Source organism: Ruegeria sp. G7, assembly GCF_056535465.1.
Window position 1 is genome coordinate 226,294 of the sequence record NZ_JBQFIL010000001.1, and the last position, 898,467, is coordinate 1,124,760.

Genomic DNA, 898,467 nt, shown 5'->3' on the forward strand with positions numbered 1-898,467 from the left:
TCGACCGTGCGTTCCAGCGAGATCACACGGCGGTGCGTCTGCGCCAGAACTGAGGACCAGCCAGGAAAGCGCCCTGCGAATTCCTCAAGCGCGTCCTGTTCGGCCGTTTGGCCCACCGCATCTGCCGCGGCCTCGCGCAAGGCCGAAATCAGCGTCTCTTCAATACCCTGCGTCAGCAGAGATGGCTCGACCGACAAGGCAGCTGCGATATCGACCAGCAACTTACCCCCGATACGGCGACGATTATGTTCGATCAGGTTCAGATATGAGGCCGAAATTCCCACCTGCCGCGCCAGTTCTGCCTGACGCAGCCCTGAAATCTGCCGCCTTTCGCGTATCCGGCTGCCGGTCAGAGTGTCTCGCATTGCCGCTGAACCTTTCGGAGCGCTGTCCGATTTTGCAGAATTACCCGGTGTTTTTTAACAGTTATCTTTGCGTTTTCAAAGTGTCTTTACAACCTTAACAAATAGCCCTAAGCGAAACCGCTGCCTCCTCTTCTCTTTCCGCGCAATACGCGTCACCATGAAGCCATGAGCGACCCCGCCTTCGAATATGCCCCCATCGGCCTTGTCGAGCTGGAAAACCGGATCATCCGGCGCTGCAACCTGCAATTCGCGCGGACCTTCGGCGGGGATGAGGCCGACTATCGCAACATGCCGCTGCTGCATCTCTACCCATCGGTGGCGGATTGGGAACGGATTGGCGCACGCAGCCTGCAAGTCATGCGCGACACTGGCTATTACACCGATGAGAGGGTCATGCGCCGCCGCAACGGCGATCTGTTCTGGTGCCGCGCACGGGGCCGGTCGCTGACACCAGATGACCCGTTCCGTCATGGAGTCTGGAGCTTTTCAGACATCTCGGAAGAACGCCCTCTGGTTGAACTGACCACCCGCGAACGCGAGGTCGCGATCCTGTCCTGCCGGGGCCTTTCAGCCAAGGAAATCGGTGTCGAACTGGGACTGAGCTATCGCACGATCGAAGCCTACCGCGCGCGGCTGCTTGAGAAATTTGGCGCGCGCAAACTGCCCGAATTGGTGGCCAAACTCTCGGGGATGCCGCTCTGAGTGCGATCGGTGCTGCAAATCCCGCAACCCCCACATTGTAGGCTCAAACGACGCTTTTCATGCCCGACGCCATGCCTTATAACCCTGCGTAATCAGACCAAGCCCGCACGGAACAGACGGGCCATAGGGGAACCTTCGAGGACACTCATGACAGATACCAAACACGAAGCGGATGTGGCGTTCATCAAGGCACTGGCCGAACTGCTGCGCGAGAATGACCTGACCGAGCTGCAGGTCAAGCGCGAATATGGCGAAGAAGACAGCCTGAATGTCCGCGTGAGCCGGATGTCGCAGACGGTTGCCGCTCCGGTTCAGGTGGCCGTCCCGGCCGCAGCGCCTGCCCCGGCCGCTGCCCCTGCTGCCGCCGCCGAAGCGCCCGCTGCTGTCGATGATCCCGCGAGCCACCCGGGCGCGGTGACCTCGCCCATGGTTGGTACCGTCTACATGCAGCCCGAACCTGGCGCGCCCTCGTTCATCAGCGTTGGTGCATCAGTGTCAGAAGGCGACACCTTGCTGATCGTCGAAGCCATGAAAACCATGAACCACATCCACGCGCCCAAATCGGGCACCATCAAGCGCATTCTCGTCGCGGATGGCGATGCCGTGGAATTCGGTACGCCTTTGGTCATCGTTGAGTAAGGCGGGCCCATGTTCGACAAAATCCTGATTGCCAACCGAGGCGAGATTGCCCTGCGCGTGATCCGTGCAGCCCGCGAGATGGGGATCAAGACGGTTGCCGTGCATTCGACTGCCGACAGCGACGCGATGCATGTGCGCATGGCGGACGAATCGGTCTGCATCGGCCCTCCGCCCAGCCCGCAGAGCTATCTGTCGGTGCCTGCTATCATCTCGGCCTGTGAAATCACCGGCGCGCAGGCGATTCACCCGGGCTATGGCTTCTTGTCTGAAAATGCCGAGTTTGTGCAGATCGTCGAAGACCACGGCATCACCTTCATTGGCCCCACCGCCGAACATATCCGCGTAATGGGCGACAAGATCACCGCCAAAGACACGATGAAAGAACTGGGTGTGCCCTGCGTGCCCGGCTCGGACGGCGGGGTGCCGACACTGGCCGACGCCAAGCGCATCGGTGAAGAGTTCGGCTATCCCGTCATCATCAAGGCCACCGCCGGTGGTGGCGGGCGCGGCATGAAAGTCGCGCAAAGCGCTGATGAGATGGAAAGCGCCTTCATGACCGCGCGGGCCGAGGGCAAAGCTGCCTTTGGCAACGATGAGGTCTATATCGAGAAATACCTGACCACGCCGCGCCACATCGAGATTCAGGTCTTTGGCGACGGCAAGGGCAAGGCGGTTCATCTGGGCGAGCGCGACTGCTCGCTTCAGCGTCGTCACCAGAAGGTCTTTGAAGAGGCCCCCGGCCCCTGCATCACCCCCGAAGAACGCGCCAAGATCGGCAAGATCTGCGCCGATGCGGTCGCCAAGATCAACTATATCGGCGCGGGCACCATCGAGTTCCTGTATGAGAACGGCGAGTTCTATTTCATCGAGATGAACACTCGCCTGCAGGTCGAACACCCCGTCACCGAGGGCATCTTCGGCGTCGATCTGGTGCGCGAACAAATCCGTGTCGCCGCTGGCGAAGAGATGTCCTTTGGCCAGGATGATCTTGAGATCAATGGCCACGCTATCGAGGTTCGGATCAACGCGGAAAAATTGCCCAACTTCTCACCCTGCCCCGGCAAAATCACCGCATATCACGCACCGGGTGGTCTGGGCGTGCGGATGGATTCAGCGCTTTATGACGGATACTCGATCCCGCCTTACTACGACTCGCTGATTGCCAAACTCATCGTGCAGGGCCGCGACCGGACCGAGGCGCTGGCCCGTCTGGAACGAGCGCTGGGCGAGTTGATTGTCGACGGCATCGATACCACCGTGCCGCTGTTCCACGCGCTGCTGCAGGAACCCGATCTGCACAGCGGCGACTATAACATCCACTGGCTGGAGCACTGGCTTGCGGAGAACATGGCCCAATAAACGCATGGGATCGGAGGGCTGCGGCCTTCCGATCCCGGGGCACCCAGCATGAGCCTATCCCCCGAACTTCTGCTGCATGGCTACTCCATCGGCATTTTTCCGATGGCCGAACACCGCGACGACCCCGAGCTGTTCTGGGTCGATCCAAAGTTCCGGGGCGTGTTCCCGCTGGACGGCTTTCATATCTCGCGCAGCCTTGCGCGTCGTCTGCGAACCTGCGGGTTCGACATCACTATCAATCAGGACTTTGCTGGCGTCGTCGATGGCTGCGCCGACCGGGCAGACACCTGGATCAACCCCGAACTACGCCGCCTGTATCAGGACCTGCATCAGTCTGGCCACGCCCATTCGCTTGAGATTTGGGAGGGCGAGGCACTGATCGGAGGGGTCTACGGCGTGGTTCTGGGTGCGGCCTTCTTCGGCGAAAGCATGTTCTCACGCCGGACCGACGCATCGAAGATCGCGCTGGCCTATCTGGTGGACCGTTTGCGGCAGACCGGCTTTGCCCTGTTCGATACGCAGTTTCTGACGGCCCATCTGGCCTCGCTAGGGGCCATCGAAATCCCACGCGCCGCTTATCATCGAGAATTGCAACAGGCCCTTGAGATCAGCGCCGATTTCACCGCTGATCTGCAGCAGAGCCCTCAGGGCGTCATACAGCGGATCACCCAGACATCGTAGCGCGCATGATCCAGAGCGTTCAACGCGGGCGAGGTCGCGATCATCCAGCCATCAAACAACTGCTGCGCCTTGCCCTGCTCCCAGATCGTCAAATAGGCAAACGCGTCACCCGTCGGGTTCTCAGCCGGATAGCGGCAATCGCCCAGGGCCACATCCAGCCCGAACACCGCTGCCGTCTGCCCGTTCTGAACCTCGACATCAACGGTCTGCCCGCTGACCTTGTCCAGCCCGCGCAGCATCGCCCCCGGTCCAGATTCCACCTTCTGCTGAGCTGCAGCGATACTGCCCGACAAGAGCAGCACCATCAAAGCGGCCCGTATCATTCGCCGCCATCCCCGGCGACGAACTTCACCAGCAATGAGATCAGGCTGACCGCGCCTTGCGTATCCTCAATCTCATCCCCCGGCTCGAAATAGAACGGTGAGCCACCGGGCATCACTTCGACAAAATTGCCGCCCAACAGGCCTTCGGATGAGATTGCGATCGCGCTGTCATCCGGGATGAGAATTCCATCCGCCACGGAAAACTGCGTATCCGCGCGATAGGTGTCAGAGTTCAGCGTAACGCCGGTCACCGTGCCGATCTTCACGCCGGCAAGGCGCACATCGGTGCCAACACCAACACCCTCAAGCGACCGGAACGATGCGCCAAGCTCATACCCGGCCCGGTTCTGCGACAGGCCCGTGGATTGGCTGGCATAGACGCCGAACGCCACGGCGCAGGCCAGCACGACCCCGCCGACAATGACTTCGGTCTTGGTGTGAGTAGACATACTGGCCTCGCCTATTCCGGGGTCCACGCCTCGTAGTCGTTGCGGTCAACCGGGTCGGGCCGCCGCAGCGATCCTGCAGGCGTGTAAGCCAGAGCAGTTCCGGTCAGGTTCTCCTGATGAGGCTTTTCCCACGACTTATGCGGCAGAGGCTTATCGGTCGGCGGCTCATCCCATGTACGGTGTAGCCAGCCATGCCAGTCCGGGTCTACTCGGCTGGCCTCGGCCTCACCATTGAATATCACCCAGCGTTTGCTGTCGTCGGCATTTCGGTAAAACACGTTGCCTTCGTTGTCTTCGCCGACTTTGACGCCCTTGCGCGCGGTGTAAATCTGTGTGTTCAGGGTGGCCCCGTTCCACCAGGTCACGGCCCGCAAAAGACTGTTCAGGATTCCCATCGGCTGCCTCCGGCATTTCTCTTCTCGCAGATATGGACCAAAGGCGCGCCAAGGTCCAGTGCCTGGGCACCTGCCTGCGTCAATCCGGCAAAATCGCGGTCACTTCGATTTCGATCAGGTATTTTGGATCAATCAAACCGCATTCAATCATCGTCGCGGCTGGCGGATTTGCTCCGAAGGTCTCAGCAAGCAAAGGCCAGCACGTTTCAAATTCCTGACGATCCGGCAGCATATACGTGATGCGCACCACATCTGAAAACGAAGCACCCGCCTCTGACAATGCTTTGCCAATGGTATCCAGCGCCGAACGACACTGTTCCAGGGCAGTTGCGCCCTGCCCGACTGTGCCCGCCACGTGCACCCAGCCACCGGCGACAACTGCCCGGCAGTATCCAACCTTGGATTCAAATTCACCACCAGACGAAATGCGCTTGATTGTCATGAAACCCCCTTCGGCAAATCTGATTATGTGATGGGCCAGCGCAGATGCGAGGCTCTGCCTCGCGCTCCGGGATATTTATAGCCAGATGAAGCAGCGGATCTGTTCTTCATCTGGCTATAAATATCCCGGGGGAGGCGCGACTTGTCGCGACGGGGGCAGAGCCCCCTCTTGCAACGCTGAAACGCACAAAGCGTCCAGAGCCTCTCTCATTCAGCCGGCAGAGGCTGACTCGGCAGTGTCCGCATAGATGATCAGGGGCTGGGCTTCGGATGTCACAGCCTCTTCATTGACCACGACTTCCGTCACGTTCTTCATCCCCGGCAACTCAAACATGGTGTCGAGCAATATGTCCTCAAGGATAGAACGCAGGCCCCTTGCGCCGGTCTTGCGCTCGATCGCTTTCTTGGCGATGGCTTTCAGGGCGTCATCGGTAAAGGCCAATTCTGCATCTTCCAGTTCGAACAGGCGTTGGTACTGCTTGACCAGAGCGTTCTTCGGACTCGTCAGGATAGTGACCAGCGCATCTTCATCCAGATCCTCGAGTGTTGCCAGTACCGGCAGGCGACCGACAAATTCCGGTATCAGGCCAAACTTCAGCAAATCTTCGGGCTCGAGCTCCTTGAATATCTCGCCAACACCACGCTCGTCATTGTCCCGAACGTCGGCACCAAAGCCCATGGCCGAGCCTTTGCCGCGCTGCGCGATGATCTTGTCGAGCCCCGCAAAGGCCCCACCACAGATGAACAGAATGTTTGTGGTATCCACCTGCAGGAATTCCTGCTGCGGATGCTTGCGCCCGCCTTGCGGCGGAACGCTGGCCACAGTGCCTTCCATCAGCTTCAGCAACGCCTGCTGCACGCCCTCACCTGACACGTCGCGCGTGATCGAGGGGTTTTCGGACTTGCGCGTGATCTTGTCGACCTCGTCGATATAGACAATGCCCCGCTGCGCGCGTTCGACATTGTATTCGCTAGCCTGCAGCAGCTTGAGGATGATGTTCTCGACATCCTCGCCCACGTAACCCGCCTCGGTCAGAGTGGTTGCATCCGCCATGGTGAACGGCACATCCAAAATGCGCGCCAGCGTCTGAGCCAACAGCGTCTTACCGCAGCCGGTCGGGCCGATCAGCAGGATGTTGGATTTTGCAAGCTCAATATCGCTGCCCGCCTTCTGAGCGTGATTGAGCCGTTTGTAGTGGTTGTGCACCGCAACCGACAGAACCCGCTTGGCAGTGGCCTGACCGATCACATAATCGTCCAGCACCTCGCAGATATCCTTGGGGGTCGGCACCCCGTCCGAGGATTTCAGGCCGCTGGCCTTGGTCTCTTCACGGATGATATCCATGCAGAGCTCAACACACTCGTCACAGATGAACACGGTCGGGCCCGCGATCAGCTTACGCACCTCATGCTGGCTTTTGCCGCAGAAGCTGCAGTAGAGCGTGTTTTTGCCGTCACCGCCTGAATTGGTCGCCATGATTTACCCCTCGGGCTCCGTCTCGGCGACCCCACCCAAGGGGCCGCGTTTGCCGTCAATGCCTGCAGCTTAGGCCAGCGTTCTGGCAGCTACAATCGCAAAATCATCCCTCACGCAATAAGCGCGGGGTTTTGAACTTAGTCTTCGTCGCCGTCCATCTTGGCCCGGTTTTCGACGATCTCGTCGATGTGACCCCAATCCTTGGCCTCTTCGGGGCTCATGAAATTGTCGCGATCCAGCGCCTTTTCCACAGCCTTTTTGGTCTGCCCGGTATGGCGTACATAGATATCGTACAAACGATCTTTCAGCTTCTGGGTCTCGGCCGCATGGATCATGATGTCGCTCGCCTGACCCTGATAGCCACCGCTGGGCTGGTGCACCATGATGCGACTGTTGGGCAGCGAAAAGCGCATCCCTTTCTCCCCACCGGCCAGCAGAACCGACCCCATCGAGGCTGCCTGACCGATCACCAATGTGGAACATTTCGGCTTGATATACTGCATTGTGTCGTAAATCGACAAACCGCTGGTCACCACGCCACCGGGCGAGTTGATGTAGATCGAGATCTCTTTGCTGGGATTTTCCGCCTCAAGATGCAGTAGCTGTGCCACCACCAGATGGCTCATCCCGTCATGGATCGGGCCGTTGATGAAAATGATCCGCTCTTTCAGAAGGCGCGAGAAGATGTCGTATGCACGCTCACCCCGGCTGGTCTGTTCGACGACCATGGGGACCAGAGTGTTCATGTATGTGTCAACGGGATCGAACATGGAAAACCTGCCTGCTTTGCTATGGATCGGGACCTTACCCGAAGAAGAGTTACCCGAGTCTTAGTGCTGCCGCGTGGGGGCCGCAAGGGGGCGCGGGCGTTCGTCTGGACCTGAGGCTTTATGGGCTGTCGCCCTCTGGCAAATCAATCACATCAAACGCGCGTATTCGTGTTCAACGCATCACGCTATTTTGATCCATGCATATAGAAAATCATGCGCAAAATCTGTAGCTACATAAGCCTGCGCGCAGATCGCAGCCTGTTGCCAACATGCGCGACTGGACTTGCTAGGGAACAAGAAAAATGGCTCTTTCCGAGATGACGATGGATATGTCGCCCAACGATCTGGACCAAATGGTGGAAAATGCGACCGCTGCTTCGAATTTTCTGAAGGCAATAAGTCACGAGGGGCGTCTGATGATCCTCTGCCACCTCGTGTCCGGCGAAAAGTCGGTGACCGAACTTGAACACTTGCTGTCCGCCCGTCAGGCCGCCGTCTCGCAACAACTCTCACGCCTGAGGCTGGAAGGGCTTGTTTTACCCCGCCGCGAAGGCAAGGCGATCTACTACCGCCTTGCCGATGATCGTCCGGTCCGCATGCTTGAAGTGGTTCATGAGTTGTTTTGCAACCGCGAAGCCAATTGAGCGCTCAGACCATCCACGTGAAAACCGCCTGATTCACTTACTGATACGCCGCGTTACGGGCGCCCGGACGCTGTAGATTTGCCTCTTCATCCATTCCCGCTTTGCTCTGCAATTCGACCATGATCTGGGCACGCCGAAACCTGTAGCCGCATGTCCCGAAAGCTGCTAGGCAATGCAAAACAAGCCCTGATGGAGTACCCAATGACACGCGCATTCATGATTGGCCTCGCCCTGTTCGCTCTGACCGCCTGTGAAACGGCAAAAGGGGCAGGCAAGGATATCGAAAAGGCAGGCGATGCCATCCAGGGCGCCGCGACAGAAGTGCAGGAAAACCTCTGATCCAGATCACCGAAACGCGGCGCGGCGGTATCGCCGTGCCGGCGCTGCGGCAGGCTTCGTTTGTGTCGTTCTAAGGTAAACCGGTCCGTTTCGTTCGGCCGTCCGAAGGTCATCGCACAGCGACACGAACTTGGACCGGGCGCACAAGACCACACCGCGCGCGACGCCGCGCTGAAGGTCCGCGAGAGCCTGATCACCCGAGCAGAGGAACGCCGCATCCTCACCCAACCGGGACCAGACCCTGTCGCGGGCGGCGCGGTTGCCGCCCGGTCCGAAGCCTCCCTGTGGAGACCTCTGGTCATGAGAAGCGCTCCGACCTGATCGGGGTACCTACTACTCCTGCCGCAGTCTTAATGCTCAGCGGCAATACCCCCTTTAACATCCGACCAGGCCGAAGACGCTTCAGTTCACCTGACGTTCCAGAACGGTGCTGTAGGTCGTTCCGCGACGCAGGCTACGGAAATCAGCATAGATCTTGCCGTCCTGATACCGGGCGTCGATCAGGGCGTTGACGCCGATCTCGGGGTTGGCCGAGCTTTCGACAATGCTGATGCGGGTCGGGTCATCCAGGCTGATGGTGCCGGTGGCATCCAGCATCCGCCAGTCCTGCGTTGCGTTCGAGCGCCACTTGCTGGGCCCCCAGAACACGTTGCCCTGCTGTTTCTGAATATCCAGCACCCACTCGGCGTTGTTGAACCGCGGGATGTCCCCGGTCGTGGTTCGGTTCGGACCGACGGCGGTATAGCTGCCCGTCCATGTGCCGCGCAGGTCCGGCGTGGTTTCGGCAATCGCGGCCGTCGCAAGGGTGAGGCTCGTGGCCAGAGCGGCTGCTCCGGCAGTCATATATCTGGTCATGGTCTTCCTCCTTCAGATCATGGCCGTCATTGGCCTTGGTCAACAGATTGGGAGGACGCGCCGGGCTTGCAAGCTTTCTAAAGGATTGTTCATGCGGGGTTAATGCAGGCCTCAGGCCCAGGCCAGCGCGGTGCCGAGGATGACCAGACCGATGCCGATCCCCTCGCGATACGAGAAATTCTCTCCGAACAGAAAGTACGAGGCGATGGCGATCAGAACGACCTCGGCCCCCAGAATGCCGGTATAGATGATGCCCAGCCGTTCCTCGCGCAGCGCGGCGAGTTCCAGCGTCGCAGCCGCCAACAACGTGGCAACGATCAGAAGGGTCAGGCCGACGCCGGGAATTTTCCACCAGAACTTCATCGCGATCATGGCAACGGAATAGAGACCTGCCGATCCGAGGGCGATGATAGGGATCATGGACATAAGGGCCTCCTGCCGGGGTTCCGTAGGGTCAAGTCTAGCAGGGTGCTGCGGTTGGGGCTGTGAGGTGGGTCACAGTAGGTCGATCAGCAGAACTGAGGGCAGCGCCGGCCCGAGGGGGGTGAGGCTCGTCTCGGAAACGGTCCAGTGGACCGTTTCAGGGCCGAACGGGCAGAGCCCCGCGGCGCAAACGCGCCGCCCCATGGGGGCGGGTCGGCGCGGCCCGGCGGTGCCGCCGGGCGGGTGGGTTGAATTGAGCTATCCAATATTGATTTAAGTTATGTGTTGACATGACAGGCGAACATCAAACCAGTTATTTGGTCAATTATAAACACAGGCCTAATATGAGAAGGAGAGCGCCTTTGAGTAATCACTCCAACGACGGCAGCAAATTCGAAGACGAAGTCGAGTTGGTGTTCAAAACCATCGCATCCCAAGATGGCATTTCTTCTGTTGAAAAGAATGCTTTCCTAGATTCACCCGATGGCAAGAGGCAAATAGACCTACTGATCCGTTCAAAAGTCGCCGGAAACGAACTTCTTACAGTTGTTGAGTGCAAGGATAAGAAACGAAGAGTTGACCTCCCTATCATCGATGCATTCTTCTCGGTCTTACAAGATGTTAAGGCAAATAAAGGCGTTATCGCATCGCGAACTGGCTTCAGCCGGAACGCAATGAAAAAAGCTGAGCGTTTAGGAATTTCACTTTGCACAATTGATCGGTTGAGAAACCAAGTCAGTGATCCACTAGCCAGCCTACCATTTGTTGTCAAATTCGTTGCCATAGAGAAATTTAGTCTGAAATTTTCACCAATAACCGGCGATAGAAACGCTGGAGTTAGAATAGGGCTGAGCAGCATACTATGCGGAAAGAGCCTATCAGAATTAATATCAAATTTCTCCTTCGAAAGGCTATTCGAAGAAGAGAGCTTACGCAAAGTGGTGACAGAAGCTTCGTTTGGCGAGCCCTTGTGGCTTAATGGAACTGATGGAAACATCTTACCGATACAAAACTGTGAGATTTCACTGAGTTTGTCGCCCGAAGTTTACTTCGGATTCACTTCCGACCTTCCCTCAACTTACATCAAGAGCGTTGCAGAAAACGATGATACTGAACTTTTCATAGATGTTGAGGAGCTTAACGCTGCGCCAATTCACTTTACGAGATATGACAACTTCAATGACCTGCCCGAGTACGTAAGGCATCAGCACATAAAGGTTCTCAGCGCGCCGAAATCTTACAAAAGTGCTACGATAAGCCTCTTTGGTTTAAAAGAGTAGCGTTGCAACAGTTCGACGGCCACCTCGAATTGGCTCATTACCTTGCCGCGTGGGCACGCAGTTGGCTGCGCCAACCGCTTTCGCCCACCCGCCGTAAAAATGGCCAGCCTTTAGCTGTCCATTTTTAAGGCGCTAATAAACGCCTCCTGCGGGATATCGACCTTCCCGAACTGGCGCATCTTCTTCTTACCCGCTTTCTGCTTGTCCAGCAGTTTGCGTTTCCGCGTGGCGTCGCCTCCGTAGCATTTGGCGGTCACGTCCTTGCGCAGCGCCGAGAGGGTCTCGCGGGCGATGACCTTGCCTCCGATGGCGGCCTGGATCGGGATTTTGAACATATGGCGCGGGATCAGGTCCTTGAGCTTTTCGCACATCGCCCGGCCCCGCATCTCGGCCCGGTCGCGGTGAACCATGGTTGACAGCGCGTCGACCGGTTCGTCATTCACCAGCACCGACATCTTGACCAGATTATCCTGCGTGTAGCCGGTCATCTGGTAGTCAAAGCTGGCGTAACCTTTTGTTACCGATTTCAGGCGATCATAGAAGTCGAACACAACTTCGTTGAGGGGAAGGTCGTACACCACCATCGCACGGGTGCCCGCATAGGTCAGGTCCAACTGGATGCCGCGGCGGTCCTGGCAGAGTTTCAACACGTCGCCGAGGTATTCGTCAGGCACCAGAATGGTCGCCTTGATGCGCGGTTCCTCGATATGGTCGACCTTGGACGGGTCGGGCATGTCGGCGGGGTTGTGCAGCTCGATCATCTCGCCGTCTTTCATGTAGACGTGATAGATCACCGACGGCGCGGTGGTGATGAGCTCAATATCATATTCGCGTTCGATGCGGTCGCGGATGACCTCAAGGTGCAAAAGCCCGAGGAAGCCGCAGCGGAAGCCAAAGCCCAGCGCGGCTGAGGTTTCCATTTCGAACGAGAATGAGGCGTCGTTCAGCGCCAGTTTGTCGATCGCGTCGCGCAGGTCTTCGAATTCTGAACTGTCCACGGGGAAGAGGCCGCAGAACACCACCGGCTGCGCGGGTTTGAAGCCCGTCAGGGCCTCTTCGGTGCCGTTGCGGTCATTGGTGATGGTGTCACCGACGCGAGTGTCGCGGACTTGTTTGATGGACGCCGTCAGGAAACCGATTTCACCGGGGCCAAGCGAGTCCACCATCTCCATCTCGGGGCGGAAGACGCCGACGCGGTCGACATGGTGCAGGGTGCCGTTCGACATGAACTTGACCCGCATGCCCTTTTTCAACGTGCCGTCCATGATGCGGACCAGAACGATGACGCCGAGATAGGCGTCATACCACGAATCCACCAGCATCGCCTTGAGCGGCGCGTCAAGATTGCCCTGCGGCGCGGGCAGTTGTTGGACGATGGCTTCGAGCGTTTCGTGAATGCCCTGCCCAGTCTTGGCGCTGACCTGAATGGCGTCGGTCGCGTCGATGCCGATCACATCCTCGATCTGTTCGGCCACGCGGTCACAGTCGGACGCGGGCAGGTCGATCTTGTTGAGCACCGGCACGATCTCATGATCGGCGTCGATGGCCTGATACACATTCGCCAGCGTCTGCGCCTCAACCCCTTGGGTCGAGTCCACAACCAGCAGGGACCCCTCGACCGCGCGCATGGAGCGGCTGACCTCATAGGCAAAATCCACGTGGCCGGGGGTGTCGATCAGGTTCAGCACATACGCCTCGCCATTGTCGGCGGTATAGTCGATGCGAACCGTGTTGGCCTTGATGGTAATGCCACGCTCGCGCTCGATATCCATGCTGTCGAGCAGCTGCTCCTTCATGTCGCGATCCTTGACCGTTCCGGTCTCTTGAATGAGCCGGTCAGCAAGGGTGGATTTGCCATGGTCGATATGCGCGACGATGGAGAAATTGCGGATATGAGCGAGGTCTGTCATGGGTTGGGGATATGTAGAGATTTTGTGGTTTGGTCAATGCAGGAAAGTACACGAGAATATCCTCGCAGCTAAGCAAGTACTAACCGAGACCAGCCAAACCGAAACTGCGTCCAACCTTAATGAGCCCGGTCAATGTTGCATGTTGGAACCCTTCTCGTGGCACCAACGAAATCTCTCTTGACGAGAAATCGATGAAATGCACTCTGCCGGAAAGTGATGTTCGCCCCAACCGTTGCCTACAATGCATTCTTAGCGGCAGATCAATGAAATGGACTTGAAACTTTGAAGCAAGGAAAGAACCGGATTCTCATACGTTTGATCGCTCTTGTTTTTGTGGCTTTGGCGATTGGCTGGGTGGTGCACGAGAAACTTGAGCGTTCGCAGGCGGCCAATAACTACAGCGCTATTGAACCGTGCATGAACCGCAAGCAAGAACCGAACTTGATCATTGATATCTGCACGCAGTTGATTGACGCAGAAGTTTCGTCTTCAAACACGCTCGCCGCCCTTCATATACATCGTGGATATGCACTGGATCGATTGGATAAGTGGAACGAAGCAATCCTCGACTTCGATCGGGCTATCGAACTGAACGCAAACAACTTTGAGGCTTGGCAAGGCAAGAGTTTCGCGCTTGACGGGCTAAACGAAGATCTGGCGGCGCTGGAAGCTATCGAAATGTCTTTGGCTATCGAACCTGCCAAGAAATACAGTGTGCGCAGGAAGTTTCGCCTTCTAACCAAGCTTGAGCGATATGACGAGGCGGACGACTACTACACGCAATTGATGGAGCAGTATCCAACATCAGAATACCCGCGAAATTACTGGATGCCTCAGCAGTTGGGAAGGTTGAGGCTGGCGCTGGATCAACCTGAAGCTGCTGCCGAGGTGCTAAAAATCGCAGTTCAAAGCAAGCCAGGCGATCAGAAGAGCCGAGAGCTGTTCTTCCGCTCGTGCATCAAACTTGGCCCAGACTGCCCGATGCTCTGGTCGGGCGCAGAAGTTATCGTTGAGGAAAGAGACTGCGAGGCAACAGCCAGCCAGCTCGCCGCGGAATTTCCGAAATTCTGGGAGTCCCTTCGCCCCAACGCCACCGAAAATGACGTAGCGCTTGAGAAGCAGGCGAACAAGGCTCGAATGCAGCTAGTCGAGGCGGCGTATATTACTTATTCGACTGGCCTCCAATTGGGAGAAGAAGGAGAAACCCCAGAAGACGACTTCCTTTTGTTTGAAGAAGTGGTTTCATGTGTTGAAACTGGCAAGTTGCTCAATCCCATTGAAAGTGGCGGCCTCTCCGAAGAAGCAAAGGCCTTTCACGGCGGCATCATCCGGAAGAACATGATCAATCTGGCTCATTACATGCAAACGAAAGCCGAATAGTTGGGACATTGTGGCGTTTCATGAGTATGCAATCACTTTTTAAAACCACCCGATTGATCCCGATTCCACTTTGATTCATACTCCCGCGCAGACCGAGAGGGGCAGAAGACCCGTCCGGGCAGGCAAAAACGAGGCTCGAGTATGAAACAGTTCCTCCTAATCGCATGTTGTGCGGCGTCGCTGACGGCGGTTGCTCCGGTTGCAGAAGCGGCCAAGATCAAGCAGGCGTGTTTGGCATCAGATCGTGAGGCGGCGACGCGGGCGCGGTGTTCTTGCATTCAGCGCGTGGCGGATCAGGCGTTGACGCGCAGCGATCAGAAGACCGTCTCGAAGTGGTTCGAAGACCCCCATCAGGCGCAGCAGTTGAAGATGTCGCAGACCGCGCGCGATGATGCGCTGTGGGATCGGTATCAGAACTTTGGCCAGATGGCGCAGGCGATCTGCAGCTAGCCTCAGGCAAATCCTTGACCTGATGCCCGCTGCGCCTCAGAAATGGCGCAGCGAAAGGTGTATCTGATGGTGATGAAAGGGCTGACCCTGCGGGGCCTTGAGGTGTTCGAGGCACTGGCACGGACCGGATCGGTGGCACAGGCGGCCGAGATCACGGGGCTCAGCCAGCCCTCGGTGTCGCAGCAGTTGCGCAATCTGGAAAAGGCGTTGGGCACCGATCTGGTGGATCACGGGCGGCGGCCGATGCGGCTGACGCAGGCCGGGCGCAGCTTTCTGGCGCGCACGCAGGCGGTGCTGGGTGAGCTGCAGGTGGCCCAGAGCGAGCTTGCGGTGATGGATCTGGGGCATTTGACCACGCTGTCCATCGGGTTGATCGACGATTTCGACAATGACCTGACGCCGCGGCTGGCGACCTTGCTGGCCGACAGTCTGACCCGGTCGAAGTTCAAGCTGATCACGCTGCCCAGTCTCGACCTGTTCGAGGAACTGGAAGCGCAGCGCCTGCATCTGGCGGTCTCGGCCCATTCGGGTGAGGTGCTCGAAGGCGTTGTCGAATACCCGTTGGTGCAGGATCCGTTCATTCTGGTCGCGCCGAAAGGGGCAGAGCAGCCAATGCAGCATTTGCCCTTTCTGCGCTACGCCCGCGAACAGCTGATAAGCCGGCAGATCGAGGCACATCTGGCGCGGCAGCAGTTGGAGTTCGAGGAACGGTTCGAGATCGGCTCGCACCTTGCGCTGATGGCGATGGTGGCGCGAGGGCTGGGCTGGGCGATCACCACACCGCTGGGCTATATGCGCGCGGCGCGGTTCCATGATGGGATCGAGGCGCATCCCTCGCCCTTTGGCGAGTTTTCGCGGATGATCTCGCTGTTCACTCGCACCGACTGGTCCGATCAGGTGCCGCAGGAGGTGGCGGACATGATCCGGCGGCTGATGCAGAGCCAGATCGTTGATCCGGCGGTTGCGCAGTTGCCGTGGCTGGGCGGGCAGTTGAAGGTGATGGGGTGAAGAAAGATTACGCAGCGGGCGGAACGTCTGTCCCGCGGGACTTTACCTGGTTTCAATGCAAGCGTAGCAATGTTCGGTTTGGCACATTTTTTGGAGGGGCTGTTTTCTAAGTCTCGTTTCGGAGTTGAAATCACTGCCAAAAAAACACCAGTCTAACTTTTGTCAAATTCCCTGCTTAGAAGCCAATTCATGATTTGGACAATTAGGAAAACACACCGGCTCTTGCTATGGGCAGTCGTTGTGATCACCATTCTGACACTGGCGTTGTCTTTATCGTTTGTTGTGCAACAACTCGATGGCAACATCAGAATCAGGTACTTATACTTGCATCATTTTCCAATTGTTGGCCTGTCGATCATCTTGGGTTTCTTTAGTATTCCAAAGCTAAATGACGTCGTCATCGCACCCAATATGGTCAGCCATGTCCCAACGCAAGTGTGCGTATGTCTATGCGGTGCCACCTTCATCATTTGGACTGGGTTCCTGGCGTTTCGCGCTCCAATCGCGACATGGCTTTCTTCAGCCAACAGTGCGCCGCTTTTGACGTTGGGACCCGGAACATTGTACTTGTTCTTAGGCATAATCGGCAGCCTTCGCGCCATTTGGCCCATGCCTGAAGAAGAACACGCCAACAGTATGGTCACCCTACGCAAAACACATCTGGTCGCACGCGCATTTGCCGCTATTTTTGCATTTGCAACCAGCGGTATCATTTTGGGTTCGATCATTTTCTTCAAAGCCCCGACAACCAATCTCACGATTTCATGCTCCATCATGCTGTTTTGTTTGGCCGCTGTCCTTGGTTCTTTGCGGTTAAGCGTGGGGAACTTTGAAAAACCTGTGAAATTGTGGAATATCGCGCTGCAATTCCTCGTCGCCGTGGCGGCAATCTTCATCATAAAACTCATCACGCGCCCGTTCGTTTTTCACACACATCTATTCGAAACTTTTGAAGAAATTGTCCCAATATATCCAAGGGTTGAAAACGTGCTTATGCTGCCGTTTATTGTGTTCGCACTGACCAGTTTAGCGCTGGCACTGTCGCATCTGGACAAGGCCAGACACGACGGGGATCACGTCTACACTTAGCTCTGGTATCGTTGTTCGGATTATTGGAAGATGCTCCGCTTCGGATCTTGTTGCGCCACTCAGACAAAAGCCGCCGCTAAGCCTGGGGTGTGTCAAAGATACACGCCCCGCTACTGCTGAGCCCGCAGATGCGCCTCAAGCCCTTGCAGCGCCTCTTCGATCAGGTTCAGAGCGCCATCAAAATCGCGGGTGTAGTACGGGTCGGGGACGTGATCCGCGCCGGTATGGGGTGCGAAATCGGTCAGCAGGTGGACGGGGGTCTCGTTGCCCTCGGGGCGCAGGGCCTCGATTGCGGCGATGTTGTCGGTATCCATGCCGATGATCAGGTCGAAACGGGTGAAATCCTGCGCCACGAACTGACGCGCGCGCAGGTCGCCAAGGTCGATGTCGCGCGCGCGGGCAGCTTGCTGCATCGGGCCATAGGGCGGCTTTCCGACATGCCAGCCCGCTGTTCCGGCGCTGTCGGTCTCGTGGTGCGGGGCGCGGGCGCGGAAGGCGCCTTCAGCCGCGGGTGAGCGGCAGATATTGCCGAGGCAGACGAATAGGATACGGTGTGTCATGGCAATGGGTCTAGCGCGTGAGGCGAGTATGGGAAAGATCGTCATTCTGACCGGGGCCGGGATTTCCGCCGAAAGCGGCCTGGGCACCTTCCGCGACGAAGGCGGCCTGTGGGCGCAGCACCAGATCGAGGATGTGGCCACGCCCGAAGGTTTTGCCCGCAACCCGGCCTTGGTGCATGGGTTCTACAACGCGCGGCGGGTGCAGGCGGCTAAGGCGCAGCCCAACGCCGCGCATCGGGCGCTGGCGCGGTTGCAACGGAACTGGCCCGCAGAGGTGATCATCGTCACCCAGAATGTCGACAGCCTGCACGAGGCCGGAGGGGCCGCGCGGGTGATCCATATGCATGGCACGCTGGCCGGGGCTTTGTGTGCGGCCTGCGGGCATCGCTGGACCTCACCGCCCGAGATGCAGGTGGGCGAGCCCTGCCCGGCCTGTCAGCAACCCTCGGCCCGGCCTGACGTGGTGTGGTTTGGCGAGATGCCCTATTTCATGGATGAGATATTCGACCATCTGACGGAGGCCAGCCTGTTTGCCTCGATCGGGACCTCGGGTCAGGTCTATCCGGCGGCGGGTTTCGTGCAAGAGGCGCGAGCCGTGGGCGCGCGGACGGTCGAGCTGAACCTTGAACCCTCGGCGGGGGCGTCGATGTTTGACGAGGCCCTGCTGGGGCCTGCATCCGAAGTGGTGCCGCGCTGGGTGGACGGGCTGCTGGCGCAGGGTGACACGCGATAGGGGCAGACAGCAGCGCAGTTTCCCGTCTATGGTGCTGAGAACACGAAAAGAGTGAGTGATATGACTGATCTACCGCCCCAAGACGGAGAAATCCTTGATGATGCCAGCATCAATGCCCGCGATACGCTCAGCGACAATCTGGCCAGCCTGTGGTGGACCTTTTTGCTGCGCGGGATACTGGCCGGTCTGATCGGGATCGCGGCGCTGTTCTGGCCGACCGGCAGCATCACGGTTCTGCTGCGGCTGGTCGGGGTGCTGCTGATTCTGGATGGCGCGCTGACATGGCTGGGCTTCGGACGGCGCGGGTTGATCGGAGGCGTTGGCATTGGCACGGCGCTGATCGGGCTGGTGCTGCTGATCTGGCCACAGGGGGTGGCGTGGCTGGCGTTTACGCTGATGGGGGCGATGGCGCTGTTTGTGGCCATTGGGTCCTTCATGGCGCTGCCGCAGATGCACCCGCAGGATCCCGAGCGCGCGACGGTGCGCAATTCCGGCATCGTGGCGCTGATCATCGGGCTGGTGCTGATCTTCTGGCCCGGCAGCGGCATGGTGGCGCTGGGTTGGGCGATAGCATTCTTTGCGCTGACCTCGGCGGTGGTGATGTTCTTTCTGGCGGCACGGTTCAAAAAGGCCGGCGACCGGTTGGGTATGAAAACCGTCAACCACTAAGGCAACAGGCCGGGCAAAGCCCGGCCTGACGCATGGATGAGGGCTGCAGAGCAGCCCGAAGACAGGCGTCAGTTCGAGTGCCCGTGGCTGTCCTGACGCTCAAGATCGACGGGGATTTCAATCATTACCTCTCCGGCGTTCTCGAAAATCAGCGTCACCGGCAAGGTCGCGCCTTGTTCGAACGGCGCTTTGAGCCCCATGAACATGACATGATCCCCACCACGCTTCAGCATGTGGATCTGACCGGCCGGTATGGCAAAGCCTTCCTCGACATGGATCATCTTGGCAACGCCGTTTTCGTCAACCTTGTGAGTGTGCAATTCAACCCGGTCGGACACATCCGAGGTCACGCCGATCAGGCGGTCATCGGTATCGCCTTGGTTTTCGATCACCATAAAGGCGGCTCCGGCCTTGGCATGTTTGCCTGCCGAGCGGGCATAGGGATCCTCGACGACGATGACATCGGCAGCGAACGCGCCCGAAGTCAAAGCCAGAGTCGTCAGAGTCGCAAGCAGGGTGGATTTGAGGGTCATTTTAACCTCTCCTTCGTAACAGTCTGATTAACCTTGATATGAGTGTTACAATAGGATCGGTGGCGCACGCGCCGGATGGCGCGGCAGCGGCGCGGCGATCAGGTCATTCGCCCGCAACAATGGGGCTGGTAAAGCCACAGACGGGGCCAGAGGCAATGCAGCGGGTGCCTCATGAATTGCCCCCAACAGGCTGAGCGCATAGTCGGGACAGTAATGCGGCGCGCGGGTCGGCTGGCCGTCTTCATCCATATAGACAACGACAGGCCCGGTCCCGGTGCACAGCACCATCTGCCCGACCGGGCGGTCCACACCACGGGATACGGCCAGCCCCTGCCCGGTCAGGATCACCAGCAGGGACAGTGCATAAGGCAGGAATGTGCGGAAAAAGCCTGTCATCTCAGCCGTGGGATACACCCCGCAGCGATACCACTTCAAGCGGAAAGGCCGGGCTGAGACAGTGTGGCCCGACTCAGCCTTTCGGAGGCTTAACCGTCTTGGCGTTCATCCCGGTATGCAAACGATTTACACGACGCTGCATCCGGGTGCAGCGGGACACTGCGGTCGCAATCGCGGATGGCAAGAACAACAGGAAATTCGTAACTTTGAAAGACATGAGGACCCCCCTCAACAAGAATATGCACGAACATATGCAGTATTCAGCAGGTTATCTGTGAACAACATCACGAAGCAGGTGCTTTTTATTGCGGTTTTGCAAACAATCGAGTCATGACAGCAGCGAAAAAGGCCCCGCACCGGAAGGTGCAGGGCCGTAATCTCTGGTGAGAAAAGGACTTAGGCCGAGGCTTGTGCCTTGGCGATTTCCTTTTTCACTTTCAGGGCGTTTGCCGACAGCTCATCGTCCTTGGCTTTGGCCAGGAACGCGTCCAGACCACCGCGGTGGTCGACCGAGCGCAGGGCAGCGGCCGAGATGCGTAGCTTGACGCCGCGGCCCAGAGTCTCGGACTGCAGGGTTACGTCGTTCAGGTTGGGCAGAAAACGACGACGAGTTCTGTTTTTGGCGTGGCTGACATTGTTGCCAGTCATCGGGCCTTTTCCGGTCAGTTCGCAACGGCGCGACATGGTTTCTTCCTTTGTTTCTGGAGGCCGGGTACAAGACCCGCGGCCAAATCACAAGGGGCGCAACCCGAAGTCGCGCCCGAAAACTGGTTGGATGCGTGTAGTGGGAATCGCCCGAAGGGTCAAGACGGGTGCGGCGAAATCTTTGCGCGCCCGTCGAATTCCTTTCTGGCGCAGGGCGCGGGGGCCTGCAACAGGGGTTTGTTGTTCTTCAAATGGCGCGAGATCAGCTGCGCCTGCAGCCGCCCGCGCGGGATCGGGCGGGCCGGGTCGGCGGCGTGATCCATATCCATCAACTCGGGGAAAATGGCGAAAATCTCTTGCCGCGCCGCCGGGCTGAGCGATTTCAGCGCCTCGGGACCGGTGAACAGGCTTTCGGTCGGGGCGTCTTCGGCAAAGATCACCTGATGGCGGTCGAACAGCAGGTGGAAGTATTCGACGCTGTCGACGGTGTCATCGACATAAATCCCCGGCAGCGCGGTCAGCTTGATGGCGGGGATCAGCACTTCGGCGGCCCCGAACATACGTTGGGCGATCTTGGACTGCACCAGCATCCGGTGCTGGCGCGAGACCAGAAGATCGCGCTGTGGCAGGCCCCGGCCCAGCGCGCCGGCCAGAATGCGCACCGGCCAGAGCCGGGGATTGGCCCGCAACGTCGCGCGTTCGAACCGCCGCCGACCGATCCATCGAATCGGCTGAGGCCCCTGCCCCAGCGTGGAAATCAGGTCTCCGGCCTGCAGGGACTGAACCGGGGCGGGCCCCTGCCCCGTGGCAATCAGCGTGTCGAGGGTGAAACAGGGGATGCCCGCGCCGCCATCGAACGAGCGATAGCTGACGGTCGACCCCGAGGGCAGCGTGAACGAACCGGTCGACAGGGAATAGCTGACGCCCTCCTCGACCGTGAAGGTGCCGAAATTGTTGTCGGTGACGACCGTCCCCACCGGCAGGTTCAGGGTATCGGTGCCCGCCCCGCCGCGCAGGTCACCGCTGACCGTGGTGCTTTGAAAATTCAGCGTGTCGTTGCCGCCGCCCAGTCGAATACTGTCTACGTCGGACCCGCGCACCGTCACGGTGTCGCTGCCGCTGCCGCCGGCGATCAGGCCGCCGACGGTGCTGCTGGTGATGACGATATCGTCGTTATCCTGATTGCCGCGGATGCTGCCGGTGACGGTGCTGCCGGTAACGGTGATCGTGTCATCGCCGGCCTGCCCGCTGATATTGTCAATCGGAGACCCTTGCGGCGTCCCGTTCAGGGTGCCGGAGTCATTTGTGACTTCAATATCGTCATCGCCATTCGTGCCGTTGATATTGGGCATATGCGGCGGCTCCTGAACACTCGGTCAGCGGGTGTAATGCCCTATCGTATCACGATTTTCGCCACCGGTCAGCCCGGGATGCAATCGGAGGGTTAACCGTTGCCAGGCCGGTACACCTAGGCCTGTTCCGGCATCAGCGCGCGCAGCATCTGATCGGCGGCAGCCGAGGGGCTGAGCCGTCCGGTGGTGACCTCACTTCCCAAACGCTCCATCTCGGCGCGGGCCTGCGGGGCCGAAAGGCGCGCCAGCAGGGCCTGCCGGACCTCTTGTTCGAACCAGTATTGCGCCTGTTGCGCCCGGTTGGCATCCCAGTGCCCGGCCTTGCGCCGCGCGGCGCTGAGCGCCTGCATCTCGTCCCAAGCCTGTTCCAGCCCGTGTTCTTCGACCGCCGAGACGGTCATGGCCTTGGGGAACCCTTCGGGGTCCTGCGGGCGTTTGCGCAGCAGGCGCAGCGCCCCGGCATAATCGGCGCAGGTGCGGGTGGCGGTGGCTTTGAGGTCGCCATCGGCCTTGTTGATGAGGATCATATCCGCCATCTCCATGATGCCGCGCTTGACGCCCTGCAACTCATCGCCGCCCGCCGGGGCCAGCAGCAGCAGGAACAGGTCGGACATCTCGGCCACAACGGTTTCCGATTGGCCGACACCGACGGTTTCGATCAGCACGACGTCGAACCCCGCCGCCTCGCACAAAGCGATGGCCTCGCGGGTGCGGCGGGCGACGCCGCCGAGGTGGCTTTGGCTGGGAGAGGGGCGGATAAAGGCGTTTTTCTCGCGGCTCAGGCGCTCCATCCGGGTTTTGTCGCCCAGAATCGACCCGCCGGAACGGGCTGAGCTGGGATCGACCGCCAAAACCGCGACGCGCAGCCCCTGCCCGGTCAGCATCATGCCGAAGGCTTCGATAAAGGTGGATTTGCCGACGCCCGGCGTGCCCGACAGCCCGATGCGCAGCGCCTGTCTCTCGGCCCGCGCCAGTTGCTCCAGCAACGCCGTCGCCTGTTCGCGGTGATCGGCGCGACCGCTTTCGACCAGCGTGATGGCGCGGGCCAACGCCCGGCGGTCTCCGTTCAAAATCCTGTCACCAAGGCTGTCCATCTGCATTCCGAACCTAATTGTATTCCGCAGGACCAGTTGCCTTTGCCAAAGGTGATTTGTCCAGAGCCAAGCGCTGAGGAATGACCGTGATACAGACTGTTCGCGCGCCTGTTGTGCTGATGTTGCTGCTAAGTCTACCGATGGCGGCGCTCGCCGAAGTGGACCAGAGCCGCTTTGCCCTGCGCGCGCTGGGGGTCAAAGCTGGCGAGTTGACGCTGAACGCTGAGATCAGTGCCAGTCGCTATGCGGTGGCGTCGCGACTGGAGACCACGGGGCTGGCCTCGGCCATCAAACGGGTGCGGTTCGAGATCGCGGCGCAAGGCGATCGTCGGGGTGCGCGATTTGTTCCACAGCGCTATGTCGAGGAGCAGGTGGCGGGCCAGCGCGAGACGCGCGTGCGACTGGATTACACGAGAGGTGTGGCGCGGGCCAGCGGAACCGAGATCAGCAACCATGGCAATCACGCGGTGACGGATGCACAGCAACGCGGGGCTGTGGACCCGCTGACCGCTATCTTCATGGTACTGCGGGACAAGCCACCGGAGGAACTGTGCGGGTTGCAGCAGAAGATTTTTGACGGAGAGCGGCTGACCGAGATCGCCCTGACCCAACGTAGCGCGCAGGGCGATAACGTGCTGTGCAGCGGGTATTTCACGCGGGTTGCGGGATATCGTCCGGGGGATCTGCGGCAGGGCAGCCGGTTTGCCGTCACCGTGACCTATGCGCCTGCGGGGCCGGTGATGCGGGCGGTGCGAGTTGATGCGGACACCGTGTTCGGAGACGCGACGATGGTGCGGAAGTAGCAGGAACTGGACCTCTGCCCGCCTTTGACGGATAAAGCGCGGATGACGACGCGCTTGCCCATTGATGATGCAATCCCCGAACTGCTGGATGCGCTGCGCGCCCATGGCCGCGCCGTGCTGCAAGCCCCTCCGGGTGCGGGCAAGACCACCCGTGTGCCGCTTGAGATGTTGAAGGCGAACCTTTGCGGGGGTCGGATCGTGATGCTCGAGCCGCGGCGACTGGCTACGCGCGCCGCCGCCGAGCGCATGGCCGAGACGCTGGGCGAACCGGTGGGGCAGACCGTTGGCTATCGCATGCGCGGTGAAGTCAAAATCTCCAGCAGCACACGGATCGAAGTCGTGACCGAGGGTATTCTGACCCGCATGCTGCAAACCGAGCCAGACCTGCCGGGTGTCGGCGCGGTGATTTTCGATGAGTTCCACGAACGGTCCCTGAACGCAGATCTTGGGCTTGCGTTGTGCCTTGAGGTGGCCGGCGCACTGCGGGATGACCTGATGTTGCTTGCCATGTCAGCCACCCTTGATGCCGAACCGGTGGGGCGGCTGATGGATGCGCCGTTGGTGACATCCGCAGGGCGCAGCTATCCCGTTGAAACCCGCTGGCTGGATCGGCCTTTGGGGGCGCAGGCGCGGCGGCTGGATGACCTGATCGATCTGGTGGTACGGGCAGAGCGCGAAACGTCAGGCGGGATGCTGGTCTTCCTGCCCGGCGAGGGTGAGATCCGCCGCGCTGAGGCCGCGTTGGCCAGCCGTTTGCCCGAAACATGCACGGTACGCCCCCTGTTCGGCGCCCTGCCCTTCGCGGCTCAGCGTGCGGCGATTACGCCCGTCAAAGGTGGGCGTAAGGTGGTGCTGGCGACGTCCATCGCCGAGACCTCGCTGACTATTCCCGATATCCGTGTTGTGGTCGATATTGGGCAAGCGCGGCGGGCCCGGTTCGATCCCGGTTCGGGAATGTCTCGGCTGGTGACCGAACGGGTGACACGTGCCGAAGCGACACAACGCGCGGGGCGCGCGGGCCGTGTGGCGGCCGGGGTCTGCTATCGTTTATGGGCCAAGGGCGAAGACGGTGCACTTGCCGCCTACCCACCGGCCGAAATCGAGGCGGCTGACCTGACCGGGCTCGCTTTGGAACTGGCGCTGTGGGGTGCTGGACCCGGGGACCTGGCGTTTCTGACGCCTCCACCCGAAGGGGCGATGGCCGAGTCGCGGGCTTTGCTGCAGATGCTGGGCGCATTGGACAGCACCTTGCGGATCACGGATCATGGGCGCAAGCTGGCGGCGCTGCCGCTGCACCCCCGCCTAGGGCATATGCTTGTGCGTGCAGGACCAGACGCTGCGCCCTTGGCCGCGCTCATGGCGGACCGCGACCCGCTCAGAGGTGCCCCGGTTGACGTGTTGCTGCGGCTGGAGGCGCTGCGCGATGTCCGTGCGTTTCAGCGTAACCGGGTCTGGCAGGTCAATCCGGGGGCGTTGGACCGGATCAAAGCTGAGGCCAGGCGCCTGAAGGCAAAGACCACGGGCAAAAGCCATCGGGGCCCGGCCGCGATGGCAGCGTTGGCCTATCCCGATCGGATCGGGCAGCGCCGCAAGGGCGATGCGCCGCGCTATGTCTTGTCGGGTGGCAAGGGCGTGGTACTTGAGAGCGATGATACGCTGGCGGCTGCGCCTTATCTTGTAGTGATCGATACGGATGGAAATCCACGCGAGGCGCGCGGACGCATGGCCGCGCAAATCACCGAAGGCGAACTTCGCGATCTGTTCAGCGACCAGATCGTGTGGGTCAACAGCTGCGTATGGTCCAAGCGCGACCGCCGCGTCGTAGCTCGTCGGCAAGAGCGGTTCGGGGCGATTACTCTGGACGACCGCACCTGGAAAGACGTTCCCGAAGACGATGTGGCGCGCGCGATGCTGGACGGAGTGCGCGATCTGGGCCTCCGCCTACAGGGGGCTGCGGCCCGGCTGGCGACGCGGGTCGAACTGGTGCGGGCGGGCGGCGGCGACTTGCCCGACTTCTCGGAACAGGGATTGCTGGATGGGCTTGAGACCTGGCTGCTGCCAATGCTCTCGGGTGTGCGCAGCGCTGAGGACTGGAAGCGCTTTGATCCGCTGCCCGCGCTGCGCGCCCGGCTCGATTGGGCACAAGCTCAGGAGCTGGACCGCCGCGCACCGGGATCGTTCACGACGCCTCTGGGCCGCAAGGTTCCGATCGAATACGGCGGCGCGGTGCCCGAGATCTCAGTTCGGCTGCAAGAGCTGTTCGGCGTCACGCAGCATCCGGTCATCGGGCAAGAGCCGCTTAAGATCACACTGCTTTCACCCGCCCAGCGCCCGATTCAGATCACCCGTGATCTGCCCGGTTTCTGGGCCGGGTCTTATGCCGATGTGCGCAAGGACATGCGGGCCCAATACCCGAAACACCCATGGCCCGAAGACCCGACTCTGGCTGACCCAACCCTGCGTGCAAAACGGCGGACACCCTAAGCAGGGGCGCGTGGGTTTTCCGGCCAAACCTGCGCAAATCTTGACTTAAAGGTCACATTCCCACCCCTATTCCATTTAATTCGGTCAAAATCACCCAATTTCCAACAGAAATATTGTCTCGGGCGGTATACATTACTAGTTAGTATCTCAATGTAAGAATGATCTGGTTCAGACAGGCGCTCTATGACGAAATGGCTGCGTAATATCTGGGAAGAAGTCGCCCGACCGATGATCCTGCGCCCCAGCCGGGTGCAGGTTGCAGCACTGTGCACCCGAAGCTCTGGCGCAGATGATGAGGTTCTGCTGATCACCAGCCGCGATACCGGTCGCTGGATCATCCCAAAAGGCTGGCCAATTGACGGGCTGGACGGGGCTGAAACCGCTTTGCAGGAAGCGTGGGAAGAGGCTGGCGTGCGCGCGACGGATGTTCGCAAAGACCCGGTTGGCCAATATTCGTACAATAAAATCCTGAAAGATGGCTCGGCCCAGCCGGTGCAAACAAGCGTCTACCATATTGAGGTTAGCGAACTGGCTGACGACTATCCCGAAGTCGACCAACGCACGCGCTGCTGGGTCTCGCCCGGGGTCGCTGCAGAGCGGGTGCAAGAGCCCGAGTTGCAGGATCTGCTTCGGCAGATGTAACAATATTGTAAAATATTGATGACAGCTGTTGCCGCCCCTTGATGAAAGGAGTAGCGGCCTGAGCCAATCTAAACAGGCCCCGGCACTTCAGATGTCTGACACGACCCCCAAATCCCGCTGGCACGCACTGGACAGTGATCTTCACCGTATTTCGCGCGTCGAACATGCCAACGCATACGTTGCCCGCCCCATGCTTGCCCCCGGCATTGCTTTGGCCTTCATTGCCTTGGCAGGTCTGACCGCAGCTGTGCTGTTTGGTCAGGCCGAAGGTGGGCTGATTGTGGCGGCCGCAGCCGCGTTCGGCGCCTATATGGCGATCAACATAGGGGCCAACGATGTTGCCAACAACATGGGCCCGGCTGTTGGCGCCAACGCACTGACCATGGGCGGTGCCATCCTGATCGCGGCCATTGCCGAAAGCGCTGGCGCGCTTCTGGCCGGGGGCGACGTTGTCTCGACCATCTCAAAAGGCATCGTCGATCCCGCTTCTGTCCAGAACAGCGAGGTTTTCATCTGGGCTATGATGGCGGCGCTGATCTCGTCCGCGCTGTGGGTCAATCTGGCAACTTGGGTCGGCGCGCCCGTCTCGACAACCCATTCGGTGGTGGGGGGCGTGATGGGCGCAGGTATCGCGGCGGCAGGGCTGAGCGCGGTAAGCTGGGGCATTATGGGCGCGATTGCGGCCAGTTGGGTGATCTCTCCGGTGCTGGGCGGAGTGATCGCTGCAGGGTTTCTGGCGCTGATCAAATCGAAAATCCAGTATCAGGACGACAAAATCGCGGCGGCCCGGAAATGGGTGCCGATACTGGTGGCCGTGATGGCAGGTGCCTTTGCCACCTACCTTGCGGTCAAGGGATTGAAGCGGATTGTCAAAATTGATCTGCAAATGGCTTTGCTTATCGGGCTGGCATCCGGCAGTTTGGCCTGGGCCGCGACGGTGCCTTGGGTGCGCCGCAAATCTGAAGGATTGGAAAACCGCACCCGATCTTTGAAAACCCTGTTCGGGTTGCCGTTGGTGATATCTGCGACTTTCCTGAGCTTTGCACATGGGGCCAACGACGTGGCAAACGCGGTTGGCCCGCTGGCGGCGATTGTGCATGCGGCCGAGTTCGGAGATTTTGCCGCGAAGGTCTCGATCCCAAGTTGGGTGATGGTGATCGGAGCATTCGGGATTTCCTTCGGGTTGTTCCTGTTTGGGCCGAAACTGATCCGCATGGTGGGCAGCCAGATCACCAAGCTGAACCCGATGCGCGCCTTCTGCGTTGCGCTTTCTGCCGCGATCACCGTGATCGTCGCAAGCTGGTTGGGATTGCCGGTCAGTTCGACACATATCGCCGTGGGTGCGGTGTTTGGCGTCGGGTTTTATCGGGAATGGCATGCGGATCGCCGGTGGAAGCTGTCGAATCGCCAGCGCCCGGCCGAGTTACGCTTGGCCCGGGAAGAGCACCGCCGGCGCAAGCTGGTTCGGCGATCGCATTTTATGACCATCGTGGCCGCTTGGGTGGTGACCGTCCCGGCAGCCGCAGCGATGTCAGCAGCGATTTACTGGGTGCTGACCGTATTTGGCTGACACTGGAAGCCTGCGAAGCGTTGCCTCACGATCGGATGCTTTTTGAAGGAGAAAAAGTAGGGGTCTAAGCCCTTATCTCTGCTGTCGTGAGGGGCGATTTCGGGGACTGGCGTATCAGGTCCGCGACCCGACGGTTGATCGGCACAGGCAGATCGAACGAGCGGCTTAGGCGGATGATTTCGCCCTGCAAACTGTCGATCTCGGTGGGGCGGCCCGCCATCAGATCATATGCCATCGAGGTGCGTGCGGCTGGATCGATGGTCAACATCTTGGCCGCGATCCGGGTGAAGATAGGCGTGGGCAGGCGCAAGATGTATGGGGTCATCCAGACAGGCAGCGGTGTGGTAGAGGCGGCGGGCTTGCCAGCGGCCTTGAGAACCAACAGGGCCTCAGCCATCTGATCGGCCATCAAGAGGCGCCAATCGCGGTCGCGCAACTGTGCCTGCAGCGTAAGTCCCGAAAGCGCGTTCAATGCGTTGTTGAGATTTATCAAAAGCTTGCCCCATTGCACCGCCTCAATTCGGTCACTCTCCTGCACCGGCAGATCGGATGAGCTGAGGTGATCGGCCAGAGCACCAGGACCGGTTTCAATGATGATTTCGCCAGAGGTCGCGCGGTGGTAGTGCGCGTCCTTGGTCGGGACGACATTGAAGGGAATCATACCTGCGCGGGTATCGTGGTCAGACAGGGCCGCGCGCAGGATCTGGATATTGTCCATCCCGTTTTGCCAGGACAGAACCACCGCCTCGGCCCGGGCATGAGACCCGATGAGCTCCGCCATCCGACCGGTCGCGCCGGATTTGACTGTGACAATGATCAAATCGGCGCGGCTAAGGCAATCAGGGTCTTCTGTGAGCGTAAGCTGATCAGCGGGAATGGTTCGGACCAGCCCGGTGAAATCGGTCACCGTAAGACCCTGGGCGCGGATCGGATCGAGAACCCTGGCACGCCCCAACAGCGTCACGCCATGGCCCGCCGCCGCCAGCAATGCACCGCAATAGCAGCCGATGCTGCCAGCCCCAGCGATGACAATCTTCATGGCGTACCCCTCCTAAATCAGCAAAGATGCGTCGGGACCAGCGCAGGAGGCCAGCGTAACGTAGGGTCAGACGCGCGCCAGCCTCGGACGAGTACGCTCAAGTTCTTCAGAGATCGGAATGAACTCCTGATCGTCCCCCGGTGGCAGGTGGAAAGCCCCGTTTGCCCAATCAGCGGTTTTCCATTCGCGGGTCGCGTGTTCGATCTTTTCCTTCGAAGACGATACAAAATTCCACCAGATATAGCGATCTTCGCTCAAAGTCGCACCGCCCAGCAGCATCAGGCGCGCACCCAAGGGCCCGGCCTTGACCGCCAGATGGTCGCCCGGGCGAAACACCATCATGCGCCCTGCATCAAAGCTGTCGCCTGCAATCTCGACTGACCCTTCGGTAACATACACGCCCCGATCTTCGTGGTTGTCGGGCAGCGGAAAGGACGCGCCCGGATCGAGCTGGACGTCGAGATAGAACGTCTCGGACAACATGGTCACAGGGCTGGTCTCTCCATAGGCCGAGCCAAGGATCAGGCGCGCGCTGACGCCTTTGTCTTCAATATGGGGCAGCGCGCCCTGTTTGTGATGCTCGAAATCGGGGGCCATATCCTCATGCGCTTCGGGCAAGGCGATCCATGTCTGGATACCGAACAGCTTGTTGGTCCGCGCGCGGGTCTCGTCGCTGGTTCGCTCGGAATGGGTCACGCCGCGCCCGGCGACCATCCAGTTAACCTCGCCGGGATAGATCATCTGATGGGTGCCGATGCTGTCACGATGTTCGAACTCGCCCTGATACAGATACGTCACGGTGCCAAGGCCGATATGAGGGTGCGGACGCACGTCGATACCACCTTCGGTGATGAACTCAGCCGGGCCCATCTGGTCAAAGAAGATGAACGGTCCAACCAGCTGCCGCTTGACCGAGGGCAGCGCGCGGCGCACTTCGAACCCACCCAGATCGCGGGCACGGGGGATGATCAACGTCTCGAGTGCGGGATTCTCTGACTGGCATTCGGGATTGTGGGTCGGGTTCCAGCTCATTCCTGCGTCTCCCATTGGCAAGAGGTTACGTTCACTTATGCAGGATATAGGTCAAAATATCGGAAAGTAATCGGCATAAATGCACATATATCGTGCAGATTACCTGCCAGGGAACACCCCCTCAGCGTCACGAGGCCACAGCTTCGGAAAGAACGCGCCCTCGATGCGATCCCCTTCGCGGTAACCATGGGCTTCGAATTGTGCGCGTTCATCCTTGGCCCAATCCCCACGATACCGGATTACGCCATCAGGCGCGGTCATCCTCAGCGTAAAGCGCCGCACGGTTTCAGTTGGCGTGACCGAGGACAGCCCTCCATGCAGGGTGCGCATATCGAAAAAGATGCAATCGCCCGGCTCCATGTCCCATTGCAGCAGGTCATAGGCCGCGGGGTTGGCGTTGACATCGGGGGGCGGATGATAGGTCAGGCCGGCAACCTTGGTCGGCGCATAGCTGGGGTGCCCATCGGCGAAACGCACGCGCATGAACAGCTTGTTCCAAAGATGCGAGCCGCGGACAAAAGCGATGCCGTTTTCTTTGGTCACCGGTTCAAGCGGTAGCCACAACACACACATCGTGCCTTCGAAATCGAAATAGGACAGATCCTGATGGAAAGGCGGGCGCGAGGTCGATCCCGCCTCGCGCAGGAACCAGTTGTCCATGACCAGATTGATCGAAGGCGCATCCAAAAGCTGGGCCGCCAGCGAGGCACAGGGGGAGTTATGGACGAAGTCAGTGAACTCCGGGATTTTGTTCCAAGCCCAGTAATCCTCGATGTAAGCCGGGGCCTCGGGGTCTTTGGTGTGCCGCGCGAGATTCTCGGTCGGGTGGGCGAGGTCAGCATCGATGCCGTTGCGCAACCGGGTCAGCCAGTGGTCAGAAAATCTGGATCGCAGGGCCACGGCCCCGTCGCGCCTGAAGGCCGCGATCTCTTCCGGTGTGATGCGGTTTGTTGATTCCATGTCCGCGACCTTTCGGGCAGGTGTGCAGAATGAAATCAGGATTGCAGCGGTTTGGTCCTGCGTCAAAGCAAATCACAATTCGCTACGAAACCTCGGAATGCGCGGGGGGCGTGCTATATCTGAGACACAGTTGAGGTCGCACAAAGAGGGTTCCATGACCGGTTCATTGCTTACGCGTCGTTCTCTGATCGCCTCGGGCGGCGCGGTTCTGGCTTCGGGTTTGTTGGTTCCCGCACGGGCCAGCGGACTGGCACCAACCCCCACGATGCGAGGCGGAGCGAACAACTATCGCCCCGGCGCGCCGATTGTCGAACGGATCGGTGGCGGCGGGTTCTGGATGACCGGTACCGTGCGGCGCGCGGGTGACGGAGCCCCCCTGCCCGGTCAGCGCATCCAGATCTGGGCGCATACGACCGAAGGGCATGAGCGCGACCAGCGCAGCCATGGGGCGACGCTGACCGACGCCAATGGGGAATTCCGGCTGGAGATGCCGCAGATCGTACCCGCCTTTGGGCAGGCGCATGGGCATCTGGCGTATGACAGCGGCGAGTTTGAGACGGTATTCCTGCGGCCCGTGATGGCCAGTTCACGGGACAAGACGCTAGCCGCGCATTTCGTATTGCAGCCTGTCTGAACTTTGGTGCTGCGCAATGGTCTGATCTGGGCTGCGCTGGTCGTGGCCGTCTTGGTGCCGGTCATCGCGGCGGCGTTCAGTCCATTGTTGGCGTGGCGACAGCCGATTTACATTGTGGCGGGGTTTGCCGGGATCATTGCGATGTGCTTGCTGCTGATGCAGCCGTTGCTGGCCGGGCGTTGGTTGCCGCTGTCTGCGATGGCCAGTCGTCGCTGGCACCGGGCTTGCGGGTTGATGCTGATCACGATGATTGTGGTGCATGTGATCGGGCTGTGGCTGACCAGCCCGCCGGACGTTGTGGATGCACTGCTGTTTGTATCCCCTACGCCGTTTTCCGTCTGGGGTGTGACGGCCATGTGGGCGGCGCTTGCCGCCGTGTTGCTGGGGGTTTACCGGCAGCGGCTGGGCGTCCGGTTTCGTTTGTGGCAGTTGGGCCATGCCGTGCTGGCGGTTGTCACCATATCGGGCAGTGTTGTGCATGCGCTGCTGATCGAGGGCACGATGGAGGTCATGACCAAGGTGGCGCTGTGCGTACTGGTCGTGTTGGCGAGCGTAGCGACGGTGATCAGGCTTCGAATCTGGGAGACGGGGCGGCGCAGCTGAGTTTGGATGCGCCGCCGGGTGAGTGTTATGGTCCGGCCAGCCGTTTGGCATATGAGGCCCGGTTCATCTGAACATCCTGCACCGTGATGCTGCCGACCTGCGGCAGCGCGGTGGCCAGAACGTCGAGAACAAGGGCGTTGAGCGCGGTTCGCGTGGCCTCGTCACGCCCGTGCATAAGCATAAGCGTGGCGTGGACAAAGCTCTGGGGCTCGGAGCCGATGCGGTAATACGCGACCGGGGTGGCGCGGATCTTGATCGTTTCGGGATCGAATTCCGGATGATCAGCCAAGACTTCAAACAGCCGATCGCAGAGCGCCTGAACATCGTGGGTTTGTTCGATGCCTTGCGAAAATTCCAGAGTCACATGGGGCATAATGAAGTCCTTTTAGACCCCGAGACACCAGCGCATCACCGCCTTTTGCGCGTGCAACCGGTTTTCGGCCTCGTCAAAAATGACCGAGTTGGGGCCGTCCATGACTTCGGATGTGGCCTCTTCCTCGCGGTGGGCGGGCAGGCAGTGCATGAACAGGGCGTCGGGCTTGGCGTGCGACATGAGCTCGGCGTTGACCTGATAGGGGCGCAGCATGTTGTGGCGGCGTTCCTTGGCGGATTGGGAATCGTGCATCGAGACCCATGTATCCGCGACCACCAGATCGGCCCCTTCGACTGCTTTGAACGGGTCGCGTTCGATGGCGATGGTCGAACCCTTTTGGCGGGCGAAGCCGATGAATTCATCCTCGGGGTCGAACTGGGCGGGGCCGGTGAAAGTCAGGTCGAACCCGAACTGGCCAGCGGCGTGCAGGAATGAGGCGCAGACATTGTTGCCGTCGCCGGTCCAGACCACCTTTTTGCCTGCGATGGGGCCGCGGTGTTCTTCAAAGGTCTGGATATCAGCCATGATCTGGCAGGGATGGGTGCGGTCGGTCAGGCCGTTGATGACGGGCACGTCCGAGTATTCGGCCATCTCGGTCAGGATGGTTTCGTCAAAGGTGCGGATCATGATCATGTCGACATAGCGCGACATCACCCGGGCGGTGTCGGCAATGGTTTCGCCATGGCCAAGCTGCATGTCTTTGCCCGACAGCACCATGGTCTCGCCGCCCATTTGCCGGACGCCGACGTCAAAGGACACACGGGTCCGGGTCGAGGGTTTTTCGAAGATCAGTGCGACCATGCGCCCCGCCAGTGGCTGTTCGTCGTCGGGGGCGGCTTTAGGGCGGCCAAGGCGGGCCTGCTTCATCGCGGCGGCCTGGTCGATCATGGACCGCAGGGCGGTGGCGTCGGTTTTGTGGATATCAAGGAAGTGGTTCATATCGTTTCGCTTTTGGTTAAGGTCGCGTGGGGGCCAGCCCCCACACCCGAAGTATTTTTGAACAGAAGAAGGGTCAGGCGGTTTCAAGATTGGACTCGATCTGCTTTGCAGCTTTGTCGAGGCGGATCAGGGCCTGGGCGATGTCATCCTCGGTCAGGGTGAGCGGGGGCAGCAGGCGGATGACGTTGTCGGCGGCGGGGACCGTGATGACCTGATTATCGTAGCCTGCGTTGACCACGTCGATATTGGTGGGCTTGCACTTGAGGCCGAGCATGAGGCCGGTGCCGCGCACCTCTTCGAAGACATCCGGGTGGTCGGCGGTCAGACCCTCGAGTTTCTGACGCAGGAGGCCCGCCTTACGGTTGACGCCTTCGAGGAAAGCCGGCGTGGCGACCTGATCGATCACCGCGCAGCCGACGGCGCAGCCCAGCGGGTTGCCGCCATAGGTCGAGCCGTGGGTGCCTGCGGTCATGCCAGAGGCGGCCTCTTCGGTGGCCAGCACCGCGCCGAGAGGGAAGCCGCCGCCGATGCCCTTGGCGACCATCATGATGTCGGGTGTGATGCCAGCCCATTCATGGGCGAAGAGTTTGCCGGTGCGACCGACGCCGCATTGAACCTCATCAAGGATCAGAAGCAGGCCGTTTTCATCGCAGATCTGGCGTAGGGCTTTGAGTTCCACGTCGGGGACGGGGCGGATGCCGCCTTCGCCTTGCACCGGTTCGATCAGGATTGCTGCCGTTTCGTCGGTGATGGCGTTGGTGACGCCGTCGAGGTCTCCGAATGTCAGGTGCACGAAACCGGGCAGCAGGGGGCCGAAGCCTTTGGTCATTTTCTCGGACCCGGCGGCGGCGATGCCTGCGGACGACCGGCCATGGAAGGAGCCGTCGAAGGTGATGATCTCGACCCGTTCGGGCTGGCCTTTGTCATAGAAGTATTTGCGGGCCATTTTCACGGCCAGTTCGCAGGACTCGGTGCCGGAATTGGTGAAGAACACCGTGTCGGCGAAGGTGTGTTCCACCAGCTTGTCAGCCAGCGCCTGCTGCTGCGGGATGTGGTAGAGGTTCGAGACATGCCACAGCGCGTGCGCCTGTTCGGTCAGCGCCGCAACCAGCGCCGGGTGCGCGTGGCCCAGCGCGTTCACCGCAATCCCTGCGCCGAGGTCAAGGAAACGTCGGCCATCCGCCTCGGTCAGCCAGGCGCCTTCGCCCTTCACGAAGGTCAGGGGCGCGCGGTTATAGGTCGGCAGAACGGACGGGATCATCGGATCATCCTTTTTACGTAGCTTGAGCCCAAGTGAGTGATACACCGGGGCCGGGTTCGTCAACTGATTTGGCGGGGAATGCGCCGTTTTGCCGGGCGCAAAGGGATCAAACGGGGCCGGTTACGCGGTCAGGCGTCGGCGTCGGACGATATGTGTGCGTTTGATCATGCGGGCCGTATAGCGGGCCGAGCGCCGTCTGGGAAGCCGTAAAATCGGCCTGCGGGAAATTTCAGGGAGACGCGGCATTTCCCGCTTGCCATTTGCCGCGCCCTGCCCCACCGCTGGGCCATGTTCGTTGCCAAGGCTCATAACCCGCCGCTTGCGGCGCTGCTGATTGTCGCTGCCAGCGCCTTTATCGCGGGCACGACGCTGCTGGCCAAGGCGCTGGGGACCGACACTCTGGGGCCGGCGCTGCATCCGATGCAGATCAGTCACGGACGGTTTCTGTTTGCCTTTCTGGTGATCCTCAGCGCGGTCGGCGTTCTGCGCCCACGGCTGAGTCGCCCGCATTGGGGCCTGCATGTGGGGCGGACAAGCTTTGGCTGGATGGGGATCACGCTGATGTTCGCCTCGGTCGCGTTTATCCCGATGACCGATGCCACGGCGATATCCTTCCTGAACCCGGTCTTTGCGATGATGCTGGCGATCCCGCTGTTGAAAGAGGGCGTCGGCCCGTGGCGCTGGACGGCCGCCGGTGTGGCGCTGGCGGGGGCGCTGGTGCTGTTGCGGCCCACGCCCGACAGCTTTCAGCCCGCCGCGCTGCTGGCGTTGGCCGCCGCGATGTCGATCGGGATGGAGCTGATTTTCATCAAAAAGCTCTCGGGCCGGGAGATGCCGATCCAGATCCTGCTGGTCAACAACGCGATGGGGCTGACCATCGCCTCGGTCGCGGTGAGCTTCGTGTTCCAGTGGCCGACGCCCGCACAATGGGCGGCGCTGGCGGGGATCGGCGTGCTGATGGCCTGTGCGCAGGCCTGTTTCGTCAACGGCATGGCGCGGGCGGATGCGTCCTTTGTGGCACCCATCAGCTATGCGGCACTGATCTTTGCGGCATTCTATGATTTCGCGGTCTTCAGCGTGGTCCCCGATGGGATCAGCCTTATCGGGTCAGCCATCATCCTGACCGGCGGGCTGATCCTTGTCTGGCGAGAGGCGCTGGCCAAGCGGGCCTGATCGCGGGTTCAGCGGCCCACGACCCGGACATTCCGGAGCGTGGTCTGGCGCGGCTGCAACCACTCGGCGATGTGGGCCGGATGTACCGGCGCAACCGGGTTGACGATGAATGCGCCGAGCCTTGCATCCGGATGGGTGTCAGACAGGTCGCCCAGCGCCACCTCGCGGCGTTCATCCTGCATCACTTCGACGATCTTGAGCACCTGCGCCACAGAGATCGCGCCATCGGGTTTGACCCGCGCCCAGAACGTGTAATCGGACCCATATTCGGCCTCGGCGGCGCGGATATAGGCGGCCTCGATCTCATCCACCGCCTGCTTGCGGGGGATGCCGTGGGTGTCGGCCAGAAACCCGGCCAGCGACAGCAGGTTCCGGTCACTATCCAGCACAAACGGCCCGGCGGTCTCAAAGAAAAGGTCCTGCGTCATAGGGCAAGATCCACGACGGGTTTGTCGTTCTGGATCAGGCGCTGGCACAGCCTGTCGATATGCTTGCCCCCCGAATGCAGCGGGCGTGCCGGGGTCGCCGCCCCCAGACCATCGAAGAGATCGGGGAACAGGAATTTCAACTCTTCCACCGCCTCGGGGCTGAGCATCTTCAGCGCCTCGGGCCCGATGTAGAGCGACTCGGTATAAGCCTGATGGGCCATGACGACCGAGTGCTGATCGAGGGCGAAATGGAAATACTCGACCGCATCCCAGCTTTCGATCACCTCGACCCCCGGCAAGCTGGTGAGTTTCTTGGCGGGAACCAGCGCCTCGATATCCCCCAGAACCCGCTGCGCCACTTTCGAGCGCACCAGCAACCGGTGCTGGGGCGAGACCACAAGATCGGCCCCCGGCATCCCGTCGCCCAGCGCACCCTTGCGGATCAGAACCGGCCGCATCCGGGGATTGAGCATCAGGTCAAGCGGCCCCAGTTTCCGGGACCCGATCCATTTCAGCGGCTGCGGCACGCCCTCGATGGTCGAGACCAGATCGCCCACTTTCAGATCCTCGACCGGAACCTCGCCCTTGGGGGTCTGAATGCCGGTCCCGGCGGCAAAGCAGACCATCAGCGAGACATTGTCGAGAATCGTGCCAAGGCTGTTATTGAGCCCCTGTTCGGTAAACCGCAGCGTATAATCGCCAGCATCGCCAAAGGCGAATTCGAACTCAAACGTCTCGAAGCTGCCAGCGGTTGTGGGAGTCACGATCTGAGTGAAGATGACGGTGCCGCTGTCGTCCAGAACCTCGACCAGAACCGGGTCTGCCGCGCCGCCGCTTGTGACCCGCGCGCCGATATCAAAGCTGAGCGTTGCGCCCTGATTGTCGCGGGGCACGGTAAAGCTTTGCTCGACAACGCTGATTTCATCGTCCGTGCCGTCAAGCTCGACAGCAAGGTTGGTGCGGTCCCCGCCCGGGAAATACAGCTGTTCCTGGCCCACTTCGATCTCGGTGCCGGTCCAGCTGCCGTAGGAATCGAATATCTGAAACCCACCCCGTACCCCGGGTGACTGGAAATCTCCGCCGACGATAAGTTCCTGCGTTGGCACTGTTCAACCCTCACTATTCGACACGTGACACTGGCACCATATGGGTCATTGCACACCAAATCCCTAACCCGCGCCTGCTGTCAGGCCAACAAAGAACCCTGCATCGCCGCAATTACGCCTTGAGCCGGTAGCCCGTGCGCAACATCTGCCATGTCAGCGCGCCCACCAGCAGCGTCGCACCTGCGCAGATCACCATCCCCAGCCAAGGCGAGCTGTCCGAGACACCGATCATGCCATAGCGCAGCCCGTCGATCAGATAGAAAACCGGGTTCACATGGCTCAGGCGGTTCAGCACGGGCGGCAATGCCTGAACCGAATAGAAGGTGCCCGACAGAAACGCCAAAGGCGTGACGATGAAATTGGTGATCGCCGCCATCTGGTCGAACTTGTTCGCAAATATCCCGGCAAAGAGGCCCAGTGCGCCCATGAACGCGCCGCCCAATACCACGAAGATCAATGCGATCAGAGGGTTCTGCGGCACGATGCCCAGCACCAGCGCCAGCGCGATGGCGACGACCAGTGCGATCAGGACCCCGCGCGCGATCCCGCCTGCCAGATAGCCCAGCAGGATTTCCAGCGGCGACAGCGGCGGCATCAGCGTGTCGACGATGTTGCCCTGCACCTTGGAAATCACCATCGAGGACGAGGTGTTGGCAAACGCGTTCTGGATCACCGTCATCATCATGATGCCCGGCGCAAGGAAGGTCAGGAACGGCACGCCCATCACGTCTGACCGGCTGGGGCCGATGGCGATGTTGAAGATCAGCAGGAACAGGCCCGCCGTGACCAGCGGGGCCAGCAGGGTTTGCGTCCAGACCGCCAGAAAGCGCTGCGTCTCGCGCTGCGCCAGCGTGTAAAGGCCCATCCAGTTGATCGCGCCGAACCGACGCGTGTTCTCATCCACAAGATTCTGCATGTCTGCCCCATACCTGATTCGATGACCGCTTGTAACTCGGCCCGCAGTGATTAGAATAGGGCGCTGAGATGAATTCCCAAGGCGGCCCGAATCCGGGGCCGCTTTCCGCTTTTGAAAGGCAAATGATGTCCTGGACTGACGAGCGTGTAGAGCTGCTGAAAAAGATGTGGGGCGAGGGCCAGTCGGCCAGCCAGATCGCCAAGGAACTGGGCGGCGTGACCCGCAACGCGGTGATCGGCAAGGTCCACCGTCTGGGCTTGTCGAACCGCGCCACCGGCGCAAGCCCTGCCAAGGCCGAGCCCAAGGAGAAACCGGCCCCAGCCCCCAAGGCCGAGGCCAAACCCAAACCCGCACCCAAAACCGAACCGGCGCGCCCTGCACCCGCACCTGAGGCCAAACCAGCCACCCCGGCTCGCCGCCAGATCATCCCCGCCGGCCAGCCGCTGCCACCGCAGCCCTCGGCCAACGAGATCAGCCCTGAGGCTTTGGCCAAGGTCAACGAGGTCGAAAAGAAAGCCAAGAAGCTGACGCTTATGGAACTGACCGAGAAAACCTGTAAATGGCCCGTCGGCGACCCCGCGACCGAGGATTTCTGGTTCTGCGGCCTGCCGGTTGAGGCCGGCAAGCCCTATTGCGAGGCGCATGTGGGTGTGGCGTTCCAGCCGATGAGTTCGCGCCGGGATCGGCGGCGGTAAGCAAGCATCTGACGCAGAACGTTATTTTTAGTGCTGCGTTTTTTGCCATCGAACGGAACCACGACATGGCTGGCCATGAGCTTGAGGCAAATGGCCAGACTCTCAAAACAAATTTGATCTGAGATTTTCCTATTAAGCCCAGATTGAAATATTCAGTTTTGTTCTGCATCTACGCTGCCTTGGTTTTCTTAGCCTATATGCAGCCCTTGGATGGATCGGTTTTCGAACCTGATCGGTTCGGTAGGTCGCGGTCCATCTTTATACAGTTAATGTATCTATGTGCGTGGCTCGCACCTGCCGTGCCATTGATTTTGGCCGGGTGCGCATTGCTGGGGATGCGCGTGATACCGGCAATGCTCGCCCGAGTGTTTGTCGTGATCTCGGTTGTCGCTGGCGTGATCCTGACCTTGGCATCTGGCGTTTTTTCGCTGGCCTCCACGACCCAGCTTTTGCATGGCGTCATGTTGACGATTTCCGTGGCGTCCAGCTTTGCCATTTGGTCGGGTCAATATGGCAAACCGTGTCCGTCGCAGAAAGCGAAGCTGGGAATTGCAGCAGCGACCATTGCTGCGCTCTGGTCGTTGTTGACGGTCCCAATGATACTTGTGCAGGCGCGGGTCATAGCGGATGGATCACCCTATTGCATCGCCGAACACTCGGAGAGTTCTCCAATCGAGGACCTGCACGAACTACGTGGATTCTCTTTCTACACCACGGCAACAGGCTATAAATCCACGTCGGAATGGTACTTTCACGGTCTGATGATCGTCGATCACCCTGATGAGCAGCGCATCTATAACTGGTCTCCAAGAAGATGGAGGTTCGATCTGGTTGAACGCCCAGATGCATTGATCATAACTGTCCGCGAGGTCTGCGTTCCAAACTGACCCCTACTGCGCCGGGTGCGACGGCAAATCCGGCATCGGCACCCACCCCGGCAGTTCATCCGGCGAAACCGATACATGCAGACGCTCGGACCTGTCCCGCCCCACCTTCCGGTGCTTGCGCAGCAGGAAAATCTTGCCCCAGCCGCGCCATGTACCGACCGAGCGCGCGTGGGTGTCGGTCGGGAAGCGGTCGCGCCAGCCTTCGGGCAGGGGCAACCCGTGCAGTTCGGCCTTGTCCAGCATCCAGATCAGCGAGATGTTGCTGAGGGGGCGGGCCTCTTCGAAGCCGTTCAATTGGCCTCCGACATCGCCGTGGGTGCCGCGGAACCAGACTTGTTCCACATGGCCCTTGAAATCGGGGGTACATTTCCACAGCACCGGCTCGAACACCTCGCGGGTCTCGTCCAGTGCCATGGCGTGATAGCCGTGGCGGGTGGCGGGGCCAAGCTGGTGGTTGTGGAAGGCGTGGCGTTCCTCGGCCCAGCGCCACAGCAGCGGCAGGCGCAGGCCCAGCGCCTTGACCGTGTCCCAGACACCGACCATTTCGATGGCGACATCCTCATGGCAGAACTGCCTGCGGAACGCGGCTGCGGCGGTGCCGCTGGCGTTGCATTCATAGTGGCGATACGCCTGCTGGATATTCCGCTCGGTCGCGTGTTCTGCCTTGAGCAGGCCGATCATGTCGATCACACCCGCAAGGCTGCGCACCCCATAAGCGCCGCGTGAATAGCCGATGAAGAAAATCTTGTCGCCGGGTTTGTAACGCGAGGCCAGATAACCATAAGCGCGGCGGATCTGACGGTTGATGCCCCGGCCCATCATAACATCCAGCGAGGATTTCCAGCTTTCCCATTGCACCCCGGCCTCATAAAAGACCGAGACTTTGCTGCCCATCTCGCAGCACAGCTGGAAGGTCTGCCCGGCATGGGTTTCGCGGCCCGGCTCCAGCGTGGACATGGTGCCGTCCAGAATGATGACGTGGCTGATGGGTTCGCGGTGGCGCGTTTCACCCGAGTGCTCGGACCGCAGAGGCCGCCCAAGCCATCCCAGTACCTTTCTACTCAGCCGCGACAGACCCATGTGTCAGCAACTCCCATACTTTAAGGGGTGTGAACGGCATATCCGCCTGCCGCACCCCGTGATCCCAGAGCGCATCCTGAACCGCGTTTGCCACCGCGGCCAGCGCGCCCACCGTGCCGGCCTCGCCACATCCTTTCATCCCCATCGGGTTGGACGTTGACGGCACCGGCGCCGAGGTAAACTTAATCATGGGTATCTCAGCGGCGCGCGGCAAGGCGTAATCCATCAACGAAGCCGTGAGCAGTTGGCCGTGTTCATCATGCACCACATGCTCGGTCAGGGCCTGACCTATGCCCTGAACCACCCCGCCGTGAACCTGCCCTTCGGCCAGCATTGGGTTGATAAGATTGCCAAAATCATCCACGACGGTGTAGCGATCGACCCATGTTTCACCAGTGTAAGAATCGATAACGACTTCGGCAACATGGGCACCGTTGGGATAGCTGCGTGCATCCAGGTTGGCGCGGGCTTCGTGCTGCAGCAAATCCATGCGCCCGTCTGCACGCGCCATTTCCGCCGCTTCGGTCAAGGTTGGTGTCAGGTTCGAGCCGGGTGCCCGGAATGTCTCATGATCAAAATGCACGTCATCGTCCTCGACCCCCATCTTGTCCGCAAGATATGGCGTGAATGCGGCAATCATGGTGTCGATGGTGGCCAGCGTCGCCGTGCTTTGCACCGTGACCGAGCGTGAGCCCCCCGTGCCACCGCCATGCGCCAGCTTGTCCGTATCACCCTGTATCACCGTAATCCGATCCATCGGAATGCCAGTCTGGTCGGACAGGAAATGGGCATAGACCGTCTCATGCCCCTGCCCGTTCGATTGGGTGCCAACATAGAGCTTCACGGTGCCATCTTCGCAAAATTCAACCTTGGCGTTTTCGGAAGGGTCACCCAAAATGCTTTCGATATAGTAACAGAGGCCCTGCCCCCGGATCAGGCCACGCGCTGCGTCCGCGGCCTTGCGGGCGGCAAAGCCGCTGGTCTGGCTGGCAGCGCGGCTGAGGACCATGTCGAAATCGCCAACATCATAGGTTTCGCCGGTGGCCGACGTGTAGGGGAAGTCGGCGGGCCGGATGAAGTTCTTACGCCGCAACTCCCACGGGTCGACATCCAGCTCGCGCGCCGCGCGATCAATAACACGTTCCAGAACATAGATCGCCTCAGGGCGTCCAGCGCCGCGATAGGCGTCAACCTGAGTGGTGTTCGTATAGAACCCCTCGACCCGCAGATAGGTGGTCTGGACGTCATACACCCCCATCAGAACCTTGCTGAACAGGCTGGTCTGGATTGCCTGTCCGAAATGGCTGTTATAGGCACCCAGATTGACCTTGCTGTGCACGCGATAGGCAGTGATCCGGTGATCCGCATCAAAGGCCAGTTCCGCCACCGAGATCAGGTCACGGCCATGGTGATCGGACAGCATCGCCTCGGACCTGTCGGACATCCAGTGAACCGGCTGTCCCAGTTTCATGGCGGCGACGGCAGTGCAGAAATACTCGGGGTACGGCATCACCTTCATGCCGAACCCACCGCCCACATCCGGGGTGGTGACGCGGATATCTTCCGTCTCAAGCTTGAGCTTCTGCGCCAGTTGCGCCCGCATAGCCCAGACCCCCTGCCCGCCATAGGAAAAATGCAGCCGTCCATCCGCCCAACTGGCCTGGCACCCGCGCGGCTCGATCGAGGTGATGATGACCCGGTTATCAACCACGTTCAGCGAGACGGTCCGGGCGGCAGAGGCAAAGGCAGCGTCGGTCGCGGCCTCGTCGCCCAGGCCCCAGTCAAAGGCGCGGTTGTAGGGGGCTTCGGGATGCAGCGTCTCGCCGCCCGCGTCCACGTCCAGCTTGACGGGCAGATCCTCGGTCTCCATCCAGATCAGTTCGGCGGCATCGCGAGCCTGTGCCTGCGTCTCGGCCACCACAATCGCGACCGGCTCACCCACAAAGCGCACCCGTTTGCTGGCCAGCATGTGACGCTCCGGCGCGGCGGCCTGTGAGCCATCTCTGTTCGGAACCGTCGCCCCGTTCATCACAGTATCGATGCCCGTTGCCTGCAGATCTTCCAGCGCCATCACCAGCCGCACGCCATCCGCTGCCCGCGCGGCCTCAAGATCAAGCGCCGTGATTTCACCATGCGCCACCTGGCTGCGGAAAAAGACCACGTGCAGCGCGTTTTCGGGCACCGTATCATCCATGTACTGGCCGCGCCCGGTCAGAAACCGCAGGTCTTCGGTTCGTTTGACGGGTTGGCTTTTGCCGAACTTTTCCATGGGGTAATCCTTTGGGCTGCGTCAGGGGCGAGATTAGGCTGCAGGACTTCGTTGTCCAGTGCGCGCGCAGACCCTTCCCCTTCCGGCACGCATTCGTTATTGCAGGCGCTGATCAAGGATTGATGACGCAGGACGCACCCCATGGCGATGGAAAAGACATTCAACGCGGCCGAGGCCGAGGCCCGCATCTACGAGGCCTGGGAACAGGCCGGAGCCTTCAAGGCCGGCGCGAACCGCTCGCGCGACGAGAGCTTTACCATCATGATCCCACCGCCCAACGTGACGGGTGCTTTGCATGTGGGGCACGCGTTCAACAACACGCTGCAGGATATCCTGATCCGCTGGCACCGGATGCGCGGGTTCGACACGCTCTGGCAGCCCGGGCAGGACCACGCGGGCATCGCCACGCAGATGCAGGTGGAAAAGATGCTTATGCAGACCCAACAGCCGGGTCGACGTGAGTTGGGGCGTGAGAAATTCCTTGAGAAGGTTTGGGAATGGAAGGGCGAATACGGCGGCACGATCATCGAGCAGTTGAAGCGTCTGGGCTCGTCCTGTGACTGGTCGCGTAATGCCTTTACCATGGCTGGTGCGGCGGGTGATCCGCGCACGGGCCACGAAAATTCTGCGAATTTTCACGACGCGGTGATCAAGGTTTTCGTCGATATGTACGAGAAAGGTCTGATCTATCGCGGTAAGCGTCTGGTCAACTGGGACCCTCATTTCGAGACCGCGATCTCGGATTTGGAGGTCGAGAATGTCGAAGTCGCCGGTCATATGTGGCATTTCAAGTACCCCTTGGCGGGCGGTGAGACATATGAGTATTTGGAAAAAGATGAAGATGGGAATGTGATTTTCCGCGAGGAGCGGGACTATATTTCCATCGCCACGACACGCCCCGAAACCATGCTGGGTGATGGCGCGGTTGCGGTTCATCCGTCGGATGAACGCTATGCGCCAATCGTCGGTAAGCTCTGCGAAATCCCTGTTGGTCCGAAAGAGCATCGCCGTCAGATTCCGATCATTGTGGATGAGTATCCCGATCCCGATTTCGGCTCGGGCGCGGTGAAGATCACCGGCGCGCATGACTTCAACGACAACATGGTCGCCAAGCGCGGCGGCATTCCGATGTACCGCCTGATGGACACCAAAGGTGCGATGCGGGCCGACGGCGCGCCTTATGCCGAAGAGGCCGACAAGGCGCAGGAATATGCGCGTGGGCGTGAATTCACCGAGAACGAGATCGACGCGATCAACCTGATCCCCGATCACCTGCGCGGGCTCGACCGGTTCGAGGCGCGCGCGAAGGTGGTGGAAGAGATCACCGCGGACGGCCTCGCCGTGATGACCCGCGCGGATGATCCGCGTCTGGGTGTGAGGCTGGGTGAGGATGACGACCCGGCAGCGCTGGTGCCTCTGGTCGAGAGCAAACCGATCATGCAGCCCTTCGGTGATCGTTCAAAAGTTGTGATCGAGCCGATGTTCACCGACCAGTGGTTCGTCGACGCCGAAAAGATCGTTGGCCCAGCGCTGGATGCGGTCAAGGACGGCACGGTCAAGATCATCCCCGAGTCGGGCGAGAAGACCTATTACCACTGGCTGGAAAACATCGAGCCGTGGTGCATCTCGCGCCAGCTGTGGTGGGGGCATCAAATTCCGGTTTGGTATGGGCCAACCAAAGAAGAGCTAGCTGCCTGCCCAGGCGACACAGGTAGAACAGTAAACAACCTGTCGGCTGGCAAACTATTCGTCGGACCAACTGAAACATCAATCTATCTGCAAGCACAGAAATACTACGGGTCCGATGTTGACATTGGTTTCTACTTTGATGGCTTGGATGAAAACCGCGAACCATCTGACAGACTTCCTGCATACAGGTTCGGCGACAAAGCAGGCTTCCCTATCTTCAACGAAAAGAGGGAGAAACTTGTATCAACTGGCAAGTTTGTGCAACTCACCCGCGACCCCGACGTCCTCGACACGTGGTTCTCCTCCGGCCTCTGGCCCATCGGCACGCTGGGCTGGCCCGAGCAGACCGAGGAACTGGAACGCTACTTCCCCACGGATGTTCTGATCACAGGCGCGGATATCCTGTTCTTCTGGGTCGCGCGGATGATGATGATGCAACTGGCCGTGGTCGATCAGATCCCGTTCCACACCGTCTACCTGCACCAGCTTGTCCGCGACGAGAAGGGCAAGAAGATGTCCAAGACCACCGGCAACGTCATCGACCCGCTAGAGATCGTGGACGAATTCGGTGCCGACGCGCTGCGCTTTACCAACGCCTCGATGGCGGCGATTGGCGGTGTGCTGAAACTGTCGCGCGACAGGATCACCGGCTATCGCAACTTCGGCACCAAGCTGTGGAACGCCGTCCGCTTTGCCGAGATGAACGAGGTCTTCACCGACGCCGTGCCGCAACTGGACGTGGCAGACCTGAAGCCCAAAGCCGCGGTCAACCGCTGGATCATCGGCGAAACCGCCCGCGTGCGGGCCGAGGTCGACGCGGCGCTGGAAAGCTATCGTTTCAACGATGCCGCCAACGGGCTTTATGCCTTTGTCTGGGGCAAGGTCTGCGACTGGTATGTCGAGCTTTCGAAACCCCTGCTGCAAGGCGACGACGCCGAGGCACAGGCCGAGACCCGCGCCACCATGCGCTGGGTTCTGGATCAGTGTATGGTCCTGTTGCACCCGATCATGCCCTTCATCACCGAGGAACTCTGGGGCCTGACCGGCGACCGCGCCAAGATGATCGTCCACGCCGACTGGCCCACCTACGCCGCCGCCGACCTGATCGACGCGGATGCAGATCGTGAGATGAACTGGGTGATCTCGGTCATCGAAAACACCCGCTCAGCCCGCGCGCAGATGCGGGTTCCGGCGGGCCTCTATGTGCCTATGATCGTGACCGAGATCGACACCAACGGCCAGGCCGCATGGGACCGCAACGAGGCGCTGATCAAACGCCTCGCCCGGATCGACAGCCTGACCAAAGCGGACGCGCTGCCCAAGGGCACCATCTCGATCGCCGCCCCCGGCGCATCCTTCGGCCTGCCGCTGGCCAATATCATCGACATCGGCGCGGAAAAGGAACGGCTGGAGAAAGCCAAGGGCAAACTGGCCAAGGAACTCGGCGGGTTGCGCGGGCGCCTGAACAACCCCAAATTCGTGGCCTCGGCCCCGGAAGAGGTGGTTGAGGAAGCCAAAGCCAACCTCGCCGCCCGCGAGGAAGAAGAGGCGAAACTGAACGAAGCCCTCGCTCGTCTGGCCGAAATCGCCTGATCTTCATCTTTTCATAAATACTCAAATCCCAAACCCCGCCGCACAAACTGACGGCGGGGTTTTTCGTGCCCTACCAGAGTTTTACCCTGTTCACCCGCACGGGCGGTTGTTAGCACAGGCACATGACCCAGTTTGATGCCCCGCTTCCCCCAATGCAGACCATCTCAACCGGTCTGGTGGTCGCCATCGTTGGGTTCTTCAGTTCCTTTCCCATCGTCTTGCAAGGGCTGGGCGCAATGGGCGCGTCACCGGCCCAAGCCGCCTCGGGCTTGATGAGTGCGGCGATTGCCATGGGGCTTGCGGCCATCATCCTCAGCCTGCGCTACAAAATGCCGATCAGTGTCGCCTGGTCCACCCCCGGAGCCGCTCTGCTGGCCGTCTCTACCGCCCCGGTCGAAGGCTATTCCGCAGCTATCGGAGCTTTCCTGTCCGCAGGGGCGCTGACTGTTCTCGCGGGCTGGTGGAAACCGCTCGGTCGGCTGGCGGCGGCGATCCCCACAACGCTGGCGCAAGCGATGCTGGCGGGGGTGCTGTTGCCGCTCTGCCTTGTGCCTTTCAAGGCGGCGATCGAGGTCCCGTGGCAGGCCCTGCCGGTGATCCTGACATGGTTCATCGCGGGTCGGTTCAACCGCTTCTTTGCTGTCCCGGCAGCCGTTGTTGGCGCTGCCCTCGTTGTGCCCTTGAACGCCGGAGAGGCGCAACTGATGCCAGACCGCCTGATCGCGGCCCCGGTCTGGACCACACCGACGCTCTCGGTCGCATCCGCTATCGGCATCGGCGTGCCATTGTTCATCGTCACCATGGCAACGCAGAATATCCCGGGCGTTGCTGTCTTGCGCAGCTTTGGGTTCTCTCCTGCTCCGGGCAAGCTGTTCTCAGCCGTTGGCGGCGCGAGCCTTCTGTCCGCCCCGTTTGGAGCACCCGCGACCTGTCTGGCCGCCATCACCGCCGCGATGTGTTCGAATGAGGACAGCCATCCCGATCCGGCTCTGCGCTATTGGTCCGCAATCATGGGCGGGGTATTTTACTGCCTGTTCGGCGTCTTTGCGGTGGCGATCACTGGCTTTGCCGCTCATGCTGATCCTTTGCTGATGGGCACGCTGGCCGGGGTCGCGCTGATCGGCGTGATGGCCAACTCCATGCACGCCGCGCTGGACGTGCCAGCCGAACGCGAGGCGGCAATCCTGACGCTGGCCATCACCGCATCCGGCATTACTGTCTTTGGGCTGGGGGCAGCGGTCTGGGGGCTTCTTGCTGGCGGCATCGCGTATCTTGCGACCAACAGAATACGCTGATCCCTTTCGCCTTGTGACCCTAATCGGTAAGATAGAGGCATGTTCGGATCGCTTGGAAAACTGGTGGAACGCCAGATCAAAAAGGCGCAGGCCGAGGGCCAGTTGGAAGGCCTTGAAGGCGAAGGCGCACCCCTGCCAGACCGCTCGGGCGAGGCGCAAAGCGATCCGGCCATTGCCGCCGGTCACCGGATCATGGCGCAGGCAGGCGTGTTGCCCGAAGAGTTCGACATCAAGAAACAGCTGGACGCGGCGCGTAAGGACTATGCCACGCTGACCAAGGCAGAGGAGCGCAAGGCCGCGATGGCAAAAATCGCTGATCTTGAGATGCAGTACAACATGGCCCGCGATGCGCGGCGGGCGTTCATGCGGTGACTATTTGAACTCGGGCTTGCGGCCCTGCATCTGCGCCATGACGACCTCCATCTGATCCGGCTTGCCGATCAGGTCCACCTGTTCCGAGGACTCAGCCATCAGAACATCGGCGCGGTTGCGGGTTTCGGCCACGTCGATCAGCCGCTTGGCCGCCCGAATGGCCGAAGGGCTTTTGCCTGCAATATCTTCGGCCAATGCCAGCGCTTCGGTCAGGGGATCATCCGACAGCTTCGTCACCAGCCCCCAATCCGCAGCCTGCGGTGCGCCGATGGGACGGGCGGTATATGTCAGCAGGCGCAGCACGTCCGAGCGCACGAGCTCGGGCAGCAGCACCATGCCGCCCATGTCGGGGATGATGCCCCATTTCATCTCCATCACCGCCAGCTTGGCCTCGGGATGCGCGATGCGGATATCGGCACCCAGCGCGATCTGCAGACCTCCACCATAGGCCACGCCCTGAATGGCGCAGATCACCGGAACCGGAACGCGCCGCCAAATCAAGGCCAGTTCTTGCATCTCATTGGCATCCTCATAGCTGCGGGTCATCAGCCATTCGGTCGGGTCGGTGTGGGCCATGCTCGCAAAGCTGGCCATATCCAGCCCGGCGCAAAAGCTTTTGCCCTCGCCCGACAGCACAACGGCGCGGATATCGGCGGCGGCGACCTCTTGCCCCGCCGACAGGATCGCCTTGATCATCGCATCATCCAGCGCGTTCATCTTGTCGCCACGTGTCAGCGTGACATGGGCGATGTGATCTTTGTATTCGATGGAAACGCGAGACATGGGGACCTCCGGACAGCTGTGTTGCGCCAACCCTGCCAGACCGCTGGCCCAAGCGCCACCGCGACGTCAGGGCAGATCAGCGACAGGGATACGCCCGAACCATGGCGAGTCCAGCGTCATGACGTAGAACTGATCGCCGACGATCTGGCCCGCCGTGGTGATCCCCAGACGCCCATCGGGATCCTGAAGGGTCCGCAGAATAGTCCCATCGCCATCGAACTGAACCAGCATTCCCCGATGGATCGGCGCGGGGCGCACCATCGGGCCCAATCGCCAGATCACCTTGCGCAGGAAAGGGTAAGGCATCAGCACCTCGGACGGCACGCGCGGGCTGGCGAAGGCCATCCAATAGGTGCCGTCGCCCTGCGCCTTTATGTTGTCGGGATAGCCCGGCAGATTGTCGAGCAGAACCTCTTGCGTCCCAGCCTTGGGACCGGTGAGCCAGAGTTTGTGCACCCGTGCCCGGCCTGTTTCGGCAATCAGCAGGAAATCTTCGTCCGGCGAAAGGGCGACACCATTGGTATAGACGAAACCTTCGGCGATTTTCTCGGCGCTGCCATCGGGGGCATAGCGAGCGACATATCCTGTGGGCGATTGCTCCCAGATAGTGAGAACCGAAGTGGGTTTGGTCCCGCCCATGGTTTCGGGGTCGAACCGATCCGTAGAGTTCGAGAAATAGACTGTTCCGTCCTGCGCCACGTCGAGATTGTTGGCATAGATCACCGGTGCACCATCGATCTCTGAAACAAGTGTTTCCAACGTCGCTGGCCCGGTCCAGCGCATCAACCCACGAAAGCTGTCAGCGATGTAAAGAGCACCGTCCGGCCCCGCCCGCAGACCAAGGGGGCGACCGCCCAGTTGATCAACTGCAACCGGCTGGTCCCCATCGATACGATAGAGCGTGCCCGTCTGGCTGGTGGTATAGATCGCGCCGTCTGGCAGCACCGCAATGTCCTCAGGTCCGATCTCACCGTCCGGCAACGAGATCAGTTGGGCTTTGTCCAGATGCGCGTTCTCGGCAAACTCACCGGTGAAACCGGGCGGTTCGGGCATTTGGTGAGCGACGGGGTCGACCGGGACGGGCCAGATCAGCAGATATGCAAGGCCAAGTAGAAATAATCCAAGCAGATACCGCATGTCGCCTCCCTCATTTGCTGCGCAGCCTGACGGCGATTGCCCGGCGTTGCAAGGCTTGCCCTGATTGCACGGTTGCGCTTACCTGCAGCCATGACTGGTCCTCGCTATACCCCGCTTGCGCAATCTTTGCCCGCAACCGTGCCCTTTGTCGGCCCCGAAACGCAGGAGCGCCAGCGCGGCGCGCCCTTTGTCGCGCGGCTTGGCGCGAATGAAAGCGTCTTTGGCGCCTCGCCGCACGCCATCAAAGCGATGCAGCGGGCGGCAGAAGATATCTGGATGTATGGCGATCCCGAGAACCACGATCTGCGCCATGCCCTCGCCGTCCATCATGGGGTTGCACCCGAAAACATCGTGGTGGGTGAGGGTATTGACGGGTTGCTGGGCTATCTGGTGCGATTGCTTGTTGGCCCCGGTGATGCGGTCGTGACGTCGGACGGGGCGTATCCGACGTTCAACTATCATGTGGCCGGATTCGGCGGCGATGTGCACAAGGTTCCCTATCGCGATGATCACGAGGACCCGGCAGCCTTGTTTGCCACGGCCGCCGAAGTGGATGCCAAGCTGGTCTATCTGGCCAATCCCGACAACCCGATGGGCAGTTGGCATTCGGGCGCTGACATTGTTGCGGCGATGGAGGCTTTGCCGGACGGATGCCTGTTGGTTTTGGACGAAGCTTACGTGGAGTGTGCGCCCGAGGGGACCGCTGCGCCGGTTGCGGCGGATGATCCGCGCGTGATCCGGATGCGGACGTTTTCCAAGGTCTACGGCATGGCCGGAGCGCGGGTGGGCTATGCCATCGGTGCGCCGGAGTTGATCTCGGCGTTCAACAAGGTGCGCAACCATTTTGGCATGAATCGCGCGGCGCAAGCCGGGGCCTTGGCGGCGTTGCAGGATCAAGAATGGTTGCAGAAGGTGCAGGGCAAGATATCAGGTGCGCGCGACAGGATTGCCCAAGTCGCGCGTGAGAACGGCCTGACTCCGCTGCCTTCGGCCACCAACTTCGTCGCCATTGATTGCGGGCGCGATGGGGCGTTCGCCAAAGCGGTATTGGATGCGCTGGTGGTACAAGGGGTGTTCGTGCGAATGCCCTTCGCGGCGCCTCAGAACCGGTGTATTCGGATCAGCTGCGGTGAATCCGCGGATTTGGGGGCTTTTGCGTCAGCCTTACCCAAGGCGCTGACTATCGCTGCGGAGCAGTGTGGCTGATCGGTGCAGGGGGGCTGTCTGCCCCCCATCGCGCCTTTTGGCGCGATTCCCCCCGAGGATATTTTTGGCCAGATGAAGAGGCGGATCGGTGTTAGCTGGCGAGTGTCGCGGCGGCGGCTTCGAGCGCGCCTGAGCCGCGTGGGATGTCGAGCGCGGCCATAGCGGTTTCCATGCTGCCCAGCATCGCCATGACCATCTGTGCATTGACGTGGCCCATATGGCCAAGGCGGAAGCAGCCGTCCCAATCCTCCATACCCAGTCCAATGCCGAGTGTCAGACCAAGTTGGGTTTCGGTGAATTTGCGCAATGGTGTGCCGCGCCCGTCGGTCAGGCGCAAGGCCGTCACGGCGTGACTGCGATAGGCGCGGTCAGGCACGTTCATCTCAAGCGCGCCGCCTTGGGCCCAGGTCTCGCAGGCGGCCCAGATAGCATGGGCGAGACGTTCGTGGCGGGCCCAGACATGCTCGATCCCTTCAGCGTGGATCAGGTCGAGCGCGGCGCGCAGGCCGTAGAGATGGTGCGTCGGCGCGGTGCCGTTGAAGTGCTGGTAGAAAAGCTCGGGGTTGGCGCGTGGTTCCCAGTCCCAATACCTCGAGACGCGTGGCATAGCGGCCCGTTTGGCTTGTGCCTTTTCGTTGAAGAAGACGAAACCGGTGCCTGCGGGTGTCATCAAGCCCTTTTGGCAGGCGGTTACGGTGACATCGACCCCCCAGGCGTCCATCTCGAACCGGTCGCAGCCCAGCGAGGCGATGCAGTCGGCCATCAGAAGCGCGGGATGCTGCAGGTCGTCCAGCAAGGCGCGCAGTGCGGGGATGTCGTTTCGGATTGAGCTGGATGTATCGACGTGGACCGCCAGAACCGCTTTGATCTTATGGTCTGTGTCGGCCCGCAACGCATCCTCGATCCGGTTGAAATCCCACGGCGACGCGGTGCCAAAGTCGATCAGCTGCGCCTCAGCCCCGATCCCTTCGGCCATTTCCGCCCAGCCATTGGTAAAACGCCCCGAAGCCGGGGCCAGCACGGTCTCTCCGGGGGCGATGACGTTGGACAACGCGGCTTCCCATGTACCGTGACCGTTGGCGATGTAGATCGCGACACTGTGCTGCGTGCGGGCGACGCGGCGCAGGTCTTCCAGCAGCGCAGGCATCATCTCGACCAAAGCGCCCTCATAAATATTGGGCGAGGCGCGATGCATCGCCTGCAACACCGCGTCGGGCATGACCGAGGGGCCGGGAATGGCCAGATACTCACGCCCATGCGCGAGAGAGATATGGTTTGTCATGGGGGCAACCTGTTTGAATTGAGGCTTACCCTAGCGCGTCGCCCTGTGGCGTCAATCCATCAGGCTGGCGGCCTCGCGCGCAAGTGTTTCGATCCCGGCCCAGTCGCCGTTTTGGACCATCTGTTTCGGAGCGACCCAGCTACCACCCGCGCAAATCACGTTGGACAACGATAGGTAATCGAGGGCATTGGACGGTGAGACGCCTCCGGTCGGGCAGAAGGTGATCTGCGGCAGGGGCGCGCCGATGGCTTTCAGGGCCGGTGCACCGCCTGAGGCCTCGGCGGGGAAGAACTTCAGCATGTCATAGCCATTTTCCAGCAGGGCCATGGCCTCGGTCGCGGTGGCAGCACCGGGTAGCAGCGGCAGGTCTTCGGCCTCGCACGCCGCAATCAGCGCGTCGGTTGCCCCGGGCGAGACGCCGAATTGCGCGCCAGCCTCCTTTGCCGCGCGCACGTCTTCGGGCGTGACCAACGTGCCTGCGCCGACGACACCGCCGGAGACGTCCGCCATGGCCCGAATGACGTCCAGCGCGGCGGGGGTGCGCAGGGTGACTTCGAGGGCGGGGAGGCCCCCGGCAACCAGCGCTTGGGCCAGCGGACGAGCATGGGCGACGTCATCGACGACCAGTACCGGGATGATGGGGGCCAGTGCGCAAATCTCGCGCGTGCGTTGGGTCTTGGACATGAGGTTCAGACTCCGAAAATGCTGGCACCGGTGTCGGCGGAACCGACGTTCTGGCGGAACGCACCGAAGAGGTCGCGCCCGACGCCGTGCTGGTTCGCGGTCAGGTCGGCGGTGGCTGGCACCCGGTCGAGGACGCCGGGGGTGAGGATTTCCAGTTCTCCCTTCACAGCATCCACGCGCAGGAGGTCGCCGTCTTGCAGATAGGCGATTGGACCCTGATCCAGTGCCTCGGGACAGACATGGATGGCGGCGGGGACCTTCCCCGACGCGCCGGACATGCGGCCATCGGTGACGAGCGCGACCTTGTGCCCTCGGCCCTGCAGGATCGACAGCATTGGGGTCAGCGAGTGCAGTTCCGGCATGCCGTTGGCCTTGGGGCCCTGAAAGCGGACGACGACGATGGTGTCGCCGGTGAATTCCCCTGCTTTGAAGGCGTCTTTGACGGCGTTCTGGTCGTGGAAGACCCGCACGGCGGCTTCGACCACCTGATGTTCGGGTGCGACGGCTGAGACTTTCATGACGCCGGTACCCAGATTGCCGGTCAGGCGCGAGAGGCCTCCGGTGGGCTGGAACGGATCATTGGCGGGGCGGACGATCTTTTCGTTCAGGCTGTGGCCCGCGCCGTCTTCCCAGACCAGTTCGCCGTCTTTCAGCTTGGGTTCCTTGGTGTAATTGTGCAGGCCCTGCCCGGCGACGGTCAGGGTGTCGGGGTGCAACAGCCCTTCGTTGAGCAGCGTGCCGATCGTAAAGCCCAAGCCCCCTGCGGCGTGGAAATGGTTCACGTCGGCGAGACCGTTCGGATAGACCCGCGCGACCAGAGGGACGACGGCGGAGATATCGGAAAAATCCTCCCAATCCAACACGATACCCCCTGCGCGCGCCATGGCGATCAGGTGGATCAGCAGGTTGGTAGAGCCCCCGGTGGCCATGAGGCCGACGATGCCGTTGATGAAAGCGCGTTCGTCGAGGATCTGGCAAACCGGGGTGTAGTGATTGCCCAGCGCGCTCAGCGACAGCGCCCGGCGGGCGCCTTCCTCGGTCAATGCATCGCGCAGGGGCGTGTTTGGGTTGACGAAGCTGGAGCCCGGCAGGTGCAGGCCCATGAACTCCATCAGCATCTGGTTCGTATTGGCGGTGCCGTAGAAGGTGCAGGTGCCGGGGCCGTGATAGGCGGCCATTTCGGCCTTCATCAGGGCGTCGCGGCCCACCTCTCCGGCGGCGAATTGCTGACGGACCTTGGCCTTTTCGTCGTTTGGCAGGCCGCTGGTCATCGGACCGGCGGGCAGGAACACCGCGGGCAGATGGCCAAAGGCCTGCGCGCCGATGATCAGACCGGGCACGATCTTGTCGCAGACGCCGAGGAACACGGCCGCGTCATAGGTGTTGTGGCTGAGCGCCACGCCAGTGGCCAGCGCGATCACATCGCGGGAAAACAGGGACAGTTCCATCCCCGCCTCGCCCTGCGTGACGCCGTCGCACATGGCGGGCACGCCCCCTGCGACCTGCGCCGTGCCACCCGCCGCACGAATCGCATCTCGGATCAGGGCGGGGTAGCGTTCGAACGGCTGGTGGGCCGAGAGCATGTCGTTATAGGCGGTGACGATGCCCAGATTGCCTGCCGTGCCCGTGGCCATGGACTGCTGATCCTCGCCAGCGCCAGCATAGGCATGGGCCTGACCGCTGCAGGACAGATGCGCGCGGGCGGGGCCTTTGGACTTGGCCTGCTCCATCCGCTCAAGATGCGGGCCGCGCAGATCGGCGCTGCGGTCGATGATGCGTTTGGTGACGTCAGATATTACTGTATTGACCATGATTAACCTCCGATCTGCCGCCAACGGCGGCCATCGCGATGCATCAGCATCAATGCTTCTTCGGGTCCCGAACTTCCTTGGTCGTATTTCGCGGGCTTGTCGCCGCGTTCCTCCCACCCATGAATGATGGGATCGACCCAGGCCCATGCGGCCTCGGCCTCATCCCCGCGCATGAACAGCGTCTGATCGCCCCGGATCACATCCATGATCAGGCGCTCATAGGCGTCCGGAGACTTCGAGTCGTCACCCAGCGCGTCCGCAAAGCTCATGTCCAACGCCACGTCGGACAGGCGGAAACCACCCTGCCCCGGTTCTTTGATGGTGGTGCGCAGGGTGATGCCCTCGTCCGGTTGCAGGCGGATCACCAGCACGTTGCCGTGCAGAGGGCCCACATTCGGGAAAATCGTATGTGGCGGATCGCGGAAGAACACCGCAATTTCGGATTCGCGTGCCCGCAGGCGTTTGCCGGTGCGCAAATAGAACGGTACGCCCGCCCAGCGCCAGTTACCGATATGCGCCTTCAGCGCAATGAAGCTTTCGGTCCGACTTGCCGGGTTTCCGACGTGATCCAGATAACCGTCGCCGCCCTGATCCGTTCGGTACTGACCGCGCGCGATATCCTTGGGCTCGACCGGCTCCAGCGCCTCGATCACCTTAACCTTCTCATCGCGCACCGCGTTGGGCGCGAATTTCGAGGGCGGCTCCATCGCGGTCAGGCAGAGCAGTTGCACCAGATGGTTCTGGATCATGTCCCGCATCGCGCCGGATTGATCGTAGTAGGCCCCGCGCCCTTCAACGCCGACGGTCTCGGCGACGGTGATCTGAACGTGATCCACATGGGTCGCGTTCCAAAGCGGTTCGAACAGGGAATTGGCAAAGCGCAGCGCCATCAGGTTCTGTACGGTTTCCTTGCCCAGATAATGGTCGATCCGGTAAATCTGATGCTCTTCGAAACAGGCGCGCAGCCCTTCGTTCAGCGCTTTGGCCGACGCAAGATCGTGCCCGAAGGGTTTTTCAACCACGATGCGGCTGTCTGGCGTGGCAAGCCCATTGTCATTCAGGCCCTGAGCGATGCCCGAAAACAGGCTGGGCCCGACCGAGAGGTAAAAGGCCCGCACCACATCGGGACGCAGCAGCGCGGTCAGGTCGGACCAGCCCGCCTCTCCCAGAGCATCCACCGGCACATACTCCACTTGGCGCAGGAACCGATCCAACGTCTCCTTCTGGAACTGCGGCGCAAACTTCTGCATCGAGGCGCGCAACACGTCGCGGAATGCGTCACTGTCCATATCCGAGCGCGCGGTGCCGATAATCCGCGCATCCTCGGGCATCTGGCCCACTTCGAAGCGGTGATACAGCCCCGGCAAAATCTTCCGCTGCGCCAGATCGCCGGTCGCGCCGAACAGCACGAGGTCGAACGGATCCACCGGAATAACGCGTGAGACCATGGTGAGGCTCCTTTTCGGGGTTCACCGCCTGTTTAGCAGCGGGCTGCCCGAATATGTATGGGTGAAGCGTTGCTTTTCTCTGTTAACGCTAACATTCATCGGTTGGATAAGTAACCCAAGGGCAAAAATCAAGCCCGGATTTGTCTGCAGCGCCGAAACCAGTGCTGTGGTTTGGTCAGAAGAACCCTACCTGAAACTTACACAGTATCAGTCAGCGCAGGTCAGGACTGTGTGCGCAGCCAATCCATCACCGCCGGGCGCACCGATTGTTCACCCCGATGGCGCGCGTCGGCGATGATCTTGCGCACATCCTGCAGGTTGGACCGCAGCAGCAGGCTTTTGACCGGCCCGATCGAGGCCGGGCGCATCGACAGGGTGCGAATACCCATGGCGGCCAGACACAGCGCCTCGACCGGGCGGCCCGCATCTTCGCCGCAAAAGCTGAGCGGGGTGTCCGAAATCTGGCACCGCTCGACAATGCGTTCGATGAAGCTGAGAAAGCTGACATTCAGCGTGTCATAGCGGCGGCGCACCAGTTCGTTTTCGCGGTCGGCCGCAAAGAAGAACTGTTTCAGATCATTGCCGCCGATCGAGATAAACCCGACCTCGTCAAAGAATTTCTGCGGTGCAAAACCCAGCGACGGGGTTTCCAGCATCGCGCCAACCTCGAGCGTTTCGGGCAGGACATGGCCCAGCCGCCGTTCGCGCTCGATGGTTTTCTTGACCTCCCAGCGGGCCTCGCGGAACTCATCAGCCTGCGCCACAAAGGGGAACATCACCGTCAGCGGGCGGCCATTGGCGGCGCGGATCAGCGCCTGCAGCTGCATCCGCATCACACCACGCTTGTCCAGACCAACCCGGATGGCACGCCAGCCCAGCGCCGGGTTCGGCTCGGCCACATGCTTCATATAGGGCAGCACCTTGTCGGACCCGATGTCCAGCGTGCGGAACACCACCCGCTTGTCACCTGCCGCGTCCAGTACGCGCTGATATTGCGTCACAAGTTCCGACCGTTTGGGCATCTGGTTGCGGATCAGGAACTGCAGCTCGGTCCGGAACAGGCCCACACCTTCGGCGCCTGAATTGCCCAGCGAGGGCAGATCGGCCATCAGGCCAGCATTCATCACAAGGCTGATCCGTTCCCCGTCGCGGGTAACGGTGGGGGTTTCGCGGATCGAGGCATAGCGTTCCTGCGCCTTGGCCTGCATGGCGACCTTGTCGCGGAAAGCGCTGACCACGGTGTCCTCAGGGCGCAGATGGACCACGCCGTTGTCACCATCGACAAGGATATGATCGCCGTTCAGCGCCTCGGTCGTGATCCGGCCCACATGCACCACCAGCGGGATCGCCAGCGCGCGGGCGACGATGGTGGCATGACTGCCGACCGACCCCTCTTCCAGCACGATACCCTTGAGCGCGCGACCATATTCCAGAAGGTCTCCGGGTCCGATATTGCGGGCGATCAGGATCGGATCGGGCGGCAGGTCGGCCCCGTTGGTGTTGCCCTGCCCCGTCAGGATACGCAACAGACGGTTGCTGAGATCATCCAGATCGGCCAGCCGTTCGCGCAAATAGGGGTCGGTCACCTGACCCATGCGGGCGCGGGCTTGCGATTGTTCTTTCTCGACCGCCGCCTCGGCGCTGAGGCCGAGCGCGATGTCTTCCTCCATCCGGCGCATCCAGCCCTTGGAATTGGCAAACATGCGATACGCTTCGAGCACCTGAAGTTGCTCGGTATCGCCTCCCTGCGAAATCTCAAGCATCTTGTCGACACCGACGCGCAGTTCTTCGACCGCCTCGGTCAGCCGTTCGCGTTCGCGGTGCGGATCGTCGGCGATGGGGTTCGTGACGACCACGCGGGGTTCGTGCAGCCAGACATGACCCTCGGCCGAGCCCTCCTGCGCCGGGCCGCCGGTCAGCTGGACCGATTGCTGGTGCAGCGGCGACAGGGCCGCGCCCTCGCCCACGAAAGCACCCAGCTCAGCCATCTCGGCCAGCACCATGGCGACCACTTCCAGTGCATAGACCTCATCCGCCGAAAACTCGCGCGCGTCGCGGGATTGCACGACCAGAACGCCAAGCTTTTCGCCAAGACGCTGTACCGGGACACCCAGAAAGGAGGAAAACCGTTCCTCGCCCGTCTCGGGCATATAGCGGAAGCCCTTGGCCGAGGGCGCGTCAGCAGCGTTCACCACCTTACCGGACTTGGCCACGCGGCCCACCAGCCCCTCGCCCATGCGCATCCGTGTCTTGTGCACCGCCTCGGGCGACAAACCTTCCGTCGCGCAGAGTTCCAGAGTGTCCTCATCGCGGAACAGATAGATCGAGCAAACCTCGGCCCGTATGCTGTCAGCAATCAATTGCGTGATCCGGTCAAGACGCTCCTGACCGGCGGCCTCGCTGGCCATCTCTTCGCGCAACCGACCCAGCAGCTTGCGGGATTCTGTTTCCGTTCCGTCCGCCATGGCCCAACCGTCTTAGGGTATCAGGCGTGACCTTGGCCGATCAGCTCAGGCCGCCTTGTCCAGTTCAAAGGCATCATGCAGCGCCTGAACCGCAAGTTCCATGTATTTCCTGTCGATCAACACGGAAATTTTGATCTCGGAGGTTGTGATGACTTTGATGTTGATCCCCTCGTCCGAGAGGATTTTGAACATCTTGGCCGCAACACCGGACTGCGAACGCATGCCGATGCCCACAACCGACACCTTGCAGACATCCTCATCCGCGACCAGTTCGGCATAGTTCAACTCACCCTGTTCCTTGATCGCCAGCAGCGCCTTTTCGGCGCGGGTCACCTGATTGGTGGGACAGGAAAAGGTCATATCGGTGCGACCTTCATCCGAGATGTTCTGGATGATCATGTCCACATTCACACCCTCATCGCTGAGCGCGGTGAAGATGGTTGAAGCGATACCGGGGCGGTCGGCGACCGAGACCACGGTCATCTTGGCCTCATCCCGCGAATAGGCGACGCCCGAGACTACATTCGATTCCATGATTTCCTCCTCGTCGACGACCAGCGTGCCGGCCTCGTCGGATTGTTCTTCAAAGCTTGAGAGAACACGCAGTTTCACCTTGTAGCGCATCGCCAGCTCGACCGAGCGGGTTTGCAGCACCTTGGCCCCCAGCGAGGCCAGTTCGAGCATTTCCTCGAACGAGATCTTGTCCAGCTTGCGCGCCTTTTCACAGATGCGCGGGTCGGTGGTATAGACGCCGTCCACATCCGTATAGATGTCGCAACGCTCAGCCTCGAACGCTGCGGCAAAAGCCACGGCGGTGGTGTCCGAGCCGCCCCGGCCCAGCGTGGTGATGCGTCCCTCGGGGCTGATACCCTGAAAGCCCGCGACAACCGCGACACGCATCCCTTCGCCGAATTTCTGGGTGATATTTTCGGGCGGGATTTCTTCGATCCGCGCCGCCGAATGCGCGCCATTGGTGATCAGCGGCACCTGCCAGCCCTGCCAGCTGCGGGCCGGGATATCCATTTCCTGCAGGGTCAGCGCCATCAGACCGGCGGTGACATTCTCACCTGACGACACCACCGCATCATATTCGCGCGCGTCATAAAGCGGCGAGATTTCGTCGACCCAGCCCACCAGTTCGTTGGTCTTTCCGGACATGGCCGACACGATGACGATGACGTCATAGCCTTTGGCAACCTCGACCCCCACGCGCTTGGCAGCGCGGCGGATACGGTCCAGATTGGCGACCGAAGTGCCGCCGAATTTCATCACGAGTACGGGCATGGGGGCAAAAGTCTCCGCGCCTTGGATTTCCGATCCCGAGCGTCTTATGCGAGGGGGGGCGTAAGGGCAAGGGCGCAAAGAAGTTTCGCCTGCGACGCGGGGCCGCTTTACATTGCACCGCCCGGGTGTCAGCCTGCGCACAACCATTCGCCCAAGAGGATTTCCATGTATCGTTTCGCCGCTGCACTGACCCTGATCTCAACCGCTGCCCACGCGCAGGTCGCGACCCTGTCGGGTACTGACGGCCAGAACGCGCTGGGAACCGTACCCTGCGCGGCACATGCGGGCGAAACGCTGGAAAGCTGCCCTGCTGAATTGCGCAAGCGCGAAGACGGTACAATCACCCTGGCCGTGCAGCTGAAAACCGGAGAAGTGCGCCGGATTTACTTCGCTGACGGCGTGCCCGAGTCGAGCAGTTCCCCGTCGAAGGTGACTTATGAAACACGGGGCGATCTGATGATCATCTTCGTCGACCCCGGCGAGGTTTATGAAATCCCGCAGGCCGCGTTGAACACTCAGTAAGGATGCGGTCGACCGTCCCAGGTCTCGAAACATCCCGTGGTCTCAAGTGACAGGGCATCGAAGCGTGTGATCAGGCCGTCCGCCGCATGCGCTACGGACAGGTCCGCTGCCGCACCACCCATATCGGTCCGCACCCAGCCGGGGTGGTAGATGCCCACTGCGATCCCGTCACCGCGCAAGTCCATCGCCAGATTGCGGCCCAGATTCAACACAGCAGCTTTTGAGGCGCGATAGATATAGCTGCCACCCGGCGCGCGGGTATGAGAGGCCATCTGAGACGACAGAATGACAACACGCCCCTGCGCTGCGCGCAGATTTGGCAGCAGCGACTGAACCGTAAGAAACACTCCGGTCACATTGACCGCAAAGGTTTGTGCCCACATCTCAGCCGGATATCCGTCCAAACTTTGGCCTTTGTCCAGATACACACCCGCATTGCAGACCAGCAGGTCAACGGGACGATCCTTGAGGCGCCCGGCCATCGCTCTTTGCTGCTGCGGGTCGGCGACATCTAGTATAACATCTGCGCTGCCGTCACGCGCGGTTCCAGTAACGGCGTGGCCCGTTTCACGATAGCGATCTGCAAGGGCCTTGCCGATCCCGCGGCCCGCGCCTGTGATCACGACATGCATGCTTCAGTTCGTCTTGCGGGATGGAACAAAAGGCAGCGGCGCCACCGGCACACCATCTTCAACCAGCGCACGGGCTTCCTCGGGCTTTGCTTCGCCATAGATCGCGCGTTCTGGTGCATCGCCCAAGTGAATTTTTCGGGCCTCGCTGGCGAAATCCCGACCGACATAGTCCGAGTTCTCCTCGACCTTGCGCCGCAGTTCGGAAAGTACTTTCTCGATCTCGGGCGAGGACGTGGCCATGGCAACCCGATCGGGCGCAGCCGATGTCGTAGTCGCATCAGATGCCGCACGACCTGCAGGCTGCACTCTTGGCGTCATAACGGCCTTTTCGACCTTGTCGCACCCGCAGACTGCGCAATTGATCATGCCAGCAGCCAAAAGCTTGTCAAAAGCGGCCGCAGATTGAAACCAGCTATCAAAGCTGTGGCCGTCGTGGCATTTCAAGGCGTATTGAATCATTGCAAGTCCAGCATTCGTTGGGCGAATAGATACCGACCAACATGGCAATATCAAGTCTTGATCTTGACGCACTAGTGCGTCAGGCGTCCGAATCCACGTAACAATGCCGCCAAGTCTGCGGACGCCACACGCTGCGCTGCCTTTTTGGGAGAGTACCACTTGCGCTTGCGTTCCCCCGCCTCTGGGAAAGTGGTGGCCAACCGTCGCACATGCAGCGGAAAAACGTCCACCACGCACACGGCGGACGGTTTGTTGGGACGTTTCTTGACATAGGCAAAGCGCCCCAGACTTTCTGTACCGCACACGCCCAGCGCACCTGCCTCTTCCCAGGCCTCACGGGCCGCCGTCTCAGACGCACTCAAACCGTTGATCAACCAGCCTTTCGGGATAATCCAGCGGCCTGCCTTGCGACTTGTGACCAGTAAGATCTTAGCTTGCCCCGCTTCGATGCGATAACATAGCGCCGCAGATTGCGCATAAACCGGCAAAGCCCCCGCAAGCGAGAGGTTTTCGGCCAAAAGCCCGCTATCAAGTTGATTCATGCGCCCGTCAAACACGCGTCATACTCACTGCTCGTCCCGCTTATGTTGCGGTTTATACAGCGAAAGTTACCATATCATGAAGGCTGTGCCAAGTTTTATGCACTTTCCCGGCTTAAGCTTTAAGGCGGCGCGTTAACTGTTGCTGAAGAAATTCAGGTGGCAGGTCCGCATCAATAGCCAAGCGGCGCAGACCGAAATGAACATGGGCGATCTGCTGGTAATATCTGGTGTAGATGAAATTCGTACCGCCTCCGGCCAAAGCCCCAAGAACCGGCACCGATTGCGCCGCCAGTTTCTGACCTAGCACCACCGAAAGGCGCGGTGCCACCATCGAAATCAAGCGCTGCATCGCGGATCCCGTCAGCGTCAGGCGCGTCGAGAAAAAGCCCAGATCAGCGCCGTCATCAGCCTCTAATGGTCCAGCAGCCGACAGAACACGGATCGAATCGAACTTCACGTTCTCTGCGGCTGGGTCAAATCCTTCGCGCGCAGCCGCACCCTGAATCGCACGCAGGATCATGGTTGTCGTCGCTGGCAACTCGACCAAGGCGGTTGAAACACCGCCAAAACCGCCAGCCGCCCCCATCGCGGTGGTCAAAGCCGTATTGACCCACATTTTCTGATCCGGAACCGCATGACGGGATCTATCCGCGGCGCGCACAGCAAGCCATAGCGCCTGTTCGGTCGCCTCGGTCAGCCCGTGCCGTACTGGCAAAGGCAACTGATCCAACAGGGACTCTGCCCCGTCACCCAGTTTGTTCAGCAAAGATACCCCGGCACCGCCAGCCGAAGCATGCAGCCCAGCCAAGCGATCCAGCTCGGCTTCAAGGTCGAGTTTCTCGACAAACACTACGTCCTGCATCCGAGCCCTCCTGTCCCAAAGACATCGGCACGTCCCGGTGCATTTTCAATAGCACTAACGGGTCCAACGCGTGACGGGCCCCTGAACACCGGCCCATGTCCCGGGTCTCAGTTCCAATCCCAGCACCCGATCAGGGTTTGTGGGCGGCGGCATCTCGATCTCCGAAAGCCGGGTGAAGCCAAACCGCGCGTAATACGGAGCATCTCCGACCAGCATGACGCGATCCCAACCCTTCGCGCAGCCGACCTCGACCCCTTGATGAATCAGGAACCCGCCCAGCCCTTCTCCTTGGTGCGTTGGATGAACCGCAACCGGGCCCAACAACAAGGCGTCGTGCTCGCCCACATGCACAGGCCAGAATCTTATCGCTCCTGCCAGAATGCCCTGCCCGTCGCGCGCCACCTGAGACAGCCCGGCCACCGGCGGCACATCATCGCGCAGCCGATAGGACGACAGCGCCTCTCGTCCGGGCGCAAAGCACAGGTCATAGAGCGCTTCGACCTCCCACCAGTCGTCTGGCTCTTCCGGCCTGATCCTGAATTGCTGCACGCGCGCCCTCTTTTACCTACTGGAATTCGCCCTAGCACTTCGGTACGCCTTGGGCAAACGCTTGGAGACCTTATGTTCTATCGCCCCGAAGACGGCCACGGCCTGCCGCACAACCCGTTCAACGCCATCATAACACCGCGACCGATCGGCTGGATCTCGACCCGGGACGCAGACGGGATCAACAATCTTGCCCCTTATTCGTTCTTCAACGGCGTTGCCTATACACCGCCCCAAGTGATGTTCGCCACGACCAGCACGAAACACGACCAGGACAACGGCAAGGACAGCATCGCAAATATCGAAGCGACCGGCGTATTCTGCGTCAACGTCGTGGCACATGCGCATCGCGACGCAATGAATGCCAGCTCGGCGGGCCTGCCGAAGCAGATTGACGAGTTCGTGCACGCAGGTCTGACGGCCATTGAATGCGAAACCATCCCTTGCTCGCGGGTGGCAGCGGCTCCTGCAGCGCTGGAATGCAAACTGACACAGATCGTGACCCTTCCGGGTGAAGCGAACCGCGTGGTGTTCGGCGAGGTCATCGGTGTACATCTGGATGATAATCACATCCGCGACGGCAAGTTTGACGTGACTTCTTTCAACCCGCTCTCGCGATTGGGGTATCGCGACTATGCGGTTATCAGCGAAGTGTTCTCGCTCGACCGTCCCGACGATTGACACGTGGTTCATGGGGGCTCTGCCCCCGCCGCCCGCCGGGCGCCTCCCCCGGGATATTTATAGCCAGATGAAGCAGGGATCCGTTCTTCATCTGGCCCCAAATATCCCGGAGCGCGAGGCAGAGCCTCGCAAAATCCTCAGTGGCCACCCAGAATACCGGTGCGGACCGAGTAATCCACGGCGAGTTCGTAATCCGGGTCGTCATCGCTGTCGACCATCAGGTGACCGGCCTTGTTCAGAAGCTTGTGGCAATCGCGGCTCAGATGCCGCAGCATAACGCGTTTGCCCGCTGCCTCATACTTTCCGGCGATATTCTCGATGGCCTGCAAGGCGGATTGGTCCACCACGCGGCTGGCTGCGAAGTCGATGATCACCGTCTCTGGATCGCTTGGAACATCAAACAACTCTACAAATCCTTCGGACGAGCCAAAGAACAGCGGGCCCTGAATTTCGTAGACCTTCGCCCCCTGTTCGGTCGCGGACTCACGAGTGACGGCATGGATACGTTTTGCGTTATTCCACGCATAGGCCAGCGCCGACACGATCACACCCACAACAACCGCCACGGCAAGGTCTTCCATGACCGTTACCACTGTCACAAGCACAATCACGAAAGCGTCCGTCAGGGGAACCTTGCGCAGGATGTTCAGCGAGTTCCAGGCAAATGTTCCGATGACCACCATGAACATAACACCAACCAGCGCAGCCAGTGGGATTTGCTCGATCAGCGGCGAGCCAACAAGAATGAAAAGCAGCAGGAAGAGCGCCGCAGCGATGCCCGCAATGCGCGTGCGTCCGCCCGATTTCACATTGATCATGGATTGCCCGATCATCGCGCAGCCGCCCATGCCGCCGAAGAAACCGGTCACCACATTTGCCGTGCCCTGCGCGATGCATTCCTGCGACGCGCCCCCGCGTTTGCCGGTAATCTCACCCACAAGGTTCAGCGTCAGCAGAGACTCGATCAACCCGATAGCGGCGAGAATCAGGGCATACGGCAATATGATTTCCAAGGTCTGCCAGTTCAACGGCACCATCGGGATGTGGAAGCTGGGCAACCCGCCTTCAATCGAGGCCAGATCACCGACGCGTGGGACGTCCAGCCCAATGCCAATCACAAGGGCCGCCACGACCACGATGCCCGCAAGAGGCGCTGGAATGATGCGTGTAATTCTGGGCATGACCCAGATCACCGCCATGGTCAGCGCCACAAGACCAAGCATCGTATAGAGCTGCATGCCCGAGAGCCACTCTCCACCCCCCATGCCGTGACCGGTGTTTTCCATGGTGCCGGGAACTTTGAACTGACCCAACTGGGCCAAAAAGATCACAATCGCCAAACCGTTCACGAACCCCAGCATCACCGGGTGCGGCACAAGACGAATGAAACGGCCCCAGTGCATTGCACCGGCAACGATCTGCATGATCCCCATCAGGACAACCGTAGCAAAAAGGTATTCGACCCCATGCTGGGCCACCAGCGCAACCATGACGACCGCCAATGCACCCGTCGCCCCCGAGATCATGCCCGGACGCCCCCCGATCAGCGCCGTGATCAGACCGACCAGAAAAGCGGCGTAGAGCCCGACCAAAGGATGCACCCCGGCGACAAAGGCAAACGCCACAGCTTCGGGCACAAGCGCCAGCGCGACGGTCAAACCGGACAGCAGCTCGATCCGCAGGCGCGAGAAGGTCAGGCCTTCGTCGGGGACCCAGCGCAGATCGGGTATGGCTAGGCGATTGGCAAAGCTTGCCAGCAAGGCTCGGGGCATTGGACGTCCTGTGGTCAGATATGTTCGCGCGAAAGGGGCCTTCTAGCGGTCAAACGTGGCGCGAGATACGGCGCCAGACGGGAACCTGTTATGCGCCAGGTGCATGGCTGGTGTTCGTGGCACACAAACCGTTGAAGCCACTTGTCAAAAACCGCCCCGACCCTCAGAACTCTTACAACAGTTATTTTCAGCGGAGAGCCAGCGTGACCCAAACAAAAATCGCCGTCATCGGAGGATCGGGCATTTATGACATCGACGGTCTGGAAAATGCCGAATGGGTCACAGTGGAAACGCCCTGGGGTGATCCGTCGGATCAGATCCTGACCGGATCGCTGGGCGGGGTCGAGATGGCCTTTTTGCCCCGCCACGGGCGCGGCCATGTGCATTCGCCGACCGAAGTACCCTATCGCGCCAATATCGATGCGCTGAAACGGCTGGGGGCGACGGATGTGATCTCGGTCTCGGCCTGCGGATCGTTTCGCGAGCATATGGCACCCGGTGATTTCGTGATCGTGGATCAGTTCATCGACCGGACCTTTGCGCGCGAGAAAAGTTTCTTTGGCACCGGCTGCGTGGCCCATGTCAGTGTCGCTCATCCGACCTGTCCGCGCCTGTCGGATGCCTGTGAGACTGCTGGCAAGGCAGCGGGCATCACCGTGCATCGCGGCGGCACTTATCTGGCGATGGAGGGACCGCAGTTTTCCTCGCTGGCGGAATCCAAAATGTACCGCGAACACTGGGGCTGTGATGTGATCGGCATGACCAACATGCCCGAGGCGACGCTCGCCCGCGAGGCCGAGCTTTGTTATGCCTCGATCGCCATGGTGACCGACTATGACAGTTGGCACCCGGATCATGGTGAGGTTGACGTGACCGCTATCATCGCCACCCTGACCGGCAATGCCGAGAAAGGCCGGACGCTGGTCAAGGGTTTGCCCGCACTGTTGGGGGCTGACCGCGCGCCCTGCCCGCATGGCTGTGACAGAGCGCTGGAATACGCCATCCTGACCGCCCCCGAGAAGCGCGATCCGGCGCTGTTGGTCAAGCTGGATGCGGTGGCCGGGCGGATACTCTGAGCTTAGTTTTGCTGTAGCTTCTGATGCACGTCGTCCCACAGCCCATACGACCAGAGGTCGTTATGGGTGCCGTCCGGGATCACGTATAGCTGCGCCGTGTCGGACATCTCAGCCAGCGCCTTGCCGTGGTGTACGGGGATGGTTTCATCCTCGGTTCCATGGAAGATCAGCGTCGGCACCGTGATGCGTTCGATCAGATCGCGGGTGGCAAACTGGTCTTTCATCAGGGCCGAAACCGGCAGAAACGGATAGCGTTCAGCCGCTACATCGACGGTTGCAGTGAAGGGCGCCTCAAGCACCAGCAACTCGGCACTGGGGCGCTCCGCGGCGACAGCGGCGGCGATACCGGTGCCGAGGCTCTGACCGTGCAAGACCACGTCTTTACCCTCGGCCTGCAGCCGGTCGAACAGCTGGACACCATCCGAGATCAGCGCTGGTTCCGAGGGTTCGCCCTCGCTGCCCGGAAACCCGCGATAGCTGGGCGCAAGCAGCCCGTAGCCCGAGTTGAGGATTTCGCGCATCCGGTCGGCGCGGTCGCCCAGATTGCCGCTTTGGCCGTGGAAAAACAGCACCGTGGGCGCATCCGAGGTAGCCGCGGGGGCGCTCCAGACCGTCAGGACGGTGCCATCGGCCATGGGCAGCGACAGGGCATCCACATCCGCCAGACCCACGCTGGCGGGATCGGGCAATTCGCCGTCGGGTTTGTAAAGCAGCGATTGCTGGTTGAAATACATATAGCCGAGGATGCCAGCATAGAGCACCGCCCCCACCAGAACGAGGCCCAGCAGCACGGCTTTCGCGCGCTCGATCCCGCGATGGCTCGCGCTTGGGTTTGCGTGTTGAATCTGCACCATCGGCCTCTCCTTTGGTTCTGAGGTTGGGCAGGTCGGCGCGGGTTTCAAGATGCGGGGATGAGGCTTAATCCAATCTTTAACCTGTTGCCGCAAAGCCAATGTGCCGGGCTTTTGCGTTCGTGTTGCTTGAAATGGCCCCGGCCCTTGCCATGTTGACGCTGATTAATGACTAAAAGGCAGGCACTTAGCGGTCTGCGAGGATTGATGAAACGACTCGATGCACTGGATGCCGCCCGATTTCTGGCCTTTTGCGGCATGGTGCTGGTGAACTTTCGCATCGCAGCCGAGGTCGCGCCGGGGTCGGATTGGGCGTCGACCCTGATTGATGCACTGGAAGGGCGCGCGGCAGCTTTGTTTGTCGTGCTGGCCGGGATCGGCATCGGGTTGTCGCGCATCGCGGCCGGGCTGCTGCTGCGTCGGGCGGCGTTCCTGTTTGGGGTCGGGCTGATCAACATGACGGTGTTCGACGCTGACATCCTGCATTTCTACGCGCTGTATTTCGTGGTCGGGTCCGCGTTTCTGACCGCCGCTCCGCGCGGGCTGTGGCTGGGGGCGTTGGGGATCGTGGCGCTGGCGGTTATTGCCAATCTGATCTTTGACTATGATCGGGGCTGGGATTGGCAGGCGCTGGCCTACACCGACCTCTGGACCCTGCCCGGCTTTCTGCGCAACGCGCTGTTCAACGGCTGGCATCCGGTGCTGCCCTGGGCCGCGTTCCTGCTGATCGGGATGGCAATTGGCCGGTCTGAACTGCATACGATCTGCATTCAGCACCGCTTGATCATGTGGGGTTTTGGCGCGGCGGTGCTGGCGCTGTTTCCGCAGATGCTGGTGTCGGACCCAGATCTGGTGGCCTATCTGGGAACCGAATCCATCCCGCCCGGCCCGTTCTATATCCTCGCTGGCACGGGTTCGGCCTGCGTGGTGATCGGGCTGTTACTGAAACTCTGGCCTGTGATCGAACGCCTCGGCATTGCACGGTTTCTGACCGCACCGGGACGGCAGAGCCTGACGCTTTACATGGCGCATATTCTGATCGGGATGGGGCTGCTGGACGAGCTTGGGCTGCTGAACGGATCGCTGAGCGCACCGCAGATCGTGGGATATGCGGTGCTGTTCTGCGCGCTGTCCTCGGTGTTCGCATTGCTTTGGTTCCGCAAATTCAAGCGCGGCCCGCTGGAGGCGCTGATGCGGCGCGTGACCGAGCGGGCTTGACCTGACCGCCAACGCCGGGCTTGGTGTGGGAAACGCCCCGATAGGATGACCCATGTCGCTTGATCTCTGGCTGGCCTTTGTGGCCGCATCGACCGCCCTGCTGCTGATCCCCGGCCCGACTGTGCTGCTGGTGCTCAGCTATGCGCTGTCGAAAGGGCGCAGCGTCGCCGTTGCCTCGGCCACCGGGGTGGCTTTGGGGGATCTGGTGGCGATGACCGCCTCGCTGCTGGGGCTTGGGGCGCTGGTGCTGGCCTCGGCCACGCTGTTTACGGTGCTGAAATGGGTGGGCGCGGCCTATCTGGTCTGGCTGGGTATCAAGCTGCTGCGCAGCGCACCCTCGGGCGGTTTGCAGACGGTTGAGACCGGGCGCGATGTGACGGCCCGCAGCGTCTTTGGCCATGCTGCAGCGGTCACCGCGCTGAACCCGAAATCCATCGCCTTCTTCATCGCTTTCGTGCCGCAATTTCTGCGCCCTGCTGACCCGCTGGGTCCGCAATTCGCCATCCTGATCGCCACGTTCGTCGGCCTCGCCGGGCTGAACGCGCTGGCCTATGCGCTGCTGGCGGACCGTCTGCGCCGGATGATCGGCCGCACGGGTGTGATCACCGCTATGACCCGGTTCGGAGGGTTGACCCTGATTGGCATGGGCGTTGCCACAGCGGTCCTGCGGCGCCCCGCCTGAGCTTAGTCTTCGGCGTTTTCCTTCATGAACCCCCGGATGAACCGGCGGATTTCCCGTGCGGCGGATGTGTCCAACTCTTTGCACAGCTCGACAAAGGCATCGCGCTCATCCTTGTCGAGCCGCAGAACCAACTGGCTGTTTTTCTTGGTCGATTTCTTACCGTCTTTCTTCGCCACGCGCCCTGACCCCGTTCAGACCTTGATTCATATCGAGATGCAATGTATATACATAGCATATAAGATGTAGATATCGGGCACATAACACCAAAAGTGAGATCAAAGCAATGAACCTTCATGTCGCGCAGGCTTTTCTTCTTCGGGATCAACGCAATTGGCGCAAACCGCATCTTTCGTGGTTGCCGGACGCCTTGTACCGTTACTACGGTCTGCCCAACACCATTCGCGGCCGCCACAAGTAGCCGCAGGGGGCAAACATTTCTTGCATGGTCGACCCTTATGGGCCAAACACCGCCGCGTGTTTGATGCCAAAGGGGTGAGCCATGTCCAGAAACAAAACGGTCAAGGATTACATTCGGACCATCGTCGATTTCCCGCACGAAGGGATCATGTTCCGCGATGTCACCACCCTGTTCGCCGATCCGCGCGGGTTCCGCATGGCGATCGACCAGATGCTGCATCCTTACGCGGGCGAACAGATCGACAAGGTCGTGGGCCTTGAGGCGCGCGGTTTCATTCTGGGCGGTGCTATCGCGCACCAGCTGAGCGTAGGCTTCGTTCCAATCCGCAAAAAGGGTAAATTGCCCGGCACCACGATCAGCCAAGACTATAAGCTGGAATACGGCGAAGCAATCGTGGAAATTCACGATGACGCCATTCAACCGGGTGAGAAAATTCTGGTCGTAGATGATCTTCTGGCCACTGGCGGCACTGCGGCAGCCGGCATCAAACTGATCGAGCGGTTGGGCGGCGAGATCATTTCCTGTGCCTTCATCATCGACCTGCCCGAGCTTGGTGGGCGCAAAATCCTGGAAGACATGGATATGGACGTGCACGTTCTTTGCGCGTTCGAAGGGCTTTGACCGTTACGCTCTTCACATAATTGTGATTGGAATATCAGCAACGCGCTGGCTTAGCGCGCCGCGAAACGCATTCAAGAAACATCAGCGTTCGAAATCTGTGATCCCCTGCCGACCTGACCACGTAGCCCCGTTGATGCCACTTAGGGCATTCTCAACAAGGGAACCTTATCATGTTGCGCAAATACGCTGTTGCCGGAGTAGCTAGCATTCTGTTGACCACCTCTGCCCTCGCGGGCGGTCACTCGAAAGACATTGTAGACACTGCAGTGAATGCGGGTAGCTTTGAAACGCTTGTTGCCGCTGTTCAGGCTGCCGAACTCGTTGATACCCTGAAGGGCGACGGCCCGTTCACCGTCTTTGCTCCGACCGACGAAGCATTCGCCGCCTTGCCCGAAGGTACGGTTGAAAACCTGCTGAAACCCGAGAACAAGGATCAGTTGGTCGCGATCCTGACCTACCACGTTGTTCCCGGCAAGGTGATGTCAGGCGATCTGTCCGATGACATGACAGCCGCAACCGTTCAGGGCGGAGATATCACCGTGGATCTGGACAACGGCGTCATGATCAACGACGCGAACGTCGTCCAAGCTGATATCGAGGCTGAAAACGGCGTGATCCATGTGATTGACAAAGTCATTCTGCCTGAAACCTAAGGCTTAATCGCGGCCTGACCCAGTGTCAGGCCGCGTTCAATCCGGCAGCACCGCGCCCGGATTCATTATTCCGATGGGATCGAGGGCGCTTTTGATGGCCCGCATCGCGTTCAACTTGGCCGGATCACCATACCGCCCCAAGTCGTCTGTCTTCAGACGCCCCACACCGTGTTCCGCGCTGACGGAACCGCCAAACTTATGCACAAGGTCATGCACAGCGCGTTTGATCGCCGACCTTCGATCGACATAGTCCGACCGGTCGCCCCCCGGCGGTGGGAAAACATTATAGTGCAGATTTCCATCCCCCAAATGCCCAAAACAATTCACGCGGAATGGCCCCAGCGCCGCTACCACCTGCTTGCCCTGCCTTATGAACGCGGGGATATCAGAGATCGGAACCGATATGTCATGGCTTGATACGGAACCGATCAAACGGTTGGCTTCCGGGATGTTCTCGCGCACTGCCCAAAGATCGGCGCGCTGCGCCTCGCTTTGCGCGATCACACCATCCTCCAGCAAACCACGCGCCTCGGCACCGGAATAGATCGCTGCAAGGGTTTCTGAGGGCTCTTGTCCCTCTGACAGACCCAGTTCGATTAGAACGGTCCATTCCGGCTGCACGGCAAAAGGTTGTCGTATGTCCGGTAAAACCTCGGTCAAGAACTGCAGACCCTGACGGTGGATCAACTCAAAAGTGCTCACCGCTTCGCCCACCTTGTTGCGCATCAGCGAGAGCAGATCGATCGCAGCCTCAGGGGATGCCACCCGAAACATGGCCGTTCCGACAGCTTTGGGTTGTGGGAACAGTTTTAGTGCCGCTGCAGTTATGATGCCAAGCGTTCCTTCGGAGCCAATCAGTAGATTGCGCAGGTCATAGCCGGTGTTGTCCTTCCGCAATCGGCTCAGCCCATGCCATATCTCACCGCTGGGCAGAACGGCCTCTAACCCCAGACACAGATCGCGCGCATTCCCATAGCGCAGCACATTTACACCGCCCGCATTGGTGGCCAGATTGCCGCCGATCCGGCACGATCCTTGCGCCGCCAGCGACAGCGGAAACAAGCGCCCGGCCTGATCCGCTGCAGCCTGCAGGTCCGCCAGAATAGCACCGCCTTCGGCAATCATGATGTTCTCGGTTGGATAAATCGCGCGGATTTCAGTCATACGCTCAAGCGAGAGGATCAGCGGCGCGGGGCCCTCGGCCATGACCTGCCCGCCCACAAGCCCGGTCCCGCCACCATAAGGCACCACCGGCACCCGCGCCCCATGCGCATATCGCACCAGGGCCGAGACCTCTTCGACGGAACGTGGCATCGCCAAAAGCCCGCCTTGACCAGCAAACCGGCGACGCGGTTCTTCAAGATAGCGATCCGCCAACGGACGCAGCACATCACCACCAAGCCCATCGCGGATCGTACGGGCAAAAGATTCATCGGCAGGGTTCAGTTCCATGCCCCATCCCTGCCAAAGGCGATCACCAGCGACAAGCCCTATTCCAGATCGATCAAATACTGCGGCTCTAACACAACCACCGTCGGGCGGTCCGGCAAGGTTTTCAGTGACACAACTATCTCAGACACCCCATCGCGCTCGACCGGGAAGGTTTCGCGGATATCCACCAGAAACCGCTCCAACGAAAACCCCGAGAACCAGTGCATCGGAATAATGACCGAGCTTTTCAGCCGCTTGAGCACCTCGATCATCTCGGGCAAAGGCATCGTCGTGCCCCCGTCGACCGCCGCCATCACCACATCGAGCCGTCCCAACGCCGCAAATTGCTCGTCCGAGGGGATATGATGCAGATGGCCCAGATGGCCGATGCACAGACCTTCGACCTCGAACACAAAGATCGAATTGCCGCGCTCCTCTACACCCCCATAAAACGATCGGATATCGGTCGAGACGTTGCGCACCAGCATCTCGCCCAGATCAAGGTAGTGATCAATCCCCTGTCCAAACTCGCCCCAGCCCGGCAGAACATGCGGGATGGCCGGGTCGGGATGTGCCGTCCAATGGGTACTATGCGCATGGTTCATGGTAACCACATCCGGGATCAGATCCGCACCCCCGATGAACCCGGTAAAGTCCGTGACCGCATTCAACCCGCCCTGCGTCTGGATCAAAAACGACGCATGGGCGACATAACTGATCCGCACCGAAAACTCCGGCACCGGATCCTGCCAGGCGGCCTTGTGCAAATACTCAATACCGGGTGCCGCATCAGCGATTGCAATGCAATGGCTCGGGCGGCGCTCCTGCGCCACCGCCCCACCTGCAATCATTATCAGCCCAACAACACTCCACCGCATGACCCAAGTCTAGCGCGAAACGCGGCCAAGTCATGCCCCTTGTTCATCTGGCCAAAAATATCCCGGGGGAGGCGCGACTTGTCGCGACGGGGGCAGAGCCCCCTACCCCACATCCGTCCTGCCACGCCGGTCCGACCGCAAAGAAGCATAGAGAACATGCGTCCGCCACCGCCCGTTGATCTGCAAATAGGACTGCGCCACGCCTTCGTACTTGAACCCCGAGCTCTCCAGCAAGCCGCGTGAGGCTTTATTCTCGGGCAGACACGCAGCTTCGATCCTGCTCAGGTCCAGACGGGCGAAAGCATAATGCACAACCGCTCCGATGGCCTCACGCATGAAACCCTGGCGGGCAAAAGCCTGCCCGGTCCAGTAGCCCAGTGTCCCGGCCTGAGCTGGCCCTCGGCGTACATTGTCCAGCGTGATCGCACCCAGCAACAGATCATCGCTGCGGCGGAACAGAAACAGCGGAATCGCCGTTCCGCTGGCCACGGACCGCTGTGCCCAATAGACCCGGTTGGTAAACGACTTGCGGCTCAGGTGATCACTGGCCCAGACCGGCTCCCACGGCACCAGATAGTCTTTTGACGCCCGCCGCAGCGCGGCCCAGTCGTTGAAGTCGGAATGCACGGGCGGGCGCAAGGTCAGGCGCTCGGTTTCAAGTTTCAGCTTGCGTCTGCCCAACAGCATCACGCCGCACGCCTCTCCTGCAGACCGGCCAGCGTCGGCGCCCCCGAGATCGGACCATAAAGCGCCAGCGCCGCCGGGGCTTGCACTGCAATGTTCTCAGCAAAGGCTCGCACATCCTCGGTGCTGACGGCATCGATCTTGGCGACAGTATCCTCAAGCGACGGCACACGCCCCCAGATCTGCACCAGCCGCGCCAGACGCTCGGCCCGGTTCGAGGGGCTTTCCAAACCCATCAGCATCCCGGCCTTCATCTGCGCGCGCGCACGGGCGACTTCCTCGGAGCTCATATCCTCAGCGGCGCGCTTCATCTCGTCGATGGTGATCGTCGCCAGTTCCCCCACCTGATCAGCGGAAGTTCCGGCATAGATCGTGGTCGTACCGGTATCAGCATAAGCCCCGGTCTGCGCAAAGATCGTATAGCACAGCCCGCGCGACTCGCGCACTTCCTGAAACAGGCGCGAGGACATGCCGCCGCCCAATGCCGTCGAATAAATCTGCGCGGTATAGATCGCATCATCGCGATAGCCGGGGCTTTCCAGCGCCAGCGCGAAATGAGCCTGCTCCAGCTCTTTCTCCTGCCGTGCTTCGCCACCGGTGAAGCGGGCGGTTTCCGGTATCAGACCTTTGCGCGGCTGCAGATGCCCAAACATCTCTTCAGCCATTTTCATCAGCGCGTCGTGATCCACGGCACCCGCCGCCGACAGGATCATCTGCTCGGGGCCATAATGCTCGGCCACAAACCCCGAAAGGTCCTCGCGCGAAAACGCGCTAACCCGCTCGGTTGGCCCCAGAATGGTCCGACCCAAGGGTTGGTCATGATAGCTCTGCTCCTGCAGCCAGTCAAAGATCACATCGTCGGGCGTGTCGTAGGCTTGACCGATTTCTTGCAGGATCACGCCGCGCTCCACCTCGATCTCGCGCGGGTCGAAAACCGGGTTCAGAACGATGTCACCGATCACATCCATCGCCAGCGCCACGTCGTCTTTCAGAACGCGCGCGTAATAGGCCGTCACCTCACGCGAGGTATAGGCGTTGATATACCCGCCCACATCCTCGATCGCCTCGGCGATTTGCAGCGCGGAACGACGCTCGGTCCCCTTGAACGCCATATGCTCAAGGAAATGCGCGATACCGTTCTGCTCGATCCGTTCATGCCGCCCACCGGCGGTCACCCAGATGCCGATGGCAGCAGATTGCAGCCCCGGCATATGTTCACTGACGATACGAAAGCCGTTCTTCAGCTGGTCTTGTCTGACTGTCACTCAGCGATATGCCTTCTGATATGATCCTCAAGGGCACCCAGATCGTTGGCAATCCGTGTCACCCGTTCCGGACGTTCATACAGATCAGACATGCGGGATGGAAGGGGGGCATGTTCGCCGCTCGCCTTCTCGACCGCTGCCGGGAATTTCGCCGGGTGCGCGGTGGCCAGAGTGATCATCGGGACGTCAGCGGCGCGGTGATCCTCACCAACCTTGATGCCAATGGCCGAGTGCGGGCAGACCAGCTCAGCACTATGGGCCAGCGTATGCTTGATCGTCTCCAGCGTTTCATCCTCGGATACACGACCCGAGTCGAAGCTCTCGCGCAATGCCTCCATCGCGCCCTGGCTGACGTTGAAGCCACCAGTTTTCAGCTCGTCCATCAACTGTGCGACGGCACCGCCATCCTCGTCATAGGCATAGTACAACGCGCGCTCAAAGTTCGAGCTGACCTGAATGTCCATCGACGGGCTGACCGACGGGATCGTCTCGCCCTTGAAATATCCCTCACCCGACAGGCACCGATGCAGAATGTCGTTCTGGTTGGTCGCCACCACCAGACGGTCGATCGGCAGACCCATGCGCTTGGCCAAATAGCCCGCGAAGATGTCGCCGAAATTGCCGGTGGGCACCGTGAAACTGACCTTGCGATGCGGCGCGCCGAGGCTGACGGCGGCAGAGAAGTAATAGACGATCTGCGCCAGCACCCGGGCAAAGTTGATCGAGTTCACACCCGCCAGTTTCACCCCGTCGCGGAAGTCGAAATCGTTGAACATATCCTTCAGCGCGGCCTGACAATCGTCAAAGTCCCCATCCACGGCCAACGCGTGGACATTGCTGTCCGCCGGAGTGGTCATCTGACGGCGCTGCACCTCCGAGACACGACCATGCGGGAACAGGATGAACACATCCACCGCGTCCAGCCCGCGAAACGCCTCAATCGCTGCTGATCCGGTATCACCACTGGTCGCGCCAACGATGGTCACACGGTCATTGCGCCTCTTCAGGGCCACCTGAAACAGTTGCCCAATGAGCTGCATGGCAAAGTCCTTGAAGGCCAGCGTGGGTCCGTGGAACAGCTCCAGCAGGAAGTGGTTCTCGTTCAACTGCTTCAGCGGCGCGCGGGCGTCGTGGCCGAAACCTTCATAGGCACGGGCGATGATGTCTTTGAACTCTTCCTCGGTGAACGATCCGCTGACATAGGGCCACATGACGCGAAAGGCGATGTCCTCGTACGGCAATCCGGCCATCACCGCGATGTCATCGTGGCTCATCACCGGAACCTCGGCAGGCAGATAAAGACCCCCATCACGGGCCAGCCCGGTCAGCATCGCCTCTTCAAAACTCAGTTCGGGCGCCTGCCCTCGGGTCGAGATGTATCTCATGGCTCATCACTCTCAGAATCGGCACGGCTGCGCCACAGGAAGTACCCGGTCATCGCAGCCCAGACCAGAGCCAGACCAAACCAGGTGATTGCATATTGCAGGTGATCGTTCGGGATGCCCGCCGTGTCCACAGGCAGAGGCGTTACATTCGGGTCGGTCTCGGACCGGGCGATCAGCAGGACGCGCTCGGTGCCCAATGCAGCGGCCAGAGCCGGCACATCGCGGGCAAACCAGATGTTGCTGTCGATGTCAGGATCGGGTGTATAGCTGTCGATCTCATCAGGCCAGTGCAGGTTGCCTGTGACCTCCATCGGGCCCGTCAGACGCTCGGCCTGTTTCGCCGTTGTGGGTACAAATCCGCGATCTACCAGAATGGCCCTTTCGCCGGTGCTGAAGCGCTGAATGATCCGATAGCCCGCCCCGACTTGTTTGACCGACACCAGAACATGGATTTCGCCTGGCTCCATCTCACCCCTGATAGTCACGGGCAGATATTTGTCAGCCTGTTCCGAGACCGTCTGCGGCAGCGGCACCGGCGTGGCAGAGATGCGGCTGTCAATCTCCGCAAGCACACCCTGTTTCCATGCCAACCTGTTTACCTGCCAGACACCCAGCGACAGCAGCACGCCCAGACCGGCGAGACCGAAGATCAGCAGGAATAGAGTGCGGCGCATGACAGGATCCTACCTTGTTGCGGGAACCGGCGTCTTGTTAAGGGGCGTGCGGGCCGAATTGCAACCACGCAATTGTATGGGGCGCAATCTTGCGCCCCTTATCGTGAAAAAGCCGCCCCTTGGGGCGGCTTTTGCAATTGGATTATCCCGGCTGCGCTACATCAGCGGGGCCTGACCCCAGATATAGACTGCGAAGAACAGGAACAGCCAGACAACGTCCACAAAGTGCCAGTACCACGCCGCCGCTTCAAAACCCACGTGCTTCTCGGGTGTAAAGTCACCCTTGAGCGCCCGGATCAGACAGACCGTCAGGAAAATGGTCCCGATAATCACATGCGCCCCGTGGAACCCGGTCGCCATGAAGAAGTTCGAATAGAACTGGTCGCCACCGAATTCCCAGCCCTCATGGGCCAGCAGTTCATAGTATTCATAGGCCTGCAACAGCGTGAACAAAATGCCCAGAACGATGCCGATCGCCAGACCATTGATCAGCGCCTTGCGGTCATTGTCATGCACCAGCGCGTGGTGCGCCCAGGTGATCGCACAGCCCGACAGCAACAGCACCAGAGTGTTGATCAGCGGCAGATGGAACGGATCGACCGCGTGGATATCCGGCTGGATATACTCGGTGCCGGCATAGTCGTACATCGGGTACATGCGATGCTTGAAGAACGACCAGAACCAGGCAAAGAAGAACATCACCTCGGACATCACAAACAGGATAAAGCCGTAACGCAGACCAATGCGGACGACCGGAGTGTGATCGCCCTGGCGGCTTTCAGCCACCACTTCGGACCACCAGGCGAACATGGTGTACAAGACGCCGACCATTCCCATCCAGAAAATCCACGGTGTGATCCCGTGCATCCACAGAACGGCCCCCAACAGCATCACAAAGCCGGCAACCGCACCGACCAGCGGCCAGATCGACGGTGCCAGAATGTGATAATCATGATCTTTTGCGTGTGCCATCAGCGTCCCTCACCTACAGGCGTTAGTTCTTGTTTGTCTCAGCCTGCACGTCAAGAGCGGCATAGCCCTCGGGCAGGTCAATTTCGTAGAATGTATACGACAGCGTGATCGTATGCACATATTTGGCTTCCAGATCTTCGACCATTTCCGGATCGACGAAGAATGTCACCGGCATCTCGACCCGCTCACCGGGCTGCAGGACCTGCTCTTCAAAGCAGAAACAAGCAATTTTCTGAAAGTATCCACCGGCTGAATACGGGGCGACATTGTAGGACGCCTGCCCCGCAATCGGGCGATCCGTCGGATTGTAAGCTTCGTAGAAGGCCAGACCGGTTTCACCGATGCGGACTTCCATTTCACGCTCGACCGGCTTGAACTCCCATCCCATGCCCTTGGCTTTTGACGCATCAAAACGCACGGTGATGGTGCGATCAAGGATGTCATCGGGGGCCGCTTCGGCAACTCCGGTTGTTCCACCAAACCCGGTGACCCGACAGAACCAGTCATAAAAAGGCACTGCCACCCATGCCAGGCTGCCCATAAGGACAACCGTACCAACCGTCTGAGCAACTGTTTTTTGGGGACCGGACAACGGCATCAGTTTTGCACCTCTTGTGTCGCCATGTTGAAGTTCGTGCCCGAGACCTTGACCACGGTCAGGCCGAAAATGATCACGATGAACGCCGCAAGCGTCAGGCCAACACCCAAATTGCGGCTGAACCGGCGCTGATGCAGTTCGTGGCTTTTGCGCAGGCTCATGACCAGCCCCCCAATCCGTAGGGTTTCAGCAGGGCCTCGGCCAGAATCGCGCCGAAATGCAGGAACAGGTACAACAGCGACAGCTTGAAGAAACTGCGCTCGACCTTGAAATTGTCTGCTTCCGAGTCGTCCTCGGTCCGGCGGGAAATCTGCCATGCGCCGCGCAGGAACAGAGCATTCATCACCACGGCAACCGTTAGGTAGATCGGCCCGCCAATGCCCGAGAATGACGTCCCAACTGCAAGCATCGCCAGCAGAGCTGTGTAGACCAGAATGTGCCAACGCGTTGCGCGGCGGCCATGGGTTACTGTCAGCATCGGCACGCCTGCATCGTCGTAGTCGGACCGCATGAACAGTGCCAAAGCCCAGAAATGGGGCGGTGTCCACATGAAGGTCAGGGCGAACATCAACCACGGCTCAAGCGTCATCGATCCCGTAGCCGCGACCCATCCGATCACAGGGGGGAAAGCCCCTGCAGCACCGCCGATCACGATATTCTGCGGTGTCGAGCGTTTCAGCCACATCGTATAGACAACGACATAGAAGAAGATGGTGAAGCCCAAAAACGCGCCTGCAAACCAGTTGGTCGCAAGCCCAAGCATGATCACCGACAAGCCAGACAGCGCCAGACCCAGCGCCAGCGCCTCGCCCTCTTCAACCTTGCCCGAGGGGATGGGGCGGCCCTTGGTGCGCTTCATCACCCGATCAATATCCGCATCCCACCACATATTCAGAGCGCCAGACGCACCGCCGCCGATGGCGATGAACAGGATGGCGCAGAAGCCCACGAACGGATGCACCGGCACCGGCGCCGCCAGCAGCCCGACCAGAGCGGTAAACACCACCAGCGACATCACCCGCGGCTTCAGCAGGGCGAAGTAATCGCCGAAGCTGGCCTCGTCCGCGCGGGGCTGCGCGGTGACGGTGCTGGCGTTGAAGCTTGCGTCGCTCATATCCGGTCCTTTTCGGGGCAAAAGCTGCGCGAAACCCGCGCAGCCCGCATGTCTTACCTAACCCGCAACGGGCTTAGTTCGAGGCCACCTGATACGCAGCAGGCTGACCCGCATACTCTTCCACGGCGCCCTGCAGCCATTCCTCATAGGCCTCTTCGCTGACCACTTTGACGGTGATCGGCATATAGGCGTGGTCCTTGCCGCACAGTTCCGAGCACTGTCCGAAATAGACGCCTTCCTTGTCGGCCTGGAACCACAGCTCGGCCAGACGACCGGGCACACCGTCCTGTTTCACGCCGAACGAGGGGATGGTCCACGAGTGGATAACGTCGGACGCGGTGACCTGCATCACGATGACTTTGCCCACGGGTACGACGACGGCGGTGTCGGTGGCCAGCAGCCATTCGTCTTCGCCATAACCGGCATCGGCCAGCTTGGCGCGCATCGCATCGTCCAGAACAAACGGGGTCACGTCTGCATCCGCCGGGCGCGCGCCTTCGTCCAGAGTGGCCGGGTGGCCCAGCAGATAGCTGTCAAAGGCGAAATCATGATCGACATATTCATAGGTCCAGTACCACTGGTTGCCCACGACCTTGATCACCACGTCGCCTTCGGGAATTTCCTGCTGCTTGAACAGCACAGGCAACGAGAAGGCACCGATAAAAACCAGAATCAGGATCGGACCCAGCGTCCATGCAACCTCGACCGGGGTATAGTGCGAGAATCGCGCCGGCGTCGGGTTGGCGCGCTGGTTGTAGCGCACGATGCAGTAGACCAGCAGACCCGCGACGAACACACAGATCGCGGTGATGATCACCAGAATCATCGCATCCAGCGAGTGGATACCTTCGGCCAGACTGGTGGCAGCGGGCTGAAAGCCCATGCCGCCATCAACCGGCTTGCCAATAATCTCAAGCTCCTGAGCCATGGCGGGAAGGCTGGAGAGGGCTGTCACAAGCCCCGAAAGCATCAAAGCATTCTTCATTTTCTGTCCTGATCGTTTGATCTTTGCGTCCCTGGCGAAAAGGTGTGAATCGGTCGCACCTCTCCCGTTGTCTTTGGCCGCGTTAAAAACCATATTCCTGCGGGTAGATAAAGCAAAATGCTTGCGTCAAACAGACGCTATTTTTGATCTGGATCAAACCGGAAAGGTCGCAACCGATGACTCAGGCCCCGTTTCGCCCCTTTGAAAGCACACTTCCGCAGGATGAGGCGCTTGCGGTTCTGCAATCGGCCACTGCCGGAGCCGAGGACGGAGAGCTGTTTGTCGAGCGCCGGAAATCCGAATCTCTGGTCTTTGATGATGGCCGTTTGCGCACAGCATCTTATGACGCGTCCGAGGGGTTTGGCCTGCGCGCCGTACAGCGCGAGGTGGCCGGATATGCCCATTCCACAGATGTTTCGATCCCGGCGCTGAAACGCGCGGCTGAAACGGCGCGGTTGGCGGTTGGCGACGGCGGCGGCACTCTGTCCGCAGCCCCGCGCGCCACGAATATCCGGCTTTATACAGACGAAGACCCCATCGAATCCGCAGATTTCCCCGTCAAGATTGAGACCTTGCGCGCCATCGACGCCTTTGCCCGCGATCTGGACCCGCGCGTAGTGCAGGTCAGCGCCACCATCGCAGCCGCCGTGCAAGAGGTCGAGATTCTGCGCCCCGATGGCGTATTGGTGCGCGACGTGCGCCCGATGACGCGCCTCAATGTCTCGGTCATCGTCGAACAGAACGGGCGACGCGAAAGTGGCTCGGCCGGGGGTGGCGGCCGCGTCGGGCTGGACGGGCTCATTGATCCGGCCGATTGGCAGGACAAGGCCCGCGAGGCGCTGCGTATTGCCCTCGTCAATCTGGATGCGGTGCCCGCCCCCGCGGGCGTGATGGAGGTCGCGCTCGGCCCCGGCTGGCCCGGCATCCTGCTGCACGAGGCCATCGGGCATGGGCTTGAGGGAGATTTCAACCGCAAGGGCAGTTCGGCTTTTGCCGGTCTGATGGGGCAGCAGATTGCATCGAAAGGGGTGACGGTGGTCGATGACGGCACGATTGCGGACCGGCGGGGCTCGATCACCGTGGATGACGAAGGCACGCCAAGTTCGCGGACGGTGCTGATCGAGGACGGCATCCTGACCGGCTATATGCAGGACCGCCAGAACGCCCGCTTGATGGGCGTTTCGCCCACCGGCAACGGGCGGCGTCAGAGCTATGCGCATAAACCGATGCCGCGCATGACCAATACGATCATGCTGGGCGGAGATGCCGACCCTGCCGCGCTGGTGGCCGATATCAAGGATGGTATCTGGGCGGTGGGATTCGGCGGCGGTCAGGTGGACATCACCAACGGCAAATTCGTCTTCTCCTGCACCGAGGCCTATCGCGTCGAAAACGGCAAGATCGGCGCCCCGGTCAAAGGCGCCACGCTGATCGGCGACGGGCCGTCGGCTTTGAAACGCATCCGTGGGTTGGGCAACGATATGGCGCTGGATCCGGGGATGGGCACCTGCGGTAAGGATGGCCAATGGGTTCCGGTCGGTGTCGGTCAACCGACCGTGCTGATGGACGGGCTGACGGTAGGCGGTTCGGCGGCCTAAGTCAGAATCAGCGAACGCACAGGGGCGCAAGGTTAACGCCGTGCGCCCCTAATAGGCGCGACCATCGCAATCCGCGCCAAGAAAATTCGTACGAATTTTCTCCACCATCTCAAAGACATAAGGAACCTCTCATAGGCGACACCTGAATAAATCGCATCTAATTTTCTTCGATTTACAAGCTGTTAACCCCAAACCCCGTAAACCAGTTCTGCAATCAGGCGGAGCATCGGATGACCGAAGAGCAGCTTTCTTCCAATCACCCCCCACTCCCACCCACCACGGAAGAGGACCGGTTTTCCTGGCTCCGTCTGTTGCGCTCGCGGAAGGTTGGTCCGGCAACGTTTCGTCGGCTGCTGCGTGAACATGGCTCGGCGCAGAACGCGCTGGCCGCGCTGCCTGAAATGGCACGCGCTGCCGGGATAGAGGGCTATGAAATCTGCCCCCCCGGCGTAATCGAGGCGGAACTCAAGGCCGCAAAAGCCGCCAATGCGCGGCTTTTGTGCCTTGGGGCCGCCGATTTTCCCAAGTCCCTGAATGACCTTTCGGACGCGCCCCCTCTGCTGTGGGCGATCGGAGATATCTCTCTCGCGCAGAAACCTGCAATCGCCATGGTCGGTGCGCGAAACTGCTCTTCCCTCGGTGCACGGATGGCGCGCGGGCTGGCGGCCGAATTGGGGACACGAGGACATATCATCGTGTCAGGTCTGGCCCGGGGAATTGATACATCGGCCCATCTTGCAGCACTCGAAACCGGCACCATTGCCGTGATGGCGGGCGGCGTGGACGTGATCTATCCGGCAGAGAATACGGATCTCGCGCGACAGATCACGTCACAGGGCCTGCGCCTGTCCGAACAGCCCATGGGCGTCACGCCCCAAGCTCGGCATTTTCCGCGACGCAACCGGATTATCTCGGGCCTTGCGCAGGCGGTTGTAGTGGTCGAGGCCGCAGCCAAATCCGGCAGCCTGATCACCGCCCGTGATGCGCTGGATCAGGGCCGAGAGGTTCTGGCCGTGCCCGGCCACCCCTTCGACGCACGCGCCGCCGGGTGCAACCTGTTGATTCGGGAAGGGGCGACGCTGGTATGTTCGGCAGAAGACGTGATCGAAGCCCTGCCCCAGCAGGAAGACCTGTTTCGCGACCACGCGGAACCACCACGACCTGCGTCCCCGACCCCTGCAGCAGTGCTCCAGGCGCAGATTCTGGAACGGCTCGGGCCCTCTCCCATCGCTGAGGACCAGCTGTTGCGCGACATCGCGGCCTCGGCCGGGGACCTCGGCCCGGCGTTGATCGATCTGGAGCTCGATGGTCGAATCCAGCGTCAGCCGGGCGGGCTGTTGTCGCTGGCTGGTTGACCGTCGCGCGGTTACCGACATACATCGAGCGATATCGGTTAGATCACTGAAAACAAGCCACTTTTGTGATCGCGAAAGGAACGCATTGACAATTCCGGTTTGCCCCACACATTTTGCAGCACCATAGAAGGCGTCCATTTCGTCGAGCGAGGTTTCCCCTTAAATGCCTGTCGTTGTTGTAGAATCTCCGGCCAAAGCAAAAACAATCAATAAGTATCTCGGCCCCGACTACACTGTTTTGGCCTCATACGGCCATGTGCGGGACCTGCCGCCCAAGGACGGATCAGTCGATCCAGACGAAGAATTCTCGATGAAATGGGAGGTCGGCAATGACAGCCGCAAGCACGTCAAAGCCATCGCCGACGCGCTGAAAGAGGACAACGCCCTGATCCTCGCCACCGACCCCGATCGCGAGGGGGAGGCGATCAGCTGGCACCTGCAGGAGGCACTGACCAAGCGGCGTTCGATTAAGAAAGACACGCCGGTCAGCCGCGTGACCTTTAACGCGATCACCAAGGATGCCGTGACCGAAGCGATGCAGAACCCGCGTGAGGTCGATATGCCCCTGGTCGAGGCCTATCTGGCCCGCCGCGCGCTGGATTATCTGGTGGGCTTTAATCTCTCGCCAGTCCTGTGGCGCAAACTGCCCGGCGCGAAATCCGCAGGCCGGGTGCAATCGGTCTGCCTGCGCCTGATCGTGGAACGCGAGATGGAGATCGAGGCCTTCAAACCGATTGAATACTGGTCGGTCAAGGCGCAGTTCGAAACCCCGCGTGGACAGACCTATGAGGCGCGTCTCGTCACCTATGCGGGCAAGAAGCTGGACAAGCACGACCTCAAAGACGCCACGCAAGCCGAACTGGCGGTACAGGCGATCACCAGCCGTGCGCTCAGCGTGACGTCGGTCGAGGCCAAACCCGCCGCCCGCAACCCCAGCGCGCCGTTCATGACTTCGACCCTGCAGCAAGAAGCCAGCCGCAAATTCGGCATGGGCGCTCGCCACGCGATGCAAGTCGCGCAGCGGCTGTACGAGGCGGGCTACATAACTTATATGCGGACCGATGGCATCGATATGGCACCCGAAGCCGTAGCGGCGGCGCGCGATGCGATTACCGACCGGTACGGCGCGGAATACGTGCCTGACAGCCCTCGCATGTACAAAAACAAGGCCAAGAACGCGCAGGAAGCGCATGAATGTATCCGTCCCACAGATATGTCGCGGGATGCCAAGGCGCTGAAGGTGACGGATGAGGATCAGCGCAAGCTGTATGATCTGATCTGGAAACGTACCATCGCCTGCCAGATGGCCGCCGCCCGGCTAGAGCGGACAACGGTCGAGATCGGCAGCGACGACGGCCAGGTCGGCCTGCGCGCCACCGGTCAGGTGGTGTTGTTCGACGGGTTCATGCGCGTCTATGAGGAAGGCCGCGATGACGTGGCTGACGATGACGAAAAACGCCTTCCGCAGATCATGCAGGGCGATCCTGCACGCTTTGCCAAGACCTCGCTGAAGGATCAATTCGCGAAGGCCGAGGACAAGGCCGCAATCCTGTCCGACAATGAAGCCGTTCTGGCGCTGCAGCACCACACCCAACCGCCGCCGCGCTACACCGAAGCCACTCTGGTAAAGCGGATGGAGGAGTTGGGGATCGGTCGCCCTTCGACCTATGCGTCGATCGTCACAACGATTCAGGACCGTGAATATGTGCGCAAGGACAAGAACCGGCTGATCCCCGAGGAAAAGGGCCGGATCGTCACGATCTTTCTGCTGAATTTCTTTCGGCAGTACGTGGGCTATGAGTTCACCGCCAACCTGGAAGAAGAGCTTGACGACGTCAGCGCAGGCGACCGGGACTATAAGGACCTGCTGGGCAAGTTCTGGCGCGATTTCTCGGCGGCAATTGGCGAGACCTCGGAACTACGCATTTCGGAAGTGCTGGACAAGCTGGACGAGGCACTGGCACCTCAGCTTTATCCTCCGCGCGAGGACGGTTCCGATCCGCGTATATGCCCCAAATGCGGTCTGGGGCAGTTGCACCTCAAAACCTCGCGCACAGGCGGGTTTGTCGGCTGCGGCAACTACCCCGAATGCACCTATACCCGCCCCATCGCGGGTGAAGGAGCTGAAGGCGACGAACGGTTGCTGGGTGAGGATGCCGGAGATGAGATCTGGCTGAAATCCGGTCGATTTGGGCCTTACGTGCAGCGCGGCGAGCCAACGCCCGAGAACAAGAAACCGCCACGTGCCTCGCTGCCCCGTGGGTGGAGCAAGGATGACATGGATCTGGATAAGGCCCTGACGCTTTTGTCCCTGCCTCGCCAGATTGGTGAACACCCCGAAGGCGGCATGATCACCTCGAATTTTGGGCGCTTCGGACCTTATCTGATGCACCAACTGGCCGACGAAGCCAAGCCGGTCTATGCCAACCTCAAAGACCCCAACGATGTCTTCGAGATCGGGATGAACCGTGCCGTCGAGCTGCTGGCCGAAAAGCGCGCCAACCCGGGACGCGGACGGCGGGCGGCAGCGAAACCGTTGAAAGAGCTGGGCGAACACCCCGATGGCGGTGCGATGCAGGTTCTGGACGGGCGTTACGGTCCATATGTCAAATGGGAAAAGGTCAACGCGACCATTCCCAAGGATATCAAGCCCGAGGACGTAACGCAGGAGATGGCCGTCGAACTGGTAAACGAGCGTGCCGCCAAGAAAGGCACCAAGAAAAAGGCGGCCCCCAAGAAGAAAGCCGCGTCCAAGAAGGCGGCCAAAAAAGCGGGTTAGGTAGAAATACCACAACCCCTCTGGATTCGTTGACTTCCCTGTGGCGTGGCGGCACAACTCGGCCCAACACCACGTCATTGGGGGAGTTTTCCATGAAGAAAGTCTATGCCAATGCCACTGAGGCGCTCGATGGAGTGATCTCGGACGGCATGCTGATCGCCGCGGGTGGCTTTGGCCTGTGCGGCATCCCGGAGATGCTGCTTGAGGCGATCAAGGCCTCGGGCGCCAAGGATTTGACATTTGCGTCAAACAACGCGGGCGTGGATGATTTCGGCATCGGCATCCTGCTGCAGACCAAGCAGGTCAAGAAGATGATCAGCTCTTACGTCGGCGAAAACGCCGAGTTCATGCGCCAGTATCTGAGCGGTGAGCTTGAGTTGGAATTCAACCCGCAAGGCACTCTGGCCGAGCGTATGCGTGCCGGTGGCGCAGGCATCCCCGGCTTCTACACCAAGACCGGCGTGGGCACGGTGATCGCCGAAGGCAAAGAGCACAAGGACTTCAACGGCGAGACCTATATCATGGAGGAAGGCATCTTTGCCGACCTCGCCATCGTGAAGGCCTGGAAAGCGGACGACACCGGCAACCTCGTGTTCCGCAAGACCGCGCGCAACTTCAACGTGCCCGCTGCGACCTGCGGCAAGATCTGCGTGGCCGAAGTGGAAGAAATCGTTCCGCGTGGCTCGTTGGACCCCGATTCGATCCACCTGCCCGGCATTTACGTGCATCGCCTGATTCAGGGCAGCCACGAAAAGCGCATCGAACAGCGCACCACCCGCAAGAAGGAGGACGCATAATGCCCTGGGACCGCAATCAGATGGCCGCGCGCGCGGCAGAGGAACTGGAAGACGGCATGTATGTAAACCTCGGCATCGGGATTCCGACGCTGGTGGCGAACTACGTGGGTGACAAGGACATCACGCTGCAGTCTGAAAATGGAATGTTGGGCATGGGCCCCTTCCCGTTTGAGGGCGAAGAGGATCCCGACCTGATCAACGCAGGCAAGCAGACGATCACGGAATTGCCGCGGACCTCGTACTTCGACAGCGCCACGTCTTTTGCCATGATCCGGGGCGGCAAGATCGCCGCCGCGGTGCTTGGCGCGATGGAGGTGGACGAAAAGGGCGATCTGGCCAACTGGATGATTCCAGGCAAGCTGGTCAAAGGCATGGGCGGCGCGATGGATCTGGTAGCCGGTGTTGGCCGCGTGATTGTCGTGATGGACCACACCAACAAACATGGCGATTCCAAAGTGCTGAAGGAATGCACGCTGCCCCTGACCGGTCAGGGCGTGGTTGATCGCATCATCACCAACCTGGGTGTGCTGGATGTGGTCGAAGGTGGTCTGAAGATCGTCGAACTGGCCGATGGCGTCAGCGAAGAGGACATGCGAGCGGCGACGCAGGCGGCAATCGTCGGATAATCAGCTGTCCGACTGGTGCGAAAAGGCCCGCTGCGATGCGGGCCTTTATCAGTTTGCCGTCTGGAAAACACAAGGATCCGAGACAAATTGCGGCGGCGTGGTGCACAAAGCGCTTGCCACCTGAAACGCCGCGAGCACCTTTGGTACATAGTCCCGCGTCTCGGCATATGGGGGCACGCCACTGTGTTTGCGCACCGCCCCTTCACCTGCGTTATAGCCCGCAAGCACCAGAATCGGGTCCTGTCCGAATTCTTCCATCAGCCAATGCAGATAGCGTACTCCGCCCTCGATGTTCTGCTCGGGCCTGAAACTGTCCTTTACCCCGAACCGTTCAGCCGTGGCGGGCATAAGCTGCATCAGGCCCTGCGCCCCGGCCGAGCTTACGGCCCCCGCGCGGCCGGCTGATTCCACCGAAATCACCGCCAACACCAAGGCCGGAGACACGTCGGTCCCTACGGTCGAGCGCAGGATATCGACACCTCGCTCGTTCACAATTTGCTGTAAGGTTTGCAAACGCGGCGCGGACACGCCTGCAGAGGTCACTGCCTGCACGGCTGCTCTTAGCCGGCCGGCATTGGCCTGTGCCAGCTCAGGCGAGACGCGGTTCCAGAACGCTTTGTAAGACCCAACCGGCTTTTCCTGGCCGGTCCCGGCGATTTTTGGTGGTATCGAGGCGGGCACCTTTGCGGGCGTGACCTCAGTTGGTGTCTCAAGTTCGACACCGGTGCTGGGCGCCGACGGTGCAGCGGCATGTTGTTCTGGTGTGATCTGAATGGTGACCCGCACACGTTCGCCCGGCTTGGGGGCCGAAAGTCGTTTGTACACACCGCGTGGTTCCTGCTCGGTCGCGGACGCCGGGGATATGGCACCAACCAGTACCATTACCGCTCCGGCGCAAAAGAGCGCGTTACGGATATACATTTGCCTGCCTCGATTTTTATCTTTTGAGTCAGTTTGAACCCCAGAACGCCTCACAACACCAGAAAAACAAAGCGAATTGGGGCAATTTCGCCTCATTTGCCGCTATTTTGCATCGCTTGAGCGGTACTGGCAAAAAAAGGTAGGATAATTTTTCGTTATTTTTCTGTTGGTTATAAAATTTATCACCAAAAAGTTAAGCTTTGAGTGAAAAAAATCGGGATCGGCCCAATTCCTGCCACGCACAAGGGTCAAACATAGGTCCATACCGAGACGATCGGGAGCGGACTGAGAGAGGAAGCTCTGAAAGACGCCGAGGTTTAGATTACTTTTTTGATCCTTTAGGAGGGACGTAACATGATCAAGTTCATCAAGAACTTCCGCAAAGACGAAGACGGCGCCGTAACTGTAGACTGGGTCGTTCTGACCGCAGCCGTAGTCGGCCTGGCAGCTGTTGCTTACAACGCAATTGGCACCGGCACCTCGAACATCTCTGCTGCAATCGGCACCGAACTGGGTACCGTTGCAACTGACACAGGCAACCAGAACCTGAGCACAGACTTCTAATAGTCTTGCAGATTTGAACAATATGGTGGGGGCCATGCTTTCTTGGGCTTGGCCCCCTTCCTTTTGCAAACTCAAATTTTGGCGTTCATATGTTGAAAAGAATCGCAAAATTCTCGACAAGCGAAGACGGCGCAGTCACAGTTGATTGGGTGGTGCTTACGGCGGCTGTCGTGGGTATGGGAGTCTTCATCGGGCTCTACATTGCGCAACCCGTCGATAACATTGATGAAGAAGTTGGCCAGAAACTCACGGCCTTGGAAGCTCAAAGCATTACTGTAAACTTCAGGTCTTCTGGCCCCTGAGCAGAGGGGTTTTATTGGTGCGAAATGCACGAACGGGAACAAAATCACACATTGTCCCCCTTTTCGACACAATTCGCATATAGGCAAAGCTAAACGTCGTCGTAAGTTTATGGCGGAACGATTCAAAGAAAGTGATGCGAGGGGATGTAGATGCGCGCGGTATTTGGACTTGTCCTGCTAGTCGGGGTGGCTTTGGCCGGGGGTGCTGTTTACATGGCCCGTGATTACATCTCACAGCATCAGAACCAGCTCGCCCGTGAGCGCCAAGCAGCACAAGATGCTCTGGCGCAAGTGAATAACGTTAAAACTGTAGGTGTACTCGTAGCCGACAAAGCCTTGAGGTACGGAGAACTCTTAAAAGAAGAAGATATCCGAATCGTCAATTGGCCAGAAGATGCAATCCCTGAAGGTAGCTTTACGGATTTGACGGTACTTTTTCCTGAGACCGGTGACAAAGAACGCTTTGTATTGCGCGCCATGGAAAAAGATGAAGCGGTCATGGAGGTTAAAGTGACCCGGCCCGGTGAATCCGCAGGCCTTACATCACAACTTGAAAAAGGTATGCGTGCATTCGCGATCAGTGTCGATGTTGCGTCGGGTGTATCGGGCTTCCTGCGCCCCGGAGACAGAATAGATGTCTATTGGACAGGTTCGGTCCGCGGTACAGGTTCCAGTGCAAATGGCGAAATCACTCGTCTGATTCAGACCAACATTCAATTGATTGCTGTTGACCAGACTGCAGGCTCAGACCTAACGGGTACTACGATTGCCCGAACGGTCACTGTATCTGCCACACCTGAACAAATCGCAGCGCTGGCACAGGCGCAAAACACTGGACGTCTCTCTCTTGCCCTGGTCGGGGCTCAAGATGATGAGGTTGCGAGCGCTATCGAGATCGACCAGCGCAAGCTGCTTGGAATCGAAGAAGTCGCACCCGAACCTGTGGCACCACAGAAAAAGGTCTGCACCATCCGTACACGCCGTGGCAGCGAGATCGTCGAGACCCCCATCCCCTGTACAAACTGACACTAATTCAGACTGTTACAGGATAAGGGCCGCGCACTACGCGCGGCCTCATTCATTTTGATGTTGCCCATTGTCCACATAAAGAAAATTCCAGAAACCCTTGATTATTGCAATAAATCTGGTTTTCGCGCAGGGTTCTTGGATAGAGGTCAAAAGACCCATGAAAATGAGTGGTGATCGGAGAGGCAGGTCACATGACAATACGTTCCTGGATCAGCGCAACCCTGCTGGGGTTGACGCTTGTAATGGGCTTAACCAGCAATGCTGCTTGGGCCGAAAATCTTCGCGTGGTCAAGAAGGGTACAGCCGAATCGCTGGATGTCCCGGTAAATCGCGCAATCGTTGTTGAAAGCGAAGAACCGTTTGCCGAGATCAGCATCGCGAATGCTGGCATCGCTGACGTTTCAACACTCTCAGATCGCACGATCTATGTACTCGGCCGCGCGCCGGGCATGACAACGCTGACGTTGTTCGACGGCGCAGGTAATCTTTTGACCAACGTACGTGTCCGGGTTGCCCCGGATGTGACCGAATTCAAGGAAAGACTTCGCCAAATTCTGCCGAACGAACGAATCGAGGTACGCACCGCGAATGACGGCATCGTTCTTTCTGGCACCGTTTCGAGCAGCGCCCGCCTTGCGCGCGCACTCGAGCTTGCAGAACGCTATGCACCTGAGCGCGTATCGAATCTCATGAATGTCGGCGGCGTGCAGCAAGTCATGCTGAAAGTTCGCTTTGCCGAGATGAACCGCTCGGTCGCCAAGAACCTGTCGGCGTCTTTGGGTTTCGGCGGTGGTGATGTAACCGCTGGTTTCAACACGCTGAATACGCAGGGCGCGCTATCGAACGCTTTGGCGAACAACATTCCAATCGCTCAAACCAATACCGGTGCCATCTTGTTCGGCTTCGGAGCTGGCTCAACTCAGATTCGCCTGCTGCTGGAAGCGCTTGAATCCAAAGGCTTAGCTCGGAGTTTGGCAGAACCAAACCTGTCTGCGCTTTCTGGACAAGAAGCCGAGTTCCTGGCTGGTGGTGAAGTCCCCATCCCGGTGCCACAAGACGACGGGGTTGTTGCAATCGAATATCGCCAATTCGGCGTGCAGGTGTTGTTCGTTCCTCGTGTTGTTGATGGGGATCTGATCAACCTCGAGATGGGTGCATCGGTCTCTAGCATCGACCCCAACTCCAATTTCACGATCAACGGCGACACAGTCCCCAGCTTCATCGTTCGCGAGACAAAAACAACTGTTGAACTGCGCGACGGCGAAAGCTTCGCAATCGCCGGATTGATCGAGGATGATTTCTCAGATCTGAGTAATCAGGTACCCTGGTTGGGTGATGTGCCGGTCCTTGGCGCATTGTTCCGCAGCGCACAGTACCAGCGTGAGCAAAGCGAGTTGGTCATTATCGTCACAGCGCATCTGGTCTCACCAACACGCGGCGAGGCTTTGGCCCTGCCCACTGATCGGGTGAAACCGCCCAGCGAGTTCGATTTGTTTGTAAATGGCAAAGTCGCTCGAACTGAAAGAAGCGGTAATGGCGCTGCATCCGAAGTCGCCAAACAGGATTTTGGTCAGTCTTACGGCTATGTCCTGGACTAATGGGAAAGGATAGGACCAATGGATAAGTGGATAATAGCGCTGTCTCTTTCGGTCGCAGTTGCAGGTTGCACACGCGAGGCCGGGTACGAGATCGACGCCGGAACTTTCGGGAACGCCACGCTGAATAATATTCAGGTTCTCAACGGCGAACTGACCTATGGCCAAATCTTGGCGCAACGTTTCGCCGCTGAGGTGCCGACGCAGATAAACTTTGCGTTTGACAGCGCAACTCTGGACGCTTCGGCCCAACGCATCCTGTTGCAACAAGCTGCTTGGATTAAGCGGTTTCCAGAAGCTCGGTTCCGGGTTTACGGCCATACCGATGCGGTTGGTTCAACCGCCTACAACAAACGGCTGGGACAACGCCGCGCGAATGCTGCGGTTGCTTTCCTGACGCAACAAGGTATCTCGCGTTCACGGCTTGAAGCTGTTGTTTCGTTCGGCAAGTCCAGACCCCTCGTCGCAACCGAGAATCGGGACCGACGCAATCGCCGAACGGTTACCGAAGTCTCAGGCTTTGTGGGTCGTCACCCCAGCGTTCTGGACGGGAAGTATGCTGAGATCGTCTACCGCGATTATGTTACGAGCGCGGAGACAGCCAGCGACATCAATGCCGAGCAAGATACCGGCGGCTGATAATCCCCAGGTCATGGGCGACATTGTCGCCCATTTCCCTACAATTGGTTCTTTTGCGCCCAATTCTTGCCCAACTTCCAAGCGACGTTGTGAACAATTGGGTGACCTGCGGCCAAAATTGACCGCATCGGGCGACAGCAAACCAGAACTGACCTTTCCTACGTTCACCTCGGTTTGCCCAGCCCTCTCGACGAGGATTGTGTTAATGACGAGCGCGACGCCGCAAGACGAAAATACCGCCATTCTGGCCTGTACGATCAGCCGCGATGTCCAGAATTTCGATCTGCTGATCGAAGATATGGAGACCGCACTGGGAGAGCGCTGGGGTGACCTTGGATTTGCTGAGGCGCTTGCGTTTTTCAGTCAACCCGAAGCAGAATCACTGCAGTTTGTCGCACTTGCTCTGGACGGCGATGACGAGGACAACCTGACCTTGATGGGTGAGATTATTACCCAGGCCAAAGAAAAGGGTATCAAGGTCGTTCTGATCGCCGAAGACGTCACACCCGCTGCGTTGCACCAGCTTCTGCGCAAAGGCGCGGATGAGTTTGTGCCTTACCCGCTTCCCGAAAACGAGCTTCAGGAAGCCATTAACCGTATGAATAAGCCTGACCCTGTCGCCGCCCCACAGGCGGCAGGCGCGCCTCTGGTCAACGGCACGTCGAAGGAAGGCGCACTGTTTGTCGTTCAGGGGCTGGCCGGAGGCGTCGGTTCAACCACCATGGCCGTCAATCTGGCATGGGAGTTGGCGACAGTTTCGAACAAAGAGGCCCCAAAGGTCTGCCTGATTGATCTGGATCTGCAATACGGCACCGTGTCGACTTATCTCGACCTGCCCCGCCACGAAGCTGTGTTCGAAATGCTCTCGGACACCGATTCAATGGATGAGGAATCCTTTGGGCAAGCGCTACAAAGCTTTGAGGACAAGCTGCAGGTGCTGACCTCACCATCGGATATGATCCCGCTGGACATTATCACTCCGACGGATATTCAGCGCGTCATCGACACCGCTCGCACCCATTTCGACTATGTCGTGATCGACATGCCCAAAACCCTTGTGCAATGGTCCGAAACGGTTTTGCAGGCCGCCCATGTCTATTTCGCACTGATCGAGTTGGACATGCGCTCGGCGCAAAACGCATTGCGCCTCAAGCGTGCGCTGCAGGCCGAGGAGCTTCCCTTCAACAAGCTGCGTTTTGCAATGAACCGCGCGCCGAAGTTCACCGATCTGAATGGAAAAAGTCGCGTCAAACGGATGGGAGAAAGCCTTGGCATTTCGATCGATCTGCTTTTGCCGGATGGTGGAAAACCCGTGATGCAAGCCGGAGACCACGGCCTGCCGCTGGCGAGTTCCGCAGCCAAAAACCCGCTGCGCCGCGAAATCGCGAAGCTGGCCCAGTCCCTCCATAGCCTCGGCAGCAGCGACGCCGAAGCCGCTTAACACGAAGGAGAGCTGCCCGTGTTCTCAAGATACAAGAAACAGCCTCCGGCGCAGCCGGTTCAAGCCAAAACGCCCGCCCCGGCGCCGACAACCGAACCCACCGCCGCATCTTCGGCGACCGCTGTGGCACGCAAACCGCTTAAGAAAAAAGCCGCCGAGGTTGTGGGCAACGACAAAGATCGCAAGCGCAAAGAGCGGTTGGGCGAAATCAAACTGGAACTGCACCGCGAACTGCTTGAAAACCTCAACCTCGCGGCGCTTGAAAAGGCCAGCGAGGCCGAGCTGCGCACCGAAATCAGCGCAATCGCAAGTGAAGTGCTTGAAGCACGAAATATCGTTCTGAACCGGGAAGATCGCAGTCAGCTCAACAAAGAGCTTTACGACGAGGTCACTGGTCTCGGACCGCTGGAGACACTGCTTCAGGACGACTCCGTCAACGATATTCTCGTGAACGGACCGCAACAGATTTTCGTCGAACGTCACGGCAAGCTGGAAATCAGCGACATCACGTTCAAGGATGAAAAGCACCTGATGCGGATCATCGACAAGATCGTCTCCGCCGTGGGTCGCCGTGTCGATGAATCAAACCCTTACGTTGACGCCCGTCTGGCCGATGGGTCGCGTTTCAACGCAATGGTGCCGCCAATTGCCGTTGATGGCTCGCTGGTTTCCATTCGTAAGTTCAAAAAAGACAAGCTGGGTATTGATGATCTGGTCAATTTCGGTGCGTTCACCGAAGAAATGGCCGCCTATTTGCAGGCCGCCGTCTCGACGCGCCTGAATATCATCGTCTCAGGCGGTACCGGTTCGGGTAAAACCACCACGCTGAACGCTTTGTCCAGCTTCATCGACGATGCCGAACGCATCCTGACCATCGAGGATACGGCGGAACTGCAACTGCAGCAGACTCATGTCGGACGAATGGAGAGCCGCCCCCCCAACGTGGAAGGCAAAGGTGAAGTCAGCCCGCGTGACTGTCTGAAAAACGCCCTGCGGATGCGTCCAGACCGCATCATCGTGGGCGAGACGCGTGGCGCCGAAGTGATCGACATGCTGCAGGCCATGAACACCGGACACGATGGCTCGATGACCACGATCCACGCCAACTCTGCCCGCGACGGGATATCGCGTCTGGAAAACATGATCGCGATGGCTGGGATTGAGATGCCAATCAAGGCGGTTCGTAGTCAGATCGCCTCCGCTGTAAACCTGATCGTCCAGGCCAGCCGTCTGCAGGACGGTTCACGCCGGATGACGTCGATCACCGAAATTACGGGGATGGAAGGTGACGTGATCTCGATGCAGGAAATATTTCGATTTCAACGTGTTGGCCTGACGCCAGACAACAAGATCATCGGTCACTTCACGGCCACTGGCGTGCGCAGCCACTATTCCGAGCGCTTCCGCCTGTGGGGCTTTGACCTGCCCGCTTCGATCTACGACCCAACCACGATGTAGGAGACCGGGGAAATGCAACTGCCTGTTGAGGCTCTCATATATGTTGGCATATTCGTTGGGGTTCTGGCCCTGGTCGAAGGTATCTACTTGGTTGCTTTTGGCAAATCGATCAGCCTGAACAGCCGCGTCAATCGTCGTTTGGACATGATTGACAAAGGGATCGGGCGCGAGCAGGTCCTGGAACAGCTGCGCAAGGAAATGCAGCAGCACATGAAATCACAGACGATACCGCTGTATTCTCTGCTGGCAGACAAGGCGCAAAAAGCTGCAATTGCCTTCTCGCCTGCGCAGTTGATCATGATTATGGTGCTGGTTTCAGTGGTCGCATTCTTTGGCCTGAGTATCGCAACCGCTACAGAAACAGCACTTCGCATCGCCATTTCCATCGCGATCGGGGTAGGTGCTGTATATGCCTGGGTAAGCAATAAAGCGAAAAAGCGCATGTCTCTGATTGAAGAGCAGCTGCCTGACGCCGTCGAATTGATGGTGAGATCCCTTCGCGTTGGTAACCCCTTCGTTTCTTCGGTCCAAATCGTGGCGAACGAGGTCGAGGACCCGCTGGCAACCGAATTTGGTGTGATTTCGGACGAATGCGCCTACGGTCGGGATGTAGGCGAAGCGCTTAAAGACCTCGCCGAGCGGCTGGACATGCAAGATCTGCGATTTCTCGCCGTTGCTGTCTCGATCCAACAACAATCCGGTGGCAACCTGGCTGAAATCCTTGCCGGTCTGGCGAAGGTCATCCGGGCACGGTTCCGTCTGTTTCGCCGCGTGAAAGCGATCACCGCAGAAGCACAATGGTCAGGTAAATTCCTGTCCGGCTTCCCGCTGTTTTGCTTGGGTTTCATCATGGTCAAAGATCCAGGGTACTATGACAACGTCATCGACCACCCTTACTTCATCCCCGCATGCTTTTTTGTCGGCATCATGCTGACGCTTAACCTGATCGTCATGCGCGTTCTCACCAACATCAAGGTCTGAGGGGCAGGTTATGGAATTCCTTTATTCAATCAATGATATGATCACCGAACATCTCGGTGAATTCGGGCCATTGATCATCATTGGTGTTCTGGGGCTGTTCATGATCCTGGTCACAATACCGCTGATGCTGAACCAGCCCGAAGACCCATTGAAGAAACTGCAACGCTCGACGGCAGCTCCGAAGAAAACAAAGAAAAAGGACAAGAAAGAACGCCTCAGAACTGCAGGTCGGAACGAACAGCTTGAGAAGTTCGCGAACTTTCTGGAGCCGCAGAACAAAGAAGAATACAGCGCAGTAGAACTCAAGCTTCGGCAGGCCGGTTATCAATCCAAAGACTCTGTCCGGTTTTATCATTTTGCACAGTTTGCGCTTGGTATCTTTGGTATTATTTTGGGTGTTTTGTTCGTGACCCTCTTTACCGACGGACAGGAGCTGACTGCACAGGATATGGCAATCCGCGTGCTTGTTCCCGGCGCGATCGGTTACTTCTTCCCGAAGTACTGGATCACCCGGCGCGTTGCAGAGCGTCAGGAAGCCATCACCGCAGGTTTCCCCGACACACTGGATCTGATGTTGGTTTGCGTGGAAGCCGGACAATCGCTGGATCAGGCGATTGTAAGGGTCGCCGCAGAAATGAAGGCGTCGTACCCCGAAATATCCGAAGAATTTGAAGTTGTGGCGTACGAAATGAAGGCAGGTAAAGAGAAAGATACGGTCCTGCGCGATTTCGCAACGCGGTGTGGGGTACAAGACGTCAGCGCCTTCGTCACGGTTATGATCCAATCTGCGTCTTTTGGTACACCAATTGCCGACGCGCTTCGTGTCTATGCCGATGAAATGCGAGACAAGCGCGTGATGCGCGCTGAGGAAGCCGCTAACAAACTGCCAACGAAAATGACGCTGGCGACTATGACGCTTACAGTTCCTCCGCTATTGGTAATCTTGGTTGGTCCATCGGCAAAAGGCATATCGGAGCTTGGAAACTAGCAGATCGAGTTTGACACTTATCGAAGTGCTCAGGCTCTGCAGCCTCAGTCTTAGAAAAGTACTGCTTGCCACCATGGTCTTGACCATGGTGGCTTCTTGCACCGAAGGACCTTCGGCCAACGGTCCTTTCGCGCCCGGGATAGACCCAGATGGGCCGGCGGTTGATGAAATCGCGGCAGGCAACCGGTTGATGGCTGCCGGTGAGTATGAACTGGCCCTAGATTCCTTCACGCGAGCTGCCCTGCAGCAGGGAATGACCCCTGAGGTCCTGACCTCACTTGGCACCGCCAATCTGGGTCTGCGCCGGATTGGTCAGGCAGAGCCTCTGCTGCGCCGCGCCGTAGAGGATGATCCGGACTGGCCCGTCGCATGGAACAATCTGGGGGTCTTTCTGATGGAGACCAACGAATATGCCGAGGCCGCGCAGGTGTTTCGCAGGGCCTTCGCTTTGGACAATGGCGAAAGTGACGCAATTCGAGACAATTTGCGGTTAGCACTCGCAAAAATGGAAAATCCTGTTAATAATACCCCACAAGAACAAGAATTTGAGCTGGAGCAGCGTGGCAACGGGGAATTCGTTCTGCGCAGAATACCGGCAACAGAGGCAGAGCAGTAAAAGGACGCAAAAATGCGCCACCCCTTCTTGATTCCGACGATGCTTGCGTGCGGGCTGGTGTTGACCGCCTGCGCAAAAGAAACCCAAGAAGAAAAGGTCGAACGGACATTTCAGGAGGTTAACGTCATTGACGAGACCAACCTGAATGACGTGATGCTGAATGCGGCCGACCCGAACGAAGCTGTCACCTATTTCCACGGTGCAGCCACCAAAAATCCTGACCGGATCGACCTGCATCGCGGATTGGCAATCAGCCTGACACGCGCCAAGCGCAACACCGAAGCGGCCGCAGCCTGGAAGCGCGTTCTGGGCATGAAAGGCGCAAACAATTCGGATCGCGTTGAATATGCGGATGCACAGGTGCGCAGTGGCAATTGGGACGGCGCGAAGGCGACGCTCGACAGCATCCCTCCGACGTATGAAACGTTCAAGCGTTATCGGCTTGAGGCCTTGGTCGCCGATTCCCGCAAAGACTGGAAAAGCGCGGATCACTTTTATGAGACCGCGGTCGGCCTGACCACACGCCCTGCGGGTGTCATGAACAACTGGGGCTATTCCAAGCTGACACGTGGTCAGTATTCCGAAGCCGAACGGTTGTTCACTGAAGCCATCCGAAACGACCAATCGTTGTTCACCGCGAAGAACAATCTGGTGCTGGCCCGCAGCGCGCAGGGCAACTACAGCGTACCGGTTGTTCCAATGACACAGATCGAGCGTGCACGTCTTCTGAACACGATGGCGATCTCGGCGGTCAAGCAAGGAGACATCAACCTTGCAAAGAACCTGTACCGCGAAGCGATCTCGACTCATCCGCAGCACTTCGACGAAGCTGTCCGGTCGCTGCGTGCGCTTGAGGATGCCTGATCTATGGTGATCCCTGCGGCAGCGGCGACGTGGTTCCTGCCCTTCGTCCTGCCAATCTGCTTCTACGTTGCCTTCACGGATATGCGCGAAATGCGCATCAAAAATCACGCTGTCCTTGCACTGACCCTGGTTTTTGTCGTCGTAGGCTTGATAGCTCTGCCGCCCTGGTCCGGCGAATGGGTTGCGGGGCGTTTGGGTCCACTATCGGTAGCGTTGCCTGTTTACGGCTGGCAACTGCTTCATATCTTCGTGGTTTTGTTGCTCGGCATCGTTTTGAACGCCGCCGGTGTGATGGGCGCGGGCGACGCCAAATTCTGCGCCGCCGCTGCACCGTTCGTCTGGACCGGAGACCTGATGTTGGGAATGGTGATTCTCGCAGCCACCACCCTTGGCGCTTTTGTGGCCCACCGGCTGGCCAAGCACACCCGCCTGCGTCAGGTTGCGCCGCACTGGGAAAGCTGGGATCGTGGCAAGCAGTTTCCGATGGGATTGCCGCTTGCAGGTAGTCTTGCCATCTATCTGATCCTTGGGACAATTCAAGGATCGTAAACAATCATCAGTGCGCCTTTTGCGCGCCTTGGTCCTGCCACAAAGCGGCGTCAAATTTTCCTCAAACGGCCCGTTTACGGGCTTCTGATGTGATAGTTGACGAACGAGTCCCGCTCATGAATATGCAGACGACCTCGGTTATGGCCCCCCCTGCCCCCAAAGGGTTGGCTGAAATGCAGCTTCCGCTGGTGATGATGCGGGACATCCTGCTGAAAACGATCTTTCGCAAGAACGTCGACACAGTGACCGAGGTCGCAGCTGCGGTCTGTTTGCCTGGCTCGGTCACGCAGGAACTGATTGATATCGCGCGCGAACAGAAACTGCTTGAGGCCACAGGGACCCTGAATGCCAACTCGGGCAACGAGATGGGCTATCAACTCACGGATGCGGGCAAGGCGCGCGCGCTGGATGCGCTGAGCCAGTCCGAGTACTTCGGCGCGATGCCGGTCCCGCTGGACGTCTACCGCGAGCAGGTCAAACGCCAGTCGATCCGCAACATTCAGGTCACACGCGACCAGCTGACAGGGGCAATGGGCCATTTGGTTCTGCCCGACAGTCTGCTGGACCATCTGGGCCCCGCCGTCAGCGCTGGCCGCTCCATCCTGATGTATGGCCCACCGGGCAACGGTAAATCCTCGATCTCGAACGGTATCCGGGACGCGCTGGGTGACAGTGTTTATGTTCCCTGGGCGATCGAATACGCCGGCCAGGTCATCACGGTTTACGATCCGATCGTGCACACCGCGATCGAGCAAGAGGCCGACGACCCCAACAGCCTGCGCCGCCGCAAACGGTTCGACACGCGCTACGTGCAATGCGAACGCCCCACTGTTGTAACGGGCGGTGAACTGTCGCTCAGCATGTTGGATCTGGTCTACAACCCCACCGCACGGACCTATCAGGCGCCGCTGCAGCTGAAATCCACCGGCGGCATCTTCATTGTGGACGACCTTGGACGTCAGGCCGAGCCCCCTCAGGCCCTGATCAACCGCTGGATCGTTCCGCTGGAGGAAAGCAAGGACATCCTTGGCCTCCAATCGGGTGAGAAGTTCGAAGTTCCCTTCGACACGCTGGTCATCTTCTCGACCAACTTCCACCCGAATGAAATCTTCGACCAGGCGGCCCTGCGCCGGATCTTCTTCAAGATCAAGATCGACGGCCCGAACCAGGAAAACTTCCTGAAAATCTTTGCCATGGTGGCACGCAAACGCGGCATCCCGCTGGACGAGGCCGCTCTGGTCCATCTGTTGAAGGTCAAGTATCCGACCATCAACAATATCTACGCGAACTATCAGCCGATCTTCCTGATCGACCAAATGATCGCGATTTGCGAGTTCGAGGGCATACCCTATCAGATGAGCCCCGATCTGATTGATCGAGCCTGGGCAAATATGTTCGTCAGGGAAGAAAAGATCATCCACTGACCCCCTATCCTTCTGATCCTTGGCGGGTAATCTGCACCCATGACGCAGATTCCCGCCCGGATTAGCGATTGGTTTGCCACCAAAGGCTGGTCGATCCATCCCCATCAGCAACAGATGTTCGACCGGGCGCAGGACCCGGCGACCCTGCTGATCGCACCAACGGGTGGAGGCAAGACGATGGCCGGGTTTCTGCCGTCCTTGTCCGAACTGGCCGACGGGGCGCATGACGGGCTGCACACGATCTATGTCTCACCGCTCAAGGCATTGGCGGCCGATATCCGCCGCAACCTGCGCACGCCCGTAGATGAAATCGGCCTGCCCATCCGCATCGAAGACCGCACCGGCGACACTTCGGCCACGCAAAAGAAACGCCAGCGCGCTGACCCACCGCATATCCTGCTGACCACGCCAGAAAGCCTTGCCCTGCTGACCTCATACGAGGATGCGCCACGGATGTTTCGCGGGATACAGCGCATCATTGTTGACGAGATACACGCGCTGGCCGAAAGCAAGCGCGGTGATCAGTTGATGCTGGCGTTGGCGCGGCTGCAAACGCTCTGCCCCGGTCTGCGCCGGGTTGGCCTGTCGGCCACCGTGGAAGACCCCGAAGGCATTGCACGCTTTCTGGCGCGCCACCCCGACCCGTGCCGCATCATTCAGGCCGATCCCGGACCTGATCCTGATATCGCCATGCTGCAAACCGACGAGATGCCCCCGTGGTCCGGCGGCGGTGCGGCCTATGCCATCCCAGCGGTGCTGCAGCAGATCAGGCAGCACAAGACCACGCTGATCTTTCACAACACCCGCGCACAGGCCGAGATTTTCTTTCATAACCTCTGGCTTGCGAACGATGAAGGCCTCCCCATCGGCATCCATCACGGCAGTCTGGACCGGCAACAGCGCGAACGGGTTGAGGCCGCGATGGTGCGCGGCGATTTGCGGGCAATTGTGTGCACCGGCAGCCTCGATCTGGGGATTGACTGGGGGGATGTCGACCTAGTGATCCAGATAGGTGCGCCGAAGAATGTCAAACGTCTGGTGCAGCGGATCGGGCGAGCGAACCATCGCTATAACGCGCCGTCCAAGGCTCTACTGGTGCCCGCCAACCGATTTGAGGTGGTCGAATGCGTGGCCGCGCTGCAAGCGGTGCAAGAGCATGATCTGGACGGTGAACCGCGCGGGTCTGGCCCCCGGGACGTGCTGTGCCAGCATATCCTGATTGCGGCGGCGGCTGGGTCGTTTGACGCCAATGCGCTTTATGCTGAGATGACGGCGGCGGGGCCCTACGCAGACCTGAGCCGCGCCGCGTTTGATGCTTGTCTCGAGTTCAGCGCCACCGGTGGTTATGCCTTGCGCGCCTATGATCGCTGGCAGCGTTTGCAACAACGACCCGACGGACGCTGGCAGTTGCGGGACCCGCGCGCGGCGCAGCGTATTCGTATGAATCTGGGCACGATTCAGGACACCGACACCCTGAAGGTCCGCCTGAAACGCAATCGCGGCGGCAAACCTCTGGGTGAGGTCGAGGAAGGTTTTGCCGCCTCGCTGACCCCCGGCGACACTTTCCTGATCGGCGGCCAGATCGTGCGCTATGAGGGTCTGCGCGAGATGGTTGTCGAGGTTAGCCGCCGGGCCGACAAAAAGCCCAAGATCGCCACCTTCATGGGCACAAAATTTGCCACCTCGACACAGTTGAGCGACCGCATCCTGCGTATGTTTGCACAACCTGACTGGCCACAGCTGCCTGCGCATACGGCCGACTGGCTGGCCTTGCAGCGCGACGTCTCACGCCTGCCACAGCGTGACCGGTTGCTGATCGAAAGCTTTCCCGATCAGGGCCGCGAACATCTGTGTGTTTACGGCTTTGCCGGTCGCAACGCCCAGCAGACGCTGGGGCTGTTGCTGACCAAACGGATGGAGGAAACCGGACTGGCCCCGCTGGGTTTTGTCGCCACGGACTATGCCACGCTGATCTGGGGACTGGATGCGGTGACCGATCCGCGCCCCCTGTTCCGGCTGGATGCGCTGCGCGACGGGCTAGAAACATGGCTGGCGGGCAATGCGGTGATGAAACGGACCTTTCGTGCCTCGGCCACCATCGCGGGCCTGATCGAGCGCAATACGGGTGGGCACCGCAAAAGCGGGCGGCAGGCGACGTTTTCGTCGGATATCCTCTATGACACGCTGTTGAAATACGACCCCGACCACCTTCTGATGCAGATCACCCGCGAAGAAGCCATGCGTGGTCTCGTCGATTTTGGGCGCATCGAGGAAATGATCGCCCGGATCGGGGATCGCGTTGATCTGCTGCGCCTCAAGAGGGTTTCCCCGCTCGCCGCACCGTTGTTTCTGGAGGTTGAAAAAGTCCCCGTCAAAGGCGAAGCCGAAGAACGCCTGCTTGCCGAAGAAAGTGCGCGCCTGATGAGCGCTGCGGGCCTTGCGCCTGAGTGATTCTTCTTGCGCGGCGGGTCGAAACAAGTAACGAACGGATCATGAACACTCTGACCTTCAGCTTCAAAGACCATAGTTTATCCGCCCTAGGATCAGGGGCTTTATGGTGGCCCGACCAGCGTCTGCTGTGTGTTTCGGACCTGCATCTGGGCAAATCTGAGCGGATGGCCCGCCGGGGCGGTCCTGCCCTGCCCCCCTATGACACGCGCGAGACATTGACCCGTCTGGCGGACGATCTGAGCCGAACCAATGCAGTGACCGTAATCTGTCTGGGCGACAGCTTTGACGACCTTCATGCCTCGCAAGCCCTGTCCGAGCAGGACCGTTTGCATATCGCCACGCTACAGGCCGGACGACGCTGGGTCTGGATCGAGGGCAATCACGACCCCGGCCCGGTCGAGCTGGGCGGGGCACATCGCGCGGAATGGCGCTGTCGGGGTCTGACCTTTCGCCATATTGCAGCACCTGATGGACAAAACGAGATTTCGGGGCACTACCATCCCAAGGTGGGCCTGTCCGCCAAAGGTCGTCAGGTCTCACGACCCGCCTTTCTGGTGGATGAGAGGCGCGTGATTCTGCCCGCCTACGGCACCTATACCGGCGGCTTGCGAAGCTCGAACAAAGCGCTTTCGCATCTCATGGCACCGAACGCCATGGCAATCCTTACGGGCGCGACCCCCCGGATGATTCCTATGCCCCGATGACAGCTAAAGCAGCCCGTCCCGTTCAAGCATTGGTTTGTATTTACGACTGATCGGAATGAGGTCGCCATTGCACAGGCGCAGAAAAGCCTTACCCCCCTGCTTCTCGCTGCCGACGATGGCGGCATCCACGATCCAGTGCGACCGATGGGTACAATGGCCTGCTATCGTATCCATATCGGCGATCGCATCGGTAAAGCGCGACCTAATGGTGAACACTCCCTCAGATGTCACCACATCAACCATGTGATCCCGTACGGTCAGCCGATAAATCTGACCCTGAAAGGATTCGGGCAGCCGCGCATATAGCCGCGGTTTCGGTTCGCTTTCTGGCACATCCACCCGATCCCGCTGCCGGACCAGCAGAAGACCTGTTGCAAACAACACGCCATACGGGGCCACCATCAAAAGACCCGGAGCCATCAAACCATTCAGCGTGAACTGAACCCATGTCAGCAACCATAGCGAGGGCGCGAACAACATGAGGATCAACAGCGCAAACGCCAGGTCCCGGACCAGCAGATCCGAGTGCAGCAGCTTCTGGCGCACCAGCTTGCCCGCTGCCCATGTCGCGGCCAAAGCCAACAACATGACCCCCGACCAGTATACGAGGCGCTGGGGGAAGGACAGCGTAAGGTCCCGAAACGGGGCGAAAGAATAAGCCATCAGAGGAATGAAAACGAGCCCCGCAAGAATACGCTGCAGGCTTAGATGCGCCAATATCGTTTCCAGTCTAAAACTCATACAAATCCGCACGCCTCCCAACGCATTCCTGCATTCGCTTGGATGAAGGCGATCTTATCCCTCTAACTGGCTGGAACAGAAGGTTTATCACCTACTAACGTTAGGTCAACGGAGGTAATGTCCGAATTAATGTTTCAATACGCTCAAATAGTTTGGGCCGAAAAGCGCTGGTGCTTTTCGGCCCAAAACTGATGTCAGACGAGGTCAAAGAATCCCTCTGAGAATCGGTACTAGGCTGTCAGACCTTCCGGCTCTGGCAGACCATTGGCCCGGCAGCAGGCGGTCAGGGTATTCGCAAGCAAGCAAGCGATGGTCATCGGACCGACACCACCGGGGACCGGGGTGATGGCACCGGCACGCTCGGATGCGCTGGCAAAGTCGACGTCGCCGACCAGTTTGTTCTTGCCGTCACGTTCGATCCGGTTGATGCCAACGTCGATGACGGTCGCGCCTTCCTTGATCCAGTCGCCCGGCACCATCTCGGGGCGGCCAACCGCGGCGACGACGATATCGGCGCGGCGGACCACATCGGGCAGGTCCTTGGTACGCGAATGCGCGATGGTTACGGTGCAGCTATCGCCCAGCAGCAGCTGCGCCATGGGCTTACCCACGATGTTCGACCGGCCAATCACAACCGCGTCCATACCCGACAGCGAACCGTGATAGTCACGTAGCATCATCAGACAGCCCAGCGGTGTGCAGGGCACCATTGACTTCTGGCCTGTACCCAACAGACCCACGTTCGAGATGTGGAACCCGTCCACGTCCTTGGCAGGATCGATCGAGTTGATCACCAGATCTTCGTTCAGATGCTTGGGCAGCGGCAATTGCACCAGAATGCCATGCACAGCCGGGTCATTGTTCAGCTTATCGATCAGCGCCAGCAGGTCTTCTTCGGACGTGTCGACATCCAGCTTGTGCTCGTACGAGTTCATGCCGACTTCAACGGTCTGCTTACCTTTTGAGCGGACATAGACCTGGCTGGCCGGGTCTTCGCCCACCAGAACCACCGCCAGACCGGGGGTGATCCCGTTTTCTTCCTTCAGCTTCGCAACCTGATCGGCCACCTGCGCGCGGACCTTGGCCGCAAAGGCCTTACCGTCGATGATTTGGGCTGCCATCCTTCGATCCCTTCTTTCAAAATCAATCGGGCGCAAACTGCGCCCGAGCCATTCAGTCGGTTCCGATCACGCGCTCTTCCCGCGCAATCGACCAGTCAATCAATATGCGCCACAGTCTCTCGGCCAGAGCGGGATCAAGGCCCAGCTCATCGGCGCTGGCGCAGACCTTGCCCACCACCTCTTCGACGCGGTCGGGGATGCGCGCGGGCAGCCCTTCGGCCGGTTTCAGCTCAGACGCGCGGTCGATATATCCCGCCCGCGTCACCAGCATCTCGATCAGTTGGCGATCCAGCTTGTCGATCTGAACCCGCAGTTCCTGCATAGAGTGACAGTCTTGCGGCGGCGTCAGAGTGGGCATCGTGGTCTCCTCATGGCCCGGGGCACTCCCCGGACCACGAGATGTCTTATTCAGCGGCTTAGAACAAGCCCTCGATCTCACCTGCGTCGTTAAGGCAGATGGTTTCCGCAGCAGGTTTGCGCGGCAGACCGGGCATGGTCATGATCTCACCGCAGACAACCACGATGAAACCGGCACCTGCGGACAGGCGGACCTCACGCACCGGAACCGAGTGCCCGGTGGGCGCGCCGCGCAGGGTCGGATCGGTCGAGAACGAGTACTGGGTTTTCGCCATGCAGACCGGCAGGTTGCCATAGCCCGCTTCTTCCCACTCACGCAGTTGGTTGCGGATCTTGTTGTCGGCCAGAACCTCATCCGCGCGATAGATGCGCTTGGCGATGGTTTCGATCTTCTCGAACAGCGCCATCTCGTCCGGATAGATCGGCGAGAAGTTCGCAGAACCACCATCGACGATTTCGACAACTTTCTCGGCCAGTGGGGCTGAGCCTTCCGAACCCAGTTCCCAGTGACGCGACAGAACCGCCTCGACCCCGTGTTCGCCGCAATAGTCTTTTACGGCCTGCACTTCGGCGTCGGTGTCGGTGACGAAGTGGTTGATCGCCACAACAACCGGCACACCGAAGGACTTCACGTTCTCGATGTGACGTCCCAGGTTTGCGCAGCCCGACTGAACCGCTTCGACGTTTTCCGCACCCAGATCGGCCTTGGCCACGCCGCCGTTCATCTTCATCGCGCGCACGGTGGCGACCAGCACCACAGCCGACGGAGCGATACCTGCCTTGCGGCACTTGATGTTCATGAACTTCTCGGCACCCAGATCGGCACCAAAGCCTGCTTCGGTCACGACATAGTCAGCGACTTTCAGCGCGGTTTTGGTCGCGATGACCGAGTTACAGCCGTGCGCGATGTTCGCGAACGGACCGCCGTGGACGAAGGCAGGGTTGTTTTCCAGCGTCTGTACCAGGTTTGGCTGCATCGCGTCTTTCAGCAGAACGGTCATTGCGCCTTCTGCCTTGATGTCGCGGCAGTAAACCGGGGTCTTGTCGCGGCGGTAAGCAACGATGATGTCGCCCAGACGCTTTTCCAGGTCTTTCAGGTCGTTGGCCAGGCAGAGGATCGCCATAACTTCGGACGCCACGGTGATGTCAAAACCTGCTTCACGCGGGAAACCGTTCGACACGCCGCCCAAGCTGGCAGTGATCTGACGCAGCGCGCGATCGTTCATGTCGACCACGCGACGCCATGCAACGCGGCGGATGTCAATGTCGCACTCATTGCCCCAATAGATGTGGTTGTCGATCATTGCCGACAGCAGCGAATGGGCCGAGGTGATGGCGTGGAAGTCGCCGGTGAAGTGCAGGTTCATTTCCTCCATCGGAACAACCTGTGCGTAACCGCCACCTGCAGCGCCGCCCTTCATACCGAAGTTCGGGCCAAGCGAGGCTTCGCGGATACAGATCATCGCGTTTTTGCCGATGCGGTTCAGGCCGTCGCCCAGACCTACGGTGGTGGTGGTCTTGCCTTCACCCGCAGGGGTCGGGTTGATCGCGGTGACAAGGATCAGCTTGCCGTCTTCGCGGTCCTGAACCGAGTTGATGAAGTCCTGGCTGACCTTCGCCTTGTCATGGCCATAAGGCAGCAGATCCGCAGATTCGATGCCGATCTTTGCACCGATTTCCTGAATCGGCTTCTTGTTCGCCTCGCGAGCGATTTCGATGTCGGATTTGTAGCTCATTGGCCGGGGTCCTTGATTGAATACCGTGCATAACCGACGAGTGGCGCCGGCGCTGGGCGTTTCATACCGTTGTGTACAATTCCGGTAGCTCTGGATTCCGACATTCTGGCGTCGCGAAGCGTCGTAAGGTCAGTCACGCGTTTCTAATCGGAAACCTCAGGGGGCCCACGCGCGCTGATCCGGGGTGAACAGCTTCATCCGGTCGCCCAGACACAGCGCCCCCGGCCGTTCGACCCATGCCGTCACGCCGCGCCGATCCTTGGCGGCTGGCTTGAACGCAGCGCCCTTGCCCGGCTCCTCGGCCTCGACCTCGCGCCCCGGCAGGATGCAGGGGCGGTTCTCCATGTCGATCACGATGGTCAAACCGCTTGCGGCCTGAAGGCGCGAGGACGGCGGCACATGGGTAAAATCCGGAATGCCGCGCAGTACGATACTGGCCCCCATCAGGGAAGGGTCCAGCTGATCCATCCCCATCTCAGCCGCGATCGCCTGCACTTCTTCTTCAGAAAGAACCGACAGTTGCCGCACATTGCGAATCTCAGTGCCCTGAGGATAGAGGTTCTTGACCCGCACGCAGGATGCCCGCGTCTCACCCTCGTGCCGCGCACCTGCGTCGCCCGAGAACCCAAGCGTCAGCGCATCGACGGGTTGTGCGCGCAGGGATTGACCCGCAGGGACATGACCCAGCCAAACGATTTCAGCCACATAGTCAGTTTCTTTCAGGACCGGCATATTATCCCCCTCTGATTGCCTGCACACCAAAAGTCATTCGAGGCGGATTGAAAAGAAAAACCCGGGGCTTACCCCGGGTTTTGTTCGTTTATGCCGAAGGCTCCGGCTCCATCCCGCCCTCGGGCGGAGACTTCTTGGGCTTGGTCTTCGGGATCGCCGTGACACTCGGTGCATTGCCCTCGTCAGGCTTGTCACCCTCATCATCGCTTTCACTGGGCGGCTCGCCATTCATGACGCGCTTGATCTCGTCACCGGTCAGAGTTTCATATTCAAGCAGACCTTGGGCCAGACGCTCCCATTCCTCGTGCTTTTCGGTCAAAATCTCGTGCGCACGCTCATATCCCTGCTGGATCAGGCGCTTCACTTCTTCCTCGATCAGCTCTTTGGTATGCGCCGAGACAGAGAACCCGGCGGTGTTGCCCGAGTACCCCTCATGCGCTTCGGCATAGTCGATATTACCGACCTTGTCCGACATCCCCCAGCGCATCACCATCGCGCGTGCCAACTGGCTGGCCTGCATGATATCACCGGCAGGGCCGTTCGAGACATGGTCCTCGCCGTATTTGATGACCTCAGCGGCTTTGCCCGCCATGGTCATGGCCAGCTTCTGCTCGCACTCATCGCGGTGATAGTTCAGACGGTCCATTTCCGGCAGAGAGACAACCATCCCCAGCGCACCACCGCGTGGAATGATCGTCGCCTTGTAGACCGGATCACATTCCGGCAGCGCCAGACCGACCACGGCATGGCCGGCCTCGTGATACGCTGTCTTTTCCTTCTGATCCTGCGTCAGCACCATCGAGCGGCGCTCGGCCCCCATCATCACTTTGTCCTTGGCGTTCTCGAAATCTTCCATGGTGACAAAGCGACGACCCACGCGGGCTGCCATCAGCGCGGCCTCATTCACGAGGTTCGCCAGATCGGCACCCGAGAAGCCCGGCGTACCCCGCGCGATGATGCGCAGGTCAACATCGGGGCCCAGAGGTGTTTTGCGCGCGTGAACGCCCAGAATCTTCTCACGACCTTTGATGTCAGGGTTGCCGACGGTCACGTTCCGGTCAAACCGGCCCGGACGTAGCAGAGCGGGGTCCAGAACGTCTTTACGGTTGGTGGCGGCCAGAATGATCACACCTTCGTTGGCCTCAAACCCGTCCATTTCGACCAGCAACTGGTTGAGGGTCTGTTCGCGTTCGTCGTTACCACCGCCGTAACCGGCGCCACGATGGCGACCTACGGCGTCAATCTCGTCGATAAACACGATACAAGGCGCGTTTTTCTTGGCTTGTTCGAACATATCGCGCACACGGGATGCACCGACACCCACGAACATCTCAACAAAATCCGAGCCCGAAATGGTGAAGAACGGAACACCGGCCTCACCGGCAATGGCGCGGGCCAGCAGAGTTTTACCGGTACCCGGAGGGCCAACCAGCAGCGCGCCCTTGGGAATCTTACCGCCCAGACGCGAGAATTTCTGCGGGTTGCGCAGGAACTCGACGATCTCTTCAAGCTCTTCCTTGGCTTCGTCGATGCCCGCGACGTCGTCAAAGGTCACGCGGCCATGCTTTTCGGTCAGCATCTTGGCCTTGGACTTGCCAAAGCCCATTGCACCACCTTTGCCACCGCCCTGCATCCGGTTCATGAAATAGACCCAAACGCCGATCAGGAGCAGGAAGGGCAGAAGCGTGATCAGGAACGACTGGAAGCCCGATTGCTGCTGTTTCACAGCCTCGACAGGAATGTTCTCTTCGATCAGCAGTTTCGTCACCTCGGCATCGCCGGGTTTGATCGTCGTGTAGGTCGCGCCGCTCTGCGTGGCATAGCGAATCTGCTCGCCATCCAGCGTGACTTTGCTGACCTCGCCATTCTGAACGGCGGTCACGAAATCGGAATAGGTTTTTTCATTGCCTTGAAGCGTTCCACCCGGTCCGCTGAAAAGGTTGAACAGTGCAAGGATCAGCAGAAACAGAACGACCCAGAAGGCGATGTTGCGAGCGTTGCCCAAGGAAAATCTCCCAGAAGGTTTCGGCGGATGAGGTTCACCGGCGTTGTTCCTTAAAATAGAGAGGATTGTGGCAGGTTCAATGCGATAAAATCACGGTATAGAAGTCTGGCCACTCAGAAGCTGCCTTAACCCGCCATCCATTGGCAAAACCGGCCAGCGGAGCCGCCAGAACCGCCCCTTCGACCCATACGGCGGGGGTCGCCATCACCACAGCGCGGGGTTTCGCCACAGCGCGCCAGTCGTCCAGTTGCAAAATCCCCTCTTCGCCCAACACGCGAATTTCGGCGCCGGGCGTGCCCGGCCCATCCACAACCCAGCGGCCATCCCATACGGCGCCGGGGGAAGCAGTTTGAGACAGCAAGGCGTTTAGCTCTCTGAAAACCCAAGTTTTTTGCCATCTGGGACCAGTTGGCAGCCAGCCAGCGTGGTCGCCTGACCGTGCAGCAAGGCCTGCACGGCCTGATCGACAGCGGTTTGCCGAGGTGGGTATTCCCGCCCCGTCAGCCATGTGACTGCGGCGACAACAAGACGGCGACAGATTTCTTCAGGCAACGTTGCGAACCCGGCACGATCGAAACACAGCTCGCCCGGATGCACTTCTACATGGCGACGGGCGGATTCCTGCGCGTAGAGCGCCAAAGCCTCACGCGCTTGTGCAAGGTTCTCAGCCACGCGCGACAGGCCATCGGCGGTGATCCCGACCTGATCCAACCCGCTCAGAGCCTTCCGAACCCTGATCCGGTCAAAGCGGGGGTCGTGATTCGAGGGGTCTTCGATCCAGCCAATCCCCTGCCCCGTCAGATAGTCGCGCAGACGCGCCCGCGTGGTCGACAGCATCGGACGCAGCAGCGTAATGCTGCCCTCGGCGCGTTCAGCCGCCATTCCCGACAGACCCGAAACCCCGGCGGATCGCGCCAGCCGCATCAGCACCGTTTCCGCCTGATCATCTGCTGTGTGGCCCAGCGCAATCGCCTCAAGGCCTTGCGCACCGGCCCATTCCGTCAGCAACCGATACCGCGCCCGCCGCGCCTGATCCTGCAGATTGCCGGAGCCGTCCCAGCCCTGCCATGTCAGTGTTTGGTGCGGAATGCCCCAGCTTTGCGCCAGCGCCGCGACCGATTGGGCCTCAGCCGCGGATTCGGGCCGCAGTCCGTGATCTACGGTTGCGGCAAACAGGTCGATTTGGGATTGCTGCGCAATTTCACAGAGCAGCTTCAACAGAGCGGTCGAATCGCTGCCCCCGGACACCGCCACACCCAAACGGCGCGGCAGCGGGTCGGGCAGGCGCGCCCGAATCTCAGACCGAAGCGTATCGGCGTCAGAGGTCAAGAACAGCCCAGCGCGGCCATTTCCTGTGTCGCCGAGTTTGCCGGGGCCGAGCTTGGGAAGCGCACGCCCACTTCGCCCAGCGTGATGCAGGCCTGATCTGTCTGCCCCAGACGCCCTAGTGCCGCGCCCAGTTCGAACAGTGCCTCGGGGGCCAAGGGGCCTTCGGAATCGCCAGTAAAGCTGGCCAGAAACGCCCGCGCCGCTTCGCGCGTGTCGCCGGTGCCTTCAAGCGCCTGACCACGCCGCAGGTTTGCCTGTGCCGCCAGCGGGCTGCCGGGATAGGCCTGATCGAATTGCGAAAACAGGTTGGCGGCGGTCTGGAAATCTCCGTCCGCAAGCGCCTGCGAGGCCGCGTCGAAATCCGCCTGCTCGCCAACGGCCAGTTCGCCCTGCTCTACCGCATCGGGCTGCGTTGGCGTCGGGGCAACGGCAACCTCGGTCGAGGTTTCACCGCCCAGCGTCGAGGTCTCACTCAGCGTGCTCAGATCGCCGCCTTCCAGTTCGACCAGCCTAAACTCAAGATCGCCGATGCGGTTGGTGCCGTCAGCGACGATGTTCTGCACCCGCTGGTTCAACTGCTCGGTCTGACGCGTCAGGCGCTGCAGCTCAGCTTCGATAGCATCGACGCGTTCCAGCACCGAACTGCCGGACAGGTTCGGCGCGGGTGACCCGGTGGTCGAAAACTCGCGCTTGAGACGCTGGATTTCCACATGCAGCACCGTCAGCTCTTGCCGGATATCCGCCAAGGTCTGCTGATCCTGCGCCTGAGCCACACCAGCGGCGGCCACAACCGCCGCCAGAACCAAACCTGCAAATCGCATCATCTTACCCCAAGGTTGAGCCGGTCAGCACCGTCACCGCGCGGCGGTTTTTGGAATAGCATTCCTCGGTGCTGCAAATTTCGATCGGGCGTTCCTTGCCAAAGCTGACGGTGGTCAGCCGATTGCCCGCCACCCCGCGCGATATCAGGTATTCCCGCGCCGCATTGGCCCGGCGCGCCCCCAGCGCGAGGTTATATTCCCGCGTGCCCTGCTCATCGGCGTGGCCTTCGATGGTGGCAACGAAATCCGGGTTGGCCAGCAGCCAGTCGGCCTGCCCCTGCAGCACGGTTTGCGCCTGCGGGCTGAGCGTGGATTGATCAACCGCGAACAGAACGCGATCCCCTACCGTCTGCTGGAAATAAGCTGGCGAGCGCGGATCACTGGGCGATCCCGGGACCAAAGCGCCGTTGGCCCCGGCGCCGCCTGCGCCACCGCCCAGCGCCGATGGATCATTATTGGTACAGGCCGCAATCAGGGCCAGCGCCCCGACAGCAGCGAATTTGCTCAGAAGGTTCATCTCAAGTGCCTCGTGTTTCGTTTTGATTATTGACGCGGTTCTACCACATCGCATGTTTTTTGTGAACGACATCCACAGCGCGTGGAATTCAATTCTGCAACGGCCCCCAGGAGGGATCGCTGCCGCCATCGGGCGTGCGCACCGGGCGCAGGTTGCGCCCAGAAATATCCACCGAATACAGGGTCGAGCGTCCGCTGGCCCCTTGCGTTTCCCGCGTGAACATGATGACGCGACCGTTGGGCGACCATGTCGGCCCTTCGTCAAGGAAGGAGGCAGTCAGCAGACGTTCTTCGCTCCCGTCGAGGCGCATGACCCCGATATGGAACCGGCCCTTGTTCTGTTTGGTGAACGCCACCAGATCACCGCGCGGCGACCACACGGGGGTGCCATAGCGGCCCTGACCAAAGCTGATCCGCGTCGCCTCACCGCCGTTTGCAGGCATGATGTAAAGCTGCGGCGTCCCTGAGCGGTCACTTTCAAACACGATCCGGCTTCCGTCTGGCGAATAGCTTGGGGCAGTTTCGATAGCGGGTGTATTCGTAAGGCGAACGCTTTGTCGTGTAGCCAGATCCATCTTCCACAGATCGGTATTGCCGCCCTGAGACAACGAATAGACGATTGACCGCCCATCTGGTGAAAAGCGCGGAGAGAAGCTCATCGTACCCTCCTGCGTCGGCAGCTCCTGCCGCTGCACCCGCCCGACATCCAGCAGGTAAATCCGCGGCTGGCCGGTTTCATAGCTGGTATACAGCAACCGGTCACCCGTGGGCGAAAAGCGCGGGGCCAGCACAATGGCCGAGCTGTCGGTCAGGTACTGCACGTTCGCCCCGTCATAATCCATGATCGCCAGCCGCTTGGCCCGCTGATCCTTGGGCCCGCTTTCCGAGACAAAGGCCACCCGGCTGTCGAAATAGCCACCCTCGCCCGTGATCCGGCTATAAACCTGATCGGCCACCTTATGCGCCATGCGCCGCCAGCCATCCGTGGTGCCCGCGAACTGCAACCCATTGCCCAGTTCTGCGCCCGAGAACACATCCCACACCCGGAACCGCACCGTCAGCCGTTTGCCCGAGACATTCACCGCCCCGGTCACAAGCGCCTGAGCGTTTATCGCCTTCCAATCGGCAAACTGCACCGGAGTGTCAAAGCTGCTGACCCGGCTGATAAAGGCATCCTGTGAAATCTCACGGAACAGGCCCGTTCCCGTCAGGTCCGACACCACCACGCGCGAGATATCCTGCGCGAATTGCGCCGCCGCGGTCGTGTCGGGCACGAAATCTGGCACTGCGAAAGGCATCGGTTCAATAATGCCTTCGTCGATTTCCAGTCGAAGCGGTCCGCTTTGGGCGTAGGCCGTAGCTGTCATCAGAGTCAGGCCAACAAAGAGGCTGGTCAGAAGTTTCATCATTTGATCCGCATCCTCTCGGGATTGAATGTAATCTCAATATCCTGCCATTGGCTGTATTTGTCAGCAGGCAGGTCGTATCCTCTCGCCCCACAGCGCAATATCGCACGCCGCGCAGCCTCATAAGCCTGTTTGGCTGACGCGGCCGAGCCGCCGGAACTGTCCAGCATCCGCACGCTACCTCCAACAACCTTTCCATCCGGTGTCAGCGAGAAGCCGACAACGACAACGGTCTGCAGCGCGTCAGTCGACAGCGAACCCACATTCCAGCATCGCGAGACGGCGACGCGCATCGCGTCTTTCTCACCACTTGTCAGAGGCGGGCCCGAAGGTTCCGTCCCTGTGCCCAATGCCTCGGCCAACGCATCGTTGATCGCCTGCTCATCCTGCGCGGGTTCGGTCGGGGCAGGTTCGGATGTCTCGGCCACCTCGGGCTCGGGCTGCGGCGCCGGGCGGTTCGGGCGAACGCGCGGGCGCGGAGAGGTGCGCGGGGCCGGATCATCAACCTCTTCCGCCTCGGTCACGATCTCTGGTGCCGCCTCTTCCGGGGCAGTCTGATCCTGTTGTTCCTGTTGCACCTCAGCCCCCTCATCCAATGAGACCGGAGGGGTTTCGACATCATCCGGCTTTGCCTCGGGCGGAGGGGGCGCGATGGCCTCAGGCGCGACCTTGTCCGCCGCCTGAGGCTCGGCCTCTGGCCCCGGAGGAACGGGCAGCGCAGCAACCTCTGGCTCAGGCTGGTCGAGGGTCGGCAGCTCTTCGACCAATTCGGGCTCGGGCGCGATTTCAACCGCTTCCGGCTGAATCTCCGGCTCGGGCTCTGGTTCCGGCTGCGGCACTGCCTCGGGCTCGGGCGGAGTGTCCGGGACCGGCTCGGGCGCATTGATCTCATCCGGGGTATCGGGCTGCTGCAAATCTTCGGGATCAGTCGGCACCTCAGGCGCATTGCGCTGCGCGCTCAGCGCGGCAAACTGCTCAGACGAAATCACCGAGACGTCCTGCACAGTCATTGGCAACGGCTCGGACCGGAAGGTGCCGCCGAACATCGCCCAGCCAATCAGGCTGACATGCGCAATTGCTGAAATCTTGGTGCCGGTATCCACCGCGCGACCTCACTCTTACCCATCATCCAGCGTCGGCCCGCCGGTATCGGTCACAAGGCCCACATTGGAAAACCCGCCCGCGTTCAGCGCGCCCATGACCTGCATTACCTGCGCGTAGGGAATGGCCCCATCCGCACGCAGGAACACCCGGTCACTGCTGCGTTCTGCCGCAATGGCGCGCAGCCGGCCAATCAACTCTTCGCGCTGAACGTCCGTGGTCTGAATCTGCACCCGGCCGTCGGCGGTCAGGGTCACGGTCAGCGGTTCCTCATTATCACCGGGCAAAGCACTTGCGGCGGTCTTGGGCAGGTCCACCGGCACACCGACTGTCAGCAAAGGGGCCGCTACCATGAAAATGATCAACAGCACCAGCATCACGTCCACGAACGGGGTCACGTTGATCTCGGCCATAGGTTGCGCGCGCCCGCGCCGCCGCCCACGCCTGCGTCCATTCCCGCCCGAGCTTTGCTGAACCGCCGCACCCATGGCTCAGCTGTCCAACTGACGCGACAGGATGGTGGCGAATTCGTCGGCAAAGGCCTCATACCCGCCAACGATCCGGTCGCTATCCGCGCTGAGTTTGTTGTAGAAAATCACCGCCGGGATCGCGGCCAGCAAGCCCAGACCGGTGGCCAGCAGTGCCTCGGCGATACCGGGGGCCACAACTGCGAGGTTGGTGTTCTGCTGCTCGGCAATCTCGATGAACGCATTCATGATGCCCCAGACAGTGCCGAACAGCCCGATAAACGGGGCCGTCGAACCCACGGTCGCCAGAATGGGCAGCCCCTTTTGCAGCCCTTCGGCCTCTTTCGCGATGGCCACATCCATCGACCGGTCAATCCGCGCGGTGGCCCCAGCAATCAGCCCGCCATCGGTCCGGTGCGAGCGTCGCCATTCGATCATCCCGGCCGCAAAAATCTTTTCGGAACTGCCATCGGGCTGCGTTCCGATCTGTTCGAACAACTCATCCAGAGGGTTTCCGGACCAGAAGCTTTCGTCAAATACCTGTGCCTCGCGTCGCGCGGCCCGGTAATTGATCAGCTTCTGGATGATAATGCCCCATGACCAGATCGACGCGGCGATCAGCATCAGCATCACCAGTTTGACGATAAAGGTCGCGCGGGCATACAGCCCCCACATGGAGAAATCGATCTCCTGCGCCAGCGCCAGCGTTTCAGCTTCCATGAACCTGCTCTTTGTTTTGCCTGATGGCCATTTGGCCTTGTTTTGCCAAACGCTAACGCAGATGGATATGAAAAGCCAACAGAACCACCCAGAGGGGCGAAATTGTTACATCAATGCGCGAATCTCTGCCGGAAGACGCACCGGCTTGCCTTCGGCATTCATGCACACGGCAGTCACCTCGGCCCGAAAGACCTCGGTCTCACCGCGTTTGACCAGCTGAGACATCGTCAGCCGCGCCCCCGACAGCGAGGTCATCTCGGTCTCGACCACCAATTCATCTTCGAACCGAGCGGCGGCCAGATAATCCGCCTCGATCCGCCGCACGACCCATACAATGCCTGCATCGCGCATCGCGTTCTGATCATTGCCCAGCTTACGTACCCAATCCGACCGGGCGCGCTCGATGAACTTCAGATAATTCGCATGATAAACCACCCCGCCCATGTCGGTGTCTTCATAGTAAACTCGGACCGGGTAGATATGTTTCATTGCAGCGGATCCAATCTGGCAAACAAGCGCAACGCATGGGACGGATCCTGCGCGGCACCGGGCAGAACCGGATCGTAAGCGGCTCGGATCAAAGCGGCAACATCGGGCCGCAGAATCGTCGCCTCTCCGGCAATGGCCAATGGCGACTGGCTGCGAAAAGCGGTATCCGACCACAACAGAACCGTTTGCACCACCTGGCTCAGTGCCAAAGTCTCCGCCGGAACCTTGGACAATTCCTTGTCCATCCGCAGGAATACAAAAGCCGCCCGGATGGCCCCGTCTTCTTCGAAGCGGAAAATACGGTACTGATTTGCGTCAGCTGCGACCAGCCGTTCGACCAGCGGGGCCAGATCAGGGATCAAACGATCCAGATCGGGTACCTCCAGCAGCTCCTGCCAGTCGCGGAAGAAAAAGACCATGCAATTGGCCCCCAGTTCGGGATCGGTTTCGGCCATCATATGGCCCGCCAATGTCACAACTGCCTCAAACGCCCCTTTAACGGTGGCCAAGGTCTCATCCTCAACCCCAAACACAATCGGCACAATGGGCCGCCCCCAGCGCGCAAACAGAAACTCTCCGCTCTCGCGGGTAAACAGCGCCTCGATCTGATCCGGAGTCACGCCCGCCCCTTCATCTTTTCAAAAATACTCCCGCCGGAGGCATAAAATCTAAAGCGCGCGGTATCAACCAAACAGATCGCTCTGCCCCTTGGGGGCGGCCATCCCCAAATGCGTCCACGCCTTCTGCGCCAGCATCCGCCCGCGCGGTGTCCGTTGGATCAGGCCTTGCTGCAACAGATAGGGCTCAATCACCTCCTCCAGCGAATCCCGGCTTTCGGACAAGGCCGCCGACAGGGTTTCAATCCCCACGGGCCCACCCGCATAGTTCTCGGCGATCAGCTTCAGATACCGCCGGTCGGCCCCGTCCAGCCCCAGATTATCGACGCCCAGCCGGGTCAGCGCCCCATCGGCTAATTCGCGGGTGATCCGTCCGTCGCCCTCGACAATGGCAAAATCCACCACCCGCCGCAGCAACCGCCCCGCGATCCGAGGCGTGCCGCGTGACCGCCGCGCAATCTCGCGCGCGCCTTCATCATCCGCCGGAGCACCCAGCTTGCGGGCATTGCGGGTAACGATCTCGTGCAGCTCATCGACCGTATAGAACTGCAACCGCGTCGGAATGCCGAACCGGTCGCGCAGCGGTGTGGTCAGCAGACCCATGCGCGTGGTGGCCCCGACCAACGTAAAGGGCTGCAACTCAATCCGCACCGTCCGCGCGGCGGGGCCTTCACCGATCACCAGATCCAGCTCAAAATCCTCCATCGCCGGATAAAGCACTTCTTCGACCGCAGGGTTCAGGCGGTGAATTTCATCGATAAACAACACATCACGCGATTCCAGATTGGTCAGGATTGCCGCCAGATCCCCCGCCTTGGCCAGAACCGGCCCCGAGGTCATACGGAAATTCACCCCCAACTCACGCGCCATGATCTGCGCCAGCGTCGTCTTTCCCAACCCCGGAGGGCCATGGAACAGTGTATGATCCATCGCCTCACCCCGCTGTCGGGCCGATTGGATAAAGATGCGCAAGTTCGCACGCGCTTCGGCCTGACCAATGAACTCATCCAGCCCCTGCGGGCGCAGGGCGCGGTCATTGTCCTCGGGCATGGGCTCGGGGCGCAGGGTGGGATCGGCGTCTACCATCGGGTCACCCTTTCGGAGCCAGCAGTTTCAACGCGGCGCGGATCAGATCAGCCTCACCCGCGTCGGGCAGGCTGGCCGCCGCCTCAGCCACGGCCGAGGCCGCATCCGACGGGCCATAGCCCAGATTGCCCAGCGCCGACAATGCCCCGGCCGAAGCCGCCGCCGCACCCGAGGCCGGTTTCGGCGCACGCCGCGGCGCAGGTGCGAGTTCAGCCTCAACCACCTCCAGCGCTGGTCCGTCCATCGCCTCGGTCACGGTGCCGCCCATGGCCATCACGCCGGGGGCCTTGTCCTTGAGGTCCAGAACAATGCGCTGCGCCGTCTTGGGCCCGACCCCTTTGGCGGCCTTCACCGCGCCCCAATCGCCCAAAGCAATCGCGCGGCTCACGCCATCCGGCCCCAGCGCACTGAGAATGGCCAGCGAGACTTTGGCCCCAACGCCCTGCACGGAACACAGCAGGCGGTGCCACTCCTTCTCGACCAGCGACAAGAACCCATAGAGCTGCATCAGGTCCTCGCGCACGACCATGTCGGTGTAGATCGAGACCGCCTCACCGACCCCCGGCAGCGCCGCCATGGTCCGGTCCGAGCAATAGACGATGTAGCCCACCCCGCGCACGTCGATCAGAACGTGATCCGCAGCGCGATAATCCAGCCGTCCGGTGAGTTTGCCAATCATGCGCGCACCTCTTTCATCCGCGCCTGCGGAGCGGCCCCATAATAGGAATGACAAATCGCAATCGCCAGCGCATCCGCCGCGTCCGCGCCTTTGGGCGAACAGCCGGGCAGTTGCAGCTTGACCATGTGCAAGACCTGCTCCTTCTCGGCATGCCCGACGCCCACGACGGTTTTCTTGACCCGATTGGGGGCATATTCGCCCACCGGCAGACCGGCCTGCGCCAGCGTCAGCAGCGCCACACCGCGCGCCTGCCCCAGCTTGAGGGTCCCTGCGCCGTCCTTGTTGACAAAGGTCTGCTCAATGGCGGCCTGATCGGGCTGATGTTCGGCGATCACTTCGACAATCTGATTGTGCAGCGACAACAGCCGCTCACCCAGATCGTCGCCATCGGATTTGCACAACCCGTTGGCCACGTGGCTCAGCCGGCTGCCGGTCGATTCGATGACGCCCCATCCCAAGGTCCTGAGACCCGGATCAATGCCCAGAATTCGCATGTTTTGCTTCGGCCTGCTCGGGTTTATGTGATCTTTTTTCATCGATTAGCACGAAGCATGAACATTTTCCAAGAAAATCGACGTCCGGTCTGAAAACGACATTCATGTCGCGCCCGCAGTATCGCGGCCTGTTTGCGACAGAGATCTGCCTGTTTTCGACGCTTTCCTAAACGGAAATTAATCAACGATTTAAAGGGTTTTTACCGAATTCGAGCATTGCAGAAAACGCATAGGACACATGCAATTTCTACGCTTGTATGGGGCGGTACACATCTCTAGATGCCCGTCAGATCGCAAGTTCAGAGTTTAACACAAACCAGAAGGAAACAGGATATGGCTGCACTGGACACCACCCGCATTACCACTGGCTCGTTCGGTCTCGTTGGCCGTATTGGCGCAGTGTTCGCATCGATCGTGAATATCGTTGTTGAATGGAACGACGCCCGCATGACCCGCAATGCGCTGAACGGTCTGACCGACCGTGAACTGGATGATATCGGCATGTGCCGCGGCGACATCGACCTCTTCGCCGAAGGTCGCCGCAGTTAAGACCACGGACCACCACTCACACACCCCACCCTCCTCCCTGTGGGGTATAAAGAAACACCGCGCGACCCGACGGTCCGCGGTGTTTTTTTGTGTAAACGTGCTGACGATTCCTAGAACAGGTATTTGTTCAGTTGGATCGCAAAGAACTCGGTTACCGGGTCAGCCTGCATGATCCACGCGCCGGCCTGTTCGACAGGCGTGCCCTGATTCAGGCTGTCAACACGGCTGTCATAGGCCGAGGGCCCCAGATGCGCCAGCAGAACCGCCTTGAAGCCGAAAAAGCCCAGCAGGCAAAGAAGCAGAACCTTGGCCGGAATAGCCGAGCGCATCCGCTGCGGTTTCATCACCACCAACCCGTCCGAGCGCATCGTGGCCCGATAGCCTCGGCTGAGTTTCTGGTGTTTTTTGTTCAGACGCGTGACGCGCTGATCGAATTCCAGTTGTTTTCCCATCATGGCAGCCTCCGAAAAACCGCCCCCCGATTGCATCCAGTGACGTTACGTAGAGAATGTGCCAAAAACGTGGCAAAAAACCACAAAACTCCCGTAAATGGCCTCGATTTAGCCCTGTTTGCTTAAGATTAGCGTCGTCCACTCACCAATCTCGGCCCTACGGACCAGATTGAACCCGCTTTGTAGATAAACCAAGATCACGTCATCGGCCTGCTCATTGAGGATTCCCGACAGGATCGCCTGCCCCCCGGCACGCAGATTCGCCCCGATTTCGGGCGCCAGAGCCACCAGCGGCCCTTTGAGGATGTTGGCAAAGATCAGATCGTATGGCGCATGCGCATTCAGGTCAGGGTGATCGAAACCGGCGGCCTCGATGCAATGGACCTGCCCGGCCATGCCATTTGCTTTCAAGTTGGCCTCGGCGACATCGACGGCGACCTGATCGATATCGCTGGCGATGATATCTCCGTCCCAGACCCGAGCAGCCGCCATCGCCAAAACCGCGGTGCCACAGCCGATATCGGCAACCTTGGAGGCCGAGAAGCCCTGATCCAAAAGATAATCCAGCGCCTTTAGACACCCCAGCGTCGTGCCGTGATGGCCGGTGCCAAAGGCCATAGCGGCCTCGATCAGCAGCGGGATGCGGCCTTGAGGCAGTTTGTCGGCATCGTGGCTGCCGTAGACAAAGAACCGTCCGGCCTCGACCGGTGCGAGTTCACGCCGCACATGGGCAACCCAATCGGTTTCGGGCAGTTCCGAGACCACAAAAGGCTTGGCTTCGAACGCAGCGGCCAGCAGCGCCAGCGCGGCCGCGTCAGGGGCCTCGGTGAAATAGCCGCCTACTTCCCACAGGCCCGAGCCGTCCTCGACCTCGAACACGCCGACACCGGTCGGTTCAGGCTCCAGCCGCTCCATGGCTTCGCCCAGAGCTTCGGCGGCTTTCTTACCGGTCAGAGTGGTCAGCGCTGTGAATGTGGGCATCGCGGCCTCCTGTATCTGCTGACCCTGCGCCTAGGGCCACCGACCGATAAGGTCAAGCGCAGGACGTTATTCCGCAGGGGCCGGGGCGTATTTCGACAGAGTGGTTTCATTCCCCGGTTCTGGATGGCGCGGGATCAGCAGCGACAGCGCCAGCGAAATCAGCGCCATGGCCGCTGCCAGTCCAAAGACCGCACCCGGCGACACCACCCACAACAGGCCCAGCAGCGCAGGCAGGAACACGGCGGCGATATGGTTAATGGTGAAAGCCACAGCAGCCGTCGGCGCAATATCCGCCGGGTCGGCGATCTTCTGGAAATAGGTCTTCAGCGCCAGCGCCAGCGCGAACAGCACATGGTCGATCACATACAGGATCGCCGCCAGCAGCACGCCCCATCCGAACCAGTAGATGCCGCCATAGGCCGCAAAAACGATGGCGAGACCTGCGTATTCGAAGATCAGGGTGCGGCGTTCGCCAAACCGTGCCACCGCTTTGCCCAGAAGCGGGGCCGCCATCATGTTGATCATCAGGTTGATCAGATAGAGGCTGGTCAGCTCGTGTACTTCAAAGCCGAATTTCTCGACCATCATGAACCCCGCGAAGACGACAAATATCTGCCGCCGCGCCCCGGCCATGAACTGCAACGCATAGTACAGCCAGTAGCGTTTGCGCAGGATCAGCTTCTTGGTCTGCGGCGTCGGCGCATCGAATTGCGGATAGGCAAACAGACAGAACAGCGCCAGCAGAGCTGTCACACCGCCTGCGGCCATGAAAACAAAGTTATAGGACAGATCGAACCGGTCCCATGTCAGTACGATCAGCCCATACACCACCGCCGTAGCTGCCGAGCCCATGGCGACCAGCCAGCCCAGCACCTGCGGCGCCCGATCCTTGGGCAGCCATTGCAATTGCAGCGATTGGTTGACCGTTTCGAAGTAGTGGAAGCCGATCGAACTGAACAAGGTGACGAACAGCAACCCACCGAGGCTTGGAAACCACGCCGTGATCGCAGTTGCCACCCCCAGCATCATCAGCGAGATCATCGCCAGAACCTGCTCGCGGATGAAGATGATTACCGCGATGACGCCAACGGCCAGAAAGCCTGGAATTTCGCGCACTGTGTGCAGCAGGCCGATATCTGCCCCGTCGAAGTTCGCCACCTCGATGACGAAATTGTTCAGCAGCGCACTCCAACCGTTGAACGCAATTGGCATCATCAAGGCCATCATGAACAGAAGCGTCATGGGGCGGCGCCAGAACGGAAGGCTCTGCGCCTCGGAAAGCGGCATGGGGTTCAGCATGGGTTTCCTGTACGCCCATTTCGCCGGTTTGGCGAGGGGGGATGGTGGCGCGCACATCCGGTCTGCGCCTGCGCAGAGGTCAGTAGAAACTCTGCGGGTCTATATCGACGGTCAGGCGGATATCGCCCTTCAGCCGCAGCGGGGCAATCCAGCGCGCGATGGCGTCCTGTATCGGCGCGCCCTTGGGAGCTTTGACCAGCAGGCGCACGCGATGGCGCCCCCGGATGCGTGCGATGAGCGCAGGCGCGGGACCAAAGACCTGAGCATCAATCGCCCGCAGCGGCGCATCATTGCGCGCCATGGCGTTGCCGATGTCAAAAACCGGGCCGACCTCAGGCCCCGACAAGACTATGCCCGCCATACGGCCATAAGGCGGCACCACCGCCGCCTGGCGTCCGGCGGCTTCGGCTTTCCAGAACCCTTCCTCATCACCCGACAGAATCGCGCGGATGACCGGGTGTTCCGGCTGAAAAGTCTGCAACAGCGCCTGACCGGGTTTCTCCGCCCGACCTGCGCGCCCCGCAACCTGCCGCATCAATTGGAAGGTCCGCTCTGCCGCCCGCAGGTCAGCCCCATGCAGACTGAGGTCCGCGTCGATCACGCCCACAAGGGTCAGCTTGGGAAAGTTATGCCCCTTGGCCACCAGTTGCGTGCCGATGACGATATCCGCATCGCCCTCGGCAATCTCTTCAATCTTGGCCTTCAGCGCGCGTGCCGAACCAAACAGATCAGAACTCAGCATCGCGATCTTGGCCTCTGGGAAAGTCGCCTCGGCCTCTTCCGCCAGCCGTTCGATCCCCGGCCCGACCGGGGCCAGCTTGCCTTCGACGCCACAGGACGGGCAGGTGTCGGGCATCGGCTTGGTTTCACCGCATTGGTGACACATCAGGCGCTTGAGGAACCGGTGCTCGACCATCCGCGCGTCGCAATGGTCGCAAGCGATCTGTTCCCCACAAGCCCGGCACAGCGTCACCGGAGCATACCCACGGCGGTTGATAAACAGCAGCGACTGTTCCCCGCGTTCAATCCGCTGTCGGACCGCCTGTCGCAGCGACGGAGAAATCCACGTCCCCGGCTGCATTTGCTCGGCCCGCATATCGATGGGCTTCATCTCGGGCAGGACCGCCGCCCCGAACCGAGCCGTCAGATCGAGCCGTTCATACTTCCCGGCCTCGGCATTCGCCCAGCTTTCCAGCGAGGGGGTCGCGCTGGCCAAAATCACCCGCGCCCCGCAGATCGAGGACCGCAGCACCGCCATATCCCGCGCGCTGTAATGCACCCCGTCTTCTTGTTTGTACGAGGTGTCGTGTTCCTCATCCACAACCACCAGCCCCAGATCGCGGAACGGTAGGAATAACGCCGACCGAGCCCCCACAACCAGCTGCGCATCCCCCTGCCCGACCATCCGCCAGACCCGGCGGCGCTCGGTCATGGTTGCACCCGAGTGCCATTCCGCCGGGCGTGCACCGAACCGCGCCTCGACCCGTGTCAGAAATTCTGCGGTCAGCGCAATCTCGGGTAGCAGAACCAGCGCCTGCCGCCCCATGCGCAGGGCTTCGGCCACCGCTTCCAGATAAACCTCGGTCTTGCCCGAGCCCGTCACGCCTTTCAGCAGCGTTGTTCCGTAGTCGCCTGTACGCTGGCCCGCCTGTAGCCGCGTAACGGCAGCCGCCTGATCCTCGGTCAGCGCTTTCCCCGGCAGATCGGGGTCCAGATGCGGATAGGGCAGATCACGCGGGCTGTCTTCCTCGCGAACGGCGCCCTGTTTCACCAAACCCTTGACCACAGACGATGTCACGCCCGCCTGCTCGGCCAGTTCTTTCAACGTAAAGGCCAAGCCGCCATAGTTACGTAAAACCTCCAGCACGCGTGTCCGGGCATCCGTCATCCGGTCCGGTTCAGCGCCGCCCAAACGGTAGATTTTCCGCATCGACGGCGGATCGCCCAACCCCGGCGCGCGGGTCGCCAACCGCAGCATCGCAGGCATTGGCGTCAGGGTATAATCGGCCACTTTCCCCAGAAACAGCCGCATCTCTTCCCGCATCGGCGCGACCTCTAGCACCCGGATCACCGACCGTGCCTTGGCTAGATCAAAGCCCCCCTGCCCCGGCCCCCAGACCACACCCAGAACCTTACGTGGGCCCAGAGGCACCTCGACAAACGCACCCAGAAAACACCCGCCTTCGGGCGCTTTGTAATCCAGCGTCCGGTCCAGAGGCTGCGTGGTCAACACCGCCACCAGCTCTCCTTCGTCGAAAAATCCGTTAGCGCTCACGGTATATCCTTCGCAGGGGGTTCCAGCATGGGTCTTATTGGGGTAAAGCCATCCGCGACCAAGGCCAACCCATCAAAGGACTGCCCTCATGAAATTCTTCGTAGACACAGCCGAGATCGACGCCATCGCCGAACTGAACGATCTGGGCATGGTGGACGGCGTCACCACCAACCCTTCGCTGATCCTGAAATCGGGTCGCGACATTCTGGAAGTCACCAAAGAAATCTGCGATCTGGTCGACGGCCCCGTATCTGCCGAAGTTGTCGCCACCGAGGCCGAAGACATGATCGCCGAAGGCCGCAAGCTGGCGAAGATCGCGCCCAACATCGCCGTGAAGGTGCCGCTGACATGGGCCGGCCTGAAAACCTGCAAGACGCTCAGCGACGAAGGCCAGATGGTCAACGTGACCCTGTGCTTCTCGACCAATCAGGCGATTCTGGCCGCCAAAGCCGGTGCGACCTTCATCTCACCCTTCATCGGACGTCTGGATGACATCAACCTCGACGGCATGGACCTGATCGCCGATATCCGTCAGGTCTATGACAATTACGGGTTCGAGACCGAAATCCTCGCCGCCTCGATCCGCACCGTGAACCATGTGACCGACAGCGCCCGTATCGGTGCAGACGTGATCACCGCTCCCCCTGCCGTGATCAAGAAACTGGCAGACCACCCGCTGACCGACAAAGGCCTGGAAACCTTTCTGGCCGACTGGGCCAAAACCGGTCAGAAAATCCTCTGACATCTGTACTGCCGCGCGGTGCCGTCAGGTACCGCGCCCGGCCCAACGGGCAAAGCTGATCTTTGATCAGCGCCTGACCGGCGGGAGCCCCTGCCACATCACAGGCGAAATTCGCCTTTCACGTGCATTTTTCCCAAGGCAAATCCGGCAAGGCGTGGTATAAGCCCGCAAAACAAAAAACGACCGGACGGGACATGAGCAGCGACCCCAAGCTAAAAGACAACCTTCGTGCGGCGATTCTGGCCGAGCCTGACGCCGTGCTGGATGACAAGGACCTGATGCAGGCCCTCGTGGCCGCCAACGAACAGGCGCGCGGCGACAACGTGATCGACCTGCGCGGCATCGCCATGCAGCGGCTCGAACAACGGCTGGACCGGCTGGAAGACACCCACCGCTCGGTCATCGCAGCAGCCTATGAAAACCTCGCAGGCACCAATCAGGTGCACCGCGCCATCCTGCGCCTGTTGGAACCCACGGTATTCGAGGACTTCCTGCGCGCCCTCGGCAATGACGTGGCCGAAATTCTGCGCGTCGATCACATCACGCTGGTACTGGAAACCACTTTGGTTCAGGACGACCCGGCCGTCAGCCAGTTGGGTGGCGTACTCACCGTGGTCGAGCCCGGCTTTATCGACAACTACCTCAACACCGACCGCAGCGGCTCAACGCGCGAGGTCACGCTACGCGAAATCACCCACCCCAACCCTCAGGTCTATGGTACCCAAGCCGATGACCTGCGGTCCGAGGCCTGCCTCAAGCTGGATCTCGGCGCAGGCCGCCTGCCGGGTATGATCGTCATGGGCGCGCGCGATCCGCGGCACTTTACACCGCAGTTAGGCACCGATCTTCTTGCCTTCTTTGCGGGTGTCTTCGAACGCTCCATGCGCCACTGGCTGTCGTGAGCCTCATTTCTCCAGCCTGTCGCGACGCATTGCAGCACTGGCTGGACAGTTTGCGCGCACTGGCGGGCCGGTCCGAGAACACCCTGAACGCTTATCGCGGCGACGTGACCGAGTTTCTGTCGTTCATGACCCTGCACCACAACGAACGGCAGGGGCTGGCCGCACTGGAACGCATAACCATCTCGGACATGCGGGCCTGGATGGCCGATCAGCGCAATTCCGACGTCGGCGCACGGTCGTTGGCGCGCAAGCTTTCGGCGGTTAAAACCTTCTACCGCTGGCTCGCCGAACGCGAAGGGTTCGAGCCCACCGCCGTCCTGTCCACCCGCGCGCCCAAATTCACCAAGAAACTCCCCCGTCCGCTGGCCGAAGACGCCGCGCGCGCCATGATCGAAACGGTCGAAATGCAATCGTCCTCGGACTGGGTCGCGGCGCGGGATGTGGCGGTGGTGACGCTGCTCTACGGCTGCGGTTTGCGCATCTCCGAGGCGCTCTCGCTCACCGGCAAAGACGCGCCCTTGCCGGACACCCTGCGCATTCTGGGCAAAGGCGGAAAAGAGCGGATCGTCCCCGTTATTCCAGCCGCCCGCGCAGCTGTGGACCGGTATCTGCAGCTCTGCCCCCACCCGCAATCGCCCGAGCGCCCGATGTTCCGTGGTGTACGCGGTGGCGCCCTTAATCCGGGTATGATCCAAAGCGTTATGGCCAAAGCCCGCATGCAACTCGGCCTGCCCGCCACAGCCACTCCCCACGCCCTGCGCCACAGCTTTGCCACGCATCTGCTGTCCGCCGGGGGCGATCTGCGCGCGATTCAGGAGCTGCTGGGGCACGCGTCGCTCTCGACCACCCAGACCTACACCGCCGTGGACACCGCCCGTCTGATGGAGGTCTACAACCGCGCCCACCCCAAGGCCTGAGGCAAAATCCCCACGCCGCGCTTTTTGCTTTGCATCTGCGCCGGGCATCAGTCATGACACGCCCATGACACTCAGATTCAAAGCACTTTCCGTTCATCTCTTCACCGCCACTGGCGCCGTTTTTGCGATGCTGGCCATGCTGGCCGCCGTCGAAGAGAAATGGAGCCTGATGTATCTCTGGCTGGTGGTCTCCTTCATCGTCGACGGGATCGACGGGCCGCTGGCCCGTCACTACCACGTCAAGAAAAACGCGCCCGAGTTTGACGGTGTGCTTCTGGACCTGATCATCGACTACCTGACCTATGTTTTCATCCCGGCATTTGCGCTGTTCAAATCAGGCCTGATGGATGGCTGGACCGGATGGTTCGCGATCATCGTCATCACCTTTGCCAGCGCGATGTATTTTGCCGATACGCGCATGAAGACCAAGGACAACTCTTTTTCGGGCTTTCCCGGCTGCTGGAACATGTTCGTGATCGTGATCTTCGCGCTCGAGCCGAATTTCTGGGTCATCCTGATGCTGGTGACACTGCTGTCACTGGCGATGTTCCTGCCGCTGAAATTCGTACACCCCGTCCGGACCGAGCGCTGGCGCCCCCTCACCCTGCCCATGGCCTTCGCCTGGACCTTCTTTGCAGGCTGGGCCGCATGGGTCGACTTCCACCCCGAAAGCTGGGCCCATTGGGGCCTTGTGGTCACCAGCCTTTACTTGGTCTTCGCAGGCATCGCGCAGCAGGTCATCCCGCCGCGCAAAGCCTGATCTTTACAGAACCTCCTGAACCTCAAACTCGGTGCCATTGTGGGTGAACACATCGCCTTCCTGCAGCCCGGTCATCGCCAGATAGATCGGGCTTTGGGTCGAAATACCCATATAGGTTTTCCCGTCCACCTCGAAGCGGGTCGTTGATACGCAAACCACAAAGCGGCGGTTGTTGAATTTAACCACCGCTCCGGGCTGCACCGTGTCGGTCAGGCCGAAATCGGTGTTCTCAATCACATCGATCTTGGCGTGATGCGCATGCACTGGAGCATCAAAGGCTGCCGCCAGGTCCGCATTTTCCCGCGACGCGGCAATATCGTCCTTGTCATGCCCTTCGCGGTCATCCAACTGGGAGTCCTTCAAAAACGCATCATAATGCGCCTGCGCGGTCGCAAGCTCCTCAGCCTCAAGCGACATCAGGCGATCAACAATGGCTTTCTTGCGTGCGGCGGGGTCTGTCTGACCGGTCATGTAGTCTGGTCCTTCAAATTCTGGTTTTCATATAAGTTGAGGTCGCCCCCCACCGAATGCAACATCTATTTGCAAATCAGATCAACAGGCTTGCCGCCCCTTCGTGGCGCAACAGAGCGACCTTGGTCTCAATCCCCCCATCCCCGGAAAACCCGCCCAGCCCGGTGGCAGACAACACCCGGTGACACGGAACAATAACAGGAATTGGATTCGCTCCACAGGCCTGCCCGACTGGCTGCGCTGGCTGCCCCAACTGTTTGGCTATATCGCCATAGGTCAGTGTCTCACCAAACGGGATGGCGAACATGATATCGCAAACCTGCCGCTGAAACCCTGACCCCGCAATGCGATATGGCAGGTCGAACCGCTGCAGCCGCCCCGCGTCATAGGCCACCAACTGCGCCGCCGCCTCGCGCAACAAAGCCGTCGAGCCTCCCTCATCCCGGCCATTCCAGACCAGACGGGTAATGGCACCGTCATTTTCCTCGACGCCAAGGCGTCCGAACTGCGTATCCACCGCGATCATAGGCATGAACGCACGGTGTCAGATGCATCACAGCCCCTGCAACCCGAATCCTGACGATCCGTCCTTCATCTGGCCAAAAATATCCCGGAGCGCGAGGCAGAGCCTCGCAAAAAGCCCTGCCACACGCGTTCCGATGCCGGATCAGCTCAACGCTTCATCGCAGCGCCCGCACACAGCGTCATGCGCGTGACGCCCAACATCCGGCAGGATTTTCCAGCAACGTTGACATTTTGCCCCTTCGGCTTTCTCGAAAACCACACCGATCCCCTCAATCTCGGGCACACGGAAGGCTTCGGCGGGTGCCGGATCGCCGGTGACCGTCAGACCGGACGTGATGCACAGATCATCCACGTCAAACGTTGCGAGCAGGTCACGGGTTTCCGCATCTTCAACATAAACGATGGGCGCGGCCTCAAGGCTGGAGCCGATGACCTTGTCCTGCCGCTGCACCTCCAGCGCAGCCGTCACGGCACGGCGGACGCGCCGGACCTTGGCCATATTCGTTTCCAGATCGACATTGCGCCAATCGGCAGGTGTTTCCGGGAAATCCACCAGATGGACCGAGCTCTCATCGCCGGGGAAACGCTCCAGCCAGACCTCTTCCATGGTGAAGACCAGCACAGGTGCCAGCCATGTGGTGAGGCGGTGAAACAGGATATCCAGCACAGTGCGCGCCGCGCGACGACGCAGGGTATCACCATCACAATAGAGCGCATCCTTGCGCACATCGAAATAGAACGAAGACAGGTCAACCGTGGCGAAGGTGAAAACCGCACTGAAGACGCCCTGGAAGTCAAATGCGGCATAACCTTTGCGCACTTGTTCATCCAACTCAGCCAGACGGCTGAGGACCCAGCGTTCGAGGCGCGGCATATCCTCGGGGTCCACACGGTCAGCCTCGGTGAAGTCGGCCAGTGAGCCCAGCATGAACCGCATTGTGTTGCGCAGGCGGCGATAGCTGTCAGCGGTGCCTTTCAGGATTTCAGGCCCGATCCGCTGGTCGGCGGTGTAGTCGGTCTGAGCCACCCACAACCGCAGGATATCGGCGCCATATTGCTTGACGACCTCTTCCGGCACGATGGTGTTGCCCAGCGACTTGGACATCTTGTTGCCCTTGGCATCCAGCGTAAAACCGTGAGTTACCACGTTGCGGTAAGGCGCACGGCCCTTGGTGCCGCAAGCCTGCAGCATGGACGAATGGAACCACCCGCGATGCTGGTCGGTGCCCTCCATGTAGACATCGGCGATCCCGTCCTCGGTCCCGTCCTCACGGTCCCGCAGAACAAAAGCGTGCGTCGAGCCGGAGTCGAACCACACATCCAGCACGTCGAACACCTGATCGTAGTCGTCGGGGTTGGCGATGCCATCGAGGATCTTCTCTTTGAACCCATCGGTGTACCAGATATCCGCGCCATCCTTCTCGAACGTCGCCTTGATGCGCGCGTTCAGTTCCTCATTGCGCAGCAGGTAATCCGCGTCGGTCGGCAGAGCGCCTTTCTTGGTGAAACAGGTCAGCGGCACACCCCATGCGCGCTGGCGGGACAGAACCCAGTCCGGGCGCGCCTCGATCATGGAATAAAGGCGGTTGCGGCCGGTCTGCGGCGTCCATTTCACCAGCTCGTCGATCGATCGCAGGGCGCGTTCACGGATGGTGTCTCCCATCTCACCCATTCCGTCGTCCAGCTTGCGATCAACGGACGCAAACCACTGCGGCGTGTTGCGGTAGATGATCGGAGCCTTAGAGCGCCATGAATGCGGATAGCTATGCTTAATCTTGCCCCGCGCCAGCAGCCCGCCGACCTCGGCCAGCTTGTCGATGACCGCCTTGTTTGCGTCGCCCTCGCCACCCTTGCGAGACAGGATGTATGTGCCGCCAAAGAAAGGCAGATCGGCGCGGAACGAGCCATCGTCCATCACGTTATAAGTGATGACCTGTTCCAACATGCCCAGATCACGGTAGAGTTCAAATTCCTCCATCCCGTGCGACGGCGCACAATGAACGAAGCCGGTGCCTTCGGTATCCGTCACAAAGTCAGCGGCGCGGAAATCGCGGATGTCGTCCCATTCGCCGTTGCCACCTTCGGCCCCGGCTAGTGGGTGGGTCAGTTGGATCTTGGCCAGATCCTCCTGTGTGACATCACACAGGCGGCGATACATGGAATCGTCCAGCCGCGCCCGCGCAAACACATCCGCAGCGCGGTCATCGGCCAGCAGGTAACGCTCACCGATCCGCGCCCAGCATTCTTCGGGGCGGCCCGTTACCTCATAGAGGCCATAGGAAATGTCTTCGCCATAAACCACCGCTTTGTTCGACGGCATGGTCCACGGAGTCGTCGTCCAGATCACCACGTAAGCGTTATCCAGCGTCACGTCGCCCGTGTTCACGACCTTGAATTTCACCCAGATGGTGAAGCTTTCCTTGTCGTGATATTCAACCTCGGCCTCGGCCAGAGCCGTCTTCTCAACCGGCGACCACATCACGGGTTTTGAGCCCTGATACAACGTCCCGTTCATCAGGAACTTCATGAACTCGTCGGCAATCACCGCTTCGGCGTGATAGTCCATGGTGATATAGGGATCGGGCCAGTTGCCGGTGATGCCCAAACGCTTGAACTCTTCACGCTGGATGTCGATCCAGCCCTCGGCGAACTTGCGGCATTCCTGACGGAAGTCGACGATATTCACCTCGTCCTTGTTCTTGCCCTTCTTGCGGTATTGTTCTTCGATCTTCCACTCGATGGGCAGGCCGTGGCAGTCCCAGCCGGGCACGTAACGCGCGTCATGGCCCATCATCTGATGCGACCGCACGATCATGTCCTTGATGGTCTTGTTCAGCGCGTGGCCGATATGCAGGTGGCCGTTCGCATACGGGGGGCCGTCATGCAGGGTAAAGGACGTCCGGCCCTCTTTCTCGCGCAGGCGGTCATAGACGCCGATCTTCTCCCAGCGCTCCAGCCATGCAGGTTCGCGCTTGGGCAGGCCTGCGCGCATGGGGAAATCGGTTTTGGGCAGGTTCAGCGTGTCTTTGTAGTCAGGTGTCTCGGCGCACATTTGGGGCGTCCTCAGGATGGTCTTGTCGTCATGTGGATCGAAGCGGTCAGTGCGATATCTCAAGCACCTTTGCCCGGCGTCTCGTGGTATCAGAGCGCCGGGGATATAATTCGAATAATGATGGCCAAACGGTCATGCATGGCCGCGCTTATAAGACGGCCACGCCTAATGGTCCAGAGGTTCCGACCCTTGCGGCAAATGGCGCAGCTTGGCCCAGCGGTTGAGCCACGCCAGACCCGCCAATGCCAGCCCCAAGGCCAACAGCGAGAACACCCGGATCAGCCCGCCCAGACCCGCGATATCGATCAGAAACACCTTGGCCACCGCCAGCCCGATCACAGCCAGCCCCGCCTTGCGCATCAGATCGGACCGACGGGCCAGCGACTGGTAGAACAGTGCGGCCCCGATGACCAAAAGGGTAAGGGTATATGTGTAAAGCTCGGGCTGGGTGACGCCGTTGCCTTCGAACATTCCGCCCGCGCCCTGCCAGACATGCCGGATCGCCAGACCAAGCCAGACAGCGGCCAGTGCTCCGGCGGCTGCATAACTGATCCGCCGCAGCAATATCGGCATCGCACCGATGCGCCAGGCCAAGAACCCGATGGCCAATGCGGGCAGAAGATAAGCCACCGCAAGCGTGTTCACGACCGGCGGACCCAGCACCGGATCGGTGAGCGGGTTGATCAGCGGGTTCGCCTCGGACAGGGCCTGCGCCAGCCGGGCGAGACCGTGTTCCGCGAAGAAGCCTGCCAGCAGGTAGCGCGCATAATTCAGCTTACCGCCGAGCGCGAACCGCTGAACCTGCGCATAGGCCAGCAGCAGCCAGATCACCGCCAACAGGCCGAGACCCCAGTGACTGTCTTTAGCGCCGCCCTCGCCGAACCCTTCGAGCCAGCGCAGCAGCAGCAACGACAGCAGGATACCCACTGTCGCCCACGCAGCACTTTCCAAGAGCAGCGTGGCGATGGGGCGATTCAGCGGTTTCAGAAGCATCCAGCCCACGACAAAGCCTATCACGGCAGCGGCATAGACCAGCACCATTTCGGCCAGCGGCGCTTCATTGGCCCAGTCCAGGCCCGGATCCAGCACGAGCCGGACGGTTACGGTAAACACTCCGGCCCAGATGAACCAGCTCATCGGTGGCAGATCAAAGCGCCGGTCCAGCGTGGCAGCCACGACGATCATCACAGTCAAAGCCACGGTCAGGGCAGCCGAACTGAGCACGATGATGCAGGCAAAGCTGAGACAGGACAGCGCCGACAGCGTCGCCAGCGAGGGCCGCATCCGGTCGTCGCCATCGACCCGCGCAAACCGCTCGGCCAGAACCACCATCATCGCCCCAAGCGCCACAGCATGCAGCGCCCAAGGGTAAGTCCCGATCACCTCTGCCGGATGCCAGCCGACCTCCAGCGCGATGGCCATCAGCGGCGCGAACAGGGCCGAGGCCCCGGCCCAGACCACGCCATAGCGCCCGGCCCCGAAGGAACGCCACGCCGCCAGCACAGAGATCAGCGCGCCCAGCGCCACCAGTACCGTGGCGATCATGGGGAAATCCGCCTCGGCCGTTTCGGCGTAGGTGTCCGCGAAGACGCGTGCCGCAGCGCCATAGTCCAGACCATGCACCAGCACGAACCAGATCAGGCCCAGCGCAGGCATAATCGTCACATCCTGCAGCGCCTGCGCACCCTTCGCCCAGATGATCAGCGCCAGCGTCAGCCCGGCCAGCAGCGCAATGCCCAGCCAGAATTCGCTTGTCGAATCCGCCCAGTGGATCGACAGGATCGCCGAACTGGCCGCCACGGCTGCAAAGGCCAGCTGGGTCGGAAATTCGGGCCACGGGTCGCTTTTCTTCCGGCGGATCATCTGCGTGATCATCGGGCCGGAATGATCGGGCCAGACCCGCCTCGCCGGGATCGCGATGGTGATCAGCGGGAAGGCCGTGATGCAGATCAGGTATCCGGGCTCGGTCAAGGGTGAAGAAAGCACCAGCAGAAACGCCGCGCCGTAAGCTCCGACAAGGGTCAGGACGGAAATCCACGCCCAGCGCCGAACCGTGTCGATGCCCAGCCCTAGTACCGCGATCACGAAGAAATAGCCATAAAGCCACGTCGGATCGTCCGAAGACCCACCCACAACAAACGGCGCGGCGAAGGCTCCGATCAGGCCCACCGCCGCCAAAAGCGGGCCGTGGAACCAGCCCAGAACCAGTCCAACAAGCGCGATGCTAACCATGCCAGCCAGCGCCGCTTCGGGCCCAATCAGGTCATATAGCGTGCGGGCTGCAAGCGTGGCCCCAAACAAAGTCACCAGCCCCGCGCCCGAGAAGACCGAGGGCAAATAGGCCGTGGCCACGTCTTCGTCATCGCCAAAACGGCGGCGCACAATCTCTCCGGCACCTATTAGCGCCGCACCGAATCCCAGCGCCGCAAGTACCCGAGCAGTCGGGGGCAGCAGCCCGTTTTCGACCCCGTACTGAACCAGAAATATCCCCGCCAGAGCCAGCGACAGCGCAGAGACCGCGTAGAACCAGTTTTCGCGCAGCCACGTCGCCAGAGCGGCGAACCGGTCCTCGCGCAGGACGATGGCGGCGGGAGGATCGTCAGGGGCGGCCTGTGGCTCTTCGACCGGGGTTTCGACCTTGGGGCGTGACGCCCACGGCCCCGGCTTCGGCTCTGCGGCAACGGGCTGAACCGGTGCGGTGTCTTCGGCGGCAGCCTCAGGCTGTTGCCCCGCCAGTTGGCGTTCCAGTTGTTCCACGCGTTTGCGCAGGCGCGACTGGGCGACCAGCAAAACAACGATCGAGACGGGAATCGCCAGCACAACGAGGCCAACGAGAGCGAGCAAGGATTCCAACCAAAACCTCCGAACAGTGGTCGCTTGAAAATACGCCTCTCATTCGCAGCTTAACAGTCTGGAAATCCAGACGGATATCATGTGTGGCTTTGATCGACCCGGGTTCGGAGCAGTTCATCACGGGTGAAACAGCGACCCGACCCAATAAGCGATGGCAGCGGCTGCGCCTCCGATCAGCAGGGTTTCTCCCCCCGATCGCCACCACGGCGCAAGAGACCAGCGGCTCTTCATCGCGCCGATGGCGAAAAACACGCCCGCTGTCATCCAGGCGGACAGGGTGAACGCATTCGCCATCGACAGCAGGAACGGCAATAACGGGATCATACCGGCAACCAGAAAGGCAAAAAACGTCGCCAGCGCCGCCTTGAGCGGGTGCGGATCGACGCTGCCCAGCCCGTATTCGCCTTCGATCATCAGGTTGATCCAGTTGTCGTGGTTCGAAGTGATTTCCTCGGTCGCCTCGTCCAGAACGCTGCCTGACAGACCCTTCTGGGCAAGGATTTCGCGCACTTCGTCCCGCTCTCCGTCCGGATACAGGCGGATATGCCTCTCTTCGATGGCGCGGATGCGGTGGATGTTGTCCAGTTCGGCCTTGGTGCCGGAATAGTTCCCAGCAGCCATCGAAAACCCATCTGCCAGCACATTGGCAAGCCCCAGCGCCACGATGACGAAGGGGGACAGACCGGCCCCGGCCACCCCGGCGACGATGGCAAAGGTCGTGACCGAGCCGTCGATACCGCCATAGACCACATCACGCAGAACACCACGCCCTGGCGGGGCATTGATCCGGTCGGATATCTCTTGCTGGCTGTGGCCGTGATCGGTCATGGCTGGCTCCGCCCTGTTTATGCAGGACGCGGCCAGCGCGGGCTTTGCGCCAGATCAAGTCTTGGAAAACAGCCCGCTGAGCGCGCGTTTGATCATGCCCCGGGTCGAAGGCCTGTGACGTTTCGAAAACGGCAGAGGCCGGCAGACCTCCATCGCGGCAACACCCACGCGGGCGGTGAGCGCGCCATTCACCAGCCCCTCGCCAAAACGGCGCGACAGCTTGCTGAGGACCGAACCGCCCAGAATGGGTTCCAACAGATCGTCCCCGACAGCCACGGCGCCGGTGGCAACCAGATGCACGAACACCGCGCGGGTCAGGCGCCAACTGCCCAGAAAACCCGCGCGCCCGCCGTAGATTTCCGCGATGCGCCGGATCATCCGCAAAGAACTTGCCAGCGCGGTCGCTACATCCGCCAGCGCCAGCGGCACCAGAGCCGTCACCGTCGCGACCTGCCGGGCTGCTGCCTCGACCTCGCGGCTGGCGGCGACGTCCAGCGGGGCCAGAAGCTCGTCTTCGGCCAGGGTGAGAAGCGTCGAGGCGTCGAATTGTTCGCCCATCCGCTCTTGCAAGCGGTCGCGGCCCCAGCGGGTTTCGTCGCGCCCTTGGTAGAAGGCGATCAGGCGGTTTGTGACGGTGCGGGCCGTTGATAGGTCTTCGTCTGTCAAGGCCGTATCAGCGGCACGGCGCAAACCATCAACGCGCGACAAACGGCTGATCGCGGCCAGTTCGCGCAGCGCAATGATCAGCACGACCAGCAACAGCGCGCCGATCAGGCCGGTGACAATCCATCCCAGAATAGGCGCGCGCTCCAGCAGAGAGACGGCGAAATCCCACGCGGCGACCGAGACCACCGCCCCAACTACCGCCAGCGTCAATCCCCAGAACCAGCGCGACAGCGCAGAGGGTTTACGGGCTGCAAACCGAGCCGCCGCTTGCATCGCCTGCCCCTGCGGTGGCGCAACATCCGGCACGGGAGGCGCAGTCGACACGTCAGCTGCGGGCGCGTCGTCTTCCAGATCAATCAGCACAGGGCCTTTAGCCATAGACCGCCTCCTCGCGTATCCAGACGTATTTGATATCCGGCAGGTTTTCGTCATTCTCGGACCCATCGCCTCGGGCGACCTCGACAAAGCCGTTGCGTTCATAGAACCGGCAGGCGGGGTGATTGGCCTGAAACGCAAACAGGATCAGCTCGGATCGCCGCCCTTTGGCATGATCCAGCAATTGCCGCCCGATCCCCTGCCCGCGCGCCGGGGCCACCAGATAGAGCGAATGCACCTCATCCCCGTTCAGCGCCAGAAATCCTATCACCTGACCCGGCATTTCGGCCACCGTTACCCAGCCGAGATCGATCATCCGGCCACAAAACGCGATGGTTTCAGCCTCGGTATGCAGTTCGGGCATCCACTCGTTTTCGCGGGCAAACCCATGCAAAATGGCGCCCGTGGTTCCGGCATCAGTACTGCGCGCGGGGCGGAGGATCACTGTCACAACCGATCTCCGATCAGAAACTGCGCCGCCCGATCCAGCCGAATATGCGGAGGGCCATCGCCGGGGTTCAGCGTCAGATGCGCGGGGGCGAAAGCCATGTTGCCATAGTCCTCGCCCAGCCAACCATCAGCCCCGTTGCGCGCGGGGCCCAGCAAATGAGCGGGGTCCTCCGGCAGCTCGCCGGGGTAAAAGGCCGCCTGTTTGCCGCTGTCCAAAAGCGTTCCGCGCACACAGGGCAAATCGGCCCCGTTATGGTTGCGCATCTCTTCGGTGGTGGTGCGCAGCGAGGCCAGCGACAGGGCCGCCGTTTCCGCCCCGGCAAAGCTGGCGCGGTCGCGCGCGTCGCGAGTCAGCGCTTCGATGATCGCGGTCAGGCGCGGGTGTTGCAGGTGGTGCAGGTGGTCGGCCTTGGTGGCGGCAAACAGGATACGCTCGACCCGTTTGCCCAGCAGCAGCCTGTTCAGCCACGCATTGCGACCCGGTCGGAAGGCCGACAGGATATCACCCATCGCGCGGCGCATATCCTCGACCGCTTGCGGGCCCTTGTGGATCGCGCCCAGCGCATCGACCAGAACGATCTGCCGGTCAATTCGGGCAAAGTGATCGCGGAAGAAGGGTTTGACCACTTGTGATTTATAGGCCTCGTAGCGTCGCTCCATCTCGCGATGCAGGGACCGGCGACGCGATGCCTCGGACACAGGCAAAGGGGCAAAGGTCAGGACAGGCGACCCCGCCAGATCGCCCGGCAGAAGGAACCGACCGGGGGTGCAATCGTAAAACCCGGCCTCACGCGCGGCATTCAGATAGGCGGTGAAGCTGCGGGCAAGGTCTTGGGCCAGCGGTTCATCATGCGCGGTGGTTGGATCAGTCGACCGCGTCTGAGCCAGAAACGCCTCGGCCTCTGGACGCTTCGCAATATGTTGGAGCGTGTCCCGCGACCAGTCGTCATAAGACTTGTCCAGCAAGGCCAGATCCAGCAACCACTCACCGGGATAATCCACGATGTCCAGATGCAGCGTCCGCGGGCCCTGTAGCCCTGACAGCAAGCCCGCAGGCTGCACCTTGAAGGAAAGGCGCAGCTCGGACACGGCACGCGTGCTGTCCGGCCAGTGCGGTGTGGGACCGGTCAGCGCGGACAGGTGGGCTTCGAAATCGAACCGGGGCACGGTGTCATCGGGCTGAGGTTGCAAATAGCTGGCGGTGATCCGCCCCTCTTGCTGCGCCACCAATCCGGTCATACGGCCCCGATCCAGCAGGTTGGCGACCAGAGACGTGATGAAGACGGTCTTGCCCGAGCGCGCCAATCCGGTGACGCCCAGCCGGATGACCGGCTCAAAAAACGTCTCGGACACGCGGTCGCCCACGGATTCGACCCCGCGTACCAGACTGTCTGCCAAGGATGAGATGACCAAGCTGTCGCCCCGCTTTTATCGTTTGACCCAAGATAGGTAGCGGTCGCAGGACATGCCAGCGCTTTCACCCCTCTTGTCCGTCCGGCCAAGGCGCGCTACCAGCGGCGCATGCCCAGATACGCGCTGAAAGTCGAATACCAAGGGGAACCGTTCGCCGGGTGGCAGCGGCAGAAAGAGCTGCCCTCGGTTCAGGGCGCGATTGAAGCCGCGTTGTCGCGGATCGAACCCGGAGACCATACCATCGCCGCCGCCGGTCGCACCGATGCGGGGGTCCACGCGCTGGGGCAAGTGGCGCATTGCGATCTGGTCAGGGACTGGGACCCGTTCCGCCTGTCCGAGGCATTGAACTATCATCTCAAGCCGCAGCCTGTCGCCATCGTCAAAGCCGCGCGGGTCGCGGATGACTGGCACGCCCGCTTTTCAGCGCTTGAGCGGCAGTATCTGTTCCGCATCCTGATGCGCCGCGCACCTGCGACCCATGATCGGGGGCAGGTCTGGCAGATCAATCATAGGCTCGATGTCGCGGCGATGCAGGCCGGGGCCGATATGCTGATCGGGCGGCATGATTTCACCACTTTCCGGTCGTCCATCTGTCAGGCCGCCAGCCCGGTCAAAACGCTGGATGAGCTGCGGGTGGAACAGGTTCAGGGCTTCTCGGGCCCCGAGATCCATTTCCACGTTCGCGCCCGGTCGTTCCTGCACAATCAGGTGCGCAGCTTTGTCGGCACGTTAGAACGCGTCGGTGCCGGGGCATGGACACCCGAGGATGTGCGGGATGCGCTTGAGGCGGCCAACCGCGCGGCCTGCGGGCCGGTCTGCCCGCCGCAGGGGCTCTATCTGGCGCGGGTCGGGTATCCTGAACCGGTGTTTGGCTAAAGTCACACCGCCCGCAGCAACAGGCCGCTTGCGATCACCGCAATGATGAGGCCGGCGACAAGTTCGATGGTCGGGGCCAGTACCGAGGCAAAGCGCGTGGCCGAGGCCGAGGCCAGCAATCCGCCGCGCAAACCGAAGGACGTCCAACCGACCAGAGTGGTTACGGTTGCCGTGCCCAGCGCCATGGCGAAGGCTCCGGCGATGCCGACCATGGCGATGCCCATCTGCCAAGTCAGGATCAGGACGAACAACGCCCCGGTGCAGGGGCGTGCGGCGATGCCTGCGATCAGGATCAGCGCCTCACGCAGGCTGCCGACCTGAGCGGCATCTTCGGCGGTCGGACCGTGCCGGTGGCCACAGTCCGAGCAGGTTCCGTGGTCATGATCATGGTGGTGATGTGCATGCGATGTCTGGCTTTTGTGACGCCGCGCGAAGCTGCGCAGCGCGCGAAAGATCAGCCACAGGCCGATGGCAGCAATCGCGCCATAGCTGATCGGGGCCATGACCTGCTCGGTCGTGCCCACCAACGCCTCGCGCGACATCTGAAACACCAGAACCCCCGCATAGACCAGCACAACCGCTGTGACGGCCTGCCCGAGGCTGGACAGGACGCTGATCGCGGACAAGCGCCAGAACGCAACACGACGGCCCAGACCGTAGCCGCCGATCAGGACCTTGCCATGGCCGGGGCCGATGGCGTGGAAGAAGCCGTAGGCGAAACAGACGGTCAGCAGGGTCGCGATGGCCTCGGGCTGTTCTGCGCGAGCGGCGCGCAGGGAGCGGGCAATCTGGTTCTGGAAATCGCGTTGCTCGCCAGCGGCCCACGCGGCCAGATGGTCAAAGCCACCACTGCCCCAGAACCACAGCAGCACACCGCAGGCGATGGCAACGGGTACGATCAGGTACCTGGACATGAAAGCCTGATCTCGGTTGCAAATTTCTCACCGACCAGAGGGATATCGTTTTCCTCAAGGTCATAGTCAGCATCCAGCGTCAACAGGAACGCCCGCATCTGCGCAAGCTCGGCGTCGATGTCTGGATCGGTCCGCTCAATCTGACAGGTAACAGGCCCCGAGACAATCACGGGGCGCGTCACTTCATAAGCGGTGTAAAAGCTTTCATCAAAAGCCTTGATCGACAACCCGTTGGCCGGGATCGGCGCACCCTCGACCGCGCGCAGATGCGTGGTCACGATGCGGGCATCCTCGGTTGTCGCCTGTGGCTCAAGCGGACCTGACAGTGGGATCACGGCATCATCCATACGAATGACCAGATCGCCATTATACCCTTCGACCCATTGGGCATCAAAACCGCTTAGAAACTGTTCTTCAGAGGCGTTCAGTACACCGTCGCCATCCTGATCCAGACGCATGTCCTCCAGAATCAGAAGCGAGTAGAATTCGTCATACGCCCAGGTCACCCGGACATGGGTCAGGTTGCCTGCGTCGTCGACGATGAACTCCAACCCGGTGTCGATGAACACATGCGGGTGGGCCAAAGCCGGAAGCGGCAGGCAGCAGGCAAGCAAAGGGACAATCCAGCGCATGACGCGAAGATAGGATGCGCGGCGAGTATCGGCAATCCAATTGCACGCGATCGTGCAGAAACCTGCCGCCTCAGCCCGGCGGGAACAGAACCAGCGTCTGCAGCGCCGTTCCCACTGGACCTTGCGTATCAAACAGCACCGACTGGGACATGCCGATCCCCGAGGGCTGCCAGTGCGAAATCGAATCCGAGGCAAGCCAGTCTGAAACCGGCTGACGGTGGATTTGCACCGTCAGATCAGTGTTCATGAACCCCATCTCTCGGGTCGGTGCGTTCCACGAAATGCCATTGCCGCAATCCGCAAGCGGGCAGAGCGCCTGAATCGGCGATGGCTCCTCGCCTTCCAGCAAGGATGGTGTGCGCATCCAGACCGTCTTGGGACCCGCGCCCTGATTGCCCCCCTTGGGATATGCGATCTGCGAATGATGGGCGAAGCCGGGCAGATCGTGCCGCATCTCGCCGATTGGAAACGGCCCTTCGACCACATCCTCAAATCGTGGCGCTGGCAGATCGACATTGGGCACATCGCCAAGGGTCTTGCGCACCATATGCATCGTCGTGGCCGTGGCACACAGCGTATCGTCCAGATCATGCACCGTGACACGCGTGGTGGCGAGCGTCTTGGTGTGGCGCGTGGTCTCGGCCGCGACCCGCAGCCCGGCCAAGGGCAGCGGGCGCAGCAGATCGACCGTCAGCCGGGTCAGCATCTTTTCAGGGCCGACCTCGGTTTCTGCCGCCCGCACGATCAGGCCGCTGACCGGCCCCGCGTGGCAGTGATCGGCAGACCATGGCCCGCGTGCGGGATCATTGCCGACAAACACGCCTTGAGCATTCTGATGGAAATAGGCCTGCCCCAATACATCCGTTGTCATCGCGGTTCCGTCGCCTCAGACCTTTTCCTGCGTGTATTTCTTCAACTCGGCTCGCGCGATTTGACGGCGGTGCACCGCATCCGGCCCATCCGCCAGCCGCAAGGTGCGCACATGAGTCCACGCAATCGCCAGCGGGGTGTCCTGACTGATCCCCTGCGCGCCGAACATCTGCACCGCCTCGTCGATCACTTTCAGCGCCACCCGAGGGGCCACGGTCTTGATTTGGCTGATCCACGGGGCCGCCGCCCGCGCATCGCCCTGATCCATGTACCACGCCGCCTTCAGGCACAGCAGACGGGCCATTTCGATCTCCATCCGGCATTCAGCGATGATGTCGTAATTTGCGCCCAGCTGCGCCAGCTTCTTGCCGAAGGCCTCGCGCTGCAGCGATCGCTTGCACATCTGCTCCAACGCAGCTTCGGCCTGACCGATGGCGCGCATACAATGATGAATACGCCCGGGTCCCAAGCGGCCCTGCGCAATCTCGAACCCCCGCCCTTCGCCCAGCAGCATGTTTTCCGCCGGAACCCTGACGTCGGTGAAACGGATGTGCATATGCCCATGAGGCGCGTCGTCATGGCCATAGACCTCCATCGGGCGCAGCACCTCGATCCCGGCCGTGTCCGCGGGCACCACGATCATCGACTGGCGCTGGTGCTTGGGCAGATCGTCTCCGCCCGTCTTGACCATCACGATATACACCTTGCAGCGCGGATCACCCGCCCCCGACGCCCACCATTTCTCGCCGTTCAGAACGTAGCCCTCCCCATCCCGCACGCAGGACATGGAGATGTTCGTGGCATCGGACGAGGCCACATCCGGTTCGGTCATCAGATAGGCCGAGCGAATCTGACCCTCAAGCAGCGGCTTCAGCCATTGTTCTTTCATGGAGTCCGACCCGTAGCGTTCGAACACTTCCATGTTGCCCGTGTCAGGGGCCGAGCAGTTGAACACCTCGGCCCCCAACGGAGTCTTGCCCATCTCTTCTGCGAAATAGGCGTATTCAACGGTGCTGAGACCAAAGCCCTTGTCGCTGTCGGTCAGCCAGAAGTTCCAAAGACCCGCCGCCTTGGCTTTGGTCTTGAGCCCCTCAAGGATTTCAGTCTGACGCGCGGTATATTGCCAGCGATCGCCTTTGTTGATTTCGGCCTGATATTCCGCCTCAAGCGGCATGACCTCATCGCGGATCATGTCGGCCACGCGCTGCAGCAGGGCGCGGTTCTCGTCGCGCAGTCCAAATGTCATGGTCATGAAAATCCTCCCCGCCGTAACGCACCGGCCTTTACCTTTGCGCAAAGGATGGCTTAGCTGCACGCGGGCTGTCCAGTTGCGTGACGGCACGTCACTTGGACAAAATGAACGAAGGAGCTGCGCATATGGCGTTGTTGGTGGATACGGGCCACTCGGGTTGGCTGACAAACGAAAACATCGCCCGCGAAATCCGAAAGCACGATCCTGCAGCCGATGTGCGCACGCCCGAGACCATTGGGGATGCTGGCCAGATCAAGATGGTTGCGGTGTCAACTCTTCGGTCTGACCTTCCGCAGCGGCTGCCCAATCTGCAACTGGTGCAAAAACTTGGGGCCGGGGTCGAAACCATCGTCAGCCATCCGAACCTGCCGGATCACGTCCGCGTCGCTCGCCTTAAACCCGACGCCCCGGCGCAGGGTATTGCCGAGTGGTTTGTAGCCTACATCCTGCGCGCCCAGCGCCACATGCAGCAATACGAGGCCGCACAGTCCCGCGCCGAATGGGCCCCTCAGGCCCCTCTGTTCACCCCTGATACCGTGGTCGGCGTTCTGGGGTTGGGCCACATCGGTGGGCGCACCGCCCAGATGCTGCGCGCGGTGGGATTTCAGGTGATGGGTTGGAGCCGGTCCCCCAAACACTTCGACGGGGTCACCTGCCTGCACGGCGACGACGCGCTGCCCGAGATGCTGCGCCAATGCGACTATGTCTGCGCCATCCTGCCTTCAACCCCTGCCACGGTGAACCTGTTCGACGCGCCAATGCTGGCGGCGATGAAACCCGGCAGCCATTTGCTGAACGCCGGTCGCGGCGACCTGATTGACGAGGCCGCGCTGATCACGGCGCTGGACCAGGGCTCCCCCGCTCATGCGGTTCTGGACGTCACTCGGCAGGAACCGCTGCCGTCGGACAGCCCGCTGTGGCAACATCCGGGCATCACGATCACACCGCATGTCTCGGGCTGGCATCTGGGCGATGCGCTATCCGACGTGGCCGAGAATTTCCGCAGGCTGCAATCCGGTGCCGCCCTATTGCATGAGGTCGACCGGCAGCTCGGCTACTGATCCTCAGGGGGCCAGCAACCAATTGCCATCGGCAGTCTTGCACCGGCGCGTCCGGATATCGCGGCTTTCGCCGGAGCCCTCGGGTTGGACAACATGCTGCAGGATCACGCAGTTGCCTTCTACACTTTGAATGCGAACTGTCCCGTTCGAGCCGGTGGCGTCATTAACCCATGCCCGCTGCTGCCCCACCGAAGGCGCACCCGCACTGAGCAACGCATTGGAGGCGGCGTTCACCACTTCGAAATCGGCAGGCGTCAGCCCCATCTCGGCGATGATTCGTGAAATCGGCTTGGCCTGTACGGCCCCGCTGACGCCGAGGGCCAGTACGGTGGCCATCGCAATAGAAATCCGGGCTTTCATGAGCGCCTCTCTGAACTGAAATACATTTGCTCTCAAGGATATACCTCTGCGCGACCGCGGCCAAGCCCCTGCCGTCCACCTTCAAAATATCCCGAACAAACCTATCGCAAGCCTGCCGCTAGGATGGCACGCGCATTCGGAAGATAGTGACGCAAGACGAACCAGAGGCATCCGATGACATATCCAAACTACTATGCGCCCAAAGGCGGGCATCCGGGGCAAGAACAGCTTCTGACCGACCGCGCCATGTTGACTGATGCCTATGCGGTGATCCCCAAAGGCACGATGCGGGACATCGTCACCAGCTTTCTGCCCTTCTGGGAGGGTACGCGCCTGTGGGTCCTGTCCCGCCCGCTCAGCGGATTTGCCGAGACCTTCTCGCAATACATCATGGAGGTTCAGCCCGGCGGCGGCAGCGACCAGCCCGAAACCGATCCCAATGCGCAAGGCGTGATCTTCGTGGTGGAAGGTGGCGTGCGCCTGACGCTGGGCGAAACAACCCACGATCTGGAAACCGGCGGCTATGCCTATATCCCGCCAGGCAGCGATTGGACGCTGCACAACCGATCTGACGTCGTTGCTCGCTTCCATTGGGTCCGCAAAGCCTATCAGGCAGTACCAGGCCTGCCCGCGCCAGATCCGATCATCACCAACGAGCGTGATATCGCCCCCATTGCGATGCCGGGAACCGAGGGGCGCTGGGCCACCACCCGCTTTGCCGACCCGCAGGATTTGCGCCACGACATGCATGTCAACATCGTCACGTTCGAACCCGGCGGCGTGATCCCTTTCGCCGAAACCCATGTGATGGAGCATGGCCTCTATGTGCTTGAGGGCAAGGCTGTTTACCGCCTCAATCAGGACTGGGTCGAGGTCGAAGCGGGCGACTATATGTGGCTGCGCGCCTTCTGCCCACAGGCCTGTTATGCTGGCGGTCCGGGGCGGTTCCGCTATCTGCTGTATAAAGATGTGAACCGCCATATGCCGCTTGCGCCACCTGTCCGCTGACCCAAAGCGCGGCCTGCTGTGGCGGCAAATTGCCGTGCGGGGGTTCCCAGAATCGCTGGAATCTGATGAAATCAAATAAGATTTCAGCACTGGAGAGAGTTCGATGTTACTGCGCGGAACGACGATTGCACTGGCAACCACACTTGGCCTTACGGCATTTAACGCGGCCCCAGTCGCCGCCAAGGAGGAAACCAAATCCGTCTCCGTGATGAGCCGCACCTGGGCGGTCACGCAGGTCTCGGATGCTCCTGTGGTCTACCGGGCGACGCGGGACAATAACAATCTGAACCCGTTCGGCCCTCCGCCCCGTTTGCGGACCATTCAGGCGATTGCCGCGATCCAGCAGGCGACCGGCTGCAAGGTGATCCGTTCCAGCATGTATCAGAACATCTCGGGCCAGTTTTTCTCGCAGGTCAGTTGCGGCTGAAAATTGGTACAATCCAATCATTGAGGTCGCATAACCGGCCTGCCATAGCTGAGCCATGAGAATTGCGATCAACGGATTCGGCCGTATTGGCCGCACGATTCTGCGTCAGGTCCTCAGCCTGCCGCAGCATTCGGACATCGAACTGGTACTGATCAACGATATCGCGCCGATCGAGACCTGCGCCTATCTGTTTCAATACGACAGCACCTTCGGCCCCTACCCCGGTTCCGTCACGTGCGGGGATGCCGCGCTGGTCATTGATGAGCGTATCATCCCGATGTCGCACAGCACCGATCTGGCGCGGGTGGACCTGTCTGGTGTCGACGTCATGTTGGATTGCACCGGCATTGCGCGGACGTCGGATGTTGCCGGCCGGGGCCTGGGCGCAGGTGCTGGTAAGGTGTTGATCTCCGGCCCCTCTCCCGCGGCTGAGCTGACCGTGGTGCTGGGGGCAAACGAGGACCAGTTGGGCAATGCGCGGATCGTGTCCAATGCGTCATGCACCACCAATGGTCTGGCCCCGCTGGTCAAGCTGCTAGATACGCTGGGCGGGCTGGTGTCGGCCCATATGACCACGATCCACTGCTATACCAACAGCCAGCCCATGGTCGACGCCCCGCGCGGAGACCTCGCGCGTTCCCGCGCCGGTGCGCTGTCGATGGTGCCCACAACCTCCAGCGCCACGCATCTGATCGATGTGGTCCTGCCCCATCTGGCCGGGCGCATCTCGGGGGCGGCGGTTCGGGTTCCAACTGCAAGCGTCTCGGCGGTTGACCTCGTGGCGACGCTTGAACGCGGCATGACCGCCGAACAGTTTGACCACGCGCTGCGCGCAGCAATCGCGGCCTCAGAGGTTCTGGGCTGGACCGACCACCCCCTTGTCTCGTCCGACCTGCGCGCACGACCTGAATCCCTGATCCTCGCAGGCCCCGAGACCCGCCAGATCGGACAGCATCAAGTTCGTCTCTTCGGCTGGTATGATAATGAATGGGGCTTCTCAGCCCGGATGCTGGATGTGGCCCGCCTGATGGCCGACGCCTGACCGCAGCGGGCGGGCTTGCCCGCGCGCTGCCCGGCCCAACGGGTCCGGGGGCATCTTCGATGCACCCGGACCGGGCGGGAGCGTCCGGGTTCAGCGTTCGGTCACTTCGTAAGGGTCCTGGAACCAGAACTCTTCCAGGTTATCCCCCGCCCCGATCCGGTCCACCACCGCAAACAGCCCCGGCCCATGCAGCGGTGTCAGAACACCATGCCAGACGCCGCGATGATAGTTCACCGCCTGCCCCGGCTGCGTGACAAAGGCCCGAGGCCGCCCCGGTCGCCCGTTCTCATCCGGCGCTACAACCACCAGAAACGGCTGATGCGTCATCGGGATGAACGCCTGACTGCCTTCGGGATGCCGCTCGACCATCTCCAGCCGATAGGGCAACGCACGCGGATTGGCGTTGAACAGGCTGAGCCCCGCGCGACCGTCCGCAAATTCAAACGCCGCACGGTCGTGATACCGCCCGCATTGTCCCTGATTGATGATCTTGTCGGGCTCTCCCACAACCTCGATCAGATCACCAAAGGGTGCGAATGCCTCGACCGAGATCGGCTCAACCACGATCCGTTTCATGAGGGCAACACATCCCGCAGCCGGAACTCGGCGATGCGTTCAACCTGACGGCAGGCTTCGGCAAGTTCCGTATCCCGATCCTGACAGATCCGCCGCTCAAAGGTTTGCAGGATCGAGGCTTTGTCATGATCCCGCACGGCAATGATGAACGGGAACCCGAATTTCTCGGTATAACGCTGGTTCAGTTTAGTAAACGCCGCCCGTTCTTCATCCGTCAGCGCATCCAAGCCCGCCGAGGCCTGCTCCGACGTGCTCTCCTGCGTCAACCGCTTGGCCCGCGCCAGCTTGCCCGCAAGGTCGGGATGGGCTGTCAACACGCCCAAGCGTTCCGCCTCAGAAGCCGAACGGAACATCCGCGCGAGAGCATTGTGCAGCCCGCCCGCCGTATCATGCGCCGGGCCAAGCTCAAGATCAAAAGCACGCTCCGCGATCCATGCTGAATGCTCGAAAATGCCCCCATAAGCTGCGACAAACGCCTCTCGGTCCATCTGCGACGGTTTGGGATGCCGGGCGGCGGGATGCGTCTTGGCCCAATGCTCGGCAATCCGCAGGCGCGTGGCAAACCACACATCCGAGAACCCGCGCGCGTGATCCAGAAAGCGTTTCAGTGCCATGACCCGCCCCGGTCGCCCGATCAGACGGCAATGCAAACCGATCGAGAGCATCTTGGGCACACCTGCCTCGCCCTCAGCATAGAGCGCATCGAAGCTGTCCTTGAGATAGGAATAGAACTGATCGCCCGCATTGAACCCCTGCGGTGTGGCAAAGCGCATGTCGTTGCAGTCCAACGTGTATGGCATGATCAACTGATCCCGCCCCCCGGTCTGCATCCAATAGGGCAGATCATCGGCATAGGTGTCCGAGACGTAAGCAAACCCGCCCTCTTCCGCCACCAGACGAACCGTATTTTCGGAGCAGCGCCCCGTATACCACCCGCGCGGACGTTCTCCGATCACTTCGGTGTGCAGGCGGATGGCCTCGGCGATCTGCGCGCGCTCCTCGTCCTCGGGCATATCCTTGTGCTCGACCCATTTCAGGCCGTGGCTGGCGATCTCCCACCCAGCGGATTTCATCGCGGCAACCTGATCCGGAGACCGCGCCAGCGCGGTCGCGACGCCATAGACCGTGATCGGCAGGTCCTTCATCAACCTATGCAATCGCCAAAACCCGGCCCGCGCGCCGTACTCATAGATCGATTCCATGTTCCAATGCCGCTGTCCTTGCCATTGCGCGGCACCGACGATCTCGGACAAAAACGCCTCGGAGGCCGCGTCGCCATGCAGAACACAATTCTCGCCGCCCTCTTCGTAGTTCAGCACGATCTGCACAGCCAGCTTTGCGCCGCCCGGCCATTTGGCATCCGGTGGGTTGGCTCCGTATCCGATCATGTCTCGGGGGTAACGCGGCGGCTGCATGGTTTGTTCCAATTCGTTTACTGTTCCCGACAGCCTTAAACCAGATCGTCGCGCGGGATTATCAAATCAATCCGAACGCTGTTTCCGGTTCTTTCGGCATTTCCACTGTTTTCAACTTTGCGCCAGACTGTGACAAACCGAAAGGCAATTCAAAGGAGACACCCCGTGGCAGGTTATCTGACGACCCATGTTCTGGACACGGCGCGCGGCTGCCCGGCCGAGGGGCTGCGCATTGTGCTATACCGGATTTCGGGCGACGCCCGTGACAAGATCGCTGAGACCGAGACCAACGCGGACGGGCGTACCAACAGCCCGATCCTGCCGCAGGATGAATTTGAAACCGGTATTTATGAACTGGTTTTCTACGCCGGGGACTACTTGCGTGTATCCGGTCAGGACGGGGATGATCCGCTGTTTCTGGATCAGGTGCCCATTCGGTTCGGCATGTCCGACCCTCAGGCGCATTACCATGTGCCTTTGCTGCTGTCGCCCTACGGTTACTCCACCTATCGCGGCAGCTAAAGCAGCGCGCTTCCACCGGTCGTCTAGGCTGATTGCTCCGAGGTGCGGACCACCTTGCCGATCCGTTCAATCATGAAATCCATGAACAGGCGCGCCTTGGGATCCTGATGCCGCCGGTGCGTGTAAAGGCACGCCATCTGGACCGGAACAGGCGGGGTTTGCGTCGCTACGGCCACCAAGCGCCCTGCCTTGAGATGATCGGCCACTTCAAAGACCGGCTTCATCGCGATGCCTTGCCCCGACAGTGCCCAATCGGTCAGCACATCCCCGTCGTCGCATTCGAACCGGCCTGACACGGCGAACCGTTTTGGACCTTCCGGCGTTTCCAGCATCCACTGGAACTCGGTCGCGCCCGGAAACCGCAGGTTCAGACATTCATGTTTGTCAGCAATCAGCTCGGCTCCGGTCGTCGGCATGCCACGCCGCGCGATATAGTCCGGCGCTGCGCACAGCACGCGCTGGCAATCTGCGATCTTGCGGATGCGCAACGTGCTGTCCTCAGGCTGGCCAATGAAAAACGCCAAATCCAGCCCTTCGGTGGTCAGATCGACAGACCGGTCTGTCAGCCGCAGACGCACGTCGATCTCGGGATATTCAGACAGAAAATCAGGGACATGCGGCGCAAGCAGCCGTCGCCCGACTCCCAGAGGCGCGGCCACAAACAGCGACCCGCGCGGCGCTTCGGTCAGATGGGTGACCTGTGCTTCGGCCTCGTCTACCGCATCCAACACAGCTACCGCGCCGGGATAAAACGCCTTGCCCTGCTCGGTTGGCGACAGGTTCCGCGTGGTCCGCTGAAATAGGCGGACGCCCAAATGATCCTCTAGCTGAGAAATTCGTGCCGAGGTCACAGCCGGCGAAATTCGCAAGTCTCGCCCGGCGGCGGACATGCTGCCCAGATCGTAGACGCGAACAAAGGTGCGGATATTGTCGAGATAGGACATCTTATCGTTTTTTTTGATACAGTTTGACAATATACGGGAATACCGAAGAAAAGCCCCTTTGCCTAGTGTGACGGCAACTGATCGGAGAGAGCTTTCATGTACGACTTCGCCGTGTTCTGGGACTGGATGGCTTTTGGCGTGCGCTGGCTGCACGTGATCACCGCAATCGCCTGGATCGGATCATCGTTCTACTTCATCGCGCTGGATCTTGGCCTGAACCGCAACATCCCCGGCCCGGCGGATGGTGAGGAATGGCAGGTGCATGGCGGCGGCTTCTATCACATCCAGAAATACCTGGTCGCGCCCGAGCGGATGCCGGACCATCTGACCTGGTTCAAATGGGAAAGCTACGCGACCTGGCTAAGCGGTGCTGCGCTGCTGATGATCGTCTATTGGGTCGGCGGAGAGCTGTATCTGATCGACGCCCAAAAGGCCGATCTGGCGTTGTGGCAGGGTATTCTGATCTCAGCGGCATCGCTGACCATCGGCTGGCTGATCTATGACTACCTGTGCAAATCCGGTTTGGGCGAGCGCCCGACCCTGCTGATGGTGTTGCTGTTCGCGCTGCTGGTGGTCATGGGCTGGGGCTATAACCAGATTTTCACCGGCCGCGCCATGATGCTGCATCTGGGGGCGTTCACGGCCACGATCATGACCGCGAACGTGTTCTTCATCATCATGCCGAACCAGCGCATCGTGGTGGATGACCTCAAGAACGGGCGCACGCCGGACCCGAAATACGGCAAGATCGCCAAACTGCGGTCGACCCATAACAATTACCTGACCCTGCCGGTCGTGTTCCTGATGCTGTCGAACCACTACCCGCTGGCCTTCGCGACCGAGTATAACTGGATCATCGCAGCGCTTGTGTTCCTGATGGGGGTGACCATCCGGCACTACTTCAACACCCGCCACGCCCGCGCCGGAAACCCGACTTGGACATGGGCCGTCACCGCGCTGCTTTTCCTTGCGATCATGTGGCTTTCGACCGCCACGATGCACGAAACGCTGGACGAGGCCGAGGCTGCAGCGCTCACACCTTACGAACAGAAGTTCGCTGCTGCCGACGGGTTCGAAGACGCACATGATATCGTGCTGGGCCGTTGTTCGATGTGCCACGCGCGCGAGCCGGTTTGGGAGGGTATCCTGTGGGCTCCCAAGGGGGTGCTGCTGGAAACCGAAGCCGACATCGCCCGCAACGCGCAACAGATTTATCTGCAATCCGGCGTCACCCACGCCATGCCCCCTGCCAACGTGACCTACATGGAGCCCGAAGACCGCGCAGCGATCATTCGCTGGTTCCGCAACGCTGACCTATAGGCCGCTAATGCCCGGCATCTGACTTTTAGCACTTCCCCTGTGCCCCGACAGATGATCTAACATGAGGTCAACAAGCCGCAGCAACGCATTTTGCGGCAACAGTGATTTCGACTTGGGGCAGTTGGAGCCGGAAGATGAAGCGGAGCGGACCGCACAGCGTTCTGAGGTGCTGGCTTTTTGGCACACTGGCAGCCCTGACCCCAACGCTTGTTTCCGCACTTGAAACCAGCTTGACAGCGCCCGGAGCTTCCGAGGACCTCGTTGATCGGCTTGAAGAAACCTCTTCTGTGCTCAATGCGGACTCGCGAGGTCTGGATACATCACTTGAGATCCTTTCGGCCGCGTTGTCCGATTACCGCACCATCGTGCAGATCATGTACGATGAGGGATATTTCAGCCCGGTGGTCAGCATCAAACTGGACGGTCAGGAAGCGGCGAACATCAACTCTCTGAACGTGCCCGCACAATTCAGACGCGCCGCGATAACGGTGCAGCGCGGTCGGCGGTTCAAATTCGGCACAGCAGTGGTGCAACCTCTGGCCCCTGATACGGTGCTGCCCGAAGAGTTCGCCACCGGCAAACGCGCCACAACCGGCGCGATCCAGCAGGCTGCCTCGACGGGCGTACAGGGCTGGCGCGATGCGGGTCATGCCAAAGCCGGGGTTGCCGATCAAAAAGTCATCGCCCGACATGCGCAGGCGCGTCTGGATGCGACGATTGATCTGGCTCCCGGGCCGCGACTGACTTTCGGCAAAATGATCATTCAGGGCGACACACGGGTCCGGCACGAGTCGATCGAAAAAATCGCTGGCTTCCCGTCGGGCGAGGTCTACTCGCCTCAGCAGGTGCAAAAGGTCGGTACACGGCTGCGCCGGACCGGAACGTTCAGCGTGGTGTCGTTGCAGGAACGGGACACCCCCAACCCCGATGGCACGCTGGATTTCGACGCCACATTCGAGGACCTGCCCCCCCGCCGACTGACCTTCGGGGCCGAGATCGCCTCACGCGATGGCGTGGACCTTACGGCGACATGGACGCACAGGAACGTTTTCCGCCGCGCCGAGCGTCTGCGGTTCGAGGCCGCCATCCGCAACATCGGCGGGGCCGAGGACATTGACGGACGTATCGGCCTGCGTCTGGATCAGCCCGACCGTCTGGGCCCCGATGACAACACGTTCTGGAGTGCCCTGCTGGAACGGCGCAATACTGAGAACTACAACGTCACCGTCGCCTCGCTGGCTTACGGCGCGCGGCGCACCTTCTCGGACCGGTTCTATGCCGAAGCCTCGGCTGGGTTTCAGTATTCCGACGCGGACGACGCATTCGGCGATGGACGCAAATTCCGATATTTCATCCTGCCATTCCGGTCCGAATGGGACGAGCGCGACAGCAAGGTCAGCGCCACCCGCGGGTATTTTCTGGACGCTCAGGTGATGCCGTTCATCGGGTTTTCGGAAACGGATACCGGTTTGCGCATGTTCTTTGACGGGCGCACCTATAACGATCTGGGCACCAACGGGCGGCTGGTGCTGGCGGGGCGGGTACAGCTGGGATCGGTCATCGGGCCATCGCTGGATGGGGTCACACCAGACTTCCTGTTCTTCTCGGGCGGCGCGGGCACGGTTCGGGGTCAGCCGTTCGAAAGCCTCGGCATTCCCATCGGGGACGGGGTCGCGGGCGGCAAGTCCTTTCTGGGACTTTCAGCCGAGGTGCGCGGTCGCGTGACCGACGCGATCTCATTGGTCGGGTTCTACGACTATGGCGTGGTCGACACTTCGTCCTTCATCGGCAGCGGATCCGAAGAACACGCTGGTGCGGGCATCGGTATCCGGTATGATCTGGGGGGCTTTGGGCCTTTGCGCTTTGATCTTGCTGTACCGGTTCAGGGCGACACCGGCACAGGGTTGCAATTCTATCTTGGGATCGGACAGGCCTTTTGATGCGTCGTGTTGCATATCCCCTGCTGCTGAGTTCGGTGGCTTTCGCCGCCCCCGTGGCCGCGCAGGACGAAGACGGCGGCAGCATGATCGAGCGTTTCCTGCAAGACACCCTGTCGGGCGACGACCAGAATGTGCGCGTAATCGGGTTGCAGGGCGCGCTGAGTTCCCGCGCCACCATCCAGGAGATCACGGTTGCCGATGACGAAGGCGTCTGGCTGACCATCAAGAACGCCGAGCTGGACTGGAACCGGCTGGGGCTTCTGCGGGGGAGGTTCTCGGTCAACGCGCTGACGGCGCAAGAGATCGATATCGCCCGCGCGCCTGGCACGACGACCAAAGAGGCCCCCCACCCTCGGCCGAGACACAACCGTTTCAACTGCCCGAGCTGCCGGTCTCGATCGAGATCGGCGAGCTGCGCGTAGACGATCTGGCGCTGGGAGAGCCGCTGATCGGAGTCGCGGCTGATCTGCAGGTGAACGGGAACCTATCGCTCGCAGATGGTGCGCTGGACACCACGCTGGATATCGACCGGCTGGACCGGGCGGGCGATACCATCGACCTGACGGCAGGCTTTGACAATTCAAGCCGCCAGATCGATCTGGACCTGACGGTCGCCGAAGCCTCGGGCGGGTTGATCGCGACCGCGTTGGGCGTGCCCGACACGCCGCCCATCGAACTGACGGCCAAAGGGTCCGGGCCTGTCAGCGATTTTACTGCCGATATCGGCCTCAGCAGCGATCAGCAGTTGCGCGTCACCGGTCAGGTCCGGCTGCGCAGCGCCGAAGAGGGTGGGACCGCCGCCGATGGCATCGCCTTCACCGCCGATCTGGGCGGCGATCTGACGCCGTTTATGGCCGAGAACATGGACACGTTCTTTGGCACCGACACCAAGCTGTTCGTCGATGGTCGTACCCATCCCGACGGCGCGCTGGATATCTCGGATATCGAAGTCACCTCGCAGGCGTTGGAGCTGAAAAGCCAACTCAGTCTCGGCGCGGGCGGCACGCTGCAACTGGCTGCGCTGCAGGGCCGGATCACGCCGCCCGAGGGCGATAGTGTTGTGCTGCCCATCAGCGGTGGCGACACCTCGATCGGTGCGGCGCAAATCTCGGCGCTGTTCAATGCCGAGAATGGCAATCTGTGGGACCTGAGCCTGACCACAAATGCTGTCTCGACACCCAATCTGAAACTGGATCACGCACGCATCACCGGTCAGGGCGCTTTGGATCAGAGCAACGGGCTGTCGGTCGATGGCGATCTTCAGGCGGTGCTGGACGGGCTGGATATGGCCGACCCGGCGCTGGGCGTAGCGATAGGCGATCAGATCACGCTGGACGGCCAGTTCGATTACGGCAACGACCAGTCGCTGGAACTGTCGGGGTTCGAACTGGTCGGCAGCGATTATACGCTGGGCGCGGATGCGGTGATCAGCGGTCTGGCGACCGGGCTGCAGGTAGATGGCAACGCCACGTTGCGGGCCAGCGACCTGTCGCGATTCTCGGATCTGGCACAACTGCAACTGGGCGGAGAGGCCTCGATCCGGGTGCAGGGCAACGGCTCACCGCTTGAGCGCAGCTTTGACGGCAAGGTGGTGATCAGCGGGCGCGACCTGTCCACCGGGCGCGACGATATCGACCCGGTGATCTCGGGCGAGACCGAGATCACGCTGGACGCCAAGCGCGGCACCGACGGCGTGACCATCCGCGAATTCGCCATCAGCAGCGAGGCGGTGACCGCACAAGCCAGCGGTACGGTCACAACGCCGGATGGCAATGTCTCGATCGACGGGCAGGCCAGCGTCAATGCCTCGGACCTGTCGGTGTTCTCAGGTCTGGCCAAGCGCGAACTGGCCGGAGCCGTTCAGGCCCGGCTGGATGGCAAGGGCACCGTTCAGACGCTGGAATTCGACGGGCAGGCCAGCGTGATCGGCACCGATATCCAGACCGGGATGAGCGATATCGATCCGCTGCTGACGGGCCGCACCACGATCAACTTTGACGGTGCGCGCTCGGATGATCAGATCGTCATTCGCAGCGCGACGATCAATGGCAAGGCCCTGACCGCCGAGGTCGCGGCGACGATCGATGACCCGACGGGTGAGCTTGCCGTGGATGGTTCGGCCAAGGTGAACGCGCCCGATTTGTCGTTGTTTTCCGGGCTGGTAGGGCGTGAGCTAGCGGGCTCGGTCAAGGCCGATCTTGCGGGTCAGGGCGCAAAAGGCAGCAAGACCTTTGATGTAAAAGGCAACGTAACGGCGGATGATCTCGGCACCGGTATCGATCTGGTTGACGGGCTGGTGCAAGGCCGCACCACACTGAACATAGATGCAGTGAATGACGAGCAGGGCCTGAACATCCGCACCTTCCAGCTGAACGGCACGGCACTGACCGCCGATGCGTCGGGCCAATTGGACCGCGACGCGGGCGGGCTGACCTTTTCGGCAGCTCTGGACGACATGAACCGCCTCTCGCCCACCCTGTCCGGCCCGCTGCGGCTTGAGGGCAACGTGGCCCCCACCGGCTCGGGGCTGGAAGGCACCGCCCGGCTTCTGGGACCTGAAAGCTCGTATGCCAGCCTGTCGGGCAGCGTCGACACAAACGGTGCGGCCGATCTGGATTTTGACGCCCGCCTCAACCGGATCGAACGGTTTGCCCCCGATTTCCCCGGCACCGTCTCGGCCACGGGCACGGCAAAGCGGGACGCCGGCCAATGGACAATCGACGCCAAGGCCGAAGGTCCAGCCCAGATCAACAGCACCGTCGCAGGCACGTTTGACGAAACCAGCGGCACCGCCGATCTGAAAATGCAAGGCGGGGTCAATATCGGCATCGCCAACGCCTTTATCTCGCCCAACAGCCTGCAAGGCACGGCACGCTTCGATCTGGCCCTGAAGGGCGCGCCATCGCTGAGCGCGCTCAGCGGTACAATCTCGACCTCGGGCACTTCGATGGCGCTGCCAGAGGTGGGTCAGACCATCAATGGCATCTCGGGGGCCGTCACGCTGGCCCAAAACCGCGCAACGATTGATCTGCGGGGCGGCGTCCGCGCGGGCGGAGGCTTTACGGTCACTGGCCCCGTCGACCTGACGCCGCCCTTCAATGCGCAGATCACCACCGCGCTCAACAATCTGGTGCTGACCGACAAGCTGCTTTATGAGACCACACTCAACGGCCAGATCGCACTGACGGGGGCTTTGGCGGGCAACAGCGCGATTGCCGGGCAGATCAACTTCGGCGAGACCAACATCAACCTCGCCGCCGCCGCAGGTGCCGTCGGTGCGGCCCCGATCCCGCCGATGGAGCATCTGAACGAAAGCCGTGCCGGGTTCCTGACCCGCGAACGCGCCAATCTCGTCGAAAGCGAAAACGCCGAAAAAAGCAACTCGCGTATCGCATTGGACATCAATCTGCTGGCCCCGAAGGCAGTCTTTGTCCGCGGTCGGGGGGTGAACGCCGAGCTTGGCGGGCGGATCAATATCGGCGGCACCACGACAGCCGTGGTCCCATCCGGCCAAATCGAATTGATCCGAGGCAATTTTGACATCCTCGGCCGTCGATTGGCACTGACCAAGGGGCTGGTCACCCTGCAAGGCGACCTGACCCCGTATATCGAGTTTGAATCCTCGACCAGCACATCCGACGGCACCGCGACCATCGAAATCGCGGGTCCGCTGGATTCGCCGGAAATCGACGTATTCTCGGACCCCGAGCGCCCCACCGAAGAGGCGCTGGCGATGTTGCTTTTCGGCAATCGTTTCTCGGAACTGTCGCCCTTCGTCATTGCGCAGATGGCAGCTTCGCTGGCGCAGCTCAGCGGTGCAGGAGGGGACGCGACCAAGGGTGTACGCGACGCAACCGGTGTAGATACCGTTGATATCGGTGCTACATCCGGCGGTGCCGGGCGTCTGGGCGCCGGAGCTTATCTGAGTGACAATCTTTACACCGATTTCACCGTCAATACCGAAGGCGATACCGAGGTCAACCTGAACCTGGATGTGACCGATAGCTTCACAGTCCGAGGCACGGTGGATGGGCGCGGCGAAACCGGTCTGGGTATTTTCTTCGAGCGTGATTACTGACGCGCCGCGCTCAAGCGGCCGCAAATCGACACTGTTTTGCACACCGGAGATGCGCGTAAAAAAGGCGACCAAAGGGCCGCCTTTCCAAAGTTGCTTAGTGCTCGTTTTATTCTGCCGCGATGGCATCCTCGATCTTCTCGACGCGAATGGCCGAGAACTTGAATTCGGGGATCTTGCCATAGGGGTCGATGGCCGAGTTGGTCAGGATGTTCGCAGCCGCCTCGACATAGGCAAACGGGATGAACACCATATCCTCGGCAATCGCCCGGTCGGCCCGCGCCATGATCTCGATCGAGCCACGACGGGTGGTCAAGCGGATCATCTCACCCGGTTCGATCCCCATCAGTTTCAGCGTGCGGGGATTGAGCGAACAGTTCGCCTCGGGTTCGACAGCGTCCAGAACCTTGGCGCGGCGGGTCATTGACCCGGTGTGCCAGTGTTCGAGCTGACGGCCGGTCGTGGCGATCATCGGGAACTCGTCATCGGGTGCCTCATCGGGCGGGATCACGCTGGCCGGAGTAAACCGGGCTTTCCCGTCCGCACGCGGGAAGCCATCGCCGAATACGATAGACTGACCGGGGTCAGTTTCGCTGAGCGATGGATAGGTGATCGTCTCGGCCTCCAGACGCTCCCACGTGATGTTATCGAGCGAATTCATCGTCAACTTCATCTCGGCAAAGACTTGGGACACATCGGTATAATCCCAGTTCAAACCGATGCGCTGCGCCAATTCGACCGTGATCGCCCAGTCCTCGCGCGCCTCACCCGGAGGCGGCACGGCAGGGCGCACGCGCTGTACCTGACGGTTGGTGTTCGACACGGTGCCGTTCTTTTCATACAGCGCCGAGGCAGGCAGGATGATGTCGGCATAGTTCGCCGTCTCGGTCAGGAAGATGTCCTGCACGATCATCAGGTCCAGCTTGGCCAGCGCATCGCGGGCGTGGTTCACATCCGGGTCGGACATGGCCGGGTTTTCACCCATGATGTACATGCCCTTGATGTTGCCCTGATAGGCCTGATCAATGATCTCCGTCACCGTCAGACCCTTTTCGTTTGAAAAGTCGTCCGAATTCCAGACCTCATTGAATTTGGCGCGGATGCCGTCGTCGGTGACAGTCTGGTAGTCAGGCAGGAACATCGGGATCAGACCCGCATCCGAGGCCCCCTGCACGTTGTTCTGACCGCGAAGCGGGTGCAGACCCGCGCCGGGTTTGCCAACGTTGCCGGTCATCAGAGCCAGCGAGATCAGGCAGCGCGAATTGTCGGTGCCGTGAATGTGCTGGCTGACGCCCATCCCCCAGAAGATCAGCCCCGCCTTGGCCTGCGCAAAGGTGCGCGCGACGCGGCGCAGTTGGTCCGGCTCAATGCCGCAGATTGGGGCCATCGCTTCTGGCGTGAACTGGCGCAGATGCTCTTTCTCGGCTTCCCAGTTCTCGGTCCAGCGGTGGATATACTGGCTGTCATAGAGCTCTTCCTCGACGATCACGTTCATGATCGCGTTGAGCATCGAGACATCTGCACCCGGACGGAACTGCAGCATTTCGTCGGCGAACTTGCGCATGCCAACGCCGCGCGGGTCCATCACGATCAGCTTGCCGCCACGCTTGGCGAACTGCTTGAAATAGGTCGCCGCAACCGGGTGGTTTTCGATCGGGTTGGCCCCGATGATGATCGCCACATCCGCGTCCTTGATATCGTTGAACGCAGCGGTCACCGCGCCCGATCCGACGTTTTCAATCAGCGCAGCAACAGAGGACGCATGGCACAGACGGGTGCAGTGGTCGACATTGTTGTGACGGAATCCCTGACGGATGAACTTCTGGAACAGATACGCTTCTTCGTTGGTGCATTTGGCCGAACCAAAACCTGCAACGCTGCGCGGGTCTTCGTCGCGCAGGGCCACCAGTTTGGAGGCCGCGAGGTCCATCGCCTCTTCCCAGCTCGCTTCGCGGAAATGGGTCGACAGATCGCTTGGATCGACGTTCAGGCCCTTCTCGGGGGCGTCCTCGCGCCGGATCAGCGGCTTGGTCAGGCGGTGCGGGTGATGGATGTAATCGAACCCGAACCGGCCCTTGACGCACAGGCGGCCTTCGTTTGCGGGGCCGTTAATGCCCTCGACATATTTGACCTTACCGTCCTTCACCTTCAGCGAAACCTTGCAGCCCACGCCGCAGAACGGGCAGACGCTTTCGGTTTCGCTATCGTAGTCCTTGCTGTCTCCGCGCTGTTGGTCGTCCAACACGGTGGCAGGCATCAGCGCGCCGGTGGGGCAAGCCTGAACGCATTCACCGCAGGCCACACAGGTTGAATCGCCCATCGGATCATTCTGGTCGAACACAACCTGCGCGGTATGACCACGACCGGCCATGCCGATCACATCGTTCACCTGCACTTCGCGGCAGGCGCGGACGCAGAGGTTGCAGTTGATGCAGGCGTCCAGATTGACGCGCATCGCCACGTGGCTGTCATCCAGCAGCGGAATTTTCTCGGCCTCTTTCGCCGGGAAACGGCTGTCGCTGACATCACTCAGCTTAGCCATGTCCCAGAAATGGCTTGAGGTATCGTGCGCCTCTTCCGGTTGATCCGCGACCAGCAGCTCCATGACCATGGCGCGCGATTTCTCGGCCCGTTCGGTGTCGGTTTTCACCACCATACCGTCCGCCGCAGGACGGATGCACGAGGCAACCAGCGTACGCTCACCTTCCACCTCGACCATACAGGCGCGGCAGTTGCCGTCCGGGCGATAACCCGGCTGCGGTTTGTGGCACAGGTGCGGGATGGTGAAACCCTGACCCTTGGCGGCTTCCCAGATGGTCCAGCCTTCGGGCACGGTGACATCTTCGCCGTTCAGGTTGAAGGTGACGGTTTTGTTCGGGCTTGCGTCTAGCATGGCTCTGTCTCCCTTCAGATTTCGTCAGCGAAATGTTTCATGACAAGGCGGATCGGGTTCGGAGCCGCCTGCCCCAGACCGCAGATCGAGGCGTCGCCCATCACCTGACAAAGGTCTTCCAACAGATCGGTGTCCCATTTGTCAGCCTGCATCAACTTGACCGCCTTTTCGCAGCCTGCCCGGCAGGGGGTGCACTGGCCACAGCTTTCATCCTCGAAGAACCGTAGCATGTTCAGCGCCGCATCGCGCGCCGTATCCTGATCGGACAGGACCACGACAGCGGCGGAGCCGATGAAGGTGCCATGCGGCTGCAGCGTGTCGAAATCCAACGGGATGTCGTCCATCGACGCGGGCAACAGACCAGAGGAAGGACCACCCGGCTGATACGCCTTGAAGGTCTGACCTTCGGCCATGCCACCAGCGGCTTCGATCACGTCCAGAATGGTCGAACCAGCAGGCAGCAAGTAAACACCCGGCTTCGCCACACGGCCCGAGACCGAATAGCTCCGCAAACCTTTACGACCGTTCTTTTCGGTGCTGTTGAGGCATTCCGGCCCCTCGCGGCAAACCTTCGTGACCCAATACAGCGTCTCGACATTGTGCACCAAGGTCGGGCGGTTGAAGACCCCAACCTGCGCCACAAACGGAGGACGATGCCGCGGCAGGCCCTTTTTGCCTTCAATCGACTCGATCATCGCGGATTCTTCACCGCAGATATACGCACCGGCACCCCGGCGCAGATCGATATAGCCGGGCTCAACAATCCCGGCCTGCTCCAACGCGGCAATCTCGCGGCGCAGGATTTCCAGAACCGCCGGATACTCGTCGCGCATATAGATGAAGCAAGTCTCGGCCTCGACAGCCCATGCAGCGATCAGCATGCCCTCAAGGAAGACATGCGGCGTGCGCTCCAGATAGTAACGGTCTTTGAATGTGCCGGGCTCGCCTTCATCCCCGTTGACGGCCAGATATCGCGGGCCCTCGTTCATGCGAACAAAGCCCCATTTCTTGCCGGACGGGAAACCGGCACCACCCAGACCACGCAGGCCCGAGGACAGAACGTCTTCCTGCACCTTCTCCCAGTCGCCGCCCGCGCGCAGCTCTTTCAGCTTTGCGTAGCCGCCATTGGCCTCATAGGCCGCGAAGGTTTCGTAATCGGGCACATGTGCATGGGTGTCATCGGCAGCAATCGCAGCCTGCACCTTCTCGGGGGTCGCATGGTCGATATGGTTGTGGCCAATCTCAAGCACCGGAGCGGTATCGCAACGACCCATGCAGGGCGCGCGAACAACACGCACCTCGGACGGATCCAGACCATCTTCCAAAGCCTTCTGCAATTGCTGGGCGCCTGCCATCTCACAGGAGAGGGAATCACAGACACGGATCGTCAGCGCGGGCGGAGGTGTTTCGCCCTCTTTCACCACGTCGAAATGGGCATAGAAGGTCGCGGTCTCATAGATTTCGGCCTGACCAACCCGCATCTCAACCGCCAGAGCGGCAATGTGATCGGCGCTGATATGGCCGTGCGCATCCTGAATCAAATGCAGGAATTCGATCAGCAGATCACGACGGCGCGGGCGATCGCCCAACAGGCGCGCGATCTCGGCCTGCGCCTCATCCGTGAATTGACGGCCTTTGGGCGTGTGCCGCCCCTTGCCTTTACCTGACTTCCAAACGCCCTTGGGTGCGCCTGATGGCTTGGTGTCTAATGGTGCCATGATGCCCTCCGATTCAGGCCCCGTGTCTCATCAGATCAGCATATCGTCAAATCGCATATTTCAATCGCACGATAACGACATCTTATCACCGTAAGGAGGCGACAATGGCCCGTAGCGCCTCGACTGTTGGCAATTCAGGATCACGGCTGAGCGTGGCCAGACATATCGGCTTGCTGACCACAGGATCGATCAGAGGCAGCACTTTCGTTCCCTTCAACTCGCCCAGCGCCCGTACCAGAACCCGGGGCACAACCGTGGCTGCCAACCCCTCGCGTGCCATGACCATCGAGGCGGTGAAGCCGCTGGTCTCTGCCACCACATGAGGGTGCAGACCCTGTTCGGCGAAGATACGGTCAAGAATACGCCGGTTCTGCATCTGCGGCTCAAGCAGGCTGATGGGAAATTCGGCAACCTGCGCCCATGGGATCGGACCGGTTTCCCCGGTCATATGGGACGGGATCAACAGCACATAGGTTTCTTCATAAAGCGGCTGAACTTCGCGCAAATCGGTTCCGATGCTGTCGCCATAAGTGATGCCCGCATCCAGACTGCCCTCATCCAGCCGGTGCTGAATGGCGGTGGCCGACATAGTCTCGATCCGCGCGACGATGCGCGGATGGGCGTCGCGCAGCCGCTTGATGAGCCGACCGGTAAACGCGATCGCAGTCGGAATCACCCCAAGGATCAGTGTCCCGGTGATCTCACCCTTCGAGGCCAGCACCTGTTGTTCCAACGCCTTGGTCTCGTCCAGAATACGCCGCGCCCGCAGGACGATCATCTCGCCCTCTTCGGTCAGACCCTGAAACCGGTTGGCGCGGCGCACGATTGAGACGCCGAGCCGGTCTTCGAGGTTACGGATGCGCATGGAAAAGGCCGGCTGTGAAATCCCGCACTCTTCGGCCGCTTTGGCAAAATGGCGATGCCGCGCAAGGGCGCTGAGGAGTTGGAGGTCGCGGATTTCGATCATTTGGAGTTTCTCTGGGTCACGCCAAAAATCAGTGTAACCGCTATTGCGCCAACGGAAAATCCCCTGGCAGTGATCAGGTCAGCCGCAGGACGTAGACATTGTTTAAATACCCCTGATCCCCGATCCGGAACTGGGTCTCGCCGATCTGCTCAAAGCCCCAAGCAAGGTAGAACGCAATGGCCGGGGTGTTTGCGGCGTTGGTCGTCAGCCAGACCACGTGTTCCTGCTGATCCCTGCAATGTTGCAACGCAGCCGCCAAAAGGCGTTTGCCGATACCTTTTCCGTGATGGCGCGGCTGTACATAGAAGGTGGCGATCTCCATGCCCGACCAACCGTCCACCGGGGCATCGCGCGACGAGGAGACTCGGATGAACCCGTCTATCCCCTCTTGATTTTCCGACACCACAAGGAACTCTTCAGGGTCAGAAATCTGGTTGCGGATCTTGGCTTGCGTGAATTCTGACAGAGCGTAATCGGCAAAAAGCCGCTGACGCCACATTTGAGATATGTACCTACCCACACCTCGATCGAGATCGCCGCAATGCTGGAGGCATCCGACAGTTCTGCCGCACGCAGGGTCAACGCGCTATCAGGTGTTGAACAAGAAATGCATCACATCGCCGTCCTTGACGATGTAGCCTTTGCCCTCAGCCCGCATCTTGCCTGCTTCCTTGGCGCCCTGTTCACCATTCGCAGCGATATAGTCGTCATAGGCGATGGTCTCGGCGCGGATGAAGCCTTTCTCGAAATCACCGTGGATGACGCCTGCGGCCTGCGGCGCGGCAGTGCCGGTGCGGATGGTCCAAGCCCGGGCCTCTTTCGGGCCGACGGTGAAATAGGTTTCCAGCTTCAGCAGGTCGTAACCGGCACGGATGAGGCGGTCCAGGCCGGGTTCTTCCAGACCCATTTCCTCAAGGAACATTTGCGCCTCGTCATCTTCCAGCAGGCTGATCTCTTCTTCGATCTTGGCGCTGATGATCACGTGCGAGTTGCCCTGCGCTGCGGCCATTTCCGCGACCTTGGCGGAATATTCATTGCCCTCGGCGGCTTCCTCCTCGGACACGTTGCAGACATAGAGCACCGGTTTGGTGGTCAGCAGTTGCAGCATCTTCCATGCCTTGGCGTCTTCGTCCGAGACCTCAACCAGACGGGCGGGTTTGCCATTTTCCAGCATCGCCTGCGCCTCGGCCAGCAAACGGTCCTGCTGTGCCGCTTCTTTGTCGTTGCCTTTCAGCTTACGCACCAGATTGGCGCGGCGCTTTTCGATGCTTTCCAGATCGGCCAGCATCAGTTCAGTCTCGATGGTGTCGGCATCAGCCACAGGATCAACGCGACCATCCACATGAGTCACATCACCGTCTTCAAAACACCGCAGCACATGGGCGATGGCGTCGGTTTCGCGGATGTTGGCCAGGAACTGATTGCCCAGTCCCTCGCCTTTCGAGGCCCCCTTCACCAGACCAGCGATATCCACAAAGGTCATGCGCGTGGGAATGATCTGTTTCGAGGACGCAATCGCCGCCAGCTTGTCCAGCCGGTCATCGGGAACGGCCACGTCGCCCACGTTGGGCTCGATGGTGCAGAATGGGAAATTCGCCGCCTGTGCGGCTGCGGTTTTGGTCAGTGCATTGAACAGGGTCGACTTGCCTACATTCGGCAGACCCACAATTCCCATCTTAAAGCCCATCCCGGCCTCCTGCATAACACTAGCGCGCTGCTTCTATGCAGGTCTGGGGTAATGCGCAAGGTAGACCGCGCAGCACAAACCCGAGTCCATTCTGCCACATCACGAAACCGAGACCGTATTGTGTTCTTGCCTCCATTGAAAATGCGCACTTAAGCTCACCAATAAAAGACATATGAATAAACGACGGACTGAGTAGTGACGATGAAATCCCTTCTTGTTTTGGCCTTTACGCTGGCTGCAGCAGGTGCTGCACAGGCACAATCGGTAATTTTTGGCGCAGGCTATGCGGACTTTTCCGCAGCGGACGCGGATGATCAGGCCGTATTTTCGCTGGAGTATCAGCACCGCCCGTTTCACGAGGCAACGCGTTTCAGCGCAACATGGGGCGCGGCGCTGACTGTCGATACCGATGGCGATACTCATCTGGGCGCTGGTCTGGTCGGGCTTTATAGTTTCGCGGACCGCTGGTTCGTCGAGGGCAGCGTTTTTCCCGGTTACTATAATGAGTCAAACGCCGCGAACGATCTGGGTGGCGAGTTTCAGATTCGCAGCCTTCTGGGCCTTGGATACACGCTGGACAGCGGCAACAAGGTCTCGGTCGCGATCACGCATATCTCGAACGCCAGCACAGATTCGGACAATCCCGGCGTGAACTCGGTCTTTCTGAGATATCACTACGCGTTCTGAGCAAGCGGGATTGATTTTCGGGCCGAGTTTCTGCACATCAGGTCCAAACCTCGTGTGCAAGGACATCTGATGACCCGTATCGACGCCAAATTCGCCGCCCTGAAAGCCGAAGGCAAGAAGGCGTTTGTCGCCTACATCATGGCGGGCGATCCCGACTATGAAACCTCGCTTGAGGTGGTCAAAGGCCTGCCCGGCGCAGGTGTGGATGTGATTGAGCTGGGCTTGCCATTCACTGATCCGATGGCGGATGGCCCGACCATTCAGGCCGCAGGGCAACGCGCTCTGGACGGCGGGATGACACTGCAGCGCACGCTGGATCTGGCACGGGCCTTTCGTGAAACTGATGACGTCACCCCGATTGTGCTGATGGGATACTACAATCCTATCTATAGCCGCGGCGTCGACACCTTCCTTGAGGATGCAAAATCAGCCGGCATCGACGGGCTGATCGTGGTCGACCTGCCGCCGGAAGAAGACGCCGAACTCTGCCTGCCCGCGCAGGCCGCCGGGTTGAACTTTATCCGACTGGCCACGCCCACCACCGACGACAAACGCCTGCCGCGCGTACTGCAGAATACATCAGGGTTCGTGTATTATGTCTCGATCACCGGGATCACAGGAGCTGCCGAGGCCCAAGCCACTGATGTCGGGCCCGAGGTGTCTCGGATCAAAGACCAAACCGACCTGCCTGTCATCGTCGGATTTGGCATCAATACCCCAGAGAAATCCCGCGCCATAGCCAGCGTGGCAGATGGCGCCGTGGTCGGGTCCGCCATAGTCAGCAAGATAGGCGCAGGCAATTCGGTGTCCGAGGTTCTGGACTTCGTCAAATCTCTGGCTGACGGCGCCCACTCTGCTTGAGCCACAGACTGAAATCTTACAAAAATCCGGGTGCCCCCAGCGAACATCAGTTCGGCTGGGGGTTTTCGTTTTCATACCGTCGGACAGCGCGGCAACCAACCGCATCATGCTGTGTTGCGCAGCGTCGCAGAAATTGGTAAAGAAACTTAACCAATCCTGCAAAGGCCCGATATCATGCCCGTGATTACGACTATCGAAGATCTCAAACGCATCTACGAACGCCGCGTTCCGCGCATGTTCTACGACTACGCCGAAAGCGGCAGCTGGACAGAGCAGACATTTCGCGAAAACAGCTCGGATTTCGAAGACATACGACTGCGGCAGCGCGTTGCAGTGGACATGACCGGGCGCACAACAGCCTCGCAAATGATCGGGCAGGACGTGTCGATGCCGGTGGCATTGGCCCCGGTGGGGCTGACAGGTATGCAGCACGCAGATGGTGAGATCAAAGCGGCCAAGGCGGCTGAGGCCTTTGGTGTACCCTTTACCCTGTCCACTATGTCGATCAACTCCATCGAGGATGTGGCCGAAAGCACCTCGGCACCGTTCTGGTTCCAGCTCTATACGATGAAGGACCAAGACTACGTTGGGCGGCTGATCCAACGGGCCAAAGATGCAAAATGCTCGGCGCTGGTTATCACGCTTGATCTGCAGATTCTGGGTCAACGGCACAAGGACCTTAAGAACGGCCTGTCCGCCCCGCCAAAGCTGACCCCCAAGACCATCGCCAACCTGATGACAAAATGGGCCTGGGGCATCGAGATGCTGGGGGCCAAACGCCGGGAATTCGGCAATATCGTGGGCCATGTCCACAATGTCACCGACACCAGATCGCTGGGCACATGGACGGCCGAACAATTCGACCCCAGCCTGGATTGGGGAAAGGTCGAGAAACTGATGGAACAGTGGGGCGGTAAGGTCATCCTCAAGGGCATTCTGGACGCCGAGGACGCCAAAATGGCGGCCAAGCTGGGGGCTGACGCGATTGTGGTGTCGAACCACGGCGGTCGGCAACTGGACGGCGCGCTCAGCTCGATCCGGGTCCTGCCCGAGATTATGGACGCAGTCGGCAGCGACGTCGAAGTACACCTGGACAGCGGCATCCGCTCGGGTCAGGACGTTCTGAAAGCCTTGGCACTTGGGGCCAAGGGCACTTTCATCGGCCGCGCCTTTGTTTATGGCCTGGGAGCGATGGGTCAGAAAGGCGTGACAACCGCGCTGGAAGTGATTCAGAAGGAACTCGACACAACCATGGCCTTGTGCGGAGAACGCGACGTGGCCAATCTGGGGCGTCACAACCTGCTGATCCCCGAAGATTTTGGCGGTCGCTGGCAAGCCTGATCGCTTGCTGAACCCAAGGATGGGGGCGCTGCCCCCGCCGCCCTGCGGGCGCCTCCCCCGGGATATTTTTGGCCAGATGAAGCAGGGGATCCGCACTTCATCTGGCTATAAATATCCCGGAGCGCGAGGCAGAGCCTCGCAAAAATCCAAGCTGGACAAAAACCTCTTTCCAATCCGGATGAATCAAGCTAAGGACGCGGCTTCACGCGGGCATACAGCCTTGGAGGATGCCCGCCCTAACATTGGAGATATATCATGGCTGGTGAGATTCCTGATCTCGTAGCTCTGGAACGGACGGGGACAGGCAAGGGCGCCGCTCGTCAGGCACGCCGCGACGGCATGGTTCCGGGCATTGTATTTGGTGGCGACAAAGACCCGCTGCCGATCAACATCCCGTTCAACGTTCTGTTCAAGCGTCTGAAAGCAGGCCGGTTCAAGTCGACCCTGTGGAACCTGAAGGTTGAAGGCCACGAAGACGTTCGCGTCATCTGCCGCGACGTTCAGCGTGACATCGTCAAAGACCTGCCGACCCACCTGGACCTGATGCGTCTGCGTCGGACAACCAAAATCGCGCTGTTCATCCCCGTCGAGTTCGTCAACGAAGAAGAAGCCCCCGGCATCAAGAAAGGCGGCGTTCTGACCGTTGTCCGCCCCGAGGTCGAACTGGTTTGCACCGCTGGCGACATCCCCGAGAAAATCACCGTCGATCTGACCGGCCTGGAAATCAACGACGTTGTGACCATTTCGGCGGTTGACCTGCCTGCAGGCACCAAACCGACCATCGACCGCGATTTCGTGATCGCGAACATCTCGGCACCCACCGGCCTGTCGTCCAGCGACGATGAAGAGGGCGAAGAGGGTGAAGTCGCTGCAGATGAAGTCGAAGTCATCGGTCAGGACGACGCTGAAGAATAAGTCCGGCTATCTTCCTGATAATGAGACGGGGCCTGCCAGGGCCCCGTTTTTTTATGCCGCATTGGGCTGGCCTCTGGGCTGCAAATTATGCGATCAGTGGGTCCGCACTGCAGTTGGGACGGAAGCAATGAAACTCTTTGTCGGTTTGGGCAATCCAGGGCAAAAATATGCGCGTAACCGACACAATATCGGTTTCATGGCGTTGGACCGGATTGCGCAGGATCATGGTTTTGGCCCTTGGAAATCCAAGTTTCAGGCCGAACTGTCCGAAGGCCGCCTTGGTGGCGAGAAAGCTCTGCTGCTTAAACCTCAGACGTTCATGAACCGCTCGGGTCAGTCGGTGGGCGAGGCGATGCGCTTCTACAAGCTCGACTCTACCGATGTGACCGTATTTCACGATGAGCTGGATCTGGCCCCCGGGAAGGTCCGCGTGAAGGCCGGTGGTGGTCATGCAGGGCATAACGGTCTGCGATCGATCCATGAACACATCAGCCCCGCCTATGATCGCGTGCGGCTGGGGATCGGGCATCCGGGGCGGAAAGAAATGGTCTCACCCTATGTCCTGAGTGATTTTGCCAAGGCGGATTCCGAGTGGCTGGAGGATGTGCTGCAGGGTGTTTCGGACGGGGCCGCGTATCTGGCAACGGACGACAACGGCAAGTTCATGAATGCGGTCGCACTGCGCACCGCCCCGCCCCGGTCTTCAAAATCGCCCGCTAAGGCCGATACCACACCCAAGGCTGTACCGGACACCGAACCAGCGCCGGATGAGCGCTCTCCGATGCAGAAGCTTCTGGACAAGTTCAGGTAGTCTTGCCGCCACGTTGCGATTGCGCGAAACGCCGGACCGAGGTCCAATGCTGGGAACGATCGGAGGTATTTTATGAAATCCGTGTTGAAATGGCTGATGCGTATCGTGCTGGCTCTGGTTCTGGCCGCCGCAGTTGTCGGGATCTGGAAACGTGAAGAAATCCAGCGGTTGATGGCCGTCAATTCGCTGTTCTCAGAAGACAAGATCATTCACAATTTCTCGCACATGGATGAGGCCTTTTTGACCGTCGATCTGCCGCGCGGGAATGGCCCCACATGGGACCTGCCCTATGGCACCGGTTTCGATCTGCCGGCGGGCACGGACCAGTGGATCGAAGACCGCGCCGTGACCTCTTTGCTGGTCATGCAGAACGGCGATATTCGATTTGAGGAGTATTATCTGGGCACCGCGCCCGAAGATCGCAGGATTTCGTGGTCGGTTGCCAAAAGCTATCTCTCGGCTTTGCTGGGCATTCTGATGGAAGAAGGTGCCATTTCCTCACTGGATGACCCGGTCGTGCAATATGCACCGATGCTGACAGGCAGTGCCTATGAAACCGCGACGATCCGCAATGTTCTGAATATGGCCAGCGGCGTCACCTTTGACGAAGATTATCTGGACTACAATTCAGATATCAACCGGATGGGCCGTGTCGTGGCGCTGGGTGGCGAATTGGACGACTTCGCTGCTTCGCTGCAAGACAGTTTTGCGCCTCCGGGCGAAACCTGGCAGTACGTATCGATTGACACCCATGTCATCGGGATGGTCATCCGGGGCGCAACCGGGCGCAGCATTGCAGAGTTGCTGACTGAGAAGATCATTGACCCCATCGGTTTGGAACGAGACGGCTACTATATCACCGATGGTGCGGGTGTAGCCTTTGTACTGGGCGGCCTGAATTTCACAACACGGGATTTTGCGCGATTCGGGCAGCTGATCCTGCAGAACGGGCTGCGTGACGGGCGTCAGGTCGTACCTGCGCAATGGATCAATGATTCGACGTGGCCCAGCGCCCCCACCGAACCCGGCAAGATCGGGTATGGTTATCAGTGGTGGATCCCGGTCGGCGCACGAGATGGCGAGTTCATGGCGCGTGGCGTTTACGGGCAGTATATGTATTTTGATCGCACCCGGGGTGTGCTGATCGTAACGACGGGTGCGGATCGCAACTTCCGTGACGCTGGTGTCAGCGAACAGAATGTCGAAATGTTCCGCAAAATCGCACAAAGCCTGTAAAGTAGCGTCATGCAAAAGCAAGACAGTATCAATGTTCTGGGCGGGGTGCTTGCGCCCTGTTCGCGCGATCCTCTGACCGGGTTCTTTCGGGATGGGGCTTGCAACACCTGCCCCGAAGATCAGGGCAGCCACACGGTCTGCGCAGTCATGACAGCCGAGTTTCTGGCCTATTCCAAATATGTCGGCAACGACCTCAGCACGCCACGCCCCGAGTTCGATTTTCCCGGCCTCAAGCCAGGTGACAGTTGGTGTTTATGCGCAGGTCGTTTCATGCAGGCCCATGACGAGGGCTGCGCACCGAAAGTACATCTTGAGGCGACACATCAGCGCGCACTTGAGATCGTTCCGCTGGATGTGCTGAAACAAAACGCGCTTGATTAAGGCGGCAGGCCCGGCACAGGCCTGCCTCAATCAGATCAATCGACCGCCCGGCCTTCGGTATCGGACATATCGAAGTTCAGATAGCGCGCGACGGTCTGTACGTCCTTGTCTCCTCGTCCGCACATGTTCATGCAGATCAGGTGATCCTTGGGCAGGTCGGGCGCGATTTTCATCACGTGGGCCAGCGCATGGCAGGGTTCCAGCGCCGGGATGATGCCCTCGGTCGCACAGCACAGCTGGAAGGCCTCCAACGCCTCTTTGTCGGTGATCGAAACATAGTTGGCGCGACCAATATCGTGCAGCCAAGAGTGTTCCGGGCCAATGCCGGGATAATCGAGACCGGCCGAGATTGAATAACCTTCCAGAATCTGCCCGTCATCATCCTGCAGCAGATAAGTACGGTTCCCATGCAACACACCCGGACGACCGCCAGTCAGTGAGGCGCAATGCTCCATCTTCTCGTTCACGCCTTTGCCGCCCGCTTCGACGCCGATGATGTTGACATCCTTGTCGTCGAGGAACGGGTAGAACAGACCCATGGCGTTAGATCCGCCACCAATCGCGGCAATGATCGTGTCGGGCAAGCGCCCCTCGGCCTTCATCATCTGCTCTTTGGCTTCCTTGCCGATGATCGACTGGAAGTCCCGCACCATCGCCGGGTAGGGGTGGGGGCCGGCCACTGTACCGATGCAATAGAACGTGTCGCGCACGTTGGTCACCCAGTCGCGCAGCGCGTCGTTCATCGCGTCTTTCAGCGTGCCACGGCCCGAGGTCACCGGGATCACTTCGGCACCCAGCAGGCGCATGCGGAACACGTTCGGAGCCTGACGCTGCACGTCATGTGCGCCCATGTAGACGATGCATTTAAGGCCGAACTTGGCACAGACAGTGGCGGTGGCCACGCCGTGCTGCCCTGCCCCGGTTTCCGCGATGATCCGCGTCTTTCCCATACGGCGCGCCAGAATGATCTGGCCTAAGACGTTGTTGATCTTATGCGCGCCAGTATGGTTCAACTCATCACGTTTGAGGTAGATCTTCGCCCCGCCCAGATGCTCGGTCAGGCGTTCCGCGTAGTACAGCGGCGAGGGGCGGCCCACGTAGTTGGCCCACAGATCATCCATCTCGGCCCAGAAGGTCGGATCATCCTTGGCTTTGTCATATTCCTCTTCCAGCGACAAGATCAGTGGCATCAGCGTTTCACTGACGAACCGTCCGCCGAAAATGCCGAAACGGCCCTGCTCATCGGGGCCGGACATGAAGGAATTGAAAAGATCGTTGGCCATGGAAGTCTCCCGCGTCGTACCTGTTGTTCATAGGAGGTAGGCGCGCGATTTGCCATGGCAAAAACGTGCGGCGGATTACCGAGTCGCGTCAACAAACGCCTTGATAAGATCCGGATCCTTAACCCCCGGCGCGCTTTCCACGCCGGACGCCACATCGACCTGACGCGCCCCGGTCATGCGGATGGCTTCGCCCACATTGTCCGGGGTCAAGCCACCGGCGAGCATCCAAGGCTTGCGCCAGTATTTGCGACCGGCCAGCAAGCGCCAGTCGAAGGCCAGCCCATTCCCGCCCGGCAAAACCGCGTTTTTTGGGGGTTTTGCGTCAATCAGCAGCTGGTCGGCCACGTCGCTATAGGCATCAATCGCAGCCAGATCACCCGCGTCGGCAACCCCGATCACCTTCATCACGGGCAGGCCATACCGCTCTTTGACCTGCTGCACACGCGCGACGGTTTCGCCTCCGTGAAGTTGAAGCATATCGAACGGGGTGTTCTGGGTAATACTGTCCAGCAGATCATCCGACGGATTGACCACCAGGGCGACCTTGGCGACGCCTGCGGGAACAGACGCAAACAGCGCCGCAGCCTGTTCGGGCGAAACATATCGCGGTGACTTGGGAAAGAAGTTGAACCCAAGATATCGCGCGCCCGCATCCACCGCTGCGCGCACGTGATCGGGGGCGGTCAGACCGCAGATTTTCACGCTGATATCAGACATGGACGGGCTTTAACTTGCCTCATCCAGCAGAGCAAGAACGTCATCCTGACCCTCATTCTGCTTTTTCTTGAGCTTCTTGACCTCACGCTCAAGCTTGCGCACTTCGCTTTTCTTGACCGTGGCGTCCTTGCGGTGCTTGTGCTCACGCAGCCATTCCCACAGAAATCCGATGATCAGACCAGCGACGACACCGCCCAGCACCACCAGAAATAGTGGCAAAGACGTGGTCAGGTTGAACCCGAGCAATTCGGACAGAGCGTCCGGCATCAGTTTCAATTCAACGATCTGTCGATTGGCCAGCGAGACCGAGACCAGAATGATCCCCAAAGCAGCCAGAAAAGCATAACGAATGTAGCGCATCATAAGGTCAGGCTTTACCGTTCAAACGGTCCCTTAGCAACTTGCCCGTTTTGAAAAACGGAACACATTTCTCTTCGACCTGCACGGTCTCGCCGGTGCGGGGGTTGCGACCCACACGGGCGTCCCGCTTTTTCACCGAGAACGCGCCAAAGCCGCGCAGTTCGACGCGGTCGCCGCGCGCCATGGCATCGGTCACTTCTTCAAAGACGGTATTCACAATCCGCTCGACATCGCGTTGATAGAGATGCGGGTTTTCGTCAGCAATTTTCTGAATCAATTCCGAACGGATCATGCGTGTTACCCTCCCAGGTGACCGTTTTTCCAAGTCTATCGTTTTGCGTAGTATAAGAAAAAACCGGGTTCGGGGGAACGTAAACTCTGCGCCATCAGGGTTCAAATTATGGCAAACTCGCGCGTTTTTTTGCCAATGCCCCGGATTTCCACCCGTATTGAGCGAACCTGACGCGCGATAACCCGGAAAATCGGAACATATTGATTCGCAACAAAAACGGCCCCGCGCTGTCGCACGGGGCCGAAAATCAACTTCAGACTGACGCCTGAGATCAGTCGCCGGATTTCAGCGCTGCACCCAGGATATCGCCCAGCGATGCGCCCGAGTCGGAGGAACCGTACTGTTCCACGGCCTCTTTCTCTTCGGCGATTTCGCGTGCTTTGATCGACAGACCCAGACGGCGGGTCTTGCTGTCGACGTTGGTGACACGAACGTCGACCTTGTCACCGACCGAGAAACGCTCGGGGCGCTGTTCGGCACGGTCACGCGACAGGTCCGAACGGCGGATGAACGACTTCATGCCTTCGTACTCGACTTCGATGCCGCCATCTTCGATTGCGGTCACTTCAACGGTCACGATCGAGCCACGCTTCACGCCGCCCACGGCTTCGGCGAACTTGTCACCGCCCAGGGCTTTGATCGACAGCGAGATACGCTCTTTCTCGACATCAACTTCCGAAACAACCGCCTGAACGACGTCGCCCTTGCGGTAGTTCTGGATCGCGTCTTCGCCACGCTCGTCCCAGGACAGGTCCGACAGGTGAACCATGCCGTCGATGTCGCCTTCGAGACCAATGAACAGACCGAATTCGGTGATGTTCTTGACTTCGCCTTCGACCTCGGTGCCCTCGGGGTGTGTTTCTGCAAACACTTCCCACGGGTTGCGCTGAGTCTGCTTCAGGCCCAGAGACACGCGACGCTTCGCGCCGTCGATTTCCAGAACCATGACGTCGACTTCCTGGCTGGTCGAAACGATCTTGCCGGGGTGGACGTTTTTCTTGGTCCAGGACATCTCGGATACGTGCACCAGACCTTCGACACCGGCTTCCAGCTCGACGAACGCGCCGTAGTCGGTGATGTTGGTGACGCGACCTTGATGGACCGAGCCCAGCGGATACTTGGCAGCAACCAGATCCCACGGATCTTCTTGCAGCTGCTTCATGCCCAGGCTGATGCGGTGGGTCTCTTTGTTGATCTTGATGACCTGAACCTTGATGGTTTCGCCGATCGTCAGGATCTCGGACGGGTGGTTCACACGGCGCCATGCCATGTCGGTGACATGCAGCAGGCCGTCGACGCCGCCCAGGTCAACGAATGCACCGTATTCGGTGATGTTCTTGACGACACCCTCGACGGTCTGACCTTCGGACAGGTTGCCGATAACCTCGGCGCGCTGTTCGGCACGCGATTCTTCCAGGATTGCGCGGCGCGACACAACGATGTTGCCACGGCGGCGGTCCATTTTCAGAATCTGGAACGGCTGCTTCAGACCCATCAGCGGGCCAGCATCGCGCACGGGGCGCACGTCAACCTGCGAGCCGGGCAGGAACGCAACTGCGCCACCCAGATCGACGGTGAAGCCACCTTTGACGCGACCAAAGATTGCACCTTCGACGCGCTGGTCGTCGGCATATGCTTTTTCCAGACGGTCCCATGCCTCTTCACGGCGGGCCATCTCGCGCGAGATGACGGCTTCGCCACGGGCGTTTTCTGCGGCGCGCAGGTAAACTTCAACCTCGTCACCAACAGCGATTTCAGGGGCTTCGCCGGGATTTGCGAATTCTTTCAGATCAACGCGGCCTTCCATTTTGTAGCCTACGTCGATGATGGCTTGGCCGGCTTCGATCGCCAGAACCTTACCTTTGACAACAGAACCCTCTTCGGGTGTGTCCATTTCGAAGCTTTCGTTAAGGAGGGCTTCGAATTCCTCCATGGATGCGTTAGCCATCTGGCGTTCTTTTCCTTTACATACGTTTTTGCTGGCCGAGCGGTTGTCTCCGCCGGTCTTGTTTCATGATGTCTTCAGACGTGACCCGGTGCGCCTTTGAGCAAACAAACACAAAGGGCCGAGGTAACCCGGCCCTGCTCAGAAACGTCATCCGGACGTTGACCGCCCTTGTATCGACAGCGCGCGTATAGGCGGATTCCGCAACATGCGCAAGGGCAAAGCCCATATGTGCAATGTCCAGCGGCATTACGCCTTATGGGCCCATGTCTTTGCGTCGCGCTGCAGCATCGCCTGCTCGACGGCGTTCAGCCTGCCAATCGCAGCTGCCGGATCATCACAGCCACCGTTCTGGTTCCATATCTTGAGGGCCGAAGTCGGGCTCCACGGCAAACAAGCCTGCGCCAGCCATCGGCGCAGCGGCCGCGGCAACGCATCATAGCGTTGCATCGGCGAAACCTGCCGGCGCCGACGTTTCAGCGTACTGCGCAGATTGCGGGCCGTGCCAGATGAGGTCTGCCTGTATTCAGAATAGTACATGATGTGATGATATTACATTCCCTTCAATCACGTGCAATATAGATTTGGGGACCATCTTGAATAGACACACAAAAAAATGGGGCAGAGACCAAAGTCTCCGCCCCTTATTCTGGAAAATCCGGTGTGATCGACCGCGCGGCCTAGAACAACTGGAGGTCCTTCTTGCCGCTCTGAATCTCAGCAAGGTTCGGCATGCTCTCGGGCTTCATCGGCGCCGCTGGAACCTGGGCCTTTGGGTTCATTGCGGCCGCCATGCCATAAGCGGGTGCGTCTAGCTCTCCGCGGATATCACGCAGCAGCGTTTTATGATCGGGCATCGTTTTTATGATCTGCGCCAGATCCGCTTTGGCCTGCTTCATCCCCTGATACCAGATCGGTTTCTTCAGAGGGCGCAGCCGGTCGCGGATACCCGGGCCATAGCCGGTATCATAGACCTGCTTGCCCAGCAAAACAGTCTGGTACACGCGGTCATCAAACAGCGTTGTGAACTCGGTATCGTGGTTCATCGGCAACCGGTACTGCCACAGTTCCAGATTCTCGGCCAACCGGTCCGGAACCTTCATCTGTGTACGGGCGTCGATCCAGTACGGGTCATCGGTGCGGTTGCCCAGACGATAGTGCAGACAGATGAAATCCAGAACCTCATCATACAGCTTGTTCACCTGTCGGTTATATCTGCTGCGCAGCGACGGCTCGATCTCGCGCGTCGGCAAATGCTCGGCGAACCAGCGTACAGCGTGATCAATCATATGGATCGCGGTGCTCTCAAGCGGTTCGATGAAGCCGCCGGACAACCCGACGGCCAGACAGTTCTTGACCCAGGCATTGCGCACGCGTCCGACCCGCATCGGGATCACGCGCGGTGTCAGGCCCTTGCCGCTGTCGCCCAACCATTCCAGATATTCATCCGCTGCCTGATCATCCGTGCGATGCGCGGACGAGTACACATAGCCCGTCCCAACCCGGTTGTAGAGCGGCACGCGCCACGTCCAACCCGCGCCAAGCGCCGTTGACCGGGTCAGGCTCTCGATCTTCTCAGGATCCGGGTGTTCCACCTGCAAGGCCATGGCGCGGTCATTGGGCAGATAGTCCGAGTAGTCCATGAACGGCTCACCCAGAGCCTGATTGATGATCAATCCACGGAAGCCAGTGCAGTCCACGACCATCTCGATGTCATGACGACCCGCGCGTTCCAGCATCAGATGGCTGACATTGCCCTGTTCGTTCAACTCGACCGAGGTCACCTCAATCCCGGATGTGATCGACCCCGCGCTTAGTGCAGACCTTGGACAACATGCCCGCGAATTTTACCGCATCCAAATGATAGGCATACCCGAAACGCTGTTCGAACTCGGGCTGACCCAACTGGCGCGCGCCTTTGCACAAGCGTCCCAGATCGTCATGCGGCGAGATCGACTGTGTAAAGTCGCGGTCCCCGTTGCCGAAACGCAGGAAGTACTCGGCGGCTTCCAATCCATACAGGGTCTGACCATGGGCGAAGGGGTTCACATAGTCGATGCGGTTGCCCTTGGCATCCTTGTTCCAGTTGCAGAACTTCACACCCAGCTTGAAAGACGCGTTGGTTTCGCGGAAGAAGTCGCGCTCGGAAATACCCGCTTCGCGCAGCGTGCGCGGCATGCGCGGCACCGTGGCCTCGCCCACACCGACGGTTGCAATGTTCGGGCTTTCAATCAGGCAGAGGCGCGGGCGATCTTTGGGGGCGGATGTGCGGGCAAACACCATATCCAGAAGCAAGGCGGTCATCCAACCAGCCGTACCCCCACCAACGATGGTGATTTTACGCAAACGATTATTCATATTTTGGTGTCCCTGTTGGCTCGGGGGATTCTAAAGCTGCCTCCTCCAGTTGTGAGTGTTGGAGGTTGAATGACAGCAGTCCCATCTTTGCTCGGGCGACTATAGCAGCTTTCGGTGCTGCAGCCATAGCTTATGCGCCACTGATGGCGATTTACCCGGGCTACGGATCGGGCGCAGATCAGCGCGCATCCCCAAACGCGGATTGCATCAGATTTCCTCACCTTTTTTTAATAGCTCTTCGATCAGGTCACGCTGCAAATCCTGGCTATCGCCACCTCCGAACTCCGCCGCCCCGCCGGAATACAGGGTGCCATAGGTCCGGGCGATATTCACGGTTTGGGCCAGACCCGAAATCAGTTGGTCCTTTTCCAGCAATGACAGCGGATGGATAAAAGCTGCCCACAAGGTCCCGTTGGCAATCGCGTAGCGCGCATCCAGCGTGCTGTCGAAATTCGCCTGCATCATGCGCTGCAAGTCCGCTGCCGACAAATCTGCAGCGCTGCCGATCGGCACCATTGCCCGCATCCTGTCAGCCACCGTGTCTGTGATCACCAGTACCTTCAAATTAGAAACCGTCAACTCGAACCCCGGCCCCACAGGCTGCGCCTCGGGGTCGAGCGCGAAGATGATCTTGCCCAGACGCTCATATGTCATCGGAGGCTCGGCCTCGGGCACCGGTGCATCGGTTTCCTGAGCAGCCGCGCTGCCTGCCAGAAAGAAAAGTATCAAGGCTAGTCGGATCATGGGCAACTCCTACGCTTGCGACATGAGCTTAAGCCGCCTGCCAGCGTCTGGCCAAACAAAGCTATGTGAGCAGTCTTTGCCCGCAATCCGTACCTTTGTACGATCTGCAATCTTTTGCGGTTCATCTGCGATTACGCGTCCGCCCAGCCTGTCCTAGCTTTGTCACATCGGTCGGCGGACAAACCGGCCCTGATGTGAACCTGAAAGGACTGTTGCCATGAAATCACTAGTACTCACCGCGCTTGCCGCAACTTTGACCCTGGCCGCCCCAGCCTTTGCGGCGGATGAAATCAACGTCTCGACAGGGATCTCTGCCGCGGGCGCACCTCTGGCCGCGCACGGGGTCGATCTGGTTGCGCTTGTCACCAATGGAAACCCCGTCGAAGGCTTCGCCAATCACTCGGCCACCTATGACGGCGCGTCCTATTACTTTACCAGCGCAGAGAACCGCGAAGCGTTCGAAGCCAACCCCGCGGCATACCTGCCCCAGCATGGGGGCTATTGCTCGTTCGGTGTGTCTGTAGGCAAGAAATTCGATGGCGACCCCGACCAGTACCTGATCGCAGACGGCAAGCTATACCTTTTCCTGAACGCCGAGACCCGCGCGGCCTTTCTTAAAGATGTGACCGGAACCGCAAAAACTGCGGATGACCAGTGGGCCAAAATCAAAAGCATCGCAGTCGGCGAGCTGTAAACCGCTCCCGCCCGTAGCGTTGTTACGCTGCGGGCCTCTTCTCTTCGATGGCTGCAATGGCCTGCGCCAAGGCCTCAGCGATACTCAGCGTTGATGTGTCCAGCTGAATCGCATCTTCGGCCGCCTTCATCGGCGCCGTGCTGCGCTCTGCATCTCTGGCATCACGCTCACGTACATCGGCCAGCACCTGTTCCAGTGTTACGTCTGCCCCCTTAGCGTCCAGCTCAAGAAACCGCCGTTCAGCCCGAACCTCGGCGCTGGCGGTTACGAACAGCTTTACCTCGGCTTCAGGACAGATCACCGTGCCGATATCGCGCCCATCCAGCACAGCACCTTCGGCCCTACGCGCAAAGCTGCGCTGGAAGTCGACCAAAGCCGCGCGCACCTCGGGGATCACGGCCACTTTGGACGCGGCCTGTGCAATCTCAGCGGTGCGCAAATCACCCTGTTCAAGCTCTTGCGCCGTCAAAGCCCGTGCCGCCTCGATCGGGTCCGTACCGTCCAGCGTGCGCCGACCAACGGCACGGTACAAAAGACCGGTATCCAGATGTGCAAACCCAAAATGCGCGGCCACGCCCTTCGAAATCGTGCCCTTCCCTGCCGCGGCCGGGCCGTCAATGGCGACCGTAAAGCTCATACGCGCTCGACCTTCGCCCCCAATGCGGCCATCAGCGGCTCAAAGATCGGGAAAGAGGTCGCGATCGGCCCTCCATCATCCACCGAAACAGCGGCCTTGGCCCCCATACCCATCACCATGAAGGACATGGCGATACGGTGATCCAAAAAGCTCGCGCACGTGCCGCCACCGGGAACGTTGCCGATGCCCAGCCCGTCAATCGACCACCAATCGTCACCCTCATCGACGTTTACGCCATTGGCGCGCAGACCACGAGCCATGGCGTCAATACGATCGCTTTCCTTCACCCGCAGCTCTTTCACGCCACCCATCATCGTGGTGCCCGTAGCGTTAGCCGCGACCACTGAAAGCACCGGGTATTCGTCGATCATCGAGGCCGCACGTTCCGGCGGTACGGTGACGCCTTTCATATCCGGCGAGTATTTCGCCCGCAGATCGGCAACCGGCTCTCCGCCCTCTTCGCGTTCATTTTCATAGGTCAGGTCCGCGCCCATTTCACGCAGCGTAGTGAACAGCCCGGCGCGGGTCGGGTTCAGGCCGATACCTGGCACCAGCACGTCCGATCCGGGGGTGATCAGGGCCGCACACACTGGGAAAGCCGCGCTGGACGGGTCACGCGGAACGGCGATAACCTGCGGTTTCAGCTCTGGCCGACCGGTCAGGGTAATGACGCGCCCCTCATCCGTGTTCTCGACCGTGATCTCCGCACCAAAGCCCGCCAACATGCGTTCAGAATGATCGCGGGTGGCCTCTTTTTCGATCACCACCGTTTTGCCGGGAGCATTCAAGCCAGCCAACAGCACAGCGGATTTCACCTGCGCCGAGGGCACCGGCACCTCATAGCGCACCGGGGTCGGGTCAGCGGCGCCCACAATGGTCATGGGCAGACGCCCGCCCGAGCGGCCAACGGATTGTGCGCCAAACAACGCCAGCGGGTCGGTCACCCGTGCCATGGGGCGCTTGTTGAGGCTGGCATCCCCGGTAAAGGTCGCGGTGATCGGAGAGGTCGCCATAACGCCCATGATCAGTCGCACTCCTGTGCCGGAATTGCCGCAATCAATAACCTGATCGGGTTCTGCAAAACCACCAACACCCACACCGTGCACAGACCATTCGCCACCGCCGTGGTCGGTCACCTCTGCCCCAAAAGCGCGCATCGCCTTGGCGGTGTCCAGCACGTCTTCGCCTTCCAGCAGGCCGGTGATGCGGGTTTCGCCCACCGCCAACGCGCCCAGAATCAGCGACCGGTGCGAGATCGACTTGTCACCGGGCACCTCTGCCGTGCCGGTGAGCGGACCGCAGGGATGCGAGGTCATCGGGATGGGCGTGCCGTGTCCGGACATGGGGGCTCCTGTTTTCGCTATCAGTTCAAGGCGGATTAGCGAATTGGGGCCGGTTGGTCCAGCGGCAATCAGCCTGTGCGGCGGAAGGTCAGATAGTGGGGGGTCCGGCCTTCACGCAGGGCCTTCTGTTCGTAGCGTGTGGAAATCCAGTCGCCCCAGGGCTCGCGCCAGTCGGCGGGACCTTCGGCCAGCCACTCGAACCCGGCGCGCGGCACCTCTTCCAGCGTCTGGCGGACATAGTCGGGAATATCGGTGGCAACCCGGAAGATCGAGCCGGGTTTCAGAACCCGCGCCAACGGTTCGAGATGCTCATGCGTGACAAACCGGCGGCGATGGTGGCGTTTTTTGGGCCAAGGATCGGGATAGAGCAGGAACGCACGCGAAATGCTTGCGTCGGGCAAGACGTCGAACAGGTCGCGTACGTCACCGGGATGGACGGCAAGGTTTTCGACCCCGGCCTGACGGATTTTGCCCAGCAGCATGGCAACGCCGTTGATATAGGGCTCGGCCCCTATGATGCCGATATCTGGATTGCTCAGGGCCTGGTGTACCAGATGCTCACCGCCGCCAAAGCCAACCTCAAGCCAGACGGGCTTGCCGCCAAACAACGCGTCAAGGTCCAGCGGATTGCGCTCGGGATTGCTGTCCCAGTCGACCGCACCCGGCGACAAAGCGGCAAGGTCCTCGTTCAGATAGGTCTTTTGGCTGGGCTTCAGGGTCTTGCCCTTGAAGCGGCCATAGAAATTTCTGCGCGGGCGTTCTGGGGTCGGGGTGCTCATGGCGGTGGCCATACTGCGGCGGGCTCTGTCTGGCAAGGGTGAGTGTTGGGGCCAGGCCGCCGCCATTGGTGTCTCGGACCAAAGGCGCAGCCGATAGCGGCCCCGAGTTATTTCTAAACAGAAATAGAGCGCGCCCGTCAGGGCGCACAATTTGGTAGCTTGTTAGACCGCCGCCTTCAGCGCGGCAGCCAGGTCGGTACGCTCCCAGCTAAAGCCGCCATCTGCTTCCGGTTCGCGACCGAAATGACCATAGGCGGCGGTGCGTTGATAGATGGGCTTGTTCAACTGCAAGTGTTCGCGGATACCGCGCGGGGTCAGGTCCATCACCTGATCAACAGCCTTTTCGATCACCGCATCAGCGATCTGGCCAGTGCCATGGGTATCGGCGTAGATCGAAAGCGGCTTGGACACACCAATCGCATAGCTCAGCTGGATCGTGCAACGTTCGGCCATGCCAGCGGCAACAACGTTTTTCGCCAGATAGCGCGCAGCGTAAGCGGCAGAGCGGTCAACCTTGGTCGGGTCCTTGCCCGAGAACGCGCCGCCGCCATGCGGTGCGGCACCACCATAAGTGTCAACGATGATCTTGCGTCCGGTCAGGCCAGCGTCGCCATCCGGGCCGCCGATCACAAATTTCCCGGTGGGGTTCACATGCCACTCGGTCTCGGCGCTCAGCCAGCCCTCGGGCAGGGTTTCGCGAATATAGGGCTCGACAATAGCGCGGATATCATCCGAGCTCAGCGCGGCATCCAGATGCTGTGTCGAGAGCACCACCGAGCTGACGCCGACCGGTTTACCGTCGCGATACACAACCGATAGCTGCGATTTGGCGTCGGGACCCAGCACAGGCTCGGTGCCGTTCTTGCGCACTTCGGCGAGACGGCGCAGGATCGCGTGCGAATACTGGATCGGAGCGGGCATCAGCGCCGGTGTCTCAGTCGTGGCATAGCCGAACATGATGCCCTGATCACCAGCACCCTCGTCCTTGTCACCCGATGCATCCACGCCCTGCGCGATATGGGCGGATTGTTCGTGCAGCAGGTTCGTCACCTCGACAGTTTCATGGTGAAACTTGTCCTGTTCGTACCCGATATCCTTGATACAGGCGCGCGCGATATCGTCGATATGCGCCATGTAATCATGCAGTTTGTCCTGATCCGACAGGCCGACCTCTCCGCCGATCACGACGCGGTTGGTCGTGGCAAAGGTCTCGCACGCAACACGCGCCTCTGGCTCTTCCCGCAGGAATGCATCCAGTACTGCATCCGAGATACGGTCACAGACCTTGTCGGGGTGTCCTTCGGAGACGGACTCCGAAGTGAAAATATAGTTCTGTCGGGACATGAATGTGCTCCATTAAGATTTCCCCGTCACGCCAGGAAGCCGTTGTGACGGGCGACCGACCGAATACGCGGCCTGTCAGGCCGGGTCAATCCGTATTTGCCCCCCGCTGCGTTCTGCTGTGTCGCCAGGACAGCGCCAGCAGAACCAATAACGCAATAAAGACCGGGAAATCGCCAATCCGTGCATAGAACGTCGCTGCCAAAGGCAAAGGCAGCTCTGCATCCACAAACCCGGCTTGCCCCAGCGCCAGCGACGCCGTGATCCGGCCAAGCGGATCAATCATCGCGGACACGCCGGTATTGGCCGCGCGCATCATCGGCAAGCCTTGTTCGATGGCGCGCATCTGTGCCTGCGCGAGGTGCTGATAAGGACCGGACCACGTGCCAAACCACGCGTCGTTCGTGATTTGAAGCATAAAATCCGCGCGTCCCGGCGCCGAGAGCACATCTTGCGTGAACACCGCCTCATAGCAGATCAGCGGCAGCGCCTTGCCAAGCGGCCCTGCAGCCATCAGCGCGGCACCGGGCCCGGCGCTAAAGCCGCTGCCCGCAGTCGATGCCATTCCATGGATGCCGAACCGAGCCATCAGGTTGCCGAACGGCACATATTCCCCAAAGGGCGCTAGATGATGCTTGTCATAGAGCCCGTCCTGCTCGCCCTTTTCATTCAGATAGACCATAGAGTTGTAAATCTGCAGACCATCCGCACGCTGGATACCCAGAAAGACCGGAGTACCCTGCGCCGCATCGGCTATGGCAGACAGGTAGGGCTGCGCACTTTGCAGCCATGCGGGCACCGATGTTTCCGGCCAGACAATCAGGTCCGGTCGGGGCGTGGCCACTGTGAACTCAAGCTGGCGCGCGAAGAACAGCGGCATATAGTCCGGGTCCCACTTCTGGTGCTGCGGCGCATTGGGTTGGACCAGACGGACGACATGCTCCGAATAGATGGGCGCGGGGCGCGACGTGGCGTAGCCCAGCGCCGCAATAGCCAAACAGGTTGTCGCCGCGCCAGAGATCACAATCATCCGCGCGCCGCGACCCGCAAACAGCGCCACCCCCAGCGGCAATGTTGCAAGCAGGGTCAACGCGTTCAAACCGTAGGGGCCCACCAAGGACAGCACCTGCGCAACGGGCGTATCCACCCAGACTTGCGCAAGCCCTGCCCATGGAAAGCCCGTAAGCAGATAACCACGCCCAAATTCTGCTATGGACCAGATCAGCACGAGAAGTACGGATTGTGCGATCGGGCACCCCCCGATCCGCTTTGCCGCGCCAAATGCCGCCGCCCAGAACAGCGCCAGCCCACCAGCCATGAAGATCAAGGCGAAGGGCGCCATCCATGCGTGCCGTTCAGCGTCGACCAAAAACGGTTCAACAATCCAGCTAAGCGCGTGGACGAAATAGCCGGTCGCAAAAGCCCAGCCCACAAAGGCGGCGCGGCGCGCTGTTTCGCTGGCCAGATAGAGCGGCGCAATCAGAACCAACGCAACAAGCGTTGCAAACCAATATCCCAACGGCGCAAGGCCCAATGCACCGAACGCCCCCAGCACGCCGGCCAACAGGCATCTCAGCCATATCGGCCAACCGTCGGCAAGGTTCATTCAACGATATCCGGCAGCATAACCCGCAAGCGCTTGATCCGGCGCGGATCGGCATCGAGCACCTCGAACTCGGGGCCCTCGGGGTGACACACGACTTCGCCGCGCGCAGGAACCCGGCCCGACAGCATGAAGACCAGCCCACCCAGCGTATCGATCTCTTCCTCGTCCACGTCTTCGTGACGTGTCAGCGAGCGCCCGATCTCGGCCTCGAAATCTTCCAGCGGGACGCGGGCCTGAACCACATAGCAGCCAGGTTTTTCCTGTATCCACAACTGATCTTCGTCGACATCATGCTCGTCCGCGATCTCACCTACGACCTGTTCGATCAGATCTTCAATCGTAAGCAAACCGTCAACGCCGCCGTATTCATCGATAACCAGCGCCATATGGCGACGCTCGGTCTGCATCTTTGTCAGCAGTACACCAATCGGCATCGACGGAGGCACAAACAACAACGTCCTGAGCATCGACGTAAGCTCGAACTCTGCCGAGTTTCCGTTGAACCCATGGGTCAACGCAAAATCCTTCAGATGAACAAATCCCAGCGGCGTATCCAACGTGCCTTCGTATACGGGGATCCGTGACAGGCCACTTTCGCGGAAGATCTGCGCAAGTTCATCCTTCTGCGTGGTTGACGGGACCGAGATGATTTCGGCGGTCGGGATCGCGACATCCTCAACCCGCATCCTGCGCAGGTTTATCATACCGCGCGGTTGCGGGACGATAACCTCGGCTCCGTTCACCTGCTTCGCCGTATCATCCTGAGAAGAAAAAGCATCGAAGATGCGGGAAAATAATCCGCCTCGCTCGTCGCTGTCATTGCTGCTGTCCTGAGATTGCGCGCTCTGCGCCGCCCTAGAACTGCCGTCTGTATCGCCCATTATCCTGTTCCAAATGATCGGGCAAAGTTGCCCCTGTCATGTATTATATGGGTTATCTATACCCAGTTTGCCAAGTATCTCGGTTTCGAGCGCTTCCATCAAAGTGGCGTCAGAGTCACGAATGTGATCATAACCCAGCAAATGTAATGTTCCATGAACAAGCAAATGTATCACATGATTGTCCATGGCTTTACCGGCTTCTGCGGCTTCGCGGGCGCAGGTGTCGTAGGAAATCGCAATGTCCCCCAGCGCGATTTCACCCGTGAAATCCGCTTGCGGCGCTAAAGGAAGCTCTCCGGCGTTGTCGGCGGCCAGGTCTTCGGCCGGCCAGCTGAGCACGTTCGTCGGAGTGGGTTTTTGCCGAAATTCAGCGTTCAGTTCCGAGATGCGCGTGTCATCACACCCCAGCAGGCTGACAGCGCACAATGCTGCGTCCAGATCGCGATGATCCAGAGCAGCGGTGATCGCGCGCACCGCCAGCGGCTCAAGGCCGCTCCAACGGTTGTCTTCCAGCGTAACTTCAAGATTCATGCAGCGATCCCGCGCCCAGACAAAACCCGGGCCACGGGGATTTACCCGTTCTCGCGACCCGCGTCAGCCTCATACGCCTCGATGATGGCAGCGACAAGCGGATGCCGCACGACATCTTTCGAGGTAAAGTAATTGAAGCTGATATTCGGGATCGTCTTCAGAAGACGTTCGGCATCCGCAAGGCCCGACTGTACGCCGCGGGGCAAATCAACCTGAGACCGATCACCGGTGATGACCATCCGGCTGCCCTCGCCCAAACGGGTCAGGAACATCTTCATCTGCATGGTGGTCGCGTTCTGCGCCTCATCCAGTACGACGAACGCATTGGCCAGCGTCCGTCCGCGCATGAAGGCGAGCGGCGCGATCTCGATCCGTTTTTCTTCAATCAACTTGGCCAGTTGTTTGCCGGGCAGGAAATCGTTCAGCGCGTCATAAAGCGGCTGCATATACGGGTCGACCTTGTCCTTCATGTCGCCCGGCAGATAGCCCAGCTTTTCCCCGGCTTCCACGGCTGGACGGCTGAGGATGATGCGATCGACGTGGCCGCCGATGAACATCGAGACACCGACAGCGACCGCCAGATAGGTCTTGCCCGTTCCTGCCGGGCCGATCCCAAAGGCCAGTTCGTTGTTGAACAGAGACTGGACATAGGCCTTCTGGGCGTCCGTGCGCGGTTCGACCAGTTTTTTGCGGGTTTTGATCTCAACCGTGCCGCCTTTGAACATCTCAAGCTGATCGCCGTCCCGCGTGCCGGTCCCGACCTCTGAGTTGCCCATGCGCAGCTCGCGATCCACATCTGCGGCCTCGACATCACGCCCGCCTTCCAGACGGGTGTAAAGCGATTGCAGCACCTCAATCGCCTGCTTCTGCGACTCCTCATCGCCAAGCACAACCAACTGGTTGCCACGCCGAACGATCTGAACCGAGAGCTTTTGTTCGATATCGGTCAAGTTGCGGTCGTACTCACCGCACAAATCGATCAATAATCTGTTGTCTGGAAATTCAACAAGCGCCTCACGCGGGGGCATGTCATCTTGCGGTGGGGTCAGGGCACCGATGGCCAATACGTTCTCCTGTCTTGGCGTTTCACCCCGAGCGTAGACAACATCCCGAGGGGGACGCAAGCGGCAGTTTCAATTTTTGCGTGATCGATGACAAAAGCACCGTTCGGCCCTGTAAGTCTCGGGCTTGCAACACATCCTTGAAGGCTGCCTAGAACGTATAGTTCAGACCAAAGCGCAAGCCGCGATACTTCGGCGTCGATTCGGTTGTGAACTGCGGGCCAAGCTCGACAGTTTTCGATTCGAACTGAAGGTACTCAATCTCACCCGTGATCGACCAATGATCGTTCAGCTTGTGCTCGGCTCCCAAGCTTGCCGAAAAACCCTGCCGCCGATCCTCAGACTCGAATCGAGATGATCCTCCGATATCGGTGATAGAAGTCGACGTCGTGATATCGCCACGCACATATCCCAGAGAAACAAAATACAACACGCTGCCGCTGCGATTTGTCAAACCGTTCCTCAGGCGAATTGAAAACACATCCGAAATTGCCGACCGGCCCGAGACCGTGGCCCCGCCGATCATCGTCGTCGTGCTGTCGTCAAGCGTGCCGTAGTCATATCCAAGCTCGACGCCGTAGACATAATCGCGCCCGCCCGCAGCCGGCAGAATGCCACGCCAGCCGCCACGAAATCCTCCGTAGTTTCCGCTGGGGCTCAGATTGCCGAGACCAAACAGCGTCTCGCCGTCTACGCGTAGTCCAAAATCATCCGAACCACCCGAGGCACGCCCGCCGCTCACGCCAAGATAAAACGCGCTCACGTCGCGTGAAAACCGGTCTGGGGAAATTACATCCGGTTCGGTCACATCACCGATGACGTCACCGGCAAAAGTCGGCGCCGCGCAGCTGAGCGCAAGGACAAATGCGACGACGGCCCGAGAGGCCTTAACGATCTGAAAATAACTACGGCTCACTACTCACACACCTCCGTCGCGATGGGCGATGGCACTGCCCATACCGATAACCCCCATCAACAAACCAGCCGCTGACGGTCTGGCGCTTCTCCGAACATAGTTCTGAATCATAAATCAAGGGTTAAATTCTGCCCCGGATGCCCCCGTCGACGTTCTGGCACCGGATCAGAGCAATGTGCCTGCCAGCGAATTAGCACCGGACCCGGTAATCTTTACTTTACGTAAGTCTCCGGCGACAACATCAGCGTCGGCCACATGAACCGCATGAAGATACTCGGATTTTCCGACCATCTGCCCTGTTTGGCGCCCCGGCTTTTCGAACAAAACGCTCACCGTGCGCCCCACCATCGCATCCTGGATCTCGCGCTGGTGCCGGGTGATCATCGCCTGCAGGCGCTGCAGGCGGTCATCCGCCTGTTGGGCGTCAACCTGTGGCCGCTCTGCCGCAGGCGTACCTGGACGGGTCGAGTATTTGAAGGAATAGGCGTAGCCATACCTGACCTCTTCCACCAGATCGAGCGTCGCCTGAAAATCCTGTTCTGTCTCTTCGGGGAACCCGACGATGAAATCCCCTGACATCAGAATATCGGGTCGCGCCGCGCGGATCCGTTCAATCAGCCGCAGATAGCTTTCAGCCGTGTGACTGCGGTTCATCCGCTTCAGGATCTTGTCCGATCCTGACTGCACCGGAAGATGCAAATAGGGCATCAACTTGTCACAGGTGCCATGCGCCTCGATCAGATCATCGCTCATGTCATTGGGGTGCGAGGTGGTAAAGCGGATACGCTCCAACCCATCAACCTTGTTCAGCTCCCAGATCAGACCGGCCAGAGTCATATCCCCATTCGGTCCCGCCCCATGATAGGCGTTGACGTTCTGACCCAGCAGAGTGATCTCGCGCACGCCGCGTTCGACCAAGTCCTGCGCCTCGCGGATGATGCGATCGGCGGGGCGGCTGACCTCGGCCCCGCGGGTATAGGGCACCACGCAGAAAGCACAGAACTTGTCACACCCTTCCTGCACGGTCAGAAACGCCGTCGGGCCACGCTTGGCCTTGGGCCGGTTCTTGAGCTTCTCGAACTTGTCCTCTTCGGGGAAATCGGTATCCAGCGCCTTTTCGCCCGCGCGGGTCTTGGCCTCCATCTCGGGCAGGCGATGATAGCTCTGCGGCCCCACCACCAGATCGACCAGAGGCTGGCGGCGCATGATTTCTTCACCCTCGGCCTGCGCCACGCAACCCGCGACACCGATCTTCAGATCAGGTTTCTCGGCCTTCAACCCCTTGAAGCGGCCCAGTTCGGAATAGACCTTCTCAGCCGCTTTCTCGCGGATATGGCAGGTGTTCAGCAGGATCATATCCGCATCGTCCGCAGACTTGGTCTCAACGTACCCCTGCCCGCCCAGCGCTTCCGCCATGCGTTCACTGTCATAGACGTTCATCTGACAGCCATAGGTCTTGATAAACAGCTTCTTGGGTTCGGACATGGATCGGGCCTTTGCACTCGCTGGATCGACGTCGTCTATACGCAACGAACGCCGCTTGCAATGCCGGCGCAATTACCCGAATTTGGCGTGAATTTCCAGCGACGCGAAACGCAGACAGGCGATGCAATACGATTCCCTCGATCACTTCCTGAAAACCGGCCAGTCCGCGCTGGCCAAAGGCCCCGTGGCCCTGATCTTCGCCGAAGATGATATCGAGCTCGACGGCACCCTGCGCCACCATCTGGGGCTTGGCTTTGACTCGGTGATCGGCTTCATGCCCGCCGAGTTCACGCTCAGCGATGACCTCAGCGATCAGATCCACCGCATCCCCCTGACCTGCGCGCCCCGCGGCGTGGTGTTCGACACCATCAACCGCATCCTGCAGACAGCGCCCGAAATCTGGCTCTACTATTGCTACAACGCGGAATACCTGTTCTTCCCATTCTGCGAGACACGCACGGTCGCCGAACTGCTGGCCTTCCACGCCGAGGAACGCCGCCGCGCGATGCTGGCTCATGTAATCGACCTCTATGCCGACGATCTGACAACCTTCCCCAATGGGGTCGCACCGGATCGCGCCATGCTCGACAGCACCGGATATTACGCGCGCACCCGCCACGACGCCAACGGCTCCCAGCTCGAGCGGCAGCTGGACATGTCCGGTGGCCTGCGCTGGCGGTTTGAGGATCACATCCCCTATGCTCGCCGCCGCATAGACCGCATCGCCCTGTTCAAACCGAAACCGGGCCTCGAACTGCTTCCCGATCACAGCTTCAACGAGGCCGAATACAACACCTATGCCTGCCCCTGGCACAACAACCTGACCGCCGCGATCTGCTCGTTCCGCGCCGCCAAGGCCCTGAAAACCAACGCCGGTTCCGCGTTCGACATCTCGGATTTCCGCTGGACTCACTCAGTGCCGTTTGAATGGCACTCATCCCAGCTGCTGCAACTCGGCCTGATCGAACCCGGCCAGTGGTTCTGATCCGCCCTTCATCTGGCCAAAAATATCCCGGGGAGGCGCCGCAGGCGGCGGGGCAGCGCCCCCAAATCACCGCCGCAACAAAACCGGAAACCAATCCTCGCGCAACCGCTGCCCCGGCACCATGTCATGCCCCGGGAACGGAGGCGATGTCGGCCCCGGCCGCTCGACATACCGCGCATCATCCCCGACCAGACGCAGTGAAAACGCGCGGCGGCGGCTGTCTGATTGATTTCCACGCGCCCCGTGCAGCGTGCGATAGTTGAAGGCCACTGCGTCACCGGGCTCCATCTCGAACTCGATCACACGCATGCCCTCGGCATCCGGGTCGGGCACGGGAATGTACTGGCCCTCATCGGCGAAAAAGCCCTCTTCCGAAACCCAGCGGGTCGGCAACACTTCTTTCTCCCACCGATGCGATCCGGCCACACAGCGCAATGTCGCCTGTTTCACCGGGTCCAGCGGAGACCAGAAGCTGATCGTCTGCTGCCCCTCGACAAAGTAATAGGGCCCATCCTGATGCCACGGCGTCGCCATCGAGGTGCCCGGCTCTTTCACCAACACATGATCGTGGAACATCTGCACCATGTCCGATTGCATCAGATCAGCCGCGACCTCGGCGGCGGGCGAGGCCTCGATCACCGCGCGAAACTGCGGAATACGGGACCAGTTGCAATAGTCGTCAAAAAACCGCCCCGTCTCGCCTTGCTTCTTGTTTTCAGACGCATAGGGTCCCGGCTCGGCCATGTTTGCAGCGACACCATCGCGCAGTGTGTCGACATGGTCGGCAAACAAGCCTTTGACCAGAACAACCCCATCGGCCTGATAGGTCTCAATCATATCCTGTGAAACGAGGGGGTGCGGCATATCGGTCTCCGTGAATCAGTCACGCCGATCTGCGCATATCTGACCGTCACGTTCAATCGCAGGCGAATCGCACCCGCTGTACCGCTAGTTCTTTTTCCGCAGCCGGATCACCACGTCGACCGAGGCGATCTCAACCCCTTCGGGAGCCTCGGGCAGTTGCTGGATCACAAGTTGATCCGAGGGCGCATCACTCAAACGACTTTCATCTTCCCAGAAGAAGTGCGGGTGATCGTGGGTGTTGGTGTCGAAATAGCTTTTCGAGCCGTCCACGGTGATCTCTTGCAAAACGCCCGCTTCACAAAACGCGCGGAGTGTATTGTAAACCGTCGCCAGCGACACCGTGTCGCCCTTCTTCTTGGCCGATTCAAACAGGCTTTCTGCCGTCACATGACGATGCAGCCCATCGCCCACAAGCAGCTCTGCCAGAGCCAACCTCTGACGTGTCGGCCGCAATCCTGCGTCGACCAACCAATTCGTAGCGATTTCCCGGCTCTGAGGCGTCATGAATCCGATACCTGTGTTTTGCTACCCTTTATATAAGTGCGCTGGTACAGCAATTTCAAATGAAATTCATTCGCAAAGAATGTCGTAAGCACAACATGATATGGCGTCCCGCTCTTGCAGGACCTTGCATACGGGTGATAGACGAGGCCAAATGTTACAAACGGACCCCTGGCAGGAGAGGCGGCAGAATGGCCCAATTCCCGAGCAGCTTTGACAAGGACGATCTGCTGAAATGCGCGCGCGGCGAATTGTTCGGCCCCGGCAACGCACAGCTGCCTGCTCCGCCGATGCTGATGATGGACCGGATCACCGAAGTGTCAGGTGATGGCGGCGCGCATGGCAAGGGCCATGTGGTGGCCGAGTTCGACATTACCCCGGACCTTTGGTTCTTCGACTGCCATTTCCCCGGCAACCCGATCATGCCCGGCTGTCTTGGTTTGGATGGTCTGTGGCAATTGACCGGGTTCAACCTCGGCTGGCGTGGCTGGCAGGGGCGTGGCTATGCGCTGGGTGTGGGCGAGGTCAAACTGACCGGCATGGTCCGCCCCGACCGCAAGATGCTGACATATTATGTGGATTTCACCAAAGCCGTTCAGACCCGCCGCCTGACCATGGGTGTGGCGGATGGCCGGGTCGAGGCCGATGGCGAGTTGATCTATCAGGTCAAGGACATGAAGGTTGCATTGTCCGAAAGCTGAGCCCAGTTGACGGACCAACAGCACTAAACGGAACACAGGAGTACGCTTATGCGTCGCGTCGTCGTCACCGGTCTGGGGGTTGTGTCCTCCATCGGGAACAATGCCGAAGAGGTCTTGGCCTCGCTCAAAGCAGGCAAATCCGGGATCGAGGCCAATGAGCAGATGGTCGAGCATGGCTTTCGCAGCCAGATCGCCGGGACGCTCAAGATCGACGTGGCCGAGCATGTGGACAAGCGCACCCTGCGTTTCATGGGCCCCGGTGCCGCCTATGCCCATATCGCAATGAGCCAGGCGATTGCCGATTCCGGTCTGACCGAAGAACAAGTGATCAACCCGCGCACCGGTCTGGTTGCGGGCTCGGGCGGGCCGTCGACCAGCGCCATGCTGACCGCGCATCAGACCGTGCTGAAAAGCGGCGCGACCAAGCGGATCGGGCCGTTTGCAGTGCCGAAATGCATGTGCTCGACCATTTCGGCGAACTTGGCCACTGCGTTCAAGATCAAGGGCATCAACTATTCGATCACCTCGGCCTGCTCGACCTCGCTGCATTGCATCGGCAACGCGGCGGAACAGATCATGCTGGGCAAACAGGACGTGATGTTCGCAGGTGGCGGCGAGGAACTGGACTGGACCCTGTCTTGCCTCTTCGACGCGATGGGCGCGATGTCGTCCAAATACAATGACACGCCCGATAAAGCCTCGCGCGCGTTCGATCAGAACCGCGACGGGTTCGTGATCTCGGGCGGCGGCGGCATCGTCGTGCTGGAAGACCTCGATCACGCTCTGGCCCGTGGTGCCAAGATCTACGCCGAGGTCACTGGCTACGCGGCCACATCTGACGGGCACGACATGGTGGCCCCGTCCGGCGAGGGCGGCGAGCGCGCGATGCGTCTTGCCCTGTCCACGGTCCCCGAGGGACGCAAGGTCGGCTATATCAACGCCCACGGCACCTCGACCCCGGTCGGCGACGTGGGTGAGGTCGAAGCCGTCCGCCGCATCTTTGGCGAGGGCAACGTGCCGCCGATTTCTTCGACCAAGTCGATGACCGGCCACGCACAAGGTGCAGCAGGTGCGCTTGAGGCGATCTTCTGCCTGCTGATGCTGGACAATGATTTCATTACTCCGTCGATCAATGTCGACACACTTGCCGAAGGCATCCTGCCCGGTGAAATTGCAACTCAAGTAGTTGAAAACGCAGGCTTGGACAGCGTGATGACCAACAGCTTCGGCTTTGGCGGCACCAACGGGTCCATGGTTCTGTCGAAGTATAACGGGTGAACAAGATGTCGGAACTTCTCAAGGGTAAACGCGGCCTGATCATGGGCGTGGCGAATGACCGCTCGATCGCGTGGGGCATTGCCAAGGCCATGCACGAAGCCGGCGCGGAACTGGCCTTTACCTATCAGGGCGAGGCGTTCGGCAAGCGGCTGGAACCACTGGCCCAGAGCCTCGGCAGCGATTTCATGGTCGATGCCGATGTGACCGATGACGACTCGCTGGATCGCGCGTTCGACGAATTGGGCAAGCGTTGGCCGACCATCGACTTTGTCGTCCATGCCATCGCCTATTCGGACAAGAACGAGCTGACGGGCCGTTTCCTGAACACCACCCGGGCGAACTTCAAGCATTCGATGGATGTGTCGGCCTATTCGTTTATCGAGGTCGCGCGCCGCGCCTATCCGCTGATGAAGGATAATGGCGGCACGCTGCTGACGCTGACCTATCAGGGCTCGAACAAGGTTGTGCCGAACTACAACGTCATGGGCGTGGCCAAGGCGGCGCTGGAATCGGCGACCCGTTATCTGGCCAACGATCTGGGCCCAGACGGTATCCGCGTCAACGCCATCTCGCCCGGTCCGATGAAAACGCTGGCCGGGGCCGCCATCGGCGGTGCGCGCAAGACCTACAAGTTCTGTGATCAGAACGCGCCTATGCGCTCGAACGCGACGCTTGAGGCGGTGGGCGGCACCGCCGTTTATCTGGCCTCAGACGCCGGAACCTACACCTCGGGCGAGATCATTCGCGTCGACGGTGGCTATCACATTCTGGGCATGCCGCAGCCCGAATCCATGTGACCATTTCTTTCCCTGTGGGGGTCAAGATTTGACCATCTTTCCCCCGCAGAGATTGCGATATGAGCAAACTTGAACAGATCCTCGCCAGCAACGGGCGACCGCAACGTTTCCGACGCAATTCCAGCGGTGGCCGCGCGCGCATTATGCTGCTGGCGCTGACCGCGCTGCTGATTGCGGTCGTATTTCTGACCCAACCGCAGGTTCGCAACGCGGTTGAGCCGATGCTTGGGATGATACCGGGATTCTGACCCCGGCCATTGTCAGTTGACCGAGACGATCTCGATGTCGAAGATCAGGTCCTGACCTGCCAGCGGGTGATTGGCGTCCAGTGTCACGGTCGCTTCATCGACTTCAACAACCGTCACCGGCAAGGCCTGCCCATCGGGTGTCTGCATCTGCAACTGCGTGCCGGGCTCCAGCGGGATATCGTCCGGGATACCTTCGCGCGGGATTTGCTGGCGCATGCCGGGGTTGATGGGACCGTAAGCTTCGGTGCAGGCGATCTCGACGCGCTTTTTCTCGCCGATCTCCATCCCCGGCAGCGCCACGTCCAGACCGGGAATGATCTGGCCCGATCCGACCTCAAACTGCAGCGGATCGCGCCCTTCGGAACTGTCAAAGACTTTGCCGTCCAGCAGTGTTCCGGTGTAGTGGATGCGAACGGTGTCGCCTTCTTTGATTGCGGTCATGGGGGCCTCCGGCCTCAAGGGGAATAAGCGGCGCAGCCTAGAGGCTGACACGGCATTGTAAACCCTGCCCTCTTTAACCTGTGAAACAGTTGTGCTTACCTGCGCCCGATCAGGGGAGGATCATATGGCTATCACAACCTGCGTATTCGATGCCTATGGCACGCTGTTCGACGTCGCCGCCGCCGCCAGACAGGCCGCAGCCGAGCCGGGGTTCGAGGCTTTGGCCGATAAATGGCCCGAACTGGCGAACCATTGGCGTCTGAAACAGCTGCAATATACATGGCTGCGCGCCGTGGCCGATGCGCATGGCGATTTCTGGGATGTGACACAAGACGGACTGGACTGGGCGCTTGAGGCGGTCGGGCTGCAGGGCGACGACACCCTGCGCCAACGCCTGCTGGATTTGTATTGGGAGTTGCAGGCCTACCCCGAGGTCCCCGAGATGCTGAAGGCGTTGAAGACGGGCGGATTGCAGACAGCCATCCTGTCTAATGGCTCACCCCCAATGCTGGACGGGGCGGTGCAGTCCGCCGGGATCGGGGATGTGCTGGACGATGTGCTATCGGTCGAAAGCGTCGGCGTCTTCAAACCCCACGCCCGCGTCTATGATCTGGTCCAAGGCCGGTTCGGCTGCGCCCGCGACGAGGTGCTGTTCGTCAGTTCCAATGGCTGGGACGCGGCAGGGGCCAGCGGCTATGGTTTCGTCACCGCCTGGGTCAACCGCGCAGGCGAGCCGATGGATCGTCTGCCGTGGAAACCGGCACACGTGCTGTCCGACCTGACAAGCATCCCGCAACTGGCAGGGCTTTGATGGCGGTTTTCACCACTTCGGATGGCAAACGCCTCTATTTTGAGGATACCGGATCGGGACAGCCCCTGCTCTGCCTTGCTGGGCTCACCCGAAACAGCCGGGATTTCTCGTTCCTTGCCCCGCATATCAGCGATCTGCGCATGATCGCGATGGATTATCGCGGGCGCGGGCAATCCGACTACGACCCGGATTTCATGAACTACAACATCCTGCGTGAAGGGCAGGACGCGATTGAGTTGCTGGACCATCTGGGACTGGAAAAGGTCACGATCCTCGGCACCTCGCGCGGCGGGCTGATCGCCATGGCGCTGGCTGCGGGCCACCCGGATCGTCTGGCTGCTGTCATCCTGAACGATGTAGGGCCGGTGATTGAGGCCGAAGGGATCGCCAAGATCATGGACTATGTCGGCAAACCGCCCAACGCGAAGACCTATGACGCGGCCGCAGAGGCCCTGCATCACATGATGGAACCGAACTTCCCCGGCGTACCCCGCGCCATCTGGCGCCAGCAGGTTGAGCATCAATATCTGCAATCCGACACGGGCCTCGCCCTGCGCTATGACAGCGCCCTGCGCGAGGCGCTGATCCAGCAGGCCGCCGCAGGCCCTCCGCCTGATCTCTGGCCCTTGTTTGACGCGCTCAGCGATATCCCGACCGGCGTGATCCGGGGGGCAAATTCGGACCTGTTCGGGGCCGCAACGCTGGCTGAGATGCAAAACCGCCATCCCGGTCTGATCAGTGCCGAGATCGCAGACCGGGGGCATGTACCCTTTCTGAATGAACCTCAATCATTGGACGTCATCCGCAAAACACTGGACGCGACATGAGCAGTATTGAAATGATCGAAGCCGCCGCACAGCGGCTGGCCGGACACGCACGCGAAACACCGCTGCTGTCTTCACCTTTTCTGGATGAGATCGCCGGGCGCAGGGTGCTGGTGAAACCCGAATGCCTGCAGCACACTGGCAGCTTCAAATTTCGCGGCGCGTGGTCAGCGATTTCGGCACTGGATGAGGCCGCACGCCAGCGGGGCGTGATCGGCTATTCCTCGGGCAATCACGCGCAGGGGGTTGCCTATGCAGCCAGCCAGCACGGGATATCGTCTGTCATCATCATGCCCTCGGACGCGCCGCAACTGAAGATCGAGAACACCCGCGCCCTGGGGGCCGAGGTGGTTCTGTACGACCGCGCCAATGAAAGCCGCGAAGAGATCGGCGAGGCGCTGGCCGCACAGCGCAGCCTGACCCTGATCCGGCCCTATGACGAACCGCAGGTGATCGCCGGTCAGGGGACGGTCGGGCTCGAAGTCGCCCGACAAGCCGAGGCACAAGGCGTCACGCAGGCCGATGTGCTGGTCTGCTGCGGCGGTGGAGGGCTGACCTCTGGCATCGCGCTGGCGCTGGAACAACACGCGCCGGGCCTGCGCGCCCGCCCGTGTGAGCCTGAGGGTTTTGATGACGTCAAACGCTCTCTGGCGTCGGGGACCATTCAGAACAACAACGCCTCGTCGGGCAATATCTGCGACGCGATCCTGACACCGCAGCCGGGGCAGATCACCTTCCCGATCCTGAATCGGCTCTGTGGCCCGGGCCTGTCCGTCTCCGAACAAGAGGCGCTGCAGGCCATGGCACAGGCCTTCCTGCGGCTCAAGATTGTGCTGGAACCCGGCGGTGCGGTCTCACTGGCCTCGGCGCTGTTCCGCAAGGACCAGATCGAGGGCGACGCGGTGATCATCGTCGCCTCGGGCGGTAATGTGGACCCGCAGGTTTTTGAACAAGCGTTGGAATTCCTGACCTGACAACGGGCGTGAACCGGTGCACTATTCCGCCGCAAACACATTAAGGCGGACCCCTCACCGATGCACATCACCGACCTTGGAGACGTGAAGATACACTACCGCGTTGACGGAGACCCCGACGGCGCGCCGCTGGTCTTCGCCAATTCTCTGGGCACGGATATGCGCCTGTGGGACCCGATCCTGCCATTGCTGCCCAAGGGCCTGCGCATCATCCGTTTTGACAAACGCGGCCATGGCCTGTCTTCGCAACCCGATGGTCCGTATTCGATGGGTGCCTTGGTGCGTGATACCGAGCGGCTGCTGGACCATCTTGAGGTCAAAGACTGCATGTTCGTCGGCCTGTCGATCGGCGGGATGATCGCGCAAGGGCTGGCGGTAAAGCGCATGGACCAAATCCGCGCGATGGTCCTGTCGAACACCGCCGCCAAGATCGGCACGCCCGAAATCTGGCAGGACCGCATCGCAGCCGCCCGCGCGGGTGGGATCGAGGCGCTGGCGGATGCCACGATGGAGCGGTGGTTCTCGAAACCCTTCCGCGCCAGTGCCGATCTGGCGCTGTGGCGCAACATGATGGTCCGGCAACCTCTGGACGGCTATCTTGGCTGCTGCGCCGCGATTTCAGGCACGGATTTCTATACCCCAACCAGCGGTCTGCGCCTGCCGACCCTTGGGATCGCAGGCAGCGAGGATGGCTCGACCCCGCCCGATCTGGTGCGTGAAACGGTTGACCTGATTCCCGGCGCGCGGTTTGCGCTGATCCGCAAGGCGGGCCACCTGCCCTGCGTCGAGCGGCCAGCCGAATACGCGGACCTCCTCAACGGGTTTCTGACCGAAACCGGACATCTGCAAGGAGCTTAGACGTGGCCGATTTCCTGCTGGTTCACGGCTCATGCCACGGCGCCTGGTGCTGGCGTGACCTGATCCCCGAACTGACCACATTCGGGCATACGGCGCGTGCGATTGACATGCCCAGCCACGGATCAGACCCAACGCCGATTGCGGATGTCACGCTTGCGTCCTGCCGCGATGCAGTCCTTACCGCCTGCACCCCCGATACCATAGTCGTGGGGCATTCTTGGGGCGGATACCCGATCAGCGCGGCCGCCGAAGCTGCACCCGGCGCGCTGCGGGCATTGGTCTATCTGTGCGCCTACGTTCCGCAATCCGGGCTGTCTATGATCGAGATGCGCAAACGTGCGCCCCGCCAGTTGATCGGGGACGCGGTCGAGATATCCTCGGACGGGTTGTCCTACAGCGTCCTGCCGGACCGGGTGCACGGACTGTTTTATCATGACTGTCCACGCGAGGTGGTGACCTATGCGCTGGGCCGTCTCTGCCCGCAGGCGATCACACCGCAAGACACACCGCTGGAGGTTGGCGAAAAGTTCGACCGTGTGCCCAAGGCCTATATCCGCACCACCGATGACCGCACGGTTCCAACCGAATATCAGGCTCAGATGGCCGACTGCGCGGGTCCGGACCTGAGCCTGACCATCGACAGCTCTCATTCGCCGTTCTTCTCACACCCAGAACATCTGGCCGGGCTGCTACATCAAATCTCGCAGCGGATCTAAGGCTTTGCACCGGGTGGCCCTACCGTTAGGGTCCGGTCAAACCAGTTTCGGACTCTCATGCGCCTGCCCTTTCTATTTGTTCTTGGTACCGTGATGATCGACGCGATGGGCATCGGTCTGGTGCTGCCCATCATGCCGCAACTGATTGTCGAGGTGCAGGGTGGCACCTTGGCCACCGCCGCGATCTGGGGTGGCGTGCTCAGCACTGCCTTTGCGACCATGCAGTTCCTTTTTGGGCCAGTTCTGGGCAACCTGTCGGATGCTTATGGCCGACGCACGGTTCTGCTGGTCTCGCTTTTTGTCATGGCGCTCGACTATGTGGTGATGGCTGTTGCGGGCAGTATCTGGCTGCTGCTGGCAGGACGCATTGTCGGAGGGATCACCGCCGCAACCCATGCAACCGCTGCCGCCTTCATGGCCGATGTGTCTAAACCTCATGAAAAAGCCGCCAATTTCGGTCTTCTGGGCGCGGCCTTCGGACTGGGCTTTGTGCTGGGGCCGCTGATGGGCGGGCTGCTGAGCGAGTTCGGCACCCGCGCCCCATTCTGGGCCGCGGCGGGGCTGTCTGCCATAGGCTTCCTGCTGGGTCTGCTGGTGATGCCGGAAACTGTCACCAAGGAAAACCGTCGCCCCTTTCACTGGCGACGCGCCAACCCGGCGGGATCGCTTCGTGCCATCGCGGCGCTGCCCGGCATCCGGCCCTTGCTGTGGGTCTATTTCCTCTACTCGATCTCAATCTATGTCTACCCGGCGATCTGGTCCTATTTCACGCTCGAACGCTTCGGCTGGTCGCCGCAGATGATCGGGCTGTCTCTGGCCGTATACGGGATCGGCATGGCCGCCGTGCAAGGCGGTCTGATCCGCCCCGCCACCCGGTATCTGGGCGAGCGGGTCACGATCATCTGGGGCATGGCGTTCGGAATCGTCAGCTTCCTACTGCTGGCTTTTCTGACCAACGGCCTGATCGCACTGATGCTGATCCCCGTCGCCGCATTGGGGGCGGTGGTCACCCCGGCCCTGCAGGCCCTGATGTCGCGCGCCACGCCTGATTCCCAGCAAGGCGAGTTGCAAGGCGTGCTTGCAGCCCTGCACGCGCTGTCGATGATCATCTCGCCGTTGGTCATGACCAGCGTCTTTGCCCAGTTCGCAGGCCAGAACCCGCCAATCTACCTGCCCGGCGCGCCGTTTCTGCTGGCTTTGGTCCTGATGGCGGTCGGGTTGGTGATGTTCCTGCGTCCGCGCGCGGCTTTGGCATAACAACGACATAGGGGTGACGGATTCCGTCTTGCAGGTCCGTCCCCAAAAGGTCACCGTGGCCTGAAACGAAACGGGGACAGACATGCAATCCATCAAAGCAGCCGTGTGCCGGGACTTCGGCGCGCCTCTGGTGATCGAGGACATTCTGATCGCACCGCCCGGAATGGGCGAGGTCGAGGTCACGCTGGACGCAGTGGCGATCTGCCACTCGGACATCTCGTTCGCCAGCGGCGCATGGGGCGGCCACTTACCCGCCGTTTACGGGCACGAAGCAGCCGGTGTCATCTCGGCGGTCGGCGAAGGTGCCGAAGGGTTCAAGGTTGGCGACTCGGTTGTGGTAACCCTGATCCGCGCCTGCGGGTCTTGCCCGTCCTGCGCGGGCGGCAAGCCCACGATTTGCGAAACGCCCTATGACACGGTCAAAGGTCCCTTGCGGACTGCCGATGGCGGCGCGCTGGAGCAAGCCATGGCCTGCGGGGCCTTTGCCGAGAAGGTCGTGGTCAGCCATCGCCAGATCGTCAAAATCCCCGAAACCCTGCCCAAAGACCTCGCCAGCCTGCTGTCCTGTGGTGTTATCACCGGGGTTGGTGCTGCTGTGAACGCCGCTGGACTGCGCCCCGGGCAAGATGTGGTGGTGATCGGTGCAGGCGGCGTCGGGCTGAACGCCATTCAGGGCGCGCGCATCGCCGGGGCCCGCCGCATCGTCGCCGTCGACATGACCGAGGACAAGCTGGAGATCGCCAAGGAATTCGGCGCAACCCACGGCGTTCTGGGCAGCCTCAAAGAGCCGTGGAAGGCCGTCTACAAGGCGCTCGGCGGACGTGGCGCGGATGCAGTTCTGATCACCGTCGGCGCGATCCCCGCCTATGATCAGGCCCCGCGTTATCTGGGCCGAGGCGGCAAGGCGATCATGATCGGGATGCCCCATTCGGGGGATATGTCCAGCTATGAACCCGTGGTACTGGCCGCTCTGGGTCAGGGCATGGTCGGTTCAAAAATGGGCGATGTGGTCATTCAGCGGGATATTCCGTGGATGATAGACCTCTATGAACAGGGGCGGCTGAAGCTGGACGAGCTGATCTCGGGCCGCTGGTCGCTGTCGCAGATCAACGAGGCGATCGAGGACACCAGATCCGGTTCCGCCAAACGCAATGTGATCATGTTCGACAGGGGCTGACCCCGAAAGGAGCACCGCGTGAAACTGCAGGATCTCGATATCATCGTCACCGCGCCTCCGGCCCCCGGCTGGGGCGGGCGCTATTGGATACTGGTCAAGGTCACCACCGATACCGGCGTGACCGGATGGGGGGAATGCTATGCCTCATCCGTTGGCCCCGAGGCGATGACCCACGTCATCCGCGACGTGTTCGAACGGCACATGCTGGGCGAAAACCCCGAAAACATCGAACTGATGTTCCGTCGCGCGTATTCCAGCGGCTTCACCCAGCGCCCCGATCTGACCGTGATGGGCGCGTTTTCAGGGCTCGAAATCGCCTGTTGGGATATCCTCGGCAAGGACCGGGACCGCCCGGTCTATGCCCTGCTAGGCGGGCGGATGAACGACCGTATCCGGGCCTACACCTACCTCTACCCCCTGCCCCAGCATAATCTGACCGATTTCTGGACCTCGCCAGAACAGGCGGGGGACTGCGCCGCCGAGATGGTGCGGCGTGGCTATACCGCCGTCAAATTCGACCCCGCAGGGCCTTACACCATCCGCGGCGGGCACATGCCTGCGATGACCGATATCTCGCTGTCTGTGGCCTTCTGCAAAGCCATCCGCGAGGCCGTAGGCGACAAGGCCGACCTGTTGTTTGGCACCCACGGGCAGTTCAACACGGCGGGCGCCATCCGGCTGGGTCAGGCGCTGGAGCCCTATTCGCCCCTCTGGTTCGAGGAACCCACGCCCCCCGATATGATCGAGGATATGGCACGCGTCGCCCGCAACGTCCGCATCCCCGTGGCCACGGGTGAGCGGATGACCACCAAGGCCGAATTCGGCGCGGTTCTGCGCGCAGGTGCGGCGGAAATCCTGCAACCGGCGCTGGGACGTGCAGGCGGCATATGGGAGATGAAGAAGGTCGCCGCGATGGCCGAAGTGTTCAACGCCCAGATGGCTCCGCACCTTTATGCCGGACCGGTAGAATGGGCCGCCAATATCCATCTGGCCGCCTCGATCCCCAACCTGCTGCTGCTGGAAACCATCGAAACGCCGTTCCACGATCAACTGATCAACGGCGCGATCCGTGTCGAGAACGGGTTCGTCACCCCACCAACCGCCCCCGGTCTTGGCATCGAGGTGGACGAAGCGCTGGCCCGCGCCAACCCCTATACCGGCAAAGATCTGCACCTGCAGATGCAGGAGGCACCCTGCGACTATGCGCATGGAAACGCCTTTCAGGGCGGCGCACCTGCAACCAAGGGGTGACAATTGACCCCCTGATGAGGCATATTAACCGGACCCCCTAACGGCAGACCGGTTTTTTTGTGACAACACAGCCCCCCGAAACACTTGCACCTTCCGGCGAAATCCCTGCGGACATGAAAGACAGCGCCGCGCAGGCGACAGCGTTTCTGAAAACACTGGCGCATGAAGGGCGCCTGATGATCCTCTGTCATCTCAGCGACGGCGAACGCTCGGTCGGTGAGTTGGAGGCATTGCTTGGTATGCGCCAGGCGGCGGTCAGTCAGATGCTCGCCCGCTTGCGCGAAGAACAGCTGGTCAAGGCACGGCGCGACGGTAAGACCATCTATTATGCGCTGAACGATGGGAAACCCCAGCGCGTCATTGCCCTGCTTTACGATCTGTTCTGCTCCGCCGAAAGCTGATCGCGTCAGCTGGAAACATAGCCCGCGATCACCTGCAGAAGCTTGAACGCCGTGGCAGCGTCGTTTTCCACAACGGCCATGAATTCTTCTTCCCCGATGCGCAGACAAGACAACTCGGTTTCCGCCACCATGCTCAGCGCGCGTGGCTCTTTGCGGATCAGGCCCAGTTCACCGACCAGCGCCCCGGCCCCGACCTTGGTGATCAGCTGGTCTGATGCACCCGGCTGCGGCAGGTACAATCCCGCCTCACCGCTCAGAACGACGTAAGCGCCGTCGGTCGGCTGATCATCCTTGAGGAAGACGACCTGCCCCGGTTTTGCGTCGAACCAGCGCGCACCAAAGGCCAGCAGGCGCAACTGACGCCGGTCAAGCCCCGAGAACAGCGGCGTCTGTTCCAGCGCCCGCAGCTTGCGTCCCAGATCAGCCGAAGCCGCGCCGTCGCCTTCGATATCAGTGGGCCCGTCATCACTGACGACGCGGCCTTGGCGGATCTCCACATACATATCGAAGACATCCGGGTTTTCGAACTGGTCATTCAGATAGATTACCGTCGCCTCGGGCAGCAATTCCCGGAGGTTCTTGTAGACCGCAACCTGTGTCTGCATGTCATAGCTGGCCAGCGCGTTCTCAAGGATCAGGATATCCGGTTTCTTGATGGTCGCGCGGGTAAAGGCCAGCGGTTCGGCAAACACCGCAGGCAGGTTCTGCCCGCCCAATGCCACCGGCACATCATAGATCAGCTCGACCACCATCGGGCGCGCGCCGTTCTCGGCCAATACGTCCACGATCAGCTTGCGCGCCTCGTCGGTGCGCGCGCCCCCGATCTGACTGACTTTGCCGAACAGCGCATTTTCCATCACCGTCAAACCGGGCGCAAAGGCGGTCTCATCCAGAGGCACAAAGACATTGTGCAACCGTTCAAGCAGTTTTTCCGAATGGCTGTGACGCAGCTCCAGGATACGGTTTTTCAGTTCTTCCGAGAACGCCGGACCAATCTGTTCAGCCGAGATCACAAACGGCACCGCCAGCAGATTGGCCAATTGCTCATCATTCAGCCCACTGACGCCCTCTTTGCGGGTCTGTTCGATCAGCTCAGCGGCTGCTTCGTAGGTTTTGACATCAAGGCCCAGCTTGCGGAACAGCGGGTGATCGGTGCCGTCCAGCCCAAAGATCTGGCGTAGCATTTCGATTACATCGCGCGTCAGGTTCGTCAGCGTTTCGTCCAGACCCAGTTCACGCAACTGCCCCAGAAACACGGTCTGCTGCGCCAGCAATTGCTGTGTGACCGGGACGCAAGGCGTCGCGAACAGAAGGTTCTCGGCCACGGGCAGGGCCGGGTTGTACGTCGACCGATCGAACACCAACGCCTGCTGCTCGAGTCCTGCATCACGCACCGCTTTTTGCACCAGCGGGCGCAGCTCAATCAGCTTTGCGGCCAAAGCCGGGCGCTCGTCAGCGTTGAATACCTGCTCGGCCCCGCGCTGGAACAGGGCCGCGCCCGACCCCATTACATCAATCAGCTTTAACCACCATTCGCGCAAATGTACGGTGTCTTCAAAACCGGCAAGCCCGGGATCAAGCCATTCTGTCTTGAACGGATCAGCACTGTTCCCGGAGCGCAATGTCTCGGCAAAGTCGGGATCCGGGGTGGTTGAGGCCAAGGGGCGCGGACGCATTGGCATCATCACATTCTCACCAAGCGTTCCCTGGAACATCACCGGACGCGACGTCGCAAGGCCGATGCGCGCGGCGACAGTGCTTTGATGCAGCTCAGCCATATTGAGGCCGCCGATCTCGATCTTGCCTGAGGTGGGCAGAATCTCGCGCGTCAGCAATTCGGTCATGGCATGGCGGTCTTCTTCGCTGGGGGCAGAGATACCGATGGTCTTGCCCGCCGGAAACGTCAGCTGCAGATCGTCCAGCACCTGATTGCCATCAATGTCACGCACCGAGACATCGCTCAGGACAATATCACCGTTCAGATGCGGGCTCTGATCGGGGTCGCTGTCGAACAAGGTCTCATCGACCATCCCGTCAGGCGCAAAGCGTTCGATCACCACGTCCCAGCGCAGCGACATATCTTGCGTCTGGTTGTAGTAGGTAAGCAGTTCCTTCCACGGCGAACTCAGGTCTTTATAAGCTGCCAGCGCCGCAACCAGCGCGCCCAGCGAGACCGAACCCTGCAACACCAGAAAACCGCCCACCAGATAGAACATGAACGGCGTCAGCTGCGAAATGAAGTTGTTGATGAACTTCATAAAGAACTTCTTCTGGTAAATCTCGAACCGGATGCCGAACAACCGCCCCAACTGGTCCGAGATCATCGCACGGCGGTAGCGCCAGCCGCCGTTGGCGCGCAGTGTCGAAGCCCCTGCCGCGTTCTCGCTGATTTGGGCTGCCAGGATGCGCACCTCCTGAATGCGTTTCTTGTTCAGCAGGTTGATCTGGCGCTGCAGGCGCGGGATCAGCCAGGCCTGCAGCGGGATCAGCGCGACCGCCGCCAGACCGAACCAGACGCTTTGCAGGAACAAGAAAGACAGAATGGTGATCATCTGCCCCGCCTGCAGCACCGGCTGGCTGATCGCATCGCCCATCAGGCCACCCATCGGTTCGCTTTCGGCGGTGATCATAGAAACCATCTCGCCCTGGCTGACCCGCTCGAAATAGGGTTGCGGAAAGCGCAACGCCCGGCTGATCAGCTGATACCGGAACCGGCGCAGCATGCGTTCGCTCAGCACCCCTTTCATGGTGTTGATGCGCATTTTCATAAGGCCGTGGGCCAGCACCGCCGCCAGAAACGCAAAACACAGGATCATCAGGAACGTGGTCTGCTGCAGGTTATAGCCCCAGACATTCACGATCTGGCTGGAAGCCCCGATCGCATCATTGATGATCCGCTTGGGCAGCTCCAAGGTCAGATACAAAAGAGGAAAAAGCGTCGAGGTCACGGCCAGCAAGATCAACTGGTCGCGTTTGGAGTATTTCCAAATGAACCGAAAAATCGTTCGTTCTATGAAACCCGCCCCTGCTTTTGATCCGTCGCTCAAAGGGATGTTTTGGACACAAATACAACAGGTCGAAACTACCGCAATCGTATCCGGAGACGCAATTAAATTTCCAAATCGCGCTGAAATGCCCTTGTGTGAACAAGTTCATTTGCGCGGCAGACAATTACCCCCTACTCTTCTGATTCAGGACGATATCGGGAGGATTCATTTGCCTGCCAGTTTTGGCACTGTGTTTCTGTTGCTTTGCCTGCTTCAGATCAAACATATGTTTGCCGATTATTATCTACAGACGCCCAAGATGCTTTCCGGGCGAGGGTCGTATTTCCATATGGGACGCGCACAACATGCGGTGGTGCATGTTGTGGGATCGGTTGCGATATTCGCGCTGTTTCGCGCACCGCTTGAATTCATCCTGATCATCGCTGCGCTGGAATGGATCGTGCATTTCCACATCGACTTTGCCAAAGCGCATTATTCCGACCGCAAAAAACTGCAGCCCAATCAGGCCGCGTTCTGGCGCGCCGCAGGGCTGGATCAGTTGATGCACAATCTAACCTATATCGGCATGGCGTGGGCCTGGGTGGCGTTCGCCGCCTGAGGATCAGGGCACAACCGGACGGTTCCGCTTGATCGTGCGCAGCACCACATTGGTCTGCGCGCTGGCAACGGCGGGCAGGCGGAACAGAAAATCCTCGAGGAACACATTATAGGCCGCGAGGTCCCGGCACAGAACGCGCAGGTGGTAGTCCGCCTGCCCGGTCGTGGCATAGCATTCCTGCACCTCGGCGCTGGTCTCGACCGCCCGGATGAAATCGACGATCTTCTCGGGGTCGTGACGCGTCAGGTGGACATGCACGATCGCCTCAAACGTCAGCCCCATAGCCGGAGGATGCACCAGCGCACCATATCGCTCGATCACCCCAGCTTCTTCCAGCGCACGTACCCGGCGCCACAAGGCCGAGGCTGACATGCCCACCGCCTCGGCCAGATCGGCGTTCGAGATACGGCTGTCCTTCTGGAGCAAGGTCAGAATGCGGCGGTCACGGTCATCGATTTCGATCATACCGGTTCAGTTACCCGATAATCCGTCAGTTATCGACTAAATTATCCTAAATTTCTTATCCAGTCGCAAAGTCAGGCACAATAATCCATACCAAGCGGCTTATGCTACCGGCCTCCAACGGCAACACCCATGGACGGCAGCGATGAGTCACCACGACACCCCCCGCACCTATCAGCTTGAAGATCGTTACGCCCTGGCCCAAGGCCGGGTTTTTCTGACCGGCACGCAGGCCCTGGCGCGGATTATGATGGATCAGGCCCGGCGCGACCGGCAGGCAGGGTTGAATACGGCGGGGTTTGTCTCGGGCTATCGCGGATCGCCGCTGGGTGGGCTGGATCTTGAACTGTGGCGCGCCAAGGACCGGCTCAAAACCGACCGCATCACCTTCATGCCTGCGGTGAACGAAGACCTCGGCGCGACGGCAGTTCTGGGTGCGCAGCAGGCCACCCTCGATCCGCATTGCGAGGTCGAGGGGATTTTCTCGATGTGGTACGGCAAAGGTCCGGGCGTCGACCGATCAGGCGACGCGCTGAAACACGGCAACGCCTATGGCTCGGCCCCGAAGGGCGGCGTGTTGGTGGTGGCAGGTGATGACCACGGCTGCGTCAGCTCCTCGATGCCGCACCAGTCGGATGTGGCCTTCATGGCGTGGTTCATGCCCACGCTGAACCCGGCCTCCGTCGAGGAATACTTAGAATTCGGCGAATACGGCTTTGCCCTGTCGCGCTTTTCCGGCACATGGGTCGGGTTCAAGGCGATCTCGGAAACGGTCGAAAGCGCCCGGTCGGTCGACCTGCGCCCCGACCGTGAATTCACCTTGCCCGAAATCGACCTGCCGCCAAACGGCCTGCATGTGCGTACCGCCGACCTGCCCTCGCCCGAGATCGAAACCCGCATTCAGCACAAGCTGCGCGCCGTGCGCGCCTTTGCCGAAGCCAACCCGATCGACCGGCGCATCTATGACATCGACACCGCCAAGTTCGGCTTTGTCACCACCGGCAAAGGACATCTGGACCTGATGGAGGCGCTGCGTCTGCTGGGTCTGGATGAGGCCACCTGCCGCCGTCTTGGCATCGACATCTACAAGGTTGGCATGGTCTGGCCGCTGGCCCGCCGCAACGCCCTGCGGTTCGTCAAAGGCAAGGCCGAGGTGCTGGTCGTCGAAGAAAAGCGCGGCATCATCGAAAGCCAGTTCAAAGAGTATTTCTATGACTGGCCCGGCGACAAACCGCAGAAGATGGTGGGCAAATACGACAGCCATGGCGAGCCGCTGATCCCCTGGACCGGAGAGCTGAGCCCGCTGATGCTGGCCCCCATCGTCGCCGCGCGGCTGGACAGCTTTTTCCCCGAAGAAAACCTGCCCACCAAGGCACAGGCTTTGACCGAAACACCCCCGCCCCTAATCAACGTGCCGGGGGCGGTGCGAACGCCCTATTTCTGCTCGGGCTGCCCGCACAACACCTCGACCAAGGTGCCCGAAGGCTCGACCGCGGCCAGCGGCATCGGCTGTCATGTCATGGCCTCGTGGATGGACCGCGAGACGGTCGGTTATGCCCAGATGGGCGGCGAGGGTGTGCCGCAGGTGGTGGCCTCGCAATTCAATGGCGGTAAGCATATCTTCCAGAACCTTGGCGAGGGGACGTGGTACCATTCCGGCTCGCTGGCGATCCGGCAGGCGGTCGCGGCGGGAACGAATATCACCTACAAGATACTCTACAATGACGCCGTGGCGATGACCGGAGGGCAGCCGGTGGATGGCCCGGTCAGCGTCTCAGGTATCGCCCAGACCTGCCGCGCCGAGGGCGTGGACCGGATCGCGCTGGTCTCGGACGATATCACCAAGTTCCGCCGCGCGGATTTCCCCACCCGGACCACGTTCCATGACCGCGCCGAGATGGATACCCTGCAGCGCGAGCTGCGCGATATCCCCGGCGTCACCGTTTTGATCTACGAACAGACCTGCGCCACAGAAAAGCGCCGCCGCCGCAAGCGCGGTACGCTGCAGGATCCGCAGAAATTCGTCTGGATCAACGATCTGGTCTGTGAAGGCTGCGGCGATTGCTCAGTCGCGTCGAACTGCCTGAGTGTCGAGCCGCGCGAGACCCCTCTGGGCCGCAAGCGCAAGATCAATCTGAGTTCGTGCAACAAGGATTTTTCCTGCCTGAACGGGTTCTGCCCCAGCTTTGTCACCGTGGAAGGCGCGACGCGGCGCAAGCGGGCCGTCGCGTTGGATCTGGACGCGCTGGAGGCCGACCTGCCAAACCCCGACCTGCCCAAACTGAACACACCCTTCGATCTTCTGGTCACCGGCGTCGGCGGCACCGGTGTCGTCACGGTTGGCGCGCTGATCACCATGGCTGCACATCTGGAAGGCAAAGGGGCCTCGGTTCTGGATTTCACCGGGTTCGCGCAAAAATTCGGGACAGTGCTCAGCTACATCCGCATCGCTAAGGCTCCTGACGTGCTTAATCAGGTGCGCATTGATCAGGGGGCCGCGGATGCGGTGATCGGCTGCGACGTGGTGGTTAGTTCGGCGCCCAAAGCCTCGGCCCACTACGCGCACGGCACACAGGTTGTGCTGAACCGGGCCGAGATGCCCACCGGCGATCTGGTGCTGCGTCGTGATGCGCAATTGCGGGTCGATGCGCGCGAACAGGCCATTGCAGATGTTGTGGGCAACACCAATCTGTCCAGCCTTGATGCAAACAGCATTGCCGAGGCTATGTTGGGCGACGCCGTCTTCGCCAATGTCATCATGCTGGGCTATGCGTGGCAAAAGGCTCTGGTTCCCGTATCGCATACGGCCCTGTCCCAAGCCATTCTGCTCAATGGCGTTGCCGTCGAAAAGAACCGGCTGGCCTTTGCACTTGGACGGTGCCTGGCGGCCGACCCTGACCGGGTTCAAGCGCAGCCAAAAGCGCCCCAGGCAGAAGAAACGCTGGATCAGATGATCGCGCGCCGGGTGGCATATCTAACAGACTATCAGGATGCCCGTTATGCTGAACGCTATGCGCAGCGCATCGCGACAATCCGAGCCGCCAAACCGGAAGTATCCGACCGGATTCTTACGTCGATCGCTCGTAACCTGTTCCGTTTCATGGCCTACAAGGACGAATTCGAGGTGGCCCGTCTGCACACGTCTCCCGTCTTCGCGGATGAACTGGCGCAGCAATTCTCAGGCGATATCAAAACCACATACCATTTTGCCCCGCCGATGCTGAGCTGGCGAAAGGATGAACGCGGAAGGCCACGGAAGTTCGGGCTGGGCCCATGGGTACGCCCGATCCTTGGGGGCTGTCACGGCTACGCGGTTTGCGCGGTTCGGTGTTCAATCCCTTCGGTTATCACGCCGAGGCACGGCTGCACCGGACGTTATTGGAATGGTATCGGTCTTTGCTGGATGACCTGCAGGCGACGTATCGCACTGCAGACGAGGGCATCTGGCATGATGCCCTGGCCAGTGCGGATGAGGTTCGCGGATATGGCCCGGTCCGTATCGAGAGCGCCCGCACAGCGCGGCTGACCGTGGCCGAGTTGCTGGCAAAGCGGAACGCTCAGGCGACCTGATCCAAGCGGGACGATCGATAAGCGTCCAGCCATAGCCGGTCCAGCGCATCGATTTCAGCCGCGTCGAACCGATGGTCCGTCTCCCAATAGCGGCCCGACAGGACGGAATAGCCCAACTCAGCCTCGCGCTTCAGAGCAGGCTGCATCGCCGAGACATCTGGCATCGGCGTCGCGCACAGCTCAGTCCGGGAGGCTGGCGGAAACACCAGGCGGCTCTCGCCGGTTGACAAACGCAGGATGCGGCACCCCTGCGCCGCGCCGAACAGAGCCAGTCGCGCCGCCTTCGCTTCGAGCGACCGCAGAGTGACATCCTCGCGTAAGGGATCGGCGGCACCGGTGCCATAGAAATGCGTTCGCCCCACAGCCGGGTAAACCATATCACAGCCCAAATATGCCACAACTGCCGGACGCAGCGCCGCCAAGGCCCAATAGCCTGCGGTGAACGCCATCGTACCCCCTGCATAGACAAAACCACCATAGCGGTTTTGCAGCGGAACATAATCACTTGCGCTGACTATGGATTGCGCGGGTCCAATTCCGAGCGGACGATTTTCCGAAGGAAAGTCCTCGGGGTGGACCAGCACATCCCAATCATCGCGGATGCGCCAGGCATTGTTAATGGCGACGATATGGGTAAACGGATGCCGCGACCACTTACGCGCCGTCAGCGCCGAGGGTGCGCTGCCGAGTATCAGAACATACGGAGCTTGATCTGCCATGGGAACGGCCTTTATCCGGTTCCCCGGACAGTTAGGCCGATCCCTCGACCCGTCTAGCCCAGAACCGAGAAACTGCTCTCGGCATTGATTGGTCGTTTGCGCGAATAGAACCCGACGTCAATGCTGCGCCCGATATAGGGCAACTCGAACTGCAGCGGGTCGGCATCGTGATCCGCACCACCCTCGCAATAGTCGATCAGTGCGGCCATCATCTTGCCCGCAATCGGCGCGTTCTTGTACTGGTTCCCGCTGGTGCCGCAGGCCATGTAGAAACCCGGAAGACTGGATTTGTCATAGATCGGAATCCAGTCGGTCGACGCATCATACAAATCCACAACACCGCGCGTCTTCGAGGGAATGCCAAGGCTGGGAACCCGCTGCGCATAGCGCATCGCCTGCGTGGTCCACTGGTCGGTAAAGTCCTGATTATAGGTCTTGTCATCCTCGCACCACTGATGCGGATCACATTCCGGGTCTTCCGAGCCGATCAGGATGTGATTGCCGTGTTCGGGCCGACAGTAAAGCGCGATATCGCTATCCGATACAATCGTGCCCTGATTTTCGAAATCAAAACCCTCGGGAGCGGGCACATGCACAACCTCCTGCCGCAGGGGCCGGGTTTCGATGGTCATATCCTCCAGCACCCCGGCCATCGCGTTAACGATAGCCGAACCCGGTCCGGCAACATTCACAACAACCTTCGCGCGGATTTCCTCACCCGATGCCAGCTTGACACCCGAGACGCGCCCCTGCTCCATCAGGATTTCAACCACCTCTGCGCCGGTCCGCGCCTCTGCACCATGTTGTTTGGCAGCGTCCATGAGGTTTTGCGCCGACAGGGCCGGGTCTGTCACATACCCCGCCTTCGGCCAGAACACCGCGCCTTGCATCTGCGCGCCATTGGGTTGCCCGAATGCCGGATCGTCCATACGTTTTGCCGGAGCAAAGCTGTCGAGCGAATAGATCGGCAAGTGCTTCGTAATCTCGTCGAGCGACCACTCTTCGAACGGGCAACCCAGCTCGGCGCTATACGTCTTGTGCTTGTCCAGATATCCGTTGGCGTCTGTCTTCATGACCAGGCAGCCGGTTTGGCGAAACTGCGCCAGATTTGCGTCTTTGGGCAGCCCCAGATACGTGGCCCAATCGCGCCAATAGTGATAGCCCTCCCAAGCGAATGCCGTCCCGTCCAGCGTCGAATAGTGCATTCGGATAATCGCGCATGATCCCGCCGTCGAGCCATGCCCGACCTGTGCGTTTCGATCCAGCGAGAGGGTTTTCCATCCCGCTTTTGACATCTCGAATGCAATGGCGGCGCCGATGACTCCGGTGCCGATGATGATGGCATCAGGCTGGCTCATGATGGGTCTCCTTTCCAGTGCTTTCGGCAATATGCGCTGAACTCTGCGACTTCCACCGCGCGCGGTTCGACGCCAGTGAACACATACAGATAGTGCGGAACCATCGAAATCCGCACAGAAATCGGTTCATTCAGCTGCGCCAGATCATACCCGATCTGCATATAATACAGGACGCGCGCGCGGGTTTCAGCCTCGATCTCAGGATAGCCGTATCGCGCAAACATTGCGTGCAGCGCCTCAAGCCGGCGCGTGTCGGACTGGTCCAACGCGCGGCGCACCTTACCGGATTTGCGGGCCCAGTCGCGCACAGCAAAATCCAGCGCCGTATCAAACAGATCGGTGTTCACAACGCAGCGATGCACGTTGCACACCGCGCCCGTGATCGTCTCGGCCGGGGCCTCAGCCTGCGCAACAAGAGCCGCCGTATTCGTTGCCTGCCAGCGTGCAAGCAATGCGTCCAGTAACTCTTGCCGGGATTTGAAGTACCAGTAAAACGACGACCGCGACACGGCCATACGCTCGGCGAGGTTGAGGACCTTGATCTGATCCACCCCATCCGAGATCAACACGTCCATTGCCACGTTCAGCCAATCGTCGCGCGTGACCTTGATGTTGCCAACCAAAGGCTCTGCATCGGGGTCATCGCGGTGGAGGATGGGTTTCGTGTTCATTCAACTCTCCGGTGGTGCACCGCCCGCGGCGGTGCGTTTTCCAACAAAGTCCTTCAATTCAGCGATCCGGTCACCGACCTGCTCAGGGGGCTGGAAACTGGACAGGATATCCTTCCAAACGCCGGTTGCCCGATGATTTGCGTCGACCGATCCGCGCTCAGCCCACGTCCCGAAATTGGCATAATCATGCAGATGAGGTTCGTAGAACGCCGTATTGTAACGCTCCATCGTCTGGCTGGTGGCAAAGAAATGTCCAGAGGGGTCCACCTCGCCCAGCGCGGTGTCAAAGCCGATCTCGGACGCCCCGGCCTGCGCGCCCGCACACAGCTCGGCCACCATGTTCAGCACTTCGGCATCGCAAACCAGTTTCTCGAACGAAACGGTCAGACCGCCTTCGAGCCACCCGGCGGAATGAATGATCACCGTCGCCCCGGCCATCAGACACCCCCACAGGCCGAACTGATTTTCGTTCGCGGCCTGAACGTCGTTGATGTTCGACGCAGATCCCGCCGCAGACCGCCACGGCAGCCCCAGATGCCGGGCCAATTGGCCCGCCGCCAAGGAGGCCTGAAAATGCGAAGGTGTACCGAAGGCGGGTGCGCCAGATTTCATATCCACGTTGCTGGTGAAGGTCCCATAACACACCGGCGCGCCGGGATTGGCCAGTTGGGTTAGTGTCAGCGCCGCCAGCGCCTCAGCATGGGACAGGGTTATGGCCCCGGCCACCGTGATCGGTGCCATTGCCCCCATGAGCGTAAACGGCGTGATGATCGACATCTGCCCATGGCGCGCAAAGTCGATCAGGCCCTGCGCCATCGGGATATCCAGCGTGCGCGGGCTGTTGGTGTTGATGATGGTGTAGCAATGGGGGTTGGCCCGGAAATCCTCATCACTGAGACCGCGCGCCATCGACAGCATTTCAAAGCAATCCATCACCTGCGGCGTGCCCCGCGAGAAGAAGAACGGGAATTTGTCCGTCAGCTCCATCTGCGCCTGCGTCGTGAAATAGTGGCGCAGGTTCGTCGGCACATCTTGCGGCTCGACCTGAGGCGAGATCATCTGGAACACATCAAAATGGTGGGTCAGTTTCAGGAACTCCAGATAATCCTGCCCTGTCGCGGGCCTCCGCCCGCGTTCCAGATCGGTGGCATTCGGGGCACCCGCGCCGGGCTGGAACACCAGACTGCCCAGTTCCAGCGTGAAATCCCGTCGCCGCGCCCCCGCCCGGCAGGTGATGGATTTCGGGGCCGAGGCCACGGCGGCCTCGACCATATCCCGCCCGATAAAGACCATTTCACTGTCTTCATCCACGCGGGCTCCGCCCTGGGCGTAGATCCGGCGCGCTTCCGGTAGCAGAACCTTGACGCCCAGCTCCTCCAGCGTGCGCAAAGCGGTGTCGTGCATGTCCGCGATCTGATCCGCCGGAAAAACCTCCATCTGCGGGAACGGATTGCGGAGCTGGCGATAATTCACCTCGCGATGGGGGGGCGGGGCGGTATCAGCCCCGCGCCTGCGGCGCCTGCGGTTGTCAGTTGCCATGATCAGCCCCGCATCGCTTTGCCCTGCGGGTCATAGGGTGACGGCGCCACCACGCGGGCCGAACGTTCAACCCCAACCACGTGCACTGACAGATCGGTCCCCGGTTCGGCCTTGTCACGGTCGACCAGAGCCATGGCCAGCGACTTGCCGGTGTAATGCCCATAGCCGCCCGATGTGACAAAACCAACGCGCTCGCCCCCAGCCCAGACAGGTTCGTAACCACTTGCATCCGCATCTGCTGCATCCACTTCAAGCGTCACCTGAACCTGCGCCGGGCCATTGCCGTCTCGTTCGGCCAGCGCCGCCTCTTTGCCGACGAAATCCTTATCCCAGTCGATCCAGCGGTCCATCCCGGTCATTCCCGGCGTATAGAGCTGCGTGAATTCCGCCGACCAGATGCCAAAGCTCTTTTCAAGACGGGTCGAGAGCATCGCGTTGAAGCCGCATTCGCGGATACCTTCGTCAGCGCCTGCCTCCAGCAGCATGCGGCGCAGCTTGATATGGTCGCCATAGCGGCAGTTGATCTCATACCCTTTCTCGCCCGTCACTGACATCCGCGCGACGCGGGCGCGAACAAGGCCAATGTCAAAATCCCCGCAGCCCATGAATTTCAGGCCCGAGATCTCCTGTTCCGCCAGCTTTTCGACCACCGCTTGCGATTTCGGGCCAACAACGGCAAAGCCGCAATATTCCTCGCCCAGATCGCGGATGGTGACGCCATCCATCATGTGATCGTTAAACCAGCGCATATGCCAAGCACGCAAGTAGTAGCTGCCCATGATCCACCAGGTGCCATCGCCCCAGTTCAGCACGGTCAGATCACCCTTGAGCCGCCCATTCTCACCCAGCATCGGAGCCAGCTTGGCCCGACCCGGCGCGGGCAGTTTTGAGGCCATGACCTTGTCCAACCACGCCTCAGCATTCGGCCCCGTGACCTCGAACCGCGAAAAGCCCGAGATGTCCAGCAAGCCCACACCCTCGCGGATGACCTTGCATTCCTCGGCCACGATGTCATGCGCGTTCGAGCGTTTAAGCGTTGGCGTTTCCTCAAACCCTTTCGGCGCAAAATACAGCGGCACTTCGAGGTCCCAACTGACGCCCCACTTGCACCCGGCTTCGGTCATCGCATCATGCGCCGGGGCCATTTTCAGCGGGCGACCTGCGGGCAGTTGCTCGTTCGGATAGGTCATCACAAAGCGGCGCGAATAGAACTGCCCCGTGGTTTCACGGATATACCGCTTGTTCTGCGCGAAATCGCCAAAGCGGGCGACATCCATCGGCCAGGCATCGGCTTCGGGCTCACCATGGATCATCCACTCGGCCAGCGTTTTACCGACGCCGCCGCCCTGCAGGAAGCCCGCCATCACCCCACAGGCCGACCAATAGCCCCGCTTGCCCGGCACCGGCCCGACCAGAGGGTTCCCGTCCGGCGCAAAGGTAAACGCGCCGTTCACCCAAGTCTTGATGCCCACATTCTGGATCGAGGGATACCGCTCAAAGCCCAGCATCAATTCGTTCTCGATCCGGTCAAGCTGTTCCTGAAACAGTTCCTCGCCATAGTTCCAGGGCGCGCCGTCCATGGCCCAGTGTTCATGCTCGACCTCATAAATGCCGACCAGAACGCCCTTCTGGTCCTGCCGCATATAAGTGAACCCTTCCAGATCCACGGTCATCGGCATCTCGAAATCCGCCTGCGCCACTTCGGGCACCGTGTCGGTGATCAGGTAGTGGTGTTTCAGCGGAGAAACGGGCAATTCGACGCCCGCCATACGGCCTACTTGCTTGGCCCAGAGACCTGCAGCGTTAACCACATGTTCGCAGGTGATGGTGCCCTTGTCGGTCACAACCTCCCACCCATCCGCCGTCTGCGTCAGACTTTCAACTTTGGTTTCTTCGTAGTATTCCGCACCACGTTTCCGAGCGGCGGTCGCGTAAGCCTGCACGGTTCCGGTCGTGTCGATATAGCCCTCTCGATCCGCCCACATCGCACCCAGAACGCCATCGGTGGACATGATCGGGCAGCGTTTCTGCGCCTCTTCGGGCGACAGCAACTCGCAATCGTCAATGCCGATGGACTGGAAAATGCGATAGTTCGCCTGCAACCACTCCCACCGCTCGGGCGTGCCCGCCAGCGTCAACCCGCCGGTCATGTGCAGACCGATATTCTGACCCGATTCTTTCTCGATCTCACTCAGCAGGTCGATCGTATAGGCCTGCAGCGAAGCCATGTTCGGGTCCGCATTCAGCGCATGAATACCGCCCGCCGCGTGCCACGACGACCCCGAGGCCAGACGCCGCCGTTCCAACATAACCACATCGGACCAGCCGAACTTGGCCAGATGATACAGGACCGAGGCCCCCACAACGCCGCCCCCGATCACTACAACACGATACTGAGATTTCATCCTGCGCTCCCCTGCATGGCTCGCAAAGGACGCTAGTAGCACTGTTCACTTCTGTCTAGACATTTCTGTACAGTTCGTGATCTGACCGCGTTTACCCACAAAGCCACCTATAGCTGGGCGCTGCGGCGGTCCTGAATGGCGTCAAACCAGGCTTGGGTTGCCGTATGGCCGTCAGGGATGCGCATTTTGATGACACGCGCAAAATCGGTGAAGACAAAGGCTGTGACATCGGCCAGCGAAAATGCCTCACCGGCGAGGTAAGCGCTGTTGCACAGACGGTCTTCGAGCAGATCGAAGAATTGGCGCACCCGCGCGGCACCCCGCTGGGCCAATTCGGGTATCTGCGCATAGTTCACCGGGCCGGGAATGGCCCGGTCTTTGAACGCCGGATGCCTGTTGCGCAGCGTTTCCGCAATCGGCAAGCCGCCTTGTTGTTCGACAATTGCGTTCCACATCAGCACCAGCCCCTTCTCGTCCGGTGTCTGGCCCATCAACGCCGGCTCAGGAAACCGCGCTTCGAGATAGGCAGCGATCCCAAGATTTTCGGTCAGAACCCCGCCCTCATCGGTCACCAACACCGGAAGTGTCCCGCGCGGGTTCACGGCGCGGAACGCCTCGCCCAACTGCTCACCCTTGGCGATCGAAATGTCACGGGTTTCGATTTCAAGTCCCTTTTCGGCGATGAACATCCGCGCGCGACGCGGGTTCGGAGCGGTCGAGCAATCGTAGAACAGCATGAAAGAGCCTCCTTCAGGGGATTAGGCCCCGAAGGTTAGCGGCGCTTCCGGCGAAACGCCCAGCGTGACCCTACGGCATTTAACGCCGGTAGATGAAACAACGCCCTTCGACTGCGCCAGCAGGCAGCGGCAGTTCTGTCAGCGCGTCAAAATACATCCGGTCGCTGGACACCATCAACCCGCCCGGAGCCAACAGGGGTTCGATCAGAGGGGACACGAAACGCGCAAAAGCGTCATTCTTTTCCCGGTTATGCCCGCCCAGATCAGCGTGGATCAGGCTGGCAGATGCACCAAAGCGCTGGACAGATTCGGGCAGTGTCTCGCGCACATCGCCCAGAATCACCAGATCATCGGGCGGCGTCGAGTCGGGATGCGAAGCCACCGCGCGTTCGAATACATAGACCGGGCGGTCTTGTATGTGCTGAATCATGTGATGATAGGTGCGGCCATTGCCCAAGCCCAGTTCGAACACAGGCCCGGTCTGACCCGCCGTCTGCGCAATCGCAAAATCAAGACAGGCGCGCTGTGACACCATGCGATCGATGAACAGATCCAGTCGGCTTTGTTGCTGGGACACGTGCGAACCTCATTTATTGCCAGACAACCCTAAACGGCGTCGATCGCGCCTTAGATGACAAAATCTCAAGACTTTGTGTAGGTGCCCGTGGTGGCATTTCGTATTTCCGCGACGTTTCTGCGCAAGAAGGTGTTTGACTAGCCCGCCCGAACCGCGCGAAACTGCACAAAAAAAGTCAGGGAGTTCACTAAGCCGATGTTAGCAAGCGGCCAACCGGGTGGAATACCCGTATGAATGCGTTGTTGTCCGTCCGGAATCTAAGCATTGGTTTTGGCGCGGGCGAAGCCGTGGTTCAAGATGTGAACTTCGATGTTGCGCCGGGGCAGACGCTGGCCCTGGTCGGAGAATCAGGGTCGGGAAAAACAATTTCGTGTCGCGCGGCACTGCGGATTTTGCCGCGCACAGCGCAGATTCGCAGCGGCGCAATCACGCTGAATGATTCCAGCGGTACGGCGGACCTGACCAAGATCAGCGAAAAGCAGATGCGCGGCATTCGCGGCAACCGTATCTCGATGATCTTTCAGGAGCCGATGCGCTCGCTGTCGCCGCTGCACAAGATCGGCAATCAGGTCAGCGAAGTTCTGTGGCTGCATCGCGGCGCGTCCGAGGCGCAGGCCCGCAAAGAGGTTCTGACCCAGTTCGAACGTGTGGGCTTTCCCGATCCGGCGCGGGCCTATGACAGCTATCCGTTCGAGTTGTCTGGCGGTATGCGGCAACGGGCGATGATCGCGATGGCGATGGTTGCCAAACCCGAACTGCTGATCGCGGATGAGCCCACGACCGCGCTGGATGTGACCACGCAGGCGCAGGTACTGGGGCTGATCAAAGAACTGCAGCGCGAGACCGGCATGGCGCTGATCCTCGTGACTCATGATCTGGGCGTTGTGGCCAACATGGCAGAACAGGTCGTGGTCATGCACAAAGGCCGCGTGATGGAGGCCGGGCCCGCCGCCCCCATTCTGAACGCACCGGCGCACCCCTATACCAAACAGCTGTTTGATGCAGCGCCCGAGATTCCGGATCAGGATGCCGTCGGCCTGCCAATGCCCGACGAAGACCTGATCCTGCAGATGAAAAGCGTGTCAAAAACCTACACGATGCGCTCCAGCAAAGGGTGGCAGGCCGATAAGCTTATCCATGCCTGTCGCGGCGTCGACATGAAACTGGCGCGCGGCAAGACGTTGGCGATCGTGGGAGAAAGCGGGTCTGGCAAGACCACCGCTGCACGCATCGCCTTGGGCGCCGAACCACCTGATCCCGGCGGCGAGGTACTGTTCCGCACCGCACCCGATGCCGAACCAATCACAGTACACCGCATGACCCGCGCCGAGCGTACGGCGTTCCAGCGCAAAGCACAGATGGTGTTTCAGGATCCCTATAGCTCGCTCAGCCCACGGATGCGCATTCAGGACGCGATGACCGAGCCGCTGGAGATCCACAATCTGGGAACAACGACCGAACAGCGGGACAAGGCGGCGCAGATGCTTCAGCGGGTGGGACTGAATGCGGATATGCTCAAACGTTATCCGCACGCCTTTTCGGGCGGTCAGCGCCAACGCCTGTCGATTGCCCGGGCGATGATGCTGGACCCGGCGCTGATTGTCTGTGACGAGCCGACCTCGGCGCTGGATGTTTCGGTGCAGGAACAGATTCTGACCTTGCTGGAAGACCTGCAGCAGAGCCTTAACCTATCCTATCTGTTCATCTCACACGATCTGGCCGTTGTAGCCCGGATCGCCGATGAGGTCGCCGTGATGCGTCAGGGCCTTGTGGTCGAACAGGCCCCGCCAGAAACCCTATTCTACAATCCGCACCATCCCTACACCAAGGCATTGATCGCTGCCCAGCCTGAGCCCGACATCAACCGTCCGATCGACCTGAAACTGGTCGCACTCGGCGCAGGTTCGCCAGACAGTTGGGATGATGCCTTCCGATTCTCCGACTCCATGGTACCCTCGCTGGTAGAAATGGAGCCCGGCCATAAGGTACGTTGCCATGTTTGAGACCACTCACCGATTGTTTCTTGCCACGACGCTGGCCCTTGCCGGGATGTTACCCGCTGCGGCAGAAATCCCTTCGAATCTTCAAGAAAGCGCCTTTTGGCAATCCGAGGTTGACAATGGCAACCTGCCCCCGGCCGCCGAGCGTGTACCGCAGGAGCCGCTGATCGTGGATCTGGCCGCCAAGGGTCGTGAGTTCGGGACACAAGGCGGCACATTGCGAACGATGGTCACCCGATCCAAAGATATTCGGCAAATGGTCGTCTATGGCTATGCGCGCCTCGTCGGGTTCGACCATGAATACAACATTGTTCCCGATATCCTTGCGTCCTTCGAAAACGAAGGGAACCGCAAATATACCCTGAATCTGCGCCCGGGCCACAAATGGTCGGACGGTACACCCTTCACCTCGGAAGACTTCCGCTATTGGTGGGAGGATGTGGCCAATAACGCATTGCTCAGCCCGTCGGGTCCGCCGGACTTCCTGATTGTCGAAGGCAAACCTCCGGTCGTCAGCTTCCCTGATGAGACCACGGTGATCTTCGAGTGGGAAGACCCCAACCCCAACTTCCTGCTATCACTTGCTCAGGCACGACCACCCTTCATTTACCGGCCCTCGCAGTTCCTCAAGCAATACCATGAAAAATTCGCGGACGCCGAAGAACTGGCCTTTCAGGTCGACGACGCGCGCGTCAAAAGCTGGGCGGCACTGCACAACAAGCTCGATAACCTCTATAAGTTCGACAACCACGAACTGCCGACCCTGCAGCCCTGGCTGAACGCAAGCTCGGGCAAGAAGATCCGGCACAATTTCGTGCGCAACCCCTATTACCACCGCATCGATTCCAACGGCACACAGCTGCCCTATATCGACGTGGTCGAAATGGAAATCGTGGCACCGGGCCTTGTGGCGGCCAAGACCAACGCGGGCGAAAGTGATCTGCAGGGGCGCGGGCTGGCGTTCCGTGACGCTTCGATCTTAAAAAAGGGTGAGGCACAAGGCGACTACAAGACACTGCTTTGGAAAACCGGAGTGGCGTCGCAAATCGCCATCTATCCCAATCTGAACTTTGCCGATGACGGCTGGCGCGAAGTACTGCGCGATGTCCGGGTGCGCCGCGCCCTGTCACTGGCAATTGACCGCAAAACGATCAATCAGGCACTGTATTTCAAACTGGCCCAGCCGGGTGCGATGGCAGTTCTGCCAGCCTCACCCTACTATGACGAGGAAAACGCGCAGGCCTGGGCGCAGTATGATGTCGATATGGCGAATGCCCTGCTGGATGAGGCAGGCCTTGACCAACGCGACCCAAGCGGCGTCCGGCTGTTGCCCGATGGCCGCCCGATGGAGTTGGTGATCGAGACCGCCGGCGAGCGACAGGAGGTCGAGAACGCGCTACAGATCGTAACCGACACGTGGCGCGAGATTGGCGTCAAGCTGGTGATGCGGCCTTTGGACCGCGACATCCTGCGCAACCGCGTATTCTCGGGCAACACGATGGCGTCGGTCTGGTTCGGCTGGGATGATGGCATCCCGCAGAACCATACCTCTCCGGCTTATCTGGCGCCCACGGATCAGGTGTTTCTGGCCTGGCCGAAATGGGGCCAGTATTATCAGACCGGTGGTGATGCAGGCGAAGCGCCCGATATGCCCGAGGCCGAGCGCCTGATGACCCTTGCCCATGACTGGGAAATCGCCAGCACCGACGAAGAGCGCGAAGCCGCCTGGCGCGAAATGCTGGATATCCACGCCCAGCAACTTTACGCGATCGGCATCCTGAACGGCGCACCCCAGCCCATCGTCGTGTCGAACCGCCTGCGCAACGTGCCCGAACAGGCGATGTGGGCATGGGAGCCCGGCGCGCATTTCGGCATCCACCGTCCCGACGAGTTCTTCTTCGCCGACTGATCAGGAGCAGCTAAATGGTCATGCTGCGCTATGCGGTGTATCGCTTCTTCACGATGCTGCTGACTCTGTTGGTGGTGTCGGTCCTGATCTTCGTGATCATCAACCTTCCGCCCGGCGATTACCTCAGCAACCAGATCGCCGAGTTGCAGGCCTCGGGGCAATCCGCGGGTGTGGCGAAGGCTGAATTCCTGCGACAGGAATACTCGCTGGACCGCTCCTTGCCCGAACAATACCTGATCTGGATGGGCTTCTGGCCCGGCCCGCATGGGTTCGAAGGGCTGCTGCAGGGCAACTATGGCTGGTCCTTCGAATTCGACCGTCCGGTATCCGAAATCGTAGGGGATACGCTGTGGCTGACCGTGGTGGTCAACCTGGCAGCGATTCTGTTTGTCTATGCCGTAGCCCTGCCGCTCGGCGTTCTTGCTGCCGCGAAGTCGCGGACATGGATCGACTACACCTCGGCCTTTGTCGGCTATCTGGGTCTGGCCACGCCAAACTTTCTGCTGGCGCTAATCCTGTTTTACTACGGCCACCAGTATTTCAACCTGCCCATCGGCGGCCTTATGGACCCAAAATTCGAAGGCGAGCCAATGAGCTGGGACAAGCTCAAATCCATCCTGTTGCACCTTATCGTGCCGACCTTCGTGATCGGCACTTCGGGCGCGTCCGCAATGATGCAGCGCCTGCGCGCCAATATGCTGGATGAATTAGGCAAGCCTTACGTCGAAACCGCCATCGCCAAGGGCATGGCCCCGTCGCGTATGCTGACCAAATACCCCTTGCGCGTGGCCTTCAACCCGTTCGTGGCTGATATCGGCAACCTGCTGCCCTCGATGGTATCCGGCTCGGTGCTGGTGTCGGTCGTGCTGGGCCTGCAAACCATCGGCCCGACCCTGCTGACCGCGCTGAAAACGCAGGACCAGTTCCTGTCGGCCTTCATCCTGATGTTCGTGGCGCTGCTGACCCTGATTGGCACCATGATCTCGGACATCCTGCTGGTCATGCTGGACCCGCGCATCAGATATGAGGGGCGCGAGGCATGACTGACAAACCCGATGGCCGCTATGTCGACGATGCGCCTTTTGACCCGCAGGCGTCGATCCAGCAACTGGAGCGCGCCGATCTCGACGCGCCCAACTGGGTGCTGGTCTGGCGCAAATTCAAGACGCACAGGCTTGGTCTGATCTCGGGCATATTCCTGCTGCTGTGCTATCTGATGCTGCCCTTCGCAGGCTTCATCGCCCCCTACGGGCCGAACGACCGGAATGGCGAGCACCTCTATGCCCCGCCCCAATCCGTCAACTGGTTCCACGAGGGCAAGTTCATCGGCCCCTACGTCTATCCCATCGTGGCCGAGGCTGATCTGGAAACCTTTCAATGGAAGTTCGTCCCCGACACCGAGGACCCACGCCCGATCCGGTTCTTCTGCGAGGGATCCGAATACAAACTGGCGGGCCTGATCAAGTCAGACACCCACCTGTTCTGCGCCCCCGAAGGCGCCACGCTGTTCCTGTGGGGCTCGGACCGTCTGGGCCGGGATGTATTCAGCCGCATTCTCTATGGCGCGCAATTGTCGCTGACGGTGGGTCTGATCGGCATCTCGGTGTCCTTCTTCCTCGGCATCCTGTTCGGGTCAATGGCCGGGTATTTCGGGGGCCGCATCGACTGGGTCATCAACCGCGTGATCGAGGTTCTGCGCTCGTTGCCCGAACTGCCGCTTTGGCTGGCCCTGTCCGCCGCCGTGCCATCAAACTGGAGCCCCGTTGCGGTGTTCTTCATCATCTCGATCATCCTCGGTATCCTCGATTGGCCCGGCCTCGCCCGATCCGTGCGCGCCAAATTCCTGTCCCTGCGCGAGGAAGAATACGTGCGCGCTGCCGAGATGATGGGCGCAAGTTCGGGCCGAGTGATCCGCAAGCACTTGCTGCCGAACTTCATGTCCCACCTGATTGCATCGGCCACGCTGTCAATCCCCGCGATGATCCTTGGGGAAACCGCGCTCAGTTTCCTCGGCCTTGGCCTGCGGGCCCCTGCGGTCAGTTGGGGCGTAATGCTGAACGACGCGCAAAACCTCGCCTCGATCGAGATCTACCCGTGGACAGCCATCCCGATGCTACCGATCATCGTCGTGGTACTGGCCTTCAACTTCCTTGGTGACGGGCTGCGCGACAGCCTTGACCCCTATCAGCAATGAGCCTGCTTTCCGCCCTACCCGCGACCGACAGCTATCAGGTCAAAGGGGCCGGAGCCCGCCCCAGCGCCTTCGCGGTGTCCGAACTGGCCACGGCGAGCTTTGCCGCCGTGGGTCAGGAATTGGCACGGTTGATGGTGGCGACCAATCTGGCGGACAAACCACCAGAGATCGCTGTGGACCAACGCCTCGCGTCTCTGTGGTACGGTTTTTCCTTCAATCCCGACGGATGGAACATGCCCAGCCTGTGGGATGCGATTGCTGGCGACTACAAGGCCGCCGATGGCTGGATCAGGCTACACACCAACCTGCCCCATCACCGCGCTGCCGCGCTGAAGGTGCTGCAAGTCGCGGCGGACAGGGATGCCGTGACGCGCGCGATCAAGGACTGGTCCATCTTCGATCTGGAAACCGCCATCGTCGCCGAGGGTGGCGTGGCCGCCGCCATGCGCAGCCGATCCGAATGGCAGGACCATCCACAAGGCCGAGCCGTAACCCGCGAACCACTGATCGGCTGGCACGGCCCGCGCCACGCCACGCTGCGTGACAGGCCCGAGGCCACGGCGGCACGCCCGCTGGCCGGACTGCGCGTGCTTGACCTGACGCGGATTCTGGCAGGCCCCGTTTCAACCCGAACGCTCGCTGGGTTTGGCGCGGATGTGCTGCGCATCGACCCGCCCGGTTGGGATGAGCCCGGAGTGATCCCCGACATATCGCTGGGCAAGCGCTGCGCCTATCTGGACCTGAAAGGTGCGGAGGGTTTGGCGCAGCTGAAAGACCTGCTCGCCCAAGCCGACGTACTGGTGCACGGCTACCGTCCCGGCGCGCTGGACGCGCTTGGTCTGGACAAGGCCACGCGCGATCAACTGGCCCCCAACCGGATCGAGGTCACCTTGGATGCCTATGGCTGGCAAGGCCCCTGGGCTACGCGGCGCGGGTTCGATAGCCTTGTCCAGATGAGCGCCGGAATCGCCCATGCCGGCATGGAATGGGCCGGGGCCGACAAACCTACCCCGCTACCCGTACAGGCGCTGGACCACGCCACCGGCTACCTGATGGCCGCCGCCGTCCTCTCGGCTCTGGCCGAGGCCGCCTCGGGCCAAACCGTAATGGACGCGCGCCTGTCACTTGCCCGCACCGCCGAGTTACTGGCAACCCTCGCCAAAAGTAGCGCGGGTGAAGACATCACCCATGCGAATCCAGCAGACTACGGTAATGACACTGAGGCCTCAGGATGGGGCCCGGGCCACCGTCTGGAACCCGCCCTGACGGTTGGCTCTGCGGCAATGATCTGGCCGCTGCCCGCCAGCAAACTCGGAACCTCAGACGCAATCTGGGCCAGCCCCTCAACCTAGCGCAGCCGCCGCGCGGCACGCGCGGCCCGGCCCAACGCTTTGGGCGGTGTCGCGTCAGCGACGCAGATCAAAGGGGCGGGAGAGCGCCCTAGCGGTCGTCACCCCCACCCGGTCCGATATCGTCCAGATAATCCTCGTCAATCGCCGCCTGAACCGCACCCGTCACCGCCTCGCGCTGCTTGGGCGTCAGGTCCTCGGCCTCTTTGTCATCGGCCAGACGTACCGTGACCTCGCGGTGGGCAAAACGGATACCTTCGCGGGCGAAGAGCTCGCGGATGTCCTGATAAACCTTTTTGCGCACCAGCCACTGATCGCCGGGCTTGGTCATGAACTTCACCCGGATGATCATCGCAGAATCCTGCATCTCGATCACGCCCTGAGATTTCAGTGGCTGGATGAAATTGTCCCCGATCACCGGATCGCTCAGCAACTCCTGCCCCAGCTTCTTGATCAGCTTGCGCACCTTCTCGACATCGGTGTCATAGGTCACGCGCAGGGGCAGTTTCATGATCACCCAGTCGCGGGAATAGTTGGTCAGCACCTTGATCTCACCAAAGGGAATGGTGTTCAGCGCCCCAAGGTGATGCCGCAGTTGGAAAGACCGGACCGAGATCTTCTCGACCGTGCCTTTCACATCCCCGATATCGATGTATTCGCCCTTCCGAAACGCATCATCCATCAGGAAGAACGCGCCCGAGAAGATGTCCCGCACCAAGGTCTGCGACCCAAAGCCCACGGCCAGACCGACCACACCGGCACCGGCAAACAGCGGGCTGACGTTGATGCCCAGCTCCATGAGCACGATCAGCGCTATGGTCACCACAACCACCGCCAATATCGCCCCGCGGAACAGCGGCAGCAACGTTGCCAGACGGCTCTGCCCGCCTTCGCCGCCTTCATCCCCCAGCTCGGCCTCGGCCCCGCCATCGTCAGTTTCTTCGGCGATCTTGCTGTCGATCCAGACGCGAAAGAAATGGAACAGGACATAGCCGATGAACAGGATCACCATCACATCCAGAGCCCGCCCGACGGGCAAATCTTCGCTCCAGTTTGCCTGCGGGTTCCAGATCACCACCAGCGCATAGAGACCAACGACAAAGGCCAGTATCCCCGCAACCCGGCGGGCGAGGTCCTCGTAAGTCAGGATGGCGTATTTGCGCTTTTCAGCCTCGGGTGTCGGTGCCTCTGCGTCAGCGTCGCTCACTGCGTCCTGCGCATCCGCATTCAGCTCTTTGATCTGTCGATTGCGATCAAAATAGCGTTCAAGCAGATAGTTCATCGCGCCATACGCCACGACAACCGACATGAAAATTGCATAGCTGCTGGCCACAATCGGGACCGAGCCTTCGACCTCAAGCACCAGATCCACCGCCAGCTTGAACCAGCTGAACACCATGTAAAGGATCAGAACCGGTGCCCATGCAAACGAGATAAACCGTGATATCCACGAGACCTGATCCGGTGCTCGCCCACCCCGGATCGCATTGGAAATGGCCCGGGCGTTGAACAGAATCATCAACACATTACCCAGCGCCCCTGCCAGGGTCAGGCTGCCATAGACCATTGCATAGACGTTGTAATTCAACCCAAAATCCGCGACCCATGTCGCGAACAGCACCACCGAGATGTCATAGGTCGCAAGCGCCGATGCCCAAATATATAAGCGTTTTGCGTCCCGGTCGGAAAACGGAGGTAAGCGATACTGGCTAAGATAAGGCGACAAAACCATACGCCATAGGTCCGAAACCGTACGCGACAGGAAGAATGCTGCAAAAATCGCCGTGACCGTGAATTGAATCGAGATATCCTCGGCCTCACCAAAAAACAGATACCCCACGATCAGGGCCATGAGCATCGCAAACACGGTGCCCCCGATCCCCATCAGGAAGCGGAACACAAGGAATGGCATTTTCTCGCGATAGCCGTTCGGTTGTTCCTTGATCCGCGCCACGACAAAGCGCTTGGCAATGCGTTTGCCGTAGATTTCCGTGGACAGCCAACGCCCCAGCAGCAGGAACAGCACGTTCCACACCAGAACTTCGACATAGGTCTGAATGCGCCCGTCCGGGCTGGTCTGGCGCAGGATGTACTGAACTTCGAAAACGGAATAGGGCAGTGCCTCAAGCCGCGAACGCACCGACTCGCGGAAGTCGGAAAATCGCTCTTGCGCCTTCATCAATTGCGAGCCTTCGCCCATCGTGTCCGCTGCACCCGAACCGGTCGCTTCTGTGTCAGCGCCCGGGGTTGATACCACCTGACCCGCACTGTCGATCACGATGACGCTGGCGCCTGCTTCGGTTGCCGCCCTGATCGCAGCTGCCACATCGCCGTCGACCGAAGCGGCGCTTTCATCCTCGGTTCCAGTTGGATAGCCCGGGATCAGAGACTGCGCCGAAGCAGCCGTTCCGAGCGCGAGCGACAAGGCGAGGAACGCCAGAACAAGCCCGGCCACAAAAGTCTTCTTCATAGTTCGTTCCATCCAGATCGCGATTGCGCATGACACTACATAACCTCTGGGGTCGGTTCAAATCCCTGTGGCGCGTCAATGGGCGGCTGTGCTCTTGCAACATCTCCGGGGGATAAAGTGTTTTCAATCCAACGGAAATTGAATATGACAAACGTCGGGGATCACGGCGAAACCAACTGCTTTCCCCTTTGGCCTGCAAAAGGCCATCCGATGGCACCACGGCCGCGAAAAAGATGTTGCCAATTCGCCATGTTTGGCCAATTTGCACGCTGCTGGCTGGCCCTTTGGCAAGCGGGCGCTGAACATATAAGATAACAGGTGCAACAAACGCGCGGAGTTGCATCGGAACCGACACAGGCAAAGCATGAGCCTAGGAAAAGCACACGAAAAACACGGCCGCGCCCCGCGCATCCTGCTTTATAGCCACGACACGTTTGGACTGGGCCACCTGCGCAGGTCACGCGCGCTGGCTGCTGCGATTACGCAAGCCGATCCGCGGGCGTCCGCGCTGATTTTGACGGGCTCGCCCGTGGCCGGGCGCTTTACTTTCCCGCGTCGCGTCGATCACGTACGCCTGCCTGGGGTGACCAAACGCGCCGACGGCTCTTACGCATCGCAGACCATCGGCATGGGTATTGAAGAAGTGACCGAGCTCCGGTCGAGCCTGATCCAGACCGCGGTTGAGCAATTCGATCCCGATGTATTGATCGTCGACAAGGAACCCACCGGCTTTCGCGGGGAATTGCTGCCAACCCTCGAATATCTCGAGCATTCGTGTTCGACCAAACTGGTGCTTGGCCTGCGCGACGTGCTGGACGAACCCGAGGTACTGGCCGCCGAGTGGCATCGCAAAGACGCTGTTGCAGCAGCAGAAAGGTTCTATGACGAGATCTGGGTCTATGGCCTGCGCTCTGTCTACGACCCGACGCAGGGCCTGCCGCTGAGCCCGGCCACACAGCAGCGCATCCACTGGACAGGGTACCTCAGGCGCGATCTTGGACCCGTCGGCGAGCCACCCGAGCAACCCTATATCCTTATCACGCCGGGCGGTGGCGGCGACGGCAAAGCGATGGTCAACCTCGTGCTGTCGGCTTACGAAAAAGACCCAGACCTGTCGCCGCGCGCGGTTCTCGTCTATGGCCCGTTCCTGTCGGGCGAACTGCGCGAAGACTTCGAGACCCGTGTCGCCGCGCTGAACGGCAGGGTCACGGCTGTGGGTTTCGAATCTCAGATCGAAACGCTGTTTGCCGGAGCTGCAGGTGTGGTCTGCATGGGCGGTTACAACACCTTCTGCGAGGTTCTGTCATTCGACAAGCGTGCCGTCATCGTGCCGCGTACAACCCCGCGGCTTGAGCAATGGATCCGGGCGTCGCGCGCCGAGGATTTGGGGCTGGTTCAGATGCTGGATGAAAAACGCGACGGGTTGACCGCTGATGCAATGATCCATGCGATCCGCGAGCTGTCGAACCAGCCGCTGCCCTCACAGGCCATTCGCGCCGGATTGCTGGATGGGCTGAAATACGTCACCCACCGTATTGATGCCCTGCTGGGCGCGGAACAAGAGCGCGCCACCGGATGACCGCCCACGCGCCCAAGCTGGCGGTGTTGGTCAAAGGCTGGCCGCGCCTGTCCGAGACGTTCATTGCCCAGGAACTGGTTGCCTTGCAGGAAGCCGGGCACCTGTTCGACATCTGGTCTCTGCGCCATCCCACAGATACCAAACGCCATCCGCTGCACGACCGATTTCAGGGTCAGGTGCACTATCTGCCAGAATACCTGTACGACGAGCCGCAGCGGCTGCAGGCCGCCCGTCGGATTGCGGCACGTCTTCCCGGATACAGTCGGGCCTATGACGTCTGGCGGCAGGACCTGCGCCGCGATCCAAGCCACAACCGCATTCGCAGGTTCGGACAGGCCTGTGTGCTGGCCGCCGAATTGCCCGATCAAACCCGTGGGCTATATGCACATTTCATGCACACCCCTTCGTCGGTGGCGCGCTATGCCGCCATCATGCGAAATCTGCCATGGAGCTTTTCGGCCCATGCCAAAGATATCTGGACCTCGCCCGAATGGGAAAAACGCGAAAAGCTTTGCGCCGCGACCCATGGTGCCACTTTCGGCGCGACCTGCACGGCGATCGGTGCCACGCATCTTCGCTCGCTTGCGGATGACCCGACACGTGTTAACCTGATCTATCACGGGTTGGACCTGTCGCGATTTCCGCCCCACCCACAGCGCACGCCGCGCGCCACGACGGCACCGCTTCGGCTGCTCTCGGTCGGGCGCCTCGTCGAGAAGAAGGGCTTTGATCGGCTGCTTCAGGCTTTTGCCTTGCTGCCGGAAACACTGGACTGGCAGTGGATCCACATCGGAGGCGGCGCGCTGCGCGATACGTTGCAGGCACAGGCCGATGCGGCTGGGTTGACCCGCCGCATACGTTGGAAAGGGCCCTGTGATCAGCCCGAGGTGATCGCCGAAATGCGGCAAGCGGATGTGTTCGTCCTGCCCAGTCGCATCGCTGAGGACGGCGACCGGGACGGGTTGCCGAACGTGTTGATGGAGGCCGCATCGCAGCATCTGCCGATCCTGTCCACACCTGTCTCGGCCATCCCCGAATTCATCACCAGCGGTGAGCATGGCGTTTTATCGAAAGATGAGCCGACGGAATTGGCGGCAGCGATCACTGATCTTGCCACGCAGCCTGACAAAGCCGCGCGGATGGCACAGGCAGCCTATGACCGACTGATCGCAGAGTTTCAGATGGCACCCGGAATCCGGCGACTGTCGAAGCGGCTGCGCGCCCTCTGTGCGGATGATCTCTGATGGCGCAGATCGCCTTCTATGCGCCGATGAAATCACCCGACAGTGACACCCCCTCGGGGGATCGCGAAATGGCGCGCAACCTCATGACTGCAATCGCAGCTCAAGGGGACCGGGTTGAGCTGGCTTCGCAGCTTCGTATCTACGACAAGACCGGCAATGTGCAGTTGCAAGAGGCGCTTGAGGCCGAGGCAGCGATGGAAGTTGACCGGCTTGTCTCAGAACTGCCCGCGCAGACAAGCCTGTGGGTGACCTATCATAACTACTACAAAGCGCCCGATCTGCTGGGGCCGGCGCTGTGCCGGGCGCGCGGAATACCATATGTTCAGCTTGAAAGCACGCGCGCGACAAGCCGACTGAACGGGCCATGGGATCGCTTCGCCCGCAAGGCCCATGCAGCCTGCGACGCTGCGGACGTGATTTTCTATCACACGGCCAACGATCTGATCACTCTGCAACGGGAACGCTATGCTGATCAGCGGCTTGTCGAGATGCCCCCCTTCCTGCCAATCAACGCTTTGCCCAACGCCTCGACCCAAACGGGCCCGATGCTAACGGTTGGGATGATGCGGACAGGGGACAAGCTGGCCTCTTATGCGCTTTTGGCAGAAGCACTGACACAACTCTCGGCAGAGTGGAGGCTGGATATTGCCGGGGACGGCCCAGCCAGAGCCGAGGTCGAAAGTTTGATGTCCCCGTTCGGCGAACGCGTCAGGTTTCTGGGGCAGCTCGACCGCACCACGTTGCAGCAGGTCTACGGTCAGGCCTCGGTGCTGATCTGGCCCGGCTTCAACGAGGCTTATGGCATGATCTACCTCGAGGCGCAGGCCGCCGGGGTTCCCGTCGTGGCACAGGATCGCCCGGGTGTGCGCGATGTTCTATTGCCGTCCGACCACCCGACTGTTCAATCCGGCGCGATGGGTCTGGCAGCACGCATACAGACCTTTCTGACCGACCCGGATCTCTGCCGGACCGAGGGCGAACGCGCCCGGAGCTATATCGCCACGCGCCATCTTTTGCCCACGGCAACGAAAACCTTCTGGTCTGCGATCAGGCCCATGCTGGAGGATCGTCCATGAGCCGTTTGGCTTTGCTGCGTCACGGACATACCCACTGGAACCGAGCGGGTCGCATTCAGGGGCGCAGCGACATCCCGCTGGACGACGATGCGCGTGCCGAATTGTCCGGCTATCGCCTTCCCCCGCCCTGGGACGCGGCCTCGGTCTGGGCTAGCCCTCTGTCCCGGGCGGCGGAAACCGCCGCGCTGGTCTCAGGCCGCGCGCCCAAGACTGCGGATGCCCTGATCGAGATGAACTGGGGCGATTGGGAAGGGCAGCGCGGAGCGGACCTGGTCCGACAACCCGACAGCGGTTATCGACATATCGAGGACTGGAGCTGGGATTTCCGACCGCCCTCCGGTGAGAGCCCCGCCGAACTTTGGGCCCGCGTCGCGCCCTGGCTGCAGGCGCTTGAGCGTGACACGCTGGCCGTATGCCACATCGGCATCATGCGCGTGATCCTGGCCAAAGCCTGGGGATGGGACTTCGCAGGACCGGCCCCGTTCAAGATTAAGCGAAACCGATTGTATATTGTTGACCTGAGCGGTTTACAGCCCGAAGCAGAGCCGATCCGACTAATCCCGCGCGAGGGGCTTGCATGAGAGTCATGATCGCGGTCACGCATCTGCTGGGCACCGGCCACCTGAGCCGGGCGCTGACTTTGGGTCGCGCCTTTGTGCAGCAAGGACACCAGGTCTTTGTGGTGTCGGGCGGCATGCCCGCACCCCAGCTTGACGCAACGGGCATGACGCTGCTTGGGCTGCCGCCTCTGCGGTCGGATGGAACCAACTTCACACGACTGCTGACGCAAGACGGAACCGCAGCAGACCAGGATTACCTGAGCGCGCGCGTCTCGGCTCTGTCCGAAGCTCTGCGCCGTTTTCAGCCCGAGATATTCATCACCGAGCTCTATCCCTTTGGCCGCCGCGTCTTGGCTGCAGAGTTTCTCGCCGCATTGGAGATTGCGAAATCCCTGCCCAGCCCGCCGGTCATTCTGAGTTCGATCCGAGACATCCTTGCGCCACCGTCAAAGCCTGCAAAAGCCCAACGTGCCGACGAGATCATTGCCCGGTTTTACGACGGCGTGCTTGTTCATTCAGACCCCGGTATTGCGCGGCTGGAGGTCAGTTGGCCGGTGTCGCCCGACCTCGCCTCTAGGCTGCACTATACCGGGTTTGTCGCAGCGCCCGCGCCGCTTCCGCATCCCGATGGCGTTGGCCGGGATGAAGTCGTGGTGAGCGCCGGAGGGGGATCGGTGGGTCAACCGATCTTTCGCGCGGCCATCGAGGCCGCCCGAAAGATGCCCGACCGGCGCTGGCGCCTGCTGGTCGGGGGACAAGACGCACGGGCGCGCATTGCCGAACTGTCGGACACTGCCGGAACGACCCCCATAACAATCGAGCCGGTTCGACCCGACTTCCGCCAAATGCTGCCCCTAGCAGCAGCCTCAGTCAGCATGTGTGGTTACAATACCGCAATGGATCTTCTGCAAAGTGGCACTCCCTCGGTTCTAATACCATTTGACGATGGCAACGAGGTCGAACAAAGCCTGCGCGCGCAGAGCCTGACAAAGCTGTCCGGCATCGAGGTTCTGAGCAGCCATGAGCTGAGCGGCAGATCTCTGGCAAAGGCGGTCGCCCGTGTCTTGTCTGATCCCCCACGTGCGGCCATCACCCAGGGTTTCGACGGTGCCCGGCAAGCGGTAGAAATTGCAACCCAAATGGCAAGGACCAGACGATGACCCCGGATTGGCGGCCGCTGGAAACGGAATTCCAGCTTTGGCGCAAGGCAAATCTGACCCTGCCGCTTTGGTGGCGCGACGATGACGCCATAGCAGTCACACCCCAGCTTGAGCAGTTGGCCGCGCTCTCAGACGAGCTCGGACTGCCGGTACACCTTGCGGTGATCCCGCATATGGCTGAGGCCGAGCTTGCGGACTACGTTCGGTCTTTGCCTGCGTTGATCCCCGTCGTACATGGTTGGGCGCACCAAAACCATGCGCCTCGGCATGAGAAGAAAGCCGAGTTCCGCCTGCACCGACCTGTCGAAGCGATTGCCGCGGATGCGGCTGCAGGCTTGGATCGCTTGCAAATCTTGTTCGGCACCCGGCTGCGCCCGATGTTTGTTCCACCCTGGAACCGGATCGCGCCTGAGGTGGTCTCGTATTTACCCGATCTGGGCTACCAGAGTCTGTCGACCGCAACACCACGCAGATCCCGCCTGGCGGCGCCCCGGCTTGAGCAGATCAACACCCATCTTGACCCGATCGACTGGCGCGGTACGCGCGGGCTGGCCAGACCCGACGGCCTGATCGCGCAGACCGTCGCGATGTTGCAGGATCGCCGCGAAGGGCGAGCCGACAACACGGAACCGTTTGGTGTATTGACGCATCATCTGGTCCATGATCAGGACATCTGGAGCTTTACCAAAGACCTGCTGCAACGGCTGTGCGAGGGCCCGGGCGTTCCCTGGGTCGCAGAGCCTGACACCAAAACAGAAGGAACGTCCGAATGAGCAGACTTGATTCCATGCTGCGCCGTCTGACAGCCCAACGCGACGGGCTGAACTGGGCCGCTGCCAAGATCGAGGACTTGGAGGGCGAAGTGCTGGACATGGGGCTGGGCAATGGCCGCACCTATCATCACCTGCGTGAAATCCTGCCAACGCGCCGGATTTGGGTGATGGACCGGGCGCTGCAGTGTCATCCAGACAGCATCCCCCCAGCCGAGGATTTTCTTCAGGGTGAGGCTGAACCCATGTTGGAGCAACTGGCTGCCAAAGGCCCGACCATCATAATGGCGCACTATGATTTCGGGCGCGGCATCAAATCGGAAGATGTGGCAGAAGCCGCGCGTCTCAGCCCTTTAATCGCCAAGGTCATGCGCCCCGGAGGGCTACTGATCTCGGGTCAGCCTCTGGTGGGCTTCGACCAGATTTCCGGCCCGGACACGATCGCGCCGGACCGCTATCTGTTCTATCGCACGTAATCAGAAATCGGGGCGCAGGCCGAACGCCGGTCGCGGTATCCGGGCCTTCGATCCACTGACATCGCGGCCAGCGGTTTCGGGCGCTGTACCGCCATCCATGCAGGATTTGAGATCGGATTGGCGCAAATCGCCAGCATAAGGGCTACCCATCACCGTGGCAGCGGGCTATACGGCCACGCAAACCAGATCTCACACGAGGACCGCCATGAGCTTCGATCGCTCCGTCAAAATCGCACCCTCTATTCTGTCTGCGGATTTCGCCAATTTCGGGCAGGAAATTCAGGCCATCGAAGCGCAAGGCGCGGATTGGGTTCATGTCGATGTGATGGATGGGCACTTTGTGCCGAACCTCACCTTCGGCCCGCCCGCGGTCAAGGCATTCCGGCCGCACGTGAAGACGGTGATGGATGTGCACCTGATGATCGCGCCGGTTGATCCCTACATCCAGGCATACGCCGATGCAGGTGCCGACATCCTGACCGCCCATGTCGAGGCCGGGCCACACACACATCGAACCCTGCAGGCCATTCGCGGCGCCGGCATGAAGGCCGGTGTGGCGCTGAACCCGGGCACCCCGGCAGAGGCAGTTGAACATCTGCTGGATTTGGCTGATCTGGTGTGCGTCATGACGGTAAACCCCGGCTTTGGCGGCCAGAAGTTCATCGATATGACGGCCAAAGTGCATCGCCTGCGTGATATGATTGGCGATCGTCCGGTGCATATTGAAATTGACGGCGGAGTTGACCCCACCACCGCCCCCTTGGTGACGGCTGCGGGTGCCGATGTGCTGGTCGCCGGGTCTGCAGTGTTCAAGGGCGGGTCCGTTGCCAATCCCTCGGTCTACGGCGAAAACATCCGCGCTGTACGGGTGGCCGCAGAAAGCGCAGCAAAGTAGTCGCGGGCTCTCCCGCCAGTTGTCAGCGTTCCTGACGGAACGCCTCCTCCTGTTGGGCCCGGCATCGCGCTACGCGCGATGCCGGGCCCAAGTCCATAAGCGGTATTGGCGCAGCCAATATTGCGTGGACGCGGGAGACGCCCCGCTGTCGGATCATCCGGGTTTGTTCAGATCGTCAAAACTGCGGCCCTCAGCCACCAGTTGTTCCAGCAAGGGCGCAGGTTGCCAGAAATAGGCATCTTCTGTCGACCATTCGAGGATATCCTTCAAAACCTCAGGCAACCCCTGCAGGTCGGCCCATTTGAGCGGCCCGCCCCAAAAGCGGGGGAACCCGTATCCGTAGAGCAGCGCGACATCCACGTCCAAGGGCCTTCCCGCGATACCTTCACCCACGACCCGCGCCGCTTCATTCACCATTGCAACCATATAGCGGCGTACGATCTCGGCATCCGAGAAGCTGCGCGTGACAATCCCCCGCTCCGCCCTCTCTGCTTCGATCAACCGCATGACTTCAGGGTTCGGAGAGCCGCCGCGTTGTCCCGCCTCGTAAACATAGTACCCCTTGCCGGATTTCTGACCAAAATGCCCCGCCTCACACAGCTTGTCAGCGTAGAAGCTGTCTCGTGCCCTCGGGTCCAAACCGGCGGCGCGCTTGCGTTTGCGCGTGGCCCAGCCGATATCCAGACCGGCCAGATCCGAAACCGCAAACGGCCCCATCGCGAACCCGAACCCGGTCAGGGCCTTGTCAATCTGGAACGGAGACGCCCCATCCAGAACCATATGATCGGCGCAGGCACGGTAGGCGCTGAGAATGCGGTTCCCGATGAACCCGTCACAGACACCTGACCGGACCGAGACCTTACCCAAACGCTTACCCAATGCAAAACCGGTTGCAACCACCTCTGGCGCGGTCGGCTCTGCCACAACGATCTCAAGCAGTTTCATCACATGGGCAGGCGAGAAAAAATGCAGCCCCAGAACATCCTGGGGCCGGCTGATCGACCGAGCGATCTCGTTTATGTCCAGATACGATGTGTTGGTCGCCAAAATCGCCCCGGGCCTGCAAACCGCATCCAGTTGCGCAAAGACGTCTTTCTTCAGTTCCATATCTTCGAAAACGGCTTCGATCACGAGGTCCACAGTGCTCAGCGCGTCATAGTCGATCGCCAATACCAGCTTGCCATGCAAGATATCCTCACGCGCCTCCGGGCTCAGCTTGCCGCGTTTCACGGCACCGTTCAGCGTTCCCACGATCCGCTCTTTGGCCGCATGCGCGGCTTCGGTCGACCGTTCAAGCAAGGTGACCGGAAAGCCCGACAACAAAGCTGCGGCGGCGATACCCGCTCCCATTGTACCTCCGCCGACGACACCGATCTGGTGCAGGTCCCGCGGAGCGATACCCTCAAGATCAGGCAATTTCGACACCGCACGTTCCGCAAAAAAGGCATGGATCAGGCCCTTGCGCTGATCCGAGGCCATAAGCTGGTTGAACAACTCGCGTTCGCGCGCCTGCCCGGCCGCAAAATCCTCGGCCTCGCAGGCGGCCTGTACCGCGCGCACTGCTACGGCGGGCGAAAGCTGACCCCGCGCCTTCTTCAGCGTTTCTTCATAGGCGGCGTCAAAATTGATGGCTGCGGGTTTCGGCATATCGCAAACCGGGCGGCGCGGTGCATTGCTGTCGAGCAGTTCGCGCGCATAGGCCAAACCGATCTCGCGGGGCTCACCGTCCTGCACGCGATCCAGCACCCCCATCTCCAGCGCTTCGGGCGCGCGCACATGCCGCCCGGTCGTGATCATGTCCAAAGCTCTTTCAACACCGGCGACACGCGGAAGGCGCTGCGTTCCACCCGCGCCGGGCAGGATGCCAAGATTGACCTCGGGCAGCCCAACCTTGGCCGATGGCACCGCGATACGGTAGTGGCAGGACAAAGCCACCTCGAGCCCGCCGCCCAAAGCCGTGCCATGCAGAGCCGAAACAATCAGCACAGGCGAAGCCTCGATACGATCACAAAGGGCGGGCAGGAAGGGATCTTGCGGGGGTTTGCCGAATTCCCGGATGTCAGCACCCGCAAAAAATGTCCGGCCTTCGCCGTAGATTACGACCGCGCGGGCCGCCTCGGCCTCGGCGCGTTCTATCCCTTCCAGAATGCCCTTGCGCATATCTACGCCCAACGCATTCACCGGCGGGTTTTGAGCCGCCAGCACAGCGATATCGCCGATCTTCTCATAGCTGATCACCCCTGACATGCGCCTGACCTCTCTTCCTGCGTCGCCTGTTTGCCCAAGACTGAACCGGTCAGGCCGCGTATTCAAGTTTATTTTCGACCAACCGTTCGGTTTTTAAACCAGCACCCCGCTGACGCTTATGTGACACCCGTCCAAAGCCCAACACGATAGCATGAGCGCAAGTAGGCTTAATTGGACTCGGCCGGGCCGACCGGGCAGTATCCAAAGACCAGCGTCAACACAGGGAGGCTTAAATGTGTGATGTATGCGTGATGAACGCCGTAAAAGATCGGATGATGTCGCGGCGATCCTTCTTCAAGGCGGGTGCCGCTGTCGCAGCCGGTACGGCGCTTGGAACTGCCAGCGCGCCACCCGCATTGGCCGCCGGCCATGGCGAAGTGGTGGACATGACCCATATTTACGACGCCGAGTTCCCAACCTATTTCGGAGAACCCGGCATAGAGGCTACCCAAGCCTTCAACTTCAAGGATCATGGGTTCAACCTGTTCAACCTTGCGGTAAACGAGCATACCGGCACACATATCGACGCGCCGCTGCATTTCTCGGCGGACGGCCAGTCGGTTGATGAGATACCGGTTTCGAACCTGGTCTGTCCGCTCTGCGTCGTTGATATCGCTGCAAAGGCGGCCGAGAACGCGGATGCGCAGGTTACGCCGGATGACCTGAAGGCCTGGATCGACGCCAACGGGCCGATCCCGGATGGGGCCTGTGTGGCGATGCACTCTGGCTGGGGCGCAAAAACGGCCACCGCCGGGTTCCGCAACGCCGATGACGAGGGCAAAATGCACTTCCCCGGCTTCCATGTCGAAGCCGCACAAATGCTGATAGATGAAACTGGCGCGGTCGCACTGGCGGTGGATTCCCTGTCTCTGGATCACGGACCATCGGCTGATTTCGCGACGCACTATGCGTGGCTGCCCACCAACCGGTACGGGATCGAGAACCTCGCCAATCTCGACAAGGTACCGGCCAGCGGCGCGACCCTGATTGTTGGCGCCCCGTCGCATCGGGGCGGAACGGGCGGCCCTGCCCGCATCTTTGCCATGGTCTGAGCGACCGGCAGGCAAATTGACGCATGTATTGGGCAGGGCTTTGGCCTTGCCCTTATTTTTTGAGACAGATCGAGAGTCTTGCCACGGGTTGCACCAGCTGCACGGCAGCTATGCCTAAGACCCTATGGCTCAGTGTTTTTACCTGCAGTAACGATGCGGTCGAGATTCAGAGACCAGTCGAGACCCGGACCCATGCGCCCCTCAGCCACACACAGCCTTTCCCTGCACACCGCCGTCGAAGTCACCACCGATATCACCAAAGGTATTTGGCACGCCCTCCTTGAGATTGGCGCTGCGCGGTTGAAAGTGCGCAAAGTACAGGCTCTCTGGGCAATGTCAGACAAAGAACTGGCGGCGCGGGACCTGCGGCGCGCAGATATCGTACGCCTGGTCATGGCTGGCGTGATCTGAACCCGCACCCAAGAGCACACGACAAACGGCCCGCAATCCTGCGGGCTTTTTCTTTGGGTTATCTTAATATGTTACCGATTTTTTGCCGTTAGCATAATCGCGTTACATTTTACTTGCCGCGAATCAGCCCAGCGCGTATTAACCGACCTACCGGTCACTTAATGACATCGCATAACATTCGGAGCCCGCACCCCATGGACGCCTTTATCTGCGACGCTCAGCGCACCCCAATCGGACGGTACGGAGGCAGCCTGAGCCAAGTGCGCCCCGATGATCTGGCCGCGATTCCGATTGCGGCCCTGATGGCACGCAACCCGCAGGTTGACTGGGCAAGCGTGGATGATGTGATCTATGGCGATGCCAATCAGGCGGGTGAAAGCAACCGCAATGTGGCGCGTATGGCAGCACTTTTGGCCGGGTTGCCTGTGGACGTACCAGGGACCACGATCAACCGGCTGTGTGCTTCGGGCATGGATGCGGTCGGCATGGCCGCCCGCGCAATCCGGGCCGGAGATTATGACATGGCCATCGCCGGGGGCGTCGAAAGCATGTCGCGCGCACCGTTTGTGATGCCCAAAGCGACCAGTGCCTTTTCCCGCGCCAATGCGGTTTTCGACACCACAATCGGCTGGCGGTTCGTGAACCCGAAGATGCAGAAAAATTTTGGTATCGACTCGATGCCCGAAACCGCAGATAACGTAGCGGAAACTTATGGCATCAATCGCGCCGATCAGGACGCCTTTGCCGAACGCAGCCAGGCCCGCTGGGCCGCGGCGCACCAGACCGGGGTGTTTCAGGAGGAGATCACCCCGGTCACAATCCCGCAGCGCAAAGGTGAGCCCGTCGTCGTCGACACTGACGAGCATCCGCGTCCGGGGACCACGGCAGAGAAACTCTCGGCCCTGAAGGGGATCAATGGGGCGGACAAGACCGTGACCGCCGGGAACGCCTCGGGCGTCAATGACGGCGCAGCGGCGATCCTTCTGGCGAATGAAGCTGCGGCGGCAAAGAACGATCTGACACCGATTGCCCGCGTGGTCGGCATGTCCGTTGCCGGGGTCGAGCCGCGCGTGATGGGCATCGGCCCGGTTCCGGCCAGCCAGAAGGTGCTGGCGCGCGCTGGCCTCAGCATCGATCAGATGGATGTGATAGAGTTGAATGAAGCGTTTGCCTCGCAAGGATTGGCGACGTTGCGCGAATTGGGTGTGGCGGATGATGCGCCGCATGTGAACCCAAACGGCGGCGCGATTGCGATTGGCCATCCGCTTGGGATGAGCGGTGCGCGGCTGGTGATGACCGCCGCTTATCAACTGCGCCGCACGGGCGGGCGGTATGCCCTGTGCACCATGTGCGTGGGCGTTGGCCAGGGGGCCGCACTTATTCTCGAACGCGTGTAAGGGAGGAGACCCGACATGTATGCTCAGATGATCAAGACAGCCGGAACCGGCGTGAAATCCCGCGAAGAAATGACCGAGCAGGAGCGCGCCTTTCAGGACAAGATCGACGCCGATATCAAGATCGAACCCAAAGACTGGATGCCCGACGATTACCGCGCGACGCTGATCCGCCAGATCGGCCAGCACGCCCATTCCGAGATCGTCGGCCAGCTGCCCGAGGGCAACTGGATCACCCGAGCACCCACGCTGGAGCGCAAGGCGATCCTGCTGGCCAAGGTACAGGACGAGGCCGGGCATGGGCTGTATCTGTATTGCGCGGCCGAAACGCTGGGTGTCAGCCGGGACGAAATCACCGAGATGCTGCTGGATGGCCGCATGAAGTATTCGTCGATCTTTAATTACCCGACGCTGAACTGGGCCGATATAGGCGCGGTCGGATGGCTGGTGGATGGGGCTGCGATCATGAATCAGGTGCCGCTGCAGCGGACCTCGTTCGGGCCGTATTCACGCGCAATGATCCGCATCTGCAAGGAAGAGAGCTTTCACCAACGTCAGGGTTATGACGCGATCCGCAAGATGGCCGAGGGCACGCCCGAACAGCGCCGGATGGCGCAGGATGCGCTGAACCGATTGTGGTATCCATCGCTGATGATGTTCGGCCCGTCCGACAAGGACAGCGTGCATTCAGCCCAATCCATGGCGTGGAAGATCAAGATCAACACCAATGACGAGCTGCGCCAGAAATTCGTCGATCAGACTGTCCCGCAGGCCGAATATCTGGGTCTGACAATCCCCGACCCGGACCTGAAATGGAACGAGGAGCGGGGCCATTATGACTACACCGACCCCGACTGGTCCGAATTCTTTGACGTCATCAAGGGCAACGGCCCCTGCAACGTGGACCGTCTGGCCGCGCGCAATAAGGCGTGGGACGACGGCCAATGGGTGCGGGACGGGTTGCTGGCCCATGCCCGCAAGAAACGCACCCGCAATCTGGCGGCAGAATAAACCCGAGGAGGACACACTATGAACAACGAATGGCCCCTGTGGGAAATCTTCATCCGCGGTCAACATGGAATGAGCCACCGTCACGTCGGCTCGCTACACGCCCCCGACGCGGAAATGGCGATCAAGAATGCCCGCGATGTCTACACCCGCCGCAACGAAGGCGTCTCGATCTGGGTGGTCGAAGCCAACAACATCTCGGCGTCGTCGCCCAGTGACAAAGGTCCACTTTATGAGCCCAGCGAAAGCAAGGTCTACCGTCACCCGACCTTTTTCGACATTCCTGATGAAGTGGGGGCGATGTGATGACACGCGATGAGGCGTTCCTGCAATTTCTGCTGCGGATGGGGGACAATACCCTGATCCTCGGCCATCGCGTCAGCGAATGGTGCGGCCACGCGCCGGTGCTGGAAGAAGACATCGCGCTGGCCAACACGGCGCTGGACCTGATCGGTCAGACACAGATGTGGCTTGGCCTTGCCGGAGAGGCCGACGGAGGCCAAAGCGCCGATGATCTGGCCTTTCTGCGTGACGCGTGGGATTTCCGAAATGTGCTGTTGGTCGAAGTGCCAAATGGAGATTTCGGGCGCACGCTGATGCGCCAGTTCCTGTTCGACGCATGGCATTCGATCATGCTGGGGCGACTGATGAAATCGTCTGACGACCGGGTCGCAGCAATCGCCGCGAAGGCCAGCAAAGAGGTCACATATCACCTCGAACGCTCGGGCGATACGGTTGTCGGGCTTGGTGACGGGACCGAGGAAAGCCATGCTCGCATGCAAGAGGCGCTGGACTACCTGTGGCCCTATGTCGGCGAAATGTTTGTCAGCGACGATGTCGATGCTGAAATGGTCGCGGCGGGAATCGCCCCGAACCCGGCTGATATGCGCACGGAATATGACGCTCTGGTCGAGCGGGTGCTGACCGAGGCCACCCTGACCATTCCCGAAAGCCGCTTTGCCCATAAAGGCGGGCGTGATGGCCGCATGCATACCGAACATCTGGGCCACCTGCTGACACAAATGCAGTGGCTGCAGCGCGCCTATCCCGGCGCAACGTGGTAACTGAGGATGCGGGCCTCGACGGATCAGGTATGGGCGTGGCTGGATGCTGTGCCCGACCCCGAGATCCCGGTGATCTCGGTGGTCGATCTGGGCATCGTGCGCGATGTGCAATGGGATAATGACACGCTGAAGGTCACGGTCACGCCGACCTATTCCGGCTGCCCGGCGACCTCGGTCATCAGCATGGATATCGAAACCGCGCTGCGCGAACATGGGATCGAAGATCTGCGGATCGAGACTAGTATCGCGCCTGCCTGGACCACGGATTGGCTCAGCGACAAGGGGCGCGCCCGGCTTGAGGAATACGGTATCGCGCCGCCCCAACCCGCAGGCGGCCCCGAACGCTGCCCGCGTTGTGGCAGCAAAGCGGTTGAGAAGGTCAGTCAGTTCGGCTCGACCCCGTGCAAGGCCCATTGGCGCTGCACCGACTGCCTGGAACCTTTTGACTATTTCAAGTGCATCTGAGGGAGGATCACCGGATGGCACGCTTTCATGATCTGGAAGTCACCGACATTCACAAAACCATCCGCGACGCGGTGGTGGTGACGCTGAAACCGGTGAACGGCTCGACCGAAGACTTCGAATTTACCCAAGGCCAATACCTGACCTTCCGCCGCGATTTCGATGGCGAGGAACTGCGTCGGTCCTATTCCATCTGCGCAGGCAAGGATGAGGGCGTTCTGCAGGTCGGTATCAAACGCGTGGATGGCGGTGCGTTTTCGACCTGGGCTAATACCGATTTACAGATAGGCGATACGGTTCAGGCGATGCCGCCGATGGGCAGCTTTCACACCGCTATCGATCCAGCTGCGGAAAAGCAATATCTTGGCTTTGCGGGCGGGTCGGGCATCACCCCGGTGTTGTCGATCCTGAAAACCACGCTCGCCCGCGAACCGCATTCCCGGTTCACGCTGGTCTATGCCAACAAAGGCGTGAACACGATCATGTTCCGGGAAGAGCTTGAAGACCTCAAGAACCTCTACATGGGACGCCTGAACGTGATCCACATTCTGGAAACGGACGCGCAAGAGATCGAGTTGTTTACTGGTTTGGTCACGCAGGAAAAATGCGCCGAGCTGTTTCAACACTGGATCGACGTACAGAACGTGGATACGGCCTTTATCTGCGGACCCGAGCCAATGATGCTGGGCATTGCCGCGGCGCTTCGTGCGCATGGCTTGAATGACGGACAGATCAAGTTCGAGCTGTTCGCCAGCGCCCAACCCGGTCGCGCCAAGCGCAAGGTCAGCGGGGCGGATACGGCGTCGCAAGCCAACCAGACCAAGGCATCGATCACCATGGACGGCGCAACGCAGACGGTCACCATGCCCAAGGATCGCTCGATCCTTGATGCGGCCCTGGAGAACGCGATGGACGCGCCTTATGCCTGCAAGGCCGGTGTTTGTTCGACCTGCCGCTGCCGTGTGCTTGAGGGCGAGGTCGAGATGGTCGCCAATCACGCATTGGAAGATTACGAGGTCGAGAAAGGCTATGTCCTGAGCTGTCAGGCCTACCCGCTGACTGACACCGTGGTCGTGGACTACGATCAATAGACCGGAGGGTATGATGGCTGAAGACATGACAATCGAGAGCTATCTGGCCGCAGGTGGCGTTCTGAGCAACCCAACCAACGTACCACCCCGCTATCGCGCGGAGCTGATGAAGCTGATGGCAACCTTCGTGGACAGCGAGCTGGCAGGGGCTGCGGGTTTTGCCGATGTGATCAATCAGGGCCCCGGCATCAAGGAACGTATCGCAGCGGCAAAGATTGTGCTGGAAAAGACCGACAATGCAGACCGCGTTCTGAAAATCATGGGTGAGTTCGGAGCCAATACCGACCGCTATGCCACTCACCACCCCTGGACCACCCGTCTGGATCGCGACGCGGATATTGGGGCAACCCGGTCCGAGCACGACATGCGCCTTGCCGTTTTCAACTATCCGATTGAGGGATGGGAAGACGCTGTGATCATGAACCTGCTGATGAGCCAAGCGGTTGCAGTCCAACTCGCGCAGTTTTCGCAGATATCCTACCAGCCGCTGGCCGAGGCGTTCCGCGACATCACCCCGATCGAGGCCCGCCATGGCGAACTGGCCCTTGAGGGCGCGATCAAGCTGATCGAACAGGGGAAGTCAGCGGAACTGCAGGCCTCGGTCGCGTACTGGTGGCCCCGCGTTGCGGCCAGCTTCGGGACAGCGACCACCGAGAAAACCGAGGCGCTTCGCAAGCTGGGCCTGCGGCAGTTGACCGGGGCCGAGATGAAAGATCAGTGGGTGGTCAAAGCGACCGAACAGATCGAGAAGCTGGGCCTGAAGGCGCCCTGATCTTCACGGCTGACGCTTGCGGCTGAGCAGCCCGTACTTCACCGCCAACCCGCGAAGCGAACGGCGTTTGCGCCGGACGCTCTTTGTCGACTGCGTCTGAGCGCCAGCTTTCCTGTTGAACTCGAACACATCAATCACACGTTCGGCGCAGCCGCACGCTTCGCCCAGACCCACTTTGGCGAAGTAGAATTTATCGAAACGATCAGGGCTTTGCATGGGCGACCTCCGACCCCATTCAAACCCATCTGGACGGCGCAGCCAAATCAACTCTGCGCCAGCCGAGGGTCAAAGACCGTCAACGCCTGACAAAGTCAGATTGCTCACCAGCGCCGCATAATCGCCGCGCGCTTCGGCATCTGCGCCCGCGTTCCACATATAGAACCAGTTCAACATCCCGAAAACGGACATGGTCGTGGCCCGCAGTTTGGCAGCGTCGCCCTTGAACGTGTCGGGCGCAACGCTGGCGATGATATCGCTGACAAACACCACCAGTTCGCGTTGATATCCCCGCAGCAGTTTCTGCTGTTCTTCTGGCAGCGCGGATATGCCGGTGGTCTGCACACGATGCTCATCATCCACGCCCTGATAGGCCAGCAGGATTTCCCGCAGCACGCGTTTCAGGCGTTCCGCGGGGTCCAAACCTTCAAGGTCGAGGCCGCAAATCTGATCCCGCAGCTGCCGCAGATAGCTGTCGAGCATATCGAACAGGATCGCATCCTTGCTGTCGTAATAGTGATAGATATTCGCCTTCGATATCCCACATTCCCGCGCCAGCTGAGACATGGAGGCCCGATCAAACCCCTCTTGCGCAAAGACGCGTGCCGCAGATTTCAGTATGCGAGCCCGTTTGTGGTCGTGGTCTTTTGCTATCGTGCGCGCCAATGTCTGACCCTCTCTCGCTCAGATGTCCCGATTGTCGATCACGCGCCGGGCCTTGCCCTGCGAGCGTTCGACCTCACCCGGCTCGCCTATATCGATCTCGGTCGAGATGCCAACCACCTCTTTGATCCGGCGTGACAGCATCCGGGCGGCGGCAGTTTTGCTGAGTTCATCCGCCGCGTCGGGCGTGGCCTCAACATGCACGCGCATGGCGTCCATCCGGCCCGCTTTGTAAAGTTCGATCTGGTAGTAGGGCGCAAGACCGCCGGTCGCCAGAACCTGTTCCTCGATCTGGCTGGGAAAGACATTCACGCCGCGCAGGATGATCATATCGTCCGAGCGTCCGGTGATCTTCTCCATCCGCCGCATCGACCGAGCGGTGCCGGGCAGCAACCGCGTCAGATCGCGCGTCCGATAGCGGATCATCGGCAGTCCCTCTTTGGTCAACGTGGTAAAGACCAGTTCACCAATTTCACCATCGGGCATGACCTCGCCGGTCTCGGGGTTGATGATCTCGGGATAGAAGTGATCCTCCCAGATCACCGGGCCGTCTTTGGTTTCGACACATTCATTGGCAACACCCGGCCCCATGATCTCGGACAGGCCGTAAATGTCGACGGCATGCATGTCGAAAGCTTGTTCCACCTCGGCGCGCATCGAATCCGTCCAGGGTTCAGCGCCAAAGATGCCAACCGCCAGAGAGCTTTCGCGCGGATCGAGACCAACCTTATGATACTGCTCAAGAATATTCAGCATATAAGATGGCGTCACCATGATCCCATCGGGTTTGAAATCGGTGATCAGGTCGACCTGCTTGCCGGTCTGTCCGCCGCTCATCGGGACGACCGTGGCCCCAAGGCGTTCGATCCCGTAATGCGCGCCCAGACCGCCGGTGAACAGGCCGTAGCCATAGGCGTTGTGCACCATATCGCCCCGGCGCAACCCGCTGGCCCTCAACGACCGCGCCACCAGATCGGCCCAGTTGTCGATATCACCCTGCGTGTACCCCACGACGGTCGGCTTACCGGTTGTGCCCGATGAGGCATGGACGCGGATGATCTGTTCGCGCGGGACGGCGAACAGGCCAAACGGATAATTCTCGCGCAGGTCGTTCTTGTAGGTGAAGGGGAATCGCGCCAGATCACTCAGAGATTGCAGGTCATCAGGATGGACCCCGGCCTCATCAAACCGCTGTCGATACATGGGCACGTTGTCATAGGCATGGCGCAGCGACCACTTGAGCCGGTCCAGTTGCAGCGTGCGAATTTCGTCAATCGAGGCGATCTCGATCGGATCAAGATCCGCCTTGTTCGGAGTAAGATCCTTCATGCCATCCCTCTTCGTCTTCAGGTCTCGTCAAACACCGGGCCTTTGACCGCGCGGGAAAACCCCCGGAATTCCGCGATCTTCTGGCCGGTTTGGTTGGTTACGGTCACGTCATAGATGCCGCTGCGCCCGGTCAGGCTTTGTTCGCTTGCGCGGGCGGTCAGCAGATCGCCGGACTGTGCCGGTGCGACAAAGCTGATGACATTGTGCTGCGCCACCGTGGACTGATTGCGGCTGTTGCAGGCGAAGGCAAAAGCGCTGTCGGCCAGCATGAAGGTCACGCCGCCATGACAGATACCATGACCGTTGCAGTGATGGTCCTGTACGGTCAGCGTCAGGGTCGCGTGGCCCTCATCAACCTCGCCCAACTCCATCCCCGCCCATTTCGAGGCATTGTCCCGCCCCCACATGGCAGCGGCGGCTTTTTGGGCGCGTTCCTTCGGCGTCATCCTAGTTCCCCCGAAATACCGGCGCGCGTTTTTCTAGAAACGCGGTCACACCCTCGGCATAATCCGCGCTTTCGCCGCAGGTCTTCATTGCGTCGGCCTCAAGTTCCAGATGTTCGGTCAGAGTATGCGTCGCGGCAGCCTGAATCGTCTGCTTGGTCAAACCCAACCCAAGCGTTGGGCCATCGGCAAGTTGTTCGGTCAATGCGCGGGCCTCGGCCATCAGATCGGCATCTGGGATCGCCTTCCAGATCAGCCCCCAATCGGCGGCCTGCTGCGCGGGCAAGGGCTGACCGGTCAGCGCCAAACCCTTGGCCCGCGCCTCGCCCAGAAGACGCGGAAGGTGCCAACTGCCACCGGTGTCGGGGATCAGGCCAACCTTGGAAAACGACTGAATGAACTTGGCCGATTCGGCGGCCAACACCACATCGCAGGCCAGCGCCAGATTTGCCCCCGCCCCCGCTGCAACGCCGTTGACGGCGCAGACAACTGGAAACTCAAGCGACCGGATCAGCCGCACCAGAGGCGCATAGAAGGTGCGTACAGTGTATCCCAGATCGGGCGGGCCTTCCATCGTCGCGGGATTCCGGTCGCCCAGATCCTGCCCGGCACAGAAACCGCGCCCGGCGCCAGTCAGCAGCACGGCGCGCGCCCCGCCGTCCCGCGCGGCCTCAAGCGCGGCGCGCAGGGCATAGTGCATCTCGTCGGTAAAACTGTTCAGGCGATCGGGGCGATTGAGTGTGATTTCAACCCATTGCCCCATATTCTGCGAAATAATCGTATCAGACATGCCCGGTTCGCTTTGCATAAGTTACAACAAACTTCTTGCATAAACCGAACGGTTGGTCAATAAATTCTCCAAGCTTTTGTGACTCGGCGGATCGGCAAGACCATCTGCGGCCCGTTGATAGTTACAAAACGAACCAATACCAAATTCACGACTTGCGCTTTTGAGGAGGAGACCCGGTCATGAAATTCACCAAGCTCACCACCCTGTTGGCCTCGGCAACGCTGGCGGTGTCCGGCACCATCGCCTTTGCTGCCGATTACACCCTGACGATTTCCAGCTGGGCCCCGCCGACCCACGGCATCAACGCCAAGATGTGGCCCAAGTTCGTCGAGATGGTCGAAGAGGCCACCGACGGTAAAGTCACCGCAGAACTCAAGCTGGGCATCGCCCCGCCGCCCGCGCAGATGGACCTGATCATGGACGGCGCCGCCGATGCCTCGATCATCTTCCACGGCTATCAGCCGGGTCGCTTTGTCACCACCAAGCTGATCGAACTGCCGGGCTATGAAGGCTCGGCCGAAGAGGCCTCGGTCGCCTATTGGCGCGCCTATGACCAGCACCTGAAAGCTGCCGACGAACATCGCGGCGTCAAGGTCATCGCCCTGCACACCCACGGCCCCGCGCAACTGCATTCCAGCAGCCCCGTGACCTCGCTGGACGAAGTGTCAGGCCTCAAGGTCCGCATCCCCGGCGGCGTTGGCGGTGACGTTGGCGCGGCGCTTGGCGCGACCGGCATTCAGGTGCCCGCGCCCAAGGTCTATGAAACGCTGGCCTCGAAAGCCGCCGACGGTGTTGTGATGCCGTTCGAATCCCGCAAGGGCTTCAAGCTGACCGAGGTGGCGCAGAACGTCTATGAACTGCCCGGCGGCCTCTATCGCGGTTCGTTTGCCTTTATCATGAACGAAGACACCTTCGCCGATCTGCCCGCAGACCTGCAGGCGGCGTTGGAAGAAAACGTATTCGGCGAACCCCTGAGCCGTGAAATCGGCAAGATCTGGGATGAGATCGACGCCACCGGACGCGAAGCCACCGAAGCCACCGAAGGCAACGCCATCAACGCGGCCAGCGACGCGGATCTCGAGAAATTCTCGACCATCGCCGAAGACATTCGCGGCAAGGTCATCGCCGAAGTTGACGCGACCGGTGTCGACGCACAGGCGGCCTATGACATGATCAAATCGGAAATGTCCTCGAACTGATCCGATTGCGCGGCGGCCAATTGCGCCGCCCCGCCTTATCCTGCGCGAGTTTCCCATGACCCCGATAATCCAGCTTGTGCGCCGTGCCAGCGCCCTTCCCGTGATTGTGGCCTGCATTGCCCTGTTCATCCTGATGGTGATGACCTTTTGCGACGTCATCCTGCGCTCGGTCTTCAACGCACCGATCGAGGCAGCGACCGAGCTGACGCGCATTCTGATGGCCATTCTGGTGTTTTCGGTGCTGCCCATTGTCTCGACCACAAACGGGCATATCGCGGTCGATCTAACGGACGGGTTCTTCAACCGCCTACAACTGTCACGCGCCCGCGATGTGGTGATCTATGTGGCCAGCGGCATCATGCTGTTCTGGCCGGTGCAGCGCGTCTGGGTTCTGGCCGAACGCGCGCGGGATTATGGGGATGTGACCGAGTATCTCTCGATCCCCACCTACCTGATCGGCTGGTTCATCGCGCTGTCCGTCGCCATCACCGCGCTGGTGATGATTGCGACCGGCCTGCTGAAAGCCTTCGCCCCCAACACCCTGTCGGAGCCCCTGTAATGACCGCTGCGCTGATCGGATTTGCGATTGTCCTGATACTGGTGCTGATGCGCCTGCCCATCGTCTTTGCCATGGGCCTCGTCGGCACGCTGGGCTTTGCCTATGAACGCGGCGGTTCGATCCTGTCCGAGCGGGGCCTCAAAGCCGCCATGTCCATGGTGGGCCGCCAGATCACCGACACAGCACAGGATTACGGCCTGTCGGTGGTGCCTCTGTTCATTCTGATGGGCCTGTTTGTGAACAAGGGCGGCATGGCGCGCGAGCTTTATGCAGTGTCCAACGCCTTTCTCGGCCATATGCGGGGCGGCATCGCCATGGCAACCGTCGCGGCCTGCGGCGGGTTCTCGGCCATTTGCGGATCGTCGCTGGCCACGGCAGCCACCATGTCCAAGGTCGCGATGCCGCAGATGCGCCGTTATGGCTATTCCGATGAGCTGTCGACCGCGTCGATTGCCGCCGGTGGCACGCTGGGCATCCTGATCCCGCCCTCGGTCATCCTGGTCATCTACGGGCTGCTGACCGAGACCTCGATCGGCAAACTGTTCATGGCGGGCATTATCCCCGGCATCCTTGGCATTTTGTTCTACCTCTTCGCCGTGCGCTGGACCGTCTGGCGCAACCCCGACTCCGGCCCAGCCGGAGAACGCGCCACATGGTCCGAACGCATTCGCGCTCTGGGCTCGGTCTGGGCAGTGCTGTTGCTATTCTTTCTGGTCATCGGTGGGCTTTACGGTGCCTTCGATTTTGAGCCCCTGAACCTAACATTCTCACCGACCGAGGCCGCAGGCATGGGCGCCGCCGGGGCTTTCCTGATCGCCCTGTTTCGTGGCGGCCTGACGGTCGGGTCCACCTTCGAAGTGCTAAAGGAGACCTGCTTTACCGCTTCGGCCCTGTTCGCAGTGCTGATCGGCGCGCAAATCTTTTCGAACTTCATCAATCTGGCCGGGTTGCCTGAAGCCCTGATCGCAATGGTCACGGCCTATGATGTCGAGCCCTTTGTGGTGATCCTGATGATCCTCGGCATCTACATCATTCTGGGTTGCGTGTTCGAGTCACTCTCGATGCTGCTGCTGACCGTCCCGATCTTCTTCCCGCTGGTCACATCGCTGGGATATGACCCGATCTGGTTCGGCATCGTCGTCGTGGTGGTCACCGAAATCTCGCTGATTACGCCGCCCGTGGGCCTGAACGTCTTCATCCTGAAAGGCGTGGTCGGAGACGTTTCGACCGGCACTATCTTTCGCGGCGTCACGCCCTTCTGGGTCGCCGATATCTTCCGCCTTGCACTGATCGTACTGGTGCCCGTCGTGGTCCTTTACCTGCCGCAGCAAATGGGCGCGTTGGGGCATTAGACCCCGCCTTTCACACAGGAGAACACTATGTCCCTGCATCAGATTTCCAGCTTTGCCGCAGGCCAATGGATCGCACCCGGAGACGGCGCACGCACCATCGCCTCGGCCATCACCGGCGCACCCTTTGCCAGCGCCGGAAACGTGGCGCTCGACGTGCAGGCAATGCTGGACTACGCGCGCACCTCAGGCGGCCCCGCCCTGCGCAAGCTCACATTCCACGACCGCGCCCGGATGCTGAAAGCTCTGGCGCAGGAGCTATCGGCGCATAAACAGGCGCTCTATGACCTCAGTTTTGAGACCGGAGCCACGCAGAAAGACCACCTGATCGACATCGACGGCGGCATCGGCACGATGTTTGTCTTCGCCTCGAAAGGGCGGCGCGAGATGCCGGATGCGCAGATCTATCTGGACGGCGACACCGAGCAGCTTTCACGCAACGGCACCTTTCTGGGTCAGCACATCTGCACCCCTCTGCAGGGTGTCGCGGTTCATATCAACGCCTTCAACTTCCCGGTTTGGGGAATGCTGGAAAAGCTGGCCCCGACCCTGTTGGCAGGCGTTCCCGCCATCGTGAAGCCTGCCACCAACAGCTGTTATGTCACCGAACTGGCGGTGCGTATCATGCTGGACAGCGGCATCCTGCCTGCCGGAGCGCTGCAACTGGTGTCCGGCGGGTTGGGCGACATGCTGGATCATCTGGGCTGTCAGGATGTGGTCAGCTTCACCGGTTCGGCCAGCACCGCGCTCAAGCTGCGGCAGACGCCTGCGATCCTGCAGAACTCGGTCCGGTTCGTGGCAGAACAAGACAGCCTGAACGCCTCGATCCTTGGCCCGGATGCCGCCCCCGGAACGCCCGAGTTTGACCTGTTCGTCAAAGAGGTCAGCCGCGAGATGACCACCAAGGCGGGCCAGAAATGCACCGCCATCCGCCGCATCATCGCACCCGAAGCGCAGGTCGACGCAGTGATCGCCGCACTGTCGGACCGGCTGGCAAAGATCACCATCGGCGACCCTCGGACCGAGACCACCCGCATGGGCGCGCTGGTGTCGAACGGGCAAAAGGCTGATGTGCTGGAAAAGGCCGCCCTGATCGGGCAGGAGGCCGAGCGCGTCTTCGGCAACCCCGATACCTTCGACCTCCAAGGCCCCGAGACCGGAGCCTTCGTGCCCCCGATGCTGTTCCACTGTACCGATCCCGACAACGCCCAGCGCGTGCATGATACCGAGGCCTTCGGCCCGGTTTCGACCCTGATGGGCTATCGCGACCTGGATCATGCTGTGGAGTTAGTCAATCGCGGTCAGGGGTCGCTGGTGACGTCGCTGATCACCCATGACACCGATGTTGCCCGCACCGTGGTGATGGGTGCGGCAGCCTATAACGGGCGGATTTACATCAACGACCGGGATTCGATGGGGGAATCGACAGGCCATGGCTCGCCGCTGCCGCATATGGTGCATGGCGGACCCGGTCGCGCGGGCGGGGGCGAGGAACTGGGCGGCGTGCGCGGCGTGAAACACTATATGCAGCGCACCGCGATTCAGGGCTCGCCCCGAATGCTCAGCAGCATCGGCCCCAGATGGGTGCCCGGAGCGCCCGAAATCAAAGGCCCAGCGCATCCCTTCACCCGCAAATTCGGAGAGCTGCAGATCGGCGAGACGCTGCACACCGATCCGCGCACGATCACGCTGGACGATATCGAGCATTTCGCCCATTTCACCGGCGATACGTTCTATGCCCATATGGACGAGGACGCAGCGGCGCGAAATCCGTTCTTCCCCGGTCGCGTGGCGCATGGCTACCTGTTGCTCAGCTTCGCGGCGGGCCTGTTCGTGGAACCGAACGAGGGGCCGGTGCTGGCCAATACCGGGCTGGACGGGCTGCGCTTCATGAAGCCTGTCGTTGCCGGAGACAGCATCAAGGTGCGTCTGACCGTCAAACAGAAAACCCCGCGCAATGAAGACTATGGCGAGGTGCGCTGGCACGTGTCGCTGACCAATCAGGACGACGAACCGGTGGCAGAATATGAGCTGCTGACCATGAACGCCCGCTGAATACCTGTTTTTCTTATTGGCTCTAATGGGTTAAACTGGTCGCATGACCAATCAAAGCCCGTGGTTCGAAACGGCTGTGGCCGAGCTGACGGACCCGCAGGATCAGCGGGTGTGGTCGATCATTGTCTCGCTGTTCGGCGACATGGCGCAGGAGCCCGGCGCACAGATCTCGGGCGGGGCGCTGACCCGGATCATCGAGCCGATGGGGATCAAGCCCGAGGCGATCCGTGTTGCCCTGCACCGCCTGCGCAAGGATGGCTGGATTGAAAGCGACCGTATCGGCCGCGTCTCGCGCCATGTTCTGACCGAGTTCGGACGCACCCAATCCGCCGCCGTCACCCCCCGCATCTACGCACGGGGTCCGGCCCCGGTTGAACACTGGCATCTTCTGATCGCAAATGACGGCTCGGGCACGCAGGTGCTTGAGGACGTGATGCTGAGCCATGATTACATCCCCGTCGGGCGCAATGTCGCTTTGGGCGCAGGCCCTGCGCCGGATCAGACGGATGGCCTGTTGGCGCTGGACATATCCCCCCGCAGCGCCCCCAAATGGGTTCAGGACAAGCTTTGTCCGCCCGAGCAGCGCGCAGCCTGTCAGGCGTTGCTAGCGGCGACCAATCGCGCCGCCCAATCAGGCCCGGATACATGGAAGCCAACCCCACTGCAGAGCGCGACGCTGCGCACCCTGCTGGTGCACCGCTGGCGACGGGTGGTGCTGCGGCAGCCCGACCTGCCCCCGGCCTTCTATCCGGCGGACTGGGTGGGCCCCGACTGCCGCGACAATGTGTTTGGCCTGCTCGACCGGCTACCCCGCCCCTCGGCGGCAGTTCTGAGCGGGAACGCTTGACCAAAGGGCAGCCTGTTCAAACTACCCCCGCGCGCCATATCATCAATTCACCGCACAATCTGAGGGGGCAGGCAGAGATGGCAACACAGACAGATATGCTGATCGTCGGAGCCGGCTTCTCGGGCCTGACGATGGCGCTTGAGGCACGCAAGCGCGGTTTGTCGGACATCACCATTCTGGAAAAAGCTGGCGATATTGGCGGAACATGGCGTGAGAACACCTATCCCGGTGTGGCTTGCGACGTGCCCTCGCACCTCTATTCGATGGCAACACATCTGAACCCGGATTGGACCCGTGCCTATGCCGGCGGGGCCGAGATTCAGTCCTATCTGCAAGGCATCGCGCGGGATGAGGGGTTGTACGACCTCTGCCACTTCCATCAGACCCTGAAATCCGCCCATTGGGACGGCACGCGCTGGCAGGTCGAGACCGAGGATGGCCACCGCTGGTCCGCACGGTTTCTGGTCTCGGCGATTGGCGCGCTGCATGTGCCCCTCATCCCGCATATTGCCGGGGCCGACAGCTTTGCTGGCCCCAGTTTTCACTCGGCCCAATGGGACCATGACGTTGCGCTGACCGGCAAAAGGGTTGCCGTTATCGGCACCGGCGCTTCTGCCGTCCAGTTTGTCCCCGAGATCGCCAAAACGGCCGCTCGGGTCACCATCTTCCAGCGCAGCGCGCCCTATGTTCTGCCTCGCCCGGACGGACCAATCGCGCCATGGGTGCGTCGCCTGTACCGGCATCTTCCACTGTTGCCCCGCGTCCGGCGCCAGTTGATCTACATGCTGTTCGAGTTCCGCCACCGTGTCTTCCGGGGCGAGCCACGCGCCGTTGAGTTTGCGATGAAAATGTGGCGACAAGCCTTGGAGGGGGCAATCAGCGATCCCGCCCTCAAGGCCGCGCTGACGCCGGATTACGCAATCGGATGCAAACGCATCCTCAGCTCGAATGACTGGTACCCGACGCTGGCGCGCCAGAATGTGGATGTGGTGCCACATGCGGTCGCCTCGATTGATCACAACCGCATTACGGCCAGCGATGGCAGTCAGACCGAGGCTGATATTCTGGTCTGGGGCACCGGGTTCCATGTCACAGATGTGGTCGAAAACCTCGATATCACCGGAACCAGGGGCCTGACGCTGAAACAGGCCTGGTCTGATGGCATGCAGGCGAATCTTGGCACCGCGATCGCCGGTTTTCCGAATTTCTTCATCCTGCTTGGCCCGCATACAGGGCTGGGGCATAACTCGGTCGTGCTGATGATCGAGGCGCAGGTCGGCCATATCGGGCGCGTTTTGTCGGCAATGCAAAGCGACGGCCTGCGCATCATCACCCCGGCTGCCGATAAACAGGCGGCATTCACGCAAGAGATGCAGGACCGTCACGTTGAAAGCGTTTGGCAAGCGGGCGGCTGCACCTCGTGGTATCAGGACGCCGACGGGCGAAACACAACGCTCTGGCCGGGCACCGTGTCGGAATTCAGGAAACGCATGGCACGATCAGGCCTGGAACAATACCATGCCCTTAGCGAAGCAAACGGAGACCCGTGATGTCGATCCTGCTGACGATTGTTCTTCTGCTGGCCGCCTTCCTTTTGGGAATGCACCTCTGGACCCGCCGCCTGACGCGGCAGGGAAGCAACATGGTCCCGCAACTGGGGCAGATCGTGCCCGTGCCCGGCGGTAGTATCCACTATGTCGAAAAAGGCGACCCGACCAATCCGACAATCGTGATGATCCATGGGCTCTCGGGTCAGTTGCAGCATTTCACATATGCTCTGATGGATGACCTTGCACAGCAGTATCACGTTCTCGCACTTGATCGTCCGGGCTGCGGGTATTCGACACGCGACGCGGCCGAATTGGCAGCGCTGCCGGAACAAGCCCGTATGATCCATGCGTTCCTCGAGACAAAAGATGTCGACCAGGCCATCTTGGTTGGCCACTCTCTCGGTGGCGCGGTGTCTCTGGCGATGGCACTGGACTATCCCGACAAAACCGCCGCCCTGGCGCTGCTGGCGCCCCTGACGCAGCCTATGCCCGCGCCGCCCGCTGTGTTCAAGCCGCTTGAAATCCGCGCCGAATGGCTGCGCAGCCTGATCGGCAACACCATCGCTGTTCCGATGGCGCGAAAAACCGCACCCATGGTGCTGAAAGAGGTCTTTGCCCCCGAACCCGCGCCCGCCGATTTTCTGGATCGTGCCGGGGGTGCGCTCGGCCTGCGCCCCTCGGCCTTCATCACCGCGTCGCAGGACGTGATCGGAGTGCAAACCAGCATGGAGGCGGTTGCGCAACGCTATGGAGAGCTGAACACCCCCGGCGGTATCCTGTTTGGGACCGAAGACCCTATTCTATCGGCTCAGACCCATGGCGCAGCAATGACGAAGTTCGGGCTGAGCTATGAGAAAATGGAACATCGCGGGCATATGATCCTCATCACCGAACCGGAGGCTTGCGCGCGCTTCATCCGCCAGATCGCGGACGCAAAACCCGCCTCGGCTGCGACGTAAAACCGGAACTGAGAAGGCTTGCAAAGAATCTCTGCCAGCGATGTTTTCCCTCTTGACCCTCCCCGGTCCCTCGCTTAAATCGCCTCTCACCCATGGCGGAGTAGCTCAGTTGGTTAGAGCAGCGGAATCATAATCCGCGTGTCGGGGGTTCAAGTCCCTCCTCCGCTACCAAAATCCCCTCTGAAAACGGCCTCGGCAACACGCGCGAAACAGATATCCTGCGGTACCGTTTGAACACGGCTTGGACGCGGTTGCCCTTCAATTTTCTTGCGAACCGGCTCAAGCACCGTTTACCCCTTGGTCTTCAGGAGCACCTCAAACATCTGCCGAATCTCTGCCAACTGAGCTTCGGTATAGCCCGTAGACACTTGCTCTGCGCTCTCAGCAAGGTCATCGGTTGCAAAGAGCTGGGCACGCGCGGGAAAAAATGACCGGCGCAGCGCTTCATTGCTGCCCATATACTTCTCAATATACCTTATCCGCTGATCCCGTGTCAGCACCTGCGCCTTGCCTTGCTGATCCGGAGGCAATGCCCTTTGGACTCGCCGCACTTTTGGGTGCCCTGCATCAGCCAGCACCTGCAACAGTTGTATGCGCCCCAGAGATGGGGATGTGTTTTCGACCCGAGTGTCCGGCACCATGCCAGCCAACGCCTCAAACCCCATCACAGACAAAGCATCCGTTACTGTAGAGCCCCCAACCAGGCTTTTGGGCTCGCATATGCGCGGATGAATGTCGCATTCCATATCAAACCAAGGCCGCAGTTCCGCATAATAATCCGAACCGGATCCATCAAACTTCTTGATGTAGTCCCAGATCGTTCCCCGGAACCTGCCATTCTTGAGTTTTTGCAAATACTTACTTTCGATGTACCGGTCTTGCCTGCGAAAATAAACCAGCACATTCAAGGGGTAGCTGCCAAGGATCGGCACTGCCTCGATGATGCGCTCGGGGGCCATCCCGTACAGCATCTCTGAAGAAATCAAAACTTTCGGCGCGCGACTGCTTTCAATCAGGCGGGTCAGATGCGATGAGATCTCCTGCAGTTGTTCTGAACGTTTTCGATTGATCGCAATAGCAAGCTTGTTAACCGAAGAGTGCCTTTTGACCGTTGCGTACAGAAGTCCTGCACGTCCCAGCGCAGCCGCATTCTCATTGCAGTAATGCTGGAGGGCGGTGGTGCCGCTTTTTGCGGTGCCGATGTGAAGCCAAATTTCCTGGACCATTCTCACCACCGGATTGTCAGATTTGCGGGCACGCACCCTTAATTGCTCTCAAACCTGTGCCCCGAAGCATTCCTGCCCTCAGCCACACTTAGAATGACCGCAACTACGGCAGGTCATGCACCCTTCGATCATCACCATGTCAAACTGACCGCAAGACGGGCATGCTCTGCCGCGCGGGGCGTCCATATTGACCACTTGCGCTTGCGGGTCAGATTTCAGCCCCATGCCTTCCCCTTCCAGAAAGCCGATATTGATCATGTGTTGCTCGATCACGCCGCCAATCGCCGCCAGGATCGACGGAATGTACTTGCCCTTCACCCAAGCACCACCGCGCGGGTCGAACACCGCTTTGAGTTCTTCGACCACAAACGAAACATCCCCACCGCGCCGGAACACGGCTGAAATCATACGGGTCAGAGCCAGCGTCCAGGCATAATGCTCCATGTTCTTCGAATTTATGAACACTTCGAAGGGACGACGCCTGCCAGCGATGACGATATCGTTGATCGTCAGGTAGATTGCGTGTTCGCTATCCGGCCATTTCAGCTTGTAGGTCGACCCTTCCAGCGATTGCGGACGGTCCAGCGGTTCTGACATATAGACAACCTCGCCACCATCTACCTCATGAGGGGCATCGGCGCTTTCGCCCGGGGCTTTGTCGTCACTTTCAGACACGGTCAGAACCGAGCCGGTCACATCGTTCGGGCGATAGGTGGTGCAGCCTTTGCAGCCCTGATCCCAGGCCTGCATGTAGACATCCTTGAAGGCGTCGAAACTGATATCTTCGGGGCAGTTGATCGTCTTGGAAATCGAGCTGTCTATCCATTTCTGAGCCGCCGCCTGCATCTTGACGTGGTCGGATGGGGTCAGCGTCTGCGCATTGACGAAATAGTCGGGCAACTCGGAGTCACCAAACTTGCCGCGCCACATCTGGACGGCATAGTCCACGACTTCTTCCTCAGTGCGGGAGCCGTCCTTCTGCAGAACCTTACGGGTGTAGGCATAGGCAAAGACCGGCTCGATCCCGGAAGACACGTTGCCTGCATACAAGGAAATCGTGCCCGTTGGCGCAATCGAGGTCAGCAGCGCGTTGCGGATACCATGCTCGCGGATCGCATCGCGCACATCGTCATCCATCTGCTGCATGGTGCCGCTGGCCAGATATTTCTCGGCGTCGAACAGGGGGAATGCCCCTTTCTCCTTCGCCAATTGCACCGACGCCAGGTATGCGGCGCGAGCGATGCTGTGCAACCAGCGCTCGGTCTGACGCGCCGCCTCGTCGGACCCATAGCGCAGACCCAGCATCAGCAAAGCATCGGCCAGACCTGTCACGCCCAGCCCGATACGGCGCTTGTCTTGCGCTTCGGCCTCTTGCTCGGCCAGAGGGAATTTCGACGCGTCCACCACGTTGTCCATCATGCGCACGGCAGTGGCGACCAGCTCTTGCAAGGCCGCCTCGTCCAGATGCGCCGCATCTTCGAACGGGTCCGCGACCAGTCGCGCCAGATTGATCGAACCCAGCAAGCACGCCCCATAGGGCGGCAGGGGCTGTTCGCCACAGGGGTTCGTGGCAGCAATCGTCTCGACGTAGTTCAGGTTGTTGGCCTTGTTGATCCGGTCGATGAAGATCACGCCGGGCTCGGCATAGTCATAGGTGGCCTGCATGATCTTGTTCCACAGATCACGGGCCTGAACGGTGTGATAGATCTTGCCGTCGAACACCAACTCCCACGGGCCATCGGCTTTGACGGCCTCCATGAACGGATCGGTCACCAGCACCGACATGTTGAACATACGCAGCCGCGCGGGGTCAGATTTCGCAGTTATAAACTGTTCGATATCCGGGTGATCGCAGCGCATGGTTGCCATCATCGCCCCCCGACGCGAGCCTGCGGACATGATCGTCCGGCACATCGCGTCCCAGACATCCATGAACGACAACGGCCCCGATGCGTCGGCGGCGACCCCTTTCACATCCGCGCCACGCGGGCGGATCGTCGAGAAATCATAGCCGATCCCCCCACCCTGCTGCATGGTCAGCGCGGCCTCTTTCAGCATGTCGAAAATGCCGCCCATGCTGTCGGGGACGGTGCCCATGACAAAGCAATTGAACAGAGTTACCTGCCGCGCGGTCCCAGCGCCCGCGGTGATGCGGCCGGCGGGCAGGTATTTGAAATCCTCCAGCGCCTCATAGAACTTTTCTTCCCAATGCGCCGGGTCCTTCTCCACCCGCGCCAGATCGCGGGCGATGCGCCGCCAACTGTCCTCGACCGTCTGATCGATGGGTGTGCCATCCGCTTGTTTGAAACGGTATTTCATGTCCCAGATCTGCTCGGCGATGGGGGCGGCAAAGCGGCTCATTGGTGATTCCCTGTGCTGACGAAGGGATACAGATTACCCCAGATCACAAGTAAACCACAACACCTTGATGACAAGGCGCAGAAGGCTACAATATAGGGACCCGCCATGGGACGACTCTGTGGGAAAACTGTGGATAAGTACGTAAACCTCATCAAACTGTCCGTCGGATCGGAAAGCGTTGACACGCTGATGGCGTGGCAGGACAGTCGCAAGCCGCTCTATGAGGATGGATGCCCGCGCCACGTCACCCGCATGTGGCCCAAGCGCGAGGCCGAGATTCTGAATGGTGGATCAATCTATTGGGTGATCAAAGGCGTGATCCAGTGCCGCCAGCGCATCCTGCGTCTGGACGAAGTGCGAGGCGAGGACGGTATCCGCCGCTGCGCCATCGTGCTGGACCCCGAGGTGCATCGCACTCAGAACGCGTTGAAGCGCCCGTTTCAGGGCTGGCGCTATCTGAAACCCGAAGACACGCCCGCCGATCTGCCGAAAGGGCGCGAGCAGGACGATGCTCTGCCCGACGATCTCAACCGTGCTTTGGCCGAGATCGGCGTGCTCTAACGCATCCGGTCCAGCAGATCGTTCAGAACCGCCTTTTCTGCCGGATCGTATTGCGCCACGCGGCTGCGCCACAAGGTCGCCTGCGACTGCAGGATCATCCCATCCGACAGGATCTTCAGGTGGTTCGCGCGCAGGGTTTCCCCGGTCGAGGTGATGTCGGCAATCGCCTCGGCGGTTTCGTTCATCACCGTACCCTCGGTCGCGCCCTGACTGTCGACCAGAGTGTAATCGGCCACCCCAGCGTCCGTCAGGAACTCGCGCACCAGCCGATGATATTTGGTTGCGATCCGCAGCCTATGACCATGAGTCTTGCGAAACGCTGCTGCTGCCGCGTCCAGATCATCCAGCGTGTCCACATCCACCCAGCAGGCGGGTGTCGCGATGATCAGATCGGCCCTGCCGAACCCAAGCTGCGAAATCTCTTCGACCTGCTGCTCCCAGCGCGGCAGTTTTTCCTGCACCAGATCAATCCCGGTGACACCCAGATGGATACGCCCTTCTGCCAGTTCACGCGGGATTTCCCCGGCCGACAAAAGGATCAGCGAGACGCCGTCGATCCCTTCGACCTTGCCCGCATATTCCCGGTCCGATCCGCTGCGCGACAGGATGATGCCGCGCTTTTCGAACCACGAGAACGTCTTGTCCATCAACCGGCCCTTCGAGGGCACGCCCAGCTTCAGGCTCATTGGGCACCCTCCTCGATCTCGAGCATCAGGTCGGGGCGCAGCACACCGCCCACTGCGGGGATTTCTGCGCCGCCGCCCAATTGCCGGGTCAGTGCATCGTAGCGCCCACCGGTGGCGATCGGCGGCAGGTCCGGGCGGCCTTCGGCGTAAAAGCCAAAGACAAAACCGTCATAATACTCCATTGACGTGCGGCCATAGGAGGCTTCGAAATCCAACCGCTCGACATCGACGCCCCGCGCCTGCAGCGCGGCGATACGGCCTTCCAGTCGATCCAGTGCAGGGGTGATCTGGGGCAGGTCGACCGCGACGTCGCGCAGTTGTTCCAAAGCAAAGGGCATGGTTTCGCGCACGTTCAGCAGCGTTTCCAGCCCCACCAATTCACTGTCCGAAATGGGCGGTGTATCCCGGTCCTCACGCAGCGCGGCGATGCGCGCCTCAATCTCAGAGGTGCGGCGTTTGCCGATCATGGGCACGTCCATTGCCAGAGGGTCCGCTGCGTCCAGCAGGGCGTCACGCCCCTCGGGGCCCGGCTTGCGGCCTGCAAAGCGATCCAGCAACACCCGAAACCGGCGCGGACGCCAGAGATGCCGCATTAACGCGGCTTTGCGCCGGTCAGTGGTTTTCAGCCCCGCAACAGCGGCAGTCAGGATGCCAATATCCCCGGTCGCCGCGCGCAACGGTATCCCGCGCAGTTGCAGAGCGAACAGAGAGAATACTTCGGCATCGGCCCCGGCGGGATCATTGCGGTCAAAGACCTCATACCCGACCTGAATGTATTCGTTCGAGCGATCCGGGTCGTGTTCCTGACGGCGGAAGACCTCGCCGGAGTAGGTGTACCGCGCAGGCTCGGCCCCTTCGGACATATGCATCTGCACCACCGGCAAAGTGAAATCGGGGCGCAGCATCTGCTCGCCGCGCAGCGCGTCCGAGGTCACATAGGCACGGGCGCGGATATCCTCACCATAGAGATCAAGCAGCGTTTCCGCCGGTTGCAGCAGCGGCGTATCGACCACCTGCGCACCGGCGGCCTCGAACCGGACGCGCATCATCGCGGCGCGGGCCTGTATCTGGGAACGGTTGGGCATCACTCAGTCCTGACTGTCCAGAATTTCGCGCACTTTGGCGACCAGATCACCGCGCGGCACTTCGAACTGGCTGGGGCGTTCCTTCCACTCCTCCAGCGTCGCGCTTTCGGCGATCTTGGCCCCAAGGATCAGGTCCTTGATTTGCACGATGCCATTGGCCTTCTCGTCACCGCCTTCGATCACCGCAATGGGTGAGTTCCGCTTGTCCGCGTATTTCAACTGATTGCCGAAGTTCTTGGGGTTGCCCAGATAAACCTCGGCCCGGATACCCGCATTGCGCAGTTCGGCGACCATGGCCTGATAGTCGGCCATCCGGTCGCGGTCCATGACCGTAACGACAACAGGACCCGTCGCCTGCGCAGTGATCCGGCCCTTCTCGCGCAGAGCGGCCAGCAGGCGGTCCACACCAATGGAGATTCCGGTCGCAGGCACTTCCTGCCCGGTGAAGCGTTTGACCAGATCGTCATAACGACCCCCGCCCGAAACCGACCCAAACTGCCGCTTGCGGCCTTTTTCGTCGAATATCTCAAAGGTCAGTTCGGCTTCATAAACCGGCCCGGTATAGTAACCGAGGCCACGCACGACCGAGGGGTCAATCTCGATACGATCCGCGCCATAGCCGCCCGCATCCAGCAGGGCACCAATCTGTTCCAACTCGGCAATCCCGTCCGCGCCGATCTTACTGTCGCCAACAGCTGCGCGCAGGTTGGCCAGCGTTCCGGCGGTATCGGCAGCCTTGGACGTCAGAAAGGCAATCACGGGCTCGGCCTGATCATCGCTGAGACCTACGCCATCGATAAACGCCCCCGAGGCATCCAGACGGCCCTTGGTCAGCAGCTCACGCACCCCGGCCTCGCCCACCTTGTCGAACTTGTCGATGGTGCGCAGGACATTGTCGCGGGCGGTGAGGTCTTCGCCCAGACCCATCGCCTCAAGGACGCCATTCAGAACTTTGCGGTTGTTGACGCGCACCAGATAATCGCCACGTGGGATACCCACGGTCTCCAGCGTGTCCGACAGCATCGCGCAGATCTCGGCATCAGCAGCCATCGAAGCCGTGCCCACCGTATCCGCATCACACTGGTAAAACTGACGATACCGCCCCGGCCCCGGCTTCTCATTGCGCCAGACCGGACCCATCGCGTAGCGGCGATAGGGCGTCGGCAGATCATTGCGGTGCTGAGCGTAGACCCGGGCCAAAGGCGCGGTCAGGTCATAGCGCAGCGCCATCCAGTCGCCGTTGCCGCCCTCGTCAAACTCCTGCCACGCAAAGACGCCCTCGTTGGGGCGGTCCACATCAGGCAGGAACTTGCCCAGCGCCTCGACGGTCTCGACCGCGCTGCTTTCCAAAGCGTCGAACCCATAGCGATGATAGACGCCCGCAATCGTCCGCAGCATCTCGGTGCGCTGCGAGACTTCCTGGCCGAAATAGTCGCGGAACCCTTTCGGCGTGACGGCCTTGGGGCGGGGCTGTTTCTTGGGCTTGGCCATGTGGGGCGTCCTTGGGGCTGAGTGTTCCGCGCGCGGTCTATCCCATGGCCCGCATCGGGGCAAGCGCGGCGCGCGGTTTCTCTGGTCATAGGGGCACTTGGCCGCTATGACCGGCGCAAGCACAGGAGCCCCCGAATGCAGCATCTGGAAGAACAGATCGCCCACCTGACCCGCACCGTCGACGAGTTGAACACGATCGTCACCCGGCAACAGGACGAGATCGACCGCCTGACCCGCCGCGTCGAAATGCTGTTCCAGCGCGAAGCGGAACGGGCGCAGGAAGGGTCAGGCGGAATCGTCTACGGCGACGAACGCCCGCCGCATTATTGAGGGGTCAAAGCCCCAGCGTTGTTTTCACCGCTGAATCGACCACTCCCCCAAGCAGGGCATCTTTGTCGGCGGCACAGGCGTCGGACAAAGCGGCGATGAACGCCTCACGCAGTTGGGCTTTTTCCTCGTCGGTGGTCGCGTGATCTTCGATATTGATCTGACGATTATAAAGCGACAGGGCCGTCATCTTTTCGACAACGCTCACCACAAAGGCTTCGTCCCCATCGGCCTCTTCCGCAATCGAGGCGCAGGTATAGTGCATCACAGGCAGTGCATCCTGCACCATTTGCTCGGCGGCCTCATCCGCAAGCGCAAGGGTCGGGGCAATAAAGAAGCCAATGCAAAGTGCAGATTTGAAAACGCTGATTTTCATCTTATTCACTTCCAGTTATGGCCGATGATGGCACCGGCCACGCCACCAATGGCCGCGCCCTTCCCGTCTCCGATCAATGCGCCGACGCCTGCGCCGATCAATGCGCCTTCGATGGTTTGCTTTTTCTTCTTTTTATCATCCGCCAACCCGGCCCCTGCCGTCGCAAGAACAAGAATTACAGCCAAAGCGCCCGTTACCGCCCTGAACCCCATGCCAGCAATCGTCATATCTGTGCCCTTCCTTCTAATCCCACGCAGCTAGCCTAGCGAGGGATATGGGCCGAGGCAACAAAGGGGTGGTTCAGATTTCTTCGACCGAGATCACGCCATCCAGCGACTTGATCGCACCTTTGATCTGCGGGTTCACCGGAAAGCTCTGACCCAGGTCCATCTCGACGTCACCGGGCAGATTCTTGTCCAAAAGGCACATCTGGATCGGCCCTTTAGCAGCGCCTTTGGCCGCCGTTCCGGCGTCTTCGAGGATTTTGGCGACCGTGGCCAAAACCTGCGGAGTGTCGACATATATCCGCAATCCGGTCGCGCCTGCGTCCGCCACCACTGAATCGACGGGGCCGACCGAACGGCCAAGCAGTTTGAGTTGGTCGGCCTCCATCGTGGCTTCGGCGGTCAGAACCACCTGCGCACCGGTTTCCAGAAACTCGCGACATTTCTCCAGCGTGTCCGAGAACAGCGTGACCTCATAGGCCCCTGTCGGGTCGGACAGTTGCGCAAAGGCGAACCGGTTGCCGCGCGCCGATTTGCGTTCCTGCCGCCCGGCGACAACACCCGCCATCTTCGCGATCAATGGACCCGAACGCGCCTTCTCGGTCACTTCATCCAGTGTCATGACCTGCTTGCGTTTCAGAGCGGGCATATAGTCGTCCAGCGGGTGGCCGGACAGGTAGAAACCAATCGCCTTGAACTCTTCGCTCAGCCGCTCTGCCGGCAACCAATCTGGTGATGGCGACAGGCGCGGTTCGGGCAGATCGTCGCCCGCCTCGCCAAACAAAGAAACCTGATTTGAGTTCCTTTGCTCGTGAATCGCGGCCGAGTAGTTGACCAGCGCATCGAGGCTTTCGAACACCCGGCGGCGGTTACCGTCGAGCTGGTCGAAGGCCCCGGCGCGAGCCAGCATTTCCAGCGGGCGTTTGCCCACACGCTTCAGGTCAACCCTGCGGGAGAAATCGAACAGGTTGACGAACGGCTTATCCGCGCGCCCGTCGACCACAAGGTTCATCGCCTCGACCCCCACATTTTTCAAAGCGCCCAGCCCATAAACGAGGTGCCCGTCGATCACGTCGAACGTCGCCAAAGAGCGGTTTACGCAAGGCGGGACATAGGGCAGGTCCAGCCCCTTCCGAACCTCTTCGAAATAGACAGCCAGCTTGTCGGTCAGGTGGATATCGCAGTTCATGACGCCCGCCATGAACTCGACCGGGTGGTTCGCCTTCAGCCAACCGGTCTGATAGCTGACGACCGCATAGGCCGCCGCGTGGGATTTGTTGAAGCCGTAGTTGGCAAACTTGTCCAGCAGGTTCCAAACCTCGGTCGCCTTTGCCTCGTCCACGTTGTTCTCGGCAGCCCCTTTCAGAAATTTGGGCCGCTCGGCGTCCATCGCCTCTTGGATTTTCTTACCCATCGCGCGGCGCAGCAGATCCGCGCCACCAAGGCTGTAGCCCGCCATTTCCTGCGCGATCTGCATCACCTGCTCCTGATAGACGATGATGCCTTGGGTTTCGTCCAGAATATGGTCGATGGACGGGTGCAGTTTGTCCCGCTGGCTCAGCCCGTTCTTGACCTCGCAGAACTTGGGAATGTTCTCCATCGGGCCGGGACGGTAAAGCGCGACCAGCGCAATGATATCTTCGATGCAGTCAGGTTTCATCCGCTTGAGCGCATCCATCATGCCCGAGCTTTCCACCTGGAACACAGCCACCGTCTTGGCCGCCGAATAGAGCTTGTATGTCGCCTCATCATCCAGCGGGATGGCGTTGATCTGGTTCTCGGCCCCTTCGGCGGGTTCGTATAGCTCGGTGCCATCCGCCGCAATGTGCAGGGGCCGGCCGGATTTGAAGATGATATCCATCGCGTTCTGGATCACTGTCAGGGTTTTCAGACCCAGAAAGTCGAATTTCACCAACCCGGCCTGTTCCACCCATTTCATGTTGAACTGGGTCGCAGGCATGTCCGAGCGCGGGTCCTGATAGATCGGCACCAACGCATCCAGCGGACGATCCCCAATCACCACCCCAGCCGCGTGCGTTGAGGCGTTGCGCAACAGCCCCTCGACCTGCTGGCCATAGGTCAGCAACCGGTCGACGACCTCTTCACTGCGCGCCTCTTCCCGCAGGCGGGGTTCGTCTTTCAACGCCTTTTCGATGGAGACGGGCTTGACCCCCTCAACCGGGATCATCTTGGACAGGCGGTCCACCTGCCCGTAAGGCATTTGCAGCACCCGCCCGATATCGCGCACCGCCGCCTTCGACAGCAATGCACCAAAGGTGATGATCTGCCCCACCTTATCGCGCCCGTATTTCTGCTGCACGTAGCGGATCACCTCTTCACGGCGGTCCATGCAGAAGTCGATGTCGAAGTCGGGCATCGAGACCCGTTCTGGGTTCAGGAAGCGTTCAAACAGCAGAGAATAGCGCAGCGGGTCAAGGTCGGTGATCGTCAACGCATAGGCCACCAGCGAGCCAGCGCCAGACCCCCGCCCCGGCCCGACCGGAATGTCGTGATCCTTGGCCCATTGGATAAAGTCGGCAACGATCAGGAAATAGCCAGGAAAACCCATGCCCTCGATGATGCCCAGTTCAAAGTCCAGCCGTTCCTGATACTCCTCAGGCGTCACGGCATGGGGGATAACCGCAAGACGTTTCTGCAGGCCCTCATTGGCGATGCGCCGTAGCTCAGCCACCTCATCATCGGCAAATTTCGGCAGGATCGGATCGCGGCGATAGGCCATGAAAGCGCAACGTCGTGCAATCTCAACTGTGTTCTCGATGGCCTCGGGCAGATCGGCGAACAGCGTCACCATTTCCTGCTGCGACTTGAAATAATGCTGCGCCGTCAGGCGACGACGGCCCTCCTGCTGATCGACATAGGCTCCTTCGGCGATACAGATCAGCGCGTCATGCGCTTCGTACATATCCGAAGTCGGGAAATAGACGTCGTTGGTGGCGACCAACGGCAGGTTCTTGGCATACGCCATCTCCACATGGCCACGCTCGGTCAGGCGTTCGGCCTCGGGTTGGCCATCCTCACCGGGATGGCGCTGCAACTCGATATAGAGCCGATCCGGAAACATTCCGGCCAGCCGGTCCACCAAAGCCTCGGCCGCCGGGCGCTGCCCCTGCTGCAGCAACATCCCCACCGGCCCGTCCGGTCCGCCGGTCAGGCAGATCAGGCCATCGGACCTCTCGGCCAACTCATCCAACGTGACCTGCGGCAACTGCCCGCCCTTGTCCACATAGAGGCACGAGCTGAGCTTCATCAGGTTCTCATACCCGGCCTCGGACTGCGCCAGCAGCACCAGCGGCGCGGGCGCTTTCGGCTTCTCACCGGGCTGCGCCTGCACAAACGCCAAATCAACCTGACATCCCATGATCGGCTGAATACCCGCACCGCTGGCGGTCACGGAAAACTCCAACGCCGAGAACATCGAATTGGTGTCCGTCACCGCAACGGCAGGCATCTCGGCCTTCTCGCACAGACCCGGCAGCTTCTTCAGCCGCACAGCGCCTTCCAGCAGAGAATATTCGGTGTGAACGCGGAGGTGAATGAATCGAGGGGTACTGCTCATGCCCCCTACGCTATCCCAGCCAAGGGCGCTGCAAAAGCGCGAACCGACGCTTTGCGATGCTTAAAAAATCAGCTCTGATTATTCGGCTTTTCCAGAAGGTGCTTCGGAAAGACGCAGACCCGAATGACAGAAAACACTTTAGTTTCAGGCGGCTGAATAGCAAACAAACGCGGCAATTCTCGGCGTAGCCCATGCAATGGTGCATTCCGCAGGCAGTTTTTCTTGCCAGATCGGCTGCGCAGTTTCTAACATCCGATGGCAAGCAATTCGCCCGCCACTCTTTCTACGTCGCATCGAAGGAGGGCCCAACGGGCGCAACAGGGTAACGCGACGGGTTTCTCGAATGAACATCACGTTTCTTCTGAACGGAGAGACAGTGGAGCTGGCGGATGTCGATCCGACAGCCACCCTGCTGGACTGGCTGCGCGAAGATCGCGGCCTGACCGGCACCAAGGAAGGCTGCAACGAAGGCGATTGCGGGGCCTGCACGGTCATGGTCACCGAAGATGGCACGGCCAAAGCGCTGAATTCCTGCATCCTCTTCCTGCCTCAGCTGCACGGTAAAGCGGTCCGCACGGTCGAGGGCGCAAGCGGCCCCGATCAGGAACCGCACCCGGTGCAACAGGCGATGGTCGATCTGCACGGCTCACAATGCGGCTTTTGCACCCCCGGCTTCGTGATGTCGATGGTTGCAGGCCACGCCAATGGCGCAACCGATCACGACACCCAGCTTGCAGGCAACCTGTGCCGCTGCACCGGCTATGCCCCGATCATCCGCGCCGCTAAGGCGTCCGAGGAGCACCCCGTTCCCGAGTGGATCAAGGACGCACCGGCCAAGGTAACGGAAACCGATCCGATGTTGCCGAGCTCATCCGATGAACTGGCACAGGTTTACGCGGACCACCCCGACGCTACGCTGGTTGCAGGTGCCACCGATGTTGGTCTCTGGGTCACCAAGCAACTGCGCGACCTCGACCCCGTGATTTTCCTCAGCCGCTGTGAGGACCTGAAACAGATCACGATCACCGAAGATGAAATCCGCTTCGGAGCGATGGTCGACATGAACCGCATGGGCGAAGCTCTGGCAGACCATCACCCGTCCTATGCCGAGATGATCCGCCGCTACGCCAGCGTTCAGGTGCGCCACGCCGCCACCGTCGGCGGCAATATCGCCAATGGCTCACCCATCGGAGACAACCCGCCCGCCCTGATCGCGTTGGGCGCAATCCTGCATCTGCGCAAGGGTGACGAACGGCGACAGATTCCGTTGGAGGACTTCTTCATCGACTACGGCAAACAGGACCGCGCGCCCGCTGAATTCGTCGAAGCCGTCAGCTTCCCGCGCCAACCCGACCGGCTGAAGGTCTACAAGCTCAGCAAACGGTTCGATCAGGATATCTCAGCCGTCTGCGGCTGTTTCAACATCACCGTCTCCGATGGCACAGTCACGCAGGCACGCATCGCGTTTGGCGGCATGGCGGGCATTCCGAAACGGGCAACCAACGTCGAGGACGCATTGATCGGCAAACCCTGGACGCGCGAAACAATTGACGCCGCGCTGCCGGCATTTGCCGACGACTACACTCCACTCACGGACATGCGCGCCTCGGCCACCTATCGTCTGGAAACGGCCAAAGCGATGCTGGAGCGCTATTTCCTCGAGGATCAGGGCGAGGTCACAAACGTGCTGGAGGTGTCGGCATGAGCGTGTCTAAGCCCCTCCCCCACGACGCGGCCCCTCTGCATGTTGCAGGTGCCGCGCGCTATGTGGATGACATCCCAACGCCAAAGGGTTCTTTGCATCTCGCATTCGGCCTCAGCCCGCTTGCCAAGGGCACGATCACCGCGATGGACCTATCAGCCGTAAAAGCCGCCGATGGGGTGGTGATGGTGATGACGGCAGAAGACCTGCCCTTTGCCAATGACGTTTCACCTTCCATCCACGATGAACCGCTGCTGTCGGACGGAACCGTTCATTACATCGGCCAGCCGGTTTTTCTGGTCGTCGCTACCAGCCATCTGGCCGCTCGCAAGGCCGCACGGCTGGGCAAAATCGACTATGCCGAAGAGACACCGATCCTGACGGTCGAAGACGCTTTAGCCGCCGACAGCCGGTTCGAAGACGGCCCACGCATCTACGCCAAGGGTGACGCCGAAGCTGCCATCGCCAGCGCGACCCATGTCATCGAGGGTTCGTTTGAACTAGGCGGGCAGGAACATTTCTATCTGGAAGGTCAAGCCGCTCTGGCCGTGCCGAATGAGGGCGCGGACATGCTGGTGCACAGCTCGACCCAGCACCCGACCGAGATTCAGCACAAAGTGGCCGACGCGTTGGGCGTGCCAATGCACGCCGTCCGGGTCGAGACCCGCCGCATGGGCGGTGGGTTCGGCGGCAAGGAAAGTCAGGGCAACGCTTTGGCGGTCGCCTGCGCCGTTGCTGCCCGTGCGACGGGCAAGGCCTGCAAGATGCGCTATGACCGTGATGATGACATGATCATCACCGGCAAGCGCCATGCCTTTCGCATCGCCTACAAGGCCGGGTTCGATGAACATGGGCATATTCAGGGCGTCTCTTTCCTGCACCACGCGATCTGCGGCTGGGCGCAGGATCTGTCCCTGCCCGTCGCCGACCGTGCGATGCTGCATTCCGACAACGCCTATCTGCTGCCGAATGCGCGGATCGAGAGCCACCGGCTGAAAACCAACACCCAATCCGCCACCGCCTATCGCGGGTTCGGCGGCCCTCAGGGCATGGTCGGCATCGAGCGTGTGATGGATCACGCGGCGCATGAGCTGGGCGTGGACCCGGTCGAACTGCGCCGCCGGAACTATTACGAACCGGCGCACAAGGTCGCCGGGCAGCCCACCGCCGAAGAACCGCTGGGCCATCCCGACCCGCATGAGGACCTGACCAGCCGCGGCGCGGTTGCGACGGGCGAGGCCCCCGTGCGCCCCCTCCCCGCCGGGGGCAACACGACCCCCTATGGGATGGAGGTCGGTGATTTCGAACTGCACGGCATGACCGAGGCATTGCTGAAATCCAGCGACTACGCCGCGCGCAAAGCGGCAATCGGGAAATGGAACGCCGAACACAGCGTGATCAAGAAAGGCATCGCCTTCTCTCCGGTCAAGTTCGGCATCTCGTTCACGCTGACCCACCTCAATCAGGCGGGTGCGCTGGTGCATGTGTATCAGGATGGCTCGGTCCACCTGAACCATGGCGGCACCGAGATGGGGCAGGGTCTGTTCCAGAAAGTCGCGCAGGTGGCGGCCTCGCGCTTTGGAATCCCGCTGGAGATGGTGAAGATCACCGCAACCGATACCGCCAAGGTGCCGAACACTTCGGCCACGGCGGCCTCGTCAGGCAGCGATTTGAACGGCATGGCGGTGAAAGCGGCTTGCGACACGATCCGCGACCGGATGGCCGATTATCTGGCCAAGCGGCATCAGGCCGATCCCGCAAGCGTGGTTTTTGCAGATGGCCACGTTTCGGTGGGCGCGGAACGCTATACCTTCGCCGAGGCCGCGGCACTGGTTTACATGGGCCGCATCAGCCTGTCCGCGACCGGGTTCTACAAAACACCCAAGCTGGAATGGGACCGGATCAAGGGGCGGGGGCGTCCGTTTTTCTACTTCGCCTACGGGGCCGCAATCACCGAGGTCGCCATCGACACGCTGACCGGAGAAAACCGCATCCTGCGCGCAGACATTCTGCATGACGCGGGCGCGTCGCTGAACCCGGCGCTGGATATCGGGCAGGTGGAAGGGGCCTATGTGCAGGGCGCGGGCTGGCTGACGACCGAGGAACTGGTCTGGGACGGCAAGGGCAACCTGCGCACGCACGCGCCCTCGACTTACAAAATCCCCGCGTGTTCGGACCGGCCTGACATCTTCAACGTCGCGCTCTGGGATGGCGAGAACCGCGAAGACACGATCTATCGCTCAAAAGCAGTGGGTGAGCCGCCCTTCATGCTGGGCATCTCGGCATGGCTGGCCCTGTCGAACGCGGTGGCCGCCTGCGGCACTGCCTACCCTGCGCTGGATGCTCCTGCCACGGCTGAAGAGGTCTGGCGCGGTGTCCAACGGATGAAGGGAGACATCTGATGGGATTTGACGTGGAGGCTTTGCGGGAAGCGGTCAAAAACCATGGGCGCGTAGTCCGGGTCGTCATCGCAGGGATCAAGGGGTCGTCCCCGCGCGAAGTGGGCGCTGCAATGCTGGTCTGGCAGGATGGTCAAAGCGGCACCATCGGCGGCGGTACGCTGGAGTATCAGGCTGCCGAAGGCGCGCGATCCCAAACGATCCCCGCGCGCCTGACCCATCACGCGCTTGGTCCGGATATGGGCCAATGCTGCGGCGGTGCTGTATCGCTGCTGAGCGAGGTCTATGACTGGGACACCGTCAACGTTCTGGACGACGCTGTGATCGCGCGTGCTCCGTCCGGCGGAGACATGCCCCTGTCGGTCAAACGACTGCTGGCGTCGGCCCGCAGTCAGGGCATCGCACCCGAGCCGCAACTGGTCGACGGCTGGATGATCGAGCCAGTCCACAAACCGACCCGCGACCTATGGATTTGGGGCGCAGGCCACGTCGGTCGTGCCTTGGTCGATGTTCTGGCACCGCTACCTGATCTCGCGATCACATGGGTCGATACGGGCCCTGAGCGTTTTCCCGATACCGTCCCCGTCGGAGTGACCGTGGTTCCAACGGCCAAACCGGCCGAATTGGTGCGCCATGCACCGGATGAAGCCGAGCATCTTGTGCTCACCTATTCGCACAATCTGGATCTGGAGCTGTGCAACAGGCTGCTTTCGCATGATTTCCGCTTTGCGGGACTGATCGGCTCGGCTACGAAATGGGCGCGATTCCGGTCGCGGCTGGCGGCCCTTGGACACTCGCCCGAACGGATCAGCCGGATCACCTGCCCGATCGGCGATCCGGGCCTGGGTAAGCACCCACAAATGATCGCCGTCGGCGTCGCCGCGCAGCTCTTGCGCCCGGCCCGACAGACCGAGTTGAAGAAGGACCTGAGCGCGTGACCACTCCACTTTTGAGTCTTCAAGGGCTGACCAAAGCCTATCCCGGCGTCGTGGCCAATGATCAGGTGTCTTTCGATATTGGCGAAGGCGAGGTGCACGCCTTGTTGGGCGAAAACGGCGCGGGCAAATCCACGCTGGTCAAGATGATCTATGGTCTGGTGAAACCCGACAGCGGCACCATGCTGCTGCGCGGCCAGCCTTTTGCGCCACCGGAGCCGCGTGCAGCGCGTGGCGACGGGATTGCGATGGTATTCCAGCATTTCTCGTTGTTTGACGCTTTGAATGTGGCCGAGAATATCGCTTTGGGGATGGAGAACCCGCCCCCAATGGGTGATCTGGCCTCACGCATCCGGGAAGTGTCGGAAACCTATGGCCTGCCGCTGGACCCCTATCGCACGGTGGGTGACTTGTCCGCCGGTGAACGACAGCGGGTGGAGATCATTCGTTGCCTTTTGCAGGACCCCAAACTTCTCATTATGGACGAACCAACGAGCGTGCTGACGCCTCAGGAGGTTGATATCCTGTTCGAGACGCTGAACAAATTGCGATCCGAGGGGACCTCGATCCTCTATATCTCTCACAAGTTGGAAGAAATCCGAACGCTGTGCGATCACGCTACGATCCTACGGTTGGGCAAGAATGTGGGCGAATGCGTTCCGGCAGAGACCTCGGCGCGGGACATGGCCGAGATGATGGTTGGATCGACTCTGCAGACGCCCGAACGGTCGGGGCGCGCCTTCGGTGAGGTCGCGCTGGATGTCAGCGGATTGTCAGTGCCGTCGCCGTCAGAGTTCGGCACCGCATTGAAGAACGTCCATATGACCGTTCGCAAGGGCGAGGTTCTGGGCATTGGCGGCGTCGCCGGGAACGGGCAGGACGAATTGTTGGGCGTCTTGTCTGGTGAAATCACGACGGCTGCCGATGCGATCAAGTTCAACGGCCAGCCGATTGGCAAACTCGGACCCACCGCACGCCGCAAACTGGGTGTGTTGACGGCGCCCGAAGAACGATTGGGCCATGCCGCCGCACCGGATATGAGCCTGACCGAAAATGCCTTGCTGACCGGATCGGTCCGCGAAGGGTTGGAGAACAACGGCTTCCTCAAATGGGCCGACACAAAGAGTTTTGCTGAGAAGATCATCAGCGCTTTCGACGTACGCACGCCGGGGCCTGAGAACGCGGCACGTTCGCTATCGGGTGGAAACCTGCAGAAGTTCGTGATCGGTCGCGAAGTGCTGCAGAACCCCGATGTGCTGGTGGTGAACCAGCCCACATGGGGTGTGGATGCCGCCGCCGCGGCTTCGATCCGGCAGGCTATTCTGGATCTGGCGGCTAAGGGGACAGCAGTCATCTGCATTTCGCAGGACCTCGATGAATTGATGGAAATCTCGGACAGTTTTGCGGCGTTGAACGAAGGGCGGCTGAGTGCGCCGCGCGAGACCACCGGCCTGACCGTTGATGAAATCGGCCTGATGATGGGTGGTGCCCATGGCATGGAGGTGGCGCATGTTTGAGCAGTCGCGTCGCCTTCGGCGAGAGTATTTGAAAAAAGATGAAGACGGGCGGGGGATGAGCAGATGATTGTGTTGGAGAAGCGGCCTCAGCCGTCGAAGGCGTGGTCATACGCGACCCCTCTGGTCGCGGTGATTGCCACGATGGTTTTTGGCGGCATCCTGTTCGCCATTCTGGGTAAGAACCCGGTTGAGGCCATTGGCACAATCTTCTGGGAACCGTTGTTCGGCGAGTTTGCGTTCTACTACCGCCCGCAACTTCTGGTGAAAGGCGCGCCTTTGGTGTTGATCGCCATTGGCCTGTCGCTGGGGTTTCGCGCCGGCATCTGGAATATCGGGGCCGAGGGGCAGTACATCATGGGTGCCATCTTTGGTGCCGGTGCCGGGCTGGCCTTCTACCCACTGGACGCGTGGTACATCTTTCTGATCATGGTGATTGCGGGGGCCTTTGGTGGTTGGCTGTGGGCGATGATCCCCGCCTTCCTGAAGGTGCGGTTCGGGACCAACGAAATCCTTGTGTCGCTGATGCTGGTCTATGTGGCCGAGCAGATGCTGGCCTCCGTATCATTGGGCCTGCTGAAAAACCCCGAGGGCTTTGGTTTTCCCGGCTCGCGCAACCTGCAATCCTATGACAGCGCGCATAATGCCGAACTGATTGCTGGGTCCGGAATGCACTGGGGCGTCGTGACGGCGCTGATTGCGGTGATCTTTGCCTATGTCCTGCTGAACCGGCATATGCTGGGCTTTCACATCCGCCTGACGGGTGAAGCACCGCGTGCGGCAAAGTTCGCAGGTGTGAACCCGGCGCGGCTGATCCTGTTCTGTCTGGGTCTGTCCGGCGCTCTGGCCGGATTGGCAGGGATGTTCGAGGTCTCGGGACCTTCGGGCGTGGTAAGCATCGATTTTAACGTGGGTTACGGCTTTACCGCGATTATCGTGGCCTTTCTGGGCCGCCTGCATCCGGTGGGCATCCTGCTGGCCGGCGGCCTGATGGCGCTGACGTATATTGGCGGTGAGATCGCGCAATCTCAGCTGGGACTGCCTGCCGCCGCCATTCAGGTGTTTCAGGGGATGCTTTTGTTCTTCCTGCTGGCCTTCGATCTTCTGACAAACTACCGCATCCGTGCGGCCCGTAGCGAGGTAGCGTGATATGGACCTTGGTGAAATCAATCCCGTCCTTCTGATCGCCTCGTTGATGGTGGCTGCAACCCCCCTGCTGCTGGCCGCGATCGGAGAGCTGGTCGTCGAAAAAGCAGGCGTTCTGAACCTTGGCGTCGAGGGGATGATGATCGTGGGCGCAATCAGCGGCTTTGCGATCTCGGTTGAAACCGGATCACCCTGGCTGGGCTTTGTCGCAGCGGCTATCGGCGGCGCGGTTCTGTCGCTGCTGTTTGTGCTTTTGACACAGGTCGCATTGGCCAACCAGGTGGCAAGCGGGCTTGCGCTGACCCTGTTCGGCCTCGGCTTTAGCGCCCTGATGGGACAGAGCTATGTTGGTGTGAAACCGCCCGATATGCCTGACATCCATATCCCGGTGATCAGTGATATTCCGGTGATCGGTCCCATCTTGTTCCAGCATGACCCGATCCTCTATGTCGGTATCGCGCTGACAGCCGCTGTCTGGGCCACCCTTAAATACACTCGTGTTGGCCTGATCCTGCGGGCGGTGGGCGAAAACCACGATGCGGCCCATGCGCTTGGGTACAAAGTCATCAAGATCCGCATCATGGCGATCCTGTTCGGCGGGGCCTGTGCGGGCCTGGGCGGTGCGTATATCAGCCTGATCCGCGTGCCCCAATGGACCGAGGGCATGACCGCCGGTGTCGGCTGGATCGCCCTTGCGCTGGTTGTCTTCGCCAGCTGGAAACCGTGGCGCGCCTTGCTGGGTGCCTATTTGTTCGGCGGTATCACCGTTCTTCAGCTCAATTTGCAGGCAGCGGGCGTTGCCATTCCGGTCGAGTATCTGGCAATGTCGCCCTACATCATCACGATCCTTGTGCTTGTGATCCTTTCGGCCGACAAGAGCAGCGCACCTGCCGCATTGGGCCGGACTTTCCACGCCTCGCACTAGGGGCCAACTGAACCAAACCAACTTGGGGAGTAACACATGAAATTCACCACTCTAATGGCAAGCGCCGCAATGGCGTTGGGGCTGGCGACAGGCGCCATGGCCGAAGACAAGACCAAGGTCGGCTTCGTCTATGTCGGCCCTGTGGGCGACGGCGGCTGGACGTATGAGCATGACAAGGGCCGTCAGGCGGTAGAAGAGCATTTTGGCGACAAGGTCGAGACCGTTTTCGTCGAATCCGTACCTGAAGGCCCCGACGCTGAACGTGTGATGACCCAGATGGCGCTGGAAGGGGCTGACCTGATCTTCACCACTTCGTTCGGCTACATGGACCCCACCATTAACGTGGCCAAGAAGTTCCCGGATGTGAAGTTCGAGCACGCGACCGGCTACAAGACCGCCCCGAACGTTTCCGCCTATTCGGCGCGCTTCTACGAAGGCCGTGCGGTTCAGGGCCATATCGCTGGTAAGATGACTGAATCGAACATCATCGGATACATCGGCTCCTACCCGATTCCTGAGGTGATCCGCGGCATCAACTCGGCCTATATCCATGCCAAGAAGGTGAACCCGGATGTCGAGTTCAAGATTGTTTGGGCCTACACCTGGTTCGATCCGGCGAAAGAAGCCGACGCCGCCACCGTACTGATCGAACAGGGCGCGGACGTGATCCTGCAGCACACCGACTCGACCGCGCCGCAGGCGGCAGCGCAAGAGGCGGGCAACGTTGTCACCTTTGGTCAGGCCTCGGACATGAGCGAATACGCCCCGTTCCCGCGCGTCTCCTCGATCATCGACAATTGGGCACCCTACTACATCGCCCGCACGCAGGCGGTCATGGATGGAACATGGGAAACCGTGAACACCTGGGATGGCATCGCCGAGGGTATGGTCGAGATCGGTGAAATCAGCGACCGCGTACCGGCAGACGTCAAGGAAGAGGCGCTTGCGATGAAGGCAGCAATGGCCGCTGGTGAATATCATCCTTTCACCGGTCCGCTGAAAAAGCAGGACGGCAGCGACTGGTTGGCCGAGGGCGAAGTGGCCGATGATGGCACACTTGCAGGCATGAACTTCTACGTCGAAGGGCTGGAAGGCGAAATTCCGCAATAACCGCCATAGCACAGCATCTGGAAAGCCCGCGCCTTGTCGCGGGCTTTTTTATGACACCAAATGAACTAAATTTCATTTTAGGCCAGATGCTTAAACCGAAAATCACCGCGTATTAAGCGCTTAATACCACTCACGAACCCTCCTTCGCTACAAAGACGCAGGAGGTGAGATATGGCAAAACTCGCGCACAGTATGATCCGGGTGATGGACGAGGACCGCTCGGTCCGGTTCTACGAATCCGCATTTGGGCTGACAACCAGGGATCGGTTGGATTTTGAAGGTTTTACGCTGGTCTATATGGTGTCCGACGGCTCGGCATTTGAACTTGAGCTGACCATCAACAAAGACCGCACAGACCCCTACGAGCTAGGCGATGGCTATGGCCACATCGCATTTGTGGTTGACGATCTGGAAGCCGCCCATGCGCAGGTCGCGTCGGCTGGTGGAGCCCCCAACAATATCGTCGATTTTCAGCCGGGCGGCACCCGTGTCGCACGGTTTTTCTTTGTCGCCGATCCCGATGGCTATCAGGTCGAGGTCATCGAAAAGGGCGGTCGTTTCACCTGAAAACTCCAAAAAGCACCAAGCGGAGGATAAGATGCTTTACCAACTGAATTTTAACGTCGAATACGATGCCAGCATGGCCCAGCAGGGTCTTCTGGGCATCTGGGCCGAAGAAGCCGAAGCGGCATTGGGTGCGAAATCAGCCGGGGTTGTCAAAGACCTGTGGAAGGTCGTGGGCGAGCGCAAGGTCACCGCGATTGTCGATGTCGAAGACCCCGACACCTTGGATCGTATCCTGTTTGATTTGCCCATCATGCAGAAAATGGGCCACCATGTGACGGTCGAGGTGAAATCACTGCGCCGATACGAGGATTTTGCAGCCGATGTGAAAGAACGGCTGGGACGCTAAAGACGGAGGACCCCAATGTGCCAGTTGTTTATTGATGCCGATCCGGCGCTTTGGGCGTCGCATACGCGATCCTTCCGGATGGACGGGATGGTCACAAGCGTGCGCCTGGAAGAGCTGTTCTGGCGCACGCTGGAAACCATTGGCGCACGAGACACCCTGACGGTGCCTCAGCTGCTGCATAAACTGTACAACGAAAGCCTTGATGCCGGGCATGACCTGGGGAACTTCACGTCGTTTTTGCGGGTTTGCTGCCTGAGGTATCTGGACCTGCAGCTGCGCGGCCTGATCCCGACCGAGGCGCATGTCAATCTGTCGCTACTGCCCGCCGCAGACATCTTATCGCTGGAAAACAGCGCGCGGGGTAAAAGCGCGCCCCAATTGTAGCGCGGTCGCGCAACGCCCGCGCGACCGCATCATAGTCCTCAGTGATGGCCGCTCAGCACCAGCGTGTTCACCGGCATCAGGATCAGGCGCAGGCGCAGACCCGCGGCGTGGACAACACCAATCGTGTCGACCACATGCAGGAATGCAGCTTCCCAGAAGCCCAGATCCTCATGCTCAAGCCTTTCATGGTTGTCGGTGTAAACATTGGCCAGACAATTGCTGCCGGGCGGTACATCGTCGGCCATGCTCTTGTAGAGCGGTTCCAGATAAACAAGGATCGAGCCCGGATTGGTGTTGTTCTGAACATCCCGCAATTCATCCGAGGGGCGGAACTGACCCGAGGGGATCACGTCCTGCACCTCGACCACAACGACCGGGATCACGGTGAAGGGTTTGGTCATACACCCCAGCTCTCCGATCATGCCGGGTTTGATGACCTGCGCAGACAGCTGGTTGAACGCAGCCTGAAACCGGTCGCGACCCAGGTTCGAGGGCACCAGAATACCGGCCGGCCGCAACAGCGGACTGACATAGTCGCCAACCTGTAGGCCGAACTGTTCGACCCGACCGGTCACACCGGCATTGATCACCGTCTTGTCCAACTCGGTCAGGGCAGCATCCAATTGTGCGTTGGCGCTGGCCAATTGCGCAGGGATCAGTTCTTCGATCTGCTGGACAACAGCGGCCCGCTGCGACTGCGCCGCAACCACCTTCGCCTCGCGTTCTTCAACAAGGTTCTCAAGCCGCTCGATCTCGGCCAGACGCACAGCGCTGGACCCTTCGTCGCGCAAGGTGGTGTTGCGCTCCAGATCCTCCAGAGCCTGATCCAGCGCAGCGCGGGCACCCGCGATCCCAGCGTCGGCCTCGGCCAGATCAGTTTCGGCCACTTTCAACGAAGCTTGAACCTGCGCGATCTGCGCATGCGCCGCCTCGACCTGAGCAGTCTGGCTGAAATCCTCGATCCGGAAAATCGGCTGACCGGCTGTCACCACTTCATTGTTGCGCACATAAACCTCGGACACACGCCCACCCAGTTGGGGCAGGATCGTGACGGTCCGGAAATAAGACGCCGCGGTCGAGCTGGACGGATGGAAATAAAACAGCGTAGTGATCACCGTCAGCGCCAGAATGGCGCATGTGGTCAGGCCCCAGCGCAGTTCGTACCACATGGTAAACAGGGTAATCTCATGCCCGATCCGCTTGCCTTGCACAAAGCGGCGGAACAGATAGTCGGGAAGCACCGTAACAAGGGCGCACAGTATCGTCTCGATCATGGTTCAGTGCCCCTGTGCTTCTGCTTCTGTCGGCTTGGGTTCAGGCTCGGGCTCCGCCACCGGCGTCTGCCCCGGAGCCAGCGACCGGATTGCGTCAGCAATCGATCGCAACGGGGCGGCAAAATCAGGAAACTGGAAACCCGCCACCAGTACCGCGGCAACCCAAAAGATTCCGTTATGCGTAAACAGCGCAAGCAGCGCCAGAATCCCAACCAGCTGGAATTGCGGATGATTGTTTTCATGCGCCATTTTTTCGGGGATCGAGTGAAGCGTGAAATACCCCACGCCGATCAGTATCACCACTGCAACGGTAAACAGCAGCATGAACGTGAACAGAAAATCACTGCCGTCCGCCTGCGTAACGTAAGACGGGATATGGCCCGTCGCCATCGGGTGAAGGTCTGCCGGGGTCACGTCTGTCTCCAAATCCATTACACTGTGCACTAAAACCAGTCTGAAGCCGCGCGATCAAGTTTCCAATGCTCTTGACTTCAGTCTTTTCGCGACGCGATACCCGTGCAATGGTCCGCCGATGAGATGAATTGGCGACCCCACCGCTAAAACCCCCACCGGACAGGAGCACACATGATCGACTTTCTGGTAATCGGCGGCGGCATTGCCGGGCTAAGTACCGGGGCCCGCCTGTCCAAGCTTGGCTCTGTCACCGTGCTCGAAGCCGAGGATGCGCTGGGATACCATGCGTCGGGCCGATCTGCCGCGATGTTCGAAGAAGGCTATGGCCCGACGACTGTTGTCGAACTGAGCAAAGCCAGCAGATCGTATTTTGAGAACGGACCCTATCTGACACAGCGCGGTTTGATGTTGGTCGGGTCTCAGCATCAGCGCGATCAATTCGCCGAAGACGCCGCAGATCTTGGCGCGCGTCCCATATCGATCGAAGATGCATGTCAGCGCGTACCGATTCTGAATCCCAAGGTGCTGAGTTGCGCCGCGCTCAGTGAAAACGCCCGGGATATCGACACCGACCGCGTTTTGCAGGATTTCGCCCGCGAGATCCGGGCAAACGGGGGCGTGGTTCTGACCCGCCAGACCGTCGTGCGTCTCGCAAAAACCAGTCACTGGATCATCGAAGCCCAGCAAACGTTCGAAGCACGCCACATCGTGAACGCCGCAGGTGCCTGGGTGGATGAGATCGCCCGCATGGCCGGGGTTGATCCTATCGGCATTTCTCCGCGCCGTCGGTCAATGGCGCGTATCCCGGCGCCGGGGGCCATGATGTCAGAAACTGGCCAATGATGCTGGGGGTTGGGGAAAGCTGGTACGCCAAGCCGGATGCGGGCAAATTGCTGATCTCGCCAGCCGAGGCCGAACCGACCGAGCCGCACGACGCCTATGCCGACGATATGGTATTGGCCACTGGGATCGCGCGCTACGAAGGGATGGTGACCGAACCTGTCGTGCGCGTCGAGAGCAACTGGGCAGGCTTGCGCAGCTTTGCCCCGGACGGCACCCTGGTTTTGGGACCAGATCCCGCAGATCAGTCGTTTATCTGGTCCGCCGCGCAAGGCGGCTACGGCTTTCAGACAGCGCCCGCCGCCTCGCAGCTTGTGGCCGATCTGGTAAGCGGCACCGCGCCACAAATTGGCGCGACAACGGTTAAAGCACTACAGCCCGAAAGGCTCCGCCAATGACCAAGCGTAAGTTGCCTTCGAATGCCAGCGTCGCCACCGAAGGGGAAGGTAACAGACTTATTGCGCCCGCAGCCGCCCGGAATTCGGCCATTCTTTGTGATTTGCTTGATCGTGTCGCCCCCAGATCGGGGCACGCGCTGGAACTTGCAAGCGGCACCGGCCAGCACGTTCTTGCCTTCGCCCAGACACTGCCGGATTTACGTTGGCAGCCCAGCGAGATCACCGAGGAACGCCGCGCAAGCATCCGTGCCTATACCGAATCCGAAGCCAACGTGGCAGCTCCGATCCATCTGGACGCGACATCCCACGACTGGCATTCCCGGCTTGAACCGCAAGACTTGATCGTTCTGATCAACCTGTTGCATTTGATCAGCCATGCCGAAATGAACGTGCTGATCGCCGAGGCCGCTTTGGCCCTGAAGCCCAACGGTCGCCTTGTTCTTTACGGCCCTTTCATGCGTGCCGGAGAGTTGACCAGCGAGGGGGACAGGCGTTTTCACGACGCCCTCGTTCAACAGGACGCGGATATCGGCTACAAGAATGATGCCGACGTCGTTGCCCTGTTGCAAAACAGCGGGCTAGACGTAGTCGAAATTGCCGAGCTGCCAGCAAACAACCTGGCGTTTGTTTCCAAACGATAAATCACCGCAGCATCGCGCCAATGGAACCCTGCTTACGCAGACTTGGTGGCGCCGCCCGAGGCATGCGTCGCCGCAGGCGGCGCATTCACACGCGCCGCCCCGGTCATTTTTGGTGTCAGCCGTCCTTGCGGATGGTTTCGTTCTTCGGATCGTAGGGGCTGTCGCAGGTGACCACGGCATCCCACAGCTTGTCCTGAATCTTGACCTTCAGCTTGGTGCCTTCAACCGCGAGATCAGGCGTCACATAGCCCATGCCGATGGATTTCTCGAACGCCACCGAGTAGCCGCCCGAGGTCAGACGACCAACGCGCTGACCTTCGGGCGTATACAGCGCCTCGCGGCCCCACGGGTCGGCATCGTCCGGTCCGTCGATCAGCAGGGTGCAGCACTTGAAGCGCACGCCGGTCTCTTCCAGCTTGGCCTTGCCGTAGAAGTCTTTCGACAGGTCGACAAAGCGCGGCAGGTCGGCCTCAAGCGGGGTCGCGTCGCGGCCCAGTTCGGTACCGAAGGCGCGATAGGATTTCTCCTGACGCAGCCAGTTCTGGGCGCGCGCGCCGACCAGCTTCATGCCGTGCTTCTCACCGGCTTTTTCCAGCAGGTCGAACAGGTAGTTCTGCATCTCGATCGGGTGGTGCAGTTCCCAACCCAGCTCACCGGTATAAGCCACGCGGATCGCGTTCACGGGGCACATACCCAGTTCGATCTGACGCGCCGACAGCCACGGGAAGCGCTTGTTGGACAGCGCGGTTTCCGGATCGGCGTCCTTGATGACCTCTTTCAGAACGTCACGCGACTTGGGTCCGGCGATGGCGAAGACGCCCCACTGAGTGGTCACGTCCTGGATTTCGATGTAGCCGAACTCCTCCATCTTGTCCTCGGCCGCTTTACGCAGATAGTCGGCGTCGTACTCGGTCCAGGCACCAGCAGAGACGATGTAGTAGTTGTTCTCGCCGTTGCGCACGATGGTGTATTCCGTGCGGGTGGTGCCGTGCGAGGTCAGCGCGTAGGTTAGGTTGATGCGACCGACCTTAGGCAGCTTGTTGCAGGTGAACCAATCCAGGAACTGGGTGGCACCGGGGCCTTTGACGACATGCTTGGTGAAGGCCGAGGCGTCGATCAGGCCAACGCCTTCGCGGATCGCTTTGGCCTCTTCGACGGCATATTGCCACCAGCCACCACGGCGGAACGAACGGCTTTCCTTGTCGAAATTGTCCGGCGCATCGACGGGGCCGAAATAGTTCGGACGTTCCCAACCGTTGACCCAACCGAACTGCGCGCCGCGGGCTTTCTGGCGATCATAGGCCGGAACAGTCCGCAGAGGACGGCAGGCTTCACGCTCTTCATCCGGGTGGTGCAGGATGTAAACGTGCTCATAGCATTCTTCATTCTTGCGGGCCGCAAATTCGGTGGTCATCCAGTTGCTGCTGTAGCGCTTGGGGTCCAGCGAGGCCATATCGATCTCGGCTTCGCCATCGACCATCATCTGCGCCAGATAATAGCCGGTACCGCCTGCAGCGGTGATACCGAAGCTGAAGCCCTCAGCCAGCCACATATTGCGCAGACCCGGAGCCGGACCAACCAGCGGGTTGCCGTCCGGCGTGTAGCAGATCGGGCCGTTGAAATCGTCTTTCAGACCGGATTCGGCACAAGAGGGCACGCGCTCGGCCATCGCCATGTACTGATCCGCGATCCGGTCGATATCCAGCGGGAACAGGTCAGCGCGGAAGCTGTCCGGAACGCCATGTTCGAAACGCGCCGGCGCACCGTGTTCATAGATGCCCAAAATCCAGCCACCGCGTTCTTCGCGCGCATAGGATTCATTGTCGGCGTCACGCACAACGGGGTGCTCGGGGTTACCGGCTTCACGCCATTTGACCAGCTCAGGGTCTTTGTCCATGACGATGAACGTGTGCTCAACCGGGATCGCGGGCATCTTGATGCCCAGCATCTTGGCGGTGCGCTGCGCGTGGTTGCCCGATGCGGTCACGACATGCTCGGCGGTGATCACCACCTGCTCGTCGGATGGCACAAGGTTGCCGCCCTGCTCGACCATCTTGGTGCAGGTGACTTCCCAATGAGTGCCGTTCCAGTGAAAGGCATCCGCCTGCATCTTGCGAACGATTTCGACGCCGCGTTGACGGGCACCTTTGGCCATCGCTTGGGTCACGTCAGCAGGGTTAATATAGCCATCCTCGGTGTGATAGATCGCGCCTTTCAGGTCGCCGGTTTCGATCAGCGGCCAGCGTTCTTTGATCTGCTCGGGGGTCAGCCATTCGTAGGCCACATCGCAGGTCTCTGCGGTCGAGGCATAGAGCATATATTCGTCCATACGCTCTTGCGTCTGCGCCATACGCAGGTTGCCGACGACGGCGAAGCCTGCGTTCAGGCCGGTCTCTTCCTCAAGCTGCTTGTAGAAATCAACCGAGTACTTGTGGATGTGGGTCGTCGCATAGGACATATTGAACAGCGGTAGCAAGCCAGCTGCGTGCCAGGTGGAGCCGGACGTCAGCTCATCGCGTTCGATCAGCATCACATCGTCCCAGCCCGCCTTGGCCAGGTGATAGGCAATCGAGGTGCCGACGGCGCCACCGCCAACGACCAGTGCTTTGACTTGGGTTTTCATAGCCGGGTGTCTCCCCCCTTGAATTCAGTTGACACCATATGGCGCATTTGCGGCCCCCGGCGCGACATTCATCCGACCAGTGATATAAAAAAAACGACCCGGCAGATGTGCCCGGTCGCTTTTGTAGGCTCTGACTCGTGGATTATCCGCCGCCAAGCGTGCAACGTTTGGACGACCCGTTCATCAGGCATTCGCTGCCCGAACCCGCACCACCCTTGTTGACGCGGACCGCCGTTTTCTCATTCGAGTCCGATTTGCCAAAGCCCGACATCAGCCCGCTTAGGAACCCGCCGCCCTTGTTTGATGGCTCCACCTCATCGGACTCGGAATCACCAACACCAAAGCTTGCGAGAAGTCGCCCGATGAGGCCGCCTTTGCCACCCTCTGCTTTCTGCACTTGGTCTTCCAGAATATCCGCCAACCCTTTTCGGTATCCGACCTGCACAAGATCTTCGGACGAATCGATCCTGTTGGCAGTAAGATCGAACGCACCGTCCGGCAGCCCATACTGGTTGGCCAGCGTGTTCGCCATCAGGGAAAGCTCATCGATATTCTCAAGCCGCAATTGCGCCAATTCCCGGCGCAGTTTGGTGAACTCATTGCGCAAGCCAGCCATCTCTGCCGCGACCTCGCGTTCGCGCTCGGGGTCGGAGACCGCCCCATCGCCAACGCCCGGCACCGGCTTGCTGAGCAATGCGTTCAATTCGTCATAGTTCAGGCGTTCGAGGAAGCTGCGCAGCTTTGGCGCGGGGGCATCCGAGTAAAGTTGCAGGCGGATTTCTTCCCCCAATCCAATTGTCGCTTTGTAGATGTCAAAGCTGGGTTCAGATTCCAGATCCGTGATGCTCCCGGTCACCATTGACCAGAACGAGCGGTCGTCAACGGTAATCGGGCTGTATTTGTTCTGCGCAAATTGGAAGTAGGCCACGCCTCCGATGATGCCAAACGGGGCGTAATCGCGGGAACCGGTGCCCAGACCATCCATAGTCATCGCAAGATTGCCGACCAGCGTATTCGATTGCGCATTTGCCCTGAACCGCATCTGCAGCCAGACGGTGTGGGTGCCATCCTCGTAAACGGCGCTGGTGCGATCGAGTTTGATTGCAAGCTGCTCAGCCTCTTGCACGGCCAGCTTTTGGGCCAGGGGGCGGGCCGCCTCGCTTACGTTGCTCTGCAAAACCCCTTCGCGGGCATCACGGGCATAGTCTGCGTCGACAATTGCCCGACGCACCCAACCATCGCCCGTCGTTGGAAGATATGGCTTTGGCCCCTCTTTCCAACGCTTCTGCCGCTCACGCGCGACTTCTTCCGCGGCAAGCTCGACCCGATAGAGATTGAAGCGTTGATTTATGGTGTCGACATACCCTTGAAGGGACAGACGATCATCAACCTTCTTGTCCTGCTGGTAGTAATCCAGACCCGCTATCACCACTACGGCAACCAACAGGAATCCAACAAAACGCAACGCGCCCATGAATGACCTCAAAAAACTGCTCTTGCGCGGATCATTCACATATAATTGAGGCGTTGTTATGGCCGTGTGCCAACCGAATGGTCAGAGAATCTTGCCCGGATTCATGATGTTATCAGGATCCAACGCCGCCTTGATCGCCGACATATAGGCCGTGGCCGCGCCCAATTCCTTGACCAGATAGGGGCGCTTGCCCTGACCGATTCCATGCTCGCCCGTGCAGGTACCGTCCATCGAAATCGCCAGATCGTTCAGCCAGCCGACAAATTCGTCCGCTGCCGCGACTTCGACCGGGCTGTCCATGTCGACCAGCACCAAGGTATGGAAGTTCCCGTCACCCACGTGGCCGACAATCGGGGCCAGCAAGCCCAGTTCCTGCGCCTTGTCCTGAGCCGTCGTGACGCATTCAGCCAGACGCGAGATCGGTACGCAGACATCGGTCGATATCCCGCGCGCACCGGGGCGCAGCTGCAGGCTGGCCCAGTACATATCATGCCGCGCCTGCCACAGCTTATTGCGTTCTTCGGTCGTCGACGTCGCGGCGAAATCCGTGCCCCCGAACTCTTCGGCGATCTGGCCGAAGGTTTCGGCCTGCTCGGCGGCACCTGTCTCCGAACCATGGAATTCGAGCAATAACAGTGGCGTTTCCGGCAGTGTCAGCCCGGAATAGGCGTTGGCCGCACGGACAGACATCTGATCCAATAGTTCGATCCGGGCGACCGGAATGCCGTATTGGATGGTCATCATCACCGCCTGACAGGCCGCATCCACCGATGGAAAAGAACAGCGGGCCGAGCTGATCGCCTCGGGAATGCCCTGCAGCCGCAGGGTAATCTCGGTGATGATGCCCAGCGTGCCCTCGGCCCCGATCAGGAGGCGCGTCAGGTCGTACCCCGCCGAGGATTTGCGCGCCCGGTGACCGGTGCGAATGATCTGCCCGTCGGGCATAACGGCCTCAAGGCTCAGCACGTTGTCTTTCATCGTGCCATACCGCACCGCATTAGTGCCCGAGGCACGGGTGGCCGCCATTCCGCCCAACGAGGCGTCAGCACCCGGATCGATGGGAAAAAACAGCCCCTGATCGCGCAGATGCGTGTTCAGTTCGGTGCGGGTCACGCCGGGCTGCACGGTGCAATCCAGATCGCTCGCATTGACGGCGAGAACCTTGTTCATCTGGCTCAGATCCACCGACACGCCCCCAGCGGGCGCATTCACATGCCCTTCAAGCGAGGTACCGGTTCCAAACGGGATCACCGGCACCTTATGCGCGGCGCAGGTTCGGACGATTTCGGCAACTTCTTCGGTCGTGTGTGGAAACACCACGGCATCGGGACTCTGGTTCTCGATCCAGGTGGTGGTGTGGCCGTGCTGTTCGCGGATCGCCACACCGGTTTGCAGCCGATCCCCGAACCGTTGCTTCAGTATCCCCAAAGCCGTTTCGATCCCGGCCTCATTCCGTGGCAGAGTGGATGCCTGCACCATCGTCTTTCCCCTTCCGGCCTAAAGCATCGCCGGTACAACCTGATCCGGCGGCCGGTGGCCATCTTCAAAGGTCTTGATATTGATGATTACCTTCTCACCCATCTCGATCCGCCCTTCCAACGTGGCCGAGCCCATATGCGGCAACAGGACCACATTGGGCAATTGCCGCAGACGCGGGTTCACATCCGTGCCGTGTTCATAAACATCCAGCCCCGCCCCCGCGATCTCACCCGCGCGGATCATCCGGGTCAGCGCATTCTCGTCCACGACCTCACCACGCGAGGTGTTCACAATCACCGCCGAAGGCTTCATCAGCTTCAGCCGCCGCGCGTTCATCAGGTGGAAGGTAGATGGCGTCGAGGGACAATTGATCGAGATGACATCCATCCGCGCCACCATCTGGTCCAGACTGTCCCAATAAGTGGCCTCAAGCTCTTGCTCGATCTCGGGGCGCAGACGGCGGCGATTGTGGTAGTGCACTTGCATCCCAAACGCACTGGCCCGCCGCGCTACGGCCTGCCCGATCCGACCCATGCCCAGAATGCCCAGACGACGGCCGCCAACCCGGCCGCCCAGCAACGCGGTCGGCGCCCAGCCTTCCCAATCGCCCTTTTGCATCAGGCCCAGCCCCTCGGGGATACGCCGCGTCACAGACAGGATCAGCGCCATGGTCATGTCCGCGGTATCGTCGGTCAGCACGCCGGGCGTGTTCGAGACCAGAATGCCCCGCTGCCGCGCCGTCGCCACGTCGATGTTATCAACCCCGGCCCCGTAGTTTGCGATCAAGCGCAGATTTTCGCCGGCCTGCCCCAGAATACCGCCGTCGATCGTATCGGTGATGGTCGGCACCAGCACGTCCGCCTCTTTCACCGCCGCGACCAGTTGATCGCGCGTCATGGGGGTATCGTCGTCGCGCAGGCGCACGTCGAACAGCTCACTCAACCGGGTTTCCACTGCCTCGGGCAACCGTCGCGTAACGACAACACTCAGACGTTCTCTTGGCACCTCAGCCCTCCTACCGCTTTGCAAACAGTCGCGCGCCATGGCATCGTGGCGCAGGATGACACGGGGCACAAGAACCCCAAGGGCCAAAGGCCCGACCTTTTTTCGAAACACGGTCAACAGGCAGCAAGAGCAGGCAGTGAGTGTCAGGTTTTCAGTGAAACGCCGTTTGGTGGCGGGGGTTGCAGCGTTTGTATTGGCGTTTGCTGCGGCTACCGCATTCGCACAGGGCACACGCGGCCCTGTCACGAATCTGCCGCTGCCGCGCTACGTCTCTATGAAAGCGGCTGAGGGCAACGTGCGCCGCGGCCCATCGCTGACCCATCGAATCGACTGGGTGTTCAAACGGCGTGGCATGCCGCTGCAGATCACGGCCGAGTACGGCAACTGGCGCAGGGTCCAGGACCGCGACGGCGCCGGGGGCTGGGTCCACTATGCATTGCTGTCCGGTGTGCGCACAGTCCTGATCGAATCCGACATGCTGCCGGTTTACGCCAACCCGGACCCCAATTCGCAAGTGAATGCACATTTCGAAACCGGGGTCGTGGCCCGCCTGGGCAGCTGCACCCTCGACTGGTGCCGCATTTCGGCGGGCGGATATCGCGGCTGGACCCTTAAAAGCAACCTTTGGGGGGTAGAACCAAGCGAGATCCGCGACTAGCTAGGCCTCAGCTTCTGCGCCACCCCGCTGGCCCAATTCCTGATCCAGAAGCAGAAGGTTCCAGCGGTTGTCACCCGCCGCTTTTGCCTTGTCCAGAATCGAAGATATCACATCTTCTTCCTCGACCTGTTCGGCCAGAAACCAGTTCAACATATTCTGAGTACTGAACTCTTTCTCATCCTGCGCCAAAGCAAACAGAGAATTGATCTGCCCACTCACTGTCTGTTCCTGCGCCAGTGCCTGTTCAAGCACATCAACGGCGGACAGGTAGTCCGCCTGTGGCTTGGCGATCCCATCAAGTTCAACCCGAGCGCCCAGCTTCACCATAAAGTCGAAGATCCGCATGGCATGCGTTTCCTCTTCGGCTGATTGCGCGCGAAACCAACTGGCAAAACCCGGTAAATCCTGCGCCTCAAAGTAGGCGGACATTGCCAGATAAGTATACGAGGCATGCAGCTCGTTGTTGATCTGACTGTTCAGCGCCTTGGCGACTCTTTCATTCAGTTTCATCGCTTGCTCCTTCGGACTGGATGGCGTTTGCATCAAAGATAGGGCGTCGGCGGCTTGGCCTCAACATAAGGCGCCAGATTTTTTCGCAAAAACATCATCTTAACCAAGTGTTTTCGCCATTGAGTATCACTCGCAGTTTCGCGCGGAAATCTGTTTTCGGCGATCAATATACCCGCTCGAAAGACACCCTGACCCGGAACCCCCGGAAACCAATTGTCCGCCGCAGGATCAAAGCGCATCGGCACAGGCGCTTGCGTAAAAGCAATTTCCGGGTCCATGCTAATTTTGTCCAAAAAAGCCCTTGAACCCTGAAACCAACAGTCGTAGATAGCCGCTCACCGTTGGGGTGTAGCCAAGTGGTAAGGCAGCGGTTTTTGGTACCGTGTATCGTAGGTTCGAATCCTACCACCCCAGCCATCTATCTAACGACAGATCAACGCTCTCGTACCGATCTCATGATTCGGCGGGAACTGTTCGCGATGTTCCTTGTTGGGCGTCCGCTGTGTCGCTGTGCTGGGAATAAAACGCTGTCTTGAGCGCAGCGTGCCGCGACAGGGCGAGCCAATCGACATTGAGGCGCAACCCGATTCCGATGCGCGTGAAGGTCGTTAGTTCGGATCGTACAGATAGCCGATTCCGCGGACCGTTCTTATGATCTCGGGTTTTTCGGGGTTGGCTTCGATCTTCCGCCGCAGTCTTGAAATCCGGATGTCTATGCTTCGGTCAAATGGATCCCAAGACCGGTCGTGTGCTTGCTCCAATAGTTGATCACGGTTCAGAACCCGCCCGCGATTGTCAGCAAAGACCTTGAGTAGCCTGTATTCCATCGCGGTCAACTGAATCTCTGACCCATCCGGTGCAAGCAATTTCGCCGCCTCGGTGTCTAGCGTGTATTGGCCGAAAACTGCGCAGCCACCGTCCGAGCTGACAGGTGCAACTGAGGCATTGAGCGCGCCACGCCGCAGCAACGCCTTGATCCTGGCCTCCAGCTCACGCAGATCGACCGGTTTACCCAGGTAGTCGTCAGCGCCCATTTCAAGGCCGATAATCCGATCAACGACGTCACCCGCCGCAGTCAGCATTATGATAGGCGTGGTGTTTTCCGGTCGAAGCGAGCGCAGGATCGAAAGGCCATCTTCTTTTGGCATATTGATGTCCATGACAATGACATCCACGTCGGTTGCCGAAACAATCGCCCGCAACTCCTCACCGCCGGACGCGGCCGAGACGGTGTGGCCGCGTTTGCTGAGATATTCCTGAAGCATTTCGCGGACATCAATCTCATCATCGCAGACCAGAACGTGGGTTTTGGTTTCATCCATCTTGTTGGTCCTTCTGATCGGCAAGCAGCTTTGCAACGAGTGTCCGAAGCTCTGACGGAGAGACAGGTTTTTCAAGGTAGGGCAGGCCGGATTCCTGCAACAGGCCCAGCGAGCTCTCTCCCATCGTGTCGCCGGTGATGTAAGCGGTTCGCGCCAGCATATGAGGAAAGCGGTCCCGCAGCGCTTCGTAGATCTTGCGGCCATCCACGCCCGGCATGTTCAGATCACTCAGCAGCACATCGTATCTGGTGGACTGCAAACGCATCAACGCGTCCTCTCCGGATGTGGCGAGATCGACCTGAAGCCCCTCTTTTCTCAGAATTTCGGCGTGCAACTCGCCCACTTCGACCTCATCATCCACTACCAGCGCCCTGTGTCTTGCGGGTTCGGGTACAGGTTGGCTGGCCTCTTCTGCTTGGTGATCTTCTTGCATGGCGGCGGGCAGGGTGATCCGGAAAAGGGTGCCGGCTCCTGCGCCCTGATCAAGGCGGATATGACCGCCATGCGACAGGATAATCCGGTGGCAAAACGCCAGGCCGATGCCCGTTCCATCGCCAACCTCTTTGGTGGTGAAGAACGGTTCAAAAATCCGGGGGGCAATGTTGCGGGGAATGCCCGGTCCATTGTCTTCGACCGTAAGTTCCACCATTGCGGTATCGGGATGGTCCTTGGCCGACAACACGATCCGATCGCCCACACCTGACGCGGTCATGGCCTGCTCTGCATTTATTATGAGGTTCAGGACGACCTGGGTCAGCTGATCGGCATCGCCCGCAATCGGCGGCAAATCCGCAGGCAGATTCTGTTCGATGCGGACTTCACCCGACGAACTGCCATAGCCTGCCACATCAGCGGCGGTCTCGATGAGGCTTGCAATATCGACCTGTTCGATTTTGCTAGGCTGCTGACGCGCCATCGCAAGAAATGTTTTGACGATCTTCGCGCACCGCTCTGCCGCCGTACCAATCTTTTCTATTCTGGCGGTTAAATCCGGGTCTGTTATTTCTTCTTTGAGCATAAGCGCATGCCCCACAACCACCGATAGCGGGTTGTTGAGCTCATGCGCCACGCCGGCAAGCAGCTCGCCGAGTGCCGACATCTTTTCGTTCTGGAAAACCAGCTCGCGTTGCTTTTCAAGCTCTGCTTCAACGGCCAACTCATCCGTAAGATCGCGCGTGTTCGACACGATGACCTCTTCGCCATTGAATTCGATCAAACGCGAAGAATCCGCACCCCAGAACTTGCGCCCGGTTGCGTCGATGAACTGCATCCGCCGATCCCTGAGCGCCCCGGCCTGTCGCAGGTCTTTCAGATAAAGCTCTCGATCCCCGGGATTGGCATAATATGACGTCGAACTATCGCGTTCACCAAACAAATCCTTGATCTCAGGCGTTGCAAAAAGCACCTCGCCGGTATCCGCGCGGGTCATGTTGATCGCGGCCGGATAGGCCTCCATGACCTGCCGGATCAGCGCGTCGGCTTCCTTCTGGACGGTCAGGTCAATGATGCTGGTGACAACAACCTCTTCACCCTTGTAGTCGATCAACTGCGAAGAAATTGACGCAGGGAAGGTTTTGCCCGAGGCGTTCACCAGATCCAGTTTGTAATCGTCAACGCGCCCGTCCGCCAGCAACAGCGTGACGAAATCCGCGCGCTCTTCAGGATTACGGTAATGTTCTTTTGCAGACTTGCAGGGGCCGAACAGTTGCAGCGCAGCGGGTGAGCGATACAGTATCTGGCCATCTCCGATCTGCGCCATAGTGACGACTGCCGCGCTGGCATCCAGAACCTTGCGGATCAGAAGATCGCCGTCACGCTCTTCGAACTCTGCCTGTTTGCGCTCTGTAATATCCTCGCGCGTGACGACAAAGCCGCCAAATTTCGTGGGGTGAACAGAAACAAGATATGTTCGCCCATCCGTTTCGGTCAGTTCATAGTCCTGAATGAACTCGATCCCGTTTTCCAGCCGGTCCGAGACCCATTGCTGCTCGTTTCCGATCGCGTCAGCATAGATGCCCCGGCGCGCTGTCTCGCGCATCAGAATTTCCCAGTCCAGCCCCGGCTGCAGCAAGTCCGAGACCCCCTTGTTCATTTCCGCATATCGCTGGTTGAACATGACAAGGCGACGGTCGTCGTCATAAAGGGCGAAGCCTTCCTTGAGGGATTCAATGGCATCGCGCAGAAGGTCCCTCGCCTTCTCGATTTCTTCCAGATCGTTCGCCATGTCCATCGTCATCCTGATTTTCTAAGATATCATTGTTTCAATGCCATTTCAAAATCGGCCAGTTGTGTTTCAATTGTTTCATCCGGCAGGCCCGCCCGCCGGTCGCGCCCGAATTCCTGATTTATTTCGAAACAGATAGCGCGCTGTGTGACCTGGTTCACAGAGCTACAACTGAAACACTCGGCCCCACTTTCAGAAATCACATTGAAACAATGAAAGGCCATTTATTGCCCATCACACATGCAATTGGGTAAGAACGATGACCATTTCATTTATGTCCTCTGAAACAAGCAACGCACCCATTGTCGCGTTGCATTCTTCCGCTTCAAACAGTGGCCAATGGGCCCAGCTGACTTCGGATCTGGATGGGCGCTTTGAGGTTCATGCCTTCGATCTGCCTGGCTATGGCGCTGCTCCGATGGCAGCTGATACCTCTCAGCAGGGTATGGCCGTTTCCGCGCTGCCGGTCATCCGCAAGATTGAAGCTTTCGGGTGCCCCGTGCATCTGGTCGGTCACTCGAATGGGGGCGGTGTCGCGATCAAGGTCGCGCTGATGCGCCCAGACCTTGTCAAAAGCCTGACGCTGTACGAGCCCGCGGCCTTTCATTTCCTTCAACACGGAAACGAACGCAGCCAAGAGCTGTTCCAGCAAATCCGCTTGGTGCGTGGTCTGTTGACCGCCGCCGCAGCTGACGGAGACGCCGCCGCCGGAATGCAGCACTTTCTGGACTTCTGGAACCACCGGGGCTTTTGGGACACCCTGCCTGCAGCAGCGAAAAACCGCTTTGCCGGTCTGATCACGTCCGTCATGTCCGATTTTGCCAATGGCTTTGCAGAGACATGGGCGTTGAAGGACCTCGCCGCAATCGAAGTGCCCGCGCTGGTTATGACAGGGCTGGAGTCCCCCGATATCGCGCAGCACGCTGCCGTGGCCATTGCCAAGGCGCTGCCGAATGCCCGGATCGCGCTGCTGCCGGAGCTTGGGCATATGGCGCCGGTTTTCCAGCCGGAGTGGATCAATGCGCGCATCCTTGAACACGTGGCCTGCGCAGAGCGGCCCGTTGCAACGATCAGTTGGCCACAGCAACACGCCGCCTGATCCCTTCCTTCTCACCGAAACCGCTGGCGTCAAACCGGCAAACACAAAAAAGGAACTGAAAACATGGGTATTCAATCATCAATCGCGTCATCGACCGACTTTGCCGCCATCAAGGCAAAACAGAATGCGGCCTGGGGGTCAGGGGATTACAGCAAGGTCGGCGTCACACTTCAGATCACCGGCGAAGAGCTTGCCGAAGCGATGGATATGGTTCCGGGCGCAAAGGTTCTGGATGTCGCGGCAGGCAACGGAAACGCCACTTTGGCATTCGCCCGACGGTTCTGCGATGTGACCTCGACAGACTACGTCGACACTTTGCTGCAGGCCAGCAGCCAACGCGCAAAAGCGGAAGGTCTGTTTGTGACCTACAAGGTTGCCGATGCCGAAAACCTGCCCTTCTCGGATAAATCCTACGATGCGGTGGTGTCCACTTTTGGCGTAATGTTCACACCCAACCAGCAACGCTCTGCAGCCGAGCTACAGCGCGTCGTGAAACCCGGTGGCAAGATCGGCATGGCGAACTGGACACCCGACAGCTTTATCGGGCTGCTTTTCAAGACCATTGGCAAACACGTTCCGCCGCCAACGGGCGTGAACTCGCCCGCCTTGTGGGGCAGCCGTGACTGGATCGAAGACGCTTTTGGCACGGCGTGTGAAGTAACCTCTTTCCGACGCAAGAACTTCATGTTCCGCTACCGGTCTGCAGACCATTTTGTCGAGTATTTCCGCACTTTTTACGGCCCCATGCAAAAGGCATTTGATGCATTGGATCCCGCAGGTCAGGCGGACCTGCACAGCGACATTATGACTTTGATCGAAAAATTCGATATATCCACAAATGGCGCCCTGTGCATCTCGTCCGAATATGCCGAGATCATTGCACAGCGTCGCTGACGCAATATCGTGGTGTTCAACGCGTTCTGGCAAACATGCCCGGATGCGTTGAACACCAGGCACCGCTGAACGGATGTGTTTTGTATTGGTTAGAAAGGACGTAACGATGGTTGAACGCACATTATACGAAAAGTATGGCGGGTTTTCCAAGATCAGCAAAATCGTGATCTCATTCTACGATACACTGCTGGACAATGATGAGGTCGGACCGTTCTTCGACGATGTGGACATGACGAAGATGGTCGATCACCAGACCAAGTTCATCGCGTCGCTGCTGGGTGGTCCTGCCTCTTACACGGACAATCAACTGCGCCAGTTGCATTCTCATCTGGAAATCACGAATGCCCATTTCGACGAACTGGAAACGGTGTTGCACGGGGCTTTGAAAAAACACGATGTCGCCGAAGAAGATATCGCGGCGGTGGTCGCGGAATTCGAGAAACGACGCCCCCTGATTGTTAGGTAGATCATGACCATCGAAGCCATCAATGAACAACTGCTGCGCGCGATTGGCGTCGGTGTTGCCCTTCTGGATCGCCGGACGCTGCGGTTCGGTTTTCGGAATGACACGTTTGACGAATGGTTCGGCAGCGATACCCAATCGGACGAGCTGCAGCAGCTTTTTCCTGATCTGGAAATCCGTGCCGTCGAGAATAGTTTGACCGAGACCGGTCGGCATACGTCTGAGATCAGCTTCAAAAAGAAACGCCGGACGCTGGTGATCGCGCTCGACTTTACGGTCGCGCATGACGACGTTCTGGTTCTTGTCTGCCAGAACATCACCCGCATCAAAGAGCTGGAATCCATGATCGATTCCTATTCGATGATGGTTGAACGGAACACGCGCGAACTGAAGCGTGAAAAAGAACAGGTCGAAAAGCTGCTGCTGAACCTTATGCCGCGCGCGGTCTACGAGGAATTCAAGACCTTCGGCGTGGTCACGCCGCAGCTTTATGATCCAGTGTCCGTTCTGATGCTGGATTTTGTCGGGTTCACCGACATGGTCGCCTCGCAGGATCCAAGCGTGACCGTCACCGAACTGAATGACATCTACAGCGCTTTTGACCGGATCGGCGAACAGTTCGGCTGTGAACGCATCAAGACCATCGGTGACGCGTATATTACCGTGGCAGGGCTTCCGGATCCGACCCCGGATCACGCCAAGGCGATTGCAAACACTGCCATACGTTTTGTGCGGTACCTCAACCGCCGGAACCTGAGCCACCCGCATCAATGGCGCTGCCGCATCGGTTTGGCGTCCGGGTCGGTCGTGGGGTCGGTCGTCGGAATCCAGAAATATGTCTACGATATATTCGGACCCGCCGTGAACCTTGCCTCACGGCTGCAGGAGTTTTCTGATCCGATGTCGATCACCGTACAAGACGAGGTGGCCCAAGTGCTCAAAGACCAGTTCGATCTGGAGGACCTGGGGCCAAAACTGATCCGCGGCTTCGGAGAGCATGATGTCTGGCGCCTGACCGACGCAAGCTGACCTGTCGCATACCCCGCCTGATCCTGACCGTCTTTGTCGCGGCGCAATGCGGTCTTGTTTCCGTCACACCCGTCACGAAAAGCATTGAAACCGCTGGTTTGCTTGCCAAAACGGCAAGCGGTGCGGGGGCAAAGGCCGCCCCCGCACCTGTCGTCGGTTACGTGTTGACCCACCAACGCTCAGCAACGCGGGCCCCGTCAAGCGAGCTTGCAGCGGAAAGCTTGCCATGCCCGACATCGGCATTCCGTGCCATCACATTGTTGGCGAAAAGCGGAACGACGGTGCCCCCTTCGTCGCGCAATATGATCTGCATATCGCGATACATCTCGCGGCGGAGTTCTTCGTTCAACTCTCCGCGTGCCTCAAGCAGCAGCGCGTTGAATTTCTCATGATCCCAGTTGGTATCGTTCCACGACGAGGTCGGGTGATAGCCGGTGGTGAACATGGTGTCTTCGGTGGCGTAGCCGCCCCAATAGACAGCCGAGAATGGTTTCTTAAGCCACACTTCGGACCAGTATCCGTCATTTGGCTCACGCACCACGTTGATTTTGATGCCCGCGTCCGCCGCACGCGCCTGATACAGCGTTGACGCATCCACCGCGCCGGCAAACGCCGCTTCGGCCGCCGACAGGTTGACCTCAAGCTCTGAAAGGCCGGACTTCTTGAGATAGTGTTTGGCCTTGTCGGGATCGTAGCTGTTTTGCTCGATATCCGATGCATGGTACCGATAGGATGGTCCGATCGGGTTGTCATTGCCGATGGTCCCGCGGCCTTGCAGAACCTTGTCCAGCAGCTCTTCACGGTCCAGCGCGTGTTTCAAAGCTTTCCGCACGTTAACATCGTCGAATGGCGCTTGCTTGGTCAGCATCGCGAAGGTGTAGTGCAGCGGGCCAGAAGTCTCTTCCACTGTGATACCTGCAATGCTCGCCAACCGATCCGCCGTCTTCAGCGCCACCTGATCGATCACCTGAACCGTTCCGGTCAACAAAGCGTTGGATCGCGCCGTCGAGTCCGCAATTGTGTACAGCTCGACGCGATCAGCATGGGCGCGATCCGGGTTCCAGTAGTTGGGGTTGCGGTTCAACGTCGCCGATGTGCCCGGCTTGTATTCTTCAAGAATATATCCGCCGGTACCGATCCCCGCGCGCCAATTGATGCTGCCATCCGGTTCGGCGGGCAGGATCATGAAGCCCGGCGTGTCCAGATTGAACGGGAAATCTGCATTGCCGCTTTCCAACACGAACCTGATCGTGTGATCATCCAGTTTGATGATCTCTTTCACCGGGTCAATCAGCGGCCGGACCGACGAAGTTGAATCCTCGCTGCGGTGATAGTTGAGCGAGGCAATCACGTCCTCGGCCTTGAAACTCTTGCCGTTGTGGAATTCGACGCCCTGACGCAGATTGAATGTCCATTCTTTCGCGTCGGCAGAGGCCTCCCAACTGGTCGCCAACGACCCGATCAGGTTCCCGTCCGCATCCACTTCGGTCAAAGTATCGCTGAACGCGCGGGTCAGAGCGGTCTGAAATCCGTTCTCCAGATGCGCCGGATCCACTGTATCCGTCGATGAGCCATGGCGCGACCCGATCTTGAGCGTCCCGCCTTTCTTGGGCGTTTCCTGTGCATGCGAGATACCCGGCCAAGCGCCAGCGCCGGCGGCCATGACCCCCGTGGCCAGGCTGTTTCGCAGGAAATGACGACGCGAAAGGTCTGAAGTCAAAGGACGGTACATTTTTTGCTCTCCTGTATCAGGCGGGTTCATTTACGTTATGATGGGCAACATGAATATCAGGCCGCCGTTCAGACCATGGATTGGCCTGCTCTAGCTGCGCCGCCAGACGGAACAGCGTGGCCTCGCCATTGATTGCGGCACTCAATTGAACGCCGATCGGCAGACCGGCCCGGGTCGTGTGCAAAGGCAGGCTCAACGCCGGTTGGCCCGAGATGCTGAAAATCGCACAAAAGGCATATAGGTCCATTTCGCGGTTCCAGAAGTCTGTCGAGGTGTCGCTGTAGACATGGCCGGAATACAGGCCCAGTTCAGGCGCCTGCTGGGTCACGGTCGGTGTCAGAAATACGTCGTACCGCGACATGAAGGCCCCCATCATCCGTGACAGGGCCGACAGCTCGGTCAACCGTTTTTTGAACGCCAGCGCGGACATCCTGCGACCTGCATCCAGCGTTGCAAGAGTTTGCGGCTCCAGCGTCTCAGGACCCAGCGGCAGGCCGGTCTGATCGCTGATCCGTTCGATCCCTTCGATCATACCCGGCAGGAACAGCTCGAAACACAGATCGCGCACATGCGGATAGTCCATCCGGGGGCACGCCTCTTCCACATCATGGCCCAGATCTTCCAGCAACTTCGCCGTCTTGCGCACGGCGGCGGCGCATTCGGGGTCCACGGCCGGACCGCCCGGCTGATCAATTGCAACAGCAATCCGCAGCTTACCAGGCGATTTCGACAGCTGCGACACAAAGCTGTGTTCAGGCGATTGCAACGGCACGTAGTCACCCGGCACCGGACCTGCGGTGACATCAAGGGCCGCAACGGTATCGCGCAAACTTCTTGAAACGACGTGCTGCGCACTGATCCAACTGCTGCCATCGGTCGATAGGGCACCGCCCAGCGGATTGCGCCCGCGCGACGGCTTCAAACCCACCAGCCCGCACCATGCCGCCGGAACCCGAATGGACCCCCCGCCATCGCTTGCATGCGCCATGGGCAAGACCCCCGCGGCCACAGCCGCAGCCGCACCACCACTTGATCCGCCGGTCGACAGATTGGTGTTCCAAGGATTGCGACAGGGACCATCCGACAGAGGTTCAGTCAGTCCATTGATCCCGAATTCTGAAGAAGCGGTAATCGCGATCGGTTTCAGACCGCTGGCTCTGAGGCGCGACGCAAAAGCCGAATCTTTGCGCACTTGATATCCAACCCCAATCCGACTTCCCATCGAGCTGGGAAGCCCCGCCCAACCATGATCGAGATTCTTCAACGCAAATGGTACGCCGTCAAAAGGGCCACTTGTACGGTGTTGCCCCGCCTCGGGACCGGGGATGATATGCGGCGCAAAATTCAGCGCCGGGTTCAGCCGCTCCAGGCCTTCGCGCGCGGCTTGCTGCACTTCTTGCGCCGAAACCTCACCACGAGCGATCAGATCAGCAAGCCCAATCGCGTCATAACCGCTATATTCTTCCAGCTGCATACCAGTTCCCAAACAGTTTATTTCCAATGACAGGCTAGCCGCTGTTCATTGGGGTGGCGATTTGTTGAGTTTAAACCCTGTTATGCGGTATTGCGCCATACCGCATAAAGTAGCATATAGATTGCAGCAGTTTGTTTATACCTAACAGGTGACCGGGGCCTGGCCATGAGTAACTTCGCAGAGAACCTGCGCCATATCTGTGGGTTTCACGAATCGACATCGCAGATCTGTCGCGCGATTGGGGTTAACCGGCAGCAGTTCAACAAGTATCTCAGCGGCGCCTCTGTTCCTTCGGCCTATAATCTGAACCGCATCTCCAAACATCTGCGCGTCGAGGCCAATGATCTGTTCCTTGAGCCTGCACAGTTCGCCGCCAAATACCAGAACTCGGATCACGAGCCGTTGCGGCAATTGCCAATGCAAGCCGACGCTCTGATCGCGCGCGCTTTCCCCGGCAATCCACGCCAGTTGCGCAAATACACGGGCTACTATCGCAGTTACTTTGTCTCGTCGGAATCCCCCGATAATGTGTTCTGCAGTCTTGTCCGTCTGAACGAACAAGACGGCTACGTGTTTTCTCGAACCATCGAACGCTCCCGACCGACAGCCAGAGGCAAACGCGTGATTTCGAAATATTCGGGTATGGTGACGTATCTTGAGCGATATCTGTTTATTTCCGAATTCGAAGTGCTGACACGGGATTCGGTCGTCGAAACGATCCTCTATGCGCCTTATCGCAACGAATTGAACCTGCTGACCGGGCTGACTTTCGGAACCACGGCAAGCCACAGGCGCATGCCATTCGCATCAAAAGCGGCCTGGAAATACCTGGGCAAGTCGATCGACATGAAACAGGAATTGAAGAAGTGCGGTAATCTGGACGTCCGTTCTCCGGCAGTGCCACCTGACGTCTTCAGCGCGCTTGATCTTGGCGCACAGTCGGCGCATCGCTTTATAACGATGTGATGCCCGGGGGCGCTCAGCCCAGCATTAGCGTGAACGGCCTTGCCACACGTCCTCTCACAAACAAGCCAGATAGCGGCACAACCTGTCAGCGCGCGATGCCTGGAGCGATGGATGAAATTGCGGGATTTGGTGGAGCCTAGGGGAGTCGAACCCCTGACCTCTTGCATGCCATGCAAGCGCTCTCCCAACTGAGCTAAGGCCCCATTCAGGTACCGCCGCAGCGGTGGACGGACGTTTATGAGACGTAGCAAACAAGTGCAAGACCTAAAAATCGAAACGCGCAAAAAGTTTCGGCCTGCGCCCCAAGGGGGGGGACGAGGCGGCAAGGGCCGCCTCGGGTCCTGTCAGTTCTCGTCTTCCGACGACATATCCTTGATGTCGTCCAGCGAGACGTTGTCGCCGTCGTCGTCATCGTCGTCCAACAGATCATCGTCCAGTTCGACATCGACATTGTCGTCATCGTCCAACACGATATCTTCGTCCGAGGACGCTTCGCGCGCTTTGACCGAGGCCGCGTCTTCCGCATCAGCAGCGATCATCCGGCTTTTGCCGGTTTCCAGTTCCACGACCTCACCCGTGTAGGGGCTGACGATCGGGTCCTTGTTCAGGTCGTAAAAGCGTTTGCCGGTGGTCGGGCAGACACGCTTTACGCCCCATTCTTCCTTGGGCATATCAAATCCCCTTGATATCAGGTGAATCTCAACAATGATTCAGGTCACCTGCCACATGCGGCAGGCACTGTCAAAGCCTTTGCGCGAAGGAGATCGGCCTATGGGGCGACACGCATTGCCGGGACGGCCTCCGGTGCCGCTGACATTGCGCAAATCGGCGCGCGCGGCGGATCAGTTTGCGGATTTCCCAATTGGACGGGCGGGTTACGCTGACCTACCCGACCGGTGTCGCCGAGGCCGAGGCGCTGAGTTTCGCGCAGCAGAAAGAGGATTGGATCAGGGGGCATCTGGACGATCGCCCAGAGACCCTGCTTGTGCAATTCGGGCAAACGATTCCGATTGAAGGTATAGAACGCCGAATCGTCCCTGCTGCGGGCAGACGGGTTCAGTTGAGCAGCGATGCGATTGCTGTTCCCAAAGGGGCCGAAGCGCGCCGTCTTGCACGTTTCCTGAAAGAGCTGGCCCGGGATCGGCTGAGCGGCGCCTGCGATGACTATGCGGCGATGCTTGGCCGCCCGTACAACACCCTGACCCTGCGCGATACGCGTTCGCGCTGGGGGTCCTGCACCTCTGCCGGGGGATTGATGTTCTCGTGGCGGCTGATCCTCGCACCGCCCGATGTGCTGCACTATGTGGCCGCGCATGAGGTGGCACATCTGGCCGAAATGAACCACTCGGCAGCCTTTTGGGCTCAGGTTGAGCGCATCTATGGATCATACAAAGCGCCACGGCGCTGGCTGCGCGAGCACGGAACGCAGCTGCACCGCTACCGGTTCGAGGCCAGCGGTTGACCTGCGCGGGATTTGTGATCACATAAGCCCATGTTGACCACACGCACCGCCGACTCGCACACTGCCACTCATGATCGCGTGTATCGCGCCCTTCGATCCCGCATCATGCATGGTGAAATCGCGCCCGGTCAGGCGCTGACCCTGCGCGGGATCGGCAAGGAATTCGGCGTCTCGATGACGCCCGCGCGTGAAGCCGTGCGGCGACTAGCGGCGGAAGGCGCGCTATCGCTATCCACCTCTGGGCGGGTCTCGACGCCCGAACTCAGCCGAGACCGGATCGAGGAACTGGCGGCGCTGCGGGCACTGCTTGAGGTCGAGCTGGCCAGCCGCGCCCTGCCCCGCGCCCATATGGCACTGATCGACCGGTTGCAAAGCATCAACATGAGCGTTGCCGAGATGGTCACGAAACGCGATGCGGTGGGCTATATCCGCGCCAATCTGGAGTTTCACCGCACTCTGTATCTAAGGGCACAAGCCCCGGCGATGTTGGCGATGGCAGAAACTGTCTGGTTGCAGCTGGGCCCGACGATGCGCGCGCTCTATGGCAAACTCAGGCGCACCGAGCCGCCGCACCATCACCGCCTGATTATCTCTGCCCTCAAGGCCGGGGATGAACCGGGCTTGCGGCTGGCGGTTCGTTCAGATGTGACGCAAGGCCTGCGCCTGCTTGTAACCTGAGCGGCATTTTGCCCATCTGCCAAGCCTGTTGATTTCGGGTATCGCGTCGCTGGTCTGCGCGACCCGGCTGGGGTAATCTGTTCGCAAATCACAACAAGAGCAGATTTCAACCATGATCAATCGTCGCACATTTTCCGCCGGGCTTGGGGCAAGCCTGCTGGCTGCCTGTTCTGGCGGCAGCACGCCAAGTTCCGCCCCCGCAAGCCGCATGCGTACCGTCCCGAACGCAGGGTATGATGCCTGGGTCGCCAGCTTCAAAAGTCGCGCCGGGTCTCAGGGCATTTCACAGTCTACGCTCAATCGGGCCTTTCAGGGCGCGGGCTATCTGCCTGGCGTGATCGAACGCGATCGCAATCAGGTCGAATTCAAACGCTCGCTCGAGGATTATCTGGCCATTGCCGCCTCGGATGAACGGATCAGCACCGGCAAGCAGATGATGGTGCGCCATGCGGGCACCCTGTCGCAGATCGAGGCGCGGTATGGCGTCGACAAAGAGGTGGTCGTTGCCGTCTGGGGGCTGGAAAGCCGGTACGGCGCGCGGCGCGGGGATGTTCCGGTGATCTCGGCCACATCGACGCTGGCCTATGACGGGCGGCGCGGGGCGTTTTTTGAAAAGCAACTGGTGGCGGCGCTGAAGATTATTCAGGAGGGTGACACGAGCCCTGCCAACATGACCGGCAGCTGGGCCGGTGCCATGGGGCATACGCAGTTCATCCCGACCTCGTATCTGGCCTATGCGGTGGATTTCACCGGCGACGGGCGGCGCGATATCTGGTCCGAGGATCCGGCGGATTCGCTGGCCTCAACAGCCGCCTATCTGGCCCGCGCCGGTTGGGTGCGCGGGCAACCTTGGGGGGGCGAGGCCGGTACGGTTTCCGGCACGCCGGTGGCTGTTCTGCAGCCGCAGACGCCCGGACCGCGCATCGCCGTGTTCCGCAATTTTCAGGTGATCAAGCGCTATAACAACTCAGACAGCTATGCGATTGGCGTGGGACACCTGTCTGACCGGATTGCCGGGGGGGCACCGTTTCGGGCTTCGTTCGGGCCAGATGAGAACGGGCTGACGCTGGAGGATCGCAAGGAGTTGCAACGCCGCCTGACCGCCGCCGGGTATGACACGCAGGGTGCGGACGGGGTGATCGGCAAGAAGTCCGAGGCCGCGATCAGCGGCTATCAGCGCGCCAATGGCATGGCCGTGACCGGCACGCCATCGGTTGAATTGCTGCGGCGTCTGGGCGGCTGACGGCTTAGGCCGCCAGACCCTTGGAACCGATATCGAGGAATTTCTGACGGCGGTCCTTGATCAGGGCCGCCGCATCCTTGCCGTCCAGCTCTTTCAGCATGGCGGCGATGGCTGCGCGTACCGATTCAACAGCGGCAGGGCGGTCACGATGGGCGCCGCCTTTGGGTTCGGTGATGATCCGGTCGCAGACACCCAGTTTATAGAGGTCCTGCGCGGTCAGACGCAGCGCCTCGGCGGCTTCACGCATCTTCTCGGCATCCTTCCACAGGATCGAGGCGCAGCCCTCGGGCGAGATCACAGAATAGACCGAATGTTCCAGCATCGCCACGCGGTTCGCGGTTGCGAATGCAACCGCACCGCCCGAGCCGCCTTCGCCGATGATCACCGACACCAGCGGCACGCCGATCTTCAGGCACATCTCGGTCGACCGTGCAATTGCTTCGGATTGGCCGCGTTCCTCGGCACCCTTGCCGGGATAGGCCCCGGCAGTGTCGATCAGGGTGATCACCGGCAGGCCAAAGCGCCCCGCCATCTCCATCAGGCGCACGGCCTTGCGATAGCCCTCGGGGCGGGCCATGCCGAAATTCCGTTCGATCCGCGATTTGGTGTCCGAACCCTTTTCATGACCGATCACCATCACCGGCTGGTCGTTGAACCGCGCCAGACCGCCGATCACCGCCAGATCGTCGGCAAAGTTCCGGTCCCCGGCCAGAGGCGTAAACTCGGTGAACAGCGCATCGACATAATCGTTGCAATGGGGGCGTTCGGGGTGGCGCGCCACCTGACATTTCCGCCAGGGGGTCAGATCGGCATAAAGCTCGTCCAGCAGCTTGGCGGCCTTGGCGTCCAGCGCGGCGGCCTCTTCGGCCACGTCCATCTCTTCATTGGCGCGGGCCAGCGCGCGCAATTCCTCGGCCTTGCCTTCGATCTCGGCCAGCGGTTTTTCGAAATCCAGATACTGGGTCATGACGCCTCTCAACGCGGAAGTTCCCTGCTATATGACTAAAGGTCGGCGCGGATGCAACTCGGCAAAGATCTTCGACGGGGGATAGGAGTGCAAACACTGCCAACGTCGCAAGAGGAAACCACAGCCAGGTAACGCGGAATGCGCTGCGAGCGGATCAAACGCGTGAAGGACCGACCACGCACCATTCAAGGCCCATAGGCCCGGGCAGGCTTTCAGGGCCACAGCACCGGATAGAGCGAAGCCAGCAACAGGGCGGCCATCGTCCAGTTAAACACCAACAACCGCCTCGGATTTGTTAAAAACCGAGCCATTTGCTGGCCAAGTACCGTCCAGACACTGACCGATGGCAAGTTCACCGCGCCAAATACAAGCGCCACGAAGACGATCGCCAACACGGTGTGACCCGGCGCATAAGCTGTGGTCGCCGTGAGCGCCATCGCCCACGCCTTGGGATTGACCCATTGAAAGGCTGCAGCTTGCAGAAACGTCATCGGAGTCCCGCGCTGCGCATCCGACTCGGCGGGGGCGGCATGGGCGATCTTCCAGGCAAGATACAGCAGGTACACAACCGAAGCGATCTTCAGCAATGTGAAGCTGAGCGGAAACCGGTTGAAAACCTGCACCAACCCGGCCCCGACCAACAGCACCATGAAGGTGAACCCCAGTCCGATTCCCAGCATATGAGGGATTGTCCTGCGGAACCCGAAATTCGCACCCGACGCCATCAGCATCAGGTTATTGGGTCCCGGCGTGATCGACGAGACAAATGCAAAAGTGATCAGCGCCAATAGGATCTCATAGGTCATACGGTGGATAATCCCGCAGCTTTGGCCAAATGAAATTGCGTATTAGTGCGTTAACCGGATAAACTCGCAATAAATGGCGAAAATAGATGACATAAACAGCCGGATATTGCGCGAACTCTCTCATGACGGGCGCATCAGCAATCTCGACCTTGCCGAGCGTATCGGGCTGTCTCCATCCGCGTGCCTGCGCCGGGTGCAAGAGCTGGAGCGTGCGGGCGTGATCGCCGGTTACCGCGCGGTCCTGGATCCCGCGGCGCTGGGGATCGGCTTTGTGGCCTATATCGGGGTTGGTCTGGGAGAGCATACCAAAGCCGCACAGGAGGGTTTTGAGAAGGCATTGCAAAGCGCGCCGGAAGTGGTGGAATGCCACAACATCACTGGCACAATTGAATACCTGCTGCGCGTGGAATGCGCCGATCTGCCCTCGTATAAAACCTTCCATACCGAGGTGCTGGGGACCCTGCCGCATGTCACGTCTATCACATCCTATGTCGTGATGGGTTCGCCCAAGGACATGCGGGCATGACGCCTGAATTGTGATCTTTAACTGTCTTGCAGGGCTAAAACTCACATCATAGTGTCATCTAAAAGGCCTGCCGACGAAGTTCAAACGCGCGAAGGCCAAACACTGGGAGGAAACCATGACACTTGTTCGAGTCGGAGCGCTTGCCGCTGCGATCGCATTGATCGCCGGCGCGGCTTTGTCGGAGCCGCTGAAATTGAAACCCGCGAGTCCGCAACCCAGCCCCAAGGCAGGGCTGAACGTGAAATACGCATGGGCCGGTGCCCCGCCTGCGGGGATCAACAGTATCTCTGCAGCAAAAACGCTGCTTCAGGACGGTTCGGAAGCCGGAAAGCCGCTAAAGGGGCTGGATTATCGGGATACTGACGAAGGTGACCCGGTCCTGACCCATACCGAGCATTATAACGTCGCCGCCGATATCTCTGGCTACATCAAATTTGATGCGCCTGGAGTATATGAGCTTGAAACCTGGTCTAACGACGGCATTGAAGCATATATCGGGGGTCAACTGGTCGGAAAAGTGATCGGTCGTCAACCCTGCAATGCCAACCAGCGAACTGAGGTCGAAGTCCCCCAGGCTGGCTGGTATGAGCTCAAGATTTTCTATTATCAGAAGTACGCGACGTCGTGTTTGATGATGAAATGGGGCAAGAGCGGCGAGAAACTGTCCTGGACGCCAGACAATGCCTTTGGTCGCTGAGGCTGGATCATAATCCAAAAGAGGCGCCCTTTCGGGCGCCGCTCTGTGCTCAGCCTCCGGCTGCGATCAGTTCTGCCTGCGCCACAATCACTTCGGCCTGTTTGATCGAAGCGATGTCGACCAGACGGCCTTTGTAGACGGTCGCGCCTTCGCCATTGGCTTTGGCCTGCTCCATCGCGGCAAGAATTTCGCGGGCTTCCGAAACTGCCTCGTCCGACGGGGTGAATACTTGATTGGCCAAAGCAATCTGTTTCGGATGAATCGCCCATTTGCCAACCATGCCCAACGTGGCCGAGCGTTTGGCCTGTGCGATATAGCCCTCATCATCCGAGAAATCGCCGAACGGCCCGTCCACCGGCAACACGCCATGGGTCCGACAAGCTGCGACGATGGCAGCCTGCGCCCAATGCCACGGGTCAGACCAGTGCTTCTGTCCCTCGCGCAGCATGTAGTAGTTTTCCTGCGTTCCACCGATGCCCGTTGTCTGCATCCCCATGGACGCGGCGAAGTCGGCGGCGCCCAAGCTCATGGCCTGCAGACGCGGTGAAGAGGCGGCAATCTCCTCGACATGCGCCAGACCTGCTGCGGATTCGATGATGACTTCGAATGAGATCGGCTTGCTCCGGCCCTTGGCCCGTTCGATCGCCGTCACCAGCGCATCGACCGCATAGACATCCGCAGCACAGCCCACTTTGGGAATCATGATCTGATCCAGCCGGTCGCCCGCCTGTTCCAGTACATCGACCACATCACGGTACCAATACGGCGTATCCAGCCCGTTGATACGGACTGACATGTATTTGCTGCCCCAATCCACGGTGTTCAGCGCCTCGATGACGTTGGCGCGAGCGGTATCCTTGTCCGAGGGCGCGACCGAGTCTTCAAGATCGAGGTTGATCACATCCGCCGCCGATGCTGCCATCTTGGGAAACAGTTTGGTGTTCGAGCCCGGCCCGAACAGCTGGCAACGGTTGGGCCGCGCCGGAGCGGCAGGTTGGATACGGAAACTCATCTGGACCTCGCGTGAGTAATGAAATTACGTTTGTTCTTGGTGATGAGATATTAAATTGCGCGGACGCACGCAAGCGCGATTGTGCAGCTGCGGCAATGCGTGTGCAGCACAGAAAATCAGGAGCTCGCAAATGGTGCTCAAAGATTGATCAGTTTGAAAACTTCGAAGATCGTCCCGGATTCTTTGCCCATCACGCAAAATATTTGCGCTAAGGATTGAGTTGCGGAAAGAGTTTGAGAAAAGCTCGTCAAATCGGTTCTCTAGTTTGGAGCGGAAGCAAAGGAGCGCTGCGCGATGATCGAAACACCTTACCTGTTGTTTTTGGGGGATGCGCCTGACCAATTGGCTGCCAAGGTTGCGGTGGGCATCAAGGATTGGCGGCCCGAGAACGCCGTCGGCCAGTACCGCATGGACGGCTGCAAAGCTGATCTTGGCCTGACAGACATGGACCTTGTCGAAGCGCGCGAAGCCGGGGCCAAGACCTTGGTGATTGGCGTGGCCAACCGGGGCGGCGTGATCAGCCAGGAGTGGAAGAAGGTTCTGGTCATGGCGCTGGAAGAGGGCTTTGATCTGGCCTCGGGCCTGCACAACCTGCTGCGTGATGAACCCGATCTGGTCGCCGTGGCCGAGGCCACCGGGCGCAAGCTGCATGATGTGCGGGTCCCCGAGGTCGATTATCCAATTGCCAATGGTGTCAAACGGACCGGTAAGCGGTGTCTTGCGGTGGGGACGGATTGCTCGGTTGGTAAGATGTACACCGCGATGGCGATGGATGCCGAGATGCGTAAGCGCGGCATGAAATCCACCTTCCGGGCCACCGGTCAGACCGGTATTCTGATCACCGGCGACGGGGTGCCCCTGGATGCCGTCGTCGCGGATTTCATGGCCGGCTCGGTCGAATGGCTGACCCCGGACAATGACGACGATCACTGGGACCTGATCGAGGGTCAGGGGTCACTGTTTCACGTCTCTTATTCGGGGGTAACCATGGCGCTGATCCATGGCGGGCAGCCCGACGCATTGATCCTGTCGCATGAGCCCACGCGCACGCATATGCGGGGTTTGCCCGGATATCAGCAGCCCTCGCTGGAGGCCTTGCGCGATATGGCACTGACATTGGCGCGGGTCGCCAATCCGGATTGTCAGGTTGTGGGCGTGTCGGTGAATACCCAGCATATGAGCGAAGAAGACGCTGTGGCATATCTGGCGCAGATCGAGACCGATATGGGCCTGCCTGCAACCGATCCGTTCCGCTTTGGCTCGGGCAAGCTGGTCGACGCGCTGGCTGCGATATGATTTGAACGGTCTGTGCGGGGGGAGATTTTTCGTCGAAAAATCTCTGCCTCCGGCGGGAGTATTTGGGAAAAGATGAAGGAGCGGGCGCGTGCAGGTTGAAGTCTCTCGTGATGTGTTTCGGCTGGCGCAGGTGTTCACCATCTCGCGCGGGTCCCGGACCGAGGCGCAGGTACTGACCGTACGGATCACCGACGGGGCGCATCAGGGATGGGGCGAATGCGTGCCATATGCGCGTTACGATGAGACCTTAGCCTCGGTTGAGGCCGAGATTGCAGCTCTGCCCGAGGTGTTTTCGCGCCAATCGCTGATGGACCTGTTGCCTGCCGGTGCCGCGCGCAATGCGGTGGATTGTGCGTTGTGGGATCTTGAGGCGAAGCGGTCGGGCAAGCGGGTGTGGAATCTGGCCGGGCTGCCGGTGCCGGGGCCTGAGATCACGGCCTATACCCTGTCGTTGGACACGCCCGAGGCAATGCAGGCGCAGGCGGCGCAGAACGCGCATCGGCCTCTGCTGAAGATCAAGCTGGGCACGCCCGATGACATGCCGCGGCTTGAAGCCGTGCGCGCGGGGGCCCCGAATGCCCGGATCATCGTGGACGCCAACGAAGGCTGGAGCGCCGAGGTTTATGCCGACCTCGCCCCGCATCTGGTGCGGTTGGGCGTGGCGCTGGTCGAACAGCCGCTGCCTGCCGGAGATGATGACGCCCTGATCGGGATGGAGCGGCCTGTGCCTGTCTGTGCGGACGAATCCTGTCATGACCGGTCCAGCCTGCCCGCCTTGAAGGGCAAATATGATGTGGTCAACATCAAGCTGGACAAAACCGGGGGCCTGACCGAAGCGCTGGAGTTGCGCAGCGCCGCGCTGGCCGAGGGGTATCGGGTGATGGTCGGATGCATGGTCGGAAGCTCTCTGGCGATGGCTCCGGCGACGCTGTTGGCGCAGGGGGCGATGGTAACGGACCTTGACGGGCCGCTTCTTCTGGCCGAAGACCGTGCCAACCCGCTTATATTTGATGACGCCGGAGTACACCCGCCCAAAGCGGTGCTCTGGGGCTGAGGAGACACGACATGACCCGCACCGTTTACGTGAATGGCGACTACCTGCCCGAAACCGAGGCTAAGGTTTCGATTTTCGACCGCGGCTTTCTGATGGCGGATGCCGTTTATGAGGTGACCAGCGTTCTGGGCGGCAAGCTGATCGACTTTGACGGTCACGCGGTACGTCTGAAGCGTTCGCTCGACGAGTTGGACATGGCAGCGCCCTGCAGTAAGGATGAGTTGCTGAATATTCACCGTAAGCTGGTCGAGCTGAACGAAATCGACGAGGGCATGGTGTATTTGCAGGTCACGCGCGGCAGCGATGGGGATCGGGATTTCGTCTTTCCGGCAGATGACGTCAAGCCGACGCTGGTGCTGTTCACGCAGAACAAGCCCGGCCTGGCCAACAGCCCGGCGGCGCAGAAGGGGATCAGCGTCATTTCGATCGACGATATCCGCTGGGGTCGCCGCGATATCAAGACAACGCAGCTGCTTTATCCTTCGCTCGGTAAGATGATGGCCAAGAAGGCGGGCGCAGATGACGCGTGGATGATCGAAGATGGGTATGTGACCGAGGGCACTTCGAACAACGCTTATTTCGTCAAGGACGGCAAGATCGTCACGCGCCCGCTGTCCAATGACATCCTGCACGGCATCACCCGCAAGGCCGTGCTGCGGATGGCCGCTGAGGCGCAGATGGTGGTCGAGGAACGGCTGTTCACCATCGATGAGGCGAAAGAGGCGGATGAGGCCTTTGTCACCTCGGCCTCGACCTTTGTGATGCCGGTGGTCGAGATTGACGGCGAGACGCTGGGTGCAGGCACGCCCGGCCCCATCGCCAAGCGCCTGCGCGAGATTTATCTGGAAGAAAGCCTGAAAGCGGCGGTCTAACCCCGCGCCTCTTCGCGCAGCGCCTGCGCGAGGTCGGCGTTTTCCAGCACATAACTGCCAAAGCTAGGCCGCCAGACCAGCCCCTTGTCGCGCAGCACGTCCAGCGCCTTTTGGATGCCGCCTTTGCTATAGTGTTTGCGGTCACCGGCCAGCGCCTGCCGGGTGTCGTCGGTGAACGGTGTGAAGTCGATGCCATCCACGGCCATCTTGCGCAGGATGGCCTGTTGCAGGTCGGTCAGGGTGCTGATCTCGGCCAGAAGCGCCTCGCGCATTTGAACTTTCTTCCGGTCGGCGATGGCGCGCAGCGCCTGATCGCCGGGGGTGGTTTCCAGAATAAGATCGCGCAGGCAGTCGTTCAGGATTTCGGGGCGGCGGCCCAGATCTTCGAACACCGCATCCATGGTGTCTGCCGAAACCTGCGCATCCTCGGCCAGCCGCGCATTGATCCGTTCGGTCAGGGCGGCGGTGTAGCTTTGCCCCAGCTTCGGGAAATCGCGCACGCGCGCGCCGAAGAAAGGGGCCTGCTGGTTGTGGATCAGCGCCGCCAGCTTGTCGCGATGCGAGCCGGTCATGACCAGATATAGCCGCGTCTCGAACCCCGCCTGATTGACCGCATCCCGCGCCGCCTTCAGCGCGTACATTGCGTTCCGGCCCGCCTCGGTCGCCAGACTTTGCTGTGCCTCGTCGACGATCAGGACCACATCCTTGCCGGTGGCCTCGCACAGCAGCATCAGCGCGTCGGGGATCGTGCCCTCCCACGCGCCGGCGGCCTTGAGGTTCACGCTAAAGCCCAGCGCCCCGATGGATGAGAACGGCACCCTGCGGCGCAGCTTTGCAATCAGCGAGTCGCACTCCTGCAGCGCGCGGGCCAGACGGGCGGTGATCAGCGCGCCTGGATCACTGCTGCGATCGGCCCAGAGGTCGACATAGATCACGAACCGGCCCTGATCTTCGAGCAGCGGGGTCAGATCGCGGCGCAGAAAGGTGCTTTTGCCGGTGCGGCGCGGGGCGGCCAGAAACAGCCCGGCGCTCTCCCCCACCAGCGGGTCGGGGTTGAGCAGGCCCGCGATCAGGGCGGCCTCGTCGGGACGCGGAATGTGATGGTCCTGGCTCATCGGTATCCTGTGTTACCCGGGATTGGGATGAAGTATTCTTGTGAGGAATACTTTAGGATACTTTCCGAAACGGTCAAGGAAAGGTTGGGGATCAGCCCTCTTTCCCCACATTCTCTTCGAAGGCGACCTTGAAGGCGGCCTGTTTCTCGGCGCTGGCGTCGGTCTGATAGTTCGCCTTCCATTCATCCATGGTCATGCCATAGAAAACCTGCCGCGCCTCGTCCTTGCCCATCTCGATGCCTTTTTCGTTGGCGGCTTCCTGATACCAGCGCGACAGGCAGTTGCGGCAGAACCCGGCCAGATTCATCATGTCGATATTCTGCACATCGGTGCGGTCTTCCATCAGGTGCTTTTGCAACCGGCGGAAGGCGGCGGCCTGAAGTTCGATTTCGGTTTGCTTGTCCATGTCAGGGCTCCGGCTTGTTGGGCGTGTTCCCGTCTGAGGTAGCAACCCGCCCCCGATGTTTCAACAAAAGCCGCTATAGCCCGCTGTCGGACAGCGCATCCTGCAGGATCACGGCCAGTCGTTCGGCCCAGTGCCGTTGTCCGTCATGATCCGCGATCAGATCGTTGCGCAGTTCGATCAGCGCATTAGGCCGCCCGAACGTGGTGCAGTGCTTGTCGATCGCATCGCCGGGCAGGACGCCGGTATAGGGCTCGTTGACCCCAACGCAGAGATCGTCCGCGGCCTGCAGCCGGTTGATCAGAGGGCGCGAGAACCGTTCATCGGGGGTATGCAGCACGCCGATATGCCACGGGCGTGGTTCGCGGCCCCGCAATTGGCGCGTGAAAGAGTGCATCGAGATGATGACCGCATGGGGCAATGCCGCCAGTTCCGCAAGCGCCTCGTGATAGGGGCGATAGCACGTCTGCAGGCGGCGTTCGCGCTCGGCCGCGTCCGCATGACGGTTGCCGGGGATGATCGAGCCGTCATAGAGCTTCATCACCAGCGTCGGGTCATCTTCGCCCCGGTTTGGATCGATCACCAGACGCGAGAAATTGGCCGCGATCACCGGCGTGTTCAGAAGCTCGCCCAGATGTTTCGAGACCTCATAAGCGCCGACGTCATAGGCAATGTGACGCTCCATATCTTCGCGCGGCAGGCCCAGATCGCCGCCGTTGATGTCGGGCGGCACCATATTGGTTGCGTGATCGCAGGTAATCAGCCAGCGCGACGGGCGATCCGCGCCATGAACAAAAAACGGAGAGTATGTCATGAGCCTGTCATCTTGTTTGATGCAGGTGTACGGCAGTTGCCTCGGAAAGGGAATTGCGCAATAAGCAGGCAAAGAACTGTTTGCGATAACATACGGACGTTTGAGGAGAGCCCGACAAATGCGACGCCTGAGAAATGTGAAAATCGTCGCGACGCTGGGACCGGCGTCCAATGACTATGACATGATCCGCGCCCTGCACGAGGCCGGGGCGGATGTATTCCGCCTGAACATGAGCCATGGCAGCCATGACGAGATTCGCGAACGGCACCGTATCATTCGGCAGGTCGAAAAGGATCTGGACAGCCCGATCGCGATTCTGGCCGACCTGCAAGGCCCCAAGCTGCGCGTCGGCGTGTTCGCCAACGACGCCGAGGAACTCGCGGAAGGCGCGGCCTTCCGGCTGGACCTTGATCCAGCGCCAGGGGACGCGGGACGTGTGTGCCTGCCCCACCCCGAAATTTTTGCCGCGCTGGAAGTGGGCGCACGGCTGCTGGTTAATGACGGCAAGATCCGCCTGATCGTGCAGGATTGCGGTCAAGACTTCGCCAACTGCACTGTCGAGGTTGGCGGAACGATTTCCAACCGCAAGGGTGTGAACGTGCCTGATGTGGTCCTGCCGCTGGCGGCGCTGTCGGCCAAGGATCGCGATGACCTGGAATTTGTGTGCCAGCTGGGTGTGGACTGGCTGGCGCTCAGCTTTGTGCAGCGGGCCAAAGATGTGTTTGAAGCGCGCGCGCTGGCGGATGGCCGTGCGTCGATTCTGTCGAAGATTGAAAAGCCTGCGGCGGTTGAGGCGTTTGACGACATTCTTGACGCCTCGGACGGAATCATGGTCGCGCGAGGCGATCTTGGGGTGGAACTGCCCGTCTCGGCGGTGCCGCCGATCCAGAAACGTCTGGTGCGCAAATGTCGAGGCGCGGCGAAGCCCGTCATCGTCGCCACCCAGATGCTGGAAAGCATGATCGAAAGCCCGATGCCCACGCGGGCCGAGGTCTCGGACGTCGCCACCGCGATCTACGAGGGGACGGATGCCATCATGCTCAGCGCGGAATCCGCAGCCGGGTCGTATCCGGTTGAGGCGGTGCAGACCATGAACAAGGTCGCCATCGAGGTCGAGGCCGATCCGACCTATGACCAGATCATCGCCGCCTCGCGGACGGCGAAGGGGACCACAATTGCGGACGGTATCGTTGCTGCTGCGCGTGAGATTGCCGAGAAAACCGACATCAAGGCGATCTGTTGTTTCACCCAAAGCGGCACCACTGCGTTGCTGACCGCACGCGAACGTCCTGGCGTGCCAATCATCGCCATGACCCCCGCCACCGGCACGGCACGCCGGCTGTGCCTCAGCTGGGGATGCCATTGCGTCATGACGCCCGAGTTGGAGCGATTCAAAGGCGCTGTGGTCAGCGCTGCGCGGGCCGCGCGGGCCGGCGGGTTCGCATCCGAGGCCGATCAGATCGTGGTCACCGCCGGTGTGCCCTTCAACGTACCCGGCACGACCAATATTCTGCGTATCGCGCCCTGTGACGAGCGGCTGATCTACAACACCGATCCGGGCTAAGACACGGCGCGGCCAGCGATATTTCACCTTGAGACCTTACATCTTGCCTATAATTTAGGCAAAAAGTTGCTTTGTTTTACAGGGTGTTAGGTGTTTGCCGGTTGTATCCTGCAATTATCTCTCTGTTTTTCCGTGTTTTTCCGGGATACTTGACCCTGGGGCAGTCCACTCAAACAAGTTCCAGGTTCCGGCTGCCCCGCCGGGGGCGAGGGCCCCGGCCAAATCAACAATAACGGAGGAACGAGATGACAACGAAAATTGTCATAGGACTGGACGGGACAGAAACCGGAGAGCGCGCGATCGCCTTTGCCAAGGACATGGCCGAGCGGATCGGAACATGCGAATTGCTGGTGGTTTACGTCATCGAATGGTCCCCTTTCACTTTCCAGACCCCTGAGGAAAACGCCCTGCGTCACAAGCGGCGCGAGGAAGAGGTTGAACTGGCCACGACGCGCATCATCGCGCCTGCGGTCGAGGCGCTGAAAGCCGCCGGGTTCGAGGCGCATGGCATCGTGCGTCATGGCGATGTGGCTGAAACGCTGAACAAGATCACCGTCGAAAACGGCGGGTCGCAGATCGTTGTCGGTCGGGCCTCGGCAGACGGATTCAAGAAACGCCTGTTCGGCAGCTCGACCCAGAATCTGGTCATGCATGCCGATGTTCCGGTTACGGTCGTGAACTGAGGGGAGGGACAAGAATGAATATGCACAACAAACTGGGCCTTGCCGCTCTGACCACTCTGGCCGCGGGCCCTGCAATGGCACAGGAAACCGTCGGGCTGGACGAAAAGATCAATCAGGCCTTTGCCGATTTCACCGGCCCCTTTGTCAGCTTTATCTTCGCACCATTTCCGGGAACCGGCTTCCCATGGATCGTGGGTTGGCTGGTGATCGCGGCCACGGTGTTCACACTGTATTTTGCCTTCGTGCAGCTGCGGTTCTTCAGCCATGCGATCAGCCTGGTCAAAGGTGACTATTCTGACCCCAATGATGCGGGTGAGGTCAGCCACTTTCAGGCGCTTGCAACGGCCCTGTCAGGTACGGTTGGCCTTGGGAACATCGCCGGTGTGGCGGTCGCCGTCGGTATCGGCGGACCGGGCGCAACCTTCTGGATGATCGTCGCGGGCCTGCTGGGCATGGCGTCGAAATTCACCGAATGTACGCTGGGCGTGAAATACCGCAACGAATACGAAGACGGCACCGTTTCGGGTGGCCCGATGTATTATATGTCCAAAGGGTTCAACGAGCTGGGCCTGCCGGGCGGTAAGATTCTGGCCGTTCTGTTCTCGATCTTCTGTATTCTCGGCGCGTTGGGCGGGGGCAATATGTTCCAGGCCAATCAGGCGCACCAGCAGATCGCGGGCATCGTCGGAGATTATCCGGGCTGGATCACGGGTCTGGTCTTTGCGGGCATCGTCTTCGCGGTGATCGTGGGCGGCCTGAAATCCATCGCCAGCGTGACCGAGAAGGTCGTGCCGTTCATGGGTGTGATGTATGTGCTGGCCGCTCTGATCATCATCATCATGCACGCAGACCAGATCGGTTGGGCCTTTGGTCAGATCTTCGCAGGTGCCTTCACCGGCCTCGGCGTTGCTGGTGGCATGGTCGGGGCGCTGATCCAGGGCTTCCGCCGTGCGGCGTTCTCGAACGAAGCGGGCGTGGGTTCTGCGGCGATTGCACACTCGGCGGTACGGACCAAGGAGCCGATCACCGAGGGCTTTGTCTCACTGCTTGAGCCGTTCATCGATACGGTCGTGATCTGTACGATGACCGCGTTGGTGATCATCATCACCCAGCAGCTGATCATCGACCCGGACACCGGCAACTACATGCTGAACGAAGCGGGTAACGCGATTGCAACCGTTGACGGCAACTCGGGCGTCAGCCTGACCTCAGCCGCCTTCGCAAGCGCCTTTAGCTGGTTCCCCTACGTTCTGGCCATCGCGGTGGTGCTGTTCGCCTTCTCGACCATGATCAGCTGGTCCTACTACGGCCTCAAGGCCTGGACCTACCTGTTCGGCGAAGGCCACACCAAGGAGCTGGTGTTCAAGATCATCTTCTGCGTCTTCGTGGTGATTGGCGCGGCGGCCAACCTTGGCCCGGTCATCGACTTCTCGGACGCGGCGATCTTTGCCATGGCGGTTGTGAACGTCTTCGCGCTCTACTTCCTGATGAAAGTGGTGCGTCAGGAGCTGGCATCCTACGCGGAACGGCTGAAAAGCGGCGAGATCCGCAAGTTCGGTCACTAAACGCTTTCACCGGGGCGGCCCGCAGCTGCCCCGGTGCATGACCGTTGCGGATTCCGCAGATTCTGGTCGAAACCCCCTTGCCAGTATGACCGAACTTGCGTAAACGGCGCATCTGTTGCGTGACCGGCCGAGATGGCATGCCGAGTCGCGTCTGAAACCGAACCCGAGAATAGGAGACGGAAATGCCTAAGATGAAGACGAAGTCGAGCGCCAAGAAGCGCTTCAAGGTGACTGCGACCGGTAAGGTCCTTGCTGGCCAGGCCGGCAAGCGTCACGGCATGATCAAGCGGACCAAGAAGTTCATCCGCGACGCCCGTGGCAACACCACCCTGTCCGCCCCCGACGCAAAGATCGTCAAGGGCTACATGCCCTACGACCGCTAAGAGGAGATTTGAGAGATGTCCCGCGTTAAAGGTGGAACCGTAACTCACGCCCGTCACAAGAAGATCATCAAGGCCGCAAAAGGCTATTATGGTCGTCGCAAGAGCAACTTCAAAGTTGCCACCCAGGCCGTCGACAAGGCCAACCAGTACGCAACCCGCGACCGCAAGAACCGCAAGCGCAACTTCCGCGCGCTGTGGATCCAGCGTATCAACGCTGCTGTCCGTTCGCATGACGAGGCTCTGACCTATTCCCGCTTCATCAACGGCCTGAACCTGGCCGGTATCGAAGTGGACCGCAAAGTTCTGGCTGATCTGGCTGTACACGAACCGGAAGCGTTCGGTGCAATCGTCGCCAAAGCTCAGGCTGCTTTGACCGCCTGATCCTGATCCAGAGAGACAGTGAACAGAAAGGCCGCTCTCGTCAGAGCGGCCTTTTTTGCTATTGGCGCTGATGGATTTGGTCGTTTTGCAAAGGCTTCTTTCAACAACGACCGACGCGCACAGACACGGGGCTACACGCCACGTTCTGTCACGTGCCAGAGGTCTGCGGACGCTGGATGAGAACCGAACACGAAGCCCTGCGAGAGACACGCGCGGCTGTCGAACCAAGAAAGTAGTCCATGGCCGACGGATGATGAGCGCCGACGATAATCAGGTCAGCGCCGATTTCACGCGCGACCTCGGTGATGCGCATACCGGGTTTTCCGGTTTCAACCTGACAATCGATATCTGTGGTATCCGCTGCAAGCGATCTGAGCTTTGTCATGATCTTGTCGGTCAGGTGATTTTCAGACTTCACGGTCACAAATTCCGCGGTGAACCCGGGAATTTGTTCAAGCACGGTCAAAAGCGTGATCTTCCCCCCCGCGGCCAAGAGGTTTCGGGCGGTAGCGATCTTTTCGCCGACCAGTTCTTCGTGATCAATGGCAACGGGTATCAGTACGGATTTGAACATATAAGGTGCTCCTTACTGGGAAGAGGTGTCGTCTGAGGGCCGCCCCATAAATGCCCGCGTGACAACTGGATCCAATCGCGGCGCATCCTGTCCACGGGCAATCTGCGCAAGGGTGTAGGGCTGATGGCTCATCATATATCTCACAAACTCGCCGGATCGGCGGGGTCAGCCAGATGCAGGGCTTGCCTATAAAGATGCGCCGGAACGCGCAACCCGTCCTTGTCAGCCAACGCGATGGCACGGCGGCGACGCTCGCCCGGCAGACGTGCGCCATCCAGCGCGCTGATCTGTCCAAGCAGGTCAGCCACCCGGCCAGCGAACCCAGACCGCGCGCCCGGATTGATGGCGATCAGGGTTTGACCCACATCCGGCGTGTCTCCATCCGCGTTGAAGAACGAACCCGCCTCGCGGCTGAACGCGCTTCCTGTCAGCGCGGCGGCCAGAATTTCGACCATAAGCGCCAGCGCAGTGCCCTTGGCGTCGCCAATTGGCAACATTGTACCACCCAGCGCGGCCTCGGGGTCTGTGGTAGGGTGCCCTGCGGCGTCCAGCGCCCAGCCTGCCGGGATAGAGGTGTTCGCCTTCTTCGCCGCCATAACCTTGCCGCGTGCCACGACGGACAAGGACAAATCAATAACCAGTGGCGAGCCGTCGGCGACCGGCGTTGCGAAGGCAATCGGATTGGTCCCGAAGATGGGCTCTTTGGCGCCCCAAGGCGCAATCGCCTTAGGCGTATTGGCAAACATCAGGCCGATCAGGCCCGCCTCGGCGATCTGTTCGACCTGCACCGACAGCGCTCCACAGTGATGAGAGTTGCCGATGGTCATGACGGCAATGCCCATGTCACGCGCAAGGGGGATTCCCGCCTCGAGCGCTGCCTCCAAGGCCGGATAAGCGAAGCCGTGATCCGCCATCACATGCACCGCTGCGGGTGCATGCTGCGCGACGACTGGTTTGGCATCTGCGTTGATCTTTCCACTGCCCAGTTGCGCCACATAATCGGCCACACGGCTAAAGCCGTGACCAACCTGCCCTTCGCTTTCCGCAGCCACCAATGCGCGCGCGACGCTTGTCGCGACAGCATTGGAAACGCCCGCTCTCTCGAAAACAGCGGTCAGCAGAGAGATCGCCTCTGCAAGCGTCAGGTGGATCGTATCAGCCATCTAAGCCCCGGTTTCATCCGAAAGGCGGCCGCTGCACCAGCCGCCGCCTCTTGGAGTTTATGCGCTGCGATACAGCTTGGTCATCGAGAACTCCCGATGCCCCAATGCTTCAGCCGCTGTATTGCGGCCGTTCGCGGTCCGGCGGATCATGTCGATCAGCGCGTCTCCGGCCTGGTCAATCGTCTGCTCGCGGCGCAGAATGCCCGAAACATCGACATCCACGTGCTCGCCCATGGTGCGCACGGTGCGCGGGTTCGCCGTGATCTTGATAACCGGAACAATGGGATTGCCGACCACATTGCCCTGCCCTGTCGGGAAGGTATGGATTACGGCCCCGCCCGCCGCCATCAACGTAACGCATTCCGCCGCCGCCGAAGAACTGTCCATAAAGTAAAGCCCTTTGCCCGATTGCGGCTGCTCGGCGGGTTCGAGAATGTCGATATATTGCGAGGTCCGGCCGATCTTTTCGAGATTGCCCAGCGCTTTTTCCTCGATGGTGGTCAACCCGCCTTCGATGTTACCTTTGGTTGGCTGGCTGTCGCTCAGATCATCGGTCTGATGCGCGAAAATCACATCGTCCTGATAGGCCTTCCACATCTTGTACCAGCGCTCGCCCACCTCTTCGTTGATGGCGCGCTTCTGGCAGATGTGTTCCGCCCCGGTGATCTCTGAAGTTTCGCCAAAGAAGCCGGTAATCCCCTCGGGCAACAGCTTGTCGTACATATTGCCGACGGTCGGACAGGACCCCAGACCCGTTGTCGTGTCGCTTTCACCGCATTTTGTGGAAATCCACAGCTCGTTGATCGAGCATTCTTCGCGCTGGATTTCAGTGGCCTTGTGGACAAAGTCCTTGGCCGCCCACGACGCCCGGCGAATGGTTTCAAAGTCACCGTTTTGTTCGATCGAGAACTCGGCCACTTCCTTGCCGGTCTCGCGAATGCCATCGGCAATGCGCTTGGTCCAACCGGGTTCAATCCCGATCACCACCACCGAATGCACGTTGGGGTTGGCGCCCGTGCCAATCATTGTCCGAAAATGCAACTCGAGGTCTTCGCCGAACTGCAGGCGGCCATAGGCGTGTGGAATTGCCAGCGTGCCTTTGACGTTGTTGGCCACCGCTTCGCAGGCGGCATTCGAGATATCGTCAACCGGCAGGATCAGCACGTGGTTGCGCACACCAACCCGGCCATTTTCACGCCGGTAGCCCATGACGGTCATGTTTGAATATTTGCTCATGCTATTGATCCCTTACCAACGCTTGGTCTTGCAATTGTGGGTGTGGACATGCCCGCCCTGGGGGATGTCGGCGATAATTTTGCCAATATCCTCGCCATATTTGATCGCGGTATCCCCGTCTTTGAGGTCCTTGAGGGCAATCTTGTGCCCGATCGGAACGTCTGCGCCTGCGGTCAGGCGGAAGGTCGAGTTGTCGTGGGTGATACAGCACAGCATGTCCGTGCCTGCGGTCAGACCTTCGACAACCACCACACCGACATTGTCTTCCTCTTCATGCACCAAAAGGTGCGGTATTTCGTTTGGGGCTGGATTTGACATCAACGTCTCCGATTTCGCTATGGTTTAAGGATTGTTTTCGGCGCAAGCGTTCGGCCTGCGCGAATGTCTGCAAAGGCGGCGGCCCCCTCGGACAGGGTGCGGGTTTCCACCCAGTCGAGCGGTCCAAGGCGGCCATCAAACATGGCGCTGCACGTGTCGCGGAAATCCTGTGCGGTATAGGTATAGGTACCGATCAGGGTGATTTCCTGCAACGTGATACGCCGGATATCCAGCCCGCCATCGGAACTGCCAAGGCCGATATGCAAGATGACCCCACCGGGGCTGACGAGTGCGGATGCAACCGCCCGGGTGGTGGCAAAACCCACCGCATCGATCACCAATGGGATGTCCTGTTCCGGGGCCTCCACCACCTCGATGCCACAGACCTCGCGCAGATAGCCGGCGCGGGCTGCGTTGGGTTCCGAAAGGCTCACCCGCTCAACCCCCATCGCACGCAGCGCCAGCGCTGCGGCCAAGCCGATCGCGCCGCCTCCGATCACATGGGCGCGCCGGTCATCTGCGGGATGCAAAGCTGCAAGCCCAAGCCGCACCGCATGCCAGCTGACCGCAATCGGTTCGGCCAGCGCGGCCTGCTCCAGCGTGATATGCGCGGGCACTTCAACCAGATTTCGGTCCGGTATGGCGACGTATTCGGCGAAAGCGCCCTCACGCGGCGGCATCGAGATAATCTGACGCGAGGGGCACAGATTTTCGCGACCCGACCGGCTGGCAGCGCTGTTGGGGTCCGTAACCAACGGGTTGATCGTGACGCGCCGACCATCCGAGGTCACTCCAGCCCCTTCATGGCCAAGTATCAACGGGGCCGGACGCCGCTCGTCATGGCCCAGATAGGCGTGCATATCCGATCCGCAGATTCCAACACTGTCGATGCGCACCAGAACCTCGTCCGGGCGCGGCTCGGGATCCGCAAAACCGCGGTAGTCCAGCGTTTCGACATCGGTATAGACCAGCGCTTTCATTTCGCAGTGAACCCCCCGTCAACCATCAGAACCTGCCCGGTCACATAAGCGCAAGCATCCGAGCAAAAGAAAAGCAAAGGTCCATCAAGATCTTCAGGTTCACCGTTCCGCCCAATGCAGGTCTGGGCCGCGTTGCGAGCCGCGCGCTCGGGGTCGTCGAACACAGCGGCCGTCAGTTCGGTTCGGAAAAACCCCGGACCAATGGCATTCACACATATACCGCTTGAGGACCAGCTTTCGGCCATCGCCCGGGTCAGTTGCGCGACACCACCCTTCGATGCCCCATAGCTGAGTCCCCCCGGAAAGGCCCGGCTGGACTGGAGCGAGGCAAAATTGACGATCCGCCCCCATCCCTTTGCCTTCATTCCGGCGACAAGATGCTGCGACAGAAAGAAGGGTACCGCAAGATTCAGCCCGATCGTGATATCCCATCCCTCGGGCGAGACATCATCCGCAGCTTCGCGCGTGTTGATCCCGGCGGCATGCACGACAATATCCGGTGCGCCAAATGGCTGTGCCGCAACAACCGCCAGCTCGGCCAGCCCATCACGATCCGAAAGATCCCAAGGTAAGGCGTGGACCTGATCCAACTCTGCCAACGCCTGAGCACGCCGGGCGACGCCAACAACCATGGCGCCAGCCTGCGACAGAATGTGGGCTGCGCGACGCCCGAGGCCTGAACTGGCCCCGGTCACCAACGCGACATGTCCTGTAAGATCAGGGTGATAGGTCACGAGCAGACTCAGTCTTCGGCTGTCAGATCAAAGTTTTCGCCGGGGAAAAACTTGGCCAGTCGAATATCTGCCGTACGCGCATGCGCCTCCATTCCTTCCAGGCGCGAGATGCGGGCCGTGGCCTGGGCGATTGGTTTCATCGCGTCCGCAGTCGAGCGCTGCCAGGTCACGATTTTCATGTATTTATGCACGCTCAGACCACCGGTATAGGTCGCGGCGCGGCTGGTCGGCAGCACGTGATTGGTGCCCGAGGCTTTGTCACCGAAGGCCACCGTAGTCTCTTCGCCCAGAAACAACGACCCGTAGCAGGTCAGCCGATCCAGCCACCAATCAAGATCGTCTGCCATCACCGTCAGGTGTTCCGGGGCGTATTGATCAGATGTCGCAGCCATCTCTTCACGGTCTGCACACAGGATGACCTCGGCATAGTCGCGCCATGCTGCGGTCGCGTTTTCACGGTTCACCTCGGGCAGATCATCGATCAGAACCGGCACCAGACGCATGACCTCTTCGGCCAAATCACGATTGTCTGTCACCAGCCAGACCGGCGAGTTGTAGCCATGTTCGGCCTGTCCAACCAGATCGGTCGCGACAACCATCGGGTCAGCGGTGGCATCCGCAAGGACGAGACTGTCGGTCGGCCCCGCGATCATGTCGATACCAACGCGTCCAAACAGGATGCGTTTGGCTTCGGCCACAAACTGGTTGCCGGGACCCACAAGGATGTTTGCCTTTGGCAGGCCAAACAGCCCGAAGGTCATCGCCGCAACTCCCTGCACGCCACCCATGGCCATGATCTTGTCTGCGCCACAGATATGCGCCGCGTAGACGATCGCAGGCGCGATACCAACATCAGGACGCGGGGGCGAACACGCCACGATGTGCTTGCATCCCGCCACCTTGGCCGTCGTCACCGTCATGATTGCACTGGCGATGTGGCTATACCGACCGCCCGGCACGTAACAGCCTGCAGCATCTACAGGGATCATCTTCTGCCCGGCTGTTAGGCCCGGCACAACCTCCACCGCGATGTCGGTCATGGATGCCTTTTGCGCCTCGGCAAAACGTTTGACATTGCCGTGGCTGAACTCGATATCCCGCTTCAGCTTTTCCGGGACCGCATCGATCGCGGCCTGGATTTCTGCATCGCTGAGGATGACATTGCCTTCGTACTTGTCAAATTTGGCAGCGTATTCCAACGCTTTGGCATCGCCCCCTGCTTCGATGTCGTTCAGAATCCCCTGAACGATTTCGCTCACATCCGAGGCGCCGCTGCGCGCGGTCAGCGTGGCTTTCTTGAGGTACTCACGGGTCATGAAGTGACTCCTTTTTCCTACCGCGTCTTTCGGCGGCTTAACGATAGACATCAGGCAAAAGTGAGGTCGAGAACGCCGGAATATAGGCGATCATCAGTGTCACGATCAGCATGAAGAAGACGAAGGGGATGGCGCGGTAAGCGATCTTGAGGATCGACTCGCCCGTAATTCCCGAGACAACGAACAGATTTAGCCCCAGCGGTGGGGTGATGAACCCAACCCCAAGCGCCGTGATCATCATGATGCAGAACTGAATCTGGTTCATTTCGATTTCTTGCGCCAACGGGTACAGGATCGGCGCCAGTATCACGATGTTGGGTGTCGTTTCCATGACGCAGCCCGCTATGATCAGGATCAGAACCATCATGCCGATCAGAACGTATTCGTTGGTGCTGACCGAGGTCAGAGCGCCGACAAAGCCCTGTGGCACGCCGATAATGGCCAGAGCCTCGGCCAGCGGGATGGAGAACGCGATGATCGGAAGGATCACACCGTTGACCTTGGCCGAACTGACCAGCATCGCCGGGAAGTCGGACAGCTTTAGCGTGCCTAGGATAAATCCGATGACGATGGTGACAACCACGGCCACCGCGCCGGCCTCGGTCGGGGTCAGTTTGCCCGAAAAGATGCCGTAAAAGATGATCCCCGGCACAAGGAATGCATACCAGCCGGACTTGACCGTCTTCCACAGGTTCGCGCGCCATTCGGCGGCGGTCATCATGCCACCACCTTCCCAGAGGTTGAGCCGGTTCATCACCACATTGGTGATCAAGATCGCGGTCAGGATCAGAAGGCCGGGGATCAACGCTGCAAGGAACAGGGTCGAAACCGCAATGCCCAGCACAAGCCCGATGATGATATAGGCGATGGAGGGCGGGATCAGGATGCCGGTACAGGCCCCTGCGGCAACCAAGGCGCAAGCATAGGGGCGCGGATAGCCGCTTTCGACCAACCGGTCGATGGTCATGCGACCAACCGCGGCAGCACCTGCCGCATCCGAGCCGGAGATCGCCGCGAACATGCCGCACACAAGAACAGTGGCCGAGCCAAACCCACCCTTGGCCCAACAGGTCAGCGCCTCGGCTACGTCCAGAAATTTGCGACTGAGCCCCGTTCGGACAAGCACATCCCCGGTCAGGATGAACAGCGGAACGGCTGTCAGCGCGAAGGCGTCAATGCCCGAGAACAGTTTTTCACCCACAAGGCTCAGCGGCAATGCGCCGGACATGAGCAGCATGGTGATCGACGCGGCGCCGATGGCGGCCCAGACCGGGACGGCCAGCGCCACAAGCACGACGAAGAGAATGACAGAGGCGTAGAAATCCCAGCCAAGTTCCAGCGTTTGACCGCCGAGTTGTTGCCACATCATGGCTCGATCCCTCCCTTAATCAAACAGCTTGTCGCCTTCGTAGACGGGACGGCCCGCTCGAAGGTCGGCAACATCGCGGAGGAAGGACTGCACCAGCCGGAAGATGACCAGCGCGAAGCCGAACGGCACCGCCATGAGGAAAAAGACCTGACTGATCCGCAGACCGTGCGTGACGGACCCGAATTTCCAGGACACGTGGACGGTCTCCCAAGACCAGTAGATCGCAACAAGCGCCACAATGAACATGACGATGTCGCCGAATATGTAGAGCAGCGTTTTGACGGTGTGCGGCACGTAGTGCATCAGAACATCAATGCGGATATGCCCGCGCTCTTTCACTGCGGCGGCTGCCCCGATCCATGCAAGATAGATAAACGCATACCGGACGATTTCTTCGCCCCAGATGGATGAGTAGGCAAAGAGCTCGCGCCGGACCACTTCGATGAACATCGTGCCGACAAGCATGACGTAGAAGACTAATAGCAGCCAACGTTCGGCGTTCTTATCAATCGCCCTAAAGAGCTGAGACATGGCATCCTCACTGCCGTCGCGCAGAGGCGACGTGTTCTAGTGGGTTTTTTGGTAAAACAAGAATTGGGTGAGCCGACGCACAAGGCGTCGGCCCAGAGACGCCATCAGGCGTCATGCACGTAGTATTTCGCGCGCGTCCCTGCGGCTTCTTCCAGCTTGGCGAAGGTCTCCATGGACCCGGCCAATTCGGTTTTGAAACCATCCCATTCGCTGCGCTGGTACCCGCCGACCTCTTGCCACTCGGCCAACTGATCTTCGCTCAGCGAGTGGAATTCGACACCATTGGCAATCAGCTGCGACATCGCATAGGCGCGCGCCGAGGGCACCTTGGACAGGTTTTGCTGCTGGGTGACATCACCCGCAAACTCGATACCTTCCTTCACATCCGTTGGCAGGCTGTCGAACCATTCGAGGTTGATCGAATAGACCTGGCTGTCCGGCACCGCCTGCGTGAAGGTCACGTGGCTCAGAATCTCCCCGAAACCAAAGACTTGCAGCGCGCCGACCGAGGGATCAAGTGCGTCTGCAACACCCTGTCGGATGGCCGACGGGGTCTCACCCCATGCTACAGGCGTCGGGTTTGCACCGACCATCCCGTAGTACTGCTGCAGCATTTTTGATCCCGGTACACGGAATTTGACGCCGGACATATCACCGGGCGTGATGATCGCATTGCCACCTTTGCGAACCGCAACGACACGCGGGTCGATCACGATGTACATCAGCGCCTTAAACCCGGATGCCGCGATTTTTGGATCGACTTCCGACTTCCAGGCCTCGGACGAGGTCAGGTTTGTAAACCGCTGGTTCGAGCCGCAGAAATAGGGAAGATTGATAAGGTCCACGACACTTGCGAACGGCGCGAAATTGGCCAGCGAGTGCTGCGCGCACTGAATCGTACCGCCTTGGACTGCCTGCGCCAAGGCCCCGCCCGCACCAAGCTGTCCGCCCGGAGCAAGCTTCACATAGACTTTGCCATTCGTCATGTTCTGGATGTTTTCTTTAAGATCCAGCTGCATGATCGGATAGCTCCGCGATGCGCCCAGAACATATGCGGTGGCCAGCGTCATCTTGAATTCCGCGGCATTTTCGCGATCACGTTCTTCTGCCGCTGTTTGCGCTGCGGCCTCGCTGGACCACAATGTGCCCGCAGCACCCGCAACCATGGCCGCCGTGAACGACCCGGTGCCCGCAAGTTTCAGAAAATTCCGACGCTCAGCCGAAGCCAGCTCCTGTTTGGTCTTGTCCATGTGTTATCCTCCCGTTGGACTTTTTTTCGGATTTATTCCTTTGGTTTTTCCTCCGAAATTTCTTTTGCTTCGCTGCGTAGAATGCCGACCGAGAAGGCGATGGCCGCCGCGAACAAGATCAGCATTTCCCAGACGTTGTTGACCAGAGGCGCTTTCCAGACCGCCCCGATCACCACATTCGCGACAAAGGCAACCAGCAATATCCCTGCTATCAAGTACGGCATGCACCCTCCCTGACCCGCCCAATGTACGGCACCGAGTCGCAGCAAATGTAAGCGCTTACATTTTGTGATGCAAGCGCTTACATTATATCTATGCTAAGCTGGCCTTTGACTTCGCCCTTTTGCTTGCACGCAACCTGGGCTAGGTGCCCGCCCCGAATGATAAGAAAAACCATGCTTCAAAGCGGAAACGAAAACCCGGTCCCCACGCTCGCAGATGTTGCGCGTCATGCGAAGGTATCCACCGCAACCGTATCACGGTGTCTGAATTCGCCCGAGCGGGTCGGGCCGGACACCCGCGCCCGCGTTCTGGCCGCCGTCAGCGAGCTTGGCTATGCGCCAAATTTCGGCGCAAGGGCCCTTGCGGCGCGGCAGACGAATACGATCGCCGCTGTGATCCCGACGATGGAAAACGCCGTATTTGCGCGTGGGCTGCAGGCTTTTCAGGAAGAACTTGTCCGACAAGGTAAAACGCTGCTGGTTGCATCATCGGCCTATGATGCCGAGCTTGAGGAACAACAGGTGCGTGCGTTGGTGGCAAGGGGCGCCGACGGCCTTCTGCTGATCGGGTACGATCGCGAACCAGAGATCTACGATTTTCTTGAAAAGCGTCGCGTGCCAACCTTGATCGCTTGGTCTTTCAACCCCGAGGAATCGCGGACCGCGATCGGCTTTGACAACCGGGCGGCCATGCACGCCCTCGCCCGACAAGTCATCGCACAGGGGCATCAGCATATCGGTTGCATCTCCGCTCCGACCCGGTCGAACGATCGCGCGCGCGGGCGCGTGCACGGTATCCGTGATGCCAAGATCGAAGCGGGCCAGGATCCGGATTCCGTATTTCTGATCGAGACCGCCTACGGCATCGAAACCGGCGAGATCGCATTTCGCGAGCTTATGACAGCGGCGCCGCAGACGACGGCAGTGATGTGCGTGAACGACGTTTTGGCTGTCGGCGCGTTGCGCGCAGCGCGCGAAATGGGCCTGAAGGTTCCAAAGGACATATCGATCACCGGTTTTGACGACATCGAGATTGCCATGCTTGCCGAACCAGCCCTGACAACCGTTCATGTCCCCCATCGCGAGATGGGACGCCGCGCTGCGGGTATGCTTATTCAAATGATCACAGATGGCCTGAAAGGTCAGAGCGTCGAACTGCCAACTGAAATCCGGTTACGCCAGTCGCTGGGGCCGGTTCCGCCGACTTAACAGTGATTGCTTTGCGGCTGATCATCCTTTGCACAAGCTGCATCTTGAACCGCATCACAATCAGTCACTCCGCCCCCACTTGCGCAATGAACGGCTGGTCCGGCAGCTCGGCCCTCATCTCAGCCGAGTCTTGTGGTTTAGTGCGCAAATCTTTCAAGAAAGACGACCTCAGTTTGGAGGTGTCAGCATGGTTGTGAGTGTCGCGGTTGTGGCCAGAACCGCCAGTCCGACGATGACCTCGACCTCGATAGATCGGGCAAGGTGGTGGCCCGCTTTGGCGTCTCGATTTCGCAGGGCCGGAACAAATCGCAGTTTATTTGCGGCCGCCAACGTCAACAGGCACCCGACAAGCAGGACTTTGACCAGCAGCGCGCGTCCGTAGCCCGTAGAAACCAAACCCTGCACCGTACCTACAAGCAGCCAGGACATCCACAGACCCGCAGCAATCAAAACTGGAACCGCCAGCGCAGCGGCTTGCCCAAACCGACGCCCCAGCGCAGCCGCGTCTTCAATGCACTCGGGCCGCAGCGCCAACGCCCGCAGCGGGCTGAATATTCCGAGCCAAAAGGCTATGCAGAGCAGATGCAAAAACAACAAGAGTTGGACATAAAGATAGTCCATCTGAAGAACATGCCCGATCTGCGCAAATGACCACAAAGCCAGCGCTCCGCCCGGCAACGCGATCCAATTACCGACGCGCGGCAAAGACAGCCCGACAAGAATCAAAACCGCCCCGGCCAGCCTGTACACCAGCGCATCGCCTGCGGAAGTCTGCCAAAGCAGACCAAGCATCTCAGGGTCGACCAGACCCTCCACGCTGCCCGTCAAGGCCGCCGCGCCAAGCATGAAGCCGGTTATCGCAGCCACAATAGCGAGACAAGCGAGGGTCATCGCCTGGCGCTTCATCATCAGACGCACCGGTTTGACAAGATCCGAATACAGGCAATTGACGAGAACAAGCCCGGCCGCTCCCACAAACCCGATATAAAGCATGAGCTTGGCGAGGAGTGCCGCAACTTCCCAGATGTCTGGCATGCTCATTCCACAGTAAAGGAAAACTCACCTTGCATCACATGGCCATCCTCACCCAATCCACGCCATTCGATGACGTAGAGGCCGGTTTCGGCGGTCGGCAAGGGAACCGCAAACACCCGATCGAAACCCGTTTGCTCACCGAGTTCGAGGCTGACTGAGGGACTATTGTCATGCACCATTTCTACCCGCGTCAACCTGATGCCCTTGTCAAAAGTAAGGCCGATTTCAGCAGGTGCCGCATCAATTGTCGCGCCATGCGCCGGCGTCGTCTCCTGCACCTTTGAATGCGCCAGTGCGCCAGCGGGAAGCAGGCCCGTGAGGACGAGCGCTACAACTTTTTTCATGGGTAAATCCTCAATTCACTCAATGGCGCATGGATACCACGAATCTACGTGATCGCCAGAGCAACGTCACCTCGAGCTGACCCTCACCGAGGCGGGATCAACTTACTTCCGTCGCAGGCGCAGGTGCATCGTACAGAAAACAAAACGATATCCGGACTGACCTTTTCCCAGCCGGGTGGCCAAGGACCGATCAAACCGCCAGCACATTCTTGATTTCGCCGGATCAGGCGGCGTCTTCTTTCGGGGGCTCTTTGGCCCCGGTCATGAAAGCCACTGCATCCGACATCGTGTAGTCTTTGGGATCAATCGTGCAAAGCCGTTTGCCCAGCCGATGCACGTGAATACGGTCGGCAACCTCAAATACATGCGGCATGTTATGGCTGATCAGGATGATCGGTATGCCTCGGGCGCGCACATCCTGGATAAGCTCCAGCACCTTGCGACTTTCTTTTACGCCCAATGCGGCGGTCGGTTCGTCCATGATGATGAACTTGGTCGCAAAGGCCGCGGCACGCGCAACCGCGACACCCTGCCGTTGACCACCTGACAGCGTCTCGACAGCCTGATTGATCGACTGCACCGTCATCAACCCAAGTTCAGTCAGTTTTTCGCGCGCAAATTTCTCCATAGCGGGACGGTCGAGTTGACGCAGATACCGCCCCATGAATCCCGGCTTTCGGATCTCGCGCCCCATGAACATATTGTCTGCAATCGACAGCGCCGGCGACATTGCCAGTTGCTGATAGACAATCTCGATCCCCATGTTCCGCGCGTCGATAGGAGAGGAGAAGTTTACCTTTTCCCCCTCGATCAGGATTTCGCCTTCGTCCGGAATCGTGGCACCGCAGATCGCCTTGACGATGGAAGATTTGCCTGCGCCGTTGTCCCCGATCACCGCAAGGATTTCACCTTGCCGCAGTTCAAAGTCGGAATGATCGATTGCGGTGACGTGGCCATAGCGCTTCACGATCCCGCGGCCCTGGACGACTGGTGTTGTGTCTGACATTAGCCCGATACCTTTCTGATCCACTGGTCGACAGCGACCGCTGCGATGATGAGAAGACCGATCAGCAGGAAGGTCCACTGCGCATCCGCCCCCAGCAATCTCAGCCCCAGGGTAAAGACGCCGACGATCAGCGCCCCGAACAGCGACCCCAGAATGGACCCCCGCCCGCCAAACAATGAGATGCCACCGATCACCACTGCGGTGATGCTTTCGATATTGGCCAACTGGCCCGATGTCGGTGACACCGATCCGATGCGCCCAATCAGAGCCCATCCCGCAAACGCACAGATCAAACCCGAGAGCATATAGACCGACATCAGCGTTCTGTGGACATTGACACCCGACAGTTCGGCGGCCTCGGGGTCGTCACCCACGGCATAGACATGCCGACCCCAGGCCGTGTGTTTGAGCGCGTAGGCCAGCACAAAAATCAAAACGAGCATAAAGATGACGCCGACTGTAAATGTCGCGCCGCCCACACTGAATTTGGTGCCAAAGAACTGAAGGAACGGCGCGTTGGCCTCGATATCCTGACTGCGAATGGTCTCATTCGCAGAGTACAGGAAATTTGTGGCCAGCACGATCTGCCACATCCCGAGCGTGACGATAAACGGCGGAAGTTTCACGCGGCTGACAAGCCAGCCGTTGAGGGCACCGATCAGGGTTCCCATTGCAAGTCCACACATCACCGCAACGGGGACCGGGATACCGTATCGGAATGTGAACTGGCCCATGATCACGGATGAGAAAACCATGATCGCACCAACGCTCAGATCGATGCCTGCGGTCAGAATGACCAGACTTTGCGCTGCGGCCACGATGCCGACAATCTGAACCTGTTGCAGGATCAGGGTCATCGCGAAGGGTGAGAAGAATTTTGAACCCAGCAGAAGGCCAAAGATCGCTATCGCCCCAATCAGGACGATCAGCGGAACGAAGGACGGATTGACATGGAGAAGATGCTGCAACTTCCCCAGAACACCACGCCGATGATCCTCAAACTCTGCCACTGTTTCCGTTTTGCTGGCGGCGGCTTCGAATTCCTGGGCGCTTTGGTTTGCTTCGGACATATCTCCCCCTTTTTCGTGGCCTGCAATAGCCCCCACGAAATCAGTGTACAGGAAGTTTCAGTTTGCTGGTGAACGGAATGATGAGGCGCTCTGATACGCCTCACCATGAAAGGGCGGTATCAGCCCCAGCAGAGATCAAGACCTTCTGCGACCGAAAGCGACTCTACACCATCAACGGGCTGGTCGGTGATAAGCGCAACACCCGTGTCATAGAAGTCCTTGCCGGGCGTGTTTTCAGGCTTCACGCCCTCGTCGGCCCACTTCTTCACGGCTTCAACCCCTAGCGATGCCATCAACAGCGGATATTGCTGGCTTGTGGCTCCGATCACTCCGGCTTCGACGTTTTGAACGCCGGGGCAACCCCCATCGACCGAAACGATCAGGACGTCGTTCTCACGCCCGATGGATTTCAGCGCCTCGTAAGCCCCTGCTGCAGCGGGTTCGTTGATCGTGTGCACAACATTGATCGAAGGGTCCTTGGCCAGAAGGTTTTCCATCGCACGACGGCCGCCTTCCTCGTTGCCATCCGTGACATCGCTGCCAACCAGACGCGCATCGGTTTCATCACCAATGACATTCGGGTCCGCCAGGTCTACGCCGAAACCATCCAGAAAGCCCTGATTGCGCAGAACATCCACCGTCGGCTGGCTGACGTTCAGATCAAGGGTGGCAATTTTTGCGTCGGCCGCTGCATCGCCCATCTTGGCTTTGGCCCATTGGCCGATCAGCAAACCCGCCTTGTAGTTGTCCGTCGCAAAAGTTGCGTCGGCAGAGTCAATCGGGCTGAGCGGCGTATCCAGCGCAATGACCAACACGCCTGCGTCCCGCGCCTGCTGAACGGCAGGCACGATCGAGCTTGTGTCAGAGGCCGTCAGCAAAATACCCTTGGCACCATCGAGAATGCAGGTTTCGATGGCCTGGACCTGCGTTTCATGGTCGCCATCAACCTTGCCAGCGAACGCCTTGAGCGTCATGCCCAACTCTTCTGCTTTGGCAGTCGCGCCTTCCTTCATTTTGACAAAGAAAGGATTGGTGTCCGTCTTGGTGATCAGACATACGGTTTCTCCGGCCGCCTGAGCAGATGCAGCCGCCATCGTCAGCACCGTCGCTGATGCGGCAAGCGTGAGTAGATTTCTCATGTTGTCCTCCCAAAATAGATTTCGCCTCGCCAGCGTGCCCGCAAGACGTGCCTCCATCCTCCAATGAAGGTCTTGTTCAAGAAACCGTGATTCTGGTCTCTGTGTCAATAAATAAATAAAGTTTATTTATTAATTTACCCGAGCGCCTTTTCATAAGAAAACAAGGCGTTTATGTTCAGAATTATGGAGAAAGAGGCGCTCAAAATCCTGACCGGCGGGGTCAGTCAAAGCGGTGTTCGTGACCACAACGAACGTCTGATTTTGACCGTTTTACAACGACATGGACCTACAGCAGGCGCAGATGTCGCACGGCTGACGGGGCTGTCTCCGCAGACAGTATCGATCATTTTACGCAAGCTCGAAAAAGACCAGATTCTCAAACGCGGAACCCCTTTGCGTGGAAAAGTTGGCAAGCCTTCGGTTCCGATGGAACTCAACCCCGAAGGCATCCTGTCTGTGGGGATGAAAATCGGGCGGCGCAGTGCCGATCTTCTGTTGATCGACTTTACGGGCAAGCCCCGCCACCAGCTGACAACGGCCTACGACTATCCCCTGCCCGATGTGATTTTCGGATTTCTCGAAACCGGTTTGGAAACGCTTTTGGCCCGCGAGCCCCAAAGGTTGCGCGACCGTGTCTGCGGTATCGGGATCGGAACCCCGTTCGAGCTTTGGAAATGGCACGACCTTACGGGAATTGCTGCAAGAAAGTTCAGCTCATGGAGAAATGTCAACTTCTTCTCGGAAGTTGCCAAATTCACTGACCTGCCGGTTTTTGTTGTGAATGACGCAACCGCCGCGTGCCGCGCCGAGCACCTGTATGGCCGCGGGGCCGAATACCGTGACTATTTCTATTTCTTTATCGGCTCGATGATCGGTGGCGGTGTCGCACTGAACGGCACCGTATTTGAAGGCAACCAAGGCAATGCGGGTGCTCTGGGTGCCATGCGTACAACCGGTCCTCTGGGTGAAAGCCAGCAATTGATCGACACCGCCTCGTTGTTCCTGCTTGAGGATAGGTTAATCGAAGCCGGTGTTGATCCCAGGATTCTCTGGAACAAGCCGCAGGATTGGAGCAGCATCTCACGTTATGTCGAGCCGTGGATCGGAACCACCGCCCAGGAACTGGCAAAGGCGGCGCTGTCGATCTGCGCCGTCATCGACTTCGAGGCTATTTTCATCGACGGGGCTTTCCCGACCGACGTTCGGGACGAGCTTGTCGCCCGCGTGCGCCGGTATTTGGCAAACCAGGACAAACGCGGTTTGATTCCTCCTGTTGTGGAAGCAGCCGCGATTGGAGAAAACGCGCGAGGTATCGGAGCCGCGAGCAGCCCGATTTTCCGTCAGTTTCTTTTGAACACGAATGCGGGTCTTTCTGGGATGTAGACGACCTCATTCCAGTTTGCGCCACCCAGGCATCTCGCGATACCGATACCCCCTACGACGGTGTCTGCGCGCTCACTGAGGACAGCGCCCCGCGTAAATATTTGCCCTTGGCCGCTATGACCGAAATTTCTACGCGCAGTGATGCGGCGTGTTGCTTGCCGGACCAAGTTCTGGCCTGCAACCAGACAGGTGTGCCGGACAGACTAGGCCCGCCACACGATGTGGCGGGCCTGATCAAGGCATCTGAAGGTGAGGGTCAGACGCTTTGATATTTCAACGCCTCTTTTATCGTCACATCCGGTGTTGCCTTTTTGCGAAAGAGACGCTCTTCGACCGCGCGCAGCGCAACATAGAACATCGGTGTGAACAGCAGTCCGAACACCGTGACGCCCAACATGCCCGAGAAGACCGAGACACCAAGCGCCTGGCGCATCTCAGCGCCTGCACCGGTTGCGACCATCAGCGGCACAACGCCCAGAATGAATGCGAGCGAGGTCATGACGATCGGACGCAGCCGGGTTTGAGCCGCCTGAACCGCAGCCTGCCAGCGATCCAAACCCTGATTCTCGGCCTGGCGCGCGAACTCGACAATCAGGATCGCGTTCTTTGAGGCCAGTGCGACGAGCACGACAAACCCGATCTGAACAAGGATGTTGTTATCCAGCCGGGCAATCCATACCCCGGTGATCGCAGACAGAAGTACCATCGGCACGATCAGGATCACTGCGGCGGGCAGAGCCCAGCTTTCATACTGTGCGGCCAGAACAAGGAACACGAAGAGAACGGCGAAACCAAACACAAGCAGCGCGGTGTCGTCTGTATTCTTCTCCTGATAGCTCAGCTCGGTCCATTCATAGCTGATTCCGGCGGGCAGAATCTGGTCGGCCAGTTTCTCCATGCGCTCCAGAGCTTCCGCTGAGGACACACCCGGCATCGTCTGGCCTTGCACGGCGGCCGCGGGGAAGAGGTTGTAGCGCGGCTGGCGTAGCGGGCCAGTTGTATCCTCAAAGCTTGCCACAGCTCCAAGAGGCACCATGGCACCATCGTCAGACCGGGTACGTAAACGCGCGACATCCTCGGCGGTTTCGCGGAACTGGGCATCCGCTTGTGCAACCACGGTATAGGTGCGGCCAAACAGGTTGAAGTCATTCACATAAGACGACCCAAGATAGACCTCCAACGCTTCGTTGATATTGGCAACCGGCACGTTCAGCATCTCGGCGCGTTCACGATCGATCTCGGCCCAGACACGTGGGGTGCCGGTGGAATAGAGCGAGAAGACAGCGACCAGTCCGGGATCTGCGTTGGCCTCAGCAGACAAGGCACGCGCAGCTTGTTCCAGCGCAACCGGACCGACATTGCCCGTGTCCTGCAGCATCATTTTGAATCCGCCACCGGTCCCGATCCCGCGCACTGGCGGGGGCGCGATGACAAAGATCGCCGCATCGTCGATACTTGCCATGCGCTGGCGGGCTTCGGCCAGAACTTCTTCGGCCTTTACGCCCTGTGCCTTACGATTTTCAAACGGTGTGGTGGCAAAGAAAATCACGCCGGTGTTGGATTCAGTGGTGAAGGTCGCACCGTTGAAGCCAGAGAAGACAGCGGCGTTTTCCACGCCTTTGATCTCAAGCAATTCATCAACCGCGTGGCGAACGATCTTGTCCGTACGTTCCAGCGATGCACCCGGAGGCAGTTGGACGACTGTAATGTAGTACCCCTGATCCTGCTCAGGAACGAAGCCACCCGGAACCTTCGAGAATTGTGCATCCGTCAGCAACAGAAGGCCGGCAAACAGGCTCAGCATGATGGCTGGCACACGAACCAACCGGCGGGTGGCCCAGGCATAGCCGTTGGACGCGCGATCAAAGCCCGCGTCAAACTTGGACAATGCAAAGACCACCGGACGCATCAGCAGGCCGGGCTTCTGTTCACCATGAGGCTTCAGCAGCATCGCGGCCAGCGACGGCGACAGGGTCAGCGACACCAGCAGAGATATCGCAGTGGCAGCGGTGATTGTGACGGCGAACTGACGATAGAACTCGCCCGAAATACCGGCAACGGCTGCTGTCGGGATAAACACCGCCGCGAGGACAAGAGAGGTCGCAACCAGTGCACCAGAGACTTCGGTCATCGTCTTACGTGCTGCGTCGCGCGGCGACGCGCCGTTGCGGATGTGTTTCTCAATCCCTTCGACTACGATGATCGCATCGTCAACAACGATACCCACCGCAAGGACCAGCCCGAACAGCGATAGGTTGTTGATCGAATACCCCAGTGCCGACATGACCGCGAATGTGCCAACCAACGATACAGGGATTGCAAGAATGGGTGTCACAGCGGCACGCCATGTGCCCAAGAACAGCAGGATCACTGCCACAACCAAAACGACGGCTTCGATCATGGTTTTGACAACCGCATCAATCGACGCCTGAATGTATTCGGTCGGGTTATAGATCACGTCATAGGCCAGACCTTCGGGAAAGTCCTGGCTCAACCGCTCGACCGTTTCAAGCACATCGGCGGCGGTTGCAAGTGCATTGGTGCCGGGACGCTGGTTCACTACCATCGCGACAGCGGCATCCTTATTGAGATAGGCACGTGTCGTATAGTTCGCAGCACCCAGTTCGATGCGCGCGATGTCGGACAGGCGTACGATCCGGCCTTCATCCCCGCGTTTCACGATGATCCGTTCGAACTCGGATACATCGGTCAAACGGCCCGCCGTTTGCACCGATACCTCAAAATCCGCAGCATCCGGTGTCGGTTGCTGGTTCAGAAGGCCGGATGCGACCTGTGCGTTCTGGCTCCGCAGGGCCGAGATCACTTCGCCCGGGGTCATATCGAGCGCGGCGATACGTTCGGGATCCAGCCAGATGCGCATGGAGTAATCCCGCGCACCGAACAGGGTCACGTCGCCGACACCACCAAGCCGCGTCAGCTCATCGCGCACGCGTTGCGCCGCGTTGGTGATGTACAGTGCATCGCGTGAGGCATCCGGCGAGAACATATGCACAACCAGCAACAAATCCGGAGACGCCTTTTGCGTGATCACACCAAGGCGGCGTACGGTTTCCGGCAGGCGTGGCTCGGCAATCGCGACCCGGTTCTGAACCAGAACCTGTGCTGCATCCAGATCAGTGCCCAGTTCAAACGTGACGGTGATTGTCAGATTCCCGTCCCCGGTCGCTTGCGACGACAGATAGAGCATCCCTTCCACGCCGTTGATCTGCTGTTCAAGCGGTGTTGCAACCGTTTGCGCAATCGTCTCTGCAGAAGCACCGGGGTACTGCGCGCGCACCTGCACCGTCGGAGGTGCAACCTCGGGGTACTGCGCGACCGGCAGCGTGAAATAGCTCAGAGCTCCGACGATGGTGATAAATGCGGAAATCACAATCGCAAATATTGGTCGGTCAATAAAGAAATGGGGCAGTTTCATTGGAATGTCCTCACCTGAATTTTGCCTCGCGCTCAGCGCGACGCGACCTTGGTCGTTTCTGTGTGTGATGTCTGGTGAACCTGCACTTTCGCACCAGCGGCAATCATATGCAGCCCGCTGACAACCACCTGCTCGCCCGCATCCAGACCCTCGACGACGCGCAATCCATCATGACGATCATGAAGAACGACATCGCGGCGGCTGACCGCATTGTCAGCATCGACAACCCAGACGAACTTGGCGGCCTGATCCGAGTTGATTGCCTGTTCTGGGATGACAATGCCTTGCGCATCTGTCTCGGCGGCCATCCGCATACGCCCGAACATTCCGGGCACCAGAAGGCCATCAGTGTTGTTCAGCACCGCATGGCCCCTCAGGGTCCCAGTGCTTGCATCCAGCCGGTTGTCGACAAAATCGATCTGGCCGGGATACTCGAAATCCACGGCCCCGGTGAGCTTGATCTCGACCGGCAGATCACCGGCAACGCCGCGAAAACCTGCCTCGTCGTGAAGGCGCATATAGTCAAGATATTGCTGTTCGGTCACGTCAAAGACGAAATGAATCGGATCGATGGAAACGATCGTTGTCAGTGGGGTTGAGGTAGAGCCCGCAGAAACCAAATTACCTTCGCTTACAAAATCGTCGGATATCCGCCCCGTGACCGGCGCATGAATTTGCGTGAATTCAAGGTCCAGCTGTGCGCGTTCGATCGCTGCCTTGGCCGAGGCGACACTGGCCTTCGCAATCGCCGCGTTCTGTCTCCGCGTGTCCAGAACGGACTGACTGATATGGCCTTGTTCGCGCAGGCTTTCAGCCCGCGCAAGTTCGGCCCGGCTAAGCTCGGCAGCTGCTTCGGCTTCAGTCAGGCCGGCCTGAGCGTCTGACAAGATCGCCCGATAAGGACGCGGGTCAATCGAGAAAAGCAAATCGCCCTTCTGAACGATCTGGCCGGACTTAAAATGCACGTTGTCCAGGTGTCCGGACACGCGGGCGCGGACCAAAACTTCGTCCACCGCTTGGAACCGGCCAGTGAACTCGTCCCAAGCATCCACATCACGTCTTTCCGCCAGAAAAACCTCAACCGTCGGCGCAACAGGTGCTGCAGCGGGTGCGGAGGCCTGCGCCGCAGCTACAAAACTGGGAAGTTCAAATTTGCTCGCTCCGTACCAAAGACCAGCGGCAACAGCGGCGCCGATCGCGATACCGGAAAACAGGGAACCTTTGTATGACATCATTCTATCCTCACCTTTGGGCAATAGCCCGGGGTTGTGGGTAGAATGTCGCTTTTAGTACCCGCTCGTGTAGCCAGTTGGCAGGACCATCACTATTTCCCGTCAGGACGCAATTGAAGCGACGCCAGATAATCTATTATCTTCAAAAGCTTGGAGGGTTTGACACAAGGAAATCCACGAACGCCCTGACGCGCGGGGCGACGAGTCTGCGGTCGAGATAGACGATGGAGTAGGGAAATCTGTCCATCCGGACCTCCTGCATCACTTCCACCAACCGGCCTTTTTCCAGCGAGTCAAGGATCAGGTAAGTCGGGAGTTGCGCAATCCCAAGACCGGCCTCTGCAGCTTGGTGGATCGCGTCGATATCATTTCCGATCAGGACCGGATCAAGCGTCCGGCGCACCACATTGCCTTCACACTCGAATATGAAAGGAAACAACCGTCCTGTGTTCTGAGCGCGATAATGTATGCCCCGATGTGCTTCCAGATCAGGTATTCGCTGTGGGTGCCCGTAGCGTTTTACATAAGACGGTGCCGCGACAGTGTGGATGACATCATCGAACAGCTTTCGTGCGACCAGATTGGCACTGTCACCCAGTTCACCGATACGAATGGCGACATCAATCCCCTCGGAAGCCAGATCGACAATCCGGTCCTCAAAGCGAAGCTCCACCTCGACATGCTTGTAGCGGCACATGAACGACAACACCCGCTGCGTCAGCCACATCCGCCCAAAAACGGCAGACGCCGAAACTACCAGTTTTCCCCTGGGCTCGTCCAAACTATCCGTGAATTCGGTTTTCAGACTCTCGGCATCATCCAGCAGCTTTCGCGCACCCTCCAGTAGCCGTTCACCTTCCACGGTCAGCGCGACCGAGCGCGTGGTACGCGAGAACAGCTTTGCGCCGACGTCGGCCTCGACACGCTGAACAGCTTTTGAGACGGCAGAACTGGTCATTCCTTCAATACGCGCCGCCGCTGCGAAGCTTTCTGTCAAAGCGACGCGGACAAACAGTTTGAGGTCCGACAGGTTATCCATGACCGCTAATTGCCGTCAGTCGCGCATCCTTTGTCAACAACTGATAACAGCAACCCTGTGTACAAAGGCGCGCCGAGGCCTCATTGGTCATGCGGCCTGATCGGACGCGTTCAGTTGAGCCAAGCCTGCTTTGAAGGTGGCAAGGTTCGCAGCACCCGGTAACCGCAGCTTCCGCCCTGTGACAGTGTCTGTCAGAAAAATCGACGGGACGCCCTGGACACCGAGGGCAAGACCTTGGCGCAGCGAGCCATCCACCCGCGCCCCGTAATCACCGTGGTCGATGGCGTCAGATATCGCCACAGGGTCGAGACCTACCCGCCTCGCCACATCTTCGATCACTTCGCGCGATCCAATGTCCCGCCCGTCTTCGAAGAAAGCCTTGAACATCGCCCTATGGAACCTGTCGAAATGCGGGGTTTCTTTGACGTATTCGGCAGCGGCCAACGCATCCTTGCTATAGGGCTGAACCGGCGGCAGTTTCAGGGGCAGCCCGCGCTCTTCCGCCAGCGGATAGACAGAGCGGCCCCAGACACCCAGCAAGTAGCCTCCGTCGGGGTCGAGCGTTGGGTTTGGGTAGGGACGCAGTTCAAACGCGTGCCAGTTCACGGTAATCGGGTGCTCGCTTTCGGCCCTCAATGCGTCAAGCACCGGTAATTCGAGATAGCAGTAAGGACAGACGTAGTCTGACCAGATGTCGATAACGATAGGATGAAGCTCTGACATGGTATCACCTCTTGCGCTGTGGTTATGACACGTAAGGTTGGGTTGTGCGCGTCAGAGCGGAATTGGTAAAAAGCCGCGATTACCGTTGCACGGAACGCAACGACTAATCCTGCGCAATTCGTTAGAGACCAAATTAACAGAAAATGGCGACGTGCGCTGATTAGCGGGAAGAAGCTTCGGCGGGCCGCCACATCGGACCAACAGCCAAAAGCAGAATAAGAGTGTTCCAAAGAACGTTCTGCCAGTGTCCGGAGGCAACCGAGCCAAAACTGTCAGCGGCAAACCATGCACAAGCACCATAAACCAGCGACTTTCGCACCGCTTCCGGCGCGTGATCGTAGGCCATTGTCGAAAGCGTCCAGACCATCACCGCCCAACCAATCAGGAACCCGCCTGCAAGCGCCGACAGAAAACGGATTTCCTCTGACTGGTAGTCCGGGAAGCCGTCGATGGGCCAGGTCAGGATATCAAGGCCGAGCCTGGCTGGCTCATTCGTAGCCGGGATTGTACCAAGTATCAGCGCCGGCCCAAAAAACCGATGACAATCGCCGAAATCTTCAGCCAGAACTTGTGTACAGCGTGTGTGTTCATGGTGACCCTATTCAATGTTTCGTCTGGACACTATCGGCGGTCCCGTAACTGCTGCAATTACCTCAGAGGTAAGTGCACTTAGTCGCGGCGTCGGCTAACACTATGCAATGACCGAATTTGCAAACGCACTGAAAACCTGGCGCGCGTCGCGCCGTCTCAGTCAGCTTGACCTGGCCATGGAGGCGCAGATTTCCACGCGGCATCTGTCATTCCTGGAAACTGGGCGCGCCAATCCCAGCCGCGAGATGGTCATACGGTTGGGTGAGGCGCTGAAGCTTCCGCTTGATGCCCGCAATCAGATGCTGACAAACGCAGGCTTTGCCATTCGCTATCAAGGTCGCGATTGGAACACCTCTGAAATGGCACCAATACGCCGCGCGGTTCAATGGCAGTTGGAGCGGCACGCGCCCTATCCAGGGTTGGCCGTTGATCGGTTGTGGACGATCCGAGAGGCGAACACGACAGCGCTTGCGCTCTTCGACCTGTTTGGCATCGGTGTCGGAGACAGCATGTTGGATCTGATGATGATGAGCGCGCTGCCGGAGTACGTCGAGAACTGGGCAGAGGTCGCCCATAGCGTAGCGACGCGACTTCGGACGGAGAACGCGGCTTCGGGTGGCGTGCCCAAATTCGAAGCCGTGATCGAATACTTGCTGGGCGTTCCGCAGCCAAAATCTATCACGCCCGGGCCGGTCATCCCGACTGTTCTAAAGCACGGTGATTTGCGCCTGTCGATGTTCGCGACCATTTCTCAGTTCGGGACACCGGAAGACCTTCTGCTCGATGGTTTGAAAGTCGAACTGTATTTTCCAAGCGACACGGCGACCCAAACCGCATTTGAACAGATGCATGCCGCCGCAGGGTCGTAGGCTTTTGAGGCGATTAACATGGCTCATGGGTGCTCTGGGCATCGCCCGGCGGATTCTATCGGAGATTACGAAGCGGTCACCTGGCCCGGGCGAATAGGTTTGAGAAAAGTGATCCCTGAGAGTGTTCTCGTAGAACTGCGCTGCCTGCTGCTGTTAATCTGGCTAAATGATCGCAAATTCTTCTTTCTTAGAGACTTGGTTTTGCGGCTGGGCGCTCGTTCAATTTCAGCCCCTCCAAATGTCGCACAACTCAAAGGGCTGCAGTCGGAGCGTACTCTTGCAGTGGGAGTTTAAGAATTCGTAACTTGCAGTTGCAAAGCGATGTGCCCCATAAACTATGAAGGAACATAACTGACAGCTTCATAAACAAGAATTCGTATAGGAGACTAACGTGAAAACTCGCTTGTTTCTTGCAGGGATCGGAATGGGCATCGCATTGTGCCCCGTACAGGTTGCGGCCGAAGACGCGAAGAGTTGGCTTTTGATGGAAGTTGCCGAAAACGCCACGCTCGAAAACGGTCAATTGGTCCTGACCGGGATTGATGATCAGATCACTCTGTTCACAGACCGACCTTATCGCGACGCGATGAATATGTCTGTTGAATCGATCGTGGAGAACTGGGGCCACGGCGAAAACAGCTTTGCGTCTGATCCGCCCAACGCAGCCTTGTCCGGTATGAGCGCTGGCAAGCAAGTTGGTATGATTGTCACCCTCAGCAATCCTAAGCTAGAGAATGATGCTCTGACCTTTGACTACGAGGCGTTGCATGGAACAGATGTAACACAGCTCGAGTCCGTCTCGCTGGTTGTCGACTCTATTTATTACACGTTTCAATGTTGGGCTTCGTGGGGTGAAGACTGCAACAATTGATCCCGCCAAAACTCCGAAGTAGCGGAGTGCAGAATTACCTGCTTTGGGGAAAAATCGATGCCGGTGCTGGGGCGATACTCAGGATGGTATTGCAGCAGGATCTAACGTACGCGCCCACAAAGCAACTTTCGATTGTGCGCAGGCCGAGCGTCAAAACCACGTCTGTTCGACGTGGTTTTGACTTTGGACGGCCCTGTCATGCAGCCTCGGCTTGACCAATCAAGATACAGATTTGGTCGCCGGGCCATTGCGACGCGCGCTGCAAATCTCCGCCATCCTGCACCATTTTGAACCAACGCGCCTATCAAACGCCCATCAGTTTGATGGCGTCTGAGTTTTCCAAAGCAAAATTAATGTTGGAACAATTGCTAGTTGACGCAAAGGAAGCTACCAATCGACGTTAATAGTCGTTCTTTGCGATTTGCATACCACAAACCCTGAGGCCCCGCACATTGGCTATGGCCCCGATTTGACGGAGAAACGAACTAATGAAATCAACCGTACTTGCAGCAGTGTTTACTGTAATTGCCGGAGGCTCTGTACTGGCTCAGGATCAAAAACCTGAGAGTTTTCTGATCGTTGAGCTTGCCCAAAATGCGCAGATCGCAGGAGACGTTCTTACGCTCGGCGGGATAGACGGGTCGGTTCTAGCGTTTTCAGATCGCCCCTATCGTGACACAAAAACCCTTTCGCTGTCGGATATGATGGAGAACTGGTCCAAGGGTTCTGACGATCTGGCCTCTGATCCACCCAACGCCGCACTGACAGGCGTAGTCGATGGCGCTGAAGTTGGACTCGTCCTAGAGTTGAGTGAGCCAAAACACGAGAATGACACGCTCAGCTTCACCGTCAAACAGCTGGCCGGCCCCGAGGTTGGAGAGATGCAAAACGCAGCACTGATCATCGACGACATCTGTATCACCGGAACGTCGTACTGCCTGATGACGGGTAATTGGAGTGACATTGGCGGCTAAATACGGGTTATGAGCCGCCACAACGCTAACTTCACAAGCGAATGCGGTTTCGCCAGAACTTGATACAATCGATCAACCATTAAGAGAGTTTGCAAATGTACCTTACTTTGAAGCGACTGACATGCGTTGCAATCACGGGGCTTCTGGTAGGTGCCACGGCACCCCAGGCCATCGCGGGTCCTACGGAGGGCGAGACGCAGTATGGCTGGGGTGGGCTGCCCGGGTATAGCAACGCGGGCCCAAGCGTTGGCGAAACGCAATACGGATGGGGCGGGTTGCCCGGTTGGCCATTTTATACGGCCGGCGTGCCAAGCTGGGGTACGATCGGCCCAAGCGTTGGGGAAACTCAGTATGGATGGGGCGGGGCAGCTTCTGGATGGCCGGTTACAGGGCCCGTTGCGCTAGGCGCGCCGCTGCACTCATATGGCCCGCCGATTGTTGGATACAGGATGGTTCCCGTCTACGCCCCGGTGCTGCCTTATCCACAGCCTCAGGCACCAGCAGCCAGTCAGGATGCCGGACAAGCGGCTGCAGCCCCACGCCCGGTTGTTTGCATGGTGAAATCGACTGCGGCGACAGATAGCGGGGACGCAAGTCCGGACGTCGCAGTGATAGCGCAGACCGACGAGGCATGCTCGGCCATTGGTGGAACAGTGCAAGAGGTCGCAAGTTCAAATCCGACCACCAATGGTGCTGAAACCACGACCGATAACAACTGAGCCACCCCTGGGGAAATAGCGTCAATCGGCCATTCAGCCCCGGTGATGCTTTCCCAATGCGCGGGTACTGTTGCGTTATTCAACTGCGAGGACGGATTATGTCGATCATACGCTTGGTTCATGCGGTATTGCTATGTTTCGCATTCATCGCGGGACCGGTTCAGGCGCAGCAATCCGACGCAACATCGGCCGAGGCTGAGGGCGGTGAAACCTATCTATTGGCGATCGGGGTTTGTCCGCCCTATCGGACCCATATTCCGGTCGAGGCCTGCAGGAACGGTGTCGACTCGATTGTGACGAATTTCAAATCGGGTCTCGGGATCAGCGCCGACAACGTCGTGTCACTTGTCGACGAACACTCGACCGGCGTTAATGTTCTGAAAAACATTGACGATCTGAGTGCCAAGATAAAACCCGAGGACCGTTTGATCGTGTATCTTATCCTGCACGGCGACGCGTTCTATCAGTGGGCGGATTACTACAACCCCGATCAGACGATCCGGGATGTCAATAATCGAGTGTCAAACCCCGGCGAGGATTTGTTGGTCTTCTGGACCAAGGAAGAGCCCACCGTGCCGGTCCTGGCGATCGCCCAGAAGGACTGGCTTCCTGCGGGCGAGCTCGTGAGCGCACTGGAGACGATTCCGGGGCGCGTCGCCCTTATTCTTGATTCCTGCTCGAGCAACTTGGTTTTTGAATCCTTTCACCAACTGGCCTCGGATAGTGAAAGGATCGACTATGTCCTTACATCAGCCGGAAGTGAGCAGGCATCGAATTTCAACATAGACATTTCGGCACCGCTGTTCGGTCAGGAACTCGCAAACGCCATGAGTTTGCCGAATGCGAGAACTTTTGGTCAGGTCGTTGAACATGCACGGGTCACAACCGTTCTTCATGCGTTGGCGATGTGTTCGTCAGTCACATTCCCGGCGGCCGGATTTTCCAAGCTCTTCCCGTCTTTGCCGACCCCGCAGGCCCAGACAGCAGACGGGATGGTATCACCACCACTTTGGTATTGCTCTCAGGTCCCTACGGTTGTCGACTATTCCGGTGAGATGACTGATCGGAAGCTTGCGGTCTCTCCCAAGGACTGAGCCAATCGGTATTGCGCGGGACTTGCCGTGGCCACAAGGTGGTGCCGGGCTACCCCTTTTCAAAACATCAAGGCTTTGGAGTTGGATAGCGCCAAGCACCAAAGATCATGCGATCTGGCTTATCAGTTTTTGACTTGTGGTGCAGCACCGATGTCCTGTTCGAACGGGACCAAGGATGATGAGTTTCCGGTCACAAGAGAACCCAAGTCCGCCCAGCCTTTGAAGAAGTAGGAAGGGCTGGAGTCGATTACGACATAACTGTCTTGCAACGACTGCGTCTCTGCACCTTCCAAAACAGTATATCTAAAGGTCAGGTTCCCATCGATTAACTTGGGCTCAGTCAATTCGACAACGACTGATACCGGTTTCCCGTCCGATTGCCCGATGAGCGCTGCGTTCGGTGGATCGCTGGCAAAGCTGTCGTGACCTTCCCCCCAGCCTTTTATCATATCGGCACTGGGTACGGTTGCTGCAGCGCGATAAGGCCGGTCTGCAAAAATCACCATATGCGGATCAGCATCCAGAAGGGTCAGAATACCATCCTCCATCGTCGCCGTGTCGGAATGCTGAACAAATAGATAAGTTTCCTTCGCCGGGTCTTCGTCGGTCGCCGCAAAAGAGGGGGCCGCTCCGATAGCCAAGGTAGCGAGTGAAGCGTGAAGCACTTTCAGTATGTGTGTCATTGGTTCTCCATTCGTTTCAAATCGGTAGAAATTCGATTTTACGTCGCGTATTCCAAGGGGTGTGTCGGGTGGCGTTGCTCAACTCTAGACTTATCGAGACTGCTTTCGCCTCTACTTTTTCAACCTGGACTGCGTTCATTTGATGGGCGTGGCGACATAACGTGCGCCTCGTCAGAAACGCTCACTCATTTGTCGCTTCGAGAGCCTGCGCGTCGTTCGGATTCCCGTCAACCATGTCGATCGACCAAAGCACGTCGCCCCATGGGGTTTCATCGATGACGAAATAACTGTTCTCCAGCACGATGGAATCCTGCCCTTCAAGAACCTTATAGTCAAAAACCAGTGTGCCATCGCTGAGCTTGGGATTTGTCAGCTCGACAACAACCGAGGTTGGTTCGCCATTTGCTTGGCCGACCAGAACAGCGTTCGGCGGATCATCGGCGAAACTGTCTTGGCCTTTGGTCCAGACTTCAATCAGGTTTGCCGTTGGAATTGAAGCAGCGGCGCGCATCGGGCGGTCAGTAAATGCAATCATGTGGGAGTCGATATCACTCAGCGTCAAAACCCCGTCTGACAATGTGGCCGAGGCCGCATGCTGAACAAACAAGGCTTCGCCATCGTCCTTTTCCGCCGATTGTGCGGCTGCAACGCCAGCTGATCCAGCGACCAAAATGACTGTCGCTATGGAATTGAACAAGCGCTTCATGACGTGCCCCTTTATTGAACTGTGGCTGTTTCCGACGAAAAAAGTAATGAGCTTAGGTGGTAGTGTATTGGCAGTGCCGCTTACCCCAATAAATTGTCTGTCACGCATACATTACAAGACGGGGTTAACGATTATTAATTTAGCACTAAGGTTGAGTTGTGGCACATAGGCCCAAATGTTCGCCGCAGAATGAACGCGAGAAACACGTCAGACATAAAAAAGGAATTGGTATGAAAGCGGCCCCATTCTTATTCATCGGGTTAGGCGCTCTGGTTGCGTCCACGGCGCTGGCGGATAACGCCGCCAACAAAAGCTATCTGTTCGTCGAAACCGCAAACACAGTCGAATTGGCTGATGGAAAACTGGTGCTGCATGGGGTCGATGATGCGGTCTCGGTGTTCGCCGATCGCCCCTATCGCGACGCGGGCGTGATTTCGGTGGATCATTTTCTGGATGTTTGGAAATTCGGCAAAGACAGCTTTGCGGTAAACCCTCCGAACGCAGCGCTGTCTGGTGAAATAGATGGAAAAGCGCATGTTGTGATCGTTGAGATCTCGGCACCCAAATCCGTTGGCGACACGCTAGAATATACCTACTCAATTATTGAAGGTGAGCCGGTCGGAATGATGTCAAACGCCGTGATGGTCATCGACGGTTGGTGGTCCGAACCTTACTCAGGTCCGTTTGGCGGATTGCCTGGAACAGGATGAGTGCCGGGTTACAGCACTTCCAAAGCGCACGCAGATTTGCGTTGCGCCTTGGTAAACCGCAATGAATAGTAGACGTATGAGATTTCGCTTCCAGATTGTCGAGCGCGGGATGAAACTCACAAACCTGATACTTTTGTCCCTCGTTACATTCGGGCTAGCGAATGCGGCTGTGGCGCAATCATCCTCTCCGACGCCGCCCAGTGTTGTCGTTGCGACTGCATCGAAGAATGAGGTCCAGAAACAGGATGAATTTGTCGGGCGCGTGGTAGCGGATCAAAGCGTTGATCTACAGGCCCGCGTCGAAGGCGTGCTGCAAGAAGTGAATTTTGCCGAAGGCGGCGTGGTTTCCGAGGGCGACGTCCTTTTCAGGATCGAAAAGCAAAGCTATGAGGCCAGCGTCGCCAGTGCGCAGGCGGCGTTGAAAAGCGCGCAAGCTGCTGCTGCCAGCGACAAGACCGAGCTGGACCGGCAACAGGCCCTCTTTGACAAGGGCGATATAGCTCAATCCGTTCTGGATACCGCCAGCGCGACCTTTGCCGAGGGGCAGGCTGCGGTGGATGAGGCCGCAGCCGCTTTGAAAATTGCGCAGATTGATCTTGGATACACAGAAATCACCAGCCCCCTGGATGGGCGTATCGGACTGTCTGCCGTGGATGCTGGCAACCTCGTTAGCTCTGATAGCGGTGTGCTGGCGACTGTCACCAGCATTGACCCGATACTGGTCAGCTTTTTCGTCAGCGAGCCGGTGCTGCTGCGCGAGCGTCGGAACGGGTCGATCACCCCGACAGATATCAAGCTGACGACCCAGATCACACTGGCCGATGGTCAGGCCTATGCGACAGCAGGCCAGGTGACCTACGTCGGCCCCAATGTCGGCCAGGATACGGATACAGTCGAACTCAGAGCCACGTTTGCCAACCCGGATGGCCTGCTGATCCCGGGCCAATTTGTTGTCGTTGGCCTGAGCGGGTCAGAAGACGCCAAAGTGCTGACTGTGCCGCGCAATTCCGTCCAGTTCGACAATAAAGGATATTTTGTATTCTCGGTGGACGATAAAGACACGGTTCATCGCACCGATATTGAGATAGGCGTTCAGACAGCCACCCAAACGCAAGTGACGAAGGGCCTGAAAGAAGGGGATCGCGTTGTTGTGCAGGGGTTGCAGAAAATTCACGATGGGTTGGTCGTGAAAGCGGTTGATAGCCAAGGTTAGGGACGGGCTTGATCTCTCATTATTTCATCAACCGTCCGCATTTTGCCGCTGTCATCGCTATCCTGATGGTGCTGTTCGGCGCAGTCTGTGTGCGCCTGATACCGATCTCGGAATACCCGAACATCACCCCACCTCAGGTCTATGTTTCGGCAAACTATCCCGGTGCCGATGCACAGGTGATCCAGGAAGCCATAGCCACCCCGATCGAAGAGCGCGTGAACGGCATCGAAGGCATGTTGTACATGCAATCCACCAGCTCGAACGATGGCAGTTATGACCTAAGCGTATCTTTCGAATTGGGGACTGACCCCAACGTCGCGGCGGTCGAGGTCCAGAACAGGATCGCACTGGCAAGCTCGGCGCTGCCCGCCGTGGTTCAACAGCAAGGTATCGAAGTCACCAAACAATCGGGCAACATGATCCTTGTGATCAACCTCACCTCTCCCGACGGGTCGCGGGACGAGCTGTATCTGAGCAATTATGCCGCCAACTTCCTGCATGATCCATTGCAGCGCTTGCCTGGGGTGGGCGGGGTCTCGCAATTTGGTCAGCTGGAATACAGCATGCGGGTTTGGATTGACCCGGTACGCATGGCCGCGCTGAACATTACTGCGGCCGAGATTGCCGATGCGATTGAAAACCAGAATGTTGCGGCCGCGGCCGGGCAGGTCGGCGCCCCCCCGTTTGGCGATGCACGTACCGACTTTCAGTTCAAGCTGCGAGCCGAGGGGTTGCTGAGGGACGCCGATGAGTTCGGGCGGATCATCGTCGCAACTGGCGACGACGGATCGGTTACACGGCTTGAGGATGTCGCGCGTATCGAGCTGGGCTCGGCCACGTATTCCGGGTCTTCTCAGCTGGACGGGAAAGACACTGCTGCGATTGCCGTGCATCAGGAAAGCACGGCCAACGCGCTAGAGATTTCGGATAGCATTCAAAGCCTGATGGGTGAGCTTTCGAAGAAGTTCCCAGACGGCGTCTCGTATGAGATCACTTATGACGTCACCGATGCCGTTCGCGTTTCAATCGAGGACATCCTGAAAACGCTCGCTTTGACCGCCGGTTTGGTGATCGCAGTGACATTCTTCTTCCTGGCCAGTTTCAGGGCCACAATCGTGCCCGCCATCGCGATCCCTGTGTCGCTGCTGGGGGCGGTCGCGTTGATTTATACCATCGGGTTCAGCGCCAACATGATCACATTGTTCGCCCTGGTGCTGGCGATTACCCTGGTCGTCGACGATGCGATCATCATTGTCGAAAACGCCGAGCGCATCGCCAGCGAAGAAGACCTTGGTCCGCGTGAGGCCACGCTCAAGGCAATGGCGCAGGTGAACCGGCCAATTATCGCGACGACCTTTGTTCTCGGCGCGGTTTTTGTCCCGGTGTGTTTCTTTCCCGGCGTGACCGGAACCATCTATTACCAGTTCGCCGCAACCATTATCTTTGCGTTCGTTCTGTCCGCTGTGAATGCTCTGACCTTGGCGCCGGTGTTGTGCGCGATGGTCCTGAAGTCGGGAACCAAACCGATCGGACCCCTGCGCTTTGTCCCCGCGGTTGTGGGCGCGATCAGGCGGCTTTACGTGAAACTTGTGTCCCTGATGCTGCGCTATATGGTCGTGTCGCTGATCGTATTCGCAGCATGCGTCGGTGCCACGGCTTACTTGTTCAAGACCGTGCCGACCGGCCTGATCCCGCAGGAAGACAATGGTGTACTGCTTGCAGCGATGCAGCTTCCTGACGGTGCCTCGCTGCAGCGCACGCAGGCGTTTATGGCCGAGGCCGGGAAACTCATCGAGAAGACCCCGGGCGTAGACACGGTCACGACTGTTTCAGGTGCAAGTATGCTGGCCGGTGGTCGATCGAATGCAGGTATGGCAATCGTGACGCTGACGCCCTGGGATCAGCGCAAAACACCGGATCTGCATTGGAATGCCATCATGCAGAAACTGGACGAACAACTCGCCACTCTGCCCCAGGCTGAAAGCTATGTGTTCCCCTTCCCGACCATTCACGGGCTGGGTTCGACCGGGGGCATTTCGGTCGAGCTTCTGGATCTTGAAAAAGGCGATGGTGGCCAGCTGGATTCGGTGATGAACGCCTTTGTCACCGCGCTGAACGCCGCACCTGAATTTGTGCGCGCACATGGCAGTTTCTCGGGCCAAACGCCTCAGTACCGCTTGTCGGTCGACCGTGATCGGGCCGAAGCTCTGGGCGTAAACGTGTCAGATATCTTTACCGCGCTTCAGGCCAACCTGAGCTCCTACTTCGTGGACAACTTCATCCTGTCAGAGCGTGTGTATTGGGTCATCATCTCGGCTGATGCGCCGTTTCGGCAGACCCTGGAAGACGTGGACAATATCTACGTCAAAAACAGCGCGGGTGAGTCGTTGCCACTGCGGAACTTCATCACAAGCGAACCCGTCCTCGCCCCGGATTCGATCCCGCGATACAACCTGTTCGCGGCCGCCTCGGTCAGCGCCCAGCTCGCGGATTCTGTCAGTTCGGGTGACGGGATCAACGCGATGCAGAAGATCGCCGACGATACCTTGCCCGACGGGTTCCGCATTGAATGGTCTGGTGTGACCCAGCAAGAGGTCAAATCACAAGGTCTGGTTCCTTACATCATGCTATCCGCCTTGATATTGGCCTACCTCTTCCTGGTTGTGCTGTACGAAAGCTGGGTCCTGCCGCTGTCCATTGTGACCTCGACGGTGTTTGCTTTGCTAGGTGCGTTGATACCACTGGCGTATTACCCCTTCTTGACCAGCAATATCTTTGCGCAGGTCGGCATGGTGTTATTGATCGGTTTGGCCGCGAAGAAAGCAATTATGGTCGTCGAATTTGCCAATCAAGAGCGTATGAGCGGAGCCAGCATCAAAGAAGCAGCGCTGAAGGCGGCAGAAATCCGGTTCCGTCCGGTCACGATGACAGGTCTGTGTTTCATCGTCGGCGTGTTGCCTCTGGTGCTTTCCAGTGGCGCGGGTGCCGCTGCGCGGACATCCATTGGCTATCCGGTCCTATTCGGGATGATCGTCGACAGCACGCTCGGCCTGCTCATGATCCCGGTGCTATACGCAGCGTTCCAATCGATCAGGGAGTATCTGGTACGGATCGGAAAGCACAGGTCCCGGGCGTGACCAGCGGGGCCAGGAGTGTTGTAAACCTCTCCTAAGTCGGCGCCGGTCGGGCCTACTAGGTTGATTGCGTAGCCGGGGATTTCTTGGCTGTGCATCCCATGCACAAACACCAAGCGCATTACACTCTGCTGATCGTCAGATAGTCTTGCTGCTGTACGAGGTCGCGCCCAGTCAGCCAGAATTCATCCAGCACAAACTCCGTTATCTCGACCTTTTGGTCGACGTTGAAATCATGAACATACGGATAGAGCATGATCATCCAAACCACTGCCATCAACTCGTCAAATCTTTTGGGACAGCATCGGACTGCATTGCTGCGAGTAGAAAACTGGAAGGTATCCAAGCCATTTAAGCTTCGCATCTGCGATGGAAGATCAAGCAAATTCTGGTTGTTGCGCGTACCATGAAATTTTTCGGCAAACCGATTGTAAAGCCAGGTAGTTGTATGGGAGCGCTCGGTCGAAGATGACATAAGCGCCAGGTGCATTCTACCCGGCCTGTTCAACAGCTGGGTGCAAATCATGTTCACCAAACGGGGCCAGATTTCGATTGGACAATAATACAGCGCATGGTGGAGCGTAATCAGGTCAAAGGGCGCGCCTCCGAAATGCTTGCTCAAAGCGTTGGCAATTGCTTCTTCGTTTGTGAAATCAATCAGAAAATCACCTTGCACCAAATGAACATTGTTCAGCAGAGTTCTCTCGACGCGGTTTCTTACGGCTTCCAGCGCCTCGCGATCGCGATCATAGAGCCACAGTCCACCATCAGACAGCGCATGCAGCAGTTGAAACTGCGGTTCTTCACTTGAGCCTATAGAAAGGGTTCTTAGGGCTTTATCTGTTGGGTTTTCGCGCAAGAGTGACTTGACACCGCGCATCAAATCGCACGCAACATCCGTTTTTTCGTCTGTGTAACGCTCCCAAGTTTGCACCTGATCACGCAGTTTGCGATCCGATGCCTTCAGGCCGATCTCGATCAGATCATTTCGGGAAAAAGCGCGTGGGTTACCGGCTTCCGTCTTGGTTTCGTCATACATTGCTCTGACTCCGAGTTATGCAGTCGGTCAACTTTCGAGAAAGGCCACATTTCCAGTATTGCCCAGTATTGAGCGAACAAATATCCGCTCTGATTTCAAACGCGGCTACGCGAGTGCTGTCGAATTGAATATGTGGCGTCTGAATTAGGAGCGTCCCTTTCTGCCAGTGCTCAGTCGTGGAGCATCACGCAAGGCAGGACATGAACTTGGTGTATTTCACCACTCTTTCTTGGTTAACGCGCGAAATAGTGGCGATAGAGAATATCTTTCATATCGCGTCGACAACGACCAAGGTCCAAAAGCTCGCGCTCGGACATCATGTCGATTTCGCGCATTTTCCTTTTGTATTCGGCATTCTTTTCACGCCTCGCCTTCCTTTCATCGGCAGAAGCGAAGAGGTTGGATAAGATACCGTTGCCAGTGCCATAATCGGTGTAGGCCATAGTCTATTCCCCCTTTGATTTTTCGCTTGGTTCAAGGAATAGATCGGGTCTTTTGCTTAATCTCGCATGTACCGGTTATTAACGTGCCTTAATTCTGGCGTTCAACTTCAAGCTGCGATTTGACTTGGAAAGCCTTCTGATGCCGAGCGTCTATTAACCACGGATTTCTGAACTAAGTCAGGAACGGCTACTGAACACAAATGTTGCGGGATTTGTTGCGGGATCGGTTTAAATCCCGCGACGGATTCGAACCTCAAAAAATGAAGTTATTTATTTTCAATGTTTTAGGCGAAAAAGTGGCGGACCGAGGAGGATTCGAACCCCCGACCCCTTGATTCGTAGTCAAGTACTCTATCCAGCTGAGCTATCGGTCCGCGTTGGTGAGGCGCTGTTTAGACCTCGGGCTGGGGACGTGCAAGCTGATTCTTCAAAAAATCATCAAAAAGTCACGTCGCCTCGGGGAAGCCTTATTTCAAAGGTGGTTCCGTTCGGCCCGGTGTCTTTCAAAAACAGCTCTCCGCCGTGCCCGCGGACCAGTTCTTGCGAAATAGCCAGCCCAAGACCCGAGCCGCCCTTGCGGACCCCGCCCTGAAACGGTGTGAACAGGTTCTCGCGCGCTTTGGGCGGCAGGCCGGGGCCTGTGTCGCTGATCTCGATACACCAGTTGGTGTCATGCTCGGACGCGGTAACGGTGATGCGGCCGGGTTTGCCTGCTGCCACCAGCGCCTGTCGGGCATTGCGCACGAGGTTCATGATAACGCGGAACATCTGCTCAGGGTCGGCGCGGGCAACAAGCTCGGCAGGTACGTCATTGAGGATTTCCACGCAGGCATCCGCAATCGCCAGTTGCTCGCTGGCGACGACATCAGCGGCAACGTCATGCAGCGGCACCATCGTCAGCGTGGGGGCCGGTTCTTCGGCACGACCGAAGGCCAGTGTGCTTTCACACAAGGAAACCGCGCGGGTGATCGAGTTCACCAGTTTAGGCGCCATACGCGCTACCAGCGGGTCATCGCTGGCCTCAATCCGGTCGGTGAACAGCTGGGCCGATGTCAGGATGTTGCGTAAATCATGGCTGACCTTGGCAACTGCCCCACCCAATTGCGCCAGCCTTTCGCGTTGCTTCAACGCTTGGGTTAGATCGGTTTGCAACATCTGCAACGCCTCTTCCGCCTCGCGCAGTTCGGTTACTTTGGAGTTGGGGGAAATGATGCCGCGCGCATCTTCGGGCGCGCTGGCATAGCGTTGCATGTATCCCACCACCCCCTTGATGGGTCGCACCAGCACCACCCGCACAGCCAAAAACAGCAGCGACGCCGTAATGATCGAGATGACAAAAGAAAGACCCAGAATGCGCAGGCCATAATCGGTCATGGCCATGCGCAAGGGATCGCTGTCCATGGTGACTTCGATCAGCAAGCCCGCATCTTTTACCGGGGCGCCGATCACGCGGATCACTTCGTTCTCGGGTGTGAAAAAGCGCAAGGTCGCATCGCGGATCAGCACCCAGGCACTGGCGTCGCGTAGATCATAGGTCTGGTTGACCTGGTCCGGGATCGGCGACGACAGCATCAGCTGACGCACCTCATCGCGGCGCAGAACGACATTGTAGACGCCCGCGTTCACCAGCAACTCGGCTTCCAGATCATCAGCCAGCATGTCATCGGCCAGCAACGCCAACGAAGCGATCTGTGCGCGCTCAAGCCGGGTCAGCAGGAAATCCTCGCGGAACCGCGCGATCGAGGGCACAAAGATCAGGATTTCGGCCAACATCACGAAGACCGTCGTCAGGATCAGAAATCGGCCCGACAGCGAGTTCACTTTACGCTCCTCCTCGGGTCAGGGAATCCAGCGCTGGACAAACCTGACCACCCGTTTAACCGTTTGATTCTCAAACAGCCTTGGCGAGAAATAGGCTCCCGCTACGCGTTTGTTAAGCTCTCCAATCGTTGGATAGGGCGAAACCATTGCGGCGATCTGACCCATTTTGAGGGTATTGGCCAGAGCAAGAGACCACAAGTTGATCAATTCCCCGGCCTGATGCCCCACGATTGTCGCGCCCACCGGACGGCCTTTTAACACCATGACCTTAATGAAGCCCTTCGTTTTGCGCTGGGAAATGGCGCGGTCATTGTGGTGGTAGTCAAAGCGGGCAACTTCGATTGCGTCTCCGTGCTGCGCGCGCGCCTGTGCTTCGGTCAGGCCGACCTGCGCCAGCTCGGGATCGGTATAGGTAGCCCAAGGTATATGCGTGGTTTTGGCCTTCGACGGCAACCCGAACAGGGCCGAGCGAATGATGACGCCAGCCTGATATCCTGCAACATGGGTGAATTGCATCCCGCCCGCGACGTCTCCGATCGCATAGACCTTGCGGTTGGACGTGCGAAGTGCGGCGTCCACCTTGATGCCCGTCCGTGTCCGATCAATCCCGGCGGCCTCAAGGTTCAGGCGGTCGATATTGGCCTTGCGCCCGACGGCCAGCAACAGGTGCGAGCCCGCATAGATCTCGCCATTTTCGGTGACAACCTCGACAGCACCCGCATTGTCCCGGATTTGGGCGACCATGGCGTTTTCGTGGATCGCCACGCCTTCGTCCCGCAAGCTGTCCAGCACGACGGCTGCGGCCTCGGGGTCGTCCTTGCCCAGCGCGGTCATGCCTTCGATGACCGTGACCTCGCAGCCCAGACGGATATGCGCCTGCGCCATCTCCATCCCGATGGGGCCGCCGCCGATGATCAGCAGATGGTCGGGCTTGTCACGTAGGTCGAATATGGTCTCGTTGGTGTAGTAAGGCACCTGATCGAGCCCCGGCAGCGGCGGCACCAGAGGCGAAGACCCGGTGGCCACCACGATGCGACGGGCGGTGATCCGGTGATCGCCGGCCTGCACCTGCGTGGGCGAGACAAAGCTGCCGTATTCGCGGATCACCTTGACGCCGAACCCTTCGAACCGCTCCTGACTGTCCATCGGTTCGATCTGGGCGATGACATCGTGAACGTGATCCTTGGCCGCGGCATAGTCCACCTTAGGCACCACGTCCGCCACGCCCAGCGCCGCCGAATGCGCCTGCCCATAAGCGGCCTTGCCGCTGGCGATCAGTGCTTTCGAGGGAACGCAGCCGAAATTCAGGCAGTCGCCGCCCATCTTGTGCCCTTCCAGCAGGATCACATCGGCGCCCATCTGGCTGGCTCCGGCGGCGACCGACAGGCCGCCCGACCCGGCGCCGATCACCAGGATATCGGTCTTGAGCTCTTGCATGAAATCAGCCGTCCTTTCGGCCACGCAGGGATTTGATGACAATCGGCAATGCGGCCAGCACGCACAAGCCGATAATCGGGCCGATCACGAACGGCTCCCACAGCAGCGAGACGTCAGGGGTCTCGCCCCGGTCGAACACACCACCCAGACCCACGCCGATCCACGTATAAACGATGCCACCCGGGATGATGCCCAGCGCCGTGGTGATCAGGAAGTTACGGAACTTCACGCCCACAAGTGCAGGCACCAGATTGGCCACGAAGAACGGCACCACCGGCACCAGACGCAGCAGGAACAGGACCGAGATTTCGTTCTCGCGCAGCCCGTCCTTCAGCTTGCCGATGGTCCCTTCCGAGGATTCCAGCCGCGCGGTCAGCGATTCTCCTAAACCCCAACGCGCCGCCAGAAAGATCGCGGATGCGCCGATGGTGGCAGCGAAGACGTTGAAGACGGTTCCGGCAAACAGACCGAACAAAAACCCTCCGGTCATCGAGGCAATGGCGGCACCGGGCAGCGAAAAGGCCACGATGACGATGTAGATCACCACGAAGGCCCCGGCCATGGCCCAGTAATGCGTATCCCGCCACGCCAAGAGCGACTCGCGGTTATCGCGCAGGGTCTCGAAAGTAAGGTAGTCGCCCAGCGTGAAGAACCCGACCGCCGCAGCCGTCAGAATCACAAGCAAGGGGATATGCCGCGCCACGCTGCTGCGCGGCACCTGGGATGTTTCACTCATCTGAGTTTCCGGCTTCTGTTCGTTCATTCTGCCCCAACATGCGTGTTACGGCGGCCACGCAACAGGGGCCTCACGCGGCGTTGAACTTGATGACCGGGAATGTGAGCGTTTTCGGCGCGAAACCCGGTTTTTGAAACCTTTTGCCCCGTCAGGTTACAGAATTGTTGCAAAAGCTGCCAAAACCCCCACCTAGGGGTTTGACTTAACCCCGTCTTGCCAGTAGAGGACGGGCTTCGAACACTAGGGCCAGGCGAATCCGCGCCGCACCCACCGCTATTGATTGGAGACGGAGCGATGAAACGCACCTATCAGCCTTCGAACCTGGTTCGCAAACGCCGCCACGGTTTCCGCGCGCGCATGGCCACCAAAGCCGGCCGCAAAATCCTGAACGCGCGCCGCGCTCGTGGCCGCAAGTCGCTGAGCGCGTAAACCGCCTCACCGACCAGGTTATGAACATGACGCCGCCGGAGGCCCCTGAGGATGGTAACAGCCAGCCGAGGGTGACGCCCCCGGCGGCGTCCGTTTGCGCACCTAAAACTTTGACAGTGCTGCAGAACCGGTCTGACTTTCTGAAAGCCGCGCGCGCGAAACGGCAGGGCACGGCCTCGATGATGGTACAAGCCCGCAAGCGTGGCCCGGACGAAGTGCAGGGTATTCGCGTCGGGTTCACCTGTTCCAAGAAGGTCGGCAATGCCGTAGCCCGCAACCGCGCCAAACGCCGCCTGCGCGAAGCCGCACGCGCGGTTTTACCCCAGCAAGGTCGGAACGGTTGGGATTACGTTCTGATCGGGCGCGCCGAAGTCACCGCCGCACGCCCATTCGATGCGCTGCAAGACGATCTGCGCTATGCCCTGCGCAAACTGCATGGCGGAAAATGACGCTGTTTGCCCATATCCTCGCCCTGCCGGTGCGGGCCTATCGGCTGATCTTCAGCCCGTGGGTGGGCTTCAATTGCCGCTATCAGCCGACCTGCTCGGCCTATGCGTTGGAAGCACTGGAAAAACATGGCCCCATCAAAGGAACATGGCTGGCCGCGCGGCGCATTGGGCGCTGCCATCCCTGGGGGGGCGACGGCTATGATCCTGTGCCCGACGAATAACCCCGACCCTTGCCCGGCTCACCCATCTACGATAGGCCCGCCCCATGTTTGACGACGCTGACGACATCCATCCGCTCTTTGCTGGCGCGCCCTCGACCACCGAGTTCAAAAAGCTGCGCAAACGCATCGTACGCCAGGCCCGTGAAGCGATTGAGCAATACGGCATGGTGGATCGGAACCACAATTGCACGCCCCGCTGGCTGGTCTGTCTGTCGGGAGGCAAAGACAGCTATACCCTGCTGGCGGTTCTGTACGAGTTGAAATGGCGCGGCCTGCTTCCGGTAGAGCTTTTGGCCTGCAATCTGGATCAAGGCCAGCCGGGCTTTCCGGCCACGGTTCTGCCAGAGTTCCTCAAGCAGATGGGCGTCCCGCATCGCATAGAATTCCAGGACACCTATTCCGTCGTCGTCGACAAAGTCCCGCAAGGCCGCACCTATTGCGCGCTGTGCTCGCGCCTGCGTCGGGGCAATCTGTATCGCATTGCGCGCGAGGAAGGCTGCTCGGCCGTCGTGCTGGGCCATCACCGCGACGATATCCTTGAAACCTTTTTCATGAACCTGTTCCATGGCGGGCGTCTGGCGACGATGCCGCCGAAACTGGTAAACGAAGAAGGTGATTTGTTTGTTTATCGCCCCCTCGCCCATGTGGCCGAAGCGGATTGCGAGAAATTCGCGCGGGCGATGAAATATCCTATCATTCCCTGCGATCTCTGTGGCAGTCAGGATGGCCTGCAGCGGCAACAGGTGAAACAGATCCTCGATCAGTGGGAAAAGAATGCCCCTGGGCGTCGACAGGTGATGTTCCGGGCACTGACAAACGCAAGGCCTTCGCATCTTCTGGACCCTAAACTCTTTGATTTTTCAGGTCTTTCCATTGATCCGAGTCAAAAAGACGAAAATTCGGAAGAAATTCCGTTGCTGCGTTAACGACTGACTCAGATTGGTTTCCTACGGTTGGGCTGCGCGACCCATGCATAAGCCGAAGGCCGTCAAAACCGATGCGGAATACTGTCTCTGTCGACCGAATACTTGAAACGCTGCGGACCGGCCTGACAGGGCCACAGGCACTTGCCTTTTTACCCGCGACCTGTCTCGCCGCCTTCTGGCTGGGCGGAGAGAGCGCGTTGATCTTAGCAGCGCTTGGCCTGCCCCTTGTCTTTGCTGCGACCGGCATTTGGGGAAGCCGGTTGCACACAGCGACAAGCGCGGGCGCGCGGCCGTGCGGGCTGGTGGCCAACGATGTCTTCCAGACCGAGATTCAGATCCTGCACAAGACCGCTCAAAGCACCGGCAGTAACGCTGCCTGTATCGCGGTGGCGCTGGATGAGTATGCTGAACTTCACGACACGCACGGTCAGGCAGCGGCGAACCATGTCGCCCTGCAATTCGGCGATCGCATCCTTGCGATCATCCGAAGCCACGACATCTTCACGCATATCGATCGGAACAGGTTTCTGATCGGGCTTCAGCCGTCCCCTCAGCTTGACCTGGAGGCTTGCATCCAGATGTCCGGGCGTATTCAAAGCGCCATAGAAGAACCGGTCTTGCTGAGCGGTGCCAGCGTCTATCTGTCTTGCTCAGTTGGTTTCTGCCTGCATTCCGACCTCCTGACCGCTGAGGCGGCGGACTGGATCGAAGCCGCCACTGCGGCCCTGTCCGAGGCGCAGCGGAGCGGGCCCTCGACAATCCGTGCCTATTCAAGCGAGACGCGGCGGCGCTCGCTTGTGCGTGCAAACCTGCGCCGGGATTTCCAAGCCGCGCTGGACCATGGCGAGATCCGCCCCTGGTTCCAGCCCCAGGTCTCGACGGATACCGGGAAAATCACCGGGTTCGAGGCCTTGGCCCGTTGGGAGCACCCCAAGAAGGGGGTTCTCGGTCCGCAGGTATTCCTGCCATTTGCCGAACAGGCCGACCTGATGGAAAGGTTGGGCCAGGTGATGCGCCACCATGCGTTTGACGCCATGCAGAAATGGGATGCGGCGGGTCTGGTTGTACCACGGATCGGGATCAATTTCTCATCCGATGAACTGCGCAATCCCGGTCTTGTCGACCGTTTGAAATGGGAACTCGATCAATTCGACCTGACACCGGACCGGCTTGCGGTCGAAGTTTTGGAAACCGTGTTCTCGCGCCGTCCGGATGACGTAATCACCCGCAATGTCACAAGCCTTGCAGCGCTGGGGTGCTGCATTGACCTGGACGATTTCGGCACCGGTCATGCCTCGATCGCTTCGATCAAGCGCTTTGACGTCTCGCGCATCAAGATCGACCGCTCATTTGTTGCGAAGGCCGATCAGGACCCCGGCCAGCAGCAGCTGGTCAGTGCTATCCTGACTCTGGCGGAAAGACTGAATCTGGAAACCCTCGCCGAAGGTGTTGAGACCCCCGGAGAGCATGCTTTGATGGCCCAGTTGGGCAGCGATCATGTGCAGGGGTTCGGCATCGCCAAACCTATGCCCTATGAACAAACGCAGGACTGGATCATCGCACATCGCGCCAAGATCAAGGGGGCGCCCAAGATCGGTCGCAAAATGGGATGAAATCACCATTTGTAACGCTTTGAATCCTGAGTTGCGGCGAATTGGCGGGCGATTCCGCTTGACCTTTGGGGCTGCACTCTGTTGAACCCACCGGGTGTGTTCCAATGCTTAAGGTGGCTGTCCCCGATGGACGATCAGAATAAGAATCTCATCCTCGCAACCGCGCTCAGCTTTCTGGTGATCCTGGTCTGGTTCGTGTTGTTCCCACCGCCGGAACCAACCGCCACGCAGGAAGAGGCCGACATCGCCGCCCTTGAAGGCGAAGCGGTTCAGACGCCCAGCGCCGCCAGCCCGGTAGGCGAAGCAACCGCCGCCGCTGAAGAAGCTCAGCCAGAGACACAAGCCCCGCGCGTACAGATCGACACACCGCGTCTGAAAGGCAGCCTGTCCCTTTCGGGTGGCCGCATTGATGAGCTGTTCCTGAAAGACTACAAAGTCTCGATCGACGAGGGGGCACCTATCGTTGAACTTCTGTCCCCAGTTGGCACAGAATCCGCTTATTACGCTCTTTATGGCTGGGCCCCGGGGTCAGGTCTTGCAGGCACCGATGTGCCCGGTCCCAACACGCTGTGGACACTGGAAGAGGGTGACGCGCTGGGTGTCGAGGCCCCGATCACTTTGGCGTGGGAAAACGGGAACGGTCTGACCTTCCGCCGCACCATCTCGGTCGATCAGGACTATATGTTCACTGTCACCCAATCGGTCGAAAACGCCACCCAGTCCGAAGTTGGCATGGCACCCTACGGCATCCTTGCCCGCCATGGCATCGGCGAGGACGGCGACCTGCCGGGTCTGAAGAACTTCTTCATCTTGCATGAGGGCGTGATCGGCATGGCCGACGGCACCCTTTCCGAGGTCGACTATGGCGATGTGCGCGACTTTGATATTGATCCGAACGAACGTGCCCAGGCCGAAGTTTATCAGGTCAAGCAAGACGGTTGGATCGGATTCACCGACCACTACTGGATGACGACGCTGATCCCCGAACCCGGTTCAGCCTTCAAGGCCGCCGCAAAATACGACTCGCGTCGCAAGATTTATCAGACCGAAACGGTTCTGCCGACACTGACCGTTGCACCGGGAGAAACAGCAGAGGTGACCACCCGGCTGTTTGCCGGCGCGAAAGAATGGGACGCAATCCGCGAGTATCAGTCAGAGGGTGTGCAGAAGTTCATCGACAGTATTGATTGGGGCTGGTTCTTTTTCCTGACCAAGCCGATCTTCTGGCTGCTGCACAATATCAACCTGCTGATCGGCAACATGGGCTGGTCCATCATCGGCTTGACCCTGATCATCAAGGCAATCCTGTTCCCGTTGGCGTTCAAATCCTATGTCTCGATGGCGAAGATGAAGGAACTGCAGCCGCAAATGGAAGCCCTGAAAGAAGCTGCGGGCGACGATCGCCAGAAGATGCAGCAGGGCATGATGGAGCTTTACAAGAAAGAAAAGGTCAATCCGGCCGCCGGCTGCTTGCCGATCCTGATGCAGATCCCGATCTTCTTCTCGCTCTATAAGGTGATATTTGTGACCATCGAACTGCGCCAGGCCCCATGGTTTGGCCCGTTTCAGGATCTCAGCGCACCAGACCCAACCTCGATCTTCAACTTCTTTGGCTGGCTGCCTTGGGCGGGCCCGCAACCTGAAAGCTTTATGGCGCTGATCTTTATCGGCATCCTGCCGCTTCTGCTTGGTATTTCGATGTGGCTACAGCAGAAACTGAATCCGGCACCCACCGATGCAACACAGGCCATGATCTTTGCCTGGATGCCATGGGTGTTCATGTTCATGCTGGGCGGTTTCGCAAGTGGCCTTGTGGTCTACTGGATCGCGAACAACACGATCACGTTCACGCAACAGTACCTGATCATGCGCAGCCAGGGCTATACGCCCGATGTGTTCGGCAACATCAAATCCGGCTTCAAGAAAACACCGAAGACGGACGACAAATGAGCGGTGCGGTCACCAGCCTTTGGAGGCACCCGATCAAAAGCCATGGGCGTGAACACCTCGATCACGTCTCCATGACCCCTGGGCAAACCATGCCCGGGGATCGTGTTTGGGCGGTTGCGCATGAGGCGTCCAAGATCGACGGGTCAGAATGGGCACCCTGTGCCAATTTCAGCCGCGGCGCCAAAGCACCTCAGCTGATGGCAATCTCGGCTGAGTTGCAGGGGGATACGGTGACATTGCGCCACCCGGACCGACCTGATCTGAGCTTTCAGCCCGATACGCAACAAGAGGCGTTTCTGAATTGGGTCAAACCGCTGATGCCTGCTGACCGCGCGGCCTCGGCCCGTATTGTCCGCGTCCCCGGCCGGGGCATGACCGACAGCGACTTTCCTTCGATCAGCCTGTGCAACATGGCCACGCACCGCGCGGTCGAACAGAAGCTAGGGCGCGATCTATCCATCGCACGCTGGCGCGGCAACATCTGGCTTGATGGGCTGCCCCTATGGGAAGAGTTCGAGTGGCTGGGCCGCGATATTCGCATTGGAGACGCCGTATTCCGCGTCCGCGAACGCATTACGCGCTGCCTTGCGACAACCGCCAACCCCGAAACAGGTGAACGCGACGCCGACACACTGGGCGCATTGAGCACCTGGAACCATCGGGATTTTGGCGTCTATGCTGAAGTTCTGGAAGGCGGCACCATTCGAACCGGCGATATGGTGCAGGTGCTATGACCACTCTGCCCTTCTCTTTGTCGGAAGAGCCAGACGAGTTTGCTAAAGAAACGGGGCGCAAGCTTTTTGCGGGCGAGTCTGAATTCGTCAAGGGTGTCGTGGCCATGGACGGCCTGCCCGCCCCAGATCGACTGGAGGTCTGCTTTGCAGGCCGCTCGAACGTAGGCAAATCCAGCCTGATCAACGCGCTGACGGGAACCAAAGGGTTGGCGCGCGCATCGAACACGCCGGGTCGTACGCAAGAGATCAACTTTTTCACCCAAGGCCCCGAGCTGTATCTGGTCGACCTGCCCGGCTATGGCTATGCCAATGCGCCAGTGAAGGTGGTCGAGAAATGGCAGCGACTGCTCAAGCAGTACCTGAGCGGTCGCCAGACTCTGCGCCGGGCCTTCGTGCTGATCGACGCGCGGCATGGGGTGAAACCGGTGGATGCCGAGATCATGAAGCTGCTGGACACCAGCGCCGTGACCTTTCAGGCCGTGCTGACCAAGGCAGACAAGGTCAAAGCCAAGGATCGCGAAAAAGTGCTGGCTCAGGTGCGCGACGCGCTTTCGAAACACCCCGCGGCCTTCCCTGAAATCGTGCTGACCTCGTCCGAAAAGGGCGACGGCATTCCGACCTTGCGCTCGATCATCGCGCATCTGGAATAGCTTGGCCCTTGGCAGCACCCCCCAAAGGCCCTAACACGGGTGGCCAGAGGGACATATAGCCATGAAGACAAGAGACATGAACCGGGACTGGATCGCCACCGCCGCCACACTCAACAGCGCCCTGCCCTATCTGCAGCGTTATGATGGCGCGATTGTCGTCATCAAGCTGGGCGGGCACGCCATGGGCAGCGACGAGGCGATGGAAAGCTTTGCGCGTGATGTCGTGCTGATGCGTCAGGTCGGCGTGAACCCGGTGATCGTTCATGGCGGTGGTCCGATGATCAACGCGATGCTGGGCAAGCTGGACATCCAGTCCGAGTTTGTCGGCGGCAAGCGTGTGACTGACAAAGCCACTGTTGAGGTGGTCGAGATGGTACTGTCTGGCCTGGTTAACAAACGCATCGTGCAGGCGATCAACGGTCAGGGGGGCTCGGCTGTAGGCTTGTCCGGCAAAGACGCGAACCTGATGGTCTGCGATCAGACCGATCCTTCGCTGGGGTTTGTGGGCTCACCGTCGCAGATGAACCCGAAAGTGCTGCACGACCTGTTCTCGCATGATGTGATCCCCGTAATCGCGCCTTTGGGTGCCGGCCGTGAGGGTGAGACATTCAACGTCAATGGCGATACCGCTGCGGGTGCGATCGCCTCGGCGCTGAAAGCCGATCGCCTGTTGCTGCTCACCGATGTCTCAGGCGTCAAGAACGCCGCCGGAGAGGTCGTAACCGAGCTCAAGGCCGGTCAGATCCGCGAGATGACGCTGGAAGGCACCATCGCGGGCGGCATGATCCCCAAGACCGAAACCGCGCTGGATGCCCTGCACAGCGGCGTGCGTGCGGTGGTCATTCTGGATGGCCGCGCGCCCAATGCCGTTCTGTTAGAGCTGTTCACGGAACACGGCGCCGGCTCGCTGATCCGACCGGATTGATTGGACTAGGGGCGCGAGATGGATCAGACGAACGCCAGCCCCGAATTCACGCGCGTTGACAAGGCGGCCCGGTCTGTTGGCCTGATCGTCATGGGGGCCCTTCATCCCCGCATATCCAAGGCCAAACAACTGGATGGTGGCACCCTAGTCCTGCTGGGCACCGCCGGAGCATTCTGGCCGGTGCTGCAAGCCGCGCCGGAATGGGATGGCCCTGATCCGGTCGATCGCTGGTCAATCCGCGTGATCGGAGAACTGGCCGGGGCTTTAGGTGCCCAGGCCCATTTTCCCTTCGGTGGTCCGCCCTATGCACCCTTCATCGACTGGGCGTTGAAATCCGGGCGGGCCTTCAGCAGTCCGGTCGGCGCTTTGGTACATGATGCCGTGGGGATGCTGATATCGTATCGCGGCGCGCTGCATTTTCCTGATGAATTCGGGATCCCGCAAGCCCCTGGCCCCTCGCCTTGTATCACGTGCCCCGCCCCCTGCGCGACGGCTTGCCCGGTTGAGGCGCTGAACACCGAGGATTTCTACAACGTGGCGGCATGCCACGACCATCTGGATACGCCAGACGGCCAAACCTGCATGACTGGCGGATGCCTCGCCCGGCTTGCCTGTCCGCTCAGCGCCGGGGCAGAGCGTGATCCGGAGCAATCCGCCCATCACATGCGGGCCTTTCACCCATCATGACCCGCACCCTGATCCTGACCCGCCATGCGAAATCCAGTTGGGATGATCCCATGCTCGCCGACCACGACCGTCCCCTGACCAAGCGTGGGCGCAAATCGGCCCGTGCGATCGGATTGTGGTTGCGTGAAAAGGGCTGGTTACCGGATCAGGTTCTAAGCTCAACCTCAGCGCGCACCCGAGAAACATGGGACCGCATGGGCTTGCAAGCGGGTAAGGTTGGTTTCGACAAATCGCTCTATCATGCCGGATCTGCAGACATGAAGCGCGCGCTTTCAGCCGCAACCGGGGCCACCGTGCTGATGCTGGGGCACAATCCGGGAATCGGCGAGTTTGCAGGCCGCGCCGTGGCCCTCGCGCCGGATCATAGCCGGTTTCATGATTATCCCACCTGTGCAACGACGGTGATCCGGTTCGACATATCAGGCTGGACAGAGCTAAAATGGCACAGCGGAAAAGTGTTGGGCTTTGCCATCCCACGCGAGTTTCTGGAATAACGCAGTGCACTGAGTGAGCACGATCTTTGCCAAAGAGATTGATACAATAACTCTCAAGCTCTTGCGCCGAAGCTTCGCGCGTGAAGGCCAAAAAACGCAAGCACGCGACGCGCCAGTCAGATGCGCTCCCTGAGACCGCCTGAGTTTACGGCACCCCTCAGACCGGGATTTTGGTGATTTGTAGGCTATGTGCTACGGTCGGCGCACTAGCCGTTCCAGTCTTTTGATCACGGGACATTGACTACAATTTCGAATTTATCAGAAAGGGCTACTACATGTCTTTTGGGCCTTATAACTTCAACTTAACAAACCTGCGCGCCATTTCGAGAGTGGTTTTTGCGGTAGTAACCCTTGGTGTCACATCCGCGACGATGGCGTCTGCTCAGGAATTCATGACCCAAGAAGAGCTTCTTGCGACCATACCCGGCGCCCAAATATCCGGGATATCCAACAACGACGGAAAAACGCCTTGGGTACAAGCTTATAGCAAGGCGACAAGCAAGAAGAATGGCAAGCTCAATGGCCTTTGGAATGGAAAGGACAAGTACTCCGGAGATTGGTTCGTCAAAGGCGACCAGTGGTGCGAAAAAGGGGATTGGGGTCAGAAGTGTTGGAGCGTTGAACGCATTAGCACAAACGAATTTCGTATCTATGAAGACGGACAACCGAGAAAGAACACATGGAAACTCAAGTAGAGGTGCTTTTCTAAGCAGCAGCTTGTTGCACTTAACTTCAAACCGGTGCGAAAGCACTTAAATCTGCGAGAAGAGCCGCCAAACAAGTGGCGGCTCTTTACAGTTCGTCATGCCGACGTGATCGCCGAAAACCCTATTAAAGTTTACGGGTTCAATGACCCAGAATCTGGCTCAGGAACAACTTGGTCCGTTCGCTCTGCGGGTTGTTGAAGAACTCTTCGGGTTCATTCTGTTCAACGATCTGCCCGGCATCCATAAAGATCACGCGGTTGGCGACCTGACGGGCAAAGCCCATCTCGTGCGTCACACACAGCATGGTCATGCCTTCCTCGGCCAGTTCGATCATGGTGTCGAGCACCTCTTTGATCATCTCGGGATCCAGCGCCGATGTCGGTTCATCAAACAACATGATCCGCGGCATCATGCAAAGCGAGCGGGCAATCGCCACGCGCTGCTGCTGACCACCGGACAATTGTCCCGGGTACTTCAACGCCTGATCGGGGATCTTCACCTTCTCAAGGAAATGCATCGCGCGCTCTTCGGCCTCTTTCTTGGGCGTCTTGCGTACCCAGATCGGGGCCAGCGTGCAGTTCTCCAAAATGGTCAGATGCGGGAACAGGTTGAAGTGCTGGAACACCATGCCAACCTCGGACCGGATCTTGTCGATGTTCTTGAGGTCATTCGACAACTCAGTCCCATCCACCACGATCGTGCCCTGCTGGTGTTCTTCCAGCGCGTTCAGGCAGCGGATCAGAGTCGACTTACCGGATCCTGAGGGCCCCGCGATCACGATCCGCTCGCCTTGATTGACGGTCAGATTGATGTCGCGCAGCACATGGAAAGACCCGTACCACTTGTTCATGCCGTTGATTTCGATGGCGACCTCGTCGCTCACCTGCATCTTCGAGCGGTCGATTTCGCGTTCTACTGCAAGTTCAGACATATGTTGAACTCCTTAACGATGATCCGTGGCAAGGCGACGCTCGAGCCACTGGGAATATTGAGAGATGCCGTAACAGACGACGAAGAACAGAAGCGCGGCAAAGCCAAACAGCTCCCAGTAGATACCTTGCCATTCGGTCGACGCCAGAATGGGGCCGCGGATCATGCCCACCAGATCGAACATCGAAATGACCGAAACCAGTGTGGTGTCCTTGAACAGGCCAACGGCCACGTTCACGATACCGGGGATCGAGATCTTCAGAGCCTGCGGCAGGATGATCAGACGCATCGCCTGCGGGTAATCCAGACCCAGACTGTCTGCAGCCTCGTACTGTCCCCGTGGAAGCGCAGCCAAACCGCCGCGGATCACCTCGGCGATATAAGCGGCCGAGAACATGGTGATCATGATCACCACGCGCAGGAACAGGTCGACCGTACTGTCAGGCGGGAAGAAATATGACAGCATCACCGAAGCCACAAACAGCAGCGTGATCAGAGGCACGCCACGGATGAATTCGATGAAGATGACACAGACCCATTTGATCAGCGGCATGTTCGACTGACGACCAAGCGCCAGAGCGATCCCAAGCGGCACTGACAGCGACACGCAGGTCACGCCCAGCATCATGTTCAACATGAAGCCGCCCAGATCCCGGCTGGGAACATAGCTTAGCCAAGCATTTTCCGACGCACCTTCAGGGATCAGAGCCGCGCCAATATTCCACACGATCAAAGCAACGATGATCGCACCGAAGAACCCGGCGGCAAAGCTGTTCTTGCCCAGTTTCTGAAACACCGCGCCCGCAGCGATACAACCCACCAGAGCAACCAATGGCGCAAGGATCGTGCCGCCCCAGATCAGCCAAAAGGCAATAAACGGGTATAGTCCGGTAAAGATCAGCATCTTGCGCGGCAGGTCGAAGAACAGGACCGGAGCAAAAGCAACCAGCATCAGCACGAAGGCAAGATTGGGCCGCCAATAGGCATCCGTTGGATATTTGAATCCATAGATCAGCTGTGGCCAACGTTCGGTCAGAACTGCAAAGCAGGCCCCTGTTTTTCCTGCCAGTATCTCGCGGCATTCGGCCAGCGAGTTGGCATTCCAAACCCCATTCAGAATCCACGGCAGCGAATTCTTCAAGATGAGGTAGATCAGGATCAGCGAGAGGATCGTCAAGATCGTGTTGGTCACGCCCGAGAACAGGTTCTCGCGCATCCATTTGACCACACCGACCTCGTTTGCCGGGGGCGGTGAGGGAGGGATCGTACCTTCTGCCACGAAGGCGATCGAATTTGTCGTTTGATCACTCATGGCTCAGCGCTCCTTCAACTTGACGGATGCGTTGTAGACGTTCATCACCAGCGAAATCAGCAGCGAGGCCGTCAGGTAGAACAGCATCAGCAACAGAACACATTCGATCGCACGACCGGTCTGGTTCAGCGTGATGCCGCCCAAGGTCGCGGTGATGTCCGCGTATCCCACAGCAATCGCCAGCGACGAGTTCTTGGTGATGTTCAGGTATTGCGAAATCAGCGGCGGGATGATCACGCGCAAAGCTTGCGGCAGGATCACCAGATTCATGATCCGACCAGGGCGTAGACCCAGCGCAGCGGCAGCCTCGGTCTGGCCTTTGCTGATCGCCTGAATACCCGCGCGGACGTTTTCCGCGATAAAGGCGCCTGTGTAGATCGACAGAGCAAACCATAGCGCGATCAGGGGCGCACCGATCTGAAGACCCCCGCGCAGATTGAAGCGGTTTGCCAAAGGATCAGGCAGGTCCCAGGAAAGTCCCAGCAAAAACAGAACAATGATCAGCGGCACGAACCAGATCGCTGCATTCAAAAGCAACGTATTCGGCCTGTCGCCTGTTTTCTCTTGCTTTAGCTGTGCGTTTTTATTCACAACCCGCGTCGAGAAATAGGACGCAACCAACACGGCGATTACCAGCAACCAATTCGCGACGCCGCCAAAACCGCCGGTAAAGTACGGAAACGGTACGTAAATGCCCCGGTTGGTAAAGGCAAATAGTCCAAGCGCCATTCCACGCTCGGCATCCTCACCCAAATAGGCCCTCGGTGCTGGCATCGCAGCGGTAATGATGAAGAAGATGATGAGAATCCAGATCAGAACCGGAATGTTCCGGAAGATCTCGACATAAAACGCCATCAGTTTTGAGATGAGCCAGTTGTTCGAAAGGCGCAAAACACCGGCAATAACACCGAACACCGTTGCTGTGATACACGCCAGAAAGGCCACCAGCAGCGTGTTGAGAATACCAACAACCGCAGCCCGCCCGTGCGAGGACTGGCTGTCATATTCGATCAGACGTTGGTTAATGTCGTATCCGGACGGATCGCCCAGAAAGGAATAGGAAATGTTCAGGCCAGCGGCCCGGAGGTTCTGGATCAGGTTGTTCCCCAGATACCAGATGCTAAGCGCAATAACGATGGCCGCAATCACCTGAAATGTAAGCGAGCGATAGCGGGTATCGTTTATGAGCATAGACAACCGAAAGTCAGCCTTCGGTGGGTCAGTCATAGTCGACATATTTTGAGATCCCCGTAGCATGCGGAGGCTTCGTTATTGGCGGGGTTTTCCCCACTCCCGAGCGCGCCGCAGCAATTTGATGAGAAAAGGGCGCAGGTTGCCCCGCGCCCTCTCCTTCGAAATTTTAGCGGAACGGCGGTGAGTACAGCAGGCCGCCGTCTGTCCACTGTGCGTTCAGGCCACGTGCCAGACCGATCGGGGTTTCTTCGCCGATATTCTTGGCAAAGACCTCACCATAGTTACCACCGGCTTTGATCGCCTTGGCGGCCCAGTCTGCGTCCAGACCCAGCATCTCGCCCAGCGTACCTTCGGTACCCAGGAGGCGGTTGACTTCTGGGTTGTCCGTGCCAGCCGACATTTCGTCGATATTGGCCGAGGTCACGCCCAGCTCTTCGGCCGAGACCAGAGCGTTCAGGGTCCAGCGGACAACATCGCCCCACTCGTGATCGCCGTGACGGACCAGCGGGCCCAGCGGCTCTTTCGAGATGATTTCGGGCAGCAGGACGTGGTCACCAGGGTTTTCGAACGTGGCGCGGGTTGCGGCCAGGCCCGAGGCGTCGGTGGTGTAAACGTCACATGCGCCAGCCAGGTACTGCTGCTGCGCTTCGGCGTTGGTTTCGATCGGAACCGGCTCATAGCTGATGTTGTTCGAGCGGAAGAAATCCGCCAGGTTCAGCTCGGTGGTGGTGCCGGTCTGGATGCACACGGTCGCGCCGTCCAGTTCCTTGGCCGAGGTCACGCCCAATGCTTTGGGAACCATGAAGCCCTGACCGTCATAGTAGTTTACACCAACAAATTCGAACTTCAGGTCGACATCGCGGCTGAAGGTCCATGTGGTGTTACGGGCCAGCATGTCGATCTCACCCGAGGCCAGCGCGGTGAAGCGTGTCTTACCGGTGGTCGGAACAAATTCAACAGCGCTTGCATCGCCCAGAACGGCAGCGGCAACAGCGCGGCACAGCGAGACGTCAAAGCCCTGCCATTCGCCATTCGCGTCGGGTGCAGCAAAGCCGACCAGACCGGTGGTCACACCGCAGTTCAGCTTGCCACGTGCTTTGACATCGTCAACGGTCCCTGCCGCAGCGGCGCCGGCGGCCAGGCCGGCAATTGTCGCCACGCCCAAGATTACGGATTTTTTCATTTTTACCTCTTCCTGATTTTCCGCCCCTTAGCGGAACGGTTCGATCCGGCGCATGCGCACCAGAAAGGTTACCCAAAAGGTGTCTCCCCTTTAGTGGCCCGAGTTTGGGCGTATTCATCAGCAAACGTCAAGGGCCGGATCATGGAAATCGATAGGTCAATCAGACGGAATTTAGCGGCGAGATCGTCATTTTGTCCGTCTGGTCTCAGATGGAGAGATCATAGAAACGCTTAGCGTGCATAAAGGCGGCCTCTTTGACCTGCGCGGCGGCTTCGGCCTCGTCATCATGGCCCCATTGCTCGATCTGCCAAAGTTCGTCTAGCCTGGAAATACGCCAGATCTCATCCGGTTTGCGCCAATTCTGAGCAGCCGCAAAACCCAGAATCAAGGAACCGGACAGGCTGACCAGATCGTGAAACGCCGCCATCTGAAACGGCGTGAGCGCGTGAACCCCCGCGCGCAGCTTTTTCAAAGCCTGCGGATCCTGTGGCTGGTGCACCACCCCGGCCCGCGGGATCAGCCTTACGCCCAAGGCCTCGGCGGCCCAGTCGAGCGCCGGATCCCAGGCCTCGGCCTGCCGGGCCTGGAGCGCTTCCGGGTGGGTGGCTCGATAGCACAACAAATCCGAATCGCCATAATCCGCGAGCATGTCGGCGACCGCGGGATGCTGATGCTGCACCTTGTCCAGCGCCGCATTGGCTGAGCGGGTGAAGGGCATGGTGGTTGGATCAACCTCATTCTCCTGCGCATCCCATTCGGCGGCCACAGCCTCGGCCATGGCGCGGGTGGGCAGGATCAGGGCAGCCTTCGCAGGCGTCTTCACCCTGCGGCCATCCAGCTCGACCGTATGGCCGCCCTCGGCTTCAACCACGGTGCTTTCCGTCCAAAAGCGTTTGGGTTTCCAGTCGCTCATCTTAGTTTTCCCAGATCTTGGCCAGTGCGTCTGGCAAATGTTCAAACCCGTCGATCACCATGTGTGCGGCGTGCAAGGCAGGCCGGTCGTGATAGCCCCAGCTGACGCCGATCCCGGCGACTTGAGCGGCAGCAGCCATCTCCATATCGAAACTGGTATCACCAATCATGACCGCGTGCTGGGGCGACACTCCCGTTTCCGCCAGCGCGGTTTCGATCATCGACGGGTGCGGTTTCGACGGATGGTGATCCGCCACCTGTCGGGTGATGAAATAGCGCTGAAGCCCATGCGCTTCGAGCAACGCATCCAAGCCGCGCTGGGATTTTCCGGTGGCCACGCCCAGTAGAACCTCGTCCTGCCTGTGCAACGCCTCGATCACCGCGCGCGCACCGGGATAAAGCGGCGAGCTTGCCGCACCCTGTTCCAGACGTTGCGCGTGATAGGCCTGTTTGTAGCCCTCAACCAACTGTCCCTGCACCTTCTCAGGCTGGTCTGGCGCTAGGCGCGCCATCGCGTGGGGCAAGGACAGGCCGACGATCGACAGAATCGCCCTGCGGTCAGGCACCGGTAGCGACAGCGCCTCGAAACAGGCGGTCATGGCCGAAACGATGGCCCCCTGACTGTCGACCAGAGTGCCATCCACATCAAACAGAACCAGCCGCAGGGGCGTGCTCATCGCAGCTCCTCGAACGGATCATCAGCGGCAAGGTCTTCAGTCCAGCCCAAAGTATCCCAGCTGTGCTTCATATGCTCCGGTAACGGGGCCTCGATCGCCACCGGCTTCCGGGTCATCGGATGTTCAAAGGACAGACGCCGTGCATGCAGGTGCAGCTTTTTGCTGATCACGCCGCCCAGCTGCGCGCCCCAGCCATCGCCGAGATTTTCCTGCCCCGAACCGCCATATTTGCCATCGCCGATAATCGGGTGGCCAATCGCTGCCATATGCGCGCGCAACTGATGGGTCCGGCCCGTGACAGGCTCCATCGCGACCCATGCGGCCCGACCCGCCACGCGATAAAGCGTTGCATAAAGCGTATGCGCCCGCTTTGCGCCGGGTGTGTCATTCACTTCGCTGGAATGGATGGCGATCATCTTCTCGCCTTCCCCCTGCTTGCCATGACCGTGGGCTTTGACCAGCCCGGTCTTGATCTCGCCCAGATAGGGCGTCGGCACACCGGCCACCAGCGCCCAGTAAATTTTGCGCGTGTTGCGGTGGCGGAATGCAGCGGTCAAGCCCTTGGCCGCCTCGCGCGTGCGCGCCATCAACAGCACGCCGGAGGTATCCTTGTCCAGCCGGTGCACAAGGCGCGGGTTCTCGTCATAGCCAAAGCGCAGCGCCTCGGACAGGCTGTCCACATGGCGGGTCTGGCCGCTGCCGCCCTGCACCGGCAGGCCATGGGGTTTGTTCAGCGCCAGAACATGGTCGTCGCGATAGATCACGCAGGACTGGATCATCTTCGCATCCGCATCCGAGACACGGTGCTTCACCTCAACCGGCTTATGGTCCGCATCGGGCAGCGGCGGCACGCGCACAGACTGCCCGACCTCCAACCGTGTCGAGGCTTTGACCCGTCCGCCGTCGACCCGCAGCTCGCCCTTGCGGCACATCTTCTCGATCCGGCCCTGGCTGACATGCGGGAACAGGCGGCGCAGCCAGCGATCCAGCCGCTGCTCGCCATCGCCTTCCGCCACGATGATCATCTGTACGCCGCTCATATCCTTGCCCCTTGCCTGATGTCCGGCCCCGAAACACGCGTCTGTCGCGCGCCGCGCGCAAAGAGTCAAGACAGCCCTACCGCGCGTTCCGCTGCGCCCGCAGTTTGGCGAAATACTCCAGCCGCTTTTTCAGTTCGCGCTCGAACCCGCGCTCGACAGGCTGATAGAGTGCCGGTCTCTCCATGTCGTCGGGGAAATAGTTCTGGCCCGAAAACCCGTCCTCTGCGTCGTGATCATAGGCATAGCCGCTGCCATATCCCTGATCCTTCATCAGCGAGGTCGGCGCGTTCAGAATATGCTTGGGTGGCGGTTCGCTGCCCGATTTCCTGGCCAACGCCATCGCGGCTTTATAGCCCACATAAGCTCCGTTGGACTTCGGAGCCAGCGCCAGATACACCACCGCCTGCGCCAGCGCCAACTCACCCTCGGGTGAGCCCAGCCGTTCATAGGTTTCCCACCCCTGCAAACAGATTGCCTGTGCCTGCGGATCAGCCAGCCCCACATCCTCGACCGCCATGCGGGTCAGGCGGCGGGCCAGAAAGCGCGGGTCTTCCCCGCCGGTCAACATGCGCGCGAACCAATAGAGCGCCGCGTCCGGGTCCGATCCCCGCACCGATTTATGCAGGGCCGAAATCAGGTTGTAATGCTCGTCCCCCGACTTGTCGTATTTCGAGGCCCGGCGCATCAGGCGGGTCGACAGCGCCTCGGGCGTCAGCGCCTTTTCGGTTTTCCACGCCGCCGCCTGTTCGATCAGGTTCAGCAGCGCCCGCCCATCGCCATCCGCCATCTCATGCAGCGCATCCCGCGCCGCCGGGGTCAGCGGCAGGGCACGACCCAGCTCTTTCTCGGCGCGCTGGGTCAACCGTTCCAGATCAGCAAGGCTGAGCCGTTCCAGCACCAGCACCTGCGCCCGGCTGAGCACAGCGGCGTTCAATTCGAACGAAGGGTTCTCGGTCGTGGCCCCGACCAGCAGGATGGTGCCATCCTCCATATGCGGCAGAAACCCGTCCTGCTGCGCCTTGTTGAACCGGTGGATTTCGTCGACGAACAGCAACGTCCCCTGCCCGTTCTGGCGTCGGATCTTCGCCGCCTCGAACACCTTTTTCAGATCGGGCACACCGGTGAAAATGGCGCTGATCTGCACGAAATGCAGGTCGGTTTCCTGCGCCAGCAGACGCGCGATCGTCGTCTTGCCGACCCCCGGTGGCCCCCAGAAAATCAGGCTGGACAGGCTGCCCGAAGCCAGCATCACCCCCAAAGGCGCGTCCGGGCCCAGAACCTGTTCCTGCCCGATCACCTCGGTCAGCGATTGCGGGCGCAACCGGTCCGCCAGCGGGCGGTGGGGCGCGGCAGGCTCGGCCCCGCCGGTATCGAACAGATCAGACACAGGTCACAACCGGAACCGCAGCGACACAGACCGCCCGCCGCGCTGAATCTCAAACTGCAGACGGCGGCCGGGGTCGGTCAGCGCCTTGGTCACGTCGGAGGGCTCGGCGATCTCGACCCCATTGATACTGCTGATCACGTCGCCCGCCCGCAGGCCCGAACGCCCGCCGTACCGGGCTGCATCGACAACCACGACGCCGGTCACCGACAGGGGCAGCCGCAGCCGTGTGATCACCGCCGGGTTGATGCGCGAGACGGTCAGGCCGGGCATCACTGTGTTGTCGTCCAGAGTGGTCTCGTCCGCTGCAGGTGTTTCCGGAGCCCTGACCAGCGCAACGCTGATATCATCGCTCTGATCCCCACGCAGGAGCGTGAGGACCGAGGTGCCGCCCACACCCGCCACCGACATGCGGAATTTCATCTCGGCGGGTGAGTTCACCTCATCCCCATCCACATGGGTCACAACATCCCCAACCCGCAACCCGGCCTCGCCCAAAGGGCTGAGCGGATGGATGTCCGAGATCACGACGCCCATGGGAAAAGTCAGACCCAGAGACTCGGCGATATCCGCGCTCATATGCTGACCCGCGATACCTGCCCAGGGGCTTACGAAACGGTCATTGCCCGCCCGCGCCTGCCGCAGGAATTCGGCCACCAGATTGGCCGGGATGGCAAAACCGATGCCATTCGAGCCGCCGGAACGCGTCAGGATCGAGGTGTTGATGCCGATCAGATCACCATTCACGTCGATCAACGCCCCGCCCGAGTTTCCCGGATTGATCGCCGCGTCCGTCTGAATGAAGTAGCCTCGCGCATTGCCGGTCGCTGTCCCGGTGCGTGCCAGCCCTGAAATGATGCCCGACGACACGGTCTGCCCTACGCCAAACGGATTGCCGATGGCCAACGCCAGCTCTCCGACCTCAACGTGATCCGAGTCGCGCAGCGTCAGGAATGGCAGGTCCTCGGCCTCTTCCAGCCGCAGGATCGCGATGTCGCTTTCCTTGTCGCCCAGAACCACCTGCGCCGAGTATTCACGCCGGTCGGTTGTCACCACACGAATCTCGGTCGCGGTACCAACCACATGATAGTTCGAAACCACATAGCCATCCGCCGACAGGATCACGCCTGACCCTAACGAGTTCTGCACCCGCTGCCGGGGCTCATTGAACCCTCGGCCAAAGAAATCGCGGAAGAACGGGTCGGAAAACAGCGGATTGACACGCCCCTCACGCACGATCTTGGCGTAGATGTTCACCACGGCAGGCGAGGCCTGCTTGACCACCGGGGCAAACCCGAGGCTGATTTCGGCTTGCGACTGGGGCACCCGCGTCTCGGCGGTACCTTGGGTCGCAATTGCGAAAAAAATCAGGGTCAGAAAGGCGCGGATCATGGGGGCTCCGGGGATTTGGATCAGCCCAGATATGCTGGCCGCGCGCCATGATTGCAAGCAGGCGATGCGCCAAAAGAAAACCTCCGCCCGGTTGCCCGAACGGAGGTTTCTGATCGGCAATATGCCTGATCTTATTCTTCTGCAGCCTCTTCGGCGGCAACACGGGCCTTGTCGGCCGCGCCTTTGGCGTCGACATCGCGATCCACAAATTCGATGATCGCCATCGGGGCCATGTCACCATAACGGAAGCCAGCTTTCAGAATACGGACATAACCGCCCTGACGCTCGGCGTAGCGGGGGCCCAGAACTTCGAACAGCTTGGCGACGTCTTTGTCTTCTTTCAGCTGTGCTGCGGCCTGACGGCGAGCGTGCAGGTCGCCGCGCTTGCCCAGAGTGACCAGCTTTTCGATGATCGGGCGCAGTTCTTTTGCCTTGGGCAGAGTCGTTTTGATTTGCTCATGCTCGATGAGCGAGCCAGCCATGTTCGCAAACAGCGCCTTGCGGTGCTCATGAGTACGGTTCAGGCGGCGGTAACCACGTGCGTGACGCATTTTCTTAATCCTTCTTTAGCGTTTTGCTTTGTCTGGCCGGCGATGCGTGTCACCGGCTCTCCTTGGGGCGGAAGTGCCCGTATGGTCCCCGGAAGCCCGGGCATTGGGGAAGACGCGTTTAGAACGCGTCTTCGAATTTCTTCGCCAGATCTTCGATGTTGTCGGGCGGCCAGTCCTCGACATCCATGCCGAGGTGCAGACCCATGCCGGACAGCACTTCTTTGATCTCGTTCAGCGACTTGCGGCCGAAGTTCGGGGTGCGGAGCATCTCGGCTTCGGTCTTCTGGATCAGGTCGCCGATGTAAACGATGTTGTCGTTCTTCAGGCAGTTTGCCGAACGGACCGACAACTCCAGCTCGTCGACTTTCTTGAGCAGCAGCGGGTTGAACTCCAGACCATCGTCTTCGTCCTGGCGGCCAGCCGATTCCGGCTCGTCGAAGTTGACGAAAATCGACAGCTGATCCTGCAGGATGCGCGCAGCATAGGCCAGCGCGTCTTCCGGCGTGATCGAACCATCGGTTTCGATCTTCAGGGTCAGCTTGTCATAGTCCAGAACCTGACCTTCGCGGGTCGGCTGAACGTCATAGGCAACCTTTTTGACCGGCGAATAGATCGCGTCGATCGGGATCAGGCCGATGGGTGCATCTTCGGGCTTGTTCTTTTCAGCCGAGACGTAGCCCTTGCCGGTATTGACGGTCAGTTCCATGAACAGGTCGGCGCCATCGTCCAGGTGGCAGATGACGTGATCGCGGTTCAGAACCTCGATACCAGCGCTTTCGCTGATGTCGCCAGCGGTGACAACTGCGGGGCCTTTGGCATTGATCGAAAGGCGCTTGGGCCCTTCGACTTCCATGCGCAGCGACACGCCCTTGAGGTTCAGGATGATGTCGGTGACGTCTTCGCGGACACCTGCAACCGAGGAGAACTCGTGCAGGACGTTGTCGATCTGAACGCTGGTGATGGCCGCGCCTTGCAGCGAGCTCATCAGAACGCGGCGCAGCGCGTTGCCCAGGGTCAGACCAAAGCCACGCTCCAGCGGTTCAGCGACCAGAGTTGCCTGACGCGCAGGGTCGTTGCCCGGCTTGCCGTCCAGCTGGGTCGGCTTGATCAATTCTGCCCAATTCTTGTGGATCATGTAATCCCTCCATTCCTGTCCGCGCCCCATGACCAACAAGGTGCAGACGCCCGAGGTTCAAAATGACGTGCTGGGGCCGTGCAAAAACACAGCCCCAGCCTAATTCAAAATCGCTTAGACGCGACGACGCTTCGGCGGACGGCAGCCGTTGTGAGCGATCGGTGTCACGTCGCGGATCGACGTGATGTTGAAGCCCACGGCAGCCAGCGCGCGCAGAGCAGATTCACGGCCCGAACCGGGGCCCTGAACTTCGACTTCCAGCGTCTTAACGCCATGTTCCTGCGCCTTCTTGCCTGCATCTTCTGCAGCCATCTGAGCGGCGTAGGGGGTCGATTTCCGCGATCCTTTGAAGCCCATGGTACCGGCAGACGACCACGAGATGGCGTTGCCCTGTACGTCCGAGATCAGGATCTTGGTGTTGTTGAAGGTCGAGTTCACATGGGCAACGCCCGATGCGATGTTCTTGCGCTCTTTGCGCTTAACGCGAGTCTTGTCACGTGCCATCAGTCAGACCCCCTCTTATTTCTTTTTACCGGCAATGGCCTTTGCGGGGCCTTTGCGGGTACGAGCATTGGTGTGGGTACGCTGACCGCGAACCGGCAGGTTGCGGCGGTGACGCAGACCGCGATAGCAGCCCAGGTCCATCAGGCGCTTGACGTTCATCTGAACTTCACGACGCAGGTCACCTTCAACGGTGAAGTTTGCATCGATATGTTCGCGGATGGCCAGAACTTCGGCGTCGGACAGTTCATTGACGCGACGGTGCGCTTCAATGCCTACGGCTTCGCAGATCGCTTTGGCCGAGGTGTTTCCGATACCGGTGATATATGTGAGGGCGATTGGTACCCGCTTTGCAGTCGGGATGTTTACGCCGGCAATACGTGCCACGTGTCACTTTCCTTTTCGTTGCGGTTCCGTAACTCCAGAACCTTTTTTCACAACGCTTGACCGTGGCAGTGTCGCCAGTGGGTCCAGCATTATTCGAGGTGGTCGGGGCGGCCGGGACGAATCCCGCGCGCGATAGTGATTCCCAGAGGGATGTGGGTCGATATGGGCTTTTGGACTTGACGTCAAGCCCATATCAGAAACCGTGTTGCGTCAGCCGTTCAGAACGTCCGAAATCGCACCTTGAACCTCTCCGATCTCACCCAGACCGTTGATCTTGGTGAGTTGCCCGTTGGCATAATAATAGCCAATCAGCGGAGAGGTTTTCTTGTAATATTCCATCAGTCGGGTCTTGAGGCTTTCCTCATTATCGTCTGCACGGCGCTTGAAGTCATTCTCTTTACCGCAATTGGTGCATTTGCCTTCTGCGGGGATCGGCTTGGTGATGTCATTATAGACTTCACCGCAGCCGCCACAGGTCGAGCGCGCGGTGATGCGCTGAACCAGAGCGGCGTCATCCACTTCCATCTCGATGACGGCGTCAAGACTGTTGCCGGTACTCGCCAGCAACTCGCCCAAAGCATCGGCCTGGGCCAGCGTCCGAGGGAAGCCATCGAAGATAAAACCGCCCTCGGCACCGGCATCCAGCTTTTCGCGGATCAGGCCGATGACGATCTCATCGGTTACAAGTTGACCCTTTGCCATCACCTCGGCCACGCGGTTGCCCATTTCAGTGCCGCTATCTTTGGCCTCGCGCAGCATGTCTCCTGTGCTGAGCTGCACCATGCCGCGGGTGTCAACCAGATGACGCGCCTGCGTACCTTTGCCTGCCCCCGGGGGGCCGAGAAGAATGATGTTCATCGACGGGACGGTGCCTTTCTGCCGCGTTTCTTGGATTTACCGCGCAGTTGGGACTTTTCGATCAGCCCTTCATATTGATGCGCCAGCAGGTGGCTTTGGACCTGTTGGATCGTGTCCATGGTCACCGAGACGATAATCAACACGGAGGTGCCGCCGAAATAGAACGGAATGGCGAACTGGCCCCGCAGGATTTCCGGCAGCAGACAGACAGCCGCCAGATAGGCCGAGCCCAGAACCAGCACGCGGTTGACCACATATTCCAGATATTCGGAGGTTTTCTTGCCCGGACGGATACCGGGAATGAACCCGTTCTGCTTTTTGAGGTTATCTGCCACATCGTCCGGCTTAAACGCCACGTTGAACGTGTAGAAATAGGCAAAGAACACGATCATCGAGGCGAAGAACAGCAGATACAGCGGCTGACCGGGGCCAAAGTTGGCCAGCAGCCAGGACATCACAGGCCCGTTCGTCGCACCCGACGAGAAGGTCGAGATCGTCACCGGCAGCAACAGCAGCGAGCTTGCAAAGATCGCTGGGATAACGCCCGATGGGTTGACCTTGACCGGCAGGTGGCTCGACCCGCCTTCATAAACCTTCATGCCAGCCTGTCGGCGCGGGTATTGAATGTGTATCTTACGCAGAGCGCGCTCCATGAACACCACAAAGGTGATCACCGCGATGACCATTACGATCACACCGACGATCACCGCGGGGCTGATGGCGCCGCTGCGACCCGAGGCAAAGAACTGCGCCAGTGCCGCGGGAACCTCGGCAATGATACCGACGAAAATGATCAGAGAGATACCGTTGCCGATGCCGCGTGCGGTGATCTGCTCACCCAGCCACATCAGGAACATGGTGCCGCCGACCAGCGTAATCATGGTCGACAAGCGGAAGAACATGCCCGGATCTGTCGCCAGATCGCCCGACTCCAGGGATACGGCCAAACCATAGGCCTGAACGGTGGCCAGAGCGACGGTGCCGAAACGGGTATACTGGTTGATCTTCTTGCGGCCCTGCTCGCCCTCTTTCTTGAGTTGTTCGAGCGCGGGAACCATGGATGTCAGCAGCTGCACGATGATCGAGGCCGAGATATAGGGCATGATCCCGAGGGCAAAGATACCCATTCGACCCAGCGCCCCGCCGGTGAACATCGAAACCATGCCGCCGATGCCCTGCCCCGCCTGCTCCATGAACTCGCGCAGCGCTTGCCCGTCGATCCCCGGCACCGGAATGAAGGTGCCCAGACGATAGACGATCAACAAACCCAGCGTGAACAGGATGCGGTTGCGCAGATCGGTGGCTTTGCCCAAAGCAGCCCAGCTTGTGTTGGCTGCCATTTGTTCTGCTGCTGATACCATAAATCGGTCTCTCTTATGCAAACACCGCCCGGAACCGTTTTCCGGCTCGGGCGGCGTCTTGGAAAACTCTGAGGTCTATGTAAGCGGGTCTGGGCCCGCTCACAAGCGCTTACTCTGCCGCAGCAGCTTTTGTTACCGTCAGTGAACCGCCCGCTTTCTCGACCGCCTCAACGGCAGACTTCGAAGCACCAGTGACTTCCAGGTTCACTTTCGCGGTGATTTCACCTTTGGCCAGAACGCGGATACCGTCCAGCTTGCGGCGCACCAGACCAGATGCAACCAGCGCATCCTCGGTGATCGCAGCCTTTGCGTCCAGCTTGCCGGCGTCGACGAATTTCTGGATCAGGCCCAGGTTGATAACGGCGAACGCCTTGCGGTTCGGCTTGTTGAAGCCGCGCTTGGGCAGGCGCTGGTACAGCGGCATCTGGCCGCCTTCGTAGCCGTTGATGGCCACACCCGAACGGGATTTCTGACCCTTGATACCACGGCCACCCATTTTCCCTTTGCCGGAACCTGGACCACGGCCAACGCGGGTGCGTTTCGGTGCTGCGCCAGGATTGTCGCGCAATTCATTCAGTTTCATTTCGCTTCTCCTAAGCCGGATGTGACCCCCGAAGCGTGATGGGTCAACCACGGCGTTTCTTGGTTTTGATTCTCGTGGACGGAAATCCACTGGAGCGCTCTACAGCGTCCCGGCTTTGGTTGCAAGATGTGTTGTATCACAGCGCACAAAACCAAAAGAGGCGCCGGGATGGCGCCTCTTCTTCCGTGAGTGAGTGATGTGTTACGCGCAATAGGCGTGTTCACGCGCGATATCAGCGATATCGCAGCGGCGGACACCGATATCGTCCAGCTCGCGATTGCTCAGGTTTTGCAACTCGCGATAGGTGCGATGGTATTCCGCAGCGCGCGCGCGGTTTTCTTTTACGCGCTCGAACAGGTTTGCAATGCGGGCGCTCAGATTGAAGCCGCCATGTGTCAGAGTAGCTGTATGTGCCATATCTAATTTCCTTTCTGTACCGGGGCGCATTCCCCGGGCGTTTCCATTTGTTCCTTTGTGGACAACGCTCAGATAAGGGCGAAAGATATCGCTAACAATGCAGTTTTGGGTCTAGCCGTTTTGCATCAGCAGCATAGCAGAGACTCAATGAATATCCTCAGTAATGATCATGCTCGTTCGGGTTGTCGAAAAGCGTGCCGTCATATTTTGGCAGGTCATCTTGGAGATCAAACCATGGGAGTTTGCTTTGATAATTCACATGGAATGTCGGCCTGAACGCCTGCGGGGCCTCAAGCGAAGCCGCGTAAAGGTGCATCCCGCCCGGATAATGATCAGCCTCAAAGCCCATGGGTGAGCCGCAGTTTTCACAAAAATGTCTGAAAACACCTTTTGAGCTTTCAAGCGTCTTCGGTGGATGCGCAGACCACCTGAAACTGGTCAGAGGTACGCCAAGCCATGCAACGACCGGGGCGGCACAATTTCTGCGACAATCATCGCAGTGACAATAGCAGGCCCAGTTGGGTTCCCCATCGTATTCCCAACGGGTTTGTCCACAAAAACACTTTCCGCGTGTCGTCACGAGCTCTCCCCCTCCGGTGTTTCTCAGCTTCTTACAAAGCGGTTCGATCTGCCCGTCGACCAAGCGCTTTGAAGCCAGTCAAAGCAAACCAGCCTCGGGTGATCTTTTCCGATACCGACATGACGTCGACCGCAATAGCCAATGCCGTCCTTAAAGAAAAACGCCCCCGACTAAGTCGAGGGCGTTTCAAGTTCTTCGAAGAAGTCGCGCTTAGCCGCGCTCTTCGACGATCTCAACCAGATGCGGGATCTTACGGATCATGCCGCGGATCGAAGGAGTGTCCTCCAGTTCGCGGGTCTTGTTCATCTTGTTCAGGCCTAGACCGATCAGGGTTGCGCGCTGTTCGGCGGGGCGACGGATCGGAGAACCGATCTGCTTGACGACGATGGTTTTTGCCATTGCTCGCTACTCCTTACGCTTCGGCTTCAGCCGGTGCTTCGTCCCGCTTGGGCAGGATGTCGGCAACTTTTTTACCACGACGTGCGGCAACCGAACGCGGGCTCTGCTCTTTTTGCAGGCCGTTGATGGTGGCGCGGATCATGTTGTACGGGTTCTGCGAGCCCAGCGACTTGGACACAACGTCCTTAACGCCCAGCATTTCGAACACAGCACGCATCGGACCACCGGCGATGATACCGGTACCTTCAGGCGCGGTGCGCATGACCACTTTACCGGCGCCGTGACGGCCTTCGATGTCGTGGTGCAGGGTCCGACCTTCGCGCAGTTGCACGCGGATCATCTGACGCTTGGCTTGTTCAGTTGCCTTACGGATGGCCTCGGGTACTTCTTTCGCTTTACCCTTGCCAAAGCCGACACGGCCTTTCTGATCGCCGACAACCACCAGAGCGGCGAAGCCAAAGCGCTTACCACCTTTTACGGTTTTCGACACGCGGTTGATTGCGACCAGGCGATCGGCAAATTCCGGTGCTTCTTCACGGTCGCGGCCACGGCCCCGACGGTTTTCACGTTCTGCCATTTGGCATCCCTTTTCTCATATGGCGCTCTCGGCACCGTTTTCTTCAATCCAAGTGAGCCCCGACTGTTGCCGAGGCCCCCGGATCATCGGGGCAGCCGTCAAGCTGCCCACAGGTCTTAGATCTTCAGACCACCTTCACGCGCGGCGTCGGCAACTGCCTTCACCTTGCCGTGGAACAGGAAGCCACCACGATCGAAATAGGCCTCTTCGACGCCTGCCTTCTTGGCACGCTCGGCGATGGCCGCGCCCACTTTGGTGGCCGCTTCGACGTTGTTCTTGCCAACGACGCCCAGATCCTTTTCCAGGGTCGAGGCCGAGGCCAGGGTCACGCCACGAACGTCGTCGATCAGCTGAACGCTGATGTTCTTGTTCGAACGGTGAACCGACAGGCGTACACGGCCCGCGTTGACTTTGCGAAGTTTGTTCCGAACGCGCAGGCGGCGCTTCAGAAACAGGGTTCTTTTGCTGTTTGCCATTGTTTGCGTCCTTACTTCTTCTTGCCTTCCTTGCGGAAGATGAACTCGCCCTTGTAGCGGATGCCCTTGCCTTTGTACGGCTCGGGACGGCGCCATTCGCGGATTTTGGCCGCGACTTCGCCCACCTGCTGCTGGTCGATACCTTCCACAACGATCTCGGTCTGCTTCGGCGCGGTGATGGTGACACCTTCCGGAGCAACGAAATCAACATCGTGGCTGTAGCCCAGGTTCAGCTTCAGGGTGTTGCCCTGCATCTGAGCCCGGTAACCAACACCCTGGATCTCCAGCTCTTTTTTGAAGCCTTCAGTCACACCGGTCACCAGATTGGCAACCATGGTGCGGCTCATGCCCCACTGCTGGCGGGCACGCTTGGACATGCCACGAGGGTTGATTTGCACAACGTTGTCTTCGACCGACAGCGTGACGTCATCGGTTGCGGTGAAGCTGCGGGTGCCTTTCGGACCTTTCACTTCGATGGTCTGACCCGACACAGAGGCGGTAACGCCGCTGGGCAGCTCGACCGGTTTTTTACCAATACGAGACATTGCAGACCTCCTTAGAAGACGGTGCAGAGCACTTCGCCGCCAACATTGTTGGAGCGAGCGTTTGCGTCCGACATCACACCTTTCGGAGTGCTGACAATCGACACGCCCAGACCCTGACGGACCTGCGGGATGTCATTGACGCCCATGTAGACGCGACGGCCGGGTTTCGAGACCCGCTTCAGTTCGCGAATAACAGGGGTGCCTTCGTAGTATTTCAGGCTGATTTCGATGGCCGGATGACCGTTTTCACCGGTCGTCTTTTCATAGCCACGGATGTAACCTTCGTCCGCCAGCACGTCCAGAACCCAACCGCGCAGCTTGGATGCGGGGGTGGAAACGGTGGACTTGCCGCGCATTTGCGCGTTGCGGATACGGGTGAGCATATCGCCGATAGGATCATTCATATCTATGTCTCCCTTACCAGCTCGATTTCACCATGCCGGGGATCTGACCAGCAGAACCCAGCTCGCGCAGCGCGATACGGCTGACCTTCAGCTTACGGTAGTAAGCGTGGGGACGACCGGTCAGCTGACAGCGGTTGTGCAGACGGGTAGCCGAGCTGTTGCGCGGCAGTTTCGCCAGTTTCAGACGCGCTTTGAAACGCTCTTCCATCGGGCGGCTCTCGTCATTCGCGATTTCTTTCAGCTCGGCACGCTTTGCGGCATATTTGGCCACCAGGCGCTCGCGCTTCTTCTCGCGTTCGATCATTGCTTTTTTAGCCATGTCTCTATCCTTCCGGCGCTTATGCGTTGAACGGCATGTTGAATGCTTTCAACAGGCTCTTCGCTTCAGCGTCGGTCTTCGCTGTGGTGGCAATTACGATATCCAGGCCCCAGACCTCGTCGACCTTGTCGAAGTCGATTTCCGGGAAGACGATGTGCTCTTTCATGCCCATGGCAAAGTTGCCACGACCATCGAAAGACGGTTTCACACCGCGGAAGTCACGAACGCGCGGCAGCGCGATGGTGATCAGACGATCCAGGAATTCGTACATCCGGTCACCGCGCAGGGTCACTTTCGCACCCAGCGGCATGTCTTCACGGACGCGGAAACCCGCGATCGACTTCTTCGCCTTGGTCGAAACGGCCTGTTGACCGGCAATCGCAGTCAGATCCTCGACAGCAGCTTTGGCTTTCTTCGAGTCTTTGACCGCCTCAGCACCACAACCGATGTTCAGAACGATTTTTTCCAGCTTGGGCAGCTGCATGTCGTTCTTATAGCCGAACTCTTCTTTCAGAGCGGCACGGATGGTTTCAACGTACTGAGCTTTCAGACGCGGGGTGTAGGTTGCGGAATCAAGCATCGATCACGTCCCCTGTGGTCTTGGCGAAGCGCACCTTCTTGTCACCTTCCATGCGGAAGCCAACGCGGGTTGCTTTGCCGTTCTTGTCCAGCAGAGCCAGGTTCGACAGCTCGATCGGGTTTGCCTGAGGCAGGCGGCCACCCTGGCTGTTCTGGGTCTGGCGGGTGTGGCGGATGGCGATGTTGATACCATCGACAACAGCTTTACCGGCTTTGGGGTCAACCGAGGAAATGGTTCCCTCTTTGCCCTTGTCCTTGCCGGCCAGCACGACGACCTTGTCGCCTTTGCGGAGTTTAGCAGCCATGATTACAGCACCTCCGGAGCCAGCGAGATGATTTTCATGAAGTTCTTGCCGCGCAGTTCGCGAACAACGGGGCCAAAGATACGGGTACCTACGGGCTCGTTGTTGTTGTTCAGAATGACGGCGGCGTTGCGATCGAAACGGATCGCGGTGCCGTCTTCGCGACGGACTTCTTTGGCGGTGCGTACGACGACGGCCTTGCGGACGTCCCCTTTCTTTACGCGGCCGCGCGGGATGGCTTCCTTCACCGAGACGACAATGATGTCGCCAACGGAGGCGTATTTACGCTTGGAACCACCCAGGACCTTGATGCACTGAACTCGGCGTGCGCCGGAGTTGTCAGCGACATCCAGATTGGTCTGCATCTGGATCATGTGGTTTCTCCCGACCTGTGGGGGCTGGTCTCGTTAGATCCCCCAGGGTTTCGACAAATGGAAAAGTCCCGGGGGCTTACGCCTCCAGAACCTCCCAACGTTTCGTCTTCGATTTCGGCGCGCATTCGATGATGCGGACTGTATCGCCGACCTTGAAGGCGTTCTTTTCATCGTGAGCCCGGTATTTCTTGGACTTACGGATGGTTTTCTTCAGAACCGGATGCGTAAAGCGGCGTTCGACGGATACGGTTACGGTCTGTTCGTTGGCGTCGCTGGTCACGGTGCCTTGCAGGATACGCTTGGGCATCTGATTACTCCTCGGATGCCGCGGCAGCGGCCTTTTCGTTCAGAATGGTTTTGACACGGGCAGCATTGCGGCGGGCCGCTTTGATACCAGCAGTGTTTTCCAGCTGACCGGTTGCCTGTTGAAAGCGCAGGTTAAAGCTTTCTTTCTTCAGGTTGGCCAGTTCCTCGCGGAGCTGGTCCGGGGTCTTGTCACGCAGTTCTTGGGCGTTCATCGCCTTTTTCCTTTGCTCAAAACACCAGAAGGCCCCCTGACAGGGTCACCTTGGACCTGGTGGATGAATGATAGACATGCGAATCCCCCGACTCGGCCGGGGGACTTGCAGGATGCCGCCGTATAAGGGTTTAAGGGGTGGGTGGCAAGAGGAAGTTTTTTGATGGCAGTATTGTGCTTTTTATCCCGTGACTTCTATCTGAAAGTCACATCTTCAAGCACGACACTGATCTCTGCTTTCTTTCGAAACTTAGCATACGAAGACATCCAACGACTAGCGTTGGTTATGATCGACACTGCCAAGTTATTTCCTTGCTCATCCTCATTATCCCTTTCGAAAAGAGAATCGGAAAAACACATGGAGCGAGTAGAAAAGGGTGGCGTGACTAAATCAAACTCCCTTGTTCGGGGATCGACAAGAACATTTCTCGCCTGACCATTCACCCAAACCTCAAGACTAATCTCGGCCCGCGCAACACGTCTAAAACTATAGTTTGTCAAAGTTACGTTGATTGGAGCAGCTGATCGACAACCATTGTTGTCTGACCCATCCGGATCCCACAACGAGGCTTTGGCGCTAACGCCGTAGAAACTGGAAAAGGTGATTGAAAGCAAGAGAATTGAAACTGCAAGTACTATCAGAATCCAACGAGGCATTGGTTAAAACGTCCTTCAAAATATATTTCGCTCTATTGAGTGTTCTAAGATATTCTGAATTGCAATCGGTACCTCCCAAAAGGGCTCCGCCCGTTCGCCCCTCAATCGCTCCACCGGAGAGATTGCCGCTGCGCGGACCGGGGCTCACTCCCACTTATAGTTAAAACTCACCGAAATCCGCTCATCCTCGGCCATGTTCATCGGCACCTCGTGGCGTAGCCAGCTTTCCCACAGCAGAACATCACCCACCTGCGGCTTCATATAGATGAACGGCTGCAAATCCCGCCGCCCGCCTTTCAGACGCGTCGGCGCGGCCATCATTCGGCCTGAGCGGGGGTCTTCCAGTTTCAGCGCACTCGCCCCTTCGGGCATCGCCACGTAGGTCGTACCCGAGATCACGCTGTGCGGGTGTAGGTGGCTGGAATGCATTCCGCCTTCGGGCAGGATGTTGATCCAGAGGTCCTCAAGTTTCAACTCGCCCTCGCCCAGATCGAACTCCAGATCCTTGGCAAAGGCCGCCACGTGTTGGTCCAGTACGGCAACCAGATCGGCAAAGATCGGAAACCGCCAAGGCAAATCAGTCAGCGAGGCATAGCTGGTATAACCGGGATAGCCGTTCTCTTCACACCAGCCCTGCCCTGCCTCATCATCCTCGGCGATGACAAGGCATGAGTTTTCCAACTCTTCCGCGTCGATCTTGGGATCAAACTCGGACAAAGCTGCGCGATAAAGACGGGTAACGAAGAGTGATTCAATCTGTGCCATGAGCCGGGCATACCCCAGCCCTTTCGGCAAGACCAGACGCTTAGGTCTTGATGGGCCCTTTGCCACAGCGCGGGATCGGGCGACCGCCGTCGGCATAAGCGAGGCACAGCACGATCTCATCCGGTTTCGGCGCGTCCGGAATACTTAGCGTCATCGTGTCGAAATGATCAAACGACCACGGATTGTCCTTGTGGCCAAGCGGCAAGTCAATCACGCAGCCCGGCGCGCCCAGCTTGGCGTTCGAGGGGATCACCGCCTCACCGCCACCTGCAGCGGCGCGCATGGGGGCACCAAGCTTGGGGTGGATCACCGCCCCTGCCTGCTCGAGATCTCCGTTGATGCCAACGATCGCAGCCTTGCCGTATGAAATCGGGACACCCTCCAATTGGGCAACTGCTTCGGCGGCAAGTTCAGGACCCAGAAGGCCACCGATCTCGAACAACTCTGAAAGATCGTCAGAAAACCGGCCAGCCAGCGGGTTCGGGAATACCGCAAGCGCAGCAACCCGGCTGATCGGATCACAAGGCTGGCCCATTTGGTCAGTTGTTATGATTTCCTTGGCAAACACCTTTTTTCGTAGCTGAACCATAGCGTCCCCTCTCAGATCCGATCCAAAGCCTAAGCGCTGGTCGAGAATAGGCAAGGGCACTTCAGATTTGCGTTACCTTGGCCAATTCCGGTGGCATTTAGGCTGGCAATGCAGGGTCCAGTGAATAGATCGATTGCTGCTTACCATCTTGTTCTCAGCCTGCTCTCGATTGGACCCACATTTATGCCCCAGCTTGCCTTTGTCGTTCCCCTCCTTGTTGCCGGATTGATCGGCGAATTGGCCTTCGAGGTCTACGCCTGGTTTGTGTCTCCATTCCTGTTTGGAGTCACCCTTCAGCCCGCCAACCTTGTTATCGCGCTGACCGCCAAGTTCACTGGTCTCGCACTGCCATACGGGGCGGCCTTTGCGATACACTTTCTCATCGGCGTCGTAGGCTTTGCAGGGATAGTCTGGGCTGTAAAGGAAGTAAGCGGACTGGGCCATATCGCGTCAGGTGCATTGGCCGGAGTTGCATTGTGGTTTGTGGCACAAGGTGTTCTGGCACCTTTGGTCGGCCGCAGCTTCATGATGGGGTTCGGCGCCTATACCCAATCCTCATTCATCGCGCATGTTGGGATGACTCTCATCCTCGCCTGGGTTTGGCGCACCTTGGTATCGCGCAGCTCGGCCGAGCCCGATCCCACTTAACACGGGCAGAGCCGGAATATAAAAAGCCCCCGACGCGAACACGCCGGGGGCCTTTTCAAATCGGGGTTTCCCCCAATCACTTACCAGTCTTCGCGAACCACGACGCGGGTCTTGATCGGCAGCTTCATCGCAGCCAGGCGCAGGGCCTCGCGGGCGATGTCGTCATTGACGCCGTCGATCTCGAACATCACGCGACCGGGCTTGACCTTGCAAACCCAGCGGTCGACCGAACCTTTACCTTTACCCATACGAACTTCGATCGGCTTTGCAGTGACCGGAGTGTCGGGGAAGATGCGGATCCAGACGCGGCCCTGACGCTTCATGTGACGCGTCATGGCACGACGTGCAGCTTCGATCTGACGCGCGGTGACGCGCTCAGGCTGCAGGGCTTTCAGGCCGTAGGTGCCAAAGTTCAGATCAGAGCCGCCCTTGGCTTCGCCCTTGATCCGGCCTTTGTGCATCTTGCGGAATTTAGTACGCTTTGGTTGAAGCATATCTTTCCCTCCTTAGCGACGACCGCCACCAGCACCACGAGGTGCAGGGCCGTCCTGGAGTTCCTGTGCTTTACGGTCACGTGCCTGCGGATCGTGCTCCATGATCTCACCTTTGAAGATCCAGACTTTGATCCCGATGATCCCGTAGGGAGTCATCGCTTCGGCATGTGCGTAATCGATGTCGGCACGCAGGGTGTGCAGAGGCACGCGGCCTTCGCGGTACCACTCGGTCCGTGCGATTTCGGCGCCGCCCAGACGACCAGCGACGTTCACCCGGATACCCAGGGCGCCCATGCGCATGGCGTTCTGAACCGACCGCTTCATCGCGCGGCGGAACGAGACGCGGCGCTCCAGCTGCTGAGCAATGGACTCGGCAACCAGCTGCGCGTCAAGCTCGGGCTTGCGCACTTCGACGATGTTCAGGTGCAGTTCGCTGTCGGTCATCCGCGCAAGCTTTTTGCGCAGAACTTCGATGTCTGCACCTTTCTTGCCGATGATGACACCGGGACGTGCTGTGTGGATCGTAACGCGGCACTTCTTGTGCGGACGTTCGATGATCACACGGGCAACACCGGCCTGCTTGCACTCTTTGTTGATGAACTCACGGATCTTGAGGTCTTCCAGCAGAAGATCACCGTAGTCCTTGGTGTCGGCGTACCAGCGGCTGTCCCAGGTGCGGTTGACCTGCAGGCGCATGCCGATCGGATTTACTTTATGACCCATTAGGCTTGCTCCTCAACTTGACGCACCTTGATGGTGATCTCCGAGAACGGCTTCATGATCTTGCCGAAACGGCCACGGGCACGCGGACGACCGCGCTTCATGACCAGGTTCTTGCCAACCCAGGCTTCGGCGACGATCAGCTCGTCAACGTCCAGGTTGTGGTTGTTTTCGGCATTTGCGATTGCGGACTGCAGGCACTTTTTGACGTCCTGCGCGACACGCTTGTTCGAGAAAGTCAGGTCGGTCAGAGCCTTCTCGACTTTCTTGCCGCGGATCATTTGCGCAACCAGGTTCAGTTTCTGCGGGCTGGTGCGAAGCATGCGGGTTTTCGCCATTGCTTCGTTTTCAGCCACGCGGCGGGGGTTCTTTTCCTTGCCCATGACTTACTTCCGCTTCGCTTTTTTGTCTGCGGCGTGGCCATAATAGGTACGGGTCGGCGAGTATTCACCGAACTTCTGACCGATCATGTCTTCCGAGACGTTGACGGGAATGTGCTTCTGGCCATTGTACACACCAAAGGTCAGACCCACGAACTGGGGCAGAATGGTGGAACGACGCGACCAGATTTTGATGACTTCGTTGCGGCCCGACTCGCGCGCTGCTTCGGCTTTTTTCAGCACGTAAGCATCGACGAAAGGACCCTTCCAAACAGAGCGAGACATGGATTAACGTCCCTTCTTCTTGGCGTGCCGCGAGCGGATGATCAGCTTCTGGGACGCTTTGTTCTTGTTGCGGGTACGCTTACCCTTGGTGTCCTTACCCCACGGCGTAACCGGTGTACGGCCACCCGAGGTACGACCTTCACCACCACCGTGCGGGTGATCGATCGGGTTCATTGCAACACCACGAACCGACGGACGAACGCCCTTGTGGCGCATACGACCGGCTTTACCGAGGTTCTGGTTCGAGTTGTCGGGGTTGGACACGGCACCGATGGTGGCCATGCATTCCTGACGGACCATGCGCAGCTCGCCCGAGCTCAGACGGATCTGAGCGTAGCCGCCATCGCGACCAACGAACTGAGCGTAAGTACCGGCCGCACGTGCGATCTGACCGCCTTTGCCGGGCTTCATCTCGATGTTGTGGACGATGGTACCGATGGGCATACCCGAAAACGGCATTGCGTTACCCGGCTTGATGTCAGCTTTTGCCGACGCGATGACTTTGTCACCAACAGCCAGACGCTGCGGAGCCAGGATATATGCCTGCTCGCCGTCTTCGTATTTTACCAGTGCGATGAATGCGGTCCGGTTCGGGTCATATTCGATCCGCTCGACGGTTGCCGCGACATCAAATTTATTCCGTTTGAAGTCAACGATCCGGTAGAGACGCTTTGCGCCACCGCCGCGGCGGCGTGAAGTGATCCGTCCGGTGTTGTTCCGGCCGCCCGATTTGGTCAAACCCTCAGTGAGAGACTTGACCGGACGTCCTTTCCAAAGCTCCGAACGGTCGATCAGCACCAGCCCGCGCTGGCCCGGCGTCGTCGGCTTGTACGACTTGAGTGCCATGCTTTCTGTCTTCCGTTTAGCAAGTGCGAGGGGCGTTCCCTCGCTATGTGATAGGCCCCCGTAGGTGCCAAGGGTATAGGGCCCCGAAGGTCCCCGGTTACAAATATCAGAGGCCCCGGAACGAATCCGAGGCCGCAAGATTGGGTGCATGTAGCAGTGTTGGGGGTGGGTGTCTATAGGGGAAAGAGGCATTAAATCCTCAGTTTTCAATACTTCTCACTCCCACCCCCTTCGAATATCAATTCGATTGCACTTTGGACAATGCACGTTACTAGTTGGTCGGTCTTGCCGACGAGCTTCTTGCGTTTCTTCTTTCGTAAGGACTTCCGCTTCAAAGCGATGCCCACAATTTAGACACCGGTAATAAACTCGTTCAGGCATAGGTAATCCCCGCTTGTTCAATAAATTGATTCCAAAGAAACTCGGCAGCCTGTTGAGCGGTTAACCTGTCGCTCGGACTCCCAAACATCGAAAGCGACGCTTCTAGGAATTGTTCATATTCATCTGATGCAACACTGAATCCGCCATTTGCAGTGTTCTCAGAGGCGTTCTCGTTGAATGAATAGTAAATATCTCCTAGTGCGTAGTCTGCACTTCGGCAGTGGACCGTCAAATGCGCCACACCGCGATGTCGTTCTTGATTTATCACAGTACAGCCAAAGGACGCAGGACCTCGATTCACAAATCGACCCCTTATCCCTTCAACAGCGTCTATCTCCGAAATCGCTCGCTCGAAGTAATCCTTCATTGTAGCGAATGAAGCTTCACGGAACTCGCTCCGATCGATCTCGTCAAAGTCACGCTTCACTCTGTAGCGTGGCATTTCTTCCAAGTTCGGTTTGGATATTTCAACAGCGTCAGTCCGCAGTGTTTTTGAAGATTGTGCCTCAATAATGCGGCGTAGTTCCTGAACAATATTCAAGTATGCATTGTTCTCATTCGCCCATTCACTAACGGGTTTGCCGTCCTTCGGAACCGCTTTCAATTGCCGCAATTCTGGCATCGCAGCCCAGTCGCAAGGCTGTATGATGATTGGGACTACCCTTGCTTCTTTGGCTTGGTGTCTCTCCAACGCGCGGGCCATTTCACGTTCTACACAGTAGTTCGACGCGATAAAGTCAGGGCTTATCATAAGCAAGAAGAGGTCAGCAACTTCTAACTCTTGAGAGATTTCATCGTTCAATACATCACCCGCCAATATTTCGCGATCATACCATGCTGCTATACGACCCTCTCGTTGAAGGTTTGCAAGATGGACATGCAGTCGCTCTAGTGCCGGTGTATCGTGGTGAGAATACGAAATGAAAATGCGCATAAATTTAAAACCTTGCCATCGACAGTTGCCCTTTTGTTCCATCTAGGAGCCAGCCTTAATGAATGCAATAGCACGAATGCGAAACTCCTTATTGGTGTATTTTTTCTACTCTTTTTTGAGAACTGCAAAAACCCCTGCTTAAGCGAGGTTGTTTCTCTCTCTCCAAAGACGGATTCGACTAGAGACCGGTGGACACGTCAATGATGTTACCCTCTTTCAGGGTCACACATGCTTTTTTGACGTCTTTCCACTTGCCCAACCAAGCGCGGGACAAGGCCGAAGGCCGCCGCGCCAGCGACTGCCCGTCCCGGCGGGCTGGCGCTTTGGGGACGTTTGTGCCTCGGTGTGAATTCGGATGTGTTTGGCACCATAAAGTGCCCAGATCAGCCGTTGCAGCGCCATCCCACGGGCAGTCGCTGGCGCGGCTTGTGCTCTGGTCCAACAAAAAACCCCCGCTCTCGCGGGGGCCTTTATCTTTCTCCACAAACGTGATCCGATCAAAGACCGGTGCTCACGTCGATGGTGTTCCCCTCTTCCAGGGTCACATATGCTTTTTTGACGTCTTTCCGACGGCCCAGCTGGCCACGGAACCGCTTGACCTTGCCTTTGGTCACGGTGGTGTTCACCGCTTTGACCTTCACACCAAACAGCGCCTCAACGGCCTCTTTGATCTGCGGCTTGTTGCTGTCGATCGCCACTTCAAAGACAACCGCGCCATTTTCGGACGCCATGGTCGACTTTTCGGTGATGATCGGCTTGCGGATCACGTCGTAGTGTTCTGCCTTCGCGCTCATTTCAGACGAGCCTCCAGTGCTTCGACAGCCGCTTTGGTGAGCACCAGAGTGTCACGCTTGAGGATGTCATAGACGTTTGCGCCCATCGTCGGCAGGATATCCAGGCCTTCGATGTTCTTGGACGCTTTCAGGAACCCTTCGTTCACGGTCGCGCCGTCGATGACCAGAGCACGTTTCCAGCCCAGGTTTGCAACCTGTTTGGCCAGAGCGGCGGTCTTGCCTTCGGCTTCGGCGTTCTCGATCACGACCAGCTCACCCGCCTTGGCTTTGGCCGACAGAGCGTGGCGCAGGCCAAGCTTGCGGAACTTCTTGGGCAGGTCGTGGCCGTGCGAACGCACGACGGGGCCTTTGTAGATACCACCACCACGGAAGATCGGCGCGTTACGGTCACCATGGCGTGCGCCACCGGTGCCCTTCTGGCGATAGATCTTCTTGGTCGAGTAGCTGGTTTCCGAGCGGGTCTTGACCTTGTGAGTGCCGGCCTGCGCATTGTTACGCTGCCAACGGACCACACGGTGCAGGATGTCCGCACGCGGCTCGAGACCGAACAGATCGGCGTTCAGCTCGATGTCGCCGGCTTTGCCGCCGTCCAGTTTGATTACATCAAGTTTCATGCTTCACCACCTTCCGCGGGCGCTTCTTCCGCAGGTGCTTCGGTTGCAGCCGATTTCACAGCAGCCGGGAAAGGCAGGCCTTCCGGTGCTTTCTTCTTCACGGCGTCCTTGACGGTGACCCAGCCCGATTTCGGTCCAGGAACGGCGCCCTTGATGAAGACCAGGTTCCGGTCGGCGTCGGTTTTGACGACTTCCAGGTTCTGGGTGGTGACACGGGCAGCACCCATGTGACCGGCCATCTTCTTGCCTTTGAAAACCTTGCCCGGATCCTGACACTGACCGGTCGAACCGTGCGAACGGTGGCTGATCGAAACACCGTGCGAGGCGCGCAGACCACCAAAGTTCCAACGCTTCATCGCACCGGCAAAGCCTTTACCGATCGAGGTGCCCGAAACGTCAACTTTCTGACCTTCCAGGAAGTGTTCTGCCGAAATCTCGGCGCCCACATCAATCAGGCCATCTTCGGAGACGCGGAACTCGGCCAACTTACGCTTGGGCTCGACCTTGGCAGCGGCATAGTGACCGCGCATGGCTTTCGAGGTGCGTTTTGCTTTGGCAGCACCGGCGCCCAGCTGAACAGCAGTGTAGCCGTCTTTGTCAGCGGTACGCTGTGCAACAACCTGCAGGTTGTCCAGGTGCAGAACGGTCACAGGGATCTGCTTGCCGTCTTCCATGAACAGGCGGGTCATGCCAACTTTTTTTGCGATAATACCAGAGCGCATTCTCATACCCTCCGATTACGACTGCAGCTTGATCTCGACGTCCACACCAGCAGCGAGGTCGAGCTTCATCAGCGCGTCAACGGTCTGGGGGGTCGGATCAACGATGTCGAGCAGACGCTTGTGCGTGCGGATCTCGAACTGGTCGCGGGATTTCTTGTCAACGTGAGGGCCACGGAGAACCGTGAACTTCTCAATCTTGTTCGGCAGCGGGATCGGGCCGCGCACGTTCGCGCCGGTCCGCTTGGCAGTGTTGACGATCTCTTGCGTGCTGGCATCCAGAACGCGATAGTCAAATGCCTTCAGCCGAATACGGATATTTTGGCTTTGCATAGATACAGCCTTTTATCAGGCGTTGAGGTTGAGAGGAGGACAGACGCGCATCGCCAACCCTCTTCGAACCCAAAAGGCGGGAATCACCCCGCCTTGATGTTCTTGATGAGAACTCGCGCGTATTAGTGGGGTTGGTGGGGTTTGGCAAGAGTTAATTCGAACCAATCAACCCCATCCCCATGAGCACCCATCTGCTTGTATTTTTGTCCAACGGGCTACCTCGGCCCTTAAACCCGCGCATGTCGCCAAACGGTTTAAAACCGGCATCGCTAGCGACTTGTTCATTCAATTTGTGAGCATATCGCAGCGCAGATATAACAGCGTTTCGCTTTTCGCCTTCGGATACGGCCTTTCCATGGAGAATCCTATCTCTGATCTTCTCGGCTTGTTCGGCGTCCTCAACAATTCTCGCCGCAACCTTCTTCCCGGTCACTTTCCTATACATGTCTCGAAAACCCCTACGAGTCATATGAAAGTCATCGACCACGTCACGAGCAAGTTTCGTATCCACACGATGTAGCCTGACAATTGCTCCATGAAGCGTTTTGTTTTGAGCTAGTTCGATCTGCGCAAAGAGATAGCTTAGAGAAACGTCCCAAGGGAATTTCCTCGCCAATTCAGGAAAGTGTTCGAGATAGACTTTGAGGGATTCAGGTAGTTGGTCAAACTCCTTCAAAATACCTGCGGTACGCGGAATTCCCATAAGTGCTCCTTTTTAATTAGTTTTAGCAAAAATTCTTTTCGCTAGCTTAAGCAGTTGGATGCTTGAAAAGATAACGGGTTCTCTTTTGTCGACAAACCAAAAAGGCCGCCCCTGATTGGGAGCGGCCTTCTTTGGTTCGGTGGTGTGGGCTCTCATTGCTCTTTCAGAGCAACTGCCGCCCACCAGTCGGCAGAGCCGACTTACTCGATGATTTTCGACACGCTTTTCTGGTGCGTCTCGGGATTATTGAATTCAAACAAAAAGGGCGTCCCGAGGGACGCCCTTTCCGTCTGATCATTCGCTTGCGCGAATTATTCAATAATCTTCGACACAACGCCAGCACCGACGGTGCGGCCGCCTTCGCGGATGGCGAAGCGCAGGCCGTTTTCCATCGCGATCGGTGCGATCAGCTCAACGCCGAACGACACGTTGTCGCCGGGCATGACCATCTCGGTGCCTTCGGCCAGAGTTACGGTGCCGGTCACGTCCGTGGTCCGGAAGTAGAACTGAGGACGGTAGTTCGCGAAGAACGGGGTGTGACGACCGCCTTCTTCCTTGGTCAGGATGTAGGCTTCGGCTTCGAACTTGGTGTGCGGTGTAACCGAACCCGGCTTACACAGAACCTGGCCACGCTCAACGCCGTCACGGTCAACACCACGCAGCAGGGCGCCGATGTTGTCGCCTGCTTCACCGCGGTCCAGCAGCTTGCGGAACATTTCAACGCCGGTGCAGGTGGTTTTCGAAGTGTCGCGGATGCCGACGATTTCAATCTCGTCGCCAACGTTGATCACGCCACGCTCAACACGGCCGGTCACAACAGTACCACGGCCCGAGATCGAGAACACGTCTTCGATCGGCATCAGGAACGGCTGGTCAACAGCGCGCTCAGGGGTGTCGATGTAGTCATCAACAGCCGCCATAAGTTCCTTGATCTTCTCTTCGCCGATTTCCGGGTTGTTGCCTTCCATCGCGGCCAGAGCCGAACCTGCGATGATCGGAATATCGTCGCCGGGGTAGTCGTAGCTGGACAGCAGCTCGCGCACTTCCATCTCAACCAGTTCCAGCAGCTCTTCGTCGTCAACCTGGTCCACTTTGTTCATGAACACAACCATCTTCGGGATGCCAACCTGGCGGCCCAGCAGGATGTGCTCGCGGGTCTGCGGCATCGGGCCGTCAGCAGCGTTCACAACCAGGATCGCGCCGTCCATCTGAGCGGCACCGGTGATCATGTTCTTGACGTAGTCGGCGTGGCCGGGGCAGTCGACGTGCGCGTAGTGGCGGTTGTCGGTCTCGTATTCCACGTGGGCGGTCGAGATGGTGATGCCGCGCGCTTTCTCTTCCGGCGCACCGTCGATCTGGTCATACGCTTTGAAGTCACCGAAATACTTGGTGATTGCTGCGGTCAGCGTGGTCTTGCCGTGGTCAACGTGGCCAATCGTGCCGATGTTGACGTGCGGTTTTGTACGCTCAAACTTTTCCTTTGCCATGATGGCCTCCTTTTTCGGTAATGAAGGGAGCGTGATACCCACGCTCCCTCAAATCTTCGCTTATGCGTATTTCGCCTGGATCTCGTCCGAGATGTTCTGCGGAACCGGATCGTAGTGGTCGAACTGCATGGTGAACTGGGCACGGCCCGACGACATCGAACGCAGGGTGTTGATGTAGCCGAACATGTTCGCCAGCGGAACAAACGCGTCAATCGCGATGGCGTTGCCGCGCGGTTCCTGACCAGACACCTGGCCACGACGCGAGGTCAGGTCGCCGATGATACCGCCGGTGTATTCTTCCGGGGTGATCACTTCGACCTTCATGATCGGTTCCAGCAGTTTCGCGCCAGCTTTGCGCATGCCTTCACGCATACACATACGGGCCGCGATTTCGAACGCCAGAACGCTCGAGTCAACGTCGTGGAACTTACCGTCCAGCAGGGCAACCTTGAAGTCGATCACGGGGAAGCCAGCCAGAGGGCCGCTGTCCATGACCGAGTTGATGCCTTTTTCAACACCGGGGATGTATTCCTTCGGAACGGCACCACCAACGATGCGGCTTTCGAACGAATAGCCTTCGCCTGCTTCGGTCGGCTGGATCTCCAGCTTGACTTCCGCGAACTGACCCGAACCACCCGACTGTTTCTTGTGGGTGTAGGTGTGTTCGACCGGCATCGAGATGGTTTCGCGATAGGCCACCTGCGGTGCACCAATGTTCGCTTCCACCTTGAACTCGCGCTTCAGACGGTCAACCAGGATGTCCAGGTGAAGTTCGCCCATGCCCTTCATGATGGTCTGACCGGATTCCAGATCAGTTTCCACACGGAAGGACGGGTCTTCGGCGGCCAGACGGGCCAGACCCTGGGACATCTTTTCCTGGTCGCCTTTGGTTTTGGGCTCGACCGCGATCTCGATCACCGGATCGGGGAAGGTCATGGTTTCCAGAACCACCGGATCCTTCGCATCACACAGGGTGTCACCGGTGGTGGTGTCTTTCAGACCCGCCAGCGCGATGATGTCGCCTGCAAACGCTTCTTCGATCTCTTCCCGGTTGTTGGAGTGCATCATCATCATACGACCGATGCGCTCTTTCTTACCTTTGGTCGAGTTCAGGATCGAGTCACCCTTGTTCATGGTGCCCGAGTAGATCCGGGTGAAGGTCAGCGAGCCAACGAAGGGGTCGTTCATGATTTTGAACGCCAGACCCGAGAAGGCCATGTCGTCATCGGCACGACGTGCGATATCACGAACTTCTTCCTCGTCGCCGGGTTTGAAGCCCATGTAATCAACAACGTCCAGCGGGCTGGGCAGATAGTCGATCACAGCGTTGAGCAGCGGCTGAACGCCTTTGTTCTTGAACGCCGAACCACCCAGAACCGGAACGAACGCGATGTCCAGAGTACCTTTGCGCAGCAGTTTGCGCAGGGTCGGAACGTCGGGCTCATTGCCTTCCAGATATTCCATCATCGCGTCGTCGTCCATTTCGACGGCCGCTTCGATCATCTTGCCGCGCCATTCGTCAGCCATGTCTTTCAGGCTGTCGCGGATCGGAGCTTTGATCCAGCTTGCGCCCAGATCTTCGCCCTGCCACAGCCATTCTTCCATGGTGACCAGGTCGATCAGACCTTCCAGCTCGGACTCGGCACCAATCGGAATACCAACCGGAACAGCGCGTGCGCCGGTGCGGTCTTCGATCATGCGAACGCAGTTGAAGAAATCTGCGCCGATCTTGTCCATTTTGTTGACGAAAACCATACGCGGAACCTTGTAGCGGTCAGCCTGACGCCACACGGTTTCGGTCTGGGGCTCAACACCGGCGTTTGCGTCCAGAACGCAAACGGCACCGTCGAGAACCGCCAGCGAACGTTCGACTTCGATGGTGAAGTCAACGTGGCCGGGGGTGTCGATGATGTTCAGGCGGTGCTTAGGGGTATCGGCGGTCTGACCGTCTTCGGTGCGTTCCCAGAAAGTGGTGGTCGCAGCCGAGGTGATGGTGATGCCGCGTTCCTGCTCCTGCTCCATCCAGTCCATGGTGGCTGCACCATCGTGCACCTCACCGATGTTGTGGGATTTACCAGTGTAATACAGGATACGCTCCGAACAGGTGGTCTTACCTGCGTCGATGTGCGCCATGATACCGAAGTTACGGTACAGTTCGAGCGGATATTCGCGTGCCATTTTTGATAAGCCTCTGAATTACCAACGGTAGTGGCTGAAGGCTTTGTTCGCCTCGGCCATCTTGTGGGTGTCTTCGCGCTTTTTCACAGCAGTACCGCGCGACTGAACGGCGTCCAGCAGCTCGCCTGCAAGGCGCTCTTCCATGGTGTTTTCGTTGCGACCGCGTGCAGCAGTGATCAGCCAGCGGATGGCCAGTGCTTCGCGGCGCTCGGGGCGGACTTCGACCGGAACCTGATAGGTTGCACCACCAACCCGGCGCGAGCGAACCTCGACCGACGGTTTGATGTTGTCGAGCGCTTCGTGGAACACTTCGACAGGGGCGCGCTTGATCTTGTTCTCAACGCGGTCAAAGGCGTTGTAAACGATGCGCTCTGCGACCGACTTTTTGCCGTCGATCATCAGGTTGTTCATGAATTTGGTCAGAACCTTGTCGCCAAATTTGGCGTCAGGCAGGACTTCGCGTTTTTCGGCGGCGTGACGACGTGACATATCAGCCTCTCCTTCTTACTTGGGACGCTTCGCGCCGTATTTCGAACGACGTTGCTTACGGTCTTTGACGCCCTGAGTATCCAGAACACCGCGCAGGATGTGGTAACGCACACCGGGAAGGTCTTTCACACGGCCGCCACGGATCAGAACAACCGAGTGTTCCTGCAGGTTGTGGCTTTCACCGGGGATGTACGAGATGACCTCGAACCCGTTGGTCAGGCGCACTTTGGCAACCTTACGCATAGCCGAGTTCGGCTTTTTCGGTGTGGTGGTATACACACGGGTGCAGACGCCGCGTTTCTGCGGGCACTGCTCCAGGTGCATGGACTTCGAGCGTTTTACTTTGGGCTGCCGCGGCTTACGGATCAGCTGTTGAATAGTTGGCATTCCGGTTTCTTCCCCGTTTTGCAACACACATGACATGCACGCGGGTTGCGTGCGGTTAAATTCGCTGCACTCATGCGTCCACAAGCGCAAAACCCGCGAGCGTTCCCATTCCGAGGTGAACGTCGCGGTTTGTTATCAGAGGGCGCGAACGACAAAACTGTCCGGGCCTTGACCAGTTCATTACTGAAATCGGTTATGGGGCGGCCCCCGGTACCGAGATGACGCGCGTAATAGGGGGAGTCGGCCCAAGTGTCAACAGCATCCGGGTCCGTGTGCCCCACGGGCCGGATTGCGCTGATTTATCAGGCTGCCCAGCGTCGTTCCAGCCCTTGTGCCCGGTTGCGGGCCGGAAAAGGCAAAGGCATAGTCTGCCCAAGCCAATTCTGACGGGTGCCCCATGCAAATTCTCGGCCTGTGCCGCTTTTCCTACCCCGCCCTCGGAGGGTTTCAGACCGAACATGAAACCGTCGAAGAACGCCGCCGCTATCTCTATAACCCCGCCCGTCTTGAGGAACGGTTCCGCCTGTTCGAGGCCTCGACCCTCCCCTGTTTCCGTGAACAGACCGATGAGGATTTCAACTTCCTGATCGTGATCGGGGATTGCCTGCCCAAACCGGCCTTTGACCGGCTGCATGATCTGACCGCAGGGATGAAGCAGGTTCAGATCATCCAGAAATCCGCCGACACCCAGAGGAGGCCGCGTCAGGTCATGAGATCGGTGCTGAATGCGGCCCGCACCGATCCCGATCAGCCCTGTATCCAGTTCCGGCATGACGATGACGATGCGGTCTCGGTCGATCTGGTCGAGCGCCTGCGCATTGCAGCGGGGGACAGTGCGGGGCTGCTGGCAAACAATCAGATGGTCGGCATCGACTACAGCCTTGGGTATTTTGCTCGGTTCGGTCCCAACGGCATCCGCGCGTCAGAGGTCTACAAACCCATGCTGGGGGTCGCGCAGGGCATGTATATCGCGGGCGGGTGTACCCAGTCGGTCATGAATTTCACGCATCACCGCATCGCACGGTTCATGCCTGTCATCAGCTACTCGGATGCGCCGATGTGGGTGCGAACGCTGAACGGGTTCAACGATTCCAAACACGCGCGGAACAACAAGGATGAATTTGAGGCTCTGACGCCCGAGCTAGAGGGCGAATTCATAGCGCGCTTTGCCATCGATCAGGACGTGGTGCGGCGGGTTCACTCGGCCTGAGTGGACCTTTCCCGGAACAGGGTGAATAGCCCTGCCCCGACAACCAAAGCCGCGCCCAGCATCGTCACTGCATCAGGCCAGTCGCCAAAGACCAACCAGCCCAGCACCAAGGCCCAGATCAGGCTGGAATAGCGGAACGGCGCGACAAAACCGACCTCGCCCACGCGCATCACCATGACGCTGAACAAATAGCCGCTGAGGACAAAGACAGCAGCGGATACCGTGAGCGCGCCGGCAGTCAGCGGAACTGGCACCCAGCACTCAAAGACCGAAACCACCGCAGCGGTCACCGTGATCGTCAGCGATGTAGCCAGTGTGACCACCATCGACGGCACCTCGGCCGACATCCGCCGCGTGATCAGGTCCCGCAGGGTGACCGATGCAACCGCAATCAGCGCGTAGACGGCATAAAGGCTGAATCCATCTGGACCGGGGCGCACGATCAACAGCATCCCGGCAAAGCCAAGCGCAATCGCGGTGATCCGCCGCCAGCCGATATGCTCGCCAAACACCAAGGCCGCCCCAAGCGTAACCGTCAGCGGCAGCGCCTGCAGCACCGCCGTCACATTGGCCAGCGGCATATGCTTGAGAGCAGTCAGAAAGAAGAAAGTGGCGGACAACTCACTAAGGCAGCGCAGGGCGATCAGCCCCTTGTCATGGCGCGGAAAGTTCAGATGCAGCGCGCCCAGATGCCGGGCCAGCAGAAAGACCAAAGCGGTCGCCACTGCGCCCCGGATCGCAACCAGTTGAAACAGCGGCAAATCCTGCAGCGCAACTTTGACCAGCGTGTCATTAACGGTAAAACCCGCCATGCTGCCCATCATCAGCAGCGCGCCTTTCATATTCGGGGTCATTCGGCCTTGATCCAATCGCACGTGAACGGGGCCATTGGCGGGCCAGCTCCGCCCGATGTCAACGTCTCAATGAAGACCCTGCTGACAGAGCCCTGCGCTCTGCTATGGTGAAATCCAGCCAAATCAAAGAGGTATACCGTGATCGAAGGCCTAAGTCACATGACGTTCATCGTAAAAGACCTCGACAAGATGGAGGAGATGCTGACAACCGTTCTGGATGCCAGAAAGATCTATGACAGCGGCGACCGAACATTTTCCCTGTCCAAAGAACGCTTCTTCGACATCGGCGGCATTTGGGTTGCCACGATGGAGGGCGACCCGCTGGCCGAAAAAACTTACAATCATGTCGCCTTCAAGATGGGTGAAGATGAATATGACGATCGGTTGCAGCGCATCCAGTCCCTCGGCCTCGAAGTGCGAGAAGGCCGGTCGCGGGTTTCGGGCGAAGGGCACTCGATCTATTTCTATGATCACGACAATCACATGTTCGAGTTGCACAGCGGCACACTGGAAGAGCGGTTGAGACGTTACGCCCAAAGCTGACTTGGGGGCCTGAAACTTGAAAAGTTTCAGGGGCGGTTTCTTTTCAAGAAACCGGGCACCCGCGAAAGAAAAAGGCCCCGCAAAACTGCAGGGCCTTAATCGGTTTAAGTCGTGACGCTTATTCGCGGCTTTCCGGGGTTTCCACCAGAACGTCCAGCTCATCCCCGACCATATCGTCGTCAAAGCTCGGCGCGGCCAGAGCAGCGGCCGCTTCGGCCTCTTCCCGGCGGGCTTCGATGACCACATTGTCGCGCGACTGCGCGATGTGGCGAACGGCCTGGGTCGCCCCACCGGTACCGGCGGGGATCAGGCGGCCGACGATGACGTTCTCTTTCAGGCCAACCAGCTTGTCCTTCTTGCCCTGAACCGAGGCTTCGGTCAGCACGCGGGTGGTTTCCTGGAACGATGCCGCCGAGATGAACGAACGCGTCTGCAGCGAGGCTTTGGTGATCCCCAGAAGGATCGGCTCGCCCTGTGCCGGACGACCACCGCGGGCGATGGTCTTCTCGTTGGCCGCGTCGAACTCCTGCTTGTCGACATGCTCGCCTTTCAGCAGGGTGGTGTCGCCTGAATCCAGGATTTCCCACTTCTGCAGCATCTGGCGCACGATGACCTCGATGTGCTTGTCGTTGATCTTCACGCCCTGCAGTCGATACACGTCCTGCACTTCGTCGATCATGTAATCCGCCAGCGCTTCGACACCCATGATGGACAGGATGTCATGCGGAGCCGGGTTACCGTCCATCAGGTATTCACCCTTCTGGATGAAGTCCCCTTCGGCGACCGGGATGTGCTTGCCCTTGGGTACCATGTACTCGATGGTCTCCATGGACTCGTCCGCCGGTTCGATGCTGATGCGGCGCTTGTTCTTGTAGTCGCGGCCAAAGCGCACGTAACCATCTGCTTCTGCAATGATTGCGTGGTCTTTCGGACGACGCGCTTCGAACAGTTCGGCCACACGCGGCAGACCACCGGTGATGTCCTTGGTCTTGGCACCTTCACGTGGGATACGCGCGACAACGTCACCGGCTTCGACCTGCTGACCGTCTTCGACCGACAGGATCGCATCCACCGACATCGGATAGTGAACCGGGTTGCCCGCATCGTTGCGGACCGGCTCGCCATCTTCGCCGACCAGAATGATCTCAGGCTTGAGGTCGCTGCCTTTGGGGGCCGCGCGCCAGTCGATCACGATCTTCTGGGTCATACCGGTTGCATCGTCGGTCTCATCACGGACAGCAAGGCCCGAAACAAGGTCAACATATTTTGCAGTACCGGCTTTCTCGGCGATGATCGGCAGGGTGTAGGGATCCCACTCGAACAGCTTGTCGCCACGGGCCACTTTGGTTCCGTCCTTGACGAACAGCTTGGAGCCGTAGCCCAGCTTGTGGCTGGCCCGCTCTTCGCCATGTTCGTCGCTGATCACCAGCTTCATGTTCCGGCCCATGACCAGGCTTTCGCCTGCGGCATTGACCAGAATCTGCGGGTTCTCGAAGGAAACAACACCTTCCTGGCTGGCTTCCTGGAACGACTGCTGACCACCTTGCGCAACACCACCGATGTGGAAGGTCCGCATCGTCAGCTGTGTGCCGGGTTCACCGATGGACTGGGCGGCGATGATGCCGACAGCCTCACCTGTGTTCACCATGGTACCGCGTGCAAGGTCACGACCATAGCAGGTTGCACAGACGCCTTCCTCGGACTCACAGGTCAGAGGCGAGCGGATGCGCATCGAGGCAACACCGGCTTCATCAATGGTGTCGGCCATACGTTCGTCGATCAGCTGACCTGCAGCCACGATCACCTCATCGGTGCCCGGACGCAGAACGTCGTCAGCCGCCACACGGCCCAGCACACGTTCAGCCAGCGAGGCGACAACCTCACCGTCGTTCACGGCTGCTTCGGCAGTGATCGCACGCTCGGTGCCACAGTCGATCTCGCGCACGATACAGTCTTGCGCCACGTCCACCAGACGACGGGTCAGGTAACCCGAGTTCGCCGTCTTCAGAGCGGTATCCGACAGACCCTTACGGGCACCGTGGGTCGAGTTGAAGTACTCGAGAACGGTCAGACCTTCTTTGAAGTTCGAGATGATCGGCGTCTCGATGATGTCACCGTTCGGCTTGGCCATCAGGCCGCGCATACCGCCCAGCTGTTTCATCTGAGTGACCGAGCCACGCGCACCGGAGTGGGCCATCATGTAGACCGAGTTCGGTTCTTGTTCAGAGCCGTCCTCTGCCCGATCCGACGACGAGATCGTAGACATCATGGCCTCGGTGACGCGGTCGTTACACTTCGACCAGGCATCGACAACTTTGTTGTACTTTTCGCCCTGAGTGATCAGGCCATCCATGTACTGCTGTTCAAAGTCCTTCACCTGACCGCGGGTGTCATCAACGATGCCCCACTTGTCATCCGGGATAACCATGTCGTCCTTACCGAACGAGATGCCCGCCTTGAACGCTTCTTTGAAGCCCATCGACATGATCTGGTCACAGAAGATAACCGACTCTTTCTGACCGCAATAACGGTAGACGGTGTCGATCACCTGCTGCACTTCTTTCTTCCGCAGCAGGCGGTTGACCAGCTCGAACGGCGCTTTGTTGTTCATCGGCAGCAAGGCACCCAGACGCAGACGGCCCGGAGTGGTCTCGAAACGCTTCTGAACTTCGTTGCCTTCGTCGTCGATCTGCGTGATCCGCGCGGTGATTTTTGAGTGCAGATGCACCTCACCGGCGTCCAGCGCATGCTGAACTTCTTCGATCGAGCCAAAGACCTTGCCTTCGCCCGGCATACCTTCGCGCTCCAGAGTCACGTAGTACAGACCCAGGATCATATCCTGCGACGGGACAATAATGGGCGCGCCGTTTGCAGGCGACAGAACGTTGTTCGTCGACATCATCAGAACACGGGCTTCCAACTGCGCCTCAAGGCTCAGTGGAACGTGAACGGCCATCTGGTCGCCGTCGAAGTCGGCGTTAAAGGCCGAACAGACCAGCGGGTGCAGCTGGATGGCTTTCCCTTCGATCAGGACCGGCTCGAACGCCTGAATACCAAGACGGTGCAGCGTTGGCGCACGGTTCAGCATGACAGGGTGTTCGCGGATCACCTCGTCGAGGATATCCCACACTTCGGGACGCTCTTTCTCGACCAGTTTCTTCGCTTGTTTCACGGTCGAAGACAGACCCTTGGCTTCAAGGCGCGAGTAGATGAACGGCTTGAACAGCTCCAGCGCCATCTTCTTGGGCAGACCACACTGGTGCAGTTTGAGTTCCGGACCGGTCACAATGACCGAACGACCCGAGAAGTCGACGCGCTTACCCAAAAGGTTCTGACGGAAGCGGCCCTGCTTACCCTTCAACATGTCCGACAGCGATTTCAGCGGGCGCTTGTTGGCGCCGGTGATCACGCGGCCGCGACGGCCGTTGTCGAACAGAGCGTCAACAGATTCCTGCAGCATCCGCTTTTCGTTGCGGACGATGATGTCAGGTGCGCGCAGTTCGATCAGACGCTTCAGACGGTTGTTCCGGTTGATGACGCGGCGATACAGATCGTTCAGATCCGAGGTCGCAAAACGACCACCATCCAGCGGAACCAGCGGACGCAGTTCCGGCGGAATGACCGGGATCACGGTCATCACCATCCATTCGGGACGGTTGCCCGACTCGAGGAAGGATTCAACAACCTTCAGGCGCTTGATGATTTTCTTGGGCTTCAGCTCACCGGTTGCTTCGGCCAGATCAGCGCGCAACTGCTCGGCTTCGGCTTCCAGATCGATCTGGGCCAGCATCTCACGGATGGCTTCGGCACCGATGTTCGCGGTGAACGCGTCCATGCCATAAGCATCCTGCGCATCCATGTACTCTTCTTCGGTCAGCATCTGGCCGTAGGTCAGGTCAGTCAGACCGGGCTCGATGACGACGTAGTTTTCAAAGTACAGAACACGTTCCAGATCACGCAGCGTCATGTCCAGCATCAGACCGATGCGGGACGGCAGCGACTTCAGGAACCAGATATGTGCGACAGGCGCGGCCAGTTCGATATGGCCCATACGCTCGCGGCGGACTTTTTGCAGAGTGACTTCCACACCGCATTTCTCGCAGACAACGCCGCGATACTTCATCCGCTTATATTTGCCGCACAGGCATTCGTAATCTTTGATCGGGCCAAAGATACGCGCGCAGAACAGGCCGTCACGTTCAGGCTTGAACGTCCGGTAGTTGATGGTTTCGGGTTTCTTGATCTCGCCATAGGACCAAGACAGGATCCGCTCGGGCGACGCCAACGAGACCTTGATCTCGTCGAAAACCTTCGGGGGCGTCAGCGGGTTGAACGGGTTGTTGGTGATTTCCTGGTTCATTTGTTACCTCAAATCTTGCGGAAGGGGGGACGGGAGAAAGGGCAGCGCCCTTACTCCTCAACCTCCGCATCCAGGAGTTCCATATTCAGGCCGAGGCCACGGACTTCTTTCACCAGAACGTTGAACGATTCCGGTACGCCCGCTTCAAAGTTATCCTCGCCCTTGACGATCGACTCATAGACCTTGGTCCGGCCTGCGACGTCATCCGATTTCACGGTGAGCATCTCCTGCAGGGTGTAGGCGGCGCCGTAAGCTTCCAGAGCCCAGACCTCCATCTCACCAAAGCGCTGACCACCGAACTGCGCCTTACCACCCAGCGGCTGCTGGGTGACCAGCGAGTACGGGCCAGTCGAACGCGCGTGGATTTTGTCGTCCACAAGGTGGTGCAGTTTCAGCAGGTACTTGATGCCCACGGTGACCGGACGCGCGAATTGCTCACCGGTGCGACCGTCGAACAGAACCGACTGACCGCTTTCCGAGAAGCCCGCACGCACCAGCGCGTCGTTGACGTCCGCCTCTTTGGCACCGTCGAAGACCGGGGTTGCGATCGGAACACCACGAGTCACGTTGCCCGCAGCCTCGATCAGGCCATCCTCGTCCAGACCAGTGATGCCTTCTTCGTAGACATCCTCGCCATAAGCCAGCTTCATCGCTTCGCGCACCGGGGTCAGATCGCCGGAGCGGCGGTATTCACCCAGAGCCTCATCGATGTTCAGACCCAGACCACGTGCGGCCCAACCCATGTGGGTTTCCAGAATCTGACCAACATTCATGCGCGAAGGCACACCCAGCGGGTTCAGACAGAAGTCAACCGGCGTACCATCGGCCAGGAACGGCATGTCTTCCATCGGAACAACCTTGGAGATCACACCTTTGTTCCCGTGACGACCGGCCATCTTGTCGCCCGGCTGCAGCTTGCGCTTCACGGCGATGAAGACTTTGACCATCTTCATCACACCCGGCGGCAGGTCGTCGCCACGGCGGACTTTCTCGACCTTGTCTTCGAAACGGGCGTCCAGAGCACGCTTTTGCACTTCGTACTGCTCGTTCAGAGCTTCAACGATCTGTGCGTCCTGCTCACCTTCCAGCGCCAGCTGCCACCACTGGCCACGGGTCAGGGTTTCCAGCAGCTCCTCGGTGATCACCGACCCTGCCTTGACGCCTTTCGGGCCTTTGACAGCGGTTTTCCCCAGGATCAGGCCTTGCAAACGCGCATAGATGTTGCGGTCAAGGATCGCCAGCTCGTCGTCCCGGTCACGGGCCAGACGTTCGACTTCCTCACGCTCGATCTGCAGCGCACGCTCGTCTTTCTCGACACCGTGACGGTTGAAGACGCGGACCTCAACGACCGTACCGTAATCGCCCGGCTTCACGCGCAGCGAGGTGTCGCGCACGTCAGATGCTTTTTCACCAAAGATGGCGCGCAGCAGCTTTTCTTCCGGGGTCATCGGGCTTTCGCCCTTCGGAGTGATCTTACCGACCAGAATATCGCCCGGCTCAACATCCGCGCCGATGTAAACGATGCCCGCCTCGTCGAGGTTGCGCAGCGCTTCTTCACCAACGTTGGGGATGTCGCGGGTGATCTCTTCCGGGCCCAGCTTGGTGTCACGGGCGGCGACTTCAAACTCCTCAATATGGACCGAGGTAAAGACGTCATCACGCGCGATGCGTTCCGAGATCAGGATCGAGTCTTCGTAGTTGTAACCGTTCCACGGCATGAACGCGACGACCACGTTCTTACCAAGCGCCAGTTCACCCATATCGGTCGACGGACCATCGGCAATGACCTCGCCCTTCTGGACGGTGTCACCTACCTTGATCAGCGGACGCTGGTTGATGCAGGTGTTCTGGTTCGAACGCTGGAATTTGCGCAGACGATAGATGTCAACGCCAGCGTCGCCCAGTTCCAGATCCTCGGTGGCACGGATAACGATACGCTGGGCATCGACCTGGTCGATGATACCGGCGCGTTTCGCCTGAATCGCAGCGCCCGAGTCGATCGCGACCTTTTCCTCGATCCCCGTACCGACCAGCGGTGCCTCGGCCCGCAGCAGCGGAACCGCCTGACGTTGCATGTTCGAGCCCATCAGAGCGCGGTTGGCGTCGTCATTTTCAAGGAACGGGATCAGCGATGCAGCGACCGAGACCAGCTGTTTTGGGCTTACGTCGATCAAGTCCACATTCTCGCGCGGGGCAAGCGTGTAGTCACCGGCCTGGCGGGTCGACACCAGATCGTTGATGAACTTGCCATCCGCATCCAGCGTCGCGTTCGCCTGCGCCACGGTGTGACGCATTTCTTCGGTCGCGGACATATAGTGAACCTCATCGGTCACCTCTGCGTCTTTGACGACACGATACGGTGTTTCGATGAAGCCATACTTGTTCACGCGGGCAAAAGTGGCCAGCGAGTTGATCAGACCGATGTTCGGACCTTCCGGCGTTTCAATCGGGCACATCCGGCCATAGTGGGTCGGGTGGACGTCGCGCACCTCAAAGCCTGCACGCTCACGCGTCAGACCACCGGGGCCAAGCGCCGAGAGACGGCGTTTGTGGGTGACTTCCGACAGCGGGTTGGTCTGGTCCATGAACTGCGACAGCTGCGACGAGCCGAAGAATTCGCGGACAGCAGCCGCAGCCGGTTTCGCGTTGATCAGGTCCTGCGGCATGACGGTGTCAATCTCGACCGACGACATACGCTCTTTGATCGCGCGCTCCATGCGCAGCAGGCCAACGCGGTACTGGTTTTCCATCAGTTCGCCGACCGAACGCACACGACGGTTGCCGAGGTGGTCGATATCGTCCACGTCGCCTTTGCCGTCACGCAGCTCGACCAGAGCCTTGATGCAGGCCACGATGTCTTCGCGACGCAGGGTGCGCAGGGTGTCAGGCGCGTCCAGAGCCAGACGCATGTTCATTTTCACACGGCCAACGGCGGACAGGTCATAGCGCTCGCTGTCGAAGAACAGGGTGTCGAACAGGGCCGAGGCCGCTTCGACGGTGGGCGGCTCGCCCGGGCGCATGACGCGGTAGATGTCCATCAGCGCGCTTTCACGGTTCAGGTTCTTGTCCTGAGCCATGGTGTTGCGCATGTAGGGGCCAACGTTGACGTTGTCGATGTCCAGAACCGGGATGTCGGTGATGCCCGCATCCATCAGGTCTTTAACGGTGCCACCGATCAGATCGCCGTCTTTGTCATACTCAAGGGTCAGCTCATCACCGGCTTCGACATAAATCGCGCCGTTTTCTTCGTTGATGATGTCCTTGGCGACATACTTGCCGACGATGTTGTCGAAGGGCACCAGCAGGTCGGTAACAGCACCTTCGTCGATCAGCTTTTTAACGGCGCGCGGGGTGACTTTCTTGCCGGCTTCGGCAATCACTTCACCGGATTTCGCGTCGATCAGATCATATGTCGGACGGGTGCCGCGCACACGCTCGGGGAAGAACGGCGTGACCCAGCCTTTCTTCTTATCCAGCTTGTAGGACACGGTGTTGTAATACGCGTCCATGATCGCTTCCTGATCCAGACCCAGCGCGTACAGCAGGGTTGTCACAGGCAGCTTGCGGCGACGGTCGATACGGGCGAACACGATGTCCTTGGCGTCGAACTCAAAGTCCAGCCAGCTGCCGCGATACGGGATGATGCGGCAGGCAAACAGCAGTTTGCCCGAGGAATGGGTTTTGCCCTTGTCGTGGTCAAAGAACACACCGGGCGAGCGGTGCATCTGGGAGACGATCACACGCTCGGTGCCGTTCACGATGAACGTCCCGTTCGGCGTCATCAGGGGCATATCGCCCATGAACACGTCCTGTTCTTTGATGTCCTTGACCGATTTCGCGCCGGTGTCCTCATCGACATCAAACACGATCAGACGCAGAGTGACCTTGAGCGGCGCGCTGTAGGTCATGTCGCGCTGCATACACTCTTCGACGTCGTATTTGGGTTTTTCCAGATCGTATTTCACGAACTCCAGCACGGAGGTTTCGTTGAAATCCTTGATCGGGAAAACCGACTGGAACACGCCTTTGATGCCTTCGCCGTCTGTGGGCTGTTCTGCATCGCCGGAGCGCAGGAAAAGATCATAAGAAGATTTCTGGACCTCAATGAGGTTCGGCATTTCCAAAACTTCGCGGATTTTGCCGTAATATTTACGAAGACGTTTCTGGCCAAGGAACGTTTGAGCCATGTCAGATGTCACCTTTCGATGTTCTCAGCGGGCAAAGACACCGTCGGGCCCCGGCATCTTGCACAATCGAGACAACACGTCCGGATCAATTCGTGGCCACCGTCCCGAAGGCGGCCTCCCGATCCGAAAACCGTGTCTTAGAAAACGCCCCTGCGAATGAGGCCCTTTCTAAGACAGGTTCGGCTGGACCCGGATTTCTCCGGACCCAGCCAAATTTTGCGGCGCATCAGCGATGCACCTGTCGGTTGGCTTAGGCCAGCTCGACTTCGGCGCCAGCTGCTTCCAGCTTGCCTTTGACTTCTTCGGCTTCGTCTTTCGACACGCCTTCTTTGATCTTGCCGCCAGCTTCGACCAGTTCCTTGGCTTCTTTCAGGCCCAGACCGGTGATGCCGCGAACTTCTTTGATCACGTTGATTTTCGAAGCGCCGGCGTTCTTCAGAACGACGTCGAATTCGGTTTTTTCTTCCTCAGCTGCGCCACCGGCGTCGCCACCGGCTGCAACCATTACGGCGCCGCCAGCTGCGGGCTCGATGCCGTATTCGTCTTTGAGGATGGTTTTCAGTTCTTGTGCTTCCAGCAGGGTCAGACCCACGATGCTTTCTGCGAGTGCTTTCAGATCAGCCATTTTATCAGCTCTTTCCGTTTACAGTGTGTGTTCCAACGTCAGGGGCATACCCCTACGCAGATCATTCAGTGCCAACCGCTTACGCAGCTTCCGCCTTCTCTTCGATGGTGGAAAGGATGCTTGCGATATTGCTTGCAGGTGCGCCAATCGCGCCGGCGATGTTCGAAGCAGGTGCGCCAATGCAGCCCACGATCGAAGCAATAAGCTCCTCGCGAGACGGCATTTTCGAAACTGTTTCGACGCCTTTGCGGTCCAGAGCGTTCTCGCCCATTGCACCGCCAAGGATTTCGAACTTTTTGTTCTCCTTGGCGAAGTCCTCGGCCACCTTGGCTGCTGCCACGGGGTCCTCGGAATAGGTCAGAACGGTCATCCCTGTCAGCAGGTCGGCCATGCTTTCACACGGCTTACCCTCAAGGGCGATTTTGGCGAGCCTGTTCTTGGCAACACGCACGGAACCACCCGCGTCACGTGCACGTGCGCGAAGGTCCTGCATCTCGGCAACTGTCAGACCGGCGTAGTGAGCAACCACTACGACGCCAGAGCTTTCGAAGATTTGGCCGAGTTCCTCGACCACTTTCTCTTTCTGGGCTCTATCCACAGTTCTCTCCAAGTTAGGGGCGATATCTCACCCCGGCTCATATTTGCCGCAGCTTTCGCTCCGGCGTTCAGGTCCGTTGTTACGGGATTGGCCAAAATGCGCCCGAGGGTGGGACCCTCAGAATTCTTTGGTCTTACCCGTCTCAGGCAGGGAATTAAGGGGCCATATTGCACCACCCACCGTCTTGGACGAAACGAAATAAAGCGCACGACGAATCGCACGCTTTACTCCGCAAGTCTCTTTAGGGCAGACGCGCGGGGTTTCCAAGGGGTAAATTGTCCTTTTCAAAGGCTTCGCAGGATATCGCGCAGCGAGCGGGATTGACATGCCTGCGCCTGTGGTGTCCCGTCACACCAATGTATGACGAACAACGCTGCAATCCCACCCCGGCATGCTGACCCTCACACCTGACGAAACGCAGCGGGCCACGAAATATAGCGAAGAATTTGCGCAGGCCACCCGCTCGGGGCCAGTCACCTCTATTGTCGGCGTCAAGCGCTCGCACGACTTTCCGGGCAAGCGGCTGGTTCTGCGCCTAACCACCGACAATCGCGATTTCGCGCTCAAGATCGATCTGGACTCGCCCGAAACCGGTCGCTTGCAGCACGAATACAGCGTTCTGACCGACCTGAGCGCGCATTTTGCAAAAACTGCAACGTCACGGGTCGTAACCCCCACCTATCTTTCGCCATCGGGTCAGTTCTTTGTCACCGAGTTCGTCGACCGTACCACAGCACTGGACGTGATCTATAACGAGCCCGACGACAACAGGGTTGCGCAGGTTTATCGCCGGGCGGGGGCGTGGCTGCATGACCTGCACAGCGTGCAACCGGCGCAGCCTTACGCGTTCTGGCCACAATGGATGATGGAGCGCATCCGCAATTCCTCGGACACCATCAAGTCGCATGTCCGCAATGATTATCAACGGATGATGAACATCATGCGCGCGGACGCGGTGCATCTGCGCGGGCGCGAAGACACACGCGTGTTCTCGCACGGAGATTTCCACGGCCTGAACCTGATCCTGGGTCAGGGCACAGCCATCGGGCTGGATTTCACCGAAGCGCGGGACAAGCTGGCGGTCTACGATATCGTCGATTTCCTGAAAGCCGATGTATTTCGCCCCGGAGATGCCGAAGATTTGGACCGCAGCGGCATCTTGCGTCGCAACAAAGCGATGTTCTTTCGCCTCTATCGCCATCCGATAAACATCGACATCCTGGACTTTTGCCTGCGCGGTCGACTGATGCGTGACTGGTTGCTGTTGTGCCAGCAAGACCGCGACTACAGCGACTATGAACGCCATCGCGCAGACCGCCTGCGGTTGCGGCTGAAACTGACCTTGACCGATACGTTGATCTGAGGCGCGCTCAGATATAGCCGCACAAGACCGACGCATCGCGCGCACCCAACGTCGGCGCGACGGTAGGGCCGAACCCGGCCCCGGCACTGTCCAGTTCAGGGAACAGCGCCATAATCTCGGCGCGTTGCCGCATGTTCAGCGCACCCACCGAATTGCTGGCCAGAAAGAAGCTTTCGGTCAGCGCACCGTTCGAGCGTACCAGATGATGGCGGTCGAACATGAAATGGGTATAGCAGACACGGTCCACCTCACGGATTTCCACCCCCGGCAACCCACACAGATGCTTGGCCGCCACCAACACTTCGGCCGTGCCAAACAGCATCTCTGCGGCAGAAGCCTCGACCAGAACCCGGTGCTGCTGCGACAGCACAAGCTGCGTGCTGTTGCCGATCACGCCGGGAGCAATGAAAACAGGTGCAAAAGCACCGGCCCCTCGAACCTCGGTATGACCTGCCCAAAGCACTGGTTGCAGGCCCCCATCCCGGGTCCAGACCCTTTGGCCCGCGCGGATATCTTCGACCGGCAGATCGCCCGCGGCGGTCTTGATCAGAGTCCCCGCGGCAAAACATGGAATATAATCGGTATAAGCCGAAGCGCCGGCATTCGACCCGCTGACCTTGATATACTGCGTGCCGTCAACCAACGGCTCGGATGTGCCATAACCCCAGACATCGGAAAACACGCCGCCCTGCGAAAACACGTAGATCGTGATCTCGGGGCCAGTCGGATTGCCGTCAGCATCCAGCGCCCGCACAACTATAAGGGATTCAGATTCAACCCCCTGACCATCGGCAACGAGACCGCCCCCGTCCGTAATGGTATGACTGCCCGGCAGGTCATCGTTGAAGACGTCCACATCAAATGTGTCGTCCAACGTGATGGTGGTTCCGCTTCCCGCCGAATACTCAAAGATCGTGCCATCCGGAGTATCGGAGTTATTGACAATCGGACCGCCGACAATCGCCGGATTGCCGCTTGAGATAACCTCAAGACTTTCGCTGTCCTGAGCAAAGAAACTTCGTAAAACCATAGTGACCCGTATACTGCGAACAAACAAACAAGCGCCATCCGAGCATCACCCCTGGTCACTCCCCTTCCGGTATCGACGAAATCACAAAAACGATCAATCCCACTTGGTGATCACTTTTTTGCCCGCTGCCACAGCGGCTGCCAAAAAAGAAACCCGGGCAGCCTGCGCTGCCCGGGTCTGAACTGCTAGAAAATCAGCGGGCTTTATTCGCCCGCTGCCTCTGCCACATCGACAGTCACGCCCGGACCCATGGTCGAGCTCAGCGCGATTTTCTTCATGTAGGTACCTTTGGCGCCAGACGGCTTGGCCTTGGCAACGGCCGAGACAAAAGCACGGACGTTTTCGACCAGCTTGGCTTCGTCAAACGACGCTTTGCCAACACCGGCGTGTACTACGCCGCCTTTTTCCGCCTTGAACTGAACTTCACCACCCTTGGCTGCTTCCACGGCCGCTTTCACGTCCATGGTCACGGTGCCAACTTTGGGGTTCGGCATCAGGTTGCGCGGGCCCAGAACTTTACCCAGACGGCCAACGATGGGCATCATGTCCGGGGTGGCGATGCAGCGATCGAATTCGATGGTGCCGCCCTGAATGGTTTCCATCAGGTCTTCTGCACCAACGATATCAGCGCCTGCTTCTTTGGCTTCGTCGGCCTTGGGGCCACGAGCAAAAACAGCAACGCGCATCGCTTTGCCGGTGCCGTTGGGCAGGCCGACAACGCCGCGCACCATCTGGTCTGCGTGACGAGTGTCGACGCCCAGGTTCATCGCGATTTCGATGGTCTCGTCGAATTTCGAGGTTGCGTTGCCTTTGACCAGGGCAACCGCTTCTTCAACCGACAGGTTTTCCTTGCCAGCGACAGCTTCGCGCGCAGCGCGGGTACGTTTACCGAGTTTTGCCATCTTACTTCACCTCGATGCCCATAGAGCGGGCCGAGCCCAGGATGATCTGCATTGCGCCTTCGACGTCATTGGCGTTCAGATCTTTCATTTTGGCTTCGGCGATTTCGCGAACCTGCTTGGTGGTCACGGTGGCCACGGTCTCACGACCTGGGTTCTCGGCACCACGAGGGCGGTTACGCTTGCCAACCGGCTTCAGACCAGCTGCTTTTTTCAGGTAATAAGACGCGGGCGGCGTCTTGATGTCCATGGTGAAGGACTTGTCCTGATAATAGGTGATCACGGTCGGGCAAGGCGCGCCTTGCTCCATGTCTGCGGTCTTGGCGTTGAACGCCTTGCAGAATTCCATGATGTTGATGCCGCGCTGACCCAGCGCCGGACCAACTGGCGGCGAGGGGTTCGCCTGACCTGCAGGAACCTGCAGTTTCATTGTACCAGCAAGCTTCTTAGCCATTTGGTTTTCCTTTCAACGTAGGTAGGACGCGTCCCACCCGGTTTATGTTGCGTGGTCCGATCCGGGATCGCGATCCCTGCAACCTCCCACGAGAGAATCTCGCCCGAAGACGATAGAGGCGGCGTGTATAGGGGAATGGTGGGGTTGGCAAGGGGCTGGGGCTGCAATCGGAAAAGACCGCATCGATCCCTGGCATCACTATTGTAGGAGGAACCAGACGACAGCCCGCAGTTCATAGATCGGCCACTTTGAGCGCCATTTGCCTTAGGTGTCGCATGTCCGTTCCGCAACAACCGCCAAACACCCGAATAGAGGGATTGTCCCGCACAACATGCGCAATCTCCTGACCCAGTTGAACAGGATCACCCTCGTCCAATTCCTTAGCTTCATCCAGTTCCGCATGCGAACAGCGCGATGCGTTGGCCACTACGCCTTTGAGTCTTGGGTGTTTTTTCAGAGCGTCCGCAAAGTGCGCGGGGTGCGCACAATTCACCATATAGAAGAGCGCTGCGCTGTCTGTTTCCAATTCGATTTGGTTCAAGGCATCTGTCAGCTTTGTCCCGTCAGCCAGACACCCGTCAGTTTCTACAACGAGTGACATGATGATTGGCAAATCGAAGTCTTGCGCTGCCAGAACACAGCCAACGGCCTCATTCACGCGATTGAACGTATAAGCCGTCACCAGATCGACACTGGTTTCTTTCAGGGTCGACAGTTGCACGCCATGGTATTCGCGTGCCTGCTCAACTGGCATAGGAGGAATATCTGCATAGGGATCATATCTGGGACCGATACAAGCCGAAACCAAGACATCGTCGCGACCAGATGCATTGCGTACCTCGTCCATCAAAGCAACGCCGTCTTTATTCACTTTTCGGAGCTTCTCTGCATCGTAGCCCAACGGCGCAGCCCGATCGGCATTTGCCATCCAGGTAGGAGCGTCGAGTATGCAGCTCACACCCATATCCCCAGACAACTCAACCAATTCCTGCATTTGCTGCGCCAAAACGGCCCGCGTTTCAGGTTTCTCCAGCAATGGGAAAGACGCAAACCCCGGAAGCTCAATGCCGTGATTGAAGATCAGGTCCGTACCCGTACCCGCATAGACAAGGAAGTGTTTTTCACTTTCATGTGGGAGTTTCCGCGCCATTTTACGCTCCTCGAACATCTTCGTTGGATCATTGCCACATTGGCGGAGACGAATTCCTCTTCGATGCAGCAGTTTTTTCGCGCGCCCGTCAAGTTTTTGGGGAATCTACTGCCGCACCAAATCCCGCTGTGGCACGTCAGGCTAAACAGAAAAAGCCACGCTGCCCGGGCTGCGTGGCTTCGTACATCTTTGAATAAGGCTATTTAGCCCTGCTTGGTAACCTGCGTAAAATCCAGCTCGACCGGCGTTTCCCGACCGAAGATCGAAACCGAGACCTTCAGCTTCTGGTTCTCGTCGTCCACGCCTTCGACCATGCCGTCGAAATCCTCGAACGGGCCGTCGTTGACCTTGACCTTCTCGCCGACTTCGAAAGTGATCATCAGCTTGGGCGCTTCTTCACCCTCCTGAACGCGGTTCAGGATCTGGTTCACCTCGGCGTCACGCATCGGCATCGGGCGCCCTTGCGGGCCCAGAAAACCGGTGACACGGTTGATCGAGTTCACAAGGTGATAGCCCTGATCCGACATCTCCATGTGCACCAGCACATAACCGGGCATGAACCGACGTTCGGTGGTGACTTTCTTGCCGCGGCGGACCTCGATCACCTCTTCGGTGGGCACCAGAACTTCGTCGATATCGTCCTCAAGGCCCTGCTCAGCCACCGACGTGCGGATCTGCTCTGCGATCTTCTTTTCGAAATTCGAAAGAACGCTGACCGAGTACCACCGTTTCGCCATGAACCTGTCGTCCTTGTTTGCCTTTGGGCCGCGATCCCTCGCGCCCCTCGTTGAAATCCAATTGCGTCACCCGGAATAAAAAGCGGCGCGCAGCCCGATTCGCCGCACGCCCATTCCGAATAGTTACGTCACCTACTCTGACATGACAGGCTGTGCAAGGGGGCAGTGGCGTTTCCGCAGCCCCAAGCCGCCTTAGCCGAACGCGCCCAGAATCAGTTGCAAGCCGCCTCGAATGCCCAGATCGACCAGAGCAAAGAACACAGCCGTCAGCGCCGCCATGATAAACACCATGACCGTGGTCAACAGAACCTCACGCCGGGTCGGCCAGACGACCTTTGCAACTTCGGCGCGGACCTGCTGAATGAACTGGATCGGGTTTGTCATGGCCATGAGGCGTATCTCTCTGCTAGCGGTTGCGCCGGACATAACCGGGCATTGCGGCAATTTCAAGGGCGGTCAGGGCTTGGGCTTGTCGTCCCATTCATCGCTCAGGATGCGGCGCGAGTCGCCTTCGGGGTCGTCATACTGGTTTGACCGGACCGTGTAGATGAATGCCACCAATCCCACACCGCCCAAAAGCAGTGAAATCGGAATGAGATAGGCCAGAACTTCCATCAGCTTACCTCAATCGCAAAGCGTTCAGGGACACGGTGATCGACGAGGTCGACATGGCCAGCGCGGCGATCAGCGGGGTCGCGAGACCCGCCACGGCCAAAGGTACGGCGATCACGTTATAGATGGTGGCGATGCGGAAGTTCTCGCGAATCCGTTTGGTGGCTTTGATAGCCGTATCGCAGGCATCCGCGATCGGAGACAGGTCGTTGCCCAGCAACACGATATCCGACGCCACACGTGCCGCATCCAGCGCCGAAGCCGGAGAGATCGACACATGCGCCGCCGCCAGCGCCGCCGTGTCATTCAGCCCGTCGCCCACCATCAGCACGCGATGACCCTGGTCGGTCAGCGCCTGCACTTTGGTGGCTTTGTCTTCGGGCAAAGCCTGAGCGATCCAGTTTTCGATGCCCAGCTTGCCCGCCAAGGCGCGAACCGCGCCTTCAGTGTCACCCGAGATCAGGATGACCTCTTTGCCTGCGTTGCGGAACGCGGCGACGGCCTCGGCCGCACCAGCCCGCAGGCTGTCGGTAAAGGCGAAGCGCAAGGGCTTTTGCGAACCGATGGCCAGCCAGGCGCAGGTCTGCGCACCATCCTCGCCACCAGCCCAGGCCGCACGACCCAGCCGGACACGCTGATCACGATAGAGGCCCTCAGTGCCATAGCCCGGTACTTCGGTCACATCGCGCAAGGTGGCAGGCTTGATCCCAGCCGCGCGCGCGGCTTTCGCAAGCGCTACCGACAAGGGATGCGACGAGGCCTCAGCCAGCGCCAAAGCAACCTCAAGATCGGCGCGGGAATGGTCGCCCAGATTGGTCAACTCGGGCGTCCCGGATGTCAGCGTGCCGGTTTTGTCAAAGACGACGGTATCGACCTCGGCCAGACGCTCCAACGCGGTGGCGTGTTTGATCAGCATACCGCTGCGGAACAACCGCCCCGAGGCTGCGGTGGTGACAGCGGGCATCGCGAGGCCCAGCGCGCAGGGGCAGGTGATGATCAGCACTGCCGCCGCGATGTTCAGCGCGGTGCGGATGTCGCCCGAATAGATGTACCAGCCCAGAAAACTGAGCGCCGAGAGAATATGAACCCCCGGTGCGTACAGCTTGGCCGCCTTGTCGGCCAGCGAGGTATAGCGGGACCGACCCGATTCAGCGATGGCCACCAGATCGGCCATCCGGTGCAGCGAGGTATCTTCGCCAACCGCGGTCGCGCGGATGGTCAGGGGGCCGGTGAGGTTGACCTCACCCGCGCTGACGCTCAGCCCTTCTTGCGCGAAGACAGGCAGGGTCTCGCCCGTCAGCAAGGATCGGTCGAGTTCGGATTGTCCGGATACGATCTCTCCGTCCACTGGCATCCGGCCACCGGGGCGGACGAGGATCAGGTCACCGACGGTCAGAGACGACACCGCGATCTCTTCTTCCACGCCGTCGACAAGACGGGTGGCGCGAGGCACCTCCAACGCGGTCAGCTCTTCGGCTGCGGATCGGGCCACCGCGCGGGTGCGATAGTCCAGATACCGCCCGGCCAGCAGGAAGAAGGTCAGCGTCAGGGCGGCGTCGAAATAGGCGTGCTTGCCGCTGAGGGCGGTTTCCCACAGCGATGTAACCAGCGCCAGCAGGATCGCCAACACAATCGGCACATCCATGTTCAGACGGCGTACGCGCAAGGCGCTCCAGGCATTGGCAAAGAAGGGCTGCGCCGAGAACGCAATCGCGGGCAGTGCGATCGCCGCCGAAATCCAGTGGAACATATCGCGCGTTGCGTCCGTCGCCCCGGACCAGACAGAAACCGACAGCAACATCACGTTCATCGACGCGAACCCGGCCACGGCCAACCGCATCAGCAGATCGCGACCCGCCTTATCCGATTGCGTCGCCGAAAGCGCGCCGGGATCAAGCTCATGCGCCTCGTAGCCTGCCTGTTCCAGCACCGGAATCAGATCGACGGCGCGGATATCCGGATCGGCTTTGACCATTGCACGCTTGAGGGTCAGGTTGACCCGTGCATCCGCAACACCGGGATGAGCGTTCAGTTCCCGCTCGACTGCGGCGATACAGGCCGAGCAGTGGATGCCCGGTAGCGACAGCGCGATCTGCGCGTCTTTGGGCGCGGCGCGGGCCGGTTCAGCCGGGGCTGCGAGGCAACCCGGACATGCGGCGGTGCCGGTGGGGGCCTGCGCCGTCATGGCTTAGCCTTTCACATACAGCGGCACGCGCTGCGCAAACTCGGCCCCGTCCTTGGCCTTGGCGACCAGACGGATATTCCAGTTTCCCTTGCCCAAAGCCGCAGGGGCAGCATAGGCCAGACCGTCAAAGGTGAAATCCGGCGAGAAATCGTCTTTGACATGGGTCGCCCGCCCAACAACCGCCTGCAGTTCAGCCACCTCGACGGGGGTGCCGGTCTGATCGGTGATGTGCAGGACCAGCAGGCCGCCCGTGACCTCGGCCTTGATATCCCAGCCCAGTGCCTGGTGTTCCTGCAGGCGTTCGTTGAACTCCTGACTGGCCACATAAGAGTTCTTGACCTCAAGCCCCGGAAAGGTCTTCACCGCGCTGTAGGCCAGCACAAGGTTCACCGTGATGATCACGCCAAAGGCGGCGACAAACACCGCAAGCGCATGTTTTCCAGTAAATTTACGCTCTGCCATTTTCAGTTTCCTCGTCCGTTGAACGTGGTGTCTTTGTAGGCCCGCTCACCGCTTTCAAGGTCTTCCACCCAGATGCGGACCGAGGTGCTGTCTGCCGCCGCCGGACCGGTGCCCTGCGCTGCGGTGATATAGACGCGAGTCAATTGTGCCGTATCCGCGGTGACATTGACAGTATCACCTTCGATGCCTTCGATCTCGACCTGCAGCGCTGGATCACCCGCCAGCGTCAGCTTGAAGGGCCGCTCTTCACCATGTTTGTTGCGCAGGCGCACGTCATAGGTGTTGCGGATGGTCCCGTCCGAGAGCGTCACGAAAGTCGGATTCCGGACCGGAGCCACCGTCAGATCGATATCCGAACGGATGAACAACGCGAACAGCAGCGCAAAGCCCACCAGCGACCACAGTGAGGTATACATGATGGTGCGCGGGCGCAGGATGTGTTTCCAGATGTTCTTGGGCGGATGGCCTTCGCGTTCACGGGTCTCATCGCTCAGCGCCATATAGTCGATCAGGCCGCGCGGCTTGCCGATCTTGGCCATCATGTCGTCACAGGCATCAATGCAAAGCGCGCAGGTGATGCACTCCAACTGCTGACCGTCGCGGATATCGATCCCAACAGGGCAGACATTCACGCAGGCCATGCAATCGATGCAATCGCCAAGCTCACTGTCGGCAGTCCGCTTGCCCTTGCCGCGCGGCTCGCCCCGCCATTCGCGGTAGCCAACGACAAGGGTGTCCTCGTCCATCATCGCCGCCTGAATCCGAGGCCACGGGCAAGCGTAGATGCAGATCTGTTCGCGGGCGAAGCCACCAAAGAAGAAGGTGGTCGCCGTCAGGATCAACATGGTGGTGTAAGCCACCGGATGCGCGTTGCCGGTCACCAGATCGCGCGCCAGTGTTGGCGCATCGGCGAAATAGAACACCCAGGCCCCGCCGGTGGCCAGACCGATCAGAAACCAGACCACCCATTTCGTCAGTCGCAGGCGTATCTTGCGCGCGTCCAGTTTCTTCTGGTGATGCAGACGCAGGCGCGCATTGCGATCACCCTCGATCCAACGCTCGACCAGAATATAAAGGTCCGTCCACACGGTCTGCGGGCAGGCATAGCCGCACCAGACGCGCCCCAATGCCGAGGTGAACAGGAACAGCCCCAACCCGGCCATGATCAGCAGACCGGCGACGAAATAGAATTCATGCGGCCAGATTTCGATCCAGAAGAAATAAAAGCGGCGGTTTGCCAGATCCAGCAACACCGCCTGATCCGGCAGGCTGGGGCCGCGGTCCCATCTGATCCACGGCGTGATGTAGTAGATACCCAATGTCACCGCCATGATGATCCACTTGAGGTTACGGAACGGACCGGACACCCGTCTTGGGAAAATCGGTTCTCTGGCGGCGTAGAGACTCGGGGTGGGGTTGGAATCGCTCACAGGCTGGCTCCGCAACTGGCTTTTCTGAGTGTGTGTTCTTCCAGATCACGGGGCGAGAGACTTTGACATGGGTCAAAACGCGCATCGTACAGACACCTTTTCGCAAAGTTGTTACTGTGTGCTTCGAGCCTGCCTCTTCAACCAGGCAATAAAGGTCTTCACCGAGGGCCTAAGTGCCGATTTTTGCGTCACAATATGATATCCGCGCAGATCGGGCTCGGCAAACAGCTCGACAATGCGACCCGACTTGATATCGGCCTCGACGAATTGTCGCACGGTGACCGTGACCCCCTGCCCCGAGCGCAACCCGTCCAGCAGCAGATTACCCGGCAACTGTGTGCGCCCGGCACCGCGTTCGGGGCCGACGCCGCGTTCGGTCAACCATGTCGTCGCTTCGGTCGTGCCGAACTCTTCCAGCCACGGCAGTTGCGCCAGGTCCGCTGGCGTCCAATCGGTCCTGTCACCCAGCAGCTTGGGCGACGCGACAATGACCATCGGCGTCTGAAGCAGCATCTCGCAATCGACACCGGGCCAGCCCCCCGCACCATAGCGGATCGCCACGTCCACCCCGCCCGGGCGCAGTTCGACGACTTCGAAGGTGGGATCAAGGATCAAATTGACCTCGGGGTGCGTCGCGCGAAAGCTTGGCAGGCGTGGCATCAGCCACGACGCCGCAAAAGATGAGGTCAGCGAGACATGCACCGGACGGTCCTGCCCGGACCGTGCAAGATCACCCACCGCCGCCGCGATCGCGCCAAAGCCCAAATGCAGGGCGCGGGCCAGATGCTCTCCGTCAGCGGTAAGGGTCAGTGCCTTACCCGAACGGTCCAGCAGAGCGACACCCAGGTGCTTTTCCAGCGCCCGCAATTGCTGGCTGATGGCAGCATGACTGACATTCAGCGCCGCCCCGGCATCGACGACATTGCGCTTTTCCGCAAAGGCCGCAAAGGCCCGGAGGGATGCGAGCGGCGGGAGACCGAGCCAATTCATATGTAATTCCTACTTACACATCAGAATGGTTATTGAGTCGCATTTCACATCGCAAACGTCAATCTTTCAGGGAGAAACCTCATCACCTAGGAGAAGTTCCATGCTAACCGTTTTCGCCCGATCTTTCATGACCGCGACCCGGCTTGACAGCCCGCATATCCGTGACGCGCGCAAACCGCCCAAGCGCACTAAGCGCTGGTTGCCCGAACATCACTGGTGGAGAAAGCATCCGCGCGCAGTGGACCTGAACGACCTTTGAGGCAGCTGGGTCAGCTTTGCTGGACCGGTTGCGGCCTCGTTCTATACTTGGAAAAATCGGCACCGGCTGTTCTGGAAACGCGCGAACAGATGGAACAGCCGGTGCCGCAGCCTTCGGGCGGAAGACCGCCCGGAGGTATTCTTTGACGTTTACTGACCGCCACCAAGCTGGTGGACATAAGCGGTAACGGCGCGGATTTGCGCGTCGGTCAGGCGGTTTTCCCATGGGGGCATAACGCCGAAGCGGCTGTTGGTGACCGTCTCGGTCAACGCCTCTTCGCTGCCACCGTACAGCCAGATCGCATCGGTCAGGTTTGGCGCGCCCTGGAAGACATCGCCCTTACCGTCTTCACCGTGGCAGGCCGCACAATTGTCTTCGAAGACAACCTTGCCCGCCTGCGCCGCTGCGTCGTCGGTCTGCGCATTGGTCAGTGACATGACGTACTGGACCACCTGAGTGATCTCGTCCTGTTCAAGCAACTCGCCAAATGCCGGCATCTCGGAATAGCGCGCATCGTCGCTTTCCTCGTTCCGGATACCGTGTGCGATGGTGTATTCGATATCCTCGAGTGTACCACCCCACAGCCACGCATCATCCAGCAAGTTCGGGAAGCCCGATGCGCCCTGTGCGCCTGAACCATGACACTGCGCGCACCATGTCCGGAACACCGCGCCGCCTGCATTTACCGCGTATTGCTGCAGTTCAGCATCGGCCGAGATCTCTTCCAGCGGCGTTTCCACCAGCTTCGCATTCCACGGCGCATTCGCCTCTTCGAACGCGACCATGTCCTGCTGCACCAACTCGCGCGAGGACCAGCCCAGCACACCGGCGGTTGCCGACTGCACCAGCGGCCATGCGGGATACATGATCGTGTAGATCACGCCCCAGAAGATACAGGCATAGAAGGTCCACAGCCACCAACGCGGCATTGGGTTGTCGAATTCCTCGATACCGTCCCAGCTGTGACCGGTGGTATTCGGGTCACCCGGCTGTTTTTCAGGTGTCTTGCTCATGGCCGCGCCTCCTTGGATGTGGCGGGTTTGTCTTCATGACGGAACGGGATGTTGGCGGTGTCCTTGTATTCCTTGCTGGCGCCCGGGCGGAAAACCCAGATCACGATGCCAAGGAAAAAGGTGAACAACAGCAGCAGCATCCAGCTATCCGCGAATTGTCTGAGGATCGTGTATTCTTCCATCTCACCCTCCTTAGCGGCTTGCATCGGGCGTAAAGGTCGAGAAATCGACCAAAGTGCCCAGCATCTGCAGATAAGCGATCAATGCGTCAGCTTCGGTCAGCTCGGGCTGACCATCGAAGTTGCGCACATTGACCTTGTCACCATAACGCTCCAGCAAACCATCAAAGTCGCTGTCGGGATCGGCCTGAGCGCGGAAGTCGGCAAGCGCGTTCTCCAGCATCTCTTCGGTATAAGGCGTACCGACCAAGGCGTTTGCCGCCATGATGTCACCGATATACTCACCGTCCAGCTTGCGTTTCTCGAGGAAGCCATATTTCGGCATCACCGATTCCGGCACCACGGATTGCGCATCACGCAGGTGGTCCACATGCCACTGGTCGGAATACCGGCCACCAACGCGTGCCAGATCAGGCCCGGTCCGCTTGGAACCCCACTGGAACGGGTGGTCATACATCGACTCAGCCGCCAGCGAGTAGTGGCCATAGCGCTCGACCTCATCCCGCATTGGGCGGATCATCTGGCTGTGGCAGACATAGCAGCCTTCGCGCAGATAAATCTCACGACCCGCCATTTCGAGAGGGGTGTAAGGGCGCATGCCCTCCACCTTCTCGATGGTGTTCTCGAGGTAGAACAGCGGGGTGATCTGAACGATGCCACCGATGGTTACGACCAGGAAGCTGAAGATCAGCAGGAGGGTCGCGTTGGTCTCGAGGATCTTGTGTTTTTCGAGAATTGCCATTGCTCCGGCCCTCCTTATTCAGCCGGGACCGCGACGGACAGGCTGGCCTCTTTGGCCGGCGCTTTCCGCACAGTCATCCACAGGTTGTAGCACATGATCACAGCACCGGCGAGGAACAGGACCCCACCCAGACCGCGCACCACGTACATCGGGAACTTGGCAGCCACGGTGTCAGCGAACGAGTTCACAAGGAAACCGTTTGCATCGACTTCGCGCCACATCAGTCCTTCCATGATACCGGTGACCCACATCGACGCGGCGTAGAGCACGATGCCGATGGTGGCGAGCCAGAAGTGCCAGCTGACCATCTGCAGCGAGTACAGACGCTCGCGCTTCCACAGGACAGGTACCAGGAAGTACAGCGCACCAAAGGTGATCATGCCGTTCCAGCCCAGCGCGCCCGAGTGCACGTGACCAATGGTCCAGTCGGTGTAGTGGCTGAGGCTGTTCACGGCGCGAATTGACATCATCGGACCCTCGAACGTGGACATGCCGTAGAAGCCGACCGAGATGACCATCATGCGGATGATGGGGTCGGTGCGCAGCTTGTCCCATGCGCCCGACAGGGTCATCAGACCGTTGATCATGCCGCCCCACGAAGGCATCCACAGCACGACCGAGAACACCATGCCCAGAGTCGAGGCCCAGTCAGGCAACGCGGTATAGTGCAGGTGGTGCGGACCAGCCCAGATATACAGGAAGATCAGCGCCCAGAAGTGGATGATCGACAGCTTGTAGCTGAAGACCGGACGTTCGGCCTGTTTCGGGATGAAGTAGTACATCATGCCCAAGAAGCCCGCAGTCAGGAAAAAGCCCACAGCGTTGTGGCCGTACCACCACTGGATCATGGCGTCTTGCACACCCGACCAGACGATGACCGATTTCGAACCCCAGATGCTGACCGGGATGGTCATGTTGTTGACCAGGTGCAGCATGGCGACGGTCACGATGAACGCCAGATAGAACCAGTTCGCCACGTAGATGTGGGGTTCTTTCCGCTTGATGATCGTGCCCAGATAGACGGCCAGATAGGCCACCCAGACAACGGTCAGCCACAGGTCAACATACCATTCAGGCTCGGCATATTCTTTCGACTGGGTTCCGCCCAGCAGATAGCCGGTTGCGGCCAGAACGATGAACAGCTGATAGCCCCAGAACACAAACCATGCCAGATTGCCGCCCCAAAGGCGCGCGGCGCTGGTACGCTGTACGACATAGAACGAAGTCGCGATCAGCGCGTTGCCGCCAAAGGCAAAGATCACCGCAGATGTGTGCAGCGGCCGCAGACGGCCAAAATTCATGTACCCTTGGGCCCATTCGAAGTTCAACACCGGAAACGCCAGCTGGAATGCGATGAAGGTTCCTGCAAGAAACCCGACCACACCCCAAAAGGCGGTCGCGATCACGCCATAGCGGATCACGCCATCCATGTATTCGCCAGAGCGGTCTACAAGAATATCTGGCTCGTCTGTGTTTCTAAGCGTCCAGATGAACAGACCGCCGGCGATCAACATCACCAGAATCGCATGCACCTGATACGCCAAATCTCGTGCGTAGTTGGACCCGATCGCGGCGAACACCACAACCAGTCCAAGCACGATCAGCTTGATGTAATTTGACATATTGCGTCCCTTTGCCGTGCCCCGCCCGTGTTTTTACACCGCGCGAAACCTTTTTGACTGCATGCTGTAATGCAGCGAGCCCGGTTCGGCCGCTTTGATCTGTGTCAAGACAAACCGTTGTTTTCTGTGACAGGTATCCTTCAAGAAACCGGTGTGCGCGCCGCACAAAGGCCGCGCCGAAATCACGAGGGCGACATGGCATATAAATCGCTATTGACGGTGATGACCGAAACCGGCCTGTCCAAGGCTGCGCTGGCGCAGATGGTGGAACTGGCAGAAGTTCAGGACGCCCACGCAGAAGCCCTGTGCTTGGGTGTGGATCGCAGCCAGACCGGGTACTACTATGCCGGTGCCAACGCGTTGATCCTGCAGGAGACGCTGAGCCGCGCAAATGCAGAAGCCGATGAGATTCTGGCCTTTGCCAAGGACTATCTTGGCAAGTCAGGCGTGCGTTGGTCTGCGGAGAACGGCGTGGCGCAGATCGCGGATATCGGGCGCCACGTTGCCCGGCGCGCGCGCTTCTCGGATCTGGTGGTATTGCCGCGCCCCTACGGCAAGGACCGGGCCGCCGAGGCGGAGCCGATAGTCGAAGCCGCGATGTTCGAAGGTCACGCACCCGTCCTGTTGGTGCCGGACAACGCCACCCCTGTCTCTCGGCCCGGCACGGTCATGATTGGCTGGAACGAAAGCGTCGAGGCAATGCGGGCCATCCGCTGCGCCCTGCCATTTCTGAAACAGGCCGAACTGACTCGGATCGTCGTCATCGACCCGCCGCGCCATGGACCCGATCGGTCCGATCCGGGCGGGCTGCTGTCGCAGATGCTGGCCCGGCACGGCGTGAAATGCGAGATCGACGTCTTGAGCAAAACCATGACCCGCGTCTCGGACATCCTGAACCGTCACGCAGCAGACACCGATACCGACATGATTGTTATGGGCGCTTACGGGCATTCCCGCTTTCGCGAGGCCATACTGGGTGGGGCGACCCGCAACATGCTTGAGCAGTCGGACATTCCCGTCTTCCTCGCTCATTAAGTCGGCATCACGACCCTTGTGCATGCAGCCCGCCCCCTTACACGGGGTGGATTATGCTGAGTCAGGCCTTTCGGATCAGCCCGATCACAAACAGCAAAATCACCGCGCCGACAGTTGCAAAGAAAATCGAGGAGAATAGGCCTCCGCCAACGGCGAAACCCAACGCCGGAAAGATCGTACCCGCCAAAAACGCGCCAACGATCCCGACAATCACGTTTCCAATCAGGCCGAAACCTCGGCCCTCCATGATCTTGCCGGACAACCAGCCGGCAATCGCCCCGATGAAGATCATAGCCAGCACGCTGCTGAATACCATGCGTTGCTCCTGCAATTCTTAGGGTTGGTACGGACGTCCTCAGGCGTCAGACCAGAAATCCACCATCCGAATCGTCGCCTGCTTCTTCCATCAGGCGTCCCATATCCGGTATGGTCACGTGGCGTTTGCCTTCCAGCGTGATCACCTGATCTTTTTTCAACGCCGACATCTGACGGCTTACGGTTTCAAGCGTCAGGCCCAGATAGTCTGACATCGCCTCACGCGTAAGCGGCAGATCGAATACAATTGGCCCGGAACGTCCGGATTTATTGATCGACGCATCCCGGCGGGCGATGATGGACAGAAGGCTGGCAATTTTCTCGCGCGCGGTCTTCCGGCCCAAAACCAGCATCCACTCGCGCGCCGCGTCCAACTCGTCCAGCGTCATCTCCAGCAAACGCTGGGCGATATGTGGGGTCGTGACCATCAGCTCTTCAAATGGCTTCTTCCGAAAGCAGCACATCACAACATCGGTGGTCGCGATCACATCATAGGGCGCCGCATCACGCCCCGGTCGACCGACAAAATCGCTGGGCAGCAACAGCCCGACCATTTGCGTCCTGCCATCCTCCATCGTCTGCGTCAGAGAGGCGATCCCAGACACAACAGAGCCCACAAAGCTCATCGGGTCACCAGACCAGATTATGGTCTGCCCAGCCTCGAAGCTTCGATAATATTTAATACCTTCAAGCTCATCGAGCTCATCTTTTTCGCAATGGGCGCAGACGGCACGGTGGCGAATCGGGCAGTCTTCACAATTCCCATGCTCATACATGGCTTTTACGTTCATTCGCGCGTCCACTTGATCTCTGTCAAAGTATGCAAGCAGCTCCCGTTATACCGGTAGCTGCATGACAATCAAAGCTCAATTGGCGCGGCTTGGACTTTTTGACGCGAAAGTACCGCGTTACACCAGCTATCCAACCGCCCCCCACTTCAGCAACGACGTGGGCCCCGACACGTTCGGCAACTGGATCTCCGGCATCGCGCCCGGCAGCTCCATTTCGCTTTATATCCATGTTCCGTTCTGCCGCAGGCTGTGCTGGTTTTGCGCCTGTCGCACGCAGGGCACGCAGACCGACAATCCGGTCATCGCCTATGTGGATGTCCTGAAGGCCGAGCTTGATCTGCTGGCCGCGCGCCTGCCTCAGGGTGTCACCCTCTCGCGCTTGCACTGGGGTGGTGGAACGCCAACCTTGTTGAATCCCGATCTGATGCGGGAACTGGCGGCCCGGGTTTTGGACGTGGTTCCACTGGGCCCGGATGCCGAGTTCTCGGTTGAAATCGATCCGAACGAGATTGACGAAGCACGGCTGGACGCGCTGGCCGAAGCGGGCATGAACAGGGCCTCGATCGGTGTTCAGGATTTCGACGACGACATCCAGAAAACGATCGGGCGCATTCAGGGCTATGACGTCACGCGCAACGCAGTGGACATGATCCGTGCGCGCGGCATCACCAGCCTGAACGCAGATATCCTTTATGGTCTGCCACATCAAACCAAGGCCCGGATGACCGAGAGCGTGCAAAAGCTGCTGTCGCTGTCACCCGACCGCGTCGCCCTGTATGGTTATGCGCATGTTCCCTGGATGGCCAAGCGCCAGCAGATGATCCCATCGGACGCTCTGCCAACGCCCGAACAGCGCCTTGAATTGTTCGAAACTGCCCGCAGGCTGTTTTTGTGGGACAATTATGCCGAAATCGGCATCGACCACTTTGCCACCAAAGAAGATGGCCTGACGAAAGCACTGAACGCCGGAACACTGAAGCGGAATTTTCAGGGTTATACCGATGATCAGGCGCAAGTTCTGATTGGCGTCGGCGCCAGCTCGATCTCGCGGTTCCCGCAGGGCTATGCCCAGAATGCCTCCGCCACGTCGGCACATACCAAGGCCATTCGCGACGGTCAGTTTTCGACAGCTCGCGGGCACCTGTTCAAGGGACAGGATGTTGTGCGTGCGCGCCTGATCGAAGCCTTGATGTGCGACTTCCAGATCGATACGGCAGAAATTCTGCGCGATCACGATATCTCGGCCAGTGAATTGCTGCAGATGTATCAATCGACAAATGCGGCATTCGAGAACCTTCTGCAGATCACGGACAAAGGTCTGTTCATCCCACCCGAAGCCCGTGCGTTGACCCGTATGATCGCACGAAGTTTCGATGCGTATGACCTGAGCAAGGCAGGGCACAGTTCGGCGATTTGACCCCGATCAAATTGCCCGTTGCGTCCATGCTTGCATCAAGGGCTTGACGCCCGCCTTGGGTTTTCTCCAAACTCACGGGGCAGAGAGGCACCCCTCTCTTCCGCCCGAGGCAGGCCAAGTATCAGACAGACCCGTGCCGAAGCTGAACCAGCCGGCAGCCCTTTTCGTGCAGACAAGTTGCAACTGAAAAAGGGACAGCACCCATGCGCGTTTTCACCGTCCTCGGCCCCAGCCAATCGGGCAAAACCACCTTGGTCGAAGCGATCAGCCGCCTCGACGGACGGCCCACCACTTTCGATGTCGCCGGAACCGTGCACTTGCACGGTTTTTCTTATTTGGACGAGCCCTGGTGCGCGATCGACGTGGATGGGGGCGGCGATGCGCTGGCCTATGTCGGCCCTGCAATGGCGATCTCGGACGCTGCCGTTGTCGTGGTTCCGCCCGACCCGGACGCCGCCGTTCTATGTGCCCCTTATCTGCGGCTGGTCGAAGAGGCCGGTATCCCCTGTTTCCTCTTCATCAACCGCATGGACAGCCCCAATGGCCGCATCCGAGATATCGTTGCCGCCCTGCAGACCTATTGCACCCACCATATCGCCCTGCGACAGGTCCCGATCCGCGACGGCGACACGATTATCGGCGCGGTCGACCTGATCTCGGAACGGGCGTGGAAGTATCAGGAAGGCCAGCCCTCGGCCCTGATCGAATTGCCGCAATCGGTAGAGGACCGCGAACAGGAAGCCCGTACCGAGCTGCTGGAGACGCTATCGGATTTTGATGACCACCTTCTGGAGCAGCTGATTGAAGACAAGAAGCCCCCAAACGATGAGGTCTATGAGCTTGCGGCGCAGGTTCTGCAGAACCATCAGCTGATCCCGGCCTGTCTGGGGGCAGCAAGCCATGGCAACGGTTTGACGCGGCTGATGAAGGCGCTGCGGCATGAGGCGCCCGAGTTCAACATTGCCGCCGACCGGGATGAGGCGGAAGAAACGGCACGCGCCATTGCCGGTTTCGCGGATGTGAAAAAGCATATCGGCAAGATCACCGTCCTGCGGGGTCTGGGCGATGGCGTGAAAGCACATGAATCTCTTGGCGGTGAGACCGTCGGAAACCTGACCACGCTGGATGCCAAGACCCAGATCGGGACGCTTGAGGCCGGGCAGATTGGGTTGGCGGTGAAATCAGATCACCTGAACCCCGGTTTCATCTATGACAGTGGTGCGGCCACGCCGTTGCCGGAATGGGCCTCATCGCATCCGGCGGCGCATCGTCAGGTGGTATCGCCCGCGCATGAACGCGACGATGTGCGCCTGTCGAACGCGTTGACTCGGTTGGTCGAGATCGACCCCGGTCTGCATCTGGAACAGGACGATCTGAGCGGGCACTCCATTCTGGGCTCGCAAGGTCCGCAGCACATGCGGCGCGTCACAGCCAAGCTGGCCGAGGATTTCGGCATCGAAATCGAAGCCGAGGCCGCCGGAACCGCCTATCGCGAGACCATCCGCACCAAGGTCGAACACCGCCACCGTCACCGCAAGCAATCCGGCGGGGCGGGGCAGTTTGCCGATGTGGTGATCTCGATCGCGCCCCTGCCGCGCGGCTCCGGGTTCCAGTTCGAAGAGGTCGTCAAAGGCGGTGCGGTACCTCGGAACTATATCCCCTCGGTGGAACATGGGGCCAAGGATGCGTTGGTCGAAGGACCCGAGGGCTTCCCGGTTGTGGACGTAAAGGTGACGCTGAGCGACGGCAAACATCACAACGTGGACAGTTCCGATTTCGCCTTCCGCACGGCGGGTAAGAACGCCGTGCGCGAGGCCCTGCCCGAAGCGAAGCCAGTCGTCCTGCAACCGATCCTGAATGCCGAGATTCACTTGCCCTCGACCTTCGTGGGCGATCTGGTGCCGACCATCAGCTCGCTGCAGGGTCAGGTTCTGGGTTTTGAGGGCAACCCGAACGCATCAGGCTGGGAAATCTTCAACGCCCAGTTGCCGGCGGTGGCCGAGGACGAATTGCACCGGACGCTGGCCAGCGCAACCCGTGGCACCGGTTGGGTCAAGCTGCAGTTCGATCACTACGAAGAGTTGCGCGGGCCGGTACCCGCATCCGCCAAAAGCAAGGAAATGGCCTAACAACCAAGGCGCGGGCGATCCCTCAGCCCGCTGCCGCAATCAGTTCCCGAGTATAATCGGTCTGGGCGTGTTCGAACAAATCCTCGGCCGCGCCCATCTCAACCACATCGCCGTTACGCATGACGATGACGTTGTGGGACATCGCCCGCACGACCTTGAGGTCGTGGCTGATAAACAGATAGGCCAGCCCGTATTTCCGCTGCAGATCCCGAAGCAGATCGACGATCTGAACCTGCACCGTCATGTCCAACGCACTGGTGGGTTCGTCCAGAACCAGCAGCTTGGGCCGCAACACCATGGCACGCGCGATGGCGATCCGCTGGCGCTGCCCGCCCGAGAATTCGTGCGGATAGCGATCCATTGCAGCAGGATCGAGCCCCACCTCGGTCATCACTTCGGCCACCAATTCGCGCGGGGCGCGGTGGGGATCGACATTGTGGATCGCCAGCCCTTCGGCAATGATCTGCATACAGGTCATGCGCGGGCTGAGGCTGCCGAACGGGTCCTGAAACACGATCTGCATGTCCTTGCGCAACCGCCGGAGTTCGCGCGTGGACCAGCGTCGCACATCCTGATCGCGGAAGGTGATCCCACCCTCTGACGCAATCAGCCGCATGATCGCCAGAGCCAGCGTTGTCTTGCCCGAGCCGCTTTCGCCCACGATCCCCAGCGTCTCACCCGCGCGGACGCTGAGCGTCGCGTCGTTGACCGCCTTCACATGGCCAACGGTGCGTTTCAGAAACCCGCGTTGGATCGGGAACCAGACCTTCAGATGATCGGTGCGGGCGACCTCTTCGGCGTCGGTCGCAACCGGATCGGGGTGGCCTGATGGCTCGGCCGCCAACAGTTTGCGGGTATAGGGGTGCTGCGGATTGTCGAAAATTTCGGTGGTCACCCCGGTTTCGACAATCTCACCATCCTTCATCACACAGACCCGGTCGGCAATCCTGCGCACGATGCCAAGGTCGTGGGTGATGAACAGCATCCCCATGTCTTCGGATTTCTGCAGCTCGGCCAGCAATTCCAGAATCTGCGCCTGGATGGTGACGTCCAGCGCCGTCGTCGGCTCATCCGCGATCAGAATGTCGGGCTTGTTCGCCAGCGCCATCGCTATCATGACCCGCTGACGTTGGCCGCCAGACAATTGGTGCGGATAGCTGTCCAGCCGGTCCTGCGGGTCACGGATGCCGACCTTTGTCAGCAGTTCAATGATCCGGTCCCGCGCCGCATCGCCGGTCACGTTTTGATGCAGCGCCAGCGATTCCGCCATCTGCTTTTGAATCGTATGCAGCGGGTTCAGCGAGGTCATCGGCTCTTGAAAGATAAAGCTGATGTCGTTGCCGCGCACATCCATCAACCTGTCCTCGGACGCGCCGATCATCTCTTGCCCGTCATATGTGACGGACCCTTCGACAATCGCACTGTCGCCCAGCAGCGACACAGTGCTGAGCGCGGTCACGGATTTGCCCGAACCGGATTCGCCCACCAAAGCCACCGTTTCACCGCGATCCACGGTAAAGGACACGCCCTTGACCGCAGCGGAAACCTGCCCGTCTTGCTTAAACGAGACCTTTAGGTTGTTCACATCCAAAAGGCTCATGAGAAGGTCTTTCTGGGATCAAACGCATCGCGCACGCCTTCGAATATGAAGACCAGCAGCGACAGCATGATGGCAAAAGTGAAGAAAGCAGTGAAGGCCAGCCACGGGGCCTGCAGGTTCTGTTTCGCCTGCAAGGTCAGTTCCCCCAGCGAAGGGGCTGACGATGGCAGGCCGAACCCTAGAAAGTCCAGCGAAGCCAGCCCGCCGATGGTGCCTGTGACGATAAAGGGCATAAACGTCAGCGTGGCGACCATCGCGTTGGGCAGCATGTGGCGGAACATGATGGTCATGTTGCCCACACCCAGCGCCCGCGCGGCGCGGACATATTCAAGGTTCCGCGCCCGCAGGAATTCGGCCCGCACAACACCAACCAATCCGGTCCAACTGAACAGGATCATCAGGATGACCAAAAGCCAGAAACTTCGCCCCAGAATCGCGAACATGATGATGATGACGTAGAGCGATGGCGTGGAGGACCAGATCTCGATAATGCGCTGGAAAATCAGGTCCAGCCAGCCGCCGAAAAAGCCCTGAATGGCCCCGGCGAAGATGCCGATCAGACTGGCTGCTCCGGTGACGATCAGCGTAAAAAGGATCGACAATCGGAAACCATAGATCACCCGCGCCAGCACGTCGCGTTTGGTGTCATCTGTGCCCAGCAGGTTCTGTCCATTGGGCGGCAACGGCGCGGCCCCCGGACGATCCACACTGGTATTGAAGGAATAGGGGATCAGCGGCCAGATCGCCCAGCCTCGCTCAAAACCCTCGGCCTCGAAGGTGCCTGCCTTGATCTCGTCGATAATGCCTTCGGGGTCGTCGAAACACTGATCCAGACCACCGCTGTCGATCAGGCACATGACCTCGGGGTCGCGATAGATGGCTTCGGTCTGGAAATCGCCGCCGAACTCGGTCTCGGCGTAGAAATTGAAAACCGGCGTGTAGAGCTCGCCGCGGTATTTCACCAGAATGGGTTTGTCATTGGCGATGAACTCGGCAAACAGCGATATCCCGAACAGGACCGAGAAGATGATCAGCGACCAGAACGCCCGGCCATTGCGCCGGAAGTTGCGCCAGCGGCGCTGGTTGAGGGGGGAAAGCGCCATTTATCCCTCCCGCTTTTCGAAGTCGATGCGCGGGTCGACCAGCACATACATCAGGTCGCTGATGATGCCGACAACTAGCCCCATCAGGCCGAAGATAAACAGCGTGCCAAAGATTACCGGATAATCGCGCGCCACGGCGGCCTCAAACCCCAGACGGCCCAGACCGTCCAGCGAGAAGATGGTCTCGATGATGATCGAGCCGCCAAAGAACACGCCGATGAACACCGCCGGGAAGCCAGCGATTACGATCAGCATCGCATTGCGGAAGACGTGGCCATAGAGCACCTTGCGCTCACTCAGCCCTTTGGCGCGGGCGGTCATGACGTATTGCTTCTTGATCTCGTCCAGAAACGAGTTCTTGGTCAGCAGGGTCAGCGTCGCGAAGGCCGAAATCGTCAGGGCGATGATCGGCAAGGCAATGTGCCAGAAGTAGTCGGCGATCTTGCCGAACAGGCTGAGGCTGTCCCAATTGTCCGAGGTCAGGCCGCGCAGCGGGAAGATCTGCCAGTAAGAGCCCCCGGCAAACAGCACCAGAAGCAGAATGGCGAACAGGAAACCGGGGATGGCATAGGCGACAATGATGGCCCCGCTGGTCCATGTATCAAAGGTCGAACCATCCTTGATCGCCTTGCGGATACCCAGTGGGATTGAAACCAGATAAGCAATCAGGGTCGACCACAGGCCCAGCGAGATCGAAACGGGCATTTTTTCCAACACCAGATCAATCACGCTGATCGAGCGGAAATAGCTCTCGCCGAAATCCAGCGTCAGATAGTTGCCCATCATCGACAGGAAACGTTCAAGGGGCGGTTTGTCAAAGCCGAACTCTTTCTCAAGCTCAGCAATGAACTCGGGCGGCAGGCCACGCGCACCGACATATTTGTCGTCAAAGGCTCCGCCTGCGGGCTCGGCACCCGCCCCGGCATCACCACCGCCACCGGCAAACCCGGCAAAGACATCACCCTGACCTTCAACCTGCGCGATGATCTGTTCGATCGGCCCGCCGGGCACGAATTGCACCAAGGTGAAGTTGACGATCATGATGCCCAGAAGGGTCGGAATGACCAGCAACAGGCGTCTTAGGATATAGGCGCCCATATTACCGCAGCGCGCCTTTCGTCTTCAGATCGGCCTCTTTCTCGGGGTTGACCCACCACAGGTCCAGATAGCCCAGCGTGAACGGGGGCAGGTTTTCGGGGTATTCGTACATATCGTAGTAAGCTGTCCAATAGTCCGCCACATACCCATCGGGGATGATGAAGAACTCATAACGCAGCACGCGATCCAACGCCATAAGCGCCGCGTCCTGTTCGGCCTGATTTGTTGTGTCAAAAGACGCCTCGATCACTGCATCCACAAGCGGACTGGCAAGGCCTGCAGGATTGAACAGGCTGAACTCGGCCTCTTCCGATCCATACATCTGGCTCAGCCCACCACCCGTGGACAGGAATGAGCCGTAGCGGGTCGAATACACCATGTCATAGTCCCGCTCGCGCCGGCGTAGGGTAAACTGGGAGGGGTCCACCTTTTCTGCTGTCGCATCCACGCCTATCGATTGCAGGTTCTGAACAAAGGTCTCGATCATCGTCGCGGTCGAAGTCGGAATACTGGAGGCATAAGGGATATTAACCTTCAGCGTTTGACCCTCTGCATTTCGACGCAGATTGCCATCTCCCACGGGCCAACCCGCCTCATCCAGCAGCTTCGAGGCCTGGCGTAAGTTGCGGCGATCGTTCAACCGCGCCGAATTGGATTCGTGCACCACCAGCGCAGGCTCATTCATCACGGCGGCCGGAACGACATCGCCCAAAGACTCCAGGAATGCACGTTCCGCGCCTTCTGGTACGCCCTTTGCTTCCAGATGAGTGTCCTGCACAAAAGAACTGCGCGCGGAATTCAGACCGAACATAAGCGATTCATTAGCCCATTCGAAATTGAAGGCCAGCGCAATCGCCTTGCGTACATTCTTGTCTGCGAATTGCGGCTTGCCCAGGTTGAACACAAACCCCGATGGCGTCGGCGGGCTGCCATCCGCAATCTCGTCCTGCACCACCGAGCCTTCATTCAGTTTCGGAAAATCATAGCTCGAGGCCCATAGCTTTGGGTCGCTCTCGATCCGCATGGTGTACTCACCCGCCTTGAACCCCTCAAAGGCAGCGGTCTGATCCGCGAAATACTCGATCCGGATGGCATCATAGTTGTGGCGGCCAACGTTGATCGGAAGGTCCTTGCCCCAGTAGTCATCACGCCGTTTGTACACGATCCGGCGATTGATATCATAGCTGTCCAGCTTGTAAGGGCCCGAGCCAACGGCGACTTCAAGCCGGGGCTCATCCAAACGGCGGCTTTCGTCAGCCTCGAACCATGCCTTTGAGAAGACCGGCGTTGATCCCACCGTCTCAATCAAACCGCGCCGCGTGACCTCGGGGTTGAAGGTGAATCTGACCGTGTGATCATCCAGCGCCTCTGCGTTTTCGACCATGCGGCCCACGGCCTGAGCGTAAGATGGCAGGCCCTGCTCGATGAACAGGCGGTGGCTATAGACGACGTCCTCAGCTGTGACCGGGGTGCCATCCCAAAATGTCGCCTCAGGCCGCATATGGAAAATCACGTAATTGCGGCCTTCATCGTATTCCATGCTTTCGGCGAGAAGGCCGTAATACTGACCCACACTGTCCGAGGTGCTGTCAATCAACGAGTCATATTGGATCGTGGTCAACGCCCCCGCGCGTCCTTTGCGCGAAAAAGGGTTCAGGGAATCGAACGTCCCCGACCCCGACAGCGAGAGTTCACCGCCCTTGGGGGCATCGGGATTGACGTAGTTCAAATGTGGAAAATCCGCCGGATAGTCCAGGTTGCCGAAATATGAATATCCGTGGCTGCGCGTCACGCCCTCATCATTGGCAGATGCGTAGCTTCCGCCAGAGAACAGCATCGCCGCCGAAATCCCGACAGCTGCGGCCCATGAATGAAACTCAGACGGTCGCAATGCGGTCAGAAGGGATTTCATGGTGCTCTTCCTCTGGATCGTTTTTCGGCTTCAATGTCGTGCAGGCCAGCTAAAAGACCAACACTTCATGTTGCAAGTTTAGAATGCGTGAACGCTTTGTGAAGTTCTTGTCAGACAAAAAATTAAAGCCGCTGCACAAGGCAGCGGCTTTCAAAATCGTCTATATGATCACAGGATCAATTGCCGATGGTCTGCAGATAGGCAATCAGATCGGCGCGTTCCTGCGGCTTTTTCAGGCCGGCAAAGCTCATCGAAGTGCCCGAGATATAAGCACTTGGGCGTTCGAGGAAGGCGTCCAAAGCTTCTGGCGTCCAGTTTCCGCCATGTGCCTGCATCGCAGCCGAGTATCCTGTGAACCCTTTGGCCGACGCGACCGGACGGTCTACAACGGCATAAAGGTACGGACCGGTGCCATTGGCGCCATCTTCCAACTTGTGGCAGGCGGTGCATTTGCGGAACACGCGCGCGCCTTTTTCGGGATCGGCCGCTGCCAGCAGATCTGCGAATACCACCTCTTCTCCGTCGGCGCTTTCGCCCGCGCTTTCGGTTTCGATAATATAGGCGGCCTCGGCATGATGGCTGTCGGAGCTATAGAGGATATCCGCCCCCCATTTCGCCAGAAGCAGCACAAGGAAGGTGCCAAACAGGCCGGCTGCGGCCTTGGTAACTGTCATCGTGTCGAACATTTTGATCGCGAGTCCATTTCAGCTTTCTTGGGGGTGTCTAAGGCTTCCCCTGACAAGAGGCAAGGTATAGACACCGCGACTAAACGCCCGATCTAAATTCTTGCTGCATGGAAACGACCAAATGACCAAACGCATTGCATTTCAGGGGGAACCCGGCGCCTACAGCCACGAGGCCTGCCGCAACGCGCGCCCGGATATGGACGCCCTGCCGTGCCGAACGTTCGAAGATGTGATCGAATCAGTGCGCTCGGGCGCGGCTGATCTGGCCATGTTGCCGGTCGAAAACACCACCTATGGGCGGGTCGCGGATATCCATCGCCTGTTGCCCCACAGCGGGCTGCACATCATCGACGAAGCCTTTGTCCGCGTGCACATCAACCTGCTGGGTGTGCCGGGTGCAAGTCTTGAAGACATCACCGAGGCGCATTCCCATCTGGTTCTGCTGCCGCAATGCGCCGGTTTTCTGAAGCAACATAACATCCGCGGCCGCGTCAGCCCCGACAACGCGCGCGCGGCGCGCGAAGTCGCCGAGGCGGCTGATATTCACTCAGCCGCGCTGGCGAGCGAACTGGCCGGAGAGATCTATGGCCTGCATGTACTGGCGCGCCACATCGAGGATCAGGGCGACAACACCACCCGCTTTCTGGTCATGTCACGCGAAAAGGATCATTCACGGCGCGGCGATCATGGCATGATCACCAGCTTCGTGTTTCAGGTCCGCAACATTCCGGCCGCTCTCTACAAAGCGATGGGAGGCTTCGCGACCAACGGCATCAACATGACCAAGCTGGAAAGCTACATGGTCGATGGCTCTTTTACCGCCACGCAGTTCTACGCGGACATTGTGGGACACCCGGACGATCACAACGTTCAGCTGGCCATGGACGAACTTGAGCATTTCACGACCAATGTCGAAGTTCTGGGCGTGTATCCGGCAGCACAGCCGCGCGGATAGCCGGCAAAGAGACCATCAACAGAATTCTGAACAGCGCAAACCCGACCGCCACACGTCAAGAACCTTCCGCGTGTTGATGTCTGCGCTGTCGCTTCCGTCGATTTCAAGGTCATACAGCCGATCAATGTGTATCGTTTTCTGATCTCGCTCGGCACTGCCCAGGACCCGGTCGCCGCGCGCCCGCTCTCTTTCGTTCAGGACGTCGAGCGGGCAATGAACGGCAACGAAAAGCACATCATGCTGCTTTAGGCTTAGTTTCAACGTGTCAATCCAGCCCGGAGTATCAAGAATGTGCTCGACAATCAGATTGTTGCCAGCATTCGCATACGCGGCAATGGACTGATGAAAACCACCGAATACAGCGGCTCGGCATGCGGCCCAGTCGAAATCACCAGCCTGAAACCTTTGCATCGGTAAACTGCCCGAGTCGCGCACGTGGTCGATCGACAGATGTATCAACGGTACCTCTGCATTTTGCTGCAACTTGCGCGCGAGTGTGGACTTCCCGCTGCTGGACGCGCCGTGAAGAAAAATGATCCGAGATTGTACTGCCATTGTCTTCTCCGACCCGGCTTTGCTCAGTTCCCGTGGCGGTGGCGTTCTTCCATCTCGCGCGCGAAATCGCTGAGGCGGGCCTGGAACTGACGGCGAAACCTGGACTGGCCCAGCTTCATGGATTGCAACAGCAATCGTGCGGGCAGCGTCTTGGCCTTCAAAGAGGTTTCAATGGTCAAACGCGTGCGCCGCTGGGACAAGGCAAGCAGTTCGACAATCGTGTCTCCGTTCATGCCCTTGCTGCTGGCCTGAAACCGCATCCGCGCGGGTGGGGCGCATTCGCTCAGCAAAACTGAAATCTGTCGCGGTTTGCCCCGAATCTTAAGCTCTGTCTCCCATGCCGTCTGCGCCTCGGGCGCGCCCGAGCCAGCTGTTCGCCGCACCTCGACGCCGCGACGCAATGCCATGCGCTCGAAACGTTCGAAATCAGCGACCATGGCAAACACCGCGTCGATCGGAGCTTCAACATCTTCCTGCGCTGAAAACTGCATTCCGCCTCTTCTTTGCCTCGCTTTGCCGTCAGTCTGTTGTTAGTCCAATGTGTCCGCAAGCCAATGCTGCAGCAAAAAATGCGCTATCGCACCTTTGCGGGCTGGCAAAAGTTTCGGATGGTCCCCTGCAAAAGCCCGCATCATCTCGGTTCGGCCAACCCAGATCGCATCTTCGATCTCGACCGGATCAATCTGGATCTCGGGCGACAATGCCTCTCCGGCACAGCCAAACATCAACGATGCAGGGAAAGGCCAGGGCTGGCTGGCCAAATAGCGCACAGCGCCCACTGGCACGCCTGCCTCTTCCATCACCTCGCGCCGCACGGCCGCCTCCAGCGTCTCACCCGGCTCGACGAAGCCGGCCAGCAAAGAGTACATACCCTCGGGCCAGCCGGGCGACCGGCCCATCAGCACCGAGTTTCCGTGCGTGATCAACATGATCACAACCGGATCGGTGCGTGGGAAGTGTTGCCCGCCGCAGGCAGGGCAACTGCGCTGCCACCCACCCTGTGACAGTACGCTGGGCGCGCCGCAGCGGGCGCAGAAGCGATGCGTCTCGTGCCAGCCAATCACTGCTTTGGCCGTTGCTGCCAGTTCGGCATCGCGCGGGCTGAGGCAGGTCATGATCCGACGCAACTCGGCAAAAACGTACCCCTCGGGCAGATCGGGATGCTGTTGCACCGTGCGATCAACGAACCCGCCGACGCCCGACAGGTCCAACCCTTCCGCATTCCAGCCTGAAATGTCCGCGGCAAAAAGCGGCACACCGTCCTCGGCAACACCCAGAAAAACAGGCTCCTCGATCACGCCGCCCGGACCGTTCTGTAGGATGGCATGATCCATCGGCAGCAGCGCAAGCCCGTCCAGTTCGGCACCAAACACCAACGGTTTGCCACGCCACACCAGAATGCATCGCGCGCGGGGTTCGTTGAATACCTGTCTCAGCCTTTCGGCATCCCCGCGCAACAACCCCGCCCGGTTCAGCCCCGAGCCGCCAAATGTAACCTGTTCTGCGCGTTTCATGCCTGCTATTCCCAAGTGCCGCGCAAAGGGCTGCCATGTCTTTGCCGCTGGTGCAACGGCTATTCACCACACAAAGATTTTTGATGCTGCCGCCGAAAGACCGCAGCGCTGCCCCGGAAATTGCACTAAGTACCTCTTTAGGTGAATACCGGGTTAAATTGACAGCCAGAAGTAGACGTTTTGACAAAGACAAGATCGCAGCGCGTTGGGCGACGGCAGGATGCCCGCGCAAAGCTTCAGATACTCGCGACATCTGACCTGCACATGCACTTGACACCATTCGACTATTACGTCGATCACCCTGACACGAACACGGGCCTGACGCGCACTGCCAGCCTGATCCGGGCGGCGCAGAAAGCAGCCCGGCGCGCGGGCGCTCTGACGCTGTTGTTCGACAATGGGGACGCGCTGCAGGGCACCCCGTTTGGTGACTGGGCGGCAGAGGCCACGCCCGACGCGCACCCGCTGCCCGCTGCGTTCAACGCGCTGGGATACGATGCGGTGGGGCTGGGGAATCATGATTTCGGCTTCGGGCTGGATTTCGTCAATCGCATCGCCGCGCAGAATGCCTGCCCCCTGGTGTGCAGCAACATGCGCGCAACCAATGGATCGCAGGGGTGGTTGCCCTATCTCGTTCTGGATCGGCATGTCAGCGTCATCGGGCAGGAGGTTCCAATCCGGATCGGCGTCCTGTCGCTCGTGCCACCGCAAACCGCGCAATGGGAAGCGCATATGCTTCAGGGTCAGGTCGAAGTGACCGACATTTTGTCCGCAGCCCGGCAGACTGTGTCAGACCTTGAGGGCGAAGGGTGCGATCTGGTTGTTGCGCTGGCGCATTCGGGGTTGAACGACGCAAAGGCGAAAGTCGGTCTTGAAAACGCGACGATCCCATTGGCCGCACTGGATGGGATCGATGCCATTGTTGCAGGTCACACCCATCTGTCCTTGCCGGGCAAGGCGCATGCAGGACTGCCTTTTGTCGATCACGAGAAGGGCTTGGTACATGGCAAACCGGTCGTGATGCCGGGATGGGGGGGCTCGCATCTTGGCGTCATCGATCTGGAGCTTGAGCAAGACCCGCAGCGCGGTTGGACTGTTGTGGACAGCCGGGTCGAGGCGGTTCCGATCAAGACCGCCGCCAAGCTCACACCTGAAGACCCCGAGATCGCCCGACTCTTTGCCGAAGGCCATGCCGAAACGCGCAAGCGGGTTGCCAAGCCAGTGGGGTCGGTGCCGCAAACGCTGCACAGCTATTTCTCGTACTGTGCGCCGGACCGGGGTTTGGCGCTGATGGCAGCAGCACAGGCGGCTGCGGTGCGCCCTTACCTTGTTGGGACAGACTGCGAGGGTCTGCCCATTCTGTCAGCGACCGCACCAGCAAAATTCGGTGGCCGTGCAGGCCCCGGGTACTACACCGAAGTTCAGGCAGGCGACATATCGATCCGCCACGTCGCCAATATGCACGTGTTTCCCAATGAACTGCGCGCGGTCCGCGTGACGGGGGCGCAGCTGCGCGATTGGCTGGAGATGTCTGCAGGGGTATTCAACCAGCTTTCCGCAAAAGAACCCGCGGACCTGATCGATTCTGATCGGGCCGGGTTTAACTTTGACGTCCTGCACGGTGCAACATACCAGATTGATCCGACGCAACCGGCCCGCTTCGACAGCTCGGGCCAGCTGACCGACCCGGCCCATCGGCGCATCCGGGCGCTTGCGGTGAACGGCGAACCGGTCGCTTCCGATCAGAGCTTTGTCATCGCGACCAATAACTATCGCGCCAGCGGTGGCGGGCATTTTCCCTTTGCTGATCAGGTACAGATGATCACACTGCCCGCGCTGCGTATTCATGATCTTTTGTGCGACTACCTATCTGGAAAATGCCCCAAAGATCTTTTGGAACAGGCACCGCGTCCGTTCACGTTGACCGCGCCAACCGGGACCGAAGCAATTCTGCGGACGGGCCCCGGCGCGCGGGCATATCTGGACGAGCTGGCCGAATACGCTCCACGCCTCCTGCCCCTGGATGCCGACGGGTTTCTGCCCGTTCACCTGACGCTCTGACGGGTTGCCAAGGCCGCGCGGCGCGCCTATATGAGGGGTCGAGAGGTTGGCGCGGGCGAGCGCCTCGCCAACCTGGTCAGGTCCGGAAGGAAGCAGCCACAACGAGTCCCGCTTGGGTCGATGTCCAGCCTCTCACTTGAACCAACCCATAGCCGCAGGAGGGCTTTATGATTGTAGCAAAAACCCTTCGGGCAGCCCGGTTCTGATCCACAGCGATCTTCTGACTGCCTGAACACATGACCAGCGGGTGCGCGATTGCCATCCGACGGACACGCTGTTTCTGATCACAGGCAGAGCAATGTATCTTTCTTTATCGGACCTCGGATGGTCCTCTCATTTCGCCGCGCAACACGCGGCCAACCCTTCATGCCAACCTTTTCGCATCACCGCCGTCCACCGGGACCGGCTGATTGGTCTTAGCCCGGATGGCGAAACCCAGTTGCAGAGCCCGGACCACCCCACCGGGACCTACGCGGTCGGAGATTGGGTGCTGGCAGACGACAACAACCGCGTCCGGCATCTGCTCGAGCGGCGCAGCCTGCTGCAACGGCGGGCGGCGGGCACCGGGGCGTCGGCGCAGCTGATCGCCGCCAACGTCGATGTGCTGTTCATCATCAGTTCGTGCAACGCCGATTTCAGCCTGCCCCGGCTGGAGCGTTATCTGGCGCTGGCCCATCAGGCCGGAAGCTATCCGGTGATCGTGCTGACGAAGGCCGACATATCGGATGCGCCCGAGACCTATGTGCAGCAGGTCCAAGCCATCGACCCGTTTCTGACGGTACTTGCGATCAATGCGCTGGACCCGGTTGAGATCGAACAGGTTCTGGCGTGGTGTCCAAAGGGCCAGACCGGCGCACTAGTGGGCTCATCCGGTGTTGGCAAGACGACGCTGGCCAATGCCATGACCGGGCAGGATCAAGCCACGGCAGGCATCCGCGAGGACGATGCGAGGGGGCGGCACACCACCACCGCTCGCGCGCTGCACCGCATGCGCAACGGTGGATGTCTGATCGACACGCCCGGCATGCGCGCCTTGCGGTTGCTGGACGCGCAGGACGGCGTGGATGAGGTGTTCTCGGACCTCATGGAGCTTAGCCAGAACTGCCGGTTCTCAGATTGCCAGCACGAGGCCGAGCCCGGCTGTGCCGTGCAGGACGCGATCCGCGACGGGGCGCTTGATCCCTCACGACTGGAGCGGTGGCGCAAGCTGCGGCGGGAGGATCAGCGCAACTCGGAAACCATCGCGCAGTCTCGTGCCCGCGACAAAGCGTTCGGCAAGATGGTGCGCGGAGTCATGCAAGAGAAGAAATCGCGCAAACGGTTGTGACCGTTAGGCCTCGTCTGATCAGGCGATCAGGCGGGGCCAGACGGCGGCGTTGCGCCGGGCAAACACGCCGATATGGCCGACCTTGGACAATCCAAACTCTTGCGGTGACAGCAGATGTCGGCGCGCCTCCGGGCCATAGAGATCGGCCAACCGCCAGACCGCCTGGGGCGGCACCATCTGGTCGTCTTCGAAGGCAAACAGATCAACGGGCCCGCCTATGCTGGACCATCGCGCGGCGGGCAGGGTCTGTCCGATCTCGGGCAGATAGCTGTCGGGCGCGGTGCACCATTTGCGCCATTGCCAATAAACCCCAGCGGGCAGATTTTCACCAAAGCCCAGCGCCTTACCCGGCAGATAGCCCAGCGCACGCGCCGCTACCGGTGCGTGACCGTACCAGAACAATGCAGCCAGCGCGCGATAGGGCCACGGGTGATCCGATAGCGTCACCAGCCCGGAACAGACACAAATCATCCGGTCAATACGGTCGATATCGGGTTGCACCGGCCCCAGCATCGCACCCAGCGAATGGCCAATGCTCCAGAGTTTTGCCCGAGGAAACCGCCGCCGCATCTCATTGCGCGCGGCCGGGATATCGATCAGCGCCCAATCCGCCATCGTCACCGTCGACGCCTTCTGCGGCCCGGTCAGGGACTGGCCAAAATCGCGATAATCATAGGTCAGGCAGGCCATGCCATGCCCGGCCGCCAACCAGCGGGCGAAATGCTGATAATAGTCACGCGGCACACCGGTCGCATTGTTGATCACGACGACCGTTTCCGGCTCTGACGCGGGCCGGTAGAGCCGCGCCGACAGCATCGCAGGGCCGGAGGGGAACCGGAAATCTTCCGTCATCACGGTCTGCTGCGCATCTAACATTGGGTCCTCTGGCACAATCTGAACCGATCAGTTCATTTCGTCACTGCAGAGTCAAGATTGACGTGGCGGGACCGCTGGAAGGCCCCGCCCGCCAATTCGCTTGACTCGATGCCCGCCCAACCGCTAGCGATGCGGTGATGGTTCCCGCGCCTTTGACCAAGGCCGGGATGAAAAGGGAACACGGTGCGGCCCTGCCCGGCGACAACCGGAACGGACCAAATCCGCGACTGCCCCCGCAACTGTAAGCGGTGAGCAATGCCGAAATGCCACTGGCCGAAAGGCTGGGAAGGTCGGCAAAGCCATGACCCGCAAGTCAGGAGACCTGCCATCGGAACCGAAACTGAAACTCGGGCGGGGTGTCCGGGCAGGTCCTGACAGCACAATGCCGTCCTACCTGTTTCACACCCTCAGCCCCACGCGCGGAGGGCGCAGTATGATATGGAAGACCGGCACCCACCAGTTCTCGGCAACAATTTGCCAAAGGACGGGGAAAACCTGTCCGGCTTTGGCGCGAATCGCACGGGCACTGGCCAATTCGATGACCGAGGCTGCGCCGGCAACAACTGCAGATTTCGAGATTCAGGGCAGCAGTGAACTGACGCACTGCGCTGACGGGTGCACCGCCCGTTTTCGCGCCCGCGCGGACGAAATCAGAGTATTCTGCGGAGCCGGATCAGACCAGGCCATCGAGCAACTGGACAGCTATGCAGACCTGTTGTTCGGCTCCGAGACCGCAGCCTTGTCGACGGATATCCTGTCCACACCGCCTTGCGCGATGCTCGAAGCGTTGACGCTATCTCGGGGCGCACCGATGCAACCCGACTGCCGCCCTTCGGCTTGATCTTCAGCCCGCCGCCAGAATGCCGGCGGGCGCAATCGCCCATTCCATCTGCGCATCGGTTTCTACGGCACAGGGCCGCAACGCGCGCAACCGCTGCAACGCAGCATCAGGATGCTCTCCGCATTCTATCATCAAACGCAATACGATCATGCCAGAGCGACCGCAGCCGCCCCTGCAGTGAACCAGAATCCGCCCACCGCCGGACAGCGCATGACGCGCTGCGGCGCTGACCTCGACCCAGCGTTCGTCGACCTCGGGCGATGGTGTGCCATAATCCTCGACCGGTAAATGAACCCAGCGGCAGGCGCGGCTTCGCACGTCGATCCCGAAATCTCTTGCGCCATCGAGTATCATCTCGACCTCGGTCGCCATTGACAGGATCAGGCCGGGTTTCCAATCGGCCACGGCATCAAGATCACTCTGATAATCGCCCCCGACCCGGCATGGATGTCAGCGCAAGCGTTCCTCCGCCAACCTGAAGCGCGTGGATAACCATCTCAGACATTCTACGTTCCCCCCGAAACGTTGATCATAAGATCTTTCTACTGTCTTCAAGTGTCCGATCTTAACCGCGTGGCCCGGCTTTCCAAAACGAAAATCATGAAGGCGGGCGGTGGACGCGGGCGGCGGCGGCCTCTACGCTGCGGCAGAACTCGAATCCGCGAAAGCAGACATGACCGACACGCCCAGCCCCGCCTATCAGGTGCTTGCCCGAAAATACCGCCCGGAAACCTTTGCCGATCTGGTTGGTCAGGACGCCATGGTGCGCACGCTGAAAAACGCGTTCGAGGCGGACCGGATCGCCCAAGCCTTCATCATGACCGGCATTCGCGGCACCGGCAAAACCACCACCGCGCGGATCATCGCCAAAGGCATGAACTGCATCGGACCGGATGGTGAAGGCAAGCCCACGACCGAGCCTTGCGGCCAATGCGAACATTGCGTGGCCATCATGGAAGGCCGCCATGTCGATGTGATGGAGATGGACGCCGCCAGCCGCACCGGCGTGAATGATATCCGCGAGATCATCGACAGCGTCCGCTATCGCGCCGCCTCGGCCCGTTACAAGATCTATATCATCGACGAGGTCCACATGCTCTCGACCAGCGCCTTCAACGCGCTGCTCAAGACGCTTGAGGAACCGCCCGAACATGTGAAATTCATCTTTGCCACCACCGAGATTCGCAAGGTCCCGGTCACGGTCCTGTCCCGCTGCCAGCGCTTCGACCTGCGCCGGATCGAGCCCGAAGACATGATCGGCCTGCTGCGCAAGATCGCCGATGCCGAAAGCGCTCAGATCGCCGAAGATGCGCTGGCGCTGATCACACGGGCCGCTGAAGGCTCGGCCCGCGATGCAACCTCGCTGCTGGATCAGGCGATCAGCCACGGCGCGGGCGAGACCAGCGCCGATCAGGTGCGTGCCATGCTGGGTCTGGCCGACCGGGGCCGCGTGCTGGACCTGATCGACATGATCCTGCGTGGCGATGCGGCAGGGGCTCTGACCGAACTCAGCGCCCAATATGCTGAAGGGGCCGATCCGCTGGCCGTGCTGCGCGACCTTGCCGAGATCACGCATTGGGTCTCGGTGGTGAAAATCACGCCCGACGCCGCCGAGGATCCAACCGTTTCCCCCGACGAACGCGCCCGGGGCCAGCAAATGGCCGAGGCCCTGCCGATGCGCGTCCTGACCCGCATGTGGCAGATGCTGCTGAAAGCGCTGGAAGAGGTCTCAGCCGCGCCCAACGCCATGATGGCCGCCGAGATGGCCGTTATACGCCTGACCCATGTGGCCGACCTGCCCAGCCCGGAAGAGCTGATCAAACGCCTGCAGGATGCCCCACCACCGCCCAATGGCGGCCCCGGAGGCGGCCTGCCCGCACCCTCTCAGGCCACAACGCGCGCGCAGGCCCCGGTTACGCCCGCCTACGCGGCACCCGCGCGCGGCGGAGCGGGTGCGCCGACCGCGGCTTTGGCACAGGACCAACAGACAGCGCTGGCCCGTTATCCGACCTTCGACCATGTGGTCGAACTGATCCGCGCCAACCGCGATGGCCTGCTGCTGGACGAGGTCAAGGGCTCTCTGCGGCTGGTGGCCTACCAGCCCGGACGGATCGAGTTCGAACCCACCGAACGCGCCTCGCCCCAACTGGCGCAGCGCCTTGGCAGCGCGCTGCAACGCTGGACTGGCAATCGCTGGGCCGTGACAGTGGTCAATGAGGGCGGGGCCGAGACCATCTATGAAAAGGAAAACGCCGCTGAAGAGGCGTTGAAAGCCGAGGCGCACAAGCATCCTCTGGTACAGGCGGTACTCGCCCAGTTTCCCAAGGCCCGGATCAAAAGCATCGAAACGCCCGAGCAACGCGCAGCGCAGGTCGAAACCGAAGCCCTGCCCGAGGTCGAGGACGAATGGGACCCGTTCGAGGAGGATTGATCAATTGCGCAAACCCTCCCGCGCCCGCCACGTGCCATCGGCTGCGCCGATACCCCTGAGCGGCCTTGGGCCCGGCAGCGCGAGCTTTGCCCGCGCTGCCGGGCCCAACCAAAGGAAAGGTCTGTCAAAGACAATGACGATGGACGGGAGTGCCCTCGGCCCTTGTGTCGCAGTGATGCCACCCGTATTTAGGCTTCAAACGGACTTACAGGAGAAATCTCGATGCTCAAAGGACTAGGCGGTCTGGGCGACATGGCCAAGATGATGAAATCCGCACAGGACCTTCAGACAAAAATGGCCCAGATGCAGGAGGAATTGAACAATCTGATGGTCGTCGGCGAATCCGGCGCGGGCCTTGTCAAAGCCACAGCCACAGCCAAAGGCGAGCTCAAAGGCCTTGATATCGATCCGTCGATCTTCAATGGCGACGACAAGGAAGTAGTCGAAGACCTGATCCTGGCCGCAATCAAGGACGCACAGACCAAAGCCGCGGAACGCTCGCAGGAAGAGATGGCGAAACTGACCGAAAGTATGGGCCTGCCGGCAGATATCAAACTGCCGTTCTGATCTTCATCTTTTTAAAAATACTCCCGCCGGAGGCTCCCTCGGGCACCACGCAGGACAGGCCGTGAGTTCGAACAGCGACATCGACAACCTGATCGACCTAATGGCCAAGCTGCCCGGCCTCGGCCCCCGCTCGGCCCGCCGCGCGGTGCTGCACCTGATCCGCAAACGTGCGCTGCTGCTAACGCCCCTGTCGGACGCCATGCAGCAGGTCGCCATCACGGCGCGCGAGTGCCTGAACTGCGGCAATGTAGGCACCACCGACATCTGTGACATCTGCAACGATGAGGCCCGCGCAACCGGAGAGCTTTGCGTCGTCGAGGACGTCGCCGACCTCTGGGCGATGGAACGCGCAGGCGTGTTCAAAGGCCGCTATCACGTGCTGGGCGGCACGCTCTCGGCACTGGACGGCGTCGGCCCTGACGAGCTGCGCATACCCCGCCTCAAAGACCGGGTGGTGGCCGAAGGCGTCACCGAGATCATTCTGGCCTTAAACGCCACCGTCGACGGCCAGACCACGGCGCATTACATCGCCGATCAGCTCGAAGGGCAGGTCCGCCTGACTTCCTTGGCGCAGGGTGTACCGATTGGTGGAGAGTTGGACTACTTGGATGACGGGACGATTACGGCGGCACTGAGGGCGCGGAAAGAGCTATGAAGCTCTTATCGCAATTTGCGGCGGTTCAAGCATTTTCAAAGACGATTCAAGCTGAAGCAATTCAGAGAAATGAATGACTTACGCTGTTTGGGATACCGTGAATCCGCCTTTGGCGGGCGAAGTATCTGGGTGGCAGTTTCTTCATCTCTGGTGAATTCATGGCGCTCTACCGCAAACGAAAGCTTCAATATCCAAAGCGCGCTCCCGCAGTAGAGCGATAGCACAGGACGAGAGCCCAACCAAATCCCCCTACCAGATTCACCGTTTCAGTCAGGTCTGCTTCCGAGTAGCATCATCACCAAATCGGACTTCCAAGGACATCGCCCATGACCCGCCTTCTCGCCCTAACCCTCGCCGCTTTCACCGCTACCGCCTCTTTCGCTCAGAGTCTCGTCGACAAGGGCTACATCGAAGGCTGGAACATCATGATGGACCCTGCGCTTGGCAATGGGTGCCTGATCCAGACGGTGTATGAGGATCTTTCTGTGGTGCGCTTAGGCTATGACGCCTTGGACAATCGCGGGTATTTCGCCGTTTACAACAAGGCCTGGGGCAACATCAAACAGGGTGAAAGCTATCCAATCCGGTTCGAACTCGATGGCAAGAGTTACGATGCCACCGCTGTCGGGTTCAATGAACGTAACGTGCCCGGTGCAACGGTCTTTTTCACCGACCGCAGTTTTGTCGACGCCATTGCCCAGAACAAGACCCTGACTGTCTATAACCCGGCAGGCGAAACAGTCATGGCGATTGACCTGAAAGGGACCGCAAAAGCACTGGAATACGCGCGGGACTGTCAGAACCCAAAGCTCTAGCGAATCGGATCGAACAGCGCATCCGTGGCACTGCAATCGAGGATCACATCGCGGCCACAGGGTACCGGGTCCAGCTCGCGGGACAGGCACAGACGGACCTCTTCGATATAGCCCTGTTTGCAGGTCACGGTGACCATGTCGGGCTCAAGCACGGGGTTCGCGTTCAGAAATGCCTCTTCGACCACCGAAGCAGGCAGCTTGACCGAGGCTTCAAGCTTGCGGAAGACCTCGGGACGAACAAAGGCCTCGTATGCCTGCCGCGATAGCGCATAATAGCCCGCCGCCGAGAGCCCCGAGCAGGTTCCGTGCTTCTTCCACTGATGCCACGCCAGGCCGGAACTGCCCTGAATATCCTCCATATCCCGCGTCATCGCCCGCGAGGGCGGACCCTCGGGCGTTCGGCAATAAGAGGGCCAGCCCTGGTGGAATTGCGGCCAGAGCCCGTGCAATATCCACCCGTGATCGTGTCGCGCGTCGCATTGGTCCGACCCGCGGGCGTCACCCTCGCGGGCGCACCAGTTGGGCGACCAGCTGAGCGACAGGACATAGTAGTCAAATTCCCCTGCCGTCTCGCCCTCGGCCAGCGCCGCCACGGCGCTCAGCGCCCATAAAATCAGCCCCTGAATCCCTTGGCGCATTCGCCTCTTTCCTTCTTACCCTGACCCGACTATATAAACCCCAAGTTCCCCGACAACGGAAACCTGCCCCAAGATCACGGGGCCGCCGAATTCCGGCGACGGGACAGATGTATTTATAGGAGACGGGCTGATGGCAAAACCCCTGATGGCCAAAGCAACCGCCGTATGGCTGGTGGACAACACCACGATCAGCTTCAAGCAGATCGCGGATTTCGTAGGCATGCACGAATTGGAAGTGCAGGGCATCGCGGATGGCGATGTGGCCGCCGGCGTCAAAGGCTTTGATCCGATTGCCAACAACCAGCTGACGCAGGAAGAAATCGACACGGCGCAGAACAACCCGCTGCACAAGCTGAAGCTCAAGTTCAATCCCGCAGCCTCGGGCGAGGAAAAGCGCCGCGGCCCGCGTTACACCCCGCTGTCCAAACGTCAGGACCGCCCGAACTCGATCCTGTGGCTGGTCAAGTTCCACCCGGAACTCAGCGATGGTCAGATTGCCAAGCTGGTCGGCACCACCAAGCCGACGATCCAGTCGATCCGTGAGCGCACGCACTGGAACATCGCCAACATGCAGCCCATCGACCCGGTTGCTCTGGGCCTGTGCAAACAGTCCGAATTGGACGCGATCGTACAGAAGGCCGCTGCCAAGAAAGCGGCCGAAGGTGGTGTGATGAGCGATGATGAGCGCCGCAAACTGGTCTCCACCGAGCAGTCGCTGGAGATGGACTCGGCGCCCAAAATCCCGACCGCGATTGAAGGGCTTGAAACCTTCTCGTTGTCGGACGAGCCGGACGAGAAAGACGATGATGATGCCATTGTCGACGCCGACAGCTTCTTCAATCTGCCCAAAGGCGGCGGCGATGACGAAGACGAGGATGATCTGCGCCCCTGATGCGCGGATGGCCCTGACCGCGCAGGGTTGGGGCCTTTTTCTTTGGGGGATGAAATGCTGAGTTTTCTATCCGCAGTTTTTGGTCCACACCGTGCCGTCTCGATCTACGCGTTCGTCAAAACCAGGGGATTGGCTATACTGGGCGGTGTCGGCGTGGTCGCTGTCGCCGCAGCCCTTCTGGTGTTGAACGACAGTGGCGACCACGAACACCATTCGTTCATGACGGTGCCCGTGTTGTCGGCGACTCCGATCAACGGGGATCTCAAGAACGGTGTCATCGCATCGGTACGATTGCCCGATGGGTCTGCGACGTCGATCACCTCGACCGAGGGGCGGGTTTCGCAAACCGTCGGTGACAACGCCTGCATCGAAAAACGTGTGTTCGTCGAAAGCGGAGAGCCGCGATACCGATTCAAACTGCCTCGCTATTGCGAGGCAAGCTGACGAGCAAAACCGCCCGGTGGATACACCGGGCGGTTTTCCTTCAGATCATCTGAAACAGAATGCCCGCAATGATGGCTCCGCTGATGCCGAGGCCCAGATAGGTGGCAAAGACGCGCGGTTTAACGAGCGACCAGACCGCCGCCATCGCCGGGATCGAACTGACGGCCCCGGCCACCATGAAGGCCATCGCAGCGCCTGCGGTCATCCCCTGCTCCATCAGCCCCGCCAGAAGCGGTGGCGCGACGTAAGAGTTCAGGTAGGCAGGCATCCCGACCAGCGCGGCGGTGACAATGGGCAGTACGCCCTCGCCGCCCACGACGCGGGCGATCAGGTCGGCGGGGACATAGCTGACCAGCAGCGCCTCAAGCACGTAAGCCAGCGCCAGCCATTTCAGCAGAAACAGGCCGTTATGGACGAATTCAGAGCGGAAGCGCACCCGGCGCTCGGGCTCCTGCCAGAATGCCCAGACCGGTTTGTCGTCTTTCTTCGGACCGCAGCCGCAGCAACCCGCGGGCTTGTATTCACGCAGAGGCTGAGCGAACGCGCCGCCGCGCATCAGGGCGCGGACCGCGAAGCCTCCGAACAGGCCCAGCGCGACGGCGGCAACCGCCTTGCCGATGGCAAAGGGCCAGCCCAGCGCGCCTGCGGTGATCAAAAGGGTCGGCGGGTCGATCAAAGGCGAGCTGAGCCAGAAAGCCATGACGGCCGACAAGGGTGCGCCCAGCGCCAGAAGCCCGGCGATGAACGGGATCACCTCGCAGGAACAGAACGGGGCCAGCCCGCCAAACAGTGCAGCGAGAAAGATCATCCGCGTTTCGCGCCCTTCAAACGCACGGGCCACCATAACCTCGGCCCCGGTGGCCTTGAGGTAAGACAACAGCAGCACCGCAAACAGGATGTATTGCCCTGTATGCGCCAGCGCCTTGCCGGCAAATGTCACGACCTCGACCCAGTTGCCGGGATCAAGCAGCGCGACGGTGATCAACAGGGCGACGATCAGCGCCCAAGGCGTCTTGATCAGGTCAACCACGTTCCGCCCCAGTGGCTTGGGATTCTGTGTCAGTTCAGCCATCGTTCGCGGCCTTTCCCACTTCGTCTGCGCAGCATTCGCTGAGGATGAACTGCGCGAGGTTTCTAAGTTCGTCGAAACACGCCCGATTGATGGTGCTGCGCCCAACCTTTTCCTGCTCGACCACGCCACCAGCGGCCAGAAACCGCAGGTGATGCGCCAGCGTCGACGGCGCGATGCCCGTGCGGTTCTGAATCTCTCCGACGGTGAGCCCTGTTTGACCGGCGCGGACCAGCGTCTTGAGGACCTTCAGCCGGGCCTCGGACCCCATGGCCGAAAACCCGGCAGCGGCTGATTCCCACATTTGCCATCTCCATTAAACTATATTTCTGGTTATTTAGTTCTTTTAAGGCCACGTGTCAATCGCGCGCGAATAAGTCCAGATTGCCCGCACCTTAGGTCCAATCTATAACCCTTCCATGGGCATCTCGGTCGACACCTTCTTTCTGGAACGCAACGGGCAGGGCACGCTGCAGGCGCAGATCCAACAGATGATTGCCGAGGGCATCCTGTCGGGCCGCTTTCATACGGGCGAGAAGCTGCCCTCGTCCCGCAAACTGGCGGAGCATCTGGGGGTCAGCCGGATCACCGTCACGCTGGCCTATACCGAGCTGCTGGCAAGCGACTATCTTACCGCCAGGGGCCGCTCGGGCTACTATGTTTCCGAGAATGCTCCCGTGCCTCCAACCTACACGCCAACGCGGCACGATACCGATGCCGTGGATTGGGACATCGCGTTGGCACGGAAGTTCTCAGGTGGGGATTTTCTGCAAAAACCCAGCAACTGGCGAGAGTTCCGCTACCCCTTTATCTACGGTCAGGCCGACCGGGATCTGTTCGACCATGCCAACTGGCGCCTCTGCGCGGTGCGCGCTTTGGGCCACAAGGATTTCGATACACTGACCGGAGACTATGTAGACCGCGACGACCCCCTGTTGATCGAGTTCATCGCGCGCCACACCCTGCCCCGGCGCGGGATCACCGCACGACCCCAAGAGATACTCATTACGCTCGGGGCGCAAAATGCCCTGTGGCTGGCCTCACGGGTGCTGCTCAACCGGGATCGCAAGGCAGCCATCGAGGATCCCTGTTATTATGCCCTGCGCGATCTGCTGGTCCACTCCGAGTGCAAAGTCACCCCCTGAAGGTTGACCGCGACGGCCTGCCGCCCGATGCGATCCCCGACGACACCGATGTGATCTTCACCACCCCCAGCCATCAGTGTCCCACCACAGCCACCATGCCGATCGATCGCCGCCGCGCGCTGCTGCACCGCGCGCGTGAGCTGAATGCGATGATCGTCGAGGATGATTATGAGTTCGAGATGTCCTTTCTGGGTGCCCCCTCGCCCGCGCTGCGGTCGCTGGATACGGACGGGCGGGTGATCTATGTGGGCAGTTTCTCGAAATCGCTGTTTCCGGGGCTGCGGCTGGGCTACATGGTCGGGTCCGAAAGCTTCATCCGCGAGGCCCGCGCCCTGCGGTCTCTGGTCCTGCGCCACCCGCCCGGTCATGTGCAGCGCACAGCGGCGTATTTCCTGTCGCTGGGGCATTACGATGCGCAGATCAGGCGCATGTCCAAGGCCCTGCAGCACAGGCGCGAGGCCATCGATGAGGCGATCCGGCAGTCCGGCCTGACGGTCGCGGGGCGCGGGATGCTGGGCGGGTCGTCGATCTGGATGCAGGCCCCCGCGCATGTCGACACCACACGTCTGGCCCATGACCTGCAGGGCAAAAGTGTGCATATCGAACCCGGAGAGCCCTTCTTTTCCGGACCCGACAAACCTCGAAACTACTATCGCCTCGGATATTCCTCGATCTCGCCCGAACGGATCGGACCAGGAATTGCACAAATCGCCGAAGCCATTGGGCAGGCATGAGGCGACTGGACCTATCCCGCCCGCGGTTCTGGCCCTATCGCCATAAGCACCCTTGGGTCAAAACCAACCGGAAAACAGGGGCGACAGACCCCGTTCCAGCCATCCTTGATCGGAGAACATGCAGATGAAAATGACCACCGAAGAAGCCTTCGTCAAAACGCTGCAAATGCACGGGATCGAACATGCGTTCGGTATCATCGGGTCGGCCTTCATGCCGATCTCGGACATTTTCCCCAAGGCCGGGATCACCTTCTGGGACTGCGCGCATGAGGGCTCGGGCGGGATGATGGCGGATGGCTACACCCGCGCCACCGGCAAGATGTCGATGATGATCGCGCAGAACGGGCCGGGCATCTCGAACTTTGTCACCGCCGTGAAGACCGCCTATTGGAATCACACACCGCTGCTGCTGGTGACGCCGCAGGCCGCCAACAAGACCGTGGGTCAGGGTGGGTTTCAGGAAATCGAGCAGATGAATATGTTCGCCGATTGCGTCTGCTATCAGGAAGAGGTGCGTGACCCCTCGCGCATGGCCGAAGTGCTCAGCCGCGTGATCCAGAACGCCAAGCGCTACAGCGCGCCCGCACAGATCAACGTGCCGCGCGATTACTTCACGCAGGTGGTGGATATCGAACTGCCCCGCATCGTCGATTTCGAACTGCCCTCGGGTGGCGAGGCCGCGCTGGATCAGGCCGCCGAACTGTTGTCGAACGCCCGTTTCCCGGTGATCCTGAACGGTGCAGGCGTGGTTCTGTCGGGTGCGATCCCGTCAACTGTCGCGCTGGCCGAGCGTCTGGATGCACCGGTCTGCTGCGGCTATCAGCACAATGACGCCTTCCCCGGCTCGCACCCGCTGCACGCAGGCCCCTTGGGCTATAACGGGTCCAAGGCCGGGATGCAGCTGATTGCGCAGGCGGATGTGGTGCTGGCCTTGGGTACGCGCCTGAACCCGTTCTCAACCCTGCCCGGCTATGGCATCGACTATTGGCCGACTGAGGCGAAGATCATTCAGGTCGATGTCAAACCGGAACGCATTGGCCTGACGAAGCCCGTCACCGTCGGCATCGTGGGCGACGCTAAAAAGGTTGCCAACACCCTACTGCAGAAACTCTCGGGCACCGCCGGAGATGAAGGTCGTCAGGCCCGCAAGGACCTGATCGCCACCACCAAATCGGCCTGGGCGCAGGAGCTGTCCTCGATGGATCACGAAGAGGACGATCCCGGCACCACCTGGAACGAGCGCGCCCGTTCGGCCAAGCCCGACTGGCTGAGCCCTCGCAAGGCATGGCGCGCCATTCAGGCCGCGTTGCCGAAAGAGGCCATCATTTCCTCGGATATCGGTAATAACTGCGCCATCGGCAACGCTTATCCGTCCTTCGAAGAAGGCCGCAAATATCTGGCCCCCGGCCTGTTCGGCCCTTGCGGTTACGGCCTGCCTTCGGTGATCGGCGCCAAGATCGGCTGCCCGGATACGCCGGTTGTTGGCTTCTCGGGCGATGGTGCCTTCGGCATCGCGGTGACAGAACTGACCGCAATCGGCCGCGAGGAATGGCCCGCCATCACGCAGGTGGTGTTCCGCAACTATCAGTGGGGTGCTGAGAAACGGAACTCGACCCTGTGGTATGACGACAATTTCGTCGGCACCGAACTGGACACGCAGGTCTCTTACGCTGGCATCGCGCAGGCCTGCGGCCTGAAAGGCGTGGTCGCCCGCACGATGGACGAGTTGACGGCGGCGCTGGCGCAGGCGATCGAGGATCAGAAAAACGGCATCACCACCCTGATCGAAGCCATGATCAACCAGGAACTGGGCGAACCCTTCCGCCGCGACGCGATGAAGAAGCCAGTCGAAGTGGCAGGCATCGACGCCGCTGACATGCGCCCGCAGTAATGCAATGGTTTGGCCGGGCCCTTTGGGTCCGGCCCTCATATCTTAGTTTCGAAAAAACCGGAAAACCGTCTGACCAGTAACGAAACGCTTGAGCCCGGCCCCATAACTCTCAAGAATGGCCCGCAGGTTCAGGTCTCAAAACGACCGGCCACAGGGGAGAGATTTGACGTGACGCAGCAGCCCAGGATCGACCTGTCGCCCAAGGTTTCGGACGAGGTTCGACGTACGACCTGCTATATGTGCGCCTGCCGCTGCGGCATCAACGTGCATATGAAAGATGGCAAGGTCGCCTATATCGAAGGGAACCGCGATCACCCTGTGAACAAGGGTGTACTCTGCGCCAAAGGCTCCGCCGGGATCATGCAGGTAAACGCGCCTTCGCGCCTGCGCAAACCGTTGCGCCGGGTGGGCCCGCGCGGGTCCGGAGAATTCCGCGAGATCGAATGGGACGAGGCGATCAGCACCGCCGTCGGCTGGCTGAACGAATTGCACGAGACTGCGCCGCACAAGCTGGCCTTCTTCACCGGGCGGGATCAGAGCCAGAGCTTCACCAGCTTCTGGGCACAAAATTTCGGCACGCCCAACTATGCAGCCCATGGCGGGTTCTGTTCCGTCAACATGGCAGCGGGCGGCATCTACACAATGGGCGGAGCCTTCTGGGAATTCGGCCAGCCCGATTGGGACCACACCAAGCTGTTCATGCTGTTCGGTGTGGCCGAGGACCACGACAGCAACCCGATCAAGATGGGCATCGGCAAGATCAAGGCGCGCGGCGCGCGGGTCATCGGGGTGAACCCCATCCGCTCGGGCTATAACGCCGTGGCTGATGATTGGGTCGGGATCACGCCGGGCACCGACGGGCTGTTCATCCTGTCGCTGATCCATGTGCTGATGAAGGCGGGCAAGATCGACCTCGACTATCTCAGCCGTTACACCAACGCGCCGGTTCTGGTGAATGCCAGCGAAGGCCCGGAAAAGGGCCTGTTCCTGCGCGACGACGACGGCAAGCCGCTGGTCATTGACCGCGTGACCGGTGAACCCACCGCCTTCGACAAACCCGGCGTGCGCCCGGACCTGTCGGCCACCTACGACAAAGACGGCGTCACCCACCGCCCCGTCTTTCACCTTATGGCCGAGAAATACCTCTCGGACGATCACACCCCAGAAAAGGTGGCCGACCGCTGCGGCATCCCGGCAAAGAAAATCCGCGCCATCGCCACCGAAATCGCCCGTGTGGCCTTTGACGAGGCCATCGAGTTGGATCAGGAATGGACCGACTTCCGCGGCGAGACACATTCCAAGATGACAGGCCGCCCCGTCAGCTTCCACGCCATGCGCGGCATCTCGGCCCATGCCAACGGCTTCCAGACCTGCCGCGCGCTGCACGTACTGCAAATCCTGCTGGGCACGGTCGAGGTCCCCGGCGGCTTCCGCTTCAAACCACCCTACCCCAAACCCGTCGAGGCGCACCCCACCCCGCACGGCGACCGCCGCCCGGGCCGCCCGCTGGAAGGCCCTCACCTCGGCTTCCCGCGCGGCCCCGAGGACCTGCTGCTGAACGAAGACGGCACCGCTCAGCGCATCGACAAGGCCTTTACGTGGGAAAACCCGATGTCCGCCCACGGGCTGATGCATATGGTGATCTCGAACGCCGCCGCCGGTGATCCCTACAAGGTCGACACGCTGTTCATGTATATGGCGAATATGTCGTGGAACTCGTCCATGAACACCAAGGGCGTGATGGAGATGCTGTCAGCCCGCAACGAAGACGGCAAATACGTCATCCCAAGGATCATCTATTCCGATGCCTATTCTTCCGAAATGGTGGCCTATGCCGACCTGATCCTGCCCGATACCACCTATCTGGAACGCCACGACTGTATCTCGCTGCTGGATCGCCCGATCTGCGAGGCTGACGCCGCCGCCGACGCCATCCGCTGGCCCGTGGTCGAACCCGACCGCGACGTGCGCGGCTTCCAGTCGGTGCTGATCCAGCTCGCCAACCGCATGAGCCTGCCCGGCTTCACCAACGAAGACGGTACGCCCAAGTGGAAAGACTATGCCGACTATATCGTCAACCACGAACGCAAACCGGGCATCGGACCGCTGGCCGGGTTCCGGGGCGAAGATGGCGACAAGGAAGGACGCGGCGCGGTCAATCCCGACCAGCTGAACCGCTATATCGAAAACGGCGGCTTCTATGTGGCGCATATCCCCGAAGGCGCGGATTACTACAAACCGTGGAACACGGCCTATCAGGATTGGGCGGTCAGCATGGGCCTCTATGACAGCCCGCAACCCTACCTGTTCCAGCTCTATTCCGAGCCGATGCGCAAGTTCCAACTGGCCGCCGAAGGGCACGGACCGAACCAACCCCCCGACCACCTGCGACAACGCATCAAAGATTCCATGGACCCGCTGCCAATCTGGTATGAAACCGACCAGCACGGCAATGACGGCTTCACGGTAAATGCCCTGACCCAGCGCCCCATGGCGATGTATCACAGCTGGGGCACCCAAAACGCATGGCTGAGGCAACTGCACGGCCGCAACCCGCTCTACGTCCCCACCAAACTGATGCGCGCGCACAACCTGCAAGACGGCGACTGGGCCAAGGTCACTTCCCCACACGGCGAGATCACCGTCCCGGTCATGGAGATGGCCGCCCTGAACGAAAACACCGTCTGGACCTGGAACGCAATCGGCAAACGCAAAGGCGCGTGGGCCTTGCAGGAAGACGCACCCGAGGCCACCAAAGGCTTCCTGCTGAACCACCTGATCCACGAACTGCTGCCGCCTAAAGGCGACGGTATGCGTTGGGCGAACTCGGACCCGATAACGGGTCAGGCCGCTTGGTTCGACCTGAAGGTCAAAATCGAAAAAACCGCCCCCCCGACAGACGCCCAAAGCCAGCCTGAATTCGCGCCGATCGAATCCCCCGTCGGAACCGGCCCGAAAGACCTGGCATGGAAGGTCGGCAAATGAGCCGGATCCACCCTTCATCTGGCCATAAATATCCCGGGGAGCGCGAGGGGCTGGCCCCTCGCTCCTACCCTCTCCAAGCACGCGAAGGCACATTGACATGACCCAGCTCCCCCAAACGACCGAGCGCAAAATGGGTCTGGTCATCGACCTCGACACCTGCGTCGGCTGCCACGCCTGCGTGATCTCGTGCAAAGGCTGGAACACGGAAAACTACGGCGCGCCGCTCTCGGATCAGGACGCGTACGGAGCCGACCCCTCCGGCACCTTCCTGAACCGGGTACATTCCTATGAGGTACAGCCGCTGGAAGGCCCCGCGCAACTCATCCACTTCCCCAAATCCTGCCTGCATTGCGAGGACGCGCCCTGCGTCACAGTCTGCCCCACCGGAGCCAGCTACAAACGGGTTGAAGACGGCATCGTGCTGGTCAACGAAAGCGACTGCATCGGTTGCGGCCTCTGCGCCTGGTCCTGCCCCTATGGTGCGCGTGAGATGGATATGGCCGAAGGGGTGATGAAGAAATGCACCCTCTGTGTCGACCGCATCTACAACGAGAACCTGCCCGAGGTAGACCGGGTCCCCTCCTGCGTCCGCACTTGCCCCGCGGGAGCCCGGCATTTCGGTGATCTGGGCGATCCGGACAGCGATGTCAGCAAACTGGTCGCCGAGCGCGACGGGATGGACCTGATGCCCGAAATGGGTACCAAACCCGTGAACAAATACCTGCCGCCCCGGCCCAAGGATCAGGTTGAAGACCAGATCGACATTCTGGCCCCGCTGCTGGCCCCTGTGACCGAAGACCCGAAGGGCTTTCTCGGCTGGCTCGACAAGGCATTGGAGAAACTCTGATGCATCCGGCCCCTTCCGTCATCATCTTCACCACGTTTTCCGGTCTGGGCTTCGGCCTGCTGTTCTTCCTGGGTCTCGGACAACCCACCGTGACGGGTTTCGTCGCCTTTGTTTTCTACGTGATCGCTTACGCGCTGGCGGTTGGCGGGCTGTTGGCCTCGACCTTCCATCTGGGGCATCCCGAACGCGCGTGGAAGGCGTTCAGCCAATGGAAATCCAGCTGGCTCAGCCGCGAAGGGGTCTGCGCGGTGGCGGCGCTCGTGATCATGGGGCTCTATGCGCTGGGGGCGGTGTTTTTACACAGCCACTGGACGCTGTTGGGGTGGATCGGGGCGCTGCTCAGCCTCGCCACCGTCTTCACCACATCAATGATCTATACGCAGCTCAAGACCATCCCGCGCTGGAACATGAACCTGACACCCGCGATGTTCCTGTCCTTCAGCCTCGCGGGTGGCGCACTTTTGGCCGGGGCCGAGGCGCTCGCCCCTTGGCTGCTGGCCATCGCAGGGGCCGTGCAACTGGCCTATTGGGCCAAGGGAGACGGCGCGTTGTCGCGGTCGGGCACCACGCTGGGCACCGCCACGGGTTTGGGTGCACGCGGCACGGTGCGCGCGTTCGAGCCGCCTCATACCGGAACCAACTATCTGCTAAGGGAATTCGTCCATGTGGTGGGTCGGAAACACGCGCAAAAACTGCGGGTGATCTCGTTTGGGCTGGCCTTTGCGCTGCCGTTGCTGCTGATCCTTATCCCCGTCGGAGGAGTCGTGATCAAACATCTGTTCGCGCTTTTGGCCGTGCTGTCGCATTTGACCGGCGTTGTGATCTCGCGTTGGCTGTTTTTCGCACAGGCCGAGCATGTCGTCGGGCTGTATTACGGGAAACGGTGAAGGAGGGGGCCAGCCCCCTCCTTGGCCTTGCAGGCCAATTCCTCCCCCGGGATATTTGTAGCCAGATGAAGTTTGGATCCCCGTTTCCAGGGGTCGTCAGATCAGACCGGCATGAGCCATTGCGGCATCGATGGATGCCTTGGTGCTGCTTTCCAGCTCGGTCAGGGGCGAGCGGACTTCGGTGCTGCAGAGGCCGAGTTTGCTAAGAGCATATTTGGCACCGACAAGGCCGGGTTCGATGAAGATCGCCTCGTGCAAGGGCATCAGGCGGTCTTGGTAGGTCAGCGCTTTGGCGTAATCTCCGGCCAATGTCGCCTGCTGGAATTCGGCGCAAAGTTTCGGGGCCACATTTGCCGTGACCGAGATGCATCCGACGCCGCCATGGGCGTTGAAGCCAAGCGCGGTGGCATCCTCGCCCGAGAGCTGGCAGAAGTCAGGTCCACATGTGGCGCGTTGCTGACTGACGCGGGCCAGATCGCCGGTCGCATCCTTGACGCCGGCGATGCGCGGGAGCTTGGCCAGTTCACCCATGGTTTCGGGTGTCATGTCGATGACCGACCGACCCGGAATATTATAGATGATGATCGGGATATCGGCGCAATCATGCAGGGCACGGTAATGGGCCAGCAGGCCCTTTTGCGTGGGCTTGTTGTAATAGGGCGTCACCACCAGCGCCGCATCGGCGCCGATATTGGCGGCAAACTGCACGAACCGAATAGCTTCGACCGTATTGTTCGAGCCAGCACCCGCGATCACCGGGACGCGACCTGCGGCGGCCTTCACGACCTCGGCCACAACGGTTTCGTGTTCTTCATGGCTGAGCGTCGGGCTTTCACCCGTCGTGCCCACTGGCACCAGACCGGTGGAACCTTCCTGTATCTGCCAGTCTACCAGGCGTTTGAGCGTATCCAGGTCCAACGCGCCGTTTGAAAACGGGGTGACGAGGGCTGGCATCGAGCCTTTGAACATGACACGCTCCTTAAGGTGCAGTTAGCAGTTTTTGCGTCACGGGACATCACAATCATGGCGATCCGTGTTGATCCCGGCGGCGCAAGGTTTATCCTGAATGGCTCTATCCTTGGTTGGTTGGGAAATGCAAGGCATGACACGCGTACTGGCGCTTTTGGTTGCGGTGATTTTAGGATCTTTGGGGCAGGCGCGGGCCGATGCCGTAGGCGATCTGCGCGCAGGCCTTTATGAGATGCGCAAGGGGGACTGGAACGCCGCTCTGCGTGTCTCGGGGCAGCGTGGGTCGGTTTCGCGCGATGTCATCGTTTGGCATTGGCTGCGCGAGGGTTTTGGAAGCTCCGGCGATGTTCTGGTCTTTCTCGAACGGCGGTCGGATTGGCCGGGGCTGGCATGGCTGCGCCGCAAGAGCGAGCCATCCTTCACCAATGCCGACGCCGATCGGGTGCTGAAATTCTACGATGGGATGCCGCCGCAAACCGCCGAAGGCGCGCTGAACTATGCCGTTGCGCTGATGAGTGTGGGGCGCCGTGGGGAAGCCGAGGCCGATATCGTAACCGCGTGGCGGACGATGCCGATGGGCGCGGGTCTGCAGAAGGACTATCTGGAAAATTTCGGCAAACTGCTGAGGCCGCATCACGCGGCGCGCATGGATCGGATGTTGTGGGATGGCCATCTTGTCAGCGCCGGGCAGATGTTGCCCGTGGTCAGCGGCGACCAGCGCAAGCTGGCCGAGGCCCGGATCGCCTTGCAAAAACGTCAGAACGGGGTGGATGGCAAGGTAGCGGCGGTGCCGAAGGCGCTGGCGGATGCGCCGGGGCTGGCCTTTGATCGGTTCGTCTGGCGCGACCGGAAAGAGCTGGACGACAGCGCCATCGATCTGATGCTGGCCCGGTCAACCGGACCTGACGCGCTGGGTGAGCCGAACAAATGGGCCGAGGGGCGGCGCAGGCTGGCGCGGCTTGAGATGCGCACGGGCAGCGCCGAACGGGCCTATGCGATTGCCGCCAATCATCACATGACGCCGGATATGGGCTATGGCTATGCCGATCTGGAATGGTTGGCGGGTTTCCTCGCCCTGCGCAAGCTGGATGACCCGGCAACGGCGGTTCGGCATTTCCAGAACTTCTCAGACGCGGTGCAGTCTCCGATTTCAAAAGGGCGCGGCGGTTACTGGCTTGGGCGGGCCTATGCAGCCGCCGGTGACGCGGATAAGGCGTACGAGGCCTATGCGGTTGGGGCGGACCACCAGACCTCGTTCTACGGGCTGCTGGCGGCCGAGCGCATCGGGCGACCTTTTGACCCCGAATTGGCGAACCCGCGCCGCGCGCCGCATTGGAAACAGGCTGCGTTTGCCGATTCCAGCGTGCTGGAAGCGGGCCTGCTGCTTTTACAGGCGGGCGAGGGCAACCTCTCGGAACGCTTCCTGACCCATCTGGTCGAAAGCCTCGACCAGACGCAGGCTGAACAACTGGGTGATCTTGTGATCGAACTGAACGAGCCGCACCTGGCCGTCATGATCGCCAAACGCGCTGCGACTACGGGGACAGTCTTACCCGCGGCCTATTACCCGGTGCATCCGGTGGCCGACATGGGCCTGCCAATGGCGAAAGAAATGACGCTGGCCATTGCCCGGCGTGAAAGCGAATTTGACCCGGTTGTCATCAGCGGAGCAGGCGCGCGCGGACTGATGCAGGTGATGCCTGCGACGGCGCAGCTGGTGGCTAAGGATCTCGGTATTCTCAGCGGTCACAAGACCGGGCGCCTGACCTCGGACTGGCGTTATAACGCCAAACTGGGGGCGAATTACCTGTCCAGTCTTGCCGAGGATTTCAACGGCAACGTCGTGATGATGGCGGCTGGCTACAACGCCGGACCCCGCCGCCCGATTTCGTGGATGGAGCGGTATGGTGATCCGCGCCGGGGTGAGGTGGATGTGATCGACTGGATTGAGACCATCCCCTTCAAGGAAACCCGCAATTATGTCATGCGCGTCGCCGAGAGCCTGCCGGTTTATCGCGCGCGGCTGGGCCAGCAGCCCCTTCCGGTGCCGTTTTCACAGGAACTGACCGGCTCAACCCTTGCGTCTTTCGCGCCATAGGGTGAACAGGCCCGCCGCAATCACCAGGCCTGCGCCCAGCACGACTGCGGGGCGCAGGGTTTCATGGAAGATGGTGATGCCCAGAATGGCGCTCCACATCAGGTGGAAATAGGCGAAGGGCTGTACGGCGCTGGCCTCGGCCATCTCGTAACACTTGATCAGCAGCCAATGCCCCAGCGCACCTGAAATGCACAGTAGCCCCATCCATAGCCAGTCGCCGCGGGCCATCGGTTCCCAGAACCAGACACCTACGCAGGTCATCGCGGCGGCCCCGGCGACGCCGGTCCAGAAAAAGCTGGTGGCGGTGCTGTCGCGCCGTGCGACGTATCGGGTCAGCAGGCCATAAACCGCGAACATCAGCGCAGAGATCAGCGGGATCACTGCCCAGGGATTGAACACCCCGGCACCGGGTTGAAGGATGATCAGAACACCGACGCAACCGACGCCGATCGCAGCCCAACGCCGCCAGCCGACTTTCTCGCCCAACAGCGGGCCGCTAAGGGCGGCGATCAGCAGCGGGTAACAGATGAACACCGCCTGACTTTCGATCAGCCCGAGGATCGTGAAACTGTAGACGGCGACACAGATTTCCCCGGCCAGCAGCAGGCCCCGGAAAATCTGCAACCGAAGCTGGCTGGTCCGCGCCGCAGCCCGCAGGCCTCCGGGTGATCTGGCCGCCAGCGCAATTACGAAAGCGGCAAAGAACCAATACCGGATCATCACCACCATGTAGGTGTTATACGTCCCCGCCAGATGGCGCGAGATGCCATCCTGCAACGCAAACACAATCGTCGCGCCGATCATCAGCGCAATGCCTGCGTTGACGTTGTTCTGCTGGCTCATGGTTTGACCGCCCGCGTCATGTGCCGCTTGCGGCCAAAGCCCGGGCTGCGGGTGACTTCGAACCCGGCGTCGGCCAATCCCCGGCGCACGAACCCGGCGGCGGTGTAGGTTGCCGCCGTGCCGCCCGGTGCCGTGTGGTCCGCCACCTGCTGCATCAGATCAGCCCCCCACAACTCGGGGTTCTTGGCGGGTGAGAAGCCATCCAGAAACCATGCATCCGCCTTGTGATCCCAGTCGGGCAGGGTCTGACGGGCATCCCCGACGATGACCTCAAGATGCAACGTATCCAATGTGCAGCTCTGGCCCGTCCAGACCGCCAGAAAGCGATCCGTCCAAGGCGACAGCTCGGGAAACGCCGCCAGCGCGCGGGCCATATCGTCTGGGGCCATCGGAAAGGCCTCGAAACTGGTGAACCGCAGCGGTGAGGTCTGCCCTGCGCCCTCCCACGCGGACCAGACGGTCAGCATGTTCAGGCCGGTGCCAAAACCCAGCTCGGCGATGTGAAATCCGGGTGCAAACCGCGCGGGCAGATCGTTGCCTGCAAGGAACACATGGCGCGTCTCTTCCAACCCGTTCTGCAACGAGTAATAGGGGTCGTCGAAACGGTCCGAGACCGGGATCTGATCCTCGGTCCACGTCAGTTCGGCACGCTGGTCTGCCATCGGGTTATCCTGTAGCTAGGCGGCGCGACACTGAACAAGGAAAAGGGGATTGGCAATGGTCGATGTGACGGTGCGCGGCGCAGGCATCTTTGGCCTGTCCATCGCATGGACCTGCGCCCGACGCGGGGCCAAGGTTCAGGTGGTCGACCCTTTCGGGCCAGGCGCGGGCTCCAGTGGCGGGCTGGTGGGGGCGCTTGCGCCGCATGTGCCCGAGAACTGGAACGCCAAGAAGGCCTTTCAGTTCGACAGCCTGATCATGGCCGAGCCGTTCTGGCAGCAGGTCGAGGCAACGGGCGGCGTTTCCGCCGGCTATGCGCGACTGGGTCGGTTGCAGCCCGTTGGCGACCAGCGCAGCCTTGACCTCGCCCATACGCGGGCAACCACGGCCGAGACGCTCTGGCAGGGGCGCGCCCGTTGGACCGTGCGCCCAGTGGCCGAGGTCGGCGCTTGGTGCCCGCCCAGCCCCACCGGCTTTGTCATCCACGACACGTTGAGCGCGCGAATGCACCCCCGGCGCGCTTGTGCGGCTTTGGTCGCGGCGCTGGGGGTGATGGGGGTCGAGGTAGTCGCAGAGGCCCCCGACAAAGGTCTGGTCATCCACGCCACCGGGCTTGCAGGTTTGGATGAGCTCAGCCGCGCCTTCAGCAAGACCGTTGGCAATGGCGTCAAGGGACAGGCCGCCTTGCTGCGGTTTGATGCCGGTGAGGTGCCGCAGCTATTCGCGGATGCCGTTCATATCGTGCCGCACGCGGATGGCACGCTGGCGATCGGATCGACGTCTGAACGGGACTATGATGACCCCACCAGCACCGACGTAGCTCTGGACGATGTGCTGGACCGCGCCACGCGCGCGCTGCCCCTGCTGCACGGGGCCGAGGTGATCGAGCGATGGGCCGGTGTGCGCCCCCGCAGCAAAAGCCGCGCCCCGATGCTCGGCGCGCATCCTTTGCACCAAGGCCAGTTCATCGCCAACGGCGGCTTCAAGATAGGCTTCGGAATGGCCCCGAAAGTGGCCGAGGTCATGGCCGATCTGATGCTGGACGGCAAAGACGCGATCCCCGACGATTTCCGGCCCGAGGCATCGTTGTGACCTTCGAAGTCCCACCGCAGCGCCTGTTCCCGGACAGTCCGAAACTGCCCGAGGTGCTGGCGCTGATCCGCGGAAGCTTTGCCTATATGGAAGGTCGCATTGATCCGCCCTCATCTATGCACCTACTGACCTAGGACACCCTGCGCGATCAGGCGCGCACGGGCGAGATCTGGGTCATCGGTACGCCCCTCGATGCCGTGGTGTTCCTGACGCCAAAGCCCGGGCGTTTGTATCTGAGCAAGCTGGCGGTCGACCAAAGCCAACGGGGGAAGGGTCTGGCCCGGCAGCTTGTGGCGCTTGCCGAAACTCGCGCAAAGGCGCTTGGGTTCTCGGTACTGGAACTGCAAACCCGTGTCGAACTTGTCGAAAACCACGCCGCCTTTGCCCGTATGGGGTTTGTCAAAACCGGTGAGGTGGCCCATCCCGGGTACGATCGCACCACCTCGATCACGATGCAGAAGCGCCTAGGTTAACGCCTCGGCCCGCATACATTCGCGCCCGTCCGGTCCACGCACCCATAGGGTCTGCCCGCTCCGGCAGAGGGTCGCGGTTTCGAAATGCATCAGCGGGGCCGTGGCGCGGAAGGAAAACGCGGTCAGTGGCCCCATCAGATCGGTTGCATAAAGCATCAGAAACTGCGCCAGCAAAGGGCCATGCACGACCAGCCCGGCATAGCCCTCAACCTCGCGCGCATAATCCAGATCATAGTGGATGCGGTGCCCGTTGAAGGTCAGCGCGGAATAGCGAAACAGCAGGGTGGTATCAAAGCTGACTTCGCGGCGGTCGGTCTCATCAGTGCAGGCCTGCGGTCGTTGAGGAAGCTGGGCCTCGGGCGACGGGTCCTCGCGATAGACCAGATCCTGCCATTCGGTCAGGCAATGGGTGCCCTGTTGCCAGATCTCGTGGCGCAGCGTGACAAAGCCCAGTGGACCGCTGCGCCCGGTCTTCTGCGCCGAGCTTTCACGGACGGACCGTCGTTCAGCCTCGACGCCCGCGATCAGGGGCTGGTGAAACTGCAATCGCCCCCCGGCCCACATCCGTCTGGGCAAGCCCATATCCGGGATCAGCCCAAGGCCAACTTTCGGATGCCCATCCCTCCCCAGATCAGACGGCGGCAAGGGCGACCAGAAATAGAGGTGATGGAAAAACGGCGGTAAGGCCGCGCCCGCCTCAATCGAGGGCGCTTGCCCCAACGCCACCTGCAACGCGCGGGCACGCGCGGGGTCCATCAGGTCTATGACGGCCTCGGCCTCCATCACGCCCTCATGGGTCAAACTCCCGCCTCGGCCCGCAGCTTTTGCATCAGCGCCCCAAGCGTCTTTTCATAGCGGTCGTTGGTCAGCCGCCCCTCGTCATCAAACTCGTTAGAGCTGTCGGCCAGATGAACTTCTGGGCCCTGCAGGATACGTGGCTGGAACGGCACCATGAAGGAGCGCAGGATCATCTGCGCGCGCTCGCCCCCGGCGCGACCGGCAGCGGCAGACATCACGGCCACCGGTTTGTCCATCCACGGGCTGCCGCTGGTCCGGCTGACCCAGTCCAGCGCGTTTTTCAGAACACCCGATGGCCCCTTGTTATACTCCGGGGTCGAGATGATCACCGCGTCAGCCCGCGCGATCTGATCCGCCAGCAGCTGCACCGCTTCGGGGATACCTTCCCCTTCTTCAAGATCGCCATCATACAGAGGCAGATTCAGATCCGCCTCGATATGGGTGCCGGGTTCAAACAAGCGCGCCGCCTCGCGCAGCAATTTGCGGTTAGTGGCGTTTTGGCGCAAAGAGCCGGACAGGCTGAGCAGAACAGGATCGGACATAGGGAAACTCCGTTTTAAGCGTTTCCCAATAGTTAGCCCGAGAAAAGCGCGCGCCAAAGACCAGGTGACGCGCAGTCACTGTGCATAAACCGCAGCCGCCGACAGCACCCCGTCACATCAGGAACGCACGTTCGGTATGATCTCGATGTCGACGCGACGGTTACGGGCCTTGCCTTCGGGCGTCAGATTGGACGCCGCAGGTCGGCTTTCCCCCAGACCGATAGTCGTGATCCGGGCACTGTTCACGCCGTTGGCCTGCAAAATATCCGCAACCGACCGGGCGCGCCGTTCCGAGAGGCCCTGATTGTACGACGCAGCCCCGTCGCTGTCGGTATGGCCGATGACCTGGACGTCCGAGTTGGGGTAGCGCACAAGGTTCTGCCCCACGCGCACCAGATCGGCCCGAAGCGCCGGATTCACCGTCGAGCTGTCGGTGGCAAAGGTGATGTCATTGGGCACGGTCACGATCAGGCGGTCACCTGCATTGGTGATGATGATGCCGTCATTGGCCAGCTGCTGCCGCAACTCGGCGGCCTGCCGGTCCAGCTGATTGCCGATGACACCACCACCGGCGGCTCCGATGGCCCCACCGGCCAGCGCGCCCAGAAGCGGATCGGAATCATTGGCAATCGCACCAACGCCCGCCCCGATCAGACCACCCAAAAGAGCACCCTGCTTGGCATTCTGGTTGGGATCAGCGGGCAGGTTCAGCGTACCGGGGTCCGTACAGGCCCCCAAAACCAAAGCCGAGCTTAGCCCGGCGGCAATAACAAACTTGGAAATCGTCATGGGTTCAACCTTCTGCTCTGGCATCCGTTTTAGCCGGGCGCCACGTTCTTTGCCCCATAATATCGCGCCGCTTGGGCCCGGGCTCAAGCAACAATCGGGTGAATTGGCAGTTACGTGCCACTCAGTGGGTCTGCGCGGGCGCTTCCCAGCGGTTCTGTTCCTGCCAGATCGCACGCAGCGGCTCGCCCTGCCCACAGAAGTGATCCTCGGTCAACTCACAGGCCCAGATGCGGTCGGTGCGGAAATGGCGAAAGCCGTTGCGCAGCTCGCACCACGCCGCCAGCATGGTGCATTCGATGTGATAGATCAGTGCAACGGGTCGTACCGTTCGCTCGGTCCGCTCGCCTTGGGAATTGACATAGGTGATGCGAATCTTGCGCTCGGCCCGGATCGCTTCACGGTAATTCACGACCGGCACGCAGCCCTTGGCCGGATCGTCTGCCGGTGCACCCCACGGCGCGACCTGCAGCCAATCGGCGGGCGCGCGCAAGGCTTCGATCTTGCGACAAACCCGGTCGGCGGCCTGCTGCAGCGTACTGTCACCGGTCCGCGCCAGCATCGACAGACCAACCCACAGCGCCTCGACCTCTTCGGCGTCGAAATTCAGCGGAGGCAGGTCATACCCCCGGCGCATCAGGTATCCGACCCCTGCCTCGCCCTCGATCGGCGTGCGCTGAGCCTGAAGCGCGGCGATGTCGCGATAGACGGTCCTGACGGACACCTCCAGCTTGTCTGCCAGCGTCTCAGCCGTCACCGGCGCGGGGGCAGCGCGCAAAATCTGAATGATTTCAAACAGGCGGGTGGAACGGCGCATCGGGGTCTCCGGTATTTCTGCTGACACCTTAGCACATCCCCCTGACAAGGTGGTGTCAGGAGTGATCGGCAATTCTGGTCTCACCCGAAAGGAGGCCCATTATGCCAAGCCGAGACCATCACGTTCTAATGACCCTGAAACTGGACCGCTGGGCACAAGACCACCATCTGCGCGGGTTCGAGATCGAGCGCGAGATCATGGCCGCCCGTCAGCCCTGCGCCCCAAAACGGCGCGCCCGGCGGTTCTCGCTAGGCAATCTGAAAGTGTTTTGGACCCGAACCGCCTAGAAATCCGCCTTGGCGCGGAATTTCATCGAAACACCGCCTTCGGGGTTTTTCAGGCGCAATTCCTCCGAATGCAGCATCAGGCGCGGAAAGTTCCGCGCAGCGCCCTCGGCATAAAACGGGTCACCCAGAATAGGGTGGCCCAGCGCCAGCATATGCACCCGCAACTGATGAGAACGCCCGGTTTTCGGGAACAGCCGCACGCGTGTCGTCTCGCGCTCGTCCTTCACCACGCGCCATTCGGTGACGGCGGGTTTGCCCGTCTCATGACACACCATCTGCCGCGGGCGGTTGGGCCAGTCGACGATCAGCGGCAGATCGATCGTGCCCGTCTTGTCCTCCAGCCGCCCCCAGACGCGGGCGACATAGGCCTTGCGGGTCTGACGGTTCTCAAACTGCAACCCCAGATGCCGCTGCGCATGGGGCGTCTGGGCAAAGACCATCACGCCCGATGTATCCCGATCCAGCCGATGCACCAGCAGCGCCTGCGGAAATGCCGCCTGCACCCGTGTCAGCAGACAATCGGCCAGATGCGCCCCCCGCCCGGGCACCGACAACAGCCCCGCGGGTTTGTTCACAACGATCAGCTGCGTGTCTTCATACAGCACGTCCAGAGGCGTCTGCGGAGGATCATAGGTCTCGCTCATGCGCGCCTGCCTATCGCAGCCCGCAACCTCCCGCAACGTCGTCCTTGCCTGATACGGCCGGGTTCAGCAACTGTTGCTACAACAGACAGGAGGACACATGCATCCCACGATCCAACATATGCAAGAGGTTGTCGCCAAAGGCGATGAAAGCCTGATCCACGATCTGCTGGCTGAGGACGTGCGGTTTTCACCTCCGACCTACTACAGCACATGGACCGGGCGTGCACCGGTTGCGGCGGTTCTGGGCCATGTGGGTCAGGTGTTCTCGGATTTCCGCTACCGGCGCGCGATGGGTCAAGGCAATGACTGGGCGTTGGAATTCCAATGCAAGGTGGGTGAGTTGGATGCAGTGGGCGTCGATCTGATCACCCTGAACGAAGACGGTCTGATTCAGGACTTCGAGGTGGTCATGCGCCCCTACAAGACCATTGGCGCGCTGCGCGAGGCCATGATGGCCCGCGTCATGAACGATGCCCGTTTCCTGCAGTTCAAGGACGCGCTGAGCTGACCATGCCAATCGCTGCCGATCAACTTGTTCGCGTCCCCCTGCTGCCCGTTCTGGCCCTGCAAGGCCTGACGGTGCGCCGCAACGCGCGATTCCTGCCCGAACCCATTGGCCCGCGCGAGGGGCGCGAAGGCCGTGGCCCCCGCCTGCGCCTGCTGATCGCCGGAGACAGCTCAGCCGCTGGGGTCGGAGCGGGCACGCAGCACCAAGCGCTGTCGGGTCATCTGGTCCGCCGGCTGGCAAAACACAATTCCGTCGAATGGCGGCTAGAGGCCACCACCGGACACACGACGCGGGACACGCTTGATCGGCTGCAAAAACTGGACATGGAGTTTGATGCTGTCGTCACGGCACTCGGCGTGAATGACGTCACACGCGCGGTCTCAGCCCGGCAATTCGCGGCGCAGCAGGCAGAGCTGCTGACCCTACTGACCGATAGCTTCGGCGCGCGCAAAGTGATCGTGACCGCCGTGCCCCAGATGAACCGCTTCCCCGCCCTGCCCCAACCCTTGGCGTGGGTACTGGGTCAACAGGCCAAGCGGCTGGACCAAGGTTTGCAGCAGGTTGCAAGCCGCTTTCCGCAAGCGCGGCATCTGACGCTGGATTTGCCGGATGACCCGGCGCTAGCCGCCCCGGATGGCTATCATCCCAGCCCCAAAACCTACGCGCTCTGGGCTGATGAGGCCGCGCGTCTGATCACTCAGGCCTGAGACCGGATCTGCCGGATCATCGGAATTGAATAAACCACCAGACCGGCCCAGATCAGGGGAAAGGCAATCATTCTTGCACTGTCGATCTTCTCACCGAACAAGGTGACGGCGGTGATGAATATCATCGTCGGCGCGATGTATTGCAGGATGCCCATCGTTGACAGCCGCACCAGCTTGGCCCCGTTTGCATAGACCAGCAGGGGTACGGCAGTTACGATCCCTGCACCCGCCAGCAGCATGGTATCGGACACTGCGGCGCCAAAATGCCCCGTACCGGTCGCCCCCAGCCACGTCACATAGGTCAGTGCGGGAACCAGCAGGATCAAAACCTCCAGCAAGAAACCCTGATTGGGCCCGATTGGAAGCGAGCGTTTGAAGAAGGCATAAAACCCCAGCTCACCATCAGCCCCAGCGCGGCCCACGGCAGGCTGCCAGCCTGCACCACCAGCACCAGCACACCCAAGGAAGCCAGACCAACGGCCAGCAACTGTGTCTTGGTCAAAGGCTCGCGCAGAAGAACCGCGCCCAAGGCAATGCTGAACAGCGGGTTGATATAGTACCCCAGCGCCGCATCCAGTGCATTGCCGGAAGAAATCGCCCACACATAAATCGCCCAGTTCACCGAGATCAGCGCCGCAGTCAGCGCGGCCATCCCCAACATCTGCGGATTGCGCAACGCTGCCCTCAAATCAGAGGTCCGCCCCAAAGCGATCAGCAACAGCCCTGCCACGGGTACCGACCAAATGACCCGATGCGCCACGATCTCGACCGGGCCGATATGCGCCATGGCTTTCATGTAAAGCGGAAGAAACCCCCATAGCACATAAGCCGTCACAGCAAGAGCCAACCCCTTGGGTGAATCCGTGTTCCGATCAGAAACGTCGCGTGCAGTCATAGGCCTCTCCAAGGGCAGCGCCTCTGTCTAGGGCAATGCCGTCCTTCGGGAAACCTCGAATTCTGTTAGATCGAGCATCACATATTCTGATACTATAAGTCATCAACCAGCGCCCAGACCCATGGCATGTCTTTTGCGAGGCTCTACCTCGCGCTCCGGGATATTTAGAGCCAGATGAAGAAAGGGTCCCATGCTTCATCTGGCCAAAAATATCCCGGGGGAGCCGCCCAAAGGGCGGCGGGGGCAGAGCCCCCAACGGTTTTCAGATTTTCACGCGCTCTGATTTGGGGTCATACATCGGTTTCAAAGAGGCCTCGGCCCTGACCTTCACACCGCAAACATCAATTTCGTAAGTAGAGGCCAGAACATCCGCAGCGCTCTCACCTGCGCATGGCACATATCCCATGCCAATCGCACCACCAAGCGTGTGGCCGTAGTTCCCCGAGCTCAGATACCCCACATATTCGCCATCCCGAACGATCGGTTCGTTGTGGAACAATAATGGTTCGGGATCGGTCAGGCGGAATTGCACCAGCCGATTTTGCGGGCCACTTTCCTTGCGAGCGATCACCGCTTCTCGGCCAATAAAATCACATCCCTTGTCCGGTTTCACCGCAAAGCCCAGCCCGGCGTCGACTACATGATCCTCACAGGTGATGTCGTGGCCGAAATGACGGAAGCCCTTCTCGATCCGGCAGCTATCCATCATGTGCATGCCACACAGCTTAAGCCCCAAATCCTGTCCCGCCTCAAACAGCGTTTCGAACACGTGGCCTGCCATGTCCGATGAGACGTAAATCTCCCACCCAAGTTCGCCCACATAAGTCACGCGGTGAGCACGGGCCAGACCCATGCCAATCTCGATCTCCTGCGCTGTGCCAAACGGGTTGGTCTCGTTCGAGAAATCGTTGGGCGAGACCTTCTGCAGCAGACTGCGCGCGTTCGGTCCCATCACGGCAAGAACGCCTTCGCCTGCGGTCACGTCACTGATCACCACGTTGAACCCGCCCGCATGGCGCATCATCCAAGTCTGGTCGGCCTGCCGCGTAGCGGCGGGCGTGACCACCAGATAGGCGATCTCGGACAGGCGGGTGACGGTGACGTCGGCCTCAATCCCGCCATTGCGGTTTAGGAATTGGGTGTAGACGATCTTGCCGTTTGGCACCGCATAGTCACCACCCCCGACATAGTTCATGAACCTCTCGGCATCGGGACCTTCAACGCGGATTTTGCCAAAGGATGACATATCATACATGCCCACATTTTCGCGCACGGCGCGGTGTTCGGCGGCTGAGTTTTCGAACCAGTTCTGGCGCTTCCAGCTATATTGGTATTCCCGTTCCTGCCCTTCATCAGCGAACCAGTTGGCGCGCTCCCACCCGGCCAGTTCGCCGAAAACAGCGCCTTGTTGCTTCAGGTGGTGGTGGAATGGCGTGCGGCGTACCCCGCGTGCGGTGGCTTTCTGGCGATAGGGGTAGTGATCAGCATAGAGCAGACCCAAAGTCTCTTTCGAGCGCTCGTACAGATATTGCCTGTTGCCCTGAAACGGCTGCATCCGGCTGATGTCCACATCCCCCAGATCGAACGGCTTCTCGCCACTCTCCATCCACTCGGCCAGCGCCATGCCTGCGCCACCGGCGGACTGGATACCGATCGAGTTGAACCCGGCGGCGACCCAGTAATTGTCCATCTCAGGCGCTAGGCCCAGATGATAGGCATCATCGGGTGTGAAGCTTTCGGGACCGTTGAAGAAGGTGTGAATCCCCGCCTCGGCCAGCATCGGCATGCGGTTGACGGCGGCTTCGAGGATAGGTTCGAAATGGTCGAAATCCTCTGGCAATTGGTCAAACTCGAAGCTGTCAGGGATTCCATTCATCGCCCAGGGCTTGGCATTTGGTTCAAATGCGCCCAGCAGGATTTTGCCTGCATCTTCTTTGTAATAGGCGCATTCATCCGGCACGCGCAGCACGGGCATTTGTGCCAGTCCTTCTATGCCCTCGGTGACAATGTAATAATGCTCGCAGGCATGCAGCGGGACGTTCACGCCCGCCATGCGGCCAACTTCGTGACCCCACATGCCAGCGCAGTTGACGACCATGTCGCAGGTGATATGACCCTGGGTCTGTCCGTCATCGCTGATCCAGTCGACACCACTGACGTTCCGGCCCTGCCGCGAAATCCCCGAAACCTTCACGCGTTCGCGGATGACAGCCCCACGCTGACGGGCGCCTTTGGCAAGCGCCAGCGCAATATTGGCGGGATCAGCTTGCCCATCCGTTGGCAACCACACGCCGCCGGTTACGCCTTGAAGATTGATATGCGCGTAGCGCTCTTTGACTTCTGCTGGCGACAGTTCCTCGACCGGCACGCCAAAGGCACGCGCCATCGCGGCGTTTCGGTACAACTCCTCCAGGCGCTCATTGGTCAGCGCGACCGAGACGGACCCGACCTGACGCAGCCCCGTGGCCACGCCGGTCTCTTCCTCCAACCCCAGATACAGTTCCGCTGAATACCGCGCCAGCTTTGTCATGTTCGAGGACGCGCGTAGTTGCCCGATCAGCCCGGCCGCATGCCACGTGGTGCCGCTGGTGAGTTGCTTGCGCTCCAGCAGTACAACGTCTGTCCAGCCTTTCTTGTTCAGATGATAGGCGACCGAGCAGCCTATGACGCCGCCGCCGATGATGACCACGCGGGCCTTGGTGGGAAGATCAACCATCTGGGTGCCTTTTCCTGTCTTTCAGAGTTTGGTGTCAGACGATCCGGTGACCGGCGTCGCGAAGATGATGTGCCAGCACGGCGATATGCTCTGGCCCAACCTCGCAGCAGCCGCCCACGATCGTTGCGCCCTGATCGACCCAGCCCATGGCGTGTTTGGCATAGGCTTCAGGTCCAAGATCGCCGCGCTGCTCCAGGGCGTCGACGGTTGGGGCCTCTTCCAGAAACCCGTCGGTGATCCCGGTGAACCCGTTGGCATATGCCCCAAAGGGCACGCCCATCGGGGCCAGAATGTCCAACGCCGCCGGGATCGCTTCGGGGCGTGAGCAGTTGATCAGCACTGCCTCGGGGCGGAACCGTTCGAGCACGGGGGCAATGTCGCCCAGCGGCTCGCCCGAGCGAAGCCGCGTGCCGTCGTCATCCTTGACCGAAAAGCCGATCCAGACGGGTTTGCCGTGCCCTTCGGTGCCCCGCAGCGCGCCTTCGGCTTCCTGCAACGACGACACGGTTTCGATCAGGAACAGGTCCACTCGATCCGCCATCATTGCGGCAAGTTCGCCGAACTTTTCGGCGGCCTCGTCCGGGTCGGGGTTCAGATCGGGGCGGTAGGTGGCCAGCAACGGACCCAGCGCCCCCGCGATGCGGCCCCCGTTGGTTGCGCGTGCCCGTTCGGCCTCGGACAGCGCGGCATCGACGAGGGCAGGCAGTTGATCCTCGATCCCTTCGCGCACAAGGCGCGAGCGATGGATGGCATAGGTATTCGTGGTCGCGACCGTGGCACCGGCGCGAAAATAGGCGTCATGGACTTCGGCCAGAATGGCAGGCTTGTCGATCATCACGCGGGTGGACCAAAGTGGCGTGGGCCGGTCGCCGCTGCGCTTGACCAGTTCCTGCCCAATTGAGCCATCCAGAAGTGTGATGTCAGCCATGTTCATCGTCCTTACGGGATCAGCACCAGTTTTCCGGGCAGTGTTTTCGACTGAAAATCCTCTTGCGCCTGCGCAATGTCTTTCAGCGGATATGTCTTTGAGATCAGAGGTTTGATCCGGCCTGCGTTCATCAGATCGACCAGCCGGCCAAAGACCTCGAACGCCTGATGGGTGCAGCCGTGGATGGTGATGTCGCGCAGGTAGATATCGCGCAGATCGGTCTCGACGATGGGCCCGGCAATGGCACCCGAGACGGCGTAGTGCCCACCGGGTTTCAGCGCCAGAATCAGGCCGGGCCACGCGGGGCCGCCCACGACATCGATCACCACGTCGAACATATCCTTGGGCAAGGGCGCGTTGCGGTCGAAGGTGTCGCTAGCCCCCTGACCTTTGACCACGTCCGCTTTGGTCGTGCTCGTGACGCCGTAGACATGCGCGCCCCGGATCGCGGCCAGTTGCACGGCGGCAAGGCCGACACCACCCGACGCGCCGGTGATCAGAACCTTGTGGCCTGCGGTCACGCCCGCGCGGGTCAGCAGATTTTCCGCCGTCCCAAAGGCGCAGGGAATAGCGGCGATTTCGACGTCGGACAGAGGCGAGGCCGAGACATCGTAGAGATCAGCCGCCTCGACCAGACAATATTGCGCAAAGGCCCCGTCAATCTCGGACCCGAGCGCGATGAATCCTGTCGGTTTGCCGGGGCTCGGGCGCGGCAGGTTGATCGGGCAGGTCACGCGCTGACCCGGTTGGAAGCCAGTCTCGGGGCCAGCCAACTCGACAATGCCACACAGGTCACCACCCTGAATGCGGGGAAAGCGCAGCGCACCGCCCCAGCCGCCTGCATCCACGTCCTGATCGACCGCATCGGTCGGGCCGGTCACATCCGGGGAATACCAGCCTACGCGCGTGTTGATATCGGTGTTGTTTACCCCAGCCGCGGCGACCCGGACGAGAACCTGACCGGGTCCGGGGCTTGGGACCGGGATATCCTCGCGCCACTCCAGCGCATCCGGCCCGCCGTGGCGGGTCAGATAGACACCTTGCATGACGCTTGGAACGCCCATTGATCAGGCCCGCAACCGCTCGTTGGCCGGGTCCCAAAGCGGTTGATCCTCTTGCACCACGGCGGGGTATTTCTGGCCGTAGATTTCAACCTCCAACGCGGTGCCGGGGTTCGCCAGCTCAGCCTTGATCATACCCAGCGCGATGGACTTGCCGACACGGTAGCCCCATGCGCCCGAGGTTGTCTCGCCCACGATCTGATCACCCTGCCAGATACAGGACATATAGGGCGCGTCGCAGTCACCGGCCTCAACCGTCAGAGTGACGAAAGATTTCTTAACGCCCTGCTGCTTTTCGTTCAGGATCGCCGCCTTGCCGGGGAAGTCCTGCGGCTTGTCCAGCTTGACGAACCGCTCCAACCCGCCTTCCAGCAGCGAGTAGTCGGTGGACAGGTCACCCTTCCACGCGCGGTATCCCTTTTCGATGCGCAGCGAGTTCAGGGCATACATTCCGAACGGCTTGGCACCAGCTTCGAGGATCGCATCATAGATGGCGGGCATGTCCGCGTTCTCGGCGTGGACCTCCCACCCAAGCTCTCCGGCGAAGGACACGCGCAAAAGTGCCACCCATCCGCCCTTGATCTCGCTTTCCTGAAAGCTGAGCCACGGCAGGCTCAGGTCGGCATCGCAGACCTTGGCCAGAACCTCGCGCGATTTGGGGCCGGTCACGATCAGCGTGTCCATCCGCGTGGTCCAGTCTTCCAGCGTAAAGGCGGCATCGGCAGGCATGTGGCGTTCCAACCATTCCCGGTCATGCCATTGCGCGGTCGCCGCTGTTACCAGTACGAACAGGTCTTCGGCTTCGCGGGTTACGGACATCTCGGTCAGGATGCGGCCGCGATCATCCGAGAAATAGACCAGTCCGACGCGCCCGATCTTGGGCAACGAGCCGGTCACCAGACCCCGCAGCCACTCATCCGCGCCGGGCCCTTGGATTTTGAACCGCGAAAAACCCGGCAGGTCGAGCACGCCGCAATGATCGCGCACGGCTTCGCATTCTTCCTTGATCCGCTGCTCCCACGGGCCGGAACGGCCCCAGGTATGCGTGGCCTCAAGCGAAGTATCGTCGCCCGGTTTTGCAAACCAGTTGGCGCGTTCCCAGCCGTTATAGGCGCCCATGACACCGCCCAGTTCCTTGATCTTGGCGTGAACCGGCGAAACCTTCTTATCCCGCGCCGCAGGCCATTCGTGATGAGGGAAGTGCATGGCGTATTCGTTGCCATAAACCTCCATGCCCTTCTGGTTGCAGTAGTCCTGATCGGTGTAGTCGGTGTAACGGCGCGGATCGACGGCCCACATATCCCACTCGGTGTGACCATCGACGATCCATTCGGCCAGCACTTTGCCAGCCCCACCGCCCTGCGCGATGCCAAAGGTAAAGCTGTGCGCCTCGAACGCATTTTTCACGCCGGGCATCGGGCCGATCAGCGGCAGACCATCCGGCGCATAGGGGATCGGACCGTTGATCACCCGACCCACGCCCGAGGTCGCCATCAGCGGCACCCGCTCCATCGCGTCAGTGACGATGTCTTCGATCCGGTCCAGATCATCGTTCCACAGCTGGAAGCTGAAATCCTCTGGCATCGGATCGTCTTCGGTCATCCAATGGCCCTTGCAGTTGGGCTCGTAAGGCCCAAGGTTGAAGCCGTTCTTTTCCTGCCGCAGGTAGTACGAGATATCCACGTCGCGCAGCAGAGGCAGCTTGCCACCGTTTTCCTTTGACCACGCCTCGACCTCTGGCACTTCATCGGTCAGCAGGTATTGGTGGCTCATGACCATTGCCGGAACGGTGCGCCCGCCGTAGGGTTTGAACATCTCACCCACGCGCTGCGCGTAGTACCCGGCGGCGTTGACCACGTAATCACAAGCAATGTCGCCCTGATCGGTGTGTACGGTCCAGGTGCCATCGTCATGCTGGGTCACGTTGGTCGCCGGGCAGAAACGGATGATCTTCTGACCCATGTCCCGCGCGCCTTTGGCCAGCGCCTGCGTCAGTTGAGCAGGGTCGATATCCCCATCAGTCGGGTCGTAGAGCACGCCCTCAAGATCATGGGTTTCAAGGAACGGATAGCGCTCTTTCGCCTGTTCGGGGGTCCACATCTCCATCGGGATGCCCTGATAGCGGCCCATGGACAGGGCGCGCTCAAACTCCTGCATCCTCTCTTTGCTGTGCGCCAGCCGGATCGAGCCCGAGACATGATAGTTCATCGGGTAATCAACCTCATCCGCCAGACGCGAATACAGCTCGGTCGAATAGCGCTGCATGTTCATGATCGCCCATGAGGTCGAAAATGTCGGCACGTTCCCCGCCGCGTGCCATGTCGAGCCGGCCGTCAGCTCGTTCTTTTCCAGCAGAACGCAATCGGTCCAGCCCTTCTTGGCCAGATGATACAGGGATGAGCAGCCGACGACGCCGCCGCCGATGATGACCACGCGGGCCTTGGTTGGAAAGTCACTCATGCGCTTGGGTCCCTGTTAATGTGCCCGTTGGGGCAGATCATCCTGAATGTCGTAGTAATCGCCCTTGTCGGCGACAAAGATGTGCTGGGCGAGCCTCAGCCCCGTCGGTTCGTCCAGTGAGCCAACCGAAACTGCGATCGTATCTTCGTCATTATGCTGCCAGAACAGGAACGACCCGCATGCGCTGCAAAAACCGCGCTTTGCGATGTCCGAGGCGCGGTACCAACCCAGCGTTTCGCTGGAGGTAAAGTTAAGGTTATCCTCATGCGTCACACATGACGCCCACAGATGGCCCGATTGCCTGCGGCACTGGCCACAATGGCAGGCATTGGGTGGGGCGAGGTCTCCGTCGATGGTGAACGCAACCTTGCCGCACAGGCAGGATCCTTTGTGCATGTCGTTACCCTCTTGCTGCGGGCGTGGTGCTGGTGCCCAGCAATACGCCGTAGATAATGAAACAGGTCGCCATCACGCGACGGACCCAGATGTTGAACACGGCCCCCAATGCTGCCCTGCCCATCAGCGCACCCAAGAGGGTGAAACCGGTGTAGCTGAGCGTCGTGATGACCAGCGCGGTGGGCATGATGATCCCCATCTGCTGCCAGACCGGCACGTCGGGTTGCACGAACTGCGAAAACGCCGCGAGATACCCGGCGACGCTTTTGGGATTGATGGTCGCCACGGCCAGCGCATGCAGATAGACATGCCGTGCGGGGCGTTCGGACGCGGGCGCGGGTTTGCTGGCGTTCATCCAGCCGCGCACCCCCATCCAGATCAGGAATCCCGCCCCGACCAGTTTGGCGATGAAAAACCCGGTGGGCGAAGCCGCGATCAGCGCCGTGATGCCCAGCCCCGACAGGATCAGGAAGGCACTGGCCTGCGTCAGGATTGCCAGCACGCCCAGCATGGCCTTGGGAAACGGCAGGCTCATCCCGTTTGAGATGCAATTGACAGCGTTGGGCCCCGGTGTGGTGACGAACACCACCCAGAACAGCGCGAATATGGTCCAGGCCTCGAAACTCATCAGTAAACCGGCGGGGCAATGACCCAGACGGCCACCGCGGGCTCATCATAGGGGTTGGACCAAAGATGGCTTTCATTCCGAATGCGGAAACTGTCTCCGGGACCAACAGTGAACGAACGATCCCCAATCGTCAGGTCCAGCCTGCCGGACAGCATATAGCCCACCTCTTGCGTTGGACGCAGGGTCGGCGTGTTCAGACGGGATCCGGGTTGGAACGTCGAATGGACGACTTCAAAGTCGTCGGTCAGATCGGGTGAGAGCAGTTCCTCGATCAGACCTTCCTCACCGGACCCCATCTTCCGACGGGACCCCGCGCGAACGATGAGGCCCTGTTCTTCAACAGGGGCAGAAGATTGCCCAAACAGCATGGACATGGGAACGTTCAGACATTGCGCAATCTGCCTCAGGTCCGAGATCGAGGGGTCGGACTTGTCCCGCTCGACCTGACTGAGCCAGCCGACCGAGCGATCCAGCCGCGCCGCGATCTCGGTCAAGGTCAATCCACGCGCCTTTCGCAGGGCACGCAGGTCGGCTCCGAGTGAGGCGCTATGGAGGGCCTGGCTGTTCAAGTCGCGCTCCGGTTGCGTGAAAATATCGTCTCGAATTTCACGGTGCCTCGAATCGATGAAATTTCCAAGCATTTTTTCACTTGGGGGCAGGAAACAAGTTGGTTATGCAGGCCGAATGTGGATCGCGGTCATCTATCTCTGGGCGCTCAACGTCTTGACTTTGCTGGCTTTTGGCTGGGACAAACTGCGCGCGCGACGCAGGAAGCGCCGCATACCCGAGTACCGGTTATTGTGGCTGGCCGCCCTTGGCGGTAGCCCCGGTGCGGTGCTGGGGCGCTGGATTTTCGCGCACAAGGCACGCAAGCGCCGGTTTGGGGTCTGGCTGTTTGCGATTATGGGGCTGCAGGCTGCTCTGGTCTACCTGATCCTGTCAAAAGGCCTTGGTGTCGGGCTTTGACAGATACGCTCAGCGTGCAAAAACAGTCGCCAGAATCGCCGTGAGCGCGCGGGCGTCCTCATCCGTAAACGCATCGGGCTGATCGCTGTCGATGTCGAACACCGCGATAACCTCGCCCGCTGCGTCGCGCACCGGCAGGACCAGTTCAGAGCGCGTGGACGAGGCGCAGGCGATGTGACCTGGGAACGCCTCGACATCCGGGACGAGTTGTATCTCACCCGTGCGTGCTGCCGCGCCACAGACGCCTCGGCTGAACGGAATCACGAGGCAGCCGTGGCCGCCCTGGTATGGGCCGATCTTTAGCAGTTCCGGTTCTGTAACACGGTAGAATCCCGTCCAGTCGAAGCGGTCATCTGAATGATGCACCTCGCAGGTGACCGTAGCCATCAGGGCGATCGGGTCGGTTTCCCCCTCGGTTAGGGCGGCGATGGTGTTGGCGAGCGTGGTGTAATCGGCGTTCATGGCGGTGCTTCTTTGGACAGGGGCAAGGGGGCGCTGCCCCCTCTTGAGCCTATGGCTCAATTCACCCCCGGAGTATTTCGAAAAAGATGAAGGGTCAAACGCGTTCGATGGCGATGGCGGTGCCTTCGCCGCCACCGATGCAAATCGCAGCGATACCCCGTCTGAGGTTTCGTTTTTCCAGCGCGTTCAGCAGTGTCACCATGATGCGCGCGCCGGAGGCTCCGATCGGGTGGCCCAGCGCGCAGGCTCCGCCGTTGACGTTGACCTTGTCACGCGGCAGGCCCATTTCGCGCATGAAGGCCATTGGGACCACGGCGAAGGCCTCGTTCACCTCCCACAGATCCACATCTTCCGTCGACCACCCCAAACGGTCGAGCAGCTTTTGCGCGGCGGGCACGGGCGCGGTGGTAAAAAGGCCCGGCGCCTGCGCATGGCTGGCATGGCCCAGAATGCGCGCGCGGACCGTCAGACCTTGCGCTTCGGCCGCATCGGCGGAGGCCAGAACCAGTGCGGCAGCCCCGTCCGAGATGGAGGAGGAATTGGCCGCCGTCACTGTCCCGTCTTTGCGGAACGCCGGTTTGAGGGTCGGGATTTTCTCGGGCCGGGCTGATTTTGGCTGCTCGTCAGACTGCAAAACCACCTCGCCCTTACGCGTCTGGATCGTGACAGGGGTGATTTCAAGATCGAACGCGTCGCTGTCTTGCGCCGCCAGCGCGTTCGAGAGCGATTTCAGGGCGTATTCATCCTGCGCCTCGCGGGTAAACTGGTAGGATTCGGCGCAGTCTTCGGCAAAGGTGCCCATCAAGCGGCCTATGTCATAGGCGTCTTCGAGCCCGTCCAGAAACATGTGATCCACAATTTGCCCGTGACCGATCCGCGCCCCGCCGCGCATCTTGGGCAGCAGGTAAGGGGCGTTCGTCATGCTCTCCATCCCACCCGCAATCATGGTGTTGGCCTGCCCCAAAGCGATCTGGTCGAACGCCATCATCGCCGCCTTCATCCCCGACCCACACATCTTGTTGAGCGTCGTGGCGGGCACCTCTTCGCCAAGACCTGCGGCGAAACCGGCCTGACGCGCCGGGGCCTGACCCTGCCCCGCAGGTAGAACACAGCCCATCAGCACCTCATCCGCGGTGCTTAAACCCGCGCCCTGCAACGCGGCCCGGATCGCGGTACCGCCCAGTTCCGCAGCGGGGACGCCATCGAACATGCCCTGAAACCCGCCCATCGGCGTTCGCGCGGCCCCTGCGATCACAACTTCTTTCATCTGACGCCTCCCTGAGATTTTCGACCCTTGGATACCGAATGGTAAGAATTGCCGTCTAGCGTATTTCTACGATCTTATCGCAATGCAAAGGGCGGTTGACCATGGGGCTGAGCAGCAGCACGACCGGCAATACTCAAGTGATCTCGGTCCATTGCGACCGCATTGATGCGGCAATGGCGATTCAATTCAAGGAAGACATGCGCGCGCAAACGCAGTCGGACGCCCCAAGGGTGGTTCTGGACCTCTCCTCGGTCGAGTTCATCGATTCCAGCGGTCTGGGGGCGATCGTGGCCTCGATGAAGCAGCTTGGACAAGGGCGGCGGCTGGATCTGGCGGGACTGCATCCGATTGTCGAAAAAGTGTTCCGTCTGACCCGCATGGACACGGTCTTTCGTCTGTTTGCATCGCTGGAAGACGCGATGGCTGAAGGCTCCGATTGACCAGTGGGAGGGGACGGCGTGGCCTCGGAACGTGAACAGGGCTGCCTGGATGTCAGCTTTCCAGCCACAGAAACGCAGGCCAGTCGGGGGATCGCCACGCTTTGCGCACGACTGGCGGCACATGGCTTGCCAAAAGATCGGGCAGATGACGTCAAGATCGCATTGGCCGAAGCGATCAATAACGTGGTGGAGCATGCCTATGCCGGAATTGCGCCAGCAGACATTCAGGTCGATTGCAGGCTCTGCCAGAATCGGCTGATCATCCGGATCGCTGATACCGGCAAGCCGATGCCCGATCTGAAACCGCCCGAAGGGATACCCGCATCGGTGGACACCACAGTTCAGAACCTGCCTGAAGGCGGGTTCGGCTGGTTCCTGATCCAGCAGCTCGCCAGCGAGATACACTATGAGCGGAAGGGCGGCAGCAACCTGTTGCTGTTGCGTTTTGACTTTAAGGATGCGCCATGATGCGCACGAAATGGTCACAATAACGCCGCGATCGAACCATTGTCGCGCCGCAAACAAAGGTCAGAAACAAGGGGTAGCTCAGATAGCTTCCCTCGGCGCCTAACCTCACAGCCCCCACCCAGTGAATGGCGCCGAGGACCTCCTCTCTCTGATATGATTGGACAATTTCCGACTGCCGCGTAGTGTTTGCGTGTTTGCAGAAGGAAAGACCCATGCGCGATTTTCACTACGCTGGCCGATCAGAGGTTCTGGCGACCGAAGGGATGTGTGCAACCTCTCATCCACTAGCGGCCAAGGTGGCGTTGGACATCCTGCAGCGCGGCGGCAACGCAATGGATGCCGCGATCGCGGGCGCGGTGCTTTTGGGTATTTGCGAACCGCAGATGACGGGTTTGGGCGGAGATTGTTTTGCCCTGTACAACCGAGCGGGAGAGCATACTGCACGGGCACTAAACGGATCTGGCAGGGCACCCATGGACGCGACAGCGCAGGCCCTGCGGGATCGGGGACTGACCGTGATGCCGCTGGATCGTCCCGATGCGGTTACGCTGCCCGGCGCGGTGGACGCTTTCTGCCATCTGGCACAGACCGAAGGGCGGATCGGGATCGAAGCGATTCTGGAACCGGCAATCCACTATGCTGAAACCGGCGTTCCCGTGGCCCCGCGCGTGGCATTTGACTGGAAAAACGGGGCTGCAACGCTGACAGGTGCAGCGCAGCGGCATTATCTGAACGACGGCAAACCGCTGACATACGGACAGGTATTTCGCGCACCAGGGCAGGCGGAGGTTCTGCGCCGCATCGCCAAACACGGGCGCGAGGCCTTTTATTCAGGCGAGGTCGCCGAAGATATGCTGAACGCCCTGACCGACCGCGGCGGTGTTCATACGATTGAAGATTTCGAAGCCGTTCAATGCGAGGAGACCACACCCCTTTGCGGTAGCTATGGCGGGTTTGAGCTGGTCGAGCATCCGCCGAACGGGCAAGGTGCCACCGCCATCCTGCTTCTGAACATCCTGAAACACTTCGATCTGGCGGCCCTGCCCCCCGACGGCGCGCAGCGCGTACATATAGAAGCCGAAGCGAGCAAACTGGCCTATGATGCCCGTAACCGCTTTATTGCCGACCCCGATCATACTGACCGAATGGCGCATTTTCTGGCCCCCGAAACGGCGGCCAAGCTTGCGTCGCTGATCAAGCTGGACCGCGCCCTGCCCGCCGCCGCGCCGCTGACTGAAACCGTTCACAAAGACACGGTTTATATCACTGTCGTTGATCGGGATCGCATGGCCGTGTCTCTGATCTACTCGATTTATCATGGTTTCGGATCAGGTATCGCATCCGAGAAATTCGGTATCTTGCTGCAAAATCGCGGTGCCGGCTTTACGCTGGAACGGGGGCATCCGAACGAGTTGGGCGGTGGCAAGCGTCCGATGCACACTATCATCCCCGGTCTTTTACGACAGAATGGGCGGGTTCTCATGCCGTTCGGCGTCATGGGAGGAGCTTATCAACCCACAGGCCATGCCAGGTTGATTTCGAACCTGTCGGACTATGAATTGGGGCTGCAGGCGGCAGTTGATATGCCGCGTGCGTTTGCAGATGGTGGAGTGCTGAAGCTCGAACGTGGTTATTCGGACGCGACCTGCGAACAATTGGCCGATCTTGGGCACATTATCGAAACCCCGGAAACTCCGCTCGGAGGCGCGCAAGCCATTCGAATCCTTGAGACCGGAATTCTGGAAGGCGCCAGTGATCCGCGCAAGGACGGATGCGCGCTTGGCTACTAAGTCTAAACGCCGCGCGGCGGAGTTCAGTTCAGCTGGAAATGCAGCGGATAGGATCCGTCCTGAAACGGACCAAACATATTCGGGATGTCAGGGTGGTCCACCGGTTCTCCGGATTGGTCCTCAACCAGATTTTGTTCAGAAACATAAGCCACATAGAAGGATTGATCATTCTCTGCCAGCAGATGGTAGAACGGTTGATCCTTCAGCGGACGGCTGTCTTCCGGGATGGCCTGATACCATTCCTCAGAGTTCGAAAATTCCGGATCGACATCAAAAATCACCCCGCGAAACGGGTGTCTACGATGTCGAACCACCTGTCCCAGGCGGTACTTGGCTTGTGTCTTTAGCATTGTTTCAGCCCCCAAAGAGGTTACTACATCGTTTCGGGCGCAAAAGCCAATCATTGAACTGAAATTCGGGGAAACAGTCTGTGAACCTTCTACTGACAGTGTTCGAAATCGTGGCCCCTGTGTTCCTTTTGTCAGGCATTGGTTTTGTCTGGGTAAAGCTGGGATTCGAATACCGGCTGGAGTTCGTTACCCGCCTTGCGGTGACGTTGGCAGTGCCCAGCCTGATCTTCGTGGCGCTGATGCAGACCGATATTCCGGGCGGAGAGCTGACGATGTTCACACTCGCCGCCATCGCATCGCATGTTGCGCTTGCGGGCGTGTTCTGGGTTTTCGTCCGTGTCACCGGGATGGAGCAACGCACCTATCTGGCCCCGCTGATCTTTGGCAATACCGGCAATCTAGGTCTGCCCCTCTGCATCTTTGCCTTTGGTCAGGCAGGACTGGGTTATGCGGTGATTTTCCTTGCTGTGACCGCGCTCTTTTCATTCACCTACGGAATCTATCTTGTCGCCGGACGCGGTGCTTTTGGCAGGGTCCTGCGCGAGCCGATGGTCTGGGGCACTCTCTTGGGGGCCCTGTTCCTATGGCGCGGATGGGAAACGCCGCTGTTTCTGACAAATACGCTGGATCTAATGGGGCAGATGGCCGTGCCGTTGATGTTGATTACCGTTGGCGTCGCGATTGCCCGCCTGACCACACAGAAATTGCAACAGGCCATTTGGCTGTCACTGCTGAAACTATCCGTCTGCTTTGGGCTGGGCTGGGTCATTGCGGCAGGTTTCGAGTTGGGGCCGATCGCGTTCGGGGTGCTCGTTCTACAGATGTGCACGCCGGTTGCGGTTACCTCTTACCTGCTGGCCGAACGATTCGAGGCGGATGCAGATGCTGTGGCCGGGATGGTCATGGTCTCAACCGTTCTGTCCGTCGCCGCACTGCCTATAATTCTAGCGATTATTCTGTAGCGATTGTGATTCCATCGACGCTCAATCTGCGTTAGAATAAAGAAAAAAGGCACGAGGCACATGAGCAGAATTCTTTTCGTACTCTTCGGGGTGCTGCTTTTGGCATCCTGTGGCGGGGGGTCAAAGCAACCGCCCAGCAGACTGAATGACGCGTGCAACATTGCGCGCGAAAAACCCGATTACATCAAAGCCTTCAAAAGCACCGAGCGGAAATGGGGCGTCCCCGTTCACGTTCAGATGGCCACGATTTATCAGGAAAGCCGCTATCGCCATGACGCGCGCACGCCACACAAGTACGTTCTGGGCGTCATTCCGATGGGTCGTCAAAGCAGCGCCTATGGATACGGTCAGGCGCTGGACGGCACTTGGGAAGAATATCAGCGCGAGACCGGCAAGCGCCGGGCCAAGCGGGATCGCATCCGCGATGCGTCCGATTTCATCGGCTGGTACATGAACAAAAGCTACGAGCGGAACGGCATTCACCCCAGCGACACGCGCAACCAGTATCTGGCGTATCACGAAGGCCACACTGGCTTTGCGCGCGGCAGCTACAACAGCAAATCATGGCTGCTCAACGTGGCAAGCGATGTCGACTCACGGGCTCAGCTATATCAGGCGCAATTGGCCAATTGCCGCTATTGATGCCGGTCGGGTCAGCGGTTGTCTGACCCGATTCTGGTCTTGCTGGAAAACACGCGCTGATCGAGATCACCAGTATCGGCCAGCGGTCCCAACAGGACAGTCGTTTGACTGCCCGCATTGTCGTGAATCACCCATTTGCGCAGCTCGACCGGGTTTGCGGTAAACATCAGCTCGATCCGACCGCTTTCCGGGTTCTTCGGGTCCTGAGCCGTCACGACCGTTGCCGTTCCGTCAAAGTCGTGACCAACCACCATATTGGCCTGCCCCAGATTGACGTTACGCGCCAGCACCAACGACAACGGTGTGCGTTTCAGCGGGTATTGTTCAGGCGGTTGGTTTGATTTGGGATCAAATATCTGCACGGTTCCAGCCCGCGCCAGCACAACTGCGCTATTGGGCGGGTCATATTCGAACCGCATCTTTCCCGGTCGCTGCAACCACAGCTTTCCGGTGCTTAGCGAGCCATCATCATTCACCTGGGTGAACGTGGTCTGAACCGTTTTCAACTGGTTCAGATAGTTCGAAATCTGTGACAATGGCAGCTTCTCAGCCGCCCATGCGGCGGGTGCGGCCAGTGTCAGAGCAAGGGCAAAAGCAATCTGTTTCATGAGACCCAGATAAGCGCTCTGCCCTTGTTATTAAATATCCTATTGCTCGGGGACGAGGATTTCGCGTTTGCCCACGTGATTTGCCCCGGAAACAACGCCTTCGTCCTCCATCTGCTCAACCAGCCGGGCGGCTTTGTTGTAGCCGATGGCAAGTTTCCGCTGGATATAGGAGGTCGAGCATTTGCGATCCTTGATCACAATCGCCACCGCCTGATCGTACAGAGCATCCTCACCATTGGTGTTGCCCCCGGTGTTCAGACCCAGAACGGCGTCAATATTGTCAGCCTTTTCCTCGGCCGGGCCATCGACTACGCCGCTCATATAGTCCGGCGGGCCGAACTGTTTGAGATGGTTGACGATTTCTTCGACCTCTTCATCCGAAACGAATGGCCCGTGGCAACGGGTGATCTTGGCACCTCCCGCCATATAGAGCATGTCGCCCTGCCCCAGCAGTTGCTCGGCGCCCATCTCGCCCAGAATGGTGCGGCTGTCGACTTTCGACGTCACCTGGAACGAGATCCGGGTCGGGAAGTTCGCCTTGATCGTGCCGGTGATCACGTCGACCGAGGGGCGCTGCGTAGCCATGATCAGGTGAATACCCGAAGCCCGCGCCATCTGCGCCAGCCTTTGAATACAGGCCTCGATTTCCTTGCCCGCGACCATCATCAGGTCGGCCATCTCGTCAACGATGACGACGATATAAGGCATCGACTCGGGCGCGAATTCCTCGGTCTCGAACATCGGCTCACCGGTTTCATCGTCGAATCCGGTCTGGACCGTGCGGCTGAACATCTCGCCCTTGGCCAGCGCATCTTTCACGCGGCCATTGTAGCCCGCGATGTTGCGCACGCCCATTTTGGACATCTTGCGATAGCGGTCTTCCATCTCGCCCACGACCCATTTCAAAGCGACAACCGCCTTTTTCGGGTCGGTCACAACAGGCGAGAGTAGATGGGGGATGCCGTCATAGACGGACAGCTCCAGCATTTTGGGGTCGATCATAATCAGGCGGCATTCGTCCGGCGTCAGCTTATACAGCAGCGACAGGATCATCGTGTTGATCGCCACCGATTTACCGGACCCCGTGGTCCCCGCGATCAGCAGGTGAGGCATTTTCGCAAGGTTCGCCACAACGGACTCACCCCCGATATCCTTGCCCAAGGCCAGCGGCAGCGCATGGTTGCCATCGCCGAAATCGCGGCTGGCAAGGATTTCGCGCAGCACCACCATCTCGCGGTTTTCATTGGGCAGTTCGATGCCGATGACCGAACGCCCCGGCAGGGTCGAAACCCGCGCCGAAAGCGCGGACATGGACCGCGCGATGTCGTCGGCCAGACCAATCACACGGCTGGCCTTCAGACCCGGCGCGGGTTCCAGTTCATACATGGTCACCACGGGACCCGGTCGAACGCTGACGATCTCACCCTTCACACCATAGTCGTCCAGCACGTTTTCCAGCATCCGCGCGTTTTCTTCCAACGCCTCATCACTGAGGTGATGGCGCTGAATGCTGGCCGGGTTGGACAGCAGACCCAGCGGGGGCAGTTCAAAATCGGAATGCTTGTCTTCGAATGACAACGCGGGCTGCGCCTCGGCCTGTGCCCGGCGCGACGGCGGAGGTGCGCGGCGCACGGGCTGAGCAACAACCGGTTTGCGCGGCTCGGCAACGGGGATCTTCACGGCCTGACGCGGTTGCGGGGCAGGCTCCTCGAACACAGCCTCGTCGTCATAGTCAGGCTCGGCATAATCAGCGTCAGCTACATAGTCCTGCTGCATCTGCCAATCCGCCTGGGGGCTCGCGGTCAGCGGCGGCTCGGACGGCAGCATCGACGAGGTCACGGGCGGTTCGGGCGGCAGCTCATCCGTTGAACCTGCGTTCAGGATCAACGGGTCAGGCCCGCGTCCACGCCCCTTGGTCAGCGGCAGGCTCGGATCAGGCTCGGGGGCCATCTCTCCGGCGGCGACCTTGCGGTTGCGCACCGCAGCCGAGATCTTGGACCGGATGCGATCCTCTTTGGGCATGTCATAGTAGCCCTCGACCGCGACGGGATCGATCAGTTCCGGCTCAGGCATCGGGTCTGGGCGACGGATCAACGAGGGCATCCGCGCCAGAAGACCAAGTTTTGGCTCGGGCTCAGGGTTTTCCAACGCGGGTTCTTCGAAGATCGGATCAGCATAGGCCAGATCATCGTCAAATTCGGCCTGCAGCGGCACATCACGCTCGGCGCGACGTTCGGCCCATTGCGCCCGACGATCCCGCGCCGCCTGCGCGGTCGCCGAAGCGCCCCGGCCCAAAGCGTTCATCAACAGATCATAGGCCATGACAAGACCCAGCAGGAAGGCGCGGAACCCCTTGCGCACGTCCGCTTTGGTAAAGCCCAGCACAAACACGCCCAGCGCCAGCATGCCAACCGCCATCGCCAGCGACATCAGCTTGACCAGAAAATGCGACGAGATCGGCAGCAGCGTCAGCAATGCCCCCATCACAGTGTCGCCAAACAGGCCGCCCAGCCCATAGCTATGCGTTGCGCGCCACTCGGTTCCGGGCACCAAGGTCGCTGCATAAACTGCCAAAACGGCGATCCAGATCGGAGCGAAAATCAGGCGGGCAATCGCACGGTCCTCGCCGAAATGACCAGCGAAACGCACACCCCATGTGACCAGAACCAGCGCCAGACCAAAGCTGCCCCAGCCCACAATCATGAACAACGGCGCAGCGATCGAGGCACCTGCGCGCCCCATCCAGTTCTGTACAGCTGCGTCGGTCGACACCATCCAGTTCGGATCATCCGGCGTATAGGACCAGACCATCGCGGCAGAAGCCAACCCCAACAGGATCAGGGCGATCCCGATCAGTTCCTTACTGCGCCGCTCGATCGCAGCCTGAGTGGTGCTGTCCAATAACGGGTCGCGGTTGCGCGCGTTCAATGATGCCATTTTGCCCTCGTACCTCACGAATAGATGCAGTCGCGGAGCGTGATCAGCCCGCGCTTCATCTCTGTTTTTGGGGCCACCATGGCGACCCGGATAAATTGCTCGCCCGGGTTTTGCCCCGGATCACCTTGAGAAAGATACGCCCCCGGCAGAACCCGAACCCCGGTCTCTTGCCAAAGCTTCAATGCCGTTTCTTCGCCGTTCTCGACTGGCAGCCACAGGAAGAACCCGGCCTCGGGGGCATATAGCCCTGCACGCCTGCGAAAACCTCATCCGCGATGGCGTATTTTTCCTGATAAAGCGCGCGGTTTTCCTGCACATGCACCTCGTCCGCCCAAACCTTGGCGGCGGCAGCATGCAAGGGTGCGGGCAGCGGCGCACCCGCATAGCTGCGCAGCAGTTTGACCCGGCTGATCGTCTCGGGCCCGCCCGCGATCAGGCCTGACCGCAACCCGGCCAGATTTGAACGCTTGGACAAAGAGTTGAACAGCGTAACCCGCTCGGGATCAGCACCCAGTTCCTGCGCAACGGTCAGCGCGCCCACCGGGGCAGTATCGCGATAGATCTCGGAATAGCATTCATCGGCGAAGATGCGGAAATCGTATTTCTCGGCCAATTGGATCAGTTCAGCCCAGTAATCGCGCGAGGCAACAGCCCCCTGCGGGTTCGCGGGCGAACAGATATAGGCCACGGCGGTGCGGTTCAGCACCTCTTCGGGCAGGCCCGCATAATCCGGCAGATGGCCGGTCGCAGCGGTCGCGGGCACAAAATAGGGCTGCGCCTGCACCGAGATCGAGGCGACCATATAAACCTGATAAAACGGGTTCGGGCATAGGATGATCGGCTGCTGGCCGTTCTTCTGCTCGGGGCACAGCGCCATTGCGGCATTGTAAAGCCCCTCGCGCGTGCCATTCAGCGCCATCACATTGGCATCTGCATCCATCGACACGCCGTAGCGGCGATTGACCCAGTCCGCGATTGCACCGCGCAGCGCGGGCGAGCCCTCGTTCGGGGGATAGCCCTGAAACCCGGCAGCGTTTTCCATGATCACGTCGGTCACCCAAGATGGGAAATCGTGCTTGGGCTCGCCAATGGTCATGTGAACGACGTCACCGCCCGGTTGATGATGATCCAACAGGGCGCGCAGACGCGGGAATGCATAGTCCGGTAGGTTCGAAAACCGCTCGGGGAAATTCATGATACTGCCTCAATATCGGGGTCATTTTTCGCCCCGTTTCTTGGCAGATTACAGATCGCGCCCTGCTTCGTCCAGACAAAGAGGTTCCGAATCAGGGGATTGTGGCATTCAGGTCAAAGCGGCCTCTGCTGCTGATCCCACCCGCAGCAGCGCCTCTTCCGACCCCGGATAGCCCAGCATCATCAGCCCACAGCCGGGTGTGCCTGTTGGCAGCGTTAGCGCCGCCAACCCCATTAGGTTGCCGATCCGTGTGTTGCGCAAGGACAAGAGATTCTCGGTGATATAGTAGTCATGATCGTTCATCAGCCGGTCCAGATTGGGCGGCAGGATCGGGGCCGTCGGCGCAAGCACCGCATCAAACCCGGCGGTTGCAGCATCCCATGCCTGCCGGCAGGCGGTCAGTTTCGACCATGCGGCCACGTAATCGGGCCCCGAGAACCCCTTGCCCATGCGGAACCGTTCAAGGATTTCGGGATACATCGCCTCGGGGTTCGCCTCGATCACGTCGCGCCAAAGCCCATAGGCTTCGGTTGTATAGAGCACGCCAGTCAAGCCCATCGCGTCGTTTAGCTCGGGCACGTCAAGCGGGACAATCTCGGCTCCGGCTTCTTTCAGACGGGCCAGCGCATCGTCATAGGCTTTGGCCGGAGCCTCGCGCAGATCGTCCTTGACCACGTTCTGCAGGTCGGCAAAGCGGCGGCCTTTCAGGGACACCCCGCGCAGATCAGCCGGGGTTTTGCCTTCAAGCGCGGCCAGCATATGCGCGGCGTCCTCGACCGACCGCGCCAAAGGTCCAACCGTATCGAACTTCAGACACAGCGGCACGACGCCCTCAAGACTGACGCGCCCCGCCGTGGTTTTCAGGCCCACCAGATCGTTCCATGCCGACGGAATCCGCACCGACCCGCCGGTGTCGGACCCGATCCCGCAGGCCGCAAGCCCCCAAGCCACCGAAGCCCCAGCCCCCGAGGAGGACCCCCCCGGCACGGCAGCTTCGTCATTCACACAAGGCGGCGTCGCCGTGATCGGGTTCAGACCCAGACCCGAAAAGGCCAGCTCGCTCATATGGGTCTTGCCCAGACAGACCGTGCCCATGGCGGTTGCGTTGCGCAGGACCTTTGCATCCGCCCCCGGCACGCGGCCTTTCAGCAGGGCCGAGCCAGCTTCGGTCCCGACACCCGCGGTATCAAACAGGTCTTTCCAGCTGATCGGAACGCCATCCAGCAAGGACCGGCGCAAGCCAAGCTTGGCGCGCTCTTGCGCTGCATGGGCCTCGGCACGGGCGCGATCATGGGTGACACGGGCGTAGATGCGATCCCGGTGCGCGTGGGCGTCGATGGCGCTTAGATAGGTCTCGGTCAACTCAACCGGATCAATCTGCCCCATTCCGATGCCTCGGCCCAGATCACATGCCGTCATGGTCAGCCAGTCTTGCATCCTGCCCCCTCCCGTTTCAGTCCGTGATCGGACGGTAGCGACAGGACCGCACATGGACAATCCCGAAAGGGCGCGCATATTGCAGCGCATGGAACACAGATCCGACATCCTGATCGTTGGCGGCGGGCTGAACGGCCCGGCCCTTGCACTGGCGCTGGCCCAAACCGGGCATTCGGTGACCGTTGTCGATGCGCTGGCCGAGAAGGTGCGCAAGAACGCGGCGTTTGACGGGCGCGCCTATGCGCTGGCGCTGGCCTCGCAACGCTTGCTGGACGCGATTGGCGTTTGGGAAAAGGTCGAGGACCACGCCCAGCCGATGCTTGAGATCAAGGTCACCGATGGCCATGCCGGTGCGGGTCCTTCACCGTTTTTCATGCATTTCGATCATGCCGAGATCGAAGAAGGTCCGATGGGCTATATGGTCGAGGATCGCCATCTTCGGCGGGCCTTTCTTGAGGCGATGGCCGAGCAGGACGGGATCACTGAGATCAGCGGCAAAACGGTGGTGTCTCAGGACATTTCGTCCACCGGAGCAACGCTGACGCTGGACGACGGGTCGACCCTGTCCGGCAGCCTTTTGGTCGGCTGCGACGGTCGCCGCAGCGGCACCGCCGCGCGGGCCGGGATCAAGCGGACCGGTTGGGACTATGGCCAGACCGCTCTGGTCTGTGCCATCGAACACGAGCTGCCCCATCACGGTATCGCCCATCAGTTCTTCATGCCCCCCGGCCCGTTGGCGATTCTGCCGCTGACCGGCAACCGCAGTTCCATCGTCTGGAGCGAACGCACAGAGACGGCGGGCCAGATCAACGCCCTGTCCGAGGCCGACTACCTTCAGGTCCTGCGCCCGCGCTTTGGCGATTTCCTTGGCGATATCCGCCTGCAGGGCGACCGGTTCACCTATCCGCTGAACCTGACCATCGCCAATTCGTTTATCGCAAACCGGCTGGCCCTGGTCGGAGACGCCGCCCACGGGATGCACCCGATCGCCGGGCAGGGCCTGAACGCAGGCCTGCGCGATGTGGGGGCCTTGGCCGAAGTCCTGACCCTTGCAGGTCGACGTGGCGAGGATATCGGATCGACCCTCGTGCTGGAGCGTTATCAGGAATGGCGCCGGTTCGACACGGCGTCGCTTGCGATGGCGACGGATGTTTTCAACAAGCTGTTTTCAAACGACAATCCGCTACTGCGCATGGGCCGTGATATCGGTATGGGTATCGTCGGATCGCTGCCCGGACTGCGACGCGGTTTCGTGCGCGAGGCTGCGGGCCTGACCGGAGACCTGCCGAAGCTGCTGCAGGGGCGTCCGATTTAGTCCAGTTCCCGCGCCTCATCCACCAGCATCACCGGGATGCCGTTACGGATGGGAAAGGCCAGACCGGCGGCTTTGGACACCAGTTCCTGCCGCTCAGCATCGTAGTGCAGGGTCGTGTGAGTCTGCGGGCAAATCAACGCCTCAAGCATATGACGGTCAAAGGTGTTTTCGGCTTCGCTCATTGCAGTTTTTCCTCGCTCGATCCGCCGCGCATGGCGAATTCGATCAATGTCACCAGGGTCTCGCGCCGTGTGCGCAGGCAGGGGGCTTCCAGCAGGGCTTGCTTTTCTTCCGGGTCGAACTCCAGCATCATCGACAGCGAGTTGACCAAAAGCTCGTCATCGGCATCCTTCATTGTGTCCCAATCGGTGGACAACTGGCGTGAGGCGAAAAACCGCTCCAACAAAGCCAGAAACCGATCGCGATTCAACCTGTCATCCACCTCGGCCTTGCCCAGATCGCGGTCGAACCCGTCCCAAGACACCGAAGCGCGGCGATACGGGGTAAAACTGTCCAGTTCGGTCCGGACGCGGAAACGTGAAATACCAGTGAGCGTGATCAGGTAACGGCCATCTTCCGTTTCCGAAAACTGGGTGATGCGACCTGCACAACCGATTTTGTGCAGCTTGGTCTCATCGCCCTGACAGGTGTTCGGCTGTACCATTCCGATCAAACGCTCGGGCGTTTTCAGCGCGTCATCCAGCATCTGCAGATAACGCGGCTCAAAAATATGCAGCGGCAAACGGGACCGGGGCAACAACAGCGCTCCGGGCAAAGGAAACACGGATACCGTGTCCGGCAGATCAGCGGGATGCATCATACAGTCGAGTCTAGCCCTGATCGGGTTTTAGGCAAATATCATCGAGCTGAGCTTGCGCCGTCCATTCAGGACAATCGGATCATTGGGCTTGGCTGCGTCGAAGATCGTGAACAGCTGCGTCTTGGCCGCGCCCTCATTCCACTCGCGATCGCGGCGGAACAGCTCCAACAACTGGGCAACGGCCTCTTCCACGTCACCATTGGCGTGCAGAGCCTGTGCCAGATCGAAACGAGCCTGATGATTGTCGGGTTCAGCCTCAACCGCAGCAGTCAGTTCGCCCACCGGGCCTGCATCGGCAGCCTGCTTGGCCAGTTCCAACTGGGCATGGGCCGCCTCAACCTCGGGTGAGGTCGAAATCTCGGCCGGAGCGCCATTGAGGATCGCCTCTGCCTGATCCAGATCGCCCAGCGCGATATGCGCGCGCACCAGCCCACCATAGGCCGCAGCGTGGTTCGGATCTTCGCCCAGAATCGCCGCAAAGGTCTGCGCCGCGTCCACGGCGGCCCCGTCGGTCAGCATTTCTTCGGCAGCCTGAACCGCATCGTCCAACTGACCACCGGGGCTTTCACCGCCGGCAGCTTCGATCACGCGGTCGATGAACGCCTTGATCTCGGACCCCGGCAGCGCGCCCTGAAACCCGTCGATCGGTTGGCCCTTGTGGAACGCATAGACAGTAGGAATCGACTGAATGCGCAGCTGTCCTGCGATCATCTGCGCCTCATCCACGTTGATCTTGACCATCTTCACCGCCCCTTTGGCGGCGGTCACGGCCTCTTCCAGCGCGGGGCCCAGCGTTTTACAGGGACCACACCAGGGGGCCCAGAAATCGACGATGATCGGCATCTCTTGCGAAGCTTCGACCACATCGGCCATGAAGGTGGCCTCGGTCCCGTCCTTGATCAGATCGGTGGTATCAGAGCTGGCTGCGCCGTTCAGAAGGTCCATGGCATTATCTCTCTGGTTCGTATTTGCGCCCTATATGCCGTCGCTCGGATCAGAAACCAAGGGCTGTATCGGGCGATTTTGCATCAATCAGACGTCGAATGTCGCAAAAACCGGCGCGTGATCGCTGGGTTTCTCCCATCCGCGGGCATCGCGCAGAACGCGGCTGGAATGGCCCGCGTTCGAGATATCGGGCGTCGCCCACACATGATCCAGCCTGCGCCCCTTGTCCGCAGCATCCCAATCGCGCGCGCGATAGGACCACCAGCTATAGAGCTGACCGTCAGGAATATCCTGCCGGGTGATATCGACCCAGCCGCCTGCATCCTGCGTCTCGGCCAGCGTCTCCACCTCGATCGGGGTATGCGAAACCACCTTGAGCAGTTGCTTGTGCGACCACACATCATCTTCGCGCGGGGCGATGTTCAGATCACCGACCAGAACCGTCTTTTCCGGCTTTTCCGCATGGAACCAGTCGCGCATATCGGTCAGGTAATCCAGTTTCTGGCCAAACTTCTCATTCACCTCACGGTCCGGCACATCACCCCCGGCAGGGACATAGAAATTGTGGATGGTCACACCATTTTCCAGCCGCCCCGCGATATGGCGCGCATGCCCGAGACCGGCAAAATCCTTGTCACCCACTTCCTCGATCGGCAACCGGGACAGGATTGCCACGCCGTTATAGCCCTTCTGCCCCCGCGCGATCATGTGCGTATACCCCAGCGCGGCGAAGCCTTCGGTCGGAATCTTCTCGACAGGCGATTTGCACTCTTGCAGGCACAGGACGTCCGGGGCCTCTTCCTGCAGCAATTTCAGAACGATAGGCTCGCGCAGACGGACCGAGTTGATGTTCCAAGTCGCAAGGGTGAAGGGCATGAGCGGCGTTTCCTTTGTCGGGTTGGCGCACCCTAGCGCGGGTCTTGTCGCAGTGCCACGACAAAAAAAGGCCGGGCCATCAGGCCCGGCAGTCCAACAGGGAGGTGCATGTCATGACCCGGACATGCGCGGGATGGGAGTAACTTAATTATGCCTTCAGGGTATCACTTTGATCCAAGTCAATCCACCACAGATCAAGACACCAAACGATATCCGCCAGATTCTGTGACCAAAAGGCGCGCATTCGACGGATCGGGCTCGATCTTCTGGCGCAGGCGATAGATGTGGGTTTCAAGCGTATGGGTGGTGACACCGGCGTTATAGCCCCAAACCTCATGCAGCAGCACATCGCGGGCCACCACGCCATCCGTCGATCGGTAGAGGAACTTGAGAATATTCGTCTCTTTCTCGGTCAGGCGGATTTTTCTGTCATCCTCGGTCATCAGCATTTTCATGGCCGGTTTGAACGTGTAGGGGCCAAGCACAAAGACCGCGTCCTCGGATTGTTCATGCTGGCGCAGCTGTGCGCGAATGCGGGCCAAAAGAACCGGGAATTTGAAAGGCTTAGGCACATAGTCGTTTGCCCCTGCATCCAGACCAAGGATGGTATCGGCATCGCTGTCATGGCCCGTCAGCATCAGGATCGGGCTTTTGACACCCTGCTTGCGCATCAGGCGGCACAGCTCGCGGCCATCAGTATCGGGCAGCCCGACATCCAGAATGACCAGATCATAAATCGCTTCGCGCGCACGCTCCATCGCGGATGCGCCGTCAGAGGCTTCGAACACATCGAAGTCTTCTGTCATCACAAGTTGCTCACTCAGCGCTTCGCGCAGGTCTTCGTCATCATCCACCAGCAGGATTTTCTTAAGCTGTGCCATCTGCGGTCCTCCTAAGCCTTTTCAACCAATTGCGTATAGGGAGCGCAATCAGCAAGCTTTGCTGCAATGGTCTCACGCCCTCGTGTCTGAGTGATAGGAATTGTTTCACATTCCTGCATCATCAGGTTAGGAAAAGGCCGGATCGTTACAGGGTAACATGCATGAGTCTCTTTCCCGACATCACCGAGTTGCTGGCGCGCGCGCGGGCTGATCTGCGCATGGGCGTACCGGTGGTTCTGACCGATGACACCGGATTCAGCGTTCTTGCGCTGGCCTCGGAAACGCTCAGCCCGCAACGCTTGGCCGATCTACGAGGTTTGGGCAGCGCACCTGTGGTGGCGGTCACGGTCCGACGTGCAGAAACACTGAAAGCGCGGGCCTATGACCGAGATCTGGCGCGCATCATGATACCTGCAGACGTGGATCTGAGTTGGGTCCAGGCGGTTGCCGATCCGTCAGATGACCTGAGCGCACCGATGAAAGGCCCGCTCATGACCGAGCGGCACGGCAGCGCCAATCTGCATCGGATTGCAATCGCATTGACCAAATCAGCCCGGCTGCTGCCTGCTGCTGTGGTCGTCCCTGTCGAAGATGGCCGCACATTCGCCGCTACCCACAGCCTGACCTGCGTCGACCACACCCGCGCCGCGCCGCATCTGGCAGATCGCAGCGCCCTGCACCCCGTGGTCGCGGCCCGGCTGCCGATGGAAGTGTCCGAGGCCGGGCGACTGCATGTTTTCCGCCCCGAAGATGGCGGCGAAGAGCATTACGCCGTCGAGATCGGGCGCCCTGATCGAGACAAACCAGTTCTCGCACGGCTGCATTCGGCCTGCTTCACCGGTGACCTGATGGGCAGCCTGAAATGTGATTGCGGCCCGCAGTTGCGCGGCGCTCTTGCGCAGATGGGAACCGAAGGGGCGGGCGTTCTGTTGTATCTTAATCAAGAGGGGCGCGGGATTGGGCTGGCCAACAAGATGCGGGCCTATTTCCTGCAGGATCAGGGCTTTGACACGGTCGAAGCCAACCATCGGCTGGGCTTTGAGGATGATGAACGGGATTTCCGGCTGGGTTCTGACATCCTGAAATCGCTTGGTTTCAATTCGGTGCGGCTGTTGACCAACAACCCTGCCAAGATCGCAATGATGGAGCGGACCGGGATCGCCGTCACGGAACGCGTCCCTCTGAAGGTTGGTGAAACCGACCACAATCGCGGGTATCTGGCCACGAAAGCTGCTAAATCGGGTCATCTACTGTGACACCGGACGACCTTGTTCTGACGCCACGTGGTATCCGCTTTGCCGGTCGCATCTTTCCTTGTGCTATCGGCAAAGGCGGGTTGAGCACAACAAAGCGCGAAGGTGATGGCGCGACGCCGGTCGGAACCCACCACATTGTTGGAATGCTCTATCGTGCGGATCGCATGGCGCGACCTGCTGCTTGGGCCCGACCGATTGGTCCGGGTGATCTTTGGTCAGATGACGGGCACGATAAGGCCTATAACACTCTCGTCCGGGCCCCTTACGCATTCAGTCACGAGCGGCTGCAGCGCGCCGATCCGCTTTATGATCTTATCCTGATCACGGATTGGAACTGGCCTGATGCGAAGCCCGGCCACGGCTCTGCCATCTTCCTGCATCAGTGGCGTCGACCACGCTATCCGACCGAGGGCTGTGTTGCATTCCGGCGCGATCACCTGAGATGGATCGCTAAAAACATCGCCCCCGGCACGCGGCTGATTATCCCCGGGGCCCGATCCGCTCGCCGAAAATAGCGGACCCGACCCGGATATGCGTTGCGCCCAGAGCGATCGCAGTTTCGAAATCGCCGCTCATTCCCATCGAGAGGCCGTCCAGACCATTGCGTTCTGCGATCTTGCTCAGCAAGGCAAAGTGGAGCGCAGGTTCTTCATCGACCGGGGGCAGGCACATGAGCCCACGCACAGGTAAGTCCAACGCCCGACACTCGGACACAAACGCGTCAGCATCAGCAGGTAGTATGCCCGCCTTTTGCTCTTCTTCACCTGTATTGACTTGAATGAACAGGTCCGGACAGGATCCAACTTCCTGCGCGAGCCGAGCCAGCGTTTTCGCCAGTTTCGGGCGGTCGAGTGAATGAATGGCGTCGCAAAGCTCTATTGCCTGCCGCGCCTTGTTCGTTTGTAAGGGGCCGATCAGATGGAGCTGCACGTCGGAAAACTGTTCCCGGAATGCAGGCCATTTCCCGGCCGCCTCCTGAACACGATTCTCTCCGAAACACCTGTGCCCTTGGTTCAGAACCGCCTCGACCCGTTTATTGGGCTGCACCTTGGACACGGCGATCAAATGTACCGATCCAACTGCACGCCCCGCGGCAGCTTCGGCTTTGGCAATGCGGTCGGTGATTTCTTGCAGCGACATAGGGCCCTCGTCTTTGTGGTTGGCGCAGAAAAACACCATGTGGGCACAAAAGAAAAGGGCAGGCCAAAAGGCCTGCCCCTGAACCTTGCGGTTTAGATCAGCTTAGAAGCTGAACTGAACACCCAGGTCAGCAACGGTGAAGCGGTCGCCGTCGCCAACGCGGTTGGTGCCTACGCCGCCACGCAGCGATACGCCGCCGCCCAGGTCATAGATCGCGCCCAGGCCAAAGGCTTGGGTGTCGAATTCAGCGTTACCGTCACCGTACGAGAAGATAACCTGAGTAGCTGCGCCAACGTTGTAGTTCGCCGACAGACCCCAGAAGGTGTCGAACACCAGGTCATCCGGGTCGCCGTCCGAGCTTTCGTTACCAACCAGAGCCGTCACGGTCAGATCACCGAACGAAACGTTACCGGTCAGAACGACCATGTCAGCGTCTGCGTCGACGGTGGTTGCGTTCGCGTCATCAATGGTGCCATCGGGGAGGATGGCTGCGATGTCAGCGGTCAGATCGTTGGTTTCGGCATAACCGATTGCAACGCCCCAGTTGTCAGCTGCGTAAGATGCACTGATGCCCCACTGCTCGGAGTCACCGGTTTCCCAAACGAAATCGTCTGCGATGATTTCGTAGTCGTCGCCTGCGTCATCGCCCGAGTACGAAGCAGCGATGGTGACGCCGCCGAAGGTGTAACCAGCGTAAACACCGTTTTCGCCCGAACCGGTCGAGGTGTAAGCGTCAAACGCGAAGTCGTTACCAACGTACTGACCGGTGAACAGGGTCAGGCCCGGCTCGAAGCCGTAGTAGTCTTGCAGGTTGTCGATCACGCCGGCGATGTTGCCAACGTCAACACGCAGACCGCCGTACTCGGTGGTGAAGCGCGCGCCGTTCAGACCAGCCGAGCTTGCCGAACCGTCACCATTGTCGTCAGCTTGCAGACGAACACGTGCCGAGAATGCGACGCCGCCGTCGGTTTCTGCGTTACCGTCGATGTTCAGACGGAAGCGCGATTCCAGGAACGCGTCATCTTCGTCGGTGGTTGTTACGCTGCGAACGGTCGAAATCGCGCCAGTGGTTGTATCAGCAACGCTGCTCGACGAGATCTCGGTCGAAGCGTTGTCTTCGATATACTGGATACCAAAGCGACCAAAACCGCTGAAGTTGATTTCTGCGGAAGCAACACCGGCGGTCGCGACCAGCGCGGTAGTTGCGAAGAGAACTTTTTTCATCTTGTTTCCCTCGGTTTCAAAGTTTTTCTACTCGACACATGCAAAGCAAGCGTCTCAGCACGGACACCGTTTCGCTTTTTTTGCCCCCATTGCGCAAGCTTGGCATAAACGCTCTGACCTCTTTCAGCCCGAATTGGTGCAAGGATGCCACAGTCAGATTTGGCCCCCTTCGACCACGCCGCGCGTGATCGCCAGCGAAGATTAAGCTTGTTGCCGCGCCAGACCTTCTCTAGGAGTGTTTCGCGATGATGTCCCAACGAGTGATACAGGACCTGCCGACCATGCGCACGCTGACGATTTCTTGCTTGATCATGGCAACTGCTGCCCTTTCGGCCTGCAACGCGTTTCGAGACAACCCGCGCTCGGCAAATGAGGGCCGCATCGGCGGAAATACTGAAGAGCGCGAACTGAATGATCCCGAGCGTGCCACAATCTGGGACGTCTTCGGCCCCAACACGAACGAACAGGTCACTCAGGTCAATCGCTATCTGTGGTCTGCTTCGCTGGATGTTCTGAATTTCCTGCCAATCCAAGAGGTTGATCCCTTCACAGGCGTGATCGTCACCGGATATGGCACACCTCCGGGTGGCGGACGGCAATATCGCGCAACCGTTCATATCAGCGACCCCGCCCTTGCAGCCCGGTCGCTGTCGGTGTCGCTGCAGACCAGCGGAGGGGCTCCGGTCAGTGCTGCAACCAGCCGCGCGGTCGAGGACGCGATCCTGTCCCGCGCGCGGCAGCTACGGATTGCGGACAACAAGTTCTAGTAACCCGCCGGAAATCACTCTAATACCACGCCGGGCTCTGTCCCGGCGTTTTCATTCACGAAGGACCGCACGATGTCGCGCTACTCGGCCACCGAAATCGAAGCAAAATGGCAAGAGGCCTGGGACAAGGCCGGAATCTTCACCGCCAACCACAAGGCGGACAAGCCGAAATACTATGTGCTTGAAATGTTCCCCTACCCGTCAGGCCGCATTCACATGGGCCACGTGCGCAACTACACGATGGGCGACGTGATCGCGCGGCACAAGCTGGCGACGGGTCACAACGTGCTGCACCCGATGGGTTGGGATGCCTTCGGGATGCCTGCCGAGAACGCCGCGATGGCCATTGGCGGTCACCCCAAAGACTGGACCTATGGCAACATCGCCGACATGCGCGGGCAGATGAAACCTCTGGGCCTCTCGATCGACTGGTCGCGCGAATTCGCCACCTGTGATCCGGAGTATTACGGCCAGCAGCAGGCTCTGTTTCTGGATATGCTTGAGGCCGGTTTGGTCTATCGCAAGAACGCCGTGGTGAACTGGGACCCGGTCGATATGACCGTTCTGGCTAACGAGCAGGTGGAAAACGGGCGCGGATGGCGCTCGGGCGCTTTGGTAGAACGTCGCGAGCTGACCCAGTGGTTCTTTAAGATCTCCGAATATTCCGAGGAACTTCTGGACGCGTTGGATACTCTGGACAACTGGCCCGCCAAAGTCCGGTTGATGCAGGAAAATTGGATCGGCAAGTCGCGCGGTCTGCAATTCGGCTTTGAACGCACCGATGGCGGAGAGCCAATCACCGTCTATACGACTCGCCCCGACACCCTGCTGGGCGCGTCTTTCGTCGGCATCTCGCCGGATCACCCGATTGCCAAACAGCTTGAGGCCCAAAACCCCGAAGTTGCTGAATTCGTGGCCGAATGCCGCAAGGGTGGCACCACGGAAGAGGCCATCGAAACCGCTGAAAAGCTGGGCTACGACACTGGTATCACCGTCAAGCACCCTCTGGATCCGAATTGGGAACTGCCGGTCTGGATCGCGAATTTTATCCTGATGGATTACGGCACCGGCGCGATTTTTGCCTGCCCGGCGCATGACCAGCGCGACCTCGATTTCTGCCGCAAATATGGGTTACCGGTTGTTGATACCTTCTTCGCACTCGACGATGACACTCCGGTCGACAAGATCGCCTTCGTCCCTCCGAAAACCGAGAAAGTCCGCTGGGTCAACCATTTCGCCGGCCTGAACGAAGCAACCGGCGACGAGGCCATCAACGCCACCGTCGATTTCGCCGAAAAGGCTGGTTGGGGCGAAGGTGTCACCAAATACCGCCTGCGCGATTGGGGCTTGAGCCGTCAGCGCTATTGGGGCTGCCCGATTCCCGTCGTGCATTGCGACGCCTGCGGCGTGGTACCCGAGAAGAAAGAAAACCTGCCGGTCCGCCTGCCCGACGATGTCAGTTTTGACAAACCCGGCAACCCGCTGGACCGTCACCCGACTTGGCGCGACTGCGCATGCCCGAAATGTGGCGCCCCTGCCAAGCGCGAAACCGACACGATGGATACCTTCGTCGATTCGTCGTGGTACTTCGCCCGCTTCACCGCACCCCGCGCGGACACGCCCACCGATCTGGCCGAGGCCGAATACTGGATGAATGTCGACCAGTATATCGGCGGCATCGAGCACGCGATTCTGCACCTGCTCTATTCCCGCTTCTTCGCACGCGCGATGAACATCACCGGCCACCTGCCGAAAGCGGCCATCGAACCGTTCGACGCGCTGTTCACTCAAGGAATGGTGACGCACGAGATTTATCAGACCCGCGACGCCAATGGCCGCCCGGTCTACCACCTGCCCGAGGACGTGACCGACGGCAAACTGGCCGACGGCACCGAGGTCGAGATCATCCCCTCGGCCAAAATGTCCAAATCCAAGAAGAACGTGGTGGACCCGGTCAGCATTATCTCGGCCTTTGGGGCTGACACCGCCCGTTGGTTCGTCCTGTCTGATTCGCCGCCTGAACGGGATGTGGAATGGACTGCCTCCGGTGCCGAGGCAGCGTTCAAACACCTCAGCCGCGTGTATCGCATCGCGTCCGAGATTGCCGATTCGAGCGCGCCTGCCAATGCCGAGGATGAACCCCTGCTGCGCGAGATGCATAAGGCCATCCGCGATGTGTCCGGGGGCGTCGAATCCTTTGGTTTCAACGCGTCGATCGCCAAGCTCTATGCGTTTACCAACACATTGGCCAAGTCCAAAGCGGGCACAGACGCCAAACGCCAAGCCGCCAAAACGCTGGCCCAACTGATGTCACCAATGACGCCACACCTGTCCGAAGAACTTTGGCAGATGCTGGGTGGCGAAGGCTTGGTCGCAACCGCACCCTGGCCCGTAGCAGACGAGGCGATGCTGATCGACGACACGGTCACCTTGCCGATCCAGATCAACGGCAAACGCCGCGCGGAAATCAGCGTGGCGAAAGATCTGGACAAGGCCGAGGTTGAAAAAATCGCGCTCAGCACCGAAGCTGTACAAAAGGCGCTGGAGGGCGCCGCGCCGAAGAAAGTGATTGTCGTGCCGGGCCGGATCGTAAATGTCGTCGTTTGACCGCAGAACCGTTATATTCATGCCGCTGGCGCTGGCCGCCTGCGGATTTCAGCCGGTCTATGCCCCCGGTGGATCAGGGGCGGCGCTGGACGGTAAAGTAGCCGTCTCAGCACCCAATACCGTCGACAGTTTTCTGCTGGTTCAGAATCTGGAGCGCCGACTGGGGCGCAGTGCTACTTCGGGGAGCGACTATGCGCTGAACGTCGATGTCTCGACCGTCACGCGCGCGGCCGCGATTACAACCTCGAACGAAACAACGCGATACACCATCGACGGACGCGCCGAATATGCGCTGACGTCCAGCAGCACGGGCCAAGTTCTGGCTTCGGGCACGGTCGCCGATTTTGTCGGATATTCTGCCGCAGGGTCCACCGTCTCGACACTGGCCGATGAGCGGGATGCCAAGGAACGGCTGATGGTGATCCTGTCGGACCAAATCGTGACCCGCCTCTACGCCACCCCGGGCCTGACCACATGAAGCTGAACCCGCGCGAGGCCGACGGCTATTTTGCCAAGCCGGACGCGGACAAGACCGGTTTGCTGATCTACGGGGCCGACGCGATGCGCGTCGCACTGAAGCGGCAACAGGTTCTGACGGCGCTTTTGGGCCCCGGCGCGGAAGAGGAAATGCGCCTGACCCGTATCCCCGGAGGTGACCTGCGCGGTGATCCTGCGCTGTTGCTGGACGCGGTTAAGGCTGTAGGCTTTTTCCCTGGCCCACGCGCCGTCTTTGTCGAAGACGCGACCGAAACCGCCGCCCCCGCGATCCTTGCCGCGCTGGAAGACTGGGCCGCAGGCGACGCGCAGATCATCGTCACGGCGGGGCAACTCAAGCCCAGCTCAAAAATCCGCAAGGCGTTCGAGGGGCACTCGAACGGCTATGCGGTGGGCATCTATGACGATCCCCCCTCGCGGGCCGAGGTTGAGCGGATTGTCTCGCAGGCCGGATTGCAGAACATCCCGCGTGATTCGATGTCGGCGCTCAGCGAGTTGGCTTTGTCGCTCAGCCCCGGAGACTTCACGCAAACGGTTGAAAAACTGGCGCTTTACAAGCGCGGGGATGCGTCCGAGCTGAGCCTTGAGGATATCGAAGCCTGCGCCCCGCGCTCGACCGAGGCCGGCTTGGATGATGTGTTGAACGTGGTTGCCGAGGGCCGCGCCGGTGAGATTGGTCCGCTGATCCGGCGGCTACAGGCACAGGGCACCAATGGTGTGACGCTGTGCATCGGGGCGACCCGGCATTTCCGGACGCTTTATGCCTGCGCCGCCGATCCCGGCGGTGCCGCGCAGGGCATCGGCAAGCTGCGCCCCCCCGTCTATGGCAAACGGCGCGACCGCATCCTGCGACAGGCGCAGGGCTGGGGTGCGGCCAAGCTGCAGACGGCGCTCACGGTGCTGACGGATACCGATTTGTCGTTGCGCTCTGCTGGTCAGACCGCGCCCGCCATGGCGCTGGTTGAACGGGCGATGATCCGTCTGGCGATGCTGGCACGCTCAGGCTGAGCGCGCGTCCAGCCAAGCCGCCGCCGACCGTCCGGCCCAACGACCCGTGGCCAGACAGGCGGTCAGCAGATAGCCGCCGGTCGGGGCTTCCCAGTCCAGCATCTCTCCGGCGCAGAACACTCCGGGCATCGCGTTCAGCATCAGGCGGTCGTTCATCGCGCTGCGGGACACGCCGCCTGCGGTCGAAATCGCCTCGTCCATTGGCCGCAGCCCTGCGTGTCGGATCAGCAGGTGTTTCAATGTCGTGATCCAATCAGCTTGGGTCAGCGTCTGGCCCTTGGTCATCTCGTGAAACAGGGCAATTTTCTGCGGCGGCAGGCGCAGAGTGTTTTTCAACCAATGCGACAGGGTCGCCTTCGGCTTTTTCGATGCCAGACGCGCCTGCAACGTCTCAACAGTGACATCCGGGACCAGATCGACGAACAACGGCGCGGCATCACGCAGGGCAGGCGTCAGCGCGTAAACCCCGCCGCCTTCCAGACCCTTGGCGGAAATCGCGGCCTCCCCCCGACCGGTCAGATCACCGGCCATCCAACGCACCGATTTCAGCGCGGCCCCAAAATGGGGCTGCATGTAGGGGCTCCAATCCACCGATAGCGCCGAATTCGACGGGGCAAACGGAGCAAGATCGACGCCTTGATCCAGCAGGGTCGTAGCCCATGCGCCATCCGATCCCAACCGCGCCCAGCTGGCCCCGCCCAGTGCCAATATCGTAGTGTCTGAATTAAGCGCCTGCGCGCCATCCGGCGTGTCAAACACCAGTGCATCCTCTTGCCAACCAACCCAGCGCCAGCGGGTGCGAATCTGCACTCCGCCAGCCTCCAGCCGCGCCAGCCACGCGCGCAGAAGGGGTGACGCCTTCATCGCTTTGGGAAACACACGGCCCGTCGAGCCGGTAAACATCTCCTGCCCCAGATCCTGTGCCCACGCCGTCACCGCCTGCGCATCAAACTCCCGGATCATGGGGCGTAACCATGCCCCAGCCTCACCATAGGCGTTCATCAACGTGACAAAGGGCTCATCCTTGGTCAGGTTCAACCCCGATTTTCCCGCCATCAGGAACTTGCGCGCGACCGAGGGTTTTGCGTCGGCCACCAGCACCTGATGTCCGGCACTGGCCAGTTGCTCAGCCGCCATCAGCCCTGCGGGGCCTGCACCGATCACCACTGCTTGCGCCATTGCGCCCCTCTTGCCCTGCCCGCGCATCAGCGCGAGATTACACCTATGGCGAACCCTGATCCGATCTGCCCGCTCTGCGACCGCCCGATCCCCGATGGGGGCGGCAGCCTGCACCATCTGATCCCAAAACTCAAAGGAGGCAAGGGCGGGCCGACCGTCCTGCTGCATCAGATCTGCCATAAAGAGGTACACGCGACCCTGACCGAGGCCGAACTGGCCCGCAGTTTCCACACGGTCGACGCCCTGCGCGCGCATCCGAGACTTGAGAAATTCCTGAACTGGGTCCGCAAACGCCCGCCCGGATTTCGCTCCAAGGTCCCCGGCAAACGGCGGGGGCGCTGATCAGGCAGGCAGCAACGGATCGCCGAAAGCGTCTTGCTGTTCGGCCTTCAGCCCCTCGATTTCGATCCCAAGATAGTCTGGAACCGGCGCGAATTGCGCCCCGGCGATGTGCTGAAACTCAAGCGTCGTGTACGGGCGTTTCCACAGCCATTCGCGGTTTTCCACGGCCCAAAGATCCGGGTTGGGCGGGGTCTCATCCGAGAAGGCATAGTAATGCAGGTCGAACCCGTAGGGCGCGACATCCTGCATCGACAGCAGGCGCATCCCGAGTTCGCGGCACAAGGAATCCTCGGCGGCGATATCGCCGGTGCGCAGGGTGATCTGACCGATGCAGGCATCCGCAAACGGCGCATCGGCGTTTGCGGCCCCCACGGGCCTGTTGCCTTCGAAATCATGTTGCAGCAATTCGATTGAAAAGCCTTCGGGATCGCTCAGGTGGCACATATAGCCGATGTCCAGAAACTGACGCGGATCGCTGACCGCAATACCCTTCTGGCGCAATTGCGCAGCAGCCATATCCACGTCCGGCAGGGTGACCCCGATCTTCCAATACCGTTGCCCGCGATCAGGCGCATAGCCACCGCCGCCCGGGGTCAACAAAAGCGCAGCCCCCTGCCCCGGGTAGCTAAGGCGACGATTGGCCCCTTCGACCTGAACCGACATGCCAAGGGCATCGCGATAAAACGCGGCAAGGCGGTCCGGGTCGGCCACCCGCAGGCGCAGCGCAGCAATCCTCATGGGCAGAGCCCCGCGATCCCTGCGGCAATCGCGGGGTCGGCGGCAACGGAATCGGCCACCAGTTCGCGGGCTGTTGGCATCAGCTGGTCCGGTTCAACCACCCGATCCACCAGCCCGAATGCATAAGCCTCGTCGGCGGTGATCTTCTGCCCTGCCATCAGGATCAGCTTGGTCCGCGCCGGACCGATCAGCGCCGCCATGCGTTTCGGATCAGAAGGTTGCGGCAGAAAACCCAGCTTCATCACCGGATAGAAGAACTTGGCCGAGGGCACCGCGATGCGCAGGTCGCAGGCCAGCGCCATGCCGTTGGCCCCTCCGGCCAGCGTGCCATTCAGCGCGGCGACGGTCAGGCAGGGCAGCGCCGCGATGGCGCCCGACAAACGCTCCCACAGATCAGAGGTGGCGAGCCCGGCGCGCGCCTCGTCCAGATCGGCACCGGCACTGAACACGCGGCCTGCGCCGGTCAGGATCAGGGCGCGCGCCTCGGTGGCGGCCTCGGCGATCCGCAGCAGCTCGGTCAGCATCGCACCCGTAAGCGCGTTTGCCTTGTCGGGGTTGTTCAGCGTGACGGTCCACAGACCATCCTCTTGCGTCAGGTCAATCACGTAAGGCCGATCCTTTTGCGAATATCTTCGTTGCGCAGCGAGATCTCGGTGCCCTGGAATTCGTCCGCATCCGCCGAGCACATCCACAACAGCGCCCGCGCGGGCCAGTCGGCGGGGATGTGATCGTCCCAGTCCAACTGGCTGACCGGGTTGATGCCGCTGGCCTTGATTACCCGCTGCATATCCGTGGCCACGGTGCCCGGCGACAGGCCCATGGCGCGGATGCCATGATGCGCCTCTTCCAGATGCAGGCATTCGGTCAGCATCTTGGCTCCGGCTTTTGAGGCACAGTAGTGACTCCACGCTTCAACCGGGTTCGAGGCCGCCCCGGATGAGACGGTCAGCACCGTACCGCCACCCGCCGCGCGCATGATGGGCAGGGCGGCGCGCATTCCGTAGAAGACGCCCTTGAGGTTGATGTCGATTGCCGTGCTCCATGACGCGACATCGGCGTTGGACATATGGAAGATCGGATCGATAACGCCCGCGTTGCCCACCAGCACATCCAGCGACCCGAAGCGGTCGACGCAATCGGCCACCACCTGTTCGACCTGCGCAAAATCGCTGACATCACAGGCCAGCGCGATTGCAGTGTCGCCAAGCGCGGCCGCCAAAGCCTCGATCTGATCGCGGCTGCGCGCGACCAGCACGACATTGGCCCCGGCTGCGGCAAATACGCGCCCGGCTTCAGCCCCGATACCCCGGCTGGCCCCTGTGATCAGCACCGTTTTCCCTTGCATCTGCATCATTTAATTCCCTGCATTTGAAATTGTGTAAACTCGTACAGCGGAAATGGGGAATTGGTCCACCCCTTGCCCCTTGACGCTGACCGCCACAGGCACGACGATGCCGGCAAAATTGATCAAGAAGGGTTCTCTTATGACTGTTTTCCTTCGCCGGAGCTGCGGCGCGGCGCTGGCATATGCCGTTGCCACTCAGGGCGCATTTGCCGATCTAACCGCCGCCGATGTCTGGGCCGACTGGCAGGCCTATATGGGTGGCATGGGTTACGAGGTAACTGGCGACCAGAGCACTTCTGGCAATGTCACCACCATCGCGAACATGACCATGGGTATGGCACTGCCGGACACCGACGGTCAGTTCAGCATGAGCATCCCCGAGATGACCCTGACCGAGAATGGCGACGGCACCGTCAATATCGGCTTCCCTGACAGCTTCCCGGTCTCCGTTTCAGGCGTAGCCGATGGTGAGGCATTCTCGGCCGAGCTGCTTTACACGCAGGACGCGCTGGACATGGTCGTGTCCGGCACGCCTGAAGAGATGACTTATGACTATACCGCAGACAGCCTGACGCTTGGGCTGGATTCGATGAAGTTCGGCGAGGAAACCGTGTCGAAAGACATGCTTGCGCTGAATTTTCAGATGGACGCGGTCACTGGTTCGTCGCAGATGAAAATCGGTGAAATGCGTGACATTGCCCAGCAGGTCACAGCGGGCAACCTGACCTATGATGTCGCCTTTGACGAGCCGGACAGCGACGACACCGGTCGTATCAGCGGCAAACTGAACGATCTGGCCTTTGACGGTGATACCACCATCCCGCCTGGCTTCGACGTGACCAACGCAGAGGACCTTTACGGCGCAGGCTTTGCCGCCTCGGGCACCTTCACCTATGGCTCGGGCAACACCGAAGTCGCCGGAACCGCCGAGGGTGAGGCGTTTTCGATGAGCAGCAGTTCCGAAGGTGGCAAATTCACCGGCAGCATCGATGCCGAGCGCCTTGTCTACGACCTTGTGCAGAACAGCTCGAAGCTGGCGGTCACGACGGCAGACCTGCCCTTCCCGATCGAGATCGCGATGGCCAATGCCGGCCTCAAGCTTGAGGTGCCGGTGCAGGCATCGGAAGAAATTCAGCCCTTCGGCTTTGGCCTGAACCTGACCGATTTCACCATGTCCGACGTGTTGTGGAGCCTGTTTGATCCCGCAGGTGCCCTGCCCCGCGATCCGGCGACCATTGCGCTGGACGCCACCGGCACCGCCAAGGTTCTGGTCGATTTCATGGACCCAGAAGCGGTGGAAGAACTGGAGACCTCGGACGCCGCACCGGGCGAGCTGCATTCGCTGAAGATCAACGAATTGCTGATCTCGCTGGTCGGCGCAGAACTGACTGGCGATGGCGATTTCAAGTTCGACAACACCAATACCGAGGCCTTTGACGGTCTGCCCGCCCCGTCGGGCATCGCCAATCTGAAGCTGGTGGGCGCAAACGCCCTGCTGGATACGCTGATCGGCATGGGCTTTGTCTCGGAAAACGACGCGCTGGGGGCCCGGATGATGATGGGTCTGATGGCTGTTCCGGGCGAAGAACCTGATACGCTGAACTCGACCATCGAGTTTACAGAAGACGGCCAGATTCTGGCCAACGGACAGCGGATCAAGTGATGCACACTCTGGGGCGGGCCGCAGCGACGGCCTGCCCCGCTCAAGGCGGGCCGCTGAAATGGGCCGCAGCCCTTGCGGCACAAACGCTCCGAGGCTAGGTCAAAGGCATCAAGACCCCCGGAGGCCTCATGAACAGAACACCCCAAGACATCAGCCACGATCTGCTGGACGCTGCCCGCAAAGCCGGAGCCGAGGCGGCGGATGCCATTGTGATCGATGGCTCATCCGTGTCAGTCGAGGTGCGCGGTGGTGCGCTGGAACATGCAGAACGCTCCGAGGCGACCGATCTGGGGCTGCGCGTTTTTCTGGGGAAACGTCAAGCGATTGTCTCAAGTTCCGACAGCCGCCCCGAGACACTGGCTGCGATGGCCGAACGCGCCGTCGCCATGGCCCGCGAAGCGCCCGAGGACCCCTTCACCGGCCTTGCCGATCCCGATCAGCTGATCACCAGCTGGGACATGGACGCGCTTGAGCTATTCGATCCGACCCCCGAGCCCAGCGCCGATGCGCTGATGCAAGATGCTCTGGCCGCCGAGGCTGCGGCGCTTGGGGTTGATGGTGTCAGTCAGGTCTCGGACGCGGCGGCGGCTTATGGCACCCATCGCGTGCATCTGGCCGCGACCAACGGGTTTTCAGGGGGGTATGCCCGCAGCAGCCGATCGACCTCATGCGTGGCCATCTCGGGCGAAGGCACGGGGATGGAGCGCGACTATGACGGTGACAGCCGCAGCTACCAGTCTGACCTGCGCAGCCCGTCCGAGATCGGCCGCACCGCCGGGGAACGCGCCGTTTCACTTGTCGGCGCGCGCAAACCACAGACCGGCAGCTTTCCGGTTCTGTTCGACGAACGCATTTCCTCGTCGCTGATCGGACATCTGCTGGCGGCCAGCAACGGGGCCGCCATCGCACGCGGGGCCTCGTGGTTGAAGGAAAGCCTCGGCGAACAAGTGCTGCCCGCGCGTCTGTCCCTGATCGAAGACCCGCACCGCCCCCGCATTTCGGGCTCGCGCCCGTTTGACGCCGAAGGTCTGGCGACCGGGCGCCGGGCCATCGTGGAAGACGGCGTTCTGACCGGCTGGACTCTGGACCTGTCCAGCGCCCGTAAGCTGGGGATGACCTCAACCGGGAACGCGGCGCGCGGGGTGTCTGGCCCTCCATCGCCCAGCAACTGGAACCTCAGCCTGACGCAGGGCACCCGCAGCCGCGCCGACCTGCTGCGCGACATGGGCACGGGGCTGCTGGTCACCTCGATGATCGGGTCGACCATCAACCCCAATACCGGCGACTATTCCCGCGGAGCCTCGGGCTTTTGGGTGGAAAACGGCGAGATCACGCATCCGGTCAACGAATGCACCATCGCGGGCAATCTGCGGGACATGCTGATGCGGATCGTCCCCGCCAATGATGCGCGACCCTACTTGTCGCGCGTCGTGCCCTCGTTGCTGATCGAAGGGATGACCCTTGCCGGCAACTGACCTGTCCTTGCTGATCGACGCCGCACTTGAGGCCGGAAAGATCGCCACACGCTATACCGGCCCGCAGGCCCAGCGCTGGGACAAACCCGATGGCGCGGGGCCGGTGACCGAGGCCGATCTGGCCGTCAACGCCATGCTGGAACGCGACCTGCAGGCGGCGCGGCCCGACTATGGCTGGCTCAGCGAAGAGACCGAGGATACCGACGACCGCCTGTCCCGCGACCGCGTGTTCATCATCGACCCGATCGACGGCACCCGCAGCTTTGCCGAAGGCTCGCGCACATGGGCGCATTCGCTGGCCATCGCTGAACATGGCGAGGTCACAGCCGCCGTCATCTACCTGCCGCTGCGCGATCTGCTATATGCAGCCGCACGCGGCCAAGGGGCCACATTGAACGGGACCCCGATCCGGGTCTCGGGCCAGACCCAAATGTCCGAGGCCGAGATACTGGCGGCAAAACCCAATCTCAAACCGCATCACTGGCTGGCAGGCGAACCGCCCGCGTTTCAACGTGTCTATCGCCCCTCGCTGGCCTATCGCATGGCGCTGGTGGCCCAAGGACGTTTCGACGGGATGCTGACCCTGCGGCCCAGCTGGGAATGGGACATCGCCGCCGGAGACCTGCTTCTGCGTGAAGCGGGCGGGTTATGCACCGACCGTACGGGGCAGCCTTTGCGGTTCAACAACGCCCATCCGCGTCTGAACGGCGTTGTTGCAGCAGGCGCAGCCCTGCATGCCGGGCTACACGCCCGCCTTGACCCGGAAAGCGGCGGAATTTCCCCATGAGCAAATCGCGATCTCTGAGCCTTGCGGCCTATCGCGTGTTGTCCTGGGGCGTCCCGCCCAGCAGCGCTTTCGCGGACACGCCGCGCCCGGAAGGAGAGCTGTTGTGGGTCCATGTCAGCTCACCCGACCGGTTGCGTGCGGTCGATGACCTGTGTCGCCGCTTGCTGCCAGTACGCCCGGGGCTTTCGGTGCTGATGACCGCCCCACCCGATGCCGACTTGTCCGATTGGGGCGGCTGCAGTTTTTCGATCATCCCTCTACCCGCCGAACAGACCGGTGCCGCGCGCGCCTTTCTGGACCACTGGCGCCCCGATATGGCCCTGTGGTTCGGCGGCGCGCTGTTGCCCAATCTCATCACGCGCGCGCAGGAACAAGACACGCCGCTGGTCCTGATCGAGGCCGCCGTCGACGTGAAACCCGCGCGCGGCGGGCGCTGGCTGCCGGATATCACGCGTTATACGCTTGAGTGTTTCTCATCGATCCTCGCGCCCTCGGAAGAGGTAGCCCGCCAGATCAGGCGGCTGGGCGTCACGTCGGCCAAGGTCTCGGTCGCGCCCTTGTTGCACATAAGCCCGAACCCGCAACCCTGGCCCGAGGATGAGTTGATCGAAACCAACCACGCGCTTGCGGGCCGCCCTGTCTGGCTGGCTGCATGGGTGCAGGACAAAGAATTCATCTCGGTCCTCAGCGCCCACCGTCAGGCACTGCGCCTTCTGCCGCGTCTCGCGCTGGTGCTGCATGTGGCGGATATGTCCGAGGCCGCCCCGTTGTACAAACGCCTTGAGGCAATGGACCTGCGCTGCGCCAACTGGGACGAAGGGCACACGATCGAAGATACCACGCAGGTCATCTTGTCCTCGGCGCCCGAAGATCTGGGGCTGTGGCATCGCGTCTCGTCCGTGACGTTCATGGGCAGCTCGCTGGAACGCGGGGCGGGCGGACATGATCCGTTGGTCGCTGTGGCGCTGGGGTCTGCGGTGATTCACGGCCCCCATGTCAGCCAGCACCAGAACCTCTATGACCGGCTGGGGCAGGTCAACGCTGCCATGACGATCAAATCCGCGACCGAGCTGGGCGACGGCGTGGTCGAATTGCTGGCACCTGACCGCACGGCGGATATGGCGCTGGCCGGATGGCAAATGGTGACCGAGGGGGCCCCGCAGGCCGATCATCTGATCGATCTGGTGCAAGACACTCTGGACCGGCGGAGGGCCAAAGATGCGCGCACCTGAGTTCTGGCATACAAGCCCCGATCAGCTTGACCTGCGCGCGCGGCTGCTGGCCCCGCTGGGTCGCCTCTATGCTGCGGCGACTGCGCGGCGGGTGGCCGAGGGGCCGGGCATTGATCCCGGCGTGCCGGTGATCTGTGTCGGTAATCTGAACGCGGGCGGCACCGGCAAGACGCCAACGGTGATCTGGATGCTCGAACGCCTGCGCGACATCTGGCACCAACCTCATGTGGTCACGCGTGGCCATGGCGGCTCGCTTGAAGGGCCGGTCAAGGTCGACCCCGGCAAACACTCTGCCGCGCAGGTCGGGGATGAGCCACTGCTGCTGGCCGCCTTCGCCGATGTCTGGGTCGCCAAGGACCGCGCTGCCGGCGCGCAGGCCGCCGCCGATGATGGCGCAACGGCGATTGTGCTGGATGACGGGTTTCAGAACCCGGCGGTCGCCAAGGATTTCTCGGTCATCGTTGTCGATGCCGAACGGGGTTTCGGAAACGGCCTTTGTCTACCCGCTGGTCCTTTGCGGGAGCCCGTCGCCACCGGCCTGAAACGCGCCGATCTGGTCCTGTCGCTTGGACCAGATGAGGCGCAGGCCTTGTTTGCCGACCGCTGGGACAGCGCGCTGACTGTTCCCCACGCCGCAGGCGAAGTGCGCCCGCTGCAGACCGGTATGGACTGGACCGACACGCCGGTTCTTGCCTTTGCGGGCATCGGCCACCCAGAGAAGTTCTTTGCCACCCTGCGCCAACAAGGCGCGCGGCTGCTGCGAGCCGAAGCGCTGGATGACCATCAACCGCTAACCTCGGCCCTCATGACCCGGCTGGAAAACGAGGCCCGCGCGCTCAGCGCCCAACTGGTCACCACCGAGAAAGACGCCGTGCGCCTTCCGGCATCGTTCCGCAACAAGGTGCTGACGCTGCCGGTTCGTTTGCAGATTGATCAGGATGAGAAGATCAAAGAGATGCTGGCCCAGATCGCCCCATCCCCCTGAAACGGGGCCAGCCATTGGCAGGCTGGCCCAATCAGACTTAGCTGCCCAGTTCGTCTTCGATCAGCGCCTTGAAATCGGCATAGGACTGGTTGTCGACCTTCTTGCCGTTCACCACAAAAGATGGCGTGGCCTGAATGCCGTCACGCTCGGCATTTTCCTGATACCAGGCCACCAGTGTCTGCGCACGGGTACCGTCCTGCAGGCAGGCCTCAAGCTGGTCATTGTCGATTCCCGCCAGACGACCGATCTTGCGCAGTTCGTCCACGATTTCGGCGGGGCCACCTGCGCGGGTCCATTCCGACTGGCCTTCATAGATCAGGTCGGTGATGCCAAAGAACTTCTCAGGCCCGGCGCAGCGCGCAACCATCGAGGCCCAGAGGCCATACCGGTCAAAGTAGACCTCGCGATAAATGAATTTGACCTTACCGGTATCGATGAAATCCTTCTTGAGCTGCTTATACGCGCCCTGATGGAAATTTGCGCAATGCGGGCAGGTGTACGAGGCATATTCGATGATCTCGACCGGCGCATCTTCGGCCCCCTGCACCATTTCGACGATGGTCGAGGTGTCCAGATCGGCCTCTTGCGCCTCGGCGGCACCCACCAGCGGATAGGAAGAGGTCGAGGAATTCGACAGCGACAGCCAGTAGCCGCCAGCGGCCACGGCGACGGCCGCACAGATTACGGTTGCAATACGGCTCATGCTTAGCCCTTTCTTAGTGTTTCTGTCTGGATAAAACGTTGCGCCCGAGACGTTCAAGGGCCGCACGCAAATCGTTATCATTCACATCGCGTGACACTTTGTCCGCCTCGGCGGCTATTTCAGGTGAAATCGCGGGTTTGCTTGCCTTTGGTTTGTGATCAAAACTGGCCTGCCCCTCGGCAAATCCGGTCGGAGCGGTCTGGGTGATGCGCACGCGGCTGATCGCGTTGAAGCCATAGACCGCGTTCACCTTGTCCCGCAGCTGTTCGCGTTGCATGTCCAGCATCGCCGCCTGCGGCCCGGTGGTCAGAACCGTCAAAGTGGCCCCGAACCCGCCCTTGGCATAGCCCACCTTCACAGGCTGAGCGATCGCGGCAATGTCCTGCCCGACAATCTCGGCCCAGTGGGTCAGCAGACGCGAAACCGCAAAGCCCCGGCTTTCCCCGGCGCGCCTGATCTGGTCGTTCAGCAAAGTCGCGGTGCGTTTGAACCCGCGGGTCGAGGACCGTTTGCGCTGCATCTGGTTTCCAACTCCTGTGCAGCTATTGTAATGGGCAGGAAACCGGGTGCCAGCAAAACCCGACAGGGAGATAAATAAAACTTGCGTGAGTCCACTGAATTCAGCGTGAGCGCCACTTTGTTGGACTGGTATGACCGCCACGCCCGCGACATGCCGTGGCGCGTGGGGCCTGCACAGCGCGCCGAAGGCGTGCAGCCTGATCCCTACCGCGTCTGGCTGTCCGAGGTGATGCTGCAGCAAACCACCGTCGCCGCCGTCCGCGACTATTTCACTCATTTCACAACGCGCTGGCCGGATGTGCAGGCGCTGGCCGCCGCCGATGATGATCAGGTGATGGCGGAATGGGCAGGGCTGGGCTACTACGCCCGCGCCCGCAACCTGCTGAAATGCGCACGCGTGGTGGCGCATGAGCACGGCGGGCAGTTCCCCAGCACCTATGAGGCGCTGCTGAAACTGCCCGGCATCGGCCCCTACACCGCCGCTGCGATCTCGGCCATTGCCTTCGAGCGGCCCGAGACGGTTCTGGATGGCAATGTCGAACGCGTGATGGCGCGGTTCCATGACATCCACGACCCGTTGCCGGGGTCGAAACCTTTGCTGAAAGACAAGGCTGCGGCGCTGACCCCGACCCTGCGCCCCGGCGATTACGCCCAGGCGGTGATGGATCTTGGCGCCACCATCTGTACGCCAAAATCTCCCGCATGCGGTATCTGCCCCCTGCGTGATCCCTGCCGCGCACGCATCGCCGGTACACAACCGGAACTGCCGCGCAAAACACCGAAACAACCCAAACCCACCCGCCACGGTCATGTCTACATTGCGCAAGACGCAAATGGCGCCCTCGCGCTGGAACGCCGCCCCGACAAAGGTCTGCTGGGCGGTATGCTGGGCTGGCCCGGATCGGAATGGTCCGAGACCCCGCCCGAGGCCCCGCCGTTCCCCGCAAACTGGCAGCTTTTGTCCGGCGAGGTGCGCCATACCTTCACCCATTTCCACCTCATTCTGCGAGTCTGGAGCGCCAATCTGCCCGCAGACACGGCTGTCGACGACCTGCTCCTGATCGACAAACACGCGTTTCGACCCAGCGACCTGCCAACGGTCATGCGCAAGGCCCATGCCCTTTGGCGCGGCCAATAGCGCGTTGTGAATCGCGCGCGAACATGGCTATCTGGCCGCAACAGACCCGAGCGCCAAGATGATCGCACCTGACACCCTGTCCCGCTGGCAATCCGCCTTACCGTTTTGGATTTCGATCCTTCTGATCCCGCTGATCTGGGCCACCACACTGGCCGGAGGCTGGTGGGTTCTGCTGGTGCCGCTGTCGACATGGTGGGCCTTTGCGGTACTGGATCAGTTGACCGGACTGAACCTTGAAAACGCCGACCCCGACACGCCCGATACCGGGCTGGGCTGGTACATTCTGCTGACCAATCTCTGGGCTCCGATACAATTCCTGACGCTGTTCGGCCTTATCTGGTACGTCACCCGGTCAGACCTGTCGGCACTGGAAAAGATCGGTGTGTTCTTCGGCATGGGCGTCATTTCCGGCACGATCGGGATCAACTACAGCCACGAACTGATGCACCAAAAGGGTCGCCTCGAACGCTGGTTGGGCGATATCCTTCTGGCCATGGTGCTCTATTCCCATTTCCGGTCCGAGCATCTGCTGGTCCATCACCGCTATGTCGGCACCCCGCGCGATCCGGTGACCGCCCGCTACAATGAAGGGTTTCACCGTTTCTACCCTCGGGTTCTGCGCCAGAGCCTGATCTCGGCCTTCCGGGCCGAGCGCGACAAACTCGCCCGCAAGGATCGGCGGTGGAGCGACCCCACCAATCCCTTCTGGCGCTACTGGGCGCTGCAGGGCGCAATGCTGTTACTGGCGCTATTGATCGGAGGCTGGTCAGGCCTTGCCCTGTTCCTGCTGCAGGCAGGAACAGCGATCTGGCAGCTCGAGCTGGTCAACTATGTCGAGCACTACGGCCTCACCCGAAAGCATCTCGGCGACGGCAAATACGAACACGTCCGGCCGCGCCATTCCTGGAATGCCTCACAAAAGGCGTCGAACTGGCTGCTGATCAACCTGCAGCGCCACTCGGACCACCACTATAAGCCCAATCGACGGTTCCCGCTCTTGCAGCATCACTCGCAAGACGCCGCCCCGCAACTGCCTTATGGCTACCCTGTGATGACAGTTGCGGCAATGATCCCGCCGCTGTGGCGACGTGTCATGAACCCCCGCGTTCGCGCATGGCGGCGGCAATACTACCCCGAGATTACCAACTGGCACCCCTACAACAAAGCGCAAAACCCCAGGCCCCGCGCGTGACCGCAGCGCGCGCCAGCGCGCTGCCCGGCCCAACCGTCAGGGCTGCATCTTTGATGCTGCACGGATGGGCGGGAGGACCCTAGCCCGTCATCACCCAGACATCCATCGGTGCCTCGACACCACGCACGGCTTGTCGGCGCCTGGCCTCAAAACCCGTCATGACATCGGCCACCGAGGGATTTTCTGCCATAACCCGCGTCCGAGTGGCATCGCTGACAATGATGCGGGCGCGAAAGTCACGGGTCAGCGCCTCAAGCTTCGCGGCGACATTCACGGCATCACCGATCACCGCAAACTCCAAACGGTTCGCGCCAATGTCCCCCAGCACGACCGAGCCATAGTGCACCCCGATTCCTACATTGATCTCGGGCTCACCCGCACGGCGGCGATCCAGATTCCAACGGTCCATCACCTCGGCCATCGCACGCGCGCAGTTCAGCGCGTTGCTGGCGTCCAGCGGCGTAGGGACCGGCGTACCGAAGGTCGCCATAAGCCCGTCGCCGAGATACTTGTCCAACGTCCCGTGGTGGCGGAATACCTCGGTCTCCATCCGGGCGTGGAACCCGCGCAGCACCTCGATCACTTCGTAGGGATCGCGCCCGGCCGCGTATTTGGTGAACCCGACAATATCGATGAACAGAACCGCCACATCCTCTTTGCGGATCTGCTTCAAAGGCTCATCGTTCTGGCTGAGCTCATCCACCACATTGGGCGAGAAATACCGTGACAGGTTGGCCCGCTCACGCTCCAGCCCGGCATTGCTTATCAGCAAGCGATTGAGCCGCTGCATCGACAGGCCCAGCGTCACCGCCACCATGAAAAAGACGATCACCTGCTGGATGCGCTGCGGCACCATGAAGCTGTTGGGATCCAGCAACTCGGCGACATCGGGGTAGCCCTGCAGCGCCGCCGCCACACGCTCACTGATCCCCGGAATAGGGGTCGAGACCCACCACGCGATGATCCAGCCCGCCGTCCACATCATCGCCGTCCACGACCCGATAGCAATGACCGTGCGCCAGGAATAAGCCAGCGTGCCCGCTGCCAGAATGATGAAGAAATACTGGAAGTTATCGAACCGGTATTGCATCGCCAAAGGCCGCACATCATCGCTGAACGGGTTGGGCACGATCATGCCCAGCGTCATGATCAGCAAGTCGACAAAGATCAAAAGCAGCTCGGTCCGCGATTGCCCTACGCGCCCTGCGCGGCGGATCAGCCAGCCATTGGCGCAGATCAGCAGCAGGATGAAGTGATACCACAGCACCTCAGGATGCGGGTTGAGAAAGATCAGCAGCACACCGGTCAACGCCATCGCCACCCAGCGGGCGCGCACGGCCAGTTCAAGCCCTTCGCGCTTGTGTCGTTCTAGGGCGGCCTCGGTGTATTTGTTGTCCGGTTCGATGGGATCGGGCTGTGTGATGAACAGGCTGCGGGGTCTGCGCGCGGTGGTCTCGGTCATGGCCGTGATCTTTCTTGCGACATATTCGGGGTGTCCCATGCAACCATTGTTGACGCCAAAACAAAAGACCCCGCCGGATCATCGGCGGGGCAAGGCATAGTGCCTTGTGTCAGGCCACAGGCACCGGCGGTATTCAGTTGTGCATCTCTGCCCGGATCTGCTGGCGCAACACGTCGATGGGCACGGTCTTGCCGTCGCGTTTGAAGCACCAGTAGGTCCAGCCGTTGCAGGACGGCGCGTTTTCCAGATGCGCCCCCACCTGATGGATCGAGCCTTTGACGTTGTCGCCCACCAGTGTGCCATCCGCGCGCACCTTGGCCTTGTGGCGCTGGTTCATCGAGTACAGCTCTTCACCCGGGCGCAGCATGCCGCGTTCAACCAATTGGCCAAACGGCACGCGCGGCTCGGCGCGTTTACTGGCGCTGACTTCCAGCGCCTCACGGTCGAATTTGCGGACCTTGGCGATGCGCTTCTCGGCCACCTTGCGATAGCTTTCCTCGCGCTCGATCCCGATGAATTCGCGGCCCAGCATTTTCGCAACGGCCCCGGTCGTACCGGTACCGAAGAACGGGTCCAGAACCACATCGCCAGGATTGGTCGAGCCAATCAGCACCCGATGCAACAGCGATTCCGGTTTCTGCGTCGGATGCGCCTTGTCGCCGTTTTCATCTTTCAGACGCTCATGCCCGGTGCAGATCGGCAGCACCCAGTCGCTGCGCATCTGCACGCCTTCGTTCAGCGCCTTCAGCGCCTCGTAATTGAACGTGTATTTCGCACCTTCACGTTTCGAGGCCCAAATCATCGTCTCATGCGCGTTGGTGAACCGCTTGCCCCGGAAATTCGGCATCGGGTTCGACTTGCGCCACACCACGTCGTTCAGAATCCAGTAGCCCGCATCCTGCAGGGCCGACCCCACTCGGAAAATGTTGTGATAGGACCCGATCACCCAGATCGCCCCGTTGGGTTTCAACAGCCGATGCGCCGCTTTCAGCCATTCACGCGTGAACTGGTCATAGGCCCCAAAGCTGGAAAACTGATCCCAGTGATCATCCACCGCATCGACCTGAGAATTGTCGGGCCGGTGCAACTGACCTTTCAGTTGCAGGTTATACGGCGGGTCCGCGAAAATCAGGTCGACAGACGCCTCGGGTAGACTGTTCATCACGTCGATGCAGTCCCCGGATAGAATCGTGTTTAAAGGGAGCGCGGCTGCGCCCTTCGTCTTGATTGTGGTCATATCACTGCCTCAGTTCCACGGCGCTTTTGCGCTCATTTGGTTGAGACAAGGATGAGTCAAAGATGATTCGCCGTCAATTTCTTTTTTGAATCAGCAGCTTACGATTTACTCTTGATACAAGATATTGTGGACCGGCTTGAACGAACGTCTATGGTGTGGGGTCACGCCAAGATTTCGCAGCGCTTCGCGATGCTGTTTGGTCGGATAACCTGCATTTGCCTCCCACCCATAGCCGGGATGCTGTTGCGCCAAATCCACCATCACCCGATCGCGCCAGGTTTTCGCAATGACCGAGGCCGCAGCGATCGACACCGACCGCGCGTCGCCTTTGACCACCGCCTGAGAGGGCAGCTTTGTGCCCTGAGGGATCAGATTCCCGTCAATCAGCAGAAAATCGGGGGCCGGGTCCAGCGCCGCAACCGCGCGCAGCATCGCCAGATGCGAGGCACGCAGGATATTGTGTTCGTCAATCTCGGCGACTGTTGCCTCGGCCACCGCCACTTGAGCCCGGTCGCGCAACGCCGCGTCCAGCGCATCGCGGCGCTGTGTCGTCAGCTTCTTGGAATCGTTCAGACCTTCGGGAATATCCTCGGGGTTCAGAATAACCGCAGCAGCCACAACCGGCCCGGCAAGTGGCCCGCGCCCAACCTCATCCACCCCGGCAATCCGCAGGTATCCGCGCGCCAGCAGTGCCTGTTCAAGCTCGAAATCAGGTGTCGACATGCCTCTGGCAAACCGCGTTTCGCCACTGGGTGCAAGACAAAAGAAGAGGGCAGCTTGCGCCACCCTCTTCCAGCGCGGCGCTTCTGTGGCGCCACTCCTGCTCGAAACCGGTTACTGGTAAACGACGCGGTATCCTTTCTGGCGCAGGCAGGCGGGTTCGTATGCCCTTCTTACCTTTTTGCCATTCCAGAAACCAACCTTGCATTGGTGAGGCAGGCTATCGGCATGTTTGTAGTGCTTCTTGAGGCAATTCGGCCCAAGCAATGGATGCTTCTTCGAATAAGCGTCGAACGTACGCAGGCAACGCTGCGGCAGGTCATAGCGCGCGACGCGATTGGGCAATGGCCGCACATGCGGCTTATGCACTTTCTTCTTGGCGTGCTTTTGCTTGTACTTATGGCGCTTCTTTTCTTCTTCGCGCTTTTCATCCTGATAGTGATGTACCGCCGCACCCAGAATCGCGAGCGCGGCAAGCCCGCCCAGGATATCCCGTGTATCCGCCGCCCGCGCCTGAGACGCGGATATGCCCGTTATGGCGACGGCGGTGGCGACGATCAGAGCGATGAATTTGCGATGCATGATGCGTGTCCTTTCGGATGATGGGCAGGCCCGGATCGGACCGCGTATGTGATGCCCCGACCCTGCGATCACCCAGCTCAGACAAGCAATAACGGCACAGTGTTATCGAATATCAGGACTGCAAACCCCTTGTGGTTATTGAATATCCGCCCAACCCATGCGCAGGATGCAGCCCATGAAACAGATCCTCTCTTCTCTGGCTCTGACGGCCCTGATATCGGTTGGGTCGCAGGCCGTCGCGGCAGATTGCTATGCCGATTACAAGGCCAAGCAGGATGATCCCCTGCGGCTGCATTATGGCGTCATGCAGGTCTCAAGCTGCAAAAAGGGGTCGGCCCAGAAAGAGGTCGCAAAGCGGCTGAAATCGAACGGCTGGACCCTGCTGAACGTCATGTCCGTATTCGAAGCGGACGGGTTGGATCGAAGGAAGGCCAATGCCGGAAAATTCTATCTCCGTTACTGAAGCGCGTCGTTCGGGGGTTCGGCTGGTAGGTGCGGGGATCGCCGCCATCGTCGCTATTCTGGTGACCGCCGCCGTTTTCCTGTTCTGGACCCTGCCTGACGCCAACGCCTTTAATGCCCGGGTCGAGCGTCTGTTTGTCGAGGCTGACCTGACCTCGCAATCCGAAATTCGCCTGCTTGAGATTCTGGCCCAGTCCGGCACCGCCTTTGCCGATACGCTGTCCAGCTATCGCATGGTCATCTTCGTGTTGCTGGTCTTTGCCAGCGCCATGCTGATCGCGGCGCTGGTGTTTCTGGTCATGCTTGTGCTGTTCAACCGCCGCATGGCCCAGATCGAGCGCACGGGGATTCAGGTCACCTCGCTGCTGATCAGCCGCGAGGAAAATACGGTGTACCTCAACAACATGGATTTCAAGCTGACCCCCGCGTCGATGGAAACCCTGTCGGTTCTTGCCGAATCCCGGTTGGATGACGAGGTTCTGTCGGGCGTGCAGATTGAGGCGATGATATCGGGCAAAAACGCCGCCGATTGTGATGAGGCGGCAGGCGCCACCCGGATCAAACGCCTGCGCGATGCGTTGGGCAATCAGATGGTCAGCGAGTTGCTGGTGAAGAACATCGCCAAAAAGGGCTATATGCTGTCGATCGAAAAAGACGTGATTCAGATGATCTGAGGCGTGCTGGCTGCTGAAAATTCAGACTTCCCCTTGGAATTCCAACCGTCAGGGCCCATCCTATAGGGGCTTGGCCACGGGAGGTTGCCGATGAACGTCCACGCCACTCCGAATGTCAAAGGCTATGGGATTTCCGTCGAACCGCTGCACGGGCGGGTCGCGGTCTATCGCGGCGAAACCCTGCTGGCCGAAAGCCAAAACGCCAAGGTCATGTATGAAACGCGGCTGCCACCTGCGATCTACATCCCGCGAGACGATCTGTGCGTAGAACTCAGCCCCGAGACCGAGTTGCAGACCTTCTGCCCCTTTAAAGGCACCGCGACCTACCACGATATCAGCCTGCCCGAGGAACGGCTGAGCAATTCGATCTGGGCCTATGAGGACGCCCTGCCCGAAAGCAAGGCCATTCAGGGCCATATCGGTTTCATGCCGGATACGGCGACACGGATCGACCTTGGCGACAATAAGCTGCGGCAACCCGAAGACGGGAATATTAGCGGCCCCCTGATCGATTGGCTAATGCGTGGCGCGTCCGAGGTGGACACACCTGACGGCTTTACCAAAGCGCTGGCCGAGAAAATGCTGGAGCACGGCATCGCCATTCAGCGCCTCAGCATTCTGGTCTGGTCGCTGCATCCTTTGATCGTGGGCAAGCATTATGTCTGGGAAAAGGGCACGGAAGAGATCTCGACCTTTACTCCCACATACGAGATCCATGACCACCCGGCTTTTACCAACAGCCCTCTGCGTCATGTCTCGAACGGGCTGGGCGGTGTGCGCCAGCGGCTGAACGACGACAACCCGCATAACAGCTTTCCAATCATCGAGGACCTGCGCGCCAAGGGCGCGACCGATTACGTCGCCATGCCGCTGCCTTTCTCGGACGGGCGCACCAACGTGCTGACCCTGACCTGCGACCACCCCGACGGGTTCACGACCGAGAATCTTGGACTGGTCTTTGAATGTTCCTCGGTCATCGCGCGGTTCTACGAAGTGTTCATGCAGCGCGAAAATGCGCAGGTTCTGCTGGAAACCTATGTGGGCAAACGCTCGGGCGCGCGGGTTCTGGGCGGCGAGATTCGCCGTGGCGACGGCGACGATATCGATGCCGCGATCATGTTCTGCGATCTGCGGAACTCTACCACCTTAGAAGAGACGTTGGGCCGCAGCGACTACATCACCGTCTTGAACGCATTTTTTGAAACCGTCTCGGGCATCGTGCATGCCCATGACGGGGAGGTTCTTAAGTTCATCGGCGACGCGGTGCTCGCCGTGTTTCCGGCCGGGGATGATCCGGCCCGTGCACGATCAAATGCGCAACAATCCGCAGTCGAGATTGTCGAGAAGCTGGCCGAACTGCGTAGTGACGACAGCGGCCATCACTGTGACTGTTCGATCGGAGTTGCCTATGGGCGCGTCACCTATGGCAATGTCGGCTCGCGCGAGCGCTTGGATTTCACGGTCATCGGTCAAGCTGCCAATATCGCCGCGCGCCTGGGAGAGTACGGCAAAACCATTGGCCACCGGATCGTGGTCTCGCAGGATATCGAACCAGCCTGCCAGCACGCGATCGCTCTGGGCGCAATAAAGCTGCACAACGTGTCGCAACCCGTTCAGTCTTTCGCAATGCGCACCGCCGCCGATGCCATACTGGATGCCTGACGGTCTTATCCCCCACCCAGCAAGATAAGCGCGGTCTGCGCGGGCGAGATCGTGTTCTGTAGCTGGTTAATCTGATTACGCGCCAGATAGGTATCCGTCAGTTTCTCGACCGCTCCGGCGTCGGAAAACTGCGATAGATCCGAAGACCCGGTGACGCGCTGCAGACGGTCCTTGAACACCTCAAGCTGCTTGTCGATATCCAGTTGCGCAAAAGCCGACGGCAGGCCAAGCGCCGTTTCCATCATCTTGCGCAAAGGTGGCAGGCCCATCAGGTCGAACCACTTCCGATCCGCGCTGCCGCTCTGTCCCGCTATCTCCGGCAAGGCGTGTTGGGTGTAGAGCGCAATGCGCATGCTCTCATCCTGTTCACCAACCGAAATCTCAAAGCGGGTCACCAGATTGTCGTTGGCAATCTTGCGCATCTCGCCGCTCAGGTTGGTTTTCGGCACATCCCCCGGCCCGAACCCGAAGGCACGGGCGAGGTCGCGGTACCTGTTATCAGCAAGCCGATTGGCCAACGCATCGTCCGCCTGCGTCCCGTCTGACAGGACTTTTTGAATGAAAAACCGGTTGTCCAGATCCTGCTCCAGACCGAACGCCCCCAGCGCCACCTGCAACAGCCGCCGGTTTGAAACCAGATCCTCGGCTGTACGCACGCTGCCTATGTTCTCAAGGAAATACTTCGTTTCTCTCTCATTCATCGTTGAGGCGGAATAGCTTTGGAACTGCGCCTCATACGTGCGCTGCAGAAATCGCCAGCCAACCAGCCCGCCCGTTGGTATGACCGGCTGAAACGTCATTGCTGATAGGCCATCAGCCGCTCTTCGCGCGGCAAAAGGGACCGCAACGATTTAAGGCACTTGTAGTATTGTTCAGCCACCAACGCCTCGGTCGCGTCCGCTAAAACGCGGCGGCTGTCGGCGTCGGTAAAGACCTGGCTCAACTCTTCAACCCGGCGCAGCAATTGCTGGCGCGCATGCTCGGGCTCACTGTCGCCGGACAGAACCAGCTGCGCGGCATAGCAGACGCGCCGCACCGGCGTGTTCACCTCTTCCGGGTGGATTGCATCACGCAAACGCAAGACGTTGGCCTGTGGCGTCATGATTGAGAAGCGGCTGCGACGATCCCCGTTTTCAATGACAACCCCGTTGATCAGAACCCTTTCTTTCGGGGCAAGTTTCAGAACCAGCCCACCCATCAGCTGCCCCTCATCTGGCGCAGGCCACGTAGGACAGCCATGTTAATCTCAAGCAGAGGTTCAACCGCTGCTTTGTTGCCCAGAACCTGACTGCTGTGGTGTTCGGTGAACTCGGCCAGATAGAAAATCCGCGCCCGCAGGTCGTTCGGCAGGGCGTTGTCGGTGTCCGAAACACCGCTTGCCAGCACGCTCCACAAACGGCGGTTTTCGTGCAGCGCCTGCACGAAGCCACCAAAATCGGTCGCCTTGCGCGCAGCCGCAGCCTTCAGCCGATGTGTGATCTTTGAAATCGCCTCATATTCCGTGTCCCTGGGGGTGCGCGTTGGTGCCGTCGATTGCGCGTAGGCGCGGTGAGCAAGCGTTTGCGGTGTCACTTGAAATCCTTCCAATTGTCCTTCGGGGGGCGATCAGGTCCGGGGCGCGTCAGGCGCGCCCCGGTTTGGTTCCGACTTAGCGGAACAGCGACAGGATGGATTGCGGTGCCTGGTTGGCAATCGACAGCGATTGTGTCGCCAGCTGCTGCTGCACCTGAAGCGCCTGCAAACGGGCCGATGTCTCTTCCATATCTGCATCGACCAGCGAGCCGATACCGGATTTGAACGAGTCAGACAGGTTCGAGATGAACTCTTTCTGGGTCTCGATCCGACCCTGCGCAGAACCAAAGGCCGCCGAGGCATCGATTGCGGTATCGATCAGTGTTTCAATCGTACCCAGCGCCGCAGCAGCGCCAGCATCGGTGGACACATCAATCGAAGACAGCGCCCCAAGACCACCCGAGCCCGCATTGGTGAACTGGGCCGAAACGGTCACGTCGCGATCAGCATCAGCACCAGCCGTTGCCGTGCCGGTGACGAAGGACAAGGTGCCCGGGGCACCGGAGTCATAGTCGATAGCGACGCCGGTGATCCCCAGCGCATCGATCTGGTTCTTCAGCCCAACCGCCACGATTGCGTCAGTATAAGCCGCGTCGTAGGTGCCCGAAGGATCCAGATCATTGGCCTGCACCGTATAAGACGCGACCTTATCGCCGATCGTGATCGAAACCTGATCCCCCGCTGCGAAGTTGTCGGTCGAGCTGTCGATCACGATGTCACCCGAGCCACCGGACTTATCCATGGTGAAACCCGCTGCGTCGTTGTCAGTGGTCACGTTGTCCGAACCTGCCAGAACGCCCTTGGACGCATAACCACCAGTGGAAAGGTCTTGGCTTGCGACCGAGATGGAAGACGCTGTTACGCCGCCGGCGTTATCGCGGTCCAGCGAGGCAAGGATTGAAGCCCCCGAACCGCCATTCACCAGATTCAGGCCGTTGAATTGCGCCGCACCAACAACCGACGCGATCTGATCGCGCAGGGCCGTGACGTCGTCATTGATCTTCGCCCGATCCACATTGTCCTCTTGCGCCGCGACGATCTTGCCTTTCATCTGGGTCAGCAGATCAGTCACCGTCTCGGACGCGTTTCGCGCAACTGCAACGGTCGATTCGCCCAGCGCAAGGCTGTCCTTGATCGCGTTGAAGCCGTTGACATCGGATTCCATCACCTTCGAAATCGCCCACACCGCCGAGTTATCCTTGGCCGTGGCGACGTCTTTACCGGTCGAGATCGCGTTCTGGGTCTGCGCCAGGTTCTTGTTGACCGACTTGAGAGTTTGCAGCGCGACCATCGCGCCATTGTTCGTCAGAATGCTGGACATATTTGTCATCCTTTTTACGTTAGGGCGCGTTTCGCGCCGCTGCTTTCCCCGCCTCAACGGCAGGCATTCTGTCGTTCTGACCTGTGCGTCTTGCCCTGCGGCCCGCGCGCCACCTGCTGTTCAGGTGCATCGCCACCTTTGACCGAGATCCCCTAACGGAGTGCTAAGACCTGCAGTCCCGATATCGAGGATTTGAATCAAACCGGTGTCTATGCGCGCTTTTCCAGCTTGGCGCAGGCCCGCACCGCGAATCCTGTGCGTTGGCCTGAGGCATCATAAGTGCTGAATTCCTGGCGTACGCTGCGCAACTCTGACATCCGGTCGGCGACTGCGCGGATCCCTTCTGCGGCACTGTTAAGAAGGGCTTGGTTGCGCTCGACTTTACCTTGAACCCGGATCAGATCCTCAGTTTCAAAAACCTTCAGGTCATTGATTGCACCGATCAGATCCTCTTTGTGTGCTGTCAGTTTATCCAATGCCTCCAGATTGCCCTGCGCCAGCGCCGCTCTTTCGGACTCCAGCAAGACTTCGAGGGATTTGATCGGATCATTGTCCATCGGATTTCTCCATCATTGCGTTGAAAAGGACTTCCGCCAGGCCGATGCCTCCGGATTGCGCCATCTGACGTGCCTGATGTTGCACGAGGAACGAGGCGAACTGGTCTTCTCCGGCCCCGCCGCCGAGGTTTTGGCGCGCTTTACCCAAACCTGCGGATTTCAGCATTTCGGTCAGAAACGCCGCCTCAAGTTCGACTGACGCGGCCTTTAGTTTCTGGCGAAGCGCCACTTTGCCGACCGCGGGTGCATCCACGTGAATTGTCATCGGTTGCTCCGAAAATTGCTTCGAACTTTCACGATCAAACGGGAAAGCAGTTAAAATAAACGTAACTTCCTGAAGGCAAGCTGCAGCCCAGACAAATGGAGTCGCAGCACATGCCCAACCCGCTGACATTGATATCGGCACCCCCACGGAATGGGGCCAAATCGGAAGCAGTCCAAGGGACGGACGGCGAGCCCGCCGGTGGGTTTGCGTTCGAAGACGCATTAAACGAGCAGAGCGAGAGGCCGGATTCAGATCAGGAACCGCTCACTGTCTCGGAAATCCCCGCGACGGTCGTGCATGCGCCGCACGAAAGTGATGAAACCACGCCGCCGCCCCAGCTTCAGAATATCGATACAGATGGAGTCGAATACACCCAAACAGGCTTGCAGGCGCTTTCTGAACAAAGGGCTGACACCAGCCCGCTGCAACGCTGGTCCACCCCCAAGGCGGGTGACCCCGGCACCGGCACAAGGACGATCCCCGCTGTGTCGTTTGGACATGCGACGATCACGTCAACCGCCCCGCCGGCTGATGCCGGTTTACCCGACCCTACAACCAGAGCGCCACAATCAGCCCAGACGAATCAGGTCACGCCCGGCGAGGTTGAGCTGAATGTGGTTGGCGAACAGATGGAGCCGCGCAAAGGCACGGTGTCGGTGATGGAGGCGGTCGCCCGGAATTTGCATCAGACACCTTCGCCCGAAGCGCAGGGGTTCGCTGCTTCGGCGCTCCCAAAACCCCAGCCCGCTCAAACCTCATCGCCCCGTCCCATCTCAACGCCCACGTCGCTGGTGCCATCCGCTTCCAACAACGCCGAAGAAGCGCCTGATCTGAGGGCTGAGGCTAACATACAAGACCTGCCAGCACTGAGAGAGGCCACATCAACGCATATCCCGCGCGACGGCATATCCGCCACGTCGCCGGCATCTGCGCGACCCGAGGTCGCGCGCGCGATCGCAGGTCAGATGGCCGCCGTCATCTCAGCGAAATCTGGCGCAGGCGGCGTCGAAATCGCCCTTAATCCGGAAGAGCTTGGGCGCGTGTCGATCACGCTCAACGGACGAGACGACGGGCTTCACTTGACCATTGTGGCCGAACGTCCCGAGACGATGGATCTTATGCGTCGCCATATCGCAATCCTGTCGTCCGAATTCGAGAAGCTGGGATATGGCGGCTTGTCGCTGGACCTGGGCGCATCGCATGATCCGCCCCCCGAGTCCGATCAACCCAAATCCGACGCAGATTTCGACCGCGAAGACGCCGCAACTGCTGTCGAAACTACCGCACGCCCGATGTCGGTCAGCACCAATCGCGGCCTTGATATGAGACTTTGATCGATGATCAGCACAACCAACTCCGTCACCAACACCTCCGCCATTGCCGGAAACACCGCACAGCGCTCGGCCCTTGCATCAGATTTCGAGACGTTTTTGCGCATGCTGACCGTGCAAGCACGCAATCAGGACCCGCTGGAACCTCTCGATTCATCAGAATACGCATCGCAATTGGCCCAGTTCTCGATGGTCGAACAACAAGTGAAGGCAAATGAGCTATTGACGGCGCTGACCCAAACGCTGGGGTCCGTCAACCTTGAACAGCTTGGCAGTTGGGTCGGCATGGATGTACAGGTCGCAGCACCCTTTCGCTTTGAGGCGCAACCGGTCAGCATGTTCGCCAAAGCCGAGGCCGCAGCCGACCGGGCCGACTTGGTGATCCGGGACGCACGCGGCGAAATTCTGGACCGCGTCGCCATTCCGATTGACCAGACCGAGTTTGCGTGGGCCGGTGTTGATGGTTCTGGAAACCCGTTTCCGCCAGGCAGCTATTCTGCATCACTTGAAAGCTTTAAGGATGACAAGCGTCTGGCGAACACTCCGGTCGCGGTTTTCAGCCGTGTCGTCGAAGCCCAGAGCGGCGATGGGGGCATCGTCCTGACCCTGGACAGCGGCGCAAAAGTCGAGGTCGAGAGCGTCAAACAAATCCGTACGGGCGCTTGATCTGAACATCGGAGCACGCCAAAGCTTGGCACAGCGCGACTCGCCCGAAACTGGTAAAGTTCCTGTCTGATCTAACCCAACCCCCGCCCGATCTTGTGGCCCAGCTGAGCACCCGAAATCTGATCGCATCGGATGTCCGGTTCGAGGTGCTCTATGGTGGGCGGACCAATCAGGTGTGGAAAGTCCTGTCGGGCAACGCCGGCACTGTCCTCAAACTCTATCGCGCGCCATTCCGGAACCCGTTGTTTCGCAATGATGCCAGGCTTGAGGCCTCGTGCCTGCGGGCGCTCGGCGACACGGGCTTCGTTCCGAAGCTGCGAGCAACAGGATCTTTCGGGGATTCGCATTGGGTCTACTATGACCACGCGCCCGGTATGCCATGGCGCAGCGGTGTCCGAGACGTTGCCCATCTGCTTCGGAAACTGCACCAGTCCAAACCTACGCTGAACGCACCGATCGGTTGCAACGGCAGCGACGATATTGACCAGCATACGCATGAGATACTCGCCCTCTGTTCTGGTGACAAAGCTGATCAGCTGCTGGCATTGCGCCCCGGGAACAAAGTGCTGCCGTTGACCGGCCGAAGCCTGATCCACGGCGATCCCGTTGCGGGTAACATACTGCAAGCTGAAAGTGGGCTGACCCTGATCGACTGGCAGTGCCCGGCCTGGGGCGATCCGACCGAGGATCTGGCCCTTTTCCTGTCACCCGCCATGCAAAAGCTGTATCGCGGGGCACCATTGACGGATACCGAGATCAGCAGTTTTTTGGCGGCCTATGGGGATGCGGCCATAGCGCAACGCTATTGCGCGCTGCGTCCTTGGTATGCGTGGCGCATGGCCGCCTATTGCCTTTGGCGCATCGAAAACGGTGCCGCAGATTATGCTTCAGGCTACGCGTTGGAAGTGGCGGCTTTACAGGTCAGCGAGCCCTAGTATTGCATAAGCGGGCACCATCAGGGCACGCCGCCAGCGACCAAGGGGAAACCGCTGCGGCGGTATGGCAATCGGCGCAGGCAGGGGTTCCGCTTGTCCCAACACCATTCGTGCAAGCGCCCGCCCGCAATAGCTTCCCATCGCAACGCCATTGCCGTGATAGGCAAACCCCGCAAAGATCCCGGCATGACCGGGAACCGCTCCGGCAAAGGGCACAAGATCACGGGTCAGACACACCATCCCGGACCAGACATGGGTTGCCTCAACGCGTTCCCATGCCGGGAACATCTGGCGGAAATCACGCAGCAAATTTCGCCGGATGCCGGTTTCGGCCCGAGGTGACGACAGCAAGCCACCGCGCATACCAAATAGAAAACGCCGGTCGGGCATCAGGCGAAAATAGTGCAGCAGGTTGCGCGTATCATAGGCCATCTGGTCCGAGGTCCACCCTTGCCCCTGCAGTTCGGCGTTGGTCAGGGGGCGCGTGACAAGTACCGTGGATTGCGCAGGCAAATAGCGCGCAGCCATCCACGGCGGCAGGTCTTCGCTGGAATACCCATTGGTACAGATCACAACATGCGCCGCCGTTACAGCACCGGTAGGGGTGGTCAGGCGGCGGCTCGGCCCGGTTTTCTCAATCCGCAAGACCGGGCTTTGCTGAAACAGTTTGGCCCCCGCGTTCAGCGCGGCCTGTGCCAGTCCGAACAGGTATTTCCGTGGGTTCAGGCCAAAGCCAAACGGGTTGGTGTACCCGCCAAAGAAACGCCCGCCGAGGCCAAGGGCCGGCAACGCATCGGCCTCGTGCAGATACCCGGTTTCATCGGCGTCCCGACGCAAACGCTCCATGGCGCGGTGGGAATGGGCCAGCTGGGTTTCGCCCCTGGAATGGGTGTCCGCCTCGATCCCGTGGCGCGACAGAAGATCGGCCACCAGAAGAACCGCATCCTTCTCGGCCTGCAGATAGGCTTTTGCCTCAGCCGCGCCATAACGGCGGGAAAGAGAAGCATGGCTCAGCTTAGAGCCACCCAGACAGCAAAACCCGCCATTTCGGCCAGAGGCGCCCCAACCGGGTGTTTCCGCCTCAAGAACGGCGACCGAGACACCGTTTTCTGCGAGATGCAATGCGGCTGACAGACCGGTGAAACCACCGCCGATGATGGCGACGTCGACGCTCAGATCATCACCCAGAACGGGCCAGTCCGGGGCTGCAACAGTCTCATCCCACCAGCACCCCAAGCGGGGTGCAGGGCCATAGGCGTAATCCGGGAATATCCGCTTCATTCGGCGCGCGCAGCGGCCATTTCGTCCTGCCGTTGGCGCATCATCGCCCGTTTGGTGACAAGCGAAGCGGTGATGACACCCACGGTGACAACCGCAATCATCAGCGTCGACAACGCATTGATCTCGGGGCTGACACCCAGCCGGACCGCCGAGAATATCTTGATCGGCAGAGTGGTCGCGGACGGCCCAGAAGTAAAGGACGCGATCACCAGATCATCCAGCGACAGGGTGAAGGCCAACAGCCAGCCCGAGATTACCGCAGGCGCGATGATCGGCAGGGTCACCAAGCGAAAGGCCTGCGCTGGTGAGCAACCCAGATCAAGCGCCGCCTCCTCCAGCGATTTATCGAATGTCACCAACCGCGAGGACACGACGACCGAAACAAAGCACATCGAAAAGGTGGTGTGCGCCAGAACGATGGTCAGAATGCCTCGGTCCAACCCGATACCGATAAACAGCAGCAGCAGGGACAGGCCGGTGATCACCTCGGGCATCACGAGCGGGGCGTAGACCATGCCCGAGAACAGCGTACGGCCAAAAAACCGCCCGCCGCGCACCAGAACATAAGCTGCCGCCGTGCCCAGAATGGTCGCCAGCGTAGATGAAAATACGGCGACACGTACCGTCACCCATGCCGCATCAAGGAAGGCCTCATTCTGCAATAACTCTCCGTACCATTTGGTCGAAAAACCGGCCCAGACCGTCACCAGCTTGCTTTCGTTGAAGCTGAAGATGATCAGGATGATCATCGGGATATAGAGGAACGCGAACCCCAGCGTCAGTGAGACCGCGTTGAACCAGCTCAGCCTGTTCATTGATCCGCCTCCGCCTGTTTCTGCTGGTTGCGTTGAAACAGCACGATCGGAATCACCAGGATCAGCAACAGCACCACCGCGACAGCGCTGGCCACGGGCCAGTCACGGTTCGAGAAGAACTCTTCCCACAGCACCTTGCCGATCATCAGCGTGCCGGACCCGCCCAGCAGCGAGGGGATCACGAATTCTCCGATCACCGGGATCATCACCAGGAAACATCCGGCGATAATGCCCGGACGCGACAGCGGGATCGTCACCAGCCAAAACGCCTGAAGGCGGGAACAGCCCAGATCCTCGGCCGCTTCGATCAGTGATCCGTCCATCCGTTCCAGCGCGGAATAGATCGGCAGGATCATGAAGGGCAGATAGGTGTAGACAATCCCGATATAGACCGCAGTCTGCGTATTCAGAATGGTCAATGGCGTCGAGATCAGGCCCGTCCACAGCAGAAACTGGTTCAGGTAGCCTTCGTTGCTGAGGATACCCATCCACGCATAGACGCGGATCAGAAAAGAAGTCCAGAACGGCAGGATCACCAGCATCATCAACGCAGGACGCCACTCTTCCGGCGCGCGCGCCATGGCATATGCGATGGGATAGCCCACCAGCAAGGTGAAGAAGGTTGAAATCAGGGCGATCTTGACGCTGGACAGATAGGCCTTCCAGTACAGGTCATCCTCGGTCAGCCAGACGAAATTCTCCAGATCAAGCTGGCTGAAGAAATCTTTGACGCCCGCCCAGCCCGCAGACAGGTCCAGCGTCGGGGTGTAGGGCGGGATGGCCAGGGCCGTGTCGGATAGCGAGATTTTCAGGACAATGAAGAACGGCACCATGAACAGCGCCAGCAGCCAGACATATGGAATGGCGATCAGGACAGCGCGGCGCATCAGCGTTCCAGCAAAACCGCGGCGGTTGCTGTCCAGGACAGCCAGACCGGGTCTTCCCAAGTGAAGGATCGGCGCGAGATGCGACGGGTGTTCGCCGTTTGCGCCTTGATGATCGTGCCGTTTGGCAGTTCAACATGATAGGTCGACAGATTGCCCAGATAAGCGATGTCATGCACCCTACCCTGAATGGCATTGATCGCATCGGCGGGGCGTTCGGACGTAATCGCCACCTTCTCGGGGCGGATCGCGAGATGACAGCCCTGCCCATTGCTCAGCCCGGTCGTTGATGTCGCGGTGAGCGGAGGTTGCCCCTCGGCCCAATCGATACGATAGCTTTCATCGCCTTGCGCCGTTGCACGGCCTTTGATGATGTTCACATCTCCAATGAAATCAGCGACATAGACCGAGTTTGGTGTCTCGTAAATCCGATCAGGCGTCGCCACTTGCATCAGCTTGCCCTGGTCCATGACGGCGACGCGGCTGGCGACAGTCATCGCCTCTTCCTGATCATGGGTTACGATGACAAAGGTGGTGCCGGTCTTTTCCTGAATGTCCATCAGTTCGAACTGCGTATCCTGCCGCAATTTCTTGTCCAGCGCCCCAAGGGGTTCATCCAGCAGCAGCAGCTTGGGTGCCTTGGCCAGCGACCGGGCCAGCGCCACGCGTTGGCGTTGCCCTCCCGAGATCTGGTGCGGCTTGCGGCGCGCGAATTGTTCCAGCCGGGTCAGGCGCAACATCTCTTCGACGCGGTTCTCAAGGTCCTGCTTGGGCATGTTATCGCGCCGCAGCCCAAAGGCGATATTGTCCCAGATGCTGAGATGCGGGAACAGCGCATAAGACTGAAACATCATGTTCACCGCCCGCTTGTTTGGCGGGATCGGGTCGATGTCCTGCCCACCCAACAGGATATGACCCTCGGTCGGAGTCTCGAACCCGGCCAGCATGCGCATCATCGTGGTCTTGCCACAGCCCGAGGGCCCAAGCAGCGCGAAAAACTCTCGCTCGTAGATATCCAGCGACAGATCGTCGATCGCCGTGAACGTACCAAAGCGCTTGGTCACGTTCTGGAATTGGATCAGTGGTTTCGCCTGTGGATCATCCCACGGCGCAAAGGCTTCAGCACTCAAAGCGGCCCCCGTTTGTCGGTCTGGACAGAAAAGGGCACAAGGCGATCCCTCCGCCTTGTGCCATCGTCAGATCAGGTGCCTGATTTCACCTTAGTCCACAAACGCGTGACAACCCGCTGGGTTTTCTGAGGATACGGCCCCTTGATATAGGTGTTCCCCATCGCCTCGGCCGAGGGGTAGATCGCCGGATCACTGATCACATCCGCCTCAAGAAACTCCTGCGCGGCCTTGTTGCCATTGGCGTAATAGACATAGTTTGAGGCCGCCGCCATGTTCTGCGCATCCAGCATAAAGTCGATAAACCTATGCGCCCCTTCCGGATTCGGCGCATCCACCGGCACAGCCATCTGGTCAAACCACATCTGCGAGCCTTCCTTGAACGCGTTATAGGCGATCTCTACGCCGTTATCCGCTTCAGCGGCACGGTCTCGCGCCTGCAGAACGTCACCCGAAAAGCCAACCGCTACGCAGATATCCCCGTTGGCCAACGCGTTTATATATTCCGAGCTGTGGAATTTGTTCACATAGGGCCGGACGGCGTCAAACACCTCTCCAGCTTTCTCGATATCATCCTTGTCATGCGAGTTGGGATCAAGCCCAGCATAAACCAGCGCTGCGGGTACCATCTCGTCCGGCGCATCCAGGAAATAGACACCGCATGCCGCCAGCTTTTCCATGTTCTCGGGGTTAAAGATCAACTCCATCGAGTCGAGCGGCGCATCTTCGCCCAGCACCTCTTTGACCTTGCCGACATTGACACCAAGCCCGGTAGTACCCCACATATAGTTGACCGAATGCTTGTTGCCGGGGTCAAACTGCGCGACGCGCTCGGCGATCACATCCCACACGTTTCCGATATTCGACAGCTTGGATGTATCAAGCTCCTGAAACGCGCCCGCCTGAATCTGGCGGCTCATGAAGCTGCCCGACGGCACCACAACATCATAGCCGGAACCGCCTGCCAGCATCTTGGTCTCAAGCACCTCGTTGCTGTCGAACACGTCATAGATCAGGGTCAGGCCCGTTTCTTCTTCGAATTTGGTCAGCAGATCTTCGTCGATATAGTCCGACCAGTTGTACACACGCACTTCCTCAGCAAATGCCGCCGTAGTCCCCAACGCGACAACCGCTGTCATCCCCAGCGTTTTCAGTTTCATTACTTTCTCCCTGTAAATTATGTGGCTATCTTCCCGTTTTTTTGGATTTGATCAAGTTTTGCGTTTTGCCCTCGTTTCGCCTATGCTTTCAGCAGGCAATTATTCTGGCAAGCCGCATGAACACGGATCGGGGCAAACCATTTGGATTTGATCAAAAATATAGCAGATACATCGCAATCTGAGCGTGAGAAACGCCCGGCACATGAGCAGGTCTATCAGACGCTCAAAGCGCAGATTTTGTTTGGTGACATGGTGCCCGGACAACCGGTCACGATTCAGGGCCTGACCGATTCGCTTGGTGTTGGCATGACCCCGGTGCGTGAGGCAATCAGACGGTTGATCTCGGATGGTGCGCTTATCTTTCAGGGCAATCGACGAGTCAGCGTACCATTGCTGACCCAAGATGACATCGAGCAGATGATCTTCGCCAGAATCTCAATAGAAACAGAGCTTTCGCGCCGCGCCACCAGCAAAATTCCCCAAGGTGCCATTGATCAGCTGGAGCGTCTGGACAAACGGCTGGACCAGATGATCGCAGACGGAGATGTGGGCGGATACCTGCGTCTGAACCACGCTTTTCATCGCGCACTTTACGATCACGCGGAGGCCCCGATACTCGTCGATCTGGCCGAGCGTCTGTGGCTGCGCTTTGGTCCATCCTTGCGGATTGTGTGCGGGCGCTTCGGCACGCAAAGCCTGCCTGACCGGCACAAGGACATCATCCAAGCGCTGCGCAACCGGGATTCGGATTATGCAGCGAACGCCACAGCGCAGGACATCAAACAAGGCATGTCGATGATGCGGGATACGTTGAAAGCCGTCTAGCATTCAGCGATTCGATTGACAGCGAAAAATTTGATCATATTCTGTGCGGCAACCCCGCATGCAGGAGCTTTCTTGATGTCCACCATCACCAATCACATGCCAACCGCAGCACTACAAGCGCTGGATGCGGCGCACCATCTTCACCCGTTCTCGACCAATGACGCCCTGGAAACCGAAGGGGTCCGGGTCATCGCTCGGGCCAAGGGCGTCTATCTGACCGACAGTGAGGGGCATGATATTCTGGACGGCATGGCAGGTCTGTGGTGCGTCAATATCGGCTATGGGCGAGAGGAGCTGGCCAATGTCGCCGCGCGGCAGATGCGTGAATTGCCGTTCTACAACACCTTCTTCAAGACCACCCATGTGCCCGCAATCGCCCTGGCCGCGAAACTGGCCGAGCTTGCGCCCGGGGATCTGAACCATGTCTTCTTTGCCGGTGGTGGCTCCGAGGCGAACGACACCAATATCCGCCTTGTTCGCACCTACTGGGCCGAGAAAGGCCAGCCCGACAAGAACATCATCATCAGCCGCAGGAACGCCTATCACGGCTCGAGTGTGGGCTCGGCCTCTCTGGGTGGCATGGCCGGAATGCACGCACAGGGCGGGATACCGATCCCGAATGTTCACCATATCAACCAGCCAAACTGGTGGTCAGAAGGCGGGGACATGACCCCCGAAGCGTTCGGACTGGCGCGCGCGCGCGAGTTGGAAGAGGCGATAGAAGAGCTGGGCGAAGATCGCGTCGCCGCCTTCATCGCCGAGCCGGTGCAGGGCGCAGGCGGCGTGATCGTGGCCCCTGATACATACTGGCCCGAAATCCAGCGGATATGCGACAAATACGATATACTGTTGATCGCGGACGAGGTGATCTGTGGTTTCGGACGTACCGGCAACTGGTTCGGCTCACAAACAGTCGGGATCAAACCTCACATCATGACCATCGCCAAGGGGCTCAGCTCGGGCTACGCCCCGATTGGCGGCTCGATCGTCTGTGATGAGGTGGCCGAAGTCATCAGCGCCACCGAGTTCAACCACGGCTACACCTATTCCGGCCATCCCGTCGCCGCCGCGGTTGCGCTTGAAAACCTGCGCATTCTGGAAGAAGAGAAGATCCTCGAACACGTCCGCGAGGTGGCCGCCCCCTATCTCAAACAGAAATGGGAGGCACTGACCGACCACCCACTGGTCGGTGAGGCGAAAATCGTGGGCATGATGGGCTCGATCGCGCTGACCCCGGACAAAGCCAGTCGTGCCAAATTCGCGTCCGAACCGGGCACGATTGGCTATATCTGCCGCGACCGGTGCTTTGCCAACAATCTGGTGATGCGCCATGTGGACGACCGGATGATCATCTCTCCACCTCTGATCATGACGACCGAGGATATCGACGAAATGTTCATACGCATCCACAAATCGCTGGACGAGGCACTGGCGGAGATCACTGAAAAAGGCCTGATGAAAGCCGCCTCCTGATCCGCACGGCTTCATCTGGCCCAAAATATCCCGGGGGAGTCGCGCAAAGCGCGACGGGGGCAGCGCCCCCTTCCCCTACCTCAGTCGCTCAAGTACTCGAAGGGATGCATAGCCGTCCGGCACCAGCCCCTGCGCCACCTGGAAGGCCCGCACGGCATTGATCGTGTTCGGGCCAGTGCGTCCGTCAATGCCTTGAGTGTCAAACCCGGCCTGTGTCAGACGCCGTTGCAACTCTTTGCGCTCGGTGAAACTCAGCACCCGATCTCCGCGCGGCCAACTGGCCTGAAACGGAGAGCCACCGGCCAGCCTGTCAGACAGGTGGCCGATCCCGATCACATAGGCATCGGCCCCGTTATAGGCCTCGATCACCTTGAAATTATCGAAGATCATCAGAGCCACGCCACGCCCCCCGGCGGGTAGCAGGATGGAGGCCGGGCCGTGATCCGCAACCGCGCTGCCGTTCCGTGCGCGGACCCCGAGCGATGCCCAATCCGACGGCAAAAGCGTATGATCCCGCCGTGCCAGAGCATAGTCAAACCCGTCAGGAAGCTGCACCTCAACACCCCAGGGTTGCCCCTTGGTCCAGCCATGCCGCGCCAGATAGGCGGCGGCCGAAGCCAGCGCATCCGTCGGGTCATCCGACCAGATATCGCGGCGCCCATCGCCGTCGAAATCAACCGCATGATCCAGAAATGAGGTCGGCATGAACTGCGTATGCCCCATCGCTCCGGCCCAACTGCCGACCATATTGCCGGGATGTACATCTCCGGCCTGCACGATCTGCAGGGCTGCGATCAGCTGCGTTTCAAAGAAACGCGCGCGCCGGGCGTCAAAGGCAAGTGTGGCCAGAGAGCGGATCGTCTGATCACTGCCACGGAAAGTGCCGAACGAGGTTTCAAGCCCCCAGATCGCGGTCACGACTTCTTTTTCAACACCATACTGCGCCTCGATCTGCGTCAGGGTTGTCTGGTGCCGCTCCAACCCCGCACGCCCATTCGCAACCCGCGCGTCCGAGACGGCGGCATCCAGATACTCCCAGATCGGTTTGGAAAACTCGGCCTGATTGCGGTCGCGCCGAATGACATCCTTGTCGTATCGCAAGCCTGCAAGCGCCTGATCCAGCGTTGCCGCGGTGATGCCTTGTGCCATCGCCCGTTCGCGGAACGCCCCCAGCCATGCCTGAAACCGCGCGTTGCCCTCAGCCGACACCGGGTAGACCTTTGCCTCGGGCCGCACCACGGGTCGGATAGACACCGTCACATCCGCCGAAGCCAGTTGCACATTTTCGACCTGAGGTCGGGCCAAAGGCCGTATCGATTTGTCCGTGATATCCGCCTGCACTATGGATGCCCACAATGCAGCGGTCATGACGCCGCCTACGCATTTATGCATTCCGTTTTTCCTGATTACTGCTCAACAGCAATGATAGCGCAAAAAGGCCGTTTCACAAAGCGCTCAGGCATCGGCCTCACGTCCTTTTGCTTCACGTTCGGCGCGGATGCGGGCGATGGCCTCACGCAGAAGCGGAATGCGATTAGGGCGAAAACTGTCTTCGGTCACAGCCATATCCAGCATGCGGTCCAGCCGGAACACCCTGAAATCCTGCCGCAAATGGCACCAGCTGATCAGGACGCTGGCGCGATCCATATAAACGATGCTCAGCGGATTGACCCGACGGCGCGTGGCGGCACCTTTGGCGTCTGTATAGGCGAACTCAACCGCCCGCTCGTCCCACGCTGCCTGCCTCAGCGCGGCAACCTCGATCGTGGGCATTGCGGGTCGGTCAAAACGGGTGGCCGTCAGCACCGCATGGCTCAGCCGGTGCGACTGGCGCGGCGGCAATCGTCCCTGCAGCTTGCGCAACGCCGCGCTGGCAGCGTCCGACAGGGCTGGATCACCGATCAGCTGCACCTCGCGCAGGCCCAGAACCAGCGCTTCCAGTTCGTCATTGGTAAAGCCCAGCGGTGGCAGGGTGGCGTCTTCGATCAGGGTAAAGCCGAACCCGGCCTCTCCATCGATCACCGCGCCCAAGGCGCGCAAAGCGTCGATATCGCGATGAACAGTCCGCGGCGACACACCCAGATCCTGCGCCAGTTGCACGGACGTTCTGGGCGGCGGGCCAGAACGCAGGGCTTGCATCAATTGGAACAGGCGGGCGGTGCGGGACATGATGGAAGTTACCCTAGACCTGATGACGATTTCTGTCATCAGGCCACCCTATCCTCTTGTCATGTCAATGACGGAGCCCCCCATGCTGACCCTACTCACCTTCCCCGCTGCCTTTGGCCAGTTCAGTGCCAGCCCCTTCTGCGTCAAGACAGCACTGATGTTGCAAAGCGCAGGGCAACGCTGGCAGCGGTCCGACATGCTGGACCCGCGCAAGATGCCGCATCAGAAGCTGCCGGTCCTGCGCACGCCCGAGCGGCTGGTGCCCGACAGCGACCTAATCCGCGAGTGGCTGGAGGCGCAGGGGGCCGATTTCGATGCCGGTCTGAATGACGTGCAAAAGGCTCATTCCCGCGCGCTGATCCGTCTGGCCGAGGAGCATCTGTATTTCCACATCGTGCAAGACCGTTGGGCCAATGATGAGATCTGGCCGATCCTGCGGGATACGTTCTTCACCACGATCCCGGCGCTGATCCGCAAACCTGTGGCTAATTCGATCCGCAAGTCAGTGCTCAGAGGCCTGTCCTTTCAGGGCGTCTCGCGGTTTTCACCGGCCGAACGGCACGACCGGCTGGAGCGTGATCTCGAAGCGATCTCGGCTTATCTGTGGCAATCGCCCTATCTGATGGGCGACGCCCCGACCGCAGCCGACATGAGCGTCGGCCCCATGCTGGCGGCGATGCGCGCGACGCCTGCGGATACTCCGCTGACCCGCCGGATCAAACAGGATAAGCTGCTGGACAGTTACGTAGACCGGATGGAGCAGGCGATCCCCCTATGACGCCCTTTGACGACCCCAAAGTGGCCGCCGCCTTTGACGCGCTACCGGAAAACACTCGCGCCGGTGCTTTGGCCCTGCGCGCACTGATTTTTGAGACCGCAGCGGCCCTGCCCCGCGCTCAGCCGTTGCAAGAGGCGTTGCGCTGGGGCCAGCCCGCCTATCTGGCCCCCAAGGGATCCACCATCCGGCTGGGCGGGCATAAGGCGGCACGTTTTGCGCTGTTCGTGCATTGCCAGAGTCGGTTGATGGGCGAGTTCACCTCGGCCTTTCCCGGCGAGGACCGGATCGACGACAACCGGGCTTTGCTGTTCGATGATCCCGCGCAAATCGACGCAACGCGTCATGACTGGTTGATTGCGCGGGCGCTGACCTATCACCTCTGACGGCGTTTGCGTTCGACCTTGCGCTTGATTTTGTCTTTCTTGCGCTTGTTGCTGACTGCCTTGCGCCGTGCGCCGCGTTTGACAGGGCCACGCCCGCGCGGCAGAGCCTGATCGTCGATCGACAGCAATTCCAGCTCCAGACCTCCGGTAACCGGTGTCGCCGCAGTCAGCCGCACGGTGACGCGCTGGCCGATGGCAATGATCAGGCCAGTATCCGAGCCCATAAGTGTCCCGGCCTCGCGATCGAAATGGAAGAACTCACGGCCCAAAGAGCGCACCGGCACCAGCCCGTCCGCGCCGGTTTCATCCATCTTCACAAAGGCCCCGAACCGGGCGATACCGCTGATGCGGCCTGAGAACTCGTTGCCCACGCGCTCGCTGAGATAGGCGGCCAGATAGCGGTCCGTCGTATCGCGCTCGGCCATCATGGATCGGCGCTCGGTGTCCGAGATATGGGTGGCGGTTTCTTCTAGACGTCCGATTTCGTCCTCGGTCAGCCCGTCCTTGCCCCAGCTATGGGCCGAAATCAGTGACCTATGCACGATCAGGTCGGCATAACGCCGGATAGGCGAAGTGAAATGCGCGTAATTCCGCAGCGCCAGCCCGAAATGGCCGAAATTCTCGGGGTTGTAATAGGCCTGCGCCATCGAACGCAGTGTGGTCAGGTTGATCAGTTCCGCATCCTCGGTTCCGGCTGCGGCATTCAGCAAAGCGTTCAGATGGCGGGTTTGCAGCACCTGCCCCTTGGCCAGATTCAGCCCCGCCGCCTGAGCCGTTTCCCGCAGGCTCTCCAGCTTTTCGGGCGCAGGTTCTTCGTGGACGCGGAACAGCAGCGGGCGGCGTTTGGCGATTAACGTCTCGGCGGCGGCGACATTGGCGAGGATCATGAACTCCTCAATCAGCTTATGCGCATCCAGCCGGTCGCGAAACGCCACGCTGGTCACTTCGCCCGTGTCGCTGAGGACGATCTTGCGTTCGGGCAGATCCAGTTCCAGCGGTTGCCGCGCCACTCGCGCCTTTTTCAGCGCGGCATAGGCGGCGTAGAGCGGTTTCAGCACCGTCTCCAACAATGGCCCCGTGCGGTCATTGGGGGTGCCGTCGATGGCCTCCTGCACCTCGGCATAGTGCAGCGACGCGGCCGAGCGCATCAGGCCCCGCACGAACCGGTGGCCGATCTTGTTGCCCTCGGAGTCGATCTGCATCCGCACGGCGATACAGGCGCGCGGAACGCCTTCGTGCAGCGAACACAGATCCCCCGACAGCCGGTCCGGCAGCATCGGTACCACGCGGTCCGGGAAATAGCTGGAATTGCCCCGCTTGCGCGCCTCGCGGTCCAGTGCGGTGCCGGGCTGCACATAGGCGGCCACATCGGCAATGGCGACCCAGATCACATGGCCGCCGGGGTTCTTGGGATCATCATCGGCATGGGCATAGCACGCGTCATCATGATCCCGCGCATCCGAGGGGTCGATGGTCAGCAGCGGCATATCCCGCAGGTCTTCGCGCCCTTTCAGGCCGACGGGTTTGGCTTTGTCGGCTTCATCGATCACCTTGTCCGGGAAGTCATCCGGAATACCGTGTTGGTGGATCGCGATCAGCGAGACCGCCTTGGGCGCGGTGGGGTCACCCAGCCGTTCGACAATCCGCGCGCGGGGCAGGCCCATGCGGTTCTTGGGCCCAGCTTGTTCCGCCTCGACCAATTCGCCATCCTTTGCGCCCAGCAAAGCCCCTTCGGGCACCAGCCATTCGTTCTGGCCGGCCTTGTCGATGGGCACGATCCGCCCACCCTCGGCCCCTTTGCGAAAGATGCCGACGATCTTGCGCGGGTTGGTTCCGATGCGGCGGATCAGGCGGGCCTCGTAATTGTGGTCTTCTTCATGCACCACGGTCAGGCGCGCCAGAATACGGTCGCCCTCACCCAGCGCCGGGTCACTTGCGCGGGTGATCAGCAGCACGATCGGCTCTACCCCCTCGCCGTGCCATTCCAACGGGCGGGCGAACAGATCGCCATCCGCGTTCGGAGCCTTCACCTGTAACACGCTGACCGGAGGCAACCTGTCCGGGTCACCATAGCTCCGCTTGCGCTTTTCCAGATGACCCTCGGCCTCCAGCTCGCGCAGAATGCGCTTCAGGTCAATCCGCGCCGCGCCTTTGATCCCAAAGGCTTTGGCAATGTCACGTTTCGAGGTCAGGGTGGGGTTCGCCGAGATCCAGTCGAGGACCTCCTGCTTGGTGGGGATGCGAGTCATGATTTCGGCGTATCACGGGCGCGCGACGGCGTCATGACCAAAATTTCAGGGTTTCAGATCAGCCGCCGTATCCACGTCCCGCAAATGGCCCAGTTGCGCCACGCGAGTGCCCGGAACCGAGGCCAGCGTGTCGGCCAGCGCATGTTCCGTCGACCAGCGCACATCGCGGAACAGGCCGCGCGGCAGGGCGGCATAACGCTGCGCCCCGACCAGCCAGTAACCACCGTCCGGCGCGGGGCCGAAAACCATCTGCGCTTGGCCCAACGCCGCAAACGCCTGTGCGATGTGGGCGCGTGAGATCCCGGGGATATCGGCCCCGATCAAGCAAACCGGCCCTTTCGGCATCTCCCGCAACATCCGCCCCATCCGGTCGCCCAGATTACCCGATCCTTGCGCCGCGCGCGGCAGGTCCGCAGGCCAGATACGACTGCGCAGCCCTTCGCGATCCGGCGAAACCGCCAGCACGATCTGCCAGCGCGGGTCGCGCAACCGACGGATCAGCGACTTGGTCTGGTGCCGGAACCACCACGCCGCACCAACCATACCGATATCGCGCCCTAACCGCGTCTTGACCCGGCCCGGGCGGGGCTCTTTCACCATGATCACCAGAGTGCGTTGCATGGATCAGGCAAAGTAGTCCGTCAGAATGCGGGAATAGATCGCCTTGAGCTGCTCGATCTGGGAAACCTCGACACATTCATCGACCTGATGCATGGTTTTGCCCACCAGACCGAATTCGACAACAGGACAATGCCCCTTGATGAACCGCGCGTCCGAGGTTCCGCCGGTCGTAGACAATTCCGGGCGCATGCCAGTCTCGGCTTCCACCGCCTTTGCCACCAGATCAGACAGGGCGCCGGGCGGGGTCAAAAAGCTCTCGCCTGAAATCTTGATACGGGTGTCAACCTCGACACCAAACTCCTGCGCCACCTTCTCGGCCTCGTCTTGCAGCCACGCGCTAAGGCTGGCCCCCGAATGCATGTCGTTGAAGCGGATATTCACCGCGCCCGAGCATTGCGCCGGGATCACGTTGGTGGCCGGGTTTCCGGTGTCGATGGTCACAACCGCCAGTGTCGAGGCATCAAAATGGTCCGAGCCCTGATCCAGTTCATGGCTGGCCAGCCGGTCCATCAGACGCGCCATCGCGGGCAGAGGGTTCTTGGCCCGATGCGGATAGGCCGAATGGCCCTGAACGCCCGTCACCGAAAACCAAGCGGTCATCGAGCCGCGCCGCCCGATCTTGATCATCTCACCCATGTGGTTCGGACACGTAGGCTCACCCACCAGGCAAACTGACATCCGCTCGCCTGTCGCATCCATGTGATCCAGCAGCGCGGTCGTGCCGTGCAGCGCGTCGGCTTCCTCATCCCCCGTGATGGTCAGAATGATGGCTCCGTCGGGGGGCGTGTTGCGCACGAAATCTACCGCCGCCGCGGCAAAGGCCGCCACACCCGACTTCATATCCGTGGTTCCACGCCCATACATCACACCGCCGTGCACTTCTGCCCCGAACGGAGGTTTGGTCCAGGCACCTTCGTCCCCCACCGGAACCACATCCGTGTGACCGTTGAAGCCAAAGCTCTGGGCATGGCCCTTTTGGCCCCAGCGCGCAAACAGATTGCTGATGCCGCCACGATCCACGCGGGTGCAATCGAAACCCGCTTCGGACAGTACGCGCTCTAGCAGAACCAAGGCGCCGCCCTCCTCGGGTGTGACCGATGGGCAACGGATCAGGTCTGCGGTCAGCTGCACGGGATCAGTCATAACGGGCCTTTCGTCTTTGCGCGTGCCGGTGTTCCTGCACAGATTCAACGAATTGACCGGATTGCCAACCCCGAAGCGGCAAATTCCCCGGACGGTCACAGCAATATCTCGGTTTGACACCCCAATAAAACATGAGCCTTGACCCAGCGATGACCTTGCCGCGCTGCAATAAATTGCGTTAGAGGGCCGCGAAACAGGTGAATTGACCATGAAGCGCAGCCTTTTCGCATTGATCTGCCTGATCCTCGCCGTCGTCGCACAGCAAAGCCAGGCACAGACCTTTACGGTCACCACCGTGACCCGCGCGCCGTTCTCTTTTGTCGAGAATGGCGAGCAAACCGGATTCTCTCTGGACCTTCTGGACGCCTTGGCCGCTTACCTTGGATGGGATTATTCCATCGACCGGGTCGAAGGTTTCGGCCAGATGCTGGGTGCCGTTCAGGACGGCTCTGCCGATCTTGCGATTGCAAACATATCGATCACGGCAGAGCGTGAGGCACAGATGGACTTCAGCCAGCCGATTTTCGAGGCCGGTCTGCAGATCATGGTGCCGTCCGAGGCGGCGCGCAGCCCGTCCCTTTTGCAGGCGCTGTTATCGCGCGAATTGTTCATCGCCATTGGCTTGGCCTTTGCGATCCTGCTGGGCGGCGGGATGCTAATGTGGAGCTTTGAGCGCCGGGCGCAGCCGTATTTCGACCGCAAACTGAACGAAGCCTGGTTCCCCTCATTCTGGTGGGCGCTGAACCTCGTGGTCAATGGCGGGTTCGAGGAACGGATGCCGCGCACCCCGTTTGGCCGCCTGCTGGGCGTCATCCTGGTGGTGTCGTCGCTGTTCATCGTATCTGTATTTACCGCCCGCATCACGTCGGTCATGACGGTCGAGGCGATCACCGGCAGCGTGAACTCGGTCAACGACCTGTATGGCAAGGATGTCGGTACCATCACCGGCTCGACTGCGGCCAGCTTTCTAGAGCGGCGCGAGATCGAGTTCACCGGATACCCCGGCCTGCAGGAGATGCTGACGGCGTTCGAAAACAACGAACTGACCGCAGTGGTGTTTGATGCCCCGATCCTGTCCTACTACGCCTCGCACGAGGGGCGGCGCATCGCCACCATGACCGGCGGCATCTTCCTGCGGGAAAACTATGGCATCGTCTTTCCGACCGGGTCGCCGCTGGTGGAAGAGGTCAACCAGGCGCTGCTGTCGTTGCGCGAGGATGGCACATATGACGAAATCTACCGCAAGTGGTTCGGCAGCCTGAACTAGGCCGGTGCCTCATCGCCGAAGAACGGGGTCATTTGTGCGACGATGACGGCGTTCTCATCCAACGCCCGCTGCATCAGCGCACGTTCATCCGGATCGATATCATGGCCCTGCGCCTCACGCTCGGCCAATGTGCCATAGCCGGTGACATCCAGCGGCGCGGTGTCGGCCTGTTTCAGGATCGCCACCGTTTCGCGCACCGCCTCGGCCTCGTCCACGCCGCTGGCGAAACACATCAGTGCTGCCCCGGTCGCCCCGTCCGGCAGCCCGTCGCCCTCTTTCCGGCCGATCTGAACCAGCAATGTGTATACCTGCTGGCGTGAGGGTTTCTTTTTCTTTTCCATGGTTGGGGCCATAGCCGTGCGCCCGTGTCCGGTCAAGCAATTGCGCCAAAGGTGCGAGGTCGCCATACTGGCCGGGCAGCGAATTCGCAAAGGTGCCATATGACCTATCCAGATTTCATCACCGACTTTCCCAGCCTTGACGTCCCCTTTCCCGAAGACGTGGTGCAAACCGCCGTGATCCGGTCGGACGCGGGGCTGGTGGCGTTCTTTACCTTCCTGCAGGACTTTGAGCTCCCCATGCATGCGCACAAGGCGCAATGGGGCACCGTTGTTGAGGGCCAGATCGAACTGACCATCGGGGATGAGACCCAAACCTATGGCCCTGGCGACAGCTATTCGATCCCATCGGGAGTCGAACACGGGGGCAAGATCAAGGCCGGGTCGCGGGTGATTGATGTGTTCGAGGAACCCGACCGCTACCCGGTCAAAAGCTGACAAAAAAGGCCGCAGCGTCCTGCTGCGGCCCCGCATACGGATGCTGTCGCTTTAGTCGCGCAGCAGCTCATTGATCCCGGTCTTGGACCGGGTCTTCTCATCCACGCGCTTCACGATCACCGCGCAGTACAGGCTGATGTTGTTCTTCGATGGCATCGAGCCCGCAACGACCACCGAATAGGGTGGCACCTCGCCATAGGTGACCTCGCCGGTTTCGCGATCGACGATCTTGGTGGACTTGCCGATGAACACGCCCATGCCCAGAACCGAGCCCTCGCGGACGATGCAGCCCTCGACCACCTCGGAGCGGGCACCGATAAAACAGTTGTCCTCGATGATGGTGGGACCTGCCTGCATCGGCTCCAGCACGCCGCCGATGCCGACGCCGCCCGACAGGTGGACGTTCTTGCCGATCTGCGCGCAGGATCCGACCGTGGCCCAGGTGTCGACCATGGTGCCTTCATCCACGTAGGCGCCCAGGTTCACGAAAGACGGCATCAGTACGACGCCGGGTGCGATAAAGGCCGATTTGCGGACGACACAGTTCGGAACCGCGCGGAAGCCAGCGGCTTTCCACTGGTTTTCACCCCAGCCGGCGAACTTGCTGTCCACCTTGTCCCACCAGCCACCCGCCTGCGGGCCGCCGTTCTGAATTTCCATATCCTTGATGCGGAAGCCCAGAAGGACTGCCTTTTTGGCCCACTGGTTCACATGCCAATCGCCGCTGTCCAGCTTCTCAGCAACGCGCAGCGAACCGCTATCCAGCGCGTTCAGTGTATCTTCGATCGCCTCCCGGGTTTCGCCGGTGGTGGCGGGGGTGATGGTGTCGCGCGCCTCCCAGGCGGCTTCGATGGCGGCTTCCAGCTGCGCGTTGGACATATGAGGGCTCCCTGAAGAATCTGTTCACGTTGGTCTTGCGTATAAGCGCGCGCAGAACTGGCCGCAATGCGACGCAGAACACACGGTTTGCGGCTGACAGGTGCGCGTTAGCCGCCAAACGGGTCGGGCGAGATGTTGCCGCCGCAGATCAGCACCGCCACACGCTCGTCCGGTTCGGGCTGATACGCGCCCGACAACAACGCGGCCAAGGCTGCCGCACCGGCGGGCTCGACCAGAATGCGATGCGCCCGCCACAAACGTTCCTGCGCCTCGGCAATAGCGGCGTCCGGCACCAGAACCGACGCCATGCCCTGCGCCAGTTCGAAACAGATCGACCCGATCCGCCGCGCGCCCAGCGCGTTTGCGGCTATGCCCGAGACGGCAACATCCACCGGCTCTCCGGCCCGCAGCGCCGCGTTCAGGGCGCATGAGGTTTCAGGCTCGACCGCGACAACCTTGCGCGTACCCTGAAACCACGCCAGCGCCCCGGCGATCAGGCCGCCACCGCCCACAGCGACCAGAACGGTGTCGGCCTGTAGCCCCTGCAACTCCCATTCGGCAAAGCAGGTGCCCTGCCCGGCCACCGTGGCGGGCGCGTCATAGGCGTGAATCTGCATCGCGCCGGTCTCGGCCTCATGCGCCTGCGCGCCCATCAGCGCATTGGCGTATTCACCGGACACAACGCTCAGATCGGCACCGGTTTGCTCGATCAGAGCGATCTTGGATGGCCCCGCCAATTCCGGAACGAATATCTTGGCCGGATAGCCCAGCGCCTTCGCCGCAAAGGCCGCGGCAGCCCCATGATTACCGCCGGATGCCGCCACGACCCCGGCCTCAGGCACGTCCGCGCTGAGCAGCGTGTTGAACGCCCCGCGCGCCTTGAAGCTGCCTGTGTGCTGCATATGCTCCAGCTTCATCTCAACCGGATAGCCCAGCATTTGGCTTTCCATCACCGGTGTGACCTGCGCGTAACCGGCGATACGGGCACGTGCAGCGGATATTTCACTCTTCCAATCCATTACTTGTCTTTCCGTGACTGGCACTCTGCCCGCGAACCCTATAGCTGTTTGGGAAACACGCAAGCAGGGATCGATCACCCATGAGAGAAGACCGCCACAGTCCGTTTCGCGACGCGCAAACCGACCGCTCGACCGCGAGCGAGGTTCCGGATACGCCGCAGACACGGTCCCCGGCCTATCGGCTGGCGTTCGCAGACGATGAATTCCTGTGCCGGGAAGAGCTGCGCCCGGTGCGGCTGCAGCTGGAGTTGCTGAAGCCCGAGATGATCATGTCCGAACGTCAGATCACCTCGACCATCGTCATGTTCGGCGGCGCGCGCATCCCTGAGCCATCGCAGAAACACACCGCGCGGACAGAAACGCTGGCAGGGCTGTCGCAATATTACGACGAGGCGCGCGAGTTCGCCCGGCTGATGACCGAGAAATCAAACGAGACCGGCTGCCGCGAAAACGTCATCGTCACTGGCGGCGGCCCCGGTGTTATGGAAGCCGGAAACCGTGGCGCGCAGGACGCGGGTGGCTGTTCCATCGGCCTGAACATCGTTCTGCCACATGAGCAGGCCCCGAACCTGTATGTGACGCCCGACCTCAGCTTCAACTTCCACTATTTCGCAATCCGCAAGATGCATTTCCTGATGCGCGCCCGCGCCATCACCATCTTCCCCGGCGGCTTCGGCACCATGGATGAACTGTTCGAGTCGCTGACCCTGATCCAGACGGGGCGGATGGAGCGTGTGCCCTTCCTGCTGTTTGGTCGCGAGTTCTGGGAGAAGGTCATCAACTGGGAAGCGTTGGCCGACGCTGGAACGATTTCCGAAGAAGACCTCGACCTGTTCCGTTTTGTCGATACTGCGCAAGAGGCGGTCGAGATCATCGAGAACTGGGAACCCGCCCCCCCCCGCGACGAAATCCCGGGGCGCTGAGTCATGGCCCCCAAAACCGGAGAGATGCTGCATCTGCGCGGGAATGCGCTGGACAAGGGTGAGCCGGTGGCGCTGCCGCTGACCCAAAGCAGCATGTACCACCTGCCCGGTGCGCCGGATGGGCACGCCACCTACGGCCGGGTCGACAATCCGACATGGGTGCAGCTTGAGCATGTGCTGTCCCATCTCGAAGACGCACCCTGCCTCAGCTTCCCCTCAGGCATGGCGGCAATCTCGGCAGCGTTGTTTGCAACGGTGCAGGCCGGGTCGCGGCTGTTGATCCCCTCGGATGGCTACTATGTCACGCGCCTGCTGGCTGATCGTTTCCTGTCGCGTCTGGGTGTCGAGGTCGAAGAACGCCCCACCACCGCCTTCACCCAAGGCGGATTCGCCGAGTTCGACGTGGTCTTCGTCGAAAGCCCCTCGAACCCCGGTCTGGACATGATCGACCTGCGCGCCGTGGCCGAACAGGTGCGCGCTGCCGGAGGAGTGACGATTGCCGACAACACCACCATGACCCCGCTGGGGCAGCGCCCGCTTGATCTGGGCATCGACGTGGTGGTGTCCTCGGACACCAAGGTGATGGGCGGGCATTCGGATATGCTGATGGGCCATGTCGCCAGCCGTAACCCCCAGATCATGGAACGGGTTGAGGAATGGCGCAAGGTCTCGGGCGCGATCCCCGGCCCGCACGAAGCGTGGTTGCTGCATCGCGGGTTGGAGACGCTGGACGTGCGGTTCGACCGCATGTGCGCCTCAGCGCAGGTACTGGCGGAGCGGCTGGCGGCACATCCCGCCGTCAAACACGTGCGCTATCCCGGCCTCCCGGGTGATCCGTCGCACGCACTCGCACAGGCGCAGACCGAGCAGTTCGGGTTCCTGCTATCCCTGACGCTGGACAGCGAAGACAAGGCCGAGGCGTTCATCAACACCTGCCCTCTGCTGCGCCCGGCAACATCCTTCGGCGGCATCCACAGCTCGGCTGAGCGTCGCGCGCGCTGGGGCGACGATGTCGATCCCGCCTTCGTGCGTCTGTCGGTCGGATGTGAGCCGTTGGAAGAACTGTGGCAGGCGATCGAGGCCAGCCTGAACGCGTTATGATTTCTTCCGGGGCTCACGCAGTTCAGTGAACACATAGATCGGCAGCACCACGCTGGCGATCAACGCCCCCAGCCAGACCAGCAGCGTTGCCGCCAGCAGGTTCGAGATACCACCAATGGTCAGCCCGTTTGTCACCAGATCGGTAACCAGCAACCCGACAAAGGTCACGATCAACGCAATCCCGCCCTTGATCGAAGGTGCGCGTTTCTCCCCCAGTTTCAGGATTAGTGGCTCAGCCACAACCTGCACAAGGGTAAACACGATCACCACCACGATGAACGAGATCGGACGGATCGCAAATTCCGACAGCAGCAAAGCCGCCAGCAACAACCCGATGGCATTCCCGGCCAGCAGGGCCAGAACCGACTTGAGTCTGCGCGTCATGAAAACACTCTCCGTCAATGAACACTCTCAAACATCCTGATATTAACAGGGCCTGCGGATTTTGCGAGGCATTTCAGCAGCCTCTTCTTTTTGACCTGTTGAAATCGCATGATAAAATACCTTCATCAGGATAAGCCCTTCCCCCATCCGCGAGAGTTGAGATGAGCGACGATCCCTATACCATCCTCGGCGTCGCCAAAGACGCCAGCGAGGCCGAGATCAAGAAAGCCTATCGGCGCATCGCCAAAGAATGCCACCCGGACCTCAAACCCGGTGATGCCGAGGCCGAGGCCAAGTTCAAAGCCGCAGCCGCGGCCTATGACCTGCTGAAAGACCCTGAGAAGCGGGCGCAGTATGACAGGGGCGAGATTGACGCCTCGGGTCAGGAACGTCCGGAGCAGCAGTACTATCGCGACTATGCCGAGGCTGCTGGAAACCCCTATCGCGGGCGGCAGGCAGACCCGGACGATATGTCCGACATCTTTGCCGAATTCATGCGCGGACGCGGAGGATATGGCCAGCGCGCCCATGAATTCCACGCGCCGGGGCACAACATGAACTATTCCCTGCAGATCAGCTTTCTGGATGCGGTCTTTGGGGCCAGTCAAAAGCTGACCTTGCCCGACGGCGACCGGATTGAGGTCAAAATCCCCGCAGGGATCACCGACGGTCAGACCATCCGGCTGCGGGGCAAAGGCGCTCCGGGCTATGGTGAGGGGCCGCCCGGCGATGCGCTGGTCACCGTGTCCGTCGCAGGCCATCCGGTTTTTGACCGGCAAGGCGATGACATCCACATTACGCTGCCCATCACGATTGATGAGGCTGTGCTGGGCGGCAAGGTCCCGGCCCCGACCATCGATGGCGGGGTCAATGTCAGTGTCCCGGCTGGCACCAGCAGCGGCAAAACCCTGCGTCTGCGGGGCAAAGGGGTCAAGAAACGCGGCTCATCTGATCGTGGAGACCAGCTGATTGAACTGACCGTCACCCTGCCCGACACAATGGATGACGACCTGAAACAGTTCATGGAGACGTGGCGCGACACCCACCGCTATGATCCGCGGAAAGGAATGCCGTCATGAGCCTGACCGAAAAGCAACTGATCGAAACTGTCACCCGCCTGACCTCGGACCGGTTGACCGAGTATCTGGCCGCCGAGATCGTGATCCCCGAACAGTCCGACGATGGACTTGTGTATCAGCGTATCGACGTTGCCCGCCTGGAACTGGCCTGCGAGTTGCATGACCAATACGATATGGAGGCCGATGCGCTGTCGATGATGATCTCTCTCATCGACCAGATGCATGGGCTGCGCGCCGAATTGCGCGAGGTGTTGAACGCGGTCGAGGCGCAACCGGAACCCGTACGCCAACAACTGATCGAGGTCATCGGCACAGCGCGGTTCCGTCGCAGCTGACGGGGTTTAGGCGGCGCGGGATTTGGCGTAGAAGGCGCGCTTGATCCAATGCCCGGTGTTCCCATGACCCAGTCCCGATCCGAATTGCTGATGCCTGCGGGCAATCTGCGCAAGTTGAAACTCGCCATCCTCTATGGGGCGGACGCGGTCTATCTGGGCACACCCGATATGTCGCTGCGCACGAAATCCGAGTTCTCGCTGGAAGAGGTGATCGAGGGGGTCGAGTTCTGCCACAGCCACGGGCGGCGCGCCTATCTGACGCTGAACCTGTTCTCGCACAACAAGGACATCCCGAAGCTGGACGAATACATCGATACCGTCCGCAAAGTGAAACCCGATGGCCTGATCATCGCCGACCCCGGTGTGTTCCAATATGTCCGCGAACGCGCACCGGAACTGCCGCTGCATATCTCGACGCAGGCCAATATCTGTTCGTGGCTGTCGGTGAAATTCTGGCAGGATCAGGGGGCCGAACTGGTGGTTCTGGCGCGCGAGGTGTCCTATCCCGAACTGGTCGAAATTCGCGAGAAATGCCCCGACATCAAGCTTGAGGCCTTCGTGCACGGGGCCATGTGCATGACCTATTCGGGCCGCTGCCTGCTGTCGAATTTCATGGCCGAGCGCGGGGCGAACCAAGGCAACTGCGCCAATTCCTGCCGCTGGAACTATGGGCTAAAGCTGCGCCTCAAGGACGGCACCCATCAGGAGTTGCGCATCACAGACGAAAACGCCGACCTGTTCGAATTCCTTCTGGAGGAGGGCTGCCGCCCGGGTGATCTTATGCCCATCGAAGAGGATGATCGCGGGTCCTACATCCTCAATTCCCGCGATCTGTGCATCATGCCCAAGCTGGATGAGTACCTGAAAATCGGCGTCGATAGCCTCAAGGTCGAAGGGCGCGGCAAGTCGGAATATTACGCCGCCATCGTCGCGCGGGCCTACCGGATGGCTATTGACGATTATCATACGGACCCTGAGAACTGGGACCCCAAGCCTTACATGCGCGAACTCGAAACCGTTGGAAACCGGGGCTATACGTTGGCGTTCCATGAGGGCCGACTTACCAATTACGCGCATGATTACGAACACACCGCCGCGATCGCGCAATGGGAATATGCCGGGATCGTCACCGAGGTGACCGAGGACGCCTTTCTGGTCGAAGTAAAGAACAAACTGGAACCGGGCGATGTGCTGGATTTCGTCTCACCCATTTCGCGTGAGACGGTTCTGCTGCGCGTCTACGATTTCGAGCGGGCCCATGACGGCGCGCGGCTGGACGTGGTGCATGGCAGCACCAAGACCGTCATCCGCCTGCCCTTCACCCTGTTTGATCACGAAGATCCGGATGACCTGCGCGCCCGCTTCCCCGTCTATTCGGCCCTGCGCAAGGAGCGTGCGCTGACCGACGAACATTGGAGCCGCATCCGCTTTGACAAGCTGGTACAGGGGCTCGAAACCTCGGGCCGAGACAATCCCGCAGCCTATGCGCGCCGCCGTGACGCGCTGGTGGAAAAGATCGGTGAGGACGGAAATGAACGCCGCTTCAAAACCAATCGCATCGGCACCGAAGGCTGCTGTGGCAAGGGCTGCAACGGGTGCCTGATCTTCTGGCAGGATGAGAAATACGCACTGGCCCGCGAAGTGCTATCGAAACGCAAACAAGGCGAACAACTCAGCCGCAGCGAGGCCACGGCATTGAAACTGCCTGACGCGATCTGAGGATCAGTCGGTACGATATTCTTCGGCGATGTAATCTTCGGGCACGTAGAACGTGTAGTCCCGGTCCGCCACGGCCTCGTGGCATTCGTGGCAATACGCCACCGCCCCTGCGCGGAACCCCGTGGTGTCACCAAACAACGACCCGTCGGGCAACACCATGACATAGCGCCAGTCTGCCGTGTCAGGGCTGGTGCCGGGGGCCAGTTTCTCCATCACGAACATGGCGCCGGGGTGAATGTTGCCCTCATCCGTCACCGTCATGCTGTCCTTGGCCAGAACCGAGCCTACCGGCAGCACCTCACCCTCGGCCAGTGTGGCGTAGTTATGCGCCATGCGGTTGCCATAGGTGTTCACGTAGCGCTGCCCGTGGGTGGCAGAGATATAAGGCGCATCGTTGAACAGTGGCCAGCTCTGATAGTTGCGCAAAATATCCAACTGCGCCGCTGCATACCCACGCGCCATGCGCCGGGTCAGCCCGCGGTAATGGTCCCGCGCCTCATCCTTTGACAAATCAGCCGGATTCTCGATCGCCAAATGGGCGTCCTTATCGGTGGTTTGTGCCAAAGCACCTGTCGCCAACGCACAGAACAATGCGCCGACTAGATAGTTTTGCATTCCAATCATCTTCATGGCCCATCCGAGAAACGGTTTCGCCCGAACGCCCCCATAACTCCCTAAAATAAAGGATAGGACGCCTGAAATATCTTGCCATGAGCCGGATCACGGGCTCACCGAATTGTGCGTATTGGTGAGCTTCCATCCCCGCCAGTACGGGAACAATCATACCAAATCAGCGCGGAATGTTCACTTTAATTCTGAATGCTCAGCCCAACCCGGCCTCGGATTCAATCTGTTTGCGCGATTTGCGGGCGCGTTCGGTGGCTGATTTCAACTGACCACAGGCGGCCATGATGTCCTCGCCCCGCGTCTTGCGAATAGGTGAGGCATAACCCGCCTGATAGATGATATTCGCAAACGCCCGGATACGGTTGTTCGAGCTGCGCTTATACGGCGCGCCGGGCCATTCGTTGAACGGGATCAGGTTGATCTTGGCCGGAATATTGTGCCGCTTGATGTGCTCGATCAGCCGATGCGCGTCTGCGTCGGTGTCATTCACGCCGTCCAGCATCACGTATTCAAAGGTAATCCGTTCCGAGTTCGACGCCTTGGGATAGCTGGCCAGAGCACCCAGCAGTTCCTCGATATTCCAGCGCTTGTTGATCGGCACCAGTATATCGCGGGTTTCGTCGGTCGTTGCATGGAACGAGATCGCCAGCAGGCAGCCGATTTCCTCAGCCGTGCGCGCAATCTCGGGCACCACACCGCTGGTCGAGAGCGTAATCCGACGGCGCGACAGGGAAATCCCCTCGGGGTCCATGGCAATCTTCATCGCGTCGCGGACATTGTCGAAGTTATACAGAGGCTCACCCATGCCCATCAGAACGATGTTCGACAGCAGGCGGGTTTCATCCTTGGGCGCGCCGGGGGTGGGCCATTCCTCAAGGTCGTCGCGCGCCATCATCACCTGCCCGACGATTTCCGCCGCCGTCAGATTGCGCACCAGCTTTTGCGTGCCGGTGTGGCAGAAGGAACAGGTCAGCGTGCATCCGACCTGAGACGAGATACACAGCGTGCCGCGATCTTCCTCGGGGATATAGACCACCTCGACCTCATGTCCGCCCGCGATGCGGCACAGGTATTTGCGGGTGCCATCTTCGGACACCTGACGGGTCACGACCTCGGGGATTTCGATCACGAATTGCTCGGCCAATTGCGCGCGATAGGCTTTGGCAAGGTTGGTCATCTCGGCAAAATCACGGACACCCCATTGGTAGATCCATTGCCAGATCTGACCCGTGCGCATCTTCGCCTGTTTCTCGGGCGTACCATGTTCGATCAGCGCCGCTCGCAGCTGGTCGCGGGTCAGACCGACAAGGTTCACCTTCCCCTCAGGCAATTTGCGGGGGATGGTCATGACGTCTTGAGTGATCGGCGCTTTGGGCGACATTTGGCGTATCTCTGCGGATTCTGGCTTGGGATGCGCCTCTATATAGGAACGCTCGCAAAGATCAAAAGAATTCGTGCCTCAATTCGCGAAACTGAGCAATTCATCGACGCGCGCCCGGCCAAGATCGACCCGACAGGCAGAGATCGCAATACCTGTGCCCGAGCCGCCGCCGAACGAGGCCCCAACAGCGTCACATTGCGCATCCCGGTAAGCACTCCATGCGCGCTGAGCAGCCTCCAGCGTGGGCTGCGCGACGATGCGTCCGGTGACCTCGTCCAGCTCCCCTGCGGCATTCATGGCAAGCCCATAGCTGGCGTCGACTGCTGCGGTCACGCGCTCTTCCATATCCGAGACGCAGGATCCGATTTCCACCTGCGACCCGGCGTCGGAACACTCCAAGGTCGGATCTGCCAGCGCGGCAAACGGAACGAATATCAACACCCAGCGCATTGGCGACCTCTTGAGATGGGGAATATTTCTCAGGAATTTAACACAATGCGCCCCGCGCTCAAAACGGGGCGCACTTATAGACAGTCGGATCAGTTCACGGCGGGCGGGATGTAGCAATCCGCGGCATCGAGCGTTTTCACCGGGTCTTCGGGCCCGCATTGCTCACCCGTGATCGGGTAGGTGTCCGATGCCTTTTCGCAGCCCGCAAGGACCGCGGCGGACGCCACCAGCAGCGTAGCCAGATAAGTGTTCAGGGTCATGGTCAGCTCCTCTGATTATTTCTGAACTGATGAGTTCAGAAATTCAGATATCAGACTTTGATACGGATCAAAAACCACCGACCGACGTTGCGTAAGCCTTTGAAAAAAGGAACTGCCCCAAAAACAGAAAACCCCGCCTGATAGCGGGGTTTCGTGACACAAACTGCGCGCTGATCAGTTGGTGCAGCGTTTTTCAGCATCCTCGATCGCTGCGGTAAAGCCCAGCAGCGAGAACGTGTCCTTGGTTTGCGTGCCGCGTTCCGAACGGGCGGTCAGCACCGCCTCGCTGCCGCGTTTCATCGCGGTCACGATCTTGGCGTCATCCGAAGCCGTTGCGGGCCACGCCCATTCGCCGTCGGTGAACAGTTCGAACTCGGTTCCGTCCACGACCAGATTAACGGTCGAACCGGACGCGAACGGATAGCCGCCCGTAAAGGTGACCTGACCTTTGACCTCGGCATTCGGGCGATAGAATACAAACAGAAGGATATCACTCCGCCTGACCGAGACCACTCGACCACCGCGTGTATTCACCGTTTCCTTGGGTGCGGAAACGCTCCAGCATTCGGTGGGGTCTTCTTCGACGAACACGCTCCAGTCGGTTTTTGCCGCAACCCGGTTTGTACTTGTTGCCTGCTGCGCAAACGCCGTTGTCGCCATTCCTGCCATGCACAGGCCCGCGATCACGCGGACGAGCTTTGATCCCATCTGTCCAGCCTCCTAGCCCGACCAATACCTCATACCCATCAGAATCGCATCGCGAGCTCTGCCCGGCTCGTCTTTGGTAAGTTGCGTAATCCGATGATTGTCGACATACACACACTAACGCAGGTTTCGCCACAGGCGAAAGGGCGATTGGCAGATTTTTGCGCATGGATTCGGAGAGGCAGATGACACAACCGGTAGCGATGACAGAGCTTTGGCGCGGGCCATTGCTGGAAAGCCTGCATCTGGGCCATGCGGTGATCTGCGATGACACCGGACAGATCGTACGCAGCTGGGGTGATCCGAATGCGGTGATCTATCCGCGATCCTCGGCCAAGATGATACAGGCGCTGCCGCTGATCACCTCGGGGGCGGCGGCGAAATATGGGTTGAACTCCGAGCATCTGGCGCTGTCCTGCGCTTCGCATAGCGGCGCGCATATCCACACCGACCGCGTGTCTGCCTGGCTGGATCATCTGGGTCTGACCGAACCCGACCTGCGCTGTGGCCCGCAGGAACCGCAGGACATGGCGGCCCGCGACGGGCTGATCCTGGCGGATGACACACCCTGCCAGATTCACAACAACTGCTCCGGCAAGCATTGCGGTTTTCTGACCGTGGCGCAGCATATGGACGCGGGGCCGGAATATCTTGAGATCGACCACCCCGTTCAACAGGCCTGCCTGTCCGCGTTGGAAGAAACCACGGGTGAGGCCAGCCCCTGTTACGGTATCGACGGCTGTTCCGCGCCGAACTTTGCGACGTCTCTGGTGGGGCTAGCACGGTCAATGGCGTGGTTTGCCTCGGCCGCCGACCGATCGGACCGGGCCAGCGATGCGGCGCAGCAGCTAACAGCGGCGATGATGCAGCACCCGGAACTGGTCGCCGGCGAAACCCGCGCCTGTACCGAGTTGATGCGCGCCATGGATGGCCGCGCCGCGATCAAGACCGGGGCCGAGGCCGTATTTGTTGCGATCATCCCGGAAAAACGCATGGGAGTCGCGCTCAAGATCACCGATGGCACCACCCGCGCCAGCGAATGCGCCATCGCCGCCATTCTGGTCAGCCTTGGGGTGCTTGAGGCCGATCACCCAGCCACGCGCAAGTTCCTGAATGCCACGCAATACAGCCGCCGAGGGCTGGAATTCGGCGTGATCAAGCCAGCGCCGGGGTTCCCCGGTTAAGGCTCACATCTCGATCTCATGCACCTCGGCCACTTCGACCGAGCCAGACCCGTTCGCAACCATCGGGCAGCCCTTGGCCATTTCGGTCGCGGCTTCGATACTGTCGGCCTTGATGACCGTGAAACCCGAGGCCGGGTTCGCACCGCCATTGTCGACCACACCGGTGCTGCTGACCGTGTAAGACTGACCCACAGGATTGCCGGGAATGTCCAACGCATCGCTCATGGACCCAAACCATGCACCCCAGGCGGCCATGGTCGCCTCGATCTCTGCGGGATCAGTTGGGGTGTGGCCCCCGTGATAGACAAACAAATATTGAGGCATAACGCTCCTCCCTGTTGAAAATCTACTTTGCCAGCGCTTCGAGCTTGCGCAGCGAAGACGTCCAGCCCTGATTGTGGTTTGTCGCGACCTCAGCATCCGCCAGTTCGCGGTGATCCAGCGTCAGGCGCGATCCGGTATCTGTCGCCACCACCGAAAAAGTCACATGGCTTTCGGCCCCGCGTTTGTCCTGATCGTCGTGCCAGCCCCATGTGAACCCCACCGAATGCGGCGGATCGACATGGGTCACATGGCCCGAGACCTTGAACTGCTGCCCTTCGCCATTCTGCATCACCGAATACCACGGCCCCGTGCGCGAGAAATCCAGATCATGTTCCGGCACATGCAACCCTTCCGGCCCCCACCATTGCAGCAGCTTCGCGCCATCGCTGATCCATGCAAAAAGCACCTCGGGGGTGACGGGGAAATCCCGTTCGAGTTTCAGGTCGGCCATGAATTTTCCCTTTCGATAATCTCGCTCAGACGGTCGAGGCTGTTTTCCCAGAATTGCCGTTTCGAAATCGTCCACTCGGCAATCGCGCGCAGCCCCTCCGGCCGGATCGAATAGATCCGCTGCGTACCTTTCACGCGCTGTTGCACCAACCCGGCCTCGCGCAGCACTTTCAGATGGCGTGAGATTGCGGCCCCCGAGATGCCCCGCCCCTCGATCAGGTCACCTGCGGGCAGCTCTCCGTGTTCCATCAACTGCTCGACGATTGAGAACCGTGTGGCGTCGGACAAGGCGGAGAAACTGGTCAGAAGCGTGTTCATGACCATTATTTAACACAAATGTTAAATTAAGGAAAGCCCGCTAGCTATCGACGAAATCGGAACGGGAATATCCCTGCACATACAGCAGCGCGGTCAGGTCCCCGTGATTGACCCGCACGTCGCATTCCGCCGCGACCGAGGGTTTGGCATGCAGCGCAACCCCAGTCCCCGCACGGCCCAACATTCCAAGGTCGTTGGCCCCGTCACCCACTGCGATCACATCCGCCTCAGCAATGCCTAAACGGGTCGAGATCTGTTCCAGCGCTTCGATCTTGGCCTGCCGCCCCAGAATGGGGCGCTGCACGTCTCCGGTCAGTTTGCCGTTTTCGACCAGCAACGTATTGGCCCGGTTCTCGTCAAAGCCCAACTGCTCGGCAACGCGCGCGGTGAACGCGGTGAACCCGCCCGAAACCAGCGCCGCATAGGCCCCGTTTGCGCGCATCGTCGCCAGCAAGGCCTTGCCGCCGGGCATCAGCGTGATCCGATCGTTCAGAACTTTGCCAATCACGCTTTCATCAAGCCCTTTCAGCAGACCAACCCGTTCGGTCAGCGCGCCTTCGAAATCCAGCTCACCATTCATTGCGCGTGCGGTGATGCCCTTGACCCGGTCGCCCACACCGGCCTCATCGGCCAGTTCGTCAATGCATTCCTGCTGGATCATCGTGCTGTCCATATCGGCCAGCAGCATCTTCTTGCGGCGGCCTTCGGTGGGCTGCACGATCAGGTCCACGCCTATCTTCTGCAGATCGGCCCAGACATCCCACATATTGCCGGGCGCCTCGGAAAGAGCGAACTCTGCCGCCTCATCAGGGCTGAGCCAGGCTCCATCGCCCCCGCCCCACGCGTTGCGCAGCGAGTCGACCAGTGCCTGATCCAATGTCGGCGCGGTCGGGTTGGTCAGCAGGGTGGCAACGTACATCTTCGATCTCCGGCAAGCTCACCTGCGGGATATCGCAGGTGCAGCATGTGCGCCAGAGGACAGTTGCGCGCTAACCCAGAATACCCGGCAGCCGCAGCCCGTGTTCGCGGGCGCAATCCTTCGCGATCTGGTACCCCGCATCCGCGTGCCGCCAGACACCCGAAGCCGGGTCGTTCCACAGAACGCGTTCCAACCGCCGCGCGGCGTCCTCGGTCCCGTCGGCGCAGATCACAACACCCGCGTGCTGGCTGAAGCCCATACCGACGCCGCCGCCATGATGCAGCGACACCCATGTCGCGCCGCTGGCGGTATTGATCAGCGCATTCAGTAGGGGCCAGTCCGACACCGCATCCGAGCCATCCAGCATCGCCTCGGTCTCGCGGTTGGGGCTGGCGACAGAGCCGCTATCCAGATGATCCCGCCCGATCACAACCGGCGCTTTCAGCTCGCCATTGGCGACCATCTCGTTGAACGCCAGCCCGGCGCGGTGCCGATCCCCCAGTCCGATCCAGCAGATGCGGGCGGGCAGGCCCTGAAAGGCGATGCGGTCCTGCGCCATATCCAGCCAGCGATGCAAGTGTTCGTTCTCGGGGAACAGCTCTTTCATCTTGGCGTCGGTCTTGTAGATATCCTCGGGGTCGCCCGACAGGGCGCACCAGCGGAACGGTCCGATCCCCTTGCAGAACAGCGGGCGGATATAGGCGGGCACGAAACCGGGGAAGGCAAAGGCGTTCTCAAGCCCTTCATCCTGCGCCACCTGACGGATGTTGTTGCCATAATCCAGCGTCGGAACGCCCGCATTCCAGAAATCGACCATGGCCGCGACGTGTTGTTTCATCGACGCCCGTGCGGCTTTTTCTACCGCTTTAGGATCTGTTTCGCGCTTCTCGCGCCATTGTGCCATGGTCCAGCCCAGTGGCAGATAACCGTTGATCGGATCATGGGCGCTGGTCTGATCGGTGACGATATCGGGGCGCATTCCGCCCTCGGCCATACGGCGGTAAATCTCGGGGAAGATGTCTGCCGCATTGCCCAGCAGGCCCACCGATTTCGCCTCACCCGCCTTGGTCCAGCAGTCGATCATTGCAAGCGCTTCATCCAGCGTTTCGGCCTTTTCGTCGAGATACTTAGTGCGCAGGCGGAAATCGATCGAGTCCGGGTTGCATTCCACCGCCAGACAGCACGCCCCGGCGAAAACGGCCGCCAAAGGCTGCGCGCCGCCCATGCCGCCCAGACCGCCGGTCAGAATCCACTTGCCGGTCAGGTCGCCGTCATAGTGCCGACGTCCTGCCTCGGCAAAGGTCTCGTAGGTGCCCTGAACGATGCCCTGCGTGCCGATGTAAATCCACGAGCCCGCGGTCATCTGGCCGTACATCATCAGGCCCTTGCGGTCCAATTCGTTGAAATGATCCCATGTCGCCCAATGGGGCACGATGTTCGAATTCGCGATCAGTACACGCGGCGCATCCTTATGCGTACGGATGATCGCAACCGGTTTGCCGGACTGGACGATCAGGGTCTCGTCCTCTTCCAGATCCTTCAGCCCAGCGACGATCCGGTCGAAATCGTCCCACGTGCGCGCTGCACGCCCGATACCGCCGTACACAACCAACTCATGCGGGTTCTCGGCCACATCGGGGTGCAGGTTGTTCATCAGCATCCGCAGCGGAGCCTCGGTGACCCAGCTTTTGGCGTTCAGGTCGGTGCCGGTGGGCGGATAGATGTCGCGGGTGTTCTTGCGGGGATCAGTCATGAGGTCAACTCCAATGCGGTGTCTTGGATGGCGTCCAGAATGTCGTACAGCCAGCGGCGCAGGCGCGTGGCTTTGTCGGTGTCATAGGCCCAGGGCGCGGCCTCGGCGCTTAGATAGGTGGATTGGGCCAGTTCCATCTGAATGGCGTGCAGCCCCTCGGACGGGCGGCCATAGTGGCGGGTCGTCCAGCCGCCCCGGAAGCGGCCATTCAGAACGGTGCTGTAGGGGGATGAACCGGAGAATTCATCTGTAATAGACTCGATCTCCGGCGCACAGGTCGCACCCCCATCTGTGCCGATGTTGAGGTCTGGCAGAGTGCCCTCGAACAGGAACGGGATGCGGCTGCGGATCGAGTGGCAGTCGAACAGAACCGCAACCCCGTGCTTGGCGCGGACCCGCTGCAACTCCTGCTCCAGCGCGGCGTGATAGGGCGCGTGATAGGTTTGGCGGCGGGTCTCGATCTCATCGGCTGAGGGATCCTGTCCTTTGGCCCAGATCGGCTGCCCGTCGAAATCGGTCAGAGGTACCAGCGTCGTGGTGTTCTGTCCGGGGTACAGGGATACGCCCGCGGGGTCCCGATTGCAGTCGATCACATAGCGGTGGATATGCGACTGCACCACGGTCGCACCGTCCAAAAGCCCTTCATAGAGCCTGTTTATGTGCCAATCGGTGTCCGCCAGCGCCCGACCGTTCGGGTTCAGGCGCGTGGCGATGGCATGGGGCACGAAGGTGCCGCCATGGGGCTGGCCCAGAACAATCGGCCCGTCGCCTTGGGAAACGCTGAACACCTGCATCAGACCAACCCGGGCAGCGGCAGGTCGACCGCCTCCAATAGGGCCGCATCAGCCACCAAGGCCCGGGCGGCTTCCAGATCGGGGGCCAGATAGCGATCCTCGGCCAGCGCGGGCACATCCGCACGCAGCCGCGCGATCACGCGGGCCAGCGGGGCGCTGGTCGACAGCGGAGCGCGAAATTCCACGCCCTGCGCCGCACAGAGCAGTTCGATCCCCAGAATATAGTTCAGGTTCTCGACCATCCGCGTCAGCCGCCGCGCGCCGTGCGCGGCCATCGAGACGTGATCCTCCTGATTGGCCGAGGTTGGCGTGCTGTCGGTCACGCAAGGGTTGGCCAGATGCTTGTTCTCGCTCATCAGGGCGGCGGTCGTCACCTCGGCGATCATCAGGCCCGAATTCAACCCCGGCTCGGGCGTCAGGAAGGGTGGCAGATCAAAGCTGAGCGCCGGGTCGACCATCAGCGCGATCCGCCGCTGCGCAATCGCGCCGATCTCGGACAAGGCCAGCGCGATCATGTCAGCGGCAAAGCCCACCGGCTCGGCATGGAAATTGCCGCCCGAGACGATGATATCGGCCTCAGTCAGCACCAGAGGGTTGTCGGTGGCGGCGTTCGCCTCAATCTCCAGCGTGGCAGCAGCCTGACGGATCACGTCCATTGCCGCCCCAGTCACCTGTGGTTGGCAGCGGATGCAATATGGGTCCTGCACTCGGGTATCGCCGTCACGGTGGCTTTCGCGGATCTCGGACCCGTCCAGCGTGGCGCGCATCGCGGCCGCCGCCTCGATCTGGCCGCGATGGCCGCGCAGGGTATGAATTTCAGGTTGCAACGGCGCGGTTGAGCCCATGATCGCGTCGGTCGAAGCGGCGGAAATGACCAGAGCATTCTGCGCCGCACGCCAGCCCTCGAACAGCCCGGCCAGAGCGTAGGCGGTGGAAAACTGGGTGCCGTTGATAAAGGCCAGACCTTCTTTGGGGCCCAGTTGAATCGGCTCTAAACCGGCCGTTTTCAGCGCTTCTTCACCCGGTAGGACGGCGCCATTCACCTCGGCCTCGCCCTCACCGATCACTACGGCGGTCATATGCGCCAGCGGGGCCAGATCGCCCGACGCCCCGACCGAACCCTGCGCCGGGATCACCGGCGTCACGCCGCGCGCCAGCATCTGTTGCAACAATTCGATCAGGTCCCAGCGCACCCCGGACGCGCCGCGCCCGAACGACAGCAGCTTGAGCGACATCATCAACCGCGCCAACCGCCTTGGCACCGCAGGCCCGACACCGCAGCAGTGGCTGAGGATCAGGTTGCGTTGCAGCGTCGAGGTATCCTCGGCCGCGATCTTGTGGCTGGCGAGTTTGCCAAAGCCCGTGTTGACCCCGTAAACCGCATCGGCCCCCTGCGCGGCCTGCGCGATGCGGGCGGCGGCGGTCTCGACCTTTGGACGACATGAGGGGTCCAGCACAATCGGGGCCTCGGACCAATAGATCTTTTCAAGCTGCGCCAGTGAAACCTGACCCGGCACAAGGGGCATGGATGTCATCACAGACCTCCGAAAATACGTGTTTGCAAGGGGTTGAAGCCGATGCGATAGGACAGTTCAGCGGGATGAGAAACATCCCAGACCGCCAGATCGACGCGCAGCCCGGCGGCGATAGTGCCGGTGTCCTCAAGGCCCAAGGCGCGGGCGGCATGGCAGGTCACGCCCGCCAGCGCCTCTTGCGGCGTCAGACGGAAAAGGGTGCAGCTCATATTCATCGTCAGCAGCAGCGAGGTCAGCGGTGACGAGCCAGGATTGCAATCGGTGGCCAGCGCCATCGGAACGCCTTGCGCGCGCAGCGCCTCAATCGGCGGCAACTGGGTCTCGTGTAGCGTATAGAAGGCACCGGGGAGCAAAACCGCAGCGGTGCCCGCCTGCGCCATGGCAGCGACACCTTCGGCATCGAGATATTCGATATGATCGGCGGACAATGCGCCGTAGGAGGCCGCCAATTTCGCCCCGCCCAGATTGGACAGCTGCTCGGCATGCAACTTGACCGGCAGGTTCAGCTCTCTTGCCACCCGGAAGACGCGCTCGATCTGTGCCGGGTTAAAGGCAATGCCCTCACAGAACCCGTCGACAGCATCCACCAGACCCTCGGCATGGGCCGCGCGCAGGGTCGGTATGCAGACCTCATCGATATAGGCATCACCCCGCCCGGAATAGTCCGGAGGGATCGCGTGGGCACCCAGAAAGCTGGTGCGCACCCGCACGGGCCGTTCCCGCGCGATCCGGCGCGCGGCGCGCAGCATGCGCAATTCGGTCTCAGAATCGAGCCCATAGCCGGATTTGACCTCGATACAGGACACACCCTCGGCCAGCAGCGCATCGACGCGCGGCAGCGCCCCGGCCAGCAGATCTTCCTCGGATGCGGCACGGGTGCCGTTGACGGTCGACAGGATGCCACCCCCGGCGCGCGCAATCTCTTCGTATGTCGCGCCGTTCAGGCGCATCTCGAACTCAACTGCGCGGTTGCCGCCAAAAATCACGTGGGTGTGGGCATCGATCAGGGCCGGGGTGATCAGGCGATCCCCAAAATCCGTAACCCGCCAATCTGCATATGTCTGCGGCAGCTGGGCCTGCGGGCCAACCCAGGCAATACGGTCCTCATCCACCACGACCGCACCATCTTCGATCAGCCCGTAAGGCTGGCCTGGCTGCATGGTTGCGATCTGTTTGCTGCAAAGAACGGTTTTTTTCGTCATGGCGAATCTTTTGGGCTCCCCTCGCGCTTGGATTTTTCGTATACGTGTATTAATGTAAAGTCTACACAAAATGGAAATGCGATGACGGTTCATGCAAAAACCGCCTTGTTAGGGTCGGATTGGGTGCACGATCTGCGGGTCGAAATCTGCGATGGGCAGATCACCGCGCTGCAGGCACAAAGCGCGGCCCAGCCCGGCGACACCTGCGTCGACGTTCTGTTGCCTGCGTTGGGCAACCTGCACAGCCATGCGTTTCAGCGCGCCATGGCCGGCATGACCGAAGTCCGCGCCGCCGGGCGCGAGAGCTTTTGGACATGGCGAAACCTGATGTACCGCTTTCTGGACCGCCTGACGCCCGCGCAGATCGAAGCCATCGCCGCGCTGGTCTTCATGGAGATGCAAGAAGCCGGATATGCCTCGGTCGGTGAGTTTCACTATGTCCACCACCAGCCCGGCGGCGCGCCTTATGCGCAACTGTCCGAGCTGAGCCAGCGCATCTTTGCAGCCGCAGCGCAAACAGGGATTGGCCTGACGCATCTGCCCGTACTCTATACCTATGGCGGGGTCCGGCAGGAGGCTTTGGTCGGTGGGCAGCTGCGCTTTGGCAATGATCTCGACCGGTTCCTGCGTCTGGTCGACGACTGCCGCGCAACCCTACCGCATGCCGACAGCCATCTGGGCATCGCCCCGCATTCGCTGCGGGCAACCTCGCCCGATGATCTAAAACAGCTGTTAGCCCAGACCCCGCAAGGCCCGGTGCACATCCATATCTCGGAGCAGGTTCAAGAGGTCGCGGATGTCGAGACCGCGCTGTGTCAGCGCCCGGTCGACTGGCTTTTGGACAACATCGAGGTCACCGACCGCTGGTGCCTTATCCACGCCACCCACATGACAGATGATGAGACCAGAAAGATGGCGCGCTCGGGCGCAGTCGCCGGGTTGTGTCCGATCACCGAGGCCAATCTGGGCGATGGCATCTTCAACGGTGCGGTTTATGTCGAAAGCGGCGGCGCGTTTGGGGTCGGGTCCGATTCGAATGTGCGGATTTCACTGCCCGAAGAGCTGCGGACCCTGGAATATTCCCAACGGCTGCGCGACCAGGCCCGGACGGTGCTTGTGCGCGGCGCGGGCTCGGTCGGCCATGCGCTCTATACCGGCGCGGCGCGCGGCGGGGCGCAGGCGCTGGGACGTGCGGCGGGCGAGATCGCCGTGGGCATGCTGGCCGATCTGGTGGCCATCGACCGGACGCATCCGACGCTGTGTGCCTTGCGGGATGATCAGTTGCTGGATGGTCTTTGCTTTGCAGCCCCCGATGGCATCGTAACAGATCTGTGGTCGGCGGGGCGCCATCAGGTCCGCGCAGGACGACATATCGCCCGCGACGCCATTCTGTCGACCTACCGCCAGGCAATGGCCGATCTTCTGGCCGACCTTTGACACCTCACCCGGACCCGATATGACCCAAAGCAGCGACACCACCAGCTACAAAGACATCAAGCAGACCGTCCTGCGCCGCATTCGATCCGGCGAGTGGCAGCCCGATACTCTGTTACCCAATGAGCAAGAGCTTGCGGTCGAGTTTTCCTGCACCCGCACCACGGTGAACCGCGCGCTGCGTGAACTGGCGGGTGAAGGTTATCTGGAACGCCGCCGCAAGGCAGGGACCCGCGTGCTGAGCGCACCACTCAGGCAGGCACGGTTTACAATCCCTCTGGTCCGGGATGAGGTTGAGGCGATGGGCAGCACCTATCGCTATGCGCTGGTCTCATCCGAAACGCGGCCCGCCCCGGATTGGCTGCGCGCCCGGCTGGCCCTTCAGACGGGGCAATCGGTGATGCATGTGCGTTGTATGCACTATTCCGGCAACACTCCGTTCCAGTTCGAGGACCGCTGGATCGTGATCGACAGCGTCCCGCAGGTGGCGCAGGCCGATTTCACCGAAATTGGCCCCAATGACTGGCTGGTGCAAACGGTTCCCTTCACCAATGTCGAGCTCACCTTTCTGGCCAGCCGCGCCGACCCGTCGGTTGCCGGGTTCCTCGATGTTCCCGAGGGCGAGCCGGTCTTTACCGCCGAACGCATCACATGGCTGCAGGACAGCCCCGTGACCTTTGCCAAAATGTATTTCGCTGCCGGGTATCGGATGACCACTCAATTCTGACCCTTGGCCTTTACGCTGCTCAATTTCCACGACACATTCAGCCGCAACACTTTGGCTTGAACACAAAGGAAGACCGGGATGGGCAACCCGCTTTATGATCGTTTGTTTGGCATCCACGCGGGCAAGACCACGCCGTTTCTGCACCTGCCCGATGGCCAGACGCTGACCCATGCCGACTTTCTGGACATGGCGGCACGCCTTGCCAACGCCCTGACCGGAATGGGCCTGGAACCCGGTGACCGCGTGGCCGCCCAGATCGACAAATCCCCCGAAGCGCTGGCGCTCTATGCCGCCTGCGCGCAGGCGGGGCTGATCTTTCTGCCGTTGAACACTGGCTATACCACGCAGGAACTGAGCTATTTCATCGAAAACAGCGGTGCCACACTGGTCGTGTGCGCTGCCTCGACCGAGGCCGGCCTGGCCCCCATCGCGCAGACCCATAACGCACGGCTTGAGACGTTGAATGCAGATGGTTCGGGCAGTCTGATGCGACGGGCGCTGGGGATGCTGCCCGCATTCGAACCCGTGCGCCGGGACGAGCACGATCTGGCCGCTTTCCTGTATACCTCGGGCACTACCGGACGCTCAAAAGGGGCGATGCTGACGCAGGCAAACCTGTTGTCAAACGCCGAAACACTGGTGCGGGAATGGCGCTTTACCGAACGCGACGTCCTGCTGCACGCTTTACCGATCTTCCACACGCACGGGCTTTTTGTGGCGACCAATGTGGTGCTGGCCTCGGGCGGGTCGATGATCTTTCTGCCCAGGTTTGATCTGGAAGACATGCTGCGCCTGATGCCGCAATCCACCACTATGATGGGCGTCCCAACCTTCTATACGCGGCTTCTGGACGATCCGCGGTTTACCCGCGATCTGGCGCAGGACATGCGACTGTTCATCTCGGGCTCGGCTCCGCTGTTAGCGGATACCCATGAACAATTCGAAGCGCGCACCGGTCACCGTATACTCGAACGTTATGGCATGACCGAGACCAACATGAACACTTCGAACCCCTATGAAGGCGAACGCCGCGCGGGCACCGTTGGCTTTCCCCTGCCGGATGTGGACCTGAAGGTGACCGACCCCGAGACGGGTGAAACGCTGCCAGAGGGTGAGATCGGGATGATCGAAGTGCGCGGACCCAATGTCTTTCAGGGCTACTGGCAAATGCCCGAAAAAACTGCGGCCGAGCTGCGCGAAGATGGGTTCTTTGTCACCGGTGATCTGGGCCGGGTCGATGCGGATGGTTACGTCCACATCGTCGGACGCGGCAAAGACCTGATCATCTCGGGCGGCTACAACATCTATCCCAAAGAGATCGAGATGCTGCTGGACGACCAGCCCGGCGTGCTGGAAAGCGCTGTGATCGGCGTTCCGCATCCCGATTTCGGAGAAACCCCAGTCGGCCTATTGGTGCCCGAACCGGGCGCCACGCCGGACACGCGGGCGATTATGGAGACCGTTCAGCAGGCCCTTGCCCGGTTCAAGCATCCGCGCCAGTTGATCCTGCTGGACGCGTTGCCACGCAACACGATGGGCAAGGTGCAAAAAAACATCTTGCGCGACACCTACAAGGATCTGTTCGCCAAAAGCTGAACCTTAAGGTTCCAACCGCACGCGCCCCTTACCGGTCAATTCCCAACAAGCGCGGCCTTCGAAAACCGCAACACCCACCGGGCGTCCATACCCCGCCCCGCTGTCCAGGTTCACCCGGTGGCCATAATGCGTCACCCGGTCGACCGGTGTGTGTCCATGCACGATCAGCTTGGGATGCGGGCCGGGATGGGCGTGAAATGTCTGCCTGATCCAGACCAGATCATTTTCCTGCTGCTCATTCAAAGGAACGCCGGGCCGAATACCCGCATGCACAAAAGCCAGCTCAGGCGTCTGGTGCATCGCGCTCAGACCGCGCAGAAACAGCCGGTGCGCCTCGGGCACGGCACCCATTGCCATGGCATGCACATCCTCAAGGCGGGTCCGCTCTTCGAACACGACGTCATAACTGCGTAGGGTATCAATTCCGCCTAGACGCTCGTGAAACCAGTGATACCCGATCAGAAGGTGGGGATCGTGGCGGGGCACATCCTCAAGAAACCACGCAAACATCCGGTCATGATTGCCCATCAAGGTCACCCAGCGCTTGCCCGCGTCGCGCCCGGCGATCAGCCGGTCAATCACACCCCGGCTATCCAGCCCCCGATCCACGTAATCACCCAGAAAGACAATCTCGGCATCGGGACCACCGTCCCGCTCGATCAACGACAGGGCGCGCTCAAGCTCATCAACGCGCCCGTGCAGATCACCGATGGCATAAACTGGATTGGTCATCTCGGTCCCCCGGAGCCACTGTGAATGCTGCCGTTCTGCCGGAAAAACAGGAGCTTGAAAAGAGGAGGCCCGCACTGACAGCAGCGCGGGCCTTCAAACAGGCCATGCCTTGGTCGCTATCAGGCGACGTCAAATTGCAGCGGCTTGATCTGGGTGAACAGACCGGTTTCCGCCAGCTTCGCGCGCGCCTCGGCCGGAACGGGTTCATCGACATACAAAAGCGCAATCGCCTCACCGCCAGCTGCAGAGCGACCCAGCGTAAAGTTCGCAATGTTCACATCGTTCTCGCCCATGGTCTGACCCAGCGCACCGATGATGCCGGGCACGTCCTCGTTGGTGGTATAGAGCATATGGGCCCCGATCTCGGCATCGATATTGATGCCCTTGATCTGGATGAAACGCGGCTTGCCGTCGCTGAACACGGTCCCGCCGATCGAGCGTTCGCGCTTATCGGTGACCACGGTCACCTTGATGTAACCATCAAACACGCCGGTCTTGTCCTGGTTGGTGGTCGAAATCTGGATGCCACGCTCTTTCGCGACAACCGGGGCCGAGACCATGTTCACCTCAGGGTTGAACTTCTTCATGATACCCGCAACGACCGAACAGTTCAGCGCAGCAAGGTTCATCTCGGCGGCGACGCCATCGTAAAGGATGTTGATGGCTTTGATCGGCTCATCCGTCATCTGGCCGATGAAGCTGCCCAAATGGCCGGCCAGTTTGATCCACGGCCCCATGACCTTGGCTTCCTCTGCTGTCACGCTGGGCATGTTCAGTGCGTTTTCCACCGCGCCGGTCAGCAAGTAGTTCGATATCTGTTCGGCCACCTGCAGCGCCACGTTCTCCTGCGCCTCGGTCGTTGCCGCGCCAAGGTGAGGTGTGCAGACCACGTTGGGCAGATTGAACAGGGCGTTTTCCTTGGCCGGTTCTTCGCTGAACACATCAAACGCCGCGCCGGCGACATGACCCGATTTCAGCGCCTCGGCCAGCGCCTCTTCGTCGACCAGACCACCACGGGCACAGTTGATGATCCGTACACCCTTCTTGGTCTTCGCCAGGTTTTCTCGGCTCAGGATATTGCGGGTCTGATCAGTCAGCGGCACGTGCAGAGTGATAAAGTCAGCGCGGGCCAGCAGCTCGTCCAATTCGACCTTTTCCACACCCATCTGCGCCGCTTTCTCCTCGCCCAGATAGGGGTCATAGGCCACAACCTTCATCTTCAGGCCAAGCGCGCGTTCGCAAACGATACCGCCGATGTTGCCTGCCCCGATCACGCCGAGGGTCTTGTTGGTCAACTCGATGCCCATGAACTTGGACTTTTCCCATTTACCCGCATGGGTCGAGGTGCTGGCCTCGGGGATCTGCCGCGCCACGGCAAACATCATCGCAATCGCATGTTCGGCGGTGGTGATCATGTTGCCGAAGGGCGTGTTCATCACGATCACACCCTTTTTCGAGGCCGCATCCTTGTCGATATTATCGGTACCAATCCCGGCACGGCCGATCACTTTCAGTTTGTCGGCTTTCTCCAGAATGGTCGGTGTGACCTTGGTGGCCGAACGAATGGCAAGGCCGTCATACTGGCCGATCACCTCGGCCAGCTTGTCTTTGTCCTTGCCCAGATCGGGCATGAAATCCACGTCGATGCCGCGGTCGCGGAAAATCTGCACGGCGGTTTCGCTGAGCTTGTCAGATACGAGTACTTTGGGGGCCATTTTCTCTGGTCCTTGATAATTTGAGAGATGTCCGGGCCACAGGCGGGCCCAGATTTTTCGTCGAAAAATCTTGTCAGGCGGCTGCCGTTTGCGCCGCGATCTCGGCCTCAAAGGCCCATGCAAGCCAAGGCAGCATCGCTTCGATATCCGAGGTCTCAACCGTGCCACCACACCAGATGCGCAGGCCCGCAGGCGCGTCGCGATAGGCACCGATGTCCAAGGCGATATTCTCGGCCTCAAGCCGTTTGGCCACGGCTTTCGCGAATACTGCACCGTCCTGAATGCGCGCATCTGTGAATTTCAGGCAGACCGAGGTGTTCGATTGCGTCGCCGCATCCTCGGCCAGATTGGCGATCCAATCGTTTTGGTCGCAGAAGGCGTGAACCGCACCGGCATTGGCATCGGCACGAGCGATCAGCCCATGCAACCCACCAACCGAGCGCGCCCAGTCCAAAGCGAACAGATAATCCTCGACCGCCAGCATCGAGGGCGTGTTGATCGTCGCTCCGGTAAAGATGCCATCAATCAACTTGCCACCCTTGGTCAGCCGGAAAATCTTCGGCAGCGGCCATGCGGGAGTATAACTTTCCAGCCGTTCAACCGCGCGCGGGCTCAGGATCAGCATCCCATGAGCCGCTTCACCGCCCAGAACCTTCTGCCAGCTGAAGGTGGTCACATCCAGCTTGTCCCAGGGCAGGTCCATCGCAAACGCCGCCGAGGTCGCATCACAAATCGTCAGGCCCTGACGGTCATCCGCGATCCAATCTCCATCGGGAACGCGCACGCCCGAAGTTGTGCCGTTCCATGTAAACACTACGTCATTGGTAAAATCGACCGAAGTAAGATCAACGATCTGCCCGTAATCTGCGGTTTTCACCTCAGCGTCGATCTTCAGCTGCTTGACCACGTCGGTGACCCAGCCAGCACCAAAACTCTCCCACGCCAGCATCTCAACTTTGCGCTCACCCAACAGCGACCACAGTGCCATCTCGACCGCGCCGGTGTCCGAGGCAGGCACGATGCCGATCTTGTAGTCCGCTGGAATGCCCAGAATCTCACGCGTGCCTTCGATGGCCGCTTTCAGCTTGTCCTTGCCAACAGCCGCGCGGTGCGAACGACCCAATGCAGCGTCAGCCAGTTTGGACAGTTCAAATGTGGGGGGTTTGGCGCAGGGGCCCGAGGAAAAACGCGGATTCGCCGGCCGCGTCGCCGGTTGTTCGATAGTCATCTGTATTACCCTTCCAGATACACGCCCCTCGTTGGGGAGGGGTGTCCCACGGACAGAGCTATGGGGCCTTCGCAGGCGCAGCAAGCAAAAAAGACGCTTTCACCGTAAAAAACGACACCAAAGATGAGTGCAAATGAGAACAGAGGTTTCCGATAAGCGAAAACCCCGCCGATTTCGCGGCGGGGTTTTGGTTCTATTCAGCGGCCTCTTCGTAGGCTTCCATCGGAGGGCATGTGCAGACGAGGTTTCGGTCGCCGTATGCGTTATCGACGCGGTTCACGGGGGACCAGTATTTGTCGACGCCCATCGAGCCCGGAGGGAAGCAGGCCTGTTCGCGGCTGTAGGGTCGGTCCCAGTCGCCGACCAGATCGCGCACCGTGTGAGGGGCGTTTTTCAGCGGATTGTTTTCCGCGTCGATCTTGCCGTCGATGATGTCCTGTGCCTCCGAGCGGATCGAGAGCATGGCATCGCAGAAGCGGTCCAACTCGTCCTTGGGTTCCGATTCCGTGGGTTCGACCATCAGGGTGCCAGCCACCGGCCAGGACATGGTCGGGGCGTGGAAGCCGGAATCGACCAGACGTTTGGCGACGTCATCCACGGTGACATGCGCCGCCTCGTCCAGCGGACGCGTGTCGAGGATGCATTCATGCGCCACACGGCCGGTCTCGGAGGTGTAGAGGATCGGATAGGCATCTTGCAGACGCGCCGCAATATAGTTGGCGTTCAGGATCGCCACTTTCGTGGCCTGGGTCAGGCCCGCGCCGCCCATCAGCAGCACATAGGCCCAGCTGACCGGCAGGATCGAGGGCGAGCCGAAGGGCGCCGCCGAGACCGGACCCACGGCGGTGCCGTATTCCGGATGGCCGGGCAGATGTTCCTCCAGATGCGCCTTGACGCCGATCGGACCCATGCCGGGGCCGCCACCGCCATGCGGGATGCAGAAGGTCTTGTGCAGATTCAGGTGGCTTACGTCGCCGCCAATGTCACCGGGGCGCGACAGACCCACCATGGCGTTCATGTTGGCGCCGTCGATATAGACCTGACCGCCGTGATCATGGGTGATCTGGCAGACTTCCTGCACGGTGGTCTCAAAGACACCATGGGTCGAGGGGTAGGTGATCATGCAACCGGCCAGATGGTCCGAGTGCTTTTCCGCCTTGGCGCGGAAATCGTTCAAGTCGATATTGCCGTTCTCATCCGATTGCACCGGCACAACCTGCCAGCCAACCATCTGCGCCGAGGCCGGGTTGGTGCCGTGCGCCGAGGTCGGGATCAAGCAGACATTGCGGTGCCCTTCGCCACGCGCGAAGTGATAATTGCGGATGGTCAGGAGGCCCGCATATTCACCCTGCGCACCCGAGTTGGGCTGCTGGCTGATCGCGTCATAGCCGGTGATCTGGCACAGCTTGTCGTTCAGATCGGCAATCATCTCGTGATAGCCCTGCGCCTGATCTTCAGGGCAGAACGGGTGCAGATTGCCGAACTCGGGCCAGGTGACCGGGATCATCTCGATCGTGGCGTTCAGCTTCATGGTGCAGGAGCCCAGCGGGATCATCGCCCGGTCCAGCGCCAGGTCACGGTCGGCCAGACGGCGCATATAGCGGGTCATCTCGGCCTCGGCCCGGTTCTTGTGGAATATCTCGTGGGTCAGATAGGGCGTCTCGCGCAGCGCGTAGTCCGGCAGGCGATAGGCCACGTTCGAACTGTCGTCTTCCTTGTCGATGCCGAAGGCGCCCCAGACGGCCTCGATGGTCTCGGGCCGGGTTTGTTCGTCGAGGCTGATGCCCACGCGCGTGTCACCCACCTTGCGCAGGTTCACACCACGGGCCACGGCGGCCTCCATGACCGTCTTCTGCAGATGACCGACCTCGACCGTGATGGTGTCGAAGAACACTTCCGGTTCCACGGCAAAGCCCGCCTCTTCCAGACCGGCGGCCATGCGCGAGGTCTTGCGATGCACCGATTGCGCGATGGCCTTGATGCCGTCGGGGCCGTGGTAGACGGCATACATCGAGGCAATAACGGCCAGCAGCGCCTGCGCGGTGCAAACGTTCGAATTCGCCTTTTCGCGGCGGATATGCTGCTCGCGGGTTTGCAGGGCGAGGCGGTAGGCTTTGTTGCCCCGACTGTCGATGGACACACCGATGATCCGGCCCGGCATCGCGCGTTTCAGCTTGTCGGTGGTCGCCATGTAAGCCGCGTGCGGGCCACCATAGCCCATCGGCACGCCAAAGCGCTGGGTCGAGCCGATGGCAATATCCGCGCCCATCTCACCCGGTGACTTCAGCAGCGCCAGCGACAGGATGTCGGCCGCCACGATGGCAATGGCCTTGTGCTCATGCAGCGCTGCGATTTCCTTGGTGAAGTCGCGCACATGGCCGTGGGTGCCGGGGTATTGGAAGATCGCGCCAAAGACGGCACCTGCATCCAGCGTGTCCGGATCGGCCACCTGCACGTCGATGCCCAGAGGCTCGGCGCGGGTTTTAATGACTGCGATGGTCTGCGGGTGGCAGTTCTTGTCGACAAAGAAGGCGGCATTGTTGGCTTTGGACCGCCCACCGCGCTTGGCCATGGCCATGGCTTCGGCCGCCGCTGTGGCTTCGTCCAGCAACGACGCGTTCGCCACGTCCAGCCCGGTCAGGTCGCTGACCATGGTCTGGAAGTTCAGAAGCGCCTCAAGACGGCCCTGGCTGATCTCGGGCTGATAGGGCGTATAGGCGGTGTACCAGGCAGGGTTTTCCAGGATGTTGCGCAGGATCGGCGCGGGTGTGGTGGTGCCGTAATAGCCCTGACCGATCAGCGAGGTCAGAACCTTGTTCTTGTTCGCCACCTCTTTCATATGGAACAGCGCATCGCGCTCGGTCATCGCCGGACCCCAGTCCAGCGGCTCTTTCTGCCGGATCGCAGGTGGGACGGTGGCCTCGATCAGCTGATCCAGCGTCTTGAAGCCGATCACCTTGAGCATGTCGCGCATCTCGGTCGGGCTGGGCCCGATATGGCGGCGGTTGGCGAAGTCATAGGCTTCGTAATCGGTCAGTTTGAAGGCCATCGTTGCGCTCCTCACGGATAGGTCTGGCCCGGCGGAGACTGCGGGAGCCTCCGGCGGGAGTATTTGGAAAAAGATGAATGGGCGGACCAGTGAAGGAACCGCCGCCGGGCCTTAGCCGATGAAGGCTTTGTAGCCGGCCTCGTCCATCAGATCTTCGAGTTGCGATGCATCCGCGATCTTGATCTTGTAGATCCACGCCTCGCCTTCGGGGTCTTCGTTCAGCGCGCCGGGGTTGTCGGCCAGCGTTTCGTTGACCTCGGTGATTTCGCCATCCACCGGGGCATAGAGTTCCGAGGCCGCCTTGACGGATTCGATCACACCGATCTCGCCGTCTTTTTCGAATTCATCTCCGACTTCCTGCTGTTCTACAAACACAACATCGCCCAGTTGCTCGGCGGCGTGCTTGGTGATGCCCAATGTGGCGGTGTCGCCCTCGACGCTCAGCCATTCATGTTCTTCGGAGTAATAGGTTGCCATGGTGTTTCTCTCCTGACTTCAACGCTTGTAATTCTGGGTGACGAAGGGCAGCGCCACGATCTGTGCCGGTTGCGGTTTGCCCCGGATGACCAGGTTGACCGTCTCACCCGGAGTGCTGTGCGCAGCCGCAACATAGCCCATCGCAACGGGCCCGCCGACCGTGGGGCCAAACCCGCCCGAGGTGATTTCACCAATGGTGTTGCCTTCCGCACATTGGATTTCCACGCCCTGACGCGCGGGCGCACGACCCTCGGGCTTGATCCCCACCAACTTGCGCGCAGGCCCTTCGGCAAGTTCCTTCTGGATGCGGTCCGCGCCTGGAAAGCCGCCCTCTTCCTTGCGGCGCTTCTGGATCGCCCAGCCAAGGCTGGCCTCGATGGGCGAGGTGCTTTGGTCGATGTCATTGCCATAGAGGCACAGCCCCGCCTCCAGCCGTAGGCTGTCGCGTGCACCCAAACCAGCGGCTTCACAATCCTCATGGGCCAGAAATGCCTTCGTGATCTCGATTGCCTTGTCCTCGGGGATCGAGATTTCGTAACCGTCTTCGCCCGTGTAGCCCAGCCGCGATATGCGGCACTCGACGCCGTTGATATCTGCCACGGTGGTTTCCATGAATTTCAGGTCGCGGGCGGCGGGGCACAGCGCGGCCACCACATCCTCGGCCTTCGGCCCCTGAACCGCCACCAGTGCCCGGTCGAAGATCTCGGTCACTTCGACGCCGTCGAGATTGGCCTGCATATGCGGAATATCCTGATGGCGCAGCGCCGCGTTCACCACCACAAAGTAATGATCGCCCGCATTCGAGACGATCAGATCATCCATGATCCCGCCATCGGCATTGGTGAAGAAGCCGTACCGCGCCTTTCCCTCTTTGAGCGTCGCGTAAGCCTGCGGGCACAAAGCCTCAAGCTTCTCGCCCACATTCTCACCCCTCAGGATCACCTGACCCATATGGCTCACATCAAATACCGCCGCCTTCTCGCGGCACTGTTTGTGCTCCCCCATGATCCCCAAAGGATACTGAACCGGCATCTCCCAACCCGCGAAATCAACCAGCTTCCCTCCCAACTCAACATGCAGGTCGTAGAGCGGAGTGCGCTTCGGTGCGTCTGTCATGGCGGATACCTTCTTTTCGTATCTAATGGTCGGAACGCATGCCCATCAGTCTGACCCAAGCTGCATATTTTGCAACGATTCAGCCCCGGAGTTTCGGTGATTCATAACCACCGGGACAGACCTGTATACGGGCGTATGCATCAATAATGTTCCTATAGGAAACTTTTTTCCGTTAGGCAACACTCGATGTGCCGACGTCGATTAGCTGCAGCATGCGCGGACAGACACGTCCTTATTGACGACTGTTTACCCCATGCCAAACCGCTGGAAAATTTGTATTTTCATCACGCCTTATCGCGCAGCCGCCCCGAGCGCCTGAACGGCATGATCCAGCACATTAAGACCTGCGATCAGGTCATCCTCGGCGGTGTCCTCGGCGAAATCATGGCTGATTCCGTTGATCGAGGGCACGAACAGCATCGCAACCGGCATCAGACGTGAGACATTGGTGGCGTCATGCAAAGCCCCTGATGGCATTCTGCGCCATTTGCCCGGCGCAACCGCCTGCGCCCCGCTTTCCAACGCGTCGCGCAGGGTGGAATCCATGCTCACCGGCTCCAACCCCAGCATCGGGCCGTAGTCCAGTGTCATGCCGAGTTCCTCGGCCACCTGCTGCGCGGTGGCGCGGATGATCTGTTCCATGCGCAGCAGACGGTCGGCGTCACCATCGCGCCATTGCATCGAAAACCGCACGCGCCCCGGCACGATGGAGGAGGCGTTCGGGTGCAGATCAACATGCCCGATGGTCCAGACCGTTTGCGGGGTCACCACATTGCGGAACCGGTCATTGAGCCGCGTGTTGAACAGCGACAGCGCCTGAAACGCATCGCGGCGCAGGTGCATCGGCGTAGTGCCCGCATGGTTCTGCTGCCCCTCAAACGTGATGCGCATGTCGCGGATACCGACGATATCCGTCACCACGCCGATCTGTTCACCAGCGGCATCCAGCGAAGGTCCCTGTTCGATATGCATCTCGATGAACCCGCTGAACCGGGACGGATCGACAAAATCCTGCACCATGTCGGCCATCGACGCCCGCGCCGAGCCAAAGCTGGTTCCCTTTCCATCAGTCAGCCCGTCTGCCTTTTCCAGCGGCAAGCCACCGGACCACACGGCAGAGCCGGTGGTGACGCCGAACCGCCCTTCTTCGTCCTGAAAGCTGACGACCGAGACCGGCCTGTCGCTGGACCGTGCGACCTCAAGCGCAGCGATGACGCCCAGCGCGCCATCCAGCCAGCCGCCTTCGGGCTGGCTGTCGGAATGCGAGCCCATCAACAGGGACGACCCGTCCGTCAGGCCGAACAGATTTCCAACCGGGTCGAAATGCGGCGTCAGGCCCGCCTCTGCCATACGCGTGGCCAGCCATTGGCGCGCGGCGATGTCAGCCTCGGAATAGGCCGGACGGACGACGCCCTTGCCGACGCCTGATGCTCCGAAGCTGCGCAGTTTATGCAGATCGGCCAGAAATCGGTTTTCGTCTATCGCCATGACACTCCCCCTTGTTCGGGCCAACCATAGCGCCCGACCGGCAAGGTGCAATCACCGTTCGATTTTTACCAAACTCCTCTGGTCCCGGCCCCGAACCTGCCCTAAGACTTGCCCGCAAGAGGGACCGTCATGTCATATATCACACTGGTGCGCCACGGGCAGGCCAACACAACCGCGCGGGACGAGCTGAGCTATGACCGGCTCAGCGATCTGGGTCACCAGCAAGCGCGCTGGCTGGGCGCGCATCTGCGCGATACCCAGCGCCATTATCCGCGTGTCTATTGCGGCACGCTGAACCGGCATGTGGAAACCGCGACCAGCATGGGGCTAACTGACCCGATCCGCGATACGCGCTTGAACGAGATTGAATATTTCACCCTCGCGCAGCTTTTCCAGCAGCAACACGGCGTCGAAATCCCCACTGATCGCGAAGGGTTTGTCGAACATCTGCCCCGCACTTTCGCCGCCTGGTCCCGGGGCGAGATCGCCAACGCACCCGAAACGTTCGATCAGTTCGAAACTCGCGTACGCGACGCCCTGCGCGAGATCGGGACCGAGGGCGGGCCTGCGATCGTTGTGACCTCGGGCGGGTTGATCTCGATGGTGGTGCGGCAGGCGATGGGGCTGGATATCCCGTCGATGGCCCGCGTGGCGCTTGCCATCATGAACACGTCGATGCATCGTCTGCACCCGATTGGCACGCAGCTGAGCCCGGTTCTGTTCAACGCGGTGCCCCATCTGGAAGCACCCGACCGGCAGTTCGCGCAAACCCATCTGTAAGGAGGCCCCGTATGCAGCTTTACTACGCCCCCCGCACCATTTCCGTTGCTGTGGCCATCGCGCTGGAAGAGGCAGGGCTTGAGTATGAAGCCATCAAGCTGGACTTTGCCGGGGGCGAGCAGACCAAGCCCGCCTATCGCCAGATCAACCCCAAGGGTCGCGTTCCCGCACTGGTGGTGGACGGAGGCATCCTGACCGAGACCGGCGCACTGCTGGACTATGTCGCGACCGTTGCGCCGGACGCCGGTCTGGTGCCTGCCGATCCGGTGATGGCGGGGCGCATGCGCGAGGTGATGTATTATCTCGCCTCGACCATGCATGTGAACCACGCGCACAAGATGCGTGGCCACCGCTGGGCCGACAAGAAATCCAGCTGGAAGGACATGAAAGACAAGGTCGCGCAGACGATGACGGCGTCTTGTGCGTATATCTCGTCAAACGGCCTGCGCGGGCCGTTTGTGCTGGGTGAGGCGTTCTCGTTGGCCGATGCTTATCTCTATGTGGTGTGCAGTTGGCTGGAGGGAGACGGCGTCGATGTCGCGGCCTTTCCCAAGATCATCGCTTTCCGCGAAGCGATGGAGGCGCGGCCTTCGGTTCAGGCGGTACGCGCTGCAGGCATGCTCTGACATAAAGGAATAGCAATGACACATCTGTGGGTCCGGGCAGAACAGCGCCCGAACGAGGAACGGGTTGGGCTGACCCCGAAGGGGCCGCCGCGCTGATCGCGGCAGGTCTGCGCGTCACGGTCGAGGAAAGCTCGGTGCGCGCGATTCCGCTGGACGGCTACAAAGACGCCGGGTGTGAGATAGCGGCTGAGAACAGCTGGCCTCAGGCCCCGCAGGACGCGATCATCTTCGGCCTGAAGGAGCTCCCGGAAGACGGCACGCCCCTGCCCCATCGCCACATCATGTTTGGCCATGCCTATAAGGGACAACATTCGGGCCGCGCGTTGTTGCAGCGGTTCAAGGCCGGGGGCGGCACGCTTTATGATCTGGAATACCTTGTGGATGAAGGCGGCCGCCGGGTGGCCGCCTTTGGCTATTGGGCAGGTTACGCAGGAGCAGCTGTGACGCTGAAAACATGGGCGGCGCAACAACGAGGTCAGGAATGCCCGCCGGTCGGAGTCTATCCGAACAAAGATGCACTGAACGCCGAGTTACGGGCCGAGCTGGATGCCACTGGCACCCGCCCGACTGCGATCGTGATCGGTGCACTGGGGCGCGTGGGCACGGGTGCTGCGGACCTCTGCGAGGCGATGGGGGTCGCCGTCACCAAATGGGACATGGCCGAAACCGCAAGCGGTGGGCCATTCCCGGAAATCCTGAACCACGATCTGTTCCTGAACTGCATCTTCGCGCGCCCCGGAACGCCGGTCTTTGTCCCGCGCGAGGCGCTGGCCGCGCCGCGCAAACTGACCGCCATCGGCGACGTGGCCTGTGACCCGGACAGCGACTATAACCCCGTACCGGTCTATGACCGCGCCACTACATGGGACGCCCCCGCCCTGCGCGTGGCCACCGATCCGGTGATGGATGTCATGGCCATCGACAACCTGCCCTCAATGCTGCCGGTCGAAAGCTCGGAAGACTACGCCGCGCAGCTGCTGCCCTCTCTGCTGACGCTCGCCGATCTGAACAGCGGCGTCTGGGGCCGGGCGGAAACAACCTACAAGACTCATATCGAAGGGATCTGAGCGATGACGATTCACTGGTGTGGCACCGGCCTGTCGGCCATCCCCGGCCTGCGCCGCCTGATCGAAGGCGGGCACAAGGTCACCGTCTGGAACCGAACCATCGAGAAAGCGAAGACCGAGATCGGAGACCTGACCGACGACATCCGCGCCTTCGACATCGACGCGCTCGGTGAGGTCCTGGAACAGGGCGACATCATCGTCTCGATGCTGCCCGGCGACTGGCACGTCCCGCTGGCGGAACTGGCGATCGCAAAGGGCGCGAATTTCGTCTCGTCTTCGTATATCGCCCCCGAAATGCGCGCTCTGGATGACAAAGCGCGCGAAGCCGGAGTCGCGCTGGTCAATGAGGTGGGCCTTGACCCCGGCATCGACCACCTGATGGCGCACGCTCTGGTCGCGAACTACCGCGCCTCGGACGCATTCGATCCGCAAAACCACCTGAGCTTCATTTCCTATTGCGGTGGCATTCCCAAAAACCCGAACCCGTTCCGGTACAAGTTCAGCTGGTCGCCTCTGGGTGTGCTCAAGGCGCTGCGCTCACCGTCCAAGTCCATCCGCGACTACGCCCCGCTGGACGTCGCCCGCCCTTGGGACGCGATCAGCAGCTACATTGCCCCGCTGCCCACACCAGAAAGCTTCGAAGTCTATCCCAACCGCGACTCGATCCCGTTCATGGCGGAATACCAGTTCGATGATCACTGGACGGTCAAGGAATTCGTCCGCGGCACCCTGCGCCTGAACGGCTGGGCGGATGCGTGGGCGGATGTGTTCGCCGAGATCGAAACCCTCTCGGGGGCCGAAGGCGACGCCCGCCTGAAAGAGATGTCAGACCAGTTCTGGGCAGACAACGCCTATGACGAGGGCGAACCAGACCGCGTGGTTCTGTGCGTGGGGCTCAAGTCCGAGAAAGAAGGCATCCCGATTTGGCACAAAACCTACGTCATGGACGCCTGGGGCGACGCGCGTGGCACCGCAATGGCAAGATTGGTATCGATCCCGGTGTCATTGGCCGTCGAGTCCGTCCTGAACCGGGCGATCCCGGCAGGCGTACACGCGGCCCCCAGCGATCCGAAACTGCTAGAGCACTGGATGAGCGAAATCGACAAACAGGCACAGCACTTGCAGATCGTGGACCATCTGACCTGAACACCAAAAGAAAACAGCCACTCCCGGTATGCGGGAATGGCTGTTTTGTACTCCAAAGCGCAGATGAAGCCGCGCTTAGATATATTGCGCAATCACCGCTTCGACATCGACACGGTTGATCCCAAGCTCTGCAAGTGTGTGATCCGGCAGCCGGTTCAACTGCTGGGCAGCACCCACGATATCCGCGCGGATGGCCCGCATCTGCATTGCCCGGTCAAAAAGCATAAGCGCGCTATTTGACGGACGTTGGTGATAAGCAAGATTGGTATCCAGCATTGTTTAGCCTCCCCGATGCGTGCGCTCAGGCCTGCGCCCGATAGGGCTTGGCGTGATATACGCTTTGATAGGCCCGCTCATTGATCTCATCGCGCGGAATACCGATATCGCGCAACTGGGTGTCACTCAATCGCTCAAGTTCGCGGATCGTTTTGCCCAAGATCCGTCGACGATACAGTTCAACCTTTGCTTCTGCGTGCTTTGCAAACAGGCCAAAAAAGAGACCTTTCTGGGCGTCTGCTGTGTGTACATATGCCATGTCGTTCTCCTCCAAGTGTCAGCACCAGGGTTGGTGATGTACCTGAGAAAAGACCTCGGCATTAACGGCGCCCGAGCGCGAAATTAACTTTGCTTCATGTCATACGACGAGCCGCCCTGATCCCCGTATTTCAAGCCGTCGCGCCCGAACACCGCACAAGGCCTCACTAACGTTGGTGCGAGGGGCTGGCCCCTCGCTCCGTTCGATGACGGATGCGCTCACATCAGATCGTTTTCGATATCCTCTGCCGAGATACCCAGCGCATCCAACCCGTTCTCAAGATGGTCTGACAAATGCGGCGTGCCGATAAGATAGTCCGCACACGGGGTCGAGGCTTCAGACTTGGCAGTTGCGACCGCCTCTGCCAGATCTTCAGCAAAGAAACTCTCGCGGCCAATCCACATGACGGCCACCAGTTCGGCCTGCTCATCTTCCCCCATTCGGTCGATGAAGGCGCGCAGCTCGCCCTCGGCCCGGTCCAGTTCACGTCCCATCATGGCAACCTGGGCGATTTTTCTTGCCGAGATTTCCAGCATGTCCCAACTCCTCGTGTTCGCGGTTCTTCCTATCTGAACCACCCCACACAGCAGCCGTCTTTGATCTTACGCAAACCCGCAACCTTTACTGACGCGAGCGCGAGACCGGGCGATCAGGCACCGGGGCAGTACGAAACGGGCTGAACCGCGCTTTCTTGAACCACAGCTTCAAAGCCTGCCAGTGAATCAAAAACAACGCCCGCCGCGCGCCAAACGGCCGCCGCCAAAGTGACCGCAGGATCACCCGATTGCTCAGGGGCGCACGTGTTCCGGTCAGTGTTGCAATCAACCCGCCGTGGTCTCTGCCATAGTCGATCCAGACCCCGACCCGGTCCGCACGAAAGTCAAACCGGAACGTATAGGTCCCTTCAATCTGCTGAAACGGAGAGACATGCATCAGCTTGTCGGCCAGAATACGGTCTGTCGGTTCAATCGCCGCAAAATCGGGTTTATGGCACAAATAGCTGTGACGCGTTCCAAAGGTGTTCGTCACCTCGGCCACAACCGCATACAACTGATCCGCAGCATCAAAACAGAACCAGAAACTGACCGGGTTGAATACATGACCCAAAACGCGCGGTTGCGTCAGCAGCAATATATGGTCCGGCTGCGGCACCGCGTGCTGCTCGATCTGCTCGCGCAACCAGACCGCGCCGCGGCCCTGACCGGGCTCGCCACCGTGGTCCCGGTCCCGCCAGTTGGTCAGGTTGGCTGTGTTGATCGAAAACAGCGCCGGGGTCGTCGGCTGCGCCTCGGGGTCGAACAGTATGTAGTCCACAGAATAGCGGAACGCGTTCTCGATCACACCCTTGCGCCCGTGGTAGGTGTGCCCCGCTATATGATCGATCCTGTTCATCTCAGATTATCCGATCTGCCCGTAAACTGTTCAAAAGATGCTCTTTTCCGCAGAGCAACCTATCCTGCATTACGTTATCTAGCGCAGTTTGGATGAAAATGAGCATACAAACTGATCCAGCTTGGGCTGCGCCGCGTATTGTGATTATGTTTACCGAGACTGAGACCGTGACTCTGGACGAACCAATGGCCGAGGCTGGCCTGCGACGTGCCGTGCGCGGACCCAAAAACATCAAGGGCAGGCCGGTGAACGGAACGAACAGAACGTGTGACAAACGGCAAGAGTGGACGGGCCACGTCATTCGCATCCGGGACGATCAGGATCAGGCGGCCTTTGCCGAGCTGTTTCAGCATTTCGCACCCCGGATCAAGGCGTTCCTGATCAAGTCGGGTTCCGACGCCACATTGGCCGAGGAATGCGCGCAAGAGGTGATGGCGACCCTGTGGCACAAGGCACATCTGTTCGATCCGACACGGGCCACCGTGGCCACCTGGGTCTTCACGATCGCGCGGAACAAGCGCATCGACGTGATCCGCAAACAACGCCGCCCCGAGCCGGAAGATCTGGGCTGGGGCCCCGAAGCAGAGCCAGAACAAGAAGACGTGCTGGCGCTACAACAGGAAACCGCGCAGCTACGCGACGCTTTGACGGCGTTGCCAGAAGCGCAAAGACAGCTGATCGAGAAAGCCTATTTTGGTGATCTGAGCCATCGGGAAATCGCATCTGAGACCGGATTGCCACTGGGCACGATCAAATCACGAATAAGGCTGGCGCTGGACCGCTTGCGCCATGCGATGAATTGAGATGAAGACAATGGAACACAAGATCAAACATCACCTGACGGACGACCTGCTGATGGCCTATGCTGCCGGCAACCTGCCCGAGGCTTTCGACCTGATGGTCGCCACACATCTTTCGCTGTGCGACCACTGCCGTGCCCGGGCCGAAAGCTTTGATGCCGTGGGCGGACACGTACTGGATGAGCAACCTGCAACCCAGATGGGGGGCGATTCTTTGGCCGCGACCATGGCGCTGATCGCGCAAGGTGCGCCGACGCCAAAACCTGCGCGTAAGAAATGCGCGGTCCTGCCCACGCCCCTGCAGGATTACGTCGGCGGTGATGTGACCGCGATCAAGTGGAAGCCCATCGGCATGGGGGTCAAGCAAGCCATCCTGCCCACCACGCGCGAGGCCACAGCCCGACTGCTGTTCATCCCCGCAGGCGCGGCTGTGCCCGATCACAGCCATCATGGCACCGAGCTGACCATGGTTCTGCAGGGTGCCTTCTCGGACGAGGTCGACCATTTCGCCCGCGGCGATGTGGAAATCGCCGACGAGGATCTGCACCATACTCCGGTGGCGGACATGGTCGAGGATTGCATCTGTTTCGCGGTCACTGATGCGCCGCTGAAATTCACCAAACTGATGCCGCGCCTGTTCCAGCCCTTCCTGCGCATTTGACCGCATGTGACAGGCTGAAGCGAACCAGTGCGCGGGCGAGGAGGTCTCTATGATGATCAAACCCCTAGTCCTTGCAGCCTGCCTGTTGGTTTGCGCCAGCAGCCTGTCGGCCCAGATGACCGCTGACGTAAAGTTCCAGCCCGGCAATTTCGGGACAATGGTGAATGGAACCATCACAGGCGACGAATATTTCGACTACAAGCTGGGCGCGAAGGCGGGTCAGGAGATGTTCGCAGACCTCGCAGTCAGCGACACCAGTGGCAATGGCGTGATCTATTTCAACATCCTGCCCCCTGGCAGCGATGGTGTTGCGATCTATAACGGCTCGATTGACGGCAACACCGCCCGGATCGACCTGCCCGAGGACGGGGACTACACGATCCGCGTCTACCTGATGGGCAATGATCGCGATACCGGCAAGACGGTCGGGTACAATCTGGACCTGTCGATCCAGTAGAGCCTAGCCCTCGGTCTTGCCCAGCGGCACCACGTTGGTGTGATCTTCGGGGGCCAGTTCCTCGAAATCGAAATTGTCCAGCCGCTGCGCACGACGCCCGGCCTTTTCGGCGCTGATCTTGATCTCCGAGATATCCTTGGCCGCCTGCCCGAAATGCCGGTCGAGGTTGGACACACGGTCGCCCAACCGGTCCACATCCTTGTGCAGCAGGCCCAGTTCCTTACGGATCGCGCCCGCCTGCTCCCGCATACGTGCGTCCTTCAGGATCGCACGCATCGTGTTCAGCGTCGCCATGCAGGTGGTCGGCGACACGATCCACACCCGCGCCGCGAACCCTTCGCGCACCACATCCGGCAAGCGCGCGTGCAACTCGGCATAGATCGCTTCGGACGGGACGAACATCAGCGCACCATCGGCGGTTTCGCCGTCGAGGATGTATTTCTCGGATATCGCCTTGATATGCACCTTTACCGCCGCCCCAAAGGCGCGCAGGCATTTGTCGACCTCTTCACGGGTCTGCGCGGCGGCCAGCGCCTCAAAATCTTCCAGCGGGAATTTGGCGTCGATCACGATGGGTCCAGGCGGGTTAGGCAGGTGGATCAGGCAATCAGCGCGCTTGCCGTTCGAAAGGGTCGCCTGCAGCGAATAGCTGTCGGCGGGCAGCGCCTTGGAGACAATATCGTTCAGCTGTATCTCACCAAACATACCGCGTCGCTGCTTGTTCGACAGGATATCCTGCAGAGACAACACGTCACCCGACAGTTTGGTAATATTGTCCTGCGCCTTGTCGATGGCGGCCAGACGTTCCTGCAATTGCGTCAGCGAGGTCGCGGTCTGTTTTGACGAGCCATGCAGAGTCTCCTTCATCCGCTCCTGCATCTCAGCCAAGGCGCGCGCCGATTTCATCGCATTATCCGCCAGCCGGTCGTTCATCTGCTGCTGCACCGAGGACAGGCGCGATTCGACCGTCTGGATCACCTGCACCTGCGCATTGGCCTGCGTGTCCGAGACATGCTGCAGACCGCCGCGCAACTGCTCCTGCCCCTGCCCCAACTGCTGCACATGTTGACCCAGATGCGCCATCTGCCGCGCCAGAGGTTCCGCCATCCGCGCAGAGCGCTGTGCCGCGCGCAGCGACATGAACAGCAGCAGCAGGATCAGCGCCACAACGCCGCCTGCGATCAGGATCACAGGGTCGTTCAGCGCCAATTGGGTTCCAGCAATCTCGATCATGTCGCCTCGGATGTTCTTGTTTTATTCTTCATAACCCGGTCGCGCGCCGGGATCAACTGCGCCCGAACAGGCGTTCGATATCGCTGAGCTTGAGTTCCACATAAGTCGGCCGCCCGTGGTTGCACTGCCCGGAATGGGGCGTCGCCTCCATCTCGCGCAGCAGGGCGTTCATTTCCTCGGCCCGCATCCGTCGGCCAGACCGGACCGAGCCATGGCAGGCCACGCGGGACAGAATCGCCTCGATCCGCGCTTGCACCATTTGGCTTTCACCCTGATCGGCCAGCTCATCGAGGATGTCGAGGATCATCGCACGGGCATCAACTTCGCCCAGAATGGCTGGGGTTTCCCGGACCGCAATGGCTCCGCCGCCGAAGGGTTCCAGCGTCAGGCCAAGGCGCGACAGATCGTCGGCAACGGCCATCAGACGGGCGCAATCCCCTTCGGACAATTCCACGATCTCGGGGATCAGCAGCGCCTGCGCCGCGACGCCATTCTCGGCCATCTGGGTTTTCAGCTTTTCATAGACCAACCGCTCATGCGCGGCATGCTGATCGACAATCACCATGCCATCAGCAGTCTGGGCGATGATGTAATTCTCATGCACCTGACCACGGGCCGCGCCCAGCGGTAGATCATCCGCCGGAGGCTCGGCGGCCGGCGCGGGTTCTGGCGCGGATTCGACAATGCGGCCGCTGTAATCCTGCGACAGTTCAGCAAAGCCAGGGGACTGGGCCCGGTACGCTGCCTGCCGTGCGGCTTGTGAGGGCCGGTCCATCTGATAGACTCGCGCGGGGGCGGTCGGTGCGGTCTCGGGTCGCATCGCGCCCAAGGTCGCATTGGCCACGGTCGAGGACGCCCGGTGCCCGGCCTCGGCCAGCGCATGCCGCAGGGCCGAAACGATCAGCCCGCGCGCGATGCCGGGATCGCGAAACCGAACCTCGGATTTCGCGGGATGCACATTCACATCCACCAGCGTCGGATCACAGTCGATGAACAGGGCCGCGGCAGGGTGGCGGTCGCGGCTGAGGAAATCGAAATAGGCTGCGCGCAGCGCTCCGGTCAGCATCTTGTCCCGCACCGGGCGGCCATTGACGAACAGGTATTGCGCCACCGCAGCGCCTCGCGAATAGGTCGGCAGGGCGGCATAGCCATACAGCCGGATCCCCTCGCGGGTCGTGTCGATCCGTAGCGCATTTTCGGCAAATTCGCGCCCGATCACGCGGGCCAGACGGGCGTGCAGGGCATCGAACAGGTCGCCATTCTCGCGGTCGGCACGGAAGGTCACACGCCCCTCGTCCCCGCCCGACACATCGCGCAAGGTGAAGGTGATCGCGGGCTCTGCCATGGCCAGACGTTTCACGGTGTCGGTAATCGCCTGCGCCTCGGCCCGGTCTGTGCGCATGAATTTCAGCCGTGCGGGCGTGGCAAAGAACAGATCGCGCAGCTCGACCACCGTGCCGGATCGTAGCGCGGCGGGTTTGACCCCGCCCATCTTGCCGCCCGCCACTTGAATCTGCGCCGCGTCCGCCCCCGGCACCCGACTGGTGATGGTCAGGCGGCCTACTGCGCCCAGTGAGGGCAGCGCCTCGCCCCGGAAACCGAAGGTGTGGATGTTCAGCAAATCAGAGCCATCGATTTTCGAGGTCGCATGACGCGACAGCGCCAGCGGCAGGTCTGTTGCAGCGATGCCACAGCCGTCGTCAGTGACGCGAATCAACGTCTTACCGCCATCCGCAACATCAATCGCGATCCGAGTCGCCCCGGCATCGATGGCATTCTCGACCAGTTCCTTGACCGCCGAGGCCGGACGCTCGACCACCTCACCTGCTGCAATACGGTTGATGGCGGCATCGTCAAGCTGCCGGATCACCGGTCGATTTTCGCTGATATTGGGGTTCGTCTGCGCCATACCGCTAAACCTAGCACATATACGCGCGATTCTGCCACCGGTTTGAGCAGAAATCAAAGGCCAAAAAATAAGGTGTCCGGCCAGATTGACCACGCCGACAAGGGGGTAGCGACTTGGGTCAATGCTGGCCGGACAAACCGAAGTGAGTGGTGGTCATCCATTTAACAATTGAAGGACTCGTAACACGAGAAACGGAATAAATCTTGTTAAGATTGAGTGATTGTTTCCATTGGCAAATATGCGCCGATCCGCCGCAGCGCGCGCTGGCGCAAATACGCCAAGTCAAGCGGTACTCGGCGCGCCGGCCCGTGTGCGGCAGGGTCCAAACAGGGCCGCCAGCGCCAGGATCACACCCGACACCGTGGCGATCATCCCGGCCGCGCTGACCGCATCTGCCGCGCCAAGCCACAGTGGCCCGTACCCGGCCAGCACATAGCCCACGACCGCCGACAGAATCGCAAACACGACGCTCCACGCGATCTGGGTCTCAAGCCGGTTGGTCATCATCCGGGCCGCCGCGGGGGGACAGATGAACATCGCGATTACGATGATAGAGCCGACCGCATCAAAGGCCGCAACGGCGGCAATGGCCGCAGTGATGACCAACGCCATACCCAGCACCCCGGTCCGAATGCCAATGGTGCGGGCAAAGCCTTCGTCGAAGGTCGAGATTTTCAACGGTCTCCAGAACAGCCAGGTGAACAGGATTACGCCGACCAGCGTCAGCGCGATCCGCGGCAGTTCGGGCGGCAATCCGGCCAGCGCCTGCAGGTCCAATACCGAAGACCAGCCGGTTGCATCCAGCCAGATCAGGCTTTCCAGATTGCCGTACAGCGCATGTTCCACATCAAGATGCACAGTCGAGGTATCGGTCTGCTCAAGCAGCAATACGCCGCCTGCGAACATAGTGGTGAACACGACGCCCATCGCCGCACCGGGCTCGATCTGACCCAGCCGCCGGATTGCCTCGATCATCACCACGGCGACCACAGCGGCCCCGGCAGCGCCCAGCATCATGGGCCAGGTCGAGATCGCACCGGTCAACAGAAAGGCCACAACGATGCCCGGCAGCACCACATGGCTGATCGCGTCACCGATCAGCGCCTGTTTGCGCAGCACCAGAAAGTTACCCGGCAGGGCGCAGGCAATCGCTGCGAAGGTGCCGATCAGCAGGGGCGTCAGCGACAGGGGGACGAACTCTTCACCGCTCATGATGTCACCCCCTGTGGGCCGCCGATGCGGCGGTCGATCTCGGCGATCTGGTCACGGGTCAGCACCGTTTCGATGTCGCGCAGCCCGTCATACAATGCCGCCGTCGCCTCATGCGCCTGATCGGCGCGCACCAGCTCCCAGCGCTTCTCGTCCCGCAGGGCTTTGGCGGCGCGCGCCTTGCCGGTTTCAGTGGCCACACCATCGGCGCGCACGAGCCCGGCGCGCCGCAGCAGCCGCAGCGTCAGGGGTTCATAAATCTTCTGGCCCTGCGCCAGTGCCAGCAGACCCTGCCGAACATGCACCCGACGCTGGAACCGCAGGTGGCGCAACACCGCAGCCAGCACCCCGCGCACCGGGGCCAGCAGCAGCGACAGCGCGAAAAAGCAGAAGCTGACCAGCACGATAATGGGACCGGTCGGCAGGTTCGGGGCCGAAGCGGACAGTGCCGCACCCAGATAGCCCGCCAGCCCTCCGGCCAGCCCGGACAGCAATACAACGCGGTCGGACCTTTCGGTCCAGAACCGCGCGGTGACCGGCGGGATGATCAGAAGCGCCACGATCAGGATCAAACCGACGATTTTCAGCCCGACAACCGTCACCGCCATCACCAGACCCATCATCGCCAGATCAATTCTATGCACGGGCAATCCACGCGCCGCTGCATATTCGGGGTCAAACGCAACCATCATCATCGGGCGGCGGATAAGCATCACCAGAACCAGCGTCGCGGCCCCTCCGACGGCGATGATCAGCGCATCGGCCCACAGCATCCCGGCGGTTGAGCCCAACAGAAACCCTTCGAGCCCCGCCTGACGGCCAACACCCATGGTCTGGATCACTGTCAGAAGGACAATCCCCAGCCCGAAGAACACCGACAGCACCGCGCCGATGGCCGCATCCTCGGCCAATCGGGTATGGCGTGTCAGCCAGTTCAGGCACAGCAGACCAACCCAGGCGGACACTGCGGAACCTGCCAGCAAACCGATCAGGTTACGCCCGTCTCCGCCCAGCACCACCAGCAGCATGAAGGCCAGACAGACGCCCGGCAGCGTGGCGTGGCTGATCGCATCGCTGACCAGTGCGCGTTTGCGCAGAAACAGGAAAGTGCCCGTCACCCCCGCCGAAACACCCAGCAAGGCCGCGCCAATGGCGACCAGCGTGGCGTTATAGCCAAGCTGAAGGCTCAGAGCGTCCCAAATCATGAATTACCCCAGCGCGCGCGAGATCTGGTCGATCTGAGCGGTGGCCAGACGGCCCCCGTAAGCGGCCTGCAGGGTTTCGGCAGTGAAAGCCTTGGACACCGGGCCTTCGGCGACTTTGCGGGTGTTGATCAGGAAAACATGGTCGAAATAATCGGTCACCGTGGCCAGATCGTGATGCACGACAACAACGGTCTTGCCCGCCTCTTTCAACGATTTCAGCACTGCGATGATGGCTTTTTCGGTTGCGGCATCGACCCCGGCAAACGGTTCGTCCAGCAGATACAGGTCGGCATCCTGTGCCAGCGCGCGCGCCAGAAACACCCTCTGTTGCTGACCACCCGAAAGCTGCCCGATCTGGCGCTCGGCGAAATCGCGCATGCCGACGCGGTTCAGACAATCCAATGCGCAGGCCATGTGACGCGCTCGCACACGGCCCAGCAGACCCAATTGGCGCGACAGGCCCATCAGAACGACGTCGATTACACGGGTGGGGAAATCCCAGTCCACGCTGGCGCGCTGCGGCACATAGGCGATACGTGCGCGCTGCGCTTCAAGCGGCTGGCCGTAGACCGTGACCTGCCCGGACAGCGGCGAAACGATCCCCAACGCCGCCTTGAGCATGGTCGATTTACCAGCCCCGTTCGGTCCGATGATTGCCGTCATAGCACCGGGCGTCACGGTCATGTCCACCGAGAACACCGCCGGTTTCTGGCCGTAAGATACTGTCAGCCCGCGAATGGCCAGCGGGCTGTTGTCGATCCCCTGATCTTCGACCGAAACACCCTGATCCGACGCAAGCTCTAGCATCATTCAAAACCCCGCCGACAGTTTGCCATCCATACCCCGTCCGGGCACGTCGCCACCCAATGCACCGGCGATGACCGTAATGTTGTGATCCAGCATGCCCAGATAGGTGCCCTCGTAGGTGCCGGGCTCGCCCATGGCGTCCGAGTACAACTCGCCCCCCACGGTCACCTCATGCCCTTTGGCCGCAGCCCCTTCGATCAGCGCGCGGATCGAGCGGTCGGAAACCGAGCTTTCGACAAATACGGCAGTGATCTGACGGTCGACCAGCAGGTCTACCAGCTCTCCGATCCGGTTCAGACCAGCCTCGGACTGGGTCGAGATACCCTGAATGCCCAGAACCTCGTACCCGAAGCTGTCGCCGAAATAGCCAAATGCGTCATGGGCGGTGACCAGCACCTTGTTGTGGTCCGGCACCGAGCCCAACGCGTCTTGCGCATAAGCCGTCAGCCGGTCGATATCAGCCAGATGGGCCTGCGCGTTGGCTGCAAAGACCTCAGCCGCCTCGGGGCGGGCTTCGGTCAGCGCTGTCTGGACTTCGACCACCACATCGCGCCACAGATCCGGGGTCATCCAGACATGCGGATCGTATTTGTCGGCGTAATCGTCATGCGCCCGAAGCTTCGAGGTATCGATCCCCTCGGCCACCGCGACAACGGTGCGTTTGCGACCCAGATCGTGAAAGAAACCCTCCATCTGTGCCTCAAGATACAGCCCATGCCACAGCACCAGATCAGCGCGGGTCATAGCCACGATATCGGTCCGGGTCTGACGATAGGCATGGGGATCGACGCCGGGGCCCATCAGGCCCTTGACCTCGACCTGATCGCCGCCGACCTCGCGCGCCGCATCCGCGATCATGCCCGTGGTCGCCACCACCTTGAGCGGCTCCGCCGCCCAAGCCGCCGCGGGCAAGGTCGCGGCAAAGGCCAATGCTGCAAGAAAGCTGCGCCGAATCATGTGCAATCCCCTTTGAGTGTCCTGTTAACACTAAATATGAGAACCATTCGCAACTAAGTCAATGCTATTGAGAATTATTCGCAAGAAAGGCACTTAATTTGTCCATTTGGTCAAATTTTCTGCCATTCACGCGCTGCCGCGTCTTTCAATTGACGCCAGCCCGTGCGAATTTGGCGCAAATCTCCCAAAGGACGCGATGATGGAAACGCAGAGCCCCGTGCGCACCGCGCATCTGCCGCAAGTGACCGAGCCCCGGAACCCGGGAATGGAACTGGATCTGAACTGGGTGCGCAGCGCGCAGGCCAACACCTCGGCCATCGAGCGCCGTGCGGCAACTCTGCCGGGTCGGCGGTCAGTGAAAAAGGACTATCAGGCCGCGTGGCTTCTGAAGGCGATCACCATGATCGACCTGACGACGCTGGCGGGCGACGATACAGTGGGCCGCGTGCGTCGCCTGTGCGCCAAAGCGCGCCAGCCCGTGGCCCCTGCGCTGCTGCAGGCGCTGGATATGCCCCCGATCACCACAGGCGCCGTCTGTGTCTATCATGATATGGTCGAAACCGCGGTTGCGGCACTGAACGGCACCGGCATCCCGGTGGCCGCCGTCTCAACCGGCTTTCCAGCAGGACTGTCGCCCTTCCATCTGCGCGTGGCCGAGATTGAGGAGAGCGTAAAGGCCGGGGCCGAAGAGATCGATATCGTGATCTCACGCCGTCACGTGCTGTCGGGGGACTGGCAGGCCTTGTATGATGAGATGAAAACCTTTCGCGCCGCCTGTGGGGATGCCCATGTCAAAGCGATCCTCGCCACCGGAGAGCTGGGCAGCCTGCGCAATGTAGCCCGCGCCTCGCTGGTTTGCATGATGGCGGGGGCAGATTTTATCAAGACCTCGACTGGGAAAGAAGGTGTCAACGCCACTCTGCCGGTCTCGCTCGTCATGATCCGCGCACTCCGCGACTACTACGACCGGACTGGATACCGCGTTGGATACAAACCCGCCGGCGGGATTTCCAAAGCCAAGGACGCGCTGGTTTATCTGTCGCTGATCAAAGACGAACTGGGTGACCGCTGGTTACAGCCGGATTTGTTCCGGTTCGGTGCCTCGTCGCTGCTGGGTGATATCGAGCGGCAATTGGAACACTATGTCACCCGCGCGTATTCGGCCGGTTATCGGCATGCGATGGGCTGAGTCGGCGGAAACGTCCGGACAGTGAGTATTTGGGAAAAGATGAAGTCATGAGCGTGAAAGAGATATTCGAAACGATGGACTACGGCCCCGCCCCTGAAAGTGCGGCTGAGGCGCTGGCCTGGCTGGTCGATCAGGGCGATAAGTTCGGCCACTACATTGACGGGGCTTTCACCAAACCCGGCAAAGGCTTTGACAGCCGCAACCCCGCGACGGGCGAGGTTCTGGCCAAGCTGACCCAGGCCAAGCAGGGTGACGTAGACGCAGCCGTTGCTGCCGCGCGCAAGGCGCAGCCCAAGTGGGAAAAACTGGGTGGCGCGGGGCGGGCGCCGTACCTCTATGCCATTGCGCGGCTGTTGCAGAAGCATGCGCGGCTGTTTGCGGTGCTGGAAAGCCTGGACAACGGTAAGCCGATCCGCGAGTCGCGCGATATCGACATCCCGCTGGCGCAGCGGCATTTCTACTATCACGCGGGTATGGCGCAGTTGATGGAAAGCGAGTTGCCTGACGCGCAGGCACTGGGCGTATGCGGCCAGATCATCCCTTGGAACTTCCCGCTGCTGATGCTGGCGTGGAAAATCGCGCCTGCGCTGGCGATGGGGAATACGGTGGTTCTGAAACCGGCCGAGTATACATCGCTGACCGCATTGCTGTTTGCCGACATATGCTCACAGGCTGGACTGCCCAAGGGCGTCGTCAACATCGTGACCGGAGACGGCGCGGTGGGTGAGATGATCGTGAACGCCGACGTGGACAAAATCGCCTTTACCGGCTCGACCGTTGTGGGGCGGCGTATTCGCGAGGCGACGGCCGGCTCGGGCAAGGAACTGACGTTGGAGTTGGGCGGCAAGTCCGCCTATATCGTCTTTGACGACGCCGATATCGATTCAGCCATCGAAGGTCTGGTCGATGCGATCTGGTTCAATCAGGGTCAGGTCTGCTGTGCCGGATCGCGCCTTTTGGTGCAGGAGGGCATCGCCGATCGTTTCCACGACAAACTGCGCGCGCGGATGGATGGCTTGCGCGTTGGTGATCCGCTGGACAAATGCATCGACGTGGGCGCGGTTGTCGATCCGGTGCAGCTACAGACCATCAAAGGTATGGTCGAGAGCAACACGGTTGGGCATGTGCATCAGGCTGCCTGCGACTTGCCCGAGAACGGCTGCTATTACCCGCCCACACTGATCTCAGGGCTTGAGACCTCGGACCCGCTGATGCAGGAGGAGATTTTTGGGCCCGTGCTGGTGTCCTCGACCTTCCGTACTCCGGCTGAGGCGGTCGAGCTGGCCAACAACACCCGCTATGGGCTGGCCGCGACGGTCTGGACCGAGAATGTGAACCTCGCGCTGGATATCGCGCCCAAGCTGGTCGCCGGCGTGGTCTGGGTGAACGCCACCAACCTGTTCGACGCCGCCGCTGGGTTCGGCGGCGTGCGCGAAAGCGGCTTTGGTCGCGAAGGCGGTTGGGAAGGTCTGGCGGCCTATACCAAGCCCAAAGGCAAGGCCAAACCGCTGGCGAGGGTCGAGGCAACCATGGGCGAAGGTGCTCCGGTCGATCCCATCGACCGCACCGCCAAGATGTATGTCGGCGGTAAGCAGGCGCGCCCGGATGGCGGTTATTCGAAACCTGTCTGGGGCAAGACCGGCCTTTTGGGCCATGTGGGGCTCGCCAATCGCAAGGATGTCCGCAATGCGGTCGAGGCTGCTGCGGGGGCAAAGGCGTGGTCCAAAACCACTGGCCATCTACGCGCACAGATTTTGTATTACATCGGCGAGAACCTCTCGGCTCGTGCCGGTGAGTTCGCTGCCCGTATCGACGCCATGACCGGCGGTAAGACCGGCGCGAAAGAAGTGGATGCCTCGATCCAGCGCCTGTTCACCGCCGCGGCCTGGGCCGACAAATATGACGGTCAGGTGCATGGGGTACCGATCCGGGGTGTTGCACTTGCAATGAAGGAACCCGTTGGTGTGATCGGTGCGCTCTGTGCGGATGAGGCACCTTTGCTGGGTCTTGTCTCGGCCATGGCACCGGCGATTGCAATGGGCAACCGAGTGGTGCTGGCCGCGAGTGAGCCCTACCCGCTGGCGGCGACGGATTTCTACCAAATCCTCGAAACCTCAGACGTCCCCGCAGGCGTCGTCAATATTCTGACTGGCAGCCATTCGGAACTGGCGAAACCGCTGGCCTCGCATCTGAACGTGGATGCAGTCTGGTCGTTCTCGTCCACCGACCTGTCAAAAGAGATCGAGGCCGTGTCTGCCGGGAACCTCAAGCGCACATGGGTCAATAACGCGACGGCATTTGACTGGAGCGTGGACCATTCGCGCCGCTTCCTGCAGGCTGCGACCGAAGTGAAAAACATCTGGGTGCCCTACGGCGAGTAGGGCTCCCGCTACGGGAGGCCTATATGGATTTTTCAGGACAAACCGTCATCGTAATCGGCGGCACCAGCGGTATCAACCGGGGCATTGCCGAGGCCTTTGCGTCCTCGGGTGCCAAGCTGGCCGTGGCCAGCCGGTCTCAGGACAAGGTCGATGACACCGTCGCTGCGCTGAAAGCGGCAGGTGCGGCAGAGACCATCGGTGCGGCGTTCGATGTGCGCGACCCGGAGGCGGTGGCTGCGGGCCTGAAGCAATTCCACGAGGCGCTTGGGGATTTCGACGTACTGATCTCGGGGGCTGCGGGGAACTTTCCGGCGCTGACATCCGAGATGTCGGTGAACGCGTTCAAAACCGTTGTCGATATCGATCTGATGGGCACTGTTCATGTTCTGAAAGGGGCCTATCCCTATCTCAAACGGCCCGGAGCCAGCATCATCAATATCTCGGCCCCGCAGTCTTATCTGCCTCACGAGGGTCAGGCCCATGTCTGCGCCGCCAAGGCAGGGGTGGATCAGATCACCCGGACGCTGTCCATGGAATGGGGCGTCGAAGGCATCCGTGTGAACTCGGTTGTGCCCGGATTTATCGAAGGCACCGAGGGGGCCAGAAGACTGGCGCCAACTCCCGATGCCGAAGACGCGCTGCGCCGCGACGTGCCACTAGGGCGCTGGGGCCAGCCGCAGGATGTGGCAAACGCGTGCCTGTTTCTCAGCTCGCACCTTGCCAGCTATATCAGCGGTACGGTTCTGGCAGTGGATGGCGCGCTCTACCAACGGGGCTCGGGCAAGTTCGGCCAGATGATGGGTCAGATGCTGCGCGCGCGGGCTAAAGCGCAGACATAATCTTGTTTAACCTGTGAAGCGGTTCATATACAGCGCCTGATCAACCCCGCAGTTTACGGCTCATCACATCGAAAGGATGGGCCAGACATGCTGACATTGCCATTCGGTACCGCTGAGACGGCACAGATCATTGTGATGATCGGTGTATTGGGCGCGGGGCTCTATATCCTGAATTACTTTCTGCTTCAGATGGGGATCGTCCGGGGCAGCGGCATTCTCTATCCCCTCCTGGTCATAATCGCAGCCAGTTGCGTGCTGGTCAGCATGGCCGTGGAATTCAATCTGGCCGGGTCGATCATCCAGATGGCCTATATCCTGATATCGGTCATGGGTTTGTTGCGCGGGTATCTGTCGCGCCATCTGGTACGATTTTCCAAACCGGAACGGCAGTTTGTCGAGAACTATCTGGAAACACTGAAACCTCACCATGCCCGCAAACTGTTGAACACTGCCAGTCTCGTCACATTCGAGCCAGAAGAAATCGTGATCGAAGAAGGCATCACCAGCGATTACCTGGCCTATGTTCTGTCGGGCCGCACTACCATTTTGAAGAACGGGCAAGTCATCAACCGATGCGGGCCCGACCAGATCCTCGGAGAGCTGACATTTGGCATCGGCCTGCCTGCCACGGCGACGGTACGCGCCGCCGAACCGACCACCTGCCTTTTATTCGATAGCCAACGACTCGCCCGCCTGTTGCGGCGCAACCGTCACATCGATGACGCGCTCAAGGCCGCTCATTTCCGGCATGCACGCCAGAAACTGCTGAGCAGCAACAACCACACAGTGAAAGCACGCAGCACCGCGATCGCAGCCTGAACCTTACCCGTCCAGACCGACCGGCTTGCCGACAATGGTAAAGTGCAAACCTTCGGGATCCAGAAGTTCCGAGGCTACACGGTTGATCTCATCCAGCGTGACCGCATTCACCTTGTCGTTGCGCGTTGCGATGTAGTCGATCGGCAAATCCTGCATTTGCATGCCGACCATAATTCCGGCGATCTGACCGTTGCCATCAAAGCGTAGCGGATAAGCCCCTGTCAGATAGGTCTTGGCCTCGTCCAGCTCTTCCTGCGTGACACCGTCGGCGGCAGCGCGGGCCCATTCCTGCCGGATCACCTCGACCGCGTCCGCGATCCGGTCATTGGCCGAAGACACCGAGCCCAGATAAACCGAGGCCAGATCCTTGGGCACAAGGAAGGTCGAGACGCCATAGGTCAGACCCCGCTTTTCGCGCACCTCCTGCATCAGACGGCTTTCAAAGCCGCCGCCGCCCAAAATGTGGTTCAGGATGAAGGCGGCAAAGAAATCCGGATCATCGCGGTCGATCCCCGCGTGGCCGAACAGGGCGACCGACTGCGGTGTGTCGAACTCTATGACGCTGACGCCTCCGGGAATACTTACTTCGGCGCGGCCGGGAATGGCTTTGCCAGTGGCAGGCAGATCCGCCAGCAGCGTGTCCAAAAGCGCGCCCAGTTCTTCGGCTGTGATGTCCCCAACGGCCCCGACATACAGGCGATCTTTGGCAAAGACATTGTCATAGGCCGCGACGACATCATCGCGGGTCAGGGCCGCGACGCTTTCGATCGTGCCCTTGCCGTCCGAACCATAGGGGTGATCCCCGTAGGCCATCTGCGCGAAGCTGCGCCCGGCGATATCATTCGGATCCGTCTGGTCCGATTTCAGGCCCGAAATCACCTGCGCACGCACGCGCTCGATAGCATCCTGATCGAAGCGCGGTTCGTGAATGGTGGTACGCAGAAGATCAACAACATCATCGCGATTTTCGGTCAGAAACCGGGCCGAGATCGACACAGTATCATCAGTTGCGCGATAGCTGAACGAAGCCGCGAGCGATTCCAATTCGCGCGCATAGCTGCGGGCATCCATCTCACCCGCGCCTTCCTCAATCAGACCGCTCATCAGGTAGACCGCGCCGCGTCGGTCGGGTTCGTCCAGCGAGGTGCCGCCGCGGAATCGCAGTTCCAGCGCGGTGAAGGGGATCGAGTGATCCTCGACCAACCAGGCCTTGATCCCGGAGGGGGATGTCACCTCTTTGATCTCGATCTCGGCCCAGGCAGGCAGGGCTATGACACAGGCGATCAGGGTCGCGAAAATCCGTTTCATTGGGTCACCTCATCATCGCGCATGAGCCAGCCGGTAACGGATGTCTCGGGTTGCAGAACCTCGCGCGCGGCGGCGATGATCTCATCCCCAGTGACAGCCTGCAGGATATCGGGCCAGGCCTGCACATCTTCGACCGTCAGACCACTGGTCAGCGCCCGGCCATAGCGGTTGCCGATGGCGTCCACGTTGTCGCGCGCATAAACCTGCGATGCCCGCAGTTGCATCTTGATCCGGTTCAGGTCGTCCTCGTTCACGCCTTCGGCGATGAAATCGGCCACGGTCTGGTCCATCGCATCCTCGGCCTCTTGCAACGACACGCCAGCGGCCGGCACAACGAGCAGGTCAAAGGTTGTGTCATCCAGCGACACACCCCGATAGAAGGCCCCCGCATAGACCACTTTCTGCTGCTCGAACTGCAGCTTCTCGTTCAGATACGAGGTCGTGCCACCGCCCAACAGCTCAGCCAGCAAAAACAAAGCGGCGGCCTTTTCCTGCGCGCCCGCATCGCGTTCGGGGGCCAGATAGCTGCGCTGCACATAGGGCTGAGCCACGCGGGGATCTTTGAAGGTCAGACGACGTTCCGCCGTTTGGGGCGGTTCCTGCGAGCGGATACGCTCAGGCAGATCCGGGTTGGCCGGGATCACGCCGTAGTACTGATCGGCCAGCTGTCGGACCTCATCGGGGTCAACATCGCCGGTTACGACCAGAATGGCGTTATTGGGCGCATAATGGGTCTGATAGAAGGCCAGCGCGTCGTCCATATCCAGCGTCTCCATCTCGTGGCGCCAGCCGATGATGGGCACGCCATAGCGATGGTTGAGATACTGCGCAGCGTTCATCTGCTCGCCGAACAGCGCGCGCGGATTGTTCTCGGTCCGCTGGTTGCGTTCTTCCAGGATCACGTCGCGTTCAGTCACGATATCGTTTTCGGTCAGGCGGATGTTGCGCATCCGGTCTGCCTCCATCCGCATCATCAGTTCCAGCCGGTCAGCCGCGACGCGCTGGAAATAGGCGGTATAATCGTAAGAGGTGAAGGCGTTGTCATTGCCGCCATTGGCTGCAACCGTGGCCGAGAACTCACCCGGTGCCAGAGTATCCGTGCCCTTGAACAGAAGGTGTTCCAGAAAATGCGCAACGCCAGATGACCCGACAGGTTCATCTGCCGATCCGGCGCGATACCAAACCATATGCTGTACGACCGGCGCTCGGTTGTCCTCGATCACAACGACATCCATGCCGTTGTCGAGTGTGAAAGTCGTAACCGCCTCATGCCCCTCTTTCGCCCAAAGAGGGGTCGCGGCGATCAGGGCAGCCGACAATGCCAGGGCCCGAACCATGGGGCGTCCTCCGTTTCGTTTGCTGATATTCAAACTACGGTGGGACCGCGCGGGTTCAAGACCAATGACGGAAAGTTAAGAAGATTTCATTGCCGTGGCGGGGCCGAAGGCGTCTCGATCCCACGGCTGCGCGCCGCCTCGTTGACGGCATCCGCGTTGATCGCTTCACGCTCGTAGACCTGCGCATACCGATCCACCGGGAACAAACGCAGGCGGGTCAGCCGGCCCTTGCGTTTGCGGAAATCGGCATCTTCCTCGTTCACGACCTGCCGCGTGTTGGCCGCAACGCCATAGCGGCTGGACGCGGTGACCAGCGCGGCGTCGCTGGACGGCACGCCGGCATTTGGATTCAGCGCAGCTTCGCTGCCGCCCAGCGCCACGACCGCATCGGCCTTGGGGTTGGGATCGGTCAGGTTGCTTCCGCCGGGCGTCGGCGCGGGCAGGAAAGCATAGTCTTTCGGCTGGGTCAGCGGCTTGACCGGCAACACGGAGAACTCATCCGGCCCCTGCCCCGGAGGCTCGAGGTTGCGCAAACCAATATCGGAACACCCCGCAAGCGCGAGCGTCAGAACAAGGATGGCGTGCGGCATTCGCATTGGTATCTCCAGCCAGTTTCAGGCATCTCTATCGCATATCTGCGAACAGGTCACGAGGGCTTTTTGCCGTCAAACAGCACCAGCCCCAACGCTCCCGCGAAAATGAATACATCCGCCAGATTGAACACAAACGGGTTGTTGATGCCGCAGCAGGACATATTCAGAAAGTCCAGAACATAGCCGTAAAGCACCCGGTCCACGACATTTCCCAGCGCCCCGCCGACCAGAAGGCCACCGCAGAACAGCATCAATTTGGACGGGGCCGCGCGCGCAAGCCAGATCAGAACCCCGGCGCAGATCGCCAGCGAAACGCCGATCAGCACCCAGCGCGCAGCCTCGCTGTTACCTTGGAACAGGCCAAAGTTGATGCCGCGATTCTCGCCGTACTTGAACACCAGAAGCGGCGGCAACACGTCGATATCGCCCTGCGCCACGCGCATCACGTGAACGACCAGATACTTGCTGATCTGGTCGATCAGAAACGCCGCCAATCCGGCCCAGAGAAGGAGCGGGCTGCGCATCAGTGCCGGAAATGCCGCATACCGGTAAAGACCATGGCCAGACCGGCCTCATCCGCAGCAGCAATCACCTCGTCATCGCGCATCGAGCCGCCGGGCTGGATCACGCAGGTTGCACCGGCCTCGGCGGCCTCCATCAGGCCGTCGGGGAAGGGGAAGAACGCATCCGACGCCACCGCCGAGCCGATGGTCAGCGGTTGCGGCAGGCCCAGCACATCGGCCATGCGCTCGGCCTTCTTGGCCGCGATCAGGGCCGAGTCCACGCGGCTCATCTGACCCGCGCCCACACCTACGGTTGCGCCGTCTTTGACATAGACGATGGCGTTCGACTTGACGTGTTTCGCCACTTTCCACGCGAACAGCAGGTCGCGCATCTGCTCGTCGGTCGGGGCCTTTTTGGTGACAACCTTCAGGTCATCCATGCCGACAAAGCCATTGTCTTTGTCCTGCACCAGCAGACCTCCGGCGACCTGACGCACGGTTTTGCCACCGGCGGTCACATCCGGCAGGCCCTCGGTCGTCAGCAAGCGCAGGTTCTTCTTGGCGGCAAAGATCGCTTTGGCCTCGTCTGACGCACCCGGAGCGATCACGACCTCGGTGAAAATCCCGGTGATCTCTTGCGCGGTTTCCGCGTCCAAAGGCTGGTTCAGCGCCACAATGCCGCCAAAGGCCGAGGTCCGGTCGCAGTCAAACGCCGCTTTGTAGGCGTCCAGCAGGTTTGCGCCCTTGGCGACACCACAGGGGTTGGCGTGTTTGATGATGGCACAGGCGGCACCTTCTGCCGGATCGAACTCGGCCACCAGTTCGAACGCGGCATCGGTGTCGTTGATGTTGTTATAGCTCAGTTCCTTGCCCTGATGCTGCACGGCGGTGGCCACGCCGGGGCGGCCCGTGCCATCGGTGTAGAACGCCGCCGTCTGATGGCTGTTCTCGCCATAGCGCAGGGTCTGTTTCAGCTCACCGGCAAAGGCGCGGCGTTTCGGGGCCTCAAGCTCCAGCGCGCCGGCCAGCCAGTTCGACACGGCGGTGTCATAAGCGGCGGTGCGGGCATAGGCCTTTTGTGCCAGCTTGCGGCGGAATTTCGGGCAGGTCGCGCCGCTGTGTTGGTCCATATCGCCCAGCAGCTTGTCATAATCCTCGACATCCACGACCACGTTCACAAAGGCATGGTTCTTGGCCGCCGCGCGGATCATCGCCGGGCCGCCAATGTCGATATTCTCGACACATTCGTCATAGCCTGCACCTTTGGCCACGGTCGCCTCGAACGGGTAGAGGTTCACCACCAGCAGGTCAATCGCGCCGATCCCATGCTCGGTCATCGCCGCCACATGGGTGTCATTATCCCGCAGCGCCAGCAGCCCGCCATGCACCATCGGGTGCAGCGTTTTCACCCGGCCATCCATCATCTCGGGGAAACCGGTGACCTCGCTGACATCCTTCACGCCAAGCCCCGCATCGCGAAGCGCCTTTGCCGTGCCGCCGGTCGACAGCAACTCGACCCCGCGTTCGGCCAAGGCCTTGCCCAGCTCGATCAGCCCGGTCTTATCGGAAACGGAAAGCAACGCGCGGCGCACGGGGTGAAGATCGGTCATGGGTCCAAAGGTCCTTTTGGCGTCAGTCGAATACGGGCTCGTCCCGGTGCGTGTCCCGCACGGCATAGGCTGTATCCTGAGCCTTCCGCAGCGTCCACCGGATGCGCGTCGCATACTCCATTGCGCGGCCAGAGAGAACGATCTGTTTTGTCGCGCGTGGCTTCAAGCGACCTTTTTCAAGATAAACGCTTGGTTCGACTGATAACTTTCCGATGTTGTCATGGCGGAAAACCCAGATCTCACCGCTTTTCAGCGCCATCGACACCGCAGCACCCCCCAGATCCAGCGCCGCATCCACGTCAGGATGCAGGTGGAAACGGATATCAAAGCCGATCCCTTTGAGGTTCGCCGCGTCCATCGCCCGGTCAAACTGCCGCTTGGCCTTGTCGGTGGCGGTCAGAAGAATATCCTCGCCTACCAATTCGCGCCCGTCAAAACGCAGTTCAAGCGTGCGGGCATGGGTCAGGCCGAAGACCTTGGCGTACCCGTCATGGCCGGCCATGAACCGGGTGCCCTCGAAGGCGTCCTCGAAATCCACCGGCACGTCTTGCGGGCCATCGACTAGCGCCTCATGCGCAGCACCTTTCATCGGTGCGGCAAGGCGGGCGCTGGAATATCCGTCAACGCATAATGTCGAGTGCGAGGGCGTCGCCCGTCCCGCCCGCCGCCAATCCTGCCCGAAGCTGCCGCCCGAACCGCAATTCACGATCAGCGGGCGGCGACCCGAGGTCAGTTCAAACGCAAGGGTCGAAGCATGGGCATTGTACGACGCGGCCCCTTTGGGCGGTGCGCTGGCATCCACCAGGACGGTGGTCCGCGACGCCGCCAACCGCGCAAAACCCATCGACAGGTCCGAATGGTGCTGCGGTTTCACGCCGCTATGGGCCAACGCCTGATCCAGCCGCCCTTCAAGCCCCCGCCCACCACCATGGAACCGCGCCAGCGCGCCATCCGCATGGCGCAGGTTGCGCAGGGTCGGCGCGATCCGCCGGATCGCCTCGGTCTGGGCCGCAGGTGTGCCACGACCCACCTCGCTCAGCGCGGCAGAGGTCCAGGCCAGCAGCGTGAAAACCTCAAGCAATTCCTCGGGGTTCCGGGTCGGGATACCCCCTTCGGCGTCAATCTGGCGCTGGCATTCACGGGCCAGCGCCTTGAGTGCAGGGTCGGCCATCTGTTCCAGCCCGTCCAGCGCCAGCCCAGCTTGCACCAGACCGCCCAGCGCCTCGAACCGGGGCAGGCCCGGCGTAGCCGCAGCCCAGCGTTTGGACAGGAACCACGTCTGCTGCGCCAGCGATCGGAAGAACAGCTTGCTGTGCGCCTCATCCATCCCGCGCAGCAGGAACAGGGCGTGGTTGATCCAGCGCATCACACGCCGCCCGGTCAGATCAGGGGCCCAACCGGGACCCTGCCCGCGCCCATGCGCCTCGATCCAGCCCCAGACCCAGCGCTGCGCCTTTTCGCGCGCGCGGTAGTCTCCGACAGCAGCCAGATCGTCGAGCCATGCGAATCCGTGGCGTTCGTTGTCGAAATCGGCGCTGGGGGCGATCACGTCCCAAAGCTCGGTATCTTCGGCCTCGACCAGATAGCCCGCGAACAGCAGATTGCCGGCCACCAGTTGCCGCCCCCGCGCGAATGAGCCGACCGTCCGCGGCTCGGGCTGGCCGACGAATCCGGCGACCGGCTTTCGCCTTTGGCTCAGACGCGCGTAGAGACGGTTCTGAAACCGTGTCCAGCGATTGGCCATTGGGTCCGAGTTTGACATGACGCTTGCGATTCTGCCCCTTGCGCTCTGCGGGCGCTTGAGCACACGATAGACCGGTCCGTTCGTCAAGTCATCGAAAAGCGTCGCCTCAGGCGGATTTGTTCAGACAGGCGATGTAGAACCCGTCCATCCCGCCTGTGTCGGGCCAGTAGTCAGGACGCAGGCGCAACCCGCCCTCCTCGGTGATCCAGTCGCTTTCAATGCCCGCAATATCCAATGCAGCGCGGTCAGTTTGCATATCCGAATGCTGTTCCAGCGCCTCTTCGATCTGCACCTCGCCTTCATCAGGCAACAGCGAACAGGTGCAATAGACCAGCCGCCCGCCGGGTTTCAGCAAGGACCAGGCATGGGCGAGCATCCGCGCCTGCAACTCGATCAGCCCGCCGAATTCCGAGCCGTCCTTAGCAAAGGGCAGGTCCGGGTGGCGGCGAATGGTACCGGTTGCCGAACAGGGCGCGTCCAGCAGGATGGCGTCGTATTCGCCCTCATGGTCCAGCGCATCAGCGGCGATCACGGTCGCCTTGAGGCCCGTGCGCTTCAGGTTCTCATGCACCCGCGCCAGTCGCGCCTCTGAGATATCCAGCGCCGTGACCTCGGCCCCCGCTGCCGCCAGTTGCAGCGTTTTGCCGCCCGGCGCGGCGCAGAGGTCCAGCACCTTTTCCCCCGCCTTCGGGGCCAGAACCCGCACAGGCAATGCCGCCGCCGCATCCTGCACCCACCAATCGCCTCGGTCATATCCCGGCAGGGTCGACACCTGACCGGCCTCGTGCAGCCGGACCGAGCTGGTGGGCAAGGCGTCTCCGCCCGGGGCCTCGGCCCCCGGTTTCAGGGTCACATCCAAAGGCGCGCCGTGGAAATGGGCCTGCTCCATGCCCTTCACGGCATCCTCACCCCACGCCATGATCAACGGATCGCGCAGCCACTCAGGCAGGCGGGGCACGCGCATCTTGGGCCATGCCTCGGAGCCGTCAGCGGCGATCTTGCGCAGAACTGCGTTCACCAGACCCTTGAGCCGCCCATGCTTGCGCGACCGTCCGATAATCTCGACCATCGCATTGACGACGCCATGTGCCGCCTCGCCATGGCACAGCTCGACCGTGCCCAGCCGCAACGCGTTGTGAACGGTCAGCGCAGGTGTCTGCCGCAGGTGGTCCGCCAGCAGCCGGTCGGCGCGCTCCAACCCGCGCAGGGTTTCGATGGTCAGCCGCTGCGCCCGCGCGCGATCTTCAGGAGCCAGACGATCCAGCGCACCCGCGGCCAGACATTCGGGCAGCAACCGCCCCTCGCCCAATATCTGATCCAGCAGATAGATGGCGCTGCGGCGCGCGGCGGTTGCGGAATTTGACATGATGCTGGTTGCCCCTGATGACCTTTGCCCGCATTGCCTTGGGCGGACGAGGGCGTATATCAAGGCGCGGAACGGAAAGGAACCCGATGTCATGAGTGACGCGCCCAAAGACCTGCCCCCCGCCGCCCAACGCGCTCTGGCCGAGGCCGAGGCCCGTCGCAAAAAGGCCGAGGCCGAGGCGAAAGAGCAGCCCAAGGAACTGGGCGGGCGCGACGGCCCCGACCCGGCCCGCTATGGCGATTGGGAGAAGAAGGGCATCGCCATCGACTTCTAGGCCGCGCCCCGCAGCGCCTGCAGAAAATCGTCAATCAGTGCCCGCTGACGTTTCGACCGAACCCGATCTTCGGGCCATGTCAGCCAGTATCCATCCTTGGTCTGCAACTCCGGCAGGTCCAGACAGCTCAGCCGCCCCGTCTGCAGGTTGCCTGCCGCCAGCGGCACCGAGCCCAGCACAATCCCCATCCCCTGCCGCGCTGCTGTGATTGCATGGCCCACAGAATCGAAACTCAGCCGCCCCGTCGGCAAATCCTCAACCCCGGCAACAAGCGCCCAATCCTGCCAACCGGGGCGTTCTCCGCGCAGATCAATCAGCGGCGCACCCCATTCGACACCAGGCGCAGCCATCGGGGCCAGTACCTCGGGCGCGATCAGTTTCGCCTCGCGACCAGCCCATGATCCGCGACCATAGCGTAACTGCAGCCATGTCCGCTCTTCCTCCAGCGACGATCGGCGGGCCATGGAATCGGTCATCACCCGCACTTTGGGCCGTGCCTCCAGAAACGCGGGCAAGGCGGGCAGGACCAAAGCATGGATGTGCGACGACAACCCCGCCACCCGCAATTCGCGGGGGGATTTGCCGAACAGGTCCTCGGTATTGCGCTCCAGCGCCTGCAGGCTGTCCTGCACCAGCGGCAGATAGCTTTCGCCTTCGATGGTCAGAGACACCCCCGCGCCTCACGCACGAACAGCGACCGGCCCAGCCACGCCTCAAGATTGCCGATCCTCTGACTGACCGCCGCCTGCGTCAACCCGAACTCGCGCGCGGCGGCGGAAAAGCCGCCCAACCGGCCTGCGGCCTCGAACATGCGCAGCCAGTCCAGCGGCGGCAATCCAATCTGTTTCTTAGCCATTAGATTTTCCGGTCCTCAGTCGCAATAAGGATTAATTGTCGTAATGCCACGAACCGCGTATCTCCTCAACCAAAGCCCGCGCTGAACAGGAGAGACCCGATGCTGCGCACCGCCACCTTCGATCCGTCCGTTGTCACCGTTGAATTCGCCGATGGCACACGCTCCCGCTTTCACGCCATCTGGCTGCGCGACAACGCGCTTGACCCTGAGACCCGCGCGCCGGGCAATGGTCAGCGTCTGATCACCATCGGCGACATCCCTGCCGATACTGCGATCAGCACTGTCGAGATTGCCAATGGCGATCTGCAGGTCACCTTCCTGCCAGAAGACAAGGCCGTCACCTTCCCCGCCGACTGGCTAGCCGCGCACAGCTATGACCGCGATCAGAGCACCGAATTCGGGCGCATCGCCCCCGGCATCACCACATGGGCGCAAGGCATCGACGCCCCAAGTGGCGACTGGGCGCAGGTCCACGCGGACCCGATCGCCAAGCGCAACTGGCTGGCCGCCGTTGCCGAATACGGTTTTGCCAAGCTGACGGGCGGCCCGACCGAACCGGAATCGCTGCTGCGGGTGGCGGACCTGTTCGGCTATGTCCGCGAGACCAACTATGGCCCCTATTTCGAGGTACGCACGGAAGTGAACCCGACCAACCTCGCCTATACCGGGCTGGGTTTGCAGGCTCATACCGACAACCCCTATCGCGACCCGGTGCCGACGCTGCAGATCCTCTACTGTCTTGAGAACAGCGCCGAGGGCGGCGACTCAATCGTCGTTGACGGGTTTCGCGCTGCCGAGAAGCTGCGCGATCAGAACCCCGAGGGCTTCGCCCTGCTGGCGGGCTACCCGGCGCGGTTTGAATACAAGGGCTCGGACGGGGTCTGCCTGCGCGCACGCCGCCCGATGATCGAACTGTCCCCTGATGGCGAGTTGATCGGCATCCGCTTCAACAATCGCTCGACCGCGCCGCTGGTCGACATCCCGTTCGACAAGATGGAGGCCTATTACGCCGCCTATCGTCAGTTGGCCGAGATTATCGACGACCCGGCGATGGGCGTGTCGTTCAAACTGGAACCCGGCGAAAGCTTCATCGTCGATAACACCCGTGTCCTGCACGCCCGTCTTGGGTACTCGGGCGCAGGCTCTCGCTGGCTGCAGGGATGTTATGCGGACAAAGACGGGTTACTGTCGACGCTGGCGGCGATGGAGATGACGCAACCGGAGGCGGCGGAATGAAACCCGATTTCTCGACCCTGACCCGCGACAACATCGTGGCCTTCATCGGCGATATCTTTACTCGCCGCGGCGGCGAGGAATATCTGGGCGAACCTGTCACCATGGCCCAGCATATGCTGCAGGGTGCCACCATCGCTGAACAGAACGGCATGCCCGAGGAAATCATCGTGGGCGCGCTGCTGCATGACATCGGCCACTTCACCTCGGAATTCGGCACCTACCACCCGGACGACACCGAGGACCGGCACCACGAAGATGCAGGGGCCGAGGTGCTGGAGCAGTTCTTCCCCTCTGTCATCACCGATTGTTGCCGGTACCACGTGGCAGCCAAGCGCTATCTCTGCGCCACCAAGCCCGAGTATTTCAACCGCCTCTCCACCGCCTCGGTCCACACGCTGGAACTGCAGGGCGGCCCGATGAGCGCCGAAGAAGTCGCCGCCTTCGAGGCCAACCCGAACCTGAAAGAGATCATTCAGGTGCGATATCTGGATGAGGCCGGAAAGCGCGCTGATATGGAAACCCCCGATTTCACTCATTTCGCCCCGATGGTGCAGCGCATGGTCGACAAACATATGGAGGTCGCATGAACGCTCCTGAGTACATCTTTGAAGCCAGCACCAAAACCTCGCTTCCCTGGCACGAGGTTCCTTTGATCCGGGCCACAGATGAGTCGGTCAAAGGCTATGGCTGTCTTGTCGATGACCCCGAAGGCTTCGAGATCGAGATCGCCCGCTGGCCGCAACAGGGCTGGCGGCCCATCGATGAAGGCACCGGCGATGAAGGTGGCTGGGTCGAGGGCACCTTCCACGGCGAATGGAAGGGTGATGTGCTCTATGGCCGGAACGAGGCGGTCGGCGGCCACTATGTTCTGGGCTGGTCCACCGACCCGCAGCAGGCGCAGGCGGACCGGCAAACCGAGCCCCGCGATCAGGTTCTACTGTGGCACATGAATTATCACCCCGATGGCGGTCAGATGTTTTGGCCGTTGGACAACAAACCCTTCATCATCCCCGCTGCCCTGCCGGGTGACAATCTGACACCGGAAAAGGTGGTGGCCTTCTGGTGTGACGGCTCCAAAGGCCTCTATATCCATCCCGGCATTTGGCACGAGGGGATTTTCCCGGTCGAAGACACCCAGCGGTTCCTTGATCGTCAGGGCGCAGTTCATGCTCGTGTCAGTGCCGATATCGGGCAGGAGTTCGGTGTCTACCTCGCCTGCCCGCTGCGCGCGGACAAGATCAAGGACCTGTAAGGACACGCCCTGCGGGGCGTATTTTCAGATTCCCTTAACCTTTGCCGCAAACATCTGCGATACTCTCCTTGGGCGTGTGCGATGGAGGCAAAGATGGCATTGAACCGACGGAAACTGGTCCAACTGGGAACCGCAGCCACGGCAAGCGCGGTGCTGCCGCGAATTGCCCTTGGCGCAACCGGCAACAATGACGCGTTCGAGGCTCAGTTTACCGACACGCTTGATCGCTTGCGCGCGGCCTATGCCGCGCTTGGTTTCGCCGAAGCCCCGCCTCTGTCAATCGCCACCGGTGATGCGAACTATAACGGCGGCCTGCGGCACGACTTTGATCAGGATGCTCTGCCGACGAATGCTTTCATCATCCAACCTCTGGCCCGCGTCGGCGATGTCGATGAGAAAACCCGCCCCGATATCCTGCCTCTGTTTCACGAGGTCGGCTGCCATCCCGGCGGAACGGTCACGGGCCGAGAGACGACCCAGCTGATGCTGCAGCTCCTGACCGAGACCTTCGGCCTCGACCCCGCGCGCATCGCCTTTGTCAGTGTGCCGCAGGCAGAAGATATGCGCCCCGTGCTGGACGGCTTGAACCTCTCCTTCGCTGAAAAAGTCCTGCTGCGCGACGAGGCCGAGGCGCTGGCCGCCCGCGATGCCTCGGGCTATTTCTTTCCCGACCCATTTGGCGAAGAGTATCTGGTCACGATGGGCGTCTATTACCGCGTTGGCGACCAACCCGAACCCGCGCCAACAGCCTATCCCCCATCGGCCAACTGGACCGAGATCGGCGAGATCATCATCGGCGGTGAGGTCGCGCCGTTGGGTATTTCCATCGGGGCTGAACGGCTGACCTATGCGCTGACCGGGCAATTCCCGACATGGGATGAGCGGTTGGGCGCTTTGTTTGCGGAGGTCGAGCAGGAGGGTGCCGAACCGCCCGGTCTGACCGCGTTTCAGTAATCTGCATTTTGCGAAGGGTATGAGGAATCTTATTTGCTGACTTTGTTCTTAATTATGTTTGGGTTTGTGTTCATCATGAGCCTGACATGCTGGATCGCCACGATTTTTCTGACTTCGGTTTTCCCGATATTCAAATTTAAAGACGAGTTTATCGAGTTCTGGATCAGAACAAGAGGCGAGCCACCATCACGCAAGCGATTGCTTCTGAACGCTCATGGAGCATGTAATATTTGGTTCAGGAGTGAAATATGTGACGATCTGAACGTACCCAATGGGATACGGATTATCCCGAATGCCAACTACTTCCATTTTTTCATGATACAGTTTCTATCGCTTTTCGCAGCTGTGGTATTTTGGATCGTGATGTTCTTTCTTTATGTTCTTGCGCGCGCTTACATATTGCCGTAGCCTCTAAAACCCCAGCACATCCACCATGTCATACTGACCCGGAGCCTTCCCCTGCCCCCACAGCGCCGCCTTAAGCGCGCCGCGGGCAAAAATGGCGCGGTCGGTGGCCAGATGGCGCAGGACGATGCGTTCTCCGGGGGCGGCGAACAGGACATCGTGTTCGCCCACGATGTCTCCGCCGCGAATGGCGTGGAATCCGATATCGCCGCGCTTGCGGGCGCCAGTAATACCGTCGCGGGCGCGGTCGGACACGTCCGCCAGATTGACCCCGCGCCCTTCGGCGGCGGCTTCGCCCAGCATCAGGGCGGTCCCCGAGGGCGCGTCGACCTTGTGGTGGTGGTGGCCTTCGATCACTTCGATGTCGAAATCCTCGTCCAGCGCGGCGGCAACCTTTTTGGTCAGCTGCACCAACAGGTTGACGCCAAGGCTCATGTTTCCGGCCCGTACGATCACTGCATGGCGCGCGGCGGGTTCCAGCGCCGCGATCTGCTCATCCGTCATGCCGGTGGTTCCGATCACATGCACACAGCGCGCTTGTGCCGCCAGCGCGGCGAATTCCAAAGTGGCCTCGGGCGCGGTGAAATCGATCACCGCCTGCGTCTGCGCAAAGGCCTCCAACGGGTCGTCCGTGACAGTGACGCCCAGCGCGGCGCCGCCCATCGCTGCACCCACATCCTGACCGATCCAGTCATGACCTTTACGCTCGACCACGCCGACCAGACGCGCCTGATCGCTGTCGGTCACGGTCTTGATCAGCATCTGCCCCATCCGGCCCGAAGCCCCTGTGATGACGATCCCCGGAATATGGGTCATTGCTTTGTTCCCTTGTTGCAGTCGGCTCAAAGCCTCCTACCCCGTTCGCGCCCGCTTGGCAAAGCCCCGCTTTGCGCTTAGATCGGGGATTATGGCAAAGAACAAATTCCACGATGGCCCCGGCCCGTCCCAACGACAGCTGCGCGTCGGCGAACTGATCCGCCGCACCCTGTCCGAGGTTCTGGCGCGCGGTGATGTCCATGACCCCGACCTGAACCGTATGTCGATCACCGTGGGCGAGGTGCGCACCTCGCCTGATCTCAAGATCGCCACCGCCTATGTGCTGCCTCTGGGCGGCAAGGGGCAGGAGGACGTGATCGAGTTACTGGCCCGCAACAAGGGTGAGCTGCGACGCATGGTCGGCAAGAAGGTTGGTCTGAAGTTCTCACCCGATTTGCGCTTTCGGCTGGACGACACGTTCGACCGTCTGGACGACACCCGCCGCATGTTCGAACAGGACGCGGTGCGCCGCGATCTGGACGAGTGATCCGGGCATTTGTCACGATAGGCGCGGTCCTTTGGGCTGCGCAGGCTGGCGCGGTGACCTGCGAGAAGGCCACCCATGAGGACAAGCGGTATACCGTCTGCGAGGCGGACGCGTCCGAAGACCTGCGCCTGTTTCTGAATGATGCAGACGGAGAGGTGCTGGGTCACTTTTCCAGCGTAAACGAGGTGCTGGCCGCGCAGGGCAAGCGCCTCGCCTTTGCGATGAATGCGGGCATGTATCACGACGACCGCTCGCCTGTCGGTCATTATGTCGAGAACGGGCAAGAACAGATGCGCGTCATCTCGAACCCCGGCCCCGGCAATTTCGGCCTGTTGCCCAATGGTGTGTTCTGTATCCGCGATGGTCGGGCGGACGTGTTCGAGACATTGGACTATATCGACCAAGCCCCCGATTGCCGTTTCGCCACCCAATCCGGCCCCATGCTGGTGATCGACGGAGAGCTGCACCCCCGGTTCCTGCCCGATTCGACCTCGCTTTTCGTGCGCAACGGGGTGGGCACCAGCGATGATGGGACGCGGGTGGTCTTTGCGATCTCTGAGGATTACGTCACCTTCCACGAATTCGGCAGGCTGTTTCGTGATGTGCTGCAAACCCCGAACGCGCTGTTCTTCGATGGTAATATCTCACGCATGTATGAGCGCGCCAGCAATCGCTCGGATATCGGGTTCTCGCTGGGGCCTATCGTGGGTGTAGTCGAAGACGTCCCTGCAAATTGACAGGGCCGAGGCGATCCGTTACCCCGCGCGCCTTGGCAAGATTCTGGGTGTGACATGGGACGCAAACGCAAGGGCCGCGATATCTCGGGTTGGCTGGTGGTGGATAAGCCTGCGGGCATGACCTCGACCGCCGTGGTCAACAAGGTGCGCTGGGCGATGGACGCGAAGAAAGCGGGCCACGCGGGCACTCTGGACCCCGAAGCAACCGGGGTGTTGGCCGTGGCCTTGGGCGAGGCGACCAAGACCGTTCCCTATATCACCGACGCCTTGAAAGCCTACACCTTCACCGTGCGTCTGGGTCAGGCCACCAACACTGATGACGCCGAGGGCGAGGTGATTGCGTCCAGCGATGCGCGCCCTTCGGATGAGGATATCAAACAGGCGCTCAGCCCATTTCTGGGTGAGATCATGCAAGTCCCGCCCAAGTTCTCCGCCGTGAAAATCGACGGCCAGCGCGCCTATAAGCTGGCCCGCGATGGCGAGGACTTGGAACTGTCGGCCCGTCCTTTGTGGGTCGAGGAGTTGATCCTTGTCGACCGCCCCGATGAAGATCACGTGGTGCTGGAGATGACATGCGGCAAGGGCGGCTATGTGCGGTCCATCGCCCGTGATCTGGGTGCGGCGCTGGGCTGCCACGGGCATGTGAAGGAACTGCGCCGTATCTGGTCCGGCCCGTTCGAGGCCGAAGACGGTCTGTCCATCGAACAGATCGACGAAATGGCCAAGACCACCGCGCTGGACAAATACCTACACCCGCTGGAAACCGGCCTCGCCGATCTGCCTGAGTTGAAATGCACCCCCGAAGGCGCCACACGTCTGCGCAACGGCAATCCGGGCATGGTGCTGGCTTCGGACGTGGAATACGGCGACGAGGCCTGGGCCTCGCTGGATGGCAAGGCTGTGGCCGTTGGCATCTACAAATCCGGCGAATTGCATCCCAGCCGGGTGTTCGTCACCTGACCCGCGTGATAGGCGAAGGGCATGATCACCCGAACGCATACCAAGGGCGACGCGCCCTCGACCGCCGTCTATTCCGATTGCGAGAAGTATCGCTATAGCCTGACCCGTGTCTGGGACCCTGCGGGGCGGAAAGCGCTGTTTGTGATGCTGAACCCCTCGACCGCGACCGAGGTGCAGAACGACCCCACGGTCGAACGCTGCGAACGTCGCGCGCGGGCGCTGGGGTTCGGGGCGTTTCAGGTCACCAACATCTTCGCCTGGCGCGACACCGATCCGCGCAAAATGCGCGCCGTTGCTGATCCGGTCGGTCCGGCAAACGACGCGGCCATTCTGGACGGCGTCAAATGGGCCGATCAGGTCATCGCCGCATGGGGTACCCATGGCGCGCATCTGGATCGCGGCCCGGCGGTTGAAAGCCTGCTGCGGGACGCCGGGCAGCCGCTGTTCCATCTGGGGCTAACCAAGGACGGGCACCCGAAACACCCGCTCTATATCGCCTATACCCAACAGCCCGAACGCTGGTGACAAAGGGTTAACCACGCCCCCAACTAGGTTTTGACCAAGTACCTGACACCATGAGATATTTCACACTCGGTGCATAGTGAATCCGGAGCGGTGTCATGTTTCTGATCGGGTTGTTTGGGCTGGCCGCCATCGGCGGCACCGCCTACGCAATGGGGGGCATCCTCACCCCCGAAGAAGAGGTCGAGGAAGAGGACAACCAAATCGAAGAGGCGGTCGAAGAAGACCTGACCGAGGGCAATCTTCTGGAACCCGACGACATCCCCGACAATCCTGCCGGTTCTGAACCGGCGGGAACGGGTGAGGTGATCTCGAACCACGACGGTGATCTGATCATCGCCGGGGAAGACGGCGCAGATGCGTTGTGCGGGCAGGAAGGTGACGATCAGATCAACGGATATGGCGGCGATGACCGGATCGACGGCGGTGCGGGGCATGATGTTCTGCATGGCGGCGCCGGGGATGATGTGATCCTGGGCAGTACGGGAAATGATGTGCTGCATGGTGACGGTGGTGCGGACACTCTGCGTGGACAGTCAGGAAATGACACTGTGTATGGCCATTTCGGCGCGGATCACTTGCAAGGCGGAGAAGGGGACGATCAGCTCTTTGGTGGTCAGGGTGACGACAGGCTTGACGGCGGCAGCGGGGATGATGCGCTACAAGGCGGCAAAGGCGCGGATTATCTAGCGGGCGGCGCAGGCGAGGACGCGCTGTTCGGGGGCGATGGCGACGATATCCTGACAGGCGATGATGGTGAAGGCGAAGACTCGCGCGATTTCCTGAATGGCGGTGCGGGCGATGACATCCTTCTGGCGCAGGACGGCGACGTGGTCACCGGCGGCGAGGGTGAAGATCAGGTCGTCCTGCAGTCAGAGCCCCCGGAAGACAGCGTGACGATCATGGACTTCGAGGTGGGGCAGGACAAGCTTCTGGTCACCTGGGACGGCGCTGACGATCCCGCTATCGAAATCGAAAAAGACCCCGAGACCGACGATTTGACCCGCGTGCGCCTGAACGGCGAAGAGATCGCAAAGCTTTATGGCGCAGAAGGCTTGCGCATCGAAGATATTCAACTGGTGAGCGAAGCGCATCTGGCCCGGCTGACCGCCACGGGTTAGACGCAGAAACCCTTTGCCATTGTCGGCAAAAGCGCCTATACGCGCCCATCCGCATCGGAATCGGTGCGGTTTTCTCCATGGGCCTGCGCTGGACGACATCCCGGCCTGCGCCATTAACGCTAACCTTTTACAAGGAGACCCCGATGTCGATTACTGCCGCTGAAAAAGCACGCGTCATGAAAGAATTCGCAACCAAGGACGGCGACACCGGTTCGCCCGAAGTCCAGGTTGCCATCCTGACTTCGCGCATCACCACCCTGACCGAGCACTTCAAGACCCACAAGAAAGACAACCACGGTCGCCGTGGTCTGCTGAAGATGGTGGCCCAGCGCCGTAAGCTGCTGGACTATCTGAAGGGCAAGGAAGAGGCCCGGTACCAGGACCTGATCAAAAAGCTGGGCATCCGCCGCTAAGCGGGTTCGCAGGGCTCACTCAGCCCCTTCGGCCAGCCTTATGTTCCAAACGCCCGCCAGATTTGGCGGGCGTTTTCAATTTGATATCAAATGGCCTGCCACTTCTTATACGTGTCGACGGCCAGAGCGGTGTCGATGACGAACATCGCGACCGCAGCGACCATCGCAACCATAGACAGCCAGAACGACCCACTGGCAGAGGCCAGCGCCAAGGTCATACCGCCCACACAGGTCGCGATCGCGGCAGCCTTCTCAAGACCGCTCATATCTGTCAGCACGATACCTGCGAGTTTGGTGAACCCAACCGATGCTTTGGCCACGCCCAGCATCGCCTTCATCTTGGCCACATCGCTGCCCGCCTTTCCCGCCTTGGCGATCGCACCTGCGTGACGGCTGATCGGTCCGCTGCACTTGACCGCGATACCCGCGCCAGCCTTGGTCACCGTCTTGCTACCCAGCGCCTGATACACACCCAGAGCCGCCATCGCCATGGTGATAATATCGGCGAAAGCCTTGGCCGCAGCTCCGATAAAAGTGTGCAGCGCAGCCTTCTTGCGCTTACTTTTACTGGATCCAAGCGGTGCACCCAGCAGTGGCGTATCTCCCTGCATCAGGATCAGGCTATCCGCCGTTTCTTCGACCGTGAAGGGCGCGTCATCAATTGGGACGGTCGCCGCATCAGCTTGGGAAATAGGATCCGGCGATAGAAAACGCGCCTTGATCTGCGCCTGCTGATCTTCAGGAAGCGAGCGAATCTCGGCTCCCTCCTCCGAGGCATAAAGCTCTTCCCAAGCGCTTTCCATGATCGCGGCCACCTCGGCCTCGGTCGGTTCAGCGGCAGGGGCTGTAGCCATCAGCGGCATGTCGGGGGTTGCGTCGATATCCACATCTTCAACCGCATCTTCAGGCAGCTTATCGAGCATCTCGACAAAGGACTCATCGAATACGTCTGGGTTAAATGAAATGCCCGAGGCGGAATGAAGTAGCATGTGTATACCTTTTCCAGAGATAGAACCAATAACCACAGACAATACCGAGATTTCGCATCCCGGCTGTGGCGCAGATCACACTGGCAAACAAAGGCAGCTTTGTCTTCGCCGCTTGGGCGATCCGCTTGTATCAAGGCAGAAAAAACGCCCACCGTGGGGCGGGCGTTTTTGTTTCGTACAGTCCAAGACTACATTTTCGCCTTTTCCGATTTCAGCGCCAGCCACAGGCAATAGCACATCATCAGTACCACCAGCGTGAACGGGATACCGGTCGAGACCGCAGCCCCTTGCAGAGCAGCAAGACCGCCACCCAAGAGCAGCGCGATGGCGACCAGACCCTCCAGCGTACACCAGAACACACGCTGGATCACGGGCGCGTCCATCTTGCCGCCAGCCGTGATCGTGTCGATCACCAGCGAGCCGGAATCGGACGAGGTGACAAAGAACACCACGATCAGGATCAGCGCGATGGGTGCAATGATGCCGTAAAACGGCAGCTCTTTGAGGAAGCCAAACAACGCGCCTTCGGGGGCATAGCTGTCGATCACCGTGGCACGGACACCTTCGGCACCGCCTGCGTTCAGCATATCGATGGCGGCTCCGCCAAAGGTCGACATCCACAGCGCACAGACCGCCGTCGGCGCGAGCAGCGCGCAGATGACGAACTCACGCACCGTGCGGCCCTTCGAGATGCGGGCGATGAACATGCCCACAAACGGCGACCATGCGATCCACCAGGCCCAGTAGAACGTTGTCCAGCCGTGGAAATAGCTGGTGTCTTCTCGTCCGAACGGATTCGACAGCGCCGGTAGATGTAACACGTAATCCACCATCACGTTGAAGTACCGCGCAATGGCGGTGCCGACGCCGGTGACCACGATAACAAAGATGAACAGACCCACGGCCATGATCATGTTGATCTCGCTCAGCCGTTTGACGCCCGCATCCATGCCCAGCAGGACCGAGCCCAGCGCAATCAGCGTGATGCCGATGATCAGCAGGACCACGACCGTTGGGCTGGGTTCGATGCCGAACACCTCGTAGAGGCCAGCGGCAACCTGTTGCGCGCCCAGACCCAGCGATGTGGTCAGACCGAATAGCGTGGCAAAGACCGCCAGCGTGTCGATCATATGGCCCCACCAGCCCCAGACACGCTCGCCCAGAATCGGATAAAAGGCCGAGCGCAGGGTCAGCGGCAGGTTGAGATTGTAGGCAAAGATCGCAAGGCTCAGGCCCACGGCCGCATAGACCGCCCAGCCTTCGAGGCCCCAATGGTGGATGGTCCCGACGATGCCTGCATATTCATTACCGGGAACCGCGATATCGATACCCAGCGGCGCAGCGTTGCCACCTTCTGCGAAGTTGTAATAGACCGGTTCCATCACGCCAAAGAACAACAGCCCGATGCCGATACCGGCGGCGAACATCATCGCGATCCATCCGGCATAGGAATAGTCGGGCTTGGCATCCTTACCACCGATCCGCACCTTGCCCACCGGCAGGATGATCAGTGCCAGACAGAACAGAGTGATCGCGTTGACCGACAGGACAAGGAACCAGTCGAAGGTGCTGGTCAGCCAGGGCCGGAGCCAGCCAAAGAACGCGGCAGCTTCCTCTTGATTGGCCAGAGCGATCAGAACGAACGCGAAAATCAGCACGCTCGAAATCAAAAAGACCGGGTTGTGGATGTCCAGACCGAACGGTCGGACATTGTCTTGCCCAAGCTCATATTCGGTCTCGAAGTCATAAATCCGCGGATCCGGATCCAGCATTTTCTTGGTTTGAGCCATTCGTTTGCCCTTCTGTTTGCTAAGTGCAAACGCCAAGGTGTTCGGCCGGCGGGCGTATAAGATAGTGCTGTCCCTGGCGTCATTCCGTCTGTTCTACCGCGGGCCTTAGGATAACAGCCTATACCGACATCGAAATTTCACAAAACGTATTCCATTTTTGAAATGTATTGAACACTGGAACTCGGTGTCAATGGTCATTCGACATCCAGCCCCAACGCCTGATCGCGGCGCATTGACTACCGGTCTGAACTGTGACCGGTTCCCCTTTCCTTTCAACACATTCTCATGTATGCGCGCGGGTATCTGAGACGTTGTGCCCTGACCCCGGCACTCGAATGGAAGATAAAGTGGGGTCGGCGGCAATGGGGCCGCCATGCAAACCGGAGACCCGCAGGGGCGGGAGTGCTCCGTTCTAGGATACGCATATGTTTGATGTAACAAAGAAATCTATGCAGTGGGGCGAAGAGACGCTGACACTGGAAACCGGCAAGGTTGCCCGTCAGGCTGACGGCAGCGTGATTGCCACGCTGGGTGAAACCAGCGTCATGGCAAACGTGACCTTTGCACGGGCGCAAAAACCCGGTCAGGACTTTTTCCCGCTGACCGTCCACTATCAGGAAAAATACTATGCCGCCGGTAAGGTTCCGGGTGGCTTTTTCAAGCGCGAGGCGCGCCCGACCGAGAAAGAGACGCTGACCGCGCGTCTGATCGACCGTCCGATCCGCCCGCTGTTCGTTGACGGCTTCAAAAACGAAGTTCTGGTGATGTGCACCGTACTGAGCCACGATCTGGTCAACGATCCCGACATCGTTGCGATGATCGCGGCGTCCGCTGCTCTGACCATTTCCGGCGCGCCGTTCATGGGCCCGATCGCCGGTGCCCGCGTTGGTTTCGTGGATGGCGAATACGTCCTGAACCCGACCGTGGACGACATGCAGGACCTGCGCCTGAACCCCGAACAGCGTCTGGATCTGGTTGTTGCCGGCACCAAAGACGCCGTGATGATGGTGGAATCCGAAGCCTACGAGCTGTCCGAGGCCGAAATGCTGGGCGCGGTGAACTTCGCGCACGCGCAGATTCAGCCGGTGATCGACCTGATCATTTCGCTGGCCGAAGAAGCTGCGAAAGAGCCGTTTGACTTCCAGGCACCGGATTACTCGGACCTGTATGCAGATGTTAAAGGTGTTGGCGAAGAGCAGATGCGCGCGGCATACTCCATCGCCGACAAGCAAGAGCGCACCGCCGCTGTTGCTGCTGCTCGTGCATCTATTATCGACCAAATTGAAGTCAAAGCAAAACTGGCTGATGAAGAACCGGATACGGCTGCACTGAGTTCTTGCATCAAAAAGCTGGAAGCCGGCATTCTGCGCGGCGACGTCGTCAAAGGCGGCAAGCGGATCGACGGTCGTTCGACCACCGACATCCGTTCGATCGTTGCGGAAACCTCGATGCTGCCGCGGACCCACGGTTCCGCCCTGTTCACCCGTGGTGAAACGCAGGCGCTGGCCGTGACCACGCTGGGCACCGGTGACGATGAGCAGTTCATCGACGCGCTGCATGGCAACTTCAAATCGAACTTCCTGCTGCATTACAACTTCCCTCCGTATTCGGTTGGTGAAGTTGGCCGTGTGGGTGGCCCCGGCCGTCGTGAGATCGGCCACGGCAAGCTGGCATGGCGCGCCCTGCAGGCGGTTCTGCCTGCGGCGACCGACTTCCCCTACACGATCCGCATCGTGTCCGAGATCACCGAATCCAACGGCTCCAGCTCGATGGCGTCGGTCTGCGGCGGTTCGCTGTCGATGATGGATGCGGGCGTTCCGCTGAAAGCACCGGTTGCCGGTGTGGCCATGGGCCTGATCCTGGAAGATGACGGCGAATACGCCATCCTGTCGGACATTCTGGGTGACGAAGACCACCTGGGCGACATGGACTTCAAAGTGGCGGGTACCGAAAACGGCATCACCTCGCTGCAGATGGACATCAAGGTCGCGGGCATCACGCCCGAGATCATGGAGAAAGCCCTGGCGCAAGCCAAGGACGGCCGGATGCACATCCTGGGCGAGATGGGCAAAGCCCTGTCCGAGACCAACGAATTCTCGGTCCACGCCCCGCGCATCGAGACCATGAACATTCCGACCGACAAGATCCGCGAAGTGATCGGTTCGGGTGGTAAGGTCATCCGCGAAATCGTCGAGGTTTCGGGTGCCAAGGTCGACATCAACGACGACGGCGTGATCAAGATCGCCTCGCCCGACGGTGAATCGATCAAGAAAGCCTATGAGATGATCCACTCGATCGTTGCTGAGCCGGAAGAGGGTCAGATCTATACCGGTAAAGTGGTCAAGATCGTCGACTTCGGTGCCTTCGTGAACTTCTTTGGCAAGCGCGACGGTCTGGTGCACGTGTCCCAGATCGAAAACCGCCGCCTGAACCATCCGTCGGATGTTCTGAAGGAAGGTCAGGAAGTAAAGGTCAAGCTGCTGGGCTTTGACGACCGCGGTAAGGTCCGCCTGTCGATGAAAGTCGTCGATCAGGAAACCGGCGAAGAGATCGTGCCCGAGAAGAAAGAAAAGAAGGAAGACGCTGAGTAATCAGCGCCTATCTATACACGAAAACTGAAAGACCCCGGCAATTGCCGGGGTCTTTTCTTTTAGAATAAACAGACACTTCTCCGACTTTCTATTAAGACATTGTCCCATATCACAGCCACCCTAATCGTGACGTGCGATTCTCCAACCCAAGTTGAACCCGTAGCCATCCACTCAGGCGCATAGCTCAGAACATCTAAACCGGCTCTTCGGGCCACCCCAGATTGATGAGCATGGATATGGTACTCAGTGCCCCCGCGAACGCATCATCCAGACCAGCAGCTTCGAGCTGATCGACTAGACTGCAAAAACCCTCATACGCTGCGCGTCATTTATGCATCCCTGCACGAATTCCCTGCCGTGATGATCACCTGTCCCCTGCCGATGGCTGCGAGGGACAACTTCTCTGGGCTCGGCACACGCGCTGAATCTCGGGCTGACCCTGACCTACACGGTGTACACCTATGTGTTTCACATCACCTTTGACCGCATCCGCCCCGTAGACAAAACAGCGAAGGTCATGCGCGCATCCGCAGCTTCATCTGGCCAAAAATATCCTCGGGGGGAATCGCGCCTCTGGCGCGATGGGGGGCAGACAGCCCCCTTTACCTGGCCTCAGCTCAGGACGGCGCTTTGGTCTTGCGCAGATAGGGAAAGATCGTCTCGAACTCGCCGAACTTCTCTTTGGCATCTTCGTTCGAAACAGCAGGCGGGATAATCACATCCTCACCTGGCACCCAGTTCGCGGGCGTCGCAACGCCCTTGGACGACATCTGCAACCCGTCCAGCGCGCGCAGGATCTCGGCAAAGTTCCGGCCCACGGTCATCGGATAGGTCATCGACAGCTTCAGCTGCTTGTCCGGCCCGATGATAAAGACCGAGCGCACGGTGGCGCTGTCAGCGGGAGTGCGACCGTCAGGCAGGTAGGCCTCGGCAGGCAGCATGTCGAAGGCTTTGGACACGGCCAGACCGTCATCAGCAATGATCGGGAAGCCAGGATTGGCATTACCGTAAGCCTCGATATCTTTCTTCCACTTCTTGTGGTCCTCAACACCGTCAACAGACACACCAATCACCTTGGTCCCCCGCGCCGCCCATTCGTCGTTCAACTGCGCCACAGCCGAGAACTCGGTGGTGCAGACGGGGGTGAAATCCTTGGGATGCGAGAACAGGATTGCCCAGCTGTCGCCGATCCAGTCGTGGAACTGAATGGTGCCCTGATCCGTTTCTGCGGTGAAATTCGGAACTGTATCATTGATGCGCAAACCCATGGGGCATCTCCTCTGCTGGTATGTAAACCGAGTCGGTCGCAGCAAACTTAATCACTTTGGCCGCAGGTTAAAGCTCTCAGATTTGACGTCAGGTAAATTCATATATCGCAATGCCCGGATCACAGCTTTCCCTTGCCCCGCCCTTTCAGCAGTGACAGAGTAGCCAACAAAACCGACCGTACGGTCGAATGTAATGTGTTGCGGAGGCTCTCTCATGATCGAAAAACGTGATTTCTATATCAACGGCCAATGGGTCTCGCCGGCGGCGGCCAACGACTTTCAGGTCATCGACCCGTCGACAGAAGAGCCCTGCGCGGTGATCTCACTGGGCAGTGCGGCGGATACCGACGCTGCCGTCGCCGCCGCCAGAGCCGCCCTGCCCGGCTGGATGGAGACCCCGGTCGCGGACCGTATCGCGCTGGTGGAAAAACTGGTCGACATCTATGCGACGCGCTCGGAAGATTTGGCGCAGGCGATGTCACTCGAAATGGGCGCGCCGATTGACATGGCGCGCACGCAGCAATCGGGTGCAGGCATCTATCACCTGAAAAACTTCATCCGTGCCGCCAAAGGGTTCCCCTTCGAACGCCCGCTGGGTGATCACGCCCCGAATGACCGGATCATCTATGAGGCCGTGGGCGTAGCCGCCCTGATTACCCCGTGGAACTGGCCGATGAACCAGATCACGCTCAAGGTGGGCGCAGCGGCGATCGCGGGCTGCACAATGGTGCTGAAACCGTCCGAGCAAAGCCCGCTGAACGCGATGATCTTTGCCGAGATGATGGACGAGGCCGGTTTCCCGGCGGGTGTGTTCAACCTTGTGAACGGGGATGGCGCGGGCGTGGGGTCTCAGCTGTCGGGCCATCCGGATGTGGATATGGTCAGCTTTACGGGCTCGACCCGCGCGGGCACCGCGATTTCCAAGAATGCCGCCGATACCTTGAAGAAGGTGCATCTGGAACTGGGTGGCAAGGGCGCGAATGTGGTTTTTGCCGATGCGGATGAAAAGGCGGTCAAGCGCGGCGTGTTGCATATGATGAACAACACCGGTCAAAGCTGTAACGCGCCCAGCCGGATGCTGGTGCAGCGGCCGATCTATGATCAGGCGGTGGAAACGGCGGCCGAGGTGGCAAACAAGGTCTCGGTCGGGCCCGCCCTGGAAGAAGGTCGTCACATCGGCCCCGTTGTGAACGAGGTGCAGTGGACCAAGATTCAGGACCTGATCCAGAAGGGTATCGACGAAGGCGCACGTCTTGTCGCCGGTGGCACCGGGCGGCCCGAAGGTTTGAACAAGGGTTACTATGTGCGTCCTACTGTCTTTGCCGACGCCAACAACCAGATGACCATCGCGCGCGAGGAAATCTTTGGTCCGGTCCTGACCATGATCCCCTTCGACACCGAGGACGAGGCCATCGAGATCGCCAATGACACGCCTTACGGGCTGACCAATTATGTCCAGACGCAGGACGGTGCCCGGGCAAATCGCATGGCCCGCGCCTTGCGGTCCGGCATGGTTGAAATGAACGGCCAATCACGCAGCGCAGGCTCTCCTTTCGGAGGGATGAAGCAATCCGGCAACGGGCGCGAAGGCGGGGTATTTGGGCTTGAGGATTTTCTTGAAGTCAAAGCCGTTGGCGGTTGGGCGGCCGAATAACCCAGATCAAACGTGATCCAGTTGTGAGGCACCCTAGGGTGCCTCGCTTTATTTCTCAGGCATCCGCCTGAGCAGCCTCATAGGCCAGCATGGCGCGCTTGACGGGCAGGCCCCAGTGATAGCCCCCCAATCCGCCTGACTTGCGCAAGGCGCGATGGCACGGGATCAGCCAACTGACAGGGTTGCGCCCCACAGCCGTTCCCACAGCGCGCACGGCCTGAGGGGACCCCACGCGTTGCGCGATTTCGGAATAGGTCGTGACCTGCCCTGAAGGAATATGCATCAGCGCCTCCCACACTTTGATCTGCAAGGGCGAGCCAATCAGGTACAACGGTGTCGGCTCCAACCGGTCATTGGCGGCACCAAAAGCGCTCAGCACCCAAGGGCGCAGATGCATCGGATCTTCCACAAACTCGGCCAACGGCCAGCGCGAAAGCATATCTTCCATTGCCGCTTCCTCGCCGGTTTCTGCGCCGAAAGCCATACCGCAGATGCCTTTGTCCGTACCCATAACCAATGCCGGGCCAAAGGGACTTTCGAACCAGCCCCAGTAAATCGTCAGCCCTGCGCCTTTGCGCGCGTATTCGCCGGGGCTCATGGATTCCCATTTCAGGAACAGATCGTGCAGACGGCCACTCCCTGACAGGCCCACGTTGTGCGCGGTCTCTAGCGTTGTGAACCGTTCGCGCAACAGCGCCTTGGCATGACCCAGTGTCAGATATTGCTGATAGCGTTTCGGCGATACACCAGTCCACCGTGAGAACAGCCGCTGGAAATGGGCAGGGCTCATATCCATCTGGCTGGCCAGTTCCTCAAGGCTCAGGGTTTCGCCACCCTGATCAATCAGGTCAATTGCCCGGCGCATGACATTATAATGGTATCCGCTTTCGGGGGTCTGGACATTCATGGGACTCACCTCATTCCTGATGACCGGACCATAGCGTCCCCCTCACGCCCCCGCGACCCGGAACTTGCGCATTGGCTTTGGGCTTGTGTCATCGCCCGGCGGGCGGCATTAAGGCGCGGATGGCAAAGCAACTCGACTACCACACGATCCGCGAGATCTTTACGCGTTTCCACGACGCCGACCCCGAACCCAAGGGCGAGCTGGAGCATGTGAACGTCTATACTCTGGTCGTCGCGGTGGCGCTTTCGGCGCAGGCGACAGATGCCGGGGTCAACAAGGCGACGCGTGAGCTGTTCAAGATCGCCGACACCCCGCAAAAAATGCTGGATCTGGGCGAAGAGGGGCTGACCGAGCACATCAAGACCATCGGCCTGTTCCGCCAAAAGGCGAAGAACGTCATCAAACTCAGCCGCATTCTGGTCGAGGACTATGGCGGCGAAGTGCCCAATTCCCGCGCAGCACTACAATCGTTGCCGGGTGTAGGGCGCAAGACGGCCAATGTGGTGCTGAATATGTGGTGGCGTTATCCGGCGCAGGCGGTGGACACGCATATCTTTCGCGTCGGCAACCGCACCGGCATCTGCCCCGGCAAACACGTGGACGCGGTAGAACGCGCCATCGAGGATAACATCCCGACCGACTTTCAACTCCATGCGCATCACTGGCTGATCCTGCATGGGCGGTACCATTGCAAGGCGCGCAAGCCGCAATGCCCGACCTGCATCATCCGTGATCTCTGTCAATTCGAGGATAAGACCCAATGAACACCTACCAACTGACCGGCATCGGAAACGCCGTTGTGGACGTGATTTCGCAGGCCGATGACAGTTTTCTGGAACTGATGGGCATCGAAAAGGGCATCATGCAGCTGATCGAGCAGGAGCGCGGCGAGGTGCTGTATGCCTCGATGGAAGGTCGGGTGCAGACGCCCGGCGGCTCGGTTGCGAATACGATTGCCGGGGCGGGTGCGCTGGGGCTTGAGGCCGCGTTCATCGGGCGCGTGCATGACGACGCGTTGGGCCGGTTTTACGCGGATGCGATGAACGAGGACGGGGTCGATTTCGTGAACCCCCCGGTCCCGGGGGGCGAGCTGCCGACCTCGCGGTCGATGATCTTCGTCTCGCCCGATGGCGAGCGGTCGATGAACACCTATCTGGGGATTTCGTCGGAACTGTCATCGCAGGACGTTTCCAGCGAGGTGGCGGGCAACAGTCAGATCATGTTCCTTGAGGGCTATTTGTTCGACAAGGAAAAGGGCAAGGCCGCATTTCTTGAGGCGGCGCGAAACTGTCACGCAGGCGGCGGCAAAGCCGGGATCGCGATTTCCGATCCGTTCTGTGTGGAACGTCACCGGGTCGATTTCCTGCTGCTGATCGAGAATGAGCTGGATTTCGTGATCGGCAACGAGGCCGAGATCAAATCGCTGTTCGAGACCGACGATCTGGAAGAGGCGCTGGCAAAGACCGCCGCGATCTGTCCGCTGGTTGTGTGTACGCGGTCCGGGGATGGAGTGACCGTGCTGTCGGACGGGCAACGCATTGATGTACCCGTCGAAAAGGTGGTGCCGGTGGACGCGACCGGCGCGGGCGATCAGTTTGCCGCCGGGTTCCTGTTCGGCATGGCCACGGGGCGCGATTACGAGACCTGCGCGAAGATCGGCAATGTCTGCGCCCGCGAGGTGATCAGCCATATCGGACCGCGCCCCGAAGCGAATATGCTGGATCTGCTGCGCGCCGAAGGGTTGCTATAAAGCGCTGAGCCGCGCCGCTAAGACCCCGCTGCCGCGTCGTTCAAGGCCCAATCATACTCATAGGCACTCACGCGCGCCGCCCCTTGCAGCCGTGCGCGCAATTCTGGCTCGGCTGCGGTTTCCAGATAGGCAATCACGGCCTTCTCATTCGCCCCGAAATCTTCGCGAAACCAGATATAGATCTTCGACAGGATGAGCCGCCCGCGCCCGTCATAGCGCACACCGCGCGGATCATTGACATAGGCGCGTTCGGCAGCGGCAAAGTCGCGCTCTAGCGTCTGTGCTTGCCAGGCGCGATTCATCAGATTGGGACATCCAACCGCCGCACAATTCAGCGCGTAATGGATACGCGGTTCGTCGAATGTCGGGCGGATGATGCGGTGTTCGATCTCGTTCAGCGTCAGGCTCTGCCCAGAGACCCGCGCCACGGGCCGATCCCATGGTCCAAAGGAAAACGCCCCATCCGTGATATCGCGGATCGAAGCGACAGGGTAGTTTTCAAGGATCAGGTCAACTGTCAGCGCGTTATAGAGGTTGATCCAGTAAGCAAGTTGCTGATCCCGGCCCAGCTCTGCCGGATCGACGCTTTGCAGAGTTGTCAGATAGCCATCCAGTCGCGCGCGGTCGGCCTTTGACACCTGCCCATAAGCCACACGGTTGACGCCCTGCGGATCGGTCGCAACATAGCGGTTCAGAAAAGTGCTCCAGTCGCGGTGGTCGACCCGCTCTCCGGGTGGGGGCGCAGTCCGGGTCAGGGCGGTGTTCTCAAGCGGTGTGGGCGCTGGCAGCGCCAAACGTTCGACACTGGCACAGGCGGCAAGCAGCGGAAGAAGCAGCAGGATCAGCAGATTTCTCATGAGGCGGCCTTCTGGTTTGCGCGTTTCGCCCGAAGCTGCCCTTTGAGCTTTTTCAGCGGAGCCAGCGCGGGGTCGTTCAGGTCCGGTAGGTTCGGATTTGTGGACAAATCGCGCGCCGCAGCGTTCCACCAACGCGGGCCATCGTCGCTGTCGACGCGATCGGGCGCTGCAAGATGCAGATCGCGTTGCGCATTGTGAACGCACATCGACAGTGGGCCGTTGGCAGTTGCGACCATAAAGACGCACGAGGCACAGCGGTCTTCTTCCAGCGCGTCAGCCGCCATGAAGTTGTGAATGAACACCGACTGCCGGCGCAGGGGCCCCCGCAGCAATCCTGCTCCAAGGCGCAGCGCACAGCCCGCGAGGTGAGCGGCGGCGCGCAGTGCCAGCATTGGGCGCCGCAGCGCCAAAAGCCGCACACTGTCATGGATGTCCAGATGCCCATCCTCCGAGCAATCCTGCTGTTCCAACGCCTCGATCACGCGATGAACAAGGCGCCGGTCGGACAAGGTTGACCGCGCTTTGCCTCCGGCCGCGAACACGCTGGCATAGCGGTTGCATTTGGAATGACCCACTGCAGCGGAATCGAAGTGCAGCGGGGTTTCGTATCCCTCTTCGATCGCGCGTATGACGCTGTCCTGCGTGATGATGTCAGGCCGTTCGCGCAAAACACCGCGCCCTGTGTCGGCCTGCATCTGGAACGAGACGAATGCCACATCGGGCTGATCGCGCAGAAAACGCGAAATTGCAGGGAGTTCCGCAAAATTACCCTCGAACACGGTGGTGTTAAACAGTAGACGCAAGCCCAACCCCTCGGCCCGACGGATATATGCGCGCCGCACCGTGTTCAGCTCGACCTCGGTCTCGAAACCCTTTCGTTCCTGCGTCAGATCGACGTGAAAGGCCACATCGTCCAGCCCTGCCGCCGCCAGCCGGGTCAGCGCCGCACGGCTGGCACGAATGCCGTTGGTCATCAGGCAGGATCGCATCCCCAGCCGGCGAATCTCGCGGCACAACGCCTCAAGATCCTCGACCTTGCGCAGGGTCGGGTCGCCGCCGGTCAACTGGACGGAAACGCCAGGCCCATAATGGCTGTGGATCGTGGCCAGCCGTGCAAACAGGACCGAGAGCGGGGGGTCATAGGTCATCTCGGCCCGGTCCGAGAGGTAACAAAGCGTGCAATCCAGATTGCAGCGCTGAGTGACCTCAAGCGCGACGCAGGCGATGGGGTAGAACCGCCCGGCGGTCTGGCCGGGTCCGTATTCGCCTGCGGACCACAGGCCATCACGCAGCGGCGTACGGCGATCAGCCCCATGGAATTGGCGACCTGCGGGCGCCGTTCCGACAACGTCTGAGATTTGGTGATCTGCGGTATCTTTCATGCCCCAAAGGCTAGTGAGGCATGAGGTCCGGCGCTATGCCGCTCACGGCAAGTTGTCAGTTCATGAGGTCGAGGTGATCAGCGCAGATGCGCGGCAAAGGCCGCTACCACCTGTTCATAGACCGCACGCTTGAAAGGCACGATTTCCGCGACGAGGCGCGCAGGCTCCTGCCATTTCCATCGGGTAAATTCCGGGTGATCGGTTGCGATGTTGATCTGGTCGTCGCGGCCCGTAAAGCGCATCAGATACCATTTCTGCTCTTGCCCGCGATAGCGGCCTTTCCAGATTTTGGGCACGATGTCATGTGGCAGATCATAAGGCAGCCAGCCATCTGTCTCGGCGATGATGTCGACCAGATCGGGGGTCACGCCAGTTTCCTCCCACAGCTCACGCAGGGCCGCGTCGCGTGGGTCTTCACCTTTGTCCACGCCGCCCTGAGGCATTTGCCAGGCGTCCTTGTGGCGATCGTTACGCTGGCCGACAAATATCCGACCCTCGGCATTCATCAGCATCAGCCCGACGCAGGGGCGATAGGGCAGTTTGGCAATCTGGTCGGGGGTCATGCGGGGCCTCGTGAATTCGCTTTGCATCGTCTCTAGCAAGCAGTGCGGCAAAGGCAAAGGGAATGACGTTAGGTTTCACGTGACAAAGGTGACGCGAAGGTCAATCTAACCTCAAAACCGGGAGGGAGAGTTCGTAATGACCGCGTACCCAAACATGCTGGCCCCGCTGGATCTGGGCTTTACCACGCTGAAGAACCGGGTGCTGATGGGGTCCATGCATACCGGATTGGAAGAAACCGGCGACTGGAACCGCGTGGCCGAGTTCTATGCCGACCGGGCGCGCGGCGGTGTGGCGCTGATGGTGACTGGCGGCATTGGCCCGAACCTTGAGGGCTCGGTTCTGCCTGGTGCGTCGATGATGACGAATGACACAGAGGTCGCGAACCACTCAATCGTGACGCAGCGAGTGCACGAGGCGGGCGGCAAGATCGCGATGCAGATTCTGCACGCGGGGCGTTATGCCTATGGGCCGAAATGCGTGGCACCCAGCCCGGTGAAATCCCCGATCTCTCCATTCCCGCCGCATGAGCTGGATGAGGATGGGATCGAGAAGCAGATCGGTGACATCGTAAACGCCGCCGTGCTGGCGCAGAAGGCCGGGTATGACGGGGTCGAGATCATGGGCTCCGAGGGATATTTCCTGAACCAGTTCCTTGTGACCCACACCAACAAGCGTACCGACCGCTGGGGCGGATCGTATGAGAACCGGATGCGCCTGCCCATCGAAGTCGTGCGCCGCACGCGCGAAGCGGTCGGGACGGATTTCATCATCATCTACCGGCTGTCGATGATCGATCTGGTCCCCAATGGCTCGACCCATGAAGAGGTCGTCGAACTCGCGCAGCGGATCGAGCAGGCCGGGGCGACGATCATCAACACAGGCATTGGCTGGCACGAGGCGCGGATTCCGACGATTGCCACGTCCGTGCCGCGCGCAGCCTTCGCTTGGGTGACGAAGAAGCTGATGGGCAAGGTTGGCATCCCGGTGATCACCTCGAACCGGATCAACACGCCCGAGGTCGCAGAAGAGGTTCTGTCGACGGGCTGCGCCGATATGGTCTCGCTGGCGCGCCCCATGCTGGCGGATGCGGATTTCGTCAACAAGGCCATTGCCGGGCAGGCAGCACAGATCGCACCCTGTATCGCCTGCAATCAGGCCTGTCTGGATCACACGTTCAGCGGCAAGCTGACCTCGTGTCTGGTCAACCCGCGCGCCTGCCATGAGACCGAGCTGGTCATTGGCACGGCCGAGACCCGCAAAACGGTTGCCATCGTGGGCGCAGGACCGGCGGGGCTTTCTACTGCGATGACCGCCGCCCAACGCGGACACGACGTGACTCTGTTCGACCGCGCGGCGGAAATTGGCGGCCAGTTGAACATGGCCAAGCAGGTGCCGGGGAAAGAGGAATTCTGGGGCCTCGTCGACTGGTACCGCACGATGATGGACGATCTGGGCGTCAAGCTGGAACTGAACCGCGAGGTCAGCGTCGACGACCTGACCGGGTTTGACGAGGTGGTCATCGCCACCGGCGTCACACCGCGCGATCCGCAGATTCCCGGGCAGGATCGGGACAATGTGCTCAGCTATATCGACGTGCTGCGCGGCAAGGCCGAGGTCGGTAAATCCGTGGCCGTGATCGGTGCAGGCGGCATCGGTTTCGACGTGTCCGAGTTCCTGCTGGAGGACGGTCACAGCATAACCACCGACCTGCCCGCGTGGATGAAAGAGTGGGGCGTGACAGATCCCGCAGAGCACCGTTCAGGGCTGGCGCCTGAGGGGCCTCAGCCCGCCGCGCCCGCCCGTCAGGTCACCCTGCTGCAGCGCAAAGCGCAACGGCATGGCAAAGGGCTGGGCAAGACCACCGGTTGGATTCATCGGGCTACCCTGAAAATGAAGGATGTCAATTTCGTAGGCGGCGTGAATTACGAGCGCATCGACGAAGAGGGTCTGCATATCAGCTTTGGCGAAACCCGCGATGACCCGACCGTGATTCCGGCAGAGACCATTGTGCTGTGTGCGGGGCAGGTCTCGGACCGGTCGCTGGCGGATCAGTTGGGCGCGCGCGGCATTCCATGCCATGTCATCGGCGGCGCTGATGTGGCCGCCGAGCTGGATGCGAAACGGGCGATCGATCAAGGGACGCGTCTGGCGGCAACGTTCTGACAATGTTGCCGCAGGCGGAACTCTGACGCAGTATGGACAGGTTCTGTTCCTACAGCGGACGTGCCAGTGACTGAAACCCGCATGCAGCCCAACCGTCATACCCTACCACTGATGGCAGGACAGGGTTCGTTATCGGTAATGGCGTGGTCCATGGCGAACCCGTCGATCGTGGTGGCGTTTCTAGCGGTATCCATGGGTCTGCCATTGGTTCTGGCAGGGCTTTTGATCTCGGTCAGGCAAGCCGCAGGAACCCTGTCGGACATGATCCTTTCAGGATATGTCGCTCGATTGCCGCGCAAAGCATCGGTTATTGCCCGGGTTGATTTGGCAATCGCCACCTGCTTTCTGACCCTTGTTCTGGTTGCGCTCTATGGTTCGCAAACGATGGTGATGATCGCCTTTGTCGCGGTGATCTTCGCAATCGGCGTGTTGGAAGAGTTCAAGACCCTGATGATTGTCGACTTCATCAGCGATACCCTGCCCTCACCTGACAGGATGCGGCTAAGCTATGCGCAAAAAACCATCGGCGGGGCAGCGACCATCATCACCGTTTTGCTGCTGCATCAGCTTGTCCGGGACGCACCAGCCCCGACACGGCACAGTCTGGTCATCGGGTTCGGTGTGGTGTGCTTTATGCTATCGGCCTGCTTGATTCTAAGCATCCGCGAAACGGCGCGGCAACCTATGCAGGTCGCCAACCAGCGACAATCTCCTGCGCAGGCGGTTAGGGCGTTTTGGCGGGATACACGTGATTTGTGGGCCGAAGCCTGGTTCCGCAGGTTTATCGCGATCCGCATCACCTTTGTGATCGCCGGGTTATCGGTTCCGTTTTACGCCCTCCTGGCCGCAGCGGCGCACCACAGTTCGACCCAAGGGCTGACGGCCCTCGTCGTATCATCGGCTGCAGCACTTATGGTGGCCGCCCCCCTTTGGCGCACAATGACCATTCTGTCGAATCGGGCGGTCATGCTGTGCGGTGCCGGTATGATCCTCGTCTCGGGTCTGGTCCTGATCGTCCTGCATCGCAGCGGGCTTGATCACGGCGAGCATATTCATGCGGTAACCGTATTTGTCGTAACAGTCGCAGTCACCGGGCTGGGCAGCGCACGGATGCTGTACTTTATGGACAGCGCCCCCAAGGCGCAGCGGGTGCGGGCACAGGCCGTGGCCTCCACATTGGCCCGTATAGTGGTCATTGTAATATCCGCCGGTCTGGCCGCCCTTGCCCACCACGGTGATCCGATCTGGGCCGTTACCGCCGTCTCGATCGGTAGTCTGCTGGCTTTGGCAGCGATCGTGACTATTGTTCCGCCTGGTGGAAAAGGCCCGCAAAATAAACAGCCCTGAGGGCAAGGGTGGTCACAAAAATGCCACTCTGATCTTAGCACGTTTGAGAGAAAGTCCAGAAACCGGGGGTTTGCGCAGAATCTGGTCGTTCGGTGCCAAAGCTCACCGGCGTTTCCCAGTCGCAAACTATCCGATTCAAAACCCTGATATTATCCCATGTCTGCCCCGTTCTTGCCCAGATTGATCGCGATAAAGAGACAACAACTTGAAGACCTGGGGTACGATAATGGATCGACTGACCGAAATGGAGGCCTTTTCCAACGTGGTGGACCAAGGGGGTTTCACCGACGCGGCCAAGAAAATGGGCATCTCCAAATCGGCCGTTTCCAAACACGTGTCGAGCCTTGAGGCGCGGCTGGGTGCGAGGCTGCTAAACCGCACCACACGCCGTGTTTCACCGACCGAGATTGGATTGGCTTACTACGACCGCGCACGTCGCGTTCTCAACGACGCGGGCGAGGCGGATGCGCTGGTGACCTCTATGCAATCGGCTCCTTCTGGTCTGCTGCGGATCAGTGTGGCGACAGATTTTGGCGTCAATCATTTGTCCCCGGTCCTGTCGGATTTTCTGTCGGCCTACCCCGAGATCACGGTCAACATGGTGCTGAACAACCGCTATGTGGAACTGATTTCCGAAGGCTTTGACGTCGCTGTGCGCATTGGCGAGCTGGAAGACAGCACCCTGCGTGCCCGCAAGCTGACCGAGACGGTCAAGCGGCTGGTTGCCTCGCCGAAATATATCGAACAGTTCGGGCGCCCGCAAAAGATCGACGATCTGAACGAACACAAGCTGCTGCACTATTCCAGCCAGTCTTCGGGCAGTGTCTGGAAACTGACTGCGCCGTCGGGCGAAAAGCGTCAGGTGCGCACCGCCGGCTGGCTGAGCGTGAATGACGGGCAATCGCTGCTGAACGCAGCCATCTCTGGTCTGGGGATCGCGCATCTGCCCAGCTATCTCTATGCGGACGCGCTGAAATCCGGCGAGGTCGTAGACGCGATGCCGTCGCTGCCGGACGAGGTTCAGGGCATCTATGCCGTTTATCCGCCCGGTCGCTTCACCCAGCCCAAAGTTCGGGCATTCATTGATTTTCTTGTCGAGGCCTATGCTGAAAAAGGCTCGATGGATTGGTAGAATTCTCCCTGAGGCACCTCGATGGCCCGCGCTGAAAAGTGCGGGTCTTTTTTTGCGTCAGGTCTTAGTTGATCAGCAGGACGGCCTCGACCCGGCGGTTTATGTCGCGTCCTTCGGGCGTCGCGTTTGAGGTGATCGGGGCGAGATAACCGGCGCCCTGCGCCTCGATCCGGTCGGCGGCGACGCCGTGTGCCTCGATCAGACGTGTGCGAACCGCCTCGGCGCGTTGTTTGCTGACCGCGATATTGGCCTGTAGCGCACCTGTATCATCGGTGTGACCCACCAGCGCCAGACGAGCTTGCGGATTGTCAGTCAGATATCCCGCCAGCAAATCCAGCGAGGTAAATGGCCCCTCACCCAATGCCACCTCGCCGGTGCGGAAATGAAGGTCGTCAAGGATTACATGACCGTTCTGACCAAGATCACTCAACAGGCCCTCTGTACCCTCTACGGTTTCCTCGATCACCAAAGGTGGCGCAGGTTGGGTTCCGACCGGTGTCACGCGGATCATCTGCACATAGCCATCAGGCTCGTTACGACTGACCAGCAGGCTCAGCGCGTTCTCGCCTTTTGTAGCCGAGAGAAACCGATAATCATGAATTGCCACATACATATCGGGCGTCGGCACAACCTCGGTTCCAAAGCGAAAATCGAAGCCGCCACAAGTACGCGCCTCGCATTCAAAGGTGATGTCATACCCCTGCGCCTGCAACTGATCGCGCAAGGGCGCAAGGATTTGCAGCGTGGTACTCGAGCCCGCTTGCAAGCGCCATGTCAAACGCTCAACGCGGCCTTCGGCTGTGCGCGCAGGCACCACGCCATCGGTGAACACGCCCGTGGGCAGATCATAGCTGTCGAGCGCGCTGATGCGTTCGCTGACCTGGCGCGCGCTGCTGGGCAGGGCAATCTCCTGCGCCAGTGCGGCTTCGGTCAGAAGGACCAAGAAAAGAGATAGGCAACGAATCATCGGAATTGGGCGTGGTACTCGGGGTTCGGGACCATCGCTGTTGCGCTCGCCACACGGTTGGTCATGTTGAAAAAGCCAGTAACATTGGCAATGTCCCAGATATCCCGGTCGCTGAAGCCCGCATCGCGCAGGCGCTGGCGGTCCGCCTCTTCGACCGTTGCGCTGGCGTGGGTCATCTGCGCCGCGAAATCCAGCATTGCACGCTGGCGATCATTCAGGGGTGCAACGCGGTAGTTCATCACCAGCATCTCACCCAATTGCGGATCGCCCGAGAGCTGCCGCACCGCCGCGCCATGGGCCACGAGGCAGTAGAAACACTTGTTGATGGACGAGACCACAACGGCGATCATCTCGCGTTCCAACTTGGTCAGCCCGCTATCGGCCAGCATCAGGTCGTTATACATCGCCGTGAACGTGTTCAGCTTGTCGATGTCGAAGGCATGGGCGCGCAGCACGTTGGGGACCATGCCCAGTTTCTCGACGCAGATATCGAAATATTTCTGCGTCTCGGGCGGCAGCGGGTCCACCATCGGCAGGTTCAGGGCGGTGGGCATGTCCTGTGTGGTCACTTCGCTCTCCTCAAACCTGCTGGCGATAGTGATATTCGCCCGCGATCTCCATCCCCAGCGCCTGATAGAGCCCGTTGGCCCCGGCATTCGCCTTGGTACAGATCACGCTAAGGGTCTTTGCGCCATTGTCCAGCGCCCAGAACGCCGCGGCGCGCATCGCCCAAGCGCCCATGCCCTGACGGCGGTGGTCGGGCAGGATTTCCAGCGCATGGACCATGGCGATATCGTTATGAATGGCCACAAACCCGGCCCCGGCGGGCTGATCATTGCGGCGGATCAGCAGGCCCGTCTTCGGCCCTGGCGCGCGGTGCATGATGGCCAGCCGTTCGGGCCCGATGCCGCCCTGCGCCCAGACCTCGCGCATAATCGCCAGCGGTTCCCAGACGTTGAACACGGTGACGCGCGGCAGGGGCGTATCGGTCAGATGCGCTGCCGGGCAAGTATAGATGTTGACCGGATCAAGAATGTCGTAGCCACGGGCAGCCAACTGCGCATCCAGTGCCTCATCCCCCGGCCAGAGGCAAAAGAGGCGTTTCTGTCCAATCGCCTCCATCGCGGCTTCGGCGCTGTCGATATCGCCCTCATGTACGCCCCCAAGCCGGCTGGCCGCCGACACACGCGACCCGCCGCCCTGCCCGCGCCGCAGCCGGAAAGGCCCCAGCCTGTCATACCCGGCCGCGGGCCATGTGCCGTCGACGATGGCGGGCCAGTCGATGCTCAAAGCTCAAGCTCTTTCGCCAGACGCGTGATGGCAGCGTCAATGCGCGCACCCTCGGTACCGCGCACCACAACATTGGCCCCGAAGACGCCGTTGATCTGAAATGGATAACAACCGATCGAAAGATCAGCGAAATCCTCGGCCAGCACAGCCAGCATCGCCGCGATATCACCCTCGCCCCGATCCACACGCAGGGTTTGGGACAAAAGCGGGCGACCACCGGTTAGCGCGGGCAAAACGCTGGCGACCATAGCGCGGAACACCGAAGGTACACCGGCCATGACATGCACATTGCCGAGCGTGAAGCCCGGCGCAGTCGAGACCGGGTTATCGATCAACGCCGCGCCTTCGGGGATGCGCGCCATGCGCAGGCGGGCGGCATTCAGCTCCAACCCGGATTTGTCGTAATGCGCCTCGAGCAGAGCGCGCGCGTCGGCGCGTACATCAATCGAGCGGCCAAATGCACGTGCGATGCAGTCGGCGGTGATATCGTCATGAGTCGGGCCGATACCTCCGCTGGTGAACACGTTGTCGTAGGCATCTGACAGCGCTTTTACAGCGCCCTCAATCGCAGCGGCGTCGTCGCTGACAATTCGCACTTCTTTCAGGTCGATGCCGTGCTTGGTCAGCTCTCCGGCAAGGTAGTGCATATTGGCGTCGCGGGTGCGGCCCGACAGGATCTCATCCCCGATCACCAGCATTGCGGCGGTTGGATTGGCCATGGCGCGCCCTCCCTCTTGATCGGCCCATGTGGCAGGTATAGGCCCATGGCCATGCGATTTGAAACCCCCCTTGTCCCCGCCCGCCTGATCCGCCGCTATAAACGCTTTCTGGCCGATTGCACGCTGGAAGACGGGCGCGAGGTGACGGCCCATTGCGCCAATCCGGGCTCGATGATGGGGCTGGCGGAACCGGGTGAGAAAATCTGGCTGGAGCCCAATGACGATCCGAAGAAAAAGCTGAAATACGGCTGGCGGCTGGTTGATCATGAGAACGGGCATTTCACCGGGGTCGATACCTCGCTGCCGAACCGGGCGCTGCGGGCGGCGCTGATGGCGCGCGAGATCCCGGAACTGGCCGCCTATGAAACCGTCCGCCCCGAGGTGAAATACGGCGAGAACAGCCGCATCGATTTCCTGCTGACCCAACCGGGCCTGCCGGATGCTTATGTCGAAGTCAAAAGCGTCACGCTTTCGCGCCAGCCCGGTCTGGCAGAGTTTCCCGACAGCGTGACCGCGCGCGGCACCAAACATCTGGGTGAGTTGGCGGCGATGGCAGCACAGGGGCATCGGGCGGTGTTGCTGTATCTGGTGCAGCGCACCGATTGCGACCGGTTCACGCTGGCTGCGGATATCGATCCGGCCTATGCGGCGGCGTTCGAGGCGGCCAAGGGGGTTGAGCGGCTGGTCGTCGGTACGCGGATCTCGCCAGACGGCGTTTGGGTTGATCCCATGCGACGTTGGGAATTTGCCTGAATTCAGTCCTCGAACCGAAAATTCCCGATCAACGCGCCCGATTTCGGAAACTGACCGCGATATCCGCCATCCGGCAGCCGTCCGACCCGCGCGCAAAGCTGGCGACCCTGCTGAAACGATTTCCAGCGACTGCACAGCTTGTCACCATCCAGCCACCAAACGCCACTATCCTGTCCCAATCGCGGGATAAGGACCTCAAAGGTTTCATCCGCCCTAAGGGTTGCCGTCCCGGAATAGTGGAATCTGTCAAACGCGATCTTGCGATCTTTGGCCAGCAGCGCCTTTATCTCGGACCCCGACAGAAGCGTCACCTCATCCCGGCAGCCGGACAGTGTCAGAACCAGCAAAACCGCGATCCATTTCTTCATCACTTTCCCTGCATCGATTCTGAGGCGTTTCGTCACCCTATCCGAGATTTCAAGCAGTCAAAGATTGAAGATGCTGCCTTCAACGCCATTTGATTGGCCAAAGGTCGCAGCCTCTGGAACTTTCTGCACAAGCAGCGTAAAAGGGGCGCTGCGCGAAATATTTGGAGCCAAGCGTCGATGAAAGAACATCGTGGCCGCCTGACGAAGGACGGTATCCGCATTTACGAACAGGGTGACTTTGCCGGAATGCACGCGGCAGGGGCCCTGGCGGCGCGGATATTGGATGACATTGCAGACCATGTGTTTGTGGGCCAGACCACGGGCGCGATCGACGGGCTGATCACCCGGATGGTCGAGGACGCGGGCGCGACTTCGGCGACGATTGGCTATAAAGGTTACAAGCACGCCAGCTGTATCAGCGTGAACCATGTGGTCTGCCACGGCATTCCCGGCGACAAAAAGCTGAAGGATGGCGATATCCTGAATATCGACGTCACCGTCATCGTCGATGGCTGGTTCGGCGATACCTCGCGCATGTATGTGGCGGGCAAGCTGCCCCGCAAGGCGGAACGGCTGATTCAGGTGACCCATGACGCGCTGTTCAAGGGCATCGAGATGGTCAAGCCGGGCAATACGTTCGGCGATATCGGCCACGCCATTCAGGCTTATGTCGAGGCGCACCGGATGAGCGTTGTCCGCGATTTCTGCGGTCATGGTCTGGGCCGGGTGTTCCATGCGCCACCAAACGTGCTGCATTACGGGCGTCCGGGCACCGGTGCGGTGTTGGAAGAGGGCATGTTCTTTACCATCGAGCCCATGGTTAATCTGGGCCGCCCCGAGACCAAGACGCTGGCCGATGACTGGACCGCCGTGACCCGCGACAAATCGCTGTCGGCGCAGTTTGAGCATTCGGTGGGTGTAACGGCAGATGGGGTCGAGATTTTCACCCTGTCACCGGGCGATAAATATCACCCGACCTATTCCTCCTGATCTTCCGCCTGATCGCGCAGCAGTTTCAGCAGCAATGTCTCATCCCGCCACGGGATCACCGCGTCATGGATGAACACCGGCGCGCGCATCGGCTTGGGCGGCGGCCCGGTGGTGGTGTCCGTATCCTTGGCAAAGGTCCAGAGCGGGGGTGAGATGGCGCGGTCCATGGCCGGACCTTACCATGTTTCGCGCTCAGAGTCCCAAAAGCCCGGGCACTTGTGACATATCCGTAAAGACCTCGGCCCCCAGCGCGGCCAGACGCGCGCCATCATCATGGGCGGCATAGGCAAGGCAGCGCATATCGGCCCGGATCGCGGCGGTGACGCCGTTTTCGCTGTCTTCGATCACCACCGGGTTCTGCGCGCCGAAATGCTGCGCGGCGGTCAGGAACAGCGTGGGCTCGGGCTTGCCGGTGCCCAGTTCATGGGCCGAGAACATCACGTCTTTGAACCGGCCCCACAGCCCGTTTTGGCCAAGGGTGATCTGCATCTTCTCGGGCCGACCGTTGGAGGCGACGCAATAGGGGATACCCTGCGCGTCCAGTTGCGCCAGCAGGTCGGGAATACCTTCGACCAGCGGCGTGCCCGCCTTCAAAGCCGTATAGATTTCCGCATAAATCTGCTCGGTCCAGTCATCGGGCAGATCGGCCCCCAGCGCCCGCGCCTTGTCGCGCACGCTGGTCATGGTGCCGCCGACAAACAGCCCCATGCATTCGGAAAGGCTGAGGTCCAGGCCATAGCGGGCGAAATTGTCGACCATGACCTGATTGGACAGAACCTCGCTGTCGACCAGAACGCCGTCGCAATCGAAGATGACCAGATCATGCATCGGGGGCCTCCCTCCACATCAACGAGATATGCGTGTCGCCATATTTGCGCGTATCGCTCAGGGTGAACCCGTCGGGGGCGGCCATGGGGGCGTTTTCTTCCCAGACGATCAGGGCGTCATCCGCCAACCAGCCGCCGGACAGGGCGGCGAGGGCTTTCTGGCCCAGCGCCTTGCCGTAAGGCGGGTCGAGGAAGATCAGATCATAGGGCGCGCCGGGGTTGTCGCCTAGTCGGGTGGCATCGCGGCGGATCAGGTCGGTGCGGGTCTTGCTGCCGGTCAGGTCGATATTCTTGCGGATCAGACCCTGCGCCACGCGCCCATCATCGACGAATGTGACATGCGCCGCGCCGCGCGACAGCGCCTCGAGCCCCAACGCGCCGGTGCCTGCGAACAGGTCCAGAACGCGCAGACCGTCGAAGTCGATCTGGTGGCTGAGCACATTGAACAGGCTTTCGCGCACCCGGTCCGTGGTGGGGCGCAGATGTGCGCCCGCGTCGCCTTTGCCGACCGAAGCCAGCGCCCGGCCCCGGAACTCTCCGGCGATGATTCTCACGCTTTGAGCAGCGGTTTGAGGTCCGCATCCGGGTCGGCGACCACCGCCGGATCTGCGGTTTTTCCCGCGTCGATCAGGCGCTTGCCGACCATATAGGCGCGCGGGTCGTTCATCGCGTCCACGGCAATCAGCTGATCGCCCTTGTAGTACCAGAAGGACACCGTTGCGCCCTGCCCCTTGCGGGTGACGACGCGGTCATAGCCCGTGTTCAGGCCAGCGATCTGCAGCTTGACGTCATACTGATCCGACCAGAACCACGGCGTCGCCACATAGTCCTTGGCCGCGCCCAGCATGTTCTGGGCCACAATCTCGGCCTGATCGATTGCGTTCGGCACGCTTTCCAGACGAATGCGCCCCTCGCCATGCGGGAAGGACGCGCAATCGCCTGCCGCCCAGATCGAGGGATCCGAGGTGCGGCCATGGGCGTCGGTCTTGATACCGTTATCCAGTTCCAGACCCGCCATCTCAGCCAGTTGGGTCGCGGGCGCAATACCCACGCCGACAATGACGAAATCCACCGCCAGTTCCGAGCCATCCGTCAGGACGGCCCCCGTCACATGGCCATCTTCCCCGATCAGACGGTCCAGCCCGACCCCTTCGCGGATGTCTGCGCCGTATTCGGAATGCAGCGCGCGGAAATAATCGCTGGTCTCGGGTGCCGCGACCCGTTGCAGGATACGATCCGCCATCTCGACCAGAGTGACCTTGACCCCGCGCTTGGCACAGACGGCTGCGGCCTCAAGCCCGATATAACCGCCGCCCACAATCAGCGCGCGCGCCGTCTTTGACGCCGGGCTCCAGCGCGTCGATATGGGCCAGATCGCGGACCACGTGCACACCGTCCAGATCGCCGCCGATCGCGGCGGGCAGGCGGCGGGGATCGGACCCGGTGGTCAGGGCGAGTTCGTCGTATGAGATGACCTCATCGCCCAGCGAAACCGTCTTGGCCTGCGGGTCGATGCCGTTCACGCGCTGACCCAGACGCAGGGTGATGTTGTTCTCGGCATAAAAGCTTTCGGGCCGCAGGAACAGGCGGTCCAGATCCATCTCGCCCAGCAGATAGGCCTTGGACAGCGGCGGGCGCTGATAGGGCAGATGCGGCTCGGCCCCGATCAGGGTGATGTCACCCGCAAACCCGTCCTTGCGCAGCCGCGCCACCAACGAGGCACCGGCCTGCCCTGCCCCGATCACGACGATATGGCTCATGTTGTGCTCACCCTGCAGAATACCCATGGTCTCTTTGTTTGGACCACCTATATTGCGGCACAGCCCGACTCTGCAAATCCAAATGACAGGAGCTGAAAAATGATTGCAACAGGTGACACGCTGCCCGAAGCCACGCTGACACAGATGGGCGCTGAAGGCCCCGAGGAAGTGCGGATTTCAGACAAGACCAAAGGGCGTAAGGTTGTGATCTTTGCCGTGCCGGGCGCTTTCACGCCGACCTGTCATTCTGCCCATGTACCCAGTTTCATGCGCACCAAGGATCAGTTCGATGCAAAAGGTGTGGATGAGATCATCTGCATTTCGGTCAACGATCCGTTTGTGATGAAAGCCTGGGGCGAAGCAACCGGCGCATCCGAGGCCGGCCTGACCATGCTGGCCGACGCTGCATCAGAGTTCACCAAAGCCATTGGTATGGATTTCGACGCCCCGCCTGCGGGCCTTATTGCGCGCTCGAAACGCTATGCGATGCTGGTTGAAGACGGCAAGGTCATGGCACTGAACCTCGAAGAAAACCCCGGCGCATGCGAAGTGTCGGCAGGCGAGGGTTTGCTGCAATCCATCTGACATCACGTGCCCCGGCGCAACCGGGGCACATGAACCGAAATTAACTTGATGCAACGTCCCGATCTGCCAAAATCGGCAGCATACATTGCGGGAGTTCATTGATGCGTTTGAAAGTGATCACCTTAGTTCTTGGCGCCGCCGGGGCGCTTGCCGCCTGTGGTCCGGCCCCAACGCCGCAACAACAGGCGGCGCGTCAGCATGAAATCGCATGCCTCAGCGGTACCGTGGGCGGCATATTGATCGGCGGCGCATTGGGCAATCAATTCGGCGGTGGATCGGGTAAATCAATCCTGACAGCGGCCGGAGCCGTTGCGGGCGGCGCAGCCGGTCAAAGCTATGCGTGTTGAGGGGGCTGAGATGAAGCATATCTGTATCGCCATCGCCACCATCGCACTGGCCACGACAGCCAGTGCCGAGAGCGTGTCGCAGCTGAACGAGGCCGAACTGAAGTCCATCGACAGCAACAATGACGGTTTCCTGTCGCGGGATGAATTCAATGCCTTCTCGGACTATGCGTTTCAGGAGATGGACGACGACAAAAACGGCACACTGGGCCTGAACGAGGCTAAGCCGTTTCTGGATATCAAACAGTTCCAGGCAGTCGACCGAAACCGCGATAACCTGATCTCACGGGATGAATATGACGCGCAGATGCAAAGCGATTTTGACGCCGCCGATCAGGATGGCAACGGCCAGCTGGACTAGCGCCAGAATTTAGATCAGGCTGTCCATCTTGCGGGCCAGTTTGGCGTCCAGCGCCGAGAGGCCGCCCACGTCATGGGTGGACAGCGTGACCTCGACCGTGCGGTAAACATTAGACCATTCCGGGTGGTGGTTCCATTTCTCGGCAAAGATCGCCACCTGTGTCATCCAACCAAAAGCATGCACGAAATCTTCGAAGATAAAGGTCTTGGTGATGGCATCGCGATCCTCGACCATCGTCCATCCATTTCTGAACAGCGGGTCCAGCAGAGGGCCTCGGGTCTCGGTCGACAGAAGTTCGGTCATTGCTGTTCCTCCGGGTTCGATTTCCTGAACGGACCATAATCCGTCAGAATCTCGATCTCTTCTCCCACCGCGTGGGCTTCGGCGTCCAGAAATTTCTGAACCGCATCAGCAAAACCCGGATCCCCGACCCAATGCAAGCTATGCGTACGGGTCGGCAGGTAGCCGCGCGCCAGCTTGTGTTCGCCCTGCGCACCCGCTTCGACCCGCGCCAGCCCTTCGGCAATGGCGAAATCAATCGCCCGATAATAGCACAGCTCGAAATGCAGGCAGGGGTGGTGTTCGACGCAGCCCCAATAACGACCATAGAGCGTTTCGTGTCCGATGAAGTTCAGCGCACCCGCCACCGCATATCCATTGCGTTCTGCCAACACCAACGCGATATCATCAGCCATGGTTTCATGCGCAATATCAAAGAACTGCCGCGTCAGATAGGGAGCGCCCCATTTGCGCGCACCGGTATCCTGGTAAAAGCGCCAGAACGCGTCCCAATGTTCGGGTCGCAGATCATCGCCCGTGATCGTCCGAATCTGGCCACCAAAATCGCAGGCCTGCGCACGTTCCTTGCGGATGTTCTTGCGCTTGCGCGAGGACAGCGCCGCCAGAAAACCGTCAAAATCCGCGTAGCTGTCGTTCAGCCAGTGAAACTGCTGCGAATGCCGGACCAGCAGACCCATCTGCTCGCCAGCCAGCGCCTCGCCCTCGGTGCAGAAGGTGGCGTGCAGGGACGAGATGCGATTTTCTGCAGCCAGTTGCACCGCACCTTGCACCAGCGCGGACATGCCCATTGCCTCATATCCCGGCCGGACCAAGAACCGACGCCCGGTTGCAGGGGTAAACGGCACCGCGATCTGTAACTTCGGATAGTACCGACCGCCCGCGTTTTCATAAGCATGGGCCCAACTGTGATCAAAGATGTACTCGCCCTGAGAATGTGACTTTGCGTACATCGGGGCCGCGCCAATCAGCATCCCGTCCAGATAGGCCGTCAGATACTGAGGCTGCCAGCCGGTACCCCGCCCGACCGAGCCGCTCTCTTCCAATGCCCACAGGAACCGATGCGTGGTAAACGGATCAAGCGGCCGCCCGCCATCCGTTGCTTCGGGGCAGGCACACGCATCCCAGTCGCTCGCCTGAATCTGCGAGAGCGACGTCAGAATCCGAACTTCGATCTGTGCCTGATCCATGTGCCCTCCGCGCTTTTGTCTTTATCTGTGACGGACGGATCGCGGTTCAACCCGGATATGCGGCAAGGTATCCCTCGAAGGTCACATTGTCGGCAACCTGTCGCGCCTCAGCCTCTTGTTCGGGCGAACGGATGGTCCAGCACAGGACAGGCACACCCTGTGCCTTGATCTCGGCCACGCGCGGACGGGTCAGATCAGCGGCCTCGTGGCTGATGAAACTTGCGCCGGAGCGTTGGAAATCGGGGATGGTACGCAGATGATCGCAGACTTCGGTGGGCAGCAGCTCAACCTTTGGGTCGTAGGAACAGGTCACAAGCCCGCGTGGCAGGTGAGGCGCAACCCGAGCCAGCTCGGCCACCGAATTGGGGTTGAACGACATCAGCGCCACCGGACCGTCATAGCCCTGCAACGCCCGCGCAGTGTCTGCTTCGAGCGTGCCTACATTCGAACCCATCGCGCCATCCTGATCCTTAAGCTCGATCAGCAACGGCGCACGGCCTGCGACAAGGTCCAGTACCTCATCCAGAGTCGGGATGCCCTCGTCCTCGGACTGCAATAGTGTCAGCCGTTGCGCCTGCGTGGTCGTGATTTGTTGGATTGGGCCAGGCTGCCCGGTCAGGCGCTTCAGGTCGTAGTCATGAAACACCATCGCGCGGCCATCCGAGGTGAGCTGAAGATCGATCTCGATCCCGTAACCGGCGTCAATCGCAGCACGAATCGCGGCCCGGCTGTTCTCGGGGCGCTGATCCGCGACATCATGCAGCGCCCGATGCGCGATCGGGCGCTGCAGGAATTCGGATGGCAACGGCGGGGTCATTGGACCTCGAAGATACCTTCGATTTCGACCGCAACACCCAGCGGCAGCGAGGCCGCGCTGACGGCGGAACGGGAATGGCGACCGGCCTCTCCCAGCGCCTCGACGAGGAAATCGGACGCGCCGTTGATCACCTGCGGCTGCGCGGTGAAATCGGCGGTCGAATTCACGAAACCGGTCAGTTTGATCACGCGCACCAGCTTGTCGATATCGCCGCCACAGGCCGCTTTGACCTGCGCCAGCAGGTTGATCGCGCAGACCTTGGCCGCCGCGGCACCCGCATCCACATCCATGTCATCGCCCAGCTTGCCGGTGATCAGATCATCATCTTTCGAAATCTGGCCCGAAACATAGACGATGTTGCCGATCCGAACGAAAGGGACGTAGTTGGCCGCTGGGGCGGGCGCGTCCGGCAACGTGATGCCAAGGCTGTCCAGTTTTGCTGCGATGCTCATAGAAAGGGTCTCCAAGGGTTCCAGTCAGCCGGGACGCTAAACGGGAAACGCCGTCTCGAAAAGCGGGAAAGCGGCATTTCTCCGATCATCGGCGATCTGGGCGCCTCTCCACTTATTCAGGATGTGTTGATATCGTGTCACTTTACCCGAACCTACTGGCTGGGGTACATGCGAGTTGTTGTTTCAAATTCCACGCGAAAGGTCTATGTGAGACCAATTGCGACACGAAGACCGCAAAGGCCCGTATTGATTGAAGGCCCGGCCACACCACCGGGTAATTTTTTGGAGTACCGAAGACCGTGCCAAGCCCTATCCGCCCAAAGCACTTGTTTATTCTGGCCATTATGACGGTTCTCTCGGCTTGTGCGTCCCAACCACAAGACGCCGCCGCCCGGGGCGAGATATTCGACCCCTACGAAAACACCAACCGTGGCATTCACAAGTTCAATCTAGGCGTGGACCGGTATCTGTTCCGGCCAGCATCGAAAAGCTACGTCAAGATCGTACCGGATCCGGTGGTCACGAGCTTCAATAACTTCGCCATAAACCTCACGATGCCCGGCCAGGCGCTTGACTACCTGCTGCAGGGCAATCTGAAACAGTCAGGTAACGCACTGCTGCGGTTTGCCGTCAACTCGACGATTGGCGGCTTTGGTCTGTTTGCTCCGGCGGAAGAGCTGGGCCTGCCCCCCGTCGACACAGATTTCGGCGAAACGCTTCATGTCTGGGGCGTCAACGAAGGTGCCTATGTCGAGCTGCCGTTCTATGGACCCTCAACGGCGCGCGATGCCGTTGGTGTCGTCTTCAACCTGTTCTCAAACCCGATCAACTTTTCGCCGGTGCGACCGGTCGACAACGTTGGCGTCTATGCTGAAATCGTGCGGCGTATGGGGGATCGGGGGCGTTTCTCTGATACCATCGACTCGATTCTGTACGAAAGCGCCGACAGCTATGCACAGGCCCGCACGATCTATCTGCAAAACCGCCGCTTTGAGCTGGCACGCGACGATGAAGATGCCTATCTGGGATTGTATGATGACCCGTATTCCGACGCCGGGACCGACCCTGTCAGGGACCCCTTGCTAGATCCCTCCCTAGACCCCTATGAGGACCCCTATGCCGAGTAACCTGATGCACCGACGCCAGTTTATCGCCACCACCGTGACCGGGCTGGCGGCAGCCGGCCTGCCCTTGCCCGCTTTCGCGCTGACTGAGGCGGGTGCCATGCAACTGGTCAATTCAGTGGTGGCAGATATCAACCGCGTGATTGCCTCGGGCAAATCCGAAAACGCGATGCTGCGCGATTTTGAAAAGATTTTTGTGCAGTATGGCGACGTGCCGATCATGGCGCGTTATGCTTTGGGTGTCGAAGCGCGCAGTGCCTCTCCTGCACAACTGCGCCAGTTCACCCGCGCGTTCCAAGGCTATATCTCGCGCAAATATGGCCGCCGCTTCCGGGAATTCATCGGCGGCGAAGTCACGGTGCGCAACGCGCGCAAGATCAAGGCAGGCTACGAGGTGCGCACCTCGGTCAAGCTGCGCGGATCGTCGCCGTTCGAAGTGACATTCCTGGTGTCGGACAAGTCTGGCAGCGGGAAATTCTTCAATATGTTCATTGAAGGGGTGAACCTGTTGTTAACCGAACGCACCGAGATCGGGGCCATGCTGGACGCACGCGGCGGCAACTTGAACCAACTGATCAACGATCTGGGCAAAATCAGCTAAACCGGGCCGTCACGACCTGAAACGCCGCTGCGCGACGATCACGCGCAACGGTGTTTCGCCTCAGGACACTCGTGCGATCCGTACACCAGCTTGTCCCGTTCAGACTGATTTCAAACAGATCTGGCGACACAAGCGCATCATCGAACCCACTGGCATCAGCGCGCGACCCCGCCCGCAGGCCGCCCCCGGCTGCATTTACCATTTTCGCAGATGAGCGTTGCATCAATCAGATGCATTTTGCGCACCGTTGGGTTTGGCTTGATAAGCACCATTACAAGGCCTGGCCCTGAACGCGATCGATCTGCGCGGCAAGGCAAGGCGATCAATAGGTGAAGGCCGGGCTATCCATAGCTTCTTACCAAAGCGCTGGCGATCAGTGCCCAGCCGTCGGCGATGACGAAGAATGCCAGCTTGAAGGGCAAAGAAACTGTTGCCGGGGGCACCATCATCATACCCATCGACATCAGGACCGCGGCAACCACCAGATCAATGATCAGGAACGGAAGGAAAATCAGAAATCCAATCTGAAATGCGCGGGCGATCTCCGACAGCATGAATGATGGCATCAACACCGAAAGCGGAGCATCGGGCGACAGTTGCACCGCCGTATCGCCCGGGCGCAGCGCAGCCATCGCCTGAAACGTGTCGGCATCAAGCCGCGCCGCCATAAAACGGCGAAACGGGTCCAACGCGCGTTCAAGCGCGGGCTCCACATCCAGCGTTTCGTTTACCATGGGCTGGATACCTGCGCTCCAGGCTTCGGTAAAAATCGGCTCCATGATGAAATAGGTCAGAAACAGCGCAAGGCTGACGATCAGCATATTTGGCGGCGATTGCTGCAAACCGATCCCCTGCCGCAGAATCGCCAGAACGGTAATCAGAAACGGGAAGCAGGTGATCATAATTGCCAGCCCCGGCGCCAAGCTGAGCACCGTGATCAACAAGATCAGCTGAATGGTACGCGCCGATATCGAACCATCTTCTCCCAGCGACAGCGATACCTCTTGTGCGCTGGCGATAGAAGGCAGGAACAGTATGACCAGCCAAACAGCAAGGCGCATCAGCCAATCCCGTTCTGCAAATCCGAAATCTCGGTGAGCCGCACGGCCAATTGCCCGGGCTGATCGCCTTCCATCTCTTCCAGGACGCCGCGCGCGACAAGTTGGTCGCCGACATACAAATCCACCGGATCCTCGATCCGTTTGTCCAGCGTGAGAACAGCGTTTTCGCCCATGTTCAGCAGATCCCGGATCAATGGACGTGCGCGCCCAACCGAGACAGTCACCTCGATCGGAACCGCTTCGAAGGGGTTGGTTTTCTCTGGTTTGGGAGATTGAAGGTCACTCATTTGACAAAGCCTCTTTTGCTTCAAACAGATATGCGTCGAAAGCCCCGGCAATGGCGTCGATCAAGGCACTGCAATCTACCTCGCGTCGTGCAATGCCCACCTGCAGATTGGCCTGCCCAGGGTTCAGGGCCGGGTCTTCCAAGACCCGCGGCGCAGGTGTCAGACCCTGCGGCAACAGGGCTTCGATCTGGGCACATGACCCGGTTGGGACGTTCAGTTGAATCGGCTGGCCGATCTGCTCGCCCGCCATCTCCGTCAGCTGTTCGGCAAGACGGATGGCGAAACCACGCTCGATAGTCTGGGGCAATACGGTTTCGACAAGACTTTGGAACAGGGGTTCCAGCGACAGCGTCATCCTGGTCAGCGCTTCTTGATAGGTGAAGGACAGATCGGACAAGGTAGCGGCCAGATCCGAGCCTATCTGGTCCCGCCCCTGATCCTGAGCGTGAACCGCATCGTCCCAGCCTGCGCCATAACCCTTTTCAAACGCGGCCAGCCTCTGCTCTTCCAGCGCCTCTTCGTCCAGAAGATGTACCGCGCCGCCGCCCGCATGCAGCGTGAAATCTTCGAGGAGATGAGCAATAGACATCACACTTTCTCCTCGCTCTCCTCAAGCCAACTGCGCAGAATCTCAACCGTCTCCTCCTGCTTGTCGCCGATCATGGCGCGCAACCGGTCTACGGCCTCGTCCCCCGGCGCGCTGGCAAGTGCGGGCACAGCTGGCTGCGATGAATCCGACAGAGCGGCAAAGTCCTGCGAATCGCCGGTTGCAATCTCGCCTGTCAGAAGCGGGGCATCGGCCTCTGGTCGCGCTGGCGCGGGCAGTATGGCCTGGGTCGCGGCGCTGTTCGCCAGAATTGGGCGTATGACAAACAGTCCCAGCACAAGGGATACAAGCGCCAGAACCGCCATCTGGACCAACGACATCGCATCCAGATGAATGCCCGACCAGATGGAAGCCGCCGCCAGCGTTCCCTGCGGTTCAACCACAGGCAGGTCCAGCGACTTCAACGTGATCACGTCGCCCCGCTCTGCATCGAAACCCACCGCTGAGGCCACCAATTCCTGAAGCGCATCCAGTTCAGGCTGCGGCATGGGCACAAAGGTCTCGGAGCCGTCGGCACCGGCCACACGCGCTCCGCTCACCAGAACCGCAACTGTGAGCCGCTTGATGGCACCCGGTGCGCGATGCACCTCAAGTTCAGTCTCGGATACCTCGTAATTCACCCGCTCACGGGTCTGCGTCGCATTCGAATTTGATTCATCTCCGCCGCTACCGTCGCCATCCGGCAGGTTCGATGCAACGGTCACATCCGCAGATTGGTTACGGGCGCTGTCCGAGCGTTCTTCGATATCCGTGCTGATCGCTACGCGGCCCTTGGGGTCAAAACGACGTTCACGGATCAATTCGGTTTCCGTCACCGTGTCGACGCTTACCTCAACCACCGCATTGCCCGCACCGACACGGGCCTCAATCAGTCGCAAGACCCGGTCGCGCAATTGCCGCGCCTTATCATCGGCGGTGTCCGATGCAACGGCGGCCTCCTGCGCCCCGATTACAGAACCATTCGAATCGATCACTGCAACGTTCTCAGGGGCGAGCCCGCTGACCGCCGAAGCCACAAGAAACCGAATCGCCTTGGCCTGGTCCCCGGTGATCTGAGCACCGGACGGCACCAGATAAACCGAGGCGGTCGGCTCGATGCTGCGCTGAAACGGGTTCGCCGAGCCGTTGGCAATGTGCACCCGCGCCTGACTGACATGCGGGCTACCAACTATCGTGCGGGCCAGTTCGCCTTCTTTCGCGCGCCAATAGGCGGCATCGAACATCTGCGAGGTGGTCCCGAAACCGCTGAGAGAGTCCAGCAATTCGTACCCCCGATTGCCGTTAGCGGGCAGGCCTTCGCTTGCCAAAGTCATCCGCAATTCGTCCCGTTGCGCGCCAGGTACATAGATCGACCCGCCGCGTATCTCATAGGTCACACCGCGCTGGTCCAACGCCCGCACGATGTCACCGGCAGCCCCACTTTCAAGCCCGGCGTAAAGCAGGGTCATGGATGGCGCGGTCACGATGCGCGACATCGCAAGAACGCCCAGAAAGACCAGCACAACGGCCCCGGCCACGATGATTTGTTTGCGCCTGTCCAAATTTGCCCAGACAGTTCCGATCTGCTGCACGCTTACCTCCGACTCACCGACATTCTGTTCGGCTCAGCCCTTGTTTGGACGATTGCCCTTAACAATCGGTTAGTCCCTGCGGGGTTATGAAACTTCCAGAGCGAATGAATGGAGACGTCATGACCGACGCGGCAGAAGACTCGGCACAAGCCACTCAGAAGTCAGGGAAAAAGGGGTTGGTACTTGGCGTGATTCTGGCGATCGCGGGTGGCGTTGGCGGCTACCTGGTAACGGCTTCGGGCCTGTTGCCATTTGGCGCCAAGGAAATGGCGAAAGAAGCAGAAAAATCAGACAAAGGACCCGAAGCAAAGGCCCTTCCGGACGTCCTCTTTGTCGATCTGGCGCCGGTCATTGTGTCGGTCAATGCTGGCGATTCGCGGCATCTGAAATTCCACGCACAGCTTGAGGTCAATGCAAGCTACGCCGCTGATGTCGAAAAGATGAAACCGCGAATCATGGATGTTCTGAACAGCTATCTGCGCGCCGTCGATCTGTCTGACCTTGAAGATTCGCTCGCCCTGATGCGCATCCGCGGCCACCTGTTGCGGCGCATCGGAATCGTCACCGGCGAAGGCCGTGTGCGGGATGTTTTGGTCATGGAATTCGTACTGAACTAGGAGGCGAAGTTGGAGCTGGTTGCCGATATTCTGCTGGTCGCAGGCGCGCTTGGGGCGGGGCTGTATTGCTTTGTCCTTGCACGCAGGCTGCGGCGATTTACCGATCTGGAGAAAGGTGTGGGCGGGGCCGTGTCGGTCTTGTCCGCGCAGGCGGATGAACTGCGGAAGTCCTTGGACAACGCGCGCGCCGCATCGGACGACTCTGGCGTGACGTTGCGCGATCTGACCGAACGTGCCGAAACGGTCGCGCAAAGATTGGAACTGATGATGGCCTCGATGCACGACGTGGTGCCCGAGCCGCCGGTTGAGAAATCAGACACCCATGTGCAGCAGACCGAAAAAGAGCGTACACCCAGTCCCAAGGACGAAGAACCTGGGGCTACGGTTGAAGATCACGCCGATCCTGCAGACGGGGTTGAGGCACCTGAAGATACCCAACCGACCCAGCCCAAGCCCGAAGGTTTGATGTTCTTTCGCCATGCACGCCCGCCCGGCGGAGCGATGCAATGACGCGTCGCGCGGCAAAACCCAAGGCCACACGTGAACGCAGTGGCGTGCTGACCGTGATCTCTCTGCTGATGATCGGGTCGGCAATAATCCGGATTGGGCTTGAGGCTGGTCCGGCGTTGGCACGCAGCGCTGAACCTGATCAGACAACGGCCGAAAAAACCGCGTTGACTGGTCCTGAAGCCTCTGATTTACAACGGCTTTTGACTGAGTTGTTGCGACGCGCAGAAGACTTGGACCGGCGCGAAGCAGCCATTGTTGACCGGGAACACGCGTTGGGCATCGCAGACGAAGCGATCGAGGTACGTCTGTCGCTGCTGCAAGAGGCAGAGGAATCGCTGCGCGAAACGGTAGCCATCGCCGAAAAAGCTGCAGAAAATGATCTGACGCAGCTGACGGACGTGTATCAGAACATGAAACCAAAGGATGCGGCCGCTCTGTTTGAAACGATGGATGCGGTATTTGCGGCCGGCTTCTTATCGCGCATGCCGCCAGATGCGGCCGCAAACGTGATGGCCGGACTCAGCCCCGAGGCAGCCTACACAATCAGCGTCGTCATGGCTGGCCGCAACGCCCGCGCGCCGCAGGAGTAACTGCTATGCGCCAAACCCTTCCTAACTTCGGAGATCACTCATGATCGGGATCATTGGAATTGCCGTTATCTTCGTCATGGTGTTCGGCGGCTATCTGGCCGCAGGCGGAAAAATGACCATCATCCTGAAATCATTGCCGTTTGAGATGATGATGATCGGGGGTGCCGCCGTTGGGGCGTTTCTGATCAGCAACGATATGGGCGGCATCAAACACACGATCAAAGACATGGCCAAGGTGTTCAAGGGACCGAAATGGAAGCCCGAAGACTATCGTGATCTCTTGTGTCTGCTGTTCTCTCTGATCCGGATCGCGCGCGCGAATCCGGTCGAGGTCGAACAGCATATCGAAGAGCCCGAAACCTCTTCTCTGTTTTCGGCCTATCCCAGAATTCAGGCCGATAAAGAGGCGGTAGATCTGATCTGCGATACGATGCGTTCAGCCTCGATGAACTACGACGATCCACATCAGGTCGAAGAAGTGCTTGAAAAACGGATGGAAGCGAACTTTCACCACGCCATGCATTCCAGCCATGCGCTTCAGACTGTTGCGGATGGTTTGCCAGCACTCGGGATTGTTGCGGCGGTTCTGGGGGTGATCAAGACCATGGGCTCGATCGATCAACCGCCCGAGGTGCTGGGCAAACTGATCGGCGGGGCCTTGGTCGGTACCTTTCTGGGCGTCTTTCTTGCTTATGGGCTGGTTGGACCGTTCGCCGGCAAGTTGAAAGCGGTGGTTGAAGAAGACAATCATTTCTACCAGCTGATCAAAGAGGTGCTGGTTGCCAATCTGCACAACCACAACGCCGCGATGTGCATCGAGGTTGGGCGTCAAAACACACCAACACACAATCGCCCGGGTTTTTCCGAATTGGAAGAGGCTCTGAAAGAACTCAAGCAGGCAGCCGCATGATACGTCTCATCATCCTGGTTCTCTGCGCTTGTGCATCCGGTGCGGCAGCACAGGGTCTGCCCGTACGCACTGGCGAGCATGAAGGCTATACCCGGCTGGTGGTTCAGGTTCCGCAAGGAACCGACTGGACGCTGCTCCAACGCCAGAACGGTGCGCAGCTGAGCGTTGCCATTGACGACGTGACTTTTGATACGCGATCTGCATTTGACCGATTGTCCGGGAACAGGCTGCAGGCGCTGACGCAATTGCAAGCGGGCGGCGCGCTTGACATGGCATTCGGTTGCGACTGTGTCGCGACGGCTTTCTTGCACCGGCAAACGATGGTGGTTATCGACATCGCTCCGGGCAAATACACGCCAAAGCTCGCAACGCCGCCTGCTTTGCCCTTGCCGTCATCTGAGCAAAACGCTTTGCCTGCGGAAATCCCCGCCAACGGGCTGGCACTGCCACTGCTGGAGCTGAACCAGAGGGGGTACGAAGATCAGCTGATATCACGGATTCTGCAGGGTGCCGACCGAGAGGTCGTCGACCTGACATTGGCTGGCGTTGGGCAAAGACCATCAACGCCTGTCGGCCCGGTGCGCGCGACAGAGCTGTCGATGCCGAATCTTCAACTGCGCTCGGTACTGGATGGCGTACGTGGGTTAGAGGCGCTGGAGCTGCCAAAGTTTGATATGCGCAAGGAATGTATCACCGACAGCGATCTCGGGTTTGAGACGTGGTCCGACGCAGATACTCCATTTGCTGCGCAGGTCTCGGATCAGCGTATCGCTTTGTACCGGGAATTTGACAAGATTGATACCGCGCACGCACTCAAGCTGGCCCGACTGTATCTGTATCATGGCTTCGGTTCAGAGGCGTTGCAGGTCCTAAAACTGCTTCCGCGCAGTCCCGCCGAGAAAGAACAGCTCGCGACAATCGCGCATGTATTGGACGGCTTTACCGCACCTGCCACACATGCCTTCGCAGGCCAGCAGCGGTGTGCAGGAACAACAGCGCTATGGGCTCTTATGGCAGAGGGAAGACTGGAAGAGGACGCGAATCTGGATGCTATTGAACAGAGCTTTGGTCAGCTTCCACGACACTTGCGGCGCCAGTTGGGGGCGAGAGTATCCGAGATTTTGGTCGCGGCAGGAAAACTGGAAGCCTCGCGGCGTATACTGCGCGCAGTCGAACGGGTTGTTGACGCGCCCACGGCGGATCTGACTCTGGCCAAGGCTGAAATAGCCGCCGCAGCCGGTAACGACGAGGCTACCGAAAAGCTTTTGTCGGACACCGTCTTGGCAACCAACACCACAGAGGCCCCGCTGGCGCTGGCCCGGTTGATTGAGAAACGCTGGGCAGATCGCGGGGCTGTTTCCCTGGCGGACCTTGACCTTGCAGCCGGATACGCCCGCCAGCTGCGCCGCTCGGATCTGGGGCCGATGATGGCCCGGGCACACGTGCTTGCGCTTGCGCTTACAAATGAATTTGACCAGGCCTTGAGCCGTTTGGAAAGCGCGGCGGGCACCTCAGAATGGCAGCGTACGCGGGATCAGGTTCTGCAACTTCTGGCCGAAAGAGCCGACGACATCACCTTCTTGCGCTATACGTTTGCGATACCGGACGAGACCTCCGATGGCATGACGGTGGAGACGGCGGCTCTGCTTGCAAAACGCTTAGCCAATCTGGGTTTCTCCGCACCTGCGCAGGCGCTGGCTGGACGACCAGAGGATCGGACACAACGTCTGGACAGGGCGCGCATCCGGGCACATGCAGCTTTGCTGGACGACAGACCGCATCAGGCGCTGCTGGAAATCGCCGAGGATGCTTCAGACGAGGCGCAGCAGCTGCGCGCACGGGCGATGTCGCAGACCGATGACTATTCGGAAGCGGCGCGGTTGTTGCGCGCGATTGGGGATGATGCCGCGGCGGACCGGTTTGTTTGGTTGGCCGGAAATTCAGAAGACCAGCCTGACCCCTCGACGGTCTTTGGAAAGATCGGTGCGCTCAGCGTGCAATTGGGGCGACCCGCAGACAGACAACCGGAAAAGCCGCTGGCGGATGCGACGACGTTACTGCAAGACAGCCAGACCACAAGGGCACAGATTGCAGAGCTTCTGGAACACGTCCGAGGTAACAGCAAAGACTGACCTTGAGCCGATTGCAGCTTGGAACGAAAGGTAGCGTGATCATGGGCCCAAGGCTCAGCCTTCTAGATCCAATTCACCCCTGCAACGGAGGTGGATCATAAAGCAGTTCGGCAAGATCAGAAAAGCGAGACGCGGGTCGGTCAAGCGTAAGAATGGCAGCGCAAATCCGATCCGCACGTTGCTCACCAATTACAGGGGCAGCGAATGCAGTGTATTTGTCGATGATCTCATCCCGGCTGAGGGGCGAGTCCGGGCCTCCTCGGGCATTCAGATCACCTGATTGAAAACAGCGACCATCCGAAATCTCAATCTCCACATCGGCCCATCGGCCTTGCGGGAAGCGCTCGCAATGTCGTTCGGTCTCGGCGACACTGATCCGATTCATCACCCCGATCACGGCCGGGTCCAACAACCCAATCCCCGAGATGTGTTCAACCCCGATCCGCCCATGTACCGCCTGAACGGCAACCGCAAAAGGGAGAGAATACTGCGCCTGAGACGTAGTGTCGGGCAGGTCTGCGAACAATCTGACCGCTTCGGTGAAGCTGCTGACGCGGATTGCAGTGATCTGATCATGAGACAGGTTTTGCTGTTGCATGATCAGCCGGACCCCGTCGATCGCGGCATGGGCCCAACGGCAGATGGGGTAGGGTTTGATATATTGCTGTTCAGTTTGCCAAACCTGACCCAGATCCGCCCAGAACGATGCGGCACCGTCGGCCTCGACAGTGAGCGCGGGTGCGCCGATAAAACCGCGTTCCGCCAGCACCGCGGCGGATAGACCAACCAACGCGCCCCAGCCAGATCCATCGTGCAGCATTGTGGGGTTTGCGATCTCGCGCATCATCTGACTGCGCGGGCCGTGGTATTCCGCTATCCCGAACGCCTGCCGAAGCTGATCGGGCGTTTGGCGTCGCAAACGCGCGGCCATCGCGGCCACCCCCAACGCATTCCACGCGCCAGAGGTATGATAATCGCTGACCGACGCATGCAAAGCCAGACCGGCCCGCCCGGCCACTTCATATCCAGTGATCAGCGCCGCCAGTGCCTGTGGGCCGCTCAGATCAGGGCAGTTTTCGGCTAAGGCTGCCAATGCCGGAACAACTGCCACGCCGATATGGCCCTTGACCGGATTAAACCCGTCATGCGCATCAAGGTTGTCGGTCTGCGTCGCCGTCGCATAGGCCGCACCAGCAACACTGACGCGGCGACCATCAAACAACATGCGCGCACTGTGCGCCGGGTCCGAACTGGCATAGAGCAAGGCTGCCGTATCCCGCGCAATCACCCCGGCCTCCATTGGACCGGCGGCTATCAGGACACCCAAGGTATCCAGCAACAACAGCGCGGCGACCGACCGGGTGGAGGCGGGCATGTCCTCGGATGCCCGATCCAGCGTGAAAGCGGCAACCCTGTCGAAGGTCTGGGTCATTGGGCGGGTTCCTGCGCCATCGGCTGCTTGTCGCGCAGGCGCGCGCCGGTGGGATCAAAGGGCGGACAATCAAGAATCCGGGCCTTGTGCGGACGGCCCAGGATGTAGATCTCAACCGTATCGCCCGGGGTCGCAACGTTTGGATCAGCAAAACCCAGCGCCAGAGATCGATCAACCCAATACCCATAGGCGCCCGAAGTAACGCGACCAACCGGAGTACCATCCGGCTTGAATATCGGCTCGCCTCCGCTGGCATCGGCAAGCACGGTCTCGACCTCGAAGATAGAAAGTACCTCGCGCGCGGCGTTGTCCTTGATCGCGAGATAGGCGTCCTTGTGCAGGAAATCCTTGTCGAGCTTGATCAGGCGATCCAGTCCAACCTCCTGCGGCCAGTATTCCTGCGCGTATTCCCGACCCCACGAACCATAGCCCTTTTCAACGCGCAGCGATCCCAGCGCGCGACCACCTACGGGACCTCCGCCAAGCTGTCCTGCGGCCTCCAAAAGCGCAGAATAGAGCCTGATTTGGTCGGTTGCGGCGCAATGCAGTTCCCAACCAAGGTCTCCGGTAAAGCTGACGCGAATGGCAAGACAGGTGACACCCGCCACATCGATCGTCGCCGAGCGCATGAAGCGGAACGCCTCGTTCGACAAATCCGCGTTGCTGAGACGCTGCAGCAGATCACGCGCCCTGGGCCCTGCAACGTTGAACCCTGCAATGCGGTCGGTCGCGACCTCAAAGGTCGTATCCGTGGGTAGATCGACCATGTTGAAAAAGCGTTGATGATAGCGTTCGGCCATGCCAGAGCCGATCATCATGTATTCATTTTCAGCAACCATCGTGATTGTGAAATCACCAGCCACTCCCCCGCGCACCGAAATCAGAGGAGTAAGGCAGGATCGCCCAATCTGGTTGGGTACATGGTTCGCCACCAGTTGATTCAACCAATCACGCGCACCGGGACCCTTGATCGCATAGTTCGCGAAGTTCGAGATATCGATCACGCCAACTGCCTCGCGCAGCATCCGGGCCTCGCGACCGACGGGCCCCCACCAGTTCTGGCGGGCAAAGCCAGTCGTTTCAGTGGTGCCGGGCTGATCAGCAAACCACAGGGGGTGTTCCCAGCCACAGTTCAGGCCAAAGACGGCGCCCATGTCCTTTTGCATCTCATAAGCGGGTCTGACACGGGCAGGTCGGCCTGCGCTGCGTTCTTCGTTCGGGAAATGGATGGCAAAGCGGTGCGTGTAAACGTCTTCGACTCGCGCCTTGGTGAACGCTTTGTCCGCCCAATCACCGAAACGCGCGAGATCCCAGGCAAACATATCGTATTGCGGCTCACCCTCGATCATCCACTGGGCTGAAAGTAAGCCCAGCCCGCCCGATTGCGAAAAGCCCGGAATGATCCCTGTACAGCAGAAGTAGTTTCGCAATTCCGGCACGGGCCCCCAAATCGCATTTGAATCGGGCGACCAGATCATCGGGCCGTTGATGACCCGTTTAACCCCGGCAGTCGCGGCCACCGGAACGCGTTCCGTGGCGCGGATGACGTTTTCCATGATGCGGTCCAGATCGTCCGGAAACAGATCATGCGCAAAATCGAGCGGCGTGCCGTTTTCGGCCCAGAACCGCATGTCTTTCTCATAGGCCCCGATCAGCAGCCCGTTGCCTTCCTGCCGGAAGTAATACTCGCCATCACGATCAGCGATTGACGGCAGACGGCGGCCAAGATTTGCGACCGCGTCAATGGATTCGGTGACGAAGTACTGATGCTCGGTTGGTTGCAAGGGCAGTTCGATCCCCGCCATCGCGGCCACCTCACGACCCCACAGACCGCCCGCATTCACCACCCATTGGGTGCGAATATCACCCTTTTCGGTACGGACAATCCACGAGCCGTCGGGCTGTGATTCAGTCCCTATCACGGGGCAAAACCGCTCGATAGCCGCGCCCATAGCGCGCGCTCCGGCGGCGTAGGCGTGGGTTACACCGGATGGGTCGACATTGCCGCCATCGGGTTCGAACATGATGCAACGGATGTCTTCAAACTGCGCCAGCGGGTGCAGCACTTTGGCTTCTTCACGGCTGATCTCGTAAAAGTTCAGGCCGTAAAACCGCGCCTTGGCCTCTTGCAGACGCAGCTGGTGCTCGCGATCTTCGGTCTGCGCCAGATAGAGCGAACCGGATTGAAAGACACCACAACCCTGCCCGGTTTCCTTCTCAAGCTCTTTGTACAGGTTCATCGTATAGTGCTGGATGCGGGTAATGTTGTTGTTGTCGTGCAAGCCATGAATATTGGCCGCCGCATGCCAGGTTGAGCCGCTGGTCAGCTCATCACGTTCCAGCAACACAACATCGGTCCAGCCAAGCTTGGCCAGATGGTACAGGATCGAGCAGCCGACCAGCCCCCCGCCGATCACCACGGCCTGCGCATGGGTTTTCATGACTGTGCTCTCCTCATGCAATCGTCACCCATCTGAAAGTCAGCCACAGGAGCGGCACAGGAGATGCTCTGTTCCCGACGCAAAATGTCGCTAATGCGTGGCAAAGCGGCGGAAACGAGCCCGGCATAGGCAGATCACCGCCGGTCTGTGCCCTGCGCGCGCGGTCGTGAGCATCTGTGTATTGAAATGAGACGCCGTGATTCTTTGATTATCGGTAAGGCGCAGAAAAACACGCCAAACAGGTCGAAAAGCGATGGGACAGGCTGACTCAAACGATGGTGAAAACCGAGCGGGTCAGTGGAAATCTTGAAAAAGTTCCTAAAATGTTCTATATTTGTTCCGCAAAGTTGTCGAAGGCGGAACGGAGGTATTCGAGCTATGACCAATGCTGCCCGTCAAAGCTGGTACGACGCACCCAGCAACGATTACCATATGCTGCCTGTCACGGACCGGCAGATGCGCTATGCCCGCGCGATTGCAAGGCAATCCGCGCTGGAGATCCCGGTTGAGGCGCAACGCGATCGCAAGTTGCTGTCAGACTGGATTTCAGCGAACAAACCGCATGACCCGTCGCCCTTTGCCAATTATCCCACCGGCAAGCAGGTGGCCTTTGCCGAGCGCATCTCGCGCAGCAAACGCCGCCCGATCCCGTCCGAGTGTTTTCGGGACAAGCAGATGATGTCACGCTGGATTGATCAGAACAAATAGGACCGCATCATTTGCTGTGGTTGCGTGCATAAAGCGCGACCGCGGCAGCGACGAACAGGCCCAGCAGGATATAGCCCGTGACCGCCTCGGCCACGGCCAACCCACGGCAGAGGCCGGTTGGCGACATATCGCCGTAGCCGACCGTGGTGAAGGTGACATACGAGAAATACAGGATATCGGCTGGACCTTTGGCACCGATCACGCAGTGATCTTTGTAGCCGAACGCGCCATAGACCGCGGCGAACAGGAACGGCACGACCTGAATGAACGACACCCCCATCAGGAACAGCAATCGGCGGGGGGACTTCACCTGCGTCATGTAATACCAGGCCTGTGACGCGATCCAGATCAGCAGGCCGACCGAGGCCAGCGTGCCGATAGTGTCGCCCGCGGTGGCCTCGTTCAGACGCGAAAGGCCATACCACGCGAGGAAACTGGTCAGAACCAGACCCAGCGCCGCCAGCAGGGTCGATTTCCACTCTTCCAGAGTGCGGGGATCGTGAGTCATGGGTGCTCCATCCATCAGGCCTGTGCGCATCATCCGGTTTCCGGCACGTCCCGCAAGCGGAATTCAGCGAGAGCCCAGATGATCCTCGCCCCGCGCGCGGGCCAGCTGGATCTGCTTTTGCCGCTCGCGAAAGCGCCTCTTGTCGGCCTCCGAGGTCTCATTGATGCACTGATGGCAGGACACGCCGTGTTCATATTCCGGGCGTTTCATATCCTCGGGCAGGATGGGACGGCGGCAGCCATGGCACAGTTTATGCGGCCCTTCAGCCAGCCCGTGGCCAACAGAGACGCGGTTGTCGAACACAAAACACTCGCCCTGCCAGGTGCTGTCCTCGGGCGGCATGTCTTCCAGATAGCGCAGGATACCGCCTTTCAGGTGATAAACATCCTCGACTCCCTGCCCCAGCAGGTAGTTGGTGGATTTCTCGCACCGGATGCCACCGGTGCAGAACATGGCGACACGTTTGTTGTGAAAACGGTCCTTGTTCTGCTCCCACCAGGCGGGGAAATCGCGAAAACTGGCTGTATTAGGGTCTATTGCACCCTCGAACGTGCCGATTGCCACCTCGTAGTCGTTGCGGGTGTCGATCACCACCACATCATCCGACCGGATCAGGTCGTTCCAATCCTCCGGCTCGACATAGTTGCCGACGCTGGCGCGCGGATCGACGTCGGGCTGGCCCATCGTCACGATCTCTTTCTTCAGGCGGACCTTCATCTTGCCAAACGGGGGATGGTCCGAGGTCGCCTCTTTCCAGTCCAGATCGGCGCAGCCCGGCAGCGCGCGGATATGGGCCAGCACCGCATCGATCCCGGCGCGGGGGCCTGCGATGGTGCCGTTGATCCCCTCGCCCGCCAGCAGCAGCGTGCCCTTGACGGACTCAGCCCGGCACAGGTCCAACAGGGCGGGGCGCAGCGCATCAGGGTCTGGAAAGCGCGTAAAATGATAGAGGGCAGCGATGGTGTACATGGGCGCGATCTAATGCCCCGCGCAAAAACACGCAAGACACCGCATTGACGCCCCCTGCCTCAGCCCATACCGATAAGGCAGTTTAAGGAGGCCCCCCAATGTCCCACGCCCTGCTCGTTATCGATGTTCAGAACGATTTCTGCCCCGGCGGCGCGCTGGCCGTGCCCGGAGGGGATGAGATCGTCGCGCCGATCAATGCGCTGATGAGTGATTTCGACGCCGTGATCCTCACACAGGACTGGCACCCGGCGGGGCATTCGTCGTTCGCCAGCGCGCATCCGGGCAAGGCCCCGTTCGAGCTGACGCAGATGCCCTATGGTCCACAGGTTCTGTGGCCCGACCATTGTGTGCAGGGCACCGACGGCGCGGCGTTCCACCCCGACCTGCGCACAGACGGAGACCTGATCATCCGCAAGGGCTTTCGCAACGCCATCGACAGCTACTCAGCTTTTTTCGAGAATGATCAGTCCACCCCCACCGGCCTCAAGGGCTATCTTGAGACGCGCGGGATCAGCCGCCTGACACTGGTCGGGCTCGCCACGGATTTCTGCGTGCATTTTTCAGCCGTGGATGCAGCGCGGCTGGGCTTTGACGTCTCGGTCAGGACCGACCTGTGCCGCGCCATCGACATGGACGGCTCGCTGGAAGCTGCCAAAGAGGCGATGCGCAGCGCCGGAGTCGCTCTGATCTAAGGCGTCGCGCCCTTCTCGGCCAGATATTTCAGCACCGCAAACAGGATCACCGCCAGACCCAGCGCAAAGCCGATACGCCCCACAACCGTGCGGCGTTCGGGTGGCTCGACTGCGGGCCTTGTCGGCTGCACCGGGCGCGGTTGTTCCTTAGCCGGTGCCGTGCCCGGTTTTGCAGCACGAACGTGGTTCAGAAACTGGTGAAAATCGAACTCTCCGCTATATTCACCCTGCACGCCCATGTTGCGGATATTTGCAAACAGCCGTTTCAGGATCAGATCGCGATCCACCATATCCTCAGGCGCATAATAGCCGCGCGCGGCATCCCCCTCGCGCGTGTCCAGACTGAACCCGGATTCCAGAAAAATCCTGCGTATCTTCGGCGACGCAGCCCGCAGCGCATCCGCAGTCTTCACATCCCGGAACAGCGCCCGTACCGGAGGCCGCCCCGTCACCGCAGTATGGCCATGTTCCGGATCGTGCTGATCCGGCGCGATCGCCACTATGTCAAAATCGTACTCGAGACCCATTCACTACATTCAACCTTCTCTTCCATCCCCTCCCCTCACTAAAACGTGAGGGTTACTCATAATATGCCCTGAATGTGTTCAGTCATAGGCATTGTTACCAATCCTGCGACTCTTGCCAATCAGCGCGCTGATTGATCTAACAACGGAAATCGCAGGAGGTCCCCATGGTCGACATCGCGACGCGGGTCTACAATCATAAATGGAAGATCGACCCAATTGTGCGGTCATTGATCGATACCGACTTCTACAAACTACTGATGTGTCAGTCAGTGTTTCGCAATAAGCCCCAAACAGACGTGGTTTTTTCGCTGATCAACCGGTCGAATCACGTGCCTTTGGCCCGTTTGATCGATGAAGGCGAGCTGCGCGAGCAGTTGGATCATATCCGCTCGCTCAGCCTCAGCCGGGGGGAAAGCACGTGGCTCAGGGGCAATACGTTCTATGGCAAACGGCAGATGTTCCGCCCCGATTTCATGGAATGGTTCGAGGATCTGCGCCTGCCGCCCTATCATCTGGAACGTAAGGGCGACCAGTATGAGCTAACCTTTGAAGGCAAGTGGCACGAGGTCATGCTGTGGGAAATCCCGGCGCTTGCGGTGTTGATGGAGCTGCGGTCACGCGCGGTTCTGAACGACATGCGCCGGTTCGAGCTGCAGGTGCTCTATGCCCGCGCGATGACCCGTGTGTGGGAGAAGATCGCGCAGCTACGTTCAATCGATGGGCTGGGGATTGCGGATTTCGGCACAAGGCGGCGGCATTCCTTCTTGTGGCAAGACTGGTGCGTGCAGGCGATGATCGAGGGGCTGGGCCCCGCCTTCACCGGCACGTCCAACTGCCTGATCGCGATGCGGCGCGAGGTTGAGGCCATCGGCACCAACGCGCATGAACTGCCCATGGTCTATTCCGCGCTGGCCGTGGATGACGCCGCGCTGGCGCAGGCCCCGTATGATGTTCTCAGCGACTGGCACGACGAACATGACGGCAATCTGCGCATCATCCTGCCCGACACATACGGCACGCAAGGTTTCCTGGACCGCGCGCCGGATTGGCTGGCGGGTTGGACCGGCATTCGCATCGACAGCGGCGATCCCGCCGCCGGGGCTGAGGTGGCGATTGACTGGTGGAACTCGCGCGGCGAGGACCCCAGGCAGAAGCGCATCATTTTCTCGGATGGGCTGGACGTCGACAAAATTCGCGAGTTGCACGCCCAGTTTGCGGGACGGGTCAATGTCTCGTTCGGTTGGGGCACGCTGCTGACCAATGACTTTCGCGGGCTGGTGCCCGATGACGCGCTGGCTCCGTTCTCGCTGGTGTGCAAGGCGGTCTCGGCCAATGGGCGACCGACGGTGAAGCTGTCGGACAACCCCGAAAAAGCGATGGGCCCGGCGGACCAGATCGCGCGGTATAAGCGGGTCTTTGGCGTGGGTGCGCAAGAGGCCATCGAAGTGATCGTCTAGCCGTGATAGGCGGCTACTGTCTTTAGCTGCGAAAAGCCATAAAGCGCCTCGAAGCCTTTCTCGCGGCCATGGCCGGATTTGCCGACGCCGCCAAAGGGCAACTCAACGCCGCCCCCCGCGCCATAGTTGTTGATGAACACCTGCCCCGCGTGCAACGCCTTGGCCAGCCGCATCTGCCGCGCGCCATCGCGGGTCCAGATGCTAGCCACAAGGCCGTATTCGGTCGAATTGGCTATGGTTAGAGCCTGTTCTTCGATGTCAAACGGAATCAGGACCTGAACCGGGCCAAAAATCTCGTCCTGCGCCAGACAGTGATCGGGCGGAACATCGGCGAACAAGGTGGGTTGCACATAGGCCCCGTTTTCAGGCGCATCCTCAACGATCTGCCCCTGCGCAGCGATGGTCAGGTCGCGGCCTTTGTCCAGAAACCCGCCGACAATCTGCCGCTGCCGGTCAGAGATCAGCGGCCCCACGCGCAAATCCTGCATCGCCGGTCCGACAGTCAGTTGATCATAGGCCTCGGCCATGCGGGATTTGACCTGCTCATAGACACCACGCTGCACCAGAATTCGCGATGAGGCTGAGCAGGTCTGGCCCGCATTCTGAATGCCCGCATTCACCAGAAACGGCAGCGCCGCGTCCAGATCCGCATCGTCAAACACCAGTTGCGGGGATTTCCCGCCCAGTTCCAGCGTCACTGGCACCACATTGCGCCCCGCCGCCTGCTGGACCAAAGCGCCCGTCGCGACCGAACCTGTGAAAGAGATATGGTTCACGCCCGGATGCCCCGACAGCGCCGCGCCCGCCTCACTCCCCAGACCGGGCACCACGTTCAGCGCACCATCTGGCAGTCCGGCCTCGACCGCCAGATGCGCGAAGGCCAAGGCGGTCAGGCAGGCCTCTTCGGCGGGTTTCAAAACGCAGGCATTGCCCATCGCCAGCGCCGCCCCGACCGAGCGGCCAATGATCTGCATCGGATAATTCCAAGGCACGATGTGGCCTGTCACCCCATGCGGTTCGCGCAAGGTATAGACGGTGTAGCCCTCCAGATAAGGGATCGTCTCACCCATCACCTTATCCGCCGCGCCGCCGTAGAACTCGCAATACCGCGCCAGCGCCACCGCATCGGCGCGGGCCTGAGTGAGCGGCTTGCCCACATCCGCCGCCTCAAGCGCGGCAAGGTCTTCCACCCGATCCAGCACCAACTGGCCCAGACGCGTCAGGATGCGGCCCCGCTCCAGCGCGCTCATGCGCCCCCAATCGCCGTTCAGGGCCGTTCGGGCCGCTTTGACGGCCGCATCGATATCGGGCGCCATGCCGCGTGCGATCTGACATATCCCGGCTCCATCCGAAGGGTTGATCAGCGGCAGGGTCTCGCCGCCGACCGCCGGCCCCCAACGTCCTCCGATCAGGCAGAGGGTGGGATCAAACCATGGCTGCTGGGTCATTTTGGCCTCCATACAGTCTCTAACAAGGGCGATTAGGCCACACTGAGCTCGATATCGGGCAATCGCGGGGCGGCGGCAATCAGCGTTTGGGTGTAGGGGTGTTGTGGGTTCGAAAAGACCTGACCGGTTTCCCCCTGCTCCACGATCTTACCCGATTGCATCACCAGCACCCGGTCGGTGATGGTGCGTACGACACTCAGGTCGTGACTGATGAACAGATAGGTCAGCGTGTAGGCTTCGCAAAGTTCGGCCAGCAGGTCCAGGATTTGCGCCCGAACCGAAACGTCGAGCGCCGAGACCGCCTCGTCAAACAGGATCAGTTCGGGGCGGATGATCAGGGCGCGGGCGATGGCGATGCGCTGCCGCTGCCCGCCCGAGAATTCGTGGATATACTTGCCGGCATCGTCGGGGCTGAGCCCAACGGCGGTCAGCATCTCGGCGATGCGGTCCTGCCGCTCGGACCCGGTGGGCGCCGTATCCAGCAGGTGAAACGGTTCAGTGACAAGCCGCGCAACCCGATGGCGCGGATTGAAGCTGCCATAAGGGTCCTGAAACACCACCTGCATCTTGCGCCGTACCGCCAGATTGGGTTTGTGGCCCGAGAAAACCGGCTGGTCGTCCAGCAGGATCTGGCCAGATTGCACCTCTTCCAAACCCAAAATCGCCCGTGTTAGGGTCGATTTTCCGCAACCGGACTCTCCGACCAAACCCAAACGCTCCCCGCGATTGAGGGCGAAGCTGACGCCATCGACCGCCCTATGCTGGCGCGGCGCATCAAACAGCCCTTTACGGGGCAGCCGATAGTCCCGCACGACCCCGGAAACCTCGAGAAGCGGGCGGGACCCTGCAGGTTCCGGCAGGGTGACCTGATGGCCCGAGGCCTCGAACAGCATGCGGGTATAGGGGTGCTGCATGTTCTTCAACAAGTCTTGGGTCGGGCCGCTTTCCACCACTTCACCGTGTCGCATAACCGCGATTTCATCGGCCATATCGGCAACTACAGCCAGATCATGAGTGATCATCAGCAGACCCATGTCATATTCCCGTACCAATCCTTTCAGCAGGTCCAGAATCTGCGCCTGCGTGGTCACGTCCAGCGCTGTGGTCGGCTCATCCGCGATCAGAAGTTTCGGGCGCAAGGCAATGGCCATTGCGATGACCACCCGCTGACGCTGGCCGCCAGACAACTCGTGCGGATAGCGGCTGAGGGGAAAGCGATCGGGGGGGAGCCCCACGCGCGACAGAACCTCTTGGGCACGGGTACGGGCCTGAGCGGGGGGCATGGCCTTGTGGATCAGAATGGTCTCCATCACCTGATCGCCGATGGTTTTGACGGGGTTGAGCGCCGTCATTGGTTCCTGAAACACCATCCCCACCGCGGCACCACGCAGGGCGCACATCTGAGGCTCGGGACGGTCTAGCAGGTCCTGCCCGTCCAATTGAACCATGCCCTGTGCCACAGCCCCGTTTGGTAGAAGCTGCATCGCCGCCAGCGCGGTCATGGATTTGCCCGAGCCACTTTCCCCCGTCACGGCAACGATCTGACCCGGGTCGATGGACAGATTGACCCGCTTCAGGATCGACACGCCATGAATGGCCAGCGAGAGGTTTTTGATGCGCAACAAACTCATACCCGCGCCACCCTGATCCTCGGGTCCAGCCAATCGCGCAGCCCGTCGCCCAACAGGTTCAGACCCAGCACCGTAACGATGATCGCAAACCCCGGAATCAGAGCCAAATGCGGGGCAAAACTGACCATCGTCTGCGCATCGGCCAGCATTCGGCCCCAGCTGGGCGTAGGCGGTTGCGCGCCAAGGCCGACATAGGACAAGCCAGCCTCGGCCAGTATCCCCAGCGAGAACTGGATGGTGCCCTGCACGATCAGCAAGTTGGCGACATTGGGCAAGATATGTTCCGCCGAAATCCGCGCGGCCCCTTTGCCCGCGACACGGGCGGCGAGGATGAACTCACGCTCCCACAGCGACAGCGCGGCACCTCGGGTGATGCGGGCGAAGACCGGGATGTTGAAGATGCCGATGGCGATGATCGCGTTGATCGCCCCGGCCCCGAACACTGCAGTGATCAGGATAGCGATGACCAGCGAGGGGAAGGCAAAGACCAGATCATTGCCGCGCATGATCAATTCATCCAGCCAGGACCCCTTGCGCGCCGCAGCGGTCAGGCCAAGGGGCACCCCCAGCGCCATCCCGATGCCCACGGCAACAAGGGCGACCGCGATCGATGTCCGCGCACCCACCATGATCATCGAGAACATATCGCGCCCGAAATGATCCGTCCCGAACCAGTGCTGCGCATTCGGAGGTTGCAGTTTTTCAGGAATGTTCAGCGCCGCGTGATCGTAGGGCGTCCAGACAAACGAAACCAGCGCCGCAAGCACCACCAGCGACGACAGCGCCGCGCCCAGGATCAGGTTGCGGCTCATGTGCGGCTCCTGAGGCGGGGGTCCACGGCGGCGTAGGCCAGATCGACAAGGAAGTTCACGGTGATCACGGCAAAGACCAGCAGCATGACCACGCTTTCGACCACGATCAGATCGCGGGCCGAGATCGCCTGAAACACCAGCCGTCCCAAACCGGGCAGGTAAAACACCTGCTCAATGATGATCGAGCCCGCCAGCAGGAAGGAAAACTGCAACCCGATGATGGTGAGCACCGGGATCAGCGCGTTGCGCACCCCGTGCCGCCATAACGCCTGACGGGGCGACAGACCCTTGGCACGGGCGGTGCGCATGAAATCCTCACCCAGAATGTCCAAAAGGGCCGAGCGCATGACCCGCGCAAGGATCGCCGCCTGAGGCAGAGCCAGCGCAATGGCGGGCAGGGTCAGGGAATGCAGACCGGTCCAGAAGCCATCGTCCCAGCCTGCGAACCCTCCGGCGTTGAACCAGCGCAGATTGATGGCAAAGATCAGCACCAGCATCATGGCGAACCAGAAATTGGGCACGGCAATGCCCAGCTGGGTTGCGCCCATCACCGCTACGTCGCCCGGTCTGCCCCGCCTTGCAGCGGCGTAGATCCCGGCCGGAAAGGCGATCAGGGTCGACAGGGTCAGCGCATACAGCGCCAGCGGCAGCGACACCCAGAGCCGATCCGCGACCATCTGCGCCACCGGCGTGCGATAGGTGTAAGAGGTGCCGAAGTCCCCCACCAGCATGCCACCGACCCAGTTGAAGTACCGCTCAACCTTCGACGCATCGAGGCCCAGCTCAGCCCGCAGCGCAGCCAGCGTATCCTCTTGCGCGTTCACCCCCAGCATGAAGGCAGCCGGATCGCCCGGCGCTACCTCGATCACCGCAAAGATGACGACCGAGGCGACGGCCAGACTCAGGACCAGCGAGAATAGGCGTTTGAGGGTATAGCGTAGCATTGGTAACAGGTTAAGTGTCTGACCCGCGCGGGTGCAACAGCTAGTTGTAAGCTTGCCGCTGCTCTCGGATCAGGTCGATCGCGCAAACTGAAAGCTGAGAAGCCTGTGGGCTGTCACTCAGCCAGTCCTCATTTGTTTCCGTCCGCGCAAGTGTCGCTCGGCGCAGAACCATCAGTCGCGCGCGGGGGCTGCGCAAAAACTCATCCTGCGGAATGATCGCTTCCAAGGGGCTGTCGATACGGATGACCTCAAAATACCCGCCGGACAGGGCGAGGAACGCAAAAGCGCAAGCCGGGGCGGCGTCCCCACAATGGTCGCTGCAAAGCTGTGCGATCGGTTGGGTCGCCTCAGACGTCATCAACCAGTTTTCCACTGCCGGGCGCCACGGGTTTTCTGGCGACAGATCGCCATATCCAAGCCCCAACGCCAATACGCCCGCCATCGCCAAAGCCGGGTCCGAGTCTGCCTCAACAGGGTCAGGCTGGATATGACGCAACGCGGCCAGACCATCACCGCGCGGCTCGGGCTGGGCCGTCAGGTAAGTCAAAAAGGGTTTCAGATCCTGCATGACGGCGGGGTCAGACAAAAGCCCCGCGCGCATATCGGCATCGCCATAAAGGGCAACGATACGGGTAGGGTAATCCGTCGCCTGATGCTCGCCCAGCGCATTCAGGCGCGCAATCAGATCAGGGTCAGGCTCGGGTCTTTTGGCGGCCAGCAAAGACTGCGCCAAGGGGTTCCCCCCCCTCGGCTTCAGCTTTCAGCCACGAGCGCCCGAACGTGCTCCAATCCTTTTGGCGGAACAGTTCACGCGACTGCGCGGGCTCCAGAGACAGCCGGAAAGGCGACGGGCCGAGATCCGAGGTTTCGATCCGAGCCAGAAGCAGGCGCGCCTGCACATCACCTTCAACCGCCAGTTCAGCCAGCAAGGGCAAAGACTGCGCATCGTCGCCATCAAGCCACAAAGAGACGGCCCGCTCTAAAGGCGTATCGGCACGCGCGATTGATACGCTGATCGCCAGCGTTGCAATCATCAGCGCCGCGAAAATAGATCGGGCCATATGTGGGCCTCCTGCCCGCTTTGTGCGGCCTATTCGGACCAGCTGATCTGGGTCAGGTCAATGGCCGCGGTCGGAGCGTTCTCCCACAGGCCCTGCACGCCCGCCTTGGCAACCCCCAGCTTGGCCAGTTGGAACAGGTAGCCGTTGACATAATCATCCGAGATCACCCGTTGTGCGTCCCCCATCAGGCGAGTGCGCTCATCCGGGTCAGTGGTTGTATTCAGCAGCTCCATCAGCGCCTGAAAATCGGTGCTGTCATACTGAAAGTAATAGTCGGGCCGGGCGTAGATACCGATATCCATCGGCTCGGTGTGGCTGACGATCGTGAGGCCGAAATCCTTGCCCTTGAAGACCGACTCCAGCCATTGTGCCCATTCGACGTTGATGATCTCGGCGGTGATACCGACCTCGGCCAGTTGCGCGGCGATGATCTCGCCCCCACGGCGGGCGTAAGAGGGCGGCGGCAGGTGCAAGGTGGTTTCGAACCCGTTTTCGAATCCCGCATCCGCCAGCAGCGCCTTGGCCTTTTCCGGGTCATAGGCAGATGTCCCGGTCAGATCGACGTAAGCCGGGTTGTGGGGGGCAAAATGCGTGCCGATGGGCGTGCCATAGCCAAACATCGCTCCGTCGATGATGGCCTGTCGGTCAATCGCATGAGCCAAGGCCTGCCGCACGCGAATATCGTCATAGGGTGGCTGTTTGTTATTGGTCGACAGGATCGTTTCCCCCTCGGTCGATCCGACAAGAACCTGAAAACGCGGATCAGCCTCGAACTGGGGGAGGTTCTCGGGCGCAGGGAAATTGTCGAACACATCCACATCCTCGGCCATCATAGCGGCGAAGGCGGCGGTAGGGTCAGAGATGAACTTGAACGTTGCAGTCTCTAACGCGGGCTGATCCCCCCAATAATCGGGGTTGCGGTTCAGCGTGATGCTGTCGCCCTGCACCCAATCGCCAAAGGTGAAGGCACCAGTGCCAATGGGGTTGGTCTTGATGTTCTCGATGCTCTCGGATGCAACGATCACCGCGTCGCCCCATGCGAGGTTGAACAGCAGATTCCCGTTGGGTTCAGACAGCGTAAGCTTGACGGTCAGCGGGTCCACCACCTCGACCGTCTCGATCCCGGCGAACAGTGCCTTTTGCGCATTGGCGCTGTCCTCGGCCCGGGCGCGGTCCAGGCTGAACTTGACGTCCTCGGCATCCATCGCGGTGCCGTCATGGAAGGTCACACCATCGCGCAGCTTGAAGGTATAGACCGTGCCATCCTCGGAAATCTCCCAGCTTTCGGCCAGCCCGGGCACCACCGAACCATCGCCCATGAACCGGGTCATACCCTCGAAGATATTGGTGTAAACCACCGAATCGATCGCCTGCGCGGCGGCGCTGGTCGGGTCCAGATGCGGCGGCTCAAGCTGCATCGCGATGGTGATATCCGACTTTGCCAACGCCTGCGACGCCAGCAGCGACGCACCCAGCGCAAGGGCCGAGGCCAATGTCCGAACCGATTGCATTCCCATAAGTTTCACTCCCCACTGTAAAAGCTGGCCCGCTGATTGCGGATCGTTCTGAGACCAATCTCCCTTTAAACCTTGGGTCAATCAAGGAATTGTTCGCGCAACCGGGGTTTCTTCGCCCCTATCCGATCTGCTATCCCGCGCTGCAACATGAACCCGCGAGGAGCGAGCATGAGCGCCACGGCCCGCAAAAAAGCCCCGAATGCCGAGGATATCCGCGCCCGGAAGGGCACGGACCCGCTGGTTTCGCTGACCGCCTATACCACGCCGATGGCCCGGCTGATGGATGCGCATTGCGACTTTGTTCTGGTCGGCGACAGCGTCGGGATGGTGCTGCACGGGCTGACCTCGACGCTTGGGGTGACGATGGAGATGATGATCCTGCACGGTCAGGCCGTCGCCCGCGGGCTTGAAACTGCGATGATGGTCATCGACATGCCCTTCGCCAGTTACGAGCACGACCCGGCGCAGGCTTTCCGCAACGCGGCCCGGCTGATGTCGGAAACCGGCGCGGGCGCGGTCAAGCTGGAAGGCGGCGTTGAAATGGCCGAGACCATCCGCTTTCTCGTCAAACGCGGCATTCCGGTGATGGCCCATATCGGACTGACGCCGCAATCGATCAACACGCTGGGTGGCTACAAGGTGCAGGGCCGCGAGGAACAAGCCGAGGCCGTGCTGGCCGACGCCCACGCGGTGGCTGAGGCGGGAGCGTTTTCGCTTGTGTTAGAGAAGATTCCACAAGGCTTGGCGGACCGGATCACGCGTGAGGTTCCAATCCCAACCATCGGTATCGGGGCGTCGGTGGGATGCGACGGTCAGATTCTGGTGGTGGACGACATGCTGGGCTTTTTCACCGCGTTCAAACCGAAATTCGTCAAGCGATACGCCGATCTCGGGTCGCAGGCCGAAGCAGCCATCGCCGAATACGCTGCCGAGGTCCGTGCCCGCAGCTTCCCGGCCGATGAACACGTTTTTGCGGATCAGGCTCCCGCGAAAGGCACCAAATCATGAGTGCGCCGATCCTGCGCACGTTGTCTGACCTGCGCGCGCTGACAAGCACATGGCGTCGCGACGGCGAGACCATCGGCGTGGTCCCGACCATGGGGGCTTTACATAAGGGGCATCTGTCTCTGGTCGAGGCTGTCAAGGTCGGCACGGATCGGGTGATCGTCACGATCTTTGTGAACCCCAAGCAGTTCAACAATCCCGAAGATCTGGCAAACTACCCGCGCACCGAACATGAAGACGCCCAAAAGCTGGCCCCGCATCAGGTGGATGCGATCTATGTCCCTGACCCGGATGAAATCTACCCGCAGGGCTTTGCCACCACCGTCTCGGTCGCGGGTCTGACCGATGTGATGGAAGGCGAATTCCGCCCCGGCCATTTCGACGGCGTGGCCACGGTGGTCGCCAAGCTGTTCCTGCAGACGCAGGCTGATCGAGCCTATTTCGGGGAAAAAGACTATCAGCAGTTGATGGTCGTGCGCCGCATGTCCCGCGATCTGGACATCCCAATCGAGGTGATCGGCTGCCCCACAGTGCGCGAGCCTTCGGGCCTTGCGATGTCATCGCGCAACCAAAGGCTCTCGGACGACGGGCTGCGGATTGCAGCCGAGAAACACCGCATCATGCGCGCCTTGGCCGAGGCGCTGACGCAGGGGGCCGCCTTCGACCCGCTCGCTGCGCAGGCGCGGACTGATCTGCTGTCGGCGGGGTTCGCGGATGTGGAGTATATCCAGCTGCGCTGTGCTGACACGCTGGAGCCGTTGACCCATGCCAACCGCCCCGCCCGCCTGTTTGTGGCGGCCTGGGCAGATGGCGTGCGGCTGATCGACAACCTGCCCGTCTGACGGGCGCAATTCCCCTCTGGCAGTTCCGGCAATGTTTGCGCTAAAGTCCCGCAAAACCAAAGCGGGAGGGGCGTAGGTATGACATATATTCTGGCAATCGATCAGGGCACGACGTCGTCACGCGCCATCCTGTTTGACGCTCAGATGCAGCGTGCAGGCACCGCGCAGCACGAATTTCCACAGCACTTCCCACAGGAAGGCTGGGTGGAGCATGACCCGGAAGACATCTGGAACAGCGTTCTGCAGGTTTGCCGCGAAGTGATTGCGACAACGGGCATCTCATCCGATCAGATCGCCGGGATCGGCATCACCAACCAGCGCGAAACCACCGTGGTCTGGGACCGCGCCACCGGCAAACCCATCCATAACGCCATCGTCTGGCAGGACCGCCGCACCGCCGAAATTTGCGCCCGCTACAAACAGGCCGGGTGCGAGGATGACGTGACCGCCCAGACCGGCCTGCTGCTGGACCCGTATTTCTCGGGCACCAAAGTGAAATGGCTGCTGGATACCGTCCCCGGGGCCCGCGAAAAGGCCGAGGCCGGAGAGTTGCTGTTCGGCACCATCGACAGTTTCCTGATCTGGCGCCTGACCGAAGGCCGGGTCCACGCGACCGATGCCACCAACGCTGCGCGGACCCTGCTGTTCGACATCCACAAAGGGGAATGGAGCGCAGAAATCTGCGACCTGCTGGGCGTACCCATGAGCCTGCTGCCAGAGGTGCAGGATTGCGCGTCGGATTTCGGAAATTCGACCCTATTTGGGGGAAATATCCCGATTCTCGGCGTTGCCGGGGATCAGCAAGCCGCCACCATCGGACAGGCCTGTTTTGAGCCCGGCATGATGAAATCCACATATGGCACCGGCTGTTTCGCGTTGCTGAATACAGGCACACAGCCGGTCATGTCGAAGAATCGGCTTTTGACCACGATTGCCTATCAACTGGACGGGCAGAAAACCTATGCGCTTGAGGGCTCGATCTTCATCGCCGGGGCCGCGGTGCAATGGTTGCGCGACGCGCTGCAGATCATCGAGTCGGCCCCGCAAAGCGGTGATCTGGCAGTGCAGGCCGACCCCAATCAGCATGTGGTTCTGGTGCCCGCCTTCACTGGCCTCGGCGCGCCTTATTGGAAGCCCGATTGCCGGGGTGCGATGTTCGGTCTGACCCGCAACTCGGGCCGGGCCGAGATCGCCCGTGCAACACTGGAAAGCATCGCCTTCCAGACCCGCGACCTGTGGCATGCGATGCAGGGCGACTGGGGGGCTGAGGCCGATGTCATTCTGCGCGTCGACGGCGGGATGAGCGCGTCCGATTGGACCATGCAGGGCTTGTCAAACATCCTTGGCGCACCGGTCGACCGCCCGGTGATGCAGGAAACCACCGCCCTAGGCGCTGCATGGCTGGCAGGGATGAAGGCCGGTGTTTATCCGGATCAGGCAGGTTTTGCCGCCACGTGGGATCTGGATCGCCGGTTTGAACCCGCAATGGCCGACGCGGATCGAGATGCCGCCTATGCGCGCTGGCAGAGGGCCGTTCAGGCGACCATGGCGTTTTAACTGTGGTCTTTCATCAGCCGCTGCTTTTGACGTGACCAGTCGCGCTTGGCCTGCGTCTCGCGCTTATCATGCAGCTTCTTGCCCTTGGCGATGCCGATCTTCAGCTTCGCCCGGCCCTTGTGGTTGAAATACAGAACCAGCGGCACCAGCGTCATGCCCTTGCGCTGGGTCGCATTCCACAGAGTCGACAATTCCTTGCGTGACACCAGCAGCTTGCGGCGGCGGCGTTCTTCGTGTTTGAAGACCTTCGCCTGCTCATAGGGCGCGATATAGCTGTTGATCAGCCATAGCTCGCCCTCGTCAACGCTGGCATAGCTTTCGGCAATATTCGATCCACCCGCGCGCAGGGATTTGACTTCGGACCCTTCCAGCACGATGCCACACTCGATATCGTCTTCGATCGCGTAATCGAAACGGGCACGCCTGTTATCGGCGATGACTTTGTAATTCGGGTCAGTCTTCTGCTTGGCCATGACGCGATGATCTATGCCGCTTGGCCGCGCCTTGCAAGACGGGCTTAGGAATTGGCCGAGATTATCAGGTCTGGCCCAAAGATCGTGTCGGCGTGATTGTGCAGGTAAATCTTGAGCCACGGGGTGAAGCGCGCGGGGTAGCGCCGGACCTCGGCCAGCAAGTCATGATAGTCGATCCAGCGAATCTCCATCACTTCGTCCGGATTAGGCTCGATTTTCAGCGGGCCGCGCACATGAGCGAGAAAGACGTCGACCACCTCGTTCTCGACCAGCCCGTTGCCGACATCCGCATGATATTCCAGCCGATGACGGTATTCGGGATAAAGCCCCGTGATCCCCAATTCTTCGCGCAGACGCCGCACCGCACAGGCCGAGGCGCTTTCCTTCCAATCAGGATGTGTACAGCAGGTGTTCGCCCACAGGCCCGGTGTGTGATATTTTCCCAGCGCCCGGCGCTGCAGCAAAATCTCGGTACCGCGCACCAGAAAAACCGACACCGCCTTGTGTTTCAGGCCCTTTTCATGCGCTTCCAGCTTATCGACGGGGGTCAGTTCACCCTCAACCCAGGCCGGGATCATGATGCCCATCTGTCGTCTCCTGTTGTCGGAAATCCGGCGCGGATCGCGTCACCGGTTTCTTACCAAATTGGCGCCAATCGGGCTTGGGTTCAATCGCACGAAAGGCCGCAGGGGGCTGCGGCCTTTTGCATCTGGTCCAAGGTTGCCTCCGGCGGATTACTCGCTGGATACGCTCACGAGGTAGGCATAGACGTCTTCGCCGCCCTTCTTCAGCCTGAAAGTCATTTTCGACTTGGCCGAGGTTTCGCCCAGATAATCCTTGAGGAACGCCTTGGGGTCCTGCGTGTAAGCGACAAAGGTCTCCTCATCCCAAACCAGACCGTTTTCACCGGCGGCGACGATGCTGTCGCCATATTTGAACCCTTCCACGGTCCCCGCAGTACGGCCCGCGATACCATACAGGTTCGGTCCGGTCTTGCCGCCCTTGACGATGACCTCACCGGCGGGATCGGCGATCAGGTGGCAGGATTTGCATTTGTTGAATTCCTTTTTGCCGGCTTCGGCATCGCCTTCGGCATAAGCAGGCAGGGCCAGCAGGCCGACAACAGCGGTGGCAAGGATACGATTCATAGCTTTTGCTCCGATACGAATTGGCTGCACCGAATGGACCGCCGGCACAGCCAAGAGTCAACGCGCAGATTGCCGCGCGCGGGCACTGTGTCACAGCCCGACTATGATCGTCCTTAACCTAAGTCATGTAGCTGCGACCAACAGGGCAGAAGATCGCCCGCGCAGGGGGTTGCCAGATAGATGGCCCGTGCAATCGCGCGCGCCAAGCAGACCGAGGCGGCATGGCCAATCATCGCCAATGCGTCAGGCTCAACCGCTCGCGCGCCGGTGCTGACCCCGAAAACGAGGTCTCCGTCCCCCGGCGTATGGGCGGGAACGATAGCACGGGCGATACCATCATGGGCGGCCATCGCCAACCGCTGGCATTGCGGTTTGGTCAGGGTTGCATCGGTTGCAACCACAGCAATGGTGGTGTTTGCACGGTCGGGCGGCGCGGGATGCATCATCTGTGCCTTGCGGCTGGTATGGGTGCGCCCAAGGCCCGACATGGGGTCTGGTCCAAGGCCGCCAAATTCAGCATCAATCTCGAACGGGGCCGCCCAGAAATGGCGGTCGCCTGTTGTGGTCACGCTGCCCAATGGGTTTGCCGCGACCAGAGCGCCAACTGTTGTACCGTCTTCAAGCACCAGCGAGGTCGATCCCAGCCCGCCCTTGTGCATCGCAGCCAAGGCTCCGGTGCCGGCCCCGGCGGTGCCCAGCTCAAATTGCTGTGAAGCCGCCCGGTAAGCCGCCCTGCCAAGGGCGCGATAGGGGTTCTCAGCCCAGTTCTTGTCGCCACCATTAAGCAGGTCGAACAGAATCGCACCCGGCACGATGGGAACGATGGCCGCGCCCACCGGAAACCCGCGCCCCTCAGCCCGCATTGCGTCCGACACGCCCGAACAGGCATCCAGCCCGAAGGCCGAGCCGCCAGAGAGCGCGATCGCGTCCACCCGATCGACCGATTTGTCAGGCGCGAGCAGGTCGGTTTCGCGCGTGCCTGGGGCGCCGCCCATGACATGCACCGAGGCGGTGAAAGGTTGCTCTGCGGTCAGCACAGTGGTGCCGGATTTCAGGCGTTCGTCCTGCGCGTTGCCGACCTTCAGGCCGGGGATATCGGTGATGAGGTTTCTGGGTCCGGGGGTCATGTTGGTTTCGGGGTTGAGCCGGGAAGCGCGCTGGCGCGCGCTGCCTCCGGCGGGGATATTTTTGGCCAGATGAAGGGGCGGATCAGATACAGCGGCCTCCGTCCACTTCGAGGGCTGTTCCGGTGATCATGCTGGCTTCGTCTGAGCAGAGGAACAGGGCCGCGTTGGCCATGTCTTCGGGCGTAGAGAAGCGGCCCAGCGGGATGGTCGACAGGAATTTGGCGCGGATTTCGGGCGTGTCTTCACCCATGAAGGATTTGAGTAGCGGGGTTTCGCCCGCTACCGGGCAGATGGCGTTGACGCGGACGCCTGCCGGGGCGAGTTCGACGGCCATGGTTTTTGTCGCGGTGATCATCCAGCCTTTGGAGGCATTGTACCAGTTCAGGTTCGGGCGCGGGGACAGGCCCGCCGTGGAGGCCACGTTCAGGATCGCACCTGCGCCGCGCGCTTTCATGTGCGGGACAAAGGCGCGCGCGGTGAGGTAGACGGACTTCATGTTCACGGTGAAGACGCGGTCGAAATCGTCCTCGCTGACGTCTTCCAGCGGCGTCGGCAGGTGGGTGACGCCTGCGTTGTTGACCAGAATGTCGAGCTGGCCAAAGGCGGCATGGGCTGCGTCGGCCATCGCCTGAACCGAGGCCCTGTCGCCCACATCCACCTGCTGCGCGATGGCGTTCGAGCCCAGCTGAGCGGCCATATCCTGCGCGGCGTCGCCGTTGATATCGGCGATCATCACACGGGCACCTTCGGTCAGGAATTTCTGCGCGATACCCGCCCCGAAACCAGACGCGCCGCCGGTGACGATTGCGGTTTTGCCCTCTAACCTCATGATCTTGCTCTCCCTTGCCGGGGTCAGACTAGCAAGGCCGCGCAAAGTTACCAGATTATTCTTCCGAGACTTTACCCCGCAGCGCCTTGACGTCCCCGCGTGCCTTTTTGGCCGCCAGCCGCCGTTTGACCGAGCCATAGGTCGGCTTGGTGGCGATCCTGCGCTTGGGTTTTACCAATGCGCGGGTGATCAGTTCGGCTAGCCGGGCACGGGCGATCTCGCGGTTGCGGGCCTGAGACCGGGTTTCCTCGCATTGGATGATGATCGCGCCATCTTTGGTCCAACGGCGACCGGCCAGACGTTTCAGCCGGTTCTTGACGGGATCGGGTAGCGACGGTGAGCGCGCGGCTTCGAACCGCAACTCAACGGCGGTTGAGACCTTGTTGACGTTCTGCCCGCCGGGGCCGGACGACCGCACAAAGCTTTCGGTCATTTCCCAGTCTTGCAGGATGATATCGTCGGTGATGCGCAACATGAGGCAGACCTTACCTGCCGCACGCGGAAACAAAAAGGGCCGCCCCGGCGGGACGGCCCTTCGAAAGTTCAGGAGGTCGGGTCGGTTAGATCAATCGACCAGCCGGGGCGAGCGCCCCACCAAGGGCTACCCTAGCAGGCAATCCCCCCGGTTGTTCCGACACCTCTCTCCAATCTCTTTCTCGACACTGGATCACCTCCTTTTCTATCTGTTGCGGTTGATAGGGATGGTGACACAAGATGCGCCATTCTCAAAGAACTTTTTTACGCAGGCTGTGCTGCGGTCAGGTGGGCGACGATCACCTTGAAGGGGATCAGGGCGATAAGCGCCAGCGACAGCTTCACCAACCAGTCCGCGAAGGCCAAGGTCACCCAGAGCGGGGCCATCGGGCCGGACAGCATGAAGGGCACGGGGTCCCACGCCCAGCTGATCGCTGCATCGGCGTTTGCACCAAAGAAGGTCACCGAGGCCGAGAAGGCCAGCGTAAAGAAGATCGCTGTGTCCAGCGCCGATCCGACCAGCGTCGAGATCAGCGGCGCGCGCCACCAGCGGCCACCGCGCATGGCATTGAAGACTGTGACATCAGTCAATTGCGCGATCAGGAAGGCGGTTCCCGAGGCAACCGCGATCCTCAGTGGCACAGCGGCGTAGGTAAATCCATCGCCCTGTAGCATGATCTGGCTGCCGATCAACGAGCAGATGATACCGGTGACGAATCCTGCGAACACGACCTTGCGGGCCGGGCCCACGCCATAGACGCGGTTCATGATATCGGTGACCAGAAAGGCCAGCGGATAGGTGAAAGCACCCCAAGTCAACAGCCCGTCAAGGATCAGGAACTGGACCAGAATGTTCGAGGCCACAACAATGGAGGCCATGGCAATGATGCCGGGAATAAAGCTGCGTTGCATTTCAGATGCCCGTTTTGTCAAGGTAGCGGCGACTTGGCCAAGGGACCGTCCCAAGGCAAGCCGTGCGTCTAGACCCTCAGCAGCGGTCTGTCAATCGGGCAGCAGATATTCCACCAACTCGGTGCGCTGCAGGGCCAGAAAGTTATCGTCCGAGATCATGGTGGCACGCAGCCGGCCCTGATCATCACGCCAGACCGACAGCCCCTCAAGATTGTCATGGAGGCCGGTGCCGGTTTCGAACAGAGTTTCCTCGGCGCGCGGTTCGTCGTCGAAAACTTGCCACCGACGCAGGCGGGATCGGAAACCTACCAGCGATACGGTGCGTTCAAGCAGGTATAGCCGCCCGTCCGGACCGAAATCAGCAGCGACAGGCAGGAATTTGCCCCGTGATGGCAGGACAAAGGGCGTGGACCAGCTCCGGCCATTCCAGCGATAGGCAGGGATGTCCCCCTGCGCGCTGCGGTTTTTCTCGGTGAAGGTATAGAGCCGCCCGCTTTTGTCGATGGCAAGTGCCTCGAACGAACCATTGGCGGCCAGATCCTTGAAAACCTTGGGGCGTGGCAGGACGCGGGCATGGGCTCCGGGTGCTGAATAATAGGCGACGCGGTGAACACCTTCGAATGAGATATAAAGCCCCCCACCCGGTGCAATCGCTATCCCCTCGGAATCGCCCACATAGCCTGGCAAGTCGCGCCCGGCGCTGGACAGCACCGGCCACTGTTCAACGTGCGTGATGCCCGTGATCTGATCACCCGTGCGCAAAATACGAGCCGAGAACAGACGGGCGCGGTCGCTGAGCGCGATCATGCGCGTGCCGTCCTGCGCGATATGCAGCGCAGAAAAACCGCCGAACCCTTCGGCATCCGAGCGCCATGTGAAGCTGCCCAGATGCGTCGCGGTTTTGACCTCCATCGCGGCCGCTGGCCCGGCCAGCAGCAGCGCGGCAATCAGTTGGATTGCAGAACGGCGGTGCATTGCTGGGGCAGATCGGCCAAACGGTACTCGCGGCGTTTCTTTGGCGGCGGGGCGTTCGGATCAGGCGGTGGTGGATTCAGGATGTTGTTCACCCATTCCTGCGCCTGCGCACAACCGTCACCCTTGGGCGGCGGATCCTGATTGACACAGCCTTGCGATCCGCGCGGACATTTCAAGCGCACGTGGAAGTGGTAGTGATGCCCCCACCACGGCCGGATTTTCCGTAGATAGCCCCGGTTGCCTTTCTCATCCTTGCACATCTGGACCTTGGCACCCGGAAACACAAAGATGCGCGCAACCCGCTTGTCCTTGGCCGCTTCGCGCAGCACCGCATGGTGCTGTTTGGTCCAGTTGCCGTTTACAAAAGCCCCGTTGGCGCGGCGCAGGGAAATCGAAGAGATATTCTCGCGGGCTTTCCGCGACAGGCGCATGTTGTCGCCGGGCAGCATCCAGATATCGATATCAAGCCCGAGTTGATGGGACCGATGCCCCGAGGTCATCGGACCGCCCCTCGGCTGGCTGATATCGCCGATATAGAGACCATTCCACCCCGGCTGTTTCGCGGCAAAGCGGCTGAGGTCCTGCACATAGTCAATCGCCTCGGGATGCCCCCAGTTGCGGTTGCGCGACAGGCGCATCGCCTGCCAAGTGGGGCCGGTCTCGGGCAATTGCACAGACCCGGCGGCACATCCGCGCGAGTAACTGCCGAAAGCCGCCGGTTTTTGCTGAGACGCGACTTTCTGCGACCCGAACAACTGCTTGGCCAGGGGCTGAGCCGTTGCCATGCCTGCCCATATCATTGCGGCCAGAACGGCCAGAAAACGTAGTAAAATCATCTGCTCTGATCCCCTTCCGGTTTCACCCAGCGCATCAGGACTAGGCCCAGAATAAACAATCCGATGATCGGCGACACCCCTAGTCTTGCGCTACCGGTCACAGTTGTTGCCACTCCGATCAACAACGGCGCTGCAAAGGCCGTCGCCCGGCCCGACAGACCATAGAGCCCGAAGCTTTCGACCGGAGCATCCGGGTCGGTATGGCGCACCATCATCGAGCGGCTGGCCGATTGCAGAACACCACCCATGCCGCCGATCAGGACGCCACAGCCAAAGAAGACCATATCCGGCAGGGCCGAGCCTTCGGGCAGCGCAATGCCGTAGATCTGCGTCCTATCCATCGAAACAACGGTGAGGCAGACGAAGATCAGCACCCAGATCGCAATCAGAATCACAGGTTTAGGGCCGTATTTGCGGTCCATCTTGCCACCAATCCACGCAAAGATCGCCGAGGCCAGAACGCTGACAATTCCGAAGACGCCGATCTTGATCAGGTCCCACTCCAGCACCAGACGTGCGTAGACACCACCAAAGCTGTAGAGCCCGTTCAACGCATCGCGATAAAACATCGATGAACCCAAATAGGTCGCCAGACTGACCCGGTGACGCAGGTCCGAGATGGATTTTCCCAGCAGGCGCAATGCATCGCCCACGGATCCATGTCTGCCGCTGCTCGGATCATCGCGCACCCACAGGAAGTAAGGCACCATGAACAGGATGAACCATACGGCCGTAAACGGACCGACGAACCGCGTACCTTCTTGCGCGGCAGCATCAAGCCCGAAAACAGGGTCTATCCCGATCAAAGTCCTGCCGTTGGGCTGTTCGACGAACAGCGTCAGCATGATCGCCAACGAGATCAGACCGCCGAAATAACCAAAGGCGAAACCAGACCCCGAAATCTCTCCCACTTCATTGTCATCCCCAAGTTCGGGAAGCTGCGAGTTGATGAAGATCAGCGCGTATTCGGCCCCAACAAAACCCAACCCGAAGGCCGACAGCATCAACCACATATTCGAGCCATCGGGCATCGTGTACCAAAGGGCAGCTGAGCCCACCGCGTACATGACCGAAAACCCGAAAATCCAAGGAATGCGCCGCCCCGAGACATCCGCCATCGCACCCAGAAACGGGGCGCCGAAAGCGATGATCAGCCCTGTGATGGTCAGACAGTTTGCCCAGACGGTCTGCGCGCGCGCAGCGGCAGCATCGGCGTCCAGACCAGCACCCGAGAAATAGCCCGCAGCCACCCCGGCAAAATAGGGGCCAAAGACGAAGGTCACCAAGAGCGAATGATAAGGCTGACTGGCCCAGTCGAAAAACCACCAGCCCCAAATGCGCTTGCGCTTGGAAATCTCTGCCATGACTGCCCCTGCTTATTGTTGCATTCATAAGACGAGGCTTTCAGACGATGCGCAAGCGCTGAGTGCACCGCACTTGCTCTTTGCCGCCGCGACGCTTAGGTCTCAGGCAATCGAAGAACGGAGTGCCCATGCTGTCGCTGATCCAAATCCTTTTGCTGATCCTGGACATTGTCTGGTTCATCATCCTGGCCCATGTGATCATGAGCTGGCTGATCAACTTCCAGGTGCTTAACTTGAACCAACAGCTTGTGGCGCAAATCTGGTACGGGCTGAATCGTTTGTTAGAGCCTATTTATGGCCCGATCCGCAGGGTTCTACCCAATATGGGCGGGCTGGACCTGACACCTCTGGTGGTGCTGATCGCGGTCTATGCGCTGCGGATCATCCTGATCAACAATATGGTCTATTTCGTCTGACCTCTTGTTCACCGAATCTTAGTATGTGATGGTCCTGTCTTAAGAGCAGATAAACCTTAATACAGGGCCACCCCGCAGATGTTCGACTCCGCACCCTTGTTGCGAGACGTCTTTGGATTCGACGCCTTCCGTCCCGGGCAGGAGGAGATTGTCGATGCCGTGACGGTGGGTGAAAACGTGCTGGCGATCATGCCTACGGGTGGCGGTAAATCCCTTTGTTTTCAATTGCCCGCGCTGCTGCGCGACGGGGTGACGGTGGTCATTTCACCTCTGATCGCCCTGATGCGCGATCAGGTGCGCGGATTGCAGGAAGCCGGGGTTGAGGCTGGCGCGTTGACCTCGGGCAACACCCCCGAAGAAACCGACGCGGTGTGGGAGGCATTGGAGGCCGGGCGGCTCAAACTGCTTTACATGGCCCCGGAACGGCTGGCCACCGGGTCCGCCTTGGGCATGCTGCGCCGGATCAATGTCAGCCTGATCGCCGTCGATGAGGCCCATTGCGTCAGCCAATGGGGCCATGATTTTCGACCCGACTATCTGCGGATCGGAGAGTTGCGGCGCGCGCTGAACGTGCCTCTGGCTGCGTTTACGGCCACGGCAGACGCCGAAACGCAGGACGAGATTGTCGAGAAACTGTTCGACGGCACCGCGCCTCGGAAATTCCTGCGCGGGTTCGACCGTCCCAACATCCATCTGGCCTTTGCCGCCAAGGACGGGCCGCGCAAACAGATCCTCGATTTCGCCGCCGCCCGCAAAGGGCAATCCGGCATCGTCTATTGCGGCACCCGCAACAAGACCGAGGTGCTGGCGCAGGCTCTGCGGGCCGAGGGCCATTCTGCCTGCCACTATCACGGCGGCATGGACCCCGAAGACCGGCGCATTGTCGAAACCCGCTTTGCGCGCGAGGACGGGCTGATCGTGGTGGCCACCGTCGCCTTCGGCATGGGCATCGACAAGCCCGATATCCGCTGGGTCGCCCATGCGGACCTGCCGAAATCCATCGAGGCCTATTATCAGGAAATCGGCCGCGCTGGTCGCGATGGAGGTCCCGCCGAAACCCTGACCCTGTTTGGACCCGATGACATCCGCCTGCGCCGGTCTCAGATTGACGAAGGCCTTGCCCCGCCCGAACGCCGCATGGCCGATCACGCGCGGCTGAACGCGCTGTTGGGGTTGGCCGAAGCGCTGGTCTGTCGCCGCCAGAACCTGCTGGGCTATTTCGGCGAACAGGCCGAGCCCTGCGGTAAATGCGATCTGTGCGATACGCCACCCGAGGTGTTCGATGGCACCACGCCCGTCCGCATGGCTCTGTCCGCAATCCTGCGCACCGAGGAATGGTTCGGCGCGGGCCACCTGATCGATATCCTGCTGGGCAATGAAACTGACAAAATCCACGCCCGCCGCCATGATGCGCTGCCCACCTATGGCATCGGCAAGGACTGGTCACGCGCGCAATGGCAGGCGATCTTCCGGCAGATGATGGGACACGATCTGGTCCGCCCCGACCCCGACCGCCACGGCGCGTTGCGCATGACCGAGGCCGCCAAACCGATCCTGAAGGGCGCGGCGCAGATCGATCTGCGCAAGGACACGATACGCAAAGCCACCCGCCGCCCTGCGGTCAAGGCGATGGTCGCCGAAGAGGACGCGCCACTGCTGTCGGCGCTCAAAGCTAAACGCCGTGCCTTGGCGGAAACGCAGCGGGTTCCGGCCTATGTCATCTTCCCCGATCGCACCCTGATCGAAATGGCCGAGAAGCGCCCGGTGACGCTGGACGAGATGGCTCGGATCGGCGGCGTAGGCGCAAAGAAACTGGAACGCTATGGCGATACCTTCCTTGAGGTGATCGCCGGAGAGGCCGAGGCCCTGCACCCCGCCCGCCGTAAGCTGGCCGGTCGCGAACAAGGCGAGATCTATGATCAGTTGCTGGCCGTTCAGAACGATCTGGCGCGTGGGCCAGACGGGATCGACAAGCCTTTGACCTGCTCGGCCTCGCAACTGGCCAAGGTGGCGCAAATGCGCCCGGATGACGCGCGCGGGATCGAACAAGTTTTGGGCGATCGCCGTCACGAAAGGTTTGGCGCCGCCTTTCTGGACGTGCTGCGGCAAGCGGGCTAGATACCGATCATCAGGCAAGGAACGAGGGCGGATATGCTGGTAGTGATTTCCCCGGCCAAGCGGCTGGACTGGGCCGAGCGCGATGTTGAGTTGACGCAACCTGATTTTCAGGATGATGCGATCCGGTTGTCTAAAACCGCCCGCAATCTGACGCTCGGCGATCTGAAAAAGCTGATGGACCTGAGCGACGACTTGGCCCGTCTAAACCGCGATCGTTACCGCGCTTTTGTCGAAGCGCCGGACGCAGAGGCGACCCGCCCAGCCGCTCTGGCCTTTGCGGGCGACACCTATCAGGGGCTCGAGGCGGCCTCGTTGGATGCGGATGAAATGGCCTGGGCGCAGGATCATCTGCGCATTTTGTCGGGGCTTTATGGTGTGTTGCGTCCGCTGGACGCGATCCAGCCCTATCGGCTTGAGATGGGCAGCAGGCTGAAAACCCGCCGCGGCAAGAATCTTTATGAATACTGGCGTGATCAACTGAGCAAGGCGTTGAATGCGCAGGCCGCAGAGGTCGGTTCGGATATTTTGATCAACTGCGCCAGCCAGGAGTATTTCGGCGCGGTTGACCTCAAAGCGCTGAAATTGCGTGTAATCACGCCTGTGTTCATGGAGGACACAGGCGGCACCCCTAAAATTGTCAGCTTCTTCGCCAAGAAAGCGCGCGGTGCGATGGCGCGGTACGTGATTCAGCACCGGTTAACCGATCCTGCGGGTTTGCTGGAGTTCGACACGGGGGGATACGCCTATCGGCCCGACCTGTCTGAGGATAACAAGCCCGTATTTGTGCGTCCTTACAGCGCTTAGAAGCAGTCGGCCTTTTTCAGTTTGGCGGAGGCAGGAGCGAGGGGCCAGCCCCTCGCGCTCCCCGGGATATTTTTGGCCAGATGAAGAGCAGATCCCGCTTTCTGTTTCAGGACCGTATTACACCGGGCCCACGGGTTCCGCCTGTTCAGTCACCGGCTGAGCGCCATCCGGGTGATGCTGGTGGATCATCTGATGGATCAGGTTTTTGTGTAGAGGCTTGGTCAAATAGTGGTCCAGCCCTGCTGCCAGGATGCTCTGGTCGTCGCCCGCCATGGCGTGCGCTGTCAGCGCCACGATGGGGACGCGGCGGCCCGTCCCGATCTCGCGGCGGCGGATTTCGATGGTCGCCTCTTTGCCATCCATCTTGGGCATCGAGATATCCATGAAGATCAGATCCGGATTGAATTCCGTATGAGCCTCAACCGCCTCTAAACCGTTCGAGACAAATTTCAGGTCGATCTTCAGATCTTTCATCATCTTCCTCAGGATCAGTTGGTTGGTTCTGTTATCCTCGGCGGCGAGGACGCGCATCCGCCGGTGGCTTTGTGGAGGCGGCGGTAGATCGGTTCGTACAGTCTCGGGCGGTTCGTCCTGCGGTCTGAAACCCGGTGCGCCGAGGTCAAGCAGGCGGCAGTAGAGCTCAGCCCGCGGGATGGGTTTTTGCAAGACGCCGTCGATCAGGTGTCGGGCCGGATCAGCGTGCAGGACGCCGGGATTGGCTGACATCAAGATGATCGGTACATCGTTCCAGCCCTTCTCGCGCAGGGTGCTCGCCAGCTCCAGCCCCTCCATATCCGGAAGGTCATGGTCGCATAGGATCAAATCCAAGGTATCGTCGACCAGCGACAGTGCCTCATGGCCGTTGCTGCAGACCGATACGCGCGATCCAAGCCGCCCGAGTTGCTTGGTCAGAATGGCACGGTTTACCGCGAGATCTTCGACCACCAGCACATGGCGCAAGCACCCTTCGAGATCGGGCGGCGTGGGTTGAGGGCCCTCTGCCGTGGGCAGGGAGATACGAAACCCGAAACACGACCCCTTCCCCAGCTCGCTTTCAACCCAGACACTGCCGCCCATCATGCTGATCAGGCGTTTGGTAATGGCAAGCCCCAGTCCGGTCCCTTCGAACTGGCGGTTCTGGGCGTCCTCGACCTGATTGAATTCTCCAAAAATATGGGCCACCTTGTCCGCTTCGATACCTATGCCTGTGTCTTCGATGGCCACATGGATATCGCAGCTGTTGGCGTTCGTGTCGGGGACGCCGGTGACGCGGATCAGTACGTGACCTTCGGCGGTGAACTTGACCGCATTGCCCACCAGATTTGTCAGAACCTGCCGGATGCGTCCGGGATCGCCGACAAAGAGTGTGGGCAGGAATAGGTCATAATCCACCAACAGGGTCAGCCCCTTGTCGCGTACGCTGGGCTGTAGCAACATCGCCACCTCGAGGATGCAGCGTTCCAGATCGAATTGCTCGGGGTGCAGGGTCAGCTTGTCGGCCTCGATCTTGGAATAGTCCAGCACGTCGTTGATGATGACCAGCAGCGCCTCGCCCGAGTTGCGGATCGTGCTGAGATAGAGCCTTTGTTCCTCGTTCAGCGGGGTTTCGGTCAACAGCTCGGTCATGCCGACAATGCCATTCATGGGCGTGCGAATCTCGTGGCTCATGTTGGCGAGGAAAGCTGATTTAGCACGATTTGCGGCCTCAGCGCGCTCACGAGCGGCTGTCAGCTCGGCCTCATGCCGAACCGATGCGGTGATGTTCAGCGCAAGGCTCAGCACGTCGCCGCCATGGCCGCGCTGGTCGATCAGCCGAACATACTGCCCGTTCCACAGTTGGATCACTTCGGGATCCGGATGCGTTTGCGTCCATCGGTCCAGCATGCGGGCGCGCCAGTCACTCATGGACTCGGTGCCGATATCAACGATTCCCTCATGGGTCAGGATTTCCAGAATACGCCCATAGGTGATACCCGGCGCGACCTCCTCGAGCCCGTCAAACACGCTGAGATACGCGGCGTTGGCACCAACCAGCGCGTTGTTCCCATCAAAAAAGGCAAAGCCGTCAGGGATGGTCTGGATCGAGTGCCAGAGTCGACGCTCGGCAACTTCGACCTTTGCGTTGGCGGCGGTCAGGTCGGATTTGACCTTTTCATTCTCGACGCGCACCGTCGCGACCTCAGCCTGCGTTTCATCAATCTGACGGGTCAGGGCAATAGCGTGGCGGCCCAGTTTGCGATTGGCCGCAGAAAGCTCGGCCTGTTTTTGCTGCAACAGGCGTTCAGTGGCCAGGCGCGCGCGCCGTTCCTGTGCCAGTTTTTCGGCAAGACTCATGAGATTTCCCGCACTGCTTCGGACACAGCATCGCGGCAGAGCGTGAAAAAGTGCTTAAACGCGTTTAGTGCCGCCCCTCGCGCAGCCAACCGCCCAGCAGGAAGCCGCCGGCCAGCAGCAGCACCAGCCAAGGCGGCAGCAAGCCGGCCTGCGTGACATCGCGGGTCTCGTAGGCCTCGCGCGGGGTCAGTCCGATCCAGCCGCGCCCGGCTGCAGGACGTCCGGCACGCACATTGCGGATCGCGGGCAGACCGTCTTCGACGCGGATGGTGCCGCCGCGCAGGGCGGCCAGCGTCGGGCTTAGGATTTCATCGGTGGCGATGGTGCGTTCGAACTCTTTCGGGGCTGCGGGGCCCAGACCGATGACGGCAGAATGCTCACCCTCCTGCAGACGGTAGAGGCCGATCTCGGGGCCGAAATACTGCGCTTCGAACCGACCGGGGGACACCTCGTCGAGCGTGATCTCAAGCGTGTCGCCATTGGGGCGGGTTATGGTGACCGGTCCAACCTCATCCGACAGGGTCTGGCGGATGATGCGCATCGACTGGCCGTTGGCTTCGGCCCACAGCGCCTCTTCCTCAAGCTCGGGCTCTTTCATCATCCAATGGGCCAGACGACGCAGCAGTTCCAACTGCGGACCGCCACCTTCAAAGCCACGACTCCAGAGCCAGGCGTGATCCGAGGCAATCAGCGCCACGCGCCCCTCGCCCACGCGGTCCAGCACCAGCAGCGGGCGGTCTTCGACACCGGACATCAGCATCTCGCCAGAGCGCTGCCGCACATCCACTTGCCGCAGCCATGCGCCCCAGTGTTCCGCATCACCGAGGTCGGTGGTTACAGGATGGCGTTCACCCAGATCAGTGACCATGGGTACGTAGCGTTCCTCGATAACGCGGGCGGTGGGTTGAGCGGGAATCACCGGCCCGAGCGGCGAGCGGAAGATGCTGTCGGCGGTGGCGAAATCCGGCCCGGCATTCACCAGCACCGCGCCACCGTCGTTAATGTAGTTGGTGACATTGTCCAGATAGATCGCAGGCAGGATACCGCGCCGCTTGTAGCGGTCAAAGATGATCAGGTCGAAATCGTTGATCTTCTCCAGAAACAACTCGCGCGTCGGGAAGGCGATCAGTGAAAGTTCGTCAACGGGTACGCCGTCCTGTTTCTCGGGCGGACGCAGGATGGTGAAATGAACCAGATCGACCGAGCTGTCGGATTTCAACAGATTGCGCCAGGTGCGCCCGCCCGGATGCGGCTCGCCCGAAACCAGCAGCACGCGCAGACGGTCCCGCACACCGTTCATCTGGATCAGGGCGGTGTTGTTGCGGTCGGTCAGCTCGCCCTCTGCCTCGGGCACAGTGAACTGAATGACGTTCCGTCCGCCATGTGGAAGGGTGATCGGCAGTTCCACGTCCAGACCGATGGGAATGGTGAATTGCTGAGGCTCTGCCCCATCGACTGATATCTCAAGCGGCGCGGTTGTGGCGCCTGCGGGAGCGGCCCCGGTATCTTCGACGCGCAGGGTCAGGGTTACAGGCTCGCCAATGATGGCGAAGGCGGGGGCGTTGCGGACGATCAGGCGGCGGTCCCAGTCGGTGGTGCGCCCGGTTTGCAGCAGGTGCATCGGCGCGGGCAGATCAGGGGCCTGTTCGGCGTCGTGCACGATCCCGTCCGAGACAACGAGGATGCCCGCGATACGGGCACGGGGTTCCTCGGCCAGCGCGGCGTTCAGCGCCGCCATGACCTGCGTGCCTTCATCCCCGTCCCCATCGCCGACCTTGATCCGGCGCAGTTCGGTGTTGTCGCGGGACTCGATCTCGATGGCCAGCGCATCGGCTGTCTGCACCGTCTGCTCGGCCCGGTCCGAGAGCGTCTGACTCGCGCTTTCATCCTCGATCATCAGTACGATGTCTGTCAGCGGTGCGCGATCTTCGACCTGATAGACAGGACCGCTGAGCGCCCCGAGGACCACCAAGGCCGCCAACCCGCGCAAGGCCCAGCCCGACAGGCCGCGCCACAGCGCCAGCACGACGCCCGCCAGTGCAATTGCGGCCACGGCGACCAGCACGGGCCAAGGGATCAGTGGATCAAAGATGACGGTTCCGGTCATTGTCCCAACCTGTCCAGAAGGGCGGGCACGTGGACCTGATCGGACTTGTAGTTCCCCGTCAGCACATGCATCACCAGATTGACGCCAAAACGATTGGCCAGTTCGCGCTGCCGCTCGCCCGCATAGCCACGCCCCACGGGCAGCAAAGACTGACCATTGCGATCCACCGCCCAGGCCCCGGCCCAGTCATTGCCGCCGATCACCACCGGGGTCACGTTGTCATTGAGGTTGCGGAACGGCATCCCCTCGATCTGTTCGGCATCGGGCGGCGCGGCCTCGACCCAGACCTCAGTGCCGGAATAGCGACCGGGGAAATCCTGCAGCAGATAGAAGGCACGGGTCAGGACATGATCGCGTGGAACAGGCTCTAACGAGGGGATATTCAGCGGCCCGGCCAGTTGCTGCAACTTGCGTCCATTGGGGCTGGAGGCCCCGAAACCGGCGATATCAGCATCGCGCGTATCGAACAGGATCATCCCGCCCGAGCGCAGATAGGCGTTGAGCTTGGCATAAGCCTCGACCGAGGGTTGCGGCTGATCGGGCGTGATCGGCCAGTAGAGCAGCGGGAAGAAAGCAAGTTCATCGCGTTCCAGATCGACGCCGATTGGGTCGGCGGGCTCGACCGAGGTGCGGAAATGCAGTGTCTGCACAAGCCCCCGCAGCCCGGCCAATGCGATATCATCGACCTGAGAATCTCCGGTCAAAACATGCGCCAGCACCAGTTCCTGCGTTGCATTCAGCGCGAAATCGGTGTCCTCCGGCGTTTGCGCCTGCGCATCCGGTGCAATCAGCAACGCGCCCAACGCCACGGCTGTTGCGCGCGCCAAGCCCAACCGCCCGGACAGCGCCAGCGACGCGATGACATCGATCGTCAGCAGCACCAGCGCAAGGCTCAGCAACAGGCCCGCCAGCGGTGTTTCGGTGGTGATCTCCTGCCCCCGGATCGGGACATCGGCGGGCCAGACCACGGGGGTCAGCACCGCATCCTCGGCCAGCACATTCCGCGCCAGTTTCTGCTTGCCGCTTTCATACAGCCCCGGACGCAAGTCTGGCCCAATCTGGCCCGAGACCAGATCAACCCCATCGACCCCGGCCAACGTGCCCGCGTCGGTCAGCGCGCCGAAGCCGTCCAGTATCTGAACAGGTTCCCACACGGTGCCCTGCATCTGCGCCTCTTGTCGCGATTTGGCGGCGGATGCGACGGCCAGCCGGTCCAGCATTTCGACAAACAGACCCGACAGCGGCAGGCTGGACCATTCCGCATCTGCGGTCACATGAAACAGCACCACCTGCCCCAGACCCAGCGGTTTGCGAGTGACCAGCGGCGTGCCGTCGGACAGCGACGCAATCACCCGATCGGCCAGATTAGGGTCTGGTTGCGCCATCACCTGCGTTGTCACGGCCACGTCTGCGGGGATCTCCAACTCATAGAAGGGTGAGTTTTCGGGGAACGGCGCCAACCCCTTGGCCTCGCCCCAACTCATGGCGCCACCGACCGAGCGACCACCGCTGCGCAAACGAACCGGCAGCAGCGTGTCTTCCTCATCGCGACCCAGATCACTCGCCGCCATGCGCGGACCGGCAAAGCGCAGCAGCAACCCGCCCTGCTCGACCCATTCGATCACCCCCGCCTGCTCTGAGTCAGACAGCTTGGCCACATCGGCCAGCGCAATGACATCGGGGTTGGCGGGCAAGACCTCGGCCAGACCGCCTTCGACAAAGTCAGCGGTCGGGATCAGCACCTGTGTCAGGTAATGCAGCGGCGACAGCAGCTCCAGCCCCTCGCGGTTCAGGCTGCCTGCAATCAGCGCAACCTCGCGCCGCCGCAGACTGTCATCGGTCAAGGTCACGGCCCCTGCGGAACGCTGGCCCTGCAGTTCGAACCGGGTGATCCGAGCGCGCAGTTCCGAGGGCAGCGCAAGATCAATTTGCGCCTGTGTAGAGCCGTTTTCGAACTCCAGCGGTGTGGATTGCAGTACCCGCATCGCGCCCGCCGGATCACGCCCTTGCGCCAGAACGGTGACGGTTTCTGCGGGGCCGGGATTGGCGCGCAACACGCTAAGCTGGATCGCGCCATCCTGATAGCTGGCCGGCAGGATCGCGGTGACGGGACCGGAGGATTGGTAGACGACTACATCCCCGCGCTCTTTCAGGGCAGCGGTCAGACGATCATGTCCCTCATAGTCCAGCCGGTCGCTGAACCAATGGGTGTCAAAGCCGCCCTCAACCTGCGCAAGCGCCGTCAGGGTCTGGTCAATCTGCATCGCGGTGGGCTGCCACGGCATCGGCGTCAGGCCCGGCAAACGCCCGCGCCAGGCCTCCGCGGCCTGAAACACAGGGGCTTCGGGCTCGGTCAGGCGCAGGATCGAGACGGGGCGACCAGCCCGACCGGCCTCGGTCAGTTGCGCGTCGATCTGATCCAGCGTCGAGGACCAGCGCGTCGCCCCCGCCCAACTGGCATCCAGCACCAGCAAGAGCGGCCCCGACCCGGTCTCATCGCGCGAGGGGTTCAGTACCGGCCCCGCCAGCCCGATAATGATCGCCGCCGCCGCCAGCATCCGCAGCAAGAGCAGCCACCATGGGGTGCGGTCCGAGACGCTTTCGTCATCCTTCAGACCCAGCAGCAGGGTCACCGCCGGGAAGAGGCGACGGATCGGCGCAGGCGGCACCGCGCGCAGGATCAGCCACAGGATCGGCAGGGTCAGCAGACCCAGCAGCACCCAAGGCGCGGTAAAGCCGATGCCCGCCAGAACCGTCATTGGGCCCCCCATCCAGCGCACGATAGAGCCACAACAGAGCCGATTGCGCGCTGTCACCCGTATGATGCAGGCCCATCTGCCAGCCGGTCGCGCGGCACAGCTGCGTCAGCGCATCCTTGCGCGTTGCAAGGCGATCCAGATAGCGGTCCCGCAGGTCGGCGGCCTTAAGCGTCTCGTGTCGTGCCGTGCCACCGACGCTTTCGAAAATGGTGCGCCCGGCATAGGGAAAGGATTCCTCGCTGGGATCCAGAACCTGCAGCAACACCCCGCGCACGCCCCGGTCGGCGGCTTTGGTCAGGGCCAGTTCGACCTCATCCAGCGGGCCGAGAAAATCGGATATGAAAACCGCGCGGGCATGGGGGATCATGGCGCGGTGTTCGGGCGGGGCGTAATCCGTCTGCGAGTCCTCGGACCACGCCTGCGCCAGACGGATGATCTGCGCATTGCCGCGTCGGGGCGGCAGAGTGGTGCCAGTTAGCCCCACACGTTCCCCGCCACGCACCAGCAGGATGGCGGTAGCCAGACCCAACAGACGCGCGCGATCCGCCTTGGTCGGCAAGCTCTTGTCCGAGGCAAACCGCATCGACGCGCCCTGATCGACCCACAGCATGATCGACTGCGCAATCTGCCATTCGCGTTCGCGCACAAACTGCTGATCGCCACGGGCCGAACGCCTGTGATCGATCAGGCGGCGACTGTCACCGATCTGCGCCGGGCGGTATTGCCAGAAATCATCCCCCAGACCCGAGCGCCGCCGTCCGTGGTCACCCAGCAAAACGGTTCCAGCCAGATGCTCGGCGCGCGCCAACAGGGGCGGCAGCCGGGACGCCTCGGCCTCGGATCGTTCGCGTAGGGTCTGGGCGGCGTTCACGCCGCAGCCTCGGTGCGGACCAGACCGGCGGCAGTGGACTCGATCAGGTCAGACAGGCTGTCGCCGCGCGCCCGCGCCGCAAAGTTCAGCGCCATTCGGTGGCTGAGCACCGGTCGCGCCATGGTCAGCACATCCTCGGCGTTGGGGGCCAGCCGCCCTTGCAGCATCGCACTGGCACGAACGGTCATCATCAGCGCCTGCGCCGCACGCGGTCCGGGACCCCAGGCGACGGTTTCCTTGACCCGCTCGGACACGCCCGCCTCATCCGGACGGAAGGCTCGAACGAGATCGAGGATCAGTTCCACCACCGACTCGCCCACCGGCATCCGGCGCAACAAAACTTGCGCGGCCAGCAAATCTTCCTTAGCAAAAATCTGATGCGCCTCTGCGTCTTCGACACCTGTTGTTGCCAGCAGAATATCGCGCTCGGTCTGGCGGTCGGGATATTCGACATCGATCTGCACCAGAAAACGGTCCAGCTGCGCTTCGGGCAAAGGATAGGTCCCCTCTTGCTCGATCGGGTTTTGGGTTGCCAGCACATGGAACGGGACGCCCAGATCCCGGTCCTCACCCGCAACCGTCACGGTGCGTTCCTGCATCGCCTGCAGCAGCGCCGACTGGGTCCGGGGGCTGGCGCGGTTGATCTCATCCGCCATCAGCAATTCGCAGAAGATCGGGCCAGAGATAAAGCGGAAATGACGGCTGCCATCCTCGGCGGTGTCCAGAACCTCGGACCCCAGAATATCGGCTGGCATCAGGTCAGGCGTGAACTGGATGCGGTTGCCATGCAGGCCCATCACGGTCGAAAGCGTTTCCACCAGCCGCGTCTTGCCCAGACCCGGCAGACCGATCAACAAAGCGTGACCGCCGCACAAAAGCGCAGTCAGCGTCAGGTCCACGACCCTCTCCTGCCCGATAAAGCGGCGGGTGATCGAGGATTTCGCCTCTTGCAGCTTGTTTTCCAGCGCTTCGATCTCGGACACGAGGTCGGCAGGTTCGGACATGAGGTTCCCTTCCGTGGACTGTTATGGTTGAAGTGTATCGCGCTGAGAGGAAATGGCAAAAGCAATGAGCGGACAAAAACCCGTGACACCCTCGCCAGACGGTCTGGCGGCATCGGTCAAAGCGGCCAAAACGCGGGGTTTGCCGCCCGTTCAACTGTGGAATCCTCCGTTTTGCGGCGATCTGGACATCCGGATCGCCAAAGATGGCTCTTGGAGTTATTTAGGGTCACCCATCACCCGGTTCGAGCTGGTGAAGCTATTTTCCTCAATTCTTAAGAAAGAAGACGGCAAGTACTTTCTGGTCACGCCGGTCGAAAAGGTGGGAATCACCGTCGAGGATGCGCCCTTCATCGCCGTCGATTTCGATCCCGAAGGTAGCGGTGAGGCACAGCAGCTGACCTTCACGACGCAGGTGGGGGACACGGCCATAGCCGGGCCAGACCATCCGATCAGAATTGTCCTTGATCCAGAAACGGATGAGCCATCTCCCTACATATTGGTTCGCGCCAACCTTGAGGCCCGCATCGATCGCAAAAGCTTTTACCGGTTGGTCGAGATCGGCACCCATCTTAATGGCTGGTTCGGCGTCTGGTCCGGCGGTCAGTTCTTTCCGCTGATCACGTCCGACGCGCTCGAAGGTTGAACCGGGCGGGGTTTGCGATCCTGCGCCAGCACCACCGCAAGCGCGACAAGCGCCGCGCCCAGCGCGCGGGTCCAGTTCCAGTCCTCTCCCATCGCCATCATGATCACCATTACATAGAACGGAGCGATATTGATGTGGAACGAGGCCAGCGCGACCCCCAGCTTGCCCACGGATGCGATGAAGAAAAACTGGCTCAGGCCCAGCGAAAACAGCGCATAGAACACCAGCATCCCGACCTGTGGCACATCGACGGGCCGTACGGGCATCACATTGAACCCTGACAGGCCCGCAATGGGGACCAGCACGACGGCGGTCAGCAATCCTCCGGTCAGGGTGATGGTGCTGCGGCCCAATTGGCTGAGCTCGGGGAAATCGCGCGCGGTGGCCATGCTGGCCCAGCAGAACAGCGCGGTCGAGACCACGGCACACGCCGCGCCCAGCCCCAGCTGCGCCGGGGCCACCGCGCTTGTGGCGACCAGCCCGCCGATGATCGAGATCACCATACCCAGCACAAACCTCCACCGCAGCCGCCGCGTGCCCGCCGCCAGTTCCAGCAGCGTCGCAATCAGCGGCGCGCATGAGGCAATGATGGCAACGGTCACCGGATCTGTGAGTTTCTGCGCCACGAGGATCAGGAACATGCCGGTACCGATCCCCAGACCACCGACCACCATGGCATGCCCCCAGCGCGCGCGCAGCACCCGCGCGGGCCCGTCCAGCAGCAGCCAGAGTGGCACCATGACCAGCACCGCCAAAGCCATACGCGCAGCAAACAAAGCGATCGGAGGCCAGCTTTGCAGCAAGATCTCGGCCGCCGGGAAACCCGCCGCCCATGTAAGCATCGACGCCACCGCCAGCGTGTTGCCGGTGAACGCCGCCTGCCGAGCGTCGGATACAGCAAGAGTGGTCCCGCGCGCGGGTTCCGGGCTCATGGCCATCGTGATCAGACCTTTTCGTGGGCACGGCCCCCTCGAAAAGGGGCACCGCGTTGGGCAGATGGTTGCTGATTCGTAGCCCGCGATCTGGTCGATTTTCGACAATCTGTCGTTTTCGGCCTCTTTCCCACATCAGTTGTGATCGCTACGCTCCGCTGAGCTAAAGAACCGATCTCACATGCCCCGATTTGCCGCCAACCTGTCTCTTCTGTTTACCGAGCATCCCTATCTCGACCGGTTCGCCGCCGCCGCGCAGGCCGGATTCAACGCGGTCGAGATCCTGTTCCCCTATGATCTGGCCGCGAAAGAGACCCGCCGGGCACTTCTTGCCAATGGCCTTGATCTGGTGCTGATCAACGCGCCGCCCCCGAACTATACGGGCGGCGCACCTGGCTACGCTGCCGTGCCGGGCGGCAGCGCCCGGTTTCAATCCGACATCCGGCGTGTTCTGCGCTATGCCGACCTTCTGCGGCCTCATATCATCCACGTTATGGCCGGATATGCCTCGGGGCTCGAAGCCCTGAATTGCTTTGTCGAGAACCTGCAATGGGCTGCAGATACCGCGCCCAGCCAGCAGTTCACCATAGAGCCGCTCAACCCCGTGTCACAGCCTGACTATTTCCTGAACGACTACGATCTTGCGGCCGAGGTTCTGGACCGTGTCGACCGACCCAATGTCGGCCTGCAATATGACAGTTTTCACGCGCAGATGATCCATGGCGATGCGCTGGCGATCTGGAACAGATTTCATCCGCGTGTGGTCCATGCACAGATCGGGGCCGCGCCGGACCGCTCGGAACCCGGTCGAGGAAAACTGGATTTTACCTTGCTATTCAAAGCCATAGATCAGTCTGGCTATACCGGCTGGGTCAGTGCCGAATACACCCCTTCAACGGGTCGGACCGAAGAGTCGCTGGGCTGGATGCGTCAATAACGCCGGCATCAACGCTGGATTTTCAGGCCAAAATCGCGCAATTGAGGGCATATACAAGCCAAGGACACCCGCCATGATCCCTGCCCGCTTTGCCAATGCCCTGTTCGCTTTGATCATGTCCGGCCTCATGTCATGCATTGTCACCGGCATCGCAACGGTCAAAGCCGTAGGCCTTGGTCCTTCGACCTTCGGAGACTGGATGGCCTCATGGGCCTTCTGCTGGCCCATCGCGTTTACCGTGATCCTGACATTGGGTCCTTCCGTAAAACGCCTGATCGCGCGCATGGTCAGGCCCGAGGCCTGACCCGCTGCGAAGAGGGCCCGCAGGGCCTGATGAGCGGCGCGGCGCCTAGTGCGCCTCGGCCCAGTTTGCGCCCTGTCCGGCATCGGCCACCAGCTTGATATCCAGCTTGACCGCCGGGTCCGCCGCGCCCTCCATCACCGCGCGCGCAACCGAGATCGTCTGATCCACCGCATCCTCGGCCACTTCGAACAGCAATTCGTCATGGACCTGCAGCAACATTTTCGCGGGCAAGCTGTGGATAGCGTCCGGCATTCGAACCATCGCGCGCCTGATCACGTCCGCTGCGGTCCCCTGTATCGGCGCATTGATCGCCGCCCGACGCGAAAACCCCGCGTGCGGGCCCTTGGCATTGATCTCGGGTGTATGGATTTTGCGGCCAAACAGCGTCTGCACATAGCCATGCTCTTTCGCAAAAGCGATCGTATCATCCATATATCGGCGAATGCCGGGAAAGCGCTCGAAATAGCGGTCGATGAAGCCCTGCGCCTCGGCCCGCGGAATGCGCAGGTTGCGCGCAAGACCAAAGCCCGAGATGCCGTAGATCACACCAAAGTTGATCGCCTTGGCCTGTCGCCTGATTTCCGGCGTCATCTCATCCAGCGGCACGTCGAACATCTCGGATGCGGTCATGGCGTGAATGTCCAACCCATCCGCAAACGCCTGTTTCAGGGTCGAAATATCGGCGATATGGGCCAGAATGCGCAGCTCGATCTGGCTATAATCAAGGCTGACCATGACATTGCCCGGCTCGGCGATGAACGCCTCACGAATACGCCGCCCTTCCTCGGTCCGCACCGGGATGTTCTGCAGGTTCGGATCGGTCGAGGCCAGACGGCCCGTGTTGGCCCCCGTGATCGAATAAGACGTGTGCACCCGGCCCGTATCCGGGTTGATATGGGTCTGCAGCGCATCCGTGTAGGTCGATTTCAGCTTGGACAGCTGCCGCCAATCCAGCACCCGGCGCGGCAGTTCATGCTCGGTGGCAAGGTCCTCAAGAATGTCAGCCCCGGTCGAATACTTGCCGGTCTTGCCCTTCTTGCCGCCCTCAAGCCCCATCTTGTCGAACAGAATCTCGCCCAGTTGGGCGGGCGAGCCGACATTGAAATTCTCACCGGCCAGTTCGTGGATTTCAGCCTCTAACCCGGCCATTTTCTGGGCAAATGCGTTGGACATTCGAGACAGGACATCGCGGTCAACCTTGATGCCGTGCATCTCCATTTCCTTGAGAACCGGCACCAGGGGACGTTCCAGTGTCTCATAAACGGTCGTCACCTGCACCTGATGCAGCTGCGGTTTGAACAGCTTCCACAGGCGCAGCGTGATATCCGCATCCTCGGCGGCATAAGCCGTGGCTTCGTCAATCGGCACCTTGTCGAAGGTGATCGCAGACTTGCCCGATCCCAGCAGCGGTTTGATCGGGATCGGCGTGTGGCTGAGGTAACGCTCGGACAGAGTATCCATGCCGTGCCCATGCTCACCGCCATGCATGGCGTAAGACATCAGCATCGTGTCATCGATCGGGGCCACCTCGATGCCATAGCGCGCGAAAATCTTGGCATCGTATTTCATGTTCTGCCCGATCTTGAGGATCGAGGGGTCTTCGAACATGGGTTTCAGCTGTGTTAGAGCCTCATCCAACGACATCTGCCCCTCGGCCAGCGCATCCGAGCCGAACAGATCATCCGCCGATCCGTCGCGGTGGGTCAGCGGGATATAACAGGCCTCTCCGGCTTCGATACAGAGTGAAATTCCGACCAGATCGGCGATCATCTCGTTCAGGCCGGTCGTTTCGGTATCCACGGCAACCCAGCCGCGCTCATAGGCCTGATCGATCCATTTCTGCAAAGCCCCTACGTCCCGCACGCATTCGTATTTCGACGCATCAAAAGACAGGGCCTCGGTCTCCTCTGCCTCGGCGACCGGTGCGGGCGCGTCAGCAATGACCGGGGCCTCAGCCCCCAGTTTGTCGGCGATACGTTTGGTGAGGGTGCGGAACTCCATCTCGGCCAGAAAGCCCAGCAGGACGTCGGGTTCCGGGTCGCGCACCTCAAGATCGTCCAGCGTGAAATCCAGCGGCGTTTGTTCGTCCAGTTGCACCAGCTTCTTCGACAGCTCGATCTGGTCGCGTTTTTCGATCAGGGTCTGGCGGCGTTTGGGCTGTTTGATCTCTTCGGCGCGGTCCAGCAGGGTTTCCAGATCGCCGTATTCGTTGATCAGCAACGCCGCCGTCTTAACCCCGATCCCCGGAGCGCCCGGCACGTTGTCCACAGAATCCCCGGCCAGAGCCTGCACATCAACCACGCGTTCGGGACCAACGCCAAACTTCTCGAACACCCCATCGCGGTCGATGCGCTTGTTCTTCATCGCATCCAGCATCTCGACACCGTCGCCCACCAGCTGCATCAGGTCCTTGTCGGAACTGACGATGGTCACACGCCCCCCGGCCTCTCGGGCCTGAACGGCGAGCGTCGCGATGATGTCGTCGGCCTCATAGCCCTCAAGCTCTTTGCAGGCGATGTTGAACGCGCGTCGCCTCGCGGGTCAGCGGCACCTGTGGGCGCAGGTCCTCGGGCATCGCCTCGCGGTTGGCTTTGTAGAGGTCATACAGATCGTTGCGGAAGGTATGGGACCCTTTGTCGAAGATCACCGCCACATGGGTCGGCGCATCCGGCCCGGAATTCCCCTCGACATATTTCTGCAGCATGTTGCAGAACCCCGAAACCGCCCCAATCGGCAACCCGTCCGACTTACGCGTCAACGGTGGCAACGCGTGGTAGGCACGGAAGATAAAGGCCGATCCGTCAATCAGATGGAGATGGCAGCCTTTTCCGAATTGGGTCTGGGTCATACGAGGGCTCCTGCGCTGGGTTGCGCCAAGTTGTACCGAATGCGATGGCAAAAGACGAGGCCGCTCATGCCCCCATCAGCGGTTCAAGAATTTGCGCTGCGACGGGTCCCAGACCAGCCCGGATTTCTGGGCGATGACCGCGAATTGTTTGCTGAGCGAGCGATCATTCAGACGTTTGGACATGCTGCGCAAGGGGACCAAGTTGCGCTCTCCGTAGCCGTCGATCAGGAAAAAGGCCGGGGCCTCGCTACGCATGCCATAGACGATATTTGATCGCTTGACGTCGCGGGCAACGATCTGCAGATCGAACAGTTTTGCGACAAAAGTGTTCAGATCCGCGAGGATCGCAGGGGTCATCCGTTCCCGGCCCGCAAACCGGCTGAGTTTTTGCGCAAGCGCCCCGTCCGGCCCGCCTATCCGCTCGACGGCGACACCGGGACCTTGGGTGGTCTGCACCACGCCCAGCATGCGCGACAAGGGTGAGTCCTGGATCTTAGCGCCCAACTTGAGCGCCACGCGCAGCTCGCATTCGATTTCCTTCAAAGTGCTGCGATAGCGCGCGCTTGGCACCAGCGTCCACGCCAGCCTCTTGCCCCAGCGATGCGAAACGCGATCCTCGGCACGGGTGAACACCTTGATCAGCAGATCGGGATGACCGGGAAACTCATAGACACTGCGGACGGTGCCGTTTGCGATAGGCTGCTGGTCGGAAAGGTCGATGGTCCTGGCTGCAAACAGCATCCTCTGTCCTTCCCGGTCACACGGGCCCGATCAGCTTTCACGCCCTTTCAGAACGTATTTGCAATCGCAATACGGGCATTCGACCCAGCCGGTATCCTCGGGGATTTGCAGCCAGACGCGCGGGTGACCCAACGCACCTTCGCCACCGTCACAGGCGACGCGAGAGGTTTCCACGATCTTGGTTTCCGGCGCTTCGATGGTCACGGCTGGCGATCCTTCTTCGGTTGTCGGCCTCGCGGGCATGTATTAGGTGCGTTTATGAGCGATGAGCAAACCGGGGGCAAGAGCCACATGGCCGATGCGGCAATCAGGATCGAGGGGCTGCGCAAGACCTATCGCGGCGGCAAGGGCCAACCCGAAAAGCAGGCGCTGAAGGGGGTTGACCTCACGGTGCCGCGCGGTTCGGTCTTCGGGCTTCTGGGGCCGAACGGGGCCGGGAAATCGACGCTGATCAACATTCTGGCGGGGCTTGTGGTCAAGACCTCGGGGCATGTTTCGATCTGCGGCTATGATCAGGACCGCAACCCGCGCCAGTCGCGCGCCGCCATCGGCGTGATGCCACAGGAACTGAACCTAGATCCCTTCTTCACCCCGCGCGGCGCGTTGGAGGTTCAAGCCGGCCTCTATGGCGTACCCAAAGCGGAACGCCGCAGCGACGAGATTCTCGAGCTGGTGGGCCTCAGCGACAAGGCCGAGGCTTATGCGCGCACGCTGTCGGGCGGGATGCGGCGGCGGTTGCTGCTGGCCAAGGCGTTGGTGCATCACCCGCAGATTCTGGTGCTGGATGAACCCACGGCGGGCGTCGATATCGAATTGCGGCAGATGCTGTGGGCCAACGTGCGCAAGCTGAACGAACAGGGCATGACCATCATCCTGACCACCCATTACCTGGAAGAAGCGCAGGAAATGTGCGACGAGATCGCCATCATCAATCAGGGCGAGAAGGTCGCGCAGGACAGCACCGCCAACCTGCTGGGCCGCATGGACAGCCGCACCATGGTGATCGTCCCCGACGCGCCCATTAAGACTTTGCCCGATGCCGAAGATGTGACCGCCGCGCTACGCGACGATGGCGATCTGGTGCTGCAGTATCACAGCAACCAGACCAGCGCCGAACAGGTGCTCGAGGCGGTGCGGCAAGCCGGTATCCGCATCCGCGACGTGCGCACCGAAGAGGCCGATCTGGAAGACGTCTTCCTCGCGCTGACCTCAAGCCGGTCCGACGATCTGCCTGCGGACGACCCCGATCAGCCGCACCGGGGAATGCACCGCGTCAAGCTTTAGCCTCGGTCTATCCGCGCGTGATAACAGTTGTTCAGAGCTGACCGGATGTGGATATAGGCCACCTCGGCGCGAGCAAAGATTGCCTCAGCGGCATCCTGCAACTGCGCCTGCGGCGTGATGATGCCGGTTCCGTAAACGATCCGATCATCCGCCCCGTATCCCTTGATCAGGTAGTTGGCAGAGTCGGTCAACGCCTGAGGCAAATCCATGGACGCATCATACCGCTGGCATGGTTCTGCACACAGGTAAATCGGTCCTGTTTCGGCAAAAGGCTGCGTTTTGGGAAAGGGCCTGTGGGCCAGCACCAACATCTCTTTGCCTTCGGGAATATAGGTCAGACAGTGGCGACAGGGGTTCCCGGCCCCGTTCGAAATCGCCCGCTCGGGCGGGTTGTCATAGCCATCTTGCGCGCCGTTGCGATAGGCCTGAACCTGATCGGTAGGAAGGGCGGATATTCTGTGCATGATGCGTCTCCTTTTTCTCAGACGATCATGAGCGCGAGGGGCCACAGCCTCGACCCGTTTCCTGCGCATTGCAATTTCTGCAACCCTGCCCGCCAGAAATGTTAGCGGTAAAATTTCCTCTATCCGTGCCCGTGTTTTGGGTCTAAGCAGGCCGTAACACCCCAAACTCACCGAGGCCTCTGACATGAGCGCTCAAGACACGACCCTGCGCGGGCTGGGCTTTGCATTTCTTGGATTTGCGGTTTTCGCCACCCATGACGTGCTGATCAAAGTGCTGGGCGGCACCTATTCGGTGCTGCAGATCATCTTTTTTGCAACTCTGTTTTCCTTTGTCCCGATGGCGGTCACGATTCTGGCCGACCGGACAACCGGCAACTTCGTCCCCCGTCACCCGTGGCTGATCCTGCTGCGCTCGGCTCTGATGATCACCGCAATGTCCTGCGCCTTCTACGCCTTCTCGGCCCTGCCACTGGCCGAGGTCTATTCGCTGCTGTTCTCGTTCCCGCTGATTGTGACGGTCCTTTCGATCCCGATACTGGGCGAAGTCGTCCGCGCCCAGCGCTGGGCCGCGGTCGGCGTCGGCCTGATCGGCGTTCTGATCGTTCTGCGCCCGGGGGCGACAGACATCACACTAGGCCATCTCGCAGCGCTAACGGCGGCGTTCTGCAGCGCCTTCGCCTCGGTTTTAGTACGCAAGATCGGGAATGAAGAACGGTCTGCCGTGCTGATCCTCTATCCCATGCTGCTGGCCATCGTGGTCATGAGCGTCGCGCAACCTGCCATCTACCAACCACCCTCGCTGCTGCATCTGGCGATGATGGCGCTGGTCGGCGTGTTTTCGGTCATCGCGCAACACCTGATCATCCTCGCCTATCGTGCTGCGCCCGCCGGGGTTGTTGCCCCCAGCCAGTACAGCCAGATCATCTGGGCCACGATCTTTGGCGTCCTCTTCTTTGATGAACACCCCGATATCTGGGTCGCGGTCGGGGCCAGCATCATCATCGCCTCGGGCGTCTTCGTGGTCTGGCGCGAGAGCCGGGCCAACACATCGGCCAATACCCCGGTTCTGCGTGTGCGGTCTCCGCGCTCGGATACCGGCGCAACGCGGCCCGGAGAATGACAAACGGCGCGCCAAACAGCGCGCCGCAATGGCAATTTCAGCCAGTCTAGAACCTTAGTACACAACCACCGAGCGGATGCTTTCGCCCTTATGCATCAGGTCGAAGCCGTGGTTGATGTCGTCCAGCCCCATGGTGTGGGTGATCATCGGGTCGATCTCGATCTTGCCTTCCATGTACCAATCCACGATCTTCGGCACGTCGGTCCGACCCCGCGCGCCACCAAAGGCGGTACCGCGCCAAGACCGACCGGTCACCAGCTGGAACGGACGGGTCGAGATTTCAGCTCCGGCCGGGGCCACGCCGATGATGATCGATTCACCCCAGCCCTTATGCGCCGATTCCAGCGCGTCGCGCATCACGCCCACATTGCCGGTGGCGTCAAAGGTGTAATCCGCGCCGCCCTTGGTCAGATCGACCAGATAGGGGACAAGATCGCCCTCGACCTCTTTGGGGTTCACAAAATCGGTCATGCCGAACTTGGTGGCCATCTCGACCTTAGCCGGGTTCAGATCGACGCCAACGATCTGATCGGCTCCGGCCAGACGCAGGCCCTGAATGACGTTCAGACCGATACCACCCAGACCAAACACGATGGCGCGGCTGCCGATTTCCACCTTGGCGGTGTTGATGACGGCTCCGATACCGGTGGTCACGCCGCAGCCGATATAGCAGATCTTGTCGAACGGCGCGTCCTCGCGCACTTTGGCCAGCGCAATCTCGGGCAGAACCGTATGGTTCGAGAAGGTCGAGCAGCCCATGTAGTGCAGGATCGGATCACCATCCAAGGTCGAGAAGCGGGACGTTCCGTCGGGCATCAACCCTTGCCCCTGCGTCGAGCGGATCGCCTGACACAGGTTGGTCTTGGGATGCAGGCAGTATTCGCATTCCCGGCATTCGGGAGTGTAAAGCGGGATCACGTGATCGCCCGGCTTCAGGCTGGTCACACCGGTGCCGACCTCAACCACCACGCCCGCGCCTTCGTGGCCCAGAATGGCGGGGAACAGACCCTCAGGGTCGGCACCCGACAGGGTGAATTCATCGGTGTGGCAGATGCCGGTGGCCTTGATCTCGACCAGAACCTCACCCGCCTTGGGGCCTTCGAGGTTCACCTCCATCACTTCCAAAGGTTTGCCCGCCTGAACGGCGACGGCAGCACGGGTACGCATATGGCTTGTCTCCCTGTCTTATTTGCCCCGACCCTGCGTCAAATACAGGGTGTTTTCAACTGCGCTTTCGTGACAGGTTGGCTAAAGCTTTGATATTTCAGAAACGACATTGCCTTAAAAAGGAACGCCAATGCACCGATTTATTCCAATCCTGTGCCTGTTGGCCGCCTGCGCCGAGACCACTGGACCCGTGACTACGCCACCCGGGCCCGCGACTTCGCCCGTTGATCTGGCCTTTTGCGAAGGAGAGCCCTTTGCCAATGCTGTGGGCCAGCCACTCTCGGACATTCAGACCCAATTGCCCGAGCGATCACGCATATTGGGCCCAGACGGCATCGCAACGCAGGATTACCGCATCGACAGGTTGAACGTGTTCGTGAATGGGGCGGGCGTGATCCAAAGGCTCAGCTGCGGCTGACGTCACTTGCCACGATAGACCAGAATATCGGGCAAATAGTCGATCAGGCGAACCACCCAAGAAAACGGGGCCGGGAAATCGGTACGGAAGCGGCGCCGGGACATGGCGCGCAGAACGCGGTCGGCGGCGTCCTCGGGCGTCATCAGCATAGGCATCTTGAAACTGTTCTTGTCGGTCAGGCGGGTCTTGATGAAGCCCGGATTGACGATGCGCACGGTCACGCCAGTGCCCGCCAGATCATGGCGCATGGTCTCGGCCAAAGAAATCAGCGCCGCTTTGCTGGCTCCGTAAGAGATCGCGTTGGGCAGGCCGTGATACCCGGCCAGAGACCCGATCAGAGTGATGTCCCCGCGACCCCGGCGCACAAAATCCGGTACCGTTTCCCCCAAAACCCGGAGCGCACCGGTATAGTTGACGTCGCTGATCATCAAAGCGGCTTCGGTATCCCAGGACGCAGTGCTGATCGGCTCATAGGCACCGGCGTTGTAGACAAGCGCGTCAAACGCGCCAGCCGCAGCCACAGCATCACGGATAGTGCCAAGGTCCGTCACATCCAGCGGTAGCGCGCGCGCATTGGGCAAGGTGTTGCAGATGTCGGTCAGCCGATCCTGATTGCGGGCCGACAGGATCAGATGCGCACCTGCACCGCTCAGCTTTTCGGCCAGCGTTCGGCCAAGGCCTTCGCTCGCACCGATGATCCAGTAGGTTTTTCCGTCAAAGCTGCTCATACCCGGGCCATTCATGATTTGCTGAGGGATGTACGACCCAACAATACGGTTGGATCACGAAGCCTGGTTGGTTTTGGGCTGCATGTAACCAGACATCACAACATAGTGCGCCTGCGAAAAACTTCTACGCCGATTGATCCGGTGCCTCATATCCTACGTATCCCATTGTAAAATGCCGATTAACGAGGATGGAATGTTCGACGAAACCCGGGGCGTACGCAAGAAAATCGCAGTAGTTGGCGCAGGCATTTCAGGTCTCTCCGCAGCTTATTACCTTTCTGAAAACCACGATATCACCGTGTTCGAGGCCGAGCCCCGACTGGGCGGCCACGCCCGCACGGTTATGGCAGGCCGCAATGGTGATCAGCCGGTCGATACCGGCTTTATCGTGTTCAACTATGCCACTTATCCTTACCTGACCCGGCTGTTCGATGAGCTGAACGTCCCCGTCACCAAAAGCGAAATGAGCTTTGGCGCAACCATAGACAATGGCCGCATCGAATACGGGCTGAACAACCTGCGCACCCTGACAGCGCAGAAACGCAACCTTGCGCGGCCCGCCTATTATAAGATGATCGCCGACATCCTGCGCTTCGGCAAAGAAGCGCCCGAAGCTGCACAGGACGATGACACCACGATCGGAGAGCTGGTGGATCAGCTGCGCCTCGGCCATTGGTTCCGGCACAATTACCTGATGCCCATGTGTGGCGCGATCTGGTCAACGCCGGTCGAGTTTGTCGATCAGTTCCCGGCCCGCTCGCTGGTGCAGTTCTTCCGCAACCATGCGCTGTTGGCTTCGGGACGTGCCAATCAGCACCAGTGGTACACGGTCAAGGGCGGCAGCATCGAATATGTGCGCCGGATCGAGGCCGCGTTGCGCGCGCGGGGGGCCGACATTCGTCTGGCCTCGCCCGTTCAGCGGATCGAACGGCACGATCTGGGCGTGACAGTGCACGCGGGCGGCGAAGCCGATCTGTTTGATGAGATCATTCTGGCTACCCATTCCGATCAGTCCCTCGCCATTCTCGGCGATGCGGCGACCGAAGATGAGAAAGCCGCGCTTGGCGCGATCAAATATCAACCGAACTCAGCCATCCTTCACTGTGATCCCCGGCAGATGCCTCGGCGGCGCGCCTGCTGGTCCAGTTGGACCTATCGCTCGCAAAAGGGCAATGTTGGGGTCACATATTGGATGAACCGGCTTCAGAATATCCCCGACAGCGATCCGCTGTTTGTGACGCTGAACGCCGCCTCAGAGATTCCCGCGGACAAAATCTATGATCAGGTCGAATTCGCGCATCCGGTGTTCGACAAAGCCGCCCTGCGCGCACAAGGGCAAATCCGCGAGATGCAGGGACAGAACCGAACCTGGTTTGCCGGTGCCTATAACAGGCACGGCTTTCACGAAGACGGGATTGCCAGCGCGATGCATGTTGTCGAGCGCATCACCGGCACCCCGCAAATCATCGGAGCTGACAATGGCATTTCTGACGAAGAACCGGCCGTTCCTGCCTCGGCTTAACCTTGGCGCGGCTTTGCTGTCGCTTGCGCTGCTGACACCGGGCGGGTTGGCGGCGTCGCCCGTGTTTGGTGTCCTCAACGATGCTGAATTGCGCGGTACCGCCACTTATCGCTATCTGGGTTTTCCACTATACGATGCGCAACTCTTCACCAAAGGCGGTGCGCCGCTGAAGTGGAGCGACGATTTCGGCCTTGAGCTGCTCTATCGCCGCAATGTGACGAAGAAGGCGCTGATCAACTCGACCCTGGACGAGATGAAGCGCATCGGACGCGCCGCCCCTGTGCGCGATCAGCTTGAGGTCTGTTTCAACGCGGTCCGCAAGGGCGACCGCTATCTGGCGATCTCGCAAGGGCCTGACAAGGTTGAATTCTGGCTGAACGGGCAAAAGCTGTGCACGATGTCCTATCCGGGCATAAAACGCAGCTTCATGTCGATCTTTCTGGGTGAAAACACGCGCTCTGCCGCCTTCACGCAGGCGTTGCGAGGGAATTGATGCTGTATCCGCGGGTCAGCCTGTATGCGCTGATGCTGGCTGCGGCGGGCATCCCGCTTTACATCCACCTGCCGCGCTTTGCGGCGGTAAACCTTGGCATAGGTTTGGGGGTCATCGGTACCGTGCTGTTGGTCATACGACTGGTTGATCTGGTGCAGGACCCGTTGATCGGTTGGGCGATTGACCGCTGGCCAGCTCGACAGATGCAATTCGCAGCCGCCGCGGCGCTGGGTCTGGCGATCGGGTTTCCCTTGCTCTTCGGGCTGCCTGAGGGCGCAAGTATCCCCTCATTAGTGTCTATTCTGATCCTGCTGTTCTCGGCCTACAGCCTTGGCACCATCCTGCTTTACGGGCGCAGTGCGACACTGGCAAAAGAGGCCAGTCCGAAAGAGTTGATGACACTCGCCGCCTTCCGCGAGGGCGGGCAACTGACCGGCGTCGTCATCGCCGCCGCCGCACCCGCCCTGTTCGTGGCGCTTGGGGCCGGCGCGCAGGGATACCCGGCCTTCGGCCTTTTCCTTGGCATTTTGGCCGTAGTGACCTTGGTCGTGACCCTGCCGATGTGGAGGCGCAGTCCAGTCACCGGACAAGCGTTGTCGTTTTCAGGGCTGGGACAAGCCGGGGCATTGCGACTGCTCGTTCTGGCACTGGTGAACAGCCTGCCTGTGGCAATCACCTCGACCCTGTTTCTGTTCTTTGTCGAGGACCGGCTGCAATTGCCCGGAAAAGCCGGACCGCTTCTGATCCTGTTCTTCCTCAGCGCGGGGCTAAGCGTGCCGTTCTGGGCCAAGCTCAGCAACCGAATTGGCCCGAAACAGACTCTGATTATCGCGATGCCGCTGGCCATACTGGGCTTTGTCGGGGCTGCGCTTCTGGCCCCCGGAAACCTGGTGGGTTTCGCCCTTATCTGCCTCGCCTCGGGGGCGGCTCTGGGCGCCGATATGGTGGTCCTGCCCGCCATGTTCTCGGTCGTTCTAACCCGCGCGGGGCTGAACGCATCCGCCGCCTTCGGCATCTGGTCCTTTGCGGGCAAGCTGGGACTGGCGCTGGCCGCCTTTTTCACTCTGCCGCTGCTGGAACGCAGCGGTTTCACGCCCGGGCAGGCCAATTCGGCTGAGGCGTTGAACACGCTCACCCTCGCCTATGCGGTACTGCCCTGCATTCTGAAACTCGGAGCGTTTGGCATGGTCCTGACGCTCCCGACGGAGGTCTCTGCCAAATGAAAACGCTCCTGATCTGTCTACTCGCCGTTTTTGCGCTGTTTGCCGTAAAGAACCGGTTCCTTAGTTTCCGGTCGCAATCACCGTCGGACTATAGCGGCACCGGGCCCGAATTCTCGCTGAAGGATAACCTGAACGGGGAAATCCTGTCCGAAGGATTGATCTATGGCCCCAATGGCAAGATGTCGAACAGCTTTGTCGCGCGTATGGTGGGCGACTGGGACGGCAATACCGGGACACTGTCCGAGTATTTCACCTATTCCAACGGCAAGCAGATGACCCGCAAATGGTACCTGACAATGGGCACCGGCAACACATTTACCGCGACGGCGGATGATATCGTGGGTGAGGGCAAGGGAGTGATCTCGGGCGCGACCGTAAAGCTGACCTATCGGATCATCCTGCCCGAGGATGCGGGCGGGCACACGCTGGATGTGACCGACTGGATGTATCTGACCGAAAACGGCGCGATCATGAACCGGTCCGAGATGCGCAAATTCGGGATCAAGGTCGCTGAACTGGTCGCCACGATGCGTCCGGCACCCGAGGTGAAATCGGCCCATCTGCATGGTGCAAACGGCCACGATACAGACTCTGAACTGAGGCCTCTGCAATGATTGCCCGCCGCACTCTTATTGCGGTTGTCGTGCTCGCAGGGCTTGTCGTGCTGGCCGCCTGCTCGGCCAAACCGCGCATCCCAAAGACCTTCCTGTCAGATCGCCAATTGAACCTTGAAGAGTTCTTTGAGGGCAAGACGGTCGCTTATGGCCAGTTTCAGGATGTGCTGGGCAACGTCCCGCGCCGCTTTACGGTCGAGATAGACGGCACATGGGATGGAGAAACGCTGACGCTGGTCGAGGATTTCGTCTATGACGACGGCGCGACCGAGCAGCGCGTCTGGACCCTGACCAAGACCGGCGAAGACACCTGGACCGGCACCGCCCCCGGTGTTCTGGGCACCGCCGGCGGTATCGAGCGGGGCGATACGTTCAACTGGAAATACAAGATTGACCTGCCCGTCAAGGACGGCACCATGCGGGTCGATTTCGATGACTGGATATGGCTGTTGTCCGATGATCGTCTGTTGAACAGAGCCTATGTCTCGCGTTTTGGCGTGCGGTTGGGCGAGGTCATTCTGTTCTTTGAAAAGAAATAGCCACCCCGCCAAAGCCGTCGGCGGGGTGTGATAGGATCAGACGGTGCCGCCAAGGCTGCCCTCAAGCTCGACCATTTCCTGACCACCGGCCATCAGGTCCTGCAGCTCTTCGGGGGTGATCTGGCCACGCTGTGCCGTGCCCAGCGTCTGACCACGGTTGAGCACCGTAAAACGATCCCCCACCGCCAGCGCATGGCGAACGTTATGGGTAATAAAAACGACCGCAATGCCCTGCTTGCGCACCTTGTCGATGGTGGCCAGCACGTTGGCCGTCTGACGTACACCAAGCGCCGAGGTCGGTTCGTCCAGGATCAGAACCTTGGCCCCGAAGTGAACTGCGCGCGCGATGGCGACGGTCTGGCGTTCACCGCCCGATAAGGTGCCGACCGCCTGATCGGGACCGCGCAGGTTGATACCCATCTTCTTCATTTCTTCCATCGTGACGGTATTGGCATAATCATGATCGAAGAAATTGATCGGACCAATCTTCTTCACAGGCTCATTCCCCATGAAGAAATTGCGCGACACGGACATCAAAGGGATCATCGCCAGATGCTGGTGCACCGTCGCAATCCCGGCCTCGATCGCATCGCGCGGATCGGTGAAGTGCATGGGTTTGCCTTCAAACAGGATCTCTCCGTGCGTGGGTTGATGCACGCCCGACATGGTTTTGATGAAGGTCGACTTGCCCGCGCCGTTGTCGCCAAGAAGACAGTGGCATTCACCGGGGAACACATCCACCGAGACCCCCGCCAGCGCGATCACGCTGCCGAAATGCTTTTCGATGTTCTTCATCTGGATAATGGGTGCATGTTCGGGATTCATATCAACGCTCCCCTGTGATGATGCGGCGGATATAGGTGTTGAGGATTACCGCCCCCAGCAGGATTACGCCCAAAAAGACCCTAAACAACGAGCTTTCGACGCCCGCAAAGAACAGACCCTGCTGCACCACGCCAAAGATCAGCGCGCCCAGCGCCGCCCCCAGAACCGAGCCGTAGCCTCCGGTCAGAAGCGCGCCGCCGATGACCACGGCAATGATCGCCTCGAACTCTTTCAGCAGACCCCGGTCGGCGCCCGCCGATCCGAACTCCATCACCTGACACACGGCGAAGACGGTGGCGCAGAAGGCGGTGAACATGAACATCAGAATCTTGACCCGGTTCACAGGTACACCTGAGTTGCGCGCTGCCTCGGCATCCCCGCCCGAGGCAAAAATCCAGTTACCGAACCGTGTCTTGGTCAGCAGCACATGACCAAAGATGATCAACCCGATGGCCCAGACGATCAGCATGGGTACACCGTCCACAACCGGCTGACCGGCGCGGGTGCCGCGTTCGAACACAGCGATGATCCCGGCGTCGCCCAGCCATTGGAACAGGCCTTGCAGGATTTTGCCGCCGAAGATCGGAGCCAGCCAATCGCCTTCGGCCGCGTCCTTAACACCGCCAATGATGGTTTTGCGCTCGATCACCTGCGGCAGGAAGATGGTGAAGCCGCGAAGGATGAACAGGAAGGCCAGCGTCACGATGAAGCTGGGCAGCCCGGTCCGAACCACGATCCAGCCATTCAGCGCTCCGATGGCGACGGCCATGGCGAAGGTGACAATGATTGCCATCCATACCGGCCAGCTGAGCGTGACTGAAAAGATTGCGATCATCATGCCGGAAAAGCCGATCATTGATCCGACGGACAGGTCGAACTCACCTGCGATCATCAGAAGGCACGCGCCGACCGCGATGATCATGAACTGCGCCGAGACAACCGACCAGTTCATCATCCCTTGGGCGTTGAACATGCCGCTGTCGAAGGCGAATAGCAGGAAGAAGGTAAAGACCGCAACGGTACCGACCATCCCGCCCAGTTCAGGCCGGATCAAGGCCTTGCGCAAGGGCGAGATCTCTTTGATCCGTTCGTCGGTTAACGTCGTGTTTTGAGCAGACTCGCCCATGAGAGCGCTCCTCCGATAAAAACAGTGATTTGCGTCAGAAAACTGTCAGCGGGCGCCCCTTTGGCAGGGCACCCGCGTTGCAAGAATTAGCGGTACTCGCCAGCGAATTCTTCGATCTTGGTCAGGCCGTCTGCGGTCACGAATCCGGGGCCCGAGTTGATGTTGTTGCCGGGCAGAACGCCGTAACGGTGGTAGTTCGCCATCACAACAACCGGCAGATAGGCCTGCAGGAAGGGCTGCTGGTCGATACCCCACTGGATTACGCCGGATTTGATGCCTTTGACGATCTCGCCACCCAGATCGAAGGTGCCGAAATAGATGTCACCGGCCATGCCGTTTTCTTCCAGCGCCAGAATGGTCGGGTCAGCCGAGGTCGGGCCAAGCGTTAGAACCGCCTCGGTATCCGGGTTGGCCGACAGATAGGCCAGCACGCGGTTCTTGATCTCGGCGGGGTCCTGACCGGCATCGATCATCTGATCACCCAGTTCGATGCCCAGACCATCCGCAAAGCCCTGGCAGCGTTCCTGGCTGGACGGCTGCACGATATAGTGGTTCACGCACAGGAACGAGCCGATGCCGTCACCCTTGGCCCGCTGGCCCGCCGCAAAACCGGCGTCATATTCGGGCTGACCCACATACATCAGCGCGCCCACTTCACGGGCCTGATCCGGTGTGCCGGTGTTCATGATGATCACGTCCACACCCGCATCCACAGCAGATTTGATCGGGCCGCTCAGCACATCATAATCCGCCAGCGTTGTGATGATCCCGTTGGGGCCCGAAGCCGCCGCCTGATCGATGATCCGCGCCATGTCGGCCAGGTCACCAGTGGGCGGATTGCGATATTCAACCTCGACACCCATCTGCTCGCCCGCAAGCGCGATACCGTTCTTGATCGTGTTCCACCAGCTGTCGCTATCGGGGGCGTGGCTGACCAGAATGTACTTCTCGCCCTCCGCCGCAACGCTTGTGGCTGCGATCAGCGGCGTCGCAGCGACCACCGCCGCCAGCGCCAGCTTCTTCGTCAGTGATGTCATGATGTCCTCCCAAAAACTCATGTTATCGCGGATTGAGGCTGTCCTTCGCACCTCTCCGAGTCGTGTTAGAGCACATCCGTCAAAATTTTGCAACCGGTTGCAAAAGATATTGAACCTGTTTCATACTGTAACTGCCCGAGATTAAGGGTAAGAGGGCTATCACCAAACGCGGGAAGGTCAGGCGGATCATGGCTGTCACATTGAAAGAGGTTGCAGAACGCGCGGGTGTATCCCGGTCTGCCGTGTCGCGCACTTTCACGGACGGGGCCTCGGTATCCGACAAGATGCGCCGCAAGGTCGAGAAGGCCGCGCGGGAATTGGGATACAGTCCAAACGCGCTGGCCTCGTCGCTGACGACAGGGCGCACCAAGCTGATCGGACTGGTATCGAACAACTTTCACAACCCCATCTTTCTTGAGGTCTTCGACCTTTTCACCCGAGGTCTGCAGGATCGCGGTCTGCGCCCCTTGCTGGTGAACCTCACCGATGAGGTTGAGCCCGAAAATTCGGTTCGGATGCTGCGTCAGTATTCGGTTGATGGCGTGGTCGTGGCATCCTCGACCCTGCCGCCGGGCTTTGCCAAGGCATTCCGCGATGCGGGCGTGCCGGTGGTGCACAGCTTTGGCCGGTCATCATCGTCGCCGCAGGTGCATGTGGTTGGAATCGACAACGTGGAATGCGGGCGCATGGCCGCTCGTGAACTGGTCGCGCGCGACTATAGCAAAGTGGCCTTTCTGGGCGGGCCCGAAGCCGCAACATCAACGCAGGATCGCCATGCGGGTTTCATGTCGGAGATGTCGCTGCACCCTGCGATCACTGTGACCTGCTCTTTCGCCGAGGCTTACTCGTTCGACGCGGGCCGACGGGAAATGCTGCGCCTGCTGCAATCCGAACGGGCCGAGGCCTATTTCTGCGGCGACGATGTGCTGTCCATCGGTGTCCTGTCGGCGGTATTGGACAGCGGCCTGAACGTGCCTGACGATATCGGCATCATCGGTCTGAACGATATGGAGATGGCCCGGTGGGAGAACATCGACCTCACCACCATTCATCAGCCGATCAGACAGATCGTCAGCTCTTCGATTGAGCTTATGGTGGCGACCCTGCAGGAATCCGACCGCTATCCCGAGGCGCGCATTTTCCCCTGCTCGGTGGTGGAACGGGGCACATTGCGCCCCGTGCCTGAAGGTTAACGGAACATCGGCGGACGGGCATCCATCCACGCGCTGCCCTGCTTGGCAGACGCAACCGCAGTGTGCACCGCAGCCATCGACCGCACTCCGTCTGCTGCATTGGGCAACCCGTCGCGGAGTTCTCCGGCAATCGCATCGGCCAGATCGCAGTAGATATTCGCAACCGCCAGCGGGAACCCCTCGGGATGCGCAATCGCCACGCGGCTGAGACGTTGCGCATCTTCATGCAACCCGCCCTCACCCTTTTCGATGATCTGCAAGCGCCCACCGACGGGCGTATAGATCAACTGGTTCGGCTGCTCGGACGCCCAGCGCAGGCCGCCGGTTTCTCCGAACACCTGAATGTCGAACCCATGTTGGCGACCGATGGCCACCGAGGACGTCCAGAGCCTCCCAACCGCGCCCTTTGCGGTTCGGAAGTTGACCATGGCGTCATCTTCCAACTCGCGACTGCCAATGGTCGATGCGAAATCGGCAGACAGGGTTTCGACCTCATCATCCGCAATGAACCCCGCCATGTGCATCGCATGGATACCGCAATCGGCGAACTGGCCGGACACGCCCGCCATCGCGGGATCATAGCGCCATCGGACGCGCGGATTGTCCGCGTCGGTGGCGTCGCCGTGATGGCCGTGGCTGAAATTGGTGACGACCAGACGGACCTTGCCGATCTCACCTGCGCGCACCATCGCACGGGCCTGCCGTACCATGGGATAGGCGGAATAGCAGTAGTTGACCGCGCAGATCTTGCCGGATTTCTCGGCGACTTTGACGATCTCTTCGCCCTCCTCCACCGTCATGGTCATCGGCTTTTCACACAGTACATTGAACCCGGCCTCAAGGAAGGCTTTGGTGATCTCGAAATGTGTCGCGTTTGGCGTCGCTACCGTGACCAGATCAATGCGGTCGTCGCGCCCGCGCTCACCTGCCAGCATCTCAGTCCAGTCGCCATAGGCCCGATCTGCCTCGATGCCCAACCGTTGCGCATATTCGCGCCCGATATCGGGTCGGTGATCCAACGCTCCGGCAGTGAGTTCGAAATGCCCGTCTGCCAGTGCGCCCAGACGGTGCGCCGGCCCGATCTGGCTGCCTTCTCCGCCGCCGATCATGCCCCATTTTAACTTGGCCATGCGCTGGACCTCCTTAGCTGAAACCAATGGATTCAAGATATTCACGGTTCTTCCGTGCATCGCCGACCGGGTCGGGATCCAGCGTTGGGTCGCAATCCTGTTCGACCGTGCACCAACCGGTGAATCCTGCATCCAGCAGCACCTGACGCACGGTCGGAAAGTCCACGTCCCCCTCGCCCAGATTGCAGAAGATCCCCTGCCCGCAGGCATCGTAAAAACCTGTCCGATTGGCGATCACATCCGCCTTTACGGTCGGTGAGATATCTTTGAAGTGCATATATGAGATTCGGCCAACATAGCGCTGCATAAAGCTTACCGGGTCAAAGCCAGCATACGAATGATGGCCCGTGTCGAAGCAGATTTTCAGCAGGCTTTCATCCACCTCATCCAGCAGCCGTTCCAACTCGGGCTCAAAATCCATGAAGCCTGCCGCGTGGGCGTGCATGCCCACGGTCAGCCCATACTCCTCAGCCCCAATGCGCGCGCTTTCGGCAAGGCGATCCCGGAAGGCCGTCCATTCGGCCTTGTCCATCTGCTCGGCCTCATCCGCACGGCCAGCGGTCGGCGCGCGACGGGGTGAGATCGCGTCGATCAGCACCAGATGCTGCGCACCATGCGCCTTCAGGGCGCGGGCGGTGCGGTGGGTGGCGTCCAGCACATCCTCCCACGCGTCGGGGTCGTGATAGTTGCGGAACACCACGCCGCCGATCAGTTCCAGATCATGCTCGGCCAGCGCGTCGGCAAGGATCGCGGGGTCTTCGGGCATGAACCCCACCGGGCCCAGTTCGATGCCCTTATACCCGGCCGCAGCGCATTCGCTGAGAACGGATTTCCAATGCGGGTTGCGCGGGTCCTGCGCAAATTCCACGCCCCAGGAACAGGGCGCATTGCCAATTCTGATGCTCATCTTGTCGTGTCTCCGATGCTCAGAAATCTTCGATGTTTTTCCAGCTTTCATCCGCCGACGACGCCAGCGCCGCAGCGACGATCCGGTTGACCTCATGCCCGTCGCGGAAGGTTGGCCAGACCGGCTCACCTGTCTCGATCGCGTGCAGGAAGTCGCGCGCTTCGATAATGATCTGATCCTGATAGCCGGTGCCATGGCCCGGCCCTTGGCAAAACGGCTCATAGTCGGGGTGCGCGGGGCCGGTCAGGATTTTGCGGAAGCCACGTTCAGCCTCGGGACCGTCCATGCGATAGAGCCACAATGCATTCTGATCCTCCTGATCAAAGCGGATCGCACCCTTGGTGCCGCTGATCTCATAGGCGTAGCCCATCTTGCGCCCGGTCGCGATGCGGCTGAAATACATCGACCCCATCGCTCCATTGGCAAAGCGCACCATCATCTGGGCATGATCGTCGTTGTCTACCTCACCGCCCGGGCGGGTTTTGTGTACGGTCTCGACCTCTGCCATTACGCGTTTGATCGGTCCGATCAAAGCCAGCGCGGCATTGATCATATGCGGGGCAAGATCGCCCATCGTCCCGTTTGACATTCCGGTCGTGCGCCAGGTGGCGGGGGCCTGCGGGTCGGCATAGAAATCCTCGGTGTGCTCGCCGCGGAACCATGTGACATCGCCGATCTCTCCGTCCGCGATCAATTGGCGGGCGTATTGGCTGGCGGGCGTGCGGATATAATTGAAGCCGACCATGTTGGCGACACCCGAGGCCTCGGCTGCCTTCACCATGGCATCGCCATCTTCCATCGACGCGCCCAGAGGTTTCTCGCACAGAACCGGCTTGCCCAGTGCGAGAGCCGCCAGAGCGATCTGACGGTGCGTTTCCTGAGGGGTCGCGATCACAATGGCCTCGACCTTGGGATCGTTCACCAGCGCCTGCCAATCGTCGGTCGCGCGAGCGAAACCGTAGGCCTGACGATACCGCTCGGCGCTTTCGGGCGAGGACGCACACACCATCTCCAACCGGGGGCGCAGGCCCGTGTTGAACACGGCACCAACCGAGGTCATGGCAACCGCATGGGCCTTGCCCATATATCCGCCGCCCAGAATGCCAATGCCGATCTCTGCCATTCCGACGCCCTCCTCCGCTTTTTCTTGAAAACCATTTGCAACCGGTTGCAAAACTTGTATCGTGAGAATAGGACTCTCGCAAGCTGCATTCGACACAGCACCGCAATTTTCCTAAAGGAGCCCGCAGACATGCCCGCGCAACACGACACTGTTTACCTGACAACGGCGCAGGCGATCATTCGCTGGCTATCGAACCAGTTCATCGAGATCGACGGGCAGGAATATCGGTTATGTGGCGGCGGTTTCGGGATTTTCGGCCATGGCAATGTGACCTGCCTTGGCGAGGCGCTGAATACGGTGCGGGATGAGCTGCCGCTGTATCGCGGACAGAACGAACAAAGCATGGGGTTCGCCGCTTCGGGCTATGCCAAGCAATGGCTGCGTCAGCGATTCATGTTCTGCACTGCCAGTGCGGGGCCTGGCACTGCGAATCTGCTGACGGCTGCTGGTCTGGCCCATGCCAACCGCCTACCGATGCTGATGCTGTGCGGGGATACCTTCATCACCCGCCTACCCGATCCTGTTCTACAGCAGATGGAGAATTTCAACGATCCGACCTTCGGCCTGAATGACGCGTTCAAGCCGGTCAGCCGCTATTGGGACCGCATCACCCATCCGGCGCAAGTGATCCAATCCCTTCCCGCCGCCATTGCGACGATGCTGGACCCGGGCGATTGCGGACCTGCATTCCTTGGGTTGCCGCAGGATGTGCAGGGCTGGACCTACGACTACCCAGTGAAGTTCTTTGAGAAAAAGGTGCATCGCATTCGCCGCCAGTCGCCCGATGCGGATGAAATTGCAGACGCGGCAAGTGCTCTGGCTGGGGCGAAACGCCCGATGATCATCGCAGGTGGCGGCGTGCAATATTCGCAAGCCGTGGCCGAGCTGACCGATTTTGCCGAAAAGCATCAGATCCCAGTCGTCGAAACCATCGCGGGCCGCGCCAATATGCTGGCGACTCATCCGCTGAATATCGGTCCGATTGGTGTGACCGGATCAGACAGCGCCAACGCCATTGCGGAACAGGCCGATGTGATTGTCGCCATCGGAACGCGCCTGCAGGATTTCACGACCGGGTCGTGGACGGCTTTTGCCAAGGATGCTCAGTTCATCTCGATCAACGCGGCGCGACATGATGCGGGCAAACATATGTCGCTCCCGGTTGTTGGCGATGCCAAGCTGTCAATACAGGCTCTGACACAGGCCGTTGACTACAAAACCCCATCGGATTGGGTTTCACTGGCACAAGACGAGCGGCGCAAGTGGGATGCCTATGTGGCAGAGAATGTCACCTACGGAAACCGTCCGAGTTCGTACGCACAGGCCATAGGCGTAGTGAACGAACTGTGTGACACGCGCGACCGCGTGGTCGCCGCCGCCGGGGGCCTGCCCGCAGAAGTCACCGCCAACTGGCGTACACTGGATATCGGCACGGTCGATGTGGAATTCGGCTTTTCCTGCATGGGCTATGAGATCGCAGGCGCTTGGGGCGCGCGCATTGCCCAATCCGAGCGGGAGCCGGAGAAAGACACCATCACCTTCTGCGGCGACGGCTCTTACCTGATGCTGAATTCAGATATCTATTCCTCGGTTCTGAGCCGCAAGAAGATGATCGTTCTGGTGCTGGACAATGGCGGTTTTGCGGTCATCAACAAGCTGCAGAACAACACGGGCAATGAAAGCTTCAACAACCTGCTGGAGGATTGTCCCACCATCCCCGAAGCCTTTGGCGTCGATTTCGCGGCCCATGCGGCCTCGATGGGAGCCACCAGCGAAAAAGTCGCGAACTCGGCAGAACTGGCCGAAGCGTTCAAGCGCGCCAAGGCCAGCGACAAAACCTATGTGATCGCGATGGATGTGGACGCCTATGAGGGTTGGACAACCGAAGGCCACGCCTGGTGGGAGGTCGGAACCCCCCACACCTCGGCAGATGAGAAGGTCCGCGATGCCCATGTTGAATGGGAATCCACGCGTGAAAAGCAGCGTAAGGGGGTGTGATGAGACGGTTCACAGCAGAAACAGCCGATCCTGACGTCATCGTCGATGAGCTGCTGAACGGCGGCGGTGCGGTTGCCATCTCGGGCCTTTTTACACCTGAAGAGATCGCCGAAGCGCGCGCTACCGTCATGGAGCATTCCGAAGTGGCAGCCGAAAAGGTGACGCATTTTCAAGGAGCCGCCGAAGAGGACGGCAAGCTGAACCTGCAACGCCGGGTCTGGAATCTGCTGGCCAAAGGAGATGTGTTCTCACGCATGGCGGCGCATCCCGTGTTGATGAAAATCCTGCGCAAGTTTCTGGGGACCGAGTTCATCATGGGTTCGATCGCCGCCAATCGCATCCTGCCCGGCGGGCCGGGGCAAGAGCCGCATGTGGATTACCCCTATTGGGATTTTCACAGCCCCGAAACGCATCCTGTTGGCCTGAATGGTTCGTTTCCGATGAACGCGCAGGTCTCGGTCCTGCTGGACCCGTTCACTGAGGAAAGCGGCGCAACCGGTTATGTACCTGGATCGCAGAAGGAACTGCGGTATCCGACGCCGGCAGACAAGTTCTACGACAAGTGCGAACAGATGACCGGAGAGCCGGGCGATGTAGCTCTGTTCTATGGCGTGACGTGGCATTGCGCGATGCCGAACAAGGCAGATCACGACCGCAGCGCGATCCTGATCCAGTACCTGCCCAAATGGGTCAAACCGATGGAGGATATGCCCGCCGCCCTGCCGCAGGATTTCATTGATCAGGCCAGCCCTGACATGCGGCAATTGCTGGGTCTGAACTATCCCTACCCCGAGGTGCTGGACGCCGCGCGGGCAGGCAATACCGAGGGGCGCAAGTGACTCTGATCGATGGAATAAAAGGTAATCGCTTTGCCGTGTTTGGCCGGGCCGGGATGGACATGTTCGCCGATCCGGTCGGGACCAAAAGCGAAGACGCACAGGTGTTTCGTGCCGATCTCGGCGGTTCCAGCGCCAATATCTGTGCAGGGCTGGTCAAGCTGGGGTCGCAAGCGGCGCTGATCACCTCGGTCTCGGACGACGCAGTTGGGCGGTTCTGCGTGAACCGGCTGCAGGATTACGGTGTGGATACCCGTTTCATCCGCGCCGTGGGGGGCGAGGCACGCACCTCGCTCGCCGTTTATGAAAGCTGTATCGAGGATTTCCAGAACGTCATCTATCGCAACGGGGCCGCTGATTTTCAGGTGACCGAGGCGGATATGGACGCGGTCGACTACAGCGCATTCTCGGCCCTGATCACCGCGGGTACGGTGTTTGCGGCGGAGCCTTCCCGCTCGGCCACGTTCCGCGCGTTCGAAAACGCTCGCGCCGCAGGCCTGCCGGTGATCTTCGACATTGATTACCGCCCCTATAGCTGGCCGTCGCCGGACGTCGCCTCAGAAGTTCTGAGCCGCGCCGGCAACGAAAGCGATCTGATCGTCGGCAATGATGAAGAATTCGGATTCATGGCCGGTGGCATCGAAAAGGGCCTGGATAAGGCCCGCGAACTGGCGGCCAACGGCAAAATGGTGATCTACAAGATGGGTCACGAGGGGGCCATCACGCTGGCAGACGGGCAAGAGGTCCGCACAGGCATCTACCCGGTCACCGCCGTGAAGCCCAACGGCGCGGGCGATAGTTTTCTGGCCGGTCTTCTCGCTTCAATCGCTGCCGGGCACGGTTTGCGCGACGCGGTTCTGCGCGGCTCGGCCTGTGCGTCCATCGTCGTGTCGAAACCCGGTTGTGCCGGGGCCATGCCGACCACGCCCGAACTGGACGAATTTCTGGCCCGACACCCGGGCCCCACGGATACCTGAAAGGAGACGCAGATGCATATCGCGCCCCATGACAACCAGAACAAACCCATTGTCGATGCAAACCATGATCTGGTGCCGCTGAACTATTTCAACATCGTCAAACTGAAAAAGGGCGAGGTGTTCGAATATGCCGTGCCGGGCTATGAGACCTGCATCGTGCCCGCCACCGGCACCGTGGATGTCGATGTGGACGGCGCTGCGTTCACCAACCTCGGCAACCGCACCATCGACGTCTGGGATGGTGACCCCGAGGGGGTTTATGTCCCCGTCGGAGCCACCGTACGTATCACCTGCGTGACGGATGAAACCGAAACTTTCATCGCAGGCGCAAAATTCGACCGCGTGCTGGAACCTTTCGACGTCCGCGTGCCCGAGCTGGATCTGGTGCAATACGGCTCGGACGACACCAAGACCCACCGCAAGATCAAACACATTCTGGGCGCGAACCACCACGACAAGGTGGGCCGCTTACTGGTGTCCGAGCTTTATACCGTGGGTCAGGGCGGCTGGTCCGGCTTTCCCAGCCACAAGCATGACACCGACCGCAAAGGTGACGATGGCGAGATGATCGAGACCCGCCATGACGAGACCTACAATTTCCGCTTCCGGCCCAACCATGGCTCGGGCGTTCAGATGCTGCAGCGCGAGGACAACAAGCCGGGCGATGCCTATCACATCATGGACGGCTCAACGATCCTGCTGGACAAGGGCTATCACCCCTGCGCGGTTCTGCCGGGGTATGAGATGTATTATTTCACCATCCTTGGTGGCCTCAGCCAACGCTCGCTCAAGCAGTATTTCCAGCCGACCCATGCGGATCAGTTGCATACCATTCCCGGCATCATGGACATGGTGGCCAAGTTCAAATGAGCCTTGTGACATTATCGGACGTCCTCCAACCCGCGCTGCGTGACGGCTATGCCGTGGCCGGGCTGGTGACGTTGGGCTGGGAAGACATGCGCGCCTATGTGACCGCAGCCGAAGCCGAAGACGTGCCGATCATCCTACAAGCCGGTCCGTCCTGCCGCGAGCACACACCGCTGCCAGTCTTGGGCAAGATGTTCAGGCATCTGGCCGAAGGGGCAAGCGTGCCGGTTGTGGCCCATCTGGATCACGGTTACAGCCATGAGGACTGCCGTATTGCCATCGAGAGCGGCTTTACGTCGGTCATGTTTGACGGCTCGCGCAAACCTCTGACCCAGAACATCTCTGAAACCGCTGCGATTGTCGAAATGGCCCATGCGGCCGGGATTTCCTGCGAGGGAGAGATTGGCTTTGTCGGCTATTCGGGCGGCGAAGGCTCTGATGGCACCGCCCCGGACGAGGCCGCGCAGTTCGCCCGCGAGACGGGCGTGGATGCGATGGCGATCTCGGTTGGCAATGTCCATCTGCAGCAGAACAAGGAAGGCGGGCTGGACGAGGCCCGCATCCGCGCGATCGAGGCCGTCACCGAGGTGCCTTTGGTGATCCACGGCGGATCGGGCGTGCCGGAGGCGCAGCGCACGGCGCTGGCGCGTGGCTCGAAAATCTGCAAGTTCAACATCGGAACCGAGTTGCGAATGGCCTTTGGCCACGCCCTGCGCGCGGCGGTGAATACTGATCCGGACCGGTTCGACCGCGTTCTTATCATGAAAGACACACATGAACCGGTGGTCGAGGCGACGCGCCGGGTTCTTCAAGCCTTCAAGGGGGCATGACATGCTGAATATCGGATTGCTGGGCTGCGGGCGGATCGGGCAGGTGCATGCACGCTCGGTCGGGCAGATTGATGGTGCACGGATCACAGCCGTGGCAGACGCCTTCTCGGAACCGGCTGAGGCGCTGGCTGACAAAACCGGTGCTCAGATCTTGTCGGCAAAAAGCCTGATCGAAAGCGCGGATGTCGATGCCGTCGTTATCGGAACCCCAACCGACACCCACTACGACCTGATTCACCAAGCGGCCCGTGCGGGCAAGGCGATCTTCTGCGAAAAACCTGTTGATATGTCCGCCGACCGCATCCGCGACTGCATCAAGGTGGTGCAAGAAACCGGCGTCCCTTTCATGACCGCCTTCAACCGCCGCTTTGACCCGAGCTTTGCCAACATCCAATCCCGCATCGCCGCCGGAGAAATCGGCGAGGTCGAGATCGTCACCATCCTGTCCCGCGATCCCTCACCACCGCCGATCAGCTACATCGAAAGCTCGGGCGGTCTGTTCCGCGATATGATGATCCACGATCTGGATATGGCGCGTTTCCTGCTGGGTGAGGAACCTGTAACGGTCTACGCCGTCGGCTCTTCTCTGGTCGATCCCGCAATCGGCAAGGCCGGAGACGTCGATACCGCGGCCGTCACGCTGACCACCGCCAGCGGCAAGATCTGCCAGATCTCGAACTCGCGCCGCGCCAGCTATGGCTATGATCAGCGCATCGAAGTGCATGGGGCAAAGGGCCTTTTGCGCGCTGAAAACATGCTGGAAAACGCGGTCGAAGTCGCCACCCCCGATGGCTTCCGCAAGGCCCCGGCCCAGCATTTCTTCCTCGAACGCTATGAGGCGGCCTATCGGGCAGAGATGACTCATTTCGTGGCCGCTTTGACCGGATCCGCATCCCTGTCACCCGGAATTCTCGACGGGTTGCGCGCACAGATACTGGCTGACGCTGCAGACAGATCACTGAAAGACGGAACAGTCGTCGCCATCACCTGAGGGAATCGCAAAGCGCACGAGGGCAAGGTACGACGCGCCAAACTCGTACCCCCTCAAGAAATCGTCAGACATCTTACAGACGCGCCGCATGTGTTTGGTATCTGCCTGAGATGTTCGGAATGTGTCTGAGAGATTAATTTTACCGGTCACAAAGCCCCTTCGCCTTGGAAAAAATCGCCTATGCGAGCAGCCGGAGAAACTCGAGCCAGCGCGTCCAGTTTCGGATGAGACGCTATCCGGTCTTTCGCACCAACCGAGTGCAGCTTCGCTCAGCTCTGAACTCACTTGCGGCACCAAGGCAGAGTATCTTGATCCGCGAAGCAGCCCTTTTTTCCGTTTGTCTTCGTTTCAAGAACAACATTAACCGAACGTGAACAATGTATTCTCAGAGTGTTCAACCAAACTGAGTCATAGTGATCATGTTGGATCGAACGTGCGGTCAGCCGTTCAATTGCAAACAAGGGGAAACGCATGATCAAGCCTGCCTTTGTGACTAAAGAGTCCAGCCCCACAGCTGTGATGCAAACCTCCGGCAAAATCGCCGAAGAACGTGTGTCAACGACGACCCCTTCGAGCAGCGGTCGCTTCCCTCCTATTGAAAATGCACTGTCTGATATCATCAAAAACAAGCGACTTTCCGAGGCACAAAACAACGTCTGAAGGTAGTTCAGCAGACCCCCACACAATTCCCGATATCTGTCCAAATATAGGAATTGAAAACTGAACCCCGCCCCTTTCCAGGGGCGGGGTTTCTTTTGTTCGACAACCAATTGGCGTCAAAGCTGATGCGCAAATAGCTGGGCCAGCCGTTTCCCATCCCTGTGAAACATTTGGCTGGCCCAGCTTTCAGTACTTCCGTGAGCAGTCGCACTGATGTTGAAACGAATGAACGTTTCGGTAACTTCCGATTACAGACCCAGAAGTGATTTGACCTCTGCTTCAACCGCATCGGTCACGGGCTTGTTCGCAGCCGCCTCCAGGGCCTCGCGCTCGGCCAGTTCCTGCTCTGCGACTTGATCAGCCAGGTCTTCTGCAGCCTGTGCCGTTTCATCGTATTCCACGGCAGCTTGCCGTTCTTCGTTCAACGCCTGTGCTTCGTCCACGGACTGGTTCAACTCGGCGCGGGCTTCCTCAAGCTGTTGTTCAATTTCCGGAGAAGATCCGCCGGCATCTGCCAACTCCTGCTCAAGCCGTTCGACTTCGGTTTGATTGTCCTGAACATCAGACAGCGCTGTTTCCAGATCGGCTTCGATCTCTGAAACGCTGCGTTCGGGCTGCTCCAGGCTGCTGAGTTCTTCCAGCGTAGTCGCGAGGTCTTCGCGCAGAAGATCTCCGGCCAGAACCGTATCACGGTAGGTCGCGATTCGACCGACCCGAGACGTGGGTGAAGCATTCGCCAAAGCGGTTGCGCTGGCGTTAGCCGCATTCAAAGCACCCAGCTCAGAGGGGTGTGCGCCAAGCAGCGCCGCAATTCGATTGCCCTTGGTGCGCACCGCTGGACGAATGGAGGTCTCAACGCTGACGGTTTTCGATGGCTTTTGATTGGATCCGCGCGTTTGCTTGCTACCTTTGGCCGCCGTCACTCGCTTGGCTTTGCTTTTTCCATTGAACAGATCTTTCAGAGAAAACCCGTTGTTTTTGCCAGAGAATGAACGCGCTGATTGCGACTTGGCCTTGCTCTGATGGGACTTTCCGGATTTCTGGCCGCCGCGGTTCGAGTCGGCAGCCTTGCCGCCACCCCGTTCGCTGGCAGAACCGCGGTCTCCGCTGTCCCCCTTGCCGCCGCCATTGCCGCCACCGTTTCCACCGCCATTGCCGCCGCCGTTTCCTCCACCGTTACCTTTTCCGCCCCCTTTGCCTTCTTTTGCAAAAGCGACGTCCGGCATCGCGACAGTCGCCACGATGGCCGTTGATCCCAGCAACGCGACCGCAACGGTAGTTGCCTTTAACAGTCCCAAAGTGAAAGTTTTCATGTCGACCTCTTAAGTGGAAGGCAGCAAGCATCTGTCTTTCGAATCAACCCACTGTCTCAATTGTTTCGATTCGCATGCGAATCCTCTAAGTTCGCTGCCAGTTAACTTGAGAGCGCTTGAACGCAGCGCGAATTGCTTGTTCATCCTAGGTTCATGTCGAATTGCGTAATCTCCGGGCTGATCGGTTTTTGAGGGCTTTCATGCTTGCAAAGGTGTTCTTGGTGGTCGCAAGCCTGCTTGTCGCGTTGCCCGTTGGGCAGGCGACTGCTCAGACGCGTGAGCTAAAGCAAGGTGAGTTGCGCAAAGCGACCCTGACCGGAGATACCATCCGGTTGAGCCGTGTCATCAAAGGTGTCGAGAAAGCTTATGGTGGCACCCCGGTAGATGCGCGCGCGTTTCAGGCTGACCAGATTTATTATCGCATCCTTGTCAAAAAGCCCGATGGGAAAATTGTCAGTGTCATCGTGGATGCCCAGAACGGAACAGTCGTTCCAAACCGATCCAATGTTGGTCGTCAAATATCGAAAGCGGCGCGTTCAAACCCCGCCAGCGCCAACCAGAATCGCGATACCAAAGGCAACCGCGGTGCCTCTGCCAGCGCTAGAAACAACGGTAACGGTGGTGGCAGCGGCAACGCTGGAGGTAATGGTAATGGCGGTGGAAACGGCAACGGCGGTGGAAACGGCGGCGGTAATGGCGGTGGAAACGGCGGCGGCGGCGGCAATGGTGGTGGAAACGGCGGCGGTAATGGTGGCGGCAATTCTGGCGGCAACGGCAAAGGCAGAAAATAGGGCTTAAACCAAAGTCGTTGTGGCTGTAGCTTTTGGATATGAGAGTACTTCTTGCCGAAGACGAGCCGCAGCTATGCGAGCAGATTAAGAAACTGCTGAGTGCAGAGGGCCGCGTGGTAGATGTGGCTCACAATGGAACGGACGCCCTGCATCTCGGTGCGACTGAACCGTACGACATGATCATCCTCGACATCGGGTTGCCAGAGCGGGACGGTATTTCTGTCCTGCGTGAATGGCGCGGGGCAGGCGTCAAGACACCCGTGTTGATCCTGACGGCCCGCGACGGGTGGAGCGAGCGCGTTGACGGCCTTGATGCAGGCGCGGATGATTACATGACCAAGCCGTTTCACATGCCCGAGCTGGCAGCCCGCGTGCGCGCAATCCTTCGCAGGCAAAGCGGTCAGTTGAACCCGGTGATCGAAATGGGGGATGTCTCGCTGGATACCCGCAACGGGCGTGTCAGCGTCGGTGGAATTCCCGTCGATCTGACCGCGCAGGAAATTGCCGTTTTGACATACCTTGCCCATAATATGGGACGCATGGTGTCGCGCACCGAGTTGTCAGAGCACATCTACGAATACGATGGTGATCGGGACTCGAACACCATCGCTGTTTTCATAACACGGCTGCGCAAAAAACTTGGCCCGGATCTTATTACGACAGTCCGGGGGCGCGGCTATATGATCGATTCTGCCTGATGCTATCTCTGCGCCAACGCGCTTTGTTGGGCGGTCTCGCCACCGGCGCGCTTTCTGTTGGCGTTGGCACTTTGGTGGTTTTTTCCTACATCAACACGCGTGTCCTGGAACAGTTCGACGAGACCCTGCGAGACCGGCACACACAGCTTATCGTTGGCCTGAGTGCAGCCACGGATGACCCCGAGGCGTTGAGAAACCTTATGTTCGACCCTGCCTATGCAACGCCGTACTCGGGCAGATACTGGCAGGTGACCGATGACAACGGGGCGACATATACATCTGCATCACTCTTTGATGAAACAATTCCCGAACCTGCTCGTGCAACGGACGGGTTCATCATTTGGAACGCATCAGGACCGGACAATGAGGCCGTTCGCAGTGTCTATCAGAAAATCACATTCGAAGATGGAACCGAATGGGGCGTGACTGTCGCGGAAAGCAGGCTCGAACTGATCAGCGAACGCCGGGCGGCGCAAAACAACTTGCTTCCTGTATTTGGATTGGTCGGATTGATCGGTGTCGCCGGTTCTTTGTTATTGATGTCTGCCATTGTCGGCCCCCTCGGGAAACTGCGCGCAGACGTCGCGCGTCGATGGGACAACGGAGACGATCTGAACCCGGAAGACTATCCGGAAGAGGTTTCGCCGCTTGTCGAGGACCTCAATCAACTGCTGCACAGAAACCGCGAGATCGTATCCAGTTCTCGGCGGCAAGCGGCGGATCTAGCGCATGCCCTGAAGACGCCGACGGCAATACTCAGGAACGAATTGGCAAGTTTGTCCGACAAAGGAGTGGATACGGAACCGACCGACGACGCGTTGAACAGGATTGATGCCCAGTTGAAGCGATCTCTTGCGCGCATGCGGGCGTCAAACACCGCTGAACTCGCGCATTCGCGCACCGATCTTTCGAATTCGGTCGCCAGACTATCCAGACTGTTTTCGGTCATGGCCGAACGCGCAGGAAAATCGCTGACCTCAGATTGTGAAGATGGGCTCCAGATCCGTATGGACACTCAGGACATCGAAGAAGTGATCGGAAACCTCCTCGATAACGCTCTTAAATGGTGTCGAACGACGATTCACATCGGCGCAAAACGCGTCGACAGCGGCATCGAGATCTGCATCGAAGATGATGGGCCCGGAATCCCGAAAGAGGCGCGTGATGCAGCGATCCAAACCGGAGGTCGGCTGGACACATCTGTCAGCGGCACCGGCCTGGGTTTGGCCATATCCGTTGACCTGTTGAACGCCTACGGCGCCAGATTGAAACTGGGGACATCGATAAACCTTGGCGGTTTAGCCTGCCACGTGTTCTTACCGCGGTGACAATGGCGGCATTCGGCATAAACTGGGCTGAGACGTCGTGCTCCCCAATGTAGCGACGAACGGACAGAAACAAACTCTTGGCAGGCTGAGAGCGCATTTTTCGACATCGGCTGAACGAGGCCGCGTCCGCAAGCCACGTTATGGATTGACACATTGAAAGATCAAAATCGCCAGAACCGACCAAGGGGCATTTTCTATTTTTCCCCGAAGGTTCAGTGGTGAGCCGTGCAGGATTCGAACCTGCGACCCACTGATTAAAAGTCAGTTGCTCTACCAACTGAGCTAACGGCCCACTTTTGTATTCGGACCTTGGTGGTCCGTAGCGCTCTCTAAGGTATTTTCCCAACCGGGTTCAAGACCTTATTTTGCAACTCGCTCCGTCGATACCGAAGGTATATCCGACGACCCGATAGGCGGCCTAATTAGGCAGGTGGTGCAAGGGGGTCAAGCCCTTTTTTCAGGAATCTGCGCGACAGGGTGGATTCGCCGGGTGACCAAGGTTATATGCCCGGCATGCGACCCGAAAACGACACCGGATTGCCCTTCATGAAGATGCACGGGCTGGGCAATGACTTTGTCATTGTGGATGCACGCGCGCACCCTCAGGCCATTACGCCGGCGCTGGCAAAGGGAATCGGACATCGGCAATTCGGCGTTGGATTCGATCAGTTGGCTGTGATCGAAAACAGCGCAGCAGATGCGCATCTGGTGTTCTACAATTCCGACGGATCGACCTCGGCCGCGTGCGGGAACGCCACGCGTTGCATCGCAAGGTTTCTGATGGACGAAACCGGCAAATCCGACCTTACACTGACCACCGGGAGGGGAACGCTTTATGCGCGGGATGTCGGGGATGGCATGACCTCGGTCAATATGGGCCCTCCGCAAATCGACTGGCGCGAAATACCCCTGGCCGAAGAAGTTGATACCCTGAGATTGCCCATAGAAGGCGAACCCACCGCTACCGGCATGGGTAACCCGCACTGTACGTTCTTCGTAGACAACGCCGACACCGTCCAGCTGGCCGAGTTCGGCGCGCGATACGAACACCACCCCCTTTATCCCGAACGTACCAACGTGCAGGTCGCGCAGATCATCGGCCCTGATCACATCCGTATGCGCGTGTGGGAACGGGGTGTCGGGATAACGCTCGCCTCTGGGTCATCCTCATGCGCCACAGCGGTGGCGGCGGCGCGGCGCGGCCTGACCGGTCGCAAGGTTCAGATCGATCTGGATGGCGGCACCATCTGGATCGACTGGCGCGAAGACGGGGTCTGGATGACCGGACCCACCGCGCATGTCTTCTCGGGTACCCTGACGCCGGAATTCCTGAGGTCTCTGGGATGAAACCGCCTAAATTCACAACGTTGGGCTGCCGCCTGAACGCCTATGAAACAGAGGCGATGAAAGAGCTGTCGCGGCAGGCTGGGCTGGAAAACGCCGTGATCGTCAACACCTGCGCCGTCACAGCCGAGGCTGTCCGCAAGGCACGTCAGGAAATCCGCAAACTGCGGCGCGAAAACCCGGGTGCCCGCTTGATCGTCACGGGCTGTGCCGCTCAAACCGAACCCCAAACCTTTGCCGCGATGGACGAGGTCGACGCGGTCATCGGCAATACCGAAAAAATGCAGCCCGAAACATGGACAGGCATGGCGGCGGATTTCATCGGCCAGACCGAGGCGGTACAGGTCGACGACATCATGTCCGTCACTGAAACCGCAGGCCACTTGATCGACGGCTTCGGCACCCGGTCCCGCGCCTATGTGCAGGTCCAGAATGGCTGCGACCACCGCTGCACCTTCTGCATCATCCCCTATGGCCGCGGCAACTCGCGCAGCGTCCCTGCGGGCGTGGTGGTGGATCAGATCAAACGGCTGGTGGACCGGGGTTATAACGAGGTGGTGCTAACGGGTGTCGACCTGACCTCATGGGGGACAGACTTGCCCGCGCAGCCCAAACTGGGCGATCTGGTTATGCGCATCCTCAAACTGGTGCCGGACCTGCCGCGCGTGCGGATCAGTTCTATCGACTCGATCGAAGTGGATGAAAACCTGATGCAGGCCATCGCGACCGAACCGCGCCTTATGCCGCACCTGCATCTTTCCCTGCAGCATGGCGACGACCTGATCCTGAAACGCATGAAACGCCGCCACCTGCGCGACGATGCCATCCGTTTTACCGAAGAGGCCCGCAAACTACGCCCCGACATGACCTTCGGCGCCGACATCATCGCAGGCTTCCCGACCGAGACCGAAGCGCATTTCGAGAACTCACTAAAGCTCGTCACCGATTGCGACCTGACCTGGCTGCATGTCTTCCCCTATTCCAAACGCGAAGGCACCCCCGCCGCCCGGATCCCGCAGCAGATCAACGGCACCATCATCAAGGACCGCGCCGCCCGCCTGCGCGTCGCCGGCGACAAGCAAATCGCCAAACACCTCGTAGCCCAGACGGGAAAGACCCATCGCATCCTGATGGAAAACCCCCATATGGGCCGCACCGAACAATTCGCCGAGGTCACCTTCACCACCGCCCAACCCGAAGGCCAGATCGTCCACGCCCAGATCACCGGACACACAGCCACCCAGCTGCAAGCCTGATCCGTCCTTCATCTGGCTAAAAATATCCCGGGGATGAATTGGCCGCAGGCCAAGAAGGGGCTGGCCCCTTCAACACCACTAAAACCAAAAAACCCCCGCACCATAACAGGGCGGGGGTTTCAGATTGGATTGCCCGCAGGCTTAGTCGAGACGCTTGCCCTTCACCGGTGCCCACAGACGCTTGTTCACCAGGTACAGAAGAACCGACAGGACGGACAGGAACAGAACACCCACGAACCCGGCATTCTTGCGTTCCATCATCTTGGGTTCAGCGGTCCACATCAGAAAGGCGGCGATGTCTTCTGACATGGCCTCAACAGTGGCGGGATGACCATCGGCGTATTCGACCTGATCTTCCGACAACGGCGGTGCCATCGAAATCCAGCCACCCGGGAAGGCGGTGTTCTTGTAAAGGATGGTACCCGCCTCTTCTTTTTCCTCACCAGTATAGCCATCCAGAAGCGAGGCAATATACTCTGCGCCGCCCATACCTTTGACCAGCTGATTGATCCCCAGACCATAAGGCCCGTGGAAGCCCGCACGCGCCTTGGCCATCAGGCTGAGGTCGGGTGCGCCCACTCCGGTGTTGGCCGGGAAGTGGTCGGTCGGGATCGCCGGACGGAAATCATCCAGCTCGGGATCGAATACTTCGAAATTCGCCGCAGAATAGGCGATCACTTCTTCTTCCGAGTATCCCAAAGCTTCGAGATCGCGCAGCGGTACGTATTGCAGGCCATGGCAGGCTGCGCAGACCTCGGTATAGACCTGAAGACCGCGCTGAAGCTGATTCAGATCCCACGTGCCGAATGGCCCTTCGAACGAAAAGTCGAAATCCTCGACATGGCTGTCGTAAGCGCCTGCTGCGAAAGACGCAGCAGGGGTCAGGGCGATGGCAAACGCGGCACCGATTGCAAGTTTCTTGAACATGATTCCGGTCCCTCTTCTTACTCGGCCGGCGTGGCGTCGGCGTCAGCCTTGCCATAATGCGCGTTGAAGTCTTCTTCGATGGTCTCGGGCTGCGCCTCAGGCTTCTCGATTACGCCAAGGATCGGCAGGATCACGAAGAAATAGGCGAACCAGTAGGCAGACGCGATCAGCGAGAAAGTCGCATAGGGCTCCTCGGCGGGCATCGCACCCAGCCACATCAGGGCGAAGAAATCGATGACCAGCAGGTAGAACCACCATTTGAACATCGGACGGTACTTGCCCGACCGCACGCTCGAAGTATCCAACCACGGCGCCAGCGCCATCGCCAGGATCGCGCCGAACATCGCGATCACACCAAAGAACTTGGCGTCGATGATGCCGCCGGTGATGAAGCTGGCGAACTGCACGACCCAGACCTCACCGGTGAAGGCGCGCAGGATCGCGTAGAACGGCAGGAAGTACCATTCGGGCACGATGTGTGCAGGCGTCACAAGCGGGTTGGCCTCGATGTAGTTATCGGGGTGGCCCAGATAGTTCGGCATGTAGCCTACGATGGCCCAGAACACGACCAGGATAACCGCCAGAGCGAACAGATCCTTGATCACGAAATACGGCCAGAAGGGCAGCGTGTCTTTCTCGGCTTCAGCTTTCGAGCCACGGCGCACTTCAACACCTGTCGGGTTGTTGTTACCGGTGGTGTGGAAGGCCCAGATATGCACGATCACCAGCGCCGCAATCACGAACGGCAGCAGGTAGTGCAGCGAGAAGAACCGGTTCAGCGTGGCATTGTCCACCGCCGGTCCGCCCAGCAGCCAGGTCTGGATCGCCTCACCCACAAACGGGATCGCGCCAAACAGGCCGGTGATCACGGTCGCACCCCAGAAGGACATCTGACCCCAGGGCAGAACGTAACCCATAAAGGCGGTGCCCATCATCATCAGGTAGATCAGCATCCCGATGATCCACGTGATCTCACGCGGGGCTTTGTACGAGCCGTAGAACAGCCCACGGAAGATGTGGATGTAGACCGCAACAAAGAACAGCGACGCGCCGTTCTGGTGCAGATAGCGCAGCATATAGCCGCCATTCACGTTGCGCATGATGTGTTCGACACTGGCAAAGGCCAGATCGACATGCGGGGTATAGTGCATCACCAGAACGATGCCGGTGACAATCTGCAGCGCCAGACAGAAGGTCAGAACGATGCCCCAGATCCACATCCAGTTCAGGTTCTTGGGGGTGGGGATCATAAGGGTGTCATACAACAGGCCGACGATGGGCAGGCGGCTGTTCAGCCACTTTTCGCCGTTTGTCTTCGGCTCATAATGATCGTGGGGAATTCCGGACATAAGTTGGGTCTCCCTTAGCCGAGCTTGATTGTTGTTGCGTCGACCCATTCTGCGGGCGGAACAGGCAGGTTCTCAGGCGCAGGACCCTTGCGGATCCGACCCGCCAGATCATAGTGCGACCCGTGGCAGGGGCAGAACCAGCCGCCAAAATCGCCAGCATCGCCCAGCGGCACACAGCCAAGGTGGGTACACACACCCATCTGAACGATCCATGCACCGGGCGCTTCGCCTTCGGGCGAGGGCATCACACGGTTGGCGTCCGTTGCCGGAGCATCCGCGTTGATGTTGAAGTTACGGGCCAGCGGATCCGGCAGGTTACCAACCGCTTCCTCGTCCTGTTGTTGGGCTTCCGCGATCTCGGCACCGGTCCGGTGACGGATAAAGACGGGTTTGCCCAACCACTTCACGGTCAGCTGCGTGCCCGGCTCTACCCCGCTCACGTCAGTGCGGATCGAGGACAGCGCCTGAACGTCTGCCGATGGGTTCATTTGATTGACAAGGGGCCATACGGCTGCACCGGCTGTCACGACACCTGCGCCGCCGGCGACGTAGTACAGGAAGTCTCTGCGGGTGCCTTCGTGGTCTTCAGCGTGGGACACGAGGTTCTCTCCGATTGTCTGGCGCCCGCGAACGGGCATAAAGCTCGCGCACCGCATGAACTGCGGCGTCTTAAACGGGGTATCTATCGGGGAGAATAGAGTTCGTCCAGCGCTCTTAAACGCGCAATACGCCGCATCTGGGCATTCATTTCATGTTCAGAGGGCTATTTTTCAAGATCAGACCGGCAATCCGGGTGCATGTGCACCGCAAGCAGCCGAATCGCTTCCCCTCCGATTCGACCTAGTCAAAACGGTAGAGGCAACACCCGAGTTGAACAGTCTGTTCACTCAGGCGTCGCATTTTTGCCGGAACTCCGCCACAGGTCAGCCTTGAATATTTCTATATTAAGCTGAATTGTGGCGCGTTAAAATACTAATTTTAAATAGATATTTCAAGTTAATCGATAAAAAAGAATTACCGATTGCAATCTGAGCGAGAATACCCCAAAGGCCGAAGAACCCACCCCTCAGCCGGAGATATCTCATGCCAAAACTTACCCTCACGATGGCGCTCATCCCGCTTCTCGGCGCGGCCCCCGCTTTTGCATCCGGTGATCCGGCAAAGGGTGAAGCCCTCTATAATCGCTGTTCCTCGTGCCATGCGATCATCAAAGATGGCGAGGTTCTGGTCAAAGGCGGTATCACCGGGCCGAATCTCTATGGCGTGGTCGGTCGTGTGGCAGGCACCGAGAACGACTACCTGAACGGCAGCGAACGTCTGCCCGTCGGCATGTTCACCGATGACATGATCCGCGCCGGGCAAGAAGGGCTGGTCTGGACCGAAGAGAACATCATCGCTTATTCCGAAGACCCGATCCGCTTTATTCGCGATTATCTGGACGACGAGACCGCCCGCCCCAACATGAGTGTCAAGCTGAAGAAGGGTGCCGCGGACATCGCGGCCTATCTTGCCACGTTCAACACACCCTGATCTCTCAGCCCGGCGGTCGCGTTGCGACCATGCTGGGTCTGTCTCCAAAGGCGGCATACCAATCCGCCAGCGCCTCATTGCCGTTGCGCCACCCTCGTGCATCGTGGCGCAGGTCGAGATAGCCCAGCGCGCATCCAACGGCCACCTGCCCCATATCCAATGGGCCCGCCAGATGCGCCATCCAGCGCTGGTTCAAGGCCGCACAGGCGCGCTCGATCTTGGTCCATTGCGCGTCGACCCAATCATCCCATTGCTTGTCGGCGGGCCGCAGGCGATCCTCATAGGTCATCAACAGCGCCGCATCCAGAATACCATCGGCCAGCGCCTCAAGCGTCAGCACATCCCAGCGTCGCGCGCCAGCGGCATATAGCCCGGCCTGGACCCGCGCATCCAGAAAGGCGCATATCACTCGGCTGTCGAACAGCGTGGGACCGTCAGCCCGTTCAAGCGCCGGAACCTTGGTCAACGGCGCCTTGCTGAGCAGAGGTTCCGCGGGTGAGACAGGCGTGCTCGCAACCGTCTGCAGCGCGACATCCGCAAGCTGGCCGGTCTCGTGCAGCAACACCATGACTTTGCGCACATACGGTGAGGTGGGGCTATGATAAAGCTTCATGTCCTGTCTCCTTGTCTGCTCCGCAGACTACAGAAGCCGAACCAATACAAAACCCGTCAGGACCCACCTACACCCTGCATCAGCGACCGCAGGGCCTGCAGTTCCAAACCAAAGCCGTCTTCTGCAATGCGGTCAGCCGCAGTTTGCCGCGCGTCATCTGGCTTGTTCTGGTTCAGCTTCCAGGTCCCATCGATATCATTGATCTCCAACCGACAGGGCACGATCATCCGCAGGAACCGATCCAGCAGCTCGTCTGGCATCTTTGATGCCAGCCAAGGGGGCTTCGGCAGCAATCGATCCTCAAAAAACGCCGTTTGCCGGTCCAGCATATCCCGCAGCTCCTCGGGCGGGCGCAGCTCAAGCTGGCCGGTCAGATGCACGGCCACATAGTTCCACGTCGGGACCTGATCCTCGATCCCGTACCAATCGGGCGAGACATACCCATCCGGTCCCGATACCGCAATCCGCGCAGGCTGGCGCTGATTGAGCGCCCGCACAATCGGGTTCGACCGAACCAGATGCAATTCGGCCTGCGTCGCATCCTCGTTCAATAAAAACGGCACGTGGCTCATAAGCGGTGCAGCATCCGTCGACACCGCAAGAACACCGAACGCGCGCGCACGGGCAAAGGCAATATGACGCGCGGCGGTCTCGGCCCGGAAGGCTGGATTGGGGTGCATGACGATCCTCCTGCCAATTTCTCTTGCAGAAGCGACGCACCCTTGGCAAGGTCCGCCTCGTTCTCAGGGCGGGGCGGAATTCCCCACCGGCGGTATGCGGGCTGCGACCCGTAAGCCCGCGAGCGGCCCCGGATTCTCCGGGGTGTCAGCAGATCTGGTGAGACGCCAGAGCCGACGGTCATAGTCCGGATGAAAGAGAACGTGCAGCGTGCCGCGAACCGGTGCGCCTGCCCGTGATCGCCTTGGGTGACGTGTCTGTTGCGAAAGGAGATAACCATGACACACACCCGCTACGCTTTCATCAAAGCCAACTGGCATTCCGATATTGTCGATCGCGCGCTGGAGGGGTTTCAACAGCTCATTCCCGCCGACCAGATCGACGTCTTTGACGTCCCCGGCGCGTTCGAGATGCCCCTATTGGCCCGCGATCTGGCCCAAACCGGACACTACGCCGCGATCGCTTGCGCCGCCTTCGTAGTGGACGGCGGCATCTACCGCCACGATTTCGTCGCTCAGGCGGTGGTCGACGGCCTTATGCGCGCAGGCCTCGACACGGGCGTCCCGATTCTGTCGGTCTCACTGACCCCGCACCAGTATCAGGAAACCGACCACCATAACGCTATCTACCGTACGCATTTCGTCGAAAAGGGGCGCGAGGCCGCCCAAGCCGCACTCAGCATCACGAAAACCCGCTCGAAGATCGCAACCGCCTGATCTTCATCTTTTCAAAAATACTCAATCGCGCTGCCCTCGGGCAGCGCCCCCGACCCATCCAGCCGCAAATCCGCTTGAGACCAAGGGCACTCCCCGCTAATCACGACTTTCAAAGGAGCACGCCCCATGTCGATGAACAGTTTCGGACACCTTTTCCGCGTCACCACCTGGGGCGAAAGCCACGGACCGGCTTTGGGCGCGACCGTCGATGGCTGCCCGCCGGGCGTACAGATCGACGAAGCCATGATTCAGCACTGGCTGGACAAGCGCAAACCGGGGCAGAACAAGTTCACCACCCAGCGGCGCGAACCCGATCAGGTGAAAATCCTGTCCGGCGTGTTCGAAGGCCAGACAACCGGAACCCCGGTCCAGCTGATGATCGAGAACACCGATCAGCGCTCAAAAGACTACGGCGATATCATGGACAAGTTCCGCCCGGGTCACGCGGATATCACCTATTGGCAGAAATACGGCATCCGCGACTATCGCGGCGGCGGGCGCAGCTCGGCCCGCGAAACCGCATCCCGCGTTGCCGCAGGGGGGCTGGCGCGCGAGGCGATCAAACAGATCGCGCCCAACGTGCAAATCACCGGCTACATGACCCAGATCGGCCCACACAAAATCGACCGCGCCAATTTCGACTGGTCGCAAATCGAGCAGAACCCGTTCTGGACGCCCGACGCCCAGGCCGCCGAAGACTGGGCGACCTATTTGGACGACCTGCGCAAATCCGGCAACTCGGTCGGCGCGGTGGTCGAGGTTGTCGCCCGGGGTGTCCCCGCCGGGATCGGAGCGCCCATATATGCCAAGTTAGACACTGATCTGGCCGCCGCGATGATGTCGATCAACGCCGTCAAAGGCGTCGAAATCGGCGAGGGCATGGCCGCCGCCGAACTGACTGGTGAAGCCAATGCAGACGAGATTTTCATGGGTCAGAACGGCCCGCAATACAGCTCAAACCACGCAGGCGGCATTCTGGGCGGCATCTCGACCGGGCAGGATATCGTGGTGCGTTTTGCGGTCAAACCGACCTCGTCGATCCTGACCACCCGCAAGACCATCACCAAATCCGGCGAAGAGACCGAGATCATCACCAAAGGCCGCCACGACCCATGCGTCGGCATCCGCGGCGTACCGGTAGGTGAGGCCATGATGGCCTGCGTGATCCTGGATCACCTGCTGCTGCACCGGGGTCAAATCGGCGAGAATCGTGGACATATCGGCTGATCTGCGCGCGCGCCTGCGCGGCATCGTCGCGCAGCGTATGCAGACCGATCCCGCCCATGACATGGCGCATCTGGATCGGGTCTGGTCCAATGCCTGTTCGATCTCCGATGACGGGACCGACATGCCTGTCCTTCTGGCCGCATGCTATCTGCACGATCTCATCAACCTGCCCAAGAATGATCCCGACCGGCACCTTGCCTCGCGCAGGTCAGCACTTGAATCAGAGTCTATACTGTTGGAATTGGGCTATTACTCAGGCCAAATCACTGCCACCCAACATGCCATCGAAGCACACAGTTTCTCGGCCAGCCTGATGCCAGCAACGCCCGAGGCCCGCATCCTTCGCGATGCGGATCGGTTGGATGCACTGGGGGCTGTCGGGATCGCGCGCACCTTTCTGGTCGGCGGCGCACTGGGCCGCACGCTCTATGATCCGGCCGATCCGTTTGCCGAGAACCGGCCATTGGATGACCTGCAATTCTCGATCGACCATTGGAAAGTAAAGCTTCTGAACCTGCCCGACGGTATGTTGACCGAGGCAGGTCGCGCGCTCGCGACACGCCGGATCAAACGGATGATCCGCTATCTGGAAGAACTGAGCGAAGAGATCGGCGCGCCCTTGCCTGAAGGCTGGAAGAGCACCTGATTGGTACAATCCTGTCGTTGATCTTTGGGCCACAAAGGCGCAGATACATGCGCAATGGCCAAATCCTTAACATCGCATCGACCCATGCTTGCCGTGGGTCTGAAACTAAGTGCGCTGGTGTTGTTCACCTCGATGTCGGCGCTGGTCAAAGCGTTGTCCGAAGATTTCCCACCCGGCGAGATGGTCTTCTTCCGCTCCCTTTTTGCGATCCCCGTGATCCTCATCTGGCTGATTGCGCGCGGAGAGCTGGCCGAAGGCTTTGTCGTCAAGAAACCCATGGGCCATTTCTGGCGCGGCGTTCTGGGCACGTCAGCCATGGGTTTGACCTTTACAGGCCTCAGCCTTCTTCCCCTGCCTGAGGTCACGGCGATCGGCTACGCCACCCCGATCTTCACGCTGATTCTCGCGGCGGTGATACTGGGAGAGCGTATCCGCATGATCCGTATCGGCGCGGTCGGCATCGGGCTGCTGGGGGTTCTGATCATGCTCTGGCCGCGCCTTGGCGGCGGCAACATGGAAACGGCAGCGACCTTGGGTGCGCTGTGCGTGCTCAGCGCCACCGTGGCACGGGCCTTTGTGCAGATACATATCCGCCAGCTGGTTCAGGTGGATCATCCTGCCGCAATCGTTTTCTATTTCTCACTGACGGCCACGTTGATGTCGGGACTGACCGCGTTCTGGGGCTGGAAAATACCCACATGGGAACAGGCCGCCCTGCTGATCGGGATCGGACTGATCGGTGGTATCGCGCAGATTCTGGTCACCTCGTCCTATCGCTTCGCGCAGGCCTCGATGCTGGCGCCTTACGATTACGCAACCATGCTGTTTGCCATTGTCATCGGCTATGTCTGGTTCGATGAGCTGCCCACAGTGGTGATGCTGGCCGGCGCGGCACTGGTCATCGCGGGTAACGTCGTCGTCATCTGGCGCGAGCGTCAGCTGGGACTGGAACGCGGCAAGGCGCGTGCGCTTTCGGATCACAAACCTTGACTTTACCTTTGCAAAACTTCGCTTAGGTTGAGCCCGACATCAAACAGAGGTTCCCCGATGAGCGACGCGCAGGATCACAAGGAAAAGATGCAGAAGGTGCAGGCCAAGCACCGCAAGAAAGTCTCCGAGGCCGTCGACCTGGGACGCGGGCTGGTGCTGATCAACACCGGTAAAGGCAAGGGCAAATCCTCGGCAGCGTTTGGCGTGGTGATCCGGGCGTTGGGTTGGGGACAAAAAGTCGCCGTCGTTCAATTCATCAAAGGCAAGTGGAAAACCGGCGAACGTCGTTTCTTCGAGGAACGCGATCTGGTGACATGGCACACCATGGGCGAAGGTTTTACCTGGGACACGCAAGACCGCGAGCGCGACATTGCGGCCGCTACCGCAGCATTTGGCAAGGCTTGCGACCTGATGGCCAGCGGCGTGTATGATCTGGTGGTCTTGGACGAGATCAATATCGCGCTGCGTTATGAATACCTCTCAGTAGACACTGTTATTGAGGGTCTGAATGCCCGTTCGGACAAAACCAGCGTGTTCCTGACAGGTCGCGATGCACCGCAAGAACTGCGCGATTACGCCGATCTGGTGACCGAGATGACCGAAGAGAAACACCCGTTTCAGGCCGGGATCAAAGCGCAGCGTGGCGTGGATTTCTAAGCCCAGGCCCAGACACCCGGTTTCATTCCGGCGGTGTATGCTCGAACTGGTGTCGGACTGATGGACGTTGTGCGGCAATACCCTGGTGGCGCGCGTGGTCGCGCCGTTTATCCTGCGCATTCGCCTGATCAAGATACGCACAATAATCGTCGTCGCAATAGCAGGCCCCGCAGGCCGCAAGGGCATCGTGCCGCGCCATGAGTTCTTCCAGCGTTTCTTGCATTCCGCACCCTCTTAGCGTTGCACATCCATCGTTTCCGGGGCAGCGGCGCGCTCTCGCTTTGGCATGCGTTGCACGCAAGCTGCCTCGAAATTCGGGGCTTGATGATCTGTCATCTGGCTTCATCCCTTATCTGATTATTTTAGTCGGAATTTTCAAGGCAAAAAAGGAACCAAAAGGTGAGGCGCGCGAAGGGGCGCATGTACCGTTGCGCAGGGGCGCTGGTGTTTTGGGATGCTGGCGCAGGTCAAGCGCCGCGCACCCACGACAGAGCCGCCTTCTTGGCAAAGCAGCGGCCCTGGGTTTAAGAATATCGCTTGGTTAATGTGACCGCCTTGCGTTCAACGCTCAGGCGGCGACAGCCTCTTCCGGCGCGCTGAGCGATATGACCGCGACCACCGCTGCACCGTTCAGCCAATAGAACAGCGCGTCCAGACCGGAAAAGCCAAACAGGCTGGGCGCTGCCAGAAACGCGACACCGACCAGCAGGTCTACGGCAAGATGAAACTTGTAGGGCAGCACCCGCCAGATCCCAAGATGGTGGTCGGTCAGAACCGTCAGCACAAAGGCCGCAACCCCGGTAACTACAGACAACCACAGCGCCAGCGGGTTGGACTGACCCAGCCCAAGCGCAAAGGGCAACACCATCAGCGCGATGGCAACCGGATAGTCGAGATAAGCATGGACCGAGCGGGTAACAAAACGCAGGGACATCAGAACTTCCTTTCCTCAATCAGTGATGAGTATAGGATATGTGCGGACTTGCGAACGTAGCAGCTCAGATCGTTTACGATGCTTTGCAGATCGTTCGGAATTTGGATCGGATCAGTGCATCGCCCGATACGCAGCAGGCGATACGCCCACCTGTTTCTTGAACACGCGCGAGAATGCCGCCTCGGACGCATAACCGACCTCGGCCGCTGCATCGGCTACGTTCCATTGGCCCTCGGTCAAGCCATGGCACGCAATCTGCATGCGCCAATCGGTCAGGTATTGCATCGGAGTGGTGCCCATCTTCTCGGCAAAAAGCTGGGCAAATGCAGTGCGCGACATCGCGGCCTCGCGCGCCAGTGTCGCCACGCTCCAATCCTGCGCCGGAGACTGGTGGAATGCCGTCAACGCGCGCGAGATACGCGGGTCCGCAAAGCCCGCCAGTGCCGCGTCGTCGGGGCTTTGATGTTCCAGATAGGCGCGGATCGCCTGTGCGAACAGCACCTCGGACAGCTTCAACGCAATCAGATCCCCGCCAATCCGTGCGCCGGATACTTCGGACCCGATCATGCGTAATGTCGCCTCAATCCACGAACCGGCCTCTTCCCCGTAATTCTGGATCAGGATGTAATGCGGTAACCGGTCGATCAGCATATGCCCGGTACCGCCGCGCCCCGCTGGACCGGTGAATGAGAAATGACCGCAGATCAGTTGCGTGTCGCGGTCTTCATCCGCACCGCCATAGACCAGAACGCCGTCATCCTTATAGCCGGCGATCTCAAGGACCTGTTCCAGCGGCAATGCGTCAAGGGGCGTCACCTCGTTGCACAGCAGCGCGTGCGGGGCGCCATGCGGGATCAGAATCAGGTCGCCCTGCTTCAGGCGCAAGGTCTCGGCCGTTGCGGGAATGTGCACCTTCAGCTCACCACGCTGGACAAAGTGAAACCGGGCAACGTTCTCGAAGCCCGGCACCTGAACGCCGAAGGGCGGTGTGAACGAAGTGCGGAAGTAGAATGTACCCCGCAGCGAGAGGCGGGTCAGTATATCGCTGAGCAGGTCCAACATAACCCAAAGATACCGCGCAGATCATCCAAGTCCACGGCACGGGACGATCTGCACGAAGAATTGCACGTCCTGCAACAAAAACCCCCGCTGCGGCGAGGGTTTCAAGGGCTTTTGATTATGCGCGGACCAGCTTTTCGTAGTCCTCGGCAATCTCGCGCGTCAGGTCGCCAACTTCAAAGGTATACTCCCCGATCTGACCGACCGGCGTCACCTCGGCGGCGGTTCCGGTGAGCCAGCATTGTTCGAAATCAGCCATCTCCTCGGGGTTGATGCGGCGTTCGTGGACGGTGATACCTTTGTCTTTCAGCATCTGGATGACGGTTTGGCGCGTGATGCCATTCAGGAAGCAATCGGCGAGCGGAGTGTGCACTTCACCATCCTTGACGAAGAACACGTTGGCCCCGGTCGCCTCGGCCACATAACCGCGCCAGTCCATGAACAGTGCGTCCGAACATCCCTTGGCCTCGGCCTTATGCTTCGAGATGGTGCAGATCATGTAAAGGCCAGCGGCTTTTGCATGCACCGGGATGGTTTCGGGGCTGGGGCGTTTCCATTCGGCAATGTCAAGCTTGGCCCCTTGCATCTTCGCGTCGCCGTAGTACGCGCCCCAGGGCCAGACGGCGACGGCCATCCGCACGGGGTTCTTGGCCGAAGCCACGCCCATATCCTCGCCCGAGCCGCGCCAGACCAGTACCCGCACATAGGCATCTTTCAGACCGCTGGCTTTCAGCGTCTCTTCCTTGGCGGCTTCGATGTCGTCCACGGTGTACGGCATAGGCATGTCCAAAGCCTCGGCCGAGGCGATCAGACGTTCGGAATGCTCACGGCTTTTGAAGATCTTGCCGTTATAGGCGCGCTCACCCTCGAACACCGACGAGGCATAGTGCATCGCGTGGGTCAGGATGTGCACATTCGCCTCACGCCATGGGACCAGTTTGCCATCTACCCAGATGGTGCCATCACGATCATCATACCCCGCCATGCGAAACCTCCTGAACCGGGTTGAATTTCCGAATATTGCGCCGTTTAGGTCCACATCGGACATATTATTGCGCAAAAACTGCGATTCGATACCTGTGCGCCCTTGGAATGTCAATAAGGCTGACATAAACTTGGATGGTATTGCGTATGAGGTCTGTGATGTCGGAAATCCGTCGCGCCCCGGTCTTTGGCGGAGAAAGCCTGTTATTTCTGACGGATGAGCAGTTGCGGCAAGGCATTGAAGCGATGTTCTTTGCCTATCGCGGCTTTACGGCTGATCCTGATCGTATCCTCTCGGAGATGGCCTATGGCCGGGCCCATCACCGGGCGATTCACTTCGTCAACCGCGCGCCGGGAACCACCGTGAACAACCTGCTGGCCATTTTGGGGGTGACCAAGCAGTCGCTGAACCGGGTGCTGCGTACGCTTATCGAGGACGGGCTGGTCGAAAGCCGCGTCGGCAAGGTGGACAAACGCGAACGGCACCTATTTCTGACAGATAAAGGAAAAGCACTGGAGGCCACGCTGTCCAATGCCCAACGGGCCCGGATGCGGGCCGCTTTCAAGGATGCAGGCCCCGAAGCGGTAGCCGGTTTTCGCAAAGTGCTTGAAGCCATGATGGATGCTGATATGCGTCGTGCATATACGAAACTGCGGGATACGACTTCATGAGCGATATGGACGCCCATCTTCTGATCGTCGACGATGACGAGCGCATTCGTGATCTGCTCAAGAAATTTTTGATGCGCAGCGGGTTTCTGGTGACATCGGCGCGGGATGCCGCCCATGCGCGGCGGGTGCTGTCGGGGCTGGATTTTGATCTGATCGTGATGGATGTGATGATGCCGGGCGAAGACGGTGTCAGCCTGACGCGCGCCCTGCGCGAGACCCATACGACTCCCATCCTGTTGCTGACCGCCAAAGGTGAGACCGAGCACCGGATTGCCGGTCTCGAAGCCGGGGCGGACGACTATCTGGCCAAGCCGTTCGAGCCTAAAGAGCTGCTGTTGCGGATCAACGCGATCCTAAGGCGTATGCCCGAGACCCCGGCGCAGGAGACCGCGGCGAAGATACTAAGCCTCGGGCCGATCCGTTACGACATCGAACGCGGCGAGATGTGGCAGGGGGATGATCCTGTACGTCTGACTGCAACCGAGAGCCAATTGATGAAGATTTTCTCGGCCCAACCCGGCGAACCGATCAGCCGGGCAAAGCTGGTTGAAGATCTGGGCCGCGACAAGGGGCAGGCGCAAGAACGGGCGGTGGATGTGCAGATCACGCGGCTAAGGCGTAAGATCGAGCAGGATCCCAAGCAGCCTCGGTATTTGCAGACCGTGCGCGGGGCCGGGTATATGTTGGCGCCGGATTGATTTAGCCGCTACGCGGCGATTTTTGCCTTCGGCGAGGATATTTTTAGCCAGATGAAGATGGGATCCCGATGAAGACTGCGCTTTTGACCCATGCCGATTGTCTGGGGCATGTGACCCCGGACGGGCACCCGGAACGGGTGGCGCGGTTGGAGCACGTTTTGCACGCGTTAGAGCCTTTGGAGCTGGATCGACGGACGGCTCCGATGGCGGCGGATGACGATCTGTTGCGGGTGCATCCGCAGAGCCATATCGACGAAATTCGGCGTTCCAGACCGGTTGAGGGGTTCACTCAGATCGATGGGGATACGTTCCTGTCGCCGGGATCGGTCGACGCGGCCTATCGCGCGGCGGGGGCTGCCGTGCGGGCGGTCGATCTGGTCCTAGGCGGAGAGGTTGGGAATGCGTTCTGCGCAATTCGTCCTCCGGGCCATCATGCAGAATCCGAGACGGCGATGGGATTTTGTCTGTTCGGCAATGCGGCGCTGGCGGCCAAACATGCGCTGGACCACCACGGGCTGAGCCGCGTCGCGGTGGTGGATTTCGATGTGCATCACGGCAATGGCACGCAGGACCTGTTGTGGGATGAACGGCGGGCGCTGGTGATCACCAGCCAGCAGATGCCGCTGTGGCCCGGCACAGGGCGCGCGGATGAAACCGGCGCGTTTGAGACGGTGTTGAACATGCCGCTGGCCCCCGGCACCGGCGGTTCGGAAATGCGCGCAGCGTATGAAGCGCAGGCTTTTCCTCGTTTGCGCGCGTTCAAGCCGGAACTGATCATCATCTCCGCCGGGTTTGACGCGCACCAGGACGATCCACTGGCCAATCTCAACTGGTCAACCGGCGATTTCGTCTGGATCACCGCCGAGCTGTGCAAGATTGCCGATGAGGTCTGCGGTGGCCGTATCGTCTCGACTCTGGAAGGCGGGTATGATCTGAACGCATTGGCCGCGGCGACACGCGCCCATGTGGAAGAACTGATGAAGGCAGCAAGATGACCGATACTCCAGTCGAACAGATGACCTTTGAACAGGCGATGAAAGAGCTTGAGGCCGTTGTGGGCCAGCTGGAACGCGGGGATGTGGCCTTGGATCAGTCGATCGCTTTGTATGAGCGCGGGGCGGCGTTGAAGAAACGCTGTGAGGATGAGTTGAAGCGCGCCGAGGAAAAGGTGGCCGCGATCACGCTGAACGCGGATGGTCAGCCCACCGGGACGACGCCTGTCGAAGGTCAGTAAATGTTTCGTGACAGGCTGGCGCAGGACGCGGCGCGGATTCAGGGCCATTTCGATCTGGTTCTGGGGGGGCTGGACGATCTGGACGTAACCCGGGCCATGGCCTACGCCACCGAGGGCGGCAAGCGTCTGCGCGGGTTTCTGGTGCTCGAGAGTGCGCGGTTGCATGGGGTCGATGAAACCCGAGCGATCTGGCCCGCCACTGCGATTGAGGCTTTGCACGCCTATTCGCTGGTGCATGATGATCTGCCCTGTATGGATGATGATGACCTGCGCCGCGGGCGGCCCACAGTGCATGTGAAATGGGACGAAGGCACCGCCGTTCTGGTTGGGGATGCGCTGCAGACACTGGCCTTTGAGCTTTGCGCCCGACCCGAGGTTGGCGATGCCGAAATCCGCGCCGATTTGACCCTAACACTGGCAAAAGCGAGTGGGGCGCAAGGGATGGTTCTGGGTCAGGCCCTGGACATCGCAGCGGAGACGTCAGACCCGCTGACATTGGATCAGATTACGCGCTTACAGGCGGGAAAGACCGGAGCCCTTATTGAATGGTCAGCGTGCGCTGGGGCGCGTCTGGCGCAGGCAGACCCGACCCCCTTGCGCCAATACGCCCAAGCGCTTGGCCTTGCTTTTCAGATCGCCGATGACATTCTTGATGTTGAGGGGGATGCCGAAAAGGCCGGAAAGCGGCTGCAGAAGGATGCGGATGCGGGCAAGGCCACTTTTGTTTCGCTTCTGGGTCTGGATGCCGCTAGGTCCCGCGCAGCCGAACTGGTTGAACAGGCTTGCGCGGCGCTTGATGGGTACGGGCCGAAGGCAGAAACCTTGAAGCAGGCTGCCCGCTTCGTTATTGCCCGGGACAGCTAAGCCAGGAATGCCATATGTCTGACCGCCCGAATACGCCTTTGCTGGACCTTGTGAACCGCCCTGCGGACCTGCGGCAGTTTTCGGACGCGCAGTTGCATCAGGTGGCACAGGAATTGCGGGCCGAGACGATCTCGGCCGTGTCCGTGACCGGCGGGCATCTGGGCGCGGGTCTGGGCGTGGTGGAACTGACCACGGCGCTGCACGCGGTCTTTGACACTCCCCGCGACAAAATCATCTGGGATGTGGGCCACCAGTGTTATCCGCATAAAATCCTGACGGAACGCCGCGACCGCATTCGCACCCTGCGCATGAAAGACGGCCTCAGCGGTTTCACCAAGCGCAGCGAGAGCCCTTATGATCCGTTTGGTGCGGCCCATTCCAGCACCTCGATCAGCGCCGCACTGGGGTTTGCCGTGGCGCGCGATCTGGGCGGTGTGACGCCCGAGGGGCTTGGTGATGCGATTGCGGTGATCGGCGATGGCTCGATGTCGGCGGGCATGGCGTTTGAGGCGATGAACAATGCAGGCCATCTGAAGAAGCGCCTGATCGTGATCCTCAACGACAATGAGATGAGCATTGCGCCCCCCGTCGGGGCCTTGTCCAACTACCTGTCGCGCATCTATGCCGAGGAACCGTTTCACGAGCTGAAAGCTGCCGCCAAGGGTGCGGTGTCGCTGCTGCCAGAACCGTTCCGCGAGGGGGCCAAGCGTGCCAAGGACATGCTGAAAGGCATGGCCATGGGTGGCACCCTGTTTGAAGAACTGGGTTTTTCCTATCTCGGCCCCATCGACGGGCATGATCTGGACCAGTTGCTGCCGGTGTTGCGGGCAGTCAAGGCCAAGGCGACCGGGCCGATCCTGATCCATGTGCTGACGAAGAAGGGCAAGGGTTATGCCCCCGCCGAGCAGGCCCGCGACAAGGGCCATGCGACCGCGAAGTTCGACGTGGTGACGGGTGAGCAGAAAAAGGCACCCTCTAACGCGCCCTCTTATACCTCGGTCTTTGGCAAGACGCTGGTCGAGGAAGCGGCGCGCGATGACAAGATCGTGGCCGTCACCGCCGCGATGCCCGATGGCACCGGGCTGAACCTGTTTGCCGAGCGCTACCCGTCGCGTTGTTTCGACGTGGCGATTGCGGAACAGCATGGGGTGACCTTCTCAGCAGCACTCGCGGCAGGCGGGATGAAGCCGTTCTGTGCGATGTATTCGACTTTCCTGCAGCGCGGTTACGATCAGGTGGTGCATGATGTGGCGATCCAGCGCCTGCCGGTGCGCTTTGCCATCGACCGCGCGGGGCTTGTGGGGGCTGACGGCGCAACCCATGCGGGCTCGTTCGACATTGCCTATCTGGCCAATCTGCCGGGCATGGTGGTGATGGCCGCCGCCGATGAGGCAGAACTGATGCATATGGTCGCCACAGCCGTGGCCCATGATGACGGCCCCATCGCGTTCCGATATCCACGGGGAGAGGGTGTGGGTATTGACCTGCCGGAACGCGGTGAAGTGCTGGAGATCGGCAAGGGACGCATCATTCAGAAAGGTGCCCGCGTGGCGCTGTTATCATTCGGCACCCGTCTGGCCGAGGTGCAAAAGGCCGCCGAGGCTCTGTCGGCACGCGGCATCACCCCGACCATCGCCGATGCGCGCTTTGCCAAGCCGCTGGATCGAGACCTGATCCTTGATCTGGCCGCGAACCACGAGGCGCTGATCACCATCGAAGAGGGCGCTGTGGGCGGGTTCGGCAGCCATGTTGCGCAGCTCTTGGCGGATGAGGGCGTCTTTGATGCGGGCCTGAAGTACCGCTCGATGGTGCTGCCGGATATCTTCATCGACCAGGCCAGCCCCGCAGATATGTACGCGGTCGCAGGCATGAATGCCGAACAGATCGAGGCCAAGGTGCTGTCGGTTTTGGGCGTAACCTCGATCGGCGAGAAGCGCGCCTAGGTGATCGCTCGACAACCGGATGCGAGGTGGCCATGATGTATCAGAGCATCAGGCTATGTCGGGAATGTGCATGCAAGATCACGGGTATGAGTCAGGGCGGCTGAACCTGCCTTTCGTCGGGATTTCAACCTTTGCGAAGTCGCCTTATATCGCGGATTGGGATCAGATCGATGCCGATGTCGCCATTTTGGGTGCGCCGTTTGATTTCGGCACGCAATGGCGGCCCGGCGCACGATTTGGACCGCGCGCCGTGCGCGAGGCCTCGACCCTGTTCAGCTTCGGCCATGCCGGGGCCTATGATCACGAGGATGACGCGACTTACCTTGATGGCTCGGTGCGGATGGTCGATCTGGGGGATGCGGATATCATCCACACCAAAACCGACCAGAGCCATGCCAACATCGCCTATGGCGTAGGCAAGATTCTGAAAGCAGGCGCTTTGCCTGTCACAATTGGCGGGGATCATTCGATCAACATCCCCTGCATCAACGCCTTTGCCGAGGATTGCGCAGAAAACGGTCCGATCCACGTGGTTCAGATCGATGCGCATCTGGATTTCGTCGATGAACGCCACGGCGTGACCGCCGGGCACGGCAACCCGATGCGACGGGCGATTGAAAAAGACTATGTCTCGGGCATGACGCAACTGGGCATTCGCAATGTCTCGTCCACCGCGAAGGAAGGGTACGAGGATGCCCGCGCGCGCGGGTCGGATATCCTGTCGGTGCGACAAGTGCGCAAACTGGGACCCGAAGCCGTGCTGGCCCGAATCCCGGAGGGAGCGCGGTACTATGTGACCATTGATATCGACGCGTTTTGCCCGTCGATTGCGCCCGGAACCGGCACACCCAGCCATGGCGGGTTTCTGTACTATGATGTGCTGGAGATACTACAGGGGCTGGCCAGGCGCGGAGACGTTGCGGGCATCGATCTGGTCGAGGTCGCGCCTTCGTATGACCCAACCGAGAGCACCCAGATTCTGGCCGCGCAGCTGCTGCTGAACTTTCTGGGTTTCATTTTTTACGAACGCGCGCAGCGGTAGGGCGGTATCCCAGCCTTTCGCGTTTTGCGATGCACGCTTGGACAAGATTTCTTGCTATTGAGAAGCCATTTTGAACAGAGGCTCTCCAAAAAGCTTCAGAAGATCTAGGTGTCGAATGGCTGTTTTCAGGTTGTTGGACAGACTGGTCGTCTGCGAAAATTGATGCCCAAGGGCCTAGAGACTGCAAGTTCGCCTAAGTTGAGCGGACGACATTTTCTAGGGCGGCGGCCCAGTCCTCGAGATGGCTATCGTAGTAAGGTCCCTGTTCCGACTTGAAGGTCACGATGCCGTCACGGTCCAACACATAGAGGCGTTCTGGTTCTCCTGCATAATCCGCGTTTATTCGATCGTCTGGCCAATCCAGCACCACCGGATTGTTGAATTCGTATGCCGTTCTCCAATCATTTGCTACTTTCGCACGGTCCTCCAAATTGGTGGGCTGGGCATACATTACTCCGGCGGCCCTGTTTGATTCAGTATTCCACCCATCTGTTGGATGCGCCTCCAGAACATAGACAAAAACGAACTGCACGTGACCACCATAGCGCTCAATCAGTTGCTTCATTCTATCTGATTGGCGACGGAAAACCGGGCATGTGTAGCACCCAAAAATCAGCGAGACAGGAGCGCCGCGAAGATCGGACAGGTTGAGAAGTCCTGAAGAAATACTTCCTTCAGCGTTCAGAGTGTGAGCGGCAAAATTGGGGGCGGGTTCGCCCTGTTGCGCAAGGCACTTATCCTCTTGGTCTGCGGCCGCCCTTAGATAGTCGCGGAATGCAGATTTGCTCAATCCCATGGCGTCTTCGAAATCGGCTTCCGACATGCCATCCATCTGGTCCCGCATTTCGAAGGCAATTCTGCTCATTTAAACATCCCTCCTGACCCGATCTATAGCAGGAACCGCGGTATGCCCGAAAGGTATGTATGCAAAGGGAAAGTCGCTTTACGACGCAGCATTGGTAAGATTGGGCTCGGAGCGGTCAATGCGCTCCGAGCTATGTTATCGCTTAACCTCACCACTTACGGCAAAGGGTTGACCTTGAACCCTACGCGTTTTCTCAGGCGCCTATGATGTTGTGGCCGGGACCATAGGGAAAGCCGGTGATGTTCTCGGCCCCGTCGTCGCCAACCACAAGGATATCGTGCTCGCGGTAGCCACCCGCACCGGGTTGGCCTTCGGGGATCCACAGCATCGGCTCGATTGAGACGACCATGCCGGGTTCCAGCACGGTGTCGATATCTTCGCGCAGTTCCAGACCGGCCTCGCGCCCGTAGTAGTGGCTGAGCACGCCGAAGGAGTGGCCATAGCCAAAGGACCGGTACTGCAACAGGCCCTCATCTTCGAAGAAACGGTTGATCTCGGCGGTGATGCCGGAACAGGTCGCGCCGGGTTTGATCAGGCTCAGGCCCAATTCGTGGGCTGCCACGTTGGCCTTCCAGATGCGCAGGCTTTCGGCGTCGGGTTCGCCCAGAAACAGGGTCCGTTCCAGCGCGGTGTAATAGCCCGAGATCATTGGGAAGGTGTTCAGCGACAGGATATCGCCCTTTTGCAGCGCCCGTTTGGTGACCGGGTTATGCGCGCCATCGGTGTTGAGGCCAGATTGGAACCAGACCCAAGTGTCACGGTATTCTGCGTCGGGATAAGCGCGGGCGATCTCCGCCTCCATCGCGTCGCGACCGGCCATGGCGATCTCGATCTCGGTTGCGCCTTCACGGATGGCGGCGTGGATGGCAGCCCCGCCCACATCAGCGGTGCGTGCGCCGCCTTTGATCAGCTCGATCTCTTCGGCGGATTTCACCATACGGGCCGCCATGGTGTCGGGCGCGATGTCGACCATTTCAGGCTGGCCCAGCATCGCCGAAGCTGTATCGCGCGCGGCCAGAGTCATGTGATCGCTTTCGATCCCGATCCGTTTCGCGCCGCCGATCAGGCTGGCCACCGCGCGCCAATAATTGTCGCGTTTCCAATCGGTATAGATCACGTTGTCCTCGACCGAGCGGCGCCAGGGCTGGCCAGCATCAATATTGGCCGAAACGGTCGTGCAGGCGTCCTGCGTGACGACGCAGCCATAGGGACGGCCAAAGGCGCAATACAGAAAGCCCGAGTAATAGGCGATGTTCTGCATCGAGGTCAGCAGGACCACCGGAATATCCCGCGCCGCCATGATGGCACGCAATTTGCCAAGGCGGCGGTCATATTCGCCCTTGCTGAAAGGCAGGGGTGCTTTGTCGCCATTGTGGCAGGTGAAGAATTCGGGGCGATTTGTCATGGTCTGGTCTCTCATCTTTGCCGGGCGGCAAACCCGGCCACTTGTCCCGGCGTTCAGGACAGGCGGTCTCGGGGTCCGAGAGCCGATCATCCCAGTGCGTCCGCGACGCCATCGCGGCTGGGATGAACGGTTAAATCGTTAGATCAGGCCTGCGCTTGCGTCAAGCGGGGGAAAGGCCCCGCAGACGCTCGGACCGGCGGCGCAGCAATTCGACCGTGGTCAGCAGCGCGATCGAGATCACGACGAGGATGGTCGCCACCGCCAGAATGGTCGGGCTGATCTGTTCGCGTAGACCAGTGAACATCTGCCATGGCAGCGTCTTCTGGCTGGCCGAGCCGACAAACAGCACCACGACCACCTCGTCGAACGAAGTGATGAAGGCAAACAAACCACCCGAGATCACGCCCGGCAGGATCAGCGGCATCTGGATCTTGAAGAAGGTCCGCACCGGCCCCGCACCCATATTCGCTGCCGCCCGCGTCAGCGAGCGGTCAAAGCCCACCAGCGTCGCAGTCACGGTGATGATGACAAAGGGAATTCCCAGAACGGCGTGGGCAAGGATTACTTTCACATAGCCCACGAAGTTCTTGTTCATGCCCAGCGTGCCTTCCATGAAGCGACCGATATCGCTGTAGAAGAAGAACATGCCGGTGGCCGAGATGATTAGTGGCACGATCATGGGCGAGATCAGGATGCCCATGATGGCACGGCGACCTGGCACATGGCTCTGGCTGAGGCCGATGGCCGCCAGCGTGCCCAGCGAAACCGAGATCACCGTCGCAATCGGGGCGATGATCAGCGAGTTCTTGAAGCTGCGCTGCCATTCATTGTTGGTGAAGAAGTCACGGTAATGCTTCAGCGAGTACCCCTCAGGGTCCAGCCGCAGCATCTCCGGCGTGAAGGTAAAGAAGTCCTGCGCGTTGAACGACAGCGGCAGTACCACAAGGATCGGAGTAATCAGGAAGACGAAGATCGCGCCACAGATCACTCGGAACAGGTAGTGATAGAACACCTGTTTCGGGGTTAGATACGGCAGCAATTTGCGGCGATAGCGGCCCTCATACAGCCAGTAGATGAACCATGCGAAGAACCAGCCGCCCAGCAGACCCAGAACGCCGCCCATCGGACCCGAAAACAGAAATCCGGCGATGCCGAAGCCCAAAATGGTGATCCAGCGGGCCATTTGCTCGTTCTTCAAGACAGTAATGTAAACCCAGGCCAGCGCCGCGATCAGAGCCGCGCCGCCAATGATGCCAAGAAACACCGCGCCATTGCCTGCGCCGACAAAGATACCGGCGAAGGCCCCTGCGAGCGCGACGCTGGGCAGAACCATGGACAAAGGTTTGCGGGAAATCGGAGTAAGTGCGGCCATGTCGATTATCCCAGCTTCACGTTATCAATGCCGACGATCTTGTCGTAACACCAGTAGAGCAGCAGCACGACGCCCAACAGAATCGTACCCAGCGCCGCCGCCAGTCCCCAGTTCAGCGAGGACGAGATGTGATAGGCAATCCGGTTCGAGATGAAGACACCTTTGGTGCCACCCACGATCTCGGGCGTGATGTAGTAACCAATCGCCAGAATGAAGACCAGTATCGACCCCGCGCCGATGCCCGGAATGGATTGCGGGAAATAGATGCGCCAGAAGGTCGTCCAGTTGGTTGCGCCCATCGATTTCGCGGCGCGGGTGTAGGATGGCGGTATCGTCTGCATCACAGAATACATCGGCAGGATCATGAACGGCAGCAGGATATGCGTCATCGCGATGATCGTGCCGATCTGGTTGTTGATGATGACAAGTCGGGCGTCATCGGCCACCAACCCAAGCCAAACCAGCGTTTCGTTGATCACACCCTGTTGTTGCAACATCACCTTCCACGCCGAGGTTCGCACCAGAAGTGACGTCCAGAACGGTAACAACACCAATATCATCAGCAGATTCGACACCCGCATCGGAAGGGTCGCCAGCAGGTAGCTGACCGGATAAGCCAGCAGGATACACGACGCGGTGATCACCAGCGACATGAACAGCGTGCGCCCGAACAGCTTGATCAGAATCTGCTTGTCCTCGGGCTGCGATTGCGCGCCCTCGGGCGTGCGCTGCATGTCGACCGCATTCAGGAAATAGCCATTTGTAATCGCCGGAGAATGCGTCTTGATCACCGCCCAGGTCTGCGGTTCCCCCCAGCCTTCGTGGATTTCGATCACCTGATCCTTGAATGGACCATCTGTCTCAGGATCCAGCTTGCCCATTTTCCGTCCCGAGCGGCGGAACATCGAGGACATGCCTGTCTCTTCATAGTTCAGGCGCGAGCCCAGTCGGGTATGTGTCTTGTTATCGACAGCCACGACCATGTCGCGCACAAAGGCGTCATAGACCGCCTCATCCGGCAGTTCGCCACTGGTTTCGTCCCAGTTTTGCAGGGCTTCGACCGTCAGGGGCAGGGTTTCCTGCACAATGCTGTTTTCCACCGACCGGAACAGCATCGACGCAATCGGCACAATGAACGAGAACAGCACGAACAGCAGCAGAGGAGCCACCAGCATCAGCGCCCGGAGTTTTTGCCGTCTTAATGACCGCGCAAGCGATTGCTTAAGCGGCGTTCCATCGGCGGCCAGCATCGGACCGGAGTTTTGTTGGGTGGCGTCAGTCATCGGTGCCCCTTGGGTCCTTTCTGGGGTCAGGGGCGAAGTACCGCCCCGACTTTGTCATGAAATCAGACGCTTATTGCGCCAGCCACGCCTGGAATTTGGCGTCGATATCGTCGCGGTAGTCGGCCCAGAACTCGTAGTTATACAGGAACGTGTTCTTGGCGTTTTCCGGGTCGGTCGGCATATGCGGTGCCATGTCGATGCCAAGTTCGGCATGCTGACCCACCAGCGGAGCCGACGAAGCACGGGCCGGGCCGTACGAGATCCACTTTGCCTGATCCGCCAGACGCTGAGTGTCGGTCGCGAACATGATGTAGTCCAGTGCGCGCGCCTGACGCTCTTCGCTCAGACCGGCGGGGATGATCCAGCCGTCCAGATCGAATACCTGCGCGTCCCAGAGCATGGCAACAGGCTGGTTCTGTTCTTCGATCACGCTGAACAGACGACCGTTATAGGTCGAACCCATGATGACCTCGCCATCGGCCAGCAACTGCGGTGTATCCGCGCCAGCCGACCACCAGACAACGCTGTCCTTGATGGTGTCGAGCTTGGCGAGAGCCTGGTCCTGCCCTTCAGGAGTCGCCAGCACGTCATAAACGTCGTCCTTGGCAACACCGTCGCAGATCAGGGCCCATTCCATGTTGTTGATCGGACGCTTCTCCAGCGAGCGTTTGCCCGGATAGGTTTCCAGATCAAACACGGCACAGACGTCTGTCGGCGGCGTATCACCCACCAGGTCGGTGCGATATCCGAATGTGGTCGAGTAAACGATCTGCGGGATAAAGCAGTCGCTGACCAGCAGATCACCGAAATCTTCGGATGCGGGCGTGCCATCAGGTGCCGGAGCCAGCATGGTGTCGGGATCGATTTCCATCGCCAGACCTTCGTCGCACAGGCGGATCGCATCCGCTGCAACAACGTCAACCACGTCCCAGGTGATGTTCCCGGCTTCGTTCATCGCGCGCAGCTTGGCCACCGCTTCGGCCGAGCTGTCGTCGTTCAGGATGGTGACGCCAGTCTTTTCCGAATAGGGCTCGTGATAAGCCTTGAGCTGCGATTTGGAATAGGCGCCGCCCCACGAGACGATGGTCATCTCTTCGGCGGAAACGCCACCGGCAGCCGTCGCCAGAGCCGCTGCGGTCAGCAGTGTTTTGGTTGGTTTCATGTGTTACTCCCAGTACTTCCCGTTTGTTGTATGGTCAGCTGACGCACGGGTTTTCGCCAGCCGGTCCCTCAGTGAAACCGCGCTTGTGCCGCGCGGTTTGGTCTATGCGTCAAGCGCACGACAATCCTGTGCCAGCCAGCCGATCTCGATCTCCTGTCCGGGTTTCAGGCGGATGGCATCGGGGGCGTTCCGTGTCTTGACGATGAACTCGTCATTGCCAGCAACCGACATGCGGAAGCGGAACACGTCACCCATATAGATGAATTCCTTGACCGTCGCCTTCAGCGTATGCGCGTCGGCATGCAGACGGTCCTTGTTGAATTCCACACGTTCCGGGCGGATCGAAACCTTGGTCCGCTCGCCCGGATTGTGAACATTGATCGGCACCGCATCAATTTCTGATCCGTCATCCAGCTGCACCACACAGCTGTCGCCGTCGATCGATTTGACCACGCCTTCCAGCGTGTTGTTTTCACCGATGAACTGCGCGACGAAGCTGTTATCGGGCTCTTCATACAGCTGGTCCGGCGGGGCCAGTTGCTGAATGCGGCCATCGTCGAACACCGCGACCCGGTCCGACATGGTCAGCGCTTCGGTCTGGTCGTGGGTCACGTAGACGGTGGTAATGCCCAGCTCATGCGCAAGGCGGGTGATTTCGAACTGCATATGCTCGCGCAGCTGTTTGTCCAGCGCGCCCAGCGGTTCGTCCATCAGCACCAGTTCCGGTTCAAACACCAGCGCGCGGGCCAAGGCGATCCGCTGCTGCTGCCCCCCCGAAAGCTGCGCGGGGCGGCGATTGCCGAAATCGCCCATCTGTACCATGTCCAGCGCGCGCTTGACCTTTTCCTCGCGCGTGGACTTGTCCAGCTTGCGCACCTCCAGCGGGAACGAGAGGTTCTCGGCCACCGTCATATGTGGAAACAGGGCATAGTTCTGGAACACCATCCCAATACCGCGCTTGTGCGGAGGAATGTTGTTGATGGGTTTGCCATCCAGAAGAATCTCGCCATGAGTGGCGGTTTCGAATCCGGCAAGCATCATCAGGCAGGTTGTCTTGCCTGAGCCGGACGGCCCGAGCATGGTCAGGAATTCGCCCTTTGGCATCGCCAGGTTGAGATCTTTGACAACGAGATTCTCGCCATCATAAGACTTTTGAACGCGTTGAAATTCAACAAACGCGGCGTCGGTATTTATGTCGGTCACAAGACCCCTGTTGCGTCAAATGATTATCCGGTTGGTCCGGATTTCATTGATCATGTCCCGCATTAAAGACGCAGCCAAGCGGGACTGGCAACCCAGAATAGTGATTTTAGCGATAACGCGAACACAATTCTGCTCAATCAAAGGGCGTTCAGCGCTTTCATATGCCACGCCAGACTCTGGTTGCTGGACAGCACCGGCTTGCCGATCTGCGCCTCGATACGGGGGATCGCGGCCAACGTGCGCAGGTTCGTACAACTCAGAAATACGGCATCGACAGACGGGTCGGACCCCAGCCGCACCGCCGCATCTACAACGGATTCGGTTGATATACGCACAACCTTGGCCTCTTCGGCCTCACCAAAGCTACCGAACACGTCCATCGTGATGCCCATCTGTGCGAAGGCCTGCCGCAACGGCGTGTTCACCTCTTCGATGTAGGGCGAGAGCAGGGCGAATTTCAACACGCCGCGATCAGCCGCACAAGCCGCAGCGGCGCGTAACGGGTTGGTCACGGTCACAACGTCGCAGGTCTGCTGCACCATTTGTTCAACCCGGTCCGATCCGATCACAGAGCTGGCCGATGTGCAGCCATAACCCACCACCTTGTAACGCCGCGCCTTCGGAAGCAGGTCGGCGGCGGCGGGCAGATCGATCTCCATCCGCGCCAGAGTCTCGGTGTTGACCTCGGCCCCGCTGGGAATGCGGCTAACGTAGAGGGGGCTGGGGTCACCGGCGAACAGGCTGCGAAACTCGGGCTCGATCGTCTCATCGGTTTGCAGAACAATAAGGCCCATAGGCGCCGCAGCAGCGTCGTCAGGGTCAAGCGTATAGGGCAGTATCGTCATAGCGTCGGTATCTCGGGCCCGATGCGCGGGCTGAGGAATTCGGGCGCGCCTTCGGTGATCAGGATGTTTTCTTCGTGCACAAGGATCTTACCACCCACGGCAATACCCGGTTCAAGCGTCAGGACCATGCCGGGTTCCAGCGTGGTGTGATCACCGGGGATCAACGATGGCCATTCGGTCAGCGACATCCCCAGCCCGTGACCCAATCGCCCGGCATCAGTGCCCCCCGTACCATCCGTCAGGATCGCGTTCATCGTATGAAACAGCTGTGCGGCGGTGGCACCGGGGCGGGCCTGTTCAAAGGCAGCATCCGACGCCTCGATCAACCGCGCATGCGCGTCCCGCACCAGCGCGCTGGCCGGGCCAACCGACCAGTTACGGTCGTAATCACAAAAATACCCATCCCGCACGAGGCCGGTATCCAGCATCAGCACATCGCCCGGCCTCAGCGGCGATCGGGTAGCGGGCGAGATCACGTCGGTATAACCGCCCTGTTCGGCGCCTCCGGCCAGATAGGGCACCCAGTCAGCCCCTTCCTCAAGACACAACATCTGGAAGCGTCGGAAAACCTGATCCAGCGGCACACCGGTCGCGGCGATCTCGGTCACGCGTGCAAAGGCGCGGGCAGCGATCCGACAGGCGGCGCGTATCTTGGCGACCTCGGCCTCGGATTTCACCATGCGCAGGGCGCGCAGGATGCCCTGATCGCCGGTGATCCGGCGGCTGTCAATTCCGGTCTGCAGGCGCTTCAGGTCGGCCAACGGCATCCGGACATGGGTTTCGTGTCCGTCCGGGCAGCCAATCGAAGCGCCCATTGGCGTCAACTCGGCCAGCGTGTCCGCCAGCAGAGTAACGCCGTCGTCTTCGAGGTCCGGCGCGCTCCAGGTACGGATATCGTCAATCCAGGTCTGCGCCATCAGGGCAGCGCCAATCGACGGGATCACCGCCACCGGCTTGCCCGAGGCGGGCACGATCAGGAACCAGGGTCGCGTCGGGCTTTCCCAGAAGCGGGTCAGATACCCAGTGAAATAACGTATCTCGGGCTCGGTGGTCAGCAACAGTGCCGAAAGCTCGGCCTGCGCCATCTGCTGTTGCGCGCGGTGCAGTCGCGCCTGAAATTCCTCGGGCGCGAAAGCGGTCATGCCGGCTGCTCGGTCAGCATGCACAGAACCCGCGACTGCGCGTCTATCCCCATCGCCGCACACGCCTCGGCGTTCATGACCGCCGCAACGCCCGCCCCGCCCGAGGCACTGGTCTCCAGCCCCGCCTCGGCCATGCGTGGCAGCTGCGCGGAGACCTCATCGTCGCTGAGCGTCAGAAACAGATCGGCATCCCGCGCCAAGCCGTTCAGGGCGATCAGTGAAGGCTCTTTGCAATCCAGCCGCCCCATGATGCTGTCCGGGCCATCGGCGAAGACGCAGTGCCCGGCTTTGACGCTGGCCTGAAGCGCCGGGGCGGCATCGGGTTCGACGACAACAATCTGCGGCGCGTCCCCCCAGATTTTGCGCGCATAGGCAGCGACCGCGCCCGCCATGCCGCCGACCCCGGCCTGCAACAAGATGTGGGTGGGCTGTTCGGGGCATTGCTCTGCCGCTTCAACGGCCATCTGCAAATACCCCTCCATCAGCAGATAAGGCAGATCGGTATATCCCTCCCAAGAGCTGTCCGACAGCAAGGTCCAGCCATTCTGCTGCGCCGCCTGCGCGGCGGCCCCCATGCTGGCGGCATAGTCGACCCCTTCCCGCACAACCTGCGCCCCCTGGGCCCGCAACCTGTCCGCAAAGCTCTCGGGTACGGTTTTTGCGATATAGACCACGGCATCAGCACCAAAAACCCGCGCGCCTGCCGCCATGCTCATCCCGTGGTTACCCGCACTGGCAGTGACATATGTGCGCCCTTTGAGATCGCCTTCGGGTGCTTCGCTGGCCTGACAGGCAATGACATAAGCCGCACCCAACGCCTTGAACGAGCCCAGCCCCATCCGGGGCCGCTCATCCTTGACCCAGAGCTGCGCCACCGGCGCCAGAGCGGTTGCCTCCGTCAGCGGCGTCTGGGTGAAATCGGGGCAAAACAGGCGATGCCGCCCAAGCCCGGATGTATCGATCGACGGATAGGGTGCCTGATCCGCCAGCTTCGACCCATTCCGAAAGGGGTTTCTGACCGTCTCCATCGCGCGCTCCTTGTCTTGATAGGCCGACGTGATCGGAACGAGTAAGCCCTGTCAAGCGTGTCCCGCTTTCCGGGTTGTGGCGACACATCTGAATGAGCGTCTTTTCAATCCATTTGGTTGGCTGTAAGTGTGTGCCAGCCCTGTTGGCCGCGGCTTTGCCTGCCGCGCGCGCAGGTCTGCGGGCGTGATGGAATGGTAGACATATCGGACTTAAAATCCGAAGGCCTTAGTGCCGTGTGGGTTCGAGTCCCACCGCCCGTACCACCTCTGAAGCCCAGCCGAGGCATTGGGAACGCACCGCGGATCGATCCGGGTTCTGCGGGCCGATTTTGAAGGAATGGTGCTCAAGAGGGAGTCTTACCAAAACCCCAACTATGGCATTGCGAATACGAAGTAACACTCACGAAATTGAGATACCCTAACCATAGTTGAATTACATCTTTCTATTCATCCGAATCTAAAGTTCATCACATTGGCTCAGCTGGGTGTATTGGCAGAGCCGTTTAAATTATGCTGGGCCTCCCCAACTGAACTGGTCCACCGTTGTGGTATAGAAAGCGGCGGAACCACATGGCGAACAAGCACTAGAAGACAGAAAGAATTGTCTCGAATCTGCAGTAGGTTAGGTTGAGATACTGATGGGTAAGGCATGTCCCATCTGGCAGCGATCCGGCAGATCGACGCTGCTTAACGAACTTATTGTTGTTCGAAGAAGAAGTACGGTGGAACTGGGCGGATCAATTGAAGGAGCGCAAGCAGCTTCAGAAGAGGATAAGCGTCTTCCAAAGGCCGTCTCTTATCTTATCCTGGATAATCTGATCTTAGCGGAGGCGGCCATAAAACCGAGATGTATCTTCAGTGGGTACACGCTCAACGTACAGCTTGATCGCTTGCAACCTATGAACGATCACGTCATAGCGTTCGCTTAATACGCACAGTGTGAGATTCATTGTTAATGTCAGAAGATACCATTCACGATTTCGAAGGTGAGACTGATTGGCGGCATCAGTTCGCTCGGCCGCTTTCGCACCGATTGCTCCTTGCCTGCGAGGGGCGCGCTCGTGATTTGCGACCATTCATGTTGCTCCGATATGTTAAGGCCATTCGAACCCACCTCAAACACCGCTATTGGACTAGGGGAAACCCTAGGCAACTTTTAGCAAAACTGTCTGATCAGCTACCCAATGAATACGAAGATTCCAAAGGGATAGATTGGAATGCAGTCGTCGACGGTTTTTGGCTTAACATCGCGCTTCGAGATGTCGAAAATGCAGTACAGCTGCGGGAATTTCTGAATCTGAACGCCCCTGCGAGTCTCAAAAAATTCAAAGAAAAATTCATGCGTCGCTCAGCAAAGGCTTTAGCGTTTAGCGATGCTCCGTTCCTTTTTTGTCATGAAGAATCTGATGACAGATTACCCAAAGACACATCAAGAACACTTAAGATCGCATATTTGCTTCATAATTCTCAACCTTTGAGCACCGGAGGCTATGCAACTCGCGCGGAAGGTGTTGCACGCGGACTTATTGAACAGGGGGCGGAGGTTTATGCAATTACACGTCCCGGCTTCCCAAAAGACACTGTCGCTACTGATGTCAACTTGCCAGAACGGGAGACCATAGATGGGTTATCTTATTTCCGGCTGCCAAGACCGATGCGCCATGAGATAACGGATACACAGTATATCCTTGAGGCAGTTGAGCCGATCGAGAAACTACTGCGTGAGCTTCGGCCGAATCTAGTTATGGCTGCTTCAAACTACCTGACCGCAAGACCCGCTCAGATCGCTGCTCGACGACTTGGTCTACCTTTCGTTTACGAAGTGCGTGGATTTTGGGAGATAACGGGCGTTTCACGCAGAACAGGATTTCAAGACTCTCAGAGATATAAATATATGCGGTATGCTGAGACCGAAACTGCTGGTCGCAGCGACCTTGTCTTCACATTGACCCACGGGATGAAGAAAGAACTAACGGAAAGGGGCGTACCCGCTGAGCTAATCCGGTTAGCTCCGAATTCAGTTGATCCACTTAAATTTAGGACCGACCCGCGAGATATTGAACTTGCAAAGCGCTGGGGGATACCTTCGGGTACGCCGGTTATTGGCTATATTGGCTCTTTTGCAAGCTATGAAGGGCTGGAGTTGCTCGCTGATGCCTGCTCTCTACTAAATGCTGAAGGGGTTGACTTCCGCCTGCTGCTGGTTGGAAGCGAAGATGTTTCTGGTGGCAATCTCGGACCGATAGCCTCTTACATTAGAAAAACCGCTCACGAGAACGGTTTTGAAGACAAGCTGATTATGCCGGGTCGCATACCATTTACCGAAGTGCCCTCATACTACTCTTTAGTAGACGTAGTCACGTTGCCGCGCCGCCGAGAAAAGGTCACAGAGATTGTCTCTCCCATCAAGCCATTTGAGGCGATGGCCATGGCCAAGTGCTTGCTTGTCTCGAACGTAGGAGCGTTAGCCGAGATTGTTCAGGACGGCGAGACTGGTTTCATATTCGAAGACGGAAGCGCAGCCGCCCTGAAAGACTCATTGTGGCCGCTACTAAACGCACCGGAATTGCGTCGGAAAATCGGTGATCAAGCAAAAGAGTGGGTTACAAAAAACCGATCTTGGCAAAAAACAACGCGTGAGATGTATGAACAGTTGGACCGGCTGAAAACTGGGTGAATGCTACAACCAATCAATCATATGAAAGGAACCCGTCCGTCGTCAGGCATTTTGGGACAAATGGCCGCTTGATCTAAGGAGAGGGTCCAACCCACCTGATTTTAGTGATTATGCAGCGGATTTGGCAACTACTTCCTTCAGATCGCGTGCCTCACAGCGCAGATCTTTGACCTCGGTCGATGTCGCTGCACACGCGGCATCGCCGCCGGCGAGGCGTTTCTTACGGGCTTCCGGGAACGCCCTGGGCCAGCTATAATAAAATCTCTGCACGATACCCTCACGCTGGCACAGCTCGGCAACGCTGTCCTCACCTTTTAGGCCGTCCAGAACGATCCTGATCTTATCTTACACCGAATAATGCTTGTGGGTCGCACGGCGAATGCCCTTTACGACCTTCTCACCGTGGCTCTGCTTAGTTCCGGATTTCTTTCTCGTCACCACTCCTTAGCGGTTACGATGAGCCAGAAACCTCTCTTATCAAATCAACCTAAACTGTCCCATTCGCGTTGACGTCAGACATATAATGAGAAGCAGACCCCGAAATCGGCGGCCGCCTATGTGCAAGGCAACCCGCTCGCCAACACCACGCGCACGGCTTCGACGCGATATTCTGCAGTTGGCTTCGGTGCCATGATGGCTCTCCCTTATTGCAGTCAAAGGAGCGGGACAATTCCGTGACAGATCCGCCATAACTGCTCTCAGCTATCTGAACGAGATTGCTTGTTCGAATGGGTGTTGTGACAATTTAGTATAGCAATTATACGGACTTTGTGCGCCACCGCCGAGCGTCTCTTATGCGGGCTTTATTTCGTCAGATCACCTGCGACATGGGGCAGAAACAAGTCAATAGAGGGACTTACATGAACACACTCATAAAGAAGCTCGTAGGCCTTTTCCGACCAAATAAGAAAAGCTTGAAGGAACCCAAACCCGAGCTTCCGTCTGATCCGTTCGGTGAACGCGTCGATATGGACATCACCTTCCGGAACGAACTTCATGAGTTGTTGTATGTGCGCATACGTAAAGGCAATACGCGCGCAACAGAATTTATTTGGAACGAGTTTCTCGAACGACACCCTGAATTTGAACCACTGCGTGACGAGTGGCTAGCGTCCCGGCAGAAAGGCATTACTCCGATGAGTCACGGCTTGCCTTGGATGAACTATGCGGCCATAGGTTTCTTGGACTCTTACCTCACAAAAGAGTCCAAGGTCTTTGAGTGGGGCATGGGGGGATCAACCGTATACTGGAGTACGCGCGCGGGCGAGATCATATCGGTAGAGCATGACTCAGAGTGGTTCGCCCTTGCAAAGAACGCACTCGAACAATTGGACGCGGATGCAACTAAGCCGGTGCTCAAACTGTACGAGCCCCGAGACAGGCATGACACTGATTTCGGATCGGGACTATCGAAGTACAAAGACAAGTCGTTTGAGGAGTATACGAAGGCAATTTGCGAGTTCCCGGAAGCTTATTTTGACTTGATCGTGGTTGATGGAAGGTCGCGCATGGCCTGTCTAAAACGCTGTGTGCCATATCTTGCGCCGAATGGTGTGATCCTGTTAGACAATTCAGATTATTCCCGATATCAAGAAGAGCTGGATGTCTTTTGGGATAAACACAAAGATAGATTTCAGCGCACCGACTTCCTTTCCCCAACTCCATTTTCAAGCAATATCGGTAGTCAGACTACTATTTTTGCTCATACATCAAACTCGAGTTGAGAACTCCGAACGAAGATCTTCCGGATTGGAACTAATATCAGGCGCATTGCGCGAGGCGCTACCGTTTGTTGCTGTTTCAGATTGGGATGCAGGTCTGTAAGAAATCAATGGAGTAGCAACCTGACCTACGTTTTGCCCAAATCAAGTAACAGAATGCAAACAGACCTTAACACCGTCAAATTCTTTAAAACTCGCACATAACTATGAGGCTTCTCATATGCTAACTCGCATCCTTAATAGTCTGAGCACCGCACGTCGCCTGCAATCGGGCAAGCGAAAAAAAGGTATCACCGCCTTGATATCCTGTCAGAACGAGGAACTTCTGGTGGCATCGTGTATCGCTTCTTACCTGAGGGTGGCAGACGAGATCATTGTCGTTGACAACGGTTCGACAGACAAAACAAAAGAATTCGCCCGGGAATTCGCCGAAGCTTTTCCGCAGCGCGTTGCATTTCACGAAAATGACCAACTGCAGCATTTGTATGAAAACCGCCAATATGGGTTAGAGCATAGCACGCGTGAGTGGATTATTCGCGTAGATAGTGATTATGTTTGCTATACTGAAGGCCCTAACGATGTGGCTTTACTGCGAAAAACGCTACAAAAATGGAAACAAAGCTCTCCTATCGAAGTAATAAAGTTGACCCGGGTTGATGTTTGGTTCGACTTTTTTCACGTTCCTGCTAAAGACTTAGATATCTATGGTGCGCGACATCCAGATAATGCACCGATGGATAGACGCGTTTATCGTTGGTTCCCAGAGATGCGATTTGAACGCCTCGGCCGGTGGGAGGGAGTGCCCCTGCCCAAAGATGGTGTGAAACACATTACTTACGAAACACCACACTGGATGCACTGCGATGTAAAATCAAACTACAACCACTTCATGCGCAGCGAACGCACCAACTGGCGCGAACATGGCGACTTTGTGAAGTACCCCACACTGAGGTCTTACATCGAAAGTGTTATTCTTGGAAAATACGGGACAGATGATTTTGACGCTGCATGCGAGATTTACATTGATAAGATGTTGCGCAAGGATAGCGAACCCTTTGACCAGGATCGCTTCGGCAAATATCCCTCGTTGGTGCAAATGTTGATAGATCAGGAAATTGGATACGGCACAGTTGAGCGCAACGGCCTGCTTCTAAGAGAAAAGCTTGGCCTTCCTGATATCGGAAAGGTGATTGATGTTGCCCGAAAGATTGAACTTGCTTGAAGTGTAAAACACCAGATTGGATCTGACGAAAATCTCAGCAAGAGGTGCTGAGAGCGGGCGGAAGGTCGTCCGATTGATCGGAAGCCCTGATCGTCTTGTCCGCAGCGATGTAAAGCGTTTCGCAGAAGGCCTGCGTGGGTGTTTTGCCATAGCAATACCTTCCCGAATACGGCCATTGCTCGTTGTATTTGGCCAGCAAGGCGTCGAGATCGGTGTGCACCTCGACCACTGACCTGAAGAGCTACTTGCGGAAGACGATGTTGTAGAGTTCGTCTTTGATAGTGCGATGAAAACGCTAGTGGATGCCATTTGTCTGCGATGATCTGATCTTGTTGACGTTCATTTTTTCGATGCGGTAGATTTTCCAGATCTGTTCGATACCCTCATTCCCAATTGCAGCGAAATTGTCGGCTTTCGCGATCTCAAAGAGAGTTCGGTGGGCGCGAGGGTACGCAGCACGGCAACCTGGATAATCTGTATTGTGGCTCTCGATATCGCCGCGGGCCTAATTCTCGGCCTTGGCCTTCTGGCGCGCTACAATCTGTTACTCGGTCAGCAACATGCCGTCCAAAGCAGCGTATTCAACTAGCGCCTTCAGCCGCTTCTTTATGTTTTTCAGATCCAGATCGCACGCACGCTGGAAAACGACACCATTGCACCTTTCTTCTGCTGAAGCGTGCGTAAGGCACGCTTTTGGCGCAAAGCAGGCTGCTAGATAGCCAACTCGATCATCGACCACTCGACATATTTCGGGACCTGGTTCTCACGATCGGCTTTCGACGCCTAAGGTCTATCAAGGCTTGCTCGCCGACTTGTTCACATCGTTCTTTGAACCTCTAGATCCTGCCCCGGCTGTATCACGTCACCTTGCAGGCCCGTTACACGCCGCCGAGTTACTTGGTCAATTCCAGCAGCCCTAGCTTCGGTTTGATGATCTTCTATAGAATGCGCTTCATTGCCCGATAACTATTACTCACCTCTGAAAAGAGCATAAATTTCGCTTAATATAGTGTGTTTACACTTAGAATTTAGTAAATTCGCTGCGCCCTGTCGCAAGTTTTTTCTTACTATTCGAGTGAGGGTTGAACTGCGCCAACCAAATCGATACTGGTCAAATCAATTTAGCGTTGACGTCGTGGGCTGAGACCGTATCCGACGCTCTTTGCCATCCAAATAGCTGGGAAACCTAACTTTGAAAAAAGTCATGTTAGTTTTTGGCACAAGGCCAGAGGCGATCAAAATGGCGCCGGTTGTAAAAGCGCTGCAAGCCAATGCAAATACAGATGTTTGCGTTTGCGTCACGGGTCAGCATCGTGAAATGCTGGATCAGGTCTTGGATGTTTTCAGCATTGTACCTGATTACAATCTTCGCGTGATGAAAGAAGGCCAGAATCTTTTTGACATCACCTCCGGAATTTTGACAGAAATGCAGGCGGTAGTGGCGAAAGAAAAGCCGGATGCAATTCTTGTTCACGGAGACACCACGACCACTCTGGCCGCATCGGTCGTTTCATTCTATAGTAATATACCCTTTGGGCATGTTGAAGCGGGATTACGCACAGGTAACCTCCAATCGCCATGGCCAGAGGAAGGAAACCGAAAGGTAGCGGGCGCGTTGGCTCGCTTCCATTTTGCTTCGACAGAATCCGCGCGGCAGAATTTGCTGGCAGAAAATGTTCCCGATGCGAACATTTTAGTGACAGGCAATACTGTCATAGATGCACTTATTATGGCGCAAGACTTACTCGAAACAGACGATGAGCTATCGCATAGGGCGTCTGCCCACTTCTCCGAACTGGACCTGACAGGCGATGTCCTTTTGGTTACCGGACATCGGCGCGAGAGCTTTGGTGGCGGTTTCGAGCGGATTTGCACCGCACTGAATTTGCTCGCGGATCGATTTCCTGAGTTGAAAATCGTTTACCCAGTACACCTGAACCCAAATGTCAGGGGGCCAGTCTTTGAACGCATTGGCAATCGGCCCAACGTTTATTTGATTGAACCCCTCGACTATCTCCCATTTGTTTACTTGATGTCGCGATCCCGGATTATTCTGACAGATTCCGGGGGAATACAGGAAGAGGCACCCTCGTTGGGGAAACCCGTTTTGGTCATGCGCGACACAACCGAACGCCCTGAGGCTATTGAGGCCGGAACAGCCAGACTTGTTGGTACCGATGTGGATGCGATCGTAGAGAACACTGCAGAGCTTCTCACGAATCCAAATTCTTATGAAGCTATGAGTAGAGCGCACAACCCATACGGTGATGGTAATGCGGCCAATAGAATTGTCGAGTTTCTGAACAATGCATGATACACAGTTTTCCAAGATCTCTGTCATTGGCCTTGGTTATATTGGCCTTCCCACAGCTGCGATTCTTGCTTCGCGCAAAGTAAACGTCATTGGTGTTGACGTACAACCGAGTGTCGTCGAAACTATCAATAGAGGTGAGGTTCAAATATATGAGCCAGATCTGGACATCGTGGTTCGAAGTGCAGTCACTGAAGGTTACCTTCGAGCGTCGCTTACCCCAGAACCAGCGGAAGCTTTCTTGATAGCAGTGCCAACTCCGTTCGTAGGAGAAAGCAGGGAGCCAGACTTAAAGTATGTAGAAGCAGCTTGTCGCTCGATCGCACCTGTTCTTGAGCCAGGAAATCTTGTCATTCTTGAGAGCACGTGCCCCGTCGGCGCTACTGAAAGAGTAGCTGGCTGGATAGCAGATGAACGGCCCGACCTCATTCTTCCGCACAGCCATCCAGACACCTGCAATATCCATTTGGCGCACTGCCCGGAACGGGTGTTGCCTGGAAAAGTTCTGCGAGAGTTGGTGTCAAATGATCGCATTGTGGCTGGATTTACTACAAAATGCACAGAGCTGGCGATAGATCTCTACAGAGTTTTCGTTAAGGGTCATTGTGTAACAACGAACCCCCGAACGGCAGAATTGGCGAAGTTAACCGAGAACAGCTTTAGAGATGTAAATATTGCCTTTGCAAACGAGCTTTCTACTATCTGTGAGAGGCTGGATGTAGATGTTAGTGAGTTGATTTCCCTCGCAAACCTTCATCCTCGCGTTAACATTCTTCAACCCGGACCGGGCGTCGGAGGGCATTGTATTGCTGTGGATCCCTGGTTCATTGTAGCCAGCGCGCCTGAACAAGCCCGGCTAATTCGAACTGCGCGTGAGGTGAACGATCTCAAACCTTCGTGGGTTCTGGAAAAAATCAGATCATCGATCTCTGCGCTGGGGCAGGCAGAAGATGTGACACTGGCTTGCTACGGTGTGGCCTTCAAGCCAAATATTGACGACGTAAGAGAAAGCCCATCGCTTCTTATCGTAAAAGAGCTTTTGGCAACGCACCCCGGTCAGATCATGGTGATTGAACCAAATTTGCAGGAACTGCCAGAGGAGGTTTCGGGCGCCAGACTCGCTAGCTTAGAGGAAGCTAACGACGAGGCTGACCTGCACATCGTACTTGTAGCACATGATGAGTTCAAAGACAGGGAGTTTGAAGCATCAACCTTGCTATTTACATCTCTCTGAGGCGAATAGCAGATGGCAGAAAATGATATCACCGGTGAAAAAATGGATGTCTCACGGTCGCAACATGCGCCTACAAAAAATGCAGACATATTGTCGGAATTTATTCATTATTTAGAAGAGATAAACGAAACTTACGCAGCATCCAAGCGTCGCGCGACTGATAGTTATATCAAGCAGACAATCCGTCGTTTTCTTGTGTTGTTTCCAACCTGGAGATTGAGGCGCGTCATTCGCCGAGCAAAACGGCTACAGGTCGGATCGCTACATCATGAAACCTTAGATAAGCTCATTGAAGAGGCATTTCGGGAACGAAGGGTCCTTCGCTCTGATCTCACACCTCATCCAAGATTTCCTGAACTGGCATCGGCCGCTACAAAGCTTGGGCAACAGTTGTGTCATGAGGGTCTAAGTCGGGAAAGTAGGACCTCCGGTGCGATTTTGCAGATTTTTGGTGGTGGTCCGGCGGGATTTCAGGAAGCGTTTGAAAAATATGCTGACACCTCCATTCTTGATGATAAGCATTTCCGAGTTCTTGGTATTGAGGCGCTGAAGGCGCGTGACCTGTTGAACGTCGCTTCCGAACGCGCATTTGAACCTCGCAAAGGCCTCGTGGCATATATGGCTGCAATGTCGATGCCCTACTCGATGAATGGGTATAGCAGCCGAACAGAAGGTGTGGCTCTGGGTTATATGGAAAACGGCTTGGATGTTGAGGTGATTACCAAAGCAGGTTTTCCGCTAAACATACTGGGACCCGAGGCTGATGCCCATGAGATCAACAGCAGCGATAATATCAATGGTGTAAACTACCACAGAACAATTGAGCCACTTGTCGACAATCGCAACTACACAGATTATGCCCGCAAAGCAGCCGACGCCCTGGAAAACAAGCTTCGGGAGCTTCGACCAGAATATGTCATAGCAGCTTCAAATTACGAGAACAGCGTACCAGCACTTATTGCCGCACGACGTCTCGGCCTTCCTTTCTACTATGAAGTACGTGGCATGTGGGAGCTAACACGTGCGTCCGAAAACCCGGGGTACGAGCAAACTCGAAGGTTTGCCGTGATGCAGCAGTTAGAGCTCTTTGTTTGCTCAAATGCAGACAAGATTTGGACTCTTACGCAGGGAATGAAGGATAATCTCGTAGAACGCGGCATTGACGCAGATAAGATCGCTCTCATGCCAAATGGCGTCAGCCCTGATATGTTAATCACCATGGAAAGGGATGATACCCTTGCGACAGAAATTGGGATTTCAAAGGGCAGCATCGTCGTGGGTTACGCAGGTGCGATCAAAGAATATGAAGGGCTTCAAGATTTAGCTGCGGCCGTAGCCCAATTGGCTGCCAAAGGGCTCGATGTAGTGCTACTGATATTAGGTGCCGAAAAACCCGATCTAATGGGTAACACACCTATTACTACAGAAGTAATAGCATCTTTTGAAAGCAATGGTGTATCGAAGAACCTGTTTATGCTCGGGCGGGTGCCATTTGAGAGCATAAAAAGCTACTACTCTATCATGGACATTTGCCCCATCACGAGGCGCGGATACGCGGTGAGCGAATTGGTATCGCCGATCAAACCTGTAGAAGTACTCGCGCAGTCCAAGGCGGCCGTACTATCAGATGTAGAGGCTTTAAAGTTCTTCAGCCAGAACGAGACGACTGCCTTGCTTTATCAGAAAGGAAATGTGGATCATCTCGCGAGTCAGCTTGAACGGCTTATCGAAGATGAGACTCTACGCCAAAACCTTGGCATCCGCGGTAGGCAGTTTGTGGAAAATAATCTGCAATGGGCAAATATCTGCTCGCGAGCAGCTTCGCATTTTGAACAAAATTGAAGCCTTTTGATTTTGACGTAGTTCTAATTCGGCGGCGCTAATGCGTTTCGGTATCGACCTGAGTCGCGGTGACTCGCATATTGGCTGTTTTGCGGTTCATTCGTAGACGTCGCCTGTTGAATTCCGCTGCTCTATTCGGCGGGTTCAAGTCAAACGTCATCGAGGAAATTCCGAAGCGGTAGTCTCTGTCTTCAGCGGGGCCACGTTTCTCATCGGGGTTGGCACACGGGCCCTCCCATGACGGGATATTAGGAAAAAAGCGGCTCTGTCCTGACGGCATGAACGCCGCCGGCACTTCGGGCATCGCAAGCTCTCTTCATCCACCGTCCCGCGAAGTACGTCTTGCCGCCTTGGTCAGACCTATGATGACAGTTGATATTCGGTCCTTGTTGCAACCGTCGTTGGGCCTTTCCCTTCCCAAGCAAATTCGGTTCCGTCACCCTACATCGGCTGCATCATTGCAACCAGACGGCGGGCAAGCGCGACGCTGACCTGCCGGTGGCTGCCACGCCTTGCCAGTATTAATGCCTAGACTTTCAGCCCGAACCACTTTCTGACCTGGCTAAGTCTTGAACGCTCATGAAAGACATCACACAGCCAGCAGGCTGACGAAGCACTTAGACCACATAATAGTAACCTGACCTCAACAAGCTAAGCTGTCGAACTCGTGTTCGCCCTTCGCGATAGCTTGAAGAGCGTACTGGCGTCCTGAAATCTTTGTTCGTTCGGCAGGATGCGAGCAACGATCTTCTCGGAAGAACCGGTCATCTTGGTATCCGTCAAAACAAGGTCGGCAGTGGATAGATCCACGTGGGAAGGTTCCATGCAAAATGTGTGATAGGCCCCAGATTTTGCAACCGCAGTTTTGTTGATGTGATATGCGGCAGGGTCCCAATCCAAGCATCTTGTTGAACTAGCAGCTACCTGAAGATCTGGATTTGCTAACAGAAAATCACTTGAGAACGAAAGCAACTCGCGTCCCCGCACTTGCTCGATCGCGGACGTTGCTTCCTCGGCGGATAGCGCAAACGCCTCTTTCCGCATCTTCAGCCGCGCATTGAGCGCGCGTTTAATAATCTTAGCGTGCCGAGCAGTATTTTTTCGGTGTCGCCAACGTCCAAGACGTCCGAATTTGAGCTCATCTACGGAGGCAAGATACATTCGATGTTGACGCGCCTTACCCTTGGCATGCCAAATAATGGAATCCGGCCAGAAATAAGAGTCATTGTACACATCGCTTAACGGGAAAAACTCCAAGGTATCTTGCTGTTTCTCATAGGCCAACCACATTGCTTCTTGGTCAATCGTAGTAATACTTGCACCATCACGCTGCGTATCACCGTTACTTTCCAAGTGTTTTGCAATAATCTCTCGCGTGTCGGTCATCATCTTCTGCGTACGCTCAGAATTACGAATAGCAACAACACCAGTGTTCAGCTTTGCTGAGGTGCTGGAACCCATGGGCCCAACGAGGTCCAATGATGGCCGGTACCGAATGGCCAAGTCAGCTGAACCCATTTCGTCGAAGATCGGCGCGAGTGGTCCCCGCACAATGATGTCTCCGTCCAAGAACAATATGTCTTCCGAAGTCGACTTCAATGCACTTTCAAATACCAGAGTTTTAAAGCTAAAAAAGAACCCCGGCTTAGTGTAGTCGATGGGCTCATCCGGTACAAAGTGGATGATCTCGACGTTGGGATGCCATCCTTTGACGCGGCGATCATATTTTCCTGTACTATCAAATAAAACTAGTTGAATGCGCGCGTCAGGTTCGTGTCGCGAGATAGAGGTAATTGCCCAACGTGTCTCGTTCAAAAGATACGGACCCTCATTGCATACAAATAGGTAAATCATCGCGACCTCCGGACGATTAGTTGTTTAGACTGGTTTCAACGCGTTTCGATGATCGGCTTCAATCGAACGTGTGTTGGTTTAGAAGCACCTTGTTGGAAGTCGTGAAAACCGAACAACTCGCCCTTCGTTTTTCATCGTATATGCGCGTGGGAAATCGGATGTCAAACGCTCACTCCATCTACGCGAATCTACAAATCAAAACCAGGATCGAGCCCTGAAATGAATTAGATATCAAGCGATGTGCGCATCTTGAACCTTTGTTTAGTAGCCTCCATAACACAAGTTGCGGTGAGTTTGCCGACATCCGTGTCGGTTGCCTAAATGCGGCCAAACAAACCTTAGATCAATGGTTAGGGAAAACAAAGAATGGCGCGACTGTACGACTCCCGCAAACGCATTTTAGTCACCGGTGGCGCAGGCTTTCTTGGGTCCCACTTGATCGATCGGTTGTTAGATCTGGGGCATGAGGTCATCTGTTTGGACAACCTTTTCACCGGCACCAAACGGAACATTGATCACTTGCATAATCATATGCGTTTTGAGTTTCTGCGGCATGACGTGACCTTCCCACTATACATTGAGGTGGACGAGATTTATAATCTCGCCTGCCCGGCTTCACCAGTGCATTACCAACACGATCCCGTACAGACGACCAAAACTTCTGTCCATGGTGCAATCAATATGCTGGGTCTCGCTAAGAGATTGAAATGCAAGATTTTTCAAGCTTCTACCAGCGAAGTTTATGGCGACCCAAATGTTCATCCTCAATCGGAAGACTATTGGGGTAATGTGAATCCAATTGGAACGCGGTCATGCTATGATGAAGGTAAGAGATGCGCTGAGACTCTTTTTTTCGACTACCATCGCCAACATGGCGTCGAGGTTAAAATCGCCCGGATATTCAATACCTATGGCCCAAGGATGCACCATGCGGACGGAAGAGTGGTTTCGAACTTTATTGTACAGGCCCTGGCGAATAAGCCGATAACGATATATGGCGACGGCAGCCAAACCCGAGCGTTTTGCTATGTCGACGACCTGATATCAGGCTTTTTAGCGTTGATGAACTCAGATGAATCAGTCACGGGACCGATCAACCTCGGCAACCCGGTCGAGTTCTCAATAAGAGAATTGGCAAACAAGGTAATTGAGATGACTGGGTCAACGTCTGAATTGGTTTTCAAAGATCTCCCTTCTGACGACCCCAAGCAACGTCGACCAGACACCACCAAAGCCAAGAACTCTCTCAACTGGGAGCCAACAATCGCGTTGGACGAAGGCCTTGCCAAAACCATCTCCTACTTCCAGACCTTCGCCTAGATCATTCTCGGGGATAGGACACATGATGAGTAAATGCAGAGCACTGCGGGTGCAGCGGAAGACAAATGCAATCTTAGGGACAGGATACATTGATCTTCGGTTCGCTGCTTGCTTAGAGGCTTCAAAGACCGAGCGCTGACATGAGCGAACTTTGTTGGCAAACCGACGAACATATGGCCAAGCTCATCCCATCTTTTCCGAAGCCGCACGGCGAGCCCTGGGTTGTCGAACAACGGGTGTTGAGTGGAATTGTCTTCTTCGATCGCAATGGTTTTCGCTGGCGATATGTACCCTAGGAATACGGCCCTCACTGTCGAAGGGGACCGCGACCCCAGTAGCGCCGCGCGAGCCCCAAAAACTCGATAACCGGCGGATGCGTAAGAGCGAGACAGGCATCTTCGCGCGGGTCATGGTCGACCTGGCGGATCTGTTCATATTTCGAGGGTCCAGCGTTTAGAAATTCAAACTACGGGTCGGAATTTGTATCTCAGGCTGTCCAATACTGGATCACTGGCGTCGGCGACCAGTCGGCATACATCGAGCCTGACAGACGTTAGGAAAAAGGATACTTGAAGGCTTCGATTGCAGTTTCCTGTTGAGTGCAGAACGAGTTATTTTCTTATCAAGATCAATGTATTACAATTGAGATGTCGTGAGCGCTGTGGCGCGTAACCCACTGGTAAAAGTACAAGCCACCATGGCGTGGTCAGGGCGTTCCGCAGTGTTGCGATCGGGCATTTTCTCCCGCACTTTTTTCGCATGTTCGATCGTCAGATAGTCACGAGGCAGGGTTTTTGGCACGCAACACCTTGGGAAGCTCTAGACAGATCAGGATGTTCTGGCTCATCCGATACGCTTAAGTATTGCCGCCGGTGCATGGCACGCTAAGTAGTCTACCCTTGGCGGGCACTTGGAGCGCGACCTCTTGAAAAACATTTCTTCTGAAAAATGGTGCCTCAAGAGGGACTCGAACCCCCGACCTTGTCCTTACGAAGGACCTGCTCTACCAGCTGAGCTATTGAGGCATGCGACAGACCGTTTAGCCGCAGGTTGCGACCCTTGCAAGGGGCAGATCACAAAGGGGCCATGGTTGACCGCTCGCCATTCCTCTACCATCCTGCACCAAAGCTCAGCAGAACCTGCGGGTTCAGTTTGATTATCAGTTATTTGACAAGGTCATTTGAATGTCCGGGATTTCGCAGAAGACCTATGTGCTGGATACCCATCGCCTGCGCGATCCGGAACAGACCCTTGCGATCGTGGAACCCTTCCTGAAACAGATGGGGATCACGCGGATCGCCAATCTGACGGGATTGGATCGTATTGGATTGCCGACGGTGATGGTCACGCGACCCAACTCGCGCTCGGTTGCCGTGTCGCTGGGCAAGGGGCTGTCGCTGAGCGCGGCGCGGGCCTCGGGCGTGATGGAAGCCGTCGAATCGTGGCATGCCGAACGGATCGAACTGCCATTGCGGCTTTGCGGCTATTCCGACCTGGCGCATGATCACGTTGTGAATGTCGACCGCCTGCCCCGCGTGACGGGCGGGCAGTTTGAGCCGCATAGGGCGATGCTCTGGGTGCAGGGCCGTGATCTGAACGCAGACGCCGCCTGCTGGGTGCCATATGAGATGGTGGATACGGATTACACGGCCTCTCCGGTTGCCGGGCACCGGGCGTTTCCGCGCACGACGAATGGTCTTGCTTCGGGCAATGATGCGGTTGAGGCCAGTTGCCACGCGATTTGCGAGTTGATCGAGCGGGATGCGACAACACTATGGCATCATCGGGGTACAACCCCGCGCGTTGATCCTAAGACGGTCGATGATCGGCGGTGCCGTCAGGCCATGGATCAGATCGCGGCAGCAGGGCTTGATCTGGGGATCTGGGATACGACTTCGGATATCGGCATCGCCAGTTTTCGCTGTGTGATTTGCGAGGGCGGAGAGGCCAATGGCCATATCGGCATCGGTGATGGTTGTCATCCCGACCGCGCGATTGCGCTGCTGCGCGCGCTGACCGAGGCGGCACAGACAAGGCTGACCTATATCTCGGGCGCACGGGATGATCTGGACCCCGAGGAGTTCTCGGACGAGGCCCGCACATGGCGCAGCCGCTACATTCGTGAGTTGATCGATGGCGCAGCAGCGACGCAACGGTTCACCGACTGTCCGTCGCATGTCACCGGGTCATTCACCGAAGACCTCGACCTGCTGCTGGCCCGGCTGTCGGCGGCCGGGATGGATCAGGTGGTGACGGTCGACCTGTCCCGGCCCGAGATCGACATTGCCGTTATCCGCGCCGTCATTCCGGGGCTGGAGGCCCCGCATGATGACCCCGACTATGTTGCCGGCCCTCGGGCCCGGGCGGTGACGGGATGAGCGTGGTTGTCTTCGTCGGACCCACGTTGCGGGCAGAGACCGTCCAAGAGCATCTGGACGCCACCATCCTGCCCCCGGCCCAGCAAGGCGATGTGTACCGCGTGGCGCGCGACGGGCCTCGGGCGATTGGGATCATCGATGGGTATTTCGACGGGGTGCCCTCGGTCTGGCACAAGGAAATCCTGTGGGCGCTCGAACAAGGCATCCCGGTATTTGGTAGCGCCAGCATGGGTGCGTTGCGCGCCGCGGAACTGGCCGATTTCGGGATGATCGGCGTCGGGCAGGTGTTTCAGGATTATCTGAACGGCACAATAACAGATGATGACGAAGTGGCGGTTCTGCATGGCCCCGCCGAACTTGGTTTCATGCCGCTGAGCGAGCCGATGGTCTCGATCCGCGCGACGCTGGCGAAGGCGCAGGCGGCCAAGGTTCTATCAGATACCGATGCGCTGACATTGCTGGATGCGGCGAAGGCGCTGCACTATCGGGACCGCGTTTGGGACACGGTCATTGCAACAGCAGACACCGCCACGGGTCTGGAAGATTTTCAAAATTGGCTGCCCGCCGGGCAGGTCGATGCCAAGGGTGACGACGCCCGACAGATGCTTGGGCAGATGGCGCAATATCTGGCCGCCGACACTGGGGCCGCCGCACCGCCGCGCGTGGAACGGACCCTGGCCTGGCGTGACCTGCAGGCACGGGTCGATGCCGAACCCAGCCCGCACGATACCGACGCACGTGCATTGGTAGACGAGTTGCGGCTGCAGCCCGAGCTTTTTACCCGGTTACGCGACCGTGCAGCGCTGCACCTGTTGGCGCGCGATGAAGCGCAGCGGATGGATCACCAGCCGGATCGCGACACCTTGCGAAAACTCATGACCGCACACCGTCTCGGGGGCCGGCTGACGCGCCACGCTGATCTGATGGAATGGCTGCAGGACAATGACCTGACCCTTGCGCAATACGAGACGCTGCTGGTCGACCGCGCCCATACCGAAGCGGCCATAGCTGCACGCGCGGAAGATCTGGACGCGGCCCTTCTGGCCGAACTGCGCCACGACGGCCATTACGGCGCACTGCGCGACCGGGCGCAGCGCAAAGCGGACCAGGTCGCCGGGCTGGATCGGGGAAACAGAACCCAGTCGCTGATCTGGTATTTTGAAACACGTCTTGACCAAGCGGTACCGGATGATCTTGAATCCCATGCAATCGCGCTGGGACTTTCAGGGCGCGACGCGTTTCTTGATCTGATTGAAGCCGAATTCATGTTTTGCCACGCCGAAGGTGAACCGGGACAATAACGGGAGGGGACATTGACGATCTGGCCCGACTACTCGGAAAGTGAAACTCCGGGCACGCGGTTCCTACTGTATCCGCAATCACCCTATTTAGAGCCGAATTCCAAGCCCGAACTGGTCGAGATCTCGGCCCCGCAGGGTACGATCGGGCCCGGTCCTTCGGGGCCGCGCATGTATGCGATGTATCCGATCGACAAGACAATCCCTTATGGCGCGATGATCGAGGGCGAGGACGGCCCCGAGATGTATCTGCCCGCCTGGGATGGCTATATCCTGCCGCCACCCGAACCTGATGAGTTCGGCAATTTCATCCATATCGATCCCGACGATCCGGCCTTTGAAGCGGCCCATCTGTTTGGCGCGGCGCATTTCACCATGGATGTGTGGGAGGGGTATTTCGGCCGTTCGATCCCCTGGCACTTCGCGCGTGATTTCGACCGGCTGGAACTGTCGCTGCTGCCCGGTCTCGACAATGCGCATATCGGCTGGGGGTTTCTGGAAACCGGCGGCACCCGCGAGCATGGGGACGAATACCGCCCCTATAGCCTGAACTTTGACGTGGTCGCGCATGAGATCGGACATGCGATCATCTACAGCGTCATCGGCCTTCCGTCCGAAGAGGATGCGACGGGTGAATATTACGGCTTTCATGAATCTGCCGCGGATATGGTGGCGCTGCTGGCCTCGCTGCATTTCGGCTCGGTCGTGGATGAGGTGCTGAAGAACACCCGCGGCAATCTTTACACCTATAACCGCCTCAGCCGTTTTGCCGAACTGTCGCAGAACGCGCAGATCCGTATCGCCGCCAATGACCGGACGCTCTCGGAGTTCTCACATGGCTGGTCCAGCGAACATGCCCTGTCAGAACCCCTGACCGGCGCGATGTTCGATATTCTGGTGGATATCTACCACGAACGGCTGGTCGCCCATGACGTCATCAATCCGGAAATGGAGGAGCTGTCAGACGAGTTGGAAGGCAGCGATGAATACAACGCCATCATGCAGGACCTGTTCGACGAAGCCTACGCCGCCGATCCCGAAGGCTTCCGCGTGGCGCTGATCGAGGCGCGGGATTTGCTGGGCTCTTATCTTGCTGATGCGTGGGAAAAGCTCGACCCCGACATGCTGAGTTACTTCGGCGTAGAGCGCGCGCTGGTCATGGTTGACCACGAAATCACCGGCGGTGCGTTCCGCCAGATCATCGAAGGCAACTTCCGCATGCGCGACATCGGATTGACGCGACCCGGCCCGCGCCTGACAAAACCGGGCGGGTCCAGCCACGCCGCATCCGTCCGCACCTTGTCGCCCGATCCGAAGGAACCTTAAAGTCTTTGTTTTTGCCCCGGTTTTATGGCAACTTATGCGCACGGGGTGATAATTTTGACAATCGAGGCGCGGTTAAACGCGCAAACCGGGACAGGCGAGGTCAAAGGCCCTGCCAACCCCCGATAGGGAGAAAGTGATATGTCTGAGTCCTTACTCAGTTTTTCCGAGGTATTATTGTTTGGGCGAGAGTTAAGCGATCTTAAACTGCGACAGAAATCGGTTCGTCTGGCAATTGAGGTGGCGACGGATTTTGATTTCTCGGCAGAGGTCACCAAGATCGATGGTGTGACCGTCCGGGAAGACGACCGGATTCTTGTGCAAGTTGGCGACAACGCGAACAACAAATCCGGAATCTACAAGATCGTCAAAGACGCAAATGATGACGACAAACTGAAATTGGACAAACGTAAGAAAGTCTCGTTTGAGTCATATGTCTACGTGCGTCGGGGCCGCGTTTTCAAGCACACGTTCTGGCAGCAGACTGCGAACAGCCACAGCAAGCAACTGTTCATCGAACAGGATGATCGCAGAAAGGGTCGTGGCGTCAACAACTTCATCGGGGACCAGTTCGGAGGCGATGCCCGGCTGGCCCGAATTTATGGCTTCGCGTATGACGGCACTTATTACGAGATGCCGGAACCCACGATTTTCCTTGTCCATGGGGCCGGTGACAGCGCTACGGGTGGCAACCTGCCTTATGGATTCAATCTGCAAGCCGAGCCTGCAGATCCGGGAGACAAGCTTCCTGACACCACTCGGCAGACCGCACGCGCACCGATGAACCCGTCAGTCTCGGGTGTTGCGGCTGCGGATTACCAGATGGCCAATGATATTCGGGTTTGGAACTACGATCAGGCCGATTACACCATCCGGATGGACATCGCTGCAGGTCAGATAGAAGAAGTGCTTCTGGACGTTTATTTCGAATATGACGCACCGATGATGTCGGGGGCCAAGGTCAGCGGCGCCAAGGTCAGCGGTGCGAAAGTCTCTGGAGCCAAAGTCAGCGGCGCCAAGGTCAGCGGTGCCAAAGTCAGCGGAGCAAAGGTCTCTGGGGCCAAAGCGCGGGGCGAGTAACCTCGCATCGAACCAAACAAAAAGGGGCGCGGGGATCACGCGCCCTTTATTGTCGTTTAGAACCCGGCTTTCTTGAGGCCTTCGACAAAATGCTGGGTGTCATCCTCAAGCCGGTCAGGCAGAACCTTCGCCCAGCGCGACAATGAGAAATTGGGATGCGCCGCGCGATGCTTTTCGGCAATCTGGCGGGCCATGTCCATATTGCCCAACTGTGCGTGGCTGGCGGCCAGCATACGCTGCCCTTCGGTTGGGTTGTTCATCTTGTTGACCGAGCTGATGACATCATCATAGCGCTTGAGGTTGTAATAGGCCCCACCCAGATGCCACAGATACTGATCCGGGAAATACGGGTTCAACCGCATCGCCTGCTGCAGATGCTGGATCGCCGTTTCATTGTCACCGGAATGGGCCAGCGCATCAGCATAGTCCGAATGCATATCCGCATCATTGGGGTTAAGCTGAAGCGCACGCTTGTAGGATTCAATGGCCGCATCATGTTCTTTGCGGTACAGCTGAACATAGCCCAGCTCTCCGAACCCGCGGGCATCGGTCGGGTCCAGCTCAACCGCGCGCAGCGCAAGCATCAGGGCCTTGTCCAGCGCGCTGTTCGGGTCCTCGGTCCAGGAATAACGCCAGTCGATATTGAGCGTTCGCGACAGCGCCGCCGCCGCGCGGGCATAACCACCATCCCGCTCCAGCGCCGATTCATAACAGTGCTGCGCCTTGCGATTGTCATTGCGGGTGTATTTGAAAATGTGATGCTGACCCTGCAGCACCGAGCCATAAGCCTGCAGGTCAGATGGTACCGTCTGCACCATGCGCTGCTTTTCATGCGACTCGATCATCACTGCCATGGCCGCAACGATGCATTCGGTCACATCATCCAGAATGTCGAAGATATCATCCAGCTTACGGTCGAACCGCTCGCCCCAGATGGTGCGCTCGGTATTGGCGTCCAGCAGTTCGGCGGTGACACGAATGCGGCTTGAGGATCGGCGCACGCTGCCGCGCGCCACATAGCGCACGTTCAGCCGGCGGGCCGCCTCGTGCGGAGACATGGATTGCGTCTTGAAAAAGAAGGAGGAGTTACGCGCGATGACAAACAAGTTCCGAAACTTGGACAAGTTCATGATGATGTCATCGGTCAGCCCTTCGGCGACCCAACTGTCATCCTCGCCACCGCCCTGACTGACAAAAGGCAACACCGCGACCGAGGGGATGTCGGGTCGTTCCAGAACCTCAAGCTGCATCTCGGGGCGCAATGTTGCAGCCATCGTCGCGCCCTCGACCTCGCTGCGCACACAATAGGTCGCCACCGGCGACATGATGTTCTTAAGCTGCTTGGGCCCGAGAAACTCGTAGCCATAGCGCAGGCGATTGCGAATTTGTTCGTAGACTGCCGCGCTGACATAAACGCGCTCAGGTTCCGCAATTTCCTGCAAGCGGGCCGCGATGTTGACGTTATCACCGTGGATGCCGCGCTCATCCTGCAGCACCTCACCCATATGGACACCTGCGCGGAACTTGATTTGATCACGCGCCGACCGGGTTTGGTTGTGCTGTGCTGCGATCCGATGCAGTTCAACACTGAATTCAACCGCACTGGTCGCCGTTTCAAAAAGCGCCAGAATGCCGTCGCCGCGCACCTCGATAACTCGCCCATGATAGTTCTGGCAAATCACCTCAAGCTGAGACAGCAAAGATTTCAACGCGTTATACGTATCCATCTCGTTCTCGCTCATCAAACGAGCATAGCCGACCACATCGGCAAACAGCACAGCGCCAAGCCTTTGTCTGATTGATGGGTCCGAACCGGGTATGCTCACTGATAATACTCGAATGGGTTGTCTCGTCGAAGCCGACGGAGATGTTGTAGCAAAATCTACCTCAAAATGCGTGCGAATTCAGCCTTTGTGATCTTTTGGAGGCGGCCAGCTCCATTCAGGTGCGTTAAAACTGACCACTGTATCCGGGCCAAGCTTTTGGGCCAGTTCCTGTCGCTGCGTCGCCCAATCCTGCTGTAACATACCAACCACCACCATGTCGTGAAACTGCCCGTCCGCAAACCAGGCCTGCCGCATCGTGCCCTCGATCTGGCATCCGACCTGGCTGATCAGATCCCGGCTGCTATGGTTGTCGGCGCGGTAATACGAGGTGATCCGGTTCAGCCCAAGCTGCCGAAACGCAAAATCCAGCAACAGCGCAATGGAACGGACCGCGACCCCATGCCGGCGCACCGATTTGTCGATAAACACCGGGATTACCGCATCGCGATTGACTTGCGACATCGCCTCGAGCCCGATCATGCCCACAGAGTCGCCACCGTCGGATTCGATGATGAACCAGCATTTGCCGCAATCGCGCGAAGTGCACAGCGCGTCCTCCCATATCTGTTCGGTCTGCTGCAGATTCAGCGGAATACGCGAGGTTCGGTCAAACAGCGCAAGGTCACGCACATCCTGAAACCAGTGCGTAACCGTTTCAAGATCCGCTTTTTCCAACGGGCGCAGCCGGAATAACCGGGGTGAAGGATCTGACAAAGGCGAAGCCTCCGAATACAAATGTAAAAATCTATTCGCGCGATCCTAGCACAAATGATTCGAAAACAAGAAACGTCTTGTTCACACAAGGATTCAGATAGGCCGAGACCCGCTGAGCAACGCCGCGTCGTTCGGGGTGTCCGCGCGGATCAGGATCGCTTTTCTGCGCGGATCAGGAAGATGTTGCGCAGATAGATCGACAGGCCCATCGACTGCCCGAGGATAAAGACCGGATCGCGGCGGTAGATCGCATAGCTTAGCAGGACAAGCCCACCGCCGATGGACAGATACCAGAATGCCATCGGGATAACCGATTTCTTGGCCCGTTCCGAAGTGATCCACTGCACGATGAAACGCGCGCTGAACATCAGCTGGCCGCCCAGACCGATGCAAACCCACAGCGCCTCGGTCGGGCTGTCCACATGCAGGATTTTGAGAATCGTTTCTATCACGAGCGGCTCGCTTCTTTTGCCGAGACGGATTTGGCACGGCGCATCAGCCAGACAACGCCGAACAGGTCCCAGATGCCGACCATCGCGCGGCCGAAATTGGTGTATTTGGATTGCCCCGACAGGCGCTGCTGATGTGCCACGTCAACCAGCGCGATCTGCCAGCCATAAGCTTTGAACAGGGCAGGCAGATACCGGTGCATATGATCGAAATAGGGCAGGTTCAGAAAGGCTTGCCTGCGGAACCCTTTGAACCCGCAGCCCGTATCGCGGGTCCCGTCCTTCAGCATCCAACCACGCAGCGCATTCGCCGCGCGCGAGGCCAGTTTCTTGGACATTGTATCTTTGCGTCCCAGCCGCTGTCCGGCCACAAGCCCGATCGCGCCACTGTCATCCGCCAACAGCGGTGCCCAGATCTTGGGCAGCTCTTCCGGTGGGTTCTGGCCATCCCCATCAAGCGTGCAGCAGATATCAGCCTTCGCGGCCTGAACCCCGGAATGCACCGCAGCACTTTGCCCCCCGGCGGGTGCATGCTGCAGGATGCGCAATTGCGGGCAAGTCTGCTGAAACGCCTGCAGCGCCGCAAAGGTTCCATCGGTCGAGCCATCATCCACCGCGACAATTTCAAACCCGTCCAGATCCGCTGCTGCATCACAAATGCCCTGCAGCAAATCTGCGACGGCACCTTCCTCATTGTGCATGGGGATCACGACCGACACGGCGGGTCGGTCATCGGATTGGGGCTGGGTCTCAGTTGGCATAACGGAAAAATGATCTCGATTCAGTCATCACGGCTTGTGATTGATCAGGCGCTTAAATTCAAGTAGCCAGTCCGCCGCAAAGCAGGTTTCAGCGCAACAAATCGAAAGGCTGCCCCGGTGAGCGACAAATCGGCATCAGATCGTATTCTGAACCACCCTTGGGCGCCTTACGTTGTGACGGGTACCGTCATCGCGATATTGTGGTGCTGGTACATGATCGGGCTGGGGCAGGATGGGCTGTCCAAGATCGATGAGTTCTTCACTTATGACCGCAGCCTCGGCTTTGCACGCAACAACGACTGGTTCACCGTTTTCTCTCAGAACGAACCCAGCCTGAAAAACCACCCCTGCAATACTGGATGACGGCCGGCATGATCGAGATGGGCTGGTCGCATATGACTGCCCTGCATCTGCCTTCGATGTTGTTCGCGCTGGGCACGCTGATCGCAACCGCTTGGCTGGCGCGCGTCATGCTGCCGGATGAGCCCTGGTTGATGCTGCCCGCGGTCCTTCTGGTCGCCAGCTCCAAGAATTTCTGGAGCCACGCCACATCCGCAATGCTGGACAATGGCGCGATGTTCTTTTCCACCTTGGGCGTCGCGACAATGCTGGCCGCCTTTGAGCGCCCCCGCCTATGGCCCTGGTTTACCGTAGTCGTTTTTCTGGCCGGAATGCAGAAAAGCCCGACACCACTGGTCTTTCTGGCGCTTGCGCTGCTGACGCTGATCCTGACGCAACGCTGGCAGGACCGCCCCACAAGCGAAATCTGGAAGAACCGGACATTCCTGTGGTCTATGGCCGCCTGTGTGCTGCTGGCCTTCCTCTGGCCCCTGTTCCAGTACGTGCGGTTCGGCTTCGGGGCCGAGTTTCAGGGCAGCGTGCGCACCGAAATGCTGGACCGTTTCGCGCCCAGCGTTTCAGATCGCAGCCTGAAAAAACTCTCCGAGATCATTCTGGGCAATGCACCCGGATTGCGGCTGGTCGGCTTGATTGGCTTGTTCTTCATTCCATTCAAATTCGGGCGCCCCCGCCTGCTGGCAACCACCGGCATCGCGGTGTTTTTCTTTCTCGCAATGTGGATGGCCTCGGGCAGCGTCTATGACCGGTATACGCTGTTGATCCTGCCCATGCTGATGGTCGGGGCTGCTGGCGCGATCATGTTGATCTCGAAACGGCTCTGGGTGCGCGCATTGCTGGTAGCCGTTCTGTGCCTGTCAGAAGAAGGGCCTTTAAAGCGTTCGTCCGCCTACAGCGACCCCACAACCGCCGAACAATTCGGCATTGACCTGCAAGACTTGTTCGTGCCCCTGCAAACCCTAGTTCAACCTGATGAAACGCTGGTGATCTGCGGCTTCGACAACCGACGCCGCATGCCCTTGGGTGCCGCGTCGGTCTATGCCTCACCGGACCGACCCTTCGTCTATATGCGGCGCGCCGATTTGCGCCGCTATCTTGAGCGCTTTGGCTACACAAACGGCCCGCTGCGTGGGGTCTGCCGCGCTAAAGAACTGAATCAGTTCGCAAGCGACCTGACCGGTGTCGAACGACAACCGGTCGATGGCACGGAGTTCGTATACTGGACAGCCGAGGGGCTGGCCGAAGACTAGACCCAGGGCGCAGCATGCACAGCGCTCTTTAGTTGCCGGCGCTTCGATGTGCCGAAGCGGTCCAATACACGAACCCTGCCACGGGTGAAGGGGTCGTTCTGAGCGTGATCAGCTCTGGGGCAATCCGCGCCAATTCCTCGGTGTGGCAGAACCCGCGCAAGGGACGGTCAGAAAGTCCACTCTTTCGCAGCTCTGACGCAAGCTCCATCCGCGACAGATAGACAAATCGCTGCCCGTTTGATGCATAGGCGGAGGCCGCTCCGGGCGGCACCCTGGGCCGCGATTTGTCGAGACCGCATATAACCAACGCTTCGTCCGGCTTCAGCGCATGACCGAGCGGCTTCAGAACATCGGACATCGGCATTTCAAAGCGATAGTTACTTGTTCCGGGTTGGATTCTTGAACGATCTTTGAACGGGCCTCCGGACACAAAAGCCAATGCCAGCAAAGCGCAAATCGCTATCCACCGAAAACGGCCAAGTGAGGCGGCAAAACCTGCAGCGCCGACCATCAGAAGCGGAAGAATCAGCAGTGTATAGCGCGCATAAACGCGCCCCGACGCCGCCCACATCATCACTACAAAGAACACAGCGATGCCCGTGGCGGCGAACAATCGCGGTTGCTTCCGGATGAACGGCAGCGCGCAGATGCCCAGAAACCCGGCGGCGCGTAGCCAAATCTCGTTGCCAAAGATCAAACCGGACATTCCGGCGAGATCGCGTGCCGAAATCGAGGGCGCAAACCGGTCAATCATCTGCCGCTTGACGCTACCATCCAGCGATCCTTCGAACGCGAACCGTATCTCCTGCGCGATCGGCCAGGCAAAGGACAAAAGAAGCGAGATCAGTATCGTTTTCCGGAATCGTGTGTCACGCCAGATCTCCTTTGGCGGCGTAGTCTGCCATTGACGCGTAAGGACCAGCGCCAGCATCGCAAGCGCCAGAAAGGCCAGTGGTGTCGGGCTTTTTTGCAAGGCCGCCAGCACAGCCACGATGCCAAAAAGAGGCCAGTATCTGGGGCGTTCGAACGCCGCAAACATCGCGGCAAATCCCAGCGTGGTAAAGAACGCAGCCCCCGCGTCCAGCATAGCCGAACTGGCATAGCGCCAGAATTCCAGAGAACTTGCCAGCAGCAGAACCGACAGCGGCATGGCCAGCGGCAACTCCGGCAACATGACACGCGTAAGGCATGCTGTAGCGATCAGTGCGCCCAGCGCAAAGACGATGGACGGCAATCGCAAGGCCAGCATATCCGAAACACCAGCCTCGATCAGCAGACCCGACATCCAGTATTGCAGCGGCGGTTTCTTCAGGCTGGGTTCATTGTTGGAGTACACCGCCAGCCAGTCACCGTTGCGCGCAAATCCAGTGCTGCGGTCATAGGTATAGAATTCATCAAAGCGCCAAATATGACCGGCACCAAGATCGACTAGATACCACGCCCAAATCGCGCAGATGAGAATAGCCGTGGCATAATAGAAAAAGCGCGGCGGCACATTGTGAACTGATGGAAGCATGTCAATTCAACTTTTGGGTCCAGAGAAAAATCGCCTCCAAACAACCTGAGGTCGGGACGCGTCAATGCTCGGCTCTGTATTCGGGAACAGGTGGCTCTTCAACTTATGCCTACATTCAATGATTTGATCTCTGGCAATCCCGCCACACCACTGGCGACCCCGGCAGGATTCGAACCTGCAACCTGCCCCTTAGGAGGGGGCTGCTCTATCCAGTTGAGCCACGGGGCCGCGCATCGTCTTCTCTAGCCGGGATTTTTCGGCTTGTCATCGGCTTTGCACAGGTGTTGAACAGATTGCCCTGTTCACGCTACCATCGCGGAAACAAACTATGCAGGTATCCCCGGTGACAACAGAAACTAAACGCCCGCTTACCCTTCGTGATGTGTCAGAAGCGTCCGGAGTGTCGGAAATGACGGTCAGCCGGGTGCTGCGCAATCGCGGGGATGTCTCGGACGCGACAAGGACCCGTGTTCTGGCGGCCGCAAAAGAGCTGGGATATGTACCCAATAAGATCGCCGGCGCGCTGGCGTCCAGCCGGGTGAACCTTGTGGCGGTGATCATCCCTTCGCTGTCAAACATGGTCTTCCCCGAGGTGCTGACCGGTATCAATCAGGTGCTTGAGGATACCGAGTTGCAGCCGGTGGTTGGCGTCACCGACTATCTGCCCGAGAAAGAGGAGAAAGTGCTGTACGAGATGCTCTCGTGGCGGCCTTCGGGTGTGATCATTGCCGGGCTGGAACACACCGAGGCGGCGCGCGCCATGCTGGATTCAGCCGGTATTCCGGTGGTCGAGATCATGGATACCGACGGCAAACCTGTGGACGCGATGGTGGGCATCTCGCACCGCCGCGCCGGGCGCGAGATGGCGCAGGCGATCCTGAAGGCCGGTTATGAACATATCGGGTTCATGGGCACCAAGATGCCGCTGGATCACCGCGCCCGCAAACGGTTCGAAGGCTTCACCGAGGTGCTGGGCAAGCACGGGGTCGAGATCGAGGATCGTGAATTTTACTCGGGCGGCTCGGCGCTTGCCAAAGGGCGCGAGATGACGCAGGCGATGCTGGAACGCTCGCCTGAACTTGATTTTCTGTATTATTCCAATGATATGATCGGCGCAGGTGGTCTGCTGTATTTGCTGGATCAGGGCATCGATGTGCCAGGTCAGATCGGTCTGGCCGGATTCAACAATGTAGAACTTCTGCAGGGGTTGCCGCGCAAGCTGGCCACGATGGACGCCTGTCGGACCGAGATTGGACAGACCGCAGCGCAGATCATCGCCGCACAACTGGCCGACCCGGACTCAGATGTTGAGACCCGCGTCACACTGACCCCCAAGATCAGCTATGGCGATACGCTGAAACGGCGCTGACGCGCGATGGCTCTGCAACGTCTGGACAACCGCGCGGCGCGCGCGCTGTTCATGGACCGGCACGCATTGTTGGAACAACCCGTGGGTGGCGCTAAGGGCAAGGATTTGTTGCAGCTGATCCATCGTCTGGGCTTTGTCCAGCTAGATAGTATCAACACCGTCGCACGCGCCCATGACATGATCCTCTATGCGCGCAGACCCAGCTATCGCGCGCGCAACCTCAAACGGCTTTATGAACATGACCGGGCGCTGTTCGAGCACTGGACACATGACGCCGCGGTGATCCCGATAGAGTTCTACCGCCACTGGCACCTACGGTTTCTGCGCGATGCCGACATGCTGAAGGCGCGCTGGAAAAACTGGCGGCGGGATGGGTTTGAGCAGAAGTTCACAACCGTTCTGCAGCATATCCGCGACCACGGCCCGGTGAGTTCGTCCGATGTCGGCAAGGATGAAAAAAGGGCTCGGGCGGGTGGTGGGACTGGCACCCGTCCAAGACGGCGCTGGAATATCTCTGGCGGTCGGGCGCGCTAGCGGTTGTCGGGCGCGACGGGTTTCAGAAACGCTATGACCTGACTGAACGTGTGATCGACGCGCATCTATGTCCCAGCGGCGCTTGCGATACCGAGGTGACGGTGGACTGGCTGTGCAACGCGGCGCTGGATCGGTTGGGGTTTGCGACCTCTGGCGAATTGGCGGCCTTCTGGGATACAGTCAGCGCTGCCGAGGCGCGAAACTGGTGCCAACAGGCTCTAATAAAGGGTGATATTGAGGAGATTATCATTCATTGCGCAGATGGGAGGGGCCGAAAGGTCTTTGCCCGGCCCGATCTGCGTGATGAAGCCGCTTCTCTGGGGCCCGCCCCTGGCCGGATTCGCGTGCTCAGCCCATTTGATCCGATGTTGCGCGACCGGAACCGTGCCGAGCGACTGTTCGGATTTTATTACCGGATCGAGGTTTTTGTCCCCCAGCCCAAACGGCTTTATGGTTACTACGTTTTTCCGCTGTTGGAAGGTGACCGGATGATCGGTCGGATCGACATGAAAGCACAACGCGAGCGCGGGGTTCTGGAGGTTCGGGCAGTATGGCCTGAACGCAAGGTGCGTTGGTCAGAAGCACGCACGCGCCGCCTGCAGACCGAACTGGATCGGGTGTGTCGGTTCGCCGGTCTCAAGGATGTGGAATTCACCGCCAATTGGCTAAAAGACCCAAGATAGAGACTGATATCAGGCCAGAAACCGCTGTTGCGCGACCACGTCCAACAGCGTTGTCAGCGTGGCCTCTACCGACTGCCCAGACGTATCAACCTGCGCGTCCGCGCGGCTATAGAGCGTCTCTCGGCTGGCCAGGATGTTCTTGAGCTGCTCCATTGCCTCGGGATTGCCCGCCATGGGGCGTTCATCCCCCTGTGCACGCACACGATCCATGTGCTCTGACGGTGACGCCCGCAACCAGATGGTGTGAAACCGGTTCAGAAGATTGGCATAGGTCGACGGTTCGGCCACGATGCCACCGGCAACGGCCAGAACCAGTTGATCATGCGCGGCAACGACACGCTCCAATGCCTGCGCTTCAAGGTTGCGATATCCATCCTGACCGTAAAAGGCCATGACTTCGGGCAAGGGCATGCCCGCCATCGCTTCGATATGCGCCGTCAGCTCGACGAATGGCAGATCAAGCCGCGCCCCAAGCAGTGCACCCAGTGTCGATTTTCCAGCCCCACGCAGTCCGATCAGGCAGATACGTTTCGCGCGTTCATCAGGACCTGACGGCGGTCGCAACGCAGCTCGCACCGCATCTTTGACGTCGCGGCTGGCTTGCCGGTAAAGCTCCGCGACCTGCAAGGCGTCCGAGTCCCAGGGGTCATCCTCACCGATCAGCCACTCGACCTTGTAGTCAAGCGCCTGAGCTACACGTTGCAATAGCCCGATCGAGATATTGCCTGCACCCGCTTCGAGCTGGGCCAGATAACGCGGCGAAACATCCGAGCTTTCGGACAGAACCCGGCGCGATATACCCCGCATTTGGCGGGCGCGGCGAACGCGCGCGCCAACTCGGGCGCTCAGGTCCTGCGTGTCTGTCTCTTGCGCCGAATTCGGCGGCGTGGAGGCGTCCATGTCTGTCAAACGGATTGTGTACTATAATGCACAAGCTACGACGCCACAGCGGCTGGGGCAACGGATTTCAACGCAGAGGGCCGCTATGAACGCAAGCGTGATCTACTGTGGTCGGCAAAATACAGCAAAAATGCCTTTGTCAGAGCCTATCTTGGGCTCCACTATCAAGGATCAAGTTCGTACAGTTCACCCAGAAGATTCAGCAGCATTTCATGCCGCTCTGCACCCAACCGAGATCGGGTATGCGCGGCCTGCTCAAGGATCGCGGTTAGGTTGGCTTGTATGATTGCACGACCGTCATCACTGATTTCAACGATCTGACGGCGGCGATCCCTCAGGTCCTGCCGCCTGACGATCAGTCTCTTATCTTCCAGTTTCTTCAGAATTCGCGTCAGGCTGGGCAATAGCAAACACGCCCGCTCTGCGATCAGAGTGGGCTCTTGCGGGCCTTCCTCCTGCAGCACGCGCAAAACGCGCCATTGCTGCTCGGTCACACCTGCATCAGCCAGTACGCCACGTATCGGCCCCATCACTTTTTCCCGTGCGCGCAGCAGCGCAATCGGCAAAGAGCGGGACGTTAAGGGTAGGTTATCAGCCATGGTGAATTTTGCCGCAACGATGATTATTTCGCAATAGGCCGTTGATTTGCCGGGTTTTCACAGGCTGGACACACCCAAAAACAGGATGCACACGGATCGCGTTTCAGAGCCGCGTGATCGCGCCTGGGCGTCAGGCCCGCATCGCGGCAGCGGCCCGCGCATAACCGCCCGAGGCCCCATCGACAAAATGCACATGGTCATCACGCGTGGCCGAAGGAACAAAGCAGGTCATCATCGCCTCTTGCTGCGCGTGCAGGCCATAGCGGATCTTGCCCCGCGCCCGCGCCTCTTCCAGCATCCGGGTGATCTGCTTCAATGTCGCCGGATCACAATCCAGCGTCATTTTCAGCCCGTCATCGAATTTGCGGAAATCGGCGTTGCGGCTGACCATCTCCTTGTAGTGTTTGGGTTCGAACTGCCCCAGCCGCGCCCCGCTTTTGAACAGCAGCGCGATCATCATGTTTCCGATCATCAGCCATATCTTCTGGAGCAGCAGATTGCGCGTACCGCGTGAAACATGCGCATCAATGTCCACGCCGGGCGGAGGGAAGCTCATCGGTGGTCCCTTTGGGGGCACCGGATGACCTGCGCGTTCCAACCGTTCTGCGACCGATAGCACGGATTGGGTCAGCGCGGCAAAATCCGCCTCATCAGAATCTGTTTCTGGCTGAATCACCAAGGATACGATCTGACCATGCCGCGCCGGGCTGTTGGACCAGCGACATGAAAGACCTGTCAGATCAGGTATGGCATCCGGCCCGGCAGGTTGAATGGTGAATTGTCCCGATTTCATCTGCGCTTCGGCCCAGGCCAGACCACCGCCCGAGAACATCGCATAGTCGACGCCGGTCGAGGGGGCATAGCGCGCAACACGCAGATCGCGCCCCGCGTCGCGGATATCTGAGACCGGGACCAAAGCAGCACGCAGCGTGATGGCGAATTCGGCCTCGGCCCAGCTTTGCAAAGCTGCCAGAGTCTCGCGCGCGGCATCGGCGTCGCCGCCGGGCACAGCGAACCCGGCCCCGTCCCCGCCGAAGACATAAGGGAAGACGCGGCCGTTCAGCGCATTGATCATGCCCGAAATCACCGCGGCGCCGACCATATTGACGGTTTTGTAGCGCCCGCGCGCGATCTCAGCCGTCGAATCCACGATATCCGCAACCCCCAGAACCCAGCCATCTGGCAAAGCTGTGAACTGCGCGGGGTCGCTGAGTTTCAGAAAATCGTCTGAAATGGGAACAGAGTCATAAAACACGGAGTCTGAGGGGGTCATAACGCTCTCTGAAAATCCTAAAACTGAGTAGATGATAGCCCGAATTTGAACGATGTCTGCCCTTATCGGACTGTCTCGCACGCTTGTGTAGACCTGCTTGACGTGCCAAGCATCGCAGCACGGCATTGGGCAAAAGGACAAAAGATGCAGGCAGGTTTAGTTGTATTGTGTCTGGCCTATGTTCTCAGCCAGTTTTTCCGCGCCTTTTTGGCCGTGCTGACCACCGATCTGGGCCGCGATATCGGGGCTACGCCCGAAGACCTCGCCTTTGCCTCGGGCCTTTGGTTTCTGGTCTTTGCCGCGATGCAAATCCCGGTGGGCTGGGCTTTGGACCGCGTTGGGCCCCGGCGCAGCTCGGCCGTGCTATTGTTGATCGGCGGCGGGGGCGGGGCGGCTTTGTTTGCGCTGGCCACTACGCCATTCCATGTGGCATTGGCCATGGCGCTGATCGGGGTCGGCTGTTCGCCCGTTCTGATGGCATCTTACTATATTTTCGCCCGAGAGTTCCCGCCTGCCAAATTCGCCACACTTGCCGCAGTGATGCTGGGTGTGGGGTCGGTGGGCAATCTGGTCGCCTCGTACCCCACCGCGCTGGCGGTCGAGCTGATGGGGTGGCGCGCGACGCTGGCGGGGCTTGCGATCATCTCGGGCGTGGTAGCGGCAGGGATCTGGCTGACGGTGCATGACCCAAAACGGGTCGAAACCGAACACAGGGGGTCGGTGCTGGACCTTCTGAAAGAACCCGCCTTGTGGGCGATTCTGCCGCTGATGCTGGTGGCCTATGCGCCCTCGGCCGCGCTTCGGGGGCTTTGGGCCGGGCCGTATCTGCGCGATGTCTTTGACCTTAGCACCACGCAGATCGGGCAGGCCACGCTGATCATGGGGGCTGCGATGATCGCGGGCACGTTCTCTTATGGGCCACTCGACCGCATTCTGGGGACCCGCAAATGGGTCATATTCGGCGGCAATGCCCTGGGTGCGGCTGCGTTGGGACTGCTATGCCTGCGGATCGACGGCGGCGTCTGGATGTCCGTCCTGCTGTTGGCGGTGATCGGATTTCTGGGTGCCAGCTTTCCGGTCATCATGGCCCATGGGCGCGCGTTCATTCCGGCGCATCTGGTGGGCCGGGGGGTCACGCTGCTGAACCTCTTTGGCATCGGCGGCGTCGGGCTGGCGCAGTTTGCCACCGGACGCATCCATGCCGCCAGCGCCGGGATCAGTCCCGCCGCGCCCTATACCGCGATCTTTGGCTTTTTCGCCGCCACCCTTGCCATTGGTTGCGTGATCTATCTATTCAGTCGGGACAGCGTGGACTGAGGGATTGGAGAAGCCCGTGCAGGATATCGAGGTCATCGCCCCCAATCTGAAGCATTCCCTGTCGGGCGTGACAACCACGGTGGTTCGGCTGCTGCCGATACAGGAAAAGATGATCGGCATCCGCGCCACCGGCCCCGGCCTGCCGGATGATTTGCCCCATATTAGGCTCTGGAAACTGCTGTTTCTGCCCAATCGCAAACGGGTCTGGCATGCGCGGCGCAATACCGAGATGCTGATGGGCCTGATCCTGCGCAATCTGTTCCGGCGTAACTACAAACTGCTATTCACCTCGGCGGCGCAACGGGATCATTCCGGATTCACGAAGGGACTAATCCGCAAGATGGACGCGTTGATTGCAACGACCCCGCAGGCGGCCTCGTTTCTGGAACATCCCGCGACGGTCATCATGCATGGGGTGAATACCGAACTGTTCCACCCCGCCGAAGACAAGCACGCCCTGCGCCAAAAGCTTGGCCTGCCCGATGGCCTTCTGATCGGCTGCTTTGGTCGCATCCGCCCCCAGAAAGGCGTCGATTTGCTGGTAGACGCGGCGCTCAAGGTCCTGCCCCATCACCCGGATGCCCATGTGATCTTCACCGGGCGCGCCACCAAGGAATTCGAGGCGTTTCAGGCCGAGCAGGAGCAAAAGCTGCAAGACGCAGGCCTTGGTGACCGTGTGCATTTTCTGGGCGAGCGACCATGGGACGAGATTGTCGAGACCTACCGCGCGCTTGATCTGTTCGTAGCCCCCGCGCGGCACGAAGGGTTTGGCCTGACCCCGCTTGAGGCGATGGCCTCGGGCGTGCCTGCGATTGCCTGCCATGGGGTCGGCGCGTTCAGCGCGCAGATCAAGGATGGCGAGACAGGCCGATTGGTTGAAAAGGACAACGCCCCGGCACTGGCCGCTGCGCTGGAGGATATGCTGCAGGATCGCGCCGCGCTGGCATCCGCCGGACAGGCCGCCCGCGTCCATGTCGAACAGAATTTTCGAATCGAAGGCGAAGCAAAGGCCATCGTCGAGGTTTATCGATCCTTGCTGAAACAACCCTGAACGGGTTTGAACCGTGTCAAATCGGTGTGACGGGGCGAAATAAGCCGAAACCCCTCTTTTTTCTTGGGCGCAACGCGGCTATGAACGCGCGTCCTTAACTTTGGAGACATGAAATGGGCTATCGCGTCGTTGTCGCCGGCGCCACGGGTAACGTGGGCCGCGAAATGCTGAACATTCTGGCGGAACGCCAGTTCCCGGTTGATGAACTTGCCGTGCTGGCAAGCCGTCGTTCGCTGGGGACCGAAGTAAGCTTTGGCGACAAGACACTGACAACCCAGGACATCGACACCTTTGACTTCACCGGCTGGGACATGGCGCTGTTTGCCATCGGCTCGGACGCAACCAAGGTCTACGCGCCCAAGGCGGCCGCGGCGGGTTGTGTGGTGATCGATAACAGCTCGCTCTATCGCTATGACCCCGATATCCCGCTGATCGTGCCGGAATGTAACCCGCAGGCGATCCACGACTACAAGAACAAGAACATCATCGCCAACCCCAACTGCTCGACCGCGCAGATGGTTGTCGCGCTTAAGCCGCTGCATGACCGCGCCAAGATCAAGCGCGTTGTCGTGTCGACCTATCAGTCGGTGTCGGGTGCCGGTAAGGAAGGCATGGATGAGCTTTGGGATCAGACCAAGGCGGTTTACAACCCCACCACCGAGGTGGAGCCGAAGAAATTCCAGAAGCAGATCGCCTTCAACGTCATTCCGCAGATCGACGTCTTCATGGAAGACGGTTCGACCAAGGAAGAGTGGAAGATGGTTGTCGAGACCAAAAAGATCGTCGATCCGTCGATCAAGGTCACAGCCACCTGTGTTCGCGTACCGGTCTTCGTCGGCCATTCCGAGGCCGTGAATATCGAGTTCGAGGAATTCCTGGACGAGGACGAGGCCCGCGACATCCTGCGCGAGGCGCCGGGCATCATGGTGATCGACAAACGTGAGGCCGGCGGCTACGTCTCGCCCATCGAATGCGCTGGCGACTTCGCCACCTTCATCAGCCGCATCCGTCAGGATTCGACCATCGAGAACGGCCTGAACCTGTGGTGTGTGTCGGACAACCTGCGCAAGGGTGCTGCCCTGAACGCGGTACAGATCGCCGAACTGCTGGGCCGTGAGGTCTTGAAAAAGGGTTAGTAACCGCCTTGAAACCCTGGATCAGGCAAACCCCGCGACACTGTCCGCGGGGTTTCTTGTATTCAGGGGAGGGTCCCGCCACTTGCCCCAGTGTCTGACCTCGTGCAAACTTGTGTGCAGGGAAGGGATGTAGGTCTCAAAGCGCGAGCTATGGGCGGACGCAACAACGCCTTTCCATGGTTGGGGAGGAACGTGCAATGACGTCCAAGACCGCAGGGCCCACACCGCCGGGCAATCTGACACCACAGGCCATGCCCAAGATCAACACTCTGACCGCTGACGATATTACCGCATCGCTGAAAGCCGGGTTTGCAGACTTTCTGGCACGCCCCGTCATGAGCGGTTTTTTCGGCCTGTTTTATGCGCTGTTCGGGATTCTGTTTGTCTGGTGTCTGGTTTGGCTGGGCAAGATCTGGATGATCATTCCAGCCGCCGTCGGTTTTCCTCTGGTCGCACCTTTCGCAGCGGCTGGGCTGTATGAAATCTCGCGACGGCTGCAAAATAACGAACCGTTCGGCTGGTCAGACATTCTGGGCGTGATGGCAAATCAACGCAAACGCGAGATGGGCTGGATGGCCTTTGTCACCCTGTTCATTTTCTGGGTCTGGACCTATCAGGTCCGCCTGTGGCTGGCGATCATCCTGCAGAACGCCTCTTTCTCGGATTTCGCCGGTTTCCTGAACGTTGTGTTTTTCACGCCGCAGGGTTGGACCTTTCTTGCAGTCGGTACCTGTATTGGCGCATTTCTGTCGGCTGTGCTGTTTTCGGTGACGGTCGTTGCCATGCCCATGCTGCTCGATCGCGAAACCAATTTTGTCTCGGCCATGCTGACATCCCTTCGCGTAGTTTCGGAAAACCCGGTCGTTATGCTCAGCTGGGCGGCGATCATCTCGATCACGATGCTTGTGTCGTTGATACCCGCGTTTTTGGGCTTGATCTTCACCCTGCCGATCCTTGGCCACACCACCTGGCACCTCTATCAAAGGGCGGTGTCGCCAACGGATATGTAACCTGATCGCCCAACCCGGCCAAGGCAATCAGGGCAGCACAAATGCGGTTCACAGATCGCTTAAGACGGATTGCATACCGCCCAAGCGGCAGCGGGCCAGATCAAACGGTGACGAATTTGTTCTCGTGCGGGTCGTAGCACTCCAACCCGCCTTCGCCGATATCAGTCCATAGCCCATGCAGGCTAAGAGACCCTTCCTCGACAGCAGAAGACACAAACGGGAAGGTCATCAGGTTTTCCATCGAGGCAACCACCGCAAAGCGTTCAAACTGACGTGCCTGATCGGCACCGTCTTCGATATCAGCAACCAGATCGAATTTTGGCTTCAGGATCTCCATCCAGCGCCCGACAAAGCTTTCTTTGGCTTCCAGCTGCGGGGCCTGTCCTTTGCACATATCGATACAACCCTGCACCCCGCCGCACTGCGAATGACCCAGAACGATCAGATGCGCCACCTTCAATGCGGTGACAGCGTATTCGATGGCTGCGCTGGTACCATGGTGATCGCCGTCCGGCAGATAGGGCGGCACAAGGTTTGCAATGTTACGGTGGATAAAGAAATCACCCTGATCGGCCCCGAACATCGACGTCACATGCACACGGCTGTCGCAGCACGAGATCACCATCGCACGCGGACGCTGGCCCTCGGTTGCAAGCCTTCGATACCAAACCTGATTTTCCGAGTAAGTCGTCGCTTTCCAGCCATGATACCGTTTGACCAGATAGCTCGGCAAAGGTTTGGCAAATTTCATTCTGATGTTCCTGTGGTCTTGACTGATCCGCTCTCTAACCTGAATTCGCGCAAAATTCGAGACATTATCCCGATGCAGCGCAAGGAATTGCAAAGGTATGTGATGCCAGAGTGACCCCGTGCCGTGGGGGCATGAACACGAGGGTGAATGTGGTGGACAAGATTATCACGCTTGAACAGAAAGAATCCGTGCGGCTGGACCCGGACCGGCTCAGCAGCCTGTATCATCAGCTGGGGGATACCAATGCGCTGGACGTGCTGTGCCGCACGGTCGAGGAGCTGGCGGTGCGCCTTTCGAATTGCGAACGCTTCTGGCGGCAACGCGATTGGTCGGGGTTGCGCAAATGCGCGCGATCTCTGGTGGCGATTGCATATCAGATCGGGATGACGGTGCTGGCGCGCGTGGCGGGTGATGTGGCCCATGCGGTCGATCGCGGCGACGCGGTGGCCACCGGGGCGACATTGGGGCGTCTGATCCGGGTCGGCGAACGCTCTTTGACGGCGGTCTGGGATCAGCAGGATCTTTCGGTCTGAAGGGGGGTTGCGGGCGGGTCGCAGGCGGCTAGTCTGGGTGCGATCAGAACCAGCCCGAGACGCCCATGACCCTGTCCTTCGCCCCGCCCGAAACACCTGCGCTGCCGCTTTATGTTCTTGAGCAATCCGCGCTTGACGACTGGCTGTCGGATCAGCCCGAGCGGGTGCAAAACTGGGTCGCAACCAGCGGATTCTCAGCCGCTTTAGGGCAGGTCTTGGTCATACCCAAAGCCGACGGCACGCCGGAATTTGCACTGGCGGGCTATGGCAGCGCAGCCAAACGCGCGCGCAAACGCTTCCCGCTGGCCGCAGCCGCCGAAGCGTTGCCCGCAGGCACCTATCGCATCGCATCGGGCGTTTCCGACGAAATGCTTGAGGCCGAGTGTTTCGGATGGCTGATGACAGGCTATGTCTTCGATCGTTACGCCACCGGCAATGCAGCCAAAGCGCGGCTGGTCGCACCCGACGGCATCGACGCGACTCGGATCGAGATGCTGGCCGATGCCGAGTTATTGATCCGGCATCTGGTGAACACCCCGGCTGCGGATATGGGGCCCGAGCAATTGCAAATCGCCGCCGAATCTCTGGCCGAAGAATGCGGCGCGCGCTGTTCCGTGACCACGGGCGACGCCCTGCTGGATCAGAACTTTCCGATGATCCACACGGTCGGACGCGCCGCCGCTCAGGCACCGCGTCTGATCGAACTGAACTGGGGCAACAGCGGGCCAAAGCTGACGCTGGTGGGCAAAGGCGTCTGTTTCGACACCGGCGGGCTGAACCTGAAACCCGGCGCGTCGATGGGTCTGATGAAAAAGGACATGGGCGGCGCGGCAAATGTACTGGGGCTGGCGCAGATGATCATGAAGCTGGGCCTGAATGTTCAACTGCGCGTGCTGATCCCGGCAGTGGAAAACGCGGTGGCGGGCAACGCCTTCCGGCCCGGAGACATCCTGACCGCCCGCAACGGTCTGACGGTCGAGATCAACAACACCGATGCCGAAGGGCGTTTGGTGCTGGCTGATGCGCTGGCGCTTGCGGATGAGGGCGAACCGGACTTGGTGATCTCGATGGCGACGCTGACGGGTGCCGCGCGGGTGGCTGTCGGGGCTGATCTGGCCCCGTTCTATACCGATGACGATGGTGCCGCCGAGGCGCTGGCGCGCGCGGGTCGCGCCGTTGCTGATCCGGTCTGGCGAATGCCGTTTCATGACCCCTATGAAGCGCTGATCGAACCGGGGATTGCCGATCTGGACAATGCGCCGGCGGGTGGTTTTGCGGGTTCGATCACCGCCGCGCTGTTCCTGCGTCGTTTTGCCGGTGACAGCCGATACATGCATTTCGACATCTACGCCTGGCAGCGCAGCAAAGAACCGGGGCGCAGCAAGGGCGGTCTGGGCCAAGGCCCGCGCGCCCTGCTGGCCGCGCTGCCCGAGATACTGAACCTATGAGCGCAGCGCGGATTGTCCGCCCGGTCGTCGATCTACTGCGCCAGCCCGACGGCCCGCGTGACCGGCAATTGCTGTTCGGAGACACCGTCACGGTCACCGAAGACCAAGACGGGTGGAGCCGCATCACCTCCGACAAGGACGGCTACACCGGCTGGGTCGTCTCGGATCATCTGGGCCCGGTCGAGCCGCAGACCCATTGGATCGTCGCCGCCTCAACCCATGCCTATGCCGCGCCGGATATGAAAAGCGCCGATCAGATATCATTGAGTTTCGGCAGTAAAATCAGGGCGCTGTCAGAAGAAGAGGGGTTTCTGGAAACTGCGCTGGGCTTTATCCCCGGGATCCACGCGGTGCCCGCCTATTCGCGCCTGACCGATCCGGTGACCGCCGCGCAGCTTTTTTTAGGCACGCCCTATCTGTGGGGCGGCAACAGCCGGTTCGGGCTGGATTGTTCGGGTTTGGTGCAGGCCGCCCTGCTGGCCTGTGGCATCCCCTGCCCCGGAGACAGCGGCGATCAGGAACGCGAGGTCGGCGAACTCGTCGCGCCGGGCACTCCGCCGCAACGCGGGGATTTGCTGTTCTGGAAAGGCCATGTCGCCTGGGTCGCCGCCGAGAACCTGCTGCTGCACGCCAACGCCTATCACATGGCCGTCGCGCTTGAGCCGATGGATCAGGCAATCGCCCGTATCGCGCAGCAAGGCGATGGACCGGTCACATCACATAAACGACTCTAATCAAGGTCGACCGAGCGGATCAGTTTGCGCTCCAGCACCCTGAGTACAGCACGCAGGTCATGGCCCCGTTTCAGGATCCGGCCATCCATCCCAACCACCGAATACATCCCCTGACGCAGCCGCAGGCGGGGGTGTTTCTCGACGCGATAGATCGGGTGTTCAGCCGTGCGGCGGAAGATCGAAAACACCGCCATGTCCCGCAGGTTCGATATCCCGTAATCACGCCACTCTCCGGCGGCGACCATTCGGCCATAGACTGACAGGATATGAGACATCTCGCGCCGGTCAAACGCGACCGGCATCTGGGCAGAGCCGGACCCGAACCGGCTGGGAGGCTGCATGTTCATGTAACAAGCCTTGCCGGAAATCGCGTCTGAATCAAGCCCGGCTCAAACCCAGTGTGGTATTTTTGAAGCGCCGTGCGCAGCTACCGGCGCCCGACCTGACGACAGATCAGGATCACCGGCAGCAGCCCCACGGCCAGAATAACCAGCGATGGCACCGCAGCACCTTCAAGCCGTTCGTCCGAAGCCAGACGATAGGCTTGCACCGCCAGCGTGTCGAAATTGAAGGGCCGCATGATCAGCGTCGCAGGCAGTTCCTTCATCACATCGACAAAGACGATCAGCAACGCGGTTAGTAGCGAGGGTGTCAGGATCGGCAGATGCACCCGGCGCAACGTGCCAAGGGGCGTCTGCCCCAGCGACCGCGCGGCAGCATCCATGTTGGCATGCACGGTACTTTGGCCACCCTCGTAGGCGCTGAGCGCGGCGGCCAGAAACCGCACCATATAGGCCGCGATCAGCAACCAGATCGAGCCGGTGACCAGCAGCCCGGTTGAAATGTCAAAGGTCTGGCGCATCCACGCGTCCAGAGCATTGTCGAATGCCGCGAAGGGCACGATCAGGCCCACGGCAATCACGCCGCCCGGTACCGCATAGCCCAGCCGCGCCAGATAGGCCGCCGAGGCCGAGCCGCGCCCGGGGCGCAAACGCTGGAAAAACCCGACCGAAACGGCTGCACAGACGGTAATCACCGCAGCCGTCCCGGCCAGCGTCAGTGAATTCTGGATGAACCCGATATAGCGGCGCGACAGCAGGTTCTGCTCGGATTCCAGCCCCATCTGCACAAGGATCACCACGGGCAGCAGAAACCCGAACAGGACCGGAATGGCGCAGAGCAGAAACGCCGCAAGCGATTGCCATCCTTTCAACTGCGCCGCTGGCAGTACCGCGTGGCGTTTGCCTGCCTGATAGTATTTCGCCTTGCCGCGCTGCGTGCGTTCGGTCACCGCCATGACCAGCGCGAACCCTAGAAGACACAGGGCCAGCTGCGCAGCGGCTGCGCGGTCGGCCATCGAAAACCAGCTGGTATAGATACCGGTGGCAAAGGTCTGAACACCGAAATAGGCAACAGTGCCGAAATCAGCGATGGTCTCCATCACCGCCAGCAGGACACCTCCGGCAATTGCGGGGCGGGCCATGGGCAGCGACACGCGCCAGAACGCGTGCCACGGACCATTGCCCAGCGCCCGGGCGGCCAGAAACGCAGTGGCGCTTTGTTGCAGGAACGCCGCACGGGCCAGCAGGTAGACGTAAGGATAAAGCACAAGGATCAGCATCACCGCCGCGCCCTCGGTCGAGCGTATCTCGGGGAACCAATAGTCACGTGGCCCCCAACCGGTGACCTCGCGTAGCGTGGTTTGCACGATGCCGGGGTGATCCAGAATAAACGTATAGGCATAGGCCAGCACATAGGCCGGGAAAGCCAGCGGCAGAACCAACGCGATTTCCAGCACGCGTACGCCCGGGAAGCGGGTCATCGTGACCAGCCACGCCGCGCCCACCCCGATCGAAAACGTCCCCGCGGCGACCAACACCACAAGGATTGCGGTGGTCAGCGCATAGCCGGGCAGAACAGTCTCTAACAAATGGGAAATAGTGTCGGTTCCACCGGTCACCGCCGCCAGAACAACAGCCACCATCGGAAGCAGGCAGGCACCGGCCACGGCATAGGCGATGCCACCAACCAATCGCGTGCCTAGGGCACCGCGATTACGCGTTCCGTGTTCTGAATATTCGACTTCGGCCATGGCGTCCGACTGAGAATCCCGCAGGGTCTGCCTTTAATCGACCAAAATGCTAAGAAACACCAGTGGGCGGGCCAACAATTCTGCGGCAGATCGTTATTCGTAGACGCGCTGATCCTCGATCACCAACCCGTCCTTGGGCAGAGAGCCGGGCGCCACGACTTCGATCGCGCCTTTGAGTTTCAACACCTCGACCACCGATTTGGCATAGGCCCCGTCATTCCCGCCGGGGCTTTCGATCTGGACGGTCATTGTGTCCATCTCACCCTGTCGGGCGGCGATGACGCGCGCCTTGACGATCTCGTCATGCTTGTCGACCAGCGCGGCCACCTGTTCGGGGCGGACAAACATGCCTTTGATCTTGGTGGTTTGATCAGCACGACCCATCCAGCCTTTGATGCGCGTGTTGGTCCGGCCACAGGGGGATTCGCCTGGCATGATCGCTGACAGATCACCGGTGGCGAAGCGGATCAGCGGGTAATCGGGGTTGAGCGTGGTGACCACAACCTCACCCACCTCTCCTGGGGCCACGGGAGTGCCAGTGCCGGGGGTGACGATCTCGACGATGACGTGTTCGTCGAGGATCATTCCCTCCATCGCGGGGCTTTCATAGGCGATGTTGCCCAGATCGGCGGTGGCGTAACACTGCAGACACGATATGCCACGATCCGCATAGTCCTGTCGCAGCGACGGGAACAGAGCACCACCGCCAACCACAGCCTTTGAGAATTGCAGGGCAACGCCCATCTCATCCGCCTTGTCGAGGATGATTTTCAGGTAATCTGGTGTGCCCGCATAGGCGGAACAGCCCACATCGCGGGCGGCGGTCACCTGCAGCTCGGTCTGGCCGGTGCCTGCAGGCAGCACAGCCGCGCCAACCGCCTGCGCGCCGCTTTCAAAGATCATACCCGCCGGGGTCAGGTGATAGCCAAAGCAGTTCTGCACGATATCGCCGGGGCCCACTCCGGCGGCGTTCAGGAACCGCCCCATGCGCCACCAGTCGTGATCGGTGCTGCCCGGTTCGTAAATCGGGCCCGGCGACTGGAACACATGCTGGAAATGCCGCGCAGGCTTGACCGTGAACCCACCGAATGGAGGCCGCGTGCCCTGTGCCTGCGTCAGATCGGATTTGCGCAGCACCGGCAATTTGGCCAAAGCCTCGGCGCTGGTCACCGCACTCGCATCTATCCCCGCAAGGATCTTCGCATAGCCGGGGGCAGATTGCGCGCGGGCAATCTGGGTCGGCAAGACGCGCGCGTGATCGGCGGCGCGTTCGTCTGCGGATCGGGTTTCAAGCTTGTCGAAATAGGTCATCGAAAGATCCTCCATCCGCTTACAGCCATCTCTTGCGGCGGCGGTATGAGCGCACATCGCGAAAGCTTTTGCGGCCTTCGTCCGACATGCCGAGGTAGAATTCCTTAACGTCCGGGTTTTCGCGCAATTCGGCGGCGGGGCCATCCATCACCACACGGCCCGATTCCAGAATATAACCGTAATGCGCAAACCTCAGAGCCACATTTGTGTTCTGCTCGGCCAACAGGAAGGACACGCCCTCTTTCTCGTTCAGGTCCTTCACGATGCCGAAAATCTCTTCGACCAGCTGCGGGGCCAGACCCATCGAGGGCTCGTCCAGCAGGATGGTTTCAGGCCGCGACATCAGCGCCCGGCCCATCGCGACCATCTGCTGTTCCCCGCCCGAGGTATAGCCCGCCTGGCTTTTGCGGCGCTCTTTCAGGCGCGGGAAGTAATTGTAAACCAGCTCCAGATCGCTTTGGATTGCGGCATTGCCATCCTTGCGAGTGTAGGCACCGGTCAGCAGGTTTTCTTCAACAGTAAGGTGTTCGAAACAGTGGCGGCCTTCCATCACCTGAATGACACCCTTTTCCACCAGATCCGCAGGATCGCTTTCGTGCACGCTTTGACCGCGATACTTGATCGAGCCCTTGGTGACCTCACCCCGTTCCGAGTGCAGCAGGTTCGACACCGCCTTCAGCGTCGTCGTCTTGCCCGCACCATTGCCGCCCAGCAAGGCGGTAATACCGCCCTTGGGCACGGTCAGGCTGACGCCTTTCAGCACGAGGATCACGTGGTTGTAGATCACCTCGATATTGTTGACTTCAAGCAGGGTTTCCGCCTGCACGTCAGTGGTTTGTGCCGCATCCAGCATCAGCGCGTGTCCTCATGCCTGCCCATCCGGGGCTATTCGTGAGGAGCGGCAGCAGAACCGCCGCTCCGGTTGTCGAGGCGCCCGGTTAACCGAGGCGCCGGGGTTGCTTACTCGCAGCGCTGAGAAATGTTGTTCTCAGCCGCGTAAGCGCCCGAGTCTTCTTCGATCAGTGCATTGATCACTTCCGCATCGGTCGGTTTGAAATCCTGCACCGGATTCCAGGTGCCCGCAGCGGCATCCCATTGGACAACGCCAACAAGGCCCGGACCGCCGTGGTTCTCACAGGAAACCGAGAATTCGGGTCCGAAGCCAGCCATGCCCAGCCCTTCCATCTTTGCGTTGGTGATCTCAAGCGCTTCCATGCCATCGCGCATCATCGACGCGTCGATTTCGGCTGTGCCATGCATCTCCTGCGCGGTTTTCACCGCCTCGGCCGCCAGCATCGCGGCATAGAGCCCGCGGTTGTACTGAACCGAACCCAGCTGGTCACCTGCACCTGCCGCCTTGCCTGCGTCCACAACGTATTTCTGCAGATCGTCATAGACCGGGTAGTCTTTGCCGAGACCCGTGAAGGTCAGCGCCTTGTAGCCGGTGGCCTTTTCACCAGCAGGCTCAACGTCGAACTCAGCGCCGGACCACCAGACCCCGATGAAGTTCTCCATGGGGAAGCGGATGTTGGCCGCCTCCTGCACCGCGACCTGGTTCATCACACCCCAGCCCCACATGATCACATAGTCAGGCTTTTCGCGGCGGATTTGCAGCCATTGCGATTTCTGCTCCTGACCGGGATGGTCAACAGGCAGCAAGGTCAGATCATAGCCGTGTTTCTCAGCCAGCGTTTCCAAAGTCCGGATCGGCTCTTTGCCGTAGGCCGAGTTGTGATAGACCAGTGCGATCTTCTTGCCGCCCAGATCTCCACCATTTTGATCCAGCAGATAGTTGATCGCGCCCGACGCGCCGTTCCAGTAATTGGCCGGATAGTTGAACACGTGGCTGAACACTTTGCCGTTCGCGGCCGAAGTCCGGCCATAGCCCATTGTGTGCAGCGGGATGCCATCTGCGGTCACTTTGGGGATCAACTGATAGGTGATCCCGGTCGACAGCGGCTGATAGACCAGAGCGCCTTCGCCCTTGGTCGATTCATAGCATTCCACCCCTTTTTCCGTATTGTAGCCGGTTTCACATTCGATCACGCGCGCCGGAACACCGCCGATGCCACCATCCCGTTCATTCAAAAGGGTAAAGTAGTCGGCGTAACCGTCTGCAAACGGAATTCCGCCTGCCGCGTAGGGGCCCGTCCGGTAGCTGAGCGACGGGAACACGAGGTCCGCCATGACCGGACCTGCGGCCATCACGGCGCCCAGCGCCAGGGTTGCCAGTTTCTTGTTCATCGGGTGTCTCCTCCCTTGATTGATCCGATGGTGATTTCGGGCTTTCCGCCCGCCTTGTGCTTGGACCAGCCCCTTAGTGCGGGAACGGCCACAGTCTGAGTTTCTCTTTTGCCACACGCCACAGCTGCGCCAGCCCGTGCGGTTCGAGGATCAGGAACATGATGATCAGCGCCCCCACGATCACGAGGTTCAGGTGCGCCACGATATCCGTCGGCCAGCCCAGCAGGTCCACGCCGATCAGTTTCAGCACGACAGGCAACAGCACAAGGAAAGCGGCCCCTGCAAAGGATCCGAATATAGACCCTAACCCGCCGATAATGACCATGAACAATACCAGGAATGATTTCTGGATGCCAAAGACCTCACCCACCTCGACGGCACCCAGATAGACCGCAAAGAACAGCGCGCCAGCGATGCCCACGAAGAACGAGCTGACGGCAAAGGCAGTCAGTTTCGCCTTCAGCGGGTTCACCCCGATGATCTCGGCCGCGATGTCCATATCGCGGATCGCCATCCAGGTCCGGCCTGTGGTGCCGCGCGTCAGATTGCGCGCGATGATTGCGCTGAGAGTCAGGAAGACGAGGCAGAACAGATAGGCCGCCCACGCCGGAGCATTCGGGCCGGTGATGATAATTCCAAACACATCCCGTTCCGGCGCGTTGATCTGACCGGAGGCGGAATAATTGTAGAACCACGATACCCGGTTGAAGAGCCAAACAAGAAAGAACTGCGCCGCCAGTGTGGCAACAGCCAGATAGAAGCCCTTGATCCTGAGGCTTGGCAGGCCAAAGATCACACCCACCAGCGCCGTAATGCCCCCCGCAAGCAGGACGTGGATGAACATACTGACATCCGGGAAGGCGGTCATCAGCTTGTAGCAGGCGTAAGCCCCGACAGCCATGAAGCCCCCTGTGCCCAGCGAAACCTGCCCGCAATAGCCCACAAGGATGTTCAGCCCGATCGCCGCGATGGCGTAGATCAGAAAGGGCAGCAGCAGCGCGTTGGCCCAATAGTCGTTGATGATGAAGGGGATGATCCCAAACGCCACCGCCAGCACAACATAGTATCGATACCGGTCGAACTTGATCGGGAAAGTCTGGCTGTCAGCTATGTACGAGGTTTTGAAATCCCCGGCCTCACGATAGAACATATCTTACTTTCCCCATTCTTCCTGCGCCCGGTTGCGGGCTGCGGCATCCAGCTGATTGGACCCTTTGGCGTATCCGGTGGCCTCAGAGGCGCGCACCAATTTCATGTAGGCAAGGATACCCATGATCAGCCCGGCAAAGGCCAGGATCGCGGCGATCACCAGCTGGCCCTCGCTCAGGTCATCCGAAGTAAGCGCGATATAGCCAAAGGCCCAGAATCCCGCCCATGCAATAACGTTGATAATCGCGATGAGTTTGGTCATGCCGTACACCCTGTGACTGGCAAAGCACGCCTCTGCGAAACGCCGCAGAATTGGCGATATTCTGCCCCTTTTCGCGGTATGATCCGACCATTCGGACAGGAGCTTGCGATGAACACACTTGCCAAAGAGCTTGAAGATCTGGAAACCCGCCGCGCTGCAGGGACCATCAGTGACGATGATGCGAAGCTTGCAAAACAGGCTTTGCTGAGCCGGGCGTCGGCAACCTCCGAGGCTCGTCCTCGCGCGGGCGACCCCAACCGTGGATTGTTCGGCTGGATCATTGCGGGCGTCTTCGCCAATCTCATGCTGTCCCTCGCCGGGCTGGCCGGGTTGGCGGCGATAGCGTATCTGCTGCTGCCTTTAGCACTGGCTGTGCCAATACTGATCTGCGCAGTCTTCATCCTGCCGGTACTATGGCTGCTGGACTGGATCGGCGATCTGTTCTGATAGACCAACACCACGCTACACCCTCTCGATGATCTTTTCGCCGAACAGGCCTTGCGGCCGGAACACAAGAAAGATCAGTGCCAGCACATAGGCGAACCAGTTCTCGGTCGCGCCACCCAGCGCAGGGCCCAGGGCAAACTCGAACAGTTTCTCACCCACGCCGATGATCAGCCCGCCGACAATCGCCCCGGGGATCGAGGTAAATCCACCCAGCATCAGCACCGGCAGCGCCTTCAGCGCGATCAGGCTCAGCGAGAACTGGACGCCCGACTTGGTGCCCCACATGATCCCCGCGACCAAGGCCACGAACCCCGCGACCGACCAGACCATCACCCAGATGAAGTTCAGCGAGATCCCCACTGACAACGCCGCCTGATGGTCATCCGCCACCGCGCGCATCGCCCGACCCTGTTTGGTGTACTGGCTGAATGCCACCAGCGCGGCCACCAGAAGCGCCGCGATGACCGTGGCGACGATATCCAGATTGTCGATGAAGAAGCCGTAGTCGAATATGTTAAAGGTGGTCTCGTCAATCCACAGGTTGATCCCCTGCGGCAGACCCACATCCAGCGTCTTGATTTCAGACCCCCACATCAGGTCGGCAACGCCTTCAAGGAAATAGGCCAGACCGATGGTGGCCATGAACAGGATGATCGGCTCTTGGCCCACCAGATGGCGCATCACGAACCGTTGCACCGCCCAGGCCAGAAAAACCATGACGACCATGGTTAAGATGATCGCAAAGACCGCAGGTATATTCCAACCAAAGTAATGGACATGCGTCCCGAATATCGCGTTGATCAGATGCGCAAAAGGCACCTGCCCGTTCATGATCCCGACCAGCGTCATCGCCGCAAAAAGGGCCATAACCCCTTGGGCATAATTGAAAATCCCCGATGCCTTGTAGATCAGTACAAAGCCCAGCGCCACCAGCGCATAAAGCACCCCGGCCATCAGACCGTTGAGGATGACCTCCATCGCAAATACGAGTTGTTCAGGCATTGGTGCCTCCCCAGATTTCCATTTGGCGATCAGTCATGGCTGACCCCCAGATAGGCGTCGATGACCTCTTGGTTGTTGCGCACCTCATCTGGTGTGCCGTCACCGATCTTCTTTCCGTAGTCCATAACGACCACCCGGTCGCTCAGATCCATCACCACGCCCATGTCGTGCTCGATCAGAGCAATCGTGGTGCCAAATTCGTCATTCACGTCCAGGATGAAGCGGCTCATGTCCTCTTTCTCTTCGACGTTCATGCCGGCCATGGGTTCATCAAGCAGCAGCAGCTTCGGCTCCGCCGCCAGAGCGCGCGCTAGTTCGACCCGCTTTTTCAACCCGTAGGGCAGACGCGACACAGGCGTTTTCCGGATGTGCTGAATCTCAAGGAAGTCGATGATCTTCTCGACCGCCTCACGATTCTCGGTCTCTTCCGCCTCGGCCTTCCCCTTCCACCACGCCTGCTGAAAGATGTTGGTCTTCATATACCCCAACCGCCCGGTCATCACGTTGTCCAGAACGCTCATCCCTTCGAACAGAGCGATATTCTGGAACGTCCGCGCGATGCCCTGCTGCGCCACCTCAAAAGGTCGCATCGGCGGGCGTTTCGACCCATGAAACCAAACCTCACCCTCCTGCGGGACATAAAACCCCGAGATCACATTCAGCATCGAGGACTTGCCCGCACCGTTCGGCCCGATAATGGCGCGGATCTCACCCTCGCGAATATCAAACGAGATATCCTTGATCGCCACCACGCCGCCAAAACGCAGGGTGATGTTCTTCATCTCCATCACCACGCCGCCGATCTTGCGGCCGTCTTCGGTGACATATCCTTCGGAATTATCCAGCATCAGCCTCTCCCGGACTTACGCAATAACGGGACGGCGGGCGGGGCGATGACCGCAGGTCGAGCGGCGCTCGAACGGCCCATCATTCCGCCGCGACCTTGTGCTGCGCGACCGACACAACCGGCGCATCAACGATCTCAAGCGTCGCAGAAATCGACCCCTTGCGCCCGTCCTCATAGGTCACTTCGGTTGTCGTCGAAACGCTCGAGGACCCGTCATAAAGCGCGGCGATAATGTCGTGGAATTTGTCCTCGACAAAGCCACGCCGCACCTTGCGGGTCCGGGTCATCTCGCCATCATCAGCATCCAGTTCCTTGTGCAGAACCACAAAGCGATGCACTTGGCAGCCCGACAGCATCTCATCGGCTGCAACCGACTTGTTTACCGCTTCCACGTGAGATTTGATCGTCTCTAACACACGCGGATGGCCCGCCAGCTCCTGGTAGGACGCATAAGCCACGTTGTTGCGCTCAGCCCAGTTTCCAACCGCCGTCAGGTCGATATTGATGAAGGCGACGCAGCGATCCTTGCCGTTTCCGAACAGCACGACCTCAAGAATATCCGGATAGAACTTCAGCTTGTTCTCGACATATTTCGGCGCGAACATCGACCCGTCAGCCATTTTGCCCACATCTTTGGCGCGGTCGATGATCCGCAAATGGCCCGAGCCTTCCTCGATAAACCCTGCATCCCCGGTGGCCACCCAACCCTCAGCATCCTTGGTCGAGGCCGTCGAGTCCGGGTTGTTGTAGTACTCGACGAACACTCCGGGCGAGCGGTAATGAATCTCGCCGTTGTCATCGATCTTCAGCTCGACATCCGGCGCAGGAACACCAACCGTATCCGCCCGTACTTCGCCATCGGGCTGTACGGTGATGAACACTGTCGCTTCGGTCTGACCGTAAAGCTGCTTCAGGTTGATACCCAAAGAGCGATAGAAATCAAAGATTTCCGGCCCAATCGCCTCACCCGCGGTATAGCCCACGCGGAACCGTCCATAGCCCAGCGTATCTTTCAGAGGGCCATAGACCAGCATATTGCCCAACGCATATTTCAGCTTGTCGCTAAAGCCCACCGGCTTGCCGTCCAGCAACAGACCACCGACTTTCTTGGCATGATCCATGAAGTGACGGAACATGCGTTGCTTCAGCTTGCCCGCATCCTCCATCCGGATCATCACATTGGTCAGCTGGCTTTCAAACACGCGCGGTGGGGCGAAGAAATAGGTCGGCCCGATCTCACGCAGGTCGGTCATCATCGTGTCGGCGCTCTCGGGGCAGTTCACGCAGAAGCCACACCAATAGGCCTGACCGATGGAGAAGATGAAATCGCCCACCCAAGCCATCGGCAGGTAGGACAGAATGTCTTCGTTCCGGGTCAGATGATCGAACTCGGCCGAGTTCTTGGCGCTTTCAATGACATTCCGGTTCGACAGCACCACGCCCTTCGGCTTGCCCGTGGTCCCCGAGGTGTAAAGCATCACACAGGTATCGTCATAGGTGATCGCCGCGATGCGCTTGTCCAACTCGGCATCGAACCGAGCATGACCAGCGCTGCCCTCGGCCATGATGTCCTCAAGCGCGTTCATCTGGGAATGGTCGTATTTCCGCATCCCGCGCTTGTCGGTATAGAGGATATGTTTGACCTGGTGCAGGTTTTCCTGAATCTCAATGACCTTGTCGACCTGCTCCTGATCGCCGCAGACCACGTATTTCGCGCCGCAATGTTCCAGCACATAGGCCATCTCTTCGGCGACCGAGTCCTGATACAAAGGCACCGGCACCGCGCCCACCATCTGCGCGGCCACCATCGACCAGTAATGCGCCGGACGGTTGCGGCCTATGACGGCGATGTGGTCGCCTTTTTCGACACCCAATTCCAGAAACCCAAGCGCTATCGCACGGATTTCCTTGGCCGTTTCAGCCCAGGACCAGCATTGCCAGATCCCGAATTCCTTTTCCCGATAGGCCGGGGCGTCCCCGAACTGCGTCGCATTGCGGTGTAACAGCGCCGGAAGGGACTGCATCCCTTCGACACCCGACTGCGTCTGAGCCAATCTTTCTCTCCTCCCCACCCGACCCCTCCCCGGGTCGGAAATGGCGGGTCCGGGTCAGGCCCGAACGCCAATGCCCCATTGAGGGCACGGTCACGATCAGCGTCAAGTTTTGCCTGATGTTTTCTCAATTCTTACGAATTGTAACAGGGAGTGCGGGCTTTGGATGCGCGGAGGTTTTATCACAATTCGGGTAAAACTAGCCCAACGAAGTTCTATTTCGATGGATCACAAAGTGTCGTCACTTCGCCGGTCGAAGATGTTGTCGTCATAGGAATAACGCAATGCTCAGCATTCAGCTGGAACAAAAGGAACCCTGCTCCCATCGTCACCGCAAACGATCCCACGAAGAAAACAGCGCTGTACAAGAGCCTATTTCGCGCATGGTTGTTACCTTGGTGGCCCAAAACCCGAAACATCGACAGAAAACCACCAGTCAACACGTGGTCCCAAGGTCGCTCGGCTGCGGTTTGGTTCGTTGCGGATATCAAGCTTGCAAATGAAGCTAGAAACTTAATGAAACGATAAAACGTCAAGAGCATCCCGACCAAGACGACAATCAGAAGAAAGTATATTAATGCGGACATTTCAGCCAAACCTTCTAAGTCGAAAACCGTTCAAGAATAACTCCGCCTACAACCAATCCCGCAAAATCGGAATCAGCGGCACATCCGCCGCCGGCATTGGATAGTTGCGCAGATCATTCGCCCGCACCCATTTCAGCGCCTGACCCTCCTTGGACTGCGGTATCCCCTCCCACTTGCGGCAGGCGAACAGCGGCATCAGCAGGTGGAAATCGTCATAGCTGTGGCTGGCAAAGGTCAGCGGCGCGAGGCAGGAGGTCCAGGTGTCGATGCCCAGTTCCTCGTGCAATTCGCGGATCAGGGCGGCCTCGGGGGTTTCGCCGGGTTCGATTTTGCCGCCGGGGAATTCCCAGAGACCGGCCATGGATTTGCCCTCGGGGCGTTGGGCCAGCAGGACGCGGCCCTCGATGTCGATCAGGGCGACGGCAGATACCAGAATTGTTTTCACGAGCGATAATCCGCGTTGATCTCGATATATCCGTGGGTCAGATCGCAGGTCCAGACGGTGGATTTGCCCTCGCCCAAGCCCAGATCGACGGCGATTACCAGATCCTGACCTTTCATATAGGCGGCGGCGGCGTCTTCGCTGTAGTCGGGACTAACCCAGCCTTTTTCGGCGACAAGGATGTCTCCGAAGGAAATGCTCAGACGGTCGCGATCGGCGGCAGCGCCGGATTTGCCGATGGCCATGACGATGCGGCCCCAGTTCGGGTCTTCGCCCGCGATGGCGGTTTTGACCAGAGGCGAGTTGGCGATGGCAAGCCCGTGGGTTTTGGCGTCGGCATCCGTGGCCGCCCCGGTCACACGAATTTCTACGAATTTCGTGGCCCCTTCACCGTCGCGCACCACCTGCTGCGCGAGGTTCAGCATCACCGTTTCAAGCGCCTCGGCGAAGGCTGCATTGCCGGTGGCATCGACGCCCGAGGCCCCGGTGGCGCACAGAAGCAGGCTGTCCGAGGTCGAGGTATCGCTGTCGACCGTGATACAATTGAAAGTACGATCTGTCTGTTCACCCAGCATGGCCTGCAAGGCAGATTGCTCCACCTGCGCATCGGTGAAGATGTAGACCAGCATCGTCGCCATGTCGGGCGCGATCATGCCGGAGCCCTTGGCAATCCCCGCAATAGAGACTGTTTTCCCGTCAATCTCGACCTGCGCCGACGCGCCTTTCGGGAAGGTATCAGTGGTCATGATGGCGCGCGCCGCGTCTTTGATGGCGTGGCGGCTGAGGCCTGTTTTCAGCGTCTCAAGCTGCGACACGATCTTCTCATGCGGCAGCGGTTCGCCGATCACGCCGGTGGATGAGGTAAAGACACGCTCGACCGGAACGCCGGTGGCTAGGGCGACGGCCTGCGTAAGCTCGGCCACCGAGGTCTGGCCGTAGTGTCCCGTAAACGCGTTGGCATTGCCCGAGTTCACAAGGATCGCCGCGGGCCCGTCCGAAGGCCCACCGATCTTGTCCTGACAATCCAGCACCGGGGCGGCGCGGGTGGCGGACCGGGTGAACACCCCGGCCACCGAAGTGCCGGGGTCCAGCACGGCCAGCATCACATCGGTGCGGCCCTGATACCGCACGCCTGCTTCGACGGTGGCGAAGCGTACGCCGTCGATGGCGGGCAGTTCGGGAAAGCCCGCCGGGGCCAGCGGAGAAACCTTTGTGATCGTGGCCACGGGGATTACTCCTGAATCAGTTCGATCTGGCGCAGGATTTCGGGGCCTGCACCTTCCAGCGCGGGGCGTTCGATCTGTGCGCTTTGGGTCAGCTCGTCAATCTTGGCCTGAATCGCCTCTTGCCGGATGGTCTGGGACAGATCGCCCCGCACAGCCTCAAGCGCGGGGGCCTGCGATTTGCGCTTGTCGTTCAGCGTGACCACGTGCCAGCCAAACTGCGTTTGTACCGGATCCGAGACCTGACCCCTTTCCAATGCGATCACCGCGCCCTCGAACTCGGGCACCATCTGGCCGGTGCCGAACCAGCCCAGCGCGCCGCCATTAGGACCCGAGGGGCCGGTGGATTTCTCTTTCGCCAGTTCGGCGAAATCGGCGCCGTCATCTAGCTGGGCCTTGATGGCGTTGGCCTCGTCCTCGGTCTCGACAAGGATGTGGCTGGCGTTGAATTCATCCTCGCCTTCGAAATCGGCGAACTGGGCGTCATAGGCGGCCTGAATGGCTTCTTCGGTGACGGTGGCGGCGGTGATCGCCTCGACCGTTTGCACCGCGCGCAGGGATCGGGTTTCGTTTTCCAGCCGCAGCGCGTTCAGGGGGTTCAACTCATCCTGTTCCTGACTCAGCAGGTGCTGCTGGACCAGCTGTTCGAGGATGAAGTCATACAGCACCTCATCTTCAAGCTCTTGGTACTGCGCGGGCAGGGCGGATGCGGTCGCGATGACGTGACCCAATGTGATCTCATCCCCGTTCACGCGGGCCACGACGGTCGATGCATCAGGCGCGGTTTGGGCGGCCAGCGGCAGCGCCATCACGGCGGTCAGGGCCAGCGATGGCAGAAAAGTGAGGCCTTTGGGCATGGAATCATCCTATTTCTTTGCCGCGACAGGGCGCAGCGTTGACACTGTGGAACCTGCCGCTTACATCGCCTTGAAGCCTTGGACAGGGCCGCCTTTCACCCCCCGTATCTATGGGTTGCGCGCAAGGTGGGCAAGCCTGTCGCAACCACGATAAGAACAGATCCGCTGGAGTGAACATGCTGGGACTCGGAACGCTCGCCAAAAAGGTGTTCGGAACACCGAACGACCGCAAGATCAAGGCGACCCGCCCCCTGATCGACAAGATCAACGCGCTGGAACCCGAGTTCGAGAAACTGTCCGATGAGGGCCTGGTCGAAAAGACCGCCGAGCTGCGCAAACGCGCGCTGGATGGCGAGGCGCTGGATGACCTGCTGCCCGAGGCTTTTGCCAACGTCCGCGAAGGCGCCAAGCGCGCGCTGGGACTGCGCGCCTTTGACGTGCAGCTGATGGGCGGCGCGTTCCTGCATCAGGGCAATATCTCGGAAATGAAGACCGGTGAGGGCAAGACACTGGTCGCCACCTTCCCGGCCTATCTGAATGCGCTGACCGGCAAGGGCGTGCATATCGTCACGGTGAACGAGTATCTTGCCAAGCGCGACTCGGAATGGATGGGTAAAGTGTTTGCCGCTGTGGGCATGACCACCGGCGTGATCTGGTCGGGTCAGCCCGATGCCGAGAAGATGGCCGCCTATAAATGCGACATCACCTATGCCACCAATAACGAGCTTGGGTTCGATTACCTGCGCGACAACATGAAGGCCGATCTGGAGCAGGTCTATCAAAAGCACCACAATTTCGCGATCGTGGATGAGGTGGACTCGATCCTGATTGACGAGGCGCGGACGCCGCTGATCATCTCGGGCCCGGCACAGGATCGGTCGGACCTGTATACCGCCATTGACGGTTTGATCCCGTCACTCAGCGATGACCATTTCACGCTTGATGAGAAATCGCGAAACGTGACCTTCACCGACGAAGGCAACGAGTTTCTGGAACAGCAATTGCTGGCAGCAGGGCTGATCCCCGAGGGTCATTCCCTGTATGACCCCGAGAGCACCACCGTGGTGCATCATGTCAATCAGGGCCTGCGCGCGCACAAGCTGTTTCAGCGCGACAAGGATTACATCGTGCGCGATGGCAATGTGGTTCTGATCGATGAATTCACCGGCCGGATGATGCCAGGTCGTCGCCTGTCTGAGGGCCTGCATCAGGCCATCGAGGCGAAGGAAGGCGTTCAGATCCAGCCCGAAAACGTCACGCTGGCCAGCGTGACCTTCCAGAACTACTTCCGCCTCTATGACAAGCTGGGCGGCATGACCGGGACCGCGCTGACCGAGGCCGAAGAATTTCAGGAAATCTACGGGCTGGGCGTGGTCGAGGTTCCGACCAACAAGCCGATTGCCCGTCTGGACGAGGACGATCAGGTCTATCGCACCGCCGTCGAAAAATACGGCGCGATGATCAAGGAAACCAAGGAAGCGCAGAGCAAAGGCCAACCGGTCCTTCTGGGCACGACGTCGATTGAGAAATCCGAACTGCTCAGCCAGATGCTGACCAAGGAAGGCATCGAACACAACGTCCTGAACGCCCGCCAGCACGAGCAAGAGGCGCAGATCGTGGCCGATGCGGGGCGTCTGGGCGCGGTGACCATCGCCACCAACATGGCGGGCCGGGGCACCGACATCCAGTTGGGCGGCAATGTCGAGATGAAGGTGCTGCAAGCCATCGCCGACAACCCCGACGCCGACCCCGCCGCGCTGCGCGCCGCGGAAGAGGCAAAGCACGCCGAAGAAAAGAACAAGGTCCTTGAGGCCGGTGGCCTTTACGTCATGGCCTCAGAACGCCACGAAAGTCGCCGCATCGACAACCAGCTGCGGGGCCGTTCAGGCCGTCAGGGCGACCCGGGCCGCACCGTGTTTTACCTTAGCCTCGAAGATGACCTGATGCGCATCTTCGGCTCAGAGCGGCTGGACAAGGTACTGACCACGCTGGGCATGAAAGAGGGTGAGGCGATCATCCACCCCTGGGTCAACAAATCGCTGGAGCGTGCGCAATCCAAGGTCGAAGGCCGCAACTTCGACATGCGCAAGAACGTTCTGAAATTCGATGACGTGATGAATGACCAGCGCAAAGTGGTGTTCAGCCAGCGGCGCGAGATCATGTCTTCGGACGATCTGTCCGAAGTGGTTTCGGACATGCGCGAACAGGTGATCGATGATCTGATCGACGAATACATGCCGCCAAAATCCTATGCAGATCAATGGGATACCGACGGCCTGCATGAGGCGGTGAAAGACAAGCTGACCATCGATGCCCCGGTTCAGGACTGGGCCGCCGAAGAAGGCGTGGATGACGAACAAATCCGAGAACGTCTGATCAAGGCCGCTGACGAGATGATGGCGCAGAAGGCGGTCGCCTTCGGTCCTGAGAACATGCGCAACATCGAAAAGCAGGTGCTGCTGCAGACCATCGATGGTAAATGGCGCGAACACCTGCTGACGCTAGAGCATCTGCGCTCGGTCGTAGGCTTCCGTGGTTATGCCCAGCGCGATCCGCTGAACGAATACAAAAGCGAAAGCTTCCAACTGTTCGAGGGTATGCTTGACAGCCTGCGCGAAACCGTAACGCAGCAATTGTCGCGCGTTCGCCCGCTGACCGAAGAAGAACAGAAAGAGATGCTGGCTCAGATGCAGGCGCAGCAGGCGCAGGCGCAACAGTTGGTTGATGAAGCTGCCGGTCAGGCCGAAGCGGTGGCCGAGGCCGAAGCATCAGGCGACCGGCGTCCGGGTTTTGTTGAGGACGATCCATCCACGTGGGGAAATCCGTCACGCAATGACACTTGCCCCTGCGGATCCGGCAAGAAATTCAAACACTGCCACGGCAGACTGACCTAACGTAATCGTTAACCCTTTCACAATGAGTCCGTCTCGCGGCCACAAATTGGCCGCGATTGGCGGCCAATTTACGACTCGCTCCTTCAACTGGGGAGGGTGTCTTGTTTGTAATTAAGAATTACGTAACCACGGGCGGGACCGTTGCCTGCGCCCTTGCGATTGGTTACCTGATGCAGAGCGGCTCTGCACAGCAATCCGTGCCTGATGCGGGTTCGGAACGTGTGGCATCTGTTGCGGCGCAATCGGCGGGCCTGCCGGGGCTCGAAGCCGTCGTATTGACATCGTCCTCTCCCACTGAAACCGCGAGAAATACATCGCCGGATGCGTCGCCGACCTTGCGCGCGCAGCCCCGGTTTCCGTCAAATTGCGACCTGAGCGCGCGTGCCATGGCTGTACCGGGCGCCAAGGCAAGGCTCAGCGTAAAAGCGCCTTGCCATATGGATCAAATGATCGAAATCCACCACAGCGGTCTGGTCTTTTCGACCCGAACAGACGCTTTGGGGCGGCTGGATTTGACTGTGCCGGCTCTGGCCGAATACGCTATCTTCCTGATTTCCATGCCAGATCAGAATGGAACGGTCGCCACAACCCATGTGCCGGAAATCAGAAACTACAACCGGATCGCCCTGCAATGGCAGGGTCAGACCGACCTGCAGTTGCACGCGCTGGAATTCGGTGCCAGCTATGGCGAGGCAGGCCATGTCTGGTCCGGCAGCGACAGCATCGGCACCGGATCTGTTGTGCATCTTGGTCAGGGCGACTCGGCCGATGCGCGCAACATCGAGGTCTACTCGTTTCCCGCAAACGCCGCGACACAGAGCGGATCGATTGCATTGTCAATCGAAGCCGAAGTGACCGAGCACAACTGCAACACCGGTCTTCACGTCCAGGCGCTTGAGTGGCGCTCGGATCAACGCCTGCGTTCGCGCGATCTGACACTCGAGATGCCGACTTGTGACGCAACCGGTGATTTTCTGGTGTTGAATAATCTGTTCTCAGACCTGACAATCGCTGCAAAATAAACAGCAGGCAGGTCGACACTTCCTCATGACATTTTTACGTGCGGCATTGACCGCGCTTGTTGCGCTGACTCTCGCCACCAAGGTCTTTGCACAGGATATCACCCTGACCTCACATGACGGCAAGGTCGAGGTTGTTGGCACTCTGCTGGGCTATGACGGCGAGTTCTATCGCGTCGATACGCAATTCGGAGAGCTGACGGTGGACGGTTCGGGCGTATCCTGTGACGGACCCGCCTGCCCGAACCTGACCGATTTTGTGGCCGAGATCCGACTGTCCGGCGCCTCGGTCATGGCCGAAACTCTGATACCTGCGCTGGTTCGGGGTTTTGCCGCAGAACAGGGTCTGACGGTCGATCAACCAGACGATACCTCGTACGCCCTGCACCAGCCAGATCGAAAGGCCCCGTTGGCCCGATTGATCCTGCGCGCCAACGATACGGGTCAGGGGTTTTCTGACCTGGCCCGGAACACAGCCGACATCGTGCTGGCCCAGCGCGAAATTCGTGCAGCCGAGCAGGAAATGGCATCCGAGGCGGGTTTGGGCGACCTGACCCACCCGCGCAGATCTCGGGTTCTGGCCCTGGACGCGATGGTGCCCGTTGTTGCCGCGGATAATCCGGTGCGCCAGATCGCCGCCTCTGATCTGGCAAAGGTCTTTGCTGGTGAGATCCTCAACTGGAATGAACTGGGTGGCCCCGACGCTCCGATCGCCCTGAATTTGACCGGGCCGGGTTCGGGTCTGGCGCAGGCGGTTGACGATCTCCTGATGAAGCCAGCAAGCGCGGTTCTGGCCGAAAACATCCGCCGCCATGCACGCGCCAGCGATCTGGTCCGCGCAGTTTCCAGCGACCCATTCGCCATTGGCATCACCAGCCTTGCTGAAACCGGTGCCGCGCGCAGTCTTCCACTGGCTGGCGGGTGCGGCCATGCGATCATCGCGACCCGTCAGTCGGTAAAGACCGAGGATTACCCTCTGACCGCACCATTGTTCATCTATTTACCGCAACGTCGCCTGCCCCGGATAGCACGCCAGTTTCTGGCGTATACACAAAGCCCGGCCGCCCAGAGCGTGATCCGACAAGCGGGGTTTGTCGACCAATCGCCCGAGAGGATCCGCCTTGGTCTGCAAGGCGACCGGCTGGCCAATGCGATTGCGACCGGCGGCGCTGAGGTCGGCCTCGACGCGCTGCAAGACATGATCGAAACTTTGCGCCCGATGACGCGACTATCGCTCTCGTTTCGGTTTGAGCCCGGATCATCCCGTCCGGACGCTCAGTCGCGGTCGAACATCGTACAACTGGCGCAAGCGTTGGAAAGCGGCGCGCTGGATTTGCGCAAGTTAAGCTTTATCGGATTCAGCGACGGGGTGGGTGGTGCCGATGCCAACACCCGGATCGCACTGCGCCGCGCACAGACCGTTCGCAATTCGGTTCTGGCGGCAGTCGAAACCAGCATCCCGGACAGCATCGTAATCACTGCCGAGGGATTCGGTGAGGCCATGCCCATGGCCTGCGATGACACCGAATGGGGCCGCAAGATCAATCGCCGGGTCGAGGTCTGGGTGCAATAACCGTTAGAGATATCCGTGCGAGCGAAAGCTCAGCTCGGTCGATTTACCAATGATCAGGTGGTCGTGCAGAGTCAGCCCCAGCGCCATGCAGGCATCCTGAATCCGGTTGGTCATGTCGATATCCGATTGCGAGGGCGTCGGGTCGCCCGACGGGTGGTTGTGCACCAGGATCAGCGCCGAGGCATTCAGCTCCAGCGCCCGTTTCGCCACCTCGCGCGGATAGACCGGGACGTGATCCACGGTACCCTTGGCCTGTTCCTCATCCGCGATCAGCACGTTCTTGCGATCCAGATAGAACACCCGGAACTGCTCGGTCTCACGATGGGCCATTGTCGTGTGGCAATAGTCCACCAGCGCATCCCAGCCCGAGATCACATGCCGCTGCATCACCCGCGCACGGGCCATACGGTGCGCGCAGGCCTCGAGGATTTTGAGATCGGTGATCACCGTATCGCCGACGCCTTTGACCTGGCGCAGTCGCTCCTCGGGCGCGGTCAGGACGCGGTTGAAATCGCCAAAAGTGTCCATCAACGCCCGCGCCAGCGGTTTCACGTCTTGCCGGGGGATGGAACGGAACAGGACCAGTTCCAACAGCTCGTAATCCGGCATCGCGGATGACCCGCCTGCCATGAACCGTTCGCGCAGCCGCTTGCGGTGGTCTTTGATGTAGGAGGGTAACCGACCAACGGGCAGCGGCTGCGCGGGCGCTTCGTCCGTATCGAACAGCATGGGGGCTTCGGCAAAGGCGTCCTGTGTCATGGACCTACCCTGACGCAGAATCAGTTTCCAAGTGGTTAACGTGTCTCACCCGCCATGCGCGCGGTGGCGCGGCGGATGATCATATGCAGCACAATCGAAAACACGCCCAGCGTCAGCATCGCCGCAAACATCAAATCGGTCTTGGCGCGGCCATTGGCCAGCAGCATCAGATAGCCCAACCCCTGCGACGAGCCCACCCATTCCCCAATCACCGCCCCAATCGGCGCATAAACCGCTGCCAGCCGCATCCCCGATGCCAGCGAGGGCAAGGCGGCGGGAATGCGGATATGCCACAGTACGCTGCGCGGGCTCGCCTGCATCGTGCGGGCAAGGTCCAGATAGCCCGCAGGGGTCCGCATCAGCCCGTCGAAAAAGGACGAGGTGATCGGGAAATAGATGATCAGAACCGCCATCGCGACCTTGGACCAAAGCCCATAGCCCAGCCACAGCGTCAGCAGCGGCGCCAGCGCAAAGACCGGCAGCGCCTGCGTGAACACCAGCATCGGCTGCACCAAAACCCGCGCGGCCCGCGAGTTGGCCAATTGCAGCGCTGTCACCACGCCCAACACGGTTCCGACGGCCAGACCGATGACCACCTCAACCGCTGTAATCCATGTGTGCTCGGCGATCAGCCAGCGGTTCTGCCACCATGTCTCGGCCACCAGCGCGGGGCCGGGCAGGATGAATTTCGGCAACCCGGTCAGGCTGACAATCGCCTGCCAGACGGCCAGAGCAAAGACGGTTGCTGCAAGGGCCGAGAGGACTTTCATGCCGCTTCCCGCAGCAGCTTGAGCAGCGCGCCTTGTGTTTCCAGCGTCTCAAGATCGTCCACATGACGCGGCGCGGGGGCTGCGGGCGGATCACAGGGCGTCAGACCGTGCTGCGTCATCACCACGATGGACTGGCCCAGACGCGCGGCCTCGGCCGGGTCATGGGTGACCAGCAGGACGGTGCGGCCCTGCAATACCTCGGCAGCCAGATCCTGCATGTCGGCACGGGTGCGGGCGTCGAGGGCTGAAAAGGGCTCATCCAGCAGCACGATGGGGCGGTCCTCCATCAGAGTGCGGGCCAGAGCCACGCGTTGCCGCTGACCACCCGAAAGCTCAGCCGGTTTCTTGGTCAGGTGATCCTGCAGGCGCATCCGCGCGATCAGCCGGTCCCGGCGGTCCAGATCGACGGATTCACCGCGCAAGCGCGCACCAAGCGAGACGTTTTGTGCCACTGTCGCCCAAGGCAACAGCAAATCATCCTGCGCCATATACGCCACGCGCTCGGGTACTGGCTTTCCATCGCTCGCGGTGATCTGGCCACTGAATTCGGCCCCGGTTTCCAGCCCCGCAATCAGTCGCAGAACGGTGGTTTTACCAACGCCCGATCCGCCCAGCAGGCAGGTCCACGCCCCGGACCCGAGGGTCAGGGTCAACGGCGCGAACAAGGTCGCGCCGTCGATAGTGGCCGTGCCGCTGATGGTCAGATCGGGCGCTGGGGTCATGGGGTCAGGCCCATTTGCCAGAAATTGACCTCAAGCTCGGTGGCGGTGCGGAAGGTTTGGCACAGGCGATCCCAGCGCGGAGAAGCGTCGAAATCCGTCCCGATGCGCCGCGTTAGAGCCTGATCAAGCAATTCTCCGACCGCCTGACACGCGCCTTGGTAGTCCTCACCGGCATAGGTGTTGATCCAGTCGCGATAGGTGTCCGAAGTCGCTTCGGATGCCAACCGCGCGCCGATCTCGCCATAGCCCATCACGCAGGGCGCAAGCGCCGCCAGCAGGTCGAGCAGATCGCCGCTGTATCCGGCCTCCAACACAAACCGCGTATAGGCCAGATTCTCCGCCCGTTCGGGGGTTGCAAACAGGTCCTCTCGCGAGATCCCTGCCGCCTCGCAGATACCGATATGCAGTTGCATCTCTTCGGCGACCAGCGCGCTGACGGTGCCCACGGCGGTCAGCATTTCCGAATGCGTTTCCGATTTCACCACGGCCAGCGCCCAGGCGCGGGAAAAGTGGATCAGGAACACGTAGTCCTGCCGCAGATAGTGCAGGAACGCTGCGCGCGGCAGCGTTCCATCCTTCAAGCCCTCGACAAAAGCGTGGCGGGTATAGTCCCGCCACGGGTCCTGCGCGGCATCCCGCATCAGGGTGAAGGCTTTGCCATAATCATTCATTGCGCAGTCACGTCGATGGCGATGTCGCTGACCGGGTTGATGCTGTCGATCATGCCACTGTCTTTCAGGAATTGCTCGAACCGCGCATAGCGACCGGCCTCAAGGCCCGCCGGGCGCAGGGCAAAGCGGGGCAGCGTATCGACCCAGGCGCGGGCGTTCAGTTCGTCCTGCAGCTCGGTCGAGGTCGCGGCGAAAATCTCCCAGCTTTTTTCCGGGTTGTTGACGATATACTGCGTGGCCTTCTCGGTCGCGGCTAGGAAGCGGGCGACCTTGTCGACATCCATCGTCTCGGGGTTGGCGACGTAGATCAGCTCATCATAGGGCGGCACACCTTCTTCCTCGATATAGAAACAGGTGCCGGGGACGCCTTCGATATCCATCTGGTTCAGCTCAAAGTTCCGGTAGGCACCGATCACCGCATCCACCTGACCGGACATCAGCGAGGGCGAGAGCGAGAAGTTCACGTTGATCATCTCGACCTCGTCCAGCGTCACGCCATATTTGCCCAGAACGGTGCCCAGAACGGCCTCTTCCACGCCCGCGACGGAAAAGCCGATCTTTTTGCCCTTGAGGTCGGCGGGCGACTTGATCGGGCCGTCCTGCAGCACCAGCAGGCAGTTCAACGGGGTCGCAACCAGCGTGCCCACACGTTTCAGCGGTAGGCCTTCGTGGATTTGCAGGTGCAGTTGCGGCTGATAGGACACGGCCAGATCAGCCTGACCTGCGGCCACCAGACGGGGCGGCGCGGACGGGTCGGCGGGCGGGACGATTTCGACCTCAAGCCCTTGCTCGGCGAAATAGCCGTTTTCCTGCGCCACGATGATCGGGCCGTGATCGGGGTTGATGAACCAGTCCAGCAGGACCGTCATCTTGTCCTCGGCCCAGGCGGGCGCGGCGGCCAGCAGGGCGATTGCAGCGATCAGTTTTTTCATAGCTCGCGTTTCCTTTTTTCACGAGGTTGAGGCCGCGACGAGGACAATCTCGCCCGGCCAATCCGGTTGAATCTGTTCGGCTGCGCGCCATGCACGCAGACCGGTGGCACAGCAAAGCGCCAATCTGTGTCCCTTGTTAGGGTCTATTTTCTGCAGGTCATCCTGCGATATCCGTGTGGCATTCGGATGCGCTGGCGTTGGGGCTTCATCCGTGCCGCGCAGGTCGACAATCTGATCCTCAGCCGTCAACTGGCTGGCTGAGAGGAAGCGGAAACAGCTGCTGGGTTCAGGCGCATCATCGAACCGGAAACTGCTGCTGCGCAGGGTGCGGCCATCATATTGGACCATCTGGCCCAGCGGCGACGGGTCGATGCCTAAAATCAGGTTCAGCGCCATCTGCGCCTGCATCGTTCCGATGGTCCCAACCACCGGACCCAGCACGCCTGCGGTGGCACAGCTTGCCCCGCTGTCAGGCGCATCGGGGAACAGCGCTCGCAACGACGGAGCGCCGCCACAGAAGCCACCGACATAACCCGACAGCCCCAGCACCGAGGCGCTTATCAGCGGTTTGCCCTGCGCCAGGCAGGTGTCCGACAGGATATAGCTGGCGGCATAGCTGTCGGCGCAATCGAGGATCACATCTGCCTGCGCCACTAAAGTGGCTGCATTCTCGCTTGTTAGAGCCTGTTTTTGGCCAGTGACAGCAATCTCGCCATTCAAAGCGCGGCACCGATCCGCAGCGATTTCGGCTTTGGGTCGCCCGCAATCCGCCTCGGCAAACAAGGTCTGGCGATGCAGGTTCGACAGATCGACCGTGTCGCTATCCACGATCGTGATCCGCCCGACGCCAGCCCCGGCCAACAGAGGCAAGACCGGCGCAGCCAGCCCTCCGGCCCCGACCACCAGAACCCGCGCCGAGGACAGGCGCGCCTGCCCCGCGGCTCCTATTTCGGGCAGGATAGTCTGGCGGGCGTAGCGGCTCATCTGGTGACCTCGATCCATTGGCGCACCCGCGCCTCGGGGTCGTCGTTCAGGGTAATATCCGTGACGACCGAAACGATATCCGCCCCCGCCTGCAACACACCCGGCGCGCGTTCGACGCTCATCCCACCGATCCCGACCAGAGGGATATCACCCACGCGCGCCTTCCATTCGGTGACACGCGGCAGGCCCTGCTGATGCCATTTCATCTTTTTCAGGATCGTCGGATAGACCGGACCCAAAGCGATATAATCCGGGTCCATGGCCAGCACCCGCTCAAGCTCATCATCGTCATGGGTGGAGACGCCCAGCTTGAGGCCCGCCTTGCGGATGGCGTTCAGATCGGCGTCATCCAGATCCTCTTGCCCCAAGTGAATCCAGTCGCAGCCCAGATCAATCGCTGCCTGCCAATAATCATTCACCACCAGCACCGCGCCGTGATCTCGGCACAGATGGCGCGCGGTGGCGATCTGATTGCGCACCACATCCTCGGGCTGATCCTTGACGCGCAACTGCACCAGCTTGACACCCAGAGGCAGCATTCGCCGCAACCAGTCCGAGTGGTCGAAGATCGGATAGAAACGATCCAGCGTCATGACAGAAAGGCCTTTCCGATTACAGGAGTCGAAGGTTCGGCCATATCGCGCGCCTCGATCGGGTCGGCGCGGTGGGCCAGTTGCCCGGCCTCGATCGCGCGCATCATGGCGCGGGCCATCATCGCGGGATCTCCGGCGCGGGCGACGGCGGTGTTCAGCAGCACGGCGTCATAGCCCAGCTCCATCGCGTGCGCGGCATGGCTGGGCAGGCCGATACCTGCGTCGATCACCAGCGGCACATCGGGAAACTCCGCCCGCATCGCGCGCAGGGCATATTCGTTGTTCAGCCCCCGCCCCGAGCCAATCGGCGCCCCCCAGGGCATCAGCACCTCACACCCGGCGGCCAGCAGACGCTCGCCCACGATCAGATCGTCGGTGGTGTAGGGGAAGACCTGAAACCCCTCCTCGGTCAGAATGCGCGCGGCCTCGACCAGTTGGAACACGTCCGGTTGCAGGCTGTCGGTATGACCGATCAGTTCCAGCTTGATCCAGTTGGTGCCGAACACCTCGCGCGCCATCTGCGCGGTTGTTACGGCCTCTTTCACCGTATGGCAGCCCGCGGTGTTGGGCAGGATCAGCACGCCGAGGTCCTGAATCATCTGCCAAAACGTCTGCCCCGCCCCGGATTCGCGGCGCAAAGACACCGTGGCCACCCCCGCACCGCTGTCGCGGAAGGCCTGTTCCAGAATAGCCGGGCTGGGATATTGCGCGGTGCCCAGCATCAGCGGGTTGGGCAGTTCGGTGCCGTAAAACCTTTTCATCGGTCAGCCCCCTTGCATCGGTGCGACCACTTCGACGCGATCACCATCGGCCAGTTGATGGGCGATGCGCAGGCTTGAGGGCACAAAGCTTTCGTTCACCGCCGTCGCAACGCGGCCCGAAAAGCCGCATTCCTCCAGCAACTCTGCCAGCGTCCCGGCCCGTACCTCGCGCGCTTCACCGTTAAGCACGATCTTCATCGACCATCTCCGAATGTTTGTTCTCAAGCGCCAGATCAGCCACGCCCTGCGCCAGCGCAGGGGCCAGCAGGTACCCGTGACGGTACAGCCCGTTGGCATAGATCGTCCGCCCAAGCCGCCGGATACGCGGCAGGTTGTCGGGGAAGGCCGGGCGCAGATCGACGCCGATCTCCAACACTTCGGCCTCACCGAATGCAGGGTTCAGCGCATAGGCCGCACTGAGCAGTTCCAGCATCGAGCGCGCGGTGATCCGGCTGCTATCCTCGGATTCGATCATCGTCGCGCCCAGCATGTAGATGCCATCCCCCCGCGGCACGATATAGAGCGGCATCCGTGGGTGCAGCAACCGCACGGGCCGGGTCAGGGTCACATCCGGGCAGCGGATCACCAGCATCTCACCCTTCACGCCGCGCAGATCATGCAGCACCTCACGGGCATGCAGGCCGCGGCAATCGATGGCATGATCCAGCCGAGCAGGGGCGAGCTTCCGGTGAAACGTGACGCCCTTGTCTGTCAGGTCGCGATACAGGTCCTGCAATGCCTGACGTGGCTCTACATGCGCTTCGTCCCTGAAATAAAGACCCCTGCCGAAACCGTACAGATCAGGCTCTAAATCGCAGATTTCGGCCTGATCGACATCCCGAAACTCCTGCGTCCGACGCGCAAACCGGCGCAGGTCCGGTAAGTCACGCGTATTGGCAACCACCAATGTCCCCCGCCGCTGCACCGCAGTCCGGGCCGCCCACCAATCGATGGCCTTCTGCCCCAGCCGCAAGACGGGCTCCTCGGCATTTTCATATTCGCACCACGGTGCCAGCATCCCGCCAGCCCACCACGAACACCCGTGCGGGCCCGGAGGGCCGCCGGGATCAAACACCTGCACCGTCACCCCGCGCGAGACAAGCTCGCTGGCGACGGCCAATCCGGCAACACCCGCGCCTATGACGGACCAGACGGTCACGCGGGCCAAATCCGATGGAAGTGATGCACAGGGCCGTGCCCCTGCCCAATCCTCAGATCGTCCGCCGCCGAAATCGCGCCTTGCAGATAGTGATGCGCCTGCGCGACCGCGTCGGTCAGGGGGAGACCTTGGGCCAACCCCGCCGCGATCGACGAGGACAAGGTGCAACCCGTACCATGGGTATTCTTCGTGTCCTGCCGCGGTGCCCGGAACTCACCCACCACGCCCGAGCCATCTATCAAAAGATCATGGCAGACGTCCCCGGCTCCATGACCGCCTTTCATCAGAACGGATTTCGCCCCCAACCCACACAACGCATGGCCTTGCGCAATCATATCTTCCGGCGTCTCAGCAGAGGGTTGATCCAGCAAGCGCGCCGCCTCGGGCAGGTTCGGGGTCAGCACCGTTGCGCGGGGCAGCAGGACCTCGCGCAGAGTCTGCACCGCTTCATCGGCCAGCAGCGCATCCCCTGATTTCGCGATCATCACTGGATCCAGAACAATGGGCCCGCCGAATCCCGAAATCGCCCCTGCGACGGCGTGAATGATCTCAGGCGTCGCTAGCATACCGATCTTGATGGCGCGCACGTCCAGATCACCAAGAACTGCATCAATCTGGGCGGTGATCACGCCTAGCGGGATACCATGCACTGCTGTCACGGCCTGCGTATTTTGCGCGGTCACGGCAGTAATGACACTGGCCCCATAAACACCCAGAGCCGACATTGCCTTCAAATCGGCTTGAATTCCGGCTCCGCCGCCGCTGTCCGACCCGGCGATTGTCAACGCAATGGGCGTCATCCGCTTGCTCCATCAGCTTTAGGGCAACGCGGGCGTGGAAAACGTCTGACGTGTTAAGACCGTTCCCTCCGCCGGAATTGCCCGGATCAGGTTCGATGGGTTGATGCAGCTGCACCTCTCAGCCCCTATAGATGGGCACCCCAACGGTTGATGCGGAACATCTCAGGCGCAGCACAAAGAATCAAGGGATTTTTGCGAGGCTCTGCCTCGCGCTCCGGGATATTTCTGGCCAGATGAAGTGCGGATCCCCTGCTTCATCTGGCTCTAAATATCCCGGGGGAGTCGCGGCTTGCCGCGGCGGGGGCAGAGCCCCCAATTAACCCGCTGAACCTTTCATTCCGTCCCAGAACGATTTTACCGACGAAAAGAAGCTTTTTGATTCCGGATGGTTATCCTCACCAAGATCATCAAACTCGCGCAGCAGTTCTTTCTGGCGGCTGGTGAGGTTGACCGGAGTTTCCACCGCCAACTCGATGAACATATCCCCGATACCACCACCGCGCAGGGCGGGCATGCCCTTGCCGCGCAGGCGCATCTGGCGGCCGGATTGGCTGCCTGCGGGGATCTGAACACGGCCGCGGCCGCCATCAATTGTGGGCACTTCGATCGAACCGCCAAGTGCGGCCTTGGCCATGCTGACCGGGACCCGGCAGTAGAGGTTTACGCTGTCGCGTTCGAACAGTTTGTGCTCGGACACTTCCACGAAGATATAGAGATCACCCGGCGGACCGCCGCGCATTCCGGCCTCACCTTCGCCGGCAAGACGGATGCGGGTGCCGGTTTCAACACCTGCGGGGATGTTGACGGAGAGGGCACGCTCTTTTTCGACCCGGCCTGCACCCTGACAGGATTTACAAGGGTTCTTGATGATCTGACCCAGACCGGAACAGGTCGGGCAGGTGCGTTCGACGGTGAAGAATCCCTGTTGGGCGCGGACTTTGCCCATGCCGGAACAGGTCGGACAAGCCGTCGGTTCAACGCCGCCTTCGGCGCCGGTTCCCTCGCAGGAAGAGCAGGCCACCGCAGTTGGCACATTGATGGTTTTCTGCAGGCCCGCATAGGCCTCTTCCAGAGACACACGCAGATTATAGCGCAGGTCCGAACCACGTGCGGCACGGCGTCCGCCACCACCTCCGCGCTGGCCGCCCATGAAGTCGCCGAACAGGTCGTCAAAAACATCCGAGAAAGCGCTGGAGAAATCGCCCTGACCGAATCCGCCACCCGGACGGCCCCCGCCGCCCATACCGTTTTCAAAGGCAGCGTGGCCAAAGCGGTCATAGGCTGCTTTCTTGTCGGCATCGCGCAGGACGTCATAAGCCTCGTTGGCTTCTTTAAACTGTGCCTCAGCGTCCGGGTTGTCCTTGTTGCGATCGGGATGCAGTTCCTTGGCCTTCCGGCGGAAACCCTTTTTGATCTCATCCGCAGAAGCGCCTTTGGACACGCCGAGCACTTCGTAATAGTCGCGTTTGGACATCAGTTCTTCCTTCTGCCTCAACGTAATTGGGCCGGCCCGGCAACCGGACCGGCCCATATTGGCCCGGTTACCCGTTAGTTACGTTTGTCGCCGTCCAGATCTTCGAACTCGGCGTCGACGATGTCATCCTCACCCGGCGCAGCATCGGCAGCGGCAGGCTCATCCTCGGCCTCTTCCGCTTGCGCCTTATAGATGGCTTCGCCCAGCTTCATGGCCGCTTCGGTCACGTTCTGAATGCCTGCCTTGATCTTGTCGGCATTGTCCGATTCCAGCTCATCCTTGAGCGCGGCAACGGCCAGTTCGATTGCTTCGACGGTCGACGGGTCGACCTTGTCGCCATGTTCCTCGATCGATTTCTCGGTCGCGTGAACAAGGCTTTCGGCCTGGTTTTTGGCTTCGACCAGCTCTTTGCGGGCCTTGTCTGCCTCGGCGTTTTCCTCGGCATCCTTGACCATCTTGTCGATATCTTCGTCCGACAGACCGCCCGAGGCCTGAATGGTGATCTTCTGCTCTTTGCCGGTGCCTTTGTCCTTGGCCGAAACCGAGACAATGCCGTTGGCGTCGATGTCGAAGGTCACCTCGATCTGAGGCATGCCGCGCGGTGCGGGCGGGATCTCTTCCAGATTGAACTGACCGAGGATCTTGTTGTCCGCAGCCATTTCGCGCTCACCCTGGAAACAGCGGATGGTCACGGCGTTCTGGTTGTCCTCGGCGGTCGAGAAGACCTGAGACTTCTTGGTCGGGATCGTGGTGTTGCGGTCGATCAGACGGGTGAACACGCCACCCAGCGTCTCGATGCCCAGCGACAGCGGGGTCACGTCCAGCAGAACCACATCCTTAACGTCGCCCTGCAGAACACCAGCCTGAATGGCGGCGCCCATGGCAACGACTTCGTCCGGGTTCACACCCTTGTGCGGCTCTTTACCGAAGAACTTGGTGACCTCTTCGATCACTTTCGGCATCCGGGTCATACCACCGACCAGAACAACCTCATCCACGTCGCCAGCCGACAGACCGGCGTCTTTCAAAGCCGCCTGACAGGGCTTCATCGACTTCTTGATCAGGTCGCCAACCAGCGATTCCAGCTTGGCACGGGTCAGTTTCATGACCATGTGCAGCGGCTGACCGTTCGAACCCATCGAGATGAACGGCTGGTTGATTTCGGTCTGCGAGGTCGAGGACAGTTCGATCTTGGCTTTCTCAGCGGCTTCTTTCAGACGCTGCAGGGCCATCTTGTCTTGCGACAGGTCAACACCGTGTTCCTTTTTGAACTCATCCGCCAGGTAGTTGACGATGCGCATGTCAAAGTCTTCACCACCCAGGAAGGTGTCGCCGTTGGTCGATTTGACCTCGAACAACCCGTCGTCGATTTCCAGAATGGTCACGTCGAAGGTACCGCCACCAAGGTCATAGACCGCGATGGTTTGGGTTTCTTCCTTGTCCAGACCATAGGCCAGAGCAGCCGCTGTCGGTTCGTTGATGATCCGCAGCACTTCCAGACCGGCGATTTTACCGGCGTCTTTGGTGGCCTGACGCTGAGCGTCGTTGAAATATGCCGGAACGGTGATAACCGCCTGCGTGACTTCCTCACCCAAATAGCTCTCGGCGGTTTCCTTCATCTTGCCCAGAGTGAAGGCCGAGATCTGGCTTGGGGAGTATTTTTCACCGCGGGCTTCCACCCACGCGTCGCCATTGCCGCCATCAACGATGGCATACGGCACCATTTTCTTGTCTTTTTCGACTTCGGCATCATCCACACGACGACCGATCAGACGCTTGACGCCAAAGATCGTGTTGTCGGGGTTGGTGACCGCCTGACGTTTTGCAGGTTGACCGACCAGTCGCTCATCTTCGGTGAAGGCAACGATCGAGGGCGTGGTCCGCGCCCCTTCGGCGTTTTCGATGACCTTCGGCTGCGAGCCGTCCATGATGGCCACACACGAGTTGGTGGTCCCGAGGTCAATCCCGATTACTTTTCCCATAGTTTAATCCCTTTCAACTTAAGGCGATGTCCCGAGGGTCGGACCCGTTGCGGCATCCTGCCCCCGATTGAGGTGCGCGACAGCACTACACCATCGCGCGTCGAGGCGTATATAAGGGCGCAATCTGGGGCCTGCAAGCGTTCAGAAACGCAGGTTTTCGGGATTCTGTGGCCTTTTTTGGCAAGGTTTTGGCAAGGTTTGGGGATTCTTGAATGGCGCGACTGGTTTTGCGGGGATTTGACATCCGCAAGGGCTATTTGGATGCGGCGGCTCAGGCGGACTTGGTTGATCTGCTGCGGCCGATTCTGAAAGCCGCACCGCTTTATCGGCCCATCACGCCATCAGGCAAGGAAATGTCGGTTCGCATGACCTCGGCCGGGTCGTTGGGCTGGGTCACGGACCGAGCGGGGTATCGGTATCAGGACACCCATCCAAAAGGCATGACATGGCCCGCAATTCCCGACGAGATCCTGACGATCTGGCAGGACCTGACGGGCGCGGATCGTCAGCCCGATTGCTGCCTGATCAACTACTACGGCGAAGGCACGAAAATGGGCCTGCATCAGGATAAGGACGAGGCTGATTTCTCGTGGCCGGTCCTGTCGATCTCGTTGGGTGATGACGCGCTGTTCCGCATCGGCAACACCACCCGCGGCGGCAAGACCGAGTCGGTCTGGCTGAGTTCTGGCGATGTGGTGATCATGGGTGGCCCCGCGCGGCTGGCGTATCACGGGGTGGATCGCATCCGGTTCGGCTCGTCACGACTGCTGCCCAAGGGCGGGCGGATCAATCTGACGCTGCGGGTCGCCACCTAGCGACGCGCATCCCAGCTTTTTGAGACCTGTTTGCGCGTGTAGAACTCAGCCAGCAAGCCGATCATGGTCAAAACGATGCCGACCCAAAGCGCATATTCCCAGTTGGTGTTGCGCGGGAAATAGTTGCGGAACACAAAGCCCCGGCACTGGTCGATGATGTGAAATAGCGGGTTCCACGCGAACATGGTCAACATAAAGCCACCCAGCGCGTTCGCAACAAACATCTTCCCCGAAAACACCATGTTCATGCGCCGATAGATTGTGCTGAGAATGCCAGTCGTCCTTGGAAACCAAGGCTTGAGGGACAGAAAAACCAACCCCACCGCGCATCCCGTAAACCATGCCAAAACCAGCATCGCAAAAGCCCCGCCGGGCTCTTGAATCTCAAGCGGAGAAACGGTGACGCTGTAAACAAACAGGATCACCAAAATGGATACCAGCTGCGTGTAGAATGTCCCGAAAGCCGCCGCCGCCAGCATCACCATCATGGTCATCGGCGAATGCAGGGTCATCGGGTTATTGCCGTCTCCGACACCAAAAATGGACCCGACGGATTTGATATGCGTTATGAATAGGAACACGCCTGAAAGCAGGTATAAAATGAACTCTCCACGGATCTTGGCGACCCGCGCGCCCATGAAGGAGAGAATGAAGTAAAACGCGGTTACGACCACAACGACTTGCAAAATGTTGACGACAATCGCGAGAACCGCATTGGAATGCTGGTTACGGATGTTGCGCACCACCGCATGAAAAATCAGCTCGGCCGAGGTAAAGGCCCCGCCCAGCAAGGACTGATTTCGTTGGTACTTGAACACTCGATCGCTCTTTTCTGCTGCCTTACCTGCGACTGTGGCACGAAATTCTTGCTGTTCCGTATCCGCCGCATCATAAGTCCGGCAGCAATTCGGATCAATAAACACGCGAACGGAGCTTTCTTGTGACCTACGACGCCCTTATTCCCGTCATCCGGCGGCTGGCCCTGCAGGCCGGGGACAAGATCATGCAGATCTATGCGGCGGATGATTTCGACGTCAAAGTCAAATCTGATTCCAGCCCCGTGACCGAGGCGGATGAGGCAGCAGACGCTCTGATCTCAGCCGGGCTGCGCGACGCCTTCCCCGATATCCTGCTGGTGACCGAGGAACAGGCGGCCTCGCATACGGAAAAAGGCGATACGTTTCTGATCGTCGATCCTCTGGACGGCACCAAGGAATTCATCAACCGGCGCGGTGATTTCACGGTGAACATAGCGTTGGTCGAGAACGGCGTACCGACGCGCGGTGTTGTGTACGCACCTGCGCGTGGCCGCATGTTCTACACTCAGGCAGACGGGCAGACGGTTGAGGAAACCGGCGCGCTGGACAAGGATCAGCCGGGTGCGGTCACGCCGATTTCAGTCTCTAACCCTGACAATTCGGCGTTGATGATCGTCGCCTCGAAATCGCACCGCGATCAGGCGACCGAGGATTACATCAACAAGTATCAGGTGCGCGACAGCAAAAGCGCCGGGTCGTCTCTGAAGTTCTGTCTGGTGGCGACCGGTGAGGCCGACCTTTACCCCCGTGTGGGCCGCACGATGGAGTGGGATACCGCCGCCGGCCACGCCGTATTGGCCGGTGCAGGCGGCAAAGTGGTGCGTTTTGACGACCATACGCCGCTGACCTACGGCAAAGACGGCTATGCCAATCCGTTTTTCATCGCCTATGCTCCGGGCGTAGAGTTGAAGGAAGCCTGATGTCCGTATTGATCGCCATCCCCGCCCGCTACGCGTCGACCCGGTATCCCGGCAAGCCCTTGGTGCCGCTGACAGGAGCCAACGGCACCAGCATGACGCTGATCGAACGGTCGTGGCGCGCGGCGATTTCCGTCTCGGGCGTGGACCGGGTGGTTGTAGCCACCGATGATGATCGCATTCGTGAGGTCTCGGAAGGGTTCGGGGCCGAGGTGGTGATGACCTCGGACACCTGCCGCAACGGCACCGAACGCTGCGCCGAGGCGCATGCGGCGTTGGGCGGTGAATATGACATCGTGGTCAACCTGCAGGGCGATGCGCCGCTGACGCCGCATTGGTTCGTCGAAGACCTGATCAACGGTTTGCGTGCCGCGCCCGACGCTGGCGTGGCTACGCCGGTCCTGCGCTGCGATGGCGATGCGCTGAACGGATTGCTGAACGACCGCAAACATGGGCGCGTCGGTGGCACAACAGCCGTTTTCGGGAACGATCACAGCGCGCTTTATTTCTCGAAAGAGGTGATCCCGTACACTGCCGAGACCTATGCCAGCACCGATCCGACCCCGGTGTTCCACCATGTCGGCGTCTATGCCTATCGCCCCGATGCGCTGGCGGCCTATCCCGGCTGGGACGGCGGACCGCTTGAAACGCTGGAAGGGCTGGAACAGCTGCGGTTCATGGAAAACGGCCGCAAGGTTCTGTGCGTCGAGGTCGAAGCCAAAGGGCGCCAGTTCTGGGAGCTGAACAACCCGCAGGACGTCGCCAAGATCGAAGAGATGATGGCCGCGATGGGGCTGGAATGAGCGGCCACACGGGTAAGCGGCGGGCGTGAGTGCGCAGGCTCTGAGCCTCGGTTGGTTGCAACGCTACAGGCTGCGCCTCAAGCGTAGGCGTCTGCTGTGGCGGTCTTTTCGCAGCCGACATCAACTGACCGCGCTGTCGGATCGCACCCCGCGGATCAGGCCGGGCGACATTCTGGCCTTCACCACCCTGCGCAATGAAATCAACCGGCTGCCGTGGTTCTTCCGCCATTACCGCGCGCTGGGCGTCGATCACTTTCTGATGGTGGACAATGGCAGCGACGACGGGTCCGTGCCGTATCTGCTGGACCAGTCGGACGTGTCCCTGTGGCAGACCGATGCCAGCTATCGCGCAGCGCGGTTCGGGCTGGACTGGCTCACATGGCTGCAGATGCGATATGGCCACGGGCATTGGACGCTGATGGTGGACGCCGATGAACTGCTGATCTACGCCCATCACGACACGCATACCCTGCGCGATCTGACCAAATGGCTGGACGCACGAGGACAAGAGGTGTTTGGCGCATTGATGCTGGACCTCTACCCCAAGGGCCCTTTGGGCGCGCAACACTACGACCCCCAAACCGATCCGACCGAAACCCTGACCGGCTTCGACCCCGCCCCGTATCGCGCCCAGCGCCAAAGCCCGATGGGCAATCTTTGGGTGCAGGGCGGGGTGCGCGAACGGGCGTTCTTTGCCGATCAGCCACAAAAATCCCCAACGCTGAACAAAATCTCGCTGGTGCGTTGGTCGCGACGTTATGCGTACGTCAATTCGTGCCATTCCGCCCTGCCGCCAAGGCTGAACTACGGCTACGACGGGCCACAGGGTCAGGCCCCCTCGGGCGTTCTGCTACACACCAAGTTCCTGCCCGAGATCATCCAAAAATCCCGATCCGAGAAACTGCGGCGGCAGCATTTCCACGACCCCGATCAGTTCGGCCTTTACTATGACGGCATTATCAACGGCCCTGATCTGTGGATCGCGCAATCGGCACAACTGCAGGGATGGCGGCAGCTACAGGACCTGGGCTTGATGAACGCGGGCGGTTTCCCAGCCACAGAGGGGAGGTAAACCGGATTTAAACCCGTTGCCTGACAAGGTGCGAAAATGTCATAAAACGGTAATAGTCCGGCACCACTCAGGCCACAGGCGGCCCCGGGCAGACGCGCATATCAAAAAGGTTGGGCAGCCGCGTGAGCCTTTTGGATTCCTATCGCATGAGATTACGGCGCAAGCGCCGCCTTTTGCGATGCCTGCGCAAACGGCGCGAGCTCCGGGCCGTCCACAACCAAACCGCGCAAATCCGCCCTGATGACGTTCTGTTGATGAGCGTCGTGCGGAACGAGAAAATTCGCCTGCCCTATTTTCTGGACTACTACCGTAAGCTTGGAGTGAGTCATTTCCTGTTCGTTGACAACAACAGCGATGATGGCACGTCAGAGTTTCTGCATGACCAACCGGATGTGTCGCTCTGGTGGACAGACGCCAGTTACAAAGGGTCAACCTATGGCGTCGATTGGTCGAACTACCTGCTGCGCACCTACGGGCATGGTCATTGGGTCCTGACGGTCGATCCGGATGAATTCCTGATCTATCCATTCTGCGACACGCGCCCGATCGGCGCATTGACTGACTGGCTGGACGATACCGGCGTGCGCAGTTTCGGCACCATGCTGATCGACATGTATCCCGAAGGCGTGATCGAAGATGCGCCCTATCAAGAAGGGCAAAACCCGTTCGAGCTGGCACCCTGGTTTGACTCGGGGAACTACATGATCACCCGCAACCCGACCTATGGGAACCTCTGGATACAAGGCGGAGCACGAGCGCGGGTGTTTTTTCAGGATGCCCCCAAAAAAGCACCGGCGTTAAACAAGATCCCGCTGGTGAAATGGCATCGCCGCTATGCCTATGTCAGTTCGACCCACGCGCTGCTGCCGCGCGGGCTGAACCAGGTCTATGAGGAGAAAGGCGGAGAGAAAACCAGTGGCGCGCTGCTGCATGCGAAGCTGATCAACACGCTCGGCGACAAGGCGCGTGAAGAGGTGCGGCGCGGCCAACACTATCGCGGCTCTGGCGAATACAAGGCCTATGCCGCGCAACTGGAGGACCAGCCGGTATTCTGGAACACGTGGTCGGAAAAATACATCAACTGGCGCCAGCTTGAGATTTTGGGCCTGATGTCAAAGGGAAACTGGGCATGAGCAGCCTGGGCATCGTTATGCTGGTCCACACGGCGCTGGATCGGGTTGAACAGGTTGTCCGGCACTGGACGGCCTCGGGTTGCCCTGTCGTTATCCACGTGGATCGCAAAGTCGGCGCAGAAGCCTACTCGGATCTTGTCGCGGCCTGCGCAGGAAACCCGTTGATCCTGTTCTCGGATCGCCACATCTGTGAGTGGGGCAGTTGGGGGATCGTTGCGGCCTCGCAATCTGCCGCCGCACTCATGCTTGAGCGGTTCCCGGAGGTACGTCATGTCTACCTGTCGTCAGGCGCCTGTTTGCCGTTGCGCCCAGTGGCAGAGCTGATCGACTATCTGTACGACCGACCGCGTGTGGATTTCATCGAAAGCGCCACGACACGCGATGTGAACTGGACGATGGGTGGTCTGGATCTTGAGAGATTTACACTGCGCTTTCCCTTTTCGTGGCGCACACAACGCAGATTGTTTGATGCATATGTGCGCCTGCAGCGTTCGCTGGGCCTGCGCCGGACCATACCCGACGGGCTGGTACCGCATATGGGCAGCCAATGGTGGTGCCTGACCCGCCAGACCCTTTCGGCGATCCTGCAGGATCCGAAACGCAACGAGTACGACCGCTATTTCCGGCGCGTCTGGATACCTGACGAAAGCTATTTTCAGACGCTGGCACGGCTTTATTCTACGCATATCGAAAGCCGGTCACTGACCTTGTCCAAGTTCGACTATCAGGGTCGGCCGCATATGTTCTATGACGATCATCTGCAGTTGCTGCGCCGGTCCGACTGCTTTGTGGCCCGCAAGGTCTGGCCCAAGGCAAACCGATTGTATCAGACTTTTCTGACCGATCAGAGCAGCGCCATGGCCCCGGCCGAACCCAATCCGGGCAAGATCGATCGGCTGTTCTCGAAGGCGGTCGAGCGTCGGGTGCGCGGCCGTGACGGGCTTTATATGCAAAGCAGGTTCCCCCGTAACAGCACAGGGTTGAACCTGACCGCGTTCCCTTATTCGGTGTTTCAGGGCTTCACCGAGGTATTCGAAGATTTCGAGTCCTGGCTGGCCGAGACCACAGGCGCGCGGGTACATGGCCGCCTGTTCCACCCCGGTCATGCGCAGTTCGCAAACCAAGAGGCCATGATCAACGGCAGCCTCAGCGATTGCGCAAACCTGCGCGACTATAATCCGCAGGCGTTTTTGTCGAACCTGATCTGGAACACGCGGGGCGAGCGGCAGTGCTTCCAGCTCTGCCCCTCTGACACGCAAAAGATCAACGATTTCCTTGTGCGCGATAAGAACGCGCAGATTTCGATTGTCACCGGTGCGTGGGCATTGCCGCTGTTTCGCTCCAACATGAACTTCGCCGATATCAGGTCCGAGGCCGCGCGCTTGCAACAGGTGGAAACCAAACAACTTAAACTGCTGGATACGGCCCGCGCCAAAGCGCGTATTCGAATCTGGACCATGGCAGAGTTTGTTGAATCGCCGATGGATCCGCTGCAAACCATTCTGGAAACCATGGGCGCGCCGCAACCCATTCACCTGACCGAGGCCCCGACGATGGTTGATCTGACCGGGTTCGGCAAATTCTTGCAAAACCTTAAGAATCAGGGAATGCACCCTTATCTGATGGGGGATTTCCCGGTCGATGATGTATTTGGAAACCAGCCCAAAGCCTTCAAGAAACCTTATCTGGTGCAGTAACCCGGAATGACTCGCGCCTTCGACACTTTCATCGTGCTGGCCGATATGCGCACCGGCTCGAACCTGCTGGAACAGCATTTGAACGCATTCGACGGGATCACCTGTCACGGTGAGGCTTTCAATCCGTACTTTGTCGGCCTGCCGAAGCTGGATCATTTGCTGGGCTTTACCCTGGAAGATCGCGACGCGAACCCGAACGGCCTGATCGACGCAATCCGCAATGCGCCGGGATCAATCAATGGGTTTCGCTTTTTCAGCGACCATGACCCGCGCGGGCTTGAGACGACGCTGGATGACCCGCGCTGTGCCAAGATCATCCTGACGCGCAATGCGCTGGACAGCTACCTGTCATGGAAAATCGCCCGCGCGACAAAACAGTGGAAGCTGGTGAATATCAAGCAAAGGCGCGATGCTCAGGTGACCTTCGAAGCCGATGAATTCGCCCAACAGCTGGAACAAAGGCAGGCCTTCCAGCAAACCGTTTTGAATCATCTTCAGAAAACCGGTCAGACGCCCTTTTATATCGATTACGAGGACCTCAATGATCTTGAGGTTCTCAACGGCCTCGTCGCCTGGCTGGGGGTCGACACCCGGCGCGACACGCTTGACGAACATCTGAGACGTCAAAACCCTGCACCTGCCCTGTCCAAAGTGACCAACCCAGAGGAAATGACACAGGCGCTGGCGCATCAGGATCGCTTTAACCTGCACCACATCCCAAATTTTGAGCCGCGCCGTGGGCCTGCCGTCTCGCGGTATGTGGCGGCGGCGCAAACGCCTTTGCTGTATCTGCCGGTGCGTGGCGGGCCCGAGGCTAAGGTGACACAGTGGATGGCAGATCTGGATGGTGTAGCGGTCGAGGATCTGCTGACCGGACGCAACCAAAAGCAAATCCGCGCCTGGATGCAGAACCACCCCGGTCATCGTAAATTCACCATTCTGCGACACCCGCTGGCACGCGCGCACGAGGTTTTCTGTGCCCGCATCCTGGGCACCCGGCCCGGAACCTATCGGAAAATCCGCAACATGATGCGCCGAAGGTATGAACTGCCGATCCCTGAAACACTTGATCCCGACACCTACACCCTGGACCAGCATCGCACAGCGTTCGCCGCCTTTCTGGTGCTGCTGCAACGAATACTGGCCGGTCAAACTGTCGTGCGTGTCGATGGCGAATGGTGCGGTCAGGCACAAACGCTTGAGGGCATGGCCAGCTTTGCCATGCCAGATCTGATCTTGCGCGAAGACGAGATGTCAGAGGCGCTGCCAGTGATCGCGGCCAAACTGGGCCATCCGAACCCGCCCGCGCCAAAACACGCGCAGGCTGAGACGCCTTTTTCACTGGAACAGATCTACGACGCAGAACTGGAAACGCTGGCGGCCGAGGCCTACCAGCGTGACTATGTGATGTTCGGTTTCAAAAACTGGGCGCCGCTGTGATCAGGGGCGCAAGGTGATAACCGTACCTTCATTCACCATCGCATAAATCTCTTCGATCTCTTCGTTAGAGACCGCGATGCAGCCTGCCGTCCAATCCGGCGTTTTTCTGGCGCGTCGCAATTCCGACCGCAGATTTGGCTGGCCGTGGATAAAGATATCGCCGCCCGGATCCACCCCTGCAGCCTCGGCCTGCGCCCGATCGGCTGAATTCGGATACGAGATTCCCAACGACAGGTGATACCGGCTGCGGGGATTGCGGCGGTCGATGAGATAAGTGCCCTCTGGCGTGCGCCCATCGCCCTTCTTGGTCTTGGTGCCGGTTGGCGCAAACCCCAGATCGACTTCATATTCTTTCAGAATCTGCTCGTTGTGCAGAAGATAAAGCTTGCGCGCACCCTTATTGATGACCAACGAAGTCACCTCGGGCCCGTCATATGCCAGAAATCTTGGGCTGGCTGAGGCGCATGCCGAAAGGCTCAGCGTTGCCATCGCCCCCAGTCCAAATACTCGACGATCCATGAGTTTCACTGCCTACTGCTCTTTTTTTTGCAATTATTACGTCAAAACTGCGGGTAACAGAAATCACTTTTTGCTGTGCGCCTGGTCGCTCAGGCGGCGTTCGATGGATTCCAGCCGCTCAAGCACCTCGTCGCGATAGGCGTCGGTCTTAACCTCATCCTCGGCGTGATGCGCATCCTGCATCGAGTTCACGATCAGACCGACCAGAAGGTTCACGACCGCGAAGGTGGTCACCATGATGAACGGGACAAAGAACAGCCAAGCATAGGGATAAACCTCCATCACGGGACGGACGATGCCCATGGACCAGCTTTCCAGCGTCATGATCTGAAACAGCGTATAGGCCGACAGGCCCAGATCACCGAACCAGTCGGGAAAACTGCTCGAGAACAGCTTGGTAGAGATCACCGCCCCGATATAGAACAAGATCGCCATCAAAAGGAACACGCTGGCCATGCCGGGCAGGGCTGAAATGAAACCCTCGACCACGCGCCGCAGGCGGGGCGCGACCGAGATGACACGCAGAACCCGCAGGATTCGCAGCGCGCGCAGTACCGAAAGCGCCCCGGCACTGGGCACAAGCGCGATGCCCACGATGATGAAATCAAAGATGTTCCAGCCGCTGGTAAAGAACCTGCGCCCCGTCGCGATCAGCTTCATGGCGATCTCGGCCACGAAAATAGCAAGACACAGCTTGTCGAGCGTGACGATCAGAGGCCCAGCAATCTCCATCAGCGTGGGCGACGTCTCCATCCCCAGCAGCACCGCATTGAAAAGGATCACACCGGTGATGAATTTCCCGAAAGCCGGGGCTTCGATGATAGGCAGCAGGCGTTGGGCAATCCCCATGCGAGTGGTCCTTGTCTCAGATTTATGGGTTCAGAGTGAACCGGGCGGCAAGTTCGGTGTGTGACGACCATCGAAATTGGTCAACCACCTGTACCCATTCAAGGGTGTATCCGGCGTTAACCAGCGTCTTTGCGTCGCGGGCAAAGGTGACGGGGTTGCACGAAACATAGGCGATCACCGGGCGCTGCGCCCGTGCCAGTTCGGTCACTTGCGCCTCGGCCCCCGCGCGCGGCGGATCAAGCACAATCGCGTCGAATTTCTTGAGCTCATCTGGCATGAGGGGCCTGCGGAACAGGTCGCGTGTCTCAGTCGTGACGTGTTTGAGACCTTGGGTCTTGCGCCAGCCTTGATCCAGCGCCTTCGTCATCTCTGCCTCACCTTCGACGGCATGAACCTCGGCCGTGCGCGCAAGGGGTAAAGAGAAGGTGCCGCAGCCCGCAAACAGATCTGCAACCCGCTTGGCCCCCCGTGTAGCCTCGGATACTGCCTGTGTTAGAGCCTGTTCCCCGTCCTTGGTGGCTTGCAAGAAAGCGCCCGGCGGTGGGACGACATCAGCGGCACCAAAGCGCTGTGTGGGTGCGGTGCGCATGGCAATGACCTCACCCTCCCAGCTGAGGCGCGCAAGGCCGTGATGCTCGGTCGCTTGCGCCAGCGCCAGCTCTAGTGGTCCATCCAACGGCTTGCCGCCTTTCACCGCCACGTCCAGACCGCCCTCGGACAGGGTCAGTGTGACGGCCAGCACGGCTTTGCGGCTGCCACCCAGAACGGCCATCGCTTCGGCGACCGGAATGGCCGCGATCAACTCAGCGTGCAGCAAGTGACAGTCGGGAATCTCGGTGATCGTGTCCGAGGCGCGACCGTGAAAACCCGCCAACGTCCCCTTTTTGGTGCGGCGCACGGCGATGGTCGCACGGCGGCGTGTGCGTTCGGGTGAGGTAATAATGGGCCGCATCGGGGCATCGAGCCCCTGCGCGGCCAGCGCTTTGCGCACCACCTCAATCTTCCAGCCTGCCACAAAATCATCCGCCGCGTGCTGCAACTGACACCCGCCGCAGGACTTGTAGTGGCGACAGGGCGGCTTCACCCGCTGGTCCGAGGGTGCCTCGACCCGGATATCGCTTAGAACCTGGCCTTGTAACGCGCCACTGACGACTTCACCCGGCAAGGTTCTGGGGGCATAGATCGGCCCATCCGCTATCCCGTCACCCTGATGACCAAGGCGGGTTATGGTGTATTGCTGTGTCATGCGCGCGTGATAACCGGGCTTTGGGCGCGACAAAACCCCTTATTCTGCAGCCTCAGCCTGAATGAACCCGCCCGATTGGCGGTGCCAGAACCGGGCGTAAAGCCCGCCGCGCTCGAGCAACGCCTCGTGCGTGCCGCTTTCGACAATATGGCCGTGATCCAGAACAATGATCCGGTCCATCTCGCTCAGCGTCGACAGGCGGTGCGCAATGGCCAGAACAGTCTTGCCCTGCATCACTCGATGCAACGCGGCCTGAATCGACGCCTCGACCTCGGAATCCAGCGCCGACGTGGCCTCATCCAACACCAAAATCGGCGCATCCTTCAGAATGGCGCGGGCCAGAGCGATCCTCTGCCGCTGCCCACCACTCAGTTTAACCCCGCGTTCGCCCAGATGTGCGTCATATCCCTTGCGCCCCTGCGCGTCTTCAAGGCCAAGGATGAAGTCATGCGCTTCGGCCTTGGTTGCGGCGTCGATCATTTCGGCCTCAGTGGCGCCCGGGCGGCCATAAAGAATGTTCTCACGCGCGGAACGGTTGAACATCGCGGTTTCCTGCGTGACCATCCCGATCTGACGGCGCAGGCTGTCTTGCGTTACTTCAGACACATCCTGACCATCGATACGAATGGCACCTTTTTCCCCGTCATAGAGCCTGAGTAAAAGCGAAACCAAGGTGGATTTACCGGCCCCGGACGCACCGACAATGCCCAACTTCTCGCCCGGCGCGGCGGTGAAATGAAGATCGGACACCCCGCCGATATCGCGACCATAGGCGAAACTTACATGATCAAACGCAATCTCACCTTCCGTGACATCCAGATCGGGCGCATTTGGCACATCTTCGACCCGGTCACGCTTGGTCAGCGTATGCATACCGTTCTCGATCTCGCCGACATTGGCATAAAGCCCCATCAGCGTGAAGCTGACCCAGCCTGTCATTTGCGAGATGCGAACAGAAACGGCCCCCGCCGCGACGATGTCCCCGGTGGTTGCAGTGCCAGCCTGCCATAGCCACAGCGTGGCCCCGATCAGCATCACCGGCAATACGCCTGCCAAGGTCATCAGGATCAGCCGGAAGCTGGCGGACAGCCGACCAAAGTCCAACGACCGCTCGCGCAGGTCAATCATCGAGTTGCGCGCCGCTTCATCCTCGTGCCTGGCATGGGCAAACAGCTTGACCGTCTTGATATTCGTGATCGTATCCACAATCTGCCCGGACACCATCGCCCGCGCGCCCGCCCGAGCGCCCGAGCGTTTGCGGATACGCGGCAGATACCAGCGCACCAGCAGGAAGTAGACGGTCAACCACAACACAAAGGGCAACATAACCAGCGGATGAATAGACCCTAACAAAAGCAAAGAACCCACCAGCGAGGCCAACGCAAATACAATCGCACTGATCGTTTCCGAGACCACCGAGGTCAGCGCCGTTGCGGTCTGGACCTGCTTCTGCGCAATCCGGCCTGCAAAGTCATCATCGAAATAAGTGACCGACTGGCCCAGCGTCCAATGGTTCAGTTTGGCCAGAACCAGCGGCGGTATATTGGGCATCACAACGTAATTGTTCGAAAATGCCGACAGGCCAAAGAAGACGGGGCGCAGTAGCATGAAAAACGCCACTGCCCCCAAGATCATCCACAGATTGCCACCGGTTAGAAAGGCGTCAGGCCCGCCGGTTGTTGCTACATCGATGACGCGGCCCAGAATCCACGCCGTCCCAGCCTCCATCGCGCCTGCGGTCGCCGAGAACAGGGCGGCGACAAACAACATCGGCCACGCCCCAGACAATGCCCAACGGATAAACGCCCCCAGCGTTTGCGGCGGGGGCGTCCTAGTGGCGTTGAACGGTTGTATGAGATCCGCGATCCTCATTCAGCGGCCTCCGGGTTCAGGAAGCCGCCAGATTGCCGCGCCCAGAACTGGGCGTAAAGCCCGCCCTGCGCCAACAGGTCGGCATGCGCGCCCTCTTCCACGATGCGGCCGCCATCCATGACCAGAATACGGTCCATCTGCGCGATGGTGCTAAGCCGGTGGGCAATGGCGATCACGGTTTTCCCCTGCATCATACCGTAGAGCGTTTCCTGTATCGAAGCTTCGACCTCGGAATCTAGCGCGGATGTCGCCTCGTCCAACAGCAAAATCGGCGCGTCTTTCAGGATCACACGCGCTAGCGTCACACGCTGACGCTGACCGCCGGACAGCTTCACACCACGTTCGCCCACATGAGCATCATAACCAGTGCGCCCCTCTGGGTCTTGCAAATCAAGTATGAACTCATGCGCTTCGGCCTGTTTGGCAGCGGCGATCATCTGGTCCTCGGATGCATCAGGGCGGCCGTACAGAATGTTTGCACGGACCGATCGATGCAGCAGCGCACTATCCTGCTGGACCATCCCGATATGGCTGCGCAGACTGTCCTGCGTGACCTTCGAGATGTCCTGGCCATCGATCAGAATCGCGCCCTGTTCGACGTCGTAGAACCGCAGAAGCAGCTTTACCAGGGTCGATTTTCCCGCACCGGACCGCCCGATCAGGCCGATCTTTTCGCCGGGCTGAATCGTCAGACTGACATGATCCAGCCCGCCGGTCTCGCGCCCATAGTGGTGCGACAGGTCGCGGATTTCGATTTGACCGCTGCCCAGCTGCAAGGCTTTTGCATCGGGTTCATCCAGAAGATCGATGGGTTGCGCAATGGTTTGCATGCCCTCGGCAACGATGCCCAGTTCCCGAAAAAAGCTGGTCAGCGCCCACATGATCCAACCGGTCATGGCGTTCAGCCGCAGCGTCAGTGCAGTGGCTGCAGCCACCACCCCAACCGAGGCGCTGCCCTGCGCCCACAGCAGGATGGACCAACCGACGACGCCCACAATCAGGACCCCGTTCAATGCAACAAGCGCTGCGTCCATGATGGTGAAAATCCGCATCTCGATCTGGAACGTGCGGCGGGTCTCTGCAATCGCTTCACGCGCATAGTCCAGTTCTTGCGTGTCATGGGCGAACATCTTGATCGAGTGGATGTTGGTATAGCTATCCACCACCCGCCCTGTCACGGTCGAGCGTGCATCCGACGCAGCCTGTGACGCCGGACCAACCCGTTTGACGGTCCAGCGCACGAGCGCACCGTAAAAGACCAGCCAGATCAGCAATGGCAGCAACAGACGCGGATCAGCCGCCATCAGCAATATGGCCGCACCGATCATGTAGGCGATCGAGAACGAGATCGCGTCAAAAACCTGAAACACCACTTCACCTGCAGCGGGCGGCGTTTGCACGACCCGGTTGGCGATGCGCCCTGCAAAGTCGTTCTCGAACCAGCCTACCGACTGACGCAGGACATGCTTATGGGCCCGCCAGCGGATCAGCGTACCAAAGTTCGGCAGAATCGTGTTGTTCAACAGCAAGACATCGACCAGCTGCAGGATCGGACGAATGAACAGGATCAGCGCAGCAACCACAATCAACTCGGTCCCGTGCGTCTGCCAGAACTCAGCCGGTGAGCTGCCCAACAGATCGACAACGCGGCCCATATAGAAGATCAGCCCGACCTCGACCGCCGCGACGATCACGGACATCAATGCCGCCAGCACAAAGACACGTTTGAAGGGCTGCGAATAGCCCAGCATAAAAGGCCAGAGCCGCGTGGGCGGTCTGTCCACCTGTTCATAGGCAACAAAAGGATCAATGAGGTTTTCGAAATAGCGAAACATGGAGAGTGCTCCGATTGAGCAAATAGCAGGTCATGCGAAGAAAGATGGCGCCAGAACACCACCCCTACGGGTCTAAGTGTTCCGGGCTTTAGCCGAACCAGATCCCGTAATACATTCGCATTCCTCCCTCCATATGAGTCCTGCGCACCCTGCCAAATCAAATCGGGTTTGTCATCCCCTTTTGAGACTTCGCTTTAGTCCGCCAGCAAGTCTTCGCGATTGAGCGTAAAGCCCGAAGCGATCCAGCGCGCCTCAAGCTCGGCCAGTTTTGCGCCCAGCGCGGGACCCGAGAAGGCGGGGATCAGATCAGCAGCCTTGATCGGAAAACTGGCCGCAGCCCCTTGTTCCAGAGCGGCGGCAAGGTCGTTTGACCATGGCTGTTCCAGAAACGCACACCGCAGCAGTGTTTCGTGCAAGCCGCCTTCGGACCCATAGCGATAGCCGAGTTCCGCGACACTGGTGGTTGCCATGGCCTCGTCCCGCATTCGGGTCAGGCGCTGCAGCTGCGCGCGGCTCAGGCGCAGGGTTGTCGCGGCCTCCGGCGGCGCGATCGCGGCCAGACGACGAATCGCCTCGGGTGCGGCGTGGGCATCCTGTTCCAGCTGGATCAGAACGGCCAGCGCCCGGTCATCTGCGCCTGGTAGCAGCCGCGCCAGCACCCCGGTGCTGCGCATGGCGGCAACCGAGGGTGCGGGGTCGGGCGCGGCCAGCAGTTTCAACATCTCAGACCCGACACGTTCGCGGGAAAGTGTCTCTAAACCGTCCAAATTTGCGGAAATTGCAGCCAATGCATCAGGGTCGAACCCGCCCTCGGCATCGCCGTACCACGCGTGAAACCGGAAATAGCGCAGCGACCGCAGATAGTCCTCGCGGATACGATCCTGAGCCTCGCCGATAAACCGCACCCGCCGCGCCTGCAGGTCTGGCAAACCGTCCAGCGGGTCGAGGATCGTGCCATCGGGACGGGAATAAAGCGCGTTCATGGTGAAGTCGCGGCGCGCGGCGTCCTCTTCCACCCTATCCGAGAAGGCCACGACCGCGCGGCGACCATCGGTTTCGACATCGCGGCGAAAGGTGGTGACCTCGTGCGGGATGCCACCACTGACGACCGTAATCGTGCCATGATCGATCCCCGTGGGGATCGGTTTCAACCCGACCTGCTGCGCCAACTCCATCACCCGTTCGGGCCGCGCATCGGTGGCAATGTCGATATCCGAGACCGGCGCCCCCAACAGCGCGTTGCGCACGCAGCCCCCCACAAACAACGCCCGCGCGCCGCCTTTGGTCAATGCGGCACACACCGCCTGCGTTGCGGGGTCAGAAATCCAGTCTTCGGTGATCTGCATCATTCGCTCATCCGTGCTGCCAACCCGCGCAGCATCCGCGCCGTCGCGCCCCAGATGTAATAGGGACCATAGGGCACAGCATAGTAATACCGTCTTTGGCCGCGCCAACGACGCGACTCGACGACATAATTCTCGGGGTTGAGCACATGCGCAAGCGGGACCGAAAAAACCTCGTCCACCTCGCCGGGTTCAGGGACGGTGTCAAAGCCGGTTTCCAGCACCGCGACCACAGGCGTGACCGAGAACGACGTGACCGTTTCATGGGTCGGCAGGTGACCCAGAATGCGCGGAAGCTCGGTCGGCAGACCAATCTCTTCCTGCGCCTCGCGCAATGCGGTGGCGGTGACATCCACGTCACCATCATCCTGTTTGCCGCCGGGAAAAGCGATCTGGCCGGGATGATGTTTCAACGCCGATGATCGCTTTGTCAGGATCAATCGGGGCGCGTCATAAGCCAACGAAACAGGCACTAATACACCTGCAGGGCGCAGTTTGCGCCCTGCAGGCAACACTGTGTCGGGGTTCAGGTCAAAATCGCTGGACCCCGTGCCGTCCCGGCCCAGCGCCGCCGCCAGATCACTGATCAGATCACGCGCCATCCGGACCTTCGGCCTCGAACCCGACGGTGGTCGGGTCCAGCACGTAATGTGCGCCGCAGAACTGGCAATCGGCGGTGACGGTGCCTTCGTCGGTCGTCATCTTCTCGATGTCCTGCGCCGAATAGATCGACAGGCTTTGACGCACGCGATCTTCGGAACAGGTACAACCGAACTGCACCTGCTGGGCGTCATAGACGCGGGGCTGTTCCTCGTGGAATAATCGCACCAGCAGGTCGGTCGGCGCAATCGACGGGCCGATCAGTTCCAGATCGTCCACCGTGTCCAGCAGGATGTTGACGCGGCCCCAGTTCTCACCCTCTTCCCCGTCAACCAGGTCGGCGGCAGTCAGAATCTCTCCGCTGCCTTCACCGGACGCGGCGAAGGGCGAGGCCTTGGGCATATGCTGCAACATAATTCCGCCCGCGCGCCAATGCTCACCAACGCCCGGTTCGGTCGATTTGCCGAAGCTCAGCGAGAACCGGGTCGGCAGCTGTTCGGACTGCGCAAAGTAAGCCTCGGCGCAGGCGCTCAGCGATCCTCCGGCCAGCGGGGTGATGCCCTGATAGGGCTGTGTGCCCTCGCCCTGATCAATCATGATGGCGAAATAGCCTTCACCCACCTGATCAAACGGCGCGGCGTCGGTCAGCCGGTCTCGGTCAAAGCTGGCATAGGCGCGGATTTGCGCGGGCTCACCCTCGACCTGCGGCGCGTAGTAATCGGTTGCGATCATCCGCACCGGGCCTTTGGACTGCACCTGCAGCGACAACTTCCAGCGCAGCGATACCGTCTGCCCGATCAATGCGGTCAGCAAGGCCATCTCGGCCACCAGCGCCTCGACCACTTGCGGATAGTCGTGCTGTTTCAGGATGCCGCCCAACACACCGTCCAGACGGGCCACGCGACCACGCATGTCGGGTACATCAAGTTGAAAGGGCAGGACGGTATCGTCCCACGCGATTTTGGTTCCAAGAGACATGAGGGTTTCCTTACACGCCACAGGTTGGCATACCGCCACCATATAGGTCGAACAAATTGTGTTGAAAGGGGCCATACATGATCAGACGGTTCGGTGAAAGCCCCGAAGCCGGGCGCAGATATACGCGGCGTGTGGGCGTCTATTCCCTTCTGCCACAGGGCAACCGCCTGCTGCTGACCTGTCAGCTGGAACCCGGCCCCGATCTGCAACTGCCCGGCGGCGGCATTGATCCGGGCGAATCCCCAATCACCGCCCTGCACCGCGAAGTGTACGAGGAAACCGGCTGGCTGATTGCCGATCCCCGTCGCGTCGGCGCGTTCCGCAGGTTCACCTATATGCCCGAATACGATCTGTGGGCCGAGAAAATCTGCCTGATCTACCGCGCCCGCCCCGTGCGCCGCATCGGCCCCCCGACCGAACCGTTTCACGAGGCCTTGTGGATGGAAACAGCAGACGCCGTTCATTTGCTGGGCAACGAAGGCGACGCCCATTTCGCCCAGCGCCACCTGCTGGGGCTTTAGGGCCCGTTATACTCGAAGAACACGGCCGAGACGTCATCCTCAAGCCCATATTCGGAGGACATGACCTGCGTCAGCCGCCAGAACATATCGTCCAGAAATTCCGAGCCGACATTCTCGGTCAGGCATTCGGCGGTCATTTTCTGCAAGCCATGCTCGTCCAGCAAACTTCCATCCCTGAGTCTGCATTCAGTGAACCCGTCTGAATACAGCAGCAACTTGTCACCGGGTTGCATGTAGGTTTCGGTCTGCTGAAAGCTGACATCGGGTAATAAGCCAATAGGCAAACCCCCGTCGCCCAGAAACTCTGCCTGGCCACCAGCGCGCAACAGCAGCGGATGTGGATGCCCGGCCTGCACCATCTTCACGTGACCGTTGCGCAGGTCAACAATGGCGTAGACCATCGTGAAGTACTCTTCGACTCCGGCGTCGGCAATCAAACGTGAATTCAACACCTCCGCGACCTCTTCCGGCGGCAAGAGCGCAAAGAACTTGTTGAACCGCCGCTCCATCGCGACGTTCTGATCGAAGTGTTTGCTGGACAGATACCCGCCCAGCCGAGCGGTCATCATGGCCGAGGTGATCCCATGGCCCGAGACATCGATACTGTAAAAGCCCAGCCTGTTCACACCCGGCGAGAACATCCCAACCAGATCACCACCGATATGGCCGCAAGGTTTCAACAAAAGACTGACGCGGGATGCTCCGAACTGCCCGGTCAGCTCGGGCACGAGCGATTCCTGTATCTTGCGCGCCTGAATCAGATCCTTGTCGATAGCGTCATGAGCCAGCTTGAGTTCGTTCAGCGCGTTTTCAATCAGGCGGTTCTTCTCAGACAGCTCACGCTGCATATCCAGAATACGCGCGCCCGCTGAAATACGCGCGCGCAGCTCATCGGCCTCAAGCGGCTTTATCAGAAAATCATCTGCACCTGCATCCAGCCCTTTGGCGACCTCCTGCTTTTCGCTTTTTGACGTCAACAGGATGAAATAGCTGTACTGCTCGGTCGCCAGACCGCGGAACGCGCGGCAAAAATCCAGCCCGCTCATCCCTGGCATCACCCAATCGCTGAGCACCAGATCGGGAAGTTCATCGCGACACAGTCCTATCGCGGCCTCGCCTGTTTCGGCCTCAAGCACCTCGAAGCCCCATTTCTTAAGCGAAGCGACCAGAATCCGGCGCTGCAATCGGCTGTCATCCACCACCAGAACCTTTCGGATCGCGCCAAAGTCCAGCTCGACCCGGCTGTCTGACTGACTGACGTCCGGCACCATAGAGTCCCTGCGTTCGTTCAACATACCAATTGGCGTGACGCTAGGGGGTCGGGCTTAACATCTCGTGAAAACTCAACGGAACGCGCCTTAACCGCGTGTTTACCGCTTGCGCGTTATCCAAGACCCAACCGCAAGAGGGTGGCATGATTCAGTGGTCCAGAGTTCGGCAATTGCGCGACGAGGTTGGCGCAGATGAGTTCGATGAGGTGGTCGAGATTTTTCTGGAAGAGGTGCAGGAGGTGATCACAAAGCTACGTGCAGACACCAAACGCGCCGAGATGGAGCAGAACCTGCATTTCCTGAAAGGCAGCGCGCTGAGCCTTGGCTTCGACAGCTTTTCCAAGCTCTGTCAGGATGGTGAGCGCCGGGCCGCTGCAGGTGACAGCAGCCGGGTCGATTTGGACGCAATTTTCACCGCATACGATGAATCGAAGACCACATTTCAGGACGGGTTACCGCAAAATCTGCGTTAGATCACGAACTGCGCCAGGGTCTCGTCTTCGGTGATGTCGGTATAGGTGAACCCGGCCTCGTCCAGATGGGCAAACAGGCGCATGAAGTTCTCAGGTCGGCGCGTTTCGATCCCAATCAGGACCGAGCCGAAATTGCGTGCCGATTTCTTCATGTATTCGAACCGGGCGATATCGTCCTCGGGGCCGAGGATGTTCAGAAACTCCTTCAAAGCTCCGGGGCGTTGCGGCAGGCGCAGGATGAAGTACTTTTTCACGCCAGAATAGCGCTGTGCCCGTTCTTTGACCTCGGGCAAACGTTCAAAGTCAAAGTTCCCTCCGGACGTCACGCACACCACGGTTTTACCCCGTATGAAACTCTGGATATCGCCCAGCGCCTCGATTGCCAAAGCACCAGCCGGTTCCAGCACGATGCCTTCGACATTCAGCATCTCAATCATCGTGGTGCAAATACGATCCTCGGAGAGCGTGAGCACATCAGACAAGTGGCGCGACTTCAGCAGCGCAAAAGGTTTCTCGCCGATCCGACCTACCGCTGCACCGTCAACAAAAGTATCCACGTGAGCCAACGCCACCGGATGACCCGCCGCCAGCGCAGCACGCAGGCACGCACCGCCCGCCGGTTCTACAAACACGCAATGGCTGCGGTCGCCGAACCAGCTTGCTACACCTGCCGACATGCCGCCGCCACCGACGGGCAGCAGAACGTGGTCCGGAAGGCCGCCCAGTTGCTCTTCAATTTCAACCGCCAACGAGGCCTGGCCTTCAATCACGTCCTCATCGTCGAAGGGTGACAGGAAATGCCCGCCCTGCTGTGCGCACCAGGCTTGCGCGGCGGCCAAGGTGTCGTCGAAGTAGTCACCGGTCAGGTGGATTTCGACATTGTCGCCACCAAAGATGCGGGTTTTTGGATTTTCTGCTGCGGCGTCGTCACCGGCATAAAAATCACGCCGCGCACGTTGAGGTGTTTGCACATATAGGCCACGCCTTGCGCGTGGTTGCCGGCGCTGGCGCAAACAAACAGATCCTGACCTTGCTGCTTGCGCATCGCATTGAACGCGCCACGGATTTTATACGACCGCACCGGGCTGAGGTCTTCGCGCTTGAGCCAGATATCTGCCCCATACCGCTCGGACAAATGGGCATTGCGCTGCAACGGCGTCACTGGGAAGACAGAGCGCATCGCCTGTTCGGCGGCGCGGGCGCGGGTCATGAAATCGGTCATGGACGCGTCAGTGGCCTATCCTGAGCAATAGGGCAAGGAATACATATGTGTACGGGCCGTCAGGAGAGTTCGCGTTTTTCGATGAAGACGCCGTAGAGTGTGGTCAGGATGCTCACGTTGATCAAAGGCACGATCAACATACCCGCGAACACGACAACCAGTACGCCAATGACCGGAACCAGCAGCAACAGTGACGACAGACTTTGCAACAACACCTGAAACAACACCGAAACTACCACGAGTACGAGGAGAGCGCCCGAGAACCCTGCCGTCGCATTCCACGCCTCGGAGATCGTGATCGTACGGCCAATCGCGGCACCCGGCAGGATCGGCGACAGGCGATAGAACCCAACCGTCATCAACGCGATAACCACAAGCCAGACCGCCACACCTGCCGCGACCGAGGCCTGCACAGCGACCCCCACAACAAAAGAGACCGGCACAAGGACGATTGCACCAAGGATTAACAACATCAAAAGACGCCCGAAATAGGCAAGCACCCGGTCAAATCTGAACTTTGGCAAGAAGCCGGTTGGATATTCCTCAAGCAAAACAAACCGGTGCCACGAGACGACGATCCAGAGGATGGTTCCGAACACGACGATCATCAGGCTGAAGACAAAACCCAGAATCGACATCAGGGCCGATTCATCGGGATCGCCGGTTGCGCTGTCGAACTCTTCCAGCGGCACGTCGAAGATCAGAAACAACGCAATAGCCAATACGCCCGCGACCAGTGCGGGTACCAGTGAAATCTGAAGCGCCGGTTTGAGGTTTCTCAACACCATCTTGATCGAATGCACAAATATCTCGAGCCCCAACATCCTGAAAACCGCTCTCTCAACCAATCCTTGTTCTCTATCCCCTCGTTTCACCCCAATTCGCGCGCAGCGTCAACGCAGATAACTTGCCCCCGGTTTCAAAACCCGCTAGGGGCCAAGCGTCTTACGTATAAGGGGAAGTCAGATGTCCGCGCCCAAGAAAGTTGTTCTGGCCTATTCCGGTGGCCTTGATACCTCTATCATTCTGAAATGGCTGCAGACCGAGTATGGGTGTGAGGTCGTGACCTTCACCGCCGATCTGGGTCAGGGTGAGGAACTGGAACCCGCCCGCCAAAAGGCCGAGCTGCTGGGGATCAAGCCCGAGAACATCTATATCGAGGACATCCGCGAGGAATTCGTCCGCGACTTCGTATTCCCGATGTTCCGCGCCAATGCGCAGTATGAGGGGCTGTATCTGCTGGGTACATCCATCGCGCGCCCGTTGATCTCGAAACGCTTGGTTGAGATTGCCGAAGCCACCGGTGCGGATGCCGTGGCCCACGGCGCGACCGGCAAGGGCAACGATCAGGTACGGTTCGAACTGGCGGCTTACGCGCTGAACCCCGATATCAAGGTCATTGCTCCGTGGCGCGAATGGGACCTGACCAGCCGCACCAAGCTGCTGGAGTTCGCCGAACAGAACCAGATCCCGATTGCCAAGGACAAACGCGGTGAGGCGCCTTTCTCGGTCGATGCCAACCTGCTGCACACCTCGTCCGAGGGTAAGGTTCTGGAAGACCCCGCCGATATGGCGCCCGACTATGTCTACCAGCGCACCGTCCACCCCGAGGACGCGCCGAATGAGCCCGAGTTCATCGAGATCGGCTTTGAAAAAGGCGACGCGGTCAGCATCAATGGCGAGGCGATGAGCCCGGCCACCATCCTGACCAAGCTGAACGAATATGGCGGCAAGCACGGCATTGGCCGTCTCGATCTGGTCGAAGGTCGCTTTGTCGGTATGAAATCGCGCGGCATCTACGAAACTCCGGGCGGCACAATCCTGCTGGAAGCACACCGCGGTATCGAGTCCATCACCATGGACCGTGGCGCAATGCACCTGAAAGATCAGCTGATGCCGCAATATGCCGAGCTGATTTATAACGGGTTCTGGTATTCGCCCGAGCGCGAAATGCTGCAGGCCGCCATCGACCGCTCGCAGGAACACGTCACCGGCACCGTCCGCGTGAAACTGTACAAAGGTCTGGCTTCGACCGTTGGTCGTTGGTCGGATCACTCGCTGTATTCCGAGGCGCATGTGACCTTTGAGGAAGACGCCGGTGCCTATGACCAGAAAGACGCGGCAGGCTTCATCCAACTGAATGCGCTGCGCCTGAAACTTCTGGCAGCGCGCGACAAGCGGCTGGGCAAGTAAGAGCTTTCAATCCAAAGACCAGCCCCGGTGCCCCAATGGGCACCGGGGTTTTCTTTGCGCGCTTCCCGTTGGGTCAGGCTTGCCCGAGGCAGCGATTGTTCTTTACGCATACGTCAACTCAGGAAAGGACGGGCTATGCTGCAGGATATCGCCGACGGAATTCAGAAAGGTCTGAATGGGAAGGGCTTTGACGGGTCGTTGAAATTCGACTGCGGTGAGGATGGCGTGATCGTTCTGGCCGATAACACCGCCTCGACGCAGGATCGCGATACCGATTGCACCATCCGCATCTCGCGCGAGAATCTGACCAAGCTGCTGACCGGAAAGCTGAATCCTATGACCGGCGTGGCACTCGGTAAGCTGAAAATCTCGGGCAATATGGGTGTGGCGATGAAGCTGGGACAGTTGCTGGGGTAACGGGTGATCACGGATAAACTCGTCTCACCAGCCCGTGACAAACCATGTCAGTGCATTGCAAGCGGGAGAAACTGAGGGCAGCTTGGTCTCGGAAGGAGACCTGCCATGACCCGGACCGTTTACCTTGAATACTTCAAACCCTCATTGTTGTTTGCACTGATCCTGCTGACGGCCATGCTCCGCGCTCTGCCTGCGCCTGCGGCGGGAACCGAGACGCTGACGGTTGCAGGAGGGTGTTTCTGGTGCGTCGAATCAGATTTTGAATCCGTTCCCGGCGTGATCGAGGCCATTTCGGGCTTTACCGGCGGTAAAGCGGCGAACCCGACCTATGATCAGGTGTCCAAAGGTGGCACCGGTCATTACGAGGCGGTTCAAATCACCTTCGACCCAGCCCGCGTGTCACGTGAAACGCTGTTGAATATGTTCTTCCGCTCTGTCGATCCCACCGACGCGGGCGGCCAGTTTTGCGACCGCGGGAACAGCTATCGCACGGCAATATTCGTCTCTAACGCTGGCGAAAAGGCGCTTGCCCAACAGGCCAAAGCCGATGCTCAGCGGGCTTTGGGACAAACTGTTGTGACGCCGATATTGCAGGAAGGCGCGTTCTATCCGGCAGAGGAATACCATCAGGACTACTACAAGGGGGACAAGCTGGTTCTTACCCGCTTTGGACCCAAGCGTCAGAAGAACGCCTATAAGGCCTACCGCAACGCTTGCGGCCGCGACGCCCGCGTCAAGCAACTGTGGGGCAGCGACGCACCATTCGTCGGATCTTAATCGAGCTGCGCCGCGCGCACCTCTTTCAAATCCGGAATAACATCTGCTGTACCGTGCCGCGTAACCATAAGGGCCGCGGCACGCATCGCTTGAGCGATCGCCTGCCCCATCGGCATCCCCCGGTCCATCCCTGCCAGCACATATCCGGTGAACGTATCCCCTGCGCCCGTGGTGTCGACGGCGTCAACTTTGTGGGCGGCGAAATCCAGCGGATCATGACCGCGCTGGTAGTACCGTGCGCCCTTCGCCCCCAACGTCACAATCACATGCTCGACCGGCAGGTCCGAGGGCGCGAGGCTTGATGCGGCCTGCAGCTGCTCGGCCTCGATCTCGTTGAGGATCAGGAAATCGAGAAACGGCAGGACAGCCTGAACTGCATCCGCCTGAAACGGGGCCGCGGCGTAGCAAACGGTCAGGCCGAGGTCGCGGCCCAGACGTGCGGCCTCGACCTGTGCGTTGGTTTCGTTCTGCATCACCAGAACGTCCCCGGTTGCAGCCTCACCCAAGGATTGCTGCAACTGTTGAACCTCCAACGCGCGGTTGGCCCCGGGGTAGAGGATGATCAGGTTTTCGCCTTCGGCATCCACCGCAATGATCGCGTGACCAGTGGGCGTGTCGACCTCGGCAATACAGCGGGTATCGACCCCGTATTCGGTCAGACGGTCACGCGCCCAGCGCCCATCCGGCCCGACGGCCCCGATATGCGCCACCCGCGCCCCCGCACGGGCCGCGGCGACAGACATATTGGCCCCCTTGCCGCCCAGAAACCGGTCAAGCCTACCTGCCGCAAGGGTTTCGCCAGCCTTCGGTAGATGCGGCAGGGCATAGACCATATCCGCATTGATCGAGCCCAGGTTCCAGATCGTCATGGCCTATCCAATATCGCAAGAAGCCAGGATGGCCATGTTCAGGATGTCATTCGCCGTCGAAACGGTCGAGCAGATCTGAATCGGCTTGTCGATCCCGGACAGGATCGGCCCGATCACGGTGGCCCCGCCCATCTCCTGCATCAGTTTGGTGGAAATAGAAGCCGAATGCCGCGCCGGAACGATCAGGATATTGGCCGGTCCGGTGAGCCGCTGAAACGGGTAACCGGCCTGCTGATCGACGTTCAGGGCAACGTCCACTGTCATCTCGCCTTCATATTCGAAATTCACGCCACGCTGATCCAGAACCGCAGGGGCACGGTGCATTTTCTCGGCCCGTTCTGAGACCGGATACCCGAAGGTCGAAAAGCTGACAAAGGCCACGCGGGGCTCCAGACCCATATGGCGGGCCACGGCGGCCGAGCGTTCGGCGATATTGGCCAGATCGTTTTCATCCGGCCATTCATGCACCAGCGTATCACCGATCAGAACAATCCGACCTTTATGCAGCAGCGCGGTCACGCCTGCCGCTCCATTTGCGGCATCGGCGTCAAACACATGGTTGATCCGGTCCAGTACGTGCGCCGATTTGCGCGTGGCCCCGGTTACCAGACCATCGCCATGGCCATGTGCCAGCATCAGGGATGAGAACACATGCCGGTCGCGCGCGGCCAGACGGTGGATGTCCTTACGGTCAAAGCCTTTGCGCTGCAGGCGCTGGTACAGAAAGTCCTTATAGGCATCCAGATGGGTGGTATTGGCGGCGTTCACCACCTCCAACTCGCGCACAGCATCGCCCAGGCCGGCCTCTTCCAGCTTTTGCTTGACCTCATCGGCACGGCCAACCACCAGCGCCTTGCCAAAGCCCGAGCGCTGATAGGTCACCGCCGCACGCAACACGCGCGGGTCGTCGCCCTCGGCAAAGATCATCCGGCTTTGAGCCTGACGCGCTCGGGCGTTCAGGCCACGCAGGATGCTCGCCGTCGGGTCCATACGGGATTTCAGGCTTAGCTCATAAGCGTCCATATCGATGATCGGACGCCGCGCCGCGCCGGTATCCATCCCGGCCTTGGCAACGGCGGGCGGGATGCGGTGGATCAAGCGCGGATCAAACGGGGTGGGGATGATGTAATCGCGCCCAAAGGTCAGCGATTTACCGTAGGCCATGGCGACCTCATCAGGCACATCCTCGCGCGCGAGATTGGCCAACGCATGGGCGCAGGCGATCTTCATCTCGTCATTGATGGCCCGCGCATGGATGTCCAAAGCACCGCGGAACAGGTATGGGAAACCCAGCACGTTATTGACCTGGTTGGGATAATCGCTACGCCCGGTGGCAACAATTGCGTCCACGCGGACCTCATGCGCCTCTTCCGGAGTGATCTCGGGATCAGGATTTGCCATCGCAAAGATCACCGGATTATCGGCCATGCTGGCGACCATATCTTGCGTCACCGCGCCTTTCACCGACACGCCAAGGAACACGTCCGCGCCTTTCATCGCCTCCTCAAGCGTGCGCAATTCCGTCGAAATCGCATGGGCTGATTTCCACTGGTTCATCCCCTCGGTCCGGCCCTGATAGATCACACCTTTGGTGTCACAGACGATGCAATTTTCATGCCGCGCACCCATCGACTTGAGCAGTTCGATACAGGCAATCCCCGCCGCGCCCGCGCCGTTTAAAACGATCTTCACATCCTCGATCTTCTTGCCCGAGATATGCAGCGCGTTCAGCAGCCCCGCCGCACAGATCACCGCAGTCCCGTGCTGGTCATCGTGAAAGACCGGGATATCCATCTCTTCCTTCAGGCGCTGTTCGATGATGAAACACTCAGGCGCTTTGATATCCTCAAGGTTGATGCCACCAAAGGTCGGCCCCATCAGACGAACAGCGCGGCAAAACTCGTCCGGGTCCTCGGTATCCAACTCGATATCGATCGAGTTCACATCGGCGAAGCGCTTGAACAGAACCGCCTTACCCTCCATCACCGGCTTGCCGCCCAGCGCGCCCAGATTGCCAAGGCCCAGGACAGCGGTCCCGTTCGAGATCACGGCGACCAGATTGCCCTTATTGGTATAGTCATAGGCTGTCTCGGGCGCTTCGGCGATGGCTTCACATGGAACAGCGACGCCGGGGCTATAGGCCAGCGACAGATCGCGCTGGGTGGTCATGGGAACGGTGGCCTGAACCTCCCACTTGCCGGGGGTCGGGTCCAGGTGAAAGGCCAGCGCCTCTTCTTTTGTGATCTTCGTTTTGGGCATTTTAAGGGTCGTTTCCATGACTTCAGGGCTGATGCGTCATAACGCAGGCGCGCGCGGGCCTCAACGGCAATAGATTTCGCCTTTCGTCGCACGAGCCGGGTTTGTAAGGTCGCCCGGAGCACGCCAGAAGGGAACAGCCTTGTCCACAGTCACGCCAATGATGGCGCAATATCTCGAAATCAAAGAGGCCCATGCCGACGCCCTGCTGTTCTATCGTATGGGCGATTTCTATGAGATGTTTTTTGAGGATGCGGTGAATGCCGCTGAGGCGCTGGACATCGCCCTGACCAAGCGTGGCAAGCACAATGGCTCGGACATTCCCATGTGCGGCGTGCCGGTTCACGCCGCCGAAGGCTATCTTCTGACCCTGATCCGCAAAGGGTTCCGCGTGGCCGTGTGTGAACAGATGGAAAGCCCGGCTGAGGCGAAGAAAAGAGGCTCTAAATCAGTGGTTCGGCGAGATGTCGTCCGCCTGGTGACGCCCGGCACGCTCACCGAAGACGCGTTGTTGGAAGCCCGCCGTCACAACTTTCTGGCCACCTACTCGGCAGTTCGGGACGAGGCCGCACTGGCCTGGGCCGATATCTCGACGGGTGCGTTTCACGTCATGCGACTGACTGGCGCCCGGCTCAGCCCGGAACTCGCGCGACTGGCCCCGTCCGAACTGATCGTGGCCGATGGGTCTGAGCAGGACCTGCAAGAACCGGCGCGCGATCTGGGTATCTCACTGACCCCAATAGCTCGCGCCAGTTTCGACAGCACCGCAGCGGAAAAACGTATCTGCGCGCTATTCAACGTGGGCGCACTGGACGCCTTCGGCGCGTTCACCCGCGCCGAGGTTTCAGCGATGGGCGCGCTGATCGACTATCTGGAGATCACGCAAAAGGGCAAATTGCCCCTGCTGCAAACCCCGACGAAGGAAACCGAAGACCGCGTGGTGCAGATCGACGCCGCCACGCGCCGCAATCTGGAATTGACCCGTTCCCTATCGGGTGGACGTGCCGGATCATTGCTGTCCGTGGTCGACCGCACGGTCACGCCCGGCGGCGCGCGCTTGCTGGAACAACGTCTGTCCAGCCCATCGCGCAATCTGGACGTGATCCACGCTCGGCTGGACGCGGTCAGCTTCGCGGTTGAGGACAGCCTGATCGCCTCGGACCTGCGCGAAGCGCTGCGCAAAACCCCTGATCTGGACCGCGCCCTGTCGCGCCTGTCTCTGGAACGCGGCGGCCCCCGCGATCTGGCCGCCATCCGCAACGGGCTGGCGCAAGCTTCAATCATTGCCGAGTTGTGCGACACTCATGACTTGCCGGGATTGCTGGCAACCGCAGTTAAGAACCTTGTCGGCTTTGATGACCTACTGACCCTGCTAGACGAAGCGCTTGTGGCGGAACCACCTCTGCTAGCACGCGACGGAGGATTCATCGCGCCCGGCTTCGACGCCGAACTGGACGAAGCCCGCACCCTGCGTGACGAAGGCCGATCTGTCATCGCCGGGTTCCAGCAGAAATACGCAGAGCACACCGGGATCACCTCGTTGAAAATCAAGCACAACAACGTGCTGGGGTATTTCATCGAAACCACGGCGACGCATGCCGAGAAGATGCTGAACCCGCCATTCTCGGAAACCTATATCCACCGCCAGACCACCGCCAACCAAGTGCGGTTCACCACCGTCGAATTGTCCGAGATCGAAACCCGCATTCTAAACGCGGGAAATCTGGCTCTGGACATTGAAAAAAGACTCTATCAAAGACTTTCTGGCGAAATACTGACCCAAGCCGCCCGTTTGAACCAGGCCGCCCGAGGGCTGGCCGAACTGGATCTGACCACTGCATTGGCCGATCTGGCACGCGGCGAAAACTGGTGCCGCCCTCAAGTCAACACCTCCCGCGCCTTCGACATCCAAGCGGGTCGTCATCCCGTGGTCGAACACGCCCTGCGCCAACAAAGCGGCGACGCGTTCATCGCCAATGATTGCGACCTGAGCGCCGAAGACGGAGCCGCCATCTGGCTGCTGACCGGTCCCAACATGGCTGGTAAATCCACCTTCCTGCGCCAAAATGCGTTGATTGCTCTGCTGGCGCAAATGGGCAGCTACGTCCCTGCCGAACAAGCGAATATCGGCCTTGTAAGCCAGCTCTTCAGCCGAGTCGGAGCCTCTGACGATCTGGCCAGAGGCCGCTCAACCTTCATGGTCGAAATGGTCGAAACCGCCGCTATCCTCAACCAAGCGGACGACCGCGCGCTGGTGATCCTGGATGAAATCGGCCGCGGCACCGCAACCTATGACGGTCTCTCCATCGCCTGGGCCACGCTGGAGCACCTGCACGCAGCCAACCAATGCCGTGCGCTGTTCGCCACGCACTACCACGAGCTCACCGCCTTGGCCGGAAAACTCGAAGGCGTCGACAACGCCACTGTCGCCGTCAAAGAATGGGAAGGTGAGGTCATTTTCCTGCACGAAGTCCACAAAGGTGCCGCCGACCGATCCTACGGCGTTCAGGTCGCGCAACTTGCCGGCCTACCCACAGCGGTGGTCGACCGCGCCCGCACCGTCCTTGAACAACTGGAAAAAACCGAGCGCGAAGGCGGCAAGCAAAAAGCTCTGATCGACGACTTGCCCCTGTTCTCAGCCGCGCCACCACCTCCACCCACGCCCAAAGCCTCGCCCGTCACGGATATGTTGAACGACATCCTCCCCGACGAACTCAGCCCCCGCGAAGCGCTCGACCTGATCTACAAACTGAAAGAGGCGGCCAAACCCTGACCGCCTCTTCATCTTTTCAAAAATACTCTCGCCGAAGGCTTGGCCTCGCAGAGGCCAATCAACTCGCAGGCGTGGACGACACCCCAACCTGCGCCGGACGCAGCAACCGGTCGTGCAGCATGAACCCTTCCGCAGAGACCTGAATAATATCCCCTGCGCGTGTCCCCGGCACCGGTGCCTCAAACATCGCCTCATGCACATTCGGATCGAACCGATCACCAACTTCGGGCGTAATCACCTCGATGCCGTGCTTTTGGAACACATCTTTCAGCGCCCGCATGGTCAACTCGACACCTTCCAGCAGACCAGCAGCAACCTCTTTCTGCTCATCGGTTGCGGCCTCAAGCGCGCGTTTCATGTTGTCGTAAACCGGCAGCATGTCGCGCGCCAGCTTCGACCCGCCATATTGTTCCGCATCCCGACGCGCCTTGTCACCGCGCTTACGTGCGTTCTCGGCATCCGCCAGCGCGCGCATGAATTTGTCTTTGTAATCATCACGCTCAGCGCGCAGTTGATCGACTTCAAGCGCCTCTTCGCTGATCTCAGCAAAATCTTCGGCAAATTCTTCCGCCTCGGCGGACATGATGTCGTCCAGAAAATCTTCGTTCTTGGGCTCTGCCATCTCTTACCCTCTAGCTCCGGTCGGAAATCAGCTTGCCGACCAGTTGCGCCGTATAATCCACGATCGGTACGATCCGTCCATAGTTCAAACGCGTCGGTCCAATGACCCCGACCGCACCGATTATCTTTCGATCAGCGTTCATATATGGAGACACCACCAAAGAGGAACCCGAAAGTGAGAAAAGTTTGTTCTCAGAGCCGATAAAAATGCGCACACCCTCGCCATCCTCGGTCAATTCCAGAAACTCCGCGATATCACGTTTACGTTCCAGATCATCAAACAGCGTCCGGATTCGGTCCAGCTCTTCGGCCTGACCCGGATCGCCCAGCAGATTCGCCCGCCCGCGCACGATCAAGCGCTCCGAGTCGCTACCACTGCCCTCCCAGGCTGCGATTCCGCTTTCCACCATCTCGCGGGCCAGATTGTCGATTTCCTGTTTTCGCGCATCAATCTGCGACAACATCTGACGCCGTACCTCGCTCAGCGTCTGCCCCTCGATCAACGCGTTCAGAAAATTCGCAGCCTCCCGCATCGAACTGGGGGTCTGTCCGGGCGGGGGTGTGAACAGCCGGTTTTCCACGTGCCCGTCCGAAAACACCAAAACCACCAAAGCCCGGTCATGGCCCAACGAGACAAACTCGATATGCTTGATCTCGGCTTCATGTTTGGGCGTCAAAACCAGCGACGCCCCTTGCGTCACATGCGACAAGGCCGACCCCACACGGTCCAGCATTCCACCAACATCGCCCGCGTTAGAGCCTAATGTTTCATCAAGCTTCTGCCGATCAGCTGCGCCCAGATCGCCAACCTCCAGCAATCCGTCCACGAACATCCGCAGTCCCTGCTGGGTCGGAATCCGTCCGGCGCTGACATGCGGACTGTCCAGAAGACCCAGAAATTCCAGATCCTGCATCACATTGCGCACCGTGGCTGCACTGACTTTTTCCGACAGCGTGCGTGTCAATGTGCGGCTGCCGACGGGCTCACCGCTTTCAAGATAGCTTTCAACGATCAGCCGGAACACCTCGCGCGACCGGTCGTTCATCTCATTCAGAATTTTGCTCGCTTCACTCATCAGCGGCCTCCTGCTGGATTGTCATTAAATCGCAGGCAAATGAAAGGTCAATCGGGGTTGCATCGTAACGCTGCAGGGCGGTATCCCAAACCCAACAGATAAAGGAATGCCCATGCGACCCTCAGGACGTAATCTAGACGAAATGCGCGCTGTTTCCATCGAGACAGGCTTCACCAAACATGCCGAAGGGTCCTGCCTGATCAAGATGGGCGACACCCATGTGCTGTGTACCGCCACGATCGAAGACCGCGTGCCGCCCTTCATCAAGGGTTCGGGCTTGGGTTGGGTCACTGCCGAATACGGCATGCTGCCCCGCGCAACCAACACGCGGATGCGGCGCGAGGCTGCCAGCGGCAAACAAGGTGGTCGTACCGTGGAGATCCAACGCCTGATCGGTCGTGCCCTGCGCGCGGGCGTGGATCGGGTTGCCTTGGGCGAGCGTCAGATCACCGTCGATTGCGATGTCATTCAGGCCGACGGCGGCACCCGCTGCGCGTCGATCACCGGTGGTTGGGTCGCGCTGCGTCTGGCGGTGAACAAACTTATGAAAGCCGGTGATGTAATCAGCGATCCGCTGGTTGATCCGGTGGCGGCTGTGTCTTGCGGCGTCTACGCGGGTCAGCCCGTGCTGGACCTCGACTACCCAGAAGACAGCGAGGCCGGTGTTGATGGCAACTTCATCATGACCGGCTCGGGCAAGCTGATCGAAGTACAGATGAGCGCCGAAGGCTCGGTCTTCAGCCGTGCGCAGATGGATCAACTGATGGACCTGGCTGAGAAAGGCGTTAGCGAACTGGCCGCCGCACAGAAAGCGGCCACCGCATGACCCGCAAGTTTGAGGGCGACCGGCTGCTGGTCGCCACCCACAACAAGGGCAAACTGGAAGAGGTCGCGCACCTGCTGGAACCCTTCGGCGTGACCGTCGTTGGCGCAGATGAGATGAACCTGCCCGAGCCTGAGGAAACCGAGGATACCTTTGTCGGCAATGCCCGGATCAAGGCCCATGCTGCAGCCAAGGCGACCGGCCTGCCTGCCCTGTCGGACGATTCCGGGATCACCATCGACGCGCTGGACGGCGCACCCGGCGTCTATACCGCCGACTGGGCCGAAACCGGCAATGGCCGTGATTTCCTGATGGCGATGACCCGCGCACATACCGAATTGGAGGCCAAAGACGCCCCCCATCCCCGCACCGCGCAATTCCGTTGCACGCTGGTTCTGGCCTGGCCCGACGGCCATGACGAAGTGTTCGAGGGTGTGGCCCCGGGTCATCTGACATGGCCGATCCGTGGCAACGATGGTTTCGGCTATGACCCAATGTTTGTCCCCGATGGCCACGACATTACCTTTGCCGAGATGGACCGCTGGGAAAAGAACAAGATCAGCCATCGCGGCCGCGCGGTGGAGATGTTCGTGAAAGGCTGCTTTGGCGGATGATTGGCGCAACGGAGGCTTTGGCCTGTATGTGCATTGGCCCTTTTGCGAGGCCAAGTGCCCCTATTGCGATTTCAACAGCCATGTTTCCCGTAATATTAATCAAAAACAATGGCTTGAAGCGTATCTGAGTGAGCTGCGCCGCTCTGCGACCGAAACACCTGACCGGGTGCTGAACACGATCTTTTTCGGCGGTGGCACGCCATCCCTGATGGACCCAGACACCGTCGCCGCTATTATCGACGAAGCCCGCGCCCTCTGGCGCCCGGCCAATGACATGGAAATCACGCTCGAGGCCAATCCTGGTTCGGTCGAGGCCGGGCGCTTCGCAGCCTATCGCGACGCCGGCGTGAACCGGATTTCCATGGGCATGCAGGCGCTGAACGATGATGACCTGCGCCGATTGGGCCGTATCCACACCGTCGCCGAAGCCCGCGCCGCCTTTGACATCGCGCGGACCTGCTTCGATCGCGTCAGCTTTGATCTGATCTATGCCCGCCAGCACCAGACGCTAAAGGATTGGCGGGCTGAGCTAACCGAAGCGCTGTCGATGGCTGTCGATCACCTGTCGCTCTACCAACTGACCATCGAAGAGGGCACCGCCTTTGGCGACCGCTATGCGGTGGGCAAACTGCGCGGCCTGCCCGAAGACGATCACGCCGCCGATATGTATCTGGCCACGCAAGAGATCTGCGAAGCACATGGCCTGCCCGCCTATGAGGTCTCGAACCACGCCCGCCCCGGCACGGAATCGCAGCATAATCTGATCTATTGGCGCTACGGCGACTATGTCGGTATTGGCCCCGGCGCGCATGGGCGGATCACCCTGAACGAACGCAAATTCGCAACCGAGACCTTTCTGTCACCGGCCAAATGGCTGTCAGCCGCCGGGGCCGGACGGGGTGAGAGCATGCGGACCGAGCTCAGCCCGCAAGATCAGGCTTTTGAATACCTTATGATGTGTCTCCGGCTATCGGAAGGACTAGATATTGACAGGTATCAGAAACTGGCAGGCTGTGTACTGCCTGAAGATCGCCTTGCTGCGCTGGCCGATCTGGGGATGATTGCGGTTGATGAAAACCGGCTCCGCGCAACCCCTGACGGACGTGCGGTGCTGAACGCCGTGATCCGGGATCTGTTGGAGTAGATGATGCAGTATCTCTGGGCCGGTCTGGGTTTGCTCTGCGTTGCACTTGCGATGATCGGCATCGCCCTGCCGCTGCTGCCGACTGTCCCGTTTCTACTGCTCGCCGCGTTCTTCTTTGCCCGCTCATCTTCGCGGCTGCATGATTGGTTGCTTGGGCACCGAACCTTCGGGCCCCTGATCATGGATTGGCAAAGCTCGGGCGCAATTCGTCCCGCTGCAAAAAGGGCGGCCACCCTATCGATCGCCGCCGTGTTTGGCCTGTCTGTTGTGATCTCGGTGCCCGTCTACGTGCTGATCATCCAGGCCATAACCCTGGGCGGCGTATTGACCTTTATCTGGACCCGCCCTAACGGCTGAGCTTGGCGCAAAGATCGTCAAGCTGATCCAGATTCTCATAAGTCAGCACAACCTGCCCCGTCTCAGAACCGGCCTTGTGGTTGATCGTTACCTTCATCGCCAGAATGGCCGAAAGGTCCTTTTCAAGCGCACGGGTGTCGGCGTCCTTCCCAGCATTCAGGTTTCTGGACCGCGGGGCGGGCGCGTCCGGGCCTGCCTGCTGTTTCTTGACCAACGCCTCGGTCGCACGCACCGACAGCCCGGATCGCACCACCTGTTTTGCCAGGTCCGAGGGGTTTTCAGCGGTGATCAACGCGCGGGCATGACCCGCTGACAGTTTGCCTTCGATCACCAGCGTCTGTACATCCATCGGCAACGACAGCAGACGCAGCAGGTTGGCAATGTGGCTGCGGCTTTTACCCAAAGCCTCGGCCAGTTTTTCCTGCGTATGGCCAAAACGATCCATCAGTTGTTTGAACCCGGCCGCCTCTTCCACCGCATTCAGATCTGCGCGCTGAATATTCTCGATGATCGCAACCTCAAGCACTTCGGTATCATCGAATTCACGAACAATCACTGGAATTTCATGTAGTTGCGCCATTTGGGCCGCACGCCAGCGACGTTCGCCCGCGACGATTTCATACTGCCCACCCGCGATACTGCGGACGATCAAAGGCTGAATGATTCCCTTTTCCTTGACCGACGCCGCAAGCTCATCCAACTGCTCTTGCGCAAATCGTCGGCGCGGCTGATCCGGGTTTGCCTGCAGCTTTTCAATCGGAACCTTCAGGTCCGGGCGGCGCGGCTCGGCTGCGATCCGGCCATCCGCTTCGGGGGTCACATCGGCCATCAAGGCCGACAAACCACGGCCCAGCCCTCGGGATTTGCTTTTCTTGACGCTCATAGTTGCCCTCCTCGCGGTCGTTTAGGCAGCGACCTTGTTGTTCTTGTGCATGATCTCTCGGGCCAGATGCCGATAAGCCATGGCACCGAGAGACCCGGAATCATATTGCAGCACAGGCAGCGCATATGATGGCGCTTCGCTCACCCTTACATTCCGGGGTATCTTGGTTTTAAATACCATCTCGCCCAAATTGTCACGCGCATCCTTTTCAACCTGACGGGACAAGTTGTTGCGGTTGTCATACATGGTCAACACAACACCTTCGATTCTGAGGTCCGGATTCGCGGTCTGACGAACCTCTCGAATAGTCAGCATAAGCTGCGACAGACCTTCAAGGGCAAAGAATTCGCTTTGCAACGGCACAAGCACCGAATGCGCCGCAACCATAGCGTTAACGGTCAGCAAGTTCAGCGATGGCGGGCAGTCGATCAGCACGAAATCCAGATCAAAAGCATCAATCGCAGTCTGGCGCAGCGCATCATGCAGCAGGTAGCTGCGTTTTTCGTTCGAAATCAGCTCAATATCCGCTGAGCTAAGGTCGACGGTCGCCGGGACCACGTAAAGATTGTCAATCTCGGTCTCCTGCACCACGGCCTCTAGGGGTGCGTCGTCCAGAATAAGATCATATGTGGTCCAGTCTCGATCCTCGACACCCAAACCTGTCGACGCATTCCCTTGCGGATCTAGATCCACGACAAGGACCTTACAACCTGCCTCTGCCAGTCCTGCAGCAAGGTTAATCGCCGTCGTTGTCTTTCCCACCCCGCCCTTTTGGTTGGCGACCGCGATAATCCGGGGGCCGTCCGGGCGAGACAGATCAATCACGAGTGACTCCTTTGATCTTCAGGATAACAGCTTGAGGTTCGGTTAAACTTGTAATCGGCGTGGCGTCGAAACTCCATTCCTTGCGCGCATCTTCCAGTTCTTTTTTCCAGCTTGCGCCCTTTGGCAACAGAGCAGTGCCACGGGGGCTTAAATGTCGATCACAAAAGGACAAGAGGCTGCGCAGGTCCGCGAGCGCCCGAGCGGAGAGCACGTCGGCAGACAACGGTTCCACACTTTCGATTCGCTTTGAAATGACCTTGCAATTGGCTTCGCATTCACGTGCCACATTGCGCAAAAACGCCGATTTCCGCTGGTCACTCTCGACCAATGTGAACCGCGTATTCGGAGCATCCTCAATCGCCATGATCGCACAAACCATGCCGGGGAAGCCCCCTCCGCTTCCCAGATCGACCCAATGAGTCGCTGCGTCAGCGCTTCGGAAAACCTGGACAGAATCTTGAATGTGCCGAATCCAGATATCCTTAAGGCTGTTCTTCGAGACCAGATTGATCCTGGGATTCCAGCGCTCTACCAGATCAACATATTTACGCAACCGATCCAATGTTTCACGTGAAACATCCAAGTCACCTGGGACCGCGCTCTGCGCCAGACTCATGCCTTGCGCACTTTCATGTCGCGCCGGAGCTTGGCCAGTACCAAGGTCAAAGCGGCTGGCGTGACCCCTTCTACGCGCCCCGCCTGAGCAATATTGGCTGGTTTCGCCTGAGAAAGCTTCTGCTTCATCTCGGCCGACAGACCATCAAGCGCGAAGTAGTCAAAACCATTTGGAATTACATGGGATTCATCCCGCTTCATGGCTTCGACATCGCGCTGCTGTCGCAGAATATAGTTTGCGTATAACGCATCCCTCTCAATCTGACGGCGCGTCTCGATATCGGTATTACTCAGCGTTGGCTCAAGGTTGAATAGATCTTCGAAAGAAACATCTGGAAACGCCAAAACGGCCATTCCATCCCGCCGGTTTCCATCTTGATTGACATGTATGCCCGCGGCTTTGATTTCCTTCGGTGTGTAGGTCCGCTCGGTCAGTTTAGATTTCACCGCATTCAACTTATCTACTTTCTTCGAAAAGGCAGCACGACGCGGTTCTCCTACGCATCCCAACTCTATGCCAAGCGGTGTCAGACGTTGATCCGCGTTGTCGGCACGTAAAGAAAGGCGGAACTCGGCACGAGATGTAAACATGCGATAAGGCTCGGCGACTCCGCGTGTTGTGAGATCATCAATCATCACCCCGATATAACTATCCGAACGGGTAAATTGCACCGGTGGCAAGCCTCGCACCTCTCTGGCTGCGTTCAGGCCAGCGACCAAACCCTGCGCGGCGGCCTCTTCATATCCGGTGGTGCCATTTATTTGACCCGCAAGATATAGCCCCGGAGCCTCCGGAAGAGACAAAGAGGCGTTCAATGCTCTTGGGTCCACATAGTCATATTCTATTGCGTAGCCTGGTTGCAGTATTTCAGCGTGCTCAAGACCTTTGATCGATCTTACATAGTCAACCTGCACATCCTGCGGAAGCGATGTCGAGATGCCATTGGGATACACGGTGTGGTCTTGAATGCCCTCTGGCTCAAGGAATATCTGATGCGAGTCCTTGTCAGCGAATCTCACGATTTTGTCTTCGATCGATGGGCAATAGCGTGGGCCGACGCCATCTATGCGGCCACCATACATAGCCGATTTTGAGAGATTTCGTTGAATGATGTCATGTGTTTGAGCGTTCGTGTGCGTGATACCACACGCAATTTGAGGCGCGACCGTCGCGCGAGACAAAAACGAGAACAGGGACGGCTCCTCATCGCCATCTTGCCGTTCGAGGCAATCCCAGTTGATCGTTCGTCCATCCAGCCGCGGTGGCGTACCGGTTTTGAGACGCGCCATCGGAAGCGAAAACCCATCCAAACGTTGCGCAAGTCTGACGGACGGTCGGTCACCCATCCGCCCCCCAGGTTTGGAGACATCGCCAATATGAATCACGCCACGCAGGAACGTACCCGAGGTCAGGATCGTTGTTGTCGACGCGATCTCTGAGCCATCCGCCAGGACAACACCGGTGATGCGATCTCCATCCATTCGGAAATCAATCACCTCTCCTGTGACAATTGTCAGATTCTGTTGCTTCTGCGTCTCCCGGACCATTGCAGCGCGATACAAGGACCGATCAGCCTGCGCCCGCGGTCCTTGAACTGCTGGGCCCTTGCGACGATTCAGCAAACGAAACTGGATACCAGCCTGGTCTGCCACTCGCCCCATCACTCCATCCAGGGCGTCAATCTCTCTGACAAGGTGACCCTTGCCTAGCCCTCCGATCGCGGGATTGCAGGACATTACGCCAAGGTCTTTGTCGGACAGCGTTACCAAAGCAACAGACACACCCATTCGGGCTGCCGCATGGGCGGCTTCGGCGCCTGCGTGACCTGCACCTATGACAACAACATCAAAATCTGGATGTTTCACGTGAAACACTCCTTACTTACCCAGACAGAAGCTGGCGAAAATCTCGTCCAGAAGGGTCTCAACATCTATTCTGCCTACCAGAGATTCAAGCGCACGGATGGCGGTGCGCAGCTCTTCTGCCGCTATATCATACATATCGGGGCCTGATTCCAGAACCACCTGTGCGGCTGTCAGTGCCTCACTTGCCCGCAGCATAGCGACCCGGTGCCTTTCTCGCGTTGCAATACCATGGCTAGTAGTTCGACCACTAAGCTCACGCGATATCTTGTCAATTAACTGATCAATACCCTGACCCGTTTTGCCTGAAATTCCAGACGACGGTTCTTGGCGAAGGTCAGATTTCGGCAGAACATGAATATCACCGGCTTGCATGGCTATGCCCAAGGCCTTCGGCGTATCGGTTAGAAATACACGCAGGTCGGCCGTTTCAGCTCGGTGACGTGCCAATTCAATGCCAAGGTTTTCGACGTGATCCTCGGTTTCCCGCAAACCGGCCGTATCCAGCAGAGTGACCGGCAGGCCAGCCAGATCCATCCGCACTTCTATCACGTCACGCGTGGTGCCCGCGTATTCGGATGTAATCGCCGCCTCGCGACCAGCAAGCGCATTCAACAGTGTAGATTTTCCAGCATTCGGAAGGCCGACAATCGCCACCTCAAAGCCGGACCGTATGCGTTCAGCGATCTGAACACCGCTGGCTTCACGGGTCAGATCGTTTTTTACACCAGTGATCAGGGTCCGAACCTCAGGTGTAACATCGGTCGGAACTTCCTCGTCCGCGAAATCAATCACGGCCTCAAGCAAAGACGCGGCTCGGATCAGATCACGCCGCCAACCTTCAGCTAGTGTTCCCAACGCCCCAGCCAGTATGGTCTGCGCCTGTTTGCGTTGTGCTTCGGTTTCGGCATCGATCAGATCGGCAAGACCTTCGACTTGCGCCAGATCCATCTTGCCATTCTCCAGCGCACGACGCGTGAACTCTCCGGGCTCGGCCAGACGCAGGTCTTCCATGTCCGACAGGCAACGCAAAACTGCATTGACCGAGGCGGTGCTGCCGTGGATTTGCAACTCGGCCACATCCTCGCCCGTAAAGCTGGCGGGGGCCTGAAAACTCAGCACAAGACCATCATCCAGCCGAGCACCATCAGGCGTGCGGAGCGTGCGCAGATGCATCCCACGCGGCGGAAGGCCACCCCCTGCCAGTGCGTTCGCCGTCTTGTGGGCTTGTGGCCCAGAAAGACGGATGACCGCGACGCCCGCTTTGCCCTGGGCGCTGGCCAGGGCGAATATCGTATCCATGGATAGCCCCCGCGACAGTGCCGGTTCGGCCTCAGGTGTTCATCGAATCGAAGAACTCGCCGTTGGTTTTGGTCTGTTTCAACTTGGACAACAGGAACTCGATCGCGTCAGTCGTGCCCATCGGGTTGAGGATACGGCGCAGAACGAAAGTCTTGGCCAGATCGCCCTTGTCGACCAGCAGGTCCTCTTTCCGGGTGCCGGACTTGAGGATGTCGATGGCCGGGAACACGCGCTTGTCTGCGATCTTACGATCCAGAACAATCTCCGAGTTGCCAGTGCCTTTGAATTCCTCAAAAATCACCTCGTCCATCCGGCTGCCGGTATCGATCAGCGCGGTGGCGATGATGGTCAGCGAGCCACCCTCTTCAATGTTCCGCGCCGCACCAAAGAACCGCTTGGGCCGTTGCAGCGCATTCGCATCCACACCACCGGTCAGAACCTTACCCGAGGATGGGACAACGGTGTTAAACGCCCTACCAAGTCTTGTGATCGAATCGAGAAGAATAACAACATCTCGTTTGTGTTCGACCAAACGCTTAGCTTTTTCGATCACCATCTCCGACACGGCCACATGGCGCGTTGCCGGTTCGTCGAAGGTCGAGGACACAACCTCACCCTTCACCGAACGCTGCATGTCGGTCACCTCTTCCGGGCGTTCGTCGATCAGCAGGACGATCAGGTAGCATTCGGGGTGGTTCTGTTCGATCGAATGCGCGATGTTCTGCAGGATCACGGTTTTACCGGTCCGCGGCGGCGCCACGATCAGCGACCGCTGGCCTTTACCGATGGGCGAGACCAGGTCGATCACACGGGCCGACTTGTCCTTGATGGTCGGGTCCTCGATCTCCATCTTCAGACGTTCATCCGGGTACAGAGGCGTCAGATTGTCGAACAGGATTTTATGCTTGGCCTTTTCGGGGTCTTCAAAGTTGATCTTGGTGACCTTGGTCAACGCAAAATAACGCTCATTGTCATCCGGCGCTTTGATCTCACCTTCAACCGTGTCTCCGGTACGCAGCGAATGCAGGCGGATCATGTCGGGCGAGACATAGATGTCATCCGGACCCGGCAGATAGTTCGCCTCAGGCGAGCGCAGGAAACCGAAGCCGTCCTGCAGAACCTCAAGTACGCCATCGCCGCCGACGGTCCAGCCCTCATCCGCGCGTTCGCGCAGGATCTGGAACATCATCTCGCCCTTCCGCATGGTCGAGGCGTTTTCGATCTCCAGCTCTTCGGCCATCGCCAGAAGGTCTTTGGGGCTTTTGGCTTTCAGATCGGCCAGATTCAGGGATTCAGTTGTCATGATAGATACCTTCACCGCTTGAGTTCGCGGCACGGATTGAAATTTCAGCACGGAAGATACGCCGCCCGGACGGGCGTGTTGAACTCTACATATGTGTCCCGACGGGCGGAGTCAAATGGCGCCTCAGAACTTCACAACGACGGCCAGAACGATGGCAACCATCAAAAGGGTCGGAACCTCGTTCATCATGCGGTATTGCCGCCCAGTGAGCGTATTTCGCCCTTCAAGGAAATCCTTGCGCCGCGCCATCAGCCAATGATGGAACCAGGTCATGGCAATCACCGCCGCACCTTTGATCCAGGGCCAACTCCAGTCCCAGCCGACGATACCCGGTGTGAAGACCATAATCAGGCCACAACCCCATGATACGATCATCGCAGGACGCATGATAACGCGCAGCAGCTTTTCTTCCATTTCAAAGAAAATCGGTTCTGCGCCGTCGACGGCCTGTGCCTTTTCGACGTGATAGACAAATAGTCTGGGCAAATAGAACAGACCGGCCATCCACGAAATCACGGCCATGATATGCAGTGACTTCACCCACGGGTATATCGTGAAAAGAAGATCGGTCATCGCCGGCTCCGAGCGTTGTTCGGGACCCTCCCTAATAAAAAAATAAGAAAAGAAAAAGGATGATGGTTTTGTAGGGAGCGTAAAATCCGTGGATTACTTTTTTGCCCATGGGTTTTCCCCAGGTGGATGGAATTCCAAAGGCCGGCAATGATTCTGTTGGTGAAAGATATAAATCTA

The 898,467-nt window shown here is 59.9% G+C and carries 886 protein-coding genes, 8 tRNA genes, 1 other RNA gene, 15 pseudogenes and 4 riboswitches (1 of these 914 only partly in view); of the genes and pseudogenes, 384 read left to right on the plus strand and 526 right to left on the minus strand.

Annotated features, from left to right (window positions below):
- Positions 1-365 carry the start of a helix-turn-helix domain-containing protein gene (locus tag ACR3EN_RS01110; RefSeq protein ID WP_480819463.1) on the minus strand. Its footprint begins 931 nt before the window's first position, so only the first 365 of its 1,296 coding nucleotides appear in the window; it begins with the start codon at positions 363-365; its stop codon lies off the left edge, out of view.
- A gap of 165 nt (positions 366-530) precedes the next feature.
- Here ACR3EN_RS01110 and ACR3EN_RS01115 point away from each other — a divergent pair, with 165 nt between their 5' ends.
- The 4 genes from ACR3EN_RS01115 to aat all read left to right on the plus strand — a co-directional run bounded on the left by ACR3EN_RS01115 (position 531) and on the right by aat (position 3,746).
- Complete coding sequence (locus tag ACR3EN_RS01115) at positions 531-1,067, plus strand: LuxR C-terminal-related transcriptional regulator (RefSeq protein ID WP_480819462.1); 537 nt, start codon at positions 531-533, stop codon at positions 1,065-1,067.
- A 147-nt stretch (positions 1,068-1,214) separates the two neighbouring features.
- Complete coding sequence (accB, locus tag ACR3EN_RS01120) at positions 1,215-1,706, plus strand: acetyl-CoA carboxylase biotin carboxyl carrier protein (RefSeq protein WP_480819461.1); 492 nt, start codon at positions 1,215-1,217, stop codon at positions 1,704-1,706.
- A 9-nt stretch (positions 1,707-1,715) separates the two neighbouring features.
- The gene (accC, locus tag ACR3EN_RS01125; protein WP_480819460.1) at positions 1,716-3,065 is read left to right on the plus strand and encodes an acetyl-CoA carboxylase biotin carboxylase subunit; all 1,350 of its coding nucleotides are present in this window, start codon (positions 1,716-1,718) and stop codon (positions 3,063-3,065) included.
- Between the two features lie 48 nt (positions 3,066-3,113).
- Positions 3,114-3,746 carry a leucyl/phenylalanyl-tRNA--protein transferase gene (gene aat, locus ACR3EN_RS01130; protein ID WP_480819459.1) on the plus strand — a complete coding sequence of 211 codons (633 nt, stop codon included), beginning with the start codon at positions 3,114-3,116 and terminating at the stop codon, positions 3,744-3,746.
- Here the strand turns inward: aat and ACR3EN_RS01135 are convergent.
- From ACR3EN_RS01135 to ACR3EN_RS01160, 6 genes are all read right to left on the minus strand, one after another.
- Positions 3,710-4,069 carry a DUF2155 domain-containing protein gene (locus ACR3EN_RS01135; RefSeq protein ID WP_480819458.1) on the minus strand — a complete coding sequence of 120 codons (360 nt, stop codon included), beginning with the start codon at positions 4,067-4,069 and terminating at the stop codon, positions 3,710-3,712. The genes aat and ACR3EN_RS01135 overlap by 37 nt on opposite strands.
- On the minus strand, positions 4,066-4,518 hold the full coding sequence (gene mlaD, locus ACR3EN_RS01140; protein WP_480870233.1) for an outer membrane lipid asymmetry maintenance protein MlaD: 453 nt from the start codon (positions 4,516-4,518) through the stop codon (positions 4,066-4,068). The genes ACR3EN_RS01135 and mlaD overlap by 4 nt, the downstream gene beginning before the upstream one ends.
- Positions 4,519-4,529: 11 nt before the next feature.
- Positions 4,530-4,913 (minus strand): NADH:ubiquinone oxidoreductase subunit NDUFA12, encoded by a 384-nt coding sequence (locus tag ACR3EN_RS01145; protein ID WP_480819456.1) that lies wholly within the window; start codon positions 4,911-4,913, stop codon positions 4,530-4,532.
- 79 nt (positions 4,914-4,992) lie between these two features.
- A complete protein-coding gene (locus tag ACR3EN_RS01150) occupies positions 4,993-5,355 on the minus strand; it encodes a RidA family protein (protein ID WP_480819455.1) in 363 nt (120 codons plus the stop codon).
- A gap of 210 nt (positions 5,356-5,565) precedes the next feature.
- Complete coding sequence (clpX, locus tag ACR3EN_RS01155; RefSeq protein ID WP_480819454.1) at positions 5,566-6,831, minus strand: ATP-dependent Clp protease ATP-binding subunit ClpX; 1,266 nt, start codon at positions 6,829-6,831, stop codon at positions 5,566-5,568.
- Between the two features lie 137 nt (positions 6,832-6,968).
- Positions 6,969-7,601 carry an ATP-dependent Clp protease proteolytic subunit gene (locus tag ACR3EN_RS01160; RefSeq protein ID WP_480469244.1) on the minus strand — a complete coding sequence of 211 codons (633 nt, stop codon included), beginning with the start codon at positions 7,599-7,601 and terminating at the stop codon, positions 6,969-6,971.
- Between the two features lie 302 nt (positions 7,602-7,903).
- Between ACR3EN_RS01160 and ACR3EN_RS01165 the strand changes: the two genes are divergently transcribed.
- The gene (locus tag ACR3EN_RS01165) at positions 7,904-8,245 is read left to right on the plus strand and encodes an ArsR/SmtB family transcription factor (RefSeq protein WP_480819453.1); all 342 of its coding nucleotides are present in this window, start codon (positions 7,904-7,906) and stop codon (positions 8,243-8,245) included.
- A 201-nt stretch (positions 8,246-8,446) separates the two neighbouring features.
- Positions 8,447-8,584 (plus strand): entericidin A/B family lipoprotein, encoded by a 138-nt coding sequence (locus ACR3EN_RS01170; RefSeq protein WP_480819452.1) that lies wholly within the window; start codon positions 8,447-8,449, stop codon positions 8,582-8,584.
- 402 nt (positions 8,585-8,986) lie between these two features.
- On the opposite strand, the gene ACR3EN_RS01175 is transcribed toward ACR3EN_RS01170, so the two are convergent.
- Together ACR3EN_RS01175 and ACR3EN_RS01180 are read right to left on the minus strand one after the other, a co-directional pair.
- Complete coding sequence (locus ACR3EN_RS01175) at positions 8,987-9,439, minus strand: hypothetical protein (RefSeq protein WP_480870237.1); 453 nt, start codon at positions 9,437-9,439, stop codon at positions 8,987-8,989.
- A 111-nt stretch (positions 9,440-9,550) separates the two neighbouring features.
- Entirely contained in the window at positions 9,551-9,865 is a 315-nt protein-coding gene (locus ACR3EN_RS01180) for a hypothetical protein (protein ID WP_480870240.1), read from the minus strand.
- Positions 9,866-10,224: 359 nt separating this feature from the next.
- On the opposite strand from ACR3EN_RS01180, the gene ACR3EN_RS01185 reads away from it, so the two are divergent.
- On the plus strand, positions 10,225-11,142 hold the full coding sequence (locus ACR3EN_RS01185; RefSeq protein ID WP_480870243.1) for a restriction endonuclease: 918 nt from the start codon (positions 10,225-10,227) through the stop codon (positions 11,140-11,142).
- A gap of 110 nt (positions 11,143-11,252) precedes the next feature.
- Here ACR3EN_RS01185 and lepA read toward each other — a convergent pair whose 3' ends face one another.
- Positions 11,253-13,052: a translation elongation factor 4 gene (gene lepA, locus ACR3EN_RS01190; RefSeq protein ID WP_480870246.1), complete on the minus strand. Its 1,800-nt coding sequence runs from the start codon at positions 13,050-13,052 to the stop codon at positions 11,253-11,255.
- Between the two features lie 315 nt (positions 13,053-13,367).
- On the opposite strand from lepA, the gene ACR3EN_RS01195 reads away from it, so the two are divergent.
- The 4 genes from ACR3EN_RS01195 (at position 13,368) to ACR3EN_RS01210 (ending at position 16,979) form a co-directional block, all read left to right on the plus strand.
- Positions 13,368-14,432, plus strand: a complete 1,065-nt coding sequence (locus ACR3EN_RS01195; RefSeq protein ID WP_480843456.1) for a tetratricopeptide repeat protein — start codon at positions 13,368-13,370, stop codon at positions 14,430-14,432.
- Positions 14,433-14,573: 141 nt separating this feature from the next.
- Positions 14,574-14,882: a hypothetical protein gene (locus tag ACR3EN_RS01200; RefSeq protein ID WP_480517847.1), complete on the plus strand. Its 309-nt coding sequence runs from the start codon at positions 14,574-14,576 to the stop codon at positions 14,880-14,882.
- 66 nt (positions 14,883-14,948) lie between these two features.
- Positions 14,949-15,890, plus strand: a complete 942-nt coding sequence (locus ACR3EN_RS01205) for a LysR family transcriptional regulator (RefSeq protein ID WP_480820058.1) — start codon at positions 14,949-14,951, stop codon at positions 15,888-15,890.
- Between the two features lie 240 nt (positions 15,891-16,130).
- Entirely contained in the window at positions 16,131-16,979 is an 849-nt protein-coding gene (locus tag ACR3EN_RS01210; RefSeq protein WP_480819447.1) for a hypothetical protein, read from the plus strand.
- Positions 16,980-17,089: 110 nt separating this feature from the next.
- On the opposite strand, the gene ACR3EN_RS01215 is transcribed toward ACR3EN_RS01210, so the two are convergent.
- Positions 17,090-17,539 (minus strand): low molecular weight protein-tyrosine-phosphatase, encoded by a 450-nt coding sequence (locus ACR3EN_RS01215; protein WP_480819446.1) that lies wholly within the window; start codon positions 17,537-17,539, stop codon positions 17,090-17,092.
- 28 nt (positions 17,540-17,567) lie between these two features.
- Between ACR3EN_RS01215 and ACR3EN_RS01220 the strand changes: the two genes are divergently transcribed.
- Both ACR3EN_RS01220 and ACR3EN_RS01225 read left to right on the plus strand, forming a co-directional pair.
- Entirely contained in the window at positions 17,568-18,272 is a 705-nt protein-coding gene (locus ACR3EN_RS01220) for an NAD-dependent deacylase (protein ID WP_480870248.1), read from the plus strand.
- A 60-nt stretch (positions 18,273-18,332) separates the two neighbouring features.
- Entirely contained in the window at positions 18,333-18,941 is a 609-nt protein-coding gene (locus ACR3EN_RS01225; RefSeq protein WP_480819444.1) for an HdeD family acid-resistance protein, read from the plus strand.
- 68 nt (positions 18,942-19,009) lie between these two features.
- Here the strand turns inward: ACR3EN_RS01225 and ACR3EN_RS01230 are convergent, their stop codons facing one another.
- The 6 genes from ACR3EN_RS01230 to meaB form a co-directional block, all read right to left on the minus strand.
- Positions 19,010-19,474, minus strand: a complete 465-nt coding sequence (locus ACR3EN_RS01230; protein ID WP_480819443.1) for a copper chaperone PCu(A)C — start codon at positions 19,472-19,474, stop codon at positions 19,010-19,012.
- A 45-nt stretch (positions 19,475-19,519) separates the two neighbouring features.
- Positions 19,520-19,870, minus strand: coding sequence for a hypothetical protein (locus ACR3EN_RS01235; RefSeq protein ID WP_480819442.1), 351 nt, complete (start codon positions 19,868-19,870; stop codon positions 19,520-19,522).
- A 73-nt stretch (positions 19,871-19,943) separates the two neighbouring features.
- A complete protein-coding gene (locus ACR3EN_RS01240) occupies positions 19,944-20,087 on the minus strand; it encodes a hypothetical protein (RefSeq protein ID WP_480819441.1) in 144 nt (47 codons plus the stop codon).
- Between the two features lie 179 nt (positions 20,088-20,266).
- The gene (gene rpmB, locus ACR3EN_RS01245; RefSeq protein WP_008756960.1) at positions 20,267-20,554 is read right to left on the minus strand and encodes a 50S ribosomal protein L28; all 288 of its coding nucleotides are present in this window, start codon (positions 20,552-20,554) and stop codon (positions 20,267-20,269) included.
- A 119-nt stretch (positions 20,555-20,673) separates the two neighbouring features.
- The gene (locus ACR3EN_RS01250) at positions 20,674-21,867 is read right to left on the minus strand and encodes a Hint domain-containing protein (RefSeq protein ID WP_480819440.1); all 1,194 of its coding nucleotides are present in this window, start codon (positions 21,865-21,867) and stop codon (positions 20,674-20,676) included.
- A gap of 116 nt (positions 21,868-21,983) precedes the next feature.
- Positions 21,984-22,967: a methylmalonyl Co-A mutase-associated GTPase MeaB gene (gene meaB, locus ACR3EN_RS01255; RefSeq protein ID WP_480819439.1), complete on the minus strand. Its 984-nt coding sequence runs from the start codon at positions 22,965-22,967 to the stop codon at positions 21,984-21,986.
- Between the two features lie 74 nt (positions 22,968-23,041).
- On the opposite strand from meaB, the gene ACR3EN_RS01260 reads away from it, so the two are divergent.
- The 4 genes from ACR3EN_RS01260 to ACR3EN_RS01275 all read left to right on the plus strand — a co-directional run bounded on the left by ACR3EN_RS01260 (position 23,042) and on the right by ACR3EN_RS01275 (position 28,460).
- The gene (locus ACR3EN_RS01260) at positions 23,042-23,764 is read left to right on the plus strand and encodes a DUF3108 domain-containing protein (protein ID WP_480843459.1); all 723 of its coding nucleotides are present in this window, start codon (positions 23,042-23,044) and stop codon (positions 23,762-23,764) included.
- Between the two features lie 42 nt (positions 23,765-23,806).
- Positions 23,807-26,248, plus strand: a complete 2,442-nt coding sequence (gene hrpB, locus ACR3EN_RS01265) for an ATP-dependent helicase HrpB (RefSeq protein WP_480870250.1) — start codon at positions 23,807-23,809, stop codon at positions 26,246-26,248.
- Between the two features lie 183 nt (positions 26,249-26,431).
- Complete coding sequence (locus ACR3EN_RS01270) at positions 26,432-26,890, plus strand: NUDIX hydrolase (protein WP_480819436.1); 459 nt, start codon at positions 26,432-26,434, stop codon at positions 26,888-26,890.
- A 91-nt stretch (positions 26,891-26,981) separates the two neighbouring features.
- Entirely contained in the window at positions 26,982-28,460 is a 1,479-nt protein-coding gene (locus ACR3EN_RS01275) for an inorganic phosphate transporter (protein ID WP_480819435.1), read from the plus strand.
- Positions 28,461-28,524: 64 nt separating this feature from the next.
- On the opposite strand, the gene ACR3EN_RS01280 is transcribed toward ACR3EN_RS01275, so the two are convergent.
- From ACR3EN_RS01280 to ACR3EN_RS01290, 3 genes are all read right to left on the minus strand, one after another.
- Positions 28,525-29,499, minus strand: coding sequence for a 2-dehydropantoate 2-reductase (locus ACR3EN_RS01280; protein WP_480819434.1), 975 nt, complete (start codon positions 29,497-29,499; stop codon positions 28,525-28,527).
- A gap of 66 nt (positions 29,500-29,565) precedes the next feature.
- Positions 29,566-30,531 (minus strand): pirin family protein, encoded by a 966-nt coding sequence (locus tag ACR3EN_RS01285; protein WP_480819433.1) that lies wholly within the window; start codon positions 30,529-30,531, stop codon positions 29,566-29,568.
- 99 nt (positions 30,532-30,630) lie between these two features.
- Positions 30,631-31,491 (minus strand): phytanoyl-CoA dioxygenase family protein, encoded by an 861-nt coding sequence (locus ACR3EN_RS01290; protein WP_480819432.1) that lies wholly within the window; start codon positions 31,489-31,491, stop codon positions 30,631-30,633.
- Between the two features lie 154 nt (positions 31,492-31,645).
- Between ACR3EN_RS01290 and ACR3EN_RS01295 the strand changes: the two genes are divergently transcribed.
- Together ACR3EN_RS01295 and ACR3EN_RS01300 are read left to right on the plus strand one after the other, a co-directional pair.
- Positions 31,646-32,125, plus strand: coding sequence for a twin-arginine translocation pathway signal (locus ACR3EN_RS01295; RefSeq protein WP_480819431.1), 480 nt, complete (start codon positions 31,646-31,648; stop codon positions 32,123-32,125).
- A 9-nt stretch (positions 32,126-32,134) separates the two neighbouring features.
- A complete protein-coding gene (locus ACR3EN_RS01300; RefSeq protein WP_480820056.1) occupies positions 32,135-32,728 on the plus strand; it encodes a ferric reductase-like transmembrane domain-containing protein in 594 nt (197 codons plus the stop codon).
- 25 nt (positions 32,729-32,753) lie between these two features.
- Here the strand turns inward: ACR3EN_RS01300 and ACR3EN_RS01305 are convergent, their stop codons facing one another.
- The 3 genes from ACR3EN_RS01305 to ACR3EN_RS01315 all read right to left on the minus strand — a co-directional run bounded on the left by ACR3EN_RS01305 (position 32,754) and on the right by ACR3EN_RS01315 (position 35,301).
- Positions 32,754-33,101, minus strand: a complete 348-nt coding sequence (locus tag ACR3EN_RS01305; RefSeq protein WP_480819430.1) for a 5-carboxymethyl-2-hydroxymuconate Delta-isomerase — start codon at positions 33,099-33,101, stop codon at positions 32,754-32,756.
- Positions 33,102-33,113: 12 nt separating this feature from the next.
- Positions 33,114-34,040, minus strand: a complete 927-nt coding sequence (argF, locus tag ACR3EN_RS01310) for an ornithine carbamoyltransferase (protein WP_480819429.1) — start codon at positions 34,038-34,040, stop codon at positions 33,114-33,116.
- A gap of 73 nt (positions 34,041-34,113) precedes the next feature.
- Positions 34,114-35,301, minus strand: a complete 1,188-nt coding sequence (locus ACR3EN_RS01315) for an acetylornithine transaminase (protein WP_480819428.1) — start codon at positions 35,299-35,301, stop codon at positions 34,114-34,116.
- Between the two features lie 288 nt (positions 35,302-35,589).
- On the opposite strand from ACR3EN_RS01315, the gene ACR3EN_RS01320 reads away from it, so the two are divergent.
- Positions 35,590-36,474 (plus strand): DMT family transporter, encoded by an 885-nt coding sequence (locus tag ACR3EN_RS01320; RefSeq protein WP_480819427.1) that lies wholly within the window; start codon positions 35,590-35,592, stop codon positions 36,472-36,474.
- 8 nt (positions 36,475-36,482) lie between these two features.
- Here ACR3EN_RS01320 and ACR3EN_RS01325 read toward each other — a convergent pair whose 3' ends face one another.
- The 3 genes from ACR3EN_RS01325 to ACR3EN_RS01335 all read right to left on the minus strand — a co-directional run bounded on the left by ACR3EN_RS01325 (position 36,483) and on the right by ACR3EN_RS01335 (position 38,924).
- Entirely contained in the window at positions 36,483-36,902 is a 420-nt protein-coding gene (locus tag ACR3EN_RS01325) for a NusA N-terminal domain-containing protein (RefSeq protein WP_480819426.1), read from the minus strand.
- On the minus strand, positions 36,899-38,008 hold the full coding sequence (locus ACR3EN_RS01330; RefSeq protein ID WP_480819425.1) for a Hint domain-containing protein: 1,110 nt from the start codon (positions 38,006-38,008) through the stop codon (positions 36,899-36,901). The genes ACR3EN_RS01325 and ACR3EN_RS01330 overlap by 4 nt, the downstream gene beginning before the upstream one ends.
- A 112-nt stretch (positions 38,009-38,120) precedes the next feature.
- Positions 38,121-38,924, minus strand: coding sequence for an ABC transporter permease (locus tag ACR3EN_RS01335; RefSeq protein WP_480819424.1), 804 nt, complete (start codon positions 38,922-38,924; stop codon positions 38,121-38,123).
- A gap of 125 nt (positions 38,925-39,049) precedes the next feature.
- Between ACR3EN_RS01335 and ACR3EN_RS01340 the strand changes: the two genes are divergently transcribed.
- Together ACR3EN_RS01340 and ACR3EN_RS01345 are read left to right on the plus strand one after the other, a co-directional pair.
- Positions 39,050-39,619: a GcrA family cell cycle regulator gene (locus ACR3EN_RS01340; RefSeq protein ID WP_170671622.1), complete on the plus strand. Its 570-nt coding sequence runs from the start codon at positions 39,050-39,052 to the stop codon at positions 39,617-39,619.
- A 335-nt stretch (positions 39,620-39,954) separates the two neighbouring features.
- Positions 39,955-40,506: a hypothetical protein gene (locus ACR3EN_RS01345; protein ID WP_480843461.1), complete on the plus strand. Its 552-nt coding sequence runs from the start codon at positions 39,955-39,957 to the stop codon at positions 40,504-40,506.
- A gap of 3 nt (positions 40,507-40,509) precedes the next feature.
- On the opposite strand, the gene ACR3EN_RS01350 is transcribed toward ACR3EN_RS01345, so the two are convergent.
- Positions 40,510-41,586: a DUF2235 domain-containing protein gene (locus tag ACR3EN_RS01350; RefSeq protein WP_480819422.1), complete on the minus strand. Its 1,077-nt coding sequence runs from the start codon at positions 41,584-41,586 to the stop codon at positions 40,510-40,512.
- Positions 41,564-43,855, minus strand: a complete 2,292-nt coding sequence (locus ACR3EN_RS01355) for a xanthine dehydrogenase family protein molybdopterin-binding subunit (RefSeq protein ID WP_480819421.1) — start codon at positions 43,853-43,855, stop codon at positions 41,564-41,566. Before ACR3EN_RS01355 ends, ACR3EN_RS01350 begins: the two co-directional genes overlap by 23 nt.
- 141 nt (positions 43,856-43,996) lie before the next feature.
- On the opposite strand from ACR3EN_RS01355, the gene ACR3EN_RS01360 reads away from it, so the two are divergent.
- The 3 genes from ACR3EN_RS01360 to ACR3EN_RS01370 all read left to right on the plus strand — a co-directional run bounded on the left by ACR3EN_RS01360 (position 43,997) and on the right by ACR3EN_RS01370 (position 48,804).
- A complete protein-coding gene (locus ACR3EN_RS01360) occupies positions 43,997-47,137 on the plus strand; it encodes a valine--tRNA ligase (RefSeq protein ID WP_480819420.1) in 3,141 nt (1,046 codons plus the stop codon).
- Between the two features lie 152 nt (positions 47,138-47,289).
- Positions 47,290-48,432 carry a benzoate/H(+) symporter BenE family transporter gene (locus ACR3EN_RS01365; protein WP_480843464.1) on the plus strand — a complete coding sequence of 381 codons (1,143 nt, stop codon included), beginning with the start codon at positions 47,290-47,292 and terminating at the stop codon, positions 48,430-48,432.
- A 39-nt stretch (positions 48,433-48,471) separates the two neighbouring features.
- Positions 48,472-48,804, plus strand: coding sequence for a DnaJ family domain-containing protein (locus ACR3EN_RS01370; RefSeq protein ID WP_480819418.1), 333 nt, complete (start codon positions 48,472-48,474; stop codon positions 48,802-48,804).
- Here the strand turns inward: ACR3EN_RS01370 and ACR3EN_RS01375 are convergent, their stop codons facing one another.
- A complete protein-coding gene (locus tag ACR3EN_RS01375; protein WP_480819417.1) occupies positions 48,805-49,587 on the minus strand; it encodes a crotonase/enoyl-CoA hydratase family protein in 783 nt (260 codons plus the stop codon).
- Positions 49,588-49,653: 66 nt separating this feature from the next.
- Positions 49,654-50,724 (minus strand): SMP-30/gluconolactonase/LRE family protein, encoded by a 1,071-nt coding sequence (locus ACR3EN_RS01380; protein WP_480819416.1) that lies wholly within the window; start codon positions 50,722-50,724, stop codon positions 49,654-49,656.
- A gap of 90 nt (positions 50,725-50,814) precedes the next feature.
- Here ACR3EN_RS01380 and ACR3EN_RS01385 point away from each other — a divergent pair, with 90 nt between their 5' ends.
- The gene (locus ACR3EN_RS01385; protein WP_480819415.1) at positions 50,815-51,930 is read left to right on the plus strand and encodes a pyridoxal phosphate-dependent aminotransferase; all 1,116 of its coding nucleotides are present in this window, start codon (positions 50,815-50,817) and stop codon (positions 51,928-51,930) included.
- Between the two features lie 91 nt (positions 51,931-52,021).
- On the opposite strand, the gene ACR3EN_RS01390 is transcribed toward ACR3EN_RS01385, so the two are convergent.
- The 6 genes from ACR3EN_RS01390 to ACR3EN_RS01415 form a co-directional block, all read right to left on the minus strand.
- A complete protein-coding gene (locus ACR3EN_RS01390; RefSeq protein WP_480819414.1) occupies positions 52,022-53,212 on the minus strand; it encodes a pyridoxal-phosphate-dependent aminotransferase family protein in 1,191 nt (396 codons plus the stop codon).
- A gap of 51 nt (positions 53,213-53,263) precedes the next feature.
- Positions 53,264-53,896: a bifunctional 4-hydroxy-2-oxoglutarate aldolase/2-dehydro-3-deoxy-phosphogluconate aldolase gene (locus ACR3EN_RS01395; protein ID WP_480819413.1), complete on the minus strand. Its 633-nt coding sequence runs from the start codon at positions 53,894-53,896 to the stop codon at positions 53,264-53,266.
- Between the two features lie 5 nt (positions 53,897-53,901).
- The gene (gene edd / locus ACR3EN_RS01400; RefSeq protein ID WP_480819412.1) at positions 53,902-55,707 is read right to left on the minus strand and encodes a phosphogluconate dehydratase; all 1,806 of its coding nucleotides are present in this window, start codon (positions 55,705-55,707) and stop codon (positions 53,902-53,904) included.
- A 2-nt stretch (positions 55,708-55,709) separates the two neighbouring features.
- Positions 55,710-57,155: a glucose-6-phosphate dehydrogenase gene (zwf, locus tag ACR3EN_RS01405; protein ID WP_480819411.1), complete on the minus strand. Its 1,446-nt coding sequence runs from the start codon at positions 57,153-57,155 to the stop codon at positions 55,710-55,712.
- 221 nt (positions 57,156-57,376) lie between these two features.
- A complete protein-coding gene (gene ptsP / locus ACR3EN_RS01410; RefSeq protein WP_480819410.1) occupies positions 57,377-59,620 on the minus strand; it encodes a phosphoenolpyruvate--protein phosphotransferase in 2,244 nt (747 codons plus the stop codon).
- 45 nt (positions 59,621-59,665) lie between these two features.
- Positions 59,666-60,904: an aspartate kinase gene (locus ACR3EN_RS01415; protein WP_480819409.1), complete on the minus strand. Its 1,239-nt coding sequence runs from the start codon at positions 60,902-60,904 to the stop codon at positions 59,666-59,668.
- A 165-nt stretch (positions 60,905-61,069) separates the two neighbouring features.
- Between ACR3EN_RS01415 and ACR3EN_RS01420 the strand changes: the two genes are divergently transcribed.
- Entirely contained in the window at positions 61,070-61,426 is a 357-nt protein-coding gene (locus ACR3EN_RS01420) for a hypothetical protein (RefSeq protein WP_480819408.1), read from the plus strand.
- On the opposite strand, the gene ACR3EN_RS01425 is transcribed toward ACR3EN_RS01420, so the two are convergent.
- The 5 genes from ACR3EN_RS01425 to ACR3EN_RS01445 form a co-directional block, all read right to left on the minus strand.
- Positions 61,420-62,058 carry an SDR family NAD(P)-dependent oxidoreductase gene (locus ACR3EN_RS01425; protein WP_480819407.1) on the minus strand — a complete coding sequence of 213 codons (639 nt, stop codon included), beginning with the start codon at positions 62,056-62,058 and terminating at the stop codon, positions 61,420-61,422. The two genes, ACR3EN_RS01420 and ACR3EN_RS01425, sit on opposite strands and share 7 nt — an antisense overlap.
- 3 nt (positions 62,059-62,061) lie before the next feature.
- On the minus strand, positions 62,062-62,517 hold the full coding sequence (locus ACR3EN_RS01430) for a DUF1178 family protein (protein WP_480819406.1): 456 nt from the start codon (positions 62,515-62,517) through the stop codon (positions 62,062-62,064).
- A 71-nt stretch (positions 62,518-62,588) separates the two neighbouring features.
- A complete protein-coding gene (locus ACR3EN_RS01435) occupies positions 62,589-63,059 on the minus strand; it encodes an NUDIX hydrolase (protein WP_480819405.1) in 471 nt (156 codons plus the stop codon).
- A gap of 112 nt (positions 63,060-63,171) precedes the next feature.
- Positions 63,172-63,921: an EcsC family protein gene (locus ACR3EN_RS01440; RefSeq protein WP_480819404.1), complete on the minus strand. Its 750-nt coding sequence runs from the start codon at positions 63,919-63,921 to the stop codon at positions 63,172-63,174.
- A gap of 54 nt (positions 63,922-63,975) precedes the next feature.
- On the minus strand, positions 63,976-64,470 hold the full coding sequence (locus tag ACR3EN_RS01445; RefSeq protein ID WP_480819403.1) for a GNAT family N-acetyltransferase: 495 nt from the start codon (positions 64,468-64,470) through the stop codon (positions 63,976-63,978).
- Positions 64,471-64,542: 72 nt separating this feature from the next.
- Between ACR3EN_RS01445 and ACR3EN_RS01450 the strand changes: the two genes are divergently transcribed.
- Positions 64,543-65,148: a flavin reductase family protein gene (locus tag ACR3EN_RS01450; RefSeq protein ID WP_480819402.1), complete on the plus strand. Its 606-nt coding sequence runs from the start codon at positions 64,543-64,545 to the stop codon at positions 65,146-65,148.
- Between the two features lie 137 nt (positions 65,149-65,285).
- Here the strand turns inward: ACR3EN_RS01450 and ACR3EN_RS01455 are convergent, their stop codons facing one another.
- Positions 65,286-66,920 (minus strand): SulP family inorganic anion transporter, encoded by a 1,635-nt coding sequence (locus ACR3EN_RS01455; RefSeq protein ID WP_480819401.1) that lies wholly within the window; start codon positions 66,918-66,920, stop codon positions 65,286-65,288.
- Positions 66,921-67,123: 203 nt separating this feature from the next.
- On the opposite strand from ACR3EN_RS01455, the gene ACR3EN_RS01460 reads away from it, so the two are divergent.
- Entirely contained in the window at positions 67,124-67,996 is an 873-nt protein-coding gene (locus tag ACR3EN_RS01460; RefSeq protein ID WP_480870253.1) for an S-methyl-5'-thioadenosine phosphorylase, read from the plus strand.
- A gap of 2 nt (positions 67,997-67,998) precedes the next feature.
- Here the strand turns inward: ACR3EN_RS01460 and ACR3EN_RS01465 are convergent, their stop codons facing one another.
- Complete coding sequence (locus ACR3EN_RS01465) at positions 67,999-68,850, minus strand: alpha/beta hydrolase (RefSeq protein ID WP_480819399.1); 852 nt, start codon at positions 68,848-68,850, stop codon at positions 67,999-68,001.
- Between the two features lie 204 nt (positions 68,851-69,054).
- Between ACR3EN_RS01465 and ACR3EN_RS01470 the strand changes: the two genes are divergently transcribed.
- Positions 69,055-70,065 (plus strand): DUF418 domain-containing protein, encoded by a 1,011-nt coding sequence (locus ACR3EN_RS01470; protein ID WP_480819398.1) that lies wholly within the window; start codon positions 69,055-69,057, stop codon positions 70,063-70,065.
- Between the two features lie 52 nt (positions 70,066-70,117).
- Positions 70,118-70,747, plus strand: a complete 630-nt coding sequence (locus ACR3EN_RS01475) for a LysE family translocator (RefSeq protein WP_480819397.1) — start codon at positions 70,118-70,120, stop codon at positions 70,745-70,747.
- 2 nt (positions 70,748-70,749) lie between these two features.
- Here ACR3EN_RS01475 and ACR3EN_RS01480 read toward each other — a convergent pair whose 3' ends face one another.
- Positions 70,750-70,923, minus strand: coding sequence for a hypothetical protein (locus ACR3EN_RS01480; protein ID WP_480732621.1), 174 nt, complete (start codon positions 70,921-70,923; stop codon positions 70,750-70,752).
- A 323-nt stretch (positions 70,924-71,246) separates the two neighbouring features.
- Here ACR3EN_RS01480 and ACR3EN_RS01485 point away from each other — a divergent pair, with 323 nt between their 5' ends.
- Both ACR3EN_RS01485 and ACR3EN_RS01490 read left to right on the plus strand, forming a co-directional pair.
- A complete protein-coding gene (locus ACR3EN_RS01485; RefSeq protein WP_480819396.1) occupies positions 71,247-71,786 on the plus strand; it encodes an adenine phosphoribosyltransferase in 540 nt (179 codons plus the stop codon).
- A gap of 170 nt (positions 71,787-71,956) precedes the next feature.
- Positions 71,957-72,439 (plus strand): fasciclin domain-containing protein, encoded by a 483-nt coding sequence (locus ACR3EN_RS01490; RefSeq protein WP_480856911.1) that lies wholly within the window; start codon positions 71,957-71,959, stop codon positions 72,437-72,439.
- A gap of 36 nt (positions 72,440-72,475) precedes the next feature.
- Here ACR3EN_RS01490 and ACR3EN_RS01495 read toward each other — a convergent pair whose 3' ends face one another.
- The 11 genes from ACR3EN_RS01495 to coxB form a co-directional block, all read right to left on the minus strand.
- Positions 72,476-73,891, minus strand: coding sequence for an FAD-binding oxidoreductase (locus ACR3EN_RS01495; RefSeq protein WP_480819394.1), 1,416 nt, complete (start codon positions 73,889-73,891; stop codon positions 72,476-72,478).
- Positions 73,892-73,929: 38 nt separating this feature from the next.
- Positions 73,930-74,748 carry an MBL fold metallo-hydrolase gene (locus tag ACR3EN_RS01500; protein ID WP_480819393.1) on the minus strand — a complete coding sequence of 273 codons (819 nt, stop codon included), beginning with the start codon at positions 74,746-74,748 and terminating at the stop codon, positions 73,930-73,932.
- A gap of 102 nt (positions 74,749-74,850) precedes the next feature.
- Complete coding sequence (locus tag ACR3EN_RS01505; protein ID WP_480819392.1) at positions 74,851-75,435, minus strand: GNAT family N-acetyltransferase; 585 nt, start codon at positions 75,433-75,435, stop codon at positions 74,851-74,853.
- Entirely contained in the window at positions 75,435-76,697 is a 1,263-nt protein-coding gene (locus ACR3EN_RS01510; protein WP_480819391.1) for a M16 family metallopeptidase, read from the minus strand. Before ACR3EN_RS01510 ends, ACR3EN_RS01505 begins: the two co-directional genes overlap by 1 nt.
- Complete coding sequence (gene thrC, locus ACR3EN_RS01515) at positions 76,694-78,082, minus strand: threonine synthase (protein WP_480819390.1); 1,389 nt, start codon at positions 78,080-78,082, stop codon at positions 76,694-76,696. The genes ACR3EN_RS01510 and thrC overlap by 4 nt, the downstream gene beginning before the upstream one ends.
- The gene (locus ACR3EN_RS01520) at positions 78,079-78,756 is read right to left on the minus strand and encodes an SURF1 family protein (protein ID WP_480819389.1); all 678 of its coding nucleotides are present in this window, start codon (positions 78,754-78,756) and stop codon (positions 78,079-78,081) included. Before ACR3EN_RS01520 ends, thrC begins: the two co-directional genes overlap by 4 nt.
- A gap of 156 nt (positions 78,757-78,912) precedes the next feature.
- Positions 78,913-79,728 (minus strand): cytochrome c oxidase subunit 3, encoded by an 816-nt coding sequence (locus ACR3EN_RS01525; protein WP_480819388.1) that lies wholly within the window; start codon positions 79,726-79,728, stop codon positions 78,913-78,915.
- 22 nt (positions 79,729-79,750) lie between these two features.
- On the minus strand, positions 79,751-80,326 hold the full coding sequence (locus ACR3EN_RS01530) for a cytochrome c oxidase assembly protein (RefSeq protein WP_480819387.1): 576 nt from the start codon (positions 80,324-80,326) through the stop codon (positions 79,751-79,753).
- Positions 80,326-80,487: a hypothetical protein gene (locus ACR3EN_RS01535; RefSeq protein WP_480819386.1), complete on the minus strand. Its 162-nt coding sequence runs from the start codon at positions 80,485-80,487 to the stop codon at positions 80,326-80,328. The genes ACR3EN_RS01530 and ACR3EN_RS01535 overlap by 1 nt, the downstream gene beginning before the upstream one ends.
- Positions 80,484-81,440: a heme o synthase gene (gene cyoE / locus ACR3EN_RS01540; RefSeq protein WP_480819385.1), complete on the minus strand. Its 957-nt coding sequence runs from the start codon at positions 81,438-81,440 to the stop codon at positions 80,484-80,486. Before cyoE ends, ACR3EN_RS01535 begins: the two co-directional genes overlap by 4 nt.
- Before the next feature lie 73 nt (positions 81,441-81,513).
- Positions 81,514-82,425, minus strand: coding sequence for a cytochrome c oxidase subunit II (gene coxB / locus ACR3EN_RS01545; protein WP_480819384.1), 912 nt, complete (start codon positions 82,423-82,425; stop codon positions 81,514-81,516).
- Positions 82,426-82,601: 176 nt separating this feature from the next.
- Here coxB and tldD point away from each other — a divergent pair, with 176 nt between their 5' ends.
- The 5 genes from tldD to ACR3EN_RS01570 all read left to right on the plus strand — a co-directional run bounded on the left by tldD (position 82,602) and on the right by ACR3EN_RS01570 (position 89,580).
- Entirely contained in the window at positions 82,602-84,023 is a 1,422-nt protein-coding gene (gene tldD / locus ACR3EN_RS01550) for a metalloprotease TldD (RefSeq protein WP_480819383.1), read from the plus strand.
- A 230-nt stretch (positions 84,024-84,253) separates the two neighbouring features.
- The gene (gene dprA, locus ACR3EN_RS01555; protein ID WP_480870256.1) at positions 84,254-85,378 is read left to right on the plus strand and encodes a DNA-processing protein DprA; all 1,125 of its coding nucleotides are present in this window, start codon (positions 84,254-84,256) and stop codon (positions 85,376-85,378) included.
- Between the two features lie 163 nt (positions 85,379-85,541).
- Complete coding sequence (topA, locus tag ACR3EN_RS01560) at positions 85,542-88,157, plus strand: type I DNA topoisomerase (protein WP_480819381.1); 2,616 nt, start codon at positions 85,542-85,544, stop codon at positions 88,155-88,157.
- A 92-nt stretch (positions 88,158-88,249) separates the two neighbouring features.
- Positions 88,250-88,954 carry a CoA transferase subunit A gene (locus ACR3EN_RS01565; protein WP_480819380.1) on the plus strand — a complete coding sequence of 235 codons (705 nt, stop codon included), beginning with the start codon at positions 88,250-88,252 and terminating at the stop codon, positions 88,952-88,954.
- Complete coding sequence (locus tag ACR3EN_RS01570) at positions 88,954-89,580, plus strand: 3-oxoacid CoA-transferase subunit B (protein ID WP_480819379.1); 627 nt, start codon at positions 88,954-88,956, stop codon at positions 89,578-89,580. Before ACR3EN_RS01565 ends, ACR3EN_RS01570 begins: the two co-directional genes overlap by 1 nt.
- A 48-nt stretch (positions 89,581-89,628) precedes the next feature.
- On the opposite strand, the gene ACR3EN_RS01575 is transcribed toward ACR3EN_RS01570, so the two are convergent.
- The gene (locus ACR3EN_RS01575) at positions 89,629-90,501 is read right to left on the minus strand and encodes a lytic transglycosylase domain-containing protein (RefSeq protein WP_480918381.1); all 873 of its coding nucleotides are present in this window, start codon (positions 90,499-90,501) and stop codon (positions 89,629-89,631) included.
- Between the two features lie 354 nt (positions 90,502-90,855).
- On the opposite strand from ACR3EN_RS01575, the gene ACR3EN_RS01580 reads away from it, so the two are divergent.
- From ACR3EN_RS01580 to pdeM, 15 genes are all read left to right on the plus strand, one after another.
- The gene (locus ACR3EN_RS01580; protein ID WP_480819377.1) at positions 90,856-91,065 is read left to right on the plus strand and encodes a Flp family type IVb pilin; all 210 of its coding nucleotides are present in this window, start codon (positions 90,856-90,858) and stop codon (positions 91,063-91,065) included.
- Between the two features lie 89 nt (positions 91,066-91,154).
- Complete coding sequence (locus ACR3EN_RS01585) at positions 91,155-91,367, plus strand: hypothetical protein (protein WP_480819376.1); 213 nt, start codon at positions 91,155-91,157, stop codon at positions 91,365-91,367.
- Positions 91,368-91,517: 150 nt separating this feature from the next.
- On the plus strand, positions 91,518-92,393 hold the full coding sequence (gene cpaB, locus ACR3EN_RS01590; RefSeq protein WP_480819375.1) for a Flp pilus assembly protein CpaB: 876 nt from the start codon (positions 91,518-91,520) through the stop codon (positions 92,391-92,393).
- A 194-nt stretch (positions 92,394-92,587) separates the two neighbouring features.
- Positions 92,588-93,994 carry a type II and III secretion system protein family protein gene (locus ACR3EN_RS01595; RefSeq protein WP_480819374.1) on the plus strand — a complete coding sequence of 469 codons (1,407 nt, stop codon included), beginning with the start codon at positions 92,588-92,590 and terminating at the stop codon, positions 93,992-93,994.
- 18 nt (positions 93,995-94,012) lie between these two features.
- Positions 94,013-94,630 (plus strand): OmpA family protein, encoded by a 618-nt coding sequence (locus ACR3EN_RS01600; protein WP_480819373.1) that lies wholly within the window; start codon positions 94,013-94,015, stop codon positions 94,628-94,630.
- 205 nt (positions 94,631-94,835) lie between these two features.
- Entirely contained in the window at positions 94,836-96,071 is a 1,236-nt protein-coding gene (locus ACR3EN_RS01605) for a CpaE/TadZ family protein (RefSeq protein ID WP_480819372.1), read from the plus strand.
- Positions 96,072-96,089: 18 nt separating this feature from the next.
- The gene (locus ACR3EN_RS01610; RefSeq protein WP_480819371.1) at positions 96,090-97,529 is read left to right on the plus strand and encodes a TadA family conjugal transfer-associated ATPase; all 1,440 of its coding nucleotides are present in this window, start codon (positions 96,090-96,092) and stop codon (positions 97,527-97,529) included.
- A gap of 12 nt (positions 97,530-97,541) precedes the next feature.
- A complete protein-coding gene (locus tag ACR3EN_RS01615; protein ID WP_480819370.1) occupies positions 97,542-98,510 on the plus strand; it encodes a type II secretion system F family protein in 969 nt (322 codons plus the stop codon).
- Between the two features lie 10 nt (positions 98,511-98,520).
- Entirely contained in the window at positions 98,521-99,498 is a 978-nt protein-coding gene (locus tag ACR3EN_RS01620) for a type II secretion system F family protein (RefSeq protein ID WP_480819369.1), read from the plus strand.
- 73 nt (positions 99,499-99,571) lie between these two features.
- Positions 99,572-100,114: a tetratricopeptide repeat protein gene (locus ACR3EN_RS01625; RefSeq protein WP_480820054.1), complete on the plus strand. Its 543-nt coding sequence runs from the start codon at positions 99,572-99,574 to the stop codon at positions 100,112-100,114.
- Positions 100,115-100,126: 12 nt separating this feature from the next.
- Complete coding sequence (locus ACR3EN_RS01630; protein WP_480819368.1) at positions 100,127-100,978, plus strand: tetratricopeptide repeat protein; 852 nt, start codon at positions 100,127-100,129, stop codon at positions 100,976-100,978.
- A gap of 3 nt (positions 100,979-100,981) precedes the next feature.
- The gene (locus ACR3EN_RS01635; protein ID WP_480819367.1) at positions 100,982-101,527 is read left to right on the plus strand and encodes a prepilin peptidase; all 546 of its coding nucleotides are present in this window, start codon (positions 100,982-100,984) and stop codon (positions 101,525-101,527) included.
- A gap of 116 nt (positions 101,528-101,643) precedes the next feature.
- Positions 101,644-102,951 (plus strand): ATPase, encoded by a 1,308-nt coding sequence (locus ACR3EN_RS01640; RefSeq protein WP_480819366.1) that lies wholly within the window; start codon positions 101,644-101,646, stop codon positions 102,949-102,951.
- 39 nt (positions 102,952-102,990) lie between these two features.
- Positions 102,991-105,402, plus strand: a complete 2,412-nt coding sequence (locus ACR3EN_RS01645) for a ligase-associated DNA damage response DEXH box helicase (protein WP_480870262.1) — start codon at positions 102,991-102,993, stop codon at positions 105,400-105,402.
- Between the two features lie 41 nt (positions 105,403-105,443).
- Positions 105,444-106,106 (plus strand): ligase-associated DNA damage response endonuclease PdeM, encoded by a 663-nt coding sequence (gene pdeM, locus ACR3EN_RS01650; protein ID WP_480819364.1) that lies wholly within the window; start codon positions 105,444-105,446, stop codon positions 106,104-106,106.
- A gap of 3 nt (positions 106,107-106,109) precedes the next feature.
- On the opposite strand, the gene ACR3EN_RS01655 is transcribed toward pdeM, so the two are convergent.
- From ACR3EN_RS01655 to ruvC, 19 genes are all read right to left on the minus strand, one after another.
- Positions 106,110-106,847 carry a LytTR family DNA-binding domain-containing protein gene (locus tag ACR3EN_RS01655; RefSeq protein WP_480819363.1) on the minus strand — a complete coding sequence of 246 codons (738 nt, stop codon included), beginning with the start codon at positions 106,845-106,847 and terminating at the stop codon, positions 106,110-106,112.
- A 230-nt stretch (positions 106,848-107,077) separates the two neighbouring features.
- Positions 107,078-107,968: a bifunctional methylenetetrahydrofolate dehydrogenase/methenyltetrahydrofolate cyclohydrolase FolD gene (gene folD / locus ACR3EN_RS01660; protein ID WP_480819362.1), complete on the minus strand. Its 891-nt coding sequence runs from the start codon at positions 107,966-107,968 to the stop codon at positions 107,078-107,080.
- 52 nt (positions 107,969-108,020) lie between these two features.
- Positions 108,021-108,326 (minus strand): chorismate mutase, encoded by a 306-nt coding sequence (locus tag ACR3EN_RS01665; RefSeq protein ID WP_480819361.1) that lies wholly within the window; start codon positions 108,324-108,326, stop codon positions 108,021-108,023.
- Positions 108,327-108,384: 58 nt separating this feature from the next.
- Complete coding sequence (locus tag ACR3EN_RS01670; protein ID WP_480819360.1) at positions 108,385-110,061, minus strand: formate--tetrahydrofolate ligase; 1,677 nt, start codon at positions 110,059-110,061, stop codon at positions 108,385-108,387.
- A gap of 156 nt (positions 110,062-110,217) precedes the next feature.
- Positions 110,218-110,793, minus strand: coding sequence for an MOSC domain-containing protein (locus ACR3EN_RS01675; RefSeq protein WP_480819359.1), 576 nt, complete (start codon positions 110,791-110,793; stop codon positions 110,218-110,220).
- Between the two features lie 88 nt (positions 110,794-110,881).
- Positions 110,882-112,798, minus strand: a complete 1,917-nt coding sequence (gene ftsH, locus ACR3EN_RS01680) for an ATP-dependent zinc metalloprotease FtsH (RefSeq protein ID WP_480819358.1) — start codon at positions 112,796-112,798, stop codon at positions 110,882-110,884.
- Positions 112,799-112,874: 76 nt separating this feature from the next.
- The gene (locus tag ACR3EN_RS01685; RefSeq protein ID WP_480918382.1) at positions 112,875-113,159 is read right to left on the minus strand and encodes a hypothetical protein; all 285 of its coding nucleotides are present in this window, start codon (positions 113,157-113,159) and stop codon (positions 112,875-112,877) included.
- 5 nt (positions 113,160-113,164) lie between these two features.
- Entirely contained in the window at positions 113,165-114,127 is a 963-nt protein-coding gene (gene tilS / locus ACR3EN_RS01690; protein ID WP_480918383.1) for a tRNA lysidine(34) synthetase TilS, read from the minus strand.
- Positions 114,124-114,948, minus strand: coding sequence for a tol-pal system protein YbgF (gene ybgF / locus ACR3EN_RS01695; protein WP_480820052.1), 825 nt, complete (start codon positions 114,946-114,948; stop codon positions 114,124-114,126). Before ybgF ends, tilS begins: the two co-directional genes overlap by 4 nt.
- Positions 114,949-114,952: 4 nt before the next feature.
- Positions 114,953-115,465: a peptidoglycan-associated lipoprotein Pal gene (gene pal, locus ACR3EN_RS01700; RefSeq protein ID WP_480819356.1), complete on the minus strand. Its 513-nt coding sequence runs from the start codon at positions 115,463-115,465 to the stop codon at positions 114,953-114,955.
- 88 nt (positions 115,466-115,553) lie between these two features.
- Positions 115,554-116,873 carry a Tol-Pal system beta propeller repeat protein TolB gene (gene tolB / locus ACR3EN_RS01705; RefSeq protein WP_480819355.1) on the minus strand — a complete coding sequence of 440 codons (1,320 nt, stop codon included), beginning with the start codon at positions 116,871-116,873 and terminating at the stop codon, positions 115,554-115,556.
- Complete coding sequence (locus ACR3EN_RS01710; protein ID WP_480870267.1) at positions 116,870-117,973, minus strand: energy transducer TonB; 1,104 nt, start codon at positions 117,971-117,973, stop codon at positions 116,870-116,872. Before ACR3EN_RS01710 ends, tolB begins: the two co-directional genes overlap by 4 nt.
- A gap of 15 nt (positions 117,974-117,988) precedes the next feature.
- On the minus strand, positions 117,989-118,459 hold the full coding sequence (gene tolR, locus ACR3EN_RS01715; protein WP_480528407.1) for a protein TolR: 471 nt from the start codon (positions 118,457-118,459) through the stop codon (positions 117,989-117,991).
- A 3-nt stretch (positions 118,460-118,462) separates the two neighbouring features.
- Entirely contained in the window at positions 118,463-119,158 is a 696-nt protein-coding gene (gene tolQ / locus ACR3EN_RS01720) for a protein TolQ (RefSeq protein ID WP_480819353.1), read from the minus strand.
- Between the two features lie 105 nt (positions 119,159-119,263).
- A complete protein-coding gene (ybgC, locus tag ACR3EN_RS01725) occupies positions 119,264-119,647 on the minus strand; it encodes a tol-pal system-associated acyl-CoA thioesterase (RefSeq protein WP_480819352.1) in 384 nt (127 codons plus the stop codon).
- Positions 119,644-120,267 carry a hypothetical protein gene (locus tag ACR3EN_RS01730; protein WP_480819351.1) on the minus strand — a complete coding sequence of 208 codons (624 nt, stop codon included), beginning with the start codon at positions 120,265-120,267 and terminating at the stop codon, positions 119,644-119,646. Before ACR3EN_RS01730 ends, ybgC begins: the two co-directional genes overlap by 4 nt.
- A gap of 63 nt (positions 120,268-120,330) precedes the next feature.
- A complete protein-coding gene (gene ruvB, locus ACR3EN_RS01735; protein WP_480702675.1) occupies positions 120,331-121,350 on the minus strand; it encodes a Holliday junction branch migration DNA helicase RuvB in 1,020 nt (339 codons plus the stop codon).
- A 4-nt stretch (positions 121,351-121,354) separates the two neighbouring features.
- On the minus strand, positions 121,355-122,029 hold the full coding sequence (ruvA, locus tag ACR3EN_RS01740) for a Holliday junction branch migration protein RuvA (protein WP_480819350.1): 675 nt from the start codon (positions 122,027-122,029) through the stop codon (positions 121,355-121,357).
- The gene (ruvC, locus tag ACR3EN_RS01745; protein WP_480528401.1) at positions 122,026-122,523 is read right to left on the minus strand and encodes a crossover junction endodeoxyribonuclease RuvC; all 498 of its coding nucleotides are present in this window, start codon (positions 122,521-122,523) and stop codon (positions 122,026-122,028) included. The genes ruvA and ruvC overlap by 4 nt, the downstream gene beginning before the upstream one ends.
- Positions 122,524-122,856: 333 nt before the next feature.
- Here ruvC and ACR3EN_RS01750 point away from each other — a divergent pair, with 333 nt between their 5' ends.
- The gene (locus ACR3EN_RS01750; RefSeq protein WP_480819349.1) at positions 122,857-123,072 is read left to right on the plus strand and encodes a DUF1127 domain-containing protein; all 216 of its coding nucleotides are present in this window, start codon (positions 122,857-122,859) and stop codon (positions 123,070-123,072) included.
- A 110-nt stretch (positions 123,073-123,182) separates the two neighbouring features.
- Here ACR3EN_RS01750 and ACR3EN_RS01755 read toward each other — a convergent pair whose 3' ends face one another.
- The 4 genes from ACR3EN_RS01755 to ACR3EN_RS01770 form a co-directional block, all read right to left on the minus strand.
- The gene (locus ACR3EN_RS01755; RefSeq protein WP_480819348.1) at positions 123,183-123,527 is read right to left on the minus strand and encodes a hypothetical protein; all 345 of its coding nucleotides are present in this window, start codon (positions 123,525-123,527) and stop codon (positions 123,183-123,185) included.
- Between the two features lie 105 nt (positions 123,528-123,632).
- Positions 123,633-124,505, minus strand: a complete 873-nt coding sequence (locus tag ACR3EN_RS01760; RefSeq protein ID WP_480819347.1) for a 50S ribosomal protein L11 methyltransferase — start codon at positions 124,503-124,505, stop codon at positions 123,633-123,635.
- Positions 124,506-124,571: 66 nt separating this feature from the next.
- Positions 124,572-125,804, minus strand: a complete 1,233-nt coding sequence (locus ACR3EN_RS01765) for an MFS transporter (RefSeq protein WP_480819346.1) — start codon at positions 125,802-125,804, stop codon at positions 124,572-124,574.
- Positions 125,805-125,883: 79 nt separating this feature from the next.
- Positions 125,884-128,079: a primosomal protein N' gene (locus tag ACR3EN_RS01770; protein WP_480819345.1), complete on the minus strand. Its 2,196-nt coding sequence runs from the start codon at positions 128,077-128,079 to the stop codon at positions 125,884-125,886.
- Between the two features lie 88 nt (positions 128,080-128,167).
- Between ACR3EN_RS01770 and fsa the strand changes: the two genes are divergently transcribed.
- From fsa to ACR3EN_RS01790, 4 genes are all read left to right on the plus strand, one after another.
- Complete coding sequence (gene fsa / locus ACR3EN_RS01775; protein WP_170520531.1) at positions 128,168-128,821, plus strand: fructose-6-phosphate aldolase; 654 nt, start codon at positions 128,168-128,170, stop codon at positions 128,819-128,821.
- Between the two features lie 194 nt (positions 128,822-129,015).
- Entirely contained in the window at positions 129,016-129,723 is a 708-nt protein-coding gene (locus ACR3EN_RS01780; RefSeq protein WP_480819344.1) for a DUF484 family protein, read from the plus strand.
- Positions 129,720-130,640: a tyrosine recombinase XerC gene (locus ACR3EN_RS01785; RefSeq protein WP_480819343.1), complete on the plus strand. Its 921-nt coding sequence runs from the start codon at positions 129,720-129,722 to the stop codon at positions 130,638-130,640. The genes ACR3EN_RS01780 and ACR3EN_RS01785 overlap by 4 nt, the downstream gene beginning before the upstream one ends.
- 64 nt (positions 130,641-130,704) lie before the next feature.
- Positions 130,705-131,400 carry a CDP-alcohol phosphatidyltransferase family protein gene (locus ACR3EN_RS01790; protein WP_480819342.1) on the plus strand — a complete coding sequence of 232 codons (696 nt, stop codon included), beginning with the start codon at positions 130,705-130,707 and terminating at the stop codon, positions 131,398-131,400.
- Between the two features lie 3 nt (positions 131,401-131,403).
- On the opposite strand, the gene ACR3EN_RS01795 is transcribed toward ACR3EN_RS01790, so the two are convergent.
- From ACR3EN_RS01795 to ACR3EN_RS01830, 8 genes are all read right to left on the minus strand, one after another.
- Positions 131,404-131,871 carry a hypothetical protein gene (locus tag ACR3EN_RS01795; protein ID WP_480819341.1) on the minus strand — a complete coding sequence of 156 codons (468 nt, stop codon included), beginning with the start codon at positions 131,869-131,871 and terminating at the stop codon, positions 131,404-131,406.
- Between the two features lie 76 nt (positions 131,872-131,947).
- Positions 131,948-132,403, minus strand: coding sequence for a methylated-DNA--[protein]-cysteine S-methyltransferase (locus ACR3EN_RS01800; protein WP_480819340.1), 456 nt, complete (start codon positions 132,401-132,403; stop codon positions 131,948-131,950).
- A 135-nt stretch (positions 132,404-132,538) separates the two neighbouring features.
- The gene (gene ileS / locus ACR3EN_RS01805) at positions 132,539-135,448 is read right to left on the minus strand and encodes an isoleucine--tRNA ligase (RefSeq protein WP_480819339.1); all 2,910 of its coding nucleotides are present in this window, start codon (positions 135,446-135,448) and stop codon (positions 132,539-132,541) included.
- A 165-nt stretch (positions 135,449-135,613) separates the two neighbouring features.
- Positions 135,614-138,301: a DUF2339 domain-containing protein gene (locus ACR3EN_RS01810; RefSeq protein ID WP_480843263.1), complete on the minus strand. Its 2,688-nt coding sequence runs from the start codon at positions 138,299-138,301 to the stop codon at positions 135,614-135,616.
- A gap of 117 nt (positions 138,302-138,418) precedes the next feature.
- On the minus strand, positions 138,419-139,129 hold the full coding sequence (locus ACR3EN_RS01815; protein ID WP_480819337.1) for a VIT1/CCC1 transporter family protein: 711 nt from the start codon (positions 139,127-139,129) through the stop codon (positions 138,419-138,421).
- 54 nt (positions 139,130-139,183) lie between these two features.
- Positions 139,184-140,173, minus strand: coding sequence for a YcjF family protein (locus tag ACR3EN_RS01820; protein WP_480819336.1), 990 nt, complete (start codon positions 140,171-140,173; stop codon positions 139,184-139,186).
- Positions 140,166-140,621 carry an N-acetyltransferase family protein gene (locus ACR3EN_RS01825; RefSeq protein WP_480819335.1) on the minus strand — a complete coding sequence of 152 codons (456 nt, stop codon included), beginning with the start codon at positions 140,619-140,621 and terminating at the stop codon, positions 140,166-140,168. Before ACR3EN_RS01825 ends, ACR3EN_RS01820 begins: the two co-directional genes overlap by 8 nt.
- Positions 140,618-142,033, minus strand: coding sequence for a YcjX family GTP-binding protein (locus tag ACR3EN_RS01830; RefSeq protein WP_480819334.1), 1,416 nt, complete (start codon positions 142,031-142,033; stop codon positions 140,618-140,620). Before ACR3EN_RS01830 ends, ACR3EN_RS01825 begins: the two co-directional genes overlap by 4 nt.
- Before the next feature lie 108 nt (positions 142,034-142,141).
- On the opposite strand from ACR3EN_RS01830, the gene truA reads away from it, so the two are divergent.
- Positions 142,142-142,909, plus strand: a complete 768-nt coding sequence (truA, locus tag ACR3EN_RS01835) for a tRNA pseudouridine(38-40) synthase TruA (RefSeq protein WP_480819333.1) — start codon at positions 142,142-142,144, stop codon at positions 142,907-142,909.
- A gap of 2 nt (positions 142,910-142,911) precedes the next feature.
- On the opposite strand, the gene ACR3EN_RS01840 is transcribed toward truA, so the two are convergent.
- The 4 genes from ACR3EN_RS01840 to ACR3EN_RS01855 all read right to left on the minus strand — a co-directional run bounded on the left by ACR3EN_RS01840 (position 142,912) and on the right by ACR3EN_RS01855 (position 146,577).
- Positions 142,912-143,823 (minus strand): nickel/cobalt transporter, encoded by a 912-nt coding sequence (locus ACR3EN_RS01840; protein ID WP_480819332.1) that lies wholly within the window; start codon positions 143,821-143,823, stop codon positions 142,912-142,914.
- Entirely contained in the window at positions 143,808-144,455 is a 648-nt protein-coding gene (locus tag ACR3EN_RS01845; protein WP_480819331.1) for a DUF1007 family protein, read from the minus strand. Before ACR3EN_RS01845 ends, ACR3EN_RS01840 begins: the two co-directional genes overlap by 16 nt.
- Before the next feature lie 70 nt (positions 144,456-144,525).
- Positions 144,526-145,326, minus strand: a complete 801-nt coding sequence (locus ACR3EN_RS01850) for a thioesterase family protein (protein ID WP_480819330.1) — start codon at positions 145,324-145,326, stop codon at positions 144,526-144,528.
- Between the two features lie 15 nt (positions 145,327-145,341).
- A complete protein-coding gene (locus ACR3EN_RS01855; protein ID WP_480819329.1) occupies positions 145,342-146,577 on the minus strand; it encodes an acyl-CoA dehydrogenase family protein in 1,236 nt (411 codons plus the stop codon).
- 104 nt (positions 146,578-146,681) lie between these two features.
- On the opposite strand from ACR3EN_RS01855, the gene ACR3EN_RS01860 reads away from it, so the two are divergent.
- Positions 146,682-147,638 carry a 2-hydroxyacid dehydrogenase gene (locus ACR3EN_RS01860; protein WP_480918384.1) on the plus strand — a complete coding sequence of 319 codons (957 nt, stop codon included), beginning with the start codon at positions 146,682-146,684 and terminating at the stop codon, positions 147,636-147,638.
- Between the two features lie 3 nt (positions 147,639-147,641).
- Here ACR3EN_RS01860 and ACR3EN_RS01865 read toward each other — a convergent pair whose 3' ends face one another.
- A complete protein-coding gene (locus ACR3EN_RS01865) occupies positions 147,642-147,998 on the minus strand; it encodes a hypothetical protein (protein ID WP_480819327.1) in 357 nt (118 codons plus the stop codon).
- Positions 147,999-148,172: 174 nt separating this feature from the next.
- On the opposite strand from ACR3EN_RS01865, the gene ACR3EN_RS01870 reads away from it, so the two are divergent.
- The 3 genes from ACR3EN_RS01870 to ACR3EN_RS01880 all read left to right on the plus strand — a co-directional run bounded on the left by ACR3EN_RS01870 (position 148,173) and on the right by ACR3EN_RS01880 (position 150,475).
- Positions 148,173-149,006, plus strand: a complete 834-nt coding sequence (locus ACR3EN_RS01870; protein WP_480819326.1) for a bifunctional allantoicase/(S)-ureidoglycine aminohydrolase — start codon at positions 148,173-148,175, stop codon at positions 149,004-149,006.
- 103 nt (positions 149,007-149,109) lie between these two features.
- Positions 149,110-149,433, plus strand: a complete 324-nt coding sequence (locus ACR3EN_RS01875; RefSeq protein ID WP_480870273.1) for a hypothetical protein — start codon at positions 149,110-149,112, stop codon at positions 149,431-149,433.
- 55 nt (positions 149,434-149,488) lie between these two features.
- A complete protein-coding gene (locus ACR3EN_RS01880) occupies positions 149,489-150,475 on the plus strand; it encodes a type I glyceraldehyde-3-phosphate dehydrogenase (protein ID WP_480870276.1) in 987 nt (328 codons plus the stop codon).
- Positions 150,476-150,565: 90 nt separating this feature from the next.
- Here ACR3EN_RS01880 and ACR3EN_RS01885 read toward each other — a convergent pair whose 3' ends face one another.
- Positions 150,566-151,051, minus strand: coding sequence for an ureidoglycolate lyase (locus ACR3EN_RS01885; RefSeq protein WP_480870279.1), 486 nt, complete (start codon positions 151,049-151,051; stop codon positions 150,566-150,568).
- Entirely contained in the window at positions 151,048-152,466 is a 1,419-nt protein-coding gene (gene puuE, locus ACR3EN_RS01890; protein WP_480819323.1) for an allantoinase PuuE, read from the minus strand. The genes ACR3EN_RS01885 and puuE overlap by 4 nt, the downstream gene beginning before the upstream one ends.
- 165 nt (positions 152,467-152,631) lie before the next feature.
- Between puuE and uraH the strand changes: the two genes are divergently transcribed.
- Positions 152,632-152,988: a hydroxyisourate hydrolase gene (gene uraH, locus ACR3EN_RS01895; protein ID WP_480819322.1), complete on the plus strand. Its 357-nt coding sequence runs from the start codon at positions 152,632-152,634 to the stop codon at positions 152,986-152,988.
- A gap of 23 nt (positions 152,989-153,011) precedes the next feature.
- Here the strand turns inward: uraH and ACR3EN_RS01900 are convergent, their stop codons facing one another.
- On the minus strand, positions 153,012-153,932 hold the full coding sequence (locus ACR3EN_RS01900) for a LysR family transcriptional regulator (RefSeq protein ID WP_480819321.1): 921 nt from the start codon (positions 153,930-153,932) through the stop codon (positions 153,012-153,014).
- A 96-nt stretch (positions 153,933-154,028) separates the two neighbouring features.
- On the opposite strand from ACR3EN_RS01900, the gene ACR3EN_RS01905 reads away from it, so the two are divergent.
- The 4 genes from ACR3EN_RS01905 (at position 154,029) to ACR3EN_RS01920 (ending at position 161,270) form a co-directional block, all read left to right on the plus strand.
- Complete coding sequence (locus ACR3EN_RS01905; RefSeq protein ID WP_480819320.1) at positions 154,029-155,252, plus strand: urate hydroxylase PuuD; 1,224 nt, start codon at positions 154,029-154,031, stop codon at positions 155,250-155,252.
- Positions 155,253-155,386: 134 nt separating this feature from the next.
- Entirely contained in the window at positions 155,387-157,192 is a 1,806-nt protein-coding gene (locus ACR3EN_RS01910; protein WP_480819319.1) for an autotransporter assembly complex protein TamA, read from the plus strand.
- On the plus strand, positions 157,192-157,614 hold the full coding sequence (locus tag ACR3EN_RS01915) for a hypothetical protein (protein WP_480918385.1): 423 nt from the start codon (positions 157,192-157,194) through the stop codon (positions 157,612-157,614). Before ACR3EN_RS01910 ends, ACR3EN_RS01915 begins: the two co-directional genes overlap by 1 nt.
- A 50-nt stretch (positions 157,615-157,664) precedes the next feature.
- Complete coding sequence (locus ACR3EN_RS01920) at positions 157,665-161,270, plus strand: translocation/assembly module TamB domain-containing protein (RefSeq protein ID WP_480918386.1); 3,606 nt, start codon at positions 157,665-157,667, stop codon at positions 161,268-161,270.
- 106 nt (positions 161,271-161,376) lie between these two features.
- On the opposite strand, the gene fdhF is transcribed toward ACR3EN_RS01920, so the two are convergent.
- The 5 genes from fdhF to ychF form a co-directional block, all read right to left on the minus strand.
- Positions 161,377-164,160 (minus strand): formate dehydrogenase subunit alpha, encoded by a 2,784-nt coding sequence (fdhF, locus tag ACR3EN_RS01925; protein WP_480819317.1) that lies wholly within the window; start codon positions 164,158-164,160, stop codon positions 161,377-161,379.
- 14 nt (positions 164,161-164,174) lie between these two features.
- The gene (locus ACR3EN_RS01930) at positions 164,175-165,878 is read right to left on the minus strand and encodes an NAD(P)H-dependent oxidoreductase subunit E (protein ID WP_480819316.1); all 1,704 of its coding nucleotides are present in this window, start codon (positions 165,876-165,878) and stop codon (positions 164,175-164,177) included.
- An 85-nt stretch (positions 165,879-165,963) separates the two neighbouring features.
- Positions 165,964-166,845: a LysR family transcriptional regulator gene (locus ACR3EN_RS01935; RefSeq protein WP_480819315.1), complete on the minus strand. Its 882-nt coding sequence runs from the start codon at positions 166,843-166,845 to the stop codon at positions 165,964-165,966.
- Positions 166,846-166,918: 73 nt separating this feature from the next.
- A complete protein-coding gene (locus ACR3EN_RS01940) occupies positions 166,919-167,344 on the minus strand; it encodes an N-acetyltransferase family protein (RefSeq protein ID WP_480918387.1) in 426 nt (141 codons plus the stop codon).
- A gap of 90 nt (positions 167,345-167,434) precedes the next feature.
- On the minus strand, positions 167,435-168,532 hold the full coding sequence (gene ychF / locus ACR3EN_RS01945; protein WP_480819313.1) for a redox-regulated ATPase YchF: 1,098 nt from the start codon (positions 168,530-168,532) through the stop codon (positions 167,435-167,437).
- A gap of 201 nt (positions 168,533-168,733) precedes the next feature.
- Between ychF and ACR3EN_RS01950 the strand changes: the two genes are divergently transcribed.
- From ACR3EN_RS01950 to ACR3EN_RS01980, 7 genes are all read left to right on the plus strand, one after another.
- Entirely contained in the window at positions 168,734-169,219 is a 486-nt protein-coding gene (locus ACR3EN_RS01950) for an acyloxyacyl hydrolase (RefSeq protein ID WP_480819312.1), read from the plus strand.
- A 69-nt stretch (positions 169,220-169,288) separates the two neighbouring features.
- Entirely contained in the window at positions 169,289-170,080 is a 792-nt protein-coding gene (gene trpA, locus ACR3EN_RS01955) for a tryptophan synthase subunit alpha (protein ID WP_480819311.1), read from the plus strand.
- 174 nt (positions 170,081-170,254) lie between these two features.
- Positions 170,255-171,421, plus strand: coding sequence for an alpha-hydroxy acid oxidase (locus tag ACR3EN_RS01960; RefSeq protein WP_480819310.1), 1,167 nt, complete (start codon positions 170,255-170,257; stop codon positions 171,419-171,421).
- A 255-nt stretch (positions 171,422-171,676) separates the two neighbouring features.
- Entirely contained in the window at positions 171,677-172,336 is a 660-nt protein-coding gene (locus ACR3EN_RS01965) for a 50S ribosomal protein L25/general stress protein Ctc (RefSeq protein WP_480819309.1), read from the plus strand.
- A 127-nt stretch (positions 172,337-172,463) separates the two neighbouring features.
- On the plus strand, positions 172,464-173,147 hold the full coding sequence (gene pth, locus ACR3EN_RS01970) for an aminoacyl-tRNA hydrolase (protein ID WP_480819308.1): 684 nt from the start codon (positions 172,464-172,466) through the stop codon (positions 173,145-173,147).
- A 72-nt stretch (positions 173,148-173,219) separates the two neighbouring features.
- Positions 173,220-174,383 carry a serine hydrolase domain-containing protein gene (locus ACR3EN_RS01975; RefSeq protein ID WP_480819307.1) on the plus strand — a complete coding sequence of 388 codons (1,164 nt, stop codon included), beginning with the start codon at positions 173,220-173,222 and terminating at the stop codon, positions 174,381-174,383.
- Between the two features lie 9 nt (positions 174,384-174,392).
- Entirely contained in the window at positions 174,393-174,764 is a 372-nt protein-coding gene (locus ACR3EN_RS01980; protein WP_480819306.1) for a DUF2237 family protein, read from the plus strand.
- A gap of 35 nt (positions 174,765-174,799) precedes the next feature.
- Here ACR3EN_RS01980 and trpB read toward each other — a convergent pair whose 3' ends face one another.
- The 9 genes from trpB to ACR3EN_RS02025 all read right to left on the minus strand — a co-directional run bounded on the left by trpB (position 174,800) and on the right by ACR3EN_RS02025 (position 182,463).
- A complete protein-coding gene (gene trpB / locus ACR3EN_RS01985; protein ID WP_480819305.1) occupies positions 174,800-176,047 on the minus strand; it encodes a tryptophan synthase subunit beta in 1,248 nt (415 codons plus the stop codon).
- 75 nt (positions 176,048-176,122) lie between these two features.
- The gene (locus ACR3EN_RS01990; RefSeq protein ID WP_480819304.1) at positions 176,123-176,764 is read right to left on the minus strand and encodes a phosphoribosylanthranilate isomerase; all 642 of its coding nucleotides are present in this window, start codon (positions 176,762-176,764) and stop codon (positions 176,123-176,125) included.
- A 9-nt stretch (positions 176,765-176,773) separates the two neighbouring features.
- Positions 176,774-177,124 carry a lipopolysaccharide assembly protein LapA domain-containing protein gene (locus ACR3EN_RS01995; RefSeq protein ID WP_480819303.1) on the minus strand — a complete coding sequence of 117 codons (351 nt, stop codon included), beginning with the start codon at positions 177,122-177,124 and terminating at the stop codon, positions 176,774-176,776.
- 7 nt (positions 177,125-177,131) lie between these two features.
- Entirely contained in the window at positions 177,132-177,416 is a 285-nt protein-coding gene (gene ihfB, locus ACR3EN_RS02000) for an integration host factor subunit beta (RefSeq protein WP_050603110.1), read from the minus strand.
- A 271-nt stretch (positions 177,417-177,687) separates the two neighbouring features.
- Complete coding sequence (gene rpsA, locus ACR3EN_RS02005) at positions 177,688-179,364, minus strand: 30S ribosomal protein S1 (protein ID WP_480819302.1); 1,677 nt, start codon at positions 179,362-179,364, stop codon at positions 177,688-177,690.
- A gap of 246 nt (positions 179,365-179,610) precedes the next feature.
- Positions 179,611-179,901: a DUF6525 family protein gene (locus tag ACR3EN_RS02010; RefSeq protein WP_480819301.1), complete on the minus strand. Its 291-nt coding sequence runs from the start codon at positions 179,899-179,901 to the stop codon at positions 179,611-179,613.
- 140 nt (positions 179,902-180,041) lie between these two features.
- Complete coding sequence (locus ACR3EN_RS02015) at positions 180,042-181,145, minus strand: tryptophan 7-halogenase (protein WP_480870287.1); 1,104 nt, start codon at positions 181,143-181,145, stop codon at positions 180,042-180,044.
- Position 181,146: 1 nt separating this feature from the next.
- Positions 181,147-181,719 (minus strand): tryptophan 7-halogenase, encoded by a 573-nt coding sequence (locus ACR3EN_RS02020; protein WP_480870290.1) that lies wholly within the window; start codon positions 181,717-181,719, stop codon positions 181,147-181,149.
- A 207-nt stretch (positions 181,720-181,926) separates the two neighbouring features.
- Entirely contained in the window at positions 181,927-182,463 is a 537-nt protein-coding gene (locus tag ACR3EN_RS02025) for a hypothetical protein (protein ID WP_480819299.1), read from the minus strand.
- Positions 182,464-182,680: 217 nt separating this feature from the next.
- On the opposite strand from ACR3EN_RS02025, the gene ACR3EN_RS02030 reads away from it, so the two are divergent.
- Positions 182,681-183,157 carry a YHS domain-containing (seleno)protein gene (locus ACR3EN_RS02030; protein WP_480819298.1) on the plus strand — a complete coding sequence of 159 codons (477 nt, stop codon included), beginning with the start codon at positions 182,681-182,683 and terminating at the stop codon, positions 183,155-183,157.
- Between the two features lie 22 nt (positions 183,158-183,179).
- On the opposite strand, the gene cmk is transcribed toward ACR3EN_RS02030, so the two are convergent.
- From cmk to miaB, 10 genes are all read right to left on the minus strand, one after another.
- A complete protein-coding gene (gene cmk / locus ACR3EN_RS02035; protein WP_480819297.1) occupies positions 183,180-183,794 on the minus strand; it encodes a (d)CMP kinase in 615 nt (204 codons plus the stop codon).
- Positions 183,791-185,137, minus strand: coding sequence for a 3-phosphoshikimate 1-carboxyvinyltransferase (gene aroA, locus ACR3EN_RS02040; protein WP_480819296.1), 1,347 nt, complete (start codon positions 185,135-185,137; stop codon positions 183,791-183,793). The genes cmk and aroA overlap by 4 nt, the downstream gene beginning before the upstream one ends.
- Positions 185,138-185,205: 68 nt before the next feature.
- The gene (gene trmB / locus ACR3EN_RS02045) at positions 185,206-185,916 is read right to left on the minus strand and encodes a tRNA (guanine(46)-N(7))-methyltransferase TrmB (protein WP_480819295.1); all 711 of its coding nucleotides are present in this window, start codon (positions 185,914-185,916) and stop codon (positions 185,206-185,208) included.
- Between the two features lie 162 nt (positions 185,917-186,078).
- On the minus strand, positions 186,079-187,260 hold the full coding sequence (gene metK / locus ACR3EN_RS02050; protein WP_480819294.1) for a methionine adenosyltransferase: 1,182 nt from the start codon (positions 187,258-187,260) through the stop codon (positions 186,079-186,081).
- 5 nt (positions 187,261-187,265) lie between these two features.
- Positions 187,266-187,314: riboswitch (SAM-SAH riboswitch) on the minus strand.
- A 31-nt stretch (positions 187,315-187,345) separates the two neighbouring features.
- Positions 187,346-188,863, minus strand: a complete 1,518-nt coding sequence (gene lnt, locus ACR3EN_RS02055) for an apolipoprotein N-acyltransferase (protein ID WP_480819293.1) — start codon at positions 188,861-188,863, stop codon at positions 187,346-187,348.
- Positions 188,860-189,744: a hemolysin family protein gene (locus tag ACR3EN_RS02060; protein WP_480819292.1), complete on the minus strand. Its 885-nt coding sequence runs from the start codon at positions 189,742-189,744 to the stop codon at positions 188,860-188,862. Before ACR3EN_RS02060 ends, lnt begins: the two co-directional genes overlap by 4 nt.
- A 36-nt stretch (positions 189,745-189,780) precedes the next feature.
- Positions 189,781-190,275 (minus strand): rRNA maturation RNase YbeY, encoded by a 495-nt coding sequence (gene ybeY / locus ACR3EN_RS02065; RefSeq protein ID WP_480819291.1) that lies wholly within the window; start codon positions 190,273-190,275, stop codon positions 189,781-189,783.
- 41 nt (positions 190,276-190,316) lie between these two features.
- Positions 190,317-191,339: a PhoH family protein gene (locus ACR3EN_RS02070; RefSeq protein WP_480819290.1), complete on the minus strand. Its 1,023-nt coding sequence runs from the start codon at positions 191,337-191,339 to the stop codon at positions 190,317-190,319.
- 148 nt (positions 191,340-191,487) lie between these two features.
- Positions 191,488-192,252, minus strand: a complete 765-nt coding sequence (locus tag ACR3EN_RS02075; RefSeq protein ID WP_480819289.1) for an outer membrane protein — start codon at positions 192,250-192,252, stop codon at positions 191,488-191,490.
- Positions 192,253-192,417: 165 nt separating this feature from the next.
- A complete protein-coding gene (miaB, locus tag ACR3EN_RS02080; protein WP_480819288.1) occupies positions 192,418-193,737 on the minus strand; it encodes a tRNA (N6-isopentenyl adenosine(37)-C2)-methylthiotransferase MiaB in 1,320 nt (439 codons plus the stop codon).
- Positions 193,738-193,858: 121 nt separating this feature from the next.
- On the opposite strand from miaB, the gene ACR3EN_RS02085 reads away from it, so the two are divergent.
- Positions 193,859-194,722 carry a hypothetical protein gene (locus ACR3EN_RS02085; protein ID WP_480819287.1) on the plus strand — a complete coding sequence of 288 codons (864 nt, stop codon included), beginning with the start codon at positions 193,859-193,861 and terminating at the stop codon, positions 194,720-194,722.
- 66 nt (positions 194,723-194,788) lie between these two features.
- Here the strand turns inward: ACR3EN_RS02085 and ACR3EN_RS02090 are convergent, their stop codons facing one another.
- Positions 194,789-195,586, minus strand: coding sequence for a phytanoyl-CoA dioxygenase family protein (locus ACR3EN_RS02090; protein ID WP_480819286.1), 798 nt, complete (start codon positions 195,584-195,586; stop codon positions 194,789-194,791).
- Positions 195,587-195,670: 84 nt separating this feature from the next.
- Positions 195,671-196,090: an iron response transcriptional regulator IrrA gene (gene irrA, locus ACR3EN_RS02095; protein ID WP_480819285.1), complete on the minus strand. Its 420-nt coding sequence runs from the start codon at positions 196,088-196,090 to the stop codon at positions 195,671-195,673.
- Positions 196,091-196,278: 188 nt separating this feature from the next.
- On the opposite strand from irrA, the gene fabA reads away from it, so the two are divergent.
- Genes fabA through ACR3EN_RS02115 form a run of 4 tightly spaced genes read left to right on the plus strand, consistent with a single transcriptional unit; the run spans position 196,279 to position 199,111 of the window.
- Complete coding sequence (gene fabA / locus ACR3EN_RS02100; protein ID WP_480819284.1) at positions 196,279-196,788, plus strand: bifunctional 3-hydroxydecanoyl-ACP dehydratase/trans-2-decenoyl-ACP isomerase; 510 nt, start codon at positions 196,279-196,281, stop codon at positions 196,786-196,788.
- 48 nt (positions 196,789-196,836) lie between these two features.
- Complete coding sequence (fabB, locus tag ACR3EN_RS02105) at positions 196,837-198,066, plus strand: beta-ketoacyl-ACP synthase I (RefSeq protein ID WP_480819283.1); 1,230 nt, start codon at positions 196,837-196,839, stop codon at positions 198,064-198,066.
- 5 nt (positions 198,067-198,071) lie between these two features.
- Positions 198,072-198,863 carry an enoyl-ACP reductase FabI gene (locus ACR3EN_RS02110; RefSeq protein WP_480819282.1) on the plus strand — a complete coding sequence of 264 codons (792 nt, stop codon included), beginning with the start codon at positions 198,072-198,074 and terminating at the stop codon, positions 198,861-198,863.
- A gap of 59 nt (positions 198,864-198,922) precedes the next feature.
- Positions 198,923-199,111 carry a hypothetical protein gene (locus ACR3EN_RS02115; RefSeq protein WP_480870293.1) on the plus strand — a complete coding sequence of 63 codons (189 nt, stop codon included), beginning with the start codon at positions 198,923-198,925 and terminating at the stop codon, positions 199,109-199,111.
- Between the two features lie 12 nt (positions 199,112-199,123).
- Here ACR3EN_RS02115 and ACR3EN_RS02120 read toward each other — a convergent pair whose 3' ends face one another.
- On the minus strand, positions 199,124-199,552 hold the full coding sequence (locus tag ACR3EN_RS02120; RefSeq protein WP_480819280.1) for an FKBP-type peptidyl-prolyl cis-trans isomerase: 429 nt from the start codon (positions 199,550-199,552) through the stop codon (positions 199,124-199,126).
- A gap of 124 nt (positions 199,553-199,676) precedes the next feature.
- On the opposite strand from ACR3EN_RS02120, the gene ACR3EN_RS02125 reads away from it, so the two are divergent.
- The 9 genes from ACR3EN_RS02125 to ACR3EN_RS02165 all read left to right on the plus strand — a co-directional run bounded on the left by ACR3EN_RS02125 (position 199,677) and on the right by ACR3EN_RS02165 (position 207,821).
- Complete coding sequence (locus tag ACR3EN_RS02125; RefSeq protein ID WP_480819279.1) at positions 199,677-200,363, plus strand: haloacid dehalogenase type II; 687 nt, start codon at positions 199,677-199,679, stop codon at positions 200,361-200,363.
- Positions 200,363-201,190 carry an alpha/beta fold hydrolase gene (locus ACR3EN_RS02130; RefSeq protein WP_480819278.1) on the plus strand — a complete coding sequence of 276 codons (828 nt, stop codon included), beginning with the start codon at positions 200,363-200,365 and terminating at the stop codon, positions 201,188-201,190. The genes ACR3EN_RS02125 and ACR3EN_RS02130 overlap by 1 nt, the downstream gene beginning before the upstream one ends.
- Positions 201,187-202,161 carry a threonine ammonia-lyase gene (locus ACR3EN_RS02135; protein ID WP_480819277.1) on the plus strand — a complete coding sequence of 325 codons (975 nt, stop codon included), beginning with the start codon at positions 201,187-201,189 and terminating at the stop codon, positions 202,159-202,161. Before ACR3EN_RS02130 ends, ACR3EN_RS02135 begins: the two co-directional genes overlap by 4 nt.
- Positions 202,162-202,221: 60 nt before the next feature.
- Positions 202,222-203,019, plus strand: a complete 798-nt coding sequence (gene pcaD / locus ACR3EN_RS02140; protein ID WP_480819276.1) for a 3-oxoadipate enol-lactonase — start codon at positions 202,222-202,224, stop codon at positions 203,017-203,019.
- A 2-nt stretch (positions 203,020-203,021) separates the two neighbouring features.
- Positions 203,022-203,735, plus strand: a complete 714-nt coding sequence (locus tag ACR3EN_RS02145) for an alpha/beta fold hydrolase (protein ID WP_480819275.1) — start codon at positions 203,022-203,024, stop codon at positions 203,733-203,735.
- Positions 203,736-203,792: 57 nt separating this feature from the next.
- Positions 203,793-204,992 (plus strand): TCR/Tet family MFS transporter, encoded by a 1,200-nt coding sequence (locus ACR3EN_RS02150; RefSeq protein ID WP_480819274.1) that lies wholly within the window; start codon positions 203,793-203,795, stop codon positions 204,990-204,992.
- An 82-nt stretch (positions 204,993-205,074) separates the two neighbouring features.
- On the plus strand, positions 205,075-206,169 hold the full coding sequence (locus ACR3EN_RS02155; RefSeq protein WP_480819273.1) for a Zn-dependent alcohol dehydrogenase: 1,095 nt from the start codon (positions 205,075-205,077) through the stop codon (positions 206,167-206,169).
- 18 nt (positions 206,170-206,187) lie between these two features.
- The gene (locus ACR3EN_RS02160; protein ID WP_480819272.1) at positions 206,188-207,420 is read left to right on the plus strand and encodes a mandelate racemase/muconate lactonizing enzyme family protein; all 1,233 of its coding nucleotides are present in this window, start codon (positions 206,188-206,190) and stop codon (positions 207,418-207,420) included.
- A 113-nt stretch (positions 207,421-207,533) separates the two neighbouring features.
- Positions 207,534-207,821, plus strand: coding sequence for an ArsR/SmtB family transcription factor (locus ACR3EN_RS02165; protein ID WP_480820050.1), 288 nt, complete (start codon positions 207,534-207,536; stop codon positions 207,819-207,821).
- A gap of 5 nt (positions 207,822-207,826) precedes the next feature.
- Here ACR3EN_RS02165 and ACR3EN_RS02170 read toward each other — a convergent pair whose 3' ends face one another.
- The gene (locus ACR3EN_RS02170) at positions 207,827-210,823 is read right to left on the minus strand and encodes an ABC transporter transmembrane domain-containing protein (protein WP_480820047.1); all 2,997 of its coding nucleotides are present in this window, start codon (positions 210,821-210,823) and stop codon (positions 207,827-207,829) included.
- 214 nt (positions 210,824-211,037) lie between these two features.
- Here ACR3EN_RS02170 and ACR3EN_RS02175 point away from each other — a divergent pair, with 214 nt between their 5' ends.
- Positions 211,038-211,427, plus strand: a complete 390-nt coding sequence (locus ACR3EN_RS02175; protein WP_480820045.1) for a DUF3307 domain-containing protein — start codon at positions 211,038-211,040, stop codon at positions 211,425-211,427.
- 3 nt (positions 211,428-211,430) lie between these two features.
- Here ACR3EN_RS02175 and ACR3EN_RS02180 read toward each other — a convergent pair whose 3' ends face one another.
- On the minus strand, positions 211,431-211,892 hold the full coding sequence (locus tag ACR3EN_RS02180; protein WP_480819271.1) for an Lrp/AsnC family transcriptional regulator: 462 nt from the start codon (positions 211,890-211,892) through the stop codon (positions 211,431-211,433).
- A 142-nt stretch (positions 211,893-212,034) separates the two neighbouring features.
- Here ACR3EN_RS02180 and ACR3EN_RS02185 point away from each other — a divergent pair.
- Positions 212,035-215,459 (plus strand): annotated as a pseudogene (locus ACR3EN_RS02185) (indolepyruvate ferredoxin oxidoreductase family protein).
- Here ACR3EN_RS02185 and ACR3EN_RS02190 read toward each other — a convergent pair.
- The 7 genes from ACR3EN_RS02190 to ACR3EN_RS02220 all read right to left on the minus strand — a co-directional run bounded on the left by ACR3EN_RS02190 (position 215,447) and on the right by ACR3EN_RS02220 (position 223,465).
- Complete coding sequence (locus tag ACR3EN_RS02190) at positions 215,447-216,178, minus strand: hypothetical protein (RefSeq protein ID WP_480819269.1); 732 nt, start codon at positions 216,176-216,178, stop codon at positions 215,447-215,449. The pseudogene ACR3EN_RS02185 and the gene ACR3EN_RS02190 overlap by 13 nt on opposite strands.
- A 53-nt stretch (positions 216,179-216,231) precedes the next feature.
- Entirely contained in the window at positions 216,232-217,536 is a 1,305-nt protein-coding gene (locus tag ACR3EN_RS02195) for an NAD(P)/FAD-dependent oxidoreductase (RefSeq protein WP_480870296.1), read from the minus strand.
- On the minus strand, positions 217,533-218,207 hold the full coding sequence (locus tag ACR3EN_RS02200) for a TetR/AcrR family transcriptional regulator (RefSeq protein ID WP_480819267.1): 675 nt from the start codon (positions 218,205-218,207) through the stop codon (positions 217,533-217,535). The genes ACR3EN_RS02195 and ACR3EN_RS02200 overlap by 4 nt, the downstream gene beginning before the upstream one ends.
- A complete protein-coding gene (locus ACR3EN_RS02205) occupies positions 218,208-219,746 on the minus strand; it encodes a trimethylamine methyltransferase family protein (protein WP_480819266.1) in 1,539 nt (512 codons plus the stop codon).
- Positions 219,747-219,748: 2 nt separating this feature from the next.
- The gene (locus tag ACR3EN_RS02210) at positions 219,749-222,151 is read right to left on the minus strand and encodes a GcvT family protein (protein ID WP_480819265.1); all 2,403 of its coding nucleotides are present in this window, start codon (positions 222,149-222,151) and stop codon (positions 219,749-219,751) included.
- Positions 222,152-222,258: 107 nt separating this feature from the next.
- A complete protein-coding gene (locus ACR3EN_RS02215) occupies positions 222,259-222,888 on the minus strand; it encodes a glutathione S-transferase family protein (protein WP_480819264.1) in 630 nt (209 codons plus the stop codon).
- Between the two features lie 79 nt (positions 222,889-222,967).
- Positions 222,968-223,465, minus strand: a complete 498-nt coding sequence (locus ACR3EN_RS02220; protein WP_480870299.1) for a class I SAM-dependent methyltransferase — start codon at positions 223,463-223,465, stop codon at positions 222,968-222,970.
- A gap of 230 nt (positions 223,466-223,695) precedes the next feature.
- Here ACR3EN_RS02220 and ACR3EN_RS02225 point away from each other — a divergent pair, with 230 nt between their 5' ends.
- Genes ACR3EN_RS02225 through ACR3EN_RS02245 form a run of 5 tightly spaced genes read left to right on the plus strand, consistent with a single transcriptional unit; the run spans position 223,696 to position 230,920 of the window.
- Positions 223,696-225,468: an ABC transporter ATP-binding protein gene (locus tag ACR3EN_RS02225; protein ID WP_480819262.1), complete on the plus strand. Its 1,773-nt coding sequence runs from the start codon at positions 223,696-223,698 to the stop codon at positions 225,466-225,468.
- The gene (locus ACR3EN_RS02230; RefSeq protein WP_480819261.1) at positions 225,461-227,374 is read left to right on the plus strand and encodes an ABC transporter substrate-binding protein; all 1,914 of its coding nucleotides are present in this window, start codon (positions 225,461-225,463) and stop codon (positions 227,372-227,374) included. The genes ACR3EN_RS02225 and ACR3EN_RS02230 overlap by 8 nt, the downstream gene beginning before the upstream one ends.
- 14 nt (positions 227,375-227,388) lie before the next feature.
- Positions 227,389-228,417: an ABC transporter permease gene (locus ACR3EN_RS02235; protein WP_480819260.1), complete on the plus strand. Its 1,029-nt coding sequence runs from the start codon at positions 227,389-227,391 to the stop codon at positions 228,415-228,417.
- Complete coding sequence (locus ACR3EN_RS02240) at positions 228,414-229,568, plus strand: ABC transporter permease (protein WP_480819259.1); 1,155 nt, start codon at positions 228,414-228,416, stop codon at positions 229,566-229,568. Before ACR3EN_RS02235 ends, ACR3EN_RS02240 begins: the two co-directional genes overlap by 4 nt.
- Positions 229,565-230,920 (plus strand): CoA transferase, encoded by a 1,356-nt coding sequence (locus ACR3EN_RS02245; protein ID WP_480870302.1) that lies wholly within the window; start codon positions 229,565-229,567, stop codon positions 230,918-230,920. Before ACR3EN_RS02240 ends, ACR3EN_RS02245 begins: the two co-directional genes overlap by 4 nt.
- 88 nt (positions 230,921-231,008) lie before the next feature.
- Here ACR3EN_RS02245 and ACR3EN_RS02250 read toward each other — a convergent pair whose 3' ends face one another.
- Positions 231,009-233,387 carry a mechanosensitive ion channel domain-containing protein gene (locus ACR3EN_RS02250; RefSeq protein WP_480819257.1) on the minus strand — a complete coding sequence of 793 codons (2,379 nt, stop codon included), beginning with the start codon at positions 233,385-233,387 and terminating at the stop codon, positions 231,009-231,011.
- Positions 233,388-233,751: 364 nt separating this feature from the next.
- Here ACR3EN_RS02250 and ACR3EN_RS02255 point away from each other — a divergent pair, with 364 nt between their 5' ends.
- From ACR3EN_RS02255 to ACR3EN_RS02285, 7 genes are read left to right on the plus strand one after another with little or no spacing between them, the layout of a single operon-like run.
- Positions 233,752-234,966, plus strand: a complete 1,215-nt coding sequence (locus tag ACR3EN_RS02255) for a glycosyltransferase family protein (RefSeq protein ID WP_480819256.1) — start codon at positions 233,752-233,754, stop codon at positions 234,964-234,966.
- On the plus strand, positions 234,963-236,210 hold the full coding sequence (locus ACR3EN_RS02260; RefSeq protein ID WP_480819255.1) for a glycosyltransferase family 4 protein: 1,248 nt from the start codon (positions 234,963-234,965) through the stop codon (positions 236,208-236,210). Before ACR3EN_RS02255 ends, ACR3EN_RS02260 begins: the two co-directional genes overlap by 4 nt.
- The gene (locus tag ACR3EN_RS02265; protein ID WP_480870306.1) at positions 236,210-237,286 is read left to right on the plus strand and encodes a glycosyltransferase family 4 protein; all 1,077 of its coding nucleotides are present in this window, start codon (positions 236,210-236,212) and stop codon (positions 237,284-237,286) included. The genes ACR3EN_RS02260 and ACR3EN_RS02265 overlap by 1 nt, the downstream gene beginning before the upstream one ends.
- Positions 237,283-237,867 (plus strand): histidine phosphatase family protein, encoded by a 585-nt coding sequence (locus ACR3EN_RS02270; RefSeq protein WP_480819253.1) that lies wholly within the window; start codon positions 237,283-237,285, stop codon positions 237,865-237,867. Before ACR3EN_RS02265 ends, ACR3EN_RS02270 begins: the two co-directional genes overlap by 4 nt.
- A complete protein-coding gene (locus tag ACR3EN_RS02275; protein ID WP_480819252.1) occupies positions 237,864-239,006 on the plus strand; it encodes a glycosyltransferase family protein in 1,143 nt (380 codons plus the stop codon). Before ACR3EN_RS02270 ends, ACR3EN_RS02275 begins: the two co-directional genes overlap by 4 nt.
- Positions 239,003-239,779, plus strand: coding sequence for a polysaccharide deacetylase family protein (locus ACR3EN_RS02280; protein ID WP_480819251.1), 777 nt, complete (start codon positions 239,003-239,005; stop codon positions 239,777-239,779). The genes ACR3EN_RS02275 and ACR3EN_RS02280 overlap by 4 nt, the downstream gene beginning before the upstream one ends.
- Positions 239,776-240,252: a class I SAM-dependent methyltransferase gene (locus ACR3EN_RS02285; RefSeq protein ID WP_480819250.1), complete on the plus strand. Its 477-nt coding sequence runs from the start codon at positions 239,776-239,778 to the stop codon at positions 240,250-240,252. The genes ACR3EN_RS02280 and ACR3EN_RS02285 overlap by 4 nt, the downstream gene beginning before the upstream one ends.
- Here the strand turns inward: ACR3EN_RS02285 and ACR3EN_RS02290 are convergent, their stop codons facing one another.
- Positions 240,253-240,402 carry a hypothetical protein gene (locus tag ACR3EN_RS02290; RefSeq protein WP_480843255.1) on the minus strand — a complete coding sequence of 50 codons (150 nt, stop codon included), beginning with the start codon at positions 240,400-240,402 and terminating at the stop codon, positions 240,253-240,255.
- Between the two features lie 55 nt (positions 240,403-240,457).
- Between ACR3EN_RS02290 and rpe the strand changes: the two genes are divergently transcribed.
- Entirely contained in the window at positions 240,458-241,147 is a 690-nt protein-coding gene (gene rpe / locus ACR3EN_RS02295) for a ribulose-phosphate 3-epimerase (protein WP_480819249.1), read from the plus strand.
- A 153-nt stretch (positions 241,148-241,300) separates the two neighbouring features.
- On the opposite strand, the gene ACR3EN_RS02300 is transcribed toward rpe, so the two are convergent.
- Positions 241,301-243,394 (minus strand): 3-hydroxyacyl-CoA dehydrogenase NAD-binding domain-containing protein, encoded by a 2,094-nt coding sequence (locus ACR3EN_RS02300; RefSeq protein ID WP_480819248.1) that lies wholly within the window; start codon positions 243,392-243,394, stop codon positions 241,301-241,303.
- Positions 243,395-243,627: 233 nt separating this feature from the next.
- Between ACR3EN_RS02300 and ACR3EN_RS02305 the strand changes: the two genes are divergently transcribed.
- The 9 genes from ACR3EN_RS02305 (at position 243,628) to ACR3EN_RS02345 (ending at position 250,648) form a co-directional block, all read left to right on the plus strand.
- On the plus strand, positions 243,628-244,446 hold the full coding sequence (locus tag ACR3EN_RS02305; RefSeq protein ID WP_480819247.1) for a cyclase family protein: 819 nt from the start codon (positions 243,628-243,630) through the stop codon (positions 244,444-244,446).
- 192 nt (positions 244,447-244,638) lie between these two features.
- Positions 244,639-244,857, plus strand: a complete 219-nt coding sequence (locus tag ACR3EN_RS02310) for a DUF1127 domain-containing protein (protein WP_480819246.1) — start codon at positions 244,639-244,641, stop codon at positions 244,855-244,857.
- A 194-nt stretch (positions 244,858-245,051) separates the two neighbouring features.
- A complete protein-coding gene (pcaF, locus tag ACR3EN_RS02315; RefSeq protein ID WP_480819245.1) occupies positions 245,052-246,254 on the plus strand; it encodes a 3-oxoadipyl-CoA thiolase in 1,203 nt (400 codons plus the stop codon).
- Positions 246,255-246,269: 15 nt separating this feature from the next.
- A complete protein-coding gene (paaA, locus tag ACR3EN_RS02320; RefSeq protein WP_480819244.1) occupies positions 246,270-247,262 on the plus strand; it encodes a 1,2-phenylacetyl-CoA epoxidase subunit PaaA in 993 nt (330 codons plus the stop codon).
- Positions 247,263-247,280: 18 nt separating this feature from the next.
- On the plus strand, positions 247,281-247,565 hold the full coding sequence (gene paaB, locus ACR3EN_RS02325) for a 1,2-phenylacetyl-CoA epoxidase subunit PaaB (RefSeq protein WP_010437865.1): 285 nt from the start codon (positions 247,281-247,283) through the stop codon (positions 247,563-247,565).
- Positions 247,565-248,323, plus strand: a complete 759-nt coding sequence (gene paaC, locus ACR3EN_RS02330) for a 1,2-phenylacetyl-CoA epoxidase subunit PaaC (protein ID WP_480819243.1) — start codon at positions 247,565-247,567, stop codon at positions 248,321-248,323. The genes paaB and paaC overlap by 1 nt, the downstream gene beginning before the upstream one ends.
- A 6-nt stretch (positions 248,324-248,329) precedes the next feature.
- On the plus strand, positions 248,330-248,788 hold the full coding sequence (paaD, locus tag ACR3EN_RS02335; protein WP_480819242.1) for a 1,2-phenylacetyl-CoA epoxidase subunit PaaD: 459 nt from the start codon (positions 248,330-248,332) through the stop codon (positions 248,786-248,788).
- Positions 248,789-248,802: 14 nt separating this feature from the next.
- The gene (gene paaE, locus ACR3EN_RS02340; protein ID WP_480819241.1) at positions 248,803-249,876 is read left to right on the plus strand and encodes a 1,2-phenylacetyl-CoA epoxidase subunit PaaE; all 1,074 of its coding nucleotides are present in this window, start codon (positions 248,803-248,805) and stop codon (positions 249,874-249,876) included.
- Positions 249,877-249,889: 13 nt separating this feature from the next.
- The gene (locus ACR3EN_RS02345) at positions 249,890-250,648 is read left to right on the plus strand and encodes a Phenylacetic acid catabolic protein (protein WP_480819240.1); all 759 of its coding nucleotides are present in this window, start codon (positions 249,890-249,892) and stop codon (positions 250,646-250,648) included.
- A 3-nt stretch (positions 250,649-250,651) separates the two neighbouring features.
- Here the strand turns inward: ACR3EN_RS02345 and ACR3EN_RS02350 are convergent, their stop codons facing one another.
- From ACR3EN_RS02350 to paaG, 5 genes are all read right to left on the minus strand, one after another.
- Positions 250,652-250,864: a hypothetical protein gene (locus tag ACR3EN_RS02350; protein ID WP_480819239.1), complete on the minus strand. Its 213-nt coding sequence runs from the start codon at positions 250,862-250,864 to the stop codon at positions 250,652-250,654.
- Positions 250,865-250,933: 69 nt separating this feature from the next.
- The gene (locus ACR3EN_RS02355; protein WP_480819238.1) at positions 250,934-251,530 is read right to left on the minus strand and encodes a TetR/AcrR family transcriptional regulator; all 597 of its coding nucleotides are present in this window, start codon (positions 251,528-251,530) and stop codon (positions 250,934-250,936) included.
- 18 nt (positions 251,531-251,548) lie between these two features.
- Positions 251,549-252,856: a phenylacetate--CoA ligase PaaK gene (gene paaK / locus ACR3EN_RS02360; RefSeq protein WP_480819237.1), complete on the minus strand. Its 1,308-nt coding sequence runs from the start codon at positions 252,854-252,856 to the stop codon at positions 251,549-251,551.
- A 17-nt stretch (positions 252,857-252,873) separates the two neighbouring features.
- Positions 252,874-253,302 carry a hydroxyphenylacetyl-CoA thioesterase PaaI gene (gene paaI / locus ACR3EN_RS02365; RefSeq protein ID WP_480819236.1) on the minus strand — a complete coding sequence of 143 codons (429 nt, stop codon included), beginning with the start codon at positions 253,300-253,302 and terminating at the stop codon, positions 252,874-252,876.
- A gap of 1 nt (position 253,303) precedes the next feature.
- Positions 253,304-254,089, minus strand: coding sequence for a 2-(1,2-epoxy-1,2-dihydrophenyl)acetyl-CoA isomerase PaaG (paaG, locus tag ACR3EN_RS02370; protein WP_480819235.1), 786 nt, complete (start codon positions 254,087-254,089; stop codon positions 253,304-253,306).
- A 179-nt stretch (positions 254,090-254,268) separates the two neighbouring features.
- Here paaG and ACR3EN_RS02375 point away from each other — a divergent pair, with 179 nt between their 5' ends.
- The 8 genes from ACR3EN_RS02375 to ACR3EN_RS02410 all read left to right on the plus strand — a co-directional run bounded on the left by ACR3EN_RS02375 (position 254,269) and on the right by ACR3EN_RS02410 (position 262,778).
- The gene (locus ACR3EN_RS02375; protein WP_480819234.1) at positions 254,269-255,288 is read left to right on the plus strand and encodes a TRAP transporter substrate-binding protein; all 1,020 of its coding nucleotides are present in this window, start codon (positions 254,269-254,271) and stop codon (positions 255,286-255,288) included.
- A 55-nt stretch (positions 255,289-255,343) separates the two neighbouring features.
- A complete protein-coding gene (locus ACR3EN_RS02380) occupies positions 255,344-255,847 on the plus strand; it encodes a TRAP transporter small permease (RefSeq protein ID WP_480870309.1) in 504 nt (167 codons plus the stop codon).
- On the plus strand, positions 255,847-257,199 hold the full coding sequence (locus tag ACR3EN_RS02385; protein WP_480819232.1) for a TRAP transporter large permease: 1,353 nt from the start codon (positions 255,847-255,849) through the stop codon (positions 257,197-257,199). Before ACR3EN_RS02380 ends, ACR3EN_RS02385 begins: the two co-directional genes overlap by 1 nt.
- A gap of 27 nt (positions 257,200-257,226) precedes the next feature.
- Entirely contained in the window at positions 257,227-259,251 is a 2,025-nt protein-coding gene (gene paaZ, locus ACR3EN_RS02390; RefSeq protein ID WP_480819231.1) for a phenylacetic acid degradation bifunctional protein PaaZ, read from the plus strand.
- A 43-nt stretch (positions 259,252-259,294) separates the two neighbouring features.
- Positions 259,295-260,098, plus strand: a complete 804-nt coding sequence (locus tag ACR3EN_RS02395; protein WP_480870311.1) for a PaaX family transcriptional regulator C-terminal domain-containing protein — start codon at positions 259,295-259,297, stop codon at positions 260,096-260,098.
- Positions 260,099-260,175: 77 nt separating this feature from the next.
- Positions 260,176-261,648 (plus strand): flavin-containing monooxygenase, encoded by a 1,473-nt coding sequence (locus ACR3EN_RS02400; RefSeq protein WP_480819229.1) that lies wholly within the window; start codon positions 260,176-260,178, stop codon positions 261,646-261,648.
- Positions 261,648-262,607, plus strand: coding sequence for an alpha/beta fold hydrolase (locus ACR3EN_RS02405; RefSeq protein WP_480819228.1), 960 nt, complete (start codon positions 261,648-261,650; stop codon positions 262,605-262,607). Before ACR3EN_RS02400 ends, ACR3EN_RS02405 begins: the two co-directional genes overlap by 1 nt.
- A 94-nt stretch (positions 262,608-262,701) precedes the next feature.
- Positions 262,702-262,778: transfer RNA gene (locus tag ACR3EN_RS02410), tRNA-Met, on the plus strand.
- A gap of 119 nt (positions 262,779-262,897) precedes the next feature.
- Here ACR3EN_RS02410 and ACR3EN_RS02415 read toward each other — a convergent pair.
- Both ACR3EN_RS02415 and ACR3EN_RS02420 read right to left on the minus strand, forming a co-directional pair.
- Positions 262,898-263,833: a hypothetical protein gene (locus ACR3EN_RS02415; protein WP_480819211.1), complete on the minus strand. Its 936-nt coding sequence runs from the start codon at positions 263,831-263,833 to the stop codon at positions 262,898-262,900.
- 78 nt (positions 263,834-263,911) lie between these two features.
- Positions 263,912-266,194: an adenosylcobalamin-dependent ribonucleoside-diphosphate reductase gene (locus ACR3EN_RS02420; protein ID WP_480819210.1), complete on the minus strand. Its 2,283-nt coding sequence runs from the start codon at positions 266,192-266,194 to the stop codon at positions 263,912-263,914.
- Between the two features lie 129 nt (positions 266,195-266,323).
- Here ACR3EN_RS02420 and ACR3EN_RS02425 point away from each other — a divergent pair, with 129 nt between their 5' ends.
- Positions 266,324-266,755 carry a DUF1489 family protein gene (locus tag ACR3EN_RS02425; RefSeq protein ID WP_480819209.1) on the plus strand — a complete coding sequence of 144 codons (432 nt, stop codon included), beginning with the start codon at positions 266,324-266,326 and terminating at the stop codon, positions 266,753-266,755.
- Here the strand turns inward: ACR3EN_RS02425 and hisG are convergent.
- The 3 genes from hisG to hisS are packed head-to-tail and all read right to left on the minus strand — an operon-like array spanning position 266,752 to position 270,017.
- Positions 266,752-267,441 (minus strand): ATP phosphoribosyltransferase, encoded by a 690-nt coding sequence (hisG, locus tag ACR3EN_RS02430; protein ID WP_480870314.1) that lies wholly within the window; start codon positions 267,439-267,441, stop codon positions 266,752-266,754. The two genes, ACR3EN_RS02425 and hisG, sit on opposite strands and share 4 nt — an antisense overlap.
- Positions 267,438-268,526, minus strand: coding sequence for an ATP phosphoribosyltransferase regulatory subunit (locus tag ACR3EN_RS02435; protein ID WP_480870317.1), 1,089 nt, complete (start codon positions 268,524-268,526; stop codon positions 267,438-267,440). Before ACR3EN_RS02435 ends, hisG begins: the two co-directional genes overlap by 4 nt.
- Positions 268,527-268,529: 3 nt before the next feature.
- A complete protein-coding gene (gene hisS, locus ACR3EN_RS02440; RefSeq protein ID WP_480870319.1) occupies positions 268,530-270,017 on the minus strand; it encodes a histidine--tRNA ligase in 1,488 nt (495 codons plus the stop codon).
- Positions 270,018-270,152: 135 nt separating this feature from the next.
- Here hisS and ACR3EN_RS02445 point away from each other — a divergent pair, with 135 nt between their 5' ends.
- Positions 270,153-270,347, plus strand: a complete 195-nt coding sequence (locus tag ACR3EN_RS02445) for a SlyX family protein (protein ID WP_480530827.1) — start codon at positions 270,153-270,155, stop codon at positions 270,345-270,347.
- 4 nt (positions 270,348-270,351) lie between these two features.
- Here the strand turns inward: ACR3EN_RS02445 and ACR3EN_RS02450 are convergent, their stop codons facing one another.
- The 3 genes from ACR3EN_RS02450 to dnaE all read right to left on the minus strand — a co-directional run bounded on the left by ACR3EN_RS02450 (position 270,352) and on the right by dnaE (position 274,521).
- On the minus strand, positions 270,352-270,720 hold the full coding sequence (locus tag ACR3EN_RS02450; RefSeq protein WP_480819205.1) for a hypothetical protein: 369 nt from the start codon (positions 270,718-270,720) through the stop codon (positions 270,352-270,354).
- A gap of 5 nt (positions 270,721-270,725) precedes the next feature.
- The gene (locus ACR3EN_RS02455) at positions 270,726-270,947 is read right to left on the minus strand and encodes a YMGG-like glycine zipper-containing protein (protein ID WP_480819204.1); all 222 of its coding nucleotides are present in this window, start codon (positions 270,945-270,947) and stop codon (positions 270,726-270,728) included.
- Between the two features lie 73 nt (positions 270,948-271,020).
- Complete coding sequence (gene dnaE / locus ACR3EN_RS02460) at positions 271,021-274,521, minus strand: DNA polymerase III subunit alpha (protein ID WP_480819203.1); 3,501 nt, start codon at positions 274,519-274,521, stop codon at positions 271,021-271,023.
- 343 nt (positions 274,522-274,864) lie between these two features.
- Here dnaE and xdhA point away from each other — a divergent pair, with 343 nt between their 5' ends.
- The 10 genes from xdhA (at position 274,865) to ACR3EN_RS02510 (ending at position 285,549) form a co-directional block, all read left to right on the plus strand.
- Entirely contained in the window at positions 274,865-276,226 is a 1,362-nt protein-coding gene (xdhA, locus tag ACR3EN_RS02465; RefSeq protein WP_480819202.1) for a xanthine dehydrogenase small subunit, read from the plus strand.
- Positions 276,223-278,625, plus strand: coding sequence for a xanthine dehydrogenase molybdopterin binding subunit (gene xdhB / locus ACR3EN_RS02470; protein ID WP_480819201.1), 2,403 nt, complete (start codon positions 276,223-276,225; stop codon positions 278,623-278,625). Before xdhA ends, xdhB begins: the two co-directional genes overlap by 4 nt.
- Complete coding sequence (gene xdhC, locus ACR3EN_RS02475) at positions 278,625-279,560, plus strand: xanthine dehydrogenase accessory protein XdhC (RefSeq protein ID WP_480819200.1); 936 nt, start codon at positions 278,625-278,627, stop codon at positions 279,558-279,560. The genes xdhB and xdhC overlap by 1 nt, the downstream gene beginning before the upstream one ends.
- Positions 279,557-281,074: an ABC transporter ATP-binding protein gene (locus ACR3EN_RS02480; RefSeq protein WP_480819199.1), complete on the plus strand. Its 1,518-nt coding sequence runs from the start codon at positions 279,557-279,559 to the stop codon at positions 281,072-281,074. Before xdhC ends, ACR3EN_RS02480 begins: the two co-directional genes overlap by 4 nt.
- A gap of 63 nt (positions 281,075-281,137) precedes the next feature.
- On the plus strand, positions 281,138-282,220 hold the full coding sequence (locus tag ACR3EN_RS02485; protein WP_480819198.1) for an ABC transporter permease: 1,083 nt from the start codon (positions 281,138-281,140) through the stop codon (positions 282,218-282,220).
- 1 nt (position 282,221) lies between these two features.
- Positions 282,222-283,142, plus strand: a complete 921-nt coding sequence (locus ACR3EN_RS02490; protein ID WP_480819197.1) for an ABC transporter permease — start codon at positions 282,222-282,224, stop codon at positions 283,140-283,142.
- 36 nt (positions 283,143-283,178) lie between these two features.
- Positions 283,179-284,252 carry a BMP family ABC transporter substrate-binding protein gene (locus ACR3EN_RS02495; protein ID WP_480819196.1) on the plus strand — a complete coding sequence of 358 codons (1,074 nt, stop codon included), beginning with the start codon at positions 283,179-283,181 and terminating at the stop codon, positions 284,250-284,252.
- A 171-nt stretch (positions 284,253-284,423) separates the two neighbouring features.
- A complete protein-coding gene (locus tag ACR3EN_RS02500) occupies positions 284,424-284,819 on the plus strand; it encodes a VOC family protein (RefSeq protein WP_480819195.1) in 396 nt (131 codons plus the stop codon).
- Positions 284,820-284,850: 31 nt separating this feature from the next.
- Positions 284,851-285,165 carry a muconolactone Delta-isomerase family protein gene (locus ACR3EN_RS02505; protein WP_480819194.1) on the plus strand — a complete coding sequence of 105 codons (315 nt, stop codon included), beginning with the start codon at positions 284,851-284,853 and terminating at the stop codon, positions 285,163-285,165.
- Positions 285,166-285,180: 15 nt separating this feature from the next.
- The gene (locus ACR3EN_RS02510) at positions 285,181-285,549 is read left to right on the plus strand and encodes a ribbon-helix-helix domain-containing protein (protein ID WP_480819193.1); all 369 of its coding nucleotides are present in this window, start codon (positions 285,181-285,183) and stop codon (positions 285,547-285,549) included.
- Positions 285,550-285,587: 38 nt separating this feature from the next.
- On the opposite strand, the gene ACR3EN_RS02515 is transcribed toward ACR3EN_RS02510, so the two are convergent.
- Both ACR3EN_RS02515 and ACR3EN_RS02520 read right to left on the minus strand, forming a co-directional pair.
- On the minus strand, positions 285,588-286,823 hold the full coding sequence (locus ACR3EN_RS02515) for an HlyD family secretion protein (RefSeq protein WP_480819192.1): 1,236 nt from the start codon (positions 286,821-286,823) through the stop codon (positions 285,588-285,590).
- Between the two features lie 3 nt (positions 286,824-286,826).
- Positions 286,827-287,255, minus strand: coding sequence for a hypothetical protein (locus tag ACR3EN_RS02520; protein WP_480819191.1), 429 nt, complete (start codon positions 287,253-287,255; stop codon positions 286,827-286,829).
- 153 nt (positions 287,256-287,408) lie between these two features.
- On the opposite strand from ACR3EN_RS02520, the pseudogene ACR3EN_RS02525 reads away from it, so the two are divergent.
- Positions 287,409-288,475, plus strand: a pseudogene (locus tag ACR3EN_RS02525) (NAD(P)/FAD-dependent oxidoreductase).
- On the plus strand, positions 288,472-289,116 hold the full coding sequence (locus ACR3EN_RS02530) for a DUF938 domain-containing protein (protein ID WP_480819189.1): 645 nt from the start codon (positions 288,472-288,474) through the stop codon (positions 289,114-289,116). The pseudogene ACR3EN_RS02525 and the gene ACR3EN_RS02530 overlap by 4 nt, the downstream one beginning before the upstream one ends.
- Before the next feature lie 115 nt (positions 289,117-289,231).
- On the opposite strand, the gene ACR3EN_RS02535 is transcribed toward ACR3EN_RS02530, so the two are convergent.
- From ACR3EN_RS02535 to ACR3EN_RS02550, 4 genes are all read right to left on the minus strand, one after another.
- On the minus strand, positions 289,232-291,739 hold the full coding sequence (locus ACR3EN_RS02535; RefSeq protein WP_480819188.1) for a GcvT family protein: 2,508 nt from the start codon (positions 291,737-291,739) through the stop codon (positions 289,232-289,234).
- Between the two features lie 142 nt (positions 291,740-291,881).
- Positions 291,882-293,213: a hypothetical protein gene (locus tag ACR3EN_RS02540; protein ID WP_480819187.1), complete on the minus strand. Its 1,332-nt coding sequence runs from the start codon at positions 293,211-293,213 to the stop codon at positions 291,882-291,884.
- Positions 293,214-293,294: 81 nt separating this feature from the next.
- Positions 293,295-294,692 carry an FAD-binding oxidoreductase gene (locus tag ACR3EN_RS02545; protein ID WP_480819186.1) on the minus strand — a complete coding sequence of 466 codons (1,398 nt, stop codon included), beginning with the start codon at positions 294,690-294,692 and terminating at the stop codon, positions 293,295-293,297.
- An 18-nt stretch (positions 294,693-294,710) separates the two neighbouring features.
- Positions 294,711-295,697 (minus strand): 2-hydroxyacid dehydrogenase, encoded by a 987-nt coding sequence (locus tag ACR3EN_RS02550; RefSeq protein WP_480530787.1) that lies wholly within the window; start codon positions 295,695-295,697, stop codon positions 294,711-294,713.
- Between the two features lie 55 nt (positions 295,698-295,752).
- Between ACR3EN_RS02550 and ACR3EN_RS02555 the strand changes: the two genes are divergently transcribed.
- On the plus strand, positions 295,753-296,355 hold the full coding sequence (locus ACR3EN_RS02555) for an SH3 domain-containing protein (protein WP_480843248.1): 603 nt from the start codon (positions 295,753-295,755) through the stop codon (positions 296,353-296,355).
- Here ACR3EN_RS02555 and ACR3EN_RS02560 read toward each other — a convergent pair whose 3' ends face one another.
- Positions 296,356-296,865 carry a ferritin gene (locus tag ACR3EN_RS02560; RefSeq protein WP_480819184.1) on the minus strand — a complete coding sequence of 170 codons (510 nt, stop codon included), beginning with the start codon at positions 296,863-296,865 and terminating at the stop codon, positions 296,356-296,358. It abuts the gene before it with no gap.
- A 32-nt stretch (positions 296,866-296,897) separates the two neighbouring features.
- On the minus strand, positions 296,898-297,143 hold the full coding sequence (locus ACR3EN_RS02565; RefSeq protein ID WP_480819183.1) for a hypothetical protein: 246 nt from the start codon (positions 297,141-297,143) through the stop codon (positions 296,898-296,900).
- Between the two features lie 64 nt (positions 297,144-297,207).
- Here ACR3EN_RS02565 and ACR3EN_RS02570 point away from each other — a divergent pair.
- Positions 297,208-297,282 (plus strand) — tRNA-Gln (locus ACR3EN_RS02570).
- Between the two features lie 191 nt (positions 297,283-297,473).
- On the opposite strand, the gene ACR3EN_RS02575 is transcribed toward ACR3EN_RS02570, so the two are convergent.
- On the minus strand, positions 297,474-298,187 hold the full coding sequence (locus tag ACR3EN_RS02575) for a response regulator (RefSeq protein WP_480819182.1): 714 nt from the start codon (positions 298,185-298,187) through the stop codon (positions 297,474-297,476).
- The gene (locus ACR3EN_RS02580) at positions 298,180-300,417 is read right to left on the minus strand and encodes a hybrid sensor histidine kinase/response regulator (RefSeq protein WP_480843246.1); all 2,238 of its coding nucleotides are present in this window, start codon (positions 300,415-300,417) and stop codon (positions 298,180-298,182) included. Before ACR3EN_RS02580 ends, ACR3EN_RS02575 begins: the two co-directional genes overlap by 8 nt.
- 253 nt (positions 300,418-300,670) lie before the next feature.
- On the opposite strand from ACR3EN_RS02580, the gene ACR3EN_RS02585 reads away from it, so the two are divergent.
- The 4 genes from ACR3EN_RS02585 to ACR3EN_RS02600 all read left to right on the plus strand — a co-directional run bounded on the left by ACR3EN_RS02585 (position 300,671) and on the right by ACR3EN_RS02600 (position 303,896).
- On the plus strand, positions 300,671-301,510 hold the full coding sequence (locus ACR3EN_RS02585; RefSeq protein WP_480819180.1) for an alpha/beta fold hydrolase: 840 nt from the start codon (positions 300,671-300,673) through the stop codon (positions 301,508-301,510).
- Between the two features lie 63 nt (positions 301,511-301,573).
- The gene (locus tag ACR3EN_RS02590) at positions 301,574-302,404 is read left to right on the plus strand and encodes a class I SAM-dependent methyltransferase (RefSeq protein WP_480819179.1); all 831 of its coding nucleotides are present in this window, start codon (positions 301,574-301,576) and stop codon (positions 302,402-302,404) included.
- A gap of 106 nt (positions 302,405-302,510) precedes the next feature.
- Positions 302,511-302,870: a group I truncated hemoglobin gene (locus ACR3EN_RS02595; RefSeq protein ID WP_480819178.1), complete on the plus strand. Its 360-nt coding sequence runs from the start codon at positions 302,511-302,513 to the stop codon at positions 302,868-302,870.
- A 3-nt stretch (positions 302,871-302,873) separates the two neighbouring features.
- Positions 302,874-303,896, plus strand: coding sequence for an adenylate/guanylate cyclase domain-containing protein (locus tag ACR3EN_RS02600; RefSeq protein WP_480819177.1), 1,023 nt, complete (start codon positions 302,874-302,876; stop codon positions 303,894-303,896).
- A 157-nt stretch (positions 303,897-304,053) separates the two neighbouring features.
- Here ACR3EN_RS02600 and ACR3EN_RS02605 read toward each other — a convergent pair whose 3' ends face one another.
- Together ACR3EN_RS02605 and ACR3EN_RS02610 are read right to left on the minus strand one after the other, a co-directional pair.
- Complete coding sequence (locus ACR3EN_RS02605) at positions 304,054-305,628, minus strand: ABC transporter substrate-binding protein (protein ID WP_480819176.1); 1,575 nt, start codon at positions 305,626-305,628, stop codon at positions 304,054-304,056.
- 16 nt (positions 305,629-305,644) lie between these two features.
- A complete protein-coding gene (locus tag ACR3EN_RS02610) occupies positions 305,645-307,102 on the minus strand; it encodes an amidase (RefSeq protein WP_480819175.1) in 1,458 nt (485 codons plus the stop codon).
- Between the two features lie 165 nt (positions 307,103-307,267).
- Between ACR3EN_RS02610 and ACR3EN_RS02615 the strand changes: the two genes are divergently transcribed.
- Entirely contained in the window at positions 307,268-308,068 is an 801-nt protein-coding gene (locus tag ACR3EN_RS02615; RefSeq protein ID WP_480819174.1) for a helix-turn-helix domain-containing protein, read from the plus strand.
- A 127-nt stretch (positions 308,069-308,195) separates the two neighbouring features.
- Here ACR3EN_RS02615 and ACR3EN_RS02620 read toward each other — a convergent pair.
- A tRNA-Ala gene (locus ACR3EN_RS02620) sits at positions 308,196-308,271 on the minus strand.
- A gap of 141 nt (positions 308,272-308,412) precedes the next feature.
- Positions 308,413-308,739, minus strand: coding sequence for a TIGR02300 family protein (locus tag ACR3EN_RS02625; RefSeq protein ID WP_480532768.1), 327 nt, complete (start codon positions 308,737-308,739; stop codon positions 308,413-308,415).
- Positions 308,740-308,794: 55 nt separating this feature from the next.
- Between ACR3EN_RS02625 and ACR3EN_RS02630 the strand changes: the two are divergent.
- The 3 genes and pseudogenes from ACR3EN_RS02630 to ACR3EN_RS02640 all read left to right on the plus strand — a co-directional run bounded on the left by ACR3EN_RS02630 (position 308,795) and on the right by ACR3EN_RS02640 (position 311,451).
- A pseudogene (locus tag ACR3EN_RS02630) lies at positions 308,795-309,530 on the plus strand (M48 family metallopeptidase).
- Between the two features lie 30 nt (positions 309,531-309,560).
- Positions 309,561-310,208 carry a GntR family transcriptional regulator gene (locus ACR3EN_RS02635; RefSeq protein WP_480819172.1) on the plus strand — a complete coding sequence of 216 codons (648 nt, stop codon included), beginning with the start codon at positions 309,561-309,563 and terminating at the stop codon, positions 310,206-310,208.
- 112 nt (positions 310,209-310,320) lie between these two features.
- The gene (locus tag ACR3EN_RS02640; RefSeq protein ID WP_480870323.1) at positions 310,321-311,451 is read left to right on the plus strand and encodes a lytic murein transglycosylase; all 1,131 of its coding nucleotides are present in this window, start codon (positions 310,321-310,323) and stop codon (positions 311,449-311,451) included.
- A 4-nt stretch (positions 311,452-311,455) separates the two neighbouring features.
- On the opposite strand, the gene ACR3EN_RS02645 is transcribed toward ACR3EN_RS02640, so the two are convergent.
- A complete protein-coding gene (locus tag ACR3EN_RS02645; protein WP_480819170.1) occupies positions 311,456-312,418 on the minus strand; it encodes an acetyl-CoA carboxylase carboxyltransferase subunit alpha in 963 nt (320 codons plus the stop codon).
- A gap of 212 nt (positions 312,419-312,630) precedes the next feature.
- Positions 312,631-313,224, minus strand: coding sequence for a LysE family translocator (locus ACR3EN_RS02650; RefSeq protein ID WP_480819169.1), 594 nt, complete (start codon positions 313,222-313,224; stop codon positions 312,631-312,633).
- Positions 313,225-313,297: 73 nt separating this feature from the next.
- Between ACR3EN_RS02650 and ACR3EN_RS02655 the strand changes: the two genes are divergently transcribed.
- Together ACR3EN_RS02655 and ACR3EN_RS02660 are read left to right on the plus strand one after the other, a co-directional pair.
- A complete protein-coding gene (locus tag ACR3EN_RS02655; protein ID WP_480819168.1) occupies positions 313,298-313,750 on the plus strand; it encodes an Lrp/AsnC family transcriptional regulator in 453 nt (150 codons plus the stop codon).
- A 115-nt stretch (positions 313,751-313,865) separates the two neighbouring features.
- Positions 313,866-314,447, plus strand: a complete 582-nt coding sequence (locus ACR3EN_RS02660; RefSeq protein ID WP_480819167.1) for a PA14 domain-containing protein — start codon at positions 313,866-313,868, stop codon at positions 314,445-314,447.
- Positions 314,448-314,496: 49 nt separating this feature from the next.
- On the opposite strand, the gene ACR3EN_RS02665 is transcribed toward ACR3EN_RS02660, so the two are convergent.
- Positions 314,497-315,459 carry an L-malyl-CoA/beta-methylmalyl-CoA lyase gene (locus tag ACR3EN_RS02665; protein ID WP_480819166.1) on the minus strand — a complete coding sequence of 321 codons (963 nt, stop codon included), beginning with the start codon at positions 315,457-315,459 and terminating at the stop codon, positions 314,497-314,499.
- Between the two features lie 11 nt (positions 315,460-315,470).
- Here ACR3EN_RS02665 and ACR3EN_RS02670 point away from each other — a divergent pair, with 11 nt between their 5' ends.
- From ACR3EN_RS02670 to ACR3EN_RS02685, 4 genes are all read left to right on the plus strand, one after another.
- Positions 315,471-315,671, plus strand: a complete 201-nt coding sequence (locus ACR3EN_RS02670) for a hypothetical protein (RefSeq protein WP_480819165.1) — start codon at positions 315,471-315,473, stop codon at positions 315,669-315,671.
- Positions 315,672-315,753: 82 nt separating this feature from the next.
- Complete coding sequence (gene dgcN, locus ACR3EN_RS02675) at positions 315,754-316,755, plus strand: N-acetyltransferase DgcN (protein ID WP_480819164.1); 1,002 nt, start codon at positions 315,754-315,756, stop codon at positions 316,753-316,755.
- A gap of 88 nt (positions 316,756-316,843) precedes the next feature.
- The gene (gene dgcA, locus ACR3EN_RS02680; protein WP_480819163.1) at positions 316,844-317,809 is read left to right on the plus strand and encodes an N-acetyl-D-Glu racemase DgcA; all 966 of its coding nucleotides are present in this window, start codon (positions 316,844-316,846) and stop codon (positions 317,807-317,809) included.
- 11 nt (positions 317,810-317,820) lie between these two features.
- Complete coding sequence (locus ACR3EN_RS02685; protein ID WP_480819162.1) at positions 317,821-318,681, plus strand: D-amino-acid transaminase; 861 nt, start codon at positions 317,821-317,823, stop codon at positions 318,679-318,681.
- On the opposite strand, the gene ACR3EN_RS02690 is transcribed toward ACR3EN_RS02685, so the two are convergent.
- The 3 genes from ACR3EN_RS02690 to ACR3EN_RS02700 all read right to left on the minus strand — a co-directional run bounded on the left by ACR3EN_RS02690 (position 318,678) and on the right by ACR3EN_RS02700 (position 321,013).
- On the minus strand, positions 318,678-319,796 hold the full coding sequence (locus ACR3EN_RS02690; RefSeq protein WP_480870326.1) for an ATP-binding protein: 1,119 nt from the start codon (positions 319,794-319,796) through the stop codon (positions 318,678-318,680). The two genes, ACR3EN_RS02685 and ACR3EN_RS02690, sit on opposite strands and share 4 nt — an antisense overlap.
- A gap of 91 nt (positions 319,797-319,887) precedes the next feature.
- The gene (locus tag ACR3EN_RS02695; protein ID WP_480819160.1) at positions 319,888-320,202 is read right to left on the minus strand and encodes a DUF1244 domain-containing protein; all 315 of its coding nucleotides are present in this window, start codon (positions 320,200-320,202) and stop codon (positions 319,888-319,890) included.
- A 73-nt stretch (positions 320,203-320,275) separates the two neighbouring features.
- Entirely contained in the window at positions 320,276-321,013 is a 738-nt protein-coding gene (locus tag ACR3EN_RS02700) for an N-formylglutamate amidohydrolase (RefSeq protein ID WP_480819159.1), read from the minus strand.
- 118 nt (positions 321,014-321,131) lie between these two features.
- Here ACR3EN_RS02700 and pyk point away from each other — a divergent pair, with 118 nt between their 5' ends.
- From pyk to rplT, 5 genes are all read left to right on the plus strand, one after another.
- Positions 321,132-322,577: a pyruvate kinase gene (pyk, locus tag ACR3EN_RS02705; RefSeq protein WP_480819158.1), complete on the plus strand. Its 1,446-nt coding sequence runs from the start codon at positions 321,132-321,134 to the stop codon at positions 322,575-322,577.
- A 245-nt stretch (positions 322,578-322,822) separates the two neighbouring features.
- A complete protein-coding gene (locus ACR3EN_RS02710; RefSeq protein ID WP_480819157.1) occupies positions 322,823-323,260 on the plus strand; it encodes a universal stress protein in 438 nt (145 codons plus the stop codon).
- Positions 323,261-323,274: 14 nt separating this feature from the next.
- Positions 323,275-324,825, plus strand: coding sequence for an alanine/glycine:cation symporter family protein (locus ACR3EN_RS02715; protein WP_480819156.1), 1,551 nt, complete (start codon positions 323,275-323,277; stop codon positions 324,823-324,825).
- Positions 324,826-325,007: 182 nt separating this feature from the next.
- Complete coding sequence (gene rpmI / locus ACR3EN_RS02720) at positions 325,008-325,208, plus strand: 50S ribosomal protein L35 (RefSeq protein WP_010443552.1); 201 nt, start codon at positions 325,008-325,010, stop codon at positions 325,206-325,208.
- A gap of 15 nt (positions 325,209-325,223) precedes the next feature.
- Positions 325,224-325,589 carry a 50S ribosomal protein L20 gene (gene rplT, locus ACR3EN_RS02725; protein ID WP_170658380.1) on the plus strand — a complete coding sequence of 122 codons (366 nt, stop codon included), beginning with the start codon at positions 325,224-325,226 and terminating at the stop codon, positions 325,587-325,589.
- A 148-nt stretch (positions 325,590-325,737) separates the two neighbouring features.
- Here the strand turns inward: rplT and ACR3EN_RS02730 are convergent, their stop codons facing one another.
- From ACR3EN_RS02730 to ACR3EN_RS02780, 11 genes are all read right to left on the minus strand, one after another.
- A complete protein-coding gene (locus ACR3EN_RS02730; protein WP_480819155.1) occupies positions 325,738-326,163 on the minus strand; it encodes a universal stress protein in 426 nt (141 codons plus the stop codon).
- A gap of 140 nt (positions 326,164-326,303) precedes the next feature.
- Positions 326,304-327,326, minus strand: a complete 1,023-nt coding sequence (locus ACR3EN_RS02735; RefSeq protein WP_480819154.1) for an Ldh family oxidoreductase — start codon at positions 327,324-327,326, stop codon at positions 326,304-326,306.
- 57 nt (positions 327,327-327,383) lie between these two features.
- A complete protein-coding gene (locus ACR3EN_RS02740; RefSeq protein WP_480819153.1) occupies positions 327,384-328,562 on the minus strand; it encodes a UxaA family hydrolase in 1,179 nt (392 codons plus the stop codon).
- 12 nt (positions 328,563-328,574) lie between these two features.
- Positions 328,575-328,880 carry a UxaA family hydrolase gene (locus ACR3EN_RS02745; protein WP_480819152.1) on the minus strand — a complete coding sequence of 102 codons (306 nt, stop codon included), beginning with the start codon at positions 328,878-328,880 and terminating at the stop codon, positions 328,575-328,577.
- A 17-nt stretch (positions 328,881-328,897) separates the two neighbouring features.
- Complete coding sequence (locus tag ACR3EN_RS02750; RefSeq protein WP_480819151.1) at positions 328,898-329,860, minus strand: alcohol dehydrogenase catalytic domain-containing protein; 963 nt, start codon at positions 329,858-329,860, stop codon at positions 328,898-328,900.
- Entirely contained in the window at positions 329,857-330,594 is a 738-nt protein-coding gene (locus ACR3EN_RS02755; RefSeq protein ID WP_480819150.1) for an SDR family NAD(P)-dependent oxidoreductase, read from the minus strand. Before ACR3EN_RS02755 ends, ACR3EN_RS02750 begins: the two co-directional genes overlap by 4 nt.
- Before the next feature lie 8 nt (positions 330,595-330,602).
- On the minus strand, positions 330,603-331,910 hold the full coding sequence (hisD, locus tag ACR3EN_RS02760) for a histidinol dehydrogenase (RefSeq protein WP_480819149.1): 1,308 nt from the start codon (positions 331,908-331,910) through the stop codon (positions 330,603-330,605).
- A 37-nt stretch (positions 331,911-331,947) separates the two neighbouring features.
- Positions 331,948-333,279 (minus strand): TRAP transporter large permease, encoded by a 1,332-nt coding sequence (locus ACR3EN_RS02765; RefSeq protein ID WP_480819148.1) that lies wholly within the window; start codon positions 333,277-333,279, stop codon positions 331,948-331,950.
- A 15-nt stretch (positions 333,280-333,294) separates the two neighbouring features.
- Entirely contained in the window at positions 333,295-333,810 is a 516-nt protein-coding gene (locus ACR3EN_RS02770) for a TRAP transporter small permease (RefSeq protein WP_480819147.1), read from the minus strand.
- A 104-nt stretch (positions 333,811-333,914) separates the two neighbouring features.
- Positions 333,915-335,060: a TRAP transporter substrate-binding protein gene (locus tag ACR3EN_RS02775; RefSeq protein ID WP_480819146.1), complete on the minus strand. Its 1,146-nt coding sequence runs from the start codon at positions 335,058-335,060 to the stop codon at positions 333,915-333,917.
- Positions 335,061-335,092: 32 nt separating this feature from the next.
- Positions 335,093-335,284 (minus strand): hypothetical protein, encoded by a 192-nt coding sequence (locus ACR3EN_RS02780; RefSeq protein WP_480819145.1) that lies wholly within the window; start codon positions 335,282-335,284, stop codon positions 335,093-335,095.
- A gap of 171 nt (positions 335,285-335,455) precedes the next feature.
- On the opposite strand from ACR3EN_RS02780, the gene ACR3EN_RS02785 reads away from it, so the two are divergent.
- On the plus strand, positions 335,456-336,490 hold the full coding sequence (locus ACR3EN_RS02785; protein WP_480819144.1) for a LacI family DNA-binding transcriptional regulator: 1,035 nt from the start codon (positions 335,456-335,458) through the stop codon (positions 336,488-336,490).
- A gap of 168 nt (positions 336,491-336,658) precedes the next feature.
- Here the strand turns inward: ACR3EN_RS02785 and ACR3EN_RS02790 are convergent, their stop codons facing one another.
- From ACR3EN_RS02790 to ACR3EN_RS02810, 5 genes are all read right to left on the minus strand, one after another.
- Positions 336,659-337,525 (minus strand): copper resistance D family protein, encoded by an 867-nt coding sequence (locus tag ACR3EN_RS02790; RefSeq protein WP_480819143.1) that lies wholly within the window; start codon positions 337,523-337,525, stop codon positions 336,659-336,661.
- Between the two features lie 2 nt (positions 337,526-337,527).
- Complete coding sequence (locus tag ACR3EN_RS02795) at positions 337,528-337,869, minus strand: copper resistance CopC family protein (protein WP_480819142.1); 342 nt, start codon at positions 337,867-337,869, stop codon at positions 337,528-337,530.
- 223 nt (positions 337,870-338,092) lie between these two features.
- Complete coding sequence (locus ACR3EN_RS02800; protein ID WP_480819141.1) at positions 338,093-338,875, minus strand: ATP-binding cassette domain-containing protein; 783 nt, start codon at positions 338,873-338,875, stop codon at positions 338,093-338,095.
- Positions 338,875-339,945 carry an ABC transporter permease gene (locus ACR3EN_RS02805; protein ID WP_480819140.1) on the minus strand — a complete coding sequence of 357 codons (1,071 nt, stop codon included), beginning with the start codon at positions 339,943-339,945 and terminating at the stop codon, positions 338,875-338,877. Before ACR3EN_RS02805 ends, ACR3EN_RS02800 begins: the two co-directional genes overlap by 1 nt.
- A gap of 119 nt (positions 339,946-340,064) precedes the next feature.
- Complete coding sequence (locus ACR3EN_RS02810) at positions 340,065-341,084, minus strand: substrate-binding domain-containing protein (protein ID WP_480819139.1); 1,020 nt, start codon at positions 341,082-341,084, stop codon at positions 340,065-340,067.
- A gap of 183 nt (positions 341,085-341,267) precedes the next feature.
- On the opposite strand from ACR3EN_RS02810, the gene ACR3EN_RS02815 reads away from it, so the two are divergent.
- Positions 341,268-342,467 (plus strand): ROK family transcriptional regulator, encoded by a 1,200-nt coding sequence (locus tag ACR3EN_RS02815; RefSeq protein WP_480820043.1) that lies wholly within the window; start codon positions 341,268-341,270, stop codon positions 342,465-342,467.
- Between the two features lie 256 nt (positions 342,468-342,723).
- On the opposite strand, the gene ACR3EN_RS02820 is transcribed toward ACR3EN_RS02815, so the two are convergent.
- The 5 genes from ACR3EN_RS02820 to ACR3EN_RS02840 form a co-directional block, all read right to left on the minus strand.
- Positions 342,724-345,903, minus strand: coding sequence for an efflux RND transporter permease subunit (locus ACR3EN_RS02820; protein WP_480819138.1), 3,180 nt, complete (start codon positions 345,901-345,903; stop codon positions 342,724-342,726).
- Positions 345,904-345,935: 32 nt separating this feature from the next.
- Entirely contained in the window at positions 345,936-347,135 is a 1,200-nt protein-coding gene (locus ACR3EN_RS02825; protein WP_480819137.1) for an efflux RND transporter periplasmic adaptor subunit, read from the minus strand.
- A 142-nt stretch (positions 347,136-347,277) separates the two neighbouring features.
- The gene (locus tag ACR3EN_RS02830; RefSeq protein WP_480819136.1) at positions 347,278-348,174 is read right to left on the minus strand and encodes a LysR family transcriptional regulator; all 897 of its coding nucleotides are present in this window, start codon (positions 348,172-348,174) and stop codon (positions 347,278-347,280) included.
- Positions 348,175-348,261: 87 nt separating this feature from the next.
- Positions 348,262-348,897, minus strand: coding sequence for a DsbA family oxidoreductase (locus tag ACR3EN_RS02835; protein WP_480819135.1), 636 nt, complete (start codon positions 348,895-348,897; stop codon positions 348,262-348,264).
- 160 nt (positions 348,898-349,057) lie between these two features.
- Positions 349,058-349,264, minus strand: a complete 207-nt coding sequence (locus tag ACR3EN_RS02840; protein ID WP_480918388.1) for a hypothetical protein — start codon at positions 349,262-349,264, stop codon at positions 349,058-349,060.
- 331 nt (positions 349,265-349,595) lie between these two features.
- Between ACR3EN_RS02840 and ACR3EN_RS02845 the strand changes: the two genes are divergently transcribed.
- The 5 genes from ACR3EN_RS02845 (at position 349,596) to ACR3EN_RS02865 (ending at position 354,015) form a co-directional block, all read left to right on the plus strand.
- A complete protein-coding gene (locus ACR3EN_RS02845; RefSeq protein WP_480819133.1) occupies positions 349,596-350,357 on the plus strand; it encodes a helix-turn-helix domain-containing protein in 762 nt (253 codons plus the stop codon).
- Between the two features lie 391 nt (positions 350,358-350,748).
- Positions 350,749-351,228, plus strand: coding sequence for a hypothetical protein (locus ACR3EN_RS02850; RefSeq protein WP_480819132.1), 480 nt, complete (start codon positions 350,749-350,751; stop codon positions 351,226-351,228).
- 488 nt (positions 351,229-351,716) lie between these two features.
- Positions 351,717-352,202, plus strand: a complete 486-nt coding sequence (locus ACR3EN_RS02855; RefSeq protein ID WP_480819131.1) for a hypothetical protein — start codon at positions 351,717-351,719, stop codon at positions 352,200-352,202.
- A 449-nt stretch (positions 352,203-352,651) separates the two neighbouring features.
- Positions 352,652-352,921, plus strand: a complete 270-nt coding sequence (locus ACR3EN_RS02860) for a hypothetical protein (protein WP_480819130.1) — start codon at positions 352,652-352,654, stop codon at positions 352,919-352,921.
- A 98-nt stretch (positions 352,922-353,019) separates the two neighbouring features.
- Positions 353,020-354,015 (plus strand): hypothetical protein, encoded by a 996-nt coding sequence (locus ACR3EN_RS02865; RefSeq protein ID WP_480819129.1) that lies wholly within the window; start codon positions 353,020-353,022, stop codon positions 354,013-354,015.
- Between the two features lie 122 nt (positions 354,016-354,137).
- Here ACR3EN_RS02865 and ACR3EN_RS02870 read toward each other — a convergent pair whose 3' ends face one another.
- Both ACR3EN_RS02870 and ACR3EN_RS02875 read right to left on the minus strand, forming a co-directional pair.
- Complete coding sequence (locus ACR3EN_RS02870) at positions 354,138-354,698, minus strand: hypothetical protein (protein ID WP_480819128.1); 561 nt, start codon at positions 354,696-354,698, stop codon at positions 354,138-354,140.
- Positions 354,699-354,879: 181 nt separating this feature from the next.
- Complete coding sequence (locus ACR3EN_RS02875; protein WP_480819127.1) at positions 354,880-355,512, minus strand: hypothetical protein; 633 nt, start codon at positions 355,510-355,512, stop codon at positions 354,880-354,882.
- 122 nt (positions 355,513-355,634) lie between these two features.
- On the opposite strand from ACR3EN_RS02875, the gene ACR3EN_RS02880 reads away from it, so the two are divergent.
- The 3 genes from ACR3EN_RS02880 (at position 355,635) to ACR3EN_RS02890 (ending at position 360,464) form a co-directional block, all read left to right on the plus strand.
- Positions 355,635-356,114: a hypothetical protein gene (locus tag ACR3EN_RS02880; RefSeq protein WP_480819126.1), complete on the plus strand. Its 480-nt coding sequence runs from the start codon at positions 355,635-355,637 to the stop codon at positions 356,112-356,114.
- 76 nt (positions 356,115-356,190) lie between these two features.
- Positions 356,191-357,327, plus strand: a complete 1,137-nt coding sequence (locus tag ACR3EN_RS02885; RefSeq protein ID WP_480918389.1) for an efflux RND transporter periplasmic adaptor subunit — start codon at positions 356,191-356,193, stop codon at positions 357,325-357,327.
- Positions 357,328-357,335: 8 nt separating this feature from the next.
- Positions 357,336-360,464, plus strand: coding sequence for an efflux RND transporter permease subunit (locus tag ACR3EN_RS02890; RefSeq protein ID WP_480819124.1), 3,129 nt, complete (start codon positions 357,336-357,338; stop codon positions 360,462-360,464).
- Positions 360,465-360,582: 118 nt separating this feature from the next.
- Here ACR3EN_RS02890 and ACR3EN_RS02895 read toward each other — a convergent pair whose 3' ends face one another.
- The 6 genes from ACR3EN_RS02895 to ACR3EN_RS02920 form a co-directional block, all read right to left on the minus strand.
- Positions 360,583-361,500 carry a hypothetical protein gene (locus ACR3EN_RS02895; RefSeq protein ID WP_480819123.1) on the minus strand — a complete coding sequence of 306 codons (918 nt, stop codon included), beginning with the start codon at positions 361,498-361,500 and terminating at the stop codon, positions 360,583-360,585.
- A gap of 233 nt (positions 361,501-361,733) precedes the next feature.
- Positions 361,734-361,943 carry a hypothetical protein gene (locus ACR3EN_RS02900; protein WP_480819122.1) on the minus strand — a complete coding sequence of 70 codons (210 nt, stop codon included), beginning with the start codon at positions 361,941-361,943 and terminating at the stop codon, positions 361,734-361,736.
- A gap of 297 nt (positions 361,944-362,240) precedes the next feature.
- Positions 362,241-362,317: transfer RNA gene (locus ACR3EN_RS02905), tRNA-Arg, on the minus strand.
- A 64-nt stretch (positions 362,318-362,381) separates the two neighbouring features.
- Complete coding sequence (locus ACR3EN_RS02910) at positions 362,382-363,764, minus strand: sensor histidine kinase (protein ID WP_480819121.1); 1,383 nt, start codon at positions 363,762-363,764, stop codon at positions 362,382-362,384.
- 18 nt (positions 363,765-363,782) lie between these two features.
- On the minus strand, positions 363,783-365,201 hold the full coding sequence (locus ACR3EN_RS02915; RefSeq protein ID WP_480819120.1) for a dihydrolipoyl dehydrogenase family protein: 1,419 nt from the start codon (positions 365,199-365,201) through the stop codon (positions 363,783-363,785).
- A 4-nt stretch (positions 365,202-365,205) separates the two neighbouring features.
- Positions 365,206-365,937: a TVP38/TMEM64 family protein gene (locus tag ACR3EN_RS02920; protein WP_480532576.1), complete on the minus strand. Its 732-nt coding sequence runs from the start codon at positions 365,935-365,937 to the stop codon at positions 365,206-365,208.
- A gap of 294 nt (positions 365,938-366,231) precedes the next feature.
- Here ACR3EN_RS02920 and rpmH point away from each other — a divergent pair, with 294 nt between their 5' ends.
- The 12 genes from rpmH to ACR3EN_RS02980 all read left to right on the plus strand — a co-directional run bounded on the left by rpmH (position 366,232) and on the right by ACR3EN_RS02980 (position 375,710).
- Entirely contained in the window at positions 366,232-366,366 is a 135-nt protein-coding gene (gene rpmH, locus ACR3EN_RS02925; protein WP_005980833.1) for a 50S ribosomal protein L34, read from the plus strand.
- A gap of 26 nt (positions 366,367-366,392) precedes the next feature.
- Positions 366,393-366,815: a ribonuclease P protein component gene (gene rnpA, locus ACR3EN_RS02930; RefSeq protein ID WP_480819119.1), complete on the plus strand. Its 423-nt coding sequence runs from the start codon at positions 366,393-366,395 to the stop codon at positions 366,813-366,815.
- A complete protein-coding gene (yidD, locus tag ACR3EN_RS02935) occupies positions 366,812-367,036 on the plus strand; it encodes a membrane protein insertion efficiency factor YidD (protein ID WP_480532580.1) in 225 nt (74 codons plus the stop codon). The genes rnpA and yidD overlap by 4 nt, the downstream gene beginning before the upstream one ends.
- Positions 367,037-367,080: 44 nt before the next feature.
- The gene (gene ttcA / locus ACR3EN_RS02940) at positions 367,081-367,962 is read left to right on the plus strand and encodes a tRNA 2-thiocytidine(32) synthetase TtcA (protein ID WP_480819118.1); all 882 of its coding nucleotides are present in this window, start codon (positions 367,081-367,083) and stop codon (positions 367,960-367,962) included.
- A 71-nt stretch (positions 367,963-368,033) separates the two neighbouring features.
- Positions 368,034-369,575 (plus strand): putative bifunctional diguanylate cyclase/phosphodiesterase, encoded by a 1,542-nt coding sequence (locus ACR3EN_RS02945; protein WP_480819117.1) that lies wholly within the window; start codon positions 368,034-368,036, stop codon positions 369,573-369,575.
- A 126-nt stretch (positions 369,576-369,701) separates the two neighbouring features.
- Positions 369,702-371,525, plus strand: a complete 1,824-nt coding sequence (gene yidC / locus ACR3EN_RS02950) for a membrane protein insertase YidC (RefSeq protein WP_480870331.1) — start codon at positions 369,702-369,704, stop codon at positions 371,523-371,525.
- The gene (locus tag ACR3EN_RS02955; RefSeq protein WP_480819115.1) at positions 371,522-372,259 is read left to right on the plus strand and encodes an MOSC domain-containing protein; all 738 of its coding nucleotides are present in this window, start codon (positions 371,522-371,524) and stop codon (positions 372,257-372,259) included. The genes yidC and ACR3EN_RS02955 overlap by 4 nt, the downstream gene beginning before the upstream one ends.
- Positions 372,256-372,909, plus strand: a complete 654-nt coding sequence (gene yihA / locus ACR3EN_RS02960) for a ribosome biogenesis GTP-binding protein YihA/YsxC (protein WP_480819114.1) — start codon at positions 372,256-372,258, stop codon at positions 372,907-372,909. Before ACR3EN_RS02955 ends, yihA begins: the two co-directional genes overlap by 4 nt.
- Positions 372,910-372,970: 61 nt before the next feature.
- On the plus strand, positions 372,971-373,834 hold the full coding sequence (argB, locus tag ACR3EN_RS02965; RefSeq protein ID WP_480819113.1) for an acetylglutamate kinase: 864 nt from the start codon (positions 372,971-372,973) through the stop codon (positions 373,832-373,834).
- 18 nt (positions 373,835-373,852) lie between these two features.
- Positions 373,853-374,521 carry a ferredoxin gene (locus ACR3EN_RS02970; RefSeq protein ID WP_480819112.1) on the plus strand — a complete coding sequence of 223 codons (669 nt, stop codon included), beginning with the start codon at positions 373,853-373,855 and terminating at the stop codon, positions 374,519-374,521.
- Positions 374,518-375,015: a SixA phosphatase family protein gene (locus ACR3EN_RS02975; protein WP_480819111.1), complete on the plus strand. Its 498-nt coding sequence runs from the start codon at positions 374,518-374,520 to the stop codon at positions 375,013-375,015. The genes ACR3EN_RS02970 and ACR3EN_RS02975 overlap by 4 nt, the downstream gene beginning before the upstream one ends.
- 275 nt (positions 375,016-375,290) lie before the next feature.
- Positions 375,291-375,710 carry a hypothetical protein gene (locus tag ACR3EN_RS02980; protein WP_480819110.1) on the plus strand — a complete coding sequence of 140 codons (420 nt, stop codon included), beginning with the start codon at positions 375,291-375,293 and terminating at the stop codon, positions 375,708-375,710.
- A 151-nt stretch (positions 375,711-375,861) separates the two neighbouring features.
- On the opposite strand, the gene ACR3EN_RS02985 is transcribed toward ACR3EN_RS02980, so the two are convergent.
- The 31 genes from ACR3EN_RS02985 to ACR3EN_RS03135 form a co-directional block, all read right to left on the minus strand.
- The gene (locus ACR3EN_RS02985) at positions 375,862-376,653 is read right to left on the minus strand and encodes an amino acid ABC transporter ATP-binding protein (protein ID WP_269149813.1); all 792 of its coding nucleotides are present in this window, start codon (positions 376,651-376,653) and stop codon (positions 375,862-375,864) included.
- Between the two features lie 12 nt (positions 376,654-376,665).
- On the minus strand, positions 376,666-377,964 hold the full coding sequence (locus tag ACR3EN_RS02990; protein ID WP_480819109.1) for an amino acid ABC transporter permease: 1,299 nt from the start codon (positions 377,962-377,964) through the stop codon (positions 376,666-376,668).
- A gap of 3 nt (positions 377,965-377,967) precedes the next feature.
- Entirely contained in the window at positions 377,968-379,200 is a 1,233-nt protein-coding gene (locus ACR3EN_RS02995; protein WP_480819108.1) for an amino acid ABC transporter permease, read from the minus strand.
- A 124-nt stretch (positions 379,201-379,324) separates the two neighbouring features.
- Positions 379,325-380,341 carry an amino acid ABC transporter substrate-binding protein gene (locus ACR3EN_RS03000; protein WP_480819107.1) on the minus strand — a complete coding sequence of 339 codons (1,017 nt, stop codon included), beginning with the start codon at positions 380,339-380,341 and terminating at the stop codon, positions 379,325-379,327.
- A 205-nt stretch (positions 380,342-380,546) separates the two neighbouring features.
- Entirely contained in the window at positions 380,547-381,254 is a 708-nt protein-coding gene (locus ACR3EN_RS03005) for an ATP12 family chaperone protein (RefSeq protein ID WP_480819106.1), read from the minus strand.
- A 1-nt stretch (position 381,255) separates the two neighbouring features.
- Complete coding sequence (locus tag ACR3EN_RS03010; protein ID WP_480819105.1) at positions 381,256-381,930, minus strand: HAD-IA family hydrolase; 675 nt, start codon at positions 381,928-381,930, stop codon at positions 381,256-381,258.
- Entirely contained in the window at positions 381,927-382,970 is a 1,044-nt protein-coding gene (locus ACR3EN_RS03015) for an RluA family pseudouridine synthase (protein ID WP_480819104.1), read from the minus strand. Before ACR3EN_RS03015 ends, ACR3EN_RS03010 begins: the two co-directional genes overlap by 4 nt.
- 76 nt (positions 382,971-383,046) lie before the next feature.
- The gene (locus ACR3EN_RS03020) at positions 383,047-384,357 is read right to left on the minus strand and encodes a replication-associated recombination protein A (RefSeq protein WP_480819103.1); all 1,311 of its coding nucleotides are present in this window, start codon (positions 384,355-384,357) and stop codon (positions 383,047-383,049) included.
- Positions 384,358-384,360: 3 nt separating this feature from the next.
- Entirely contained in the window at positions 384,361-385,746 is a 1,386-nt protein-coding gene (locus tag ACR3EN_RS03025; RefSeq protein ID WP_480819102.1) for a trypsin-like peptidase domain-containing protein, read from the minus strand.
- Positions 385,747-385,877: 131 nt separating this feature from the next.
- The gene (gene rplQ, locus ACR3EN_RS03030) at positions 385,878-386,297 is read right to left on the minus strand and encodes a 50S ribosomal protein L17 (protein WP_170334079.1); all 420 of its coding nucleotides are present in this window, start codon (positions 386,295-386,297) and stop codon (positions 385,878-385,880) included.
- A 118-nt stretch (positions 386,298-386,415) separates the two neighbouring features.
- The gene (locus ACR3EN_RS03035; RefSeq protein ID WP_170377644.1) at positions 386,416-387,432 is read right to left on the minus strand and encodes a DNA-directed RNA polymerase subunit alpha; all 1,017 of its coding nucleotides are present in this window, start codon (positions 387,430-387,432) and stop codon (positions 386,416-386,418) included.
- Positions 387,433-387,546: 114 nt separating this feature from the next.
- Entirely contained in the window at positions 387,547-387,936 is a 390-nt protein-coding gene (gene rpsK / locus ACR3EN_RS03040) for a 30S ribosomal protein S11 (protein WP_008757289.1), read from the minus strand.
- A 15-nt stretch (positions 387,937-387,951) separates the two neighbouring features.
- Positions 387,952-388,320, minus strand: coding sequence for a 30S ribosomal protein S13 (gene rpsM, locus ACR3EN_RS03045; protein ID WP_008757392.1), 369 nt, complete (start codon positions 388,318-388,320; stop codon positions 387,952-387,954).
- Between the two features lie 210 nt (positions 388,321-388,530).
- Positions 388,531-389,178 (minus strand): adenylate kinase, encoded by a 648-nt coding sequence (locus ACR3EN_RS03050; protein WP_480819101.1) that lies wholly within the window; start codon positions 389,176-389,178, stop codon positions 388,531-388,533.
- A complete protein-coding gene (secY, locus tag ACR3EN_RS03055) occupies positions 389,175-390,539 on the minus strand; it encodes a preprotein translocase subunit SecY (protein WP_480819100.1) in 1,365 nt (454 codons plus the stop codon). Before secY ends, ACR3EN_RS03050 begins: the two co-directional genes overlap by 4 nt.
- A gap of 109 nt (positions 390,540-390,648) precedes the next feature.
- Positions 390,649-391,122: a 50S ribosomal protein L15 gene (gene rplO / locus ACR3EN_RS03060; RefSeq protein ID WP_480819099.1), complete on the minus strand. Its 474-nt coding sequence runs from the start codon at positions 391,120-391,122 to the stop codon at positions 390,649-390,651.
- Positions 391,123-391,323: 201 nt separating this feature from the next.
- Positions 391,324-391,539, minus strand: a complete 216-nt coding sequence (locus ACR3EN_RS03065) for a DUF1127 domain-containing protein (RefSeq protein WP_480819098.1) — start codon at positions 391,537-391,539, stop codon at positions 391,324-391,326.
- Between the two features lie 157 nt (positions 391,540-391,696).
- The gene (locus tag ACR3EN_RS03070; protein ID WP_480819097.1) at positions 391,697-392,119 is read right to left on the minus strand and encodes a GFA family protein; all 423 of its coding nucleotides are present in this window, start codon (positions 392,117-392,119) and stop codon (positions 391,697-391,699) included.
- A 210-nt stretch (positions 392,120-392,329) separates the two neighbouring features.
- Positions 392,330-392,518: a 50S ribosomal protein L30 gene (gene rpmD, locus ACR3EN_RS03075; protein WP_480819096.1), complete on the minus strand. Its 189-nt coding sequence runs from the start codon at positions 392,516-392,518 to the stop codon at positions 392,330-392,332.
- 13 nt (positions 392,519-392,531) lie between these two features.
- Positions 392,532-393,095 carry a 30S ribosomal protein S5 gene (gene rpsE / locus ACR3EN_RS03080; protein WP_170356677.1) on the minus strand — a complete coding sequence of 188 codons (564 nt, stop codon included), beginning with the start codon at positions 393,093-393,095 and terminating at the stop codon, positions 392,532-392,534.
- A 116-nt stretch (positions 393,096-393,211) separates the two neighbouring features.
- A complete protein-coding gene (gene rplR / locus ACR3EN_RS03085; protein WP_039523386.1) occupies positions 393,212-393,571 on the minus strand; it encodes a 50S ribosomal protein L18 in 360 nt (119 codons plus the stop codon).
- Positions 393,572-393,582: 11 nt separating this feature from the next.
- Positions 393,583-394,116: a 50S ribosomal protein L6 gene (rplF, locus tag ACR3EN_RS03090; protein WP_480819095.1), complete on the minus strand. Its 534-nt coding sequence runs from the start codon at positions 394,114-394,116 to the stop codon at positions 393,583-393,585.
- An 11-nt stretch (positions 394,117-394,127) separates the two neighbouring features.
- Positions 394,128-394,520 (minus strand): 30S ribosomal protein S8, encoded by a 393-nt coding sequence (rpsH, locus tag ACR3EN_RS03095; protein ID WP_068340741.1) that lies wholly within the window; start codon positions 394,518-394,520, stop codon positions 394,128-394,130.
- Positions 394,521-394,533: 13 nt separating this feature from the next.
- On the minus strand, positions 394,534-394,839 hold the full coding sequence (gene rpsN, locus ACR3EN_RS03100; protein WP_068340744.1) for a 30S ribosomal protein S14: 306 nt from the start codon (positions 394,837-394,839) through the stop codon (positions 394,534-394,536).
- A gap of 19 nt (positions 394,840-394,858) precedes the next feature.
- Positions 394,859-395,419: a 50S ribosomal protein L5 gene (rplE, locus tag ACR3EN_RS03105; protein WP_480870334.1), complete on the minus strand. Its 561-nt coding sequence runs from the start codon at positions 395,417-395,419 to the stop codon at positions 394,859-394,861.
- On the minus strand, positions 395,412-395,723 hold the full coding sequence (rplX, locus tag ACR3EN_RS03110) for a 50S ribosomal protein L24 (protein ID WP_155148683.1): 312 nt from the start codon (positions 395,721-395,723) through the stop codon (positions 395,412-395,414). Before rplX ends, rplE begins: the two co-directional genes overlap by 8 nt.
- Before the next feature lie 2 nt (positions 395,724-395,725).
- Positions 395,726-396,094 carry a 50S ribosomal protein L14 gene (gene rplN, locus ACR3EN_RS03115; protein WP_008757934.1) on the minus strand — a complete coding sequence of 123 codons (369 nt, stop codon included), beginning with the start codon at positions 396,092-396,094 and terminating at the stop codon, positions 395,726-395,728.
- Positions 396,095-396,170: 76 nt separating this feature from the next.
- The gene (rpsQ, locus tag ACR3EN_RS03120; RefSeq protein WP_068340771.1) at positions 396,171-396,401 is read right to left on the minus strand and encodes a 30S ribosomal protein S17; all 231 of its coding nucleotides are present in this window, start codon (positions 396,399-396,401) and stop codon (positions 396,171-396,173) included.
- Between the two features lie 4 nt (positions 396,402-396,405).
- The gene (gene rpmC, locus ACR3EN_RS03125; RefSeq protein WP_010437082.1) at positions 396,406-396,612 is read right to left on the minus strand and encodes a 50S ribosomal protein L29; all 207 of its coding nucleotides are present in this window, start codon (positions 396,610-396,612) and stop codon (positions 396,406-396,408) included.
- Positions 396,613-397,412: 800 nt separating this feature from the next.
- Positions 397,413-398,033 carry a 2OG-Fe(II) oxygenase family protein gene (locus tag ACR3EN_RS03130; protein ID WP_480819092.1) on the minus strand — a complete coding sequence of 207 codons (621 nt, stop codon included), beginning with the start codon at positions 398,031-398,033 and terminating at the stop codon, positions 397,413-397,415.
- Positions 398,034-398,073: 40 nt separating this feature from the next.
- The gene (locus ACR3EN_RS03135; protein ID WP_480819091.1) at positions 398,074-398,622 is read right to left on the minus strand and encodes an amino acid synthesis family protein; all 549 of its coding nucleotides are present in this window, start codon (positions 398,620-398,622) and stop codon (positions 398,074-398,076) included.
- A 183-nt stretch (positions 398,623-398,805) separates the two neighbouring features.
- Between ACR3EN_RS03135 and ACR3EN_RS03140 the strand changes: the two genes are divergently transcribed.
- Positions 398,806-399,270 (plus strand): hypothetical protein, encoded by a 465-nt coding sequence (locus tag ACR3EN_RS03140; protein ID WP_480819090.1) that lies wholly within the window; start codon positions 398,806-398,808, stop codon positions 399,268-399,270.
- Positions 399,271-399,350: 80 nt separating this feature from the next.
- On the opposite strand, the gene rplP is transcribed toward ACR3EN_RS03140, so the two are convergent.
- From rplP to rpsL, 16 genes are all read right to left on the minus strand, one after another.
- The gene (rplP, locus tag ACR3EN_RS03145; protein WP_117872242.1) at positions 399,351-399,764 is read right to left on the minus strand and encodes a 50S ribosomal protein L16; all 414 of its coding nucleotides are present in this window, start codon (positions 399,762-399,764) and stop codon (positions 399,351-399,353) included.
- Between the two features lie 12 nt (positions 399,765-399,776).
- A complete protein-coding gene (gene rpsC / locus ACR3EN_RS03150; RefSeq protein ID WP_008758042.1) occupies positions 399,777-400,487 on the minus strand; it encodes a 30S ribosomal protein S3 in 711 nt (236 codons plus the stop codon).
- Positions 400,487-400,867, minus strand: a complete 381-nt coding sequence (rplV, locus tag ACR3EN_RS03155) for a 50S ribosomal protein L22 (protein ID WP_039538267.1) — start codon at positions 400,865-400,867, stop codon at positions 400,487-400,489. Before rplV ends, rpsC begins: the two co-directional genes overlap by 1 nt.
- 3 nt (positions 400,868-400,870) lie before the next feature.
- The gene (rpsS, locus tag ACR3EN_RS03160; RefSeq protein ID WP_005980699.1) at positions 400,871-401,149 is read right to left on the minus strand and encodes a 30S ribosomal protein S19; all 279 of its coding nucleotides are present in this window, start codon (positions 401,147-401,149) and stop codon (positions 400,871-400,873) included.
- A 3-nt stretch (positions 401,150-401,152) separates the two neighbouring features.
- Positions 401,153-401,995, minus strand: coding sequence for a 50S ribosomal protein L2 (gene rplB / locus ACR3EN_RS03165; RefSeq protein WP_170531634.1), 843 nt, complete (start codon positions 401,993-401,995; stop codon positions 401,153-401,155).
- Positions 401,996-402,368: 373 nt separating this feature from the next.
- Positions 402,369-403,352 carry a toll/interleukin-1 receptor domain-containing protein gene (locus ACR3EN_RS03170; RefSeq protein WP_480819089.1) on the minus strand — a complete coding sequence of 328 codons (984 nt, stop codon included), beginning with the start codon at positions 403,350-403,352 and terminating at the stop codon, positions 402,369-402,371.
- Between the two features lie 136 nt (positions 403,353-403,488).
- On the minus strand, positions 403,489-403,752 hold the full coding sequence (locus ACR3EN_RS03175) for a hypothetical protein (protein ID WP_480819088.1): 264 nt from the start codon (positions 403,750-403,752) through the stop codon (positions 403,489-403,491).
- 55 nt (positions 403,753-403,807) lie between these two features.
- Positions 403,808-404,104: a 50S ribosomal protein L23 gene (locus ACR3EN_RS03180; protein ID WP_008757532.1), complete on the minus strand. Its 297-nt coding sequence runs from the start codon at positions 404,102-404,104 to the stop codon at positions 403,808-403,810.
- Entirely contained in the window at positions 404,101-404,718 is a 618-nt protein-coding gene (gene rplD / locus ACR3EN_RS03185) for a 50S ribosomal protein L4 (protein ID WP_170463489.1), read from the minus strand. The genes ACR3EN_RS03180 and rplD overlap by 4 nt, the downstream gene beginning before the upstream one ends.
- The gene (rplC, locus tag ACR3EN_RS03190) at positions 404,715-405,440 is read right to left on the minus strand and encodes a 50S ribosomal protein L3 (protein WP_008758167.1); all 726 of its coding nucleotides are present in this window, start codon (positions 405,438-405,440) and stop codon (positions 404,715-404,717) included. The genes rplD and rplC overlap by 4 nt, the downstream gene beginning before the upstream one ends.
- 15 nt (positions 405,441-405,455) lie before the next feature.
- Positions 405,456-405,770, minus strand: coding sequence for a 30S ribosomal protein S10 (rpsJ, locus tag ACR3EN_RS03195; RefSeq protein WP_008756422.1), 315 nt, complete (start codon positions 405,768-405,770; stop codon positions 405,456-405,458).
- A gap of 151 nt (positions 405,771-405,921) precedes the next feature.
- A complete protein-coding gene (locus tag ACR3EN_RS03200; RefSeq protein WP_480819087.1) occupies positions 405,922-406,473 on the minus strand; it encodes a hypothetical protein in 552 nt (183 codons plus the stop codon).
- Positions 406,474-406,784: 311 nt separating this feature from the next.
- Positions 406,785-407,960, minus strand: a complete 1,176-nt coding sequence (tuf, locus tag ACR3EN_RS03205) for an elongation factor Tu (RefSeq protein WP_480826044.1) — start codon at positions 407,958-407,960, stop codon at positions 406,785-406,787.
- A gap of 60 nt (positions 407,961-408,020) precedes the next feature.
- A complete protein-coding gene (gene fusA / locus ACR3EN_RS03210; protein ID WP_480825442.1) occupies positions 408,021-410,138 on the minus strand; it encodes an elongation factor G in 2,118 nt (705 codons plus the stop codon).
- Between the two features lie 18 nt (positions 410,139-410,156).
- A complete protein-coding gene (gene rpsG, locus ACR3EN_RS03215) occupies positions 410,157-410,627 on the minus strand; it encodes a 30S ribosomal protein S7 (protein ID WP_039529242.1) in 471 nt (156 codons plus the stop codon).
- 15 nt (positions 410,628-410,642) lie between these two features.
- On the minus strand, positions 410,643-411,014 hold the full coding sequence (rpsL, locus tag ACR3EN_RS03220; protein ID WP_005621086.1) for a 30S ribosomal protein S12: 372 nt from the start codon (positions 411,012-411,014) through the stop codon (positions 410,643-410,645).
- A 397-nt stretch (positions 411,015-411,411) separates the two neighbouring features.
- Between rpsL and ACR3EN_RS03225 the strand changes: the two genes are divergently transcribed.
- Positions 411,412-412,224 (plus strand): putative rhamnosyl transferase, encoded by an 813-nt coding sequence (locus ACR3EN_RS03225; RefSeq protein WP_480825444.1) that lies wholly within the window; start codon positions 411,412-411,414, stop codon positions 412,222-412,224.
- Here the strand turns inward: ACR3EN_RS03225 and ACR3EN_RS03230 are convergent.
- Positions 412,212-413,078: a DMT family transporter gene (locus ACR3EN_RS03230; RefSeq protein WP_480825446.1), complete on the minus strand. Its 867-nt coding sequence runs from the start codon at positions 413,076-413,078 to the stop codon at positions 412,212-412,214. The genes ACR3EN_RS03225 and ACR3EN_RS03230 overlap by 13 nt on opposite strands.
- A gap of 138 nt (positions 413,079-413,216) precedes the next feature.
- Here ACR3EN_RS03230 and fosX point away from each other — a divergent pair, with 138 nt between their 5' ends.
- Positions 413,217-413,621 carry a FosX/FosE/FosI family fosfomycin resistance hydrolase gene (gene fosX, locus ACR3EN_RS03235; RefSeq protein WP_480534634.1) on the plus strand — a complete coding sequence of 135 codons (405 nt, stop codon included), beginning with the start codon at positions 413,217-413,219 and terminating at the stop codon, positions 413,619-413,621.
- Positions 413,622-413,739: 118 nt separating this feature from the next.
- Here fosX and rpoC read toward each other — a convergent pair whose 3' ends face one another.
- The 4 genes from rpoC to rplJ all read right to left on the minus strand — a co-directional run bounded on the left by rpoC (position 413,740) and on the right by rplJ (position 423,391).
- Positions 413,740-417,981: a DNA-directed RNA polymerase subunit beta' gene (rpoC, locus tag ACR3EN_RS03240; protein WP_480870693.1), complete on the minus strand. Its 4,242-nt coding sequence runs from the start codon at positions 417,979-417,981 to the stop codon at positions 413,740-413,742.
- 50 nt (positions 417,982-418,031) lie between these two features.
- The gene (gene rpoB, locus ACR3EN_RS03245; RefSeq protein WP_480825450.1) at positions 418,032-422,168 is read right to left on the minus strand and encodes a DNA-directed RNA polymerase subunit beta; all 4,137 of its coding nucleotides are present in this window, start codon (positions 422,166-422,168) and stop codon (positions 418,032-418,034) included.
- A 250-nt stretch (positions 422,169-422,418) separates the two neighbouring features.
- Positions 422,419-422,793, minus strand: coding sequence for a 50S ribosomal protein L7/L12 (gene rplL / locus ACR3EN_RS03250; protein WP_010441182.1), 375 nt, complete (start codon positions 422,791-422,793; stop codon positions 422,419-422,421).
- Between the two features lie 79 nt (positions 422,794-422,872).
- Positions 422,873-423,391, minus strand: a complete 519-nt coding sequence (gene rplJ / locus ACR3EN_RS03255) for a 50S ribosomal protein L10 (RefSeq protein WP_170714638.1) — start codon at positions 423,389-423,391, stop codon at positions 422,873-422,875.
- Between the two features lie 391 nt (positions 423,392-423,782).
- Here rplJ and ACR3EN_RS03260 point away from each other — a divergent pair, with 391 nt between their 5' ends.
- Positions 423,783-424,754 carry an aminoglycoside phosphotransferase family protein gene (locus tag ACR3EN_RS03260; protein WP_480825452.1) on the plus strand — a complete coding sequence of 324 codons (972 nt, stop codon included), beginning with the start codon at positions 423,783-423,785 and terminating at the stop codon, positions 424,752-424,754.
- A gap of 7 nt (positions 424,755-424,761) precedes the next feature.
- On the opposite strand, the gene ACR3EN_RS03265 is transcribed toward ACR3EN_RS03260, so the two are convergent.
- From ACR3EN_RS03265 to ACR3EN_RS03315, 11 genes are all read right to left on the minus strand, one after another.
- Entirely contained in the window at positions 424,762-425,784 is a 1,023-nt protein-coding gene (locus tag ACR3EN_RS03265) for a Hint domain-containing protein (RefSeq protein ID WP_480825454.1), read from the minus strand.
- Positions 425,785-425,987: 203 nt separating this feature from the next.
- Positions 425,988-426,686, minus strand: coding sequence for a 50S ribosomal protein L1 (gene rplA, locus ACR3EN_RS03270; RefSeq protein ID WP_480825456.1), 699 nt, complete (start codon positions 426,684-426,686; stop codon positions 425,988-425,990).
- A gap of 1 nt (position 426,687) precedes the next feature.
- Positions 426,688-427,137, minus strand: coding sequence for a 50S ribosomal protein L11 (rplK, locus tag ACR3EN_RS03275; protein WP_113791694.1), 450 nt, complete (start codon positions 427,135-427,137; stop codon positions 426,688-426,690).
- A gap of 232 nt (positions 427,138-427,369) precedes the next feature.
- Positions 427,370-428,305: a homocysteine S-methyltransferase family protein gene (locus ACR3EN_RS03280; RefSeq protein ID WP_480869523.1), complete on the minus strand. Its 936-nt coding sequence runs from the start codon at positions 428,303-428,305 to the stop codon at positions 427,370-427,372.
- A 185-nt stretch (positions 428,306-428,490) separates the two neighbouring features.
- Positions 428,491-429,024, minus strand: coding sequence for a transcription termination/antitermination protein NusG (gene nusG / locus ACR3EN_RS03285; RefSeq protein WP_170387635.1), 534 nt, complete (start codon positions 429,022-429,024; stop codon positions 428,491-428,493).
- Positions 429,025-429,216: 192 nt separating this feature from the next.
- Entirely contained in the window at positions 429,217-429,414 is a 198-nt protein-coding gene (gene secE, locus ACR3EN_RS03290; protein WP_480825460.1) for a preprotein translocase subunit SecE, read from the minus strand.
- A 66-nt stretch (positions 429,415-429,480) separates the two neighbouring features.
- Positions 429,481-429,639: a cbb3-type cytochrome oxidase assembly protein CcoS gene (ccoS, locus tag ACR3EN_RS03295; protein ID WP_424831576.1), complete on the minus strand. Its 159-nt coding sequence runs from the start codon at positions 429,637-429,639 to the stop codon at positions 429,481-429,483.
- Positions 429,640-429,643: 4 nt separating this feature from the next.
- The gene (locus tag ACR3EN_RS03300) at positions 429,644-431,821 is read right to left on the minus strand and encodes a heavy metal translocating P-type ATPase (RefSeq protein WP_480870690.1); all 2,178 of its coding nucleotides are present in this window, start codon (positions 431,819-431,821) and stop codon (positions 429,644-429,646) included.
- A 3-nt stretch (positions 431,822-431,824) separates the two neighbouring features.
- Positions 431,825-432,283: a FixH family protein gene (locus ACR3EN_RS03305; RefSeq protein ID WP_480825465.1), complete on the minus strand. Its 459-nt coding sequence runs from the start codon at positions 432,281-432,283 to the stop codon at positions 431,825-431,827.
- Positions 432,284-432,285: 2 nt separating this feature from the next.
- Positions 432,286-433,713, minus strand: coding sequence for a cytochrome c oxidase accessory protein CcoG (gene ccoG, locus ACR3EN_RS03310; RefSeq protein ID WP_480825467.1), 1,428 nt, complete (start codon positions 433,711-433,713; stop codon positions 432,286-432,288).
- A gap of 111 nt (positions 433,714-433,824) precedes the next feature.
- Entirely contained in the window at positions 433,825-434,703 is an 879-nt protein-coding gene (locus ACR3EN_RS03315) for a LysR family transcriptional regulator (RefSeq protein WP_480825469.1), read from the minus strand.
- Positions 434,704-434,803: 100 nt separating this feature from the next.
- Between ACR3EN_RS03315 and ACR3EN_RS03320 the strand changes: the two genes are divergently transcribed.
- A complete protein-coding gene (locus ACR3EN_RS03320; protein ID WP_480825471.1) occupies positions 434,804-434,962 on the plus strand; it encodes a hypothetical protein in 159 nt (52 codons plus the stop codon).
- 149 nt (positions 434,963-435,111) lie between these two features.
- Here ACR3EN_RS03320 and ccoP read toward each other — a convergent pair whose 3' ends face one another.
- Genes ccoP through ccoN form a run of 4 tightly spaced genes read right to left on the minus strand, consistent with a single transcriptional unit; the run spans position 435,112 to position 438,518 of the window.
- On the minus strand, positions 435,112-435,975 hold the full coding sequence (gene ccoP / locus ACR3EN_RS03325; protein ID WP_480825473.1) for a cytochrome-c oxidase, cbb3-type subunit III: 864 nt from the start codon (positions 435,973-435,975) through the stop codon (positions 435,112-435,114).
- Positions 435,972-436,157 carry a cbb3-type cytochrome c oxidase subunit 3 gene (locus tag ACR3EN_RS03330; protein WP_480825475.1) on the minus strand — a complete coding sequence of 62 codons (186 nt, stop codon included), beginning with the start codon at positions 436,155-436,157 and terminating at the stop codon, positions 435,972-435,974. The genes ccoP and ACR3EN_RS03330 overlap by 4 nt, the downstream gene beginning before the upstream one ends.
- Before the next feature lie 10 nt (positions 436,158-436,167).
- Positions 436,168-436,896, minus strand: coding sequence for a cytochrome-c oxidase, cbb3-type subunit II (gene ccoO / locus ACR3EN_RS03335; protein WP_480825477.1), 729 nt, complete (start codon positions 436,894-436,896; stop codon positions 436,168-436,170).
- Positions 436,897-436,910: 14 nt separating this feature from the next.
- Entirely contained in the window at positions 436,911-438,518 is a 1,608-nt protein-coding gene (gene ccoN, locus ACR3EN_RS03340; RefSeq protein ID WP_480825479.1) for a cytochrome-c oxidase, cbb3-type subunit I, read from the minus strand.
- Positions 438,519-438,713: 195 nt separating this feature from the next.
- Between ccoN and ACR3EN_RS03345 the strand changes: the two genes are divergently transcribed.
- Positions 438,714-439,553, plus strand: a complete 840-nt coding sequence (locus tag ACR3EN_RS03345) for a universal stress protein (RefSeq protein ID WP_480825481.1) — start codon at positions 438,714-438,716, stop codon at positions 439,551-439,553.
- A 61-nt stretch (positions 439,554-439,614) separates the two neighbouring features.
- Here ACR3EN_RS03345 and ACR3EN_RS03350 read toward each other — a convergent pair whose 3' ends face one another.
- Both ACR3EN_RS03350 and fnrL read right to left on the minus strand, forming a co-directional pair.
- A complete protein-coding gene (locus tag ACR3EN_RS03350; RefSeq protein WP_480825482.1) occupies positions 439,615-439,869 on the minus strand; it encodes a GlsB/YeaQ/YmgE family stress response membrane protein in 255 nt (84 codons plus the stop codon).
- A 46-nt stretch (positions 439,870-439,915) separates the two neighbouring features.
- A complete protein-coding gene (fnrL, locus tag ACR3EN_RS03355; protein ID WP_480825484.1) occupies positions 439,916-440,659 on the minus strand; it encodes a transcriptional regulator FnrL in 744 nt (247 codons plus the stop codon).
- A 61-nt stretch (positions 440,660-440,720) separates the two neighbouring features.
- Here fnrL and hemN point away from each other — a divergent pair, with 61 nt between their 5' ends.
- Positions 440,721-442,076 carry an oxygen-independent coproporphyrinogen III oxidase gene (hemN, locus tag ACR3EN_RS03360; RefSeq protein WP_480825486.1) on the plus strand — a complete coding sequence of 452 codons (1,356 nt, stop codon included), beginning with the start codon at positions 440,721-440,723 and terminating at the stop codon, positions 442,074-442,076.
- A 203-nt stretch (positions 442,077-442,279) separates the two neighbouring features.
- Positions 442,280-444,205 (plus strand): elongation factor G, encoded by a 1,926-nt coding sequence (locus ACR3EN_RS03365; RefSeq protein WP_480825488.1) that lies wholly within the window; start codon positions 442,280-442,282, stop codon positions 444,203-444,205.
- Between the two features lie 22 nt (positions 444,206-444,227).
- Here ACR3EN_RS03365 and ACR3EN_RS03370 read toward each other — a convergent pair whose 3' ends face one another.
- From ACR3EN_RS03370 to ACR3EN_RS03390, 5 genes are all read right to left on the minus strand, one after another.
- Positions 444,228-445,805 carry an ABC transporter ATP-binding protein gene (locus ACR3EN_RS03370; RefSeq protein WP_480825490.1) on the minus strand — a complete coding sequence of 526 codons (1,578 nt, stop codon included), beginning with the start codon at positions 445,803-445,805 and terminating at the stop codon, positions 444,228-444,230.
- Complete coding sequence (locus tag ACR3EN_RS03375; protein WP_480825492.1) at positions 445,802-446,908, minus strand: ABC transporter permease; 1,107 nt, start codon at positions 446,906-446,908, stop codon at positions 445,802-445,804. The genes ACR3EN_RS03370 and ACR3EN_RS03375 overlap by 4 nt, the downstream gene beginning before the upstream one ends.
- Positions 446,909-448,006 (minus strand): microcin C ABC transporter permease YejB, encoded by a 1,098-nt coding sequence (locus ACR3EN_RS03380; protein ID WP_480825494.1) that lies wholly within the window; start codon positions 448,004-448,006, stop codon positions 446,909-446,911.
- A 1-nt stretch (position 448,007) separates the two neighbouring features.
- On the minus strand, positions 448,008-449,918 hold the full coding sequence (locus ACR3EN_RS03385; RefSeq protein WP_480825496.1) for an extracellular solute-binding protein: 1,911 nt from the start codon (positions 449,916-449,918) through the stop codon (positions 448,008-448,010).
- Between the two features lie 176 nt (positions 449,919-450,094).
- Entirely contained in the window at positions 450,095-450,604 is a 510-nt protein-coding gene (locus tag ACR3EN_RS03390) for a c-type cytochrome (protein WP_480825498.1), read from the minus strand.
- Between the two features lie 121 nt (positions 450,605-450,725).
- On the opposite strand from ACR3EN_RS03390, the gene ACR3EN_RS03395 reads away from it, so the two are divergent.
- A complete protein-coding gene (locus ACR3EN_RS03395; protein WP_480825500.1) occupies positions 450,726-451,559 on the plus strand; it encodes a prephenate dehydratase in 834 nt (277 codons plus the stop codon).
- Positions 451,560-451,574: 15 nt separating this feature from the next.
- Here ACR3EN_RS03395 and ACR3EN_RS03400 read toward each other — a convergent pair whose 3' ends face one another.
- The 3 genes from ACR3EN_RS03400 to nudC are packed head-to-tail and all read right to left on the minus strand — an operon-like array spanning position 451,575 to position 453,628.
- Complete coding sequence (locus ACR3EN_RS03400; protein ID WP_480825502.1) at positions 451,575-452,114, minus strand: chloramphenicol phosphotransferase CPT family protein; 540 nt, start codon at positions 452,112-452,114, stop codon at positions 451,575-451,577.
- 23 nt (positions 452,115-452,137) lie between these two features.
- Complete coding sequence (locus ACR3EN_RS03405) at positions 452,138-452,605, minus strand: SRPBCC family protein (RefSeq protein WP_480825504.1); 468 nt, start codon at positions 452,603-452,605, stop codon at positions 452,138-452,140.
- Positions 452,606-452,644: 39 nt separating this feature from the next.
- Positions 452,645-453,628: an NAD(+) diphosphatase gene (nudC, locus tag ACR3EN_RS03410; RefSeq protein WP_480825506.1), complete on the minus strand. Its 984-nt coding sequence runs from the start codon at positions 453,626-453,628 to the stop codon at positions 452,645-452,647.
- Between the two features lie 35 nt (positions 453,629-453,663).
- Between nudC and ACR3EN_RS03415 the strand changes: the two genes are divergently transcribed.
- The 4 genes from ACR3EN_RS03415 (at position 453,664) to rsgA (ending at position 457,016) form a co-directional block, all read left to right on the plus strand.
- Complete coding sequence (locus tag ACR3EN_RS03415) at positions 453,664-453,885, plus strand: hypothetical protein (protein WP_480825588.1); 222 nt, start codon at positions 453,664-453,666, stop codon at positions 453,883-453,885.
- On the plus strand, positions 453,809-455,689 hold the full coding sequence (locus tag ACR3EN_RS03420; RefSeq protein ID WP_480870686.1) for a bifunctional 2',3'-cyclic-nucleotide 2'-phosphodiesterase/3'-nucleotidase: 1,881 nt from the start codon (positions 453,809-453,811) through the stop codon (positions 455,687-455,689). The genes ACR3EN_RS03415 and ACR3EN_RS03420 overlap by 77 nt, the downstream gene beginning before the upstream one ends.
- 39 nt (positions 455,690-455,728) lie before the next feature.
- An RNA gene (gene ffs / locus ACR3EN_RS03425) (signal recognition particle sRNA small type) lies at positions 455,729-455,827 on the plus strand.
- A 160-nt stretch (positions 455,828-455,987) separates the two neighbouring features.
- On the plus strand, positions 455,988-457,016 hold the full coding sequence (gene rsgA / locus ACR3EN_RS03430; protein ID WP_480825510.1) for a ribosome small subunit-dependent GTPase A: 1,029 nt from the start codon (positions 455,988-455,990) through the stop codon (positions 457,014-457,016).
- 18 nt (positions 457,017-457,034) lie between these two features.
- Here rsgA and ACR3EN_RS03435 read toward each other — a convergent pair whose 3' ends face one another.
- The gene (locus tag ACR3EN_RS03435) at positions 457,035-457,892 is read right to left on the minus strand and encodes an alpha/beta hydrolase family protein (protein WP_480918390.1); all 858 of its coding nucleotides are present in this window, start codon (positions 457,890-457,892) and stop codon (positions 457,035-457,037) included.
- A gap of 121 nt (positions 457,893-458,013) precedes the next feature.
- A riboswitch (cobalamin riboswitch) is annotated at positions 458,014-458,236 on the plus strand.
- Between ACR3EN_RS03435 and ACR3EN_RS03440 the strand changes: the two genes are divergently transcribed.
- Entirely contained in the window at positions 458,194-458,733 is a 540-nt protein-coding gene (locus ACR3EN_RS03440; protein ID WP_480825514.1) for a hypothetical protein, read from the plus strand. Its footprint overlaps the riboswitch before it by 43 nt.
- Before the next feature lie 3 nt (positions 458,734-458,736).
- Here ACR3EN_RS03440 and ACR3EN_RS03445 read toward each other — a convergent pair.
- Positions 458,737-459,238, minus strand: a pseudogene (locus ACR3EN_RS03445) (protein-tyrosine phosphatase family protein).
- Positions 459,239-459,406: 168 nt separating this feature from the next.
- Between ACR3EN_RS03445 and ACR3EN_RS03450 the strand changes: the two are divergent.
- The 4 genes from ACR3EN_RS03450 (at position 459,407) to ACR3EN_RS03465 (ending at position 463,201) form a co-directional block, all read left to right on the plus strand.
- The gene (locus tag ACR3EN_RS03450) at positions 459,407-461,164 is read left to right on the plus strand and encodes a DNA polymerase III subunit gamma/tau (RefSeq protein WP_480825518.1); all 1,758 of its coding nucleotides are present in this window, start codon (positions 459,407-459,409) and stop codon (positions 461,162-461,164) included.
- A 222-nt stretch (positions 461,165-461,386) separates the two neighbouring features.
- The gene (locus ACR3EN_RS03455; protein WP_480825520.1) at positions 461,387-461,731 is read left to right on the plus strand and encodes a YbaB/EbfC family nucleoid-associated protein; all 345 of its coding nucleotides are present in this window, start codon (positions 461,387-461,389) and stop codon (positions 461,729-461,731) included.
- 61 nt (positions 461,732-461,792) lie between these two features.
- Positions 461,793-462,386: a recombination mediator RecR gene (gene recR, locus ACR3EN_RS03460; protein ID WP_480825522.1), complete on the plus strand. Its 594-nt coding sequence runs from the start codon at positions 461,793-461,795 to the stop codon at positions 462,384-462,386.
- A gap of 326 nt (positions 462,387-462,712) precedes the next feature.
- The gene (locus ACR3EN_RS03465; RefSeq protein WP_480825524.1) at positions 462,713-463,201 is read left to right on the plus strand and encodes a hypothetical protein; all 489 of its coding nucleotides are present in this window, start codon (positions 462,713-462,715) and stop codon (positions 463,199-463,201) included.
- Here the strand turns inward: ACR3EN_RS03465 and ACR3EN_RS03470 are convergent.
- Positions 463,198-463,839 (minus strand): ribonuclease T2 family protein, encoded by a 642-nt coding sequence (locus tag ACR3EN_RS03470; RefSeq protein WP_480825526.1) that lies wholly within the window; start codon positions 463,837-463,839, stop codon positions 463,198-463,200. The genes ACR3EN_RS03465 and ACR3EN_RS03470 overlap by 4 nt on opposite strands.
- A 130-nt stretch (positions 463,840-463,969) precedes the next feature.
- Here ACR3EN_RS03470 and ACR3EN_RS03475 point away from each other — a divergent pair, with 130 nt between their 5' ends.
- Both ACR3EN_RS03475 and ACR3EN_RS03480 read left to right on the plus strand, forming a co-directional pair.
- A complete protein-coding gene (locus ACR3EN_RS03475; protein WP_480825528.1) occupies positions 463,970-464,731 on the plus strand; it encodes a DUF1013 domain-containing protein in 762 nt (253 codons plus the stop codon).
- Between the two features lie 54 nt (positions 464,732-464,785).
- Positions 464,786-465,175 carry a hypothetical protein gene (locus ACR3EN_RS03480; RefSeq protein ID WP_480825530.1) on the plus strand — a complete coding sequence of 130 codons (390 nt, stop codon included), beginning with the start codon at positions 464,786-464,788 and terminating at the stop codon, positions 465,173-465,175.
- A gap of 40 nt (positions 465,176-465,215) precedes the next feature.
- On the opposite strand, the gene ACR3EN_RS03485 is transcribed toward ACR3EN_RS03480, so the two are convergent.
- Together ACR3EN_RS03485 and ACR3EN_RS03490 are read right to left on the minus strand one after the other, a co-directional pair.
- On the minus strand, positions 465,216-466,247 hold the full coding sequence (locus ACR3EN_RS03485; protein WP_480825532.1) for a permease: 1,032 nt from the start codon (positions 466,245-466,247) through the stop codon (positions 465,216-465,218).
- A complete protein-coding gene (locus ACR3EN_RS03490; protein ID WP_480530648.1) occupies positions 466,240-466,548 on the minus strand; it encodes an ArsR/SmtB family transcription factor in 309 nt (102 codons plus the stop codon). Before ACR3EN_RS03490 ends, ACR3EN_RS03485 begins: the two co-directional genes overlap by 8 nt.
- 115 nt (positions 466,549-466,663) lie before the next feature.
- Between ACR3EN_RS03490 and pdxR the strand changes: the two are divergent.
- From pdxR to ACR3EN_RS03515, 5 genes and pseudogenes are all read left to right on the plus strand, one after another.
- A pseudogene (pdxR, locus tag ACR3EN_RS03495) lies at positions 466,664-468,123 on the plus strand (MocR-like pyridoxine biosynthesis transcription factor PdxR).
- Positions 468,124-468,247: 124 nt separating this feature from the next.
- Positions 468,248-470,014 (plus strand): sulfoacetaldehyde acetyltransferase, encoded by a 1,767-nt coding sequence (gene xsc, locus ACR3EN_RS03500; protein ID WP_480825536.1) that lies wholly within the window; start codon positions 468,248-468,250, stop codon positions 470,012-470,014.
- A 168-nt stretch (positions 470,015-470,182) separates the two neighbouring features.
- The gene (locus ACR3EN_RS03505) at positions 470,183-472,999 is read left to right on the plus strand and encodes a molybdopterin oxidoreductase family protein (RefSeq protein ID WP_480825538.1); all 2,817 of its coding nucleotides are present in this window, start codon (positions 470,183-470,185) and stop codon (positions 472,997-472,999) included.
- A 97-nt stretch (positions 473,000-473,096) separates the two neighbouring features.
- Complete coding sequence (locus ACR3EN_RS03510) at positions 473,097-473,846, plus strand: 4Fe-4S dicluster domain-containing protein (RefSeq protein WP_480825540.1); 750 nt, start codon at positions 473,097-473,099, stop codon at positions 473,844-473,846.
- Complete coding sequence (locus tag ACR3EN_RS03515) at positions 473,846-474,733, plus strand: dimethyl sulfoxide reductase anchor subunit family protein (RefSeq protein WP_480825542.1); 888 nt, start codon at positions 473,846-473,848, stop codon at positions 474,731-474,733. Before ACR3EN_RS03510 ends, ACR3EN_RS03515 begins: the two co-directional genes overlap by 1 nt.
- Positions 474,734-474,829: 96 nt before the next feature.
- Here ACR3EN_RS03515 and dapA read toward each other — a convergent pair whose 3' ends face one another.
- Positions 474,830-475,702 carry a 4-hydroxy-tetrahydrodipicolinate synthase gene (gene dapA / locus ACR3EN_RS03520; protein ID WP_480825544.1) on the minus strand — a complete coding sequence of 291 codons (873 nt, stop codon included), beginning with the start codon at positions 475,700-475,702 and terminating at the stop codon, positions 474,830-474,832.
- A 133-nt stretch (positions 475,703-475,835) separates the two neighbouring features.
- Between dapA and ACR3EN_RS03525 the strand changes: the two genes are divergently transcribed.
- Positions 475,836-477,800, plus strand: a complete 1,965-nt coding sequence (locus ACR3EN_RS03525; RefSeq protein ID WP_480825546.1) for a lytic transglycosylase domain-containing protein — start codon at positions 475,836-475,838, stop codon at positions 477,798-477,800.
- Here ACR3EN_RS03525 and ACR3EN_RS03530 read toward each other — a convergent pair.
- Both ACR3EN_RS03530 and mnmC2 read right to left on the minus strand, forming a co-directional pair.
- Entirely contained in the window at positions 477,774-478,643 is an 870-nt protein-coding gene (locus tag ACR3EN_RS03530) for a DMT family transporter (RefSeq protein ID WP_480825548.1), read from the minus strand. The genes ACR3EN_RS03525 and ACR3EN_RS03530 overlap by 27 nt on opposite strands.
- A complete protein-coding gene (gene mnmC2 / locus ACR3EN_RS03535; RefSeq protein WP_480825550.1) occupies positions 478,640-479,305 on the minus strand; it encodes a tRNA (5-methylaminomethyl-2-thiouridine)(34)-methyltransferase MnmC2 in 666 nt (221 codons plus the stop codon). Before mnmC2 ends, ACR3EN_RS03530 begins: the two co-directional genes overlap by 4 nt.
- A gap of 55 nt (positions 479,306-479,360) precedes the next feature.
- Between mnmC2 and ACR3EN_RS03540 the strand changes: the two genes are divergently transcribed.
- Both ACR3EN_RS03540 and ACR3EN_RS03545 read left to right on the plus strand, forming a co-directional pair.
- Entirely contained in the window at positions 479,361-480,395 is a 1,035-nt protein-coding gene (locus tag ACR3EN_RS03540; protein ID WP_480825552.1) for an NAD(P)/FAD-dependent oxidoreductase, read from the plus strand.
- A gap of 23 nt (positions 480,396-480,418) precedes the next feature.
- Positions 480,419-480,868, plus strand: a pseudogene (locus ACR3EN_RS03545) (GNAT family N-acetyltransferase).
- On the opposite strand, the gene ACR3EN_RS03550 reads toward ACR3EN_RS03545, so the two are convergent.
- From ACR3EN_RS03550 to ACR3EN_RS03565, 4 genes are all read right to left on the minus strand, one after another.
- Positions 480,860-481,651 carry an HTD2 family dehydratase gene (locus tag ACR3EN_RS03550; protein ID WP_480825586.1) on the minus strand — a complete coding sequence of 264 codons (792 nt, stop codon included), beginning with the start codon at positions 481,649-481,651 and terminating at the stop codon, positions 480,860-480,862. The pseudogene ACR3EN_RS03545 and the gene ACR3EN_RS03550 overlap by 9 nt on opposite strands.
- A gap of 14 nt (positions 481,652-481,665) precedes the next feature.
- Positions 481,666-482,208, minus strand: a complete 543-nt coding sequence (locus tag ACR3EN_RS03555) for an NADPH-dependent FMN reductase (protein WP_480825554.1) — start codon at positions 482,206-482,208, stop codon at positions 481,666-481,668.
- A gap of 117 nt (positions 482,209-482,325) precedes the next feature.
- A complete protein-coding gene (locus ACR3EN_RS03560) occupies positions 482,326-482,997 on the minus strand; it encodes a YiaD family glycine zipper/OmpA-like lipoprotein (protein ID WP_480825556.1) in 672 nt (223 codons plus the stop codon).
- Between the two features lie 121 nt (positions 482,998-483,118).
- The gene (locus ACR3EN_RS03565; protein ID WP_480825558.1) at positions 483,119-483,811 is read right to left on the minus strand and encodes a helix-turn-helix transcriptional regulator; all 693 of its coding nucleotides are present in this window, start codon (positions 483,809-483,811) and stop codon (positions 483,119-483,121) included.
- A 101-nt stretch (positions 483,812-483,912) separates the two neighbouring features.
- Here ACR3EN_RS03565 and ACR3EN_RS03570 point away from each other — a divergent pair, with 101 nt between their 5' ends.
- Positions 483,913-484,098: a hypothetical protein gene (locus tag ACR3EN_RS03570; RefSeq protein WP_480731421.1), complete on the plus strand. Its 186-nt coding sequence runs from the start codon at positions 483,913-483,915 to the stop codon at positions 484,096-484,098.
- On the opposite strand, the gene ACR3EN_RS03575 is transcribed toward ACR3EN_RS03570, so the two are convergent.
- On the minus strand, positions 484,095-484,742 hold the full coding sequence (locus ACR3EN_RS03575; protein ID WP_480825560.1) for an RluA family pseudouridine synthase: 648 nt from the start codon (positions 484,740-484,742) through the stop codon (positions 484,095-484,097). The two genes, ACR3EN_RS03570 and ACR3EN_RS03575, sit on opposite strands and share 4 nt — an antisense overlap.
- A 97-nt stretch (positions 484,743-484,839) precedes the next feature.
- Here ACR3EN_RS03575 and ACR3EN_RS03580 point away from each other — a divergent pair, with 97 nt between their 5' ends.
- Together ACR3EN_RS03580 and ACR3EN_RS03585 are read left to right on the plus strand one after the other, a co-directional pair.
- A complete protein-coding gene (locus ACR3EN_RS03580; RefSeq protein WP_480825562.1) occupies positions 484,840-485,250 on the plus strand; it encodes a nuclear transport factor 2 family protein in 411 nt (136 codons plus the stop codon).
- Between the two features lie 2 nt (positions 485,251-485,252).
- Positions 485,253-485,957 (plus strand): SGNH/GDSL hydrolase family protein, encoded by a 705-nt coding sequence (locus tag ACR3EN_RS03585; RefSeq protein WP_480825564.1) that lies wholly within the window; start codon positions 485,253-485,255, stop codon positions 485,955-485,957.
- On the opposite strand, the pseudogene rarD reads toward ACR3EN_RS03585, so the two are convergent.
- The 8 genes and pseudogenes from rarD to ACR3EN_RS03625 all read right to left on the minus strand — a co-directional run bounded on the left by rarD (position 485,948) and on the right by ACR3EN_RS03625 (position 495,610).
- Positions 485,948-486,852, minus strand: a pseudogene (gene rarD, locus ACR3EN_RS03590) (EamA family transporter RarD). The gene ACR3EN_RS03585 and the pseudogene rarD sit on opposite strands and share 10 nt — an antisense overlap.
- A gap of 262 nt (positions 486,853-487,114) precedes the next feature.
- The gene (locus tag ACR3EN_RS03595; protein ID WP_480870683.1) at positions 487,115-489,568 is read right to left on the minus strand and encodes a GcvT family protein; all 2,454 of its coding nucleotides are present in this window, start codon (positions 489,566-489,568) and stop codon (positions 487,115-487,117) included.
- 34 nt (positions 489,569-489,602) lie between these two features.
- Entirely contained in the window at positions 489,603-490,496 is an 894-nt protein-coding gene (locus ACR3EN_RS03600; RefSeq protein WP_480825570.1) for a homocysteine S-methyltransferase family protein, read from the minus strand.
- Positions 490,497-490,507: 11 nt separating this feature from the next.
- Positions 490,508-491,560, minus strand: a complete 1,053-nt coding sequence (locus tag ACR3EN_RS03605; protein ID WP_480825572.1) for an alcohol dehydrogenase family protein — start codon at positions 491,558-491,560, stop codon at positions 490,508-490,510.
- 3 nt (positions 491,561-491,563) lie between these two features.
- The gene (locus ACR3EN_RS03610; RefSeq protein ID WP_480870680.1) at positions 491,564-494,017 is read right to left on the minus strand and encodes a GcvT family protein; all 2,454 of its coding nucleotides are present in this window, start codon (positions 494,015-494,017) and stop codon (positions 491,564-491,566) included.
- Positions 494,018-494,032: 15 nt separating this feature from the next.
- Positions 494,033-494,413 (minus strand): GFA family protein, encoded by a 381-nt coding sequence (locus ACR3EN_RS03615; RefSeq protein WP_480825576.1) that lies wholly within the window; start codon positions 494,411-494,413, stop codon positions 494,033-494,035.
- Between the two features lie 4 nt (positions 494,414-494,417).
- Positions 494,418-495,041, minus strand: coding sequence for a LysE family translocator (locus ACR3EN_RS03620; protein WP_480825578.1), 624 nt, complete (start codon positions 495,039-495,041; stop codon positions 494,418-494,420).
- A complete protein-coding gene (locus ACR3EN_RS03625; RefSeq protein ID WP_480825580.1) occupies positions 495,041-495,610 on the minus strand; it encodes a helix-turn-helix domain-containing protein in 570 nt (189 codons plus the stop codon). The genes ACR3EN_RS03620 and ACR3EN_RS03625 overlap by 1 nt, the downstream gene beginning before the upstream one ends.
- A gap of 115 nt (positions 495,611-495,725) precedes the next feature.
- Between ACR3EN_RS03625 and ACR3EN_RS03630 the strand changes: the two genes are divergently transcribed.
- Positions 495,726-496,007, plus strand: coding sequence for a DUF1294 domain-containing protein (locus ACR3EN_RS03630; RefSeq protein ID WP_480825582.1), 282 nt, complete (start codon positions 495,726-495,728; stop codon positions 496,005-496,007).
- Positions 496,008-496,016: 9 nt separating this feature from the next.
- On the opposite strand, the gene ACR3EN_RS03635 is transcribed toward ACR3EN_RS03630, so the two are convergent.
- Together ACR3EN_RS03635 and ACR3EN_RS03640 are read right to left on the minus strand one after the other, a co-directional pair.
- Entirely contained in the window at positions 496,017-496,469 is a 453-nt protein-coding gene (locus ACR3EN_RS03635; protein ID WP_480825584.1) for a GAF domain-containing protein, read from the minus strand.
- A 94-nt stretch (positions 496,470-496,563) separates the two neighbouring features.
- Positions 496,564-497,736, minus strand: a complete 1,173-nt coding sequence (locus ACR3EN_RS03640) for a thiolase family protein (protein WP_480824573.1) — start codon at positions 497,734-497,736, stop codon at positions 496,564-496,566.
- Positions 497,737-497,837: 101 nt separating this feature from the next.
- On the opposite strand from ACR3EN_RS03640, the gene ACR3EN_RS03645 reads away from it, so the two are divergent.
- The 3 genes from ACR3EN_RS03645 to ACR3EN_RS03655 all read left to right on the plus strand — a co-directional run bounded on the left by ACR3EN_RS03645 (position 497,838) and on the right by ACR3EN_RS03655 (position 500,434).
- Positions 497,838-498,176: an STAS domain-containing protein gene (locus ACR3EN_RS03645; RefSeq protein WP_480824571.1), complete on the plus strand. Its 339-nt coding sequence runs from the start codon at positions 497,838-497,840 to the stop codon at positions 498,174-498,176.
- Between the two features lie 18 nt (positions 498,177-498,194).
- Positions 498,195-498,644: an ATP-binding protein gene (locus tag ACR3EN_RS03650; RefSeq protein ID WP_480824569.1), complete on the plus strand. Its 450-nt coding sequence runs from the start codon at positions 498,195-498,197 to the stop codon at positions 498,642-498,644.
- A gap of 212 nt (positions 498,645-498,856) precedes the next feature.
- Positions 498,857-500,434: a gamma-glutamyltransferase family protein gene (locus tag ACR3EN_RS03655; RefSeq protein WP_480824567.1), complete on the plus strand. Its 1,578-nt coding sequence runs from the start codon at positions 498,857-498,859 to the stop codon at positions 500,432-500,434.
- A 23-nt stretch (positions 500,435-500,457) separates the two neighbouring features.
- On the opposite strand, the gene hspQ is transcribed toward ACR3EN_RS03655, so the two are convergent.
- Complete coding sequence (gene hspQ, locus ACR3EN_RS03660) at positions 500,458-500,784, minus strand: heat shock protein HspQ (protein WP_170398818.1); 327 nt, start codon at positions 500,782-500,784, stop codon at positions 500,458-500,460.
- A gap of 80 nt (positions 500,785-500,864) precedes the next feature.
- On the opposite strand from hspQ, the gene ACR3EN_RS03665 reads away from it, so the two are divergent.
- Positions 500,865-501,746, plus strand: a complete 882-nt coding sequence (locus ACR3EN_RS03665) for an AEC family transporter (RefSeq protein WP_480824565.1) — start codon at positions 500,865-500,867, stop codon at positions 501,744-501,746.
- A 60-nt stretch (positions 501,747-501,806) separates the two neighbouring features.
- Complete coding sequence (locus ACR3EN_RS03670) at positions 501,807-502,388, plus strand: transglycosylase SLT domain-containing protein (RefSeq protein WP_480870677.1); 582 nt, start codon at positions 501,807-501,809, stop codon at positions 502,386-502,388.
- Positions 502,389-502,399: 11 nt separating this feature from the next.
- Here the strand turns inward: ACR3EN_RS03670 and ACR3EN_RS03675 are convergent, their stop codons facing one another.
- From ACR3EN_RS03675 to ACR3EN_RS03690, 4 genes and pseudogenes are all read right to left on the minus strand, one after another.
- A complete protein-coding gene (locus ACR3EN_RS03675) occupies positions 502,400-502,996 on the minus strand; it encodes a LolA family protein (RefSeq protein ID WP_480824561.1) in 597 nt (198 codons plus the stop codon).
- Between the two features lie 39 nt (positions 502,997-503,035).
- Positions 503,036-505,933, minus strand: coding sequence for a DNA translocase FtsK (locus ACR3EN_RS03680; RefSeq protein ID WP_480824559.1), 2,898 nt, complete (start codon positions 505,931-505,933; stop codon positions 503,036-503,038).
- Between the two features lie 14 nt (positions 505,934-505,947).
- Positions 505,948-507,128: pseudogene (locus tag ACR3EN_RS03685) on the minus strand (aminotransferase class I/II-fold pyridoxal phosphate-dependent enzyme).
- Between the two features lie 108 nt (positions 507,129-507,236).
- Positions 507,237-508,565 carry an amidase gene (locus ACR3EN_RS03690; protein WP_480824555.1) on the minus strand — a complete coding sequence of 443 codons (1,329 nt, stop codon included), beginning with the start codon at positions 508,563-508,565 and terminating at the stop codon, positions 507,237-507,239.
- Between the two features lie 88 nt (positions 508,566-508,653).
- Between ACR3EN_RS03690 and ACR3EN_RS03695 the strand changes: the two genes are divergently transcribed.
- Complete coding sequence (locus tag ACR3EN_RS03695) at positions 508,654-509,880, plus strand: FAD-dependent monooxygenase (protein WP_480843489.1); 1,227 nt, start codon at positions 508,654-508,656, stop codon at positions 509,878-509,880.
- On the opposite strand, the gene ACR3EN_RS03700 is transcribed toward ACR3EN_RS03695, so the two are convergent.
- The 5 genes from ACR3EN_RS03700 to ACR3EN_RS03720 all read right to left on the minus strand — a co-directional run bounded on the left by ACR3EN_RS03700 (position 509,877) and on the right by ACR3EN_RS03720 (position 513,402).
- The gene (locus ACR3EN_RS03700) at positions 509,877-510,062 is read right to left on the minus strand and encodes a Trm112 family protein (protein ID WP_480824551.1); all 186 of its coding nucleotides are present in this window, start codon (positions 510,060-510,062) and stop codon (positions 509,877-509,879) included. The genes ACR3EN_RS03695 and ACR3EN_RS03700 overlap by 4 nt on opposite strands.
- Positions 510,059-510,700, minus strand: a complete 642-nt coding sequence (locus ACR3EN_RS03705; RefSeq protein WP_480824549.1) for an LON peptidase substrate-binding domain-containing protein — start codon at positions 510,698-510,700, stop codon at positions 510,059-510,061. Before ACR3EN_RS03705 ends, ACR3EN_RS03700 begins: the two co-directional genes overlap by 4 nt.
- 27 nt (positions 510,701-510,727) lie before the next feature.
- Positions 510,728-511,645: a tetratricopeptide repeat protein gene (locus ACR3EN_RS03710; protein WP_480824547.1), complete on the minus strand. Its 918-nt coding sequence runs from the start codon at positions 511,643-511,645 to the stop codon at positions 510,728-510,730.
- 87 nt (positions 511,646-511,732) lie between these two features.
- Positions 511,733-512,521 carry an exodeoxyribonuclease III gene (locus tag ACR3EN_RS03715; protein ID WP_480824545.1) on the minus strand — a complete coding sequence of 263 codons (789 nt, stop codon included), beginning with the start codon at positions 512,519-512,521 and terminating at the stop codon, positions 511,733-511,735.
- Positions 512,522-512,715: 194 nt separating this feature from the next.
- A complete protein-coding gene (locus ACR3EN_RS03720) occupies positions 512,716-513,402 on the minus strand; it encodes a response regulator transcription factor (protein ID WP_480824543.1) in 687 nt (228 codons plus the stop codon).
- A 161-nt stretch (positions 513,403-513,563) separates the two neighbouring features.
- Here ACR3EN_RS03720 and ribA point away from each other — a divergent pair, with 161 nt between their 5' ends.
- Positions 513,564-514,658, plus strand: a complete 1,095-nt coding sequence (gene ribA / locus ACR3EN_RS03725; protein WP_480824541.1) for a GTP cyclohydrolase II — start codon at positions 513,564-513,566, stop codon at positions 514,656-514,658.
- The gene (locus ACR3EN_RS03730; protein WP_480824539.1) at positions 514,655-515,173 is read left to right on the plus strand and encodes a L,D-transpeptidase family protein; all 519 of its coding nucleotides are present in this window, start codon (positions 514,655-514,657) and stop codon (positions 515,171-515,173) included. Before ribA ends, ACR3EN_RS03730 begins: the two co-directional genes overlap by 4 nt.
- On the opposite strand, the gene ACR3EN_RS03735 is transcribed toward ACR3EN_RS03730, so the two are convergent.
- A complete protein-coding gene (locus tag ACR3EN_RS03735) occupies positions 515,139-515,798 on the minus strand; it encodes a YggS family pyridoxal phosphate-dependent enzyme (protein ID WP_480870674.1) in 660 nt (219 codons plus the stop codon). The genes ACR3EN_RS03730 and ACR3EN_RS03735 overlap by 35 nt on opposite strands.
- A 102-nt stretch (positions 515,799-515,900) precedes the next feature.
- Complete coding sequence (locus ACR3EN_RS03740) at positions 515,901-517,022, minus strand: porin (protein ID WP_480870671.1); 1,122 nt, start codon at positions 517,020-517,022, stop codon at positions 515,901-515,903.
- A 281-nt stretch (positions 517,023-517,303) separates the two neighbouring features.
- On the opposite strand from ACR3EN_RS03740, the gene ACR3EN_RS03745 reads away from it, so the two are divergent.
- The 4 genes from ACR3EN_RS03745 to holA all read left to right on the plus strand — a co-directional run bounded on the left by ACR3EN_RS03745 (position 517,304) and on the right by holA (position 521,899).
- The gene (locus ACR3EN_RS03745) at positions 517,304-517,789 is read left to right on the plus strand and encodes a DUF3576 domain-containing protein (protein ID WP_480824591.1); all 486 of its coding nucleotides are present in this window, start codon (positions 517,304-517,306) and stop codon (positions 517,787-517,789) included.
- Between the two features lie 72 nt (positions 517,790-517,861).
- Positions 517,862-520,396: a leucine--tRNA ligase gene (gene leuS, locus ACR3EN_RS03750; protein ID WP_480824535.1), complete on the plus strand. Its 2,535-nt coding sequence runs from the start codon at positions 517,862-517,864 to the stop codon at positions 520,394-520,396.
- Entirely contained in the window at positions 520,383-520,874 is a 492-nt protein-coding gene (gene lptE, locus ACR3EN_RS03755; RefSeq protein WP_480824533.1) for an LPS assembly lipoprotein LptE, read from the plus strand. Before leuS ends, lptE begins: the two co-directional genes overlap by 14 nt.
- Positions 520,871-521,899, plus strand: coding sequence for a DNA polymerase III subunit delta (gene holA, locus ACR3EN_RS03760; protein WP_480824531.1), 1,029 nt, complete (start codon positions 520,871-520,873; stop codon positions 521,897-521,899). The genes lptE and holA overlap by 4 nt, the downstream gene beginning before the upstream one ends.
- On the opposite strand, the gene ACR3EN_RS03765 is transcribed toward holA, so the two are convergent.
- The gene (locus ACR3EN_RS03765; protein ID WP_480824529.1) at positions 521,891-523,078 is read right to left on the minus strand and encodes a TIGR03862 family flavoprotein; all 1,188 of its coding nucleotides are present in this window, start codon (positions 523,076-523,078) and stop codon (positions 521,891-521,893) included. The genes holA and ACR3EN_RS03765 overlap by 9 nt on opposite strands.
- Positions 523,079-523,123: 45 nt before the next feature.
- Here ACR3EN_RS03765 and ACR3EN_RS03770 point away from each other — a divergent pair, with 45 nt between their 5' ends.
- Positions 523,124-523,420 carry an HNH endonuclease gene (locus ACR3EN_RS03770; protein ID WP_480824527.1) on the plus strand — a complete coding sequence of 99 codons (297 nt, stop codon included), beginning with the start codon at positions 523,124-523,126 and terminating at the stop codon, positions 523,418-523,420.
- On the opposite strand, the gene ACR3EN_RS03775 is transcribed toward ACR3EN_RS03770, so the two are convergent.
- The 3 genes from ACR3EN_RS03775 to ACR3EN_RS03785 are packed head-to-tail and all read right to left on the minus strand — an operon-like array spanning position 523,421 to position 525,509.
- Positions 523,421-524,158, minus strand: a complete 738-nt coding sequence (locus ACR3EN_RS03775) for a VOC family protein (protein ID WP_480824525.1) — start codon at positions 524,156-524,158, stop codon at positions 523,421-523,423.
- Complete coding sequence (locus ACR3EN_RS03780) at positions 524,155-524,763, minus strand: enoyl-CoA hydratase/isomerase family protein (protein WP_480824523.1); 609 nt, start codon at positions 524,761-524,763, stop codon at positions 524,155-524,157. The genes ACR3EN_RS03775 and ACR3EN_RS03780 overlap by 4 nt, the downstream gene beginning before the upstream one ends.
- Positions 524,760-525,509 carry an SDR family oxidoreductase gene (locus ACR3EN_RS03785; protein ID WP_480824589.1) on the minus strand — a complete coding sequence of 250 codons (750 nt, stop codon included), beginning with the start codon at positions 525,507-525,509 and terminating at the stop codon, positions 524,760-524,762. The genes ACR3EN_RS03780 and ACR3EN_RS03785 overlap by 4 nt, the downstream gene beginning before the upstream one ends.
- Positions 525,510-525,642: 133 nt before the next feature.
- On the opposite strand from ACR3EN_RS03785, the gene ACR3EN_RS03790 reads away from it, so the two are divergent.
- From ACR3EN_RS03790 to lpxK, 5 genes are all read left to right on the plus strand, one after another.
- The gene (locus tag ACR3EN_RS03790; protein WP_480824521.1) at positions 525,643-527,166 is read left to right on the plus strand and encodes a DUF2125 domain-containing protein; all 1,524 of its coding nucleotides are present in this window, start codon (positions 525,643-525,645) and stop codon (positions 527,164-527,166) included.
- Positions 527,167-527,294: 128 nt separating this feature from the next.
- Entirely contained in the window at positions 527,295-528,641 is a 1,347-nt protein-coding gene (locus ACR3EN_RS03795) for a TldD/PmbA family protein (RefSeq protein WP_480870668.1), read from the plus strand.
- Positions 528,628-529,428: an inositol monophosphatase family protein gene (locus tag ACR3EN_RS03800; RefSeq protein WP_480824517.1), complete on the plus strand. Its 801-nt coding sequence runs from the start codon at positions 528,628-528,630 to the stop codon at positions 529,426-529,428. The genes ACR3EN_RS03795 and ACR3EN_RS03800 overlap by 14 nt, the downstream gene beginning before the upstream one ends.
- Positions 529,425-530,660, plus strand: coding sequence for a 3-deoxy-D-manno-octulosonic acid transferase (locus ACR3EN_RS03805; RefSeq protein WP_480824515.1), 1,236 nt, complete (start codon positions 529,425-529,427; stop codon positions 530,658-530,660). Before ACR3EN_RS03800 ends, ACR3EN_RS03805 begins: the two co-directional genes overlap by 4 nt.
- A complete protein-coding gene (gene lpxK, locus ACR3EN_RS03810; RefSeq protein WP_480858836.1) occupies positions 530,647-531,645 on the plus strand; it encodes a tetraacyldisaccharide 4'-kinase in 999 nt (332 codons plus the stop codon). The genes ACR3EN_RS03805 and lpxK overlap by 14 nt, the downstream gene beginning before the upstream one ends.
- A 37-nt stretch (positions 531,646-531,682) precedes the next feature.
- Here lpxK and ACR3EN_RS03815 read toward each other — a convergent pair whose 3' ends face one another.
- Positions 531,683-532,348: a DsbA family protein gene (locus ACR3EN_RS03815; RefSeq protein WP_480824511.1), complete on the minus strand. Its 666-nt coding sequence runs from the start codon at positions 532,346-532,348 to the stop codon at positions 531,683-531,685.
- Positions 532,349-532,361: 13 nt separating this feature from the next.
- Entirely contained in the window at positions 532,362-532,868 is a 507-nt protein-coding gene (locus ACR3EN_RS03820; RefSeq protein WP_480824509.1) for a DUF721 domain-containing protein, read from the minus strand.
- Positions 532,869-532,973: 105 nt separating this feature from the next.
- Between ACR3EN_RS03820 and mutY the strand changes: the two genes are divergently transcribed.
- Positions 532,974-534,005: an A/G-specific adenine glycosylase gene (gene mutY, locus ACR3EN_RS03825; RefSeq protein WP_480824507.1), complete on the plus strand. Its 1,032-nt coding sequence runs from the start codon at positions 532,974-532,976 to the stop codon at positions 534,003-534,005.
- Between the two features lie 58 nt (positions 534,006-534,063).
- Entirely contained in the window at positions 534,064-535,197 is a 1,134-nt protein-coding gene (locus tag ACR3EN_RS03830; RefSeq protein WP_480824505.1) for an alkane 1-monooxygenase, read from the plus strand.
- Between the two features lie 79 nt (positions 535,198-535,276).
- Here ACR3EN_RS03830 and ACR3EN_RS03835 read toward each other — a convergent pair whose 3' ends face one another.
- From ACR3EN_RS03835 to ACR3EN_RS03850, 4 genes are all read right to left on the minus strand, one after another.
- Positions 535,277-536,659 (minus strand): adenylate/guanylate cyclase domain-containing protein, encoded by a 1,383-nt coding sequence (locus ACR3EN_RS03835; protein ID WP_480870664.1) that lies wholly within the window; start codon positions 536,657-536,659, stop codon positions 535,277-535,279.
- Between the two features lie 133 nt (positions 536,660-536,792).
- Entirely contained in the window at positions 536,793-537,896 is a 1,104-nt protein-coding gene (locus tag ACR3EN_RS03840; protein ID WP_480824501.1) for a DNA methyltransferase, read from the minus strand.
- Between the two features lie 105 nt (positions 537,897-538,001).
- Positions 538,002-538,619, minus strand: coding sequence for a ribonuclease HII (locus tag ACR3EN_RS03845; protein ID WP_480824499.1), 618 nt, complete (start codon positions 538,617-538,619; stop codon positions 538,002-538,004).
- Positions 538,620-538,730: 111 nt separating this feature from the next.
- Complete coding sequence (locus ACR3EN_RS03850) at positions 538,731-539,198, minus strand: hypothetical protein (RefSeq protein ID WP_480824497.1); 468 nt, start codon at positions 539,196-539,198, stop codon at positions 538,731-538,733.
- 175 nt (positions 539,199-539,373) lie between these two features.
- Between ACR3EN_RS03850 and ACR3EN_RS03855 the strand changes: the two genes are divergently transcribed.
- The 3 genes from ACR3EN_RS03855 (at position 539,374) to ACR3EN_RS03865 (ending at position 541,996) form a co-directional block, all read left to right on the plus strand.
- Positions 539,374-539,661 carry a hypothetical protein gene (locus ACR3EN_RS03855; RefSeq protein ID WP_480824495.1) on the plus strand — a complete coding sequence of 96 codons (288 nt, stop codon included), beginning with the start codon at positions 539,374-539,376 and terminating at the stop codon, positions 539,659-539,661.
- Entirely contained in the window at positions 539,633-540,334 is a 702-nt protein-coding gene (locus ACR3EN_RS03860) for a winged helix-turn-helix domain-containing protein (protein WP_480824493.1), read from the plus strand. Before ACR3EN_RS03855 ends, ACR3EN_RS03860 begins: the two co-directional genes overlap by 29 nt.
- A 90-nt stretch (positions 540,335-540,424) precedes the next feature.
- A complete protein-coding gene (locus ACR3EN_RS03865; RefSeq protein ID WP_480824491.1) occupies positions 540,425-541,996 on the plus strand; it encodes a DUF427 domain-containing protein in 1,572 nt (523 codons plus the stop codon).
- A 5-nt stretch (positions 541,997-542,001) separates the two neighbouring features.
- On the opposite strand, the gene ACR3EN_RS03870 is transcribed toward ACR3EN_RS03865, so the two are convergent.
- From ACR3EN_RS03870 to ACR3EN_RS03895, 6 genes are all read right to left on the minus strand, one after another.
- Positions 542,002-542,796 carry a DUF1217 domain-containing protein gene (locus ACR3EN_RS03870; protein ID WP_480824489.1) on the minus strand — a complete coding sequence of 265 codons (795 nt, stop codon included), beginning with the start codon at positions 542,794-542,796 and terminating at the stop codon, positions 542,002-542,004.
- Positions 542,793-543,194, minus strand: coding sequence for a flagellar biosynthesis repressor FlbT (flbT, locus tag ACR3EN_RS03875; protein ID WP_480824487.1), 402 nt, complete (start codon positions 543,192-543,194; stop codon positions 542,793-542,795). Before flbT ends, ACR3EN_RS03870 begins: the two co-directional genes overlap by 4 nt.
- Positions 543,194-543,568, minus strand: coding sequence for a flagellar biosynthesis regulator FlaF (gene flaF, locus ACR3EN_RS03880; RefSeq protein WP_480824485.1), 375 nt, complete (start codon positions 543,566-543,568; stop codon positions 543,194-543,196). The genes flbT and flaF overlap by 1 nt, the downstream gene beginning before the upstream one ends.
- Before the next feature lie 76 nt (positions 543,569-543,644).
- Positions 543,645-544,889: a flagellin N-terminal helical domain-containing protein gene (locus ACR3EN_RS03885; RefSeq protein WP_480824483.1), complete on the minus strand. Its 1,245-nt coding sequence runs from the start codon at positions 544,887-544,889 to the stop codon at positions 543,645-543,647.
- Positions 544,890-545,098: 209 nt separating this feature from the next.
- The gene (locus tag ACR3EN_RS03890; protein WP_480824481.1) at positions 545,099-545,446 is read right to left on the minus strand and encodes a flagellar biosynthesis protein FlgN; all 348 of its coding nucleotides are present in this window, start codon (positions 545,444-545,446) and stop codon (positions 545,099-545,101) included.
- A complete protein-coding gene (locus ACR3EN_RS03895; protein WP_480824479.1) occupies positions 545,436-545,711 on the minus strand; it encodes a rod-binding protein in 276 nt (91 codons plus the stop codon). The genes ACR3EN_RS03890 and ACR3EN_RS03895 overlap by 11 nt, the downstream gene beginning before the upstream one ends.
- Before the next feature lie 110 nt (positions 545,712-545,821).
- Between ACR3EN_RS03895 and ACR3EN_RS03900 the strand changes: the two genes are divergently transcribed.
- The 3 genes from ACR3EN_RS03900 (at position 545,822) to ACR3EN_RS03910 (ending at position 548,643) form a co-directional block, all read left to right on the plus strand.
- Positions 545,822-547,045, plus strand: a complete 1,224-nt coding sequence (locus ACR3EN_RS03900) for a flagellar hook-length control protein FliK (RefSeq protein ID WP_480824477.1) — start codon at positions 545,822-545,824, stop codon at positions 547,043-547,045.
- Positions 547,046-547,048: 3 nt separating this feature from the next.
- Positions 547,049-547,708, plus strand: coding sequence for a flagellar hook capping FlgD N-terminal domain-containing protein (locus ACR3EN_RS03905; protein WP_480824475.1), 660 nt, complete (start codon positions 547,049-547,051; stop codon positions 547,706-547,708).
- Positions 547,709-547,803: 95 nt separating this feature from the next.
- A complete protein-coding gene (locus ACR3EN_RS03910; protein WP_480824473.1) occupies positions 547,804-548,643 on the plus strand; it encodes a phosphotransferase in 840 nt (279 codons plus the stop codon).
- On the opposite strand, the gene ACR3EN_RS03915 is transcribed toward ACR3EN_RS03910, so the two are convergent.
- The 5 genes from ACR3EN_RS03915 to ACR3EN_RS03935 all read right to left on the minus strand — a co-directional run bounded on the left by ACR3EN_RS03915 (position 548,623) and on the right by ACR3EN_RS03935 (position 553,910).
- Complete coding sequence (locus tag ACR3EN_RS03915) at positions 548,623-549,924, minus strand: NAD(P)/FAD-dependent oxidoreductase (protein WP_480824471.1); 1,302 nt, start codon at positions 549,922-549,924, stop codon at positions 548,623-548,625. The genes ACR3EN_RS03910 and ACR3EN_RS03915 overlap by 21 nt on opposite strands.
- On the minus strand, positions 549,921-550,739 hold the full coding sequence (locus ACR3EN_RS03920) for an ABC transporter permease (protein WP_480824469.1): 819 nt from the start codon (positions 550,737-550,739) through the stop codon (positions 549,921-549,923). Before ACR3EN_RS03920 ends, ACR3EN_RS03915 begins: the two co-directional genes overlap by 4 nt.
- The gene (locus tag ACR3EN_RS03925) at positions 550,736-551,626 is read right to left on the minus strand and encodes an ABC transporter permease subunit (RefSeq protein ID WP_480824467.1); all 891 of its coding nucleotides are present in this window, start codon (positions 551,624-551,626) and stop codon (positions 550,736-550,738) included. Before ACR3EN_RS03925 ends, ACR3EN_RS03920 begins: the two co-directional genes overlap by 4 nt.
- Positions 551,626-552,753, minus strand: a complete 1,128-nt coding sequence (locus ACR3EN_RS03930; RefSeq protein ID WP_480824465.1) for an ABC transporter ATP-binding protein — start codon at positions 552,751-552,753, stop codon at positions 551,626-551,628. The genes ACR3EN_RS03925 and ACR3EN_RS03930 overlap by 1 nt, the downstream gene beginning before the upstream one ends.
- Before the next feature lie 71 nt (positions 552,754-552,824).
- A complete protein-coding gene (locus ACR3EN_RS03935) occupies positions 552,825-553,910 on the minus strand; it encodes a polyamine ABC transporter substrate-binding protein (RefSeq protein WP_480824463.1) in 1,086 nt (361 codons plus the stop codon).
- Positions 553,911-554,051: 141 nt separating this feature from the next.
- On the opposite strand from ACR3EN_RS03935, the gene ACR3EN_RS03940 reads away from it, so the two are divergent.
- On the plus strand, positions 554,052-554,735 hold the full coding sequence (locus ACR3EN_RS03940; RefSeq protein ID WP_480824461.1) for a GntR family transcriptional regulator: 684 nt from the start codon (positions 554,052-554,054) through the stop codon (positions 554,733-554,735).
- Positions 554,736-554,810: 75 nt separating this feature from the next.
- Complete coding sequence (locus ACR3EN_RS03945) at positions 554,811-556,208, plus strand: aspartate aminotransferase family protein (protein WP_480824459.1); 1,398 nt, start codon at positions 554,811-554,813, stop codon at positions 556,206-556,208.
- Between the two features lie 75 nt (positions 556,209-556,283).
- Here ACR3EN_RS03945 and ACR3EN_RS03950 read toward each other — a convergent pair whose 3' ends face one another.
- Together ACR3EN_RS03950 and ACR3EN_RS03955 are read right to left on the minus strand one after the other, a co-directional pair.
- Complete coding sequence (locus ACR3EN_RS03950) at positions 556,284-557,600, minus strand: lytic murein transglycosylase (RefSeq protein ID WP_480824457.1); 1,317 nt, start codon at positions 557,598-557,600, stop codon at positions 556,284-556,286.
- 63 nt (positions 557,601-557,663) lie between these two features.
- The gene (locus ACR3EN_RS03955) at positions 557,664-558,377 is read right to left on the minus strand and encodes a helix-turn-helix transcriptional regulator (protein WP_480824455.1); all 714 of its coding nucleotides are present in this window, start codon (positions 558,375-558,377) and stop codon (positions 557,664-557,666) included.
- An 82-nt stretch (positions 558,378-558,459) separates the two neighbouring features.
- Between ACR3EN_RS03955 and ACR3EN_RS03960 the strand changes: the two genes are divergently transcribed.
- Together ACR3EN_RS03960 and ACR3EN_RS03965 are read left to right on the plus strand one after the other, a co-directional pair.
- On the plus strand, positions 558,460-559,155 hold the full coding sequence (locus ACR3EN_RS03960) for a glutathione S-transferase family protein (protein ID WP_480824453.1): 696 nt from the start codon (positions 558,460-558,462) through the stop codon (positions 559,153-559,155).
- Positions 559,152-559,538: a DUF1801 domain-containing protein gene (locus ACR3EN_RS03965; protein ID WP_480824451.1), complete on the plus strand. Its 387-nt coding sequence runs from the start codon at positions 559,152-559,154 to the stop codon at positions 559,536-559,538. Before ACR3EN_RS03960 ends, ACR3EN_RS03965 begins: the two co-directional genes overlap by 4 nt.
- Here the strand turns inward: ACR3EN_RS03965 and rnr are convergent.
- Genes rnr through dapE form a run of 3 tightly spaced genes read right to left on the minus strand, consistent with a single transcriptional unit; the run spans position 559,529 to position 563,551 of the window.
- Complete coding sequence (rnr, locus tag ACR3EN_RS03970; protein ID WP_480824449.1) at positions 559,529-561,787, minus strand: ribonuclease R; 2,259 nt, start codon at positions 561,785-561,787, stop codon at positions 559,529-559,531. The two genes, ACR3EN_RS03965 and rnr, sit on opposite strands and share 10 nt — an antisense overlap.
- Positions 561,788-561,832: 45 nt before the next feature.
- Positions 561,833-562,408 (minus strand): TIGR04282 family arsenosugar biosynthesis glycosyltransferase, encoded by a 576-nt coding sequence (locus ACR3EN_RS03975; RefSeq protein ID WP_480824447.1) that lies wholly within the window; start codon positions 562,406-562,408, stop codon positions 561,833-561,835.
- A gap of 3 nt (positions 562,409-562,411) precedes the next feature.
- Positions 562,412-563,551: a succinyl-diaminopimelate desuccinylase gene (gene dapE / locus ACR3EN_RS03980; RefSeq protein WP_480824445.1), complete on the minus strand. Its 1,140-nt coding sequence runs from the start codon at positions 563,549-563,551 to the stop codon at positions 562,412-562,414.
- A 208-nt stretch (positions 563,552-563,759) separates the two neighbouring features.
- Between dapE and ACR3EN_RS03985 the strand changes: the two genes are divergently transcribed.
- Complete coding sequence (locus ACR3EN_RS03985) at positions 563,760-564,818, plus strand: transporter substrate-binding domain-containing protein (protein WP_480824443.1); 1,059 nt, start codon at positions 563,760-563,762, stop codon at positions 564,816-564,818.
- On the opposite strand, the gene ACR3EN_RS03990 is transcribed toward ACR3EN_RS03985, so the two are convergent.
- Positions 564,815-565,159, minus strand: coding sequence for a hypothetical protein (locus ACR3EN_RS03990; RefSeq protein WP_480824441.1), 345 nt, complete (start codon positions 565,157-565,159; stop codon positions 564,815-564,817). The genes ACR3EN_RS03985 and ACR3EN_RS03990 overlap by 4 nt on opposite strands.
- Positions 565,160-565,258: 99 nt before the next feature.
- Between ACR3EN_RS03990 and ACR3EN_RS03995 the strand changes: the two genes are divergently transcribed.
- Positions 565,259-565,594, plus strand: a complete 336-nt coding sequence (locus tag ACR3EN_RS03995) for a cupin domain-containing protein (RefSeq protein WP_480824439.1) — start codon at positions 565,259-565,261, stop codon at positions 565,592-565,594.
- A gap of 51 nt (positions 565,595-565,645) precedes the next feature.
- Here the strand turns inward: ACR3EN_RS03995 and dapD are convergent, their stop codons facing one another.
- A complete protein-coding gene (gene dapD, locus ACR3EN_RS04000) occupies positions 565,646-566,473 on the minus strand; it encodes a 2,3,4,5-tetrahydropyridine-2,6-dicarboxylate N-succinyltransferase (RefSeq protein ID WP_480824437.1) in 828 nt (275 codons plus the stop codon).
- A gap of 107 nt (positions 566,474-566,580) precedes the next feature.
- Complete coding sequence (locus tag ACR3EN_RS04005) at positions 566,581-567,492, minus strand: threonine/serine dehydratase (protein ID WP_480824435.1); 912 nt, start codon at positions 567,490-567,492, stop codon at positions 566,581-566,583.
- A gap of 80 nt (positions 567,493-567,572) precedes the next feature.
- Between ACR3EN_RS04005 and ACR3EN_RS04010 the strand changes: the two genes are divergently transcribed.
- The gene (locus ACR3EN_RS04010; protein WP_480824433.1) at positions 567,573-568,415 is read left to right on the plus strand and encodes an LOG family protein; all 843 of its coding nucleotides are present in this window, start codon (positions 567,573-567,575) and stop codon (positions 568,413-568,415) included.
- 3 nt (positions 568,416-568,418) lie between these two features.
- A complete protein-coding gene (locus ACR3EN_RS04015) occupies positions 568,419-569,516 on the plus strand; it encodes a cystathionine gamma-lyase (RefSeq protein WP_480824431.1) in 1,098 nt (365 codons plus the stop codon).
- Here ACR3EN_RS04015 and ACR3EN_RS04020 read toward each other — a convergent pair.
- Complete coding sequence (locus ACR3EN_RS04020; protein ID WP_480824429.1) at positions 569,511-569,900, minus strand: hypothetical protein; 390 nt, start codon at positions 569,898-569,900, stop codon at positions 569,511-569,513. The two genes, ACR3EN_RS04015 and ACR3EN_RS04020, sit on opposite strands and share 6 nt — an antisense overlap.
- Before the next feature lie 161 nt (positions 569,901-570,061).
- On the opposite strand from ACR3EN_RS04020, the gene ACR3EN_RS04025 reads away from it, so the two are divergent.
- From ACR3EN_RS04025 to ACR3EN_RS04035, 3 genes are all read left to right on the plus strand, one after another.
- Positions 570,062-570,979 (plus strand): DnaJ C-terminal domain-containing protein, encoded by a 918-nt coding sequence (locus tag ACR3EN_RS04025; RefSeq protein ID WP_480824427.1) that lies wholly within the window; start codon positions 570,062-570,064, stop codon positions 570,977-570,979.
- Positions 570,976-571,314 carry a hypothetical protein gene (locus tag ACR3EN_RS04030; protein ID WP_480824425.1) on the plus strand — a complete coding sequence of 113 codons (339 nt, stop codon included), beginning with the start codon at positions 570,976-570,978 and terminating at the stop codon, positions 571,312-571,314. The genes ACR3EN_RS04025 and ACR3EN_RS04030 overlap by 4 nt, the downstream gene beginning before the upstream one ends.
- 63 nt (positions 571,315-571,377) lie before the next feature.
- Entirely contained in the window at positions 571,378-573,033 is a 1,656-nt protein-coding gene (locus ACR3EN_RS04035) for a U32 family peptidase (protein ID WP_480824423.1), read from the plus strand.
- A 3-nt stretch (positions 573,034-573,036) separates the two neighbouring features.
- Here ACR3EN_RS04035 and ACR3EN_RS04040 read toward each other — a convergent pair whose 3' ends face one another.
- The 5 genes from ACR3EN_RS04040 to ACR3EN_RS04060 all read right to left on the minus strand — a co-directional run bounded on the left by ACR3EN_RS04040 (position 573,037) and on the right by ACR3EN_RS04060 (position 576,459).
- Complete coding sequence (locus ACR3EN_RS04040) at positions 573,037-573,663, minus strand: cytochrome P460 family protein (RefSeq protein WP_480918391.1); 627 nt, start codon at positions 573,661-573,663, stop codon at positions 573,037-573,039.
- A gap of 193 nt (positions 573,664-573,856) precedes the next feature.
- Positions 573,857-575,041 carry a dual-specificity RNA methyltransferase RlmN gene (rlmN, locus tag ACR3EN_RS04045; RefSeq protein WP_480858781.1) on the minus strand — a complete coding sequence of 395 codons (1,185 nt, stop codon included), beginning with the start codon at positions 575,039-575,041 and terminating at the stop codon, positions 573,857-573,859.
- Between the two features lie 78 nt (positions 575,042-575,119).
- Complete coding sequence (locus ACR3EN_RS04050) at positions 575,120-575,491, minus strand: lysozyme inhibitor LprI family protein (RefSeq protein WP_480824417.1); 372 nt, start codon at positions 575,489-575,491, stop codon at positions 575,120-575,122.
- Positions 575,492-575,580: 89 nt separating this feature from the next.
- Positions 575,581-575,751: a hypothetical protein gene (locus ACR3EN_RS04055; protein ID WP_480824415.1), complete on the minus strand. Its 171-nt coding sequence runs from the start codon at positions 575,749-575,751 to the stop codon at positions 575,581-575,583.
- Positions 575,752-575,925: 174 nt separating this feature from the next.
- Positions 575,926-576,459 carry an invasion associated locus B family protein gene (locus tag ACR3EN_RS04060; RefSeq protein ID WP_480824413.1) on the minus strand — a complete coding sequence of 178 codons (534 nt, stop codon included), beginning with the start codon at positions 576,457-576,459 and terminating at the stop codon, positions 575,926-575,928.
- Between the two features lie 182 nt (positions 576,460-576,641).
- On the opposite strand from ACR3EN_RS04060, the gene ACR3EN_RS04065 reads away from it, so the two are divergent.
- Positions 576,642-577,640, plus strand: a complete 999-nt coding sequence (locus ACR3EN_RS04065) for an asparaginase (RefSeq protein WP_480824411.1) — start codon at positions 576,642-576,644, stop codon at positions 577,638-577,640.
- Between the two features lie 3 nt (positions 577,641-577,643).
- On the opposite strand, the gene ACR3EN_RS04070 is transcribed toward ACR3EN_RS04065, so the two are convergent.
- From ACR3EN_RS04070 to hutI, 8 genes are all read right to left on the minus strand, one after another.
- The gene (locus ACR3EN_RS04070; protein WP_480824409.1) at positions 577,644-577,964 is read right to left on the minus strand and encodes a YciI family protein; all 321 of its coding nucleotides are present in this window, start codon (positions 577,962-577,964) and stop codon (positions 577,644-577,646) included.
- Positions 577,965-577,986: 22 nt separating this feature from the next.
- Positions 577,987-578,415: an SRPBCC family protein gene (locus ACR3EN_RS04075; protein WP_480824407.1), complete on the minus strand. Its 429-nt coding sequence runs from the start codon at positions 578,413-578,415 to the stop codon at positions 577,987-577,989.
- A complete protein-coding gene (locus ACR3EN_RS04080; protein WP_480824405.1) occupies positions 578,403-578,732 on the minus strand; it encodes an ArsR/SmtB family transcription factor in 330 nt (109 codons plus the stop codon). Before ACR3EN_RS04080 ends, ACR3EN_RS04075 begins: the two co-directional genes overlap by 13 nt.
- 40 nt (positions 578,733-578,772) lie before the next feature.
- The gene (gene serB, locus ACR3EN_RS04085) at positions 578,773-579,651 is read right to left on the minus strand and encodes a phosphoserine phosphatase SerB (protein WP_480824403.1); all 879 of its coding nucleotides are present in this window, start codon (positions 579,649-579,651) and stop codon (positions 578,773-578,775) included.
- Positions 579,652-579,721: 70 nt separating this feature from the next.
- Positions 579,722-581,404, minus strand: a complete 1,683-nt coding sequence (gene hutU / locus ACR3EN_RS04090; RefSeq protein WP_480824401.1) for a urocanate hydratase — start codon at positions 581,402-581,404, stop codon at positions 579,722-579,724.
- A complete protein-coding gene (gene hutG, locus ACR3EN_RS04095) occupies positions 581,401-582,198 on the minus strand; it encodes an N-formylglutamate deformylase (protein WP_480824399.1) in 798 nt (265 codons plus the stop codon). Before hutG ends, hutU begins: the two co-directional genes overlap by 4 nt.
- Complete coding sequence (gene hutH / locus ACR3EN_RS04100; RefSeq protein WP_480824397.1) at positions 582,198-583,733, minus strand: histidine ammonia-lyase; 1,536 nt, start codon at positions 583,731-583,733, stop codon at positions 582,198-582,200. The genes hutG and hutH overlap by 1 nt, the downstream gene beginning before the upstream one ends.
- Positions 583,733-584,935 carry an imidazolonepropionase gene (hutI, locus tag ACR3EN_RS04105; protein WP_480870662.1) on the minus strand — a complete coding sequence of 401 codons (1,203 nt, stop codon included), beginning with the start codon at positions 584,933-584,935 and terminating at the stop codon, positions 583,733-583,735. Before hutI ends, hutH begins: the two co-directional genes overlap by 1 nt.
- Before the next feature lie 81 nt (positions 584,936-585,016).
- On the opposite strand from hutI, the gene ACR3EN_RS04110 reads away from it, so the two are divergent.
- From ACR3EN_RS04110 to ACR3EN_RS04120, 3 genes are all read left to right on the plus strand, one after another.
- Positions 585,017-586,372: a formimidoylglutamate deiminase gene (locus tag ACR3EN_RS04110; protein ID WP_480870659.1), complete on the plus strand. Its 1,356-nt coding sequence runs from the start codon at positions 585,017-585,019 to the stop codon at positions 586,370-586,372.
- Between the two features lie 19 nt (positions 586,373-586,391).
- Entirely contained in the window at positions 586,392-587,096 is a 705-nt protein-coding gene (locus ACR3EN_RS04115; protein ID WP_480824391.1) for a UTRA domain-containing protein, read from the plus strand.
- 78 nt (positions 587,097-587,174) lie between these two features.
- Complete coding sequence (locus ACR3EN_RS04120) at positions 587,175-588,692, plus strand: malonate--CoA ligase (RefSeq protein WP_480870656.1); 1,518 nt, start codon at positions 587,175-587,177, stop codon at positions 588,690-588,692.
- A 3-nt stretch (positions 588,693-588,695) separates the two neighbouring features.
- On the opposite strand, the gene ACR3EN_RS04125 is transcribed toward ACR3EN_RS04120, so the two are convergent.
- From ACR3EN_RS04125 to ACR3EN_RS04155, 7 genes are all read right to left on the minus strand, one after another.
- Positions 588,696-589,424 carry a metallophosphoesterase family protein gene (locus tag ACR3EN_RS04125; protein ID WP_480824387.1) on the minus strand — a complete coding sequence of 243 codons (729 nt, stop codon included), beginning with the start codon at positions 589,422-589,424 and terminating at the stop codon, positions 588,696-588,698.
- A 119-nt stretch (positions 589,425-589,543) separates the two neighbouring features.
- The gene (gene serA, locus ACR3EN_RS04130; protein ID WP_480824385.1) at positions 589,544-591,139 is read right to left on the minus strand and encodes a phosphoglycerate dehydrogenase; all 1,596 of its coding nucleotides are present in this window, start codon (positions 591,137-591,139) and stop codon (positions 589,544-589,546) included.
- Between the two features lie 73 nt (positions 591,140-591,212).
- Positions 591,213-592,367, minus strand: coding sequence for a phosphoserine transaminase (locus tag ACR3EN_RS04135; RefSeq protein WP_480870653.1), 1,155 nt, complete (start codon positions 592,365-592,367; stop codon positions 591,213-591,215).
- Positions 592,368-592,560: 193 nt separating this feature from the next.
- Positions 592,561-595,416, minus strand: coding sequence for an aminomethyl-transferring glycine dehydrogenase (gcvP, locus tag ACR3EN_RS04140; protein ID WP_480870651.1), 2,856 nt, complete (start codon positions 595,414-595,416; stop codon positions 592,561-592,563).
- Between the two features lie 111 nt (positions 595,417-595,527).
- Positions 595,528-595,893: a glycine cleavage system protein GcvH gene (gene gcvH / locus ACR3EN_RS04145; RefSeq protein WP_170717720.1), complete on the minus strand. Its 366-nt coding sequence runs from the start codon at positions 595,891-595,893 to the stop codon at positions 595,528-595,530.
- Positions 595,894-595,911: 18 nt separating this feature from the next.
- Complete coding sequence (gcvT, locus tag ACR3EN_RS04150) at positions 595,912-597,009, minus strand: glycine cleavage system aminomethyltransferase GcvT (protein WP_480824378.1); 1,098 nt, start codon at positions 597,007-597,009, stop codon at positions 595,912-595,914.
- Positions 597,010-597,300: 291 nt separating this feature from the next.
- Positions 597,301-598,497: a Zn-dependent hydrolase gene (locus tag ACR3EN_RS04155; RefSeq protein WP_480824376.1), complete on the minus strand. Its 1,197-nt coding sequence runs from the start codon at positions 598,495-598,497 to the stop codon at positions 597,301-597,303.
- Positions 598,498-598,626: 129 nt separating this feature from the next.
- On the opposite strand from ACR3EN_RS04155, the gene ACR3EN_RS04160 reads away from it, so the two are divergent.
- From ACR3EN_RS04160 to ACR3EN_RS04175, 4 genes and pseudogenes are all read left to right on the plus strand, one after another.
- On the plus strand, positions 598,627-599,277 hold the full coding sequence (locus tag ACR3EN_RS04160; RefSeq protein ID WP_480824374.1) for a histidine phosphatase family protein: 651 nt from the start codon (positions 598,627-598,629) through the stop codon (positions 599,275-599,277).
- Between the two features lie 11 nt (positions 599,278-599,288).
- On the plus strand, positions 599,289-599,903 hold the full coding sequence (locus ACR3EN_RS04165) for a glutathione S-transferase family protein (RefSeq protein WP_480824372.1): 615 nt from the start codon (positions 599,289-599,291) through the stop codon (positions 599,901-599,903).
- A gap of 15 nt (positions 599,904-599,918) precedes the next feature.
- Positions 599,919-600,970: pseudogene (locus ACR3EN_RS04170) on the plus strand (saccharopine dehydrogenase).
- Positions 600,971-600,973: 3 nt separating this feature from the next.
- On the plus strand, positions 600,974-602,116 hold the full coding sequence (locus ACR3EN_RS04175; RefSeq protein WP_480824368.1) for a saccharopine dehydrogenase family protein: 1,143 nt from the start codon (positions 600,974-600,976) through the stop codon (positions 602,114-602,116).
- Positions 602,117-602,191: 75 nt separating this feature from the next.
- Here ACR3EN_RS04175 and ACR3EN_RS04180 read toward each other — a convergent pair whose 3' ends face one another.
- The 4 genes from ACR3EN_RS04180 to ACR3EN_RS04195 all read right to left on the minus strand — a co-directional run bounded on the left by ACR3EN_RS04180 (position 602,192) and on the right by ACR3EN_RS04195 (position 604,043).
- Positions 602,192-602,392: a DUF1127 domain-containing protein gene (locus ACR3EN_RS04180; RefSeq protein ID WP_480824366.1), complete on the minus strand. Its 201-nt coding sequence runs from the start codon at positions 602,390-602,392 to the stop codon at positions 602,192-602,194.
- A 25-nt stretch (positions 602,393-602,417) separates the two neighbouring features.
- Entirely contained in the window at positions 602,418-602,651 is a 234-nt protein-coding gene (locus ACR3EN_RS04185) for a DUF1127 domain-containing protein (protein ID WP_480824363.1), read from the minus strand.
- Between the two features lie 218 nt (positions 602,652-602,869).
- Positions 602,870-603,187: a DUF3775 domain-containing protein gene (locus tag ACR3EN_RS04190; protein WP_480778702.1), complete on the minus strand. Its 318-nt coding sequence runs from the start codon at positions 603,185-603,187 to the stop codon at positions 602,870-602,872.
- Between the two features lie 85 nt (positions 603,188-603,272).
- Positions 603,273-604,043, minus strand: coding sequence for a DUF1365 domain-containing protein (locus ACR3EN_RS04195; RefSeq protein ID WP_480824361.1), 771 nt, complete (start codon positions 604,041-604,043; stop codon positions 603,273-603,275).
- A gap of 146 nt (positions 604,044-604,189) precedes the next feature.
- Between ACR3EN_RS04195 and ACR3EN_RS04200 the strand changes: the two genes are divergently transcribed.
- Genes ACR3EN_RS04200 through ACR3EN_RS04210 form a run of 3 tightly spaced genes read left to right on the plus strand, consistent with a single transcriptional unit; the run spans position 604,190 to position 605,961 of the window.
- Entirely contained in the window at positions 604,190-604,846 is a 657-nt protein-coding gene (locus ACR3EN_RS04200) for a sigma-70 family RNA polymerase sigma factor (protein WP_480824587.1), read from the plus strand.
- A gap of 10 nt (positions 604,847-604,856) precedes the next feature.
- The gene (locus ACR3EN_RS04205; protein WP_480824359.1) at positions 604,857-605,504 is read left to right on the plus strand and encodes a ChrR family anti-sigma-E factor; all 648 of its coding nucleotides are present in this window, start codon (positions 604,857-604,859) and stop codon (positions 605,502-605,504) included.
- Positions 605,505-605,553: 49 nt separating this feature from the next.
- On the plus strand, positions 605,554-605,961 hold the full coding sequence (locus ACR3EN_RS04210) for a hypothetical protein (RefSeq protein WP_480824357.1): 408 nt from the start codon (positions 605,554-605,556) through the stop codon (positions 605,959-605,961).
- Positions 605,962-605,964: 3 nt separating this feature from the next.
- Here ACR3EN_RS04210 and ACR3EN_RS04215 read toward each other — a convergent pair whose 3' ends face one another.
- The 6 genes from ACR3EN_RS04215 to ACR3EN_RS04240 all read right to left on the minus strand — a co-directional run bounded on the left by ACR3EN_RS04215 (position 605,965) and on the right by ACR3EN_RS04240 (position 613,281).
- The gene (locus ACR3EN_RS04215) at positions 605,965-607,194 is read right to left on the minus strand and encodes a DNA recombination protein RmuC (protein ID WP_480824355.1); all 1,230 of its coding nucleotides are present in this window, start codon (positions 607,192-607,194) and stop codon (positions 605,965-605,967) included.
- A gap of 52 nt (positions 607,195-607,246) precedes the next feature.
- The gene (gene mutL / locus ACR3EN_RS04220) at positions 607,247-609,103 is read right to left on the minus strand and encodes a DNA mismatch repair endonuclease MutL (protein WP_480824353.1); all 1,857 of its coding nucleotides are present in this window, start codon (positions 609,101-609,103) and stop codon (positions 607,247-607,249) included.
- Between the two features lie 282 nt (positions 609,104-609,385).
- The gene (locus tag ACR3EN_RS04225) at positions 609,386-610,315 is read right to left on the minus strand and encodes a metal ABC transporter permease (protein ID WP_480843432.1); all 930 of its coding nucleotides are present in this window, start codon (positions 610,313-610,315) and stop codon (positions 609,386-609,388) included.
- Entirely contained in the window at positions 610,312-611,517 is a 1,206-nt protein-coding gene (locus tag ACR3EN_RS04230) for a metal ABC transporter permease (RefSeq protein WP_480824349.1), read from the minus strand. Before ACR3EN_RS04230 ends, ACR3EN_RS04225 begins: the two co-directional genes overlap by 4 nt.
- Before the next feature lie 3 nt (positions 611,518-611,520).
- A complete protein-coding gene (locus tag ACR3EN_RS04235) occupies positions 611,521-612,327 on the minus strand; it encodes a metal ABC transporter ATP-binding protein (RefSeq protein WP_480824347.1) in 807 nt (268 codons plus the stop codon).
- Positions 612,328-613,281: a metal ABC transporter solute-binding protein, Zn/Mn family gene (locus ACR3EN_RS04240; RefSeq protein WP_480824345.1), complete on the minus strand. Its 954-nt coding sequence runs from the start codon at positions 613,279-613,281 to the stop codon at positions 612,328-612,330.
- A 199-nt stretch (positions 613,282-613,480) separates the two neighbouring features.
- Here ACR3EN_RS04240 and deoC point away from each other — a divergent pair, with 199 nt between their 5' ends.
- The 4 genes from deoC (at position 613,481) to ACR3EN_RS04260 (ending at position 618,509) form a co-directional block, all read left to right on the plus strand.
- Positions 613,481-614,470, plus strand: coding sequence for a deoxyribose-phosphate aldolase (deoC, locus tag ACR3EN_RS04245; protein WP_480824343.1), 990 nt, complete (start codon positions 613,481-613,483; stop codon positions 614,468-614,470).
- Between the two features lie 47 nt (positions 614,471-614,517).
- Entirely contained in the window at positions 614,518-616,851 is a 2,334-nt protein-coding gene (locus tag ACR3EN_RS04250; protein ID WP_480824341.1) for an aldehyde dehydrogenase family protein, read from the plus strand.
- Positions 616,852-616,874: 23 nt separating this feature from the next.
- On the plus strand, positions 616,875-617,690 hold the full coding sequence (locus tag ACR3EN_RS04255; protein WP_480824339.1) for an SDR family oxidoreductase: 816 nt from the start codon (positions 616,875-616,877) through the stop codon (positions 617,688-617,690).
- 87 nt (positions 617,691-617,777) lie between these two features.
- Positions 617,778-618,509 (plus strand): Crp/Fnr family transcriptional regulator, encoded by a 732-nt coding sequence (locus ACR3EN_RS04260; RefSeq protein ID WP_480824337.1) that lies wholly within the window; start codon positions 617,778-617,780, stop codon positions 618,507-618,509.
- A gap of 3 nt (positions 618,510-618,512) precedes the next feature.
- On the opposite strand, the gene ACR3EN_RS04265 is transcribed toward ACR3EN_RS04260, so the two are convergent.
- The 7 genes from ACR3EN_RS04265 to ACR3EN_RS04295 form a co-directional block, all read right to left on the minus strand.
- Positions 618,513-619,817 (minus strand): M16 family metallopeptidase, encoded by a 1,305-nt coding sequence (locus tag ACR3EN_RS04265; protein WP_480824334.1) that lies wholly within the window; start codon positions 619,815-619,817, stop codon positions 618,513-618,515.
- A complete protein-coding gene (locus ACR3EN_RS04270; RefSeq protein ID WP_480824332.1) occupies positions 619,814-621,154 on the minus strand; it encodes a M16 family metallopeptidase in 1,341 nt (446 codons plus the stop codon). The genes ACR3EN_RS04265 and ACR3EN_RS04270 overlap by 4 nt, the downstream gene beginning before the upstream one ends.
- 86 nt (positions 621,155-621,240) lie before the next feature.
- On the minus strand, positions 621,241-621,750 hold the full coding sequence (locus ACR3EN_RS04275; protein WP_480824330.1) for a DUF3035 domain-containing protein: 510 nt from the start codon (positions 621,748-621,750) through the stop codon (positions 621,241-621,243).
- A gap of 50 nt (positions 621,751-621,800) precedes the next feature.
- Positions 621,801-622,271, minus strand: a complete 471-nt coding sequence (gene lspA, locus ACR3EN_RS04280; RefSeq protein ID WP_480824328.1) for a signal peptidase II — start codon at positions 622,269-622,271, stop codon at positions 621,801-621,803.
- Positions 622,271-623,860, minus strand: coding sequence for a bifunctional phosphoribosylaminoimidazolecarboxamide formyltransferase/IMP cyclohydrolase (gene purH, locus ACR3EN_RS04285; RefSeq protein ID WP_480824326.1), 1,590 nt, complete (start codon positions 623,858-623,860; stop codon positions 622,271-622,273). Before purH ends, lspA begins: the two co-directional genes overlap by 1 nt.
- Positions 623,861-623,882: 22 nt before the next feature.
- Positions 623,883-625,622 (minus strand): heparinase II/III family protein, encoded by a 1,740-nt coding sequence (locus ACR3EN_RS04290; RefSeq protein ID WP_480824324.1) that lies wholly within the window; start codon positions 625,620-625,622, stop codon positions 623,883-623,885.
- Positions 625,623-625,710: 88 nt separating this feature from the next.
- Positions 625,711-626,970 (minus strand): RsmB/NOP family class I SAM-dependent RNA methyltransferase, encoded by a 1,260-nt coding sequence (locus ACR3EN_RS04295; protein ID WP_480824322.1) that lies wholly within the window; start codon positions 626,968-626,970, stop codon positions 625,711-625,713.
- A gap of 91 nt (positions 626,971-627,061) precedes the next feature.
- On the opposite strand from ACR3EN_RS04295, the gene ACR3EN_RS04300 reads away from it, so the two are divergent.
- Complete coding sequence (locus ACR3EN_RS04300) at positions 627,062-627,244, plus strand: DUF1674 domain-containing protein (protein WP_480824320.1); 183 nt, start codon at positions 627,062-627,064, stop codon at positions 627,242-627,244.
- Here ACR3EN_RS04300 and ACR3EN_RS04305 read toward each other — a convergent pair.
- Entirely contained in the window at positions 627,241-627,915 is a 675-nt protein-coding gene (locus tag ACR3EN_RS04305; protein ID WP_480918392.1) for a LysR substrate-binding domain-containing protein, read from the minus strand. The genes ACR3EN_RS04300 and ACR3EN_RS04305 overlap by 4 nt on opposite strands.
- Positions 627,906-628,100, minus strand: a complete 195-nt coding sequence (locus ACR3EN_RS04310; protein WP_480918393.1) for a helix-turn-helix domain-containing protein — start codon at positions 628,098-628,100, stop codon at positions 627,906-627,908. Before ACR3EN_RS04310 ends, ACR3EN_RS04305 begins: the two co-directional genes overlap by 10 nt.
- Positions 628,101-628,199: 99 nt before the next feature.
- Here ACR3EN_RS04310 and tmpA point away from each other — a divergent pair, with 99 nt between their 5' ends.
- The 4 genes from tmpA to ACR3EN_RS04330 all read left to right on the plus strand — a co-directional run bounded on the left by tmpA (position 628,200) and on the right by ACR3EN_RS04330 (position 631,542).
- Positions 628,200-629,336 carry a 2-trimethylaminoethylphosphonate dioxygenase gene (gene tmpA / locus ACR3EN_RS04315; RefSeq protein ID WP_480824316.1) on the plus strand — a complete coding sequence of 379 codons (1,137 nt, stop codon included), beginning with the start codon at positions 628,200-628,202 and terminating at the stop codon, positions 629,334-629,336.
- On the plus strand, positions 629,333-629,923 hold the full coding sequence (gene tmpB, locus ACR3EN_RS04320) for a (R)-1-hydroxy-2-trimethylaminoethylphosphonate oxygenase (protein ID WP_480824314.1): 591 nt from the start codon (positions 629,333-629,335) through the stop codon (positions 629,921-629,923). Before tmpA ends, tmpB begins: the two co-directional genes overlap by 4 nt.
- Positions 629,920-630,588, plus strand: coding sequence for an ureidoglycolate lyase (locus tag ACR3EN_RS04325; protein WP_480824312.1), 669 nt, complete (start codon positions 629,920-629,922; stop codon positions 630,586-630,588). The genes tmpB and ACR3EN_RS04325 overlap by 4 nt, the downstream gene beginning before the upstream one ends.
- A 93-nt stretch (positions 630,589-630,681) precedes the next feature.
- On the plus strand, positions 630,682-631,542 hold the full coding sequence (locus ACR3EN_RS04330) for a hypothetical protein (RefSeq protein WP_480824310.1): 861 nt from the start codon (positions 630,682-630,684) through the stop codon (positions 631,540-631,542).
- 411 nt (positions 631,543-631,953) lie between these two features.
- Here the strand turns inward: ACR3EN_RS04330 and dapB are convergent, their stop codons facing one another.
- Entirely contained in the window at positions 631,954-632,763 is an 810-nt protein-coding gene (gene dapB / locus ACR3EN_RS04335) for a 4-hydroxy-tetrahydrodipicolinate reductase (RefSeq protein WP_480824308.1), read from the minus strand.
- Positions 632,764-632,854: 91 nt separating this feature from the next.
- Between dapB and rbfA the strand changes: the two genes are divergently transcribed.
- The 6 genes from rbfA (at position 632,855) to rpsO (ending at position 637,003) form a co-directional block, all read left to right on the plus strand.
- Complete coding sequence (gene rbfA, locus ACR3EN_RS04340) at positions 632,855-633,250, plus strand: 30S ribosome-binding factor RbfA (RefSeq protein ID WP_010438628.1); 396 nt, start codon at positions 632,855-632,857, stop codon at positions 633,248-633,250.
- Entirely contained in the window at positions 633,247-633,987 is a 741-nt protein-coding gene (locus ACR3EN_RS04345) for a phosphodiester glycosidase family protein (RefSeq protein WP_480824306.1), read from the plus strand. The genes rbfA and ACR3EN_RS04345 overlap by 4 nt, the downstream gene beginning before the upstream one ends.
- 54 nt (positions 633,988-634,041) lie before the next feature.
- Positions 634,042-634,947 carry a tRNA pseudouridine(55) synthase TruB gene (gene truB, locus ACR3EN_RS04350; protein WP_480870646.1) on the plus strand — a complete coding sequence of 302 codons (906 nt, stop codon included), beginning with the start codon at positions 634,042-634,044 and terminating at the stop codon, positions 634,945-634,947.
- A gap of 21 nt (positions 634,948-634,968) precedes the next feature.
- Positions 634,969-635,472 carry a DUF1643 domain-containing protein gene (locus tag ACR3EN_RS04355; protein WP_480824302.1) on the plus strand — a complete coding sequence of 168 codons (504 nt, stop codon included), beginning with the start codon at positions 634,969-634,971 and terminating at the stop codon, positions 635,470-635,472.
- Between the two features lie 95 nt (positions 635,473-635,567).
- Complete coding sequence (locus ACR3EN_RS04360; protein WP_480824300.1) at positions 635,568-636,590, plus strand: calcium-binding protein; 1,023 nt, start codon at positions 635,568-635,570, stop codon at positions 636,588-636,590.
- Between the two features lie 143 nt (positions 636,591-636,733).
- Positions 636,734-637,003, plus strand: a complete 270-nt coding sequence (gene rpsO / locus ACR3EN_RS04365) for a 30S ribosomal protein S15 (RefSeq protein ID WP_008757925.1) — start codon at positions 636,734-636,736, stop codon at positions 637,001-637,003.
- Positions 637,004-637,089: 86 nt separating this feature from the next.
- Here rpsO and ACR3EN_RS04370 read toward each other — a convergent pair whose 3' ends face one another.
- Together ACR3EN_RS04370 and ACR3EN_RS04375 are read right to left on the minus strand one after the other, a co-directional pair.
- On the minus strand, positions 637,090-637,992 hold the full coding sequence (locus ACR3EN_RS04370) for a hypothetical protein (protein WP_480824298.1): 903 nt from the start codon (positions 637,990-637,992) through the stop codon (positions 637,090-637,092).
- Positions 637,993-638,180: 188 nt separating this feature from the next.
- Entirely contained in the window at positions 638,181-639,782 is a 1,602-nt protein-coding gene (locus tag ACR3EN_RS04375; RefSeq protein WP_480824296.1) for a BCCT family transporter, read from the minus strand.
- A 425-nt stretch (positions 639,783-640,207) separates the two neighbouring features.
- Between ACR3EN_RS04375 and pnp the strand changes: the two genes are divergently transcribed.
- Both pnp and ACR3EN_RS04385 read left to right on the plus strand, forming a co-directional pair.
- A complete protein-coding gene (gene pnp / locus ACR3EN_RS04380) occupies positions 640,208-642,373 on the plus strand; it encodes a polyribonucleotide nucleotidyltransferase (RefSeq protein WP_480824294.1) in 2,166 nt (721 codons plus the stop codon).
- Positions 642,374-642,776: 403 nt separating this feature from the next.
- Positions 642,777-643,088, plus strand: coding sequence for a hypothetical protein (locus tag ACR3EN_RS04385; protein ID WP_480918450.1), 312 nt, complete (start codon positions 642,777-642,779; stop codon positions 643,086-643,088).
- On the opposite strand, the gene ACR3EN_RS04390 is transcribed toward ACR3EN_RS04385, so the two are convergent.
- Positions 642,991-643,641 carry a peroxiredoxin gene (locus ACR3EN_RS04390; RefSeq protein ID WP_480695596.1) on the minus strand — a complete coding sequence of 217 codons (651 nt, stop codon included), beginning with the start codon at positions 643,639-643,641 and terminating at the stop codon, positions 642,991-642,993. The two genes, ACR3EN_RS04385 and ACR3EN_RS04390, sit on opposite strands and share 98 nt — an antisense overlap.
- Positions 643,642-643,855: 214 nt before the next feature.
- Here ACR3EN_RS04390 and ACR3EN_RS04395 point away from each other — a divergent pair, with 214 nt between their 5' ends.
- A complete protein-coding gene (locus tag ACR3EN_RS04395) occupies positions 643,856-645,295 on the plus strand; it encodes an aldehyde dehydrogenase family protein (protein ID WP_480870643.1) in 1,440 nt (479 codons plus the stop codon).
- Between the two features lie 55 nt (positions 645,296-645,350).
- Here ACR3EN_RS04395 and ACR3EN_RS04400 read toward each other — a convergent pair whose 3' ends face one another.
- Positions 645,351-646,202, minus strand: coding sequence for a methylated-DNA--[protein]-cysteine S-methyltransferase (locus ACR3EN_RS04400; protein ID WP_480824290.1), 852 nt, complete (start codon positions 646,200-646,202; stop codon positions 645,351-645,353).
- A 119-nt stretch (positions 646,203-646,321) separates the two neighbouring features.
- On the opposite strand from ACR3EN_RS04400, the gene nth reads away from it, so the two are divergent.
- Positions 646,322-646,966, plus strand: a complete 645-nt coding sequence (gene nth / locus ACR3EN_RS04405; protein WP_480824288.1) for an endonuclease III — start codon at positions 646,322-646,324, stop codon at positions 646,964-646,966.
- Entirely contained in the window at positions 646,963-647,952 is a 990-nt protein-coding gene (locus ACR3EN_RS04410) for an adenosine kinase (RefSeq protein WP_480824286.1), read from the plus strand. Before nth ends, ACR3EN_RS04410 begins: the two co-directional genes overlap by 4 nt.
- 17 nt (positions 647,953-647,969) lie before the next feature.
- Here the strand turns inward: ACR3EN_RS04410 and ACR3EN_RS04415 are convergent, their stop codons facing one another.
- The 3 genes from ACR3EN_RS04415 to ACR3EN_RS04425 all read right to left on the minus strand — a co-directional run bounded on the left by ACR3EN_RS04415 (position 647,970) and on the right by ACR3EN_RS04425 (position 650,754).
- Positions 647,970-648,809, minus strand: coding sequence for a DUF547 domain-containing protein (locus ACR3EN_RS04415; protein ID WP_480824284.1), 840 nt, complete (start codon positions 648,807-648,809; stop codon positions 647,970-647,972).
- Positions 648,806-650,191: a radical SAM protein gene (locus ACR3EN_RS04420; protein WP_480824282.1), complete on the minus strand. Its 1,386-nt coding sequence runs from the start codon at positions 650,189-650,191 to the stop codon at positions 648,806-648,808. The genes ACR3EN_RS04415 and ACR3EN_RS04420 overlap by 4 nt, the downstream gene beginning before the upstream one ends.
- Before the next feature lie 77 nt (positions 650,192-650,268).
- The gene (locus tag ACR3EN_RS04425) at positions 650,269-650,754 is read right to left on the minus strand and encodes an RNA pyrophosphohydrolase (protein ID WP_480824280.1); all 486 of its coding nucleotides are present in this window, start codon (positions 650,752-650,754) and stop codon (positions 650,269-650,271) included.
- Between the two features lie 136 nt (positions 650,755-650,890).
- On the opposite strand from ACR3EN_RS04425, the gene ACR3EN_RS04430 reads away from it, so the two are divergent.
- From ACR3EN_RS04430 to ACR3EN_RS04440, 3 genes are all read left to right on the plus strand, one after another.
- Positions 650,891-652,918 (plus strand): 2,4-dienoyl-CoA reductase FMN-binding domain-containing protein, encoded by a 2,028-nt coding sequence (locus tag ACR3EN_RS04430; RefSeq protein ID WP_480824278.1) that lies wholly within the window; start codon positions 650,891-650,893, stop codon positions 652,916-652,918.
- Between the two features lie 66 nt (positions 652,919-652,984).
- On the plus strand, positions 652,985-654,265 hold the full coding sequence (locus tag ACR3EN_RS04435; protein ID WP_480824276.1) for an MFS transporter: 1,281 nt from the start codon (positions 652,985-652,987) through the stop codon (positions 654,263-654,265).
- A 226-nt stretch (positions 654,266-654,491) separates the two neighbouring features.
- The gene (locus ACR3EN_RS04440; RefSeq protein ID WP_480824274.1) at positions 654,492-655,397 is read left to right on the plus strand and encodes a LysR family transcriptional regulator; all 906 of its coding nucleotides are present in this window, start codon (positions 654,492-654,494) and stop codon (positions 655,395-655,397) included.
- 64 nt (positions 655,398-655,461) lie between these two features.
- Here the strand turns inward: ACR3EN_RS04440 and ACR3EN_RS04445 are convergent, their stop codons facing one another.
- The 4 genes from ACR3EN_RS04445 to ACR3EN_RS04460 are packed head-to-tail and all read right to left on the minus strand — an operon-like array spanning position 655,462 to position 658,373.
- Positions 655,462-656,364 carry an OmpA family protein gene (locus ACR3EN_RS04445; protein ID WP_480824272.1) on the minus strand — a complete coding sequence of 301 codons (903 nt, stop codon included), beginning with the start codon at positions 656,362-656,364 and terminating at the stop codon, positions 655,462-655,464.
- Positions 656,361-656,918, minus strand: a complete 558-nt coding sequence (locus tag ACR3EN_RS04450) for a peroxidase-related enzyme (protein ID WP_480824583.1) — start codon at positions 656,916-656,918, stop codon at positions 656,361-656,363. The genes ACR3EN_RS04445 and ACR3EN_RS04450 overlap by 4 nt, the downstream gene beginning before the upstream one ends.
- Positions 656,919-656,943: 25 nt before the next feature.
- The gene (locus tag ACR3EN_RS04455; protein WP_480824270.1) at positions 656,944-657,654 is read right to left on the minus strand and encodes a GNAT family N-acetyltransferase; all 711 of its coding nucleotides are present in this window, start codon (positions 657,652-657,654) and stop codon (positions 656,944-656,946) included.
- Positions 657,651-658,373 carry a competence/damage-inducible protein A gene (locus ACR3EN_RS04460; RefSeq protein ID WP_480824268.1) on the minus strand — a complete coding sequence of 241 codons (723 nt, stop codon included), beginning with the start codon at positions 658,371-658,373 and terminating at the stop codon, positions 657,651-657,653. Before ACR3EN_RS04460 ends, ACR3EN_RS04455 begins: the two co-directional genes overlap by 4 nt.
- 51 nt (positions 658,374-658,424) lie before the next feature.
- Here ACR3EN_RS04460 and sfsA point away from each other — a divergent pair, with 51 nt between their 5' ends.
- Positions 658,425-659,126, plus strand: coding sequence for a DNA/RNA nuclease SfsA (gene sfsA / locus ACR3EN_RS04465; RefSeq protein ID WP_480824581.1), 702 nt, complete (start codon positions 658,425-658,427; stop codon positions 659,124-659,126).
- Between the two features lie 2 nt (positions 659,127-659,128).
- Here the strand turns inward: sfsA and ACR3EN_RS04470 are convergent, their stop codons facing one another.
- On the minus strand, positions 659,129-659,494 hold the full coding sequence (locus ACR3EN_RS04470; RefSeq protein WP_480824266.1) for a hypothetical protein: 366 nt from the start codon (positions 659,492-659,494) through the stop codon (positions 659,129-659,131).
- Positions 659,495-659,671: 177 nt separating this feature from the next.
- Here ACR3EN_RS04470 and map point away from each other — a divergent pair, with 177 nt between their 5' ends.
- The gene (gene map / locus ACR3EN_RS04475) at positions 659,672-660,484 is read left to right on the plus strand and encodes a type I methionyl aminopeptidase (protein WP_480824264.1); all 813 of its coding nucleotides are present in this window, start codon (positions 659,672-659,674) and stop codon (positions 660,482-660,484) included.
- Here the strand turns inward: map and ACR3EN_RS04480 are convergent.
- The 4 genes and pseudogenes from ACR3EN_RS04480 to ACR3EN_RS04495 form a co-directional block, all read right to left on the minus strand.
- Positions 660,472-660,651: a hypothetical protein gene (locus ACR3EN_RS04480; RefSeq protein WP_480824262.1), complete on the minus strand. Its 180-nt coding sequence runs from the start codon at positions 660,649-660,651 to the stop codon at positions 660,472-660,474. The genes map and ACR3EN_RS04480 overlap by 13 nt on opposite strands.
- 25 nt (positions 660,652-660,676) lie before the next feature.
- On the minus strand, positions 660,677-661,312 hold the full coding sequence (locus tag ACR3EN_RS04485; protein WP_480824260.1) for an HAD family hydrolase: 636 nt from the start codon (positions 661,310-661,312) through the stop codon (positions 660,677-660,679).
- A complete protein-coding gene (gene rsmD / locus ACR3EN_RS04490) occupies positions 661,305-661,865 on the minus strand; it encodes a 16S rRNA (guanine(966)-N(2))-methyltransferase RsmD (RefSeq protein ID WP_480824258.1) in 561 nt (186 codons plus the stop codon). Before rsmD ends, ACR3EN_RS04485 begins: the two co-directional genes overlap by 8 nt.
- Positions 661,862-663,071: pseudogene (locus tag ACR3EN_RS04495) on the minus strand (NAD(P)/FAD-dependent oxidoreductase). Before ACR3EN_RS04495 ends, rsmD begins: the two are co-directional and overlap by 4 nt.
- 99 nt (positions 663,072-663,170) lie before the next feature.
- Here ACR3EN_RS04495 and ACR3EN_RS04500 point away from each other — a divergent pair.
- From ACR3EN_RS04500 to ACR3EN_RS04510, 3 genes are all read left to right on the plus strand, one after another.
- Positions 663,171-663,656 carry a redoxin family protein gene (locus tag ACR3EN_RS04500; RefSeq protein ID WP_480824256.1) on the plus strand — a complete coding sequence of 162 codons (486 nt, stop codon included), beginning with the start codon at positions 663,171-663,173 and terminating at the stop codon, positions 663,654-663,656.
- A gap of 101 nt (positions 663,657-663,757) precedes the next feature.
- Complete coding sequence (locus ACR3EN_RS04505; protein ID WP_480824254.1) at positions 663,758-664,003, plus strand: glycine zipper 2TM domain-containing protein; 246 nt, start codon at positions 663,758-663,760, stop codon at positions 664,001-664,003.
- A 10-nt stretch (positions 664,004-664,013) separates the two neighbouring features.
- A complete protein-coding gene (locus ACR3EN_RS04510; RefSeq protein ID WP_480824252.1) occupies positions 664,014-664,361 on the plus strand; it encodes an EF-hand domain-containing protein in 348 nt (115 codons plus the stop codon).
- Between the two features lie 9 nt (positions 664,362-664,370).
- Here the strand turns inward: ACR3EN_RS04510 and ACR3EN_RS04515 are convergent, their stop codons facing one another.
- Genes ACR3EN_RS04515 through ACR3EN_RS04530 form a run of 4 tightly spaced genes read right to left on the minus strand, consistent with a single transcriptional unit; the run spans position 664,371 to position 667,117 of the window.
- Positions 664,371-664,664, minus strand: a complete 294-nt coding sequence (locus ACR3EN_RS04515; protein ID WP_480471572.1) for a 4a-hydroxytetrahydrobiopterin dehydratase — start codon at positions 664,662-664,664, stop codon at positions 664,371-664,373.
- Positions 664,661-665,848 carry a GNAT family N-acetyltransferase gene (locus ACR3EN_RS04520; RefSeq protein ID WP_480824250.1) on the minus strand — a complete coding sequence of 396 codons (1,188 nt, stop codon included), beginning with the start codon at positions 665,846-665,848 and terminating at the stop codon, positions 664,661-664,663. Before ACR3EN_RS04520 ends, ACR3EN_RS04515 begins: the two co-directional genes overlap by 4 nt.
- 46 nt (positions 665,849-665,894) lie before the next feature.
- Positions 665,895-666,665, minus strand: coding sequence for a glycerophosphodiester phosphodiesterase family protein (locus ACR3EN_RS04525; protein WP_480824248.1), 771 nt, complete (start codon positions 666,663-666,665; stop codon positions 665,895-665,897).
- Complete coding sequence (locus ACR3EN_RS04530; protein ID WP_480824246.1) at positions 666,662-667,117, minus strand: RidA family protein; 456 nt, start codon at positions 667,115-667,117, stop codon at positions 666,662-666,664. The genes ACR3EN_RS04525 and ACR3EN_RS04530 overlap by 4 nt, the downstream gene beginning before the upstream one ends.
- 344 nt (positions 667,118-667,461) lie before the next feature.
- On the opposite strand from ACR3EN_RS04530, the gene ACR3EN_RS04535 reads away from it, so the two are divergent.
- Together ACR3EN_RS04535 and ACR3EN_RS04540 are read left to right on the plus strand one after the other, a co-directional pair.
- The gene (locus tag ACR3EN_RS04535) at positions 667,462-668,244 is read left to right on the plus strand and encodes an MlaA family lipoprotein (RefSeq protein ID WP_480843430.1); all 783 of its coding nucleotides are present in this window, start codon (positions 667,462-667,464) and stop codon (positions 668,242-668,244) included.
- The gene (locus ACR3EN_RS04540; RefSeq protein ID WP_480824242.1) at positions 668,234-668,842 is read left to right on the plus strand and encodes an MlaC/ttg2D family ABC transporter substrate-binding protein; all 609 of its coding nucleotides are present in this window, start codon (positions 668,234-668,236) and stop codon (positions 668,840-668,842) included. The genes ACR3EN_RS04535 and ACR3EN_RS04540 overlap by 11 nt, the downstream gene beginning before the upstream one ends.
- On the opposite strand, the gene ACR3EN_RS04545 is transcribed toward ACR3EN_RS04540, so the two are convergent.
- The 5 genes from ACR3EN_RS04545 to fliF form a co-directional block, all read right to left on the minus strand.
- Positions 668,835-669,044: a hypothetical protein gene (locus ACR3EN_RS04545; protein ID WP_480843428.1), complete on the minus strand. Its 210-nt coding sequence runs from the start codon at positions 669,042-669,044 to the stop codon at positions 668,835-668,837. The two genes, ACR3EN_RS04540 and ACR3EN_RS04545, sit on opposite strands and share 8 nt — an antisense overlap.
- A gap of 139 nt (positions 669,045-669,183) precedes the next feature.
- On the minus strand, positions 669,184-669,903 hold the full coding sequence (gene fliP / locus ACR3EN_RS04550) for a flagellar type III secretion system pore protein FliP (protein ID WP_480824240.1): 720 nt from the start codon (positions 669,901-669,903) through the stop codon (positions 669,184-669,186).
- A complete protein-coding gene (locus tag ACR3EN_RS04555) occupies positions 669,903-670,190 on the minus strand; it encodes a FliM/FliN family flagellar motor switch protein (RefSeq protein ID WP_480824238.1) in 288 nt (95 codons plus the stop codon). Before ACR3EN_RS04555 ends, fliP begins: the two co-directional genes overlap by 1 nt.
- Positions 670,183-670,779, minus strand: a complete 597-nt coding sequence (locus ACR3EN_RS04560) for a FliH/SctL family protein (protein WP_480824236.1) — start codon at positions 670,777-670,779, stop codon at positions 670,183-670,185. Before ACR3EN_RS04560 ends, ACR3EN_RS04555 begins: the two co-directional genes overlap by 8 nt.
- Positions 670,779-672,368 (minus strand): flagellar basal-body MS-ring/collar protein FliF, encoded by a 1,590-nt coding sequence (fliF, locus tag ACR3EN_RS04565; protein WP_480824234.1) that lies wholly within the window; start codon positions 672,366-672,368, stop codon positions 670,779-670,781. Before fliF ends, ACR3EN_RS04560 begins: the two co-directional genes overlap by 1 nt.
- 119 nt (positions 672,369-672,487) lie before the next feature.
- On the opposite strand from fliF, the gene ACR3EN_RS04570 reads away from it, so the two are divergent.
- From ACR3EN_RS04570 to ACR3EN_RS04590, 5 genes are read left to right on the plus strand one after another with little or no spacing between them, the layout of a single operon-like run.
- Positions 672,488-672,985: a flagellar basal body-associated FliL family protein gene (locus ACR3EN_RS04570; RefSeq protein ID WP_480824232.1), complete on the plus strand. Its 498-nt coding sequence runs from the start codon at positions 672,488-672,490 to the stop codon at positions 672,983-672,985.
- 9 nt (positions 672,986-672,994) lie between these two features.
- Positions 672,995-673,495 (plus strand): hypothetical protein, encoded by a 501-nt coding sequence (locus tag ACR3EN_RS04575; RefSeq protein WP_480824230.1) that lies wholly within the window; start codon positions 672,995-672,997, stop codon positions 673,493-673,495.
- Positions 673,492-674,085, plus strand: a complete 594-nt coding sequence (locus tag ACR3EN_RS04580; protein ID WP_480824228.1) for a MotE family protein — start codon at positions 673,492-673,494, stop codon at positions 674,083-674,085. Before ACR3EN_RS04575 ends, ACR3EN_RS04580 begins: the two co-directional genes overlap by 4 nt.
- Before the next feature lie 40 nt (positions 674,086-674,125).
- Positions 674,126-674,995: a flagellar motor stator protein MotA gene (gene motA, locus ACR3EN_RS04585; protein WP_480824226.1), complete on the plus strand. Its 870-nt coding sequence runs from the start codon at positions 674,126-674,128 to the stop codon at positions 674,993-674,995.
- Positions 674,992-677,127, plus strand: a complete 2,136-nt coding sequence (locus tag ACR3EN_RS04590; protein ID WP_480824224.1) for a hypothetical protein — start codon at positions 674,992-674,994, stop codon at positions 677,125-677,127. Before motA ends, ACR3EN_RS04590 begins: the two co-directional genes overlap by 4 nt.
- Before the next feature lie 73 nt (positions 677,128-677,200).
- Here ACR3EN_RS04590 and ACR3EN_RS04595 read toward each other — a convergent pair whose 3' ends face one another.
- Positions 677,201-678,559 carry an MmgE/PrpD family protein gene (locus tag ACR3EN_RS04595; RefSeq protein ID WP_480824222.1) on the minus strand — a complete coding sequence of 453 codons (1,359 nt, stop codon included), beginning with the start codon at positions 678,557-678,559 and terminating at the stop codon, positions 677,201-677,203.
- Positions 678,556-681,000: a GcvT family protein gene (locus ACR3EN_RS04600; protein WP_480824220.1), complete on the minus strand. Its 2,445-nt coding sequence runs from the start codon at positions 680,998-681,000 to the stop codon at positions 678,556-678,558. The genes ACR3EN_RS04595 and ACR3EN_RS04600 overlap by 4 nt, the downstream gene beginning before the upstream one ends.
- Positions 681,001-681,378: 378 nt before the next feature.
- Here ACR3EN_RS04600 and ACR3EN_RS04605 point away from each other — a divergent pair, with 378 nt between their 5' ends.
- The gene (locus ACR3EN_RS04605; protein WP_480824218.1) at positions 681,379-681,708 is read left to right on the plus strand and encodes a hypothetical protein; all 330 of its coding nucleotides are present in this window, start codon (positions 681,379-681,381) and stop codon (positions 681,706-681,708) included.
- Positions 681,709-681,715: 7 nt separating this feature from the next.
- Here ACR3EN_RS04605 and ACR3EN_RS04610 read toward each other — a convergent pair whose 3' ends face one another.
- The gene (locus tag ACR3EN_RS04610) at positions 681,716-682,216 is read right to left on the minus strand and encodes a potassium channel family protein (protein WP_480824216.1); all 501 of its coding nucleotides are present in this window, start codon (positions 682,214-682,216) and stop codon (positions 681,716-681,718) included.
- Between the two features lie 63 nt (positions 682,217-682,279).
- A complete protein-coding gene (trhO, locus tag ACR3EN_RS04615; RefSeq protein ID WP_480824214.1) occupies positions 682,280-683,185 on the minus strand; it encodes an oxygen-dependent tRNA uridine(34) hydroxylase TrhO in 906 nt (301 codons plus the stop codon).
- Positions 683,186-683,283: 98 nt separating this feature from the next.
- Here trhO and pncA point away from each other — a divergent pair, with 98 nt between their 5' ends.
- Positions 683,284-683,877: a bifunctional nicotinamidase/pyrazinamidase gene (pncA, locus tag ACR3EN_RS04620; RefSeq protein WP_480824212.1), complete on the plus strand. Its 594-nt coding sequence runs from the start codon at positions 683,284-683,286 to the stop codon at positions 683,875-683,877.
- Here the strand turns inward: pncA and ACR3EN_RS04625 are convergent.
- Complete coding sequence (locus ACR3EN_RS04625) at positions 683,874-684,404, minus strand: hypothetical protein (RefSeq protein ID WP_480824210.1); 531 nt, start codon at positions 684,402-684,404, stop codon at positions 683,874-683,876. The genes pncA and ACR3EN_RS04625 overlap by 4 nt on opposite strands.
- Before the next feature lie 164 nt (positions 684,405-684,568).
- Here ACR3EN_RS04625 and pncB point away from each other — a divergent pair, with 164 nt between their 5' ends.
- Positions 684,569-685,861, plus strand: a complete 1,293-nt coding sequence (gene pncB / locus ACR3EN_RS04630) for a nicotinate phosphoribosyltransferase (RefSeq protein WP_480824208.1) — start codon at positions 684,569-684,571, stop codon at positions 685,859-685,861.
- On the opposite strand, the gene ACR3EN_RS04635 is transcribed toward pncB, so the two are convergent.
- From ACR3EN_RS04635 to ACR3EN_RS04665, 7 genes are read right to left on the minus strand one after another with little or no spacing between them, the layout of a single operon-like run.
- The gene (locus ACR3EN_RS04635; protein ID WP_480824206.1) at positions 685,858-687,309 is read right to left on the minus strand and encodes an aldehyde dehydrogenase family protein; all 1,452 of its coding nucleotides are present in this window, start codon (positions 687,307-687,309) and stop codon (positions 685,858-685,860) included. The genes pncB and ACR3EN_RS04635 overlap by 4 nt on opposite strands.
- Positions 687,310-687,341: 32 nt before the next feature.
- A complete protein-coding gene (locus ACR3EN_RS04640; RefSeq protein WP_480824204.1) occupies positions 687,342-688,940 on the minus strand; it encodes an ABC transporter ATP-binding protein in 1,599 nt (532 codons plus the stop codon).
- Positions 688,937-689,752, minus strand: coding sequence for an ABC transporter permease (locus ACR3EN_RS04645; RefSeq protein WP_480824203.1), 816 nt, complete (start codon positions 689,750-689,752; stop codon positions 688,937-688,939). The genes ACR3EN_RS04640 and ACR3EN_RS04645 overlap by 4 nt, the downstream gene beginning before the upstream one ends.
- Entirely contained in the window at positions 689,749-690,696 is a 948-nt protein-coding gene (locus ACR3EN_RS04650) for an ABC transporter permease (RefSeq protein ID WP_480824202.1), read from the minus strand. Before ACR3EN_RS04650 ends, ACR3EN_RS04645 begins: the two co-directional genes overlap by 4 nt.
- Before the next feature lie 40 nt (positions 690,697-690,736).
- A complete protein-coding gene (locus ACR3EN_RS04655) occupies positions 690,737-691,429 on the minus strand; it encodes a hypothetical protein (RefSeq protein ID WP_480870639.1) in 693 nt (230 codons plus the stop codon).
- On the minus strand, positions 691,389-691,757 hold the full coding sequence (locus tag ACR3EN_RS04660) for a hypothetical protein (RefSeq protein ID WP_480870636.1): 369 nt from the start codon (positions 691,755-691,757) through the stop codon (positions 691,389-691,391). The genes ACR3EN_RS04655 and ACR3EN_RS04660 overlap by 41 nt, the downstream gene beginning before the upstream one ends.
- A 29-nt stretch (positions 691,758-691,786) precedes the next feature.
- Complete coding sequence (locus ACR3EN_RS04665; protein WP_480824577.1) at positions 691,787-693,268, minus strand: ABC transporter substrate-binding protein; 1,482 nt, start codon at positions 693,266-693,268, stop codon at positions 691,787-691,789.
- Positions 693,269-693,442: 174 nt separating this feature from the next.
- On the opposite strand from ACR3EN_RS04665, the gene panB reads away from it, so the two are divergent.
- From panB to glpK, 3 genes are all read left to right on the plus strand, one after another.
- Positions 693,443-694,282 carry a 3-methyl-2-oxobutanoate hydroxymethyltransferase gene (gene panB / locus ACR3EN_RS04670; RefSeq protein ID WP_480824198.1) on the plus strand — a complete coding sequence of 280 codons (840 nt, stop codon included), beginning with the start codon at positions 693,443-693,445 and terminating at the stop codon, positions 694,280-694,282.
- A complete protein-coding gene (gene panC, locus ACR3EN_RS04675) occupies positions 694,279-695,121 on the plus strand; it encodes a pantoate--beta-alanine ligase (RefSeq protein ID WP_480870633.1) in 843 nt (280 codons plus the stop codon). Before panB ends, panC begins: the two co-directional genes overlap by 4 nt.
- A 78-nt stretch (positions 695,122-695,199) precedes the next feature.
- The gene (glpK, locus tag ACR3EN_RS04680; RefSeq protein ID WP_480824194.1) at positions 695,200-696,678 is read left to right on the plus strand and encodes a glycerol kinase GlpK; all 1,479 of its coding nucleotides are present in this window, start codon (positions 695,200-695,202) and stop codon (positions 696,676-696,678) included.
- On the opposite strand, the gene smpB is transcribed toward glpK, so the two are convergent.
- The 10 genes from smpB to ACR3EN_RS04730 all read right to left on the minus strand — a co-directional run bounded on the left by smpB (position 696,675) and on the right by ACR3EN_RS04730 (position 704,816).
- On the minus strand, positions 696,675-697,151 hold the full coding sequence (gene smpB / locus ACR3EN_RS04685) for an SsrA-binding protein SmpB (RefSeq protein ID WP_480870629.1): 477 nt from the start codon (positions 697,149-697,151) through the stop codon (positions 696,675-696,677). The two genes, glpK and smpB, sit on opposite strands and share 4 nt — an antisense overlap.
- Before the next feature lie 44 nt (positions 697,152-697,195).
- Entirely contained in the window at positions 697,196-697,738 is a 543-nt protein-coding gene (gene idi, locus ACR3EN_RS04690; RefSeq protein WP_480824189.1) for an isopentenyl-diphosphate Delta-isomerase, read from the minus strand.
- A 147-nt stretch (positions 697,739-697,885) separates the two neighbouring features.
- Entirely contained in the window at positions 697,886-698,299 is a 414-nt protein-coding gene (locus ACR3EN_RS04695; RefSeq protein WP_480824187.1) for a c-type cytochrome, read from the minus strand.
- A 113-nt stretch (positions 698,300-698,412) separates the two neighbouring features.
- Entirely contained in the window at positions 698,413-699,426 is a 1,014-nt protein-coding gene (locus tag ACR3EN_RS04700; protein WP_480870626.1) for a P1 family peptidase, read from the minus strand.
- An 82-nt stretch (positions 699,427-699,508) separates the two neighbouring features.
- Positions 699,509-700,255, minus strand: coding sequence for an SDR family oxidoreductase (locus ACR3EN_RS04705; RefSeq protein WP_480824183.1), 747 nt, complete (start codon positions 700,253-700,255; stop codon positions 699,509-699,511).
- Positions 700,256-700,310: 55 nt separating this feature from the next.
- Complete coding sequence (arfB, locus tag ACR3EN_RS04710; protein WP_480824181.1) at positions 700,311-700,730, minus strand: alternative ribosome rescue aminoacyl-tRNA hydrolase ArfB; 420 nt, start codon at positions 700,728-700,730, stop codon at positions 700,311-700,313.
- Positions 700,731-700,993: 263 nt separating this feature from the next.
- The gene (locus ACR3EN_RS04715) at positions 700,994-701,641 is read right to left on the minus strand and encodes a queuosine precursor transporter (RefSeq protein ID WP_480870623.1); all 648 of its coding nucleotides are present in this window, start codon (positions 701,639-701,641) and stop codon (positions 700,994-700,996) included.
- A 90-nt stretch (positions 701,642-701,731) separates the two neighbouring features.
- Positions 701,732-702,616 (minus strand): esterase-like activity of phytase family protein, encoded by an 885-nt coding sequence (locus ACR3EN_RS04720; protein WP_480870621.1) that lies wholly within the window; start codon positions 702,614-702,616, stop codon positions 701,732-701,734.
- The gene (gene mepA, locus ACR3EN_RS04725) at positions 702,589-703,452 is read right to left on the minus strand and encodes a penicillin-insensitive murein endopeptidase (protein ID WP_480824175.1); all 864 of its coding nucleotides are present in this window, start codon (positions 703,450-703,452) and stop codon (positions 702,589-702,591) included. Before mepA ends, ACR3EN_RS04720 begins: the two co-directional genes overlap by 28 nt.
- Positions 703,449-704,816, minus strand: a complete 1,368-nt coding sequence (locus ACR3EN_RS04730; protein WP_480824173.1) for an MFS transporter — start codon at positions 704,814-704,816, stop codon at positions 703,449-703,451. The genes mepA and ACR3EN_RS04730 overlap by 4 nt, the downstream gene beginning before the upstream one ends.
- Before the next feature lie 128 nt (positions 704,817-704,944).
- Here ACR3EN_RS04730 and ACR3EN_RS04735 point away from each other — a divergent pair, with 128 nt between their 5' ends.
- The 3 genes from ACR3EN_RS04735 (at position 704,945) to yaaA (ending at position 708,154) form a co-directional block, all read left to right on the plus strand.
- Positions 704,945-705,232, plus strand: a complete 288-nt coding sequence (locus ACR3EN_RS04735) for a YggT family protein (RefSeq protein WP_480824171.1) — start codon at positions 704,945-704,947, stop codon at positions 705,230-705,232.
- 78 nt (positions 705,233-705,310) lie between these two features.
- Positions 705,311-707,350, plus strand: coding sequence for a DNA helicase RecQ (recQ, locus tag ACR3EN_RS04740; protein ID WP_480824169.1), 2,040 nt, complete (start codon positions 705,311-705,313; stop codon positions 707,348-707,350).
- 33 nt (positions 707,351-707,383) lie between these two features.
- A complete protein-coding gene (yaaA, locus tag ACR3EN_RS04745) occupies positions 707,384-708,154 on the plus strand; it encodes a peroxide stress protein YaaA (RefSeq protein WP_480824167.1) in 771 nt (256 codons plus the stop codon).
- Between the two features lie 117 nt (positions 708,155-708,271).
- On the opposite strand, the gene ACR3EN_RS04750 is transcribed toward yaaA, so the two are convergent.
- The 5 genes and pseudogenes from ACR3EN_RS04750 to ACR3EN_RS04770 all read right to left on the minus strand — a co-directional run bounded on the left by ACR3EN_RS04750 (position 708,272) and on the right by ACR3EN_RS04770 (position 717,229).
- Complete coding sequence (locus tag ACR3EN_RS04750) at positions 708,272-710,488, minus strand: response regulator (protein WP_480870619.1); 2,217 nt, start codon at positions 710,486-710,488, stop codon at positions 708,272-708,274.
- A 64-nt stretch (positions 710,489-710,552) separates the two neighbouring features.
- The gene (locus tag ACR3EN_RS04755; protein ID WP_480824163.1) at positions 710,553-712,595 is read right to left on the minus strand and encodes a hypothetical protein; all 2,043 of its coding nucleotides are present in this window, start codon (positions 712,593-712,595) and stop codon (positions 710,553-710,555) included.
- Positions 712,592-715,354: a DUF4159 domain-containing protein gene (locus tag ACR3EN_RS04760; protein ID WP_480824161.1), complete on the minus strand. Its 2,763-nt coding sequence runs from the start codon at positions 715,352-715,354 to the stop codon at positions 712,592-712,594. Before ACR3EN_RS04760 ends, ACR3EN_RS04755 begins: the two co-directional genes overlap by 4 nt.
- 7 nt (positions 715,355-715,361) lie before the next feature.
- Positions 715,362-716,225 (minus strand): annotated as a pseudogene (locus ACR3EN_RS04765) (DUF58 domain-containing protein); the annotation flags it as partial.
- Positions 716,222-717,229 (minus strand): AAA family ATPase, encoded by a 1,008-nt coding sequence (locus ACR3EN_RS04770; RefSeq protein ID WP_480824157.1) that lies wholly within the window; start codon positions 717,227-717,229, stop codon positions 716,222-716,224. The gene ACR3EN_RS04770 and the pseudogene ACR3EN_RS04765, both read right to left, overlap by 4 nt.
- A 64-nt stretch (positions 717,230-717,293) precedes the next feature.
- On the opposite strand from ACR3EN_RS04770, the gene ACR3EN_RS04775 reads away from it, so the two are divergent.
- On the plus strand, positions 717,294-717,872 hold the full coding sequence (locus ACR3EN_RS04775) for a DUF1285 domain-containing protein (protein ID WP_480824155.1): 579 nt from the start codon (positions 717,294-717,296) through the stop codon (positions 717,870-717,872).
- Here the strand turns inward: ACR3EN_RS04775 and ACR3EN_RS04780 are convergent.
- The gene (locus ACR3EN_RS04780) at positions 717,830-718,804 is read right to left on the minus strand and encodes a DMT family transporter (RefSeq protein WP_480870616.1); all 975 of its coding nucleotides are present in this window, start codon (positions 718,802-718,804) and stop codon (positions 717,830-717,832) included. The genes ACR3EN_RS04775 and ACR3EN_RS04780 overlap by 43 nt on opposite strands.
- A 181-nt stretch (positions 718,805-718,985) precedes the next feature.
- Between ACR3EN_RS04780 and ACR3EN_RS04785 the strand changes: the two genes are divergently transcribed.
- Together ACR3EN_RS04785 and ACR3EN_RS04790 are read left to right on the plus strand one after the other, a co-directional pair.
- Entirely contained in the window at positions 718,986-719,741 is a 756-nt protein-coding gene (locus ACR3EN_RS04785; protein WP_480824151.1) for a hydroxypyruvate isomerase family protein, read from the plus strand.
- A 73-nt stretch (positions 719,742-719,814) separates the two neighbouring features.
- Positions 719,815-720,045 (plus strand): DUF2798 domain-containing protein, encoded by a 231-nt coding sequence (locus tag ACR3EN_RS04790; protein WP_480824149.1) that lies wholly within the window; start codon positions 719,815-719,817, stop codon positions 720,043-720,045.
- 45 nt (positions 720,046-720,090) lie between these two features.
- On the opposite strand, the pseudogene polA reads toward ACR3EN_RS04790, so the two are convergent.
- The 3 genes and pseudogenes from polA to ACR3EN_RS04805 form a co-directional block, all read right to left on the minus strand.
- Positions 720,091-722,893 (minus strand): annotated as a pseudogene (gene polA / locus ACR3EN_RS04795) (DNA polymerase I).
- Between the two features lie 75 nt (positions 722,894-722,968).
- Positions 722,969-723,634: a YrbL family protein gene (locus ACR3EN_RS04800; RefSeq protein ID WP_480824145.1), complete on the minus strand. Its 666-nt coding sequence runs from the start codon at positions 723,632-723,634 to the stop codon at positions 722,969-722,971.
- A 30-nt stretch (positions 723,635-723,664) separates the two neighbouring features.
- The gene (locus ACR3EN_RS04805; RefSeq protein ID WP_480824143.1) at positions 723,665-723,838 is read right to left on the minus strand and encodes a zinc-finger domain-containing protein; all 174 of its coding nucleotides are present in this window, start codon (positions 723,836-723,838) and stop codon (positions 723,665-723,667) included.
- Between the two features lie 87 nt (positions 723,839-723,925).
- Here ACR3EN_RS04805 and ACR3EN_RS04810 point away from each other — a divergent pair, with 87 nt between their 5' ends.
- Complete coding sequence (locus ACR3EN_RS04810) at positions 723,926-724,918, plus strand: ABC transporter ATP-binding protein (protein ID WP_480870701.1); 993 nt, start codon at positions 723,926-723,928, stop codon at positions 724,916-724,918.
- Here ACR3EN_RS04810 and ACR3EN_RS04815 read toward each other — a convergent pair.
- Positions 724,915-725,382, minus strand: coding sequence for a DUF1203 domain-containing protein (locus ACR3EN_RS04815; RefSeq protein WP_480824141.1), 468 nt, complete (start codon positions 725,380-725,382; stop codon positions 724,915-724,917). The two genes, ACR3EN_RS04810 and ACR3EN_RS04815, sit on opposite strands and share 4 nt — an antisense overlap.
- Positions 725,383-725,566: 184 nt before the next feature.
- Here ACR3EN_RS04815 and ACR3EN_RS04820 point away from each other — a divergent pair, with 184 nt between their 5' ends.
- Complete coding sequence (locus ACR3EN_RS04820; protein ID WP_480824139.1) at positions 725,567-726,502, plus strand: DMT family transporter; 936 nt, start codon at positions 725,567-725,569, stop codon at positions 726,500-726,502.
- A gap of 54 nt (positions 726,503-726,556) precedes the next feature.
- Here the strand turns inward: ACR3EN_RS04820 and ACR3EN_RS04825 are convergent, their stop codons facing one another.
- Complete coding sequence (locus ACR3EN_RS04825) at positions 726,557-727,669, minus strand: S-(hydroxymethyl)glutathione dehydrogenase/class III alcohol dehydrogenase (protein ID WP_480918394.1); 1,113 nt, start codon at positions 727,667-727,669, stop codon at positions 726,557-726,559.
- Positions 727,670-727,799: 130 nt separating this feature from the next.
- On the opposite strand from ACR3EN_RS04825, the gene ACR3EN_RS04830 reads away from it, so the two are divergent.
- Entirely contained in the window at positions 727,800-728,087 is a 288-nt protein-coding gene (locus ACR3EN_RS04830; RefSeq protein WP_480824123.1) for an I78 family peptidase inhibitor, read from the plus strand.
- 2 nt (positions 728,088-728,089) lie between these two features.
- Here the strand turns inward: ACR3EN_RS04830 and ACR3EN_RS04835 are convergent, their stop codons facing one another.
- Entirely contained in the window at positions 728,090-728,815 is a 726-nt protein-coding gene (locus ACR3EN_RS04835) for an SDR family NAD(P)-dependent oxidoreductase (RefSeq protein ID WP_480824121.1), read from the minus strand.
- Between the two features lie 193 nt (positions 728,816-729,008).
- Between ACR3EN_RS04835 and ACR3EN_RS04840 the strand changes: the two genes are divergently transcribed.
- The 5 genes from ACR3EN_RS04840 to ACR3EN_RS04860 are packed head-to-tail and all read left to right on the plus strand — an operon-like array spanning position 729,009 to position 733,206.
- Positions 729,009-730,337 carry an NAD(P)/FAD-dependent oxidoreductase gene (locus ACR3EN_RS04840; RefSeq protein WP_480824119.1) on the plus strand — a complete coding sequence of 443 codons (1,329 nt, stop codon included), beginning with the start codon at positions 729,009-729,011 and terminating at the stop codon, positions 730,335-730,337.
- Positions 730,294-730,830, plus strand: a complete 537-nt coding sequence (locus tag ACR3EN_RS04845) for a hypothetical protein (protein ID WP_480824117.1) — start codon at positions 730,294-730,296, stop codon at positions 730,828-730,830. Before ACR3EN_RS04840 ends, ACR3EN_RS04845 begins: the two co-directional genes overlap by 44 nt.
- Positions 730,830-732,053, plus strand: coding sequence for an MFS transporter (locus tag ACR3EN_RS04850; protein ID WP_480824115.1), 1,224 nt, complete (start codon positions 730,830-730,832; stop codon positions 732,051-732,053). The genes ACR3EN_RS04845 and ACR3EN_RS04850 overlap by 1 nt, the downstream gene beginning before the upstream one ends.
- Positions 732,050-732,667 (plus strand): DUF3833 domain-containing protein, encoded by a 618-nt coding sequence (locus ACR3EN_RS04855; RefSeq protein WP_480824113.1) that lies wholly within the window; start codon positions 732,050-732,052, stop codon positions 732,665-732,667. The genes ACR3EN_RS04850 and ACR3EN_RS04855 overlap by 4 nt, the downstream gene beginning before the upstream one ends.
- Positions 732,664-733,206, plus strand: a complete 543-nt coding sequence (locus ACR3EN_RS04860) for a DUF3833 domain-containing protein (RefSeq protein WP_480824111.1) — start codon at positions 732,664-732,666, stop codon at positions 733,204-733,206. The genes ACR3EN_RS04855 and ACR3EN_RS04860 overlap by 4 nt, the downstream gene beginning before the upstream one ends.
- A 36-nt stretch (positions 733,207-733,242) precedes the next feature.
- On the opposite strand, the gene ACR3EN_RS04865 is transcribed toward ACR3EN_RS04860, so the two are convergent.
- The 3 genes from ACR3EN_RS04865 to ACR3EN_RS04875 form a co-directional block, all read right to left on the minus strand.
- Complete coding sequence (locus ACR3EN_RS04865; protein WP_480522169.1) at positions 733,243-734,031, minus strand: ATP-binding cassette domain-containing protein; 789 nt, start codon at positions 734,029-734,031, stop codon at positions 733,243-733,245.
- 1 nt (position 734,032) lies between these two features.
- Positions 734,033-735,157: an ABC transporter permease gene (locus ACR3EN_RS04870; RefSeq protein ID WP_480522168.1), complete on the minus strand. Its 1,125-nt coding sequence runs from the start codon at positions 735,155-735,157 to the stop codon at positions 734,033-734,035.
- Between the two features lie 86 nt (positions 735,158-735,243).
- Entirely contained in the window at positions 735,244-736,194 is a 951-nt protein-coding gene (locus ACR3EN_RS04875) for a sugar ABC transporter substrate-binding protein (protein WP_480530105.1), read from the minus strand.
- A 188-nt stretch (positions 736,195-736,382) separates the two neighbouring features.
- On the opposite strand from ACR3EN_RS04875, the gene ACR3EN_RS04880 reads away from it, so the two are divergent.
- Positions 736,383-737,387, plus strand: a complete 1,005-nt coding sequence (locus tag ACR3EN_RS04880) for a LacI family DNA-binding transcriptional regulator (protein WP_480870919.1) — start codon at positions 736,383-736,385, stop codon at positions 737,385-737,387.
- Here the strand turns inward: ACR3EN_RS04880 and ACR3EN_RS04885 are convergent.
- From ACR3EN_RS04885 to ACR3EN_RS04895, 3 genes are read right to left on the minus strand one after another with little or no spacing between them, the layout of a single operon-like run.
- A complete protein-coding gene (locus ACR3EN_RS04885) occupies positions 737,384-738,517 on the minus strand; it encodes a Gfo/Idh/MocA family protein (protein WP_480824106.1) in 1,134 nt (377 codons plus the stop codon). The two genes, ACR3EN_RS04880 and ACR3EN_RS04885, sit on opposite strands and share 4 nt — an antisense overlap.
- Positions 738,518-738,530: 13 nt before the next feature.
- A complete protein-coding gene (locus ACR3EN_RS04890; RefSeq protein WP_480824104.1) occupies positions 738,531-739,424 on the minus strand; it encodes a TIM barrel protein in 894 nt (297 codons plus the stop codon).
- Between the two features lie 19 nt (positions 739,425-739,443).
- Positions 739,444-740,547, minus strand: a complete 1,104-nt coding sequence (locus tag ACR3EN_RS04895) for a Gfo/Idh/MocA family protein (protein ID WP_480824102.1) — start codon at positions 740,545-740,547, stop codon at positions 739,444-739,446.
- A gap of 129 nt (positions 740,548-740,676) precedes the next feature.
- On the opposite strand from ACR3EN_RS04895, the gene iolD reads away from it, so the two are divergent.
- The 7 genes from iolD to ACR3EN_RS04930 all read left to right on the plus strand — a co-directional run bounded on the left by iolD (position 740,677) and on the right by ACR3EN_RS04930 (position 747,706).
- Positions 740,677-742,545 (plus strand): 3D-(3,5/4)-trihydroxycyclohexane-1,2-dione acylhydrolase (decyclizing), encoded by a 1,869-nt coding sequence (iolD, locus tag ACR3EN_RS04900; RefSeq protein WP_480824100.1) that lies wholly within the window; start codon positions 740,677-740,679, stop codon positions 742,543-742,545.
- Positions 742,545-743,384, plus strand: a complete 840-nt coding sequence (locus tag ACR3EN_RS04905; protein WP_480824098.1) for a phytanoyl-CoA dioxygenase family protein — start codon at positions 742,545-742,547, stop codon at positions 743,382-743,384. The genes iolD and ACR3EN_RS04905 overlap by 1 nt, the downstream gene beginning before the upstream one ends.
- Positions 743,381-744,358, plus strand: a complete 978-nt coding sequence (gene iolC, locus ACR3EN_RS04910; protein WP_480824096.1) for a 5-dehydro-2-deoxygluconokinase — start codon at positions 743,381-743,383, stop codon at positions 744,356-744,358. Before ACR3EN_RS04905 ends, iolC begins: the two co-directional genes overlap by 4 nt.
- A 12-nt stretch (positions 744,359-744,370) precedes the next feature.
- A complete protein-coding gene (locus tag ACR3EN_RS04915) occupies positions 744,371-745,228 on the plus strand; it encodes a 5-deoxy-glucuronate isomerase (protein WP_480824094.1) in 858 nt (285 codons plus the stop codon).
- Positions 745,225-746,055: a class II fructose-bisphosphate aldolase gene (locus ACR3EN_RS04920; protein WP_480824092.1), complete on the plus strand. Its 831-nt coding sequence runs from the start codon at positions 745,225-745,227 to the stop codon at positions 746,053-746,055. The genes ACR3EN_RS04915 and ACR3EN_RS04920 overlap by 4 nt, the downstream gene beginning before the upstream one ends.
- Position 746,056: 1 nt before the next feature.
- Positions 746,057-747,046: an inositol 2-dehydrogenase gene (iolG, locus tag ACR3EN_RS04925; RefSeq protein ID WP_480824090.1), complete on the plus strand. Its 990-nt coding sequence runs from the start codon at positions 746,057-746,059 to the stop codon at positions 747,044-747,046.
- Positions 747,047-747,517: 471 nt separating this feature from the next.
- A complete protein-coding gene (locus ACR3EN_RS04930; RefSeq protein ID WP_480824088.1) occupies positions 747,518-747,706 on the plus strand; it encodes a hypothetical protein in 189 nt (62 codons plus the stop codon).
- Between the two features lie 248 nt (positions 747,707-747,954).
- Here ACR3EN_RS04930 and ACR3EN_RS04935 read toward each other — a convergent pair whose 3' ends face one another.
- Positions 747,955-749,019, minus strand: coding sequence for a hypothetical protein (locus ACR3EN_RS04935; RefSeq protein WP_480824086.1), 1,065 nt, complete (start codon positions 749,017-749,019; stop codon positions 747,955-747,957).
- A gap of 332 nt (positions 749,020-749,351) precedes the next feature.
- Between ACR3EN_RS04935 and ACR3EN_RS04940 the strand changes: the two genes are divergently transcribed.
- The 3 genes from ACR3EN_RS04940 (at position 749,352) to ACR3EN_RS04950 (ending at position 751,836) form a co-directional block, all read left to right on the plus strand.
- On the plus strand, positions 749,352-749,810 hold the full coding sequence (locus ACR3EN_RS04940; protein WP_480824084.1) for a PepSY domain-containing protein: 459 nt from the start codon (positions 749,352-749,354) through the stop codon (positions 749,808-749,810).
- A 38-nt stretch (positions 749,811-749,848) separates the two neighbouring features.
- A complete protein-coding gene (locus tag ACR3EN_RS04945; RefSeq protein ID WP_480824082.1) occupies positions 749,849-750,508 on the plus strand; it encodes a response regulator transcription factor in 660 nt (219 codons plus the stop codon).
- Positions 750,509-750,930: 422 nt separating this feature from the next.
- Entirely contained in the window at positions 750,931-751,836 is a 906-nt protein-coding gene (locus ACR3EN_RS04950; protein ID WP_480869606.1) for an ATP-binding protein, read from the plus strand.
- 216 nt (positions 751,837-752,052) lie between these two features.
- Here ACR3EN_RS04950 and ACR3EN_RS04955 read toward each other — a convergent pair.
- Positions 752,053-752,128 (minus strand) — tRNA-Lys (locus ACR3EN_RS04955).
- A gap of 212 nt (positions 752,129-752,340) precedes the next feature.
- Here ACR3EN_RS04955 and dapF point away from each other — a divergent pair.
- Both dapF and mtaB read left to right on the plus strand, forming a co-directional pair.
- Complete coding sequence (dapF, locus tag ACR3EN_RS04960) at positions 752,341-753,183, plus strand: diaminopimelate epimerase (protein WP_480824078.1); 843 nt, start codon at positions 752,341-752,343, stop codon at positions 753,181-753,183.
- Entirely contained in the window at positions 753,180-754,436 is a 1,257-nt protein-coding gene (gene mtaB, locus ACR3EN_RS04965; RefSeq protein WP_480824076.1) for a tRNA (N(6)-L-threonylcarbamoyladenosine(37)-C(2))-methylthiotransferase MtaB, read from the plus strand. Before dapF ends, mtaB begins: the two co-directional genes overlap by 4 nt.
- 141 nt (positions 754,437-754,577) lie before the next feature.
- Here the strand turns inward: mtaB and ACR3EN_RS04970 are convergent, their stop codons facing one another.
- The 3 genes from ACR3EN_RS04970 to petA are packed head-to-tail and all read right to left on the minus strand — an operon-like array spanning position 754,578 to position 757,311.
- The gene (locus ACR3EN_RS04970) at positions 754,578-755,363 is read right to left on the minus strand and encodes a cytochrome c1 (protein WP_480824074.1); all 786 of its coding nucleotides are present in this window, start codon (positions 755,361-755,363) and stop codon (positions 754,578-754,580) included.
- 17 nt (positions 755,364-755,380) lie between these two features.
- A complete protein-coding gene (petB, locus tag ACR3EN_RS04975; protein WP_480824072.1) occupies positions 755,381-756,712 on the minus strand; it encodes a cytochrome b in 1,332 nt (443 codons plus the stop codon).
- A gap of 14 nt (positions 756,713-756,726) precedes the next feature.
- A complete protein-coding gene (petA, locus tag ACR3EN_RS04980; RefSeq protein WP_480824070.1) occupies positions 756,727-757,311 on the minus strand; it encodes a ubiquinol-cytochrome c reductase iron-sulfur subunit in 585 nt (194 codons plus the stop codon).
- A 484-nt stretch (positions 757,312-757,795) separates the two neighbouring features.
- Here petA and ACR3EN_RS04985 point away from each other — a divergent pair, with 484 nt between their 5' ends.
- Positions 757,796-758,242, plus strand: coding sequence for a c-type cytochrome (locus ACR3EN_RS04985; RefSeq protein WP_480824068.1), 447 nt, complete (start codon positions 757,796-757,798; stop codon positions 758,240-758,242).
- A gap of 4 nt (positions 758,243-758,246) precedes the next feature.
- Here ACR3EN_RS04985 and ACR3EN_RS04990 read toward each other — a convergent pair whose 3' ends face one another.
- Positions 758,247-758,855, minus strand: a complete 609-nt coding sequence (locus tag ACR3EN_RS04990; RefSeq protein WP_480824066.1) for a glutathione S-transferase — start codon at positions 758,853-758,855, stop codon at positions 758,247-758,249.
- A gap of 56 nt (positions 758,856-758,911) precedes the next feature.
- On the minus strand, positions 758,912-759,535 hold the full coding sequence (locus ACR3EN_RS04995) for an FMN-binding negative transcriptional regulator (RefSeq protein WP_480824064.1): 624 nt from the start codon (positions 759,533-759,535) through the stop codon (positions 758,912-758,914).
- A 55-nt stretch (positions 759,536-759,590) separates the two neighbouring features.
- Positions 759,591-759,740, plus strand: a riboswitch (FMN riboswitch).
- Positions 759,741-759,811: 71 nt separating this feature from the next.
- Here ACR3EN_RS04995 and ACR3EN_RS05000 point away from each other — a divergent pair.
- The 5 genes from ACR3EN_RS05000 to cobO all read left to right on the plus strand — a co-directional run bounded on the left by ACR3EN_RS05000 (position 759,812) and on the right by cobO (position 763,769).
- Positions 759,812-760,249 carry a 6,7-dimethyl-8-ribityllumazine synthase gene (locus ACR3EN_RS05000; protein ID WP_480824062.1) on the plus strand — a complete coding sequence of 146 codons (438 nt, stop codon included), beginning with the start codon at positions 759,812-759,814 and terminating at the stop codon, positions 760,247-760,249.
- A 126-nt stretch (positions 760,250-760,375) separates the two neighbouring features.
- A complete protein-coding gene (gene aroC / locus ACR3EN_RS05005; RefSeq protein ID WP_480824060.1) occupies positions 760,376-761,476 on the plus strand; it encodes a chorismate synthase in 1,101 nt (366 codons plus the stop codon).
- Complete coding sequence (locus tag ACR3EN_RS05010) at positions 761,460-762,122, plus strand: HD domain-containing protein (RefSeq protein ID WP_480824058.1); 663 nt, start codon at positions 761,460-761,462, stop codon at positions 762,120-762,122. Before aroC ends, ACR3EN_RS05010 begins: the two co-directional genes overlap by 17 nt.
- Positions 762,123-762,176: 54 nt before the next feature.
- A complete protein-coding gene (locus tag ACR3EN_RS05015) occupies positions 762,177-763,112 on the plus strand; it encodes a DMT family transporter (protein WP_480824056.1) in 936 nt (311 codons plus the stop codon).
- Positions 763,113-763,169: 57 nt separating this feature from the next.
- Positions 763,170-763,769, plus strand: a complete 600-nt coding sequence (cobO, locus tag ACR3EN_RS05020) for a cob(I)yrinic acid a,c-diamide adenosyltransferase (RefSeq protein ID WP_480824054.1) — start codon at positions 763,170-763,172, stop codon at positions 763,767-763,769.
- 22 nt (positions 763,770-763,791) lie between these two features.
- Here the strand turns inward: cobO and ACR3EN_RS05025 are convergent, their stop codons facing one another.
- The 4 genes from ACR3EN_RS05025 to ACR3EN_RS05040 form a co-directional block, all read right to left on the minus strand.
- Positions 763,792-763,992, minus strand: a complete 201-nt coding sequence (locus tag ACR3EN_RS05025) for a hypothetical protein (protein ID WP_480824052.1) — start codon at positions 763,990-763,992, stop codon at positions 763,792-763,794.
- Between the two features lie 345 nt (positions 763,993-764,337).
- The gene (locus ACR3EN_RS05030) at positions 764,338-764,703 is read right to left on the minus strand and encodes an SPW repeat domain-containing protein (RefSeq protein WP_480824050.1); all 366 of its coding nucleotides are present in this window, start codon (positions 764,701-764,703) and stop codon (positions 764,338-764,340) included.
- Between the two features lie 111 nt (positions 764,704-764,814).
- Positions 764,815-765,765, minus strand: a complete 951-nt coding sequence (locus ACR3EN_RS05035; RefSeq protein WP_480824048.1) for an AraC family transcriptional regulator — start codon at positions 765,763-765,765, stop codon at positions 764,815-764,817.
- Between the two features lie 115 nt (positions 765,766-765,880).
- A complete protein-coding gene (locus tag ACR3EN_RS05040) occupies positions 765,881-766,747 on the minus strand; it encodes a branched-chain amino acid aminotransferase (protein ID WP_480824046.1) in 867 nt (288 codons plus the stop codon).
- A gap of 158 nt (positions 766,748-766,905) precedes the next feature.
- Between ACR3EN_RS05040 and ACR3EN_RS05045 the strand changes: the two genes are divergently transcribed.
- The 7 genes from ACR3EN_RS05045 (at position 766,906) to speB (ending at position 773,199) form a co-directional block, all read left to right on the plus strand.
- On the plus strand, positions 766,906-767,418 hold the full coding sequence (locus ACR3EN_RS05045) for a MarR family winged helix-turn-helix transcriptional regulator (RefSeq protein WP_480824044.1): 513 nt from the start codon (positions 766,906-766,908) through the stop codon (positions 767,416-767,418).
- Positions 767,415-768,116 (plus strand): response regulator, encoded by a 702-nt coding sequence (locus ACR3EN_RS05050; RefSeq protein WP_480824042.1) that lies wholly within the window; start codon positions 767,415-767,417, stop codon positions 768,114-768,116. The genes ACR3EN_RS05045 and ACR3EN_RS05050 overlap by 4 nt, the downstream gene beginning before the upstream one ends.
- 68 nt (positions 768,117-768,184) lie before the next feature.
- Positions 768,185-769,111 carry a histone deacetylase family protein gene (locus tag ACR3EN_RS05055; RefSeq protein ID WP_480870914.1) on the plus strand — a complete coding sequence of 309 codons (927 nt, stop codon included), beginning with the start codon at positions 768,185-768,187 and terminating at the stop codon, positions 769,109-769,111.
- Positions 769,108-769,350 (plus strand): exodeoxyribonuclease VII small subunit, encoded by a 243-nt coding sequence (locus ACR3EN_RS05060; RefSeq protein WP_480519961.1) that lies wholly within the window; start codon positions 769,108-769,110, stop codon positions 769,348-769,350. The genes ACR3EN_RS05055 and ACR3EN_RS05060 overlap by 4 nt, the downstream gene beginning before the upstream one ends.
- A complete protein-coding gene (locus tag ACR3EN_RS05065; RefSeq protein WP_480824038.1) occupies positions 769,351-770,214 on the plus strand; it encodes a polyprenyl synthetase family protein in 864 nt (287 codons plus the stop codon).
- Positions 770,215-770,228: 14 nt separating this feature from the next.
- Positions 770,229-772,157, plus strand: coding sequence for a 1-deoxy-D-xylulose-5-phosphate synthase (dxs, locus tag ACR3EN_RS05070; protein ID WP_480824036.1), 1,929 nt, complete (start codon positions 770,229-770,231; stop codon positions 772,155-772,157).
- A 70-nt stretch (positions 772,158-772,227) separates the two neighbouring features.
- Positions 772,228-773,199 (plus strand): agmatinase, encoded by a 972-nt coding sequence (gene speB / locus ACR3EN_RS05075; protein WP_480824034.1) that lies wholly within the window; start codon positions 772,228-772,230, stop codon positions 773,197-773,199.
- A gap of 193 nt (positions 773,200-773,392) precedes the next feature.
- Here the strand turns inward: speB and ACR3EN_RS05080 are convergent, their stop codons facing one another.
- The 9 genes from ACR3EN_RS05080 to ACR3EN_RS05120 form a co-directional block, all read right to left on the minus strand.
- Positions 773,393-774,064 (minus strand): deiodinase-like protein, encoded by a 672-nt coding sequence (locus tag ACR3EN_RS05080; RefSeq protein ID WP_480870912.1) that lies wholly within the window; start codon positions 774,062-774,064, stop codon positions 773,393-773,395.
- Positions 774,065-774,257: 193 nt separating this feature from the next.
- A complete protein-coding gene (locus ACR3EN_RS05085) occupies positions 774,258-775,469 on the minus strand; it encodes an aminopeptidase P family protein (RefSeq protein ID WP_480824030.1) in 1,212 nt (403 codons plus the stop codon).
- Positions 775,470-775,629: 160 nt separating this feature from the next.
- The gene (locus tag ACR3EN_RS05090) at positions 775,630-776,841 is read right to left on the minus strand and encodes an ABC transporter permease (protein ID WP_480824028.1); all 1,212 of its coding nucleotides are present in this window, start codon (positions 776,839-776,841) and stop codon (positions 775,630-775,632) included.
- A 5-nt stretch (positions 776,842-776,846) separates the two neighbouring features.
- Positions 776,847-778,124: an ABC transporter permease gene (locus ACR3EN_RS05095; protein WP_480824026.1), complete on the minus strand. Its 1,278-nt coding sequence runs from the start codon at positions 778,122-778,124 to the stop codon at positions 776,847-776,849.
- Positions 778,125-778,194: 70 nt separating this feature from the next.
- A complete protein-coding gene (locus ACR3EN_RS05100; RefSeq protein WP_480824024.1) occupies positions 778,195-779,286 on the minus strand; it encodes an extracellular solute-binding protein in 1,092 nt (363 codons plus the stop codon).
- A gap of 102 nt (positions 779,287-779,388) precedes the next feature.
- Positions 779,389-780,489 (minus strand): ABC transporter ATP-binding protein, encoded by a 1,101-nt coding sequence (locus tag ACR3EN_RS05105; RefSeq protein ID WP_480824022.1) that lies wholly within the window; start codon positions 780,487-780,489, stop codon positions 779,389-779,391.
- 137 nt (positions 780,490-780,626) lie between these two features.
- On the minus strand, positions 780,627-781,334 hold the full coding sequence (locus ACR3EN_RS05110) for a maleate cis-trans isomerase family protein (protein WP_480824020.1): 708 nt from the start codon (positions 781,332-781,334) through the stop codon (positions 780,627-780,629).
- Entirely contained in the window at positions 781,331-782,476 is a 1,146-nt protein-coding gene (locus ACR3EN_RS05115; RefSeq protein WP_480824018.1) for a M24 family metallopeptidase, read from the minus strand. The genes ACR3EN_RS05110 and ACR3EN_RS05115 overlap by 4 nt, the downstream gene beginning before the upstream one ends.
- Positions 782,473-783,504 (minus strand): pyridoxal-phosphate dependent enzyme, encoded by a 1,032-nt coding sequence (locus ACR3EN_RS05120; RefSeq protein ID WP_480824016.1) that lies wholly within the window; start codon positions 783,502-783,504, stop codon positions 782,473-782,475. Before ACR3EN_RS05120 ends, ACR3EN_RS05115 begins: the two co-directional genes overlap by 4 nt.
- Before the next feature lie 178 nt (positions 783,505-783,682).
- Here ACR3EN_RS05120 and ACR3EN_RS05125 point away from each other — a divergent pair.
- Together ACR3EN_RS05125 and ACR3EN_RS05130 are read left to right on the plus strand one after the other, a co-directional pair.
- Positions 783,683-783,768 (plus strand) — tRNA-Leu (locus ACR3EN_RS05125).
- A gap of 691 nt (positions 783,769-784,459) precedes the next feature.
- Positions 784,460-786,181 carry a glycosyltransferase family 4 protein gene (locus ACR3EN_RS05130; RefSeq protein WP_480824014.1) on the plus strand — a complete coding sequence of 574 codons (1,722 nt, stop codon included), beginning with the start codon at positions 784,460-784,462 and terminating at the stop codon, positions 786,179-786,181.
- A 123-nt stretch (positions 786,182-786,304) separates the two neighbouring features.
- Here ACR3EN_RS05130 and ACR3EN_RS05135 read toward each other — a convergent pair.
- Positions 786,305-786,619 (minus strand): annotated as a pseudogene (locus ACR3EN_RS05135) (transposase); the annotation flags it as partial.
- A 422-nt stretch (positions 786,620-787,041) separates the two neighbouring features.
- Here ACR3EN_RS05135 and ACR3EN_RS05140 point away from each other — a divergent pair.
- The 5 genes from ACR3EN_RS05140 to ACR3EN_RS05160 all read left to right on the plus strand — a co-directional run bounded on the left by ACR3EN_RS05140 (position 787,042) and on the right by ACR3EN_RS05160 (position 794,511).
- Positions 787,042-787,905, plus strand: a complete 864-nt coding sequence (locus ACR3EN_RS05140) for an O-methyltransferase (protein WP_480824012.1) — start codon at positions 787,042-787,044, stop codon at positions 787,903-787,905.
- A gap of 217 nt (positions 787,906-788,122) precedes the next feature.
- Complete coding sequence (locus tag ACR3EN_RS05145) at positions 788,123-789,124, plus strand: glycosyltransferase (protein ID WP_480870910.1); 1,002 nt, start codon at positions 788,123-788,125, stop codon at positions 789,122-789,124.
- Positions 789,125-790,316: 1,192 nt separating this feature from the next.
- Entirely contained in the window at positions 790,317-791,438 is a 1,122-nt protein-coding gene (wecB, locus tag ACR3EN_RS05150) for a non-hydrolyzing UDP-N-acetylglucosamine 2-epimerase (protein WP_480824008.1), read from the plus strand.
- Positions 791,431-792,669 (plus strand): UDP-N-acetyl-D-mannosamine dehydrogenase, encoded by a 1,239-nt coding sequence (gene wecC / locus ACR3EN_RS05155; RefSeq protein WP_480824006.1) that lies wholly within the window; start codon positions 791,431-791,433, stop codon positions 792,667-792,669. The genes wecB and wecC overlap by 8 nt, the downstream gene beginning before the upstream one ends.
- 12 nt (positions 792,670-792,681) lie before the next feature.
- Complete coding sequence (locus tag ACR3EN_RS05160; RefSeq protein WP_480824004.1) at positions 792,682-794,511, plus strand: glycosyltransferase; 1,830 nt, start codon at positions 792,682-792,684, stop codon at positions 794,509-794,511.
- A gap of 651 nt (positions 794,512-795,162) precedes the next feature.
- Here ACR3EN_RS05160 and ACR3EN_RS05165 read toward each other — a convergent pair.
- Positions 795,163-796,365 (minus strand): hypothetical protein, encoded by a 1,203-nt coding sequence (locus ACR3EN_RS05165; protein WP_480824002.1) that lies wholly within the window; start codon positions 796,363-796,365, stop codon positions 795,163-795,165.
- A gap of 366 nt (positions 796,366-796,731) precedes the next feature.
- Here ACR3EN_RS05165 and ACR3EN_RS05170 point away from each other — a divergent pair, with 366 nt between their 5' ends.
- Positions 796,732-797,685: a UDP-glucuronic acid decarboxylase family protein gene (locus tag ACR3EN_RS05170; protein WP_480824000.1), complete on the plus strand. Its 954-nt coding sequence runs from the start codon at positions 796,732-796,734 to the stop codon at positions 797,683-797,685.
- Positions 797,686-798,634: 949 nt separating this feature from the next.
- On the opposite strand, the gene ACR3EN_RS05175 is transcribed toward ACR3EN_RS05170, so the two are convergent.
- A tRNA-Thr gene (locus ACR3EN_RS05175) sits at positions 798,635-798,710 on the minus strand.
- Positions 798,711-798,869: 159 nt separating this feature from the next.
- On the opposite strand from ACR3EN_RS05175, the gene ACR3EN_RS05180 reads away from it, so the two are divergent.
- The 4 genes from ACR3EN_RS05180 (at position 798,870) to ACR3EN_RS05195 (ending at position 803,764) form a co-directional block, all read left to right on the plus strand.
- Complete coding sequence (locus tag ACR3EN_RS05180) at positions 798,870-800,063, plus strand: YcaO-like family protein (protein WP_480823998.1); 1,194 nt, start codon at positions 798,870-798,872, stop codon at positions 800,061-800,063.
- Positions 800,060-801,364: a TfuA-like protein gene (locus ACR3EN_RS05185; protein ID WP_480823996.1), complete on the plus strand. Its 1,305-nt coding sequence runs from the start codon at positions 800,060-800,062 to the stop codon at positions 801,362-801,364. Before ACR3EN_RS05180 ends, ACR3EN_RS05185 begins: the two co-directional genes overlap by 4 nt.
- A gap of 12 nt (positions 801,365-801,376) precedes the next feature.
- Complete coding sequence (locus ACR3EN_RS05190) at positions 801,377-802,687, plus strand: gluzincin family metallopeptidase (protein WP_480823994.1); 1,311 nt, start codon at positions 801,377-801,379, stop codon at positions 802,685-802,687.
- Positions 802,688-802,825: 138 nt separating this feature from the next.
- Positions 802,826-803,764, plus strand: coding sequence for a pentapeptide repeat-containing protein (locus tag ACR3EN_RS05195; RefSeq protein WP_480823992.1), 939 nt, complete (start codon positions 802,826-802,828; stop codon positions 803,762-803,764).
- Positions 803,765-803,820: 56 nt separating this feature from the next.
- Here the strand turns inward: ACR3EN_RS05195 and ACR3EN_RS05200 are convergent, their stop codons facing one another.
- The 4 genes from ACR3EN_RS05200 to ACR3EN_RS05215 form a co-directional block, all read right to left on the minus strand.
- Positions 803,821-805,590: an adenylate/guanylate cyclase domain-containing protein gene (locus tag ACR3EN_RS05200; RefSeq protein WP_480865507.1), complete on the minus strand. Its 1,770-nt coding sequence runs from the start codon at positions 805,588-805,590 to the stop codon at positions 803,821-803,823.
- Positions 805,591-805,668: 78 nt separating this feature from the next.
- The gene (locus tag ACR3EN_RS05205; protein WP_480823988.1) at positions 805,669-806,304 is read right to left on the minus strand and encodes a GNAT family N-acetyltransferase; all 636 of its coding nucleotides are present in this window, start codon (positions 806,302-806,304) and stop codon (positions 805,669-805,671) included.
- 149 nt (positions 806,305-806,453) lie between these two features.
- Positions 806,454-806,756 (minus strand): lipid-A-disaccharide synthase N-terminal domain-containing protein, encoded by a 303-nt coding sequence (locus ACR3EN_RS05210; RefSeq protein WP_480823986.1) that lies wholly within the window; start codon positions 806,754-806,756, stop codon positions 806,454-806,456.
- Positions 806,753-807,514 carry a glycosyltransferase family 2 protein gene (locus tag ACR3EN_RS05215; RefSeq protein ID WP_480823984.1) on the minus strand — a complete coding sequence of 254 codons (762 nt, stop codon included), beginning with the start codon at positions 807,512-807,514 and terminating at the stop codon, positions 806,753-806,755. Before ACR3EN_RS05215 ends, ACR3EN_RS05210 begins: the two co-directional genes overlap by 4 nt.
- Before the next feature lie 117 nt (positions 807,515-807,631).
- On the opposite strand from ACR3EN_RS05215, the gene ACR3EN_RS05220 reads away from it, so the two are divergent.
- Both ACR3EN_RS05220 and ACR3EN_RS05225 read left to right on the plus strand, forming a co-directional pair.
- The gene (locus ACR3EN_RS05220) at positions 807,632-807,877 is read left to right on the plus strand and encodes a hypothetical protein (RefSeq protein WP_480918395.1); all 246 of its coding nucleotides are present in this window, start codon (positions 807,632-807,634) and stop codon (positions 807,875-807,877) included.
- Complete coding sequence (locus tag ACR3EN_RS05225) at positions 807,874-809,121, plus strand: ArnT family glycosyltransferase (RefSeq protein ID WP_480918396.1); 1,248 nt, start codon at positions 807,874-807,876, stop codon at positions 809,119-809,121. The genes ACR3EN_RS05220 and ACR3EN_RS05225 overlap by 4 nt, the downstream gene beginning before the upstream one ends.
- A gap of 28 nt (positions 809,122-809,149) precedes the next feature.
- On the opposite strand, the gene ACR3EN_RS05230 is transcribed toward ACR3EN_RS05225, so the two are convergent.
- The gene (locus tag ACR3EN_RS05230; RefSeq protein ID WP_480823980.1) at positions 809,150-810,637 is read right to left on the minus strand and encodes an ArnT family glycosyltransferase; all 1,488 of its coding nucleotides are present in this window, start codon (positions 810,635-810,637) and stop codon (positions 809,150-809,152) included.
- A 151-nt stretch (positions 810,638-810,788) separates the two neighbouring features.
- Positions 810,789-810,865 (minus strand) — tRNA-Arg (locus ACR3EN_RS05235).
- A 115-nt stretch (positions 810,866-810,980) separates the two neighbouring features.
- Here ACR3EN_RS05235 and ACR3EN_RS05240 point away from each other — a divergent pair.
- Together ACR3EN_RS05240 and ACR3EN_RS05245 are read left to right on the plus strand one after the other, a co-directional pair.
- Complete coding sequence (locus tag ACR3EN_RS05240; protein WP_480823952.1) at positions 810,981-812,006, plus strand: LacI family DNA-binding transcriptional regulator; 1,026 nt, start codon at positions 810,981-810,983, stop codon at positions 812,004-812,006.
- Positions 812,007-812,012: 6 nt separating this feature from the next.
- Positions 812,013-813,223 (plus strand): annotated as a pseudogene (locus tag ACR3EN_RS05245) (winged helix-turn-helix domain-containing protein).
- 9 nt (positions 813,224-813,232) lie between these two features.
- Here ACR3EN_RS05245 and ACR3EN_RS05250 read toward each other — a convergent pair.
- The 3 genes from ACR3EN_RS05250 to ACR3EN_RS05260 form a co-directional block, all read right to left on the minus strand.
- The gene (locus ACR3EN_RS05250; RefSeq protein WP_480823948.1) at positions 813,233-814,123 is read right to left on the minus strand and encodes a helix-turn-helix transcriptional regulator; all 891 of its coding nucleotides are present in this window, start codon (positions 814,121-814,123) and stop codon (positions 813,233-813,235) included.
- A 164-nt stretch (positions 814,124-814,287) separates the two neighbouring features.
- A complete protein-coding gene (hpaR, locus tag ACR3EN_RS05255) occupies positions 814,288-814,722 on the minus strand; it encodes a homoprotocatechuate degradation operon regulator HpaR (protein WP_480823946.1) in 435 nt (144 codons plus the stop codon).
- Between the two features lie 130 nt (positions 814,723-814,852).
- Positions 814,853-815,995, minus strand: coding sequence for a DUF3095 domain-containing protein (locus tag ACR3EN_RS05260; protein ID WP_480823944.1), 1,143 nt, complete (start codon positions 815,993-815,995; stop codon positions 814,853-814,855).
- A 144-nt stretch (positions 815,996-816,139) separates the two neighbouring features.
- Between ACR3EN_RS05260 and ACR3EN_RS05265 the strand changes: the two genes are divergently transcribed.
- The 4 genes from ACR3EN_RS05265 to ACR3EN_RS05280 all read left to right on the plus strand — a co-directional run bounded on the left by ACR3EN_RS05265 (position 816,140) and on the right by ACR3EN_RS05280 (position 820,509).
- A complete protein-coding gene (locus tag ACR3EN_RS05265) occupies positions 816,140-817,312 on the plus strand; it encodes an MFS transporter (RefSeq protein ID WP_480823942.1) in 1,173 nt (390 codons plus the stop codon).
- Between the two features lie 16 nt (positions 817,313-817,328).
- Positions 817,329-818,363 (plus strand): glycosyltransferase family 4 protein, encoded by a 1,035-nt coding sequence (locus ACR3EN_RS05270; RefSeq protein ID WP_480823940.1) that lies wholly within the window; start codon positions 817,329-817,331, stop codon positions 818,361-818,363.
- Between the two features lie 113 nt (positions 818,364-818,476).
- Entirely contained in the window at positions 818,477-819,499 is a 1,023-nt protein-coding gene (locus tag ACR3EN_RS05275; protein WP_480498200.1) for an aspartate-semialdehyde dehydrogenase, read from the plus strand.
- Positions 819,500-819,696: 197 nt separating this feature from the next.
- Positions 819,697-820,509 (plus strand): DUF2189 domain-containing protein, encoded by an 813-nt coding sequence (locus ACR3EN_RS05280; RefSeq protein WP_480823937.1) that lies wholly within the window; start codon positions 819,697-819,699, stop codon positions 820,507-820,509.
- A 100-nt stretch (positions 820,510-820,609) separates the two neighbouring features.
- On the opposite strand, the gene ACR3EN_RS05285 is transcribed toward ACR3EN_RS05280, so the two are convergent.
- Complete coding sequence (locus tag ACR3EN_RS05285) at positions 820,610-821,260, minus strand: carbonic anhydrase (RefSeq protein ID WP_480823935.1); 651 nt, start codon at positions 821,258-821,260, stop codon at positions 820,610-820,612.
- 143 nt (positions 821,261-821,403) lie between these two features.
- Between ACR3EN_RS05285 and ACR3EN_RS05290 the strand changes: the two genes are divergently transcribed.
- The 3 genes from ACR3EN_RS05290 to ACR3EN_RS05300 all read left to right on the plus strand — a co-directional run bounded on the left by ACR3EN_RS05290 (position 821,404) and on the right by ACR3EN_RS05300 (position 823,975).
- Entirely contained in the window at positions 821,404-821,793 is a 390-nt protein-coding gene (locus ACR3EN_RS05290; protein ID WP_480870923.1) for a hypothetical protein, read from the plus strand.
- Between the two features lie 65 nt (positions 821,794-821,858).
- Entirely contained in the window at positions 821,859-823,241 is a 1,383-nt protein-coding gene (locus ACR3EN_RS05295; RefSeq protein ID WP_480823933.1) for a leucyl aminopeptidase family protein, read from the plus strand.
- On the plus strand, positions 823,238-823,975 hold the full coding sequence (locus tag ACR3EN_RS05300) for a C40 family peptidase (protein ID WP_480823931.1): 738 nt from the start codon (positions 823,238-823,240) through the stop codon (positions 823,973-823,975). The genes ACR3EN_RS05295 and ACR3EN_RS05300 overlap by 4 nt, the downstream gene beginning before the upstream one ends.
- Here ACR3EN_RS05300 and ACR3EN_RS05305 read toward each other — a convergent pair.
- From ACR3EN_RS05305 to ACR3EN_RS05335, 7 genes are all read right to left on the minus strand, one after another.
- The gene (locus ACR3EN_RS05305) at positions 823,972-824,322 is read right to left on the minus strand and encodes a DUF2794 domain-containing protein (RefSeq protein WP_480533634.1); all 351 of its coding nucleotides are present in this window, start codon (positions 824,320-824,322) and stop codon (positions 823,972-823,974) included. The genes ACR3EN_RS05300 and ACR3EN_RS05305 overlap by 4 nt on opposite strands.
- Positions 824,323-824,402: 80 nt before the next feature.
- Positions 824,403-826,067, minus strand: a complete 1,665-nt coding sequence (locus ACR3EN_RS05310; protein WP_480823928.1) for an ABC transporter permease — start codon at positions 826,065-826,067, stop codon at positions 824,403-824,405.
- A 93-nt stretch (positions 826,068-826,160) separates the two neighbouring features.
- Positions 826,161-827,378 carry a phenylacetate--CoA ligase family protein gene (locus ACR3EN_RS05315; protein ID WP_480823926.1) on the minus strand — a complete coding sequence of 406 codons (1,218 nt, stop codon included), beginning with the start codon at positions 827,376-827,378 and terminating at the stop codon, positions 826,161-826,163.
- A gap of 19 nt (positions 827,379-827,397) precedes the next feature.
- Entirely contained in the window at positions 827,398-828,231 is an 834-nt protein-coding gene (locus tag ACR3EN_RS05320) for an ABC transporter ATP-binding protein (RefSeq protein ID WP_170470807.1), read from the minus strand.
- A gap of 107 nt (positions 828,232-828,338) precedes the next feature.
- Positions 828,339-829,622: an ABC transporter substrate-binding protein gene (locus tag ACR3EN_RS05325; RefSeq protein ID WP_480823924.1), complete on the minus strand. Its 1,284-nt coding sequence runs from the start codon at positions 829,620-829,622 to the stop codon at positions 828,339-828,341.
- A 73-nt stretch (positions 829,623-829,695) separates the two neighbouring features.
- Positions 829,696-830,772, minus strand: a complete 1,077-nt coding sequence (locus ACR3EN_RS05330; RefSeq protein WP_480823922.1) for a branched-chain amino acid ABC transporter permease — start codon at positions 830,770-830,772, stop codon at positions 829,696-829,698.
- Positions 830,773-830,775: 3 nt separating this feature from the next.
- Positions 830,776-831,033, minus strand: coding sequence for a hypothetical protein (locus ACR3EN_RS05335; protein WP_480823920.1), 258 nt, complete (start codon positions 831,031-831,033; stop codon positions 830,776-830,778).
- Between the two features lie 108 nt (positions 831,034-831,141).
- Between ACR3EN_RS05335 and ACR3EN_RS05340 the strand changes: the two genes are divergently transcribed.
- A complete protein-coding gene (locus tag ACR3EN_RS05340; RefSeq protein ID WP_480823918.1) occupies positions 831,142-831,480 on the plus strand; it encodes a hypothetical protein in 339 nt (112 codons plus the stop codon).
- A 15-nt stretch (positions 831,481-831,495) separates the two neighbouring features.
- Here the strand turns inward: ACR3EN_RS05340 and ACR3EN_RS05345 are convergent, their stop codons facing one another.
- The 6 genes from ACR3EN_RS05345 to ACR3EN_RS05370 all read right to left on the minus strand — a co-directional run bounded on the left by ACR3EN_RS05345 (position 831,496) and on the right by ACR3EN_RS05370 (position 838,489).
- Positions 831,496-832,482 (minus strand): branched-chain amino acid ABC transporter permease, encoded by a 987-nt coding sequence (locus ACR3EN_RS05345; RefSeq protein ID WP_480823916.1) that lies wholly within the window; start codon positions 832,480-832,482, stop codon positions 831,496-831,498.
- A gap of 29 nt (positions 832,483-832,511) precedes the next feature.
- Positions 832,512-833,330, minus strand: a complete 819-nt coding sequence (locus tag ACR3EN_RS05350) for an ABC transporter ATP-binding protein (protein ID WP_170694891.1) — start codon at positions 833,328-833,330, stop codon at positions 832,512-832,514.
- A 79-nt stretch (positions 833,331-833,409) separates the two neighbouring features.
- Positions 833,410-835,353 carry an AMP-binding protein gene (locus ACR3EN_RS05355; protein WP_480824133.1) on the minus strand — a complete coding sequence of 648 codons (1,944 nt, stop codon included), beginning with the start codon at positions 835,351-835,353 and terminating at the stop codon, positions 833,410-833,412.
- Positions 835,354-836,013: 660 nt separating this feature from the next.
- Complete coding sequence (mutT, locus tag ACR3EN_RS05360) at positions 836,014-836,412, minus strand: 8-oxo-dGTP diphosphatase MutT (RefSeq protein WP_480823914.1); 399 nt, start codon at positions 836,410-836,412, stop codon at positions 836,014-836,016.
- On the minus strand, positions 836,409-837,635 hold the full coding sequence (argJ, locus tag ACR3EN_RS05365; protein ID WP_480823912.1) for a bifunctional glutamate N-acetyltransferase/amino-acid acetyltransferase ArgJ: 1,227 nt from the start codon (positions 837,633-837,635) through the stop codon (positions 836,409-836,411). Before argJ ends, mutT begins: the two co-directional genes overlap by 4 nt.
- Positions 837,636-837,640: 5 nt before the next feature.
- Positions 837,641-838,489, minus strand: a complete 849-nt coding sequence (locus ACR3EN_RS05370) for a peptidylprolyl isomerase (protein ID WP_480823910.1) — start codon at positions 838,487-838,489, stop codon at positions 837,641-837,643.
- A 176-nt stretch (positions 838,490-838,665) separates the two neighbouring features.
- On the opposite strand from ACR3EN_RS05370, the gene secA reads away from it, so the two are divergent.
- The 3 genes from secA to ACR3EN_RS05385 all read left to right on the plus strand — a co-directional run bounded on the left by secA (position 838,666) and on the right by ACR3EN_RS05385 (position 843,975).
- Complete coding sequence (gene secA / locus ACR3EN_RS05375) at positions 838,666-841,383, plus strand: preprotein translocase subunit SecA (RefSeq protein ID WP_480823908.1); 2,718 nt, start codon at positions 838,666-838,668, stop codon at positions 841,381-841,383.
- Positions 841,384-841,484: 101 nt separating this feature from the next.
- Positions 841,485-842,405 carry a hypothetical protein gene (locus tag ACR3EN_RS05380; protein WP_480870906.1) on the plus strand — a complete coding sequence of 307 codons (921 nt, stop codon included), beginning with the start codon at positions 841,485-841,487 and terminating at the stop codon, positions 842,403-842,405.
- A gap of 25 nt (positions 842,406-842,430) precedes the next feature.
- Positions 842,431-843,975, plus strand: a complete 1,545-nt coding sequence (locus ACR3EN_RS05385; protein ID WP_480823904.1) for a phosphate ABC transporter substrate-binding/OmpA family protein — start codon at positions 842,431-842,433, stop codon at positions 843,973-843,975.
- A 3-nt stretch (positions 843,976-843,978) separates the two neighbouring features.
- On the opposite strand, the gene radC is transcribed toward ACR3EN_RS05385, so the two are convergent.
- From radC to dnaK, 13 genes are all read right to left on the minus strand, one after another.
- A complete protein-coding gene (radC, locus tag ACR3EN_RS05390; RefSeq protein ID WP_480823903.1) occupies positions 843,979-844,734 on the minus strand; it encodes a RadC family protein in 756 nt (251 codons plus the stop codon).
- A gap of 35 nt (positions 844,735-844,769) precedes the next feature.
- A complete protein-coding gene (locus tag ACR3EN_RS05395; protein ID WP_480823902.1) occupies positions 844,770-845,504 on the minus strand; it encodes an ABC transporter permease in 735 nt (244 codons plus the stop codon).
- Positions 845,501-846,226, minus strand: a complete 726-nt coding sequence (locus ACR3EN_RS05400) for an ABC transporter ATP-binding protein (protein ID WP_480823900.1) — start codon at positions 846,224-846,226, stop codon at positions 845,501-845,503. The genes ACR3EN_RS05395 and ACR3EN_RS05400 overlap by 4 nt, the downstream gene beginning before the upstream one ends.
- Positions 846,223-846,897, minus strand: coding sequence for a thiaminase II (gene tenA, locus ACR3EN_RS05405; RefSeq protein WP_480870904.1), 675 nt, complete (start codon positions 846,895-846,897; stop codon positions 846,223-846,225). The genes ACR3EN_RS05400 and tenA overlap by 4 nt, the downstream gene beginning before the upstream one ends.
- A complete protein-coding gene (locus tag ACR3EN_RS05410; RefSeq protein ID WP_480823896.1) occupies positions 846,894-847,829 on the minus strand; it encodes an ABC transporter substrate-binding protein in 936 nt (311 codons plus the stop codon). Before ACR3EN_RS05410 ends, tenA begins: the two co-directional genes overlap by 4 nt.
- An 18-nt stretch (positions 847,830-847,847) precedes the next feature.
- Positions 847,848-848,813 carry a ThiF family adenylyltransferase gene (locus ACR3EN_RS05415; RefSeq protein WP_480823894.1) on the minus strand — a complete coding sequence of 322 codons (966 nt, stop codon included), beginning with the start codon at positions 848,811-848,813 and terminating at the stop codon, positions 847,848-847,850.
- Complete coding sequence (locus tag ACR3EN_RS05420; protein ID WP_480823892.1) at positions 848,810-849,406, minus strand: thiamine phosphate synthase; 597 nt, start codon at positions 849,404-849,406, stop codon at positions 848,810-848,812. Before ACR3EN_RS05420 ends, ACR3EN_RS05415 begins: the two co-directional genes overlap by 4 nt.
- Positions 849,403-850,167 carry a thiazole synthase gene (locus ACR3EN_RS05425; protein ID WP_480823890.1) on the minus strand — a complete coding sequence of 255 codons (765 nt, stop codon included), beginning with the start codon at positions 850,165-850,167 and terminating at the stop codon, positions 849,403-849,405. The genes ACR3EN_RS05420 and ACR3EN_RS05425 overlap by 4 nt, the downstream gene beginning before the upstream one ends.
- Before the next feature lie 3 nt (positions 850,168-850,170).
- Positions 850,171-850,365, minus strand: coding sequence for a sulfur carrier protein ThiS (thiS, locus tag ACR3EN_RS05430; RefSeq protein WP_480823888.1), 195 nt, complete (start codon positions 850,363-850,365; stop codon positions 850,171-850,173).
- Positions 850,349-851,326 (minus strand): glycine oxidase ThiO, encoded by a 978-nt coding sequence (gene thiO / locus ACR3EN_RS05435; RefSeq protein WP_480823886.1) that lies wholly within the window; start codon positions 851,324-851,326, stop codon positions 850,349-850,351. The genes thiS and thiO overlap by 17 nt, the downstream gene beginning before the upstream one ends.
- Entirely contained in the window at positions 851,323-852,126 is an 804-nt protein-coding gene (thiD, locus tag ACR3EN_RS05440) for a bifunctional hydroxymethylpyrimidine kinase/phosphomethylpyrimidine kinase (protein WP_480823884.1), read from the minus strand. The genes thiO and thiD overlap by 4 nt, the downstream gene beginning before the upstream one ends.
- A gap of 46 nt (positions 852,127-852,172) precedes the next feature.
- A riboswitch (TPP riboswitch) is annotated at positions 852,173-852,279 on the minus strand.
- Positions 852,280-852,442: 163 nt separating this feature from the next.
- Positions 852,443-853,600: a molecular chaperone DnaJ gene (gene dnaJ, locus ACR3EN_RS05445; protein WP_480823882.1), complete on the minus strand. Its 1,158-nt coding sequence runs from the start codon at positions 853,598-853,600 to the stop codon at positions 852,443-852,445.
- Between the two features lie 74 nt (positions 853,601-853,674).
- Positions 853,675-855,582, minus strand: a complete 1,908-nt coding sequence (gene dnaK, locus ACR3EN_RS05450) for a molecular chaperone DnaK (protein ID WP_480823880.1) — start codon at positions 855,580-855,582, stop codon at positions 853,675-853,677.
- 212 nt (positions 855,583-855,794) lie between these two features.
- Between dnaK and ACR3EN_RS05455 the strand changes: the two genes are divergently transcribed.
- Complete coding sequence (locus tag ACR3EN_RS05455) at positions 855,795-856,397, plus strand: alpha-ketoglutarate-dependent dioxygenase AlkB family protein (RefSeq protein ID WP_480823878.1); 603 nt, start codon at positions 855,795-855,797, stop codon at positions 856,395-856,397.
- Here the strand turns inward: ACR3EN_RS05455 and ACR3EN_RS05460 are convergent.
- The gene (locus ACR3EN_RS05460) at positions 856,394-857,215 is read right to left on the minus strand and encodes an ABC transporter permease (protein ID WP_480823876.1); all 822 of its coding nucleotides are present in this window, start codon (positions 857,213-857,215) and stop codon (positions 856,394-856,396) included. The two genes, ACR3EN_RS05455 and ACR3EN_RS05460, sit on opposite strands and share 4 nt — an antisense overlap.
- Positions 857,216-857,337: 122 nt before the next feature.
- On the opposite strand from ACR3EN_RS05460, the gene cysQ reads away from it, so the two are divergent.
- The 6 genes from cysQ (at position 857,338) to ACR3EN_RS05490 (ending at position 864,277) form a co-directional block, all read left to right on the plus strand.
- Positions 857,338-858,135 (plus strand): 3'(2'),5'-bisphosphate nucleotidase CysQ, encoded by a 798-nt coding sequence (gene cysQ, locus ACR3EN_RS05465; protein ID WP_480870902.1) that lies wholly within the window; start codon positions 857,338-857,340, stop codon positions 858,133-858,135.
- A complete protein-coding gene (locus ACR3EN_RS05470; RefSeq protein WP_480870900.1) occupies positions 858,135-858,935 on the plus strand; it encodes a 3-deoxy-manno-octulosonate cytidylyltransferase in 801 nt (266 codons plus the stop codon). Before cysQ ends, ACR3EN_RS05470 begins: the two co-directional genes overlap by 1 nt.
- Positions 858,936-858,960: 25 nt before the next feature.
- A complete protein-coding gene (locus tag ACR3EN_RS05475; RefSeq protein ID WP_480870898.1) occupies positions 858,961-860,007 on the plus strand; it encodes a glycosyltransferase family 2 protein in 1,047 nt (348 codons plus the stop codon).
- Positions 860,008-860,153: 146 nt separating this feature from the next.
- Positions 860,154-861,140, plus strand: a complete 987-nt coding sequence (locus ACR3EN_RS05480) for a glycosyltransferase family 2 protein (protein WP_480823867.1) — start codon at positions 860,154-860,156, stop codon at positions 861,138-861,140.
- Positions 861,137-862,837, plus strand: coding sequence for a DUF5927 domain-containing protein (locus ACR3EN_RS05485; protein ID WP_480870896.1), 1,701 nt, complete (start codon positions 861,137-861,139; stop codon positions 862,835-862,837). The genes ACR3EN_RS05480 and ACR3EN_RS05485 overlap by 4 nt, the downstream gene beginning before the upstream one ends.
- A 6-nt stretch (positions 862,838-862,843) precedes the next feature.
- Positions 862,844-864,277 carry a nodulation protein NodH gene (locus ACR3EN_RS05490; protein WP_480823865.1) on the plus strand — a complete coding sequence of 478 codons (1,434 nt, stop codon included), beginning with the start codon at positions 862,844-862,846 and terminating at the stop codon, positions 864,275-864,277.
- Here the strand turns inward: ACR3EN_RS05490 and ACR3EN_RS05495 are convergent, their stop codons facing one another.
- The 8 genes from ACR3EN_RS05495 to hslO form a co-directional block, all read right to left on the minus strand.
- Positions 864,278-864,796, minus strand: coding sequence for a L,D-transpeptidase family protein (locus ACR3EN_RS05495; RefSeq protein ID WP_480823863.1), 519 nt, complete (start codon positions 864,794-864,796; stop codon positions 864,278-864,280).
- A 63-nt stretch (positions 864,797-864,859) separates the two neighbouring features.
- On the minus strand, positions 864,860-865,645 hold the full coding sequence (locus ACR3EN_RS05500) for an ion transporter (RefSeq protein WP_480823861.1): 786 nt from the start codon (positions 865,643-865,645) through the stop codon (positions 864,860-864,862).
- 22 nt (positions 865,646-865,667) lie between these two features.
- Entirely contained in the window at positions 865,668-866,891 is a 1,224-nt protein-coding gene (locus ACR3EN_RS05505; protein WP_480823859.1) for a class I SAM-dependent RNA methyltransferase, read from the minus strand.
- Between the two features lie 39 nt (positions 866,892-866,930).
- The gene (locus ACR3EN_RS05510) at positions 866,931-868,763 is read right to left on the minus strand and encodes an ABC transporter ATP-binding protein (RefSeq protein WP_480870894.1); all 1,833 of its coding nucleotides are present in this window, start codon (positions 868,761-868,763) and stop codon (positions 866,931-866,933) included.
- Positions 868,760-870,598, minus strand: coding sequence for an ABC transporter ATP-binding protein (locus ACR3EN_RS05515; RefSeq protein WP_480823855.1), 1,839 nt, complete (start codon positions 870,596-870,598; stop codon positions 868,760-868,762). Before ACR3EN_RS05515 ends, ACR3EN_RS05510 begins: the two co-directional genes overlap by 4 nt.
- Positions 870,599-870,792: 194 nt before the next feature.
- Positions 870,793-871,947 (minus strand): CCA tRNA nucleotidyltransferase, encoded by a 1,155-nt coding sequence (locus ACR3EN_RS05520; protein ID WP_480823853.1) that lies wholly within the window; start codon positions 871,945-871,947, stop codon positions 870,793-870,795.
- Complete coding sequence (locus tag ACR3EN_RS05525) at positions 871,944-872,543, minus strand: CoA pyrophosphatase (RefSeq protein ID WP_480823851.1); 600 nt, start codon at positions 872,541-872,543, stop codon at positions 871,944-871,946. Before ACR3EN_RS05525 ends, ACR3EN_RS05520 begins: the two co-directional genes overlap by 4 nt.
- Positions 872,533-873,519, minus strand: a complete 987-nt coding sequence (gene hslO / locus ACR3EN_RS05530) for an Hsp33 family molecular chaperone HslO (RefSeq protein WP_480823849.1) — start codon at positions 873,517-873,519, stop codon at positions 872,533-872,535. The genes ACR3EN_RS05525 and hslO overlap by 11 nt, the downstream gene beginning before the upstream one ends.
- A 77-nt stretch (positions 873,520-873,596) precedes the next feature.
- Between hslO and ACR3EN_RS05535 the strand changes: the two genes are divergently transcribed.
- Entirely contained in the window at positions 873,597-874,040 is a 444-nt protein-coding gene (locus ACR3EN_RS05535; protein WP_480533722.1) for an NUDIX hydrolase, read from the plus strand.
- On the opposite strand, the gene ACR3EN_RS05540 is transcribed toward ACR3EN_RS05535, so the two are convergent.
- Entirely contained in the window at positions 874,037-875,311 is a 1,275-nt protein-coding gene (locus ACR3EN_RS05540; protein ID WP_480823847.1) for a PP2C family protein-serine/threonine phosphatase, read from the minus strand. The genes ACR3EN_RS05535 and ACR3EN_RS05540 overlap by 4 nt on opposite strands.
- Before the next feature lie 143 nt (positions 875,312-875,454).
- Between ACR3EN_RS05540 and ACR3EN_RS05545 the strand changes: the two genes are divergently transcribed.
- Positions 875,455-875,784 (plus strand): Hpt domain-containing protein, encoded by a 330-nt coding sequence (locus ACR3EN_RS05545; protein WP_480823845.1) that lies wholly within the window; start codon positions 875,455-875,457, stop codon positions 875,782-875,784.
- Here ACR3EN_RS05545 and ACR3EN_RS05550 read toward each other — a convergent pair.
- From ACR3EN_RS05550 to ACR3EN_RS05560, 3 genes and pseudogenes are all read right to left on the minus strand, one after another.
- Complete coding sequence (locus ACR3EN_RS05550) at positions 875,781-876,119, minus strand: hypothetical protein (RefSeq protein WP_480918451.1); 339 nt, start codon at positions 876,117-876,119, stop codon at positions 875,781-875,783. The genes ACR3EN_RS05545 and ACR3EN_RS05550 overlap by 4 nt on opposite strands.
- Before the next feature lie 39 nt (positions 876,120-876,158).
- Positions 876,159-877,006: pseudogene (locus ACR3EN_RS05555) on the minus strand (pyridoxal-phosphate dependent enzyme); the annotation flags it as partial.
- A gap of 59 nt (positions 877,007-877,065) precedes the next feature.
- Positions 877,066-877,830, minus strand: coding sequence for a hypothetical protein (locus ACR3EN_RS05560; protein ID WP_480823841.1), 765 nt, complete (start codon positions 877,828-877,830; stop codon positions 877,066-877,068).
- Positions 877,831-877,972: 142 nt separating this feature from the next.
- On the opposite strand from ACR3EN_RS05560, the gene ACR3EN_RS05565 reads away from it, so the two are divergent.
- From ACR3EN_RS05565 to msrA, 3 genes are all read left to right on the plus strand, one after another.
- Positions 877,973-879,199: an argininosuccinate synthase gene (locus tag ACR3EN_RS05565; protein WP_480823839.1), complete on the plus strand. Its 1,227-nt coding sequence runs from the start codon at positions 877,973-877,975 to the stop codon at positions 879,197-879,199.
- Between the two features lie 135 nt (positions 879,200-879,334).
- On the plus strand, positions 879,335-879,616 hold the full coding sequence (locus ACR3EN_RS05570) for an SCP2 sterol-binding domain-containing protein (RefSeq protein WP_480823836.1): 282 nt from the start codon (positions 879,335-879,337) through the stop codon (positions 879,614-879,616).
- Between the two features lie 105 nt (positions 879,617-879,721).
- Positions 879,722-880,393 (plus strand): peptide-methionine (S)-S-oxide reductase MsrA, encoded by a 672-nt coding sequence (msrA, locus tag ACR3EN_RS05575; RefSeq protein WP_480823834.1) that lies wholly within the window; start codon positions 879,722-879,724, stop codon positions 880,391-880,393.
- On the opposite strand, the gene ACR3EN_RS05580 is transcribed toward msrA, so the two are convergent.
- Positions 880,390-881,262, minus strand: coding sequence for a ribokinase (locus tag ACR3EN_RS05580; RefSeq protein ID WP_480823832.1), 873 nt, complete (start codon positions 881,260-881,262; stop codon positions 880,390-880,392). The two genes, msrA and ACR3EN_RS05580, sit on opposite strands and share 4 nt — an antisense overlap.
- A gap of 3 nt (positions 881,263-881,265) precedes the next feature.
- On the minus strand, positions 881,266-883,521 hold the full coding sequence (locus tag ACR3EN_RS05585; protein WP_480823830.1) for an NADP-dependent malic enzyme: 2,256 nt from the start codon (positions 883,519-883,521) through the stop codon (positions 881,266-881,268).
- Between the two features lie 157 nt (positions 883,522-883,678).
- Here ACR3EN_RS05585 and mutS point away from each other — a divergent pair, with 157 nt between their 5' ends.
- Positions 883,679-886,291, plus strand: a complete 2,613-nt coding sequence (mutS, locus tag ACR3EN_RS05590) for a DNA mismatch repair protein MutS (RefSeq protein ID WP_480870921.1) — start codon at positions 883,679-883,681, stop codon at positions 886,289-886,291.
- Positions 886,292-886,349: 58 nt separating this feature from the next.
- Here the strand turns inward: mutS and ACR3EN_RS05595 are convergent, their stop codons facing one another.
- Both ACR3EN_RS05595 and hrcA read right to left on the minus strand, forming a co-directional pair.
- Positions 886,350-886,913 (minus strand): nucleotide exchange factor GrpE, encoded by a 564-nt coding sequence (locus ACR3EN_RS05595; RefSeq protein ID WP_480823828.1) that lies wholly within the window; start codon positions 886,911-886,913, stop codon positions 886,350-886,352.
- Between the two features lie 10 nt (positions 886,914-886,923).
- On the minus strand, positions 886,924-887,988 hold the full coding sequence (gene hrcA, locus ACR3EN_RS05600; RefSeq protein WP_480823826.1) for a heat-inducible transcriptional repressor HrcA: 1,065 nt from the start codon (positions 887,986-887,988) through the stop codon (positions 886,924-886,926).
- A gap of 112 nt (positions 887,989-888,100) precedes the next feature.
- Here hrcA and rph point away from each other — a divergent pair, with 112 nt between their 5' ends.
- From rph to ACR3EN_RS05620, 4 genes are read left to right on the plus strand one after another with little or no spacing between them, the layout of a single operon-like run.
- Entirely contained in the window at positions 888,101-888,814 is a 714-nt protein-coding gene (rph, locus tag ACR3EN_RS05605) for a ribonuclease PH (protein WP_480824129.1), read from the plus strand.
- Entirely contained in the window at positions 888,811-889,425 is a 615-nt protein-coding gene (gene rdgB / locus ACR3EN_RS05610; protein WP_480823824.1) for an RdgB/HAM1 family non-canonical purine NTP pyrophosphatase, read from the plus strand. The genes rph and rdgB overlap by 4 nt, the downstream gene beginning before the upstream one ends.
- The gene (gene hemW, locus ACR3EN_RS05615; protein WP_480823822.1) at positions 889,415-890,569 is read left to right on the plus strand and encodes a radical SAM family heme chaperone HemW; all 1,155 of its coding nucleotides are present in this window, start codon (positions 889,415-889,417) and stop codon (positions 890,567-890,569) included. Before rdgB ends, hemW begins: the two co-directional genes overlap by 11 nt.
- A 3-nt stretch (positions 890,570-890,572) precedes the next feature.
- Positions 890,573-890,926 carry a YbaN family protein gene (locus ACR3EN_RS05620; RefSeq protein WP_480823820.1) on the plus strand — a complete coding sequence of 118 codons (354 nt, stop codon included), beginning with the start codon at positions 890,573-890,575 and terminating at the stop codon, positions 890,924-890,926.
- On the opposite strand, the gene ACR3EN_RS05625 is transcribed toward ACR3EN_RS05620, so the two are convergent.
- The 7 genes from ACR3EN_RS05625 to ACR3EN_RS05655 form a co-directional block, all read right to left on the minus strand.
- Positions 890,916-891,809 carry a ParB/RepB/Spo0J family partition protein gene (locus tag ACR3EN_RS05625; protein ID WP_480823818.1) on the minus strand — a complete coding sequence of 298 codons (894 nt, stop codon included), beginning with the start codon at positions 891,807-891,809 and terminating at the stop codon, positions 890,916-890,918. The two genes, ACR3EN_RS05620 and ACR3EN_RS05625, sit on opposite strands and share 11 nt — an antisense overlap.
- A gap of 21 nt (positions 891,810-891,830) precedes the next feature.
- Positions 891,831-892,634: a ParA family protein gene (locus ACR3EN_RS05630; RefSeq protein WP_480823816.1), complete on the minus strand. Its 804-nt coding sequence runs from the start codon at positions 892,632-892,634 to the stop codon at positions 891,831-891,833.
- On the minus strand, positions 892,627-893,250 hold the full coding sequence (rsmG, locus tag ACR3EN_RS05635) for a 16S rRNA (guanine(527)-N(7))-methyltransferase RsmG (RefSeq protein ID WP_480823814.1): 624 nt from the start codon (positions 893,248-893,250) through the stop codon (positions 892,627-892,629). Before rsmG ends, ACR3EN_RS05630 begins: the two co-directional genes overlap by 8 nt.
- Positions 893,247-895,115 carry a tRNA uridine-5-carboxymethylaminomethyl(34) synthesis enzyme MnmG gene (mnmG, locus tag ACR3EN_RS05640; protein ID WP_480823812.1) on the minus strand — a complete coding sequence of 623 codons (1,869 nt, stop codon included), beginning with the start codon at positions 895,113-895,115 and terminating at the stop codon, positions 893,247-893,249. The genes rsmG and mnmG overlap by 4 nt, the downstream gene beginning before the upstream one ends.
- A gap of 12 nt (positions 895,116-895,127) precedes the next feature.
- Positions 895,128-896,414 (minus strand): tRNA uridine-5-carboxymethylaminomethyl(34) synthesis GTPase MnmE, encoded by a 1,287-nt coding sequence (mnmE, locus tag ACR3EN_RS05645; RefSeq protein ID WP_480823810.1) that lies wholly within the window; start codon positions 896,412-896,414, stop codon positions 895,128-895,130.
- A 31-nt stretch (positions 896,415-896,445) separates the two neighbouring features.
- Entirely contained in the window at positions 896,446-897,717 is a 1,272-nt protein-coding gene (gene rho / locus ACR3EN_RS05650; RefSeq protein WP_170656900.1) for a transcription termination factor Rho, read from the minus strand.
- A 123-nt stretch (positions 897,718-897,840) separates the two neighbouring features.
- Positions 897,841-898,290, minus strand: coding sequence for a CopD family protein (locus tag ACR3EN_RS05655; protein ID WP_480823807.1), 450 nt, complete (start codon positions 898,288-898,290; stop codon positions 897,841-897,843).
- Between the last annotated feature and the right edge of the window lie 177 nt (positions 898,291-898,467).

What these genes read in the sequence shown, in the direction of transcription:
- dxs (WP_480824036.1), top strand. Translation starts at nt 770,229, where the DNA reads ATGTCTGACCGCCCGAATACGCCTTTGCTGGACCTTGTGAACCGCCCT.
- mutS (WP_480870921.1), top strand. Translation starts at nt 883,679, where the DNA reads ATGATGGCGCAATATCTCGAAATCAAAGAGGCCCATGCCGACGCCCTG.
- ACR3EN_RS01305 (WP_480819430.1), bottom strand. Translation starts at nt 33,101, where the DNA reads ATGCCCCATGTGACTCTGGAATTTTCGCAAGGCATCGAACAAACCCAC.
- ACR3EN_RS04530 (WP_480824246.1), bottom strand. Translation starts at nt 667,117, where the DNA reads ATGAGCATCGCAGCAAAACTGGACAGCCTTGGCATCACGTTGCCGGAC.
- ACR3EN_RS02515 (WP_480819192.1), bottom strand. Translation starts at nt 286,823, where the DNA reads ATGATCGAGACGATACTGTGCGCCCTTGTTACGGTGCTTCCCGACTAT.
- dnaE (WP_480819203.1), bottom strand. Translation starts at nt 274,521, where the DNA reads ATGAGCAGTACCCCTCGATTCATTCACCTCCGCGTTCACACCGAATAT.
- ACR3EN_RS01765 (WP_480819346.1), bottom strand. Translation starts at nt 125,804, where the DNA reads ATGCTGAACCCCATGCCGCTTTCCGAGGCGCAGAGCCTTCCGTTCTGG.
- ACR3EN_RS05485 (WP_480870896.1), top strand. Translation starts at nt 861,137, where the DNA reads ATGAGCAGCCTGGGCATCGTTATGCTGGTCCACACGGCGCTGGATCGG.
- ACR3EN_RS05115 (WP_480824018.1), bottom strand. Translation starts at nt 782,476, where the DNA reads ATGACCGCTTTCGCGCCCGAGGAATTTCAGGCGCGACTGCACCGCGCG.
- ttcA (WP_480819118.1), top strand. Translation starts at nt 367,081, where the DNA reads ATGTTTGACGACGCTGACGACATCCATCCGCTCTTTGCTGGCGCGCCC.
- paaC (WP_480819243.1), top strand. Translation starts at nt 247,565, where the DNA reads ATGACACGCGATGAGGCGTTCCTGCAATTTCTGCTGCGGATGGGGGAC.
- ACR3EN_RS03695 (WP_480843489.1), top strand. Translation starts at nt 508,654, where the DNA reads ATGGAACACAGATCCGACATCCTGATCGTTGGCGGCGGGCTGAACGGC.
- ACR3EN_RS02830 (WP_480819136.1), bottom strand. Translation starts at nt 348,174, where the DNA reads ATGGATAACCTGTCGGACCTCAAACTGTTTGTCCGCGTCGCTTTGACA.
- ACR3EN_RS05410 (WP_480823896.1), bottom strand. Translation starts at nt 847,829, where the DNA reads ATGAAAAAACTGATCGCTGCAATCGCCCTGCTGGCCGCCGCGCCCGCC.
- ACR3EN_RS01375 (WP_480819417.1), bottom strand. Translation starts at nt 49,587, where the DNA reads ATGTCTCGCGTTTCCATCGAATACAAAGATCACATCGCCCATGTCACG.
- ACR3EN_RS05565 (WP_480823839.1), top strand. Translation starts at nt 877,973, where the DNA reads ATGTCCGCGCCCAAGAAAGTTGTTCTGGCCTATTCCGGTGGCCTTGAT.
- rplB (WP_170531634.1), bottom strand. Translation starts at nt 401,995, where the DNA reads ATGGCACTCAAGTCGTACAAGCCGACGACGCCGGGCCAGCGCGGGCTG.
- ACR3EN_RS05535 (WP_480533722.1), top strand. Translation starts at nt 873,597, where the DNA reads ATGATCAGACGGTTCGGTGAAAGCCCCGAAGCCGGGCGCAGATATACG.
- ACR3EN_RS02615 (WP_480819174.1), top strand. Translation starts at nt 307,268, where the DNA reads ATGAGTAACTTCGCAGAGAACCTGCGCCATATCTGTGGGTTTCACGAA.
- rpsC (WP_008758042.1), bottom strand. Translation starts at nt 400,487, where the DNA reads ATGGGTCATAAAGTAAATCCGATCGGCATGCGCCTGCAGGTCAACCGC.
- pdeM (WP_480819364.1), top strand. Translation starts at nt 105,444, where the DNA reads ATGAACACTCTGACCTTCAGCTTCAAAGACCATAGTTTATCCGCCCTA.
- ACR3EN_RS04155 (WP_480824376.1), bottom strand. Translation starts at nt 598,497, where the DNA reads ATGGCGATAGACGAAAACCGATTTCTGGCCGATCTGCATAAACTGCGC.
- ACR3EN_RS05330 (WP_480823922.1), bottom strand. Translation starts at nt 830,772, where the DNA reads ATGTTCTATCGTGAGGCCGGGGATTTCAAAACCTCGTACATAGCTGAC.
- ACR3EN_RS02490 (WP_480819197.1), top strand. Translation starts at nt 282,222, where the DNA reads ATGGACCTTGGTGAAATCAATCCCGTCCTTCTGATCGCCTCGTTGATG.
- ACR3EN_RS03480 (WP_480825530.1), top strand. Translation starts at nt 464,786, where the DNA reads ATGCTGAGTTTTCTATCCGCAGTTTTTGGTCCACACCGTGCCGTCTCG.
- ACR3EN_RS01870 (WP_480819326.1), top strand. Translation starts at nt 148,173, where the DNA reads ATGACATATCCAAACTACTATGCGCCCAAAGGCGGGCATCCGGGGCAA.
- ACR3EN_RS02840 (WP_480918388.1), bottom strand. Translation starts at nt 349,264, where the DNA reads ATGGTCTGGACGCTTTCGACAATGGCCTACGATCACGCGCCGGAAGCG.
- ACR3EN_RS01965 (WP_480819309.1), top strand. Translation starts at nt 171,677, where the DNA reads ATGGCTGGTGAGATTCCTGATCTCGTAGCTCTGGAACGGACGGGGACA.
- ACR3EN_RS05230 (WP_480823980.1), bottom strand. Translation starts at nt 810,637, where the DNA reads ATGCTTCCATCAGTTCACAATGTGCCGCCGCGCTTTTTCTATTATGCC.
- ACR3EN_RS03375 (WP_480825492.1), bottom strand. Translation starts at nt 446,908, where the DNA reads ATGGCGCTTTCCCCCCTCAACCAGCGCCGCTGGCGCAACTTCCGGCGC.
- rph (WP_480824129.1), top strand. Translation starts at nt 888,101, where the DNA reads ATGCGACCCTCAGGACGTAATCTAGACGAAATGCGCGCTGTTTCCATC.
- rpsO (WP_008757925.1), top strand. Translation starts at nt 636,734, where the DNA reads ATGTCGATTACTGCCGCTGAAAAAGCACGCGTCATGAAAGAATTCGCA.
- ACR3EN_RS04480 (WP_480824262.1), bottom strand. Translation starts at nt 660,651, where the DNA reads ATGGACCGCGCCATCTCACCCCCGCTCTGGACCTTTGCCAAGGATACG.
- ACR3EN_RS05295 (WP_480823933.1), top strand. Translation starts at nt 821,859, where the DNA reads ATGACCCTGTCCTTCGCCCCGCCCGAAACACCTGCGCTGCCGCTTTAT.
- ACR3EN_RS01180 (WP_480870240.1), bottom strand. Translation starts at nt 9,865, where the DNA reads ATGTCCATGATCCCTATCATCGCCCTCGGATCGGCAGGTCTCTATTCC.
- ACR3EN_RS02025 (WP_480819299.1), bottom strand. Translation starts at nt 182,463, where the DNA reads ATGATCCGACTAGCCTTGATACTTTTCTTTCTGGCAGGCAGCGCGGCT.
- ACR3EN_RS03265 (WP_480825454.1), bottom strand. Translation starts at nt 425,784, where the DNA reads ATGGTTTTACGAAGTTTCTTTGCTCAGGACAGCGAAAGTCTTGAGGTT.
- ACR3EN_RS05165 (WP_480824002.1), bottom strand. Translation starts at nt 796,365, where the DNA reads ATGATTTACCTATTTGTATGCAATGAGGGTCCGTATCTTTTGAACGAG.
- accC (WP_480819460.1), top strand. Translation starts at nt 1,716, where the DNA reads ATGTTCGACAAAATCCTGATTGCCAACCGAGGCGAGATTGCCCTGCGC.
- rpsA (WP_480819302.1), bottom strand. Translation starts at nt 179,364, where the DNA reads ATGGCTAACGCATCCATGGAGGAATTCGAAGCCCTCCTTAACGAAAGC.
- ACR3EN_RS01440 (WP_480819404.1), bottom strand. Translation starts at nt 63,921, where the DNA reads ATGCAGGACGTAGTGTTTGTCGAGAAACTCGACCTTGAAGCCGAGCTG.
- ACR3EN_RS03690 (WP_480824555.1), bottom strand. Translation starts at nt 508,565, where the DNA reads ATGCAAGACTGGCTGACCATGACGGCATGTGATCTGGGCCGAGGCATC.
- ACR3EN_RS01355 (WP_480819421.1), bottom strand. Translation starts at nt 43,855, where the DNA reads ATGGAAAAGTTCGGCAAAAGCCAACCCGTCAAACGAACCGAAGACCTG.
- yidC (WP_480870331.1), top strand. Translation starts at nt 369,702, where the DNA reads ATGGACGATCAGAATAAGAATCTCATCCTCGCAACCGCGCTCAGCTTT.
- rplV (WP_039538267.1), bottom strand. Translation starts at nt 400,867, where the DNA reads ATGGGCAAGGAAAAGAACCCCCGCCGCGTGGCTGAAAACGAAGCAATG.
- ACR3EN_RS02205 (WP_480819266.1), bottom strand. Translation starts at nt 219,746, where the DNA reads ATGGCAACTGACAACCGCAGGCGCCGCAGGCGCGGGGCTGATACCGCC.
- ACR3EN_RS04700 (WP_480870626.1), bottom strand. Translation starts at nt 699,426, where the DNA reads ATGACCCCCGGACCCAGAAACCTCATCACCGATATCCCCGGCCTGAAG.
- thiS (WP_480823888.1), bottom strand. Translation starts at nt 850,365, where the DNA reads ATGAAGATCGTGCTTAACGGTGAAGCGCGCGAGGTACGGGCCGGGACG.
- ACR3EN_RS05280 (WP_480823937.1), top strand. Translation starts at nt 819,697, where the DNA reads ATGACGTCCAAGACCGCAGGGCCCACACCGCCGGGCAATCTGACACCA.
- rho (WP_170656900.1), bottom strand. Translation starts at nt 897,717, where the DNA reads ATGACAACTGAATCCCTGAATCTGGCCGATCTGAAAGCCAAAAGCCCC.
- ACR3EN_RS05110 (WP_480824020.1), bottom strand. Translation starts at nt 781,334, where the DNA reads ATGACGATACTGCCCTATACGCTTGACCCTGACGACGCTGCTGCGGCG.
- ACR3EN_RS04770 (WP_480824157.1), bottom strand. Translation starts at nt 717,229, where the DNA reads ATGTCCGAACCTGCCGACCTCGTGTCCGAGATCGAAGCGCTGGAAAAC.
- ACR3EN_RS05585 (WP_480823830.1), bottom strand. Translation starts at nt 883,521, where the DNA reads ATGCCCAAAACGAAGATCACAAAAGAAGAGGCGCTGGCCTTTCACCTG.
- ACR3EN_RS03395 (WP_480825500.1), top strand. Translation starts at nt 450,726, where the DNA reads ATGACCAAACGCATTGCATTTCAGGGGGAACCCGGCGCCTACAGCCAC.
- dapA (WP_480825544.1), bottom strand. Translation starts at nt 475,702, where the DNA reads ATGTTCAAAGGCTCGATGCCAGCCCTCGTCACCCCGTTTTCAAACGGC.
- ACR3EN_RS02435 (WP_480870317.1), bottom strand. Translation starts at nt 268,526, where the DNA reads ATGCCCAACCGTTCCCAGATACAGGCCCGCGCCGCGATGATGCGCGTC.
- ACR3EN_RS04730 (WP_480824173.1), bottom strand. Translation starts at nt 704,816, where the DNA reads ATGGCAGAGATTTCCAAGCGCAAGCGCATTTGGGGCTGGTGGTTTTTC.
- ACR3EN_RS04830 (WP_480824123.1), top strand. Translation starts at nt 727,800, where the DNA reads ATGCACCGATTTATTCCAATCCTGTGCCTGTTGGCCGCCTGCGCCGAG.
- ACR3EN_RS02535 (WP_480819188.1), bottom strand. Translation starts at nt 291,739, where the DNA reads ATGAAAACCCAAGTCAAAGCACTGGTCGTTGGCGGTGGCGCCGTCGGC.
- ACR3EN_RS02200 (WP_480819267.1), bottom strand. Translation starts at nt 218,207, where the DNA reads ATGAACACGAAACCCATCCTCCACCGCGATGACCCCGATGCAGAGCCT.
- ACR3EN_RS04815 (WP_480824141.1), bottom strand. Translation starts at nt 725,382, where the DNA reads ATGCACAGAATATCCGCCCTTCCTACCGATCAGGTTCAGGCCTATCGC.
- ACR3EN_RS02745 (WP_480819152.1), bottom strand. Translation starts at nt 328,880, where the DNA reads ATGTCAAATCCAGCCCCAAACGAAATACCGCACCTTTTGGTGCATGAA.
- ACR3EN_RS02545 (WP_480819186.1), bottom strand. Translation starts at nt 294,692, where the DNA reads ATGGTGCAGGCATCCACTCTGCCACGGAATGAGGCCGGGATCGAAACG.
- ACR3EN_RS03785 (WP_480824589.1), bottom strand. Translation starts at nt 525,509, where the DNA reads ATGCAGATGCAAGGGAAAACGGTGCTGATCACAGGGGCCAGCCGGGGT.
- xdhA (WP_480819202.1), top strand. Translation starts at nt 274,865, where the DNA reads ATGAACATCACGTTTCTTCTGAACGGAGAGACAGTGGAGCTGGCGGAT.
- ACR3EN_RS01370 (WP_480819418.1), top strand. Translation starts at nt 48,472, where the DNA reads ATGTTCGGATCGCTTGGAAAACTGGTGGAACGCCAGATCAAAAAGGCG.
- paaG (WP_480819235.1), bottom strand. Translation starts at nt 254,089, where the DNA reads ATGTCTGATACGATTATTTCGCAGAATATGGGGCAATGGGTTGAAATC.
- ACR3EN_RS05160 (WP_480824004.1), top strand. Translation starts at nt 792,682, where the DNA reads ATGGCAGAAAATGATATCACCGGTGAAAAAATGGATGTCTCACGGTCG.
- ACR3EN_RS04905 (WP_480824098.1), top strand. Translation starts at nt 742,545, where the DNA reads ATGAGACGGTTCACAGCAGAAACAGCCGATCCTGACGTCATCGTCGAT.
- idi (WP_480824189.1), bottom strand. Translation starts at nt 697,738, where the DNA reads ATGGGCATCATGATCCCGGCCTGGGTTGAGGGTGAACTGACCCCCGTC.
- ACR3EN_RS03945 (WP_480824459.1), top strand. Translation starts at nt 554,811, where the DNA reads ATGTCCACCATCACCAATCACATGCCAACCGCAGCACTACAAGCGCTG.
- ACR3EN_RS04555 (WP_480824238.1), bottom strand. Translation starts at nt 670,190, where the DNA reads ATGAGTGACCTTCAATCTCCCAAACCAGAGAAAACCAACCCCTTCGAA.
- rpoC (WP_480870693.1), bottom strand. Translation starts at nt 417,981, where the DNA reads ATGAACCAGGAAATCACCAACAACCCGTTCAACCCGCTGACGCCCCCG.
- trhO (WP_480824214.1), bottom strand. Translation starts at nt 683,185, where the DNA reads ATGTACACCATCGCTGCCCTCTATCATTTTACGCGCTTTCCAGACCCT.
- serA (WP_480824385.1), bottom strand. Translation starts at nt 591,139, where the DNA reads ATGGCCCCCAAAGTACTCGTATCTGACAAGCTCAGCGAAACCGCCGTG.
- ACR3EN_RS03710 (WP_480824547.1), bottom strand. Translation starts at nt 511,645, where the DNA reads ATGGACCTTCTGAACGGCGCAGCCAGCTCTGATACCACCGATCTGATC.
- ACR3EN_RS03415 (WP_480825588.1), top strand. Translation starts at nt 453,664, where the DNA reads ATGTCTTTGCCGCTGGTGCAACGGCTATTCACCACACAAAGATTTTTG.
- ACR3EN_RS02990 (WP_480819109.1), bottom strand. Translation starts at nt 377,964, where the DNA reads ATGAGTGATCAAACGACAAATTCGATCGCCTTCGTGGCAGAAGGTACG.
- iolD (WP_480824100.1), top strand. Translation starts at nt 740,677, where the DNA reads ATGCCCGCGCAACACGACACTGTTTACCTGACAACGGCGCAGGCGATC.
- ACR3EN_RS02395 (WP_480870311.1), top strand. Translation starts at nt 259,295, where the DNA reads ATGACCAATCAAAGCCCGTGGTTCGAAACGGCTGTGGCCGAGCTGACG.
- ACR3EN_RS02975 (WP_480819111.1), top strand. Translation starts at nt 374,518, where the DNA reads ATGACCCGCACCCTGATCCTGACCCGCCATGCGAAATCCAGTTGGGAT.
- ACR3EN_RS02795 (WP_480819142.1), bottom strand. Translation starts at nt 337,869, where the DNA reads ATGAAAAAAGTTGTAGCGCTCGTCCTCACGGGCCTGCTTCCCGCTGGC.
- ACR3EN_RS04850 (WP_480824115.1), top strand. Translation starts at nt 730,830, where the DNA reads ATGCTGTATCCGCGGGTCAGCCTGTATGCGCTGATGCTGGCTGCGGCG.
- ACR3EN_RS05400 (WP_480823900.1), bottom strand. Translation starts at nt 846,226, where the DNA reads ATGACCCCAGCGCCCGATCTGACCATCAGCGGCACGGCCACTATCGAC.
- ACR3EN_RS01395 (WP_480819413.1), bottom strand. Translation starts at nt 53,896, where the DNA reads ATGTCCAAGACCCAACGCACGCGCGAGATTTGCGCACTGGCCCCCATC.
- ACR3EN_RS04640 (WP_480824204.1), bottom strand. Translation starts at nt 688,940, where the DNA reads ATGAGTTTGTTGCGCATCAAAAACCTCTCGCTGGCCATTCATGGCGTG.
- ACR3EN_RS03840 (WP_480824501.1), bottom strand. Translation starts at nt 537,896, where the DNA reads ATGACCACAATCAAGACGAAGGGCGCAGCCGCGCTCCCTTTAAACACG.
- topA (WP_480819381.1), top strand. Translation starts at nt 85,542, where the DNA reads ATGCCTGTCGTTGTTGTAGAATCTCCGGCCAAAGCAAAAACAATCAAT.
- ACR3EN_RS01320 (WP_480819427.1), top strand. Translation starts at nt 35,590, where the DNA reads ATGTTCGTTGCCAAGGCTCATAACCCGCCGCTTGCGGCGCTGCTGATT.
- ACR3EN_RS04430 (WP_480824278.1), top strand. Translation starts at nt 650,891, where the DNA reads ATGACCGCGTACCCAAACATGCTGGCCCCGCTGGATCTGGGCTTTACC.
- ACR3EN_RS05030 (WP_480824050.1), bottom strand. Translation starts at nt 764,703, where the DNA reads ATGTCCCTGCGTTTTGTTACCCGCTCGGTCCATGCTTATCTCGACTAT.
- ACR3EN_RS02270 (WP_480819253.1), top strand. Translation starts at nt 237,283, where the DNA reads ATGAGCCGTTTGGCTTTGCTGCGTCACGGACATACCCACTGGAACCGA.
- ACR3EN_RS02740 (WP_480819153.1), bottom strand. Translation starts at nt 328,562, where the DNA reads ATGAGCAAATATTCAAACATGACCGTCATGGGCTACCGGCGTGAAAAT.
- ACR3EN_RS02415 (WP_480819211.1), bottom strand. Translation starts at nt 263,833, where the DNA reads ATGGTCCAGGAAATTTGGCTTCACATCGGCACCGCAAAAAGCGGCACC.
- ACR3EN_RS02085 (WP_480819287.1), top strand. Translation starts at nt 193,859, where the DNA reads ATGCAATACGATTCCCTCGATCACTTCCTGAAAACCGGCCAGTCCGCG.
- hrpB (WP_480870250.1), top strand. Translation starts at nt 23,807, where the DNA reads ATGACGACGCGCTTGCCCATTGATGATGCAATCCCCGAACTGCTGGAT.
- ACR3EN_RS05285 (WP_480823935.1), bottom strand. Translation starts at nt 821,260, where the DNA reads ATGAAATTTGCCAAACCTTTGCCGAGCTATCTGGTCAAACGGTATCAT.
- ACR3EN_RS01930 (WP_480819316.1), bottom strand. Translation starts at nt 165,878, where the DNA reads ATGGCACCATTAGACACCAAGCCATCAGGCGCACCCAAGGGCGTTTGG.
- rpmD (WP_480819096.1), bottom strand. Translation starts at nt 392,518, where the DNA reads ATGGCAAAAACCATCGTCGTCAAGCAGATCGGTTCTCCGATCCGTCGC.
- ACR3EN_RS04520 (WP_480824250.1), bottom strand. Translation starts at nt 665,848, where the DNA reads ATGGATCAGGCACAGATCGAAGTTCGGATTCTGACGTCGCTCTCGCAG.
- ACR3EN_RS03820 (WP_480824509.1), bottom strand. Translation starts at nt 532,868, where the DNA reads ATGCAGCGCAAACGGTCCTCGACCCGCGGGTTCAAACGCACCGCGACT.
- ACR3EN_RS03010 (WP_480819105.1), bottom strand. Translation starts at nt 381,930, where the DNA reads ATGAGCACGCCCCTGCGGCTGGTTCTGTTTGATGTGGATGGCACTCTG.
- deoC (WP_480824343.1), top strand. Translation starts at nt 613,481, where the DNA reads ATGGAAACGCAGAGCCCCGTGCGCACCGCGCATCTGCCGCAAGTGACC.
- ACR3EN_RS03365 (WP_480825488.1), top strand. Translation starts at nt 442,280, where the DNA reads ATGCGCGTTTTCACCGTCCTCGGCCCCAGCCAATCGGGCAAAACCACC.
- fabA (WP_480819284.1), top strand. Translation starts at nt 196,279, where the DNA reads ATGGCCCAATTCCCGAGCAGCTTTGACAAGGACGATCTGCTGAAATGC.
- rpsH (WP_068340741.1), bottom strand. Translation starts at nt 394,520, where the DNA reads ATGAATGATCCTATCGGCGATATGCTCACCCGTATCCGCAACGCGCAA.
- ACR3EN_RS03550 (WP_480825586.1), bottom strand. Translation starts at nt 481,651, where the DNA reads ATGGAGGCCGAGGCCGTCATAGACCTGATGGACCCCGCGCGTGCCCGC.
- ACR3EN_RS04195 (WP_480824361.1), bottom strand. Translation starts at nt 604,043, where the DNA reads ATGAACAGGATCGATCATATAGCGGGGCACACCTACCACGGGCGCAAG.
- ACR3EN_RS02560 (WP_480819184.1), bottom strand. Translation starts at nt 296,865, where the DNA reads ATGAAACTGAATGAAAGAGTCGCCAAGGCGCTGAACAGTCAGATCAAC.
- irrA (WP_480819285.1), bottom strand. Translation starts at nt 196,090, where the DNA reads ATGACGCCTCAGAGCCGGGAAATCGCTACGAATTGGTTGGTCGACGCA.
- ACR3EN_RS02280 (WP_480819251.1), top strand. Translation starts at nt 239,003, where the DNA reads ATGACCCCGGATTGGCGGCCGCTGGAAACGGAATTCCAGCTTTGGCGC.
- ccoO (WP_480825477.1), bottom strand. Translation starts at nt 436,896, where the DNA reads ATGGCAATTCTCGAAAAACACAAGATCCTCGAGACCAACGCGACCCTC.
- ACR3EN_RS02165 (WP_480820050.1), top strand. Translation starts at nt 207,534, where the DNA reads ATGAAAGACAGCGCCGCGCAGGCGACAGCGTTTCTGAAAACACTGGCG.
- ACR3EN_RS02595 (WP_480819178.1), top strand. Translation starts at nt 302,511, where the DNA reads ATGGTTGAACGCACATTATACGAAAAGTATGGCGGGTTTTCCAAGATC.
- ACR3EN_RS04945 (WP_480824082.1), top strand. Translation starts at nt 749,849, where the DNA reads ATGAGAGTACTTCTTGCCGAAGACGAGCCGCAGCTATGCGAGCAGATT.
- ACR3EN_RS01390 (WP_480819414.1), bottom strand. Translation starts at nt 53,212, where the DNA reads ATGACAAACCATATCTCTCTCGCGCATGGGCGTGAGTATCTGGCCATT.
- ybgF (WP_480820052.1), bottom strand. Translation starts at nt 114,948, where the DNA reads ATGCGATTTGCAGGTTTGGTTCTGGCGGCGGTTGTGGCCGCCGCTGGT.
- truB (WP_480870646.1), top strand. Translation starts at nt 634,042, where the DNA reads ATGGGACGCAAACGCAAGGGCCGCGATATCTCGGGTTGGCTGGTGGTG.
- ACR3EN_RS03540 (WP_480825552.1), top strand. Translation starts at nt 479,361, where the DNA reads ATGGTCGATGTGACGGTGCGCGGCGCAGGCATCTTTGGCCTGTCCATC.
- ACR3EN_RS02885 (WP_480918389.1), top strand. Translation starts at nt 356,191, where the DNA reads ATGAGATTTCGCTTCCAGATTGTCGAGCGCGGGATGAAACTCACAAAC.
- aroC (WP_480824060.1), top strand. Translation starts at nt 760,376, where the DNA reads ATGTCGATGAACAGTTTCGGACACCTTTTCCGCGTCACCACCTGGGGC.
- ACR3EN_RS04810 (WP_480870701.1), top strand. Translation starts at nt 723,926, where the DNA reads ATGGCCGATGCGGCAATCAGGATCGAGGGGCTGCGCAAGACCTATCGC.
- ACR3EN_RS04205 (WP_480824359.1), top strand. Translation starts at nt 604,857, where the DNA reads ATGGAACACAAGATCAAACATCACCTGACGGACGACCTGCTGATGGCC.
- ACR3EN_RS01240 (WP_480819441.1), bottom strand. Translation starts at nt 20,087, where the DNA reads ATGTCTTTCAAAGTTACGAATTTCCTGTTGTTCTTGCCATCCGCGATT.
- ACR3EN_RS04375 (WP_480824296.1), bottom strand. Translation starts at nt 639,782, where the DNA reads ATGGCTCAAACCAAGAAAATGCTGGATCCGGATCCGCGGATTTATGAC.
- rplX (WP_155148683.1), bottom strand. Translation starts at nt 395,723, where the DNA reads ATGGCTGCTAAACTCCGCAAAGGCGACAAGGTCGTCGTGCTGGCCGGC.
- iolG (WP_480824090.1), top strand. Translation starts at nt 746,057, where the DNA reads ATGCTGAATATCGGATTGCTGGGCTGCGGGCGGATCGGGCAGGTGCAT.
- ACR3EN_RS05215 (WP_480823984.1), bottom strand. Translation starts at nt 807,514, where the DNA reads ATGCCAACTGAGACCCAGCCCCAATCCGATGACCGACCCGCCGTGTCG.
- ACR3EN_RS02540 (WP_480819187.1), bottom strand. Translation starts at nt 293,213, where the DNA reads ATGGGCGCGTTGCGTTTTGTTGGATTCCTGTTGGTTGCCGTAGTGGTG.
- ACR3EN_RS05085 (WP_480824030.1), bottom strand. Translation starts at nt 775,469, where the DNA reads ATGACAAATCGCCCCGAATTCTTCACCTGCCACAATGGCGACAAAGCA.
- hisD (WP_480819149.1), bottom strand. Translation starts at nt 331,910, where the DNA reads ATGACCCGTGAGTACCTCAAGAAAGCCACGCTGACCGCGCGCAGCGGC.
- msrA (WP_480823834.1), top strand. Translation starts at nt 879,722, where the DNA reads ATGACCCGGACCGTTTACCTTGAATACTTCAAACCCTCATTGTTGTTT.
- thrC (WP_480819390.1), bottom strand. Translation starts at nt 78,082, where the DNA reads ATGAGATACATCTCGACCCGAGGGCAGGCGCCCGAACTGAGTTTTGAA.
- ccoN (WP_480825479.1), bottom strand. Translation starts at nt 438,518, where the DNA reads ATGTCAAATTACATCAAGCTGATCGTGCTTGGACTGGTTGTGGTGTTC.
- ACR3EN_RS03280 (WP_480869523.1), bottom strand. Translation starts at nt 428,305, where the DNA reads ATGTTCGAGGAGCGTAAAATGGCGCGGAAACTCCCACATGAAAGTGAA.
- cobO (WP_480824054.1), top strand. Translation starts at nt 763,170, where the DNA reads ATGAGCGACGCGCAGGATCACAAGGAAAAGATGCAGAAGGTGCAGGCC.
- ACR3EN_RS02820 (WP_480819138.1), bottom strand. Translation starts at nt 345,903, where the DNA reads ATGAAACTGCCCCATTTCTTTATTGACCGACCAATATTTGCGATTGTG.
- ACR3EN_RS02285 (WP_480819250.1), top strand. Translation starts at nt 239,776, where the DNA reads ATGAGCAGACTTGATTCCATGCTGCGCCGTCTGACAGCCCAACGCGAC.
- ACR3EN_RS04210 (WP_480824357.1), top strand. Translation starts at nt 605,554, where the DNA reads ATGATGATCAAACCCCTAGTCCTTGCAGCCTGCCTGTTGGTTTGCGCC.
- ACR3EN_RS05315 (WP_480823926.1), bottom strand. Translation starts at nt 827,378, where the DNA reads ATGACCTATTTCGACAAGCTTGAAACCCGATCCGCAGACGAACGCGCC.
- ACR3EN_RS02155 (WP_480819273.1), top strand. Translation starts at nt 205,075, where the DNA reads ATGCAATCCATCAAAGCAGCCGTGTGCCGGGACTTCGGCGCGCCTCTG.
- ACR3EN_RS01525 (WP_480819388.1), bottom strand. Translation starts at nt 79,728, where the DNA reads ATGGCACACGCAAAAGATCATGATTATCACATTCTGGCACCGTCGATC.
- ACR3EN_RS01170 (WP_480819452.1), top strand. Translation starts at nt 8,447, where the DNA reads ATGACACGCGCATTCATGATTGGCCTCGCCCTGTTCGCTCTGACCGCC.
- ACR3EN_RS04040 (WP_480918391.1), bottom strand. Translation starts at nt 573,663, where the DNA reads ATGAAGATGATTGGAATGCAAAACTATCTAGTCGGCGCATTGTTCTGT.
- ACR3EN_RS01655 (WP_480819363.1), bottom strand. Translation starts at nt 106,847, where the DNA reads ATGAGTTTTAGACTGGAAACGATATTGGCGCATCTAAGCCTGCAGCGT.
- ileS (WP_480819339.1), bottom strand. Translation starts at nt 135,448, where the DNA reads ATGTGCGCCGAGACACCTGACTACAAAGACACGCTGAACCTGCCCAAA.
- ACR3EN_RS04890 (WP_480824104.1), bottom strand. Translation starts at nt 739,424, where the DNA reads ATGAGCATCAGAATTGGCAATGCGCCCTGTTCCTGGGGCGTGGAATTT.
- ACR3EN_RS05100 (WP_480824024.1), bottom strand. Translation starts at nt 779,286, where the DNA reads ATGAAACCAACCAAAACACTGCTGACCGCAGCGGCTCTGGCGACGGCT.
- ACR3EN_RS05580 (WP_480823832.1), bottom strand. Translation starts at nt 881,262, where the DNA reads ATGACGATCTGGAACCTGGGCTCGATCAATGCGGATATGGTCTATGCC.
- ACR3EN_RS04235 (WP_480824347.1), bottom strand. Translation starts at nt 612,327, where the DNA reads ATGATGCTAGAGCTTGCGTCGGATCAGGGTGTTTCGGTCGAAGATCAG.
- tmpA (WP_480824316.1), top strand. Translation starts at nt 628,200, where the DNA reads ATGCTGCGCACCGCCACCTTCGATCCGTCCGTTGTCACCGTTGAATTC.
- ACR3EN_RS02195 (WP_480870296.1), bottom strand. Translation starts at nt 217,536, where the DNA reads ATGAGCCAGCCTGATGCCATCATCATCGGCACCGGAGTCATCGGCGCC.
- ACR3EN_RS03345 (WP_480825481.1), top strand. Translation starts at nt 438,714, where the DNA reads ATGGCATATAAATCGCTATTGACGGTGATGACCGAAACCGGCCTGTCC.
- rplQ (WP_170334079.1), bottom strand. Translation starts at nt 386,297, where the DNA reads ATGCGTCACGCACGTGGTTACCGCCGCCTGAACCGTACTCATGAGCAC.
- ACR3EN_RS01535 (WP_480819386.1), bottom strand. Translation starts at nt 80,487, where the DNA reads ATGAGCCTGCGCAAAAGCCACGAACTGCATCAGCGCCGGTTCAGCCGC.
- ACR3EN_RS02635 (WP_480819172.1), top strand. Translation starts at nt 309,561, where the DNA reads ATGTTGACCACACGCACCGCCGACTCGCACACTGCCACTCATGATCGC.
- ACR3EN_RS04540 (WP_480824242.1), top strand. Translation starts at nt 668,234, where the DNA reads ATGCCGAGTAACCTGATGCACCGACGCCAGTTTATCGCCACCACCGTG.
- ACR3EN_RS03370 (WP_480825490.1), bottom strand. Translation starts at nt 445,805, where the DNA reads ATGAGCCTTTTGGATGTGAACAACCTAAAGGTCTCGTTTAAGCAAGAC.
- thiD (WP_480823884.1), bottom strand. Translation starts at nt 852,126, where the DNA reads ATGACGCCCATTGCGTTGACAATCGCCGGGTCGGACAGCGGCGGCGGA.
- ACR3EN_RS01475 (WP_480819397.1), top strand. Translation starts at nt 70,118, where the DNA reads ATGTCGCTTGATCTCTGGCTGGCCTTTGTGGCCGCATCGACCGCCCTG.
- ACR3EN_RS04110 (WP_480870659.1), top strand. Translation starts at nt 585,017, where the DNA reads ATGACGGTTCATGCAAAAACCGCCTTGTTAGGGTCGGATTGGGTGCAC.
- clpX (WP_480819454.1), bottom strand. Translation starts at nt 6,831, where the DNA reads ATGGCGACCAATTCAGGCGGTGACGGCAAAAACACGCTCTACTGCAGC.
- ACR3EN_RS03140 (WP_480819090.1), top strand. Translation starts at nt 398,806, where the DNA reads ATGCCCCAGCTTGCCTTTGTCGTTCCCCTCCTTGTTGCCGGATTGATC.
- ACR3EN_RS04715 (WP_480870623.1), bottom strand. Translation starts at nt 701,641, where the DNA reads ATGCAACGCAGCTTTATTCCCGGCATCATTGCCATGGCCTCCATTGTT.
- pncB (WP_480824208.1), top strand. Translation starts at nt 684,569, where the DNA reads ATGGTCGACATCGCGACGCGGGTCTACAATCATAAATGGAAGATCGAC.
- ACR3EN_RS03830 (WP_480824505.1), top strand. Translation starts at nt 534,064, where the DNA reads ATGATCGCACCTGACACCCTGTCCCGCTGGCAATCCGCCTTACCGTTT.
- ACR3EN_RS02970 (WP_480819112.1), top strand. Translation starts at nt 373,853, where the DNA reads ATGGATCAGACGAACGCCAGCCCCGAATTCACGCGCGTTGACAAGGCG.
- nth (WP_480824288.1), top strand. Translation starts at nt 646,322, where the DNA reads ATGGCAAAGCAACTCGACTACCACACGATCCGCGAGATCTTTACGCGT.
- ACR3EN_RS01795 (WP_480819341.1), bottom strand. Translation starts at nt 131,871, where the DNA reads ATGACCGGTCAGACAGACCCCGCCGCACGCAAGAAAGCCATTGTTGAT.
- ACR3EN_RS01950 (WP_480819312.1), top strand. Translation starts at nt 168,734, where the DNA reads ATGAAATCCCTTCTTGTTTTGGCCTTTACGCTGGCTGCAGCAGGTGCT.
- zwf (WP_480819411.1), bottom strand. Translation starts at nt 57,155, where the DNA reads ATGGTCTCACGCGTTATTCCGGTGGATCCGTTCGACCTCGTGCTGTTC.
- lpxK (WP_480858836.1), top strand. Translation starts at nt 530,647, where the DNA reads ATGCGCGCACCTGAGTTCTGGCATACAAGCCCCGATCAGCTTGACCTG.
- ACR3EN_RS03330 (WP_480825475.1), bottom strand. Translation starts at nt 436,157, where the DNA reads ATGGAAGAATACACGATCCTCAGACAATTCGCGGATAGCTGGATGCTG.
- ACR3EN_RS03400 (WP_480825502.1), bottom strand. Translation starts at nt 452,114, where the DNA reads ATGGCAGTACAATCTCGGATCATTTTTCTTCACGGCGCGTCCAGCAGC.
- ACR3EN_RS01150 (WP_480819455.1), bottom strand. Translation starts at nt 5,355, where the DNA reads ATGACAATCAAGCGCATTTCGTCTGGTGGTGAATTTGAATCCAAGGTT.
- cyoE (WP_480819385.1), bottom strand. Translation starts at nt 81,440, where the DNA reads ATGAGCGACGCAAGCTTCAACGCCAGCACCGTCACCGCGCAGCCCCGC.
- ACR3EN_RS05250 (WP_480823948.1), bottom strand. Translation starts at nt 814,123, where the DNA reads ATGGACGCCTCCACGCCGCCGAATTCGGCGCAAGAGACAGACACGCAG.
- lspA (WP_480824328.1), bottom strand. Translation starts at nt 622,271, where the DNA reads ATGCGCAGCCCGCTCCTTCTCTGGGCCGGATTGGCGGCGTTTCTGATC.
- leuS (WP_480824535.1), top strand. Translation starts at nt 517,862, where the DNA reads ATGTCGCGCTACTCGGCCACCGAAATCGAAGCAAAATGGCAAGAGGCC.
- rlmN (WP_480858781.1), bottom strand. Translation starts at nt 575,041, where the DNA reads ATGTCGCCCAAAGCGCCGATCACTCAAGACGTCATGACCATCCCCCGC.
- petB (WP_480824072.1), bottom strand. Translation starts at nt 756,712, where the DNA reads ATGTCCGGAATTCCCCACGATCATTATGAGCCGAAGACAAACGGCGAA.
- ACR3EN_RS03885 (WP_480824483.1), bottom strand. Translation starts at nt 544,889, where the DNA reads ATGTCCAGCATTCTGACGAACAATGGCGCGATGGTCGCGCTGCAAACT.
- ACR3EN_RS03845 (WP_480824499.1), bottom strand. Translation starts at nt 538,619, where the DNA reads ATGTCGACACCTGATTTCGAGCTTGAACAGGCACTGCTGGCGCGCGGA.
- rbfA (WP_010438628.1), top strand. Translation starts at nt 632,855, where the DNA reads ATGGCAAAGAACAAATTCCACGATGGCCCCGGCCCGTCCCAACGACAG.
- ACR3EN_RS03900 (WP_480824477.1), top strand. Translation starts at nt 545,822, where the DNA reads ATGCCCAACCCGCTGACATTGATATCGGCACCCCCACGGAATGGGGCC.
- rpsN (WP_068340744.1), bottom strand. Translation starts at nt 394,839, where the DNA reads ATGGCTAAAAAAGCAATGATCGAACGCGAGAAGAAGCGCGAGCGCCTG.
- ACR3EN_RS05415 (WP_480823894.1), bottom strand. Translation starts at nt 848,813, where the DNA reads ATGAGCCGCTACGCCCGCCAGACTATCCTGCCCGAAATAGGAGCCGCG.
- panC (WP_480870633.1), top strand. Translation starts at nt 694,279, where the DNA reads ATGAGTGCGCCGATCCTGCGCACGTTGTCTGACCTGCGCGCGCTGACA.
- ACR3EN_RS02255 (WP_480819256.1), top strand. Translation starts at nt 233,752, where the DNA reads ATGAGCCTAGGAAAAGCACACGAAAAACACGGCCGCGCCCCGCGCATC.
- ACR3EN_RS02125 (WP_480819279.1), top strand. Translation starts at nt 199,677, where the DNA reads ATGGCTATCACAACCTGCGTATTCGATGCCTATGGCACGCTGTTCGAC.
- ACR3EN_RS04500 (WP_480824256.1), top strand. Translation starts at nt 663,171, where the DNA reads ATGATTGCAACAGGTGACACGCTGCCCGAAGCCACGCTGACACAGATG.
- ACR3EN_RS04650 (WP_480824202.1), bottom strand. Translation starts at nt 690,696, where the DNA reads ATGCTACGCTATACCCTCAAACGCCTATTCTCGCTGGTCCTGAGTCTG.
- ACR3EN_RS05065 (WP_480824038.1), top strand. Translation starts at nt 769,351, where the DNA reads ATGTTTCGTGACAGGCTGGCGCAGGACGCGGCGCGGATTCAGGGCCAT.
- dapB (WP_480824308.1), bottom strand. Translation starts at nt 632,763, where the DNA reads ATGACCCATATTCCGGGGATCGTCATCACAGGGGCTTCGGGCCGGATG.
- ACR3EN_RS04570 (WP_480824232.1), top strand. Translation starts at nt 672,488, where the DNA reads ATGACCGACGCGGCAGAAGACTCGGCACAAGCCACTCAGAAGTCAGGG.
- ACR3EN_RS03655 (WP_480824567.1), top strand. Translation starts at nt 498,857, where the DNA reads ATGCGCGATTTTCACTACGCTGGCCGATCAGAGGTTCTGGCGACCGAA.
- ACR3EN_RS04055 (WP_480824415.1), bottom strand. Translation starts at nt 575,751, where the DNA reads ATGACCCTGAACACTTATCTGGCTACGCTGCTGGTGGCGTCCGCCGCG.
- rdgB (WP_480823824.1), top strand. Translation starts at nt 888,811, where the DNA reads ATGACCCGCAAGTTTGAGGGCGACCGGCTGCTGGTCGCCACCCACAAC.
- ACR3EN_RS02150 (WP_480819274.1), top strand. Translation starts at nt 203,793, where the DNA reads ATGCGCCTGCCCTTTCTATTTGTTCTTGGTACCGTGATGATCGACGCG.
- ACR3EN_RS04115 (WP_480824391.1), top strand. Translation starts at nt 586,392, where the DNA reads ATGACCCAAAGCAGCGACACCACCAGCTACAAAGACATCAAGCAGACC.
- glpK (WP_480824194.1), top strand. Translation starts at nt 695,200, where the DNA reads ATGACATATATTCTGGCAATCGATCAGGGCACGACGTCGTCACGCGCC.
- rplL (WP_010441182.1), bottom strand. Translation starts at nt 422,793, where the DNA reads ATGGCTGATCTGAAAGCACTCGCAGAAAGCATCGTGGGTCTGACCCTG.
- ACR3EN_RS03005 (WP_480819106.1), bottom strand. Translation starts at nt 381,254, where the DNA reads ATGAGCGACTGGAAACCCAAACGCTTTTGGACGGAAAGCACCGTGGTT.
- mepA (WP_480824175.1), bottom strand. Translation starts at nt 703,452, where the DNA reads ATGATTTTACTACGTTTTCTGGCCGTTCTGGCCGCAATGATATGGGCA.
- ACR3EN_RS03680 (WP_480824559.1), bottom strand. Translation starts at nt 505,933, where the DNA reads ATGGCATCATTGAACGCGCGCAACCGCGACCCGTTATTGGACAGCACC.
- ACR3EN_RS04800 (WP_480824145.1), bottom strand. Translation starts at nt 723,634, where the DNA reads ATGCTGTTTGCAGCCAGGACCATCGACCTTTCCGACCAGCAGCCTATC.
- ACR3EN_RS01575 (WP_480918381.1), bottom strand. Translation starts at nt 90,501, where the DNA reads ATGTATATCCGTAACGCGCTCTTTTGCGCCGGAGCGGTAATGGTACTG.
- ACR3EN_RS01780 (WP_480819344.1), top strand. Translation starts at nt 129,016, where the DNA reads ATGAGCAGCGACCCCAAGCTAAAAGACAACCTTCGTGCGGCGATTCTG.
- paaK (WP_480819237.1), bottom strand. Translation starts at nt 252,856, where the DNA reads ATGAAGGATCTTACTCCGAACAAGGCGGATCTTGATCCGATCGAGATC.
- ACR3EN_RS04310 (WP_480918393.1), bottom strand. Translation starts at nt 628,100, where the DNA reads ATGGCTAAGAAACAGATTGGATTGCCGCCGCTGGACTGGCTGCGCATG.
- ACR3EN_RS01815 (WP_480819337.1), bottom strand. Translation starts at nt 139,129, where the DNA reads ATGACCGATCACGGCCACAGCCAGCAAGAGATATCCGACCGGATCAAT.
- ACR3EN_RS01760 (WP_480819347.1), bottom strand. Translation starts at nt 124,505, where the DNA reads ATGCCCACATTCACAGCGCTGACCACTCTGACCGGTAAGAAAGCCGCC.
- rpsL (WP_005621086.1), bottom strand. Translation starts at nt 411,014, where the DNA reads ATGCCAACTATTCAACAGCTGATCCGTAAGCCGCGGCAGCCCAAAGTA.
- paaD (WP_480819242.1), top strand. Translation starts at nt 248,330, where the DNA reads ATGCGGGCCTCGACGGATCAGGTATGGGCGTGGCTGGATGCTGTGCCC.
- tldD (WP_480819383.1), top strand. Translation starts at nt 82,602, where the DNA reads ATGACTCAGGCCCCGTTTCGCCCCTTTGAAAGCACACTTCCGCAGGAT.
- ruvB (WP_480702675.1), bottom strand. Translation starts at nt 121,350, where the DNA reads ATGGTAGACGCCGATCCCACCCTGCGCCCCGAGCCCATGCCCGAGGAC.
- ACR3EN_RS03745 (WP_480824591.1), top strand. Translation starts at nt 517,304, where the DNA reads ATGCGCACGCTGACGATTTCTTGCTTGATCATGGCAACTGCTGCCCTT.
- ACR3EN_RS05015 (WP_480824056.1), top strand. Translation starts at nt 762,177, where the DNA reads ATGGCCAAATCCTTAACATCGCATCGACCCATGCTTGCCGTGGGTCTG.
- ACR3EN_RS01280 (WP_480819434.1), bottom strand. Translation starts at nt 29,499, where the DNA reads ATGAAGATTGTCATCGCTGGGGCTGGCAGCATCGGCTGCTATTGCGGT.
- ACR3EN_RS03865 (WP_480824491.1), top strand. Translation starts at nt 540,425, where the DNA reads ATGAACGTCCACGCCACTCCGAATGTCAAAGGCTATGGGATTTCCGTC.
- ACR3EN_RS05560 (WP_480823841.1), bottom strand. Translation starts at nt 877,830, where the DNA reads ATGTTGGGGCTCGAGATATTTGTGCATTCGATCAAGATGGTGTTGAGA.
- ACR3EN_RS03405 (WP_480825504.1), bottom strand. Translation starts at nt 452,605, where the DNA reads ATGCAGTTTTCAGCGCAGGAAGATGTTGAAGCTCCGATCGACGCGGTG.
- ACR3EN_RS05060 (WP_480519961.1), top strand. Translation starts at nt 769,108, where the DNA reads ATGACCGATACTCCAGTCGAACAGATGACCTTTGAACAGGCGATGAAA.
- ACR3EN_RS01165 (WP_480819453.1), top strand. Translation starts at nt 7,904, where the DNA reads ATGGCTCTTTCCGAGATGACGATGGATATGTCGCCCAACGATCTGGAC.
- mutL (WP_480824353.1), bottom strand. Translation starts at nt 609,103, where the DNA reads ATGGCGCAGACGAACCCCAATATCAGCGAAAATCGACCGGTGATCCGG.
- accB (WP_480819461.1), top strand. Translation starts at nt 1,215, where the DNA reads ATGACAGATACCAAACACGAAGCGGATGTGGCGTTCATCAAGGCACTG.
- ACR3EN_RS05525 (WP_480823851.1), bottom strand. Translation starts at nt 872,543, where the DNA reads ATGGCGCGTGATCTGATCAGTGATCTGGCGGCGGCGCTGGGCCGGGAC.
- fabB (WP_480819283.1), top strand. Translation starts at nt 196,837, where the DNA reads ATGCGTCGCGTCGTCGTCACCGGTCTGGGGGTTGTGTCCTCCATCGGG.
- lnt (WP_480819293.1), bottom strand. Translation starts at nt 188,863, where the DNA reads ATGAACCTTGCCGACGGTTGGCCGATATGGCTGAGATGCCTGTTGGCC.
- ACR3EN_RS02625 (WP_480532768.1), bottom strand. Translation starts at nt 308,739, where the DNA reads ATGCCCAAGGAAGAATGGGGCGTAAAGCGTGTCTGCCCGACCACCGGC.
- ACR3EN_RS02920 (WP_480532576.1), bottom strand. Translation starts at nt 365,937, where the DNA reads ATGAGTGAAACATCCCAGGTGCCGCGCAGCAGCGTGGCGCGGCATATC.
- puuE (WP_480819323.1), bottom strand. Translation starts at nt 152,466, where the DNA reads ATGCAGCCGCCGCGTTACCCCCGAGACATGATCGGATACGGAGCCAAC.
- ACR3EN_RS03300 (WP_480870690.1), bottom strand. Translation starts at nt 431,821, where the DNA reads ATGACGGCGCAGGCCCCCACCGGCACCGCCGCATGTCCGGGTTGCCTC.
- ACR3EN_RS04580 (WP_480824228.1), top strand. Translation starts at nt 673,492, where the DNA reads ATGACGCGTCGCGCGGCAAAACCCAAGGCCACACGTGAACGCAGTGGC.
- hutG (WP_480824399.1), bottom strand. Translation starts at nt 582,198, where the DNA reads ATGCAGGTGTTCAGCGTTTCCCAAGGCGACGGGCCGATTGTTCTGGGC.
- ACR3EN_RS01750 (WP_480819349.1), top strand. Translation starts at nt 122,857, where the DNA reads ATGGCTGCACTGGACACCACCCGCATTACCACTGGCTCGTTCGGTCTC.
- tolB (WP_480819355.1), bottom strand. Translation starts at nt 116,873, where the DNA reads ATGATGAAACTTCTGACCAGCCTCTTTGTTGGCCTGACTCTGATGACA.
- ACR3EN_RS03835 (WP_480870664.1), bottom strand. Translation starts at nt 536,659, where the DNA reads ATGACCGAGACCACCGCGCGCAGACCCCGCAGCCTGTTCATCACACAG.
- ACR3EN_RS01910 (WP_480819319.1), top strand. Translation starts at nt 155,387, where the DNA reads ATGAAGCGGAGCGGACCGCACAGCGTTCTGAGGTGCTGGCTTTTTGGC.
- ACR3EN_RS03740 (WP_480870671.1), bottom strand. Translation starts at nt 517,022, where the DNA reads ATGAAAAAAGTTCTCTTCGCAACTACCGCGCTGGTCGCGACCGCCGGT.
- mnmE (WP_480823810.1), bottom strand. Translation starts at nt 896,414, where the DNA reads ATGGATACGATATTCGCCCTGGCCAGCGCCCAGGGCAAAGCGGGCGTC.
- ACR3EN_RS01115 (WP_480819462.1), top strand. Translation starts at nt 531, where the DNA reads ATGAGCGACCCCGCCTTCGAATATGCCCCCATCGGCCTTGTCGAGCTG.
- ACR3EN_RS05335 (WP_480823920.1), bottom strand. Translation starts at nt 831,033, where the DNA reads ATGACCAAACTCATCGCGATTATCAACGTTATTGCATGGGCGGGATTC.
- ACR3EN_RS05455 (WP_480823878.1), top strand. Translation starts at nt 855,795, where the DNA reads ATGGCGCGACTGGTTTTGCGGGGATTTGACATCCGCAAGGGCTATTTG.
- ACR3EN_RS02640 (WP_480870323.1), top strand. Translation starts at nt 310,321, where the DNA reads ATGATCAATCGTCGCACATTTTCCGCCGGGCTTGGGGCAAGCCTGCTG.
- ACR3EN_RS02645 (WP_480819170.1), bottom strand. Translation starts at nt 312,418, where the DNA reads ATGACCCAGTATCTGGATTTCGAAAAACCGCTGGCCGAGATCGAAGGC.
- ACR3EN_RS04250 (WP_480824341.1), top strand. Translation starts at nt 614,518, where the DNA reads ATGAGCGTGAAAGAGATATTCGAAACGATGGACTACGGCCCCGCCCCT.
- panB (WP_480824198.1), top strand. Translation starts at nt 693,443, where the DNA reads ATGAGCGCCACGGCCCGCAAAAAAGCCCCGAATGCCGAGGATATCCGC.
- ACR3EN_RS02995 (WP_480819108.1), bottom strand. Translation starts at nt 379,200, where the DNA reads ATGTCGACTATGACTGACCCACCGAAGGCTGACTTTCGGTTGTCTATG.
- rnpA (WP_480819119.1), top strand. Translation starts at nt 366,393, where the DNA reads ATGACGCCGCCGGAGGCCCCTGAGGATGGTAACAGCCAGCCGAGGGTG.
- recQ (WP_480824169.1), top strand. Translation starts at nt 705,311, where the DNA reads ATGTTCGACTCCGCACCCTTGTTGCGAGACGTCTTTGGATTCGACGCC.
- hslO (WP_480823849.1), bottom strand. Translation starts at nt 873,519, where the DNA reads ATGTCTCTTGGAACCAAAATCGCGTGGGACGATACCGTCCTGCCCTTT.
- ACR3EN_RS03600 (WP_480825570.1), bottom strand. Translation starts at nt 490,496, where the DNA reads ATGGCTGACATCACACTTCTGGATGGCTCAATTGGGCAGGAACTGGTC.
- ACR3EN_RS02665 (WP_480819166.1), bottom strand. Translation starts at nt 315,459, where the DNA reads ATGAGTTTCCGTATCCAACCTGCCGCTCCGGCGCGGCCCAACCGTTGC.
- ACR3EN_RS03450 (WP_480825518.1), top strand. Translation starts at nt 459,407, where the DNA reads ATGACCGACACGCCCAGCCCCGCCTATCAGGTGCTTGCCCGAAAATAC.
- ACR3EN_RS03850 (WP_480824497.1), bottom strand. Translation starts at nt 539,198, where the DNA reads ATGCATCGCAAATTCATCGCTCTGATCGTCGCCACCGCCGTCGCCATA.
- ACR3EN_RS03735 (WP_480870674.1), bottom strand. Translation starts at nt 515,798, where the DNA reads ATGTCGCTGCAAGAAATCACCGACCGCATTGCCAAAGCCGAAGCTGCC.
- ACR3EN_RS03135 (WP_480819091.1), bottom strand. Translation starts at nt 398,622, where the DNA reads ATGGTTCAGCTACGAAAAAAGGTGTTTGCCAAGGAAATCATAACAACT.
- ACR3EN_RS01230 (WP_480819443.1), bottom strand. Translation starts at nt 19,474, where the DNA reads ATGACCCTCAAATCCACCCTGCTTGCGACTCTGACGACTCTGGCTTTG.
- ACR3EN_RS03890 (WP_480824481.1), bottom strand. Translation starts at nt 545,446, where the DNA reads ATGGACAATGATCCGATCAAATCCCTCGAAGTCTTGCTGGAGTCCGAA.
- ACR3EN_RS02420 (WP_480819210.1), bottom strand. Translation starts at nt 266,194, where the DNA reads ATGAGCCGCTTTGCCGCCCCCATCGCCGAGCAGATCTGGGACATGAAA.
- ACR3EN_RS03795 (WP_480870668.1), top strand. Translation starts at nt 527,295, where the DNA reads ATGAACAGAACACCCCAAGACATCAGCCACGATCTGCTGGACGCTGCC.
- ACR3EN_RS02845 (WP_480819133.1), top strand. Translation starts at nt 349,596, where the DNA reads ATGACCGAATTTGCAAACGCACTGAAAACCTGGCGCGCGTCGCGCCGT.
- ACR3EN_RS02060 (WP_480819292.1), bottom strand. Translation starts at nt 189,744, where the DNA reads ATGGGCGATACAGACGGCAGTTCTAGGGCGGCGCAGAGCGCGCAATCT.
- ACR3EN_RS01145 (WP_480819456.1), bottom strand. Translation starts at nt 4,913, where the DNA reads ATGGGAATCCTGAACAGTCTTTTGCGGGCCGTGACCTGGTGGAACGGG.
- ACR3EN_RS04300 (WP_480824320.1), top strand. Translation starts at nt 627,062, where the DNA reads ATGAGTGACGCGCCCAAAGACCTGCCCCCCGCCGCCCAACGCGCTCTG.
- ACR3EN_RS02530 (WP_480819189.1), top strand. Translation starts at nt 288,472, where the DNA reads ATGACCAAGCGTAAGTTGCCTTCGAATGCCAGCGTCGCCACCGAAGGG.
- ACR3EN_RS01275 (WP_480819435.1), top strand. Translation starts at nt 26,982, where the DNA reads ATGTCTGACACGACCCCCAAATCCCGCTGGCACGCACTGGACAGTGAT.
- ACR3EN_RS03510 (WP_480825540.1), top strand. Translation starts at nt 473,097, where the DNA reads ATGACCCAGCTCCCCCAAACGACCGAGCGCAAAATGGGTCTGGTCATC.
- ACR3EN_RS02310 (WP_480819246.1), top strand. Translation starts at nt 244,639, where the DNA reads ATGCGCCCCTCAGCCACACACAGCCTTTCCCTGCACACCGCCGTCGAA.
- ACR3EN_RS01990 (WP_480819304.1), bottom strand. Translation starts at nt 176,764, where the DNA reads ATGTCTGATATCAGCGTGAAAATCTGCGGTCTGACCGCCCCCGATCAC.
- ACR3EN_RS02120 (WP_480819280.1), bottom strand. Translation starts at nt 199,552, where the DNA reads ATGACCGCAATCAAAGAAGGCGACACCGTTCGCATCCACTACACCGGA.
- ACR3EN_RS04050 (WP_480824417.1), bottom strand. Translation starts at nt 575,491, where the DNA reads ATGCGCTGGGTGTTGATATTCGTTCCGTTTGCCGCGCTGGCAGATCCG.
- ACR3EN_RS01220 (WP_480870248.1), top strand. Translation starts at nt 17,568, where the DNA reads ATGGGAAAGATCGTCATTCTGACCGGGGCCGGGATTTCCGCCGAAAGC.
- yaaA (WP_480824167.1), top strand. Translation starts at nt 707,384, where the DNA reads ATGCTGGTAGTGATTTCCCCGGCCAAGCGGCTGGACTGGGCCGAGCGC.
- ACR3EN_RS02605 (WP_480819176.1), bottom strand. Translation starts at nt 305,628, where the DNA reads ATGTACCGTCCTTTGACTTCAGACCTTTCGCGTCGTCATTTCCTGCGA.
- ACR3EN_RS03925 (WP_480824467.1), bottom strand. Translation starts at nt 551,626, where the DNA reads ATGCGCCGCGCTGTCCTGATCGCCATTCCATATGTCTGGCTGCTGGCG.
- ACR3EN_RS03580 (WP_480825562.1), top strand. Translation starts at nt 484,840, where the DNA reads ATGCATCCCACGATCCAACATATGCAAGAGGTTGTCGCCAAAGGCGAT.
- ACR3EN_RS03775 (WP_480824525.1), bottom strand. Translation starts at nt 524,158, where the DNA reads ATGAGGATTGCTGCGCTGCGCCTGCGGGTGGCCGACCCGGACCGCCTT.
- rsgA (WP_480825510.1), top strand. Translation starts at nt 455,988, where the DNA reads ATGTATCTTTCTTTATCGGACCTCGGATGGTCCTCTCATTTCGCCGCG.
- hrcA (WP_480823826.1), bottom strand. Translation starts at nt 887,988, where the DNA reads ATGAGTGAAGCGAGCAAAATTCTGAATGAGATGAACGACCGGTCGCGC.
- ACR3EN_RS03855 (WP_480824495.1), top strand. Translation starts at nt 539,374, where the DNA reads ATGAAACAGATCCTCTCTTCTCTGGCTCTGACGGCCCTGATATCGGTT.
- ACR3EN_RS02495 (WP_480819196.1), top strand. Translation starts at nt 283,179, where the DNA reads ATGAAATTCACCACTCTAATGGCAAGCGCCGCAATGGCGTTGGGGCTG.
- ACR3EN_RS03965 (WP_480824451.1), top strand. Translation starts at nt 559,152, where the DNA reads ATGACGCCCTTTGACGACCCCAAAGTGGCCGCCGCCTTTGACGCGCTA.
- metK (WP_480819294.1), bottom strand. Translation starts at nt 187,260, where the DNA reads ATGTCCCGACAGAACTATATTTTCACTTCGGAGTCCGTCTCCGAAGGA.
- ptsP (WP_480819410.1), bottom strand. Translation starts at nt 59,620, where the DNA reads ATGGCGGACGGAACGGAAACAGAATCCCGCAAGCTGCTGGGTCGGTTG.
- ACR3EN_RS01625 (WP_480820054.1), top strand. Translation starts at nt 99,572, where the DNA reads ATGGTCTTGACCATGGTGGCTTCTTGCACCGAAGGACCTTCGGCCAAC.
- rplR (WP_039523386.1), bottom strand. Translation starts at nt 393,571, where the DNA reads ATGGCAAACAGCAAAAGAACCCTGTTTCTGAAGCGCCGCCTGCGCGTT.
- ACR3EN_RS03390 (WP_480825498.1), bottom strand. Translation starts at nt 450,604, where the DNA reads ATGTTCGACACGATGACAGTTACCAAGGCCGCAGCCGGCCTGTTTGGC.
- ACR3EN_RS03560 (WP_480825556.1), bottom strand. Translation starts at nt 482,997, where the DNA reads ATGACGATTTCCAAGTTTGTTATTGCCGCCGGGCTAAGCTCGGCTTTG.
- ACR3EN_RS04295 (WP_480824322.1), bottom strand. Translation starts at nt 626,970, where the DNA reads ATGTCAAATTCCGCAACCGCCGCGCGCCGCAGCGCCATCTATCTGCTG.
- ACR3EN_RS04505 (WP_480824254.1), top strand. Translation starts at nt 663,758, where the DNA reads ATGCGTTTGAAAGTGATCACCTTAGTTCTTGGCGCCGCCGGGGCGCTT.
- ACR3EN_RS03790 (WP_480824521.1), top strand. Translation starts at nt 525,643, where the DNA reads ATGACTGTTTTCCTTCGCCGGAGCTGCGGCGCGGCGCTGGCATATGCC.
- ACR3EN_RS05625 (WP_480823818.1), bottom strand. Translation starts at nt 891,809, where the DNA reads ATGAGCGTCAAGAAAAGCAAATCCCGAGGGCTGGGCCGTGGTTTGTCG.
- motA (WP_480824226.1), top strand. Translation starts at nt 674,126, where the DNA reads ATGATCGGGATCATTGGAATTGCCGTTATCTTCGTCATGGTGTTCGGC.
- ACR3EN_RS04865 (WP_480522169.1), bottom strand. Translation starts at nt 734,031, where the DNA reads ATGAATCCCGAACATGCACCCATTATCCAGATGAAGAACATCGAAAAG.
- ACR3EN_RS04705 (WP_480824183.1), bottom strand. Translation starts at nt 700,255, where the DNA reads ATGAGGTTAGAGGGCAAAACCGCAATCGTCACCGGCGGCGCGTCTGGT.
- mlaD (WP_480870233.1), bottom strand. Translation starts at nt 4,518, where the DNA reads ATGTCTACTCACACCAAGACCGAAGTCATTGTCGGCGGGGTCGTGCTG.
- ACR3EN_RS01345 (WP_480843461.1), top strand. Translation starts at nt 39,955, where the DNA reads ATGCGCGTGATACCGGCAATGCTCGCCCGAGTGTTTGTCGTGATCTCG.
- aat (WP_480819459.1), top strand. Translation starts at nt 3,114, where the DNA reads ATGAGCCTATCCCCCGAACTTCTGCTGCATGGCTACTCCATCGGCATT.
- ACR3EN_RS02835 (WP_480819135.1), bottom strand. Translation starts at nt 348,897, where the DNA reads ATGTCAGAGCTTCATCCTATCGTTATCGACATCTGGTCAGACTACGTC.
- ACR3EN_RS01430 (WP_480819406.1), bottom strand. Translation starts at nt 62,517, where the DNA reads ATGATTCAATACGCCTTGAAATGCCACGACGGCCACAGCTTTGATAGC.
- ACR3EN_RS03465 (WP_480825524.1), top strand. Translation starts at nt 462,713, where the DNA reads ATGACCCGCCTTCTCGCCCTAACCCTCGCCGCTTTCACCGCTACCGCC.
- ACR3EN_RS01630 (WP_480819368.1), top strand. Translation starts at nt 100,127, where the DNA reads ATGCGCCACCCCTTCTTGATTCCGACGATGCTTGCGTGCGGGCTGGTG.
- ACR3EN_RS01495 (WP_480819394.1), bottom strand. Translation starts at nt 73,891, where the DNA reads ATGGAACTGAACCCTGCCGATGAATCTTTTGCCCGTACGATCCGCGAT.
- ACR3EN_RS01465 (WP_480819399.1), bottom strand. Translation starts at nt 68,850, where the DNA reads ATGGTGCAGATTCAACACGCAAACCCAAGCGCGAGCCATCGCGGGATC.
- ACR3EN_RS04390 (WP_480695596.1), bottom strand. Translation starts at nt 643,641, where the DNA reads ATGGGTTTGCGCATCAATGATACAGTTCCGAATTTCACCGCAGAAACG.
- radC (WP_480823903.1), bottom strand. Translation starts at nt 844,734, where the DNA reads ATGACACAGGACGCCTTTGCCGAAGCCCCCATGCTGTTCGATACGGAC.
- ACR3EN_RS02660 (WP_480819167.1), top strand. Translation starts at nt 313,866, where the DNA reads ATGACACTTGTTCGAGTCGGAGCGCTTGCCGCTGCGATCGCATTGATC.
- ACR3EN_RS02510 (WP_480819193.1), top strand. Translation starts at nt 285,181, where the DNA reads ATGTGCCAGTTGTTTATTGATGCCGATCCGGCGCTTTGGGCGTCGCAT.
- ACR3EN_RS02700 (WP_480819159.1), bottom strand. Translation starts at nt 321,013, where the DNA reads ATGACATACTCTCCGTTTTTTGTTCATGGCGCGGATCGCCCGTCGCGC.
- ACR3EN_RS04125 (WP_480824387.1), bottom strand. Translation starts at nt 589,424, where the DNA reads ATGACCAATCCAGTTTATGCCATCGGTGATCTGCACGGGCGCGTTGAT.
- ACR3EN_RS01225 (WP_480819444.1), top strand. Translation starts at nt 18,333, where the DNA reads ATGACTGATCTACCGCCCCAAGACGGAGAAATCCTTGATGATGCCAGC.
- ACR3EN_RS03555 (WP_480825554.1), bottom strand. Translation starts at nt 482,208, where the DNA reads ATGTCCGATCCTGTTCTGCTCAGCCTGTCCGGCTCTTTGCGCCAAAAC.
- mtaB (WP_480824076.1), top strand. Translation starts at nt 753,180, where the DNA reads ATGAAACCGCCTAAATTCACAACGTTGGGCTGCCGCCTGAACGCCTAT.
- ACR3EN_RS02305 (WP_480819247.1), top strand. Translation starts at nt 243,628, where the DNA reads ATGTGTGATGTATGCGTGATGAACGCCGTAAAAGATCGGATGATGTCG.
- ACR3EN_RS02210 (WP_480819265.1), bottom strand. Translation starts at nt 222,151, where the DNA reads ATGAAATCTCAGTATCGTGTTGTAGTGATCGGGGGCGGCGTTGTGGGG.
- ACR3EN_RS03475 (WP_480825528.1), top strand. Translation starts at nt 463,970, where the DNA reads ATGGCAAAACCCCTGATGGCCAAAGCAACCGCCGTATGGCTGGTGGAC.
- ACR3EN_RS01915 (WP_480918385.1), top strand. Translation starts at nt 157,192, where the DNA reads ATGCGTCGTGTTGCATATCCCCTGCTGCTGAGTTCGGTGGCTTTCGCC.
- ACR3EN_RS05310 (WP_480823928.1), bottom strand. Translation starts at nt 826,067, where the DNA reads ATGGCCGAAGTCGAATATTCAGAACACGGAACGCGTAATCGCGGTGCC.
- ACR3EN_RS05130 (WP_480824014.1), top strand. Translation starts at nt 784,460, where the DNA reads ATGTCAGAAGATACCATTCACGATTTCGAAGGTGAGACTGATTGGCGG.
- pncA (WP_480824212.1), top strand. Translation starts at nt 683,284, where the DNA reads ATGTCCCACGCCCTGCTCGTTATCGATGTTCAGAACGATTTCTGCCCC.
- ACR3EN_RS02875 (WP_480819127.1), bottom strand. Translation starts at nt 355,512, where the DNA reads ATGCGTGACAGACAATTTATTGGGGTAAGCGGCACTGCCAATACACTA.
- ACR3EN_RS02275 (WP_480819252.1), top strand. Translation starts at nt 237,864, where the DNA reads ATGAGAGTCATGATCGCGGTCACGCATCTGCTGGGCACCGGCCACCTG.
- ACR3EN_RS01820 (WP_480819336.1), bottom strand. Translation starts at nt 140,173, where the DNA reads ATGGCTAAAGGCCCTGTGCTGATTGATCTGGAAGACGACGCGCCCGCA.
- ACR3EN_RS03670 (WP_480870677.1), top strand. Translation starts at nt 501,807, where the DNA reads ATGAGCAGAATTCTTTTCGTACTCTTCGGGGTGCTGCTTTTGGCATCC.
- rplO (WP_480819099.1), bottom strand. Translation starts at nt 391,122, where the DNA reads ATGAAACTGAATGAATTGCGCGACAATCCTGGCGCAGCACCGAAACGC.
- ACR3EN_RS04750 (WP_480870619.1), bottom strand. Translation starts at nt 710,488, where the DNA reads ATGAGTCTTGCCGAAAAACTGGCACAGGAACGGCGCGCGCGCCTGGCC.
- ACR3EN_RS03630 (WP_480825582.1), top strand. Translation starts at nt 495,726, where the DNA reads ATGTGGATCGCGGTCATCTATCTCTGGGCGCTCAACGTCTTGACTTTG.
- ACR3EN_RS03015 (WP_480819104.1), bottom strand. Translation starts at nt 382,970, where the DNA reads ATGAGCGGCGTACAGATGATCATCGTGGCGGAAGGCGATGGCGAGCAG.
- dapF (WP_480824078.1), top strand. Translation starts at nt 752,341, where the DNA reads ATGCCCGGCATGCGACCCGAAAACGACACCGGATTGCCCTTCATGAAG.
- ACR3EN_RS04080 (WP_480824405.1), bottom strand. Translation starts at nt 578,732, where the DNA reads ATGAACACGCTTCTGACCAGTTTCTCCGCCTTGTCCGACGCCACACGG.
- ACR3EN_RS02520 (WP_480819191.1), bottom strand. Translation starts at nt 287,255, where the DNA reads ATGGATTTGGAGACAGACGTGACCCCGGCAGACCTTCACCCGATGGCG.
- ACR3EN_RS01800 (WP_480819340.1), bottom strand. Translation starts at nt 132,403, where the DNA reads ATGCCTATGATCGCGGTGGATACGCAGTTCGGACGCCTTGGCGTCGAG.
- pnp (WP_480824294.1), top strand. Translation starts at nt 640,208, where the DNA reads ATGTTTGATGTAACAAAGAAATCTATGCAGTGGGGCGAAGAGACGCTG.
- ACR3EN_RS05185 (WP_480823996.1), top strand. Translation starts at nt 800,060, where the DNA reads ATGAGCGTGGTTGTCTTCGTCGGACCCACGTTGCGGGCAGAGACCGTC.
- miaB (WP_480819288.1), bottom strand. Translation starts at nt 193,737, where the DNA reads ATGTCCGAACCCAAGAAGCTGTTTATCAAGACCTATGGCTGTCAGATG.
- ACR3EN_RS04995 (WP_480824064.1), bottom strand. Translation starts at nt 759,535, where the DNA reads ATGCACCCCAATCCAGCCTTCCGGGCCGAGACCGCCGCGCGTCATATT.
- ACR3EN_RS01335 (WP_480819424.1), bottom strand. Translation starts at nt 38,924, where the DNA reads ATGCAGAATCTTGTGGATGAGAACACGCGTCGGTTCGGCGCGATCAAC.
- rplK (WP_113791694.1), bottom strand. Translation starts at nt 427,137, where the DNA reads ATGGCTAAGAAGCTTGCTGGTACAATGAAACTGCAGGTTCCTGCAGGT.
- ACR3EN_RS03525 (WP_480825546.1), top strand. Translation starts at nt 475,836, where the DNA reads ATGACACGCGTACTGGCGCTTTTGGTTGCGGTGATTTTAGGATCTTTG.
- aroA (WP_480819296.1), bottom strand. Translation starts at nt 185,137, where the DNA reads ATGTCCGGACACGGCACGCCCATCCCGATGACCTCGCATCCCTGCGGT.
- ACR3EN_RS04200 (WP_480824587.1), top strand. Translation starts at nt 604,190, where the DNA reads ATGTTTACCGAGACTGAGACCGTGACTCTGGACGAACCAATGGCCGAG.
- pcaF (WP_480819245.1), top strand. Translation starts at nt 245,052, where the DNA reads ATGGACGCCTTTATCTGCGACGCTCAGCGCACCCCAATCGGACGGTAC.
- ACR3EN_RS02215 (WP_480819264.1), bottom strand. Translation starts at nt 222,888, where the DNA reads ATGCTGTTCTACGATTGCTCGACCGCTCCGAACCCGCGTCGCGCGCGG.
- rpsQ (WP_068340771.1), bottom strand. Translation starts at nt 396,401, where the DNA reads ATGCCCAAGCGTATCCTGCAAGGCACCGTGACCAGCGACGCCAACGAA.
- ACR3EN_RS04190 (WP_480778702.1), bottom strand. Translation starts at nt 603,187, where the DNA reads ATGCTGGAAATCTCGGCAAGAAAAATCGCCCAGGTTGCCATGATGGGA.
- nudC (WP_480825506.1), bottom strand. Translation starts at nt 453,628, where the DNA reads ATGAAACGCGCAGAACAGGTTACATTTGGCGGCTCGGGGCTGAACCGG.
- paaZ (WP_480819231.1), top strand. Translation starts at nt 257,227, where the DNA reads ATGTCCCTGCATCAGATTTCCAGCTTTGCCGCAGGCCAATGGATCGCA.
- xsc (WP_480825536.1), top strand. Translation starts at nt 468,248, where the DNA reads ATGAAAATGACCACCGAAGAAGCCTTCGTCAAAACGCTGCAAATGCAC.
- ACR3EN_RS03440 (WP_480825514.1), top strand. Translation starts at nt 458,194, where the DNA reads ATGACCCGCAAGTCAGGAGACCTGCCATCGGAACCGAAACTGAAACTC.
- ACR3EN_RS03320 (WP_480825471.1), top strand. Translation starts at nt 434,804, where the DNA reads ATGCTAACCGTTTTCGCCCGATCTTTCATGACCGCGACCCGGCTTGAC.
- gcvP (WP_480870651.1), bottom strand. Translation starts at nt 595,416, where the DNA reads ATGGCCTTCAAACTGACCGATTACGAAGCCTATGACTTCGCCAACCGC.
- ACR3EN_RS02405 (WP_480819228.1), top strand. Translation starts at nt 261,648, where the DNA reads ATGTCGATCCTGCTGACGATTGTTCTTCTGCTGGCCGCCTTCCTTTTG.
- ACR3EN_RS02790 (WP_480819143.1), bottom strand. Translation starts at nt 337,525, where the DNA reads ATGCCAGACATCTGGGAAGTTGCGGCACTCCTCGCCAAGCTCATGCTT.
- ACR3EN_RS05225 (WP_480918396.1), top strand. Translation starts at nt 807,874, where the DNA reads ATGACGGCCGGCATGATCGAGATGGGCTGGTCGCATATGACTGCCCTG.
- ACR3EN_RS02870 (WP_480819128.1), bottom strand. Translation starts at nt 354,698, where the DNA reads ATGACACACATACTGAAAGTGCTTCACGCTTCACTCGCTACCTTGGCT.
- ACR3EN_RS04820 (WP_480824139.1), top strand. Translation starts at nt 725,567, where the DNA reads ATGAGCGCTCAAGACACGACCCTGCGCGGGCTGGGCTTTGCATTTCTT.
- ACR3EN_RS04275 (WP_480824330.1), bottom strand. Translation starts at nt 621,750, where the DNA reads ATGCGAATGCCGCACGCCATCCTTGTTCTGACGCTCGCGCTTGCGGGG.
- ACR3EN_RS02135 (WP_480819277.1), top strand. Translation starts at nt 201,187, where the DNA reads ATGAGCAGTATTGAAATGATCGAAGCCGCCGCACAGCGGCTGGCCGGA.
- ACR3EN_RS03895 (WP_480824479.1), bottom strand. Translation starts at nt 545,711, where the DNA reads ATGACAATTCACGTGGATGCACCCGCGGTCGGCAAAGTGGCGCTTCGC.
- ACR3EN_RS02805 (WP_480819140.1), bottom strand. Translation starts at nt 339,945, where the DNA reads ATGTCCGAAGCAAACCAAAGCGCCCAGGAATTCGAAGCCGCCGCCAGC.
- ACR3EN_RS03805 (WP_480824515.1), top strand. Translation starts at nt 529,425, where the DNA reads ATGAGCAAATCGCGATCTCTGAGCCTTGCGGCCTATCGCGTGTTGTCC.
- ACR3EN_RS03380 (WP_480825494.1), bottom strand. Translation starts at nt 448,006, where the DNA reads ATGGGCGCCTATATCCTAAGACGCCTGTTGCTGGTCATTCCGACCCTT.
- ACR3EN_RS05495 (WP_480823863.1), bottom strand. Translation starts at nt 864,796, where the DNA reads ATGGATCGTCGAGTATTTGGACTGGGGGCGATGGCAACGCTGAGCCTT.
- rpmB (WP_008756960.1), bottom strand. Translation starts at nt 20,554, where the DNA reads ATGTCGCGCCGTTGCGAACTGACCGGAAAAGGCCCGATGACTGGCAAC.
- arfB (WP_480824181.1), bottom strand. Translation starts at nt 700,730, where the DNA reads ATGTTGCGCATCACCGACGATATCATCCTGCAAGACTGGGAAATGACC.
- ACR3EN_RS02245 (WP_480870302.1), top strand. Translation starts at nt 229,565, where the DNA reads ATGAGCCTGCTTTCCGCCCTACCCGCGACCGACAGCTATCAGGTCAAA.
- ACR3EN_RS02235 (WP_480819260.1), top strand. Translation starts at nt 227,389, where the DNA reads ATGGTCATGCTGCGCTATGCGGTGTATCGCTTCTTCACGATGCTGCTG.
- ACR3EN_RS01960 (WP_480819310.1), top strand. Translation starts at nt 170,255, where the DNA reads ATGCCCGTGATTACGACTATCGAAGATCTCAAACGCATCTACGAACGC.
- ACR3EN_RS04735 (WP_480824171.1), top strand. Translation starts at nt 704,945, where the DNA reads ATGCTGTCGCTGATCCAAATCCTTTTGCTGATCCTGGACATTGTCTGG.
- ACR3EN_RS03260 (WP_480825452.1), top strand. Translation starts at nt 423,783, where the DNA reads ATGCTGACCCTCACACCTGACGAAACGCAGCGGGCCACGAAATATAGC.
- ACR3EN_RS03595 (WP_480870683.1), bottom strand. Translation starts at nt 489,568, where the DNA reads ATGGTTGATCTTCCCACCAAGGCCCGCGTGGTCATCATCGGCGGCGGC.
- ACR3EN_RS01450 (WP_480819402.1), top strand. Translation starts at nt 64,543, where the DNA reads ATGTTCTATCGCCCCGAAGACGGCCACGGCCTGCCGCACAACCCGTTC.
- ACR3EN_RS04070 (WP_480824409.1), bottom strand. Translation starts at nt 577,964, where the DNA reads ATGCCTCAATATTTGTTTGTCTATCACGGGGGCCACACCCCAACTGAT.
- ACR3EN_RS01995 (WP_480819303.1), bottom strand. Translation starts at nt 177,124, where the DNA reads ATGCGCTACATTCGTTATGCTTTTCTGGCTGCTTTGGGGATCATTCTG.
- ACR3EN_RS04790 (WP_480824149.1), top strand. Translation starts at nt 719,815, where the DNA reads ATGATCCCTGCCCGCTTTGCCAATGCCCTGTTCGCTTTGATCATGTCC.
- ACR3EN_RS02825 (WP_480819137.1), bottom strand. Translation starts at nt 347,135, where the DNA reads ATGTCATACAAAGGTTCCCTGTTTTCCGGTATCGCGATCGGCGCCGCT.
- paaE (WP_480819241.1), top strand. Translation starts at nt 248,803, where the DNA reads ATGGCACGCTTTCATGATCTGGAAGTCACCGACATTCACAAAACCATC.
- ACR3EN_RS01850 (WP_480819330.1), bottom strand. Translation starts at nt 145,326, where the DNA reads ATGACAACGGATGTATTGGGGCAGGCCTATTTCCATCAGAATGCTCAA.
- ACR3EN_RS02655 (WP_480819168.1), top strand. Translation starts at nt 313,298, where the DNA reads ATGGCGAAAATAGATGACATAAACAGCCGGATATTGCGCGAACTCTCT.
- ACR3EN_RS01875 (WP_480870273.1), top strand. Translation starts at nt 149,110, where the DNA reads ATGTTACTGCGCGGAACGACGATTGCACTGGCAACCACACTTGGCCTT.
- ACR3EN_RS01380 (WP_480819416.1), bottom strand. Translation starts at nt 50,724, where the DNA reads ATGCGGTATCTGCTTGGATTATTTCTACTTGGCCTTGCATATCTGCTG.
- ACR3EN_RS02020 (WP_480870290.1), bottom strand. Translation starts at nt 181,719, where the DNA reads ATGAATAATCGTTTGCGTAAAATCACCATCGTTGGTGGGGGTACGGCT.
- ACR3EN_RS04265 (WP_480824334.1), bottom strand. Translation starts at nt 619,817, where the DNA reads ATGAAACGGATTTTCGCGACCCTGATCGCCTGTGTCATAGCCCTGCCT.
- ACR3EN_RS01665 (WP_480819361.1), bottom strand. Translation starts at nt 108,326, where the DNA reads ATGCCCACTCTGACGCCGCCGCAAGACTGTCACTCTATGCAGGAACTG.
- ACR3EN_RS04845 (WP_480824117.1), top strand. Translation starts at nt 730,294, where the DNA reads ATGGCATTTCTGACGAAGAACCGGCCGTTCCTGCCTCGGCTTAACCTT.
- ACR3EN_RS01175 (WP_480870237.1), bottom strand. Translation starts at nt 9,439, where the DNA reads ATGACCAGATATATGACTGCCGGAGCAGCCGCTCTGGCCACGAGCCTC.
- pth (WP_480819308.1), top strand. Translation starts at nt 172,464, where the DNA reads ATGAAACTCTTTGTCGGTTTGGGCAATCCAGGGCAAAAATATGCGCGT.
- ACR3EN_RS01455 (WP_480819401.1), bottom strand. Translation starts at nt 66,920, where the DNA reads ATGCCCCGAGCCTTGCTGGCAAGCTTTGCCAATCGCCTAGCCATACCC.
- dnaJ (WP_480823882.1), bottom strand. Translation starts at nt 853,600, where the DNA reads ATGTCCAAACGCGACTATTACGAAGTGCTCGGCGTGTCCAAAGGCGCT.
- rpmI (WP_010443552.1), top strand. Translation starts at nt 325,008, where the DNA reads ATGCCTAAGATGAAGACGAAGTCGAGCGCCAAGAAGCGCTTCAAGGTG.
- ACR3EN_RS02690 (WP_480870326.1), bottom strand. Translation starts at nt 319,796, where the DNA reads ATGAGCCAGGACCATCACATTCCGCGTCCCGACGAGGCCGCCCTGATC.
- holA (WP_480824531.1), top strand. Translation starts at nt 520,871, where the DNA reads ATGAAGCTGAACCCGCGCGAGGCCGACGGCTATTTTGCCAAGCCGGAC.
- ACR3EN_RS05350 (WP_170694891.1), bottom strand. Translation starts at nt 833,330, where the DNA reads ATGCTGGATAATTCCGAAGGATATGTCACCGAAGACGGCCGCAAGATC.
- hutU (WP_480824401.1), bottom strand. Translation starts at nt 581,404, where the DNA reads ATGACTGATCCCCGCAAGAACACCCGCGACATCTATCCGCCCACCGGC.
- ACR3EN_RS05510 (WP_480870894.1), bottom strand. Translation starts at nt 868,763, where the DNA reads ATGAGGATCGCGGATCTCATACAACCGTTCAACGCCACTAGGACGCCC.
- ACR3EN_RS02225 (WP_480819262.1), top strand. Translation starts at nt 223,696, where the DNA reads ATGAATGCGTTGTTGTCCGTCCGGAATCTAAGCATTGGTTTTGGCGCG.
- ACR3EN_RS03385 (WP_480825496.1), bottom strand. Translation starts at nt 449,918, where the DNA reads ATGAAATCCCTTCTGACCGCATTGCGACCGTCTGAGTTTCATTCATGG.
- ACR3EN_RS02450 (WP_480819205.1), bottom strand. Translation starts at nt 270,720, where the DNA reads ATGAAAATCAGCGTTTTCAAATCTGCACTTTGCATTGGCTTCTTTATT.
- ACR3EN_RS03935 (WP_480824463.1), bottom strand. Translation starts at nt 553,910, where the DNA reads ATGAAACTGAAAACGCTGGGGATGACAGCGGTTGTCGCGTTGGGGACT.
- ACR3EN_RS04785 (WP_480824151.1), top strand. Translation starts at nt 718,986, where the DNA reads ATGCCCCGATTTGCCGCCAACCTGTCTCTTCTGTTTACCGAGCATCCC.
- ruvC (WP_480528401.1), bottom strand. Translation starts at nt 122,523, where the DNA reads ATGCGAATTCTGGGCATTGATCCGGGTCTCAGGACCTTGGGATGGGGC.
- ACR3EN_RS01980 (WP_480819306.1), top strand. Translation starts at nt 174,393, where the DNA reads ATGCAAAAGCAAGACAGTATCAATGTTCTGGGCGGGGTGCTTGCGCCC.
- ACR3EN_RS01420 (WP_480819408.1), top strand. Translation starts at nt 61,070, where the DNA reads ATGTATCGTTTCGCCGCTGCACTGACCCTGATCTCAACCGCTGCCCAC.
- ACR3EN_RS05505 (WP_480823859.1), bottom strand. Translation starts at nt 866,891, where the DNA reads ATGACACAGCAATACACCATAACCCGCCTTGGTCATCAGGGTGACGGG.
- dprA (WP_480870256.1), top strand. Translation starts at nt 84,254, where the DNA reads ATGACCGAAGAGCAGCTTTCTTCCAATCACCCCCCACTCCCACCCACC.
- ACR3EN_RS04545 (WP_480843428.1), bottom strand. Translation starts at nt 669,044, where the DNA reads ATGGTAAATGCAGCCGGGGGCGGCCTGCGGGCGGGGTCGCGCGCTGAT.
- ACR3EN_RS02800 (WP_480819141.1), bottom strand. Translation starts at nt 338,875, where the DNA reads ATGTCAGACACAACACCAGTCGTCCAGGGCCGCGGGATCGTGAAGCGC.
- ACR3EN_RS01435 (WP_480819405.1), bottom strand. Translation starts at nt 63,059, where the DNA reads ATGAATCAACTTGATAGCGGGCTTTTGGCCGAAAACCTCTCGCTTGCG.
- ACR3EN_RS04230 (WP_480824349.1), bottom strand. Translation starts at nt 611,517, where the DNA reads ATGATTTGGGACGCTCTGAGCCTTCAGCTTGGCTATAACGCCACGCTG.
- rplA (WP_480825456.1), bottom strand. Translation starts at nt 426,686, where the DNA reads ATGGCAAAACTCGGTAAACGTACCCGCGCTGCGCGCGAAGCTGTCGCT.
- argF (WP_480819429.1), bottom strand. Translation starts at nt 34,040, where the DNA reads ATGAACCACTTCCTTGATATCCACAAAACCGACGCCACCGCCCTGCGG.
- ACR3EN_RS03640 (WP_480824573.1), bottom strand. Translation starts at nt 497,736, where the DNA reads ATGAAAGAAGTTGTGATCGCAGGGGCCGCGCGAACGCCGATGGGCGGG.
- ACR3EN_RS05520 (WP_480823853.1), bottom strand. Translation starts at nt 871,947, where the DNA reads ATGATGCAGATCACCGAAGACTGGATTTCTGACCCCGCAACGCAGGCG.
- mnmC2 (WP_480825550.1), bottom strand. Translation starts at nt 479,305, where the DNA reads ATGGCAGACCAGCGTGCCGAACTGACGTGGACCGAGGATCAGATCCCG.
- ACR3EN_RS04720 (WP_480870621.1), bottom strand. Translation starts at nt 702,616, where the DNA reads ATGCACCGCCGTTCTGCAATCCAACTGATTGCCGCGCTGCTGCTGGCC.
- ACR3EN_RS05025 (WP_480824052.1), bottom strand. Translation starts at nt 763,992, where the DNA reads ATGCAAGAAACGCTGGAAGAACTCATGGCGCGGCACGATGCCCTTGCG.
- ychF (WP_480819313.1), bottom strand. Translation starts at nt 168,532, where the DNA reads ATGGGCTTTAAGATGGGAATTGTGGGTCTGCCGAATGTAGGCAAGTCG.
- ACR3EN_RS04270 (WP_480824332.1), bottom strand. Translation starts at nt 621,154, where the DNA reads ATGGTTCGGGCCCTGGCATTGTCGGCTGCCCTGATCGCCGCGACCCCT.
- ACR3EN_RS02900 (WP_480819122.1), bottom strand. Translation starts at nt 361,943, where the DNA reads ATGGCCTACACCGATTATGGCACTGGCAACGGTATCTTATCCAACCTC.
- ACR3EN_RS05040 (WP_480824046.1), bottom strand. Translation starts at nt 766,747, where the DNA reads ATGGCGGGGTATGATGATCGTGATGGCACCATCTGGGTAGATGGCAAA.
- ACR3EN_RS03915 (WP_480824471.1), bottom strand. Translation starts at nt 549,924, where the DNA reads ATGAAGCGGATATTCCCGGATTACGCCTATGGCCCTGCACCCCGCTTG.
- xdhB (WP_480819201.1), top strand. Translation starts at nt 276,223, where the DNA reads ATGAGCGTGTCTAAGCCCCTCCCCCACGACGCGGCCCCTCTGCATGTT.
- ACR3EN_RS02385 (WP_480819232.1), top strand. Translation starts at nt 255,847, where the DNA reads ATGACCGCTGCGCTGATCGGATTTGCGATTGTCCTGATACTGGTGCTG.
- ACR3EN_RS05170 (WP_480824000.1), top strand. Translation starts at nt 796,732, where the DNA reads ATGGCGCGACTGTACGACTCCCGCAAACGCATTTTAGTCACCGGTGGC.
- ACR3EN_RS01595 (WP_480819374.1), top strand. Translation starts at nt 92,588, where the DNA reads ATGACAATACGTTCCTGGATCAGCGCAACCCTGCTGGGGTTGACGCTT.
- ACR3EN_RS02240 (WP_480819259.1), top strand. Translation starts at nt 228,414, where the DNA reads ATGACTGACAAACCCGATGGCCGCTATGTCGACGATGCGCCTTTTGAC.
- pyk (WP_480819158.1), top strand. Translation starts at nt 321,132, where the DNA reads ATGCGACGCCTGAGAAATGTGAAAATCGTCGCGACGCTGGGACCGGCG.
- ACR3EN_RS05370 (WP_480823910.1), bottom strand. Translation starts at nt 838,489, where the DNA reads ATGCCCAAAGGCCTCACTTTTCTGCCATCGCTGGCCCTGACCGCCGTG.
- ACR3EN_RS02860 (WP_480819130.1), top strand. Translation starts at nt 352,652, where the DNA reads ATGGTTCCCGTCTACGCCCCGGTGCTGCCTTATCCACAGCCTCAGGCA.
- ACR3EN_RS02810 (WP_480819139.1), bottom strand. Translation starts at nt 341,084, where the DNA reads ATGAGAAATCTACTCACGCTTGCCGCATCAGCGACGGTGCTGACGATG.
- ACR3EN_RS05265 (WP_480823942.1), top strand. Translation starts at nt 816,140, where the DNA reads ATGCAGGCAGGTTTAGTTGTATTGTGTCTGGCCTATGTTCTCAGCCAG.
- secA (WP_480823908.1), top strand. Translation starts at nt 838,666, where the DNA reads ATGCTGGGACTCGGAACGCTCGCCAAAAAGGTGTTCGGAACACCGAAC.
- ACR3EN_RS01635 (WP_480819367.1), top strand. Translation starts at nt 100,982, where the DNA reads ATGGTGATCCCTGCGGCAGCGGCGACGTGGTTCCTGCCCTTCGTCCTG.
- hutI (WP_480870662.1), bottom strand. Translation starts at nt 584,935, where the DNA reads ATGACGAAAAAAACCGTTCTTTGCAGCAAACAGATCGCAACCATGCAG.
- rpoB (WP_480825450.1), bottom strand. Translation starts at nt 422,168, where the DNA reads ATGGCTCAAACGTTCCTTGGCCAGAAACGTCTTCGTAAATATTACGGC.
- ACR3EN_RS03200 (WP_480819087.1), bottom strand. Translation starts at nt 406,473, where the DNA reads ATGGGAATTCCGCGTACCGCAGGTATTTTGAAGGAGTTTGACCAACTA.
- ACR3EN_RS05545 (WP_480823845.1), top strand. Translation starts at nt 875,455, where the DNA reads ATGATTCAGTGGTCCAGAGTTCGGCAATTGCGCGACGAGGTTGGCGCA.
- paaI (WP_480819236.1), bottom strand. Translation starts at nt 253,302, where the DNA reads ATGACGCCGAAGGAACGCGCCCAAAAAGCCGCCGCTGCCATGTGGGGG.
- secY (WP_480819100.1), bottom strand. Translation starts at nt 390,539, where the DNA reads ATGGTATCAGCAGCAGAACAAATGGCAGCCAACACAAGCTGGGCTGCT.
- ACR3EN_RS01485 (WP_480819396.1), top strand. Translation starts at nt 71,247, where the DNA reads ATGTCCAGAAACAAAACGGTCAAGGATTACATTCGGACCATCGTCGAT.
- ACR3EN_RS05470 (WP_480870900.1), top strand. Translation starts at nt 858,135, where the DNA reads ATGTCCGTATTGATCGCCATCCCCGCCCGCTACGCGTCGACCCGGTAT.
- ACR3EN_RS02260 (WP_480819255.1), top strand. Translation starts at nt 234,963, where the DNA reads ATGACCGCCCACGCGCCCAAGCTGGCGGTGTTGGTCAAAGGCTGGCCG.
- ACR3EN_RS04595 (WP_480824222.1), bottom strand. Translation starts at nt 678,559, where the DNA reads ATGACCCAGACCTTCGACAGGGTTGCCGCTTTCACGCTGGATCGGGCA.
- ACR3EN_RS04935 (WP_480824086.1), bottom strand. Translation starts at nt 749,019, where the DNA reads ATGAAAACTTTCACTTTGGGACTGTTAAAGGCAACTACCGTTGCGGTC.
- ACR3EN_RS05620 (WP_480823820.1), top strand. Translation starts at nt 890,573, where the DNA reads ATGCAGTATCTCTGGGCCGGTCTGGGTTTGCTCTGCGTTGCACTTGCG.
- ccoP (WP_480825473.1), bottom strand. Translation starts at nt 435,975, where the DNA reads ATGAGCAAGACACCTGAAAAACAGCCGGGTGACCCGAATACCACCGGT.
- truA (WP_480819333.1), top strand. Translation starts at nt 142,142, where the DNA reads ATGCCCAGATACGCGCTGAAAGTCGAATACCAAGGGGAACCGTTCGCC.
- ACR3EN_RS04030 (WP_480824425.1), top strand. Translation starts at nt 570,976, where the DNA reads ATGAGCCTGACCGAAAAGCAACTGATCGAAACTGTCACCCGCCTGACC.
- ACR3EN_RS03860 (WP_480824493.1), top strand. Translation starts at nt 539,633, where the DNA reads ATGCCGGAAAATTCTATCTCCGTTACTGAAGCGCGTCGTTCGGGGGTT.
- rpsS (WP_005980699.1), bottom strand. Translation starts at nt 401,149, where the DNA reads ATGTCTCGCTCTGTTTGGAAGGGTCCTTTCGTCGATGCTTACGTGCTG.
- ACR3EN_RS03615 (WP_480825576.1), bottom strand. Translation starts at nt 494,413, where the DNA reads ATGCACAAAGGATCCTGCCTGTGCGGCAAGGTTGCGTTCACCATCGAC.
- rpsE (WP_170356677.1), bottom strand. Translation starts at nt 393,095, where the DNA reads ATGGCAGAACGTGAAAACCGTCGGGGCCGTGGCCGCGACCGTGAAGAA.
- ACR3EN_RS02485 (WP_480819198.1), top strand. Translation starts at nt 281,138, where the DNA reads ATGATTGTGTTGGAGAAGCGGCCTCAGCCGTCGAAGGCGTGGTCATAC.
- yihA (WP_480819114.1), top strand. Translation starts at nt 372,256, where the DNA reads ATGACCACTCTGCCCTTCTCTTTGTCGGAAGAGCCAGACGAGTTTGCT.
- ACR3EN_RS03570 (WP_480731421.1), top strand. Translation starts at nt 483,913, where the DNA reads ATGCCAAGCCGAGACCATCACGTTCTAATGACCCTGAAACTGGACCGC.
- ACR3EN_RS02815 (WP_480820043.1), top strand. Translation starts at nt 341,268, where the DNA reads ATGGAGAAAGAGGCGCTCAAAATCCTGACCGGCGGGGTCAGTCAAAGC.
- ACR3EN_RS02735 (WP_480819154.1), bottom strand. Translation starts at nt 327,326, where the DNA reads ATGGCTGATACGATCCACCTGACGCTTGCAGAGGCGATCTCTCTGCTG.
- ACR3EN_RS04015 (WP_480824431.1), top strand. Translation starts at nt 568,419, where the DNA reads ATGGCCCCCAAAACCGGAGAGATGCTGCATCTGCGCGGGAATGCGCTG.
- ACR3EN_RS05305 (WP_480533634.1), bottom strand. Translation starts at nt 824,322, where the DNA reads ATGAACATGCAGCCTCCCAGCCGGTTCGGGTCCGGCTCTGCCCAGATG.
- ACR3EN_RS04395 (WP_480870643.1), top strand. Translation starts at nt 643,856, where the DNA reads ATGATCGAAAAACGTGATTTCTATATCAACGGCCAATGGGTCTCGCCG.
- ACR3EN_RS04695 (WP_480824187.1), bottom strand. Translation starts at nt 698,299, where the DNA reads ATGAATCGTATCCTTGCCACCGCTGTTGTCGGCCTGCTGGCCCTGCCT.
- ACR3EN_RS02865 (WP_480819129.1), top strand. Translation starts at nt 353,020, where the DNA reads ATGTCGATCATACGCTTGGTTCATGCGGTATTGCTATGTTTCGCATTC.
- rpmC (WP_010437082.1), bottom strand. Translation starts at nt 396,612, where the DNA reads ATGAACGCCCAAGAACTGCGTGACAAGACCCCGGACCAGCTCCGCGAG.
- ACR3EN_RS02585 (WP_480819180.1), top strand. Translation starts at nt 300,671, where the DNA reads ATGACCATTTCATTTATGTCCTCTGAAACAAGCAACGCACCCATTGTC.
- fusA (WP_480825442.1), bottom strand. Translation starts at nt 410,138, where the DNA reads ATGGCACGCGAATATCCGCTCGAACTGTACCGTAACTTCGGTATCATG.
- rplD (WP_170463489.1), bottom strand. Translation starts at nt 404,718, where the DNA reads ATGAAACTTGATGTAATCAAACTGGACGGCGGCAAAGCCGGCGACATC.
- ACR3EN_RS03975 (WP_480824447.1), bottom strand. Translation starts at nt 562,408, where the DNA reads ATGCAACGCACTCTGGTGATCATGGTGAAAGAGCCCCGCCCGGGCCGG.
- ACR3EN_RS02115 (WP_480870293.1), top strand. Translation starts at nt 198,923, where the DNA reads ATGAGCAAACTTGAACAGATCCTCGCCAGCAACGGGCGACCGCAACGT.
- gcvT (WP_480824378.1), bottom strand. Translation starts at nt 597,009, where the DNA reads ATGACAGACGCACCGAAGCGCACTCCGCTCTACGACCTGCATGTTGAG.
- ACR3EN_RS01860 (WP_480918384.1), top strand. Translation starts at nt 146,682, where the DNA reads ATGAACGAAGGAGCTGCGCATATGGCGTTGTTGGTGGATACGGGCCAC.
- ACR3EN_RS01325 (WP_480819426.1), bottom strand. Translation starts at nt 36,902, where the DNA reads ATGACGCAGGACCTTTTCTTTGAGACCGCCGGGCCGTTTGTGCTGGAT.
- ACR3EN_RS02345 (WP_480819240.1), top strand. Translation starts at nt 249,890, where the DNA reads ATGGCTGAAGACATGACAATCGAGAGCTATCTGGCCGCAGGTGGCGTT.
- ACR3EN_RS01880 (WP_480870276.1), top strand. Translation starts at nt 149,489, where the DNA reads ATGAGAATTGCGATCAACGGATTCGGCCGTATTGGCCGCACGATTCTG.
- ACR3EN_RS03470 (WP_480825526.1), bottom strand. Translation starts at nt 463,839, where the DNA reads ATGCGCCAAGGGATTCAGGGGCTGATTTTATGGGCGCTGAGCGCCGTG.
- ACR3EN_RS05055 (WP_480870914.1), top strand. Translation starts at nt 768,185, where the DNA reads ATGAAGACTGCGCTTTTGACCCATGCCGATTGTCTGGGGCATGTGACC.
- paaA (WP_480819244.1), top strand. Translation starts at nt 246,270, where the DNA reads ATGTATGCTCAGATGATCAAGACAGCCGGAACCGGCGTGAAATCCCGC.
- hutH (WP_480824397.1), bottom strand. Translation starts at nt 583,733, where the DNA reads ATGACATCCATGCCCCTTGTGCCGGGTCAGGTTTCACTGGCGCAGCTT.
- meaB (WP_480819439.1), bottom strand. Translation starts at nt 22,967, where the DNA reads ATGCAGATGGACAGCCTTGGTGACAGGATTTTGAACGGAGACCGCCGG.
- ACR3EN_RS03995 (WP_480824439.1), top strand. Translation starts at nt 565,259, where the DNA reads ATGACCTATCCAGATTTCATCACCGACTTTCCCAGCCTTGACGTCCCC.
- ACR3EN_RS05595 (WP_480823828.1), bottom strand. Translation starts at nt 886,913, where the DNA reads ATGGCAGAGCCCAAGAACGAAGATTTTCTGGACGACATCATGTCCGCC.
- ACR3EN_RS04875 (WP_480530105.1), bottom strand. Translation starts at nt 736,194, where the DNA reads ATGACATCACTGACGAAGAAGCTGGCGCTGGCGGCGGTGGTCGCTGCG.
- ACR3EN_RS05500 (WP_480823861.1), bottom strand. Translation starts at nt 865,645, where the DNA reads ATGGGGATTGCCCAACGCCTGCTGCCTATCATCGAAGCCCCGGCTTTC.
- ACR3EN_RS02650 (WP_480819169.1), bottom strand. Translation starts at nt 313,224, where the DNA reads ATGACCTATGAGATCCTATTGGCGCTGATCACTTTTGCATTTGTCTCG.
- ACR3EN_RS03515 (WP_480825542.1), top strand. Translation starts at nt 473,846, where the DNA reads ATGCATCCGGCCCCTTCCGTCATCATCTTCACCACGTTTTCCGGTCTG.
- ACR3EN_RS02090 (WP_480819286.1), bottom strand. Translation starts at nt 195,586, where the DNA reads ATGCCGCACCCCCTCGTTTCACAGGATATGATTGAGACCTATCAGGCC.
- ACR3EN_RS02685 (WP_480819162.1), top strand. Translation starts at nt 317,821, where the DNA reads ATGACCCGCACCGTTTACGTGAATGGCGACTACCTGCCCGAAACCGAG.
- ACR3EN_RS05090 (WP_480824028.1), bottom strand. Translation starts at nt 776,841, where the DNA reads ATGGCCGCACTTACTCCGATTTCCCGCAAACCTTTGTCCATGGTTCTG.
- tolR (WP_480528407.1), bottom strand. Translation starts at nt 118,459, where the DNA reads ATGGGTGCGGCGGTTCAGCAAAGCTCGGGCGGGAATGGACGCAGGCGT.
- ACR3EN_RS01135 (WP_480819458.1), bottom strand. Translation starts at nt 4,069, where the DNA reads ATGATACGGGCCGCTTTGATGGTGCTGCTCTTGTCGGGCAGTATCGCT.
- trpB (WP_480819305.1), bottom strand. Translation starts at nt 176,047, where the DNA reads ATGGCCAACGATCTTTTCAATTCCTTCATGTCCGGCCCCGATGAGCAG.
- ACR3EN_RS04355 (WP_480824302.1), top strand. Translation starts at nt 634,969, where the DNA reads ATGATCACCCGAACGCATACCAAGGGCGACGCGCCCTCGACCGCCGTC.
- hisG (WP_480870314.1), bottom strand. Translation starts at nt 267,441, where the DNA reads ATGAGCCTGAAGCTGGGCGTGCCCTCGAAGGGCCGGTTGATGGACAAG.
- ACR3EN_RS05195 (WP_480823992.1), top strand. Translation starts at nt 802,826, where the DNA reads ATGTCTGAGTCCTTACTCAGTTTTTCCGAGGTATTATTGTTTGGGCGA.
- ACR3EN_RS03170 (WP_480819089.1), bottom strand. Translation starts at nt 403,352, where the DNA reads ATGGAACAAAAGGGCAACTGTCGATGGCAAGGTTTTAAATTTATGCGC.
- ACR3EN_RS03645 (WP_480824571.1), top strand. Translation starts at nt 497,838, where the DNA reads ATGGGGCTGAGCAGCAGCACGACCGGCAATACTCAAGTGATCTCGGTC.
- ACR3EN_RS03350 (WP_480825482.1), bottom strand. Translation starts at nt 439,869, where the DNA reads ATGGTATTCAGCAGCGTGCTGGCTATGATCTTCATCGGGGCGATTGCC.
- ACR3EN_RS04370 (WP_480824298.1), bottom strand. Translation starts at nt 637,992, where the DNA reads ATGCTACTTCATTCCGCCTCGGGCATTTCATTTAACCCAGACGTATTC.
- ACR3EN_RS01200 (WP_480517847.1), top strand. Translation starts at nt 14,574, where the DNA reads ATGAAACAGTTCCTCCTAATCGCATGTTGTGCGGCGTCGCTGACGGCG.
- nusG (WP_170387635.1), bottom strand. Translation starts at nt 429,024, where the DNA reads ATGGCGAAACGGTGGTACTCGGTCAGCGTTCTTTCGAATTTCGAAAAG.
- ihfB (WP_050603110.1), bottom strand. Translation starts at nt 177,416, where the DNA reads ATGATCCGTTCGGAATTGATTCAGAAAATTGCTGACGAAAACCCGCAT.
- hisS (WP_480870319.1), bottom strand. Translation starts at nt 270,017, where the DNA reads ATGGCCAAGCCCAAGAAACAGCCCCGCCCCAAGGCCGTCACGCCGAAA.
- ruvA (WP_480819350.1), bottom strand. Translation starts at nt 122,029, where the DNA reads ATGATTGGCAAACTCACCGGACGGCTGGATTATCGCGCTGCGGATCAC.
- ACR3EN_RS02575 (WP_480819182.1), bottom strand. Translation starts at nt 298,187, where the DNA reads ATGGATGAAACCAAAACCCACGTTCTGGTCTGCGATGATGAGATTGAT.
- rplP (WP_117872242.1), bottom strand. Translation starts at nt 399,764, where the DNA reads ATGCTTCAACCAAAGCGTACTAAATTCCGCAAGATGCACAAAGGCCGG.
- ACR3EN_RS03225 (WP_480825444.1), top strand. Translation starts at nt 411,412, where the DNA reads ATGCAAATTCTCGGCCTGTGCCGCTTTTCCTACCCCGCCCTCGGAGGG.
- ACR3EN_RS01315 (WP_480819428.1), bottom strand. Translation starts at nt 35,301, where the DNA reads ATGATCCCGTCCGTTCTGCCGACCTATAACCGCGCGCCCCTGACCTTC.
- ACR3EN_RS01490 (WP_480856911.1), top strand. Translation starts at nt 71,957, where the DNA reads ATGTTGCGCAAATACGCTGTTGCCGGAGTAGCTAGCATTCTGTTGACC.
- ACR3EN_RS01360 (WP_480819420.1), top strand. Translation starts at nt 43,997, where the DNA reads ATGGCGATGGAAAAGACATTCAACGCGGCCGAGGCCGAGGCCCGCATC.
- ACR3EN_RS04440 (WP_480824274.1), top strand. Translation starts at nt 654,492, where the DNA reads ATGGATCGACTGACCGAAATGGAGGCCTTTTCCAACGTGGTGGACCAA.
- ACR3EN_RS02880 (WP_480819126.1), top strand. Translation starts at nt 355,635, where the DNA reads ATGAAAGCGGCCCCATTCTTATTCATCGGGTTAGGCGCTCTGGTTGCG.
- rpe (WP_480819249.1), top strand. Translation starts at nt 240,458, where the DNA reads ATGAGCTTCGATCGCTCCGTCAAAATCGCACCCTCTATTCTGTCTGCG.
- ACR3EN_RS04470 (WP_480824266.1), bottom strand. Translation starts at nt 659,494, where the DNA reads ATGAAGAAATGGATCGCGGTTTTGCTGGTTCTGACACTGTCCGGCTGC.
- ACR3EN_RS05425 (WP_480823890.1), bottom strand. Translation starts at nt 850,167, where the DNA reads ATGAAAAGGTTTTACGGCACCGAACTGCCCAACCCGCTGATGCTGGGC.
- ACR3EN_RS01940 (WP_480918387.1), bottom strand. Translation starts at nt 167,344, where the DNA reads ATGTGGCGTCAGCGGCTTTTTGCCGATTACGCTCTGTCAGAATTCACG.
- ACR3EN_RS02455 (WP_480819204.1), bottom strand. Translation starts at nt 270,947, where the DNA reads ATGACGATTGCTGGCATGGGGTTCAGGGCGGTAACGGGCGCTTTGGCT.
- ACR3EN_RS05000 (WP_480824062.1), top strand. Translation starts at nt 759,812, where the DNA reads ATGACACACACCCGCTACGCTTTCATCAAAGCCAACTGGCATTCCGAT.
- ACR3EN_RS02765 (WP_480819148.1), bottom strand. Translation starts at nt 333,279, where the DNA reads ATGATGTGGCAACAACTCGGCGGTCAAACGCTGGAACTTGGCTGGGAT.
- ACR3EN_RS04415 (WP_480824284.1), bottom strand. Translation starts at nt 648,809, where the DNA reads ATGAGAAATCTGCTGATCCTGCTGCTTCTTCCGCTGCTTGCCGCCTGT.
- ACR3EN_RS03050 (WP_480819101.1), bottom strand. Translation starts at nt 389,178, where the DNA reads ATGAACATCATTCTTCTCGGCCCCCCGGGGGCAGGCAAAGGTACGCAG.
- hemN (WP_480825486.1), top strand. Translation starts at nt 440,721, where the DNA reads ATGACAATCAAAGCTCAATTGGCGCGGCTTGGACTTTTTGACGCGAAA.
- ACR3EN_RS02380 (WP_480870309.1), top strand. Translation starts at nt 255,344, where the DNA reads ATGACCCCGATAATCCAGCTTGTGCGCCGTGCCAGCGCCCTTCCCGTG.
- ACR3EN_RS01670 (WP_480819360.1), bottom strand. Translation starts at nt 110,061, where the DNA reads ATGAGCTACAAATCCGACATCGAAATCGCTCGCGAGGCGAACAAGAAG.
- ACR3EN_RS04420 (WP_480824282.1), bottom strand. Translation starts at nt 650,191, where the DNA reads ATGAAAGATACCGCAGATCACCAAATCTCAGACGTTGTCGGAACGGCG.
- pal (WP_480819356.1), bottom strand. Translation starts at nt 115,465, where the DNA reads ATGAACCTTCTGAGCAAATTCGCTGCTGTCGGGGCGCTGGCCCTGATT.
- ACR3EN_RS05095 (WP_480824026.1), bottom strand. Translation starts at nt 778,124, where the DNA reads ATGACTGACGCCACCCAACAAAACTCCGGTCCGATGCTGGCCGCCGAT.
- ACR3EN_RS03565 (WP_480825558.1), bottom strand. Translation starts at nt 483,811, where the DNA reads ATGCGCCGTTCCACCCGCCTGTTTGAAATCATTCAGATTTTGCGCGCT.
- ACR3EN_RS05050 (WP_480824042.1), top strand. Translation starts at nt 767,415, where the DNA reads ATGAGCGATATGGACGCCCATCTTCTGATCGTCGACGATGACGAGCGC.
- ACR3EN_RS04590 (WP_480824224.1), top strand. Translation starts at nt 674,992, where the DNA reads ATGATACGTCTCATCATCCTGGTTCTCTGCGCTTGTGCATCCGGTGCG.
- ACR3EN_RS01470 (WP_480819398.1), top strand. Translation starts at nt 69,055, where the DNA reads ATGAAACGACTCGATGCACTGGATGCCGCCCGATTTCTGGCCTTTTGC.
- ACR3EN_RS04835 (WP_480824121.1), bottom strand. Translation starts at nt 728,815, where the DNA reads ATGAGCAGCTTTGACGGAAAAACCTACTGGATCATCGGTGCGAGCGAA.
- argB (WP_480819113.1), top strand. Translation starts at nt 372,971, where the DNA reads ATGAAGACAAGAGACATGAACCGGGACTGGATCGCCACCGCCGCCACA.
- fdhF (WP_480819317.1), bottom strand. Translation starts at nt 164,160, where the DNA reads ATGCTAGACGCAAGCCCGAACAAAACCGTCACCTTCAACCTGAACGGC.
- ACR3EN_RS04325 (WP_480824312.1), top strand. Translation starts at nt 629,920, where the DNA reads ATGAACGCTCCTGAGTACATCTTTGAAGCCAGCACCAAAACCTCGCTT.
- ACR3EN_RS04760 (WP_480824161.1), bottom strand. Translation starts at nt 715,354, where the DNA reads ATGACGGTTCTGGCGGGCATCGGCTTTACCGCGCCTTGGGTGCTGCTG.
- ACR3EN_RS02785 (WP_480819144.1), top strand. Translation starts at nt 335,456, where the DNA reads ATGCTTCAAAGCGGAAACGAAAACCCGGTCCCCACGCTCGCAGATGTT.
- ACR3EN_RS02030 (WP_480819298.1), top strand. Translation starts at nt 182,681, where the DNA reads ATGAAATCACTAGTACTCACCGCGCTTGCCGCAACTTTGACCCTGGCC.
- ACR3EN_RS04005 (WP_480824435.1), bottom strand. Translation starts at nt 567,492, where the DNA reads ATGGATTGGAAGAGTGAAATATCCGCTGCACGTGCCCGTATCGCCGGT.
- serB (WP_480824403.1), bottom strand. Translation starts at nt 579,651, where the DNA reads ATGTACGTTGCCACCCTGCTGACCAACCCGACCGCGCCGACATTGGAT.
- ACR3EN_RS04870 (WP_480522168.1), bottom strand. Translation starts at nt 735,157, where the DNA reads ATGGGCGAGTCTGCTCAAAACACGACGTTAACCGACGAACGGATCAAA.
- rplN (WP_008757934.1), bottom strand. Translation starts at nt 396,094, where the DNA reads ATGATCCAGATGCAGACCAATCTGGATGTCGCTGACAACTCCGGCGCA.
- ACR3EN_RS02230 (WP_480819261.1), top strand. Translation starts at nt 225,461, where the DNA reads ATGTTTGAGACCACTCACCGATTGTTTCTTGCCACGACGCTGGCCCTT.
- ACR3EN_RS01855 (WP_480819329.1), bottom strand. Translation starts at nt 146,577, where the DNA reads ATGACCATGACATTTGGACTGCGCGACGAGAACCGCGCCCTGCTGCAG.
- ACR3EN_RS04635 (WP_480824206.1), bottom strand. Translation starts at nt 687,309, where the DNA reads ATGACCCAGCAGCCATGGTTTGATCCCACCCTCTGCCTGATCGGAGGA.
- ACR3EN_RS04985 (WP_480824068.1), top strand. Translation starts at nt 757,796, where the DNA reads ATGCCAAAACTTACCCTCACGATGGCGCTCATCCCGCTTCTCGGCGCG.
- ACR3EN_RS04915 (WP_480824094.1), top strand. Translation starts at nt 744,371, where the DNA reads ATGCATATCGCGCCCCATGACAACCAGAACAAACCCATTGTCGATGCA.
- ACR3EN_RS03575 (WP_480825560.1), bottom strand. Translation starts at nt 484,742, where the DNA reads ATGAGCGAGACCTATGATCCTCCGCAGACGCCTCTGGACGTGCTGTAT.
- rplT (WP_170658380.1), top strand. Translation starts at nt 325,224, where the DNA reads ATGTCCCGCGTTAAAGGTGGAACCGTAACTCACGCCCGTCACAAGAAG.
- ACR3EN_RS04460 (WP_480824268.1), bottom strand. Translation starts at nt 658,373, where the DNA reads ATGGCCAATCCAACCGCCGCAATGCTGGTGATCGGGGATGAGATCCTG.
- ACR3EN_RS03025 (WP_480819102.1), bottom strand. Translation starts at nt 385,746, where the DNA reads ATGATCCGCGCCTTTCTGACCCTGATTTTTTTCGCAATTGCGACCCAA.
- ribA (WP_480824541.1), top strand. Translation starts at nt 513,564, where the DNA reads ATGAGTCTCTTTCCCGACATCACCGAGTTGCTGGCGCGCGCGCGGGCT.
- ACR3EN_RS01585 (WP_480819376.1), top strand. Translation starts at nt 91,155, where the DNA reads ATGTTGAAAAGAATCGCAAAATTCTCGACAAGCGAAGACGGCGCAGTC.
- ACR3EN_RS05540 (WP_480823847.1), bottom strand. Translation starts at nt 875,311, where the DNA reads ATGGTGCCGGACGTCAGTCAGTCAGACAGCCGGGTCGAGCTGGACTTT.
- fsa (WP_170520531.1), top strand. Translation starts at nt 128,168, where the DNA reads ATGAAATTCTTCGTAGACACAGCCGAGATCGACGCCATCGCCGAACTG.
- ACR3EN_RS01290 (WP_480819432.1), bottom strand. Translation starts at nt 31,491, where the DNA reads ATGGAATCAACAAACCGCATCACACCGGAAGAGATCGCGGCCTTCAGG.
- ACR3EN_RS01885 (WP_480870279.1), bottom strand. Translation starts at nt 151,051, where the DNA reads ATGAAACGGATCGTGGTTGAGCCGATCTCGGTCGAGGCATTCGCACCC.
- ACR3EN_RS01905 (WP_480819320.1), top strand. Translation starts at nt 154,029, where the DNA reads ATGTACGACTTCGCCGTGTTCTGGGACTGGATGGCTTTTGGCGTGCGC.
- secE (WP_480825460.1), bottom strand. Translation starts at nt 429,414, where the DNA reads ATGGCCATGACAAACCCGATCCAGTTCATTCAGCAGGTCCGCGCCGAA.
- sfsA (WP_480824581.1), top strand. Translation starts at nt 658,425, where the DNA reads ATGCGATTTGAAACCCCCCTTGTCCCCGCCCGCCTGATCCGCCGCTAT.
- wecC (WP_480824006.1), top strand. Translation starts at nt 791,431, where the DNA reads ATGCATGATACACAGTTTTCCAAGATCTCTGTCATTGGCCTTGGTTAT.
- ACR3EN_RS04780 (WP_480870616.1), bottom strand. Translation starts at nt 718,804, where the DNA reads ATGAGCCCGGAACCCGCGCGCGGGACCACTCTTGCTGTATCCGACGCT.
- ACR3EN_RS01645 (WP_480870262.1), top strand. Translation starts at nt 102,991, where the DNA reads ATGACGCAGATTCCCGCCCGGATTAGCGATTGGTTTGCCACCAAAGGC.
- ACR3EN_RS03700 (WP_480824551.1), bottom strand. Translation starts at nt 510,062, where the DNA reads ATGAGCGAAGCCGAAAACACCTTTGACCGTCATATGCTTGAGGCGTTG.
- ACR3EN_RS02770 (WP_480819147.1), bottom strand. Translation starts at nt 333,810, where the DNA reads ATGTCTCAGCTCTTTAGGGCGATTGATAAGAACGCCGAACGTTGGCTG.
- ACR3EN_RS02400 (WP_480819229.1), top strand. Translation starts at nt 260,176, where the DNA reads ATGGCAACACAGACAGATATGCTGATCGTCGGAGCCGGCTTCTCGGGC.
- ACR3EN_RS05340 (WP_480823918.1), top strand. Translation starts at nt 831,142, where the DNA reads ATGAACACACTTGCCAAAGAGCTTGAAGATCTGGAAACCCGCCGCGCT.
- ACR3EN_RS05655 (WP_480823807.1), bottom strand. Translation starts at nt 898,290, where the DNA reads ATGACCGATCTTCTTTTCACGATATACCCGTGGGTGAAGTCACTGCAT.
- hspQ (WP_170398818.1), bottom strand. Translation starts at nt 500,784, where the DNA reads ATGCTAAAGACACAAGCCAAGTACCGCCTGGGACAGGTGGTTCGACAT.
- ACR3EN_RS01605 (WP_480819372.1), top strand. Translation starts at nt 94,836, where the DNA reads ATGACGAGCGCGACGCCGCAAGACGAAAATACCGCCATTCTGGCCTGT.
- ACR3EN_RS03000 (WP_480819107.1), bottom strand. Translation starts at nt 380,341, where the DNA reads ATGAAAAAATCCGTAATCTTGGGCGTGGCGACAATTGCCGGCCTGGCC.
- ACR3EN_RS05570 (WP_480823836.1), top strand. Translation starts at nt 879,335, where the DNA reads ATGCTGCAGGATATCGCCGACGGAATTCAGAAAGGTCTGAATGGGAAG.
- ACR3EN_RS04410 (WP_480824286.1), top strand. Translation starts at nt 646,963, where the DNA reads ATGAACACCTACCAACTGACCGGCATCGGAAACGCCGTTGTGGACGTG.
- ACR3EN_RS05145 (WP_480870910.1), top strand. Translation starts at nt 788,123, where the DNA reads ATGCTAACTCGCATCCTTAATAGTCTGAGCACCGCACGTCGCCTGCAA.
- ACR3EN_RS04020 (WP_480824429.1), bottom strand. Translation starts at nt 569,900, where the DNA reads ATGACGCGCAGACTCAAGTCGGTTCTGGCCCTGCTGGCCGGGAATGCC.
- ACR3EN_RS05140 (WP_480824012.1), top strand. Translation starts at nt 787,042, where the DNA reads ATGAACACACTCATAAAGAAGCTCGTAGGCCTTTTCCGACCAAATAAG.
- ACR3EN_RS01675 (WP_480819359.1), bottom strand. Translation starts at nt 110,793, where the DNA reads ATGCCGGTCCTGAAAGAAACTGACTATGTGGCTGAAATCGTTTGGCTG.
- ACR3EN_RS02505 (WP_480819194.1), top strand. Translation starts at nt 284,851, where the DNA reads ATGCTTTACCAACTGAATTTTAACGTCGAATACGATGCCAGCATGGCC.
- ACR3EN_RS04450 (WP_480824583.1), bottom strand. Translation starts at nt 656,918, where the DNA reads ATGCCCACCGCCCTGAACCTGCCGATGGTGGACCCGCTGCCGCCCGAG.
- ACR3EN_RS04525 (WP_480824248.1), bottom strand. Translation starts at nt 666,665, where the DNA reads ATGACCCCGCCGTTGCCATCCGAATTCCTGCAGCGCCCGATCGCGCAT.
- ACR3EN_RS01570 (WP_480819379.1), top strand. Translation starts at nt 88,954, where the DNA reads ATGCCCTGGGACCGCAATCAGATGGCCGCGCGCGCGGCAGAGGAACTG.
- ACR3EN_RS03130 (WP_480819092.1), bottom strand. Translation starts at nt 398,033, where the DNA reads ATGGCACAGATTGAATCACTCTTCGTTACCCGTCTTTATCGCGCAGCT.
- ACR3EN_RS02190 (WP_480819269.1), bottom strand. Translation starts at nt 216,178, where the DNA reads ATGGCAGATCAAGCTCCGTATGTTCTGATACTCGGCAGCGCACCCTCG.
- ACR3EN_RS03815 (WP_480824511.1), bottom strand. Translation starts at nt 532,348, where the DNA reads ATGAGCCGTATTGCAACCGTAATCTGTGCGGCCGTCGCCGTGGCCGCT.
- flbT (WP_480824487.1), bottom strand. Translation starts at nt 543,194, where the DNA reads ATGGGTGGGCTGGTTCTGAAACTTGCCCCGAAAGAAAGGGTTCTGATC.
- ACR3EN_RS03675 (WP_480824561.1), bottom strand. Translation starts at nt 502,996, where the DNA reads ATGAAACAGATTGCTTTTGCCCTTGCTCTGACACTGGCCGCACCCGCC.
- map (WP_480824264.1), top strand. Translation starts at nt 659,672, where the DNA reads ATGAAAGAACATCGTGGCCGCCTGACGAAGGACGGTATCCGCATTTAC.
- ACR3EN_RS02780 (WP_480819145.1), bottom strand. Translation starts at nt 335,284, where the DNA reads ATGCCGTACTTGATAGCAGGGATATTGCTGGTTGCCTTTGTCGCGAAT.
- ACR3EN_RS03620 (WP_480825578.1), bottom strand. Translation starts at nt 495,041, where the DNA reads ATGAGTTTCGAGGCCTGGACCATATTCGCGCTGTTCTGGGTGGTGTTC.
- ACR3EN_RS03230 (WP_480825446.1), bottom strand. Translation starts at nt 413,078, where the DNA reads ATGACCCCGAATATGAAAGGCGCGCTGCTGATGATGGGCAGCATGGCG.
- folD (WP_480819362.1), bottom strand. Translation starts at nt 107,968, where the DNA reads ATGGCAGCCCAAATCATCGACGGTAAGGCCTTTGCGGCCAAGGTCCGC.
- ACR3EN_RS04215 (WP_480824355.1), bottom strand. Translation starts at nt 607,194, where the DNA reads ATGATCGAGATTGCTGGAACCCAATTGGCGCTGAACGACCCTGTGATC.
- ACR3EN_RS04920 (WP_480824092.1), top strand. Translation starts at nt 745,225, where the DNA reads ATGAGCCTTGTGACATTATCGGACGTCCTCCAACCCGCGCTGCGTGAC.
- ACR3EN_RS05320 (WP_170470807.1), bottom strand. Translation starts at nt 828,231, where the DNA reads ATGCTGGATGCGGCACAAACCACTGACGTGCAGGCGGAAACCCTGCTT.
- trpA (WP_480819311.1), top strand. Translation starts at nt 169,289, where the DNA reads ATGACCCGTATCGACGCCAAATTCGCCGCCCTGAAAGCCGAAGGCAAG.
- lepA (WP_480870246.1), bottom strand. Translation starts at nt 13,052, where the DNA reads ATGACAGACCTCGCTCATATCCGCAATTTCTCCATCGTCGCGCATATC.
- ACR3EN_RS01580 (WP_480819377.1), top strand. Translation starts at nt 90,856, where the DNA reads ATGATCAAGTTCATCAAGAACTTCCGCAAAGACGAAGACGGCGCCGTA.
- ACR3EN_RS04445 (WP_480824272.1), bottom strand. Translation starts at nt 656,364, where the DNA reads ATGATTCGTTGCCTATCTCTTTTCTTGGTCCTTCTGACCGAAGCCGCA.
- ACR3EN_RS01350 (WP_480819422.1), bottom strand. Translation starts at nt 41,586, where the DNA reads ATGGGTCTGTCGCGGCTGAGTAGAAAGGTACTGGGATGGCTTGGGCGG.
- ACR3EN_RS02750 (WP_480819151.1), bottom strand. Translation starts at nt 329,860, where the DNA reads ATGAAAGCGCTGGTCTATACCGATGTCGAAACGCTGGACTACCGCGGT.
- ACR3EN_RS01250 (WP_480819440.1), bottom strand. Translation starts at nt 21,867, where the DNA reads ATGCCCAATATCAACGGCACGAATGGCGATGACGATATTGAAGTCACA.
- ACR3EN_RS01365 (WP_480843464.1), top strand. Translation starts at nt 47,290, where the DNA reads ATGCAGACCATCTCAACCGGTCTGGTGGTCGCCATCGTTGGGTTCTTC.
- ACR3EN_RS04485 (WP_480824260.1), bottom strand. Translation starts at nt 661,312, where the DNA reads ATGCATGATCTGGTCATCTTCGATTGCGACGGCGTTCTGGTCGACAGC.
- ACR3EN_RS02565 (WP_480819183.1), bottom strand. Translation starts at nt 297,143, where the DNA reads ATGGACCCGGAAATTGCTTTTACGCAAGCGCCTGTGCCGATGCGCTTT.
- ACR3EN_RS03585 (WP_480825564.1), top strand. Translation starts at nt 485,253, where the DNA reads ATGCCAATCGCTGCCGATCAACTTGTTCGCGTCCCCCTGCTGCCCGTT.
- ACR3EN_RS04605 (WP_480824218.1), top strand. Translation starts at nt 681,379, where the DNA reads ATGACCAATGCTGCCCGTCAAAGCTGGTACGACGCACCCAGCAACGAT.
- ACR3EN_RS01935 (WP_480819315.1), bottom strand. Translation starts at nt 166,845, where the DNA reads ATGATCGAAATCCGCGACCTCCAACTCCTCAGCGCCCTTGCGCGGCAT.
- ACR3EN_RS03905 (WP_480824475.1), top strand. Translation starts at nt 547,049, where the DNA reads ATGATCAGCACAACCAACTCCGTCACCAACACCTCCGCCATTGCCGGA.
- ACR3EN_RS02555 (WP_480843248.1), top strand. Translation starts at nt 295,753, where the DNA reads ATGACACGGGGCACAAGAACCCCAAGGGCCAAAGGCCCGACCTTTTTT.
- ACR3EN_RS04860 (WP_480824111.1), top strand. Translation starts at nt 732,664, where the DNA reads ATGATTGCCCGCCGCACTCTTATTGCGGTTGTCGTGCTCGCAGGGCTT.
- ACR3EN_RS01530 (WP_480819387.1), bottom strand. Translation starts at nt 80,326, where the DNA reads ATGCCGTTGTCCGGTCCCCAAAAAACAGTTGCTCAGACGGTTGGTACG.
- ACR3EN_RS04135 (WP_480870653.1), bottom strand. Translation starts at nt 592,367, where the DNA reads ATGACTATCGAACAACCGGCGACGCGGCCGGCGAATCCGCGTTTTTCC.
- ACR3EN_RS02290 (WP_480843255.1), bottom strand. Translation starts at nt 240,402, where the DNA reads ATGGGTAGCCCTTATGCTGGCGATTTGCGCCAATCCGATCTCAAATCC.
- ACR3EN_RS02945 (WP_480819117.1), top strand. Translation starts at nt 368,034, where the DNA reads ATGCGGAATACTGTCTCTGTCGACCGAATACTTGAAACGCTGCGGACC.
- rplE (WP_480870334.1), bottom strand. Translation starts at nt 395,419, where the DNA reads ATGCTTGATTCCGCAACCTACACCCCGCGTCTGAAAGCTCAGTACGTT.
- cpaB (WP_480819375.1), top strand. Translation starts at nt 91,518, where the DNA reads ATGCGCGCGGTATTTGGACTTGTCCTGCTAGTCGGGGTGGCTTTGGCC.
- ACR3EN_RS03950 (WP_480824457.1), bottom strand. Translation starts at nt 557,600, where the DNA reads ATGCATAAATGCGTAGGCGGCGTCATGACCGCTGCATTGTGGGCATCC.
- ACR3EN_RS05395 (WP_480823902.1), bottom strand. Translation starts at nt 845,504, where the DNA reads ATGAAAGTCCTCTCGGCCCTTGCAGCAACCGTCTTTGCTCTGGCCGTC.
- ACR3EN_RS01840 (WP_480819332.1), bottom strand. Translation starts at nt 143,823, where the DNA reads ATGTCCAGGTACCTGATCGTACCCGTTGCCATCGCCTGCGGTGTGCTG.
- xdhC (WP_480819200.1), top strand. Translation starts at nt 278,625, where the DNA reads ATGGGATTTGACGTGGAGGCTTTGCGGGAAGCGGTCAAAAACCATGGG.
- ACR3EN_RS02710 (WP_480819157.1), top strand. Translation starts at nt 322,823, where the DNA reads ATGACAACGAAAATTGTCATAGGACTGGACGGGACAGAAACCGGAGAG.
- ccoS (WP_424831576.1), bottom strand. Translation starts at nt 429,639, where the DNA reads ATGGAAGTTCTGGCCTATCTCATTCCGATTTCACTGCTTTTGGGCGGT.
- ACR3EN_RS05260 (WP_480823944.1), bottom strand. Translation starts at nt 815,995, where the DNA reads ATGACCCCCTCAGACTCCGTGTTTTATGACTCTGTTCCCATTTCAGAC.
- ACR3EN_RS02895 (WP_480819123.1), bottom strand. Translation starts at nt 361,500, where the DNA reads ATGTATGACGAAACCAAGACGGAAGCCGGTAACCCACGCGCTTTTTCC.
- ACR3EN_RS04880 (WP_480870919.1), top strand. Translation starts at nt 736,383, where the DNA reads ATGGCTGTCACATTGAAAGAGGTTGCAGAACGCGCGGGTGTATCCCGG.
- ACR3EN_RS01235 (WP_480819442.1), bottom strand. Translation starts at nt 19,870, where the DNA reads ATGACAGGCTTTTTCCGCACATTCCTGCCTTATGCACTGTCCCTGCTG.
- ACR3EN_RS05080 (WP_480870912.1), bottom strand. Translation starts at nt 774,064, where the DNA reads ATGAGCAGAATTGCCTTCGAAATGCGGGACCAGATGGATGGCATGTCG.
- ACR3EN_RS05045 (WP_480824044.1), top strand. Translation starts at nt 766,906, where the DNA reads ATGTCGGAAATCCGTCGCGCCCCGGTCTTTGGCGGAGAAAGCCTGTTA.
- tuf (WP_480826044.1), bottom strand. Translation starts at nt 407,960, where the DNA reads ATGGCAAAGGAAAAGTTTGAGCGTACAAAACCGCACGTCAACATCGGC.
- dapD (WP_480824437.1), bottom strand. Translation starts at nt 566,473, where the DNA reads ATGTCCAACGCGCAGCTGGAAGCCGCCATCGAAGCCGCCTGGGAGGCG.
- yidD (WP_480532580.1), top strand. Translation starts at nt 366,812, where the DNA reads ATGACGCTGTTTGCCCATATCCTCGCCCTGCCGGTGCGGGCCTATCGG.
- ACR3EN_RS01500 (WP_480819393.1), bottom strand. Translation starts at nt 74,748, where the DNA reads ATGCGGTGGAGTGTTGTTGGGCTGATAATGATTGCAGGTGGGGCGGTG.
- ACR3EN_RS01415 (WP_480819409.1), bottom strand. Translation starts at nt 60,904, where the DNA reads ATGCCCGTACTCGTGATGAAATTCGGCGGCACTTCGGTCGCCAATCTG.
- ACR3EN_RS04990 (WP_480824066.1), bottom strand. Translation starts at nt 758,855, where the DNA reads ATGAAGCTTTATCATAGCCCCACCTCACCGTATGTGCGCAAAGTCATG.
- ACR3EN_RS04645 (WP_480824203.1), bottom strand. Translation starts at nt 689,752, where the DNA reads ATGAGCCGCAACCTGATCCTGGGCGCGGCGCTGTCGTCGCTGGTGGTG.
- ACR3EN_RS02610 (WP_480819175.1), bottom strand. Translation starts at nt 307,102, where the DNA reads ATGCAGCTGGAAGAATATAGCGGTTATGACGCGATTGGGCTTGCTGAT.
- ACR3EN_RS02985 (WP_269149813.1), bottom strand. Translation starts at nt 376,653, where the DNA reads ATGTCTGAACTTGCAGTAGAACGCGAAATCGACCGCTCGAAGATGCAG.
- ACR3EN_RS04180 (WP_480824366.1), bottom strand. Translation starts at nt 602,392, where the DNA reads ATGCTGGATACCAATCTTGCTTATCACCAACGTCCGTCAAATAGCGCG.
- ACR3EN_RS01270 (WP_480819436.1), top strand. Translation starts at nt 26,432, where the DNA reads ATGACGAAATGGCTGCGTAATATCTGGGAAGAAGTCGCCCGACCGATG.
- ACR3EN_RS04660 (WP_480870636.1), bottom strand. Translation starts at nt 691,757, where the DNA reads ATGGCCCGATCTATTTTCGCGGCGCTGATGATTGCAACGCTGGCGATC.
- ACR3EN_RS04560 (WP_480824236.1), bottom strand. Translation starts at nt 670,779, where the DNA reads ATGTCTATTGCTCATCTCCTCGAAGATTTCACGCTGCATGCGGGCGGC.
- fnrL (WP_480825484.1), bottom strand. Translation starts at nt 440,659, where the DNA reads ATGAACGTAAAAGCCATGTATGAGCATGGGAATTGTGAAGACTGCCCG.
- ACR3EN_RS04755 (WP_480824163.1), bottom strand. Translation starts at nt 712,595, where the DNA reads ATGACCGGAACCGTCATCTTTGATCCACTGATCCCTTGGCCCGTGCTG.
- ACR3EN_RS01600 (WP_480819373.1), top strand. Translation starts at nt 94,013, where the DNA reads ATGGATAAGTGGATAATAGCGCTGTCTCTTTCGGTCGCAGTTGCAGGT.
- ACR3EN_RS01845 (WP_480819331.1), bottom strand. Translation starts at nt 144,455, where the DNA reads ATGCGCTGGATTGTCCCTTTGCTTGCCTGCTGCCTGCCGCTTCCGGCT.
- ACR3EN_RS04855 (WP_480824113.1), top strand. Translation starts at nt 732,050, where the DNA reads ATGAAAACGCTCCTGATCTGTCTACTCGCCGTTTTTGCGCTGTTTGCC.
- paaB (WP_010437865.1), top strand. Translation starts at nt 247,281, where the DNA reads ATGAACAACGAATGGCCCCTGTGGGAAATCTTCATCCGCGGTCAACAT.
- ACR3EN_RS02010 (WP_480819301.1), bottom strand. Translation starts at nt 179,901, where the DNA reads ATGTACTATTCTGAATACAGGCAGACCTCATCTGGCACGGCCCGCAAT.
- ACR3EN_RS05345 (WP_480823916.1), bottom strand. Translation starts at nt 832,482, where the DNA reads ATGCCTGAACAACTCGTATTTGCGATGGAGGTCATCCTCAACGGTCTG.
- ACR3EN_RS03715 (WP_480824545.1), bottom strand. Translation starts at nt 512,521, where the DNA reads ATGCCCTTCACCCTTGCGACTTGGAACATCAACTCGGTCCGTCTGCGC.
- ACR3EN_RS04165 (WP_480824372.1), top strand. Translation starts at nt 599,289, where the DNA reads ATGCAGCTTTACTACGCCCCCCGCACCATTTCCGTTGCTGTGGCCATC.
- ACR3EN_RS01340 (WP_170671622.1), top strand. Translation starts at nt 39,050, where the DNA reads ATGTCCTGGACTGACGAGCGTGTAGAGCTGCTGAAAAAGATGTGGGGC.
- ACR3EN_RS01615 (WP_480819370.1), top strand. Translation starts at nt 97,542, where the DNA reads ATGCAACTGCCTGTTGAGGCTCTCATATATGTTGGCATATTCGTTGGG.
- ACR3EN_RS02980 (WP_480819110.1), top strand. Translation starts at nt 375,291, where the DNA reads ATGTCTTTTGGGCCTTATAACTTCAACTTAACAAACCTGCGCGCCATT.
- purH (WP_480824326.1), bottom strand. Translation starts at nt 623,860, where the DNA reads ATGACCGATCTTCACCCCGTGCGCCGCGCGTTGCTTTCCGTTTCCGAT.
- hpaR (WP_480823946.1), bottom strand. Translation starts at nt 814,722, where the DNA reads ATGGCTGATAACCTACCCTTAACGTCCCGCTCTTTGCCGATTGCGCTG.
- tolQ (WP_480819353.1), bottom strand. Translation starts at nt 119,158, where the DNA reads ATGGAAGCTGAAACGCTGGCGCTGGCGCAGGAGATCGATTTCTCCATG.
- ACR3EN_RS02180 (WP_480819271.1), bottom strand. Translation starts at nt 211,892, where the DNA reads ATGATCGAAATCGATGACCGTGACCGCCGCATTCTGACCTTGCTCCAG.
- tenA (WP_480870904.1), bottom strand. Translation starts at nt 846,897, where the DNA reads ATGAATGATTATGGCAAAGCCTTCACCCTGATGCGGGATGCCGCGCAG.
- ACR3EN_RS02580 (WP_480843246.1), bottom strand. Translation starts at nt 300,417, where the DNA reads ATGGACATGGCGAACGATCTGGAAGAAATCGAGAAGGCGAGGGACCTT.
- ACR3EN_RS01640 (WP_480819366.1), top strand. Translation starts at nt 101,644, where the DNA reads ATGAATATGCAGACGACCTCGGTTATGGCCCCCCCTGCCCCCAAAGGG.
- ACR3EN_RS02265 (WP_480870306.1), top strand. Translation starts at nt 236,210, where the DNA reads ATGGCGCAGATCGCCTTCTATGCGCCGATGAAATCACCCGACAGTGAC.
- ACR3EN_RS02730 (WP_480819155.1), bottom strand. Translation starts at nt 326,163, where the DNA reads ATGTTCAAATCCGTACTGATACCCGTTGCCATTGATCACGAAGAACTG.
- ACR3EN_RS01520 (WP_480819389.1), bottom strand. Translation starts at nt 78,756, where the DNA reads ATGCGCCGCACTCTATTCCTGCTGATCTTCGGTCTCGCCGGTCTGGGC.
- ACR3EN_RS02250 (WP_480819257.1), bottom strand. Translation starts at nt 233,387, where the DNA reads ATGAAGAAGACTTTTGTGGCCGGGCTTGTTCTGGCGTTCCTCGCCTTG.
- ACR3EN_RS02130 (WP_480819278.1), top strand. Translation starts at nt 200,363, where the DNA reads ATGGCGGTTTTCACCACTTCGGATGGCAAACGCCTCTATTTTGAGGAT.
- coxB (WP_480819384.1), bottom strand. Translation starts at nt 82,425, where the DNA reads ATGAAGAATGCTTTGATGCTTTCGGGGCTTGTGACAGCCCTCTCCAGC.
- rplF (WP_480819095.1), bottom strand. Translation starts at nt 394,116, where the DNA reads ATGTCTCGTATTGGTAAAAAACCGGTCGAGCTGCCCAGCGGCGTTACC.
- ACR3EN_RS04930 (WP_480824088.1), top strand. Translation starts at nt 747,518, where the DNA reads ATGATCAAGCCTGCCTTTGTGACTAAAGAGTCCAGCCCCACAGCTGTG.
- ACR3EN_RS03770 (WP_480824527.1), top strand. Translation starts at nt 523,124, where the DNA reads ATGGCGAACCCTGATCCGATCTGCCCGCTCTGCGACCGCCCGATCCCC.
- ACR3EN_RS01215 (WP_480819446.1), bottom strand. Translation starts at nt 17,539, where the DNA reads ATGACACACCGTATCCTATTCGTCTGCCTCGGCAATATCTGCCGCTCA.
- ACR3EN_RS04665 (WP_480824577.1), bottom strand. Translation starts at nt 693,268, where the DNA reads ATGCAATCGGTTCGGACATTGGCCTCGGCCCTTGCGCTGGGTGCGTCG.
- ACR3EN_RS02375 (WP_480819234.1), top strand. Translation starts at nt 254,269, where the DNA reads ATGAAATTCACCAAGCTCACCACCCTGTTGGCCTCGGCAACGCTGGCG.
- ACR3EN_RS03720 (WP_480824543.1), bottom strand. Translation starts at nt 513,402, where the DNA reads ATGGCACAGCTTAAGAAAATCCTGCTGGTGGATGATGACGAAGACCTG.
- ACR3EN_RS02350 (WP_480819239.1), bottom strand. Translation starts at nt 250,864, where the DNA reads ATGCAAAGCCCTGATCGTTTCGATAAATTCTACTTCGCCAAAGTGGGT.
- ACR3EN_RS04970 (WP_480824074.1), bottom strand. Translation starts at nt 755,363, where the DNA reads ATGTTCAAGAAACTTGCAATCGGTGCCGCGTTTGCCATCGCCCTGACC.
- ACR3EN_RS05385 (WP_480823904.1), top strand. Translation starts at nt 842,431, where the DNA reads ATGACATTTTTACGTGCGGCATTGACCGCGCTTGTTGCGCTGACTCTC.
- tmpB (WP_480824314.1), top strand. Translation starts at nt 629,333, where the DNA reads ATGAAACCCGATTTCTCGACCCTGACCCGCGACAACATCGTGGCCTTC.
- dapE (WP_480824445.1), bottom strand. Translation starts at nt 563,551, where the DNA reads ATGACTGATCCCGTGCAGCTGACCGCAGACCTGATCCGTTGCCCATCG.
- dgcN (WP_480819164.1), top strand. Translation starts at nt 315,754, where the DNA reads ATGATCGAAACACCTTACCTGTTGTTTTTGGGGGATGCGCCTGACCAA.
- ACR3EN_RS02855 (WP_480819131.1), top strand. Translation starts at nt 351,717, where the DNA reads ATGAAATCAACCGTACTTGCAGCAGTGTTTACTGTAATTGCCGGAGGC.
- ACR3EN_RS04175 (WP_480824368.1), top strand. Translation starts at nt 600,974, where the DNA reads ATGACGATTCACTGGTGTGGCACCGGCCTGTCGGCCATCCCCGGCCTG.
- ACR3EN_RS05275 (WP_480498200.1), top strand. Translation starts at nt 818,477, where the DNA reads ATGGGCTATCGCGTCGTTGTCGCCGGCGCCACGGGTAACGTGGGCCGC.
- ACR3EN_RS03990 (WP_480824441.1), bottom strand. Translation starts at nt 565,159, where the DNA reads ATGGAAAAGAAAAAGAAACCCTCACGCCAGCAGGTATACACATTGCTG.
- ACR3EN_RS04330 (WP_480824310.1), top strand. Translation starts at nt 630,682, where the DNA reads ATGGCATTGAACCGACGGAAACTGGTCCAACTGGGAACCGCAGCCACG.
- ACR3EN_RS02915 (WP_480819120.1), bottom strand. Translation starts at nt 365,201, where the DNA reads ATGCAAGAGCTCAAGACCGATATCCTGGTGATCGGCGCCGGGTCGGGC.
- ACR3EN_RS04625 (WP_480824210.1), bottom strand. Translation starts at nt 684,404, where the DNA reads ATGGGTCTCGAGTACGATTTTGACATAGTGGCGATCGCGCCGGATCAG.
- ACR3EN_RS03870 (WP_480824489.1), bottom strand. Translation starts at nt 542,796, where the DNA reads ATGACGTTTCAGCCGGTCATACCAACGGGCGGGCTGGTTGGCTGGCGA.
- ACR3EN_RS03490 (WP_480530648.1), bottom strand. Translation starts at nt 466,548, where the DNA reads ATGTGGGAATCAGCCGCTGCCGGGTTTTCGGCCATGGGGTCCGAGGCC.
- ACR3EN_RS01505 (WP_480819392.1), bottom strand. Translation starts at nt 75,435, where the DNA reads ATGCTGTTGGGCAGACGCAAGCTGAAACTTGAAACCGAGCGCCTGACC.
- ACR3EN_RS03035 (WP_170377644.1), bottom strand. Translation starts at nt 387,432, where the DNA reads ATGATCCACAAGAATTGGGCAGAATTGATCAAGCCGACCCAGCTGGAC.
- ACR3EN_RS05325 (WP_480823924.1), bottom strand. Translation starts at nt 829,622, where the DNA reads ATGAACAAGAAACTGGCAACCCTGGCGCTGGGCGCCGTGATGGCCGCA.
- ACR3EN_RS04025 (WP_480824427.1), top strand. Translation starts at nt 570,062, where the DNA reads ATGAGCGACGATCCCTATACCATCCTCGGCGTCGCCAAAGACGCCAGC.
- ACR3EN_RS03705 (WP_480824549.1), bottom strand. Translation starts at nt 510,700, where the DNA reads ATGATGCATCCCGCTGATCTGCCGGACACGGTATCCGTGTTTCCTTTG.
- ACR3EN_RS01160 (WP_480469244.1), bottom strand. Translation starts at nt 7,601, where the DNA reads ATGTTCGATCCCGTTGACACATACATGAACACTCTGGTCCCCATGGTC.
- ACR3EN_RS01425 (WP_480819407.1), bottom strand. Translation starts at nt 62,058, where the DNA reads ATGCATGTCGTGATCACAGGCGCGGGCCGCGGGATCGGCAAGGCCCTT.
- rplC (WP_008758167.1), bottom strand. Translation starts at nt 405,440, where the DNA reads ATGCGCTCTGGTATTATCGCAAAAAAAGTTGGCATGACCCGCCTGTTC.
- ACR3EN_RS03305 (WP_480825465.1), bottom strand. Translation starts at nt 432,283, where the DNA reads ATGGCAGAGCGTAAATTTACTGGAAAACATGCGCTTGCGGTGTTTGTC.
- ACR3EN_RS02775 (WP_480819146.1), bottom strand. Translation starts at nt 335,060, where the DNA reads ATGGACAAGACCAAACAGGAGCTGGCTTCGGCTGAGCGTCGGAATTTT.
- ACR3EN_RS03315 (WP_480825469.1), bottom strand. Translation starts at nt 434,703, where the DNA reads ATGAATTGGCTCGGTCTCCCGCCGCTCGCATCCCTCCGGGCCTTTGCG.
- edd (WP_480819412.1), bottom strand. Translation starts at nt 55,707, where the DNA reads ATGGTCAATACAGTAATATCTGACGTCACCAAACGCATCATCGACCGC.
- ACR3EN_RS05035 (WP_480824048.1), bottom strand. Translation starts at nt 765,765, where the DNA reads ATGTTGGACCTGCTCAGCGATATACTGACCCGCCTCTCGCTGCGGGGT.
- ACR3EN_RS03485 (WP_480825532.1), bottom strand. Translation starts at nt 466,247, where the DNA reads ATGGCTGAACTGACACAGAATCCCAAGCCACTGGGGCGGAACGTGGTT.
- ACR3EN_RS01900 (WP_480819321.1), bottom strand. Translation starts at nt 153,932, where the DNA reads ATGTCCTATCTCGACAATATCCGCACCTTTGTTCGCGTCTACGATCTG.
- ACR3EN_RS05420 (WP_480823892.1), bottom strand. Translation starts at nt 849,406, where the DNA reads ATGACGCTGGATCGTTTCTATCCGATCTTCGACCACTCGGACTGGTTG.
- ACR3EN_RS04035 (WP_480824423.1), top strand. Translation starts at nt 571,378, where the DNA reads ATGACCCAGTCCCGATCCGAATTGCTGATGCCTGCGGGCAATCTGCGC.
- ACR3EN_RS04510 (WP_480824252.1), top strand. Translation starts at nt 664,014, where the DNA reads ATGAAGCATATCTGTATCGCCATCGCCACCATCGCACTGGCCACGACA.
- ACR3EN_RS04185 (WP_480824363.1), bottom strand. Translation starts at nt 602,651, where the DNA reads ATGGCATATGTACACACAGCAGACGCCCAGAAAGGTCTCTTTTTTGGC.
- ACR3EN_RS03435 (WP_480918390.1), bottom strand. Translation starts at nt 457,892, where the DNA reads ATGTTAGATGCGCAGCAGACCGTGATGACGGAAGATTTCCGGTTCCCC.
- pcaD (WP_480819276.1), top strand. Translation starts at nt 202,222, where the DNA reads ATGCACATCACCGACCTTGGAGACGTGAAGATACACTACCGCGTTGAC.
- fliP (WP_480824240.1), bottom strand. Translation starts at nt 669,903, where the DNA reads ATGCGCCTTGCTGTTTGGCTGGTCATACTGTTCCTGCCTTCTATCGCC.
- ACR3EN_RS01565 (WP_480819380.1), top strand. Translation starts at nt 88,250, where the DNA reads ATGAAGAAAGTCTATGCCAATGCCACTGAGGCGCTCGATGGAGTGATC.
- ACR3EN_RS02590 (WP_480819179.1), top strand. Translation starts at nt 301,574, where the DNA reads ATGGGTATTCAATCATCAATCGCGTCATCGACCGACTTTGCCGCCATC.
- ACR3EN_RS04160 (WP_480824374.1), top strand. Translation starts at nt 598,627, where the DNA reads ATGTCATATATCACACTGGTGCGCCACGGGCAGGCCAACACAACCGCG.
- ACR3EN_RS01260 (WP_480843459.1), top strand. Translation starts at nt 23,042, where the DNA reads ATGACCGTGATACAGACTGTTCGCGCGCCTGTTGTGCTGATGTTGCTG.
- ACR3EN_RS03605 (WP_480825572.1), bottom strand. Translation starts at nt 491,560, where the DNA reads ATGGGCGTTCCAAGCGTCATGCAAGGTGTCTATCTGACCCGCCACGGC.
- rpsJ (WP_008756422.1), bottom strand. Translation starts at nt 405,770, where the DNA reads ATGCAAAGCCAAAATATCCGTATTCGGCTGAAGGCATTTGACTATCGC.
- ACR3EN_RS05490 (WP_480823865.1), top strand. Translation starts at nt 862,844, where the DNA reads ATGACTCGCGCCTTCGACACTTTCATCGTGCTGGCCGATATGCGCACC.
- ACR3EN_RS04255 (WP_480824339.1), top strand. Translation starts at nt 616,875, where the DNA reads ATGGATTTTTCAGGACAAACCGTCATCGTAATCGGCGGCACCAGCGGT.
- ACR3EN_RS03765 (WP_480824529.1), bottom strand. Translation starts at nt 523,078, where the DNA reads ATGGCGCAAGCAGTGGTGATCGGTGCAGGCCCCGCAGGGCTGATGGCG.
- ACR3EN_RS04515 (WP_480471572.1), bottom strand. Translation starts at nt 664,664, where the DNA reads ATGACCGAACTTCTGTCGACCGAGACCCGAGGCCCTCTGCTGGACCCG.
- ACR3EN_RS04060 (WP_480824413.1), bottom strand. Translation starts at nt 576,459, where the DNA reads ATGGGATCAAAGCTCGTCCGCGTGATCGCGGGCCTGTGCATGGCAGGA.
- rpmH (WP_005980833.1), top strand. Translation starts at nt 366,232, where the DNA reads ATGAAACGCACCTATCAGCCTTCGAACCTGGTTCGCAAACGCCGCCAC.
- speB (WP_480824034.1), top strand. Translation starts at nt 772,228, where the DNA reads ATGCAAGATCACGGGTATGAGTCAGGGCGGCTGAACCTGCCTTTCGTC.
- ACR3EN_RS02600 (WP_480819177.1), top strand. Translation starts at nt 302,874, where the DNA reads ATGACCATCGAAGCCATCAATGAACAACTGCTGCGCGCGATTGGCGTC.
- ACR3EN_RS03955 (WP_480824455.1), bottom strand. Translation starts at nt 558,377, where the DNA reads ATGTCCCGCACCGCCCGCCTGTTCCAATTGATGCAAGCCCTGCGTTCT.
- ACR3EN_RS04425 (WP_480824280.1), bottom strand. Translation starts at nt 650,754, where the DNA reads ATGACCCCCGACCAGATTGCCAAACTGCCCTATCGCCCCTGCGTCGGG.
- ACR3EN_RS03985 (WP_480824443.1), top strand. Translation starts at nt 563,760, where the DNA reads ATGAAGCGCAGCCTTTTCGCATTGATCTGCCTGATCCTCGCCGTCGTC.
- rpsG (WP_039529242.1), bottom strand. Translation starts at nt 410,627, where the DNA reads ATGTCACGTCGTCACGCCGCCGAAAAACGCGAAGTCCTGCCTGACGCC.
- ACR3EN_RS04775 (WP_480824155.1), top strand. Translation starts at nt 717,294, where the DNA reads ATGAGCGGACAAAAACCCGTGACACCCTCGCCAGACGGTCTGGCGGCA.
- ACR3EN_RS03610 (WP_480870680.1), bottom strand. Translation starts at nt 494,017, where the DNA reads ATGAGTGACTTTCCAACCAAGGCCCGCGTGGTCATCATCGGCGGCGGC.
- ACR3EN_RS03455 (WP_480825520.1), top strand. Translation starts at nt 461,387, where the DNA reads ATGCTCAAAGGACTAGGCGGTCTGGGCGACATGGCCAAGATGATGAAA.
- rnr (WP_480824449.1), bottom strand. Translation starts at nt 561,787, where the DNA reads ATGACTCGCATCCCCACCAAGCAGGAGGTCCTCGACTGGATCTCGGCG.
- ACR3EN_RS04120 (WP_480870656.1), top strand. Translation starts at nt 587,175, where the DNA reads ATGGGCAACCCGCTTTATGATCGTTTGTTTGGCATCCACGCGGGCAAG.
- ACR3EN_RS03530 (WP_480825548.1), bottom strand. Translation starts at nt 478,643, where the DNA reads ATGAGCCAGCAGAACAACGTCAACGCAGGCATTGCGCTGATGATCGGC.
- ACR3EN_RS04600 (WP_480824220.1), bottom strand. Translation starts at nt 681,000, where the DNA reads ATGAAAACCCATGCGCAGGCCGTGGTGATCGGCGGGGGGCTGGTCGGC.
- lptE (WP_480824533.1), top strand. Translation starts at nt 520,383, where the DNA reads ATGTCGTCGTTTGACCGCAGAACCGTTATATTCATGCCGCTGGCGCTG.
- ACR3EN_RS02500 (WP_480819195.1), top strand. Translation starts at nt 284,424, where the DNA reads ATGGCAAAACTCGCGCACAGTATGATCCGGGTGATGGACGAGGACCGC.
- ACR3EN_RS04225 (WP_480843432.1), bottom strand. Translation starts at nt 610,315, where the DNA reads ATGAGCGGTGAAGAGTTCGTCCCCCTGTCGCTGACGCCCCTGCTGATC.
- ACR3EN_RS04075 (WP_480824407.1), bottom strand. Translation starts at nt 578,415, where the DNA reads ATGGCCGACCTGAAACTCGAACGGGATTTCCCCGTCACCCCCGAGGTG.
- ybeY (WP_480819291.1), bottom strand. Translation starts at nt 190,275, where the DNA reads ATGAATCTTGAAGTTACGCTGGAAGACAACCGTTGGAGCGGCCTTGAG.
- ACR3EN_RS04825 (WP_480918394.1), bottom strand. Translation starts at nt 727,669, where the DNA reads ATGCGTACCCGTGCTGCCGTCGCCGTTCAGGCGGGCAAACCTTTGGAA.
- ACR3EN_RS01755 (WP_480819348.1), bottom strand. Translation starts at nt 123,527, where the DNA reads ATGATGGGAAAACAACTGGAATTCGATCAGCGCGTCACGCGTCTGAAC.
- ACR3EN_RS03960 (WP_480824453.1), top strand. Translation starts at nt 558,460, where the DNA reads ATGCTGACCCTACTCACCTTCCCCGCTGCCTTTGGCCAGTTCAGTGCC.
- ACR3EN_RS01865 (WP_480819327.1), bottom strand. Translation starts at nt 147,998, where the DNA reads ATGAAAGCCCGGATTTCTATTGCGATGGCCACCGTACTGGCCCTCGGC.
- ACR3EN_RS05355 (WP_480824133.1), bottom strand. Translation starts at nt 835,353, where the DNA reads ATGCAGTCCCTTCCGGCGCTGTTACACCGCAATGCGACGCAGTTCGGG.
- ACR3EN_RS02955 (WP_480819115.1), top strand. Translation starts at nt 371,522, where the DNA reads ATGAGCGGTGCGGTCACCAGCCTTTGGAGGCACCCGATCAAAAGCCAT.
- ACR3EN_RS05480 (WP_480823867.1), top strand. Translation starts at nt 860,154, where the DNA reads ATGAGATTACGGCGCAAGCGCCGCCTTTTGCGATGCCTGCGCAAACGG.
- rsmG (WP_480823814.1), bottom strand. Translation starts at nt 893,250, where the DNA reads ATGAGTCTGGCGCAGAGCGCGGTCCCAGGTGACTTGGATGTTTCACGT.
- ACR3EN_RS03180 (WP_008757532.1), bottom strand. Translation starts at nt 404,104, where the DNA reads ATGAGCGCGAAGGCAGAACACTACGACGTGATCCGCAAGCCGATCATC.
- ACR3EN_RS04010 (WP_480824433.1), top strand. Translation starts at nt 567,573, where the DNA reads ATGAGAGAAGACCGCCACAGTCCGTTTCGCGACGCGCAAACCGACCGC.
- cmk (WP_480819297.1), bottom strand. Translation starts at nt 183,794, where the DNA reads ATGAGCTTTACGGTCGCCATTGACGGCCCGGCCGCGGCAGGGAAGGGC.
- ACR3EN_RS02445 (WP_480530827.1), top strand. Translation starts at nt 270,153, where the DNA reads ATGCAGCATCTGGAAGAACAGATCGCCCACCTGACCCGCACCGTCGAC.
- ACR3EN_RS01385 (WP_480819415.1), top strand. Translation starts at nt 50,815, where the DNA reads ATGACTGGTCCTCGCTATACCCCGCTTGCGCAATCTTTGCCCGCAACC.
- ACR3EN_RS05515 (WP_480823855.1), bottom strand. Translation starts at nt 870,598, where the DNA reads ATGTTTCGCTATTTCGAAAACCTCATTGATCCTTTTGTTGCCTATGAA.
- dnaK (WP_480823880.1), bottom strand. Translation starts at nt 855,582, where the DNA reads ATGGGAAAAGTAATCGGGATTGACCTCGGGACCACCAACTCGTGTGTG.
- ACR3EN_RS02695 (WP_480819160.1), bottom strand. Translation starts at nt 320,202, where the DNA reads ATGGACAAGCAAACCGAAATCGAACTTCAGGCCGCCGCCTTCCGCCGG.
- trmB (WP_480819295.1), bottom strand. Translation starts at nt 185,916, where the DNA reads ATGAGCACCCCGACCCCAGAACGCCCGCGCAGAAATTTCTATGGCCGC.
- smpB (WP_480870629.1), bottom strand. Translation starts at nt 697,151, where the DNA reads ATGGCCAAGCAGAAGACTGACCCGAATTACAAAGTCATCGCCGATAAC.
- ACR3EN_RS04290 (WP_480824324.1), bottom strand. Translation starts at nt 625,622, where the DNA reads ATGTCAAACTCGGACCCAATGGCCAATCGCTGGACACGGTTTCAGAAC.
- ACR3EN_RS03635 (WP_480825584.1), bottom strand. Translation starts at nt 496,469, where the DNA reads ATGAACGCCGATTACACCACGCTCGCCAACACCATCGCCGCCCTAACC.
- ACR3EN_RS02110 (WP_480819282.1), top strand. Translation starts at nt 198,072, where the DNA reads ATGTCGGAACTTCTCAAGGGTAAACGCGGCCTGATCATGGGCGTGGCG.
- ybgC (WP_480819352.1), bottom strand. Translation starts at nt 119,647, where the DNA reads ATGAAACATATCTACCCGGTCCGAGTTTACTATGAAGACACCGACATG.
- ACR3EN_RS03920 (WP_480824469.1), bottom strand. Translation starts at nt 550,739, where the DNA reads ATGAACAGGCTGAGCTGGTTCAACGCGGTCTCACTGACGCTGGGGTTC.
- ACR3EN_RS04610 (WP_480824216.1), bottom strand. Translation starts at nt 682,216, where the DNA reads ATGACTCACGATCCCCGCACTCTGGAAGAGTGGAAATCGACCCTGCTG.
- gcvH (WP_170717720.1), bottom strand. Translation starts at nt 595,893, where the DNA reads ATGGCAACCTATTACTCCGAAGAACATGAATGGCTGAGCGTCGAGGGC.
- ACR3EN_RS01285 (WP_480819433.1), bottom strand. Translation starts at nt 30,531, where the DNA reads ATGAGCTGGAACCCGACCCACAATCCCGAATGCCAGTCAGAGAATCCC.
- ACR3EN_RS05120 (WP_480824016.1), bottom strand. Translation starts at nt 783,504, where the DNA reads ATGGAGACGGTCAGAAACCCCTTTCGGAATGGGTCGAAGCTGGCGGAT.
- ACR3EN_RS04895 (WP_480824102.1), bottom strand. Translation starts at nt 740,547, where the DNA reads ATGGCAGAGATCGGCATTGGCATTCTGGGCGGCGGATATATGGGCAAG.
- ACR3EN_RS04065 (WP_480824411.1), top strand. Translation starts at nt 576,642, where the DNA reads ATGACACAACCGGTAGCGATGACAGAGCTTTGGCGCGGGCCATTGCTG.
- ACR3EN_RS01620 (WP_480819369.1), top strand. Translation starts at nt 98,521, where the DNA reads ATGGAATTCCTTTATTCAATCAATGATATGATCACCGAACATCTCGGT.
- ACR3EN_RS05180 (WP_480823998.1), top strand. Translation starts at nt 798,870, where the DNA reads ATGTCCGGGATTTCGCAGAAGACCTATGTGCTGGATACCCATCGCCTG.
- rpsK (WP_008757289.1), bottom strand. Translation starts at nt 387,936, where the DNA reads ATGGCACGTGACAAGACTCGCGTTAAGCGCAAAGAGCGCAAGAACATC.
- ACR3EN_RS01975 (WP_480819307.1), top strand. Translation starts at nt 173,220, where the DNA reads ATGAAATCCGTGTTGAAATGGCTGATGCGTATCGTGCTGGCTCTGGTT.
- ACR3EN_RS04535 (WP_480843430.1), top strand. Translation starts at nt 667,462, where the DNA reads ATGACGGTTCTCTCGGCTTGTGCGTCCCAACCACAAGACGCCGCCGCC.
- ACR3EN_RS01205 (WP_480820058.1), top strand. Translation starts at nt 14,949, where the DNA reads ATGGTGATGAAAGGGCTGACCCTGCGGGGCCTTGAGGTGTTCGAGGCA.
- ACR3EN_RS02300 (WP_480819248.1), bottom strand. Translation starts at nt 243,394, where the DNA reads ATGTCAGGGGTGATCAGCTATGAGAAGATCGGCGATATCGCTGTGCTG.
- ACR3EN_RS04885 (WP_480824106.1), bottom strand. Translation starts at nt 738,517, where the DNA reads ATGGCCAAGTTAAAATGGGGCATGATCGGCGGCGGAGAAGGCAGCCAG.
- ACR3EN_RS03065 (WP_480819098.1), bottom strand. Translation starts at nt 391,539, where the DNA reads ATGGCACATACAGCTACTCTGACACATGGCGGCTTCAATCTGAGCGCC.
- ACR3EN_RS05300 (WP_480823931.1), top strand. Translation starts at nt 823,238, where the DNA reads ATGAGCGCAGCGCGGATTGTCCGCCCGGTCGTCGATCTACTGCGCCAG.
- ACR3EN_RS04260 (WP_480824337.1), top strand. Translation starts at nt 617,778, where the DNA reads ATGCTGACATTGCCATTCGGTACCGCTGAGACGGCACAGATCATTGTG.
- ACR3EN_RS02715 (WP_480819156.1), top strand. Translation starts at nt 323,275, where the DNA reads ATGAATATGCACAACAAACTGGGCCTTGCCGCTCTGACCACTCTGGCC.
- ACR3EN_RS04840 (WP_480824119.1), top strand. Translation starts at nt 729,009, where the DNA reads ATGTTCGACGAAACCCGGGGCGTACGCAAGAAAATCGCAGTAGTTGGC.
- ACR3EN_RS01295 (WP_480819431.1), top strand. Translation starts at nt 31,646, where the DNA reads ATGACCGGTTCATTGCTTACGCGTCGTTCTCTGATCGCCTCGGGCGGC.
- ACR3EN_RS01790 (WP_480819342.1), top strand. Translation starts at nt 130,705, where the DNA reads ATGACACTCAGATTCAAAGCACTTTCCGTTCATCTCTTCACCGCCACT.
- ACR3EN_RS04240 (WP_480824345.1), bottom strand. Translation starts at nt 613,281, where the DNA reads ATGATTCGGCGCAGCTTTCTTGCAGCATTGGCCTTTGCCGCGACCTTG.
- ACR3EN_RS04360 (WP_480824300.1), top strand. Translation starts at nt 635,568, where the DNA reads ATGTTTCTGATCGGGTTGTTTGGGCTGGCCGCCATCGGCGGCACCGCC.
- ACR3EN_RS04400 (WP_480824290.1), bottom strand. Translation starts at nt 646,202, where the DNA reads ATGAATGTCCAGACCCCCGAAAGCGGATACCATTATAATGTCATGCGC.